Source organism: Phycisphaeraceae bacterium, assembly GCA_020639155.1.
In the GTDB taxonomy this organism is placed as follows: Bacteria; Planctomycetota; Phycisphaerae; order Phycisphaerales; family UBA1924; genus JACKHF01.
The window spans coordinates 115343-994000 of the sequence record JACKHF010000002.1 but is presented as its reverse complement, the minus strand read 5'-3'; the positions used below and the strand labels follow the sequence as shown (position 1 = coordinate 994000).

721 protein-coding genes, 11 tRNA genes, 1 other RNA gene, 3 pseudogenes and 1 riboswitch (1 of these 737 running past the window's edge) are annotated in these 878658 nt (G+C 55.4%); of the genes and pseudogenes, 392 read left to right on the top strand and 344 right to left on the bottom strand.

What is annotated here, in order from left to right:
* Positions 1–132 precede the first annotated feature (132 nt).
* The 3 genes from H6815_14800 to H6815_14790 all read left to right on the top strand — a co-directional run bounded on the left by H6815_14800 (position 133) and on the right by H6815_14790 (position 3138).
* Positions 133–699 carry a DUF2726 domain-containing protein gene (locus tag H6815_14800; GenBank protein ID MCB9861708.1) on the top strand — a complete coding sequence of 189 codons (567 nt, stop codon included), beginning with the start codon at positions 133–135 and terminating at the stop codon, positions 697–699.
* Positions 700–890: 191 nt separating this feature from the next.
* Positions 891–1886, top strand: a complete 996-nt coding sequence (locus H6815_14795) for an HNH endonuclease (protein ID MCB9861707.1) — start codon at positions 891–893, stop codon at positions 1884–1886.
* Positions 1876–3138: a DUF3883 domain-containing protein gene (locus H6815_14790; GenBank protein MCB9861706.1), complete on the top strand. Its 1263-nt coding sequence runs from the start codon at positions 1876–1878 to the stop codon at positions 3136–3138. Before H6815_14795 ends, H6815_14790 begins: the two co-directional genes overlap by 11 nt.
* Here H6815_14790 and H6815_14785 read toward each other — a convergent pair.
* Complete coding sequence (locus H6815_14785; protein MCB9861705.1) at positions 3135–4340, bottom strand: SAM-dependent methyltransferase; 1206 nt, start codon at positions 4338–4340, stop codon at positions 3135–3137. The genes H6815_14790 and H6815_14785 overlap by 4 nt on opposite strands.
* Before the next feature lie 1576 nt (positions 4341–5916).
* Entirely contained in the window at positions 5917–6567 is a 651-nt protein-coding gene (locus tag H6815_14780) for a hypothetical protein (GenBank protein MCB9861704.1), read from the bottom strand.
* Positions 6568–8162: 1595 nt separating this feature from the next.
* Between H6815_14780 and H6815_14775 the strand changes: the two genes are divergently transcribed.
* The 4 genes and pseudogenes from H6815_14775 to H6815_14760 all read left to right on the top strand — a co-directional run bounded on the left by H6815_14775 (position 8163) and on the right by H6815_14760 (position 10817).
* Complete coding sequence (locus H6815_14775) at positions 8163–8549, top strand: helix-turn-helix transcriptional regulator (protein ID MCB9861703.1); 387 nt, start codon at positions 8163–8165, stop codon at positions 8547–8549.
* A complete protein-coding gene (locus tag H6815_14770; protein MCB9861702.1) occupies positions 8549–9298 on the top strand; it encodes an ImmA/IrrE family metallo-endopeptidase in 750 nt (249 codons plus the stop codon). The genes H6815_14775 and H6815_14770 overlap by 1 nt, the downstream gene beginning before the upstream one ends.
* Positions 9299–9345: 47 nt before the next feature.
* The gene (locus tag H6815_14765) at positions 9346–9576 is read left to right on the top strand and encodes a helix-turn-helix domain-containing protein (protein MCB9861701.1); all 231 of its coding nucleotides are present in this window, start codon (positions 9346–9348) and stop codon (positions 9574–9576) included.
* 569 nt (positions 9577–10145) lie between these two features.
* Positions 10146–10817: pseudogene (locus tag H6815_14760) on the top strand (site-specific integrase).
* Positions 10818–10996: 179 nt separating this feature from the next.
* On the opposite strand, the gene H6815_14755 reads toward H6815_14760, so the two are convergent.
* A tRNA-Leu gene (locus H6815_14755) sits at positions 10997–11082 on the bottom strand.
* A gap of 88 nt (positions 11083–11170) precedes the next feature.
* On the opposite strand from H6815_14755, the gene H6815_14750 reads away from it, so the two are divergent.
* The 11 genes from H6815_14750 to H6815_14700 all read left to right on the top strand — a co-directional run bounded on the left by H6815_14750 (position 11171) and on the right by H6815_14700 (position 23726).
* Entirely contained in the window at positions 11171–11896 is a 726-nt protein-coding gene (locus H6815_14750; GenBank protein MCB9861700.1) for an ABC transporter ATP-binding protein, read from the top strand.
* The gene (locus tag H6815_14745) at positions 11893–13260 is read left to right on the top strand and encodes an FtsX-like permease family protein (GenBank protein MCB9861699.1); all 1368 of its coding nucleotides are present in this window, start codon (positions 11893–11895) and stop codon (positions 13258–13260) included. Before H6815_14750 ends, H6815_14745 begins: the two co-directional genes overlap by 4 nt.
* A 30-nt stretch (positions 13261–13290) precedes the next feature.
* Entirely contained in the window at positions 13291–14634 is a 1344-nt protein-coding gene (locus H6815_14740; GenBank protein ID MCB9861698.1) for a DUF3299 domain-containing protein, read from the top strand.
* A 119-nt stretch (positions 14635–14753) separates the two neighbouring features.
* A complete protein-coding gene (locus tag H6815_14735; protein ID MCB9861697.1) occupies positions 14754–15584 on the top strand; it encodes a C39 family peptidase in 831 nt (276 codons plus the stop codon).
* A complete protein-coding gene (locus tag H6815_14730) occupies positions 15581–17026 on the top strand; it encodes a RimK family protein (protein ID MCB9861696.1) in 1446 nt (481 codons plus the stop codon). Before H6815_14735 ends, H6815_14730 begins: the two co-directional genes overlap by 4 nt.
* Entirely contained in the window at positions 17023–18285 is a 1263-nt protein-coding gene (locus H6815_14725; protein ID MCB9861695.1) for a glutamate--cysteine ligase, read from the top strand. The genes H6815_14730 and H6815_14725 overlap by 4 nt, the downstream gene beginning before the upstream one ends.
* Positions 18275–18988 carry an N-formylglutamate amidohydrolase gene (locus tag H6815_14720; protein MCB9861694.1) on the top strand — a complete coding sequence of 238 codons (714 nt, stop codon included), beginning with the start codon at positions 18275–18277 and terminating at the stop codon, positions 18986–18988. Before H6815_14725 ends, H6815_14720 begins: the two co-directional genes overlap by 11 nt.
* A gap of 47 nt (positions 18989–19035) precedes the next feature.
* Positions 19036–19659 carry a methyltransferase domain-containing protein gene (locus H6815_14715; protein ID MCB9861693.1) on the top strand — a complete coding sequence of 208 codons (624 nt, stop codon included), beginning with the start codon at positions 19036–19038 and terminating at the stop codon, positions 19657–19659.
* 85 nt (positions 19660–19744) lie between these two features.
* Positions 19745–22048 (top strand): class I SAM-dependent methyltransferase, encoded by a 2304-nt coding sequence (locus H6815_14710; GenBank protein MCB9861692.1) that lies wholly within the window; start codon positions 19745–19747, stop codon positions 22046–22048.
* 45 nt (positions 22049–22093) lie between these two features.
* Entirely contained in the window at positions 22094–22810 is a 717-nt protein-coding gene (locus H6815_14705; GenBank protein ID MCB9861691.1) for an HAD family hydrolase, read from the top strand.
* Between the two features lie 13 nt (positions 22811–22823).
* Positions 22824–23726, top strand: a complete 903-nt coding sequence (locus H6815_14700) for an aminotransferase class IV (protein MCB9861690.1) — start codon at positions 22824–22826, stop codon at positions 23724–23726.
* A gap of 10 nt (positions 23727–23736) precedes the next feature.
* Here H6815_14700 and H6815_14695 read toward each other — a convergent pair whose 3' ends face one another.
* A complete protein-coding gene (locus H6815_14695) occupies positions 23737–24393 on the bottom strand; it encodes a flavin reductase family protein (protein ID MCB9861689.1) in 657 nt (218 codons plus the stop codon).
* Positions 24394–24632: 239 nt separating this feature from the next.
* On the opposite strand from H6815_14695, the gene mdh reads away from it, so the two are divergent.
* Positions 24633–25583, top strand: a complete 951-nt coding sequence (mdh, locus tag H6815_14690; GenBank protein ID MCB9861688.1) for a malate dehydrogenase — start codon at positions 24633–24635, stop codon at positions 25581–25583.
* 96 nt (positions 25584–25679) lie between these two features.
* Positions 25680–26717, top strand: coding sequence for a hypothetical protein (locus tag H6815_14685; protein MCB9861687.1), 1038 nt, complete (start codon positions 25680–25682; stop codon positions 26715–26717).
* A 20-nt stretch (positions 26718–26737) separates the two neighbouring features.
* On the opposite strand, the gene H6815_14680 is transcribed toward H6815_14685, so the two are convergent.
* Positions 26738–28498, bottom strand: a complete 1761-nt coding sequence (locus H6815_14680; GenBank protein MCB9861686.1) for a glycosyltransferase family 39 protein — start codon at positions 28496–28498, stop codon at positions 26738–26740.
* A complete protein-coding gene (locus H6815_14675) occupies positions 28495–30999 on the bottom strand; it encodes an ATP-binding protein (GenBank protein ID MCB9861685.1) in 2505 nt (834 codons plus the stop codon). Before H6815_14675 ends, H6815_14680 begins: the two co-directional genes overlap by 4 nt.
* A gap of 56 nt (positions 31000–31055) precedes the next feature.
* Between H6815_14675 and H6815_14670 the strand changes: the two genes are divergently transcribed.
* The 17 genes from H6815_14670 (at position 31056) to H6815_14590 (ending at position 47902) form a co-directional block, all read left to right on the top strand.
* On the top strand, positions 31056–31685 hold the full coding sequence (locus H6815_14670) for a DUF3465 domain-containing protein (protein MCB9861684.1): 630 nt from the start codon (positions 31056–31058) through the stop codon (positions 31683–31685).
* Between the two features lie 22 nt (positions 31686–31707).
* Positions 31708–32898, top strand: coding sequence for an aminotransferase class I/II-fold pyridoxal phosphate-dependent enzyme (locus tag H6815_14665; protein MCB9861683.1), 1191 nt, complete (start codon positions 31708–31710; stop codon positions 32896–32898).
* Between the two features lie 4 nt (positions 32899–32902).
* Entirely contained in the window at positions 32903–34204 is a 1302-nt protein-coding gene (locus H6815_14660; GenBank protein ID MCB9861682.1) for a DUF4147 domain-containing protein, read from the top strand.
* A 39-nt stretch (positions 34205–34243) separates the two neighbouring features.
* The gene (locus H6815_14655; GenBank protein ID MCB9861681.1) at positions 34244–35395 is read left to right on the top strand and encodes an FAD-binding oxidoreductase; all 1152 of its coding nucleotides are present in this window, start codon (positions 34244–34246) and stop codon (positions 35393–35395) included.
* Positions 35396–35547: 152 nt separating this feature from the next.
* Complete coding sequence (locus H6815_14650) at positions 35548–36321, top strand: MotA/TolQ/ExbB proton channel family protein (GenBank protein ID MCB9861680.1); 774 nt, start codon at positions 35548–35550, stop codon at positions 36319–36321.
* A gap of 1 nt (position 36322) precedes the next feature.
* Positions 36323–37063, top strand: coding sequence for an OmpA family protein (locus tag H6815_14645; protein ID MCB9861679.1), 741 nt, complete (start codon positions 36323–36325; stop codon positions 37061–37063).
* 60 nt (positions 37064–37123) lie between these two features.
* Positions 37124–37648, top strand: coding sequence for a hypothetical protein (locus H6815_14640; GenBank protein ID MCB9861678.1), 525 nt, complete (start codon positions 37124–37126; stop codon positions 37646–37648).
* A gap of 489 nt (positions 37649–38137) precedes the next feature.
* The gene (fliN, locus tag H6815_14635; protein MCB9861677.1) at positions 38138–38425 is read left to right on the top strand and encodes a flagellar motor switch protein FliN; all 288 of its coding nucleotides are present in this window, start codon (positions 38138–38140) and stop codon (positions 38423–38425) included.
* 210 nt (positions 38426–38635) lie between these two features.
* Positions 38636–39289, top strand: a complete 654-nt coding sequence (locus tag H6815_14630) for a flagellar biosynthetic protein FliO (protein ID MCB9861676.1) — start codon at positions 38636–38638, stop codon at positions 39287–39289.
* On the top strand, positions 39289–40356 hold the full coding sequence (gene fliP, locus H6815_14625; protein MCB9861675.1) for a flagellar type III secretion system pore protein FliP: 1068 nt from the start codon (positions 39289–39291) through the stop codon (positions 40354–40356). Before H6815_14630 ends, fliP begins: the two co-directional genes overlap by 1 nt.
* A 16-nt stretch (positions 40357–40372) precedes the next feature.
* Positions 40373–40627 (top strand): flagellar biosynthetic protein FliQ, encoded by a 255-nt coding sequence (locus tag H6815_14620; protein ID MCB9861674.1) that lies wholly within the window; start codon positions 40373–40375, stop codon positions 40625–40627.
* Positions 40628–40646: 19 nt separating this feature from the next.
* Complete coding sequence (locus tag H6815_14615) at positions 40647–41468, top strand: flagellar biosynthetic protein FliR (GenBank protein ID MCB9861673.1); 822 nt, start codon at positions 40647–40649, stop codon at positions 41466–41468.
* The gene (gene flhB / locus H6815_14610; GenBank protein MCB9861672.1) at positions 41461–42537 is read left to right on the top strand and encodes a flagellar biosynthesis protein FlhB; all 1077 of its coding nucleotides are present in this window, start codon (positions 41461–41463) and stop codon (positions 42535–42537) included. The genes H6815_14615 and flhB overlap by 8 nt, the downstream gene beginning before the upstream one ends.
* Positions 42538–42572: 35 nt before the next feature.
* Positions 42573–44765 carry a flagellar biosynthesis protein FlhA gene (gene flhA / locus H6815_14605; GenBank protein MCB9861671.1) on the top strand — a complete coding sequence of 731 codons (2193 nt, stop codon included), beginning with the start codon at positions 42573–42575 and terminating at the stop codon, positions 44763–44765.
* 130 nt (positions 44766–44895) lie between these two features.
* Entirely contained in the window at positions 44896–46248 is a 1353-nt protein-coding gene (gene flhF / locus H6815_14600; GenBank protein MCB9861670.1) for a flagellar biosynthesis protein FlhF, read from the top strand.
* A 238-nt stretch (positions 46249–46486) separates the two neighbouring features.
* Positions 46487–46834: a hypothetical protein gene (locus tag H6815_14595; protein MCB9861669.1), complete on the top strand. Its 348-nt coding sequence runs from the start codon at positions 46487–46489 to the stop codon at positions 46832–46834.
* A gap of 210 nt (positions 46835–47044) precedes the next feature.
* Positions 47045–47902, top strand: a complete 858-nt coding sequence (locus H6815_14590; GenBank protein ID MCB9861668.1) for a FliA/WhiG family RNA polymerase sigma factor — start codon at positions 47045–47047, stop codon at positions 47900–47902.
* A 73-nt stretch (positions 47903–47975) separates the two neighbouring features.
* Here the strand turns inward: H6815_14590 and guaA are convergent, their stop codons facing one another.
* Entirely contained in the window at positions 47976–49586 is a 1611-nt protein-coding gene (gene guaA, locus H6815_14585) for a glutamine-hydrolyzing GMP synthase (protein ID MCB9861667.1), read from the bottom strand.
* A 243-nt stretch (positions 49587–49829) separates the two neighbouring features.
* Here guaA and H6815_14580 point away from each other — a divergent pair, with 243 nt between their 5' ends.
* The 5 genes from H6815_14580 (at position 49830) to H6815_14560 (ending at position 53294) form a co-directional block, all read left to right on the top strand.
* A complete protein-coding gene (locus H6815_14580; protein ID MCB9861666.1) occupies positions 49830–50129 on the top strand; it encodes a HEAT repeat domain-containing protein in 300 nt (99 codons plus the stop codon).
* Positions 50126–50593, top strand: coding sequence for an ATP-binding protein (locus H6815_14575; protein MCB9861665.1), 468 nt, complete (start codon positions 50126–50128; stop codon positions 50591–50593). Before H6815_14580 ends, H6815_14575 begins: the two co-directional genes overlap by 4 nt.
* A 19-nt stretch (positions 50594–50612) precedes the next feature.
* Entirely contained in the window at positions 50613–50957 is a 345-nt protein-coding gene (locus H6815_14570) for an STAS domain-containing protein (protein ID MCB9861664.1), read from the top strand.
* 34 nt (positions 50958–50991) lie between these two features.
* Positions 50992–51843, top strand: a complete 852-nt coding sequence (locus tag H6815_14565; GenBank protein ID MCB9861663.1) for an ABC transporter permease — start codon at positions 50992–50994, stop codon at positions 51841–51843.
* A gap of 143 nt (positions 51844–51986) precedes the next feature.
* Positions 51987–53294 carry a hypothetical protein gene (locus tag H6815_14560; GenBank protein MCB9861662.1) on the top strand — a complete coding sequence of 436 codons (1308 nt, stop codon included), beginning with the start codon at positions 51987–51989 and terminating at the stop codon, positions 53292–53294.
* On the opposite strand, the gene H6815_14555 is transcribed toward H6815_14560, so the two are convergent.
* The 6 genes from H6815_14555 to H6815_14530 form a co-directional block, all read right to left on the bottom strand.
* On the bottom strand, positions 53273–53554 hold the full coding sequence (locus tag H6815_14555; protein ID MCB9861661.1) for a (2Fe-2S)-binding protein: 282 nt from the start codon (positions 53552–53554) through the stop codon (positions 53273–53275). The two genes, H6815_14560 and H6815_14555, sit on opposite strands and share 22 nt — an antisense overlap.
* The gene (locus H6815_14550; GenBank protein MCB9861660.1) at positions 53551–55947 is read right to left on the bottom strand and encodes a UvrD-helicase domain-containing protein; all 2397 of its coding nucleotides are present in this window, start codon (positions 55945–55947) and stop codon (positions 53551–53553) included. Before H6815_14550 ends, H6815_14555 begins: the two co-directional genes overlap by 4 nt.
* A 63-nt stretch (positions 55948–56010) precedes the next feature.
* Entirely contained in the window at positions 56011–59322 is a 3312-nt protein-coding gene (locus H6815_14545) for a UvrD-helicase domain-containing protein (protein ID MCB9861659.1), read from the bottom strand.
* The gene (locus H6815_14540) at positions 59315–62119 is read right to left on the bottom strand and encodes a PD-(D/E)XK nuclease family protein (GenBank protein ID MCB9861658.1); all 2805 of its coding nucleotides are present in this window, start codon (positions 62117–62119) and stop codon (positions 59315–59317) included. The genes H6815_14545 and H6815_14540 overlap by 8 nt, the downstream gene beginning before the upstream one ends.
* A 64-nt stretch (positions 62120–62183) precedes the next feature.
* The gene (smc, locus tag H6815_14535) at positions 62184–66194 is read right to left on the bottom strand and encodes a chromosome segregation protein SMC (protein ID MCB9861657.1); all 4011 of its coding nucleotides are present in this window, start codon (positions 66192–66194) and stop codon (positions 62184–62186) included.
* 196 nt (positions 66195–66390) lie between these two features.
* Positions 66391–68421, bottom strand: coding sequence for a flagellar basal body P-ring protein FlgI (locus H6815_14530; protein ID MCB9861656.1), 2031 nt, complete (start codon positions 68419–68421; stop codon positions 66391–66393).
* A gap of 616 nt (positions 68422–69037) precedes the next feature.
* Between H6815_14530 and H6815_14525 the strand changes: the two genes are divergently transcribed.
* From H6815_14525 to H6815_14510, 4 genes are all read left to right on the top strand, one after another.
* Entirely contained in the window at positions 69038–69610 is a 573-nt protein-coding gene (locus tag H6815_14525) for a dCTP deaminase (GenBank protein MCB9861655.1), read from the top strand.
* 61 nt (positions 69611–69671) lie between these two features.
* Positions 69672–70028 (top strand): DUF4282 domain-containing protein, encoded by a 357-nt coding sequence (locus H6815_14520; protein ID MCB9861654.1) that lies wholly within the window; start codon positions 69672–69674, stop codon positions 70026–70028.
* Between the two features lie 91 nt (positions 70029–70119).
* Positions 70120–73626, top strand: a complete 3507-nt coding sequence (locus H6815_14515) for an adenosylcobalamin-dependent ribonucleoside-diphosphate reductase (GenBank protein MCB9861653.1) — start codon at positions 70120–70122, stop codon at positions 73624–73626.
* Between the two features lie 172 nt (positions 73627–73798).
* On the top strand, positions 73799–75862 hold the full coding sequence (locus tag H6815_14510) for a SpoIIE family protein phosphatase (protein ID MCB9861652.1): 2064 nt from the start codon (positions 73799–73801) through the stop codon (positions 75860–75862).
* A 9-nt stretch (positions 75863–75871) separates the two neighbouring features.
* On the opposite strand, the gene ccoS is transcribed toward H6815_14510, so the two are convergent.
* From ccoS to ccoN, 8 genes are read right to left on the bottom strand one after another with little or no spacing between them, the layout of a single operon-like run.
* Positions 75872–76027 (bottom strand): cbb3-type cytochrome oxidase assembly protein CcoS, encoded by a 156-nt coding sequence (gene ccoS / locus H6815_14505; protein ID MCB9861651.1) that lies wholly within the window; start codon positions 76025–76027, stop codon positions 75872–75874.
* A gap of 1 nt (position 76028) precedes the next feature.
* Complete coding sequence (locus H6815_14500; GenBank protein ID MCB9861650.1) at positions 76029–78503, bottom strand: heavy metal translocating P-type ATPase; 2475 nt, start codon at positions 78501–78503, stop codon at positions 76029–76031.
* Positions 78500–79297 (bottom strand): sulfite exporter TauE/SafE family protein, encoded by a 798-nt coding sequence (locus tag H6815_14495; protein ID MCB9861649.1) that lies wholly within the window; start codon positions 79295–79297, stop codon positions 78500–78502. The genes H6815_14500 and H6815_14495 overlap by 4 nt, the downstream gene beginning before the upstream one ends.
* Positions 79294–79782 carry a FixH family protein gene (locus H6815_14490; protein MCB9861648.1) on the bottom strand — a complete coding sequence of 163 codons (489 nt, stop codon included), beginning with the start codon at positions 79780–79782 and terminating at the stop codon, positions 79294–79296. The genes H6815_14495 and H6815_14490 overlap by 4 nt, the downstream gene beginning before the upstream one ends.
* Positions 79779–81257, bottom strand: coding sequence for a cytochrome c oxidase accessory protein CcoG (ccoG, locus tag H6815_14485; protein MCB9861647.1), 1479 nt, complete (start codon positions 81255–81257; stop codon positions 79779–79781). Before ccoG ends, H6815_14490 begins: the two co-directional genes overlap by 4 nt.
* 27 nt (positions 81258–81284) lie before the next feature.
* Positions 81285–81866 carry a c-type cytochrome gene (locus H6815_14480; protein ID MCB9861646.1) on the bottom strand — a complete coding sequence of 194 codons (582 nt, stop codon included), beginning with the start codon at positions 81864–81866 and terminating at the stop codon, positions 81285–81287.
* Positions 81863–82051, bottom strand: coding sequence for a hypothetical protein (locus tag H6815_14475; protein MCB9861645.1), 189 nt, complete (start codon positions 82049–82051; stop codon positions 81863–81865). Before H6815_14475 ends, H6815_14480 begins: the two co-directional genes overlap by 4 nt.
* Positions 82048–84378 (bottom strand): cytochrome-c oxidase, cbb3-type subunit I, encoded by a 2331-nt coding sequence (gene ccoN, locus H6815_14470; protein MCB9861644.1) that lies wholly within the window; start codon positions 84376–84378, stop codon positions 82048–82050. Before ccoN ends, H6815_14475 begins: the two co-directional genes overlap by 4 nt.
* A gap of 182 nt (positions 84379–84560) precedes the next feature.
* On the opposite strand from ccoN, the gene H6815_14465 reads away from it, so the two are divergent.
* Positions 84561–84977: an Rrf2 family transcriptional regulator gene (locus tag H6815_14465; protein ID MCB9861643.1), complete on the top strand. Its 417-nt coding sequence runs from the start codon at positions 84561–84563 to the stop codon at positions 84975–84977.
* Between the two features lie 62 nt (positions 84978–85039).
* On the opposite strand, the gene H6815_14460 is transcribed toward H6815_14465, so the two are convergent.
* Both H6815_14460 and H6815_14455 read right to left on the bottom strand, forming a co-directional pair.
* The gene (locus tag H6815_14460) at positions 85040–91180 is read right to left on the bottom strand and encodes a hypothetical protein (protein MCB9861642.1); all 6141 of its coding nucleotides are present in this window, start codon (positions 91178–91180) and stop codon (positions 85040–85042) included.
* 561 nt (positions 91181–91741) lie between these two features.
* Positions 91742–92500: an aspartate/glutamate racemase family protein gene (locus H6815_14455; GenBank protein ID MCB9861641.1), complete on the bottom strand. Its 759-nt coding sequence runs from the start codon at positions 92498–92500 to the stop codon at positions 91742–91744.
* Positions 92501–92616: 116 nt separating this feature from the next.
* Here H6815_14455 and H6815_14450 point away from each other — a divergent pair, with 116 nt between their 5' ends.
* From H6815_14450 to H6815_14435, 4 genes are all read left to right on the top strand, one after another.
* On the top strand, positions 92617–93141 hold the full coding sequence (locus H6815_14450; GenBank protein ID MCB9861640.1) for a DnaJ domain-containing protein: 525 nt from the start codon (positions 92617–92619) through the stop codon (positions 93139–93141).
* Positions 93138–94421, top strand: a complete 1284-nt coding sequence (locus tag H6815_14445) for a DUF21 domain-containing protein (protein MCB9861639.1) — start codon at positions 93138–93140, stop codon at positions 94419–94421. Before H6815_14450 ends, H6815_14445 begins: the two co-directional genes overlap by 4 nt.
* Positions 94411–95418: a DUF21 domain-containing protein gene (locus H6815_14440; protein MCB9861638.1), complete on the top strand. Its 1008-nt coding sequence runs from the start codon at positions 94411–94413 to the stop codon at positions 95416–95418. The genes H6815_14445 and H6815_14440 overlap by 11 nt, the downstream gene beginning before the upstream one ends.
* Positions 95419–95508: 90 nt before the next feature.
* Complete coding sequence (locus H6815_14435) at positions 95509–95721, top strand: dodecin domain-containing protein (GenBank protein ID MCB9861637.1); 213 nt, start codon at positions 95509–95511, stop codon at positions 95719–95721.
* Between the two features lie 34 nt (positions 95722–95755).
* Here the strand turns inward: H6815_14435 and H6815_14430 are convergent, their stop codons facing one another.
* Positions 95756–95995: a CDGSH iron-sulfur domain-containing protein gene (locus H6815_14430; protein MCB9861636.1), complete on the bottom strand. Its 240-nt coding sequence runs from the start codon at positions 95993–95995 to the stop codon at positions 95756–95758.
* Positions 95996–96116: 121 nt separating this feature from the next.
* The gene (locus H6815_14425) at positions 96117–97436 is read right to left on the bottom strand and encodes a hypothetical protein (protein ID MCB9861635.1); all 1320 of its coding nucleotides are present in this window, start codon (positions 97434–97436) and stop codon (positions 96117–96119) included.
* Positions 97437–97659: 223 nt separating this feature from the next.
* Here H6815_14425 and H6815_14420 point away from each other — a divergent pair, with 223 nt between their 5' ends.
* From H6815_14420 to cls, 4 genes are all read left to right on the top strand, one after another.
* Positions 97660–98919 carry a hypothetical protein gene (locus tag H6815_14420; protein ID MCB9861634.1) on the top strand — a complete coding sequence of 420 codons (1260 nt, stop codon included), beginning with the start codon at positions 97660–97662 and terminating at the stop codon, positions 98917–98919.
* A 214-nt stretch (positions 98920–99133) separates the two neighbouring features.
* Positions 99134–100351 carry a hypothetical protein gene (locus tag H6815_14415; GenBank protein MCB9861633.1) on the top strand — a complete coding sequence of 406 codons (1218 nt, stop codon included), beginning with the start codon at positions 99134–99136 and terminating at the stop codon, positions 100349–100351.
* 40 nt (positions 100352–100391) lie between these two features.
* On the top strand, positions 100392–101573 hold the full coding sequence (locus H6815_14410) for a hypothetical protein (protein ID MCB9861632.1): 1182 nt from the start codon (positions 100392–100394) through the stop codon (positions 101571–101573).
* A 249-nt stretch (positions 101574–101822) separates the two neighbouring features.
* Positions 101823–103295: a cardiolipin synthase gene (gene cls / locus H6815_14405; protein MCB9861631.1), complete on the top strand. Its 1473-nt coding sequence runs from the start codon at positions 101823–101825 to the stop codon at positions 103293–103295.
* 4 nt (positions 103296–103299) lie between these two features.
* Here the strand turns inward: cls and H6815_14400 are convergent, their stop codons facing one another.
* The 10 genes from H6815_14400 to H6815_14355 all read right to left on the bottom strand — a co-directional run bounded on the left by H6815_14400 (position 103300) and on the right by H6815_14355 (position 113100).
* Positions 103300–104193 carry an MBL fold metallo-hydrolase gene (locus H6815_14400; GenBank protein MCB9861630.1) on the bottom strand — a complete coding sequence of 298 codons (894 nt, stop codon included), beginning with the start codon at positions 104191–104193 and terminating at the stop codon, positions 103300–103302.
* A 47-nt stretch (positions 104194–104240) separates the two neighbouring features.
* Complete coding sequence (locus tag H6815_14395; protein MCB9861629.1) at positions 104241–104708, bottom strand: transcription elongation factor GreA; 468 nt, start codon at positions 104706–104708, stop codon at positions 104241–104243.
* Between the two features lie 111 nt (positions 104709–104819).
* Entirely contained in the window at positions 104820–105707 is an 888-nt protein-coding gene (locus H6815_14390) for a hypothetical protein (GenBank protein ID MCB9861628.1), read from the bottom strand.
* Between the two features lie 78 nt (positions 105708–105785).
* Entirely contained in the window at positions 105786–106775 is a 990-nt protein-coding gene (locus tag H6815_14385; GenBank protein MCB9861627.1) for a hypothetical protein, read from the bottom strand.
* 65 nt (positions 106776–106840) lie between these two features.
* Entirely contained in the window at positions 106841–107809 is a 969-nt protein-coding gene (locus H6815_14380; GenBank protein ID MCB9861626.1) for a D-alanine--D-alanine ligase, read from the bottom strand.
* Positions 107806–108735 carry a UDP-N-acetylmuramate dehydrogenase gene (gene murB, locus H6815_14375; protein MCB9861625.1) on the bottom strand — a complete coding sequence of 310 codons (930 nt, stop codon included), beginning with the start codon at positions 108733–108735 and terminating at the stop codon, positions 107806–107808. Before murB ends, H6815_14380 begins: the two co-directional genes overlap by 4 nt.
* 1 nt (position 108736) lies before the next feature.
* On the bottom strand, positions 108737–110335 hold the full coding sequence (locus H6815_14370) for a hypothetical protein (protein ID MCB9861624.1): 1599 nt from the start codon (positions 110333–110335) through the stop codon (positions 108737–108739).
* 240 nt (positions 110336–110575) lie between these two features.
* On the bottom strand, positions 110576–111946 hold the full coding sequence (locus tag H6815_14365) for a serine/threonine protein kinase (GenBank protein ID MCB9861623.1): 1371 nt from the start codon (positions 111944–111946) through the stop codon (positions 110576–110578).
* Positions 111947–112180: 234 nt separating this feature from the next.
* Positions 112181–112270, bottom strand: a tRNA-Ser gene (locus H6815_14360).
* A 35-nt stretch (positions 112271–112305) separates the two neighbouring features.
* The gene (locus H6815_14355; GenBank protein ID MCB9861622.1) at positions 112306–113100 is read right to left on the bottom strand and encodes a phosphatase PAP2 family protein; all 795 of its coding nucleotides are present in this window, start codon (positions 113098–113100) and stop codon (positions 112306–112308) included.
* On the opposite strand from H6815_14355, the gene H6815_14350 reads away from it, so the two are divergent.
* Complete coding sequence (locus H6815_14350; GenBank protein MCB9861621.1) at positions 113066–114988, top strand: glycosyltransferase family 39 protein; 1923 nt, start codon at positions 113066–113068, stop codon at positions 114986–114988. The two genes, H6815_14355 and H6815_14350, sit on opposite strands and share 35 nt — an antisense overlap.
* Entirely contained in the window at positions 114985–115719 is a 735-nt protein-coding gene (gene truB / locus H6815_14345; GenBank protein ID MCB9861620.1) for a tRNA pseudouridine(55) synthase TruB, read from the top strand. The genes H6815_14350 and truB overlap by 4 nt, the downstream gene beginning before the upstream one ends.
* On the opposite strand, the gene H6815_14340 is transcribed toward truB, so the two are convergent.
* Positions 115716–116969 carry a hypothetical protein gene (locus H6815_14340; protein ID MCB9861619.1) on the bottom strand — a complete coding sequence of 418 codons (1254 nt, stop codon included), beginning with the start codon at positions 116967–116969 and terminating at the stop codon, positions 115716–115718. The two genes, truB and H6815_14340, sit on opposite strands and share 4 nt — an antisense overlap.
* A gap of 95 nt (positions 116970–117064) precedes the next feature.
* Between H6815_14340 and H6815_14335 the strand changes: the two genes are divergently transcribed.
* On the top strand, positions 117065–118498 hold the full coding sequence (locus H6815_14335; GenBank protein MCB9861618.1) for a short-chain fatty acid transporter: 1434 nt from the start codon (positions 117065–117067) through the stop codon (positions 118496–118498).
* Positions 118499–118607: 109 nt separating this feature from the next.
* A tRNA-Val gene (locus H6815_14330) sits at positions 118608–118681 on the top strand.
* 41 nt (positions 118682–118722) lie between these two features.
* Here the strand turns inward: H6815_14330 and H6815_14325 are convergent.
* A complete protein-coding gene (locus tag H6815_14325) occupies positions 118723–121449 on the bottom strand; it encodes a PAS domain S-box protein (protein MCB9861617.1) in 2727 nt (908 codons plus the stop codon).
* 306 nt (positions 121450–121755) lie between these two features.
* Here H6815_14325 and H6815_14320 point away from each other — a divergent pair, with 306 nt between their 5' ends.
* The 4 genes from H6815_14320 (at position 121756) to H6815_14305 (ending at position 126492) form a co-directional block, all read left to right on the top strand.
* A complete protein-coding gene (locus H6815_14320) occupies positions 121756–122640 on the top strand; it encodes a hypothetical protein (protein ID MCB9861616.1) in 885 nt (294 codons plus the stop codon).
* Positions 122641–122751: 111 nt separating this feature from the next.
* Positions 122752–123537, top strand: a complete 786-nt coding sequence (locus tag H6815_14315) for a GTP cyclohydrolase I FolE2 (GenBank protein MCB9861615.1) — start codon at positions 122752–122754, stop codon at positions 123535–123537.
* 25 nt (positions 123538–123562) lie between these two features.
* Complete coding sequence (locus H6815_14310) at positions 123563–125446, top strand: 2-oxoacid:acceptor oxidoreductase subunit alpha (protein MCB9861614.1); 1884 nt, start codon at positions 123563–123565, stop codon at positions 125444–125446.
* Between the two features lie 26 nt (positions 125447–125472).
* A complete protein-coding gene (locus H6815_14305; protein MCB9861613.1) occupies positions 125473–126492 on the top strand; it encodes a 2-oxoacid:ferredoxin oxidoreductase subunit beta in 1020 nt (339 codons plus the stop codon).
* Positions 126493–126508: 16 nt separating this feature from the next.
* On the opposite strand, the gene H6815_14300 is transcribed toward H6815_14305, so the two are convergent.
* On the bottom strand, positions 126509–127198 hold the full coding sequence (locus tag H6815_14300) for an MIP family channel protein (GenBank protein MCB9861612.1): 690 nt from the start codon (positions 127196–127198) through the stop codon (positions 126509–126511).
* A 240-nt stretch (positions 127199–127438) separates the two neighbouring features.
* On the opposite strand from H6815_14300, the gene H6815_14295 reads away from it, so the two are divergent.
* The gene (locus tag H6815_14295; protein ID MCB9861611.1) at positions 127439–127852 is read left to right on the top strand and encodes a hypothetical protein; all 414 of its coding nucleotides are present in this window, start codon (positions 127439–127441) and stop codon (positions 127850–127852) included.
* Positions 127853–127869: 17 nt separating this feature from the next.
* Here H6815_14295 and H6815_14290 read toward each other — a convergent pair whose 3' ends face one another.
* The 4 genes from H6815_14290 to H6815_14275 all read right to left on the bottom strand — a co-directional run bounded on the left by H6815_14290 (position 127870) and on the right by H6815_14275 (position 135053).
* Entirely contained in the window at positions 127870–129057 is a 1188-nt protein-coding gene (locus H6815_14290) for a SpoIIE family protein phosphatase (GenBank protein ID MCB9861610.1), read from the bottom strand.
* Positions 129054–131261 (bottom strand): response regulator, encoded by a 2208-nt coding sequence (locus H6815_14285; GenBank protein ID MCB9861609.1) that lies wholly within the window; start codon positions 131259–131261, stop codon positions 129054–129056. Before H6815_14285 ends, H6815_14290 begins: the two co-directional genes overlap by 4 nt.
* Before the next feature lie 175 nt (positions 131262–131436).
* Entirely contained in the window at positions 131437–132822 is a 1386-nt protein-coding gene (locus tag H6815_14280; protein MCB9861608.1) for a hypothetical protein, read from the bottom strand.
* 122 nt (positions 132823–132944) lie between these two features.
* Complete coding sequence (locus H6815_14275) at positions 132945–135053, bottom strand: 4Fe-4S binding protein (protein ID MCB9861607.1); 2109 nt, start codon at positions 135051–135053, stop codon at positions 132945–132947.
* 140 nt (positions 135054–135193) lie between these two features.
* Here H6815_14275 and H6815_14270 point away from each other — a divergent pair, with 140 nt between their 5' ends.
* Genes H6815_14270 through H6815_14255 form a run of 4 tightly spaced genes read left to right on the top strand, consistent with a single transcriptional unit; the run spans position 135194 to position 140547 of the window.
* Positions 135194–137077, top strand: a complete 1884-nt coding sequence (locus H6815_14270; protein MCB9861606.1) for a hypothetical protein — start codon at positions 135194–135196, stop codon at positions 137075–137077.
* Between the two features lie 42 nt (positions 137078–137119).
* On the top strand, positions 137120–137440 hold the full coding sequence (locus H6815_14265) for a DUF3817 domain-containing protein (GenBank protein MCB9861605.1): 321 nt from the start codon (positions 137120–137122) through the stop codon (positions 137438–137440).
* Positions 137437–140142, top strand: coding sequence for a hypothetical protein (locus H6815_14260; protein ID MCB9861604.1), 2706 nt, complete (start codon positions 137437–137439; stop codon positions 140140–140142). Before H6815_14265 ends, H6815_14260 begins: the two co-directional genes overlap by 4 nt.
* A 21-nt stretch (positions 140143–140163) precedes the next feature.
* On the top strand, positions 140164–140547 hold the full coding sequence (locus H6815_14255) for a VOC family protein (protein MCB9861603.1): 384 nt from the start codon (positions 140164–140166) through the stop codon (positions 140545–140547).
* Positions 140548–140554: 7 nt separating this feature from the next.
* Here the strand turns inward: H6815_14255 and H6815_14250 are convergent, their stop codons facing one another.
* From H6815_14250 to H6815_14240, 3 genes are all read right to left on the bottom strand, one after another.
* Positions 140555–141628, bottom strand: a complete 1074-nt coding sequence (locus H6815_14250; GenBank protein ID MCB9861602.1) for a ChaN family lipoprotein — start codon at positions 141626–141628, stop codon at positions 140555–140557.
* 91 nt (positions 141629–141719) lie between these two features.
* The gene (locus H6815_14245) at positions 141720–142388 is read right to left on the bottom strand and encodes an OmpA family protein (GenBank protein MCB9861601.1); all 669 of its coding nucleotides are present in this window, start codon (positions 142386–142388) and stop codon (positions 141720–141722) included.
* A 188-nt stretch (positions 142389–142576) separates the two neighbouring features.
* Entirely contained in the window at positions 142577–143953 is a 1377-nt protein-coding gene (locus H6815_14240) for a prepilin peptidase (GenBank protein ID MCB9861600.1), read from the bottom strand.
* 263 nt (positions 143954–144216) lie between these two features.
* Between H6815_14240 and H6815_14235 the strand changes: the two genes are divergently transcribed.
* Positions 144217–144654 carry a VOC family protein gene (locus H6815_14235; GenBank protein MCB9861599.1) on the top strand — a complete coding sequence of 146 codons (438 nt, stop codon included), beginning with the start codon at positions 144217–144219 and terminating at the stop codon, positions 144652–144654.
* Between the two features lie 125 nt (positions 144655–144779).
* Complete coding sequence (locus H6815_14230) at positions 144780–145478, top strand: hypothetical protein (GenBank protein ID MCB9861598.1); 699 nt, start codon at positions 144780–144782, stop codon at positions 145476–145478.
* Between the two features lie 13 nt (positions 145479–145491).
* Here H6815_14230 and H6815_14225 read toward each other — a convergent pair whose 3' ends face one another.
* On the bottom strand, positions 145492–146349 hold the full coding sequence (locus tag H6815_14225) for a tetratricopeptide repeat protein (GenBank protein MCB9861597.1): 858 nt from the start codon (positions 146347–146349) through the stop codon (positions 145492–145494).
* Between the two features lie 55 nt (positions 146350–146404).
* Complete coding sequence (locus tag H6815_14220) at positions 146405–147013, bottom strand: dual specificity protein phosphatase family protein (protein MCB9861596.1); 609 nt, start codon at positions 147011–147013, stop codon at positions 146405–146407.
* Between the two features lie 88 nt (positions 147014–147101).
* Between H6815_14220 and H6815_14215 the strand changes: the two genes are divergently transcribed.
* A complete protein-coding gene (locus H6815_14215; protein MCB9861595.1) occupies positions 147102–148166 on the top strand; it encodes a leucine-rich repeat domain-containing protein in 1065 nt (354 codons plus the stop codon).
* Positions 148167–148308: 142 nt separating this feature from the next.
* On the opposite strand, the gene H6815_14210 is transcribed toward H6815_14215, so the two are convergent.
* Complete coding sequence (locus tag H6815_14210) at positions 148309–149121, bottom strand: hypothetical protein (protein MCB9861594.1); 813 nt, start codon at positions 149119–149121, stop codon at positions 148309–148311.
* Between the two features lie 898 nt (positions 149122–150019).
* On the opposite strand from H6815_14210, the gene H6815_14205 reads away from it, so the two are divergent.
* Complete coding sequence (locus H6815_14205) at positions 150020–154018, top strand: leucine-rich repeat domain-containing protein (protein ID MCB9861593.1); 3999 nt, start codon at positions 150020–150022, stop codon at positions 154016–154018.
* Between the two features lie 134 nt (positions 154019–154152).
* Positions 154153–154824 carry a hypothetical protein gene (locus H6815_14200; protein MCB9861592.1) on the top strand — a complete coding sequence of 224 codons (672 nt, stop codon included), beginning with the start codon at positions 154153–154155 and terminating at the stop codon, positions 154822–154824.
* 96 nt (positions 154825–154920) lie between these two features.
* Here the strand turns inward: H6815_14200 and xseB are convergent, their stop codons facing one another.
* The 8 genes from xseB to H6815_14160 all read right to left on the bottom strand — a co-directional run bounded on the left by xseB (position 154921) and on the right by H6815_14160 (position 163854).
* Complete coding sequence (gene xseB, locus H6815_14195) at positions 154921–155172, bottom strand: exodeoxyribonuclease VII small subunit (GenBank protein ID MCB9861591.1); 252 nt, start codon at positions 155170–155172, stop codon at positions 154921–154923.
* Positions 155173–155204: 32 nt separating this feature from the next.
* The gene (locus tag H6815_14190; GenBank protein ID MCB9861590.1) at positions 155205–156170 is read right to left on the bottom strand and encodes a hypothetical protein; all 966 of its coding nucleotides are present in this window, start codon (positions 156168–156170) and stop codon (positions 155205–155207) included.
* A 99-nt stretch (positions 156171–156269) separates the two neighbouring features.
* A complete protein-coding gene (locus H6815_14185) occupies positions 156270–157373 on the bottom strand; it encodes an amidohydrolase (GenBank protein ID MCB9861589.1) in 1104 nt (367 codons plus the stop codon).
* 121 nt (positions 157374–157494) lie between these two features.
* Positions 157495–158103 (bottom strand): class I SAM-dependent methyltransferase, encoded by a 609-nt coding sequence (locus tag H6815_14180; protein ID MCB9861588.1) that lies wholly within the window; start codon positions 158101–158103, stop codon positions 157495–157497.
* A gap of 63 nt (positions 158104–158166) precedes the next feature.
* Positions 158167–158736: a 3-hydroxyanthranilate 3,4-dioxygenase gene (nbaC, locus tag H6815_14175; protein ID MCB9861587.1), complete on the bottom strand. Its 570-nt coding sequence runs from the start codon at positions 158734–158736 to the stop codon at positions 158167–158169.
* Between the two features lie 110 nt (positions 158737–158846).
* On the bottom strand, positions 158847–160580 hold the full coding sequence (locus H6815_14170; protein MCB9861586.1) for a 50S ribosome-binding GTPase: 1734 nt from the start codon (positions 160578–160580) through the stop codon (positions 158847–158849).
* Positions 160577–162304 carry a 50S ribosome-binding GTPase gene (locus tag H6815_14165; GenBank protein ID MCB9861585.1) on the bottom strand — a complete coding sequence of 576 codons (1728 nt, stop codon included), beginning with the start codon at positions 162302–162304 and terminating at the stop codon, positions 160577–160579. Before H6815_14165 ends, H6815_14170 begins: the two co-directional genes overlap by 4 nt.
* A gap of 389 nt (positions 162305–162693) precedes the next feature.
* Positions 162694–163854 carry a cobalamin B12-binding domain-containing protein gene (locus tag H6815_14160; GenBank protein ID MCB9861584.1) on the bottom strand — a complete coding sequence of 387 codons (1161 nt, stop codon included), beginning with the start codon at positions 163852–163854 and terminating at the stop codon, positions 162694–162696.
* 182 nt (positions 163855–164036) lie between these two features.
* On the opposite strand from H6815_14160, the gene H6815_14155 reads away from it, so the two are divergent.
* Positions 164037–164831, top strand: coding sequence for a hypothetical protein (locus H6815_14155; GenBank protein MCB9861583.1), 795 nt, complete (start codon positions 164037–164039; stop codon positions 164829–164831).
* A gap of 3 nt (positions 164832–164834) precedes the next feature.
* Here the strand turns inward: H6815_14155 and H6815_14150 are convergent, their stop codons facing one another.
* Positions 164835–166139, bottom strand: a complete 1305-nt coding sequence (locus tag H6815_14150; protein MCB9861582.1) for an MFS transporter — start codon at positions 166137–166139, stop codon at positions 164835–164837.
* Positions 166140–166174: 35 nt separating this feature from the next.
* On the bottom strand, positions 166175–167083 hold the full coding sequence (locus H6815_14145) for an enoyl-CoA hydratase/isomerase family protein (protein MCB9861581.1): 909 nt from the start codon (positions 167081–167083) through the stop codon (positions 166175–166177).
* A gap of 131 nt (positions 167084–167214) precedes the next feature.
* On the opposite strand from H6815_14145, the gene H6815_14140 reads away from it, so the two are divergent.
* Genes H6815_14140 through H6815_14125 form a run of 4 tightly spaced genes read left to right on the top strand, consistent with a single transcriptional unit; the run spans position 167215 to position 169988 of the window.
* Complete coding sequence (locus H6815_14140; protein ID MCB9861580.1) at positions 167215–167796, top strand: SIS domain-containing protein; 582 nt, start codon at positions 167215–167217, stop codon at positions 167794–167796.
* Positions 167793–168323, top strand: a complete 531-nt coding sequence (gene folK, locus H6815_14135; protein ID MCB9861579.1) for a 2-amino-4-hydroxy-6-hydroxymethyldihydropteridine diphosphokinase — start codon at positions 167793–167795, stop codon at positions 168321–168323. The genes H6815_14140 and folK overlap by 4 nt, the downstream gene beginning before the upstream one ends.
* Before the next feature lie 6 nt (positions 168324–168329).
* On the top strand, positions 168330–169247 hold the full coding sequence (locus H6815_14130) for a hypothetical protein (protein MCB9861578.1): 918 nt from the start codon (positions 168330–168332) through the stop codon (positions 169245–169247).
* Between the two features lie 51 nt (positions 169248–169298).
* Positions 169299–169988, top strand: coding sequence for an acyloxyacyl hydrolase (locus H6815_14125; protein ID MCB9861577.1), 690 nt, complete (start codon positions 169299–169301; stop codon positions 169986–169988).
* Positions 169989–170002: 14 nt separating this feature from the next.
* On the opposite strand, the gene H6815_14120 is transcribed toward H6815_14125, so the two are convergent.
* Complete coding sequence (locus H6815_14120; GenBank protein ID MCB9861576.1) at positions 170003–170959, bottom strand: diguanylate cyclase; 957 nt, start codon at positions 170957–170959, stop codon at positions 170003–170005.
* A 97-nt stretch (positions 170960–171056) separates the two neighbouring features.
* The gene (locus H6815_14115) at positions 171057–171398 is read right to left on the bottom strand and encodes an Hpt domain-containing protein (GenBank protein MCB9861575.1); all 342 of its coding nucleotides are present in this window, start codon (positions 171396–171398) and stop codon (positions 171057–171059) included.
* 242 nt (positions 171399–171640) lie between these two features.
* Between H6815_14115 and H6815_14110 the strand changes: the two genes are divergently transcribed.
* Genes H6815_14110 through H6815_14100 form a run of 3 tightly spaced genes read left to right on the top strand, consistent with a single transcriptional unit; the run spans position 171641 to position 176750 of the window.
* A complete protein-coding gene (locus H6815_14110; GenBank protein ID MCB9861574.1) occupies positions 171641–173266 on the top strand; it encodes an adenylyltransferase/cytidyltransferase family protein in 1626 nt (541 codons plus the stop codon).
* Between the two features lie 15 nt (positions 173267–173281).
* Positions 173282–174370, top strand: a complete 1089-nt coding sequence (locus H6815_14105; protein ID MCB9861573.1) for a glycosyltransferase — start codon at positions 173282–173284, stop codon at positions 174368–174370.
* 10 nt (positions 174371–174380) lie between these two features.
* Entirely contained in the window at positions 174381–176750 is a 2370-nt protein-coding gene (locus H6815_14100; protein MCB9861572.1) for a hypothetical protein, read from the top strand.
* A gap of 7 nt (positions 176751–176757) precedes the next feature.
* On the opposite strand, the gene H6815_14095 is transcribed toward H6815_14100, so the two are convergent.
* Positions 176758–178323, bottom strand: coding sequence for a glycosyltransferase (locus H6815_14095; GenBank protein ID MCB9861571.1), 1566 nt, complete (start codon positions 178321–178323; stop codon positions 176758–176760).
* Here H6815_14095 and H6815_14090 point away from each other — a divergent pair.
* Positions 178316–179506, top strand: coding sequence for a glycosyltransferase (locus H6815_14090; GenBank protein ID MCB9861570.1), 1191 nt, complete (start codon positions 178316–178318; stop codon positions 179504–179506). The genes H6815_14095 and H6815_14090 overlap by 8 nt on opposite strands.
* Here the strand turns inward: H6815_14090 and pgl are convergent.
* Together pgl and zwf are read right to left on the bottom strand one after the other, a co-directional pair.
* Positions 179419–180240: a 6-phosphogluconolactonase gene (gene pgl / locus H6815_14085; GenBank protein ID MCB9861569.1), complete on the bottom strand. Its 822-nt coding sequence runs from the start codon at positions 180238–180240 to the stop codon at positions 179419–179421. The genes H6815_14090 and pgl overlap by 88 nt on opposite strands.
* 28 nt (positions 180241–180268) lie before the next feature.
* Positions 180269–181819, bottom strand: a complete 1551-nt coding sequence (gene zwf / locus H6815_14080) for a glucose-6-phosphate dehydrogenase (protein ID MCB9861568.1) — start codon at positions 181817–181819, stop codon at positions 180269–180271.
* Between the two features lie 51 nt (positions 181820–181870).
* Here zwf and thiE point away from each other — a divergent pair, with 51 nt between their 5' ends.
* On the top strand, positions 181871–182944 hold the full coding sequence (gene thiE, locus H6815_14075) for a thiamine phosphate synthase (protein MCB9861567.1): 1074 nt from the start codon (positions 181871–181873) through the stop codon (positions 182942–182944).
* Positions 182945–182977: 33 nt separating this feature from the next.
* Entirely contained in the window at positions 182978–184216 is a 1239-nt protein-coding gene (locus H6815_14070; GenBank protein MCB9861566.1) for an insulinase family protein, read from the top strand.
* Here H6815_14070 and H6815_14065 read toward each other — a convergent pair.
* Positions 184213–184974 carry a DUF1559 domain-containing protein gene (locus tag H6815_14065; protein MCB9861565.1) on the bottom strand — a complete coding sequence of 254 codons (762 nt, stop codon included), beginning with the start codon at positions 184972–184974 and terminating at the stop codon, positions 184213–184215. The two genes, H6815_14070 and H6815_14065, sit on opposite strands and share 4 nt — an antisense overlap.
* Before the next feature lie 293 nt (positions 184975–185267).
* Here H6815_14065 and H6815_14060 point away from each other — a divergent pair, with 293 nt between their 5' ends.
* Entirely contained in the window at positions 185268–185897 is a 630-nt protein-coding gene (locus tag H6815_14060; GenBank protein ID MCB9861564.1) for an RNA polymerase sigma factor, read from the top strand.
* A 77-nt stretch (positions 185898–185974) separates the two neighbouring features.
* A complete protein-coding gene (locus H6815_14055) occupies positions 185975–186883 on the top strand; it encodes a hypothetical protein (protein ID MCB9861563.1) in 909 nt (302 codons plus the stop codon).
* 60 nt (positions 186884–186943) lie between these two features.
* Here H6815_14055 and H6815_14050 read toward each other — a convergent pair whose 3' ends face one another.
* Positions 186944–188839 (bottom strand): hypothetical protein, encoded by a 1896-nt coding sequence (locus tag H6815_14050; GenBank protein ID MCB9861562.1) that lies wholly within the window; start codon positions 188837–188839, stop codon positions 186944–186946.
* Positions 188840–189208: 369 nt separating this feature from the next.
* Here H6815_14050 and H6815_14045 point away from each other — a divergent pair, with 369 nt between their 5' ends.
* The 3 genes from H6815_14045 to H6815_14035 all read left to right on the top strand — a co-directional run bounded on the left by H6815_14045 (position 189209) and on the right by H6815_14035 (position 192396).
* Positions 189209–189652, top strand: coding sequence for a hypothetical protein (locus H6815_14045; protein MCB9861561.1), 444 nt, complete (start codon positions 189209–189211; stop codon positions 189650–189652).
* A gap of 273 nt (positions 189653–189925) precedes the next feature.
* Entirely contained in the window at positions 189926–191614 is a 1689-nt protein-coding gene (gene tadA, locus H6815_14040) for a Flp pilus assembly complex ATPase component TadA (GenBank protein MCB9861560.1), read from the top strand.
* Between the two features lie 56 nt (positions 191615–191670).
* Entirely contained in the window at positions 191671–192396 is a 726-nt protein-coding gene (locus H6815_14035; GenBank protein ID MCB9861559.1) for a gamma-glutamyl-gamma-aminobutyrate hydrolase family protein, read from the top strand.
* On the opposite strand, the gene H6815_14030 is transcribed toward H6815_14035, so the two are convergent.
* The 3 genes from H6815_14030 to H6815_14020 all read right to left on the bottom strand — a co-directional run bounded on the left by H6815_14030 (position 192373) and on the right by H6815_14020 (position 196366).
* Positions 192373–193500 carry a beta-lactamase family protein gene (locus tag H6815_14030; protein MCB9861558.1) on the bottom strand — a complete coding sequence of 376 codons (1128 nt, stop codon included), beginning with the start codon at positions 193498–193500 and terminating at the stop codon, positions 192373–192375. The two genes, H6815_14035 and H6815_14030, sit on opposite strands and share 24 nt — an antisense overlap.
* Before the next feature lie 71 nt (positions 193501–193571).
* Complete coding sequence (locus H6815_14025; GenBank protein ID MCB9861557.1) at positions 193572–195584, bottom strand: methyltransferase domain-containing protein; 2013 nt, start codon at positions 195582–195584, stop codon at positions 193572–193574.
* 65 nt (positions 195585–195649) lie between these two features.
* Positions 195650–196366 carry a phosphopantothenoylcysteine decarboxylase gene (locus tag H6815_14020; GenBank protein MCB9861556.1) on the bottom strand — a complete coding sequence of 239 codons (717 nt, stop codon included), beginning with the start codon at positions 196364–196366 and terminating at the stop codon, positions 195650–195652.
* A gap of 215 nt (positions 196367–196581) precedes the next feature.
* On the opposite strand from H6815_14020, the gene tadA (H6815_14015) reads away from it, so the two are divergent.
* The 10 genes from tadA (H6815_14015) (at position 196582) to sthA (ending at position 214525) form a co-directional block, all read left to right on the top strand.
* A complete protein-coding gene (gene tadA, locus H6815_14015) occupies positions 196582–198315 on the top strand; it encodes a Flp pilus assembly complex ATPase component TadA (protein MCB9861555.1) in 1734 nt (577 codons plus the stop codon).
* 81 nt (positions 198316–198396) lie between these two features.
* Positions 198397–199518, top strand: a complete 1122-nt coding sequence (locus tag H6815_14010; GenBank protein MCB9861554.1) for a type IV pilus twitching motility protein PilT — start codon at positions 198397–198399, stop codon at positions 199516–199518.
* Between the two features lie 249 nt (positions 199519–199767).
* On the top strand, positions 199768–201498 hold the full coding sequence (gene tadA, locus H6815_14005; GenBank protein MCB9861553.1) for a Flp pilus assembly complex ATPase component TadA: 1731 nt from the start codon (positions 199768–199770) through the stop codon (positions 201496–201498).
* Positions 201499–201623: 125 nt separating this feature from the next.
* The gene (locus tag H6815_14000; protein MCB9861552.1) at positions 201624–202907 is read left to right on the top strand and encodes a type II secretion system F family protein; all 1284 of its coding nucleotides are present in this window, start codon (positions 201624–201626) and stop codon (positions 202905–202907) included.
* Between the two features lie 122 nt (positions 202908–203029).
* A complete protein-coding gene (locus H6815_13995; protein MCB9861551.1) occupies positions 203030–203809 on the top strand; it encodes a hypothetical protein in 780 nt (259 codons plus the stop codon).
* On the top strand, positions 203806–204954 hold the full coding sequence (locus H6815_13990; GenBank protein ID MCB9861550.1) for a hypothetical protein: 1149 nt from the start codon (positions 203806–203808) through the stop codon (positions 204952–204954). The genes H6815_13995 and H6815_13990 overlap by 4 nt, the downstream gene beginning before the upstream one ends.
* A 56-nt stretch (positions 204955–205010) precedes the next feature.
* Positions 205011–206120, top strand: a complete 1110-nt coding sequence (locus H6815_13985) for a hypothetical protein (protein ID MCB9861549.1) — start codon at positions 205011–205013, stop codon at positions 206118–206120.
* A gap of 30 nt (positions 206121–206150) precedes the next feature.
* On the top strand, positions 206151–207872 hold the full coding sequence (locus tag H6815_13980) for a type II secretion system protein (GenBank protein ID MCB9861548.1): 1722 nt from the start codon (positions 206151–206153) through the stop codon (positions 207870–207872).
* Positions 207873–207959: 87 nt separating this feature from the next.
* Complete coding sequence (locus tag H6815_13975; GenBank protein MCB9861547.1) at positions 207960–212984, top strand: hypothetical protein; 5025 nt, start codon at positions 207960–207962, stop codon at positions 212982–212984.
* Positions 212985–213109: 125 nt separating this feature from the next.
* Positions 213110–214525, top strand: coding sequence for a Si-specific NAD(P)(+) transhydrogenase (sthA, locus tag H6815_13970; protein ID MCB9861546.1), 1416 nt, complete (start codon positions 213110–213112; stop codon positions 214523–214525).
* Here sthA and H6815_13965 read toward each other — a convergent pair whose 3' ends face one another.
* On the bottom strand, positions 214526–215968 hold the full coding sequence (locus H6815_13965; protein ID MCB9861545.1) for an MmgE/PrpD family protein: 1443 nt from the start codon (positions 215966–215968) through the stop codon (positions 214526–214528).
* 100 nt (positions 215969–216068) lie between these two features.
* Here H6815_13965 and H6815_13960 point away from each other — a divergent pair, with 100 nt between their 5' ends.
* Together H6815_13960 and H6815_13955 are read left to right on the top strand one after the other, a co-directional pair.
* Entirely contained in the window at positions 216069–216761 is a 693-nt protein-coding gene (locus H6815_13960; protein MCB9861544.1) for a hypothetical protein, read from the top strand.
* A gap of 36 nt (positions 216762–216797) precedes the next feature.
* Positions 216798–217169 carry a hypothetical protein gene (locus H6815_13955; GenBank protein ID MCB9861543.1) on the top strand — a complete coding sequence of 124 codons (372 nt, stop codon included), beginning with the start codon at positions 216798–216800 and terminating at the stop codon, positions 217167–217169.
* A gap of 35 nt (positions 217170–217204) precedes the next feature.
* Here H6815_13955 and H6815_13950 read toward each other — a convergent pair whose 3' ends face one another.
* Entirely contained in the window at positions 217205–217960 is a 756-nt protein-coding gene (locus tag H6815_13950) for a hypothetical protein (GenBank protein MCB9861542.1), read from the bottom strand.
* Positions 217961–217998: 38 nt separating this feature from the next.
* On the opposite strand from H6815_13950, the gene H6815_13945 reads away from it, so the two are divergent.
* Positions 217999–218523 carry a GNAT family N-acetyltransferase gene (locus tag H6815_13945; GenBank protein MCB9861541.1) on the top strand — a complete coding sequence of 175 codons (525 nt, stop codon included), beginning with the start codon at positions 217999–218001 and terminating at the stop codon, positions 218521–218523.
* A gap of 43 nt (positions 218524–218566) precedes the next feature.
* Here H6815_13945 and H6815_13940 read toward each other — a convergent pair whose 3' ends face one another.
* The 3 genes from H6815_13940 to H6815_13930 all read right to left on the bottom strand — a co-directional run bounded on the left by H6815_13940 (position 218567) and on the right by H6815_13930 (position 221939).
* On the bottom strand, positions 218567–219265 hold the full coding sequence (locus tag H6815_13940) for a DUF1275 domain-containing protein (protein MCB9861540.1): 699 nt from the start codon (positions 219263–219265) through the stop codon (positions 218567–218569).
* A gap of 181 nt (positions 219266–219446) precedes the next feature.
* Complete coding sequence (locus tag H6815_13935) at positions 219447–221036, bottom strand: sodium/proline symporter (protein ID MCB9861539.1); 1590 nt, start codon at positions 221034–221036, stop codon at positions 219447–219449.
* Positions 221037–221138: 102 nt separating this feature from the next.
* Positions 221139–221939 carry a sulfite exporter TauE/SafE family protein gene (locus H6815_13930; GenBank protein ID MCB9861538.1) on the bottom strand — a complete coding sequence of 267 codons (801 nt, stop codon included), beginning with the start codon at positions 221937–221939 and terminating at the stop codon, positions 221139–221141.
* Positions 221940–222007: 68 nt separating this feature from the next.
* On the opposite strand from H6815_13930, the gene H6815_13925 reads away from it, so the two are divergent.
* Positions 222008–222949: a TIGR01777 family protein gene (locus H6815_13925; GenBank protein ID MCB9861537.1), complete on the top strand. Its 942-nt coding sequence runs from the start codon at positions 222008–222010 to the stop codon at positions 222947–222949.
* Between the two features lie 11 nt (positions 222950–222960).
* Here the strand turns inward: H6815_13925 and H6815_13920 are convergent, their stop codons facing one another.
* From H6815_13920 to H6815_13890, 7 genes are all read right to left on the bottom strand, one after another.
* Positions 222961–223710 carry a hypothetical protein gene (locus H6815_13920; GenBank protein ID MCB9861536.1) on the bottom strand — a complete coding sequence of 250 codons (750 nt, stop codon included), beginning with the start codon at positions 223708–223710 and terminating at the stop codon, positions 222961–222963.
* Between the two features lie 26 nt (positions 223711–223736).
* Positions 223737–224132 carry a hypothetical protein gene (locus H6815_13915; protein ID MCB9861535.1) on the bottom strand — a complete coding sequence of 132 codons (396 nt, stop codon included), beginning with the start codon at positions 224130–224132 and terminating at the stop codon, positions 223737–223739.
* A gap of 117 nt (positions 224133–224249) precedes the next feature.
* Positions 224250–224321: transfer RNA gene (locus tag H6815_13910), tRNA-Asn, on the bottom strand.
* Positions 224322–224502: 181 nt separating this feature from the next.
* The gene (gene sdhB / locus H6815_13905; GenBank protein MCB9861534.1) at positions 224503–225378 is read right to left on the bottom strand and encodes a succinate dehydrogenase iron-sulfur subunit; all 876 of its coding nucleotides are present in this window, start codon (positions 225376–225378) and stop codon (positions 224503–224505) included.
* Between the two features lie 73 nt (positions 225379–225451).
* A complete protein-coding gene (gene sdhA / locus H6815_13900) occupies positions 225452–227395 on the bottom strand; it encodes a succinate dehydrogenase flavoprotein subunit (GenBank protein ID MCB9861533.1) in 1944 nt (647 codons plus the stop codon).
* The gene (locus tag H6815_13895) at positions 227392–228270 is read right to left on the bottom strand and encodes a hypothetical protein (GenBank protein ID MCB9861532.1); all 879 of its coding nucleotides are present in this window, start codon (positions 228268–228270) and stop codon (positions 227392–227394) included. Before H6815_13895 ends, sdhA begins: the two co-directional genes overlap by 4 nt.
* 67 nt (positions 228271–228337) lie before the next feature.
* The gene (locus H6815_13890) at positions 228338–228817 is read right to left on the bottom strand and encodes a DUF1844 domain-containing protein (GenBank protein ID MCB9861531.1); all 480 of its coding nucleotides are present in this window, start codon (positions 228815–228817) and stop codon (positions 228338–228340) included.
* Positions 228818–229075: 258 nt separating this feature from the next.
* Between H6815_13890 and H6815_13885 the strand changes: the two genes are divergently transcribed.
* Together H6815_13885 and H6815_13880 are read left to right on the top strand one after the other, a co-directional pair.
* Complete coding sequence (locus H6815_13885) at positions 229076–230413, top strand: hypothetical protein (protein ID MCB9861530.1); 1338 nt, start codon at positions 229076–229078, stop codon at positions 230411–230413.
* 142 nt (positions 230414–230555) lie between these two features.
* The gene (locus H6815_13880) at positions 230556–230957 is read left to right on the top strand and encodes a YraN family protein (GenBank protein ID MCB9861529.1); all 402 of its coding nucleotides are present in this window, start codon (positions 230556–230558) and stop codon (positions 230955–230957) included.
* Here the strand turns inward: H6815_13880 and H6815_13875 are convergent.
* A complete protein-coding gene (locus H6815_13875) occupies positions 230952–232673 on the bottom strand; it encodes a HAMP domain-containing protein (protein MCB9861528.1) in 1722 nt (573 codons plus the stop codon). The two genes, H6815_13880 and H6815_13875, sit on opposite strands and share 6 nt — an antisense overlap.
* A 214-nt stretch (positions 232674–232887) precedes the next feature.
* Here H6815_13875 and H6815_13870 point away from each other — a divergent pair, with 214 nt between their 5' ends.
* From H6815_13870 to H6815_13860, 3 genes are read left to right on the top strand one after another with little or no spacing between them, the layout of a single operon-like run.
* Positions 232888–234570, top strand: coding sequence for a hypothetical protein (locus H6815_13870; GenBank protein ID MCB9861527.1), 1683 nt, complete (start codon positions 232888–232890; stop codon positions 234568–234570).
* A gap of 54 nt (positions 234571–234624) precedes the next feature.
* A complete protein-coding gene (gene nadC / locus H6815_13865; GenBank protein ID MCB9861526.1) occupies positions 234625–235632 on the top strand; it encodes a carboxylating nicotinate-nucleotide diphosphorylase in 1008 nt (335 codons plus the stop codon).
* The gene (locus H6815_13860) at positions 235629–236489 is read left to right on the top strand and encodes a biotin--[acetyl-CoA-carboxylase] ligase (GenBank protein ID MCB9861525.1); all 861 of its coding nucleotides are present in this window, start codon (positions 235629–235631) and stop codon (positions 236487–236489) included. Before nadC ends, H6815_13860 begins: the two co-directional genes overlap by 4 nt.
* A gap of 10 nt (positions 236490–236499) precedes the next feature.
* On the opposite strand, the gene H6815_13855 is transcribed toward H6815_13860, so the two are convergent.
* From H6815_13855 to rpmF, 3 genes are all read right to left on the bottom strand, one after another.
* Positions 236500–237540 (bottom strand): ketoacyl-ACP synthase III, encoded by a 1041-nt coding sequence (locus H6815_13855; protein MCB9861524.1) that lies wholly within the window; start codon positions 237538–237540, stop codon positions 236500–236502.
* Entirely contained in the window at positions 237537–238571 is a 1035-nt protein-coding gene (gene plsX / locus H6815_13850; protein ID MCB9861523.1) for a phosphate acyltransferase PlsX, read from the bottom strand. The genes H6815_13855 and plsX overlap by 4 nt, the downstream gene beginning before the upstream one ends.
* A gap of 284 nt (positions 238572–238855) precedes the next feature.
* Positions 238856–239056: a 50S ribosomal protein L32 gene (gene rpmF, locus H6815_13845; GenBank protein MCB9861522.1), complete on the bottom strand. Its 201-nt coding sequence runs from the start codon at positions 239054–239056 to the stop codon at positions 238856–238858.
* 184 nt (positions 239057–239240) lie between these two features.
* On the opposite strand from rpmF, the gene H6815_13840 reads away from it, so the two are divergent.
* From H6815_13840 to H6815_13825, 4 genes are all read left to right on the top strand, one after another.
* Entirely contained in the window at positions 239241–239510 is a 270-nt protein-coding gene (locus H6815_13840; protein MCB9861521.1) for a hypothetical protein, read from the top strand.
* Between the two features lie 109 nt (positions 239511–239619).
* A complete protein-coding gene (locus H6815_13835) occupies positions 239620–240420 on the top strand; it encodes an SDR family oxidoreductase (protein ID MCB9861520.1) in 801 nt (266 codons plus the stop codon).
* A 131-nt stretch (positions 240421–240551) separates the two neighbouring features.
* Positions 240552–240624, top strand: a tRNA-Lys gene (locus tag H6815_13830).
* A 190-nt stretch (positions 240625–240814) separates the two neighbouring features.
* Positions 240815–241372, top strand: coding sequence for a hypothetical protein (locus H6815_13825; protein ID MCB9861519.1), 558 nt, complete (start codon positions 240815–240817; stop codon positions 241370–241372).
* 12 nt (positions 241373–241384) lie between these two features.
* On the opposite strand, the gene H6815_13820 is transcribed toward H6815_13825, so the two are convergent.
* The 10 genes from H6815_13820 to H6815_13775 form a co-directional block, all read right to left on the bottom strand.
* On the bottom strand, positions 241385–242299 hold the full coding sequence (locus H6815_13820) for a TIM barrel protein (GenBank protein MCB9861518.1): 915 nt from the start codon (positions 242297–242299) through the stop codon (positions 241385–241387).
* Positions 242300–242349: 50 nt separating this feature from the next.
* Entirely contained in the window at positions 242350–243642 is a 1293-nt protein-coding gene (locus H6815_13815; GenBank protein MCB9861517.1) for a Gfo/Idh/MocA family oxidoreductase, read from the bottom strand.
* A 187-nt stretch (positions 243643–243829) separates the two neighbouring features.
* The gene (locus tag H6815_13810) at positions 243830–244624 is read right to left on the bottom strand and encodes a spondin domain-containing protein (protein MCB9861516.1); all 795 of its coding nucleotides are present in this window, start codon (positions 244622–244624) and stop codon (positions 243830–243832) included.
* A 171-nt stretch (positions 244625–244795) separates the two neighbouring features.
* On the bottom strand, positions 244796–245125 hold the full coding sequence (locus H6815_13805; protein ID MCB9861515.1) for a hypothetical protein: 330 nt from the start codon (positions 245123–245125) through the stop codon (positions 244796–244798).
* Positions 245122–245739 carry a sigma-70 family RNA polymerase sigma factor gene (locus H6815_13800; GenBank protein MCB9861514.1) on the bottom strand — a complete coding sequence of 206 codons (618 nt, stop codon included), beginning with the start codon at positions 245737–245739 and terminating at the stop codon, positions 245122–245124. The genes H6815_13805 and H6815_13800 overlap by 4 nt, the downstream gene beginning before the upstream one ends.
* 59 nt (positions 245740–245798) lie before the next feature.
* A complete protein-coding gene (fahA, locus tag H6815_13795) occupies positions 245799–247253 on the bottom strand; it encodes a fumarylacetoacetase (GenBank protein MCB9861513.1) in 1455 nt (484 codons plus the stop codon).
* A gap of 94 nt (positions 247254–247347) precedes the next feature.
* The gene (locus tag H6815_13790) at positions 247348–248577 is read right to left on the bottom strand and encodes a M20/M25/M40 family metallo-hydrolase (protein ID MCB9861512.1); all 1230 of its coding nucleotides are present in this window, start codon (positions 248575–248577) and stop codon (positions 247348–247350) included.
* A 42-nt stretch (positions 248578–248619) separates the two neighbouring features.
* On the bottom strand, positions 248620–249819 hold the full coding sequence (locus H6815_13785; protein ID MCB9861511.1) for an AAA family ATPase: 1200 nt from the start codon (positions 249817–249819) through the stop codon (positions 248620–248622).
* Between the two features lie 46 nt (positions 249820–249865).
* Positions 249866–250282, bottom strand: a complete 417-nt coding sequence (locus tag H6815_13780; GenBank protein ID MCB9861510.1) for a hypothetical protein — start codon at positions 250280–250282, stop codon at positions 249866–249868.
* Positions 250264–250974, bottom strand: coding sequence for an NYN domain-containing protein (locus H6815_13775; GenBank protein MCB9861509.1), 711 nt, complete (start codon positions 250972–250974; stop codon positions 250264–250266). Before H6815_13775 ends, H6815_13780 begins: the two co-directional genes overlap by 19 nt.
* Positions 250975–251139: 165 nt before the next feature.
* On the opposite strand from H6815_13775, the gene rpsU reads away from it, so the two are divergent.
* Positions 251140–251346 carry a 30S ribosomal protein S21 gene (gene rpsU, locus H6815_13770; GenBank protein MCB9861508.1) on the top strand — a complete coding sequence of 69 codons (207 nt, stop codon included), beginning with the start codon at positions 251140–251142 and terminating at the stop codon, positions 251344–251346.
* A 75-nt stretch (positions 251347–251421) separates the two neighbouring features.
* Here the strand turns inward: rpsU and H6815_13765 are convergent, their stop codons facing one another.
* The 5 genes from H6815_13765 to H6815_13745 all read right to left on the bottom strand — a co-directional run bounded on the left by H6815_13765 (position 251422) and on the right by H6815_13745 (position 254514).
* A complete protein-coding gene (locus tag H6815_13765) occupies positions 251422–252462 on the bottom strand; it encodes a hypothetical protein (protein ID MCB9861507.1) in 1041 nt (346 codons plus the stop codon).
* Between the two features lie 44 nt (positions 252463–252506).
* The gene (locus tag H6815_13760; protein ID MCB9861506.1) at positions 252507–252875 is read right to left on the bottom strand and encodes a rhodanese-like domain-containing protein; all 369 of its coding nucleotides are present in this window, start codon (positions 252873–252875) and stop codon (positions 252507–252509) included.
* Between the two features lie 90 nt (positions 252876–252965).
* Positions 252966–253511, bottom strand: a complete 546-nt coding sequence (locus H6815_13755; GenBank protein MCB9861505.1) for a hypothetical protein — start codon at positions 253509–253511, stop codon at positions 252966–252968.
* 167 nt (positions 253512–253678) lie between these two features.
* Positions 253679–254200 carry a RecX family transcriptional regulator gene (locus H6815_13750; GenBank protein ID MCB9861504.1) on the bottom strand — a complete coding sequence of 174 codons (522 nt, stop codon included), beginning with the start codon at positions 254198–254200 and terminating at the stop codon, positions 253679–253681.
* Positions 254197–254514, bottom strand: a complete 318-nt coding sequence (locus H6815_13745; GenBank protein ID MCB9861503.1) for a tetratricopeptide repeat protein — start codon at positions 254512–254514, stop codon at positions 254197–254199. Before H6815_13745 ends, H6815_13750 begins: the two co-directional genes overlap by 4 nt.
* Before the next feature lie 129 nt (positions 254515–254643).
* Here H6815_13745 and H6815_13740 point away from each other — a divergent pair, with 129 nt between their 5' ends.
* Entirely contained in the window at positions 254644–255504 is an 861-nt protein-coding gene (locus H6815_13740) for a 3-hydroxybutyryl-CoA dehydrogenase (GenBank protein ID MCB9861502.1), read from the top strand.
* Between the two features lie 13 nt (positions 255505–255517).
* Positions 255518–256990 carry a hypothetical protein gene (locus tag H6815_13735; protein ID MCB9861501.1) on the top strand — a complete coding sequence of 491 codons (1473 nt, stop codon included), beginning with the start codon at positions 255518–255520 and terminating at the stop codon, positions 256988–256990.
* 60 nt (positions 256991–257050) lie between these two features.
* Here the strand turns inward: H6815_13735 and H6815_13730 are convergent, their stop codons facing one another.
* Positions 257051–257548 carry a hypothetical protein gene (locus tag H6815_13730; protein ID MCB9861500.1) on the bottom strand — a complete coding sequence of 166 codons (498 nt, stop codon included), beginning with the start codon at positions 257546–257548 and terminating at the stop codon, positions 257051–257053.
* A gap of 305 nt (positions 257549–257853) precedes the next feature.
* Here H6815_13730 and H6815_13725 point away from each other — a divergent pair, with 305 nt between their 5' ends.
* Positions 257854–258783, top strand: coding sequence for a hypothetical protein (locus H6815_13725; GenBank protein ID MCB9861499.1), 930 nt, complete (start codon positions 257854–257856; stop codon positions 258781–258783).
* A 64-nt stretch (positions 258784–258847) separates the two neighbouring features.
* On the opposite strand, the gene H6815_13720 is transcribed toward H6815_13725, so the two are convergent.
* A complete protein-coding gene (locus H6815_13720) occupies positions 258848–260248 on the bottom strand; it encodes a DUF1624 domain-containing protein (protein ID MCB9861498.1) in 1401 nt (466 codons plus the stop codon).
* Positions 260245–261180 carry a hypothetical protein gene (locus H6815_13715; GenBank protein MCB9861497.1) on the bottom strand — a complete coding sequence of 312 codons (936 nt, stop codon included), beginning with the start codon at positions 261178–261180 and terminating at the stop codon, positions 260245–260247. Before H6815_13715 ends, H6815_13720 begins: the two co-directional genes overlap by 4 nt.
* A gap of 130 nt (positions 261181–261310) precedes the next feature.
* On the opposite strand from H6815_13715, the gene thiS reads away from it, so the two are divergent.
* The 7 genes from thiS (at position 261311) to H6815_13680 (ending at position 270404) form a co-directional block, all read left to right on the top strand.
* Positions 261311–261511, top strand: a complete 201-nt coding sequence (gene thiS, locus H6815_13710; protein MCB9861496.1) for a sulfur carrier protein ThiS — start codon at positions 261311–261313, stop codon at positions 261509–261511.
* 77 nt (positions 261512–261588) lie between these two features.
* Positions 261589–262959 (top strand): ABC transporter permease, encoded by a 1371-nt coding sequence (locus H6815_13705; protein MCB9861495.1) that lies wholly within the window; start codon positions 261589–261591, stop codon positions 262957–262959.
* 90 nt (positions 262960–263049) lie between these two features.
* A complete protein-coding gene (locus H6815_13700; GenBank protein ID MCB9861494.1) occupies positions 263050–264930 on the top strand; it encodes a hypothetical protein in 1881 nt (626 codons plus the stop codon).
* Between the two features lie 57 nt (positions 264931–264987).
* Positions 264988–266505, top strand: coding sequence for an ABC transporter permease (locus tag H6815_13695; GenBank protein ID MCB9861493.1), 1518 nt, complete (start codon positions 264988–264990; stop codon positions 266503–266505).
* Between the two features lie 56 nt (positions 266506–266561).
* Complete coding sequence (locus H6815_13690; GenBank protein MCB9861492.1) at positions 266562–268082, top strand: ABC transporter permease; 1521 nt, start codon at positions 266562–266564, stop codon at positions 268080–268082.
* 114 nt (positions 268083–268196) lie between these two features.
* Positions 268197–269273: an ABC transporter ATP-binding protein gene (locus H6815_13685; GenBank protein MCB9861491.1), complete on the top strand. Its 1077-nt coding sequence runs from the start codon at positions 268197–268199 to the stop codon at positions 269271–269273.
* Between the two features lie 18 nt (positions 269274–269291).
* Entirely contained in the window at positions 269292–270404 is a 1113-nt protein-coding gene (locus H6815_13680; protein MCB9861490.1) for a glycosyltransferase, read from the top strand.
* A gap of 19 nt (positions 270405–270423) precedes the next feature.
* Here the strand turns inward: H6815_13680 and H6815_13675 are convergent, their stop codons facing one another.
* The gene (locus H6815_13675) at positions 270424–271284 is read right to left on the bottom strand and encodes a tryptophan 2,3-dioxygenase (GenBank protein ID MCB9861489.1); all 861 of its coding nucleotides are present in this window, start codon (positions 271282–271284) and stop codon (positions 270424–270426) included.
* A gap of 537 nt (positions 271285–271821) precedes the next feature.
* Here H6815_13675 and H6815_13670 point away from each other — a divergent pair.
* Together H6815_13670 and queG are read left to right on the top strand one after the other, a co-directional pair.
* On the top strand, positions 271822–272661 hold the full coding sequence (locus H6815_13670) for a sugar phosphate isomerase/epimerase (GenBank protein ID MCB9861488.1): 840 nt from the start codon (positions 271822–271824) through the stop codon (positions 272659–272661).
* Between the two features lie 3 nt (positions 272662–272664).
* On the top strand, positions 272665–273753 hold the full coding sequence (gene queG / locus H6815_13665) for a tRNA epoxyqueuosine(34) reductase QueG (GenBank protein MCB9861487.1): 1089 nt from the start codon (positions 272665–272667) through the stop codon (positions 273751–273753).
* On the opposite strand, the gene H6815_13660 is transcribed toward queG, so the two are convergent.
* Positions 273739–274986 (bottom strand): hypothetical protein, encoded by a 1248-nt coding sequence (locus H6815_13660; protein ID MCB9861486.1) that lies wholly within the window; start codon positions 274984–274986, stop codon positions 273739–273741. The two genes, queG and H6815_13660, sit on opposite strands and share 15 nt — an antisense overlap.
* Before the next feature lie 223 nt (positions 274987–275209).
* Here H6815_13660 and H6815_13655 point away from each other — a divergent pair, with 223 nt between their 5' ends.
* The 4 genes from H6815_13655 (at position 275210) to H6815_13640 (ending at position 278903) form a co-directional block, all read left to right on the top strand.
* Entirely contained in the window at positions 275210–275578 is a 369-nt protein-coding gene (locus tag H6815_13655; GenBank protein ID MCB9861485.1) for a PilZ domain-containing protein, read from the top strand.
* A 255-nt stretch (positions 275579–275833) separates the two neighbouring features.
* Positions 275834–277273 (top strand): F0F1 ATP synthase subunit beta, encoded by a 1440-nt coding sequence (gene atpD / locus H6815_13650; protein MCB9861484.1) that lies wholly within the window; start codon positions 275834–275836, stop codon positions 277271–277273.
* 186 nt (positions 277274–277459) lie between these two features.
* Complete coding sequence (locus H6815_13645) at positions 277460–277954, top strand: DUF1569 domain-containing protein (GenBank protein ID MCB9861483.1); 495 nt, start codon at positions 277460–277462, stop codon at positions 277952–277954.
* 409 nt (positions 277955–278363) lie between these two features.
* Complete coding sequence (locus H6815_13640; protein MCB9861482.1) at positions 278364–278903, top strand: PEP-CTERM sorting domain-containing protein; 540 nt, start codon at positions 278364–278366, stop codon at positions 278901–278903.
* A gap of 103 nt (positions 278904–279006) precedes the next feature.
* Here H6815_13640 and H6815_13635 read toward each other — a convergent pair whose 3' ends face one another.
* On the bottom strand, positions 279007–279324 hold the full coding sequence (locus H6815_13635) for a FliM/FliN family flagellar motor switch protein (protein MCB9861481.1): 318 nt from the start codon (positions 279322–279324) through the stop codon (positions 279007–279009).
* 368 nt (positions 279325–279692) lie between these two features.
* On the opposite strand from H6815_13635, the gene H6815_13630 reads away from it, so the two are divergent.
* A complete protein-coding gene (locus tag H6815_13630) occupies positions 279693–280772 on the top strand; it encodes a HEAT repeat domain-containing protein (protein MCB9861480.1) in 1080 nt (359 codons plus the stop codon).
* Here H6815_13630 and acpS read toward each other — a convergent pair.
* From acpS to groL (H6815_13585), 9 genes are all read right to left on the bottom strand, one after another.
* Positions 280752–281270, bottom strand: a complete 519-nt coding sequence (acpS, locus tag H6815_13625; protein ID MCB9861479.1) for a holo-ACP synthase — start codon at positions 281268–281270, stop codon at positions 280752–280754. The genes H6815_13630 and acpS overlap by 21 nt on opposite strands.
* Before the next feature lie 315 nt (positions 281271–281585).
* Complete coding sequence (locus H6815_13620; GenBank protein MCB9861478.1) at positions 281586–281924, bottom strand: zinc ribbon domain-containing protein; 339 nt, start codon at positions 281922–281924, stop codon at positions 281586–281588.
* Position 281925: 1 nt separating this feature from the next.
* Positions 281926–282552, bottom strand: a complete 627-nt coding sequence (locus H6815_13615) for a nucleotide exchange factor GrpE (GenBank protein MCB9861477.1) — start codon at positions 282550–282552, stop codon at positions 281926–281928.
* A 27-nt stretch (positions 282553–282579) separates the two neighbouring features.
* On the bottom strand, positions 282580–283737 hold the full coding sequence (gene dnaJ, locus H6815_13610) for a molecular chaperone DnaJ (protein ID MCB9861476.1): 1158 nt from the start codon (positions 283735–283737) through the stop codon (positions 282580–282582).
* Complete coding sequence (locus tag H6815_13605) at positions 283737–284399, bottom strand: hypothetical protein (protein ID MCB9861475.1); 663 nt, start codon at positions 284397–284399, stop codon at positions 283737–283739. The genes dnaJ and H6815_13605 overlap by 1 nt, the downstream gene beginning before the upstream one ends.
* 47 nt (positions 284400–284446) lie before the next feature.
* Positions 284447–286063, bottom strand: a complete 1617-nt coding sequence (gene groL, locus H6815_13600) for a chaperonin GroEL (protein MCB9861474.1) — start codon at positions 286061–286063, stop codon at positions 284447–284449.
* A 90-nt stretch (positions 286064–286153) separates the two neighbouring features.
* Entirely contained in the window at positions 286154–286444 is a 291-nt protein-coding gene (locus H6815_13595) for a co-chaperone GroES (protein MCB9861473.1), read from the bottom strand.
* Positions 286445–286517: 73 nt separating this feature from the next.
* A complete protein-coding gene (locus H6815_13590) occupies positions 286518–287414 on the bottom strand; it encodes a class I SAM-dependent methyltransferase (GenBank protein ID MCB9861472.1) in 897 nt (298 codons plus the stop codon).
* A 27-nt stretch (positions 287415–287441) separates the two neighbouring features.
* The gene (gene groL, locus H6815_13585) at positions 287442–289187 is read right to left on the bottom strand and encodes a chaperonin GroEL (protein ID MCB9861471.1); all 1746 of its coding nucleotides are present in this window, start codon (positions 289185–289187) and stop codon (positions 287442–287444) included.
* Positions 289188–289639: 452 nt separating this feature from the next.
* On the opposite strand from groL (H6815_13585), the gene H6815_13580 reads away from it, so the two are divergent.
* The 4 genes from H6815_13580 (at position 289640) to H6815_13565 (ending at position 293320) form a co-directional block, all read left to right on the top strand.
* Complete coding sequence (locus H6815_13580) at positions 289640–290503, top strand: HAMP domain-containing histidine kinase (protein MCB9861470.1); 864 nt, start codon at positions 289640–289642, stop codon at positions 290501–290503.
* Positions 290504–290520: 17 nt separating this feature from the next.
* Positions 290521–291960, top strand: a complete 1440-nt coding sequence (locus H6815_13575; protein ID MCB9861469.1) for a sigma-54-dependent Fis family transcriptional regulator — start codon at positions 290521–290523, stop codon at positions 291958–291960.
* 40 nt (positions 291961–292000) lie between these two features.
* Positions 292001–292942, top strand: coding sequence for an EamA family transporter RarD (gene rarD, locus H6815_13570; protein ID MCB9861468.1), 942 nt, complete (start codon positions 292001–292003; stop codon positions 292940–292942).
* Between the two features lie 96 nt (positions 292943–293038).
* Complete coding sequence (locus H6815_13565) at positions 293039–293320, top strand: peptidylprolyl isomerase (protein MCB9861467.1); 282 nt, start codon at positions 293039–293041, stop codon at positions 293318–293320.
* Here H6815_13565 and H6815_13560 read toward each other — a convergent pair.
* The gene (locus tag H6815_13560) at positions 293290–295359 is read right to left on the bottom strand and encodes a hypothetical protein (GenBank protein ID MCB9861466.1); all 2070 of its coding nucleotides are present in this window, start codon (positions 295357–295359) and stop codon (positions 293290–293292) included. The two genes, H6815_13565 and H6815_13560, sit on opposite strands and share 31 nt — an antisense overlap.
* Before the next feature lie 194 nt (positions 295360–295553).
* On the opposite strand from H6815_13560, the gene H6815_13555 reads away from it, so the two are divergent.
* Positions 295554–296105 carry a hypothetical protein gene (locus H6815_13555; GenBank protein MCB9861465.1) on the top strand — a complete coding sequence of 184 codons (552 nt, stop codon included), beginning with the start codon at positions 295554–295556 and terminating at the stop codon, positions 296103–296105.
* A gap of 116 nt (positions 296106–296221) precedes the next feature.
* A complete protein-coding gene (ileS, locus tag H6815_13550; protein MCB9861464.1) occupies positions 296222–299233 on the top strand; it encodes an isoleucine--tRNA ligase in 3012 nt (1003 codons plus the stop codon).
* On the opposite strand, the gene ubiE is transcribed toward ileS, so the two are convergent.
* Positions 299234–300025, bottom strand: coding sequence for a bifunctional demethylmenaquinone methyltransferase/2-methoxy-6-polyprenyl-1,4-benzoquinol methylase UbiE (ubiE, locus tag H6815_13545; GenBank protein MCB9861463.1), 792 nt, complete (start codon positions 300023–300025; stop codon positions 299234–299236).
* Positions 300026–300061: 36 nt separating this feature from the next.
* Between ubiE and H6815_13540 the strand changes: the two genes are divergently transcribed.
* Positions 300062–301090 carry a M48 family metalloprotease gene (locus tag H6815_13540; GenBank protein ID MCB9861462.1) on the top strand — a complete coding sequence of 343 codons (1029 nt, stop codon included), beginning with the start codon at positions 300062–300064 and terminating at the stop codon, positions 301088–301090.
* Positions 301091–301113: 23 nt separating this feature from the next.
* On the top strand, positions 301114–302064 hold the full coding sequence (locus H6815_13535; GenBank protein ID MCB9861461.1) for a hypothetical protein: 951 nt from the start codon (positions 301114–301116) through the stop codon (positions 302062–302064).
* Here the strand turns inward: H6815_13535 and trpS are convergent.
* The 10 genes from trpS to H6815_13485 all read right to left on the bottom strand — a co-directional run bounded on the left by trpS (position 302042) and on the right by H6815_13485 (position 313596).
* On the bottom strand, positions 302042–303139 hold the full coding sequence (trpS, locus tag H6815_13530) for a tryptophan--tRNA ligase (protein MCB9861460.1): 1098 nt from the start codon (positions 303137–303139) through the stop codon (positions 302042–302044). The two genes, H6815_13535 and trpS, sit on opposite strands and share 23 nt — an antisense overlap.
* 126 nt (positions 303140–303265) lie before the next feature.
* Positions 303266–304786 (bottom strand): flagellin, encoded by a 1521-nt coding sequence (locus H6815_13525; protein MCB9861459.1) that lies wholly within the window; start codon positions 304784–304786, stop codon positions 303266–303268.
* A gap of 305 nt (positions 304787–305091) precedes the next feature.
* Positions 305092–306651 (bottom strand): flagellin, encoded by a 1560-nt coding sequence (locus H6815_13520; GenBank protein ID MCB9861458.1) that lies wholly within the window; start codon positions 306649–306651, stop codon positions 305092–305094.
* Between the two features lie 44 nt (positions 306652–306695).
* On the bottom strand, positions 306696–307091 hold the full coding sequence (gene csrA / locus H6815_13515) for a carbon storage regulator CsrA (protein MCB9861457.1): 396 nt from the start codon (positions 307089–307091) through the stop codon (positions 306696–306698).
* Between the two features lie 122 nt (positions 307092–307213).
* The gene (locus tag H6815_13510) at positions 307214–307678 is read right to left on the bottom strand and encodes a flagellar assembly protein FliW (protein ID MCB9861456.1); all 465 of its coding nucleotides are present in this window, start codon (positions 307676–307678) and stop codon (positions 307214–307216) included.
* Positions 307679–307825: 147 nt separating this feature from the next.
* Positions 307826–309859, bottom strand: a complete 2034-nt coding sequence (locus tag H6815_13505) for a hypothetical protein (GenBank protein MCB9861455.1) — start codon at positions 309857–309859, stop codon at positions 307826–307828.
* Between the two features lie 23 nt (positions 309860–309882).
* Positions 309883–311619 carry a flagellar hook-associated protein FlgK gene (flgK, locus tag H6815_13500; protein ID MCB9861454.1) on the bottom strand — a complete coding sequence of 579 codons (1737 nt, stop codon included), beginning with the start codon at positions 311617–311619 and terminating at the stop codon, positions 309883–309885.
* 11 nt (positions 311620–311630) lie between these two features.
* Positions 311631–312152 carry a flagellar export chaperone FlgN gene (gene flgN, locus H6815_13495; protein ID MCB9861453.1) on the bottom strand — a complete coding sequence of 174 codons (522 nt, stop codon included), beginning with the start codon at positions 312150–312152 and terminating at the stop codon, positions 311631–311633.
* The gene (locus H6815_13490) at positions 312149–312466 is read right to left on the bottom strand and encodes a hypothetical protein (GenBank protein MCB9861452.1); all 318 of its coding nucleotides are present in this window, start codon (positions 312464–312466) and stop codon (positions 312149–312151) included. Before H6815_13490 ends, flgN begins: the two co-directional genes overlap by 4 nt.
* Positions 312463–313596, bottom strand: a complete 1134-nt coding sequence (locus tag H6815_13485) for a flagellar basal body P-ring protein FlgI (protein MCB9861451.1) — start codon at positions 313594–313596, stop codon at positions 312463–312465. The genes H6815_13490 and H6815_13485 overlap by 4 nt, the downstream gene beginning before the upstream one ends.
* 398 nt (positions 313597–313994) lie before the next feature.
* On the opposite strand from H6815_13485, the gene H6815_13480 reads away from it, so the two are divergent.
* From H6815_13480 to rpoC, 5 genes are all read left to right on the top strand, one after another.
* On the top strand, positions 313995–315617 hold the full coding sequence (locus tag H6815_13480) for an agmatine deiminase family protein (GenBank protein MCB9861450.1): 1623 nt from the start codon (positions 313995–313997) through the stop codon (positions 315615–315617).
* A 55-nt stretch (positions 315618–315672) separates the two neighbouring features.
* Positions 315673–317049, top strand: a complete 1377-nt coding sequence (locus tag H6815_13475) for a PQQ-dependent sugar dehydrogenase (protein MCB9861449.1) — start codon at positions 315673–315675, stop codon at positions 317047–317049.
* A 141-nt stretch (positions 317050–317190) separates the two neighbouring features.
* The gene (locus H6815_13470; GenBank protein ID MCB9861448.1) at positions 317191–317985 is read left to right on the top strand and encodes a glycosyltransferase family 2 protein; all 795 of its coding nucleotides are present in this window, start codon (positions 317191–317193) and stop codon (positions 317983–317985) included.
* A 262-nt stretch (positions 317986–318247) separates the two neighbouring features.
* Positions 318248–322060 (top strand): DNA-directed RNA polymerase subunit beta, encoded by a 3813-nt coding sequence (gene rpoB / locus H6815_13465; GenBank protein MCB9861447.1) that lies wholly within the window; start codon positions 318248–318250, stop codon positions 322058–322060.
* A gap of 117 nt (positions 322061–322177) precedes the next feature.
* The gene (gene rpoC, locus H6815_13460; protein ID MCB9861446.1) at positions 322178–326554 is read left to right on the top strand and encodes a DNA-directed RNA polymerase subunit beta'; all 4377 of its coding nucleotides are present in this window, start codon (positions 322178–322180) and stop codon (positions 326552–326554) included.
* 84 nt (positions 326555–326638) lie between these two features.
* Here the strand turns inward: rpoC and H6815_13455 are convergent, their stop codons facing one another.
* Entirely contained in the window at positions 326639–327406 is a 768-nt protein-coding gene (locus H6815_13455; GenBank protein ID MCB9861445.1) for an enoyl-CoA hydratase/isomerase family protein, read from the bottom strand.
* Between the two features lie 28 nt (positions 327407–327434).
* Positions 327435–329168, bottom strand: a complete 1734-nt coding sequence (locus H6815_13450) for a hydroxymethylglutaryl-CoA lyase (GenBank protein MCB9861444.1) — start codon at positions 329166–329168, stop codon at positions 327435–327437.
* A gap of 100 nt (positions 329169–329268) precedes the next feature.
* Between H6815_13450 and sucC the strand changes: the two genes are divergently transcribed.
* Positions 329269–330468 carry an ADP-forming succinate--CoA ligase subunit beta gene (sucC, locus tag H6815_13445; protein MCB9861443.1) on the top strand — a complete coding sequence of 400 codons (1200 nt, stop codon included), beginning with the start codon at positions 329269–329271 and terminating at the stop codon, positions 330466–330468.
* Positions 330469–330770: 302 nt separating this feature from the next.
* Positions 330771–331268 carry a hypothetical protein gene (locus H6815_13440; GenBank protein ID MCB9861442.1) on the top strand — a complete coding sequence of 166 codons (498 nt, stop codon included), beginning with the start codon at positions 330771–330773 and terminating at the stop codon, positions 331266–331268.
* Positions 331269–331361: 93 nt separating this feature from the next.
* On the opposite strand, the gene H6815_13435 is transcribed toward H6815_13440, so the two are convergent.
* Entirely contained in the window at positions 331362–332138 is a 777-nt protein-coding gene (locus H6815_13435; GenBank protein MCB9861441.1) for a DUF481 domain-containing protein, read from the bottom strand.
* Between the two features lie 164 nt (positions 332139–332302).
* On the opposite strand from H6815_13435, the gene H6815_13430 reads away from it, so the two are divergent.
* The 3 genes from H6815_13430 (at position 332303) to H6815_13420 (ending at position 335775) form a co-directional block, all read left to right on the top strand.
* Complete coding sequence (locus H6815_13430; protein MCB9861440.1) at positions 332303–334318, top strand: ABC-F family ATP-binding cassette domain-containing protein; 2016 nt, start codon at positions 332303–332305, stop codon at positions 334316–334318.
* 153 nt (positions 334319–334471) lie between these two features.
* Positions 334472–335290 carry an N-acetylmuramoyl-L-alanine amidase gene (locus H6815_13425; GenBank protein ID MCB9861439.1) on the top strand — a complete coding sequence of 273 codons (819 nt, stop codon included), beginning with the start codon at positions 334472–334474 and terminating at the stop codon, positions 335288–335290.
* Between the two features lie 167 nt (positions 335291–335457).
* Positions 335458–335775, top strand: coding sequence for a hypothetical protein (locus tag H6815_13420; protein MCB9861438.1), 318 nt, complete (start codon positions 335458–335460; stop codon positions 335773–335775).
* Between the two features lie 4 nt (positions 335776–335779).
* Here the strand turns inward: H6815_13420 and map are convergent, their stop codons facing one another.
* Positions 335780–336616 carry a type I methionyl aminopeptidase gene (gene map / locus H6815_13415; GenBank protein ID MCB9861437.1) on the bottom strand — a complete coding sequence of 279 codons (837 nt, stop codon included), beginning with the start codon at positions 336614–336616 and terminating at the stop codon, positions 335780–335782.
* Between the two features lie 112 nt (positions 336617–336728).
* Between map and H6815_13410 the strand changes: the two genes are divergently transcribed.
* The 4 genes from H6815_13410 to H6815_13395 are packed head-to-tail and all read left to right on the top strand — an operon-like array spanning position 336729 to position 339137.
* Positions 336729–337193, top strand: coding sequence for a nicotinamide-nucleotide amidohydrolase family protein (locus H6815_13410; GenBank protein MCB9861436.1), 465 nt, complete (start codon positions 336729–336731; stop codon positions 337191–337193).
* 37 nt (positions 337194–337230) lie between these two features.
* Positions 337231–338742 (top strand): hypothetical protein, encoded by a 1512-nt coding sequence (locus H6815_13405; protein MCB9861435.1) that lies wholly within the window; start codon positions 337231–337233, stop codon positions 338740–338742.
* Between the two features lie 18 nt (positions 338743–338760).
* Positions 338761–338916: a hypothetical protein gene (locus tag H6815_13400; protein ID MCB9861434.1), complete on the top strand. Its 156-nt coding sequence runs from the start codon at positions 338761–338763 to the stop codon at positions 338914–338916.
* Between the two features lie 35 nt (positions 338917–338951).
* Positions 338952–339137, top strand: a complete 186-nt coding sequence (locus tag H6815_13395) for a hypothetical protein (GenBank protein MCB9861433.1) — start codon at positions 338952–338954, stop codon at positions 339135–339137.
* Positions 339138–339154: 17 nt separating this feature from the next.
* Here H6815_13395 and H6815_13390 read toward each other — a convergent pair whose 3' ends face one another.
* From H6815_13390 to H6815_13380, 3 genes are all read right to left on the bottom strand, one after another.
* Positions 339155–340474, bottom strand: a complete 1320-nt coding sequence (locus H6815_13390) for an ABC transporter permease (protein ID MCB9861432.1) — start codon at positions 340472–340474, stop codon at positions 339155–339157.
* A gap of 152 nt (positions 340475–340626) precedes the next feature.
* Positions 340627–342738: a hypothetical protein gene (locus tag H6815_13385; protein MCB9861431.1), complete on the bottom strand. Its 2112-nt coding sequence runs from the start codon at positions 342736–342738 to the stop codon at positions 340627–340629.
* Positions 342739–342950: 212 nt separating this feature from the next.
* A complete protein-coding gene (locus H6815_13380) occupies positions 342951–344474 on the bottom strand; it encodes a S41 family peptidase (protein ID MCB9861430.1) in 1524 nt (507 codons plus the stop codon).
* Between the two features lie 47 nt (positions 344475–344521).
* On the opposite strand from H6815_13380, the gene hflX reads away from it, so the two are divergent.
* The 5 genes from hflX (at position 344522) to H6815_13355 (ending at position 349429) form a co-directional block, all read left to right on the top strand.
* Complete coding sequence (gene hflX, locus H6815_13375; protein ID MCB9861429.1) at positions 344522–345922, top strand: GTPase HflX; 1401 nt, start codon at positions 344522–344524, stop codon at positions 345920–345922.
* A gap of 93 nt (positions 345923–346015) precedes the next feature.
* Positions 346016–346088, top strand: a tRNA-Thr gene (locus H6815_13370).
* Between the two features lie 106 nt (positions 346089–346194).
* Positions 346195–347133, top strand: coding sequence for an aminotransferase class IV (locus tag H6815_13365; GenBank protein MCB9861428.1), 939 nt, complete (start codon positions 346195–346197; stop codon positions 347131–347133).
* Positions 347133–348542, top strand: coding sequence for a UDP-N-acetylmuramoyl-L-alanine--D-glutamate ligase (locus tag H6815_13360; protein MCB9861427.1), 1410 nt, complete (start codon positions 347133–347135; stop codon positions 348540–348542). Before H6815_13365 ends, H6815_13360 begins: the two co-directional genes overlap by 1 nt.
* Positions 348539–349429 carry a hypothetical protein gene (locus tag H6815_13355; protein MCB9861426.1) on the top strand — a complete coding sequence of 297 codons (891 nt, stop codon included), beginning with the start codon at positions 348539–348541 and terminating at the stop codon, positions 349427–349429. Before H6815_13360 ends, H6815_13355 begins: the two co-directional genes overlap by 4 nt.
* 2 nt (positions 349430–349431) lie before the next feature.
* Here H6815_13355 and H6815_13350 read toward each other — a convergent pair whose 3' ends face one another.
* The 4 genes from H6815_13350 to H6815_13335 form a co-directional block, all read right to left on the bottom strand.
* Entirely contained in the window at positions 349432–350877 is a 1446-nt protein-coding gene (locus H6815_13350) for a trypsin-like peptidase domain-containing protein (GenBank protein ID MCB9861425.1), read from the bottom strand.
* A 141-nt stretch (positions 350878–351018) separates the two neighbouring features.
* Positions 351019–351996, bottom strand: coding sequence for a 3-methyl-2-oxobutanoate hydroxymethyltransferase (gene panB, locus H6815_13345; protein MCB9861424.1), 978 nt, complete (start codon positions 351994–351996; stop codon positions 351019–351021).
* A gap of 48 nt (positions 351997–352044) precedes the next feature.
* Positions 352045–353148, bottom strand: a complete 1104-nt coding sequence (gene gap, locus H6815_13340; GenBank protein MCB9861423.1) for a type I glyceraldehyde-3-phosphate dehydrogenase — start codon at positions 353146–353148, stop codon at positions 352045–352047.
* A 26-nt stretch (positions 353149–353174) separates the two neighbouring features.
* Positions 353175–353996, bottom strand: a complete 822-nt coding sequence (locus H6815_13335) for a class I SAM-dependent methyltransferase (GenBank protein MCB9861422.1) — start codon at positions 353994–353996, stop codon at positions 353175–353177.
* A 57-nt stretch (positions 353997–354053) separates the two neighbouring features.
* Here H6815_13335 and H6815_13330 point away from each other — a divergent pair, with 57 nt between their 5' ends.
* Entirely contained in the window at positions 354054–354602 is a 549-nt protein-coding gene (locus tag H6815_13330; protein MCB9861421.1) for a DinB family protein, read from the top strand.
* Here H6815_13330 and H6815_13325 read toward each other — a convergent pair.
* Positions 354597–355097 (bottom strand): GNAT family N-acetyltransferase, encoded by a 501-nt coding sequence (locus H6815_13325; GenBank protein ID MCB9861420.1) that lies wholly within the window; start codon positions 355095–355097, stop codon positions 354597–354599. The genes H6815_13330 and H6815_13325 overlap by 6 nt on opposite strands.
* A 219-nt stretch (positions 355098–355316) precedes the next feature.
* Between H6815_13325 and H6815_13320 the strand changes: the two genes are divergently transcribed.
* The 15 genes from H6815_13320 (at position 355317) to H6815_13250 (ending at position 373215) form a co-directional block, all read left to right on the top strand.
* The gene (locus H6815_13320; protein MCB9861419.1) at positions 355317–356645 is read left to right on the top strand and encodes a hypothetical protein; all 1329 of its coding nucleotides are present in this window, start codon (positions 355317–355319) and stop codon (positions 356643–356645) included.
* Between the two features lie 216 nt (positions 356646–356861).
* The gene (locus H6815_13315) at positions 356862–358256 is read left to right on the top strand and encodes a hypothetical protein (protein MCB9861418.1); all 1395 of its coding nucleotides are present in this window, start codon (positions 356862–356864) and stop codon (positions 358254–358256) included.
* 76 nt (positions 358257–358332) lie between these two features.
* Positions 358333–359628, top strand: a complete 1296-nt coding sequence (locus H6815_13310; protein ID MCB9861417.1) for a hypothetical protein — start codon at positions 358333–358335, stop codon at positions 359626–359628.
* A gap of 197 nt (positions 359629–359825) precedes the next feature.
* A complete protein-coding gene (locus tag H6815_13305; GenBank protein MCB9861416.1) occupies positions 359826–361493 on the top strand; it encodes a type II/IV secretion system protein in 1668 nt (555 codons plus the stop codon).
* The gene (locus H6815_13300) at positions 361493–362737 is read left to right on the top strand and encodes a type II secretion system F family protein (protein ID MCB9861415.1); all 1245 of its coding nucleotides are present in this window, start codon (positions 361493–361495) and stop codon (positions 362735–362737) included. The genes H6815_13305 and H6815_13300 overlap by 1 nt, the downstream gene beginning before the upstream one ends.
* Before the next feature lie 35 nt (positions 362738–362772).
* Positions 362773–363210 (top strand): type II secretion system major pseudopilin GspG, encoded by a 438-nt coding sequence (gene gspG / locus H6815_13295; GenBank protein ID MCB9861414.1) that lies wholly within the window; start codon positions 362773–362775, stop codon positions 363208–363210.
* The gene (locus tag H6815_13290) at positions 363207–363767 is read left to right on the top strand and encodes a type II secretion system protein (GenBank protein MCB9861413.1); all 561 of its coding nucleotides are present in this window, start codon (positions 363207–363209) and stop codon (positions 363765–363767) included. The genes gspG and H6815_13290 overlap by 4 nt, the downstream gene beginning before the upstream one ends.
* On the top strand, positions 363764–364207 hold the full coding sequence (locus tag H6815_13285) for a hypothetical protein (protein MCB9861412.1): 444 nt from the start codon (positions 363764–363766) through the stop codon (positions 364205–364207). The genes H6815_13290 and H6815_13285 overlap by 4 nt, the downstream gene beginning before the upstream one ends.
* A gap of 53 nt (positions 364208–364260) precedes the next feature.
* On the top strand, positions 364261–364950 hold the full coding sequence (locus tag H6815_13280; GenBank protein ID MCB9861411.1) for a prepilin-type N-terminal cleavage/methylation domain-containing protein: 690 nt from the start codon (positions 364261–364263) through the stop codon (positions 364948–364950).
* Positions 364947–366284 (top strand): general secretion pathway protein GspK, encoded by a 1338-nt coding sequence (locus H6815_13275; protein MCB9861410.1) that lies wholly within the window; start codon positions 364947–364949, stop codon positions 366282–366284. The genes H6815_13280 and H6815_13275 overlap by 4 nt, the downstream gene beginning before the upstream one ends.
* Entirely contained in the window at positions 366281–368083 is a 1803-nt protein-coding gene (locus tag H6815_13270; GenBank protein MCB9861409.1) for a PilN domain-containing protein, read from the top strand. Before H6815_13275 ends, H6815_13270 begins: the two co-directional genes overlap by 4 nt.
* A complete protein-coding gene (locus tag H6815_13265) occupies positions 368080–368712 on the top strand; it encodes a hypothetical protein (GenBank protein ID MCB9861408.1) in 633 nt (210 codons plus the stop codon). Before H6815_13270 ends, H6815_13265 begins: the two co-directional genes overlap by 4 nt.
* Complete coding sequence (locus H6815_13260; protein MCB9861407.1) at positions 368709–369281, top strand: hypothetical protein; 573 nt, start codon at positions 368709–368711, stop codon at positions 369279–369281. Before H6815_13265 ends, H6815_13260 begins: the two co-directional genes overlap by 4 nt.
* On the top strand, positions 369281–371866 hold the full coding sequence (locus H6815_13255) for a hypothetical protein (GenBank protein MCB9861406.1): 2586 nt from the start codon (positions 369281–369283) through the stop codon (positions 371864–371866). The genes H6815_13260 and H6815_13255 overlap by 1 nt, the downstream gene beginning before the upstream one ends.
* Complete coding sequence (locus H6815_13250; GenBank protein MCB9861405.1) at positions 371866–373215, top strand: hypothetical protein; 1350 nt, start codon at positions 371866–371868, stop codon at positions 373213–373215. The genes H6815_13255 and H6815_13250 overlap by 1 nt, the downstream gene beginning before the upstream one ends.
* Here H6815_13250 and H6815_13245 read toward each other — a convergent pair.
* The 5 genes from H6815_13245 to H6815_13225 are packed head-to-tail and all read right to left on the bottom strand — an operon-like array spanning position 373151 to position 382025.
* Entirely contained in the window at positions 373151–374593 is a 1443-nt protein-coding gene (locus H6815_13245) for a hypothetical protein (protein ID MCB9861404.1), read from the bottom strand. The two genes, H6815_13250 and H6815_13245, sit on opposite strands and share 65 nt — an antisense overlap.
* A gap of 49 nt (positions 374594–374642) precedes the next feature.
* Positions 374643–376109: an aldehyde dehydrogenase gene (locus tag H6815_13240; protein ID MCB9861403.1), complete on the bottom strand. Its 1467-nt coding sequence runs from the start codon at positions 376107–376109 to the stop codon at positions 374643–374645.
* A 13-nt stretch (positions 376110–376122) separates the two neighbouring features.
* A complete protein-coding gene (locus tag H6815_13235) occupies positions 376123–376908 on the bottom strand; it encodes an SDR family oxidoreductase (protein MCB9861402.1) in 786 nt (261 codons plus the stop codon).
* 26 nt (positions 376909–376934) lie between these two features.
* The gene (gene hrpA / locus H6815_13230; protein ID MCB9861401.1) at positions 376935–381101 is read right to left on the bottom strand and encodes an ATP-dependent RNA helicase HrpA; all 4167 of its coding nucleotides are present in this window, start codon (positions 381099–381101) and stop codon (positions 376935–376937) included.
* A 33-nt stretch (positions 381102–381134) separates the two neighbouring features.
* Entirely contained in the window at positions 381135–382025 is an 891-nt protein-coding gene (locus tag H6815_13225; protein ID MCB9861400.1) for a CPBP family intramembrane metalloprotease, read from the bottom strand.
* A 145-nt stretch (positions 382026–382170) separates the two neighbouring features.
* Between H6815_13225 and H6815_13220 the strand changes: the two genes are divergently transcribed.
* Both H6815_13220 and H6815_13215 read left to right on the top strand, forming a co-directional pair.
* Positions 382171–382242 (top strand) — tRNA-Gly (locus tag H6815_13220).
* A 996-nt stretch (positions 382243–383238) separates the two neighbouring features.
* Complete coding sequence (locus tag H6815_13215) at positions 383239–383502, top strand: hypothetical protein (GenBank protein ID MCB9861399.1); 264 nt, start codon at positions 383239–383241, stop codon at positions 383500–383502.
* 850 nt (positions 383503–384352) lie between these two features.
* On the opposite strand, the gene H6815_13210 is transcribed toward H6815_13215, so the two are convergent.
* Positions 384353–384595, bottom strand: a complete 243-nt coding sequence (locus H6815_13210) for a hypothetical protein (GenBank protein ID MCB9861398.1) — start codon at positions 384593–384595, stop codon at positions 384353–384355.
* 118 nt (positions 384596–384713) lie between these two features.
* On the opposite strand from H6815_13210, the gene H6815_13205 reads away from it, so the two are divergent.
* The 8 genes and pseudogenes from H6815_13205 to mgtE all read left to right on the top strand — a co-directional run bounded on the left by H6815_13205 (position 384714) and on the right by mgtE (position 397618).
* A complete protein-coding gene (locus tag H6815_13205) occupies positions 384714–386924 on the top strand; it encodes a multicopper oxidase domain-containing protein (GenBank protein ID MCB9861397.1) in 2211 nt (736 codons plus the stop codon).
* A gap of 294 nt (positions 386925–387218) precedes the next feature.
* Complete coding sequence (locus tag H6815_13200; protein ID MCB9861396.1) at positions 387219–388841, top strand: peroxidase; 1623 nt, start codon at positions 387219–387221, stop codon at positions 388839–388841.
* Positions 388842–389045: 204 nt separating this feature from the next.
* Positions 389046–390836 carry an ABC-F family ATP-binding cassette domain-containing protein gene (locus H6815_13195; protein ID MCB9861395.1) on the top strand — a complete coding sequence of 597 codons (1791 nt, stop codon included), beginning with the start codon at positions 389046–389048 and terminating at the stop codon, positions 390834–390836.
* Positions 390837–391139: 303 nt separating this feature from the next.
* Positions 391140–391778, top strand: a pseudogene (locus tag H6815_13190) (collagen-like protein).
* A gap of 270 nt (positions 391779–392048) precedes the next feature.
* Positions 392049–392840: pseudogene (locus tag H6815_13185) on the top strand (collagen-like protein).
* Positions 392841–394661: 1821 nt separating this feature from the next.
* Positions 394662–395693, top strand: a complete 1032-nt coding sequence (locus H6815_13180; GenBank protein ID MCB9861394.1) for a collagen-like protein — start codon at positions 394662–394664, stop codon at positions 395691–395693.
* Positions 395694–395706: 13 nt separating this feature from the next.
* Complete coding sequence (locus tag H6815_13175) at positions 395707–396111, top strand: hypothetical protein (GenBank protein MCB9861393.1); 405 nt, start codon at positions 395707–395709, stop codon at positions 396109–396111.
* Positions 396112–396232: 121 nt separating this feature from the next.
* The gene (mgtE, locus tag H6815_13170) at positions 396233–397618 is read left to right on the top strand and encodes a magnesium transporter (protein MCB9861392.1); all 1386 of its coding nucleotides are present in this window, start codon (positions 396233–396235) and stop codon (positions 397616–397618) included.
* A 54-nt stretch (positions 397619–397672) separates the two neighbouring features.
* Here mgtE and H6815_13165 read toward each other — a convergent pair whose 3' ends face one another.
* The 6 genes from H6815_13165 to H6815_13140 all read right to left on the bottom strand — a co-directional run bounded on the left by H6815_13165 (position 397673) and on the right by H6815_13140 (position 403718).
* A complete protein-coding gene (locus H6815_13165; protein ID MCB9861391.1) occupies positions 397673–398251 on the bottom strand; it encodes a DUF937 domain-containing protein in 579 nt (192 codons plus the stop codon).
* Between the two features lie 129 nt (positions 398252–398380).
* Entirely contained in the window at positions 398381–399529 is a 1149-nt protein-coding gene (locus tag H6815_13160; GenBank protein ID MCB9861390.1) for an isocitrate/isopropylmalate dehydrogenase family protein, read from the bottom strand.
* Positions 399530–399625: 96 nt separating this feature from the next.
* Positions 399626–401602 (bottom strand): homoaconitase, encoded by a 1977-nt coding sequence (gene lysF, locus H6815_13155; GenBank protein MCB9861389.1) that lies wholly within the window; start codon positions 401600–401602, stop codon positions 399626–399628.
* A 36-nt stretch (positions 401603–401638) separates the two neighbouring features.
* On the bottom strand, positions 401639–402208 hold the full coding sequence (locus H6815_13150) for an HDIG domain-containing protein (GenBank protein MCB9861388.1): 570 nt from the start codon (positions 402206–402208) through the stop codon (positions 401639–401641).
* 35 nt (positions 402209–402243) lie between these two features.
* Positions 402244–402891, bottom strand: a complete 648-nt coding sequence (locus tag H6815_13145) for a GNAT family N-acetyltransferase (protein ID MCB9861387.1) — start codon at positions 402889–402891, stop codon at positions 402244–402246.
* A complete protein-coding gene (locus H6815_13140) occupies positions 402888–403718 on the bottom strand; it encodes a citryl-CoA lyase (protein MCB9861386.1) in 831 nt (276 codons plus the stop codon). The genes H6815_13145 and H6815_13140 overlap by 4 nt, the downstream gene beginning before the upstream one ends.
* A 322-nt stretch (positions 403719–404040) precedes the next feature.
* On the opposite strand from H6815_13140, the gene H6815_13135 reads away from it, so the two are divergent.
* Positions 404041–405012: a hypothetical protein gene (locus H6815_13135; protein ID MCB9861385.1), complete on the top strand. Its 972-nt coding sequence runs from the start codon at positions 404041–404043 to the stop codon at positions 405010–405012.
* A 75-nt stretch (positions 405013–405087) separates the two neighbouring features.
* On the opposite strand, the gene H6815_13130 is transcribed toward H6815_13135, so the two are convergent.
* Positions 405088–406005, bottom strand: a complete 918-nt coding sequence (locus H6815_13130; protein MCB9861384.1) for a CoA-binding protein — start codon at positions 406003–406005, stop codon at positions 405088–405090.
* Positions 406006–406032: 27 nt separating this feature from the next.
* Positions 406033–407544, bottom strand: coding sequence for an acetate--CoA ligase family protein (locus tag H6815_13125; GenBank protein MCB9861383.1), 1512 nt, complete (start codon positions 407542–407544; stop codon positions 406033–406035).
* Between the two features lie 547 nt (positions 407545–408091).
* Between H6815_13125 and H6815_13120 the strand changes: the two genes are divergently transcribed.
* The 8 genes from H6815_13120 to rplI all read left to right on the top strand — a co-directional run bounded on the left by H6815_13120 (position 408092) and on the right by rplI (position 413327).
* Positions 408092–408162 (top strand) — tRNA-Gln (locus H6815_13120).
* A gap of 43 nt (positions 408163–408205) precedes the next feature.
* Positions 408206–409024: an NTP transferase domain-containing protein gene (locus H6815_13115; GenBank protein MCB9861382.1), complete on the top strand. Its 819-nt coding sequence runs from the start codon at positions 408206–408208 to the stop codon at positions 409022–409024.
* Positions 409021–410004 carry a ribose-phosphate pyrophosphokinase gene (locus H6815_13110; protein ID MCB9861381.1) on the top strand — a complete coding sequence of 328 codons (984 nt, stop codon included), beginning with the start codon at positions 409021–409023 and terminating at the stop codon, positions 410002–410004. Before H6815_13115 ends, H6815_13110 begins: the two co-directional genes overlap by 4 nt.
* A 61-nt stretch (positions 410005–410065) precedes the next feature.
* Positions 410066–410698, top strand: coding sequence for a 50S ribosomal protein L25 (locus H6815_13105; protein MCB9861380.1), 633 nt, complete (start codon positions 410066–410068; stop codon positions 410696–410698).
* 114 nt (positions 410699–410812) lie between these two features.
* Positions 410813–411454 (top strand): aminoacyl-tRNA hydrolase, encoded by a 642-nt coding sequence (locus H6815_13100; GenBank protein MCB9861379.1) that lies wholly within the window; start codon positions 410813–410815, stop codon positions 411452–411454.
* Positions 411455–411532: 78 nt separating this feature from the next.
* Positions 411533–412009 (top strand): 30S ribosomal protein S6, encoded by a 477-nt coding sequence (gene rpsF / locus H6815_13095; protein MCB9861378.1) that lies wholly within the window; start codon positions 411533–411535, stop codon positions 412007–412009.
* 180 nt (positions 412010–412189) lie between these two features.
* Positions 412190–412615, top strand: coding sequence for a single-stranded DNA-binding protein (gene ssb, locus H6815_13090; protein ID MCB9861377.1), 426 nt, complete (start codon positions 412190–412192; stop codon positions 412613–412615).
* A 148-nt stretch (positions 412616–412763) separates the two neighbouring features.
* Positions 412764–413327: a 50S ribosomal protein L9 gene (gene rplI / locus H6815_13085; protein ID MCB9861376.1), complete on the top strand. Its 564-nt coding sequence runs from the start codon at positions 412764–412766 to the stop codon at positions 413325–413327.
* A gap of 75 nt (positions 413328–413402) precedes the next feature.
* Here rplI and H6815_13080 read toward each other — a convergent pair whose 3' ends face one another.
* Positions 413403–414191 carry an SDR family NAD(P)-dependent oxidoreductase gene (locus tag H6815_13080; GenBank protein MCB9861375.1) on the bottom strand — a complete coding sequence of 263 codons (789 nt, stop codon included), beginning with the start codon at positions 414189–414191 and terminating at the stop codon, positions 413403–413405.
* A 311-nt stretch (positions 414192–414502) separates the two neighbouring features.
* Between H6815_13080 and H6815_13075 the strand changes: the two genes are divergently transcribed.
* Both H6815_13075 and queF read left to right on the top strand, forming a co-directional pair.
* Positions 414503–415573, top strand: a complete 1071-nt coding sequence (locus H6815_13075; GenBank protein ID MCB9861374.1) for a tetratricopeptide repeat protein — start codon at positions 414503–414505, stop codon at positions 415571–415573.
* A gap of 31 nt (positions 415574–415604) precedes the next feature.
* Positions 415605–415985: an NADPH-dependent 7-cyano-7-deazaguanine reductase QueF gene (queF, locus tag H6815_13070; protein MCB9861373.1), complete on the top strand. Its 381-nt coding sequence runs from the start codon at positions 415605–415607 to the stop codon at positions 415983–415985.
* On the opposite strand, the gene H6815_13065 is transcribed toward queF, so the two are convergent.
* The 3 genes from H6815_13065 to H6815_13055 all read right to left on the bottom strand — a co-directional run bounded on the left by H6815_13065 (position 415982) and on the right by H6815_13055 (position 417969).
* On the bottom strand, positions 415982–416977 hold the full coding sequence (locus H6815_13065; GenBank protein ID MCB9861372.1) for a pyridoxal-phosphate dependent enzyme: 996 nt from the start codon (positions 416975–416977) through the stop codon (positions 415982–415984). The two genes, queF and H6815_13065, sit on opposite strands and share 4 nt — an antisense overlap.
* Positions 416974–417168, bottom strand: a complete 195-nt coding sequence (locus tag H6815_13060; GenBank protein MCB9861371.1) for a hypothetical protein — start codon at positions 417166–417168, stop codon at positions 416974–416976. Before H6815_13060 ends, H6815_13065 begins: the two co-directional genes overlap by 4 nt.
* An 81-nt stretch (positions 417169–417249) precedes the next feature.
* Positions 417250–417969 (bottom strand): hypothetical protein, encoded by a 720-nt coding sequence (locus H6815_13055; GenBank protein MCB9861370.1) that lies wholly within the window; start codon positions 417967–417969, stop codon positions 417250–417252.
* Positions 417970–418276: 307 nt separating this feature from the next.
* Between H6815_13055 and H6815_13050 the strand changes: the two genes are divergently transcribed.
* The 9 genes from H6815_13050 to H6815_13010 all read left to right on the top strand — a co-directional run bounded on the left by H6815_13050 (position 418277) and on the right by H6815_13010 (position 429781).
* A complete protein-coding gene (locus tag H6815_13050) occupies positions 418277–419284 on the top strand; it encodes a hypothetical protein (protein ID MCB9861369.1) in 1008 nt (335 codons plus the stop codon).
* Positions 419285–419350: 66 nt separating this feature from the next.
* Positions 419351–420376, top strand: a complete 1026-nt coding sequence (locus H6815_13045) for a rhomboid family intramembrane serine protease (protein ID MCB9861368.1) — start codon at positions 419351–419353, stop codon at positions 420374–420376.
* Positions 420377–420385: 9 nt separating this feature from the next.
* On the top strand, positions 420386–421621 hold the full coding sequence (tgt, locus tag H6815_13040; protein MCB9861367.1) for a tRNA guanosine(34) transglycosylase Tgt: 1236 nt from the start codon (positions 420386–420388) through the stop codon (positions 421619–421621).
* 171 nt (positions 421622–421792) lie between these two features.
* Positions 421793–422287 (top strand): preprotein translocase subunit YajC, encoded by a 495-nt coding sequence (gene yajC, locus H6815_13035; protein MCB9861366.1) that lies wholly within the window; start codon positions 421793–421795, stop codon positions 422285–422287.
* A 71-nt stretch (positions 422288–422358) separates the two neighbouring features.
* Positions 422359–425850 (top strand): protein translocase subunit SecD, encoded by a 3492-nt coding sequence (secD, locus tag H6815_13030; protein ID MCB9861365.1) that lies wholly within the window; start codon positions 422359–422361, stop codon positions 425848–425850.
* 78 nt (positions 425851–425928) lie between these two features.
* Entirely contained in the window at positions 425929–426726 is a 798-nt protein-coding gene (locus tag H6815_13025; protein ID MCB9861364.1) for a LysM peptidoglycan-binding domain-containing protein, read from the top strand.
* Positions 426723–427949 (top strand): FAD-dependent oxidoreductase, encoded by a 1227-nt coding sequence (locus tag H6815_13020; protein ID MCB9861363.1) that lies wholly within the window; start codon positions 426723–426725, stop codon positions 427947–427949. Before H6815_13025 ends, H6815_13020 begins: the two co-directional genes overlap by 4 nt.
* Positions 427940–428761, top strand: coding sequence for an aldo/keto reductase (locus tag H6815_13015; GenBank protein ID MCB9861362.1), 822 nt, complete (start codon positions 427940–427942; stop codon positions 428759–428761). Before H6815_13020 ends, H6815_13015 begins: the two co-directional genes overlap by 10 nt.
* 27 nt (positions 428762–428788) lie before the next feature.
* Positions 428789–429781: an SDR family oxidoreductase gene (locus H6815_13010; GenBank protein ID MCB9861361.1), complete on the top strand. Its 993-nt coding sequence runs from the start codon at positions 428789–428791 to the stop codon at positions 429779–429781.
* A gap of 8 nt (positions 429782–429789) precedes the next feature.
* Here H6815_13010 and H6815_13005 read toward each other — a convergent pair whose 3' ends face one another.
* Genes H6815_13005 through purE form a run of 4 tightly spaced genes read right to left on the bottom strand, consistent with a single transcriptional unit; the run spans position 429790 to position 432399 of the window.
* Positions 429790–430272 carry a globin gene (locus H6815_13005; protein ID MCB9861360.1) on the bottom strand — a complete coding sequence of 161 codons (483 nt, stop codon included), beginning with the start codon at positions 430270–430272 and terminating at the stop codon, positions 429790–429792.
* On the bottom strand, positions 430265–430765 hold the full coding sequence (locus H6815_13000) for an EamA family transporter (protein MCB9861359.1): 501 nt from the start codon (positions 430763–430765) through the stop codon (positions 430265–430267). The genes H6815_13005 and H6815_13000 overlap by 8 nt, the downstream gene beginning before the upstream one ends.
* Before the next feature lie 27 nt (positions 430766–430792).
* Entirely contained in the window at positions 430793–431914 is a 1122-nt protein-coding gene (locus H6815_12995; protein ID MCB9861358.1) for a 5-(carboxyamino)imidazole ribonucleotide synthase, read from the bottom strand.
* Positions 431911–432399, bottom strand: coding sequence for a 5-(carboxyamino)imidazole ribonucleotide mutase (gene purE / locus H6815_12990; GenBank protein ID MCB9861357.1), 489 nt, complete (start codon positions 432397–432399; stop codon positions 431911–431913). Before purE ends, H6815_12995 begins: the two co-directional genes overlap by 4 nt.
* A gap of 123 nt (positions 432400–432522) precedes the next feature.
* Here purE and H6815_12985 point away from each other — a divergent pair, with 123 nt between their 5' ends.
* On the top strand, positions 432523–433086 hold the full coding sequence (locus H6815_12985; GenBank protein MCB9861356.1) for an NUDIX domain-containing protein: 564 nt from the start codon (positions 432523–432525) through the stop codon (positions 433084–433086).
* Positions 433038–433673: a thioredoxin family protein gene (locus tag H6815_12980; protein ID MCB9861355.1), complete on the top strand. Its 636-nt coding sequence runs from the start codon at positions 433038–433040 to the stop codon at positions 433671–433673. The genes H6815_12985 and H6815_12980 overlap by 49 nt, the downstream gene beginning before the upstream one ends.
* Positions 433674–433688: 15 nt before the next feature.
* Here the strand turns inward: H6815_12980 and H6815_12975 are convergent, their stop codons facing one another.
* The gene (locus H6815_12975; protein ID MCB9861354.1) at positions 433689–434171 is read right to left on the bottom strand and encodes a peptide chain release factor-like protein; all 483 of its coding nucleotides are present in this window, start codon (positions 434169–434171) and stop codon (positions 433689–433691) included.
* A 73-nt stretch (positions 434172–434244) separates the two neighbouring features.
* Entirely contained in the window at positions 434245–435306 is a 1062-nt protein-coding gene (gene tsaD / locus H6815_12970; protein ID MCB9861353.1) for a tRNA (adenosine(37)-N6)-threonylcarbamoyltransferase complex transferase subunit TsaD, read from the bottom strand.
* 82 nt (positions 435307–435388) lie between these two features.
* Here tsaD and H6815_12965 point away from each other — a divergent pair, with 82 nt between their 5' ends.
* Together H6815_12965 and H6815_12960 are read left to right on the top strand one after the other, a co-directional pair.
* Positions 435389–437902: a hypothetical protein gene (locus H6815_12965; protein ID MCB9861352.1), complete on the top strand. Its 2514-nt coding sequence runs from the start codon at positions 435389–435391 to the stop codon at positions 437900–437902.
* Positions 437903–437917: 15 nt separating this feature from the next.
* A complete protein-coding gene (locus H6815_12960) occupies positions 437918–440920 on the top strand; it encodes a VWA domain-containing protein (protein ID MCB9861351.1) in 3003 nt (1000 codons plus the stop codon).
* Here the strand turns inward: H6815_12960 and H6815_12955 are convergent, their stop codons facing one another.
* From H6815_12955 to gcvH, 4 genes are read right to left on the bottom strand one after another with little or no spacing between them, the layout of a single operon-like run.
* Positions 440921–442612, bottom strand: coding sequence for a MiaB/RimO family radical SAM methylthiotransferase (locus tag H6815_12955; protein MCB9861350.1), 1692 nt, complete (start codon positions 442610–442612; stop codon positions 440921–440923).
* 30 nt (positions 442613–442642) lie between these two features.
* Positions 442643–445378 (bottom strand): ABC transporter permease, encoded by a 2736-nt coding sequence (locus tag H6815_12950; protein ID MCB9861349.1) that lies wholly within the window; start codon positions 445376–445378, stop codon positions 442643–442645.
* Positions 445329–446063: an ABC transporter ATP-binding protein gene (locus H6815_12945; protein ID MCB9861348.1), complete on the bottom strand. Its 735-nt coding sequence runs from the start codon at positions 446061–446063 to the stop codon at positions 445329–445331. The genes H6815_12950 and H6815_12945 overlap by 50 nt, the downstream gene beginning before the upstream one ends.
* Positions 446064–446123: 60 nt before the next feature.
* Positions 446124–446507 (bottom strand): glycine cleavage system protein GcvH, encoded by a 384-nt coding sequence (gene gcvH, locus H6815_12940; GenBank protein ID MCB9861347.1) that lies wholly within the window; start codon positions 446505–446507, stop codon positions 446124–446126.
* 94 nt (positions 446508–446601) lie between these two features.
* On the opposite strand from gcvH, the gene H6815_12935 reads away from it, so the two are divergent.
* From H6815_12935 to H6815_12925, 3 genes are read left to right on the top strand one after another with little or no spacing between them, the layout of a single operon-like run.
* Positions 446602–447654, top strand: a complete 1053-nt coding sequence (locus H6815_12935) for a hypothetical protein (protein ID MCB9861346.1) — start codon at positions 446602–446604, stop codon at positions 447652–447654.
* A 47-nt stretch (positions 447655–447701) separates the two neighbouring features.
* Complete coding sequence (gene cmk / locus H6815_12930) at positions 447702–448466, top strand: (d)CMP kinase (GenBank protein MCB9861345.1); 765 nt, start codon at positions 447702–447704, stop codon at positions 448464–448466.
* Position 448467: 1 nt separating this feature from the next.
* Positions 448468–449217 (top strand): 1-acyl-sn-glycerol-3-phosphate acyltransferase, encoded by a 750-nt coding sequence (locus H6815_12925; GenBank protein ID MCB9861344.1) that lies wholly within the window; start codon positions 448468–448470, stop codon positions 449215–449217.
* A gap of 16 nt (positions 449218–449233) precedes the next feature.
* Here H6815_12925 and H6815_12920 read toward each other — a convergent pair whose 3' ends face one another.
* On the bottom strand, positions 449234–450169 hold the full coding sequence (locus H6815_12920) for a UvrB/UvrC motif-containing protein (protein ID MCB9861343.1): 936 nt from the start codon (positions 450167–450169) through the stop codon (positions 449234–449236).
* A gap of 531 nt (positions 450170–450700) precedes the next feature.
* Here H6815_12920 and H6815_12915 point away from each other — a divergent pair.
* From H6815_12915 to H6815_12900, 4 genes are all read left to right on the top strand, one after another.
* Positions 450701–451543: a sigma-70 family RNA polymerase sigma factor gene (locus tag H6815_12915; GenBank protein MCB9861342.1), complete on the top strand. Its 843-nt coding sequence runs from the start codon at positions 450701–450703 to the stop codon at positions 451541–451543.
* A gap of 181 nt (positions 451544–451724) precedes the next feature.
* Entirely contained in the window at positions 451725–453842 is a 2118-nt protein-coding gene (locus tag H6815_12910) for a trypsin-like serine protease (protein ID MCB9861341.1), read from the top strand.
* Between the two features lie 175 nt (positions 453843–454017).
* Complete coding sequence (trkA, locus tag H6815_12905) at positions 454018–455364, top strand: Trk system potassium transporter TrkA (GenBank protein ID MCB9861340.1); 1347 nt, start codon at positions 454018–454020, stop codon at positions 455362–455364.
* Positions 455365–455408: 44 nt separating this feature from the next.
* Entirely contained in the window at positions 455409–456953 is a 1545-nt protein-coding gene (locus tag H6815_12900; GenBank protein MCB9861339.1) for a TrkH family potassium uptake protein, read from the top strand.
* Positions 456954–456959: 6 nt separating this feature from the next.
* Here H6815_12900 and H6815_12895 read toward each other — a convergent pair whose 3' ends face one another.
* Complete coding sequence (locus H6815_12895) at positions 456960–457586, bottom strand: Fe(2+)-trafficking protein (protein MCB9861338.1); 627 nt, start codon at positions 457584–457586, stop codon at positions 456960–456962.
* Positions 457587–457745: 159 nt separating this feature from the next.
* On the opposite strand from H6815_12895, the gene H6815_12890 reads away from it, so the two are divergent.
* Positions 457746–458765 (top strand): dihydroorotate dehydrogenase, encoded by a 1020-nt coding sequence (locus tag H6815_12890; protein MCB9861337.1) that lies wholly within the window; start codon positions 457746–457748, stop codon positions 458763–458765.
* A 62-nt stretch (positions 458766–458827) separates the two neighbouring features.
* On the opposite strand, the gene H6815_12885 is transcribed toward H6815_12890, so the two are convergent.
* Positions 458828–459544: a translation initiation factor IF-3 gene (locus tag H6815_12885; GenBank protein MCB9861336.1), complete on the bottom strand. Its 717-nt coding sequence runs from the start codon at positions 459542–459544 to the stop codon at positions 458828–458830.
* A 159-nt stretch (positions 459545–459703) separates the two neighbouring features.
* On the opposite strand from H6815_12885, the gene pheS reads away from it, so the two are divergent.
* Complete coding sequence (gene pheS, locus H6815_12880) at positions 459704–460735, top strand: phenylalanine--tRNA ligase subunit alpha (GenBank protein ID MCB9861335.1); 1032 nt, start codon at positions 459704–459706, stop codon at positions 460733–460735.
* Here pheS and H6815_12875 read toward each other — a convergent pair.
* The 5 genes from H6815_12875 to H6815_12855 form a co-directional block, all read right to left on the bottom strand.
* On the bottom strand, positions 460732–461916 hold the full coding sequence (locus tag H6815_12875; GenBank protein MCB9861334.1) for a radical SAM protein: 1185 nt from the start codon (positions 461914–461916) through the stop codon (positions 460732–460734). The two genes, pheS and H6815_12875, sit on opposite strands and share 4 nt — an antisense overlap.
* On the bottom strand, positions 461916–462830 hold the full coding sequence (locus H6815_12870; protein ID MCB9861333.1) for an NAD(+)/NADH kinase: 915 nt from the start codon (positions 462828–462830) through the stop codon (positions 461916–461918). The genes H6815_12875 and H6815_12870 overlap by 1 nt, the downstream gene beginning before the upstream one ends.
* Before the next feature lie 8 nt (positions 462831–462838).
* On the bottom strand, positions 462839–464857 hold the full coding sequence (locus H6815_12865) for a 1-deoxy-D-xylulose-5-phosphate synthase (protein ID MCB9861332.1): 2019 nt from the start codon (positions 464855–464857) through the stop codon (positions 462839–462841).
* Positions 464858–465009: 152 nt separating this feature from the next.
* Positions 465010–465936, bottom strand: coding sequence for a polyprenyl synthetase family protein (locus tag H6815_12860; protein ID MCB9861331.1), 927 nt, complete (start codon positions 465934–465936; stop codon positions 465010–465012).
* Position 465937: 1 nt separating this feature from the next.
* Complete coding sequence (locus H6815_12855) at positions 465938–466399, bottom strand: PTS sugar transporter subunit IIA (protein MCB9861330.1); 462 nt, start codon at positions 466397–466399, stop codon at positions 465938–465940.
* Between the two features lie 309 nt (positions 466400–466708).
* Here H6815_12855 and H6815_12850 point away from each other — a divergent pair, with 309 nt between their 5' ends.
* A complete protein-coding gene (locus H6815_12850) occupies positions 466709–468250 on the top strand; it encodes a histidine ammonia-lyase (protein MCB9861329.1) in 1542 nt (513 codons plus the stop codon).
* 39 nt (positions 468251–468289) lie between these two features.
* Positions 468290–470026 (top strand): urocanate hydratase, encoded by a 1737-nt coding sequence (gene hutU, locus H6815_12845; protein MCB9861328.1) that lies wholly within the window; start codon positions 468290–468292, stop codon positions 470024–470026.
* A 77-nt stretch (positions 470027–470103) separates the two neighbouring features.
* Here the strand turns inward: hutU and H6815_12840 are convergent, their stop codons facing one another.
* Positions 470104–470835 (bottom strand): hypothetical protein, encoded by a 732-nt coding sequence (locus tag H6815_12840; GenBank protein ID MCB9861327.1) that lies wholly within the window; start codon positions 470833–470835, stop codon positions 470104–470106.
* A 111-nt stretch (positions 470836–470946) separates the two neighbouring features.
* On the opposite strand from H6815_12840, the gene H6815_12835 reads away from it, so the two are divergent.
* Entirely contained in the window at positions 470947–471408 is a 462-nt protein-coding gene (locus H6815_12835; GenBank protein MCB9861326.1) for an SRPBCC family protein, read from the top strand.
* A gap of 82 nt (positions 471409–471490) precedes the next feature.
* Here the strand turns inward: H6815_12835 and H6815_12830 are convergent, their stop codons facing one another.
* The 7 genes from H6815_12830 to H6815_12800 all read right to left on the bottom strand — a co-directional run bounded on the left by H6815_12830 (position 471491) and on the right by H6815_12800 (position 477846).
* Entirely contained in the window at positions 471491–472621 is a 1131-nt protein-coding gene (locus H6815_12830) for a low temperature requirement protein A (GenBank protein MCB9861325.1), read from the bottom strand.
* Between the two features lie 67 nt (positions 472622–472688).
* Positions 472689–473198, bottom strand: coding sequence for a thiol peroxidase (gene tpx, locus H6815_12825; GenBank protein MCB9861324.1), 510 nt, complete (start codon positions 473196–473198; stop codon positions 472689–472691).
* Between the two features lie 146 nt (positions 473199–473344).
* Entirely contained in the window at positions 473345–474886 is a 1542-nt protein-coding gene (gene lpdA / locus H6815_12820; protein ID MCB9861323.1) for a dihydrolipoyl dehydrogenase, read from the bottom strand.
* Between the two features lie 50 nt (positions 474887–474936).
* Positions 474937–475010: transfer RNA gene (locus H6815_12815), tRNA-Ala, on the bottom strand.
* 159 nt (positions 475011–475169) lie between these two features.
* Positions 475170–475244, bottom strand: a tRNA-Ala gene (locus H6815_12810).
* 106 nt (positions 475245–475350) lie between these two features.
* Entirely contained in the window at positions 475351–476502 is a 1152-nt protein-coding gene (locus H6815_12805) for a glycosyltransferase family 9 protein (protein MCB9861322.1), read from the bottom strand.
* A 9-nt stretch (positions 476503–476511) separates the two neighbouring features.
* Positions 476512–477846, bottom strand: coding sequence for a dihydroorotase (locus H6815_12800; protein ID MCB9861321.1), 1335 nt, complete (start codon positions 477844–477846; stop codon positions 476512–476514).
* Positions 477847–477964: 118 nt separating this feature from the next.
* On the opposite strand from H6815_12800, the gene H6815_12795 reads away from it, so the two are divergent.
* Positions 477965–479347, top strand: coding sequence for a M20/M25/M40 family metallo-hydrolase (locus H6815_12795; GenBank protein ID MCB9861320.1), 1383 nt, complete (start codon positions 477965–477967; stop codon positions 479345–479347).
* A gap of 937 nt (positions 479348–480284) precedes the next feature.
* Here H6815_12795 and H6815_12790 read toward each other — a convergent pair.
* On the bottom strand, positions 480285–482648 hold the full coding sequence (locus tag H6815_12790; protein MCB9861319.1) for a hypothetical protein: 2364 nt from the start codon (positions 482646–482648) through the stop codon (positions 480285–480287).
* 439 nt (positions 482649–483087) lie between these two features.
* On the opposite strand from H6815_12790, the gene H6815_12785 reads away from it, so the two are divergent.
* From H6815_12785 to H6815_12735, 11 genes are all read left to right on the top strand, one after another.
* A complete protein-coding gene (locus tag H6815_12785) occupies positions 483088–485049 on the top strand; it encodes an acyl-CoA dehydrogenase family protein (protein MCB9861318.1) in 1962 nt (653 codons plus the stop codon).
* Between the two features lie 53 nt (positions 485050–485102).
* Entirely contained in the window at positions 485103–486242 is a 1140-nt protein-coding gene (gene pdhA, locus H6815_12780; GenBank protein ID MCB9861317.1) for a pyruvate dehydrogenase (acetyl-transferring) E1 component subunit alpha, read from the top strand.
* A gap of 90 nt (positions 486243–486332) precedes the next feature.
* Positions 486333–486638, top strand: a complete 306-nt coding sequence (locus H6815_12775) for a hypothetical protein (GenBank protein MCB9861316.1) — start codon at positions 486333–486335, stop codon at positions 486636–486638.
* 44 nt (positions 486639–486682) lie between these two features.
* A complete protein-coding gene (locus tag H6815_12770; protein ID MCB9861315.1) occupies positions 486683–488476 on the top strand; it encodes a hypothetical protein in 1794 nt (597 codons plus the stop codon).
* Positions 488477–488591: 115 nt separating this feature from the next.
* Complete coding sequence (locus H6815_12765) at positions 488592–490400, top strand: hypothetical protein (protein MCB9861314.1); 1809 nt, start codon at positions 488592–488594, stop codon at positions 490398–490400.
* Between the two features lie 40 nt (positions 490401–490440).
* Positions 490441–490728 (top strand): hypothetical protein, encoded by a 288-nt coding sequence (locus tag H6815_12760; GenBank protein MCB9861313.1) that lies wholly within the window; start codon positions 490441–490443, stop codon positions 490726–490728.
* A gap of 91 nt (positions 490729–490819) precedes the next feature.
* Positions 490820–491884, top strand: a complete 1065-nt coding sequence (locus H6815_12755) for an ACP S-malonyltransferase (GenBank protein ID MCB9861312.1) — start codon at positions 490820–490822, stop codon at positions 491882–491884.
* 162 nt (positions 491885–492046) lie between these two features.
* On the top strand, positions 492047–492850 hold the full coding sequence (locus tag H6815_12750) for a hypothetical protein (GenBank protein MCB9861311.1): 804 nt from the start codon (positions 492047–492049) through the stop codon (positions 492848–492850).
* A 130-nt stretch (positions 492851–492980) separates the two neighbouring features.
* The gene (fabG, locus tag H6815_12745) at positions 492981–493751 is read left to right on the top strand and encodes a 3-oxoacyl-ACP reductase FabG (GenBank protein ID MCB9861310.1); all 771 of its coding nucleotides are present in this window, start codon (positions 492981–492983) and stop codon (positions 493749–493751) included.
* Positions 493752–493895: 144 nt separating this feature from the next.
* Positions 493896–495101, top strand: coding sequence for a 4-hydroxyphenylpyruvate dioxygenase (hppD, locus tag H6815_12740; protein MCB9861309.1), 1206 nt, complete (start codon positions 493896–493898; stop codon positions 495099–495101).
* Positions 495102–495350: 249 nt separating this feature from the next.
* Entirely contained in the window at positions 495351–496889 is a 1539-nt protein-coding gene (locus H6815_12735; protein ID MCB9861308.1) for an SEL1-like repeat protein, read from the top strand.
* Positions 496890–497069: 180 nt separating this feature from the next.
* Here the strand turns inward: H6815_12735 and H6815_12730 are convergent, their stop codons facing one another.
* Both H6815_12730 and H6815_12725 read right to left on the bottom strand, forming a co-directional pair.
* Positions 497070–497309, bottom strand: coding sequence for a hypothetical protein (locus H6815_12730; GenBank protein MCB9861307.1), 240 nt, complete (start codon positions 497307–497309; stop codon positions 497070–497072).
* Between the two features lie 77 nt (positions 497310–497386).
* On the bottom strand, positions 497387–497602 hold the full coding sequence (locus tag H6815_12725; protein ID MCB9861306.1) for a hypothetical protein: 216 nt from the start codon (positions 497600–497602) through the stop codon (positions 497387–497389).
* Positions 497603–497633: 31 nt separating this feature from the next.
* Between H6815_12725 and H6815_12720 the strand changes: the two genes are divergently transcribed.
* The 3 genes from H6815_12720 to H6815_12710 all read left to right on the top strand — a co-directional run bounded on the left by H6815_12720 (position 497634) and on the right by H6815_12710 (position 500623).
* Positions 497634–498659 (top strand): ketoacyl-ACP synthase III, encoded by a 1026-nt coding sequence (locus H6815_12720; protein MCB9861305.1) that lies wholly within the window; start codon positions 497634–497636, stop codon positions 498657–498659.
* A 57-nt stretch (positions 498660–498716) separates the two neighbouring features.
* Positions 498717–499469, top strand: a complete 753-nt coding sequence (locus tag H6815_12715; protein ID MCB9861304.1) for a hemolysin III family protein — start codon at positions 498717–498719, stop codon at positions 499467–499469.
* Positions 499470–499573: 104 nt separating this feature from the next.
* Entirely contained in the window at positions 499574–500623 is a 1050-nt protein-coding gene (locus H6815_12710; protein MCB9861303.1) for a hypothetical protein, read from the top strand.
* A 49-nt stretch (positions 500624–500672) separates the two neighbouring features.
* Here H6815_12710 and H6815_12705 read toward each other — a convergent pair whose 3' ends face one another.
* The 3 genes from H6815_12705 to H6815_12695 form a co-directional block, all read right to left on the bottom strand.
* Positions 500673–501839 carry a M20/M25/M40 family metallo-hydrolase gene (locus H6815_12705; protein MCB9861302.1) on the bottom strand — a complete coding sequence of 389 codons (1167 nt, stop codon included), beginning with the start codon at positions 501837–501839 and terminating at the stop codon, positions 500673–500675.
* A gap of 142 nt (positions 501840–501981) precedes the next feature.
* On the bottom strand, positions 501982–503202 hold the full coding sequence (locus tag H6815_12700; protein MCB9861301.1) for a hypothetical protein: 1221 nt from the start codon (positions 503200–503202) through the stop codon (positions 501982–501984).
* 207 nt (positions 503203–503409) lie between these two features.
* Positions 503410–504492 carry a polyprenyl synthetase family protein gene (locus H6815_12695; protein ID MCB9861300.1) on the bottom strand — a complete coding sequence of 361 codons (1083 nt, stop codon included), beginning with the start codon at positions 504490–504492 and terminating at the stop codon, positions 503410–503412.
* 288 nt (positions 504493–504780) lie between these two features.
* Between H6815_12695 and H6815_12690 the strand changes: the two genes are divergently transcribed.
* The 7 genes from H6815_12690 to H6815_12660 all read left to right on the top strand — a co-directional run bounded on the left by H6815_12690 (position 504781) and on the right by H6815_12660 (position 509953).
* Positions 504781–505338 (top strand): hypothetical protein, encoded by a 558-nt coding sequence (locus H6815_12690; GenBank protein MCB9861299.1) that lies wholly within the window; start codon positions 504781–504783, stop codon positions 505336–505338.
* Positions 505339–505383: 45 nt separating this feature from the next.
* Complete coding sequence (gene atpB / locus H6815_12685) at positions 505384–506289, top strand: F0F1 ATP synthase subunit A (GenBank protein MCB9861298.1); 906 nt, start codon at positions 505384–505386, stop codon at positions 506287–506289.
* Between the two features lie 175 nt (positions 506290–506464).
* Positions 506465–506743, top strand: a complete 279-nt coding sequence (gene atpE / locus H6815_12680; GenBank protein ID MCB9861297.1) for an ATP synthase F0 subunit C — start codon at positions 506465–506467, stop codon at positions 506741–506743.
* A 159-nt stretch (positions 506744–506902) separates the two neighbouring features.
* On the top strand, positions 506903–507661 hold the full coding sequence (gene atpF, locus H6815_12675) for a F0F1 ATP synthase subunit B (GenBank protein MCB9861296.1): 759 nt from the start codon (positions 506903–506905) through the stop codon (positions 507659–507661).
* Between the two features lie 45 nt (positions 507662–507706).
* The gene (gene atpH, locus H6815_12670) at positions 507707–508327 is read left to right on the top strand and encodes an ATP synthase F1 subunit delta (GenBank protein MCB9861295.1); all 621 of its coding nucleotides are present in this window, start codon (positions 507707–507709) and stop codon (positions 508325–508327) included.
* A 25-nt stretch (positions 508328–508352) separates the two neighbouring features.
* Complete coding sequence (locus tag H6815_12665; protein MCB9861294.1) at positions 508353–509558, top strand: phosphoglycerate kinase; 1206 nt, start codon at positions 508353–508355, stop codon at positions 509556–509558.
* Between the two features lie 68 nt (positions 509559–509626).
* Positions 509627–509953 carry a barstar family protein gene (locus tag H6815_12660; protein MCB9861293.1) on the top strand — a complete coding sequence of 109 codons (327 nt, stop codon included), beginning with the start codon at positions 509627–509629 and terminating at the stop codon, positions 509951–509953.
* 386 nt (positions 509954–510339) lie between these two features.
* Here the strand turns inward: H6815_12660 and H6815_12655 are convergent, their stop codons facing one another.
* Positions 510340–510717, bottom strand: coding sequence for a VOC family protein (locus H6815_12655; GenBank protein MCB9861292.1), 378 nt, complete (start codon positions 510715–510717; stop codon positions 510340–510342).
* A 172-nt stretch (positions 510718–510889) separates the two neighbouring features.
* Entirely contained in the window at positions 510890–511786 is an 897-nt protein-coding gene (locus H6815_12650) for a DDE-type integrase/transposase/recombinase (protein MCB9861291.1), read from the bottom strand.
* 105 nt (positions 511787–511891) lie between these two features.
* On the opposite strand from H6815_12650, the gene H6815_12645 reads away from it, so the two are divergent.
* The gene (locus tag H6815_12645) at positions 511892–512566 is read left to right on the top strand and encodes a hypothetical protein (protein MCB9861290.1); all 675 of its coding nucleotides are present in this window, start codon (positions 511892–511894) and stop codon (positions 512564–512566) included.
* 17 nt (positions 512567–512583) lie between these two features.
* Positions 512584–513648 (top strand): ImmA/IrrE family metallo-endopeptidase, encoded by a 1065-nt coding sequence (locus tag H6815_12640; GenBank protein ID MCB9861289.1) that lies wholly within the window; start codon positions 512584–512586, stop codon positions 513646–513648.
* Here H6815_12640 and H6815_12635 read toward each other — a convergent pair.
* Entirely contained in the window at positions 513645–513902 is a 258-nt protein-coding gene (locus H6815_12635; GenBank protein ID MCB9861288.1) for an RNA-binding protein, read from the bottom strand. The genes H6815_12640 and H6815_12635 overlap by 4 nt on opposite strands.
* 100 nt (positions 513903–514002) lie before the next feature.
* Here H6815_12635 and H6815_12630 point away from each other — a divergent pair, with 100 nt between their 5' ends.
* The gene (locus tag H6815_12630; GenBank protein ID MCB9861287.1) at positions 514003–514476 is read left to right on the top strand and encodes a DinB family protein; all 474 of its coding nucleotides are present in this window, start codon (positions 514003–514005) and stop codon (positions 514474–514476) included.
* A 27-nt stretch (positions 514477–514503) separates the two neighbouring features.
* Here H6815_12630 and H6815_12625 read toward each other — a convergent pair whose 3' ends face one another.
* Complete coding sequence (locus H6815_12625; protein MCB9861286.1) at positions 514504–514968, bottom strand: hypothetical protein; 465 nt, start codon at positions 514966–514968, stop codon at positions 514504–514506.
* Between the two features lie 203 nt (positions 514969–515171).
* Here H6815_12625 and H6815_12620 point away from each other — a divergent pair, with 203 nt between their 5' ends.
* The gene (locus tag H6815_12620; GenBank protein MCB9861285.1) at positions 515172–516635 is read left to right on the top strand and encodes an aminotransferase class III-fold pyridoxal phosphate-dependent enzyme; all 1464 of its coding nucleotides are present in this window, start codon (positions 515172–515174) and stop codon (positions 516633–516635) included.
* Positions 516622–516825, top strand: a complete 204-nt coding sequence (locus tag H6815_12615; protein MCB9861284.1) for an FG-GAP repeat protein — start codon at positions 516622–516624, stop codon at positions 516823–516825. Before H6815_12620 ends, H6815_12615 begins: the two co-directional genes overlap by 14 nt.
* Positions 516826–516918: 93 nt before the next feature.
* On the opposite strand, the gene H6815_12610 is transcribed toward H6815_12615, so the two are convergent.
* Complete coding sequence (locus H6815_12610) at positions 516919–518106, bottom strand: citrate synthase (GenBank protein MCB9861283.1); 1188 nt, start codon at positions 518104–518106, stop codon at positions 516919–516921.
* A 37-nt stretch (positions 518107–518143) separates the two neighbouring features.
* On the opposite strand from H6815_12610, the gene H6815_12605 reads away from it, so the two are divergent.
* The 8 genes from H6815_12605 (at position 518144) to H6815_12570 (ending at position 525605) form a co-directional block, all read left to right on the top strand.
* Positions 518144–519220 (top strand): hypothetical protein, encoded by a 1077-nt coding sequence (locus H6815_12605; GenBank protein MCB9861282.1) that lies wholly within the window; start codon positions 518144–518146, stop codon positions 519218–519220.
* Between the two features lie 24 nt (positions 519221–519244).
* Positions 519245–519679 (top strand): DUF3052 family protein, encoded by a 435-nt coding sequence (locus H6815_12600; GenBank protein ID MCB9861281.1) that lies wholly within the window; start codon positions 519245–519247, stop codon positions 519677–519679.
* A gap of 51 nt (positions 519680–519730) precedes the next feature.
* Complete coding sequence (locus tag H6815_12595; GenBank protein MCB9861280.1) at positions 519731–520147, top strand: RidA family protein; 417 nt, start codon at positions 519731–519733, stop codon at positions 520145–520147.
* Positions 520148–520180: 33 nt separating this feature from the next.
* A complete protein-coding gene (locus H6815_12590) occupies positions 520181–521302 on the top strand; it encodes a hypothetical protein (protein ID MCB9861279.1) in 1122 nt (373 codons plus the stop codon).
* 574 nt (positions 521303–521876) lie between these two features.
* Complete coding sequence (locus H6815_12585) at positions 521877–522392, top strand: peptidylprolyl isomerase (protein ID MCB9861278.1); 516 nt, start codon at positions 521877–521879, stop codon at positions 522390–522392.
* 294 nt (positions 522393–522686) lie between these two features.
* Positions 522687–523766: a hypothetical protein gene (locus H6815_12580; GenBank protein MCB9861277.1), complete on the top strand. Its 1080-nt coding sequence runs from the start codon at positions 522687–522689 to the stop codon at positions 523764–523766.
* Positions 523767–523793: 27 nt separating this feature from the next.
* A complete protein-coding gene (locus H6815_12575) occupies positions 523794–525026 on the top strand; it encodes an MFS transporter (GenBank protein MCB9861276.1) in 1233 nt (410 codons plus the stop codon).
* Positions 525027–525062: 36 nt separating this feature from the next.
* Positions 525063–525605, top strand: a complete 543-nt coding sequence (locus H6815_12570) for a hypothetical protein (GenBank protein ID MCB9861275.1) — start codon at positions 525063–525065, stop codon at positions 525603–525605.
* An 11-nt stretch (positions 525606–525616) separates the two neighbouring features.
* Here the strand turns inward: H6815_12570 and H6815_12565 are convergent, their stop codons facing one another.
* Positions 525617–527191, bottom strand: a complete 1575-nt coding sequence (locus tag H6815_12565) for a 2-oxo acid dehydrogenase subunit E2 (protein MCB9861274.1) — start codon at positions 527189–527191, stop codon at positions 525617–525619.
* A 183-nt stretch (positions 527192–527374) separates the two neighbouring features.
* Between H6815_12565 and H6815_12560 the strand changes: the two genes are divergently transcribed.
* Both H6815_12560 and H6815_12555 read left to right on the top strand, forming a co-directional pair.
* Positions 527375–528010, top strand: a complete 636-nt coding sequence (locus tag H6815_12560) for a hypothetical protein (GenBank protein ID MCB9861273.1) — start codon at positions 527375–527377, stop codon at positions 528008–528010.
* Between the two features lie 36 nt (positions 528011–528046).
* Positions 528047–528526 (top strand): DinB family protein, encoded by a 480-nt coding sequence (locus H6815_12555; GenBank protein ID MCB9861272.1) that lies wholly within the window; start codon positions 528047–528049, stop codon positions 528524–528526.
* Between the two features lie 22 nt (positions 528527–528548).
* Here the strand turns inward: H6815_12555 and H6815_12550 are convergent, their stop codons facing one another.
* The 3 genes from H6815_12550 to H6815_12540 form a co-directional block, all read right to left on the bottom strand.
* Positions 528549–529190, bottom strand: a complete 642-nt coding sequence (locus H6815_12550; GenBank protein MCB9861271.1) for a pentapeptide repeat-containing protein — start codon at positions 529188–529190, stop codon at positions 528549–528551.
* A 25-nt stretch (positions 529191–529215) separates the two neighbouring features.
* Positions 529216–529791: a hypothetical protein gene (locus H6815_12545; protein MCB9861270.1), complete on the bottom strand. Its 576-nt coding sequence runs from the start codon at positions 529789–529791 to the stop codon at positions 529216–529218.
* A gap of 104 nt (positions 529792–529895) precedes the next feature.
* Entirely contained in the window at positions 529896–530540 is a 645-nt protein-coding gene (locus H6815_12540; protein MCB9861269.1) for a DUF1579 family protein, read from the bottom strand.
* A gap of 150 nt (positions 530541–530690) precedes the next feature.
* Between H6815_12540 and H6815_12535 the strand changes: the two genes are divergently transcribed.
* On the top strand, positions 530691–531665 hold the full coding sequence (locus H6815_12535) for an alpha-ketoacid dehydrogenase subunit beta (GenBank protein ID MCB9861268.1): 975 nt from the start codon (positions 530691–530693) through the stop codon (positions 531663–531665).
* A gap of 26 nt (positions 531666–531691) precedes the next feature.
* On the top strand, positions 531692–532417 hold the full coding sequence (locus tag H6815_12530) for a hypothetical protein (GenBank protein ID MCB9861267.1): 726 nt from the start codon (positions 531692–531694) through the stop codon (positions 532415–532417).
* Between the two features lie 69 nt (positions 532418–532486).
* Here the strand turns inward: H6815_12530 and H6815_12525 are convergent, their stop codons facing one another.
* From H6815_12525 to H6815_12515, 3 genes are all read right to left on the bottom strand, one after another.
* A complete protein-coding gene (locus tag H6815_12525; GenBank protein MCB9861266.1) occupies positions 532487–534022 on the bottom strand; it encodes an SEL1-like repeat protein in 1536 nt (511 codons plus the stop codon).
* Positions 534023–534155: 133 nt separating this feature from the next.
* Positions 534156–538232, bottom strand: a complete 4077-nt coding sequence (gene secA / locus H6815_12520; GenBank protein MCB9861265.1) for a preprotein translocase subunit SecA — start codon at positions 538230–538232, stop codon at positions 534156–534158.
* Positions 538233–538399: 167 nt separating this feature from the next.
* Positions 538400–538741 carry a hypothetical protein gene (locus tag H6815_12515; GenBank protein ID MCB9861264.1) on the bottom strand — a complete coding sequence of 114 codons (342 nt, stop codon included), beginning with the start codon at positions 538739–538741 and terminating at the stop codon, positions 538400–538402.
* A 215-nt stretch (positions 538742–538956) separates the two neighbouring features.
* On the opposite strand from H6815_12515, the gene H6815_12510 reads away from it, so the two are divergent.
* A complete protein-coding gene (locus H6815_12510; protein MCB9861263.1) occupies positions 538957–539418 on the top strand; it encodes a hypothetical protein in 462 nt (153 codons plus the stop codon).
* Between the two features lie 13 nt (positions 539419–539431).
* Here the strand turns inward: H6815_12510 and H6815_12505 are convergent, their stop codons facing one another.
* The 8 genes from H6815_12505 to H6815_12470 all read right to left on the bottom strand — a co-directional run bounded on the left by H6815_12505 (position 539432) and on the right by H6815_12470 (position 544252).
* Positions 539432–539827, bottom strand: a complete 396-nt coding sequence (locus H6815_12505; GenBank protein ID MCB9861262.1) for a hypothetical protein — start codon at positions 539825–539827, stop codon at positions 539432–539434.
* Positions 539824–540522: a hypothetical protein gene (locus H6815_12500; GenBank protein MCB9861261.1), complete on the bottom strand. Its 699-nt coding sequence runs from the start codon at positions 540520–540522 to the stop codon at positions 539824–539826. Before H6815_12500 ends, H6815_12505 begins: the two co-directional genes overlap by 4 nt.
* 49 nt (positions 540523–540571) lie before the next feature.
* Positions 540572–541285, bottom strand: a complete 714-nt coding sequence (locus H6815_12495) for a hypothetical protein (protein MCB9861260.1) — start codon at positions 541283–541285, stop codon at positions 540572–540574.
* A 31-nt stretch (positions 541286–541316) separates the two neighbouring features.
* A complete protein-coding gene (locus tag H6815_12490; protein MCB9861259.1) occupies positions 541317–542042 on the bottom strand; it encodes a hypothetical protein in 726 nt (241 codons plus the stop codon).
* 427 nt (positions 542043–542469) lie between these two features.
* Positions 542470–542913, bottom strand: a complete 444-nt coding sequence (locus H6815_12485; protein ID MCB9861258.1) for a hypothetical protein — start codon at positions 542911–542913, stop codon at positions 542470–542472.
* On the bottom strand, positions 542910–543353 hold the full coding sequence (locus H6815_12480; protein MCB9861257.1) for a hypothetical protein: 444 nt from the start codon (positions 543351–543353) through the stop codon (positions 542910–542912). The genes H6815_12485 and H6815_12480 overlap by 4 nt, the downstream gene beginning before the upstream one ends.
* A complete protein-coding gene (locus tag H6815_12475) occupies positions 543350–543709 on the bottom strand; it encodes a hypothetical protein (protein ID MCB9861256.1) in 360 nt (119 codons plus the stop codon). The genes H6815_12480 and H6815_12475 overlap by 4 nt, the downstream gene beginning before the upstream one ends.
* Positions 543710–543763: 54 nt before the next feature.
* Positions 543764–544252, bottom strand: a complete 489-nt coding sequence (locus tag H6815_12470) for a hypothetical protein (protein ID MCB9861255.1) — start codon at positions 544250–544252, stop codon at positions 543764–543766.
* 356 nt (positions 544253–544608) lie between these two features.
* On the opposite strand from H6815_12470, the gene H6815_12465 reads away from it, so the two are divergent.
* Positions 544609–546063, top strand: coding sequence for a DEAD/DEAH box helicase (locus tag H6815_12465; GenBank protein MCB9861254.1), 1455 nt, complete (start codon positions 544609–544611; stop codon positions 546061–546063).
* Here H6815_12465 and H6815_12460 read toward each other — a convergent pair.
* Positions 546060–546716: a DUF2238 domain-containing protein gene (locus tag H6815_12460; GenBank protein ID MCB9861253.1), complete on the bottom strand. Its 657-nt coding sequence runs from the start codon at positions 546714–546716 to the stop codon at positions 546060–546062. The two genes, H6815_12465 and H6815_12460, sit on opposite strands and share 4 nt — an antisense overlap.
* 94 nt (positions 546717–546810) lie before the next feature.
* On the opposite strand from H6815_12460, the gene H6815_12455 reads away from it, so the two are divergent.
* Positions 546811–548190 carry a class I SAM-dependent methyltransferase gene (locus H6815_12455; GenBank protein MCB9861252.1) on the top strand — a complete coding sequence of 460 codons (1380 nt, stop codon included), beginning with the start codon at positions 546811–546813 and terminating at the stop codon, positions 548188–548190.
* Between the two features lie 16 nt (positions 548191–548206).
* Here the strand turns inward: H6815_12455 and H6815_12450 are convergent, their stop codons facing one another.
* The 3 genes from H6815_12450 to H6815_12440 form a co-directional block, all read right to left on the bottom strand.
* Positions 548207–548443: a hypothetical protein gene (locus H6815_12450; protein ID MCB9861251.1), complete on the bottom strand. Its 237-nt coding sequence runs from the start codon at positions 548441–548443 to the stop codon at positions 548207–548209.
* Positions 548444–548717: 274 nt separating this feature from the next.
* Positions 548718–549911 (bottom strand): thiolase family protein, encoded by a 1194-nt coding sequence (locus tag H6815_12445; protein ID MCB9861250.1) that lies wholly within the window; start codon positions 549909–549911, stop codon positions 548718–548720.
* A 111-nt stretch (positions 549912–550022) separates the two neighbouring features.
* On the bottom strand, positions 550023–550778 hold the full coding sequence (locus H6815_12440; protein MCB9861249.1) for a PAS domain-containing protein: 756 nt from the start codon (positions 550776–550778) through the stop codon (positions 550023–550025).
* A 133-nt stretch (positions 550779–550911) separates the two neighbouring features.
* Between H6815_12440 and H6815_12435 the strand changes: the two genes are divergently transcribed.
* The 4 genes from H6815_12435 to H6815_12420 all read left to right on the top strand — a co-directional run bounded on the left by H6815_12435 (position 550912) and on the right by H6815_12420 (position 555112).
* A complete protein-coding gene (locus tag H6815_12435) occupies positions 550912–552852 on the top strand; it encodes an ATP-dependent Clp protease proteolytic subunit (protein ID MCB9861248.1) in 1941 nt (646 codons plus the stop codon).
* A gap of 50 nt (positions 552853–552902) precedes the next feature.
* A complete protein-coding gene (locus tag H6815_12430) occupies positions 552903–553433 on the top strand; it encodes a hypothetical protein (protein MCB9861247.1) in 531 nt (176 codons plus the stop codon).
* 54 nt (positions 553434–553487) lie between these two features.
* The gene (gene floA / locus H6815_12425; protein ID MCB9861246.1) at positions 553488–554546 is read left to right on the top strand and encodes a flotillin-like protein FloA; all 1059 of its coding nucleotides are present in this window, start codon (positions 553488–553490) and stop codon (positions 554544–554546) included.
* 260 nt (positions 554547–554806) lie between these two features.
* Positions 554807–555112 (top strand): RNA-binding protein, encoded by a 306-nt coding sequence (locus H6815_12420; protein ID MCB9861245.1) that lies wholly within the window; start codon positions 554807–554809, stop codon positions 555110–555112.
* 267 nt (positions 555113–555379) lie between these two features.
* Here the strand turns inward: H6815_12420 and H6815_12415 are convergent, their stop codons facing one another.
* The 3 genes from H6815_12415 to H6815_12405 form a co-directional block, all read right to left on the bottom strand.
* Positions 555380–556609 (bottom strand): PEP-CTERM sorting domain-containing protein, encoded by a 1230-nt coding sequence (locus tag H6815_12415; GenBank protein MCB9861244.1) that lies wholly within the window; start codon positions 556607–556609, stop codon positions 555380–555382.
* A 225-nt stretch (positions 556610–556834) separates the two neighbouring features.
* Positions 556835–557074 (bottom strand): hypothetical protein, encoded by a 240-nt coding sequence (locus H6815_12410; protein MCB9861243.1) that lies wholly within the window; start codon positions 557072–557074, stop codon positions 556835–556837.
* A gap of 174 nt (positions 557075–557248) precedes the next feature.
* A riboswitch (cobalamin riboswitch) is annotated at positions 557249–557486 on the top strand.
* A gap of 17 nt (positions 557487–557503) precedes the next feature.
* Complete coding sequence (locus tag H6815_12405) at positions 557504–557653, bottom strand: hypothetical protein (protein MCB9861242.1); 150 nt, start codon at positions 557651–557653, stop codon at positions 557504–557506.
* On the opposite strand from H6815_12405, the gene H6815_12400 reads away from it, so the two are divergent.
* The 3 genes from H6815_12400 (at position 557652) to H6815_12390 (ending at position 560928) form a co-directional block, all read left to right on the top strand.
* The gene (locus tag H6815_12400) at positions 557652–558464 is read left to right on the top strand and encodes a hypothetical protein (protein ID MCB9861241.1); all 813 of its coding nucleotides are present in this window, start codon (positions 557652–557654) and stop codon (positions 558462–558464) included. The two genes, H6815_12405 and H6815_12400, sit on opposite strands and share 2 nt — an antisense overlap.
* A 94-nt stretch (positions 558465–558558) precedes the next feature.
* Complete coding sequence (locus H6815_12395) at positions 558559–560085, top strand: PQQ-binding-like beta-propeller repeat protein (GenBank protein ID MCB9861240.1); 1527 nt, start codon at positions 558559–558561, stop codon at positions 560083–560085.
* Positions 560086–560928 (top strand): DUF1559 domain-containing protein, encoded by an 843-nt coding sequence (locus H6815_12390; GenBank protein MCB9861239.1) that lies wholly within the window; start codon positions 560086–560088, stop codon positions 560926–560928. It begins immediately after the preceding gene.
* Here the strand turns inward: H6815_12390 and H6815_12385 are convergent.
* Positions 560901–561506: an HAD-IIIA family hydrolase gene (locus H6815_12385; GenBank protein MCB9861238.1), complete on the bottom strand. Its 606-nt coding sequence runs from the start codon at positions 561504–561506 to the stop codon at positions 560901–560903. The genes H6815_12390 and H6815_12385 overlap by 28 nt on opposite strands.
* Before the next feature lie 57 nt (positions 561507–561563).
* Between H6815_12385 and H6815_12380 the strand changes: the two genes are divergently transcribed.
* The 3 genes from H6815_12380 to H6815_12370 are packed head-to-tail and all read left to right on the top strand — an operon-like array spanning position 561564 to position 565084.
* Entirely contained in the window at positions 561564–563198 is a 1635-nt protein-coding gene (locus tag H6815_12380; protein MCB9861237.1) for a type I 3-dehydroquinate dehydratase, read from the top strand.
* Positions 563195–563902, top strand: a complete 708-nt coding sequence (lipB, locus tag H6815_12375; protein MCB9861236.1) for a lipoyl(octanoyl) transferase LipB — start codon at positions 563195–563197, stop codon at positions 563900–563902. Before H6815_12380 ends, lipB begins: the two co-directional genes overlap by 4 nt.
* Before the next feature lie 36 nt (positions 563903–563938).
* Positions 563939–565084 (top strand): aminopeptidase, encoded by a 1146-nt coding sequence (locus H6815_12370; GenBank protein ID MCB9861235.1) that lies wholly within the window; start codon positions 563939–563941, stop codon positions 565082–565084.
* Positions 565085–565089: 5 nt separating this feature from the next.
* On the opposite strand, the gene H6815_12365 is transcribed toward H6815_12370, so the two are convergent.
* The 12 genes from H6815_12365 to rnhA all read right to left on the bottom strand — a co-directional run bounded on the left by H6815_12365 (position 565090) and on the right by rnhA (position 577743).
* Entirely contained in the window at positions 565090–565554 is a 465-nt protein-coding gene (locus H6815_12365) for a hypothetical protein (GenBank protein MCB9861234.1), read from the bottom strand.
* A 17-nt stretch (positions 565555–565571) separates the two neighbouring features.
* Positions 565572–566522, bottom strand: coding sequence for a hypothetical protein (locus H6815_12360; protein ID MCB9861233.1), 951 nt, complete (start codon positions 566520–566522; stop codon positions 565572–565574).
* Positions 566523–566531: 9 nt separating this feature from the next.
* Positions 566532–567572 (bottom strand): UDP-glucose 4-epimerase GalE, encoded by a 1041-nt coding sequence (gene galE, locus H6815_12355; GenBank protein MCB9861232.1) that lies wholly within the window; start codon positions 567570–567572, stop codon positions 566532–566534.
* 42 nt (positions 567573–567614) lie between these two features.
* Positions 567615–568196, bottom strand: a complete 582-nt coding sequence (locus H6815_12350) for a DedA family protein (protein MCB9861231.1) — start codon at positions 568194–568196, stop codon at positions 567615–567617.
* 80 nt (positions 568197–568276) lie between these two features.
* The gene (gene lgt / locus H6815_12345; GenBank protein MCB9861230.1) at positions 568277–569386 is read right to left on the bottom strand and encodes a prolipoprotein diacylglyceryl transferase; all 1110 of its coding nucleotides are present in this window, start codon (positions 569384–569386) and stop codon (positions 568277–568279) included.
* Positions 569383–570177 (bottom strand): TatD family hydrolase, encoded by a 795-nt coding sequence (locus H6815_12340; GenBank protein MCB9861229.1) that lies wholly within the window; start codon positions 570175–570177, stop codon positions 569383–569385. Before H6815_12340 ends, lgt begins: the two co-directional genes overlap by 4 nt.
* A 119-nt stretch (positions 570178–570296) precedes the next feature.
* A complete protein-coding gene (locus tag H6815_12335; GenBank protein ID MCB9861228.1) occupies positions 570297–570926 on the bottom strand; it encodes a prepilin-type N-terminal cleavage/methylation domain-containing protein in 630 nt (209 codons plus the stop codon).
* Positions 570923–573829 carry a hypothetical protein gene (locus H6815_12330; protein ID MCB9861227.1) on the bottom strand — a complete coding sequence of 969 codons (2907 nt, stop codon included), beginning with the start codon at positions 573827–573829 and terminating at the stop codon, positions 570923–570925. Before H6815_12330 ends, H6815_12335 begins: the two co-directional genes overlap by 4 nt.
* Positions 573830–573894: 65 nt before the next feature.
* Positions 573895–574617, bottom strand: coding sequence for a prepilin-type N-terminal cleavage/methylation domain-containing protein (locus H6815_12325; protein MCB9861226.1), 723 nt, complete (start codon positions 574615–574617; stop codon positions 573895–573897).
* Between the two features lie 62 nt (positions 574618–574679).
* A complete protein-coding gene (locus H6815_12320) occupies positions 574680–575909 on the bottom strand; it encodes a type II secretion system F family protein (GenBank protein ID MCB9861225.1) in 1230 nt (409 codons plus the stop codon).
* Positions 575910–575967: 58 nt separating this feature from the next.
* Positions 575968–577023 carry a type IV pilus twitching motility protein PilT gene (locus H6815_12315; GenBank protein ID MCB9861224.1) on the bottom strand — a complete coding sequence of 352 codons (1056 nt, stop codon included), beginning with the start codon at positions 577021–577023 and terminating at the stop codon, positions 575968–575970.
* Positions 577024–577230: 207 nt separating this feature from the next.
* Positions 577231–577743, bottom strand: a complete 513-nt coding sequence (gene rnhA, locus H6815_12310; protein ID MCB9861223.1) for a ribonuclease HI — start codon at positions 577741–577743, stop codon at positions 577231–577233.
* Positions 577744–577887: 144 nt separating this feature from the next.
* On the opposite strand from rnhA, the gene H6815_12305 reads away from it, so the two are divergent.
* Both H6815_12305 and H6815_12300 read left to right on the top strand, forming a co-directional pair.
* The gene (locus H6815_12305; protein ID MCB9861222.1) at positions 577888–579411 is read left to right on the top strand and encodes a DUF1800 domain-containing protein; all 1524 of its coding nucleotides are present in this window, start codon (positions 577888–577890) and stop codon (positions 579409–579411) included.
* A 43-nt stretch (positions 579412–579454) separates the two neighbouring features.
* Entirely contained in the window at positions 579455–580777 is a 1323-nt protein-coding gene (locus H6815_12300; protein ID MCB9861221.1) for a DUF1501 domain-containing protein, read from the top strand.
* A 10-nt stretch (positions 580778–580787) separates the two neighbouring features.
* Here H6815_12300 and H6815_12295 read toward each other — a convergent pair whose 3' ends face one another.
* The 3 genes from H6815_12295 to nuoH all read right to left on the bottom strand — a co-directional run bounded on the left by H6815_12295 (position 580788) and on the right by nuoH (position 583450).
* Complete coding sequence (locus tag H6815_12295) at positions 580788–581273, bottom strand: thioredoxin family protein (protein ID MCB9861220.1); 486 nt, start codon at positions 581271–581273, stop codon at positions 580788–580790.
* A gap of 80 nt (positions 581274–581353) precedes the next feature.
* Positions 581354–582151, bottom strand: coding sequence for an NAD-dependent deacylase (locus tag H6815_12290; GenBank protein MCB9861219.1), 798 nt, complete (start codon positions 582149–582151; stop codon positions 581354–581356).
* 3 nt (positions 582152–582154) lie between these two features.
* A complete protein-coding gene (gene nuoH, locus H6815_12285; protein MCB9861218.1) occupies positions 582155–583450 on the bottom strand; it encodes an NADH-quinone oxidoreductase subunit NuoH in 1296 nt (431 codons plus the stop codon).
* A gap of 198 nt (positions 583451–583648) precedes the next feature.
* On the opposite strand from nuoH, the gene H6815_12280 reads away from it, so the two are divergent.
* Positions 583649–586105 carry a hypothetical protein gene (locus H6815_12280; protein ID MCB9861217.1) on the top strand — a complete coding sequence of 819 codons (2457 nt, stop codon included), beginning with the start codon at positions 583649–583651 and terminating at the stop codon, positions 586103–586105.
* Between the two features lie 195 nt (positions 586106–586300).
* The gene (locus H6815_12275; protein ID MCB9861216.1) at positions 586301–588055 is read left to right on the top strand and encodes a hypothetical protein; all 1755 of its coding nucleotides are present in this window, start codon (positions 586301–586303) and stop codon (positions 588053–588055) included.
* Positions 588056–588140: 85 nt separating this feature from the next.
* Here the strand turns inward: H6815_12275 and acnA are convergent, their stop codons facing one another.
* Positions 588141–590909: an aconitate hydratase AcnA gene (gene acnA, locus H6815_12270; protein ID MCB9861215.1), complete on the bottom strand. Its 2769-nt coding sequence runs from the start codon at positions 590907–590909 to the stop codon at positions 588141–588143.
* Between the two features lie 200 nt (positions 590910–591109).
* On the opposite strand from acnA, the gene H6815_12265 reads away from it, so the two are divergent.
* The gene (locus H6815_12265; protein MCB9861214.1) at positions 591110–591643 is read left to right on the top strand and encodes a methylated-DNA--[protein]-cysteine S-methyltransferase; all 534 of its coding nucleotides are present in this window, start codon (positions 591110–591112) and stop codon (positions 591641–591643) included.
* On the opposite strand, the gene H6815_12260 is transcribed toward H6815_12265, so the two are convergent.
* On the bottom strand, positions 591644–592360 hold the full coding sequence (locus H6815_12260) for a pirin family protein (GenBank protein MCB9861213.1): 717 nt from the start codon (positions 592358–592360) through the stop codon (positions 591644–591646). It abuts the gene before it with no gap.
* A gap of 58 nt (positions 592361–592418) precedes the next feature.
* Positions 592419–592787 (bottom strand): cupin domain-containing protein, encoded by a 369-nt coding sequence (locus H6815_12255; protein MCB9861212.1) that lies wholly within the window; start codon positions 592785–592787, stop codon positions 592419–592421.
* Positions 592788–592842: 55 nt separating this feature from the next.
* On the opposite strand from H6815_12255, the gene H6815_12250 reads away from it, so the two are divergent.
* On the top strand, positions 592843–593532 hold the full coding sequence (locus H6815_12250; GenBank protein MCB9861211.1) for an MBL fold metallo-hydrolase: 690 nt from the start codon (positions 592843–592845) through the stop codon (positions 593530–593532).
* Between the two features lies 1 nt (position 593533).
* Here the strand turns inward: H6815_12250 and H6815_12245 are convergent, their stop codons facing one another.
* Positions 593534–594475 carry a CPBP family intramembrane metalloprotease gene (locus tag H6815_12245; GenBank protein MCB9861210.1) on the bottom strand — a complete coding sequence of 314 codons (942 nt, stop codon included), beginning with the start codon at positions 594473–594475 and terminating at the stop codon, positions 593534–593536.
* A gap of 264 nt (positions 594476–594739) precedes the next feature.
* On the opposite strand from H6815_12245, the gene H6815_12240 reads away from it, so the two are divergent.
* Positions 594740–596107 carry a redoxin family protein gene (locus H6815_12240; protein MCB9861209.1) on the top strand — a complete coding sequence of 456 codons (1368 nt, stop codon included), beginning with the start codon at positions 594740–594742 and terminating at the stop codon, positions 596105–596107.
* Between the two features lie 80 nt (positions 596108–596187).
* Here the strand turns inward: H6815_12240 and H6815_12235 are convergent, their stop codons facing one another.
* The gene (locus H6815_12235; GenBank protein MCB9861208.1) at positions 596188–597084 is read right to left on the bottom strand and encodes a hypothetical protein; all 897 of its coding nucleotides are present in this window, start codon (positions 597082–597084) and stop codon (positions 596188–596190) included.
* Positions 597085–597197: 113 nt separating this feature from the next.
* On the opposite strand from H6815_12235, the gene H6815_12230 reads away from it, so the two are divergent.
* Positions 597198–598460, top strand: coding sequence for a type VI secretion protein ImpB (locus H6815_12230; protein ID MCB9861207.1), 1263 nt, complete (start codon positions 597198–597200; stop codon positions 598458–598460).
* A gap of 2 nt (positions 598461–598462) precedes the next feature.
* Here H6815_12230 and H6815_12225 read toward each other — a convergent pair whose 3' ends face one another.
* Both H6815_12225 and H6815_12220 read right to left on the bottom strand, forming a co-directional pair.
* Positions 598463–601117 carry a serine/threonine protein kinase gene (locus tag H6815_12225; GenBank protein MCB9861206.1) on the bottom strand — a complete coding sequence of 885 codons (2655 nt, stop codon included), beginning with the start codon at positions 601115–601117 and terminating at the stop codon, positions 598463–598465.
* A complete protein-coding gene (locus H6815_12220) occupies positions 601117–601644 on the bottom strand; it encodes a sigma-70 family RNA polymerase sigma factor (GenBank protein ID MCB9861205.1) in 528 nt (175 codons plus the stop codon). Before H6815_12220 ends, H6815_12225 begins: the two co-directional genes overlap by 1 nt.
* 104 nt (positions 601645–601748) lie before the next feature.
* Between H6815_12220 and H6815_12215 the strand changes: the two genes are divergently transcribed.
* From H6815_12215 to H6815_12190, 6 genes are all read left to right on the top strand, one after another.
* The gene (locus H6815_12215; protein ID MCB9861204.1) at positions 601749–603089 is read left to right on the top strand and encodes a hypothetical protein; all 1341 of its coding nucleotides are present in this window, start codon (positions 601749–601751) and stop codon (positions 603087–603089) included.
* Positions 603090–603151: 62 nt separating this feature from the next.
* Entirely contained in the window at positions 603152–604582 is a 1431-nt protein-coding gene (locus tag H6815_12210) for a hypothetical protein (protein ID MCB9861203.1), read from the top strand.
* A gap of 56 nt (positions 604583–604638) precedes the next feature.
* On the top strand, positions 604639–605910 hold the full coding sequence (locus H6815_12205) for a hypothetical protein (GenBank protein MCB9861202.1): 1272 nt from the start codon (positions 604639–604641) through the stop codon (positions 605908–605910).
* Between the two features lie 63 nt (positions 605911–605973).
* Entirely contained in the window at positions 605974–606828 is an 855-nt protein-coding gene (locus tag H6815_12200; GenBank protein MCB9861201.1) for a hypothetical protein, read from the top strand.
* Positions 606750–607265, top strand: a complete 516-nt coding sequence (locus tag H6815_12195; GenBank protein MCB9861200.1) for a hypothetical protein — start codon at positions 606750–606752, stop codon at positions 607263–607265. The genes H6815_12200 and H6815_12195 overlap by 79 nt, the downstream gene beginning before the upstream one ends.
* A gap of 56 nt (positions 607266–607321) precedes the next feature.
* A complete protein-coding gene (locus tag H6815_12190; protein ID MCB9861199.1) occupies positions 607322–608710 on the top strand; it encodes a tail fiber domain-containing protein in 1389 nt (462 codons plus the stop codon).
* Positions 608711–609427: 717 nt separating this feature from the next.
* Here the strand turns inward: H6815_12190 and H6815_12185 are convergent.
* The 5 genes from H6815_12185 to H6815_12165 form a co-directional block, all read right to left on the bottom strand.
* Positions 609428–610177, bottom strand: coding sequence for an isoprenylcysteine carboxylmethyltransferase family protein (locus tag H6815_12185; GenBank protein ID MCB9861198.1), 750 nt, complete (start codon positions 610175–610177; stop codon positions 609428–609430).
* A 222-nt stretch (positions 610178–610399) separates the two neighbouring features.
* Positions 610400–613054, bottom strand: coding sequence for a serine/threonine protein kinase (locus H6815_12180; protein ID MCB9861197.1), 2655 nt, complete (start codon positions 613052–613054; stop codon positions 610400–610402).
* Positions 613051–613620, bottom strand: coding sequence for an RNA polymerase subunit sigma-70 (locus H6815_12175; protein MCB9861196.1), 570 nt, complete (start codon positions 613618–613620; stop codon positions 613051–613053). Before H6815_12175 ends, H6815_12180 begins: the two co-directional genes overlap by 4 nt.
* A gap of 802 nt (positions 613621–614422) precedes the next feature.
* A tRNA-Pro gene (locus H6815_12170) sits at positions 614423–614497 on the bottom strand.
* A 102-nt stretch (positions 614498–614599) separates the two neighbouring features.
* Entirely contained in the window at positions 614600–616273 is a 1674-nt protein-coding gene (locus H6815_12165; protein MCB9861195.1) for an MmgE/PrpD family protein, read from the bottom strand.
* Between the two features lie 147 nt (positions 616274–616420).
* Here H6815_12165 and H6815_12160 point away from each other — a divergent pair, with 147 nt between their 5' ends.
* A complete protein-coding gene (locus tag H6815_12160; protein MCB9861194.1) occupies positions 616421–617119 on the top strand; it encodes a hypothetical protein in 699 nt (232 codons plus the stop codon).
* Between the two features lie 94 nt (positions 617120–617213).
* On the top strand, positions 617214–617807 hold the full coding sequence (locus H6815_12155) for a hypothetical protein (GenBank protein ID MCB9861193.1): 594 nt from the start codon (positions 617214–617216) through the stop codon (positions 617805–617807).
* Between the two features lie 40 nt (positions 617808–617847).
* Here the strand turns inward: H6815_12155 and H6815_12150 are convergent, their stop codons facing one another.
* Positions 617848–618768: a D-glycerate dehydrogenase gene (locus H6815_12150; GenBank protein ID MCB9861192.1), complete on the bottom strand. Its 921-nt coding sequence runs from the start codon at positions 618766–618768 to the stop codon at positions 617848–617850.
* 392 nt (positions 618769–619160) lie between these two features.
* Here H6815_12150 and H6815_12145 point away from each other — a divergent pair, with 392 nt between their 5' ends.
* The gene (locus tag H6815_12145; GenBank protein ID MCB9861191.1) at positions 619161–619619 is read left to right on the top strand and encodes an HU family DNA-binding protein; all 459 of its coding nucleotides are present in this window, start codon (positions 619161–619163) and stop codon (positions 619617–619619) included.
* 62 nt (positions 619620–619681) lie between these two features.
* Here the strand turns inward: H6815_12145 and H6815_12140 are convergent, their stop codons facing one another.
* From H6815_12140 to pnp, 7 genes are all read right to left on the bottom strand, one after another.
* Complete coding sequence (locus H6815_12140) at positions 619682–620584, bottom strand: MCE family protein (GenBank protein MCB9861190.1); 903 nt, start codon at positions 620582–620584, stop codon at positions 619682–619684.
* A complete protein-coding gene (locus H6815_12135) occupies positions 620581–621201 on the bottom strand; it encodes a paraquat-inducible protein A (protein ID MCB9861189.1) in 621 nt (206 codons plus the stop codon). The genes H6815_12140 and H6815_12135 overlap by 4 nt, the downstream gene beginning before the upstream one ends.
* 73 nt (positions 621202–621274) lie before the next feature.
* Complete coding sequence (xseA, locus tag H6815_12130) at positions 621275–622639, bottom strand: exodeoxyribonuclease VII large subunit (GenBank protein MCB9861188.1); 1365 nt, start codon at positions 622637–622639, stop codon at positions 621275–621277.
* Positions 622640–622747: 108 nt separating this feature from the next.
* Positions 622748–623332, bottom strand: a complete 585-nt coding sequence (locus H6815_12125) for a hypothetical protein (protein MCB9861187.1) — start codon at positions 623330–623332, stop codon at positions 622748–622750.
* A gap of 115 nt (positions 623333–623447) precedes the next feature.
* Complete coding sequence (locus H6815_12120) at positions 623448–624383, bottom strand: HAMP domain-containing histidine kinase (protein MCB9861186.1); 936 nt, start codon at positions 624381–624383, stop codon at positions 623448–623450.
* A 65-nt stretch (positions 624384–624448) separates the two neighbouring features.
* The gene (locus tag H6815_12115; GenBank protein ID MCB9861185.1) at positions 624449–624748 is read right to left on the bottom strand and encodes a cold shock domain-containing protein; all 300 of its coding nucleotides are present in this window, start codon (positions 624746–624748) and stop codon (positions 624449–624451) included.
* A 273-nt stretch (positions 624749–625021) separates the two neighbouring features.
* Entirely contained in the window at positions 625022–627181 is a 2160-nt protein-coding gene (gene pnp / locus H6815_12110; protein ID MCB9861184.1) for a polyribonucleotide nucleotidyltransferase, read from the bottom strand.
* A 95-nt stretch (positions 627182–627276) separates the two neighbouring features.
* Between pnp and H6815_12105 the strand changes: the two genes are divergently transcribed.
* Entirely contained in the window at positions 627277–627471 is a 195-nt protein-coding gene (locus tag H6815_12105) for a hypothetical protein (protein ID MCB9861183.1), read from the top strand.
* 53 nt (positions 627472–627524) lie between these two features.
* Here the strand turns inward: H6815_12105 and rpsO are convergent, their stop codons facing one another.
* Entirely contained in the window at positions 627525–627794 is a 270-nt protein-coding gene (gene rpsO, locus H6815_12100; protein ID MCB9861182.1) for a 30S ribosomal protein S15, read from the bottom strand.
* Positions 627795–628017: 223 nt separating this feature from the next.
* Here rpsO and H6815_12095 point away from each other — a divergent pair, with 223 nt between their 5' ends.
* Both H6815_12095 and H6815_12090 read left to right on the top strand, forming a co-directional pair.
* The gene (locus H6815_12095) at positions 628018–629298 is read left to right on the top strand and encodes a pyridoxal phosphate-dependent aminotransferase (GenBank protein ID MCB9861181.1); all 1281 of its coding nucleotides are present in this window, start codon (positions 628018–628020) and stop codon (positions 629296–629298) included.
* 301 nt (positions 629299–629599) lie between these two features.
* Entirely contained in the window at positions 629600–630187 is a 588-nt protein-coding gene (locus tag H6815_12090) for a PEP-CTERM sorting domain-containing protein (protein ID MCB9861180.1), read from the top strand.
* Positions 630188–630284: 97 nt separating this feature from the next.
* Here the strand turns inward: H6815_12090 and H6815_12085 are convergent, their stop codons facing one another.
* The gene (locus H6815_12085; protein MCB9861179.1) at positions 630285–631121 is read right to left on the bottom strand and encodes a segregation/condensation protein A; all 837 of its coding nucleotides are present in this window, start codon (positions 631119–631121) and stop codon (positions 630285–630287) included.
* A gap of 77 nt (positions 631122–631198) precedes the next feature.
* Between H6815_12085 and H6815_12080 the strand changes: the two genes are divergently transcribed.
* The 4 genes from H6815_12080 to H6815_12065 all read left to right on the top strand — a co-directional run bounded on the left by H6815_12080 (position 631199) and on the right by H6815_12065 (position 636531).
* Positions 631199–632248, top strand: a complete 1050-nt coding sequence (locus H6815_12080) for a KpsF/GutQ family sugar-phosphate isomerase (protein ID MCB9861178.1) — start codon at positions 631199–631201, stop codon at positions 632246–632248.
* A 12-nt stretch (positions 632249–632260) separates the two neighbouring features.
* Positions 632261–632761: an HAD-IIIA family hydrolase gene (locus tag H6815_12075; protein MCB9861177.1), complete on the top strand. Its 501-nt coding sequence runs from the start codon at positions 632261–632263 to the stop codon at positions 632759–632761.
* Positions 632762–632832: 71 nt separating this feature from the next.
* Complete coding sequence (locus H6815_12070; GenBank protein MCB9861176.1) at positions 632833–636297, top strand: hypothetical protein; 3465 nt, start codon at positions 632833–632835, stop codon at positions 636295–636297.
* A 9-nt stretch (positions 636298–636306) separates the two neighbouring features.
* Positions 636307–636531 carry a hypothetical protein gene (locus H6815_12065; GenBank protein MCB9861175.1) on the top strand — a complete coding sequence of 75 codons (225 nt, stop codon included), beginning with the start codon at positions 636307–636309 and terminating at the stop codon, positions 636529–636531.
* 232 nt (positions 636532–636763) lie between these two features.
* Here H6815_12065 and H6815_12060 read toward each other — a convergent pair whose 3' ends face one another.
* Positions 636764–637015 (bottom strand): hypothetical protein, encoded by a 252-nt coding sequence (locus tag H6815_12060; protein ID MCB9861174.1) that lies wholly within the window; start codon positions 637013–637015, stop codon positions 636764–636766.
* A 306-nt stretch (positions 637016–637321) separates the two neighbouring features.
* On the opposite strand from H6815_12060, the gene efp reads away from it, so the two are divergent.
* On the top strand, positions 637322–637888 hold the full coding sequence (gene efp, locus H6815_12055; GenBank protein ID MCB9861173.1) for an elongation factor P: 567 nt from the start codon (positions 637322–637324) through the stop codon (positions 637886–637888).
* Between the two features lie 75 nt (positions 637889–637963).
* Here the strand turns inward: efp and H6815_12050 are convergent, their stop codons facing one another.
* From H6815_12050 to H6815_12025, 6 genes are all read right to left on the bottom strand, one after another.
* Positions 637964–638524, bottom strand: a complete 561-nt coding sequence (locus H6815_12050) for an NADH-quinone oxidoreductase subunit C (protein MCB9861172.1) — start codon at positions 638522–638524, stop codon at positions 637964–637966.
* Between the two features lie 141 nt (positions 638525–638665).
* Positions 638666–639164, bottom strand: an RNA gene (gene rnpB / locus H6815_12045) — RNase P RNA component class A.
* Positions 639165–639214: 50 nt separating this feature from the next.
* Positions 639215–639742 carry a PEP-CTERM sorting domain-containing protein gene (locus tag H6815_12040; GenBank protein MCB9861171.1) on the bottom strand — a complete coding sequence of 176 codons (528 nt, stop codon included), beginning with the start codon at positions 639740–639742 and terminating at the stop codon, positions 639215–639217.
* A 107-nt stretch (positions 639743–639849) separates the two neighbouring features.
* Positions 639850–640476 carry a PEP-CTERM sorting domain-containing protein gene (locus H6815_12035; GenBank protein MCB9861170.1) on the bottom strand — a complete coding sequence of 209 codons (627 nt, stop codon included), beginning with the start codon at positions 640474–640476 and terminating at the stop codon, positions 639850–639852.
* 8 nt (positions 640477–640484) lie between these two features.
* On the bottom strand, positions 640485–641111 hold the full coding sequence (locus H6815_12030; GenBank protein ID MCB9861169.1) for a PEP-CTERM sorting domain-containing protein: 627 nt from the start codon (positions 641109–641111) through the stop codon (positions 640485–640487).
* A gap of 8 nt (positions 641112–641119) precedes the next feature.
* On the bottom strand, positions 641120–641749 hold the full coding sequence (locus H6815_12025) for a PEP-CTERM sorting domain-containing protein (GenBank protein MCB9861168.1): 630 nt from the start codon (positions 641747–641749) through the stop codon (positions 641120–641122).
* A gap of 75 nt (positions 641750–641824) precedes the next feature.
* On the opposite strand from H6815_12025, the gene H6815_12020 reads away from it, so the two are divergent.
* Positions 641825–643594, top strand: coding sequence for a hypothetical protein (locus H6815_12020; GenBank protein ID MCB9861167.1), 1770 nt, complete (start codon positions 641825–641827; stop codon positions 643592–643594).
* Between the two features lie 98 nt (positions 643595–643692).
* Here the strand turns inward: H6815_12020 and H6815_12015 are convergent, their stop codons facing one another.
* Complete coding sequence (locus tag H6815_12015) at positions 643693–644151, bottom strand: SRPBCC family protein (GenBank protein MCB9861166.1); 459 nt, start codon at positions 644149–644151, stop codon at positions 643693–643695.
* A gap of 131 nt (positions 644152–644282) precedes the next feature.
* On the opposite strand from H6815_12015, the gene H6815_12010 reads away from it, so the two are divergent.
* The 5 genes from H6815_12010 (at position 644283) to H6815_11990 (ending at position 648277) form a co-directional block, all read left to right on the top strand.
* Complete coding sequence (locus tag H6815_12010) at positions 644283–644666, top strand: ACT domain-containing protein (protein ID MCB9861165.1); 384 nt, start codon at positions 644283–644285, stop codon at positions 644664–644666.
* A 107-nt stretch (positions 644667–644773) separates the two neighbouring features.
* On the top strand, positions 644774–645118 hold the full coding sequence (locus tag H6815_12005) for a PadR family transcriptional regulator (GenBank protein MCB9861164.1): 345 nt from the start codon (positions 644774–644776) through the stop codon (positions 645116–645118).
* A gap of 59 nt (positions 645119–645177) precedes the next feature.
* A complete protein-coding gene (locus tag H6815_12000; GenBank protein MCB9861163.1) occupies positions 645178–646125 on the top strand; it encodes a hypothetical protein in 948 nt (315 codons plus the stop codon).
* Positions 646126–646417: 292 nt separating this feature from the next.
* Complete coding sequence (locus tag H6815_11995; GenBank protein MCB9861162.1) at positions 646418–647740, top strand: DUF4872 domain-containing protein; 1323 nt, start codon at positions 646418–646420, stop codon at positions 647738–647740.
* A gap of 51 nt (positions 647741–647791) precedes the next feature.
* Complete coding sequence (locus H6815_11990) at positions 647792–648277, top strand: hypothetical protein (protein ID MCB9861161.1); 486 nt, start codon at positions 647792–647794, stop codon at positions 648275–648277.
* Between the two features lie 77 nt (positions 648278–648354).
* On the opposite strand, the gene H6815_11985 is transcribed toward H6815_11990, so the two are convergent.
* Together H6815_11985 and H6815_11980 are read right to left on the bottom strand one after the other, a co-directional pair.
* Complete coding sequence (locus H6815_11985; protein ID MCB9861160.1) at positions 648355–650517, bottom strand: TlpA family protein disulfide reductase; 2163 nt, start codon at positions 650515–650517, stop codon at positions 648355–648357.
* Positions 650518–650694: 177 nt separating this feature from the next.
* Positions 650695–651573 (bottom strand): pseudouridine-5'-phosphate glycosidase, encoded by an 879-nt coding sequence (locus H6815_11980; protein ID MCB9861159.1) that lies wholly within the window; start codon positions 651571–651573, stop codon positions 650695–650697.
* Between the two features lie 116 nt (positions 651574–651689).
* On the opposite strand from H6815_11980, the gene H6815_11975 reads away from it, so the two are divergent.
* Entirely contained in the window at positions 651690–653522 is a 1833-nt protein-coding gene (locus H6815_11975) for a carbon starvation protein A (protein MCB9861158.1), read from the top strand.
* A gap of 24 nt (positions 653523–653546) precedes the next feature.
* On the opposite strand, the gene H6815_11970 is transcribed toward H6815_11975, so the two are convergent.
* Entirely contained in the window at positions 653547–654437 is an 891-nt protein-coding gene (locus H6815_11970) for an AAA family ATPase (GenBank protein ID MCB9861157.1), read from the bottom strand.
* A gap of 176 nt (positions 654438–654613) precedes the next feature.
* Here H6815_11970 and H6815_11965 point away from each other — a divergent pair, with 176 nt between their 5' ends.
* The 5 genes from H6815_11965 (at position 654614) to H6815_11945 (ending at position 660566) form a co-directional block, all read left to right on the top strand.
* Positions 654614–655285, top strand: coding sequence for a cyclase family protein (locus H6815_11965; GenBank protein ID MCB9861156.1), 672 nt, complete (start codon positions 654614–654616; stop codon positions 655283–655285).
* Positions 655286–655323: 38 nt separating this feature from the next.
* Positions 655324–656607 (top strand): hypothetical protein, encoded by a 1284-nt coding sequence (locus H6815_11960; GenBank protein MCB9861155.1) that lies wholly within the window; start codon positions 655324–655326, stop codon positions 656605–656607.
* Positions 656604–659588, top strand: a complete 2985-nt coding sequence (polA, locus tag H6815_11955; protein ID MCB9861154.1) for a DNA polymerase I — start codon at positions 656604–656606, stop codon at positions 659586–659588. The genes H6815_11960 and polA overlap by 4 nt, the downstream gene beginning before the upstream one ends.
* 199 nt (positions 659589–659787) lie before the next feature.
* Complete coding sequence (locus H6815_11950) at positions 659788–660096, top strand: hypothetical protein (protein ID MCB9861153.1); 309 nt, start codon at positions 659788–659790, stop codon at positions 660094–660096.
* Between the two features lie 164 nt (positions 660097–660260).
* Positions 660261–660566 carry a hypothetical protein gene (locus tag H6815_11945; protein ID MCB9861152.1) on the top strand — a complete coding sequence of 102 codons (306 nt, stop codon included), beginning with the start codon at positions 660261–660263 and terminating at the stop codon, positions 660564–660566.
* A gap of 64 nt (positions 660567–660630) precedes the next feature.
* On the opposite strand, the gene H6815_11940 is transcribed toward H6815_11945, so the two are convergent.
* Together H6815_11940 and H6815_11935 are read right to left on the bottom strand one after the other, a co-directional pair.
* On the bottom strand, positions 660631–661344 hold the full coding sequence (locus H6815_11940) for a hypothetical protein (protein MCB9861151.1): 714 nt from the start codon (positions 661342–661344) through the stop codon (positions 660631–660633).
* Between the two features lie 148 nt (positions 661345–661492).
* Positions 661493–663088, bottom strand: coding sequence for a tyrosine--tRNA ligase (locus tag H6815_11935; protein ID MCB9861150.1), 1596 nt, complete (start codon positions 663086–663088; stop codon positions 661493–661495).
* Between the two features lie 94 nt (positions 663089–663182).
* Between H6815_11935 and H6815_11930 the strand changes: the two genes are divergently transcribed.
* Positions 663183–664958, top strand: coding sequence for a proline--tRNA ligase (locus H6815_11930; GenBank protein MCB9861149.1), 1776 nt, complete (start codon positions 663183–663185; stop codon positions 664956–664958).
* A gap of 6 nt (positions 664959–664964) precedes the next feature.
* Here the strand turns inward: H6815_11930 and H6815_11925 are convergent, their stop codons facing one another.
* Positions 664965–665531, bottom strand: coding sequence for a DUF899 family protein (locus H6815_11925; protein ID MCB9861148.1), 567 nt, complete (start codon positions 665529–665531; stop codon positions 664965–664967).
* Positions 665532–665873: 342 nt separating this feature from the next.
* On the opposite strand from H6815_11925, the gene H6815_11920 reads away from it, so the two are divergent.
* The gene (locus H6815_11920) at positions 665874–666698 is read left to right on the top strand and encodes a protein kinase (protein ID MCB9861147.1); all 825 of its coding nucleotides are present in this window, start codon (positions 665874–665876) and stop codon (positions 666696–666698) included.
* A gap of 39 nt (positions 666699–666737) precedes the next feature.
* Here H6815_11920 and H6815_11915 read toward each other — a convergent pair whose 3' ends face one another.
* A complete protein-coding gene (locus H6815_11915) occupies positions 666738–668375 on the bottom strand; it encodes a hypothetical protein (GenBank protein MCB9861146.1) in 1638 nt (545 codons plus the stop codon).
* 597 nt (positions 668376–668972) lie between these two features.
* Between H6815_11915 and H6815_11910 the strand changes: the two genes are divergently transcribed.
* A complete protein-coding gene (locus H6815_11910; protein ID MCB9861145.1) occupies positions 668973–670349 on the top strand; it encodes a tetratricopeptide repeat protein in 1377 nt (458 codons plus the stop codon).
* A 347-nt stretch (positions 670350–670696) separates the two neighbouring features.
* Here the strand turns inward: H6815_11910 and H6815_11905 are convergent, their stop codons facing one another.
* The 7 genes from H6815_11905 to H6815_11875 form a co-directional block, all read right to left on the bottom strand.
* Positions 670697–671740 carry an aminotransferase class I/II-fold pyridoxal phosphate-dependent enzyme gene (locus H6815_11905; GenBank protein ID MCB9861144.1) on the bottom strand — a complete coding sequence of 348 codons (1044 nt, stop codon included), beginning with the start codon at positions 671738–671740 and terminating at the stop codon, positions 670697–670699.
* A 24-nt stretch (positions 671741–671764) separates the two neighbouring features.
* Positions 671765–673102, bottom strand: a complete 1338-nt coding sequence (locus H6815_11900; protein MCB9861143.1) for an MFS transporter — start codon at positions 673100–673102, stop codon at positions 671765–671767.
* A 175-nt stretch (positions 673103–673277) separates the two neighbouring features.
* Positions 673278–675155 carry a CvpA family protein gene (locus H6815_11895; protein ID MCB9861142.1) on the bottom strand — a complete coding sequence of 626 codons (1878 nt, stop codon included), beginning with the start codon at positions 675153–675155 and terminating at the stop codon, positions 673278–673280.
* Between the two features lie 126 nt (positions 675156–675281).
* Entirely contained in the window at positions 675282–677006 is a 1725-nt protein-coding gene (gene tadA, locus H6815_11890; GenBank protein ID MCB9861141.1) for a Flp pilus assembly complex ATPase component TadA, read from the bottom strand.
* 244 nt (positions 677007–677250) lie between these two features.
* Positions 677251–678405, bottom strand: coding sequence for a PilT/PilU family type 4a pilus ATPase (locus H6815_11885; protein MCB9861140.1), 1155 nt, complete (start codon positions 678403–678405; stop codon positions 677251–677253).
* A 299-nt stretch (positions 678406–678704) separates the two neighbouring features.
* Positions 678705–679454, bottom strand: a complete 750-nt coding sequence (locus tag H6815_11880) for a DUF429 domain-containing protein (protein MCB9861139.1) — start codon at positions 679452–679454, stop codon at positions 678705–678707.
* Positions 679451–679876 (bottom strand): rhodanese-like domain-containing protein, encoded by a 426-nt coding sequence (locus H6815_11875; protein ID MCB9861138.1) that lies wholly within the window; start codon positions 679874–679876, stop codon positions 679451–679453. The genes H6815_11880 and H6815_11875 overlap by 4 nt, the downstream gene beginning before the upstream one ends.
* Positions 679877–679974: 98 nt before the next feature.
* Here H6815_11875 and H6815_11870 point away from each other — a divergent pair, with 98 nt between their 5' ends.
* The 5 genes from H6815_11870 (at position 679975) to deoC (ending at position 685777) form a co-directional block, all read left to right on the top strand.
* Positions 679975–680886, top strand: coding sequence for a hypothetical protein (locus H6815_11870; GenBank protein ID MCB9861137.1), 912 nt, complete (start codon positions 679975–679977; stop codon positions 680884–680886).
* Between the two features lie 65 nt (positions 680887–680951).
* Positions 680952–681635: a redoxin domain-containing protein gene (locus H6815_11865; protein MCB9861136.1), complete on the top strand. Its 684-nt coding sequence runs from the start codon at positions 680952–680954 to the stop codon at positions 681633–681635.
* A 188-nt stretch (positions 681636–681823) separates the two neighbouring features.
* Positions 681824–684001, top strand: coding sequence for a site-2 protease family protein (locus H6815_11860; protein ID MCB9861135.1), 2178 nt, complete (start codon positions 681824–681826; stop codon positions 683999–684001).
* Between the two features lie 41 nt (positions 684002–684042).
* Positions 684043–684993, top strand: a complete 951-nt coding sequence (locus H6815_11855; GenBank protein MCB9861134.1) for an alpha/beta hydrolase — start codon at positions 684043–684045, stop codon at positions 684991–684993.
* Entirely contained in the window at positions 684986–685777 is a 792-nt protein-coding gene (gene deoC, locus H6815_11850) for a deoxyribose-phosphate aldolase (protein ID MCB9861133.1), read from the top strand. The genes H6815_11855 and deoC overlap by 8 nt, the downstream gene beginning before the upstream one ends.
* Positions 685778–685784: 7 nt before the next feature.
* Here deoC and H6815_11845 read toward each other — a convergent pair whose 3' ends face one another.
* A complete protein-coding gene (locus H6815_11845) occupies positions 685785–686720 on the bottom strand; it encodes a class I SAM-dependent methyltransferase (GenBank protein ID MCB9861132.1) in 936 nt (311 codons plus the stop codon).
* 111 nt (positions 686721–686831) lie between these two features.
* Here H6815_11845 and H6815_11840 point away from each other — a divergent pair, with 111 nt between their 5' ends.
* From H6815_11840 to H6815_11825, 4 genes are read left to right on the top strand one after another with little or no spacing between them, the layout of a single operon-like run.
* Positions 686832–688196, top strand: a complete 1365-nt coding sequence (locus H6815_11840) for a UDP-glucose/GDP-mannose dehydrogenase family protein (protein MCB9861131.1) — start codon at positions 686832–686834, stop codon at positions 688194–688196.
* Between the two features lie 42 nt (positions 688197–688238).
* Positions 688239–688667, top strand: a complete 429-nt coding sequence (locus H6815_11835; protein ID MCB9861130.1) for a hypothetical protein — start codon at positions 688239–688241, stop codon at positions 688665–688667.
* Positions 688664–689446 (top strand): site-specific DNA-methyltransferase, encoded by a 783-nt coding sequence (locus H6815_11830; GenBank protein MCB9861129.1) that lies wholly within the window; start codon positions 688664–688666, stop codon positions 689444–689446. The genes H6815_11835 and H6815_11830 overlap by 4 nt, the downstream gene beginning before the upstream one ends.
* Before the next feature lie 10 nt (positions 689447–689456).
* Positions 689457–690035, top strand: a complete 579-nt coding sequence (locus H6815_11825; protein ID MCB9861128.1) for a hypothetical protein — start codon at positions 689457–689459, stop codon at positions 690033–690035.
* 48 nt (positions 690036–690083) lie between these two features.
* Here the strand turns inward: H6815_11825 and H6815_11820 are convergent, their stop codons facing one another.
* The 10 genes from H6815_11820 to H6815_11775 all read right to left on the bottom strand — a co-directional run bounded on the left by H6815_11820 (position 690084) and on the right by H6815_11775 (position 701365).
* Positions 690084–690983, bottom strand: a complete 900-nt coding sequence (locus tag H6815_11820; GenBank protein ID MCB9861127.1) for a type II secretion system protein — start codon at positions 690981–690983, stop codon at positions 690084–690086.
* A gap of 94 nt (positions 690984–691077) precedes the next feature.
* Positions 691078–691773, bottom strand: a complete 696-nt coding sequence (locus H6815_11815; GenBank protein MCB9861126.1) for a signal peptidase II — start codon at positions 691771–691773, stop codon at positions 691078–691080.
* Positions 691770–692846, bottom strand: coding sequence for a hypothetical protein (locus H6815_11810; protein ID MCB9861125.1), 1077 nt, complete (start codon positions 692844–692846; stop codon positions 691770–691772). Before H6815_11810 ends, H6815_11815 begins: the two co-directional genes overlap by 4 nt.
* A 130-nt stretch (positions 692847–692976) precedes the next feature.
* Positions 692977–694047: an acetyl-CoA carboxylase carboxyltransferase subunit alpha gene (locus tag H6815_11805; protein ID MCB9861124.1), complete on the bottom strand. Its 1071-nt coding sequence runs from the start codon at positions 694045–694047 to the stop codon at positions 692977–692979.
* Between the two features lie 81 nt (positions 694048–694128).
* Entirely contained in the window at positions 694129–694920 is a 792-nt protein-coding gene (locus H6815_11800) for an ABC transporter ATP-binding protein (GenBank protein ID MCB9861123.1), read from the bottom strand.
* A gap of 2 nt (positions 694921–694922) precedes the next feature.
* Entirely contained in the window at positions 694923–695732 is an 810-nt protein-coding gene (locus H6815_11795; protein MCB9861122.1) for a TrkA C-terminal domain-containing protein, read from the bottom strand.
* Positions 695729–696070 carry an STAS domain-containing protein gene (locus tag H6815_11790; GenBank protein ID MCB9861121.1) on the bottom strand — a complete coding sequence of 114 codons (342 nt, stop codon included), beginning with the start codon at positions 696068–696070 and terminating at the stop codon, positions 695729–695731. Before H6815_11790 ends, H6815_11795 begins: the two co-directional genes overlap by 4 nt.
* 71 nt (positions 696071–696141) lie before the next feature.
* Positions 696142–698883, bottom strand: a complete 2742-nt coding sequence (gene gyrA / locus H6815_11785) for a DNA gyrase subunit A (protein MCB9861120.1) — start codon at positions 698881–698883, stop codon at positions 696142–696144.
* A 257-nt stretch (positions 698884–699140) separates the two neighbouring features.
* Complete coding sequence (locus H6815_11780; GenBank protein MCB9861119.1) at positions 699141–700871, bottom strand: hypothetical protein; 1731 nt, start codon at positions 700869–700871, stop codon at positions 699141–699143.
* A gap of 326 nt (positions 700872–701197) precedes the next feature.
* Positions 701198–701365 (bottom strand): hypothetical protein, encoded by a 168-nt coding sequence (locus H6815_11775; GenBank protein ID MCB9861118.1) that lies wholly within the window; start codon positions 701363–701365, stop codon positions 701198–701200.
* A gap of 161 nt (positions 701366–701526) precedes the next feature.
* Between H6815_11775 and ffh the strand changes: the two genes are divergently transcribed.
* Positions 701527–703017, top strand: coding sequence for a signal recognition particle protein (gene ffh / locus H6815_11770; GenBank protein ID MCB9861117.1), 1491 nt, complete (start codon positions 701527–701529; stop codon positions 703015–703017).
* 78 nt (positions 703018–703095) lie between these two features.
* Here the strand turns inward: ffh and H6815_11765 are convergent, their stop codons facing one another.
* From H6815_11765 to H6815_11740, 6 genes are all read right to left on the bottom strand, one after another.
* Positions 703096–703683, bottom strand: a complete 588-nt coding sequence (locus H6815_11765; protein ID MCB9861116.1) for a hypothetical protein — start codon at positions 703681–703683, stop codon at positions 703096–703098.
* Between the two features lie 189 nt (positions 703684–703872).
* Positions 703873–706038, bottom strand: a complete 2166-nt coding sequence (locus tag H6815_11760; protein ID MCB9861115.1) for an efflux RND transporter periplasmic adaptor subunit — start codon at positions 706036–706038, stop codon at positions 703873–703875.
* Positions 706035–707939, bottom strand: coding sequence for an efflux RND transporter periplasmic adaptor subunit (locus H6815_11755; protein ID MCB9861114.1), 1905 nt, complete (start codon positions 707937–707939; stop codon positions 706035–706037). The genes H6815_11760 and H6815_11755 overlap by 4 nt, the downstream gene beginning before the upstream one ends.
* Positions 707940–708356: a PilZ domain-containing protein gene (locus H6815_11750; GenBank protein MCB9861113.1), complete on the bottom strand. Its 417-nt coding sequence runs from the start codon at positions 708354–708356 to the stop codon at positions 707940–707942.
* 137 nt (positions 708357–708493) lie between these two features.
* Positions 708494–714730 carry a cadherin domain-containing protein gene (locus H6815_11745; GenBank protein ID MCB9861112.1) on the bottom strand — a complete coding sequence of 2079 codons (6237 nt, stop codon included), beginning with the start codon at positions 714728–714730 and terminating at the stop codon, positions 708494–708496.
* Positions 714731–714889: 159 nt separating this feature from the next.
* Positions 714890–716533, bottom strand: coding sequence for a response regulator (locus tag H6815_11740; protein ID MCB9861111.1), 1644 nt, complete (start codon positions 716531–716533; stop codon positions 714890–714892).
* Between the two features lie 704 nt (positions 716534–717237).
* Between H6815_11740 and H6815_11735 the strand changes: the two genes are divergently transcribed.
* From H6815_11735 to ppk2, 3 genes are all read left to right on the top strand, one after another.
* Positions 717238–717957 (top strand): hypothetical protein, encoded by a 720-nt coding sequence (locus tag H6815_11735; protein MCB9861110.1) that lies wholly within the window; start codon positions 717238–717240, stop codon positions 717955–717957.
* Between the two features lie 81 nt (positions 717958–718038).
* Positions 718039–718914: a pyrroline-5-carboxylate reductase gene (gene proC / locus H6815_11730; GenBank protein ID MCB9861109.1), complete on the top strand. Its 876-nt coding sequence runs from the start codon at positions 718039–718041 to the stop codon at positions 718912–718914.
* The gene (gene ppk2, locus H6815_11725; GenBank protein MCB9861108.1) at positions 718832–719758 is read left to right on the top strand and encodes a polyphosphate kinase 2; all 927 of its coding nucleotides are present in this window, start codon (positions 718832–718834) and stop codon (positions 719756–719758) included. The genes proC and ppk2 overlap by 83 nt, the downstream gene beginning before the upstream one ends.
* Before the next feature lie 20 nt (positions 719759–719778).
* Here the strand turns inward: ppk2 and H6815_11720 are convergent, their stop codons facing one another.
* Positions 719779–721770, bottom strand: a complete 1992-nt coding sequence (locus tag H6815_11720) for a M28 family peptidase (GenBank protein MCB9861107.1) — start codon at positions 721768–721770, stop codon at positions 719779–719781.
* A 360-nt stretch (positions 721771–722130) separates the two neighbouring features.
* Here H6815_11720 and gcvP point away from each other — a divergent pair, with 360 nt between their 5' ends.
* The gene (gene gcvP, locus H6815_11715; GenBank protein MCB9861106.1) at positions 722131–725130 is read left to right on the top strand and encodes an aminomethyl-transferring glycine dehydrogenase; all 3000 of its coding nucleotides are present in this window, start codon (positions 722131–722133) and stop codon (positions 725128–725130) included.
* 8 nt (positions 725131–725138) lie between these two features.
* Here gcvP and H6815_11710 read toward each other — a convergent pair whose 3' ends face one another.
* The 5 genes from H6815_11710 to lipA all read right to left on the bottom strand — a co-directional run bounded on the left by H6815_11710 (position 725139) and on the right by lipA (position 732839).
* Positions 725139–727472, bottom strand: a complete 2334-nt coding sequence (locus H6815_11710) for a hypothetical protein (protein MCB9861105.1) — start codon at positions 727470–727472, stop codon at positions 725139–725141.
* A gap of 58 nt (positions 727473–727530) precedes the next feature.
* A complete protein-coding gene (locus H6815_11705; protein ID MCB9861104.1) occupies positions 727531–729891 on the bottom strand; it encodes a BatA domain-containing protein in 2361 nt (786 codons plus the stop codon).
* A complete protein-coding gene (locus H6815_11700) occupies positions 729819–730880 on the bottom strand; it encodes a DUF58 domain-containing protein (protein ID MCB9861103.1) in 1062 nt (353 codons plus the stop codon). The genes H6815_11705 and H6815_11700 overlap by 73 nt, the downstream gene beginning before the upstream one ends.
* A gap of 136 nt (positions 730881–731016) precedes the next feature.
* Complete coding sequence (locus H6815_11695) at positions 731017–731697, bottom strand: hypothetical protein (protein ID MCB9861102.1); 681 nt, start codon at positions 731695–731697, stop codon at positions 731017–731019.
* A gap of 32 nt (positions 731698–731729) precedes the next feature.
* A complete protein-coding gene (gene lipA, locus H6815_11690) occupies positions 731730–732839 on the bottom strand; it encodes a lipoyl synthase (GenBank protein ID MCB9861101.1) in 1110 nt (369 codons plus the stop codon).
* 386 nt (positions 732840–733225) lie between these two features.
* Here lipA and H6815_11685 point away from each other — a divergent pair, with 386 nt between their 5' ends.
* The 9 genes from H6815_11685 to murJ all read left to right on the top strand — a co-directional run bounded on the left by H6815_11685 (position 733226) and on the right by murJ (position 751000).
* Positions 733226–734698, top strand: a complete 1473-nt coding sequence (locus H6815_11685; protein MCB9861100.1) for a polysaccharide biosynthesis/export family protein — start codon at positions 733226–733228, stop codon at positions 734696–734698.
* Positions 734699–734759: 61 nt separating this feature from the next.
* Entirely contained in the window at positions 734760–736634 is a 1875-nt protein-coding gene (locus H6815_11680; GenBank protein ID MCB9861099.1) for an exosortase/archaeosortase family protein, read from the top strand.
* Between the two features lie 84 nt (positions 736635–736718).
* Entirely contained in the window at positions 736719–741341 is a 4623-nt protein-coding gene (locus H6815_11675) for a hypothetical protein (protein MCB9861098.1), read from the top strand.
* Positions 741342–741453: 112 nt separating this feature from the next.
* A complete protein-coding gene (locus tag H6815_11670) occupies positions 741454–743616 on the top strand; it encodes a polysaccharide biosynthesis tyrosine autokinase (protein MCB9861097.1) in 2163 nt (720 codons plus the stop codon).
* 42 nt (positions 743617–743658) lie between these two features.
* Positions 743659–744744: a GDP-mannose 4,6-dehydratase gene (locus tag H6815_11665; GenBank protein MCB9861096.1), complete on the top strand. Its 1086-nt coding sequence runs from the start codon at positions 743659–743661 to the stop codon at positions 744742–744744.
* Complete coding sequence (locus H6815_11660) at positions 744741–746231, top strand: undecaprenyl/decaprenyl-phosphate alpha-N-acetylglucosaminyl 1-phosphate transferase (protein MCB9861095.1); 1491 nt, start codon at positions 744741–744743, stop codon at positions 746229–746231. Before H6815_11665 ends, H6815_11660 begins: the two co-directional genes overlap by 4 nt.
* 111 nt (positions 746232–746342) lie before the next feature.
* Entirely contained in the window at positions 746343–747314 is a 972-nt protein-coding gene (locus tag H6815_11655; GenBank protein MCB9861094.1) for a ParA family protein, read from the top strand.
* Positions 747315–747572: 258 nt separating this feature from the next.
* Positions 747573–749318: a sodium:proton antiporter gene (locus H6815_11650; protein MCB9861093.1), complete on the top strand. Its 1746-nt coding sequence runs from the start codon at positions 747573–747575 to the stop codon at positions 749316–749318.
* Between the two features lie 53 nt (positions 749319–749371).
* Entirely contained in the window at positions 749372–751000 is a 1629-nt protein-coding gene (murJ, locus tag H6815_11645; protein ID MCB9861092.1) for a murein biosynthesis integral membrane protein MurJ, read from the top strand.
* On the opposite strand, the gene asnB is transcribed toward murJ, so the two are convergent.
* A complete protein-coding gene (asnB, locus tag H6815_11640) occupies positions 750981–752915 on the bottom strand; it encodes an asparagine synthase (glutamine-hydrolyzing) (GenBank protein MCB9861091.1) in 1935 nt (644 codons plus the stop codon). The two genes, murJ and asnB, sit on opposite strands and share 20 nt — an antisense overlap.
* 106 nt (positions 752916–753021) lie before the next feature.
* Positions 753022–753324 (bottom strand): hypothetical protein, encoded by a 303-nt coding sequence (locus tag H6815_11635; GenBank protein MCB9861090.1) that lies wholly within the window; start codon positions 753322–753324, stop codon positions 753022–753024.
* Between the two features lie 623 nt (positions 753325–753947).
* Between H6815_11635 and H6815_11630 the strand changes: the two genes are divergently transcribed.
* A complete protein-coding gene (locus H6815_11630; GenBank protein ID MCB9861089.1) occupies positions 753948–754721 on the top strand; it encodes a hypothetical protein in 774 nt (257 codons plus the stop codon).
* Between the two features lie 34 nt (positions 754722–754755).
* Here H6815_11630 and H6815_11625 read toward each other — a convergent pair whose 3' ends face one another.
* Positions 754756–757605, bottom strand: coding sequence for a hypothetical protein (locus H6815_11625; GenBank protein ID MCB9861088.1), 2850 nt, complete (start codon positions 757603–757605; stop codon positions 754756–754758).
* 276 nt (positions 757606–757881) lie between these two features.
* Here H6815_11625 and H6815_11620 point away from each other — a divergent pair, with 276 nt between their 5' ends.
* Complete coding sequence (locus H6815_11620) at positions 757882–758835, top strand: metalloregulator ArsR/SmtB family transcription factor (GenBank protein ID MCB9861087.1); 954 nt, start codon at positions 757882–757884, stop codon at positions 758833–758835.
* 64 nt (positions 758836–758899) lie between these two features.
* Positions 758900–760408 carry an adenosylhomocysteinase gene (locus H6815_11615; protein MCB9861086.1) on the top strand — a complete coding sequence of 503 codons (1509 nt, stop codon included), beginning with the start codon at positions 758900–758902 and terminating at the stop codon, positions 760406–760408.
* A gap of 60 nt (positions 760409–760468) precedes the next feature.
* Here the strand turns inward: H6815_11615 and H6815_11610 are convergent, their stop codons facing one another.
* Positions 760469–761578, bottom strand: coding sequence for a DMT family transporter (locus H6815_11610; protein ID MCB9861085.1), 1110 nt, complete (start codon positions 761576–761578; stop codon positions 760469–760471).
* A 281-nt stretch (positions 761579–761859) separates the two neighbouring features.
* On the opposite strand from H6815_11610, the gene H6815_11605 reads away from it, so the two are divergent.
* From H6815_11605 to H6815_11595, 3 genes are all read left to right on the top strand, one after another.
* Entirely contained in the window at positions 761860–764151 is a 2292-nt protein-coding gene (locus H6815_11605; GenBank protein ID MCB9861084.1) for a choice-of-anchor B family protein, read from the top strand.
* 157 nt (positions 764152–764308) lie between these two features.
* Positions 764309–767101: a hypothetical protein gene (locus H6815_11600; GenBank protein ID MCB9861083.1), complete on the top strand. Its 2793-nt coding sequence runs from the start codon at positions 764309–764311 to the stop codon at positions 767099–767101.
* 158 nt (positions 767102–767259) lie between these two features.
* Entirely contained in the window at positions 767260–769389 is a 2130-nt protein-coding gene (locus H6815_11595) for a S8 family serine peptidase (protein ID MCB9861082.1), read from the top strand.
* A gap of 88 nt (positions 769390–769477) precedes the next feature.
* On the opposite strand, the gene H6815_11590 is transcribed toward H6815_11595, so the two are convergent.
* Positions 769478–771067 carry a peptidase S10 gene (locus H6815_11590; GenBank protein ID MCB9861081.1) on the bottom strand — a complete coding sequence of 530 codons (1590 nt, stop codon included), beginning with the start codon at positions 771065–771067 and terminating at the stop codon, positions 769478–769480.
* 251 nt (positions 771068–771318) lie between these two features.
* Between H6815_11590 and H6815_11585 the strand changes: the two genes are divergently transcribed.
* Complete coding sequence (locus tag H6815_11585) at positions 771319–772650, top strand: homogentisate 1,2-dioxygenase (protein MCB9861080.1); 1332 nt, start codon at positions 771319–771321, stop codon at positions 772648–772650.
* Positions 772651–772668: 18 nt separating this feature from the next.
* Complete coding sequence (locus H6815_11580) at positions 772669–773562, top strand: FRG domain-containing protein (GenBank protein MCB9861079.1); 894 nt, start codon at positions 772669–772671, stop codon at positions 773560–773562.
* Between the two features lie 239 nt (positions 773563–773801).
* Here H6815_11580 and tnpA read toward each other — a convergent pair whose 3' ends face one another.
* Both tnpA and H6815_11570 read right to left on the bottom strand, forming a co-directional pair.
* Positions 773802–774254 carry an IS200/IS605 family transposase gene (tnpA, locus tag H6815_11575; GenBank protein ID MCB9861078.1) on the bottom strand — a complete coding sequence of 151 codons (453 nt, stop codon included), beginning with the start codon at positions 774252–774254 and terminating at the stop codon, positions 773802–773804.
* A gap of 178 nt (positions 774255–774432) precedes the next feature.
* A complete protein-coding gene (locus H6815_11570; GenBank protein ID MCB9861077.1) occupies positions 774433–775038 on the bottom strand; it encodes an SRPBCC domain-containing protein in 606 nt (201 codons plus the stop codon).
* Between the two features lie 82 nt (positions 775039–775120).
* Between H6815_11570 and H6815_11565 the strand changes: the two genes are divergently transcribed.
* Positions 775121–775597 (top strand): hypothetical protein, encoded by a 477-nt coding sequence (locus H6815_11565; protein MCB9861076.1) that lies wholly within the window; start codon positions 775121–775123, stop codon positions 775595–775597.
* Positions 775598–775701: 104 nt separating this feature from the next.
* Here the strand turns inward: H6815_11565 and H6815_11560 are convergent, their stop codons facing one another.
* The 7 genes from H6815_11560 to H6815_11530 all read right to left on the bottom strand — a co-directional run bounded on the left by H6815_11560 (position 775702) and on the right by H6815_11530 (position 781447).
* Positions 775702–776694, bottom strand: coding sequence for a hypothetical protein (locus tag H6815_11560; GenBank protein ID MCB9861075.1), 993 nt, complete (start codon positions 776692–776694; stop codon positions 775702–775704).
* Positions 776695–776773: 79 nt separating this feature from the next.
* On the bottom strand, positions 776774–777466 hold the full coding sequence (locus H6815_11555; GenBank protein ID MCB9861074.1) for a hypothetical protein: 693 nt from the start codon (positions 777464–777466) through the stop codon (positions 776774–776776).
* 90 nt (positions 777467–777556) lie between these two features.
* Positions 777557–777742, bottom strand: coding sequence for a hypothetical protein (locus H6815_11550; protein MCB9861073.1), 186 nt, complete (start codon positions 777740–777742; stop codon positions 777557–777559).
* Positions 777743–777760: 18 nt separating this feature from the next.
* On the bottom strand, positions 777761–778120 hold the full coding sequence (locus tag H6815_11545) for a cupin domain-containing protein (GenBank protein ID MCB9861072.1): 360 nt from the start codon (positions 778118–778120) through the stop codon (positions 777761–777763).
* A 25-nt stretch (positions 778121–778145) separates the two neighbouring features.
* Positions 778146–780089 carry a ferrous iron transporter B gene (locus tag H6815_11540; GenBank protein ID MCB9861071.1) on the bottom strand — a complete coding sequence of 648 codons (1944 nt, stop codon included), beginning with the start codon at positions 780087–780089 and terminating at the stop codon, positions 778146–778148.
* A 52-nt stretch (positions 780090–780141) separates the two neighbouring features.
* Positions 780142–780339 carry a ferrous iron transport protein A gene (locus H6815_11535; protein ID MCB9861070.1) on the bottom strand — a complete coding sequence of 66 codons (198 nt, stop codon included), beginning with the start codon at positions 780337–780339 and terminating at the stop codon, positions 780142–780144.
* Positions 780340–780667: 328 nt separating this feature from the next.
* Complete coding sequence (locus tag H6815_11530) at positions 780668–781447, bottom strand: hypothetical protein (GenBank protein MCB9861069.1); 780 nt, start codon at positions 781445–781447, stop codon at positions 780668–780670.
* Between the two features lie 160 nt (positions 781448–781607).
* Here H6815_11530 and H6815_11525 point away from each other — a divergent pair, with 160 nt between their 5' ends.
* Complete coding sequence (locus H6815_11525; protein MCB9861068.1) at positions 781608–782198, top strand: hypothetical protein; 591 nt, start codon at positions 781608–781610, stop codon at positions 782196–782198.
* 54 nt (positions 782199–782252) lie between these two features.
* On the opposite strand, the gene mscL is transcribed toward H6815_11525, so the two are convergent.
* Complete coding sequence (gene mscL, locus H6815_11520) at positions 782253–782708, bottom strand: large conductance mechanosensitive channel protein MscL (GenBank protein MCB9861067.1); 456 nt, start codon at positions 782706–782708, stop codon at positions 782253–782255.
* A 283-nt stretch (positions 782709–782991) separates the two neighbouring features.
* Here mscL and rpmE point away from each other — a divergent pair, with 283 nt between their 5' ends.
* Together rpmE and metH are read left to right on the top strand one after the other, a co-directional pair.
* Positions 782992–783216, top strand: coding sequence for a 50S ribosomal protein L31 (gene rpmE, locus H6815_11515; GenBank protein ID MCB9861066.1), 225 nt, complete (start codon positions 782992–782994; stop codon positions 783214–783216).
* A gap of 146 nt (positions 783217–783362) precedes the next feature.
* The gene (metH, locus tag H6815_11510; GenBank protein ID MCB9861065.1) at positions 783363–786992 is read left to right on the top strand and encodes a methionine synthase; all 3630 of its coding nucleotides are present in this window, start codon (positions 783363–783365) and stop codon (positions 786990–786992) included.
* On the opposite strand, the gene H6815_11505 is transcribed toward metH, so the two are convergent.
* Positions 786989–787429 (bottom strand): hypothetical protein, encoded by a 441-nt coding sequence (locus tag H6815_11505; GenBank protein ID MCB9861064.1) that lies wholly within the window; start codon positions 787427–787429, stop codon positions 786989–786991. The two genes, metH and H6815_11505, sit on opposite strands and share 4 nt — an antisense overlap.
* Before the next feature lie 102 nt (positions 787430–787531).
* On the opposite strand from H6815_11505, the gene H6815_11500 reads away from it, so the two are divergent.
* Entirely contained in the window at positions 787532–788356 is an 825-nt protein-coding gene (locus tag H6815_11500; GenBank protein MCB9861063.1) for a TerC family protein, read from the top strand.
* On the opposite strand, the gene H6815_11495 is transcribed toward H6815_11500, so the two are convergent.
* The 9 genes from H6815_11495 to H6815_11455 form a co-directional block, all read right to left on the bottom strand.
* Positions 788350–789471, bottom strand: a complete 1122-nt coding sequence (locus H6815_11495; protein ID MCB9861062.1) for a [LysW]-lysine hydrolase — start codon at positions 789469–789471, stop codon at positions 788350–788352. The genes H6815_11500 and H6815_11495 overlap by 7 nt on opposite strands.
* The gene (locus H6815_11490) at positions 789468–790325 is read right to left on the bottom strand and encodes a citryl-CoA lyase (GenBank protein ID MCB9861061.1); all 858 of its coding nucleotides are present in this window, start codon (positions 790323–790325) and stop codon (positions 789468–789470) included. The genes H6815_11495 and H6815_11490 overlap by 4 nt, the downstream gene beginning before the upstream one ends.
* On the bottom strand, positions 790322–791137 hold the full coding sequence (locus H6815_11485; GenBank protein ID MCB9861060.1) for a [LysW]-aminoadipate kinase: 816 nt from the start codon (positions 791135–791137) through the stop codon (positions 790322–790324). The genes H6815_11490 and H6815_11485 overlap by 4 nt, the downstream gene beginning before the upstream one ends.
* Positions 791138–791161: 24 nt before the next feature.
* Positions 791162–792202 (bottom strand): N-acetyl-gamma-glutamyl-phosphate reductase, encoded by a 1041-nt coding sequence (locus tag H6815_11480; protein ID MCB9861059.1) that lies wholly within the window; start codon positions 792200–792202, stop codon positions 791162–791164.
* A complete protein-coding gene (gene lysX, locus H6815_11475) occupies positions 792199–793080 on the bottom strand; it encodes a lysine biosynthesis protein LysX (GenBank protein ID MCB9861058.1) in 882 nt (293 codons plus the stop codon). Before lysX ends, H6815_11480 begins: the two co-directional genes overlap by 4 nt.
* A gap of 56 nt (positions 793081–793136) precedes the next feature.
* Positions 793137–793304 carry a lysine biosynthesis protein LysW gene (lysW, locus tag H6815_11470; GenBank protein MCB9861057.1) on the bottom strand — a complete coding sequence of 56 codons (168 nt, stop codon included), beginning with the start codon at positions 793302–793304 and terminating at the stop codon, positions 793137–793139.
* A 405-nt stretch (positions 793305–793709) separates the two neighbouring features.
* Positions 793710–794273 (bottom strand): NADH-quinone oxidoreductase subunit B, encoded by a 564-nt coding sequence (locus H6815_11465; protein MCB9861056.1) that lies wholly within the window; start codon positions 794271–794273, stop codon positions 793710–793712.
* Between the two features lie 1545 nt (positions 794274–795818).
* Entirely contained in the window at positions 795819–796823 is a 1005-nt protein-coding gene (obgE, locus tag H6815_11460) for a GTPase ObgE (protein MCB9861055.1), read from the bottom strand.
* Positions 796824–796913: 90 nt separating this feature from the next.
* Positions 796914–797318, bottom strand: a complete 405-nt coding sequence (locus H6815_11455) for a PilZ domain-containing protein (GenBank protein ID MCB9861054.1) — start codon at positions 797316–797318, stop codon at positions 796914–796916.
* 386 nt (positions 797319–797704) lie between these two features.
* Between H6815_11455 and uvrA the strand changes: the two genes are divergently transcribed.
* Positions 797705–800722, top strand: coding sequence for an excinuclease ABC subunit UvrA (gene uvrA / locus H6815_11450; GenBank protein ID MCB9861053.1), 3018 nt, complete (start codon positions 797705–797707; stop codon positions 800720–800722).
* A gap of 72 nt (positions 800723–800794) precedes the next feature.
* Entirely contained in the window at positions 800795–801832 is a 1038-nt protein-coding gene (locus H6815_11445; protein MCB9861052.1) for a hypothetical protein, read from the top strand.
* Between the two features lie 71 nt (positions 801833–801903).
* Here the strand turns inward: H6815_11445 and tsf are convergent, their stop codons facing one another.
* Both tsf and rpsB read right to left on the bottom strand, forming a co-directional pair.
* Positions 801904–802701 carry a translation elongation factor Ts gene (gene tsf, locus H6815_11440; GenBank protein ID MCB9861051.1) on the bottom strand — a complete coding sequence of 266 codons (798 nt, stop codon included), beginning with the start codon at positions 802699–802701 and terminating at the stop codon, positions 801904–801906.
* A gap of 171 nt (positions 802702–802872) precedes the next feature.
* Positions 802873–803712 carry a 30S ribosomal protein S2 gene (rpsB, locus tag H6815_11435; GenBank protein ID MCB9861050.1) on the bottom strand — a complete coding sequence of 280 codons (840 nt, stop codon included), beginning with the start codon at positions 803710–803712 and terminating at the stop codon, positions 802873–802875.
* A gap of 583 nt (positions 803713–804295) precedes the next feature.
* Here rpsB and H6815_11430 point away from each other — a divergent pair.
* Complete coding sequence (locus H6815_11430) at positions 804296–806023, top strand: S8 family serine peptidase (GenBank protein ID MCB9861049.1); 1728 nt, start codon at positions 804296–804298, stop codon at positions 806021–806023.
* Positions 806024–806031: 8 nt separating this feature from the next.
* Here the strand turns inward: H6815_11430 and H6815_11425 are convergent, their stop codons facing one another.
* The 5 genes from H6815_11425 to H6815_11405 form a co-directional block, all read right to left on the bottom strand.
* A complete protein-coding gene (locus H6815_11425; protein ID MCB9861048.1) occupies positions 806032–807495 on the bottom strand; it encodes a glucose-6-phosphate isomerase in 1464 nt (487 codons plus the stop codon).
* A 59-nt stretch (positions 807496–807554) separates the two neighbouring features.
* Positions 807555–807947 carry a VOC family protein gene (locus tag H6815_11420; GenBank protein MCB9861047.1) on the bottom strand — a complete coding sequence of 131 codons (393 nt, stop codon included), beginning with the start codon at positions 807945–807947 and terminating at the stop codon, positions 807555–807557.
* A gap of 33 nt (positions 807948–807980) precedes the next feature.
* On the bottom strand, positions 807981–808844 hold the full coding sequence (locus H6815_11415; protein ID MCB9861046.1) for a DUF4097 family beta strand repeat protein: 864 nt from the start codon (positions 808842–808844) through the stop codon (positions 807981–807983).
* 96 nt (positions 808845–808940) lie between these two features.
* Positions 808941–810428, bottom strand: coding sequence for a sigma-54-dependent Fis family transcriptional regulator (locus H6815_11410; protein MCB9861045.1), 1488 nt, complete (start codon positions 810426–810428; stop codon positions 808941–808943).
* Between the two features lie 314 nt (positions 810429–810742).
* Positions 810743–812491 carry a hypothetical protein gene (locus tag H6815_11405; GenBank protein ID MCB9861044.1) on the bottom strand — a complete coding sequence of 583 codons (1749 nt, stop codon included), beginning with the start codon at positions 812489–812491 and terminating at the stop codon, positions 810743–810745.
* An 89-nt stretch (positions 812492–812580) separates the two neighbouring features.
* On the opposite strand from H6815_11405, the gene H6815_11400 reads away from it, so the two are divergent.
* Genes H6815_11400 through H6815_11375 form a run of 6 tightly spaced genes read left to right on the top strand, consistent with a single transcriptional unit; the run spans position 812581 to position 816312 of the window.
* Complete coding sequence (locus tag H6815_11400) at positions 812581–813195, top strand: hypothetical protein (GenBank protein ID MCB9861043.1); 615 nt, start codon at positions 812581–812583, stop codon at positions 813193–813195.
* A 3-nt stretch (positions 813196–813198) separates the two neighbouring features.
* Positions 813199–813822, top strand: coding sequence for a hypothetical protein (locus tag H6815_11395; protein ID MCB9861042.1), 624 nt, complete (start codon positions 813199–813201; stop codon positions 813820–813822).
* 3 nt (positions 813823–813825) lie between these two features.
* The gene (locus tag H6815_11390) at positions 813826–814443 is read left to right on the top strand and encodes a hypothetical protein (protein ID MCB9861041.1); all 618 of its coding nucleotides are present in this window, start codon (positions 813826–813828) and stop codon (positions 814441–814443) included.
* A 3-nt stretch (positions 814444–814446) separates the two neighbouring features.
* The gene (locus tag H6815_11385) at positions 814447–815067 is read left to right on the top strand and encodes a hypothetical protein (GenBank protein MCB9861040.1); all 621 of its coding nucleotides are present in this window, start codon (positions 814447–814449) and stop codon (positions 815065–815067) included.
* Positions 815068–815070: 3 nt separating this feature from the next.
* Positions 815071–815691: a hypothetical protein gene (locus H6815_11380; protein ID MCB9861039.1), complete on the top strand. Its 621-nt coding sequence runs from the start codon at positions 815071–815073 to the stop codon at positions 815689–815691.
* A 3-nt stretch (positions 815692–815694) separates the two neighbouring features.
* Complete coding sequence (locus H6815_11375) at positions 815695–816312, top strand: hypothetical protein (GenBank protein ID MCB9861038.1); 618 nt, start codon at positions 815695–815697, stop codon at positions 816310–816312.
* 79 nt (positions 816313–816391) lie between these two features.
* Here the strand turns inward: H6815_11375 and H6815_11370 are convergent, their stop codons facing one another.
* Both H6815_11370 and H6815_11365 read right to left on the bottom strand, forming a co-directional pair.
* Positions 816392–816889, bottom strand: coding sequence for a crossover junction endodeoxyribonuclease RuvC (locus H6815_11370; protein ID MCB9861037.1), 498 nt, complete (start codon positions 816887–816889; stop codon positions 816392–816394).
* 25 nt (positions 816890–816914) lie between these two features.
* Positions 816915–817559 (bottom strand): riboflavin synthase, encoded by a 645-nt coding sequence (locus tag H6815_11365; protein ID MCB9861036.1) that lies wholly within the window; start codon positions 817557–817559, stop codon positions 816915–816917.
* A 121-nt stretch (positions 817560–817680) separates the two neighbouring features.
* Here H6815_11365 and H6815_11360 point away from each other — a divergent pair, with 121 nt between their 5' ends.
* Both H6815_11360 and purH read left to right on the top strand, forming a co-directional pair.
* Positions 817681–818850: a PQQ-binding-like beta-propeller repeat protein gene (locus H6815_11360; protein MCB9861035.1), complete on the top strand. Its 1170-nt coding sequence runs from the start codon at positions 817681–817683 to the stop codon at positions 818848–818850.
* 39 nt (positions 818851–818889) lie between these two features.
* A complete protein-coding gene (purH, locus tag H6815_11355; protein MCB9861034.1) occupies positions 818890–820554 on the top strand; it encodes a bifunctional phosphoribosylaminoimidazolecarboxamide formyltransferase/IMP cyclohydrolase in 1665 nt (554 codons plus the stop codon).
* 6 nt (positions 820555–820560) lie between these two features.
* Here the strand turns inward: purH and H6815_11350 are convergent, their stop codons facing one another.
* The 4 genes from H6815_11350 to H6815_11335 form a co-directional block, all read right to left on the bottom strand.
* A complete protein-coding gene (locus H6815_11350) occupies positions 820561–821547 on the bottom strand; it encodes a hypothetical protein (GenBank protein MCB9861033.1) in 987 nt (328 codons plus the stop codon).
* Positions 821544–822473, bottom strand: a complete 930-nt coding sequence (locus tag H6815_11345) for a polysaccharide deacetylase family protein (protein MCB9861032.1) — start codon at positions 822471–822473, stop codon at positions 821544–821546. The genes H6815_11350 and H6815_11345 overlap by 4 nt, the downstream gene beginning before the upstream one ends.
* 111 nt (positions 822474–822584) lie before the next feature.
* Positions 822585–823706 (bottom strand): pyruvate dehydrogenase (acetyl-transferring) E1 component subunit alpha, encoded by a 1122-nt coding sequence (gene pdhA / locus H6815_11340; GenBank protein MCB9861031.1) that lies wholly within the window; start codon positions 823704–823706, stop codon positions 822585–822587.
* Positions 823707–823927: 221 nt separating this feature from the next.
* Positions 823928–824641, bottom strand: a complete 714-nt coding sequence (locus H6815_11335) for a hypothetical protein (protein ID MCB9861030.1) — start codon at positions 824639–824641, stop codon at positions 823928–823930.
* A gap of 118 nt (positions 824642–824759) precedes the next feature.
* Between H6815_11335 and H6815_11330 the strand changes: the two genes are divergently transcribed.
* Complete coding sequence (locus tag H6815_11330) at positions 824760–825818, top strand: membrane dipeptidase (GenBank protein ID MCB9861029.1); 1059 nt, start codon at positions 824760–824762, stop codon at positions 825816–825818.
* A gap of 18 nt (positions 825819–825836) precedes the next feature.
* Here the strand turns inward: H6815_11330 and H6815_11325 are convergent, their stop codons facing one another.
* Genes H6815_11325 through H6815_11310 form a run of 4 tightly spaced genes read right to left on the bottom strand, consistent with a single transcriptional unit; the run spans position 825837 to position 829629 of the window.
* Positions 825837–826220, bottom strand: coding sequence for a hypothetical protein (locus H6815_11325; GenBank protein ID MCB9861028.1), 384 nt, complete (start codon positions 826218–826220; stop codon positions 825837–825839).
* A gap of 1 nt (position 826221) precedes the next feature.
* Positions 826222–827400: a beta-lactamase family protein gene (locus H6815_11320; protein MCB9861027.1), complete on the bottom strand. Its 1179-nt coding sequence runs from the start codon at positions 827398–827400 to the stop codon at positions 826222–826224.
* On the bottom strand, positions 827397–828131 hold the full coding sequence (gene rpiA / locus H6815_11315; GenBank protein MCB9861026.1) for a ribose 5-phosphate isomerase A: 735 nt from the start codon (positions 828129–828131) through the stop codon (positions 827397–827399). Before rpiA ends, H6815_11320 begins: the two co-directional genes overlap by 4 nt.
* Positions 828124–829629 carry an aldehyde dehydrogenase family protein gene (locus tag H6815_11310; protein ID MCB9861025.1) on the bottom strand — a complete coding sequence of 502 codons (1506 nt, stop codon included), beginning with the start codon at positions 829627–829629 and terminating at the stop codon, positions 828124–828126. The genes rpiA and H6815_11310 overlap by 8 nt, the downstream gene beginning before the upstream one ends.
* A 159-nt stretch (positions 829630–829788) precedes the next feature.
* Between H6815_11310 and H6815_11305 the strand changes: the two genes are divergently transcribed.
* Positions 829789–830466, top strand: a complete 678-nt coding sequence (locus tag H6815_11305) for a non-canonical purine NTP pyrophosphatase (protein MCB9861024.1) — start codon at positions 829789–829791, stop codon at positions 830464–830466.
* Between the two features lie 65 nt (positions 830467–830531).
* Here H6815_11305 and dnaK read toward each other — a convergent pair whose 3' ends face one another.
* Positions 830532–832448 carry a molecular chaperone DnaK gene (dnaK, locus tag H6815_11300; protein ID MCB9861023.1) on the bottom strand — a complete coding sequence of 639 codons (1917 nt, stop codon included), beginning with the start codon at positions 832446–832448 and terminating at the stop codon, positions 830532–830534.
* Positions 832449–832693: 245 nt separating this feature from the next.
* Between dnaK and H6815_11295 the strand changes: the two genes are divergently transcribed.
* Both H6815_11295 and H6815_11290 read left to right on the top strand, forming a co-directional pair.
* Positions 832694–833239: a hypothetical protein gene (locus H6815_11295; GenBank protein MCB9861022.1), complete on the top strand. Its 546-nt coding sequence runs from the start codon at positions 832694–832696 to the stop codon at positions 833237–833239.
* Between the two features lie 72 nt (positions 833240–833311).
* Positions 833312–834613: a CofH family radical SAM protein gene (locus H6815_11290; GenBank protein ID MCB9861021.1), complete on the top strand. Its 1302-nt coding sequence runs from the start codon at positions 833312–833314 to the stop codon at positions 834611–834613.
* Between the two features lies 1 nt (position 834614).
* On the opposite strand, the gene H6815_11285 is transcribed toward H6815_11290, so the two are convergent.
* The gene (locus tag H6815_11285) at positions 834615–835310 is read right to left on the bottom strand and encodes a nucleotidyltransferase domain-containing protein (protein MCB9861020.1); all 696 of its coding nucleotides are present in this window, start codon (positions 835308–835310) and stop codon (positions 834615–834617) included.
* A gap of 92 nt (positions 835311–835402) precedes the next feature.
* Positions 835403–837736, bottom strand: a complete 2334-nt coding sequence (locus tag H6815_11280; protein MCB9861019.1) for a VCBS repeat-containing protein — start codon at positions 837734–837736, stop codon at positions 835403–835405.
* Between the two features lie 220 nt (positions 837737–837956).
* Here H6815_11280 and H6815_11275 point away from each other — a divergent pair, with 220 nt between their 5' ends.
* The 30 genes from H6815_11275 (at position 837957) to H6815_11130 (ending at position 877754) form a co-directional block, all read left to right on the top strand.
* A complete protein-coding gene (locus H6815_11275) occupies positions 837957–838979 on the top strand; it encodes a trypsin-like peptidase domain-containing protein (protein ID MCB9861018.1) in 1023 nt (340 codons plus the stop codon).
* 79 nt (positions 838980–839058) lie between these two features.
* Positions 839059–840840, top strand: a complete 1782-nt coding sequence (locus tag H6815_11270; GenBank protein ID MCB9861017.1) for a hypothetical protein — start codon at positions 839059–839061, stop codon at positions 840838–840840.
* A gap of 203 nt (positions 840841–841043) precedes the next feature.
* Positions 841044–843878 (top strand): flagellar filament capping protein FliD, encoded by a 2835-nt coding sequence (gene fliD / locus H6815_11265; GenBank protein ID MCB9861016.1) that lies wholly within the window; start codon positions 841044–841046, stop codon positions 843876–843878.
* A 48-nt stretch (positions 843879–843926) separates the two neighbouring features.
* On the top strand, positions 843927–844475 hold the full coding sequence (gene fliS, locus H6815_11260) for a flagellar export chaperone FliS (protein ID MCB9861015.1): 549 nt from the start codon (positions 843927–843929) through the stop codon (positions 844473–844475).
* 197 nt (positions 844476–844672) lie between these two features.
* Positions 844673–845470, top strand: a complete 798-nt coding sequence (locus H6815_11255) for an NTP transferase domain-containing protein (GenBank protein ID MCB9861014.1) — start codon at positions 844673–844675, stop codon at positions 845468–845470.
* Positions 845470–846441 carry a hypothetical protein gene (locus H6815_11250; protein MCB9861013.1) on the top strand — a complete coding sequence of 324 codons (972 nt, stop codon included), beginning with the start codon at positions 845470–845472 and terminating at the stop codon, positions 846439–846441. Before H6815_11255 ends, H6815_11250 begins: the two co-directional genes overlap by 1 nt.
* 45 nt (positions 846442–846486) lie before the next feature.
* On the top strand, positions 846487–846978 hold the full coding sequence (locus H6815_11245; GenBank protein MCB9861012.1) for a dTDP-4-dehydrorhamnose 3,5-epimerase family protein: 492 nt from the start codon (positions 846487–846489) through the stop codon (positions 846976–846978).
* A complete protein-coding gene (gene rfbD / locus H6815_11240; GenBank protein ID MCB9861011.1) occupies positions 846975–847904 on the top strand; it encodes a dTDP-4-dehydrorhamnose reductase in 930 nt (309 codons plus the stop codon). The genes H6815_11245 and rfbD overlap by 4 nt, the downstream gene beginning before the upstream one ends.
* A complete protein-coding gene (rfbB, locus tag H6815_11235) occupies positions 847901–848923 on the top strand; it encodes a dTDP-glucose 4,6-dehydratase (protein ID MCB9861010.1) in 1023 nt (340 codons plus the stop codon). Before rfbD ends, rfbB begins: the two co-directional genes overlap by 4 nt.
* Positions 848924–848969: 46 nt before the next feature.
* The gene (locus H6815_11230) at positions 848970–849704 is read left to right on the top strand and encodes a hypothetical protein (protein ID MCB9861009.1); all 735 of its coding nucleotides are present in this window, start codon (positions 848970–848972) and stop codon (positions 849702–849704) included.
* A 271-nt stretch (positions 849705–849975) separates the two neighbouring features.
* Entirely contained in the window at positions 849976–853089 is a 3114-nt protein-coding gene (locus H6815_11225) for a hypothetical protein (GenBank protein ID MCB9861008.1), read from the top strand.
* A 22-nt stretch (positions 853090–853111) separates the two neighbouring features.
* Complete coding sequence (locus H6815_11220; protein MCB9861007.1) at positions 853112–854731, top strand: hypothetical protein; 1620 nt, start codon at positions 853112–853114, stop codon at positions 854729–854731.
* On the top strand, positions 854728–856041 hold the full coding sequence (locus H6815_11215) for a polysaccharide pyruvyl transferase family protein (GenBank protein ID MCB9861006.1): 1314 nt from the start codon (positions 854728–854730) through the stop codon (positions 856039–856041). Before H6815_11220 ends, H6815_11215 begins: the two co-directional genes overlap by 4 nt.
* An 18-nt stretch (positions 856042–856059) precedes the next feature.
* Positions 856060–857547, top strand: coding sequence for an oligosaccharide flippase family protein (locus tag H6815_11210; protein ID MCB9861005.1), 1488 nt, complete (start codon positions 856060–856062; stop codon positions 857545–857547).
* A 104-nt stretch (positions 857548–857651) separates the two neighbouring features.
* Positions 857652–858302 (top strand): CatB-related O-acetyltransferase, encoded by a 651-nt coding sequence (locus tag H6815_11205; protein MCB9861004.1) that lies wholly within the window; start codon positions 857652–857654, stop codon positions 858300–858302.
* Between the two features lie 92 nt (positions 858303–858394).
* A complete protein-coding gene (locus H6815_11200) occupies positions 858395–859591 on the top strand; it encodes a Coenzyme F420 hydrogenase/dehydrogenase, beta subunit C-terminal domain (GenBank protein ID MCB9861003.1) in 1197 nt (398 codons plus the stop codon).
* Positions 859592–859594: 3 nt separating this feature from the next.
* Complete coding sequence (locus H6815_11195; protein ID MCB9861002.1) at positions 859595–860947, top strand: hypothetical protein; 1353 nt, start codon at positions 859595–859597, stop codon at positions 860945–860947.
* Positions 860948–860968: 21 nt separating this feature from the next.
* Positions 860969–861949: a glycosyltransferase family 2 protein gene (locus H6815_11190; GenBank protein MCB9861001.1), complete on the top strand. Its 981-nt coding sequence runs from the start codon at positions 860969–860971 to the stop codon at positions 861947–861949.
* An 11-nt stretch (positions 861950–861960) separates the two neighbouring features.
* A complete protein-coding gene (locus tag H6815_11185) occupies positions 861961–862632 on the top strand; it encodes a class I SAM-dependent methyltransferase (protein ID MCB9861000.1) in 672 nt (223 codons plus the stop codon).
* Between the two features lie 21 nt (positions 862633–862653).
* Complete coding sequence (locus H6815_11180; protein MCB9860999.1) at positions 862654–863382, top strand: polysaccharide deacetylase family protein; 729 nt, start codon at positions 862654–862656, stop codon at positions 863380–863382.
* Positions 863379–863840 (top strand): UDP-N-acetylglucosamine--LPS N-acetylglucosamine transferase, encoded by a 462-nt coding sequence (locus H6815_11175; protein ID MCB9860998.1) that lies wholly within the window; start codon positions 863379–863381, stop codon positions 863838–863840. The genes H6815_11180 and H6815_11175 overlap by 4 nt, the downstream gene beginning before the upstream one ends.
* 21 nt (positions 863841–863861) lie before the next feature.
* Positions 863862–864347, top strand: coding sequence for a glucuronosyltransferase (locus tag H6815_11170; GenBank protein MCB9860997.1), 486 nt, complete (start codon positions 863862–863864; stop codon positions 864345–864347).
* Positions 864348–864495: 148 nt separating this feature from the next.
* Positions 864496–865818 carry a nucleotide sugar dehydrogenase gene (locus tag H6815_11165; GenBank protein MCB9860996.1) on the top strand — a complete coding sequence of 441 codons (1323 nt, stop codon included), beginning with the start codon at positions 864496–864498 and terminating at the stop codon, positions 865816–865818.
* 27 nt (positions 865819–865845) lie between these two features.
* Positions 865846–867186, top strand: a complete 1341-nt coding sequence (locus tag H6815_11160) for a glycosyltransferase (protein ID MCB9860995.1) — start codon at positions 865846–865848, stop codon at positions 867184–867186.
* A 10-nt stretch (positions 867187–867196) separates the two neighbouring features.
* Positions 867197–868195: a hypothetical protein gene (locus H6815_11155; protein ID MCB9860994.1), complete on the top strand. Its 999-nt coding sequence runs from the start codon at positions 867197–867199 to the stop codon at positions 868193–868195.
* Positions 868192–869064, top strand: coding sequence for an exosortase/archaeosortase family protein (locus H6815_11150; GenBank protein MCB9860993.1), 873 nt, complete (start codon positions 868192–868194; stop codon positions 869062–869064). Before H6815_11155 ends, H6815_11150 begins: the two co-directional genes overlap by 4 nt.
* Before the next feature lie 40 nt (positions 869065–869104).
* Positions 869105–869857 carry an exosortase-associated EpsI family protein gene (locus H6815_11145; GenBank protein MCB9860992.1) on the top strand — a complete coding sequence of 251 codons (753 nt, stop codon included), beginning with the start codon at positions 869105–869107 and terminating at the stop codon, positions 869855–869857.
* The gene (locus tag H6815_11140) at positions 869854–872043 is read left to right on the top strand and encodes an AAA family ATPase (GenBank protein ID MCB9860991.1); all 2190 of its coding nucleotides are present in this window, start codon (positions 869854–869856) and stop codon (positions 872041–872043) included. Before H6815_11145 ends, H6815_11140 begins: the two co-directional genes overlap by 4 nt.
* Positions 872044–872078: 35 nt before the next feature.
* Positions 872079–873482: a sugar transferase gene (locus H6815_11135; GenBank protein ID MCB9860990.1), complete on the top strand. Its 1404-nt coding sequence runs from the start codon at positions 872079–872081 to the stop codon at positions 873480–873482.
* Positions 873483–873542: 60 nt separating this feature from the next.
* Positions 873543–877754 carry a tetratricopeptide repeat protein gene (locus tag H6815_11130; protein ID MCB9860989.1) on the top strand — a complete coding sequence of 1404 codons (4212 nt, stop codon included), beginning with the start codon at positions 873543–873545 and terminating at the stop codon, positions 877752–877754.
* A 74-nt stretch (positions 877755–877828) separates the two neighbouring features.
* Here H6815_11130 and H6815_11125 read toward each other — a convergent pair whose 3' ends face one another.
* A protein-coding gene (locus H6815_11125) for a glycosyltransferase (protein ID MCB9860988.1) crosses the window boundary here: on the bottom strand, positions 877829–878658 show its 3' portion. It continues 694 nt past the right edge of the window; only the last 830 of its 1524 coding nucleotides appear in the window; its start codon lies beyond the right edge, outside the window; it ends in the stop codon at positions 877829–877831.

Genomic DNA, 878658 nt, shown 5'->3' with positions numbered 1-878658 from the left:
GGCGAATACTGGGCCGCCAAGTGCCGTGAGTTGCCCGATTGTACCCAGGGCTCAGCGAGCGCGCCACACCAGCTCCAGCAATACGGGGTACGTCTCATTCACTCCGTTCGCTGGTCGTGCTATCACAGCAGGATGGACATCCGGCTACTGCTCACCGGCGTTCTCGCCGTCACCGTTGTACTGCTACTGCTGCGAGGGCGTAGCGAAGGACGCCGCCGCAGCCGCCAACTGCCTCCCATCCACCGGTGGCGGCATCGCGTCGCCATCAAGGAAGGCCATTATCCGTATCACGCACGGACGCATCTGCTGACCAAGAGCGAGCGACTCTTCTTCCGGTCATTGCAGGACGCCGTCTCTGACCGCTTCACCGTTGCAATGAGCGTTCGCCTGGCAGACGTGATCAACTGCTCGCGGCATGCCTGGTCCGCTGGGCATGGTGCACTCATCAGCTCCAAGCAGCTCGACTTCGTCCTCTGCGAACCAGAGACTACGAGGATCGTCCTTGGCATTGAGCTCGACGACCCGACTCATGGTCTGGCCGATCGCCGAGAGCGGGACGCATTCCTCGACAACGCCATGCGTGTCGCTGGAGTTCCGCTTCTGCGAGTCCCAACGGCATCGAGCTACGACATCGTCGCACTTCGACACGCCATCGAGGAGGCGATCCGCAGCAGAACGCCACGAAAGCAAGTGGCCTAACCCGCCGGAATCATTCAGGATTTGACCGATAAGTCGTCTTATCGGTCAACTTCCGGTACGCAAACTGCCCCGCTGCCTTGCACTCAGTCAGGCACCCTCCAGAACCACGTATCGCTGCCCGCCTTGACTCGGGAGTATGATTGCGGATCTCTTCTTGGCGGAACTGGGGTCGCACATCGACAGGATTGCCAATGGCACGAAGGAAGGCCTACACGAAGCTGGAGAAAGACGGCCAAGTGCGCCCCGAGCATGTTCGGGGCATGGGCGACGTGGTGTTCAAGGGTTTCCAGTGCCTCTCTCCCGATTGCCGCGAGTTCATCTTTGTGCGGGCCGACGAGATCGGCCCGGACTTTTCGATCCAGTGCCCGGCCTGTGACTTTGAGCTCGTCACGGGCGGAGAGACGAAGTTCTTCGACTACCGTCTGGTTCGCACCGAGTCTGGTGAGGTCATCGAGCAGGGACCGTTCGTCATCCTTCATGACGACTACATCACCGAGGCACGCCGCTTTAAATACTGCCTGCTCTGTTATTCGCTGAAACCGGTCGAATCATTCGACCGGCACGCCTCCCGAGCGAGCGGATACCAAGGCGAGTGCCGTCTTTGCAAGACGATCTACAACGGCATCAAGAACCAGTCCCGCATCACGGACCAGCACCGCGAGGCGGCCCAGCGCAGGCGCCTCTACCGGCAGCTCGCAGAGGAAGGCGGCCGCATCGACAGCCGGGTTGTGTTCGAGAAGTTCGAGGGCCAGTGCTTCAACTGCGGCACCGAGCTCGAATACTCGGACACCAGCCAGAAGTCCTTCCACCTCGATCACACCCTACCCGCGCGATTCCTGTGGCCGATGACCACGGAGAACGCCACTCTGCTCTGCGGCACGTGCAACAACCAGAAGCACGACCAATGGCCTTCCAGCTTCTACGACATGCCAAAGCTCAAGCGGCTCGCGGTCCGCACCGGCTACGAGTACGCGCTCCTGGCCGGGCCGCCTCGCATCAACGAGGACGCCGTGGCCGCCATTGTCGAGGATACGGACGGGTTCATCGAAGCATGGATTCACTACCCGGAGGACATCAAGAAAGTCCGTCGCCTCATCCGCGAGCACGAGAAGATCGACATTTTCGAGCACGCTGAGCATGTGCCGGGTCATCTGCGCGATCCTCAGGAACGTGTTGATGAGTCTTGAAACCGTTCGCGCTCGCTTAGTGGATAGGCTCGGTCAAGCGGACCGTGGCGACCGAGGCTGGTTTGTCGCAACACGAGTTCATGTAGCGGTTTCGTGGCTGCACGGAATCGCCGAGTTCTTGATGGATCGTGCGGCCGGGCATCCTGTTCGCCTGACGGCCCAAGACTATCAACGCCTCGCGGAGATTGCCGAGATCAACAGTCCGGACCCCGGAGTTCAGCTGCGCCGCCATCACCTGCTAGTTATGGATAAGCCGCTACGCTTGATCCAACGGACCGACAATCGATCTTGGGCCGAAGTGTCTCTCACCCCCCAAGGCGTCGAGCTCGCTCATGCCGATGATCCCGCACGCGTGCTAGAACGGTCCCTTGGCGCAATCCGCTTCGCTTGCGAGCCATGGTTTCCCCCGAACCGCGTGGAACAATACTCCGACTTTGATTTGCAGGTATTTGTTGAAACAGGTCGGGTCCTGGAGCAGTGCGATGGCTTTATTGACAGGGATGAGTTCGACTTCTTCGTGTCGCGCATTCGGACGCAAGGGGAAAGCTCGTGGGCTGTCGAGTGCATACGAGAATATCGAGGTTTGACGACTGCCGAGCAGCGGGCACTGCGCCGCGAAGTCGCTAATCGAATACCGGGCGACAAGGAATATCAGAATTGGCGAGATGTCGCCCTTCACACATTCTCGCTTTTTGCACTTGGCACTAGCATGATGAGAGATGGGCAGCGGCTGTTGCTCACCGAGGCATGGGTTGAGCGGCATCTCACCGCAGATGGACAAGCCGAAGTCCAAATCCCTGAAGGCCCGCCACCGCTACGAATGCCTGAACTACCCGAGGTTGAAGCACTGTTGACGCCGCCAGCGGCACCGGCCAGCAACGCCGGTGCCGACGGAGAGAGCTTTGTGGCGAAGGTGCTTCGCTCGCAAGGCTGGAGTGTCGCCTTCTACACGAACCGTCGCGGCTACGGCTTCGACCTGTGGGCACGACGAGGAGATCGAGCAATGGTGATCGAGGTCAAGAGCAGCCTCGCTAACCTCGGAGAGATTACTCTGACTCCAACCGAATACGAGGCGGCGCGGCATCATCGCGAGAGCTTCGTGCTCGCACTCGTGGAGAATCTCGGCGGTAGCTCTCCGCAGCTACGCATGATCCAGAATCCCTTGGAAAGCGTACAAGTCGAGCGTCGAGACATCGTCAGTTACGCTGTGTCACGAGCCGAATGGATTAGAGCAGCTGGTTTAGGAATCTAGTGAAGCACCAAGTAGGTGTGTTCGACGACGGTTCCTTTGTCCCGGATGCCGTGTGATTCGCAGTGTTCGACGCTTTCGGCGAAGATCTCGGCAGACGAGAACCAGGGCCGGGCAATCCGCCCGATCTCCTCCGCCATGTCGCACTTGCGGCTCTTGCCGAGGTGGAAGACGCACACGCCGCCCGGCTTGAGACGCTCGCGGGCTTGTCGAATCACCGCCTCATAGACGCGGAAGTCCTGCTTCTGACGCTCATCGACGAACGCCAGTGGGCGCTTCTTGAAGTCGGCGGAGGTCCACCCCGAGAACCACAGCCGCATCCAGTTAGCGAGATAGAACCGCGTGCTGTCGAAGAACGGCGGGGAGGTGATGACGGCGTCCAGGTCATCGACGTCGACGGGCCACAGGCCCGTGGCATCCTGGAACACTGACGTACCGGGCACGAAACCGACCGGCCGCTCGACGCTCAGCGAACGATCAACCTTCTCGGTCACCTTCTCAATCAATGACTTATAGACGGTCTCCCCGGTGGGCGAGAAGGGGGTGATCGGGTGCGACCGACGGCTCAGGGCATACGGCCGATTCCCGTGCAGTACATGAAGCAGCGCGGCAAACACGAGCGACTCGTTCGCACCAGTCGGCGGACGCTCCTGGAAGTATCGCCGAGCCAGGATCACTTCGTCGAACGTCTTGGGATGGAAGTAGTCCTTCAGCGGCCCGTTGAACCGAATCTGCTCGGAGGCCTCCCGTTCCGCCTTAGTCACGCGCTTCGCTCGAATGAACGCTGTAAGCTCATCCAGTATCCGCCGACACTCTGGCGATTCCGCCGGTTGCAGCTTGGCCATGGCGATCGGCACGGCCGCGGGACTGATGTCGAAGCTCCACGTCTGGACACCGAGGCCCGCCGCCTCAAAGGGAATGGTACCCACGCCGCCGAACGGGTCGAGGAGTCGGTCCCCCTTCGACACGAAGGCCTCTACCAAGTGCCGCGCGAGCGAGGGCTTCATTTTCCCTTGATAGGAGCAAAGCGAGTGGAGGGGGCTCCCCCAATTGCGCTTAGCGAAGTCGCCGCTCTGGTGAGGCAGAGCCTCGGTGAAACGGGTCCATCGCTTCGACCAAGCGGGCGGCTTGGTTCTGGTGGTCTGGCGCTTGGGGGCCTCGGCTGCCACGAGAACCTGTCGGAGGCCGACCCCGCTGCGCGACATTCGCCGCCGTAAGGTGACCTCTGAGTTCACCTTCCAGCTGCGCTCAGCGAGGAGGTCGGCGAGGATCGCCGGAGTATCCACGTGCACACCCGCGTACGCGGAGTCTCCGATATCAATGAGCAAGGGGGCTCCGCCCTTCACGTGGCCCGCCAACCCATCGATCACACCGGCCATATCGCCGAAGTAGCTGAGCACCATCTGGGGGATGCGGCGGTCGTAGGAGTCTTTCTCGAGCTCGTCCACAACGTTCTTCACGGCTTCGGATACGGGTTCCGTGCGTTTGCCAGCGGTCACATCGTTGATGCCCGCCGTCACGGTCTGCCGGCGAAACTCGGAGAGGTCTCGCCCGGTGAGAAGAGCTCGCAAGAACCAGAGCTCGATCTTCGTGTTCCTGTAGTAGTTCGTCCCGTTCAGGTAGGGCGGCGAGGTAACAACGGCGTCCACCTCAAGGCCTGCGCATCGACCAAGCCGCTTCGCGTCTGCCGCGATCAAACGGGGACGGTCCTTGATCCCTTCGATCCGGTCTAGGTCCTCCGCCATGCTTCTGATCCGGTCCGCGACCTCCACCACCACGTCAGCCACCTGGAGCCGTTTCTCGGCTTCGCCCTTCCGAAACCGCAGGTCGCCACGCCGCACGAGGTTAGAGGCAGGTATCAGAGAAGCAGCGGCGGAGATGGAGGCAACCGCCGCTGCTTCGGGATCGGTGCAGTCGATCGCGTCGAGCCACGCCCGCAGCCGGAGCACGGAATCGAGCGTCTCGGCCGGGAAGAACTGGCTTTTGCCAAACGTCGCCTTGTATGACGCCGACAGCCGTCCATCGGGTCCGTGATTCCGAAGCTCTCCGGGGAGTTCCTCGGCGAGGTCTCGCAGCCGCTTCCCGAGCAGCCGTCGCTTCCTCTCTCCGAGGGCAAGCACCTCCGCCTTGGTCTCCACTAACACCTGAAGCAACGGATTGAGTTCACAGTAGCTCCCGTGCGCCCCTAGACGGGCCACGGTGAGCGGGGTGGTGCCGCATCCCGCGAAAGGATCGAGAACGTGTTTGGCGGCAGGCGCGTACGCGTCCAAGACGTTCGCCACGAACTCCGGCGAGTACCCTTCGAGATACGGATACCAGTCGTGAAGGGGCTCCTCCACGCCGCCTCGGAAAGTCGCCTGAATCGGGTCAATCCGCAGCTCCGGCTCGACCGTAATCTCCGGGAAGCTCATCTGGCCGTTGCCCTTTTCCTTGGCGTGCCGCAGCCGACCTAGACAGAACGCATTGACGGTCAGCCCGGAGCCCTCGGCTTGCGTCTTCAGATCACCGAACGTAGTTGATCCGACCGCTTGCCGAATCTCCTCGCTCGACAGCGGGCTCACGAGTTCGAAAAGCTCCGCGTCCCCAGGCCCGAAAGCGAGCGTGACCTTCTTCCTCTTGGCCGTTTCGGCTGGGTGATCCGCGAAGTAAATGGACTTGAACTGCTGCATGACGCCTCCTCGTAGTGACTACCATACCATGGTAGTCACTACCACCTGCCTCCGCATCCCACAAGCATCTTCATGGAAACCGGGTCGTGTGCCTCCCCTCCCCATTGGCGGGCTAGCTCGAACCATCCACACCGAACGGCTTCAGAACTCGCCGCTTGAACCGGATCGAATCGAACGGAATCCGGGAGAACCCTGCCGACTTCCGCTCCCGGTTGACGGCCCGGACGATGTTCAGGAGCTGACGACGCACCGGGGCGTACGGCTCGAACGGTAGATTCCAGAGCTCCCGCATCAGGTTCCCCTCTGACCGATGCGTCGCCAGGTCCAGGAAGTACGCTTTCAGGTCTCGGTATGTCGATCGCCGAAGCTCCACGTGCACATGGTGCTGGTTCCTCCCGTGAGTCGTCGGCTTGCCGCGAAGGCTGATCGAGTACCCGGCGACCTTGAGCGGCACTCGACGAGCGTCGCGGATCTGCTCGCGCTCGTCCTCGAACCAGCGATGCCTGCCTTCCGTGGCAAGCATCACGAAGAGGCGTCCATGCCTGAGATACCGCACGTTCGCATGCCCGTTTCTCTTGCGACGCGCACGCTGCCAACGCGAAAGCCCAAGGTCGTACTTCGCCTTTAGCTTCGCATCCACTGACCTCGGGTCTTTCCCTTCCGGAATGCGGCCCATCACGTAGTACCGATACCCGGCGGTGAGTAGATTCGTCGCAATGACCTGAACAAGCGCTTCTCGTGACGTGACGACGTTGATGTTCATGCTCCTTCTCTCCCGTTCTTCTCTCACCGCCTGGGGTGCGGGTTGATTGATGGCTCAACCCGCGAAAGCCGAAATCCTTACTGGCGCGATTGGCCGCAAACGCACTGCTCCGCAGTACTCAGGCTCAGGGAGCACCGAGAGCTCGACCGCCGTTCAAGTGTGGGCGCATAGCAGCATCGAGCTGCTGTCACCCACAGCGGGAGCTCTCAAGTGCTCAACCATCGCCTACACGAGCGAACGCAGCACGCTGCGAGCACGGTTGCCGCAACCATGGCGACAAACCTCCGTGGTCTCGCAAGCGCACAGACGTCGCACGCGACCTGATTCCACAGATCGCGTGCTCCAATTCCTACGTGTTGCGCTTGCGCAACCAGAGAAACTGGTGCAGTGCGTCATGCACTGCACACCGCTCGGCCAATCCACCGCTAATGACAACTCCATCGCCAGATGGAACTCTCACCAGCCGTCAAAGCGCTTCCCAGGCCCAGCCGCTACTCGCCATGCGAGCAGTTTTGGCCGGAACACTTGTCCTATGGGGTTGAATGCCCCTCGCCACTTTCGTCGTTGCTTCCACTCGCTTGGGTTACCAGCCCAAACGCGCAAACGGACTGCGACTGCCTTGCCGCACATCCGCCCGGCACGTGACCGCGCCAACTTCTACTTGCAGCACACTCCCACACTGCGGCATTTGAAACACCTGGCTGACCACGCCAGGCACCGGATACCACTCCGGCAACCACAGTGCTTCCCGCTTTAGGTGTCGTCGTCATTCGAGTAGTCACGTCGCTATCCGGTGTTACCCAGAGGGACCAAGGCCGTGTGTACCGGACTCCCGCCCAGTCACAGTTTGCACTCATCGGAGTGATTTCAGGGGGCAGAACCAAGAAGCTCCCCCTTACCCATCGGCTTTGGTCTTTCACAGTTCGGCACCGTCTCTACTCGAACTCACTGGCAAGCCCTATGTGTTCGGGCCTCTCATCGTTGAGCTATTCACCGCCTGAGGTTTCGCTCAGGTCGCCGAAGCAGTCAGCTCCGGTTCCGCTTGTCGCCAAGCAGAAGCTCCCGACGCCAGCTCACGTTGAACGATGGAGTCGCCTCCACCGAACCCCGTTGGGGGATTTGGAGAATCACTTCTCCTCACCACCTTCAACCACACCGGCCTCAGCGAAATGCCGAGGTCTGTCAGCGTCGCCCACGTTCCGTGCGCGCCCGCGCATCGAATAGAACATCAGGATTACTCTCTCTGCGTCCTGCAGAGGGGATTACTCTGATGAGCCTCCGTTGAACCGGACAAGCGACTCTCATCGCATCCGGCTCGAAGAGCCACAACCATGACGGGCGGTAAGCTCCGTCCCCTTAGCCCGGTTGGTAAGACCGGGTTTGCCGGGCGGTTGTGCCCATAGGAGCAGTGTCTTCCTCGACGTACTCGGTCGATTGATGGCACTGACCTCGACTTGCCACCCTAACGCGAGGCGTACAAGCACATTCTGGTCGGTCCCCCTGTCCCCGGTACCTTCCGGGCGTTTTCCACAGTCCGGGCTTGACCGTCATCGGAACGCTGTTAGCATCAGTGCGAACACTCCCAGAGACCCTCCTTGACCAAGAAAGACCTCCAGTTCGGGAACGACAAGCTCGGAGCGGTGCTCCGCGCCCATCGGGTGGACAGTGGCAAGGGCCTCCGGGAGACAGCGGCCAAGCTCGGCATCGCTCCGGCCCACCTCACCGACATCGAGAAGGGCCGACGGGCTCCGTCCGAGGAGCTGCTGGTGAAGATCGCCAGGGTCTACGGCATCGGGGAGGCACAGCTTCGCTCCGGCTGGAAGAAGCCGGAGACCGTGGTTGGTGAGATCGCCAGTCAGGACGCAACGACCGCGGCGAAGGTCCCCGAGTTCCTTCGCACTGCCAAAGACCTGAAGCCCGAGCAGTGGGATCGCCTCATCAAGCAGGCCAAGAAGATGAGCGGCGAAGGGGGTAAGCAGTGATGCTTGGTCGCGACGGGCCATTCCTGCAGCCGAGTGTTGCTGTTCGCCGCATCGAGCAGCGCGCTATGGAGCTGCTCCAGCAGTGCAAGAACGAGCTCGGCATTCGCGAGACTCCGCTGCCCGTGCCCGTTGACCTGTGGATCGAGCATCCCCTCGGCTATGAGTTCGGCGTCTCTGACCTTTCGCACCTTGGCCCGAATGTACTCGGCGCGTCCTACATCAAGGAGCGCGAAATCCTCATCGACGAGAAGGTCCTGCAGCACGAAGGCCGCTACCGCTTCACGTGTGCCCATGAGCTTGCGCACATGACCCTTCACTCGAAGGTCCGAAAGGTCTTCCAGGAGACCGGCTCGGCACCAGGTGCTAGCGGAGACCGCTACGAGAAACAAGCTGATCGCTTTGCCGCAGCCTTCTTGATGCCCGTACCGCTTCTCGTCCGTGAGCTCTTTCGCATCGCAGACGAGCTCAAGCTCGACCGAGCACCGTGCATCACTGAGCTCATGATGAACACCACCGAATCCGAGTGGCTCTGGAAGAAGCGGTTCCTGCCGGCAATGACCAAGCGCTTCGGTGTATCGCTTTCTGCCGCGGTGTTTCGCTTCTCCGACATCCGACTGCGAGACGGCAAGGCGTTCCTGCCGGAGAGGCTTCGTGCCTCGATGTTTGTGCGCCCCGATGCCGACTCTCCCATCCGCCAGATGCGACTCGTCGGTGGATTCCCCGTTCGGCCTGGAAGTGCCGCCACGTAGTTTTTTTCCTCTCACTGTTCGCACTGATGCGAACGACGGACAGCCCGATGCCAGCAGACAACGACAACGCGACGCGACTTGCACTCACCGCTGAAGAAGTGGCGGAGCTGCTTGGAATCAGCCGCGCCCATGTCTTTCGCATGCAAAGCAGTGGAAGACTCCCCAAGCCCATCCGCTTGGGCCGCGCAGTGCGCTGGCCGCGAACAGTCCTCGAAGCCTGGCTTGCCGCAGGTGCCCCACCCCGCGATCGTTGGGAAGAGATGTCCACCGGCGCGTAGCCCCAGTCCCAGAAAGGAGCGCAACCGTGCGCCTCTTCAAGTCCACTTACCGAACACGCCAAGGCGAAACCCGCGAGACATCGAAGTGGTACGTCGAGTTTCGTGACCAGAACGAGACGACACGCCGCCTTGCAGCGTTTACCAACAAGCGCGCCAGTGAAGAGCTCGGCAAGAACATCGAGCAGCTCGTTGCCTACCACCTTGCAACAGGCGGGCAGACCGACCCGGCACTTCAATGCTGGCTAACCGACTTGCCGAAGCGAACCCGCGACAAGCTCGTTGAGATTGGACTCGTAAAGGGTGAACGAGTCGCGGTCACCAAGCCACTCCGCACGCACCTGGACGACTACGAGCGCTCACTTCAAGCCAAGGGCAACTCCGCCAAGCACATCTCGCACACAGTCACTCGCGTTCGTCGTGTGCTTGAAGGATGTCGCTTCGTCTACTTCGGCGACATCTCAGCAAGCAAAGTGCAGAGCTTCCTTCGAGGCCTCAGAGAAGGCGAGGATGGAATCAGCATCCAGACCTCGAACTACTACCTCCAGGCGATCAAGGCATTCTCTCGCTGGATGGTTCGAGACGGCAGGGCTCCCGCAAGCCCCATCCGTCATCTCACGAAGCTGAACGCCGAGACCGACGACAAGCGCCAGAGGCGGGCACTCTCAGCCGATGAGCTTCGTTGGCTAATCGCCGCCACTGCGATGAATGGCGAGAGGAATGGTCTCACCGGAAAGCGCCGCTCCCTTCTCTACCTCGTTGCCGTCGAGACTGGACTTCGAGCAGGAGAGCTTCGAAGCCTAACGCGACGGAGCTTCGACCTCGACTCGAAGCCGCCGACTGTCACCGTTGAGGCAAGCTACAGCAAGAGGCGACGGACCGATCTCCTGCCCCTTCGAGCTGAGACTGCAAAGCACCTCGCAGAGTCACTGGGTGATACTGATGCAGCCGAGCACGTGTTTCTTTGGTCCAATGCGACTCGCGTAGCGGAGATGCTCCGGGTTGACCTGGCCAATGCTCGCGAGGTTTGGCTGGGCGATGCCCCCTCACCCGCCGAGCACGAGGCACGCGAGAAGACCGACTTCCTCAAGGACCGCGACACCCGCGGCCGCGTCGTTGATTTCCACGCGCTTCGCCACACCTTCATCACCAATCTCGCGTCCGGAGGTGTTCATCCGAAGACGGCCCAGATGCTCGCCCGGCACTCAACCATCTCGCTCACGATGGACCGCTACACGCATCCCGAACGAGCCGCAGAACTCGACGCACTCACCGCTCTTCCCGACCTCAGCGACTCGGCGGATTGCTTGGCGCGAAACGGCACTCAGGGAGAGATTTCGGGAGACTCCGAGAGACTCAGCGAAGGTGAGCACGAAGACGACGAAAACCCTACCGGTACAGCGAGAAACCGCGATTCTCGTAGTGGGCCCGGAGGGAGTCGAACCCTCAAGGGGCGTAAGCCCCAGCAGATTTTAAGTCCGTCGCGTCTGCCGATTCCGCCACAGGCCCGCAGACACAGAGCATATCACCCGTTCTTTGCAAAGACTGCACGCATGTGTGCAATCCATGCGGTTTGCTTCTACACTCTTTCCTCGATATGGACGCAGAGACGCAGCACACAACGCAAACCACTCCTGCCGACGCGGCCAGATGTGTGCTGCGCGTCGACAGTGTGCGGTTCAGATATGGCGCGATCGGGCCTTGGGTGCTCGATATCAACGAGCTTGTGCTGCATTCGCGCGAGCAGGTGCTGTTGACAGGACCGAGCGGATGCGGAAAGAGCACGCTCCTCCAACTGATCGCCGGATTGATGGAGCCGAGTGAGGGACGGATCGAGGTCGCTGGTCAGGATGTGCACGGACTGGGCAGCGGTGCTCGTGACGCGTTCCGTGGCAGAACGATCGGGATGGTGTTCCAGACATTGAATCTGCTTCCGGGGTTTACAGCGATCGAGAATGTGCTGCTGGCGATGATGTTCTCGGCAAAGCCAAAGCGCGAGCACGGCGAGCGTGCTGCCGATTTGCTCGGCTCGCTCGGGCTGGAGCGCGTGAACGCGCCGGTCGACAGCATGAGTCTTGGTCAGCAGCAACGCGTTGCGGTTGCTCGTGCGCTCGCGTGCGAGCCCGCGCTTGTGCTGGCGGACGAGCCGACCGCGAGTCTTGATCCTGACAACGCGCGCAATGCGATCGAGCTGCTCCAGCGAGCGTGCGAGGATCATAATGCGGCGCTGTTGTGCGTGAGCCACGATCCTGCCTTGTTGTCGTGCTTCGATCGTATCGAGTCGTATACGAGCCTGCACGCGAGCGGGGAGGCACACCCATGAGCGTGCACGCGCGTGCGATGTCTGACAGGCAGATCGTGGTGCGATCAATGGTGTCGCGATGGTTCTCAACACTTCTGACTGTGCTGACAGTTGCTGTTGCGGTTGCGCTGATGATTGTGCTGGTTTCTTTGCGGTCGTCAGCAAAGTCCGTCTTCGAGCGCGGGTCTGGCAATATGCATCTGCTTGTGTCAGCCGACACGAGTCCGCTTGCCAGCGTGTTGAACTCGGTGTTTTACGCAGGGACACCGTCGCGTTCACTCGGATATATCGAGCAGCAGCGGCTTGCGCGTGATCCCCGCGTTGCATGGGCGGTGCCGACGCTTGTGGGTGACAGTTACAAGGGGTTCCCGGTTGTCGCGACGACACCGGACTTTTTCTCGAAGTTCAGTATCGACGTACGGAGTTTGAGCACTTCTGCGAGCGAGATAAGTACGTGGAAGATGCAGACCGGGAAGGTGTTCAAGAGCAACTTTCAGGTTGTGCTCGGCAGTGATGTTGCTTCCAGCACTGGATTGCAGGTAGGCGATCACATGTCGCTCACGCATGGGATGAGCGGTGCTGGAGGGCATGTCCACGATGAGTTCGTGTTCGATGTTGTTGGTGTGCTTGCAAGGACCGGCACGCCGCACGATCGTGCGGTCTTTGTGAGTCTGGAGAGTTCGTGGATTCTGCACGCGCACGATCGCCGTGAGCGTGAAGGATTGATCGAACACGATGAGCATGATAATCACGATCATCACGACCACGAGGGGCATGATCATCCACCTCCAACAACACTCGATGATGTGACACTCGACGATCAGCGTATCACCGCGATCATGGTGCATGGGAGAACGCGCGAGGGGCGAAGCACATCGGCATCGATCGGAGCGATTGCGGGCGAGTTGCGGTCAAACCCGCTCCTGACGGTAGCTGACCCGACCGCCGAGGTGAACTCGCTCTTTGAACTTATCGGCGGGATCGACATCGTGCTGCGAGCGATGGCTGGCGTGGTGCTGGTGTCGAGCAGCATCGGGATTATGCTCGCGTTGTACAACTCGATGGATCAGCGGAAGCGGCAGATCGCGGTGCTTCGTGTGCTCGGGGCAAGTCGTTGGCGTGTGCTTCGGCTGGTGCTCGCTGAAGCGATGATGATCGGCATTCTTGGGGCGCTGCTGGGGCTGGTGATGGCGTTTGCAGGGTCCGCTTTGGTGACGAGTGTGCTCCGGGCGCTAACGGGTGTGGTGGTGCAGCCGAATATTTCGGGGTTGGCAACACTTGGTATTGGTGCGGGTGCAGTGGTGCTAGCGACACTGGCTGGGCTTGTGCCTGCTGTGATGGCGTATCGCACGAGCGTAGCGAAAAATCTCAAACCACTCGGGTAGGTAATCCCACGAACACAAAGCGAGGAACGTGTGCGCACAAAGAAAAACCAGTGCTTCATGATGCTTGGGTTTCTGCTGGTGTGGATCGTCTGCGTGCCATCAGTGCGCGCGCAGGTGAACCGTCAGCACTCGGCGGGCTCACTGCTGGCAAACATGGCGAGAATGTTCTCGCCGGGTGTTGTACGGATCGAGCCTGAGGATACAGCCAAACCATCCTTTGCCGGATTCTTTGTTGGGCCGGGCAGATTCGTGACGAGTCGATCACTTCTGATGGATGCGAAGTCTGCAACACTGACACTCGACACTGGCGATACATTCAAAATCGAGAAAGTACTCTCCGAGGATGTCGAAGCAGATCTCGTGCTAGGGTACGTGGATGTGCCTGCCAAACTGCATCGCGGTTTGCGTGTGTCTCCGCTTGAACCGTTAATCGGCGAGGAGATCATGCTCATCGGTCCCCCGGTCGATGTGAAGGATGCTGAGACGGGTGAGGCTGCCATCGAGCACGCGATTCTTGAATCTATTGTGAGTTCACGTCAGACCGTCGGACAGGTCGCCGCACTCGGTGTGAAGAATCCAGCCATCACAGAGTCGGGCGTGAACAATGTCGGTGCGCCCATTCTGTCTATCGGCGGGCAGGCAATCGGGGTACTTGTTCGAGACACCCAATCGACCCAGCAGGTGATCAATCGTGTCGTGGCTGGTGTAAGTATTAGCTCCCTTGTTGAAACGCCAGGGTTGTCTCTTGGGGACTGGGCAGAAGGCAAATCGCTCGAAGCGGTAGTCCAAGCCGCGCGCGAGGCCGCGAGAAATGCGATCAGGCCCAAAGGATTTCAGCCTCCACCAGAGAAGTTTGCTGGGTTCGAGGTTGTGCCAGCGTCGATCGAGTTGCGAGATGACAGCGCCAACAGCACGCAGGAACTTGTGCTCGACGGACGCTTTGTTGTGACAGGCAAGGGAACTGAGGCCGAGCCGTATGAGATCCCGTGGGAGCTTCTGACCTCGCTGCAGGAAACGTTCAAGCCACGCAGCGGCTTGTCTGAGTTTCCCGAGCGGGTTGCCTTGCTTGAGGGCAAGTGGATCAAGCTCAGCGGGTTCGTGTCGTTCCCATTCGTGGTCGACGAGTCGGACGAGATGCTGCTGATGCTGAACACATGGGATGGCTGCTGCATCGGTGTGCCTCCAACTCCCTATGACGCGATCGAGGTGACGCTGAAGGAGCCAGCCAGAAACGAGGATCTGTATACCACCTACGCTGCGGTGAAGGGCAGGTTGCGCTCGGATCCTTACATGGTTGGGAACTGGCTCGTTGGGATCTATGTGATGGACGATGCGAAGATGTACCCGGCAGAGTTTGGTGGGATCGACAACTGATCGGCTGAGCAAAATCTTATATTCGGGCACCTCGACTTCATGACAACCCGAACCGTGCCGATACAATCACCTGCAAGAGGCGGCCCATCCATGACCGCGCTCCCTTTCGAGGTGGTTTCATGGTTCAGGACGGTCGCCCGGCGCGCCGCGGAAAATCCAGGATAGAAACACGGCGCATCCGACTGCGACGCCCGAGTGTGCTGCCGCTCGATATTCTTCCACAACCGAACGATGAGACGTGCGGACCAACGTGTTTGCACGCTGTGTACCAGTACTGGGGCGATGACATCTCGCTGGACGAGGTCATTCGTTCCGCAAGCTCACTCAACTCGCACGAAGCTGGCAGAGGGACGCTCGCGGTGATGCTCGGCACTCACGCGCTCAAACGCGGATACAAGGCGTCGCTGTACACGTTCAACCTGCAGATGTTCGACCCGACGTGGTTCGACGAGCATGGTAAGTGTGACTCAGCCAAGCTGTCGCACAAACTCCAGATGCAGGGGCTTGCAAAGCAGACAGGCAATCCGAGATTCCGTATCGCGACCGAGTGCTATCTGGAGTTTCTCCGTCTTGGCGGCGATGTTCGTTTTCGTGATCTGACCAGTTCACTCATCACAGGGTTCATTCGCGCAGGTAAGCCCCTCCTGACCGGTGTCAGCTCGACATATCTATACAAGTGCATGCGTGAGTTTGGGCCGAAGGACGACGACGACGATATTCGCGGCGAACCAACCGGACACTTCGTGGTGATACACGGATATGAGTCCAAGGGGCGCGTGGTCTCCGTCGCAGATCCACTTGCGAATAACCCAGGCTTTCAGCGTCAGCGGTATACGGTGACGATGTCGCAGCTTGTTCCTGCGATCATGCTGGGCGTGCTGACCTACGACGCGAACCTGCTGGTGATTGAACCCAAGAAATCAGAAGCATCCGGAGAACGGACGCGATGAAACCCCTGCTTGTAGTTGATCATCCAAAGCGTTGGCCGATCACTATCCCTGGTGCGGACATCGTCTCGTCGTACCAGTATCTGTCTGATCCGCAGTTCGCGCAGGGGCGTGGACGGAAAGTATTCAACCTCTGTCGGTCGTTTAAATATCAGGCGCTTGGGTACTACGTCTCGCTGCTTGCCGAAGCACGCGGGCACAGGCCACTCCCGTCGATTGCTGCGATCCAGGATCTGAAGCTTGCGCCCGTGATCAAGCTCGTCTCGCATGAACTCGACGAACTCATCCAGTCGAATCTGAAGCGGATCAAGTCCGAAGCATTTGAACTCTCCGTATATTTCGGGCACAATCTTGCATCCGGCCACGATCGGTTGGCGCTTGCGATCTTCAATGCGTTCCCTGCGCCGCTGCTGCGCGCGAAGTTCGAGAACGACGGGCGCTGGCGGCTTGTTTCGGTGCGCATCATCGGTGTGTCAGAGATCCCGGAATCACACCGGCCGTTTCTGATTCAGCAGGCAGAGAACTATCTCAAGCGTGTGCCTCGCAAGGGGAAAGAAGCTCCCGCGTACAAGTACGATCTTGCAATCCTGTATGACCCGAATGATCCCATGCCATGTTCCGACATGGCTGCACTGAAGAAGTTCATTGCTGCCGGGGAATCCATCGGGATACGGAGCGAACTGATCGAGAAGGATTCGTACGGGCGCATCGCAGAGTTTGATGCGCTGTTTATCCGTGAAACAACAGGTGTCAATCACCACACCTACCGGATTGCACGAAGGGCGCAGTCCGAGGGGATGGTGGTGATTGATGATCCTCAGTCGATTCTCCGATGCACAAACAAAGTCTATCTTGCTGAAACCATGGCTCGGCACAGAGTGGCTACACCTCGCACGTTGATCCTCTCCAGAGACACAGCCCTTGAGGGGGTCCGTTCGCTTGGATTTCCATGTGTGCTCAAGCTGCCGGACAGCGCATTCTCAGCCGGCGTGAAACGCATTGATACAGAACACGGTATCGAAGCACAACTGGATGAGATGTTCGAGAACACTGATATGCTAATTGCTCAGGAGTACGTGCCCACAGACTTTGACTGGCGCATCGGCGTGCTCGGTGGAAAACCTCTCTTCGCGTGCAGGTACGGCATGGCACCAGATCACTGGCAAATTGTCAAGCGTGATGAGGGCACAGTGCAGACCGGCGGAGCTGAGACAATGTTCATCGAGGATGCTCCGGAAGAGGTTGTCAAACTTGCCGTTAGAGCTGCGAACCTGATGGGCGACGGGCTGTATGGTGTTGATCTGAAAGTCGTTCGTGGTAAGCCTGTTGTGATCGAAGTCAATGATAATCCAAACATCGATTCGGAAGTCGAGGATGCTGCACTCGGCGACGAACTGTACAACAGGATCATGCAGCACTTTTTCTGGAAGCTTGAAGCTCGATGAGTACGTCACACACAGACTGGCGATTCCCACTTGGATTGTTCGATGCGTTCGGTGTCGAACTTGAGTACATGATTGTTGATGCTGAGACCCTCGATGTTCGGCCGATGGCCGATGTGGTATTCAAGGCAGCGGTGGGGCAGGACGTGAGCGATGTCGAGCCGGATGGTCCTGACGGCATCGTGTCGTGGTCGAATGAACTGGCGCTCCATGTTGTCGAACTGAAAACGCAGAAACCTGCATCTTCATTACAGGGGCTTTCAGAGCAGTTTCAACGTCATGTGGTAAAGATCAACACATTGCTCGAACCGATGCGCTGCAAGCTTTTGCCAACGGGCATGCATCCGTGGATGAACCCGGACACGGAAACCAAGCTCTGGCCGCACGAGAACAACGAGATTTACGCGACCTATGACCGTATCTTTGGATGCCGTGGGCATGGGTGGGGCAACCTGCAGAGCACGCACATCAACCTGCCGTTCGCGAACGATGACGAGTTCGGGCGGTTGTACGCTGCAACTCGTCTTGTTCTGCCGTTGATACCGGCGATCGCGGCGAGCTCGCCGATTGCTGACGGGCATTGGTCACCGATCGCCGATTACCGGCTTGAGGTGTATCGCAACAACTCCAAGCAGGTTCCCCTTATGGCGGGCCTTGTGATACCTGAGCCTGTGTTCACGCGCGAAGGGTTCGAACGCGATGTGCTTGGCGTGCTGTACAAGCAACTTGAGCCGCTCGACCCCGAGGGTATTTTGCGTCACGAGTTCGCCAATGCGCGCGGCGGGATGGCGCGATTCGATCGCGGCGCAATCGAGATCCGGCTGATCGACATCCAGGAATGTCCGAAGGCTGATATGGCAGTAGTTGAGATAATCATTGCTGCTGTCAGGGCACTCGTTGAGGAGCGATGGATGTCGTATGACGATCAGAAGCAGATTGCGACCGAGCCACTGCACGCTGTTCTGCTCGACACAATCAAGTATGCAGAACGGACGAGGATTCGAGAGAAGCAGCTGCTTGGCGCGTTCGGGCTCGCGCAGTCGATGGTGTGGGCTGGAGATGTCTGGACGCATCTTGTCGAGCAACTGCTCCCCGATGGAAGCGAGACGAGAGTTCAACTGCAACGGATGATCCGTGCGGGCACGTTGTCGACACGCATCGGAAAGCCATTGCGTCGATTCCCAACGCGCAAGGAACTCCACACTGTCTACAGCGAACTAGCGGAGTGCCTCGCGCACGGAGAGCTTTTTCGTGTCCCGTGAGAAGCCCATTGCAGTGGTGTTGACGTGCGAGCACGGCGGAAACGAGGTGCCGGGTGCGTACTCACACTTATTTGCAAACGCACAGGAAGTTCTGCTAACGCATCGCGGGTACGACATCGGTGGGCTGGGTGTTGCGGAACGGATGAGCGAACGTCTGCGGGTGCCATTGATCGCATCGACGACCACCAGACTTCTGATCGATCTGAACAGATCGCTTGATAATCCCTCGTGCTTCAGCGAGTTCTCACGAGACTTGTCTGAGTCTGCGAAGCAGGAAGTTATCGAGTTGTTCTATCTGCCGTACCGATCTATGGTCACGCAGCGGATCGAGAGTGAGATACGCAAGAAGCATCGAATCTTGCATGTCAGCGTGCATTCGTTTACTGACGTGCTCGATGGGCATGTACGTTCGGTTGATTGTGCGCTGCTGTTCGATCCTTCGCGCAGATTCGAGACTGAGATATGTCAGCAATGGCTTGCTGCGATGCAACTGGAAGATGGCTGCAACCTGTTCCGTTATAATGAGCCGTACAAGGGCACGGATGACGGGCTAACGACGCATCTGCGTACCTTGTTCGACGATGACGAATACGCGGGTATCGAGATCGAAATCCGTCAGGGGTTGCTGCACACGCTTGAGAATCAGCAACGGTTTGGCGATCTGTTGTCCATGACATTTGCTCGTGTTGCTGGGATCGGCTGACACTGCTCGGGCTATGATCGCGTGGTACCTGAAACCACGGAGTGTGCATGGAGCAGATCGAGCAGGCAAAGCCGTACAACCCGCATTCGTACCGTGCGTTTTTGAAGGAGTTTCTTGCGCATCCGCGCTCGACCGCTGCGATCGCGCCGAGCTCACGCAAACTTGCGAGGCGAATGGTCGAGGGCATCGACTTTTCGAAGATCAGCTCAATGATTGAGTTTGGCCCTGGCACTGGTGTGTTCACGTCGCAGGTTGCAAGGTCTATTCGTGAAACAGATGGCTCACATTGCAGATTTATTGCGATCGAGCTGAATGACCGGATGGCTGCGAATCTGAACACAGTCATGCCTGATGTTGATGTGCGTCATAATGACGCGCGAAAGGTTGCATCCATATGCAACGATGAGGGTATTGAACAGGTGGACTACATCATCTCGGGGCTTGGCTGGCCCTCGATCCCTGCGCAGATCCGCGATGAGATTCTGGAGCAGACCCACGCGGTGCTGCGCGAGGGTGGGCAGTTCCGCACGTTCGGATACCACATCGGGCTCACACTCCCGGGAGCGTGGGGATTCCGGAAGACAGTGCGCAAATTATTCCGAACTGTTGAAATTAGCCCGGTGATCTGGGGCAATCTGCCGCCCGCGTTCGTGTACACCTGCACCAAGTAGACGGAGCCCGCTCATTTCTCGTGCTGTGCATGGAATCAGGTCGATTTGTAGTACAGATTCCTTGTCACAGTGAACGGGAGACACCATGGGCCTGCGTGATCTTGCAACTGACCGTTTAACCGGGGTTCTTCCTATTGATTCACGCGGGGAAGAAACAGCGCCGAGTCTGGTCCTTCCCATGTCAGCGGAGCGTTGCGCGCCGTCGATGCTTGCGCCGCGTGAGCTGAACTACATCCACTGGCTCGCATCACAGACATCTGGATATGGGAATGTTGTTGAACTTGGGTGCTTTCTGGGTGGATCAACAAGCGCGCTGTGTGAGGGGCTGAGCATATCAAGCCAGCCGGACGCATTCATCCATGTTTACGATAGCTTCGAATCACCGGACGAGTCAGTGTTTACATCATCGCCGGAACTTGCAACCTACGGCATTCGACCGAACGAGAGTTTCAGGAAGCAGTACGAGCATCTGCACCAGCACCGATTGCATCGGCTGCACATCCATGAGGGGCGATTGCCCGAATATGTGACGGGATGCGACACAAACTCGCTGTATCCATCAGATCAGCCAATCGAACTGCTTTTTGTGGACATTGCAAAGTCGTGGCGGGTTCACGTGACAGTGCTACATGCGTTTGCTCGCCACGTTGTGCCTGGTGGCATTGTTGTGCAGCAAGACTTTGGTGATTTTCGATTGCCATGGATTCCGATCCACATGTGGCAACTGCGTGAGTTCTTTGAACCATTGGACCTTGTGTATCGCGCGCCGACACTCTCGTTCCGGTGTGTGAAACCGGTGCCTGAAGATATGCTTGCGAGAGCGCTGTTGACGCCAGACAGCGTGTCTAGTGCTGCTCGCGAGCGCATGTGGGACGATGTTGTTTCGTACTGGTCGCAGTATCTTGGGGAGAAGGCCGGGCACTGGCTCGCAGGGCATCGCGCCGTGCATGCACAGCTTGCAAAGGACAACAAGGCGGCGCTGCAGCATGCAGAGTCACACGAGCTCTGGCGATGGACAAACGCTTCCAGGGATGTATTCATCTCGCCGGACTGGACACCGTGGCTTGATGCGCTGCCGAGTAGTGTGACGCAATCAGAATCGCGTGAGCGGGCAGAGAACCTTGTGCGTTATCATCGTGGGGTGAACTCATTGCCGACACCGGATCGCGCGTTTGCTACATGGAAAACTGATGCGATCAAGCAGCGATACTGGCAGCAGATCGAAGATCTGCTTTGTGAACGCCATTGCACGCACGTTGTGCTGTATGGCGCGGGTAGACACACGAGATGGCTGCTCCAGCAGGGATGGCCGACGCAGCGGTTGAAGCTTGTGTGCATTGTCGATGACAATCCGGCTGTTGACGCGATTGAAGACATCCCCGTATATACACCCGATGAGGTGCCGTCTATTGAGGCAGGCAACGTCGTTGTGCTCCCCTCATCTGATGGGTATGAAAGTGTGGTTATTGAGCGGGCAAAGCTGCTAGCATCGAAGCACGGCTGGGATGTGGTTCCTGTCTACACAAACGAATCAATATCGCGCGTTCATCATGACGACGCGGCGACTCATATTGAAATAAAAGCTCAGCTGCACACAACCAGCAATATTGTGACGCACGTACAAGCGGATGAGATTGATCCTGCTCCGGTGCATCGTGCACAGTTGGGTTTGAAACGCGAACGTCCGTGGATAGATCAGCTTTGCAAAAACGCGGGCTGGCCCGCGTGGGCGCGCGGACACATCAACAGTCGGGATGCAGCATTCATCTGGGACATGCTTGAACTGACAAAGCCAGATACAGTGATCGAGATTGGTGTTGCATCCGGCGTATCAACCGCTACATTCACATTGGGACTGCACTTGTTCTCCGCGCAGCACAAGCAACCGATGGTGCACGCGTACGATCTCACTCGCACATGCTACTTCGATCCGACTCATGCTGTTGGTGCTGCCGTCCAGGACATCTGCCCGGTTCTTGCTGATAGCGTGAATGTGCGAACGCAGACAACCGCTCGTGAAGCGGCGATGGATCATGTGCCTGGTTCGGTTCAGCTTGCGATGATCGATGCGGATCATCGGCACCCGGCAGCAACGGTCGATCTGATGGCGCTGCTACCGGTTCTTGCGCCGGGAGCATGGGTGCTGCTGCACGACATCGAACTGGATCACATCCACCAACAGGCTGGTGATGCGGACATCGTCGAGACAGGACCGAAGCAGTTGTTTGATGCCTGGCCGTTCGCGAAGGTGCGTGAGTTGATGGACAATCCTGCGGATTCGAACATCGGTGCGATCCAGCTTCCCGCTAGTGTGAGAGACGCGATCGATGTGCTGGTGGAGATTGCGGACCAGCCCGTCCTGCATCAGCCCTGCGAGATGGTGCGTTAGCACACACACGGACTACGATCTCGGATGGATGGGCAACGAATCGCGATGTGGTCAGGGCCGCGGAATATATCTACCGCAATGCTGCGCTCGTGGGGCGCGCGATCCGACACATTTGTGACGGATGAGCCGCTTTACTCGCACTATCTTGATGAAACAAAGCTCGATCATCCCGGAGCCGATGAAGTGATAACAGCACACGATCGTGACTGGCAAAGGGTCACAGCGTGGCTGACAGGTGAGATCCCACAGCAGAAAACGATCTGGTACCAGAAGCACATGGCCCATCATCTGCTCGATGATGTAGGACGCGACTGGATTATGCAGTTGACAAACGCGTTTCTCATTCGCGATCCAGCGCCGATGGTCGTGTCGCTCTCAAAGGTGCTACCGAATCCAACGCTTCCCGAGACAGGGTTGCCGCAGCAGGTTGAGTTGTTTGATCGTCTGACATCTGCAAACGGAAATATTCCACCTGTTGTGCTGGCAAAGGACGTGCTGAGAAATCCTGCAGGGATGCTGCATGCATTGTGCAACTCGCTCGGTGTTCCATATTCGGATGAGATGCTCTCGTGGCAGCCCGGGAGACGGGAAACCGATGGTGTGTGGGCGAAGCACTGGTATGCGAATGTGGAAGCATCAACGGGGTTTGAGCCGTACGCAGAGAAGCACGTGGATGTGCCCGAACGATTGGTACCACTCGTTCGAGAATGCGATCGTCTCTTTGAGCATTTGTACAACCACAAGATCGAACCATTGACCTGAGTCGAGGTGATGCATGCTCCAGAAGTACGACGCGCGAAATGCTGACATCATTGTGAATGTGGCGGGCAAGCTGACACACCGCAACGATGCAGCGGTCTCGCCGTTTGATTCGAGCGTCCAGAACGGCGACGCTGTCTGGGAAGGGTTGCGGCTGTACGATGGAAAGATCTTTCGGCTCTCAGCACATCTTGCCAGACTGCGGAAGTCTGCACAGATGCTTTCGTACACGGATATCCCGTCAGATGAAAAGATCATTACACAGATTAAGCGGACACTCGAAGCCAACAACATGCAAACCGACGTGCATATTCGTTTGACGCTGACGCGTGGCGTGAAGTACACGTCTGGACTCGATCCGCGCATCAACACGATGGGATCAACACTGATTGTTCTTGCGGAATACAAGCCACCGGTGTACGACAAATCGGGGCTGGCATTGATCATCGCGAAGCAGCGCAGGCCGTTTGCCGATGTGCTCGATCAGCACATCCATTCGAGCAATCAACTGACATCCATCCTTGCGAAGCTCGAAGCCAATGCTACGGACGCGGATGATGCGATGATGCTGGACACGAAGGGCTTTGTTGCGGAGACCAACGCAACACATCTGTTTCTTGTGAAGGATGGGCGCGTGGAAACGCCAACAACCAAGGCATGTCCCGAGGGAATCACGCGAGCGGCGGTGCTTGAACTGTGCCAGACGCATGGCATCCCGCATCTCGTTGATGACATTCTGCCCGAGCGGTTCTTTGATGCGGACGAGGTGTTCTGCACGGGCACGATGGGCGAGATTGTGCCGGTTGTGCGCATTGACGGAAACATCATCGGCAGCGGCACTCGCAGTCCAATCACCCAGCAGCTTTCTTCACTCTACTCGGCTCTTGTGAAGGAGGAGTCAGAGTCGCTGGGGGTGTAGTGTTTGGTTGCTATTGCGGTGCAAGTGCGCGCTTTCCCATTGGAAGATCGAAACGATCTCTCGTTGTGCAGTAGCCGAGTCCGCCCATACGTCCAATCGCATCAAGTCTAGCCGGATCAATGTGCGTGCTCTCATCGAGAATGTCTCTATGAACATGAATGGCAGCAACCTGTCCAATGACCATGTTGCCGCCGCCAGGCGTATCCGGCGCAAACCGATGTACTTCCCGTGTTTCGCACTCAAACCTGACTAGTGATTCGGCAACACCTGGAGGTTTGACCTTTGTCGAAGTCGCGTGTGTAAGCCCTGCTAGATCAAACTCACTCTCGTTTTCACCAAGCGGTTCTGCACACGCTGCCATTTGACGCACCATAGCGTGACTCACGATGTTGACAACAAACTGCCCCATACCGCCGTCAGATTCCGGCATGCAGTTGCGTAACGTATCCTTGATTCCACCATGGTCGTTGTTTGCTGGGCAAAACATCATGAGCATTGGCTGTGCACTAATCGCATTGGCAAATGAGAAGGGTGCGACATTCGTAACTCCTTCTCGGCTGATGGTTGAAACGAGGAAGATCGGGCGCGGGACAACGGACCCGATGAGCAGTTTGTATCTGTTTCGCTGAGACAGTTCATCCGGCAGGAGCGTGGTGTGCGAGTTCATGGATCACGATAGGAAGGAGTGTGCTGGCGTGGTTGCTGCTTTTCGTATGGAATGCCACTGATTTGTGGGTATAAAACAGTTGTTGCTACCCTGACCACAACCCGAAAATAGATTGTCTTTTCGCGAGCGTTTCCTATACTGGCACTCGCTCGGCGGCAGCCGATTGCGATGTCCCCTCGAACTCACATTTTCCACACTTTGGGCCTGTTCGGGCCACAACCTCAGATCGGAGATTCTGCATGCGTCGGGCAAAGATCAGCGTCATCGGAGCAGGCAATGTTGGTGCAACTTGTGCGCACTGGGCAGCTGCAAAGGAACTCGGTGACATTGTGCTGCTCGACATCCCGGACCGGGTTGGTGTGGCGCAAGGCAAGGCACTCGATCTCGCATGCTGCGGCCCAATCGAGAACTTTGATTCGCGGATCACAGGCACATCTGATTACGCCGACATCGCTGGGTCTGATGTCGTTGTGATCACTGCTGGTCTGCCTCGCAAGCCCGGCATGTCTCGTGACGATCTGATCCAGACAAACGTCAAGATTGTGCGCAGTGTCAGCGAGAACATCAAGAAGCACGCGCCCGATTCGATTGTCATTGTTGTTGCGAATCCGCTCGACGCAATGGTGTACACCGCATGGAAGACAACAGGGTTCCCGACAAACCGCATCATGGGACAGGCGGGAGCGCTCGATGTTGCTCGCTATCGCACGTTCATCGCGATGGAACTCGGCGTGAGTGTCGAAGACGTACACGCGCTCCTGCTTGGTGGTCATGGCGACGACATGGTCCCGTTCCCACGACTGACAACGGTGTGCAGCGTGCCAGTCTCAGAGTTGTTGCCTGCCGAGAAGATCACGGCGTGCGTTGAGCGCGCAAAGGTTGGTGGTGGCGAGATCGTCAAACTCATGGGAACGAGCGCGTACTACGCACCCGCGTCAGGCACGATCGATATGGTCGAAGCGATTGTCAAGGACAAGAAGCGAGTGATTCCGTCAGCGGCCTACTGCGAGAAGGAGTTCGGGATCGGCGGATACTTCGTTGGTGTGCCTGCACTGCTCGGATCAAACGGTGTTGAGAAGGTCATTGAGTTCAAACTGCAGGGCGACGAGCAAAAGCTCATGGAGGAGTCTATCAGCCATGTGAAGGATCTTGTTAGCACAGTTACGTCTTTGTTCCCTGATCTGGCCTGAAGTGGAATATTATTGCAAACGAGTGTGTGAGAGCAGCTGTGGAATGCAGCTGCTTTCCATTCAGTGACTGGTTGGTTTGAGAGGAGTTGGATTGCCATGCGTCGGTTTGTTAGCATTGCATGTTTGGGTGTTCTGTCATTGTCATGCACATGCGTCCTTGCACAGCATGCTGATGACGGCTCACGGACACCCGTTGATCCGGACGCAGGAACGAAGGGTGTCATACAGACACCAGATGACGTGATGGATCGCATGATTGGTGTCTGGCAGCGCGCAAGTCAGGCACAGACTGATGACGAGTCTACCCAAGTCAGCGAACAACTGGGGATATGCCAGATTCAGGTGCAGGATCTTCCGCACGCGATGTATGTTGAGCACGCGATCGGGATGCTTGGTCCTGATCCCAAGAGCCAGCGTGTACTGAGTGTGTATGAGTCGCACGATGGACTGCGCTTGCGCCTGTGGAACTTCAAGGTCGAACAGCGTGCAGATGTGCTCGCGGGCATGTGGGCATCTCCCGAGGATTTTCCGACGATCAAACGGGAGGAGTTATTCCCTGTTGCCGACTTTGCTGTGAACGACTTTGATGAACATACACTGACATCAAAGACAATTGCACACGCAAGCATTGATCGCGACGGAGCCGTGTACTATGACGCAGTGCTCAACGTGTATGGGATTGATGAGACCAACTCAGCGTTTGTCTTTCAGGAGCGAGGCTTTGATGCAGAAGGAAACACGGTCTTTGATACAACCCCGGAGCCGTGGACCCGCATTGAGTCGCCAGCGATTGTGAATCGATTATCCGAAGGTGTGATTACAATCGACTACTACAGGCCGGAAGGTATACCAGCATTCGACAGCAATATCATGTTCCTGAAGTACACCATGCACATCGGAAGTGGTTCGATGACCGACAATACAGAGCGACATGGAGGCATCTTCCGTGAGTCACTTCCGGTGAGACAGGACAAGTTTCTTGGCTGGCAGCTTGGTTTGCGTGGAATGACAGAAGGCAGCCGTCGACTCATCATCATGCCCCCAGGAACCGGCGCGTACGGTGATACCGAAACGCTCTATGCTCGGATCGAACTGGTGCAACTCGAGCAGGATGTCCCGCCCGATCAGCCATAAATGACGATTGCAGGCAGTGTTTACCTGGTCACTTTGAGGACGACTGTTGCGCTCCGCCCGTTGTCGATCGTGTACGCCGGAAGCTGTGCGATCTCCTGCACAACAAAGCCTAGCGCAGCCAGTCGACCTGCGGGATATGTAGTGTCGTACTCTGCTCGTGCTTCGCGGCGGGCGATGACAAAGATTGCTGTGTGTTCTGCTACGAAGTCATGCAGTGAGTTAAGAGATATTGGATGTACACCCGCAACATGGATATCCGGTCCGTTTTCCATAACTGGCACAACGGATTTGCCCCAGTAAAAATCGAGTGCAGGCGACCAGTGGTCCAGTGCGAACAGTGCGGTGTTGTCGTTTGCAGATGCTTTGAACGCGTGGATCAAGTCTCGTGGTGAACGGTTTGCAAAGCGTGCTTCGCGACCGTATCCATACCACCAGCCCTGTCCGATTGCAAGGATGGCGCATGCTAACAGGATGACAGAACTGGTGGCACGGTTTGGCAACTTCGTATGCATGGCTGCAACACCTGCTAGTAACGCAACACCCGGCCAGACCGGCGTGAGATAACGTGGCACACCCTTCCCGATGATGCTGAACACAAAGAGTGAGCCGAGCACCCACGCAACAATCCACAGCGTGCCTTGATCGAGCTGCTTCCAGAAACCCCAGCCTGATCTCAGCGTTTGTAACGTGCCGACGAACAACGCACCGATCATCACGATCGAGCCAAGCCCGACACCGAATGCCATTGCTTCGATATTGTGCATCGGCGCATCGAGCACGAAAAGACGCAGGTTGTCGCCTGTCTCATACTCCATCGCGCTGCGGACATTGTCCCATCCGATGGACCGGGCAACGATCGCAATCCATCCGACAGCTGTCAGCGCGCCGAGCAGGATTGCAATAAGCGGGAGTGGTTGCTTTGTGATTTGCGCAAGTGCCTTGAGATGTGTGCAGGCGTTCGCAACGAGAAACGTGATGATGCCGATCGAAGCGATGACGTAGACAAGCCCGATGATTGCGTTTGCATCCAGATTCTGCAGGCTGCCGCGAATCCAGAACGAGATCACTGCTGCGATGGAAGCAAGCACGCCGCCTGCAAGAAAAATCGGCGTTCTGAATCGGGCATGATGGACAGCGCAGTTGAGCACATGCCCGCCGATGAATGCGCACACGATTGCAACAACTGCTGGCGGCCCTTTCGTCATTGCAGCGCACGCGGTTGTTGCAAACAGAAGCAAGGAACAGATCCACAGTTGCTTTGGTGTGTGCTTGCGCGTCATCAGCACGAAGCAGAGCAGAATAGAGAGCGAGGTCGGCCACGTGAGCAGTATGTCGAGTTCGCCTATCCTGCTCGATCGCACGTACAGCAACCCTGTTGCGAGCATCGATGCACCAAGTAGTGATGCGGTCGCAGACTTGCGTGTATTGTCTTCTTCGGATCGAAGCAGGACCCTGCCGGCAGCGTATGTTGCGATGACGCCCAGCCATCCCGCGATAGCGACTGTCAATCGCAACGGCAGGATATCTGTGCGATTGCCCAGCAGCATGGAAAACGCCCTTTGCCACCAATAGATCATGGGCGGCTTTGCCAGATATGGATCGCCATGGACGGTCGGGACGAGCCACGCGCCCTGCTCGTGCATCTGCTGGAACACGAGCGCACGCTGGGCTTCCTGCCAGTTGGTCAACCCGTGATTGATCAGGCCCGGCAGATACGCGATCGCGCACAGGCACGTCAGGATCAGCACATGCCGAACGGTGGGAGATGTGGGCTCACTCATGTCCACGCTTCTTGCAGTGTGCCGTCGGGCAGTTTCCAGTGCGCGAGCCAGCACAGCGCAGCGATTCTCACATCGATATTTGTTTTCTTCGGTGCGATCTCAATGCGATCGACTTCCTGCACCAGCGTCTCGACCACTTGCTCGACGTTCTTCAGTTCCTCCTTGAACTCTGCTTCCAGTTCTTCGAGCTTCGCTTTGATCGCCTCGGCATCTTCCCTGGCTCTTTTCACATCGCCAGCCTCTTGTGCAGATCGACTTGCGCCACGAACAGCTGTTCCAGCCTTTGTGACGGTGGACGAACTGATCTTCTTTCTTCCGAGAAACGCACCAAGCACAGCAGCGCCAGCGGATATCACTGCGGACATTGTCGCGCCGCGTGCCTGCGACTTTTGCACCTCGATCTTCTGCTCTGCCTTGCGCAGTCGCTCTTCCAGTGCATCAAGCTTTGGTCCGTACTTGCCGCGAAGCTCGTCGGAGAGTTCGTCGCGTTTCTCGCGGGCTGCAAGCGAGAGCCGTGCCTGGAATGCTGCTTCCGATTCGTCAGGCTCAGAGATGAGTTTGAGTGATTTGCTCGTGAAGATTGTGAGCCGCTGATTCCTGTAGATGGTGTCGGTGAACTGCTTCTTCCAGTCACGCTCGCTGGACTTGTCGATGATTCCGGATGGGAACGACTGGAACGTGGTCTTCTCATCGGGTTCGTGTGTGAGATCATCTTCGGTCAGTTCGATGTGTGCTGCGTGGTCGAAATCAACTGGGACCGGTCCATCCTGCATCGGCACCAGCATCATGATGCGATCGGCGTAATCAACCTTGCGCCGCGCATCGGAGTAATGCACACCAATGCTCCCGATGACGGACGGGACATACGTCAGCTCAGCCTTTGCGGGCTTGCGCGATCTCGAACCAACAAAGAACTGGCTGACTTCGCTCGGCAGCACGGGCGGTAATGTGATGTCCTTGTCAGTGTTCTCTTTCTGATTTGAATCGCTGTGGCTTGATTCAACAGCGGGCTGCGATGGGGGCTGGATCACCGGCTTTGCCTGTTGCAACGCCTGCTTCTTTGACTCCATCAGCGTGCCGATCTGATCGCGTGTCAACGGGCCGCGAAGATAGGACATCGCCCAACGTGTCTCGAACAGCACCGGCCCGTCGTCGTGGACATTGTTCATGAGGAATACTCGGCTGCGCAAGCCGGAGATTGCCTTGTCGATCGCACTGCGATCGAGAGAGCCGCCAGCTGCGCTCTCAAGCCCGTCGAGCAGACGCTGCTTGTCGCGCTCTGCCTGTAATCGACCGATCAGCCACGTGCCCGCGTTCGAGAGTCCCTTGTAATCCAAATCGACGGGGTTCTGTGTCGCAAGCACGATGCCCACGCCGAATGCGCGCGCCTGCTTCATCAGGGTGAGCAGCGGCTGCTTCGATGGCGGGTTTGCAACCGGCGGGCAGTACCCTGCAATCTCGTCCATGTACACAAGTGCGCGAAGACTTGTCGTGCCAGGCTGCGATCGCGTCCATTCCAGCACGCGCTGGAGCAGTGTTGAGACGAAGAACATGCGTTCGTCGTCGTTCAGATGTGCAATAGAAAAGATCGCGATACGCGGTTTGCCCTCGGGTGTGTAGAGCGCGTTTGCAATGTCGAGCGCCGGTCCTTCGGACCATGCTGCGAACGCGGGCGAGGCAACAAGCGCGTTCAGTTTCATCGCAAGCGAGACACGGTCCTTCTCGGGAAAGAACATCTCAAGATCCATCACACCGACGCGGCTGATGGGCGGCTGCTGGATTGCTCTGATCAATCCCGCGAGCGTGATGGTTCGCCCGTGTTGCCATTCGTGATCGAGCAGTGCTGAAAGGAAGATGTGTTCAGGACCGGTGACAGGATCGGACTCGACTTTCAGCAGCCCGAGCAGACTCGACACTGCGCCCGAGACCTTTGCGCGATACAGGTCTGCATCTTCGATCACCGCTCTGGTTGGTGGATCGAACGAGCGCAGTACCGATACCGGCATGCCGGAGCTGGACCCTGGCGTGTACACCATGAAGTCTGCCGCATCGCGCAGGCGTTTGATGCGTTCGCCGTCCTGTCCCCACTTGCCGAGTCCGTTCTTCCAGAGATCGGCCTGCTTCTTTGCGTATTCGTCCTGCGAGACTCCCTTTCGTCGCGCGTCATCGGCGTTGATCCACGGCCTGAAGTCTTCGGGCTGCAGTTCAGGGAAGGTGAGAAGCAGGTTCGAGAGATCACCCTTCGGATCGATCACGATCGCGGGGATCCCGTCGATCGCTGCCTCTTCGAGCAGGCACATGCACAGTCCGGTCTTGCCGCTGCCGGTCATGCCGACGCAGAGTGCGTGTGTGACAAGATCGCGCGAGTCGTAGAGCAGTGTTCTGGTGGGTGACTGGTCATCGCTGTCCGCGTCGAGTGACGGCAGTTCGCGACCGAGATAGAACATGCCGAGTTTCTCAAACTCAGCAGCGGAGGGGACGGTATCGGGCGTGCTGGACATGGGGATAGGTTAGGGCAGATGGACGCGAAAGTGGCACCAACAACCTATACTCAACAATGGCAGATCAATCGCGTAAACCGGGCGGCAAACAGAAACTCACGATCGGCGGTATTGTCGTCGCGCTCATCGGGCTCGCGCTTGCGAATCCGACGATCAGAGCAAAGCTGGGGCTGCCAGCACAAACCCAGCAGCAGTCCACCCAGCAGACGCAGACGGCGAGCAATACCTCCAAACCGCAACCAGACCCTGCACCTTCAACATCATCCCAGCCGACAACGACCAAAGCGCAGAAGTCCGAACCAAAGCAGACACCAACCACCACAGCAACCCAGTCCGCGCAGAGCATCAGAGAGGCATCAGCAGCAAAGGTGAGAGAAGCATACGAGAATGGCACAAGCGATCTTCAGATGGAGATCACAGGACGCGTCCGCAAGACCCTCCCCGATGACAACGAGGGCAGCCGGCACCAGAGATTCATTCTCCAGCTTTCCGATGGCAACACCGTGCTCATCGCGCACAACATTGACCTCGCCGATCGTGTTCCTGTCAAGGAGGGCGACGAGGTTGTGATCTATGGCGAGTACGAGTGGTCCGAGCAGGGCGGCACGATGCACTGGACGCACCACGATCCGAAGGGCTGGCATGAGGACGGGTGGATCATGCACAACGGCAAGACCTACAAGTGATGCAACCTGACTGAGATTTCGCATGCACGCACAGATCGCATCCCGCTTTGCACCGTTCGGCACAACCATCTTCGCGGAGATGACGCGCCTTGCCAACGAGCACAACGCGGTGAATCTCTCGCAGGGTTTTCCAGACTTTGACGGTCCAGACGAACTCAAGCAGGCGATGATCGATGCGGTTGGTGTTGGCAGTGTCGGAAAGAACCAGTATGCACGATCCGCTGGCGAGCCTGTGCTTGTCAGCGCGATCGCAAACGACTGGAGAGAACGCACAGGCATTGAAGTCGATCCAATGTCGCAGGTCACAGTGACAACGGGATGCACGGAAGCACTCGCGGCAATATTCCTCGGGCTCTTTGAGCCCGGCGATGAAGTGATCCTGATGGAGCCGTACTACGACGCGTATCTTGCGGGCTGCGCGATGGCGGGGGTGACCCCGAAGTTTGTCCAGCTTGCTCCGAATCGATCAACGGGGCAGTTCGAGTTTGATCCAGAACAGATACGAAATGCTGTCTCACCTCGTACAAGGGCGATGGTGCTCAACACCCCGCACAATCCAACGGGTAAGGTGTTCTCGCGCGACGAACTCGAATCAATCGCGAGCATCTGCCGTGAGCACGACCTGATTCTCATCTCAGACGAGGTGTACGAGCATCTCGTGCTCGATGATTCTGCCGAGCACCTCTCGCCGATGACGCTTCAGGATATGGCAGATCGAACCGTTGTGTGTTCAAGCATCGGAAAGACCTGTTCGGTGACCGGCTGGAAGGTTGGATGGACGATTGCGTCAGCTGAACTGAGTGCTGGAGTCCGCTCAGCACATCAGTTTCTCACGTTTGCAACGCACACGCCAACACAGCATGCTGCAGCGAGCATCATCAGCGCCGGGTTGCCGCATGTGTCGCGACTGCGCGATCATCTCCGCATGATGCGCAACGAGCTGTCAGCAGCTCTCGTGAGCGCCGGATTCGGTGTCTTTCATGCACCCGCTGGGTACTTCGTCATGGCGGATTATTCCAGCATGCCGTCACTTGGTTCGTTGAACGATCGCGAAGTGTGCCAGAAGCTGATCACAGATGCTGGGATCGCAACGATCCCGCCCTCGTCGTTCTGTCAGGATCATGCAGTGACGAAGGGGCTCGTGCGCTTCGCGTTCTGTAAGCATCACGACACGATCCGCAAGGCTTGCCATCAGCTTGCGAACTGGGCGTGATGCGATGCCAGGCAGAAACGATGATCTTACAGTTTTGCTTGAGCGTGCTCGTCAGCACGTGATCGAATCGATGGACCCGTATCAGCGAACTGCGGATGCGATCAGATTGCACGTTTCAGACTCATCTGTGCGCGTTGTTTCATTTGGAAAAGCGTCAGCACGCATGATGCAGGCTGCATCTGAAGTGCTTGGGACTCGTTTGCAGAGTGCCGTCGTGCTCATGCCGCCCGAGCACGCATCTGGAGAACAGGTTGATCCTCGTGTCACGGTTTTTCCGGCCGATCATCCATTGCCAACACAAAGAAACGTCGAAGCTTCGAAGTACGTGAGAGCGTTCGTGTCAGATGTGAGTTGCGATGCGCACACGCTGCTCGTGCTGATCTCGGGTGGCGGCTCGGCACATCTTGCACTGCCGATCGATGGTGTCACACTCGATGATCTCCAGCAGATCACACGAGAACTTCTCGCTGCAGGGTGTTCTATTGAGGAAATCAACACGGTACGGAAGCACTGCGAACAACTCAAAGGTGGCAAGCTGGCTGCACTTGCGCATCAGAATCAATCGATCGAGCGCTTGGTTGTGCTGATTGTGTCCGATGTCATTGGAAACGACGTGCCGGCAATCGCATCAGGGCCGTTCGCGCCAGATACAACAGCGATCGACGACGCGATGATGATTCTGAGGAGGATCCAGACCGATGCCTCGGCTCGAGTGAGGAATCGCATCGAAACGATGAAAGAGATATCTGACCAAAGTCCCGTATGGTTTGAACGCGTCTCTTCACACATCATCGCGAGCAACAACGACGCGATCGAAGCTGCGATATCCTTCCTTGCTGATGCAGGATTCCTTGTGTGCGATGTTGAAGCGGGTGTAACTGGCAGTGCGTCAGCGTGGGGCGAATCGATCGGGCGCTGGCTTCTCGAAGGTTGCAAAAGTCACACAACAAAGTACGAGTGTGCAATCTGGGGAGGCGAAACGACGGTCGACACACAGGGAGCAACCGGGAGGGGCGGTCGATGCCAGGAAGCGGCATTGCACGTTGCATCGACGTGGACGGGAAGAACAGATGGTGCATGTATCGTATTTGCAACCGACGGTATTGATGGCCCGACCGATGCTGCAGGTGCTGTCATCGATCGAGATTGTGCGAGCAGCATCACATCAGATCAAGGACTGAACCAAACGATCGCATCTCACGATTCCTATTCGCTGCTGGACAAGCATGATTGCCTGATCCGTTGCGGTTCGACAGGCACGAATGTGAACGACATCGCGATCGCGATACGATCATGTCGCGAGTGATTCGTATTCACAATGGAAGCTTAAGCCGAGGATATGCGTATGACAGTTAGTATCTGGAATCGCAGAAAACCAAAGGAAACACTGCAATGCGATGTTGCGGTGATTGGCGCGGGCATCTGCGGTTTGTCTGTTGCAATCGAGCTTGAGTTGCGTGGATTGTCTGTCATCGTCATCGACCGAGGAAGTATCGGATGCGGCGCAAGCACTCGGAACGCGGGGTACCTCATGCGGGGCACTGCGGATTCGTATGTTGCTGCGGTGCGGGAGTATGGTCACGATCTGGCTCGCACAATGTGGCGCTGGACAGAGGAGAATCTCACGATCCTTCGTCAGAGGGTCACAGGCGATGCCATAGAAAATGTACCGTCAGCTCTGGTTGCGCAGACTGATAGAGAACTTCATGATCTAGTCCAATCCCGTCAAATGCTTCAGGATGACGGATTTGATGTTGGATGGGTTGAGTCCGGGAGTGATGCGCTCTGGCGATCAGGTCTCGTGCGTGGAATGCTTGTGAATCCCAACGATGCGCGCTGCAACTCTCGCATGGTGGTTGATACGGTTGCGTCACATCTCAAAGGCCGCATTCTTGAGAATGCCGAGGTGTATGACATTGTCCGAACAGACAGGCACATGGAAGTTCGTGCCGAGGGATTGCATGTGCAGTGCTCGCAGGTTGTGCACTGCACAAACGCGTGGGCTTCCGGTTCGATTCTCAACAGACATATCCCTATCGAGCCGAATCGTGCGCAGATGCTCGCAATCAAAGCACCAGAGATCTCGCTTGATTTCAGTTATTACCTGCGTGGCGGTGCCGATTACATCAGATGTGGGCCGGACGGTCTCGTGCTTGTTGGTGGATGTCGCAAGGAGCACGAGCGGGACGAGCAGACTTCACTTGACCAGACAACGGGGCCGTTGCAATCGGACCTGCATCGACTCCTCACACGAACACTTGGACTTACTGAACCAGATGTTGTTGCACGATGGTCTGGTATCATGGCATTTACGCCGGATGGCCTCCCAGTGATGGGGCCGGTCGATCACGAGAGACGCACCTGGGTGTGCGCGGGGTTCAACGGCCACGGTATGGGACTTGCTGCACGATGCGCGCAGGCTCTGATCGCAGAGATTGTCGATGGTGAACCAACGCCGCTGCCGCTCTCGCGATTCGACCATCGTGTGGTAGTGTAACAATGTATTGGGTTCTGATTGTGCTGCCTGTAACGGATGGAGCGCATGAACTGCGCCCAGTACAAAGCGGACAGGCTGAAGAGACGGTGTAGACGGACCGATGACCTCGCGTGGAATGCTGCACATGGTGTGTTTGCAGCAGGAGATACCGCGTGGATATAGGAACCATCATCGGGCTTGTGGTTGCGGTCGTCGCGGTGTGCGCGAGTGCCCTGCTGGCTGGCCAGTTGGGATCAATGATTGATCCAATGTCGATTATGGTCGTCATTGGTGGTACTGCTGGTGCTGTTCTTGCATGTTTTCCACTTGCGAGGATTCTGAAAGTGCATGCAGTTGCCATGAAGGCATTGTTCTGGTCGTCTCCCGATCCGAAGTCGATCATTGCAGACCTTGTGAAGTACGCCGAGATCGCGCGTCGGGAAGGTATTCTCAGTCTCGAAAATCATGTCGCCAACATGAACGATCCGTTCATTGTTCGCGGCATCAAAATGGCTGTTGACGGGACAGATCCAGATCTCATCAAGACCATCATGGAAACCGAGATCGAAGCAATGATGGACCGTCATTCGTCGGGCAAGTACATGCTCGACACGATGGGGCGTCTTGCGCCTGCATTCGGCATGATTGGTACCCTCATGGGTCTGATCATGATGCTCAACAACATGGACGATCCATCCGCGATCGGCCCGGGTATGGCCGTCGCTCTGATTACGACGTTGTACGGTGCAATGATCGCAAACATGATCACCGGGCCGCTTGCTGAAAAGCTGGCTGCTCGCGCATCTGAAGAGGTGTTGTTCAAGACAATTATCATGACCGGTGTGATGTCGATCCAGTCCGGTGACAACCCACGCGTTGTGCAGAGCAAACTCCTCACGTTCCTGCCGCCCTCGCTCCGCGAGTCAGCAGACAAAGAGGCAGCCTGATATGGCAAAGAAGAAAGAGGGACCGCAGGCACCGCCTATCCCCGAGTGGGTGTTAACCTACGGCGACATGATGTCGCTGCTGTTGTGCTTCTTCATTCTGCTTGCCGCGTTCAGTGAGCTCAAGAAACCCGAGGAATACGAGAAGGTTGTGGACGCGATCAAGGAAGCATTCGGGTATCAGAATGGTCTTGGGAACTCCCCGTCCGATGATCTGCCAGAGAACTCAATTCCGAGTGTGCTCGATACCTTGATGCAGTCAAGTCCACAGACTTCACAATCACAAAACTCGGTTGATAACAATACCGAGGGTATGAAGAGAAAGACGCAGGTGATCGACGAAGGGAAACGGTTTATCGTTGGGGGAGCGATGCTCTTTGCCCCGGGTTCGGTTGAGATTGATGCGACCGCGCAAAGAATGCTTCAAACACAGATTGCTCCGAAGATCAAGGGCAAGACGAATCGATTCGAAATACGAGGCCACGCCTACGGCACCGAGGATCTTGCCAGCGGCATGGATGCTATGACACTCTCATTCAAGCGGGCTCTCGCCGTTCGTGATTATCTGGTCAATGAATGCGGGGTTGACCCTCGCACGCTTGCTGTGCAGAGCTTTGGCGATACAGAGCCCCAGGCCCTTCGTGGACCTGAGACAGCAAACAACCGGCGTGTAGTTGTCATGGAGACCGAGGTTACTGCAGAAGAACGCAGTCCCGATTACCACTTCTCGGGCTCAAACCGATAGTCCTGTTCAGTTATATGCGCATCAAGCCGATGCAGTATCGACGAAGAGGAACAACTGCACATGGCTGAAGAAGAAGCAAATCAAAGTGAGTCAACTTCATCGGACGTGAAGAAGAAATCCCCGGTCATGCTGGTCGCGATTATTGCGATTCTCATGATCATGGAGGGGGCTGGAATCTTTGTATTCGTTGCTATGACCAGCAAGGGGCCCAAAGACGCCTTTGCGAATACAAGCGCGCTGCAGCCCGACGAAAATATGGCCGAGTTATTGTTGATCGAGGACAAGTTCAACAACAGCACGGAAGGCAGAACCTATCGCTTTGAGGTTGAAATCTACCTAAAGATACGGGAAGAAAACAAGGAGTTTATCGAGAAGCGACTCGAAGCTCGAAAGAACGAAATCCGGGACCGGGTTGGCCAGATCATTCGAACCACACAGGTGAGCCAGTTGCGAGAGCCCGATCTTCGCACATTGCGCCGCCAGCTTCTTGCCCTCAGCGACGAACTGTTTGAGATTGACGGCGATGATAATCGCCGTGTAGAACAGATCATCATCGCCCGTTGTATGGGAACCGTACTGAACTAAGCAAGGTGACATGCGCATCTTCTGCGCACAAAATGCGCAATATGACGCCACGCACACTGTTTCTTGCGCAGAATCAGTGAGAACGCCCCTGACAACCGAAAACTGACTCGGAAGTGCACAGCGATGCACACAAGTTGGTACCCGTTGTAGCAGGGGGTGTCTGTGGCTGATGAGCAGGAACACAACGAAACTCCAATGGACGACAACGTAGATGCCGGGTCGCCTGAGGAACCCGTCTCTTCGGCCGCCGATGAAACACCCAATGCAAGCGAAGAAATCGAGCCCGAGGCTGGAGAGTCTGAACAGGTTGATGAGCACGACGAGACGGAGAACGCAGCACTTGCTGCAGCGAAGGCCGCGATAGCCGGTCTCTCGCTTGGAGACTTTGGCGGTTTTTCAGATGACACTCCGTCATCAGAGCCGGATATTCCGTCGTCATCAGGTCCAGATGTGAGTGGTGCTTCACCCTTTGACCTGCCCGATTTCGGTATGTCATCAGGTGTTGCAGTACCTCAGGGAATGGACATTCTGTCTGATGTGAACCTGCACGTGACAATCGAACTCGGTCGAACCAGAATGCAACTGGATGAGGTGCTCAAGATGACGCCCGGCGCGGTGGTCGAACTCGACAAACTCGCTGGGGATCCTGTCGATGTTTTTGTGAATGAACGCCATGTTGCACGTGGCGAGGTGCTCGTGTTGAACGACAACTTCTGTGTGCGTATCAATGAGATCATCGAACTTGATGATGCCACAAACGAGTTTTTGGCGGCGTAACTTGCACATGTTGATACCGGTGGAGGATCCGCCGTTCGCGAGCCAGGAGGGCTCATGCAAACAGTTCGCTCAACATTTCATCTGCGATCAACTTTGCTTTGTATGTTGGTGATATGCTCCTTTGTTTGGGCGGTACGACCAACTTGGGGGCAGAGCAGCCGCGATCAGACAACTAGATCCCATATCGATTCTGGCTCGAAGACGCTCGGTGTGCCGATCGATCACTCGTCTTCCCAGCAGGCCCAGCCGCTTGGTACGTCGGGTAGCTCCACAGGTGTGGTAAAAACGGTCTTCTCTCTTGCGATTGTTATCGCAGCGATGGTGTGCCTTGCCACTGCCCTCAAAGCGATCTCCAGAAAATCCGGCGGAATAGCGTCGAAACTTGGGGCTGGAGGGAATGCGCCAAGCGGCTTGCTCGAAGTGCTTGGCAGATATCCGGTTGGGCGCAAACAGCAACTCGTGCTGATGCGTGTCCACTCCAGAGTGCTTCTGCTTTCACAGACAATCTCCGGCAAATCAGTGTCAGGGGGCTTTGCAACGCTCGCCGAGCTGACCGATCCCGATGAGGTTGCAGCGATCATAAAGGCTGCAAACAACGCGAACGCGCACTCATCCAGGGTAGCGTTCAATCAGACGCTTGATAATGCATTTGCAGGAGATCAGCAATCACAATACGTCACAGACAACATTGAGGTTGAGAACTCGTCTTTCGGTATACCTGTGATGCAGGCAATCGAGTCCCAGCCTCAACAGATGGGGGGACTGCACGATCAGGCTAATGCACTTCGTGCAAAGCTGGGATCAATGTCCGGTTCGGTGTCGCATTCCATCCGTTCGTGGCTTACCGCGCAGAAGCAGGCATGATGACTTCTCTCAGATCAAACCCAGGTGCGGCAGTTCGAGCAGCGTTTCGTGTTGCAGTTGCTTTTTGTACGTTGGCTTTGTGCGTGTGTGAAACGAATGCACAGAGCATAGTCGGCCCATTGCAGGATACCGGAACCTCACAGCCCGCATCAACTGCTCCGGATCTTGCGCCGTTCTCCTCAACAAACCCGTTGCAGATTCTTGCAAATGCCTCGAGTTTGGTTACCGGCCAGAATGGGAGCGATGGCTCAAGTACGCAGGTGGAAGGCACAGAAGCAAAGGCCTCTGGTTTCTCCTCTGCGGTGAGTGTTGTTCTGTTGCTCACAGTGATCACGCTCGCACCATCCATCTTGTTGATGACGACAAGCTTCGTGCGCATGCTGATCGTGCTCTCACTCCTGCGCCAAGCGATGGGAACGCAGTCGCTGCCACCGCCGCAAGTGCTGCTTGCGCTTGCGCTCTTCATGACTGCGCTGGTGATGGGGCCGACAATCGACCGTATCAACACCGAGGCAGTGGTACCCTACAGGGATGGAACTATCCAGTCGTATGATGAACTGTGGGTTCGTAGTTCCGCGCCTGTGCGAGACTTTATGTTCGATCAGATCGAAGCGACCGGCAACTGGTCCAGCTTGTACATGATGCTCAACTACCGTGGGATCGACACGTCCGATCCAACGTCGATGACGCGCGCTGATGTGCCAACAACAGCACTCATTCCTGCGTTCATGCTGAGCGAACTCAAGACGGCATTTCTGATGGGATTTCGCATCTATCTGCCGTTCCTTGTGATCGATATTGTGATTTCAGCGATTCTCATCTCGATGGGCATGATGATGCTCCCGCCGGTGTTGATCAGCCTTCCGTTCAAGCTGTTGTTGTTCGTCATGGTCGACGGGTGGCAACTGCTTGTTGGTTCGTTGCTGACAAGCTTTGCAACGGATGCAACTGCGACATACACAAGTGCTGTACAGCCGATGGTGCATGATATCGGCTCTCACGTTGCAGTGACGGCCCACGCTGTTGCAAGCCATATCAGAGATATTGCGATTGCACGATTTGTGTAGTTGATTGGAGGCAGACGTGATTGATGACACAGTGATACACATTGTTCGAGACACACTGATAGTGTCGGTTAAGATTGTCGCTCCGATCCTGATCGCCGGTGTCTTTGTTGGTTTGGTTATCAGTATTCTGCAATCTATTACATCTATCCAGGATCAGACACTCAGCTTTGTTCCCAAGATTATCGCGATGATCGCAGTAACAGCAATGCTCGTGCCATGGATTGCGAGCCAGTGGATGCGGTTTGCAGCAGAACTCTTCCAACTGATGTAAACAGGAGACACTCAAGCTCGTGCCGTCTATCGATCCCATTCTTGCAGCAGCGATGCCGTTTCTGTTCGTGCTGATCCGTCTGTCGGGTCTTGCGATCACAACGCCGGTGTTTGCCAGCATCACGATCCCGGTGCGTGCTCGCGCGATGCTGGTTGTGATGCTTGCAGCAGCGGTCTATCCGGGTGTCGTGCTGACTGTCGATATGGAACTCGCCCGTGACCTGCCAGGGCTGCTGGTCATTGCTGTATCAGAGCTACTGATTGGCGCGTCCATGGGACTAATCATGATGCTGGTGTTGTCAGCTCTCGAACTCGCTGGTTTAACAGCTGGGTACCAGATGGGTTTGTCTGTCGCACGTTCGTATAACCCTGAACTGGGATCCGAGAGTGATCCGTTCGGACAGATGCTGTTTTTGTCGGGTATTGCTATGTTTCTGTTGATAGGCGGGCTTGACATGCTGCTCATGGGGCTTGTGCGCACATTCGCGTACGTGCCGGTTGGTGGATTCAAGCTGACCGAGTTGCCACTCGCAACCGTCGTCACAGTGCTGGGGTCAGGATTTGAACTGGCGCTTCGTGTCGCAGCACCGGTGACAGCTGTTGCGCTCCTGGTGATGCTGGCGATTGGCATGCTCGGAAAAACGGTACCGCAGCTGAATGTCATGACGGTGGGCTTTGCGATCAAGGTGGTGCTCGGCGCAGGTATTCTCGCGATCTCGATTGTGGTTGTGGAGAAGATCGCGATGGATGAGATCACCCGTGGTCTTGACGCCGTGAGCGACTGGATAGCGGGACTAGGGGAGTCGGTTGCCATAGTGCAGACGGGAGGCGCACATGGCTGAGGATATGGGCGAACGTACAGAAGATCCAACAGCACACAAGCTCTCGGATGCGCGCAAGAAGGGACAGATTGCGCGTAGTCAGGATCTTGGTGGTGCGATTGCGCTCATTCTCGCGACGGTCGCGGTGATCGTATTTGGCAAGCACGCGATGGCTGAACTCAGCCTGGTGACGCGTCGACTCCTTGATATTCCAACCGCTGATCAAGGCAAACTCACAGAACTGGTGCGAACGGAATCATCATGGACAGGAGCGCGAGCCGCGATCATTGCACTTCCATTCATGGGGCTTATGGCGCTTGGGGCGTATCTCAGCCAAGTGTTGCAGGTGGGGCTGATCATTACAGGGAAACCACTCGAACCAAAGCTCGACAAGCTCAGCCCGATTAAGGGATTTCAGCGGATCTTCGGATTGCGGGGTGTTGTAAAGGGAGCGGCTGGTGTTGCAAAGCTCGTCGCGGTTGCAGGAGTAACAACGCTGTTCTTCTTTGCGCGGTACCGAAAAATCGCCGGTTTGCCCGCGCTCGAACTGCTTTCAGGTATGTATGCAACTGGTGTATTGATTCTGGAGCTGGTTGCATGGATTCTTGTACTGCTGTTCGTGCTTGGTATTGCTGATTATCTGTTCCAGCGATGGCAGCACAGTCGCGATCTTCGCATGACAAAGCAGGAGGTTCGAGACGAGCGGAGGTCAATGGAAGGTGATCCCGATGTGAAGGCCCGGCGGCAGCGCATGGCGCGAGAGATTGCGCTCCAGCGAATCCAGCAGGAAGTTCCGAACGCGGACGTTATCGTCACGAATCCAACGCACTTCTCCGTTGCGCTGAAGTACGACCGCGCGACAATGCATGCGCCCCGTGTTACAGCAAAGGGCGCAGATCTGCTCGCATGGCGTATCCGTCATGTCGCTATGGCAACCGGTGTTCCGATTGTTGAGCGTCCGCCGCTTGCGCGCGCGCTGTACCACTCAATTGAGGTTGGTGAGGAGATCCACGAGGAACATTACGAGGCTGTTGCGGAGATTCTTGCCTACGTGTACAGGCTTGACAGGAAGACCGCAACTGCGGCATGAGGCGATAAACACCGAAACAGGAGTCGTGAGGACGGATGGCAAAGAAACCTGCACAAACACAGCGACAGAGCGTAAAACTGCCCGGCTGGCTGAATAAACTCAGCGAGTATCGCGGGTTGTTTGTGCCGATCGGATTCATCCTGCTGCTTGCGGTGATTCTTGTGCCGCTTCCCACCTGGCTGATGGACATTTTGATTAGTGTCAATATCAGCCTTGCTGTTGTCATGCTGCTCACCACAATCCACATGGAACGTGCGCTCGAGTTCAGCGTGTTCCCGTCGCTGTTGCTTGCAACAACACTGCTCCGGCTTGTCCTGAATATTGCTTCGACCCGATTGATTCTCTCGACGGACGCATCAACACCGGACGGCGCAATGTTCGCTGCCGGTCATGTGATCCAGTCGTTCAGCACGTTTGTTGCTGGCCAGTCGCTGTTTGTTGGTATTGTCATCTTTCTCATTCTGCTTGTGGTGCAGTTTGTCGTGATTACGAAAGGTGCGACGCGCATCAGCGAGGTTGCAGCACGATTCACACTCGACGCAATGCCCGGCAAACAGATGGCGATCGATTCCGACTTGAACGCCGGTTTGATCGATGAAAACGAGGCACGCCGTCGTCGTGAGGAAATCCGTCAGGAAGCGGACTTCTTCGGCGCAATGGATGGTGCATCCAAGTTTGTTCGTGGCGATGCCATCGCAGGCATAATCATTACTGCTGTGAATGTGCTCGGCGGGTTTGCGGTTGGTGCGATCGAACGGGGTTGGCCCGCTGGACAGACCGCCGAAGTGTTCACGCGTCTGACGATCGGCGATGGCCTGACCAGTCAGATTCCATCGTTTATCATCTCAATCGCCGCCGCGCTGATCGTCACACGCTCAAGTTCCAGATCGCAACTCTCCGACGCGATGGCTGATCAGCTTATCAGCCAGCCGAAAGGGCTTGCGATCACCGGGGCATTTCTCGGTTTGCTCTCACTCTCGCCGCTGCCGACGGTTCCGCTGCTTGCAATGAGCGCAGCCATGTTCTTTGCAGCATGGTCAATCTCGAAGCGCAACCGGAAGATTGCACACGAGGTTGAGACCAAGGTTGAAGAAGCGCAGGATGCCGCTCCTCTACCCGCACCCATCGAATCACTGCTCAAGGTCGACACGCTCGAGCTTGAAGTTGGGTATGGTCTGATCGGGCTTGTTGATGTGAAGGCTGGTGGGACGCTGCTTTCGCGAATCGATGCGATCCGTCGCCAGCTCGCGCAGGAGTACGGGTTTGTCATGCCGCCAATCCGCATCCGTGACAACATGCAGCTTGGGACCGATGCGTATCGCATCAACATTCGCGGGAACACCGTAGCAGGAGCTGAGCTTCGCAACGACAAGTTCCTTGCGATGGACTCTGGTATGGCTTCCGGAAAGATCGAGGGAGAGAAAACCAAGGAACCCGCGTTCGGTCTCGACGCGTGGTGGATCGAGGATCGCGATCGTGCGCGTGCCGAGTCGCTCGACTACACCGTCGTCGATCCGACCAGTGTCCTTGCGACACATCTGACCGAGGTGGTGAAGAAGCACGCGTCTGAACTCATCACGCGTGAAGAGGTGGGCAATCTCATTGAGGGGCTCAAAGCAAAGGCACCGAAGCTTGTTGAGGATGCAATCCCTGAGAAAGTCAGCGCATCAGATCTGCATCGTGTCCTTCAGCGATTGCTTGATGAACACGTTTCGATCCGCGATCTTGAGATGATTGTCGAGACCATGGCCGACTGGTCATCCAGAACGAAGGATGTCGATGTGCTGACAGAATACGTCCGCAACTCGCTCCGTCGAACGATCTCGCGCCAATACGCGACAGAGAACCACGAGGACGGGACACTGCAGATTGCATGCGTTACCCTTGATCCCGCGCTTGAGGATGTCATTGCCAGTTACATTGAGCGGACCAGCGCTGGGACGAATATTTCGATGCCAGCACCGACAGCAACGAGGATCGCTGGTGCAATCGCCGATGGATTGAAGCCGTTGGTTGGTGCGGGGCATCATGCTATCGTTGTGACGTCCCCTGCCGTCCGTGCGGTAGTACGACAGTTGATGGCTTCACGAGTCCAGGGCATCGTGGTGCTCGGATACAACGAAATAGACACAAGTGTGCAGCTTGAAACGAAGAAACTGATCTCAGTTGACATGGGGTCCGGGGTGCCCGAGGTTGCAGTGGGGCAGAAGAAGCAGAAAGCGGCATAACTTGCGCGTTCGTGGGATCTGAGCATGTCGACGAGTCAGAGTTGCCCGAGATTTCGGCATTTTTTGCCGGAGGACCGATACATCGATTGGTTGAAAACTCACTCTGTGTTATCACGCAACGGACTGCACCATGGCTATCAAGACGTTCAGAGCACACACAACAAACGAAGCGCTCCAGATGATCAAGCAGGAACTGGGCGACGGAGCCATAATTCTGCACACACGTACTGTAAAAAAGCAAGGGTTGATGGGCATCGCTGCGAAGCCGACAGTCGAGATAACTGCAACAAACAACACAAAGGAAGAGCTTGTACGCATGGCCAAGGAGGCCAAACGCCAGCAAGCAACAAGTCAACCCAAGCCAATGAAGGCAGCGACATCTGTTACGCAGACAACAACCAAAGATGAGCGCAGGAATGTGTCTGAAGTAGAGGGTGACCTCGGGCTGTACTCGCCGAGATCGGTACGAACAAAGCAGATTCCAAACCCCGAACCTGAAAATCCACACAGACAACCAAGTACAAACACAGGAAGAGTACCGGGACCGAATCGACGTGAACACCCGCAATCCGACGTGAACGAGGAACTGAGATCCATCCGATCCGTCCTTGCATCTCTTGTTGCGGCAAATCGGGAGAGGTCGGCAAGACAAACTGCAGAAATCGCATTCTCTCGTAGCGATGATGTTGTGGCAAAGCACTATCTGAAGTTGATTGAGTCTGAGGTCGCGGAAGATATCGCGCATGAGGTGATCCAGCGGGCTGTTGCAACAGTTCCATCCACGCAACGGCATAATCTGGAGTTGATCCATCGTGCAGTTCGAGAGCAGCTTGTCTCACTGGTGCCGACAGCTTCCAATGTTGATAGTCACATCAGGCGTCAGCACAGAGCATCTCGCGTGCTCGCTTTCGTAGGACCAACCGGTGTCGGCAAAACAACCACAATCGCGAAACTCGCGGCAACGCTGACACTCCGCGAGAAACAGCGTGTTGGACTTGTCACGATCGATACGTATCGCATCGCGGCGGTTGATCAGCTTCGCACATACGCCGACATCATTGGCGTGCCGCTGATTGTCGCGCAGACCCCGAGCGATGTTCGTGATGCCTGCGAAAGACTTTCGTCGTGTGATGTGATCATTATCGATACAGCGGGGCGTGCCCCACAGGATACTGGCAAGATTGAGGAGCTCGGCGCGATGCTTGATGCAGCACAGCCTGACGAGATCCATCTTGTTCTCTCAGCAACCGCGAGCCAGTCTGCGCTGTCGTATGCTGCAGATTGTTTTGCGCCGCTGCTTCCGGATCGGATCGTCTTTACCAAACTCGATGAGGCGGTGAACTTTGGTGTGCTCATCAACACCGCAATGAAGGTGAACCTGCAACTGAGCTACTTGTCTGACGGACAGGATGTGCCCGATCGTCTGCTGCCCGGAGAGCCAGGCACACTTGCTGATCTCGTCTTGCCTGCCGATGCCGCCTGAGAGCATTCTGGCATCCCAGTTGAGGAGAACCAGCCGGTTTTCACGCTGTGTGTTTGGATCGTGAGGATCATTTTGCGCAGTTATTGCGCGATGCTGTGTTGTCGCAACATATTTATTGGACGTTGTGAGAATATGGGCATGAATTCCATCTCATGTGCTGAAATCTGTACAGCGAGGTTGAAGTACAGCGTGTACCCAGCCGATGAGGCCCCGTTCATCACGAGGTGAAGGAGAAGCAGTGGATCGGAGAGGCGTCCCAACACGAGTGGTGGCAGCGGCATTTGCTCTGTCAGCCTTCAGTGTGGCAGTGCTCTCCGGCATCTGGGCTTCCAATCCAACAGGCTACGTTCTGAAGGTTGCACTCGCGTCGAGTTTCCTGTGCTACTTTGCTGGTCTGATCATCGGCAGCATCGGAGAACGCGCAGCTCTCGGCCATATCCGCGACTTTGAAAAGAACAACCCCGTTCCCGATGTCGAGGCAGAAATCGCAGCGGCACTCCAAAGCGAGGGTGAAGATGGCTTTGAGATCGTTGGCTCGGTCGGCGATGTTGGGATTCCAGCACACGAGACGAAGGAGGCAGCATAGTTTCTGAGCGCATGTCCTGCGCATCACAGGAAGTGATGTGCCGAACCAGCATGCGGCATTTGTTTGAAATCACGTTCCGCGGGAACCACGCGTCTCAGGAGGAGATGTGCCCAGCGGAGAACTCCACGGAAGGAACTGCCCGAACACGCATGCAACGTGCATGCACCAACGGGCGCTTGGGTCAAGGAGAGGACCACACCCATGGCACAGATGCAGATCACACGTCGTTCCGTTCGCTCACGCAGCCGCTTTGCAGTTCGTCACGCACAGTCGGATGTCTCGCACTCCCCGCTCAATAACAAGCCGATCGAAGAAGTCTGGCGGGACTACGCAAAGAACAAGACAAGCGAGGTTCGCAACTTCCTGATGGAAAAGTTCTTACCGCTTGTGCGTTTCAACGCACAGCGCATCTACGCACGTCTGCCCGATGAGGTTGATCTTGAGGACCTGATGTCCGCTGGTATGTTCGGCCTGATGGATGCAGTGAACTCGTTCGATCTGTCACGCGGTGTGAAGTTTGAAACATTCTGCGCTCCGCGCATTCGTGGTGCGATCCTCGACGAACTCCGCTCAATGGACTGGGTGCCCCGCCTTGTTCGGTCGCGTTCGTCCAAGATGGAAGGCGCACGCCAGCGCATTGAGAAAGAACACGGCCGTCCAGCAACAGATGACGAAGTCGCATCGTTCCTCGGCGTTGACGATGACGAGTTCACCAAGCTCAAGCGTGACTCACGTGCGGTCTCAACTATCAGCATCACACGCAAGGCCAGCGCAAACTCTGATGATTCCCGCGAGTCACGCGAGATCGATGTCGCGAACAACGATGAAGAAGGAAACCCGGTTCTTCTCATGCAGCGACGCGATATCAAGGAACTCATTACAAAGGGGTTGAGCCGGTCCGAGCGCCTGATCGTGATTCTCTATTACTTCGAGGGAATGACGATGCGCGAGATCGGGGCCACACTTGATCTTTCAGAAAGCCGTGTTTCTCAGATGCACAGCTCGATCCTGGCGCGTCTGCGCGTGCAACTGCAGCACCGCGAGAAAGAACTCGAAGAAGCTGCGTAATCAAACAATATCTTTGCTGCAAACACGTACAACCCCGAATGACGCTCGGGGTTGTTTTTATATACGGCAGGGGCTATTCCCACTCAATCGTTGCAGGAGGCTTGGACGAGATGTCGTAGACGACTCGGTTCACACCTTTCACTTCGTTAATAATGCGTGAGGAGATCGTGGCAAGCACGTTGAATGGAATACGAGCCCAGTCCGCGGTCATGAAGTCCTGCGTCTCGACTGCACGGATCGCAACAACGTGCTCATAGGTTCTGCCATCACCCATCACGCCAACACTTTGGACGGGCAAGAGCACTGCAAATACTTGACTGGTACGGCGGTATAACTCTGCTGCGACAATCTCTTCGAGCAGTATCTCATCGCAGTCACGCAGCACTTCGAGTTTGTCGAAAGTGACCTCACCCAGGACGCGAACTGCAAGTCCCGGCCCAGGGAAGGGATGCCTCCAGATGATCTGCTCGGGAAGTCCCAGTACGCCACCAAGTTTGCGAACCTCGTCCTTGAACAGATCGCGCAGTGGTTCGACGAGTTCGAATCCCAGTTCCTCAGGCAACCCACCAACATTGTGATGGAGTTTGATATTGGCGCTCTGTCCAGCGTGCCCGTGTCCGGATTCAATGACATCGGGATAGAGTGTTCCTTGTGCAAGGAACCTTGCGCCTGAAATGTCTTCTGCTGCAGACTTGAACACGTCGATGAACCGGTGTCCGATGAGCTTGCGTTTCTGCTGTGGATCGGTTACGCCGCTCAGATCGCTGAGAAACTCCTTTGATGCGTCAACAACACGCAGATCGATCTGAAAGTGATCTCGGAACGTGGATTCAACGAGATCCCGTTCGCGTTTGCGAAGCAGTCCGTTATCGACAAAGACACAGGTGAGTTGATCGCCGATTGCTTCGTGCAGTAGTGCTGCAACGACAGACGAGTCTACGCCACCGGACAATCCGCAGATGACACGGTCATTGCCGACCTCCTCGCGGATCCGATCTGCCTGCTCGCGTGCAAAGTCGGCCATCTTCCATGTGCCGTGGCACTTGCAAATCTCAAAGAGGAAGTTGCGGAGGATGTCTGCGCCGTGCGGTGTGTGTGTGACCTCCGGGTGGAACTGCACGCCATAGAACTGCGGCATCTCACTCGGCGCTTCAGGATGCGTCATCACAGCTGCGTATGGACATGTCGGTGTGGTAGCGAGTGTGATGAACCGTGAGGGATCGAGCGTTTGGACCTGATCGCCGTGCGACATCCAGACGGTTGTTCGATCGGGTACAGCGTTGAGTAGATTTCCAGCGGCGGACTTTGATCGATGCTCAATGGAAAGAGCTGCTCGTCCAAACTCGCGATGCGAAGAACGTTGCACTTGGCTGCCCAGCAGGGAGCATGCGAGTTGCATGCCGTAACAGATCCCAAGGATGGGTACACCCAGTTGAAAGATCTCTGGGTCCATGGTGGGGGCACCGTCGTCATACACACTCGACGGTCCACCGGACAAAATGATTCCCTTGGGGTTCATTGCGCGCAGTTCGGCAGCGCTGATGCTCGGGGCCACAAGCACCGAGAAGACACCGCCGTCCCGGACGCGCCGAGCAATAAGCTGGGCCGTCTGCGACCCGAAATCGAGAATGGGAATAACCTCATCGCTTGGGAGCGACGACGCATAGTGGGGTGTGGAATCCATAAAAGGACGTTTGCTGCCCCTTCGGGCTGGCACCGTCTGAGACCTTCATGCATCGAAAATGCGGGTCAGATACGGAAATCCCAGCAGGGAAGCGGGAAGGATATTCCCTGAGAAGGGTTTGGACGACATCGGATGAGCGCAAAAACGACTCCTGACAGGTCGAATCGGGAAGACTCCCAGCCCCAACTGCCGACCAATTGGACGGTGAAAGTCTTGATTCTGTCAATTCTGTCAATTCTGTCAATGGTTGTTCTGGTTGGCTGTGCAAAGCCGAGCACTGTTGGGTTGGATTCGCCTGTCCCTTCCGCGCGGATAAAAGCGACTGCGGTTGCTGCGGAAGAAGGTGACGAAACGGCTATTCCTGATCTGATACGTATGCTCGACAGCGACGATCCGCTTGTTCGGATGATGTCTCAGCACGCACTGGACCGATTGACCGGTGAGACATTCGGATATTCGTATGCCGATCCGGAATCCAAGAGAAACGAGGCAATTCAGCGATGGGCATCCTGGTACGAAGCCCCAGACGCAATCTCGCCATGACCAAGCTCAAACCACACATCTCTATTGAGTTCCAGAGCAATCCCAAAATGCTCTGCGGTGTGCGTGAACTTATAGCGAACGTAGCTGAACGCATGGGATTTGCATCAGACGAATCAACCCGCATCAAGCTTGCAGTCGACGAGGCCCTTGCGAATGTGATTCGTCATGGGTACAGCAAGCGGGAGGATGGGCCAATTGCGGTCCAGGTCTGGTTTGAGCCTACTTCTGGGAAACGACAGGAGTACAAGGCCCTTCGGATTGTGATAGAGGATGAGGGCGTCCAGATTGAACCGGATCGGATCTGTGGCCGTGATCTCGATGACATCCGCCCGGGAGGGTTGGGGGTTCACATTATCAAAGAGATCATGGACGAGGTGGTATATGAAAAACGGAGTGGGGGAGGGATGCGCCTGACAATGGTCAAGCACATGCCGCAGAAACAGGACGCAGCACAGACTGCCTGACCTACAATAGAGAGTGCATATGAGCAGTGATCATCTTCCGATTGACGTTTCAAGCGATGGCGGCATCACCGTGGTGGCTCCACGTGGCGATATCGACCTTGCCCGCAGCCCTGTGCTTCGCCAGAGCCTCCAACAGGCCCAGGCAAGCAGGCCAAAGCGGCTGGTGATTGATCTGGCCCAGGTTGACTACATGGACAGTTCTGGTGTTGCGACGCTGGTCGAAGCGCTCCAGGCTGCACAGGCAAACGCAACAGCGATGATCCTGTGCAATCTTCAGAATCGGGTCCAGTCCATCTTCGAAATTGCTCGGCTGGACACGATTTTTACGATACAGCAGGATCTACGCGACGCGATTAGCGGCTGACCACTGAGGATCATCCGCTTCCGGAGGATGATCTGTGGCTGAGCAGCAGACAACAGAACCACGACTGTCAGTTTTCACCATGCTGGCAATACCGTTCGACTGGCTCGGCGGTCGCATGCTTGGGATTCTTGAGCATATTGGCTCGACGGTGAACCTGTTTATCGATGCGTTACGATGGATTCTCCGCTGCGGGACATCGAAGCAATACCGTCTCGGTCGTGCTGCCATTATCTCGCAGATACTCCGCATCGGTGTACGATCAATCGCAATCATTTCGCTCGTGTCAGGTTCGGTGGGTTTGATCCTTGCGCTGCAGATGGCACCGCCACTCGACCAGTTTGGCTCGCGAGAGATCGTCGCCCGGATTGTTGGTGTTGCGGTCTTCCGTGAACTCGGCCCACTCATCTCTGCGATTGTGCTCACAGGATTCGCTGGTGCTGCAATCGCTGCCGAGATCGGCACGATGGTGGTGAATGAAGAGATCGAGGCGCTCGAGGCGCACGCGCTCAATCCAACCCGATTTCTGGTTGTTCCACGCATCCTTGCAACAACAGCGAGCATGATTGTGCTTGCTGTGTATGCCGATCTTGTGGCAAACGGCGCCTCGCTGTTCATCTCAATGACAACACTGGGCATCCCGTTCACAACCTACTGGGACAACATGATGGCCCAGGTGAAGCCGGTGGATTTTTACACCGGGCTGATCAAGTCGGGCATCTTCGGGTGCCTGATCGGGCTGATTGCCTGCCACAACGGGTTAAAGGTGACAGGTGGTGCTGACGGTGTTGGCCGTGCAACGACTAACACTGTGGTGCAGTCAGTCGTGTCGATTATTGTTGCCGACTTGATGTTCACCGCGATCTTCTTCATTCTGGGTCTGGTCTGATCACTGGGACCACGATCTATCAGTGTGTTCGTAAAATGTCAGGACTCATTTTTATTGACCGATGCAATACGGGTGCGCTGGGAGTGTTTATCTGATACGCTGGATTCCGCGTAAACCCGGACACGTAACACAAGGACAATGTCATGTCACGCACGAGTCATATTTCCACATTTCGTTCCGCTCGATCACGTACAGCTGGACTCCTCGCAGGCGCTGTGTGCGCTGTCGCTTTGGTCGCTGTGCCTGCTGCATCCGCTCAGCAGCGGGGCGGCTTTGCCGGTGGCGGCTTTGGAGGCGGTGGCGGATTTGGCGGGTTCGGTGGACAGGATGCTGGCATTACGACGCGTCAGATTGATCAGATTGCAGAGAAGCTCTCGCTTGACAAGAGCCAGATCGAAGCGATTCGCACACTCCACAACGGGTACGACGCACAACTCCGCGAGATTCGTGAAGAGATGCAAAGCATGATGCGTGACGCACGCGAAGCGATGCGCGATGGTGATCGCGGTGCGATGGAGGATATGGGCGAGAAGATGACAGCCTTCCGCACATCGCAGGAGAAGTCGGAGCATGAGTTCATCGACAATGTGCAGTTGATGCTCACAGATTCGCAGCTTGAGCATTGGGACGGTGTTGATCGCATGCTGCGTCGCGAACGCACCATGCGCCGCGGCCTGATGAGTGGCGAACGGGTGAACGTGATCAGCCTTGTCAACGAGCTAGAACTTTCAAGCGACGTTCGCGGCGAGGTGAACGGTGTGCTGAACGATTATGAAGTTGCACTCGATCGTGAGCTTGTCCGTCGCAACGACTTCCAGGAAGAGATGGCAGGGAAGATGCGTGAGATGTTCCAGTCACGCGATATGGAAGCTGCCGACAAGATGATTGAGGAAGGCCGGAAGTACTCTATGGCGGTACGCGATGTGAATCGCAAGTACGCCCGCATGATCACAGACATGCTCCCTGACGGTATTCGTGGCGACTTCGAACGCCGTGTGCAGCGCGAGAGCTATCCCGATGTCTACCGTCCAACGCGCGTTGAGCGTTCGTTCGATGCGGTGATAGGTTTCTCTGATCTTGATGATTCCCAGCGCGAGTCAGTCGAGATTCTGCGTGAATCGTTTGGTCGGCAGGTCGAAGGTATCAATATACGGCTTGTGAAGCTGACGGAAGAGCGGGAGATGAACTTCTCAATGTCTGACATGATGCAGCGGTTTGGTAACCGCGATGGTGATAACGAAGACCCGATGGGCGAGCTTCGTCGTGAGAAGCGCCAGCTTGATACTTCCACCATGGAAAGTCTTGAGAAGCTGCTTTCCGCGAGCCAGGTATCACGGCTTCCTCAGGAGGAGGATCGCGGCGGGTTTGGTGGTCGTCAACAGGGTGATCGTCGTCAGCAGCAAACAGATCGTGGTCGCGGCGGTCAGCGTCAGCAGCGAGATCGGTTCTGATTCTCGGCTCGAAACCGAGCATCTGCAGCGGCACGAAGCCGCTGATCTTCCGCAGGCGATAGCACCGGTAGTACAGCCTTTCCGGTCTGCAGAGCAAGCTCAATGTAAGGAACACATGTGCCGCACCCGGTTCCAAACCGGGTTCGACTTTGTATCGTCTTTATGTCAATCCCCTGATTGTGCAAGTGCAGAACTTCTGCAAACAGCACATCCTGACACACACATCGAGTCACACAACCTGTCGGATTTACACCACTCACGCGATGACCTCAAGGCGTGCGTACTCCAGCGCAAACGTCTTTTCACCTATGTGTCGGAACGCGATGCGTGCTCGTGGTGTTGAACCCTTCTCGATCCACACAACACGGCCAATTCCGAACTGGGGATGGCGAACAACCGCGCCCTTTCTCAGGCCGCTCTCGTCCTCGTATTCGATCGTTTGTTCATTCGGACTGCGCGGAGATGTTGCACGTATTTGAGGCGATAACTCGGGAACTGTGACGCCCGAGTAGTCGAGTGCATGCACATGTGCAGGATCAAACTCGCTTAGGAACCTGCTTGGCATCATCACCTGTGTGCTGCCACGGATCATGCGCATTCGGGCGCTCGAGATAAGCAGCCGCTTCATCGCGCGCGTGATGCCGACAAAGCACAGTCTCCGCTCTTCCTCGAGTTCCGCGTTTGATTCAAGCGCACGATGCCCGGGCAGTGTGCCCTCCTCAAGCCCAATGATGCCGACAACCGGGAACTCCAGGCCCTTTGCGGCGTGCAGTGTCATCAGCGTGACAGATCCCGAGTCTTCATCGATCGCATCGGCATCAGAGATCAGTGCGATTGATTCAAGATACGCTCGAAGCAACGCAAGCAATGGGGGAGCGGCTGGTATTGTCGGCTCATCGTCCAGAAAAGAGGGCACATCGAGTGCGGCATCCGCGGAGGGATCATATTCAACCTCGAATGTGCGTGCACTTGAGACAACTTCTGTCAGGTTGCCGATCCGTTGTTCGTCGGTCTCATTGCGCGACTTTGCAGCGAGTGTTCGATACATGCTCAGCAGCCCCGAGTCTTCGATGACACGGTCAACAAGCTCATGCAGCGAGCCAGCGACACTTGCGCCCATGAAACTACCGCTGCCAGTCCAGTTGTCGATCATCGAAACAAAGTCTTTGATGGCATTCCTTGCTCGGGAGGAAAGATCAGGCACGTGTGCTGCATCGCGCAGCGCGTCAAAGAGCGACATGTGATAACTGTCGGCGTAGGTTTGTACCTTTGTTATGGAGGTTGCGCCGATTCCTCGGGCCGGGGTATTGATGCAGCGCATGAGCGATACTTCATCTGCATGGTTTGCGATAAGTCGGAGATATGCTATGAGATTGCGAACCTCCTCACGCTGGAAGAATGATGTGCCTCGGGCGATTGTGTATGGAATCCCGTTGCGACGCAACGCGTCTTCAATCACGCGTGAGAGCGCGTTGTTTCTGTAAAACACAGCCATCTCACGCCACGCGTATCCGTCGTCCTGGCTTCTGTCGCTCAGCCACTGCGCCATGAGTTGGGCTTCATGCTGCTCATCACGGCACAGGAACATCTCGACAGGTTCACCGCCCTCGGTGGTTGTAAAGAGATCCTTGTGCTTCCGTTGCTGATTTTTCCGGATGAGTGCATCAGCAACGGCGAGCACCGGCTGCGTCGAGCGGAAGTTCTGCCCGAGCAGAATCGTTGTTGTGCCCGGGAACTGGTTCTCAAAGTCCAGAATATTGCGAATATCAGCGCCACGCCAGCCATAGATCGACTGATCCGGATCGCCCACGACGCAGATGTTCGGAACGTGCTGCAAGTTCACCCCGAGGTCACTCGCATCAAGCGGAACGGAAGTCGCTCTCCCTTTGGCGATCTGTGTTGCGATGACAAGCTGCGCACGATTGGTGTCCTGGTACTCGTCGATCATCAGATACTGCCATCGACTTGCGCACCCGTGGCGGATGTCATTGTTCTCTCGAAGCATCTTTGCTGTGAGCACAAGCAGGTCATCAAAGTCTGCAGCGTTTGCTGTTCGCAGCGCATTCTGGTATGCGTGGAAGATCTTTGCGACTGTTCGCGAGTAGAAGTCGCTCGCCGAGGCTGCGAACAGATCTGCGTCCTGAAGCTCATTCTTTGCATTCGAGATCGCTGCGAGTACGGAACGTGGCGGCCAGTTGTTGACAGAAAGATCAAGATCTGCGATGACGCGCTTCATCAATGAGACCTGATCATCGGTCACGTAGATGGAAAAATCGGGCTGGAGCCCGTTCAGGTCGGCGTGTTCAGCATAGCGCCGGAGTAATCGGGCGCACAATGAGTGGAACGTTGTCACCGTCAAGCCCCGGGAGAGGGCACCCTCGCCAAGGACATGCATGACGCGCTCGCGCATCTCACCAGCTGCTTTGTTTGTAAATGTGAGTGCGAGGATCGACCATGGTGCTACGCCGGTACGGACCAGGTGGGCAATTCTGCGCGTAATGACCCGTGTTTTCCCCGAGCCAGCTGCAGCGAGAATGAGCAGCGGCCCGTCACGGTGCAACACAGCAGACCGCTGGGCATCCGTCAGATCATCCAGCAGTGGATCGGGCTGCGGGTTCTGTGCAGGATCAAATGATGGCATGGTGCTCGACACGACTGTAAGCGTAGTCAGTCAGCATGATCTGTCGACAACCGCACGGTTTTCGACAGTTGGAGTTCACAACTCCACAGCGACAAGCCTGTCGGTATCCACAAATGCGAGTGTCCCGCGCACGTGTTCCAGTGGACATCCCAGCATGTGTGAAGCTGCACGCATATAGACTTGCACCTGGGACTTGAGATGCAGCATGTGCTGACTGGTCGTAGTAATGTCCCTGTACCCTGTCTTATAATCAATGATATGAACAGTGTCGATCTGGTCCGTTTCAACAGAACGCTGCTCGTGGATTCTGTCTATTCGACCTGTCACAAGCGTTGGATCTGGTAGATCAAGCGTGCATGCAAAGCTGCGTTCACACCGGACGAGTGTTTCATGCCGAGCCTTATGTTCAGGTTGCGAGAGCAGCGCATGCAGATTTGCGGTGTACTGAAACTGATTGATCGCCGATTGCAGCAGTACCGATGCGGATGCTGTGTCGATCATGCATTGGGCTGCGATAGAGCGAACAACGTTCGTGTCTTTACACAGATCACGAAGTGACTGGATTGTTGCATCACCTTGCCACCACAGCACGTGTTCAAGCATAAAGTGCCATACAAGACCGTTGATTGAACCGTCAATATCTGTGTTGAGACGAGCGAAGTTGGGAACAGGTTCGTCCGCATTATGTGCTGCGGATTCTGGCTTGATCGGTTCCTCGAATACTGTTGCAAGCTGGCTTGGTGTTAGCCGTGGCCTGCGCCAATATGGTGGCGAGGATGATCGTGAGAGTCGTCGCAGTTGTTCACCTGGCGCGCTCTCAGCGTGTGCTTCGTCATGCGGTGCGGTGCTGCGATTACTTGCCCAGATGCTGGGCTGTCGATCAGGTACAGCAGACCAGACGATGTCGCCATGATGTGCCTGTTGCAACGTCTTCTGATACGGATTGCCAATCAATGCAGAGGAGATGATGTCTGCTCCGCATAGTCTGGGCTTGGCAAGTCCGCCAGACTTTGTAAGCTTTGGATACGGGACGATCATTTCCAACAGTCTGATAGCGCGTGTCATGCCGACATACAGGCAGCAGAGTTCTTCAGTAAGATACCGTTGGTGTGCCGACTGATACGCTTGCTCGTATCGTGGATCCAGCTTGCGTATCAGCTTATTCGGATACGCTCCGATTGCACGCGGCGGTGCAAGAGGTGTGGCTTGATCTACAAGAGCCTCGCCAGACTGCATCTGCCAGATCTGATCGAGGTCCGCAAGAATCACGACGTCATATTCAAGTCCCTTTGCCTTGTGCAGTGTTGTGACTGTGATGTGCCGTTTGTCCTTGTCATCGATACGCTCAGATTCGATTGTTGTGATGAATGAGTCGAGATCAAATGGGCCGGCAGTCGTGTCGAACGTGTCTGCGAGGTCGATGAGATGTTCGAACAGTTTGAGGGAATCTGCATCCATGGAGGCGTGGCACTGGGTTCTTAACATCGCTAGGAATCCGCCCACACCTCGCGCTGCAATGAGACGTTGAATCTGATATGCGAGTTGTTCATCCGAGCAGTCAGTTGAGTCAACGTGCTCTGCGAATGGTGAGCGTCGGAACTCATGGGCAGCAACCTGATCTGTTGGATGGGCTGCGAGTTGGAGCGCGTGCATTGCAGCCTGAACTGCTTGATTATCTATAAGCAGCTTTCCAGCTTCATCGGACGCGTCAATGCCACGATGTCGCAGCGCATTGATAACTGCAGGGATATTTTTGTTCTTTCGAAGAAGAACGCCGATTGTGCTGTGCGGCGATGTCTGGAGTGCAGTGGCGACACGATCTGCGACCAGTGTTGCGCGTGGCGAGAACAGTGATTCCAGATCATCCGGATCTTCATCTTCGGCTGATATCTCAATCGAACGTCGATCGACCACAATGTGAGCCTGACCCGGCCTATCAACGTGGTGTGCTCTATGCGGAACGAAGAGGTCTGTGAAGTTCGTGGCAACATCATGATTCAACGTGTCAACATGTGACAATGACATGAAAACACGGTTCACGGTGTCCAGAATCACCGGTGATGATCTGTAGTTTGTATCCCTATCTTCAAACTGAAGTTGTGGCCAGCGAGTTCCGAGATATGTGATGAGTGACGGTTCTGCACCACGCCAACTGTAGAGCGATTGCTTCGGATCTCCCACAAACAGCGCAGAACCCGAGCCGCTCAGCAGTTCATCAAGCAGGGGGTCCAGCATCTGGAACTGATCAACCGATGTGTCCTGGAACTCATCGATCAGCACATGGGAAACTCGGCATTGCAATCGAAAATACAGTTCCTGCACCTTTTCCGCTGACAGAATATCGCTGTCGATGATCAGGGGTGGAAGATCACTGAAGATAAATGCGTCCTGCTCGCGCATCAGACGGTGGAGCACATCATCGTACTTTGTCAGTAGATCGCGCAGAGCCAGTGCTTTGTGATGGTGCTCAGTGAGCAGCATCGTACTCGCGTGATGTGCAAGTGGCTCAAGCACCTCAAGCCACTCACGTTCAATTGGAACGCTGTAGTATGTTTGACCTTCGCCGAGAGCAGCAGTTGCCAGCCCATTTTCAAGCATGTTGGCCCAATCTGACTGGTTGAGTTGCTCAAGAAGTGTCTGCTTTGCCTTGACCCATCGCGAATCAGGCTTCTGTGACTTTGCTGTTAGTGGTATAGATGCTGCCTCGAGTCTACTGATAAGCGCCCCAAGTGCGTCGCCATCCAATGGTGCGGAGAGCGGCTTGAATCCATCCCATGCGCCCGGTGATTGTCGAGCGGAAACAAAGGCTTTGTGGTTTGCATGCACACAACGCAACGCGGTGTTGTCGACATCTCTTGAGAGTGCTTGTGATGTTAGTGCATCAAGCATGTACGCCATCTCACGTAGTGATGATGTGTCAATGACCGTCTCTATCGTCTGCTCGGAAAGAGCCGCGAGTTGTTGCTCATACAGGACATTGCCAGTGTCGGCAAATCCAAACTCTGGCCCCATCATGTTGACGAGACGCAGCGCGAAACTGTCCAGCGTCATGATCTGAAAGTGCTGCGGTTGCCTGAGCAACGTCAGTGCAACGGACATGCAAAGCTTCTGTGTCAATGCAAAGCCACATGCAGATTCGAGTTCCCTGAGTGACGAACGCGATGTGACAGCAGAGAGAAGTCTGGAGAGAACTCGATGCTGGATCTCACCCGCAGCTTTTCGTGTAAACGTAGCTGCGAGTATGGAGCTTGGTGGCGCGCCCGATGCCAGAAGTCTGATGTACTGGCTCGTCAGTTCATATGTTTTTCCTGTGCCAGCTGACGCAAGAACGACTCGACTTTGCGGCTGATCGAAGAGTATTGGTGTAGCATACGATGAGTTACTCATGTGTTGCACCCGCTGAGTTGGGAAGATCTTCAGTGAGAGCATTCAGCGAGGCTGCTTCGAGGGCATCGTTGTCGTCGAAGATGCCCCTGCGCATGCGATTAACGAGCGCGAGCGCAATCATGTCAGCTTCGAGCAGTTCGTTTTCATCCCATGTTGCTTCATACCCCCCAATATTGGCAGGCTTCTTTGGGAGCGCGACATACATGAACTTTATTTGGCGCTGTTTGTCTTCAGATCCAAGAAGATGTCTATATAACGGAAGCTGCAGATTCGTCCATCCTTCTGACGTCTTGTGGGCCTGATCTGGTTTGATCAGTGATTCACTTGTTTTGTAGTCGATGACTGCAAGCTCGCCGGTCTGGGCATTGATATCGATGCGATCGATCTGACCACGGAGTTGCACAGATGTCGTACCTCTCTCAAGTATTGCAGGGTCAGAGGACCATTCAGTTTCCTTAATGCGCCAGCCCTGCGAGGCATGTGCCGCCTGCCACTCGGCAAATCTGTGCAGTCTGCCATACGCTGCGCGTCTTTGAAGCAGAAGCGCCGTGTTGGGTGTATCGCCATAGAACTCCTGGGTGCATGCGTCCAGCGTGCTGGAAAGTACCGATGCAATAACATTGGGATCCTTTGAGTGTTTCGCGTCAGACAGACCAAAGAGATGGAGCACGCGATGGAGAAGAATACCAAAGTCAATCGGACCAAGCTGATGCGATGGACATTCGATCGGGAATGCGTGTGCAATATGCTGAAGGTAAAACTGATATGGCGATGCGATATATGTGCGAAATGAGGTAACCGGAAGGATGTCGATCCTGACTGGTTCGGCTGGTTTCTTCTCAGAAAAGAGGTCCCGTTCGCCCGGAATCAGAGCTGGAACGATTTTGCTGGCCTCATATGTTGTGTGCAGTGTGTGTTGCGCGAGCTCGATTGCTGCGACATCTTCCGTATGAAACAGCAACGGACTGGGGAGCACCTGATCACCGTTCTGATCAGTGGTGCCGGTAATGATCCTGCATGTTTTCTTTGATCGAAGAAGCGTTGTCAGAATGCAAGCGTCGCGTGCAGCGCGATCATCCCATGTTGGCAGATGCAGCTTTTTTCGCACTGTGTCTGTCAGCCACGGATGAGACTGGGGTGACATTGGTAATGTATTCTCGTTGGCTCCCAGAATCACAACGTGTTCGGCGGGGTCGGTGACAAGCTCCAGCAACCCGACAGCCTCGATCTCTTCGGATGTTGGAAGCGGAGCGGGCATCTCCTTGTCAAGTTGTTCAATCAATGCCTTCACTATGCTCTGTGGAGCAACTTGGTCACGCGTTCCAATGCGCAACGATGCGAACTGATGGAGTACGCCACGACACACTTCAAGAGCAGGTTCGCTTGAACCAAATCCGAGTAGCTCTTGGAGACAGTTGATTATGCCAGCAATCGTGTCTCGATCTGCAGACGTGAAATCTGTCAGAGCCCGGAGTTGTTTGAGGAACGTGTGAATGACGGTGCTGTCAGGTACTGGCAGCCGATCAAGCTGCGTTTTCAGTGCGTCAAACGATGACGGCATGCAACTGGATCGCATTGCGTCAAGGTGAGCCAGCACAGTGTCAGGAGTCGCATTGTCCGCGTAGCCGGTATCGCTCAGCAGTCTTTGTAAGATCCGGCGCGTGAGCCTTTGCCGTAAAAGTAGAGTGAGGGTGTCGGGTGTGCTCAATGCGAGAAATCGATCTAGCGTGACAAGAAATCTGCCAACGTCCGTTGTAAGCAGTGTTGCATGGGTGGGAGGACGGACCGACTCTTTCGCGAGTAATTCCGCTTCGCGGACGAGAGGCATGCCGAGTGCAAGATCCAGCAAGCCAAACGTTACATCATGTGACTCAGTCTTTGTATTGCCGAGCGCGAGTGTGAGCGCTGCTTGGCACTGTGAACGCACGTCGCCAGCACGCACCACATGCTCGGTTGTCAATGGAATCGGCCATTCATTCCACTTGCGTGTGATGCAACAGCCAAGATCATCATACATCGTGTGCATATCAGCGGGCGCATAGATCAGTGGCATCCTTGTATCCACGCATTGCTGGAGAAGTTCTTTCAGTCTATATGGAAGTTCTGTCGTACATGCAAGGTATACCTGCTGAAAACCGGATCTGTCGGTATCCGAGCTTTGGCCGGAAACACCAGGATCATGCAGCCCGTGTGATGCAAGCAAGTCGAAGTAGGTTCCTTCGGTCGTTGCGGCAGCGTGCCAGCGTTTCTGCATAGTTTCGGGGATGATGTCATGTACAACCTGAAGTGACGATTCGATGGTGTGCCCGGCAAGCGTGAGTTCTTCCAGCATTGTGCGCAATATGCGAGCAACACTCTGGATATCCTTGTCGGTTCGACGCCCATGCATGACGAGATGCTCGTATGTTTGAAGGGAGAGCTGTCTTACAGCCTGCTCCCATACGAGTCTCTGCTCGATAGATGATGCTGGCGATGTTGAAAGTGTCTTCGGAGGTACAAGGAGATCGATAGCCTGAGTTGGTGTTGCCAAGACGGGCGGCGAGAACCACATGCTTTGCTGCTGATGTGACTCTGAAAGCTCCACTAGTGTTGAAAGGAGGACTCGCTTTGCTCTGCTGGTCGGCAGAATCACGAGTGTGTCACTGAAGTCGATCTCACGAGTTAATGCGCTGTTCCGCTCTGTATGACAGCGGAGCATAAACGCAGCAACGGCACGGATTGCCGGACTTTCCCAGCCGAGAAATATGCGTGTATCTTTCTGATCTGTCGATATGGCGTTGGGATTTGGTGCCATCATGCGAATTGTATCGATATCGCAGGAAGATGTATTGGTTGTGGGTCAAAGATGCCAATCAGGATACTCATCCGGACTTTGAGCCAGCTGCCGGATGAGGTTGTTCTGAGTCCTGACGCATCTGGGCAAGTGCAGCACGCAGGCTTGGTTTGCGATTGGAACGTGTCCCAGACTGTGTTTGTGGAACTCCAAGGGCTTGTTTGCGTTCACTTTCTTTGACATCAGTAGGGTGTAGTGGTGTGTTGTCCGTTTCTTCGCTTGATTCATAATGATCAAATCGAACGGGCACTGTTGTTGATACGCCGCGTTCCTGCATTGTGATGCCAAAGAGCCGATCTGCTGCGCGCATCGTTTTCTTATTGTGAGTAATCACAATAAAGTGTGAGTGCGAAGTAAACTCGCGCACAACACCAACAAACCGCCCGACGTTCGCCTCATCGAGCGCTGCATCCACCTCGTCCAGCACGCAAAAGCATGACGGTTTGGACTGGAATATGGCGAGCAGAAGTGCCACAGCAGTCAGCGTTTTTTCGCCGCCAGACAGCTGCGAGAGTGCGCGCGGCTCCTTGCCAGGCGGCTTTGCGACAATCTCAATCCCGCTTTCAAGCAGATCAATCTCGTCCGTGACAATCCTGTGTCCGTCAACTTCTCGCACCAGAGGCATGAGGCGTATTTCCGCACGACCACCACCGAACAGCTTTCTGAACATGCCGTCTGGCGAAGCGAAGTGCTCACGAATCGCGTCGAGAGCTTCCGAAAACCGCGAGCGTGACGCATCGTTCAGTTGATCGATCAGTGTGATGAGCTTGGTGCGGGCGTCGTCAAGGTCAGCAATCTGTGCAATTAACTCCTCGTTGCGCGATTCGAGCTGTGTTTCTTCGGCAATCGCGCCGAGATTGACAGATCCGAGATGTCGGATCTCTTTTCGGAGTCGCTCGACATGCGGCATGTCCATGCCCGGATCGGCTGGCTCCATATCATTTGAATCAAGAAGTTCGCAGTACTCAACGTATTCTCGCAGCAGATCAAACTCATCATCTCCCGAGGCTGCGCGTTCTTCCATCGACTCTGCTTTGACAACAAGTTCCCGGCGGAGCAACTCAAACTCGCGCCATTGTTCGTCGAGTGCATCCTGTGTTGTTCGGTGTTCGGAGAGCCTGCTGCTCGTGTGTGAGACACGCTGGTCGGCGACCGAGAGTGTTTCGCGGCGAGCTTGCACAAGCGCGTCAAGCTCGTGGATCTTTTCCGAGGACTCAGCGGCTACTTGCTCAGACTCGGTGATCTGGGATTGTGTTTGCTCAACGTGCGCCCGCGTCTGATCCAGTCTTGCGATGCCGGAGGTCATCTCTCGAACAACCTGTTCAAGTGTGGACTCGACCGCGCGTCCTTCGCGTTTGCCCGATGCCAGCTGTTCCGTGAGCTTGCCAGTTTCGACGCGTGCAGCTGCGAGTTGCTCGGCTGCGTGATCCGCGCTCGTTTGCGCATGCTCAACATGTGACTCCGCGGCAGCGAGTTCGTCACGTTGTCCGTGGAGGGTTTGTTGCAACTGGTGAATCGTGTCTGTAGCCTGTTGTTGATCCCGCTGGAGTGCTTCGCGCCGCTGATCAAGTTCGTTGTGCTCTTCCTGAAGATCGTTTAGCTGAGCCTTGACACGTGTGCGATCAGACTCAAGCTTCTCAAGCTTTGACATCGCCGCAATTTCGGCCCTTCGTTTCTCCTCGACAAGTGCCTGGAGTTTGCTCCGTTGGGCGTTGTGTGCGGCTGCTTCAGAGTCAACCTGCTCCAGACGAACTTTGGCCTGCTCAAGTTGCTGTGTAAGCAAAGCCAACTCAGATTCGAGTTCGGCAAGTTCGGCGCGGCGCTGGAGCATACCAGAAACGGCACCATCCGATGCCGCATTCTTGCCCGCAATTACACGGCCATCGCGCTCCAGAAGCGTTCCATTGCGTGTGATAAATCGTGCATCCGCCGGGAATGATGCCTTGAGCATAAGAGCAGCATCAAGTGATTCAACGAGGTAGGTTTTGTCGAGGAGCATCGTGAGCAGGTGCTCGACTGCAGTACGGTTCAACTGAGAGTTGCCTTCGATATGTTCTACTTGCGCGCGCACAAGTGACCGGATCGGCACCGGGTGCGGTTGGAACGAGGTGACAACATCACTTGACTGGAACTCGTACGATCGTCGCAGTGTTGCAAGTGAGAGGAATGTGACCCGTTCGGAAAGTGTCGCAAGCTCACTCTCATCAGGTAGTTCGGGCACAGTCGGCACGAGCACTGCTCTGATTGCATCGCCGAGCGCAACTTCGACAATGTGGGCAACATCCGACGAAGCTTCGATGACATCCGCCAGCGGGCACAGCACAGAATGGAACCCAAGACCCGCCTGCTTGCGGTCGAGCATGTCTCTGACCGCGCTGCCAAGACCGACGCGATCACGCACCATCTCTTGCAATGTTGTAATGCGTGTTTCCAGACGCAGGCGTTCGTGTTCCAGACTGGAAGCGTTCTCGGCAAGCTGTCTGCGATCAACGGAGATTGCTGCTAGTTTGTCCGCATGCACTGTGTTCTCTCGTTGCACATGGTTGAGTTGCCGAGCGATCTCGCTGACAAGATTGGTTTGCTGCTCGTGAAGGCGATCAAGCCCGGCTGCTTCTGCAGCGAGCGCGTCAGCCCGTTCGTTCAGACGCTGGACTTCGCTGGTCATCTGTGTCATGCGTCGTTGGTCGGCTTCATTGGTCGCAACTGATGCGGCAAGCTGACGTTCAACATCGTTGACGGCAATACGAAGTCGATCGGCTGTGCTGCGATGCGCTGCAAGCGATTCCATTGCCTGCGATCGTGCAGTTTGGGCAGATTCGAGACGGTTGTGGGCATCCGTCAACTGCTGCTGCAGCGATGCAACATGCTCCTGATTGCGATGGAGTTCGCCCTCCATTGCATTTCGACGTGATGCAGACTGTTCCTGCACGCGTTCCAGATCATCAATCCGATGTGTTGCTTCTTCAAGCGATGTTTTCAACAGCGAGCTTCGCTGCATCGCACCGTCTTTTCGAGCATGCTCGTGCTGAAGATCCTTTTCGACTTGTTGCAGCGACTGATGCGCCTGATGGCGAGCAACTTCTGCTTCCTGACGCTCTACTTCCACCTGCTCGAACACACGCCGTGCTTCAGCGGCAACCGCCTCGGCCTTCGATGCGTTGACACATGCAACTTCGAGCTTCTGCAGCATCTCGTGATACTCGGCGAGCATCACGGATGAGCGCAGTGCAACATACTCAGTGTGCAGTTCCTGATACTTTCGCGCTTTGGCGGCCTGGCCCTTGACCATCCGTAGTCTTCGCTCGGTATTCTGCAACTGCTCACGCGTGAGCAGCAGATTGCGCTCCGCCTTGTCGAGTTTGCGAAGGCTCTCGATGCGGCGTTGCTTGAAACGTGCAATGCCAGCAGCCTCCTCGAAGATAGTGCGGCGCTCCTGTGGTGATGCCAGCAGCATCGCATCGACCTTGCCCTGCTCAATGATCGAGTACGCGTCAGCGCCAATACCCGTGTCAAGAAACAGTTCGCGGATGTCACGAAGTCGGGCTTTTTTTGAGTTAATGAGATACTGCGATGTACCGTCGCGATACAGGCGACGTTCAACGACGACCTCGTCGGTGTCGATAGGCAACCCACGGCGAAGCTTCGATCTGTCGCGTTTCAATGTTGGTACTGGGACTGGGATATCGTTGTCCGACTCGTCGTTCTCGTCGTGATGTTCAGTCTTTGCGATCGAGCCGCCGACGTCGATCTCGTCCATCTCCCCATCTTCATTGACGATCGGATTGTCAAACGTCAGGCTGACACTGGCAAGACCCGCAGGGGCTCTTCCGGCGGAGCCCGCAAAGATGACATCGATCATCTCCTTGCCGCGCAGACTCTTGCTGGACCGCTCGCCAAGCACCCACTTGATAGCGTCAACGACGTTGCTCTTGCCGCACCCATTGGGGCCGACAACACCCGTCATCGGATCATCGAACGTCAGCACTGTCGTGTCAGCGAACGATTTGAAGCCGGAAAGTGTCAATCTCGACAGACGCATGCAGCAGTCACCTCGATCATCTGCGCAATGCCACAACCAGCCGATGTACCGGAGTCAGCAGTGCATATCACCATACAGCGTACCCGAAGGATTGGGTTTCGTCTCGACCTGACTGCAAGATCATGTGGTTGGGATGAAAACTGACAGCCGAAACAAACCTGTCGATTCGTTGTCGGTTGGTTTTCGGATCATTCCCCTACTCGATCTCACCCTTGATCGGGACAACATATGTGCGGGACCGTTTCATTTCACCCGGCGTAGGAACTTTCGAAGCTCCTGACAATCCCTGCTCCAGCACTCGCTGCTCCTCGTTCATCTTGCGGAGTTCGTCGGAGGTCGCTGCACGAGTCAGAGATGCGTCCGATTGTGCCGCGCGCAGGAGTTCCGAAGCAAACCGGTCTTCCTCCGTTGCAAATGCTGCGGTGAGCATACCCGCACGCTCGGTTGCACTCAGAATTGCTACGACTTCAGAGTACGACATGTTCAGAGCATCAATGCTGTGAACAGAGCGGGCTGGACGGGCAAGCATGGAGATGAACCCGTCGATGTCCATAGGGGCATCAAAGTCAACCTTCTGGGCGAACTCCCCGGGCTTTGCAGGTGCCTCGTAAAACACACGCATCTGATCACCCGATGCGCTGGTCCGGAACATTACTCGGTCGTCCCACACCGTGGCAAAGGCCCCAGCCTCGATGAGGTTGCCATCGCCGAAGACGGTGACACGGGGTTCATTTGTCTGGCTTACGTAGACCAGAGGCTCGCCAAACGGCACTCGATCGAGCAGGAACTTGCCTGCGATGACCTTACGAGACACTCCCTGCGCGTTCCCCGGTGGGATGCTTCTTCGTGCTCGTGCTTTGATGGAGTTGAGATAGGCGCGGGGTTCTGACTGATATGCCAGATCCTGGGTCATCTCGATAAGCTGTCTCGTGCGATCGCGTTCCGCTCGATCGCAGAGAGCTTCGTACGCGCTGATCCGTGTGCCGAGTTCGCTGGACGATGCAAGCTCGCGGAGTTGCCAGTCGATGCGGGGATCGTCGCTGAGTTGTCCCAGCAGGTCTATTGCTTCAAGGCGCGAGGACACGATCGCGTTCTCGGAAACATCGATCAGATGCGGTACGGTCGAGAGATCGCCCAGACGCGCGCCAGCGCGCAATGCTGCCATCCTGGGTAGATGCTCGCCATAGTCATACATCGTGCGAATCTGCGGCAATGCAGCAGGTCCGACAGCTTCAAGGCACCATGACATGCTGACAGCGAGCCCGGGCTGCTCTTTCAGTGTACGGATATATCGCTGCGCATACTCGGTTGCGCCGGCGGTGTCCGGTTGCATGTGTTGCACGAGATACACAAACTCCGCCGCACGATCGCGGTACGCGAACGGCACATGCAGTTCGACCAAACTGTCGTTCTTTCCGCGTGCGGCGGGTTGTCTATCAAAGGTGGAGCGTGGGAATCGTGCGTTGATTGATTGCTCAAATGCACGTGCTCGCAGGTAATCAGGGTTGTCCAGCATCAGTTGGATTGCGAGGGGTTCGGTCGCTCTTCCACCGCCAAGCACGCGTCCGGTGCGCCCGCTTCCGTCAGAACGCAGGGTGCCGTCACTGACAAACGGGTTCACATACACAGCGCCGGCAGCAACGCCGAGTAGCTTTGGTTGGAGTGCCTGAAACACCGCTGCCCGCCCGAGTCGCAGATCCGTATCAAGGAGCTGACCGCCTTCCAGCGACAAGGTTGACGACCCCGGTAGGGTTGAAACGAACACATCGAACGTCTCGCCATCCGGAATGCCGGGTGGGATAGATGCGATGACGACAACGAGCGAGGTTGACTTGTCGTTGATGATCTGCTCAGGCGTCATGCCCTCGTAGCGTGTGCCCTTGAAGTGCTGGCTTGTTGCAGAGACACCAGCCTTATCGAGATTTCTGCGCACAGTTTCTGCAACATCCACCCGCTCTGGTGTCGAGCCAGTGTCTTTCAGACCTATCACGATTCCGTACCCTGCGACGATGGATGGCTCAGCGTTGCGCAGCGTGCTCATGGAGCCGATCGTGCCCTGGAGTGCTGGCGGGACGTCGCGCGTAATGACAGGTCGCTCGATCGGTCGCGGGGCTCTGCCTGAACTGCCGCATCCTGTCGCGGCGAGCATGGCTGAGCCCAGCACCATGCCTGAGAGACACAACCCGCTCAACCGCGTGAGGTTTCGCGTCGTGGGGGATGTCAACATGCATTGCCTCCTGTGTCGGGCGATACGTGACGCTCGCCCAACAGGTCTGAATATTGCTGGCACACACAGTTCCCCTCACAAGGCCAGCAATCTCTCAGTGTACGCAGATATTGAGAGCACCCGGGATCTAGTTGCTCGCTGTGAGCGCGTTCTGCCTGATGTGTGCGTTGTCATTGCTGTCGATTATCAGAACTCGTCATGACGGTTCCAGACGTTTGCGAGGCCTAAAAAGATACATCGGCAGTTCTTGCGCGACGTAAGTCCTTGCAATACAAGGATGTGACAGGTTTTCACATCTCATGCACAGGATGCCCACAGTATTTTGGGCATACACCCACTTGCACATACGAGATATTGTGGTACCATGGAAGCTCGCTCCTCACCATGTGCTGTTCATCAGCATCAAAGTGAGAGCGGATCTGGTCGTGTCTGACAAAGGAACATCTGAGTTCGTTCGCACTTTGATCGGATTTGGTGCGTATAGATATATCAGGATTTTGTCAGGGAGCCAGTTCAACGTGATCGGCCATGGGAGGGCTGATCTGGGAATCAGGAGTGGGAGGAGCGACCAGCCCCGGATCGGCTGATGTCGCACTGACAAGGTGGGAGGTTTCGCATGGCTGTCCTGTGCGACACGCAGATTCGCGAGTTGATCGAGATTCGTCCGTTCGAGCCGGCGACCAAGCGCCCCGGCAAGGTGTCCTATGGCGTGTCGAGCTACGGCTACGACGTGCGCGTGGGGAGCAAGTTCAAGATCTTCACGCCGACGCCACGAACGGGCGCCATCGCGGTTGTTGATCCCAAGAAGTTCACCGACGATCTGTTCGTCGAGGTCGACTGCGCAGAGCGCGGTGTTGATCACGTCGTGATCCCGCCAAACTCGTTTGCACTCTGCGAAACAGTCGAGTGGTTCGACATCCCGCGCGATGTGCTGGTGATCTGCCTCGGCAAGTCCACGTATGCACGCTGCGGCATCATCGTGAACGTGACACCGCTCGAGCCCGAGTGGCGCGGCAAGATCACGATCGAGATCTCAAACACGACGCCGCTGCCCGCAAAGGTGTACGCCAACGAGGGGATTGCGCAGCTGGTGTTCCTCAAGGGCGATCAGGTGTGTGAGCAGTCGTACGCGGACAAGGCAGGCAAGTACCAGGACCAGGACGGTCTGACACTGCCGATGGTGGATTGAGCTTGAAGCTTTTTTGCATTCTTGCAACAAGAGCATAGTGGTCTAATGCTGGAGAGAATTCATGGCAGACAACACAGACGACAAAAACGTTGGACTGGTCGAGGGCATGCTTGACTTCGGATTCAAGCGGTTCATCACACTCAAGTTCATCTCGTTCGTATACGTCCTTGGCTTGCTCGCGATGAGCCTGATCGGTATAGGAGTGTTCTTTGGCTCGCTCTTCTCCGGGCAGGGCAACATTCTCATGCGACTCGTTGTTGGCTGCGTCGCAATTGTTGTCGTGCTGATCTACATGGTGATGTGGCGAGTCACACTTGAACTGACCGTGGTGCTGTTCCGCATCGGTGAGAACACGAGCAAAATGGTGAACAAGCAATCGGGAACCAGCAGTGCAGGTGAGGCTGCTGACGTGTCGTGATCATTCCTTGCGTATCGGGATGTGATCGAATCGGGTATGGAAAGAGTGGTATGGGTTTCGTATCGCACAGATGTGCGGGGAAGATACGCGAATGAAGGTGACACGCAGATTTACGATGGCAGGAACAGACCCCTTTGCGACCACGGAATGGGTGCAGAGGTCGTCGAAGATCACCAACCCCGACGGGTCGGTGGTGTTCGAGATGAAGGATGCAGAGGTGCCCGCGGGATGGTCGCAACTTGCAACGGACATCATGGTGTCCAAGTACTTCCGCAAGGCGGGCGTGCCGCAGTTCACACATCCGTATGCGATCCCCGGCGCATCGGGCGCAGTGCAGAAGACAGATGCGTCGGGCAAGCCCGAGACCGGTCCCGAGCGCAGCGCGCGCCAGGTCATCCATCGTCTGGCGTTCTGCTGGACGCACTGGGGACAGTCGCACAACTACTTCGATACGACCGATGATGCGCACGCGTTCTACGACGAGCTTGTGTACATGATGGTGCATCAGATGTGTGCGCCGAACAGCCCGCAATGGTTCAATACCGGGTTGCAACTTGCGTACGGGATCACCGGCCCTGCGCAGGGGCACTATGTTGCCGACCCGCAGACGGGGAATGTGACGCTCGCTGCTGACGCGTACTCGAATCCGCAGCCGCACGCGTGCTTTATTCAGAGCGTTTCCGACGATCTTGTCAACGACGGCGGCATCATGGATCTGTGGGTGCGCGAGGCGCGCCTGTTCAAGTACGGTTCCGGCACGGGCACGAACTTCTCATCGCTTCGCGGCGAGGGTGAACCACTTTCTGGTGGTGGCAAGTCGTCTGGGCTGATGTCGTGGTTGCGCATTGGCGATCGCGCCGCGAGCGCGATCAAATCCGGCGGAACCACGCGCCGCGCTGCCAAGATGGTCTGTCTTGACATGGATCACCCCGACATCCGCGAGTTTGTGAACTGGAAGGTGCGCGAGGAGATCAAGGTTGCGTCGCTCGTCGAGGGGTTGAAACTTCTCAAGCAGAAGCGCGAAGACATTGCAAAGACCGCAGGTCGTGTCAAGCTCGATCTCGATTACGACTTCAACGGCGAGGCGTACCAGACGGTTTCCGGGCAGAACTCGAACAACTCCATTCGTATCCCTGACGCGTTCTTTGACGCAGTTGATGCAGATGGCGACTGGACCACGCGCTGGCGCACGAATGGCCAGGTTGCGCACACATTCAAGGCGAGCGAACTCTGGAACGATCTGAACTACGCAGCGTGGCGCTGTGCCGACCCCGGCGTGCAGTATGATACCACCATCAACGCGTGGCACACATGCCCGAATGGCGGGCGCATCAACGCGAGCAATCCGTGCTCAGAGTACATGTTCCTCGATAACACCGCGTGCAATCTCGCGTCGTTGAACATGCTGAAGTTCTACGACTCGACCACGCGCACGTTCGATGTTGCTGCGTACGAGCACGGTGTCGATCTGTGGACGACGGTGCTTGAGATCAGCGTATTGATGGCAGCGTTCCCGTCTGAGAAGATCGCGGAACTTTCGTGGAAGTACCGAACGCTCGGCCTTGGGTATGCGAACCTCGGCGCGATGTTGATGCAGGCGGGCATTCCGTATGATTCCGATGAAGCCCGTGCAGTGTGCGCGTGTCTGACATCGATCATGACGGGTCGTAGTTACGCGCAGAGCGCGTGTCTTGCCAGCGAGCACGGCGCATTCCCCGGATATGCCGACGATCGCGAGAACATGCTCCGCGTCATCCGCAACCATCGCCATGCCGCCCACGGCGCTGCACGCGACTCCAGCGCGTACGAAAACCTTCGCATCCGTCCGGTACCGATCGACCACGGGCTGATCGGGTCCGGCCGAGTGAACATGCGCAACATTGCGGAACTCGGTGAGCACGCAAAGAGCGCATGGGATGATGCGCTCGAGCTTGGTCTGCTCCACGGGTACCGCAACGCGCAGGTGACCGTGATTGCACCGACCGGCACGATTGGTCTCCTGATGGATTGTGACACGACTGGTGTTGAGCCGGACTTTGCGCTTGTGAAGTTCAAAAAGCTCGCTGGAGGCGGATACTTCAAGATCGCCAATGCATCGGTGAAGCCTGCACTCCGCGCGCTCGGGTATGCCGACAATGAGATCAAGGGCATTCTTGAGTATCTGCTTGGAGCACTGCACCTCAATGTGCCAATGCCGACTGATGCACCGAGTGCAAAGGAAGGCCAGACATTTGCGCAATGGCTGCTTGCCAGAGGCATGACCGAGGAAGATCTGCATCGGATCGGCGAGGCGCTCCCCAGCGTGTTTGAGCTGAAGTTTGCGTTTGGTTCGTGGGCTCTCGGCGATGCGTGCCTGCAACGTTTGAGTATCGATCCCGAGCACGCAAAGGCAAACTCGGCGTTCAACGCGCTCGCAGCGCTTGGGCTTTCGTCCAGTCAGATCGATGAACTGAACACGTTGATCTGCGGCACGCAGACAGTGGAGGGGTCGCCGCATCTGAAGGCAGACCATCTGCCCGTGTTCGATTGTGCAAACACATGCGGCAAGATCGGCAAACGATTCATTGCACCGACAGGGCACATCAGGATGATGGCGGCGTCTCAGCCGTTTATATCCGGTGCGATCAGCAAGACGATCAACCTCCCGAACAGCGCGACGGTTGAAGATATTGCTTCATGCTATCGGATGAGTTGGGAACTCGGGCTGAAGGCAAACGCGCTCTATCGAGATGGGTGCAAGCTGTCGCAGCCTTTGAACAACACCAGCGACAAGGACGAGGAACTGCTCGACGACGACGATACTGATGCAGAGATTGCCGAGGCTCGCGCTGAGGTCGCCGACGGCGTGATGAATGTTGCGAAGGCGGTTGCCGAGACCGCGCCGGTTGCAGCTGAGAAGGAGACGGTGCGCATTGTCGAGCGTCCGATGCGTCGCAGGCTTCCCGATACCCGCCAGTCGATCACGCACAAGTTCAACATCGCTGGCCATGAGGGCTATCTGAATGTTGGCTTGTATGAAAATGGCGAGCCGGGTGAGTTGTTTATTACCATGGCCAAGGAAGGATCGACCATCGGCGGTCTTATGGACACGCTGGGTACAGCTGTTTCCGTGGCGATGCAGTACGGCGTGCCGATCGAGAGCCTCGTGCGCAAGTTCAGCTATCAACGGTTCGAGCCTGCTGGCATGACCACTAACCCCGACATCCCATTTGCGAAGAGTCTGGTTGATTACATTTTCCGCTGGCTGGGCATGCAGTTTGTCGAGGGATATCGCGAGCAGCACGCGCCAAAGCGTTCGAATCCAATGAAGGAATCATTGAGTGATCGCGGTCCCGATCGGAATGGGTCATCCAGCGAAAAGCAGCATCGCTTGAAGCGTGACGTGCCATACGGCGGACTGGAGGCAGTTGCAGCGCCAGGGTCGAGAACGCAAACTCCTCCATCTGATGGCGGTGCGATGAAGATGGTCTCGTCCTTGTCGGCATCCAACCAGTCGATGGGCGATGCTCCAGCCTGTGATGTCTGTGGCGAGATCACTGTTCGAAATGGAACGTGTTACAAGTGTCTGAACTGCGGAGCAACAACCGGCTGCTCGTAAGAGATATACCCACCACCGCGGGATGTCGGCACACGGTTTCTCCCAACCGTCGAGCCATGGAAAGATGTCCCGCTTCCTTCCCGCACCCCGACCGTCCATCTGGCGGTTGGGGTGGTTTCGCTTTGGAGCGGACTGGATTCACGAATCAATCTCTGTACTTATAGTTCCATCGATGGCATCCACCCAATCCTCTCTCTTGTTCCGACCCGGCTCATGGCCGATTGCTGTCAAACTTGCCGTAGACCTGCTGGTCGCGTCGGTTGTTCCGTTATTGCTGGCAGGGTGGTTGATATCCACTGGTTCACGATCGAATCTTGCACAGCTTTCACAGGACAAGCTTCGCCTGCTCGCTGAATCCGCTGCAGCGAGACTTGATCAGTTGATCTTTGATACCTCACGCGTGGTTGAGCAGGTCGCTAGAGACGAGCGTGTCATCGAGCTTTGTCATGCTGCTGCAAATGGCAGGTACTCGACAGAAGAACGCGGTCCGTTGTTTGATCGTGTCATGGACCGAATGCTCACTGTGATTGAATCAAATAGTGATTATGCTTCAATGTTTGTGACAAACGAGCCTGGCATTGGTCTTGTGGGTACGAGCGAATCAAACATTGGAATGGATTTTACGTTCCGTGAGTACTTCCTTCAGGCGCAGGCAGGGAACTCCTATGTATCACAAGTGCTGATTGGAAAAACATCCGGCGAACCCGGTGTGTATTTCTCGATGCCTGTATACGAGTTGAACACGAGAGTTGAGCAGGAAGAGGGAAGCACTTCTGTAGCAACTGCAGTTCGCGGAAGCGAGGAGCTATCTGTCATCGGCACAGTCGTGCTGAAACTCAAAGGCCAGCGGTTGTGGCGATTGATTGACGAGATCAAGGTTGGTGATCGCGGGCATGGCATGCTTGTGGATGCAAACGGTGTCATACTTGCGCATCCTGACCGAGGTCTGCTCTACCACAGTCTTGCAAAGCTGAGTGAAGCACGTATAGCGGAGATAAATCCGCAACTTCGATACAGTGCTGACACAGTGCTCTCAGCAGATATGCCGGAACTGCAGGATCCGATGACGGGAAGTGAACCTCATGGCAACGCAGTATTTACGCGTGTTCGTCATGCAGATCTTGTGTCTGATGCCCATCCGTTGACTGAGGGGAAGACAGCAACCTCTCGGGAAAAGTGGATAGCTGGGTACGCAAGCCCTCGGCATCGTTCGTGGCGCGTCGTGACTGTTGAGCCACAAGCCCAGTTTTCTGCGGGTATCGATGCAATGATTCGTCAGCAGGTGTTTATTGTGCTTGGGGTCTCTTGCCTGGCTGTTGCTCTTGCGCTCTGGCGAGCACGAAGCATTGCAAAGCCTGTGCTTGAACTCACCGCCGCTGCAAATCAGCTTGCCGAGGGTGATTTCACTGTGACAGCGCCGGTGCGAAACCATGACGAGCTCGGTCGACTTGCGACGACATTCAACCTGATGGTACCGAAGTTACAAGAAAATGTTGCATTACACAACTCGATGCGTGTTGCAATGGAAGTGCAACAGAGCCTGCTTCCAAGCGAAGATCCTCGCGTGCCCGGTCTTGATATCGCGGGTCGAACAAAGTATTGCGACGAGACCGGCGGTGATTACTTTGACTTCATTGAAACAACAAAGATCAACGATTCCAAGCTGCTCATTGCCCTTGGTGATGTGACCGGTCACGGTGTTGCGGCAGCACTGCTGATGGCATCTGCGCGTGCGACACTGCGATCACATGCATCTGAAAAGGGGAAGCTGTCCGACTTGCTCTCATGTATCAACCGCATGCTTGAGGAGGACCGGCATCACAAGTTCATGACAATGATGCTCATCGTGGTAGACCCGGAACAGCATGCCGTGAGATGGTCGAGTGCTGGCCATGATCCGATTATGCTGTGCAGCGTAAAGACGGGGAAAGTGACCGAACTTGATGGCAGCGAACTTCTGCTGGGAGCGATGCCGGACACAACCTATCAGGAGCACGTGTTTGAAGGCATTGAGCAGGGCGATGTTCTTGTGATCGGTACCGACGGGATATGGGAAGCGATGAACGAGAATGAAGAGCTTTACGGGAAAGATCGTTTGCGTTTGGTGATCGAATCACATGTCACGATGGATGCTGCAGGCATTGCTGCTGCAATCGAGAAGGATCTTGCCTCATTCCTTGGATCTGTTTCAGCACAGGACGATATTACGTTTGTCGTTGTCAAGGTGGTCGTATGAAAACGGTGATTAGCTTGGCGATGTTTCATCGTCATCGAGCGCGGCACGGATTGCAGGTGTGTCAAGGTCGTCGAACTGTCCGGACTTGACGGACCAGATAAACGCACCGAGTGCGATTGCTGCCAGCAGTACCGCGAGTGGGATAACGATGTACAGCACGTCCATGCTACATAGTATCGGTGCGGCCAGCGCGAAGCGAGTTGAGCACAACAGTCAGCGAACTGATTGGCATGAGAACAGCCGCGACAAGCGGCGATACATATCCGAGTGTTGCAGCGGTAATAGCACCGGCATTATACAGAAACGAGATTGCAAGATTTGATTTGACGACACGCATTGTGCCTTTGCCGAGTTGGACCGTTGATACGATGTCGCGCAGACCCGGATGTTGCAGGTAGATATCCGCCGCATCGAGTGATGCCTCGGCACCCCCATGGACAGCAATGCCGACAGTTGCAGCAGCCAGAGCGGCAGCGTCATTAACGCCGTCTCCAACCATGATTGTTGTGCCTAACGCTTGTGTTACGACATCAAGTTTGTGCTCCGGTGTTGCTCCGCCAACGACTCGATGAATACCCACAACAGAACCGACATGTTCAGCGATTGCTGGCTCGTCCCCGGAAAGCAGCCCGACATCCCAGCCCAGACGCGTCAGTTGTTCAACAGAGTCTCTTGCATCTTCTCTGACAGCATCACCAGTTGCGACTGCGGCAACAATGGCATTGTCAACCGCGATGAATACCGGAGTGAGTGCGTCGCCAGCAGAGCGTTTTCGCCATGCATCCAAGTCGTCGGGCGTCAAATGAGAATTTTTTGGCGAAGGAGCATCGGTACCGAGTTCACTCTGAACGAATCCAAGAGAGCCTACCACAACTGAATGCCCATTGACGATGCCGGTCACACCTCGACCGGTGTGGTAAGTGACATGCTCTGGATCGGGATAGGTTGTTTGCACATGCGCAGCGATTGCATGTGCGATGGGGTGTGGGATATCCCGCTCGAGCGATGCGGCCAGTTGAACAGCGTTCGCATTGCCAAGCGTGCGAACAATTTGCATAGATCCGGTTGTGACGGTGCCGGTTTTGTCGAGCCAGAGTATGCCTGATCCTGCAAGGGCCTGAAGCGCAGCTCCGGACTTAATTAGCACTCCACGCTTTGCAGCACGACCCAGAGCGATACTGATAGCCATCGGAGTTGCAAGACCAAGCGCACATGGGCATGAGACAATCAGAAGCGAGACGGTGCGCTCTGTAGCTGCAGCACCACCGAGTGGCAGTGCGAATATCCAGGTCAATAAAGCAACCAAAGAGATAACCCCAATGAACCATGCGGTTGCTTTGTCTGCAAGGTCGATGATCGGAGCTTTCTTTGCTGCACCCTCTTCCATAAGTTGCATGAGTTTACTGATGCGCGTTGTTGCGCCGGTGTTTTCAACACGCACGCGGATTTCACGAGATTCGTTCTGTGTTCCAGCAAACACAGATGAGCCTGCAGACACATGCATTGGTCGAGACTCTCCGGTCAGAATCGATGTGTCGAGATGCGATTCCCCATCGATGACAATGCCATCGGCAGGCACAGATTCGCCTGGTTTGACGAGAACGATGGTGTTCTTCTGAAGAGCATCAATCGGAATAACCCGCTCAAGTCCATTCTCATCAACAATGCGTGCAGATGCTGGCACGAGTGAAATGATGTGCTCGATTGCAGATGTTGCCCATCGTTGCTGACGTTGCTGGATAAACCTTGCGAGCAACAACGCGAACACAAGCACGCTAAGCGAATCGTAATACACCTCGCCAGCGTCGCGGAGTGTGCTTACGATGCTCCACACGACCCCAACTGATAATGCAACTGCGATGGGGACATCAAGGCCGATTGTTCTTGCCCGGAGGTGATTGAACGCGCTGCGTAAGAAGATGCGCCCAGGCCAAGCGACGGAGACAATGCTGAAAGCCATGCTGACCCAGCGGATGATTCGTGTGTGCTCTGCCGACATATCGGCGAGTGCTCCGGCGTACAGTGCGACAGCAAAGAGCATGGTGTTCGCAGCACATGCACCTGCAATACCAAGTTGGATAAGTGCTCGGCGGTCCTCCTGCTGGCGTGTCTGCTGTACTGCCACCGATCGTGGGAGCGTGGGCCTGTACCCAAGTGACCCAATGATCTTTGCGATGTCGGATGGCTTTGTTGTACTCGAGTTATATCTCACATCGATTGTGTGCTTTGCAAGGTTCACACGGGAGTCGAGCACACCAGATGATATTCGTGGCAATCGATCAAGAAGCCAGACACATGCTGCGCAATGCATGCCATGCACGCCGATGGTTGCATTGCACGTGGTTGTCTCGGCATTGGATCGAACCCACTGTTCGACATAGGTTGGCGAATCAAACTCTTCATATGTATCGCGAGCGGCGGAAGGAGCGACTGCTTGCTTATTGCGAAGTGTATAGTACCGATCAAGTTCAAACTCATGAATCACAGAGTACGCTGTACGACATCCATTGCAGCAGAACTGCTTCTCGTGCTCGGGTTCTATCAAACCCGCAGGAACAGGAAGCCCGCAATGATCGCAGAGCAGGCAGTCACGTGATTTGGCACGATCAATAAGTGAGGAGTTCGTTGAGATCGTGGTCACGGTGAAGTAGTGTCCGCAGAACAGGGCAGATCATTCACAGAGACTGTCGGTACGAACGATGCCTTTGTTGTATCAGCCTGATGCGCTTCGATTCTCTGTTGAAACGCATCAAGATTGAGGGGTTTCAGTCTGCCGCTGAGAGTAAATAATCCAACAAGAAGTACGAGGAGTGATGTAACCACAGGCATGTGTTGGCGCAACGGGCCAAGACCTGTCTTGATACCAACGCCAACAGCAGCGAGAGCAGGGAGCGTGCCAATCCAGAATATAAACATGACGACGCATGCAGTGAGAGGATTGTGCGTTGTTGCAGCTGTTGCAATAAACAAGTAAAGCCAGCCACATGGCAGCAGCGTGGTTGTTGTGCCGATGACAAATGCGCGGGGCAGTGCAGGCCATGATGAGACACGGCGTGTGACAACACCCACATATCTGGCGAGCCGCTTTGGTACACGAAACCGAAAGGTCTTTTTTCCGGTTGCTGTAAGCAGCAGTTTGATACCGAAGACGATCATCATGCCACCAACAAGATATGTAGCAAGGTGCTGCACACCGAGTGCGAGTCCACCCATGTCAATGAGTGAGCCGGCAAGCCCAGCGATCGCGCCGAGTGTCAGATACGTCCACAGTCTGCCCAGATGGTACATTGACTGAAGCGAGACATGTGACGACTGTTTACCGCTGGTGGGTTCCAGCGCATAGGCAAGAAACGCGCCGCACATACCCGCACAGTGCATCGAACCGAGCAGGCTCGCGGTCAGCACAGCACCCAGCATAGCGAGCGTGACATTCACTTGACCTGATCCCCTATCCTTTGCAGCAGATGCAGTTGATGTGAGCCGAGGTATGTGTCACCATCTCGTTTGATAGTGAGCTTGATATTCCACTCACCAGCACGCAATGAAGGAAAAGCTGCGTCATACGTGCCGGGTGTTGCTGGAACAAACTCGAGTGTTGACTGTTCAGCGGCATATCTTGAATGGAATACCTGAGCAGTCACCGTCGCATTTTCAACATGCTGTGAGTTCTCGTCAAGCACGATCGCACGAATGAACATGTCAGATCCGATTGGTATTGCAGCTACATGCACCTTCCAACCAAGCGCATCACTTGCGGCCTGTCTTTCTTTGGTTGCATCCCACTCGACAGCCTTCGTGTAATAGTCGGGAACAACCGCAAACGACGGATCGGTTGTCGCAACATACACGGTGATACCAACGACGAAAAAATTGATTGCAAGCAGAAAAAAGATAAAATGTGGCCAGAGACGGAGTTTCACTTTGGCTCCTCGGTATGTGGTGTTGTTGTCGCCGGTCCTGTTGGACCCAGCAATATAAACTCGCCGTGCGCGACTTTCTTCATATCACTCTCCAGAACAAGCTTCGTTTGAAGCTTTCCCTGCGTGAAAGAATCGGCTGGTGCAAGGATAAATCCGGAAACTGTTTGTGTTTTGCGAGGAGGGATGACGAAGGAACTGTGCTCGGACCGGAACAGTATCGAAGGAGCGTTGTCGAACATAATGGTGTATGTTTGCGGTTTATCAGATCTGTTTATGACCCTGAGGTCAACCGGATTGCCAACCAGATTGTTTTCGAACTCTGTATATGGTAAGCCCTTGCCGCGAAGAATCATCAACTCAGTTCCGCCTTTCCCGGCGAGTAACAGTGCAAAGAGTGCAAACACAGCTGCAATAATGAGAGGATAGATGATGGTGCGAGGACGGATGAGTTTGCGGGGGCTGCCAGCGTCGTGCGCCTGCGAAGAGTATCTGATGAGGTTGAGCGGCCGATTGAGCTTCGCCATCACATCGTTACATGCATCGATGCATTGTGCGCAGTTGATGCACTCCATCTGCAACCCCTCGCGGATGTCGATCCCGGTGGGGCAGCATGTAACACACTTAAGACAGTCGACACAGTCACCAGTAGAACTGTCTGTTTCGCCGCGCTTCTTTTTCCCTCGCGGTTCGCCGCGTTTCTTGTCATATGCAATGATCAGCGAGTCTTTGTCGAGCAGCGCTGACTGCATCCGGCCATAAGGGCACATTACAATGCACACCTGCTCGCGGAAGAATCCGAAATCAAGCAGCATGGCGATGGTCACGCCAGCCATGATCATGAATGACACGGGATGCTCGAATGGCGATCGAGTGACCCATTGGCGAAGTGCATCCACGCCGACAAAGTACGCAAGGAAGATGTGTGCAAGATAGAGCGATACAAGAACGTATGTCACAGTTTTCAGAGCTGTTCCAGCGCCGGATGTGTGCAGCCAGTGCTTGAGTGTCCCCTTCTTTGCCATTCGTCCGGGCGTGCCCGTGAAGAACCGCTCGATCGGTCTGAACACAAACTCCATGTACACCGTCTGTGGGCAAGCCCAGCCACACCAAACTCGTCCAAAGAGTGCTGTAAAGAGAAAGATGGAAAGGAAAATGCCGACCATTAACAGAGCAAATAGCTCAGTGTCTGTTGGCAGGAACTCAAATCCAAAGATGTGGAACCTGCGATGGGCAATGTCGAGCAGCACCCATTGCTTTCCTCCGAACCTGATGTATGGCAGGATAGCAAAGACAGCGATGAGCACCCACGCGGTGATGAGACGCTTCCGATAGAGTGGGCCATTGATCGGCTTCGGCTTAATCCAGCGTCGTGAACCATCCTCATTCAGCGTCGAGAGCACCCGCTTGGGCTGAGACCCTGCTTTGTCCGCGGAAGTCGACTTTGCTGAAACCGTGATATTGACCTGTTCTGTCATGATGATCCCGCTCTACGCAGCATGCCGTTATGGCTGCAACTCAGGCCATGGCTCGATGGGGTCACCTTCCGGTGCTCGTCCGCCTGGAACATGTGTTCCTCGGAGATTTGCAACAAAGGCTGTGAGCAGAACACGCTCGTTCTGGTTCAGACGTTCGCCCCACGCGGGCATTGCACCAAACTTTGCTCCGTTCGTAATGACGCTGTACACATCCATGAGCGTCTTGACGTTCAAGTACACGTCATCGGTCAGGTTTGCACCATTGTTTCCTTGGCCTTCATTAAAGTGGCAGGATGAGCAGTTACCAACAAACATGCCCTTGGCAACCGCCATCATCTGTTCGTTCTGTCTCATCTCAAGCACAGTCTGCACATCTGCTTCAAGATCACCGATCTCGCCGAAGATGCGTTTGTATTCGGCAACCTGCGCGCTCTCCCACTGGTCATGGACTGACCACGACAAAGGTGAAACGTGAAAGAAGAAGAGGTACAAACACGAGAACAACACGCTTCCCATAAATAGGGTGTGCCACCATCCGGGGGTGGGATTGTCGTACTCACGGATCCCGTCATACTCATGGTTGAGCAGTTCGTCACGATGTGAGGTCATTGATGGGCTCCTGTGGTTGTGTCGTCAGTTGCTAGCGGCAGGTTCGCAAGCTCCTCGTACCCACATCGTGTACGCTTCGTAATCAACCGAATCGACACAGCAGCAAACACGCAGAGAAAGATGATGAGTGCGACTTGAGGAAAAAATGAGAGGTCGAGATTTCCCATAATGTCAGAGAGTCTCATTGGGTTTCCTCCGTTGCTTCGGATGTTGGGGCGGGTTTGTTGATATCCGTGCCAAGCCGCTGCAGATACGCCACCAGGGCAATCACTTTCTTGTCTTCCATGCCCTGATACTTGGTCGTGGTTGCAAGAAGTTCTTCATTGATCTTCTTTGCCTGCTCCTTTGCAGCTTCCACGGCGTTGTTGTCCTTGACAAGGTTGCCGTATGGAACTCCAAGCATCGCCATGACATTCACACGCGACTGGATGGAATCAAAGTCCAGCGTTTCCCTGAGAAGGTGTGAGTACGAGGGCATGATGGATTGTGGCGTCACAACTGCGGGAGCATCGAGATGGTCAATGTGCCACGAATGGCTTTGCTTTCCACCCTCACGAGCAAGATCCGGGCCGATGCGTCGACTGCCCCATTGGAACGGATGGTCGTACACAAACTCGCCTGGCTTTGAATACTCGCCATAGCGCTTCGTCTCGGCCCAGATTGGTCTGATCATCTGAGAATGGCAGTTGTAGCAGCCTTCTGCGAGGTAGATATCGCGTCCAGCGAGCTCGAGCGGTGTGTACGGCTGCACGCTCGCGATCGAAGGCACATTTGATCGAATAAGGAATGTCGGGATGATTTCAAATAGCGATGCTGCGGCAACGGCAAGCAGCACAAGGACGGTAAAGAACCTCGGCATACCTTCCCAGCGACGATGCCATGCCCCTTGGATCTTGCGATCGAGCCAGTGCCCGATCTCGATATTACTTGTAAGGCGGGAGTGAGGATCTTCGACCGGCTCAGGACGACGTGCGAGCGGAGCCGCACGCTGCACTGGTTCCTCGTAGGTTGCGGGTCGTGTGCGCCACGTCATAAACAGGTTGAACGCAGCCATGCAGGCGCCGAACACGTACAACGATCCACCGATCGCACGCGCGATGTAGAACGGATGCATCTCATTTACTGTTTCTGCAAAGTTTGGGAATGCGAGTGCACCTGTTTCATCGAATGCACGCCACATCAGGCCCTGTGTGATACCACCCCAGTAGATTGGAATGATGTAGAGCAGGATACCGATGGTGGCTGTCCAGAAGTGTGTGCCAGCAAGCTTTACTGAGTACAGCTTTGTTTGGAAGATGCGTGGCGCGAGCCAGTACAGCATGCCGAACGTCAGAAATCCGTTCCATCCAAGGGCGCCTGCATGCACGTGAGCGATTGTCCAGTCAGTGTAGTGTGAGAGCGCATTGACCGTCTTGACCGAGAGCATCGGTCCTTCGAATGTTGACATCATGTAGAACGTGACGCCGACAACAAAGAACTTGAGAATCGGATCGGCGGTCACCTTGTCCCATGATCCGCGAAGTGTGAGAAGACCGTTGATACCACCACCCCACGAAGGCATCCACAGCATCACACTGAACACCATGCCGAGCGATGAAGCCCAGGCGGGCAGACTGGTGTAGTGCAGATGGTGGGGGCCAGCCCAGATGTAGATAAACACCAGCGACCAGAAGTGGATAATGCTGAGACGATACGAATACACAGGTTTTTCTGCGGCCTTGGGAATGAAGTAGTACATCAGCCCGAGGAACGGTGTTGTCAGGAAGAATGCCACCGCATTGTGACCATACCACCACTGCATGAACGCGTCCTGCACACCCGCGTACACGGGGTAGGACTTCATCAGTTGATCGATCGAGTGGAACTCACCTGTAGTCAGGAAGTGATACGCTCCCACAGGAATCCAGAGGTTGTTGAAGACGTGCAGCATTGTCACGGTCACGATGGTTGCGATATAGAACCACAACGCGACATACATATGACGCTCACGACGATGGACGAGAGTCATCAGGAAGTTTGTACCGAAAAATCCAAGCCACACGACTGCAATTGCAAGATCAATGGGCCATTCCAGTTCTGCGTACTCCTTGCCCTGCGTGATGCCGAAAGGAAGTGTCAGTGCGGCTGACACGATAATGAGTTGCCAGCCCCAGAAGTGGGCCAGACTGAGCTTGTCAGACCACATACGTGTCTTGCAGAGACGCTGGGTTGAGTAGTAGACCGCGGCGAATATAGCGTTTCCTGCAAACGCAAAGATTGCAGCATTTGTGTGCAGTGGGCGCAGCCGACCAAAGGAGGTCCACTTCAGTCCAAGGTTGAACTCACGAAACGCCAGTTGAAGTGCGATGAGCAAGCCAGCAGAGAACGCAACCAAGCCCCAGATGATCGTCGCAGCGACAAACTTGCGGACGATTGCATCGTTGTAAACGAACTCATCCATTCCATGCACGGCAGCAGGATTTGAAGTGGAGCCATGGGCCCCAATCGAGTCGTGTGTCGCTTCGATTGCCATGAAAATGCCCTTTTTGCGATAATAATACGGTTTTCGAACCAATTGTGGACAAAAGGATCTTCAGATCTTATTATCCTCAATACGTGTTCGATGGTCAAGCAAACCACAACGAATACCCAGCAAATATCGGAATATGGGACGCGATCAGACGAGGAGTTAGTTGAGTGCTTTCACAAAGTGTCATGTACGCCACGCAAGCGCTGACAGTGCTTGCGAGAGACCCGGATCAGGCAATGCTGGTCAGGGATCTCGCAGAGGCTGCGCATGTGCCAGCACCATATCTCAGCAAGATTATTCAGAAGCTTGTACGCAAGGGTGTGGTGACAACGCAACGAGGTGTTGGTGGTGGGGTTGCACTCGCTCAAACACCAGAAACAATCACTCTGTACGATGTGTGCGACGCGCTTGATGATCCAGTCATTCAACCGCAGTGCATGATCAGCACCGCAGAATGCACCGACGATCGAGCGTGTCCCTGTCATTCATTCTGGTCGAAACAGCGACACGAACTGATCGCGTTTCTTAAGCAGCACTCAATCTTCAGCACGATCTCATCGGATGATTCACAGGAAAATCAATCGCGTGGCTCGTCAGTTTGATAGGACGAAAAAACAAGGGGCTGGAGAAAACCGGCCCCTTGCGATACCCAGATGTGTGCGGGTCAGATGTTTGAGAGTGCTGTCTGCAATCCGAGCGGAGCACCGGAGGTGCCGAAACCGCCGCCCAGGAACAGATCGTAATGGACGAAGTTCACGGCAAACGGTCTGGCTGCAGATGTCTCTATACTGAAGAAGTTCAACCCGCCACGTTGCTGGAAGATCTGCAGGTCGTGGAGTTTCAACTGTGCAAAGCTGTTGGCACCAACATTCACTGTTGTTGTGAACTCAGCGCCATCGGAGAAGTACAGCTTGACCGAAACCGGTAATGCAATCGAGTCCGGATTGTAGAAGCTCAGTGTTTCAAGGTACACTGTACCTGCACTGTCCGCGTTAATGAACCCATCACCGAAGAAGTAGTCGGTTGCGAGTTGTGTTGTTGCCAATGAGCCGTTGGAGTCGCTTGAGCGGCTTTCAATGACATCGACTGTGACCGGCAGCAAAGACGAATACGTCAGACCGATCGGCTGGTTCTGCACCACACCAAGATTCGATGCGCTGATCGTCAGCGAAGAACGAGGCTGGACGTTGAAGATACGAACAAAGTTTGGCAGACCTGACGAGATGTAATCACCATTGAACGTGACGCTGGCCGGACTTGAGCTCGGGTTGAAGATGTGGATCTCGGGAATGAGATCATCGGAGAAGGTAATCGCGGGGATTGCGCCTTCGGTTGCTCCACCCATCGAATCACCCAGTTGTGAGTATCCCGACTTCGCAGCGGTGTCATAGTGGCTCTGCGAGACAACCACGCCAATATGCGGGTTGGAACTGTTTGCAGCTTCAGATGTGACTGTCACACCATACGTACCCACGGGCAACACGCTGATGTCGTTGATGCTCCATCCGCCACGTGAGTTTGGTGCAGCTGTCTTTGCAAACTTCACCACGCCGCTAAGGGTATACACGTTCATTGTGACAACCGCTGCGGTTGTATTTGGATTGAAGAACACGATGAAGTCGTTCACCGACCCTGGATTCCGCTCGATCTGAGCGAAGCTCCAAGTCGATGAGGTTTCGCCTGTAAAGCTCTCACCTAATGACAAGCCAAAGTCGTAATGAGCGAATGTTGCACCAAGCATGCCCGTCGAACTGATAACGAGTGAGTATGGCGCGTTCTCCGGAAGCGAGGCTGACGTGGAGCCGCCTGCGAAGCGGTCGGAAAGCGTGGCACCGCTACGGTGACCGGCTGCGATCGAGCCGGACCCCACAGTGATGGGACTTAGAGATGAGTTCTCAAAGAATGCGGTAATTGTGTAGGACACCGAGAACGAGTTCGGATTAATGATCGAGACGAACTCGCTTATCTGATCTGCTGCAAATCCTTCAGGGAAATACAGATAGTGGGTGCCCGGCTCTGTGTCAACACGCACGGAGTATGACCCGGTGCCCGCACCGATGCCGTCTACAAGTACAAAGTACTGTGCACCAGCCGTCGCGGTATTGAATGTGACGTAGGCATCAGAACCTGGGAGGCCTTCGGTGTCGAACGCGACCTGCTGGAACGAACTGTTAAAGATCGTGATAGACGCGTCGAGCAGCGAACCCTTTGGCACCTGGATGTCAATGAACGCCTTGCCAGCAGCGAGACTGGTAAATGTAAACAGATCGGTATCACCACTGGTTTCGATCTGACCGGTCGCCAGCGCGTCACCATTTATGTTCGAGAGCAGGATTGCTGTTGCCATCGCCCACTGACCTGCGTTTGCGTGGTCATCGGAACTGCCACCACCGCCGCCACCGGTTGGAGCAGCACCTTCGACCTGCAGCAGATATGCTCCGGTTGTGACGATCTGAGTCTGATCTGAACTGACAAGGACGTAGACACGTTCATCAACGGTTGTTGGCGTTACAGAGACGACAACTTCACCATTTTGAATTCCATCAAGATCACCAGCGCCGCCGTCTGTGACATTGGTGGTCAGAGCCTGTGACTCGTTGTATACGCGAATAACAGGGTTGAAGTCACTTGCGGGTGTGAGGATTGTGAGTGTGTATGCAGAGTTGACGAGCGTATCAAAGTAGAACATGTCGGTATCTGTGCCGACTTCAAGAATGCCCGAACCCTGGCCATCACCTGTTGTCGCATTCAGAACGATCTCGGTTGCCAGTGTGAACTCTGAGATATTTGCATGGTCATCCACAGTTGGTGTGTTGACATCGACTGTGTATGCACCGGTCGAGTCAGTGAACGAACCACCAGACACACCCTCGATCTGGAAAAAGTATGTTGCGTTTCGCTGGACGTTGAATGTAAAGGTTGTTGATGAGATGGATGCGTCAGGCCCTTGTCTGACGAATGCACTCGTGTTCAGATCTGCAATTGGGTTGTGGTTTGCATCAAAGACTCGAATCGCAGGACGCAACACGCTGCTGGCCGGGCTTGTGACGCTCAGCACAGAGACACCGCCTGCTGGCGAGATGAACTTGAACAGATCGGTATCGCCGTCCTTCTCGATAATACCGTCAGCATCACCATCGCCAGTGGAAGGCACGACGGTAACTGATGATGCGAACTGCCATTCACCAGCATCCGGATGATCGTCTGTTGGTGTCAGTGACAGCAGCAGTTGGTACGCGCCACGATCCTGGTTCGGATCGGTACCGGATACAACAATGTAATACTGGTTGAAAGAGTTGTTCTGTGCGGCGGTTGTCGGAGTCCTGTCGGGCGCACTAATGGAGAAACTCGTTGACGCGATGCCATCATCGTCATCTTCATCAAATGCAATCTGCAGGGGAATGGGATTTGCTGTTGAGAAAGTTACTGTTGCGGCTGTTCTAACAGTATCCAGTCCAATCTCGTAGATTCGAACAGCCGGGTTGAAGCCCGAAGTGAGACTGGTAATCTGGATGTTTGCAATATCAAATGCTTCAGCAGTAAACACGAAGACGTCGGTATCTCCGAACTCCTCAATTGTTCCTGATTCAGAGCCAGAGCCGACAAAATCGAGCACCGGGATAACGGTTGCATTGCCAAAGAATAGATAGTCCGCGTGGTCGTCCTCTGCAGCGAGACCGGAAACGGTGAGGTCATATCCTCCCTCGCTGACACCCGTGCTGCCAACAACGATGAAGTAGTCTTCGCCTTGGCTCACAGGTATCGATACGGAGACAATGCCGGGATTCGTTGCGCTTGCTTGCGCGACAATCTGCGTTGTTGCCCTGTCATAGACGGTAACAGTCGGGACAAGTAGGCCACTTGTTGTTTCGACTGAAATAGCAGCGACTCCTGTTGCACTTGCCTTCAGCAGGAAGGAATCGGTATCAACGGGATTTGCAAACGTGTTGTCGATAAACCCTGACACGGTGCCGGTACCGGTTGCAAGATCTATCGGAACGACCGTGGATTGTGCAGAGTTTGCATTCTCGTGGTCATCGTCGAAGTTCAGGTTCGTCATTGTGTTGAGCAGCAACTCATATGAACCCGTTGCGTGATTCCAGTCGACAAGGCTGAAGTCCGCATTTGCCTGTATATTGCCAGCCGCTGCAAGTGCTGCCTGGAACTGAGCAAACTGGCCGCTTTCAACCTGGATGAAATAGGTTTCACCAGCCTCCACATTGAACGTAATGCTCGCATCGCGACCCCAGAAGGTACGCTCGTTGGTACCAACAGTTGTGGTCTCTGTTTCGCCATCGATAGTGGAGTTGTAGTTGTTGAACGCGATCTGCTCAAAGTCATTGTTGAAGATGCGAAGGCCGGAATGCAGCCAGCTGCTGTATGTGCCATCGCCTGGAATGCTCTTGCTCGCAGTAGACACAGTGGGGGCCATCGGTGGCGGACTCATTGGATCAAAAGTGAAGTCGGAAATGATTGTTTGGAAAGTGTCCGCAAGATCGGTCGTGTTGACTCTAACCTCTGCGGTACCGTTTGCAGTTGCGGTAAACCTGTAGAGATCTGCATCGTCAATACGTTCGATTGAGTTGTAGGTTCCCTCTTCAAGAATACCAACGGCACCGAGCGGTACAGCCATGGTTTGCCAACCATTGCTGCTGAAGCCCAATGCTCCGACATTGGTGCGCATAATCGCGCGCTCGGTACCGCCTGAGATGTTAAACAATCCGTCGATTGCACCGATGGTGTTTGCATCGCCTGTTGTTGGATTTTGGGAAATCTTGGTTGCGTTAATCCATGCGCCACGGTCGAGTGTTTCGACATAGTACTCATCGCGGAAAGCATCATTGAATGGATCGGGGTGCAAGCCGGTTGTGTCGTCGGCTGGCATTGCGTCAACCGCAAGCACCAACTCGTACCTTCCGGATTGGAGACCAGCGACCTCAATGAAGTATGGGTATCCACCCCAAACTTCAAGGCCTTCTGGCTCACTGCCAGCATACGTAAATGGATCAGGACCCATCGGAGCTGGGCTCAAAGGGTCTGGTTCATACCAAGACGGATTGAGCCATCCGATCGAGTTTGCATTGGTTGGTGCCGGCGTCGGAAAGCCCGGAACGGGGTTGACCAGTGTCGTGCCGTCAGCAATGAGGTTGAAGTCGGCATCATAAATTCGAACCTCGGGCGACGAGACAAACGAACCAGTGTCAGCATTCAGGATGAGTTGCAGACGTCCTGATGGAGACAGATCGTCCGCCCACTGATCAGGAGCTGGTGCCATCACCGTTGGATCCTCAAATCCAGCGTACGCGCCAAGCATGTCAACAGGCGGCACAAACATAAAGATGTCGGTGTCGCCGGGTTCCTGGAGGCGACCGGTGACCTGGCCGAACACTGAGCCCGCGAGGTTATGGTTGCCGCGCAGATATGACATATTTGTCAACGTGGTTGGCTGAATGGAACTACCGATCTGGTCACTCCATGTCACATGCGTTGCCTTTTCAAACCCGCGTCGTATCTCGTCGGCTGTTCCGGTGAGGTCGGGAAGATCCGCGTGATCGTCATTGTCACCGGATGGAGTGATTGCGTGGTTCGCTTCGAGCACAAGAATGAACTCGCCGGGAGTGGGATCATCAAAGTCTTCAGCGACCAAAAAGTACTGTGTTCCACCGACAAGCTGTATTTGTACTTCGGCGTTCGGACCGAAAGCATCGTCACTGAATCCGATCAGATTGCCATCGCGGTTGTATACGCGGAGAGCTGGATCAGCAATTTGATTTGGCCCAGGTAGTGGGACCATGGTCAGAATGCCTAAGCCAGTTCCCTGCGAAACAAAGTCGAATGACTCTGTGACCGTACCACCAGCACCTGTAGAACTGCCACCAAACGAACGGAAGGCAGTACCGTACCGCGTAACAGGATCAAGCGGGACGTTGATCGTTGTAAAATCGAGATTCATGCTAAAGCCACCGATGGATCCAGAAGATCCAAGGGCAAACTCGTCACCACGAATGCGGATGTAGTATGTCAGATCCGGATCACTTCGAACCACTGCAAACGCATCATTCAGACGACCAGTTTGTGAATCACCCTTAATGAAGTTGCCGTCACTGTCGTAGATGTCAAGGCGGGGGTCCAGCAAACCAGCATTGCCAATATAGAGAGTCGCAATGCCGTTATACTCATCGCCTGATCCGGTGGTGACTTTGTAAAGGCGATCATTGCCGTTTGTCACAATGTTGCCGGCGGTGGTATTTTGCCCATTCATGTCCAGCGAGATGGTGGCGACACTCGCATTGACTCGAACTGTGTACGCGCCTGTTGAGCCGGTTCCTGTTGTATTGTCAGACATAACACGCACGTAGTAGGTTGTGCCTGACTCTGCTTTAAAGACTGCACGTCCATCTGTGAAGACACCGCCAGTCAGTGTACCATCGTTAGAGCTTGCACTGACCAGTGTTGCGTCGGCTGTGTATACCTCGACGCGAGAGTTCAGTGAGCTTGCGCTGTTGATCGTGTCCGCCCAGATTGACACCAGATCGTCGCTCGGTGCAACAAACTGGAAGACATCGTCATCGAGCGCTGGATTGATAATGCCGGTTGAACTTCCAACGCCCGCGGTAAGTGTAATTGGCGTCGCACCAATGCCCGAGAGTGGAAGGCCGAAGCTCGGGTGATCGCCACCAAGCAGCAGTCGCTGCTCAAGCTGATCAAGACCTTCGAATCGTCCCGCAGCTTTCGCAAGCCGCGATGCAGTGCGAAGATTTGCACGCGGCTGGCCTGATTGTGCGTTGTTAGTCTGATTGATCATCGGGTAACTCTCCGTGATTCGTCTTGATGGTGTCTCGGATTAAACGGGCACAAAGCAAAGCGCGTACCACAACTGCATGGTACGGTCTTCGCAGAAGCGCTGCTGGCATCATGCGTCATTGACAGGCAGAAATCACTGCGTGTGTGCGCACACCCAATCAGCTCTGGTTGAGGATTGGAAGTGTACGGTGCCTCTGCCATACAGGTCTCACATCCGCACGTGACAATCATCATGCCAAAGTGCGATACTACGTGGTGCGTTCGCGACTCTCATCCTCGCCGCTGACTCAGATCAGGGGGGACGGCGCCTTCAGCCTGAAGCACGCAGCTTCATGACTGGGTGCTCCCGCAGGGGGTACGGGAGCAAAGGTCCTACAGCATACAGGACTTCGAGCGCTGTGTCGAGCGAAATTCGTGATTTTTATCACGCAAACTGGGACACGCAGCGCAGTCCGGATGCACCGACCACATCATTATAGATACTCGTGATAGTCTCAACGGTTCCAGAAGCTGCTGTGAATTCTGGTTGAAAGAGGCATGGCAGCAGAGAATCACAAGATGCTTAACTCGTGATATTCGCAGAAAGTGTCCAGTTGACCACGTGTTCGGCAAGTATGTCGACACTGTCGTAGATCGGCACCGGGCAGCGCTCTGCGGTTGTGGCCAGTTGACCCTCAGAGCAGCACAGCAGAATGGAATCTACTCCCCGGTCGAGCAGCCGATTGATGATTTCGTCGATCTTTGCCTGAGAAGCAGACGAAACCTCACCGAAGACAAGCTCCCCAAGGATGATTGCGTGCAGGATGTCAGAGTCTGATTCTGCCGGTGCAACAGCCTTGATGCCCTTCATCCCCAATGCTGTCTGATACACGGATCCGCCCGTAACCCACTTTGTCCCAAGAAGACCAACCGTGGAGCGATTGTCCCGCTCGATGACGGTTGTGGCTGTGTCAGTCATTGCAATCCAGGGGATTGGAGAGTCTGTTTCGGCAAGGTGAAGTGAGAACTGAACGGCATTATCGGGCGTAACACAAACTTCAGCACCGGCGTGATGAAGGATTCGAGCTGACTTTGCCAACAAGCCACCAACGGCTGGCCAGTTCAACTGTTCAGCAGCCCTGATGTACTCGGTAAGCGGTTCGTTGTGGAAAGTAATGCGTGGCTGTTGTGAAGCGGGAAGGGTGTGAGCTATGTGGGCAAAGAGGCGCTTGTAAAAAAGAGATGCACCAACCGGAGAGACAGCTGCCACGCCAATGTGGCGAGGGAGCGAAGCGGGATCACCACGCACGACAGTTGCCAGAGATGGTGACTGTGATTCCAAGCATGCATCATATACCTAAACTCATTCAAGGCGGGAGAGATTCAAGGTCTCGTGATTTATAGGACTACGCTTGCGTATTCATACCCTTATTGGTGTAATGCAAGTACACTCAGTCCATGTGCTCAGCGTTCCAGGTTCTTGGCTTGCCGGAGAAGTTCGATTTGACCGAACGGCAGATCGAGAGCGCGTATATGTCGCGTGCCTCGACAACGCATCCAGATCTTCTTGATGCAACAGAAGATGCCGAACTTCTGTCGGCAGTCTTGAACAAGGCTAGGCAGTGTCTTCTCAATCCGGAATCGCGCGCACAGGAGTTGCTGAGAATACTGGCGCCACCAGAGACGATGTCTGACACGTCGCTACCCGAAGGCTTTCTGATGGACATCATGGACGCACGGATGGGTATGGAGATGGCGTTGTCATCCGAAGATGTAGATGAGATTGAAAGGTGGCGAGTGTGGGCTCAAACCCAAAGGACCGGATACATGGAGCAGGTTGGCGGTATGTTTGAGTCACTACCCAGCATAGGTGATGCAGAGATCCACAAGAAAGCGCATGAGATCAAGCAAACGCTGAACGCGTGGCGATACATTGAGCGGATGCGAAACCAACTGGACGAGCACATGGACATAACACAATGATTGTTGTCCTGTTGTTGCTTCTGCCGGTGCTGTTGTTTGTGTCGGGCGTCTGTTCTGCTGCTGAGACCGCCTTCTTCTCGTTGACTCATCGTGATCGGATGGAGTTACAGCGAGCGCATCCCGCGGTCGATCTGCGCGTTGCAACAGTAATCTCTAACCACAGAGCGCTCTTGCTGACGATCCTGTCTGCAAACACGGTTGTCAATGTGTGCATCTTTGTTCTCGGTACGATGCTTGGATGGCAGGTCCATGACAAGGCCGCTGCGACCGCGGTCGGTATTGCGACTGTGCTGGCCGTTATTCTCTTTGGTGAGGTTCTGGCCAAGGTGCTTGCGACAAAGTTTCGAGTGCAGTACTGCCTGCTGTTCTCGCGTCTGTGGCTTGTGATTCATACTGCGTTTCAGCCTATACGTATTGTGCTGAATGCGGTGCTTGAACCATTGGTGCGCATTTGCATGCCTCGATCGCAGAAACGGGCAAAGCTCGCGCCGAAGGATGTGGGAACGCTTCTGTCAACCGGCGCGGACGAGGGTGTGATCGCATCGCACGAGCACTCTCTGCTCGAGCGTGTTGTTGCGATCGGAAACGTGCAGACAACACACGTTATGATCCCACGTTCGGTCGTGCGATGGTGTGACGTCAACGCAAAGCCGCATGACGTGAAAGATATTGTGCGAGGAACCCACATCGCGCTTCTTCCCGTTGGTGAAGGTGGAATCGATGCTGGTGTTGTGGGACTTCTAGATGTTAATACCTACCTTTATGAAGTCGAGTTGCACAGCGTCGCAGATATCCGATCGCATCTCGTTGATGCGAGGTACGTTCCAGAGACCACTCGTCTAGATGCACTTCTGACGATGCTGCATGAGTGGAATCTTGATCTTGCCATGGTTGTGGATGAGCACGGCGTCGTCGTGGGACTGGTGCGCACGAGCGACATCGTGCGCGTTCTGGTTCCGAGTGCAAATACCGATCAGATCGACGAAATGCGCCGTGTTATTACACACGAGGATGGCTCGTTCTCCGTCCCGGGTAATCTGACAGCACAATCGTGGAAGAAAGTGCTTGCAATTGAATCGAGTGATGATCCGTTCCCAGGGGACGTCTCGACGGTCGCTGGGCTTGTCATGCACGAACTTGGTCGCGTGCCTGATGTTGGCGATGAGATCGTGTATGGCGATATTCGTGTGACTGTAGAGCAGATGTTCAAAAACACTCTCGAGCGGGTGCGGTTACGTAAAGAATATCCGCAAACTCAGGAGGTGGCAGATGCCTTCTGAGTATCTCATGTGGACAGGGCTGACGCTCGTTGGCATTGGCGGCTCAGCTTTGTGCAGCGGCTCAGAGAGTGCGCTCTATCGGGTGGACAGGCTCCGTGTCGAAGCTGAATCTGCCGAGTTCAGACGCAAGGGCGTTCGTCATAGTAAAGCCTCGCGCCTAAGCGAGGAACTCCACCAGCCGGACCGACTGTTGTCAACGCTACTTATCGCGAATAACGCATTCAACTATGTTGGCGTGCTCGGGATTGCAGGAATCCTGCACTCGATGGCGATGAGCGAAACGATACAAGTGATCGTGAACGTGCTTATTGTCACGCCGTTGTTGCTTGTGTTCGCAGAATCCCTCCCGAAAGAACTGTTCAGACTCTCAGCCGATCGCGCGGCATATCTGGTACTCCCGGTTGTGCGTTCGATGCGTCTGCTGTTCACGATTCTGCTCGTTCTCCCGCTTGTATTGTGGTTCTCTCGAGGTGTTGCTAGACTCTTTGGCAGCAGTTCGTCGATGGGCGATGCTCGCGCCAGGCTTTCGGGACTTCTCATTGATGCTGCGGGTACCGGTTCGATCACGCCACGACAGGCCGAGATGATTGATAGCGCCATGCAGTTTGGGCAGGTGCGTGTGCGTGACGTGATGCACTCGTGGAACGAGGCCGTGTGTGTTGCAAAGTCGGCATCGCGCGCGGCGATTGTCGATGCAGTCTCGCGAAGCACGGGCTTTGGGGTGCCAGTGCTTGATGGCAACAATCGCGTTGTCGGTGCTGTCTGGAAGGCAGATGCGCTGTCGTCATCGCATGACGCACTTCGCGTGCGCACGCACGCAAAGCTGACACCGAACCAGTCGGTGCTAGGTGCTGCCGAGCGCGTTGCGAGATCGCCCGCACGAATCGGCATTGTCTTCGAGAATGACGCGCCGGTCGGTCTGGTGACGCTTGACGATCTTGTCGAGCCACTGCTCAAAGCGTCCACAGCAAGGAGGTCTGATCAATCGGGCAACTGATCTTGTGGGTGTACCTGTTTATAATGCTGTACGCAGCATCGAGTATGATGCCGTAGGATGTATTGAGAGAATGAACGAAAGGAAACCGTCATGGCAGATCGTTCCGTTGCAAAGGTGGTCGAACTGACCGCAAAGTCCAGCAAGTCATTTGAAGATGCGATTCAGGCTGGGATCAAGCGTGCAAACAAAACGCTCAAGAACGTCAAGGGCGCGTGGGTTAAGGAGATGAAGGTTGATTGCAAGGACGGCGAAGTTACGGCTTACTGCGTCAACATGAACGTGACGTTTGTGCTCGACGAGTAACTTGCTGTTACTGTATATGAATACTGTACACTGATTATCTTGCCTCCGATTGAGAGTCGGTGTCTTTTTCTTTGCGCACCACGCGTGTGCGTGAAGGGTCATAGACATGCACCTCACCGGGTACTTCATCTTTGCATCCCTTGTGTGAGCCGTCGCAGAACGGGAAGTTCTTTGACAGTCCGCACGCGCAGATGAAAATGGGTTTGTCCTTGGGCAGGTCCTCGAGCTCGATACGGATGGGCTTGTCTGCGTCGTGTCTGATGAGTCGTGCCATGATAACGCATGGTATGCTGTGGTGCCGATCAGGGTTCTGGCGGCTGCAACAACCTCACTTGGCTACATCAAACGATAACCCTCAAGGTCGGAACACATGCGATGCTGTTGTTCGTGTTTACTTATGGCCTGTATATAACGAACGAGATCGGGGCTCGCCCATCCCAGCTGTCCAGTGGATTCCAGGTGAGGATGTGCAGATCTGATCCGCTGCGCTGGCATCGTGCGATCACCGGCGCTCCGGTGGAGGTGGGCTCCGCGTCGCTCGCGACAGCGATATCCGTGTCTGTGATTCCGCCACTGATCTGGACAATAAAGCCTGTTGATGTTGTCGTGACAGCGGTGACATTTGACGAGGCGGAAACGATGGTGCCGTTCTCAAGTATCTTGCCGTAGGCGTACGTGGGATGAACGCCGTGCATGCCCATGCTGATCTGGCCGCCTTCCGGGTTTAGCTGCAGCGTTGCTGGCTGACCACCGGATCGCGCCATGATCTCGTTGGTATCGATCGCAAGATTGTTCCCGGTTTCCGATCCGACAACGATCGTGCCGCCGCCGCTCAGCTGCGCTTCGCTGGCTCCCCACGCCCAGATCGACGGCCCGAGCGAGTTCGACGCGAAGATGGTGGGATAGGTTGTGTGGGCGGAGTCTGCGCTGATCGCAAAGAGCGCATTCTGGCCCGAGTCGACAATTGTGAGCTGCCCCGGCAGCTGTGAGGGATTACCGATGCCCATCTGCTGATGGACGATGAAGTCTCCGAGGCTGTTGATTCGCATGCGGCTGATGTTGCCACCCGTGCGGAAGAGCATGCCATCGGGCGCAGCGGGGGTGTTGTACAGAATCCCTCCATTGGTCGGAGACTGCGGATCACCAAAGAACAGCCCGCGCTCGGTGCTGTCGGGCGAGAGGATGCTCACATAGTTGCTTGACGATCGCTCGAACACGGCAGAGGAGCTTGAGTGCGCTGTCACAGCGCCGGCCGAACCTTCCATGACGTGGAGCGGCGCTTCGGGCGCATTTGTACCGATGCCCACGTTCTTGTTCGCGTCAACATAGATGCCACGAGTCTGGACCGAGAATGGCGAAGCGCTCAGTCTTGTGCGTGGTGACAGTTCTGTTCCGTTCACGGTGATCTCGAGCCAGTGGTTCGTGTTGCCGAATGCCTGCACGCCAAAGTCAAGATCTGCGGTGAATACTCCGTCGGCGACAGAGAGGTTGTTGAACATCACGGCAGAGCCAACCTGGCTGCCGCCCGTCACCGCGTTCCAGAGGGAAAAGTCAATGTTGTATGTTCCGCTGGCTGGCTGGCCCATCTGCTGAAGCTCACCCTGATACGTGAATGTCGTGTCGGTCTGGGCAATGGCAGACATTGTGCCTGCGAGCAGCAAGGCTCCGGCACACAGTGTTCGGGTGAATCGAGCGGTGGCAGTTTGATAGGGCATGATGCTTCTCCTGAATGATGGGTCTCTACCTGAGAAGCGTTGTTCGGACTGCACACTCCTATGTGGCACTTCCATTTTTATTGCTGCGATGAACTTCTTTACAAACTCATCGTTTGTTGAAAGTACAAGAGTTCGTGAAGATATCGCTGTGTCGCATTGATAGCTGTGTTGCGTCGGGCATTCTGGTCACGCCACGCGCTGCCGACTGCCGATTCCAATGAGCATGCCAAAGCACAGCGCATTGTCTGCTTGCATCGTACTGACTGCAATCGTCACCTCCGCCACCATCTCCGCTGCCCAGACCGCCTGCCACGGGCAATGGTTCGGCTTCGGCTCGGGAACAGACGGTGACGTGTTCGCTCTGACTGCATGTCCCAATGGGGACATCGTTGTGGGTGGCTTCTTCACAAGTGCCAACAGCGTGCCCGCGAACAACATTGCCCGCTGGGATGGTTCTGCGTGGTCGCCCCTTGGCTCCGGAACTGATTCCGGTGTGTATGCCCTGACGACACTTTCCAATGGCGATGTGGTCGTAGGCGGCTCCTTCTTTTCCGCTGATGGTGTGCCCGCGAAGCGCATCGCCCGCTGGGATGGCTCAACATGGTCAACGCTCGGTTCTGGGATGAACAACGATGTGCTTGCTTTGTTGACACTCGCCAATGACGATGTGATCGCGGGCGGCGACTTTGTCAATGCCGGAGGCGTGGCAACACCCTTTATTGCCCGCTGGGATGGATCAGCATGGTCTTCGCTCGGTTCAGGAATGGACGGTTCGGTGCGATCCCTGACGATGCTCCCAAATGGCAATCTTGTTGCAGCTGGTCCTTTCAGCAGTGCTGGCGGCGTGTCTGCGAACAATATCGCGCGCTGGGATGGGGCTGTGTGGTCATCGATCGGTTCTGGAATAGACGGTATCGTGTTCGCGGTGACTGCGCTTCCGAACGGTGACGTAGTAGCAGGCGGGGATTACTTCTTCTCGAACACCCTCCCCACAGACCATATCGCTCGCTGGGATGGAACAACGTGGACTTCGATCGATCCGGGATTCAACGGTCGAGTTCTTTCGCTGACAACGCTGCCGAGTGGTGATGTAGTCGCGGGAGGAGAGTTCTATCGGCCCATTCATCAACTTGCACGTTGGAATGGTTCGATCTGGTCGCACCTTGAATCGGTGTCGGGTGGCGCTGGAGGAGCCAAGGTGTATTCGATGATGACGCTGCCCGATGGCGATCTGTTGGTGGGCGGACGTTTCTCCAATGCGCCTGGCATCTATTCGGTCAACGGGCTTGCTCGTTGGACCTGCCAGCCCCCGCTGTGCTATGCAGACTGCGACGAATCCGGCACACTGGATGTGTTCGATTACACCTGCTTCGGCGATCAGTACTCGGCTCTGTCGATCTACGCTGATTGTGATGGCAATAGATCCTACGACATCTTTGATTACATCTGCTTCGGCAACGCCTATGCAGCTGGATGTCCGTGATTGCAATTCGCGTTATCAGATCGAGACTACTGTAAAGTGTGGATTGCATGTTTGCAGGACGTTCGCACAGCAGTTGGCCAGTGGAGGCCTATCTGCGATTGTGAGTGGCCATTTCAACCTGATTGCACAATGTTGCGCACATGTTCAAGCCAGAATATCGTAACATAGTTGTCATGATAGAACCCGTTGCTGGGTCCCCGTCTTGGAGGTTCTCATGGCTTACAAGCAGAATACAGGTTGGCGTCGTGCGATGATGCGTTCGAAGTTTGGCTGGATGTTCACTGTATGTGGCACAGGGCTTTGCGGGAGTGTTGCGCTGGCCACGTTGCAATTTGAGGATCCTGACGGACCCGGGGCCTATGTCGTGTTTGCTGCAAATGACCTCGGAATGCACTGCATGCAGCAGGACAACTCCGAACTGCACATTCTTCCACCATTCAACACAGTCCACGCGCAGGTGATCAAGCGCGGGAACAATCCCGACATTATCAAGAACGAATCAGAGTTCACGATCGAATATGTTATCCCATCAAATACACGATCTGCTGACAAGACGAACTTCTGGACATACGCGCAGGCGCTCTATGGGGTTGTGCTGCCTCCCGATGTTGGACTGACTGGCAACGGCATGTCCGGCACGATGTCATACACGGGCAACGGTGATCATGCCGTGACGGGTATTCCCATTACACCAATCGATGATAATCTGCGCGAGAACCCATACCCGCTCGCAACAATCACTGTGAAAAAGCAGGGGCAGGTTGTTGCGCAGACACAGACAACAGTTCCTGTGTCGTGGGAGATTAACTGTAATCTGTGCCACAACGAACCGGGTAAAACACTTGGACAGATGGTGCTGCCGATCCACGATGCAAATCATGGCACTTCGCTTGTGGGGAACGAGCCGATCCTCTGTGCGAGTTGTCATGCCGACCCTGCGATTGGTGCAACTGGCCAGCTTGGTGTGTCGACATTTTCATCTGCGATGCATTCTTCTCACGCGCCTCATATGGGCGCCGTGTCATATCTGAACGAGAGTTGCTATGCGTGCCATCCAGGTATCCGCACGCAATGCCAGCGCGATATCCATCTTGCGAACAATGTCACTTGCACAGATTGCCATGGCAGCATGAAGGCTGTCGGCAATCCAGCCCGTACGCCGTGGGTTGACGAGCCCCGCTGTGGAAGTTGCCATCAACGCCCGGGATTTGATTTCGAGGAACCGGGGAAGCTCTTTCGTGAATCGCGCGGGCATGGCGATGTGACGTGTCTCTCGTGCCATGGAAGCCCGCATGCGATCACTCCGACACTGACTGAAACCGACAATCTGCAGGCCCTTGTGCATCAGGGCCATCCGGGCAAAATCGACTCCTGCACCGTGTGCCACACTGTGCAACCAGGAGAACCGTTCTTTCATCGTCGTGAAGACTGAGCCTGTGGTGATCTCACACACACAAATACATGGAGTTCCAATGAAACCCTCACACACCTCCATTGTGCAAGCCTGGTTTGTCTGCTTTGCACTTGTATCTGGCGCTCACGCGCAGGAGTATGTTGTCAAGGCTCTTGGAACGCCAACAGTGCAGACCGCTGCGATGGCGATCAACAAAAATGGCATTGTAGTTGGTTGGGATCTTGATCTTGCTGGACACTTTACCGCTGTGCGGTGGGACGATGTCACACCAACGCAGTTTGGAGCAGTTTCGGGGTTCTCGCACGCGCACGGTTCCGCGGTCAATAGCAGCAACAACGCAGTCGCGATCGTCTTTTCGCTTGGCACGCTTGGCTCGCAGGCAATGCTGGTTGATGCAGCCGGCGCGACATCGAATATTGGCTCGTTCCAACCAAGAGGTATGAACGACCTTGGGGTTGTTGTTGGCAAGCAGGATATCACGTTCGGCGCGGGCTGGCACTCGGATATTGCGGTGCAATATCAAAACGGCGTGTTGACAGCACTCGGCATGTTCACCGATGTGATAAGCGAGGCAACCGACATCAATAACTCGGGAGTTGTTGTCGGATCGTTTATCCCTGCGGGCCAGATGAAGCCGCGTTCATGCGCATGGATCAATGGTGTCAGGCACGATCTTGGTACCTTGGGAGGATCAAGCTCACAGACAATGGCGATTTCAGACTCCGGCTTTGTGGTTGGTGTCTCAGATACGTCGAGTGGACTCAAGCACGCATATCGACTAGAGCTCTCATCGACAGGACAGGTCTCAAACCGTGTTGATCTTGGAGAGCTTGGAAATGGTTTCTCATACGGCTGTGCTGTTAACGAAGCGGGGGTTGTTGTTGGCACGTCGAACACGCGCGCTTTCATCTGGGAAAACGGCATCATGACGGATCTGAACACACTGATTGATCCTGCGATGGGATGGACACTGCTCGGCGCAACCGGCCTCACTGATGATGGACGCATCGTCGGCTGGGGAGTGCAAAGTGGCGCACAATCGCGTGCGTTTTTACTGGAGCCGACTGATTTCTGCTACGCAGATTGCGATGGTAGCGGTGTGCTTAACATCTTTGATTACATCTGCTTCGGCAACGAGTATGCTGCAAATAATCCCTATGCGGACTGTGATGGCAGTGGCTCGCTGAACATCTTCGACTACATCTGTTTCGGGAATGCCTATGCGGCTGGGTGTCCGTAACTGATGACCATTTCGGGAGTTCCCCGGTGCGAAAGGTATCGGTCTTCTGTTGCTTTGAACCCTTCCCTTTCTTCTGCTTCTTGTCTCTGTGTTCCTCGGTACCTCTCTATTGTTCAAATCCTGCTTCTTTCTATCTCTGACTGGGTCCCCGTGTGCGCGAGGGATGACGGAGTGAAGAACCAATCGCGCTCGATCTGAGCGGGATGCTTTTCGGGCTGAGGTGGATGATCAGGCATAACAATACTGTGCATGAACGCCCATTTTTTTACCATCGGCCTGTTCGGGTTTGCGATCAACATGGCTGTTGTCTATCTGGTGATCGAGTGGGCGATCCGCGTGCTGATCGTGCCAGTCATCATTCGCAAGCATGATACTGCCGAAGCGATCACATGGCTTGCAATCACGCTGTTCCAGCCGATTCCCGGGCTCTTTATCTATCTTTTGCTGGGGAACCAACTGCTTGGGCGCAGGAGAGTCAAGGCGTATAGAAAAGCGATCGAGATGGTTGAGTCGTCGCCGCACGCAAAGGCGATCGAACCCTATACAGCGAAACGTGAGGATATTGAGCCGCAGCATCGGGACCTGTTCCACCTTGCTTCGAACGTCAGCGGGACACGGCCGCTGGCGGGCAACTCATTCCGCATTGTGCAGGATCACGGGCAGGTTGTGGATGTGCTCGTGCATGACATCGATCAGGCACAGTACCATGTGCATCTGCTCACCTACATCTTCCGAAGCGATGCGACCGGTGCGCGTGTTGCAGAAGCGCTCGCGCGCGCGGCTGGGCGCGGTGTGCGGTGCCGGGTGCTCGTAGACGGTGTTGGTAGCGCTCGCATGCTCAAGGGGCTTGCTCACACGATGCGATCGAATGGCATCGAAGTGCGTGAAGCGCTGCCCGTACGACCGTTGCGACGACCGCTGCAACGATTTGACGTACGCAATCATCGCAAGCTGATGGTGGTCGATGGGAGCATCGCGTACGCGGGCTCGCAGAACATGTGCGATGCGGACTACGGGCTGAAGCGATTCGGTCCATGGCATGATCTAACCGCACGGATCACAGGTCCGATGGTGCAGCAACTGCAGATGCTTTTCTGCGAGGACTGGGCAGCGGAAACAGGGAACATACCGCAGGATGAGGGCATCTTTCCGGAGATGCAGAAGCCGGATGGCTCGATCATTTCGCAGTCTGTGCCGTCCGGGCCAGCCACGCGAAACGAAGCGTTCCGGAACGTGATCTTCGGTGCGATTAACGAAGCAAACCATCACATTGTGATGGTGACTCCGTACTTCATTCCTGACCAGGCAACGCTGCTTGCATTGAAACTTCGCGCTGCTGCTGGCGTGAAGTTAGACATTATTGTGCCCGAACGAACAAACTCGTTGCTTGTGAATGCGGCGGCAAAGTCTGTCTTTGCGGATCTGCTGCGCGTCGGTGCAAAGATCCACCTGCACAGACCTGGGCTTCTGCACGTGAAGGCGATCACTATCGATGATTCCATTGCGCTCTTTGGATCCGGGAACTTCGATCGACGATCATTCCGACTGAACTTTGAGCTGAACCTGCTTCTGCACGGTCGTGCCGTGACGCATGAGCTTCGAACGATACTTGAGTCATACAAGGAGAGCACGCGCATGCTCGACATCGATGAACTCAATCGGCGTCCGTGGTACCAGAGGCTCGCAGACGACGCAGCATCGCTTGTTGCACCGTTGTTGTAGCACATTATTCGAGATGCACATCACCGATGCGTTCGCAGATAATTGGCTTGGGCTGCCAGGCGAGTTTCAATCGCTCGATCGGTTCGTTCATTGGCTCGCTGGGATCGCGGAATGTCGAGTGATGCACAGGCATGAAACGCCGGGCACCCATGCGTTCAGCCATGGCTGATGCCTGCTCGGGTGTCGCGTGCATGGTGTCCCATGGCACATAGTAGTTGCCGATACCCATGATCACGGTGTCAATACCACTCAGATGGTCGAAAGAGTCTGTCTCTGCGGTATCCGCAGCAAATACAAGCTTCCGGTTGTCGGCTTCGATTACGTATGCGTTGTATCCACGATGGACATCGAGGAGAAATCGTGCGCCCCAGTGCTTGCACGGGAGCGCGTGTATTCCAAGATCTGACACGGACTCGGTGTGCTCCCAGTCCAGTTCCATAATGTGCCCGAAGTGACGTCCGCGATGTGGAAGCAGTCTTCGAGTGTTCTTCGGGATAACCACACTGGAGTGACTATTCGCGAGACGCTCGAGCGATGCCTTGTGCCAGTGGTCCATGTGTGCGTGGCTAAGCAGCACAACATCGATCTGAGGAAGATCCTCGATCGATCCTGGAAGTGCTGTGGATCTCTTTCGACCTGTCTGCCTTCCGTACACCGTCGTGCCGGCGCGGTCCCCAAAGTGCGGGTCGGTCAGGATTGTTGTCCCATTCACTCTGAGAAGTGTTGTTGCCTGCCCGAACCAGAATGCACCGAACTGTGCAGCATCCCATGCTTCACGTTCGGGCAGCGACCCGGTCGGCACAAGCACCGGCTCCGGTTGGCGCATGCCGACATGCTCGGCGATCATCCATCCCCAGTGTCTGGAGAGCGCCCTGATTCGTTCGATCGATCTGCCCATGTGCAATGGTTGTAATGAATGAAATGCTGAGGCTCACATCTGGTGTATCACAGCAATGCAACAATCTCAAACTTCTTGACGCCGCGTGGAGCATTGAATCGAATTGTTTCGCCGACTCTTGCTTTCATGAGCGCTTCACCCATTGGGCTGGTCACTGTAACCTCGTCATAGTCATCAGGGTCATCATCTGAGAACTCGCCAACGAGTTTGAACACATCTACCTCGTCCGTGTCCATATCGCGCAGCTTGACCATCGACCCAAGGAACACGACGCCCGCTTCGTTTGCGGTGTTCGTATCAACAACGTTGGCGTTCTTGAGACGATCCTCAATCCGCCTGATCTCAGCCTCCTCAAGCCCCTGTTGTTCACGGGCTGAGTGATACTCGGCATTCTCCTTGAGATCGCCAAGTGCGCGGGCTTCCTCGATGCGCGCAGTAATGACGGAACGATTTGCAATGAGATCCTTCACGCGTGCTTCAAGACGAGATTTCTCTTCAGCTGTGAGTAGTTCCATGCTCAACTCCGAACCAAATCGTGGCGTTTGAGACAACGCCAGTCCAACAATACAGCCCCGGGGTGGTGTCTGTCGTCGTGACACGCGTGCCGGGGCTGACAAGTGGGTATGTTAGTCGCTCTCGGCCCTGCGTGCCACCGGCACCCCAGTGACCTGTCCGGAGGTCTGGACAGGCATGACATACGCCAATATCCAGCACAACATCGCGACAATGAGTATGAAGACAAGCTGTGTCCAGTCTGCCGGAGTGACAGCTTGTGCGTGCTGTGTCCATTCGTTCCGCAAGGGGTGTAATACTGCTGTGTATGGCGACATCATCGCGTACCGCGTGTTCCACCCGAGCAGTTGTACAAGCGGCACAACGGCGGTGAGCGCAATGATGGCTGGCATCCATACCCAATGGGGAGTACGGATGATGGGTTGTATGGATTGTTGGGTGCTCGCTCTGTATCGCCTGCCGAGTGCAACTGCAAGCAAGCCGCCAATGGCAAACGTCCACACAAGAAGAGCGCACGCGGTAATGCCGATCTGCCCAACTGTCCATCGTCCCAGCCAGATTTGTGGCCAGAGCATTGCCTGCATCGGAATCAGAATGATCGGCAGGTCGCGGCGAACCGTGGCAATGCCACCATCGACCGGGCACATCTGGCTGAGTCGAACCATCGGCCAGAGCATTGCGATGCCGACAGCAACCCCAACCATCATGATTCTTGCCGACGGACGATACTCGTTCACATCAAGCGGTGCCTGACCGAGACGTGCAAATCCCATGACTGTTGTCAGGAGAAGATAGCACGTCCAGACGAGTGCAAACACACGTGGTTCGCCTCGACGATGATTCCACTTGTCATTCCGCGGGAACGCAAGAATCTCGTCCTTCTCTTGATCATTGGATGCTATGGCGCACTGGGGCTCCGCGGTCTCAGGTGCAGCGACAGCACTTGGCGTTTCAGCAACGCTTTCAGAGATACTTGGAGTTGGTTGTTGTTCTTCTTCCATGAGATCGCATTGCGCACGGGATGCGCTGAATGATAGAAGCCCACGCCACAGATAGGCCCCATCCAATGCAGATGCGGATCAGGGAATGTTCCGTCGAGTTGGTTGGAACCGGGTGATGTTGATTTCCTTCAGGCCCTGATCGATCCGTCCGGATGCTTCGTAGAGGTATTGGAGGGTTTCCATTTTTTCCTTTGAGGGACGCTCGCCAAGCGGAGCGCCATTCAGGTCGAATGGGACACCCCAGACGACGCGATTTCCTTCATCTGTCAGCAGAACAAGCTGACCGCGATCGTTTCCAGATGTGAAGTTGCTTGCTTCAATGCCGATAATCTGATGGAAGTATGTCGCAGTCTGTAAAGCTTTGAGCAGTTCAAGACTCGCTTTCAACTCGGGGCTCTGCCATCGCTTGCCATAGGCCAACGAACCGTCGTCATGTGTCGGCATCGGTTGTGTGAGTCCATGAATGCAATGGAACTGTGATGTGCCAGCGTCATATGAGTAGGGGAGGAGTTCACCGGTCAATGACACCAGATGATCGCGTCCCTTGTATCTTACGACCGCACCGGGAGCTCGCCAGTGCCCCGAGATTCGAACTCTGCCTTCCTTCTCACGCTCCACTCTTGGTGCCGAAAGAAACCACCCTGTGTCAAAGAGCATGGTGCTGATGTCTCGCAGGAGTGACCCATCAATGGGGTCGTAGGTATTGCGTGCAGCATGATCCAGAATGGTTCTCCGTACCAGCCCCATCAGATGCTCCTTGTGCTCAGGAAGCATCCATGTTTGAGGCACGCCGGACGCATCTGTCATTTGGGGTGAGACAGGCCAGTCGATGGTTGGAAGCACACCGGCGGAGGCAAGGCGCTTTGACGTACGATGCTCAAGCGAAGGAAGACCAAACAGGATGGCAGCGCACAGGATAGCGATCACGATCGAGCTTGTGACCACGCTGAAACTCGGAACCCACCAACGTGTGTCGGTGTCCGCAAGTTTTTTCTTCGCGGGCTTTGCCGATCGTGATGCTGCGCCAGACCGGGATGACGACTTTGACTTCGATGCGCGTTTGGCCACGCAAGCCTCCTCTCAAACCAGCTATGTCGGCGTGTGCGATGAGAATGCTGAAGTTTGAGCCAAAGTCAGGCATTAACGGGCGACGAAACCGGATTTGTGCGATGGAGAGCCATGGACACCAGTTGTGTCACCAGCATTTCGAATGAGATGCCGACATGCTGCGCAGCCTTGGGCACAAGCGAGTGGCTGGTAAACCCGGGCATCGTGTTCAGTTCGAGCAGCCACGCCCCGCCCTGCCACGGGCCTGCTGTTCCTACCATGAAGTCCACGCGAGCAAGATCTCGCACCCCGATCTCTCTGCACAGTGAAACAGCTCTACTAGACAGCGTTTGTGTCAGATTATCTTCAAGCGGAGGCCCGATGTCATAGACGGTGTCGTTGCGGATGTACTTTGCTTCATAGTCATACACGCCTGACGCTGGCCGAATACAGATAAGCGGGAGCGCCTTCCCGTCAAGCACGCCAACAGTGATTTCATATCCCTGTACATGCGGCTCAACCATGTATGCCCGCTCGGGGTGGTTCAATCTGTCAGCAATAACTTCGGCGATCGCTTGTGTGTAGTCGGCTTCATCTCTGCAGATATGCAACCCGACGCTCGATCCATCATGGACAGGCTTGACAACACATGGATATCCGACAGTTGAGGTGAGATCCCGCGCATCGAGGATGCACGCTGGGAGGGTTGGAATCCCAATGCGAGATGCAGCAAGCAGTGTCGCCAGTTTGTCCATAGCTATACGTGCAGCCGCAGGGCCTGATCCGACATATGGCCTGCCGTCATGTTCCAGCGTTTCCTGCAGAATACCGCCCTCACCGTATCGCCCGTGCAGTGCTGGGAATATCACATCCCCCGGCATTGCAGCGAGTTCTTCCCCTGTCAAACGATCGATTGTGCGGGTTTCAACAGAGAACGTGCCGTTGGCTTGGAGTGCCGATGCAACAGCTGTACCGGAATCAATACTCACGGGACGCTCAGCATCAGGACCTCCCATCAGAACCAGCACGGTGGGTTTCTGCACATTGCTTGTCATGCCGAACGCTCCCAAACCACAACCTCGCGCTGAAGTAAAACACCAAAGGTCTCGTGGACTGCTCTCTGGCACAGATCCATCAGTTCGATGATGTCGCGAGCGCAGCCGTCCTTCGAACTGCAGATGAAGTTCGCGTGGTGCTCGCTGACGCGGGCGCTGCGTATTTCGGTGCCTTTGAGACATGCCCGATCAATGAGCATTCCAGCACTGACACGCAACCCCTTTGAACCGATGGAATCGATGTCGTGTGGCAGTGTGGGGTTCTTAAAACAACAACCCGCCGAGTCAGCAGACAAAGGCTGGGTCCGCTTCTTGTACTCCATCGCGTCGAGCTTGCGCTGCTTGATGTAGTTGGGATCATCAGGTGTCAGTTTCAGTTGAACTTCCATGACAACAGCATCGTCGAATATGGCATCATTGCCGAACCGTGTTTCCCTGTACGAGAATGCAATGTCGTCCTTGTGCAGTGTCCGAAGCGTGTTGTCTTTGCAGACAAGTGTGACGGAATGGACAGCATCGCCAATTTCACCGAATGCGCCGCCCGCGTTCATTCGTATTGCACCGCCGATGGAAGCAGGGAAACCAGCAAGCCCCTCGATCCCTGCAAGCCCCCGGCGTTCGCACAAGTTGATGAGTTTGGGCAACGTGACACCGGAGCCAACACTGACGATCCCGTTGTCGTGGAACGCACATTGTGTGAACGCGGGCGATGAAAGTCGTACAACAAGCCTGTCGATGCCCTCATCGCACACAAGCAGATTTGCTCCTTCGCCAAGAACGACAAGCTTGTCATCGATATCGCGACACGCGCGGAGTTCGTCAAGCGATGTCGGCGTTGCCATTGCATCTGCGCAGCCGCCCACACCAAACCACGTGCTGATCGGCACGTGCTCAAGGATCTCAATGCTCGTTCGGATCGTGCGCACGTTACGACCTCGCTGCAGAGTGTGCGTGCTGCGGTTCGATCATCTGCGATTGCGACGGCTTCGGATCCCGGGCATGGAGAAACGCGTATCCCACCTCTCCGATCGGTCCAGCTCCCATGACGACCAGCGAGTCTCCTGGTTCGCAGACGAGTTCGAGCATGTCTGTAATCGCTTCAAACGGATGCATGTGGATCGCGTGCACGCCGTTTGCACGAAGCCGGTCAACAAGAAGTGCACCAGTAACCTTGATTCGATCCTCGTCCTTGTCACGAACAAAGTAAATCTCAGGCACGATCACAATGTCAGCATCGGAAAACGCGAGCGCAAACTCATCGAGAAAGTGGAGCGTGCGCGAGTGCTGATGTGGCTGGAACACACACACGAGTTTCGCATCGGTGCGGTCCAGATTGTCCATCTGTCTGATCGCCTTGAGTGTTGATTCACATTCGGTTGGATGATGTCCGTAATCATCCCACACCTTTACATCGCCGGTGTGTGTGCCTCGACCGATGGATCTTGTGCCCAAGACCTGGGTACGGCGGTTTGCACCAGCAAAGCGTTCGAGCGATGCTGCAATCGTCGCGCAGTCAGCACCAAACCGAAGCGAGAGTACAGCAGCAACCGCTGCATTCATCGCATTGTGCGATCCGGGGATCTTCATTGTCCATGTCGCAACCGTGTGATCCTGATTGGAGAGCATCACGCGCTGGATTGAGGGTTCATACTCGACTCGCCAATCGGCATCGGGATTAAAGCCGATGGTCTCGATCTCGCAGGTTACTTTGGCGCACACCTTCTGCCGATGCGCGTTGTCATGATTGATAAGGAGGTACCCGCCATCAGCAGCGTCTGGCACAAGCGCAGCAAGGTCTGCGAACGTGTCGACAAGTGAATCGATCGACCCGTACACATCAAGATGATCAGGCTCGACATTGGCGATACTGCAAACGATCGGACGCATATTGAGAAAGGACCGGTTGAACTCACACGCTTCAGCAACGAGAATGCCCGGCTTTTCACGGAACGGCCCATAGGGCACTGTGCGCGATCCCATTCGGAATCCTGTTGATGTCGGCACACAGAACCCGTCGAGCACGTCTGTCTTTGTAGCCTGCGGCGCTAGACATCCAAGTTCCAGTTGTGGCACACCCGCACCAACGATCACGTTTGGATCGAGCTTTGCATCTGTTAGGATGCACCCAAGCATGGCTGCGGTTGTGCTTTTGCCGTGGGTACCTGCGAGCGCGACACCGGTGCATTGCGCCATCATCTGGCCGAGCGCCCGAGCGTATGTGAGCACGCGCATGTTTCGACGCTTGGCATCAAGCAACAGTGGATGTGTTTCCTTTACCGCTGCTGTCATGACGACAAGATCACACGAGTCGGGCAAGCGTTCATATCCAACGCGAGCTTGTGCCGGATCGGATGGGCCAATGAGCACCCTAATATCATGTGTTGCAAGGTCCCGCGTGGTCTTTGAGGCGCACGCGTCTACCCCTGTCACCACAGCGCCACGTGCGCGAAGCATGCGCGCAAGCCCGGACATGCCACAGCCACCAATGCCGATCATGAAAACGTGTGTGCCAGCCCAGTTCTGCACTGCGACGTACTCCCACCAAAGCGTTGCTGAGAGTATCGGCAGAATGTCGAAGATTTGAGCAGTTTCAGCAGATCAACGATCTTGTCTGCAACCTGTCAACTGTGTGTGAAGTGTGATACTTCTGTGGAAAATGCAACTCGCTGCGTTGCAAGTTCGTGCCCAACAATGGACATGATTTCAACACTAGTTGTGCCGTGTGCAGTATGAGTGGGAAAGTTGTGCGTTACCTGATGTCGTCGGTCACAGCATCTGGATCACATTGCCAATGATGCTGAGAGCAGCGATGACGCTCACCGCGATCAGTGCGAACAGGAGTGGCTGGCTGTTTCCTGTGCCTCGTGATGTATCCTGTTGGAGTTCGACTGGCGCACTCGCCTCAGCAGTTGCGAGGCCAGCAAGATCCATCTCTCGAAACTCGCGCCCAGCCAGCACAGGAGATTCTCCCTTGGCGATGGCTCGAAGATCCACAAGGAGATCGTGGCTGGTTTGGTACCGGTTTTTTCGGCTCTTCGCCATCATCATCTCGATGACCTGGCTGATGCCTGCGCCGAGCGCCGGGTTGACCTGATCTGGCGGCACGAGGTCATTCTTCAGGTGCTTGTGCATCACACTTGACGGGTTTTTGCCGTCGAACGGAACGTTGCCGGTTACCATGTGGTAGAGCGTTGCACCGAGGGAGTAAATGTCTGCCTGTGGGCCTATGGTCTTCTCGCCACGGATCTGCTCCGGACTAATGTAGTATGGCGTCCCAAACGCCTTGCCTGCTTCTGCTTCTGCCATCTCTGAATCGCTCATGGCGCGAGCCAGACCAAGGTCTGCCAGTTTCACAACGCCGTTTGTGGCGATCATGATGTTCTTTGGTTTGACATCGCGGTGGATCAGCCCCTTGTCGTGGGCGTGCTCGAGCGCTTCAGCAACCTGAATCGCAATCTGAATAGCTTCCTTCTCAGGAATTCGCTTGTGCTTCGCAATGTCGTCATAGACGGTGCGTCCGTCGACATATTCCATGACAAAGTAGTGATAGTCGCCAGCTTTAGCAACGTCGTACGCCTGCACAATGTTTGGATGGTTCAGTTGCGCAGCAGCTCGCCCTTCAGCATAAAATCGCTCAACAAACTGTGGGTTTGCTGTGCTCTTGCGTGGCAGCACCTTGATGGCAACATCGCGATTCAGGCTTATCTGCTTGGCTTTAAACACAGTCGCCATGGCACCTGCGCCGAGCTTGCCGAGAAGTTTGTACCCTGGGATCTTCTGGCCGGAACGCTCAGCCTCAATCTGTGATCTCAGTCGAGCAATCTGACCATGCGTAACAAAGTGTGCGTTGACAAGCGTTTCAATCAGTGAGGTTTCTTCACTGGTCTTCGCAGCCCGAGCCTGCTCAACCTCGTCTTCGGTTGCCAATCCCTGCTCAATCACCAGCCTGCCAACGAGGGTATCAAGATTCGTACCAGACTTTGCAGCTTCCTGCAGCGTCGCCATAGTGTCGGCAAGTGAGGAGGGTTGACGGGACGGGGTATCTGCTGCATCCAGCATTCCCGAGCCCTCGTTCGACTCGTTCGAATCTGCCGAACCGTTGGTGACATGAGGGGTTGGGTGCTGCTCGCTTGCCATGGAAACAGGTCCGGATCTCCAATTCGTTGTCGTTGGATGAATCCTGTCGTGAAGTTGCTCAGATCGTGGGTGTGGTGTCACACCTGTGGATACGTCGGCTGCGTTTCGATGGTTGCCTTGACGAACACAATGCAGTGGTATTCCTGCATCGTACCGATCGCCTTCTCACGCCCGAAAACACTCAAATCGGCCAAAAATGCCGATCTTTGTGTCTCTGTTCATAAGTCAGCGGAACGGAGAGGAAGGGATTCGAACCCTTGAGACAGGTATACCCCGTCTGACGCATTAGCAATGCGTTGCCTTCAACCACTCGGCCACCTCTCCAGAATGTCCCCGTCTGGTTTGGATGGGGGCGGAGACTATAGGCTGATCGCCTGATTTGTCTGCCGGAACTGGGTCTGCAATCTCATCGCGAGCATGCCCGCAAGGAGTCCCACGACTGCGCCACCAACGACATCTGTCGCAAAGTGGGCGCCGGTCGCTATTCGACCAAATCCCACAATCGCCACCAGTCCCCATGCGATCGGACGGAGCCTGGGATAGAAGGCTGCCAGCACAAGCGCGATCGCGGCTGCGCTTGCTGTGTGGCTTGACGGGAACGACCAGAGCTCACTGTGGCCCTTCTCCCAAAGTTCCCATGAATGGACCAGTTTGAGATCGCCCCCAGCTTCGACTGGTTGAGATCCAAACGGCCCCAGAATGAGCGATGCATCGCCGTGCTTTGGACGAGTGCGGCCGACTGTTATCTTCACAATCATGCACAGCAGCGATGCGAAGACAGGAGCAACAACGATCGGCCAGATCCTTTGTGATCCGAGCGGATCCATCTTCCACACGACGAGAGCGATGACCACGATTGACGTAATGCCGCCGAACTGCTGCCAGGCTTCGAGTTCTCGGCGAACATCGCCTCCGAGTCCTCTGATGCCGTGCCCACCATCAAGCATGCTGTCAAACAACGATGCGACAAGCAGCAGCACGATCACGATGGTGCAGCGGTAGAGCCAGACATTTGGTCCGATCCTTGCCCGCGTCATGCAGGCGAGGATTGGTGCGAGCAGCATGTGGACAAATCGAATCGGGAACGCCAGTGCGCGGTTATAGTCGAGCGCATCGCGCATGTTCACAAGGGGAAAGAACCTGCCAGGATTCACGACACAACGCTCCTCATCGACCCAGCGTTCGGGCAAGACCCTGTTTGATCGGCTCAAACTGCTGGCCCGGTGTACGCGCGGCTGGCGTGGCGGCGCGTTTGTGACGCTGATTTGTCTTGCAGTGTATGTCCCGGGATTGTTCTCTCTGCCTGTGGTCGATCGCGATGAGGCCCGATTTGCCCAGGCATCGCGTCAGATGTTCGAATCTGTTGCACTACCGGACGATGCAAAGCGTTCCCCGGATCATGATGGCGGGCTCGCGATCCCCATGCTTCAGGACAAGCCAAGACTCAACAAGCCGCCGATGATCTACTGGCTGCAGAGCGCCAGTGCGGCGATCCTGACAGTTGGGGATCCGAGCAGGGATGCTATCTGGATGTACCGCATTCCGAGCGTGCTTGCGGCGATTGGCGTGTCACTCCTCACGTGGCATCTTGGCCGGCGCATGTACACAGACCTTGTTGGTGTGCTTGCGGGATGGATCATTGCGGTAGCACCGGTGTTTGCGTGGGAAGCGACGCAGGCGCGCGCGGACATGGCGTTGGTGTTTGTTACACTTGCGTCGATGGTGTTGCTGTGGCGGGTTGTTGAGCGGACGACACGGAAACGCGATGAATCATCTCTGGTACACACGCAATCGATGTGGCGTTGCCCGCTTGATGTTGCTGCGATGTGGATTCTGATCTCGCTGGGCATCCTGACAAAGGGCCCTATCACGCCGATGGTGTTTGGATTGAGTGTTGTTTCACTCGCGTTGATGGACAGGCGCATGCGCATCATGCGCGCAGTCAAACCCGTGCATGGTGTCATCATTGTTGTGCTGATGCTCACGCCATGGGTGACGATGGTGTCTCAGCAGTATGGCCTCAAGAACTACATTGATCTGGTGATGCACGAGACGGTGGGTCGGAGCGCGTCGTCACGCGAGGGACACTGGGGACCGCCCGGATATCACACACTTCTTCAGACGGTGCTGATGTGGCCCGGTTCACTGGTGACATATCTGAGCGTCTGGTGGTTCTGGAAGCTTGGAAAGCCGACGAAAGCACACAGCGACAGTGTGGATCTGCGAGCGAGATTTCTACTAGCGTGGCTCCTGCCCTCGTGGATCGTGTTCGAACTTGTCGCAACGAAACTGCCGCACTACACGATGCCGATGTATCCAGCGCTGGCGATCATCAGCGCGCGTGGGATTCTCGGCGCAGCGGGTGGAAAACTCGGCAACATGCTGAGCCCTGTGCGCGTTGTTGCGGTGGTTGTGTGGTTCGGGATCGGGCTGGTCGTGCTCATTGGTCCTTCTGTTGCGATTGACAAGACCGGGGTGCTGGATTTCGCATCTGAGGAAGTGTTTGTCAGATCAGTGAGTATCCTGGGATTCGTCTGTATCGCAGCGATTTGTGCGATTCTTCTTGGCAGCTGGGCATGGTTTACGCGCCGGTTCGTACGAACACTGCTTGTGTCGCTGATCGTGGTGTCAATTGCAATGCCACTACTGACGAGCCTGGTTTTTCCGCTCGCGATGGGGCTGAGTACTGATCTTCGTGAGTTGATCGATGACCTCGATCCAACGGGATTGCGTCCTGTGGCTGGAGTCGGGTATCACGAGGACAGCATGGTGTTCCTGACGCGAGGCCGGTATGAGCGACTCTCGCAAGACGACATGTTCAACTGGATGGAAGCACATGAAGATGGTGTGTTGGTTGTATCTGTTGATACTGCTGATAAAGAAACACCACCTCGAATGCAGGAGTACATGTGGTTCGGTTCCGGGACCATCGGATTCAACTACACAAACGGGAAGGAGCTAACTCTCCTTGTTATGCATTACGATCCCGGTTTCATTGATCGCATGGATCGGTTGAAACAGGAACTTGGTTCTCAGCCATGACGCACACTGACTTACCAACCCCTACAGGTTTCCTTGTCGTTGACAAGCCGTACAGACTCTCGTCGACATCAATCGTGAGCGTGGTCAAGGCTCGTCTGCGTCATGGCGGCGCGCCGAAGCGGATTAAGGTCGGGCATGGCGGCACGCTTGATCCACTTGCGTCGGGCGTGCTGGTGGTACTGGTCGGCAAAGCAACGAAGCTTTGTGATCGGGTGATGCAAGGCACAAAGACCTATCGCGCGACGATTGATCTCTCGCGCACATCCGACACCGACGATCTTGAGGGTGAACTCACAGATGTTCATGTTGCAGCACCGCCGACGCGCGAGACAGTTGACCATGTGCTTCAATCAAAGTTCACGGGCACCGTTATGCAGACGCCACCGATACACAGCGCGATCTTTGTCAACGGGAAGCGGGCGTACGACCTTGCCCGTCGAGGGCACGATGTGCAACTTGAAGCGCGTCCGATCCAGATTGATGCGATTTCAATCGAGCGATACGAGTTTCCCGAACTTGAGATCTCGGTGACGTGCGGCAAGGGGACATATATCCGCAGTCTGGCGCGGGACGTTGGTGTTGCACTGAAATGCGGCGGTATGTTGACAGGACTCAGGCGGACTCAGGTCGGTCTGTTCTCACTTGAGCACGCATACACCCTCGACGACGTGCCCGATCCACTCATGCAGGAGCATCTGCTTTCTATAGACATGATCAATGCGACCAGTTAGTCTTCGTTTTTCGGTTGGACAACCAGCCTCTCGGGTGTTTCCGATGTGTGTGTTGCAGCGAGTTGTGCTCGTGCGCGAAGAGACTCAGCCATCGTGCCTTCAATGAGGCCCGGCATCCAGATTTCAGATTGATCCTGGCTGTCATGCGCTTGTCGCAGGAGGAGGTACAGGATGGTCGTAGAAGCAAACAGGAAGCTTGTTGCAAACGACCAGACGAGAGCCTGCGGAACATATGACCAGAAACGCACCATTTTCGCAGCGAAAGAGGGGGCTTGTTCCGCCTCAGTGTTCACAAGTGTCTGTACTGCCTCGTGATTGATTGCGCCAACACCCCAGAGTGCAACAGCAGCTGTCGCATCGGAGAGTGCATCGAGCACGAGCAGAATCGGCCATGCAACGAGCAGTGAGATGACAAGGTACATCACGAGCCGCAACGGCTGGCCAAGTGCGTATGCGAACGATCGCTGGATCGCTTCCATCCAGTCTGATCCTTCGCACGCGACACAGGGGATGAGCATTGGTGCGCCAGCTGCGTACAGGAATCCGAGTACACACGCAAGAAACGCGATGAGCAGGAAGATGCCGTAGACAACGGAACCGAGTGTTGTTGCACCGATGAGCGAGAATACAAACCATCCTCCGATCATGACACAGCCGACAAGCAACCCAATGACGGCAAGCGGGATGAGGATTGCGCCGAGCACTGCAGCCACCTTCTTGAACGCGAACCCGACAGCGCTCTGGATATCAAGGATGACTCCCTGCGCAAAGTCACACGCGATCATTCGTGCGAGTGCACATCCGCCAATCGCCCAGATGAAGAGAATGGGGAGCCCAAGCACAAACGTGAGCACGCCATACCGATCCCACACATTGGCAGGAGTTTCGAGTACAAGAGAGATCGCCTCATACCTGACCTTTGCAATATCCAGCGAGTACATGCCCTCGGCGATACCGCGGACTCCACCAGCAACCCATCGAGCAACAAACATGGAGAAGTTGCCACGGCTCTGCTGTCCTGCCGCTTCGTCATACGCGGACGTGAAAGTTCCGAGAGATCCAAACTGTCCGATACAGAGAGTGATAAATAACACAACAAATGCAAGCATGAGACGCTCTGGTCTGCAGGCAAGCGGGACAGCCCGCAGGAGCTTCGGCCAGAGCAGTTCGGCGACGAAGTCCGTGTATGAAGCTGGACGAGGTCGAGCTCCTTGGCTTGTTTCGGTCAGAGATGATGGTGACTCGTTCACTCGTACTCCGGATCGCGTGATGGGGGTGAGATCGTAGAACAATCGGCCGGGCGGGTGTGCTGGCGTGATTCGAAGACTTTTACTACCCTTCACACATGCTTGCAACGCTCGGAGACCGTATCAGCCGCATCTTTCGCGCCGTTGTTCCGGACCCATTCGTTATCGCGGTCCTGCTGACGCTGCTTGTGCTTGGCCTTGCGTGGTGGCGGGTTGACGCCAATGCTCCGGAAGGAGTGGGACCTTTCGACAGCTTTGTGCAGGTCATTGGGTTCTGGTCGGATCCATCAAACGGGATCTGGAAGTTTCTTGGGTTTGGTATGCAGATGTGCCTGATCCTGGTCACTGGATTCACACTTGCAGAATCACCACCTGTCAATCGTCTTCTGACACGTCTTGCCGACGTGCCCCGATCCGGCAGATCGGCAGTGGCTCTGGTTGCGGTGGTGTCCTGCTCACTTAGTCTGATCAACTGGGGGTTCGGGCTGATTGGTGGTGCGCTGTTTGCGACGTTTGTTGGCAGGGCGATGTCAAAGCGAGGTATTCATGCACCGATGCCAATCCTTGCTGCCGCAGCGTATATGTCTTTGATGGTCTGGCACGGCGGGCTGAGCGGTACAGCACCATTGAAAGTAACGACGCCAGCACAGATCGCAGACGTGCTTCCTGAGGGTGTGATTCTCGAACCCATTCCACTTTCCAGGACGATCCTCAGCCCATTGAATATGGTCATCACGTTCGGTCTTGTCGCCATTGCTGCAACTGTCTTGTTCCTGCTTGTCCATAAGGACACGATTGATCCAAAGCAAGTTGCAGAATCATCGCACGCACCTCGCGCTTCACACAGCAGAACACCCCCGAGTGATTCCGATCGTTCGATCCTTGTCAAACTACTGGAGGATTCGCCAATTATCAATATGTGCCTTGCTGCAATGATCGGGATCTGGGCATGGAAGTTTTACGTGCCAGATTCTGGTGGGATTGCCCAATCGGGAATCATGAGGCTTTCGCCAGACGAAGTGAACTTGACCATGCTGATGCTCGGCTTGATCCTGCACGGCACACCCCGGCGCTTTCTGAGTTCAGTCGAGCGTGCGGCTGGAAGTTGCGGGGGGATCATTCTCCAGTTTCCGCTCTATGCGGGGATCATGGGCATGATGCACGCGAGTGGATTGACCGCGTGGATAGCTGATGGCATTGCGAGCATCGGCACACGCTCAACATTGCCTGCGCTGACCTGTGTTTCGGCAGGCGTAGTAAATCTCTTCGTGCCATCGGGTGGAGGCCAATGGGCTGTGCAGGGCCCGATTGTCGTCAAGAGTGCAGTGGATGCGGGTGCTGATGTGCCGACAATGGTGATGGCGCTGTCGTATGGCGATCAACTGACCAACATGCTCCAGCCATTCTGGGCTTTGCCATTGCTTGCGATTACTGGTGTTCGAGCCCGCGACATGGTTGGATATTCGGCGATTGTCATGGTTATCGCGTTCGTGTGGGTGATTGGGTGCCTGCTGGTTGCTGGCATGCTCTGATTTGACCTGTGATCCGGGTATCAGAGTGGAGTCGTTGGTATGCTGTGCCGATTGCCCATTCGCTCCGATCAGGGCTATACTCGTGGCCCTGCCCGATGGGCAGGATTGCGGGCGATTGGCGCAGTTGGCTAGCGCGCCTCGTTGACATCGAGGAGGTCACAGGTTCAAGTCCTGTATCGCCCATTGAGTGACACTGACTCCCTACTTCTCAGACTTCGTCAGAATTACCTTTGATATGAGGATTGCAAGATCCAGCGGCTGCACAGTTCAATCAGCACGATCTTGTCAATAGGCTTTGTAAGATAATCCGAGCATCCAGCATCGGTACAGCGTTTTCTATCCCCGGACATCGCGTGCGCAGTCAGCGCGATGATCGGCAGCAGATACCCCCGCTGTCGAAGCATGCGTGTTGCGTCATACCCGTCCATGACAGGCATTTGCATGTCCATCAGCACAAGATCGAAGGGGTTGCTTGCGCGCTGGCTCTGCACTACAGCATCAACTGCAATCTGTCCATTCTCTGCAATCTCAACATCGGCGCCAGCATGAGCCAAGTGGTATCGCACGAGACGCTGGTTGTCGGCTCCATCCTCTGCGAGCAGAATACGGCAACCAAGCAGTGGTTCCGATTGATCAACATATGATGTTGTGTCCTCAACTGTTTCAAGCAACTGTGACTGTGCCGATCTGTGCTCGTGTGTCGAGTTTGCAAGCATTACGGGCAATGTGAGCTCAAAGGTACTGCCAACGCCATACTCGGATTGAACACGAAGGGATCCGCCGAGAAGCTGGGCAAGTGAGTTGCTGATGCGTAAACCCAGTCCAGTCCCACCAAACTTGCGCGTGGTTGAGCTGTCCGCTTGGGAGAACGCATGGAACCGAGAGATACTTTCGACTTGTTCAGGCGTCATGCCAATACCGGTGTCTTCCACTGAAAATGTGAGCAGGCCGTCTGACTGCGAGTGTGGTGCGTAGCTTATTTTCAGTGAAACTGATCCACGGTCGGTGAACTTCACAGCGTTGCCGAGAAGATTGGAGAGCATCTGGTACACGCGGGTTGGATCAGTCAGCACCTGTGCAGGGATTGGCGTGAGCGATTCAACAAGAAAATCGAGCTGCTTTCTTTCGGCATTCGGCCGCACAATTGCTGTAATATTTTCAACAATCTCTCCAATATCGACTGCAACTCGCTCGATGGTCATGCGACCGACTTCAATCTTTGAAACGTCGAGGATGTCGTTAATGATGTTCAGTAGATGATGAACATTTGATTTGATTGTGTGCAGTGCTTCCTGCGCGAGTTCGGGGTTGTTGGTGTAGGTCTCATCTGATGTGAGTAGATCTGTATATCCAAGAATTGATGTCATCGGAGTACGAATCTCGTGGCTCATGTTTGCCAGGAACTCGCTCTTGACTCTGCTGGCATGCTCGGCGGCTTCGCGTGCATTCTGCAACCCCTTCTCGAATGTGAGACGCTCGCTGATGTCTCGAACAATTGCAACAAAGCGTCCGTGTGACCCGAGGTTTTCGACGAGTTGCAGAGTGACTTCGACTGGGATCCGATGCCCGTCTTTATGGAGATGGTCGGTCCGGAATGTGATTGACGATTCGCGTTTGCTTACAAGTGGATACACATGACGAAGGAAACTCTCCTTGTCGAAGTCTGGTTTGATATCGAGCGGCGTCATGGAGAGCAGTTCGTCTTCTGTGTATCCGACCTGTTCCTGTGCACCTCGGTTTATATAGACAAACTTCAGAGACTGTGCGTCAAAGATGAAGATGCAGTCTGTTGCACTGTCAAGAGCCATAGCGGTCTCCTGCAGTGCCTCCTCGCGTTCACGGTTTCGTGTAATATCTGTTCGGACGGCGCAGTATCCAGTAATGCTGTTTTCGTTGTCGAACATCGGTGTAATCGATGTGTCAACCCAGTACAATGAGCCGTCCTTCCGTCTGTTGCACACTTCGGCTCGCCATGTGCTTCCATTGGCGAAGGTGCGCCATGCTTCAACCCAGAACGACTTTGGGTGCTTGCCTGAGTTAAGGATTCGATGGTTCCTACCAACCAACTCCTCTCGGCTATACCCGCTGATTTGGCAGAACAAATCGTTTACTTCTGTGATGGTGCCACGCACATCGGTCATTGCGACAATCGAATGGTGGTCGATGGCGGTTTGATATGCAGCCAGACGTTCCCTTGCCTCGTCTGCGCTCTGTTTTGCGATATGTAAATCATTTTCGGCCGATGTCATCGCACGCGCAAGTCGCCGTGCATATGACACAATGGCGATGATCATGATCAGCAGCCATCCAGCGGTGATGTATTCTACGGTCTGGATAATGTTGTTCCGCTCAAGCTGATCCTGCTGGTATTCCCCAATACGCTTCACGCACATGGCTTCGAGTGCATCGAGCGATCGCAGAAATCTTGCTGTGGTGCGATCGAACTCAGACATAGCGATGCCTGCTGCGGCTGGACCGTTGTCATGAAATATACTCAGAACACGCTGTCCGGATACTTCCAGTTCGTTGAGTGCATCAGCGACTCTATCCAACGCTAGTGCAAACGCTGCAGCGTGCTGCTGGCTTTCTTTGTTTCCGCGGTGGATTTTTGCGTGTAAGGCATTGTGAAGGGCGCCTGCCTTGTTGCGGAGCGTTGCTATTTCGTGTGAAAAGCTATCGGAGTTCGGAACTCTTGCGGAGTGCCCAAAGAGATCATTGATGATGACATTGACCGCTGATGTTGTGTTGCGTGCATCGGCAATGTCATTGATTCTTTGTGAAAGTGTTGATGTTGCCTGAACCGAGGATTTGTAGAGCGAACTGAGCCAGTAGTTCAATGTCAGACTGCCGAGGACGACACTTACATCAATGGCTGCGAGAACCAGATAGACCAGATGCCATCGTACATGCCTGTGGGCACGTTGTGTGTGGGTTCTTCTTTGGCTGCCCACTTGTATGTGTTTGGTTCTTGGGTTGGAAGATTGTGGCACGCAGGTGGTATCGGGCAGTCGAAAAAATGCGCCCTGCTTGCGCTATGGATTTGAAGAGAGTTCCGAACAAAGCGAGTAGGTGCGACGAAAAACGACATCTTCACAACCCAGGTCGGGTGTAGTTGTTTTCGGCGCTGACAAATCTCGAATAAGTGACGAGTTTGTCGGAAAGACAGACGGAGTTTGGTGGGGTTCAGCCATAGGATTACTGGCAGGAGTATTGAAAGACACTAAATGGTGCGTACAAAGCCCAAACGGAGCATGAGAATGGGAAGATGGATATGGATTCTGGTATGCCTTCTGGCACTTGGTCCGCTCGCTGGCAGAATCACCATGATGCATCATGCGGTTGACGGCTCCAGCAATGCGACACTGCTGGCTGGCGGCTCCATATTCATGGGGGTTGCTGTGCTGGTTGTTGTAGTCTTGATTGCAGTTGCTGCGGCAGGGATTGGTGCCAGATTTGTTGATGCGACAACTGGTTGCCTTGCGGGTGCATCTATCTTTGGATGGGCGGCATGGAGTTCAGGCCAGGTCGATGCTGTCCTGCGAATGAAGGGTGGGGGTGCGCTGTGGGTGCTGTGTATTGAATCTCTACTCCTCGGACTCGCTGTCATTGCTGTTGTGGTTGTGAGCGTGATAGTGCAGCCGTCTACTGAAGTGCAGCGAGCACGTCACAAGAACAGACCATTTATTCCTGCCGACTTTGGTGATCTTGCACGGATTCAGGCACTCCGTCTTGATGCACCCGCACAGATTGCGATTGCTGCTGGCGCTGCGATTGTGCTCGGTGCTGCAAACGCATTCTTCTTTGCGTCGGAGTTTCATCATGGGCAGGGTGTTGCTGCAGCAATGTTTGCGGCAGTATTTGGTGTAGGGGTCGCTCGTATTCTTGTGCCGAAGTGTCCAGTTGTTGTTCCTGTTGCCGGTTTGGTTGTGCTCGCTGTTGTTGTGTTTGTCGTTGCAGGCGTTATGCACGGTTCCAAGGTGATGGAAGCAATTGCTAGTGGTGGGTACGTCAGATTTGCGCGACCAGCACCCCTTGACTGGGCGGCGGGATTGTGCCTGGGGATTCCGATGGGGCGGGCGTTCGGTGACAGCTTTGGACCAAAGGAACACGTAGCGTCTTCGTCATCACCCGCAGGAGTGTGATCATTCTAGTCACAATCCCGGCCTTGCATGAATCGAAGCGCTGTACCTATGCGAATCCGCGGATACAGCGGAGGGAGATTAATGGATCAGATCCAGACAACTGAAAAGGCAATGCCCGATGTGCAGGCATCGCGGGATGCAAGAAATGTTGCAATCGATCGCGTTGGAGTGAAGGCTGTGACCTACCCGATGCGTTTGCGTCAACCGGATGGTGGCGAGCAGACAACGGTTGCATCGATTAACATGTACGTTGCGCTGCCGCACTACCAGAAGGGCACGCATATGAGCCGGTTTATGGAGGTGCTCAACGAGCACGCCAACGAACCGCTGCGTCCAGATCAGATCCCTGCCGTGACAGATGCGATTCGTCAGCGGCTCGATGCCAAGGAAGCTCACTTTGAAGCGGAGTTCACATACTTCATCAAGAAGCCCGCTCCCGTGACCGGCATGATGGCACTGATGGACTATCGCGTGAAGTTCCTGTGCACAGCCAACTGCGAAACAGATTTCCAGATGAGCGTGCGAGCACCCGCGACGAGCCTGTGCCCGTGCTCCAAGGAGATCAGTGAGTACGGCGCACATAACCAGCGATGTGAGATCGAGGCGCAGGTTCGATTCAATGAGTCGATGTGGATCGAGGATCTTGCCAAGCATCTGGAACAGGCGGCCTCATGCCCTGTGTTTGCAATCCTGAAGCGACCCGACGAGAAGTACGTCACCGAAGCTGCGTACGACAATCCCAAGTTCGTGGAGGACATCGTGCGCGATCTTGCGATTCTTCTCGACGACGACGAACGTGTTGTGACATATTCCATCAGTTCTGAGAACTTCGAGTCGATCCACAATCACAACGCGTTCGCTGAGCTTGCGCGTGATAAACGCGACGCATCGCACTGATTTTAGATTGGAACCTCGCACAGATATGAGTGACACGCACGCCGAGCCGACCAGACTTGCAGAAGCCGTTGTTCGTTTCTGCGGCGATTCCGGCGATGGGATGCAGCTCGCCGGCGGACAGTTCGCCGACACGTCCGCGATCTATGGGAACGACTTTGCGACGTTCCCCGATTTCCCTGCCGAGATCCGCGCACCGAGAGGCACGACATTTGGCGTGTCTGGTTTCCAGATTCACTTTTCGGATCACGATATCTTCACACCGGGCGATGCTGTGCAGACGCTCGTTGCGATGAACCCTGCGGGGTTCAAGACGAACATCGATGATGTCGAGTCCGGCGGGACAGTAATTGTGGACGAGGACGAGTTCACGTCGACAGGTCTGACAAAGTGCGGGTATCCCAAGGATTACAATCCGCTCGATGACGATGCGGTGATCCAGAAGTATCGCATCATCAAGGTGCCCATCAGCAGGCTCACGCGCGAGTCGCTTGCAACGTCAGATCTTGGCGCTAAGGCAATCGATCGTTGCCGGAACATGTACGCGCTCGGGATCGTGTACTGGCTGTACGATCGCCCGCTCGAGCCGACAATCCGGTTTCTTGAACGCACTTTCTCCGAACGAAAGAAGCAACCCGAGATAGCTGATCTGAATATCCGAGCGCTCAAGGCAGGGTACTACTTCGGAGAAACAGCAGAACTCTGGCAGCAGCGCCATCGCGTTGTTGCAGCACCGCAGCAGGCGGGCACGTACCGGCGCATCAGTGGAAATGAAGCGGTCGTGCTCGGGTTTGTCACCGCTGCGCACAAGGCTGGCAAGTCACTGACGTACGCGAGCTATCCCATCACACCCGCGTCGGACATTATCCACGGACTGTCGCGACTGAAACAGTTCGGTGTGCGCACATTCCAGGCGGAGGATGAGATAGCAGCGGTGTGCGCCGCGATCGGCGCAAGCTTCGCGGGTGACATTGGTGTCACCGGAACCTCTGGTCCTGGTCTTGCGCTGAAGGGGGAGGCGCTCGGGCTCGCGGTGATGATGGAACTGCCATTGGTTGTTGTTGATGTGCAGCGCGCAGGTCCATCAACGGGCATGCCGACAAAGACGGAGCAGGCCGATCTGTTTCAGGCGATGTACGGCAGGTCTGGCGAGAGCCCGTGCATCGTGCTTGCACCATGTACACCATCGGACTGCTTTACGATGGCAATCGAAGCGGTGCGTCTCGCGACAGCGCACATGTGCCCGGTGATTCTGCTCTCAGATGCGTACATCGCAAATGGTGCCGAGCCGTGGCGCGTGCCCGATCTCGGTGACATTCCATCGATCGATGTGCAGCATCCAGCAGCGGATGAGAACGCAAACGAGTTTCATCCGTACGACCGAATCAATGAAAACCTTGCACGTCCGTGGGCGATTCCCGGAACGCCCGGTCTTGAGCATCGGCTTGGCGGTCTCGAAAAGCAGGCTGTGACGGGAAGTGTTTCGTACGATCCCGACAATCACGACGCGATGCTGAAGCTTCGCGCCGACAAGGTGCAGCGTGCAGCAAAGTCGATCCCTCCGGTCGAGGTGTACGGCGATCAGTCAGGCGAGATGCTCGTGCTCGGATGGGGCGGGACATACGGGTCGCTGCGCACCGCGGTGGATCAGCTCCGTGCGTGCGGCGCGTCGGTCAGTCTCGCGCATCTTCGGTACCTGCACCCGTTCCCTTCGAACCTTGGCGATGTGCTCAAGCGATTCGAGCGTGTTGTTGTGCCGGAAATTAATCTGGGGCAGCTCAGCCGCGTGATCCGCGCCGAGTTCCTTTTTGATGCGGTTCCGATCAACAGCGCCCGCGGCAGACCGCTTGGCGTTGAGATGCTGGTTGAAGAGATTGCTGCGATCATGAACAGTGGGGAGGTGCTGGCGTGATCTCAGAGATGAAACAGAACGGCAGCATGCCACTGCCCACGTACACACCGAAGGACTTTGCAACCGATCAGGACGTTCGCTGGTGCCCCGGGTGTGGCGACTACGCTGTGCTTACCGCAGTGCGCAAGGCGTTACCGAAGCTCGGCCATCGCAGGGAAGACTATGTGTTCGTATCCGGTATCGGATGCGCAGCACGCTTCCCGTACTACATGAACACGTATGGACTGCACACCATCCACGGTAGATCACTTGCGGTCGCAACCGGGATCAAACTCGCCAACCCGGAACTACAGATCTGTGTCGTGTCGGGTGATGGCGACCTCTTCTCGATCGGCGGCAACCACACGATTCATGCGATGCGCCGCAATGTTGATCTCACGGTTCTGCTCCTGAACAACAGGATCTACGGCCTGACGAAGGGGCAATATTCACCGACGAGCGAGCAGGGCAAGGTGACAAAGTCATCGCCGATGGGCTCGCCCGATTTTCCAGTGAATCCAATCGCGCTCGCGGTTGCGTCCGGATGCACGTTGATCGCGCGGACAATCGATGTCGACATGAAGCATTTCGATGCGGTGTATGTTCGTGCGATGGAGCACAAGGGGACATCGTTTGTCGAGGTGTACCAGGACTGCAATATCTTCAACCACAAGGCGTGGTTCTACGCGTCACAGAAGGAATCAAAGTTTGATGCCACCGTTGTCGTTGAGCATGGCAAGCCGTTGATCTTCGGGAAGGATCGCGACAAGGGGATCCGTCTTCGCAATGGCTCGCCCGAGGTTGTGACAATCGGTCACGGTGTTTCGGAAGCCGATCTACTCGTTCACGATGAGACGGATCGGACGCTCGCATTTGTCTATTCGCAGATGGCACATCCCGAGTTTCCCGAGCCGATCGGTGTGCTCTATGCGGAAACGGGCAAGCCGACCTACGACGAGCTTGTGCACGAGCAGATCCACGCTGCACGCGAACAGCGCAAGGGAACAGAAGCGGAGGCGCTCCAGCAACTGCTGCATGGTGCCGAGACGTGGACAGTGGAACAGTAAGGAAGTATGAAAGCAGCTATTCTCTTGGTGGAGAGTACACGAGCTTCCAGAGCGGTACCGCGATAACTGCACCAAGGATCGGAGCAACAAGATAGATCCAGAGTGATTCCAGATGCCCCGCAACAAGCGCAGGGCCGAGTGATCGCGCAGGGTTCATGGATGCGCCGCAGGTTGGACCTGCGAACAGTGCTTCCAGACCAACCGTGCCGCCGATCGCAATACCAGCCATCAGTCCTTGTTCCTTTGATCCTGTTGCGACGCACAGAATCACGAACATGAGAATACAAGTGAGCACGATCTCAAAGAGAAACGACTGCATCACAGAACCCGATGGAAGTGTGAGCCCGTAGGTTGGGGAAACGCCCTCGGGGAATGTGCTGCTTGGATACAGGAAAACAAGCAGCAGTGAAGCGAGACACGCCCCCGCGCACTGCGCGATGATGTATGGGAGCGCGTCCCTGGCCTGGAATTTTCCTGCAACAATAAACGCGATCGTGACGGCGGGGTTGATGTGGGCGCCGGACTTCTCACCAATCGCGTAGATCATCGCCATCACTATGAGCCCGAACACGAGAGCGACACCGACGTGTGTCACAGCGCCCTGTGAAGTCGCATTTGCGATAATCGCCCCTGCACCTGCAAAGACCAGACAGAAGGTGCCGAAGGCTTCAGCGACGGATCGCTGGGCGATAGTGTGTTGGGACATGCAGTACCTCGTACGAGGGTGAATCTTGATATTTGGTCCGAAAAGCGAAAAAAATCATATTCGTATGGGATACTCAGCCCTGTTTTCCGCGTGTAAATATAAGAGCTGGTCCACGTATGTACTGAAATCTGCGACCATTGGCCGTTGATTTAGTGTCAAGGCGCTCGCAAGCTCAGCCGGGACCATGTATACTGAACCATCGGTTGAGTTCAGCCGTTCGAGTCCTGTTTGGAGATTACCATGAGAATTGCATCCTTCGTCACATGTCTCCTCGGTTCGGCTTCGCTGGCCTTGGCTCAATCGGGCGGCGGGTTTGATCTGACATGGTCCACGATCGACTGTGGTGGAGCAGGCTCAAACAACCCCAGCACGGGTGGGAACTTTTCACTCATGGGCACGATCGGTCAGCATGATGTCGGTGTGATGTCGGGCGGGAACTTTGAACTGTCCGGCGGGTTCTGGGCAGGTGTTGGTGGAGACCAGCCGTGCTACGCCGATTGTGACGGTAGCGGCACATTGAACATCTTCGATTATATTTGCTTTGGCAATGCGTACTCAACCAGCGATCCGTACGCGGACTGTGACGGGAGTGGCGTGCTGAACATCTTTGATTACATCTGCTTCGGCAACGAGTACGCCTCTGGCTGCCCGTAACTTCACGGAGTCATAACTTATTGGTTGATCTCAATCGCGATAACAGAGATGTCATCGCTTTTACCTTGATGATTCCACGCAATGATGTGCTCGCTGATTCGGTCGAGCGTACCGGTCAGGTGTATGCCTGCGCAGTTCTGGATAAGGGCTTTGAGATTGTCATCGCCGAAGAGTGTCCCGTCGGGGGCTCTCAACTCGGGTAAGCCATCTGAGAAAATGAACAAGCGTGTTCCGGGCGAGAGGGTTTTCGTCCATGCATTGTACATTGGCTCCTTCACGACACCGATCGGTAAGCCGGACCCCTCCCACACCTGCGCCTGACCAGCAGCGTCGACGTGCATTGGCGGTGGATGTGCCGCGAGCGTGTAGGTGATGCTTCGCTGTTGTGTGTTGATGACACCGTAGAACAATGTAAAGAACTGGTTTGATCCTGACAGCATTGGGAATCTTGTATTGAGTGTGGCTGCAACCTCAACGGGGTCGAGAAGGTTCATGCTACCGATGCTGGAGGTAGGTGAGAGTGCGTGCATGACAGCGACCGATAGCAGTGAGGCGCTTACGCCGTGACCAACAACGTCGAGCACATAGACTCCCACATTGTGCTCATCGATCTGAAAGATGTTCAGTGCATCGCCAGCAAGCCGATCGCACGGCTGGTACATCCACTGGATCTGCACCGGTCCGAATGCGAGAGTTTCAGCCGGAAGAAGTGCTCTCTGGATCTGTTCGGCTGCAATGAGGTCCTGCTGCATGCGATTGTTTGCATGGAGCAGTTGGGCGTTCTGATGATCCAGTTTTCGTTGCAACTGCACAATGGTCAAATGGGTGCGCACTCTTGCGATGACCTCATCGGCTTTGAATGGTTTGCTGACATAGTCAACCGCGCCGGTTGTCAGACCTCGCACCTTGTCGTCGGTGTCATCGAGTGCCGAGAGAAAGATAACAGCGATATCCCTGGTTGCAGGGTTTTCTTTCAACTGTCTGCATGTTTCGAACCCGTCTATACCAGGCGGCATCATGATGTCGAGCAGGATCAGACTGGGTTGTGATTCCTGTGCAACTCGAATCGCGGATACGCCATCTCTCGCAACGAGGAGATCATGGCCCAAACTGGAGAGTGTTTGAAAGAGCACCTGCAGATTTGTCGGGTTGTCATCGACAAGCAGGATGCGTTCTTTCTCTGGATGTGGTTTGCTTTGTGTCATGCGTCACTACCTGAAGCAACGAGCCGTTGTGCCAATGTCGCCAGCCCGTCGAAGTCAAAGTTTCTCGCGAGTATTGCTATCTGCTCCGCCAGTGGCTTTGTGTCAGGGTGTGATCGCAATGACTCGGTGATCTGTTGGATTGCGGTAAAGTTGCTGTGCTGGACTGCAGTTGCGAGCTTTTGCGCAACGTCCGGGTCAACAGTTGCAAATGCGTTGTCAGTCAATTGAGATGACGCTTGGGGCTCAGAAGTGGCAGATGAATGCGATGATTCTGTTTCCCAGATCACATCAAGGTGCTTGTCAATTATTGTAAAAAGCTCGGTTGCTCTGAACGGTTTGCCGAGAAAATCGTTGAATCCCTCCTCAAACGCTCGCTCGCGGAAATGCGGAAAAACGCTCGCAGTAACAGCCACAACAGGGATATGCTGCAATGCGGAGTCCTTCCTGATTGCTCGGACAGCGTCGATCCCGTCGAGCACCGGCATGCGCACATCCATGAGGACGAGCGACACATCATGTGATTGCATCTGCTCGAGTGCTTCCTGCCCGTTTTCAGCTTCGATGGTTTCAAACCCTGCTGCTTCAAGTAACTGGACGAGAATGTGCCGATTGTGATCTCGATCATCCGCAACCAGCACAAGAAAGGACTGCTTTGGATCTTCTGCCAGCCGATGGGTGTCACCAAGCAGTGGGACAGTTGCTGCTGTGTCAGGATCGACCTCTTCGTAGGGGATCTCAAGTGTAAATGTGCTGCCCTTACCCGGCTCACTTGTGACACTCACACTTCCGCCCATGCGATCTGCGATCTGTCTGCTTATAGCAAGCCCGAGACCAGTGCCCTCCTCGTGTTTGCCTGCCTCGTCCTGTTTGAATGGCTCAAAGATCAGATCCTGCGCTTTGGAATCAATACCAACACCCGTATCAATAATATCGAATCTCAGATGTGTATTTGACGGATATACCCGGAGAGTGACGATGCCCTGAGAAGTGAACTTGATGGCATTGCCGAGCAGGTTGAGCAGTATCTGTCTCAGCTTCGTTGCATCAGCAAGTATCGCAGGGGGAGAGTTTGGTGCGACATCCAACACGAACGCAAGATGCTTTGCGACAGCTCGCGGGCGCACAATATCTGAAACATCATGGATAAGCTGGTTGAGATCGCACGGGTGCGGGGCAAGTTCGAGCTTGCCTGCTTCGATCTTGGAGATATCGAGCACGTCATTGATGAGCGTCAGCAGATGCTCGCCACAACTGACAATCGACGAGATATTTTCACGCTGTGATTGGGAGATACCGGGGTCCCGCTGAAGTATCTGCGCGTATCCAAGCACGCCATTCAACGGTGTACGGAGTTCATGGCTCATGTTTGAGATGAACCGGCTCTTTGCACGATTTGCTTCTTCGGCAAGTTCCTTGTGTTCGAGCGCTTCGGTTGTTCGATCCTGCACGCGCTGCTCAAGTGAGGCGTTCAGTTCTTCCAGTGATGATGTTGTGTTCTTCAGTCGACGCACAAAGAGTGTGAGCAGCGAGATACCGATAGCGGCAAGCATGCCCGTGATAATCCATGCGCCTCGCAGGCTGTGTGCAGCTTCCTGCTCAATGCGTTCGAGCGGGAGTGATACCTCGAACACGCCTCGAATATCACCTGCCTCCCAACCTCGTTTGGGTGAATCGGGGTGCTCGTTGTGACACCCCACGCAACTTTCGGATAACTTGTCAGCAACGGCGTATCGAAAAACACGTGTTCCCGATTGCGTATCGATCTCAAAGAACGGTTTGTCAGGAGTCTTCTGAAAGGAGGCCCATGCTCGCCTTGCAAAGTTATCCTGCAAGCCGCCGGTCTCAGCTCGCCAAGGGAACGGGTACGGACTGTACAGCTTCGCGCTGCCGCTCTGCGTTAGCTTGCTCAACTCATCGCCGAGCATCATGCTGAATGTTGCGGGAAGCGGGACGCTGTTATTCACGTGAACGAAATCGTGCGTTGCACTCATGCCAGCCGCTTGAGCTCGTGAGACAATCTCACGTGAGTAAAGGGTTCGCATGGTGCGTATTGCATCGGATAAGAAAGCGGCGTCTTCTGATGCGTTTGAGGTGATGAGCGATCTCGAGAGTGAGTTCATCTGCCATGCCGTGATTCCAGCAACAAGCAGGCTGAGAATCACAATGAGAAGCACCGAATGTCGCAGGATGAGTCGCCAGAACACGTTGGATCTCCAAATTAGCAGAATGCAGACAGGATGCGTACGTCTGGGTATCGGCTCGGGACACGACGACTCACTATACCGCAAAGAACAAGGGCGTGGGAGCCGAAGCAGCCACGCCCTTGCCAGTTCTGTGATCCGGACTCATGCAATGATGGGCCGGACTCAGGGTTTGAAATTACGGGCAACCAGCAGCATAGGAGTTGCCGTAGCAGATGTAATCGAACACATCCAGGCTGCCACTGCCGTCGCAGTCAGCATATGGATCGTTGGCTGCGTAGGCATTGCCGAAGCAGATGTAATCGAAGATGTTCAATGCACCGCTTCCATCGCAATCAGCATAGCAGGGTTGTGACTCGGGCAACTGGACAGCGAATGTCACATCGCTGGGTGTGCCGGGCTTGAACAGTTCAAGAGTGGCTGTACCGCTTGTTGGAGCAGCATCTGCATCGAACGCGAAGGTGTACAGCGTGCCCCAGCGAAGTGCATTGGCCCATTCGTTCTGTGCAAAGGTTTGGGTGCAGGACCATGTGATGCCTGTGCCATCAATGGTTGTATCCCAATCTGTTCCGTCGATCGGTTCGCCAGAATGGTAGTTGATGTCATGGAAGTATGCGTTTTCCTTTGAGACGCTGCTGCCAACCGGGATGTGGAGTGCTGCACCGCAACGATCAGATGTCTGGTTCTCGATTGCGTAGATGTAACGGTACATGCCATTGCCGAGATCAACGACATTGGACCCGACGTAGAAACGACCTTCATTGGGCACATCGACAACTTCGATCTGCACGTTTGGATCGACTTCCTGCCATGCGTACAGCGCGACCTTCTCGCGATGTGTTGAATGGCCCAAAATGAAGTCAATATCGAAGCTCGTTGTCCCGCTGACAGCAACGCGACGGTACGACGTGTTGTTGTTCTGGTTTCCTGCTGCAGCATCGTCGGCTGTGACGTACTGACCTTCGACAAAGTAGACTGCACCGCTGTTCAATGCGGGATCAAGATCGCTGTCCTGTACCTGGATACGACGGCTGAGGTTGTCAGAGATTGGTCCCTGGAAAGGAGGATAGGTGTAAAAGCCTGTATAGGGGTTTACCTGATAACGTGGGCCCAAACGATTTGTTGTATGGGAGCCGTTGAGGCTTGCTGAGTATGGATCTGAGCAACCAACGCCGAGTGCTGTGCCGTTGGGGTTTGCGTTACATGACTGGCACAGGCTCTGCTGAAGCGCAGTGAAACCATGCTTGAGCCAACTCAGACCGATCTGTTCGATCATGCCGTCCTTGACTCGGTACATGTTCTGGCCGATGACAGGATGCTCATTATTGCTGGCGATCCACTTCAGAGGATCTGTACCAACATTGCACGAGACTGTTCCGACTGAAAACGCGGTGACACCGTTGATGCTTGTCCAGCGCCTCAGATCGTGAAGATCGCCGACGATCACGTCGGGGTTTGTTCCGTCGAGTGCAGCCGAGTAGTCACCCTCAAACATGGTTTGGGCGTTCACTGTGGATGCAGCGAGCAGACCAAGAGCGGATGCTGTGATCAGTTTTTTCAGCACGATGTGATTCTCCGTTCTGTGGATGAAAAAATGCCGGAAACAACGCCGGCTACCGGTTCCGATGCCTGACAGCATCCGAGACATGTACTTTACACGATCCTGACGATGGTGTAAACGCTTTTCTACCTGTTGTTGGAATCTTCGTGGGTGTTGTGCTGGATAGTCAGTTCTCGGACCTGTTTTCGAAGCATTTCGGCTCTGGATATGTTGCCGGTTGCTTCGAGAACATCGGCGAGCGTTGTGAGCATCAATGGGTTCTCTGGTGCCAGTTGAGCAGCATTCTCAAAGTGTGACAGCGCTGGCTCAATCTGTTGTTTGCTTGAGTACAGCATGCCCAGCATGAACTCGTATTCAGCCTGCTTCGGAGATGATTGCAACTTCGCTTCAAGCAGAGAAATCACCTCATCGACCTCGCCAAGTTGTGCAAGCACTTCAGCAGCAGGACCGACGGACGATATGTCTGACGCAGGATCCTGCAGGACATGGCGGAGGCGCTGCACTGCTGCATCCCGTTTGCCTGCGCGTGCATCAATCTGTGCAAGCAGCACCTGGAGTTGCAGCAGATTTGGATTGGCTTCTCCAACCCTCGCGAGCATCTGCTGGCGCTCTGTATCAGAGGCACCTCTCGCACGCATCACGTGCAGGATCGACTCAACAAGTTCCATATCTGCATTGTCATGAAGAGCAACCTGTGCCAAGAGTTGTTCTGCTCTGTCAAACTCCGCATTGACACAGTACATCCATGCAAGGCGCACGCGTTCTCCGCCACGATACGCCCAGCCAATTCCACCATCTGCAAATGGAGCCGACAGTGAAGCATGCCGGATCGCCCGAGTTGCATGAGTCTGTACATCATTCGATGGTGTGTAACCTGCTGCGAACACCGTTTCTGCTGGGACAGCAAGTGATGCATCTATCAGGTTGAACTGCCAGCGATGATACTTGATGAATCCTGACCACACAGCCGACATTGCTACAAGCAGCACAATGCCACAGAACACGACACCCGAGCTGGTGAAGCGTCCTCTCTTGCGCAGTTGCCATCGATGCAAGCGAACATTCTGGGTTCGTGCTGCCTGCCAGAGTTTCCATGTCAGAAAAGTAGCAATAGCAGATGTTCCACCAGCCATGAGCAATGGTACAAGGTTGAACATACCACGGAACGCAAACAGATATGCAAAGAACATCGCGCCGAAGACAAGTTCTTCGGTCATGGACAGATCGTAAAGATGTGATCGTCTTTGGCGGCGTTGCTTTCGTAATTCTGTGTTTTTCGCTTTGGTGAGGACAGCGGGCTTTGCAAAGCTGAATGAGAGCGCGTTCTTGGGACACACGCTCACACAGTCGAGGCATTTCATACACCCCGGGTTCACAACTGCGCCGTACTCGTGGACTTCCTCGTGCACACGCACGTTCGATGTGCACACTGCGGTGCAGTGTCCACACTGTTCACAGTTGTCATTGACAACGATGCGCCCGATGGAGACTCTGTCTATAGGTCCGAAGAATCCGCCATACGGACATGCGTACGTACAGAAACCCTTCGCACCGAGAAAGTACACGCAGCCCAAGCTGCACGCGATGAGGAATGGCACCGCAATATACCACGGCGGGAATGTCGCCCAGAAATCATTGACAACAAACGCGGTCGAGAACCCGTGCAGAGGCGCCGATCGTCCCATCCAGATCGGCATGTCCTTTGAGAGCCCAAACCAGCCTGCAACTGTGGGGTAGTAGGGTGTGAGCACGTCTCGATGAAACACCGGCCAGACAAACATGTACAACCCGAGAAACACCGGCATGAACACAAGCAAACGCGTCCGCCACGGCTTGGGCCTGAACCGGAACTTCTTCATGATGTGCGACGAGAGGTCCTGCAGCGCAACGACGTGGCACGCCCATCCGCAGAAGAATCGGCCGAAGATCAGCGTTGAAACGAGAGCAGCAACAAAGAACACGAACCCGGTGTTCACGGCACCCTCGCGCAGTGTCTCCATCGATTCGCTCGGCTCAACCGGCGAGAGTGTCATGCCGGTAATGAGCCACTGAATCACGTGAGCGACGATGAACAGATGCACGAGAATCAGCACAATCGCGCGTCGCGTCGCGTTCTTTGACGGCTTGACCTCGTGCGTTGTGCATGTTCGATCTGATGGAAGCACCGGCAACGACAGTGAGCCGGCAGGTGTGCCTGACGAGGGTCCTGATGCTTTCTTTGCTGAAGCAGGCATGTGTCTCCAGTGTATGGTCCCTGTGTGGTATTGCGAGCGTACTGATATCGGCTGATTGCAGAACAATCGTTCTGCCTGCGGTGTCGTTGGTTCGGTTACAATGAGTCTCGTTCTCGTCATGTACCAGTAAGGAGTGATCCATGCAGATTCGTGCGATGTGTGTGACAGGGTGTGCTCTTATGTTGAGCGGTACGTGCTTTGGTCAGGATGCGACGCTCTCGATCGATGCGACGGATCTACCCCGATTGCTCCTTCGATCGGAGATGACGATCGAGGTGCCCGCGTTCGAGGCAGCCGATGGCACCGTCTCACTGTGGTATCCCAAGTGGGTGCCGGGCTCGCACGCGCCGGGCGGCCCCATTGAGAATCTCGCCGGGTTGTGGTTCGAGGACGACAACGGGAACACGCTCGACTGGAAACGCGCGCCGGGCGAGGTGTGCCTGTTCATGGTGAGCGTACCCGAGAGTCTCCGCACGCTGCACGTTCGCATGCGATACATCACGAATCAGCCGAACACGAACTCGCGCGGGCTCGACTCGTGGGGCTCGGAATCCATCGGCATGATCAGTCCGAACACGGTCCTGCTGTACCCCGAGTGGGCGAGCGGCCTTGACTGGACGGTCGAATCGTCGGTGAGGCTTCCCGATGACTGGGTGCTCTCGTCAGCGCTCGAGGTTGAGAGCGAGGATGCCGGGCAAATGAAGTTTGAGACAGTCAGCGTGATGCGTCTCGTTGATACGCCGATGATGGCCGGTCGACATCGCAAGATCTACGACATTCACGATGGTGATGGGTTTGCGCCGCATCGTCTGCACGTGTTCAGCGAAGTTGAATCCGCTGTTGAGATCAATGAGGATGTGCTCAAAAACTTTGAGAATATGGCAGCCGAATCGGAAGCGCTATTTGGCACAGCACCGTTCCCGTCGATGGATATTCTGCTCGCGACGTCCGACGTGCTCCCACGCAACGGACTGGAGCACCTGCGCACCACGTTCAACATCATCCCGCTCAATCGACTGGATGATCCGGATGATCTGACCGGATGGGACAGGATGCTGGTTCCGCATGAGTACTGCCACGCATGGTGTGGTAAGTATCGCAGGCCTGCTGGCATGGCGACCAACGATTTTCACACACCGAAGGACACGGATCTGCTCTGGGTGTACGAGGGATTGACGCAATACCTCGGTGAGTTGCTTGAGGTTCGATCCGGCATGATGGATGAGGATGAGTTCCGCTGGATGATAAGCCAGCGTCTGCGATCAGAAAAACTTCAGCAGGGGCGCGACTGGCGTTCGCTCTACGACACGTGCGCCGCATCGCACATCTTGCGTGGTGGGAGCGCATCGTGGAGTGATCTGCGCAGAAGTCAGGACTACTACGCCGAGGGCGCACTCATATGGCTCGAAGCGGATGCCATCATTCGCAAGGGGACAAAGAACGAGAAGACACTCGATGACTTCATCAAGGATTTTCTTGGCTCAGATGCGCCCACAGACAATCCAAATCCGTATCTGCGAGGCGATGTCGTGACTGCGCTGAACAAGGTGTACAAGCACGACTGGGATGCGTTCATTGCTGAACGTGTCGATCGTTCGGGAACGCGTGGTCCGTTATCTGTTGCGAAGGAGATCGGATACACGATCGAGTACACCAATGAGCCGCCTCGCGGACCGAACAACGCACGCACCGATTCACTCGACGCGCGCGATGCGATCGGTGCTCGAATCTCAAGTGATGGCACGGTGCGCACAGTGCTGCTCGGCACACCTGCGGACGAAGCGGGGCTTGCACCAGGCATGAAGATCATCGGGATCGACGGGTTCACGTGGAGCCGTCAGCGGTTTGTCGATGCGATCGAAGCAAGTGCTGTCGATGGCGAGATCAATCTGCTCACTGTTAGTGGTGATCGTCTGGTTGATACGACCATTGCGTACGACGGTGGTCCTCGGTACATGACATTGGTGCGGGACAACGCAGCGACCGACGTGCTCGCGGACATCGCAAAGTCGCAGGCGAAGTAAGCTCCAATCGATTCGAACCGTTACTCACACAAGGAAATGTGGATGGCTGTCAATACGTCGTTCCTGCACAAACTCCGTATCTTCTCGATGATCGAGGGCATCTCGACCATCCTGCTGATGGGTGTAGCTGTGCCACTCAAGTACATGGCAGATATGCCGATCGGTGTCAAGATCATGGGGCCGATCCATGGTGCGCTGTTCGTTGCGCTGGTGATCTTCTTTATCCGTGGAAAGACGGTCATCCCGCTCACCCAGAACATGGCAATCGCAGGCATTGTTGGCGCGATCTTCCCGTTCGGGCCGTTCGTCGTGGACCGCTGGCTCAAGCGGGTTGGCGTATCGTCATCCGGAGAACCGACATGAAACTGCGCAGTGGGTGTGTTGCAGTTGTGTTGTGCGTGTCATCAGTCTGCGCGCAGCACGCGCCAGCACCGACATCAGACGCGATCTGGATCGAGGGCGAGGACGCGACAACAAAGAACGTCACGCAGCACTCGTGGTACAACTCCGTCACAACAGACGTGCTCTCTGGTACCCGCTGGCTGTCACACTTCGATGAAAACAAGGAAGGCACCGCCTCGTACACATTCGATGTGCAGGTCGAGGACGAGTACACGTTCTGGCTGCGCGCCAATCCGGTTGCGTCGAAGCTCTCGGTCAGGCTCGACGATAGGACAGAGTGGGTACCGATCGACTTTGGCGATGATCTTCGCGGAAGAACAAACATCGCGGCAGATGGGAAGCCGGACCTGCGATTCATCGCGTGGATCAACGCGGGTACGATGTATCTGTCGCAGGGCAGTCACACGCTGACATTCCGCATGCATTCTACTGCACAGCACCACGGCGCGATCGACTGCTTCGTGCTGACGCGCATCCCGTTCGTGCCCAGTGGTGTGACAAAGCCGCAAATTCGTGTTGCGCCACCGGAACCGGACGAGTGGTTCCCGGTAGTGATGGGGGATGACACCCTCTCTGATGAGTCCATCATCGACATGAGTGGGCTGATCGATGCGCCAGCAGGCAAGCACGGATTCCTGCATCGCATGGGTTCTGATCTACAGTTTGCATACGGGGATGGCCCTGTGAAGTTCTGGGGTGTGAATGCGCATCCAATGGGGCGCACGCACGAGGAGATGTCGCACGCTGCGCGCTGGCTCCGCAAGCATGGGATCAACATCGTGCGCCAGCACACGGTCATCGATGCGGTCGGTGTGTTTCGACCCGATGGCACGCTCAATCCGGCGCGGCTTGACCGGTACGACCGATGGTTTGCTGCACTGAAGGAGCAGGGGATCTACACGACGTGGTCCGTCGTGTACCCGCATCACGGTGCGTTCCTGCAGAAGGGTGACATCGACGATGCGCTCTTCGCCGAACTCGATAAGCTCGACCAACAACGAGACGGGAATCGTCAGCCGATCGTCTCCAACGACTTCATCAATCTGGATAGAAGCATTCAGGACGCAGCGTGGAATTACTTTGATGTGATGCTCAACCACGAGAACCCGTACACGGGTTTGAAGTACAAGGACGATCCCGCGCTTGCGATGGTCGAGATCCAGAACGAGAGCAACGTGTTCTTCTTTACACTCAACGTGCTCTCCGATCCGAACAACGCGCCAATCTTGTCGAAGATGATGCGGACGCGCTTCTTCGACTTTATCAAAGACAAATACGAGCTGAAGCGGAATGTTGACGCCGCGTGGAACCATCAGTGGCAGCCCAACGACGACTGGGATAACGGCGAACTCGCGCTGCAGGGCGCGCACCACTGGGGAGAGGACGGCCCAAAGTATGAGTACACGGGGCAACTCCAGCGCACAGCGGACTACATCGAGTTTCTTGCGTCGATCCAGCGCGAGTACTTCGATCGGCGTATCGCGCAACTGCGCGCGGCGGGGTTTCGTGGTGTGACTGTGACAACCGCGTGGAAGTCGGGCGGGCCAGCCGCGAGTCTTGCAAATCTATATTGCGACGTTGCTGCTGACTGTATCGATCGGCACAACTATTTCGGTGGTGGCGTCGGGCAGCACATCATCGACGAGGGACCGGTTTACCTGAATACGCATCTCGATAAGCCGGGGCGTGGGTTGCTTGCGGTTGGTATGTTCCAGGTGTACGACCGTGCGTTCGCATACTCCGAATGGACAAACATGCCACCGAACCCGTGGCGAGCGGAAACAGCACCGCTCGTCGCGTTCTATGGGTTCGGTTTGCAGGGTTGGGACGCGAGCTATCACTTCGTGCTCGACACCGCGCGCATGGGTGATGGCTGGCCGGGCGGGCGCAAGTACGCCACGCAGACACCGCACTACATCGGGCAGTTCCCCGCGATCGCATTCGCGCTCTACAACAAGCACATACAGGAAGGCGATGTTGTTGCGCTACGCGAGGCAACCTACTCCAAGATCTTCTCGGGCAAGGACTCGCTTGGACAATCGCTCTCGGGAGGCGGCTTTGATGCGAAGGAGCTAACGGGGTCACTGACGACAAAGCCCGAAGCGCTTGCGATGGGCAAAGTCGCAATCACATTCGGCATGGAGAGTGCAATCGAGCTTGATGCAGACCAGTTCCACGACGCAGCATCACAAACGATTACGTCGAACACGGGCGAACTCGTCTGGCATTATGGAGATCGCGTGGTGGAGGTACGCACGCCAAAGACGCAGGGCATCATTGGGTTTGCGGGCAGACAGGACTGGACACTCCCGTCAGTAGACGCGCACGTAGAGACACAATATGTATCGCTGCTGTTCACGCCACTGGACAATCTTGATCTTGTCGAGTCGAAGCACATCCTGATCACCGCGATGGCTCGCGACAAGCAGACCGGCACAGAGTATTCCAGTGATCTGAAAACACTCACAAAGATGGGGCAGCCACCACTCCTCATGCAGCCGGTACAAGCGACACTGAAGATCCATGGCAGCACGCCGACACATGTTCGACCCGTCGATTTCTTTGGCGTGCCACGCGACGAGCAGATTCCTATTGCGAGTGATGGCACATTCACAATCAATGGTCGATGGCAGACGTACTACTACGAGGTTCGCAGGAACTGACCATGTATCATGGAGTCAAAGATGTCAGCACAAAGTCCAACATTTGTCTCTGTCGCACCAGTGCTTCCGTCGAAGGATGTACCCGCATTGATTCGGTTCTATATCGACAAGCTCGGATTCACACTGCGATTTCAGGATAATACCGGGGATGTGCGGTATGCTGGCGTTTCAAGAGACAGCGTGATGCTGCACCTGCAATGGCACAATCCCGATGAATGGGATCGTGTGGAGCGTCCCATGCTTCGGTTCCACATCGATGGTGTCGAAGCGCTGTTCGATGAGTACAAGGACAAGGATGTGTTCCACGAGCACACCGCGCTGCGCGATACGCCGTGGGGAACTCGGGAGTTCGCCTTTTACGATGCGCACGGCAACGGGCTGACATTCTTCGTCAACACAGATTGACTGGCTTTTATTGCGCCGGCTGGGTGTAGATCACAAAGTCAGCGCGATCCTCGTCGTCCGGCTGGAGCGTGAATCTTCCCTCATCCTGTGTTGCGGGATCCCATCTGCGCAGACTCACGGTCATGATCTTCGCGCCCGGCTTTCGGTACTGGAGTTCCTGCACGGTGCCTCCACGGAAGTCGGAGTGGAACTGCCCGACGAGATGGATGACGCGCACCGATCCGGTATTTAGTGCATTCGCGATAGACCCAGCCATGGTTGCGTCCATCAGAAGCTGGCTCTTGAACATACCGAGGATACTTTCGTCGGTCATGCCGGGATGGACACCATGCGGTGTCTCGACATCTTCGACGGGGTCGCCCTCGGCGCGTCCAGCCATCACCTGCCAGAAGTTCTCGCGGTATGTGCCTGTCAGAATCTCGTGCGGCAGATCAAAGTTTACCCGCTGCGCATCGGTTAGCGCGTTCAGCGCGTCGTATCCCTCGCGATTTGCCAGTCGTGTGTAGAGTGCCCACGGCGTGTTTGCGCCGATGATGCGTGCGTTGTTTTCCTTTGCAGCGTTGATGATCGGCAGGTAGTTGTTCATCCAGTCGGGCCAGCCGAACGCGTTCATCTTCTCGACAAACTCGTCCTTTGGCATCTCACCCGAGAGGAACGCCTGTGTGTTGCGATGCCACGCGGTCGAGGCGGTGCGTTCGATGAACTGGTCCTGCGTGATCATGCCCGCGAGATAGTCGTCGATGGTTGCTTGCTCGTTGCGGTCGAGCATCTCCATCGAGAGCGCGGTGCCCTCGTGCCTCGTCATCATGTCCTCGACAATCGCGAGTTGCACGCGGTGTCCGAACGCGTCGTCGTGCAGTTCGCCAAGCACGATCACATCTGCATCGGCGAGCGCATTGAGCATGTGATCCCACGACATGCGTGCTCCGTTCTCGCCGTGGAAGATCGGAGCGCTGTGGCGGGGCTGGTATGTTGCAAGCTGCTCGACCGCGATATCTTCTGCGCTTGGTCCGTGGATGGCACAGCCTGTCAGAGAGAGCGCAACAGCAGCAAGAGCAACACTTGAGAGGATGGGCTTCACAACAACCTGCTTTCCGGAAAACGAACACACAACCAAAGAAAAACGGCCCGACACGCAATTCGCGTCGAGCCGTATTCTAGACGAAATCAGATCACTGCGCGATGACGATCTCGACGCGGCGTGAGTCCTTCTTGGTCGCCTTTGGCGCTGCCGGGCCGAACCCGGAGAAGTAGACGCGATCGCCCTTGAGGCCACGGGAAACAAGATATTTCTCGACTGCCAGTGCGCGCTCGCCCGAGAGTTGCTCGTTCGAGGTCCACTTACTCTTCTTGATCGGGTCTGAGTCTGTGTACCCCTCGATGCGAACCAGGCTGCCTGGGTATCGCGACTGGATGCTCGAAGCGATGCGATCGAGCGACTGCTTCGCTGCATTGCGCAGATCGACCTTGCCCGAGTCGAACAGGATGTCACCCTCGACGGTCAGCACGATGCCTTCGCTCGTGACGCGCGTGCTTACGCCTTCGATGCCCTCGAACCCGTAGTTGATCTGTGGTGGCTGTTGCACGATGGTCGATGCGCGATTGCGCTCGAACTCAAGGTTCTGGCGCAGTTGATCGTTCTCTGATGATGAAGCCGCGTAGCGAGCTTCTGCTTCAGCAAGCTGCCCACGCGTGGAGTCGAGCTCCTGACGCAACTCGAACGCTTCACTCACAGCAGCGTCATACTGATTCTTTGAGACAGAACTGCAACCAGTCAGACCGACTCCGATACCTGCAAGGCCAAGTGCAACGACAATGCGACGCGATGGAAAACTCGACATGGGTGTGGACTCCAGATAATCAATCGCTCGGATATGAGCGCAGGTCAGAAGTGCTGAGTTTAGCCTGTCTGTGCGGAAAGTACGAAGACTGTCAGCATATTTGACAATGCTTGGAAAACAGTGTGGAAAAACCTGCCTGTCAACACCGTGTGGATAAGTTGTCACGAGCGATATGGCAGCAGATTGGTTTACGGCAGATTGACGGGATTTCCCGCGAGTGCAGACAGCAGATACTCGATCGGGTGTCGAAACAGCATCGCAAGCACAACAGCGACCGCGAGATACGGTCCGAACGGCATTGCCTTGGGGAACTTGTTCCCGCCGATCAACGTGATGATCCGCCAGCCGAGCCCGACGAATGACGCAAGAAACGGTGCGAGCGAGGCGTCAACGAACCCAACAACCGCGCCGACACCCGCCATCAGATGGACATCGCCGAGCCCCATCGCCTCCTTGCCAAAGCCGAGCGTGCCGAAGATCCGGATCGCCCACACCACGCCGCCACCGATCAGAAAACCCATCAATGAACCCGCAAACACACGTAGCCAGAGTGGGGGCGCAGATGTGAGGTTCATAGCTTCGATCAGCCAGCCGCCAGCGACAAAGAGACCGAGACACGGTGCAAGGAACAGCAGTTCGCGGAGAACCTCCCGCCGCGCATATGGATACTGGATCCACATGTCCGCGGGCATCTCGTCGTTTTCGTTGTTTGTCTCTTTCTCTTGTTCCCCATCAATAGTTTCAGATGAAGCGGATGCGTTCTCGCCAGGTTCTGGCGTTGCTGCTGATTGCGTTTGCTCGGCTTTGTGCTTTGCGATGTGCTCTTCTTCCCACTGCTCATAGTCGTGGAAGCTGCATTTGAGCAACCCGAAGTGCAACAGCAGGTTTCCGATGATGAGTCCGATGCCTGCGCCGATGCTTGCACCAATCCACCACCAGCCCTCGGGGATCGGGATCGCCCAGCCACCCATCGGCTGAGTGTGTCCAAAGCCCGCGACGTACCCCTTGTGTGAAATCCACGCTGCGTGTAGCGGATGGATGATGAGTCCAAGGATCGCGGGGATCGCCGAGAGTTGCAACGGGATCATGAATGTCTTGGCATCGACAAGGAACATGCCTGTGAGCGCGCCGAGCATCAGCAGCATGAGCATGAATGTCGGCCAGGTGTGGAAACCGCTGCGCGCTTCGATCGTCCACTCGGGCTTGAGCAGACCGATGGGAACGCCGAGCCACACCGCGTCGCGCGGGATCATGTACCACACAACATAGTACACACCGAAGAGCAGCGCGACGCACGCTTCAACGATCGGATACTCCGGGCTGATCGGGTTCTTGCAATATCTGCACTTGCCGCGAAGAAACAGCCAGCCGAACACGGGGATGTTGTCGCGCCACGCGAGCTTCGTGTTGCATTTCGGGCAGCGCGACGGTGGCGTGACGATCGAGAGCCCGAGCGGCATCCGGTACGCGACAACATTGAGCAGCGACCCGACGCACCCGCCGAACGCGAGCACGAATAGCAGGTAGAGAAGCTCGGGCATCATCTGGTAGAACCACTGTGGCATCTTTGAAATTGGGCTCTGGGAGGTGGTGTTGGGTGGGATTGGTACACGGGAAACGCTCCCGGATGTTCTGGATCATCGGCGAATCGGGGAGTGTGGCATGATTGATGGGATGGGCTTCCAGCCAGCCTGCGGCCCATTGCGGTGTATTATCACAGTACCGGGTTGTCGCGTCATTCGCGAAACCCATCATGTGCAGATATCGTGCGAACTGCATCTTGCTGATGATGCTGGGTTATTGCCGTGTGACAGGCAGAGGATACACGTTGACTGTCAAACGTATGGACAATGTCGGTATTGTGGTGGAGGACATCGATGCCGCTGTTGCGTTCTTCACTGAACTCGGCCTTGAACTCGAAGGGCGCGCCCCGATCGAAGGGGCTTGGGCTGATGACGTGACCGGACTGCGGGACATGCGTGTCGAGATTGCCATGATGCGTACGCCGGATGGTCACAGCCGCCTCGAGTTGTCCCGATTCCTCGCGCCGCCTGTGGTCGCCGATCACCGTGTTGCTCCTGTCAATACCCTTGGCTACCTGCGCGTCATGTTCACCGTGGAGGATATCGACGACACACTCGCTCGGCTCAGCAAGCGTGGTGCGGTGCTCGTTGGTAACGTCGCACAGTATCAGGAAGTGTACCGACTTTGCTACATCCGAGGCCCCGAGGGAGTGCTCATCGGACTTGCGCAAGAGCTCAAATAGGCTGGCATCAAACAACAGCATGCAATAGACGACGCTTTGCCTGCTCTTTCCCTCCCCTGAAATCTGATAGAGACATCGGCCAATATGATCACATGGATCGTGTAGAGCAATCCCGGAGTGTGACGATGCCAACCGGATTCACATGGAAGCAGCGTTTCTTTGGCAAACGGACCCCTTTGGGCGAGTTCGACACTGCGCTTGGGTGGCGGTTTCGGTGCCCGCGCTGCGGACGCACAGCAGACGCGGGGAGGGCCGGCGCGGTGAGGCGCTGTGCCACATCCAATACCAAGCGCGTGCCGGGCTGGTGCACCAGTTGTCACCGGCTCGTGCTGTCGTATCTTGAGCGCGTCCCGGTTGATACGAAGACCAATCACCGCGCAAGCAGCGATACCGATCAGGAGCAGACATGGCGCGAGGCCCTCACGTATGTTGACGAGGGCGTGCTCACCGGCGCGGACATCGCGATGATCGTGCATTCGCACGCGCCAGAGGACCGCAAGCGCGAGATGCTCGCACAGATTGCAAGCGGCGCGATGACGATCGATGATGCATCGAAGGTGCTTACAGTCTCACCATCGTCCGGTGCCCATCCTGATGAGGTTGACAGAACGTGGGCCGAGGTGGTTGCGTATGTGAGCGAGCGGACGATGTCCGTCGAGGATGCGCTGCTTGTCATGATGTCGTCATCGCCGGAACCGCGCAAGCGCGAGATCGCTGCGATGCGCGCTGAAGCTCGGATCGGTTCAGATGATCCGCTCGCCTTACTTGGTGATGACTCACAAGAGTCACTAGATAACGAGAGGTACAAGCTGCCTTTGTCATGATTACACATACGTGTCAAGGTGTGTTTTCACATATGGTCTGATACCAGCCTTCGATTGTCCCTCGGTGGGGGTGATCTTCCGGATATACACGAGCAGCCATCGCGTGTGCTTCTTCGATGATCGGCCTCGCTTTGTGGGGCTGATCAATCACAAGGTATATTGATGCAAGACTCGAAAGGCAGTTTGCGATGTCGGGATGGTCTCCCGCGTACAATCGTCTCTGCATTGCGAGCGCTTCCTCAAAGATCTGTATACTTTCATCAGCGCGGTGAAGGTATGAGATTGCGTGTGCGCGGTTCGCCAGATTCTTTGCGACAGCTTCGTGATCACCATAGCCGAGTCGCTGCATCATCTCGTGCGCCGCAACATAGTCGGTCTCAGCCTGCTCAAGTTGTCCCAGTTGTGCCTTGAGAAAACCGCATCGCATCAGCGCCATAACCGATGCCTCGTCTTCTTTCGGCTGGACACGCTGACGCATGGAATACGCACGATCCTGCACGGAGAGGGCTGCCTCTATATCTCCCCGCGATTCCTTCACGCGGGACAGATCGTCGAGCACGGTTGCGATATCCGCGTGTTCTTGACTATGTATTGTTTCGTACATTGCAACTGCCCGCATGAAGAGGGATTCCGCTTCGCTGTGCTTGCCTGCGAGTTCCTTGCTGACGCCGCTGTCGTCGAGCATGTGTGCAGTGTCCTCAGTATCTCCAGGGACAAGCCGAAGCCGCATTGCCAGTGCCTGCTCCCAATACTCTTCGTTTGCTGTAAAGTCACCGCGATCAACAGCTTCCTCGCTCAGCGCGATGAGATGCTCGATCGCTTCGAGGGAGTCAGTTCGTTCGTTCTGTTCGTTGGGTTCGTTCTCAGACATATGTTGCAGCAAGGTTATGCTGCTGGCTTGGCTCTTACGCGCCGGCCCGCATTTCCTACTTATCGTCTTCGATCGGCTCGTACACACTCTCGCGCCCGAGGAGTCGATCGAGCGAACTCGGCGGCTGGCCGGCACGCTGCGCGCGGAAGATCGCATCGCGCTCCGAGAGCCTCTTGTACTTGATGAGGTACGCGGTCCAGATCGTGCGTGCGCGCCCGCCCGAGGCGCAGTGCAGCAGCACATTGCCTTGAGCGCGATCGAGTACCTCGGCCAAGCGATCAACATCCTCCGGGTCGTACCCAGGTTCCTCATCGACCCCGCCGCCCAGTGGAATGTGGATGTACTGCATGCCTGCGTTTGTCACGATGTCGGCTTCGTCGAAGGGAACACGCTCGTCCATCTCGCTTTGTGTTCGGAAGTTGATGACCGTTGTCACGCCCTCGCTCGGAAGCGTTTGGATCGTGGTCTCGTCGGGCTGTGCAGCGAAGAGCAGATTGCCATCGCGGTGCAGGTGGGGCGGATCGATGTCGGGGATGTTCTCTGCTGAGTTATCTTTCGTGATGTTTGCTTCGTGGCTTTGCGCGCAGCCGGTCAGCGTGAGCGGCGCGATGAAAAATGCACCCAGCCAGAGTGCGCACAACGAAGTCTGAATCCTGCGCGGCATTGGCATTCTCCTGATCGGAACGAAGCGGAACCGAAGCAGGGTAGACTTGCCACGGATGACGTGTTGGGACATAGAATCATCTCACACGATGACTGACACACGCAGCAAAGAGATACAGGAAGAGCATGTCCAGCGCATTGTGCGCGACACGGTCAGCCGCGCGAGAAAAGAACAGTGGACACATCTTGCATTTCTGAGTCCAAATAGTGTAAGTCCGAACGGTACAAGTTCGGCTGGAAGCAGTAACGACAATCAGGCGAAGTGGCGCGAAACACTGCTCGGGCAGGGCTGGCCCGACCATTGCATCGTGGACATGAATGTGGTCCCTGATATCAACATCATCACGATGGACCTGTGCGATCTCCCTCATCTGGTGGCGCTGCATCTCAGGGGCAACTCGGTCTGCGCCGATGGAGCAGCGCAGGTTGCGCGACTTACGAACCTCAGGTCGCTCGACCTCGGAGGCAACACGATCGGCGCGGATGGTGCAAAGCATCTTGGCGGGCTGACTCATCTGGAAACGCTCGACCTCGGAAGCAACTGGATCGGTGATGAGGGAGCAGCACACCTGTCGCGTCTGACGAATCTGACAACGCTCAACCTCAGAGACAACTCGATCAGTGAAGCAGGGGCGGAATACTTAGCGCGCCTGACCAAGCTGACGAAGCTCGATCTTCGGAACAACTCGATCGGCGACGCTGGTGCGCACCACCTGTCACAACTTGCGAACCTCACAGAACTCGATCTCGGCGGCAATGCCATCGGCAATGACGGCGCACAGTCTCTGTCGCAGCTTGCCAACCTGCTGACGCTCGATCTTGTGAGCAACTGTGTAGGCGACGATGGCGCGGAGCATCTGTCAGGCCTGAAGAATCTGCGGACGCTCAACCTCGCGAACAACTCGATCGGTAACGCGGGGGCGGAGCATCTGTCGCGCATGACCGGTGTGCGTGAGCTTCACCTCGGGGGGAACCTGGTCGGTGATACAGGTGCTGAGTACCTGTCACGCCTGACCAGCCTGCGAACGCTTGATCTCAGTTACAACAGGATCGGCGATGCAGGGACTGAGCGTCTTTCGCACCTTGCCAAACGTACAGCGATCAATCTCAGTGACAACAGCAGCATCACCTCGTTGCCACGCGCAGAACAATAACAGCCTCACTAAGCGTTGCTGGGATTGTGGGTGCCACTGGTATCTTGCGCAGCACGTACCAGTGTGTCGCCGATGTGTCGTTCGTTCAGTTTGTTGCGTTGTGACAAAGCAGCGGCATCTGGCCAGTTGCGCACCAACTCAACTAGCGCCGGCGACGCACAGAACCTATTGCGATCAGTCCGGCAAAGCCCATCGCAGATGTCAGCGGCATGGGGATGGCGTTTGCGCCCGAGTCAAAGATCAGATTGACATCCATGTTTGAGCCATCGTTCTGAACACGGAACAGCGTTGTCGGTATGTAACTGAACGGCGCGAAGGGACCCATGTTAAAGACGGACAGATCGACATCGTCGCCGAGAATGTTGTCGCCGTCACCATCAAAGATGCCACCTTTATAGAATCCCATCTCGCCAAAGCCGTCGACAGTCCACGCGCCACCGATTGCCTGCTGAATGGCAATATTGTTGACATGCGATGAGTCGTCGTAGCCAAAGCCGAACACATCAACACCGTTGGCTGCATTGGGAACTTCTATCACGAATCTTGCATACTCGACGATACCATTGACGATGTTCATTCGTGCGACACCTTCAAAGCCGGACAGCTGTGCAGTGCCAGCGTGCAGGAACGGCCCCTGCCCGCCGGTCAGGTTGTTTCCCATGACCGAGTTGCCCATGAGTGCCCCGTTTGAAAACGAGAACTCCCACGAGCCGGTGAAGTTGAGTCCGCCGCCCGCGCTGACACTTGCCAGTTGTGTGCCGGTGCCATTTGCGCCCGAGTAGAACGAGACCTCAAACCCGGTCATATCGAAGTTGAGCTGGCTGTATGGATCAGCCGAGGCGACCGCGGTCAGCGCGAGTGCGATTGCTCCAGCAGCGCAGCGCGTGCGAGCAGTTCCGGAGCGGGTCTTCTCTGAACAGTTCTGCCCTGAACAGGTCATAGATGCAACATACATTTGGGCCTCCTGACTGGCGATACGCGGGCGGCCAGCGTGGTGCCGCTGTGGTTGTTTGGAACTCCGCGCATCTTCCGTGATGGCAGGCGGACTGGCATGATACCGAAATGGCTGCGCCAGATGGGCTTGAATCGCCTCGCTACCCGAATTGATGGGAAATGGGTGACGGTGTGCATGCAATGTGGAAAACCTGTGGAGTATCGAGCGCTTTTCGGACCGATTCGGCTCCGTCGGTGCAGCAATCGTCCGCAGGGATGGGGCCGGGGTTCATCGATGGGCTGGTGCAACAGTCCGAGCGGATCGTGTGCATGGTGCTATTGGTATCTTGCGCAGCACGTACGAGTGCAGTGGGGTGCAGTATGTGATTGAAGCTACGCAACTGTCGGGTGCCGTGGTCGCGCGTGCGTGACCATGATGGTCTGGTCGAGAGAATCTGGTGCCACTGGTATCTTGCGCAGCACGTACGAGTGCAGTGGGGTGCTGTGTGTCATTGAAACCGCGCAAGCGCTGCGCGTGGATGTTTCATTGCGTCAGAACGCAAATTAGCACCGCGATAACGACCCAAACGGACGCACGGTGTGCGGGATAACTCGAATTGTTGCTCCAAACTGTCGACCGTTTGCTCCAGACTGTCGAGAGTTTGAAGCGGAGCGTCGACGGTTTGAAGCAACCTGTCGACGGTCTGGGGTTGCGGGTCGACGGTGTGCTCTGAAGTGTCGAGGGTATGGAGCGTAGTGTCGACCGTTTGCTCTGGCGTGTCGGCCCGTTGATCCGGATGATCGAGGTTTCAAAGCCAGCAGCATGCAATAGAAAAAAGCGTGTTCACCCTTCTCGGTCGTATCTCATATGAGAGAATCTCCCTATGACATCGATCGCCATGCTCGTGTAGAATTGCGCGATGGCTGCAAAGGATCGTAACGAAACACCGGTAGAGCGGACCCGTCGCATCGTGCGCGAGACGATCGAGCGCGCGAGGGCAGAAGAGTGGACACACCTTGCGTTCGTGCCCCCGGAGGTATGGAACCCTAACCACCAGCGCGACTATCGAGATGAGCTGCGAGAGCATGGTTGGCCACAGCAGTGCATTGTGGACGTGGATGTGCCACTCGATACCGATAGTATCAAAGGCCTGTGTGATCTTCGGTGCCTGACCACGCTTGATCTCGGGTTTAGCTCGATCGGCGTCGAGGGCGCTCGGCACCTCGCACAGCTCACTAATCTGACGCGACTGAACCTTGAGGGTAACTCGATCGGCGACGAGGGCGCTCGGCACCTCGCACAGCTCACTAATCTGACGCGACTGAACCTTGAGGGTAACTCGATCGGCGACGAGGGCGCTCGGCACCTCGCGCAGCTCACCAGTCTGGCGACACTACACCTCGGGCACAACTCGGTCGGCCCGGATGGCGCAGGGCACCTCGCACAGCTCACTAGTCTGGCGACGCTACATCTCGGGCACAACTCGATTGGCCCGGATGGCGCTCGGCACCTCGCACAGCTCACCAATCTCACAACTCTTGAACTTGGGGCCAACTCGGTCGGCGACGATGGCGCTCGGCACCTCGCGCGGCTCACCAGTCTGGCGAAGCTCGACCTTGGGGGCAACTCGATCGGCGACGATGGCGCTCGGTACCTCGCGCAGCTCACCAGTCTGGAAACGCTGTACCTCGAGGGCAACTCGATCGGCGACGATGGCGCTCGGCACCTCGCGCAGCTCACCAGTCTGGTGACGCTCGACCTCGGGGGCAACTCGATCAGCGACGATGGCGCTCGGCACATCGCGCAGCTCGCCAGTCTGGCGAGACTGTACCTCGAGCGCAACTCGGTTGGCAACAAGGGGGCTCGGCACCTCGCACAGCTCACCAAAATGGCTACGCTGTACCTCGGGGGTAACTCGGTTGGCGACGAGGGGGCTCGACACCTCGCACAGCTCACCAATCTGGCGACGCTCGACCTCCAGAGCAACTCGGTTGGCAACAAGGGGGCTCAGCACCTCGCGCAGCTCACCAACCTGGCGACGCTCAACCTCGGGGACAACTCGGTCGGCCCGGATGGCGCTGGTTACCTCGCACAGCTCACCAATCTGGCAACGCTCGACCTCGGGGGGAACTCGATCGGCGACGAGGGCGCTCGGCACCTCGCACATCTCTCCAATCTGACGAGCCTGAACCTCGTGGACAACTCGATCGGCGACGAGGGCGCTCGGCATATCGCACAGCTCTCCAATCTGACGAGCCTGAACCTCGTGCACAATTCGATCGGCGACGAGGGCGCTCGGCATATCGCACAACTCACGAATCTGGCGTCGCTCGACCTCGAGCGCAACTCGGTTGGTGACGAGGGTGCGGAGCACCTCGCGCAACTCACCAATCTGGCGACGTTGTACCTCGGGGACAACTCGGTTGGCGACGAGGGTACGGGGCACCTCGCCAAGCTCATTCATCTGACAACGCTGGACCTCTCGGGTAACAGCATCACTTCGTTGCCACACGAGTTTGGGCGACTGAAACGTCTTCGACAGTTCTCTCTGCACAATAATCCGCTTACGCCCGAACTTGCGCGTGTAGTGGAAACGCATCAATCCCTGCTTAGCTATATCCGCGGCCTTGGTGATGGTGACCCCTCACACAGCGTTCGTTTCGACGAGGCGAAGCTGCTGCTCGTTGGTTCTGGCGACGTTGGAAAGACATGGCTGCTGCAGGCACTGCAAGGGAAGGTTCCAAAGAATAAAGGATCGACAAAGGGCATTGAGATCGCGCGTGAACGTCTTAATCTGCCGCATCCGACTCCAACAGATGATGAGCCCGAACGCATGATCCATTTCAACTGCTGGGACTTTGGTGGGCAGGAGCATTACCAGATCACACATCAGATCTTCTTCTCGCGCAAAGCGGTCTACCTGCTTGTGTGGAAGCCACGGCCGCACCTTGATGCCGATCTGACAGAGCGGCTAGAGCGAATCCATCTCAGTGCTGGCCCAACTGCGCGAGTCCTTATCGTGTCGACGCACGCGGATGAGAATGTACCTGCAAATATTGGTTGGGATGCGCTGAAGCAGCGATTTGGTGATTTGCTGTACGGCGAAGGCAGCTATGCGGTCAGCAGCAAGGATGGACCAGACGGCAAGGGTATTGCCGAACTCAGCGATGCAATTGCGCAAGCCGCATCGGAGCTTGAAGATATGGACACTCCATATCCATCGCGATGGATCGAGGCCTCAAGGCGAGTACGCGAGCAGGACAAGCCGTATCTCTCACTCTCTGAGTTTGCAGATGTGTGCGAGAGCGCAGAAGTGGAAGCAGATGATGTCGGTCTTGTTGCCAGTGTCATGGATGATCTTGGGCAGGTTACGTATTTCGAGCAGGCGGCCGATGAGACGCCGGAAGACACGCACAACATTGTCATCCTTCGTCCCGAGTGGCTCGCCCAGGCTGTGACGTTCGTGCTTGAGGATGAACATACGAGCAAGAAGTCCGGCAGACTTGAGCACAAGCGTCTCAAGCATATCTGGAAGAAAAGCAAAGAGACCGGTTGCCCCGGCTATCCAACGCAACTCCATCCATTGTTCCTCTGGTTGATGTGGCGATTTGACATTGCCTATCCAATGGCAGGAGAAGGTGAACGAATCAGCCTCGTTCCAGAAATGATCCAGCGCAACCAACCCGACAACTTGTACTGGAAGCCATCCGACACACCTGCCCAACGGCAAGCAGTGATCATCTGCTCAATGCGTGAAGATGCACCAGCCGGTATGGTTCCGGCCATGACAGCTGCTATTCATCCACACCGGGCACCAGATGCTCCACAACAAGGCGCAGAGGCGCTGGACAGCAACTGGCGAAATGGCTTCTTTCTTTGCACAGCCAAGCGTGGTCAGGCGTTCGCTGAGTTGGTTGATCGGGAGTTTCGCTTTACAGTGCGTGATGAATATCCGGCGTGTCTTGCTCGCAGCCTTCGCGGTACACTTGCGCAACTCATCAAAGAGCGATGGCCCAATCTTAAGCACAACTTTACAGTCCCGTGCATGCACCGCGGCGATGCCGACAATCCTTGCGAGAATGCTTTCCGATATGAATATGTGGAAGAAAAGCGAAATCAGGTAATAGAGTGCCAGGCGTGTGAGAACACAATGTATGCAAATGCACTGCTCGAAGGCTTTGATCCGGGTAAGGCGGAGATTGAGCGGAAACTTCGAGAAATACAACTGAGCCAGCTATTGCTTCTGAAGGGACAAAGGGAACTTCGTGATGGCCAGATTGCTCTGATGAACCAGTCATTGCATCTGTTCCGAGATATGATGGATCCATACAACCAGATTGTGCGTAGAGCACCGTCGTTGCTCACCATCTTGCCACCGGAGGGAAGTGGAGGCTGGAACATCGCAAGGCGAGTTATGTACAAGTCCATGCACATTTGCTGTTGGTGTGAACATAAGGATGGACCACATCCGATCCATCCCATTGGTATGTGTGAACCACCAAACTTCGATATTGATGTGCCAAAGAACTGGCTTGTCCGAGCAGCACCATATATCTCGTGGGCAACAATGCTTGTCAAGGCGTTTATCCCAATAGGCACTGGCGCTGTCAGGGTTGGTCTTGAAGATTACGTCAGCGAACAGCTCGATAAGAGTCTCGATCTGATAGATGCGGTAGGGGACGCACTGCCTAATAGCAAAATAGATCTAGGTGAAGTTGAACATCTGCCGAGTAGTCACGCTGTACGGCCCGAAATCAACAGCCTCGAATATATCCAAGAGATACTCATGAAAAACGTCCCACCCTCGCCGAATCGCTGGGGTGGTTTGCGTTGTGTGCTAACCAAATCCGGCCAATATGCGTGGCTTTGTCCACAGCACGCAGCTATGGAGCATCCGCCAGCACTTCGACAACTGTAAAGGCTTATATACTTTACGCAAAACTTTGAATTGCGGAGAGTTGCACTTCATCTCCGTAACGAAACATCCGATCCTCTCCACAATCCCGCCATCGGTGCGGGTGTGTTACATATACACATAGTGGAGACGACACCATGTCAACCTTACCAGGAACCATCGTTGGCGACATCGAATGGTTCGAGCAGCGCGTCGGCGCATGGGCGGAAAACCCGATTGGCATCGGGCTCACCGCTGGGCAAGTCACCGAGATCACAACAGAAACAACACAAGCCCGCACCGCATACGACGCAGCGCAGGCAGCAAAGACCGCCGCGAAGAACGCGACTGTCACCCAGAACACGCAGGTCTCCGAGATGCGCAGTCTCGGCGGACAACTTATTACTGTCATCCGCGCCTTCGCACAGACCCAGCCCGACCCCAATGCTGTCTACACGCTGGCGTCCGTGCCACCGAAGCAGGAACCAACATCCGTTCCGCCGGTGACACCGACAGATATTGACTTTGATTTGACAAACAACGGCGAGATATCACTGAAATGGAAAGGTTCGACCACTGGCGGCACCGTGTTCTCGATCTCGCGCAGTGTGCAGACCGAGCCGGGCCAGCCGTTCGGTCCCTTTGAGCAGATCGGGCTCACCGGCACGCGCGCATTCATCGATGGCACGATTCCTTCATGCACCATCGCAGCGCAGTACACCGTCCGCGCATACAAGGGCGCGTTCCCGCCCGCAGCCTCAAAGATTACAACCGTCCGCTTTGTTCCCAGTGGCAATGGGGATACAACGCAGCTGCGCGTTGCTGCGTAATATGTTTCATTGAGAACAAACAAGCACACCCGTAGGGAAGTCCCTGCGGGTGTTGTTCTTTCGTGTGGATGTTATATTAGAAACGAGCTGGCGTAGTTAATCATCATCTTCATTTGCGCTTTCGTGCTGCTTCTTGATTTCTTCGAAGCGCTGTTCGGCAAACCCGAGCAGTTCCTTGCACCGGCTGACAAGCTGCACGCCACGGTTGTACTGATCGATCGAGTGGTTGATCGAGACAACCTCGGACTCCATCGACTGCACAACGTCTTCGAGCTCGGCCATTGCCTGCTCGAAGCTCATGTCCTTCGGATCGAGCGTGTCTGCTGGTTTGGTGGACTTCTTCGCCATGATGGATCATAGTCTCGATGACGAAACAGACATCACGGCTTTGCGTCCGGCTTGACTCGCTCGACCGTCATCGCGATGTCGGTATCTGTTGTTGTGTCGATCGGTGTACCACCCATGTCCATCGACATGTCGACAGCGTTCTTCATGTTTAGCTTCGATGCGATCGGCAGGAACGTCGCTGTGGCGAACTCTGATTCAGCCGATCCGGATCCCGTCATCTTGTTCAGTTTCATCGTCGTGCCGGGAGGGAGTTGCGGGAGCGTGACGTTCTGCGATGCAGCAGTCTGATCGTACGAGATGCGTAGTTTGAAGCTGTCCTTCGTGCGATTGAGCAGTTCGTACGTGGACGCGACCTCAACGGTCATACTGTTGATGGTCGCTCGGGTGATGACCTTCCACTTTGCGCCCACGCCGATCGGCTGGTCAGGGAGTGGCACCATCATCTGTGTGAGTGACTGCCTCATCGCTTCCATCTGCTGCTGCATGGTTGGATCGAACCCGGGCGGGTACGCAATCTCGACCTTCGTGACGATCCCGCGTGTATTCGATGTGGTCCGCAGTTTCATTCCCTTCATGGACCTGAACGGTCCTTCGAACATCGGCGTCATCTCGTGGTTTGGGTCTGATGTGATGTCGACGTAGACCGTTTCGATCTCGTAGGTCTCGTTGTCAATCTGCCGAATCGCGGTCGTGTCCATCAGCATTGTCATCTTCGGCATGTCCATTGGCATCGACATGCCGTTCGACATTGCAGTCTCGCCGGTCATCTCCATAATCATCTGGAGATGCTCGGTCTGATTGAGTGACGGGCTCATCCGGAGCTCTTCGCGCGGTGCTTTGCCGGGTGAGATAAGTTCGATCTCGGGCGCTGGGAGGTCCTGCTTCTCGGCTGGCGCATCCGTTTCGATCTGAGCGAGCACAGGCGCGGTGATACCAAAGCAAGCAAGAAGGAGTGCGAGAGTTGTTGTCATGCGGGTCATGGGGGTCATGCGGTTCATTGATCTGTTCTCCGGTGAAAGTTGATTGGTGTTATGCTCTTGTTCCTGCAGAAGTTCATGTGGTTCCACATTTGAACAAGGAATAGTGACGGGAAAACCTCATACGCGTGCAGGTGAAAGGGCAGCAGGCAGCGCGTACTTCGCTGCGTCAAGCTGCAGGAACTCGACCGCTGTGCCCGCGAGCAGGCGCTGCTTGGTCTGGTCGGTCAGGTCGTACATCGAGTCGATAATCGCGCCGGGTTTTTCCTCGCCGAGCGGGAACGGATAGTCGCTGCCCAGCGCGACGCGGCGTTCGTCCATCAGCGCGATGAGATACCGCAGCGCGTTGCGCGAGTGGACAAGCGAGTCCACAAAGAACTGCGCTGGCTTGCCCGGCTCTGCAAGATACGACCACGGATTGTGTGACGAGTCGATCGCGACGAGGTCAGGTCGGCAGTTCCACCCGTGCTCAATGCGCCCGATCGTGTACGGGAACGAGCCACCACCGTGCGCGAACATCACGCGGAGCTTGGGGAATCGCTCGAACACGCCGCCGAAGATCATGGAGCACACCGCGCGCGCAGTCTCTGCGGGCATGCCGACCAGCCACGGCAGCCAGTACTTGCCCATGTCCTCCTCGCCCATCATGTCCCACGGATGCACGAAGATGGCTGCGCCGAGTTTCTCAGCCGTCTCAAAGACGGGAAGCAATGCGGGCTCTGATAAGTTCCAGTCGGCGGAACGTGGCTGCTCGATATGGCTGCCGATCTCGATGCCGACAAGCCCGAGATCGTTGATGCAGCGTTCGAGTTCCTTGCACGCAAGCTGCGGATCCTGCATAGGAAGCGTACCGAGCCCGACAAAGCGCTTTGGATGCTCGCGGCAGATCTCCGCGATATGGTCGTTGAGGTACATGCTCAGTTCGAGCGTGTGCTGAGGCTGCGCCCAGTACGAGAACATGACCGGTACAGTCGAGAGCACCTGGATGTCAACGCCGAGGGCGTCGCATTCTGAGAGACGCACAGCGTGATCGAAGCAGTTTGGTTTGACGTATCTGAACTTGTCGCCGTCGATAACGAGTTGCGCGCCGTTGCAGCAGCCGTTCTCGTCGTACTGTTTCATCATGCGCAGGAAGCGACCGTATCCGTACTTCTCACCGAGGTCCGGCCAGTCCGGCGGGAGGATGTGCGTGTGGACATCGATCTTGAAAAAGTGTGGAGGCACGTCGATCTCACTGCATTCGGGACGATGGGGCAGGGAACACCGAAAGCGTATGCCGCGAGTGCGAGCGTCGATAGAAACAGCAGCCCATACGCTGAGTTGTGGTTTGAAGGCTGAACGTCGCTCAGTTCAGTGGCTTTCGTGCAACAAGCTGCACAACTGAGGCATCGCCCGAATGGTGCTTGCCCTCGATGACATTACGCACCAGCGACGCGCTGTGCTCAATGGTAAGCCCTTCAAGTTCATTGATGATGGACTCAACTGATGCGAGCATCGAGGGATCCTTGGGGCCGCCCGTGTCGCGCTCGATCTGGTCCGGCGCGTACGCCTCAAGCACGAACACACCGCCCGGTCGAAGCCATGACCTGATGCTTTGCAGGACCGAGGTGCGCAGCGCTTCGGGGAGATGGGCAAAGATCGATGTGATGGCATCGAACGAGCATTCCGCAGGATGGTACTCTGCAAGGTCAACTGTCTGTGTGTGCAGAGATAAGCCTCGTTGCTCTGCGAGTTGTCGTGCTACGCGCATACCGACCTCGCTCTGATCGACCGCGAGCACATCGAGTCCGAGTGATGCGAGAAAGACCGCGTTGCGTCCCTGACCAGCTGCGATATCGAGAGCTGTGCCCGATGAAGGAAACACAGACCGCATCGACGCAAGAAACGCGTTCGGTGCGTCTCCGTATGTCAACTCATCTTCAGCGTACCGCTCGTTCCAGAACTCTTTCGACATGCAACCAGCGTAGGCTGCTCAGGCAACAGTGAACGCGAGATGTGTATAGTGGATCGGTGCGTATCAGGAAAGTGTGAACTCGCCGGCGCGCTGGATAACGTGATTGCAGTTCTTGCACGTGCGACGGTCTTCAGGGCCGCCCCAGAAGTCCTCCATGATCACACCAAGATCCTCGTCGATCTTCTTCAGTTCCCATCGTGCTTCGTGGACGAGATGATCACACTCGGGGCAGTACCAGCGCAAGCCGTCCTTCTGCGGCTTGCCATCGGCATCGAATCCGCGCGGGAACTCGACAATCAGGCCGACAGTGTCAGCGGGGCGCTGCGGACGATGCGGCACCCAGCGCGGGAGCAGAAACATCTCGCCCTCTTTCACGACAACGTCGTAGGGATCGGATCCGTCAAGCGGGCGAACGCGCACAGCGATGTCACCTTTGACCTGATAGAAGAGTTCTTCGGTTGGGTTCACGTGATAGTCGTTGCGCGTGTTTGGGCCGCCCGAGACGAACACGATCACGTCTTCAGACTCTGTGAAGAGCTGCTTGTTCGAGACCGGCGGCTTGAGATCGTGCTTGTTGTCCTCGATCCACTTGGCAAAGTTCAGCTTCGGATATGTCGTTGTGGTGGGGGCCATGGGTTCCTCCAGCGTTCATGCGTTGCAGGTACACGGCTGCAACTGGAAAAAGGACATGCGTGTCCCATTATACAACAGGTTTCAAGACGCTGCTGTGTTGACTGCTGGAATCAATGTTGTTGAGAATGCGTCTCGATACCCGCAGATCGGACAGCAGATTGGAGGTCTGCAACATACTGCTGGAGATGTGCATTCTCGTTCTTTGCTGTCTGTTCGTATGTATGCCAGTGCGTTTCAATGCGTTGCCTGATAGATGCACTGAATCGCTGCTTCATCGAGTATGCGAGTCGCTTCCAGCTCGTTGGCATGAGAAGAGAGGTGAGAAGATGAACGACAACGTGCAGCGCGAACCAGAACAGCAGCATGTGCGCGAGCATGTTGATGCCGCCGAACGTGCCCTGCCAGACTTCCTTCCCAAGGTAGTACACCGCGAGCCCGAGCAGCCCGATTGTGCCAATCATCGAGATGAAGCTGAGCACCCAGCCGATCGAGCGTTTCCACACGCTTCCGTTTGATGATACGGAATGCGATGCTGTTTCTGCGATTATGGTGTTCGCAGCATCGCTATCTATATGCACTACTTTAGACAACGGCGTGAGTTGTGGTGTTGTCTGCGCCAGCATCTGATCGGTCTGCGATGTCATGTGCTCAAGCGTGTCAGCGATGTCGTCTCGTCGCAGCACCAGAGGAACGCTGGATGCAACCGGTGCAACATCGTTTGTGCTGGTCAACCTGCACTGTGTTGCGGTTGAGAGCGCAGGCCCGACGCGAGCAAGCATCCGTGGAAGGCCGATGGTCAAACCGTCCCACATGCCGAACCATGCGCGCATCGGTCCCCAGAAGTGTGCGTGATTCGCAGCGACAAGGTCCGGGCGCATGGCGCGAGCGGTTTCCTCGATTGCTGGCGAGCACCGATCAAGCAAGCTATCTGTTGTTATACTGGTCGCATCACCAATCGACTGATGCAGTTGTGATAACTGGTTCACATTCTCGGTGATCTGCTGGACTGCAAGTGTTACACTCTCGACCGCGCGGACGCGCGACTGGCGTGCAAGCACTGCAGCGTCTGACGCAGACAACGTGTTTGTCAGCATGTTGGAAACAGCACTTGTATCCTGTGCGATATCGCTCTCTGAAGCAGAGATCGCAGACAACATCGGGATATCGTGCAGATCGATCTGTGCGAGATGATGCGCGATGTCACGCTGAATCTGTGCAAGCTCGTCATCGGTGCAGAGATCTCGCTTGTTGATGACAAAGACAACCGCGTCCTGCACGATTTCTGTGTTTAGAACGGACCACAGGCGCTCTTCGAGGTATCGTTCAGGACTCACGACGCACAAGGTTAATCCAACTGCTTTGAGCACATCCTGCGTCAGCTCACGGTTTGATTTGACAAATGTATCAATATCAGGCGTGTCAATGAGCACCTTATTGCGGAGTTCCTCGCGGGTATGTTTCACAAAGTGTGCGCGATCGATCAGGTCCGCGGGCAGCGATCCCTGCACGACAGACTCGTGGTGATAGACGGTCAGCTCGCGCGTGGTGGGTCGAATGGGGCTTGCCTTTGCAATCGTGTCGCCCGCGAGGGCGTTGATGAGCGAGCTCTTGCCAGCGCCGCTCGGCCCGACAATCGCAACCAGTAGCACAGGCTCGGGTGAGCCAAGCAGCGTGCCGCGTGCGCGTTCGATCGCATCGTCAAGCAACTGCTGCTGGACGTGTGTCGGACGGACGATGGTGCTCTGATTTGCTGCGTCAGCAATCGCATGAATCGACGATGCTGCACGCTGCTGCCACGGGGCAAGCGAGCGGGTCTCAGTGTTTGGTGCTGCATTGTTGCTCATGCTGCACCGCCTTGTTCAGAATGGATACGAGCATGGAGCACGTCGATCGTTGCGTACGTATGGTCGATGTCCTGCTGATTCGCCGGTTCTCGGATAGCTGCGAGCAGTTCGTTCACGATGGATGTTTCTACCAGTGATGCAACCAGTTGTTGGTGCTCCAGTTTGAGCTTTGCACGCTGCTGATCAACAAACACGCCGAGCCCGTGGCGCAGCAGTTCCTGTTGGACGCCCACCGCAACCGGTGCAAGCACAGCATCGTGCCAGTTGAGCCCATGAGATATCACCACAGCTGCTGCTGAGCCGAGCCCCGCGAGGGCGTTTGATGCCCGCAATGCTGCGAGCACTTTCGGCTTTGCTTTGAGCGCTTCATACAGGGATTGTGCACGCGCTTCGATGCGATGTGTCACGTCAGCGTGGTGAGTATCCAAACAAGACTCGATACGTGTCCGGATCCATGCCTCGTCAAGTGTGGCAGCTGTTGTCGCAAATGATGAGTTGGCTGTATACTGCTCACGGAGTCGCGCGTTCATGTGATCGACCGATCGCAACGCACACCGGACAATGGCATCGCGCTCGTCGTCAGCGATCGATCGCTTGCTCGTCTGCGCGAATCCGAGCGCTTTGCCGACAGCCTTGATTGGAACCCGCACAATCCGGTTCGAAAGTCGGAGCGCAGGCCCAAGCACGGGCACTTCGAGCAATCGGAGCACACGCACGATCGCAAGATCAAACTCCGGATACCGGTCACGTGTGAGATATGTCTCAGCAAAGTGGGATGCCGATGCGTCAGCAAGCGATGACACTGCCTGCTTCGATCGGGACGCGGTGTCGATCTGCGCCTGGACCGGTGCGAGCGCCTCAGCAAGATGTGATCGCACCCAGTCGATGTGTAATCGCAGTTGCCTGAACCGGCTTTGAGATGTTGGAAGTGATGCATGTAGAGCGTTCACAAGATCTTCGCACGCCGATGATGCGAGCAGTGATTCCACCCGTTCCTGTCCGTCCCGTCCGTGTGCGATAGGTAACGCTACGAAATGGTGATGCTGCATACCGATTTCACGTTGCAACAGGGCGCGCATGTCGTCCGTTGCACCGGCCTGTTGAGGTACCTTGTTCCCAACGACAATCATGTGTTTGCCGGACTGCGCAAACGTGCGAAGCAGATCAAGTCCGAACGCGTCAGCATACGACTCGGGTGTTACGACACATACCAGCAGATCGGCGCACGCACTCGCGTGAAATACCTCCGCCAGATACGCGTCGGCAGCTTCTGTCGAAAAGTCTGGTGTGTCGAGAATCACTGTGTCAGCGAGCTTTGTATGTGCTGGTGCGACATCAACAACCCGCAAGGTTCGTTGGTACTCTCCCCGCGAAAGCGCCTCGTCTGAGAGTGACGTGGGGACTTCGGTGATGATGCTGTGACCCGACGAGAGATGAACCAACTCGTTTGAAGCGAGCGCATGCACGTTCGCAGCAAACAATGTCGGATGCTGTGTGTGCCGGGCTGTTGCACTCATCGGTGCGAGTGGCTGCCCGAGCAGGAGATTGACGATTGTCGACTTGCCCGCGTTGGTCGGACCGAAGAGTGCGATGACACGAGGCCGATCAATGCCTGTCTGTAGACAGATTTGTTTTTCAATGAGTAACTTTGTCCAGAGGCACGTTCGGGTGTCAGCACTATTCCTCAGGTTGTGTGCTCCAAGCGAAAGAGAGAGGTCAAGCACTTGGAGCGTGCGTTGAACATCTGGGGATACTGATTGTGCAACTGATTTGCTCAAGGATAGTTGTGTCCGTTTGGGTCGATTACATTTCTTAATATTTGGTATTATAGGACGATGTCCAGTTGAATGGCAGCGAGTACTTCGTGTCTCATGCTCGAATAGTCCTTCTGGAACCTCAGCGGTGGATTCCACCTAATTCCAAAAATAGGTTACGTGAAACCCGAACAAATCTGTACGCGAATATGTAGAACGGATAAAGATTGATCGAGCCTGTGCTCGAAACGAACATGAAATCATCCACGGTGACGTGGAAAAACAAATCTCTTTTCTCTCTCTTCTCCCACTCGCCCTCGCGTGAATAACGCGAGGGCTGGTGTTTTTGGACAGCGCGATTACGTGTTGATCAGTGCAGCAAGCAGTTCCGGCACGCCCTTGGCATGGGTTGCGACTGTCTCAAAGATCGGGCGGTTGCCCGAGATTTCCTTGAGATCTCTCGCGAGATCGTTCTGGCCCGGATGGTCTGCCTTGTTGCACACGAAGAGATCCGCAATCTCCAGAATACCCGCCTTGTCCATCTGCACCGCATCGCCCATGCCCGGTGTGAGCACGACCATTGTCGTATCGACGTAGTCGCGAATGCGTGTTTCGTTCTGGCCCGCGCCCACTGTCTCGACAAAGACAGTGTCGAACGCATCCTCTCCAGAATGTGCGCCGCCGATGAGTTCCACGATCTGATCGAGTGCGTGATAGTCTTCGCCGCGGATCGCGAGACTGCGGTAATACACCTTCTCGCCGAGCGAGTTGAAGTCGACGCGCAATCGATCACCGAGCAATGCGCCGCTGGTGATCGGGCTCTTTGGGTCGAATGCCACAACCGCGCATCTGCCGAGGTTGGTATTCTTTGATGCAAGACGGGAGAACTCTCCTGCGAGCTGCGCGACGAGCGTGCTCTTACCAGCGCCAGGTGAGCCTGTGACACCGATCACGCGCTTCGGCCTGCGTCGTGGCGCGTCAATCCTGACTTCGCGTTGATCGTGCGCGAGCGAGATGTCGCGCGCAAGCTGTGCTGTGACACCGCCCGAGGAAGCAACCTGCGACCACGGCTGCACCGCGTTGCACACCGCGTTGACAATCTCTTCGAGTCCAACACCGGTCGAGAAGCACTTTGCGATGCCGATGTCTTTTAATGCCTGCAGATCGTCCTGCGGGAGAATACCGCCCATGTACACGGGGATGTCGGGTCTGCCGAGCTTCTTCAGGTTGTCAATAAGGCGCGGACCGAGCACGAGATGCGAGTTGCTCATCATGCTCGCTGCGATGACATCACAGTCCTCGTCGCGGGCTGAGATGGCAAGGCTCTGCGGCGTCTGCCACAACCCGGAGTAGATCACGTGGATGCCGGAATCGCGCAGTGCACGAGCGATGACCTTCACCCCACGATCGTGTCCGTCGAGTCCCATCTTGCCGAGCAGCACGCGCGGGCGATGGTCGAGGTTCGCGCACCGGTCCTTCTTCTCAAACTCGGTGGTGGCGGCGTTGAGCGTGTGAGCCATGCGATCCAGTCTCCTGAGTTGTGTCCTGACAGGGCTTGTAGCATATGCGACGAGAGACTGAGGAGGTGTGTGCGTCCGGAAACTACCGTGGACGCGTTCGCACACCCCAGTCTTTGAAGTCGGATGTCTACATTAATGTGAGGCGAAGTAGCAAGAAACAGACATGGCAGGTAAGGTCCGTCATGTCAGATATTCTTCCCCTGCGGATTCGTACGCGATCGTCGTTCTGGTTCTGGTGCCTCGTCGTTGTCGGTGTAGTGCTGACATTTGTTGCTGTTTCGTCTCTGACTCCTTCACGCTCAGGACACGGGTTGTCAGGACATCAGCGCCATGATGCCACATGCTGTTCCTGCCAGTCGAGCGGTGTGCCAGCTAACGGTGCTGCTGCGTGCAACCATCGATTTGGTGCAAAGCCAAAGTCGTTTTATGACAACTTCGGCCCACCGCTTCTTGCGGCGGTTGTGGCGTTTGTGCTCGCGGGGATTGTGTACTGGATCGAGCGGAACCATCTTGAAACGCTGATGAAGCGGGAGGTTGCGATCGAAATGCATTCACTCTTCAGCAGCAACGAGCTGGAGCGTGCCCGTCGCGAGTCTTGGCTCTGGCTGATGCAGGACAAGAAACGGTATGAGAAACGGCTGAAGTCCTTTGCAAGATATGTTCTCAATCCAGTAAAGGCAGGTGAGGACCCCGAGTTTCTCAAGAACTGTCAGGCGCTCTCGACCGTCCTGCATTTCTGGGGCGGGATCGAGACACTTCTTGCTGACAAAGCCATCAGTGAGACCATGGTGAAGTCGCTCTTCGCGTCAAGGTACCGCAGTTGGTACATGCAAGTTGTGCTCCCCGCACAGGCAGCGATGCAGAGTCGTGTAGCTCCGGGTGGTTCAACACGTCATCTGCCAGTCTGGTGCAGCGGAACGCCGTTGCTTCGTGTGTTGTGTTTCGATACGTCTGAGAGCGGAACAACCGAGAGCTAAAAATCATCTAATGCGTTCGGCGCGATGTTTGGCAATCATGCCCTGTTTCTCGCTCACCGGAAGCATGAGAACGAGCCCGACTGCAAAGAACGTGGTTAGCAGGATCATCGCGTTGGTGTTGCCGAGCCAGGCTTTGACAAGCCCGAAGCTCAGCACGCCGATTGCGCCCGCCAGTTTGTACGACATGCCCCACAGGCCGAAGAACTCGGCCGCGCGATTCTTCGGCGTGAACACACCGACCATGGACCGGCTGGACGTGCCGATCCCGCCCAGCCCGATTCCGATTCCGTTGCCGACAATCCAGAACAGCCATTGCGGTCGGTTGGTCAGTGTGGTCATCCAGAGGAGCGCAAGCGCAACGCCGATCCACACACCGAGGAACGCAATGACAATCGCGCGAGCGCCGACGCGATCCTGAAACTTGCTGACGATGAACGTGGTCAGTCCAGCTGTAACCGAGATCTGCAGCGCAAAGAAGACGAGCGCCTTTTCCTGCACGCCGAAGTCGGTCGCGATGATCGCTGAAAACTTTATCATCGTCTGCACGCCGAACCCGTACACGAAGAACGCGATGAGGAATCGGACAAGGTGCTTGAACCTGCTGGCATCACGAACGGTGTGTGCCAGACGCCCGAACGCCTGCGCCAGAACGTTGTGCCCGCGCTCCACCTCGCGTGGCTGCTCACGCAGGATGAACATCGCCGGAAGCATCGCTGCGAAGAACCACAACCCTGCGAAGACAAAGAACGGTCGCCAGTCCATTGCATCGGTGAGACCGAACGCGAACGTGCCGACAGCCAGACACACCATCAGCAGGATCGCGCCGGAGTATCCCATCGTCCATCCGAGTGCGCTGATCTTCCCGATGTTGCGTGGGGTCGAGACATCGGGAAGGAACGATGCGAGAAAGTTCTCGCCGAGTTCGAAGCAGATATTTGCTGGAATATACAACAGCAACGCAAGGATGAGTGTGTCGGCTCCAGTCAGCGCAAGGCCTGTTGTCAGCAGCGAGCAGATCAGCCCCGTCGCAATGAGCATCTCCTTGCGCCATCGGCGGGCATCCGCGAGAGCGCCAAGCACCGGCGACAGCAGCACAACGATGAACAGGCTCGTCGCGGTCATGATCGCCCACCATCGATCGCCGGCCTTTTCGTCGTGGACAATGACCTTCTTCACATAAATTGAGAACAGCAGCGTGTTGATCAGCAGCGTGAACGATTGGTTCGCCAGATCGTACATGCCCCACGCGAAGACCTCGCGCTTGTTCGGGAGTCCTGCAAACGGGTTGAACGATCGCTTCTGCGACATAGATCACCTGCAGAACACTGGCGGTACTGGTTAGCTTATGCCTTTGACCGTGCGAAGAACGCTTCGATAGCAGCCTTGCCCTCGGGTGAGCTGCGCAGTCTGACGAGATGGTCCTGCTCGCACTTGAGTGCAGCTTCCCAGCCCTGCGCGATCCCGACATCGACAGCGTCCGCCACAGCCTTGGCACTTCCGGTGTCCGGGAGTGACGCACGAACAGCATCAAGAGCGGTCAATGTCTTTGCGCGGTACTGCGATCTGCCGATCCAGCGTGAAGGTGTGCCGTCACGCGCAGGTGCCTTCGGATTGTCGATGATCCACTGCTTAGCGGTCATCAGCAGCGTGGTTGCGTCGGACGCGACCGCGTCAAAGACTCCAGCCTCGCACGCAGTGGCAAAGTTCAACGGCTTGCCCGATGCAGTCAACTCGATGGCGGACGCTGGGTCCATTCGCGCAGGGAGCAGATTGGTTCCGCCCCAGCCGGGGCAGATTGATAGTCCTGATTCGGGCAGACCGACCGGGTAGGGCTTTCCTGGTGCGCTGTCGCGCTCCGGTGGTGGAGCAGCAACCAGCGCATCGCAGTGCATCGCGATTTCCATACCGCCACCAAGCACCGCGCCGTTGATTGCAGCGACCGTTGGGCATGGGAGTTGCGAGATCATTCCGAAGACGCGCGACGCGTACTGCAGGTACGCATGGAGTTGCTCGTCGTTCATCTGCTGGATCGCGTTCAGATCGGCACCTGCGATGAATGCTCGCGGAGCAGCGGATGCCAGCACGAACCCGCGAGCATCAGTTGGCACCTGTTTGATGGTCGCTTCGATCCGTCTGATCAGATCGTGGTCGAGCACGACGACCGGCTTTCCCGGCTGCTCGAGTGTTAGTGTCACGATGCCCGCAAACGGACATTCTTTGTCGGTGTGGAGTGCAAACGGTTCGACTGGCATCGCGTCTTCCGGGAGTGTGGTGTGTGAATCGGTTCAGACGAGTGTAGGAACCCGGGCTGATGGGATGGAGAGTGCGATCGGACACCGACCTACCCTTGGTGTCCATGCAGAACCCCGCCACCGATAAGATCATGCGTGTGTCAGAGCGAGCCGTCGCTTCGCTCCAGGATGCGACCGCGGTGCTCCAGCGACTCGTGCAGGACGACCGCCATGTTGCGGTGCTGGAGCAGGTCGTGGAATGTGTTGCCGACGCATTCAGGAGTGGACACAAGGTGCTGGCGTGTGGGAACGGCGGGTCCGCGTGCGATGCCATGCACTTCTGCGAGGAACTGACAGCGAGGTTTCGCGGCAATCGGCAGGCTCTCCCCGCGATGGCGTGCTCCGATGCTGGATTCATTACCTGTGCGGGCAACGACTTCGGATACGAGCGAGTCTTTGAGCGATGGGTCGAGGCGTTCGGGCAGAAGGGCGACGTGCTCGTCGTGCTGACGACCAGCGGTACATCCATCAACGTGCTCCGCGCGGTCAAGGCGGCGCAGAAACGCGGCATGCGCACTGTTGCGATGCTCGGACGCGATGGCGGCGATCTGGGTGGCGTGTGCGATCATGAGTGGATTGTGCCCGGCGAGACATCGGATCGCATCCAAGAACTCCACATGCTGCTCCTTCACATTGTCGTTGAATGCATTGAAGTGAAGATGGGTTTGGCATGACTGAATCTCCGCCAGTTGACGCCTATATCGCGCTCGGATCGAATGTGTCGTGGCATGATCGATCGTGCGAGCAGGTGGTGTGTGATGCGCTGCTGCGGCTTGACCAGCACGAATCGATTGATGTTGTTTCCAGAAGCAGGCTGTACCGCACACCTGCTGTGACGGAATCTGGCATCTCCAACGAACATCCGTATGTGAATGCGGCCGCCCATCTTCGTGTCTCGTGCGCAGCCCGTGGGCTGCTCGATACGCTGCTCGAAGTTGAGCGTGAGTTTGGCAGAGACCGTGAGCGCGAGCAGCGGTGGGGTGATCGGACGCTCGATCTGGACCTGCTGATCTATGGTGATTCCAGTATCGATGAGCCCGGGCTGACCGTCCCCCATCCGAGGCTCGCTGAGAGGGCCTTTGTGCTGGAGCCGCTCATTGAGATCGCATCGGAACAGCAGATGCTTCCTGATGGAAAGACTGTCAGCGAAGGTCTTGCAGCACGCGTACGTATGGAACTGCATCAGGATATGACGATCTAATACACGATGATTCGATCGCATGTTTCCAACTTCCCGGGATTCACCTGCCTTGTTGGGCTGATATTTGTATCCAGCGCACATGCGCAGTCTGGACGAATGCGTCGTGATGCACCAACCAATCCTCAGACCCGCGAGCTTGTAGAACTTGGTGATCCGGACGTTGTGCTTATGCTCGTTCGGGATATCTATCGTGAACGCGCCACCTCGGATCGTGTTGAGGTGAGATACTGGGCCGATCCGCAGTATCTGTCGCGGTATCTCAGGCCGGAGCCAGATCGAACAAGCGTTGTTGAGCTTCGGATAGTGCCAAAGGCAAAGGTTGCAAATGAACAGGGAGAAACGATGACAGTTCCTGTTCTTGGCATTGAACTTGAAGGCACGCAGGTGCAGATTGTTGATAACGTGTGTGAGGTGGTGACGCAGCACAACGAGGATGCTGTGTTTCGGACGCACTTTGATGGTGCCCCAACGCCGAGGCGAATCGCAGAAGCGATCAAGCCAGTGCCGTTGCCGCAGATCGCATTTGCCTTTGGTGAATCTCCAACACTCAGTGATCTTGGCGCTGGAGTGCAGCCGATCCATTGGACTTCTGTTGAGGAAGGCGATGAGCCAGACATTGTGCATCTGGAGGGAACGATTGGTTCTGGGTCGTCGCTTGTGACTATCGATATCTCAAGTACGTCCCGACGTATTGTTGGCGCAACGTTTCCCGCAAACGGTGATCCAGGCTTTGGCTGGATTGAACTCCGTATTGAGCCGCGCCCTTCTCAGCCAATTATCTCATGGATCAGGGATTACACCAGTCGGACTGAAGTGAGCACATTTGCGGCATTATTGCCGGGCAGACAAGTGCTTGATGATACAACCCCAGAAAACACTCATTCGCACGAGCCATCGGATCATGATGAGCACAAAGAAAGATAGCGAGATTGGTCACCTTTGCGGCCCTGAACTCTGCCAGCATACCCTCGCGGCATGAATCCACACCTGCCTCCTCGTGATCTGCTCCTCTGCACAAACGCAAGAAGCTTAGCTGGTGCTTTGCTTTGTGTGGTTGGATGTGCTTCTGGTATGGCGTTCGGTCAATCAGACACCCCATCGACGACGGCATCCCAATCACTGTCGCAGGAAATGCAGGAGAACACACTGGATGCGCGGCTTGCAGCAGCTCGCGCGGCGACTCCGCACGCGTGGGGTTCAGAAGGCAGCGAGTGGTGGACTTTTACTGCAGGTGGCGCTGCTGACTTTGCTGACTCCCACGACCTCAAACTTGGCGCAGGATACACCACCTTTGTTGTGGACGATGTTGAGTTCACTGTTGAGGCTGGGCTCTGGTACTTTGATCAACCGGGTGACGATGCGGTTGGTGCCTCCGGCTCCATGATCTTTCGCTGGCACTTTATCAACGAGCAGTCATGGTCACTCTTTGCTGATGCGGGCATCGGCATGATGGTGGCGTCGGACAATGTGCCCGATGGTGGAACTGGATTCGATGTGCTGCCAAGATTCGGTCTTGGCGCAACTATGCAGCTTGATGATGCTGGCACTCGTGCGCAAGTAGGTTTCCACTGGCACCATATTTCCAATGCGCGAATACATGGAGAAGATCGCAACCCGTCGCGCGATGGATTGATGCTGTATGCGGGCATCATAGTGCCATTTTGATATGACTGTGTGTATCAGCCGGCGTCTGCAAGCCGTGGCGCAGAAGCTTCATCAACTTGCGCAAACGTTGTCTTGTTTCGCCCGCCCTCTTTCGATCGGTACAGGCACTGGTCGGCAAGTGCGATCCATTCCAGTGCGTCGAGCTTCGGCGTGCTCTTGCATCCGGCAACACCGACAGACGCAGTGACGACGCGTTCTGGCATCTGTGGCCATGTCAGGCTTTCGAGTGTGTTCCGGATTCGATCGCAGAGCTTGACGGCTGCGTCTGGTGGTGTTTCCGGCATGATGATGACGAACTCTTCACCGCCATATCGGCACGCAATATCTGTTTCGCGCGAGCACGACTGCACAACTTTGGCAACTGTTTGGAGCGTGACATCGCCAACCGGGTGTCCGAAGATGTCATTGATCGACTTGAAGTGATCGATATCTATGATCGCAAGTGACAATGGTCGGCTGTGACGAAGCGATGCTGCGACTTCTTCTTCCCAACGGCTGTCGAAGTGGCTGCGATTCCACAGCCCTGTCAGACCGTCAACATGGGCACGCTCGGACAGCATGTTCAGCAGCATCTGAATTCGTAGAGCAGAACGAACTCGTGCCCGCAGTTCGGAGAGTTCAAACGGCTTTGTGATATAGTCAATCACACCAAGATCGAACGCGGTCACTTTGTCCTCAGTTGCGTGCAAGCCGGAGATTACAATCACTGGGATGTTGACCGTGCTGCCGTCGTCTTTCAACTTTCTGAGTACTTCGAACCCGTCGATGTCCGGCATGTCAAGGTCGAGCAGAATGATCGCGGGATTCAACTCCTTTGCCATCTCCATGGCCTCAGAGCCGTTGTGCGCGTTGATAAAGTTGACATTAAGATCACGCAGGCGTGCACGCAGCAGACGATGGACGTCCGGTGAGTCGTCAACAATGAGCACGTTCGGCAGGGAATCGTGCGGTTGTTGTGAAGAACTGCCCATCAGATGTGAGTCCCGGCCTTTACGTTCAGTGGTGAGTCCGATTCCAACCGCATTACTTTGGTATGAAAACAACGTATTGGTGTTCTACCGATCAGTTTCAGCGAATAACCCGACGGCAGATTGACAGCAACGTGTCCATGCGCTTCTGCAACTCAACCAACTGCGCATCGAACGCTTCATTGCCATTTTCGACTAAAAATCCCTCAACATTTGCCGCAGCTTCAGAGATTTCACCGAATCCATATCCAGCACCCGATCCCTTGAGTTGGTGTGCGAGATAACGAAGGCTTCGTTCATCGTGGGAATGAAGGAATCCCTCCAGCTTCGCAATACGTTCGGGAAGTTCCTGGATGAACAGATCCAGAATATCTGCCATTTCGGGATCATCCTGATAGATGCTGTAGATAGGTTGGGAATCCTGCGGCCCATCACTGTACATGTCACACCTCCGGGCCCAAACCATCGGCGTGATTGCGCTGTAAGTTCATCTGAAGCAGGGGGTTTTCTCCCAAGTCTGGAATTCTGAAGTTGCTGAGCATCTTTGTTTGATGCTTTGGCAGAGCGACAACTCGCGCAGATTCTGCCGACATATTGATGTGATTGATCGTGTGAATGGGTCCTGTGCAATGCCCGAGAAGAGATTTTCGGTTCCGGATCCATCTCGTCGATACGTCCGAAAGCATGGCAGATGCAACTGGACATCCAAACAAAGTCCTTTCGCTGGATGAGTTTCTCATTGTTCGCGACACTGTTCGTGCACATGGCGAGACACTTGTGCATTGTCACGGATGCTTTGATATTGTGCATCCTGGACACATACGCCATCTACGTCATGCTGCCAGCCTCGGTGATCGACTCCTCGTCACATTGACAGCGGATATGCACGTGAACAAGGGGGTGGGCAGGCCGCTCTTCACAGAAGATCTACGTGCAGAAAACCTCGCTGCGCTCGGCTTTGTTGATTGGGTGGTTATCAACAAACAGCCCACCGCAACAGAACTGCTTGAACGTGTCCAGCCAGAGCTATATGTCAAGGGGGCAGAGTACGAGACAAACGACGATCCGCGGTTTTGCGCGGAGCGAAGCGCAGTTGAGAACGCGGGAGGCCGCGTTGTCTTTTCATCTGGCGATGTGGTGTTTTCATCCACATCGTTGGTAGAAGAAGTTGGCAGGCTTGAACTGATCAATCCAAAGAGAGCGCAGATAGCCAGAATAGCGACGGAGAACAACATCTCGTTGCAATCAGTAACGAACCTGCTCGACTCGATGCGAGGAAAGCGCGTGCTTGTGTGTGGTGAGACCATACTCGACACGTACACTCGATGCGACTGGCCGGATGTTGCGATGGAAGCACCAATGCTCTCGCTTCGAAGTATTGAGAGCACGAGCTTTGACGGCGGTGCTGCCATCGTTGCACAGCATCTTGCGAGTTTGGGGTTGAAGACAACGCTGTTGACGGTGTTGCCAACGACGATTGACGCGGATCGGGTGATTCATCGTCTTGCAAAGAACGGCATTGAAGTCATACCTGTTCGATCAGGAATGGCACTTGCGCACAAGCATAGGTACATTGTGGGTCATCACAAAGTCGCGAAGATTGATGATGCAACTGAGATCACACTTGATACGTACGAACGGAAGTTGGTTGCAGACATGTTTGATTCACTGTCTGCAAACGCTGATGCAGCCATTATTACCGACTACGGGTTAGGCATGTTCACGCCACAAATGCTGCAGACAATGACATCGCGAGTGCAAGAGAAGAAAACGATTCTTTGTGGTGACATCTCGGGGAAGCGCGCCTCACTACTGACATCAGTCAGATCTCCAACGCTGCTCTGTCCAACCGAGCGTGAGTTGCGACAGGCAATGCGTGACTTTGATTCTTCGCTCCCCGCCGTTGTGTGGAAGCTGATGAGCATGATCGATGCATTTGCGATTGCAGTTACACTCGGAGAAGATGGTGTGATTGTGTTTACACGTAATCAGGCAGAGGAGACGGATTCGCAAGCGTGGGCACATCGTGTGTCGAGTGTCCACATTCCGTCCCTTGCTGGGCATGTCAAGGACACGCTTGGATGCGGTGATGCGCTGCTTGCAGCTGTTACAGCATCGCTTGTTGGAAAAACGTCGCTGATCGAATCCATGCTCGTCGGATCTGCTGCGGCAGCAGCAGAAGCATCAATGCTTGGAAATATCGCTGTCACGCGTGGGGACATTCTGCGTGTCATCCGCCAATGGATGCACGATGGACATGACTTGTCTGTAGAGCCGAAACCGATGGGCAACGCGTTGCTCGCAGGGTAAACACAAAGAACTGCAATGAAGATTGGCTTTGTCATTCCAACAAAAGATCGTCCGGACGAGTTGCTTCGCACTATCTCGTCCTTCGAATCGCTTGACAGAAGTGTGCTTGGGGACTGTCCTTGCATAGTTGTTGTGGATAACGCATCCCACGATCCTGTGGAACTTGCCTGCACGACCCGGAACGGCATTGCTATTCAGCAGATACGACTTGAGAGGAATGCAGGTGCATCAGCGAGAAACATTGGAGTCTCGGCGCTCGATGCGGACTGGGTTGTCATGCTCGATGACGATTCGCAACTGCAACAGTGTGATTTGGCCCATGTGCTTGACGCGATACCGAGTGACGTTGCTGCAGTGGGAGGTGAGATCTTCCTGCCGGATGGCAGCCGTGAGGCTGGTGGATTACCAGAAGTTGTCATTGGGTGTGGCTGTGTCGTGCGCAGAGATCTCTTTCTTGAGGTTGGTGGATACGACGCAGCGTTCGATTACTATGTCGAGGAATATGATCTTTGTGCTAGACTGATTCAGCAGGGATATAAGGTTATTCACACACATAGCCTGAGATTTCTTCATCGCAAGGTTCAGACAGGTCGGGCCTTTGACCGTATCCTGCACAGGTTGGTTCGAAACAACGCGTGGGTGATTCAGAGGTACGCGCCGCATTCGTGTCGCGATAGCGCAATGAAGCAGATGCTGCGTCGATATGAGTTGATTGCGACAAAGGAAAATGTCAGCAGTGCATTTCAACTTGCATGTGATGAGATTGAAGAAACACTCTCTCATCAACCGTCGCGTGAAATGACACCGATTCAATGGGACCGATTGATCGGCGTTGAAGCGGTTCGGCAGCACCTTCTTCCATTGCTGTCTGACAACAACATCATAGATGTTCGTGTTGTCACTCCGGGAAAAGGCTATGAAGAAGTCTGCGAACTGCTGCGTGCACATGGTTATCAGATAACTTCGAAGTCCTCAGCAACTTCGGTGATAGGCACGCTGTCACCTGGCCCGCTCCAGGATGCCTATGAAGCATCGCATGGGAGCAGCATAAAGCCATGGCCGTGCTTCGAATCCGCTGTTGCACTGGATGGATCTGTCGTGTGAGGAGTCTCGCGTGGATGAGCAGACAAGGCCAGATGCGTGGTCTCGATTGTACCAGACGATGCAGAATGCGCGAGCCAATCCGACAAGCGCACACGCCGCTATACACTATGTGCTTTCACTTGTCGGACTTGGATTACGCACACTCGCATCGCTGGAATGTAAAAGATTGATCTCGTCCGGTTTGTCAAAGGCGGATAGCGATTCGATTCAGAGAGAAATTGAGCAGTTGCAGTGCGATGTGATTTCTGCTGATGAGCGGCTGCAATGTATCAAACAGAATCTTGCAGCTGCTAGGACAGATCTTGATGTCAGCGAGTCTGATATTGAGTCGTGGCTTGAAGGCATGTCAGACATCGTGTGGTACCGGACAGTTGATGGCAACATTGTTCGCCGGAATACCACGAAACATCGATTGGCTCATTTTCAGGATCTGCAGACGGTATGTCGATCCAACGTGTCCGAGTTGAGACGCAGCATTGAAAAAAACGCATTCGGTCCAGTGATTATGCATGGCATCGACCCGCCTTGGGGCTTTGCGGCACTTCTTGAGTCGGAATCGCCTCCGGATGTTCCAGGCTTTGTTCAACGCATCATTGTTGTACAGCAGAACAAGCATGAGCTGATAAGCGGTCTTGCGTGTGGTGATCTGTCCGAAAAGTTGAAATCGAAATCTGTGTTGTGGTATGTTGGTGAACATGCTCAAGATGAGCTGCTGTCACATATCCGCGCCCGGCGTGATTATGCATTTCCGCAAGCTGTTGTTGTGAGCCCGGTACTTCAGGATAAGGCGATCGACTTTGTGTCGCTGTTGCGTGAAGCCGAGCGCGATGCTCGGGCGTACAAGGAAGATGTTATCGTTTCGTTCTCACAGCCTGCGTCGAAGATGATTTCAGAAGATGTCGGCAACCGGTTCCGTATTCTGCTTCCAACATCCAGATTTACAACGTATGTTCAGCATGCTGTAACGGATCTCGCATCCGAGCTTGAGTTGTGCGGATGTGAATGCAAAGTGTGCATCGAGGAAGACACATCGTCTGTGTTCCACGACTTTGCGTACACCAATGCTTGCGCAGACTTTCAGCCCGATGCGGTCATTGCGGTGAACTACACGCGCTCGTTTCTGGGGCGGCATTTCCCACAGCATCTGCCATACATCTGCTGGGTGCAGGATTCGATGGACCACCTGCACGATCCGGACTCGGCGCGCGCACTCTCGTCGAATGACTGCCTGGTTGGCATGGTCGATAAAAGTTATGCTGACAGATACGGCTACGATCCCGGTCAACTGCAGTACCATCCGATGGTATCGTCGAATCGAAAGTTCTTTCGAAGTGTGTCACAAAGTGAACGTGTCTGCGATGTTGCGTGGGTGACCAATCACAGCGAAACAGTCGAGTGCATGCGGACAAGACTGCTAGGTGCGATCGGATCGATCCCCTCGACGTCGCTAACGCAGATTGGAGAGGTGCTTGATTCGATTGAACGTGGACTCTGTGCGGCCCCCTCAAAGTCGGTGTATGCAGCTGTAAACGAAGCAGCACGAACACTCACATCGGTGCCTGACGATATTAAGCATCGATTGAACGCCTCGATATTCATGCCGTTCGCGGAGCGGGTGTTTCGCCATCAGGTTGTAGAATGGCTTGCCGACATATGCGATCGGCGCAACTGGTCTCTTGGGCTGTTTGGGAATGGCTGGGAAGATCATCCGCAGTTTGCGAAGTATGCTCGGGGTGCGGTGTTGCACGGCGAACAGCTTCGTCTGGCATACCAGCAGGCGGGTGTTCATATTCACGCGTCACTCTTTGAAACGGTGCATCAGCGCGTGATGGAGTGCATACTGTCCGGTGGCTTGCCGTTGTGCCGTGTTGCTCGTGATGCGTTCGGGCTTCTTGGCAACAGAGTCGCTGCTCAAGCTTTCGAACAAGGGTTGTGTCATCAGAAATCAACGTTTTCTGCCACGAATATCGAATATACGTTGCACATTGAGCATATGCCCGAAGCGCAGAAGTTCGTGTCAAAGCTGATGGATCTGGAGCTGTGTGATGCGTCAGAGTTCCGCGACGGTGTGCTGACGTGGACGCAGAAGCAACTGGATAACGGCATCTACTCGGAACATGACGAGATAGAGTCACAACGAACAGATTATCTTGAGCATCTGAGTGATCTTTGCTTCGCAACTCCGCAACGACTTGAGCAACTGCTCGAGTTGTATTTGTCGGATGAGACAGCACGTGACGAACGAACGTATGCTGCAGAAGCTGCAATGCCGGAGTGTTTTACCACAACAGGTCTGGCGAAGTGGATCATCGCGAAGATCCATCAGATGATCCAAGCTAGAAAAATCGCATCAAGGTCAGCGCTGCTGCGGGCAAGTTGAGCGAGCGCTACTGCATCGCAGTGATTCGTATATCCGGCTTTGGCTCTGCCAGCGTCGATGTGTCTGAGTAGAGCGTGTGTATGCTGATCGTATCGGGCAAGCATGCGATGCACCTCTCTCGAAGCGCCGATTCGTGCATTCTGCTGCTGATGATCACATCCGTGATGCCAAGGTGTGCAATCTGTTCGATGCCAAGGACACGCCATCCCCATAGAGATGAGCCGTGCTTTTTCGTGTCGTCATCGAACACACACACAACGCACTCCGCGTCCGATGAGGAAAGATGTTGGGCAAGATCGATGGTGTGTTGTCCCGCGCCGTAGATTGCAACTCGTGCTTTTATGCATTGCTTCAGGATCGCAGCAAGACGCAGCTTTGCTCCTTCGGTCGCAGATGCGGTGTTTCCTGTTGCTGACTTGAATGTCACGGGCCGATGTGATAGCCACTGCTTTGGTTGAGATTGTTGTGCTCGCTCAATAATGCTGCACAATCGCTGAACGTGAATGTCATGATTGTGGTGGTGCTTGGCGTATTCCCACGCGTTGCGTGCCATTCTGTTCATGTCACCAGTCACAAGATCCCTGATTTGCTGTGCAAGCGCGAAGCCCACGTCTTGGTGACCAGCGGATGTTGGAACATCTGCAATCAATCCTCTTTCTCCGTGTGCAACAGCGTCGGCGGCGCCGGATTCGACACGGGTGATGACGGGGATGCAACCCTGGCCCATTGCTTCGAGCATCGCAACGCTTTGCCCTTCATACCGTGACGGTAGCACCCACGCATCGGCCCATTGCAGATGCTCAACCACGTGGTGCGGGCTGACCGAGCCGAGCAACTGTACCTGAGGAATGTCTCTGCTTGCATCGATAAGTTTGTCGCGTGATTCGCCATCTCCAATGACACGGAGCTCAAAGTTGATGTTCTGCTCGACAAGGGTCCGGCACATGACGGGTAATGCACTGACACGTTTCTGCTCTTCATTCAACCTGCCCGAGTACACGAGACGCAACGGTCGATTGCGAAGAGCAGACCGAACAGGAAATGATGATGCAACATCAACGCTGTACGGAATGTGCGACAGGTGTGTCGAAGTGCAAGCAAACTGCTTGCGGGCCTGTGCGTGAAGTTCGCTGCTGACTACGACGACATCGTGGAGGACTGGTTCATAGTACGTTGCGACTGCGATGTCGTACCGATTATCACTGTGGAGCCAAGACACGACGCGAATGCGATCGGGCATGGATTGTGTCAGCGCAGCAATAATGCCGTAGCAGTCGCCGTGCAGATTCGGTGAGATAACGACCGGTAGTCCGGTGGTCGCATGCATGGTTTCGATCGCATCCCGATACGTCGGGATCATGTGCTCGAATGATCCGTTGCACTGATCGAGGGGTGTATCAGAGATCACCTCGGCGACGACCAGAGGCGCAAGAAATGCAGGGACAGTTTCGTCTGGTGTTCGGTGGATGATCAGCCCAGCCTGGTGCCCCCGGTCTCGCAGACCCTGTACGGCGCGCATTGCCCATGTTGTAACACCGCTGACGCGAAGATGTCCGGGAAGTGCAATGAGCATTGATGGTCCTCTGGAAATCCAGCCGATTCAACAGTATTCGATCGACCGAACCCGCCTTTTCACGACAGAATCTGAAGGACTGGATTCCGTGCGCACATGTGTGTCCATTCTTATTCCCTCGAGAGGTCGGTCTGCGAAGCTGGCAAATCTGCTTGATGCGCTCTCAGATCAGGTGCTTGATGACAATGTTGAGATCGAGGTCATAGTCGTTATTGATGGTGACGGAACGCCACCGGATGTGCCGGTCTCTCTCGATGTGCAGCTTCACAGGACGGTACACGTTGGAGCCGGTGCCGCACGCAATATTGCGATGTCATGCGCACGCGGTCAGTTGTTGTTGTTTCTGAACGATGACGTGGTTCCAGAACCGCGGTGTGTGATGGCACACGTTCGTGCGCACGATGGGCAGCATCCCATGGTGCTGGGATATTCGCCCTGGTTGCAGCCTGAGCAACCGACATGGTTCGACGCGTTCGTGCAACACACGCCGTGCATCTTCGGTCAGATACCGACACACGATGGTGCGTTACTCGATTGGCGTTCTGCGTGGACGCTGAATCTCTCGGTCAAAGCTTCATGCATTGCATCACAGAATGCCCGCTTTGATGAGTGTATCAGGCCTGTGTACTTTGAGGACATTGAGTTTGCGTATCGACTCTTTGGTCACGATCGGGCGATTTGGTACGCGCCGGAAGCAGTTGCATTGCACGATCATCGTGTGACCATGCGGGAGTACTTCGCGCGCGAGGTATTGCTCGGTATAATGTCGAATGTGTTGTACGAGGTGAATCAGTCATGCCATCACGAGATTATTCCGTGCGAGCCGGCGATCCATGCTGCACACGCTGAGCCAATGTTCAATCTTGATGCACGGGATCAATCCAGGCAGCTATCGCATTTCGTCAACGCGTGTAACGAAGCAGTGCGAGCAGCGATTGATGATGCCGACGTTGTGTCAAGAGCAATGGAGTTGTACACATTCCACCTGCCATTGAAGCGTCGTGCGTTTCGGCTTGGCTTGTGCGATGCGGTCATAAACCCGAGTCTGCCGTGGCAGGATCGCGTCGCTCGTTCGCGTCAACTGCTCGATGAAGATCAGGTATTTTCGCTGCTGCCAGAGGCATCCTCCGCAGGGCACGCGGCAGGATCAAGATACCAGCGAAACTCTCCAGCGACAGGCTGAATTCCAAGAACTGGAAGTATTTCGATCGGCTTCTGGTGTGCGCGTGTGTGCTGCTGGATCTGTTCGATCATCTCGCGTTTGCGCTCACCAACAACAAGCACACTCACAAACCGTGACGCGTTCAGCAGCCTGTATGTCATAGTAATGCGTGGGGGCGGCACGACAGTGGGACCATTGTTCGATACAACGAGTGCATCACCAGAGTGAAGTGCTGGCGAGTTTGGAAAAAGACTTGCTGTGTGGCCATCGTCACCCATGCCGAGCAGCACATAGTCGAGCCTGTCGTGTCCTCGCTCGCGCCATTCGAGCACGCTGCACAGTTCTTTCTCGTATTTCCTTGCAGCGTCGGATTCTGTTGCGTGGATGGGATGCACCTGATCCGCTGGGATCGTCGAGTGATTCACGATCAGCTCGCGGATCATGCCGAAGTTCGATTTTTCATCATCGAACGGCACACAGCGTTCGTCGACGATCCAGATATGTGTCTTCTTCCATGGGAAATGCCGGCACGCCGGATCGAACATCAGTTGCTTGTAGACGGGTTCGGGCGTTGATCCGCCGGAGAGCGCCAGATGGAACGAGCCAAACTCACGGATGCATGCGATCGCCTGCATGAGCATGTCCGCGATCACACAGTCGTAGAGCTCGTGCTTCTCGCGCACAACAACCGTGCCCGGAAGTGCGGGCTTCGGGAGCGTCGGCTCGATCGGGATGGGACCGGTCCCGCTGGACATGGAGACGATTCTACCAGCAAATGTGGTCTCAGGCGGTGCTGATGTTGTGCCAGACGCATCCCTCGCGTGTGAGCAGTTCGTCAGCAGCAGCAGGGCCCCAACTGCCCGCGTCGTATGTGTGGATCTGTTCGCGGAGATGGTCGTTGTCCAGAAGAGGCTGGCACACCCGCCACGCGCCCTCGACCTCGTCGCGATGCTTGTAGAGTGTGCGATCGCCCCGGATGGCATCGACAATCAACGGGCCGTACGCCTCGACGGGCTCGCCACCGAACCGATCGACATAGTCCATGTCCAGTTCGGCGGTTGCGAGTTGGAAACTCGTGCCTGGCACCTTGCCGTTGATGCTCAGATCGATCCCCTCGTGCGGCGCAATCCGGATGACCAGTCGGTTTGCGCTGACATTACCCAATCCCTTCGAGTAATCCGGGAACATGTCCAGTGGCGGCTTGCGGAACTGGATCACGATCTCGGTGCGCTTCTCAGCCATCTTCTTGCCGCTGCGAAGGAAGATCGGCATTCCTGCCCATCGCCAGTTGTCGATCTGGATGCGCATCGCAGCGTACGTCTCTGTGTTGCGCAATGGATCGACACCCTCGGCATCAACGTACGCGGGCTCGTCCTTGCTTGGGCCGTACCTTCCAAAGACTGCGTGCTCGTGCGCGGATGATGTCGGGATGGGTCGAACGGACTCGAACAGTTTGATCCGCTCGCGCATCAGCGAGGATGCCTTGAACGATGATGGCGCTTCGATCAGCACATGGGTGAGCACCTGGAGCAGATGGCTTTGGATCATGTCGCGCAATGCGCCAGCCTGATCATAAAACGTACCCGCTCGCCTGCCAACACCGAGTGATTCCGCCGCGGTGACCTGGATGTGATCGATGTGGCGCGCGCTCCACAATGGCTCGAAGATCGAGTTCGCAAAGCGCAGTGCGGTGATGTTCTGCACGAGTTCCTTGCCGAGGTAGTGATCGATCCGGAAGATCGCATCCTCGTCAAACACACGGCCGAGCGCGCGATTGAGAGAGACAGCGGACGCAAGGTCTGTTCCGAAGGGCTTCTCCACAATGATGCGTTGCCACGATGTCTGGTCGGGATGCAGGGAGCACCACCGGCGTCCTTCGGTGACGAGTCCCGAATCGCCCAGACACTGGATGATGCCCTCGTAGAGTTGCGGTGCAACAGAGAGGTAGAACAACAGGTTGGGTGCGCCATCGCATCGTTCAAGCGCGTGTTGCGTGTTGAGTTCGCTGATTCGTTGCACGAGCCCCGGGTAGTCGTCCTGCTTCGTTGCATCGGCGGGGTGGTAGTGGAGGCGCTGGGCAAACTTTGCCCATGTGCCGCCATGTGTATCGAGCTTTGATTTCTCGCCGAGTTTGTCCCGCCATTCGTCGTCCGACATCTTCGTCCGGGACACGCCGAGGACAGCGAAGCTCTCCGGGAGTTTGCCCTTTTGCTCGCGGTCAAAGAGTGCGGGGATGAGCTTCCGCCAGGTCAGATCGCCCGAAGCCCCGAAGAGGACGATCAGGCACGGCTCGATAGTGCCGTTTGCGTCGTGGCGATGTGCTGATGGCGGCATTTGTGTCTCCGTGGGCTGTACGCCAATGTATCGGCGGATATGCTGTTTGCAATGCATCGATCGATCTACAGAATGGTGGACGCAAATCTGAACCGGGCGAAGGAGGGGCTTCGCGTTGCGGAGGATGCTGCGCGGTTTGTGCTGGGTGACCATCATCTCGCCAGCAGGTGTCGAGCGATCCGCCATGATCTCCAGAAACACGTCCAGTCGTGGGGTGTGCCGATCCACGCGATCATTGCAGAGCGGGACATCGATGCCGATACCGAGACGGGTGCAACTGTCAGAAACGCGACCTCGCGCACAGGACTGGGTGATCTGGTCGGCTCGTCCATGTCGCGTGCTGCTGAAGCGCTTCGTTGTATTGAGGACGCGCTCCGGTTAATTGATCCCACCGGCACACATGCTTCGCACATCGAGAAGCTGCGCTTTGCGTCGTACGCCGTTGCGAAGCAACTGGTGCTTCGGTTCCCAGCTGGCAGCACGCGTCAGCACGTGCTCTATGTCATCATCACACACGCGTTATGCACGCAACATGCGTGGCAGGACGTGCTTCGCGCATCACTCGACGCGGGCGCGACAGCGATCCAACTCCGCGAGAAACAGATGATGGACCTTGATCGCATTGGTATGTCGCGCGAGGCGAAGGAGATTATTGAAAACACGTCACCGAACGCGGAGCTCTGGATCAACGATCGACCCGATATCGCGGCGGTGGTGGGCGCGACCGGTGTCCATCTCGGTCAGACAGATATGAGCACCGCAGATGCGAGACGTGTGCTCCAGCCCAGACAGGCTGTGGGAAGATCAGCTTCAACTGTTGAGCAGGCAGTCGAAGCGGTGAATCAGGGTGCCGACATGGTGGGCTTTGGCGCAATGTTTGATACGTCCACCAAAGCAAACCCGCACGTGCGCGGGCCTGAGCTTCTCCGTGAGATCAGCTTGGCGATTCCTCTGAATGAAGTGCCCCATGTTGCGATCGGCGGGATCACACCAGACAACGTGGGCAGCGTGATCGTAGCGGGTGCGAGGGGAGTTGCGGTGTCATCCATAGTGTGCACTGCGAACGACCCCGGCGCGGTGTGCATGCAGCTGCTTGAAAAAATGAATGCTGCGTGCTGCTCATGAAACATTCTCTGGCAAGCCGAGATACACTCGCGTATGCCCAGCACTATCGAACGAACGACGCTTGACAACGGTCTGACCATCGTGGCAGAGCCCAACCCCAACGCCCACTCCTCATCGGCGGGCTTCTTTGTGCGAACAGGCACGCGCGACGAGACACTCGATGTCATGGGGGTTAGCCACTACCTTGAGCACATGCTGTTCAAGGGGACGAGTGACATCTCGGCTGAGCAGTTGAACCGTGCGTTCGATGAGATCGGCGCCCGCAACAACGCGTACACAAGCCACGAACTGACGTGCTACTACGCGCACGTCATCCCGGAGCACATCACGCGTGCGGTCGATCTGCTTGGCAGGATGATGCGTCCAGCGCTGCGCACAGACGACTTCAATACCGAGAAGGGTGTGATCCTTGAAGAGATCGCGATGTACGACGACAACCCATTCTCTGTACTCTACGAAGAGACAGCAGAACGCCATTATCGCGATGATCCACTCGGATATCGCGTGCTGGGCACAAAGCAGAGCATTACAGATCTGTCGTGTGAGCAGATGCGATCGTTCTTTTCGTCACGCTATGTTCCCAACACGATGACACTGGCGCTTGCAGGAAAGATCGACTTCGAGAGCATCGTCTCACAGATCGAACAGTTAACGCGTGACTGGCCGAAGGGTGCAGTGACGAGAGAAAACACACCAAGTACTACTGGCGTTGGTGAGTTTGTCATGCGACGCGATGATGTCGCTCGCGGATATATGCTCGGGCTTTCCGATGCGCCAGCGATTGATGATCCGGCGCGTCACGCGTTCTCGATTGCTTCGCACATCCTTGGTGGTGGCGACAACAGCAGACTGCATTGGGCGTTAATTGAGACCGGGCTCGCGGAAGAAGCAGCAGCTGGTGTCGAGTTCCGCGATGGGTCTGGCGTGTTCATGATCTACGCGTCGGGGAATCCCGATCAGATCGACACCATCAAGCAGAAAACGCTCGAAACGATTGATCAGCTTGCAGCATCTATTACTGATGAAGAACTTGAACGCGTAAAGACGAAGATCGCGACACAGGTGATGATCGGGACCGAGCGTCCAGCCGACCTGATGCGCAGGCTTGGAAAACTCATGACATTAACAGGAGAGTGCGAAAGACTCGAAGAAGAGCTTGAAGCATTTCTTGCTGTGAGTCTGAATGATGTGGTGAAAGCAGTTGCAGCATCGCCATTGCAACCTGCAACGCTCGGCATGCTCATGCCAGCGGAACAGCAGCCAGTTGACTAATCTTTCCCATTGATGGCTCTATCAAGCAGCTGCCATGCGTTGTCAACCAGTGTACTGCTGACACCTGTCTCATCATCAGGCAGATTTTCAGTAAACTTGCTCTGGGGATCAGAGAACCAGAACATGCTCAGGTCTGCCCTGAGCACATTGGCTCCAGACTCATGATTGAAGTCGATCTTTGTGCGGAACCCATCTGTGACAAGCGCGAGGTTGGCATCTGCAAGCGTCGAAAGCTGCCTATCACCACGAGGTGAGATGGCACGATACTGATAGTTGCCGATGATATCCTTTGATTCATCATTCCATATTTCTGCGTAGTGTGGGTACTCATGAAAGCCCTTGTGCGATGGGCAGTAGTAGATCTCCGGGGTTCGAAGATATTCGCTCTGATACAGAACGCCGAGACCATCCCATCCGGAGCGGAGTGATCGCGAGCCAGCAGATTGTGTTCCAATGCGAAGTGTCATCGTATCTTCCGGTGTATACGTGCCGGAAATATGAGAACCTGTCGGAGATGGTGCCATGAAGACAGAGGGTGGAATATTTCCTCTGTTTGCATCAGCAAACATCTGAATGCCGAGGCCAACCTGGCGCTGGTTCGATGCGCACACAACTCTGCGAGTTGTCTCACGGACCGCACCAAGTGTTGGTAGCAGTACACTGATCAACACAACAACAACCGCAAGACTGACAAGCAGGTCAAGCAGTGTGAACGCACGGGTTCGCGTGAACTGAGATGTCTTCAGAGACATGCTCACGAGTTGCAACCTCCAACACACAGACAGCATAACAGTACACGGACGCAAACACAAGGGGGATTTACTATCCCCGAACAATGTGGGATAATTGCTTTGCCAAACAAAGTCCGCACTATCGTTATGGGACTAACTAATGCCCCTGAGGGTACAAACTGAGGAAATCGAATGTTTTCCACAGTGCACGATTGGATCAAACGATGTACCATACGAGACGTGGTGGGAATGCATACATGTCTCTGTTTCCAATGCACAATCTCAACTCGTCCGATGAACCTGCGAGAGTGCAGCCAGTGATGTCCAGGGCACAGAGTCGAGATCAGGGAGCAGCAGACTTCCTTTTGATGCAGCGTGTTGCAGAAAGCGACCGTGAAGCTGTCTCTGAACTCTATGAACGCTTTGGATCGCTCGTTTTTCGTATGTCCCTCCAGACGATGCCCACCAGACAAGAAGCTGAAGACGCTGTGCAAGAGATATTTGTGCGTCTCTGGCGCACTGCTGACAGGTACGATAACACCAAAGCGGCACTCGTTACATGGATCATGCTCATAAGCCGCCGGCATCTGGTTGACAAGCTTCGACGCCGCAGAGCTCGTATTCGCCCGTCATCGCTTGATGAATCTATGTCTGGGGCGCTTCAGGAGCAGCAGTTCAACGTTGGAACTCTTGAAAAGGACGAACGTTATCGGGCTATATGGGATCGAATTTCAACACTGCCTGAGTTGCAGCAAACAGTTGTGATTCGAGCGTATTTGGGAGGCCAGACACTCAGGCAAATCAGCTTTGAGCTTGGCGTTCCCATCGGCACGATAAAAAGTGCTTTAAGCCGAGCACTCGTGCGCCTGCGTCAGCTTGCCTCAGAAGAGGCAGATTCTGGTCAATCAAACGGAGAGGGAGTGGAACCAAAGGCAACGGGAAGCGAATAAAAAGTGAGCCACTATGGCCTTTTTCTATCGGTGTCTTTCCCGGTAGTACCAATGGAGCATGAGAACACTGTATGCGAATGGATGACAGCCAACTTTCTCAGAGCGAACTGACTGAGCTTCTCAGCCAAGATCTCATGGGCTGCTTAGACCCCTCAGACCGCATTCGTCTACATCAGGCGTGGTCGAGCTTATCACCGGAACAAACAGCGAATGTTCGAACTGAAGTTGATGCACTTGCAGCAAGCATCGAAAGCATGCTTCCCGAAGTGGAACCCCTTTCGCCTGACTTTGCAGATCGTATTGTGAAGGCTGTGCTAAGTGCTGGTGAGCTTGCTGGAACTTCAGGTGAACTGGTTCTTGATGATCAGCATGACATTGTTGGACAAATCGGTGTCCCCACTCTTGTGGAAAGCCCGCTTGTGCAACACGCTATCGCAGGGCAGGTTGATGCATCAGAAGAACACCTCAGACTAATTCCGTCACGTCGAGTCTCCAGATTCTGGCGTGCTATGGCTCTTGCGTCGATATCAGCTGCGGCTATCCTCGGTGTTGCGATTCTTGATGTCAGAAGTCAAGTGTCACAGATTGAGCAGTTGCTGGCGCGCGACTCCTTTATCAATGATCTCAGTTCAATGCTGGGGGGCTCGCTTCAAACGCTTCTGTTTGAAGAAGGAACGGAACATATCCGGCTGACTTCAGAGACGTATCGCAATAGCGACGCAGTACTCCTTGTCCATCCTGAAACAGGGAAGGGCCAGTTGATCGCCGAAATAGGTGATATCACGGATGGTCGCAAACTTGCTGTTGTGATTATCGATGGCAACAAGGGATTCACACAGCTTGAAACCTTCACAGCGCAGGTCGGCTTGGTTTCGGTGCAGTTGGAGAACCTCAAGTTTGAGCAGGGTCAGCGACTCGCCATTTATGACCTTGCTTCGGGCAAGGAGATTCTGACGACTCGCTCACTCGATTTCCTGCTTGCGTAACAACTCGACGAGTTCAGTTGCCAACATATTACTTCAGGATCACAACCGCATCGTACAGGCTTATGCTGCGTTAGGCAGGCTCTGCTCCCATTCAGGCAGCCCGCGCTCAATGACTCGCAACTCGCTATTGATATCCGAGTCGGCAGCGATTGCTGCCTTTGACAGCCTTCTCCACAGAACAACACCAATAAGTGTTGCAAGTATTGCTGTGCCACCAAAGATACCGGCAGCATAAACTGGACGCGAATCATGTATTGGCGCATCGGCAGCGATAGGCTGCTTCTTCACAATCGTTGCAGCACCGTCAGTGCGGAGTTCCCGTGCTTGATTGGCTCGAGTCTGGAAGGCTGAAACGAACGTGTTGAGGATGTCCGCGGTTCGCGCTGAGCCTTCACCGACGAGTTCAAACTCAATGGTTCCATCCAATGGTGACCTGATATCCAGTGACTTGTCCAGATACACACTCAACTCACCCGGCTTGCTCAGCGACTCGTATCCCTTGCGAGCCATACGTGTTGCGGCAAACTCAATGAACTCGGGCGACAGCGCAAGGCTGTTGTGGTATCGTTGCCAGTTTGCAAGATCGGTATCGGTGAGCGTGCGTCCTCGTGACTCTGCGGCGAGCAGTGAGGTTGCGACATATTGCTGTGGAATAAACTTGTTTGCAACAGTCCAGCTGATTCCCGCAAGTATGCCGAGCATCGCGACAAAGTAGAACACAAACGCAAACGACTTTGAGCGTGCTGCACGCTGTGCGAGCCGTTCCTGAAGAGCTGCAACTTCCTTCTTTGCCTTCTTGACGGCATCGCGCTGGTACAGTATCTTCTCAGCCTGCTCGTATCGATCTCGCAGGAGCTCGGTCGCCTGATTCAGCTTTTCGTGTTTGCTGTTGAGTGCTCGGCGAACACGGTTCAGTCGTTCGCGACGAAGAGATGTGGATTCGCTGCTGCGAGTTGTTGTTCGTTGCTCAAGTGCCTGCTGGAGCGAGTCGTAATCCTGCTCGAGTTGCTCGGCATGCTTGCGGAGCCGAGTGTTTTCATCGGATACGCGGTCGAGCTCAACAGCGGAGTTTCCCGCACGCTCTTCTGCCTGAGCGATCTGATCATGCAGTGACTTGAGATGATCCTCAACCGCTGGGCCATCTCTACGAACAGTTTCAAGTTCAAGCCTGACCTTTGATAGGTCCGCTTTGAGAGCGCTGATCCGTTCCTGCGCTGCTTTCAACTCGTTGCCGACATTGTTTGCCTGGGTCTGATCTTTTGCACGTGATTCTTCGAGTTGAGTCAGCGCATCATGTGCTTGCGCAAGTGACTCTCGCAACTCACTAATCTGGTTTGTCTGCATCTCGCAGCGATCACTCAACGCAGAATCTGACTCAGCCTGTGAGAGCAACTGCCCGGAGAGCGCTTCGCCACGGGTGCGAAGTTCGGCTACTTGACCTTCAAGATCAGCAATATGTGACTGCAGTGTGTTGATCTCTTCAGCAGCAGCTTCTCTTGCCTTGCGAAGTGAGCGGTTTTCCTCGCTGAGTCTTGCCGTGCGTGCGTCGAGTTCTGCACGACTGCGCTCGAGTTCCGTGCGCTGTGCGCCGACTTCGGATCGTTGTTTTTCGATCGACTTCAGGCGCTGCTGAAGGTCTGCCTCACGTTCTTTTAACTGCGACTCTGTTGTTGCCAGAGCTTCAAGATCTGCATCAACAGTCAAACGCCTCTTTTCGAACTCACTCTGGTCGTGTGAAAGTTTCTCTTCAAGCGATCGAAGTGCCTTTTCACGCTGCGAGAGAGCGGATTCGGTTTCGGCTGTCTGCTTTTTCCACACCTCATGCTGTTCATATGCCTGACGAATGACCTGCAACTGCTGCTCCACACCACTCAGCGCGCTGAACAGCGAGTCTGGCTGTGCTTTACTCTGGTTGGTTGTTGAGGATGGGTTGGTGTTCTGGGGTTCGCTCGTCATGCACAGACTCCGGCCGAAGTACCACACTCCCTGGAGAAACGTCCAGATCGCTATTGCGCTATCGGTCGAACTGGATATGGGCATGTGATACCGAAAAACAATAGTTTTCGGACCAAGCATGAGTGTATTTCGGCGTATTCAGGCAGTTTTCGTAGCACATAGCAAGCTCTTCCGGCACACTATCAGGGTGGATACGATGCCAACCGGTAACTTCTGCGTGAGTATTCTGCGGGAATATTCAGCGGAACAAGCCGATTGAAGATGTAGTGCCGAGGGGTGGTGCCCTGAAGCCGAACAGTCGAATGCAGTTCCTGAGGGTGTTTCAGACGCTGGTTGCGTTTCACCCCACATGAAAGAGGAGTCTCAAGAATGAATCGCATGAATCGTGGCGCAAGCATCGGTGCAGCTGTTGTTGCAGTGGCTGGTCTCGGCCTTGTCGGTCTCGCTGGGTATCGCGCTGTCAGCGGCAACTGCCTCCTCGGAGGTTGTGGTGACAAGTCTGCCGACACCGGTGCAGCAGTTGTAGCGACCGGAGCAGAGAAATCCTCGTGCTGCGAGCTTGGCGGCTCGTGCGAGGGCGAAACCAATGTCGTGACAGCCTCTCACACAGAAGCCAAGGACGACTGCTGTACAGAGAAGACAGAAGGTTGCTGTGAGAGCAAATCGGAATGCACAGAAGGCAAGGGTGAGTGCACAGAAAGCAAAGGCGAATGCACAGAAGCCAAGGATCACTCAATTGAGCTGATCAGCCATACAACCGGCGAAACATGCACTGGTAAAGCTGATTGCTCCTGCAGCCACTGCGTTGGCTGAGTTTCAGAGTTGAGGAAAACTGATGCTCACAGCGGAGGGACTTGAAGAGGGTCCCTCCCTGTCGTTATAGGAAGCCCTCACACATGAGGGGACAAGGGCACGCGGGTCGGTCGATAATGCATCGTCCGGCCCGCTGTGCTTTTCATCATGTAAGTAGACACGTTATGATAAGATGTGGTATTTGATCGGTGAGTCGTCGTATCTGCAACCCTTTTTTCTCTTGCTTGATATACCCGGTGTTGACTGGGGCTGGTATTGAGCATGGAGATAAACGTGGCAAATGCGATAATGGAAAGAAAACGGAGATTACGTTTGCAGAAGGTTGCTGCGCTTTATCTCAAACCCAAGGATTTTCAGGGGAAACTGGTACCGCTCGGCACCGAGCCAATCACAATTGGCAGACACCCTGAAAATGCGCTGCGAGTTCCGGATGATCGAGCAAGTCGGTACCACTGTGTGATTGAGCCCGATGGAAGTGGTGGCGTTGTTCTGCGAGACCTTTCCAGTCGCAACGGGACAAAGGTGAACAACATCAAGGTCGATCGTGTCCTGCTCTCGGCGGGAGACGTGGTCAAGGTTGGCGTCCATGAGTGGATCGTCTTTGGTGGCTATGAATCTTCCGGTCTGGAAGACTTCGATGATGTGCTTGATATTACCAAGATCAAGCCGACAAAGTTCGATGCTGCGCTGCAGTGGGAACTTGCGATGACAGATCTCGCAGCCACACTTGCGCCACGAGGGCAACTCGAAAAACCATTGCAACTTATTGATGCGTCGGGTAAGCAGAGCGATGGGCTCTTCGGCCGTGCCATCGGACCACGTGCGCTGACACTGCTGCTGCAAACCGCGTCGAAGTCGCACGCGACTGATATTCACATTGAGCCCAAGATGGATGACGTGCAGGTACGTATGCGCGTGGATGGCATGATGGTACCGATTGTGGATCTGCCGAAGCAGGTTGCGTCGCTCGTACTGGGAATGGTAAAAGCGGCCTGCCATGTCAATGAGACTGCCCGTGACGCGGTGATCGACGGTCACTTTTCTGTGACGTTTCCAGATCGACGGGTGGAGTATCGTGCAAGTTTTACGCCGAGTGTCCACGGACAAAAGCTCGTGCTCCGAGTACTTGATCGTCGCGATTCGCCATCAAGTCTTGATGAGATCGGTATCCCCCCGTTCATGCGTCAGCGCTTACGCGATGTCTGCGAGTCAGATCAGGGATTGCTTCTGTGTTGCGGTCCGACGGGGTCGGGTAAGACGACAACACTGTACAACGCGTTACGCGAGATTGATCGTTCACGGCGCAACGTTGTCACGATCGAGGATCCGGTCGAGTACCAGATCGAAGGCGTGACACAGATGCCGATTGATGAACATCGGGGGAACAGCTTCCATAGCTTGCTGCGAAGTGTGCTGAGACAGGATCCTGATGTGATTCTTGTTGGTGAGATCCGCGATGAGGAAACTGCGCGCACAGCGATGCGTGCCGCTATGACTGGCCACGTCGTGTTCTCAACTGTCCATGCCAAGGACACGATCACGAGCGTGTTCAGACTGCTCGACCTGAATGTCGAACCATTCCTCGTTGCAAATGCGCTGGATATTGTGCTGGCGCAACGTCTGGTGCGCGTGCTGTGTGACAACTGCAAGCGTGAAATCCCTTACACAGCAGGTGAATCGAGCAGGATGGGACGGTTTACCAAGGGCAAAGGCTCGCACTTCATTGCGACGGGATGCCCGAACTGTCTTCGCACGGGGTATCGGGGACGACGGGCACTATACGAGATGCTCGATGTGACAGATGATCTCCGCGATGTGATCCTGAACCAGCCATCCATTGCCGCATTGCGAAAGGTGATTGAGACGGGTGTGTTCCACTCACTCCAGCAGTCAGGCTGGTCGATGATGGCCGACGGAATCACGACGCTGGAAGAGGTGAATCGTGTCACGGGCCAGTCATAATCACAGCATCTCTTTGATGAGATCATGCCGATGACAGTCTGCATCAGGGGCTTAGCATGCATCGACCGAGAATCGGAATTACATGTGATATCGAAGCTGTGCCGGATTCGGATCAGGTGCGGTTTGCAGTTCGGTCGAACTATGCTGATGCCGTGCTGAGTGCAGGCGGTGACCCTGTGCTGCTCGTTCCGTACGCAGATCTTGTTCCCGCACACATATCGCAATGCGACGGCTTTGTGCTGACGGGTGGCGACGATCCGGCAATGGAACCGTTCGGTGTCGAAACAGATCCCCGCGTAACACGGGTGCATCCCGATCGTCAGCAGTACGAGACGGTGCTCCTGCAACACCTCAAAGATCATCATCCGGACGCGCCGGTGCTTGGGGTTTGTCTTGGCATGCAGATGATGGCGCTTGTTGATGGTGGAGGACTGGATCAATACATGCCGGATTCGATGCCGAAGGAACATCACTGGGATGCAGTACACGATGTTGTTCCAACGGAACCGCTACCGCATCAGATGCGTGATGTGTTCCACACGAACATGTTTCCATCGGGCAGTGTTCACAGCAGACACAAGCAGGCGGTATCCAGAGCGGGGTCACTATTGGTTGTTGCGTCAGCGCGAGACGGTGTTATTGAGGCAGTTGCAAGTCCAACGCGTCAGTTCTATCTTGGCGTGCAATGGCACCCCGAGCGCACTGACAATAATGAGCTGGGGCTCAACTTGTTCCAGACGTTCGTGAGCGCGTGCGAATCAGCGGTTCGTGTCCGCGTCTGATGTTGTGTGCTCCAGTCCGAACTTGGCAAGATCGGTTGTTGCTTTTCCAAGATTGGCCCACTCGCTGTTGGTCATGATCGCTGCGACAACGTTCTCTTCCGGCAACACGATGAGATAGGTTCGGGCCTTTTCCTGCGAGCCGGAATGACTAACGACAAGTGTCATGTCCCAGTGTGTCACGCTGAACCCAAGCCCGTACCCGGTCTCTTTACCATCCCTTGTCTGCTGCCGTGTCCACATCTGTGATTTTAGATCATCGGTAAGCAGTTCATTGGTGCAAAGCCCCATGCCGAACCCAGTCAGATCCTCCACGGTTGAAATGAATCCGCCTCCCGGAAGTTTCCAACTGACATCCGTGTCGGTTGATCGCACGATGTCGTCGCCACGTTTTTTGTACCCAACCGCGCTGTGGTCGATATCAATCCATTGATAGTCGGGCTGGAGTGTGGTGAGATGCAGTGGTTCCACAATGCGCTGGTGGACGAGTTGCCAGTACGGCTCATTTGCTGCTTTCTGGCACACCGCACCGAGCAGCATGTATCCGCGTGTTGTGTACGAGTACGTGGTGCCGGGCTCTGCAACGAGCGGTGATTCCTTGAAGTCGTCGAGTGCAACGACAACATCCTCAAATGGATGCGACACGTTGTAGTTTACACGGGAATGGATAACTGGCCCGTTGGAATAATGCACAATCCCGCCCTGATGGCAGAGGAGTTGGCGTGATGTGATCGTGTATGGTTTTTCCGGAAACTCAGGAACGACTGTGCGAATATCGGCATCAAGGTCAAGCCTGCCCTCGTTTGCCAGTTGCATTGCAACAACCGCTGTCAGCGGCTTTGAGATAGAAGCCCACCGATACATGGTGTCCAGCGTTGCTGGTATATCAGCTTCGCGGTCCTCCCAGCCGAACGCTTCGGACCACACGATCCTGCCGTCAATCGCGATTGCTGCGGATGTGCCAACAAGTTCCTGATTCTCAACAAGTGCAGCAACACGATCGTGCGCTTGTGCTGCGATGTCGTGCGCTGGTGTGGTCTGCGCGAATGTGTGTGCGCAGTTGACAATCAACGATGCGGTCAAAAAACTGATAAGATGGGTGCGCATGAGAACTCCTTATCCGTGTCCGAGCATCATCGTACACGAAAACAATGGATGGTGCGTTGATAATGCACAGATCAGATGGCCTTGCGTGCCCGGAGTGCAAGAAACATCGGTATTTCCCTGCGGGCGAAGTTTTCTGCTTCCGCTCTCGGCCCGGGTTCACTCTCGCGCTGACTCGTCCACTCTTCCATTCGATCTACAAGAAGTCCGTGTTTCGCAAGGCAGTTGATGTAGCTCTGCATCGGTCTATGGAAGGTTGTTGTTGTGACAGACTTATCCCCTGTCGAGTGTGCGCCGGGGTTCATGACAATATCCGACCGCGTCTTCGTCATATAGGCATCAACACGTCTGAACTGTGTCCACTCGTCGTGACCATCAAACTGTTTCTTGCGATCCCACATCCAGTGCGTCAGCTTTGGTGATCTGAATGCCGGATGCAGCATGATCAGCACAACGGAGCCTCCCTGCTTGACGCGGGATGCGAGGGAGCGAACCGCATCATCAAGCGGGTCGATATTCATGATCGCAAGCACGCATGTGACAAAGTCAAATGACGCATCAGCCAATAAACTCTCGCGAGAATCAAGCGAGCGAGCATCACCAACGTGGTACGTGATGTTGTCAATCTGGTGCGATGAGGCTGACTGTCGAGCATACTCGATCAATGTTGGAGAACTGTCTGTCCCGACAACGTGTGCGCCGGCATTTGCAATCGATTCGCACACGTACCCTTGTCCGCACGCAACATCAAGTACAGATTTACCCGAAACGTCGCCGAGCAGACGCAGCACACCCGGAAGCACAACCCTGTCAAAGTGATCCGATCTGTTTTCGGTGACAAGGCCCGCGTACCACCCAGCAACGTGTTCCCATGACGAGTCATCTGGAGCAGCCTCAACAGCCGCGCCGGATTCAGCGCCCACGGTTTGAACGTGATCACGCCTTCGTGCCTCAACGTGCTTTGGAGCCTCGGTGCCTGCGAGCATATAGAAACCCGCAGGTGCGCTGCTGTGATACGTCTTCAGTTCGTTCGAGGTTGGGTGCTTGAGTGAAAGCTCGCATGCATGGAGTGCAAGTCGGTTCAGCGGATTCGTCTGCGCACCATACTGCATATCTCCCGCAATTGGATGCCCTATCTGTGCCATATGGGCGCGGATCTGGTGCTTGCGCCCCGTGACAAGTTTGATTCTCAGCAGCGTGTACTGATCGCTCGAGGCAATCACTGTGTAGTGTGTCATCGCCTTGCGTGGAATCGGTGCGTACCTGTTCTCACGATCGTGTACACCGCGAGAGTTCTGAGATCGGCGAGGCTGCAACGATTGATCTGTCGGTCTGACAATGCCGTCAGGCCCCTCGATCAGCATGGACTGAACTGTGCCGCTGATCGGTTGGTTTGGCTGGAGTTTTTCATCCTCGCCTCGTGTTACCTGACCTTCGACGAGCGCAAGATAGGACCGCCGCATTGATCGATTTGCGAGTTGCTCCTTGAGAGATTCAAGCGAATGTTGATTCTTCGAGTACACCAGCACACCCGACGCATCCAGGTCGAGCCGATGCACAACACCAACACGAGCGCTCCGTGACGTGTTCGAGCCGCGGGAGTACCGCATCCGATCCTTCAGCATCTCGAACACGTTTGGACGCGAATCTGGAACTGGCGAAGCAGAGAGCACGCCGATGGGCTTGTCGACAACGATGATGTCGCGATCTTCGTGGAGGATGATCTGGTCAACATTGGGAGCGCTGCGTGTTGTCTTGCGTGGGAGTCGCTGCTTCCTGTCTGCACCGGATTCTGCTGGCTTTGGTCTGCGTTTCTCAAACGGACGATTCTCTCGGAAAGGTCGTGCGTTTGTCTGCTCAAGCGGATGTCCCGATCGGGGTGGCTTTGCGATACGCCTGGGCTTGTCGGAATTGCGTGGACCAGAGTTTCGTTCGGCATGATGAGGAGAAGGCGTGTTGTCGGTGTTCTGATGTGGGAATCGTCGTGCTGGCCTACCTGAAGAACGACTGCTACGCGGGCCGTTACCGTTCTCAGGGTTTCGTGGTCTCTGCTCAAACTTTGGTCGATCGGATGAGCGACCACGCATTGGAGGTTTGCCTCGACCGCTGGGTTTTCCTGGGCCTCGGTTATTCGATCTGTTCGGTCGGTTGTTCATTGTGTCTCGATTGCGTCACCAGTCGGATACGGCGAGGATGCAGTGCGATACGTGAGAATGCGTTCAATAAGCCATTCAGCGAACGCAGACTTTGTGATCTCAACTGGAGCATTTATGCTCTGCTCATTCACCGAACTGGCACGATCGAAGATGATTGCAGAAATGGTGTCGCTGTCCATTGTTTCGAGTGGATTTGCCACAATCATGTCGACTTTCTTGCGTTTGAGCTTGCTCAGAGCACGCTCGCGCAGGACCTCAGTCGATTCAAGTGCGAACGCAACGATGGTTTGATCTGGTCGCTTGCGAACTGCACACCCAGCAACAAGATCCGGAGTCGATTCAAGTTCCAGCCGCAGTGTGCCTGGTGAGCGTTCAATCTTGGCGGGCGCAGGTGTGTGTTTGACCGGTCGATAGTCTGCTACAGCAGCAGCCATGATCAGCACATCGCACGCTTCCAATGAGCTTTGCAGGAGGAGATCAAGGTCAGCGGTCGACTCGTACCGCTTCAGAAGAACGTTCTTCTCAAGCGGTGCGAGATGGGTGGGGCCAAGCAGGAGTGTGACGTCATACCCCAAACGACAGGCATGGTCAGCGATGGCTATCCCCATCTTGCCCGACGAGCGATTCCCGAGGAATCTCACCCGATCGATTGGTTCGTGGCATGGCCCCGCTGTAATCAGGAACCGCAAAGGCATTGGGCGCATATCAGTCATTTCAGGTGCGTGTTCACGTTCAGAACCCGTCAAGACACATCCCGCAGATCGTCGGGACCATGTCGAAAGCGACGTGGAGGAGCCTTGACGGCCCATCGTAGTCCCACAGCAGCGTTCTGAACGTCTACGATCTTGGCCCGTTGGCTCGCTGCGGAATCTATCGCAGTGGGGTGTGTTTTCGTTGTGATTGTTCGCTTGCTGGTTATCGGAGCACTATGGCACGATCGAAGAAAAAGCTCGGCGACATCCTGGTCGAGTCGGGTGTACTCACTGCTGATCAAGCGGAGAAGGCTGTCACTATGGCGCGCGGCTCGCGCAAGCGTCTTGGTGATGTGCTCGTTGAGGCAGGATTTGCAAATGAGGATCAGGTTGCAAAGGGACTGGCTCAGCAGTTTGGTCTTGAGTACATGGATCTCACGAAGTTTGACGCTGGATCAGTTGATAAGAAACTCGTTCCGGAAGATCTCATTAAGCGGCACACGATCCTGCCACTTGAAAAGAACGGTAACAAACTCAAGCTCGTGATTCATGACCCCATGGATCTTGAGTTGATGGACATGCTGCGATTCAGGTTGAATGCAGATGTTGTCCCGATGCTTGCCCCACGCTCGCGTATTCGTGACATTATCGAATCGATGTATGGCGGTGGGCTGGCATCTTCCGGGAACAAAGATGATGAGGCGAAGCCAGGTGACGAACTTGTGACCGCATCGATGGACCGAACGGTCGATCGATCGATGGACAAATCGATCGACGTGGCAAGCGATGACGCACCAATCGTGCGACTCTGTAACCGTTTAATCGCGGAAGCATGCCGGATGAGAACGTCCGACATCCACGTTGAGCCCATGGCCGATCGTGTTCGCCTGCGTTATCGCATCGACGGTGTGTGTATCCATCGCGATGATCTGCCGAAACGCATGCAGAATGCGTTACTCTCACGTCTGAAGTTGATGGCTGGCATGAACATCGCCGAGCGTCGTGTCCCGCAGGACGGTCGCATCAAGCTGCCCGTTGACGGCCAGACGATCGACTTCCGTGTGTCGGCATGCCCTATTTATCACGGCGAGAGTGTTGTGCTTCGTATTCTGCGACCGGATTCTGTGAAGATCGGTCTGGAGGGTCTCGGCTTTGAGTCTGAGAATCTCTCAATATTCAACAAAATTATCAGAAGGCCGAACGGTATCTTTCTTGTGACGGGGCCGACAGGTTCTGGTAAAACAACGACGCTGTATTCTGCGCTCGACGTGCTGAATCGTCCAGACAAGAAGATCATCACAGCTGAGGATCCCGTCGAATACAACTTTGACGGGATCAATCAGTGTCAGGTGCACGAGAGCATCGGATTTACGTTTACCGCCATCCTTCGTTCGATGCTTCGTCAGGCACCGAACATTATTCTGGTCGGTGAAATTCGAGACAAGGAAGTTGCAGACATTGCTATTCAGGCGGCATTGACAGGCCACCTTGTGTTTTCGACCTTGCATACGAATGACGCTCCCAGTGCAATCACCCGTCTGATCGATATGGGTGTGAAGCCCTTCCTTGTTGCTTCAGCAATTCAAGCCATTATGGCCCAGCGTCTTGTGCGTGTGCTTTGCAAGGAATGCAAGGAGATAGATCCCGATCCCGATCCAAAATACCTGCGCATTACCGGTATTACTCCGGAAGAGGCCGAAGGTCGGGTGTTACGAGGAGTTGGGTGCTCAAAGTGTGGTGGTGTTGGATTCAGGGGACGCCAAGCTATCTTTGAGATGATGATGATGAACCAGCAGATTCGTGAACTGGCCTTTACAAAGGCCACTGTGTCGGAGCTTCGCGAAGCCGCGCTTACAGGTGGAATGACAACGCTCGTTCAGGACGGAAAGAAGAAAGTCCTGAAAGGTGTGACGACGCCGAGCGAAGTTGCCCACCACGCACAGGTTGAGTTGGCTGATCTTGCAGATTAGCTGGAAGTATGAAGGAACGATTCGACGTCACTGGATGGAACCCACCCCGGCAGGCGCCGGACCAGCACGGAGCATGAAGTTATGTCCTCTATGCAGATTGACCGCCTTCTCGACACCGTTGTGAAGAACGGCGCAAGCGACTTGCACCTGAGTGTCGGGCGTCAGCCGACAATTCGCCATCACGGCAGACTTAAGAACCTCCAGACAAAGGTGCTCGAATCTGATGACATGGTCGGTCTGATGAAGGCAATTACCCCCGAGCGAAATCAGCAGGAACTTCAGGAAGAGGGTACGACTGACTTCGGCTTTGCCTATGGCACCGCTGCTCGTTTCCGTGTGTCGGTGTTTCGCCAGCGTGGTGACTTGTCCATTGTGCTGCGTCAGATTCCAAGCCGTCTGCTGACCTTTGAACAGATTGGTCTTCCTGAGATATGCAAGGATCTGATCCGCCGCCCTCGTGGTCTGTTCCTTGTGACAGGTCCGACCGGTTCGGGAAAGACCACATCGCTTGCGACGATGATCGACTACATCAACACCTATCTCGAACGCCACATTGTCACGATGGAAGACCCCATTGAGTATTACCACTACCACAAGAAGTCAGTGGTGAACCAGCGAGAGGTGGGGACCGACGTCCCAAGCTTTGCTGAAGCTCTCCGTCGTGTGCTTCGTCAGGACCCCGATTGTATTCTTGTTGGTGAAATGCGAGACCTTGAGACGATTGAAGCTGCTATCCGAGCTGCAGAAACGGGCCACTTGGTGTTTGGTACCCTGCATACGACCGGGGCTGCGAAGACCGTTGACCGAATCGTCGACGCTTTCCCGGTGACCCAGCAGAATCAGATCCGTGTTCAGTTGTCAACAGCTCTTATCTGTGTGCTGAGCCAGGCTCTCCTCACACGCGTTGACAAGCCCGGCATGGTTGCAGCATATGAATTTTTACTTGTGACCCCAGCTATCAGTAACCTTGTCCGCGAAAATAAGACCTTCCGTATCGATTCAATGATTCAGACCGGGAAGAAGTTTGGCATGCAGCTTCTCGATGACCATCTGTGGTCGCTCTATTCGAAGGGAATTATCGATGCTGCTGAGATGGTTGACAAGAGCAAAAATCCAGGTGACCTGATAGATAAAGTCCGGAAACTTGGCAAGACAATCGGCCGTCCAGAGCTTGATGACCCTGAAGCTTCTGAAGGTGCCTGAATCACAAGTTGAGTACGTCTGAATAAATTAGATTAATATTAACCAAGTTTAATGCGATAATCCAAAAGTCGCAACAAAAGTTTCGGTTCTAACGGATATGCCGGGAGAACCTTCTCTGTTAGAGTGGTCGAATAATGATGTGCTGGACAGATGCGCGTTGGTTACGATGACTTGTGAGTAATGTGCATGACGTTCAGCCTCCATTCGGCTCAGCGGATTCCCGTGTGAAGTCGAAAGTGAAGGAGCGTTATGGCAGTCGCAGTCGCAGAACTCAAAGGCCGCAAGTTAGGTCGAGTGCTCACAAAGCTGGGCTTGGTAACGCGTGAGGATGTTCACGAAGCACTTGCAGTCCAAAAGACTCGCAAGAAAAAACTTGGTGAAATTCTTGTCGAACTTGGTAAGTGTTCTGAAAAGGACATCCAGACCGCGCTTGCAGGGCAGGCGGGCATGGAGTACATCGATCTGAAGTCGGTTGATATTCAGGAAGCAGCGATCAAAGCTGTGCCTGCCGACAATGCAAGAGCCTATCAGATCGTTCCTATTTGCTTTGATCCAAAGACGAAGCGTCTGAAGATCGCAATGAAAACGCCCGATAACTATCGGGCCGTCGATGATTTGCGTTTGCTTCTTGGTGGTACTGTTGAAGCGGTTGTCGCCGATAACGAGCAGATTGATGGGTTGATCTCAGAGCATTACGCGCAGCAAGAGTCAATCACCGATGTGGTGTCCGACCTTGCGTCTGCTGAACGATTTAAGGGTCTCGAGGGGCGCGGGGCATCCATTGATCTCGATCAGATCAATGAGATGGCCGGCGACAATCAGGTTGTCAAGCTGCTCAATCTGGTGTTGATGCAGGCGATTCGCGATCGGGCATCAGATATTCACTTTGAACCGTTCGAGAATGAGTTCAAGATGCGGTATCGCATCGACGGCGTGCTGTACGAAATGGTGCCTCCACCAAAGCATCTTGGTCCCGCTATCACCAGCCGTGTGAAGGTCATGGCGAATCTGGATATCGCAGAGCACCGCTTGCCGCAGGACGGCCGTATTGAGTTGTCCATTGGTGGCAATCCGATTGATCTTCGTGTGGCTGTGCTTCCGACACTGTATGGTGAATCGTGTGTGCTTCGTGTGCTTGACAGATCGAACGTTCAGCTGGCACTCGATCGTGTTGGGCTGCGAGAAGATGACTATGAGCGATTCCTCGCGTTGATCGAGCGACCAAACGGTATTGTGATCGTGACTGGTCCAACTGGTTCGGGAAAAACGACAACGCTGTACGCAGCATTGGCGCAGCTGAACGATATTGGCACAAAGCTGCTCACCGCTGAAGACCCGGTCGAATACGACATCGACGGACTCTGTCAGGTGCAGGTCAATGAGGAAGTTGGGCTGACGTTCGCTCGCGCTCTACGAAGCTTCCTGCGTCAGGATCCTGATGTGATTCTCGTCGGTGAAATTCGCGACCTTGAGACTGCGCAGATTGCTGTGCAGGCGTCGCTGACTGGTCACCTTGTGCTATCAACCCTCCACACAAACGATGCGCCAAGTTCGATCGTTCGACTGATCGATCTTGGTATGGAGACCTTCCTCCTGACCGCGACCATTGAGGGCATTGTTGCGCAACGGCTTGTGCGCCGTATCTGCCAGAAGTGCAAGGAGCAGTACACACCCCGCGAAGAAGAGTTGATGGAACTTGGACTTCGTCCCGATGATGTCAAGGGGCAGGTGTTCTTCCGTGGGCGCGGCTGCTCAGAATGTCACAAGTCTGGGTACAAGGGACGTCACGCGATCTTTGAGATCCTTGTGATGGACGATGAAATTCGCGAGATGGTGATGAAAGAGGTGAGTCTCACCATCGTTCGCGAGCATGCCAAAGCCAAGGGAATGCGCACGCTTCGCGAGTCGGGTCTTATGGCAATATATGACGGGATCACGACAATTGATGAGGTTGTCCGCGAGACAATTATCGAGGAATAGTGTCGAGTTTGTTGTGCGAGATGATGGATGATCTGGCTGTAGGAAGCCGAGAGACACGTTGAGATTAGAGCAAGTGCCGTCGTGGCGGACGGTGTGGCGGAATATACATAGAGGAGTAGTTTCACATGCCAACCTTTGCGTATCAGGCAAGAGACGCTGCTGGGAAGCTTCAGAAGGGAACCGTTGAAGCTGCTTCCAGTGAGGAAGCAGCGGTGCGGGTGAAAGCCAAGGGGTTCTTTCCGACGGAACTCCGTGAGCAGAAGGTAAAGCAGTCCGCTATTGCAGACACTGGTGCAGTCAAGAAGAAAAAACGTAAGGGCGGCGGCATCTCACTTGGCGGTGTGAACAAGAAGCAGCTTACGATGTTCACTCGTCAGCTTTCTACGCTGCAGGACGCCGGATTGCCGTTGCTGCGGTCGCTGCAGATTCTTGAGGATCAGCAGAAACCAGGCAAGATGAAGAATGTGCTTGGGGATGTCTGCGACGACGTCGAAGGCGGCACCTCGCTGTCCGAGGCAATGGCGCGGCACTCTCGCGTGTTTGACAAACTCTACACAAAGATGGTTGCGGCTGGCGAGATCGGCGGTGTGCTTGATGTAATTCTGCAACGTTTGGCGCAGTTCATGGAAAAAGCACAGAAGCTGCGTCGTCGTATTCGTGGCGCCATGGTGTATCCAGTGGTTGTCGTTGTTGTTGCGATCGTCATCGTGACATTCATCATGCTTGTGATCATTCCGAAGTTCAAGGAAATCTTTGAGGACTTCGGCGTTCCACTGCCTGCGCTGACCATCTGGCTGGTGAACTTCAGTAGTTGGATGGCGGGTACATTGCCAGGGCAGAAGTTCCCTGGTGCGATTATTGTGATCGCAACCCCGATCGTTATTATGGTTATGTGGAAGCTGATCCGCAAGACGCGACCGGGCAAGGCAACAACGGACTTTGTATTGTTCTACACGCCGCTGTTTGGTCCATTGATCAAGATGACTTCGGTTGCGAGGTTTACGCGAACGCTCGGCACCTTGATCCACGCTGGTGTCCCCATTCTTGAAGCTGTCACGATTACAAAGGAAACCAGTGGCAACTGGATGTATGAGCGTGCGCTGCAGCGTGTGCATGATTCCATTCGTGAAGGTGAGCCGTTCGCTCCGCCGCTGCGTGATTCCAAGACGTGCGATGCTCTCGTCGTGAACATGATCGAGGTTGGCGAAGAAACCGGTGAGATGGACACGATGCTCATGAAGATTGCGGACAACTACGACGAAGAAGTCGACGTGAAGATCAAGGCAATGACGTCGCTCATTGAGCCCATGATGGTCGTGTGTATCGGCGGTATGGTCGGCACCATCGTTGTAGCGATGTTCCTGCCCATGGTCGCGATGATCAAGAGCCTGAACGAAGGTGGTGTGTAATCAGCATCGGTCACGTTCCACACAGGAAAGGTGATGACATGATACCACAGCATTGCAAACATCCGTGTTCCCTTTGTCAGCGTGAAGCATCGCGCCGTGGCATCACACTGATGGAACTTCTGATGTCACTGTGGATTCTCGCGGTCATTGTCGGACTGCTCGTTGCAGGAATTCGTGCTGCGAACAATCGCGTGAGTCAGTCAGCAGATCGGCACGCTGTTCGTTCGCTGAAGATTGCGATCGAACAGTTCAAGCAGGACCACGGCTTTCTTCCTCCGCTCGTGGATGACACAATGCCGCCACTGAACGGCACGGCGTTGAATGTGTACCAGTTGAGTGATCCCATGGATCTGCAGTTCCTTCGGACAAAGCAGGTACTTCCTACAGTTGATCCTCGATTCAGCATCTACTCCCTCGGGTTGTACCTCTTTGGTCCGCTTGATGCGACTATCGATGGGAAAGATGGGCCCGGGTTTCGTAAGCCGAACGCTGATGGCACATTCCAACTTTCCGGTGGACGTGTGTTCGATCCGGTTGTTGATGGCAGCCGAGGGATGCAGGGACTCGTTCCCGCTGAGCCGCAGGGCGAGGGGCGGTTCGAGATCCATGATCGACATGATGTGCCGTTCAGGTATTACCGTTGGGAGCGTGGGAAACCAAACAACGGCAGTGTTGTGCTTCTCCCCGATGATCTGAACGTGCCCGAAATCGTCGGTGATGCATCGACCCAGGTTGAGTTGCGCAGTGCGGATTATGCCGTTGTTGGTGCGGGGCCTAACGGTGTCTTTGGTGATGAAGACCCATTTACCTTGGTTGGAGCTGTTGGCGGTTCTGTGAGTGATGTGAACCGTCTGCGCGAGAGAGCCCGATCCGACAACATTGTGGAGATCGGTACAAAATGACACAGCGCGCCAACCAATCCAGAGCACCCGTTCGTGCGCACGGCTATTCGATTGCTGAGTTGCTGGTTGTGCTTGCGATCATTGTGCTGATGATCGCGTTGTCGATCCCTGCATATCGCGCGTTGCACCGATCAGTCACCGAAACAAGTTCGCAGGTGAATCTGCAGCAGGCTCTGACTGTTGCCAGCGCCTTTGCGGAGCGATCAGCGCCGGGCGATGATGTTGTTGCTGCGTTCACATATGGCTTTGACCATCGAGTGCAGGCAATCATCATGAAGCGGGTTGGGACCCTTGTTGATCAGGTTGGCACATCAAGTGTGCTGGTGGAGCGGGATGTGTTCGTCCCGGTCTCCGAACTCGATCCGGTTGAGTTTGACCAAGGCTGGTGGATCTTTGGGATGGCGTCCGAAGACACAATACAACAGCAAGAGGTTGGTACGTTTAATGCAAATGGCAGCCCCGTTGCGAATCCGCCCATGAGTGGGTGGTATGACGGCAATCGGTACAACAGCGCCATTCGTAACTGGCTATTCCCCGAGACACATTTCAGTGGCCAGGATGATGGCAATCTTGGTCGCGATCGTCAGACGTTTGTTGTTCGGTTTGAGGGAGCGACCGGTCGCAGGCGTGTCGACGCCCTTGGTACGATTCTGCTTGTGCTTCCAGTCGAGAGTGACGCATTTCGGAACACCCAGCCATGGGACGATGATGAGATCAGGCTGGATAATGCGGCGAACATAGAAGCAACCGTCCGACTGGCACTGCATGACAAACAACTCTTTCCTGACACGGTGTCCGGCCAAGCGGATCTTCGCCGGATTCTCGGCGACATTGCAACCGACACAGTGCTTGCCAGACCTGTGACCCAACTTGCGATTGTTGATGCAAGGAGGGCGGTAAGCGAACTCGGTGCATTACGACGGAATAGAGAGACCGACTGTTTTTACAAGCTCTCCACCGGCGACCCTCCAACACCAGAGATCGACACGGGTTTGTTCCCAAGCCTTGGTTCTGCGTTTGCAGTCACCGGTATTCTCAACGAGTGGATCGAGCACAACAACGCATCGCTGCCAAACTCGGAGTTCAGCGCCAGAATGTTTACTGTTGAAGTTGCAGATGGAACCGCTGCAGAGATCTTTCCGTGACGCAGTATGGCAGATCGGCATACGTGAGATGCGGCACCAGAACGGATAAAGGGACGATGACACGACACACATGCACACATCTGAGATTCGGTCGGGCAACTTCCGGCTTTACGCTCACCGAGGTGCTCTTCGGTGTCATTATCCTTGCGCTCGGACTGCTCGGTGTTGGTGCTGTTATTCCCGGTGTGATCGCACAGCAGCGGGTGGCGAATGAGTCTGCGCTTGCCGTGAATGCTCTGAATGAAGCTGAGCAGGCGTTGACAGAAAATCCGGCGCTGTGGTCGATTTATGAAACAGATAGTACAGGTGCTGGTACAACACAGGGGCTTGGGCAGCGACTGCTTGATCCGATCTGGTCAGCCGATCAAGAGTGGGATGTGTCCCGTCGTGATATCGATCTCATGACAGGTGATCTCAGAGTGCCACCGCCGGGCATGCTTGCAGCTGGTGCGGAGCAGGCTGTGTACTTCCAAGCCGATCGTCTTTGGCCCAAGCCGCCGCATGATGGTACACCGAAGTTCATCTGGGATGTTGTGTTCCGTCGCTCCACACCGTCCGATCCCACGCTTCGCGTTGGACCGCATCGTGTGCAGATGGCCATTTTCCTGCGACGCGTTGATCCTGGTATCAAGCTGTCGCCCGGTGCAATGTACACACTGTACGAAGCACTTGAGCATGCAGCGGGTGTGTCAGGCGGAGATTACAGACTCGCTGCCGCTGCGGATTCTGCTGGCATGCCAACGTTCCGTGGTGTTGCAACCGGCGGCCTGTTGCGGTACTCGGTTCCAATCACGCTTGATGTGACCTACGACGATATGTACCGGGACCGCATTCGCCTGCAAAGCTCGCAGTTCGATCCCACCATTACACCCGAGCAGGTGTTCGCGGTTGGTTCGAAGAACCAGATCATTGTTGATAATCTCGGCACTGTGTATCGCGTGAAGAACGTGACAAGTGTGAATGGCGGGTCTCCGACGATGGGGTCAGACATTCTTTTGTTTGTTGATCCGCCGGTGGGCAAAGGTGTCGAGAGTAGCAACTCGAACAATCCCGCAACACTGTTTCAAATTGCTGCAACAGTCCAGCCGCCAGTGGCTGTGCGTGTGATTGACATGGTGATTCAGGATGAAGTTGTGACGTATGGCACAGGGTCCGGCCTGCGGTAATAAGTCATCGCATTGGCCTGTGGGGATGATATGAAGCAGAGCATCCAGAACAGTATTGCAACCAAGGGAAAAACCGCAGCATTGCAGCGGGGCTTTACCCTGCTGGAAGTTCTTGTTGCAGTCTTTTCGCTTGCAATTATTTCTGTTGGGCTGATGGTGATTCTGAACTCTGTGCAAACCACCGTGCAGAACGGACGCAAAGTCAGCAAAGTAACGAACTACGCGTCGGCAATTCAGAAACAACTTGCCGATGACATTGCCCAGATCACGCGCGATGGTTTTCTTCTCATTGTCAACCAGTATGCCAGTGGATCACAGATCATCCCGCTCGATCCGAATCAGCCTCTGACAGATCAGAGCGCTCGCCGAGTTGATGAGCTTATGTTCTTTGCTCGTGGCGATGATTACACGGGGTTTCGTGAGCCTGTGCATGAGGAGTTGGTTGTCCGGGCAGATGAGGCCAGAATCTACTATGGTCATGGTCAGCGTCAGCGATCGACCGAAACAAACTACTCTGTTCCCAAGCTGTACGATGTGAACAACTATCCCCAATCCTTACTGGGTGCAAACTTCCAGGGAAATCCAAACAGGTATGCGGGTACCTGGACGCTGTTGCGTCACGAGACCATGCTGATCGAACCTGCGCAGATGCTGCAATCTCAGCCGGCACGTGCGATGAATGCTCTCTCGATTTCTGCAGCAGATGTGCTCGACAGCAAGATTCAGATTCGGGGGCGACCTTCTGCAGCGAGCGTTTTTAACAGATTGTGCGATGTCACCCCAGATAATCCACTGGCTCAGACAATCCATGGTTTAACACATCACAGCAATGGACGACCAGTGTTCTCGTCCGGTCTTGTTGATACAGCAGCAACATCGCTTGACACAGTTCGTGCGATCGTTGCGACATCACAAGCGTTGCCATTTCAGGTGACCGATACCGGCTCTTTGATTACTTCAATCACAGGCAGCACCTTTGGTGGTGCAGAGTTGCTGAATCAGCAGACGTGGATGTACGAAGCACTCCCGTCGAGGATTGTTGGTGCACAAACAACGTCCGGACGCACAACGCAGGTGCGCGTGCGGTATGAGGATGCAGCGCCAGATCTGATGAACGCGTTGTCGTATCCATCGTCCACGGTTGATCGGAGTGTTCGTCGTGCGGATCAGCTTGCGCTGGCAGCATCGCGATTCATACCGAACTGCTCGGAGTTTATTGTCGAGTGGAGCTTTGGCAACGTATATCCTGATTCAACACAGAACGGCGTGCCACCAAGTGACGCCAGACTTGAAGGTCGGCAGATCTGGCACGGTCTTACTCGGGCAGATACGAGCCAGACACCGCTATTGATCGCCTGTCCATACGCGGATTCAACCACGAGCGTTGGTACGAGTGGTGTGCTCGGGGTTTCCAATGAGATCGATAGTTATCACGTGCCATACGAGCTTCTTGATCCGACGGGCCCCTCGTTGCGTCAAAGGTACAGCGACTACGAGGTGCCATCAACGTTGATCCACGGTGTGAATGACACTGACCCCGGTGCGAATACGGCCAGAAATCAGCTCATCTCATACTTTGGATATATCAATCCATTGTTCAATCAACCGAATGCGCTGAGTGCGTCCCAGCCGTGGCCTTGGCCGAAGCAGCTTCGCATCACCATCCGTGTTGCCGATCCGGATCAGTCCGGAGTTGAGGACACGTTGCAGTTCGTCTTTGATCTTCCACAGAGCGATGCAGCGTTTCGATGAAGAGTTTTGGGCGTGTCTGTTTCACGCCTCTGCACTGCAATCCTGCACGTTCATGTGCTGCAAGATTGCGTGATCGATGAGGAAAGTATGAAGAACTTGGTCACAACTCGTGGTGTTCGTCGCATGCGCAGGCTTGCAGATGTGTGTGGTCTTCGTTTGGCTGCTGGCCAAGCGGTTGATCGCGCTCAAGCGCAGCATGCTTCAATGCGAAGAGGTTCAGCGGTCGTTCTCGTGCTGGGGATGCTCGCGGTCATCAGCCTCTTTGCAGCGGCGTATCTTGCCATGGGACGTGCTGATCGTTCCGAGTCGCGCTCGCTTGCTGCAAAGGAGCGTGTTCGTGATGAGAGCAGGGCAATCGGTGACTATATCGCGGGCACTATCGGAGATGATCGGCTTGCAGTGCTTCTGCCCGGTCAGCTTGATATGGCATTGAACGGCTCTGGTCCGCTTCCCCAGAGTCAATTGTACCGTGAAGCTTCAGATTATCCATGGACCGACTATCGCCGAGCTTCGGTGCCAGCTCCGGTTGGTGGCGCGCCAGAAGACCTCGACCGTTACTGGTTTTCACCCGAAGGCACACTCTCGCCACAATGGATCCCGGATGGTAACCGTGGTATTACTACATTCGAGCAGAGCGATCCGTGGCTTGCTTCCAGCACACCCACATGGCTGACACCCGACATTACCACACAGGGTGGATATGACGAAGGCACATACATTGTCAATGCGCGCGATTGGGCGCACATAAGCAATCTCGCGCCCGATGGTCGATTTGTCAATCTTTTTTATCTTCGAAACAACTTCGATACCCCATCAATCTATCTTACAAAGGAGCCAGGAGCGGATCGACCCAGATTGACACTGATCAACCCTGCGACCGGTCTCTCGTACCCTGCAGGATCTGCGCAGATCCTCGATTCATATGTCAGCTTACCGATTGGCAGTCTAACAAATCAGGCCAACTGGAATGTGCCAGCCCACTGGGATTCTCGCCAGAGGCTCGCTTTCAGACCGGCAGTTGATCCTGCGCACGCGTTTGATGAGCCCGAGTATGCTCACTATCAGTATGCGGATGCCGATGGCGACGGCATGTTCGATTCCCGCTGGTTTGAACTTGTTGATTCGAGCAAGTCGCGGGGCGGTGCTATCTCACTGAACACCATTGTCGAGCAGGATCAACTGCACGGCGACGGCTCAATGCGGTGGTTTGTTGCTGCACGTGTTGTCGATCTCTCGTCAAGGGTGAATGTCAACAGTGCATCTCATCTTACAACTGCACCAGCACTGACCGGTCGGCTGGGTGCGACACCAGCAGACATAGATCTGATTCGTCTGCTCCAGCAAGAGCACACGCTAAGTCTGGATCCTGAGGTGCAGGCATACCGTGGTCTCTCAAACTTTGGCGCATCGATGACCGGCGAGGACAACTACTTTGGTTATGGTCTCACAGGGTTCCCCGGTAATGGCACACTGACGATTGCTGAGGAGGTTGGACAGGCTGGGTTTGCTGCGATGCGTATCGCAGTGCAGCAGGGGCTTGTTCCAGACAAGTTCACGACATCGAACCTGCCGCCGCTTCCAAACAGTGTCTCCCGCCGAAACTCCTATTTGAACAACGGTGCGTTTCTACCCGGCGTTGCATTTGCAAGCAACCCCGGTGCATTCCAACTTCAAACAAAGTTTGGTCTTGAGAGTGAAGCAGAACTGCTGACGTACAACGGTATCAATGATCCCGCGACCATGTCGCGTCTTGAAGCGGCGATCGGTGGTCGCGATCTCGGTGGGCTGCCCGTATGGCAGTACAGCCCCTTGCGGAGTAATCGTCCGCTTGGTGTTGAAAAGAGCTTTCTGAAATCACCGCTCTACACAAGCGGATATGGGCAGGGCAACGGCGGGTACGACCCAAATACCGGTCAGGCAATGCCGTGGCCGATTCCAAACTCGAACTCAGATCCCCGGACAACCGCGGTCAATGATCTTCAGGAATCGCCGCTGCTGCAGTTGTTTGTTGATATTCGAAGCAAGCTGACAACGCACTCTGGCGCGGCACTCCTGCGCACTGCTCCGCTGTATGTGAATACAACAGGGAGCGGAACATATGCGCAGAATCTTGCTCGTGCGATGACCACGCTTGATGCGTTCGCTGACAAGGGAGTAATTCCCAACACGCTAGAGACACGCTTTGGCTCAGAGACCCGTCGCTCTGCTGCGTCGTATCTCACACAGGCGAACATCCATGGACTGTTTGATGCGTTTGCAGAAGCATTGATTCCGTACGCGTTTGATCCGGAAGTGTGGGATATCAACGCACATCCCGAGAAACGAACACTGACGTACGGGTTTGATCCATACTTTGCGCTGACAACCGCAGCCCACATGGCTGTGAACATGAAAGAGTTGTACGACCCGTCGCAACCTGGAAGTGTGCGCGGTGATCAGCCTGAGGTCTTTGTGCTCAACTACGGTCCAGCAGCATCAGCTGATCCTTATATCGATCACTGGGCAACAGATACGTACGATGCTGGAACTGTTCCAAGTGGTGCCGCACCGTTCTATCGTGATCTTGATCTGAATCGGATCAGGAACAACACCCCGTCACCCTCGGGAAGCTATCTGTCTGCACTCGGCAATTCTGCCCCGCATGCGAAGGTAATCTTCGGAGTTGAAGCACAGCCAGTGCTCACACAGGTGCATACATACCACGTGTATCGTGATACGCCAGCATCCGAGGGTGGGAACTCCGAGTGGTCAAGCATCAACAACAATGGTCAAGGCGAGTTCGAGGAAGTCCCGATCGACATCCGCGGCGATATCAGCGATGGCACGAACGATGACGTGCTTATGCAGATGGTTTCATTTAAGCTGTCAAATCCATACGACAAACCCATCACACTGGTCGGTTTAGCAACAGTGAATGATCCTCCTCAGACGGTGTATTACTACCAGCTTCGGTTTGGTGGGAAGACTTATGACCTGTACAACACTGAAGCGCCCGATGAGCAGCTCGTGCTCGGGCCCGGTGAAACGTTTGTGTTTTATGTTGTCGGTGAGACACCACAGGAAATCAACTCGCGATTCAATCCAAACTCAGCGCCGGGCTCACGGAATCCGGATGTGCTTGGCGATTGGGTGAATCTGCAGTTCTCCGGGAATGGGTCAACGGTCATTGCAAGCGATCGCGCCGATCGTGTAATCCGACTCACGACTCCAGTACAGACTGGACCAGTGAATACGTCCAGGATTGATCTGCTCGCGGGAGCCCCCGGCGATCACGTCCAGAGCAACATGGAGGCAACGCTCTGGCGCCGCATGTGGACATCCCAGCAGGAGCAGTCAAACACCATTGATCCAAACTCGGGCAATGATTATGGGTGGTATCTTGCGGATAGGCTGCGCGATCCTGAGATCACCGGTTCCGGCAGACCGAACGCAGATAGACGTCTACCAAGTGGTCAGAACGCTGTGGCGGACACGATGATTACAGGTTCGACCGATCCGGATGACAGCGGATTCACGATTACACTGTCAGGTGGATTCCGCCGTCCAGACGATCTCTCTCGCAACATCCCTCGCGGCAGCGTGCCAGCATGGGCGATGGAACGTATAACGTATGACCCCGCGATATCGCCACAACCTCAGTCATCACTGAACACGGAAGAAACTTCCGGTGATATGACACTGAGCAGAGACCGGTTCTTTGCGAGCGAGGGATCAAATACAATTGCTGGCTGGAAGCTGAAGCAGACGTTTGCTACAAACGCAGGGCCCTCTGCGCGATTGCTGGTTGTGCAGAGCTCGATGCCTTACACGCCAACCGCTCTCTCTGATACAAGCAACATATATCATGATCATTCCAGGATCGCTCAGAACGCCGTGACACCTTCTGTTCCCTTTGATGATCTGCGTGTTGAGTTGCATCTTGCGAACGGCGATCTGCAGGCCAGTCAGGTACGGGCGCTCGATATGATGCTGCCACTTGGTATCGGGCCGTCGGTCGTTCCTGGTGCAGGTACTCACGATCAGTGGGAATGGCGCACACTCTCAGAATCGTTGGCAATCGCGACGCAGTTTGATACCGTGTCGGCAGGGACTGTAGTGGGAGGTTCGTCGTATAAAAGTGAACAGTTTGGTCTGGATCGTGGCCAACTCAAACTTGGTGGGAATGACGATGCCCTAGTAATTGCGGAAAGCTTTGTTCCCTTTGTTGATCAGGACAATGACTTTGTCTTTGATCCAGCGGTGGATCAACGCGTTGGGCTTGGTGTGCCACTTGCAACAACCATTGCAGATATCTTCACCTCAGTGCCAGTTGAACGCACCAAGGTCAACACACCAGTTGTTGGCACGGTCAATGTGAACACGGCTCCGCTATCGGTACTCCGGCTGCTGCCCGGTCTCAGCCCAACACGACTTGCAGGCCAGTGGTGGTGGACCAGCAACGCGCATACCACAGATTCTGACATTGCTTCAACGCTCTACGCGTACATTCATAAGACATCAATTTCGGTGAGAGATCCGTACTCATCGCAGCCCGCCATCCGATTTGGTGCAACAACACCTTCCAATATGACGGTAACTGCCGCACATCCAAACGACACGGAAGGACGTGCGAATCTCACTCTAGGTGCCATGAATCTTGATCCAACGGGTGTCAGTGGTATTCGTGAGCAAGCTGGTATGGCGTCAAGGGCGGAACTTCTCTCTGTGCGTGATCGGGCAGCAAGCAGTGGTGGGGCTGTGCCGCTCCACGACATGGATCGTCTGGCATTTGATCCTGATGCATCCATGATTCCGCGTGGTGTCGAATCGCTCAGTATTTACGACACACCGAACGGTCAGACGGATCTGGACGACGGCATCCGGAACGACTGGGATGAGCAGTTGCTTCTTGCCAATGGCATGATCGACACCGTGACCGAACGCAGCGACTTCTTCGCAGTGTGGTTTGTGATGCATGGCTACGACCGCTCGGATGTTGAGGGGTTGCGTCCTCTTCAGCCAATGACGCCGAGCGTGGCACGCCGGTACGTCATGGTGGTGGATCGTTCAAACGTGACACGTCTCGGCGAGAAGCCACGGATTCTCATGCTGAAAGAAGTTCCAATGGACTGATATGCACGCAATGCCGGGTCTTGTGGGGTCTGTATGTCGGCATTGGCTATCGCTTGCAGAAATCAACCCCTGGTTCTACGCTGGTCGATGAGAGGGAGACGACCACGCAGACCAGGGGCCTTTGTATGCAGAAATACGATCTATGTGTGATTGGGACTGGCCCAGCCGGGCAGATGGCTGCGATCGAAGCGGCCAAACTCGGTAAGCGTGTGTGTGCGATTGAGCGCATGCAGACGATTGGTGGGGTTGCAATCAATACCGGCACGATTCCATCGAAAGCACTGCGTGAAGCGATATTGCGTGTGACCGGGAAGGAGTCGGTCGCTCCGCGATATGTTGACTTTCAGGCGGCCCGGAACGCGGTCCTGCAGGATATCCAGGGATCTGTCCACAGCGTCATCCGCAACGAGATCAACATTATCTCGCAGCACTTCCGCCGGTATGGTGTTGAGACAATCTTCGGTACGGGTGAGTTTGCTGATGACAACACACTGGTTGTTCGTGGTGTGAATGGTGACTCGCAGATCGCAGCAGACAGATTTGTCATCGCTGTCGGCACCGTGCCAGCCGAACCGGACACCATTGAGTTTGACAACAGTTCTATTGTGACATCGGACGGGATTCTGAATCTTCCGACACTCCCAAAGTCATTGATTGTTGTTGGCGGCGGTGTGATTGGCACAGAATACGCGTCGATGTTTGCTGCACTCGGTGTCGATGTCACATTGATCGAGGGACAGCATCGACTGCTCCCATTCGTTGACGGTGAGATTGTTGAAGCTCTGCAGTATCAGTTGCGTCGCACAGGACTCACGTTGCGCATGGGTGAGAAGGTTGTATCAATCAGAAAGGTTGCGCCAACACAAGCATATCACGCTACAGACGGATCAATGGTTGAGGCGATGCTTGAGAGTGGGAAAACACTTCGATCCGATTGCCTGCTCTATGCAATAGGCCGGCAGGGCGCAACTGAGGAGCTCAAGCTTGACAATGTTGGTCTAAAAACTGACAAACGTGGGAGGCTTGCGGTCAACGAGAACTTCCAGACAGATCGTGAGCATATCTACGCGTGCGGCGACGTGATCGGGTTCCCAGCACTGGCATCGACGAGCATGGAGCAAGGAAGATTCGCAGCGTGCCACATGTTTGGCAAATGTGTTGAAAAAGCAGATGATCTGCTGCCGTATGGGATTTACGCTGTGCCAGAGATATCGATGGTTGGCTGGACCGAAGAGAAGCTCACAGAGGAAGGTATTCCGTTCGAGTCAGGCAAGGCGATGTACTCTGACATCGCGCGAGGGCAGTTGATCGGCGACGACATCGGCATGCTGAAGATTCTCATCCACCAGGAATCGCGCACTGTGCTTGGTGTGCATGTCATTGGCACCGGCGCAACAGAACTCGTCCACATCGGACAGGTTGCGATTGCGTTCAAGGCCACGGTCGACTACTTCATCAACACCGTGTTCAACTATCCCACACTCGCGGAGTGTTACAAGGTCGCAGCACGGAACGCGCTCGACAAGCTCCGCATGAACTGATCACGCGGTTGTCAGGGCGAACAGGCCATCAAACGACGACGCGTTCTCCATGTCCATGATCCAGTCACCGATCTTTGCGCACTTGTCTGCGCCGATGATGTCCTTGCCAAGGGCGGTGAACTTCACGCCGATCTCTTCGGGTGTCATCGGATCGCGCGGATCGCCCTTGGGCACATCGACGCGATGGGTGAACGACGTGCCGTCGTTGGTGGTGATGGTCACCTGGCTGGGCTGGAACTTCGGGAAGAGTGACTCGAACTCTTCGTTTGCGACGACCTTGATCTTGTCCATGATGCCTTCGAGGGACTTGTCCGCGATGCGCTCCTCCTTGAACTGCTGCGGCGTGACCATGCCATCGACGAGCCCAACCGCGAGGCAGTAGGGGAGCGAGTGGTCAGCGGTTTCCTTGGACTTTGGTCGATACTTTGCGGGATCGCCAAGAATGTCGGCAGCTCGCGCGATGACCTCGACCTTGATCTCCTTCACCTGATCGGGCTTGATGTTGTTTGCCTGAACAACCTTCAGCATCGCAGTCAGCGGCGCGTGCGAGAGCGCTTCGATCGGGAACGATTTCATACCGCAATCAAGAATGCGGTAGTGGTCATTTTTCGACTTTGGCAGGTTGTCCATCAGCATACTTGTGTCAAACGCTGCTGGCTTGTTCTGGTACATGACGTGGCTGAAGACGTGGTAGAGACCTTCCTTGCCATCGAAGATGTGCTCTGGACCCGAATACCCGCGTGATGCGAGCATAGCGGATTCTGCGCCCATGCGTGCAGCCCACGGATCGACGGTGTTCTTCATGTTGGTAAGTTTGCCAGCGGTCACTGCGCCAGGGCTGAAGGTCCGTGCAGCGGAGATGCCGATCGCCTGGACCATCTGATCGCGCGTCAGATTCAGCACGCGCCCGCACGCGATGGGTGCAGCAAACGCGGTCAATGTGGCGTGGTGCCAGCCGTACTCGCGCACGCCGGGCAGGCCGAACTCGCACAGGCGCTGCTCGACCTCGTAGGCGATGATGGTCGCAAGAATGAGATCCTTGCCTGAGAGTTTCTTGTACTCGCACAACGCGAGTGGTGCAGCGATGATGTCCGACGGATGGCACGGGTCCGCTTTCCAGTAGATGTCGTTGTAGTCCATCGCGCGGATCATGTGCGCGTTGAGGAACGCAGCATCAACCGGGTTTGTCTTTAGTCCTGTGACAAAGCATGTGCACGGACCAGAGCCCGTGTCGTTTGCACTCAATCCAAGCATCTCGCGGTAGTGGGCGAGCAGGATGTGTGCATCCTCCTGCTGGCTGCCGCCAATAGCACATCCGACGGAGTCGTACCAGAACCGCTTCGCAGCAGCGATGGCATCATCCGACAGATCCTCATACTTGAGGTTGCAAGCCCATTCGGACAGGGGAAACGAGAGGAAGTCGCTGGTCTTGTATTGTGCCATAAGCCGCGATGGTAGTGGGTATGGGTTCAGGGGTCTACTTGTCTGGCATTGGCTGGCTGACAGAACTCAGACAGAGCATTCTCAATGTAGATGCTCAGCGGTGGAGTTGCTGAGAGATGCGCCTGTTGTGGATCTAGAGTTGTTCTCTATGGGTTATTCCGGCAAGAAGTTCTCGCGATGGAAGCTGTTCCTTTCGTTGGTAAGGCTTGCAGTCTTGCGGCATGGGCCAGACTACGAACGTCTCTTCCTCTGTCCGGCACCGTTTGAGGCAGTTCCTCTCTCGGCTACGAAGGAGCACATTGTATTTGTTGACAAGATGACAGAGAACGAACCCGGCTGCTTGGATGTCTTTGCGTTGGTTCTGTTGTGTCTTGGAATCTTATGCCTGTTTGTGCCAGGCCCAACCTGGTATTCAATCTGTGCAGTCATTGTCGTTGTGTGTGCTTTGGCTACACTCTTTGGCTCGTGGATTCTGTATCGCACACTTTGGTTGCTGACTTTCGATGCTGTTGAGGCAAAGGTCTTCCTGACAAAGCGGACGCTTCGCTCCAGGCAATGGTCGGAGCCTTTGGCAAACGCAGTTATTCACATATCCGAAGTATACTTTGCAGACAGTTTTTATGGACATGCTCTGTGGATTGAAGTGGACGGCGAAAGATTTGTGTTTGGTTGTCACCGAGAACATGTGAATCTGGTGAATATGTACGAAAAACACCTCAGAGGCACACAAAGGCCACTCGTCGAGCGGGAGCCGCTCGCTGGTGTCTTTAACATTCAGCTTACCAATGACTGATCTTGTACAAACAGAGTTTTTCCTCTATACTTAGGCATGCTCTGGGATCTCATGCAACAGGCGCAAATCTCGCAGATGTCCGGCGAAGCCGCTCGAGCGGGAGCACGCGCAGACAACGTCGAAATGAAACTCCAGCGGGCCGAGCAGCGGGTGGACCGACTTGCCCTGCTCTGCATGGCGATGTGGACACTGCTCTCTGAAAAGACAGGGATTACCGAGGAGGAGTTGCACAACCGCGTGCGCGAGATTGATCTTGCCGATGGCTCTCTCGATGGCAAGGTGCGTGTCCAGCCACAAGCCTGCCCCAAGTGTAACCGCACGCTCTCGAAGAAGCACCAGCGTTGCCTGTATTGTGGGCACGAACTCAAGCCTGGCGAGGGCATGGGTGTGTTCGGGCCGGTGCTCTGAGTTACGGTCTGATCATGGAATGAAAAGAGTGTCAGTTATTGTGTCTGAAGCGGTGGGTCACCCAGCTTCCAGATTGTGAGTGATTCCTGCTGAACATGATCGGGGAGTGTGCTTGTCACACTCTCCGGCAGTGTGACCTTGACTCTGTCGGAGCGAGCCATGAGTGCGAGCAACGGGCTGAGGACAAACAACCCCAGAAAACCAAGAGACTGCTTGGTCGGGTTGCTGAAGTTGGTATTTGTTCTCATCAACCTGCCATTGCGGAACCGCAACAGCGCTCCGCGGCCGTTCGGATACTCAACTTCCGCGCCGACATCAAAGTATTGAACTCGGCCCTGCTTCTTTTCAGGGATTGCAATCGGCACTCTGACCAGGCCGTACGCGGCTGGGTCGCAGACAAACATGGCGTGGATCGGCTCTGGAATCCATCGACCGCCAATCAATGAAGGAGTAAGCCGAAGCGCGATCTGGCCAAAGCATGGGTTCTCGTGCATGTTCTGGTAGTAGATGTCGATGCAGCCGATCCCGCTTGCGTTGTGTGATGCGACTGCAAAGCACAATCCTCTGCAGTTGTAGTATGCACGATCGATCCGTCTGAGATAGTCCGGTACCTTGTCCCGCCGCAGCATGAGGTATGACAGCAGCAATATCGAAACAGAACAAACGAGAATGCTGGCAATCCGAACAGACCATGTGAGCGCAGTGGGCTGGTTCGTTGCGAGACTGAGCGCCACAACGGGCAGACTGAGTATTGCAATGACGAGGCAAAGAGACTTTATTGACTGGCCCATGCGTTCCATTCTCCACGGATTGAGTACAATTAGGTCGTATGCCGGACTGTACGATTCATCGTCTTATTGCCCCTACCAAGAGCACCGATATTCATGCGCTTTCGGGATTGCTTGCCAATGTTGTAGCTGCAGGCGATGTCGTCAGCTTTGTGTCGCCGCTGAGTATCGAGCAGGCGAGTGCATGGTGGGAGAAGACACTTGCATCCTTGGACCCGCGTGCTGTTGTGCTTGTTGCGCGAGATGATGATGGAACGATTCTTGGAACGGTGCAGTTTCATCCGTCATGGGCACCGAACCAGCCGCACAAGGGAGACATCGCAAAGCTGATGGTCCATCCGAATGCGCGCGGGCGTGGGTTTGGCAGGAAACTGATGGAAGCTGTTGAGCAGCACGCACGCGATGCAGGGTTCCGCATGCTTACGCTCGACACAAAGGCAGGATGTCCTGCAGAGCAACTGTACAGGTCTATGGGGTACACCCACGTGGGTACAATTCCTGAGTTTGCGTACGACACTGATAACGCAACGATGCACGGTGCAGCAATCTTCTACAAGGTACTGTAGTTGTGTGAGATCGCCAGACATCGTGTACGCCACTGGTCTTGCTTCAATCAACCATGGTGTCGTCATGGTCCGGATGCTGGAGTCGCCAGAGAAGGTAGCTCAGCCCCATGAGGAACAGAATCCCTGCGGGCATGAACAGGGCCTTTCCGTCAAATACGCTGGCAGCACGCCAGCCGCCGATTCCCCCGACAAAGAATGATGCGAGCAGTGTGATGAGCATCACAAACTTCCACGCACGAAGTCTTCGCCCTCGCAATGCATGTCCAAGGAGTAGCCCTATATCTGTCGCGATGCCTGTGATGTGTGTCGTGCGCAGAATGAGCCTTCCATACGACGAAGCCATCGCGTTCTGCACTCCGGCTGCGCACGCTGCAACTGGGAGCGCAATACCAGGTGATGTATTCAGTGTGAGCGCTGCACTTGCGAGCATAGCTGCTTCGAGCAGCATGGCGATGCCATAGGGTCGCCCGGATTGCAGCGATGTATGCCCGATCAATGCGCCGGATACAGCGGCGCCGATGATAAAGCCAACCGAGATCGATAGCAGCGTTATGCCATGCGATGCGTTCCCGGATACGAGATCGCCGGAGAAGCGGGAGACTGTCCCTGTCAGATGCGTGACTGCAAAGTGCCCCGCTGAGAGAACGACCGCATTCACAAACCCAGCAACGCTTGCGAGTATCCCACCCCCGATAAACACCCACGCGGGCGGAGCAGTGTCATGCTCGTGCGAGTGGTGCAAGGAGCCTCTCTCGATCTGGTTTGCTCGAAAACCCTGCATCATCTCGATGGGGTCCTGCAACCGCTTCTATGAGGTAAGAGCGGTTGGTGCGATCTGTATTGCCTGCAATACAAGTGCGATATCGCTGCACCGCGTACGCAGAGCAATGATGATACTGGGATCGCCGACGTTGTCCAGTGTGCTAGCTCTCCTGCTCGTGCGGCAGGCTCCCGTGTCGAGATTTGTCAGCAAGACTCACAACAATTGCGACAATGAATCCAACGGCAAACGCTGGGAGCAGCACATCCAGATCGCTGGCATAGCTTCCGATCTTCGCAAGTGTTTCATTCTCATGGCTCTTGAGTGGCATGACAGCAAACTGCACGATGGGGACCATGAGGAAGCCCGCGATCATCGAGCACTTTGCCCCGAGTGCTGTGAGCTTCGACCAGTACAGACTGAGGATCATGGTGGGGCAGAACGTTGCTGCGATGCCAGACCAGCCGAAGATGACAACCCAGAAGAGCGGTTTGTCTGGATCTCTCAATAGCAAGCCGATGCCCAGAGCGAACGCGATCAGCGAGAGCGCAATTGTTACCTTTTGACTCAGCGAGAGCAGCCTCTCGTCGCTCATATCCGGGTGTTTGACTTTCTGCCAGTAGTCGCGCACACCAGCGCTCGATGCAACAACCAGGAGCGAGTCGATCGTTGACATGATGGCACTGAGCACCATCGCGATGAAGACACCCGTAAAGAACGCGGGGAGCAGTTCGCTCGCCATATATGGCAGGATGGTTTCCTGCACAGTGCTTATTGTCTCAAACTCAGCTGGAGCAGCCAGTGTTTCTGGTGCATAAATTGCACGGCCAACCATGCCAACAAGCACTGCTCCGCCATCGGCGAGCAGTGTCCACGTCACTGCTGTGAGTGTGCCCGGAAGAATCTGTTTGGTGTTCTTCAGCGAGATGAATCGAACAAAGACCTGCGGCGAGCCAAGGAACCCGATGCCGATCGCTGCAAGCCCAATGATTGAGACGACCGTTGCTGTTGTCCAACTGCCCGTGCCCGGCCCGGCATCACCAGGTCCGTGCAAGGAAAGCAAGTGTGGATCAATGGTGCGCAGACTGTTCGTGATATCCGCGACTCCACCAATGTGCATCGATCCAACGATTGGCAGTACAACAAGCCCGACAAGCATCAGAGAGCCTTGAAACACATCGGACCAGACAACCGCGGTAAACCCACCCTTGGTGATATACAGCATCACAATACCGAATCCGACCGCTGCACCGAGATAGTGATTCCATCCGAGAAAGCTGTTGAATGCGTCACCTGTTGCAAAGACCTGTGCGGCTGTATAAATCGGTACAAAGATGAGCAAAGTGCCGGCTGCGATCAATCGCAGTCCGTGGCCTTCGTCTTTGAGATGCGATTCGAGATAGTCGGGAACAGTAATCGAATCATACTGATCTGTCAGATTCTTGAAGCGACGAGCCATGAAGATCCACGCGCCGCCGACACCAATCAACTCGCCGAGCACCACCCAGAAGGCCTTGGCACCCATGGCATAGCCCATGCCTGTGAGCCCGAGGAGAAGCCAGGCAGATTCACCGGTGGCACGCGCTGAAAACGCGACGTTGAAGAAGTTCAGCTTCTTGTCCGATGCGAAATAATCGCGGATCGTGTGCATTGTCTTCGAAGCGAAATACCCGATCGCAAGCAGGATTCCAGCGTAGATCGCGACTGCAACAAGTTTCATGATGGTGTCTGTATCGATGACGCACCTCCTCATCCAGCGATGATGAAATGAACATGAAGAGAATGTATGGGTGTGCATTCTAGCCGCAAGAGACGCGGGACTCTAAAAGCATGATATTTGCTGTATTGTGATCGCTTAGATGATGCCGCTGGCGAGCGTAATCGAGAAGAGAAACAGCAATACAGAAACAACCGCACGAATACTTCCAAGTGTCATCTTCTTCAGATATCGCGAGCTGAGATATGAGCCAGCACAACCGGCGATGCATGCGCTTGCAACGAGGAGCAGTGTGCGTGTTTCCGTGAGGACTGTGTAGTCGCGAGTCTTTGCAAGCCAGGTGAAGCCTGCGACGTACGCGAGGAGCCGTGCGCAATCGACGATTGTTGAGATTACATTCGCGGTGCCGACGTACTGGTCTTTCGTCAGTCCGGCGCGAAGAAGGAACGGTGCACGCAATGCGCCCTGCATACCAGAGATGCCGCCGAAGAATCCAGAGAGTGCGCCACCGACTGGCAGCATCTTCGGTGGGAACGAAAGATCCTTGTACCTTGGCCAAAGCTCAAGTGCTGCAAATGATGCAAGCAGCAGAGCGATGAGCATTTTGAGCCACGTGACCTTCGCAGTGATCGAACCAATGGTGTATGTTGCAACTGGTGTGCGATCGGTCAGCAATGCCATGAGACCAGCGCCGATGATTGCCGCAATGATTGCTGGCACTCCGAAGCGGAGCACGATGTCGCGCTGTGCGTGCTTGCCAACCAGCGCGAGCTTGAAGAGGTTGTTGGACAAGTGAACCACCCCAGTCGCTGCGATCGCGACCTCGATCGGAAAGAACACTGCGAACGCGGGCATGAGCACCGTCCCAAGTCCGAATCCGGAGATGAGCGTGATCGCGCCAATGAACGCGCTAAGGAGTGAAATGACGAGAAAGTCCATGTATAAAACAGTAAGCAGTTGTGTGGCTTCTCGGTGTTTGGGGCTAGCGAAAGTTCTACACTGGACAGATGAACGAGACACATCAGGCCCAGCGTAGTGTTGTGATTGCTGGTGGGAGCGGGTTTCTCGGAACGAACCTTGCGCGACATCTTGCAGGCGAGAACTGCAACGTGGTGCTGCTCTCTAGAAACAAACCAACACAGGACGGTCCCTGGACATATGTGCACTGGGACGCACGAACACTCGGAGACTGGGCCTCGCACATTGATGGCGCTGATGCGGTTGTGAATCTCGCAGGACGCACGGTTGATTGTGTCAAGACGCCGGACCATTGCGACGAGATCCTCCGGTCGCGTGTCGAAGCAACAACCGTGCTCGGGCAGGCTGTGTGTCAAGCGAAATCAAAGCCTCCCGTATGGGTGCAGATGGGCACCGCGCACATCTATGGAGATGCGCCGAAGCTCGTGTGCGATGAGTCATCAGCGTTTGGATACGGGCTCGCACCAACAGTCGGGCGCGCGTGGGAGGACGCCTTCGAGGAGTCATGCCCTGATGGTGTTCGCAAGGTTGTTCTGCGAACGAGTTTCGTGCTCGGGCGTGACGGCGGCGCCATGACAAGGCTCGCTGGACTTGCACGTTGGGGACTCGGTGGTCCCATCGCCAGCGGCAGGCAGGGCATGAGCTGGATCCACATTGACGACATGAACCGCATCTTCGAACGTGCGATCACAAACGACACCATGCAGGGAGCGTACATCGCAACTGCGCCGAATCCTGCCTCAAACCGTGAGTTCATGGCTGCGTTGCGAAAAGCGCTTGGCAAGCGCATCGGACTTCCCGCGACCGCGTGGATGGTCCGTATCGGTGCGCCGTTGCTGCTCAGAACAGATCCGGAACTCGCGATCTATGGCAGATACTGCGTTCCGAAGCGACTGCTCGATGAGGGGTTCGAGTTCACATTTTCAGAAATCAGCACAGCACTACAGAATCTGTATCGTGCTGGCAGTTGAGCTTCCAGTCTCTAAAGGAACTCAGGAAACCACAGTTGCATGTGCGGCATGCACAACTCTTCCATGACGCTGCGCACATAGTTTGAATCAACGATGGTATCGATCGACTGATCGAACGTGCTCCTGTTTCTGTGGCCCTGTGTTGTGTCGAGTGAATCGGGGTTGATCTCCAGAAACGACGCGATCCTGTCGTGCGATGTGTTGAGTTCGTGCGATCGAACAACCAGCTTTCGATCGTCGGGTATCTCGTGCTCGCAGACAGTGATGTGACGAACCCACGCTGCGAGGAACGCGCGCACCGAGTACAGCCCCAGTTCGCCCAGCTTCGCGTCTTCGCTTCCCACTGGGTACTCGTCCGGCCGGAACCAGTAGTCCAGAAACGCGATCACATCTGCAGGCACATTGCGAGAGATGAGATGCCCGACGAACGATTGCAGCCACGATCTGCAATCTCTGATCAGCACGATGAACTTCGCGTCAGGAAAGAAACGAACCAGATGCCCGACCAGAAACTGGTTGGCCCACGCGATATCAAACGCGAGTCCGAGCTGTTGATCGCGTTCGAGCAGATACACGCGCATTGCTGATTCATCGAGCTCGCCCCGCGCTTCTCGGAGGATCAGGTCGAGTGTTTGTGCACGCTCGGGCTCGTGTGCTGCGCGATGGTGCTTCATGAGCAGGCCCGCGAGCGATGATGTGCCGGACTTTGCCTGCCCGACACAGAACGCGCGGACGTGTGGGTGAGATAGAGAGTCAGTCATCTGAAAGTGTATCTTTGCCCGAGCGTCTAGACGTTCGCAAAGTGCTCAAGAAACTCTTTGAGAACTGCTCCGTGTATGTTCTGTAACCCGCTCGGCAGTGTGCCAACATAGAGCACCAGGAAGTTGCATGCGGTCCACTCGCTGTGCGATGCATCTTTTACAAAGGACGCACTCATGCAGGTTTGGTTGTTAGCAGCAGCGTTATCCCACATTGTCATGACAAGATCAACCGGCAATCCATCAATCTCTCGCATAACGCAAACAATGTCGATCGAATCGTCCCAACTGCTGCAGTCGTGTCCGATGCAGTACGCGTACCGACACCCTTGCAACACAACTTGCTCGGACAGTGCCCATTGCTCGTCAGCCGAGATATCCGCATCGCCAATAACAAGAAGCAGTGTAAAATCCTGGCCATGCAAAGGTGAGACAAAGTCATAGGGTCTGGCTAACTGTTCAACCTAGAGTGTTCGTTGATTTTGTGATGCGAGCAGGCCCATGGGGCATGATAGAGATACGAAGCATCGGTGAACGAAGAACTCCCCGACAAGGACTCGAACCTTGAACCTAGCGGTTAACAGCCGCTCGCTCTACCATTGAGCTATCGGGGAACGGGTTGTCGCTGAGAGCCGTTTTCGAGCCATCAGCGGGGTCATGACAGTATCCGGACGATGCCGGTTTTCAAGTCAGACCGGGCACTGGGTCGGCTATCCGGGGGGCCAACTTGACCTGTACCAACGAGTTCGGCCAGCACACGCAGCCCGTACCCAACTAAGCCGAGCGACTACCTTGCTACTTGCCCTGGAACCACTTGGAGATGGCTCTGAACGTCGTCTGGCGGCCGATCACGCCAATGGACTCGGTCAATGGGATGTGCTTGGGGCAGACCTTGACGCAGTTCTGGGCGTTCCCGCAGTCTGTGATGCCGCCGGGCCCGAGAAGCGCATCCAGGCGATCGTTCTTGAGCACCTTGCCGGTCTCGTGGTCGTTGAACAGGCGTGCTTGGCTGATCGCGTGCGCACCAACGAACGATGTGTCCCACTTCGACTCGTCGTCCTCAAGATTGAACTGAGGGCATGCTTCCATGCAGCAGCCGCACGTCATGCACTCGGAGAGCGCGTACCGCGTCCCCTGCGATGCTGGTGATTCCTTCGGCCCTGCGCCAAGCGCGTACGTGCCATCGACTGGCACCCACGCCTTGACGCGTTTGAGTGCGTGGAACGCTCGCTGGCGATCGACCCACAGATCACGCACCACCGGGAACTTGCTCATCGGTTCGAGCGTGACAACATCGCCCTCGTTGGGTGCATACTCGTCCATCAGGCACGAGCACGACTGGCGAACCTTGCCGTTGATGATCATCGTGCACGCGCCGCAGATCTCTTCCAGACATCCTGCGTCCCACACGACGGGCGTGGTGTGCTTGCCGTCCTTTGTCACGGGGTTGGCAGCGATGTACTGCAAACACGAGATGACGTTTGCACCCTCCTCGACCGGGATAACAAACGATTCCCAGCGCGAGGGCTTGCCAGGGCCGTCGCAGCGTTTGATGGTGAACGTGATCTTGCGACCCGGCTTTGGCGAGCTTCTATTACTGCTTGCGCTGATTGCGGCGTTTGCGCCAGCTTGTATCGCAGTGGATGTTGCGCCTGTCTGCGAAGCGGCCATGGTTGCTGCGTTGGTTGTCATCGCGTGGTCCTTTCTGTGCGTCGTGTTGCTGTCGTTGCGTGCGATGATCCGTTTATGAGGCGCTCTTGCCGTACGTTCTTGGCCTTGGTTTGACCAGACGTGTATCGACCTCCCGGTAGAAGATCTTGTGCTGATCTGATTCACTTGGCTGGAACTCTGCGACGGTGGTCTTCATGAAGTTCGCGTCGTCGCGATCCGGGAAGTCGAGCCGATAGTGCGAGCCTCGGGACTCCTTGCGGAGCAGGCCGCCCTTGACGATGGTCTCTGCGAGGATGAGCATGTCGCCCAGCGCACGGGTGTAGGAGAGGCTCTGGTTTGTCCAGGTTGCGCTGTCTGCCAAGGACACGCGAGAGTACCGCTCGCGGAGTTCCCTGAGCTTGTCCACTGCTTTTTCAAGACGCGCACCGGTCTTCACAACAGTGGATGCTGCGGTCATCTCGACACCGAGTTCCTTGCCGATGACATACGCGTTCTCGCCGCCGTCGTTTCCAACGGTGGAGACGAGCGTGTCCATCTTTGTCTGCTCCGCCTTGGAAGCGTTGTCGTACACAGACTGCGAGACATCGCCGATCGAGCGTTCGATTGGATCGCCCTCGCGGACATAGTTCACAACGCCAAGCCCGCAGAATAAGCCGTCGAAGATGCACGAGAGCAGTGCGTTTGCGCCGAGTCGTGTTGCGCCGTGGTACGCGAAGTTGACCTCGCCGAACGCGTACAAACCCGGGATGTTCGTCTGCATGTTGCGCGGCGATCCGATCTTCATGCCGCGGCCGAGTTCGGCATCGATCGGCGTAACGTTGCCCGGGAAGTGCTCAGGCTTTGGCACATCGGGTATGTAGTTGCCCGGTTCATATTGCGTCCACATGCCGCCCATCGAGTAGTGCACGGACGGGAAGATGCGCATTGGCTCGAATCGCGGATCAACACCAACAAACTTCTGGTAGATGTCCATGATGCCGCCGAGCTTGCGTGTGAGATACTCGGGATCGCGATGGGTGAGATCGAGATAGACCTGATTCTCGCCGCCCACACCCATGCCATCGTTCACGCAGACATCGAAGATCTCGCGCGATGCGATGTCGCGCGGCACAAGATTGCCGTACTTGGGATATCGCTCTTCGAGGAAGTACCAGCGTTCTTCCTCAGGGATCTGCTTTGCTGGACGGGTGTCGCCCTTCTTGTGGGGCACCCACACACGCCCACCCTCGCCGCGAGCCGATTCGCTCATCAGTCTGCACTTGTCAGCACCGGGGATCGCGGTCGGATGGACCTGGATCATCTCCGGGTTCGCGTACCACGCGCCTGCCTGATAGCAGCGCGATGCTGCGCCGCCGGTGCAGATGACCGAGTTGGTACTCTTGCCAAAGACCAGTCCGCAGCCGCCGGTCGCCATGATGACAGCATCCGCGCGGAACGAACGTATCTGCATTGTTCGCATATCCTGCGCAACGATGCCGACGCATCTGCGTGTATCGCCATTGCCTTCGATGATCGGTGCGAGGAACTCCCAGAACTCGTACTTGTTGACCTTGCCCTCAGACTCGTACCGACGGGTTTGCTCGTCGAGCGCGTAGAGAAGCTGCTGCCCAGTGGTTGCGCCGGAAAAGTGCGTGCGCTTGAACAGGCTGCCGCCGAACAGACGAAGATCGCGCTGGCCCTCCGCTGTTCTGTTGAACGGCACACCCATGCGATCGAGCAGATTGATGATCTTGGGGGCAAAGTTGGTCATCTCAAGGACCGGGCCCTGATCGGCGAGATAGTCGCCGCCATAGATCGTCTCATCAAAGTGCTGGTACTCTGAGTACCCCTGCTGACGGGCGACCTCGTTGCACGCGTTGATCCCGCCCTGCGCGCACACGGAGTGCGAGCGTTTGACGGGAACCATCGAGAAGAGATCGACAGGAAGCCCGGACTCGGCGATTCGGACTGAGGCTGCAAGTCCTGCAAGCCCGCCGCCGACGACAATGACACGTTGTTGGTGTGTGTTGGTGCTCACGGATTTGTCTCCCGCTGCATGGAGCCGATTTCGTCAAAGTTGTCGTTCAGTTGCTTCGTTGACACAAGCTCGCCTGGTTCGCCGGACACATGACCCACGCTTTGTTCAACGTGGCGCGCACTGTTCACATCCAGCAGCAGGGCACCAGCGAGTGACATCCACGCCATACCCATGAGAACAACACCAAGCCCGAGGCATGCCATGCCCCAGCGGCGCTGTGCCGGTGCGCTGACCGTGATGCCCCATGTAATCGCAGCGGTCCAGAGCCCGTTTGCAAAGTGGTACACGCACGCGGTGATCCCAAGGAAGTAGAACAGGCTGATGCCCATGCCCGCGAGTGTCCAGTCTGATCCGCCACGAAGGGCCATCGCCAGCGTCGATGCTGCAAACTCGTGGCTCCACTTTGTGCCGCCGGGTACAAGGAAATCCCATCCCCATCGCAGTGTCGCAACGTGGTAGAAGATGTACAGGATCGCGAAATAGCCGGTAAACCGCTGGAGAGCGTATCGACGGTTATCCTGATACGCGTAGCGCTTTGTGTTCGATTTACCTGTGCGGGCGTAGTACACGCCGAGCACCGCGTGGAACAGGATCGATACCCAGAGCACCGTTTCAATGAGGAACAGGTGTGGTACCTGTTCGTTGATCCACGACACTTCCTTCTGGAAGTAGGCAACGCCGCCGTCGAGCACGCCAAGCTCAGAATGCTCACCCCGCGATGCGAACTTGCCCCACATCAATGAGGAGTTCGTTGTCAGGTGCGCGATCAGAAACACGCCGATCGGCAGGATCCCTGAGAGTGAGTGCAAACGCCTGAAGAGGAAGTAATGTCGATCGAAGAATGATCCCGATCGTTGCGTTTCGCTTGGTGCCATCCGAAGTGCTGTCCTTTCTTGAACGTGTCTCCAGCTCGTACAGAAACGAAACAACGTATGCGTTTGGTTATGGCGTAATGATGCCGCCAGTAGATTCGCCGCCGCTGCCCATGGTTGCTCCACCTTCGGGTGACACGGTCCTGGCCTTGCCTTCCTTGATCGCCTGTGCAACAAGCTGCGAGACTTCGACAAACTCGGCACGCAGTTCAGCGAGTGTGCCGGTCATCAGTTGGCTTTCTTCTTCTGTCACGTTGCCCTTGGTCTTTTCTGTCAGCACGCCGAGCAGATCGACGTAGTACTTTGCTGCTTCTAGAGAGACAATCGGCTTGCCGGTGCTCGGCTCGGGAATTCGACCCAGATAGAGCAGGGCCGGTTCGACGAGCATCTGGAGCAGTCCCATCACACTCGCTTCGGGGAGTTTGGGTTGGCCCGACTGCGCTTTGGCCTGCTCCGCTTCAGCATTCAGCTTTTCCTTCTCAGCCTGAGCCTGCGACTTCCAGTCTGAATCGATGAAGATCCCCGAATCGCCCGTGTTCTCATCTGCCATTGCGTCTACTCCTCGTCCTTTGCGTGTGTGCTATGGTCGTGCCAACGCGAAAGAGACGGGCAGAACAGCCCGATGGCGCGGCGAATCCGGCGATTCTAGGCCGTCAGACAGGATTTTCAGCCTGAAATCTCCCTGACAACAGCGTCTCTGCGTTCATGCTGGTCGTTGGATGGCGTGTACGATACAGGACAGTTGTGTTTGTTTCGTCCTGAGTGAGGCTTGGATTGCATGCGGTTCCACCTGTCCACTTTTGAATCGATGAAAGGTCGCTTTGGAACTGTCGCCATCGGGTTGGCTGCTGTGCTCTTTTCAGGTTGTGCGAGCCCATTCGATGAATCGCCTCGGGCGTTGGTCGCTGAGGACTTTGTCGGTCGAGCGCCGGGAGGAACACCCGTGCCTGATCGACCGACCGGTGCTACATCGGGGTTGCCGTCAAATCAGGCAGGCGACACAGTGAGTGCTGAAGCAATGACGCGTGTATGGGAGCCGATCGCTGGTCTCTCACGAGGTCAGGGATTCTCTCCGGATCTTGGTCCGCGTGGGGCGATGGCTCTCACTGTCAAGGCAGGCAAGCCCGATCTGCCCTCCCAGCAACCCCGCAACGAGCCGATCAAACGCGAGTATGGACGGTTGGTGGATGCGAAAGTGGGGGAGGTACATGGCGAACCAATCTTTGTCTCCACGTTCTTCGACGAGGCTTTCCTCGCGCGTGTTCGTGCTGACGCACCGCAGGACAGGGCGCAATGGAGAAACCATGTTCGTCTCGCGATCGCAAGCAAACTCAGAGATGTGATAACAAATATTCTACTGCGCGAGAGCGCTCGATCGCAGTTGTCGGAAAGTCAGCAGGTGGGTCTGTTTGCGGTTCTAAGGCGCTATCAGGATAATCTCCTCTCAAGTTCGGCTGGTAATCGTGTCGCTGCCGAAAACAGACTCCGTCGTTCATACGGGTTGACATGGGAAGAGGCAGTCAAGCTGCAGGAAGAGCGTGTGCTTGTTGAGCGTGAGCTTGCGTTGATTAACCGAACAGCTATCGTGCCATCGGCTGAAATCGAGCGTTCCTACGAGCGAATGAATCGCGAGGAGAACACGTTCACGCCGGATCCAGTGCTTGTACTTCGTCTGATTCGTGCTCGCAAGGAAAATACTGACGGTGTTGCTGAGATCGAACAGAAGCTGGCCAATGGCGAGCCTTTTGAAGAGATTGCTCAACTTAATGCGAACGTATATCGGCGAGCTGAGGGTGGACTTCAGCGTGCTGAGAATGCTGGTGCGTTAACTGAGGCAAAGCCATTCGCTGCTGTGCTCGAACCTGTCAACGAGGTTGTTCGCACGATGACGCTCGGGCAGTGGGAAGGCCCGATCGAAGTTGATGGGTATTTGCACTGGGTCCTGCTGGAACGGATTGAGGATAACTCAATGTCGCTGTACGAAGCCCAGTATTACCTGGCGAACAAGCTGAGACTGGAAAGAATGAGCGAAAATCAGAGACGTCATATTGAAAAACTGAAAATGGATGTTAACTTCGAGGAAGAACAGGCCATGATAGATCGGCTTGTGATCGCTGCGGAGGAGATCTTCTTCCCCTCGAACTGAAAGGGCATGTTGCTCGTAGAAGCCGAAGATGATTGACCGTGCGCCACACACACCGTCTTGTGAGATACCCACGCTACGGGTACGCAGCCGGTTTACCAGCCGCCTGTTTGCTTCGGCAGGATCTCTTGCCACGCTGACCAATGTGGCTCGATTGGACAAACGCACCAAGACCGGTGCAAAGGGTGAACGCCATGCGGCAAAGTACCTCAAACGCCATGGGTTCAAGGTGCTTGCGCGGAATGTCAGAACCTATCGCGGCGAGGCGGACTTGGTCTGCCGCGACGTTGACGGCAGCATCGTTATTGTTGAGGTGAAATCACGAGTACTTCCAGCTGAGAACCGAGTGCGGCGCGGCACGCCTGAGAACGCGCTCACTGTGTTCAAACAGCGCAAGCTGTTGCAGGTTGCTGATGACATTGTGCGTGCGAACAAACTCCACAATGTTCCGATTCGCATCGATCTGATTGCAATTGACTTCGAGCCGACACCCCGTCGTCCGCTTGCTGCGATCCGGCATTATCAGGGTGTTGTGCAACGATCATGAGACAGTTGAAGATGGATGCTCCAGCGATTCTTGGTTGGCATCATCAAGCTCGGACTGTCGAAGGGGTGTTTCTACGGTTGACCCGGGTGCTTCTGGGTCGTGTTCCCGACGGGCGAGCGAACCCTTGAAGGACGCTTCGAGCAGATGCTCGCGTGCAGCGATCTCATCGATATGGACCGGGATGATGACGCTGAACATCGAGCCCCTGCCTGGCTCGCTGATGAGTTGTATCTCGCCCTGGATAACGCGCGCGAGATCCTTCGCGATCGCGAGGCCCAGACCTGTGCCAGCGTGCTCGCGTGTGTGAGATCCGTCGATCTGCTGGAACTTCTCGAAGATCTTTGTCTGGTCTTCCTTTGCAATGCCCGGGCCATTATCGATAATGCTGACTCGCACGTGGTCGTGCTGGCTCTCGTGTTGTGCGCCGGCAATCGGTTCGACGCGCAATGTGACCATCGGATCGGTGGTGGTTGTACTCGCGCCTGTGAACTTCACCGCGTTTGAGAGCAGATTAAACACAATCTGTTGCAGTTTTTGCCTGTCTGTGCGCACGAGTGGGACGGACTGCTCGATCTCCATTCTTACTTCAACGCCGGAACGATGCGCCAGAGGATACACAAGCCCGACGAGCCCCTCGCACATCTCAGCGAGTGCTGTCCACTCAAGATCCAGCTTCACCTTGCCGGCTTCGATCTTGGCCATTTCCAGCAGCCCGTTGATCATTTCGAGCAGGTTTCGTGCAGACTCGACAATGTTCCCGATGTAGCGCTCCCGCTTTGCGATCTTGCGGGTGTCCTCTGCGCCTGTGAGGAGTTGCAGCCGTTCGTGCGTTGTGATCTCAAGAAGCAACTCGGCAAAGCCAATAATCGCATTCATCGGCGTACGAAGCTCGTGGCTGACATTTGCGAGAAACTCGGCTTTGATTCGGTTTGCTTCAAACAGCGTCGAGTTGTGCTCGGCAAGTTCGGATACCTTCAGATCGAGTGCCGAGTTTTGTGAGTGCAGTTTGTCCTGCACACTCTGCAGTGCTGCAAGCATTGCGTTGAATGTCTCGGAAAGCTCCTGGAACTCGTCGCCCGTGACAATCTGACTGCGTACATTGATGTCGCCGCTCCGAACTCGCTCGGCTGTGGTGCGAAGATCTCGTACGGGTGCGAGGATGATTTTGTGCGTGATCTGATAGAACACAAGGAGTGCCAACCCAAGCACAAATGCGCTCGCGCTGAGCAAATAGATGGTGTTGACGACCATCTGCCAGCCAGCATCGTTCGAAGCGCGAATCAGTACGAGGTATTTGTCGGAAACATCATTATCTCCAGCCGTGAGTTTTCGCAGATAGACAAATCGGCGTGACAGGCCATCCCATCCTGCAACCTGTACATCTGTCTGGTCTTTACGTCTTTCGAGCACTCGCACTGCACGTCTGATTGAGTGGTCCGCTTGAGCATGATTGGCGAGTTCGCTTCCAGTAAGGGTGATAACCTCGATTGTTCCAGTCTGCTCGGATGACTGTTCGTGAATGGTGTCGCCATCGTTTGTCGCAAGCCAGAGCCCGGCGAGTTCCCGTGAGCGAGCAATCTGCTCTTGCCTTGCGATAGCGTCCATACGCAACCATGGTGCGATCATGGCGAGAACAATGATCAGCACGATCGCTCCGCCAAAGAGCAGCAGGCACTTATTGGCCAATGAGATGCCGCGGAGGAGTGAGACGAGCATGGGGCTAGTTTAGATCGACGAACGGACCCTCATTGCATCATTGTGGCTCCGCGCGGAATCTGCCGAAAAGTTGTCGTCCAGATAATCAATGCAGGAGAACACTGGTTCCATATGTGAACTGAGTATCTGGAATCAGTCAAGATGCTGTCAGTTTGCGTGTTTTACAGCCGGTTCGACTGAGGATGTCCCCGCAACCGGTCGATTGACCGGATGTATGAGCGCACACACACCATCCGATCGTCCGCTTTGGTCCGGGAGTTCGAACAACTCGTCGTCTCAGTTCTGGCATGAACGGAACACGCTGTTCATGATTGGCTGCTGCATCCTTGTGGGCACGTGTGTGCTCTTGGGAATGACGTGGCTGCGAGAACTCTGGCTCGGTCTGCCAATCGGGCTCTGGCTGATCATCGGGACGTACACACTCAGCCTGCTTGGTCAGCCGAGAGAGAACCGGATTGTTTTCCGACTGAACAACCGCTTGCGTGATGAGAACAGTGCGGCCGCGAACTACGACGAGCACACCCATGATGTATCAATGTCGTTTCAGCGTGCGAGTGGGACAAGGTCCGAACGCGAATCTGTTGAAGGGAATACCTCTCGATCAGTCATGGATACTGACGACTCGATAGGATCATGGGCTGGCAGTCTCAGCAGTGTGCGTGGCCCAATTGTTGACCCTGACAAACCGCTCTCAACCATTGAACGTGTTCTGCTTCGTGCTGGCGATGCCGTCGGCAGCATCATCGGGCTTGTGAACACATCGCCTGTTGATGCTGGCTTTGTGATCAAGTCTCTTGAGCGTATCGGTTGGCCTGAGCGTCCTATTCGTGTTGGCCTGTGTGTGCGCAAGGAGTTGTCGTCGTGGATCCTGTCATCAGACGGAGTGTGTGATGTGCAATGGGTTCGGGTCAACTCCCAGATATCACCGAAGAAGGCGTGCGATGTGCATGTGCTTGATGCAGTGGTTATCGAGGATGAACTCGGCCACGTAACACTGATCTCGCCCGAGCTTGATCGCAGACCGGCGGGTTGGTCAGATTGGTCCAGCCCCTTGCCGTTGTCGTATGGCAACGCATTTGCGCTCCGGTTTGATACTGCGGACACCGTGCTCGGCAGATCCATAGAGCTTCGAGCGGCCGATGGACCGATGCTGCGTGCGATGATTGAGCTTTCGGCCGTACTTTCACGGAATGAACATCGCATGGACGCGAGTGCGCGCTGGCGCGGTCGTCGACCGTTCGATGTCCAGGGTGCACGATTCAATGCACGAGTTGTCGAGGCATGCTGGGCAAACCTTGGTCGTGCCGTTGGAACTTCCGCAAGTATTGGTCGTGAGACGGAAACGCTTTCTACAGCGATGCGCATTCTCTCAGCATACCTCGCTACAACCGATGGCTGCGTTGATATGAGCGCACGTCGGGAAGGCATCGAGCTTGCACATAGATTTCTACCGGAAGAGACAAACATTGCGCTCCGCACGATAGCTGCAAGAGTCGCTTCATTTGATGATGAAGAGGCATTCGAACTCGCAACGAGCGTGCTCGAAGATATCCGCAAGACGGGCGAGGATCCGTCAAATGATCCATGGGCGTATCTGTTGTCAGAACTACACTGCTCCGTGCCCAGTCATCTTGCTCTGGGCAGGCTGGCAGCGGGGATCGTGCTCGTGTTCGGCCGAGCTCGTCTTTCCAAGATGGCATACCTGCGAGAGGATCTGACCGAGGATCTCCAGCACACGACGTGGCTTGTCGATCGTGAGTCAGACGTTGCCATGCTGATACGACTGATGCGCGAGCTGGAAGCGGCACGTACGGCCAACGGTCAGGATGTTACCCACGCAGCAACAACGGACGAAGAACCTGAAACAAAGTCACGCAGATCTGTGGCTGCTGCCTGATCACAAAGCGTCAAAGCTCGCTGTTTCTGACAGTATTGTCTACCATGCTGGCGTATGGATGAACTGAACGCGCTGTCACTCTCTGAACTCTACGAAGCACTGAACGCCCGGGGGCTCGTCCGCAAGCTCATGGAACTTGCAGCCGAGGAGGATTTGGGCGAGCGGAACTCCGGCTCAGGTGACCCCACAACCGAGTTGACTGTGCCTGAGAAGGCCCGCTGTGAGGCGACGGTTGTTGCTCGCGAAGATGGTGTTGTTGCTGGGCTAGCAGCAGTGGGCGATGTGCTCGATGTCTTTGCGCCCGCAGTGCTGTTCCGACCCTTGAAACAGGACGGCCAGCACGTGACAGCGGGCACATCAATTGGCATGCTGCTTGGTTCGATGCGTCAGATTCTTGCGGCAGAACGCACCCTCCTGAATCTGCTGGGGAGATGCATGGGTGTTGCATCCACGACGTCAAGGTATGTTGCTGCAGCAGGAACGGACGTGCACATACTCGATACACGGAAAACCACACCCGGGATGCGCGTGCTCGAAAAGTACTCGGTACGTTGTGGTGGCGGTTTCTGCCATCGTGTCGGGTTGTTCGACGCTGTGATGATCAAGGACAACCATGTTGCTGGAAAATCACCATCAGAGTTCGCCGAAACTGTGATCGAATTTGCCGAGAAGGTTGCACCAAGACGCGCGAATGAGGGCGGGTCTGTCCGGTTTGTTGAGGTTGAAGTCGATACGCTTGAGCAGTTTGACGCTTTGCTGACGTTACCAACCGGTCTTGTTGATATTGTCCTGCTCGACAATATGACTCCGGATCAGATTTCACATGCAGTTGCACGGCGCAATGATGCGGAGTCGCCGATGAAGCTCGAAGCAAGTGGCGGCATCACAATGCGCAATATCCGTGAGTATGCGGAAACGGGTGTGGATCGCATGAGTCTGGGTGCCGTGACCCATCAGGCAACATGGCTCGATGTCGGACTCGACGTGCGTGTTGTGCATCTTGCGCCGCCAACCACAGTTCAGGTTGATGTAGAGAACGACTCAGCGAGCGCATCCGCGTGAGCAGATCGCACTGGGAGAGTGCACTCGCGTCAGCAGTTCCATCGCTTGAGTGCGTGTCGCATGTACGCGTGCTGGACGAGGTCGTGTCAACGCAGGACGTTGCTGCAGAAGCATCGCAACGCTGCGAGCCGGGCTGGCTTGTTGTTGCCGACAGGCAGACTGGTGGGCGTGGACGACGTGGGAGTATCTGGCACCAGACTTCAGACGGGCATGGCCTGGGTGTTGCGCTGAGTATCACGCTGCCAGTTGTCTGCGCACACTCAACAAAGATCCCAGATCCATCTCTCATTCTGGCGTGTGAAACACCTCCTGGCATTGTTGCGTGCGCTGGGCTTGCGGTTGTCAATGCTGCAGCAACTCGGTTCCCTGCACTAAAGGGGCGGATTGGCGTGAAGTGGCCGAACGATGTTGTTGAGCGTGCGACAGGCCGCAAGTGTGCTGGCTGTCTTGTTGAGCAGCACGGTGATGTACTGATCTTGGGTGTTGGACTGAATGTTCATCAGCAAACACAAGACTTTGCAGAGACGATACGGGACAGAGCGACATCGCTTGAGATGCTGACAGGAAGTCTCTCAGAAAACGAAGATATTCGACTGGGCATCCTTTGCGACTGGTTGCGGTCATTTGATATGCTGAGAAACTGCTCAGTTGCAAACATAAAAGAACAATGGCAGCGCAACGATGCAACTGCGCATCGTGTATGTACAGTAGTGTCGGGGAATACAACTGTGCGAGGCACAATCTGTGCAACAGACCCGTGGGATGGAATCTGCATCGATACAGAGGAACGGGTTGAATATGTGAATGCCGCTACAGCTCGTGTGACACAGGTTGATGGATGGTGCGAACTTGGCTGAGTGCTGTGGTCTACATCTGCCAGAGACTTGAACCCCACGTGAGTCCGCCGCCAAACCCAAGGAACATCACACGCTGTCCTTCGTGGATCTTCCCAGCGTCAACAAGCTCCTGATACACGATGGGGACGGATGCTGCGACGGTATTGCCGAAGCGATCAATGTTGACGTGCAGTTTCTCTTGCGGAAGACCAAAGCGTTCGCGGGAGGATTCAAGGATTCGGGCGTTTGACTGATGGCATACGTAATGATCTACATCCTCAGGATTCATGCCTGCTTTGTCGAGTGTTTCGGCAATGAGATTGGAGAATGTCGTCACTGCAAACTTGAACACAGCGCGCCCATTCATCACGAGCTTGTCAAACTGCGACGGATCCACTGGGGTACTTGCGTCGGGTGAATCGGTCACGTGCTCAGGGATATACAGATGCTCCCACTGGCCGCCATCAGAGTGCATCGACTGGGCAATCACACCCTTCGATGTGTCCGTGTCAGCAGTCAGCACAATCGCGCCAGCTCCATCGCCAAAGAGGATCGCCGACGCTCGTCCGTGGTCGTTGTACTCCATGTGCTTGGTCAATGTATCTGCACCGATCAGGGCAATGGTTTTATACATCCCTGCATGTATCATGGCAGCTGCTGAGTTCAGACCAAAGACAAACCCGCAGCACGCCGCAGTCAGATCCCAGCCACCGGCGGGTGTTGCTCCGATCAGGTCGACAACCCGGCTTGATGTCTGAGGGCATGGCATCTCCGGCGTCATGGTTGCAAGCACAACAAGCTCGACATCCTTTGCGCGAATGCTTGCAGACTTGAGAGCTGTTTGCACTGCGTTGACAGAGAGCGTGAGTGTGCACTCGCCCCTGTTCTCACGATCGATCATGCGACGTTCACGAATACCCGTTCGTTGGGTGATCCATTCGTCGGATGTATCCATCATTGCTTCGAGATCGGCATTCGTGAGTCTGCGTTCAGGAAGCGCGACACCTGACCCCGCGATACGTACGCCGTGCATCGATCCATGGCCGACGCCTCGATATCGCGACTGTGTCATGCAGGCTCCCGCTCGGGTTTTCTTGTTGCTTCAGCTTGCTCAAGCCGATGAATAATGTGCTCATTCACATTTGCACGAACAAAGTTCAGGCTGTTGCGGATCGCTGCTTTCATAGTCCGAGCTTCACTCGAACCGTGTGCGATCATGCACGCACCATTCACACCAAGCAGCGGCGCACCGCCATGCTCATGGTAGTCGTTCTTTGCATAGATCCTCTTGACGACAGGCTCAAACTGTACAGCAAGATCAGGATCAATCTCAAAGATCTCCTGCGCGATCGCAGCAAAGAGGCTCTTTGCGAGTCCTTCTGCCATCTTCAGCATCGCATTGCCCATAAACCCGTCGGTGACAATGACATCAGCAACGCCATCAAAGAAATCGCGTCCTTCCACATATCCGATGCAGTTCAGATCGGGTGTGTTGTCTAGCAGTTCGCGGGTTTCCTGGATGATATCTGTGCCCTTGCCTTCTTCAGAACCAATGTTCATGACACCGACGCGAGGATTCTCAATACCAAGCACCTTCTGGGCGTATATATCCGCCATGATGCCATACTGCCACAGGTGAGTTGCCTTTGGTTCTGGATTTGCACCAGCATCGCAGAGAACGACCGGCCCATGAAACGCGGGAATCGTGACAGCAATGCCGGGACGATGCGCAAATGGAAGACGCTTCATCTGCATGATCGCAGCAGATACACATGCACCTGTGTTGCCAGCGGACAGCACGACGTCAACAGGGTTCTCAACCTTCTTTGAGCCAAGAAGCGCCATCTGCACGATTGATGAGTCCGGCTTTGATCGCACTGCACGAGCTGGTGATTCGTCCATCGCAATCACGTCGGATGCATGGTGAATGGACAAACGCGTGTCTGCGATCCCCTTTTCCTCAAGAATCTCTTCAATCGTTTCCCGGGGGCCGACGAGCACAATCTCATCTTCTGGCGCAATGATCTCCAGTGCGTCAATACAGCCACGAAGAATCACATCCGGGCCGTGATCGCCACCCATGATGTCAACAGCAATGCGCATCAATCAGTCCATATACAGAAACAATCTGGGCTCATGTCCAAAGGCAGTTCGGGGTAACACAATCGGACATGACAACTGAAAAGAGAACCGGCAGATAGTAGGAGGGAGCAGGCTGGAAGGTGCAAAAAAACAACAGTGGAGACTCTCGACTCCCTGTCAGATGCACCGCTTGCGACACGTATTCCGATGCCCAGGTGATCAGCCTGACACTTGCTGTTCCACAACAAAAAAATGCGCAGTCCCACACCGCGCAGTTACAGATTCCGAAATGAATCACAAGGGTATCAGTCCTGATCGATACCGATCTTCAGCTTCTTGACGGTAATCTTGAGGCCCGGCCGGACATATCCCGACTTTTTGCATGCACGATGATGCATCTTGGGATCACCAGAGAGCGGGTCAATGCCAACAGCAAACGACTTCAATGCGTCGTGTGAACGGCGACGGCGTGAACGCCCGTAGGATTGACGAAATGGGGGAAGCATGAGATCCCTCTCAAACAGACAACGTGTAACCGGAAAGACTCGCGATGGATCAGCCAGCCCGAGTCGAGCACCAAGGATAGTCAGGTTTGAGCTTGTCGTCAAAGCAAAGTAATCTGTTGGACTTTATAGGACGATAACTGCTGAAATCTGGTTGCTTTTTTGACCAACCGACGATAATTCTGCCATGCCGATCTCACCGATCAGCCCCTCCGGACCCGAGCCGATTCGGCCGACGAGGGCTGTCACTCGGCGCAAACCGACAGCCAGCGAATCAGAAGAGCAGAGCGACGAGGTGCTGATCTCCAGCGTCGAAACCGCAGATGCTGTCGATCCGCCGCATAAACAGAATGAAACCGACGATCATACCGGCAAGGGAACCCATGCAGAGCAACTTCCATCGCAGCAGCACCCTCGCGCAGACGATGATCGCCCTCACATAGACATTCAGGGTTGACTGGTGTGCGCCTGTCCCTCAGATCCATCTGCGGTCTAAACTGACGCCTCACAGCGACAGCGGAACTCGTTGCTGCTGGATGGCTTCTTAAATACGAGGAGAAACGCGCATGGGATTGCTGGATGGCAAGGTCGGTTTGATCGTTGGAATCGCAAACAACCATTCATACGCGTTCCACATCGCAAAGGCGCTCACACAGCACGGCATGCGCTGCTGCTACACCCACCTTCCCGGTGAAAAGAATGAGCGTCGCACGCGCAGTGCAGTAAAGGAACTTCATGCCGAAGGCGATGAGCCGTGGCTCGCACCGCTCGATGCAGCGAGCGATACAGATCTCGACGGAGTGTTTGCGAAGTATGAAGCGGAAGTAGAGCGGATGGATTGCCTCGTGCATTCCATCGCGTTTGCAGATCGTTCGTTCCTTCAGCCAGGTTCCTTCTTCACAACAACACGCGAGGCGTATCTGTCCGCGATTGACATCTCCGCATACACACTGCTTGCAATGGCGCAGCGCGCAAAGCCCATCATGGAAAAAACCAGCCCCGAGCACGGCGGCTCCATCATGTGCATGTCGTACTACGGCGCTGAGAAAGTTGTCTCAGGCTACAACGTCATGGGTGTTGCCAAGGCTGCGCTCGAATGCACCACGCGATACCTTGCAGAAGATCTGGGACAGTTCGGAATCCGTGTCAACGCGATCTCCGGCGGCTATCTGCGCACGCTTGCGTCGTCCGCGGTCGGAGGTGCTGGCGCATTGGGTGAAGCGATGAAAACCAAAGCCCCATTGCGCCGTCCCACCGAGGGCAGCGATGTCGGAGGCACCGCGGTCTACCTTGCTAGCGATCTTGGTGCTGGTGTCACGGGCGAGACCATCTACGTGGATTCGGGCATCAACATCATCGGAGCCTGACAGCAGCTTCAGGGGCTGACTGTCGGTAGTGGAATCCCCCGCTCTGGACTGCCGCGGTTGAACCCGAACCGGTGTGCGGCATACACTCGGCTGTGCAGCAAGCCACGTTTTCGGGCGTGTCAGGTTGCCTTGCCTCCCTAGCTCAATCGGTAGAGCAGCTGACTCTTAATCAGCGGGTTATAGGTTCGAGTCCTATGGGGGGTACTTACTTCTTTGTCTACCCCATGCGTGCTTGTTTTGTTGAACCTTCTGAGCCTTGCCTGCTTTATGCAGACGAATGATGCTCGACACGACATCTTCGCATGAGACGGTTCAATGTGATACATGGCGTTCGGTCATATGTCGCTTGCTTGCTCTCTGCGCTACGCCATTGATTGCTGGCTGTGCATACACCGTGCGTCCGCCTGTACACGTTGCTGATCCAACAACCGTCTATCTTGTTGACTATGGTGACACCAGCAGACTCTGGCTGCCAAAGGACGACAACAACGCATTTGTTGAGTGGGGGTACGGCGACTGGCGGTGGTATGCCAAGGATCAGCAGTCGTATCTGTACGGCTCGATCGTGTTCTTCTGGCCAACACCCGGAACGCTTGCTCGTCGTGAACACGATTTCGGACCATTGGGTGCGGATGGCAATATGCTTTGGGAGCTCGATGGTTACGCAACCACAATCCACGAGATTGATGTGGAACGATCCGACGCAAGCGAGTTGCTGGTTGAACTGGAATCACGGTTTGATCGCCAGCGCGACTCAGAAATATACAACCTAAACAGACGGATGTATTTCGTGAAAGATGCATCGAGTTACTGGCTCGGGCATCAGTCGAGTTCTGTGATGGCGGGCTGGCTCAGGAAACTTGGGTGTCGTGTAAGTGGGTTCGCAGTTGTTGCAGACTTCCGGGTGCGTGCGCCGGGACGAACAGCACACCTTCAAACACGCAAAGAATAACCAGCGTGGATTTCAACTAACAGGATCACACTCCCTGTAAGCATCAATCACCGCCTGCTCACCATCAGCGCCGCCCTTACTGTTGCCGTGCTCCATGCCCATGATCCCGGTAAAACCCTTGTCCTTGATGTGTTTGAACACGTTTTGATAGTTGATCTCGCCCGTGGTCGGCTCGTTGCGCCCGGGGTTGTCGCCGATCTGGAAGTACCCGATCTCGTCCCACGCACGATCGATGTTTGGAATGAGATTGCCCTCGGTGATCTGCTGATGGTACAGATCGCACAGAATCTTGCACGCGGGCGAGTCGACCGCACGGCAGATCTGGTACGCGTGCGACATCTTCGCGAGCAGCATGTCAGGATGGTTCCAGGGATTCAGTGGTTCGAGCACCATGACAAGGTTGTGTGGTTCGAGCACAGCTGCGCCGCGCCGGAGTGTCTCGACCGCGTAGGCTGTCTGGTATTCCATGTCGATGCGTGGATGCACCTTGCCGAGCACGACGGTCATCCATGTTGCGTTGACGCGCTTCGTGACCTCGACAGCGCCCTTGCACGCATCAACGAAGGCATCCATGTCCTCCTTCTTTCCCTGGCTGAACGTCGGACCCCACGCCGAGTTGGGATTGAGCACAAACACACCCATCTTCATGTTCAGGCGTTCCATTGCCTTTGCGATGCGCGTCTGATCCTTGACAGAGCGTCCCTGCATGCCGTTGTCTTCCCACGCGGTGAATCCCTGATCGGCAGCAAACTCGAGCTGCGCGACCGGATCATCGCCAGCCTTGTTGCGGAACATGCCAAAGTGCGGCGCAAAGTGCATGGAGAACTTTTCGTCACGATGTGTTGTTGGCTTTATCGCTGATGCGCCGAGCGCAACCGTTGACCCGAGTGCGCCGCCAGCAGCAGCGAGAAATGTTCTGCGTTCCATAATGTGGATCCGGATGCTTAAGGATGTGTGGGAGTCAGATCGGTTCGTATTCAGATCAGGGGTGTCCTGCCGGGTGTTGGCACCGGATCGGTCTTCAGATCGCTGAACGAGTATGTGTCCGGCGCGAGATTCAACTCCGATTTCATCGCCTGCTCCCACGTCACTTGCTTACCGGTGTACGTGCTCATACGTCCCATGATCGCGGTGAGTGTGCTCTCAGCAACTCGCTTCGCCTCGTTCAGATACGAACCCTCACCTGTGATCGATGCGATGAGATCGTGGTGTTCGTCGTCGTAGGGATTCCCGTTCTTCTCAGAGAATCGCCACTCATTTGCACCATTGAGTACTGCAAATCCGGGGCGCGAGACAGATGTTCCCTTGGATCCTCGCAGCACCTCCTCGACGCGACCGGCGCAGCCATCGATCTGCCGGCACATGCTCATCAGGGAACTGCCGTCGGCGTACTCGTACTCGATTGCAAAATGGTCGAAGATGTTCCCGTATTTGTCCTCGGTGCGCACCTGACGTCCGCCCATGCCTGTTGCTTTGACTGGTGGGCCGCCCTTGGCCCAGTTGACCACATCCAGATTGTGGATGTGCTGCTCGCAGATGTGATCGCCGGAGAGCCAGCAGAAGTACAGCCAGTTCCTGCACTGCCATTCCATGTCGGAATACTCGGGCTTGCGCTCGTGGACCCAGAGTCCGCCCTGGTTCCAATAGCACTGCGCTGCCACAACATCACCAATCTCGCCGCTCTGGATACGTTCCATGAGTGCGAGATACGACCTTTCGTGGCGGCGCTGTGTGCCAGCAACGACGGAGAGTTTCTGCGCTCTTGCTCGTTCGCCCGCGTCGATCACCATGCGCACGCCGTGCGGATCAACCGCAACGGGTTTCTCCATGAAGACGTTCTTTCCCGCGTTGATTGCTGCATCGAAATGGATCGGTCTGAAGTGGGGCGGTGTGGCAAGGATGACGTAGTCAATTTCCTTGATAGCAAGCAGCTTCTTGTACGCGTCGAATCCTGCGAATGTATGCGCGGGATCAATCTTCACGCGTGACTCGGCATCCTCACGGCTGCGAAGATGCGAGAGACTGCCGTTGAGTCTGTCCTCGAAGAGATCCGCGAGCGCGACGATGCACGTTGCCGGATGTGCAGCGAGTGCGTTGATCGCAGCACCAGTCCCACGTCCGCCGCAGCCGATCACACCAACACGGATCTGCTCACTCGATGAACGAACCGTCCGTGCAGCAAAGCTCGGAGATACCAGTATCCCAGCACCAAGTGCAGCGCCGGTCTTGACAAGGTCGCGGCGGGTCAGTCCATTCTGTGATGTTGCCATGATGTCTCCGATCTGCCAGACGATAGTGCGAGCACGCGGGCACAAGCCCGATGCGCACATTTTAGCAGATTGGAGCGGATTGTGCTTGCTGGCATTTGAATGCTGCGGTTCAGTAAGAAACAGCCTGCGATCCGGTGTGAATCGCAGGCTGCGTGTCTTCAGCAGAGATGAGAAGAGATATATGTGCTTATCGACGGCGACGCATTGCGATCGGAGCAAACGCGCCCAACAGTGCAATCGAGCTTGGCGCTGGCACAATCGTGATCGTTCCCAGCAGTGTTGTGTCATCGAACCCGGTCGTCATAGTCATACCGGCTCCGTTAGTCAGCCCGATGATTGACGAGATGTAGTTGCCCGAGTTTGGATCGCTCAGGAACTGATGGATGTTGCCGTTCTCGTCATCACCCAGCATCGCGTTGACACCCATGATGAACGCGCCGCCGTTCTGGATGTTGTTCACTTCCGATCCGTTGTCATACACATTCGATCCGAAGATGTTGATCGTGACAGGGCCGTTGAAGTTGCCCATCGCATCATACAACTCGATCGCGTTGTCCGAGCCAACAAAGAGATCGTTGCTGGGAACGACCATGGACATGTAGCTGAGATATCGCTGCATTGATGTATCGCTGACCGACAGATTGATCGATGCGGACTCACCCGGCGTGAAGACCGGTGCTCCGTTTGGCTCGGCGAAGGTTAGTTGCGTGCCGTTTGGTTGTACGCTGCTGAAATGGGTTGTCAGCGCGCTGGTGTCTGCGAGTTCCGCGATGCTCGTCACACCCGGGAACATTGAAGCGCTGCTGCCGGAGTTGAATAGGTCGAAGGAACTGTCGTGCGAACCGAACCAGAACGGCGAGAAGGCAAACCCGCCAGCCGCCTGCGTGTTAGTGACAGTAATTGTGAGGTTTCCTGGGTCGGCACAGACAACGACCGATCCTGCTGCGAGTGCGATGAATGTGATTGGAATGTGAACTCTCATATCTTCTGCCCTTTCCTCAGTGTGGTGAGAGCATGCAACTACGCGGCGCCTCATGGGCCGGAATGCAACATGCACGTGTATGTGGATGGTCGCGCGACGTACGGTCTCTGCGCGACGCTTCTACCGCCTCTGAGAAGTGAGTCGGATGGAATGCGCAAACCTGACAGAAAACTAGAGCGATTTTTTCAGTTCGTCGAGAATTCGCTGCTTTGCATCAGCATCGAGCGATGGGGCAATCTCCTGTACTGGGTCGCAGCAGTGGTTGTGGGCTGGAACCTTCAGTTGCCCGAGTTCCTGATCACGGAATGATTTCGTGATTGCTTTCAGTTGGTAGAGTTGCCTCTTTGCTTTCCAGCACGACCCACAGAGCAGACGGTGGAGGGACTCGCCGATGCGTTCACGCCACTTCAGATCGGCGATGTTGCCCACGGACCGAATGCGATCTGCTTCCTCGCAGCGCATCGTGAGCACGTACCAAAGAATGCGGAAGAACCGGATCATCGCACGCCTCCCGGTGACTCGTCACCATATCGGCGTGAACTGATGTCCGCGCGAAGCCGGGCTTTGGCTCGATGCACAAGTGTCCAGAGATTCTCCTTTGTAATGCTCATCAATGTGCAGATCTCGGACGTTGGAACATTGTCAATCTCGCGCAGGCAGAACGCCTGTCGCATCGGGTCGGGCAGACGGTCGATCGCGCTGCGCAGCATATCACGAAGTTCGGCCTCGTGCCCCTCAACAGGATCATCCCATACTGCGAGCACGTGGTCGAAGTTTCCGTTCTGCTTAAAACCCGCCACTTGTGAGTCGAGGATATCGTGCACAGATTGCATCCAGCTAGCAGATTTTGTGCGTCTTCTGATCTCGTCGAGCACTTTGTGCCGCAGAATCCCGATCAGCCACGTCCGGACAGCCGACTTCCCGTCGAACTTCGCCTGCATGGCTGCCAGCAAGGCTTCCTGCACCGCGTCCTCCGCAGCGTGGGCCGACCCGAGACGCAGCAGGGCGTACCGGTACATCGCGTCGCCATGCTCATCGAGCCAGGATGCGAGCATCGCGACACGATCCGGTGACGTACTCGGGACAGATGCTGGATGTGCTGGTGGTTCGCTCACGGGAAATGCACGAGATGGTTCGTTCCAAATGCCATGAGCGGTTGCATGTGCTGGGATACTTACGCGCTGGCGGGCAGGATTTTTCCACGGCACTCGCCGAACCCGATGCGACGGAACCCGTCCCGCTCGCAGAACGCGCGCATGATGATCTGGTCGCCATCAGCAAGGAACTTGCGTTCTTCGCCTGTGGGCAATGTGATCGGCGTGCGCTGCGATCCCGGCACGAGTTTCGGCTCCTTTGCCCACGGATCGCCGTCCCATGTCAGTTCGAGCATGCAGCCTCTCGCGTCGCGCGTGGGGCCTGAGATCGTGCCACTCCCGAGCATGTCGCCCGGCTGGAGATTGCACCCGTTGGACGTGTGATGCGCGAGCATTTGCGCGACCGTCCAGTACATATCCTTGAAGTTACCGCGAGAGATCCGCATCGGCTTGATGTTCTTCTGGCGCATCTGCTCGGACTGGATGAACACTTCCAGCGTGATGTCGAACCCGCCGGCGCGTGTGTTGGCATCGCTGGTCAGATACGGGAGTGGCGTGGGATCACTTGCATCGCGTTCCTGCGCAGGGCATCGGAATGGCGCGAGAGCTTCCATTGTCACAATGTACGGGCTAACGGTCGATGCGAAGTTCTTTGCAAGGAACGGGCCGAGCGGCTGGTATTCCCACTTCTGCATGTCGCGGGCTGACCAGTCGTTGAGGATGCACAACCCGAGGATGTGGTCCTCAGCGTTCTCGATAGACACGGGCTCACCGAGGGCGTTGCCGCGACCGACGATCGCTCCCATTTCGAGTTCGTAGTCGAGCATCTTGCAAGGGCCGAACACAGGATCACCATCTTCTACCGTTGCGCCGGGAAGCAGTTGCCCGTTTGGCCTGCGCACATCGGTGCCGCTGATGACGATGCTCGATGCACGCCCATGGTATCCGATGGGGATGTGCTTGTAGTTGGGGAGCAGCGGATTGTCCGGCCTGAACATCGAGCCGACATTCGTGGCGTGGTAGAGCGAGGCGTAGAAGTCGGTGTAGTCGCGAGCATAGATCGGATACAGCGTTGTTTCAGAGATTGGCCTGAACAGGTGTGGTCGCAACTCGCTGTTCTGTCGAAGCCAGTTGTTACCATCAGTCCGGAGCCAATGTACGAGTTGTTGACGAACTTGCGCCCAGTATGTAACTATGTGCGAAAGAATTTGCTCGGGGCATGTCGCAACCCCGTCTGGAGTAACGCGAACGCCAAACCCGTGGAGTGTCAGGCCATTGATGACAGTCGCAAGTTTGTTTGAGATCTGATTGAGTTGCAGCACTCTGTCCCCAACAACAACACCAAATGTAGCTATGGTGATTGATGGGTCATTACGAGCGATGTCATGGAGCTTTGTTTCATCCGGAAGATCATCTGTTGCGTTGACGACACACAACGGCAGATTCTGGATAGGAAAATCCGTGTTCGGATCGTTCGCGCTCTCGACCCACGACTGCAGGTTCGGATCGTGTGTCTCGTTGATCTCGTAGCCCATGGGTGATGCGTCTCCGTGCGATGATGTGTGGACCAGAGTTTGACCGTATGCACAGGTGCGGTGGTGGGCAATCGGGCGAGGAGACCGAAAGAGGTTACGACACCGAAAGCCTGTGGATGAGCACCGCGAGCAACTGGCACCGCTCGACGAGGCTTGCGAGTTCGATCCATTCCTCGTTTGTGTGCAATCCGCCGCCACGAACACCCAGCGTGTCAATCGTCGGCAAGCCCGCAGCCTGCAGGTTGTTCCCGTCACACACGCCGCCGGTGGATGTGAACGGGAGCGATTGCCCAAGATGCTCAGCAACCTCGCGTGCTGTAAGCGCGAGCGATTCTGTTGCCGGGATCAGCGGCTTTGGCGGACGGACAAACGAGCGCTTGACCATCACACTCGGCATTGCGTCGGTCGATGTCGCAAGCGCATCGAGCTTTGCGCCGATCTCGTCAGCGATCTCCTGCGTTGCGTATCGCGCGTTGCCCCACGCGCGGGCGCGCTCCGGCACAGCGTTCGTCGCGGTACCCCCCTCAATGGGACCGACCGAAATAATGCGCCCGGTCTCAGCGTCCGCGATGTCGTCGATCTGCACGAGCGTTTTCGCGAGGGCTGTCACAGCGCTGACACCTGATGCAAAGTCGCGCCCGACGTGCGCGCTGCGACCATGTGTCTCAATGTAGAACTGCCCGCTGCCCATGCGCTCGACCGCGAGCTTGCCTCCTGGGAGTGCAGGTTCGAGCGCGAGACCAAAGTCATGCGACCGTGCTGCGGATTCGAGTACTCTCGCTGAGCAGTACGACCCGGTTTCCTCGTCGGAGTTCATCAGGAACGACCACGACGCGCTAATACCAGCCTCATCGAGTGCTTCGAGTGCGTTCATCGCGATGACGAGCCCACCCTTCATGTCAACACATCCGGGGCCGGTCGCGGTTGTTCCGTCGGCTGAAACTGTCAATGCCTTGAACGGACTCGTGTCGGCGTGGACTGTGTCGAGATGGCCCGCGATCAGCACGCGCTTCATGTCTGGTTTGAGACGCGCGCACACAGCGGTTGGCGGGAGTGCTGCGGCAACAGATTTCTTTGAGCTAAGCAGCCAGTCCGGACGATCGTCGCCCGGCGTGAGTGTCGTTGTCGCGCCGAGCTTTTCGAGTCGTGATACGAAGTGCGATCGCGTCCAGTCGAGACCATCCGTGTTCCCATCTGCAGTGGGGCCGGTGCATGTTTCAACGTGCTGCTTGAGTTCGTCGAAGAGCTTCGATGAACGGCTGGCAATGATGTCGCACAGTCGCTTCTCGTTAGCGGATAACTGGATTGGCGCAGATGATCCCATGCAGCATTGTTGCAGGCAGTCCGGCTGATACAAATGCGAGGTTCAGACAGCAGCCAGGGTTCCAGCGGCTGCTTTGGCTGCCCACGTGTCCATCGCGAGCGGAATCTGCACATTCGACGCGACCTGCCGCTGCGCTTCATCAAGCAGTTCGATCGCGCCAAGGCATCGTTCCCGCGCGTCGTGCTGATCGATCGAGCGGGTGAGCATCCGGGATAACTGCGATCCGATGATCTGGAGCAGATAGACAAACGCCTGCTTGTTTGCAGCGTCCTTGCTCGCGCCAGCGTGCGATTTCTCCCACGACTTTGCCCAGTCATCAATGAGCGACCACGCCTCGTTTCCAAACCCGATCGGTGTGATGCCTGACACGATCTGCTTTACAACGGGTTCGATGGTGTCCACCCAGTTGTGGAGTCCGGTCTCGATTGCCAGCTTCGCAAGACCCGGAGCGCCATGCGCAAAGTCGAGCAGCGTCTGTCGTTCGGTCATTGCGATCGGCGTACCTGTCTCGTTGAGGAATCTGTCCTTCCATTCGTTCATCTGCGAGTCGGTGAGTGATGAGAACGCGACACGCTGGCACCGGCTGCGGATCGTGGGGAGCAATCGATCCTCACGGCTGGTTACAAGAATGAGCACGACACCCGGCGCGGGTTCCTCCAGCAGTTTGAGCATAGCGTTTTGTGATGGTGCCTGGAGCAGCTCTGCCTCGTCGATAATGTACACACTCGATGCCATGGCGCTGCCAGCATGTGCTGATCGAATTTGTGCTGGTGCAAGCAGGAACTCCCGCACCACATCCACCGCAATATTCTGCTGCTTGGAACTGCGCACGGATGGTTCAGAACAGAACCGTGCGAGTTCCTTGCGCACGAGATGCACGTCGGGACACATCCCCGCGCGCAGCTTCTCCTGTGTGTCGCTCTCTTGTTCCGGTCTGATTCTGCCGTCGAGTCCCGCAGCTGTTGTTGGGTCAAGCACAACACCCGCCATCGCATGCGCGACAGTGCACTTGCCGATGCCTGACGGCCCCGAGAATATCCACGCGTGATGCAATCTGCCCGATGCGATCGCAGCATCGATCGTTTCGATCGCTCGCTCGTGGCCGATGATCCGGTCCATCGGAACATAGTCAATGGACAGTGCCTGAGCAGCTGCAGCATCGCCCGCGTTCGGCTTGGCATCCATCGAACGCTTCTTCGTGGGTTTCTTTGCAGTGGTTTTCTTTGTGGTCCGCTTGGCCATGCTCAGAGAGCGTATTCATCACGAGCACGCAGTGTGCGGATGTCGCTCAAAGCCCGAGCCGCTGTAGCATGGCATCGAGCACAGCAGCCGACAACGCATGATTCCCGAACGGATCAGCAGTAATCTCGACGAACGTGCCGCCGTGGGCGATGCTCGCATGGACAGTCACTTTCTCACCGAGGCTGCGTTCTGGTGGTACCGCAACTACAAACCCGTTGTCCATGGTGTCGCGGCGATGGCGGACGGTGTACCCGCGTGCTCGCATCGTTGCGTCGGCCGCAGCCAGCACAGCTGGGACGCGTACATCGTCAGGGAGTGTGGTCGTGAGAGTCCTGCCTGCGTACATCGCGGTGCCGCCACCGACGTGCGAGACACGTGCCTGGCATCCGCCAAGCAATGCCATACCAGCACACACGAGTGCGGTAGAGAGTGAGTGGATTGGTATCAGTCTGTTCCAAGCCATTGCAACAGGTCTGGATCGTCAAGATCGATCGCGAGCCCGCATTCGTTGAAGAGTTTCACGAGATCGGGGTCAATAACACGCTGCTGGGGCTTGGGCTTTGGTTTTCTTGGAGCAGGCTTTGCAGGACTCAGAACTGGTTCTGAAGGGACTTTGGCTGGGTTTGACTCGAGCGATCGCAGCATTGGCGTGATCGTGGGATGAGCCCCATCACGCGAGAATCCGAAGAACTCAAGCCATGTAGCGGTGCTCGCAGAATCAAGCGGCACCTCAGGTCTGCGTGGCTTGGGCCTGGATTGAGCTGATTCGATATCGGACGCAAGCCCATGGAGGAACTGTGCGCACGTATCAACCCTCGCACCGAGCCTGCGGACATCCTGACCCAGCCTTATGTCGTTGGTGATGACAGTGATCCGCCTGCGAAATGACGAGTGGTCAACCAGATCGACAATCAAGTCGTCCGCAGATCGATTGATGCCGGAGAACACAACACGGATATCCGGGTTCCTGCCGTGCTTCTCGTGGTGCCGGGCGAGGGCTCCCGAGATCCGGCCATCACAGACCAATGTGATCCCCCGGCCCAGATACCGGCTTGATTCGAGAGCCTCAGCCAGGTCAACGAGGTCCATACCCGTGACCGAGGCAGGGACCACATCTGATTGGAGCAGCAGGTTGTACGCGTCGATCAGGAGCATGATGGAGCCCGAGCGGTATGTGGGTCGAGATCATGCGTACCATCGGCACGATTCGGTGTTTGTGCAGCATAACACTTGACTTTGGGCACCGAACGTCCCACCATTGGCCCCTGCGGGCGATCTTGCACCCGGGTTGATCACAATACGAACGGAGCAGTCCATTCCATGGCGATTCGAATCAAAGCACGTCCCGGTGAAGGCCCAGAGCAGATCATGCGCCGCTTCAAGAAGCTGTGCGAGAAGGAAGGTCTGACCAAGGATGTCAAGCGCAAAGAGTTCTACGAGAAACCCTCAGAGCGCAAGCGCCGTGCAGTCCGCAAGGGTGGTCCGCGTCGTGTTATGACGACAGATCGGTCACCAGGCGGGTTCTAAACTGCTGTCACAGATACAAGTGCGAGATGCGGTCGGGCCAATGGTCAGGCCGTGTTTCTTTTTTGGGCGATTTGGTTATGCGCTTGACATGGCTGCAATACTGCGAGGCGACTCGGGCTGTCGTGTTCGCGAACTAAGCGATATTGCGTGCATCAGTGATAGCGCAGCACCGACATCGACTGGAGGATACTGCGGCAAGTTGGTGTTGAACTGTCGCGCAATCGCATTGCGAATATGTTCTGAGACGTAATAGACACCCAGTTTGTCGGCTGACGGCAGTTCAAAAAGTGATGTTGTCTCGTTTGGTTGTGCCCTCTCCAACTCAACATAATCTGCGTGTCGCAATACTTCTGTGTCGCCGCTGGACAGAATGCGGGCAACATATACGTCGTCAAGCAGAATGTGCCCTCGTGTGCCAGCAATCCGGCATCGCCATGTCCATTTCCCGAGTGCGTTGCTTACAGAGAGCGAGCCAATCTGCCCTTGGGCTGTCTGGCACGCCACACTTGCATGATGCTTGTTGCGCGCGCACATAACCCATTCCGGCACGCCGAGAAACTCGTTGATTGCGGCACATGCCGAAAACAGAAGTGCATTCTCGGTCAAGTCGCCCGCGCGACAACCTAAATCAACTGTGACCGACTGAATATCACCGATCTCCTCGAAGTGATCCTCTGTTGCGACTTGCTTGATCGCACGATGTACGAGTGGTCCGACAGCAAGTGATTGTCTGCCTGTGGTGCTGTTTTGCCACGGATGTGTGCCGTATTTTTCACCAGAGAACCTGAATACATCCGTTGGTATTGGTTCGCACGATAGAACTGCGACGCCTCGCTCGGAGGCCTGATGGATTGAGCGAAGTTCGATCTGCTCGGCGTTGGCAGCGATCCAGATTACGTCACCCTGTTTCGCGTAGTTGTCAGAACCGAGCAGCGAACGAATGTCATCAATAGGGTTGGTTTGCAGCTTCACTGCGCAGTCGCGTGCCCCCTGTGGCTCGTTCGATCCTACACCAGCGATCGTCAAGTTGCACGACTGGGCCACGGCATGTACGAGCGATGCCTGTGCAGGATGCATCCACACAAACAGCCGAGTTGGTTGGGAGAGGGTGCTCACGCAATACAAGGTTACGCAAGCGGAGTGCAGTTGGTTCTCCACCCTTAGTATCGCGGGATCTTGGGGTCGATGTCGATTGCCCAGAGATCAATGCCTCCAGCCACGGACATGGCTTGAGTAAACCCGAGACTTCGCAGGAGAAGGGTTGCCCGCATAGACCGTCCGCCCATGTGGCACATGATGGCGATAGTCTGATCGCGATGCTCTTCAAGCTCTTCAAGTCGCGACTCCAGTTCATTGAGAGGGACAAGGACAGCACCTTCGATATGCGCGGTCTGCCATTCCTTTTCAGTCCGGCAGTCGATAAGAAGACCGCCACCTTCGAGATGCACCATGGCGCTGCGTGGCGTCATCTCAAGTTCAGGCTTGAATGGATATGTCGGCGGGAGTCCCTGATCGTTCAATGTGCCCATCCGGAATGGTAGAGCCCTGCCGATACCAATCGCTCGACAAAGACGAGCGAGCAGGTGGCGGAAACCATGCACGGTACACCTGTGAGGAGGTCACTGAGACTCGGGGAGGGAGGACTGTTCAGTCCTGCGTGTCACAGGGACGGTGTCCGGTGAGCGGACGACATCCCACGGCTGGTCTTCGATGATCATGCGGGGGAGAATCGCTACCAGATCAAACGCAGCGAGAGCTGGAGCGACAAACGCGACTTGGGCTTGCTCCATGTTCGATTGTTCATCAGCAGACAGTGATGAGTTGATATTTGGAGCGTCTTTTCCTCGGTAGTCATCCATTGACAATACGTTGTATTCTGGCGAGTAGGTCGGTGCATGGGCGACACTGCCATCTGCGATTGTGTACTGGATAGGGAGCCAGCTTGACCGATTCAGCGACGACATTGCGGGTGCATCTGCGACCACCAACGTCCCTGTGAGCGTGTTGTCCTGTGCGTACCACACGCGGGCGGGCTTGATAGACGGATCGTGCGTGTTGTACTCATTGTCCACGGCAATGCAACCGGGAAGCATCGCTGCGAGAGTGACTGTGGAGAGAAGACAGAGGGCTGAACGACGTGATGCTGGTGCGGAAAGTGTCTGCATAAGTACGGATGATTCCTTTGGGGCGAGCCAAGAGTGTATACCTCTGGCACCAACGATGTACTACCAGAGCCTCATCAGGATTCCACGTATCGGCAACCGACCGAGAATAACGCCACGCATGGGTGTTTCGGCTGATGCGAAGTCGTGTTTCAGGGAAACGTCCTGATTCATTCGTTCTCGAACAAATCCGCTGTTTCCTGTTCGGGTTGTGGTCCCAGCACCTGGTCAACTACGAGTTCGATTGTGTCCTCATCAAACCCTAACCGGGCAAGCTTGCCCGCTGCACGCCTGGCGCGGGTCTGCCACTCCTTCAAGGTACGCACATCTGCCGACGGTGTTCCCTTGAGAGCTGCGACAGCATCATCAATCCGCGAGCGATGCTCAAGCACTTCGTCCAATACGGATGATGCGGTGTGCCTGTCGATTCCGAGCTTGTGTAACTTCGACTCGTAATGAGTTCGATCAGCTGGTTGGCGTTCCAGCCACGCTTCGACCGCGCTGCGGGCAGCTTTCATGTCATCGATGAATCCTCGCTGCTTCAGCGTTTCGATTGCGGTGTCGATCTGGTCCTCTGCGATGCGTTGCCGAACCAGCTTTTCGCGCAGACTGCGCTCGCTGAGTCTGGACTTTGTCAGCAGTTTCATCGCAAAATCGAGCGCTCTGGCAGATTGTTGATCGGAATTGCTCATTCGATCATCCCGAGGAAGTCCTGCATCTCGCCGAATGCGTGCGACTCGCCTGTCTCGCGGGCGATCTGCATGCCCTGCTGGAGCACAGCGATCGCCTCATCGGTCCTGCCAGCATCATCGAGTGTCTTTGCCTTGTGGTAGTAGGCGTAGCAGTAGTCCTTGTCGGCGTCGATGCACTTGTCATACCACGACAGAGCCTCCTCAACACTGCCCGCTTTGCCGTGCTCCTGCGCGATCGCGTACAGCGTGAACGCGTCGTTCTCGTCCAGTGCATACAGCTTCATTAACTTGTCGAGTCGTGACGGATCACCCATGCGGCATGATAGAACACAACCAGAACAGAAGCAGCGGTCGGCACCCGGGGGCATACCGTTGCGTTCGGGCGGTTTTTGATTGCGGCTGGGCCCGGGCTGCGCTATGCACTCGATCAGGAGAACTGGACAATGCACAATGTGAAGACAGTGGGTGTCGTTGGCGCGGGCCAGATGGGCGGCGGTATTGCGCAGGTCGCAGCTGTCAGCGGATTCGCCACGATCGTCTTCGATGCTTTTCCCGGATCGATCGATAAGTGCAAGGCCCTCCACGACAAGTTGCTCGCCCGCGCTGTCGACAAGGGGAGGATGTCACAAGAGGATGCCGAGGCAGCCAAGGGACGCATCACCTACGCGACAGACCTCAACGGGTTGACTGGCGCTGACATCGTGATCGAAGCGATTGTTGAGGATCTTGATGTCAAGCTTGATCTGTTCGGCAAGCTTGCTGCGATGTACACAGGCAACCAGATCATCGCCACGAACACGTCGAGTATCAGCATCACCAAACTCGCGACGGCTGTGGGAGATGCAGCCGACCGATTCATTGGCATGCACTTCTTTAACCCGGTGCCGGTGATGAAGCTCGTCGAGGTGATCCGCGGGCTTGCGACAAGTGACGAGACAACCAATCGCACGATCGCGCTTTCGAATGCGATGGGCAAGACCGCTGTTCCCGCAAACGATCGCGCCGGATTCGTTTCCAATCGCATCCTCATGCCGATGATCAACGAAGCGTTCTACACTTGGATGGAGGGCGTTGCAGAGCCCGAGCACATCGACGAGATTATGAAACTCGGGATGGCGCATCCGATGGGACCACTTCGTCTCGCGGACTTCATCGGGCTCGACACGTGCGTGCACATCATGGAGGTGCTCGCCGAAGGGCTCAACAATCCGCGCTATCGCGCGTGCCCGTTATTGAAGCAGCTTGTCACCGCAGGCAGACTGGGCGACAAGACCGGGCGCGGCGTGTTCGATTACTCCAAGTAATCGGTTGCAGTTCATGAAATCCGATGATTTCAAAGCACAACAACACTGCATGGTTTCCAGATCGGGGCGTGCGATTGTTGTTGTACTTGTGTTGGTGTTACTGAGTGCGATTGGGATTGGCATCGCATTTCACTCTGCTCGATACAAAGGGCCTGTGGTTCCTCGAATCAACGGCGATGCGGAGATTCGAAATCTCATAGAAGATCGGGTTCGGGTGCTGAATCAATCAGGGAGGTCAATCTCATTAGATCTTCCTGACGACTCGATCTTTGCTGAGATCTGGTCGATTTATGTCGAGATTCGAGAAAAGCATGTTGCCAATATCGAACCCTACGATGCGAATCAGGAATGGCAGTTGGATGACTTCCCGCGCGCTGCCGATTGGATACGCCAGAGCAAGCCTGTCCGATCATTCGACAGAGACATGTCGGATGATCTGGTGTCAGCTGGGTATCTTGATCTTATTGATGACGTTGTGAAACAGCCAGCGAGGATGCGATCGCCCGATCCGGACCTTGGAGTTGCGGGCTGGATCAATACGCTAACACCGATCGGAGACGCTACGCGCTGGACATACATGTACTTGACGTACCGATTGGCTGTCGCGTGGGTTGCTGCGTCGAAAGACGTGTCCGACTATCACCTTCAGACGCTCTACACGGAGGTGGATCGGATGCTTGCACTGGCTGAGGCCCATACCTTAGAGCCGGACTCCACTGATTTTATGCTTGGAGTTATAATTGAGTCGGATGTAAATAAACGGATCAGGGAATGGGTGATCGCTCGGCCGCTGGGCCGGGATGTGCATCGGCAGATTGCAGCCAAACTCCAGAGCTACGCTGTTCTTGATGTGGGGTTTGCCTTTGAGGGAAACAGTGTCATTGCAGCGGCATTGATTGACAGTCGCATGAATGACGGCTGGCGTGAGAGGTACTCGAGGAGCTCTGCTCGCACCCGAGTTGCAGACGTTTACTCCCGCGCGCAACAGGCGATCATGCTCGATCCGATAAACGCGAGCGACGAGCTGATACAACTCGATGCTGAGATGATACAGATCGTTGATTCGTACGCAGCGGAACTGGATGATCTTGTGTCAGTGTTCGAGGGGATGTGGGCGAGCAATCTGCTGGCCTGTGCGCGCCGTGCCGGAACGCTGACAGTGCTCGGTATTGAGGCATATCGGAATGACACCGGCAGACTGCCTTCGACACTCGCGGAACTTGTGCCCGAATACCTTGACGCTATCCCAACGACTCCAACCGATCCGGACGGGCTCATCTACCGGATCGCGACTGCCGAGGATGTTGCTGAAGACAATCAAAGACCAACCGATGGAGTTGCGCTCAGCGACACCGGATACGTGCTGTATTCGAGGGGGATCGACAGCGAGGACAATGGTGGGAAGTTTAACCCAACTCACTACATGTCTATGTACAGGAGGGGGATCGGGCTTGACTACATCATTGTGCCCATTGTGGATCCTTGATCTCGTCCAGTATCTGTCGCACTGAAGGCAATCGATCCTATGGTGTGCGAGTTCAGTCTGCTATGCGGCTTCCTGCACTTGGTGCACGATGTTCGACGCAATCTGCAGTTTGACCATGTGTGTGAGTTGTTCCGAAGGAACCTCGGGGTCGGGGCTCTTGAACAATCCGACAATGTTTGCGCCGACGTATACCGGGGTGATCAGGATGCCGAACGGTATTCCCCACCATCCGACGAGTGCCGATCCAAGTGCGCTTGTGAGCTTTGCCTTTCTTCCGCACGACGTGCAGCAGACAGCGGGTGTGCTGGTGTATCGTGTGATGTAGATCGCCGACCAGACAAAGTGGGACGTATGCACGTCAATGGGGCCCGGCTTTCCACACTTTGGGCATGGTCCGCTATGCACATCAAGCACCTTCTCAAGCACCTCATCGCCGAACTGTTGATCCACCGTGTCGATGGCGCATGCGATGTCGCGGCAGCCCTTGTTGCAGTATCGGGCACCGTTCTCCTTGATGCCGCCGAAGAGTACTGAGCCGCAGTTTCCACATCGTGCCATAGACCACTCCTCTACGCCCGCTCCGTTTTGATTTGGCGGAACCTTGGTAAGCCTGTCGGTCACAGGATGCTCCGAACTTATTGAATCCGATAGAAAAGAGCTGTTTTTATGAGATTCTGGATTGGTTCAGACCCTTCCATGGAACAAACACCCGTAGCGCGGGTCGATATGAGTGGAAGTCTTCCATGACTGGCGGACGGGCTTGTGGGGCCACACAGGCGCGACTGGGCCGGTCTTGTGGTAAAATAAACCCATGTACTCCGTGCGGATACTGTTTGGTGTCCGCCAGATCAGGAGATCAGCACATGAAAGCAATCATGACAAAGACACTTGCTCTTGCAGCATTCGCTGGTGCAGTGTGTGTACCAGCAGCACTGGCAAACGAAGTCGAGATCACAACGGGTGTTGTGGAATCACAGCAGATTCCGCAGCGCGACACACTTGTAAAGTTGACGAAGCCGATCTCCGTCGAGTTTACAGATACTCGCCTTGAGGAAGTCTTCGCATACATTGCCGAGCAGACCGGCGCAAAGATCGACGTCAAGTGGATTTCTGACCGGTACCAGACAGGGTTCGACAAGGATCAGCTTGTGTCTGTTGTTGCTGCGCCGGGTACAGCGCTTGATTTGATCGAGCGTGTGCTTGATGAGATCGAAGTAGATCTTGAAGAGCCAGCGTGGCAGATGAAACGTACCGGCGAGATCGAGGTTGGTCCCAAGAGCAGGTTGAACAAGACAAAACGCGTTGAGATCTACGACATCAACGATCTGCTGCTTGAACTTCCGGACTACACAAATGCTCCAACACTGGACTTGCAACAGGCGTTGCAGAGCAGCCAGGGCGGTGGCGGACAGTCGCCATTCCAGGATCGTGGACAGGATAATCGCGACGAACGCAAGACAAAGGAAGAACGTGCACAAGAAGTCATCGATCTGGTCACGGAACTTGTTGAGCCGTTGCAGTGGGTCGATGGTGGCGGTGACGCTGCGACAATCCGCTACTGGCGCGGGGCGATTATTGTCAACGCTCCTGATTACATCCATCGACAGATCAACGGATACCCATACTGGTCAAACGGCGTGAATCGCGCAGCTGCGACACCGTCAGGGCGCAGGTATGTTCAGCTGAATCCTGGAACAGGACTGAGCACGATCGATGGGTTCGCTAACGAGGAAGTGGTTGCTGTTGTTGGCGGCCGCATCGTTCGCAGCGGGCGACCCGGTGGCGGTGGATAAAACGTATTGGCATGATGTAAAAGAGAAAGCGGTCGAGTGTGCAACTCGTCCGCTTTTTGTTTTCTTACAGATAACTCAGCCACCACGCCTTGGAGTTCTGCTTGATGCGTCCGAACGCGTAGCACACAGGGAACAACGCAACAAGCAAACCACACCACGCGGCGTATGTCCACCAGAGTTGGGGTTCACCTGGCATGTTGTGGGCTGATAAAGCCCATTGTTCGGCATCATCACCAAAACGTTTTTGCACCATAATTGCTGCGCTGAGCCAGAGTAGCGGCAGATGGAGTACATAGAACAGAAATGGCACTCGCCCGTACACGGTAAGTATCCACACGATGGTGGTAGGGAGCAGATCGATGGTTGCAAGCAGAATCATGCCAATACCCAGCATAATGAGCAGGTAGAGTGCCGATGGGGGATACTTTTCGACATTCAGAAAAGACATTGCTGTGTCGAGCGTTGTGGCTTGCGGTGACCATAGTGACGGATTGCCGTACGCGTTGGTGTATCGAACAGCAGCAAATACAGCAATACACCCCAGTCCGATCAGCAGGAACGTCTTTCGGCGTTTTCTGCCAAGATGCTTTGTGAGCGGCCCCATCGAATACCCAAGTGCAAGTACAGCAAACCACGGCACGAGCGGATACACGTTCATCCATGTTCGGTTTGTTGTGAGCGAAGTGCCTGACGGGAGAGATATAGCGCCAAACCCGGTGTGGGCAACGCCATGCAGTTTCTCAAGGAACGTACGAGGCTGACCGAGTTGCTGGAATCCGAACTGCGCATCATGTGGATCGAGCAGGTTGTGCCCGAGTATGACAGCCACGGCACATGGCGCGAGCAGTGCAATGGGGACCCAGATGAGTCCTGCAAGCAGAATCATGCTTGCACCGATCGCCCATATCACCTGCGCCATGTATATTGGTGGCGGGAACTGAGTGACATTCACCTGTGACCACGGATACATGAGATTTGGGTCGAATCCCTTCCACAGCACACCGAATGGCAACTGCCACCAGATAGAGATCACGACAAACTCAATAAAGATCAGCCAGCATCCACGTGTCAGCAGAAAAACGGACAACTGTGCCTTGGAGCGTCCGCGGCTTTTCCACAGCCATGCTCCCATGCCAGCCAGCAGCACAAAGGTTGGTGCGCACAGATGTGTGATCCAGCGTGTAAAGAAGAACTGCCATCCACCGCCGTCAGCTGCAAAGTCGGTTGGTTGGAACTGGGTTGGTGTCCAGAAATCACGCGCATGATCGATCGCCATGAGCACGATCACCAATCCACGGACCGCATCAAGATATGTCAGACGAGGACGTGGAGGAGCTTCTGCCCTGATCTTGTCAGGGTCGCCGCCCATGATCTGCTCAAGCGACATCGACGGTGACTTGTCCTCATCGACCGGCTCGGACTTCTTCCGACGAAATCGCTGCTTCGGCTTGCGTGTTTCAGTCATAGCGGGCCATTGTCGTTTGGTGGTGTGTCATCTTTCGATGGCGCTTCGGACGCTCCAGGTTGCGTCCCTCCAGACGTGGTATCTGACGCTGTCGCTTCCCGTTCGGCACGCCGTGCCTCGCGTTCTGCTTTCTGGCGTTCTTCCACAGCCTTTCCAAATGCGAGTCCCGCAAAGGCGAGCGGAAGGAATGCCCTCTCGCCTGTTTCTTCGGCGAGATTGCGAAGATTCGGGTATTTCTTTGCTTTGACGTCCTTGATCATGTCGGTCAGCATGTTCTGGGCAACGCCGGAGAACTCAATGAGAATCTCCCATTCCTCGTCGGATTTGGGCCACGCGCCGATGTTGCGCATGTGCTCCCATGGTGGCGCAACATACCACTTCCCATCAAACTGCTGGATACTGATGCCAACAGGGGGGAAAAGTGGTTTGCCATCGAGTGTCAGTACAGATTGTTCGTCGGTGAGATACTGCACACCGAGGCGTTCCTCGTTTGCGGTTAGCCAGCCATACGGATCGCTCATCAGCCCCTTGAGTGTCGAGTCGATTGCTGCTCTGAAGTCCTGCTCGCGTTCGCTTCGATTGCCGGATCTGTCCCGCTGCTGTCCTGTTGCTATTCGTGCGATAAACGACGTTGCTTTCCCGCTGGATGCAGCCCGCTGAGCCTCTTCTCGAAGTTCCTGCACCTCTTCTGGGTAAGATGCCTGCACCGCGCGACCAAGATCATCGAGTGCACCGAGAGAAAGCCCGATGTTCTGCAACACACGTCGAAGTTCCGGCTGGCCTGCATATACCAGTTCGTGCAGTCGCCCGGCATTGCCGTCGAGCACCATTTGCTTCGCACTCTGGATAACAGCTTCTGGTGTTGACTGGTCGTACCCCTTGCGGAAAACGAACCGTCCAAGCCATATCGCCGCTACTGCCAGCGCCGTCACGATCAAAATCAGAACGACAGCGGTATGTACCCAGCCCCGATGATGGGGCCGACACAGAGGGAGGGTTGTTCGGGTCGTGTTCACAGCACCATAGTATAATGATCTCATGCCGAATACGGAAGCACACACTATCTCGATTCAGATCAACGGCTCATCTACAACGATCCCCATCGATCATTCGGTGGAACAACTGGTGGAAACGCTTGGTCTGAAGGGGAAAGCCTGTGCCGTCGAGGTGAACCGGGCTCTTGTGCCAAAGCGTGACCATGCCCGAACAAAGCTCAAAGACGGCGACATGGTTGAACTTGTGACGCTGGTGGGTGGTGGTTAGCCGCAACTCACGTGTGATCAAACGATTCCGACAGCAATCAGGATGGAACAAGGTTTGCGCGTTATCCTTGCATCCCCGTGACGAGTACCACCAACAATCCCCATGCAAGCGAAGTGCCGGATTCGGTGCCAGCTATTATGGCGCCGCCTCGCGAGCGCGATAACCCCTTTACGCGCAGCCCGATCGGGATCGCCGGGATGGTTTTTCTGGCGCTGATGTTTGCAGCGTGCGTGTTGTCGCTCCCGCTCACCCTTGGAAGTGCAGAAAATAGCACAACGGCCCGGTACATGAGTGGTGACGCTGTCTCGGCGAGGCTCTCGCCCGCATGGTGGCCGTGGAAGAATGCTGACGAAAAGGAACGCCTCGATCAGATCAAGGTGCAGCGAGCCGCAGTGCCTGATGGTCCGCAAGGCACACCCGCTCCGATTTTGGGGACCGACGTGCTCGGCCGGAGTCTCATGATCAGGGTGCTCGCAGGGGGCGGTATCTCACTCACTATTGGTATCGTTGCTGCATTGATCTCGGTGTGTATCGGCACGGTGTATGGGTCGATATCTGGATTCTTTGGTGGCAAGGTTGATGCGGTTATGATGCGCATCGTCGACATTCTGTTTGGTTTGCCGTACATCCTGCTCGTGGTGCTTCTTGCCGTCGCAGTCGACGCGATGGTTATGAATCTTGTCGCAGCGCGAGCAGAGCACGCAAATGTGCAACGGCAGGCGTATGTCGAGCAGGAACTCCAGTCCCGTGCAGTGCCTGTGCTTGTTGAAACCTATAGCGATCAGTTCAATGCTGTGGAACTGGGACTTGTCGCGGATCTCGGTGTGGATCCGGATATCACGTTGAATGAACTCCTCAGCGAGGGCGGCCCACTCTCACCTGAAGATCGATCGCAAGTCATCGAGAGACTTGCAAAGGAGCAGACAAGCGAACTCCGCGATGAAATTATCAAGGAGTCACAGACGCAGATCAAGGGCGGCGATCTGTCCGAAAGCCAGCGTGCCACATTGCAGGTGATCACATTGCTCGTCGCAATCGGCGGTGTGTCGTGGCTTACCATGGCGCGCGTGGTTCGTGGTCAGGTGCTGAGTCTGAAGAACCAGCCGTTCATGGAAGCTGCTCGAGCAATCGGCACACCCTTGAATCGCCAGTTCGTCCAGCACCTCCTGCCCAATCTGCTGGGGCCGATCATTGTGTACGCCACGCTGACAGTTCCGCAGGCTATTCTGCAGGAGAGTTTTCTCAGTTTTCTTGGTATCGGTGTCTCGCCACCGCTTCCAAGCTGGGGAAACCTTGCTGCGGAAGGGCTCGACCAGCTCAATCAGCACCGCTCGTATTGGTGGCTGCTGTTTTTCCCGTGTCTTCTTCTGGGGTTGACGCTGCTGGCGCTCAACTTCGTAGGAGAAGGACTGCGTGAAGCATTCGATCCGAAGCGTGCAAAGCGGTAATACCAGAGAAAGTGTCGGGGCTGCTTCAAATACGCAGCGCCGGCAAACCATACCATCGATTCAGTATCAGAGGAATATCGGAGAGTTCAGATGCAAAGCCGATTTGGTATCAAAGACTTCATACTGATGGTAATGGTTGCGTTTGTAGGCGTGCTTGTGCTGATGTCGATGTTCGTGAAGGACAGGAACTGGATTAGCCTTCAGCAACTTGATGACCGCATCAAATCCGTTGAAACATCCGCTGGTCGAATCTCTACAGAAGTAGACCGAATTGCTACATACATTGAAGAGGGTGGGGCGCTCTCAAGCGGGTCAACAACTCCAAAGGTTGACGAAACTCCAAGCTGGGCGGTGCCAGGCGTGAAGATCGATTGGCAGCCAGCATTTGTGCTCGACAACGATCCGACCAAACTGCCCGATTTTCAACCGGGTGGTGTATTCATTGAATGCTTTGAGGCGCAGTTATCCAAGCTCACGTCGTATGTTGCTGAAGACACATACGGCCGTCGTATCGAGGACTGGGTGGTTGAAAGACTCGCACGATACAACCCGGTCACTCTTGAGCTCCAGGGTGTTCTGGCAGAAGCATGGCAGTACGACCCCGAAGGCATGTGGCTTCGTGTGAAACTGCGAGACCGAGCCAGATTCAGCGATGGCGTGCCCGTGCTGGCGGAGGATGTTGCGTTTACATTCAACGACTACATCATGAATCCTGAACTGGAAACCGAGTCGGTCCGCTCGGTCATCGAGCCATACCTCGAACGTGTTGATGTTGTTTCAGAGAGAACGGTGGAGTTTCACTTCAAGAAGCCGGGTGCGTACAACCTCAATGCAGCTCTGGTGACAAATATTCTCCCGAAGCACTTCTTCGAGAAGTTCACGCCACAACAGATCAACGAGCAGCCAGCCTTGTTGATGGGGTCCGGACCATACAAGCTCGTAAACACGGACTGGGTGCCCGGGGATACAGTTGTCATCGAGCGCAATGAGCAGTACTGGGGACCAAAGCCGCTGCTTGATGAGATGCGGTTTCTTGTGATTGACAACGAAGAGGCACGACTTCAGGCCATGATCAACAAGGAAGTTGACATGATCCTCCCGTCCTCACCACAGTACAAGGACTACCAGGATAATCCGGCAAAAGCCGAACAGTACAACATCGGTTTGCACCGGTGGATGAACATGCGATCGGGGTACGGATTCATTGGATGGCAATGTGGCGAGCGAGATGGAAAACTTACGCCATTTCATGACAAGCGTGTTCGTCAGGCAATGACCATGCTCCTCGATCGCGAACTCATGATCCGTGATATCTGGGTTGGCAATGGATTTGTTGCAGTCGGTCCGAACAACGGCCCTGTTCCGACAGTGCCAAAGGATGCAAAGCCCTGGCCGTACAACCCTGGTCGTGCGAAGCAACTGCTCGCCGAAGCGGGATGGATAGATCGGGATGGTGACGGCATTCTAGAGAACGAGAAGGGCCAGCCGTTTCGATTTGAGTTTACCCGGGCAGTTGGAGGGCAGACTGCAGAACGCATGCAGGATTACATCGTGACTCAGTGTCGCGACGCTGGAATTGTGTGTACGCCCAATGTGGTTGAATGGGCGCAGTACGATCAGATTATGAAGACCCGCAACTTTGATGCAATTGTGCTCGGCTGGTCTGCATCAGATCCTGAAAGCGACCCTTCTCAGATATGGCACACCGATTCAATCAAGAATCAGGGGCATAACTTTGTGCAGTGGGATGGCGGCCAGGATCCTCTGATTGAATCTATTCGTACCGAGCGTGACTACAACAAACGCATGGAGGCTTGGCACAAGTTCCACAATCTCGTGCATGAGGAGCAGCCGTACACATTCATCCGCGCACTCCCATGGTCGCGTTTCATCGACAAGGAATACACAAACATTCAGGAGTACGCGAGCGGGTTGGAGCCGCGTGAGTTTATGTTCACGGGCCAGGATTGATAGCCCCGTTTCCTTGTGCATAGCACATTTGATGTCTTGTAAGCGACCATCATTCTCATGACGACATACCTGATCAGACGCCTGCTCCTGATTGTTCCGACACTGTTCGGCATCACTTTCCTTGTGTTTATGATCATTGCGATGAGTCCGGGCGGTATCGGTGCAGCCATGAAGGCAAGTGGCGGGCAGATGAACGCAACAAGCGCGGCGATGAAGGAAGCACGGCTTGAGGATCGGTACGGACTTGATGCGCCTCCGGTAGTGCAGTATGTGCGATGGCTTGCTCAGATCAGCCCGATCAAGTTTGGGCCACGTGCGCAGATTGATGAAGCTGGCGATACGGTCCTTCGTCCGCGCGAGCAGAAACCTCCGATTCTCTGGGAATGGTTTACAGATGATCTTGCTGTTGACGACATCGCTGTTGAGCCGTTCGCATGGCCCGACGGTGCGACCGATGAGCACAAACGCAAAGCGTGGCGTCAAGCGTCACAGGAATACGCGCGCGTGCGAGTTCGTGCGATCGGACTACGCAAGACTCAGCAGATTCTTCTGGTTGAATACGCCCAGTCGATCGAGTTGCGCGGTGCGTATGACGTAAATGAGAAGATCAGAGAATCTGTATTGCGGAGCCACAAGCCGGCTACTTCGCACCCTATGTGGGCGGCGATACAACAGACTGGACAAGAGGCAATCGACGCGTATCGGATTGCGTACAAGGAACGTCTGCAGTTGCTGGCGATGCTCGATGCAAAGCCATACAAGGAGTCCGGAGTTCCGATCGTTCCTGGCATACTCTGGCTTGGCTCACCGGATTTGGGAAAGTCGTTCAGCAGAACGCGTCCTGTATCGGAGTTGATACTGCAGGCGCTCCCGGTCACGCTCACACTGAACCTGATTGCATTTACGATTATTTACGCTGTTGCTATTCCCAGTGGCATGCTGGCTGCTGCCAAGCGAGGCTCAGCAGTTGATTCGATTATGGGCGCAGCGTATATCGCGTTGTGGTCGTTTCCCATTCCGCTCGCCGGTGTTCTTGCAATCGGTTTTCTTGCGAGCCGGCAGGGATTGGGCATGTTCCCAGTGTCCGGGTTGCACGACGTGATGGCAGACAACATGCCGTATCTGCCAACATTGGAATCGCGTGGGTATCTCTTTGACACGATTTGGCACATGGTGCTGCCGGTGTTGTGTATTGTGTACGGCGGATTTGCTGTCCTCAGCAAGCAGGTGCGCGCATCGATGCTCGACAACTATAACGCTGATTACGTCCGCACTGCGAAGGCGAAAGGTGTTCGTGGCATCGATATCTTGCTTCAGCACGTGTTCCGTAACAGTCTGCTTCCTGTGATTACCATCTTCGTGAGTATCTTCCCAGCAACATTCTCCGGATCCGTGGTTATCGAGAAGATATTTAATATCAACGGGATGGGTAAGCTGGTGCTTGACTCCATCTATCAGCGTGATCGTGAACTGCTGCTTGCGACGACGTTGATCGTCGCTGCTGTTAATCTGCTCGCACTTCTGCTGGCGGACATTCTGTACGCACTGGCCGATCCTCGAATTACATACGACTGATTGCGTTGAAACCGCTTCTGAATGAATCGAATACGTGAGGAGTTTTCGTACCAGACATGGCAGAGCAGACAAGCACATCTCCTGTACCCGCACCAGAATCCGTGACCGGTGTGCAGCTTGCGCAGGGCATTGGTCAGCAGGAGGCAAAGGGGTTCTGGGCAGATGCATGGTCCCAGGTGTTCAAGCGTCCAGGTGCGGTCATCGGTATGTGCTGGGTTGGTGTTGTGCTGTTCTTTGCAATCTACTCACCGATTCTTGCGAGCGGACATCCGCTCCTGATGAAGAAGGTTGATGAGACTGGCAAAATGGTGACATCATCGCCGTTGCTCGAACACCTGTCGTCGGTTGACATTGGGCTGATGATTGGTGGCATCCTTGTCCCAATCTTTCTGCTCCTGCCTTCGAGAATCATCCCGCTGGCCCGTTCAACGCGCGCGATCATTGTGCTTGCGGTTGGTATTCAGATAGGTGTCGCTATTGTGGCTGCTGGCATTGTTGATGCGCAGTTTTTCAAGACGCGCAATATCACGCCGGGTGCCCTGAAGTTCAAGAACAGTCCCTTCGCAGATTTCAAGCTCGCTCTCATGATCGGAGCCGGCGCTGCTGTTCTGTGCAGCCTGCTCCCGATGCTTCGTTCATGGTCGCTGCGGGGAGTAGTGGTGGGGATTGCGTTCCTGTGCTCGGTTGGACTGTTGACACTGCGATGGGACACGCCGCTTGAAACGTTCCAGTATCGTCAGCAGCAAGCTCAAGGTACGGTTCAGGCAACATACACCCTCATTCCGTTCTCACCAGGTCAGACGAGCACACGATGGTTCAATCAACCTCCAATGACGGACATCGCGACAGTAGAGGGTGAGACCTACAGACCGGAGATGGGCAACGCGACATTCCTGCTCGGCACCGATGTGCTTGGCGCGGATGTGCTGACGCAGTTGCTTCATGCGTCGAGACTGTCAATCTCTATCGGTCTGGTCTCGACTGGTCTGGCGCTCATGATTGGTATCACAATGGGTGCGTTGATGGGGTACTTTGGCGGCGGAGTGGACATGCTGCTCTTCCGTGTGCTTGAGGTGTTCATGTCCGTTCCGGTACTGTTTCTGCTGATTGTTGCAGCTGGTGTGCTACCGCAGGAACTGCGTTCTACTTACGTTATGATGGCGATCATCGGCTGCTTCACGTGGACCGGTGCAGCTCGATTTACGCGCGCCGAGTTCATGAAGCTGCGCAATCAGGACTTTGTCCAGTCGGCAAAGGCTGTGGGGCTTCCGTTGCGTGCGATCATGTTTAAACACATGCTGCCGAACGGCGTGACTCCCGTGCTGGTGGAAGCATCGTTCATGATCGCAAGCGCGATCCTGATTGAGGCGATTCTGAGCTTTCTCGGGCTTGGGCCGGTCGGCCAGCCGAGTTGGGGGAAACTACTGAACAACGCAACCGGCGAAGCAGGCGATTTCCTCTGGTGGCTCGCCATTTTTCCGGGTGGAGCGATCTTCTTTACTGTGCTGAGCTACAACCTGATCGGCGAGGCACTTCGTGACGCAATCGATCCAAAGTTGCGTAAGGCGCGTGTCTGAGTGTGAGTCTCTGGATGAAATAAAGACTGGTGATTGGAAAAATCAATGAGTTCAACAGTAACACAATCCTCAACTGCACGCGCGAACAGCAAGGTTGATCTGTCAACACCGATTATGCGAGTCGATAATCTTGCGGTCTCGTTTGATAATGGTGCCGGACCACGTATTCAGGCGGTTGATGGCGTCCGCATGAGCATCTTTCCGAGGCAGACACTCGCAGTGGTGGGAGAGTCTGGCTGCGGAAAGAGTGTGACCGCGATGAGTTCTCTCCAACTTGTGCCGCGTCCACCGGGCCGATTTGATCGTGGCAGGATTCTCTTCAAGCGCGAAGACAACCACGAGGTCGATCTGCTGACATTGAACGAACCCCAGATGCGGGAGATTCGTGGCAACGAGATCGCGATGATTTTTCAGGAGCCGATGACGAGCCTGAATCCGGTCTACACCGTTGGCGACCAGATCATGGAAGCGATCCTGCTTCATCAGCACGTTTCATACGATGAAGCAAAGGCGATTGCAATCGACGTGATGCGTGATGTGGGCATTCCGGAACCGGAAAAGCGTATCAAGGCGTATCCGCACCAGTTCTCCGGTGGAATGCGCCAGCGTGTCATGATCGCAATGGCGCTCTCGTGCAAGCCACGCCTGCTGCTCGCTGACGAGCCGACCACCGCGCTCGACGTCACAATTCAGGCGCAGATTCTCGAACTCATTGCCGAACTAAAACAATCGCGTGATCTCGCGGTGATGCTTATTACGCACGATCTTGGTGTTGTTGCGGAAAATGCGGATGTTGTGTGTGTGATGTACGCTGGGCGCGTTGTTGAGTACGCTCCCGTCTTTGAGTTGTTTGATAATCCGATGCACCCATACACGCACGGTCTCCTTGCGAGCATCCCGAAGCTTGGAGCTCGTCTGGATCGGCTTGAGACGATCGACGAGGTTGTGGGGGATGAGACGCAGTTCCATCGTTTGCCGGGCGCTGAGCAAGGCGTGCGCCCCTGGTGGCCGTGGCATCAGCCGCCCCAAGACCTCGCGCGGGCACCCGGGCCTGCAGGCGACTACGTGTTGCGCGAGGCGACGCCTGGTCACTGGGTTGGCGTGTGGCGCACGGAAGCAGTGAAAGACGATAAAAGCCCGGTACCAAACCTGTCCTTCCGCGCATCTGCCGATTCACGTGCCAGAATCTGATGCTCGCCGGAGTCAGTTGTGCAAACTATACTGCTCACCGATCGTGATATGGCGCTTCGAGAGCGTGCGCTCCTTCGTCGGCTGCAGATTGGACTTGCTGACGAAGGTGTTGACGTGATTCATGTTGCTCCTGCATCAGCGGTGGCCCGTGTGCCGCAGGGCATGTTCGCCCGATTGGTTCCATATGACGATCGCCCCTCGCTGTTCCGCTCGGTCAGCCAGGCGATGCTTGCAGAGCAGATCAGGCCGATGGTCCACGATGAAGCAAAGCTCATCGTGCATGTGTTTGGCCTTGAGTTGCTTCCTGTCGGTTTCTTTCTTGCTGAACACTTCAACTGCGCTATTGCGATAGAAGTCAACAGTGCTGCGTTCGTTCAGCGGGTTGCAGCATCGCACGCAACGGTGATGTCAACCGATTCAGTTGCACTATTGACACCAGATCCAGCGTTGCAGCGAAGACTCATTGCGCGGCTTGCATCATCTCGAAAGCCGGACATCGCATCGCGATGTGTGCCGTGGGGTGTCCTTTGCCCATCGGAGATCCATCCGATCTTTCAAGAGCAGCGGACGCCGACACTACTTGTTGGCGGTTCAGGTCAGCAGCGTCAAGCCTATGTTGCGTTGATTGAAGCGTGCGCTGCAGTCGCGGCAGACGGTGCTGATTTTCTGGTGCTGATCGACGCGGATGCAGCGGGGCACGCCTCGGTTGGTCCGGTGATCGCAAGGCTGGGGCTGACCGATCGAGTCAGCCAGGTCCCAAATATTGACGCAGACCGGCTTCCTGCATTGCAGGCTGATGCACTGATCGTGCCGGAAGCGGTCGGCGAGCATCGCTCGATCATGCTTGATGCGATGGCAAGCGGTGTGCTCGTACTTGCGCATGAAGATCCCCTTGTTGGCATGCTTCGTGACGGCCAAACATCGCTTTGTGTGCGCCATGATTCAACAAATGCGTGGCGCATCCTGCTTGCTGAGATCCTAGCGAATCCTGAGCGTGCGCGAGCAACTGCGCGAAGCGCTCGTGAGTATGTTGCACAGGAGCACAAAGCAAGCACACATACAGCAGGTGTTCTTGACACCTATGAGTGGCTGACATCGTCTGGCTCACTCAAGATGGATACAAGCGCGTAGTCAGTCAGGTCGGAGCAGTTCAGTCCTGTTGCGGGTGTGGCTGCTTGAGTTCGGTGCGTACCTGCCACAACTCTGGAAAATACTGGTGGTCGACGACGCCTCGAAGGAACTTCACGCCGCTGCTCCCGCCGGTGCCCTGCTTAAACCCGATGATCCGCTCGACAACCTTGACATGTCTGAACCGCCAGAGCGCTGCCTGCTCATCAACGTCGACCAGCTTTTCTGCCATCTCGTATGCATCCCAATGCGCGCGATAATGTTCGTAGATGTTTGTAAAGACCCGGACGATCTCGGGGGACGTGTTATGACGCAGGGTCACGTCGCGGTTGATGATATCATCGGGTACGTCGTGCCCACGACGACGAAGATATCTCAGAAACTCGTCGTAGATGCTTGGCTGGGTAAACGCGTGATTCACCTTTGGATAGACATGCGTGTCATGCTCGAACAGTTTCATCATGCGATGGTCCTTGTTGCCCAGCATGAAGTCGATCATTCGGTACTGATATGACTGGAAGCCACTGGCGTGTCCCAACACATGGCGGAACTCCAGATATTCGCTCGGTGTCATTGTCGTCAGCACCGTCCATTGATTAGTCAGTTGCAGCTGGATCTGTTTCACGCGAGCCAGAATCTTGAAGCAGGGCTCAAGCCGATCGTTGCGGATGTGCTCTATGGCTGCTGCTAACTCGTGGATAATCAGCTTCATCCAGAGTTCGCTTGTCTGGTGCTGGATAATGAAGAGCGTCTCATCATGATGCGTGGGGTTTGAGAGCGGGTTCTGTGCGCTGAGCACACGATCAAGCTGCAGATAGCCCCAGTAGGTCATCCTGTTCTCAAGATCTGTATGGATACTCGATTCGATCTCGCGTTGTGACATAGGCTGGTCTCCTGCAAATGCAGCACCAGCGTAGACAGTTCAACACGCACGCACAGTTGCCTTGTGAAGAATGAGATTTGTTCGCAGTCGTTTACTCGGGTGTCTGCTGGAGGTAAAAAGCCAGTTCAGGGGCTTGGGTTTCATTCTGCTCCGATACGTATTCAGTCGCAGTTGTGACCTTGATAGATGCATTGTGTGATCTCAGAAGATGCTCCCGTTGTGTAGCGCCGCATCCCGAGAGAATCGAGGCGAGTCCAATCCCGAGCAGGGCGGGCCAAAGGCATCGAATGCGGGATTGGCATGAGCGAACCGCAAAGGTCATACCTGTATTGGTGCATAGATCAGGCTCGAAAGCACGCCGAATGTGAGTGTGCTGGTGTGGGTTCCCGCTATATGAACCGGTTGTACCGATTACGCATGAACTTTGTTGACCTCTCAGGCAATGATTGACACGTGGGAGCGAACGCCTTTTTCGTGCGGTGTGGGCTAGGATTATCCTGCCAGACAGTGAACATCTCTCGACGAAGGATGCGATCCATGCCGAAACTCGCCTTTTCAACTCTTGCTTGCCCCGAATGGAAGATCGACCACGTGATACGTGCTGCTGTCGCATCCGGATATCAGGGTGTCGAACTTCGCACCGCTGGCTATGGCATGTCAGACATCATGTCCGATCCTGCCCAGTCTGCAACAGGCAAGGTGTTTGAAGCAGCGCAATCACGGGGCGTGACGATTGCTTCAATCGCAACCAATCTCACATTTGATCAGCCAATCAATCCGCCGGTGGTTGGGACTGTGATTGGCGATCAGGAGAAGACGGTTCGCCAGGCGAAGCGGATGATCGATCTTGCGTCATCGCTCGAGTGCCCACTTGTGCGTGTGTTTGGTTTCCATCGTTCCGGTGGTGAGTCGCTGGCGAAAACCACTAAGCGCATCTGCAATCGTCTTGCAAAGGTCGTAGATCACGCCGACAAAACGGGTGTGCGTGTCTCGATCGAGAACGGTGGCGACTACATCACCGCATCATCGCTGATGGACATCCTCGACACGATCCAGAGCCCGCTCCTCTGCGCCTCGTATTCCGCAGCGGTTGCGTTGCGGGGTGGCGAATCGCCGGATGCGGGTGTGACCATGCTCGGCAATAGGCTTGCAATGCTGAAAGTGCGCGAGGTTGATCACAACGCGCCTGTCATGCCGGATTTCTCGATGGGCCAGTGGAATGCCGCGATCACCGGACTGCCAGCAAATGCGTGGATTGTTGTTGAGCATGATTCCACGCACTTTGCAACGGATAAGGGCGCAGTTGAGCGTGTGCTGACAGATGCAGCAACGTCGATTCGTCGAGCGCTCCACGCGGGCAGCGCCATGTCGGCGTAACTTATGTCATCCAGCGAGCACACCACACAGCATGATCGCGAGCATCTGACGCAGCGTGTGCTCGAAATGTGTATTGACCACGGCTTTGCGCTCGCGGGTGTGAGTTCGCTTGAGCCGTCAGAGCACATCAATTTCTACAACAACTGGATCGATAGTGGCAAGCACGGCGCAATGTCATATCTTGCCCGAAACGTCGATCTGCGTCTGCATCCGGCATACATGATTGAGAACGCACGATGCGCTGTGGTTGTGGCGGATCTGTACGCAAACAGGCAGGAACCATCGCTGCCCTTGCATTCTGGTGCTGGCAGGGTTGCGCGGTACGCACAGGGACGGGACTACCACAAGGTTATCAGAAAGCGTTTGCATGCGATCTGCGATGTATTGCGAGAGGCGCATACAGGGCATGAGCATCGGGCGTTTGTGGACACCGCGCCGGTGCTGGAACGCGAACTGGCGCAGCGGGCGGGGCTCGGATGGATCGGCAAGCACACCCTGCTCATTCATCCGACACTGGGCAGCCGCTACTTTCTTGGTGGATTCTTCACCACACTCGACCTTGTACACACACCACAGCGAAAGCAGATTGTCGACCATTGCGGATCGTGCACACGATGTATCGACGCGTGCCCGACCGATGCCATCACGCCGTACGCGCTCGACGCGAGCAGATGCATCTCGTATCTGACAATCGAGCAGCGAAATGCAATCGATGGGAGTTTGCAGGCGCAGCTCAATGGCTGGTTGTTTGGATGCGATATCTGCATGGATGTGTGCCCGCACAACTCGCCGATGGGCTTGGGAAAATCGCAGATCGCGCCGAACGATGCGTACCAGTCAAGTCGCCAGTCATTTGATCCATTCGTTGTGCTCGCCTGGTCTGAGTCTGATCGAGTCAGTGCGCTTGCGGGAAGCTCGATGACGCGCGCAAGCCTTGGCATGCTCAAACGGAATGCGATGCTGATTCTCGCTACAGATCAGACGACAGATAGAGCGAAGTTTGTGAAGACATTACAACAACTCGCAGCGAGCGAGGATGAGCCCGAACTCACACGCCAGACAGCTCAACACTTGCTCTCACACGCTGGTTGATGCGGACTCATGCTGACCGATGATTCGGCTCATCACTGGCAGGAAGACGCGGCTTGCAATGACAATCGCAAGGCCCGGTGCGAGCAGCGATTCGTCACGCTGGACGAACCCGAAGAAATAAAACGGCGACGCACCTCCGACAGCAACAGCAAACATGATCATCCGTGCTCCGAGTGGGTGAGAGCCGGTTGCCTGCTTTCCAAACCCGCCCGCGGGGAGCGCGACAATCAGCATGTACGCCGGGAACACAAGCCCATAAAACCCGAGAAGAACGCGATACCCAACCTCGCCGAAGGAAAGATCTGCAAAGCCATGCGGATATCGGGATATCGCTGCGAGTGAGATCGCGACAACCACTGCAAATACCACCAGCCACGTCTGTGAGTGTGATGCTGTGAGCGCTCTGGGCGTTGCATCGGTTCGCGCAAGCTCGCGGGTGTGCGCACGAATCGTGAACCACGCCTGCAACCCGAAGTGTGTTGCGAAGAGTGTCGGTGCGATCAGCCCAAACCGCTTTGGATTACCCTCTGCTTGTGGCAGACTCACGACGCTCTCAAGCCAGCCTGAGTACATGAACGAGAACACCATCATCATCACAAAGAAGACGCAAAATCCAACGGTGAATGAGACCTTGGACGCGTGCGGGCCCTCGGACTGACGCACGCGATGGAATGTCAGATCGAGATACGGGCACAGTGCAAACCCAAAGACGCAAACGAGCGCAAGAATCCAGAAATCGGCTGGCATGGACGCGCCGTTAGGCCAAGTGGGTCTCGATGGTGCTGGATTGACGAGATAGATCAGCGCAAGGCAGATGGATGCAAGAAACACAATAAAGCCAGCACGACGCAGACAGGTCCCCTGACTCCACAGAAGAATGTGTACAGCGAGCACAACGAACGATGCAACCAGCAGAGATACCAGCGGGAGCATGGTCGACAGCCACGCGATCGCGAACACATGGAACAGGATGGTGATCCACGAGAACGCCCGACATGCAAGCTCATGGTTTGCAACGAATCGGAAGCTCTGGTCGTCCCGGCGCAGCACCCAGCCCATCGCAGCTGCCCCGATCGCATTGGGAATCAGAAAGATCAGATACCCGCCGATCCCACCATCGCGCAGCATCAATGTCGGGAGGATCATCCCGATGCACCATGTCCATGAGCATGCGAGGAACACTGCCCAGGCGATGCTGTCGGGGACGAGTTTGCGGGGTGTCGGCATTCCCATGACGCAGTGTAGTGATGGTCTGAATCACATCCGGATTTCATTCATCAGCAAGTCGGGCCAGCTCTGGCCAGTTGTTTCTCTGGATGCTTCAATACTGTGTATGGGACCTGATTGCTCACAGATGAGCCTGCGGTATCGTTGAAAAACGTCTTCTGGACAGCTCGATGGAGAAACTTCTGTCAGAGCAGTCAAGTCACACGTCCACATTTCCGATGGGCAGATCGTGGGTTACTTGTCACAAATTCGAGCCGGCCTGCACGAGGTAGGCCCCAAGGATGAAGCACCTGACGATCGTCGGATCACGGGTCGCCTGCACATTGGTGAGCTAGGCAGTTCGCTTGGCGAGGTGATCAACCTGTCCTGTGGTGGCATGTTGGTAGAGCGTCAGGGTAAATCGGGGATGAAACCCGGCAAGAAGCTCATGGTGACACTGGTCGGGCCCGTAGGGTTGGTACAGGTTCCAGCTGAGGTGGTACGCCTTGAGCGATCCGGATTTATGCGATGGCGGATCGCAGTGAAGTTTATAGATGTCGACGATGACCTTCGTCACAAGCTGGGCGAGGTGGCCCGTTCGTCACTCCGTCAGCACTGAGCCACAACGGGGAACGCGATGCACCGTCCACAGCAAGTGGGCGGTTTTTTCATGACGTATGCCGTCTCTCTCGGTGAAGACTTTGGGCTGATTGAGCCCGAGAAACTACCCCGTTTCACAGATCTATGACTTGGCTCTGATGCGGCCTCGGCATATCCTTGGGGCCCTTCTCCGGGCTGTGATCCGGAGGCCCGATGCCGCTCGGTATTGGCGCATTTCGATCATTCCACGCGAACTGCTGAGGAACATCACGATATGGCAGCGACCGGCACAATTACTCAGGTCATCGGGTCCACATTTGACGCGCAGTTTCCCGATGAGGCGCTGCCCGAGATCTACAACGCTATCACGGTCAAGGAAAACACAAGTGCAGGTGCTTTGAACCTGACAGGAGAGGTGCAGCAGCACCTTGGTGGTGGTGTGGTGCGTGCGGTTGCGCTCGGATCGACCGACGGCCTTGTTCGTGGCATGAAGGTGAGCGATTCCGGCTCACCCGTGTCCGTCCCTGTCGGTGAGAAGGTGCTTGGTCGCGTGTTCAATCTGCTCGGTGAGCCAATCGATAACATGCCACAGGTCACCGATGCACGTCGCATGCCCATCCACCGTGCTCCTCCCGAGTTCACAAACCTCAACCCGAACACCGAAATCCTTGAGACAGGTATCAAGGTCATCGACATGCTCTGCCCGTTCGTTCGAGGCGGCAAGATCGGTCTGTTCGGTGGTGCGGGTGTTGGCAAGACCGTTATCATCCAGGAGATGATCGCACGCGTGGCCCGTGAGTTCGGTGGTTACTCTGTGTTCTGTGGCGTTGGCGAACGCACCCGCGAAGGAAACGACCTCTGGCGTGAAATGAAAGAAGCCGAGTTCACAGATGAAAACGGCAATCAGGCACACGTTCTCGATAAGGTCGCCATGGTGTTCGGTCAGATGAATGAACCGCCCGGAGCCCGTCTCCGTGTCGCTCTGTCTGGCCTGACCATGGCCGAAGACTTCCGCGATACATCCGGCAAGGAAACCATGATGTTCGTGGACAACGTGTTCCGCTTCACGCAGGCGGGTTCCGAGGTGTCCGCGCTGCTCGGCCGTATGCCGTCAGCCGTGGGCTACCAGCCAACGCTCTCGACGGAAATGGGTCAGCTCCAGGAACGCATCACATCAACCGACAAGGGTGCTGTGACCTCCGTCCAGGCGATTTACGTCCCTGCTGACGACCTGACCGACCCGGCTCCCGCGACAGCATTTGCTCACTTGGACGCGTTCGTCACGCTCTCACGAAGCATTGCAGAAAAGGGCATCTACCCTGCGGTGGATCCGCTTGCGTCAACCTCGCGAATCCTCGATCCCGGCATTATCGGCGAACGCCACTACGCGATCGCGTCACGGGTGCAGAAGATCATCCAGCGTTACAAGGATCTACAGGACATCATTGCGATCCTCGGTGTTGACGAACTCTCTGAAAATGACAAGCAGATCGTGGGCCGTGCCCGTCGTATCGAACGCTTCCTGTCGCAGCCATTCTACGTGGCGGAAGTATTCACCGGATTCCCGGGTGTGAACTCAAGTCTTGACGAGACAATCGACTCGTTCGAGCGACTCTGCGATGGTGAAGGCGACGATCTTCCCGAGTCCGCGTTTATGTACGTCGGCACACTCGACGACGCACGCGCCAAGGCAGAGAAGATGGCCAAGGGCTGATTGAGCTGTAGTTTGATATTCTTTACAAAGCCCGCACACCTCTGTGCGGGTTTTTCATTTACTTTATCCAACACTAACAACTTCTGACAGTTGTCAGTGGTCAGACCCGTAAAAGTGATTTACAGTTCGGCACACTTCGGTTTCGTGATGTGAAGAGCGTTCCTCGTGCATGTTCTGGAGAGATCAATGACCACTGCTGCGCCCGTGAATACAAAGACCGCCCCGCATCGTGAACTCGAGTTTGGCTCGATTGCCGATATCGCGGAAGAACTCGGCCGTATCGAAGCTGCGCACGCAGCCGGAACCTTATCGCATACGGGCAATTGGACTGCGGGACAAATTATGGACCATTGTGCAAAGCTGTTCGTCGCAGCGCTAGATGGCGGTGAAAAGGCGTTCCCGGCACCCATGATCTGGCTCATCCGAGCAGCGTTTTTCAAGTCTGCGATGGGACCCAAGCCCATGCCAAGAGGATTCAAGGCACCCAAAAGTTTCCAGCCAGCACCTGAAGTTGATTTTTCAACAGGCCTACAGCACCTTCGCTCCCGGGTGAACCGGGTTCTACATGGTGAGAAGATGACTCATCCAAGTGCGATCTTTGGAAAGATGACCCATGACCAGTGGGAGATGATCCAGCGCAAGCATTGTGCAATGCATCTTGGGTTTCTAAAGTATGACTGAAAATGGATCCGGATCCCTATCTGCAACCAGAACAGAGTCTACTGCGATCTCGTTTATTATGGGACATTTACTTCGTAAGATTGACGAAACTTTCGTACTTCAAGCCAAATCCAGTTGACATTGATCTTTTGGTATGTTCTAATACCAGCGGTAGTTGAAAGACTCCCGAGGAGGAGATTGAGAGACTGCGCCGATGCGTTCGCACGGTTTGCAACACTCCCATCTCTCATCTTGTTCGTGACTGACGCAAGTGGTCAGTTGTGCTTTGCGCTCAATCGGTTATGCGATTGTGCTCAGTTGGTACTGCGGTGCGTAGCTGCAGTCTGCTCGTGGGCAGCATGTTTCGCTCACACAACTGGATCTCGTCGATTCAGCGTCGATTTGTGTACACAAGACGAGGAGAGAAGATATGAAGAAGGCAATGGCAGTTGTTGCGATCGCTGGTCTCGCGACCGTCGCATCCGCAGACGAAGTGTTCAACATCGGTTCAATCAGCCTGGTTGGCCCTCTGGCTTCCCAGACATTCAACTTCACCTCAACATCTGCAGGCCTCACAGGCTTTGCATTCCAGGGTGACTTCCTCGATCCCACCAACGGCGCAGCATACGCATCAGACCTCAGGATGCTGCTCACAGCTCCCTCAGGCGAGATCTACGATATCGGTGGTTTCAGCAACGTGACCAACGATTGGGACTTCCAGGGTTCCGGCTCCAATCCTCCAGGGTTCTATAGCCACGCTGCACAGGACTTCGCAGTTCTGACCGGCCCCGGCGCACCAGCGAACACCGTTGGCACATGGACCATCGAACTGATCCAGGATTGGAACTCCACCAGCGTCAACGCACGTCAGGACTGGGACAACATGGTTGTCACACTCGTTCCTGCACCGGGCAGCCTCGCGCTCCTCGGCATGGGCGGCCTCGTCGCTGCACGTCGTCGTCGTGGCTAATCACCACTGAGAGTATGCCCCATTGGCATACTTGAATCAGACAAGACAGCCGATCTCGATCGCTTGGTCGAGATCGTTTTTTTTGCATACTCATACTCGTGCCTTATTGACCAGCGAGAAATGCTTCTGCAAGTGCGGCTAGATCGTCTTCCGCTTCAGCAGCGGTCGCCTCAATGATTTCGCGTTTATCGCCAATGCCGGTTATTTTGACGCCGAAGTTTTCACCAATCTTTACAGCTGTCCCAGTCCCAACTTTCTTGTTGTTAATCAGGACACTGAGCTCTGTTTCTGCCTCGATTGGAAGTTCAATGATGGCGCCGGGCGCTAGATTCAGGATTTCATCCAGGCGCATGGCCCGCTCACCAACCCGCACAATCAGCGGGACCTCAAGCCTGAGAATATCCTGTGTCCGCACAGCCATACAGATGAGTTCGGCTTGTTTCGATTGGATGTTTTGTGTTGTTTGAAACTCATGGTCGGATTGATGTGTGTGGTACCAATGAGGGCAATAAAGTTATAGGGCCTAGTATGCGTGTTCGGAACAAATCACACTGAAGCACGTCGGATATGACACAGCCTGATGATCTCAGAACAATGCATCTGATACAGATGTTCTGAGGTAGGATGCACAATGTGCTTCTGATGAGATGTTCGTCAGGGGCTTCAATCTCGCGTCATGAACAGATCACAGAGGCTTTGTTTCCGGAGAACCTTCGAATGCGACAACACATCAATCGTTGCCTGATTCACAAGGTTTCATCTGCTCGATCTGCTGTCATGATAATGCTGTTGAGCGCCACAGTCGTGAACGCGCAAAGCTCGATGGGCTTTGATCCAAGCGACGCGTATGTGCCGGGCTTTGGGAGTCCCGCTCACTATACAGATGCCGAACTTCAGCAGAGGATGCAGGCCCATCGTGTGCGCGGAAAGGAACTCCAGCAGGAACTTCGAATCATTCGATCAAAGTACTTCAGAAATGTTCGAAATGTACAGATCAGACAGGCGGGTATTGATAAGCTGAAAACATACGTTGATCCGGCGAGCTTCGACGCGATGTTGGAAGTGTTTCAGAGTGATGGCGATGATGTGCGTACCGCGATCGTTGATCATCTTGCCGACCTAAAAACAGATGAAGCGCTTGCAACACTTGCCTGGACTGCTGTGTTTGATGAGAACGAGGACATTGCAAAGCTTGCGTTTGATAAGCTGAACGCTGTAACTACAAAGCTTGAGAGGATTCCATATTCTGTCCAGACAGTTATTGCGCAGGGTTTGGGCTCGGAGAAATCTGCTGCGCAGGGAGTTGCAGCGAAGATGGCTGCGGACATGTCGCTCTATGAGGCTATCCCAATGATGATCAACGCGCAGGTGAATCCTGGCAATACCGGAGGCGGTGGTGGAGGTGGAACCGGGACAGGTGCACTTGCACAGATCCTGATTGGAACGCAGGTTGCGTATGTTTCTGATCTTGAGCCGGTTGTTGGAGATAGCGCAGTTGGGTTTGATCCCGAGTTGAGTGTTGCAACCGAGGGTGTGTACCTGCGCGTGTCGGGAGTCGCAGTCTCATTTTACAATGTTGATGTCCACAACGCGCTGCGTCGAATCACAAGTGCAGGGTGGGGTGCTGATTCGACACGCCAGCTTGGCTGGAACATTCCGGCATGGCACGAGTGGAAGGAACGCGAGTACGATCCTCGAGTTACAGAACTGGTGCAGAGCGAGCACGAACGACGTGCAGCAATAACATCTCCAACGAACCCGACAGATGCGACAGGTCGAAACAGCGATGCAGTCATTGTGCCTAATGTCCTGCCGCACGACCTTGATGTTCCGGTTGCACCCGCTCAGTCAGGACCGGGCGGCGGGTGAGATGCTCTGGCTTTGAGTCGACACAGATTGTTTCAACGCGATGACTGAAGCCATCGCGTTTTCCTTTGTGTGTGTCAGCGAAACAAGCCATTCTTGGATTCCGAGATCATCCGCGGTCTGCTTCGCTTTGCCGTGCAGTTTGATAACTGGTGCGCCAGATGCCAGTGACACGACTTCGATGTCTGTCCATGCGATGCCGTTGCGCCAGCCGGTTCCCAGCGCTTTCATCACGGCCTCTTTCGCTGCGAATCGAGCAGCAAGATGCTCATTGCATCGTTTGCTCTTTCGTGAGTATTCCTGCTCGTGATCGGTGAATACGCGATGCAGAAAGTGATCATTGTGGCGATCGATCATTCCAGCAATGCGCGATACTTCAATCAGATCAATGCCGTGGGAAACTATGCGGTGATGCAATAGTGCACTTTGAGGTTGATTTCGCTCTCGTCCACATTCCGGGCAGTTTGTGCCACGAACCTCGGCAAGTGAATATCCGCACATGCAGAGGATTCCATTGTAGATATCCAGTTCGGTTTCGATTGCACGAGTGTATTGTCTCCGATAGAGTCTTCTGCCGTTGAGTATCGCACCGGCCAGAACAATGGCGGCGACGTAACAGCCGAGGATGAATCCTGTATTGCCGGGGAGTATCCAGACGCAGAGCATGAATACCGCCATGCTCGCGGGGAGGCAGAGGAGGTAATGCAGGAAGACAAGTCGTCCGAGTGGTGTCTTGAATACACGATCAACAGCGCGCGTACGTAACCGCTCTACTGTAATGCTGTCAGAGATGTTGTTGTCGTGAAGCGCCATGCTTCACTTCGACTTTGCAGGCTTGGTTGTCTCAGAAGTTGTTTTCTTTGACGTTGTCTCGGTCTTCTTCTCTGCAGGCTTTGTTTCTGACGACTTCGTCTCTGTCGAAGTAGAGCTGGAGTTCGGCTTGTCAGCCTTTGCAGCATCCCTGTATGACTTTGTCCGATAGTCTGTCTCGTAGAACCCTGATCCCTTGAAGAGCACCGCTGCGCCCGTGCCGATGAGTCGTTCGAGTGTGTTCTTGCCGCACTTCGGACACTTCCGCTTTGGGGCATCCTTCATCGACTGAAAGAGTTCGAACTCGTGCTCGCATGTGTTGCACCGATAGTCATAGGTTGGCATGTCAGGCATCCTCCGATGCGGCACTCGCATCATCAGGCATCGGCTGCTCGCCCGCCTTGGCAACAGCAACCTTCGCCGGGCGAATCACCCAGTCGTCCATGCGGTATCCTGACTGGAAGGTGCTCGCAACCGTGCCAGGTTTGACCTCGGCACTGATAATCTGCGTGACGGCTTCGTGCATACCGGGCTGGAACTCATCGCCAGCAGAAGGCGAGATCGTCTGCACGCCGTGCTGTTTGAGCACATTGATGAACGACTCGCGGATCATGCGTACGCCGTCGGCGAGTTGCTCTGCGCTGACCTTACTCGTGTCCTGCGCGAGCGCGAGGTCGAAGTGGTCGACAACACCGATGAACGACTGCACAACTCCCTTGATCGCCTGCTTTCGTGTCTCTGTTGCGCGCGTGGCTGATCGGCGTTCGATGTTTGCGCACTCAGCGAGCGCACGCTTCCACTTGTCCTCAAACTCGGTGCGCTCAGCAGCGAGTTGGACCATTGCTTGCGCGATGTCCTCTGGTGTAAACTCGTCGACGTAGACTTCGCCCTGCTCAGCTTGCGCTTTCAGATTGACGATCGCCTGATCCTCTGTCGATGTCTCGCTGGGTTGTTGCATCGGTTCTTCGTTCATATGTGTACAGCCTGCAATGAATGGCGATCAGCCACCCAGCATGTCCCTCATCTTCTTCCAGAAACTGGTGGATTCAGGATGAATCTTTTCGTCCTCGGTCGCAGCGAACTCGCGGAGAATCTTTTCCTGCTCGCTCGACAGTTTGGTTGGAATCTCGATCTTTGCAACAACCACAAGCTCGCCGCGTCTGCCCGAACGCAGGTTCGGAAGTCCCTTGCCTGGTACACGGAAGATCGCGCCATGTTGCGTCGAGCGTGGGATGGAAATCTTCGTCTCGCCATCGAGTGTGGGGCAGTCGATCTCTGCGCCGAGTGTCGCCTGCGTAAACGAGATCGGGAGTTCGAGAATGAGATGGTCACCCTCGCGCCCGAAGAGTTCGTGCTCCTGAATGCCGACAACAACGTGCAGATCGCCGCGCATGCCGTCGCCGTTTGCGGATGCCTCGCGTGGTGGCGGTTCGCCCTCACCCCGGACACGGATTGTCTGTCCATGCTGGATGCCAGCCGGGATTTTTACGCTGAGTTTGCGATCGGTTGGCGTGCGTCCTTTGCCTTTGCAATCCGTGCAGTGCTCCTTCACAATTGTGCCAGCGCCTTTGCACACGGGACACGCGACGACCATACGGAACATGCCGCCCATCCCGGTCTGTTGTACCTTGCCCTGCCCTCCACACTGTGCGCACGTTGTCGCACTCGTGCCAGGCTTTGCGCCGGATCCGGAGCACTTCTTGCACACATCCATGCGCGTGAACTCGACATCCTTCTCTGTGCCTGTGAGTACTTCTGCAAGTGTGACGTAGACCTGTGTTTCAAGGTCGTACCCGCGCGCGGGACCTCGCCGTCCGCGAGCGCTGCCACCACCGAATCCGCCGCCCATGCCGCCGAAAATATCGTTGAACATCGAGAAGATGTCCGTGACATCCATGCGGGAGAAGTCGTGCCCAGCAGAGCCGGAACCACGCACGCCAGCGTGCCCGTACTGGTCGTACATCTGGCGTTTCTGCGCATCTGACAGCACGTCATACGCCTCGGCAGCTTCCTTGAACTTCTCCTCGGCTTCCTTGTCATCGCCGTTGCGATCGGGATGATACTTCATCGCGAGCCTGCGATAAGCACGCTTGATATCGTCCGCGCTTGCGCTGCGCTCAATGCTGAGTATCTCGTAATAGTCGCGTGTGGTCGGCATTATGATCTTTGCTTCTTTCTTGCTGTTTCCTCTCGTTGAGCTTGAAGTCGATCCACATATTCCTTGCGATGTTCTACAACAACTCCTTTAGTAATCAAATCTTTAAACTCTGTTCGAAGTTGCGATAGTTCTTGAACAATCTTAGACAATGGACGATTATCACCAATATTTGTGTGTTCATATGATTTCACTTCTAGGAAGTTAGGGGTAGAGTGAAGTATCTGTTGAGAATCAGAAAATTCGCAATCAATTCGAATGAAACCATCACCAACTAGACTGTGAAGGCCACCATATTGTCCCCAAAGCAACTCACGATAATCTCCTGCCGCAAGTGCAGGAATACCAGTTGCTATTGGTCCAAGTAAAGGTTGCGCGCTTTCCGGATCAATTGGAGCAAAACCAAAGCCTTTTTTAAGTTCTGTTGATGATTTGAACTTAATGTCAAAAGCAGGTTCTTGTCCTATATTTTCAATTCGAACATAAATGCAAGTAGGAGCGTCCAAAGTTGTGTAAGTGCGAATAATCACTTTGGGAGCTGACTGCGATCTTTGCCATCTAAACGCCCTAGTTGATACTCTGAGCGACAAAAACGCTGCTATAGCACTCGCTATTGCTGCAAGTGACGAAGTTGCTGCAATTGTTATGGAAGCCCAAGTATCCATAAATAGACCCGTGTAGCGTTTCCGCCACGGGGTCAATGTGTTCAAACTTACGCAATCGCGCCCGCGACGATCTCTTCCTCTTCCTTGAGATCGGTGATGAGCACGTCGGTTGTCAGCATCAGACCAGCAACCGATGCGGCTTGTGTCAGCGCGGTCTTGGCGACGAGTGCAGGATCGATGATGCCCAGACGGATCATGTCGCCGTACTCACCGGTTGACGCGTTGAACCCGTAGTTCACGGAGTCGTTGTCGAGGATGTTCTCGACCACAACATCGCCGTCGTACCCAGCGTTGACTGCGATCTGATGCGCACACGATGAGAGCGCATCAGCCACAATGTCGTATCCGAACTTCTCATCGTTCTTTGCTTTGGACTGCGCGTTCTCGACCGCGTCGATAGCGCGGAGCAGCGCAACACCGCCGCCGGGGACGTATCCCTCGCGAGCTGCTGCGCGTGTCGCGTGGAGGGCATCGTCGACGAGGTCCTTGAGTGATTTCATCGCGGTCTCGGTTGCGCCGCCGACATTAATGATGGCAACGCCGCCGGTTAGCTTGGCAAGGCGTTCCTGCAACTTCTCTCGGTCGTAGTCGGATGTGGACTTGTCGTATGCAGCTTTGATCTGATCGGCGCGGGACTTGATCGCAGCCTTCTTGCCAGCACCCTCGACGATTGTTGTATCGTCCTTGGTGATGACGATCTTGCGTGCCTTGCCGAGTTCCGAGAGCTCGATCGACTCAATGGTTCGGCCGAGGTCTTCAGAGAAGAACGTGCCGTTGGTGAGCACGCCGATGTCGCCGAGCATGGCCTTGCGACGATCACCGAATCCGGGAGCCTTAACTGCAGCGATCTTCAATGCGCCGCGCAGACGGTTGATCACGAGTGCTGCGAGTGCTTCGGACTCGACATCCTCAGCGATGATGAGCAGTGGTTTGCCCGCGCCCGCGACCTTGTTCAGGAGTGGAATCAGATCGGTCAGGTTCGCGATCTTCTTTTCGTAGATCAGCACATACGCGTCTTCGAGCACGCACTCTGCGGTCTTCGGATCGGTCATGAAATATGGCGAGAGATATCCCTTGTCGAACTGCATGCCCTCGACATAGTCGAGCGTGGTCTCGTTGCCCTTGCCTTCCTCGACCTCGACAACACCATCAGCGCCGACCTTTGAGATCGCTTCTGCGATGAGCTCACCAACCTGCGCGTTGTGGTTTGCGGAGACGGTTGCGATCTTCTGCAGATCGGCCTTGCCCTTGCACGGATTGGCGATGCTGGTGATGTATTCGGCAGCAACACTTGCAGCGTTGTTGATTCCGCGCTGGAGTTGGACAGTGTTTGCGCCAGAGATCGCGTAACGCAGGCCTGAGTTGAAGATCGCCTGCGCGAGGACGGTGGCAGCAGTCGTGCCGTCGCCAGCCTTGTCGTTGGCTTTCTTTGCGACCTCGTTGACCATCTTCGCGCCCATCGCAGCGAAGCGCTCGGGAAGATCGACTTCCTTCGAGACGGACACGCCGTCCTTTGTCACAGACGGACCGCCGAATGACTTCTGGATGACGACATGACGACCCGACGGTCCCATGGTGACTTTCACAGCGTCGGCCAAACGGTCCACGCCCTTTTTCATTTCGATCAACGCGTTCTGATCGAACATGACCTGCTTTGTTGCCATTGTGTGTTCCTTCGAGCCTTTCGCCAGCGTTCGGCGGTATGTCTGTGTTTACTGAATACTCAATCGATACAAATGGACGCGATGCGCGACTTAGCCCTCGATCACGCCGAGCAACTCGGACTCGCGCATGATCAGATGCTTCACGCCCTTGATCTCAACAGTCGTGCCCGCGTACTGCGAGTAGACAACAGTGTCGCCCTTCTTCACGGACAGCGCCGCGCGTGTGCCGTTGTCGAGCAGCTTGCCCGGACCGGTCGAGATGATCTTGCCCTGGATGGGTTTTTCCTTGGCGCTCTCGGGGAGATACAGGCCCGAGCTTGTCTTGTTGTCCTGCTCGATGGGCTTGACGAGAACGCGATCTTCGAGTGGCTTGACTGCCATGTGTGTGTCTCCGTGAATCAATCGTGCGAACGTGTTTGTGTCTGACGATTTGTCAGATGTGTGTGATGTGAACTCAGACCGCAACGGATGGGCTGAGTGACGATTTCATTGTGTTTGCCGACGATGCTGCTGGAACAACGACATCGGGTGTGGTGTGTGATGATGTCTGACGCGAAGCGCTCGCGCCAGATTCTCGATGCGACTGGTCCGTATTGTGGACTTTCGTCGCTCTGATGCAGAGCTGCTCACTGAACAGGATGCCCTTGGACAGCATCCACATGGTCAGATCGCGCTTTGCTTTCTTGTCTTCGTCAGACGATGCTCTGCGCTGGCACGCCGACTTTGTGTATGGCACAAGAAGCCCGTACAGCGCCATCGCGACTCTGCTCGTCGTGTTGGTCTTCGTGACGCGCATCTCCTCGATGCGAAGGCCGGAACGCCAGAGCAGGTAGTGCAGTGTTGGGAAGTCCACGCACCGATGGTGGTACTCCTCCATGCGGTTGAGTGGGACATCCGCTGGCACGGGCTCGCGTTTCATGTCCGGGATCCCCGAGAGCAGGAAACGCAGACGCGACGAGAGGCGATGCACATTTGGCGTGGTCAGGACGAGCGTGCCATTGGGTTTGAGCACACGCGCAGCTTCTGAGATGAAGTTGCGATGCCCCTCCACGTGCTCGATCACCTCGACTGAGTACACGAGATCGAACCGGTTGTCCTCGTACGGGAGTGGCGAGTTCAGGTCGATGCCCGTGTCGATGCGCGACGCGATGTCCTGCGGATGCTCGCGATAGCGGATGTAGTCGTCGGTCTCGGAACGGAAGGTCGTGCCCCGCACATCAACACCATCGCGTGCGAGCGTTTCGAGCATGTGCCCGTCGCCGCACCCGAGTTCGAGACAGGCGCAGGATCGGTAGTCCGGAAGACTCCGGATGAGATCCATTGCTGCGGTGTTGACGTAATCCTGTGCCATGTTCTCTGTGTCTCAGCGGACGAGTTCTTAGAACCCCATGCCACCCATTCCAGGCATGCCACCCATACCGCCCATGCCTCCCATTCCAGGCATGCCGCCACCCATACCACCGCCGTGGCCGTGGTCGTGACCCTTCGCTTCGGGCTTGGATGTGATGAGGCAGTCTGCTGTCAGCAGGATGGATGCAACGCTCGCCGCGTTCTGGAGCGCGGAACGATCGACCTTCGCGGGTGTGATGACACCGTCACGCAGCAGATCGCCGTACTCGTCGGTCAGCGCGTTGTACCCGAAGTTCTGCTCCTTGCTCTCCTCGACCTTGTGGACGACGACGGTGCCCTTGACGCCCGCGTTGTCTGCGATGGTCTTGAGCGGAACAGCGAGCGCCTTAAAGATGACATTCTGTCCAGCAGCAACGTCGTAGTGCGCACGGCCGACGTCGTCTGCTGAGACCTCGTTCTTCTTGCCGTAAACCGATTTCCACTCGGGGAGCTTCTCGATCGCGTGACGCGAGCGAACGAACGACACACCGCCGCCGGGGACGATGCCCTCTGTGAGCGCTGCGCGGGTCGCGTGGAGTGCGTCCTCAATGCGTGCCTTCTTCTCTTTCATCTCGGCTTCGGATGCTGCGCCGACGTTGATCTGCGCAACACCACCTGTGAGCTTGGCGAGGCGCTCCTGCAGCTTCTCGCGGTCGTAATCGGAGGATGATGCCTCGATCTCGCGCCGGATCTGCTCGATGCGAGCCTGAATGTCCTTTGTTGCGCCAGCACCCTCGATGATGGTGGTGTTGTCGGCATCGACCTCGATCTTCTTTGCCATACCGAGATGCGACATCTCGACGCTCTCGATGTCGAGTCCGAGATCCTTCATGATCGGCTGCGCGCCGGTGAGCGCTGCGATGTCGCCGAGCATGGCCTTGCGACGATCGCCGTAACCGGGAGCTTTGACAGCTGCAACCTGCAGCGTGCCACGGAGTTTATTGATGACGAGCGTGGAGAGTGCTTCGCCCGTGATGTCTTCGGCGATGATGAGAAGTGGCTTCTTTGCCTTCATCACGGCTTCGAGCAATGGCACGAGCTTCTGTGCGCTCTCGATCTTGTCCTCGTGGATCAGCACGAGGCACTTGTCGAACTCGACGCGCATGTCGTCGGGGTTCGTGACAAAGTTCGGCGAGAGATACCCGCGATCGAACTGCATGCCCTCGACGACGGTGACATCGGTCTCAAGGCTCTTGCCCTCCTCGACCGTGATCACGCCGTCCTTGCCGACCTTCTGGAAGGCATCGGCCATGATCTTGCCGACCTCGCTGTCGTTGTTCGCGCTGATAGTGGCGACGTTCTGGATGTCCGCCTTGCCCTTGATGGGGGTGGACATGGCATCGATCTGCTTGGTGACGACGTTGGTTGCGCTGCGAATACCACGAACGAGCGCGTTTGCGTCAACACCAGCGGAGATCATGGTCAGGCCTTCGCGGAAGATGGCTTCTGCGAGGACAGTCGCGGTGGTGGTGCCATCGCCTGCGTCGTCGCTGGTCTGGCTGGCAGCTTCTTTCACGAGCATGACGCCCATGTTCTTTGCCTTGTCGCGGAGCTGGATCTCTTCCGCGACAGACACGCCGTCCTTTGTGACGGTCGGACCGCCCCAGGACTTGTCGAGCACCGCGTTGCGGCCGCGCGGGCCGAGAGTGCTTTTGACTGCTTTGGCGAGGATCTCCACGCCTTCGAGAAGCGACTGGCGTGCGTCAATGTCGAAGGTCAGTTCTTTCGTTGCCATGTGGGCTCAACTCCCTGAAAACGGATGACTCGTATGCGTTTGAGAGACCGGAACAGGCTGGCGAAGCGTCTCGTCCCAGCCGGAAATGCGAATGAACGGGCACAAACCCGTGCTGGTGGGTTTGCAAAGTCTGTGCCAGTTATCAGGGCATGGGGTCGATAGACATGAGCCGGCACACGAACTCAGGCTGCCTGTTGTCCGTCGAAATGATGGCAGAATGCGACTCTGAGCCTGTCGGTTGTAGGTGAGCGTGGCTGGCTCGGGCAGATGGCCCACGTCCGGTTCCATTGATCTGCCAAGCTGGCAGGCATCTGTGTGTAGTTTTTTCGCGTCCCATAGCACCGGATCAGGAGGGTCGGGTACCGGTCGGATGGGCAGAAGTCCCGCATTGCCCGGTGTTTCGGGCAGCCGACGTGGATTGAGGAGCGTTCCCGGTCGATACCCACAGCGAAATGAACGGTCACGAGCACGATAACTTCGACCATGCTGGTCAGCCCGGGAACATCGACGAGCTTCCCGAGCCAGCATTTGCACCCGCGACCGCGGACCGCGTGACCGAACTCGCCCACGAGATCAACAACATGCTCGACGGGTCGATGCGCTGCCTGATGCTCGCGCGACGGGCACTCGACGAGGCGAAGCAGGAAGTCACACAGCCGAGCCCGCTTGAGCAGGCCCATCAGCACATCAACACCGCGGTCAGTTCGCTTGAGCAGATGGGCAAACTCGTCCACGAACGGATGATGGCGCTTGCACCGATCAACGTGCAGCAGGCATCGTCGGACGAGAACGATCCGAGCGCTGTTCGGCCGTCCGTTGCGCACGTTGTTCGCCACGCGTGCGAACTCGTGATGCCCAAGGCGCTCGAGTGCGGCGCGGAGGTTGTGTACGAGATCGACGACGCGTGCAAGGATCTCGACAGCGGACCGCTCTATCCCGTTGTGCTCAACGGCGTACTCAATGCGATCGAAGCGATCGGTCTGTTCAAGCAGCCTGGGCGCGTGACTGTGCTTGCGCGATGTATCGAAGCAGGTGCGCAGGGTTCGGTTGTTCGCATCGAAGTTCTCGACAACGGTCCGGGTCTTCCCGTTGGTGTGCCGGTGAAAATGCTGTTCGATCATGGGTACTCGACAAAGCCTGCGCTGAAGGACGGAACGCCGATCGGCATTGGTCTCTCGCTATCGAAGCAGATCATCACGCAAGCCGGCGGCACAATCGAGCTGCGCAATCGTACGGATGTTGATCGCGGTGCAGCACTCGTGTTTGTGGTTCCAGTCCGCACGGGTGTTGTTGGTGGCGACGTGTCCGTTGGCTGATGCAGTGTGGAGGCAGCATGTCGCAGGCTCCATCCCAACTCTCCAGCACGCGCGTGTTGGTTGTCGATGACGATCCGATTGTTCTTGCATCGGTGTGTGAACTGCTCGAATCATTCGGCGGCGAGTGTCTTTCTGCGGACTCCATCGCATCGTGCGAAGAAGCAATCGCAGCACACGATGTAGATGTTGTCCTGCTCGACGCGTCACTCCCCGATGGTTCCGGCGTTGATCACGTTCGGCATATCCGCGAGATTGCACCGCACGCGTGCGTGATCATCATGACGGGACACGCGACATTGCACGCAGCGGTGAAAGCGATGCGGTCCGGTGCTTCAGATTTTTTGACAAAGCCCGTTGTTGATCGCGAACTGCTGCAATCGATCGATCGTGCGTTGACCCAACGCCGACTCGAAGGCAAGGCACCCGCACCGAGAGCGGACAACACTGCCGCGCTCGATCGCGTGCTCGGGTCAGACGCTCGCATGCTGCGCATTCGCGAGATGGTCGAGTCCGTTGCGCCCACGAAAGCAACAGTTCTGATGACGGGCGAGTCGGGCGTTGGCAAGTCCATGATCGCGCGGGCGATCCACGAGCACTCGCCGCGATCGGACGAGCCGTTCATCGAACTGGCCTGTGGGTCGATTCCCGAGACACTGCTCGAATCGGAACTCTTCGGGCACGTCAAGGGTGCCTTCACAGGCGCGCACACGGACAAAATGGGGCGGTTTCTCGCTGCCAACAACGGAACGATTTTTCTAGACGAAATCAACTCTGCATCGCCCGCAATGCAGCTCAAGCTCCTGCGCGTGCTTCAGGAGAAGAAGTTCGAGCCGGTGGGGTCGTCAGAGACGATCGAGGTCGATGTGCGCGTGGTGCTTGCGACGAATCAGCCGCTCGACACACTTGTTGAAGCTGGGCAGTTCAGACAGGATCTGTACTACCGCATCAATGTGGTGGGGATCGAGATTCCGCCGTTGCGGGATCGAAGGCAGGACATCGCCACAATGGCCCGCGCGTTTCTGGAGCGCCAGTGCGAGGAGCTGGGCAAGCAGATCATCGGGTTCGATGAGGACGCGCTCGATGCGATCTGCCGGTACAACTACCCCGGCAACGTGCGCGAGCTTGAGAATGTCGTTGCTCGTGCTGCTGTGTTGACCTCGCGTCAGCGGCTCTCGATGGAGGACCTTCCGGAAACACTTCAAGCAAGTGCGCCAGCAGCACCACAAGTATCGAGTGCAGCGCCCACACATGATCAACCGCTAGCTACCGCGTGGGCGCAGCAGTCTCTGGAGATGTCCCTTGCCCAGACGGAAGCTGCCATCCTGCGCGCTGCACTAGATGCCAACGGCTGGAATCGGACGCAGACAGCTGACGCGCTCCGCATCAATCGGGCGACGCTCTACAAGAAGATGAAGCAGCTCGGAATCAACGAGCCTGTCGAACGCAAAGCCGGCTAAACGAACAGACTTTTCTCGCGATCGATCTACGATTTATCGATTGACCACCGAATCAAGCCAACCACATCCCCGTGCGCCAGCAGCACGGCAGTCCGACTCGATGGCTGGCGTGCTGATGGGTATTGGCGCATACATGTGGTGGGGCGGCGTAACCGCAATCTATGTGAAATCGGTCAGCCACGTGAACTCGTTTGACGTGCTCGCGCATCGGATTGTCTGGGCCTCGATCAACCTGCTACCGATTCTCTTTCTCTGGCCAAATGCAAGAAAACAGCTCGCATTCCTGCGCTCTTGGCCTGTTGTCAGACTCCTGCTACTCACAACGCTCTTTATTGTGGCGAACTGGCTCGCGTTCATCTACGCGGTGTCGAATAACAGGCTGCTCGAAGCGAGCGTTGGGTACTTTGTGACGCCACTCGTCAGTGTCGTTCTGGCGCGCATTTTTCTTGCAGAACGGATGAATACTGCGCAACAGATATCCGTCTGTTGCGTTGTGCTTTCGGTCGTGATCCGAGTCTGGCATACTGGCACACTCTCGTGGATATCTGCTGTGCTCGCACTGTCCTTCGGGTTTTATGGGCTGCTTCGAAAGAAAGGGGAGCTTGCAGCACTTCCCAATCTTGCGCTCGAAGCGACAATCGCAATGCCGTTCGCTGCAGCGTTTCTGCTCTATAGACTGTCGCAGGGCGAGCCATCGTTCGGGACCGACACGAAGACAACAGTTCTACTGCTGCTCGGCGGGATTGTCACGATCGTGCCGTTGCTGTTCTTCGCTGGTGCTGCGAGGCGACTGCGCCTGACGACGCTCGGCATGATCCAGTATCTTGCCCCGATTGGCCAGTTGATCCTGAGTGTGTGGGTATTCAAGGAGCGAACACTCGAGGCTGTGGACTATGTCACGCTCGGGCTGATCTGGCTTGCGCTTGTAATTTACACGATTGATGGGTTTCGTCGCAGGCCAAGAAAACCGCGTTCCCTGTGAAGTTTGATGCGTTGCCGACATTCAGAGGTTGGGTGGGTATGATGCACGGAGTCATTTATTACTCAACAGCAACACTGATCCATCGGGAGAAACGCCATGACAGTCGCAAGCGCACGTCACATTCTCGTTGATACAGAAGCCAGAGCACTCGAACTCAAGAAGGAGATTGAGGGCGGTGCAGACTTTGCGGAACTTGCGAAAAAGCACTCGTCATGTCCCTCGGGACAGAGCGGTGGGGCACTCGGTGAGTTCACGCCTGGACGGATGGTTCGTGAGTTCGATGAAGTTGTGTTCAGCGATCTGCCGGTCGGTCAGGTGTCAGAGCCGGTCAAGACCCAGTTCGGGTATCACCTCGTTGAGGTAACCGCACGTCGCTGACATCGGTGCGATACACGAAGTGGCTGATCGGCATTGGTGTCGGCTGTGTGCAACCACGTTTGCCGATATGCGCGTTGCATTGCAGCATGCGTGGCATTGGCGGCAAGCAGAAGCTGGGCGTTGACCGCACCTTTGGCGATCCTGCTTACGCAGGACATCAACTTTGGCCAGTGATGTTCGAACGCACGCCAGTGTGCGCTCTGCGCAACTCGCCGCAGCACCCACAGCGCCGATATCTGATGCGCTGTTCGATTGTCATGCAACATGGTTTCGATTGCTGCGATGGGAACAGGATCGTATGAAGAAGCGTTACAAGTGCCGATGAGAAGTGGATCAAACAGCAGCAGGTTCTTGAGCGCGTTCGCACGAACACGCTGATGGTGGTCTTCCTTCAACTCGATCATGCTCGAATAGAAGTGTCCATGAAGACCGGAAGATCGTTGTGTACGTGCAAGTGCAAAGAGCGATTCAACAGCGTTCGCCCTGACACGATCGTCGCTGCTCTGTAGTGAGATCTGAAGGGCCTGTTGGGCAGCCCCGATATTCGAGGCGTGGCCAAGAGCGCTTGCGGCGATCGCCTGCGCTCGCACAATCGCCCGATATTCAAGTGTATCGAGTGTCGATGGTTCTGGTGTAGCGGAGGTTGCAATGTCCGACACTTCGTGGAGTAACTCGTCCAGCAAGTGAAGGTCCAATGCAATCCGGATAGCACGGGCCTTTTCAACAGCGTGTGCGTGAACAAGCGTGTTGCGGAGACTGTCCACTTGTTCTTTTGTACTTGCAGGCGTGTGTTCTGGTAGTGACTCCAGCAGAAGCCGTGCGCAGCAGCGGACTCGCTCGTCTATGTGTCTCGTCAGTTGCTCCACGGCGATGTGATTTTTATCGTTTTTTTCCCACCATGAAGCCAGCGTTGCACAAAGAGCGACATTGCCATTCGGATCAAACTGTACATCGCGCAGCGGAGATGCTGGAAGGTATGGTATTGATGCTAGCCTTGCGTGTGCATCGGTTGAGACAGCGAGTTGCTCAACAATATGTTCAATGGCATGTTGAGATGTATTGGATGCCACAGCCATCTTGAGCAGTGAGATTCCATTCCGAGCATTTGATGGTGTTGGTGTTCCCTCGCGAAACAGCAATCCATCCTGTAACACTCTGGATCGTGCGGGGTGCATCAGGAGATGTGACATCTTTGCCACAATCTCGCTCGCGTTTGACGGCGGACTTGAGAGACGATCCATGGCTGCAACTGCAACAGTTGGATGTTTCAACCATCGGAGAGCGAGCGCGTATGTTGCGGGATGACGCGAGCGGCGCAGGCGCGTGCGAAGCTCATGAGCATACGGTGCCGCGTCTTCCAGAAGTGCCGATTCGTTGATATCTGCCTTGCACTGTCCATCAATGGTCATCGCGCAGAGTACAAGTGACGCGTGCAGGATGGATGCCTGCTTGTGCCTCTCCCAATGAATCAGGAGTCTTGGAACAGCAGATGCCACAGCAGTTGGCATTTCACGCCGTGCAAGTGAACATACGCGATCATCGATAGCATGTGCAGCGAGGGATGCAGTTTCGGCACTCTGATGCGTGACGAGTGAAGCGGTGTACTCCCATGATGTGCTGGAGTCGATCAGCCCAGCAATATGAACAGCTTCGGGCGCATGCCCTTTTTCTACCGCAAGCGTGAGCGTCTGTTTGAGTACTGGTGATGAAGCTCTGCGCAGGATATTGGTACATAGTGATTGAGTGTCTGAGTTCAGCTTGTGCCAGCAGCTGACAGCCTTACTGAGTGAACTGCAGACAACATAGTCTGCGATCTGATGTGACGTTGGTGTTGCAACTCCGAGGCTTGTAAGGACATTCTGCACTGCGCTTGGCTTTGCGAGTCGGTGGATTGCATCATCGACCAGCGTCAGCAACTCCATTGCCGTGCGAGTGATGTCCTCACCTTTACAGGCATCAAGTCGGGTCGTCAGCAGCACCAGTTTCTGCTGGACCTGGGCTGGTAATCGAGAGGGGTTTGTTTGGTGTGTCACAGACATTGTGATCGATCTCTGGCTGTTTTTTCGGGCAGTTGCCGGTATAAGACGCAAAATCCACAAATCTCGTAGATTCCTTCTCGATGTTTGGTCTTGATCGGGTATATTGCGGTCGAGAGGAGAAAGTAGAGAGTCGCTTATTGGACGCTGCAGGATGCGGCGAGGTAGGATCAGACTCTTTACCAAGGCAGGGCTGTATGGGCTTACATACCGAACAAACAACTGCACAATCGTGCCAAGCCCACTTTGTGCTCTACGATCGTGCTCTACATCCGGAGCACTTTGAACTTCAAGGTCGCAGGTCTATTCGGCGCAAACACTACCAGATGGAAGCGTGGCTGCTCCAGGGCGGGCATGCAGTCAGATTTGAACACGGCACGTTGTGCGCGACGGAACTGGTGCTCGATTCCTCGACTCAACCGCCTTCGAAGGGCATTCTGACCAATGTGCCAGCATCTGGCGAGTTTGATCACGAGCATCACTTCAGTGGCCATGGGGTACTGCATCTCTGCAGCGTGCAGTCAGAGGTCATGACACCGGGCTTGTTTGTTACAGAACGCAAGCATATACGCGATTTCATCGAGCGCGAAGACCATCTCATGTGTGAGTGGGAGACACCAAAGGGGATCGATTTTTCTGGCTTGCACTTTGACAAGCGGGCAAACGAGATCCATATCGAGGCGTACCACTTCCGGGCAGATGGATGCCAGTTGATTCAAACCCACTCAATTTTCGAGCACGCAATATAAGCTCGCCAGATTCCGCCAAGGCACTATCATTGAAACTGCAATGAGAACACCGCTGTGGGATCCGCAGCGGGGAGTTTTCTCGTTCATCATGCCAGCGACGATCGACAGGACAATCCATGACACAGGCAAATGCATCAGAACCAGCGCCCAAGCAGTCGGACAACAAAAACCGGTGGAAGCAGACACTGAATCTGCCAAAGACCGACTTTCCTATGCGCGCCAATCTGATTCAGCGCGAGCCGGAGAGCCAGAAGCGATGGGAGTCTGCCGATCTTTACGGTCAGCTTCGTGCTATCGGTCCTGAAAAGAAGAACGGACGATTTGTGTTCCATGACGGCCCGCCGTACGCCAACGGGTCGATCCATCTCGGGCACCTTCTCAACAAGTGCCTGAAGGACTTTGTCGTGCGCTCGCGCACGATGATGGGATACGACGTGCCGTTCATCCCCGGATGGGATTGCCACGGACTTCCGATCGAGCACAAGGTCGTGACCGATCTTGAAGAGAAAGGCAAGATGGAGAAGCTGCTCGCGCTCCCGGATGATGCGCGCAAGATGGCGATCCGCAATGCTTGCAACGATCACGCGCACAAGTATGTGAAACTGCAAGCCGGGCAGATGAAACGCCTGCTCACTGTCGGCGATTATGACAATCCGTATCTGACACTCCAGCCGGAGTTTGAGCGCGGCGTGCTCGACGTGCTTGCAACACTTGTTGATGAGGGACTCGTTTTCCGCACCGGAAAGCCCGTGCACTGGTCGATCGCGAACCAGACTGCGCTCGCTGAGGCAGAACTTGAGTACGAGGACCGCGAAGACATCTCCGTCTTTGTTGACTTCGAGGCTGTCGATGCTGATGCGGTGTACGACGCGTTCGACCTGCCGAAGCACGATGATGAGGAGGAAACGGATTCGATCCCTGAGCCCGGGCAGCGTCCAAGCCAGTCGCCGAGTTTCATGATCTGGACAACAACGCCATGGACACTCCCTGCGAATCTCGCGATCGCTGTCAACACGCGCTACGAGTACGCGCTAGCGTGGGTTGACGGGAACGTGACTGTTGTGGCGAAGGATCTGCTCGAAACAGTGACAAAGAAAGCGAAGGCCGAGGATGTGCGCGTACTTGCAACGACGAGCGGCGAGCAACTGGTCGGTCTGAAGTACAAACACCCGTTCAATGATGCGCTCCCGAAGCTGCCGGATGATCCCGGTGCGAAGCCCGACAACTGCTGGTCGATTGTTGCAGCGGAGTACGTGACGCTTGAAGACGGCACGGGGCTGGTGCATACTGCGCCCGGGCACGGTGCCGAGGACTTTGCAACGGGCAAGCGCGAACACATCGCAGCGTACTGCCCGGTGCGCGAGGACGGCACATATGACGAAACTGTTGCGCCGTGGATTGCTGGGCTCGACATCTGGAAAGCGAACGAGTTGATCGTGAAGCACCTGCGCGAGAGCGGGCACCTATTCCACGACGAGAAGTTCATGCACTCGTATCCGCACGACTGGCGCAGCAAGACACCTGTCATCTTCCGCGCGACGGACCAGTGGTTCATCGGCGTTGATGTGCCGATGCGCGGTTCGAAAAAGACATTACGCGAGCTTGCACTGCGTGCAGCTGAAAAGGATGTCGAGTTCATCCCCGCGTGGGGACGCAATCGACTGCGCGGAATGCTCGAATCACGTCCCGACTGGTGCATCAGTCGCCAGCGCGCGTGGGGACTGCCCATCCCGGCGTTTGTCATGCCCAACGGCGACACATTTATGACCGGCCCCGTTGTGCGCGCGGTCGCGAAGGTTGTGCAGGAGAAGGGATCCGACGCGTGGTTCAAGTCCACTGCTTCGGATCTGCTCGCTGATTATGACCCGAAGCTCGATGCCGATGCGCCTGCGTCTTTGCGTGACGGTTCTGTGAAGCTCGATGAACTTCGTCGCGGTGAGGATATTCTCGATGTGTGGTTTGAGTCGGGCTCGACGTGGAACGCGTGCATGCGTCAGCGATCAGACGGCAAGGATTACCCAATGGAGGTCTATCTCGAAGGAGCCGACCAGCATCGCGGGTGGTTCCAGTCGTCATTGCTTGCTGCGCTGGGTGTGACGGGCAAGCCGCCATACAAGCGACTGCTCACGCACGGGTTCACCGTTGACAAGAACGGGCGGAAGATCTCAAAGTCTGATCCGCGCTCGAAGGATTATCAGGTCGATGCGATGCTCTCAAACTATGGCGCAGATGTCCTGCGCTGGTGGGTTGCGTCGACGAGTTACGATGGCGACATCAAGACCGATCTGCAGTTCTTCGATGACGCGGGAGAGGCTTATCGCAAGGTGCGAAACACGTTGCGTTTCATGCTCAGCAATCTTGGCGACTTCACGCCGACATGCGATGGCGCGCAGGGCAACTGTGTTGACTTGAAATCGATCGCTGCAACATCGCCCGAGGCGTGGGTGCTGGGTGAATACAACAAGTGCGCTGCGGAAGTTACTGCTGGATTCGAGGCGTACGAGTTCCAGCGCGTCGCCCGTGCGATCTACAACTTCTGCAACGACACACTCAGCGCGTCGTATCTTGCAGCGGTAAAGGATCGCCTCTACTGCGATGCGGTCGATGCGCCGCGCCGGCGACAGACCCAGACAACCCTGTGGGAACTGACGGATGGTCTGTGCCGACTGCTTGCGCCGATCTGCCCGCACACCGCTGACGAAGCGTTCCGTTCGTTGTGGAAGGTTGATGCAGCAAATACAGAGCGTTGCGTGCATCTACGCGAGTTTATCCCGTCGTTCGATGTCAGCACAGACGGCGCGTGGGATGCGTTCTGGGATGTGTACGAGGATGCTGCCCGCGTGCTCGAAACATACCGCCAGACAAACGATCTCGACAACCCGCTTGATGCAGGGCTCGTGCTTGCAGATACGAATGGCTCGCTGTCAACGCTTGATCCAAACGATCTGGCAGACTTCTTCGGCGTGTCGCGAGTGTCTGTAGACGCAAATGCAGCCGAGCACGTTGTGCATGATTTGCGCGCAGAATCCCGGTGCGAGCGTTCGTGGAAACGCGATGGCACAGTGCGCGAGCGTTCTGATGGCTCCGTCCTGAGTGATCGTGATGCGCAGGCTGTGGGTCTGGTATAGTTAGACTGGTTTGTCTGCACGATACATTGCGCAGATGCCAAAGGTAAGCGATGCTGCCTTTGCGCCTGCAAGCCCGGCGTTGGCGAGGTTGGCAAGCATCGTTTCGCGCTGCATGAACGTGCTCACAGAGCGTGGCAGGTACTTATATGCGCCGGATTTGTCGCGGCTGATGAGTGTTGCTGTCACCGGCATGATGTGGGCGCAGTAGATCGAGTTGAACCATCGCATCGGCGCGAACTTCGGTTGATCAAACTCAAGTATGACGAGCTTGCCACCCGGACGGAGCACGCGGAACATCTCAGCGATGCACTTTGTTGGATCAGTAACGTTGCGGATGCCAAACGCAATCGATACAACATCGAACGACGCGTCATCGAACGGGAGTTGCATCGCGTCTCCCTCAATGAAGGTTGTGTTTGATGCGTTGGCATTGTCACGTTTGATCTCGGCGTAGTCGAGCATCTCGCGTGTAAAGTCCAGACCAACGACCGATCGTGCGCCAGCCTTTGCAAACGCGAGCGAGAGATCGCCCGTGCCGCAGGCGCAGTCGAGCACATCGTCGGTTGGTTTCAGGTTCACCGATTTCACAGCGGCTCGTCGCCACGCCTGATCACGCCAGAGCGAGTGGACGCGGTTGTTCAGGTCGTAGCTGCGCGCAATCGCTGCGAACATGGATCTCACCTTCGCAGCTTTTTCAGGGTTCGCATGCGGATTTTCAGCACGATTGAGTTCGGCATCAGACCACCCGGCAGTTGTTGGGGAAGGTGTTTGTGCGGGTGCCGAACTTGTCATGGTCGATGGTACGCATGACGCGCGTTATGATCCGGTATGGCAACACACACACACGTTCGAACGGGTCTGTCTCGTCTCGCGATGCTCGCAGTTGCAGTCGTTGGTGCTGTCGCGTTCATCGGGTGCACGACCAACGAGGCGACTGGTAAACGCATTATCACATTCATGAGCATGGATCAGGAACTCGCGCTCGGTGCTGAGGCTGCTCCGCAGTTCACCGCTGAATATGGCGGCCAGGTCCCGGACGAGAAACTCCAGCAGTATGTGACCAACATTGGCAACTCGATGGCTGTGTATGCCGAGGGCGGGTACGACGAGATCCCGTGGACATTTACTTTGCTTAACAGTCCTGTCATCAATGCGTTCGCACTTCCGGGCGGCAAGGTGTTCTTTTCGCGCGGGCTCGCGGAGAAACTCGACAGTGAGGCGGAGATGGCTGGTGTCATCGGTCACGAGATCGGGCACGTGACTGCGCAGCATGGCAACCAGCGCATGAGTTCATCGACGCTGCTCCAGGCACTGGTGATGGGCGCTGTGGTGGTTGCTGGTACAGCTGACGAAGGATCGGATCTGCATCGTGCTGCGCAGGTCGGCGTTCCTGCGCTCTCGGTTGGTGGACAACTCGTGCTGCTGAAGTTCGGCCGCGACGAGGAACTCGAAGCGGATAGGCTCGGCGTGCGCTACATGACAAAGGCGGGGTACAACCCCCTCGGCCAGCTGCGCGTTATGCAAATTCTCAAGGCTGCTTCGAGTGGTGGTCGTCAGCCGGACATTCTCTCAACCCATCCCAATCCGGACGATCGCATCGCGCAGATCCAGTATCTGCTCGAAAACGACTACGCGTTTACACAGAATGATCCGCAGTTTCAGCTCTTTGAGCAGCGATATGACAACCAGTTCCTGAATCGTGTGAAGCAACTGCCGCCACCGCCCAAGCCGCAGGCAAACGGTCGTCGTGGCGTGATGACACCGTACTGGTGCCTGAACTGTCAGCAGACATTCAAGAGCAATGCGAAGCGGCGCAAGCCAGTAGCGAGAGGCCAAGTTCAGATCTTGTCGCCGTAATCAGCATTGCCGGAGTTACAATAATGGCTAAAACCAAGCCTAAACATAGGCCGTTGTTACATATGCGCAACAATGAAGATCAGGTATATCTGAACCTTTGTGGTCGATATTCAGACTGCATTGACAGCGCAGTGGATTTAGCGTGCAATGCTTATGGCTGGCTGATGCCCAGGAATGCACCGGATTATTACTCGTCACCTTTTTCTTTGTATAGGTCAATGATTGAGCGCGCTGATGCATGCTCAGTTTTAGTACGAGCAGGCTCAACTGAAACATGCTCCTATCAAATTCGCGGGATATTCGAAGCAGAGTTGATGCTGATGTATATGTTGTCTGCGAACTTGAAAGTTAGGGCTAGATTGTTCGCGTACTGTAGATTGCGCGATGGGTTGCGGGCAGTCAAAAGAATAAGTAGTTCTGAGTCTGAGTCTATCGTAGTGAAAAGAGACTTGGAGCATGATTCAGTTTTGTCGTCATTCGCATCACTGAAAGATCATTCAGTAGTCATTGCTGAGTATGAGTCAATGATGAACGGGCCGAAGTACTCAGCTATAAAAACCAAGTATATTGATCCTGTTTCCAAGAATAATCGCGCTCCATGGTATCAGTTTGATGGTGGTGCAACCTCCATTGAGCAGTTGGCTCGAATGTGTGGTTATGGGGGTCGATATGAGTTTCTGTATCGTGATTGGTCCAAAACGGTTCATGTGCAAAATGCTTCAGATGGGGTTGTGCATTCGCAAGATAGTTCAGGCATCCGGCCAATAAGGCTGCCATGCAACAACATTGGCGTTGTCGTACAGTATGCTACTGCATCCTTGACGCATGGTATGATATTGTTGATGGATCGAGTTGGTGTAGGTCAAGAGATTCGGCAAAGGTTGCTTCAACAGTATGAGCAAGACGTATCGCCAAAGATTAAACCTATCTATCAAGAAAAAGAAGATGTAATTACTGTTCGAGATCCCAAGTAAGTGATCGCTTTCCAAAGTTGATGTGCATAGCGTCCTTGGCGAGCGCGAGTGTTTCCTCAGCGGTCTCGTTTGCCTTCGCAGTGCCTGCGCGGATGATGTCGATGATGGTCGCTTCGCCCTCGGGTCCTTCGTACTGAGCTCTGCGCTGACGCATCGGTTCGAGCATCTCGTTGATCGCGTCAATGACGTGGGCTTTGACGTGCCCGTCGCCGAGATTGTCGCCCTTGCGGTATCGCTCGCGCAGGTCTTCGACGAATGCTTCGTCCTTGATGAACACATCGGCGTAGTCGAATACAGGATTAATGGACGGGTCGCCGGGTTGATCAGGGTCGCGACTCTGTCCCGGGTACATCGCGTTGATCTTCTTCTTGACCTGCTTGGGTGTATCCGAGAGGAAGATCGCGTTGTTGAGACTTTTCGACATCTTCTGCTTGCCATCGGTGCCGACGAGCCTGCCGATGCGCCCGACGAGCGCCTGCGGTATGGGGAAGAGCCCGCCCTCTCGCGGATAGTCCTCGTCTTCTGTCTTTGGATTGACACCACAGAACACCTGATTGAACCGGCGCGCTACCTCGCGGCACATCTCGATGTGCGCGACCTGGTCCTCACCAACGGGGACAAGTTCGGGCCGGAACGCGAGGATGTCTGCGCATTGGCCAACCGCGTACATGGGGAAGCCAAACGAGTACTGGTCGCCCAGACCCTTCGCGTCGATTTCGGTCTTGAGCGTTGGATTGCGCATGACGCGATTGAACGGGAGCAGCATCGCAAAGAACCATGTCAGCTCTGCGATCGCGGGGACTTCGGTCTGGAGGACAATGGTCGATCTGTTCGGATTGATACCCGCAGCAAGCCAGTCCTTCACGATCTCGATTGTGTCCTGGCGGATGTCGGCGGACTTGTCTGCGCGTGTGGTAAACGCGTGCATGTTTGCGAGCAGGAAAAAACAGTCGTACTTGTCCTGCAACTGGACGCGATTTTCGACCGAGCCCACCCAGTGCCCGAGGTGGAGCTTGCCGGTGGGGGTGTCGCCGGTGAGGATGCGGGGCTTTGTATCTGTGCCGGTGTGTGTCATGAGTTCGGAGGATAGGGCGTGTGTCTTGGTGAGCCCAAACTGTCATCCCGAAATGAAAGAACCCGCTCGCGGTTGGTCAGACCGGGAGCGGGCGGAAAGGAGAGGGATCACGGAGTGTGTTCTTGTTTAGCCGAGCAACTGGAGTGCTGACTGCGGCGACTGGTTGGCGAGCGAGAGAATGTTTGTCGCCGACGACACCAGGATCTGTGAGCGGGTCAACTCCGCTGTTTCCTTGGCAAAGTCAGTGTCGCGAATGGCGCTCTCTGCGGCCTGTGTATTCTCGCTGGTAATCTGCAGGCTGCGGATGGTTGAGCCAAGCGTGTTCTTCTGGAACGCACCCAGTCGTCCACGCAGGCGGGAGATTCGATCGATCGCAGCATCGACAACCTTCTGTGCGTCGGACAGGTTGTTTCCTGCGACGAGGTTGAACTGCTTGCCGCTGGCGAGATCGTCGAGGTAGCCAAGGTCCTCGCGACCGAGGTTGCGGATCGCAACATCCTGGATACCGATGGAGACCTTGCCAGCGATGTTCACGTCGGATGCAAGCTGGAAGTCTGCACCGCCACCGGTGATCGCGAATGCACGCGAGCCGAGCGCGCCGAGTGTCTGTGCGCTGGCTGCGGACAGTGTCATCTCGACATCAAGGAAGTCAGTATTGACGCGGAGTGTGCGACCATTTGCTGTTGCAAGAATACCGTTGACACTCGCGCCGATGTTCTGACCGTTATCACGGATGCCGTTCTTCGCGTCTGTTGCGTCGAAGTCTGTGTGAGAGCCTGTTGCTGCGAGAGCAGTGTTGTTCGCAGTGAGGCTGTAGATACCAATGTTCGAAGCGGTACCGATACCGCCATCGTCGACAATCTTCAGCGACACAAACTCGTCTGAGCCGTACTGTTCGCTGTCGAGACGGATGCCGGTGCCAGAAACCGTTGCCTTGACACCGGTGACATCGGTAAACGAGTTGATTGCCGATACAACATCTGAGAGTGTGACACTTGATGCGAACGTGAACTCGCGAGAGCCGAGCGCGCCACCAACTTCAAAGACAAAGGAACTCCCCGCACCAAGATCAAGAGATGTTGCTGCATTGGAGAGGAAGAGGCCCGCTTGCTGTGCGGACGCTGTGACGATCACATCGACTTCCAGTGCGCTGCCTTCAAACTTCGCACCGTTGATCTTGTACTCCTTCACACCAGCATGGATACTCGAAGCCGAGTAGTCAAAGTTGCCATTGAGGAGCTTTGTGCCCTGGAAGCTTGTTGCTCCAGCAATGCGGTCGATTGTCTGAAGGATCGAGTCAACCTGCAGCTGATTCGCTTCCTTCTCAGACTTGCTTAAGCCAGCCTTGTTACCGGCTGCTGTCAAGAGGCCTTGCAGTTCTGTCAGCAGTGAACTGATCTCCTGCAGGCCGCCTTCGGCGATATTCATCACCTGGTCGGCGCGTTCGGCGTTGGAGACTGCCTGATTGATGGAGCGGATGTCGCTGCGCAGGTTCTCTGAAGCAATCAGGCCTGCGGGATCGTCCTTGCCGCGGTTGATCCGGAAGCCGGTGCTCAATCGCTCAAGAGATTTGTTCAGCGTGAAGTTGTTGTGTCCCAGCACGCGCTGAGCGATCAAAGACTGGACATTCGTGTTGATGCGACTCATTGACCATCCTCCGTGAACTGCTGTCGGGCTTGGTCCTTCATGCCCGTGCCGAATCCGGCGTTGTTCCAGGTTCGTTTCCAACGAGCATGCCGATTGTTCCGGTCATGCCGAGTTGGTTGTTCGCGACGACTATCCCGAACTGGTGGACTGCATCGGTGGTAGGGGAGCCCCACTGAAGTGAATATCACATTTTTTCGCGCGAATCCTCACAAACGGAATAGGCCGACCCCTTTGAAGAGGGCCGGCCTACGCACGCGGTTGCTCGACTTGCGAGCGTTTGAGGTATTTATTGGACGATTCGGGGTTTATCCCAGCAACTGGAGCACCTGCTGCGACTGCTGGTTTGCAAGCGCCAGCGTTGAAGTCGCCGCACTTGAAAGGATCTGTGCTCGGGTGAGCTTGCTTGTTTCATATGCGAAATCTGCATCTCTGATTCGTGATTCACTCGCACTGAGATTCTCGACAGATGTCTGGAGTGAGCGAATGTTGGGTTCGAGCACGTTTCGCTCGAAGGCGCCAAGTCGACCTCGTACAACAGTTACTTCGTCGATCGAGTTTTCGAGAATCTTGCTCGCGCCGGTGAAGTCGCCGCGATCAGAGAGTTCCTTCAAACTGTTGCCAGCTCCACTCTTCAGTGAACTGAGGAACTGAAGCTCACCGTTGACCAGCGTCGCTCCCAACTGTGATGCGGACGTTGCGGGGACACCAATGCTTGACTGCTGTGAAGCGTTGACTTCCGGACCAAGCTGGAACAGGGAGCCACCACCTGTCACTGTGAACGTGGATGCTGTAGCAGACGGATCTGTTGCCAGATCTTCATGGAGCAGAAGATCCATGCTCAGGGTGGGGGTCCGTGTCTTGATCTTTAACCCGTCACCGGTGGCGAGATTGCCATTCACCAGTGCCTGGACATTCCGGCCTTTGTCACTGTTTGCAGTGATGGTGTAGCTTGCCCATGGGAATGGAGCACCACTTGCAACAGCCGCGCTGTCGTCAAGCTTGTACGTTGCCCACCAGTCAGCCGAGGGTGTCGATGGCCCGCCAACGCGCTCGACGCTCACCATCGCATCGGAGCCGTAGTTCTCAGTGTGGAATCTGATACCGCTGGCAGCATTCCCATTGAGCAGTTCTGCTTTTACACCGGTGAGCTGGGATGTATCGTTGATTGCCTGAGCAATCTTTGAGTATGCTGTTCCAGAAAGGAACTGGAACTCCTGCACACCTTCCGGCCCCTGAACACGGATTGTTGTTGTTGAGAGGACGGTGCCGTTCCCGCCTGCACCAGGCGTTGGCAGGTCGCCGCGCAAATACAGCGCACCTGTCTGGGCTGAGGCGAGCACGTCAACTTCAACGGGCACGCTACTTCCACCGATGAAGCTTGCACCCAGGATCTTCGCGTGTGATATTGCGGATGTTGCAAGCCCTGAAAGCTGGTAGTCCCGTTCGCCATTGAGCAGTTTGAGACCACCAAAGTTTGCTGTATTTGCGATACGTGTGATCGAGTCGATTGCCGAGTCGATCTGCAACTGGTTTGCCTCGCGTTCCTCTTTGGAGAATGCTCCAGTATTGGCAGCTTCTACAACGAGTGAGCGAATCGAGTTGAGCAGTTCGTTGATCTCCGAGATCGCGCCTTCCGTAGTCGCGATAACTGAACTGGCTCGCTCAGAGTTCTTTATTCCCTGTTCTGCACCGCGGATATCCGAACGCAGACGTTCAGATACGATCAAGCCTGCGGGATCATCCGCACCGCGATTGATGCGCAACCCTGTCGCAAGACGCTGCAACCGGACGTCAAGATCACGATTGTTCTGCGCAAGATTGACTTGGGCAGTCATCGACGGGATGTTGCTATTAATGCGTGACATATGGCTCCTCCGTGAACGGCTCAGTGCTCATCCTTGAGCGGCTATCAATGTCCTGTCAGAGTCTTGATGATGCGCTGATCGTGCGGCGTGCCCTGCCCATTGCAGGGGTCAGCAATATCAGTCGCAAGTGGCGTGCCAGAATCATCGCCGGGCGAGCAAGGCACAGCAATTGATTTGATACGCATGGGGTTGTGGTCCTGCAGTGATTTTTTCAGCAGCGATCCAAGACCGGAGAGATCTGTCTGCTCATTGATTCCTGACTCGCGAGCGTCGTGGTTCTCTACCTGGATCGCGAGATACACTTCTTTTCTATGGACGTCGACGGTGGATGGTGCAGATATCCCAAGACGGACTTTATCGCCCCGGATGTCTACAACGGTGATCTCCACCTCGTCGCCGATGATGATTGTCTCATCTCGATGCCGTGAAAGCACAAGCATTGACTCGGCTCCTTTCCCGTCGGTGCGCAATAACCGCGCTGCCGCTTCGGGTTTGGGTGGGTGAAGGTGAACTGCCTGCGGCAGTACGAAACACAAATGCGCTGGATCAAACCTGACTCATATCAGGCGGACATTGCCTTTGCTTCTGTTTCGCGTGTCACCCTCTCCCCGACTTTCACGAGGTTGTGGCGTGTTGTCCACCGGCGATCTGCAAGCACAAACTGCTCGCCGGTCCTGTTCATGGTGTTGATCACGAGCGGCCCCTGGAGGTTGCCCGTGAGTTGATCGCCAACCTTGTTCACGATGCAGAAGATTTGCGCATCTTCTGCTTTGGTGATCCCGAGTTCCTCCGCCTGATCAGGGCGCATCGGCACGGTGTAATCCGGCACAAAGAGTGACGGATCAGTCACAACGAACGCGAGCGTTGCGTCATCGACCGACTGAAGCCAGAAGAAACATGCATCATTCCCCGGTTCAAGCAGACAAAACTGCTTGCAGTCGGGAAATCCAAGCAATCCCTTCGGGAAGGTGATAATCCGATCGTCCTCGATGTTTACCACACCAAAGCGGCTGGTTCGCACTTCCATTGCGAATCTCCTACGTCCTCGGCCTCGACACTCCGTTCTGAATCCGGAGACCACCTCCGGTTGACATCCTGTCAATTGCTTGCCAGGGGCCGGACCTGGCTCGCATATCGAATCCTGCGCGTTCGCTCTCGCGAGTGCGCAGATGTGTTACAGATAGTTCAGGATTGACAACTGCTGCAGCGCAGTTGTTGCCTGAATGCCAGCCTGCAGTTGGGTCTGCAGTGTACTGAAGCGCACGGATGCTTCAGCATAATCAAGATCACGAATTTCGCTTCGTGATGTTTCATCAATCAGGACGCGCTGCTCCTCACGTTGCTTTGCGTCTGCGAGACGTTGCGAATATCCACCCACGAGCGCGCGCGTTTCGACGGCACGACCAACGTGGGACTCCAGTGCTTCCCCCGCAAGTGATATGCCAAACGTGTCATTTGCACGGAGTGAATCGCGAAGATCGATCAGAGCAGAGAAAAGATTGTCCACTCGGACAGTCGCCCGATCCTCGGCACGATGCTCACCTGTTGACGCGTTGTACGTTCCGTCAAGCAGACCGAGATCTCGTGCAGCAAACGATCCGTTCAGAGGCTCAATATCGAGTGTGGATCCAAGTGAAGGATCCTGGTGGAGGACGATACCGTTTGCATCATCGCTCAACTCTGCAATAAATCTGCTTGGCACGCCAATGCCCTGAGCGACTGCTTCCTCGTTGATTCTGTCAATCACGGTTCCGACCGTGACCATGTCTTCGGGTCTGAAGTTGACGGTGAACTCCGTGCCATCTCCGAGTGTGATCGCAAAGTCGGTATTGACATCGGGATCAGGCAATCCGGTGACAGGATTCATCTGGTTGGTGATGATCTGCACACCCTTGCCATGATTGAAATCAGTCAGGCGTGTCTGGTCGCTCATCGTGCGGATACCAAGACGCGTTGCAGTCATGTTGTTACCGGCAACCTCTTCAATGGACATCGCCTGGTCTCGACCGGTTGAGACCTCATTGAAAACATCGATACCTGTACAATCCGTATTAATTTCGACCCGCAGCCCAAGACCAGCGCCTTCGATCAGGTTGCGGACATCCTGTACTGTCTGCGCAGTGCTCAGATCGACAACCACGGATCTTCCAAGGTTCTTTAGTCTGATCTCGCCGAGTTGATCATCGAACTGCAAGGGAGAGTTCCATGTTAACTTTGGATTGATGTCCTCCCCGCGCGTGAATGAGGGAGTGAAGTCTTCGCCAGGATTCATGACGAGTCCGAGATCAGCACCCGTTGTGCTGCCGGTAACGTCAAAGAACGTGATGAAGTTATCAGCAGCATTTCGAATATCAAGGGTGATGTTCCCACCGGAAACACCCACGCCACCGGGACCGAGCGCGTCAGTACCATGTTCTTCGTCATACTGCGTGATCGCAAGATTCAGCGCATCAACCACATCGCCAATCGTGTCTGCGTTTGAAAGATCAACGCTTGCAACAGGACCATCAGCAACCGAAAACTCGAGCACTCCGAGCTGTACGCCGAGCCCGCGAGCGCCGTACACGTCCACGAGGCGTGTGTCGTTGATCAGTGGAGGATCAAGATCGACCGTGCCCTTCGAACGGGCCGAGATTGCGCCGATCGAGTTGCTCGCTCCGAGCGTGATCGGGACCGAAGACGCCAGATCAAGATCGGTCTTCAATGTCCCGTCTGTGCCTCGGAATCGAAACCCGCCATAGAACGACTCAACCGGCGCTTGCCCCGCGATGGTGCCACCGAAGACAAATCCGCCGACAGATTCTCGGTTTGCAGTGTTGAACAGCGAGTCGATCATGGAGTCGATCACGATTGCCTCGTTCTCACGCTCTCCGGGACTTGAACCGAAGTTCAACTGTTCAAGTGCGATGTCCTTTGAACTCAGGATAAGGTCATGAACTTCGCCTATTGCGCCGTCGATAATGTTGAGTGTGCTCTCAGCGTGGTCGAGATTGCGGAGATGTTGTTCGGATCGTGCGATGCGATCGTCAAGCAGCGAGATAGATGTTGCACGCACTGCGTCGTCGCTCGGCTTTTGCAGGGCGAGACCTGTAGCGAGCGATGACTGGAGTTTGTACAGATCAAGATTGGTCCGGCCGATGTGGTCGAGGTTTGTACGCGACGCCATCAGCGTGCTGCTGCGAGGGATGTAAGAAGGAATTTTGTTCATAACGGTACCTCCACTGACACATGTCAGATGAGGGAAATGAGTTCCTGTGTCAGTTGATCAACAACAGAGATGAATCGTGCGCCTGCCTGATACTGCCGCTGGTACGTGAGCAAGTCAATCGCTTCCTCGTCGAGGTTCACCCCTGAGATCGCATCCCGCTGGTTCTGCACACTCTCACGCACTATCGATGATGCTTCTGCACGCACGCGGGCACTATCCGCCGATACAGCAACACCGCTAACAGCGTTTAGCCAGTGCGATCGGATGGACTCTCCGCCGAGTGTTTCGAGAGTCTGCGATCCGAGTTGTGCGATGCCCAATGCTGTGCCGTTCTCGACAAACTCGCCGTTCTCCAGCTTGCCGGTCACGAGTTTGCTCGGTTCTTCAAGCAGATCGTTGCGAACACCGATCGAAGATGCGTTTGTTCCCTTGAAGAAGCTGTTCACACCAAGAACTGCGAGCACATTTGACGAATCATCTGCGAAGGCGAAAGAGAACCCGGTGTCGGCACTCACCTCGAACTGACCGGCAGCGTTATAGCCTGCACTCACGCCATCGATCGTGTTGATGGCAGCAATGATGTCATCGACCGATGTGTCATCGTCTGAGCCTTGACCACCAGCATCGGTGATATTGTCGAGATCGATATCGATACGGATTTGATTTGTGATTCCAGTCGACTGGTTGGTCACATGGATGTAAAACCCGCCGTTCTTCACATCGAATGGGAGGTCTGCGATGCTCGCGTTGGACGCATCCGCGAGTGATAGTTCTCTGTCTGTACCTGAAACTACCAACGTGGATGTTGCGTGCGTCAGACCATCAAGGTTTGTGCCTGTCGCATGGAGTTTGTTTGTCTCAAAGATCAACTGCTGCGTTACCTGATCAAGCTGTCCGATGACTGTGTTGAGTGTGTCCTCGCGTCCTTCGAGCAGGGCACCGATCAACGCTCCTGGTTGAGTCATTTCGGTGCCATCGTGTTTGAGGCGAACACGCAACTCGACCTGATCATTGACCGTTTCCTGCTCCAGACCGATGCCACGCGACGTTCCGCCCATGACAACAGGAATGGAATCGACCAGCACGTCAACCGTGCCGTCGGTCTGTTCGTACGTGCTGAGCTCAAAGTACTGCGACAGCTCTGCCAGTGTCTCGTCGCGACGATCGCGCAGTGTGTTTGCGCGTGACGAACCCGCTTCAGCGTGTGAGATCTCGCGGTTAAGCTGGGCGACCTGCGACATGAGATCGTCGGCTTGACTGACCGCTTGTGCGAGTTGCTCGTCAACCTGCCCGCGCATGGATCCGAGATCCTGATTCAACTGGCGGACGAACTGGGCGATCTTCTCGCCGCCCTGCACGACCGATGCGCTCGACTGGACGAGGTTGGCGCGTTCCGACCAGTTGTTGAAGAAGGTTGACAGCTCACTAGACAGATCAAACTCAGTCAGCTCGTTGAGCACTGTCTCAATGCGATCGAGCATGTCGACGCCCTGGCTGTTGTACGCCTCCTGCGAGATCGCACGTTGCAGTCGGCGCGTGACCGCATCGTCAACGTATCTGCGCACGTCGGCGACCTGCACACCACGCCCAGGATTTGCGGTGTTGCCTGAGCGTTGCCCAGCAATCGCGGACAGGTCTGTAATCTGTCGGCTGTAGCCCGGCGTGGCTGCATTTGCCATGTTGTTGCCGGCTGTCTGAATTGCAACCTGGCTGGCAAGCAGGGCAGAGTTTCCGATTCGCAGTGAACCTGTCAGACTCATCAGTGCACTCCTTAGCTCTGCAGATCAAGACAGTTGGGACGATTGACGTTAACCTTTGGCACGCTTGCTCTGCTGTATGTGCCACCCGCAGAGAAACGTGTTTGTACCTGTTGCGTCAGGCTTTCCATGTGGCGGACAAGCGAGCGTGTAGCCATACCGACACTCGCGTTCTCCCGCTGTACACGAGCCGCGTGCGACCGCAGTGCTGCTGCACGTTGCAGCACGCGATGTTTCATCTCATTGGGAAGCTTCATCGCGATGTCGGTGACGGTGGCGTGATGCTGCTGCTCGCGGGGCAGGATCTGGCGTGCGATCGAACGCTGCTTCATCTGAAGCGAGCGCACACGGTTTGTTACTGTTTGTTGTTGCTGTGCAAGCGTGCCAAGCTGTTCACGATCAAGCGATCGAAGCGCCTGTTTCTGCTGGCCAGTAATTGCGTCGATCTCGGCAAACGCTGCGTCAAGATCGTCCATGATCGCGAGCAGGCGATCGCCAACCGTTGCGGTTTCTGGTTGTGCTGCGATCACGGTCATGCGTACTCCTCAATTGACAGTGTCGATGGCAAGTTCATATCAGCACGTTGCGGAGAAGGTGCAGGAATGGCCTGCCCGGTTCGGAGCAGATCCGATTCGATACGCTTGATCAGATCCCAGTCCGATGCGCGGGTAATATCCTGCGCTATGCGCTCGTCGAGCATGGCTCCGAACATCTTCTCGCCCTGCGTCGGCGCGAAGGGTGCAGCTGCATCGTTTGACTCGCGAACTTCTTTCAGTAGTGGCTGGATGAACGTCATCGCAACGAACTGCTGTGCTGCATCACGCGCTGATCCGGGGGAGACCAAACTCATGCACCACCTCCGACGTAGATAATCTCGACAGGTAATAGAGCGCTCGCCTTGAGCTGTTCAAGAATTCGAATACGTGCTTCCGGCGGCACCTTCAGAGATTCGAATGTGCGCACCAGGTCCGACAATCTAATCCGATCACGATCGTCAAGTCCGGGAGCTTCGAGAGCACCGACACGCGATGTTTCAACGAGCGGGTTCTCCGGTGTTGCAACCGGCGGAGGGTTGATTGCGGTGATGGACAGGCTCGGATCTGTGAATGCTGCTGCGCTGAACCAGACATCGGATGACATCGTGATGGTGCCTGTCATGCGATTGATCGTGATCTTCGGCGGCAAACGCAATGCGGCTCGCTCGATTCGATATGTCAGCACTTCACCTACAAAGCGCGGGATGTTTCGGCGTTCAAGCTCCGGCACAAGCACGTGGATGACGCGCTGGTCTGTCGGACTTGGGATTGCGATCAGTGTTCGACCATCGTCCCAATCGGGCACGTTGAACCAGACGCTATTCATGTGCGATGCGATCGCTTCGGCGGAGTTTGGTCCTGCGAACTCAGGCTTGATGATGAGATCGAACTGTTCAGCTACAGGAGCCATTGAGATGCCATTGATGATCTGCACACCACCGACAATGCGTCCACGTGTTGGATGATCGGGATCGTCCAGCACTATTGGGCCGCGAGCAACCGCATACACACTGTCACCGCGCATCGGGCCGGTCATTAAGGAGATTTCGAGATACCCACCCGCGAGTGATGATGCGGTATGGATGGTTGTCACAATCGCGTCGAAACGATCACCCTTGCGAGCGCCGCCAGCAGGGATCTCGCAGTTCACCATGACAACGGCTGCTGCCTTGGAGTTCGCCAGATCATCCAGTTCAACAGGATTCCCGTTCTGCTCGAGATACTCTGCGAGCGGGCGAGCAACGATCAGATCCTTGCCAGAGTCACCTGTTTTGTTCAAACCGGTAATCAGCCCGTGGCCGCGCAGCGCTGAGGCGTTGTGTCCTGCGATCCGTACCATTGTATCGAGTTGCATTTGCTGCACCTGTGCGTGTGCAGTACGACCGAGCGCAACAATCGCGCAGAGAGCGGTGAGGATGAACACTCGACGAACTGAAATGCGCATAACGTGCGTGCTCCTGTGCTCAATGGGCATGGATACTGGAGCAGAACGCAAGCAGCGTGCCTGATATGGAGTGTGGCGAATCTGAAACATTGATGTCGCAGGGAAAATGAAGATGGCTCGTTCATGTTCGAACGAGAGTACGTCCTAAAACTCTCCCGATTCATTGATTTCAGTTCGGTCTTTCGCTCATCGTCGGCAGGAGCTTGGTGAACAGCGAAGGATCGTGTACGCTGTATGGTCGATAGATGACGTCAGGAAGCTGTTCGTATCCCGTAAGAGTTCAGTTTCCCGATACCTGGCGTAGCCATATCCTGAGAGACAAAGTTCATCGGAACATCACTGGATCCGTGGGCAGAAGGTTTGGGCACATGGACACAAAACAGATTTGGAGAAATCAGATGGCAATGTTTGCTCGTCGAGCGCTGATGGGATTTGGTTGTGGTGTGCTGCTCTCATCAGGCGTGGTATTCGCACAGTCCGATCCTGAAACCGCGCCGTGGGAAGGCCATCTGCCTCGCAACCTGACGAACGCGGAAAAACAACTGCTTCTGACACAACCGTTACAAGCGACGGACGTTCCAACTCCGCCGCCGACAGGCCCTGTGGTGTGTCCCGGCGAGTATGCCGACATGGATGGGGTGCTGCTGTCATGGAACGGCTCAAGCTCGTGGCTCACGATTGTTCGCGAGATGGCGAAGAACATTACAACGATCGGCAACGCCAAGGCGTATGTGGTTGTGCCCTCTTCTGCATCGCTGACCGCTGCAACAAACTCGATCACATCATCTGGCGCGAACATGGCGCTCGTCGAGTTTATTGTTGCGCCAACGAACACGATCTGGATCCGTGATTACGGTCCACGGTACGCCTATGAGGGTGATTGCCGAATCATCGTTGATCACACCTACAACCGTCCACGTCCGAGTGACAATCTTATTCCCAAAGCGTTCGGACAGTACAAGGGGCACGAAGTCTATGAGCTTGATCTGATTCACGGTGGCGGTAACTACCACCTGAACTCAGCTACAAACTCATTCGCAACGCAGCTCATTGTCAATGAAAACCCAGGGAAAACTCCATCTCAAATCCAGCAGATCTGGCACGACTACCAGAATGTCAACACTACGATCACTGGAGCATTCCCGACGAATATCGATGCGACACAGCACATCGACATGTGGATGCAGATCATCGGTGATCAGAAGGTCATCATCAACGATTATCCGCTTGCATCGGGCCAGGCACACGATGTCATTGCAGATCAGGTTGCTTCTGATCTGGCCAATGCGGGTTGGACCGTGACGCGTCTGCCCGCGTTCAACTCCGGCGGCACGCATTACACGTACGCCAACGTGTGCATTGTCAACGATCTTCTGCTTGTTCCGATGTACACGATCTCACAGGCAACCTCTCAATACAACGCTGAAGCGCTTGCAGGGTGGCAGGCAGCGATGCCGAACAAGACGATTGTTCAGGTCAACTGTCAGGCGATCGTGACAGCGGCTGGTGTGATGCACTGCATCTGCATGCATGTGCCGAAACATCTTGGTGGCGTGAACCCGACCGCGTATCTCAAGACGGTAAATGATGGCTCATTTGTGCCGGGCGAGAGTGTGCTTGTCGATTTCATCAGCGATGATGACGTTGGCGTGACAGAGATCGATATTCGTCTCTCCACCGATGGCGGGCAAACATTCCCATATCTGCTCGCGTCAGGAGTCGATCCGACAACAGACTACCAGTGGACGGTCGATCGACTGCCGACTGCGCAGGGCAAGCTCCGTATCGTCGCGCGTGATGCAGTTGGAAATGAAGGGTTTGATGATTCTGATAACACTTTCACAATCGACGGGTGTTACGTGGATTGTGATGGAAACGGCTCGCTGAATGTCTTCGATTACATCTGCTTCGGTAACGCGTATGCGAATGCACAACCATATGCAGATTGCGATGCGAGCGGCTCATTCAATGTGTTTGATTACATTTGCTTCGGCAACGCGTATGTTGCTGGTTGCCCGTAATCCAACCGATCTGATTGATTATTGATATATACCCAGAACTCAAGGAGTACCGATCATGCGTTTTCGATCATTCTGGAACATTGCAGGAATCGTGGCAGCTGGTATGCTGCCATGTGCCACTGCGAGTGGGCAGACACTGACCAAAGAACTTGTTGGAACATTTTCTCGTCCAGTTGTTGCAACGCACGCACCAGGCGATATGGATCGTTTGTTTGTGGTTGAACAGCACACAGGCCGAATCGAGATTCTCGATCTGAACTCTGGCACGGTACTCCCAACACCATTTCTGACGATCTCCGGTTTGAGCACCGGCAACGAGCAGGGTTTGCTTGGCCTTGCGTTCCATCCGGATTATGCGGCAAATGGGTATTTCTATGTGAACTACACGGCCAGCGGTCAGACGTTTATTCGTCGATACTCGGTCAGTGCCGGCGATCCAAATGTTGCCGATCCTTCAAGTGCCAATCCGGTGCTTCAGTTTTCGCAGCCATTCTCCAATCACAACGGCGGCTGGATCGGGTTCGAGCCTGGGTTCAACAGCAACCTGTACATTGCAGCTGGCGATGGCGGGTCCGCGAACGATCCACTGGGAAACGGGCAGAGCCTTGGAACGCTGCTCGGCAAGATCCTGCGTATCGATGTCGATGGCGATGATTTTCCAACAGATCCGAATGCTAACTATGCGATTCCTGCGTCCAACCCCTTTGGTGTTGGTGGACCGCGCCAAGAGATCTGGGCGTATGGATTGCGCAATCCGTGGCGATGCTCGTTTGATCGCATGACAGGTGATTTCTGGATTGGCGATGTCGGACAGGGACAGCGTGAAGAGGTTGATTTCCAGCCTGCGAGCAGCACGGGAGGTGAGAACTACGGCTGGCGTTGCATGGAAGGCACGCGCTGCACGGGATTGACAGGGTGTACATGTAACGCACCGGAACTCGTGCTCCCCGTGCATGAGTATGACCACAACTTTTCCGGTTTCTCGTGCTCCATCACCGGCGGGTACGTGTATCGCGGATGCGATATTGAAGCAATCCGTGGGCTGTATTTCTTTGCTGATTACTGTTCGGACCAGATTCTGAGTCTTGAAATGAACAATGGTGTTCCCGGCGCCGTTGTGAACTGGACTGCAGAACTCGGGCTTGGTGGGGCAATCACATCACCGGTTTCATTTGGTGAGGACGCGCGAGGGGAGATGTACATCTGCTCACTGGATGGTGGCGTGTATCGCCTGCGTCCGACAGGTGCGGTCTCCTCATGTGCTTGCTACGCGGACTGTGACAAGAGCGGCTCGCTGAACGTGTTTGACTATATCTGCTTCGGCAACGCATACGCACAGAATCTGTCGTACGCCGATTGTGATGGCAGTGGCGGACTGAACATCTTTGACTATATCTGCTATGGCAATGCGTACGCAGCCGGATGCCCGTAACGCTGCATCTATTCTCATAAAACAGACGGCGTGTTTCCAGACTGGATGCACGCCGTCCTTCTTTTTACCTGTCGTTCATGTTGGTCGAATTGAGGACTGGCACACTCCATCCCACCATTCGAAGGGATATGCTCTCATCTGATGGCGCTCAATCTCTCGGTATCTCTTGCATGCAAGAACAACGAGGCGACAATCGGTCGTACGCTTGATTCTGTGCGCGGATTTGCACAAGAGATTGTTGCTGCCGACTCAGGTTCGACCGATGGAACACTGGCACTGCTTGAGGATGCTGGCGCCAAAGTTGTTCACACCCCATGGCTTGGATACGTGAAAACCAAGCAACTCGCGCTTGATGCGTGTACAAGTGCGTGGGTGCTTGCGCTGGATTCCGATGAATCACTCAATCAGGAACTTCGCGATTCGATCAAGCGGGTTATTGAGTCAAATGAACCAGGAGTCAACGCCGGAACGCTCAACCGTGTGGTCTATTTCAGGGATAAGCCATTGCGTCATGTCTGGCAGCCTGAGTGGCGGAGGCGTCTGATTCTTCGTGGTACCCATCAGTTTGGCGGGCTGGATCCGCACGACAAACTCGATGGTCTCCCCGGCATATCTGTGAAGGGAGTCAAGCTCAGTGGCGAGCTTCGGCATGACTCGATCACCACCTTTGCTGACTTCTTTGCCAAACAGGCCAGCCATGCACGACGGATGGCCTTGTCAATGCAGGCGGAGGGCAGGCGTGGGTCCTACATCAGACTGGTGGGTTCACCTGTCGGTTCTATGTTCAAGCAGTTGGTGCTGAAGAGAGGATTTCTCGACGGCTACCCCGGTTGGCTCGCTGCTGCGAGCACCTCGATCGGCACCATGATGAAGCATGCAATTCTGATTGAGCTAGATAGGACGCGAGCTCCCGATGATGCTGGCGGGGATCTATAAATACTTATAGGACTGTCGATTGTGTGAAAATACTGAAAAGTTCTCGTTGGCCCGTGACTTGCAGAGGGGCTAGTATCCTGTTCGCAGAGCCGGCACCGAACATCAGGATTTTCTCAGTACCAGGATTGAATGAACACACTGGTCGCGTAAATGTGGCGAGCAGCATCGCTCCGTCTCCATACACGTGGGGGCGGTGATATCGATTTTGCGCGCTGCCAACACGTGAGAGATCGTAGTCAGCGGACAATGGGAGTAGGACAACATGCAGAAGCGTACTGTGCGTGATTTTTCGAAGCGGGGTGATGCACTTCCAGTGCCTGATCTGACACTCACGCAGACACGCGGGTATGAGAAGTTTCTTCAACTCTCACAGGGACCGGAAGATCGAAACAAGGAGTTTGGACTCGAGTCACTCCTCCACGAGATCTTCCCGATTGAGTCGTATGACGGCACAATGAAGCTCGAGTACATCTCGTACGAGCTTGATGAGCCTCGGTACACCTCAGACGAATGCCGAGAGTTGCGTTTGACCTACGGCATGCCGTTCAAGGTTCGTGTTCGTTTGTGGCGCGAGGGCAAGCCCGATCTCCCCGAAGAAGATATCTACCTCGGCGAGTTCCCGATTCTGCTTGGAGGTGGCGAGTTCATCGTCAACGGTGCGGAACGCGTCATTGTCTCACAGCTTCACAGGTCTCCGGGCATTGACTTCTCGATCCTCACGAGCGAGGGCGATAGGCCGCTCCACTCGTCGCGCATTGTTCCGGAACGCGGATCGTGGATTGAGCTTGAGGTGACAAAGAAAGACGTGCTGGCGATGCGCATTGACCAGTCGGCCAAGCTGACTGCGACAACATTCCTTCGATGCCTCGACGAAACCGTCGCTTCCACAGAGGCTCTGCTCAGTCTCTTCTATGAGATTACCGACCAGAAAGTTGAGAAGGTGACAGAGGACGATTGGGCTGCTGAGTCCATCTTCCATCCCGAGACAGGCGAAGAGATTATCCATGTCGGTCGTCAGATTGGTGACTCCGTTGGTCCGATCCAGCAGTCCGGCCTCAAGAAGGTGAAGGTCATTCAGAACCCGTCGGATGTGCTTCTTCTGAACACGATTGCAGAGGAGAAACTGGAGCAGTTTGCTGAGCACGCTGACAACGACTACGACCGGGCAATGCTCAAGCTGTACTCAAAGCTCCGTCCAGGCAACCCGCCACAGGTCGACAAGGCAAAGCAGTTGTTTGTTGAGAAGTTCTTCGACGACAACAGGTACCGTCTCGGACGCGTCGGTCGATTCCGTATCAACCGCAAGTTTGGTCTGGACATGCCCGAGGATCTGATGTTCATTCAGGCCGAGGACTACCTGCGTGTCATCCAGTACCTGCTTGATCTTCGTTCCAATCGCCAGGATCCGGACACAGGCAAATCAGTTGCTGTTGTGGATGACATTGACCATCTGGGAAATCGCCGTCTGCGCACGCTCGACGAGCTTGCAGTCGAGGAACTCCGTAAGGGCTTCCTGAAGCTGAAGCGCACCGTGCAGGAGCGCATGTCGGTCAAGGACCCCGACGAGCTTGCAAAGATTGCAGATCTGCTCAACTCACGTTCGATCAGTTCTGCGATTGATTTCTTCTTTGGCCGATCAGAACTCTCTCAGGTTGTTGACCAGACAAACCCGCTGTCCAGTCTGATCCACGAGCGTCGTTTCTCGGCACTTGGTCCGGGTGGTCTCAACCGGAAGCGTGCGGGCTTTGAGGTTCGCGACGTACATATCTCGCACTACGGTCGTATCTGCCCGATCGAAACACCAGAAGGTACGAACATCGGTCTGATTGTGTCGATGGGCATCTACTCGCAGGTGGACGAATACGGTTTCCTGCGCACGCCATATCGAGTTGCGAAGAATGGGGAGATGTCCAAGGAGGTCACGTATCTCCGCGCCGACGAAGAAATGCGTGCAACGCTTGCACCTACCGACTCGCTTGAGCACGATGGCACACTTCGCACGGGAACAATTCTTGCTCGTGTCGGTGGGGAACTGACGGAAGTCAACGCGAATCAGGTTGATTACGTCGATATCGCTCCCAAGCAGATTGTCGGCATCAGTGCGGCGCTTATTCCGTTCCTTGAGCATGACGATGCAAACCGTGCGCTCATGGGCTCGAACATGCAGCGACAGGCTGTGCCGTTGATCAAGGTTGACCCACCGATGGTTGCAACCGGTCTTGAGAAGGACATTGGTAGCAACTCCGGCATGGTGGTGAAGGCTCGCAATGGCGGCGAGGTCACCTTTGTTGACTCGCAGCGCATCATTATCGACAACTCAGATGAGTACACACTCCGCAAGTTTGTCGGTCTGAATGAGCGCACCTGCCAGAACCAGAAGCCCATCGTAAAGAAGGGGCAGAAGGTCAAGAAGGGCGACATCATTGCCGATGGCGCATCAACACAACAGGGTGAGCTTGCGATCGGCAAGAACGTGCTGATCGCATTCAATACATTTGATGGGTACAACTTTGAAGACGCGATCGTCATCAACGAGAAGCTTGTGCGGGATGATCGATTCACGTCGATCCATATCGACTCGTTCGACGTAGAGATCCGAGAGACGAAGCTTGGGCGTGAAGAGTTCACGCGTGACATTCCGAACGTCTCAGAGAAGGCGCTTCGCAATCTCGACGAGGACGGCACGATCCGTATTGGTGCTCGTGTTGGGCCCGGCGACATTCTCGTTGGCAAGGTCAGCCCGAAGTCAAAGACCGAACTGACACCTGAAGAGAAGCTGCTTCACGCAATCTTCGGTCGCGCTGGTGAGGATGTGAAGAACGATTCACTCGAAGTGCCTGCGGGTGTTGAGGGTGTTGTGATTGGTGCGAAGAAGTTCTCGCGTCGTCAGCATCTTTCCGAAGCACAGAAGAAGGCGTTGAAGAAGCAGATGGAGGACTACTCGACGGAGATGGACACCAAGGCCATCGAGTTGTTCCGCGAGATGGTCAACGCGGTCAACACTATTGTCGGGACAGACATGGTCGACCCGATGACGCGTCAGAAGGTTGGTGCGTCAGACATTCCCGAAGTTATCCTCGAACAGATCGAAACATTCGACAAGAAGTGGATCAAGGGATCAAAGGAGACCAAGGAACAGGCAGAGATTGCGTACTCGCAGTTCTGGCCTCGCATCCAGGCAGTTCGCAAGGAGAAGGAACGCAAGCTCGCGCACATGAAACGCGGCGACGAGCTTCCCTCCGGTGTGCTTGAAATGGTAAAGGTCTATATTGCCTCGAAGCGACATCTTTCGGTTGGCGACAAGATGGCGGGACGTCACGGCAATAAGGGTGTGATTGCGCGTATTGTGCCCGAGCAGGACATGCCGTTTATGGAAGACGGCACCTCTGTCGAGATTCTGCTCAATCCGCTTGGCGTGCCCTCACGCATGAATGTAGGGCAGATCCTTGAACTGCACCTTGGTTGGGCGATGGCAATCCTTGGCATGCAGGCTGTGACACCAGTCTTTGACGGTGCAACCGAAGCTGAAATCCATGCTGCAATTGATGAAGCAAACAGGAGTGTGAAGGAGCGCCTTGCGAGTTACGAGGAATCGGGCTCGGCACCACGTTGGGACGAGATTCTCGCGCACATGCCAAATACTGGCAAGATCCAGTTGTACGACGGACGTACCGGTGAAGCGTTCCACCAGCGGACCTCTGTAGGTTACATGTACGTACTGAAGCTGCACCATCTCGTGGATGACAAGATCCACGCGCGTGCGACCGGACCGTACTCGCTTATCACGCAGCAGCCGCTTGGTGGCAAGAGCCGTACGGGTGGTCAGCGTTTCGGCGAAATGGAAGTGTGGGCGCTGGAAGCACACGGCGCTTCGTACATCCTGCAGGAACTGCTCACCGTCAAGAGCGACGATGTCGAGGGCCGAACCAAGATCTACGAGTCCATGGTCAAGGGCGTCAACAAGCTCGAGGCAGGTATGCCCGTTGCATTCGACGTGCTCTGCAACGAGCTCAAGGGTCTCGGCATGAATGTGACGCTTGAGAAACGCCAGCTTGAAGGCGCGAGTTTGTTGTAGCAGACTCACGCATCGACAAAGACATGACACGCAGTGCAGATTGCTGAAAGACATCTGCATCACACGAAAGAGACACATCGCAACGTTCGGCGCACAGAACGTGGGAGCGAAAACGACATGGCAGAGAGCGTGTACGACCGGATTAATGACTTCTCCGCGGTCAAGATCACGTTGGCATCACCCAACGACATCCGCGCGTGGTCTTATGGCGAGGTGAAGAAGCCTGAGACCATCAACTACAGAACATATCGTCCCGAAAAGGACGGCTTGTTCTGCGAGCGCATCTTTGGCCCCGAGCGCGACTACGAGTGCTCGTGCGGCAAGTATCGCGGCACAAAGTATAAAGGCATCATCTGCGATCGCTGCGGCGTGAAGGTGACACACTCGCGCGTTCGCCGCAAGCGCATGGGACACATCAACCTCGCTGCCCCGGTTGTGCATATCTGGTTCTTCAAGAGCCTGCCGAGCCGTCTTGGTACGCTGCTTGGCATGAAAACCAGCGACCTTGAAAAGATTGTGTACTTCCAGGATTATGTCGTTGTCGATCCGGGTGACACAGAACTGACGTTCAAGCAGGTGCTGACAGAAGAAGAGTTCCGCGTCGCAGAAGAAAAGTATGGTAACGCGTTTGATGCCCGCATGGGGGCTGAAGCTGTTCGTGAGTTGATCGCTCGCATTGATCTGGCGCAGGTGGCAGCCGAACTTCGCAAGGGATTCACAGAAACACGCTCCAAACAGAAGATCAAGGACTTGTCCAAGCGACTGAAGCTTGTCGAACAGATCCGCGCATCGGACAACGATCCGTCGTGGCTCGTCATGGATGTGATCCCGGTGATCCCGCCCGACCTTCGCCCGCTTGTGCTGCTTGAGAGTGGAAACTTTGCGACCAGCGATCTGAACGATCTGTACAGGCGCATCATCAACCGCAATAACCGTCTGAAAAAGCTGATGGATCTGAACGCGCCGGAGGTCATCATCCGCAACGAGAAGCGCATGCTTCAGCAGGCAGTGGATGCACTCTTTGACAACAATCGCTGCCGCCGCCCCGTGCTCGGTTCATCGAACCGTGCGTTGCGTTCATTAACGGACATGATTAAGGGAAAACAGGGACGTTTCCGTGAGAACCTGCTCGGTAAGCGTGTTGATTACTCGGGGCGTTCTGTGATCGTTGTTGGTCCCGAACTGAAGATATGGCAGTGCGGTCTGCCAAAGAAGATTGCGCTGGAACTCTACCAGCCGTTCATCATCCGCAAGCTCAAGGAGCACGGGCTTGCAGACACCATCAAGAGCGCAAAGCGCATGCTTGAGCGTCGTGATGCCGAGGTCTGGGACATCCTTGAAGAAGTAATCGATCAGCATCCAGTGCTGCTCAATCGAGCACCGACACTCCACCGAATGGGTATCCAGGCGTTCGAGCCTGTGCTTGTCGAAGGCAATGCAATTCGCGTGCATCCGCTTGTGTGTACAGGGTTCAATGCGGACTTTGACGGCGACCAGATGGCGGTGCATCTGCCGCTCTCGGTTGAGGCGCACGCGGAAGCACACGTGCTGATGCTGTCGGTCCACAACATCTTCTCACCCGCGAACGGCAAGCCGATCATCTCGCCATCGCAGGATATTGTGATGGGTGTGTACTTTGTAACAACCGAGCGTCCGGATGATCGTCCTCGTGAAGAGTACAAGGTGTTCAAGGATCGTCAGGAGGCACTGCTCGCGTTCGATCATGGCATCGTCGATATCCATGAGAAGATTGTGGTCCGTCTTGACGGCTTTACCCATATTGTGAACAGCCAGAGCGGCGCACCCGAATCTCTGCCCGAGAATCGTCGCGTTGTGACGACACCGGGACGCATTCTGTTCTCAGAGATTCTTGAAGCGGGCATGCCGTTCTACAACTGCGCACTCGGCAAGAAGGGATGCGCACGTGTGATCGACGATTGCTTCATCGCTTGCGGCAAGTCAGGCACAATTGCGCTGCTTGATGCGATGAAGGAGATCGGGTTCAAGCGTTCAACGGTTGCAGGACTCTCGTTCGGCGTAACAGACCTTCGCATTCCCCATGCAAAGGCTGAACTCCTCGCAGAATCCCAGAAGAAGGTCGACCGCGTCGAAAAGAACTATGAGCGAGGCATCATTACGCCACGTGAGCGATACAACCAGCTACTGGATATCTGGTCGCACTGCCGCGAACAGGTGACGAAGGCGCTTATCGAAACACTCAAGCATGATTATCGCACGGATGAAGGGACGGAAGTCAGCAAGGGCGATACGGGTGCAAAGCCATATCTGAATCCCGTGTATCTGATGAGCGATTCCGGTGCTCGCGGTAACGTGTCGCAGATGATGCAACTTGCCGGCATGCGCGGTCTGATGGCAAAGCCGTCGGGCGAGATCATTGAGACCCCCATTCGTGCAAACTTCCGCGAGGGCCTGCGCATCCTTGAGTACTTCTCATCAACGCACGGTGCGCGTAAGGGACTTGCAGATACCGCGCTGAAAACTGCGGACTCCGGGTATCTGACGCGCAAACTGTGTGATATTGCACAGTCGGTCATTATCAGTGAGCACGACTGTGGTTCACGCCGCGGGCTTCTCAAGCGTGCGATCTACAAGGGCGAAGAGGTCGATGTGCCCCTTCGTGAACAGATCGTCGGCCGTGTCAGTGTGAATGAGATTGTTGATCCCGAAACACGCGAGATGGTTGCAAACTCAAACGAGATGATCAGTGCCGAGGCCGCGCAGCGGATCGAGGAAATGGGTGTGCAGGCTGTGCTTGTGCGTAGCCCGCTGACCAGCGACAGTCTGACAGGTTGTTCTGTCCTTGATTACGGCATGGACATGTCCACAGGCAAGCTTGTCGAGGAGGGCATGGCTGTCGGCATCATTGCTGCACAGTCCATTGGTGAGCCTGGAACGCAGCTCACCATGCGTACGTTCCACACGGGTGGTATCGGTACGAGTACCGTGACAGAGTCTGAATATCGAGCGGGCAACAAGGGCAAGCTCGAAATCAGAGACTGCAACGCGGTTCCCGTGAAGGATGAAGAAGGCAAGGATTGCTTCGTTGTGCTGAAGCGTAACGGCGAAATCGCAATCATGAGTGAAGAGGGTCGTGAGCTTGACAAGTTCAAGGTGCCGTACGGTGCAAACCTGTACGTTGCCGATGGCACAGAAGTGAAGAAGGGTGAGTTGCTGGTCAAGTGGGACCCGCACCGTATGCCCATCCTCGCTGAGAAGGGTGGTCTTGTCCAGTTCAAGGACATCGAACTTGACAAGACCTACCGCGAAGAAGATGCAGGTCGCGGCCAGAAGGCCCGCATCATCATCGAGCACAAGGGCGATCTGCACCCACAGATCAATGTCGTCGACAAGGACGGGAATATTCTCGACTTCCATTACCTGCCTGCAAAGGGACGTCTGGAAGTGGAAGACGGTCAGGAAGTGCATGCGGGCCAGATGCTCGCACGTCAGCCTCGCGCCGCAACAAAGTCACAGGACATCGTCGGTGGTCTGCCTCGCGTGACTGAGATCTTCGAGGCGCGTCTGCCCAAGGACCCTGCAGTCATGGCAGAGATCTCGGGTCGTGTCGAGATCCACGCCGACCTTCGCAAGGGCAAAAACACCATTCGCGTTATTTCTGAGTCTGGTGTTGAGAAGGACCATCACATCCCCAAGGACAAGATCACACTTGTTCACTCGGGTGACTATGTCGAAGCGGGTGAGCCGCTGACTGAAGGCCCGCTTGTGCTGCAGGATATTCTTCGTATCCGCGGTGAAGAAGCACTCTGGGAGTACATGATCGAGGAAGTGCAGAACGTGTACCGCGCACAGGGCGTGCCGATCAACGACAAGCACATCGAGTTGATCCTTTCACAGATGCTTCGCAAGGTTCGTGTGGAGAATCCGGGCGATACCGATCTACTTCCGGTTGAAGTGATCGACCGCAACGTGTTCCGTCAGAAGAACATGGAGATTGCTTCGCGTGCATTTGTGGTTGATGCGGGCGGTACCGATCTGCGAGTTGGCGAGCTTGTCAACAAGTCCGCTCTCCGTGAAGCAAATGCACGTGCAGAAGCTGCGGGCAAGGAGCCGGCGAAGGTTCGTCGTGGACGCCCCGCATCGGGTCGTACACTGCTGCTCGGTATTACCAAGGCATCACTCCAGAGCGAGTCATTCCTCTCCGGTGCTTCATTCCAGGAAACAACAAAGGTGCTCACTGAAGCGTCACTCCGCGGCGCGATTGATGATCTCATCGGTCTCAAGGAGAATGTGCTTCTTGGCCACCTGATCCCGGCTGGTACTGGGTTCCGTCGTTACCAGTCGATCCGTGTGAAGAAACTTGGCACGCCAATCGAGCCTGAAGATGAGTCGTATCTTCTCGAAGAAGCCGCGATGGAAGCCGAACGCCTCGGTGCAGATCGTGAGGGATTCGGGACACCGCATGTCGAGTTCAAGGATCTCACGGTGGGCAACGCCGAATCCCGTCTCGACTGAGGTAACGGTTGAGATACGTTTCTTCTGTTGTATAAACGCAGAGCGTGGCTCATCCGGGTCACGCTTTGTTTGTTTTTTGTCGAGCTATTTTTTCAGTGCTGCGGAAAGCCTCTGTTGCGCCTCGTCTGTTGAGAGTACGTCTGCAGAAAGTTGCGCTCCCTTGAGCACAATGTCTCGATCGAGCGAGTGATCGAGTTCGTTGAGTAAGCCCTTCGTTGCCGCGAGCGCCATCGCGCCGCCTGACGCGATCGCGTGCGTGATCTCGACCGTCCTTGCTGCAAGATCATTGCGCGATGCAACGCAGTGGTTGATGAGTCCGATCTCGTGTCCACGCTGCCCCGTCATGAGTCCGCCCGAGAGGAGCACCTGTCGCGCTCTGCTTGCGCCGAGCTTTCTCACAACCCACGGCGCTACCACAGCCGGGCACACGCCAAGATCAACCTCGGGGAATCCGAGCTTCGCGTCTACGTGCGAGATGGAGATATCGCACACGCACGAGAGACCGCATCCGCCACCGATCGCTGCACCGTTGACACTGGCAACGGTGACCATGGGTATCGCGCGAATGCGGAGCGTGAGTTCCGCGAGTCGCGTGAGCAGGGTGCGCGCGAGTTCGGCATTGCCTAATACCGCTTTCAGGTCCATTCCAGCGCAGAAGGACTTCCCCTCACCGGTCACAACGAGTACGACAGGTCTGTCAGGTTGTGCGCAGAGCGATTCAACAGCATCCATCTGGGTGTGCAGCGCTTCGAGCAAGTCGATACTCAACGCGTTCCGCGCATCGGGGCGGTTGAGCGAGAGTGTCGCGACGCGGTCATCAATAGTGAGATGAGCAAGATCGGATGGTGCCATGCAATGGTCCTGTTTCGTTTTGAGCTTTTTATTTCTTTCGTTCACTCCAGACGTGTGGGAGCAGCGATGTTACCTCGTCGTTCGTGGTGAGTGAGAGCGATACGTCGAGCCCTCGCTGCGCGTCTGTGAGTGAGCCATCGATTTCGCTGAGCCAGTGTTTCGTCTGCGCAAGAGCGTTTGGCGGTTTCGAGGCGAGTGATTGCGCTATATCCATCGCGCGCCTGGTGAGTTTATCGTGATCGTCCACAAGTTCTATCGCGATGCCGGTGCGGTGAGCGAAATCTTCAGCGGTGTGCAGTGTCGGGTCGAGGAACACATCACGCGCGCCGCTTGTTGCGTGCTGTTCGCCAGCTCGCGCGATGAACGGTGCATTGACAGCAGGGGAGATGCCGAGCTTGACGACCGGATAGCCCATCTTCGCATCGCGAGTCGCGACGATGACATCTGCTCCACCGATCAACGCGCATCCACCGGCAACCGCTGCACCATGAATCGCGACGACGACAGGCTGCGATGCCGTTCGAAGCGATTGCACAACCCTGCTGAGTCCTGTCAGCAGCGCATCGAGCGCGGTCTCGTCGTCCTTGCAAAGAGAAAGATCAAATCCCGCGCAGAACGTGGGGCCGTTACCCGAGAGCAAAATCACACGGTCCTGTTCTGTTGCGGCGTTGATCGCTGCGTCGAGCTGGGTGAGCATCTCGGGTGTCTGCGCGTTGCGCTTGGATGCGCGATCCAATCTGATGTGCAGAATGCCGTTCTCACGATGCGTTTCAATGAGTGCAGATGATGAGGAAGACGATGACCTAGCAGTCTGATTCTTCAGAGACAGTGCAAAGGCTGAGGCTGGCGCGAGCTTGGTTGTGTCGATGCTGCCTTTGTATCCTGCATCGGTACATGTACGCACAAGCAATGCGGTGTCGATATTGCCCGGCGCGCGCGTGCTGTCTGTCGATGCGAACGGACAGCCACCAAGTCCGCCAGCTGCGCTGTCGAACGAGGTGATGCCCATGTCGAGCGCCGTCCGTACACACTCGGCAGCGTTTCCGAATGTGTCGTGCAGATGGAGTGTGAGTCTGGCTTCGCGCGGGAGTTCCTGCTGCACTGCGGTGAGCATGGCTTGCGTCGTGCCAGCGGTTCCCTTGCCAATGGTGTCGCCAAGGTCGATCTCGTCGAGCCCGCGATGCTTCCCGAGTTCCCACAGTCTGCTCGAAACATCCGCGATCTGCGATGGCGAGATCGGTCCCTCGAACGGGCACTCAATGACGCACGAGACATACCCGCGCACGCCAAGCCCAGCTCTATGGGCTAGATCAAGTACAGGGTCAAACCGTGTAAGTGTTTCCTCAATCGACGCGTTGGTGTTCTTCTGTGAGAAGGTTTCGCTAGCAGCGGTGAAGAGAGCAATGCGATCCACGATGGGATTGCCGAACCGATCCTGTGCCTGCGTGTTGACTTCGATCAATCGCTGCATCCCCTTGTCGTTGGGGATGAGAACGGAAAAAACAGGGCGATCTATCCCAGCCTGTTTGCCAGCGAATCTCTCGGCAACCAGCATCAGCAGATCAGCGGCATCCGCAAGCTGTGGAACCCACTTTGGGTGGACGAAGCTCGTCAACTCGATCTCATCCACGCCGGATGCAGCGAGCATTTCGATGAGGCGCAGCTTGTCTGCGGTTGGGACGGGTGAACCATCGACAGCGAGCGGCTCGTTCTGCAATCCATCGCGCGGGGAGACATCCGTAATTCGCACTCGCTGAGCCATACTCGATGGTACGTCGGTATGCTGGAAAGGGGGCCAAACGCGGGTCTGGCGACTACGATGGCACACATTTTCAGCTAACCAGAGACAGGACACGTATCGCATGAAAATCCACGAATACCAGGGTCGAGACCTGCTCAGTTCCGCGAAGATCCCCGTGCCATCAGGGCGAGTGATCGAGAACGCGAACGATGCAGCATCCGCCTACGACGCGATCGCCAAGGAGTCGGGTACTGATCTAGCCGTTGTCAAAGCGCAGGTCCACGCGGGCGGTCGCGGCAAGGCTGGATTTGTGAAACTCGTCCGGTCAGCCAAGGAAGCAACCGAAGCAGCCGAGTTCATGCTATCCAATGTCATGGTGAGTGTGCAGACTGGCCCCGAGGGGATTGCGGTCAACAAGTTGCTTATTGCAGCAGGCGTTGATATTGCGAAGGAGTATTACCTGGCGATTACGACAGATCGCAAGACGCGTCGGAACATCCTCATCGCGTCGAGTGAGGGCGGTGTTGAGATCGAAGCGGTCGCAGCCAAGAACCCGGACGCGATCATCAAGGAGCCACTCCATCCCACGCTTGGTCTGCAGGGATTCCAGGCGACGAAGGTCGCGTTCAGACTCGGGTTCAAGGGCAAGCAGGTTCGTCAGGCTGCGAGCATTATGCAGAAGCTGGCGAAGCTGTATGTAGAAAAAGATTGCTCGATTGCTGAGATCAATCCACTGATTGTGACACCGCCATCAGAGCAGCACCCTGATGGCGAAGTGCTTGCGATCGATGCGAAGTTTAACTTCGATGACAACGGGCTGTTCCGCCACAAGGACATCCAGGAACTCGCCGATCCGAATGAGGAGAACCCGGCCGAGCTTCGCGCGCACGAGTACGGGCTTTCGTACATCGCGCTTGACGGCAACATCGGATGTCTGGTCAACGGCGCAGGTCTTGCGATGGCGACCATGGACATCATCAAGCTCCACGGCGGCGATCCTGCGAACTTCCTCGATGTTGGTGGTTCAGCGTCAGAGGAAGCGGTGACCGAAGCATTCCGCATCATTCTGTCTGATTCAGGCGTGAAGGGTGTGATGGTCAACATCTTCGGCGGGATCATGCAGTGCGATGTGATCGCGCAGGGCATTGTAAATGCGGCTGAGGAAGTCGGATTCAAGATCCCACTCGTTGTGCGTCTCGAAGGGACAAACGTCGAAGCGGGCCGCAAGATTCTCGAAGGCGCAAAGTCGAAGATCCCGACCATGCAGGCTGCAGCTGACCTGACCGATGCTGCAAGCAAGGTGTGCGCTGCGGTGGGATAATCGGTTCGGTTCTTTGCAATACGACATTTCAACTTGGCCCGCTGCATGTACAGCGGGTTTTATCTTTGAGCCAAATATGGGGATTTTGGCAGATTTGCATGTAGATACAGATGTCCAATCGAGTACACAAACCCCACCTCAGCAGCATTGACCTGATTTCTGTACAATGTACACGTATGGAGCATTGTTGAAAGCACTCCAATGCAGCGAAAGGAGAAATACCAATGGTGGCATTGATAGATTTGTGGTTACCGATTCTGCTCAGCGCCGTGATTGTTTTCGTTGCGAGCAGCATTATCTGGATGGCAACACCTCTTCACAAGCACGATTACAAGAACCCGGGTGAGCACGAAGCTGCGATTCTGGATATGGTGCGAAACACAAAGCTGCCAACCGGCATCTACTACGTCCCCTGGTGCTCGCACGAAAGCGCAAAGGATCCAGAGACACAGAAGCGCATGGCTGAGGGGCCGTGGGCCATGCTCTCAATTCCAGCGGGCAAGCCCAACATGGGCAGGATGCTTGGACTCTGGTTCGCTCACGCGGTGATCACATCATTCGTTGTGGCATACATCGCATCGCATGCCGGGCTCGCACCCGGTGCTGCATATTTGAGCGTGTTCCGCCTTGTCGGCGCAACAACATTGCTCGCCTATGCCGGGTACACATTGCCAATGTACATCTGGCATGGCATGCCAAAGTCGCAGATCCCAGGTCGTCTGATTGACGGACTTGTGTACTCGCTGCTGACTGCGGGTACGTTTGCGTGGCTGTGGCCAAATGCCCCTGTAACAGCATAGCTTATCTGCTTTTGGATTGAAGTTTTAGTAGCAGGAGGAATGAAAAACGGGAGCGAATGCCCCCGTGTGTAATTATGTATAAGCAATCGAAGATCAGAACGTCCAGCCGACAGTCGCAAAGTATGTAAAATCGTTCCTGTTCTGTCCATCGCCCGGTGATGAGTCATAGCGATCTTCGACGCCAGCCTTGAAAATCATGTTGCTCTCTTCGCTGAGCACATACTCGTACGCGGCCTTTGCGATCGCGCGCATCTCGCCAGCATCATCCAGTGAAGGATACAGATCCACACTCGCAGTGACCTTTGATCTGTCGTCGATCTTGTGTTCGAGGTCGGCACCAAGTAGCGCCTCGGGTGTCCAGTCATCATCCTCGCCACCAAACTCTTTGGAAAGACCGAGGCCAGCACGCAGGTTCACCGAGGTTTTCTCGTTCTTGATAAACTGATATGAAGGACCTGCAAATAGTGACAGTCGCTGATCCCAGTCGGCAAAGCTGTCAATTTCAAGAGACTCCTGCGCGAAGAAACCCCACGGAGAGTCATCAAACTTCCAGTCATTGCGGAGAAGCTGATACAGACGGTTCTCAGACTCATCACCATCATCCTGACCATAGTTGTATGTGAGCTCGAACGTTGTCTTGTAGTCAGTGGTATCGCGTGCTGCATTCAGACCCGCGCGGAAGTTAAAACGCTCGGTATTGCCCGATGCCCCGTTGAGACCGAGATCGATCGAGCCCTTCCAGCCTTCGAGCCAAGGGGTTGAAGGATCAAGTGGCGGCGGCGCTTCGTCCTGAGCAAGTGCGGTCAATGAGAATGCCGCCGAACCCGCTAGAGCGAGCGTGATTGATATATTCCGTGAGAACCTGAGCATGCGAACTCCCCTTCAGTTGGATCATGATGAAACCAGTACACGATAACATGCCGGTAGCCAACCAGTTGCTACTCACCACCAGCAGCGTCGGAGTGTATCCAAATCATGTGATTCTGTGCAGGGCGGGGGTGTCGGTTGGTACGTACAGAAGGCTACCATGACACGTGCCAGCACTCACACTTACCAACGTCAGTTATGCCATTGGAGACAGGAGACTCCTCAACAAAGTGAGTATCACAATCCAGCACGGCGAGTGCGCTGGGATTGTGGGCCGCAATGGTGCGGGCAAATCAACTTTGTTCAAACTGGTTACCGGCGAAAAAACACCTGATTCGGGTGAAGTTGTTCGTGCTCGTGGAAACACAATGGCTGTTGTGGGGCAGGATCCGGTATTCTCGGGTTCAATGACCCTGCTTGAAGAAGCAGCACAAGGGCTCGAAGCGATCCAGGATCTTCAGCAGCGTCTCGATGATCTTTACGAGCAGATCGCAAACATTGATGATGCTGCACCTGATGCTGAGATTGATCGCGATGGCTTGCTTCGTCAGGCGGAGCACGTGCAGCACGAGTTGGAACAACGCGATGGATATGCAACGCAGCATCGCGTCGAGATTGTGCTGCAAGGCGTTGGGTTCACACAGAAAGAGTTCTCATTGCCTGTTGAGGGACTCTCGGGTGGACAGCGGTCGAGGCTGGCGCTTTCCAAGGCGTTGCTTGCCGACCCGGATCTGCTTTTGCTTGACGAGCCAACGAACCACCTCGATATCGAGGGCAGGCAATGGCTTGAGAACTTTCTGAGCACGAAGTTCCAGGGATCGGTGTTATTGATCTCGCATGATCGGTATCTGCTCGATCATTGTGTGCGAAGAATTATCGAAGTTGATAACGGTGGATTGATCGAGTATCCCGGCAGCTACACAAAGATGGTGCAGTTGCGCGCGGAACGCAAGCAGTTGCAGATGCATGCGTATGAGAAACAGCAGGAAAAGTTCGCTCGCGAGAGTGAGTACATTCGCAGATTCAAGGCTGGCCAGCGGGCCCGCCAGGCGAAGGGACGCGAATCTCGCCTGACGCGCGAGATGGAAGAGCAGTCAATCGAACGCCCGCTCGAAGCGAGTGTGCTGCACTTTGTCGCACCACCAGCGCCGCGCTCCGGTGACATTGTTGCGACGTTGAACAATGGATCTGTGTGGTATGATGTGCCAGCAGATGATTCAAATGTTGCACATCGCAGAACGCTTTTTGAACAGTTCAATGTGAAGATCAGTCGTGGCGAGCGTTGGGGAGTGATCGGCGCGAACGGTGCGGGCAAGTCCACACTTGTGCGCTGCCTGCTCGGAGAACAACAACTCGACGAGGGCAACTCCCGCATAGGATCGAATGTCGAGATCGGGCACTACAAGCAGATCGACGCGACCATGGATCTACAGATGACGGTGCGAGAGTATTTGCAGCGCGAGTATCGGCTTGCGCACGACGGGAAGCTGCTGTCCGAGCAGGAAGCGAGCGATCTGGCTGGCGCGTTTCTGTTTTCAGGTCGCGATCAGCAGAAGCCGATGGGAGCGCTTTCGGGTGGCGAACGCAGCAGGGCTCGACTCGCGTCGCTGATGGTTTCTGGCAAGAACCTGCTGGTGCTTGATGAACCGACCAACCATCTGGACATCCCAAGCTGCGAACGACTGGAGCAGGCCCTTCGTCCGACATCGCAGGATGGAAAGTACGATCACACACTTATTCTCATCAGCCATGATCGTGCATTGCTTGATGCGCTCTGCGACCAGCTCATTGTGTTCGAGCACGATGGACGCGTGCGGGTGTTCCACGGGAACTATTCACAGTGGCTGGAATCGAGCGGGCAGCCTGCTGATGCTGGTGTCAACCAAACCAGTCATCAATCGACTCCTAAGCAGACAGCCCAGCCACAGCCTGCAGCAGAGAAACCTAAGGCAAAGCCCAACGGTGAGAGCAAGCGGAACCCACTCAGCTGGATGCGTGACGAGCAGCTCGATGAAAAGATCGAGGAGCTTTCTGCACTTGTCAAATCACTCGACGAGAAGATGTCTGATCCGAAGGTCTATACAGACGCGAGCTTGTGTAAGCAGGTGATTGCCGAGCGGGAAACGGCCAAGGAATCACTGGATCAGCACGAGGCGGAGTGGCTTCGTCGGGCTGACGGTTAATGTGGAATTGCGGTTTCTGGACCAGCAACGACGTTCGATGAAACCGGCAACCTGCTCTACGATCTCCACTTGTGGTTTGCTCCGCACCAAGGGGCACCGATCATATGAAACAGGTGGACTCGAACCGGCCAGAATGCCGATGGAACGGGACATATGCAAAGCCCAGATCAGTTTGTGAATCTCTCCGGCCAACCGGTTCGGATCGAGAATGAATCTGTCCCCACCGGTCGCAGACAGGCAATCCGGATGATGCTGTCGTCGGCAGTTGGTGTAGCTGGCATCGGTCTGCTTTCAGGCTGTTCAACACGCAGCGGGAGCATGACGTACATCCCGGGTGTCTGGAGTTCAAAATCGGCAAGAGAGAACGCGACCGCGGATCCTGTGACGAGTCGATACGTTGATCCCCGCCCACGTGCTGATGTGACACCCGAGATGGGGCTCGCATCTCCATTCCCGATGGCGATGCCGCGATCGTCGTGGACCAAAGAGGGAGTGATCGCACGTCTGGCTGACCCGATGGTTGCGATCGAACGCATCACAGTGCATCACGACGCGATCGATAATGCAGGCTTGCGAACGAAGAACGATGTTGCCCGCCGTCTGAACGCAACCCGCTCGGGGCATCTGGCTCGCGGCTGGGCTGACATTGGGTACCACTACATCATTGACCCAATGGGCAACGTGTGGGAAGGCAGACCTGTTCAGTGGCAGGGTGCGCACGTGAAGGAAGCCAATCCACGCAACCTCGGTGTGATGGTCATGGGCAACTTCATGCACGAGCGTCCATCAACCGAAGCAATGGCATCGCTGGAGCGATTTCTCACGGAATCGATGTCGCGGTATCGCGTGCAAGTCTCGAAGGTCTACACGCACAGAGAACTCGGGCGCACGCTCTGCCCGGGCACAAACCTGCAGAATGTCATGCTTGGTCTCCGCAGTCAGACGGGCGGGCTTTCCCGCGTTCGCGCCTGACCGATCCATATGAAGCTCGGAACACCTGCGCAATCCGATCAGATGGCGTTTGTTCTTGCGCGATCAACGCGCAAGTCCTGCATTTGCATATTCAACATCTGTGCTTTTACATGTGGCATGATGCTTGCGTAGTCGCTGAAACACGATTTTCCGTTTGGAGCGACACGATGACACATATCAATCCCATTGCTGGCGTTCAATCACAATCCCAGACAAATGCCAGTGCGATGGAACTACTCAAACTGCTTCGTGAAGCACGTGCAACACCGAAGGTGGACACGGTTGAGGACAACGCACCGAAGCAAACGGATGAAGCGCATATCTCCGCACGATCACAGCGGCATGCTGCTCCCGCAGCCGAAGCAGGGAAGCCTTCTGTAAACGAGATGGAGCGGTTGCGTTCAATGCTCCTTGGCACATCAACCAGTGAACCGGTTGCGGATCCTGATCGCATGCGGGTACTCGAACTGCTTGGTGGCGACTGAGGATTCAGCCGACGACATCGGGAAGATTTTCAAGGCCCTGTGTCAGAACGCGCGGGCCGTCTTCTGTAATGAGCACATCGTGTTCGTAATGCACGCTGAGTGAGCCGTCAGCAGTGTAGATAGGCCATTCCCCGCGCTTCTGCTTTGTGTGGCCGGTGCCGATCGCGAGCATAGGCTCAACCGCGACAAGCGTTCCCGGCTTGCACTGGCGTGAGCCATCGGGCCATTCACCCATCCAGCCTGGGACAGAGTTTGAGATGTACGGCGGTTGATGGAGGATGCGTCCGTAGCCGTGCCCACCTAGCCCGAGCGTTAAATGGAAGCCGTACTTCTCTTCGACGATGTGCTCAACCCGCTCGGCCCACGCTTTGTATGTGTTATTCGGGTGCAGCTCTTTCACGCCCTCGTGGAGTGATTCCTTGCCAGCATCCATTAACCGCTTTGCCTCGTCGGATGGATACTCACCGATGGCATAGGTCCATGCGGCATCGCCGATCCAGCCCTTGTAGCTCACGCCGATGTCGATGCTGAATAGATCGCCACGCTCCAGAGGCTTTGTGTATGAGCCGGCTGTGCCGTGGACAATGCAGTCGTTCACACTGAGACACGCGTGCGAGGTGAACGGCGGCGTGCGCGGCACGCGATACCCAAGGAAGCAGGATTTGCTTTGCAGATCGGCAAGAGCCTGGGCGACAAGCTTATCCACCTGCGCGAGCGTCATGCCAGCCTTCAGCACTGCTGATACACGTTGGTGTACAAGGACGACTCTCTCTGCAGCTTCTACAGCGAGCGAGACATCGGCTGGTGATGTGACGAGATTGGTCTTTGTCGGGGCACGCATGATTCGATGCCATCATAGGCTGGCAGGCTCTCTATGATGATCCGTGGACACGATCCCGGATAACTCCCCGCTTGCGCAGGACGTTGTGCGTGCGCTATCACAGCAGAGATTCATGCTCGCTGTTGCAGAATCATGCACCGGTGGATTGATCGGCGCGACAATCACAAGTGTGGCGGGCTCGTCTGCGTGCTTTGCAGGCGGATTCATTGTATATGCCAACGAGATGAAGCAACGGGCAATCGGCGTCAGTGCAATGACGCTGGAGCAGCACGGCGCAGTCAGCAGACAGTGCGCGATTGAGATGGCGAATGGTGCACTGGAAGGAGCTCGTGCTGATATCGCGGTAGCAGTGACGGGGATTGCCGGACCTGATGGTGGAACCGAAACGAAACCAGTCGGAACCGTGTGGATCGGACTCGCAAGACACGGCAAGTTGACGAGTGCGCGGCACTTTATTTTTCCGGGAGATCGACAGTCGGTTCGTGTTTTGACCGTGCAGACGGTCCTGCAATGGATACTGGCTCTGGTTTGTGAAAAATCTCCAGCGAATCTCGAATATGAACACCCGACTTCGTGATTGGTAGAGAGGCTGCGCGACGGAGGAACTTACAGCGATGGTGCGCACCGAAACAGGCATGCTCTCAACTCGTCACTCCTTGATTGTGTGCGTTTTGGTACTCCTTGCAAGCGCGATGGGCGCTGCAGGACAGCGTGATCTTCAGAACTTGGAGCAGGAGACGCCGCAGTCCGTTTTTCAGGTCAATGGGGTGCGACCGACGACGATCATCGTTGGATTTACCGAGACACTGCCGGATATTGACACAAGCTGGCCAAGCATGCTGCTGCAACTCCAAGGAGCAGTGGAGGTGCTTGATTCACGATCAGTTGGTCGTTTGCTTGCAACACCGATGCCACGCCAACCAGCAACAACATGGACCGAGGAAACGCAAAGGCTGTGGGTGCTGCATATGCAAAGTGCGCGCAGCGAAATGTGGAAGCGGGTAGAGATCGGGCGCGATCTGAAGGGTGTTCTCCTCGCACGGGATATCGACGGTCCGCGTGATCGACCGATGGCGATTGAACTCGACCGAGAGCGGTTCGCCGAGTTTGCGTGGAACTGGTCACTCTGCAATGTGAATCCTGCCGAATCGGAAGATGTGCAGGGAGGGTCCCCACGGGCACCGCGTCCGGGCGAGGTTGTCACACTTTCTCAACCGCTGTTTCCATCATGGATACACCTGAATGAGGACACGCTGAAGGAGCGTCTCGGCGGTGGAAGGGTGGTTGTGACGGAATCTGCTGCAGTCGATCTTTCAAATGAAGAACTGCTTCTTCGATTGCCGGTCGGGTACACGCCTGACAAGCCCGCTGGATTGATTGTGTGGATTGACGCGGTTGATTATGGCCCGCCTCGAAATGAGCTGTTCAATGCGGCCGATGCGCACAATCTGATCTGCGTGAGTGCTGCAAACTCAGGGAACAATCGACCGTACGCGGACAGATGCCAGCTCACACTCGACGCGGTACAGAACGTGTGCATGCGATTTGCTGTTGACAGGGAACGCATCTACACCGCAGGAATTTCCGGTGGCGCACGCATTGCAACCATTGTGACCCAGTGCTTTCCCGATATCTTTGATGGCAGCGTTGCAGATGTTGCGCTGTCAACATACATGGCATCTTCTGCAGGGAATGGATTGTACTGGCGTGCTGATATCGGCAGACCGTCTCGTCAACTGCTTGCAATGCTGAAGGGGCACCGTATCGCTGGAGTGACAGGCCCTCGTGACGGGAACTACGAATCGATGAAGGCTCGCGAGCGAGACATGAAAAAGGACGGGCTTGATGTTCGTGTCTTTGAGTACGACATGGGACATGAGATGTGTACAGCTGGCCAGTTTCTGACTGCGCTAGAGTGGGTTGAGGAGCCGTTGCGGGAAGAACGAGCGAAGGCAACCGAGGAAGCGACAAAGGCGATGGAGTCATACGAGCAGATGGTCCAGCGCCAGCGGTTTGATCAGGCTATCGCAAATCGGCAACTCATGAAAGTTGTTGAGATTGCGCCGTGGACCGAGGTCGCGTGGAAAGCCTGTGAGATCCTGCTCGAACAGCATCTGGCAAGGTAATCAGTTACAATCCTGCATATGAACGACCTGCTTATGGTCATGTATGCTGTCGCAACTGTGCTGGTCATTGCGCCGCTCGGTATTCTTGTAGGGATATGGATTCGACGGCAGCAGCGGTCAGATGAGGATGGTCATCGTCCATCCATTGTGGTTCGACGGGATGAGATCAGGTAAAGTGTCTCGGGTTCAATAAAGACGGAGTACGCGGTATGCTTGACTGGTGGGGAGATCTTGACTGGAAACTGAGATACGGTGTTGCGCTACTTGTGATGCTTGCTAATCTTATTGCGTTGCTTGGGTTTGGCATTCTCTCGTTTTGGGGATGGGGCATTGGCATAGCACTCCTGCTCTTCGCTGGTCGATCAGATGCAGAAAAGAATGGGTATCACTTCTAGATATTCAGGATGTGTGACTAATCGTGGCGCAGCGCGACAATGGGATCCTGTGCCGCAGCTCTCCGAGCTGGATAGATGCCGAAGATCAAGCCCGTCAGCACGGCAATCACGAACGCGACCATGATTGACCAACCCGTGACGTGTGTCGGAAGCGAGACATCGGGGTCGATGTACTGACGCAGAAACCCGATTCTGGGTAGCTTTGGTACGCCCCAGTCAAGCAAGAGACTGATACTCACGCCGAGGGCAACACCGATCAGTCCGCCAAGCGCTGACAGCACACTGGTCTCCACAATAAACTGCCAGACAATGTGCTTTTTGGTAGCTCCGAGCGCGCGACGGATGCCGATCTCGCGGGTGCGTTCCGTGACTGTCGCGAGCATGATGTTCATAATTCCGATACCACCGATCAGCAGGCTGATACCAGCAATTGTTGCAGAGACGGCCCGCCCTGTGAGCGATGCTTTTCTTGCCTGTTCGAGAAGCTCAAATGGCACAACGAGATCGACATCATCCATCTTTGGATGAGTGACTTCCAGCAAACGCCGAATGCGGCGAGAATCCGGCAGCACGTGATCGCTCGTCGCTGCCTCGACGTATATCTCGTTGACCTCGACCTCAGTGGCTTCGAAGCTGCCCGCGGTCCGACGGACGACGATGTCGTTGTCGATAGATGTGATCGGGATATGCACATCATGATTGAGGTCACGACCGATCAGCGTCGCTCCAGCTCCGCCTGCAAACCCGACAGGCTTTAAAACACCAACAACCGTGAAGGGCTGGTCGTCAATGTGAAGCACTTGCCCAACCGGATCCTCAAACTGAAACAGCTGAGTTGCCACCGCTGCTCCGATCACAGCAACCTGGCGTTCGTTGTCAAGATCATCCTGCACGAGGTAGCGACCTCGCCCCATCTGGAGGCGGGCAACATTGATCAGGTCTGGGGTTGTACCGAAAGCTTGGCTGACGATAATGTTTTCGTTTCGGAGGATCTCGCGCCCTGTCGATTTGACGGGCACGATGTGGGCAGCATCGGGGAAGGCATGGCGGATCGCGGCGAGGTCGTCGCGTGAAAGCCCGAACGAGATCACAAACGACTGATTGCCCATGTTTGGCTGATTTTCCTGTGGTGGCTTCACCGAGCGAATAATGATGTTCCGCGCGCCGAGTGACTCGATCCGCTTGAGCGCTTCGAGTGTCGAGCCCTCACCAATTGACACCATTGCGATGACGGCAGCCACGCCAAAGATGATGCCCAGCGCTGTCAGGATGCTCCTGAGCAGGTGGAGTCTGAGGCTGGTCAGGCCGAGTTTGATCGTCTCATAGATGAATGCCATGGGGACATGAGTTTACGCAGCAGAGTGCGGCGATATTCCGCACGACAGGCTGTCACAACAGGCTTGGCTCACAAGCAGAACCCATAGAAAAAACTCACCCACAGCAACTGCTGTGGGTGAGGGAGTGTGATTGGGATATCTTCGAGGTTGAATTATGGGCAACCGTTCGCGTAGGCGTTGCCGAAGCAGATGTAGTCAAACACATTGAGTGTGCCGTTGTTGTCGCAGTCGGCGTAGGTATGGCCGATTGAATAGGCGTTACCGAAGCAAATGTAATCGAACACATTGAGCGTGCCGTTCGCATCACAATCGGGATAGCAGAGCGCTGGCACGATGGAGAAGTTTGTGTTTGAGATGTCAAAGAAGATGTTGTTCGAAGCTTTCACCTTGATGCGTGCGGTGTTTGTGGAGATATTGGGCATCGTCACCTCCTGCAAGCCATCGTTCGGAGTGCTTGCGAGCAGGAGCGTTGGGAATGTCACACCACCGTCTGTCGAGAGATAGATATCGACATTGGTCGCGTTCACGGGCGAAACATTGGTGTTGGCGACTGACCATGTGACCAACGTGGTGCCCGACTGCGTGGCGCTGGAGTTCGGGTTTGTGACCACGAACGGTCCTGCCGATGATGTGACAATGTGATTGACGTCAGCCGAAGCTGTGCCACCACCAGCAGGGTTGTTGTCACGGACAACAACGCGCATCTTCATGGTGCGGTTGAGCTGGGGCAGTTTCTCACCGATCATGGTTGTGTTGTTCAGAAGCTGCTGAAGTTTGGGGATGATGCGTGTTGGATCGGTGGTTGGATCGAATGCGCGGAACAGTGGGCTTGATCCATTATCGGGTAATGTTGCGTTCTGTGTAGGACCTGTGTCCCGACCCTCCCACGAGTATGTGAGCGTGTCCCCATCAGGATCATTTGCGACAGCCGTCAGTTCGAAGGGCGTTCCAATTGGTATCGTGTAGGATGTGAGCGGGCTGACCACCGGTGTGTTGTTGCCGGTTGCGGTGGGGGTCGCACATGAGTTGCCCGTTGAACCGATGAATGACTTGACTTCATCAATATTAATGTAGCCGAACATATCATCTGAGTGGCTCTGCAGGTTATTCTGTGAGCCGCACAACCCAGCGTACCCCATGATGGTGCTGCCTGAGCCTGGCTCTGTGAGTTTGCTTGCGGGGCCTGCACCGCCACATGTTGAGCCGCCATTAAAGTTGTGGTTTGCGCTGAACTGATGGCCCATCTCATGCGCAACGTAGTCAACCCAATAGGGGTCGCCAGTCGGCGGGGTATAGCACGATGCACCCTGAGCCTTCGCGCTGGTGCAGACACATCCGAGGGATGCGATGCCACCACTGTTTGAGTTGCCGAGTGCGTGTCCGACATCGTAGTTTGCTGATCCGATCGGATTGAGTGCACCAGCGTTCGCATTGAGCATCTGTGACGGGTTGTTGTTATTGAATGGGTCGGTTGAGGCGTTCGTGTACACAACGAGATTGTTGTTTGCTGCGAGCATCAGTCGAACAGCAAAGTCGCGTTCATAGATACCTGTGATTCGGTTCACACCCGTGACGATACCGTTCAGTGCGTTCGTTGCATTTCCGTAGTAGCTGGTAAACTCACCCGTGCATGCCATTGCAACGACATACGTGCGGAGCACGACAAGCGGAGCATCATTTGGATCCTCGGATCCGCTCCAGTCCGGCTGTGCTGCTGGATCAGAGTTCACGAGGCACTGCATCGGATTTGCCGGGGTCAGATCATTTCGGTAGTACGACGCGTAGTGCGTTGTGTCATCGCGTGACACGGGATCGACATACCACGAGTTGCCTCCTGGCGCGAGCACTTGTGCGTGGAACCCGAGAGGCGTGATGTCCATACGGAGCTTTGCTGCGCCGTTGGTGACGCTTCTGCCCACAAATGTGTGTGTGTCGGGCAGTTGTGCAGCAAGCCCTGGTTGCATGACCGGTGATTCAACAATGCGGAACGCGTCGAGACGCCCCGTTGGATCTGGAATCACAATGAGCAGTTTCTCGTCTTCGGGCATGCCGACTGTCTCAAGCGGCGCTTTTGCGAGATGATCACGCATGACCTGCACGTCGAGCGATAACGCTGCATATGCATCGGGTCTGATCCACGCATCGGCTGCGAGCACATCGCCCGGCATGGTCGGGAGCACTGTCCACGCGCCAGATTGTGCAGATGCAAACGATGTGGTGAGAAGGCAGCACAGTGCAGACAGCGAAGCAGCGGTCCTCTTCATTGGGGTGGTTCCTTGTATGTGAATGCGCAACAGATCGACAAAGGGACAGGTATCCAGACTGCCCGACCCACTATACAACCATTCGGCTTGCGCTAGCCACTGTTCCGACTCGAATACGAAAAGTTGCGTGGCAACCATATCTCAGCAGACTGACAACGTATCACAGAGGCTGGTTATAGGTACTAGGTACTTCGACGCTCAGTGACTCAGGATCAGTTGTCAGGGGAGGTCGAGAGTTTTTCTATCTGCAAATCCATGCGCGATAGTTCCGTCACGAGGAACTCACGGTATTGCTGGGCAGCTTTCAGTCGAGTACCAACAGGCAGGCCAGCTTCGGGGTCGGACGCACCTGCCATATCAACAGAGGTGGCATAGTCCTTTACTTCAGGCCAGATGCCAGTCGTCACGTGTGCGAGCACTGCTTCGTATGCTCTTGACAACTGGGGATCGGCGCGCTGGGTGACAAGTTCGGCCGCGGTCGCATTCGCACGTATTGGCGAATCATCAGAGATCACGTCGAAGCGTTCGCGGGCATTTCTCATCAGAATCTGGTGCTCTTCAGTGAGTGGAACCGCAAACCCAGGCGAGGGATCAACGCCCCAGGTCGGATCGCCATCTCGTTTCTGTACAGTGCGCCCCGACGGCAGGTAGTACAACTGCTCGGTCAGTTTGATCTCGCCCTTCTCACTCGGCAGCAGGTACATGCCCTGCACACTGCCTTTGCCGAATGTACGTTCACCGACTGCGATTGCGCGCTTTGATTCAACCAGTGTCCCTGAAAGAATCTCCGAGGCAGACGCGCTTTGGCCGTCAATCAGCACTGCAATCGGTGCAGTGCTTGGAATGATGTGACCTTCGCGCGCCCGAAACGTTTCCTCTGCAAAGCCACGTCCCTTGGTTGAGAGTATCGTTCCACGATCCAGAAAGTCGTCCGCAACCGCAACAGCTTCGTCGAGAATACCGCCGGGATTGGAGCGAAGATCGATGATAAGCCCGCGAATCTCGCCGTATGTGTTCGTTGCCGCTTCAAGCGCATCGCGCAGTTCGACTGATGTTGTGGGGTTAAACTGGGTGATACGGATATACGCGATGTTGTTTACTGGATCGAGCATGTAGCGCCACGCAGAATCGCTGCCTTCGCGGATAATCCCTTTGACTGTTTGGGTTGTTATCTCTGCGCGTGTGATGGTAATAGGAAGCTGGTCACCCTTGCGGTTGACTATGATCGTGATGTTAGTTCCTGGCGCGCCTGTCAGATGTGCTGCTGCATCATCAAGCGTCATGCCCTTTGTGTCGGCATCGTCTATTCTGACGATCTCGTCGCCCGCCCGCACGCCCGCCTTGAGTGCTGGAGACTCATCAAGCGGGGTCACAACGGTCAGCACTCCATCGATCAGTTCGACCGATACTCCGATACCAACATATTCACCGAGCATCGCCTTGTGGAACTCGGACGTGTCGGTCTGCTCAACGAAGAACGAGTACGGATCGTCCAAAGCAGCGATCATGCCAGCGACCGCCCCCATCTGCAACCTTTGATCATCAACTTCCCTGACAAAGCGATCCTTGATAAGCATGCGTGCCTGCAGGATCGGATCGGCAAATGCTGTCTGGCGCGTTCGAATGTACAGTGATGCAACAGACGCGAGTACGGCTACACCTAGCAATATCAGCAGCAGGAGTCGCACGACGAGGGATGCGGTCGAATCTCGCATAACTTTTCTTTCTGAACTCATACCCAAGCGTATGGTGATCTTCGCGGGTTTGCATCTACACTTTGTGCGTGGGACAACCTCGCACAGAACGTACAGGAATCGATGTCCAGCGGGAGCGTGTGGTCTTGGCAGCTGTCAGATTGCCGGACTCACACCATGACCCCGAGGATCCCTTCGGTGAACTCTCCGCGCTTGCTCAGCAGGCCGGCGCGATCGTTGTGGCTGAGTTGGAGCAATCGCTCGACCGCCCCAACGCGGGCACATACATGGGATCGGGCAAGGTCAACGAACTGAAGCAACTGGCCGAACTCCAGAACGCCTCGACGATCATCTTCGATCACGACCTCTCACCCCGGCAGATCAGCAACATTGAGCAGATCACCGGGAAGAAGGTGCTCGACCGCAACGAGCTGATTCTCGACATCTTTGCCAGTCGCGCAACGACACACGAGGCGCGGATCCAGGTCGAACTTGCACAGCTTGAGTACACATATCCACGGCTGCGCGCCATGTGGACCCACCTTGAACGCATTGTCGGCGCTGGCGGGATGGCTGGCATTGGCACGCGCGGACCGGGTGAGCAGCAACTCGAAATCGACCGGCGTCTTGTGCAGCAGCGCAGACTTCGACTCGAGCGCGAGCTTGAAACGATCCACGATCGGAAGCGCAGGCAGGTCAAATCTCGGCGAGCGACAAACTTCACAGTTGGTCTGGTCGGGTACACAAACGCAGGCAAGAGCACACTTTTCAACAGTCTGACTGCTGGCGGCGCATACGCGGATGATCGACTGTTTGCGACGCTGATGACGCGCACGCGCACATGGGATCTCGGAGCGTCCGTATCCGGCGGTGGAAATGCTGAGGTGATGCTGAGCGATACCGTCGGATTTGTGCGTGATCTTCCGCACGATCTTGTTGCTTCGTTCCGATCGACACTTGAGGAAGCGACCCATGCGGATCTGCTGCTGGTTGTGCTTGACGTGTCGGACCATCGTGCCGAGCAGCAGTTGCGCACCGTCATGACAACCCTGGACGAACTCTTCGAGGATGTTGCCAGATCAGAGGAACGTCGTGGCGAGGAGTGGCACATGCCAAAGCGCGTGGTGCTGCTGAACAAAGCGGACAAGCTCAAATCAAACGAGGATGTGCTTGTGTGGCAGAGCAGGGTGCCCGATTCGATCGTGATCTCTGCGTTGACCGACGAGTCCGGGAGACTTCTGATCGGACACGATGATCTTGTGGAGCATGTGCGCCACGAATCGATCGGCCGGGTCGAAGATCTCATCATTACGCTCCCCATGCGCGACGCGAAAACCATTCACGCGATTGAGACCGCTGCCGAGGTGACCGATCGTGTCTATCAGGACGATTGCGTGCAGTTGTTCGCACGGATGAGCGCCAGCCAAGTGGAGAAGTTCCGTTCCGGCAGTCCCACGATGCGGGTTGAGCGAGCGAACGAGGCAGTGTGACGGACAAATGTGGAAAACCCCGCACGGTGGACAGTGGAGCCTATGGCGCAGATACTTTGGGCCCGGTTTGTCCTGTGTGGATGGGCTGGAAACGCCACCTTAGCTCAGTTGGTAGAGCGGAGCTTTCGTAAAGCTCAGGTCGCTGGTTCAAGTCCAGTAGGTGGCTTTGCTTCACATCTGTCGCTTGCGTCAGATTCCCCAAGCTATCGCGATTTTCGACAGTCGAATCTCGTGTTGACTTCCTCGATCTGCCGATACCATCGGCTGTGAACATGACTGTCTATCTCAACGGCTCGTTTCTTCCCGCTGCCGAAGCCAAAGTGGGGGTCTTTGATCGCGGTTTCCTGCTTGGGGACGGCGTCTACGAGGGTGTCCGTGCGTTCTCCGGCGTGCCTATGTGGACTGATCGGCACGTGGCGAGAATGAAGGACGGGCTGTATCAGGCTGGGATCAAGGCTGATCCGAGCGATCTCGTTGAGGTCAGCCGCAAACTGCTTCGGCTGAACGGTCTGCCTGACGCGTTCCTGTACTGGCAGATCACGCGAGGCGAACCAAGCTCAAGCCAACCGGTGCGTTCCCGCATTCCCGCTGGCGACATGAAGCCGACCGTCTTTGCCTACGCGTCGCGTACGCGGCCGGTTGCATACTACAGGCAGACCGTGCCAACGGTGAAAGCATCGGTCATGCAGGACATCCGATGGCTGCGTGGCAGATTGAAATCAACATCGCTGCTGGGCAATGTGCTCTCTGCACTCCATGCCAACGAGCATGATGCGAGTGAGGCCATCATGCTTCGCGATGGGTTTGTTGCTGAAGCGTGCGCGTGCAATGTGATTCTGGCACTCCCCACAGCAAGTGGCAGCACAGAACTTGTCACACCCTCGCTCGAGAGCGCACCAATCCTTGCTGGCATCACGCGCGAGCGGATCTGTGAACTCGATCCATCGATTGCGCAAAGGCCTGTGCGTGAGGAAGAACTCCAGCATGCGACCGAGGTTATTCTGACAGGGACAAACGCAACCGTTACAGCTGTGACACATCTCGATGACAAGCCAATCGGAACAGGACAGGCTGGGCCGCACGCGCGCAGGCTTCTGACACTCTACATGGACGCGATAGATCAGGCAGCATCACAGTCGGAGCCCGCACTTCCTTTGAATGGCATAGCCGAGCCGAAGCAGCCTCTTATGACTCGCGGCGTGGGCTGCTGATGACAACAGGCAACACAGCTTCATTTGCTGGAAAACGTGTCACTGTCATGGGGCTCGGTAGGTTTGGAGGCGGCGTTGCTGTCACACGGTGGCTTGCCAAGCAGGGCGCAGCTGTAACTGTCAGCGATGCTGCAAGCGAAGAACAACTCAAAGACAGCATTTCACAACTCGATGACTGCATCGCAAACGGCTCTGTGCGTCTGGCACTCGGGAGTCACAAGGAACAACATTTCGCAGAGGCTGATTTTGTCGTTGCGAATCCTGCGGTACCAAAGCCGTGGGAGAACCGGTTCCTGGGCCATGCCCGTCAGCACGGCGTTTCTGTAACAACCGAGATTCGGTTGCTTGCTGAGATCATTCCGGATGGTGTGACGACCATTGGCATCACCGGGAGCGCGGGCAAGAGCACAACCAGCGCCATGATTGCGCACGCTTTGCGATCGCAATACAAGGAAACCGCTAAGGCTGTCTGGTTCGGCGGGAATATCGGAGGCTCGCTGCTTGATGATGCGGCGCGCATGAAACCGGGTGATGTTGTTGTGCTGGAGCTTTCCAGCGCGATGCTCTACTGGCTCAGCGGCAGCAGCTTTGACGACGGAACAGCGGTTTCAACCGAAGCCGAGTGGCGTCCCGATATCGGCGTGCTGACATCCATCGCGCCGAACCACATCGACTGGCACGGCTCACTATCGCATTACGTGCGATCAAAGTCCCAGATTGGGCATGCAACACAGCGAGTTCATGCGATGGACACACCAACAACGCGAGAATGTTTGGCTGCTTGCGATCGTGCTCGATATGTCTCCCAACAGGATGTCGATGTTGTTCCTGTTGATCTGCTGCATGTGCCGGGCGAACACAATCGAGCCAATGCAATGCTCGCAGCAACTGTTGTAGCCGGTGTGACCGAGTGCGGTGTCAGTGAAGCTTTGCAATCACTTTCGTACTTTTCGGGGCTCGCCGATCGATTGCAACGGATTGATGCGCCCGGCGGTATCGTCGCGTACAACGACTCCAAATCGACAACGCCTGAAGCAACCGTGCTCGCTGTGCAGGCTGTAAAGCAGTCGCATCCTGATGCGATGGTTCATCTTATTGCGGGTGGATACGACAAAGGGGTATCACTCGATGCGATTGCTGCCCTTGCAATCGATGGTGAGATCGACGAGCTGTATCCGATCGGGACGACAGGCAGCGTGCTTGCAGACAACGTGTCGTGCAAAGACTTTGGCACGCTTGAGAATGCGGTCAGCGCAGCCTTTGAACAGATGCAGCCGTCTGATGTGTTGCTACTGAGCCCGGGCTGCGCATCTTGGGACCAGTTCGACGACTATCGCCAGCGCGGACAACGATTCATCGAACTGGTACAGCAGCGTGTGCCAGAATCTGCGAATACACTTCGCGCGTGAAGCAACACAAGAAACCAACAGTTGTAGTATTGCTTGTTCTTGTCAGCGCTGTGTCGTGCACCCGCACGCAGGAACAGCCATCGCAAGAAACACCCTTGCAAACCACCGAACAGGTTCAGCAAACAGCTGAGCAACCCAATAAACCAGATCAGAACACGATGGTTGCGCCAGAACAGATTATCAAGCCCGAGCCTGCTGTTTCGCAAGACAGCATTGAAGCGTTCCCGGGTGTCTATGTGAATCGTGAGCAGAGGTATGTTGAGTTTGACGGCGAGATCGCGATCGATGCGCATCATCTTCGGCCCGGTGTTCGTGTGCCGCCCAAGCCCACCCACGAACACGTTGCAGTTTCCGCAGACAAGCCAATCGTGTACCTTGAACTCATCGCGTGCTCGACAGGCACAAAGGATCATGAGTCGATCGTCTCGACAGATATCCAGCCGTCACACATCCACGCGGCTCTCCTCATGATTGGCGCTGAATCGGGCACTCCTGGCACATTCCGGTGGGAGGGTCGCGAGGTTTTTCCGGTTGATCCAACCGGCGGTGGTCTGTGTGTAGCGGTTGTCTTTGCTGATAGCACAGTCCTCGATGTACGTGACATGATCCTCGATGTGAGAACCGGCGAGACAATGCATAAGACCAAGCCTGACACAGCTTGGGTCTTTGCTGGCTCGAAGTTTGTTGAGCACAATGGTCGGGAGGTCTATGCGTCAGATGGTACAGGCATCATCGTCGGGCTTGCAACATTCGGAACTGAATTGGCTGGGTATGCTCAGACCTTCAGTCACGAAAGCGAAGCAGAAACACCTGTTTGGATCGCCGACGCTGCAAGCACGCCGGAAGTCGGTTCACACGTGCGTGTTCGATTGTCATTGATGCGGTAAGACTATTCAGGGCTGTGCACCGATTGTGGTGAGATCATTGTCTTGTAGAGAACATCGTCTTCACCATTTCCTGTACGAACTTCAACTTCGACAGGTCGGCCACGATGGAATCCAAGATCTTCGAGCGCCTGGTACAGATCGTCAAGTGACATAACGCGACGATCGCCAGCACGCTGGATCACCATGCCGTTCTGGAATCCATCATCGCTTGCTTGAGAGCCTCGGCCTGCGCTATAAACCCGTGGTGGTGAGTCCTGGAAATCCTCATAGAAGGACAAGCCATACGCATTGAGCGAGAGCACCGCTGCTGGGAACGTGCCCAGTACAAGCGGGAGGTTGAGAAACTCCAGACCATTGTCCGTTGTTCGTGCAACCTCGACCATGACCTCAACGCCTGGTCGTGTCGATGTAACGACAGATCGGAGCGCTTCCATTGAGGTGGTCGGTTGCCCATCGATCGAAAGCACGACATCGCCGCGCCAAATACCAGCGGCGTCGGCTGCCGAGTGATCATTGACCGATCCTACAACGACACCGAGCACGGCTTCTCCAGAGTCGGCATTGTGGATTGCGACCGGATTGCGTTCGAGTGTGACACCGAGGAATCCACGATCAACGCTTCCGTTCTCGATAAACTGCTCGACAACATTCTCGATTGTTCGCAGCGGGATAGCAAAGCTGATCCCCGCTGATTGCCCCGACTCTGTCGTGCCAGTAGTGTCACTCCCTGTTGCAATTGCAACGGTCATTCCGACCACGTTGCCACGCACGTCAATGAGTGGGCCGCCAGAGTTCCCGGGGTTGACTGCAGCATCGGTCTGGATGAAGTTTGAAAAACCCGAGCCAACGACACCAGGCGCATTCCTCCCAAGCCCGGAGATGATGCCTTCAGACATGGAGAATCTGAATCCGAACGGAGAACCAAAGACATAGACGCGATCACCTTGATGTATCACCTCGCCTGTGGCTCTGTTCGCAGGAAAGAGGGTTCTGCTCCGATCAAGTTTCAGTACCGCAACGTCGGTGAAATCATCAGCTCCAATGATGCTTGCAGTTGTACTTGTGCCATCTGAAAAATGCACACGAGCGCCGCGAGAATCCCGCACCACATGCGCGTTTGTCACGATATGGCCATCTGTGTCGTACACCCAGCCCGAACCACTCGAACTGCTCACTCGCCCGCGGCGAGCTTCAATATGGACGACAGATGGTCTGGCAACCTGTGCCACTGCCTGTGTCGCTTTGTTGATCTGTGTGAGGATGTCGTTCTGACGGAGTTCCTGTCTGGCAAGTTTGATATCGACTTCGGTCTGGGCGTTTCCAATCTCGCGAAGAATGGTTGGAGCGGCAAAGAGCGTGGCAGCGATCGCAAGCAGAACAACTATCGCTGGCACTGGAGATCCGATTCGTCGCACGGGTGCTGCTCCTTCCGCTGGCGAATCAGACATGTTCATAGTGTCTGATTCGGCTTATCACAACACCGGGGTCAGTGTGGTCCCGGTATCTTGACCGATTTTCGCGGTGCAATGCAAGCGTCACACCATTGATTGATTCGCGAAAGCCGGTCTGCCCTTCCATGTTGAACGCATTTATCGGGAAGTTGGTTCCATATTCGGGAGATGGGCGGTTTCAGATGTTCGAGTTTGGCCCTGCTCGAACAACTCACGTTCGCCATCTTTCATCCGATAAGCCTTTGCCCCAATATCCCTGCGCTCGACTCGTGACGCCCATTCTCTGGCGGTACGGATGACCTCGGCACCAAGGTCAGATCGCACGCCAACGAAACCGGGTACATTCGCAGTTAGACCGAGCATGTCATGCGCCACAAGAATCTGACCGTGACACGATGGACCTGCGCCAATGCCGATGACTGGAACAGTTGTTTCTCTCACGATGCGCGCTGCCACCTCATCAGGCACTGCCTCGACAAGCAGCAAAGCAGCGCCTGCTTGCTCAAGTGCGATGGCGTCTCGCACGATCTGGTGCGCTTCTGCTGCTGTTTTCCCAGCAGCCATATACCCACCCCGGAGTGCAGCACGCTGGGGATGCATGCCGATGTGCGCGCAGACAGGTATTCCCGCTCGAGTCATGGCTTGCACAACAGGTACAAAGCTCGCATCTGCTTCCAGTTTCACAATGTCAGCCATTCCTTCGGTCATGAACCGGCCAGCATTGTGCAGGGCCTGCGCTGTATCCATGTGATACGAGAGGAACGGAAGATCCGCCATAATCAAAGCATGAGGTGCGCCACGACGGACACCTGCAGTGAGCGCGATCAACACATCCATTGGCATGTCGATCGTGCGAGGAAGCCCGAGCACAACCTGGGCCGCCGAATCGCCAACAAGCATCACTGGCACACCACCTTGTTCGAAAAGCGCAGCCAGTGTTGCGTCATAGACGGAGACACACGCGAAGGGCGTACCTGCCTCCTTCATTGCACGCACAGATCGCAGTGTTACTCGCTCGCGACGTGCTGCGACACCAGCGTGTGGTGTACCGCTGCACGCATTTGCTTCGGGGTGCGATGGAAGAATCGATGAGCCGTTTGGAGACATCGTTGCCATTGTAGGACTTCAGATGTCCGGGTTCTGTTTGAGGTGACAGATGCTGGGTTACTTCAACAGGCCGTCATGGCGTGCCATCAGTCGGAGCATGTCGACACAGCGGGCCGCGTATCCAGCCTCGTTGTCATACCACGAAACCAGCTTAAAGAACCGGTCGGACAGTTGAATGCATGCACCGGCATCGTAGATGCTCGACCGATGATCGCCGACAAAGTCGCTGGAAACGACCTGATCCTCGGTATACCCAAGAACACCCGCCATCTGGTTCTCGCTCGCCTGCTTCATCGCAGCGTGAATCTGATCGAGCGATGTCGATTTGGTCGTTCGAATCGTCAGATCAACACATGAAACATCGGCTGTCGGGACACGGAAAGACATGCCTGTCAGCTTGCCTTTGAGTTCCGGCAGGCAGAGTGCAACTGCCTTAGCAGCACCGGTACTTGCTGGGATGATGTTCATATATGCGTTGCGGCCGCCGCGCCAGTCCTTCCTGCTCGGGCCATCCTGGGTCGGCTGGGTTGCGGTGACTGCATGGATGGTCGTCATCAGACCTTCTTCGATCCCGAAGTTGTCGTTGACAACCTTTGCGACCGGCGCGAGGCAGTTGGTTGTGCAACTCGCATTGGATATGACTGTGTGAGATTTCGGATCAAACTTGTCCTCATTTACCTTATAGACAAACGTGGGAACAGAATCGGGCGACTTTGTTGGCGCACTGATAATGACGCGCTTGATTCCGCCAGCAAGATGCTTGCCCGCATCGTCCTTCGTAGTAAACAGACCTGTTGACTCAAGGACGTAGTCGACAGCGTGGTTGTTCCATGGGATCTCTGCGGGGTTCTTGATGGCATAGGTGTGGGTGAGTTCACCATCAAGACTGAACGAGTCATCTGTCGTCGCGACCTTGGTTCCAAATGTGCCATGCATCGTGTCGTACTTGAGGAGGTACGCGAGGTTGTCAGCTGGGACGAGATCGTTGACTGCGACAACCTGCAATGATGGGTCTGCCTTGGCGATGCGATACACAAGCCGGCCGATTCTGCCGAAGCCATTGATACCGATGCGGATGGGGCTGTTGGGCACCTTGTTTCTCCTCGAAAAAGCATGACACGCCACAGAATGAATGACCTGAAGCGAGGATAGGTCGATCATGCTCAAAAGCGAAGAAAAGACAACGATCAGACCGGTGACAGCACCTCAATCGTGTATCCCCAGCGGGGTGGGTCCATCTCATCGCCCCATTCGGTGATTGCTGCCAATCGCCTAAACCCGACTTTGTGCATGAGCGTGTCCCATTGGGTTCTGTCATATGTGCGGAGTGTGTATCTGGATTCGATCTGCTGCGTCGTCTTTGGCGTAGTCACGGTCATGATGCTGCAGACGATTTCGGTGCGGGTATTCGGGTCTTCCGGCGGGAGATACTGCACCGCTTGATCGACATGGACGTGGCCTCGGCGGGCATGCCAGACATCCTCCGTCTCTCGTTCATGGACATAATCCGTGATGCTGACACCCACGACATAAATACCGCCTCTTTTCAGTACGCGCCGGGTGCATTCAAAGTGTGCGAGCATTGCATCGTCAGTTTCCAGATGACGGATGGTGTTGATCGTGTTGAAAGACATGTCGATGGAGTTCGCTTTGACAGGGGGTGTGAATGACACCATGTCACCCACAAACAGGCTGCTCGTCCCAGCTCCTTTTCCAGTAGGAATCCGACGCTGGGCGTACTCGATCATGTCACTGCTCGTGTCGAACCCGACAACATTGATTCCCCGACCGGCAGCGACACGCAAATACCTTCCTGTGCCGCAGGCAGGCTCCAGCCACGTAACATCGCCCGATGTCCGAGCAAACTTCTGGCAGATGCGTTCGAGCCCGTTTACCTCGTTTGCAGTTCCCGGCGTGTGCAGGATGTCGAAGACGTGCGGGTCTGCATAGAAGCTCTGCACGAGCACTTCGGGAGATTGTGGTGTATCAGGCGCGAACGGTTGATCCATCGGCAATGATATGTGGCCAATGGTGGCGCTATGCGATTGTCTCAGAGGAGGAAACAGATGTTGTCAACAGGTGAAGTGCGAGGTGTTCTTGTCGCGAACGGGGTTCGTGCGTCTGTGGATGGACTTCTCAGGTACCTGACAGGGTTCCACGACTCCAACCGCACCGCTCAGGCACAGAATCTGCCGAACCACGTTGCATGGCATCTTGGGCATTGCGCTCTCTATATGCACGTCGCCCGTCGAGCATTGGATGAAACACCCGTGCCGGAGCAGGACTTCAGCAAGGAGCTTCCACGACAACAAGACCTGTTCTGCACCGAAGATATCTGCTTCGGTTCAGTTCCTGTGGATGATCCCGATCGTTTCCCGGTGCTTGATCGATGTGTTGCAGTGTTCCGTGCTTCGGGGGACAGTCTTGCAATGGGGTTTGAGCAGGCAAGCCGGGATTTACTTGATCGCACAACATCATGGGGATCGGTGAAGTCTCTCACCTTCGCTGAACTTGGGCTGCGTATGGCGTTTCACAATGGTACGCACACTGGGCAGATCATCGATCTTCGACGTGCATTGGGGTTTGACAAGGTGATCGTACCAAAGTCATCATGACGTTTGTAACTGCTTGCTCAGCACAACACTCACATAGTTAGTCACAGGCCAGTCAACCGTATCAACTTGTTGATACTGTCGTCGTTTGTAGTACGCAATGAGATGGTGCGCATGCTCTGCTGTGTCACACGCGATGTGTGACATGTTTAGTGACTGGACTGTGTTCTCTATATAGTCCATGAGCGCTCGACCAACACCTGTGCGCTGGAGAGATGGCTCTACTGCAAACTGTCCAAACCGTGCTATACCTGGCTTGGTGTAGTATTTGCAATGACTCTGCTCGGTCAATGTGTACAGCGTGATCGTGCCAACGACTATGTGCTTGAGTTCGGCAACAAAGCAGTGTGCGTTCGGAGCAAAGCATCGTCTTCGAGTCACATCAACCGATTGATGGCTGGCCAGGTATTGCAAGCCGCTTGCTGCAAGCGGCGCATACGCACGATGGAGCAGTTCGGTTAGATCCTCAAGAGAGTCGTCCGGTGTCAACTTACGCACGTGAGTGACCGATCCGGGCAAGACATGATCGGGTTGTGTTTGGCTTTTATGGCTGTCCATTGTCATTCCGCCAATCGTTCTCTCATTTTTCTGACGGGACGCAGCGGTGTGCTCATCAGCATATTGATTGTTTGTGTGAGAAACCCGCTTGAGGTGCGCTGTTTAATCGCTCGCGCGAGTGATTTGATCCAAACCGACCTATGACAAGGAGATGCTGGCATGTTGGGGACCTCAAACCTTCGTTCACAAAGTAAACTCATGCAGTATGGAGTTGCGGTTTCATTGCTCGGCTCCATCGCACTTTCCCAATCAGCCACTGGTCAGGCTGTGTTTGTCACCGAGACAACCGGGCCTGTTGCAGTGTCAGGTGCAAGAAGCGGTGGAGGTGTTGGGGGCTCTGTTGGTGCGGCGGCTGTCAAGGACTATGGCAAACTTCTGAATCTGACTGATGATCAGAAAGAGATGCTTGAGGCACTCCATGAAGGGTACAGAGCTACATATCTTGAAACCTCTCGCGCACAGGCGAGCGAGATACGCGAAGTGCTCTCTGGTTTTAATGAGTCTCACGACATGTCGATTATCCAGGACGACATTCCAGCCATCCGCCAAAGGTATGGCAATGAGATCACTGCAAACGAAGAGGCATTCTTTGAAGACCTCAAGCTGCTACTGAGCGACGAGCAACTCGAGCTCTTTCCGCGTGTGGAGCGCCATCGTCGGCGTGATACACTGCTGCGCCGAGGGTTTCTGAGCGGCGAGTCAGTCGACTTGATTGACATCGTCAACGATATGGAGCTTTCCGATGGGTTGCGTGAGACGATCAATCCTGAACTCGACAGGTATGAAATGGATATCGATCGGGCACTGCTTGAGAAGAAGGCACTGACCGATGATGGCGAATCGCAATCAGGCGTTCTGATGTTCAACTTTGAGGATGAAGAAGTTCAAGAGCGTGTTGCAAAGACGCGTGAAGCATCGGTTCGTATTCGCAACTTGAATGAAAGCTTTGCACGCAAGGTAAAGCTCCTGCTTCCTGAAGCAGAAGCGGCGAAGTTTACTCATGCATTTGATGTCGCAGCGTTTCCGGATGTGTACAGCCCAACGCACGCATCAAAGTGTCTTGATACGGCACAGGGATTTGCCGATCTGACGACGGATCAGGCTGAACAGATCGCCGTGATCCGTGAGAGTTACGAACGCGAAGCGAGCGCAATCCATGAGCGCTGGGCGCGTGCAAAGCGATCGCAGGAAGAGGATGGCAACCGCGGTGGATTCCTCGCTGCAGGCGGTGGGCAGGTCATCATTGCGATGCGCACCGATAATGAAGAGGAGGTAACCGATCCTGTTGAGGTTGAGCGAAAAGCAAAGCGAGAACTCGACACGCGGACGAACCAGAAACTGGCCTCAGTCCTGACGACCGATCAGCAAGCCAAACTGCCTGAAGCGCCAAAGCAGCACGAGGGTGGCGAGACCTTTATCTCCTCAGATGGGGTTGGGTTCTCGTTTGAACGTACCGTCGAGATTCGTTCCGACGGTGATGGTCGGTGACCGATGACCCGGGAACGCACCGAACCAACGGCCTGCACTATTTATGAGTTCTGAAACCACCAGCCCTCGAATCGGAAAAACCGACGGGGGCTGGTTTGTGTTTAGTTCGGCTTGCTCGGTTGTGGTGCGAGGTTCTGCTACAGTGTGCCATCACACGCAAACGATCGAGCTGTACACTGGGTTGTGAGAGCACCTGTCGAGAAGAGGATACCTGGAATGACACGCATATTTGAACGCATTCTTCGCTCAGCATCTGTTGTTGCACAAGGGCAAAGAGGTATCACTTGGCTTGTGATGCTTCTGATTGCACTTGCATCGATGAGCATTGCGCCATGTGACGCGTCAGCACAAAGCATGGATGAAGAGATTGCCCGTGAGATGGTCGAAGGTGCAGAAAACATGTTTGAAGACATGGAATCTGCCGGCGTAGGTGTGTTTGAGAACCGCAGCGCTGTTATCAAGCGTCGCAGTCTGGACAGAATCAGCAGGATTCTAGATCTTGATAAATCACAGTTGGATTCTGTACAACTGATGTATCAAGGGTACAGGGCAGACATCCGCGTTTACACTTCGAAGCTTGCGGAGATCATGAAACAGGGAACCACTCTGATGAATGAAGTGCGCGAGGGAATGCAGACTGGCGAGATTGATCAGAAAACACTACAGGAAAAGCAGCGTGCATTTGCGAAGGGGATGGTGGAAACGAACAAAGAGTTTTGGGATAAATCTGAAGCACTCGAAAAACAGTTTCTATCTGATATCGAGCTGTTGTTGACAGAAGCGCAACTAAAAAAAATGGATCGCGTTCGCATGTTTCGCAGGCGTGACAAGGGATCCGATCAGATGCTTGTATCCGGCTCGACGGTAGATCTGTATGACGTCCTGAAGGGGATTGATGTTGATCCGGATGCACACCCTGACATTAGAGAAGCTCTGCTTGCATGGGAACTGGACATGGATCTGCCTGCGACAAAGTTCTATCTGGTGACTCGTGAAATGCAGGATCTTTCCATGGAGATGCAGGAAGAGATAGTGGACGATCCATCGTCTGGTTTTGCAATGATGCAGGAGATCAGCGAGTCAATGGATGAAATGAAACGGTTTGGTGTTGTTTTGAAAGAAATGAATCGCACGCATGTGCGGTTGATCGGTGGGTTACTTGATGATGCGCAACGCGAAGCATTTGAGAAGCTGTTCCAGGCTGAGAGCTTTCCCATGATTTACACAACAACGAATGCGGATCGTACCTATCAGGCCGCAATAGGCTTTACTGATCTTGATCCGGACCAGAAGGAACAAGTACAGGACGCGTATGAGCGGATGTGCCGGGATCGCGATGTTGAGCGGGAGAAATGGTCCCGGTCGCAGGAGACCCAGGAACTTGAGATGGACATGATGACCCTTTCCATGAGCATGATGGGCATGGGCAACATGTACAAAGAGCACCGCGAAGCTGTAAAAAAAGTGGAAGATGCGGGAATCGACCGGTTGGTGCGCGTGCTCAATGAGGACCAGCGAAACAGATTACCCACACTCGAAGACGAGAAGGGGCAATCGTTCCTGCGGACGTTTATCGATCGGGCAGCCGCTGACGATGTAGGGAAAAAGTGAACCGAACGGGCGATTACTGAGTACACATATCCGTGCAGGCATTTCGTCGCCTGATATATCACCGAGGAGAAACGAGATGAACAGAGGCATTGAACGTGGACGGATGTGGCTCGTGGTGTTATTCGCATTGCTGGGGTTTTGTGTGCCAACGGTGTGTTATGCCCAGCAGAGCATGACAGACGACGAACTCGATGCCGAGATGGGCGAACTCAGCTTTATGACATTTCGTGCAAAGCACGTCGATCAGGTCGCGTCATTGTTACACATGGACGAGGCACAGAAGGATGCAGTTCTTTCACTCTTCAAAGGATATCGATCGCAGGTCCGGGCGCTGTATCAGCCGGTGCTTGACCAGCAGAAAGCCTATAAGGAGGTTGCTGCAAAGTATCAGGAGAGAGTTGAGAAAGGAGACGAGACCGCATTTGCCGAGTATCAGGCTGATATCGAAAAGATACAACTTGATCAGGTTGATTTCCAACAGATCCAGCGCGACGCCTTTGCAGCGCAGGATACGTTCATTGAGGATGTGCAACTGCTTCTCGACGAAAAGCAGCTTGGAGCTTGGGATCGCGTCGAACGCTGGCATCGCCGCATCATCATGGACATAAACTTTGTGCCGCTCACATGGCTGACAGTCGACCTGATTGATGTGGGCCGAGCTGTTGAGCTGCAAGTTGAGCCAGAGAGTGAACTCGACGATGTGATGCTTCGCTACGAGAAGGAACTCGATACGTCGATGGTGAAAGTCTGGGAACTGATCCATGTTGGCATGGAGATGGATCCAGCTGAACCTGATATGGCTCAACAGATGGAGATCATGGGAACCGCAATTAGTCTTTCCAAAGCGCTGAAAGAAGTGAACAAGCGGTATTCCAGTTTGATCGAACGGACACTGCCTGAGTCACAACGTGAGATGTTTCTTACAGAGGTACACAAGCGCGCGGCTCCGTGGGTGTATCGATCCTCCTCAACAGAGCGTGCGATGGAAAAGGCCCTTTCTTTCACAGATCTGAATAGTGATCAGGCTGAGAACATCCGGTCATTGCAAGACAGATACCTCAAAGAGATCAAGATTGCCAACGACAAGTGGCTGCGGGTCGTTGAAGCAACGGAGAAGGAACTCTCGATTGAAACGATGATGTACATGTTTGGTGATGAAGACGAATCTGTCTCTGACGCAATTGATGTCAAGCGACAGATTGATGCTCAGTTTCGTCAGCAGTTGATGGACCAGTTGAATGACGACCAGATTGCCCGTCTGCCGCAGGCTTTCCCGGACATGGAATACAATCAGAGGTTCGATGAGTCTAACTATGAGTCTGCCGAGGAGGCCGCTGTTTTGGCTGAGCCGGTTCCCGCTGGCGGTGGGTAAACTCGGCGGCACACCATTGGCTTCGTAGCAGACTCATTCGCCAGAAAGCTTGACGAAGCGCATCCTCGTTTCAGACCCTCTCCCTGGATTATTCTTGGGAACACCTTGTTTGTGTTCGTTGTTCATTTGGGATGATTCCTGTCCCTGGAACGTAATAACAGCCCCCCAGCAGCGTTTGGCTTCCAACAATGACGATCATGCCCACAGAGCCCGAACAGTCGCTCCGCCTACCCGAATCCGGGCTCAACGGAGACAGTCTGGACATACCCCTGCCCGACGAGAGCGAATCGGATACGGGCCCTCTCGATCGGATGCCCTCGCTGAACTCGGATGCGTCGTCACTCATTGATGCCGAGCAGGCTGTTCGGCTTCGAGCAGTCCCCTTCGGGTTCGATGACGGCCGATTGCTGGTGGCAATGATGGATACGGCTGATGCAGACGCGATTGACGAAATTGCGCTGACAGCGGCGCTACCAGTTCAGCCGAGAGCAATCGAGCCTGATGCGTTTGACCAACTCATCCGGTCGGCATTCGGTACGACGGCTGCGAAGATGGCTGCCAGACTTGGCGGCGAATCGGACGAGGATGATCTTGTTGCCAACTTGCAGGCGATCGAAGCAGATGACCTGCATCGCATGGCCGAGCAGCCGTCGCTTATCAATCTCGTCAATCTCATTATCCTTGAGGGCATTCGCGCTCGTGCATCCGACATCCATATCGAGCCGTTCGAGAAACAACTGACGGTAAAGTATCGCGTCGACGGTGTGCTGGTGGAGCAGGACTCACCACCAAAGACACTCCAGCCTGCCATTACGTCACGTATCAAGATCATGGCTGGTATGAACATCGCCGAGCGGTATGCACCGCAGGACGGGCATATCACGTTGCGATTTGAGGGTCGCAAGATCGATATCCGTGTTTCGACAGTGCCGACGATTTACGGCGAGTCGATTGTGATGCGTATTCTCGATAAGGAATCGATTTCACTTGACCTCGAAACTCTTGGTATGGAAGCGCATGATCGAAACCGCATCCATCGGATGATCGATCTGCCGCACGGGATGGTGCTTGTCACTGGTCCTACTGGATCCGGTAAGACAACAACGCTGTACGCGTGTCTGACTCGTCTCTACGACCCCGGCAAAAAAATTATTACGATTGAAGATCCGGTTGAGTACGAACTCTCGGGCATCAATCAGATCCCGGTAAATCCGAAGCGTGGGCTTACCTTCGCGACAGGGTTGCGATCAATCCTTCGTCAGGACCCCGATGTTGTGATGGTCGGTGAGATTCGTGACGGCGAAACAGCGGAGATTGCCGTGCGTGCTGCGCTGACCGGCCACCTGATCTTCTCGACGCTGCACACAAACAACGCACCGAGTGCGATTGGACGTCTGCTTGACATGGGCATCGAGCCGTTCCTGCTCTCAAGCGTGCTTGAGGGTGTGCTTGCACAGCGACTCGGTCGGAAGATCTGCCAAGAGTGTCGAGATCGTGCCCGAATCTCTGAAGCAACATGGCATCGTCTGTCATCGCGCGAGCGCGCAATGTTTGATGATGGGATGGCGTGGAAGGGCAGCGGGTGCGATGAGTGCAATGGTTCGGGATACCGTGGGCGAATCGGTTTCTTTGAGTTGATGGCAGTGCATTCAGACCTTCGTGCTGCAATCGCGAACAAGGCTGGGCCGATGGAACTTCGCACCAAGGCTGGTCGCGATTTTGTCACTATGCGTGAGGACGGCCTTGCGAAGGCTCTGGCTGGCCGGACGAGTATCGAGCAGGTACTTCGCTCAACCCAGGACACGGAAGAACTCCCAACGGACCTTTCATCAGGTACACGCACCTCTGATGGGGCAGGCAACTGATGGCGGTGTTCAGATACAAGGTGCTCGGCGCGGATAGCGGCTTTGCGACGATCGAAGCGCTTGATCGCCCAAGTGCTGTGCGTGAACTTGTGCGCAAGGGAATCACGCCGGGCACTGTCGAGGAGGTTTCCTCCGATCTGCGAAGCGAGAATGATGCATCGCTAGAGCATGCGGGTGCGAATATCAGCGGCTGGCGCAAGTCGCGTGCGATGAACCGTAATGAGATGACCTCGTTTGTGCGCGAGCTTGCAACCGCGCTCGATGCGGGGTTGCCACTCGTGCAGGCGATCCAGACACTCGGCAAGCAGGGTGCAACCCCAACGCAGAAGGCGCTGCTCACATCCATTCTGGCTGATGTTGAGAGTGGAAAGTCTCTGGGTGATGCTGCTGCAAACTGGGGCAAGCCGTTCTCGGATCTGACGATCAGCATGTTCCGCGCGGGTGACGCATCTGGTGAGATGGCAAAGGTGCTAAGCCAGACAGCGGACCTGCTTGAAAAGGATCTGAAGCTGCGCAGGCAGGTTGTCAGTGCGTTGATCTATCCATTAATTCTGCTCGTGCTTATTGGCGGTTCAATAGCGGTCATTCTGACTGTGGTGGTGCCGAAGATCATCGGCCAGCTTGGCCAAGGCGCTGAACTCCCGCTGCCAACACGTATTCTGCTTGGTTCGACAGATTTCCTCGCGCAGTGGTGGTGGCTGATTCTTGCATCCATTGGCTTTGTTATTGTCGGCATCAAAAAATACCGTGACAGCGACGATGGCAGACTCGCAAGCGATCGCATGCTGCTGCAGACACCGCTTCTTGGTCGTGTGCTTCGTGATGTTGCAGTTGCGAGATTTACTCGGACGCTTGGCACACTGACAGGCGCTGGTATCCCGATTCTCAACGCGCTGCGGGTCACAAAGGCGACACTCGGCAATCGTGCGATGGAAGTGGTTGTTGAAGAGGTTGCAGATAAAGTCTCTGCGGGTCGATCAATCGCGGAGCCAATGGATCGAAGCGGATACTTCCCCGCGATGCTCGTGCAGATTGTGAACCTTGGCGAGCGTTCGGGACGTCTTGATGAGATGCTGCTTCGAGCTGCTGACGCGTTCGAGGACCGATCTGAAACCAGCATTCGCATTGCAATGGAAGCATTCAAGCCGATGCTTGTGGTGGTTCTTGCACTGCTTGTTGGCGGCGTCATCGTGGCGGTGCTGCTGCCAATCATCCAGATGCAGGAGAGCCTGTTTACGCAATAACACAGCGCAATGAGGGCGCTGCGAGGAGGTTGTTGATGCAGAAAAAAACGAACATAAAGCGCGCGGCACGGAGCGCATTCACGCTGGTCGAGGTTATCGTGATTGTGACGATTCTTGGTGTGATTGCAGCGGTTGTTGCAACACGTCTGACCGGTGCTATCGGCAAGAGCAAGGCAAAGATGGCAGCAGCGAATGCAGCATCGCTTTATAGCGCGCTCGAACAGTTTGAGATCGATCATGGCGAGCTTGAGTCCGGTGACACAATCGACATTCTGTGGGATCGTCCCGGCGATGTCGCCGAAGCTGACTGGGAGCCGTACGTCAAGAACGCTGAAGCGCTGCTTGATCCGTGGGGGAACAAATATGTGCTCCAGGTGCCCGGCAACAAGAACCCGTATGACTTTGACGTGATCAGCTATGGCGCGGATGGCCAGCCCGGCGGCGAGGGTGACAGCACGGATATTGTCAGGTGACACGTGCTCCGCGCCAGGCGTTCACACTCGTGGAAGTGATCGTGGTTGTCTCCATGCTCGCGATCATTGCGGGCTTTATTACGCCCCGACTTATGCGACGCTCCGATGCGCCAGCACAGGATACCGTGGAGATGGTGAGGGTGTTTCTTTCGTCGGTAGCCGCTCGTGATGCAGCGACGAGTGCGCCGATTGCCATTGAGTACAATGCCGATGCGCACACGCTGGGTCTGCTGATCGAGAACGATAACCCTGAGATTCGATCGTTCTGGAAGCGTGACACAATCACACCGAGGGTTGATCTTGGTGCGGTGAATCTGACCGCTGCAATCGCTGATGGTGGCTTGCTCGGACGTGATGGATGGCGGTTTGAGCTTGCGCAAGCTGAACGCCGGGCCCGTCTTGAGTTCGAGCTTGAAAGTCGCTCGTCTGGCAGAAGATGGGTTGTTTCTCTTGAGCCGATGGCAATGCGAGCCGCGTCCTCGACATCAAATGAAGTGCCAACATCAGTTGATGTGATCGATCTTGATGACACAGCACGGGGGAACTGGGTGTGGTGAGTCACGCAGCGCCAACGTCCCGTACTGGCATCATCCTTGCTGAGGCGATTGCTGGCACTGTTGTGCTCGCGATTGTGCTTGTGATATCGCTTGGAATCACTGGGCGTGCGCTCCGAGCGCAGGCGACCGGTGAGCGGACCCAGACTGCGGCGATGCTTCTCGATGGCAAGCTCAACGAAGTGCTGATGCTGGGGCCGGAGGGATACCTTGCTGAGAACAAACTTGAGGGCACGTTTGCTGCGCCGTTCGACAACTTCTGGTTTGACTTGTCCATCAAAGGTGGTCGATCGGGAGATCCGTACGACGTATCTGTGACGGTGTACTGGACCTCGCGCAACCGAACACGTTCCGAGACTGTCGGCACGATGATCGCGCCGCATCTTGGCGATGATCCCACTCCTGAACGCAAGCCTGAGGAAACACTGGACCGAGAGTTGTGATTTTATCTACGCACAATGTGAACGTTACTCGCCGCTTCGACGGTAGTTGCCACATGCGCCGTGGATTGACACTTGTTGAACTGATCGTCGGGATTGTGGTCTTGAGCCTTGTGGTTTCGATGGTTGCATCATCTATTTCATCCATCGGGCGTGCGAGAACAATCGCAGTCGCACGGGCCGACGCGTTTGCGCAGGCGCGCGTCGCAGTTGACCGGATCGCGGCGGCGGTCGTGCAGATTGCGCGAGATCAGGATCTTCAGCAGGCACGATTCCTGCTGACATCTGAGCAGAACGGCGCGAACTCGGCTGACGAGTTGATGATGCTGATCCGTTCGATGCAGCCGGTCCGAGGCGAGTACGGCGAGCCGGAGGGGGCGGATCGAGAGGTCCAGTTCAGGATCGGTGACGCAGGTGGGAGACCGACATACGGCAAGGGGGCGGAATCGATTCTGTGGGAGCGGACCGACCCCGCGCTCGATCAATATCTTGATGGAGGTGGAATCGCAGTGGCAGTGGCAAGCGGGATTGAATCTCTCTCTATTGAAGCCTTTGACGGTGAATCATGGATGCAGACATGGGACAGCGATCGTGATGGTCTGCCGTGGGGAGTTCGGATCAACGTGACAGCACACGACACTCGACATCGTGTGCGCGCATATGGGCACAGGTTGATTGCGATCGATCGTGTTGCAACACCATGGCCTCCAGCCGAGGAGGAAGACGAAGGCGAGGAGGGCGCATGAAACGTGTTTGCTCCTCTTCTTCGCTGCGCTCTCAACGCGGATTCGCGCTGCTGATGGCACTCTGGGTTGCTGTGCTCGCCGTAGCGATTCTTGTTGTTGTGCAGGCGTACGGGAATAGACAAGCGGGAGCGGGTCAGGAGGCGCTTGCAAAGGTGCGAGCTTACTGGGCTGCGCGGGCCGGTGTTGAAGCAACGCTTGCACGACTGGCATGGAACACGGAATCCCCCGATCTTGCGGATGCGTTCCGCGTAATGGATGATATGGTGGATGTTGCAGAGGGGGATCTTGGTGATGCGACCTATGTTGTGTCGCACGCGCATCTGCGGGAAGAAAAGGATGTACTTGGACCTATCGACGCACATGCGATGCTCAACATCGGTCGCACCAGCGGTGAACAACTCCTGAATATCCCATTGATGACGGAAGATGTCATCGCGGGCATCACTGACTGGATGGATGATGATGATGACGTCACGGTGGGAGGTGCGGAGATATCGCAGTACCTGTCCAATCCACGCCCGTATGGGCCAAGGAATGCGATGTTCCGTTCGCTCGCGGAAATGGAACTCGTCAACTATGCGGAGCAGGATCTAATACGTGGCGAAGACTGGAACATGAACTTCAGACTTGATCCTGAAGAGAATGATCGTGACTTTGCCTGGCCTGGGGACAACGGCGATGGGGTTCTTGACCTTGGGTGGGCGCAGTATCTGACGACCGCGAGTGTTGATTCCTGGCTCTCGGTTGAGGGCGAGGAAAGGCTCATTCTGACCGATGCGAGTGCATCCGAGATCTCATCGCGGATAGAGGTGAGCGCGGAGCAGGCGGACGTGATTGCGAAACATGTCGAAAGCGCGCAGACGCTCGGCGATTTTATCCGCACGCCACTGAACGAACTTCAGGATCCCGAAACCAATCAGCCCATTAATGCCGATGTTGAGCCGCTGACAACCGACCAACTTGTGAAGCTTCTCGATGAGACTACTCTGGCAGACATCCCCGCTGGTGCGGTGCCGGGCAAGCTGAACATCAACACAGCAGATGAAGAGGTGCTTGAGTTGATTATGGACTCGACGGCTGTCTCCCGGGTTGTGGCTGCTCGCGACTCAAGAGTGGGATCGGGAGGGTGGACATCGATTGTCGATGTGATGGAAGTGGACGGGTTCGGTCGCGATGTTGTGGCGAATCTGTATGAAATTGCGGATATTCGGTCAAACGTGTATATCGTGCCCGTTGTTGGCAGGGACAAAAAATCGGGGATCAAGGTTGAAATGATTGCGACGCTGGATCGTTCCACCCTGCCGGTTGTCATAAGGGAGCTCCGTGTCCGATGAGTGAGGCCCGTCAACCAGAGTCTGTCGCTGCGCGTTCCGGTCAATGGACTGGATCGGTTGCTGTTGTCTGTTCGGCTCCGGGCAACCGTGTGCGTGTGGACGTGTTCAAAGGAGACGGCGTGGGCATCCGTCTCGCAGACTCAGTCGATCTTCCAGTCGACTCTGGATCCGTTCAGAGCACAATCCGCAGACTGCGTGCCGATCAGGTTGTGGCAGTTGTGCCGTCCGGACAGAGTATCTGTCGCGTTGTACCACTTCCCGAAGGGGTTGGTGGTGCCGAGGCACTTTCTTCATTGTCATTGCTTGCTGAGGCTCAGCTTCCGTCTCGTGTTCCCGATCATCGCAGAGCAGTTGGGTTGTTCCCATCACAGACACAATCGGTGTCGGGTCTGTTAACGGGCTGGATCCCCGGCCGCGAGAGCACCATCGAGCGACTTTCTGATCACAAATGGCATTGGGTCAGTGAGCCGTCATGTGCAGCTGCGCTCGCAGGTATTGGTTCATCCGGTGTTGTGGTTGTCACGGACAAGCACGCGGGAACGATCACAGGTGCTGCGTGCGGCACTGGTCATGGGATGGTGCGGTCTCGCGTTGATACATCCGGCGATGCATCACGGATTGCTTCCTTGCTGCATGAGCTTGTGCATGGTACTGACACTGCACATACTGATATTGAATCCCTTGCGCAGCGAGCCGCAAGCGGAAAGTCCTGTGTTGCAAGTTCGCAGACGCGAAGTTCCATCGGACGTGTTTTCAGCGGTGCAACTATTGATGACGCGTGGTTTGAGAAGCATGGAGTTTCTGCGGGTGCAGCAATCATCGCGCTCGATGCAAGATGTGAAGTTTCATCATTGTGTGCAATCCGTGCGGAGCCTGTGGTAGAAAAGCTTGGCACGCTGGATCGTGTGAAAGCATCGCTGTCCAATCCTCGATCGGCGTGGGTTGCAGCGGTTGTGTGCGGGTTGATTGCGTTGATCGCGCCACTCGGGTTTGCCTATGCGAGAACACTCGTACTTGAGAAACAGCTTGAGGATGCATCGATCCCCGAGGACAGGTTTTCTTCATTGTCTGACGAGGCAGCGGTGTACGACCATCTCCGCACCGCTCGCTGGCCCATGACGCGGCTGATGTCGATCGTCTCGCGGGCCGCACCGGTTGGCATTACAGTTTCGTCGATTCGACTCTCGCCGGATGTTGGCTTGCGTGTTTCGGGTCAAGCCCAGAGCGCAGCGTTGATCAATGACTTCGTCCAGAACTTGAACACATCCAAAGTGTTCGAGCGTGCTCGTTCATCGTCGATCGACGCAACAGATGATCGCGGGATCGTCTTTGAACTCTCCGCACAAGTTGGATCTGACCCGCATCGGGAGGTTCCGAAGGACTTTCCGGATTACGCTGAAGAAACGCTCGCTGTGCGTTTGTATGGTGAGGGTGCATCAAACACGCGCTGGACTGGTGGTGGTTCATCTTCGAGCAGCGGACGGACAAGCAACAGAACGTCATCAAGACCGTCGCGTGAGACGCTTGCGAACGCAGGCAATGAGTCTCGCGCGACAACCGATCGTGCATCGGAACGTCCCGAGCGAGGAGGTGAGGCTGGTGTAGCACCTGCGCCTCCAGCACTCAGCGAAGCAGATATCTCGGCGATGGACAATAACACTGCCCGCGCAGCATTTGCAGCGAGACAGGGATACATAGGCCAGAATAGATCAACAATGGATGAGGAAACAAAGCAGCGATTGGAAAGCGAAGTGAATCAGCTTCGAGACCATCTTCGTGCATTGCGAGGTGGTGAATGAGCAGGATTATCTCACTCTATCGCGGTCTGTCTCGCCCACTGCAGTGGGCGGCGATTGGTCTGCTTGTACTTGGGGCGTACTTTGCTGTCGCTGAGCCAGCGATTATCAAGACATCGCAGTTCAATGAAAAGGCGGACGAACTTTCACAGCAACTGGACACGGCGCGTGCGCGCCGTGATCGATCTGTGCAGTTGTCGCGTGCGATCAAGGGTGGACAGGAGCGGTATGGCAAGGTACTCCCTCCCGGCGAGAATCCTGATGAACGGATGCAGATCTTTGCCACCATGGTCGGCGACGTGCTGAAGGAGCATGGCATTGACGAATATCGACTTGAAACGCGTCCTGCTGTGCAGATATCACAAGGCGTACTTCGCCAGGCGTTCTCCCGCAACGGGAAGTCTGTGATGCGTGCTGTCAGTGATTGTCGTTTCAGCGCATCTCCTGAGACCGTGAGTGCGGTGCTTTCCGCGCTTGAGCAGAGCCCCGCAGTTGGGAGCGTGTCGAACGTGCAGGTTCGCAGGTCTGACGCGTTACGCGGCGAGTCGCAGGCAAGAGAGTTAACCGTTGACCTTGCTATCGAGGCGTGGGTGCTTGATGTCGATGCTGGAAGACGCGGAGGTGGCGCGTGAGTACACCCGCGAAGACAAGAATCCAGTTGCCGGGGCTGATTGCAATCGGCATGATTGTGATCGCAAGTATTGCTGTTATCTCTGGGGCCATCCCGGTAGTGCGTGCTCTGCTTGATAGTGGAACTGGTGTTGATGCAGAGATTGCAACGTCGAACGATGCCTCGGTTGATCTAACGCCGCTGGTTGCACAGATTGACGGTCGAACCGCATTCTTCGTGCCGGATGCTCCACCACCACCTCCTGCGCCTGATCCGGCGCCGGTAGTGAAGCGTGACGATGGGCCACCGCCTCCACCCTCGCATTATGGGGGGCCGAAAATCGTTGCGATGATCGATGGCAAGGTGTGGCTCGACAATGGAGATCACTTAAAAGTTGGAGAAGAGGGAGGGGGTGTTGCCATCAAGCGCATCAATGCTCCCTGGAGCGCCACCGTTGAGTGGAAAGATGTCGAGTTTGATGTGCCGCTGTTCGATCGCGACAAGATTGTGATACCAAAGACAAATGAATCATCGCAGGGTGCGGTGACTTCTCAGCGGGAGGGTGAACCTTCCGTCGAGGGAGGAGCATGATGCCAGTATCTACCCCAGTTTCCTTCGCTCTGGCTCGCCGGGCAATCATGCCGACGCTCTTCACTGCATTGTGCTGTGGCACTGTGCAGCCAGTGTTTGCGCAGGAGACGCAGCAGAGTATGCAACCCGTGCGCCGTGTTGATGATGGCGAACCCACCGTGCTCGCATTCAAGGAAGTTCCGGTTTCCGATCTCCTGCCATTTATCGTTGAGGCAACCGGCAAGGTTGTTGTATTGCCAACAACCAATATGCTCAAGAGCACCAAGGTCACTGTTCTTAGTGATCAGGAAATCACACGATCACGTGCGCTCGATCTTGTGTTTCTGACGCTGAATCAAGCCGGTGTTGCTGTGGTTGAAACCGAGGACACGATTATCCTGCGCGACATAAACGAAATAGATCGCCAGGATGTTCCTGTTATTCCAGCAAGTGAATCGGTGCTCAATCGCACCGATCACGGTGTGACAGCACAGAAGGTGTACACGCTGTACAACTCGACAGCGAAGGAACTCGGCGATGTGCTGAAGGACAACATCCCGACGTACGCGAAGATGGCGGTTGACGAGGAATCGAACCAGATCGCTATCATGGGCAATATTGCACTGTTGCAGCGGATGGAGCGACTCATTACATCACTTGACCAGAGCAAGGCAGGTGCACTACGCACGCAGACCTTCCCTCTCAGGTATGCGGATGCGGAGCAGATCTCGCAGAATATCGAGGATCTCTATTCGGGCGAAGGAAGTGGCGGGAACAGCAACAACAATAACAACCGCCGTCCACCGTGGATGGGTGGAAACGACGAGGAATCATCGTCGCAAGCTTCAGAGAATCTTCGTGTTACCGCGAACACACAACAGAACTCGGTTACTGTTGTCGCTGAGCCGGGCATCCTTTCGCAGGTGCGCGAGCTTATTCAGGAGCATTGGGACCTGCCTCTCAAAGAGAACGCGGTGCTTCCCAAGGTGTACAACCTGAAGAACTCGGATGCTGTGAAAGTTCGCGATCTTCTTGAAAACCTCTTTGGTGAAAGTTCAGTTGCTTCGGGAGGAAGCACTGGCGGGAACAACAACAATCGTGGCAACGGCGGGTTCGGAAATCGTGGCGGGAACCAGAACAACACCGCACCACAAGCGGGTTTAGGCGCAGGCAGGCTTGCTGGGCAGTTCTCGTTTGAGGTGATTCCGGATTCAAACCAGCTTGTCGTTGTTGCCAAGACGCCAGATAATCTTGCGTACATCGACAAGATCATTGAGGATCTCGACAAGCCACAGACATCGGGCTTGCCGGTCATTATCGAGTTGAAGCATGCCTCGGCAGAAGAACTCGCAGAGCAACTCAATGCGCTGCTTGCGCTCGAAGGAACGCTCGCGCAGATTGTTCGGCAGGAAACCGGATTGAGTGAGGGAGAGGGCTCCGGTGTCAGCCCGTTTGCAACAACAACAATTAATCAGAACGGGCAGAACAACAACGATCCAGTGACAGGTGACATCATGCAGTTCTGGTGGCAGCGATCGCAGCCGCCGACGGATGAAAGCCCGTCATCCAATCTTGTCGGACGTATACGTATCGTTCCGGTCTGGCGACAGAATGCTGTGATGGTGCTGAGTCCGCCAGAGTATCGTGCATCGATGAGCGAACTGATCGCAAGTCTTGACAGGCCCGGACGTCAGGTGTTGATCAAAGCGATTATTTGTGAGGTCGCAACCGAAGACGCGACGGCGCTCGGGCTCCGGTGGTCAAGCAGTCCTCTCTCGCCATCGTTCCCCGACACGGCGATTGGACTCGGTCTCGGTGCAACGGGTTCCGCGACGAATATCGCCAGCAGCCTGTTCAACACCTCCACGCTTGATGCAAGTGTAGATGTGAACTTCCTCCTGCAGGCGCTTGCACAGAAGACCGCAGTCAACGTGCTATCAGAGCCGCGCATCTTCACAAGTGATAATCAGGAGGCCGAGTTCTTCGACGGGCAGGATATCCCGTTCGTTACCGACAGCCAGGTGACAAATCAGGGAAATCAGGTGCAGAGCTTTGATTACCGAGCGGTCGGCATCCAGCTTCGTGCGAGACCGCGCATCACTGTCAAGGGCGAGGTTGATCTTCGTGTCAATGTTGAACTCAGTTCTATTGTTCAGGGCGAAACGCTCTTTGGCGGATTCATCGTCGATCGCCGTGAGACAACAACTCAACTCGTGGTAAACAACGGACAGACAGTTGTTATCTCGGGTATCTTCAGATCCGAAGATGTTGATATTGTGCGCAAGCTGCCATTTATTGGTGACTTGCCATTGATTGGTTCGTTGTTCCGTTCAACCGAGAAAACAACCGCAAACACGGAACTGATGGTATTTATCACGCCCGTGGTCATTGGGAGCACTGAAGATCTCGACAGCGCAAACGCGAACGAGCATGCGTGGCTTGCTGAGCAGCAGAAGCATCATGCCGGATCTGAGTTCAGACGGATTGATCAGATTAACTCCATGAACTCATCGTGGGATCAGTCGCGCGAAACACCATCAGAGCCTGAATCCGACACCGGAGCAAACATCATCTATGAACCAGATCCCGAGCCGGAGCAGAACTGATGCGCGGGATGGGACATGTTCTCTGCTACGTAGCTTGTGCGTCTTTGCTCACCGGGTGCGTCGTCGAGCAGAAAGTTCCACGGGGCAATGCTGGTGTGCCGGTCAGACCTGGATCTGCACAGCCGACACGTACCAATATCAACAACGGCTCAAGAGCAGCAGCAAACGCGGAACTGCCGAATGGTCCTGTCGCGTCCCCCGCAGACTCGCGGAGTCTGAACACGAGTGTTCGTGTTGAAGTCCTGCCCGTTGGTTCGGTAACGTACGACGGTTCGGTGCTTCCATTGGTTTCACCCGATGGCAGATATCTTGCTTCACGACAGGGTGCATCTGCAGACTGGGATACGCTCGCGGCGACGCCCGACGCAACTGTGCCGTTCGGCTCGTACATCGAAACATACCAGATCATGCTGCCATCGGAGAATAGCGGTAATGCATCTGTTGTGCGGGTTGAGCACTCATCCGATCAACCAGATGGTTTACTACTCGGACGCGGCTGCAACATGCATGGATTTCTTGTTGAATCTCCACGAGTTGATGGTGCGCGGTGGATTGGATTGTGCAACTGGGCGACCGGACACATCGACTGGCTTGTTGCTGGCGATGCTGTCAATGCGCATGCAGTGTTTACCGTTGACTGCAAACTGCTGTTTACACGCAGACCGATCGATGGCTCAGTTGGTGCGAGTTTGGTGCTTCGCGCGCTGGATGGTTCAGGTACAGAAGAAATCGTCGAACCTCCCGCGGGCATGTCGTTTGCCATGCCGATGACAACACCCGACAATGCGATGTTGTACTCATTGCTTGTCGGCGACTCGCTGGAAGTTGTCGGTGTATCGCGTGCCCGTCGAGGTGGCGTTGAGAGCACCGATTACCGGCTTGGTCGTGTTGTATCCCGGAAGTCGATGTCAACACGATCATCGCTCGTCTATGCATATCTCGCGGGTTCGGTCGGGTCATCTGTTGTACCTGATACTGAAGAACATGCAAACGTCAATATGCAGTTTGCGAATCTCCCTCTTGTCATGCACACAGGCTCAGCTCGATTGTCTTTGTATGAGCCTCGTCGAGCGCAGTTCACGCTCATGCCTTCCGGCACACAGACAGGAACTCGGATTGATGATGGCAACGCTCATGGGTACCTGCTCAGCAGCACCGAAGGTCTGGTCTTCGTGTCTGACAGCAGCATCGAATCCGCGCATGGAGCACTATCCGAGTACGCAAGAGTACTGCAGGAACCGGTTGTGGTGCGGCCGACCTCTGACCCGGCAAGGCCGTATATCCTCATTGGTCCGAATCTTCGGGACCCTCTGACACTGACAGTATCGGTGATGGCTGTTCTGCCCTAAGCCATGGAGTTGGATCGTCAAGCAGTTCCGCCTGCTTGGATTTGACAAGCTTGCCAGTTGTGATTGCACACATAATCATCGCAAGGACAACACTCCCGCGGATGATGTGGTGCCTTGCATTCGGTCTGTTCAAGAGAGCATACGTGCATACAAACAGGAGAAACAGGAGCGAGAACGGCTCGACGTATCGCTGCCAGACCTGAAAGCTTGCGGTCATTGCTGCTGCGTATGCGATGAATGCACCCGCAAGAATCCATCGCTCCGTTGTGCCGACAATCGAGAGCCAGCATATGAGTGCGAATGACCCCGCAATAGCGAGCGGCACGATGAGCATGGAACGATTCGCAGGCGCCGGAAGTTTTTCTGCAATGTTCCAGATGCCGGAGAATCGACCTGCGTTCTCGCTGTAACTGGTTGGAGCGACAACAGCAACCACAACAGCGACACAGAACAGGAACGCCAGCGGTGTCCGATGGTTTGTAGCGATCGCCTTCAGTTGGGGCCACAGCACCGGTGCAAATGGGATACTGAACAGCGCGACAACAGCAAGCATGAATGCCAATGCGCTCGGATTGAGTCCGCTGTTGTGGTAGTTAACGAAGGTTGGCGGCGTGAGATGACCGTTCCATACATGTTTGAACCAAAGCAATGCACCAAAGGCCGGAGCCGATGCTGCGATGGCAAGTATCGCGTGTGTGATGCGTCTGCCCGCGTGATTAAGTGGTGGGGCCATGCTTTGCAGCGCATTTGTTGGTGTGCTAACCGGTGCTGCGTGCATCCACGCGCTTGCCCACACACAGGCAGCAACCCAGATGTGGATCTGTCGGACACACACAAGCAGCACAAGCACAGTCGATGCAAATACAAGTCTATGAACAAGTTTGAGATCGCTCAGGGCAAGCATGATCACACATGCAACACCCAGCCAGCCTGCATTGTCGGGGAGCAACCAAGCCGCGCTCGAGACGACATAGAGTGAAGATGCAAACGGAAGCGAGAGCCAGATCGCAGCGGACACATCGGTTCGCTTTGTAATCCAGCGGGCACACAGGAGCACCAGCACAACTGAGAAAACCAGCCCCGTGAGTCTCAGTGCTGTCTTCGAATCGGAGAGTGTGCGTGCGACGCCAGCAAGGGCGAGGTGATATCCGGGAGTGGTTGCAGAGAGATAATCAGAAACATCGGGTTCGGGGAGTTGCGAGGCAAAAGTTCGGATTGCCGGTTCGTGATAGTTGATCTGATCAAAGGCTCCACGCCCGTTCAAGTTGCCAGTCACAATCAGAGCCAGTGAAACCATTGCGAGCAGCATTGCTGGAAGCGCGATCATCAAGTATTGATGGAATGATCGTTGTTCGCATTGGCCCGTGGTTGCGTGCATTGTGCGTAGTATCGGCTTGTGGAGGGCGAGGTTCGGAGTGAGTGGGTGATTATGAAAAAGCAACAGTGGTGGATCGGGCTTCTGTAAAGAAACGGAGCGCTTCGATGCCTCCTTCGCGACCAATACCGGACGCTTTCATGCCACCGAACGGGGTTCGAAGATCACGCACCATCCAGCAGTTGATCCACGCGATACCGGCATGCAGCAGGTCGGCGACACGGTGAGCCCGATTGATGTTCTCGGTGAACACAACGCTTGCGAGCCCGTACTTTGTGCCGTTGGCGAGTGCTATAGCCTCATCCTCTGTTGCGAACGGTGTGATGGAAACAACGGGACCGAAGATCTCTTCCTGCTCGACATCACAGTCCGACACGAGCCCCGTGATCACGGTCGGTTGATAGAAAAAGCCATCGCGCACGCGTTCTGGCAGGTTGTTCGGTCGTGCACCTCCGCAGTGAATCTTCCCGCCAAGTGCGTGTGCGCTGTCCACGATGCGTTCAATCTTTGCACGATGGTCGGCCGAGATCAGCGCGCCCATCCGTGTTTTGTGATCGAGTGGATCACCGGGTGCATACGTATGTGCTCGCTCGGCGATTCCTCGTACAACTTTTTCAAAGATTGATTCATGCGCATAGATGCGTGATCCACAGAGACAGATCTCGCCCTGATTTGTGAACGCTGCGCGTGTCGCCGTATCAATGGCTTTATCTACATCCGCATCTTCGAAGATCAGAAACGGGTTTTTGCCGCCAAGTTCGAGACTCATTCGCTTGAACATCGGACCCGCAACAGAAGCAATCCGTGCGCCGGTCGCTGTGCCACCTGTGAACGAGATCGATGGGACACTTGGATGTGAGATAATGGGCTCGCCTGCATCCTTGCCATATCCGTGGATGATGTTGAGCACGCCAGCAGGAAACCCGACATCGATCGCAAGTTTGCCGAGTTCGCAGGCGGTTGCTGGCGAAAGTTCGCTCGGCTTTGCAACAACAGTGCATCCTGCAGCAAGTGCGGGAGCGATCTTCCATGTGAACAGGTAGAGCGGAAGGTTCCACGGGCTGATACATCCAGCAACGCCTCGCGGCACGTGTTTGACATACGTCATCGACGCACCGGAACCAACTGCAGGAGCATCTGTGTGATAGACGTGGTCTGTATCATGAAGGATAGCTGTCGCAAAGAATCTCAAATTTGCAGCAGCTCGCGGTATATCGACAGTTCGTGCAAAGGTGATCGTTTGGCCCTGATCAATTGCTTCGACGCTGGCTAGTCGCTCACAGTGATCGTCGATCTCGTGCGCGAGTTTTAGCAGGAGTTCGGAACGTCGCGCAGCCGGTGTATGCGACCACTGGTTAAAGGCGTTTGATGCGGCATCGACCGCGCAGTCAACATCAGCTTTGTTTGATGCGGCTATCTGAGCGTGGGCCTTGCTTGTGGCAGGCTCGATGGAGTCAATCCATTCTCCCGATTCACCAGGTACGAGCTTTCCATCAATGAGATTGAGTATGCGTTGCATGTCACCCCACAGGTTAGAGTGTGCCCAGCCTGCCGCCATCAACAGGTAGGTTGATGCCATTGATGTACCCGGCTGCTGGTGACGCGAGGAAAGCAACTGCATCTCCCAGTTCGGATGCAAGCCCGAGGCGTTTCGCCGGAATGGTTGCCAGCGCGTTTGCCTTGATCACATCCGGCGTTGTGCTTTGGCGCTTTGCGTTCGCTTCGAACAGCGAGCTGAGGCGTACCGTATCAGTGAATCCTGGAAGCACATTGTTGACTGTGATGCCAAACCCGCCGAGTTCAGTTGCGAGTGTCTTTGCCCACGATGCGACTGCACCACGGATCGTATTGGAAACGCCAAGGTTGGGGATCGGCTGCTTCACACTTGTCGAGATGATGTTGATGATGCGTCCGTAGTTTGCCGCCTTCATGCTGGGCACAAACGCTTGCATCAGATGATGGTTGCAGACCACATGCTGTGAGAACCCGTTGATGAGTGCCTGCACATCTGCATCAAGCAATGGTCCGCTTGGTGGGCCACCGGTGTTGTTAACAAGGATGTGTACGGGTGATGCCGACGCAATCTTCTGCGCAACATTGCGCACCGATTCAGGATCTGTGAAGTCTGCGGTTGCGACATGGTGACTCTGATCGCCTTCCTGATGCAGTTCAGATTTGACAAGATTGAGCGAATCGGTATTCCGTGAGAGCAGAGTGATATTGGCTCCACATTGCGCGAGGCTGATCGCTGCTGCTTTGCCAATGCCCTGCGATGAGCCGCAAACCACCGCGTGCTTGCCGTGAAGATCCAGATTCATGTGTTGCTCCATGTATGGTTATGAGTTTACCGTGCCGAGGTCCGTTGAGCCAGTGTATCGAGCATCGATCCGGGCAGGCGGGCCATGATAATCGATCGAAGTTCATCGATACGCTTGCGACCTCCCGCACCACGGGGCGTGAATGTTGGGGCGAACAACGACACACGAAGGTCTTCGATCAACCACTTGTACGTGTCCAGTTGATCGTCGAACATGGTCTGGTGCCCCTCTGTGTGCTCTGCAGCCATGATCGCATCAAGCACATCTGTGTATGGTTTGAGTTCGCTCGCGAGTACTGCATCCTTGGCAACACCGTTTCGTGCAAGTTTCTCCCAGCGTTGCAGATCGGCGGAGAGTGTACGAGAGAGATTGGCGTATCGCGATGATGGTGTCGTGCTCAGAAAGCGTTGGGGCGTGAGAAGTTCGACGTGAGAGCGGATGTCATCTGCAACACGGTTCCATGCATCCGGCTGAGGTGCATCGATTGCTGTAAGAACAGCCTGCCGCTTTGAAAGCAGATCCTTCGCGACAGTAATTGCTCTGCCAACTGTGGTGTGTATTTGCGGAAGTCCTTTTTGAAGCAGCGACTCAAAGTCGGCCTTTGTTCTAATTGTCCACGGATCCACTGTCTGCAGAAACGCAAGATCGGCTGTCATTGTGACAAGCTCATCGCGTAACTCTGCTGCAGGCCCAATCGTTGAGTACATGAGGCGCAGGGCATTCATCTCGGGTGCAGCATCAACAAGTGCTTTGAGCTCACGTCGCGCAGCAAGCATGAGCAGGCGGCGGAGCCCAAGACGCATGTGCGATCGTGCTGTCGACTCAGAATCAAAGAGCCTGATTGCAGCGCTGGAACCGGCATCAGCCAGCGCACACCACGCACGAACTGAAACGCCTGCTCTTTGAAGATCCGCGTGCTCGGGAAGATCCCCAAAGTCCCACGAGACTATCTGCTCGCGTGTCAGTTCTGAATCGATTGACGTTCGAAGTCGACGTGAGAGTGTCGGCGCGAGCGTTTGCTTGAGCGTCGTGAGATCTGACGAGGTTCCGAGTTCAGATCCATCGCGGTCAATGATGCGGTAGGTCATCCGGAGATGTGCGGGCAACTCAACACGACGCCAGACAGTGGGAGGGATCGTAATGCCGTTTGCACGTGCAACCAGACGAGACAGTGCTTTGGTGAGAGATCCATCACCGAACTTGAGTTCCGCAAGAGCAGCATCTGCAAAGGCAGGTGCAGGACCGAAGTGACGACGATACTGCTTCGGGAGTCTGCGCACAAGCTCAATGATTTTCTCTCGAATCAGGCCCGGGACGAGCCATTCACATTGATCTTCGTCAATCTGATTCATTGCTTCAATCGGCACAGTGAGCGTTAGGCCGTCGGCATCGCTCTGTGGTTCCATCGCATAATCGACTGGAAGTTCGCCTGCGGGCACACGGATCGTTGATGGGTAGAGTTCTTCAGCTGGAAGTTGTGCGTCGCCGCGGAGGAGATCCTCCATTGTCATGTGCAGAATAGTGGGACGCCGACGTTCGGTCTGGATCCGCCACGTCTCGAAGAGTTCTGTGTTGTGGACACCCTTGGGAATGCGGGCGTTGTAGAAGTCAAACCGTGTAATGGAATCCACGAGCAGATCGCGTTTGCGCTGCTTCGCTTCCATATGCTCAATTTCATCAATGAGTTTACGATTCTTTTTCAGGAAATCCCCGCCGACTTCTGCGCTCTCATCCACCAAGCCGTGATGGATGAAAAGCTCTCGAGAGGCGTCGGGATTAATAGGACCGTAGTGAACCGGGCGATCTGTAATAAGTTCAAGCCCAAACAAGGAAACTTTCTCGTTTGCGTGGACACGCTGGCGTTCGACAGACCAGATAGGATCTGTGTACGTTCGTTGCACGAGATGATGTGCAACACGCTCGATCCACTTCGGTTGCACACGAGCGACAACGCGTGCATAGTGCTTTGTTGTATGCACAACTTCTGCGGCAACGATCCACTGCGGCCTTATTTGTGACAGAGGTGAGGAAGGATGCACTTCAAAGCGGGTGCCGTGCGTCCCCTGATACTCCCTGCGATCCGCAAGTTTCCCTATCGAGACCAGCATTCCGGAGAGAATCGAGCGATGAATCGCAGCGTACATGTCCGGCTCGGCTGGACTCGGGCGTCTGGATGATTCTCGCAGTTGTGATGCAAGACGTGGCTCAGGGGATCGATCGGATCTTCCCGCGCGTCTGGTTGTGCGTGTGCTATCGGAGTATCCCAACTCCTTTAGCATTTCGCGCAGCTGCTTGTATACGTCGTTCCATTCCCGTAGACGCGCGTGTGATAGATACTGTTGCTTCACCCCGCGTTTGAGTGCGCTCGAGCCGAGCTGATCCTGCAGTTTCTTCCAGTGACTCCACAGATTCAGCACTGTAACAAAGTCCGACGCTTCGTCGTTGAACCTCGCGTGCAGCAAGTCTGCTTCTTCACGCTTGTCGAACGGACGTTCCCTTGGATCCTGCACCGAGAGAAACGAGGCGATGACGAGCATCTCGGGAAGTACATGCTCGGCTGCAGCCTCCAGTAGCATACGCCCAATGCGTGGATCGACTGGAAGGTGTGAGAGCTCTTTTCCGATTTGTGTCAGGTTGTTGTGGTCGTCGATCGCGTTAAGTTCGCGCAGTGTGTCTTCTGCATCGCGAATGAGCCGATCATCCGGTCGTTCGACAAACGGGAACTGTGCAATCTCACCCAATCGCAGCGACTTCATCTGCAGCACAGCACCAGCAAGATTTGTACGCAGAATTTCAGGCTGAGTAAACTCAGGTCGCTTGTTGAAATCGTCTTCATCGTACAGACGTATGCAGATACCGGGCGCAACACGACCACATCGTCCCTTGCGCTGGTTCGCACTTGCCTGAGAGACTGCCTCAACAGGCAACCGCTGCAAACGTCTTCGTGTACTGTACCGACTGATTCGAGCGGTCCCTGTATCAATGACACCGTGGATGTTGGGGACTGTCAGCGATGTCTCGGCTACATTGGTCGCGAGGACAATACGCCGGCGCTTGTGATCCGCAAAGACTTCATCCTGCTGCTGGGCAGTCAATCGTGAGTACAGAGGGAGCAAGTCAAACGGTTTTGGCCCTCGCTTACGGAGCGCTTCGGCAGCGTCGCGGATCTCGCGCTCACCGGGAAGAAAGACGAGCAGGTCGCCAGTCGTATCCCTTGCAAGCTCATGTGCGGCATCAACTACCACATCCTCAACGGGACGATCCGGTGCTCGAACAGGCGTGTCATCCGCATCAACCTGTGGGAGCTGTTCCACGGGACGATATCGCACCTCGACCGGATATGTTCGGCCCTGCACTGAGATAACTGGAGCGGGGGTATCGTTGGGTGCAAAGTGGTTCGCAAAGCGCTCCGTGTCAATGGTTGCGCTCGTAATGATGACGCGGAGATCTGGCCGACGCGGGAGGATACGTTTGATATACCCGAGCAGAAAATCGATGTTCAGACTTCGTTCATGTGCTTCATCGAGAATGATCGTGTCATACCGATCAAAGTACCTGTCCGATCGTGTTTCGTTGAGAAGCACTCCATCAGTCATGACCTTGATGCGTGTTGCATCTGACGCAGTATCCGTAAAACGAACCTTAAACCCGACATCCCTCCCAACAGACTGCTGGAGTTGTGAAGCAAGTCGCGACGCAATGGAGCGAGCGGCAATGCGACGCGGCTGGGTGTGTGCGATCATTCCGGCGGCGCCGCGACCCAGTTGCAAACAGATCAACGGCAGTTGCGTGCTCTTGCCCGATCCCGTATCCCCGGCAACAACGATGACCTGATGCTCCTTGATCGCGCGAGAGATCTCCGCAGCGTGTTCTGTTACTGGGAGGTCTGGCTGGAGTGTGACAGATGGAGCGGATGACACCCGTCGTATTCGCTTCGCAATGGACTGGCGCAATCTGGACTCAATCCGCTTGAGTTCTGCATTCACAGCATTGGCATCAACATCGCCAAAGCGAATTGCGCGGAGACGCTTGCGTGTCCAGGCTGCATCGAACAGCATTGCTTCTTCGGCCTGTTTCCAGTATGCGTCAAGCTGCTGCCATATCTCAGCAGAGTGTGACGGCACAATCACAGCAGGCTCAGACGCTGGCCGATCTGATACTCGCTTTGAATATGTTCTGCGACGCGATTTCATGAGAGATGGGACATTGTTGGCTTCAGCCAATCGTTATTGAGGGCCGATCAGGAAAATGGCAAGGTCGTACGCGACATGACATCCCACTGCAATACCAAAGCCCCGAAAGATGTATGCAATTCCGAACCAGACGCCCGCGAGCCCGAGGAAAAAGAACTGTTGAATATCGATCGTCTGGTTGTCGGACACGTCGTGGTACAACGCGAACACTACCGCACTGACAAGGACAGCGATAATTGTTCCGGATCGCTTCGGGACGCGGAACAGATCTGAGACAATGATGTGAATAATTGGCATGAGTGCCATACGAAACAGCATCTCCTCGTAGACACCTGCTCCAACAGCAATCACGGTCAGCTGCTGCCATGATCGATGGTCAGTCGCTGCCTGAACCAACTGTGCAGCTTGCGGAACTCGGTCTGGTGTTCCGAAGAGCGCTGATATGACCGTCGATACAATCAATAGCGGCATCGCCCACAATGCACTTTCTACAACCATGCCACCAAGCACAACCGGTCTCGGCTTGCGTGATTTCTCACTGATCATCAGCTGAGCAATCAGCACTGTGATAAGGGTGATCGCTGGGATACGTTGGCCAACTGCACCAAATGCTTCAAAGATCCTTTGCAACCACTTCCAGGCGCGGATCAAGAGCACATCACCCGTGCTCGGATCTGTCAGATACATGCCAACGCCAACTTCCCAGATCAGGATTAGCGGCAGGACAAACAGCAGGATATGTATTGGTGCGAGCGAACTTGTGAAGTAGTTTTCGGTCGGGACGCTGCTCTCGTATTCGTCATCTTCACTTTCATATTCGTCGTCATCCCAGTCCTCGTCTTCCCACTCTTCCTCGTCAGGCTCAATGCTTGGATCATCGAACTCCAACTGCTCGTTCTTGTTGTGACGTGGCGATCGGGACATGGAGTGTGATTCCGTGGATGAAACAACGAACTGTGAGGATAGGATGCGAACTGACCACCGACCAGAACCCGTCAATTGTCATCTGCAGTTGCAGACTTGGAACGGGGTGACGCATACCATCCCGGCCCGCCGAAAGGCGAGCACTGCGGGCGTAACTCAATGGTAGAGTGTCAGCCTTCCAAGCTGAATGTTGCGAGTTCGAGTCTCGTCGCCCGCTTTCGATGCATCCTTTCAGCGCATGGTGTGCACTGACGGTAAGGGCCATTTGCTGCCAAACGCTACGCAGTATGGCATTACCACGGATTTCCTTGCGACCTTAGCGTGAGATGCTGAGTGTCCTCTGCTATGACGTTCCAAAGACCACCACTGGTAGCCCAGTCGGGATACAAAGCGCTGCGTATACGCTGAAAAAGACCTCAAGCACGGTGCGTTGCGTCGTTCACGTTAATGTCGAGGCTCGAATCCCTTCAGGCCTCAGCGAATCTCAGGAGGACACGCAAGTTCTAGGGTGTCGATAGCGCTTCACCGATACGCGTTTGTATCGAACGTGCGCATCCGCCAGAAACACGCTTTGTTGGACCGCATGATCCGTAACCTCCGCGATTCACATGATCCCTCATGTATTATCCGGGACGAAATCCGTATCCTGCCGCCCGCGTCCGGCCAAATGAATGAGTTCCTTGTTCCGCAAAGTGGAGGATAAGCAATGACGTATTGTTGTACGGCATTTCAGAACCTATTGGCGTGCGCTGGCGAGCGAGGAACTGCAGTTCTTGTCGGGTTCGATTCAAGTGGTGAGTTGTGGTTTCATCTACAATCGCGGGGCATAGCATTTGAAGATGAACCAAAGCTGAAACCGACCGACATAGATATCACAATTAACATTCACGCAGAAATGGGTTTGAGATATTGCCCCAGTTGCGGTCGGTTACTGGAAAAGTTATTGAAACAGCATAAAGACTTCTATGCGAAACTTGCGAAAGAGCATGAGAAGTACTTAGTAGGGTGGGTAGCCAAGTTTTGAGTTAGCCGTGGTCGTCCTATCCAAAAACTGAACTCATGCCGCTTTTCGGAGGTAGGATCGCAGCAAACCTGTCTGGTCCAAAAACTCGTTCACGCTGTTTTTCGGTGGTAGCAACGCAGCATGCGGCCTCGGAGCACGGTTCGACGCTACTACCAACAAGTTCATTGGCTTCTTAGGAAGGAGTGTTAAATGAATAGGCCACCCCGCGATATCCCAAAGCTGATGTTTCAGATTCTGTCGACGCCTGAAGGCAATGGCGTCATCATGGAAGTTCTCGATGAGAATGAGGACGCGATCATGGAGATAAATATTGATGCTGACGGAAGTCGGCATGTCGTTCTTTATCACTCATCTGAGCATCTTTCGATTCCACTCACGGAATTGGAGAACGCTATCGCGACCGCGAAGGAACACGTTGTGCTGGTGGATCCAGAATCGCTGTTTGATTCCTGAACCACCGCCCCGGTTGAGTGTGTCACTTGGGCGCGGCACCACTTCGGCGGCGATATGAACTGGGATGGCAAAGTCGATACGACAGACATGAACTATCCCGTTCCCTCCAAATATGGAGTTCATGCCGCTTTTCGACGGTCCGAACGCAGCAAGCCGCCCAATCGTTCTCTGCCACCAACTTCGATCGATGGTTTATACTCGGCGGTAATGGATCGCCAATTTGTACGTTGCCCAACCTCTGATTTGTCCTCACTGTGTTGTACTGTTTCGGGTGAGTTGGCTCGCAGCGGTGGGAGTGCCCCGATGGTAACAACAGGTGCGAATAGTGCCATATGCTGCCATGGCTGTCAGAAGCGAAAAACAAACCGGTGCGTATGCGATGACACACATCTTCCCATTACATGAGACTCCATTTGATGGGATTTGCGTTCGATCGAGGTGCAATCGAACGCACTGGTACGGCTACGTGATGCAATGTGTGTTGCTGTTGAGATCAACATGAAGTAATGTCTCTGTGTCTTCAGCCGCGCGCATGCCAGCCAGAGTTGTGGTACTGCACACATGGTGGAGTGAAATCATCTGATAGATTCTTACTGAGAGCATGGCATCCAGATGGTGTAGCTCTGGAAAAAGGGTTATTGGTCGTAGCGCTGACATCGTCCGTGCATGAGCCTTTGGTGCTTCCAGCTCTCCCAAGCAGCGACGCTCTGAGTTCGTATCCTGAAGCCGAAGTGCCGCATGGGCGATAATGAAGCAAGTTCCTCGTGTTCGGTCTGATCAGCCAAATTGCAGTGCTCGATTTGCATCAGAGTTGCTTGTGATAGCGAACAGAGCTATGACATGATGTATGCTAGGCTGAGATGGGAACATCGTGACTGGGTCGTTGGCCGATTGGGTTGTTCTCACCAAACGATGGAAGAGGTTCCATGCAGAAAGCGAACAGTGTGGCATTGGGCTGTGCAGCAGCAATGATCTCAGTGAGCATGGCACGTGCAAGCTCGACGTGTCCAATAACATCGTCCGCAGCGATGCCGGTTCCCCATTCAGTTGATACGACGAACACAAACACCAGCCTTCCTGTGAACGTTGTCACGCACCGTGTTGATGTGCCAGCGTGGAACAAATGTGGTGACAGTGTCCTGTCTTCATTGTCCGCCCAAAATGCAGACATCATGCTGTTGCAGGGGGTTGATACAGATTCCACACCATGTATGGACTTGAACTCCGCGTTTGTCAGCAGCAACGAATACAGCTGCTCGTTCGGATTCTTTGATGGCAATCCATCAAATGATGTCCCATCGAATCTCACAACCAATCCGATCCTCTGGCGCAGTGACATGTTTACTGTCGATTGGGATCGGTCGGGAGAGGTTGCGTGGACAGGCTCAGGTCAGCCCATGAGCATCAACTGGGTTACGCTCATCCACGATGTTTCCGGTGCTGAACTGTTCGTGTGCAATACACAACTTCGCAAAGACAACGGCACTTCCGAGCAAGCACAAACTCAACAGAGTCAGGCGATGCTGCTTGCTCGCACAATCAAAGCACACTGGAATCCTGCGCAAACAGCTGTGATTGCAGGCAACATGAATGCGAGTCTGTCCTCGCCAACAATGAAGTTTCTGCTTGATGGTGAAGAACTGGCTGGAGAGACGTTCTCGGTTGCGCTGACCGATGTCGAAGGCAGCAGAAAGACAGGGTCCAGCGACTACATGCTTATTCCAGCAACGCAGAATCTGGATGTATCTAGTGTTGGTTCATTCGATACCGGATCGGCTCACGATCTGCTTGCTGCGACGCTTGACCTTGGCAGTGGGCACGATGCTTCGGTTGCTGCTGGGGAAGGGCGTGCGTTTGTGACACCTCCGCTGTACCAGGGAGAGCTTGTTGGCGGTTTCCGTGTCTTCGATCTTGAGATGATGCGCGGAGCAACACGGTTTTATCCATTTACCGTTGACACTCCGACTGCGGGATACAACGGAAGTTATCTCGGTCCGACGCTCGAAGTGCGCAAAGGAGAGCAGGTCAGGATTCGCGTGACAAACCATCTCGGCGATCATGACACAACAACGCATTGGCATGGACTTCACGTGCCTGGAGATATGGATGGCGGGCCCCACCAGACAATACATCTCAATGAAACATGGGAAGCGGTCTTTCCTATTCTGAATCGAGCTGCAACCTGCTGGTATCATCCGCACCCGCACGCCATGATGTCGTTGGGTGGGCGCGATCCCGGCGGAACCGCGCAACAGGTCTACGAGGGACTCGCTGGGATGTTTATTATCCGCGACGATGAGACTGATCAGCTTGCAATCCCCCAAACATATGGCGAGGATGAGTTTCCACTCGTCCTGCAGGACAAGTCATTCAATCCGGATGGCACACTCTTCCATCTCTTCCCAGCAGGTTCCGGGCAGATCGCGTTGCGGCGCGGCGGTTCATTTCTTGTGAATGGTGTTGTTTCGGCTGAGCAGGAAACACCAGCGCAGGTCATTCGCTTTCGTGTGGTCAACGGCTCGAATGCCCGGTTCTATAACCTGGGAATAGATGACGGCAGGAGTTTCTATCAGATCGGCTCTGATGGAGGCATGCTTACTGCTCCTGTAAAGCTCACGCGCCTGCTCATCGGACCTGGAGAGCGAATGGATGTCCTGATCGACTTCAGTTCTGATCTGGGGCAACGGGTGACGCTTCGTTCGTATAACAGTGAACTCGGAACGCGGATTCTTCCCGATATGTTTGCGGACACGTGGGATCGCAGCGATTTCGACATCATGGACTTTGACGTTACGAACCCGACAAAGAATGCACTCCACACCATTCCAGCGTCACTCATTCCGGTTGAGACCATTCCAGAAACAGAGGCGCACAACCTTGGAAATCCTCGGCCATTCCTCCTTTCATCGAACAAGACCATCAACTTTGTTCAGATGAGCCTTGGCGTGATCAACGAGACCATCAATCTGAACGACACCGAGATTTGGAAGATCACCAACCAGACGCCGATGGCCCATCCGTTCCATGTTCATGGCGACTCATTCCAGATCCTGACGCGGGATGGTGTGCCTCCGCCACAGAGTGAAGCTGGGTGGAAGGACACAGCAGTCGTTGAGCCTGGCCACGAACTGCGAATCATCAAGCGATTCCGTGACTATGCCGATCCAGAAAAACCATACATGTACCATTGCCATATTCTGGAGCACGAGGACGACGGCATGATGGGACAGTTCGTTGTTGTTGACAACAACATCTGCTATGCGGACTGCGATCAAAGTGGCACGTTGAATATCTTCGACTACATCTGCTTCGGAAACCTGTATGCAGCGCAGGACCCAAGTGCAGATTGCGACCAGAATGGATTGTTCGACGTATTTGACTTTATGTGTTTCCAGAGTTCATTTGCTCTTGGCTGTCCCTGATTCATGGCACGCCTGACGGTTTGGATTTTGTCCGGACAGCGGGCGGGACGCAAAGCCGAGACTACAGGCAGTTTGTACTTTGGTAGACAGGACTTCCGGGCAGGATTGTGCTTTTCATTTGTGTTGCAAGGCTTGTGCAACTTGCGCCACTGAGCCTGCAGAAATCCCTTGCAAACCCGAATTCTGCTGTGACTAAAAGCTTTTCGACGGGATTCGTGTGCCAATCAAGCATCCTGTGATACATTGTACAGACGTGACTTCGACCGGGTGGCTCAGGTTGTGTGGAGAGAGAGCATGAAGATCCAGACGTTTTCTATCGTTGCACTCGTGGCATGCTGTGGCACTGCCAGCGCGCAGTACCGCACCATCAATGGTTCGGGGAATAACGTGCAAAATCTGAACTGGGGTTCCGTTGGAATGCAGTTAAATCGTATGGGAACCGCAACATATGGCGATGGTATCGGATCGCTTGTTGATCGCGGCAATGTTCGATCAATCAGCAATATCCTGTCGACACAAACAGCTGCACCGAACACAAACACACGACAGCTCTCATCCATGTTCTGGCAGTGGGGGCAGTTTCTCGATCACGACATCACATTGATTTCTGAAGGCCCAGAGAGTGCAGCGATCAATATCCCCGCTGGTGATCCGTACTTCGACCCATTCAATACAGGCACACAGACAATGCCGTTCCATCGATCGGCATACATCAATGGTGTATCGTCACCCCGTGAGCACCAGAACGAGATCACGCACTGGATTGATGGATCGATGGTGTATGGGTCGGATACAACTCGCGCTAGCGCGTTGCGTGAGTTCAGCGGCGGTCGCATGTTGATGGACTCAAACGGCTACCTTCCAAAGAACACTGCGGGCCTGCCGAATGCAGGGAGTTCAAGTCCTGATTTTTACTTGGCAGGTGACGTCCGTGCAAATGAACAGACCGGACTGCTCGGAATGCACACGGTGTTCGTGCGGGAGCACAACTACTGGGCAGACAGAATCTCGCAGCAGAACCCATTCATGAATGACGAGGAGATCTACCAGACCGCACGTAAAGTTGTGGGTGCTGAGATCCAGTCCATCACATACAACGAATGGCTGCCATCACTCTTGGGTGGTCACGGACTTGGGTCATATTCCGGGTATGACTCAACAGTCAATCCGAATCTTTCGACAGAGTTTTCAGCAGCAGCATTCCGTTTCGGCCATTCAATGCTGAATGACCAACTGCTCCGCATCGATGCGAACGGTCAAACATACGCCGGTGGACATCTTGATCTGGCAGCAAGTTTCTTCAATCCATCACTGATCTCTGAACCCGGGTCTCTGGATGCGGTGATGCGCGGTCTTGCGTTCCAGGAGGCGAACGAGATTGACACACAAGCGGTTGATGCTGTGCGCAATATGCTCTTTGGTCCTCCCGGAGCCGGTGGGCTTGATCTCATCTCGCTCAATATTCAGCGAGGTCGCGATCATGGTGTGTCAGACTACAACACACTTCGTGAGACGATGGGGCTTACGCGTGTGGCAGACTTTGCTGAGATCACGAGTGATCCGATCCTTGCGCAGGATCTGTCCGTTGCGTACGGAACAGTCGACAATATCGATGCATGGATCGGCCTGATGGCAGAAGACCACCTTTCCGGTGCAAGCGTTGGGGAAACCATGGCAGCCATCTTTACCAGCCAGTTCTATTGCCTGCGCGAGGGAGATTCTTACTTCTACCTCAACGATCCACTGCTGCAGGGTTTGGTCGGCGAGATCGACGCAACTTCGCTCGCAGATGTCCTTATGCGCACAACTGCTGTGGGGATGCTGCAAGGGAATGTGTTTGTCGTGCCAGCACCGGGTGTCGCGAGCGTGCTTGTCTGCGGAGGTGTGCTTGCCGGACGTCGCCGCCGCAGAGCATAACGCATGAAGCAGTAACGATCGCGCCCTTCCAGCAATGCTGAACAGGGTCTTGGTGTGTACAGTCATGACTCTGTATCACACACCAGCAACCACTCTGCAGGATGCGAAGCCTGCGTGTGATTGCAACCGGGGACCCGCGTGCTGCTCCATGCACACAACATTGCAAAGTCGCACGGCGTCCGAACACTGTTCAACGATTTCAGTATGGCTGTTGATCGCTCCGATCGCATCGGACTCATTGGTCCCAACGGTAGCGGTAAGAGCACACTCCTGAAACTTCTTGCAGACATAGATCATCCAGATGATGGCAGTTTGACAGTCCAGCCATCGGCTCGCGTCGTTTACGTGCCGCAGAACGACCAGTTTGATGCCGGTGTTTCAGCACGCAATATCCTGATCAAGTCGGCTTATGCCAAATCCGATACGACTCACGATGACTTTGAGGCAGAACTGCTCGCAGACATGCTGTTGTCTCGATTTGGATTCGATTCGGCACGAGCAATGACACCTGCTGATGCTCTGTCGGGAGGCTGGCGGAAGCGACTGGCCTTTGCTCGCGCATTCAGTCAGGCTGGCGGCGAGCCCGATGCGTTACTGCTTGATGAGCCGACAAACCATCTCGACATCGACAGCATCCAGTGGCTCGAATCCTTTCTTGTGCAACAGACCGGGAGTGTCAGGTTTGCCATCGTCTTTGTGACGCACGATCGAATATTTCTGGAGCGTGTTGCAACGCGCGTTGTCGAGTTGAGCCCGGCATATCCACACTCCGCTTTCACAGCGGAAGGCAACTACACCGAGTTTCTCCGGCGCAAGTCAGAGTTTTTGGAAGGCCAGCAGCGTGCACAGCAGGCGCTTGCTGGCATTGTCAGGCGGGATCTTGCATGGCTCTCGCGTGGGCCGCAGGGACGGCAGACCAAAGCCAAAGGACGCATCAGCGCGAGCTATGCACGTATGGATGAACTCGAAGAACTAAAAACCAGAAACACTGCTGCATCTCAGGTGGGTCCCCGGGTTGATTTCGATGCAACAGGACGGCGTGCCAGAAAGCTGCTTACCGCGCGTGGCATATCAAAGTCATTGGGCAATCGATTACTGTTCGATGGGGTTGATCTGACGCTCGGTGCTGGCGATCGTCTCGGGCTGCTTGGAGCGAATGGCAGTGGAAAAACGACACTCATCAGAGTACTCACTGGCGAGTTGTTGCCTGATGCTGGCACGGTTGAGGTCTGCGACCCCGCGCCACGCATACTTGTATTCAGTCAACACCGTGAAGACTTCCCACCCGCAACACTCCTGCGCCACGCGTTGTGCCCGGTGAGCGACACGGTTCGCTTCCGTGGGCAATCGATGCACGTGATCTCCTGGGCTCGCCGGTTTCTCTTCAGGGATGAACAACTCGATCAGCCTGTGAAGTCGCTGAGTGGAGGGGAGCTTGCGCGCATCCACATAGCACGTATCATGCTGGAACCTGCTGACATTCTTGTGCTCGATGAACCCACAAATGATCTCGATATCCCCACACTCGAAACGATGGAGGACTCTCTTGAGGACTTCCCTGGCGCACTCGTGCTTGTAACGCACGATCGTGCAATGCTGCAGCGACTGGCAACGAGTGTGCTTGCACTGGATGGCATGGGAAGTGCGTCCATGTATGCTTCAGTTGATCAGGCTCTCGCAGCAGCGCAGCGTCCGCGTCAGGAAAGAGACGAAGAGAAGCGCAGCACAGCAACAAAGTCAGATCAGCAGTCCAAACCAGTCGGAACGAAGAAGAAGCTCAGCTACATGGAGCAACGAGAATACGACAGCATCGAGCAGCGAATAGAACAGGCCGAAATGCGCGTTGTCTCGGCAGAAGGGAAGCTAGCAGACCCGGGTGTGATGTCTGATCACGATGCGATGACAGCGGTCTGCGATGAACTTTCCAATGCCCAGAATGAAGTTGCGCTGCTCTATGCTCGATGGGATGAACTTGAAGCAAAGCAGCAGTCTTAAGTTGCCAGCCTGAAAATATTTCACGATCACTAAGGCAATCTACCTAGTTTTTTACTGCACTGATCCACGCATTGTGCTGGACGGAGGTGTTGAGGACTGTTCAAATCTGATTCTGGGACTATGTGGTAGGTATTGGTTCAGTGATTCTTTCTCGATTCAAACAGAGCCACTTTCTTTTTTTCGTGCTTCAACATTTTTGAACACAAACCAGCAACTTTCTGGTTACCATGACCGCTCCAATCATCCATGGTGCTGTCTGTTCAGCACACTGTTGTTCTGTGAGAGAAAAAGAGGCTATTCCAAATGAACGTTCGATTGAGCACGATTGCACCGTGTGCAGCTGTTTTTTCAGCATGCCTCCTGACCAATGTTGCATTTGCCCAGTCGACCCCAACGATCGACAGTGCTGACACTACATTTACATATCAGGGGCTTATGACCGATGCGGGCAACCCGATCAATGGTCAGGTTGATCTGAGATTCCGGTTGTTTGACGGCCCCGCAGGTGGCAGCCAGATCGGAACGACACTGGTGCTTAATAGCGCAACCGTCGTTGATGGCGTGATTACAACAGAGTTGGACTTTGGCTCCGGCGCATTTAATGGCGGAGCAAGATGGCTCCAGATCGAAGTCAGGAATCCAGCGGGTTCCGGTTCGTTTGTCACACTCTCACCTCGTACCGCAATTACCCCCGCTCCCTATGCAATGTTTGCCTACAACGGAAACGCTGGTCCGCAAGGTCCGCAGGGCGATCCGGGTGCGACAGGTCCTGCTGGTCCGCAAGGCCCGCAGGGTGATCCGGGTGCGACAGGTCCTGCCGGTGCTCAGGGACCGCAGGGCATTCAGGGTCTCACAGGTGCAACCGGTCCTGCTGGTGCTCAGGGACCGCAGGGCATTCAGGGTCTCACTGGTGCAACAGGTCCTGCTGGTCCACAGGGACTGCAGGGTGATCCGGGTGTGAACGCAGCGAAGTACATCGTTGACACCACACTCGCCAACGGCGCAACACACACCAGTGTGAATCAGGCGATCGCAGACGCGGTCGCTGCTGGTCACGGTCTTGCTGATCAGACGACGATTCTCGTTCGTCCCGGTACGTACACAGAAAACGTTGATCTGAAGGCCGGCATCCATCTCGTTGCTGCTGCAACAGGCAAGCATTTTACAACGGAGATCCGCGGTAACGCCACATACATCGACCAGGGCGGTTCGATGAGCATCTTCGGCATCGAGTTCTGGACTGACTCGGGCGATGCGCTGCTGATGAACAGCGTTGTTGCCAACTCGCAGATCTTCATGACGGGCGGCGGATTCACCGCTGCAACTGGCGCAGACGACGCTGTCGAGATCAACGTGCTGATGTCCGGCGCAACACCAGGCCTCGTGCTCGACGATGTCGTGTTCCGCACGCAGGGCACTGCGACCGGCTATCCGGTCAACATGGTCAGCGGCACGATCCAGGGACGCGCTGGCACGTTCAACCCGGCGAACAACAACGCGATCGCGATGAGCATGGTCAACAACTCGCGTGCGTGGCTGCGCGATGCCGACGTCTTCGGTCGTGTTGTCACATCGAACGGATCGTCGTTCCAAGCACGTTACAGCCAGTTGCGTCCCGGTGCAAACCCGGCTGTCATCGACAACTCCACCGGCACGCACATCCTGCAGGACTGTCTGCTCGGCAGCGTCTCAACATCGCCAACATTCGCGCACACCGGCGAGGCCTTCTCAAGCGATGGCGGTGCCTTCTGGTACGCGGGACTGCAGTACACACCGTACTTTACAGTGACATCGATCCCCGCCAGCGCAACGCTGCTCGACGGGACAGGACCAACCGGTCCTGCTGGTCCGCAAGGCCCGCAGGGTGATCCGGGTGCGACAGGTCCTGCCGGTGCTCAGGGACCGCAGGGCATTCAGGGTCTCACAGGTGCAACCGGTCCTGCTGGTGCTCAGGGACTGCAGGGCATTCAGGGTCTTACTGGTGCAACAGGTCCTGCTGGTCCACAGGGACTGCAGGGTGATCCGGGTGTGAACGCAGCGAAGTACATCGTTGACACCACACTCGCCAACGGCGCAACACACACCAGTGTGAATCAGGCGATCGCAGACGCGGTCGCTACGGGCCATGGCCTTGCCGATCAGGTTACGATTCTCGTTCGTCCCGGTACGTACACAGAAAACGTTGATCTGAAGGCCGGCATCCATCTCGTTGCTGCTGCCACAGGCAAGCACTTTACAACGGAGATCCGAGGCAACACGACATACATCGATCAGGGCGGTTCGATGAGCATCTTCGGGATCGAGTTCTGGACTGACTCGGGCGATGCGCTACTGATGAACAGCGTCGTTGCCAACTCGCAGATCTTCATGACGGGCGGCGGATTCACTGCTGCTGCTGGCGCAGATGACGCTGTCGAGATCAACGTGCTGATGTCCGGCGCAACACCAGGCCTCGTGCTCGACGATGTCGTGTTCCGCACGCAGGGCACTGCGACCGGCTATCCGGTCAACATGGTCAGCGGCACGATCCAGGGACGCGCTGGCACGTTCAACCCGGCGAACAACAACGCGATCGCGATGAGCATGGTCAACAACTCGCGTGCGTGGCTGCGCGATGCCGACGTCTTCGGTCGTGTTGTCACATCGAACGGATCGTCGTTCCAAGCACGTTACAGCCAGTTGCGTCCCGGTGCAAACCCGGCTGTCATCGACAACTCCACCGGCACGCACATCCTGCAGGACTGTCTGCTCGGCAGCGTCTCAACATCGCCAACATTCGCGCACACCGGCGAGGCCTTCTCAAGCGATGGCGGTGCCTTCTGGTACGCGGGACTGCAGTACACACCGTACTTTACAGTGACATCGATCCCCGCCAGCGCAACGCTGCTCGACGGGACAGGACCAACCGGTCCTGCTGGTCCGCAAGGCCCGCAGGGTGATCCGGGTGCGACAGGTCCTGCCGGTGCTCAGGGACCGCAGGGCATTCAGGGTCTCACAGGTGCAACCGGTCCTGCTGGTGCTCAGGGACTGCAGGGCATTCAGGGTCTTACTGGTGCAACAGGCCCTGCTGGTCCACAGGGACCGCAGGGTGATCCGGGAGCACCAGCTTCCGAGTTTATCGTTGCGACAACACTCGCCAACGGCGCAACACATACCAGCATCCAGTCAGCGATAAACGACGCTGTCACTGCTGGATACGGCTCGGGCAACCCGACCACGATTCTCGTTCGTCCCGGCAACTATGTTGGCAATGTGAACCTTGTTGGCGGAATCCACCTTACAGGCGTTGTCGGCGTGAAGTCGTTTGCCACTCAGATCACTGGTCAGGTCACACACACATCCGGTGTGGTCTCGCTCGTCGGCATCGACATTTCGAATCAGGGTGGCGCTGGCGACGCACTTATCATCACCGGCACAAACGCAGCCACGCAGGTCTATCTTACTGACTCGGTCGTCTACTCCGGTGGCGCAAACTCCAGCGTCTATATCGACGTTGAACAGGGCGGCTCGTCCGGCGTGACATTCAACAACGTCAACTTCCGCAATGTCGGCGGCACTGGCATCCCCGTGCGTGTCATCAGCGGCACCATCCAAGGTGCCCACGGCACGTTCTGGCCGCAATCGGCAACAACCGCTGCGATCGAACTGACCTATGGCGGTGTTGGTGGCGACTACGGTCGCGCATGGATCAGAGACTCGGACGTGTTCGGCAAGATCGTTGCTGACGGACCTGCAGTCCCACCGACCGGCGCTGTGCTTGACCTTGTGTCGAGCCAGATCCGTTGCGGCAACGGCGTTGCAATCGATGAAACCAGCAGTGGTGGTATGAAGATGCTCGATGTCTTCGTCCAGCCCGATCCATCGCTGACAGGCGATGTGGTAAACTCGAATGGTAACTTCTACTACGGGCTGCTGACATACACCAACCCGTTGCAGACCATGCCCGTTGCAGCAACACTACTCCCCGGCTCGGGTCCAACCGGCCCTGCTGGTCCGCAAGGTCCACAGGGTCCCGCCGGTCCGCAGGGACCAACCGGTGCGACGGGTGCAACAGGCCCGGTTGGTCCGCAGGGACCAACTGGCGCAACGGGCGCAACAGGTCCCGCAGGAACAACCGATTGGAACGGACTCACGAACGTACCTGCAGGTTTCGCAGACAACATTGATAATGACACGATGTACTCGGCTGGAACCGGACTTCAACTGGCCGGAACAACGTTCTCAATCCCCGCAGGCGGAGTAACAGCAACTGAGATTGCAAACATCACTCGTACAGTGATGTATTCAGGAAGCAACTTTACACCCAGCAGCACTTCAACATTCGATCTGGATAACTCGGTTAGCTTGTATCGCCGGGTGCGTGTCGTCTCATTCGCTGGTGCGAACAACGATGGATACATGACACTGACATTCAGGGTTCCGGACGATTACGTTGGTCCGACTGCTTCGGATCTGTCAGCAAATCCCGGTCTTCAGACACCACGCCTGCGATTCGTTCTTGCTTCTGATGAGCAGGCTGCAAACAACGGAGCCGCAGACCTCGATTTCAGTTTCGCAGAGTTGTCTCAACTCACCTTGTCTGCAGGTGCCAATCTCTTGCGATACAACATCTCAGGAGACGCTGCTGGCGCAAGCGCAGCACTATGCCCCGACTTGGAAGAGGCGGTTCCATCGGTCGTTGTTATTCCAGAATCCGGTGACGTATGGAGCACATCGGAGGGGTCACTGACATCGTGGACCGCTGGCCAGACAGTCGTGCTCACAGTCGCACGTCGGGGTGGCAATACAACGTCTGATCCCAACTCCCAGCGAGTCGGTATCATGTCATTCTCGTTTGACTACGAGTCAGCACAGTAAGGGGGAGGCACACATGAAAACAACTGCTTCCCATATTGTATTGCCCAGCCTATTGCTGCTTGTCTGTGCAGATACCGCTTCCGCTCAGGTTGCAATCTCGTGGCAGACAATCGACGGAGGTGGTGGCATCGCTCAGAACGGCTCGCTCCGCGCACACGGCACAATCGGCCAGCCCGATCCGGAAGTCATGACAGCCGGGTCGCTCGCAATCTCCGGGGGATTCTGGTTCCACATCCCCGAACCGGTGCCATGCTACGCGGATTGCGATTACAACGGCGTGCTGAACATCTTTGACTATATCTGCTTCGGGAACGTGTATAGCGCCCAGGATCCATACGCAGATTGCGATGGAAACAACACGCTGAACATCTTCGACTACATCTGTTTCGGCAACGCGTATGCGGCGGGCTGCCACTAACCGGAGAATGCCATTGGCCTGCATCGGCAGGTGAATACAATCCCTGAATGCACACTATGCAAGCGATGTGACGACAGACACGGCGTCTTCGTCACCGCTTGCTTTTCTTTGGTGGAAGTGAATGAACGAGCAGACACCATCGCACACATCAGCACAGAACAAGGCTGCCATCATTCGCGCGATTGAATCACAGTCGGCAGATGACTGCATTGCGTGGTTTGATGCATCGCCGATGGCTGACATCGTCCATGATGTCGCTGCACTATCGACTCACCAGCGGACAAAGCTGCTTGCGCTGTTGCCAACGGAGTCCGCTGCGGAAATCGTTGAGCAACTGCCATTCTCGCAAACAACAGACGTGCTTGAAGAGCTTGAGCCTTCCGCTGCTGCACAGATTCTGGAAGTGCTCCCAAGTGATGAATGCGCCGACATCATCAGCGAACTCGATGAAGCAGCCGCGAGTGCGATTCTCGATAAGCTTGATGCAGCCGTGGCGGATGATCTTCGCAGACTGGTTGCATACGACGAGGAATCAGCTGGCGGCTTGATGCTGACCGAGTATCTGGCATTCGTGGAAACTCAAACCGTTGCAGACGTTATTGCCGATTTAACAACCAACGCGGAAAAGTACGCAAAGTACAATATCCAGTACACATATGTTGTCGATAAAGAAGCAAAGCTCATGGGCGTTGTGCCGTTGCGTCGGCTGTTGCTTGCTGGGCGCAACACGCTGCTGCGCGAAGTGATGATCGCAAACCCTGTCTCTGTCGTTGATCAAATGGAGCTCCAGCCGCTCGCATCTGTGTTTCGTGAGCATCCGTACATGGGGTTGCCCGTTACAACGCTGGACGGTGTGCTGCGAGGTGTTGTCGAACGCAGCGCAGTCGAGCACGCGCTGACCGAAGAAGCAGACGATCTGTATCGCCAGTCGCAGGGCATTGTGGGCGGTGAAGAGCTCAGATCAATGCCATTGATGCTTCGCTCCCGCAGAAGACTCGCGTGGTTGTCGGCAAACATTGTCCTGAACATGATCGCAGCAAGCGTGATCGCGATGCACCAGGACACGCTTAGCGCGGTCATCGCGCTCGCGGTGTTCCTTCCGATGATCTCAGACATGAGTGGATGCTCTGGGAATCAGGCGGTTGCTGTCAGCATGCGTGAGCTGACGCTCGGTGTGACTCGGCCGCAGGATCTCCTGCGTGTGCTTATGAAGGAGAGTTCTGTCGGACTGATCAACGGCGTTGTCCTTGGCGTGCTGATCGGGTGCGTCGCATCAATCTGGCAGGGCAGTCCGATGCTTGGCGTTGTCGTTGGCGGTGCGCTCATGATTAACACTGTGGTTGCTGTATGTATTGGCGGGTCGATTCCACTGGTACTGAAACGCTTCAAGCTCGATCCCGCGCTCGCGTCGGGACCCATCCTGACAACGGTCACCGACATGTGCGGGTTCCTGCTCGCATTGACGTTCGCGTCAATGCTGCTGACACAAGTTCCTCCCTCAGCATAAAAATGCACCCCATTCCTGATGGAACGGGGTGCGAGAAAGTGAACAGAACTGAATTCAGAAGAACTTCTTAGCCATGCCCAGCACATCGTCCATGACACTGCCATCACCGTCCTGATCGAGCAGACTTGAGAGCATGGAGCGTGACTGCTTTGGTTCCGGTGCGGGTGTTCCACCGCCGCCAATAAGACCTGAAACAAAGTTGCCGAGCCCGCCCTGTTGCTGCTGCTTACCAAGCCCGCCCATGAAGAGTGTGGCGGCCATCGGAAGCATCTTCTTGATGGTGCCGATGTCAACACCGGTCTTTGCAGCAGCGTTTGCAGCAACCTCGCGCGACACTTCCTTGCTGCCGAAGATGTGTCCGAGAATTGCGTTGCCCTCGGCTTCCGTCTCTGCCTTGCCGAAAAGCTCGGCTGGATTTTCCAGATAGCGAGCGTGATTGCCGTTGGACAGAGCGCCCATGAGCGACTGCAAGCCATCATCTGACTGTGTGTTCTTCTTCACTCCAGCACCGAGCGCAGGAGTGAGATGCTTCATAACAGCTGCTGCCTGATCGCCGCCGATGCCGAACTTCTTTGCGAGCGCTTCAACGGCTGCGTTCTGCCCGTGACCCATGATTGTGTCGAGAATGCCCATGTGTTTCCTCCCCAGTCGCGAGTGAATGTGGCACCGCGCGATCCACCATCGCATCGCGTGCTGCCCGACTATAGCAGGACACATGATGGGACGTTTGCTCGTGGTCTGATTGCATTCCCGGAATGGGGATCAGACGTACTTGGCGATCTCCTCGCAGACCTCCAGCGTGGTGTTGGACCCGCCCATGTCATAGGTCTTAACCTTGCCTTCCTTGATAACGCGGGCTATCGCTGACTCAAGACGCGACGCCATGTCCATCTCACCCAGCCATTCCAGCATAAGCCGGCTCGTCAGGAGCATCGCGATCGGATTGACCTTGTACTGGCCAGCGTACTTCGGGGCCGATCCATGCGTCGGCTCAAACACAGCGTATTTGTCACCGATGTTTGCTGCGGGCGCGAACCCGAGACCGCCAACAAGTCCTGCGCACAGATCGGAAACAATGTCACCGAACATGTTCTCAGCCACGAGCACGTCGTAGTCTTCTGGATTCTTAAGCATCCACATGCAGATCGCGTCGATGTTCGCTTCCCACGCCTGGATGTTGGGATAGTTCTTCGCCACCTCGTGGAAGACGCGCGTCATCAGGCCGCCGGTCTCGCGAAGCACGTTCGGCTTCTCGACGAGCGTGACCGACTTGCGGTTGTGCTTCTTCGCGTACTCGAACGCCTGCGTGACGATGCTGCGGCATCCCTGCTCAGACATAATGCGAGTGGAGAGCGCAACATTCTCAAACCCTTTGTTCTTCCACGGCTTCATCTTCGGGTTGAGGCACAACGCGTCGTAGACCGACTCAGGGAGCGGGTAGAACTCAACGCCGCCATAGCTGCCCTCGGTGTTCTCGCGGAAGACAGTCAGGTCAATATCAACATCGCCACCACCCGGGTTGCTCTTGCGCGTGCCGCGATAGTTGAGCGGGTTGCCCTCGTAGCTCTTGCACGGGCGGAGGTTTGTGTGTAGGTTGAACATCTGGCGCAGCTTGACGATGGGGGAGAAGTACACCAGCCCCTTGTCCTTCAGTTCCGGGGCGAGTTCCTTGATTGCTTCGGCGTTTGGCTTTGATGTGATCGCGCCGAACAGTGCGCAGGTGGTGTCCTTGAGAATCTCGACGGTGCGATCTGGCAATGGATTGCCTTCCTTGCACCAGAACTCCCACCCGATGTCGGCGTGGATGTACTCTGCATCAAGTTTGAGCGCGTCGAGCACGAGACGTGCGCCTTCCATGACATCGTTACCGATCCCGTCACCGGGCATCCATGCAATCTTGTACTTGGCCATTGTGGCTCCGTGGAATGTGAAAACGTGGTTCTGATCCGAGATACGTGGAACGGAGGATAGGATGCCGAGATCGTGTTGTGGAGGGTGATTTAGGGCCTAAATCTTCCCCTGAGCAATCGCTTCAGCCCCGCCTGCGACGATCAGTTCCTGCGCAACCGGCGAGAGTGGCGTGAACGAGAACACCTGCCCGTCAGTGCGTATCTCGGACGCTGCAAAGTCAATCGTCAGTGAGGGCCCGGCAACGGTGGGGGACGAGGTACCTGCCGAAGCAAGCGACGACTTCAGATGGTCGACGAGTTCGGCACACTGGATGCACAGGAACCCGTTGTTGAACGCGTTGCGCAGGTACGTCTCGCTGAATGATGCAGCAATGACGCACGGAATGTCCCGGTACTTCAATGCTGTTGCGGCCTGCTCGCGACTCGACCCCGTGCCGAAGTTCCGTCCGCCGATGATGATGTCGCCAGACTGGTACAGCGAGTTGAAGTTCGGGTCGTAGTTCTCGAAGATCAGATCCTTCATCTGCTCAGGTGTCAGCGCGTCGTTGTATGTGTGCTTGCCAGCGTAGATGCCGTCGGTATTCATGTTGTCGGCGTGCATGTAGAGCGCGCGGCCTGTGACCGTCGCGGGGAACCCGTCGAGCAGTTCGGCATTCTGTGAGTCTTTCTTGCCAGCGGGATTGATGCGCACAGAACCAACGGGCTTTGCGCCATTGGATTTCGTCGGACTGCAGATGTATCCCGCGACTGCGCTCGCTGCGACAACAGTTGGCGACCCGAGATAGACCTCTGCGTCGCGGCTGCCCATGCGTCCCTTGAAGTTGCGGTTTGTTGCACTAATCGCAACCTCGCCGTCCTCGACAAGCCCAGTGCCGAGCCCAATGCACGGCCCGCATCCGCTGGGAAGTGGCTTTGCGCCAGCAGAAAGCAATGTCTGCCAGTGACCCGCGTCCTCTGCCTGCTTCTGTACGTCTGCCGATGCGGCTGCAACGTAGAACGACACGCCGGACGCGACTTTCTTGTCTTTCACGACCGACGCGGCTTCTGCGATGTCTGCAAAGCGCGCATTGGTGCATGAGAGCAGGTACGCTTTCTGGATCTTGAGTTGCTTTGCTTCCATCTCACCGACGGAGTGCATCACCTTCACATGGTTCGGCCCGGAGACATACGGTGTCACAGTCGAGAGATCAAGCGTGAGATCGACAGCGTACTGCGCTTCGTCATCGGCAGCGAGTTTCTCGCTGGACCAGCGTGCAACGTCCTCTCGCGTGTACGACCCCTTGCTCCCGGTCTTGCGATCGCCGGGACGCTTGTCTGCAGCAAAGTAATCCGCTCTTGCTTCGAGATAGGCTTTGAGTGTTTCATCAAACGGAAACACACCAGCGAGTGCTCCCCATTCGGTTGTCATGTTCGCAATGGTCAGGCGATGGTCCATGCTCAGGTGCTTCACACCCTCGCCGACAAACTCGACAGCGCAGTTGAGCACCTGGTCCTCATTGAAGAGCCCGCACAGGGTGATGATGACATCCTTGCCGCTCACGCCGGGCTGGAGTTTCCCGGTCAGTGTGCATCGCGCGACGCGCGGGACTTGCCACCACGTCTGCCCGGTCGCCCAGATGCACGCCGCATCTGTGCGGACAACGGGCGTGCCGAGCGCGCCGACACCGCCGTACATGTTCGAGTGTGAGTCCGAGCCGACAATGAGCGTGCCGGGCACAGCGTACCCCTGCTCGACCATCACCTGATGGCTGATGCCCGTCCCCGCCGGATAGTGATCGATCCCGTGCTTGGTCGCAAACCCTGTGATCTTCGCGTACTTGCCGAGATTGATCTCGGTTGTGTTCTGGATGTCGTGGTCAATCGCGAACACCGGCTGCGACGGATCGAAGATCTTCGGATCCTTGCCTGTGCCGCCAAAGATGCTCGCAAACTTCGGGATGACAGCGCCCGTGTTGTCGTGCGTCATCACGTGCTTGGGACGGATGCGGATGATCTGTCCCTGCCGGGCGCTTGCGCCACTTGGCAGTCCGACAGCGAACCTGGTAGCAATCTTTTCAACAAGTGTGAGTGACACGCGCGCTCCAATTCATGCGTAGAGATGCAGACTGATTTACTTCTTCCCGAGATACTTTGCGATATCAAAGTCGACAAAGTCGGCGTGGTGGAAGATGATGCTCTCGATCGACCGCTGCACCTTGTCGCCTTCGTGAGAGTGCGTCGCGACGATGTGCATCACCTCCGGCGGAATCCCGTGCTTGTAGCACATCGCTACACCCGAGAACGGATGACGCAGCATCTCGCCATAGTGCCCCTTGATGACATTGCCATTGGCGTCCTTGTCAAACTCCAGAGGCTTGCCCACGTCGGCGAGCAATGACCCCGCGATGAGATAGTCAAGATTGATCGGGATGCGATCGCCGAAGACCTCGTTGAGTACTTTCGCGATCGCGATGCACTGTTTGCAGCACGAGTTGAGATGCTCGATGTACCGAAGGTCGATATCACCCGCGAGCAGTGTGAAAGGCACCGCGCGAAGCTCGTCGGTCGTCCAGCCGCGACCGCCGCACCCCGTCGTAATCGCCTCGTTCCAGACCGCTGCCACCTTGGTTCGCAGATCTGTATTCTTGATGTCCATGATGTTGGGAAAGAGGCTCGCAACCTGCTCGACGCTCATGCTCATGAAACAACTCCGTGTGTGTCCGATGTAAGTTCAGTTCAACGTGGACCCGCGTATATGTGTTCGTTCGCCTTCGCACGCGCGATGGACTTTGCGAGGTCCGGCTCAAAGTCCTCGCGCACGATCGCGTGAAGGATATCGTCCGTCCGCTCGCCCCTGACAACAAAGTAGGATCTGCGTGTGCCCTCGTAAACAAGCCCGATCTTCCGCTGGACCTTGCCCGAGGCGTGGTTGCCCGCGAAGTGCCCAGCCTCGATGCGGTTGAGATCGAGCACACCAAACCCGAAGCCCAGCATCGCGTGGGCCGCTTCGGTCATGTACCCATTGCCCCAGTACGGCACGCCGATATAAAACCCGATCATCGCGGTCTTGTGCTTGAGCCACAGGTTCAGGCTGACATCGCCGATCAGTTCGCCGGTGTCCGCGAGTGTGATCCCGAGGCAGCAGCTTGCGCCCTCGGTCCAGCCCTTTGCCTGACGCTCATACCAGTCCGTCGCATGCTCGATCGTGTACGGGAACGGCAAGCTCAGCGTGGTCACGTTGATCCGCTCGTCGTTGCACAGCTCCTGAATTGTCGGGATGTCCGCCTCGACATACCTGCGCAGCACAAGACGCTCGGTGCGGATCGGGAGCGCCGCATCGATCTTTGCCGCAAGCTCTGGTGAGAATGGTTGGGCTCTGGTCATCGCCCAGATGGTAGCGAGTGGGGTAGCGACCGGGCCGCCGGGCCGTCGTACTCGTGCGCGCCCGCGACGACCCTGCGCATCGGCTTCATCCGCGTCTGCTCCTCGGTCACGTGCGCGACCAATCCCGGCACACGAGCGATCATGAAGAGCCCATTCATGACCTCGGGCGCAAAACCCATGTCGGCGAGGATCGCGCCGATCGCGCCGTCCACGTTGATGGGCAATGGCTTGCCAGCATCCGCGAACGCCCGCTCGACAGCTCGCGCCGCTGCGACGTGGTTGCCGGTCACGCCCGCCTGCTCTGCAAGCTCGAACAGTCTCGCGGTGCGAGGATCGTTGGTGTGGATGCGATGCCCGAACCCTGAGAACCGCTCGCCTCGGGTCTTCATGGCAGCGAGTTCGTCCTTCACTGCATCATCAAACTTGGCTGCATCAAGAGGAGAAGCGTCACCACCAGCGCGCTCGATGATCGCGCCCAGTTGTCTGGCGCAGTTCTCGATGGCGCCGCCGTGGTGTTTGTTGATCGACATGATCCCAGCAGCGACCGACTGGGAGAGCGACGCGCCGGTCGACGCGACGGTGCGAGCTGCGAGCACACTGGGCGGCGTCGCTCCGTGGTCGATCGACGAGACGATGATCGCGTCCATGAGCCTGCCGATCGCAGCTGAGGGCAGTTCGCCCCGCAGGATCAGATAGACCGCGCTGCCGAACGAGACATTGCCCATCAGGTCGGCGATGTCATGCCCGCGAACGCGGACAGCGTTGGGCTTGATGTCGGTGATGGCTGTGGGCCAGGTGTCTTGTTTGGGGGCAGTACCAGCGCTCATGCGGGCTCCAGTGGGTTTTTCGTGCTTCGTTCTTCGTTTTCTCTCTTTGCAGAGGTCAACAACCCTGCCCGATAGGGACAGACGGGATGGTATGTGGGCGACGGGTCATTGCCGACCGACAACACCAGCGTCATTCCTGTATCCCGTTTCCGTCATCCACGATGTCTCACTCGTCATTCCCGCGAAAGCGGGAACCCAGAGAAAGAAGCAGGAATGGAACCACAGAGGACGCAGAGGTGCACAGAGATAGGAAGCGACTGTGCAATAGAATTTGAATAATCCTGAGAAGTGCTTAATCAGAGATTTGCCATACAATCGCTTCATGGAAGAGTTTGCAAGCCCCACAAGCTGGTATTCAGTCTTTGGAGATTTTACATTTGAGCCAGAGCTAATTCGTTTTAACGGTGGAGAGATTCCAGTACCAGAGTCGAGCGAAGGCCCCGCAAGTACAACTGCTAAGACGGGTCTTGCTATATGTGACATTAAATATGGCGGTGGACTCATATCAATGGAGGTTGAGTCAGATCATGCCGAATACATACCTGCAGTGCAAGCGGTTCTCTTCAGAGATCCATCTGCAGACAATAGACTAACAGCGGGATTTAGCAGTAGCGAGTGGGATGACAACTTCACTGTAAATGAGTTTATTCTAAAACCTCTTCTAGGTGGAAAACAGGGTTGGAACAAGCTAAATGGCACCGGCTCAAAGATCAGAGAGCGAGGACGATCCTATAGACTTGAAGTCGAAAAGCATGCATCAATTATTGAAATCCAAGTGGATGGGATTATTGTATTGCGACATCGGATGCCAATTTCGCTGCCACCTACACAATGTGGCGTGTTTTGTCAAAGTAAAACCGAAGTGCGTATTCGTAACTTTCGTGTTGCAGCAATAAGACCCAAAGTCTTTGTTGTGATGGAGTTCAGTACTCCATTCAATGAGTTGTACGCTGAAGTAATCAAACCAATAGTTTCCGAGTGCGGTCTTGTAGCTGAGCGAGCAGACGAAGTCGCTGGGCCGGGCGTTATTATTGCCGACATTGAACGCAAGCTTCTAGAATCTGATATTGTAATTGCTGACATCACTCCACAAAATGAGAATGTGTTCTATGAGCTTGGATATGCCCATGCAATTGGAAAACCCACGATCCTTACAGCAGAGCATGGTAAGAAGCTGCCATTTGATGTTTCACCATTTCGAACACTCTTCTACGACAATACAATTGCGGGAAAACGTCAGTTTGAAGAAGGGCTACGAATGCACCTGAATGCGATTCTGAACCCAAATCGCTAGATGTTCTACTGGATCCCCGCCTGCGCGGGGATGACGCCAATAAGTTTCTACTCTGTGTCTCGGTGCCTCTGTGGTTCAGTTCTTTGTCGCCAGCACGCGCTGCGTTGCTTCGGGCAGATCGCCAAAGCTCTCAACAACTGTTGCTCCCGCATCGCGCAAGGCTTTCACCTTGCCCGCGTGCGTGCCACGGTTGCCCTCGATGATCGCGCCAGCGTGGCTGAAACGCGTGCCCTCGGTCGCAGCCTTGCCGCCGATGTACGCGACGACCGGCTTTGTTACTTTCTTCTCCTGCATGAGCTGCGCGAGATCCTCTTCCATGGACCCGCCGATCTCACCAAAGAGCACAATGGCATCGGTCTCGGGATCGTTCTGGAACATCAGCGCAACGTCGGGGAAACGCAATCCGAGCACAGAGTCGCCACCGACGTGGCAGATGGTGCTTGTGCCGATGCCTGCCTGCCCAAGGTAGTACGCAGTGGAACTGGACATGCCGCCGGACCTGCTGATGACGCCGACGTTGCCGGGTTTGAACCACGCCTTTGCGCTCTCGGCGCGCCCGCCGATCATGCCGACGACCGCTTTGCCGGGGCTGATGATGCCAAGCGTGTTGGGTCCGACAAACGACGCGCCGTGATGCTTTGCTGCTGCTGCGATCTCCATTGCGTCCCACACAGGCACACGATCGGGCACGAGCAGGAGCAGTTTCACACCAGCCTCGATCGCTTCGATCGCGGCACCCTTGACGAACCTTGCGGGCACAAGAACGACAGAGATATCAACGTCGCCCCCGCAGTGCTCGCGCGAGTGCTGCATCGCGTCTGCGACAGCATCAAACACGGGCACGCCGAGCACTTCCTGCCCGCCCTTGCCCGGCGTGCAACCACCAACGACGTTGGTGCCGTACCCGAGCATGAGCTTCGCCCGCGCCTGACCTTCCCGGCCGGTGATGCCCTGAATGATGACACGCTTGGTTTGGTCTATGAGTATTGCCATGATTTGCTTTCAGATAAGTTGATTTTCTCAGAGCCCAAGCACATCAAGCTGCACAAAGAACCCATCAACACCCGCGTTTCGACACTCCACCTCGCACATCACGCACTCGGAGTCTTTCGATTTGAAGTCTTCCGCTTCAATAGTCAGTGCAGGTGTGCCATTGTCGTCCTTGAATAAACCAGACGAGTGCTGCATGATCGCGTCCTTCGACGCTGGCCACGCATTCGTGTCGATCCACACCATGCCGCCGGTGATCGGGAACGACATGGCGTGATTCGATTCAACAAACTCGGGGACGCGCGGCTTGCGCGGTGTCCAGATCGTTGCGTCGTTCTCTGCGACAAGCGACGCGAACCGCTGGGCGATCTTTGCGGGCGGGTCTGTTTTTTTGTATCCTTCGACGGGCACGCGGAGCGACTTCGCAGCAGCGTGCAGGATATCGACCGCGCGATCTTCAGCATTGCCACCAAGCCGCACGACAACCGGGATCGTGATATCGAGTTCCAAGAACGCTTTAGCGAGCCCGTAGGCGGACCAGAACTGCTCCTGGCTTGCAACGCCGGAACCCGAGCCGAAGTATCCGCACAGATCGGGCTGGGACAGAATGATCCTCGCTGCGCGGTACACCTTGGCAGCCGACGGGTTGCCTGAGGTGTCGGTGAAGTTCGCGATCGTGAATCCTTCGTTCGTGATTGCGTCCATGGACATCATGGACCCGCCACCGCCCGCACCATGAAACCCAGCGAGTCCCTTGGACCCGGGCTTCGCAGTTGTCGCCATCTGCGCGAAGAAGAACGTGCCGCGATGATCGTCCTGCTCGACGGTATACGCGATGCGTTCCAGCTTCGTTGGTGGATGATCGAGTTCGCGCGCGATCTCAATACCAAGTTCCGGATGTCGGAACACCGCGTAGTCATCGATCGTGCATCGACAGTCGAGCGCAACAATCGACCCATCGTCCATTACCGCCAGTGGATTTATCTCAAGCGATGTCGCTTCGACCGTCTTTGCAACATCGAACACCTGCGCGAGTGTGTCGGTGATGCGGTTCTGCACGTCCTTCCCAAGATCGGTCCTTGCAAGAAACGTTGTGATCGTGTCACGGTCCGGCCCGGTGTGCACATCGCACGGAACTGTCGCAACCTGCCCGGCACGATCCTCGACGCCCGATCCACCTGCGGTCGAGATCAACAGCATGGGCTGCCGGTTCTTGCCATCGATGGTTAATGAGACAAACAACTCCCGCTTCGGAGGCATCTGCTCCTCGATAAGTACCTGCTCGACCGGGAACTGCCCGACCTTCATGTCGAGCATCTTCTGCGCGAGTGCAGCGGCTTCCTCGGGAGTATCAGCAAACCCGACACCACCGAGTGCTGCCCGGCCGGTGGTCCACGCTTGGATCTTGACGACGACGGGGCATCCAAGATCGCTCGCCACTTTCGCAGCAACTTCGGGCGAATCGGCCGGATTCCCACGGGGAACAGTGATGCCGCCACGCGAGAGCAGCGCCTTTGCCTGGTATTCGTGCAGTCGTGCCATGGAATCCTTTGACGGTCGGGAAAAAGAAAGAGTGGGTACAACCGGTGTGGCTGCGATTGTTGAGACAGGGGCACAGAGCATCAAGAAAAGCAGTCTGAATCAGATCGAAACGTCATCGCTCTTGGACCTAAGCGATTGGCACAATCGTTGACTTGTCAGCCCCCGGCTCTAACATTGCCCTCACGCGAGTCCGGCTCTGGTCGGGCTTCGCGTCGGAGCCGTCTGTGACGGATGCTGGCAGGTCTCCGACCTCTCAGCTGAGGCGCAGCATGGGTCTTCCCCGCAACGAGGATCGTCTGTCGGTCTTCATCGCGGCACCGGGAAGATTCCGCTTCAGCCAGCGGGCAGTGCGCGCGCTGGTCCCTTGTGCCGCGGTCATCGTTTTCGTGTCGGCTCGCTTCGTGCGATCCTGCCCGGGACCGATCGGACCGCGTCAGTTCGCGTGACGATTGGCTTTGAGCAGTTTGATTGTGAAAGAGGTTTGAGCGGAACATATTGAGAGCCGGAAATGCACGGTGAGCATTATTTGCCTGAGTGCATTCATGATTACCCGGTAGTGTAACGGTAGCACGACAGTTTTTGGTACTGTTTGTCCAAGTTCGAATCTTGGCCGGGTAACTTTTCTCTTTGCGTTCCGCCAGAGTCCGACACGGAGATACGTTTGGAATCACACCAGACAACAACACACGCGCCATCCGCGGTCATCCTTGCTGCTGGCAAAGGCACGCGCATGAAGAGCGATCTACCAAAGGTACTGCACGAAGTCGCAGACCGACCCATGGTCTGCCATGTTGTCGATGCGTGCATCAAAGTTGGATGCGAAACCATCGTCGTCGTGGTTGGATACAAACGCGAACTCGTCGAAGCAGCACTCAAGGACTATCCCCAGATTCGATTTGCTGTGCAGGATCAGCAGCTCGGCACGGGGCATGCGGTTGTGTGCGCACAATCGGAACTTGCCGACACGATCGCAGCAAAGTGCGACACATTTGTGCTGTGTGGCGACGGTCCACTCATTCGTGCAGAAACACTGAAAACGATGCTCGCGCGTCATCGCGAGACAGGCGCAGCTGCAACACTCGCGACATCCATCATTGATGATCCGACCGGGTACGGACGCATCGTGCGAAATCTCGATGGCACATTCAAAGCGATCGTCGAGCAGAAGCATCTGGATGACGATCAGCTTGCGATCCGCGAGGTGAACCCGAGCTATTACTGCTTCCAGCCCAGGGAACTCTTTTCTGCGCTCGATCGTGTTGAGCGGAATGATGTGTCGGGCGAATACTACCTGACCGACACGCTCGAGCTCCTGAAAAACGATGGCAAGCCGGTTGAGGTGATCGATGCGGTCCCGCCCGAGGACGTGCTCTCGATCAACACACCCGAGCAACTCGCGGTTGTTGACCATGCATTGCGAGCACGCAACGCATCGTGCGCGTGCGGTGATCAGACATCATGCTGTGGGGGGAACGCATGAGCAACGGATTTGTTGGCGAACTTCGTGTGTTTGCAGGCCGACACAGCCGCGATCTTGCGATCCGATGCTGCGACCACATCGGCATCGAGCTCGGCCGCGCTCGCACAACGCCGTTCCCCGATGGCGAACTGCTGGTCAAACTCGACGAGGATGTGCGTGGACGCGACTGCTTTGTTATTACATCGACCTGTGATCCTGTTAATGACAACCTGATGGAGCTGTTGATCTTCATCGACTGCCTGCGCCGTGCCAGCGCATCGCGTGTGACAGTCGTGATGCCATACTTCGGATACGGCAGGCAGGACCGCAAGGACGAGGGGCGCGTGCCGATCACAGCGAAGCTCGTCGCAAACCTGATTACTGCAGCTGGCGCGGATCGCGTGCTCACACTTGATCTCCATGCCGCGCAGATCCAGGGGTTCTTTGATATCCCAGTGGACCATCTCAGCGCGACGCCGGTGTTTCTTGATTACTTCCGCGAGCATCGCGAGGAACTGGGGGATCTATGCCTCGTCAGCCCGGACGTGGGGAATGTCAAGGTCGCTGAAAAGATGGCGAACCTTCTCAATGGTGACCTTGCGATCATCAACAAACGCAGGCTCACCGGCTCGGAAGTCGTGACGGGACATCTCATCGGCACAGTCGAGGGAAAGACCGTGCTGATGTTCGACGACATGATCTCGACCGCGGGCACAATCACCGAAGCTGCGAAGGTCGTGCTGCAGTCGGGCGCAAAGCGCGTCATCGCAGCTGCCACGCACGCGGTGCTTGTTGATCCTGCAACGGATCGCCTGGCTGGTGAATCGATCTCACAGGTCATCGTGACGAACTCGATCCCCTGCGATAACCGGTGCGAAAAAATCAAGAACAAACTGGTTGAGCTCTGCGTTGGCAAACTGCTCGGCCAGGCAATCGGACGAATCCACAACAATCTCTCGGTCAGCGCGCTCTTCCGCGGTGCTGGCGAGATGAAACGGTAAGCGATGCGACACTCAAGGGAAGGTTACAACACAGTCGTGTTGAGATGAAAGGATAGAAAGAATGGAAGCACATATTCCAACACTGAATGCAGATGTCCGGGAGCGACCGGGCTCGAAGTACGCACAGCGCCTTCGCCAGAACGGCAAACTGCCCGCTGTCATGTATGGTCACGGGCAAGATCCTGTTTCCATCACAATGGACGCGGCAGAGACACTGTCACACATCAGCAAGGGGGAAAAGCTCTTCACCCTGAAGATGACGGGCGGCGACCAGACAGTACTGCTTCGTGATCTGCAGTTCGACTACCTCGGTAACAACATCATTCATGCTGACTTCTCACGCGTGGATCTCGAAGAACGGATCCACACACGTGTGCACGTTCGTCTGAAGGGCGATGCAATCGGGCTGAAGTCCGCTGGTGCGATTCTCATCCATCCGGTCACAGAACTCGATATTGAGTGCAAGGTGGCAAATCTGCCCGACGAGGTGATTGTTGATATCAGCAGCCTTGAGGTCGGCGCATCAATCCACGTCCGAGACATTACGTTGCCTCTGCCCACGATGAAGATGCTCTCTGATGGCGATGGTGTTGTTGCGCACATCGTTGTTCAGGGCGAAGAAAAGACGGGAGAGGCAACGGAAGCAACGGGTGAAGCCGCTGCAGATGCAGCCAAGCCTGAAGCAAAGTCCTAAGAGTACTGTCACAGAGAATCAATGCTGCGTTGGCTGACCCAACTTCTTGCGTCATCGTCACGAAGTGCGAGTGTGGCCACCAGTAATATGGATCCATCAGATGGGGTTCCCATTGTGAAACTGATTGTTGGTCTTGGCAATCCCGGGCATGAATACGAAAAGACGCGTCACAACGCGGGTTTTCTCGTGCTCGATGCGCTCGCTGCAAAGCATGCGAGTGGGGGTATTGTCAAGTCAAAGTTTCATGGCGCAGTGCTCGATGCGATGATCGGGGGCGAGAAATGCCTGCTGCTCAAACCGCTGACATACATGAACCGGTCTGGCCAGTCAGTTGCTGAAGCGGCCCGGTTCTACAAGCTTGATCCTGCGAAGGACGTGCTTGTCGTCGTCGATGATCTTGCCCTTCCGTCAGGCAAAATCCGTCTGCGTGCGTCGGGCGGTTCCGGCGGGCACAACGGACTGTCGGACATAGATCGTGTACTTGGTACACAGAACTACCCGCGTCTTCGTGTCGGTATCGATGCAAAGCCGGATTTCATGGATCAAGCGGCGTACGTCACCGGGCGATTCACCGATGAGCAATGGGCGTTGCTTCAGGACTCAATCGAGTCGTCGATCAAAGCCATCCAGTGCTTTGTCTCCCAGGGCATCACAATGGCGATGAACAAGTTCAATGCACCTGCGCTAGAACCTCGCCCATCTCAAAAAAAAAGTCAGGTATCCGAAGATCAGACATCGGATACAGCAAACACATAGTGCAGCGACGTGCAGTCGTCTGCTGAGCAGAGATCACACACGTTCAGAGAATGAGAACGAACCCAAAGGAAGAGTGATATGGAACAACGATTTGGAATGTATGAGTGCATGTTTCTTGCAAGCCAGGCAACCGCAGCAGACTTCGCGGGTCTGATCGAGCACATCGACTACCTGCTCGGTCGTGCAAATGCGGAAGTCATCTCAATGCGCAAGTGGGACGAACGCCGTCTCGCCTTCCCTATTGAGAAGCAGAAGCGGGGCATTTACATCCTTGCGTACGTCAAGGCTCCTCGTGAGATGGTGACAAAGCTTGAGCGTGACGTTGCTATCTCGGACAAGATCATGCGCATGCTCATCGTTCGTGCGGATCATCTGTCACTCGAAGAGATGAAGGCGCAGGATGGGCGAACCGAACTGGCAACCGAGGCCAAACTCCGTGCAACGCAGGCCGAGGAGCAGACACGGCGAGGCGAGGCCGTTGTCGCAGGTGCCCCAGAACAGCAGGAGGAGCCAGAGGTCGTTGCAGCCGGTACGGAAGAATCTGACGAGGATTAACCGCTTGTCTGCTTCAGATCGGGTTTCGGCTGAAACCGTCAGTCCATGCCATGTTGCACCAGTCGATGAATCGGGTATCATTCGGTGTATAGGTCTTTGTTTGGGGTCATTCCACCGGAGCGATCCAGGATGATCTCGGGTATTGACCAGCCCGCACAACGTCTCGCGAGGAAGTAAAACATGGCAGGCAGCTTCAACAAAGTGATACTCATGGGTAACCTCACGCGCGATGCCGAGGTTCGCCAGCTTCAGGGCGGCAACGCCGTCGCGAAGTTTGCGATTGCTGTAAATCGCAAGTGGAAGGGGCAGGACGGCGAGTGGAAGGAAAGCGTCGACTACATCGATTGCGAGGCGTGGGGACGCTCAGCCGAGAACATCGCAAAGTACTTCTCAAAGGGCAGCCCAATCTTCATTGAGGGACGCCTCAAACTCGACCAGTGGCAGGATAAGGACGGATCAAAGCGTTCCAAACTTGGAGTTGTCGTTGAGAACTGGACCTTTGTTGATTCAAAGGGAGGTGGCGGGAGCAGTGGATCGCGCGAGCAGTCCTACGCGTCTGCATCTTCCGGCAGTGACTCGTTCTCGGATGATGACATCCCATTCTAACGCGTTGTGTTTGATCAAACACTCGAATACAGCGTGTGTGTGACATAACATCGTGGCCCCGCACATGCGGGAACCGTTGGGGCAGGGTGCTCTGCTCCTCAACTCCAGCAGCACTCCAACTGCTGGCAGGACAGCGAAAGGTAAGATCATGGCAACAAAGAACATCAAACTGCTCTTGACAGAGAACGTCGACAATCTCGGAATTGTTGGCGATGTCGTGAACGTCCGTCTCGGATATGCCCGTAACTATCTGCTGCCTCGCAGCATGGCGATGCAACCCTCGAAGGAAGCGATTGAAGCGCTCGCCGCCAAGCGTGCCGAAGCTGAGAAGATGATGGCGGAGCTCCGCAAGCAGCGCGAGCAGGTCATCGGGAAACTCGAAGGCTTCGAGATGACAATGAGCCGCTCGTGCAACGAGCAGGGCATCCTCTATGGTGCGGTCACACAGAACGATATCGCATCTGGACTGAAGACACTTGGATATCAGATCAAGCCTCGCGAAGTTCGCCTGCCTTACGCCATCAAACGGATCGATAACTACGACGTGCAGGTGAAGTTTGCGAATGATCTCTTGGCAACAATCAAGGTTCACGTCGTGCCGGATCGTGAAATTGATCTTGATGACAAGACAGAAGACATGGAGTTTGATAACGAGGGTAATCTCATCGAAAAAACCGCTTCAACTCCAGCTGAGGCAAAGTCGGAAGGCTGAGCCGCACGCCACTTCGATGTTTGAGCAAAGACGCACGCCATATGGCGTGCGTTGTTTTTATTTAGTCGTATCACATCAGGGGTATTGCTGGCGAGTCGGCCTGATCATCAACTCATTGATGTGAACGCCCGGCGGTTGCGAGAGCAGGAACATGATCGAGCGTGCAACATCATCTGCTGAGAGTGGCGGGCTGATTGTTTCCATGAACTGTCCAAATGACACCGGGTCGTAACCTGCCGCACCCTGAAACTCTGTTTTGACAATCCCCGGTTCGATGAGTGACACGCGGATGCCCTTCGGCGCAGCAACACGGCGCAATGATTCTGTCAGCATGTGCGTTGCTGCCTTTGCCGATCCATAGAAGGACGAAAACGGTGAGAGATTGCGTCCAACTGTTGAGCCGATGACAACCAGATCTCGTGGCAGCTTTGGTGGTTCACCCTCATTGCCGTGGGTTGGTGCGAGACTTTCCATCCGTTTCGTTCCGTCTCGCATGAGTCGTGCTGCACCAATCGTCAGCACATGAAAAAGATCCTCCCAGACTGACGCATCAGAATCCAGCACATCGCCACGAAGTCCTCGTCCAGCATTGGCCACAATAAGATCAGCCTGCCGACCATATCTGTTCGCAGCCGAATCAAGCATCTGATCAATGACATGCTGGTCACCGGCATTGCCCGCAAAAACCGCGATCCGATCCTCTCCCAGTCGACGCGCAATATCCTGAAGCCGGTCTCTCCGACGCGCATTGATAACAAGCCTCGCGCCTGCAGCGTGGAGTTGCTCTACTAGTGCCTGGCCAATTCCAGCGCTTGCTCCCGTGATAACGCCGATTCGATCGGAAAAGTCGGCTTCTGAAGGCATGTTGTATCTCCTGATTTCTGAGTTTGATCCTCGAACTGAACCGGCAGGATACACCGGCTGACAACTTCCAACCAGTTCTGCTATCCGGACCAGAACGCGTGTGATCCGAGGATGTTCGGTTGATGGTCAAGATTTATGTTTGGCTCAGCCGATGGTCCGGTACGAAACCATGCTTGCAGGCAAAGTCGAGCGACCGGCGCTAGGCTTGGCTCTCGCACTTGAGCTGGACATGCGCACAAACAGCGTGGTTGCTGAACATCGGACACGTCTTTCGCGTATCTTGGGTCTGTTCTTTTGGAGTACCACATCGCATGAGCAACACGATCGCACATCGTTCGGGCTTGCAGATGAAGCCAGCATTGCTCTGCGCAGTGAGTCTGACATTGCTTGGTACAACTGGGTGCGGAACCGGTCGCTGGCTTGGTTTGGGGGGCAGCGAATCCTCGAACAACGCAAAGCCGACCGGTAACAACACCCCAAGCCCACAACTGACAAACAAGGAGTTTGCTGAGTTCGCAATGGAAAACGCCAACTCGTTGCGTCAGCAGGGGTTCTATCAGGACGCGCTTCGCGAGCTCCAGCGAGCGATTGCGCTGAATCCGGAACTTCCGGCAGCCTACGCACAGGCTGGCGATATCTACCGCGATTTGGGAGAGTACCAGCAAGCAGAAAAATCATACCGCGAGGGTGTTCGCAAGAATCCTCGCGACTTTGACAATAACTTCGGTCTTGGTCTGACACTCCACCTTATGAACAGGCTCTCAGAGGCGGTCCGAACCTATCTTGTCGCGCTGACAATCCGACCGGACGACTTTGAGACCAATAAGAACCTCGGCATCACCTATCTGCAACTGAATGAGCCACGACAGGGACTTCCATACGCGGTTCGTGCAGTAGAGTTGAACCCGACATCGGGTCCTGCTCGTGTGAATCTCGGCGCGATCTATGCTGCGCTCGGCGATGACCGGAACGCAGTGGTGGAGTACCAGCAAGCAGCAGAACTGATGGAACTCTCACCCGAGTTGCTGCTGAATCTTGCCGAGAGCCTGCGCAAACTCGGTCGCGAGGAAGAGGTCTTTAATACGCTCAAGCAGCTTGTCGCAGTCAGTCCGTCGGCGGTTGCCCATGAACGTCTTGGAGCAGCGCTGTTCCGCAATGCGGAATATCAGGCCTCATATGACCAGTTCCAGCGGGCACTTGAGTTTGATCCAGATCATTACCCCGCGCTCAATGGGCTTGGCGTGTACAAACTCAACGTGTATTTGTGGAGTGACAAGCGCGACCGCAGTGCGATGAACGAGGCGATCACCGCATTCCGTCGTTCGCTCCAAATTAATCCATCCCAACCGAGAATCATTGAACTGATCACTCGGTACAACTAGGCATTGTCGGGGCAACGACTTACAGTCCCGTATGCCCGATCCCGCATTCCTTGAAGCATTTGAAACTCCCAGCGACACGCCGTTCGTCATCGAGCATGTCATGGAGGAGTTCACGTCTGTGTGCCCAATCACAGGCCATCCCGACTTTGCACAGATCACACTCCGGTTTGAACCTCGCACATCAAGTAACGGTGGTGTGTGCGTTGAGCTGAAATCTCTCAAGCTGTACCTGCAGTCATTCCGCAACGAGGGCACCTTCTACGAGGCTGCGACAAATCGCATGCGGGACGATCTTGTCAAACTTATGCAGCCTGCATGGCTCCAGATCCACTCCCGATGGAAGGGACGTGGCGGTATCTGGTCGATTGTGCGCGCTGAGTTCGGTGATATACCGGCACGATATCAGGTTTAAGTCTCGCGGTACTGATCAGCGAGTGCGAAGTACTCCGGCAGCTTTGCAAGATCTACATTTCCGCCGCTGACAACAATGCCGACACGCTTACCCTGCCAGTGTGCTCTCTGCGCGATGAGACCTGCAAGAGACACCGCGCCGGTCGGTTCAACAACGAGCTTGCACATCTCAATCAGCATACGCATCGCGTGCGCTATTTGTGGCTCAGTCACCGTGTAGAACCCGTCAACCAACTCCATGACGACTGGGAATGTGTGCTCGCCAAGTGAAGGCGTGCGTGCGCCGTCAGCGATCGTCTGGGGATGATGAACAGAACACAGCGTCCTTGTCGCGAAACTGCGCGCGGCATCATCTGCTTGCGATGGCTCTACTCCATACACCTTGCAGTGTGGCAGCAACGACTTTGTAGAAATCGCTGTCCCAGAGAGCAATCCGCCGCCACCGCATGGTGCCAGAATCGCATCAAACGAGCCTGCGTTCTCTATCAACTCCAGTGCAGCAGTTCCCTGACCAGCAATGACATGTGGATGGTTGTAGGGTGGAATGACTGTCTTCCCCGTATCGCGAGCGATCTGATTGCAGATTGATTCACGATCCTCTGTAGCTGGGTTGTACTGCACAATTGTTGCACCAGCACGCCGCACTCCGGCCACCTTGACAGCTGGCGCGTTGTCGGGCATCACAACTGTGGCAGCAGTATTTCTGATCTGAGCTGCCCTTGCTATCGCCTGCGCGTGATTGCCGGACGAGTATGTGATGACACCCCGCGATCGCTGATCCGGCAAAAGCAGTTCCATTGCATTACTTGCACCACGGAACTTGAACGAGCCTGTTTGTTGCAGGTTTTCGCACTGGAGAACAACGTCTATACCGAAGATATCACACAAGGCTGGAAGACGCAACTGTGGGGGATGGTTGATGTGGGGAGAGATGCGATCGCGTGCAGCCAGAACGTCATCAAACGTAACAGAGAGTGCATGCTTTGTGTTCACGCATGCTCCTCGTGATACTCGTCGAACTCACCAGCTTCTTCCTGTTCGTCGAGATATTCCTGCAGTTTGCCCATCTGATATGAGACAAAGCAGAAGATATGGTGCAGCGTTAACCACTCCACGTCAGCTTTATCTTCGGGCATATCCTTGCGAAGACGATTTAACTCAGCGAGCAGCACTTCGGCCTTCATGCGACACCTCCCAGCGGTCGCTGGCATGGTATCGATTCGCACACTCGGTTCTCAAGCCAGCAGGCGCACACTGATCGGAAGTTACTGCTTTTCGCTCAGCCGAATGAGCAGTTCCTCGATGAACGCAGCATCCTCGGTAAACACCCGGTCGTATGGTGCCCATTGGTCACGACCACCATCGGTTTCTGCAACAAGTTTGACTTTGTACATCGGGGGGTGAGCCTGCGACAACGCCGTCACGACACGTGTACGAACACGGTACGGACCAAACTGTGGGTGCTGGAATGTTTCGATCGCGCTGGAGGAACGGATATAGCCCGACTCCTTGTCCATGGTCTCGATTCCAGTGTATCTGCCTGAAACAGCATCCACAACGCGACGCCATGCGTCATCGGATGTATATCGCGGATCGACGGGCACGGTAATCCAGTGATTTGCTGCATCGCTTTCAACGGTGCGCGAATACGCGCTGTCTGCGTGAAGAATCAGTTTGATCTTGCCATGATTGATGTCTGGCGTGCTGGAAGTGACCTTCATCACGGTATCGAAGTACCCGGGCACGCTCGCAGTGATTGTCTGAGAACGACCGAGCGAGAAGTCAAACTCGTGCAGCACCGGCGACAGACCAATGATCGCATTGTTCACGCTGATCGCTGCTCCAGAAGGCTCGGAGACGATCGCTGTGCCCGCGACATTGTGAGTCTGGCAACCGACGAGGGCGCTTAGACAGGCGAACAGTGCCGCAGCGCGCAGGCACCGAAAGGAAGCCGAGTTGACGAGCGATTTGTGCGCACAGATCATGTGCCAAACCCTCCGGGGTGTGTCAGAAAGGACATCTCTGCTCAGAGACGGTATCCATCTCACATCGTCAGAAAAATGGTACCAGATCAGACCCCTATCAGATCACATGGAAGAAAGTGGAGTGAGTTCGTGTTGAGTTCAGGACCGAAAACTGTTTGCAACTATGATGACGCAGAATGGGTGCATCTGACTGATATGAGTCATTTGCTTCAACCGATCGGAACCGTGTCATGTTGAAGTATGCTGTGCGGGTCTTTGTGCAGGAGACATGCGGGTGAGTGGATATAAAGATCAACCATCAAACCCAATGGGCTGGTCACTGCCACTGTTCACATTGTGGGGGATTCGTGTCTCGGTCCACTGGCTGTTTATCGCGTGGATTGCGTTGTCGATGTACCGCGAATCTCAGCATGATCAGCCCGAGTACCTGCTCCAACTGGCAAGCTACGGGATCATCTTTGGAATAGTGCTTATCCATGAGTTCGGGCATTGCATCGCATGCCGGAAGGTGGGGGGACAAGCAGACGATATTCTGCTCTGGCCGCTCGGCGGGCTTGCCATGTGTAAGCCCCCACACAACTGGCGTGATGAGTTGATCACTGTGGTTGGTGGTCCGATTGTGCATGTATTCTTGTGGCCGATTCTTGCAGCGGCGGTGTATTTCACAAAGAGTGGTTCATTGCTGTTCCCGCTGTTCGATCCCTGGGCGGGGCTTGCAATCGCAGACATCCCGCACGGGTTGTTGTACTTTGCCTATTTCATCAACATTCTGCTGTTTTTGTTCAACATGCTGCTGGTGATGTACCCAATGGATGCTGGACGTGTGCTCCAGTGCGTCCTCTGGTGGAGACTTGGAGAGCGACGATCGCGCGATATTGCAGCAACGGTCGGACTGATCGCTGCGGGTGCAGTTGTGGTGTATGGACTGAGCAACGAAAAGAGTCTGCTCGTCACCATTGCAATCCTCGGTGGGTTTGTCTGCTGGCAAGAAAAGCAGAAGGTCAAAGCTGGCGTATACAACGACGACGTGTTTGCGCCAGCCGGTGGCTGGCAACCCTCGGGTCCCGGCGATGGGCGGGGTCTGTATAACTATGACACTGGATATGCAGAGGATGAACCGAAACAAACAAACGCAGAAAGACGACGTGCACATGCTGCCGAGAAAGCTCGTCAGAAGCTGCAGGAATCCGCAGAACAACAGCAGGCAGAACTTGATCGGATTCTGGCCAAAATAAAACGGGACGGAATGGACGCGCTTACCCGAAAAGAGAAAGCGTTCCTCGAGCGCGACACCAAACGACGACGCGGGGCATGAGAGATTTCAGTATGTGTTCGGGTGCGGTTGTGAAATACCGCCAGCAGCAGATCGGAATACCACGGTATGGGCATTGCTGATCGTGATTACTACGGGGCCGACGCAGGTCGAGGCGGGGGACGCGGATTCGGGGGCAGCCGGACTGGGATGGCCTCGTTCCGGTTTGTTAGCGCAAATACGTGGATCATCATTATCAATGTTGCTGTGTTCCTGCTCGACAGAGCGCTGCTCAGTATGCAACTGGGCGGCGAATACCCTGTTGATGGAGGAGGCAAACACAATGGTCCAATGCTGTACGCATGGGGACACTTTTCGACCTATCTTGGATTTTGGCCGAAGATAGAAGTGTGGAGACTCGTCACGTTTCAGTTCCTCCATGCGAACTTCATGCACGTGTTCTTCAACATGTTCGGATTGTTTATCTTCGGAGCAATTGTCGAACAGCATCTGGGGCGTCGCAAGTATGTTGCGTATTACCTTGTCTGCGGCATCTTCGGTGGTCTTGCCTACATGCTGTTGAACCTGCTTGAAGCTGTTTTTCATATCAACGTACCTGGAAACTTCGGAAACCCATCTACACCGCTTGTTGGCGCGAGTGCGGGTGTGTTTGGTGTAATCGTTGCGTGCGCGTATCTGATGCCAAACCAGCGCGTCACACTGATCTTTCCGCCGATCCCGATGAAGATGAGCTGGATGGCCTATGGGTATGTTGCGCTTGCAATGTATAACTTGATTCGTGGTGGAGCGAACGCAGGAGGAGAGGCGGCCCATCTGGGTGGAGCGATCGCAGGCTTTTTCTTCATCAGGAACTCGCATCTGCTTCGTGATTTCTTCGATGTGTTCGAGGACAGCCGAAAACCAAGGAACTCTGGCGCTCCAACGCGCCCTCCCAAGCAGAAAAAGCCTCGGGGAGGGTTCAAACAAACCGAGCCGGTCGGTAAGATCGGCGCCTCGCGGGCAACAACATCTGATGAGAAAGAACTGGATCGCCTGCTTGCGAAAGTATCTGAGTCCGGCGTTGGCTCGCTGACTGACTCGGAACGCGAGTTTCTTCAGAAGGAATCCGCCCGCAGGCAATCATCAAGCGGATAATGTCCGCTCATGCCAGCGCTGACATTTGACATACTTGCAAAGGACACGACCACGCACGCAAGAGTCGGACGTGTGCAGACACCGCACGGAGCGTTCGATACGCCTGCGTTCATGCCCGTTGGCACGCGCGGGACTGTCAAGGGCATTCTTCCCGAGTTGGTCGCACAGACCGGTGCTCAGATCCTGCTCAATAACACATACCACCTGCTGCTGCGTCCAGGGCACGAGCTTGTCCGGACGATGGGGGGCGTTCACAAGTTCATGAACTGGAACGCGCCGATCCTCACAGATTCAGGCGGGTATCAGGCGTACTCACTGGCAGACACAAATACCATTAACGACGACGGTGTCACATTCAAATCGGTTGTAGATGGGTCGATGATCCATCTTTCGCCGGAACGTGCGATCGAGGTGCAGAACGCGCTCGGTGCGGACATCATCATGGCATTTGATGATTGTCCACCATCGATTGATCCCGGCGTACAACCGCATCATCAGCCGCGCCTTGCGCAGGCTGTTCAGCGGGATACTCGCAGTGCCCGGAAGACATACGACCATCGTGAGCGGTTACGCATCGCCAATGAGCGAACCGTGCGCTGGCTCGAGCGATGCAAGTCAGCCCACGCTCGGCCAGAGGAACAGGCCCTCTTTGGGATTGTGCAGGGTGGCGTGGATCTTGACGAGCGATTGTGGTCGATCGAGCGCATCTGTGCGATTGATTTGCCGGGGTACGCGATTGGCGGAGTCGCAGTCGGTGAATCGCCTGAGCAGATTGCACGTGTCGTTCAGTTTGCTGCACCGCAGATGCCCGAGGACAAGCCTCGCTACCTGATGGGCGTTGGGTACGAGGCCGATCTACTGACAGCTGTGCGTGCTGGCGTGGATATGTTTGACTGTGTGCTTCCCACGCGAAATGGCCGAAATGCCAATGCGTTCACTTCGACTGGACAGATTCGGCTCAGGAACGCGAAGTACGCGGCGGACACATCCCCGATTGAGCCAGGGTGTGATTGCCCAGCATGCAGACTGAATGAGGCTGGTTGGTCGTTCTCACGCTCGTATCTGCGCCATCTTTTTATGGTGGGTGAGATGCTTGGCCCAGTTCTGGTAAGTTTGCACAATCTCAGGCATTTTCAGCGATTTATGGCTGATGTTCGGGGTGCTATTCCAACGTCAAACTGGTCGGGTATAGAAGCCAAGTGGCCAGTGGCTTTTCGAGAAACGGCATCTTCGCTGGATGAGTAAATCTCCTGCAATCTGATCTCGTATTTTCCCATGTAGTCAAATCCCAATCAGATACCGGTCAGCGCGGGTTTTTTGGCAGTGCCGACCTATCCTTGGGGTTCCGTGTTGTTGCTCATGGTGTGACGCTGTCGTGCTTCGCGTCCGTTGTTTTCCCTCAGGAGTAGACTGCTCGTGTCCACATCCTTCGATCTCCATCTCACACAGTTTTCCACATATGTGTTTGTGCCCCCGGTTGGCGTGATGCAAACATCCGGCATCGGTCCGAGCGACGGCGCAGGTGCTGAGGTCGCCCCTGTGACTTCACAACCAAGCAGCACTTCTCCGCAGAATGGTGGCCAACCAACAGGGAATCCATTCGGTCCCATGATCTGGATCATCCCGATCATGCTAATTCTTCTGATGGTCATGAGCGGGGGCGGACAGCGGAAGGAACGCAAGCAGCGTCAGACAATGCTGGGTAGTCTTGGCAAGCACGATGTCGTGCAGACCACGGGCGGGATCATCGGAACCATCAGCGAGATTCGTGACAACGAGGTTCTCCTGAAGATTGATGAAGCCAGCCCATCGCGGGTTCGCTTTGCAAAGTCATCGATTCAGCATGTGATCCGGTCTCATGCCAGCAAGTCCGATGCTCCCAAGGAAGTGGAGATTGCTGCTGCGTCGTAACGACATACGCCCTGTTGTTGATTCATTGCTTGTCTGTAGAACTGTTCTTGTGAAGAAAGAGAACGCTTCGAATGCTGAAACACTCTGGTCGACTTCTTGCGATTTCTGTTGTGTTGATCGCTGTGCTGTTCTGGCTGGCGGTATTCCCACCTGCAGAGAAGCTTCGCTTCGGTAAAGACCTGCGCGGTGGTGTGAGCGTCACCTATGGCGTTCGTATCGATCCGGGCGAGGATCCATCTGTCGTGATTCCTGCGATGATCGAGGTGCTCAAGTCACGTATCGATCCGAACGGCCAGCTCGATATCACGATGGTGCGACAGGGCAACGATCGCCTTGAGATCACGATGCCAGCTCCGAGCGAGAAGATTCTCTTACAGCGGCGTGATGTGAACGCGACTATCGACTCGATTGAGCAATCGGCACTGACTGATGCCATTATTGATCAGGTGCTTGCAGCTGATGCGGAGGGGCGCCTGACGGTGATTGAGTCGAGCGTTTCAAACACTCAACTCCAGGACCTGTTGAAGGCTGTTTCGACGGCATCGGATGCTGCTGTTGCGGCGATGAATGAGTACCAGCAAGGGGTCGAGGCTGGTGAGCCCGATGCAAAGCTCGATGAACTCGCAGCTGTTGCTTCAAAGACGGCGATCGCGTATGACGATGCTCGTGCAACAGCGCAGGCACAAACCATCACTGCTGACCAGATTCGGACTGCCTTACGCACAAACAATCAGGTCAGCAGGAAGTACGATCGCGATCAAAAGCAGGTGATCGAACTGAAGAGTGAACGGGATCGCGCGTTTGAGACATTGCAAGAGCAATATCCTGACAGGGTTGATGACATCAAGCGAATTCGCGCGGCCTATGAGGACTACGAAAAGAACCGCAAAACTCTGGATGATCCTGATGATCTGATCCGCATGCTGCGTGGCGCTGGCGTGCTCAGTTTTCGTATCACTGTTGACCCCGGCGAGTTGCCGAATGAGGCTGAGATACGCGAGCAGTTGCACGAAAGCGGGCCACAGTTTGCAAATACCCGCGATGCTGGTTGGTACAAGATCAACCGTATCGAGAACTGGTTTGATAGTTTAAGTGAGAGTGAGAATCTGCGAGCAGATCCCGCTTCGTTTTTTCGCAGCCGCCCACCCGGCTTTGTCGTCGAGGAATATCGCGGGGCGTATTACATGCTTTGCTGGGATGTTCGTGGCAAACGGTTGACCAAGAACGAGGGCACGTGGAAGGTTGCGAGCGCATTCCGTGGGATTGACGAGATCCAGCGTCCTGCGATTAACTTCACAATGAATCCGAGTGGCGCTTCGCTGCTCGGTAAGTTGACTGGCGCCAACATCGGAAAGCCGATGGCGGTGATTCTTGACGATGAGGTCATCACAGCACCAACACTCAACGGCAACATCACATCCAGCGGACAGATCTCCGGCGACTTCCCGGTCGACGAGTTGAACTACATCATCCGCACACTCAACGCGGGCTCATTGCAGGCAAAGCTCTCGCCACAGCCAATCAGTGTCAACGAGATTGGCCCGGATCTTGGGCAGGACAACCTGGATCGTGGCATCGAAGCCGGACTTATTTCGATCGCGATCGTTGCAGTGTTCATGCTTGTCTACTACTTCCCGACGTGCGGTGGCGTTGCAGTTGTGAGTCTTGTGTTTACTGCTGCCATGATTCTCATCTGGATGGCACTGAACCAGTGGACATTCACAATGCCAGGTATTGCCGGTATCGTGCTGACATTCGGTATGGCGGTCGATGCGAATGTGCTGATCTACGAACGCATGCGCGAAGAACTGAATGGAGGCGCTGATGTACGTGACGCCATCAGGCTCGGATACTCAAAGGCGCTGTCGAGTATTGTTGACGGCAACGTGACGAACCTGATTGTGTGTCTTGTGCTGCTGCTGCCGAATGTTGCAACTCCCGAGGTTCGTGGTTTTGCGCTGACACTTGGCACAGGTGTCGTGATGACCATGATCGCTGCCCTGTTCCTCGGCCGCATCATGTTCGGGACATTGTTCCAGGTCTTCGGGTGGAAGCGGATCTCGATGCTGCCGATGTCTGTGCCAGCGATCGACCGCCTGCTCACTCCACGTGTCAACTGGATCAAGATGAAGTGGGTGTTCCTCCCGATCTCGCTGACATACGTTGCGATCGGACTTGTCATGGTGTTCGGGCAGAACGTGAAGATGCTCGATATCGACTTCCGCTCTGGAACACAGGTGACCCTGCAAATGAAACAGGAACAGCCTGAGTCTGAGCAGCGTGTCATGCTGACCCGTCAGGAAGTTGAGGATCGTGTCCACGAGATCGGCAACACTGCTGAGAACGAGTCAGCTGTCAAGGCATTACGAACCGCTGAAATCATGCCGTTGAATCCGCAGAATGACGGAATCACATCGGATACATTCATTATCAAGACATTCGCCACGGATAAGGATGCGGTTGTGAACTCGCTCGTTGAGACGTTTGCTGACGTGCTTGATTCACGTCAACCCCTCTCAGCGGATGGACTGGACACCGACGAGAACACGCCAATCCCGGTGTATCCAGTCAATAAGCCCCGTCTGGGAGCAAACTTTGACAAGCCCGAGTTTCTTCAGGACGTGCGCGACTGGCTCGGTGGCGCGGTGATTGTGCTGAATAACCTTGATCCTGCTCCAACAAAGGTCGATCTTGAGACACGGCTCGGCGAGATGCGAGAACAGCAGGACTTCTCTGATATCTCGGGCAGAAAGTGGGAGGTTCGTGTTCTTTCGGGTTCGGATGATGCAGTCACAAGTGCAGTTATTCTCGTTCATGACAGCGCAATCAATAACCATGAGAATCCCGACGGATGGACAACGCAAGTTGCAGGTCGCGAGTGGGAACTTGTGACCGAGGCGCTGCAGCGTCCTGCACAGGTTGCCGGTGTGCAGAGTTTCTCGCCAGCAGTCGCACGAACATTTGCTGCTCAGGCGATCATCGCGATCATACTTAGCCTGCTGATGATCACTATCTATATCTGGGTACGCTTTGGTAACATGCGATACAGCATCGCTGCAGTTGCATGTCTGTTCCATGATGTGCTGACCGTGGTCGGGCTTGTTGCACTTGCGGAAATCCTCTGTGACACACCGGGTGTTCAAAGATTTGCACAGGCGATCGGTCTGCAACCGTTCAAGATCAACCTTGACATGGTTGCTGCGATTCTGACAATCATCGGGTACTCACTAAATGACACGATTATTGTGATGGACCGTATTCGCGAAAACAAAGGCAAGCGTCCGGTCGCAACGGTTCCAATTGTCAATCTCTCGGTAAACCAGACGATCAGCCGAACAATTATTACGTCTGGCACGACCCTGCTCGCTGTGATTATTCTGTACCTCTTCGGCGGTGCGGGCATTCGCGGGTTTGCGTTCGCACTGCTCGTGGGTGTCGCCGTGGGGACGTATTCGTCCATCGCGGTGGCTGCACAGTTGGTGGTTGGGAGCCGAGGCTCCAAGGACGAGCCTGAGGTCCCGGCAACTCCGACATCTCAAATGATCGAGGCCGAGCCGTCGTAGCAGCCCCTATAATCTCTGCATACTCCAGTCGGTGGTTCAATTGTGCTGATGTCTGGGGTATCGGAGTGTTCAGCGGGTATGGCCATGCCAACGACACGTCATGCCAGATTTCTCACAGCCCTGTGTGCTCTTGCAGCACTGTGGGTTGTTGTGTACTGGATATGGGATGCTGGACCCCGTGTTCCTGCCGGCGGCGCGATGATTGCAACCCGTGAAGAGCCCGAAGTACATTGGCGCGATGTGAAACGTATCGATCGTCCGCCACAGCCAGCAGGCTTTGCATCAACACTAGATGCTGTTGGAAACTCTCCAGTTGAATCGCACCCCACACAGGTGCATCTCTCCGATGATTCTGTGCCTTCAAAGCCGCCATTTGCTCCGCACGTTGTCGAGCATGGCGAAACGTGGGCATCCATCGCTCAACGGTTCTTTGGTGATCGCTCGCTTTCAACTTCGCTTGTTCGTGCGAACCCTTTTAAGGATCCTCGGATGTTGCGTGAGGGCGATGTAATTCTGATTCCTGCAGATCCTTACAACGTACAGGGCGCTCCGGCAGGAATGGGACCAGGCGATGGCGGCGCAATCATTAATGCACAATCGAGTCCAGCCGATGCACCACCCGTTGTTGACACCACACAGCAGCAGATTCCATCCGGGAAGCCCTATCGAATACGGAAAAATGACGTGCTCTCTCGAATCTCGTTGAGAGAATACAGAACGATCAAGTATGCGCAAGTTCTCTTTGAACGCAACAAGGCGCAGCTTGACATCGACAAACTGGAGTTGATCCGTCCAGGTCAGGTGATCTACATCCCCGATCGCGAGACTATTGAACACGAGTATCGCGAGTTCATGGCAAAGGATCCAACCGAGTGACCTGTAGTCCCGCTGATGTCATTCAAACCGATGTTCTTCTCATCGGTGGTGGTATTGTCGGGCTGTGGATGCGTGCATTGTTCACTCATAGCAGCATACGCACCTTTCTCATTGAGAGAGCCGAACTGGGCGCTGGGCAGACAGTTGCAAGCCAGGGGATTCTGCACGCAGGCGTGAAATATGCACTAAGCGGCGAACGAACCAGAGCCGCTGAGATGGCAGAATCAGTGCAGCCCATCTGGAGCGAATGCCTTGCAGGGACATCATGCCCTGATTTGTCCGGTGTCCGTGTGCTTGCGGAGCATATGTCGATCTGGACAACAACAGATCTGCGCTCGAAGATTGCTGCAGCAGGTGCTGCTCGTGCGATGCGATCGCATGTCTCGGGTTCAGACAAACCCAACGTTGTTAATGTTTCATCAGATGCCTTTGCCGGCGCACCGGGGAACATCTCGCGGTATACGGTCGGTGAGCGTGTTATTGATGCGCACTCGCTCGTGCGAGAGATGGCGAAAGCTTCAGCCGATCCGATACTGACACATGCGTCCGTGACATCGATACAACGCAATGCTGACTCCACGTGGTCAATCTCGGCTCTGGAACGCGATGGGATTGAACACGAGGTTGTTGCACAGTACTGCATCTTTGCTGCGGGTGAGGGGAACGAGGCTCTGCTGAAACTCGCTGGAGTACAACATCCACCGCAGATGCAAAGACGGCCGCTGCACATGGTGATGGCCCGTCATGCTCCTTGTGTGCTGCACGGGCATTGTCTGAAGCTCTCAACCGTGCCACGGCTGACTATTACGACATCAACAGATGCTGATGGTGTCCACACGTGGTGGATAGGCGGACAGATCGCCGAAACCGGGATTGAACGAACCGAGGAAACCCAGCGAGCGTTTGCCCGTAAGGAACTGAAAGCATGCCTGCCTTGGCTGAATCTTAAAGATATTGAACTGGCAACCTGCAGAATCAACCGGGCCGAAGGCGTGACACCGAATGGGTCTCGTCCCGACGGGCCGATCGTACATCTCCTTGACGGACTTGCGGTTGTGTGGCCAACCAAACTGGTGCTCGCCCCGGTCGCAGCACAGCAGGTTGTTGATACCGTGTGTGCGAACGTGGAGCGAAATACATCGAAACAGATAGCGGCAAGTAATGGACAAGATGTCGTTGTTGCGCCCTATCCATGGCATCGGGAGGACGTGCAATGGAAATAGGTTGTCTTCCGTTGCGTTCGCTCGGCAATACCGGGTTGCACATCAGTCCGCTCGGGCTTGGTACTGTGAAGTTTGGGAGGACTGCGCAGCTCAAGTATCCATCGCAGTTTGCACTGCCGACAGATGACGAGATATCGCATCTCCTTGAGATCGCTCGTGACTCGGGTATCAACCTGCTCGATACCGCACCAGCGTATGGCGTTGCTGAAGAACGAATTGGAAAAGCTATCAAGGAGAAGGATCAGCGAGATTCGTGGCTCATCTGCACGAAAGGTGGCGAGCAGTTTGATGGAAACCAGTCACACTTTGACTTTTCTGCTGATGGAATCACCCGAAGCGTCCATACAAGTCTGCAGCGGTTGCACACGGATCGGCTCGACATTGTGCTGCTTCATTCTGATGGGCAGGTAGAAACGACACCACAGTTCGATGATGCCATGGGGGCACTTGCAGATCTGAAGTCGGCTGGCATCATTAAAGCGATCGGTGCATCCACCAAAACGGTAGAAGGCGGCATGCGGGCGGTCGAACTGGGAGATGTCGTGATGGTCACGCTCAATGCCCTGCATACCGATGAACTCCCGGTGATTGATGCAGCCAAAGCTCGAGGCGTGGGTGTGCTTGTCAAGAAAGCGTTTGCAAGCGGGCATTTTTCGCGGGGTACAGCGCACGATCCGGTGCGGGATGCGCTGGAGTTTGCGCTCTCAACATCGGGCGTTGGGAGTATTGTGCTTGGTACGATAAACCCGGACCATCTCAGGCAGAATGTTCGAACCGCGTCGGCAGTTCTTGCCGACAATCAGCATGGCTGAACATCTGTCAGCAGAGATGCGTATGTCATCGGGCACGGAGGCTTTGTGGGAACGATTCAACGAGTTCTGGTGACCGGCGGGGCAGGGTTTCTCGGCTCGCACTTGTGCGAGCGTCTTGTCGCAATAGGGCACGATGTCATCTGTCTTGACAACTTCTTTACGAGCCAGAAGTCCAACGTCGAGCATCTGCTCGACCATCGCAACTTCGAACTGATTCGCCACGACATCACCCATCCGATGTGGCTTGAGGTTGACCAGATCTACAACCTCGCGTGCCCCGCAGCGCCAGGTCACTATCAGTACAACCCGATCAAAACGATGAAGACATCTGTCATCGGGATCATCAATGTGCTCGGCATGGCAAAGCGATGCCGTGCAAAGGTCATGCACGCCTCGACCAGTGAGATCTATGGCGATCCGAAGGTACATCCACAGACAGAAAGCTACTGGGGCAATGTGAACCCCATCGGACCGCGCGCGTGCTATGACGAGGGCAAGCGCGCGGCTGAGACGCTGTGCTTTGATTATCGTCGATCGAACAATGTCGATGTTCGCGTCGTGCGCATCTTTAATACCTATGGACCTCGCATGCACCCATTCGATGGACGGGTCGTGTCAAACTTTGTGCGTCAGGCAATACAGGGAGATGACATCACGCTCTTTGGCGATGGCTCACAGACGCGGGCCTTCTGTTATGTGGACGATATGATCGAGGGATTCGTGCGTTTGATGGAGAACAACTCCGGCTTCTTCGGTCCTGTCAATATCGGCAACCCTGGCGAGTTCACCATCAAACAACTTGCTGAGATGGTCGTAGAACTGACAGGCAGCACATCAAATATTGTGCATAAGCCACTCCCGCAGGATGATCCGACACAACGACGACCCGACATCACCCTCGCGAAAAAGCATCTTGACTGGGAGCCGACTGTTTCGCTTCGTGAGGGATTACAGAAGACGATCGAGTACTTCAAGCACATAAATATCGCATCGTTCCGTGCGCCAACACCAAACTATTGAGTGTCGTGTTATCTTGAGATCGGAAGGTCAACCACCGAGCCCTGCTCATCCGGCTCGTCGGCGTTGATCAGAAACGTTGCAATCTGTGCCAGATAGTGCGCAAGCGATGCTGACGCGTTCTCATCAAGTTGTGCTTCGTTGATCGATTCTGATATCAGCTCTACCCAGCGGTTGCGTGCGTTCACATCGATCCGAAACGGCATGTGGCGCATTCGAAGACGCGGGTGTCCTCGCATTTGCACGTACCGCTGGGGACCACCGAAGCGGCCAACGAGAAAATCTCGCAAGCGGACTTCGGCATCATGCATATGTGTTTCCATGTCTGGTGCGTGCGCAGCCTCAGGGCTGGCGCGATACATGGGGCCGAGGATGTCGTCCTGTTTCACTTTTTCATAGAACAGGTACACGATGCGCGCGAAGCCTTCCTCACCCAGCACTGCAAAGAGCTGGTGATCCGGAAGAAGCGGTTGTTGAGGCGAATGTTCAGACATGGTTTGTGACGGTGTCCGTACTCGTTGAGGTTGTGTGGGATCCGCCCGTCAGCAGCACAATGCCTGTCACAATGAACGCGACTGCGATACACTTTTTCAGTGTCAAACCCTCGCCGAGGAACAACCACCCGAGGATGACAGCGAGCGCAGGGGCAGTGCCGAACGCGATTGGCTTGATGCGTGACACCTCAGCAAGTGAGAGGGCCCAGTAGAAAAAGATCAATGCGAGTCCGCCAGCCACAACCCCCGATCCCAACAACAGCTTTGCCCATACATCGGCGGGAGCGTGCGTCCATCCGGCTGGCTCGGACTTTGACTTGAGTACATGGACCGCCACAACCCACGCAGCGATCATGACGGGCAATGCAATCGCTGTGCGGATCATCACCGCGGTCATCGGGCCGATCTTCCCTGAGTGCAGCACGGAACGGGTAAACACCTCGCCCACACCCCAGCACACGCCCGCCATGATTGCAAGAAGAACCGGTTTCATGTGTTGTTTTCCGTTGAAATACGAGTGTTACTGAACAGCAACCAGATCGGGACGAATGACAGAAAGCAGTTTATCGCGACGAGATGCAACATCTGAACTGGAATGACACAGCGATGTCACATGACCGATCTTTCGCCTGCCTCGCGGGGCTTTCCCATACTCGTGAATATGTGTGTCAGAGACAGCGCGGAGCGAAGCCAGATCGGGGATCGACCCGAGCAGATTGACCATGACGCTGGTATGCGCCAGTTCCGGGATAACGAGATGGCGACCGACCATCGCGCGCATGTGGTTCTCGAACTGGCTGGCAGATGTACCCTCGATCGACCAGTGTCCCGAGTTGTGCACGCGGGGCGCGATCTCGTTTACAACGAGTCCATCGGGCGTATCGAACATCTCCAGCGTCAGCACGCCGATATGGTCAAGCTGCTCCATGAGCGCAACCAGCCGTTGTGCTGCATCGGTTTCGAGTGCTTCGCTGACGTTCTGTGCAGGAGCAATCGTCCAGAGTAGGATGCCATCATCGTGATGGTTATGCACGATGGGCCAGGTGATATGCGTGCCATCGGGCGCGCGGCATCCGATGATGGAGAGTTCGCGCGAGAACTCGACCAGTTTCTCAACAATCGCCTGAGAGACGTTCATCTGTATCCACGCCTGGCGAAGCTTGTCGAGTGAATGCACGCGCTGCTGCCCGTATCCGTCGTATCCACCCTCTGCAGATTTGATGATGCACGGAAATCCCAATGTTTCAGCTGCCAGCGTGAGATCGTCATCGGTACGAATCTCGACAAAGTCTGCGGTGGCCCAGCCTGCATCACGCAGTGCGTGTTTTTCTCTGATTCGATTGCGCGCCACATAGAAGCTGTGTGGTCCGGGCCTGACAGGGCACACCTTTGCGCATGTTTCCAGCGCGATCATCGGCACATTCTCAAACTCGCACGTCACGACATCAACAGACTTCGCAAAAGCAGTCAGCGCATCGACATCATCGAAGGGCTGGTGCATGACGGGGCACGCTGTTTGCGCACACGCGTCCGGCGTTGGGTCGTACGCGGTCGATGCGATACCGATGCGATTGCCCGCATCAGCGAGCATCTGTGCCAGTTGGCCGCCACCGAGAATCCCAACGCGTGCGTGCGGAGTCACGCGCCATCATCCTTTCGCGATGGAATTGGCAGATCACGCGAGTTCAGCACTGTGCTTGTCTGATCGGCCTGATGTGTTCTGACTGTGTCGCGAATCGTGGAATCAGACACACCCAGTATTCGTGCTGCAAGTAGTGCTGCGTTGATTGCGCCAGCCTTCCCGATTGCAGTGGTCGCCACGGGCACGCCAGCGGGCATCTGCACGATCGAGAGCAGCGAATCGACACCGTTGAGGATGCTGGACTTTACTGGAACGCCTATCACCGGCAGTACTGTCTTGCTCGCGCACATTCCCGGCAGATGGGCTGCACCGCCCGCACCTGCGATGATGACCCTGAGTCCACGTGACTCCGCGGTGCTTGCGTACTCGAACAGCCAGTCTGGCGTGCGATGGGCCGAGACGACCTTAGCCTCAAAGGGGATAACAAGGTTCTGGAGCATCTCGGCAGCATGAGACATCGTGTCCCAGTCGGAGGTCGAGCCCATGATGATCCCGACACTCGGTGCTTTGCTTGCGTTGTGGTCGGTTGGCACAGATGGTCCTCGCTGTCCTGGAATCGTGTGTACAAACTTTATCCTGACAACCCCGGCTGACTACCCTGTGTGCCCATGTCGATACCTGTTCCACCCAGTGAGCCGAACTCCTTGCCGTACAAGATCGCCTGTTTGTGCGATCTTCGCGATGAGCAGGGACGCGTGCTAATGCTGAAGCGTCTCAAACACCCCAACTTCGGGCTCTGCTCGCCAATCGGAGGCAAGCTCGATACGCACACCGGGGAATCGCCCGCGCAGTGTGCGGTCCGCGAGATCGCGGAGGAAGCTGAGATCGACGTGCCAATTGACCGAATTCGACTTATCGGTATGGTCTCGGAACGGGCGTACGAGGGCAAAACACACTGGCTGATGTTTGTCTATCGCGTGCTGGGAAGCGTGTCGGTGAAAACAGGCATGACGCGCGAGGGCGAACTCTTCTGGGTCGAGCCGTCCCAGATCGAGTCACTTGATCTGCCCGAGAGTGATCGAAAGGTCATCTGGCCGCTGGTGCGGGAGGTCGCGCCGGACGCGCTCACGGACGAGCCGGGGTTCTTCGCGGTGCACATCGACTGCGATGGCGACGAGATGACATGGAATGTCGAGCAGCTGACCAAGCCTGCCAACACACACGCGAACTGAAACGAGGAACAACCGTGCTGACACCCGAACTTCTCAAAGCAACCTTCGAGGCGGGTCTTGCATACGACCAGTATGTCGCAACAGGCTCTGCCAGCGAGCAGGAAAACTGGAACACATCAGAGCAGAAGGTCTCGCTCGCTTTTGAACAGACACAGCTCATCGCAGGGTTCACTCGACGTGTGAATCTGATTGTCAGTTCGGGGACGTGGTGCGGCGACTGCGTGCAGCAGGTACCGATCCTTCGTGCGTTCGAGCAGTCCAATCCAGAGAGAGTGTGCCTGCGTCTTGTTGATCGGGATGAGCATCCCGAGTTTTCATCGCACGTCAAGATCTGTGGTGGTGGGCGCGTTCCAGCGGTTGTGTTTGCAACAGAACTCTTCGACTTTGTGTCGGTTTTTGGTGACAAGACATTGACGCGGTTCCGAGCGCTCGCAGCAGCACAACTCGGTCCGGCGTGCCCATTGCCCGGCGCGGGGTTGCCACCAGACCAGCTCGCGGGGATGACGCAAGACTGGCTCAACGAGCTCGAACGCGTGCATCTGATGTGCAGGCTCTCGGGAAAGCTCCGCCAGTTGCACAACGACTGAGGAATACAACTCTCGTCAGGCGTGGAGCTTGCGCATTCCGTGATGTGCACGCTGATCGTTTACATGCGCGAATGTTGCAGTGTGCTTTGCAACGAGCTTGGTCAGCTGCGATGGCGTGACATCGAGTCGCAGCGATGCCCGGTTGTGATCCCATCCGCACGCATCAAGCATGTCGAGTGCTTCTGCGATCAGCGATGGGAAGTCGGCATGCGATGCGCTGCAGCGGACCTGCCCTTTGGTGCATCGCTGCTTCCAGAGATCGGTTCGTTGATCGCCGACGGGCACACCAATGCGGTGGTTGATCGCAAGGACAAATCTCAGGCGTTTGAGCGCGACACGCTCGTTCTCAGCAGGGCTGCGCCGCTCTGATGCGCTCGCGGTAAGTCCCGTTGGTGTGTGTGTGAGCTGGACCGCGGTAGAGACCTTGTTTCTGTGCTGCCCGCCCGGACCGGTTGTTTTCCCGCGCGTCATCTCGCACTGTCTTCGCAACACATCCATCGGCAACGCAGCCGGGTGGACCGGGCGTGTGGGTTGTTCGCGTTGGACGGGTTGCTGGCGCATGCGTGGGAGATTAGTAGGCAGACTGTGGATGGGCTCGCAGTGACAGATCATCTGCAACACCCGCGCCGAACATCTCGCCACCGAGCCCTGCGATCATCGCTGCGTTGTCAACGCAATACCGCATCGGTGGGATCACCAGCCGGAGATCGTGCTCGTCTGCCCAGAGCTTGAGCTCAACGCGCAGCAGTGAGTTCGAACTGACACCGCCGCCAACAAAGAGCGTGCGGAGGTTGATACCTTGCTCGCGCAGTTGCTGGTGGGCGCGTGAGAGCTTGAGAATCACAGCCTGCACTGCTGCGCCCTGGAACGCCCATGCGAGTTCCGCGCGATCCCTGTCTATGAGATCACCGAAGTCGCGCGGGAATGTACCATCACGATTTGGCGTGCCACGGATCGCGTACAAGAGCGCAGTCTTCAACCCGGAGAACGAGAAGTCGAGCGAATCCGGACTGAGCCGGCTGATGGGAAAGTTTCTTCCCGATGGTCCCGCAAGTTCTGAATGGGCGAGCGTGTCGAGATTCGGACCGCCGGGATAACTCAACCCCAGCATGGTGGCTGCCTTGTCGTACGCCTCACCGAGCGCATCATCGATTGTGGTCCCGATCCGTCGCATCTGCGTCGAGGATGTGCAGACATACATCGCGGTGTGTCCGCCGCTGACAACGAGTCCGAGCGCCGGATACAACTGCTCGTGTGTATCCTGATCGAGCAAGCCACTGAGCACATGCGCGTGGACATGGTCCACACCAACGATCGGCACACCCAGCGACCACGCGATCGACTTGGCAGCTGACGTGCCAACCAGCAGGCATCCGATCAGGCCTGGACGATGTCCGATCGCAACAACGGAAACATCACCCTGCGAGATGCCAGCGTCACTGATTGCACGCTTAACAACCGGCAGGATCCGTTCTGCGTGATGACGGCTGGCGATCTCTGGCACAACACCGCCATACTCCGCGTGGATGTCCACCTGCGACGCAACGACGGACGAGAGTACCCGCCACGGGTGTTTCACGACCGATGCTGCGGTCTCATCGCACGAGGTTTCGATGCCGAGAATGTGCGTCATGCTGGATTTCGTGAAAATGCCGATGGTTGTGACAGAATCGTGATGAACTGAGCGGGTTGATTTTCGTATAATAGTTGGTGTGATGGCGAAAACCACTGAAACAACACCGGAAGCACCGCCACGACCCAGCAAGGTGCGTGATGTTGCGTCATGGGCAACACTTGCTGCAACGCGCGAGGGCTCTGTCCGCGGTGCATCAGTCGCTCGGCGGATTGTCCTGTGGTGCGGGGTTACTGCCCTTGCAGCAGCACTTGTCTGGGGCGGTCTCTGGTTCTTCGGCCTGATAGATCGTGGACCGATCGACTCGATCGTTTCAGTGTTCGACACGCAAGCAGACGTGCTGACACGGGCAATCACTGCTTCCAGCCTGGGCGGACTTGTACTGCTGATTGCTGGTGCTCTTTGGATGCACTACGTTGTTCGTGCACGCCAGCATCGCGATGCAGCTGCGCTTCGGCTTGATGATGCGCTGAAACTCAAGGGACGATTTGCTGCGGGGCTTGCGTTTGAGAATGCACCAGACGCACCATTCGAGTCCCTCGCGAGGGCCGACGCTGAGCAGTTGTGCAGGAGCGAGTCGTTTTTACAATCAGCACACGCAGCATTGCCAAAGCATCAATGGGGAGCATGGGTTGTGCCGTTGTGCGCACTCGGCCTGTCGCTGTCGTTACTCTCTTTTGTTCCGTCGCGAAACAGAGCTGACATCGAAGATGCCCAGCAGCGACATGCAGCACAGCAGCAGATAGACGAGCTGTCGCAACAGATCGCTGCGAACCATCAAGCCGAAACCAATCGTGATTCTGCCGCATCCTCGATCAGCGAGCAACACGCTGCTGATGCGGACACGCGGTTGCAATCGACACTCGATGAAATCCGCGGCCAGCTTGCAGCGAAGCAGCAATCACCCGACGAGGCGCGTGCACGGGCTGCATCTGCGGTGCAGGAGCACGCCGACGAGCTTCGCACACAGGCGGAGCAGCAACTCGATGCGCTCGACAAGGCAAAGCTCGATGCGGCAATGAGTGCGCAGGAACTGCGAGAGAAGCTTGGCAGTCTGGACGAGACCGGGAACTTTACGGAATCAATGCCGGAAGCGGACATCTCGGATGCTGTGAAGAAAATCGCCGAATCATTTTCGCAGGGTGACTTCGCGCAGGCTGCCCTCGAGATGGAACAACTCGATCCGTCAGAGCTCACGCCAGCCGACGAGGCGTTGCTTGAATCGCTCGCGTCTTCGCTTGACGAGGCGCTGAATCAGGCGCAGGAAAAACTTGAGCACCAGCAACTCGAAACGGAGCAAGCATCGAATCAGAACGAACATCCTAATTCACAGAATCAGGAGAATGCTGCGCCTGATACGAACGAACCGATTCCTCCGACCGATCCTGCAACACCTGAACAACCAAACATGTCTCAGGAGAATCAGAAGAATCAGGAGCAACCGAACCCATCGCCGGATACCAACCCCACTCCATCATCTACAAACGAGCAACGTAACACGCAGCAACCCAATCAACCCGCTTCTGCGCAGGAGAACCAGACACAACCAAACAAGCAGGATGAGACCAGTCCTGACAAGAATGAAGGTGGTGCTGAGAAGACCGGAGAAAAAGAGATCTCGCAACCGAGTCAAACCGAGGGTCAGCAGCAAAACTCGCCAGGCACGCAAAGCGAACAACAATCTCCTGAAAAGACATCAGACAACACACAGGGGCAGCCGTCCGGAGACAAACAGAACCAGCCGGGAAACTCATCTGAACAGCAGGCAAAGCCTACTCAGGGTGATGGAACTGAACAGCCTGCAACATCGCCTCAGACCAAGCCTGATCCAAACAGTCCCGGCAATGAGCAAACAAACCAGCCTGCTTCTCAGCAGGGGAAAGAACAGAACGAACAAGGAGCAAAACCATCGGCTTCTCAGTTCGGTCAGCAACCCGATTCGCAACAGGGTTCCGAACCAACGGAAGGGAAACCATCCGAACAGTCCGAACAGCGTGAGGGAACGCAGGGCGAGATAGAAACAACGCAGCAGCCTGCTCCGGGCGCATCAGATAAACTGCGGAACGCGATGAAGAAGTTGCAGCAGCGACAGCAGAACGCGCAGGAGCAGATCAGGCAGGCAGAACGGTACCAGCAGCAAGCGCGTGATGTGCTTGATACCGACCAAACCCCGCCATATGAGCCTTCGGAAAACGGGTTTGCATCCGGAGATGAGAACGATTCCGAGCAACACGGTGATGGCGGTCGATTTGCATCACAGGGTCCAGCTTCAACAGAACCACACAATGCACAGCAACAGCCATGGGACTACACAACAGAGAAGGTGGATTCATCGGAAACTGGCGGGCAGAAGGATACCAATGGAAGCCAGCAGCAGTTTCAACTTCCTTCAGACTGGAAGCCCGATCAGCATGCTCCCGCGGTTGAGCGAGCAAGTGCTGGACAATGGCGCGCTGCTTCGAACGCAGCTGATCGAGCAATCGAATCGGGGCGCGTGCCAATCCGCCACCGTGATCTCATCCAGCGAGTCTTTGGTCGTTTCTCCAATCGAACAAACGCAAACCCCGAGACTGTTCCCGCAAATGATGTTCCCTGAAACCGGAGCCGCAATGTGCAGTTGAGCATTGACAGCACATTCTGGCTGGTCTGTGCTGCCGTACTTGTTGTTGCAGCCCTGACGTCATGGCGATTGCTTGGAGCAATGGCGTGGCAGCGACGGTCCACTGCGATTGTTGCGCGAACTCTCCTGCTCGCAGCAATCGGGCTGGCGCTTGCGGGGCTGAGCTCTGTTCGAACTGTTGACCGCGTCGCTGTCGTTGCGGTTGTTGATATGTCGCGATCAGCACACGTGCTTGCAAACGCTGGAAACAACAACACGTTTGTGCGCAATCATATCGAAGCGTGGCTGGAGGCAGTCGATCAACAGAAACACACTGACGACCTGCTCGGTGTCGTTGCCTTTGATGGTCGGGCAATTGTAGTACAGACACCAACACGCTCTCGTGTAGGCGATGTGCAGTTAGAGATCCCTTCACGAGAGGGAACGAATATCGAACAGGCGATAGCTGTTGCAAGGGCAATGCTTCCTGCCCAGACGCAGGGAAGAATCCTGCTTGTCACCGATGGGAATGAGACGATCGGCGATGCTCTCGGCTCAGTGGCTTCTCGTGGGGACACTGGGAGCGTCCCGATCGACGTTGTACCGATTCGATACTCGCTTGACAACGAGGTTGCGGTCACACGGCTTGACGCTCCGGGGTTTGTACAACAGGGTGCAGATATCCCCGTTCGCGCATTTCTCCAGTCATCAACACCCCTGCAGGGTGAGATCCGGCTATTTGACGGTGACGATGAGATCGATCTAAACGGAGATGAGCCCGGTGCTGCGTTGCCTGTTTCGATCAATGCTGGACAGACAGTTGTCCCTCTGACTGTGCCGGGGTCTGATCGACGACTGCACGATCTCCGCATTGCGTTCGAGCCACCGACGCAATCAAGCGCGGGAGTCTCATCTGCTGATCTGTTTCTCGAGAACAACATCGCCCGTGCGATTACGCTCTCGCCGGGGCGTGGTCGTGTGCTGGTGGTGACTGACACGATGGGATCGCAACGAACACCATTGACAGACGCGGTGGAGAGTACTGGATACTCGACAGATGTTCGAGTGCCGAGCGCACTCCCAGTCGGTCTGGCGGGCTTTGCGGAGTACGACACGGTCGTGCTCGATGATGTTTCAGCTGACAGTTTGATTGATGAAACACGTGCGGCACTCGACCAGTATGTTCGATCGCTCGGTGGAGGTCTGATTGTCGTTGGAGGAATGAACTCGTTTGGTCCAGGTGGATACCGGGGCACCGAACTGGAACATCTGGTGCCGCTGCTTCTCGATATTCCAGACAGACTCATCAGACCGGACGTCGCGATCATGATTGTGCTTGACCGATCCGGCTCGATGGCTCAGAGTGTGCTCGGATCTGTTCGATCGCAGCAGGATATCGCGAATGAGGCTGCAGCGATTGCAGTGTCGCGTCTTGAACCAACCGATCTTGTCGGTGTCATCGCGTTTGACAACTCCTATTCGCGTGTTGTTCCTCTTGCGCCGAATAAGGAGCCGCGTGAAACCTCGAAAAAGATACGCAGCATACGGGCAGACGGGGGCACAAATCTTGGGCCTGCCCTCAAGGCTGCACTGAGCGATCTTGAGAAGGTTGACGCTGAGAAGAAGCACATTGTTGTCCTGTCCGACGGTCGATCCCAGGCAGAGGAAACACTGCCGGACATTGCGCGCGAAGTTGCTGCGAAGGGCGTCACCATCACATCGATTTCTGTTGGTGATGGAAGTGCTGCGCCCAAAATGCGCGAGATCGCTGAGATCACTGATGGCACTTTCTTTGAGGTTGTCCACCCCGACAGACTGCCGCGCGTGTTTATTGATGCGGTGCGTGTTGAACGTTCACCACGGGTGCTTGAGCAGCAGTTTGTGCCCCAGCTTGTCTTTGGATCATCGCCGATACTTGCGGGCTTTCCCTCGCTTCCACTACTCGATGGCCTTGTACTGACACGTGAGCGCCCCGATCCTCGAGCGATTTTAATTGCGCGTGGCCCAGACAATCTGCCGCTGCTTGCCGAATGGCAGGTCGAACTCGGCCGTGTTGTTGCATTCACATCGGATTCAGATCGCTGGTCATCGCGCTGGCTCACGTGGGATGGATATCGCAAGTTCTGGTCCCAGATTGTTCAGCGGGTAAGCAAGCCGGCGCAGTCTCCCGGCTTTATTGCGACGATTGCCCATGAAACAGACACACTCACGCTGACACTTGAAACGCTGGCTGATGATGCAGAGCCAATCGTTGACCTTCGTGTGGAAGCAAACGTCATCGGACCAGATGGAAAAGAACGTGTCGTGGAACTTTGGCAGGTTGCTCCTGGTGTGTACGAAACATCGACTCCGGTTGAAGAGCAGGGGGCGTACGTTGCAGCAATCCGTGCGTATCGTGGCCAAACGATGATTGGCACAGCACTGGCCGCCCAGATTGTTGAAAACGAACGCGAACTGGATGATTTGAAATCGAACAATCTGCTTGTTGCCGAGATTGCGAAGCAATCCAATGGCCGTGTGCTTGATCTAGATTCACCCGGTCAGATTGACATGTTCTCACGTGAAGGTATCGAACCTGCCAGAGCGAGGTCTTCCCTGTGGCAGTTGCTTGTGTGGATTGCGCTTGGCATATACATGTGCGATATTGCAACCCGTCGGATTGCGTGGGATCGACTGCTCGGACTCGGTGAGAGAACAATGGCATCGGTTACACTGTCTTCAACGGGATCGCTCACTTCTCTGGCTTCACGCGAGACACACAGATCTATGGAATCAACCTCAGCATTGTCAGACCTAGATGCTGCACGGGTCGTCGCGAAGCAGCAGCAGTCCAGACGGGAGAGTGTTATTGAGCAACTTCGTGCATCCCGCACGCAACGTCCCGACTCACAAGCTGCTCCTATAGAAACGATGGCCAGTGATATATCGTCCGACGAATCGAGTGCAGAGTCATCCGGGCTGCTCGCGGCGAAACGACGTGCAATGCAACGATTTGAGGAAAACGAATCTGACTAATCAAATCAGTGCTGGCTGATTCAGTGTGCCGTGGAGAGACAGTTTGTCGGCAGAACATATTGTGACGCTGACGATACTCCCGACTGTGCTTTCAACGTCGGCGGCAGGAGCATCAAAGAACACAATCTGGTCGCCATCCGTGCGCCCGGAGAGTTGCAAAATCCCGTCTGCAGGGAATGTCTGCTCTGGTGTGGATGCTCGCATTGATTCGCCGTTCACAGTCAGTGACACTGCATTCAGGTTTCTGATCTGTGTGTTTGTCATGCCAGCGGCCTTGCGTGCCTGCTTTGAAATGCCCTCGACAAGAATGTCGAAGTGAAGCCCGATCTGCTCTTTGCTGATCTCGTCAGAGATCATGCTCTGTAATGCGAGCAGATGATTGTTTCGCTTGCGTTTGATCTGATCGGGCACATCGTCAGGGATTCTGTCAAAGGCGACGGTACCTGGACGCGGCGAGTACTTGAAGATGAAGCAGTTCTTGTATCTCGCGCGTTGCACAAGTTGTACAGTCTTTTCGTAGTCCTCGTCGGTCTCGGTTGGAAATCCGACAATGATGTCGCCGGACACCATCAGCGGTCGTCCGATCTCGGGTTGATGCAGGAACGAACGTGCGCGATCAAGGAACTCGTCGTATTCTTCGATCGTGTATCCGCGATTCATCTTCTGGAGGATGCGGTTCGAACCCGATTGTGCAGGCACATGCAGGTATCGGCAGATACGCGGGCTGTCACGCATCACTTCAAGTACATCATCGCCGAAGTCGCGCGGATAGCTCGTGACAAATCGCAGGCGTTTGATCTCGGGCACACTCTCGTGGATCTGGTGCAGCAGATCTGCAAAGGTCGTTACACGATCGCCTGCAAGTGCATCACGATTGTGGCTGCCCTTGTATGTGCGCCCCTTCTGCGGCTGGGTCACGCCGTTCACTGCCACGGCAGCACCGTGCTCGAACCGATAGTGGTTTACCGTCTGGCCAAGCAGTGTGATCTCAACGACACCAGCATCGGCGAGCTTTCGGCACTCGTCGATAATGTGCTCCGGCGGCCGATGGATCTCGGCACCCCGTGTGAACGGAACAACGCAATAGGTACAGAACTTGTTGCAGCCTCGCGTGATGCGAACATATGCGCTGCGCGAAAACGATCGGGTTGTATCGACTGGTGATATCGACCGGGAAAGATCAAGCAGTTCGAGCGAGTCCTCAGCCGCAGCGAGCGTGCTGCTGCGACGGCTCGCGCTTCCCTGGAGCGCAACTTCGCTCGCGGATCTTTCGGATACGTGTGGATCCTGTACCGGATGCGAAGTCATGCTTAGTCGTGTGCGGCAAGCGTTATCGAGCAATGCCGGGAGCTTGTCGAGTTCTGCGGGGCCACACAGAATATCAACGACCGGCATTCGATTGATGAGATCAACACCGTCGCGTTCTGCCAGACATCCGAGCACGCCAACAACCAGATTTGGCTGCGTTGCCTTGCGCTTGGCAAGTTCGCCAAGACGGGACCAAACCTTCTGCTCTGCCTGCTCACGGACCGAGCATGTGTTGTAGAGCACAACATCCGCAGACTTCGGATTATCCGTGAATCGATATCCCAAACGCCCGAGTTCACCAGCAACGAGCTCCGAATCAAGCTCGTTCATCTGGCATCCGAACGTTTCAAGATAGACTGCTGTGTCGCGGATCTGTTGTTCCATGCAAGCGGATGGTAGGGACGTGGTTGTTCATTACCCACGGCCGGATGCGAGAAGCTCACGCGGGGGTGTCTTCCCGAGCCGGGAAATCGCTGGCATTGCAGCCACCAGTGTCAGTGTCAGCAGGATTGTACTTCCAATGAGAATTGCGAGCACAGGTATCCGGACCTGAAGTTCGAGTCCGTGCAGCAGCCGATGGACACGCGTCGCAGCCCACGAGGCTTGCAAACCCATCGCGGTGCCGAGGATAGAAGCAGCGATTGCGATCAATACTGCTTCGCAGAGCACCAATCGCAATAGCACAGCCTGCATCGCACCGACAGCACGCAGAATGCCGAACTCGAACTTGCGTGATTCGATGCTCGCCATAACAATGTTCGCAACACCAAAGCAGGCGACAAACATCGACACAACCGCAACAACAGAGAACGCAAGCACTGTTGTTGATGCAAACGTCGTGATTGTCTCCTTGATACGCCGACCACTGCCCGCGTCAATGATACCAGCATCAAACAACGACTCGCGGAGTGTTGCGACAGCAATGTCATCGTCAACATCGTCCGTAAATGTCACCTGGATGAGCTGGCTTGCTTCAACATTGAACTTTGTACGAGCGTCTGCCATTGAGCCGAACACCGCGTGCATCGCCTGCTCATGGAAATCTGCACCGATGTTAAAAAACCGGCTTGCGAGTTCCAGCCCCGGCGAAGCAACGACACCGACTATTTCAAACGTGTCATCGTGGTCTTCAAACGTGCATTTGAATGTGTCACCGACACCGAGCCCCTTTGCGAGCAGGAACTCTTTCGCGACGATCACCGCTCCACCCTCGTTGAGCCGACGAATCGCGGTCTCCTCATCACCCTGGATCCACTTGACATTCGTCATGCGAAAAAATGGCTCTGGCTCAAACGCGACAAACGTCGTCTTGAGGTCCTGCAGCGCCTTGATGCCAAAGACATCAGTTTCGACTCGGGTCAGCGAGAGCGCACACGTTTCGGTGACAAACGGGAGATCCTCGATCATGCGCTGATGTTCCGGCATCAGTGCGATACCGCTGACAAAGGCATCCGGGAACTGGAGCTTGCCAAGCCAGTCACGGAGTATGCTGTCGCCGCTCGTCCAGATCGAGACCATCAGCGCGAGCCCCGCCATCAGTGCTCCCGCGGTCAACCCATGGCGGAACGGTGTTGACTCGATTGATCGCACCAGCATGTGCTTTGGAAGTCTGAACACATGGGCGAGTAGCGGACCGATACACGTCGCAACGATGTACGTTACTGGAACACCGAGCAGGAAGTACCCAAGAAACAGTAGCGGGAGTCCTGTTGTTGAGTAAGTCCAGAACATCATCTGTCCATCGTGGATAGCTGTTACCATGATGGCTGGCACCAGCAGGAAGCAGAGGGCAATCAGCGAAGTGATACCAACAGCATTGCGTGAAACCGGTTGTGCGTTTGGAGTAAGTGAGCGCAATGGCTGAAGCTGAGCAGCACGCAACGCAGGCCAGAGTGCGCCGCCGATACCCGCAAAGAACGCGCACGCAAGACCAAGCACAGGCCCTGTCCATGGAATAACTACACCCGTTGTAAGAACATCGCTCGCAACGACACCAAGCAGCAACACGACTGCAATGCCGAGTGGAATGCCAACTGCCGCTCCGGCAATCGAGAGCACAACACCAAGCAGAAGCTGCGTCTGCGCGAGATGGAATCGCGTGCCTCCAATGCATCGTACAATTGCAAGCTCACGCTGCTGCTGGGCTACCGATGTATTCAGACCCGTCACGATGATAAAGGCAGCCGACATGCTTGCGAGCACAAGAATCAGGATCAATCCCAACTCTGATGATCTCATGTTGTCGGTCAATCCAGATGTTGCCTTGGCTGTGCTGCGAAGCATGATCTCGTCGCCAAGCATAGCTTTGTACGTGTTGACCACGTCCTCAGGAACAACATCGTCTCGAAGCACAAGATCAACCTGCGTGTAGTGATCGGCTTGTTCCTTTGTGTACCCGGCGAGCGTGCGCATGCTTTGAATGGTTGCGTATGCCTGAGCACGTCCACCAAGCGGGGGGGCAGCGGCAACTCCGACAACAGTCAGTTCTGCGATGTTCTGGCGCAGTTTCTGGATAACCACTGTCTCGCCAATTCCAACGCGCTGCTGTCGGTTTGCATTGAGGTGCTCATCGGACAGCTTCTCGTCCGGATTGGATCTGCGAATACCCGGAATGACTGAGAAGATGCCGCGACGCTTTGCATTGGCATCCCAGCTTAACGCTGCAACAAGCCCCTCATCGACAACGATCTCATCATCTGATGATGGAAGTCGACCTGCAACAAGTTCGATTGATCTGATAGGTTGAATAGCTCGAAAATCGAGCCCGTTTCCGTGTGCGGTTGCGCGCAGCTGCGTTGGCCTTTGTACATCCTGCTGCGTTGTTTCATCGTGCACCCAGATCGGACGCGTAATAACGAGTGCGATATCAGCTTCGACACTGCCAACACTCAGTGCAACTTCGGGCCACTGTTTCGTTGCATCGTATTGGGCTTGAGAGACCGAACCTCGTGGATGCTGATGCCGGATCTGCACGTCTCCAGAGCCAAACATGAAGCCGAGCTGGCTCTCGATCATGCGGTTGATCGACGACATGAGCGACGCGACCGCGACCACCAATGCAGTCGCAACAGCAATCGCACCCGACAATAGCGCCGTGCGCCTACGCCGCGACGATAAGCTGCTGGTAACGAGATGCCACGCCGGCCGCATCAAGAGTCTCCGAGTTAATGGTTCCACAGATCTGTCCGTCACGCATCACGTGCACGGTCTGGCAGTGTGCTGCAGCAACAGGTTCGTGTGTCACGAGCAGCACCGTCATGTCGTGCTCGCGAGCGATGTCCCCCAGCAACGCCCATAAGCGCTCGCTGGATGCCGAATCGAGATTGCCCGTTGGTTCATCGGCCAGCAGGACAGGCGGATGAAAGAACAGGGCGCGTGCAATTGCGACGCGCTGCTGCTCGCCACCGGAGAGGGCTTCGGGGCGATGGTTTCCACGATCGCCAATCCCCAGTCGTTCAAGCAGTTCAGCACTGCGTGTGCGCAGCTTCGAGACCGGCTCACCTGCCAGCAGACCCGGGAGCTCAACATTTTCCTGGGCAGTCAACGTCGAAATAAGGTTGAACTGCTGGAACACCAGGCTGACCGTGTGCTGACGATACTGCGTTGCTTCACGTTCTGACATCAGATCGACGCGTTTACCAGCAACCTCAATCTCGCCGGATGTTGGTCGATCCAGTGCAGAGAGCAGGTGCAAGAGCGTTGACTTGCCAGACCCCGACTGACCCATGATCGCGTGATACCCCTTGTCAGGGATATCTAGTGTCACGCCACGAAGCGCCTGCACCGATCGCCCTGCAAGTGCGTACTCCTTGTGAACGTCTCGGCAGTGGATCATTGCAATGACAGTTCCTGCGTTTCCTTCCGACTGTACATAATGGGAGAAAGCCTGTTCCGGTTACAGGCTGGCATCGTAATCCGCCGCACTTTTTAGTGCGTCCAGTTCGCCAGCATTGGTCGCTTTGACCTTTACAAGCCAGCCAGCCCCGTATGGGTCCGAGTTGATGCATCCCGGATCATCCGCAAGAGTGCTATTGATCTCGATGATCTCACCAGAGACAGCGGAATAGACATCGCTTGTTGTCTTGACAGATTCGACCTCGCCAATGACATCAGATGCGGCAACACTCGTGCCAGCAGGCCGCATCTCGGCATAGGTCACATCTGTGAGATTATCGACAGCAAACCTGGTTAGTCCGATCGTAACGACATCACCATCAAGCTTGTGCCATTCGTGGGTTTCGCTGTAGACACGGTCGGTGGGGGTGTCGGATGCTGCCATAAATGCAAACTCCTCGCTGTCCTGAGTGATATGTGCGAACGGTGTGCCGATGATAGAGCACCCATCGTGGATGTGGTAGTTGGGGAGGGGTTTCTTGCCGACAGAGCCCGCATCTGCCGATCAGGTGGCTTACTGTCATGCTGTTGCTGTGCTGGTCCCCGGGAGAAGCCGTTTGCTGCTTGCACTGAATGTCAACTCACTGAAATCACTGCTCAATCCCAAACGCGGGAAAGACCCCTCGCTCACCCTCCCTGAGGTGCCACAGTTCATCAAAGAGGAGTTTGGGTTGAACGGGCTTGCGTTAAGTGCTGATCTGCTAGCAGGAAGCAATCGCCGCGACCTTGAAGCATTTCGTGAACGTTCTGATCGAGCTGGGTGTGCCTGTCTACTGCTCCATGAAACGACCCCCCTTGAACTCGGCTCACTCAATGAGGCAGTTGCTGAGCAGGCGTGCGATAGATTGGACCGCATCCTGCATGCAGGACGGTTCCTCGGGACGAACTCTGTCGCATTCACGCCGGCAGCCGGGAAGGACGAGGACGAACTTGATTTCACAGCAGAAGCAATCAAACGAGCCATGGGACTGGCTGAGAAGCACGAGATGAATCTGCTGATCTACCCTGCACAGGGGCTGACATCAACACCCGATGATGTCACGAACCTCCTGAAACGTGTTGGTGGCTTCCGCGTTGGCACATTTCCTGACTTTGAGTATGCGAGCACCTTTGATGACCCTGCCGGATATCTCAAGAAGATGTGCCCGTACGCGTCGGCTATCAGCGCATCAATGCTCGACTTCGTCGTTCCAGAATCTGAACCAGAGCGAAAGAAGCCCACAAAGAAGACAAAGGCCCCAGCAAAGAGTGCTGCTCAAACTGATGAGTCTGAGGTTCCAACGGATTCGGTCAAAGAGACCGATGAAGCGCTGGATGAACTGGATGAGTTCCTCGATGAACTGGACGAAATGTGGGAGCCACCGGTCCATACCGCCTTTGACATTCAGCCGATGGTGGGGGCTGTGCTTGCTGTCGGATATGACGGCGCACTGATCATCGACTATCGTGGAAAGGGCAATCCTGCTGATGGCGTACAGAACTGCATCTATGCCCTGGAGGATGCTGTCCGAGCGGAGGTTGAGAAATCATGACCTCGAGCCAGTTGGCAGTGCAGCACGTCGAAGCTCCGGAGCGTTGCATGGGCAAGCACAAGAACATGCATGACTTCGACGGAGCCATCATTGTAACGATTGATGGTCCAGCTGGTACCGGCAAGAGCACTGTTGCTGAAAAGGTGGCGAAAGAACTTGGGCTTGATTTTCTCGATACTGGTGCAATGTATCGGGCTGCAACGGCAATCGTGCTCGATTATGGCATAGACCCGCACGACCCAAAGGCGATCGTCGAAAAGGTTGCTGAAGCAGACCTGCACTTTGACTGGCGAACCACGCCTCCTGCGCTGCTCGCGTGGCTTCAACCCATTGATCATCGACTCCGAGACAAGGATGTCACCGCAAACGTCTCGCAACTTGCGAGTGTCAGGGAACTCCGCCAGCATCTTGTGCTCAAGCAGCGCATTATCGCGTATCAGCATCCTCGACTGGTCTCGGAAGGTCGGGACCAAGGCTCGGTTGTATTTCCCGATGCCCTTGTCAAGTTTTACCTTGACGCAGATCCGGCGGTACGTGCAAAGCGACGAGCAATCCAGTCAAAGCGGCTCAGTCGTGACACGCTCCCCGAGGAAGCCGCAAAGATTATTGCAGCAACGCAGGAAGAGATTCTCACTCGGGATCATCTCGATCAGAGCAGATCCGACGGCCCTCTTGTGTGTCCTGAGGGCGCAGTTGTTGTTGACACATCGGACATGACAGAACGCGAAGTGATCGATCATCTCGTTCGAGTTGTCAGGGCAACGATCGCTCAGAAAAGGCACGATGACGATAAAGGTTGCCATGAGCAGTGAAATGAGAGCCAATACGTCTCAGAGAATCGAGCCCAACACCATTGATTCCGGAACAGCACGAGTCACGTTGACAACGCGAGTGTTGTATCGCATTGGTGTCCTCTTGAACACGTTCATTGCGACCATTTTTTATCGAATTCAGGTTGAGGGGCGAGAGCATTTCCCGGAGCATGGCGGGGTGCTGGTTATTGCAAATCATCAATCGTACTACGATCCTCCAATCATCGGATCGATGCTGAATACCCGTATCTTCGCATTTCTTGCAAGGGCAGGCTTGTTTAAGATTCCAGGATTTGGGTGGTTAATCAGCGCACTCAACGCCAAGCCGCTCAGCGGCGACGGCAACGAGACACGTGCGATGCGGGAGATGCTGCGACTGCTCGAAGATGGATGGCCGATTCTCGTGTTTCCCGAGGGAGCACGGACAAAGGACGGCGGGATGGTGGAGTTCCAGCGTGGCATTCTCCTGCTATTGAAAAGAGCAAACTGTCCTATTGTGCCCGTTGCTATTGAGGGGTTTTACGACACGTGGCCAAAGCATAAAAAACTCCCTCGTTTCTTTGGTTGCAGGATGGCGATGCGTGTCTCGGCACCGATGACGTACGAGCAACTCCTTGAACAAAGCGGTGGCGATGCGCTTGCATGGCTGCACGATCACATCAATCAGATGCGAACTGAACTCCGCAGCCAACTGCTCAGAACAACAAAGGGGCGTTTCCCGGCAACCGTACAACGATCAATCGTCGGTTGAGGTATCAGTCGAGTTTTCAATCGGTAATCGAGTCAAGAGAATCGGGCTCATTCTCGTTCTCAGAACTGCTGATTTGTTGCTGAAAGCTCTGCATCTGACTCATCGATTTCAGCTCATCGCGCAAAATAGCAGCAAGCTCGTAGTTTTCCGTTGCAAGCGCTTCATCAAGTCTGCGCTGCAGTTCCTCGTGCTGCGTGAGTGTGGGCTTCGGTGTGAGTGACTGCACCATCGCTTCCATCGCGCGTATTTCCGGCGAGTTTTCAATCGCATCCTCTCGGTCTTGTGCCATCAGATACGCCTTGATCTGATCGATTCCAGCCTGCATCGCAAGGACTGCGGCTGAGTTTTCATTTGTTCGAAGCATCATGCCTGCGACTGCACGCGCTCGCATCATGAGCGTAAATGGGCGATGGCGTTCCAGCATTGTTCTGTCACGTTGTTCGCGGGCGAACTGCGCGCAAAAATCAATCGCTCGAAGGTTTCGCTGTGTGTCACGATACACGGCATCAAAGTCACCAACTGCCTGGAGCGCAACGTATCGCTGATAAAAGAGCATGGCTTCTTCACGTAGCTGCTGGCAATGCTCCGGCGAGAGAGCAAACCTGTTGCCATCAAGTGACGGTTCTCCATCCTCTTCATCTCGGTCTGCAAGCGCACCACCATAGTCTGATGGATCTTCAACACCCTGGTCGTCCTCAACTCCAAAGTCTGACCGTGCGTCACGCTCGGCGAGATCCCGCTCTGCTTCGAGGGCTTCAAGCAGGGTCGTGAACTGGGGATACTCAGCAGGGTGCAGCCCGTCTGGTCGTCCCTCTACATGCATCTGTAGCAACCCAAGCGGGAGTCTCACTTGAAGTCGTGGCTCGCCATCCTGCGCTTCCAAAATCCGAACATTCATGCGATTCGGCTGAAAAGGCCAGTCTTTCAGCAAGTTTGACAGGTCAGGTCCCATGAAAACCTCTTGCGTTTGTGGACGAAGGACGATATGCTCATTGTCGGCAAAGCAGCGTATCTTGGGCAAACTCGTCCGGGAACAACAAACTGGTGCAGTTCCGTTGTTCCAAACCATACAAAGCTGAGCCAAGTTCGTGCAACAACCTTGACCATTGTGAAGGGGTGGAAGACCTGGATCGATGGAACCTGTTATGGTCTTTGCACGAATGAACTTGTGCGTGTGGGTGGTGCCCCACACCAGACGGCTCGAAAGAGACGTTTCCCGCAGTTTTTTTGGCGTTAGCGAAGGCGGGTGGAGACAATGAGTGTTAGAGAAAGAGATGACCGGCTGTGCCGGTCCGTCGGTGTGCAATCCGCGCAGACCGATGCAAAGATCGCTGGTGTACCAGCGGAAGATGCCGCACATGTTGGCACATCGACAATAGAACCAGAATCAGTTCATGGTTTCACTGCTGAATCCGCTGTCGGTACCAGTGTGCGTCGTCGTGCAACGACCTCAGCCCCTGTGCGCAACGAGTTGCAACTCTACATGCGCGAGATGAGCAGGTATCCGTTGCTCTCAGCAGAGCGCGAACGCGAACTCGGGTATCAGATCATGCGAGATGGTTGCCCGCATGCTCGCGATGAGATGATCCGATCGAATCTTCGGCTGGTCGTATCGATTGCAAAGCGGTATGCCAACCGTGGACTTCCATTGAGTGACCTCATTGAAGAAGGGAACATCGGTCTAGTACGTGCTGTCGATGGGTTCGATCCAGATCAAGGCGCCCGATTCAGCACATATGCATCGTGGTGGATCAAGCAGGCGATCAAGCGTGCGCTCATGAATGCTGCACAACCTGTTCATGTGCCGGCGTACATGGTCGAACTCATCGCTCGTTGGCGCGCAACATATCGCACGCTGGAAGCAGAACTTGGCTACAAACCCAGCACTCAGGACATGGCGACCGCTATGGACCTGCCTCCACGCAAGATTCGGGTTGTTCGACGAGCCATCAAGGCGATGCAGTCGGCGTCACAAGGACTTCGCAGTGTTGACGGCGAGTTGGTCGAGTTGACCGAAATTCTTGCAGACACGCGTCAGACTGAGCCGGCTGACGAGGTATTGCATCAGGATGAGCTAGGCACGCTTCGGAAACTGCTCGATTCGATCGACGATCGCGAGGCCGACATCCTCCGCCGAAGGTTCGGGCTGGACGGTCAAGCTCCATTGACACTCAAGCAGGTCGCTGAGCATGTTGGACTGAGCCGGGAGCGTGTCCGCCAAATTGTTGACGAAGCCTTAACGCGGCTGAACGCCCAACTCACTGAAATTCGTGAGAATGGTGTGATGCCGATCACATCAAGCGCCGATCCTGACGAGACTGAATAATCAAGCACAGGGCAGTTCGCAGGGTTCTCGGTCTTTGTGTTTGTGGCATACCCCCGCTGCATTGAGAATTGTGAAGCGGTGTATCGCATATTTTTCGTTTCGGTATTGGTCATGGAACGGTACAATATATTGCAAAATAACACGTTCGCTCATCGGCGGACTTTGCTCGGAGGCAGAAGACATGAGACAAGCAAAGGCACTTGGCATCGCGATCGCAGCCGGACTGTTGTGCGCTGGCGTTGCACACGCACAGTCTGCAATCACTGCACCATTGCCCATCATTGATCTTGCGTACCAGTTGGATTCAGGGAACGTTGTCAACACCGGCACCGAGCCGATGACTGTGTTTTCGCAAACAGTCAACGTACCAAACGCGCACATTCTCAGACTGCGATTTGATGATGTTGTGCTGGCGGGTGATGTGGACGCAGGGACAGGCGCATTCCTGCGCATTACCTCTACAAAGGACGGCAACGTGCAGTATCTGAATGCGACAAGCATTCGTCACTGGCGCAATACATCCGCCTTCTTCAACGGTGATGAGGTTGTCATCGATCTTGTTGCACATCCAAACACCGGGCACAGCAGAATCACCATGAGTTCAGTCATGGCGGTTGAGAACATGAACATCATTGACACTATTTGCGGTGCTACCGACGATCGGGTGCCCTCTGAGGATCCGCGTGCGGGCAGAATCATGCCAATTGGATGTACAGCATGGCTGTTTGACGACTACAACCACACCTTCCTCACGGCTGGTCACTGCGTTGATTCGGGTACTGCTGGCGCTATTGTCGAGTTTAACGTCCCGCTTTCAACGAGCAGCGGTGTTCCGGTCGCAGCTGCACCGCACGACCAGTATCCGATCGACCAATCGTCCATTCAGTCAAACGGCGGTATTGGGCCGGGCAATGACTTTGCATACTTCGGTTGCTTTGAAAACGCAAACACCGGCAAAACACCGTTTGAAGCACAAGGCGTATTCTTCGAGACTTCTTCAGCTCCATCTGCAACCGGTCAGGCAACCCGCATTACTGGCTATGGAGTGACCGACGGAAGCGTGCCTCCTGAATGGTTTCTGGCCCAGAAAACACACGTGGGTGCGTACCTCACACATGATGTATTTAGGCTTGGTTATGACACGGACACAACCGGCGGAAACTCCGGATCTCCTGTTTTCTTTGAGTCAACACAGGTTGCGTTTGGTATCCATACACACGGAGGATGCACTGCTGGGGGTGGCGAAAACTCTGGTACAGCGATGGAACATCCGGAACTGCAGCAATATCTAGCGAACCCACAAGGTGTCTGCATTCCTGATGCAATTGACTTCTTCTACCCAAATGGTCTGCCTGATTTGATCTCACCATCGGGTGAATCGTTCGTTGTTGAGATTGTCTCGCTGGCTGCAACTCCTGTACCCGGCACACAGATGCTGCACTTCTTTGATGGTTCGACATGGCACATGACGCCAATGTCGCCAATTGGTCAGGGGTTGTATTCCGCAAACTTCGGATCGATACCGTGTGGCTCCGTTGTGAAGTACTACGTCACTTCTGAAGCATCGGATGAGAATACATATTCAGATCCTCGCAACCCTCCAACACTGACATACGGCGCGCTGAGTGCACCGTCCGTTGTGCCAACAACAATATTGCAGGAATCCTTTGAATCCGGTCTGCCTGCTGGCTGGGTGGCGTCGGGTCTTTGGCACATTGCCGATGCATCCGGAGGTTGCGCACCTGAATCCTGCGACGGTGGCAACTTCATGTACTATGGGCAGGATGCAACATGCGACTACAACACCGGCGCACAGAACACTGGCTCCATTGTGCTGCCGCCCATCGATGTTGTCGGTGAAACCACAACGCTGAAGTTCTGCTACATGCTTGAGACAGAGGGGGTCAGCCAGTATGACCTTGCTCAGGTAAAAGTGAATGGGTTTGCTGTTGCTGATCTTGAGGACAGCTTCTTTAACTGGAGCGAAGCCAGCATCAATCTCTCAAACTACCACAATGAGACGATTGTCATTGAAATCACATTTGATACGATTGATGGCTTGTACAACGATACGCTTGGGTTCGTTGTTGATGGCATTGAGATCGTTGGCAACGAGCCAGTCTGCCCCTCGTGCTATGCAGATTGCGATGGCAACACAACGCTCAACGTGTTCGACTATATCTGCTTCGGCAATGCGTACGCTTCAGGCGGTACGTATGCTGACTGCGACAATAGTGGCTCACTGAACGTGTTCGACTACATCTGCTTCGGCAACGCATACGCGGCAGGCTGCCAGTAAGCCACAAGATCGCCATTGTGCTGAAATCTGCAACCCCGGGCACTATGCTCGGGGTTGCTTTCTTTCATTTGCTTCTTTCCGGTCGATACCCGACATACGGCTGAAGGACCGGAGCCACACACAAAGCCGACGCATACGCTTGGCGACACCGCTTCGCCTGTGGAGGATGTTCGCGATGTCGATGCATGTTATTGTCTGTGGGGCTGGTCAGGTTGGCGGTTTCGCCGCCGAGATTCTGGCGCATCAGGGACACTCGATCACTGTGATTGATGTTGACAAGGCGCGTCTTCGAACGCTTGGTGATACGCTTGATGTATCGATCTTTGAAGGAAACGGTGTGAACGCGAGCATCCTGCGAGAAGCCGGAGCGGCCAAGGCAGATCTCCTGCTCGCTGCAACGACATCTGATGAGGTCAATCTGCTGACCTCATCCATTGCGAAATCGATCGGAACCAAACGCACGATTGCCCGTGTCCATTCGAGCGTGTTCTATGAAAGTATCGGACTTGATTACGGTGCCCACTTCCATATCGATGGTTTGATCTGTCCTGAAAGCGCCGCTGCAGAAGCAATTGCCAACACACTCAGAAATCCTGGAGCACACGCGATCGAAACATTCGGGCGCGGGCAGATAGAAATGCACGAGATCCCTGTCAGCCCGGGTGTCGAGGCGATCGGCAAGCCGCTCTCGGAGCTGCGCCTTCCGGCTGGATCGAGACTGCTCGCGGTGATTCATGACGGACGAGCAAGTTCTCCGACTGCGCAGACAACATTCCACCAGGGCGACACCGTTGTGCTGGTTGCCAACTCCGACACGTTCAGTGCGGCTCGAAAGCTTTTTTACAAGGACAAGATACCACGCAAACGTATTGCGATACTCGGGGCCGATGCAACCACGATCTGGCTTGCGCGTGCACTGCGCGAACGTGCCTTTGCTGTCAAGCTCTTTGTGACAAGTCGTGATCGTGCCGAGGAACTGGCGCAACAGTTGTCATGGGTCACTGTTGTCAATGCGGACCCAACTGATCCCGCTATCTTTGAAGAAGAGAACCTCCGTGAATACCACGCCTTTGTCGCATTGACACATGATGACGAGGACAACATCCTCGCGTGCGCATTCGCAAAGAGCAGGGGACTGCCTTCAGCATACGCCATTGTGCAGAAGCGTAGATATCTGCATCTGCTTGAGCACGTTGCAATCGACGAGGCGTTTTCGCCCCGACTGGTGGCTGCCAAGCAGGTGATTGGCATGCTGGACGACAGCGGATTTAGACGAATAGCTGTGATCGAAGAGGGCGTGCTTGAAGCCTATGCGATGCGCATAGGTGCAAGCTGCTCGCTCTGTGGCACACCTCTCTTTGAGATCACTGATTTCCCAGGATGGATTGTCGCTGCGATCGAACACAACGATCATGTCTCGGTGCCCGATAGAACAGCAACATTCTCCGTGGGCGACCGGCTCATCGTCGTTGGGCCTCCTGCAATTGAATCGAAGCTGAGAAAAACACTCACGGGCCGATAGTGACATGCCGGCTGAAGTCGGTACACGTCAGGGGAATGTCACGCATGAACATGAAGTTCGTCGTCCATCGACTCGGTTTGTTGATACTCGCGCTCTCGGGTGTCATTGCATTGCATGCAGGAATCACGCTGATTCGCTGGCAGTTCATGGGACTCACCGAAGAACAGGATACAACTGCGGCTCTGGCTGTCAGTGCTGTATGCTGTGGAGCTCTAGGCACATTGATATGGCTTACCTCCAAAAGCAAGGCGACGCGCCTTGAGCGTCGCGAGGCGGTTGTGCTTGTCTCGTTGTCATGGATCATTGGTGCTGCAGTATGCGCCGTTCCGTACTTTGTATGGGCAATGATTTCTGATAACGATCACGCTGCACGTGTCGCAATGGAATCGCCTGTCAACGTGTATTTCGAATCACTCTCCGGCCTCACGACGACGGGCGCAACCGTGCTGACCGAACTCAGCACTATACCAAAGGGTCTGCTGCTGTGGCGCGCAACTACACACTGGCTTGGCGGGCTTGGTATCGTTGTGCTGTTTGTTGCTGTGCTTCCCGGCATTGGTATAGGTGGCAGGCGTCTGTTCAGCTTTGAGGCGCCGGGACCGGATAAGTCGGGCCTGCACCCACATATCAGGGAAACAGCGCGGACATTGTTTGTTATTTACTCAGTGCTCACAGCGGTACTGGCAGTTGGCCTGATGCTCTCAGGTCTTTCACCGATGGACGCGGTGTGTCATTCTTTTGCAACACTTGCGACAGGCGGGTTCTCCACTGATGATGCGAGCGTCGCACAATACAACTCCGGCGCAGCAATGATGCTCATCATCGTGTTCATGTTCTTTGCAGGGATGAACTTCAATCTCTTCTATCACATATCCAAGGGAAAGTGGAAAAAAGTTATCCAGGACACCGAGTTTCGAGCCTATCTTGGGATCGTTGTTGTTGCTGCGACAGTTGTCGCCTTTTCGCTGGTCGGCCAGACATTCAACCTGACGAATGGCAGAGAGATAACGAACGCGTCGCCGGGGGATGCAGCACTTCAGTCGATGTTTACGTGTATTTCCATCCAGACGACCACTGGTTTCTGTACCGCGGACTTTGACCAATGGCCAACGCTGGCAAAGTCGATTCTCATAGCGCTGACATTTATAGGTGGTTGTGCGGGATCGACTGGCGGTGGCATCAAGGTTATCCGCATTTGGATTGTGTTCCGCACTATGTTCTCAGAGGTGGATCGAGTCGTTCGACCCAACGTCATACGCCCGCTCCGCACAGGTGAGGGTGGTGTAGTCGATCAGGACATGCGACTCGCTGTGATCTCGTACGCAATGGGGGTTGTGCTGCTGTTTGCAGCTGGCACGATCACCATCATGCTTCTAGAGCCGTCAGTTGGTATTCAGACCGGCGCAACAGCTTCGCTCGCAACACTCTGCACCACAGGTCCAGGTCTTGCGCGCGTTGGAGCAACCCAGAACTATGCGTTCTTTGGTGATGCATCCAAGATTGTTATGTGTGTTCTGATGCTGCTTGGACGTCTTGAAGTCTTCGCAATCGCGTGCCTGTTCAGCCCGCACTTCTGGCGTAACAGCTAAACCTGCTTACGATGCCCCGATCTGTGCCAGCACATCATTGTCAATCCCGAGATACTCGCGCATGTGCAGGTCGTACGTGTCTGCATCCTCTTCACGTGAGAGATCGAGACGCAGTTCATTGATGACCTTCGTACCCTGACGGATCCATGCGTCGAATGTTTCCCGAGAAATGTTCTCATAGATCCATTGCCCGACAGGACCGCGGAACGGCGGACGATCCATCTTGTGTCCAGGTCTTCCTGTCCGCTGGCATGTAAAGGAGCCTGTAGGTGAATCCGGCGTAGCCGAGGGTGGTGGAGCCACATCGGGGATCGGCCTGCCCAGTTTGTGGAGCAGTTCCTCCATCGCCTTCTTCGGCATGAGATCACCCCGCAAGGCAGCAATGGTATATCCGCGCGTCAGGATATCAGCAGCCTTGTCATCCTCTCCCTGGGCAAGATACGCAGCCCCGCAAAGCTGATATGCTTTGGAAAGGTTTTCGTTGAGCCTGATGCACTCCTCAAAGCTGGCTGTCGCCTCTGCAAACCTGCCTGCCTGCGAGTATGCGTTTCCCAGTGAGAAGTGCGCCATCTCGTTGGTGCTGTCCTCTCGAGCCATATTCTCAAACTGAGCGATCCGTTCGTCGATGTTCATGCGGTACTCCAGAGGGCTGGATGCGATGGCACTCAAATAATGTTGTGTAGGCTAGGCGGTCTCTGACGAGGGGCAACACTGCGTCTCTGATTGAGAGCGAATACCTGTCAACCCAGTCGGTTCGGGTCGTCATTTCAGCCTGAAGTGATACAGTTTGTTGTGCCCGATCCAGACCCACAGATCCAGCCAGATGTATCCCAATCCGCGCCAGTTTCACCGATGGAGGTCGATCTGGCAGGACTGACGCTGAGAAATCCTGTGATGCTGGCAGCTGGAACCGCAGGGTATCTTGATGAGATGTCAGAGGTGCTGAGCCTCGACGCGATCGGCGCCGTTGTAACTAAATCGATCACTCGTCACCCTCGTGAAGGCAATCCAACATGGAGGGTGAGGCCGAACCGGGCTGGTATGCTCAACGCAGTAGGGCTTGCCAACATCGGGATGGAAGCATTCCACGAGCATATTGTGCCACGGATCCGATCGGTGCCGACGACGGTCATCGGCTCAATCGCGGGGTTCTCTATTGACGATTATGTCACTGTTGCAGCGATGATGGACGACACCGATGATATCAAGGCTGTTGAACTCAACGTATCATGCCCGAATGTGCATGGTGGCACAGAGTTTGGTGCCGACGAGAAGGCGCTCCGATCATTGATTGCAGCTGTTCGTCCAGTACTGACACGAACGCATCTGTCAGTCAAACTGAGCCCGATTGCAGTTGGAGCGGTTACAGTTGAAGATGTTGCGCGGGCGGCGATTGAGGGACTTGGCCCAACTGGTGGCCCAAACAATAGGCCTGGCGCAGATGTTCTTTGCGTGTCAAACACGATGCCCGCAATGCAGATCGATGTGAAAACACGCAAACCCCTCCTTGCGAACACAACAGGTGGCCTTTCCGGTCCTGCGCTCCATCCGGTTGTCGTGCGACTGATTCACGTGCTGCGTCAGGGTGTGTGCGGAGCAACACGCACACCGATTGTTGGTGCTGGCGGCGTGCTGAACTGGCAGGATGCGGCGCAGTTTATCGTTGCAGGCGCAAACGCTGTGCAGATCGGGACAGGGCTCTTTGTCAATCCAAAGATCCCGCAACGTGTTGTAAGAGGCCTGGATCAGTGGCGACGATCTCTGAATGCAGACTCGATTTCCGACCTTGTTGGCACACTGCAAACTGAATAGATTGCAATGAAAACACCGGGCTGAATGTGAGCCCGGTGCGTGAAGCCTTCTCGTTTATCGCATTAATCGGCCTGAGTTGCAGGCTCTTCAGCGGGTTCCGCCACTGCGGATTCATCTTGTGACTTTGCGTGCTCGTTTTCCTGCTTGCGCCTGATTGATTCGATCTTCGCTTTATCTGGTGCGAGAACCATGGACGCGGCACGCCCAGCCATCTTGGCCGGCGCTTCTACCTTTGAGATATCCTCGAGTTCCTTCGCAGCAATATCGAGATGCTCAAGCCCGAGTTCCTTGTGAACAATCTCGCGTCCCTTGAACCTTTGCACGAAGAGTACCTTGTGACCAGCCAGCAGGAACTTGCGGGCCTGCTCAATGCGAATCTGTACATCGTGCGGATCGATCTTGGCAGATCGTCCAAGACGCACTTCCTTCATTTCCTGTTGTTTGCTTGCAGCACGATTCTTCTGCTCTTTCTTTGAGAGCTCGTACTTGTACTTGCCATAGTCCATGATCTTGCAGACAGGTGGACGTGCATCCGGCACCATTTCAACGAGATCGAGTCCCTGATCCTGCGCCATGCGAATTGCATCGCGCGTATCAACAACACCGATCTGCTCGTTATCGGCACCGATGAGCCTGATCGGGCTCATGCGAATCATGTCATTCACGCGGGTGCGCTTGGGCGCCATCCCCGCTGGGGTCCGAAAGTTGCGCTGGCCTGCGATACTCAGTCTCCTTGTTCGAACTTCTGGGCTTGATGTCTGCCCACGTTGGGCGAGCATCAGTATAGACCAGAACCTGAAAATCCAATCATGTTTTCGGTCGAATGCACTCACCTTGTGTATTTCTTTGCAGTTCTGACGGCTGCTCTGACCAGATCCTGCGCTTCTCCGGCTTCAGGAGACGATGGGGACCTCCTACGATCGCCCATGCCGACGGAAATGCTCGACACCATGGAATCACACGCGCTCGAACAACTGGCGCAGGTACAGGATGCGACCGGGCTTGATATGTGGAAATCCTCATTTTTAGGACCGAAGGGCAGGGTCAAGCAGGCACTTGCTGGTGTGAAAGACGTGGCACCCGAGCATCGCAAAGCGTTCGGTCAGCGAGCCAACGAGATCAATAAGACGCTGATCGAAGCCTTTGAACACCGACGATCGTCTCTGGGGGCGAGCGGCGGGGGATCTGCGAAGGTGAGAGAGATGCTTGATCTCACTGAGCCGGGCATTGTTGAAATGTATCAGTTGGGCAGACGTCATGTCCTGAGTCGCGTGCGGGAAGAACTCGTCGATGTCTTTGCTCGCATGGGGTTTGATGTTGCACAGGGCCCGGAGCTTGAAGACGACGAGCACAACTTTGTCAAGCTGAACATCCCATCGGACCATCCGGCGCGCGACCCGATCGACAACTTCTACGTCGATGATCCTGCGAAGACTGCAACACCACGTATGCTCCGCTCGCAGACGAGTACAGTGCAGATCCGCACCATGGAGCGCGCAGTGCGTGAAGGGTGGGGGCCACCGATCAAGATCATCTCGCCGGGACGCGTATACCGGCCTGACACGGTCGACGCGACGCACTCGTTCATGTTCCATCAGCTCGAAGGATTGTACATCGACCACGACGTGTCTATGGCCGATCTGAAGAGCACATTGCTTCACTTTGCGAGAGCGTACTTTGGTGAGGGTGCCGACGTGCGCCTGCGCCCGAGCTACTTCCCGTTCACCGAGGTCAGCGCAGAGTTTGACATGAAGATTGCGTTGCGACCGGGCGATCCTCCAAAGTGGATCGAACTGGGCGGTTGCGGCATGGTTGATCCGCTCGTGCTCGACGCGTGCGGGATTGATCCCGAGCGATGGACAGGATTCGCGTTCGGGTTTGGAATTGAACGACTTGCGATGGGCAAGTACAACATCCCCGACATCCGCATGCTGTTCGAGAACGATCTCCGGTTCCTGAATCAGATTTAGGACTCAGCTTCGACAAGTGTCCGGTTGCGAATTTTTTCGTTGCCGAGCTGCCCGCACGCGCCCATGAGTGTGCGCCCCTTGGTTCTGCGCCTGCGCGTGGGGATCGACTCCTCAATCATCCAGTCGATGAACTGCTCGGTCTGTTCTTCTGTGGGGGCTGGCCAGGGCGAGTTGCGGCGCGGGTTGTAGGGTATGACGTTCAGCATCACGTGCGGCTTGGGTGACGAGAGCGGCCTGAGATAGTTTGCCAGTTCTCGCGCGTGCTCACGCTCGTTGTTTACACCTGGAATCAACACGTACTCGACACACAGCTTTGTGTTACCCTTCTGTGGCCAGTCGATCATCGCCTGACGGAGATCCTCCATCGGTGATGCACGGTTGATTGGCATGATCGAGGAACGAATCTCGTCGTTGGGCGCGTTGAGTGAGATCGCAAGCCCGAGCCTGTGCCAGCCCGGTTGCTTCGCGTGACGCGAGAGCCTCTCGATCCCCTCAACCCTGCCGACGGTCGAGACAGTGATGTTGCTCATCGCGACAGCCGGCCCACGATGATCAGTCAGCACTGCAATCGAATCAATCACGTTGTCGAGATTGTCCATGGGCTCGCCCATGCCCATGAACACGATATTCTTTGGACGGATGCCGACGTGGTACGTCGCAGCAAACCACTGGTGGACAATCTCCCGCACGGTGAGCGAGCGGATCAGCCCCATCTGTGCTGTCTCGCAGAACGTGCATCCCATCGCGCAGCCGACCTGGCTCGACACGCACAGGGTGTAAAACCGATGCTGCATGCGCGCAAGCATCGGAATGCAGACAGATTCCACCTCAAGTGAGTCGGCATCACTGTTGAGTACATTCAATGAAGACGTAGTTGAAGGTTTCAGTCTGCCGGTGCCCTTGACGCGCGTCAGAAACTTGACCACGTCGCCCTCGGATGTTGTTTCACGGAGTGTGCGTACAACATCCGGCATGTTGATCTGATACGGAATGCCATCGCGGAGCACAACATCCGTCGGCACAATACCCTCACGATGTAATCGGGAGAAGATCTCTGTTGCGCGCGGCTTTCCGCCGATGAGCTTCCCGTCCCACGCGTCAACAAACTGATTGTGCGTCAACGAAAATGGGTCGGGCGCGTGCCATGCTACAGGTTCTGTGTGTCCGTTGTCTGATGCCATCACTTGCCCGCCTCGCCGTTGCGGCGCTGGGCATCAACACGGGGCTCGTGTCCCCAGTGGAGCTTCGTTGTGAGCGTCTCCCAGTAGTTTGATTGCGGGTTCTCGACAATCGTCGCGGCATTGTCGGCTCGCTTGATGGTAATCCGATCACCCACATGTACCGACGAGACGATGTGCCCATCGAGCACGAGTGCGGTGCCCGCATCCGGGTTTGAATCGTTGCTGTCGTTCGCGCGCAGCACCTCGATCACGACACTACACGAACCCGGCACAACGATGGGTCTGTACGCGAGCGAGTGTGCTGCGATCGGTGTGATCGCAAAGACATCGGATCCCGGCCCGATGATCGGTCCGCCCGCGCTGACGTTGTATGCGGTCGAGCCGGTTGGCGTGGATACGAGTAAGCCATCACCTGAAAGCTGCGGTCCAGGCTGGCCGTCAAGTTCGATGTCCAGTTCGATCATCCGATAGGGCGGGCCTGCGGTGATCACCGCTTCGTTCAATGCTGTCCCCAGATACTTCTGCGGATGCATCTTTGAAGAGATCGATGCTTCGATCATGATGTGCGATGTTGTCTCGTATGTGTTATCATGCAGGATCGACTTTGCCTGCGAAACAAACGAATCAACATCGAACTGGGCAAGAAAGCCGAGCCTGCCAGCGTTTATGCCGAGGATCGGCAGCTTTGTGTGCGCGGTGCGTCGAGCGGTCGAAAGGATCGTGCCATCGCCACCAACTGCAATGATGATGGTCGCGCCATTCGGCTCAACCAGCGAGGTCTCATGCGGCCCATCACTGATCTGCGTGTGCTTCACACCGAGCGAATCGAGCGCATCACGCACGCGCGATGTGATAGCGCCGACCGCCGGTCGCTCGTGGTTCACAAGCAGCAGGGCATGTGTGTGGTTGGGCATTGTCACAGTCAGCGTAGTTTCTGATCCTGGGTGTGCTGGGCTGGTATCAGCTTTGGTTCGATCTTTGCCTGGCTTCCGGAAGCAGGCGCGTCGTGGTGCTCCGCAAGGAAGTGTGCTATCGACGACGCGATGCCGCCTGCATCGAGCCCGACCTCGGCCAGTTGTTCATTCCGCGAGTTCTGATGGACCCATCGATCGGGCAAACCGAGCCTGAGCACACGTGGCGCTGGCTTTTCTGACGTGTTCACGATCTCCTGCACAGCGTCGGTCACAGCTGCGCCAAATCCACCAACGACAGAGTGATCCTCGATCGTCACAATGGGGGTCTGTCGTTCGACGAGTGTTCTGATCAGTTCTACATCAACCGGCTTAGCAAATCGTGCGTCGTAGACTGCAACCTGATGGGTGGCAAGTGTGTGTGCTGCGTGCATTGCGTCGATTGCGCACGTGCCATACGCCAGCACCACAACATCCACATTGTGTGATGCGTCTGAAGGATCAACGTCGGAAGTCAGCAATCGTGCTCTGCCGATTTCAAACGCGGGGCATGACTCACTTGCAAACATGCCTGACACATTGTCGCGCGGATAGCGAACTGCCGAGAGTCCCTCGTCATACCCGGCCATGAATGCGAGCGAAGCCTTGAGCGAGGGCTCATCTATTGCTGCCATCAGACACGAAGCTGGGAGAGTGCGAAGGAGCGCGATATCGCAGAATCCATGGTGGACTGCGCCGTCACCACCAACCAAGCCTGCGCGGTCAAGACACAAACGAACAGGAAGCGACTGGAGCGAGGATTCCTGGAACGCCTGATCGAATGCCCGCTGGAGGAAGGTCGAGTACACTGCGAAGAACGGCTTGTACCCGGCAAATGCGAGCCCGGCCATCATGTCCATCGCGTGCGATTCGCAAATGCCTGTGTCCCACGTGCGGGTCGGGAATGTCTCGATTGCTTTGACAACACCGGTGCCATCGGGCATCGCAGCTGTGCACGCAACGACAGATTCGTCACGCTGCATCAGATCGACAAGCGCATCACCGAACGCTGCTGTGAAAGAGCGGCCGGACGATTTCATTGTCGCGGTGTTGCCCTCGAGTTTGAACGCAGCGGGGGAGTGGAACTTTGTCGCGTCATTCTCCGCAACGTCGAGACCTTTGCCCTTGGTTGTCTTGACCCACAAGACCATGGGACGCTCAAGATCGCGAGCCTCCGACAGGAATCCGATCAACTGCTGGATGTTGTGCCCGTCGATGGGTCCCGCAGTCACGAGACCAAACCGCTCGAACCATGCGTCCTCAGCGATGATAGCCTTCGTCATCTCGCCAACCTGGTGGTATGCCTCACGAAGCAATGATCCACCCGGCACATGCTTGAGCACCGATCGTGCGCCCTTTTTGAAATCGGCGTACGTGGGGGAGATGCGGAGTCGATCGAAGTACTGCGACACCGCACCCTGCGGCTTGGAGATCGACATCGAGTTGTCGTTGAGCACAACCAGAAACTGGCGTTTCAATGTGCCCGCGTTGTTGAGCCCTTCCATTGCAACGCCGTTCACAATCGATGCGTCACCAATCAATGACACCACCCGCCGTCCATCCGGATTGTCTTTCGCGTCGTAGGCCTGACCAGCAAGGCTGTCCCCACGGGCAATGCCTACCGCAGTCGAGATCGCTGTACCAGCATGCCCGACGCTGAACAGGTCGTAGGGGGATTCTGACGGTGCCGGAAACCCCGACATGCCCTTGCGTGTGCGAAGATCCTTAAGCAAGTGCTGACGACCGGTGAGCAGTTTGTGCGGATAGCACTGATGCCCGACATCAAACAGCAAACGATCGTGCCCAAAGTCAAAGACATAATGGAGCGCGATGGTCAACTCAACAACACCAAGATTCGGCGCAAGATGTCCGCCGGACTTTGATACCTGCGCGATAATCTTCTCGCGGATCTCCTGCGCGACCTGCGGCAGTTGCTCAACACTCAGCTTACGAAGATCAGCAGGGGAGTTGATGGTTTCAAGCAGGCCCAACGCGTCTTACCTCATGTCTTCAAAGTCGAGTGAAAATCTGTTTGCTCAAAGTACGTCAACCGAAACTGTTTCGCTCTCCGGACTGTCTGTGTTCGGCACAAAGCAGATTCGCCCATCATTCTATTCGGAGATTCCCGAGTTGGCTTGCCAACCTAACGCGTGCGTGTCGCAAGCATCTGAGCAAAGTCCGAGAGTTCTTCCTGCATGCAGGGCAACCGAGTTGTTTCTCGAATCGCGTCAGCGAGCAGCGCGTCGACCCGTTTCCTTGACGCGTCAATCCCAATCAGCCTCGGAAATGTCAGCTTGCCCATGGCTTCGTCCTTCCCAGCTGTCTTGCCGAGTTCATCGGTCGAACACTCAACGTCCAGAAGATCGTCAACAATCTGGAACATCAAGCCGATCGATCGCGCGTACGAGGTCGCAGCTTCGAGATAGTCTGGCGATGCCTGCGCTGAAATGGCACCCATCCGTGCAGCAGCAGTCAGCAGAGCACCTGTCTTCTTCGCGTGCATTCGCTCAAGCGAGGCGAGTGGCTCTGCATCAGGCTCAGCGTCACCTAATGTGTCGATCACCTGTCCGTCGATCATTTCACGGGTTGCGATGGCCAACTCACGCGAAAGTTGTGCTGAGTTTGTATCGGCAGCAATCGTCTCGTGCGCAAGGCTCAGCAAGAGATCGCCAACGAGGATCGCCAATGGTTCACCAAACTTCACATGGACTGTGGGTTTGCCACGACGCAGTATGTCATTATCAAGTGCAGGCAGATCATCATGAACCAGACTGAAACAATGCACCAGTTCGACACCTGCCGCGGCGTGCAGAGCCCTCTCTGCTGAACCGCCGCACGCACCGCAGATCAGCTGCGCCAGAACTGGACGCAACCGTTTTCCTCCAGAAAAAACAGCATACTCAGCAGCTTCACGGAGTAACGTGTGGTGTATCCCGGAATCGGCTACCAATCGTCGAAGATACGTATCAACACGATCACGACACAACACAACAAACGCGTGCAATTGCTGATCCGATCGCTCAAGATTCACATCATGATCTGGCACAGCACTGACTCGCAAGCCATTCATGTCACACGGCCGCACTTTGTCCGCGGATCAGATCAATGATCTGTTCGCTGGTTGCCGCCTCGTACATCTGCTCGCGGAACTCGGGAACAGTCATCATTCTGCTGATCGCAGCAAGCGTCGAGATATGCTCACTGTTCTTGTCAACCGGACTGGCAAGCAGCACAACCAACTTCACCATTTGACCATCGAGCGCTTCAAAGTCGACAGGCTCCTTTGGTTTGCCAATTGCAAGCACAACGCGCTCCTGCGAGGCGGTCTTGCCATGTGGGATAGCAAGCCCAAGCCCGATGCCGGTCGTGCGCGTGCATTCGCGACTCCAGACAGCATCTGCAAGTGCTTTGGAATCGTTGACAAGGCCCGCTTCACTCAGGACGCCAACGAGTTCATCGATAATCTCGCGCTTCTCTGTAGAGACCAGAGGCACCTTGACACACTCGGGTTGGATGAGATCCATCAAATTCACGCGTTCAATCCTCTCGCAACAACTGCACGCCTCTCATAAATTTTAGTGTGAAAGCGTATGCCGAACGTTGTGCGAAAAACGATTCTCTGGCATTTGCCATGAGAGCCAGGATTGCAGAAATCATCAATACGCTACATAATATACATTATAGGACCTTATGTGCGATACGCTGCAACTGGCAGAGGATTCGGCTGGCACATACTCCACAGGGAGCCCAAAGCGGTTGTATCGAATTGCGACGCATCTTCTCTATCATCGACGCTCACACTCTGACAGCAATATCTCTCTGGCTCAAACACCGGATTGCACATGACACATCAGCATCTCGTTCGACTCGATCATCCACTCCAGATTCACGACATCGTGGCGGTCGCGAATAGCACCGCACACCTGGACTTTGACTCAGCCACGCGCGACCGCATTCAAGCGTGCCGGAACACACTCGAACAGTCGATGAAGCGTCCCGAGCCGATCTATGGCGTCAACACGGGATTTGGCTCACTCTCAAAGCAGCGCATCTCGAACGATCAACTCGGCGATCTCCAGATCAACCTGCTCAGGTCACACGCAGCAGGTATTGGTGATCCGCTCCCGATTCCAGTCGTTCGCGCAATGATGGCCTTGCTTGCTGCATCGCTTGCTCGCGCAGTATCTGGTGTTCGTCCTGTTGTCATCGATCAGATTATCAAACTGCTCGACGCTCAGATCACCCCTGTTGTTCCCTCCGTCGGATCCGTCGGCGCATCGGGTGATCTTGCGCCGCTTGCGCATCTCGCGCTCGTGCTGTGTGGTGAGGGAAGAGCATACTTGAACAACTCCATTGTTGACGGTGCTGAAGCACTTAAGCAATCGGGCATTGAACGCATCTCATTGCAGGCCAAGGAAGGGCTCGCACTCATCAACGGCACGCATCTCATGGCTGCTCGCGCAGCTCTCTTGTGCAATCGCCTCCAAAGACTCACGGATGCAGCAGTGATTGCAAACGCCATGGCAATCGATTCGTGCAAGGCAACAGACTCATTCCTTGATTCGCGTGTCTATGTTGCTCGCAACCAGCCCGGCCCTGCGTTGGTTGCTGAACTTTTGACATCTGTGCTCGATGGGAGCGGGATCATCACATCGCATGAGACAAACGACTCGCGTGTGCAGGATCCCTATTCGTTCCGTTGCTCCCCTGCTGTGCTCGGCGCAGCGATCGACACACTCGGGTATGTGCGCGATGTTGTCAAACGCGAGATCAACGCGGTCACAGACAATCCATTGGTGTTCGACAATGGCGATATCGTCTCAGCTGGCAACTTCCACGGGATGCCGATCGCGATTCCGCTCGACATGATCTCCGTCGCTGTGTCGCACATCGCTGGCATCTCGGAGCGCCGCACCTTCTGGACACTTGCTGCACGTGAAGCAGAGATGGAACTGCCCGCGTATCTGAGTGCGTCGCCCGGCTTGCACTCGGGACTCATGATCGCACAGTACACGGCGGCTGCGTGCTGCAACGAGATCATCGGGCTCGCGAACCCTGCAAGCGTTGCGAACATTTCAACGAGCGCGGGGATCGAGGATTACAACTCGTTCGGGCCGCGCGCTGCAGCGAAGGCGGACCGCGCTGTCGAACTGGCAGAGCGTGTCATCGCGATCGAGATGCTGTGCTCGCTTGAGGGCATCCGCAGACATCGTCCACTGCGCAGCGGCACTGGCGTCGAACAGGCTGTCGAGTTGCTCAATAGCGTCATCCCCCCCTATGACGCTGACCGCTCGCCGAGCCCGGACATCGAAGCCATCGCATCGATGATCCGCGACGGCACGTTTGCAGAGGCTCTTCCCAAATCGGCATTCCCGATCGACTGAACTGCACCAGTGTTCGTGATGAAAACGCTATAGTTTCGCATGACGACACACACAACAGCACACACGGACGCTCTTCCCGGCGCGCGCACCGTTCGCGCTCCTCGCGGCACAACAAAGCAGTGCGCAACATGGCAGGCCGAAGCCGCGATGCGCATGCTTATGAACAACCTCGATCCGGAGGTCGCTGAGCACCCCGACAAGCTTGTTGTCTACGGCGGACGCGGGCAGGCGGCACGGTCATGGGCCGCGTTTGACGCGATTGTTGCGAGCCTGAAATCACTCGCTGCCGACGAAACACTGCTTGTGCAGTCGGGCAAACCGGTCGGCATTGTCAAAACGCACGTTGATGCGCCTCGCGTCATGATCGCGAACTCGAATCTGGTCCCCCACTGGGCAACGCAGAAGCACTTTGACGATCTCGCAGCACGCGGATTGATGATGTACGGGCAGATGACCGCGGGATCGTGGATCTACATTGGCACGCAGGGCATTCTGCAAGGGACGTACGAGACGTTCGCCGAGTGCGCACGCCAGCACTTCGGTGGCACGCTCAAAGGCAGACTCTGCGTTACGGCCGGGTGCGGCGGGATGGGCGGCGCGCAGCCGCTCTCTGTCACGCTCAATGGCGGCGTGTGCTTGATCGCGGACGTCGATCAGACGCGCCTCGACCGTCGCCTCCATGACAACTATCTCGACGAGATTGCCCCCACTATCGACGCGGCAATCGACGCGAGCTTGCAGTACACAAAGTCAGGAACCGCGCGCAGTGTCGGCGTGTGCTGCAACGCCGTCGAACTGTTGCAAGCGCTCATCGATCGAAACATCACGCCTGATGCTCTGACGGACCAGACAAGCGCACACGATCCACTCGAAGGCTACGTCCCCGAAGGGATGTCCATGGACGATGCTGCTGAGCTTCGCACACGCGATGCCAACGAGTACCAACGCAGAAGCATCGACACGATGACAAAGCACGTGCAGCAGATGGTGCAGCTCCAGCAGCGCGGCGCGAAGGCGTTCGACTATGGCAACAACATCCGCCAGCGCGCCAAGGAGAACGGGTACTCTGGCGCGTTCGCGTTCCCCGGGTTCGTGCCCGCGTACATCAGGCCGCAGTTCTGCGAGGGACGCGGGCCGTTCCGCTGGGTTGCGCTCTCGGGCGATCCAGTCGACATCTTCAAGACCGACAAGGCGCTGCTTGATCTCTTCCCGAACCACGAGGGCCTGCGTCGCTGGCTGCTTGGTTGCCATGCGAATCCGGACGCGCTGCTCGCGGGCGACTTTGCTAGTTGCGCGCCGCGCTTCGGCTGGCAGGGCCTCCCGTCGCGCATCTGCTGGCTCGGGCTCGGCGAACGAGACAAGGCCGGCGTCATGTTCAACGACATGGTTGCAGACGGCACCGTCAGCGCCCCCATCGTCATCGGTCGCGATCATCTCGACTGCGGCTCGGTCGCGTCACCAAACCGCGAGACCGAAGCAATGAAGGACGGCACCGATGCGGTGAGCGATTGGCCGCTCCTGAACTTCGGCGTGAACATCGCGTCGGGCGCGTCGTGGGTAAGTTTCCATCACGGCGGCGGCGTTGGCATCGGGTACTCGCAGCACGCGGGTCAGGTGATCGTTGCCGACGGCACACCCGAAGCTCGAAGCAGGCTCGAACGCGTGCTGACGAACGATCCGATGATGGGCATCTTCAGACACGTCGACGCTGGGTATGACGAAGCGAACGCGTGCGCAGCAAAGTGCAATGTGAAGATTCCGATGCAGGAGAAGTGAACTACAGAGGGCACGGAGCACACAGAGAAGCAAGATGCTGCAGGAGCCCCACTTTCATTCCTCGCGTGAGAAAGTAGCTATGATCCAGATGTTCCGTTTGAACCGCTGTGAACACGGTCGCAATCTAACTCTGTATTGCACTCTGGACAGCGATCAGACTCGAGACCGCTCATGTCGTATCCGCACTTCACACAACGACCCCGTTTTCGCCTCCATGTTCTTTTTCTTCTTGTAACGAACCACCTTGCGCCGATGACACATCCAAACATACAAAGCACGTTGACGGCCAGCGCAAGGGGATAGACACCAACGGGTACGTGAACAGAGCCATACATCGGGACATGGATTCGTCGCGCATACGTCTTGTCCCGCCCCTTCTTGGGGCCGCCAAGCATTGCATAGTCGATCCGATAGACACACGGCAATGGAAAGCCATACGACTTGATCTCAAACACAAAGTATCGCCGCTTTTCATGCAATGCAATGATGCGATCGGGATATGCGTCGGCACGACGTATGTTCAGAACATCCCACGCCGTGTTGCCATTCTCATCGGGCAGGAACCAACTGTCATCCTTGATTGTGTTTCCGTCGTATGCACCTCCAATCGTCCATGAGAGTTCACGTATATACCACTCCGGCCTGTCCTTGGAATGCAGCGCGTAGGCTTGTAGACGTGGCATCATCCATGTGCCAATCCTTGAATCTAGGATGAGCACCGAAGCAAACGCACATGCAAACGTGAGGACGAGAGCGAGCACTCCCGGCACTATGGTGAAGCGAAGAAGGGACACCATCGTGTTTTTCATTGCCACTATTGTATCTTCGCCCCGCCGTCATCCCGCCCATCAATGAAGCTCCGGAATACAGTGAGTAAACCGAAATAATCGCCGCAACACACACTTACACAGGACCCACCAATGGCAGATACCGCATCAGGCAATACCGTTCGGTTGCACCGCATCCTTCGTGCGCCCGCCGAGCACGTGTACAAGGCGTTCCTCGATCCCGCGGCTCTGTGCAAGTGGATGGCGCCGCACGGCTTTGTGGGAACCGTTCATCACATAGACGCGCGCGTCGGCGGCACATACAAGATGTCGTTCACGAACTTCCGTACCGGCACGTCGCACTCGTTCGGCGGAACGTACGTGGAGCTCACGCCGCATTCGACGATCCGATACGTTGACGCGTTCGACAATCCCGAACTGTCAAACGAGATGTCGGTGACGATACAACTCAGGCCCGTTGCGTGCGGCACGGAGCTGAACATCGTGCAGGAAAACGTGCCACCGCAGATACCGGTCGAGTTCTGCTACTCGGGTTGGCAGGAATCGCTCACGCTTCTGGCGTTGCTTATTGAAGCGGATATTCCGGACCAGTAAAAGCAGCGAGGTTTTCGAGAGCTTCAGGTATGGGTGCCACTCGTAAGCTCGTGCGGTGAGTACTGCTAATCCAGCCGCAGCGTCATTCGACTGCATTGTGATACACAACCACCACCGCCATTGTTAATGCAGCCAGCGTTCCCGCGACGATCGCGACGCTGATCGAAGTGAACGGCGCGAGCAGCACAAGAGCAATCGCTCCAAAGTACGCGACCGACACGACGTGCTTGAGCGGCATGCACCTCGACTGTGCAAACCACAGACTCAGCAGATAGACCGCCACAGGAATCGACACCGCGTAACCGGCCCACAGTCCGGACAGGTGCTCGGTGTGATGCGTTGCGTCGTCAACCGAGACCCCGATCCCCGCACCAACCGCTACCGCTGAAGCGAACACGAAGTAGTGCGAATATCCCCAGAGGAATGCGCGCCGGGACGTTGTCAGGATCGTGTGCTGGGGCCGTGCAAAGTACAACCACCACATCGAGAAGATGATGACCGGTGCCGACACGATCACAACCCACAATGATGCCGAGATGCCGTGGGCATCGAGCGCCTGCTCGATTGCCATTGTCGCAGCAAGGACGGATTCACCGATCACGATGATCGTCAGGAGCCCATAGCGTTCCACGATGTGATGCGGATGCCAGCTTGTCGGCTTTGCGCGCTCTGCCCACGCTGGTACGCACAGTTCGAGCGGCGCGCACACTAGCCAGCCATACATCCATTGATCATGAGGAAGAAGAAGCAACAGCACCCAGCCGACCTGGCACATCACAATACCGATCGCGTATCGAAGCGCGGTTGTGCGATACTCCGGCGACGCCTTTGCAGCACGCAGCCACTGCGCAACAAGCCCGAGGCGCATAATGACATACCCGGCTGTGATAAGCCTGTAGTCCGTGTGCTCGAACGCGCGAGGCACACCCGCCGCAAGCACCAGCACCCCCACCATCTGCACCAGCACCTTCAATCGATACACCACGTCGTCAGTATCAAACGCGGATGCGAACCAGGCAAACCCCATCCAAGCCCACCAGATCGCAAAGAACACGAGCCCAAACGAGAGCACCGGCCCGAACCCCTGACCGTGCGCGATCGCGTGATGCAATCCTGCTGCCGCCTGCGCAATCGCGACGACAAAGCAGAGGTCGTAGAGCAGTTCGAGCGGCGTCGCTGCGCGATGCTGCTCGTGCGGATCGCGCGACGTCATTGGCACAACCAGCCCGCCAGCCGCGCGCTCGTGATGGTTCGGTGTCTCAGTCACGATCGATTATTGTTTACTTTGCAGCAGCGAGCACCGCGTCGTAATCAGGCTCGCTGGCGATCTCCGACACGATCTGCTCATATCTAATCACGCCACTTGGATCGACGACGTACACTGCCCGTGCGAGCAGACCGTTCTCGCTCATGCGAAGCCCGAACGCGTGCGCGAAGTCGCGATCCTTGAAGTCGCTCGCGGTCACAATCCGCTCAACGCCGTGCGCACCGCACCAGCGTTTCTGTGCCATGGGCAGGTCCATGGAGATCGTCAGGACCACGACATTGTCGCCAAGCGCCGACGCCTTCTCGTTGAATGTGCGCGTCTCAAGATCGCACACAGGCGTATCAAGGGACGGAACGGAGCTGACAATGACGGTCTTACCGCGATAGTCGCTGAGCTTGACCGGCGACATGTCGTTACCGAGCACGGTGAAATCGGGCGCGGTCTGGCCGACCCTCACACCATCACCCTCGAGTGTCATCGCATTCCCGCGGAGTGTAACAAGGCCCGTGCGTGTGTGTGACATAGTGTGTGACTCGTCCTGAGCGCAGCCTGCAATACACAGAATCGCGCCGAGTGTGATGGTGGGAATGAACTTTGAACGCAGCGAAGCCACTCTTCTGGGAACCATAGTTCTGCTCCTGTGTATGCGTGCCAACTTATGGTTCAACTTTACGCGTGAATAACGCGACCTTCTGACGCGAGAGCCGCTTCGTGGATCGCCTCGTGCATCGTTGGGTGCGCGTGAACGGTTGCGATGAGTTCCTCGCTGGTTGCTTCAAGTCGACGCGCAAGGCTCATCTCAGCAATGAGCTCGGTCGCCTGATCGCCCATGATGTGCGCGCCGAGAATCTCACCACGGGGAAGGCCGCGGATGATCTTGACGAATCCGTCTGTGTGCGCTGCTGCAATCGCCTTGCCGTGCGCAGTGAACCCATACTTGCCGACCTGGTAATCCTCGCCGGCCTTGAGCCCCTGCGCCTTGAGCGCTTCCTCGGTGAACCCGACACTGGCAACCTGCGGCTGGCAGTATGTGCAGCCGGGGATGATCGTGTAGTCCATCGGGTATGGCTCGTGGTGCTTCTTCGGATCCTTGCGCCACGCGATGCGCTCGACGCACAGGATCGCTTCCTCACTCGCCACATGCGCGAGCCACGGCGGGCCAATCACATCCCCCACCGCGTAAATGCCCTCAAGATTTGTCTTGTAATCGATCGCTTCGTTGCGTGTCTTGCCGGGCACAAAGTCGGTCACGATGTGATCACGCTCGATCTTGAGTCCAAGCGACGGATCGCACAGGCCGTCTGTGCGTCCCTTCACACCGATCGCGAGCAGCACGCGGTCAGCACTGAGCACTTCCTTCTTCGATTCGTCAGCCTTGCCATCCTTCATGGGCGCGACGGTGACCTTGACACCCGTCTTCGTCGTCTCGATGTTCATCGTCATCGTGGACGTGCGGATGTCGTAGCCTTCCTTTTTGTAGACGCGATCCATCGCCTTGGAGACCTCGCCATCTTCGACTGGCAGGATGCGATCCTGCATCTCAATGATGGTGACCTTCGTCCCCATCTGGTGGTAGAAGTAGCCGAACTCCATCCCGATTGCGCCAGCGCCGACAACGATAAGGCTCTTGGGCTGTTCCTTGTTGTACATCGCCTCGCGAGCGCCCCAGATCATTTTGCCATCAAACTTTGCAAACGGCAGATCGCGCGCGACCGAACCTGTCGCGACAATGACATGATCCGCAGTGATCGTCTCGCGCGTCTTGCCGGGCTTTGCTGGCGCGCTGGTCAACTCTTCCTGGACAGCACAATCCTGGATCTCGATCTTGCAGGGCGAACTTCCCTTGCGAGCAGCAACGATCTTCGCGTTGCCCTCGATGTGGGTGATCTTGTTCTTCTTGAAGAGGAATCCGATGCCGTTGTTGAGTTTACCAGCGACATCGCGGCTGCGACCGATGATCTTGTCCCAGTCGAGATCAACCTTGCCGCCGATCTTGAGCCCCCAGAAATCGGGCTTGTGGAGTTTCTCCATCAACTCGGCATTTGAGAGCAGTGATTTGGACGGGATGCAGCCCCAGTTAAGACACACGCCGCCGAGCTTTGCACGCTCGACGCAGGCGACTTTGAATCCGAGCTGGGCAGCCCGGATCGCGCCGACGTAGCCGGCCGGCCCTCCACCAATAACGACCACGTCGTAATGTGCGCCAGCCATGCTGCGTCCTTTCGTCTCTGAGATGTCGCTGCTGTGAAGATGGTGAGAAATGGAGCGGAAGGGACTCGAACCCTCAACTTCCAGCTTGCAAAGCTGGCACTCTACCAAATTGAGTTACCGCCCCGCGGGGTTTCCTCACAGCAGCCGAAATGCATCGGCTGTTGTGGGCGGAGAGTGTAGACGCATGACCCACAGAGGCCAAATCCGGACACAGAATCAAGGAAGAACAGCACCGAAAATCAAAGACACGGGTCGGAGGCTGGTCCGACCCGTGCTCATCACGTGGAGGCGAAGAGACTCGAACTCTCGACCTCTTCCATGCCATGGAAGCGCTCTACCAAAGCTGAGCTACGCCCCCGCAAAGAATGTCTTACCCCGAGCACAGGCAGTCGGCTGACCCGGGCCCAAACTGTAGGAGTAAGCCCCGGACGGTCAAACCATGCCCCATGATCAGCGTCCGATTATCAGTTCGCCAGCCGTGTCGCGAGCATCTCGCCCACTTCATCCCGTACCGCTTCGACCGTAATCCTGTCGATAGCGCAGCGGTCCGGATGATCGTTGGAAGATTCCTTCGGATCGAGCGTGGGATCCGCAACGATGATCCGCTCGCCAGCGGGTGCAGGGATGGTTGTCCAGCGATGGTCCGTCGGCCCGAACAGGCTGATCAACGGCACATCGAACGCCGCAGCCATATGACGCGGCCCCGTGTCGTTCGTCAGCATTAATTCGCTCCGCCTGATGATCGATTTGAGTGAGCCCAGCGTCAGACCATGCGCAGGAAGTGACACTGCGCCGTCGCCGACCTGCTGTGCAATTGCATCGCACAACTCGCGTTCGTTCGGCGCGCCCGAGACCAGCACACGCAACCCGAACGTGTCGTGGATGTACGAACCGATCGCAGCGAATCGATCCGCAGGCCATCGCTTTGCTTCGTTGTTGCCGCCCGGATTAAGTATCACATACGTGTCGTCTGGCTCAACCCCAGCACTGCGAAGCACCTCGTTTGCTGCGCTCTCATCCTCGTCTGTTGTACCGAGTTCTATGCGCGCGTGCGCAGGAAGTGGCGTATCTGCTTGCAGCACAGTGTTCACATTTCGAAGTGTGTCGGTCTTTGACGAGTTGTTCGCAGCAACATCGCACAGATACTGCGCAGCGTGCCAGTAGTACATGCACGCGGGCACAATCGCCCACTTGCCAGAACCCGGCGCATCATCGTCGCGCTGCGGCGCAGTTAGTCGATCTGTTAGAAGCACGCCGCGCCCGTCGCGGGCGTATCCAATCCGTCGCGGTATCCCTGCGATGCGTGTCACGAGCGCTGTCCGCAAGGAGTTCGAAAATAACAGCGCTGCGTCGTACTTGCGCGGCCTGATCTTTGCGCCAGCCATCTTCGGGCCCATGACACCCGCAGCGCGATCAACGTGGATCTCGTCAAAGAACGTGGTCCCCGACAGCACCTGATCGATCCCGGGCCTGACCAGCGCGCCAAGAAACACACCCGGCATTGAATCGCGGATCAATCGCAACGCGGGTGTCGCCATGACGACATCGCCCACCCACGACGGGCAGACCACGAGCACGCGAAGGAATCGTCGGGATTGCGTCGGTTCGTCACTCATGAGACTTACTTAGGGAATCATGCGATGCCGAATCTCGCCCCCCACCATTGTCAGCACAGCACGACCCAGGCACGAGATGCCAAGGCTTGGCTCAATGAACGGCGTGTTCCAGCTCTTGCCTTTGCAGTCGTCGCGCGATGGCTTCCACTCGGCGCTTGGATCGATGATCGTGATGTCTGGGATCCCGCCTTCCTGCAACGTACCCAGTCCTGAACGGTCCAGATTGCAGAGCTTCGCAGGCTCAATCGTCATCATCGCGAGAAGCCTCGGCCAGTCGATCGCACCCGACGCGATGAGGGCCCTGCCGTAAAGCCCCAATGCGAACTCAAGACCGATCATGCCCATCGGCGCGTGTTCGTACGGCACGTCCTTCTCGTCCATGGTGTGCGGCGCGTGATCGGTCGCCAGCACAGTAATCACACCCGCCCCAACAGCACGCACAATCGCAGCACGATCGGTCGCTTCACGGATCGGTGGGTTTACCTTTGCGATCGGCCACGGCCCCGCGCCGAACGCGTTTCCGTCCGGTCCGCGGTCAATCACATGATGTGTCAAAAGCAGATGGTGCGGCGATGCTTCGGCACTCACATGGAGTTTTTCCTTGCGAGCATCACGGATCAGTTCGATCGAGCCCGCACTGGAGAGATGCTGAACGTGGTACCTTGCGTTGGTCTTGCGTGCGAGCGCGATGTCGCGATCAATGATCGTTTCTTCCGCTTCGCGGGGCCAGCCAGTCAAACCGAGTGCAGCAGAGACACTTCCCTGATGCATCTGCGCTCCGACAGTCATCGCTGGATCTTGACAGTGCTGCATGAACACGACATCGCTTGATGCACACTGCTCGAACACTGCCAGCATCATGCGTTCGCTCGCGATCGCATCGCCATCGTCAGAGATCGCGACTGCGCCAGCCTTCACGAGTGCAGCAACATCCGTCGATTGCATGCCCTTGCGTCCGACGGTGCCCGCTGCAACAGGAAAGACGCGACACTGTGCGGCTTTCGCACGCGCACTGACAAACTCGATCTGCTCAACCGAGTCGAGTGCGGGTGATGTGTTGGGCATGCAGCAGACAGTCGTGAATCCACCAGCAACAGCTGCGTGTGATCCGGTCTCGATCGTTTCCTTGTGCGTCTGCCCGGGCTCGCGCAGATGCACGTGCGGGTCGATCAACCCCGGCGCGACGATCAGACCATCCGCATTGATGACAGTGTCAGCAGCCGAAGCAGAAAGCCCCGTGCCGATCTCGACGATCTTTCCATCCGCAACAGCAACATCGCAGATCTCGTCGCGTCCGGACGCTGGATCAATCACCCGGCCATTCTGTATGAGCACTCGTTCCATTGCAGGATCATTGGCGTGGTAGACCAGTCTTGCATACAGCTGTCACTCGGAACAAACCCTGTCTTTGCTCCGTTGAGTACAGTTCAGGCTGTTCTTCCCACTTCCCGGAGAATCCACCATGCCACACGCACGCATCACTTCGCTCTTCGCCGTCGTGATTGGAGGCTTTGCTATGCCCACACTCGCACAAGAAGCACCAGTCGAGACCGTCGCACGGATCAACAGACAGATCAGTGCCGAACGCCTGATGTCAACCATCAACTCCCTCGTCGGGTTCGGCACGCGCCACACACTCTCGAACACAGAGTCCGACACGCGTGGGATCGGCGCAGCGAGGCGATGGGTCCATGATCAGTTTACCAGCTATGGCGGTCGCCTTGAGCCAGCATTCGATCCGCATCAGGCCCCACCCTCACGCCGGATTCCGGATGGCGCTGAAGTCGTCAACGTCATCGCGACACTCCCCGGCACCATGCCCGAAGCAAAGGACCGGTACTACTACATCCTCGGGCATCTCGATAGTCGAGCTTCCGACGCAATGGATGCAGAGAGTGATGCGCCCGGCGCAAACGACGACGCATCAGGTGTGGCTGCATTGATGGAACTGGCGCGCGTGCTCGCGAATGTGCCGCTCGACGCAACGATCGTTTTCATGGCAACCACCGGTGAGGAACAGGGATTGATCGGCGCGCGCATGCACGCAGAAGCAGCACGCAAGGCGAACCGCAACATCGCGGGCGTACTCAACAATGACATGATCGGCACGCCCGTCGGGCCGCGCGGCGAGACATCGCACAACACCATCCGGGTGTATTCCGAAGGTTTGCCGCTCGACGCGGTGAACTCTGACTCCGATCGCATGGGGCGTGCGATGCAAACAATCCGATCGATCTCATCGGAGAGCGATGCCCCGTCACGCCAGCTTGCGCGCTTCGTTGCAGAGGTCGCAAAGCAGCACAGTCTTGTGATCCAGCCGACACTGATCCATCGCCCCGACCGGTTCCTTCGAGGCGGCGATCACACCGGGTTCAACGAGCAGGGATTCACCGCGATCCGCATCGTCGATATGTGGGAGAACTACGACCATCAGCATCAGGACGTGCGCAAGGAGATGGTCGACGGGAAGGAAGTGCAGTTCGGTGATCTGCCCGAGTATGTCGACGCCGATTATCTCGCAAATACCACTCGCCTGAATGCTGCGATATTGATCCATCTTGCGAACGCGCCGAGTGTGCCGGGCAACCCGCGCATCGTGACAGCGGAACTCAGCTACGACACGCTCGTCCGCTGGGAGCCCTCGCCCGAGCCCGATGTTGCGGGGTACGAGGTTGTCTGGCGCGACACGACCAGCAACTCGTGGGACAACGTGCTTGACGTTGGCAAAGCAACCGAAGCCGAGATCAAAGCCAACAAGGACATGTGCTTCTTCGGCGTTCGAGCGTACGACATCCACGGCTATCGCTCACCCGTTGGATTCGCGACCGCTGCGAGGAATGAGTAGGATCTGATAAATACAGTTATCATTAATAGTGGCGCAACTGATGAATGTGGATATTATAGAGTGTATATCATTGCAACATTCTCTTCGACAGTGTTTGTGTGTAGCATAGTTGAGTTTGCATGGGAAACATAACGATGAGATCAAGCCTGTATGCCGTTGCATGTGCCGCCTTCTACTGCGCAAGTGTGAATGCAGATTTGGCATATCTTACAGACAGCAGCTATGTCCAAGCTTGCAGCATCGTCTATGCCGACCCCCCTTTCGTGAACGCGTTTCAAACTTCGTGTCAATACACTTTGGCAAACCAACAACGATACTTTGAACCAAGTGAGTTGAGAGTTACGACGTATGCTGACGCGCTTACACCGCAAGGGGGAAGTTCCAATCACGCAAAGTCAGTTATTTCAATAACGTTCTCTGTCACTACATCGACCGAAGTGGATCTCTCGATCGGCGTTTCATCCGCAACGCTGAACGGTGGCCAGTGCAGATCAAATGGTTCATTCTTTGGACCGGGATATAACTTCACATGGGAGGGCACAGTTCTTCCAACACGACTGACTCTTGAATCAGGGACGTATTCGGTGTTTGTGGATAATGACGTGGAGTCATGGGCCCTAGATCCATATTTCGCCTCGGAAGCATTTCAATACGTGACATGCACAATCACTGTGGTTCCTTCCCCGGGTTGCGGTATTCTTGTTCTCGCTGGTGGAATATCACTTTTTCGCAGATCCAGACGAGCAACGCTAGCTCATCGCGTCCATCCTGTCAGGACATGAGCTCGCGCTCTATCTCGTACTAAATAACAATAAAGATTTACAACGACGATGTGACCACTGAATACTGTGATCAGGCGTGTCTGACGACGAGGCAGCAGAGAAGAACACACCCTGAATCCTTGGGGTGTTGTTGCCGTACTCTGCACCATACATGATTAGGGGCAGCCAACTGCATACGCATTGCCGAAGCAGATGTAATCGAGAATGTTCAACGTGCTGTTGCTGTCGCAGTCGGCGTACGGATCGTTCGCTGCATAGGCGTTGCCAAAGCAAATGTAGTCGAGGATGTCCAGTGCGCCAGATTCGTCGCAATCGGCGTAGCACGCGGTTGGCACGCAGCCCCAGCGCGCAATGTACGGTGCGACGATACCACCGATGGTGGTGAACCTGCCCCCCGCGACTAGATCACCATTGGGCAGCATGGCCACTGAGTGCACTTCCGAAAACTCCGTCCCGACAATCCCCGACCCGAGGGCGGACCACTTGGCGCCGTCCCAGTGGACGATGTTGTTCGCGGGCACGCCGCCAGCGAAGCTGAACCGGCCTCCTACAACCAGACCGCCGCTCGGCAGCACAGCGAGCGAGTAAGCCTCCCCTGGCAAAGACCCAGTCCAGTCGGTCAACCCCGACCCGAGGGGAGACCAAGTTGAACCGTCCCACCGAGCGATGGACTTTGCTGGAACGCCCCCAGCATTGTTGAACTCGCCACCCACGACAAGGTCTCCATTGGGCAAGACGACCAACGAGTTCACATAACCCCAGGTGAAACCCGACCCCAGGGCGGACCAACTCGAACCGTCCCAACGAGCAATGCGATTCGCGCTGATGCCGCCAGCAGTATCGAAGACACCACCGACGACCAGGTCGCCATTGGGTAATAGGGCCAGCGCCCCCACACCCGCCGAACTCGTCCCACTTATCCCTGACCCCAGGGAGGACCAACTGCTGCCGTCCCAGCGGGCGATGTGGTGAACGATGACACCGCCGGCACGGGTGAACCTGCCTCCCGCAACCAGGTCGCCATTGGGGAGCACGGCCAATGAGCCCACAGCCGCATAGTTTTCCCCAGACATTCCTGACCCGAGGGGGAACCAACTGGTGCCGTCCCAACGTGCGATATGTTTCGCGCTGACACCGCCAGCAGTGGTGAAATGGCCTCCCGCGACGAGGTCGCCATTAGGCAGCATGGCAAGTGAGCCCACCTCCGGAATCTCCGTCCCGCCCATCCCCGATCCCAGGGCGGACCAGAGAGTGCCGTCCCAGCTGGCAATCGAGTTCGCAGGCACACCGCCGGCTGTAGTGAACCAGCCCCCCATAATCAGGCCGCCATTGGGCAGCGTGGCCAGCGATAGCACCCACGGGCCGTCTATCCCCATTGCGAGGGGAGACCAACTCGACCCGTTCCATCGTGCGATGCGAACAGCTGGCACACCGCCGGCTGTGCTGAAGCTGCCTCCCGCAACCAGGTCACCGTTTGGCAATACAGCCAGCGAGCTCACGTCGTTGTTCATTCCCGACCCCATGTTGGACCAACTGGTGCCATCCCAGCGTGCAATATAGTTCGTGCTGACGCCGCCAGAGGTAAAGAAGTGGCCTCCCGCGATCAGGTCGCCGTTTGGCCGCACGGCCAGTGAAAACACAATAGAGCCGCCATTCAACCCCGGCCCGAGGGGGGACCATCCGGCACCATCCCAACGTGCGATGTGCTTCGCGTAGATGCCACCTGCGTAATAGAACTGGCCTCCCGCGATCAGGTCACCATTGGATAGCACAATCAACGAGTTTACCGAGCTGTTCATGCCCGACCCGAGAGTGGACCAGGTGGCACCGTCCCAGCGCGCGATGTTGGCTGCTGGCACGCCGCCGGCGGTATCAAAGTAGCCTCCCGCGACCAGATCGCCACTCGGCAGCACGGCCAGCGTCACCACACTGTCGTCCATCCCAGAGCCGAGGGTGGACCAACTCGACCCATCCCAGCGTGCAATGTAGTGCGCATCAGCACCACCGGCTGTGGTAAACCCACCTCCCGCGATCAGGTCGCCATTGGGTAGCACGGCAAGCGCACGCACACTGTCGTCCATCCCAGTGCCGAGGGCAAACCAGTTCGAGCCGTCCCAGCGTGCGATGTTGTTCGCTGGCACGCCGCCAGCAGTTGTGAACTCTCCTCCCGCGACCAGATCGCCATTGGGTAGTACCGTCAGCGAGTACACATCGCCGTCAAGCCCCGCACCAAGGGCCGACCAGTCGCCGGTGTCCGGGTCATAGAGGGCAACTCTGCTTGCGATCGCGTTGCCTGCCAGCGAGAATCCCCCAGCCACGACGAGCTTGGGTGTTTGCGGCCCGGGTCCATCCGGATCCCACATTGTGGTTGCGCCCACGCTCCCATCATACGTGCCCGGGTACGACGCCGTGCTCGGATCGAACGGCTGCCACTGCGGGTCCGGGCAGTTGGGCTGGGCAGTAGCGCTGCAAGCGATCACACAGAGCGCGACTGCAACAGAGGCTGTGATGGATTTCATGGTGTCTCCGGTGACGAGTGCTTGGCAGCATACTGGACGTGTCGCTTCGTCACATATCGTCCATTGCTCACCCTGAACTGCCCCAAGACTCATGTCATACGTGACCACACAATGCACTATTAACTTCAACCCCATCTTGCGTCGATGCGCAGCTTCAGTTTTATGCGCAAGTTTTGAGCTACACACATGTGCATGGGAGCCGCGTAGAAATGCCTAAATGATCAGACTTTGTCAGGCATCTGCACGTGCGCCCTCAGCCTCTGCCCGCGCTATAAATACATGCTTGAGATGACGATGCGGCCAAAGCCCCTCCCGTGCTGGAATGGGGCGTTGTTTTGCTGACAGTCCGTTTGGATTCTGTCAGCAAGTGTCAATACGATCTCGCATCAACTGGAAGAGAAACATTTCCATACACCCAACACGGGCTGGAGACGACACGATGGCAGATCTGAAGAGCATGAAGGGCCTGAGCGAGAAGGAACGGGCGATGCTCGCTGACGCTGAGACCCTGCTCGGCCCCGAGCCCTCGACCATGGGCCTGACCAAGAACCTCTACTGGGGTCGCATCCGCGAGGAACTGCTGTTCCCGTATCCGGACATCATCTCGCCCGAAGAGAAGAAAGCCTGCGACGAACTGCTCGTTAAGCTTGAGGACTATCTGCGCACCGAGCATCCATCGATCGAGATCGATCAGGAGCAGTACATCCCCGACTGGTGCGTGAAGCGTCTCTTCGAGATGGGCGTGCTCGGCATCACCATCGGTAAGGAGTTCGGCGGTCTCGGCATGGGCATCACCAGCTACAACCGCGTGCTGCAGATGATCGGTAAGTACTGCGGCTCAACGGCTGTGATGGTCTCTGCACATCAATCGATCGGATGCAAGGCGGTCATGCTGTTCGGCACTGAAGAGCAGAAGCAGCGTTGGCTGCCGAGACTCGCTGCTGACTGGCTCAGCGCATTCTGTCTGTCAGAGCCGAACGTCGGCTGCGATGCAGGCGGGCAGGAGACACACTGCGAAGTAGTCGAAGACGGATCGCACTACATCCTCAATGGTGAAAAGAAGTGGGCAACATCCGGTGCGCTCGCTGGATTGTTTACGGTCATGTGCAAGCAGAAGATGGCTGACGGCAAGGAGAAGGTGACCGCGCTTGTCTGCACGCCAGACATGCCCGGCATTGATATCTTCCAGAAGAACCGATCCAAGTGCGGCATCCGCGGCACATGGCAGGCGCGCATCAAGTTCAACAATGTAAAAGTTCCCAAGGAAAACCTGCTCCACAAGGAAGGACGCGGACTCAATGTCGCGCTGACCTGCCTGAACTTTGGTCGGTGCACGCTCTCGGCGGGCATGCTTGGCGGCGCCCAGCGCGCGATGGATCAGGCGATCCGCTGGGGCAAAACACGCTACCAGTTTGGCTCACCACTATCAGACAACGAACTTGTGCAGGAGCGCATCGCACACATGGCTGCGCTCACGTTTGCGATGGACTCCGTGCTGTATGCGACAACCGGGTTCCTCGATCGCGGCGACGAAGACATCATGGTCGAGACCGCGATCTGCAAGGTGTTCTGCTCCGAGATGGGATGGCGCGTGGTCAACGACGCGGTCCAGATCATGGGCGGCGAATCGTACATGACCGAGAACGAGATCGAGCGCATCTTCCGCGACTCGCGCATCAACATCATCGTTGAAGGATCGAACGATCTGATGTGGTCATTCATCTTCGGGTACGGCGGCAAGCAGCTCGCAGAGTGGATGCTCTCGATTCGCGAGGCTGCAAAGTCGAATCCGATCGGTACACTCAAGCCATCATTCATGAAGCAGGCGGTCCCGCTCGGCATGGAAGTGTTCCTCGGCATCCGCAAGCGAACCCCGGTCATTGGCAAGCTGCATGCGTCGCTGACAAAGGAAGGCCTGCGCGCATCACGATGCGTTCGTGAGTTGACGTACCAGTTCAAGCAGACCTCCAAACGCTACGACGCTGCGATGATGAAGCGCCAGAGCGTGCAGTCGCGCCTTGCGCTCGCATCAATCTGGCTGCATGCATGGCTGTGCTCACTCTCGAAGCTTGATCAGCTCGTTCGCTCCGGCGCTTCGGGTCCAAAGTATGAGCGCGATCGCGCTGCTGCGATGCACTTCTTCGATCTTGCCGAGATCGCAATCAACGAGCACTTCCGCAATCTCTACGAGAACGCGGACGAGACAATGCTCAAAGCAGCCGACGCAGCGATGGCGTACGACAACGAGTTCCCGCCGGATCTCTTCATCATTCCTGAGCGCACACCGACCGATCAGCGAGGTCGCGGACGCGTGCCGAACCAAACCGCGATCAAGCAGTTCGCTGGCGACAAGGAGTTCCAGGACAACCGCTCGTACGCAGGAACTGCATCCCACGCGTAAGATTACTGTTCACACGAGTCTGCATACCAGTCGGCACACACAGAGGAATCGAGATGCCACGCAAAGTCGTCTATGAAACAAAGATCGAGCACGTCTCTATCCTTGATGAGCACGGCAACTTCGACAAGAAGCTCGCGAAGGACACGCTCACCGACGACGAGGTGAAGTTCCTCTACGAGCAGATGATCATCAACCGCCAGCTCGACGAGATCGCGTTCAAACTCCAGCGTTCGGGTCGCATGGGCACGTACCCGCAGAACAAGGGACAGGAGGCAGCAGCGCTCGGCTCCGGGTTTGCTGCAAAGAAGGGCTCCGACTACATCGTCCCGTGCTATCGCGAGAACGGTTCGATGTTCCTGCACGGGCTCCCCATGCACTACGTCCTTCTGCACTGGATGGGCGACGAACGCGGCAATCAGATTCCCGATGGCGTGAACGTCACACCCATCGCGATCCCCATCGGCACGCAGATGCTCCACGCCACCGGGATGGCGATGGCATTCAAGATCCGCAAGGAGCCGCGTGTTGCAGTGACATACTTCGGCGACGGCGCAACATCCGAAGGCGACTTCCACGAAGCAATGAACTTTGCTGGCTCGTTCCAGGCACCCGTTGTGTTCTTCTGCCAGAACAACCAGTGGGCGATCTCCGTCCCGCGCGAGACACAGACGAACTGCGAAACCATCGCACAGAAATCTGTCGCCTACGGCATGCCCGGTATCCAGTGTGACGGCAACGACATCTTTGCTGTGTACAAGGTCGCGAAGGAAGCCATTGAGCGTGCACGCAATGGCGGCGGCCCAACGCTTATTGAAGCATTCACGTACCGTCTCGGCGATCACACCACCGCCGATGATGCGCGCAGGTATCGCGACGCGAAGGAACTCGAAGCGTGGCAGGCAAAGGATCCGATCATCCGCACGCGCAACTGGCTTACCGAACGCGATCTCTGGAACGACGAGATGCAGCAGCAGATGGACGAGCGTGCGAAGAAGATCGTTGACGAGGTTGTCAAGGCTGCGACAGAGATCGAAAAGCCAGAGTCAGCCGACTTCTTCAACGACATGTTCGCGGAGATGCCCGATTCACTGCGACGTCAGCGTGACACCATGCAGACACACAGCCTCGGACAGAATCCTGAGCAGGCTGGCTTGCGCACGCAACACACGACACCGATGCATGCTGGAGCCTAAGCCAGCTTCATGACATTATCGTGTGGGGCAATGTACACCTTCAACATGAAGTTGTGAGAGTGAGCATCAATGAGTTAAGGGAGTGCCATGATGAATAATCGCATGTGCTCTGTTATGTGTATTGGAACATCTCTACTGAGCGCCACTGCTATCGTGCTTTCTGCAATAGCGATTCTCAGGGCAAATGATGCAAATCTTCGTGCTGATAGAGCCTACACAAAGGTAGTCAGCGAAATCTCTGAGAGTGTTGACACTCTTTTCGAGCAGATTGGAGCGCCTTCTCACGAGGGGCAGCCAAAGGACATCAAAGAGGCGCTTGCGCCGATATTGAACATGTTCGTATCGTTGGATATCCCCGGTGAGGAGCAGCAGCCGCAAGGGAGCGAATCGCCTTGAAAGTGTATCCAAAATTATGTTCGAGCTAACTTTCGGCAGGAAGTATGTTATCAGCAACCGTTTTCTACATCATCGGATTGTGCGTCCTCGGATTCGGCGCGATCCTGATGGTGTGGGCTGTACTCATTGGCGATCGCGCGAGGGGGCGTGTGCGATGTCCGGGTCCTGCTGTACATGGCGTGCGAAGATTTCTCCTTGTTGGGCCGTTGCGAAGGCGCTGCTGGTATAACATGAAAGGACTCGTGCCGAACCCCGAGCACGAACTTGTGTGTCCAGAGTGTGGCAGACATGTGCAAGTGCATGATTGGAAACCTGACTCAAAAACGAAACCGCCCAGACTCCTCCGCAGGCCACGCAGGCGCTGGAAGTGGGCATCAGCAGCACTTGCAATCATTCTGCTCGGCATAACGACGTTCGCATGGCCGATGGTCACAGCAAAGAGTTGGGTAACCGTCGCGCCGAATCTTGTGCTTATCGCGATGTTTCCGATGTCGATCACGGATCAGGACATGATCGATCAAACCGGACCAAGGTTTGCAATCTACGAGGAACTCAGATCCAGGCAGGAACAGTTCAAACTCAGCCCATTCGAAGAACGGGTACTGCTCTGGCGCATGAATCCACTGCTCAATCCTAATAGTGACAAGTTTCTGACACAGCGATACGTTGTCAAGATTGCTGAGTTAGCTGGAATCAAACACTCATCCACGCATAGACGCATCGCAACTCTTCTATCAGCACGAGTAGACGAATATCTGCCATATTCGGGCACACCAGACAGACCGACCCAGGGCGTTCTGGACCCGTTCTATCAGCGTGACTATCTCATCGCGTCTCTCATCGGTTATACCTTGAAAAAGAAAGATGTTGATCTTTTTGAGGCTGATATTCTTCGACTCAGCAACTCTCTTGTCAGTTACTTTGATACTGATTCTCAACCGATCCCAGCTAGGAGAAACGGGGCGTTCGAGCATCCACTGTCCGGCTGGCTTGTATCTGCGCTCATCAGGATGAATACCGAAGCAAGCGTGGACGCAATGCTCAGAGTCTCCGAGCTCGAACCAAAGATGCCAGCCTGGTTTATCTCTCCATTCAATCTCGCGTCATGGATCGCAACCGTAGATAATTCACGTCTCGTCACAGCAGCTTGCGATCTCGCCTATGACGAGCGCACCAACGACGTTGCACGATACATGATTGCCTTGGGATTATCTCGATATAGATCAAAGGAAGCAATCAATGCTATGTGCGATCTTCTGACAGATACTGCTGCCCGATATACAAGCAACCCGTCAGCAATGCAGTCAGGATATCACGCCGTTGTCGCCTGTTGCTGCACAAGCCTTGCTCTCAACGGCATCCCTCACGAGAGAAAACTACATGTGATGATTGCTCTTGAGACACTCAAGCTTGATGAGGCAACGCTTAATCGAGACGACCTTTCTCGAGCCAGAACCGAGCGAAGAATGGGCAACGATTTCTCCAGCCGGGCAGCACTGCTTCTTTATCGATCCATGGAGAAAGGTCCAGAAGTTGTGCTTGAAAAGGCAAGAGAAGAACTTCGTGACTTCCCAGACGAAGTTGATCTCTCGATTCTGCTCGTAGTGCTTGGTTCTGATGCAGAACCTCTGAAGCCAGAAATACTCAGATCAATACAAGACGGAAGAGATTCAAGCACGATGCTGAGAAGCGTGCTGACCGAAGCACTCTTTGGTCATGATAACAACACTGCTCGATCGTTGTCAAAGATGGCTGATAACCTTGAGGCACGTGGTCTGTTTTCTCGTGCAAACTCACTGCGCCAATGGGCAACAAGAGTTCGAGGCTTTGTTGATTGAACTGGCATAACGCCCTTTGAAAGCACACATGCACGCAGGTATCGCACGCCTTACTATAACACTTAAGTGACAGTTTGATAACGCAACCACGCAATACCTCACACAGAATCACATCATGACACCGGCATACATGTACATCATCGGATTGTGCGTCCTCGGACTGGGCGCGGTCCTGATGGTGTGGGCTGTTCTCATTGGCGATCGCGCGAAGGGGCGTGTGCGTTGTCCGGGTCCTGCTGTACATGGCGTGCGAAGATTTCTCCTTGTTGGGCCGTTGCGAAGGCGCTGCTGGTACAACATGGAAGGGCTCGTGCCGGACACTGCGCACGAACTGGTCTGCCCCGAGTGCGGCAGGCATGTGCAGGTGCATGGATGGAAACCTGACTCAAAAACGAAACCGCCCAGACTCCTCCGCAGGCCACGCAGGCGCTGGAAGTGGGCATCAGCAGCACTCGCTGTCGTCATGCTTGGCGCGGGGACCTTCGCGTGGCCGATGGTTACAGCAAAGAACTGGGTGACCGTCGCACCGAATCTTGTGCTGATTCTTGCAATGCCCATACAACCCTACACAAAGATAGAAAACCAAGGTATCAATGGATTTCTTGATGGGCCTGCATCATACCGACATGCTCCCGTAATCAACGAACTCCTGCGGCGCGTTGTGTCAAACAACCAACCACCAAGCATCATTGAGCAGAAACTCTTGCTCATGCGATTACACGTCTATTTCAACAGATCCGAGGGAGATCCGCTCTCAAACGCAATCGTGCCCGTCCGAATCGCGTCCCACTTGTCAGTACATTCGAGTGCCTTCTCAAAGGACATTGCTGCGTTATTGCAAGCAACCATTCCATCATATCTTCCAAATGCCAACATATTCAATCGCGGCCCGAGGAGGTACAACAACGACTACGACACACCCTTCGGCGACGACGAAATATTCTTCTTCGAAGCCCTCAAATACGTCTCTCGATGGCCCAGTACGAAACACTTCGAGCAGCCAGTATGTGATCTTGCCAATGGGCTGCTGCCAGAACTTAGCACGATGGCAACAACAACCGTGTTTGATCACGATGTTGATCTCGTGTTCGACCACACTCATATCCTTGCAGCACCACTCGATCATGCGCTTGGTGCGTTACAGACAGAACAATGCCGAAACACACTGCTTGAAGTGCTCAACGCAAAGCCGATTGGCGTAATCAACTCGGACTTCCGAGCGTCAACATATCGTGCGCTTAGCAGCTACGGAGACAACCAGTCGATTGACTCTATGATTGTTCGATCCGGTTTACATGGCGAGTACAACCGAAATGGAGATCGTACGCTCATCGTGCGGGAATTGTGTCGCATTCACACACAGGAAGCCGCACAGGCACTATGCGGCATTCTGGACCAGATACTTCGTGATCGAAATAAATATCGGCAAGTTGACGTGGAAATTCTTCTCCAGGCACTTCTTGGCATCATTGCCATCGGTATTCCTCCTGGCGAAGAGAATACTGTTCACACAGCATTCCAAACTTACAAACAAGTTTATCTCGATACATGGCACCGTGAGAATGCAACTATTATTGACAACACTATTCAGAACGGGCCATCAGTGCTGCTTGAAGCGGCCCGTGCAGAACTCACAAAGGAACGCCGCACCGAGTTTCGCGATATGTACCTTTTCGCACTTGGCCCCGACGCACGAAACCTTCGCGCAGAGATCATTGATCAAATCGTGCAAGGCAACATATCAATCGAATCGTGGGCCGCATATCAACCTTTCAATCCCCTTCTCCTTGCTCTGTTTCAGGGAGATATCCAATTTGCTCGGGAACTTAGAATGGTCGCTCATGGCATTGAACAAAGCAATCGCTTGCGTGCTCAATCAATGAGAGAACTCGCGCACACGCTCGAAGGCATACCATTGAAATAACAAACCACCACACCATTCACTAACACCGGATGTAACTCACATGCTCGTCCGATTCGAAGACACCAAGGGAAAAACGCACTGGATCAACCCGGTGCATGTGAAGGTTGTCGCCGAAGTAAAGCCGGGGCGCACGGACATCTTTCTCACCTACGGCGGCGGCTGGGGATCGAACGTCACGATCAAGGTGAATCTGCCCGCAGATCAGGTTGCGGACATGCTCAATGTTGCCATGCCCGAGGTGGTGCTCGGCTACGTCACCGATGATGGCAGAAGCCCATTGGGCGGCGCTTCGTCTGGTGGCGCAGCAGCGGCCGCTGCTGCCGGGTGAGCTTTCTTGACAGATCCAGCATTCCGACCCTAATTGCGATGATCAGCTACGATGCTGAAAAGATGCCTGACATCATCGCAGGGAGGCAGCCATGACAACCGAAACAACAACACATCCATCGAACACGTCGAGCACATCTGTAGCTACTGGATTGATTGTGCTCTGTCCTGGGCAGGGGGCGCAAGCTGTCGGCATGGGGAAGATGTGGTGCGAAAAATCACAGAATGCCAAGGCAGTGTTCGACCTCGCAGATGGCATTGTTGGAAATCGTCTCGGTGAAAAGCTCAGCACATTGTGCTTTGAAGGCCCTGCTGATGTGCTCAACCATACCGATGTGTCGCAACCCGCGCTCTACACCTGTGCAGTGGCGTGCTGGCGTGGACTGATGGAACGATCCGACTTTGAGCGCACACCGCTTGTCGCTGCGATGGGATTAAGCCTTGGCGAATACACCGCTCTGCACATTGCGGGAGCGATCGACTTCGAATCCGGGCTCGAACTCGTGCTCCTACGCGGCCGGGCGATGCAGGACGCTGCAGAGCAGCAACAAGGAGGCATGGTCGCGCTCATCGGCGCGGACGAAGCGCAGGCGCTCGAAGTGTGCGACAAAGCACGTGTCGACGACGTGCTTGTCTGCGCAAACTTCAATGCGCCCGGGCAGATCGTCATCAGTGGACACAAATCAGCCTGCGATCGCGCAGTTGATGTTGCAACAGAGATGAAACTCCGCGCGACTCCGCTCACAGTCGCTGGCGCGTTCCACTCTCCATTGATGCAACCTGCCGCAGACCGACTCTCAGATGCGCTCGCACAGACAACATTTCGCATCCCCAAATGCACCGTGCTTGCCAATGTTGATGTTGAGGCACATCCGGGTTCGACCAAAGGGCCGATCATGGGACGTGCCGCCACTGATCCTGCCCAACTTTCGCGTGATCTCCTTGCCCGACAACTGACCAGTTCCGTCAGATGGTCTGACTCGTGCATGCGGCTTGCCAGCGTTGTCAATCGACCACGAGAGCAGGACAATCCCTCGCCAGCGGAGCACATCGACTGGCACGAACTCGCGCCGGGCAAGACACTCATGGGGCTCATGAGACGGATCAACCGGGATGTGAAAGTCATGACACACGACGAGCCTGAAAGCCCAAACTGACCCCTCTTTCGTCACTGTTCTGTCACTGCGGGGGTTTTCTGCAACCTTTGACGCACTTGCCACGGAAAGCTCAGAGTACAGAATCTGGCACATTTCACCCCGATCTGCCGTATAATGTGCGTGCGGTCAACAGTCACGACCAGTCGAAACGGAGTGTTCTTCATGCGATTTGCCACATCACGGTATCTTGGCGTTGCGACAATCCTCGGACTGTCGAGTGTTCTCTGCGTTGGAATGACCGGCTGCAAGGAGAAGAAGAAACCGGCTCCTCCGCCCGTGACGAATCGAAATGATGCTCCGCCCCCACCGCCGCCAACCTTCAATGTCCAGACTGTCGCCCAGTCCATCGGCGCGGATAATCGTGTCAAGATCGCCGGCGAACAGGAAGTGCTTGATGAATCGTTCGCCAAAGCCTCGATTGAACTTGCTGATGCAATCGCAAGAGGGAACGACTCTGGACTTCGCAGTCTCTTGCAGCGTCCTGACGGAAGCACCCTTGACCAACTCATCGACACTGACGACTGGTACGCCGAAACTGGAAAAATCGAGCAGGTTCGTGTCATCATGGTCAATGAAGGCGGCGTGCCCGGCGCGCCAATCCCAACCAGCTTTGGTGGCAATATAAAGCTGCCATCTGGTGCACTGCTTCTGGCTGTGCAGGAACCCGGTTCGTCCTATCTTCTCGGCTGGGCTGCGTACAACGATACTGGCACGTGGAAGTTCAGCGGGTACGGCACCATCGACGAGCAGCGTGCGCGCGCATCGCAATGGGACAACATCGGGAAGGACGCGTTTGTTCATGCGACCGCGTCATCTATAGACAACTTACTTGAAAGCATTCCGCAGGAGTTGCGGGATCAGATCCCGGAAGATCTCCAGAAACAGATCGAAGAGAATGCTCCGCGCAAGTCCGTCCCATCGCCAGGCGGTCCGATCCAGGTCCCCACTGGCCCAGCCGACGGCTAAGCTTCCCAAGTACATCAAACTCACCACACAACGCCCGGGCTATATGCCGCGGGCGTTTGTCGTTCGCACACCCCAGCAGTTCTCCAGCCTATCCTGAAGTCCTCCCAACACGTCTCCCGAGGAAGATATCGTGTCAGAAACCACTGCTGATCAACGTGTCGCTGTTGTTACCGGCGCAAGCCGAGGCATCGGAAAGTCCATCGCGCTGCGTCTTGCAGATCCAAAGAATCCGTGCGGCGGTAATCGTCATGTGGTTTGTGTGGCGCGCAGCGAGGGTTCGCTCAACGACGTTGTGTCAGAGATCACCGCAAACGGCGGCAAGGCAACAGCACTCGCTGTCGATGTTGGCGATCGTGCCGCGTGGGCTGGCGCACTCGAGAAACTCGCTGTTGATCTGGGTCGCATCGATATCCTCGTCAACAACGCCGGCATCACGCGCGACAATCTCATCCTGCGCATGAGCGACGACGAATGGGACGATGTGATCCGCGTCAACCTGACCAGCGCATTCGTTGGCATGCGCGCGGTTGCTCGCACCATGATGCGTGGCAAGTTTGGTCGCATCGTCAATATCGCGTCGACCTCTGGCATCGTTGGCAACGCCGGACAGGCGAACTACGCCGCTGCGAAGAGCGGGCTTGTTGGGCTGACCAAAACGGTCGCACGAGAGATCGGCTCAAAGGGCATCACCTGCAATGTCATTGCACCGGGATTCATCGAGACCGACATGACCGCGAATCTCCCCGATGCGGTGAAGGACGGCGTCAAGAATCTCATGAGCATCCGCAGGCTCGGCACAGGCGCTGACATTGCGGAAGCCGTCGCCTACGCAACCAGCGATGAGGCAGGGTTCCTCACGGGCCAGACCATCTGCGTCGATGGCGGCCTGACAATGGTCTGAAACACTTTCAGTGCCCCTCTGTACCACCACTGACAGGTTTGAGGACTGACATATCCTCAAATCGCTCCTATCCTGTTGTTGTTTCGCACGCTCTGATGGATGCCCATCCGGGCACGTTTGCGTTCCGTCTTTGGAGGATTTGCTATGACAACCGCATCAACATCGCCAACAAACGCCGTCAAGTCAGCCTCCACCGATCCGCTCAGTCTCATCGATGTCGATCACGTGCGGTTCTACGTCGGCAACGCCAAGCAGGCCGCGTACTTCTACGCCAACACCTTCGGATTCCAGATCGAGCAGATCGCCGACCTCACCACAGGCTCGCGCGATGAGGCCGACTACCTGCTCACGCAGGGCAACATCCGTCTCATGCTCACCACACCGTTGCACGATCGTCATCCGGCCGCCGAAGAGGTCAAGCTCTATGGCGACGGCGTGAAGGACGTCGCGTTCACCGTCCACGATGCGGTCGCAGCCTACGAGCGCGCGATCAAGAACGGTGCCCAGTCCGCTGCTGAGCCGCGCGTCATCACAGACTCTCGCGGCACCGTCACTGTTGCATCCATCAAGACCTATGGGCGCTGCGTCCACACATTTGTGTCGCGCACGGGCGAGTATGCGCTTCCTAAGATCAAGCAGGGCGCAGAGTTCATGCCCACCTTCAAACGCTCCGAGGTCACCGCGCTCAACGAGTGGAACAAGAAGAACCCGTGCGGCCTGAAGTACGTCGACCACCTCGTCGGCAACGTCGAAGAGGGCAAGATGAACCACTGGGTGAAGTTCTACGAGGACGTGCTTGAGTTCAAAATGTTCAAGCACTTCGATGATGCCGACATCTCGACCGAGTACTCCGCGCTGATGTCAAAGGTCATGGCATCGGGCAACAACCTCATCAAGATGCCCATCAACGAGCCCGCGCCCGGCAAGAAGAAGTCGCAGATCCTCGAATACCTCGAGTGGCACAACATGACGCCCGGCGTGCAGCATCTCGCGCTCCGCACCGACGACGAGATTTCGTCCGTTGCAGAACTCCGGCGACGCGGCGTGGACTTCCTCTCACTCCCGGACACCTACTACGAGCGTGTCTGGGATCGCGTCAACACCATGCTCACACAGCACGGTCACAAGGCTGTGAAGGAAGACCACACGAAGATCAAGGACCTCGGCATCCTCGTGGACGCCGACGACGAGGGGTACCTGCTCCAGCTCTTCACCAAGCCGCTCCAGGACCGCCCGACCCTGTTCTTCGAGATCATCTGCCGCCGGGGCTCACAGTCGTTCGGCAAGGGCAACTTCAAGGCACTGTTCGAGGCACTGGAGATCGAGCAGGAGCGTCGCGGGAATCTGTAGGAAGTTTGAACCACAGAAGACACGGAGGAACACAGAGAATGCACAGAGATGTGCTGCTCTGTGTTTTTCTGTATAATGCGAACAGATCAAAGCGTCATCCCCGCGCAGGCGGGGACCCAGTCGAGACAGTAATTATGAACCGCAGAGGACGCGGAGAAAATACTGAGAAGTACTAACTGGTGTTTTATTGTACGATGTAAATGCCATTCTCTCGCCAGTGGAGAGTCAGCTTACGAAATGGGGTGTTAAATGCGTACTTATCTATTCGTTACTATATCAGCACTTCTATTTACACTTACCCAAGCATCGTTTGGAAAACAAGCATCTTTAGATATTACCGAAATCACTGAACGAGCAGAAAAACTGCTTATACGAACCAGCAGTATTGAAAATGAAGAGATCAAAGCAAAGAAAGCTCGCGATATTTTGCAATACCAGCTCACTCCATATCTCAATGATCCCGCCCTGAGCAGCAATGACGCAGGCAAGATTTGGCGGCTTGCGGCACTAGCTACACACTATTCGCAAGACAAAACAAACATTCCCCTAGTAGTCACGATGACAAAACAAACAAATCACAGCTTTGACAGCGATCCACTTCTTCAAAATGTGATTAAAGAACTTGAATCGTCTGGAATCACATACTGGGAAAGCGAAGTTCTTGCTGACCGAGATAGTTTCATTGCATTAATGCGGCATAGCGCAACTTCTGATTCGACCGTGTTATTCGACATAGCAAATTGCTTCGAGCACGGAAAAGGAGCAATCGTAGACAAGGCCGAATCAGCAGTTTGGTATCAACAAGCAGCCGACAATGGCAACATTGATGCAGCATTTCAACTCGCAACACTGCTTCATTATGGTGACGGGTTGCCCAAAGATCCAAAGCGAGCCAAGCAACTCTACACAATTGCAGCCGAAGCCAAGCATGTTGAATCCATGTACAGACTAGGTCTCTTGTTTATTGAGGCTACCATTCGGAATAACCAATCCACACAAATCGCAATTGATTGGTTTGAAAAAGCAGCGACTTTTAATCATGCCCCATCAATGTATCAGTTAGGCCGACTGTATGACAAAGGCGGCACTGCTGCCCAAAGTTACGAGATTGCCGCAGGCTGGTATCAACGAGCTGCAGATATCGGGGATCCAGATGCCATGTTCATGCTCGGCATCATGTACCAAGACGGACGAGGCGTTCCCAAACTACAGTCGGTTGCCGATGATTGGTTTAGTAGGGCGAGAGTTCGCGCGATCAGAGTAGGGCGCCCTTTAGCAAGTCAGATAACATTCTTTGATTGCAAGATTGATGCGCCAAAAGTAGTTTTCATCTGCGATGTATCTGATTCAATGACAACTCGAAACAAATCTGAAATGCTGAATGCCGAACTGATTAATACAATCCAGAATCTTCAGCCGGAAATCGGATACGCTGTGTACTGGTTTGATGATTGGGGATCAAGAATCATAAAACCCCTTGAATGGACCAGCACAGATCAGTTTAGCAGCCGTCGCATTGCGTCTAAAATACAACAAGGTGCCAAAGATCTATTCTCGTTTGAAACATCCTTCGATAGCGCATTTAACATGGACCCATTGCCAAACGCTATAATTCTTTCGACTGATGGCGGATTGGCACGAGATGCAATAGAAAGGATTGAGGCTGTGTCTATTTCTCACAATGTGCCAGTCTATTGCTTCTCGATTGGATCCTCAAATAGTGACCGTGACTTAGAACTACTCGCTCTGGAGTCGGGTGGAACCTTTACCAAAGTCCGAGTTCCATAATGTTCAGTAAATATCGAAATTGCCCTACGCTCTCTGTCCAGTATCCTCATTTGTAGTTCATGATTCAACTTGCTGGATCCCCGCCTGCGCGGGGATGACGAGAATGAAGTCTCTCGCCTAACGCCCTGCCCTTTTTCTCCGCTCTGCGAACCTCCGCGTCCTCTGTGGTTCCATTCCGAATCAGTCCAGTTGCAGACCAAACCGTGCCAACTTCGGAGCAAAGGTCGCCATCTTCAGACCAAACCGGTCCAACTTCAAAGCAAACACGTCCACGTTCAGAGCAATGATCATCCTGTTTGGAGCAAACACGTCCAGCTTTGAAGCAAACCGGGCCATCTTCGGAGTAAACAGGGTCACGTTTGGAGTAAACATCGCCTTGTTTAGAGCAAACCTCTCCCTGTTTGGAGCAAACGTCGCCACGTTTGCTCTCACTTTTGCCGTTATCCAACCCTTTTCTGAAGATTCAGGGGGGATTTTGGAGCCGTTCAAACCCTCAATCACCTGACACCCACCGAATCAAGTATCCACTTTGCGAGTTCTTCGCAATATCTCCACGCTCGCCAGCGACAGGTAAACAGCGACTCGTGATCCATACAATGCTCCGGACCGGAAGGAGCGTTCTCGCGCTCGCACAACCCAATCACGGGGACCGGGCCAGCATGGATCGGCCCTCGCAGGCCGGGATTGGATGTGTTGACCGTGCATGAGAGCACAACCCGCCCCCCTCAGCCAGCAGTGCGTGGCATGCCTTCCGCAATACAGACACGTGACACATCGCCAGTTCTCGCGTCGATCGCGGGGCTCGGGCACTATCTGCCGGAAACAACGATCACCAACAAGGACCTTGAAGCGCTTGTCGATACGAGCGATTCGTGGATCACGTCGCGCACAGGCATCAGCAGCCGGCGGCGTGCTGGTGCAGGACAGGCCACCAGCGATCTTGCGATCGAAGCCTCGCGCGCTGCATTGGACGATGCGAACATCGACGCGGCCGACATCGACATGATCCTGCTCGCGACCGCCACGCCCGATCTTCCCGTGCCATCGAGCGCGTGCATTATCCAGAACGCGCTGGGCGCGTCGAACGCCGGCGCGATGGACATCAACGCGGGCTGCTCAGGTTTTCTGTACGCACTCCACACCGCGTGCGCATTCGTGCGCAGCGGACAGGCGCGGCGTGTGCTCGCGATCGGGTCTGAGACACTGACGCGCATAACCGACTACACAGATCGACGCACGTGCGTACTCTTCGGCGACGGCGCTGGCGCGTGCGTCATCGCCGATCATGGCAGGATGGACCTGATCTACTCGCAGGTGCGCAGCGACGGCTCGCAGGCCGATCTCATTCAGATCCCCGCGGGGGGCAGCCGCACTCCCGCGTCAAGCCAGACCATTGCAGATCATCAGCACTTCCTGCAACTCGATGGTACACGCGTGTTCAAGCAGGCCGTGCGGAGAATGGTCGAAGCCGCGCACGAAGGGCTCGCCGCAACGGGGCTGTCGGCATCAGACGTCTCGTGGGTGATACCGCATCAGGCCAACGCGCGCATCCTCACCGCCGTTGCCGAGCAGGTTGGAATCGCCGTCCCCCGCGTCGTTAACGACATCGCAGAAACGGGCAACACGTCGGCAGCCAGTGTGCCAATCGCGCTCAACCGCGCGCGATCCGCTGGCGTGTTCGAGCCGGGTCAGCTCATCATGCTGCTGGCCTTTGGCGCCGGACTGACATGGGCATGCCAGATCCTCCGCTACACTGATTCCAACGAGTAGTCATACCAACGAGTCACTACTCGAACAGAACACAGAAAGGATGGCACGCTCCGCGTCATGTCTGCACCACCCACGGAACCCATCAACCCCATCGCCGGATTCTTCGAACCCTTCAGCGCGCTGAGCCATCTGCTTGGCGCGGTCGTGTTCGCCGTGCTCGGGTTTCTGCTTGTGCGCAAAGCGCATCGCGCTGGCGGGCACACCGGGTTCCTGCTCGTGTACGTCGTGTGCACCGTGTTCCTGCTGGCGATGAGCGGCGTGTACCACATGCTCACCGAGGGTAGCACCGCGCGGGACGTGCTCGGCAGGCTCGATCACGCGGCGATCTTCACGCTGATCGCGGGCACGCACACGCCGGTGCAAGGCATGTTCTTCAGGGGCAAAGCGCGCTGGGTGCCGCTCGCGTTGATGTGGACAGCTGCCATCACGGGCATCACCATGTTCACGATCTTCTATGGCCGGCTTCCACTCGGGCTCGGCACCGCGGTGTATCTGTTCCTTGGATGGATGGCGGGCGTCTCCGGCATTGTGCTGTGGCGAAGACTCGGCACGCACAGACTGCGGCTGCTGCTCGGCGGCGGTGTCGCATACACCATCGGCGCGATCATCATGGGCATTGGATGGCCCGTGCTCATCCCGGGTGTTGTCGGCTCGCACGAACTCTGGCACGTCGCGGTGCTTACCGCAATGGCGATGCACTGGCGGTTCCTCTACACCAACGCTGAAACCCGATGCCGCGCACCATCGCACGACTGCATCACGCAACAAACAATGGAGACTTCCGAGGTGCAGTACGCTGCGAGCGCATAACTACACAGTCTGGCTTGAGCTATGTCAAGTTTGTGTAAAGCGATTGAGTTCGCTCCAAGGCTTCAGCAGCCATATTGTGATGTTCCCCATGACGGAGTTCCACGATGCTGCATCGCACACGATCGTTCCGAGCTGTATTTGTTTTGGTTATTGCGCTCGCCCCACTTGCGATGACATTCGCATGGTCAGCGCCCGGGCATCGCACCATCACTCGACTGGCAATCGCGCTCCTGCCCGATGACGTGCCAGCATGGCTGCGAGAACCTGATGCTGTTGAGATCGCAGCGTACCAGTCCAACGAGCCGGACCGCTGGCGCGGCACACGCACACCAGCACTCGCACACGAGAACAACGGCGATCATTACATTGATCTCGAACTGCTCACTGATCACAAGCTGACGCTGCGCACACTCCCGAGACTGCGGTACCAGTATGTTGATGCACTCATTCGAACAACCGCTCACGGTAACGATGCCGGAACAGAACGCAGAGGTGTTATCAGTTTCGATCCAGAGAAGATCGGTTTCCTGCCCTACGCCATCATGGAACACTACGCGAAGCTGGTGTCGTCAATGAACACCGTGCGGATTCTGGAAACGCTTGCCGACCCTGCACGCGAGCGTCAACTCGCAGCTGCGCGTGCGAACGTGCTCCGCGAGATGGGACAACTCAGCCACTTCGTCGGTGATGCTGGCCAGCCATTGCACACAACAATCCACCACCACGGCTGGGTTGGCGACAATCCGAAGGGATACACGACTGATTCTGGGTTCCATCGGTATATCGATGACGATGTCGTCGCGTTGCACGCGCTGAATCTTGCAGGACTTGATACCTATCGAACCCCAATGGCAGCGATTCGCAGCGACAGCGTGTGGGAAGCAACACTCGCGCTCATCGAACGAAGCTTCGACTCGCTCGAGCCGTTATACGATCTTGAAAAGTCCGGGGAACTCCAACAGGACCCTGGCAAAGTGTTTATCGCAAAGAGAATGTGCGACTCAGCATCGGTTCTTGCTGGACTGTACTATCGCGCGTGGCTCGAAGCAGAGCCAACCGAGCAGCAGGTGGAGAGCTTCGTCAAGTACAACGCTCTGGCCGCTGAGGAATCCTGGACGGCAAAGAAAGAATCACGCACCGCAGATCGCCCATAAAAGGCAACCTGTGATAGTGCTCGCCAGTTGATGTCACAGGTTCGTCCGCTTACTTCACCTCAGCGAGATACGCAGTCACAACGTCACGTGCTGCGCCGAGATCGCGTGTATCGATCATCTCTGTGACTGTGTGGATATACCGCGTGCCACAGGTGATGCCAACCGCGCGCGCACCTGCCGCGGCCTGCTGCGCAGCTGCGCCATCCTGACCACCCGCTGCGAGGATCGTCCGCTGGTACGTGATCTTGTGCTTGATGGCGCACGCTTCGATCTCGTCGACAAGGTCAGCATTCGCGATGAACGATCCGTCCTTGATGTGCAGACCGAACCCCGAGCCCTGCTTCGTCACCGCTTCGCTCGCTGGAACGCCGGGCGTGTCGCATGACAGAGTCACGTCAAGACCAAGGCCAATATCTGGCTGAACTGCGAATGAACTCGTCTTTGCGCCGCGCAAGCCAACCTCTTCCTGTGTCGTGAACGCGACGACGATCTCGCACGCGTGCGATTTCTTCGAGTTCACCAGTTTGCGGATAGACTCGATCCCGATCCAGCACGCGAACCTGTTGTCGAGCGCCTTTGAAACAACCTTCTTGCCGACCTCGATGAACGGCTCGTCCATCACAACAAAGTCGCCCACCTGCACGAGCTTTGTCACCTCGGACACGTCGCGGCCGATGTCGACAAAGAACTCCTTGACCTGCGGCACCTTCGAGCGTTCTTCCGGTGCAGAGATGTGGATCGGTCGTCCACCGGGATTCATCACACCCTTGAAGTCGCCGTGCTTTGTGCACACAAGTACGCGGCGCGAGAACAGATTGCGCGGATCGAACCCGCCCGCGTTGTTGAGCCAGAGGAACCCATTCTCATCGATCGACGACACGTAGAACCCGATCTCGTCCATGTGGCACAGCAGCATCACACGCGTGGGGTTCTTCGATGACTTGCTGCGCGATTTGCGTGTGCAGATGAGGTTGCCCATTGCGTCGGTGCGAACCTCGTCAAACAGCCCGTCGATCTCGGACTCGATCAACTCGCGCACGCGTTCCTCGCGCCCGGGCACGCCGGGCATCTCACAGAGTCTGCGGAGCAGATCGATGTTGAGGTCCGACGAGCGTGCTGATCCTGCGCTCGCGGGCGACGCGCTGCCGCGTGCTTTGCGGGTTGTGGTCTTCTTTGTGGTTCTGCGTGTGGATGCTTTTCGTGGGGTGCGTGCCATGGGTGCTCCGATGGAAAGGGTGTGGTTTGGGGCGTGATCTTACGCATGTCGGACGTGCAGTGTGTTCACGTAACAGCATGCAGCATGTCCATGCCACACGAACACCCTAATACCCGGCGCTAAATCTTTGGGAACTACGTCGTCACGGACACCCGGCCGCATATGCATTGCCGAAGCAGATGTAGTCGAAGATATCAAAGTCGCCATCACCATCGCAATCTGCGTACGGCTCGTTCGCTACGTAAGCATTGCCAAAGCAGATGTAATCGAATGTGTCAAGCGTGCCGTTCTCATCGCAATCTGCGTAGCATGCGGATGGCAGTGGCATCGTCCAGAGCAGGGCTTCTTCGCGTTGAGTCACGGAGTTGAAACCGAAGCCAACGACAGAGAGTGTTACACCGTCATTGGAGATGCCTCTGGCCTGACTTGAGCTGAACTCAACCGGCAGAAAGGCGTGCAGATCGATCCACGAGGCTGCTGTGCCACTCCACAGACTGGCACGAAACACCCCAGCCACTTCAACGTACCCCGCTTGATGTTCGCCATTGGTGGCATAGGCCCGGGACAGCGTCGAACTTTCAGGATTGAGATCAACCCAAGATTCGGCCGACCCACTCCACAGACTGGCGCGGGTGACGTCGTCCACCACGACCCAGCCCGCCTGCTGCCCGTCGCTGATCGCTTCGGCCCTAGACCACGTCGAGTTGGTCGGGTTCAAGTCAACCCAAGATTCGGCCGTCCCGCTCCATAGACTGGCGCGGACCACACCACCCAACGCGACTAGCCCCGCCTGCTGCCCGCCACTGATGCCATAGGCAGCAGACGCATCCGCGCCAGCCGGGTGCAGATCAACCCACGACTCGGCCGACCCGCTCCACAGGCTGGCGTGCGGCACACCCGAAATGCCTGGAGCCCCCGCCTTCCGAATAGCGACAAAGCCCACTTGCTGCCCGCCGCTAGTTGCAATCGCCCCGGAGTATGCATTTATCGTGCCGGTCGTCGCGGTCGGGTGTAAGTCAACCCACGAGGCGGCTGTGCCGTTCCACAAGCCGGCGCGAGTATTCCCAATAGTGGCTGACCCTACCTGCTGTCCACCGCTCACAGCAACAGCCCGTGACCAACTCGAACCAGGCGGACTCAGGTCGATCCACGAGGCAGCCGAGCCGCTCCACAGAATGGCACGACCGACCCCAGATCCTCCAAACACTAATCCTACCTGCTGTCCGCCACTGATAGCCAAAGCCTCAGATTGCCACCCGCTTGACAAGCCCGGTGGGTGTAGGTTTGTGACCGTCCACTGCGCGTGGACACTGGTGGTGAAGCCCGCGAGTGCGGCGACGATAACTAGCTGCTTTGAGATCATATCTCTCTCAACTTTCGAGTCGCTCTCTTGTGTGGCTCCCTAGTGAACCATAGCAAAGTACTGGAAAACACGCCTGTTGTCAATCTGTATGTACTAGGAGCAACCGATTCCAAACGGACCGCATAGCCCACGTCTTCACGTTGAACATATTGGCCTGTGGTCAAACACCTTGCTACATACCAAACGAGGAATGCATCAAGGATGAAGCTACCTAGCCCGATCCAGCACCTGCTGTGCCATAGCAAGCAATGCTGTGCGTGCTTCTGACACCGGGAATCTGCTGATGTCTGCGGCTGCTTCGGTGACGAGCTTCTGCGCTTCATTGCGGGCGCTGGCCATCGCGCCAGACGATTCGAGCAAAGACACGAGTTGTGTTCGTGCCGCATGCGCAACCGAAGGTTCGTCTGCCATGCGCTCGATGAGTGAGTTGCACACGTTGCGATCGTGGTCTAATGCACTGTGCAGATAGAGGATCAATGGCAATGTGAATGTGCCACAGCCAAGGTCCTTGCCTGTTGGCTTTCCGAGTGTATCTTCGGTGCTGGTCAGATCGAGGATGTCATCCTGAATCTGGAACGCTGCACCAAGCAACCTGCCGATGCGTTCGACGCGATCGCATGTTTCGCTGTCGTGTGGCATTGCTGCCACCGCGCCGAATCTGCACGACAGCCCGATCAACCCTGCGGTCTTGGCGTTGACAATGTCAAAGTATGTTTCGCGCGCCACACGCTGATCGTTCCGATGATGGAGTTGGAGCAGTTCCCCCTCGCACATGGTCGCAGCAATATCACCCATCAGTTCCGCATAAGGGCGTTCACTGTCGGGTGATTGCACGCGGGCGCAGAGCGCGTATGCGCGTGAGAACAGCAGATCACCGAGCAGCACCGCAGTCTCGTTGCCGTGGCGAGCGTTGATTGATGGACCACCGCGGCGTGTCTGCGCGGCATCGAGCACATCGTCATGGACCAGCGTCGCCAGATGGACCATCTCGCACACCGCAGCCAGACGGATTGAGTCCTCTGATATCTGCGAGCGATCGTCCGCTAGTTCGGCGAAAGTCAGCACCAGCGTCGGGCGGAGCATCTTGCCTCGGTACCGGGCCAGATGACCAATCACCGTCCCAACAACAGGGCTGGTCGAGGCGAGTTCTGCTTCCATTAGATCTGAAACACGGGCCAGCCCTGCTGCGATTCGGTCCGAGAGTGCCACTCCCGGCGACGAGCAAGGGGCTTGCACCTCGAATCCGGCCCGCTGTCTGGGCGATGCTGGGATGGCGGAAGTTTCACTCATTCTTGAAAACAGTAGGTGTGGTTTCAGCCTTGAGTGAAATCTGCCCGACAGATTTCGTTCTTTATCTGGGCAGTCTGTCGGCTGAGACGGCTCCCTGGGATTGCACTCGGTTCGGCACGCTGAGTTGGTCAGACCCGCACCCTTTTCCTGACGAAAAACTCGCCGTCAGGGTGCTTGCACGCTATCCTTGTGGCCCTTCGGTGAGCCTCCGTTCTGGCTGGCCGGTTTGTCATTGATACGGGATTCAAAGCCCACAAAAACCGTGAACGCACCCTGAAAGTCGAGGTTATGCAGACAGCAGGATCGCACCAGCAACCCTCCACACCTCATGCTGGCCCGGGTCGGGTCAACATCAGGAAGCTTGCGCTTGTGCTGGTTGGACTGTCATTTGCAGTTCCCCTTGCAACTGCTGGTGTCATTCTTGGTGCCATGCCGAGTGCAGATCCTGTTTCCGCATTAGCAGCTATCGCACCATCAGTCGTTGGCACAATTATTGGCTTGACCCTGCTGACCGGTATCCGTGCCCAAGCCACCTCACATGGAACTTTCACGTTAATTTGTCTGGTTGGTGGCGCAAGCCGAATGCTCTCATCGGTGGCTCTGGCTCTTGCGGTTTATTTGCTTGCTGAGCCAGACAAGGTGCCGTTCTGGGCATCATTCCTTGTCACCGGTTTGTGCATGCTGATCGCAGAGACAGTGATGTTGATGTCCGCATCGTCAAGCCAGCCGACAACATCGACACACACATACACACACACTGATGCTGCACCATCCGAAGATGATGCTGTTCGTTCGTTTCGATCGGAATCTGGCAGCACACAGCGTGCAGATGAGCAGGCTGCCTGATTGAACCTGATTTGAGGCTGTTCGTTTCGGAAGGATCCATTTCGCATGTTCACGTTGGCAGCAAGCCCAATCGAACACATCATTAACCACAAGGCGCTTGAGATAGGCGGTTGGTGGGTGTGGACCGCGAATCAGACGAACATCGTCATCGCAGCTGTCCTTCTTATAGTGCTCGGGATGTATGTCGCGAACAAGATCGGCACCGGCCCCGAGTCCGAAGGCAACGACCGGTATCTCGCAAAAAACTCGTTTGCATCAATGATCGAGGTCATTGCAATCTATCTGCGTGACGAGATGGTCAAGCCGCTGCTCGGGGAACGCACAAAGACGTTCATGCCGTTCCTTTGGGCGTTGTTCTTCTTTATCCTGATGAACAACCTCCTCGGACTTGTACCGCTGCTTGACCTCAATATGCTTTTTAACCACTTCACAGGTGGCGACATGCATACCGCATGGATCGGTGGCACTGCCACGCAAAGCATCTACGTCACGGGTATTCTGGCTCTTGTCGCCGGTCTTGTGATCAACATCGCAGGTATCAAGGAACTTGGTATTGGTGGGTATCTCAAGCATCTGACTGCCGATGCGCCGGTTGCTCTATGGCCGCTTATGGTGACCATTGAGGTTGCCGGTATCTTCATTAAGCCTGTGGCGCTCGCCATTCGTTTGTTCGCCAACATGACAGCTGGCCACACACTTGTCGCAACGCTGCTGATGTTCGCTGGTGCGGGCATTGTCATGCTGCTTGAGAAGGGCAATGTGCTCGGTGCACCGATCTCACTCGTCTCAGCGATTGGTGTGATTGCAATCTATTTCCTTGAGTTGTTTGTTGCCTTCCTGCAGGCATTTGTTTTCATGTTCCTGACAGCCGTGTTCATCTCCATGTTGTCGCATCACGGCGATCATGATCACGAACATGACGATCATCACACGCACGCGCACGCGGCGTAAAACAGCAATCGCACCGATCGGCCCGTTCGCCGCGGGGAGGGGTTGGTGCTTTCGACAATCGGGAACGCTCGGCCACCGGGCCCTGGGTTCTCCTCGCGGCAGACAACAGTCCCACGTTCACGGTTCGTTCTGAGTTTAAGGAAGAAAGAAAGCCATGATCACAACCAAGTCTCTTATGCTCGCCTTCGGCACAATCGCAGCAGCACCCGTCGCAGCCATGGCGCAGGCAGGCGCGTTTGACGGCGTTGGCAAGGGTCTCGCCGCAATGGGTGCCGGCCTCGCTGTCATCGGCGGTGGTCTTGGCATCGGTCTGATCGGTAAGGGTGCGGTCGAATCCATCGCCCGCCAGCCGGAAGCCTCAGGCCCCATCGTCACCAACATGATTCTGACAGCGGCTCTCGTCGAAGGTGCGACGCTGTTCGCAGTTGTCGTCGGTCTGCTTGCGGCTCTCTGAAGCCGAGGGCTGAGATCGCATGATCTTTCAGCCACAATGTGCAACGTACCGATTCGTCCGGACACGGGCGAGTCGGCTTTGGCTCGAATCGCGAGACAGCTATGACATAGCTGGATCGCATACTCGAATGTCGGTCCCACCGTTCGGAGACACAAATCCATGTCCTCGATGACAACACAACGTCTTCCACTCATTCGTTTTCTCCTCACATGCGTATGCGTAATGACGCTCAGCGTGGTCCTCACGCCAGTCGCATCCGCACAGGGCGAGCACGGTGAAGAAACCACACACGCTCAACCGGAAAACCACGGCGAATCAACTCCTGCTCATGCCGAACCAGGGCATCAGGAAGAATCGGGTCACAATGACGAGCACGCTGCCAGCGGGCACGATGAGCATGGAGCCGCCAGCCCAATTGCAAAGCCCAAGGAAGCCATGTGGACCGCGATCACCGCGTTGATCGCGTTCGGCGTTGTCTTCTTCGTATTCGCTACAAAGATCTGGCCAAAGATCGAAAAGGGACTTTCCGATCGCGAGTCCAAGTTCCGTGATGAGATCAAGGCGGCTGAGAACGCGCGTATCCAGGCCAAGGAAGCACTCGTTGAGTACGAAAAATCGCTCGCTGAAGCTCGTGCTGAAGCAAAGCAGATGCTTGAGGAGACTCGTGCTCAGCAGGCAACCTACGCAGCTGAACTGAAGGCAAAGGCCGATCAGGAACTCGCTGCGATGAAGGACAAGGCACGTCGCGACATCGATTCCGCTCGCCGTGCCGCTGTCGCGGATATTTACAACGAGGCGTCAACACTCGCAACGAAGATTGCCGGAAAGATCCTGCAGCGGGAACTCTCAGCCGCTGACCATCAGCGTCTGGTTGATGAGTCGCTCGCAGAACTCCAGTCGATATCCCGCACCAACTGATCTTTCGGTTGTTCGGATCACGCCTCGAACCTCACGGAACTCACCATGCCACTGATCGAATCAGAACCGGACATTGTTGCAAACACCTACGCGAATGCGTTGTTCGAACTCGCACGCGATGCTGGTGGCGAGATCGAGGCAGAATCTGTCCTTGCCCAGTTGGAGGGTGTGCTGGAGATTGCTCGCAAGGATGCCCAGTTCAATGAGTTCCTTGCCAGCCTCGCCCTTCCAACGGAAAAACGTGCGGCATCCCTGAAAACCATGCTCACCGGCAATGTCTCATCGCTGGTGCTCAACTTCCTCCTTGTGCTCAACGACAAGGGCCGACTCTCCAATCTTCCCGCGATTGTCCGCGCACTCGACGTCATCGTGCAAGAGCACTTCGGCCGTGTAGAAGTGGATGTGTACACACCAGCAACCATCAGCGCCGAGGCGCTGGAAGCACTCAAGTCACAACTGCGAAATCGGCTCAACAAGGAAGTCATTGTGCATCCCTACACCGACTCATCCATGATCGGTGGCATCCGCCTGCGCATCGGTGATCAGCTCATTGACTCGTCTGTCGCAACACGCCTGCGCCGGATGGGCGATCAGCTTAAAGAACAAGGCCTGAGTTCGCTTCGTACAAATATCAACAAGGCCATCGAAGGCCACATCGACGACTGATCCATCCTCAACCCACGAGGCTGCCATGAATAAACAGACCATCGCTCGCACGGATGTCAAAGGCAAACGTGTTCTTGTTCGCGTGGATTTCAACGTCCCCATGGAGAATGGCTCCATTCAGGACGACCAGCGCATTCGCGCAGCGGTTCCGACCATCCGCTCGATCATTGATCGCGGCGGGAAGGCAATCCTTATGAGCCATCTCGGCAGGCCGAAGGGCAAGGGATACGAGCAGGACTCGTCTCTTGCGCCCGCTGCCAAACGCCTTGGCGAGATCCTTGGCACTGCTGTTGAGTTTCCATCGAACGACTGTATTGACGCGGGTGCAGCAAACGCGATCAGTGCAATGAGTGACGGCGATGTGATCCTCCTTGAGAACCTTCGACATCACGCTGGCGAAAAATCGGGTGACATGGACTTTGCTATGAAACTGGCCGCGTATGGTGACATCTACGTCAATGACGCGTTTGGCACATGCCATCGCACGGACGCATCCATGGTTGCGGTGCCACGCGCAATGGAGGGCAAGCCTCGCGTTGTTGGCATGCTCGTTGAGAAGGAGATCAAGTATCTCAGCGCAGCCATTGCTAATCCGACCAAGCCGTTTGTCGTGATCCTCGGCGGTGCGAAAGTGTCGGACAAAATGGGTGCGATCGAGAACCTGCTGCCTAAATGTGATTCGCTGCTCGTCGGCGGCGCCATGGCCTACACGTTCCTGAAAGCGCTCGGCAGACACGTCGGAGATTCGCGCGTCGAGACTGATCGCATCAATGACGCCAAACGCATGATCGATCTGGCGGCAAAGCTCGACACAGATCTCTTCCTGCCCGAGGACCATGTCTGTGGCGACTCGTTCGATCACGCGCCTGCGAATATCGAGGTCTACACCGACACGATCGCCGACGGGTTCATGGGGCTCGACATCGGGCCACAAACACAGGCAACATACGCAAACATCATTGAGAACGCGAAGACCGTCGTCTGGAACGGGCCGATGGGAGTGTTCGAGTGGACACCGTTCTCGATCGGCACCAAGACAGTCGCCAAAGCGATGGCACACGCAACAAAGAACGGCGCAACAACCATCGTCGGCGGCGGCGACTCGGCAGCTGCAATCGAACACTTTGGACTTTCCGATCAGGTCAGCCACGTCTCAACTGGCGGCGGCGCGTCGCTTGAAATGCTTGAGGGCAAGCCGTTCGATGCTGTCGAACTACTGGATAATGCATAACCCATTCAAAAACTCATGCCGAAACAAGCCCTCGCATCCACGAGGGTTTTTCGTATACACTCATCTCCATGCCAACTGTCCGCATCGATGGAGCAAAGATAACTTGCAGGCGTTCTTTCCATCGCGTCTTTGCTGATGCACTCGGTTTCCCAAAGTTCTATGGAGGAAACATGGACGCGTGGATTGATTGCATGCGATCGCTCCACCATCCAGGCGACGGCATGACAATGATCCATGCATCAAACACAGAGCCGGTAACGCTCTATGTCGACAACGCCGAAGCGATGCCGAAAGATCTTCGCGACGAACTCTTTACATGTACAAACATTGTCAACGCCGAGTATGCCGCCGAGGGAAAGGCAGCTGCACTGGTAGTTGTCTTCTCTGAGAAATGAACACTGGTATGGAACAACACTTCGATCTGGACATTGCCCACACACACTGCATACGCAATCGCAAGGAGATCCTCGCAAGCGAACTCTGTGGATGTTTTTACTGCTGCGGCATCTTCTCTTCACATGACGTCCACGATTTTCTTGATGAGCGAGAGGGGCCATCGCTTACGGCGCAATGTCCGCGCTGTGGCATTGACTCAGTCATCGGGTCAGCATCGGGATTCCCAGTGACACCAGCATTTCTACTCGCAATGCGTGTGCGCTGGTTTGGTGACTCTACACAAACTAACACACGCTAGGCCACATACACAAACAACCCGCGACTCCCGCCACGGGTTGATGTGTGTGCTGAAGTTCAGCAGTGCTGAATCGAAGGGAGTGTGTTCTTATCCCTGCTGCATGGCTTTCCACAGACCGATGCAGTTGCCCTCGGGATCTCTGAACCATGCGAACCAACCCATGCCCGGGACTTCCTGCTTGGGGATGAGCGTGCTCCCGCCGAGCGATTCGCACTTTGCGAGCGTTGCTTCGATGTCGTCCACGAGCGCGTAGAACGTGACGTACTGGTGCGGCTCATGTCCCAGCGACTGAATGTGTCCGCCGATGCCGTCGGTCTTCTTCTCGGCGTACGGACCGAGGTTGTTGACCATCGCCATGCTGGGCATGCCCTCGGCGTACTCCCACCCGAGCAGTTTCGAGTAAAAATCACGGGTCTTTTCGAGGTCCTTGCATCCGATCTCAAAGTGAACGACAGGTGCTGCCATGGTAATCTCCTTTGTCCTGCATGTGTGGTGAATGTCGCGAAGCCGGGCGAACACATGTTCGCAAAGAAAGGCAACGCTGTCTGTGCTGACGGGAAAGCCCCGTGGAAATCGACCGGGTCGGGTCGAATCAGGTTTGGGCAGAACGATACACCCCGTGGATTTGGGTAGTGGGTCAGTTTGAATCTGCCTTTTTCTTGTAAGGACCGCGTTTCATCGCGCCCGCTTCGATCTGTTCGGCCTCGACACGCTCCAACAGGCCCACAAGTTCCTCGATGTCCCACACATGGTCGGCGATCCCGGCCTCCATCGCCGGGGTCACTCGCAGCGACGAATGTACACGGCAGAAGTTGTAGTACATGAAGTGAATCGAGATCGCGCATTGCAGGTTGTAGAGCTTCTTGCTGAATGCGTTTGTCAAACGGGTGTACCGGCGCATGTGCATCCGAATCGTGAGGTTGTTGCGCTCGACGTGGCTGGTGCAAACGTCCACAGCGTTCGATTGTCCCATCACGGGTATCTTGCGTGTGCCGATGCATTGGCCGGGGCTGTAGCGGGCCTGTGTGCCGCGATCATCGCCGTAAATCTTCACGAGCTGCGCGTAGTCCACGTTGTTTCCGAACGCCTCAGCAACTGCGCCAAGGTACGCAGCGTGCCCGTCGGTCGAAAGCTGGATGCGGTTCACGATCCGGCCAGCAAGATCGAGCATGAACGTCTTGGCGTCCTCGGAGTCACGCTTGCCAGCGTGGTACGAGATAATCAGCTTGCTGTCAGCGTCAATCGCCGTCCATGTCCAGATGCTCCCCACGCCCGGCTCGTCGCGCATCCGGTCGGGAAGGTTCTTGTCCTTGGCGTAGCAGAACGCCCACAGTTCGTCGCACTGGACGCGCTCGGCTTGGAGGCCCACCACATGCTCATCGTGGTACGCAGCACATACCGGGCCGAGGTCGGTCAGAAGCTTCAGGACCGTTCCCTTGGCAACGCCGGTCATTCGGGAGGTCGCACGGATCGAACATCCCTCGACCAGTGCGGACACGATTCGGACCCGATCAGCGGTGGAAAGCTTATTCATACTGACCATTATATCCAACCGCTTCGACTTTTGGCCATTTTGATGAATAAAATCTTGAATATTTTGGGTTGTTTTTGCGCACATAGTGTGCTACCATATGCGATCATGATGCACAGGCCAATTGACGACAGAGAAATCGTTTGCGTGACGGAACCTTGGTATCCCGCATTCGCGCTCGCGCTGGAAATGAGCATGCGAGATGTTCGAGCATGTCTGCCGTTCTCCGGTTCTCTGAAGAAAACCGAGCGAGCAAACTTGATGCACGCAACGGGACGGCGGCACTTTACAAACCTTGTTGATGCAGCCGGCATGCCCGCACTGACTATTTGTGAAGAGCCCGACGGACGTGGACTAGACTACATGGTGTTGAGTACCGGCGAAGTGCCCGTTGCAATTCGGTGGGCTCGGTACAACGGTGATGGAGTGCGTCGTAACAGCACCAAACGATCATTCGATATTCAATCCAGTGGGCACATCTGTACGCAGCCGCGTTTGTTTGGTGGTGATGACGAAGTTGATGAAAATGGAACGGATTGTCCGATGGTCACGCTCGCCTACACGGTGGAAGATGACTACACAGAAGCTGGCGTCGCACAATGGTGGATTGGCCGCATCGTTCTGATACGAGAACGACTTGAGGGCAGTGAACTGATCCGTGTGGTTCGTGAATACGAACGACCACAGCGGTCAGGGTCCATCGACGATGAGATGCAGTTGAGAATCAGAGAACGAGTCAGCGATTTTGAAAGACTTCAGAGACTTGTTCCCAAAATAGCGTAAAACGAAGAGGTTACAACATGACAGCGGTCAATGGAGAGATGATCGCACTTGCCCGCGAGTCGCGTGGCTGGAGCCAGAACGATCTGGCTTCTGCGCTCGGTGTATCGCAGGCTTCAGTGTCGAAATATGAAATCGGCAGTGTTGCAGTGCCAGAACAAGTCGTACGCGACATCGGAAGGGTTTTGCGCTATGACACATCGTTGTTCTACCAGCACGAGTCTATATACGGAATTGGTGGCGACTTCCTTTATAGAAGTAGAAAACGAGTTCCTGCCGCTCTAAAGAGGCAGGCTCAGGCAAACGCAAACATCCGTCGCCTTCAGGTAAAGCGACTGCTTCGATCATCTGAGGTTCTAGCACCAGACATGTTCCCGCACATTCCTGTTGACGAAGTTGGTGGTCGTCCAGAAGTTGTCGCACAAGAAGTGCGAAAGATTCTGAGAATCCCGTCGGGGCCAATACGGAACCTGACGCGTATTGCTGAGCGCGCCGGTGCAATTGTTTTTCATTGTGACTTTGGTACAAACCAGATTGATGGCACAAACATACGACTGCCCGGCGAACCTCCATTGCTGTTTCTGAACTCGGAATCTTCCGGAGAACGCTTGATATTTAGTCTTGCGCATGAAATAGGACATCTTGTGATGCACTTCACGTCTGTGTCTGAGAACGCAGACCAAGAAGCAGATGTCTTTGCAAGCGAACTTCTTATGCCAAGATCGGAGATTCGTTCAGACCTTCGCAACTTCGATCTAAACACTGCGCTTCGGCTAAAGGCCACATGGCGAGTATCAGCAGCCGCACTCATACAACGCGCGCTTCAGCTTGGAATCATCAGCCAAGATCAGCAGCGTCGATTCTATACAAAGATGAACGCTACAAACATGAGAGCGGTGGAGCCTCTCCCCATTGAGAAGGAAGTACCAGAAGCATTCGACGCACTTGTACGTCTCCATAAGGACAAGATGGAAATGGACGACACAGAAATGTACAGGCTTTTGTATACTGACGAGATTGGAAGCATTCCAGTCCCGCCAATGCTTAGGCTCACCGAGTATTTGCCGTTTGCACAAGAAGGCTAGTCTTTGTTGCGGCGAGCGTTCGATGCATTTCGGGCACTTTCGCGGCGCTGTTCAGATGATTGCTTAGCCGCCCGGGCTTTTCCGCCTTTGCGACCAAGTTCAACAGCCGCAGGGTCTTTGCCGTCGTCCTCTGCCCCCTCGCCCGTAGCCTGTTTGAGTATTCTCGCCGCGATCTTGTTTACGTCGATACCGCCAGACTTCTCCCGCTTGGGGGAGGCTGGCTTCTTGTCGTCGTTGCTTGATCGCTCTGGCATCCCGTTACGATACGGTGGGCGTGATGGTCAGTCCAAACGAGGGTCGGAATTCCGGATTTCAAACTGACCCACTACCTGGATTTGTTCCATACAGTCCCACATGGGAACAGAAGAAAAGAATCTTCTTTCGAGTTCGGCACGCGATCTGGCTGCGTTCTGGTGGGAACAGGCGTGGGACGACGGGCTGTGGGCTGCTGGATGGAACGCCTCGATAGCCACATTAACGCCTGAGCAGGCCTCGTGGACACCAGCCTCGGGACGTAAGAGCATCTGGCAGCATGTGCTGCACATGTGCTTCTGGCGTGAGGAATGGCTCAGACGGATCGATGGCCAGCCGACCACACCCAAGCACGATCTTCCCGCGCACATCTGGCCCGCAATCACCGATGTCTCGCAGCACGCGTGGGACGAGGCTCGGAACAGACTTGCCGTCACTCAGGAACACATCCGCAATCGGTTCCGGAGCGGGAACGACGACAACGAACCACTGCTCTGGTTTCTTCCGCACGATGCATACCACTTCGGACAGATCAATCTGCTCAGGGCAATGCAGGGACTCGACGCAATCGAATAATTGCAGCGGTTGCTTCAGGACTCTCCGTTATAGCACAGTACGGTTGTGACGCACCAGCGCCCGCTTCATCATGAACGCGATCGGGATCAGCAGCACCCTTGTCAATCCCGATCGTGGATGCATCTCAAGTGTTCTTGTTGCGTTCCATCCGGCTGCTGGATCATTCAGCGGCGAGAAGGTCCATCGCTCGGTGAACGAAGTTGCCAGCCTGGACAGCGGCTTCGGAAACTCACCCATTGTCAGTTCGATGCATCGCTTTGGATCCCACACGGTGATCGTCTCAATGTGCGTGGAGCCGTCGGTATTGTGCGCACGGATGCGTGATCCGACGATCTCGTCCGTTCTAAGCTCGAACGATGCGTTGCTGATTCCCGGCAAAGGTCCCCAGCCTGTAAACGACTTCCACTGCTCCATGTCGATGATGTTGTTACACAACACACCGGGGTTCGTTTGTGTTGTGGCATGAACTGTGATTGTGAGCGGCTTTGTCATGGTGCTGCTTTCACGTAATCGCTGCGTCCGTCTGCGAAATCATTGGGCAACTGTACTACACACAAGAACCCACCCGACACTTCTAAGACCAGAAACCGCAGCACTTATCGCTCGCGGGATTCCAGCAAATCCCGTCATTTCGCCGACACAGTGCACATCGAGGCTACCCTTGCCCGTCGCAACCCGGTTTTCAGGAGTGTCCCATGCCAGCCGCCCACATCTGCTACTCCCCCGCCGCCACCGCTGCCAGCACCATCGGCGCTGCGTTTGCCAGCAATCCCGCAGTGAACGCGTCCATCGACGCGATCGTGGAAGAGGTAAAAAAGGCCAGCGCACAAATCACCGACATCCGTCCAGCCCACGACGATCTGAAGGTCGAGTACGAGGCGCTGCTCAAGCACGCTGGCGACCTGCGCGGGCGTGGCATGTACTACCCGTATCTCGGATCGGGCATCGGCAACGGCGCACTCGTGGAACTCGCTGACGGCAGAGTCATGTGGGACATGATCTGCGGGATCGGCGTTCATTTCTTCGGTCATTCAGAACCTGGGCTGATCCGCGCGGCGCTCGTCGGCTCGCTTGAGGACACACTCAAGCACGGCAACCTGCAGGGCGGCAATAGCGCGTACGAGTTCCTCGACGTCCTCATCGCAGAAGCGAAGAAGGGATCGAATCTCCAGCACGGATTCATCTCGACATCCGGCGCGATGTCCAACGAGAATGCACTGAAGATCTGCTACCAGAAGCACGCGCCCGCGTCGCGCGTCATCGCGTTTCGAAACTGCTTCATGGGACGCAGCGTCACCATGGCGCAGATCGGCGACGGCCCGGCGTATCGCCAGGGCATCCCGCTCTCAACACTCGTGGATTACATGCCGTTCTACGACGAGGCAGAAGCCAAGCGCATCGGCCAGGACAAGCACATCAACAACATCGCAGCACAGTTGCAGGAGTACATCGACCGGTACCCGGGGCAGCACGCATGCTTCATCTTCGAACTCGTGCAGGGCGAGGGTGGTTTTAATGTTGCTCCGCGCGAGTTCTTTGTGCGTCTGATGGAGATGTGCAAGGCCAACGGCATCGCCGTCTGGGACGACGAGATCCAGTCATGGGGTCGCACCGAGTCCATGTTCGCGTACGACGCGCTCGATCTGGGCAAGTACGTCGACGTGTTCTGTGTCGGCAAGATGACACAGGCCTGCGCAACGCTCTTCACACCGCAGTACAACCCCAAGCCCGGCTTGCTCTCGGGTACATTCACCGGTGAGGGTGCGTCATTTCGCGTTGGCCAGCAGATCATCGAGCGCCTTCGCGACGGAAACTACTACGGCTCAAACGGGACAAACGCGAAACACCACGCGCTGTTCCGCAAGCACGTCGATGCCCTTGCAGCAAAGCACCCCGACTGGTTCCCAAAGACCGACGATGTCGTCAGCTTCGCATCCGGGACTGGCGGCATGATGCGATTCACGCCGTTCGGAGGCGACAAGGAGAAGGTCATCAAGGCGTGCAAAGCGTGCTTTGACGAGGGTGTGATCGTGTTCTACTGCGGCCACGGTCCATACCACGTGCGCATGCTCCCGCCGCTGGGCGTGATGAACGAGGCCGACTGGCCGCGCGTCTTTGCGTGCGTCGAGAAGGGGCTGGCGAGGATTGCTGGGGTGTAAATTTGCGATAGCAATCTTTAATGGAGTTGTTGTTGTTGGAGTTCCACACGATGATGATAACGGAGTCGATTCCGGATCAGTATACGTGTTTGATATTAATCGCTGCTATGCAGACTGCGATACAAACGGCCAACTAAACTTGTTTGATTACATCTGCTTCGGAAATGCATATGCAAATGGTTGTCCATAACACTATTTGAGTGAACTACGACTACGACAAACTCAAAAAACCCGACGCATTCTGCATCGGGCTTGTGAATCTGCATGACTGCTTTGGATTCCACTACCACTTCCGCAGCGGCTCACCCGTGTAGTCCGCCCGCGGACGGATGAGCCGGTTGTTCTGGTGCTGCTCCATGATGTGCGCTGCCCATCCTGAGACGCGCGATGCAACAAAGATCGGCGTGTATTGCGGCACCGGGATTCCCATCGTGAAGTACGTCAGACCGCACGGGAAGTCGACGTTCGGATGGATGTTCTTCTGTTCGAGCATGATCTTCTGGACCATCTCGCCAAGCTCGAACCACTTTGTTGCGGAATACCCGTCGGGGTTCTTCGTGTCCTTCGCAGCGATATTGCGACCCAGCCCGTGGAGGATGGGGGCACGGTGATCGCCGTTCTTGTACACGCGATGCCCGAATCCCATGAGCTTGCGCTTCTCTGCAAAGGCTTTGTCCATCCACGCCTGGACGTTCGCTGGCGTGATGTCTCCCTTCATGTCGTGCATCATCTCCTTGAGCATGTCCATCGCTGCCTCATTCGCACCACCGTGGAGCGGGCCCTTGAGCGCGCCGATGGCACCAGTGACAGCGCTGTGCATGTCGCCGAGGGTGGACGCGATGATGCGCGAGGTGAAGGTGGATGCGTTGAAGTCGTGCTCAGCGTACAGGATGAGCGAGACATCGATCACGCGTGCAAACTCATCGCTCGGCTTCTCGCCAGTCATCAGATAGAGCAGATTGCCCGCGTGCGAGAGGTGCGCATCGCCGCCGATATCGGGTGAGACGAGTTCCTTCTTGTCAACAAGACGCTGCATGTGCCCGATCGCGGTTGGAATCTGTGCGAGCAGACGCTTTGCCTTGCGGAGTTCGGCTTCCGGTGAGTTGTCCTGCGCATCGGCGTCGTAGTTGCCCATGATGCTCACACAGGTTCGAAGCACATCCATTGGAACAGCCGGCCCATTGCGCAGCATCGGAGCAACCTCGCGCAGGTACGCGATGACCTGCGGGGAGACAGCACGGTTGGCAACGAGTTCATCCTTGAAAAACCGGAGTTCGTTCGCGTTCGGCTTGTGACCGACGAGAAGAAGGTACGCAACCTCCTCGAAGGTGGCGTGCGCCGCAAGATCCGCGATCTCGTAGCCACGGTAGATAAGCGATGTCTGATCAACAGCGCAGATCGAGGTTTCGCCCGCACTGACACCCTCAAGCCCCTTGCCGACGGTGGACGGATTGGCTGTGGCGCTGCTCATGGTGGTCAAATCTCCGTATTTCAGGTCGGAAATGGTTGTGAGAATGCTGAAACTGCCGAGTTTGTGCTCGGCTGAACGCACTGTAGGCTCAGGAGCACCAAACGCCAGCATTCTGCCGATAGAACTGCTTGCGAACACGTCTTCCAGCACGCACAATGCAGGACACATGACCGACCAGCACGAACCTACACAACCTCAGCCCGTCGCACTGGGTGCCTCACTTGGCGCGATGCTCGGGGAAGGGCTCAGGTGCGCGGGATGTCGGTACAATCTCTCCGGGTTGTCGATTCGGGGCATCTGCCCCGAGTGCGGTCTTCCGGTGCAAGTGAGTATCCTGGCAGTGGTTGATCCACACGCCGAACGACTCAGTCCGCTACTTCGGCCGCGCCTGATCGCAGTAAGCCTTTGGCTGTGGATACTCGGAGGCGTTGTTGCGACACTGCTCGTTGCATGGCTTAGACTGTTTGACGTCTGTCAGACAATCAACTGGCTGAATCTTTCGATACCGCCACAGCGAAGCGCCGAGATCGTGACGATCGCAATCGGCGTGTCCGGCATTGCTCTGTTTGGATTTGCACGCCCGATCAAAAACACCAGATCATTTCATATCATTTCTACCCTTGTTGGTGCGATGCTGATGCTCTGCGTCGCATTCGGTTCCTGGTATGTCCTTGGATATCTTGATCGCAGGAACCCTGAACCGTACATCTCGTTTGCTCAAGCCGTGCGCATGAGATCTGTTGCTCGCTTGATCATTGCAGCGTGTCTTGTTGGTGCTCTCGTCGGCGGGAGGAAAAACCTGCGATTGCTCGCAGCACGATCATTGCTGTTCCGGCAGGGACGTGCAGATCGGCAAACCATCTACGCACTGGTATTGGTTGTTGTACTTGCTGCGATCGGCGACATCATGCAGTTGATCTCGTTCTCGCTCCCCCAGCGAACCGCAGAGTTTGTTTGGAATCTTGGCAGATATGTGATCGCGTTCTCATCGGTTCTGTTTGTTGCGGGCGTGTGTGCAGTTCTGCTTGACGTTCTGCTCGTCACCCGTGCGATAGTGAAGCCGCCAAAGGGGCTGGAGGCATACTTCGAGCGCACTGAACGGATGGCTCACTGAACTTCCACCAGACAAGGAGAGCAAATGCCAGCAGGATACTCTGGAACGCCACTTCCCCAGAAACTCGGGATCAAAGCTGGCGCCCGGGTGCTGGTGGTCAGCGAGCCAAACGACTTCATTGACAATGATCTTGTGCCGATGCCAGAGGAAGTTGTGGTTGTATCGACACTACGTGCAACGACACCGTGCGACGTTATCCTGTGTTTCTGCAAGGACCAAGCCGCGATCAGAAAACACTTTGACAAGTGCAGAGATCGGCTCGTTGAAAACGGGGGGTTGTGGGTGTGCTGGCCAAAGAAAGCTTCTGGTGTCAAGACAGATATTGACGAGACGTTTGTTCGGGAGTTCGGGCTTCAATCAGGCCTTGTCGACAACAAGGTCTGTGCTGTGAACGAGGTGTGGTCGGGATTGCGGTTTGTGATACGAATCAAAGACCGTGCAAAGCCGAGCAGGAAGTAAAACAATAACGGCTACAACATCCGGTGTGCCACGCCAGGCATATGCTCTGGTATGAGCTCACGTATTGATTCAACGAAAGCACCAGAGCCTGTCGGCTTGTACCCACACGCGCGACGGATTGGAAACATGCTCTACCTGTCAGGCATCGGGCCTCGCGTCCGAGGATCCAAGCAGATTCCCGGCAATGTGCTCGACGGCCAGGGAAACGTGATTGAGTATGACATCGAAGCCCAATGCAGAAGCATGTTTGCAAACGTCAAAGCCGTGCTTGAGGATGCCGGATCCGACTGGTCGAAGATCGTCGATGTGCTTGTCTTTCTCACAGACATGAAACGCGATTTCCCGACGTTCAATCGGATGTGGGCGGAACACTTTCCCGAGAACCAGCCGTGCCGAACAACAATCGAGATTGGCGCTCTGCCGACACCTATTGCTGTTGAGGTCAAAGTCATTGCAACGATCGACTGATCCTGTCCATTCGCATCTGCCGAGGAAGTGTCCATGACGGGCACACAAAATCCCAAGAGTTCAACCAGCATCACGGGTCATGTCCTGGCGCTCTTTGCGTTTGACATTGGGTTTCAGATCAACCTTGATGCAGCAGAACCGTTTGTACAGCAGGCAACACGCACAAGGGTGGTTCGCGGCCGCAGACCATCGCCGACGTGGTTTGACTACTCGCCTCCACCGCTTCGGCTCGCGGTCGAAGGCAGCCCAGTAGCTGTTGGAGATCAAACGACCGAACCTGTGATTGAGGCTCTCATCTACGACTTTGGCGCAGTCCTTTTAACCTATCGTCTGCCGCTTCCCAATACGCTGCGTGAACTCCCAGCACTCAGTATCCATCTGTATGACAACGAAGCCCTCATTTCAGATGCACGCCAGCGCGCGCAGCGAATCGTTGATGTGATCAAGCCAGCAATTGAGCGCCCCCGGCTTGCAGATACATTCGAGGACTACGTCATCTTTTCTGTCACGTCGTGGGATGATTCAGTGCAACCATCCCACCTTGTGAATGAGTATCGATCGATCTTTGCGCGAGCAATTGAAGCCGAACGCGAGGAGTTGTCAGTTGAGCAGTCTGAGCGTTCAACAGCCGGCACTATTTCGTATGCTGTCAGCGATCTCGCCATGATCGACTGGAACGCTGCAATTCTCTTCGACAAGCAACCAAATGATGTGATCGCAGTTCTTCAGCACGCTAACGTCGAACTCCTTGAGCATCGCATCCTGGATCAGGAACTCGACTCGATCCTTGATAATGCCGACGAGACACTGTCTGCACTCATTCAGACGAAGCTCTGGCCGGGGTTCTCCTCTGGACGGATGCTCGGCAGGTTCGCATCAGTCCAGACAGATGCTGCGGTCATGTTCGAGGGTGTCAACAACGCAATCAAACTGCTGGGAAACCAGTATCTCGCACGGGTGTACAAGCTTGCCGCAAACAGGCTCGATCTGCCTGCATGGCACGAGAGCGTCCAGCGAAAGCTCGCCGCGACCGAGAGTTTGTACCAGAAGATGTCCGATGCGACCTCAACCCGCCGCCTTGAGACACTGGAATGGGTCATTATCGCACTTATCGCGATCTCAATTCTACTCCCATTCACACCGTGGTATCACTGATATAATCGCCGGCTCTGCCCGGGATCGCATGGAATCACGGTGTCGCTCCAGCGGTTATCACAGAAGAAAAGTTTCATCCGTCAGACACCGAGGGAGTATGTTCAGTATGAAAACACAGCATTTCTTCTCGCGAGTTATTGCAGCGATTGTTGTTGCTGCAATCGCGATGATCAGCACACGCGCACACGCGCAGCTCCAGCCACAGCACCTGTATTATGGTGTCGACCGCCCCGTACCCATCAATGTCAAACTCCCTGCAGGAGCAGCAGGCGATGCGCACATTGATCTGCTCGAACCCGAAACCGCAAAGGTGCTCATTTCCGCTGCAGTTGTCGACGGAACGGCGGATCTTGCAACTATGTTTGAGCTGTGGAAGGCGGATTCACACTCACTTATGTACGCACAGCTTGTTGTCGGCGATGAGAAGGTTGGCCCGGCTCTTGTCATCCAACCACTGCTATCAAGACCGATCGCGGTTATCCAGAATCCGAACGACCCACGTGCAGCACCCATCTTTCCGCCAATGCCACAGACATTCTCCGGCTTTCGAATCTATGTGGATAAGCACGTCATCATGCACACAAGCAAGGGTGACATCGAACTGCGCCTGCGTCCTGACCAGGCACCCAACACATGCTGGAACTTCCGCCATCTCGTCGAGGGCGGGTTCTATACCGACATCATCTTCCACCGCATCGTCGGTCCGAACTTTGTGATCCAGGCTGGCGATCCAACAGGCATGGGCTCAGGTGGTCCCGGCTATAACTTTGATCTTGAAGACTCGAAACTCCCCCACGACTTCGGTGTGCTCTCGACAGCTCGATCCGGCGATCCAAACTCCAACGGCTCACAGATCTTTATCTGCCTCTCGCGTGACGGCACAAACTTCCTTGATGGAAGATACACCTCGTACGGACAGACAGTTCGAGGCTTCGATGTGATCCGCGAGATTGCAGCAGTTCCCGTCAACAACCAGCGCCCGATTGATCCGCCAGTCTGGCATAGCGCAGAACTAATCGACGCGCCGCCTTATGGCACCGGATTTGGCGGAAATACTACAGAATCTGGCGATGATGCCGAAGGAAAGTAAACGGTTGTATTGTTCTCTATGAACAAGCCCAGGAAACATTCGACCGGTCAGCATTGGGTAGTATGCATGCTTTGCATATCCGCCTGCATGCTGACCGGTTGTTCATTTGCGCAGGCTCAAGAGATTGCCGCTACACTGCAACTCCCCAGAAGAGATTTTATAGCCGAATACAACAACCGCTTCAGTTCTGTGGCGATTGATGATCGTGCAATGCCAAGCTATCTGGTTTTTCGTGAGGCATGTTCCAAGATTCATTTGCAAGACATGCCTTGGTGGAAAACTCGTGATGTAGGCTTGTCTGATCCAAGATGGCAACAGGCCTCGCTGGAATATCAATCGGATGCGTACCACCTTCGGAAACTGGCTATTGCAGCAGCAGCATACAAGCTATGTGCTTCTATTCTGCCCAATCGCTCGAAGGATGATGCACACAAGACGTGGCTGGTCACCTCAGATTTTCGAGTACTTGGTGACGAGCGTATCGCATGCGCCATACTCACATTCGATGCTAAGGTAGCAGTTACCGAAAATGATCCAGAACGATTCCTCACAGACATTACTTCTGCGTGTCGCATTATCCGGCACATGAGCGAAATACCAACAACTATCGCCACGGTCAGCGCTTCAACAAGTGCTGAGAGTGTCTCAAATATCCTTCTCACTGCGATTGAGCAGGAACTCGTTTTGAATGCGAGACAACTGAATGAGCTTCGTGAGGCACTGCACATGATCTCGCTCCAACCAGCGATGCTGGAGGCTCTTGATGGCGAATATGCCATGTTCCTTGATATGCTGCAGGAATGCTACATAACCACTTCAAAGGGTGACGGTACCATGCCCCGAATCGGCATCGAACAGTTTGAACGCATAACAAGCGACAGCCCAACCGAAGAATCACAATTGGCTGGCAAAGAGCACATGGGGTCACGCCAATCAGAAATCGAGTTTGCATCACAATATATACACGAATCGAAACTTGCTGCAACAGTTCCACCATATGCGTGGCCAAAACTAGGGCTTGACAAGATTGACCATCGGCACGAACATAACGTCAAGGCAGTACCATTCCAGGCCCCACTCTCCGGCGTGCTATTTCCTTCATTGCAACGGATTGTGTTGAAGCACTGGCAGGCAACACAAATGCTCAACGCTGCAGACACGATGCTTGCTGTTGAACAGTTCAAGCTTGCCACAAACTCAACGCCTATAGAACTGAGTGTACTGGTCCCCGCGTTCATGGACGATGTTCCACGAGACATCTACTCTGACGGATATTTGCTGTGGCAGGAAACTGATGCTATTGGCTGGACTCTCTCCTCGGCAGGACCGACAGGCGAAGACACCCAGATTCTCTATCCTCCGAGTCGCCGATAATGCGACTGAGACAATACAGTTCTCAACATGAAAGACTACATCCGCTTCTTTCGCGTAGAGCCGCGTTTCCTTGCATTCGGCTTCGTGCTCACCCTCTTCTCATCCTTCGGACAAACGTTTTTCATCTCCTTGTTCGGCCAGCACCTTGAGGTTGAGTTCGATCTCACCAAGACGCAGTATGGATTGACGTACTCACTTGCAACGCTGTGCTCCGGACTCACAATTATCCAGATCGGACGGAGGATCGACACAACCGATCTGCGTAAGTTCACCATGATGCTCTGCCTGGGCGTGTGCTTTGCGTGCGTGCTGATGGCGAACGCACACCACGTAATGACGCTGGGTATCGCATTCTTCTGCCTGCGTCTCTTTGGGCAGGGATTGTTGAGTCACACCTCTATGACAAGCATGTCAAGGTACTTCACCGTGCGTCGCGGTAAGGCGATGAGTATCGCGAGTCTTGGGTTCCCCGCGGGCGAAGCGATCTTCCCAACGCTGGTCGTCTTGTCAATCTGGGAGTTCAGTTGGCGTGACACATGGATGTTCGCTGCAATCGCGGTTGCATGCGTGCTCATTCCATCGGTGCTCATGCTACTGCGCGGACACGACACACGCCATCAGGCATATCTTGACTCTGTCCAGTCAGGAATAGACACGATCTCCCACAAGACGACTGGAAAGCAGTGGACTCGCAACGAGGTCATGCGCGATCCGAGATTCTTCCTGCTGCTGCCAGCGGTGATCGCGCCTGGATTCATTGTCACTGGTGTATTCTTCCATCACGGCAGTTTGCTTGAGTTGAAGCACTGGACACAGGAGTGGTATGCCGGAAGCTTTGTGGTCTTTGCAGGTGCGCAGGTTATCACCAGTCTCATTGCTGGCCCGCTCGTTGATCGGTTTGGAGCGCGCAGCCTTGTCAAGCTCTTTCTTGTGCCGCTCGCCCTGAGTCTCGTTGCCATCGCAATGATCGACCTCCCCATCGGCACAAGGCTGTTCCTTGGGTTGTTTGGAGTCACGGCAGGATTAAACGGCCCTGTAGTTGGCGCGATGTGGGCAGAGTTGTACGGCACGAAGCATCTCGGCGCGATCCGGGCGCTCGCGACAGCGATCATGGTCTTTGGAACAGCAGGATCGCCGGTACTGTTTGGAGCACTACTCGATCAGCACATCACGATGGAAACGATCGCGTGGGGATGCTGCGTGTACACGTGTGCTGCGATGGCGCTCTCGACCGTGGCGCTTCAGCTGCGCCAGATGTGATATGAAACTGAAATCAGCGGTCTACGATGCGATGTCATGCCAACCTACAGCGTCATCTGCACAAACTTCGATTCCGGCAAGGATTATCGCGTTGATGCAGAAGCAGACACTCCCGAAGAAGCCGTAAAGCAGGTGATTGCGCAGGGGCATCTGACCGATGGTCGGGTTGCAGATGATGCAAAAGCATCCGACGTGACAACGCACTACGCAACGCAGAAAGTGAATAGTGTTGCTGATGCAAAGTCATCGCTTGAACAGACAGTTATGCGGCTCGAAGAGGAACTCGTTCGGCTGAGCACGAAGGTCGACAACCTCTCAGACAAAAAATGGCTGGAATGGCGCGTCGGTTGGGGTGTATTCAAGGGATTGATGCTGTTCAGCATCATCGGATTTGTGCTTGGGATTCTTGGTGCGATTGTGATCTTCTTTGTGATTGCCCAGCTTGCCAGTTCGCAGTTCTCTGGCACAACAAACGCCATGCCTCTGGGTGATGTGCAGAAGCAACTTGATTCGATCATGGAGCAACTGCAGACAGGGGATCTGCTGAACAGCCCGGATCTGATGCCGAACCCTGAATGACAGCACTCGAATCAGAACTGCGGCTGCTGCAGGAATCGGATGATCTGCGCAAGAGCAAGCGCGGCTGTCGCACCATCAACGACGCGATGATCGCACGCGAGACTCAGTGGCATCACCTTGCCGACCATCGCCTGTCCGTTCTGCACAACAACGCCATCGCTCACGCGGCCGACCGCAAGGATTCCGACCTCGGGCGCGTTGATGACTGGAGTTGCGAAGCGTCCAGCGTGGCTGCCCACATTCGAGATCGTAAATGTTGAGCCCATGAGTGCCTCGCGAGGTGCTGTACGATCGCGCGCACCAGCCGCAGCACTGGCGATTGCTTTGGCCAGTTGCACAATGTGCATCAAGTGCGCATCGCGAATAACAGGCACCATCAAGCCCGAGTCAGTGTCGGTTGCAATACCAAGATGCACGCCAGCGTGCTGGATGACCTGGTCATGCGCATCATCGACTGTCGCGTTCAGAGCGCCGAACCCGCTGGTCAGTGCCCGGCAAACCGCTGCGCACACAAACGGCAGGAAGCTGATCTTCTCGCCGGTTTGCTGGGAGATCTGCCTGCGGAGCGCATCGAGTGTGGTCACATCGGCTTCGTCCATCACGGTGAAGTGAACCGCTGAGTTGACAGATTCGCGCAACTTGTTTGCAATGGTTCTGCGCACGCCACGGAACGGGATGGACGCAGTTGCCTGCCCGGGCTGGATCTGTGATTTCTGCGCGGGCGCAGGAACAGGACGATCGCCCGATGACGGCACATATCCTGGTGCCTGCGGGAGACCGGCACCCATCCCGCCCATCATCTGCGGCATCATCATGCCCATCCACGGATTCATCATCATCGGGTGCATCATGCCCATCATCATGGGATTCGGCATTATGCCGCCCATGCCCATCATGGGGTTCATGCTGGGCATCATCTGCTGCTGTTGCGGCATCGCGCCATAGTTCTGCTGGAACTGTGGCTGCTGCATCTGCGGTGCAAACGACTGCTGCGGTACAGATTGTGTTTGCTGGTGAGGCGCGGCCGCTGTGTTGGTTGCTGCAGAAGGCTTTGCTGTTGCTCCACCACCAGCAGCGAACGCCTTGACATCAGCTGCCATCACACGACCACCCATGCCCGTGCCGGGTACTGCATTGATATCAACACCCATGTCACGCGCAAGCCTGCGAACTGCTGGTGTTGCGAGTGCCTTGCCAGCCTGTGCGGTCATGCCAGCAACATCCCCGCCAACTGAACCAACAACAGTGCCCGCATCTTCGCGATGCTCCTGAGCATGGCCGTTGGTTGAAGCGGACGGAGCAGGCGCAGCCTTCGTTGGTGCAGAGCCGTCACCCTTGTATGTCACGAGCGGATTGCCAACGTTGAGAATCTCGCCCTCATTGCCGTGAAGTATTTCAATGACACCCGCGCGCGGACTGGGCACCTCCACAAGTGCCTTGTCAGTCTCCATCTCAGCGAGGATCTGGTGCTCTTCGACGGTCTCGCCAACCTTCACCTTCCACGCGATGAGTTCAGCCTCGTGGACACCCTCTCCTAGGTCGGGCAGGATGAAAACGTTTGGATCTGTTGACTGAGCGTGGGCCATAGTGTCTCCGGAACGTCATCAGCGGACGCTGATCTCGATCGTGTTTTGTTTGGCATCTGTCTCGTGAGCATGATTCTAGGAGCGTACTCAGCAAGTGGTAGGCATCCAATGCACACTTGCACACAACCTGCCTTGGTGGTACTTTGTGTCGCCCGACGCTCTCGTGGGGCATGGAGGTACATCATGACGAAAGGAATCGTGCTCGCATCGATCGCAGGTGCAGTTGGGGCAATCCTCTGGGCGTTGATCGCGTACTACCTCGAACTTGAGATCGGCTGGGCAGCGTGGGGTATTGGAGGACTTGTTGGATTCGCGATGGCACTCGGCGCTCAAAAAGAAGCATCTGCCACCACGGGTGTCATCGCTGCCGTGATTGCTCTGCTCTCTGTTGTTGGCGGGAAGTACATCACCGCTGTGATGATTGCAGACAAAGTCGCCAGCGAGTATGGCAGCATTGTTGTCACAGAAGAAACGGTCATGATCAACATCGCCTACGAAGTTGCTGCAGAGCACGAGGCACAGGGCGAGACTTTGCAATGGCCGGCCGGCTCATCGTTTGAAACCGCCGAATCACAAGCCGATTTTCCACAAGCCGTCTGGAGCGAAGCCGAGCAATACTGGGACTCACTCAGTCAGGATGAAAAGAACGAGACGATCAGGGAACTTCAAGGATTTATGGATCAGGGGTTTGCACAAGGACAATCGATCACAACAAATGCTGTGTTCAAAGCCAGCTTCGGTCTCTTTGATCTGCTCTGGGGCTTCCTTGCGGTCGCTACCGCGTTTTCGATTGGGCAAGCAGACGAAGTTGGAACGTAACACATTCGCAAACAACTCCAAATCAGGAGAACTGTTGTGCTCCTCGACACAATGCTGGCCCACGATCGCTGGGCCACAAACAACATCATCAACGCGTGCGGGCGGCTTACCGACGACCAGTTCCATCGCACATTCGAAATGGGTCTGGGGACACTCCACGACACAATCACGCACATTCTCGGCGCAATGCGAGGATGGACAGACATGCTGCGAGAATCGGAGTTTCGCCCGCGTCTTGAGGGTGAACGCCGCTCACAGACTGACCTGCTCGCGCTCCACAACGATGTCGCTGATGAGTTCGCGCAGATCGCACGCGCGCATCCCGTTGACGCGATCGCGAAGGGCTCGCGCGGCGGACGCGAGTACGCTTTCCCGAGAGGGAACGTAATTGTTCATGTGACAACACACGGGATGCACCATCGGGCCCAGTGCGTCAACATGCTCCGTCACATTGGCATTAATCCACTCCCGCAGAGCAGCGTGCTCGAATGGATGATCGCGCAGCAGTACGGCTGAACCAGCGGTTATTTTATTACTATTATTTGAACTCAACACCAAGCAGCCGGGCAATATCCGGCGCCTGCTGAACATCAAAGACCGCGCCGCGCAAACCGTCGGGCGAGCAGGTGAATCCTTCAACTTTGCATGTGCGAAAGTCAGCGCCTTTCACGTTCGCAAACGCAAGATTGCTTCGGCGCAGATCGCACTCCCCAAAACATGCGCCTGACAAATCAGCACCGTCAAAGTCTGCCTCACGCAGCACGCATCGCTCGAACACCACGTCACGGAACGACGATCGCTGAAAGATTGCCATCTCCAGCACACAGTCGGTAAATCGTACCGAGTGGAACGAGCTGTCAGCAGCACTCAATCCGGTCAGTTTGCAGTTGGACAAACAGCACCGCCGGAACCTCGCTTGCCCCAGATCTGTGTTCGCAAGATCGCATCGATCGAGTGCAACATCAATCATGACGCATGTGGAGAATCGCAGGTGAGCAGCCTGCACCCGGCAGGCAATACAACGTTCCAATCGCCACTGTTGCGGTGAATCACCTGAAAATGAATGCTCCTCCAGCAGCGCGTTATGAAACTCCATGCGATGAGAAAACTCCTCGCTCAGTACAGCCCGAAGTGATTCTCTCTCTGGAAGATCGGGAAGTTCAGGAGTTGGTGTATCCATGTGCGAATATATCTCACCAGTGAAGTTAGCTCCCAAGCTCAAGGCCTGGAAACGTCTCCTTGAATCTTTCCTGCATCTCTTCAGAGTCAAGCAATCGCGTGCCTACACCAGGCCTAATCTGTTGAAGTTCGGTGCTCACAATCCACCATGCTTCAATAAACTTGGAATCGGTCCCGGACAAGAACCCAGAGTGCGAGATCGAAAGTCTTATAGGCAACTGCTCATGCGCAGAGACAAATCGCAATCTGAAGCAAGAGCTGTCAGGTGGCGCGTGATGGCGGCCACGAACACCTCGCAGATCCAGCTTGTTTGTTTGATCTTTGAGTCTTGCAAGCGCTTCCTTCGACACAGTTGAAAAGTAGTACGTTGGGCCCCCATGAGGGGTCGAGTTCCACACAACGACTCCATCATCCCACACAGCGACAATTACATGAGTTGGAGGCGGGGTAAAGGTATATCCACGCTCCCATCCCAATGACGCGATCAACGTTGGCTCTGTATGAACTTCCTGCTGCTGTTGTTCTTTTTCTGGCTGCAGAGCAACGACCCCTCCAGCGCAAACAGCAACCGCTGCAACGACAAAGCCAAGAATCCATTTCATTGCGACATCCTCTCTGACTACGTTGGCACAAACCCAATCCAGTATAAACAAACCGGGAGCATCATGCCCCCGGTTGTGGAGTTTTCCTTACTCAAAGCATCGCTTCATCGGGTTCCGCTTCGCGCACCACGGCGCTCAGAAACACCCTTGAAACTCTGCCAGTACTCACCGTTGTCCATGAGAATGTATGACTCAAGGATATGACGATTTGGGTCGGACTCAATGTAGACCTGCTTTGACTTGACCTTCTCCCCGGTCATCGGATTGAACATATCACCGATGAACGTCCACGTCATTGTGGCTTCGTCGTAAGAACCCGTCGCCGATGTAATTGGTGATGACGTGTTCTCCATCCAGCTCGACTCATACTCACCCGTGAACGTGTTGTATCCCATCGTTCCGATGCCCTTGAACTCGGGCATACCCGGTCCCATGGATGCGTTCACTTCCTCCTGCATGAACATGCCGTCGAGAATCCACTTGCGTGTAATCGTGCCTTTGGATTCCGTCCATTCTGCATCCGATGGTGACATCTTGAACTGCACAACAACATCCCATTCGCCGAGCATCCCTGCCATCTTCTTGTGATACTCCGTCGGGCCCATCATGGACATGTCGGGCTGATCGCCGTCCATCTCAGGCTGGGCTGCGACAGCAGTTCCAACCGAGTTCGATGCGATCGATTGTCCGAGCACAAATGCTCCACCAACACAGAATGCCATCAATGCTGTCTGCTTCAAACGTGCCATACTTGTTCTCCTTGTCTGCGGCTTGAAACCCCACGAGTCCTGTCGCTTGTATTGTATAGGCTGACCCAATCGCGCTCGTGCTCACCCTATCGAACCCAGAACTTCGCGGCCTATCGATGCCATTCGCATCATGCTTTCCTACCATCGTCCATGGCACAACTCACCCTCGTCCAGTCGATCAACCAGACCCTCGCCTACGAGATGGAACGCGACGAGCGCGTCGTCTGCCTCGGTGAGGACGTCGGGCTCAATGGCGGCGTTTTCCGCGTCACAGAGGGGCTCTACCAGAAGTTCGGCGCTGATCGTGTCATGGACACCCCGCTCGCAGAATCGGGGATCATGGGCACCGCCATCGGGCTTGCCATGGCTGGGATGCGTCCCATTCCCGAGATCCAGTTCGAGGGGTTCATGGGGCCAGCCTACGACCAACTTGTCCATCATGGTGCCCGGTTCCGCACACGAACCCGCGGCGCAATCACCGTACCGATGACAGTTCGCGTGCCCGTTGGCGGCGGCATCCACGCACCGGAACTCCACTCGGATTCGCCCGAAGCAGTCTACGCCCACACACCGGGGCTCAAAGTCGTCATGCCATCAACGCCGTACGACGCCAAGGGACTGTTGCTGTCAGCCATCCGCGACCCTGATCCTGTCGTGTTCTTTGAGCCGAAGCGCGTGTACCGCGCGTTCCGCGAGGAAGTGCCGGACGAAGACTACACCATCCCGATCGGCGAGGCCAAGGTCGTCTCTGAGGGCACCGACATCACCGTCGTCACTTGGGGCGCGAGCGTCTTCCAGTGTCTCGAAGCGCTCGACAACCTGCCCGAGGACATCTCGGTGGAACTCATTGATCTGCGCTCGATCTATCCGTTCGACGAGGACTGCATCGCTGAGAGTGTGGCGAAGACCGGGCGATGCGTCATCGCGCACGAGGCCTGCCTCACTGGCGGCATGGGTGCAGAAATATCGAGCATTATCCAGGAACGCTGCTTCCTGAACCTCGAAGCGCCCGTTCAGCGCGTGGCAGGGTTCGACACGGTCATGCCATACTACAAGCTGGAACTCGACTACCTGCCCGACTCCAAGCGGATCAGGTCAGGCATCGAGGCGTGCCTGGCGTATTGATTCAAGTTTTTTTCATATGGCAATGAATGCAAAGCCACATAACTGATTCACTTAAGAAAATGCAAATGGGCTGGGCCCACTGTTCTCGCAATATGTGGATTACAGCTGCAAGCAATGCCGTCAGATCAATAGAGCATAGAATCTCTTTTCCAAGCGCAGCCTCGGCCGATGGTGTTATTGAGAGTATAGTCCTTGCTGCAATGTCGATGGAATGCTTCATCAATGAGCTTGTTATCCATTTGGATCTCGACCAGCTCACTGGATGCAATCCACGGCCGACAGAGCTGGTAAACACCGCATCTCTGGTGTCAATGTTAGAAAAAAACAACGCTCGCGCACTCTCCAAGTACAGGGCTGCTTCAATTGTATTAGGTGGCAATGTCCTTTGCGACGGAAGCGAACCATTGCAAAGCGCACAGCAACTAAATGATCTTCGCAATGAGTTAGTACATTTAAAACCCAAGGCAACTAATAACCCCGGGAAAGCCCATGGTGCTGTTGTGGATCTTTTTAACAGGGGATACTGCATTAATAAACCTGGTGACAAAGATGTGCTTGCAGGGTGGTATTTTCAAATTCAAAGCCCGCAAGTTGCAAAATGGGCATGCCGATCTGCCTTTAATCTAATTTGGCATATTGCAGAACAGCTCGAAAAAGTAGCTAGGCCACATCATTGCGCATGGATATTCACAGACCATGTCCGATTCGGCTGGCAATCACATAAGCAACATTTTATTGATCTTTGGCGGTGAACACAGAGGCATATCCTGTCAACGAGAGCAAGTAATGCGAGCAGCGCTGGGAAGTGGCATCGTGTTCGGTTACCCGGCAGGCACATGCTTGTACGTACCACCCGATTCATTTGCGATCTTCTTCATGACCTTCTGCGCCTTGTTCGAGCCGAGCGTGAAGGTGTAGATCGGCACCCGCGTCTTTGTGTTTGCTTCCTTGATCGCGTTGGCAACCTTGTCGCTATGCGACACGTCGGTAATGAAAAAAATGGCTTCCGGCGCGGGCCTGAGTGAGAGCGCGTGCTCAATCGCGAAGGCCGGGTTCGATGTTCCCTGCGGCTTGACAGCCATGATCTGCGAGATTGCTCGACGCACGTTGCGCGGTGTCGCTTGCGTCCAGTCGGTGCTGCCACCAAGCGGAACTGGCTGGTCGTTGTAGAGGCAGATAGAGAACATCTTGTCTGCGTGCAGTCGATCCAACATTGTGATAAGTTCGCCACGCAGTTTCGGCATCTTCTTGTTGCCGCTCATCGAGTTCGACACGTTGCAGACAAATGCAACACGATCATGTGGCACCTCAACGCCGAAGAAACCCACCTCGCTCCACTCGGTATCCTTCACCTCACGCTGTTGGTTTATCGACTTTGTGCGCCAGTCGTTGGCAAGGGAATCCATCCTTGGGACACCGCGTCCCTCGCGATACAGAATCCCCAGCGCGCGCATGGCGCTCGGATTGCCACCCTCAGCAGCTGTACGATACAGATCGGCTGCAGCCTCGTCGTCCTTGGCAAACCCGGTTCCCTGCTCGTGCAGTTGTGCGAGCAGAAACATCGCCTGGTACTGGTTCTGATTGGCCGCTGCTTCGAGCCATTGCACTGCCTTTGTCGTGCCGCCCGCGATCTGTCGCTTCTCAAGAAAGAGCTTTCCGAGCAGATACATCGCTTCAGCATCGTTCTGGTTCGCAGCATATTCGAGCAACGTCTTTGCACGCGCCTCACTCCGGACAACACCTTGCCCAGCCAAACATAACCGGCCTAATCGCTTTGATGCGCCCACATGCCCAGCATCAGCGGCACGCTGGTACCACTTTGCAGCCTCTGCTACATCAACCATCATGCCGGTGCCATCCTCCATGCACACACCAACATCAAACATCGCATTGATATCGCCGGACTGCGCTTCTGCCCATCGCTGCTCGGCAAAGGCGCGAAGTGCAGCGGCCTCATCCGGTTTGTACAACTGATTGATCTTCCTGAGTTCAGTCAGCACACCGCGCAAGACCTCATCATCCGCATACTGGGGATGTGTTCGCATTGCTATTGTTGAAACGAGCGGCACAGATGCCACATCGTGCGAATAGAACACAGCTATCGCAGCATCTTTCCAGAGTTCGGCTGTTGCAGTATCCGAAAGTTCGAGATTATTGAGCTGCGGTGTGAGCACATCATTCAGCAGGGCGAAGGCGCGTGCGTCGCGCTCTGTTCGCTCGTCGAGCGTCGCAATCCGATCGAGTTCTCGATCGGCCTGAGCAATGGCGCGAGTCACCTCCGGTGGAACCTCGCTCGTCTGCGCCTGCACAGCCCACGCACATGTCAAAGCACAAAACATTCCAAGCAGTGCGCGCATACTTCCTCCCAGGCTTATTTCAACAAGAGAAAGTATACAGCATTCTCACGCGAGACGGAGCATCAAACAGAGCAAGGCCGGATTGCCCGATCCACCTTGTGAGTTTCTCTTGTGTAATGATGCCGCAGACCGGTTAGAAGCCAGCTCCGATGATCCCGCCGCCAGCGATGCCACCACCGGTATTGATCGGGCCGGCGCCCGCCCTCTGCTCCTGCTGAGGCGGATCTTGTGGCGGCATCATCTGTTGTGGAGGACGCTGCTGGGGCGCATTCGGACGAAGCTCGACTCGCAGCACATCGTCTGTCACGCGATCGATGACATCGCGCATCATCTGGCGGTAGATCCGTGCACCCTCGCGTTTGAACTCGTTGCGTGGATCGGTCTGCGCCATCGCGCGGAAACCGATGCCGTCGCGAAGCTGATCCATCGAGTGCAGGTGCTCACGCCATGCGGTGTCCAGTGTGTGGATAAGCAGATGCTGTTCAAGATGCTGCATCTCTGCTCGCAACATCATCTCGACGCGCCCCTGGATTGCCTGCTCGCGCTCTTCGCCCTTCAAACCAAGCAACCAGTCCGGCAGCATGGCGTCTGTGCCGAAGCGCTTCGTGAAGTGCGCTTTCAGTGCGTCGCTGTTGGGCTGAGAAATCGCATCTGCAATCTCTTTCTTGATGCGACCAGAGTTCACGAACTCGCGTGAGGCTTCAAGCAATCTCTCGCGGATCTGTTGCGGTGATTGTTTCATCGCATCTTCAGCAGTGAGCCCAAGTTCGTAACGCTGATTCGCCCACTCGATGAATCCCTGCATTGCGCCCTGCGGATTCTGGCCCATCTGGGATTGGGTCAGCATGAGCCGGAAATCGACGGGATAGCGAATCTCCTTTGCCTTATACACCTCTTCAACGCGCGACATGATCACTGCTTCGGGCGCATCCTTCTCTTCATTCGTTTCCGTATGACGATGCAGCGCCTGCAGAATCTCGTCTCGCGTTACTTCGACCTCAAACTTGCGCTTCACCCAGCCCGCAAGCTGATCGGGGCCGTAGTTCTTGTCGAGATACACGGGGACTTTGTCAAGATTTGCGTTCTCGATCCCAACAACTGCCGCTTCTTCCAGCGCATCCTGAATTGCTCTTCGAGCTTCAATACCGCCGGCTTCAATCTCCGCGATATCAAGATCGACGCCAAATCGTGACTTTGCCCAGTTCACAATCGCAAGCGCATCGAAATCAACCTTGACCTCAGAACCAACATCCGGCATGTACTCACCGAGGGTCATGTTGATGAGCTGGCGCGCGTCGTGTCCAGCTTCACGCCGAATCATTGTGTCGATCTCACGTGCATCCTTACGGCGCATGCGCTCGGGTGAAATCTGGCTCTTGACATGCTCTCGCGCGTATTCGGCAATGCACTTGTATCCATAATCCTCATCAAGATACTCGTCGGCCTTGTCTGCAATTGCAGTTTTCAGGTACTCGGTAATAAGACCATGCACGTCACGACCCTCGAGCACGCGCTGGCGTAACCCGTAAAACGCTTGGCGTTGATGCTCCATCACCTCGTCATACTCAAGAATCTGCTTTCGATACTGGAAGTTGCGTTCTTCCACTTTGCGCTGGATGCCAGCAATCGTCTTTGAGAGCAGCGGACTGTCAACAGCGTCACCTTCCTTCATCAACCCGAGCTTCGACACGACACCCATGCGTTTATCAACACCAAAGAGTCGCATCATGTCGTCTTCGGTTGATACAAAGAACCTGCTCGACCCCTTGTCGCCCTGACGACCCGAGCGTCCGCGAAGCTGGTTGTCGATGCGCCTGCTGTCGTGACGCTCTGTGCCAACCACGTGCAACCCACCCATATCCTCAATAGACCCGTACCAGCGGATATTGTGCAGAATCATTCTGCTCTCAGCATCAAGTGCATCGCGAAGTTGGTCCGCGTTCATGGACTGGATCTTGCGTTCGCTAAGGAGCGTGTTCTGATATGTCCAGTGGCGAAGGAGCTCAATCTCAAGCTGATCGAACTGCATATCTTCCGCCTGCTTCTTGTCGATCTCCAAAAACTTCGGGGCGATCTTCCGGTACACCTTCTCGCGAAGTGTCTGATCGTCATCATCGACCGAGAGTGTGCGAGGTGCGATGTCACGCTTGAGCCAGTGCTCTCGCAACGCTTCGCGTGTCAGCCTGCCAAGTTTGATGTCTGTACCGCGACCAGCCATGTTGGTCGCAATCATGACCGAGCCAAGCTGACCTGCGTCCTCAATGATGTTGGCTTCGCGCTCGTGCTGCTTCGCGTTGAGCACGTTGTGCTTGATGTTATATTTCTGCGACAGCATCGACGCAACAAGCTCGGACTTCTCAACACTGGTCGTGCCGACGAGGATCGGCCTGCCCACATCGTGGAACGTCTTGATCTCATCAACAATCGCGTTCCACTTGTCCTTCTCGCGCATGTACATGCGGTCATCCGAATCGATACGACGGATCTGCTCGTTTGTCGGGATCGAAACAACATCGAGGCTGTAGATGTCGTGGAACTCCTGGGCCTCGGTATCGGCGGTACCCGTCATGCCGGACAACCGCTTGTACATCTTGAAGAAGTTCTGGATCGTGACCGTTGCAACAGTCTGTGTTTCCTGCTTGATTGGCACATGTTCCTTGCACTCGATTGCCTGATGCAGCCCGTCGGACCACTGGCGTCCGATCATTGGACGGCCCGTGAATGTGTCAACAATGACAATGCTCGGGGTCGGTCGCTGTGTCATCTGGTCAGGCACATCCATGACGATGTAATCGCGATCGCGCTGGTAGACAACATGCGCGCGCAGCGACTGTTCAAGCAAATGGGGAATATCCATATTCTCATCAACATAGAACGAGCCAAGCCCGGCTTTTTTCTGCGCTTCTGCGACACCATCGTGGGTCAGTGTGACCTGCTTGCGTTCTTCTTTGATCTCGTAGTACTGCGTGTGCGCATCGCGCTCAAGCTCCATCTGTGGAATGGAGGACTTGAGTGACTCAACCTCCTGTTTCCACGCTGGCACTTGCGACTTGTCTCGAGTGTTCCGGATGTCGCCCTCAAGTCCCTTAATGCGTTCCTCAGCCCTCGATATTTTGTCATCAAGCTCCTGCCACGGCCTTTGTTTCTCGACAAGAAAACGAGCCAGACCATCGGCAAGCTCATACCGAGGCGTCGACTCGTGCGCGGGCCCCGAGATAATGAGCGGCGTACGGGCTTCATCAATCAGAATCGAGTCAACCTCGTCAACGATCGCAAGATCGCGACGACGCTGCACCTGCTGATCCACCGTCGGCTTCATGTTGTCGCGCAGGTAATCAAACCCGAACTCCGATGTCGTGCCGTAGACAACATCGCAGGTATACATGAGACGCTTGAGCCCTTCAGGCTGCATGTGCTGTGGGTGAATTGCACCAACTGTGAGCCCGAGCGCGTGGAAGAACGGCGCTGTCCAGTCACGGTCACGCTGGACAAGGTAGTCGTTCACCGTGACAACGTGAACCTTCATCCCGTCAGAAGCAACAAGAGCTGCAGCAAGTGGCGCGACAATCGTCTTGCCCTCGCCCGTCTTCATTTCTGCAATCTTGCCCTGATACAACACCATGCCGCCGATGAGCTGCACATCGAACGGGCGAGCACGGAACGGCGGGCGGCTTTCCGGATAGAGTTCGCGCACCGCGTAATAGAGCTCGTTCGGAATCCTTACACGTTTCCAGCCGGGGATCACCACGGTCGAACCAAGAAACTCGTCGTTCGCATCCACCTCACCCTGTGGTGGTGTTGGAGACTTTGCATCAGGTACAAATGTCCGTGGGATCAAGAGTGGAAGTTGCTTTGCCTCCTCAGCAATCTTCTTGTACAGATCCTGCATTGCGCGTGGCAGTTGGGACGGATCAAACTTTTGATCAGGGTTGAAGATTGAGCGGATACCGATCGAGCGATCCATCGCTTCGCGCCCAACAGCAAACACATCGACAAGCATATCTTCCGGGCTGGCGCCATCGCTGATCTTCTGTCGAAGACTCCGCGCCCGATCACGGATTTCACCGTCTGTCAGCTTGCGGATATCGTCTTCCTGCCCGCCGATCTGGCTGACCAGCGAGTTGTATCGTTTCACGAATCGTTCGTTCCGCGACCCGATGATCATGTTCAGGAGCGGGTCGATAAGCGGGATGCCTTGTTTGTTTGCCATGAGATTGTTCCAAGCATCACCCACGAAGTGAGTGTGTGATGAGTCATTCGGTTTGGAGTGATGTGCCGAGGCAGCGTTGCTATGCGAAACGCCACACTCTCAACACGTGCAAAGCCAGCGATACAGACGGCTTGCACACAATGTGGATATGAAAGACAAAGGGAGACTCAGCACATCGGCGGCGGCATATCCGCATATCCCATAGCAACCATCGCATCAAACTGCCGGTCATGAAGCGCACCAAGCATTGGCACGGAGGCACTCGCAACAAGCAACGCTGGTGTCATAGTGCAATCTGGCTGCTCAGGAACAACCAACTGATCGCCAGCAACAACCACAAGGCGCAATGTGCTTGACCGATATGCTTGCGACGCAATCGGCTGAGCGCCAAGTGTCAATGCACAAGCCAAAACCATCGTCAGCGTAAACAGCACAGAACCCGGCACTGGGCGCGAACCTGGCTCGCGCTGGGCAACTTCGGGCTGGAGTTGGCTGATGTGGTTAGTCACGTGAAAACTCAGATGCGCCAGAACGGATGTCCGGGACACAGAGTGTATCGGCTTCTTGGGAAGAATCGCCTAGAGATTCGGGATTTGATCAGTGGAATGCCCGGATCTTTGGGCCTTCCCTGCTGAATTTGACCATTTGATCATCTCAGACGTAGACCAAATCAGGGACACCCGCCGATATTGGACATTCCAAGCGACTCGTGTATCGTGCTTGCATGCCCGACAATCGTGACGGATGTGCCAGCAAACCTGACGAGCATGACGACGAAGCCGCTGCCCAGAAGCGCCCGCCGGAGACTGGCCACATGATTGCGACTCGCAACGCACTCCCAGCAACACGCAATAGTGTCACACACAAGTTCAGCGTGAATGGGCACGAGGGATACCTCACCATCGGCCTGTATGAAGACGGCTTGCCAGGCGAGATCTTTATCAAGATGGCAAAGGAAGGCTCAACCATGAAGGGCATGGTGCAGGCCTTCTGCCGAGCCTTCAGTCTTGCGATCCAGTACGGTCTTCCTATCGATGAGGCCTGCGCACGCTTCCGCGGCATGCGCTTCGAGCCGATGGGCATGACATCAAACCCCGACATCCCACAAGCAACCAGCATCGTTGACTATGTTGCCCACTATCTTGAGCACGAGTTTGGATCGACACAGGAGTCGAGCAGACTCTGATTCGAGGTCCATGTCACTCTCTTGACAGAATCCAGCGGCACTCCATATCTTCGCCCTCGTAGTATCCACACTTTTCAGGGATGCACGAGATCAATGTTCCATGCCCATGTCCAACAACTGCCCGAAGCGCATCATGCAGTCGCATCTCGTGCCCGTCTATATCGGGATTGCTTGAGATAATGTAGCAGTGCTCCGGCGCACCTCGCTGCACAAGCAGTTCGCATATTGATTTTGCAGACTGATCGCAAGGCGCAATAGGGACCATGTACCGCGTATCCAGATCCCCTAGGTGATCAAGCTCACGTATCAGCTTTGCTCGTCCACGCAAACTCTGAAGTAGCCCGCGATACCGCTCACGTTTGGTGGGTTTGAAAAAAGCCTTTACCATCGCCTGCTCATGCTCGTTCATGCTGCATGATTCCTGGCATGTACGCCCTTCCGAACAAAGCCACACTCGGGGCATGGCAACGCTGCATCAAGCCCCTCTCGTGAATACCCACATTGTGCGCACTTGCCACGCTTGCCTCTGCGGTGCGAACGCCATGAACTGAACCCAAGCAGAACGCCGAAGCAGAATGCTCCATAGAATACGGTATTGATGAGGAAGCCGGGAAAAATAGGAGCGAGTGGAAAAGTAAGAGAGGCGCTTGGGAAAAAGCGCGAGAGCCGGAATGCACCATACCTCTGTACAGGTGTACGGACTGCTGAGTAAGGTGACTCATATCGTTCGGAATACTTCAACGCAGTTGCTGGCCATCCTGTTCCATGAAAAACGGTGTATGTTGGCAGGCTGTTCCACTGGGGCGGGCGCAGGTACGGAGGCCAATGTCTTGCTGCCACCTTGTGCTCTTCAAGAAACTCCTTCGGCAGTTCATTCGGCTGTCCGTCCTCCTTGCTCTTTATATAGTGGACAACACGGTGCCATGCGTTTGCTTCACCCAGAATGTCCCAATATGCAAGTTTGTACTCTCCTTGCCACCACCCAAGGTGAACAGGATTGAGCGCAGGCCCAAACATTGCAGCCCACGACACCAACACCGTCACAACGGCGCCGACAATCAGCGAAACAATGCCATGACGGAGATGTGTTCGAGCGTATTTCACTTCGGCATTGTACGAGAAAGCACATTTGGTATCAGGGCCGAGGTGGTAATCATGATGCATTTGGCACACATCCACACTCTGGGCACGGCAACGCTGCATCGAGCCCCTCTCGCAAGTACCCGCATTGTGCGCACTTGCCACGCTTGATTCTGCGGTGCGAACGCCATGCACCGAACCTGAGTGTGGTGCCGAGCCAGATCATCGCATAGAGCAACGTGTTGATGAGAAAGCCTGGAAAAACGGGTATCAAGGGAACTGCTCGAGGAGTCGGTGCCTCCACCATCGGTTGCTTCGTTGGCACACTCGGCAGTTCGATACCGCCAGTTGTCTGGTACCGAATATATGGCTCTGTCTGAAAGATCGCAGAGTGCATTTCACATTTCATCGCAGGTGTCGGCCAGCCGGCTTGTACCACTCTTGGCTGGCCCATTGCATGATCGAACACTTCCGGTTGCATACTGGCAGGAATGTCATTGAGTTCGATCTGACGCAATAAAAAGGACGTATCGTAATATCTTGACAGAGTAAGGTTCACACTTGAGTACACATTGACTCGACACAGTGCATTTCTTCCCTGCGTTACAGTCCAGAACGATTCATTCGTGGGGAGAGAGATACCACCGCCTGGCACGATTGACTGTGTTTGCTCCCAATATACTTTCAGCGGAATAAACACCGCAACCCACGACACCAGCACCGTCACAACTGCGCCGAAAATCAACGACACGACGCTACGACGGAGATGTCTTCGAGTACTCGTCACTCATGCATTATACGAATAACTGATCTTGATGTCAGAACGTCTGTAAGTTCGCTTGCAATCGTGCTGGCTTTGGCACACATCCGCACTCTGGACACGGCAATGCTGCATCAAGCCCCTCTCGTGAATACCCGCATTGTGCGCATTTGCCACGTTTGATTCTGCGATGCGAACGCCATGCGCTGAACCCGAGAGTAAGGCCGAGCCAGATGATCGCGTAGAACAATGTGTTGATGAGAAAGCTGGGGAGAACAGGCATGATGGGGAGCACATTCGGCCATGCGCCAAACGACGGAGGGAGACGCACCCCTCCTCGCACGATCAATGGAGTACGCGATCCAGAGCTTCCATCTTCCATAACTATCGAGTACATCATCGCATGACAGGGCCAGCCTGAACCTCGATAGTTTGCTTTCAGATGCAAGTGATCAATCGACCGAGGTCGCAAATACGATGGAAGCATGTCAAGTTCAATCTTCGACGTAAGTTCGTTTGGCCATTTTCCCTGCGACACGATGAGAGAACCAGAAAGTTCAGCATAGTCAACACTCTGAGCCCATGCGTTTCCAGCCATCATGACAACCCAGCACTCATCTTTTATCGAACTCTGGGTGAGTTGGTACGCATCGCCGTTTGTCCAGCCTAACAACCCACCGCATGTCGGCCACAGCATAGCAACCCACGACACCAGCATCGTCACAACTGCACCAACTGCGATGGATACAGCGCCACAACGGAGATGTCGTCGGTTCGTCGCCATAGTCACATTGTACTGGGGAGTCTCCACGCACTCTGGCACTCGGGACAGATGGTCACGCCGTGCTCATCTGCGGGCAGGTTTTTCAGTGAGTAACCACACGCGGGACACACAAATCCGCACAAGCACAAATCCTTTGCTCTGTTTGCATTTGTTTCACTCGCAGCACGCAAACCGTACACGATAGAGACAACATGGGCGGCAAAGAACAGCCCAAAAGAGAGTAGGCTGAAAGCACCTGCCACGTTTGTCCTGTTGAAGTTCGTTAGCCAGCATGCGAGCAGACTGAGCATACACATGTACAGAAAGAGACGTGGCACCGAGCCTGCCATTGCTGAGCCATACATCGCGAGCCAACATGGGTTCGGTTCACGTCGAAAGAGCGCGACCTCACGAAAGTACGCATCCCTCACAGTGCTTCTGATCCACTTCATTCGGCTTGCTCCAGCCTCCACGTGCTCTGGCATTCAGGACAGATAGTCAGAGCATACTCATTTTTCGGCAAACCAGCAATGGAATAGCCGCAAGACGGGCAGATGCGATCTCGCAAGCACATATGTTTCATTGCGTTCGCGTGCTTGTGATTTCTGACAACCTGATAGAGAATCCCTGCAAGACAATACGCAATCGCACCGGAAGCACCACCTATGGCCCCATCCATTGCACTCCCTGACTTTGCATATACAACTGCCCAACCCGTAACTCCATAAATAAGCGGAACTCCAACAAAGAGAAAGTATGGATTGATATGCTGCTGTGGTTTTTTCTTCTTCTTTTTCTTTCCGCTGACTTTGAAATCTTCCGGGTACACCATGCGATAGAGCCGCAAGATTGAGCCCGCATCATCTCGCACTTTCCCATGGAATCGTCTCATTGTGCGAGTATCTCCTGCAATCTCCACGCAGCGCCACATTCCGGGCAGACAGTAAGGTTGGCTTCGTTTGCTGGAACCTCAGCAAGTGAGTAGCCGCAGCTTGGGCAGATGCTCTCGTGCAGGCACTTTGTTCTGATACGGCCCGTGTTCATCCTGTTGCTGACAATCGCAACAGGAGACATGACAACAAGCACGAAGCACACTGGCACGATGGCCATCAACAAGACAACCATGTATTCGCCGGTAACAACCGCAAGAACACACGCCGGTCCCGCCACACCAAGCGCGATGAGCACATCCACATACACCGGCCATCTGCGGCCCTTGCCAGACGAAGGCGACTTAATACCTGCATGGACCCAATCCGCAGAGCGCAAAGATCGATACAGCGTGACTGGTTTGCCAGTGTCGTCATAGACTTTCCCCCGAAACCACTTCACTCTGTTTTCTCCGACCGCAACGTCGCGCCACACTCCGGGCAGACAATGAGCGATCCGGTATGTAGGGCATGAAGTATGTGTGGTGGTGCAGGCTCGGGAGACGGTGGTTTCTCGGTCGGTTTCATCTTCCACTCTGAGCCACACTCGGGGTAGATCGCTGTATCATCGTCTTCGCTGATTGCGCTCAGCGACGCTTGCAGCGCGTGAAACTGCTGTCTCTCGAATCCTGTCCGTGTCTGGAACTCCCAATCTCTCAGTGCTTCATTGGTTTCATTCAATGCGCTGCGCACGAGATCAACCTCATCCACGGTGAGCTGGATCGTGACGCACGTCGGGGTTGAGCTGATACACCTCATTGTGTTTTCTCTTCAACGTATGTGTGACCAGTGACAGAACAGGATGCCCGCGTGTTATCCTTCATAGTCTTCAAACAGACACTTGCCGATTGTGACATTCGAGGTGCCGCTCAGTTCGAGCTCAACGCCTGATACTTCCTGCTCAAACCATTCATCCGGGAGTCCGGTCAGTCCAGCACGTTCGAGCGTTTTCCGCAACTTTTCTTCCAGCTGAGAACAGTCACTTGGAACACTGCTTACAACAGACCCCTTGGTCTGACTCTCGTATCTTGTCCAGTGCAACGAGAAAACCGGCGCAATAAAACTTAGTCTCACTGCCAGCATATAGAAAATGCCTGCATCTCCTTCGCTGAGATTCACTTCGTACCGATTGCAGAACGCATAGTCGAAGGACGTCGCGTTGACAACAGCGTGTGGGGCGCACGCTTCCTGCACCAACAAGAGGTATCGCTCTCTCTCCCAGCCAAGCAGCCAACCGTTTGGAGGACGTTCACGGTACTGTGTGCGGATATCATTGACCACTGCTTCGATCGTCAGGTCCATACCAGCACCCTCACAGCCTCATGGTTATTGCACACAACTAATAGACCACCCCACCGAGATGTAGCGCCTGAGAAACCACAACTCCATCACTTTGAGAACACTCCATCGCACTATTTCCGTATTCTGTTCGCCTTTTTCAACAACCAGCCTACTATACACCTCAACGCCAGTGGCCCCGTTCTCTGTTTCCGCCAACACAACGGCAGTGAAACACCGGGAATCATCTGGCAGCGCCGCGTCTGACACGCGGATCGCTCACCAGTCGGCCACACGTGTTCCAATCGTTTTGGGCACCAAAGCCCACACCAGTCAGGTCGCACGGAGATGCCGCTGCGCCCGAGGAGATCGTTCTGTTGTTGCATTTTTCTGATATCGAACTCGCAAAGCCCATCCTCCGCGCTGTCAAAGATGAGGGCTACGACACCCCCACACCCATCCAGGCGCAAGCAATTCCATCCATCATGCAGGAGCGTGATGTCCTTGGTTCAGCACAAACCGGCACCGGCAAGACCGCTGCGTTCGCACTGCCCGTGCTCCACCTGCTCCACACGCAGCCCATTGATAAGTCACGCCGCGGCCCCATGAAGCCGCGCGCTCTTGTGCTCTCACCAACGCGCGAGCTTGCGACGCAGATCGGTGACAGCTTTGCTACGTATGGCAGACACACCAACCTGCGTCATACCGCGATCTTCGGCGGTGTCAGCCAGCATCATCAGGTCAAGGCGTTGCAGCGCGGTGTTGATGTCATCGTCGCAACACCGGGCAGACTCATGGACCTCATGGAACAGCGCCTTGTTGATCTGACTGATGTTGGTATCTTTGTGCTCGATGAGGCCGACCGTATGCTCGATATGGGATTCATCCATCCGATCAGGCGCATCGCAGCCGCACTTCCAGAAAAACGCCAGACGCTGCTGTTCTCTGCAACCATGCCCGCCAGCATCAAACATCTGGCGGACTCGCTGCTCAACGATCCTGTTCGTGTCACAGTCAAACCAGAGAAAGCAAACACACCGAAGATTGAGCAGTCGCTCTATCTTGCTGACAAGGCAGTCAAACCGGTGCTGCTTGAGCACCTGCTACACACGAGCAAGGTTGAACTGGCCCTTGTGTTCACACGCACCAAGTTTGGCGCGGACAAACTGACGCGAAAGCTCGGCAGGTCGGGTTTCCGTGCTGTCGCAATCCACGGGAACAAGTCCCAGAACCAACGCCAGCGAGCACTCAACGCGTTTCGCTCGGGCAGGTCACCGATCCTTGTTGCAACCGATGTTGCTGCGCGAGGCATTGATGTTGATGGCGTATCGCACGTCTTCAACTTTGATCTGCCGAATGAGGCCGAGGCGTACGTCCATCGCATCGGGCGCACCGGGCGTGCAGGAATGGCGGGTGTTGCGATCTCGTTCTGCGCACGCGACGAACGCGGATATCTGCGTGACATTGAAAAGCTTATCGGCAAGCGGATCAACCAGACAAAGGTTCCTGATGAACTGCACGCAATCGCACAGAGCGAATCGCATGAGCATGATGAGGACAACTGGGAAGCAGAGACCCAGCAGCCTCAAAGATCACGCTCGGATAATCCGCAGAGACCATCCACTAATAAGAAGCGGATCCGCTCGCGATCGGCTCGTCGGAACCCGTCCGAACCAAATGAGACACAAGCAAAGCAGCGTCCCTCGCGCCGCAAACGTGCACCGCAATCCAGAGGCAATGACCATCCTCTCGGCGGCGGCAGTAACTCAGTAAACGCGCGCAGGCGCACAGCAAAGAAGCTGCATCGTGGCAATCGCGCAAGTTCCGCACGTTAATGCGATCGAAATGATGCTTTACTCATGTGAAGCAGAACCCCTCCGGCAAACGCGCCAACAGTGTTGCTTACAAGATCCCAGCCAGTGTTCTCATATCCACCGACTCCGTTATTCTCATCAATCAGGGTGATGATGAACTCCGCCACTTCGTTGAGTGCCCCGAGCCCCATCCCCGCGAGCATCGAGCACATAATGATCGCGGTGTACCCCTTTGGCATCGAGTCCGGTGCTGCACTGATCGGTCGCACACTTCGCAAGAGCACATGACCACACGTCAGCGTTGCGCTGAAGAATCCGAACATGTGCACGATCTGATCGTACCGCGGCAGCCACGAATGCAGGCGCAGCGCGTACAGCACATTTTTGTTACCTTCCTTGGTTAGCTCCGGATCGATGTGGACTGTGCCGCCCGCGAGATGGAGCAGCGCCCACACTGCGAGCAACCAGAGCACGTGCAACGGCAAGCCAACACGTCGATGGATCACCATGACGACAACAACCTCAACAATCGTCATGACCGTGTAGATGATGAACTCGGTGCTGCCCTGATAGAGTGCCAATGCTCCAAACACAACGATGCACGCAACAACAAACAGAACGATTGACTTTGGCATTGGGTGTTGTGCGGTGACATCTGACATTGTGTTGTCCATCGTGTCTGAATGATACTCGTTCCCTTCTACCACCAGACGCAAACCCGTCATTCCTGGACAGATAGCGGCAGATCACACTTCCTACAGTGGCTTGATGCCAATCGCAAGTTCACACGAGATCAGCAGCACTGAGAGTTCCACGCGAACCAACGTTGTGTACGATCGAAGCACATGGCCTGCATTTCCCACACTCTCTGGCGACAGCGAACAGTTCCTTGGGGCGCAGAGTTGTTGGCCGTTTCCCGAGTGGCTCGACAAACAATCTGCCGCAGTACAGATGCTTGCCAGACTCTATGAACAACCGAGATCGTGTCCAAAGTGCATATCGCCGGAAGCGGGCATGCTTCTGCATGCACTGACACAAGTGATAACACCAAAGCTTGCTCTTGAGGTCGGAAGCTATCTCGGTGTTTCCACAATTTGGATGGCAAGCGCCATGCGCAATACTCTATCACCACGCACAGCAAGGCTCTTTGGCACGGACATATACGGATCGTGGCCGAGCAACACAATCCACGACAGGATGGTGCGATGGGCGAAGCTGCAACGGGCAAAGAGGCACATTGCGCAATCGCAGTTGCAACGGGTAGCCCAACTTCACATCGGTGATGCCCAGACGCTTGTGTCACGTGTTCACGCAGCAGCACACATCGCGGGGCACGATCCGTTAGTTGGTATGGCTTTCATTGATGGGGATCACACGCTCGCAGGAGTCGCGTCAGATCTGAATGCGATAGAGCCGGTGCTTGGCAAGGGATCGTGCGTTGTATTGCACGATGTGTTCCCCGAGCAGTGTGGGTGCGATGGCCCACGCCTGCTGCTCGATCATCTCAGCACGCACGTATCCGGCACATATGAGATGTGCGATCTGTACACCGCACCGTTGAACTACGGCATCACAGTGCTGCGAAGGCTCGATGGAGTCGAGATCTCACCTGCAACATATGACAATCTCCAACACGATCATGACGCAAGAGTCATGATCGCCTTTGCACTGGCACGCAACCTGCATCCATCCGAAGTCGTCTGCTCTGGGAATCTTCACATGGATGTCATTAACGCACTCGCATCAGGCATGGAACTCGCCCGGATTGATCCACTCAGATCAAAGGGGGAAACACCGATTTGCCAACTCATCATGCTTGAGAACGACAACACGAACCAAACTCCTTCGCCAATATCAACTAACACCATCTTCGCTATGCATGCGATCAGAACAAACATGGGCACGAAGGTTGTACGCACACATACTGATGCTCCATGCACCAACATAGATATGTGCGTGATTGAAGCCGAGAACGACTCGGACACTCACGCGATACAGCAACTGATCACACAACTGCATGTTGGCGGACATGTGCTGAGCTTTGGCTCTCATCCGCGCGACATCGCAAGCCATCTCAATATACCAATGCAGTGGTGCAGGCTCCGCGAACACCCATGCCCAATAGATATTGGACAGCGTGTAACTTGAAGCAGTTTCAGCCGACTTAGCTCAGCTTCCACGCTGCCTCACACTCAGGGCAAACAATCAATCCGCGTTCATCGGGCGCAAGATCCGTCACAGAATACCCGCAGCCTGGGCACCAGCCTGAAATCAGGCAGGCACGCCCTGTATCGCGAGCGCGATCCTTATTGCGCAATACAAAGTAGAACACAATCATCCCAACGAAAACGACAACAGAAGACAAACCGAGCAGCCATGATCTGCTCTTCTGGCCAGACATCGCAAACCAGAAAAAGAGTCCACTATGAGAAAAAAGAAGTATCGCGAGTACACGCCGAACAGGCCTTGATGCACTTGTATCCCAACCTCGATCGCCTTCATCTGACAACACAGTATCTCTTCGCTGATACCAGCGAAAAAGTACTACTTTCTTTCCTGTATCATCCTGTACTATGCCGCGCATCCATCTCATCGCAATCATTGTAGAGCAAAGAAAAAACCACTGGCATGATTGCACCAATGGTTCCTTTTATTGCCGTGTTTTGTGACAAAGATCAGCAGGTCTCAACAACCATTGCGACAGCGTTGCCACCGCCGAGACACAGCGCTGCAACACCTCGCTTGCCGCCGGTGCGATGGAGCTGATGCACAAGTGTTGTCAGCACACGCGCACCGCTGGCACCGATCGGGTGGCCGAGCGCGATGCCACCGCCACCAATATTGAGCTTATCCTCGGAGATGCCGAGTTCCTTGATGTTGCACAGCACCTGCGCAGCGAACGCTTCGTTGATCTCGAACAGGTCGATGTCGTTGACACTCAGCCCGGCTTTTGCGAGTACACCCGACACGCCACCAATAGGCGCTGCGAAGATATCCTTCGGATCAACACCGTGCGTGTGGTACGCAAGGATCTTGGCGATTGGCTTGATGCCCAGTGAGTTTGCCTTGTCCTCAGAGCACACCGCAACCGCTGCAGCACCATCGGAGATCTGCGAGGCATTGCCCGCGGTCACGCTGCCATCCTTTGTAAAGACTGCTCGTAATCTTGCAAGCCCATCGGGCGTGGAATCGCCACGAATGCCCTCGTCAGCAGAGACACCGCCGTCAGGTCCCGGATTCTTGCGATTGCCAACCTGCTCACCGGTCAATGCAACCATCTCGTTGTTGAACCAGCCCTGCTGAGTCGCCTTTGCAGCACGCTGATGCGACTGGGCGCTGTAACGATCCTGCTCTTCGCGCGAGATGTTGTACTTATGCGCGATATGGTCGGCTGCATTGCCCATCGCCCAGCACTCGAACGCGCATGTCAGCCCGTCGTGCGCCATCACGTCCTGCATTGTGGCTGGGCCATACTTCACACCAGATCGCACATGCGCAAAGTGCGGCGCAGCTGTCATATTCTCGAAGCCGCCAGCAATGACGCACTCGTTATCGCCAGCCTTGATCGACTGGGCCGCCAGCATTACCGCCTGCAAGCCAGAGCCGCAGACCTTGTTGATGGTGACGGCATTCATCGAACTGGGCAGCCCCGCTTTGAGCGCAGCCTGACGAGCGGGATTCTGCCCAAGCCCAGCCTGGAGCACACATCCCATGATCGTCTCACCAATGTGTTCCTTGATGGAGGGAACCTCATTGAGCACTGCCTGTATCGCAAACGCACCGAGTTGCGGCGACGGAACACTGCTCAGTCCGCCAAAGAACTTGCCGACCGGGGTTCGCTTTGCTGACACAATCACAGGAACTGCCATACCACTAGACCTCTCACGCTGGGGGAAACGATGAACAAGACCCAAGATCCGCAGCACGCATCTCGGGGCCGATTCTAGACGAACTGTTTGATGTTTCCCGCCAGAGGAGGGTTACAGTTCGGTATCTTCGATGGACGGCTCATCCTTCAAACGCTTCAGTGATGCGTCGGCGAGTTCGAGGCCAGCACTCCGCGCAATCTGTCCAAGCCGAATCCTGCTGGATTCACCCAGCTTCTTCGCAATTGAATCGCGATGCCCCTCGATCGTCTTGGGCGACCGGAACAACACCTCCGCAATTTCCTGCGTGGTCAGTCCCTGTCCAATGAGCGCAAGCACCTCAAGCTCTCGCGTGGAAAGCACATCAAGCGGGCCAAGATCCATCACACCCGATTCAAACACAAAAAAATCCTCGTCTTCTCCCTCAATTGTGTGTTCACCCTCATGTGTGATGGAAAGAAACTGCATCGCTTCACCCGGAGGCGTTGGGATAGCATGAACCGTTGATTGCAGTTGTCGACCTCGTCTGATATGTCGCATGATGGCGGGCTGACCTGTCTCTGCAATCCGTCGATACACCTTGAGTCGCTCTTCTACCCACTCCTTTGATGCGACATCGTACATTGACTTGCCAATAACGACACCTGGATCGTCGACACCAACAAAGAGTTGTGCCGACTTCTTGTTTGCGTAGACAATTACCGCATCGAGATTCGTAATCACCACACCAACCGCTGGATCAGCAACAAACATGTTCCAGACAGGAGAAACACCGACTGAAGTCGGAGGGGTCTTCGAGTTTGAAGAGGAAGGATGAGTCGTGTCGCCTTCGGTCACCGGGGGAAACTCCCTGTTTTGACCCGTGGTCATGGGCGTAGTGTACCACAAACAGCGATTTACTTCCGAAAGAACCATCGATTCAGACAAAGAACCAATCAAATTAGACCGATAACTTTACAAAAAGTTGAAACCCCCTGGATCCACACCCGAGTTAAAATACAACGTGAAGTTAAATCAACCCCATCCTGCTGCAAGTGAAACCAATCCCCAGTCGTGGAACGAGAGCGTGTTGTCAGGCACGCTCATGATGTGGCTGGCTGTTGTACTGCTTCTTGCAGGCACCTTCTCACCAAAGTCAGCCTTCGTGCCAAGTCCCATCGCAGGCAGTTCATCTGCTTTGCAATCACCGCGTCAGCAAGACGCCACCAAAGCGCAACCCAAGCGAGTGTTCTCTGTTCCCGCTGGCCTGCAGTCAAAGCACGTCATTGTCATCCCACTCTCACGAGAAATCGACAACATCACAGCATCCAGCGTGATACGTCGAATCAAGGTTGCAGAGCAGGCTGGCGCCGACGCCATTGTTATTGAGATCGACTCCCCAGGCGGTGAAGTCGGAGCAGTGCTCGATATCACGAGCGCAATCAAGTCGTCCACCGTTCCTCTGACTGTTGCGTGGGTGCATGATAGTGCGTATTCGGGAGCTGCAATCACCGCGCTCGCCTGTGATCACATCATCACATCCGATCCATCAGCAATGGGTGACGCGTTTCCAATTATCCTCGGATTTGAAGGTGTACAGCAGGTGCCCGAAGAACTCCGTGTAAAAGTCTTCCCACCGCTGATTGCCGAGGTCGTCGACTCCGCTCGAAGGAACGGTTACGACGAATATCTGTCGCAAGCGATTGTCATGGATGGCGTGGAGCTGTGGCAGGTCGAAAACATTGAAACAGGCCAGCGCATCTGCGTTGATCGGAACGAGTACAAACTGCTCTTTGGGACAGAGCCTTCAACCGGCAAGCCTCGTATTCAATCAGGCAGCAGACGGCTGCACAGTTCAGCACGGAGTCATGTCTCTTCACCCACACCTTCTGATACCCCTTCAGCAGAAGACACACAAGCGCAACCAACCAACCAACCAACAGTAAAATCCAATGACGATATTGACTTTAAGCCCGCATTCGATGTTGGCTCAGAGCTGCGCGAAGCTATCTCGACCAGACTGGCAGAACGCTCTCACAGACCGGCCCTGACAGCAGATGATGCTGGGAAGTGGAAGCTTGTTGAGTACGTATGCGATGGCAATGCGCCAATCGTCATGGGTCCTGATGACATGATGGATTTGGGATACGCGATCGAGATTGTTTCAAACGATGAAGAAATGAAACAGTTCTTCGGTGCCGAGCGAGTTGACAGACTTGATCCGGAATGGACCGAATCACTCGCCGCTTACCTTGCCATCCTCGCCAACCCACTAATTCGTGCAATCCTGATCGCGATCTTTCTGATCGGTCTCATGCTCGAACTGAGTGCGCCCGGTGTTGGAGTGCCAGGTCTTATCGCAGCCGCCGCGGCAATCGCAATGCTCCTGCCTGCAATCCTGCTCGGAATTGCAAGCTGGTGGGAACTTGCGGCGATGGGGCTGGGGATCGTGCTGATCGCTCTCGAACTTTTCGTGATTCCCGGATTTGGCATTCCGGGGATCGCTGGAATTATCCTGCTCTTTGGAGGACTGGTTGCAACATTTGTCGGACCGGGCGGCGGTCTGATTCCCGCATCACCAGCATACCGCACCGAACTCCTCTACGGATTTGTGTATGTGGTGCTGGCAGTCGCGGCTGCGAGTGTCGCCTTCTACTTCCTGACGAAGAACTCGCAGCGATTCCCGATGTTCCAGAAGCTCGTGCTTGCGAGCACTGTCAAATCGCCAGTTGATCAGGAGAACTCGGTTGATCCACTGATCGACATCATGCGGCCGATGAAAACCACCCTGCCCAACGTCGGCGCAACAGGCGTGGTTGTTTCTCCACTCAGGCCCTATGGAAAAGCTGAGATCAACGGCGTTGTCATTGAGGTTGTTGCCGCGACGGAATCTGCAGATACGGGCGATGCCATCCGAGTCGTCGCTATTCGAGGCACCCGGATCGAGGTCGAGCGTTCTACCTGAGTGACAAAGCAATATGGGCACCGTGTTGGTATCGGAGACTATCATCAGGCATGCCAGTTGATCCTCTGTTCCTCGGCCTTGCACTTGTCGTCATCGGATTGGCACTCATCCTTGTGGAAGTGCTGATACCATCGCACGGCTTGATATCCATCCTTGCACTCATCTGCGTCATCGTCGGCATCGCGTTCCTCTGGAAGCACTCCATGGTCTGGGGTATTTCAGGAATGCTTGCTGTCATGGTGCTCGGTCCTGCGGTTGCCGCCTTTGCGCTGAAGATACTCCCCAACACGCCTATGGGCAGGCGCATGTTCGGGGAGATGCCCGAAGATCTTGTCGAAACCGAACGACGCGCCAAAGAGGAGCACACCCAGAAGATGGCCACGCTGGTGAGTCGCACCGGCAAAGCAATCACCCCACTTCGGCCGATCGGCACGATTGAGATCGATGGCGAACGCTTCGAAGCGCTCGCAGAGTTGGGAGCCATCGAACGCGGGGATACCGTCCGCGTGAGCGCCATTGTGGACAACCAGATCAAGGTCAGAATCCACAAGGAATCAACTGACACCTTGTCTCAGGCATAACGCCACTATGATGCAGCGTCGATCCGACACCAACTTGGACTGGAGAGATCATACATGAACGCCCTCCCACACCTTTCTGTGACACTCGGTGCATCCCCCACCGAGGTTGTCCTCATCATCGTGGCTGCAGTTGTTGCACTGTTCATTCTCGCGATCTTCGCGCTGATGGCAAAGTACTTCATGCTCTGGCTGCAGGCAATGCTGTCCAAAGCGCCCGTCGGGATCTTTGAGATCATCGGCATGCGTCTGCGACGTGTAAATGTCAACGAGGTCGTCCTCGGCCGCATCCAGGCTGCCAAGGCCGGTCTTGATCTGCCGACGCCAGCACTCGAAGCCCATTACCTCGCAGGCGGTCGTGTCCGCAACGTCGTCCGCGCGATGATTGCTGCAAACAACGCACGCATCACACTCCCGTGGCACGTCGCAACCGCGATCGATCTGGCGGGTCGTGACATTCTCGCCGCGGTGAACACGTCCGTGAACCCGAAGGTGATCGACTGCCCCAATCCAAGTGCTGGTCGTCCAACCATTGACGCGGTTGCAAAGGACGGCATTCAGCTCAAGGCACGCGCCCGCGTGACTGTTCGAACCAACATCGAGCGTCTCGTCGGTGGTGCAACAGAAGAAACAATCGTCGCGCGCGTCGGCGAAGGCATCGTCTCCACCATCGGCTCGGCTGCGTCGCACAAAGCTGTGCTTGAGAACCCCGACAACATCTCCAAGACCGTCATGCAGCGCGGGCTTGACTCGGGCACCGCATTCGAGATTCTCTCGATCGATATAGCAGACGTCGACGTTGGCGAGAACATCGGCGCAAAGCTCCAGGCTGATCAGGCAGAAGCCGACAAGCGCCGATTCCAGGCCGAAGCGGAAAAGCGTCGCTCGCTCGCGGTCGCGCTCGAGCAGGAGAACAAAGCCGAGATTCAGCGCAACCGCGCACTCGTCGTGCTCGCAGAAGCCGAAGTCCCCAAGGCGATGGCAGAAGCCTTCCGCTCCGGCAACCTTGGTGTCATGGACTATTACAAGATGAACAACATCCAGGCCGATTCGAAGATGCGCAAAGCGATCGCGGGTGACACCAGCGATGCGTCACCGAAGCAGCCGGGAACCTGATTTCGGATTGGCACGATCGGATCCTTCGGACAACGCGTGACTTTGCGGTTGTGGTCTATGCGGGCGGCCGATGCGCCCTCATGCATGGAATGTCCATCGCATGATCGCTTTTCGCGTTTTCTCCGCGTATACTCTGCACAGCTGATCTCCTGCCGACCGGGTACTGACCCGGCTCACATTACAGAGCGATCGGTTTCCCGACGCTTCCGCTGCCCAGGTTTAGCAACGGTTTGAACCTCTGGGCATTGAGGAAGCATCACATGAAGCTTTACGTTGGCAATATGTCATTTCAGACCACGGAACAGCAGTTGCGCGAACTGTTTGAGCCGTACGGTGTCACTTCCGCGTCGGTGGTCACAGACCGCGAATCGGGAAGACCGCGAGGATTCGGCTTTGTTGAAGTGTCCAGCAACGAGTTCGGGCAGGCTGCAATCACAGCGCTGCACGGCAAGAACATCGACGGACGAGATCTGACAGTGAACGAGGCAACACAGCGCGGGGGCGGCAGCTCCGGCGGTGGGAACCGTGGCGCCTACGGCCACAACAAGGGCAGAGGCGGGTGGTAACCGTGTCGTCCGCTTTGCCTTCCATCTGACGACACGTCATGTTTGGAATCACACCGGCTGGGCAGAGATACTCAGCCGGTTCTTTTATTTCCTTCGCTCATTGCATTGGAGCAACCGCTTCCGGGTTTTTCGTTGGGTGCAGGATGTGAACCACAGAGGTCACACCCCCACGAGGAACACAGAGACAGGAAACAGAGGGAAAGGAATAGGCTCCAAAGCAACAGGAGCCCGGGGTATCTTGCCCCGGGTGCTCAACATCAATCACGCTTAATGACAACCGTTTGCATACGCGTTTCCAAAGCAGATGTAGTCGAAGATGTTCCAAGTACCTGAGTTGTCGCAATCAGCATAAGACTCTGTTCCATTATAAGAGTTTCCGAAGCAGATGTAATCAAAGATATCGAGAGTCAAACTATCATTACAATCCGCGTAACATGGCGGCAAATACGCTATAAAGGCTTCCTCTCCGTTTGATCCCAGTCCCCAACCTACAACGGTGCGGCCATCTTCGGATAGCCCGTGCGCCTCGACTGGAGAAAAACCCTGAAGATCAAGTCCATAGAAATTCTCCATCACTTCGCCGAGCACTCGCGTCCCTGAAGCTTCAGTCCAAATTATCGCATACCAAGTGCCCGAGAGTGAATGGGAACCACCAGCAATAACTCGCCCATCATCACTCACGGCGAGTGCTTTTTTGAAGCGTACATTGCCGGCGGTTGGCAGTGCCTGCAATCCTGTTGCAGCCGTCCAGCGAAACGCAGTCTCACCATTGTTATCCATGCTTGCGCCAACAACTATGGTGCCATCAACGTTGGTCGCTCGTGCTTCACTTGCCGGATTGAGAACGCCGCCAAACTGCCCAATACCGTGAATCACTCCCTGCTCATCCCAATAGCATGCCTCGAATCCGGTTGGACCGTACGAATAACCAACGATGCGCGAACCATCACCGCTGATTGCAAACGCATTGCTCGATGGAAATGACGAAGCAAATCCACCGAGGGGTTGGTAGCCTGTGCTGGCAGTCCACCGATACGCCTCATCATTGCTCCATGAGGAACTGCCTTTGCCAACAATTATTTTGCCGTCATCACTGACACCAAGCGCGACAGAAGAAGTCCCGCCGGGCAATAGACCAATGCTCTGGATTGGTCCATTCGCGTTCCACATTGCAGCTTGGAAGTCCACTGGTCCATGCCCATGGCCAACAATCATCGAACCATCTGCTGAGATGGCTTCGCATCTGCTGTTCTCAAGACCGCCAGCAAAGTCGCCTAGTCCCACCATGCCTGTTGCCGCTGTCCATCGGAAGGCTTCGAGCCCGATCGCCGTATTGCTGTATCCAACAACAATAGTCCCATCAGCACTGACAGCCAACGCTGTGCTACTGAACTCTCCCCCGGGTAAATCACCGAGGAGGGAAAGTGACGCGGTTTGTCCGGCTGCGATGCCGCAAGTGAGCATGAGACAACTCGCAACTAATCTGATACGGGACATATGAAGCTCCTGAAAGCATCATTGTAAGGGATACTTCGCAAACATGCGAACGTATGAAGATACAGCTCGTGGAAGTGCTTTGGTTCGTCCCTGCGACCCTCCGCGGTTCATCCATTAATATTGGATCCCTGCCTGCGCGGGGATGACGTGAACGAAGCTTCTCGCCTAACAACCCGCACTTCTCTCCTCTGCGAACCTCTGCGTCCTCTGCGGTTCCATTCCGAATCAGTGCAGGTGCAGACTAAATCGTGCCAATTTCGGAGCAAAGGTCGCCATCTTCAGACCAAACCGGTCCATCTTTGAAGCAAACACGTCCAGGTTCAGAGCAAAGATCGCCCTGTTTGCAGCAAACACGTCCAGCTTTGAAGCAAACCGGGCCATCTTCGGAGTAAACAGGGTCACGTTTGGAGTAAACATCGCCTTGTTTAGAGCAAACCTCTCCCTGTTTGGAGCAAACGTCGCCACGTTTGCTCTCACTTTTGTCGTTATCCAACCCTTTTCTGAAGATTCAGGGGGGATTTTGGCACTGTCTGAAGCTGGTCATACCAGACAAAGGCCAACTCGCGCAGGATATACGCCTTTGGGCTGTTCATTCCCATCCAACCGACGCGACGCATTGACACGATCCCAGTTCTGCCGTATGTTCCCTGCGCTTGAGGTGCCCGATCTCTGTGCGGGGTCGGGTGAAAAGGGAAGTGTGGTGAGAAGCCACCGCGGACGCGCCGCCGTAAGGGTGCCGGGAAGCACAACACTCGTGCAACACCGGAACCGCTGGCAATGCAAAGCCACTGTGAGAGATCGCAATCGCGATCAACGCATGGGAAGGCGAGCCAGCAGCACCCGAGCCGGAAGACCTGCCACAAGTGAGTCCGATGCTGCCCTCGCGCCAACGGGTCAGCTCGCTGTGGTCTTCCACCTGCATGCCGACGTGGCGTGCTCCCAGCGTGACTGCACTCTTCCGCGAACCAGCGTCGTGCCCGATGGATGGTCCATCTGGCAGCGTCCCGGCACGCGATGTGTTCCGCTGGGAGAGAGTTGTGTCATGTCGATATTTGAGAGTGTGTCGTTTCGCTGGTCGCTGTGCACGTGTGCGATGATCGCGGGCAGTGCGTGTGCCGATCCGTTCGCGTCGCAGGTGATCTCGTACTCGCAAGGGTCGAACGCGTCCGCCGGGTACACCAACCCATTGACTGCGCTCGGCTCGCCCGAGCGATTCACCGGTGAGGGTGTGTTTCCCGGTGCTGTCACGCCGTTCAACAGCCCGTTCGGCACGGACGAGATCGTGTCGATCGGTGAGGGCGGCGAGCTTGTGCTTGGTTTCAGTCAGCCCATCACAAACGATCCCAACAACCCGTTCGGGATCGATCTCCTGGTCTTCGGCAACGCGTACTTCGTGGACCAGTCGTATCCGAATGGGATTGCTGGTCCCGTTGCTGCTGAGGGCGGCGTTGTATCTGTGAGCCCGGATGGCACCAACTGGTATGAAGTCACCGGCGTGCAGGCCGACGGCATGTTCCCAACGCTGGGGTATTCCGATCTGATCGATCCGTACGCGACAACTGCGGGCAACGTGTTGACGGACTTCACTCGCCCGGTCGATCCGACGTTTGATCCGACGGGGTTGTCGTTCAACCAGATCGTTGCGGGATACAACGGCTCTGGCGGGGGTGCGGGGATCGATATTGGTGCGCTGGGACTGTCTGAAATCTCGTTTGTTCGCATCTTCAACCCGCTTGGGTCGGGTGTCACGCCGGAGATCGACGCGATCGCGGATGTGACAGCTGTGCCTGCGCCATCGGTGCTTGCGCTGGTGTCGTGCTCGCTCGTGTGCGCATCGCGCCGGAGAAGGAACTGAGTGACAACATAAGCCCAGGGACTGCAGTTCCTGGGCTTGTTTCTGCTATGGGCAACTTGGAATGAAACACAGATACATTTTTCCATTGGCGATCATGTGCGGCACATCATGCGCGTTGTCGCAGTCAACATCATGGACGCATCTCTCGCAATCAGCTGCGCATATTTCGTCGGCGCAGATTGCTCCCGTGTCGCTCGACAACCATTCGTGGTCAAGCATGACCGATCACAATGGACACGCGGTCACATTTTCATGGTGGCAGACACCGATTGTGCACAACAACCGCGTCTATGCGATCGGCGAGAGCGACAGCACATGGGGCATCATCGCGTACGAAATCGACACGGGCAACGCGATCTGGAAAGCGCCGGTCCCATCGGCACCGTTGCTTGATTCATGGTCGTCGCTTGCAATCGACACGAACAACAACACGATCGTGGCGTGTGTGAATACCGCTGTCACGGCGGTGAATCTGACTGATGGCAGCCCAGCGTGGTCGGCAGCACTCTTCGAGCCCGTCGTCAACGCGTCCCCTGTTATCTCAGATGATCTTGGCGATGCAGACAGGTTGTTTATCACGGATTACTCCGGGTTCGGGCCGGGCTCGTCGCTCTACTGCATCAACATTGATCCGTTCAATGCGGCAGCGAATGCGTATCAGCCGGGCGACATCGTGTGGTCCGTGCCAATAGGTCAGGCGTCGGGATCAACACCCGCGTATATCGATGGTATTGTGTATGTCGCAACCGCTGATGGCTGGATTCGCGCGTTCGATGCAACATCGATCGCTCCACCTTCGCCATTGTGGGAGACACAATCCGTCGCTGGCCAGGGCTTCTTCGGCGGCGTTGCTGTGACAGGCAATGCAGGGAGTCGATCGGTCTTCGCTGCAACATACAACGCCAATGGCAGCATCGATTCATCAAGGCTGGTGAAACTCGATGCAGAAACAGGCGCAGTGGTCTGGACAGTGCCCAGCAATCGAACGGACACCATACCGGTGCCTCTGCCGAACGGACAGGTTGTCGTGTCGGGTGGATTACGGGGGTTCGGAACAGTGCCCAGTATTGCGCTCTATGACGATCTGGGGACATCTGCGGTTCGTGTCTGGGACTCTGCGCTTGATTCTTGGATCGATCTGAACAGCAACAACCTGCTCGATCCCGGCGAGTATCTCGATATCGGCGGCTGGTCATCGCAGCCGGTGGTTCTGATGAACTCGCAGGGAGAGCGAGCCTCCATGTATACGGGAACACTGTCTTCTGGTGCTGCCAGTTTCGGAATATATGAATCGCTGGTCGAAGTTGATATGACAAAAACTCCGTCATCTGCAGAGTTTGTTACATCGTCATCAATGCATGCTGGCGCAAGTGCTGCAATTATAAAAAATGCAAACGGAGATACGCACGTCATCTCAATCGGGAGTTCCGGACTCAGCACCTTTGCATCTTCATGCTACGCTGATTGTGATGGTTCGGGCTCACTCAATATCTTCGACTACATATGCTTTGGCAATCTCTATGCGATAAATGATCCAAGCGCCGATTGCGATGGATCAGGCACACTCAATATCTTCGATTACATCTGCTTTGGAAATCTTTATGCAATAGGGTGTGATTGAGTGAACCGAAGGATTTATACAACATTGCATGCGTTCACACTGGTCGAGTTGCTGGTTTCGATTGCGATCATTGCGCTGTTGATGGGGCTGCTCGTGCCAACGCTCGCACACGCGCGCGATGCTGCAAGGTCTGCAAAGTGCATGTCGAACCAGCGACAACTCATGCTCGGCTGGCATGCTTATGCGAACGATTACCACGATCGCGCCATGCCGCTCGCGTACACCGAGACAAAGCTCATTGGCACCGGTGATCGTATCTACTGGTGGGGAAGCGACGGGAACGTCTCAGGACACGTCGATCACACGCAAGGATTCATCTCGCAGTACATTGGCGGCCATCACGAGTTGCACGATGGTGACGTGTGCCAGTGTCCGTGTCAATCGAGTGATTCATACGTCCGACAGGGACCAACGGGCGAAATCACAAGCACATACGGGTACAACGGGTACTACCTGTCGCCGAGATACACGCCGGGATGGAGTTATTCCATCGGGCATCGTCCGTGGCAAACCATCGGCTCGGTGCGTCAGCCATCGAATGTACTCGTATTTGCAGACACACTGCTCCCGAGCGTAATCGCATCGCAACCGCCATCGAACAACGCGCTGCTCGATCCGCCGATGTTGTATTCCAATGGCACTTGGACGGAGAACCAATCCCCCACCACCGCGTTCCGCCATGCTGCAAAGTCATCGATGGGTGTCGCTGAGGGTGCGGTTGCCGATGGGAGTGTGCGTTCGTTTCGAGCACAACCAGACTGGCTGACGCATCCGAAGCAACGCATCGGTTCGGTTGGAACAGATCCCGGACCGCACTATGTGCCGGACTGGCAGGACTGGTGAGCAATCACCTCGCGGGCAGCATCAAGAATCGCTTTGTTTACATCGGCGCCAATCCGAATGTACTGCTCTCGTGGGATACCCGCATTCATGCCAGCCTCCATATCGCGATCAGCATCGCCAATCACCCAGGACCGGGCAAGATCAATACCGTGATCCTCCGCAGCTGCAAGCAACATCCCGGGTGATGGCTTGCGCCATGGGTGCTCGACGTTGTAAGGCTCGACAGTGCCATTCGGATGGAATGGACAGAAGTACACACCCGCGATCAGGAGTTGGTCGCCATCCCATCCTTCCTCAAGAAGTTCGATGACGCGTTCGTTGGTGCGCACAACGTCCTGCTCTGTACCGCCACCGCGCGCAACAACACCCTGATTCGAGAACATGATCAGCCTGAACCCGGCACGTGCAAGCTGATGGCATGCTTCGCGCGCACCGGGGAGAAGTTCAACACGCGATGGATCGCACAGATCGCCCGGGGCTTGTCCAGGCACCGGGGGCAGGGAGTTATTTGCGATGAGCGTGTCGTCCCGATCGAGAAAAACCGCACAAACACAGGATTGGCCAGCTCCATTATTCACACCTGATTGTTGGCACCATCCGATGCGAATATGCGGTCGTCGGCTCTACACTATTGTGTGACGACACAGATCTGCGTTGCCATCTTCGTGCACGATCTTTCGCAGGCCCACGCCGATGCTGTGCGTGCTGCCGAGTTCGGCGCAGACATTGTCGAATACCGCATCGACGGATGTATCGGCACGTTTCATTCCGATGCTGATCTTCAAGCATCGATCGAACTGATGGAGCGCCTCGTGCGGGAATCGCCTCTGCCGTGCATCATCACGTGCCGAATCGACGACGAGGGAGGTATGTACGAGGGCAACGAGATGGACCGCATCTCGCTGCTCGAACACCTTGGTACATCGGACACGTCGCCAGCATACATTGATGTTGAGCTCCGATCGTTTTCGCACTCTGCCAATATCAAACAGAAGATCGAACTCGCGGTCGATCATCCAAACCAGGCGAGATCCGTCTCCACACGTCTGATCCTCTCTACCCACGACTTCCGTGAGCGGCCGGCGAATCTCCAGCGACAACTGCTTGCGATGGTTGACGCGCAATCATGCGCAGTCGCGAAGTTTGCTTATACAGCGCGCTCGCTCCGGGATGCTATTGATGTGCTCGATCTTGTCCGGACAACTCCAAAGCCGACCATCGGGATCGCGATGGGCGGTTTCGGCGAGATCACGCGCATCCTCGCGCCGAAGTTCGGCGCGTTTCTCAGTTTTGCGAGCTTACCAAGTACCAACGAGACTGCGCCCGGACAGCTCAACGTCTCCGCAATGATTGATACCTACCGATTCCGATCGATCAAATCAACAACAAAGATCTACGGCATTATTGGCTGGCCAGTCGCACACTCAAAGTCGCCACACGTTCACAACGCCGGTTTTTCCGTGATCAACCACGACGGCGTGTATGTGCCGTTACCCATTGCGCCGGGCGAGAACGAGCAGGACAGCGATCTCTTGTTCAAAGCAACAATGCTCGATCTGATCAACGATCCTAATCTCGATCTGTGTGGATTGAGTGTCACCATCCCGCACAAGCAGCGACTCGTCCAGCTTGCAACAGAGCAAGGCTGGGATGTCGATGATGCTACAAAGGCAATCGGCGCAGCAAACACTGTGAATATCGAGCGATCTGGCACGACAGCGTCCCGGATCGCGCTCAGCAACACGGACGCGCCTGCTGCGAGACGTTGTCTGGAATCAGAACTGGGACCACTCACTGGGAAGCAGATTCTAATCATTGGAGCCGGAGGTGTAGCGCGTGGTATCGTGTGGGCATGCTGCAATGCAGGTGCTGATGTGCACATCAACGCTCGTCGATCATCACAGGCAACGTTGCTCGGAGAAGAACTCGATTGCACTGCGGTCGCAACAGAGAATATCCGCAATCACGCATGGGATGCAATCGTCAACTGCACGCCAGTGGGAATGCAAGGCGGCCCTGATCCAGCAGGAATACCGATCGATCCTGCACACATCGAATCAGCAGAGCCTGTCGTGTTTGATACGATCTATGCACCGATCGAAACGCCATTGATCCGTCACGCGCGTGAGCGCGGTTTGCGGACAATCACCGGAGATGCCATGTTCATTGAGCAGGCGAAACTCCAGTTCGCCATCTGGACCGGCACGCGCCCGCCGGATGACGTGTTCGAGACTGCATTTACTGCATCACTGCAGGGTGGTACCGCATGACGACACACGCCCAGCAGACAATGCCCGATGTCATCGATCTTGGACGAATGCCATACGCAGACGCCTACGAGATTCAACAGCAGCACCACGCGCGCATACTTGAGAACCGAGGCACACCTGATGCGTCGGTCGGCACAATCCTGCTGGTTGAGCACGATCCTGTCATCACCGTCTCGAAGCGTCCGAGCGCACAGAACAACCTCGTCGCATCATCGCAGCTCCTGCAGCAGATGGGTGTGGATGTCCAGTCGACTGATCGCGGCGGCGACATCACGTACCACGGCCCCGGCCAAATCGTCGCATATCCAATCATCGATCTGAACGCGATCGGCGTGAACCTACACGAGTACATGCGAAGACTCGAAGAGGCGGTCATCCGCACGTGCGCGCACTGGGGAATCTCAGGCGAGCGCGATCCAACCGCGACGGGCGTCTGGGTTCGTCAATTGCATGGATCAGACCAACGTGCCAAGATTGCTGCGATGGGTGTGCGTGTCAGGCGATGGATCACGATGCACGGCTTGTCGCTGAATGTCGAGACGAACCTACAGCACTTTGATCTGATCGTACCATGTGGACTCATCGGCAGACCCGTCACGAGCATGCAGCAACTCCTCGACACCCGCATGCCATCAATGGAAGATGTCAAAGCAGAACTTTCACACCACCTCGTCTCACTGCTGTCGACTGGCACCACACCCTGACTACAGTCGCATCGTACAGCAAGAAGGAGCACGGACATGCACGATCCTCGACTCGATAAACTCGCGGATGTTCTTGTTGGGTACGCAACAAAGGTCAAGCCGGGCCAGATTGTCAACATTGTTTCGGATCCGGTTGCGATGCCATTGATCCAGGCAACGTACAAACGCGTGCTTGAATCGGGCGCACATCCCGTATGGTCACCACGAGCGCAGGATCTCGACGAGTTGATGGTTGCACACGGAAACACGGACCAACTCGGATTTGTCTCGCCACTGGACATGCACCGCATTGAGACAGTGGATGTCGTGATCTCATTCTGGGCAGAGAACAACACGCGATATCTCACGCAGTACGACCACACAAAGCTCACCGCGATGCAGGCCAGCCGCAAGGCGTTCCTGAAGCGGTTCATGCAGCGCGAGGCCGAGGGATCACTGACCATCGTTGGCACACAATACCCAACACAGGCGAGCGCGCAGGATGCCGAGATGAGTCTGATACAGTACGAAGACTTTGTCTATCGCGCAGGATTGCTTCATCTTGACGATCCGGCTGCAGCATGGACAAAGATCGAGCAGCGTCAGCAGGCGGTGTGTGATTTTCTGAACTCAAAGTCCGAGGTTCGTTTTCGTGCGCCAGCAAGCCACGGACACGACGGAACTGATCTCACAGTTGGTGTCGTTGGCTCGACATGGATCAACTGCGAAGGCACCGGCAACTTTCCGGATGGCGAGGTGTTTGCTGGACCAAAAAACGCGAACGGGCACGTCAACTTCACGTACCCCGCTGTGTATCGGGGCACGGAAGTCGAGGGTGTTCGGCTGGTTTTCAAGGATGGACGTGTCATTGACGCGAGCGCAAAGAAGAACGAAGCGTTCCTCATTGCCCAGCTCGATCAGGATCAGGGCGCACGCAACATGGGCGAGATCGCTATCGGCACAAACTACTCGATCCAGCGGTTCACGCGCAACACATTGTTCGACGAAAAAATCGGCGGCACATTCCATATGGCGGTCGGCGCTGGATACCCAGAGTCCGGCAACACCAACGAGAGCGCGTTGCACTGGGACATGGTCTGCGATCTGCGCAAGGACGCGGGCGGCGGCACCATTGAGGCTGACGGCGAGGTGTTCTTCAGAGACGGCCGATTCCTGAATGCGGCGTGGCCGAACCCCGCGTAACGCAATCAGCCGCATCGAATATCGATATCAAGCTCGACCGTTTTCGGCGCAAAGAGTGGGTTGTGATAGAGTTCCCGTTCATCGGCATTTTCATACCCCTGCGCAACCGAGAGACCGAAGTGCTGATATGTGATGCCGAGCGTTGCAGGTTCGCTCGACTGCGCTGTCTGCTCGATCGCGACATCGAACTTCAGCGAGCCTGAGCACACCCTCACTTCCGGTGCATCCGATGGCACGTCGGGGTGCGGCTTGCCGTCGGGATAATCAGCAAACACCGAGATATGCGATCCGCGCAGCACGTGCACACGCAGCGGGATGATGCCGAGCATCTCGCCGCCCTCGCCGGGATCGGCAGCGTAGATCGGCGCACCCTCATCAATATGCATCTGCACACGAAACATTGCTGGTTCGTCAACACGAACGGAGACCGTTTCAACACTCGCGTACATGCTCACTTCGGGCTGTGTCATTTGCTTGCTTTCATCGTTCAGGTTGCAGAAGACGAACGCCCGATCAGTTTGACGATCATGGAGGTGAATCTGGTCCCGGGATTCCACTGGGGCATGGCAGGTTCCTTGCGAACATGGCAACCGAATCCCATCGACTTTGCTGCAGCAGCACCAGCAATCAAAGCAGTGTCCTGTGGGAACGAGACAAGGTTGATCGAAACCGCTCCAGTTAATAATCGCACGTCGTCGTCGGACTGCTCGTGCGTGAGTTCTCGCGCGACCTCATCAAACGCGTCGCCGTATCGCGATGCTGCCGCGCGAAGATGCTGCTGTGGGTATGCGCCGAGATCGGCGTTCTCGATTGCGTGGTCCATGACGGTGCGTAGCGCTTCGAGTTCCGGTTCGAGCATCACCCTCGACTGCGTGATCGTGTCTGCATCTGCTTGCAGAAACACCGGGATCACAGCGGATGCGATCTTCGTCGCAACGCGCGCCTCGGTCCGCTGAACAAGTGAGACAGGTTCTGATCGCACGCTGACCATGCCGTGCCTGCCCGCGAATCGATCAAGTCCACACGCGATCGGCACACACACACTCGGGTCCGGTCCGCCTCGCAGCAGATCGAGTGACAATGCAGCAATATATGAACGCTCGTCGTGATAGACAGCTCTGTCAACAAGCCCTGCAAGTCCGCGGAACTCGCGTCGGTCGTGGATCTCGTTCACGATCGAACGCACATCCTGCGCCGGATCGTTGCCGTTGAACATCGACGCGATGAGCCCGGATTCCCACATCGGCGCACACCAGCGCCACGCGTCGATCAACTCGTGGTAGCGTGGCACGTCGCGCACCATCTGTTCGACGATGTGCTGATCGGCTCCCTCGGTTGGGACCGGCATCATCGTCACGATCGAGTGCGCAAGCATCGCGGCAGCCATCGCGGGCGGCTCGCGTGTAGTCAGGTGGTATGGGCTGACGACCAGTTGCATCGGATGAGTTTAGACATGCGCGGGCGATTTGTAACCCTCGGGATGCTTCTCAAACCACTGCCACGCGGATGCAATAATGTCATCGAGGTTCGTGATCGATGCCGACCATCCAAGCTCGTGCTTGATCTTCGCCGGATTCGCATAAAGCTGCGGCGGATCACCCTCACGCCTCGCGCCCTCGGTGATATTCAGGGAAAGCCCGGTCACGCGCTGTGCCGACTCAATCACCTCACGGACAGACATGCCGTTCCCGATGCCAAGGTTGTACGTACGAGCATCGCCAGGCTGCAGCGCGTTCATCACATGGACGTGCGCATCAACCAGATCCTCGACGTGGACATAATCGCGGATGCATGTGCCGTCCGGCGTGTCGTAGTCTGTGCCGAAGATCGTGATCCCATCGCGCAGTCCCTGCATCGCGCGCAGGATGACCGGGATCAGATGTGTTTCGGGTTCGTGGTCCTCGCCGAGCACGCCCGACCGATCACATCCCGCAACATTGAAGTAACGCAGCGCAGCAAACCCGAACGATTCATTTCGCAGTTGCATCGCATGCGCGGCATCGAAGAGCATGTGCTCGACATGCAGCTTTGACATGCCGTATGGATTGATCGGTTTCTGCGGGCATGTCTCTGGAATAGGGATGTTGCTCTCGTCCGGCTCGCCGTACGTTGCGCACGTTGATGAAAAGACAAACTTCTGCACACCTGCTTCTTCGCATGCCTGCAGCAGCGACAACGCGCATGACGTGTTGTTGCGGTAGTACTCCAGCGGCTGTGTCACGCTCTCGCCGACATACGCGAGCGCAGCAAAGTGCATCACTGCTTCGATGTTGCGTTCTTTCAGCGTGCTCAGCATCCGCTGACGGTCTCCGGTGTCAGCATGAACGAAGCACAGTGAGTCTCCGTACTGATTCGCGAGCAGATCGATCGGCTCACGATGCCCTCGATACAGGTTGTCAACAACAGTGACCTCGTGCCCATCGCGCAGCAACCGCTGCGTCGCGTGAGACCCGATATACCCAGCACCACCTGTCACCATCACTCGCATCAGACTCTCCCTGCTCAATCTCTCAATCAACACATCAGAAGTTCAGTGGTGCGACAACGCACGATATGCAAAGTATGCACCAGCCAGCAGCACACCCGCAACGATGCACGCCAGGTTGAAATACTTCTCGATCAACGGCTTTGCTTTCGGCCCGACAAGCCAAACCAGACCCGCGCCAGCAAAGAAACGCATCCCGCGCCCGACAATGCACGCTCCAATGAAGATTGGGATGTTCATCGATGCGCTGCCCGCAACGATTGTCACCAGTTTGAATGGGATCGGCGTGAGTGCTGCGATAAACACATACAGATCGCCGTTCTCGGTGAACTTCGCAGCGAGTTCATCCACACCCTCCTGCGTCACCTTCGGGATCAGTCTGATCGCAAGCTCGATCCCGAACACACCGATCGCGTATCCCAGCAATGCGCCGAGCACGCTCCCCACTGTTGTCACCAGCGCGTACCAGAACGCCTTTGCGCGATTTCCAAGCGCCATCGGAAGCAGCAGCACGTCGGGCGGAATTGGGAAGAAACTCGACTCTGCAAAGCTCAGCCAAAAGAGCACAAGCGTCGCCTTTGGATGCTCCGCAAATGACACCATCCAGTCGTACAGACGACGATGCAGCGCCCACTTTGGCACGGGGCTGATCTGTGCCGACTCAGGAATCGGCTCATGCACTGGGGCTGGTGTGTCGATCGCATCGGTCATGGGGTAGTTATCGCCTCATTTGGAGTCGTGTCTGCACGGGAATACGCCCAGCCACCCATCTTTGGTTCGCCGCTATGACGCCAGCGAAGCAGAAACGCAATGCCTATGCCCACCATTAGAACACTCAGCCACTGTCCACGACTCAAGCCCGCGATGCGCTGCGTTACAAGATGAGAATCAGGAAGCCGCCAGAACTCTGTCACAACACGCAGCACGCCATACGTGATCATAAACCAGCAGCCGATGATGCCAGGGAGTCGTGGCTTTCTGGCAATGATCCATAACACAGTTGCCAGCACAACCCCTTCAGCCAAGGCTTGGTATAACTGTGAAGGATGTCTTGCGTTGAGAATCTGTGCGAACTTCTCGGCCATGCCTGGTACACCCTCGTGCAACATCGAGACTGCACGCTCATACCCGATGCCGGGTGACTCGTTCCCCTGCGCAAACTGCTGACCAAACTGGAGCATTGCGACCTGCTGGTCTTCGCTCAGTTCCTTGAACCGTTCAGAAAACTCCTGCGGAAACCGAACCGCCCACCACGGTGCGGACTCCCCTGGGCCAGCAACAACCCTACCCAGAAGTTCGCCATTCACAAAGTTCGCAAGTCTGCCGAAAAACAATCCAAACGGACACAGCAGCGCAAACGTGTCGAGCACATGCCTGAGAGGACACGCGCCAGCTCGTGAAATATTGCCTTCATTGTCCGAAACCTTCCACCCTCTCGATACCAGCCACGCACCCACAATCGCGCCGATGATGCCTCCGTGGCTCGCCATACCACCCTGCGTTGTGTCAAACACGCCCCAGAACGGAAAACTGGACGAGAAGTCATTGAGAAGCCCCGGCTGGTAAAAGAGCACGTATCCAAGGCGCCCACCCACAACTGTGATAATTGCTGTAAGCAGGATCGCATCCGCAGTCCTCGCAGCAGGCACTGCGCATGCGCCGCGCTTTGAAAGCCATCGCATGAAGAGCCACGCAACAAAGAACCCGAGCGCATACGACAGACCGTACCAGCGCACAGCAAGCCTGCCAGAGATCGGCAAGATCACAGGGTCCAGATTGTGGACCCAGTCCGCCAGCGTCACCGTGATTGTGTTCATGCGGCTGGTATTCCAAAGAAGTTGTGTGTGTTTCTATTGATCTGATCATGAAATGAATCAAAGTCCTGCCCACGAATCTCTGCAAGAAATCGCGCAGTCAACGAGGTCATCCACGGCTCACACGGGCGCACACCCCGCTTTGGCTCGGGAGAGAGAAATGGCGCATCTGTCTCGACCATGATTCGATCGCTCGGCACAAGCTTCGCAGCTTCAGCTACTTCGCGTGCATTCTTGTACGTCACAACGCCGGTAAATGACACTGATGCACCAAAGTCCAGAACTCTGCGCACATCCTCGGGTGATCCAGTAAAGCAATGGAACACAAACTTGTCCGCAGCAAGCAAACTGCTCCTGAGGATTGGGATCAGGTCGTTGAAGGCTTTTCGACAATGGATCACGATCGGCAAATCGAGTGGGCATGATGTATCGTTCTTCCATGACTCGATATGCGCCAACTGCTCATGCAGAACGGTGTGCTGTATGTCTCTCAGTGGCTCGTCATAATGATTGTCAAGCCCAAGTTCACCCCATCCGACACACTTCTCATGCATTCCGACAGTTCGCATTTGTTCCCAGTTGTGCGGTCCCTCGTCGCTATAAAGCGGATGCACACCCGCTGTACACCAGACTCGCTCGTGCTGTTTTGCGATCTCAAGTGCGTTGACGCAATCAACGGTGGTCGTTGAGATAGAGATCATGCCTGTCACAACGTGCTCATTCGCGACGGATAGAACCTCATCGACTCGTGACGAGAACTCGGGGAATGTGAGATGGCAGTGTGTATCGATCACAGCCAAGCGTAGGCCTGACGACTGATTTTTCGACACGCCGCCAAGTCACATAGAGGTCTACTGACAAAGAAAAACCCGCTCGGATGAGCGGGTGACGTGTGAGCAATCTCGCGTGCAGATCAGTTGCTCAGATCGATCTTCTTCGGATACGCCGAAGCCACAAACCGAATAACATTCGCAGTCAGGCCACTGGTGATAGAACCATCCTGATAATCATTCGGCTCGACGGTGATATCGACTGTGGCCTTCTTCAGGCGCGGCCCTACATCGTAATCGAGAATGAAAGTCGCATCCTGCACCCCGCGAAGGATCGGCTGAACGATTGGGGTCTGCGCGACTCCGGAAACAAACGGCATAATTGTCAGCTGAAGCATGTCCGTGCCGTTGGTGCTGGTGTCGTCCTCGACCTGCTCAATTCGAACCACCGTCATGTTGCCAGCGCCGTCATTTTCGGCGACGAACTCAATGGAATCACTAATGACAGGATTCTGCGTCGGGTCGAGCGGATTGGTTGGGTACGGCCCAAAGTCGGTCCCAGTGCGAATCAGTGAAGTGATTCGATGCATAACGATACGAGAAACAACATGCGATGATGCCGAGTCTGTTGTCACCTGATAACTCTTAAAACAGGTATCAAGCGCAACAGTCGATGCTGCCAGCAATGCGCCACTGATTGCAATTGCAACCAGCATCTCAACCACACTGAACGCACGACGCACAACCTGATGTTTGCGGCGATGTGTACTCATTGCAGCTTCCCTTCATGATATGAGCTTGCCTGCGAACTGATGGTGATCGGCAGCATGATGCCGTCGGGCAGTTCCATTGCAGGGTTAAACTTGATCTGCACACTGCCATACCCGTAGAACGGAATGGGTGTCGCACCGGCAGCAAGTTGAGCCGCTGTGGGTGTTTCATCGTGCGGCAGATCCGGAAGTCCGTCGCCATCAAGATCCCAGCCGGTAATCTTCACGCCGCCAACTTCCGTCAGGTCCTGCGGATCAAGCGACTCCAGATCGCCATCGTCAGGTCCAAAGTACCCGAGGGTCACATTAAATCCTGCTGTGTTACCAACCGGATTGCCCTGCGGATCGACCAGTGGCCCCTCGCCAAGCACCGGCTTGAATGTCATCAACAGTGCTCCATCGATGCTCGCATTCCCTCGAATATCCAGGATACCTGCGATGATCGCACCCTTCAGGCGCACATCCTGCTCAGGCGGACTGTTAAAGCTGCCAATATCAACTGAGTAGTTCGGCAGCATCATGGAACTCTTCGCGATGGCTGCAAGATCCGCCGTATCAGGAATGTAAACTGGGTTTGATGCCAGTGTTTCATCAGGATGCTCTGACACAAACTTCGTCGCACCTGTAAACTGCATCTTGTTGCGGGGATGCGTGTACTCGGCAGACGCATCGCTCACAATCGACCCGATGAACAGGCAGTCGTGGAAACGAATGTTGTTCGAATACTCCTTCGTGTTAATCACACGCTTGCCACTAATAATCAGTGGATCTGGCAGATCACTCCAGTTCAGCGGACGACCGTTTTTCGCAAAGTCGGCCTTATCCAGTGCGTTCGTAAACCCGTCGACGGGGACACTCACGTCCTGATACGGGGGCAGTGCGCTCGCAGGCAGAATGTCGTCAGGGTACTCGGTTGAACTTGTAATCAGCATTCTATCGGCAGGCTTTGGCTTGCCCGATGACGAATCAAGCGTCATACGACCATACAGGTTCCACACCGGGTGGGAGTTGTCTTCGTGCGATCGAACATAGCACACGCCAACAAATGTACAGTTCTTGAAGAGCCCGTTGACACCCATCGGGACTTCAACATCGCGGAACACCATGTTCTCGAATACCGGCCTGTAGTACCAGTCCGAATAGGCTGGCGCATTGAACGGCATTTTCTCGAAGTACGCTGTGCTCCAGTTGTCTGGAAGGTTATCACCATCGGTGTCGGGATCGACACGGTAGTACTTCACCGTACCAGCGCCGGATTCAACATATGTTGCAAGTGCAGCAACAGATGTCCCAAGATTCGCTGCGACCTGATCCCAGAACGGATCGCCGTTACTCACGGCTGTGACGAGTTCGCTCTGCGCGACATCAAAGTCATCCGCGGTCAGTTCAACAAGTTTCTGGTCGGGCAGCGCAAACTGCAGCGGCGTGCCGTCGCCCTTGGGCCTGATAGACCCCTGCATGATGTCGTGTAGATCTCCCTGCTCGGATGTCCAGTCGGACTCTGTCACGCGCAGCTGAACGCTGCCATTCACCTTAGCATAGAGATCCCTTACGTCGAGCACGCCATCGCGATATCCAAGCACGTGATCCGGATACGTATCCTTTATTGCGTCATAGTCGTACAGCGTTTCAGTTTCCGGGTCGAATCGTCCGTTGTTATTCTCATCGTCGTATCCATAGATCCCGTTCTTATTTCGATCAGGGTTTGCTGAGTCAATGAGCAGGGACAGATCCTCATCAAGTGGATCGCCGCTGCCATCAACAAACTCGGCTGTCAACGCTTCATATGGTCCACCCTCGCGAAGCTCGTCGGACAGCGCAACCATTCCATCGTCATTAGCATCAAATGCCGCAAGGAACAGATCAAAGTCGTCAACATATCCATCGCCGGTTTTGTCAGCGAAGACCTTGTCAACGATGCCGTCCGGCGGATCATCTGTGTCAACACCCAGACCCAAACCCTCTTCCGGATGGGTGACGCGCAGACGGTTGTCGCCGTCCACATCATGGGCCTTGAGGTTCTGTGTCAACCACTCCAGATCCTGGTCCAGCGCAGCTGTAAGGTACTGGAAGTCCGAGCGAATCCGCACGGGATCACCGTTCACAGCACCAACATCTTCGAATGTCGTCGCAATGTCACCATCGATCATGACGTTCTTGCCGACCATGACACGACTCGGACTCACGATAGCGCTGCTGATCGTCTTGACAAGTACAAAGTCCTTTGTGAGTGTTCTGGAAACCGGAAGACCGTTTCGCGTCACTCCAAAGTCATATCCGGTAGACACAATTCGGATTGTTTTGCCGTCCGCAAGCGGAGCATATGTAATTTGAAATGCAGCGCCGGTTGTCTGGCTTCCACCAACGTCGTCTTCAAGCGATATCGCCGGTGTCACGATCCAATCTGTCGCACCATACGTCGATGACGATAATCCGGATGGTATGTTGCCACGTGTCGGTGATGTCACACCGCCCACTGTGATTGTGTTGGCATCCAGACTGTGCATGTACATCAGCGCGTCGGATACATTTGTTGGCACTGTGCCATCGAACATGGCAGCAATGCTCGCGGTCGCAACCGATGACGGTGTTCCAGACCACAACGCAATACCGATGGTGTTATCGATGTTTCCCTTGTTTATGGAAACCCGGCTCGCTGCATACGCGAGACGCATTTCACCAACACCAAGCCCTGTTTCCGCTGCTCCCATAGCCCCCATGACATAGAGATGCGTGGAAGCGGTGCGCAGATTCCCCTGGCTCGCGATTGCCATCGCAACACTGAGGGAACTGAACAGGATGAGGAACATCATCGCGAGCACAGATACAATACCGCGACGCGAGCCAGCAGCTTGGCGAAGTCGTGTCACACGAGTATTGCGAATGAATCCAAGTCGTTGCAACATACCCACAACACTCCCAGCTGAACCGTTGCCCCACTCAACTCAACCTGCCAGATCCACAATCATGATTACTCGGGCGATGCACCAGTCGCAGGTATCTCAGAATACCTGCGATCAGCTGGCACTACCCATCGCACCTTTCCTACTTCCATTGGCGTTGTCGATCCCGGTGCCTGATAAAACACCCTGACGGTCACACGCAGTGGGAACCCATCAACGGATGTTCCCGGTGTAGTGCCGACAGCCGGTTCGTAGTATCCATTTGCCAGAACCTCATCAAACCGGAAATGTCGCACTTTCTCAACTGTGACTGACTGTGTCCATCCTTCAATTGGCACAACGGAACCGTTGTTCATGACAACCTGTCCGCCTGCACTGATTTCTGGAATCACATTTCCTGTTGCATCAACCGGCCCCGAGAATGTGCCGGTAGCACCAAACGAAACACCTGAGAAATCATCGATATCGTCAAGATCAGTGACGGATGTTTCATTCGCTTCCCGTCCCCATCCAACGAGCGTGCCGCTATTGATATACAACCCGGTAATCGGATCATGTCGCGGCATATTGATTGTGAGTTGGCGTATCTCGTTTGCAAGCATCGTTGCGGTAGCTGAATGGCTCGACCATTGATTCACCTGAGAAAACGCGACCTGCGCTTCAACAACGGCTACGACACCGACACCAATGATGATCGTTGCAAGCGCCGTCTCTATCAGCGTGAATCCCCGACGCCTCGCGCCGCGACGCGCACGCCGGGAGCACATTGGAAACCGGGATCGACCAAGCATACCTCGTACTCCTTGCTGACAGACGGGATATCGCACCCGCCTGTTTCAGCATTGATTACAAATCAGTGATTGACAATCTGGCTCATCTTGAAGATGGGGAGAATGATGGACATAGCGATAAAACCAACCACCGAGCCCATAATCACAATCATGATGGGCTCGATAAGACTGGTCACAGTCTTGATCTGCTCCTTCAGGGTCTTGATGTAATAGGACGAAACCTCATCAAGTACCTCACCGAGCTTACCGGACTCCTCGCCCGCAGTGATCATCTGCACGACAGATTTGGGCAAATGTTTCGCAGTTGTCAGCGGGACACTGATCTTTCGTCCCTGCTTGACACTGGCATACACGGTGCGCCACATCGCCTTAAACACACGATTACCGGAAATATCACCTGTAATCGCAAGCGTATCGAGCATCGGCACACCCGCGTTAATCAACTGACCCATAATCTGAAGTGATCGGCTGATGTACAGCGCTTTGAACATTCCCTTGAGTACTGGTGCTCTCAGCACAAATCGATCCTTCCATGCACCACCCGGTTCTGATTTGAAGATAAACACAAACCCAATGACAACACCAAGCAAGCCACCAACAACGTAGTACCAGTTGTGGATCATGAAGTCCGATGCTGAAAGCAGAAACTTGGTTGACCAGGGAAGCACATCCTCCTTACCTTCGAACACCGCTTCAAACTTCGGCAGCACGAATGTCAGCAGGAAGATGGTTACACCTACAGCCATGGTTGCAATCACACCGGGGTAGATCGACGCACCGATGACCATTTTCCGGGTTTCCTGCTCCTGAGCAATGTACCCGGCGATACGGTCGAGCATGTCCGCAAATGAACCCGCCATTTCAGACGCTCGCACCATATTGATGTACAATGGACCGAACAGCTTGGGATGACGCTGCAACGCCTCAGAGAATGGCTTACCTGACTCAACATCGTTCTTGAGTCCTATCACAACCTTTCGAAATGCGGGATGCTCGATCTGCTCTGCAATGCCATCGAGTGCCGATCGCAGATTAATACCTGCACGCATCATCACCGCGAGCTGGGTAGTAAAGTCCAACACGTGCTTGGTCTTGGGCTTTCCTGCGTTCACCTCGCGGAACTTCTCAAGAAAACCACCGCCGAGTTCCGCTGAGTTCGCCACGCTGACCTGCAGCACATGCCCACCCTGATTGCGCAGGATCTGTGCGACCGTCGCGGTCGAATCAGCGCTCATCACGCCGGTCTGGATCTGACCGTCAGAACTGCGAACCTGATAGCGATAGTTTGGCATGGCGTTCCGTCTCGATCGTGTGTGAAACTCGGCTCTGTCAACAATGCATCAAATATCTTCACGCTGCAAGCAGGCGTTCCAGCTTATCTGGGTATGCTGCCTGTGCGATCGCATCTTCCTTACTAATCATGCCGTTGAAGTACAACTCGGCGATCGACGCGTCAAGCGACGACATGCCGACGTTGCGGCTGGTCTCGATGATGTTCGGAATTTCAAACGTGCGGGCTTCGCGGATCAGGTTGCGAACAGCGGGTGTACAGAGCAGTGTCTCAACCGCTGGCACCATGCCTGGCTTGTCAACACGTGAGAACAGGGTCTGCGAAACAACCGCCTGAAGTGTGTTTGCCAGCATTGAGCGGATCTGATTCTGCTGGCCTGCAGGATACATATCGATGATACGTTCGACCGTCTGCGATGCGTTCACAGTGTGCAGCGTTGAAAGCACAAGGTGACCTGTTTCCGCTGCTGAGATCGCAAGTGCTGTTGTCTCAAGGTCACGCATTTCGCCCACCAGAATGATGTCGGGGTCCTGACGCAGCGAGTGTTTCAGTCCTGAACTGAATGTTGGCATGTCCTGACCAAGCTCGCGCTGCTCGATCACACACTTTGCGCTCTGGAACACGTATTCAACGGGATCTTCCAGAGTGATGATGTGCTTGCGATAACGCTGGTTCATCGCTTCAATCATCGCTGCAAGTGTCGTTGACTTGCCCGAACCTGTATCACCCGTCACGAGCACAAGTCCACGTGGCAGATATGTCAGACGTGCAATAACCTCGGGCAGTGAGAGCTTTGCCAACGGAGGCACTTTGGTTTTGATCATTCGCATGGCCATCGCACACACACCACGCTGCAAGTGGCAGTTCACACGATAGCGGGCAAGTTCTGAAACCTGGTACGAAAAATCGGCATCCTTCATCCGCTCGAACGTATCGATCGCTTCACGAGGAGCCATCTGCTCGAAAAATGCGCGCGCCTGCTCCGGTGAAATCACCGGATAGTCGAGTGGTTTCATGATCTGATGCACACGCATCATCGGCTGTGAGCCGGCGATAAGATGGATGTCAGATGCGTCGGCTTCGTATGCGGCCTTGAGGATTTCATGCAGGTCCACGTTGCATCTCCGGGTCCGGTGTGAGGCAGCATGTGATGATCGCTCCGTTGCGACTACCACACATCTGCGCGCTCAATATCGGTATCGACCCCAAGGACGGGAGGGTTAAGCCGGGTTTGCCGTTGAATACTGCAATAACACGACCTGTGCGCATCTGAAGCCCCGAGAACATACACACAGGATGTTCTGGGCCGAGAACAAGGAACGTTAGAGGTTGTGTTCTTCGACGAGGCGTTCTCGGGCCTGCACTGCCATTGCGTCACACCGTTCGTTTTCAGGATGCTCGTTGTGGCCCTTGATCCAATGGAATCGAATGAGATGCGTCGACTTGAGTGTGTCGAGTCGCTCCCACAAATCCTTGTTCTTGACAGGTTGCTTTGAAGAAGTCCGCCAGCCGCGTTTCTTCCAGTTCGCCATCCACTCCTCAAGACCCTTGAGCACATATTGAGAGTCCGAATACAGATCAACCTCTGACGGAATCTTCAGTTGCTGCAACCCCTCAATCACAGCCTGCAACTCCATGCGGTTGTTTGTCGTTTCAAGTTCTGCTCCAGCACCCTCGATCTCTTTGCCGGATGCCGGGTGCTGAAGCACAAACGCCCATCCCCCTGGACCAGGATTCCCAGAGCACGCCCCATCCGTGTAGAGCAGCACGTGTGGCAACGCCAGTGATCGGGTGTTTGTATCGTGTTCGCTGGGTGATGTTTCATCAGAAGCCATGAGGCCGATACTAGATCGGGGAGTTCGATCCGGCATGCAATACCGTGCGGATATGCAACAGACACCGCACGAATCGCAATAATCATTCCGGTACATCGTTGGATCCTGAAATGCGCCGCTGATCACCGAAACGACGAGGCAGCAATGGCAAAACCACCACAGGACGACACCTTCTTTGGGTCGATGAAGACGATCTCAAAGGAAGACTTTGGCTACATGCAGGCCCGTCATCTGCTGAACCGCGCAGGATTCGGCGGCTCACCACGCCAGATCAGCATGCTCGCCGCCATGGGTCCTGAAGCAGCAGTCGATACTCTCATTAACTTTGAAAAGACATCTGTCGAACCCATTGAGGAAGATCTGTTCGACAAAGACATCATGCGTCCGCCGAATCCTGAGGAGCAGGAGATCGTCACTCGGGCACGTCGGGCTGGTGACGAAACAACACTCGCTCGGATTCGAGCTGAGCAGCAATCACGCCAGCGACGGGATCGAGCGCAGATCCGCGCGATCCAGACGTGGTGGTTAACGCGCATGATTGAATCGCCACGACCACTCGAAGAGAAAATGACACTCTTCTGGCACGGGCACTTCGCGACAAGCTATCGCACGATCGAGAACTCCTATCACATGTTCCTGCAGAACCAGACGTTCCGATCGCATGCACTGGGAAACTTCGGCGATCTGCTCTTCGCTGTCATCCGAGATCCTGCAATGATCGCGTATCTCGATAACAACGACTCGCGTAAGGGCAGGCCAAACGAGAACCTCGCACGAGAGCTGATGGAACTGTTCAGTCTCGGCGTTGGTAACTACAACGAAAATGACATCAAGGAAGGTGCTCGCGCACTCACAGGATACACGTTTGAGGACGACAAGTTTGTCTTTCGACGTGAGAATCATGATGACGGTTCAAAGACCATCCTTGGAAAGAGAGGCACACTTGATGGTGACGATTTCGTCATTGCAATTCTGCAGAAGCGTGCCTGCGCAGACTTCATGACACGAAAACTCTACCGCTACTTTGTTGCCGACCTGCCTGAGGATGCCTCAGAAATACCCGCAAAGGGAAAGACCTATTTGAATCGGATCAGCAGTTCCATGCTCTCGGGCAAGTACGAGATCAAGGCAGTGCTTCAGCGGTTATTCCTCAGCGAGCATTTCTACAGCTCAGCTGTGATGAATGAGCAGATCAAGTCACCGGTGCAACTCATCGTTGGATCTGTTCGCTCCATGAATACACCAACCCGTGATCTTTCCATCCTCCTCGACGCGCTCGATCTCATGGGCCAGCACATCATGTATCCGCCAAGCGTCGCAGGTTGGGACGGCGGAAGATCGTGGATCAACACGTCCACCATGTTCGTGCGCCAGAACATTCTCAGCTTCCTGCTGACAGGTAGAACGACGCGCGGATACGACCCAACCGCACGCACAGAAAAGTTTGACCCGATGCCGCTGCTGGAAGAACTCGCAAGCGCCGGCGGCGACAAGGATGTCTCCCGTGTCATCGAGTATCTGCTGCGATTCACTATCGGCTCGGCACCATTACACGCGCAGGACGCGCTGCAATCCCTCGCAAAGCAATCTGGTGGAACTGTGACACCCGATATCGTCACAGCCCTTCTGCTGCTGATCAGTGCGATGCCGGAGTACCAGTTGTGTTAATCAAGTACAGTGTCTCGCGCCCGTGTGCTGTATGGAGCAAACCATGGAACTGAACGAACGACCGCAATTTACCCGCCGTCAGATGCTTGGGCAGAGTCTGACACTCGCATCTGCGTCACTCTTTGTGCCACAGTTCATTCAGGCTGCTGCTGCACGCATCCCGCAGACGTCGCTTGCGCTCAGTTCGCTGGCTGGAGTTGATCAGGATCACGTGTTAGTTGTGCTGCAACTCTCAGGCGGTAATGATGGTCTGAACACCGTGGTGCCGTTTGCAATGGACGATTATTACAAGGCTCGACCTGGTATCGGTATCTCGCGCGATGCAGCACTGAGGCTGGCAAAGAACGATGACCTTGGCCTGCACCCAGCAATGACCGGCATCAAGTCCCTCTACGACGAAGGACTCTGCTCCATCGTGCAGGGTGTTGGGTATCCAAACCCCAATCGGTCACACTTCAAATCGATGGACATTTGGCACACCGCGGACACATCGGGTACTGGAACAGGCTGGCTGGGCAGGTATTTCGATTCCGAATGTGTCGGCTCAGGCGCTGGCGAATCGGGTACCGCAGAATCACCCCACACAGCGCAGGGACAACCCGGCATCGCAATCGGTCGCGACGCCCCACTTGCCATGCAGGGGCGCAAGCTCAAACCCATTGCATTCGAATCTCCCGATCTGTTCCGCTGGACCGGCAAGGATGTGCATGAATCGCTCGAAATGCCATATGAAGCGCTCAACGCTGGGCACGGCACGCAAGATGTGGAGGACCACTCGAATGCTGCGTTCCTGATGCGTACCGCGGTCGATGCACAGATATCAAGCGACCTTATTCGTAAAGCAGTCGCGCGCCAGCCGGAAACACAATATCCTCGCACAGACATCGGGCGACAGCTTGCAATGGTCAGTTCCATGATCCGTGCAGGACTCCCGACGCGCGTGTACTACGTGACACACGGCGGGTTTGACACCCATGCAGGCCAAGGCGGAGCAAACGGGAACCATGCGAACCTGCTCAGGCAGTTCTCTGACGCTGTGAGCACGTTCTATGCCGACCTGATCAAGTCCGGGCTCTCGGAACGTGTGCTCACCATGTGCTTCAGTGAGTTCGGCAGACGTGTACGCCAGAATGCGTCCGGTGGCACCGATCACGGCACGGCTGCTCCGATGTTCATGTTCGGACCAATGGTCAAACCCGGCGCATACGGAACACATCCATCGCTCGTTGATCTTGACCAGGGCGATCTCAAGTTCCACACCGACTTCCGCAGCGTGTACGCAGACGTGCTCGAACACTGGCTCAGTGCAGATTCGAATGTGGTGCTCGAGGGCAGATTCAGATCAACAACGATCGTGAAGGGGTGATTGCACAACATCAATAACTGTTCAGCCAGTCGATCAGGTGCCGCGCGTCCATGCCACCCTCAATGCGCTTAACCTCATACCCACCGTTGAGTAGCACAAACGTCGGCATTGCGCGGATGCCCCACTCGCGGGCTTCGTCCGCCTGCTGATCAACATCGACATACAGCGCGTCACCAGTGGTCTCGAGCCAGTCCTGCACTTCCTGCGATCGAAGCGGGCCCGCTTTCATGCGCTTGCAAGGCGGACACCAGCTTGCTGAGAACATCACGAGCAGCGGCTCACCGCGCTCCATCGATTCCATCGCCGCATCTCGCACTGTCATGTTGTGCGCAAACCCAGGCGGAATCCCGTGCGCATTCTCGTTGTTCTCGAAGACACCAGAACGAAACAGGAGGACACCGATAAACACCGCAACGACGAGCAATGGAAACCACATGCCCGAATACCGATGCAGTTTCACCTGATCGTTCGCAAAGTCAGGGGAAGCGTTGGTCATTACTCTACAAACAGCATTTTTTGCACAGATATTTCGTAAAACCAATGAATCAAGCATCGTGCAGGATCAGACTGTATCGATTATGTGGTTTTCATGTACCGGCAAACCTGCTCGGCAATGATCGGAAGCGCCTGACCGGACTTTGCGCGAACCGTGATGTCAACTTCGCGGCTGATTGGCGTTTCATCAAGATTAATTTCAAACACCTTTGCACCGTTCATTCTCGCAACAGACGCAAGCCCTGCTGCAGGATACACCGTTGCACTTGTCCCGATCGATATGAACACATCGCATGTTGCGGAAGCATCGTCAGCACGTGATATTGCATCCTCCGGCAACTGCTCACCAAACCACACAATGCTGGGACGGTACAACCCGCCTGCAGGTGATCGAATCGGCTTTTCTGAAAAATCCAGACTTGTCAGCGGCACCGCATGCCCCGTCTTTGTGCAGTGCCACGTGTGGATTGTGCCGTGCAGTTCGACAACATCTGTACTCCCAGCACGCTGGTGCAATCCGTCGACATTCTGCGTCAGAAGCGTAAACCTCCGACCGTTGCTCTGAAGTTGCTGCTGCAGTTCCGCAAGTGCACCATGTCCGGCATTTGGCTGCGCATCACGAGCACGGCAGAATCGCCACTCATACCAGCTTGTCACGGTTTTCGGATCACGCTCAAACGCGCGCACCGTTGCAAGATCCATCGGCGAGAACCGGCTCCATAACGCCGCTTGTGGATCATCCGCATCTGTTGTATCATCGGAACGGAATGTTGCGAGCCCGCTTTCCGCGCTGATGCCGGCACCGGTCAGCACACAGACACATCGTGCATCTGCAACAGCCCTTGCAATGGTTTCAATAGATCGTTGAAAAGAATCCACGACTCATGCACTCGGTGCAAGACCGCGGACCGGATGATCCTCAATAGCTGTTGGATCCGTCGGTGCTGTCACGACCACTGTGCCCGGCACAGAGCTGTAACGCGAGCCATACAACTGCACCTTTCGGTTCGTTGTCTGCTTGGGCAGCCAGCCCTGCACAAATACAACGAGCGCCATCATGCCCACATTGAGCAGCAGCAACGGCAGCATAGATGTCATATTCAGGTACGCGAAAACGAATGTGAGCACAAAGTGCACCATCGCGATCGGAATCAGCCCCTGCCAGCCGAGCACCATCACCTGGTCATACCGGAAACGCGGGATCGTCCAGCGGATCACCATGACAAAGCAGATGAGCAGCAGCACCTTCGTGAAGTACACACCAAACTTCATCAGGACCGCCAGAAGACCTGTTGATGCTGGATCCAGTTGCGGAATAAACGGCAGGTGGTACCCGCCAAGGAACAATAGCGTAAAGAACGCGCACGACGTAACAATGTGCGAATACTCCGCAAGGAAGAACATCGCAAAGCGCATTGCGGAATACTCGGTATGGTATCCACCGACGAGTTCCTGCTCGGCTTCGGCGTTATCAAACGGTGCGCGATTCGCTTCGGCGAGGATCGCGATAAAGAACAAGATCGCTGTCAGGGGCTGCGCAATCACAAACCAACCCCCATCAACCTGCTGGCGGATGATCTCATTTGGCATGACACTACCAACAACCAGCACAACGCACAGCACACTCAGGCCAAGCGGAATCTCGTATGCAAGCATCTGCGCGGTTGCGCGCAATCCTCCGAGAAACGAGTACTTGTTGTTGCTCGCCCAACCACCAAGCGTAATCCCATACACGCCAAGTGAGGCGACCGAGAGCAGGTACACGATACCAACACCAACCGTCGCGCCAGTGACCTGGACCAGCCCGCCCTCAATGTGCCACTTCAGAATCGGCAGTGTGATGTCCGGCATCAGAAACGTGCCGCCCCAGGGAATCACAATAAACCCAATCATCGCAGGGATGATCGAGAGCATCGGAGCGAGCGTGAACATCACTTTGTCCACGTTTGTTGGTGCGTAGTCCTCCTTGAGGATGAACTTCAACCCGTCGGCAATCGGTTGGAGCAATCCCAGCGGCCCCACGCGGTTCGGCCCAATGCGATCCTGGATGTACGCAGAGATCTTCCGTTCGAGGTAAATCAGGTAGGCAACCGTCCCCAGAATGACATGGATCACCACGGCAATGGTGACGACATTCACGAGCAGTTGTGCGGTGACAAACTCGGGCTGTGGGAGCATGGCCCAGTGTAGGAGCCTGCAAGACGGTCCTGCAAGCGACTGACAGCCCTCAAAGTGCCCTACTGGCGGAAGTTTACCCCCACCTGCCGATATGGTGTTGACAGTCCACGGGTTGTTTGCGCAGGAGGTGCGCAAACTGAAAACTGATGTACCGCACCCACCATAGAGAGAGTAATCCAAACCATGAGGAACAGCACAATGCGATTGACAGCAGCCACGACGTTTGGTGTGTTGGCTCTCAGCGTGTTCAATGCCACCACGCTCTATGCCCAGACACAGAGTGAGGCTGTACCACAGTCACCATCAACTGTGCTCCTCTCGTATGACGGCGAGTTGATGTTCGAGGGAAAACCTCTGACAGGGACTGTGGATCTGCAGTTCGCACTGTTTGATGCTCCAACTGCTGGACAACGGCTTGGCGATGTGCTGCATGTCAACGCTGCATCAATCGTCAGCGGTCGAGTTGCTGTCGATCTGCCGATCGCAACCGAGCATCTTGCAGGTGGTGTGCGGTTCCTGCAGGTCAGCGTTCGCGAAACAGCAACAAGCGGTACTGCTCCAACCTCGTATACCGCGCTCCAGCCTCGCAAGCCGGTGCTCCTCTCACCAATTGGTCTTGTTGTTCAGCAGGCGAACCAGCAACAACAGGGCGCCGACAGACAGAGTGAGAGCGAAGAGCATGACTCATCTCGCCCCGATTCCTTCTCTGCAGATTCACAGAGCACAGTTTCAAATGCATCAACAAGCCTGCCTGAATCCGGCAGCATATTACTCGAAAACGTGACCGATGCTGGTGATTGGCAGATGAATGGTGACATCATCTACTACAACGATGGCCCGGTGGGAATTGGCTTGAGCAACCCCACTCAGGGAAGATTCCAGGTCGAAGCCCCGATCGGGACGGGTATCAGATCAAATGCCCGCGCCGACAACGGCGTCGCGGTGCTTGGAGCAGCAACAGCATCGACGGGGACCACAACTGGTCTTCTCGGATTTGCAAACAGCCCAACCGGAAGAGGTGTGTTTGGTGACGCACTCTCAACAACTGGCTTGAACTACGGCGTATATGGTCACACTCGGAGCAGCGAAGGTCGTGGTATCTTTGGATTCTCGTCAAGTACAACAGGCTCAGGGGCTGGTGTCTGGGGGACAGCCAAAGGTGATGAAGGTCGAGGAGTTTTCGGTGATGCTCTCAGCCAGACCGGCGAAACCTACGGCGGCCTGTTTGTTTCACGCAGTAACGCAGGGAAAGGTGTGTACGGCGAGACGTCCAGCACGACGGGAGTCACCACAGGTATCTTCGGCATCGCACGAAGCTCTGAAGGACGAGCAATCTTTGGAACTGCTTCTTCGCTCACCGGTGTCACTCGCGGTGTGTACGGGCACAGTGCAAGCGACGAGGGCCAGGGTGTGTTCGGTGATGCGACTTCCAACACAGGACAAACCTACGGCGTATTTGGCCATGCGAAGAGTAACGCTGGACGAGGTGTCTTCGGACGCGCTTCGAGCATGTCCGGCACAACATACGGCGTCCGAGGCGAGGCATTCTCAACAACAGGGACAGGTGTCTTTGGCGAAGTTACCGCCTCATCAGGCCAGAACTTTGGTGTATTTGGCAAGTCAGCAAGCGCGACAGGCTATGGTGTTTACGGCCAATCAACAGCGACATCCGGGCAGGCAGTCGGCGTGCTTGGTACGACACCCAGCGCATCGGGCCTTGGAATCCTTGGGCGCGCAACCAGCCTGAATGGACTGACATCAGGCGTGTATGGTGAAGCCTATTCGAGCACAGGAATCGGTGTGCAGGGGAAGTCAACCTCGACTGATGGAACAACATCAGGCATTCTTGGAACTGCTGACAGCGATCAGGGAGCTGGTGTCAGAGGTGTTGCAAACAACAACGCGGGATCAACGTACGGGGTATATGGACTCGCCTACAGCACAAGCGGCACCGGTTTGTACGGCGAAGCACAGAGTTCAACAGGCGTCACCAACGGGGTGTACGGCACTTCTGCCAGCACATCCGGTCGAGGCGTGGCTGGCATTGCAACAAGCACAACTGGTTTTAACATCGGCGTGTATGGTCGATCGGACAGCGCCAATGGCTTCGCAGGATACTTTGTCGGCAATGCCTATGTGAGCGGCGATCTCGGTGTTGGAGAGAACGCACCATCAGAGAAACTGCACGTTGACGGAAACGTGATCGCTGATTCATACCGCTTTGTCGAGCCACAACTCCGTGTATTGAACATTGGCGAAGGTGCATTTGTCCCAGCAGACAACAACGACAGAGTCATCTACAACAATGGTGCATACGCGGTCCCCGCAACAACAGACCTGTTAGCCAGCGTCCAGCTGCCCGATGGCGCAACAGTCACAGGATTCGTTGCTCGCATAAACGACTCTGGAGTAACAGATAATCTCGACGTCACACTGCGCAGGTTTAATGGATCCTCATATGACACGCTTGCCTCTGTCAGTTCCACAGGTGCAAGCGGTCTTGCAAACTATACAGACCTGACTATCGCAAATGCTCTCGTTGATAACGAAACCTACTCCTACAGCGTCATTGTGTCTCCCAATACCTCGTGGGATACAACCAACCTGAAGGTCATTCACGTTGTTGTTCGCTACACAATCACTGAGGCACAATAGCTTGCTGCAGTCAAAAGAGAAAAATTAACTCTGCGTCAGGCATCCTGAACGTCTGATATTATCAGAATATTTTCCCCTATGCATCCGTCTGGTGGTTCTGCTAGAATATTGGGTAATGGCTCCCTGCCAACTCGTTGAGGGGCGGGCATGGATGAGGCCAATCATCGCACATCATTTCGTTTGAGGGGAACTGCTATGAGTCGATTCGTCACCACAGCCATGACATGCTCGTTGCTTGCCGGAACATGTGCCTCAACTCTGGCCCAATCCCTGCCGCCATCTGTTGGTGCAGATGCAACCCAGGCAGGATCAACAGTCACACTCGCATACGACGGCGAACTCAGACTCCACGGCGAGCGACTCAACGGTGTTGTTGATCTTCAGTTTGCACTCTTTGATGCAGTATCAGGAGGAAACCAACTCGGCACAACACTCGTGGTGAATGAAGCTTCGATTGTTGACGGGCGTATTGCGATTGATCTCCCAATCGCTGCCCAGCACCTGGCAGGAGGTGTGAAATATCTCCAGATCAGTGTGCGGGAATCAAACAGTGATGCTGAGATGACTATTCTCACTCCCCGCAAGCCGGTGCTGGTTGCCCCTGTCTCAATCGCATCGCACGCATCCGCTGACACCGACGCCGCCAATGCCGATGCTGACCCTGCTGAATCAAACCATACGACCACATTTCAGTCTGGTACAGATTCTCAAGGCACCAACCACCTCTCCTCGCACACTATGACATCCCAGTCTGGTGGTTTTATTGATGGTGGTGTTGGATGGCAGGCCAATGGTGATGTGCTGTTCTACAACAACGGACCAGTTGGCATTGGCACAAATAATCCCACAAATGGACGCTTCGAAGTTATCTACTCCAGTGGATCAAGTATTCGAGGAACTTCCACTGCCGGCAACGGTGTCGGTGTGTTCGGTGCCGCGAACGCCGGTTCAGGGTTTGCTGTCGGCACATACGGCTGGAGTGCGAGCAACGGCGGTCGAGGTGTGTTCGGCGACACAACAGCTGGCACCGGAGCAACTGTTGGTGTCTATGGAAACTCGCGAAGCAATGCAGGCACTGGTGTCTACGGAAACGCGACTAGCGGCACTGGGGTGACATATGGCGGGCAGTTCAGAACCGCAAGCAATGCTGGTCGAGGCGTCTTCGGTGCTGCAACATCAGGCACCGGTGTGACCTACGGCGTGTACGGCTGGACACCAAGCAATGCGGGGCGCGGTGTCTTTGGTGATTCCACAGCAGGCGGGGGTGTGACTTATGGCGTGTTCGGGCACGCGAACAGCACCAGCGGACATGGTGTGTACGGATATGCCGACGGCGATACCGGGACAAACTATGGTGTCAGAGGAAAGACCGACAGCGCAAACGGGTACGGCGGGTACTTTGAGGGCCGTGGTTACTTCAGCGGCAATGTGGGCATCGGTGTTGCAGACCCGCAGGCAGAGCTCCATGTCGCAGGCACAGTCCGTGCAGGCATCTTCGACTTTGTCGAGCCAAAGCTCCAGGTGATCAGCATTGGTTCAAGCGCTTTCATCGGATCTGACTCATCTGCTACTGTTATCCATGACGGCTGGTCGGCATATGTCACAAGTGGAACAGCAACACTTGGCGCACCAGTCGTTCTGCCCGATGGTGCAACAGTCGTTGCCATCGTCGCAGTAATCGAGGATTCATCATCGGTTGCAGATGTTCGAGTCTCCCTTGTCCAGCATGAGGACAACGGCCAAAGCAATGTGATTGCAACGGTTGACTCGACCGGCAGTTCCGGCACAGTCGCATATCAGGACCTCAGCCCAAATACAAACTACAACCTGATTGATAACGAATCCTATCAGTATCAGTTGCATGTGACAGATACGTCAAACTCCAGCATCATCGGGACCAGCAGGCGCATTATTCGCGTGGTTGTGCGATACACAATCAATGAGCTCTGAGCACGGATACTTTAATCGTCGATTGAAGAAAACCCCAATCAAATGACCGGGGTTTTCTCTTTGTTACGTATGTTTGCCCTATTGATTACGCGTGCTGCACGCTTGAGTTCAGCTTCTTGCGGATCACGGTCTGCAGAATGCCGCCGTTGGATGCGTAATCGATCTCAATCGGCGTGTCGATGCGACATAAGCAGGTAAACTCGACCTTCGATCCATCCTCGAGTGTCGCGGTAACATGCACATCGCAGCGCGGTTCAACGGGGTTCGGCAGCGTGATATCGAAAGTCTCATACCCCGTCAGCCCAAGTGTTTCAGCGGTCTGCCCGTCCTTGAACTGCATCGGGAGCACACCCATGAACACGAGGTTGCTTCTGTGGATACGTTCGAAGCTCTCCGCGATCACTGCCTTTACACCGAGCAGCATCGTGCCCTTGGCTGCCCAATCACGACTCGAACCCATGCCGTAGTCCTTGCCAGCAAGCACGATGAGCGGTGTCCCCTCAGCCTTGTAGTTCAGCGACGCGTCATAGATGTACGCAACGCTGCCCTTGCCAACTCTGGTGAAATCACGCGTCCAGCCACCCTCGGGAATCGTGCCGTCTTCGCCGGCCGCAATCCGGTTGCGGATGCGCACGTTCGCGAACGTGCCACGCGTCATCACGCGATCGTTCCCTCGGCGGGAACCGAACGAGTTGAAATCGTGCTTTGGTACACCGTGCTCAATCAGATACTTGCCTGCAGGTGTGACAGGATCGATATTGCCCGCCGGCGAGATGTGGTCCGTCGTCACAGAGTCACCCAAGAGTGCAAGACAGCGCGCACCGCGGATCGGTGTGAGCCCCGGCGCATCAGTCGTCATGCCCGCGAAGAATGGCGGGTTCTGGATGTACGTTGACTTTTCGTCCCATGTATACAGTTCGCTCTTCGACACCGGAACCGCGTTCCACGTATCGTTCTCAGTGAACACACCAGCGTATTTCTCTTCAAACTGCTGGCGAGTCACGCACGAGTCCACAATCGTGCGCACTTCTGCCTGGGTCGGCCAGATGTCCTTCAGATACACATCCTTGCCATCGGGTGTCGTTGCGATCGGATCGTGGATCAGATCGATATCAACCGTACCCGCGATCGAATACGCCACAACCAGCGGCGGCGACGCAAGGAAGTTCGCACGCACCGCGGGATGCACACGGCCCTCGAAGTTGCGATTGCCCGAGAGCACACTCGCAACTGCAAGATCGCCCTCCTTGATTGCCTTCTCGATCTCACCCGGGAGTGGGCCGGAGTTGCCGATGCACGTTGTGCAGCCGTACCCGACCGTGTCGAATCCCATCGCGTCGAGATCCTCGGTCAGATTCGCCTTGTCGTAATACTCCGTCACAACCTTTGAACCGGGCGCAAGACTCGTCTTCACCCATGGCTTGCGCGTGAGTCCGAGCGCACGCGCCTTGCGAGCGACGAGCCCCGCTGCGACCATCACATCCGGGTTCGATGTGTTCGTGCAACTCGTGATCGCAGCGATGACAACCGAGCCGTGCTTCAGTTCCGACGTCAGACCGGGCTGCGCGGGATGGCTCTCCTCGGTATGCACAACCGTTGCGCTTGCGCCAACCTTGGCAGGATCAACACCGAGGCCTTGCGGTCCGACCTTGGCTGTCAATGCACGCTTGAACTCTGTCTGCATATCCGCCAGCAGCACGCGATCCTGCGGACGCTTTGGGCCAGCAAGCGATGGCTGCACCGTCGAAAGATCAAGCTCAAGCACGCTGGCAAACTCGGGCTCCGGCGCGTCAGGTGTCCACCACAAGTGATTCGCACGCGCATACTCCTCGACAAGCTCAACCTGAGCATCGGAGCGGTTCGTCAGCTTCATATAATCGATTGTCACCTTGTCGATCGGGAAGAACCCGATCGTTGCGCCGTACTCCGGTGCCATATTTGCAATGGTCGCACGATCGGGCAACGCAAGGTCAGCCATGCCGGGCCCGAAGAACTCGACAAACTTCTCAACAACACCGTGCTTGCGGAGCATCTGCGTGATGGTCAGCACAAGATCCGTCGCGGTTGTCCCCTCAGGCAGTTTGCCTGTGAGCTTGAACCCGACAACTTCTGGCGTGAGCATGTATACCGGCTGGCCCAGCATGACTGCTTCGGCCTCGATACCGCCCACACCCCAGCCGACAACACCGAGACCGTTGATCATGGTTGTGTGGCTGTCCGTGCCAACAAGCGAATCAGGATACGCAACCGTCTTGCCATCCGCTTCCTTGGTCAGCACACCCTTGGCAAGGTACTCAAGATTCACCTGATGCACGATGCCGGTTGCGGGCGGCACAACCGAGAAGTTACTCAATGACTGCTGTCCCCACTTCAGGAACTCATAGCGTTCGTTGTTGCGCTCGAACTCCTTCTGTGCGTTGATCGTCAGCGCGACGCGCGTCGCAAAGTCGTCCACCTGCACCGAGTGGTCGATCACAAGGTCGCACTGCACATCGGGATTGATCATTGAAGGATCGCCGCCAAGATGTTTCATTGCGTCACGCATCGCAGCAAGATCAACCACGCACGGCACGCCCGTGAAGTCCTGCAGCACGACTCGGCCAGGCATGAATGGGAGTTCCTCAGCCTTCACATTCTTTGGGTCATAGCTGCAGAGCCCGGACACGTCGTCTGATGTGACCGTGTACCCGTCAACATTCCGCAATAGCGATTCGAGCAGTACACGGATCGAATACGGCAGCCGTGCGATCTTCGTCATCCCCTGCTCTTCGAGCGCGCCGAGCCTGAACATGGTGTACTCGCCGTGCTTGGTCTTGAGGGTCGCACGCGAGTTGAACGGGTTTGATGTTGTCATGTCGGGCTCCGGATGCTGAGGCGGGCAGAAAGTGCGTCTGGCAGGTCAATCGACCGAATCCGATCTCACGCTAGACCGCACCCGGGCTGGTGGCAAGAAAACAGGGGTGCCATCCGGGGTTCCACACACGAAAGATACAGAGGACAACCCACAATCTTCATCCGCACAGATTGCGAACATAGACTTGCCCGGAGAATCTCATGCCAGCACCAGCAACAGACACCATCGCATCCGCCCAACTTAATTCACCTTTGGGCATCATCCGAGTCACCGCGCGGACTAACGCCGATGGGACTGCCGGCGTGTCAGAGGTTGCGTTCGACAAGCCCAATGATGATGCACCAGATGGGTCAGATGCTCCAGCACCATTGAAACACATCCTCAATGAAGCGATTGCGCAACTGCATGCATACTTCGCAAGCTCGCGCTCGACGTTTGATCTCCCGCTCGCTGCACACGGCACAGACTTCCAGCACACTGTCTGGCGCGAACTCTGTTCTATCCCTGCAGGCATCACCATCAGTTACGGCGAACTCGCAAAGCGCGTGGGCGGCCCCAACTACTCCCGCGCGGTCGGCGCTGCCAACGGCGCAAATCCGATCGCCATCATTGTGCCCTGCCATCGCGTCATCGACTCGCAGGGCAAGCTCCACGGATACGCGGGCGGACTGGAACGCAAACGATGGCTGATCGATCACGAGCGAGCCATGTGCGGCGCAACACTGTTCGTGTAGTTACGCGATCACAACAAGCGCCGCAGGGAACTCCCACAACACAACATTCGCACGCTCCACACCGGTGATCTCAATCTCCGACTCATCGGTGATCTCCGCGCCATCACCCGGATGGAGTGTCTGGCCGTTCACAGTGACCGAGCCTTCAGCAACATGCAGGTATGCTGCCTTTGCAGTCAGATCATGTGTTACTGTTTCACCGCTGTCGAAGAGCCCCGTGTACATGCGAGCGTCCTGCCCGATCGTGAGAGAATCGCCCTCTCCATCCGGTGAAACACAGAGTTTCAGGGTACTACGACGTTCGCCGTCAGCAAAAGTTCTCTGCTCGTATCGCGGTTCTGTGTTGCGCTGTGCGGGTACAACCCACATCTGCATGAGGCGGAGTTCTTCGTCCTTTAATGCGTTGTACTCGGAGTGCTGCACGCCCGAACCAGCTGACATGAACTGCACATCGCCCGGTTTCATCTGGGATCCGTTGCCCATGGAATCCTTGTGCTCAAGCACGCCGTGGAGCACATACGTGACAATCTCCATGTTGTCGTGCCCGTGACGCGGGAATCCGCGACCTGGCGCAACACGGTCCTGATTCATCACGCGCAACGGCCCGAAGTGGATGTGGTCAGGGTCGTAGTACTCGCCAAACGAGAACGTGTACCGCGCGTCGAGCCACCCGTAGTTTGCCTTGCCTCGCTCGTCCGCTTTTCGTCTCTGGATCATGGTGTCATCCTTTCCTTGTTACTGGTATTTGGATGCACCCTGTTTCGTGATGTGACACTCAACTGCCCGGTGTGTCACCACCGCAGTTGCGCTCAACCGGCACCAGACAGATGAACTCCAATGACGTACCTTGATCCGCACGGAACTGGTGCTCAGAGTCCGCTGGCACATAGAGCACATCACCAGCCTTCAGTGTTCGATCCTCACCGTGGAGCAGCACCGTCCCCGATCCACCAAGGATAATGACCTCGTGCTCGTAATCGTGCTGATGGCGAGGTGTGTTCCCACCCGGCTCAACCTCGAACTTGCGCATCGCAAAGTGTGGTGCGCCATCGTCCCGCCCCACCATGATCGCCATACGAACGCCATTTGCGCCGTCCATCTGGACCGGGTTCATCGTGACCTCGTCAAGATTACGGATATCCATGCTGTGCTCCTTTGCAATGGGACTGTATGTCTCTCGTCATGCCATAGGATTGTCAATGAGCACGCACGAAATCGATCAGGCCGACGTTGTCTTCCACTCAGATCAGGTGACCATCTTTCGGTTTACGCTCGGCCCCTTTGAAACAAACTGTTATGTCGTTGCGCAGAATGCTGGCGATACCCGCCACTGCTCGATCATCGACGCGAGCTTTGAACCCGGCACGATGATCGACTTTGTGAGGTTGCAGGGATTCACGCCGGACGAACTCATCCTGACACACGCGCACATCGACCACATTGCTGGCGTGCGAGACGTTCGTGCTGCATTTGCCAACACCCCGATCCTCATCCACACCGACGAACGGGACTGGCTGACTGATCCACAGTTGAACATGAGCGCAAGCTATGGATTACCCGTCACCACGCCATCGGCAGATCGATTGCTCAACCACAATGACACGCTCGATATCGCTGGCCTGACGTGGGATGTCCGCCATACGCCGGGGCACTCACCCGGAAGTGTCAGCCTGTACAACAAGGACACCGGTGTGTGCATCGCGGGCGATGCGCTCTTTGCAGGATCCATCGGACGCACCGACTTTCCGTCATCAAACCACAACGATCTCATCGACGCGATCACGCGAGAACTCTACACACTCCCGGACGATACGCTTGTGCTACCCGGGCATGGACCAGAAACAACCATCGGCACAGAAAAACACACCAACCCATTCGTCAGAGCATGACTTACCCGGCAGTCGAAGCAGCATCACTCGACATGATCGCAACTGTGATTGCAAGACTCATCACGTTGAACAACATGTGGACAAGTATTGTGTCAAGCACACATCTTCTTCGGGCAAAGGCCAGCCCGCAGGCAACACTCAAAGCAAAGATAGGACCAAGTGCGAAGTACTCTCCGTCAACAACACCAATATGCAGTGAAGTAAAAACAACCGATGTAAACAGGATTGCAAACCAGTTCTGCAACCTTCCGTCGCCGACAACTCTGACTACTCCATCCTGAATACACCCACGGAACAGCAACTCCTCAAAGACAGGAGCACCCAGTCCAGCGCTCACCATGATCAGAAATGAAGTCGCGTTGAGTCCCTCTGAGTTTATCGCACGCAATAACTCGTGCGCCAACTGGCTTGGTTCATGGCCTGTCAACATCTGCCACAATACAGGCAAAATCATCGAAACACCCAGCAGCATGGGAAGGAAAAATACATAGCACAAGACACCCCGGACGACGGACATCCGAAACGACGATCCCCAGAGAACATGCTGCCATGTGTCGTTGCGCGCATACGCGCACACCATGACAAGCCCAACACTCGCACACAGATACGAGCCAATCGATGCAATCTCGCCAGCGCTCTCCTTGCTCTCCATAAAACGCGATGCGACCACGTTGAAGATTGACTGAAGAACAAGAACACAGAAAAACATGGCAAATGCGCCAAACACAAGCACAAACCCCTCCTGCATTCTGAAGGAATCCGGCTTGGTATCAACCTTGTCTGCGTTGTCCCTGGCAAATCGCATCCAATGTTTCGCAACTGCCAGCAACGCAAGCGCAACGAAGACAGCAAGAAAGCACGCCCCCACCCCGAGAGCCTGAGCAACCTCACTCTTGATGCGATCCTCCTGAAGTGCCAGACTTGCGATTTGAATGCAGTTCAATTGAAACTTTCCTTCACCGGCACTGCGGCCCCACAAATCCGGTCCCATAATGTATGAACAAGAATGAGATGGATTTCGTATCGACCCGGACCTTGCTGACTGGTGGATTGCTGTCGGTTCGTCCTATTATCGACAGGGTTCGCATGAGGGCGAAGGAGATTGGGTCCCTGACCCGAAAGAAGATGACGGAATGAGGCAGTGTGCCCATCCTGTCGGTCTGGAGAGAATCGATTTATCCCTGAACTTTTCAACTGGAGTATGAGCATGTCGCTTGCCCGGCACACAGGTGCGCATCACATTTTCTTGACTTCTGTGGCAGCCATTGTCGCAGCCGCTCCCAGCACATCATTCGCTGATCCGGACGCACAAGCTGTCCTGTTGAAGGCTGTCGATGCAATCGGACTGGCACAGTCTCTGCAGTTCACCAGCACGATGGAGAGCGAGATTCCGTTCGGTGGCTCATCCCTGAAACAGTCAGGCAAGAGTGAAATCACCATGAAGCGTGACATCAATGCCGGTCTCCGCTGGCGTGCTCGCCACGAAGGCAGTTCCAAGGCTTCGATGGTTCCTGCGGTCTCCGGTGTGTCTGACGCAACAGTCGAGTTTGAGGTTGTTGATCGCAACGCGTCCGTGCTCTGGATCGATCACGAGCAGAAGAAGGTCATCGAAAAGTTCGCTCGTAGCGCGCGCAGCAGCCAGGTACAGATGGCCAACACCACATGGATGAGCAATCTCAAGCTTGCCGATCCGTTCGAACAGGAACTCGCTGCAACAGATTCGAAAGTCATTGGGCAGGAAACAGTTGGCGGTGTCAAGTGTGATGTTGTCTTTATTGATTATGGGGAGAACAAGGACAAGCGCCGCTGGTACTTTGGCGCCGAGGATCATCTTCCCCGAAAGAAGGAAACTCTCAGCGCCGCCGCAGGCGACGCCAAGGTTGTTGAAACCATCACCATTACAAATCTGAAGCTGAATCCAGAAATCCCCGAAACAGTCTTCAATATCCCCACACCCGAGGGGTACGCGGAAGACATTATCCCGCCGATTGTCGATCGTGCAAGCAACGATCAGAATGTTCTTGGCGGTGCCGGCGATGGCAACGAGCAGGAAGGCCCAGTCCAACCACGCGGTGTGAACACGTTCCCACCACCCGCTTTCGATCTGATGGATCTCAATGGCAAGCAGGTTGCACTTGACCAGATGCAGAACCAGACCATCGTGCTGTACTTCTTCGCATCGTGGAATCCCACTGCGAAGGAAGCAACTGCAGCAGTGCAGGATATTGCAAACAAATACAAGGATCAGCCTGTGAAGGTGATCGGCATGGCTGTGCGAGAGAGGAACGAGGAGAATCTCCGCAAGTTCCTTGCTGCGAACAACATCACATTCCCGGTGGTATATCTCGAAAACGACGGGCTGTTCAAGGCGTATCGCGGCAAGAGCTATCCGCACTTTGCGGTGGTCGGATCGAACAACCAAGTCATCCATACAGCGGAAGGTTTCCGTGCAGACGAGACCATTCCGACCATCCTTGAGAAAGTCGAAATGTCAGTGAAGGGTGAGATTCCCGATGACGTGCAGTTGCCAAGGCCGGCATTGTCGCCTGATGCATTCGATCTTCGTGGTCGCTAAATAAAAACGCGCCAACATGAACAACAAAGAAACAGGGCACGACATCGTGCCCTGTTTCTTTGTAAATCGGTACTGCCCGTTCAGGGGCATCCAGCAGCAAACACATTGCCGTAACAGATATAGTCAAAGATATTCAGAATGCCGTTCCCGTCGCAATCTGCGTATGGATCATTTCCCGCGTATGCGTTCCCAAAGCAGATATAGTCAAAGACATTGAGTGCGCCGCTCCCATCACAGTCTGTAAACCCGCATGTGCGAGTTGCAACAAGCTGAAAATCGTCGTAGTTCATGCTCGGAATACCATCGCTCCCAATAAACGCGATAGCAATATACTTTGATTGAAGATTCGTCGGAAGCACGTTCGGCGTTGTCACCTCCAGCTCGTATGGGAGCATCTGCCCCTCGCTGCTGATTGGCGGGAGCAGCCCCTGTGTCTGCGTAAGTATCTCTCCATTGGACGGAAACACGATCGTCGATAGATCGGGTGCTCCGAGGAGCCAGACATAGATCCCCTCCTGGGTCTCGCCGGTGCCGAACCCCGCAAGGAATGACAGCCTGTAGTGTGTATTTGGCTGAATGAATACAGGGAGCGTCTGCTGCATAGCAACATGATGCAGATTCGCGACATGCATTCCTGTATGCCCGGTCAGGTACGGCTGGCCTGCGCCCACGTCTGGCGAGTTCAAGACACCGGCATAGATCAACGCGGTTGGATTTTGTGGCGGGGGCAGATACGTGCGCCAGCCAGCCACCTCAACCGTGTTCACAAACTGCGGCTGAGCGAAGAAACTCGCACGAGTCCCAACAGACACACCGACTCCACCACAACCGTTGGTCAGCTCGCCCGACGCCAATGGACGGCTGACCTGTTCAAAGCTTGGATTGATAATCGGAAGTTGGGTTTGTGCGTATGCCACACCGCTACCGGCACATATGAATCCCAATCCTCCAGCCAACCTGATCCAGTACAACCTCATGAGCATCCTCCAATGCCTCAGCATATCGCAAGGACCCACATTTCACGACCAAAATCGTGTAACAAGCCCGACACGCTTGACACGTCGGTTTTATTGTCGTATTTTGTTTGGGTATGCAAAGCCCTCTTCCGCAACTTCGCTGGCTGTTCGTGGACATGGATTCATTCTTTGCCTCCATTGAGCAGCATCTCAGGCCGGAGTTCCGCGATCAGCCCGTGGGTGTTGTTCCGGTGAAGAGTGAAGGCACCTGCGTCATCGCAGCCAGCAGACAGGCAAAGGCCTTTGGCGTGAAGACCGGAACACGTGTGCTTGATGCACGCAAACTCTGCCCGGAGATCACTTTTCTCAAAGCACGCCCGGACGTGTACGTGCAGATACACCACGCGGTCGCCAGATCCATCGAGCGATGCGTGCCAATCCACAAGGCGTATTCCATTGACGAATGGGCAATCGAACTCCGAGGCAGCGAGTGCACACCAAGCACCGCACTCGAAGTTGGACGCAACATCAAGCAATCGATTCTCAAAGATTTCAGTCCAGCCATCACATGCTCGGTCGGGATCGCACCAACGCGCCTCCTCGCAAAGATAGCCAGCGATGTTGACAAGCCCAACGGGATCTGCGCACTCCAGTTGCACGATCTCCCCCACCGACTCTCACACCTGAAACCAAAGGACCTGTGCGGCATCGGTCGAGGCATGGCAGACAGGCTTGAACGCAGCGGTGTACACACCATTGAGGAACTGTGGAATCTCAGCAAGCGCGAATCCGTCCACATCTGGAACTCTGTCACGGGTGCGGACTGGTGGACTGGGTTTCACGGCATTGATGAACCCGAGATGCCTACACGCAAGAGTTCCATGACGCACGCGAATGTGCTCGACCCCAAGTTTCGCAACGAACATGGCGCACGGGCAATCCTGACTCGGCTCGTGTGCAGGCTGGGGAGCAGACTCAGACGCGACGGATACGTTGCAGCAACACTCGCTATCAAGGTCTCGTTTCTTGATGGTTCACGATGCAAGGATGCGATCTCACTCGGCTCGGTGCAGGACACACCCGGCTTGCTTGAAGCGCTCTACAGAATGTGGGAGAGAATCGATTTCAATCGGGCGCGCCCCATTCAGGTCTGTGCAACAGTCCATGATCTGACACGCACAACAGAGATCGCAAATATTCTTTTCGAGGATGCGCACAACGCTGTAAAACTCTCCAGCACGATCGACAGCATCAACAACCGATGGGGTTTGTCGTCGATCTACTACTGCTCCATGCACGGGTACTGCCATCAGATGGACGACAAAATCGCGTTCGGGCGCATCCCGGACTCGGCAAAGCCGACGCCGTGGGCCGGAAGCATGCAGCAATCAGGATAACTTCATGGAGAGGAAACCCTCCACTTCTCAATATCCTGCAGGTGATTGCCGATCGGATCTGCGTTGTTCCAACGTTCATACATGTCGACAATCCACTCGCGGTTACGCGCCATCGCACGCAAGACTCTCGCAGATGGGTTTTCAACTGCGTTCATCGCTGTGTCAACCATCAGAAGAAGTTCTTCGGCTTTGTCAAACTCCCCTGTCAAAGCCAGACTATACCCAAGCACGGAAGCTGCAACAACGGATTGCGATGATGATTCACCCTCCTCGCGACAGAATATCTCATGTGCTTCCAATGCGCACTCGTACGCGAGGGTAGATTCGTTTGCCAAAATATACGTTTGTGCCAGGTGCAGCAAGGACGGCGCAACCTGGATATGTTGCTCACCGTAACTCGCCCGCTTGATTGCAATCGCATGCTCTAGTGATCGCACCGCATCGGTGTACCTGCCCTGCACTCGCTGTGAAACTCCAAGATTCATGTATGGCGTACCAAGTGATGCGTGCTCCTCTCCATATGCAGCGACGTACATCGCAACTGCCTTCAGATACATCTCTTCCGCTTTTTCGGCGTTGCCACGAATCGAGTAGATACCGCCAAGGCTGTTGTACACACGTGCAATATCCGGATGATTCTCGGGAAGAAAAGCCTGTCGGATTGCGAGTACCTCTTCGAGCAGCGGTTGAGCAGCATCAACATCTTCTTCGTACATGTACAATATCGCAAGATTATTCATTGTCTGAGCGATATCGAGCCTCGGCTCGCGATGCAACGAACGCTGGATTGCAAGCGCTTCCTCATACGCGCCCTTTGCCTCCTCTGAACGACCTGATCGACGCATAACAGCAGCCAGCGACGTCAACGTGCGTGCAAGGAACTCAGGATGCAGCTGTGGCTCGTCTCGACGCAACTCAATAGCTTGATGAAGGAGCGATTCAGCCTCATCAAGTTCTCGCTGTTCCAGACGAATACTCGCAAGCGAGTGCATCGCACCAGCCGCTCCATACCGGTCTTCCCCATGCACCGTCTCAAAGAGTGAGATGGATTCAGCCAGTAGTTTCTCTGCTCGCTCAAGATTTCCTTTTCTTGCCCACATCCCGCCAAGACTGCAAAGCACAGTTGCACGCTGCGCTGGTGTGCCCTTTGCAACTGTTTCGTACAGTTCCAGTGATCGCTCAAGATGCGTCTGCGAGACATCCAACAGGCCTAGTTCACGGTAGGCTGTTCCAACTGTCTCTCGCACAACCGCCTCAACTCTTGGCTGGTCCTCAAGTTGCCCGGCATCAAGACGTTCGGTGACATCATCGAGAAAATCTGTCAAAGCCACTTCCGGTTTTCCACGCTGACGCGGATCAAGCGACATTAGCACATCGCTCAGGAATCTTGTCGCGCCATTCGCATCATTCATGGCTGCAACAGCCTCGTCGCGCTGGCGCGAAATCTCATAGGCTGCAATCGAAACCGCAACCAGAGTACCCACGAGCGCAAAGAGCGCAACACCAGCAGCAACAAACAGTGCTTTGTTCCGCTGCGCAAGCTTCTGGAGCTGATACATCGTGCTCGCGGGGCGCGCGGTAATCGGCTCGTTCTGCAGGAACCGGTGGATGTCGTCGCGCAGGTCGGACGCAGACTGGTACCGGCGCGATTTGTCCTTCTCGATCGCCTTTGCGCAGATTGTCTCGATGTCGCCGCGCAGCGCTGGATTCACTTTGCCGAGCATCGTCGGCACGTTCTCGCGCACCCGCTGCAACGCGCCCGTCATTGTTGTGTCGGACAGGTCGTACGGCATGCGCCCTGAGAGCAGCTCGTACATGATCACGCCAAGCGCGTGGATGTCGGTGCGCGTGTCCACGTCATCATGCTTCCCGTCGATCTGCTCGGGCGACATGTACCCGATCGTGCCGAGGAGCGCGCCGGCCTGGGTCGCGAGCGTGTGAGAATCCTCATCGACCGATCGAGCCACACCGAAGTCGAGCACCTTCGGTTGACCAGATCCATCAACAAGAATGTTCCCTGGCTTGAGATCGCGATGGATCACGCCGTGCTGATGCGCGTGCTGCACCGCATCGCACATTTTCGCGACCAGCTCAAGTCGTGCGCGCGTGTCGAGACCGTGCAGTTCCGTGTATTTCAGCAACGGCACGCCATCAACATATTCCATCGCGAAGTACGGCCGATCGCCGACGCCATCGTTGTATGTGCCCGCTTCATAGATCTGCGCGATGCCGGCGTGCTGCAAGCGCCCGAGCATCGATGCTTCCAGCTCAAACCTGCGCAGCGCATCGGACGATATGACGCCTGGACGGATAACCTTGAGCGCCACCATGCGCTTCGGATTGCGCTGCTCGGCGAGATACACCGCGCCCATCCCGCCTGCGCCGATGAGGCGATGCACATCATACTGACCGATTGTTTCGGGAATCGCGCCATCCTCGCGCGGCTTCGAGAGAAGCTCGACCGCTGCGGGGGTGATCGGCTCTTCGAGCAGCCCGTGCCTGGACTCGTGATGCCCGAGCAGCCTGTGTACTTCAGCAATGAGACCATCGTCGCCGTTGCACTTGTCCTCAAGGAACGACGTACGCTCATGTCCGCGCATCGATCGCGCAGTCTCAAAGAGTTCAGCCACACGCCTGAAACGCTCCGTCTCGTTCATCAGCGGTCCTCGCTCAGCCGATCCCGCAGCCACGCCCGCGCAAAGTACCAGTCGGCCTCGGCGGTTTTGGGCGAGATCCCTAACTGAGAAGCGGATTCTGCGTAGGAAAGTCCTCCAAAGAATCTCAACTCGACGATTTTCGCCTTTCGTTCATCAAGTTCAGCGAGTTCGTTGAGCGCTTCGTCAAGAGCAAGCAGGTCAACATCGAGTCCGGGGGTGGCAGCGGCGTCCGCAGACAGTGTGATCTTGACCCAGCCGCCGCCGCGTTTTTGTGCACCGCGTGCTCTCGCATGATCAACCAGAATCTGACGCATCGCGTTTGATGCAACCGCGCGAAAGTGCGTGTCACTCTTCCATTTGCCATCGGCGAGCTTGACATACGCCTCGTTCACAAGTGCGGTCGGTTGAAGCGTGTGGTTCATCCTCTCATTGTGCAGATACGACGCAGCGATCCCTCGAAGCGCGGCGTACGCAGACGCAGTGATGCCGCCGTTCGTTGATTCCGCGCTGTCATCCACTGCACTCATTCGCGCAACTCCAAATCGAATGAATAGGAGATCACACCACGATTCTCGCGGTCTTGTTGAGCAGGTGCAAGTGTGCCGCAGGATTTGCAGTAAAAGGAAAGAAAATGAACCGTATTATCACGATGTTTGTTGTGTGTACGTTAGGACTGATTTCGGTTTCGCATGCTCAGACCGACACAACCTTTACTTACCAGGGCGAGCTGAACAAACTCGGCGCGCCTGTCAATGGCGCGTGCGACTTCAGGTTCCAACTCTACGACGCGATGTCGGGTGGCTCGCAGGTCAGCGGGGTAGTGCAGGTATCGCCAGTGAATGTGACTGACGGTAGGTTCAGTGTCAATCTCGATTTCGGCGCCGAGGTATTCGACGGAGCCCAGCGCTGGCTGAGCATCGACGTGAGACAACCGGCTGGCTCAGGCACATACTCGACACTCACCCCACGCCAGCCGATCACACACTCACCATACTCAATCCAGACTCGCGGCATCTTTGTCGATCAGAATAAGAACGTCGGTATCAGGACGGAGAGTCCCGTCGCAAATCTGCACATCGACGGCACCAACTCCAGTGCCGTCGGTTTCGAGATGACTGCACCCGGCGATGCGACGGGGAAGATCCAGATGGGCTCGCCGCGCAGCCACACAGCAATTGCAGGCACTTCCAACAATGGGAAGCGACGCGATATCTGGTTCATGGATCAGGGGCTCGGGTTGTTCACAAGCGCTAACGGCTCATCGCCGTTTGGTGGGACCGGTCTTTTCATCAACGAACAGGGCGAGGTTGGCATCGGAACCATCGATCCTGGGACAAATCTCGATGTTGCTGGTGACGCGATCATTCGCGACAGGCTTGGCGTTGGCAATCCGTCGAGCACGTTTGGCCAGTTAACGATTGCCAACGCTGGCGCGCCGTTCGGTCTCGAGGTCTACTCGTCAAACAGTGCGCTTCCCACGATCTACGCATCCAACTCGAACAGCGGTCCCGCGCTTTGGGCGCTTGGGACAGACGACGCGTCGCTGAATGGTGGTGGCTTGATTATTGCTGGCGCTGAATCCGGCCAGAACATCTCAATCGACCAGAACGAGATCATGGCACGCAACAACGGCGCCGCATCAACGCTGCATCTCAACGCCGAGGGAGGCCAGATCAACATGGGTGCATACGACATCCATCCTGCACTCGCATATGGGAGGGTTGATTCTACCGGACAAATCATAAGTGCTACCCCAAACGTTGTGTCCTCGCAGCGATTGGCTGAGGGTTCCTATGCGATCAAACTTGCAGACGGCGGCAGCCATGCTGACGTGATGCTCGTCACGACGTGGTCAAGCGTCGGGAGTTATCGATGGGATCCGCTGATCGATGCATTCAGGGTGGTCACACGGGACTTTGAGTTCACCGAGACGATAGACGACGACTTCGCCTTTGTGGTGTATCGCCCCTGAAACAAGTGCCACACACATAGACACACATCAATACCAGCAAACTGAAATCGGAGATCCGTGCCATGAGAACGAACACCCTCGCATCACTTATCGCAGTCGCAGCAGCTGCGCATGTCGCGATCGCACAGACCGACACAACCTTTACATACCAGGGAGAACTCAATAAGCTCGGCGCACCGGTCAATGGTGCGTGCGACTTCAGGTTCCAGCTCTACGACGCGATGTCGGGTGGCTCGGCCGTCACATCCAGAGTTACAGTCAGCGACGTTAGTGTGACCGATGGCAGGTTCAATGTCGATCTCGATTTCGGCGCAGAGGTGTTCGATGGTGCAGAGCGCTGGCTGAGCGTTGATGTGAGACAACCAGCAGGCGCAGGCACATACTCGACACTGACGCCACGCCAGCCGATCACACGATCGCCCTACTCAATCCAGACACGCGGCATCTTTGTTGATGGGAACGAGCGCGTCGGCATCGGTACGACTGCACCCGCAGACGAGCTGCACATACAACGCGACGGCGCTGCGCTGCGCATTCAGGACGACGACGATCCGGACAGCTTCTCTATCATGCGTGACACGAAGATGGATCAGATGCAGTTCCAGAAGAATACATCGAGCGGCAACGTTTTCATCGACATTGATGCACGACCACTCGACCAGATCAGCCAGTCGTTTATCCGCTTCTTCCGCTACACCACAACTGCTGGGCTCAAAAGAGCCCAGTTCTATCGAGGCGATGGCACAACAGCAATTTCCGCTGCGATCGGCGTGGACGGCGCCGACAGCTTTGTGCAGAACCACGGCGGGAACTTCGGCATCGGGACAGCAGGGCCGCAAGCAACGCTCGATGTTGCTGGGAACGCAATTGTCCGCGAGCGGCTCGGCGTTGGCAATCCATCAAGCACGTTCGGACAGGTCACCATTGCGGACGACGGCGCACCATTCGCAATCGAGGCGTACTCATCGAACAACGTGCTCCCCTCGATCTACGCATCAAACACAAACAGCGGCCCGGCAGTCTGGGCACTGGGAACGGACGATACTGCACTGAGCGGTGGCGGTTTGATCGTCGCGGGCGCAGAATCGGGCCCAAACATCTCCATCGACCAGAATGAGATCATGGCGCGCAACAACGGCCAGACATCAACGCTCTACATCAACGCGCAAGGCGGCAACATCACAATGGGGCCGAGCCAGATTCACCCCGCGTACGCGTACGGGTACATCGCTCTCGATGGCTCGATCGTATCCGCATCTTCGAACATCGTCTCGGTGCAGAGAACAGCGGTGGGCGCGTATCTCATCACTGTTGACGGAGGGTTTGCTTCGGGCGATATCTGCGTCGCTACAGCCGGGGCAGGATTCAATCTGACAACAGTCGCTGCAGGAAGAGACTTTACCCAGACAGACAAGATGAGAGTCTACGGATACAACGTTTCGAGCGAGGAACCACAGAACACGCCGTTCAACTTCGTTATCTATCGCCCCTGAAAACAGCGTGGATCCCACACATCAACATCAGCAAACAGGTCTCGGAGATCCGTGCCATGAGAACGAACACCATCGCATCACTGATCGCAACAGCAGCGGCTGCGCACGTTGTGTTCGCGCAGACCGACACGACATTCACGTATCAGGGCGAGCTGAACCTGCTCGGCACACCGGTGGATGGCATGTGCGACTTTCGTTTCCAGCTGTTCGAGGCAAACATCGGCGGTGCTTCGCTTACAAAGTCGCTGAGTAAGAGCAATGTTACAGTCGCGAACGGCAGGTTCAGCGTTGATCTTGACTTCGGCCCAGGAGTATTCGATGGTGACCAGCGGTGGCTGAACATCGATGTGCGATATCCCGCAGGATCAGGCACATTCTCGACGCTTTCACCGCGCCAACAGATCACACGATCGCCATACTCAATCCAGACACGCGGGATCTATGTTGATGGCAATGAGCGCGTCGGCATCGGCACAACCGGACCACTCGCACAACTGGATGTAACTACAGAGGCCGCAAGTTCTGGCAACAACACCGCGCGATTCTCTGCCCCCAACCTCGGTCCGCGCTCCAGCTTTATTCATTGGGGCACAACGGGCGACTGGTACATCAGATCGGCGTCGACGAGCGGCACTGTCATCATGCAGAACGATGGTGGCAGCGTCGGGATCGGTACAGCCAGTCCGCGTGTGCCGTTTGACGTTGCATTGCCAGCCAACTTCCAGAAGCGCGTCGGCATCGGAGATCCAGACGTAAATCTTGGCCAGTTGACCATTGCCGATAGGGGAGCCCCGTTCGCGCTCGATGCGTACTCGTCCGGCTTAAACCCCACGATGTTTGTCCGCAACAGCTCGACCGGCCCAGTCCTGTGGGCGGTGGGTGATGGTGACACCGCGCTGAGTGGCGGCGGCCTGATCGTGACAGGCGATGAGGGAGGTTTCAACATATCGATTGATGCAAACGAGATCATGGCGCGCAGAGCGGGCTTTACCGCAACACTGCACCTCAATGCGGAGGGCGGCGACATCAACATGGGATTGCACGATATCCATCCAGCCCTCGCGTACGGAAGGGTGTACGAGGACGGGACATTGCTCAGCGGTTCATCGAACGTGACCTGCGAGCGCACTGATGAGGGCAAGTACACCATCTCTATACAGGGAGGTTTTCAACCCACAAACGACATCCCAATTGTCTCGATGGTTCATCCCTTACCGGGATTCGTGTGGGGCATCGTTGCAACAAACGGCACGATTGAGGTGGGTACATACGACGATGGTGGCAGTGCAGATGACCGCTACTTCTCGTTCGTTGTCTATCGCCCCTGAAACAAGTACCACACACAGAAACAGACACATCAATGTCAACAGACTGAAAAGGAATATCCAGTTATGAAGATCAACACAATCGCATCAGTTATCGCAGTCACAGCAGCTGCGCACGTCGCGATCGCGCAGACAGACACAACATTCACGTATCAGGGTGAGCTCAACAAGCTCGGTGCTCCTGTGAACGACACATGCGACTTCAGGTTCTGGCTCTATGACTCGATCATGGGTGGGAATCAGGTCGGCCCGATGCTTGAGGCAACAAGTGTCTCTGTGACAGACGGACGATTCAGTGTTGATCTGAACTTCGGCGCTGCTGCATTCGATAACAGCGGGCGCTGGCTTGGTGTTGAGGTGCGCCAGCCCTCGGGCACCGGGAGCTACGCTGTGCTCACACCGCGCCAGCCGATCACACGATCACCCTATTCAATCCAGACACGCGGGATCTTCGTTGATTCAAACAAGCACGTCGGCATCGGCACCACAACTCCCGAAGCGCCGCTCCATATTAGGGAAAACTCCGCAGGCGCTGTCACAGCGCAGGCAAACTCGACCGGTGTGTTCGAACGTAACGGCCAGAACTTCATTAGCGTTCTCGCGCCAACATCGTCAGAACGTGGCATTCTCTTTGGTGATCCCTCAAATCTTGCCAACGGCGGTGTTGTGTTCAACAGCCCGTCTGTCCCCAACGGCATGCAGTTCCGCACTGGGGGCAACGTTCCGCAGGTGTATCTCAACGCCGACGGACGACTCGGGATCGGAACATCCACGATGTTCGGCCAGCTCGCGATTGCAGACGAGGGGGCATCGTCCGTATTGAGGCGTACTCATCGAACAATGTGCTCCCCACGATCTATGCATCGAACTCGAACAGCGGCCCGGCAATTTGGGCGCTGGGAACGGACGACACCGCGCTGAGTGGTGGCGGTCTGATTGTCGCGGGGGCAGAATCTGGAGCAAACATCTCGATCGATCAGAACGAGATCATGGCGCGCAACAACGGCCAGACAGCAACACTGTACCTCAACGCCAACGGCGGCAATATCACGATGGGGCCGAACCAGATACATCCCGCGTACGCGTATGGCAAGATACTTGAGAACGGCACCATCGTCTCGGCTTCATCGAATGTCACCGGAGTCACGACAACATCAACGGGTTTTATTGTCCAGATCAGCGGCGGAATCACAGACACAGATATCGCAGTCGCGAGCGACGCGCAGCCCGGTTCCACAGGCGCTCCAGTGGTTGCGCGATGCCAGCGCAGCGGATCAAACCTGCGGATCTACACGTGGAACTCACTCGACAACTGGGAGGGTCGCGACCCGGTCTCTTTCGTTATATACAGGCCGTAAAGACGCGTTGAGGTCTGTCAGCATCCCTCAGCAGTTCATCTCAAGGAGACATCGGTATGAAAAGCCAACTCGCGTTTGTTCTTGCAGTCATCGCAACAGCATCGTGTGCTGTCGCCCAAACAGACACAACATTCACATACCAGGGGCAGTTGAACCAGGCGGGAGCTCCCGCAAGCGGCACGTACAACGTCGACGTGACACTGTGGAGTGCTGCAACAGGCGGCACGCAGATCGGATCGATCATCGGTTTCAACAATCTTGCTGTCATCGATGGTACGTTTGCCGTGCAGCTTGACTTTGGCGCAGAATCGGGCATTGGCGCTGCGCCTCGCTGGCTCGAGATCAGCATCAACGGCACAGAGCTCTCGCCACGACAACTGATCACTGGCGCACCGTTCGCAGCGCAGACCAGAGGCATGCACGTCGATGCGAGCAATCGCGTCGGCATCGGCACCATCACACCCGTCGACGAGGTGCATATACAACACGACGGGGCTGCGCTGCGCATTCAGGACGACGACGATCCGGACAGCTTCTCTATCATGCGTGACACGAAGATGGATCAGATGCAGTTCCAGAAGAATACATCGAGCGGCAACGTTTTCATCGACATTGATGCACGACCACTCGACCAGATCAGCCAGTCGCTCATCCGCTTCTTCCGCTACACTACAACAACAGGGAAAAAACGCGTGCAGTTCTACAGCGGTGATGGCACCACAACGCTCTCGGCTGCGATTGGTGTTGGCGGAGAAGACAGCTACTTCCAACTCGATGGTGGCCGTGTCGGTATTGGAACGCAAACTCCAAGCGCAAAGCTGGAAGTCATAACGCCATCCGATATTGCAGTTGTTGCGCAGGCAGAAGTGTATGGTGTCTCCGGAGAAACAACAGGAGAGAACGGCAGTGGTGTTGTAGGCTTTGCTGACGTGGCGTTTGGACATGGTGTCATTGGCATCACTGGCGGTCCCAGTGGTTCAACAACGTATGCTGTGCGGGGTCACGCAACCAGATCGACCGGATACGACTTCTACGCAACCGGCGCAGGCATCAACTATGGCTCGCCCTCATCCATCCGATGGAAGAACAACATCGAACCCATTGCAGATCCTCTCGGCATGCTCGCACAGATCCGGGGCGTGTACTACGACTGGGACGCTGAGCACGGCGGGCAGCACGACATCGGGTTCATCGGCGAGGAAGTTCGCAAAGTCGTGCCCGAGATCGTCGCACCCGAGCCGGACAGCGAGTATGTCACCGGCATGGACTACGGACGCATGACACCACTCCTCGTCGAAGCCGTCAACGCGCTGCGAGCAGAAAAGGACGCTGAAATTGCTCGACGAGATGAGATCATTTCAAGGCATGAAGCACGCATTGCAGCACTTGAGTCTGTTGTGACAGAACTTCTTGCAGTACAGCGCGGAACGGAAACAAGGAAATAACAAGGTTTCAACGAATTGCGATCGCCATGATGAGCTTTGCATTACCCACGCTCGAACAATCAAACTCAACATTCACATACGCCAAGGCTGGCAGAACCATGCCGATGTCCCTGTTCCTGTACCCTCCACGTTCTGAACCCAGCTTTATTTATCACTCTGCATCCAAAGTAGTTCGAAAGGGCCGTGCGCGCTTGGGCCAGCACTCACGACTGCAGGCTGAAGCTGCGCTATTGCTTCTACCCCACAAGAGTTTGCCCACCATATGCCAAGAAAGCATCACGTGAAAGAAATTCGCAGAATCGGGGTGACAGAACACCAGTTAAACTTTTTAACAACCAAATTTACGACTTTAGCTCGAAATCGCAGATTTCATAGCGCGTGAAAGTTTGAACTCAGTATTTAGCTGACGCTTGAACGACAGACTAAATACGTGTCTTCTCTAAGACCGCCACAACCGTGAAAGTTATGGCGGCAGGAACTGAGCGAGGTTCATGTATGTCGAAAGCAAATCGACCGAGGATCAAACTCATCTCGCTTGCTCACAACGTACCTGTATTTCGATCGGTTGCGAATCACTCACATACTGTCGTTCGCATCCATAGCTCTACAGTATTTGATTCGATGCTGCGAGTGCGATCGCAAGCCAGACACACCCCTTGATTGCAAAGAATACAACCCCTGCAACACCCAATCGCTTCGCTGCGTTTGTACCGTTCATCACGCCGCACCTTCCTTTCTGCCGAACTTCGGCAGGGGGAGAAGGCCGCGAACCTCTTTTCGATATTGCCTGTACGAATCGCCGAATGCTGCGACAAGATCGCGTTCCTCCATCATCACCCCGAAGAAGATGTACCCCGTCACCATCACTGCAAAGAATAAGTGCCCGACGGTCATTGTGGGTGTCGGCCAGATTGCGATGATGAATCCGAGCATCAGCGGATGCCGAACGACTTTGTACATCCAAACGAGACGGAATGGGATCGGGCGATAATCGTTTCCCATCGCGTTCGTCACAACCTGACGAACGCCGAAGAGGTCGAAGTGACTCAGCATGAATGTCGATGCAAATACAAGGACCCAGCCAAACATTGATAAGCCAAAGAGCATGTTCGCAAGGATTGGGTTGCTTACGCTCCAGACAACGCTGGGCACCGGCTGCCAGAGCCAGCACATTGCCAGCAATATCACACTCGCAAAGAGCACGAACGTACTGCGCTCCATTGCGCATGGCACGTACCTGATAAACCATCGCTTGAACCACGGCCGAGCCATGATGGTGTGCTGGACAACGAACAGCAGAAGCATCGCACTATTAATGAGGAGTGAGGGCAGCCACGGCCCAGCAGTACCGGAGTTGATCGTCTTTGGAACAACTGCATCCGAAACAAAGCCAATAGTGTACAGGATCGTTCCGAAGAAAACGAAATACGAGACAAGCCCGAAGATGAGAATGCTGATTCGTGACAGCATCGAGCCTGTTGCCCGCCATTGGATCAGTGCGTGGATCGGACAACTGCCAGCCTCCTTGGGAGTGTGGGCAACAGAAACATTGGTTGGTGCGTGCATTGCGGTCTCCTTTTTCACAGGTGGATGTGAGCCGTCAATCTCGGCTGCATACCTAGTTGCGAAAACCGCGATCACGAGGTGACACGCTCCAGAAAATATTTTGTGTTTCGAGGCTGATTTTTCTTACCCATCAGTTGAAAACCCCGTTTCCAGCTCAGAAAGAGCACTTCGGATACGGATGCACTCCTCGGACTCCTTTCCCTTGGATTCGGAGAAAATTCCTAGCGCCTCGTTGTAGTGCGCTCTCGCATCGTCGACCTGCCCCTGCCTTGCGAGCACCGTCCCGCAAAGCTCAAGACAGTTACCAAGTTTGGGGTCGGTCGCATCGATCGCACTCCGAGCAACGGCGATGTTGTCAAATGCCACGCTCTGGGCATCCTCCAGATGGTCCATTTTGAGAAGCAACTCAGCCAGATTCGAGTTACACTGGATCGTCATGGGGTGCGCCCTTCCGAACACAGTATCAAGTCCGTCACATGCTTGCTGCGCAAGCGCGAGCGCCTGCTCATACTGCTCCTGCCTCATGAGAAAGCTCGCAAAATTGTTCTTGATGATGAGCGAGTACTGGTGCTCATCTCCGAGTGTCCGTGTGGATATCTCAAGCGCTTCTTCAAGCAGTTGTTGTGTTTGCTCTTTCCTGCCTGCAGACTCGAGTGACGATGCGAGATTGACCATGGACACCAGCACACTTGAATGCTCAGGCCCGAGCACCCGCTGCTTCTGTTCGAGTATCTCCTGGTTCATCTCGACAGCTCTGTCAAACTGTTTCAGATCGTGATACACGAGCGCAAGGTTCGTGCGTGTCTTGAGTGTGTTCGGATGATCCGGACCAAGCACATCGATCTGATAATCGAGCACGGTTTCAAACAGTCCCCTTGCACGATCAACCTCGTTTATGCCTCTGAGTGCCATCGCAAGATTGTTCCGTGTCGTCATCGTCTCCTCATGCGCGTCACCAAGCACATTGATGCGCTGCTCCAGAAGCGCCTCGTGCATCTCTATCGCACGATCCGTCTCGCCGAGATAGTTGTACACAGCTGCAAGACTGTTCATGATCGAGAGCGTTTCGGGATGCGCAGGTCCCAACGAGTCGCGAGCATGACCAATCGCATTCTCCAGCACGACTCGCGCGGTATCGTACTGGCTGTCTTCCGCATACGCTGCGCCGAGGGAAGCCATTGCACGTATGGTTAACTCGCTCCGATTTCCCATCGCCTTGGTACCGATGTCGGAAGCAATCGCAAGATGCTCGATCGCCTCATCAAATAAACCAATCGCAGAATAGAGGTTCCCGACAAGCGATCGGACCCTGACTTCTACTTCAGGTGAATCTGTTACTCCCGAACTCAGCCGAGTGCTTGCGCCATCAAGCAACGATCTGAACAGTTCCGTGTCTTGTCCGCGCGCGGTTGAGGGATCAACCCCACCGAGCAGTTGCTCGGTGAACTGGAGCACCTGTTCCTGATTGTGAGACGTTGTCTGGATGCGCTTGTTTGCTCGCGAGAGCGTTCGTGCGTGTCCAATGCTCATCGCAGTAATCGCGATCAGGCTCGCTGCCGCAATCCCGGCAATCGCGGTCGCGGCTCGGTTCCGGGAGACGAACTTTCGTACCTTGTACGTGCGACTCGGTTCACGCGCTTGCACAACACCACCTTCAAGAAATCGGACAGTGTCTTCGTAGAGTGCGTTCGCTGTTGGATACCGGCGATTCCGGTCCTTTTCCATTGCCTTTGCAGTGATCCAGTCAATCTCTCCCTTCAATCCTCGAACAATGTTGGCTCTGCTCGTGCCCTGAGTACGAGCGAGTTCCTGCGCCTGTGCCTCGTCAAGCCCAGCAACGCGGGATGACGGGCGTTCGGGCACAATCTCTCGGATCATGCGCTCGAGCTGCGCGGCACTCGCCGAACGAAACCTCTCCCGATCGAACGGAAGCGTTCCCGTTGTCAACTCATAGAGCAGCACACCCAGCGCGTACACATCTGTGCGTGTGTCGATGTCAACAGATCCCGTTGATGCCTGTTCGGGCGACATGTACTGAGGCGTGCCAACAATCTGTCGCGTGAGTGTCACGCCATCACGTGCTTCAGCACCCTCGAGTGCCTTGGAAATACCAAAGTCAATCACCTTCACATAGGCTCTTCCGTCATACTCGGTGACGAGAATGTTTCCCGGTTTGATGTCACGATGAATCACACCCTTCTGATGCGCGTGCTGAATCGACTGACACACGAGCCCAAATAGTTCGATGCGAGGGTACAAACTAAGCTGCTTTCGATTGCAGTACGCGGTAATAGTCTCACCATCGACGTACTCCATCGCAATGTATGGCTGCCCCGAATCCGTTCTACCCGCGTCGAGCACACGCGCGATCCCGGGATGATCCATACGCGAGAGGAGCACGCGTTCATCCTCGAACCGCTTGAGCACAGATCCTGTGTCCATGCCTGGATTAAGCACTTTCACGGCAACCAGCCGTTCGATCGGCTCTGTCTGTTGGCAGAGATAGACCGTGCCAAACCCGCCTTCACCGATCGGTCGTATCTTCGTGTATGCACCAATGTACGACGAAGATAACCCAGCCGAAACCGATTCAACAGGTGCGGCACTACTCACATCTTTAAGAAAATCACCTGCTTGCGTATGCAGCCGCAGCAGATCCCGTACGCGATCTTTCAGTTCGAGATCGTCTTTGCACACTTCGTCGATGTAGCCGGCACGATCCTTCTCGGGCATCTCAACGAGATCAAGAAATATGGCCTTTGCAGTTTGGTTCGTCATAGCTGTGTGTTTTCGTCAGACAGAAGCTCAAAGAGCCTAGCCCGTGCAAATGTCCACTCACGAATCACCGTGCGTTCAGACACATCCAACGATTTCGCTGTATCTTCAACAGATAAGCCCGCAAACAAGCGAAGAGAAACAACTCTGGATGCCCGCGGATCCTCGCTCTCAAGAACGCGCATCGCATCTTCGAGCGCGAGTATCTCCGCCGGATCCCTATGTTCAGCGAGATCAATGAGACCCAAAGGCAACTTTCTCTGTCCACCCCCACGCTTCTGCGCGTTTTTCCCACGGGCATGATCGATCAGAATGCGGCGCATTGCAAGCGCAGCTGCGTAATAAAAATGTGCTCGGCTCTCCCATGAGAGTGCCTGATTCCCAATCAGATCCATGTAGGCCTCGTGTACCAGTGCTGTCGCTTGGAGTGTGTGATCAGCACGCTCCCGCTTCATGCGAGCCCGTGCAATGTGTTTGAGCTGTGCGTAGACTTCGTCGAGCAGCTCAGCCCCGGACCGAGCGTCGGCATTGTTCAGAAGTTCTGTCACATGGCAGTTCGGATCTTGCATGATGCAATCGTTTTCTGTCCTGTGGCAACAGTCTCTTCCCGGAGTCTCTTTGACACCGATTCTAGGCTCAGATAACTGTCCCTCTTGCTATCAGCATTCTTGCGCACCGATCAGTTCAATAATCCTCGGCATATGCTTTCAGCAGTCTTTGGAAACCGTTGTGACAAACTCGCGGCTGATTTGGTCGACCATCTCCTGAGTCGCTCGTCCTTGGAACAGCACCAGTTACAGACTGTGATCCGTGACAGGCCTAGCACAGATACACGACTTCACCCAACGCACTGCTTCGCTAGCGATGCACTGCTCTCGTCATCGCAAACACAATCAATCATCACACCAGAACTCTCCCACCGATCCACAAATGCGATCCACATGCAAAAAATGCGATCCACATGCAAAGACACTGTCTACTGTTCTGGCAGCACATCGCAATGTTCAAGCGGTCATTTGCTTTGTAAGCGTCGAATCAAACAGTGAAAAGACCAAACTGAGGATTCCGCCGACAGTTCAAAGGCAAAGCCTGTTTCAAACCTACTCTACCCCAAACAGAATATGGTGCAAGTTTTTTAAGCTCTCAAAGCTCAGCTCGATGGACTCGACTTCACGAATGAGGCGAAATCCCATGTGGTGTGTTTTCAAGCACTCGGAATTTGATAACATCACACAGAAATGTGAAGGTACACGTGTGGGCGATAACTGAACTCAATAATCCGTGTATCGCAATAACTTTCAGTTCAACTTGCAGCCTACTTGTTGCAAATATAGCGCCTTTGCGACTATCGACAGTGCCAGTAAGGATGAATCGGGGTGAGAGGATTCGAACCTCCGACCTTTTGACCCCCAGTCAAACGCGCTAACCAAGCTGCGCTACACCCCGGAAATGTGAACCTCTAGGGTATGCCCCAGGGCATCCCACGGCAAAGACTCACTTGGAACTCTGGCCTGCCTGAATCGGTGAGCCCGCAGTGTCCAAGCTTCTTCAGTCAAACCGCGTCGGGCTGATCGAAAGCTCATAATCGTTGATCGTCTGCACATCGTCTGCCGACTTGGTGTGTAGATCGCGGTACTTGTTGATGATCGGCGTGGGATTAGCAAACGCCAGCGACCCGAGCAGGGTGAACTTGTGATCAAGCACAACATTTAGATCGACGGGTGTCTTGCCCTTTGCGTTGCGGGCGTGACCGCCGGGATACATCACCAGCCCCGAGTCGTGGCTCGCTCCATCCGCGTCGGTAATGACCACGCTCGTGGGAATGCCATCGGGGTACCTGTCGTCGTACTCCTTGCCGCCGTGCGCAAACTCAATCTTGTCCATGAGCGTGCGCGTCAGCGAGTTGTTGATCGCCTCGGGTCCGTAGTCCTTCGGCTCAAGCATCAGATCTGTCCAACCAGCCTTGCCCTGTTCGAGCGCCTTGCGGAGCAGCGTCGAAACGATATAGACCATGGAGTGGTCGGCGCTTTGACGCGTGGTCGGATTGCGCTTCGCAGGATCACCAATGATGCCGAACGCGGGCTCGTACGCAACAATCTTGATGTTGCCAATGTTCCCACCGTCCTTCTTTTCCAGCAGCTTTGGTGCCTGATTGAGGAGCGTAATCATCGCTTGCAACGCGCCAGCGGACTGGTGCTCGTACAGACCGAGCTTGAAGTGCATGCCCATGACAGCAAAGTCTGAACCAGCGCGTCCGAGCACAAGATCGAACGGCGACGCGTCCTTCTGTGCAGAGTTCGCTGGTTTGATCGCGTTGCCATTCTTGTCGACCATTTGCGCCATTTGGCCTGGTCCCTCGAACATGCGGAAGATAGCTTCGGGATTACGGAAGATATCGCGTGGGCCGAGAAATCCTGCCATGGAACGCTTCACCGAGAGAATCGCCGCCTCGGTCGAGATAGCAGCGGATGCACCCTTGGAATCGGAGAGTTGCTTGCCCGCGCGAATCGCGCGGAATGGGATGTAGTGCGCAACGCTCATGCCGATTGCGGATTCGATCTGTTCGCGTGTTGCACCAACCATCGCACCAAAGACCGCAGCCGACGCGATGGCGCCATGCACGACGTGATCGATCTTGTACGACTTGAGACTGAACACCTCCGCGAGTCTGCCGCGGATCTCATCAATCGCGAGCATACCTCGAAGTGCAAGTTCGCCGTCCGCACCAAGCATCTGCGCCGCTGCGAGTGCTACTGCGTAGAAGTCGTTGTGTCCGAACTCACCAGCGATGTGCCCGAGTTCCGGGTTGAACCCGAAGTTGGTGCCGTTCGAATCCCACTCGCGTACCGCAGAGCAGTTGGCAACGATCGCCTTCTCGCTCTTGACGCGCATGACCTTGCCGTTGACGATCGAACCGAACGTCGTCGCACCGTGATGCTTTGACTTGCCAAGCCCCTTACCGAGATTCCCCTCCGGCACAGCGTACTGGAAGGCCTCATCACGGAGTACATTGGGAGCGTTGCATCCCAGCGCCAAGGCTGAGAGACCGCAGATCACCGCGTCTGTATGGAACTGATTGATCCGCTCCACGACGGAAGCATCGGGCTCCAACCGCTCGCCAGGACCACCCCAAATGGCCTTGATCGCATAGTCGGCAATACCGAGGGCCTGATTGGTGTCGGCGGGCAGATGAACGTGGGTGTCAGTCGCTGCAGCGGGCATGGGAGCTCCAAACGGGTTTCCAGAACAAAAACCGCCGAGATTCTCGGCTTCTACGGCGTCAGCAACTTTATGCGACGAAGCCGGAAAGTCAGTTCACCCCGGAGAACATCCTGATCGAGCGGCTGAAAACGGCCGATGATCTGCACGATGAGCCTGCCTGCAACCAGATACGATGCGCATCAATCTGAGCGTGAGTTTGCTGACCGCAATCTGCGGCTGTCAGACCACGCCATTGACGGTGAGTCAGGATCCGTGTCACAGCATCCAGCACAACCTACAAACCCAACCGATGCTGCCCAAGCGGTTGCAAAGGCTCGGAAGCAGCTCAAGCCGATCAGACGGGCGATTGGTTGGGCAGGGATCAGCGGTTGGTCAACGCTGGTCTTCGGGATTCTCTCGGCCCTGATCGGGGGTGCACAGTATTCGGCCGCAGGCACCGCCGTTGGCGTGGGATTGATCATTGCTGGTAGCTTGGAGTTGGTTGGCAGGTCCAAACTGAAAGCACTTTCGGTTGATGCCGTGAAGTTCCTGCTGCTAAGCCAGTTGGCGCTCGCAATCACACTTGTCAGTTATGGCGGGTGGAAGGTTTACGAGGTGGCAGTACACGGCTCACCGGTTGCTCGGGAGATCGAATCCCAGTTTGGCGACGCTGGCGCAGGTGCCGACATTGGCGAGATATATGTCAATATGATCGAGCAGTTCACGTATGTCGCGTACTTCGGTGTGATTGCAATCGGCGTTATCGCGCCCGCTTGGGCTGCTTTTATCTACTACCTGAAGAAGCCCCTCCTGAAGAGACTCAACGCGGAGCATCCACAGTGGGTCCTTGAAGCACTGAAATCATGATTTCAGCCCGGAATCTCAACCTCTGCAGCAGTTTGCTTCACAAAAACCGGGATCTATCGACACCCCAATCGTGACTACGATGTGCCACGACACAATGGCCACGACCACCACTCCCATGACTGAGACGCCACCCGCGACGGACAAGCCGCTGCGGAAGAAATCAAAGCGCAAACTCATCGAACGCCTCGACGCGTTTATCTCCAAGCTCTCGACCCGATCCAACTTCTGGCACCGTGTCTGCTCAATGATCTGGCTTCCCTACGCAGCACGTTCCGGCATCTATATGAAACGCCTTGATCCTCGCACGTTCACCGCCGTGCTCCCATTCAAGCGATTCAACCGGAACTGGTACAACGCGATGGCCGGTGCCGCACTGCTTGGGAACACCGAGATCGCTGGCGGCATGTACGTCTTCGGATTCTGCGGTGCTGACTACACCGTCGTCTGCAAGGAACTCCAGTACAAGTTCCTTCGGCCCTGCTTTGGACCAGCTGTGTACCGAATCGACCCGAAGGACGATATCGAGGCGCTCGTGAAAGCAGGCGGTGAGTTCAATATCGAACTCATCATGAATGTAACGCAAAAGGTCCGCAAGCCCGGCGACCCCGAGAAACGCGTTGGTCGTGCCAAGATCACATTCCACGTCACACCGAAAGCACATCAGCGCGAGCGCGGGCGACTCAAATAGATCTACATGATCAACGTATAGCGAGCCCAATCTCTCACTCTCAAGCAATCCGATTCGGCGGCTCTTTGCCAGCGAGTATTGCATTCACATTCTCGCTCACCATGTCGGTCATCATTTCGCGATACCGAACTTCCGCACTGCCGATATGCGGCGTGAGCGTGACATTATCCAGATCAAGCAGGCCCGGATACACCTCCGGTTCTCGCTCATAGACATCAAGTCCCGCGCCGTAAATACGATTCTCTTTCAGAGCCTGCGCAAGCGCCGCCTCATCGACGATCGGGCCACGAGCAGTATTAATCAATATCGCGTTCGGCTTCATCAGCGACAGTGCCTTGGCATCGATCAGATGCGTTGTGGCTGGTGACAAAGGCACATGCAGACTCACAACATCCGCGTTCCGCAGTCCTTCTTCAAGCGACACGCGCTGAGCGGCAAGTGGCGCGAGCTCAAAGTCCCAATGACGGGATCGTGCAACATACTGCACCCTCATGCCCCAGCCGAGCGAACGCATCGCCACGCCGAACCCGATGCGGCCTGCACCAACAATCAGCAGATTCCGACCAGTCAGATCCGCGCCGCTGAATGCACTCATGGAAAGCGGGCCGTTGTCGGGATATGCCCTGCTTCGCGCATACCGGTCTGCAGGCACAATCCCGCGAGCGACCGCCAGCAGCAGCGCCCAGGCAAGATCAGCAGTCCCCTCGGTCACCGCGTTGGGTGTATTGGTAACAACAACCCCCCGCTGCCTGCAAGCCTCGAGATCGATGTTGTTGAACCCGACCGCAAAGTTACAGACACCCTTGATTTGAGACCCAATCGCGTCAAGCAGATCAGCATCCACGCGATCGTGATACATGGTCACCAGCACACTCGCTCCCGCTGCGAACTGCTTCATGTCTGCCGGTTTGAGCACGCCATCGCCTGCACATCGAACTGTTGCATTCTCGATGGATAGCATTCCGGGCACACTGCGCGTCACAGCAACGAACAGGTCGGCGGAGGTGTTCTGCGTGCTTGTCATTGCGCAAGCCTATGCCGGAAATCGGTACCACGACTGCACACTGCCAACCCCATCAAATGTCGTCTGCCCCCTGTATAACCCGGCAAAAAAGGTGGTTTTTTGTCGGTTTTTCCCAAAAACATCGAAAAATACAGTGTTTTGACTGGACGAGTCGCAAAAAGTGTGTATCTTTGCGGACGTTCATGCCGATCGGTTGAACACAATTGCTGGTGCAATCTGAACGTCGAGGCACCAGAGATCGTGGTCAGCATTATCGGGACAATGATCACGTTCCACTTCCGATGGAGTCGGAACGAGCGACACCAGTGTCAAAGTCAGGGAGACACATCATGGCGAGAAAAACAACCACACGCAAAACAACCCGCAAAGCAGCGACCAAGAAAACCCCCGCGCGCCGTCCAGCCGCCAAGGGAACTTCCAAGCGCAAGCCGACCGCAGCTGCTGCACCCCGCGCAGCAAAGCCCGCAAAGATCACTGCGGCGAGGGACAAGGCGCGTACCAAGAGTGAAATCCTCAATGTGCTCGCTGAGCACGCTGGCGTGACACGCAAGGACGTTGCAACCATCTTCGACACAATGAACGAGATGATCGTTGCAGATCTGCGCAAGGGCGGCTGTGGCAAGTTCACCGTTCCAGGCATGATGAAGGTCATGGTGCAGCGCAAGCCGGCCACCAAGGCACGCAAGGGCATCAATCCATTCACAGGTGAAGAGACCGTCTTTAAGGCAAAGCCAGCCCGCAATGTCGTCAAGATCCGTCCGCTCAAGGGTCTGAAAGACGCTGTCTGAACACACATCACGCAATGTGCATGTCACAGTGTTGCAGCCCGGTCGGAAACGATCGGGCTGTTTTAGTTTGCTGGCATTGCCTCGCCGACATCAATGGATGGTTTCCATCGCAGCCATTCGGGTTTGGGTTCCGACTCAAGTTGAAACACGTAGTTGTGCCCGACTGTCTGTCCAGGCTTTGTCGGGGTTGCAAATGCAATCCCACCAGTCAGCAGCGATTCGAGTGAATCAGATCGCAGACGAACGCCGTTGAACAACCCGATGTCAAGATCAATCCCGGACGCATTCCAGAACTTCGTCGTGTCTGTGATCAAGGGAGCAAAGCGCTCGTCAACTTCGACAGCAATGCGCACGGCTGTCGTGTCGCGCACCAACTCGTATGACGTAATCTGACCAACCTGCACATCCCGGTAGAGCACAGGACCTCCGGGAAGGAGCGATCCCAAACGGTCCGCATCTACAAAGATATGCAGCGCGCTCTCATTGAGGGTAATTGATGGCGCTGCATTGAGACCAACAAACTCGCGAGCAAACTTTGGGTCTGTCCCCGGTTCAACACGGATCAACCGAGGGCCAAGCAACGTCTCTAGCCCGGTGACACCTCGCAGGCTCACCTCAGGTCTCACAATCCAAAATCGTGCATCGGACGTTGCGATGGAACGCGTATCGCGACGAAGCTCAACACGCACAATGATGCCGCTGTTGGCAGGCGCAAGCGTGACCTCCCGCACAATACCAACCCGCACCCCCCGATACATCACAGGATCATCAACCTCAATACCGTGGGCATGGTCGAATGTAATCTCGATGGTCTCACCCTGCTGCCTCCACGCCGAGTATCCCAGCCATACTACAACAAGCATCGCGGCAATCGGTAGCAGCCACGCAATCGACGGTCTCGTCCACTGTTTGGATTCCACAGCCTGAGGCAAAGCATCCGGAGTTTGTTGTTTTGGTTTCGTCATGCGCTGTGGTCCTCGCGCTGCCATATGGTGTGTGGATGGTACACTGCAGAAGCGAGGAGACTGCACACAACAACACTGGCATAGGTGATTGCACCAGCACCAGCCTTCACCTCAATCACGCTTCCAAGTTTCACAGCCGCAACAAGCACTGCAACCAGCAGCACGTCGACCATGCCCCATCGTCCAAGCCATTCCACGACGCGAAACGCGATCGCTCTCGGTCGTGGCCCAGCAAGTGGATGACCGAGTGTCACAAAGAGCATCGCAAGGAGTTTGCCAATCGGAGCGACAATCGAACTGAACAGTACGATGAGTGCGATGCCGGTTTCATTCTCAGCCATTAACTCAACAATGCCGGACCAAATTGTGGAGCTGTGTCGATGACCGAATCGTTCCACCTCCAAAATGGGCAACGACATGGCAGGAATATACAGGAGGAGAGCCGTCACGCAGAGTGCAGCAGCCCACTGGCTTGTCGCATCAGATCGAGGCCGATCGAGTCTGCGTGAGCAACGACAGCATCGCAAGCGGGATGCAAGAGCCGCTGGCGCAGTCTGCACCAGCCCGCACGCGTGGCACGCGCACACACGGGTATCAGCGGAATTGTCAGGCTGCATCTCCATCGATCACCTTACAACGGCTGTGCAACCGTTCAGCCTCCAGTTCCTTGGGGGTCGGATCGGAGGTATTTCACTCTGCTTTGTTAACAGTCGATGTGATCTGCCCATCAGCCAGCACACTCACGATCTGCTCGCCAACATGCACCTTGTCCGAGGACCGCACAATACGACCGGATGTGTCCGTCGTAAGAGAAAAACCACGTGCGAGCAGCCCAGCAACACTGGACTGATGCAGCCTCTGCTCAAGTGACTCCACCCGTCTCGCTTCACGCACAAGTATCGACCGCATACGGCTTTCGAGTCGATGAGCAAGCGTTCTACAATCGGATACAGCGTCACCAATATGATGCTCGACAACTAACTCCATGCGCATCTCTAGTCGCCCGATGCGTTCCCCGATCGCCTCAGGACTTGAACGCTTGTGCGCCTGATGCAATCGAGACTCCAGCTTTGCACATCGAAGAGACCGGGTATGCACAGTCGCATAAATGCATGAGTGCATTCGATCAACAAACGTATTAATACGCCGATGCTCCCAGTCAAGATGATGTGCCACCTGCGATTCGAGACGCTTGTTCAAAAATCCAATCTGGTCTGTCAGGGCATCGCGATCCGGTGACAGCAGCATCGCAGCTTGTGTTGGCGTCGCTGCTCGACGATCGGCAACAAGCTCTGCAATAGTGCCATCCGTCTCGTGCCCAATCGCTGCAACTACGGGGACACCCGCTTCAACGATCGCTCGTGCAACCTCACGATCATTGAAGCACCAAAGATCATCTGCCGATCCACCGCCGCGGGTCACAAGGATCGCATCAATGCCGAGTTCATCTGCACGTGAGGATGCATGTCGAATCTGTCCGATGATCTGCTCGCTCGCACGTTCTCCCTGCACCAGCGTGTCAAACAGATACACACCGATCGCTGGACAACGTTTGTTGAGTGTCACCCGCACGTCAGCAAGTGCAGCTGCGCTGTGGCTGGTTACAACTGCGATGTTTCGCGGGAATACCGGGAGTGTGCGCTTCTGTGATTCATCAAACCATCCAAGCGATCGAAGTTCATCGCACAAGGCTCGAAGCTGAGCTTCTCTCATGCCCCTGCCGACAGGCTGGATCGAATCGACAACAAAGGACACCCGCCCCTGCTTCGCGTAGTACGTTACCTGTCCGAGCACAACCACGTGCTGGCCATCCTCAATCACTCGCCTGCTCCGCTGCACCTTGGATCGGAACATCACGCACGAGAGCGCGGCTTTCTCGTCCTTCAGATCGAAGTACGTATGCGTGCGGACTCGAACGCCACTGATCTCACCCTGAACCGACACCTGGGCTGGAAGGCCTACCTCGATCGCACGCTCGATCCGGCCCGCCAGTTGAGACACAGTCAACGCATCGTTTTCAGGTTGTTCCTGAGCGGGCTTTTCGGGTCCGCGCATGCGGGATGGATCAAACAACGAGCCTTGCATCACTGAATGCTAGCAAAGCAACAATCGGCGTTGCACCAGCCACGCCGATTATGGGTTCATGTATTCTCTGGTTGACAGTTAGACGCGGAATGTTGGGGTTTCGCGCGATACTCCCTCGGGAACGCGGAAGATAGCGCGGGGCTGAATCTTCTCTTTCTCAGCGCCCTTCTTCTCAACCGTGTCCTGCACCGCTGGAGTCACGATCACACCACTTTGAAAAGCCGCATCGCTTGATGCCGTTGTTTCGGGTTCCTCGGTTACACCCGGGTTCGTCACGGTCTTGATGCCACCCACAAACCCGTGGCAACGAAGCCACTCAAGACGCTGGCGTTCAATGTGCTTGCCGAGCAGTGGATGTGCAGGCTCCCACGGACTGATCTCGAACCAATGCACACCGCGACCAACAACAATGGTCTGCTTTGGATCGGCCTTATTGCCATACTGCGCAGCTGCATCGCACACAGACTTTGATAACGGCGCAACATACTGGCAGCACGGGCTGTACCCGTCACAGTTGTGATGCACACGCGCTGTCATGTGGCAGCACGATGAGCGATCCGGACCAACTTTTCCGCCACGAAACGTCTGCACGCCCTGCGCATGCGCGAACATCGCAAGACCGACAACAGCACACACGCCAGCAATCATTTGATTCTTCTTCATACATACACCTCTCTCTACGGCACTGCGCACGTGCCAATACAACCGGCACACACGGAATAACCGTACAAACTGATAATACCAGAAGAACCGGAAATTGCAGCAAAAAACCAATGGATCAGGAGGAGGTTGACGCTTCGTCCTCAGTATTCGGACGACATGGTATTGTCAAAACGAAGTCTGATCCCATGCCTGGCTCTGCAATGACTGATAACTGCCCGCCGTGCGCTTCGACCAGTCGGCGCGATGTTGGAAGACCCAGCCCACTGCCGCCAGACTTGGTCGTAAAGTAAGGTTGAAAAATACGCTTTACCTGCTCTGGCTCAATTCCGGGACCCGTATCAATCACATGGATCTCAGCAACCTCTTCATCGTGATCGCCACGCGCAGGACGTACACGCAGAATCAACTCGTTGGCTCGCCGAGATGTCGCCTCTTGCGATGGCAATCTTGGATACTGCTCCATCGCCTGCGCCGCGTTTAACATCAAATTGAGCACCGCTTGTTTGATATGTCTTGAATCAACATGCGCAACCACAGGCGATGTGTATGGATCTGCACGCAACGTGATACCGAGTTTGGCAGCTTGCGGGTGGAAAAAGTCAACAAGTTCCTCGAGAAGATCATTCAGATTCACCGGCGACTGATCGAGCCTGATCTCTCCAGCATAATCGAGAAAATCCGACAGGATCCCACGCAATCGATCAACCTCACGACCAAGTGAGCCGATCCTTCGAATCAATCGCTGCTTGTCCTCATCAGAAACATTCAGGTCACTGATTGATTCGGTCAGCAACTCCGCGTTAAGACCAATAGTCGACAGCGGATTCTTGATCTCGTGTGCTAGCCCACCAGCCATTGCTCCGAGTTCGGCCATGCGTTCTGCACGCAAGGCACGCCGCTCTGCAAGCCGAACCATGCGGAACTGGCGCAAAACGATCCATCTGGCAGCAAGCGCAGTCACAACCACGCCAACAAGAGCTGAGAACGCAGCAACTGCCCATGTCGGCAATGTTGCAGAAATGATGCCAAGAGTTATGAACACATCACCCATCGCAGGCGAACATAGCAGCGTGGCTTGACAAAGGCGAACCACAGCAGCAGAAGTTATTTAGAAGGTCAACGCGATGGCGTTCGCTGGTGTTGCGGCCGAACCACGACCTCAGGCGAGGAGTCAGTCGCTCCACCGCTGAGCGATACAGCTGTAGCTCGCCATCCCTTTGGTGTGAACTCGGCTTCATACTTGACTTGCGTGCCATCATCAAGTGCCTTGAATCCGTCGCCCTGAATAACGGAGTAATGCACGAAGATATCTTCACCGTTGGGCCCAACAATAAAGCCGAATCCCTTCCGGGAATCGAACCACTTGACAGCGCCTTCTGTATTGAGCCGGTCTCCCGGTACTGGTTGATTGCTCATCGTCAACGTTCCTCCACGAAGGCCGAACGATGTCAGCCCTTTCAACGTTGGTTCCGGCACGAGAGCGGGAACAACGCGCACTAAAGACCCCTCGAACAGACGGGACATTGGTCTGGTATCGGCAGAGTTTATCGGAGCATAACAAAAAGACCGCGCCCAGTGCGACCTGAACGCGGTGAAAAGGACAGAATTGTGAAAAATCCTTAGTGCAGAATGCCAAAAACGGGGGAAAAACCGACAGGCTATGCACATTTATCGAATTTTGACAAACTCTCACTCACCAGAAGCAACGGGTTCAGCCTCCTCCGCCATCGCCTGCTTGATCGAAAGCTTGATGCGACCGGTCGGATCGACATTGATGACCTTCACACGAACCTCATCACCGATCTTCACGATGTCACCAACATTCTTCACATAACCATCGGCGAGTTCAGAGATGTGGCACATACCGTCAGTACCCGGTCCGATCTCTATGAAGGCACCAAAGTCCTTTGTGCTGACAACCTTGCCGCTATAGATCGAACCAACCTTGACCGTGGCGCACATCGCTTCGATCGCAGCAACTGCTGACTCGAGTGATTCACGATTCGACGATGAGACAAGCACAGTGCCATCTTCTTCCACGTCGATGCCGACACCAAAGTCATCCTGCAAACTGCGAATGGTCTTGCCACCTGGCCCAATGAGCTTTCCGATCTTGTCCGGATCAATGTTGACTGTGCGTACGCGCGGCGCGTGGTCTGCAATATCGTTGCGAGGTGCAGGGATAATGCCTTCCATGATGTCGATGATCTGCAGACGCGCAACGCGAGCCTGCTCAAAGATCTCTGTGATCTGGTTGATCACAAGACCGCGCGCCTTCAGGTCAAGCTGAATACCCGTGATGCCCTCGCGTGTGCCAGAGACCTTGAAGTCCATGTCGCCAAAGAAGTCCTCTTCGCCGAGGATATCAGTGACATACATCGTCTTGTTCTCGTCACTGAACATACCAACAGAGATACCCGCACACGTTGCCTTGATCGGCACGCCAGCATCCATCAGCGCAAGACATCCTCCACACACAGACGCCATCGACGATGAGCCATTGCTCATCGTGATATCGGAGACGACTCGAATCGTGTATGGGAACTCTTCCGGTCCGGGGAGAATCCCCAGAAGAGAGCGCTCTGCGAGTGCACCGTGACCAATCTCACGACGACCAGGCCCCATGATCCTGCCAGCTTCACCAGTACAAAAAGGCGGGAAGTTATAGTGCAGCATGAACTTCTTGGAGTACTCTGGCATTAGACCATCGATGATCTGCTCGTCGCGACCCGTGCCAAGTGTGCATGTGCACAACGACTGCGTCTCACCGCGCTCAAAGAGTGCTGAACCGTGTGTTCTTGCAAAGATACCCACTTGCCCGTCGATCGGGCGAAGTTCCTTGGGGCCACGACCATCGGCACGAGTACCTTGCTCAAGAATGAGCTTGCGTGTGAGCTTCTTCTCGAGGCGACGGAACGCCTCCTTCGCCATCGATGCATCCTTCTTGCTCTGCTCGTATTCCGTGATGGAGCCGTCCATCTTGAGCTTGAAATGTGCATCCATCATGCGCTCGCGGATGTTTCCGACGCGCTCGTCCCGGTCAGCCTTGCCTGGCACCTTTCGAGCTTCGGTCAAATCAGCCTCAACCAGCGAACGAACCTGATCAGCGATCTGCTGCGTCGGCAACGCAAGCGAATCGACACGCTTCTCCTTGCCGACCTTTCCAACCAGTTCACTGATGAGATCAAGTTGAAGTTTGATCTGATCATGCCCGAACTGGATTGCATCAACCATGTCCTTTTCTGCGATCTCTGCAGCACCCACCTCGATCATGTTCACACCATCACAATGACCGGCAAGCACAAGATCAAGATCCGAGTAGTCCATCTGTGAGATAGTTGGGTTAACAACAAACTGTGGACCATCGTCCGTATAGATGCGTCCAACGCGCACCATGCCTGTTGGCCCCTCAAATGGTGCATCGGAAATCGCGATCGCAGCCGATGCGGCAAATCCTGCGATCACATCCGAATCATTCTCGCCGTCGTGGCTCATTACCCAGCACTGGATCTGGAGTTCGTCGATGAACCCATCCGGGAAGAGCGGGCGAATCGGTCGATCGATCATGCGCATTGTGAGAATTTCTTTTTCCGATGGCGCGCCCTCGCGTTTACGGAAACCACCGGGAAACTTGCCTGCCGCTGATAGCTTTTCTCGGTAATCAACCTGCATTGGGAAGAAGTCGAGTCCCTCACGCGGCTTTGCGCGCACAACCGTTGCGAGCACGGATGTACCGCCATACGTCGCAATGACTGCAGACGTTGCAAGCTTTGCGACGTGCCCAGTCTCAAGCGAAAGTGTGCGACCGCCGATTTCCTTCTCAACCTTCGTAACCGGTGAAATTGCCATATTCTTCTGTTTCCTCTTCAAAGCCGCATCGACCGCGCATCGCGCTGCTCCACACGTGTGATCGCAACCGCAGCACGGTCATCCCAACATGATGTGTGGAACAGAGCGACGAACCTGCCCAGCAAACGGCAGACTGGCAAGATCCAGAGGCAGAGGGCATCGCGCAGTTCAATGCCAAACTGCGCGGTGTCTCCTGCCACCAGAATCACCCGATCCACTTTGTCCGTCGATTGCATCACCAACCGACACGAGCCTTTGCTGCTGTCAGCATCGGCGCACAACTGCCATAAACAACACAGGCCCACGGACTCTCGTCCACGGGCCTGAAACATCTCATCCTTGTTTAGCGACGGAGGCCCAAGCGGGCAATCGTGGCTTTGTATTCTTCCGGGCGCGTTCGTGCAAGATAGCGAAGTAGACTGTTGCGCTTGTTGACCATGCCAATAAGTCCGCGACGACTGTGGTTGTCCTTCTTATGGCTCTGCAGATGTTCGCTGAGCTCATTGATTCGCGCTGTCAGCAGCGAGATCTGCACCTCGGGTGAACCCGAATCTGTGTCGTGCCGGCGTGAATCAACAATGGTCTGCTTGCGGACTTCTACGGAAATTGACATGGACTGCAGTGCCTCGAATGGGATACCGTTTGACAAATGCGAGACCCACCCCCACGGAACACCTGTTCTGTTGAGTCGGGACCAATGTTCTGCCGAGAAAAGACCCGGAGATCGAACGTCTAAGGATAGACACTTCGCTGAGTCTGTCCAGCCGATCCACCTCCATGCCACGGTGTGTTTGTCCCGTTCGACAACCGCCTTCTCAATACCGGGAACCCATGAGATGAACTCGACAACAACACCAACCACATCCCTGACACTTTCACATCGCGTCAACTCAATCGGACCTTCGGCTACGCTGCGAATTACCGCAAAGGCAAACGCACTCCAGAAAGCCGGGAAGGACATCCTCATCTTCGCGGCTGGAGAACCTGATACACCAACCCCAGAGGTTGTTGTAGAAGCGGCTGTTCAGGCACTCCGGAACGGCGAAACGCGATACAAACCAGCTCTTGGTGATGTCGCTGTTCGAGAAGCAATAGCCCACAAACTCACAACGCAGAACCGAATCCAAGGGCTGACAAAGGACCATGTTGCAGTCACGTTCGGGGCCAAGCAGGCTCTCTATAACGCCTGCCAGTGCCTGTTTGATGTTGCTGCAACTGGAACAGCGCCAGCAGAGGCGATTATCCCGGTGCCATCGTGGGTTTCATATCGCCCAATTGTCGAACTTGCTGGCGGCAAGGTTGTCACACTGGAAACCCTTCCAGAGCACGGATTTAAGCCAAGGCCTGAAGATTTCAGAAAACTCGTCAACGAGCGTACACGAGCCGTCTTTCTGAATAGTCCGAACAATCCGACAGGGGCGGTCATTTCTCCCGACGAAATGCGTGCAATCGCGGAAGAACTGGCACATCTCGCAAGCTCAGTTGCTCCAAACCTTGTCATCCTCTCAGATGAAATCTATGAAAACATCATCTTTGATGGCATGCAGCACTGCTCACCCGGTTCCATTGAGTCAATTGCGGATAGAACAATCACGATAAATGGTCTTTCAAAGTCTGCTTCCATGACTGGGTGGCGTGCTGGGTATGCGGCGTGTCCCGGTTCATTCGGTGCAGAACTGATCCAGGGCATGGGCAAGGTTCAGGAGCAATCTGCGAGCAATGTGACATCGTTCGTCATGCCCGCTATGTGCGCCGCTCTCACACAGATTGATGACCACATCAAACGAATGCGTACCTCTTTCGAGGAGCGATCACGGATCATGTACGAAGGACTGAATACCATCGCTGGAGTCACATGTACCCCGATACGTGGTGCGTTTTATGCCTTTCCAGATGTCTCAGCATTACTTGGAAAGACGACACCAAAGGGGACAAAGCTTGCCAACAGCACAATCTTTGCTGAAGCGTTGCTTGACGAAGCTGGGATTGCAGTGATCCAGGGTGCCGCCTTTGAGGGGTGTGGAGACAAGCACATCCGCTTCTCGTTTGCAAAGCATGTAGACACGCTGCGCTCTGGGATCACCCGATTTGAGCGTTTTTGTACAACTCTTTCGTAATGAGACCAGTTTTCAACCATCTGATAGGTCCAATAAATATATCGATGAAGTTTAGAAAAAGAGAAATCTCCGCTTTTTTTCGTTTTTTTCTATTTTTGTCGAACCGCCAGGGTTGCGACCCTTCACGGATTGAGATAGGTTACCCATTGTCATGGTCGAGGAGAGAGACTGCGCCGGGAGACCGGTTGCCACCTCAGCCATGTGAATAGTTGGACTTAAGTCGTGTGAGCTCAGATTCTCGTACTGAGTGTCACGCGGGAGTGTTTTGTTTTCTTGCACATGTGCAGAAGGAGAGATTGAGATGAAGAAGCTCGTTGCGATGACCGTTCTGGCACTCGGCACCAGCGCCATGGCGCAGGTTGTCCTGCCCCCGCACGCTACAACCTACACAGGTTTCAGCCGCGGTTTCTCGTTCACAGCTGGTTCCAGCTTCCAGATCACCAACCTGACCCTGCCCACAGACGCGCAGGCTGGTCTGACAGAGGAAACCTATCTCGTTGATATCAACGGCACGACCGCGTATTACGCGAACGGCCCGTACGCTGGTGGCAACATCAACGTCACCGCTGGCGACATCGTGACCATCGTTGGCAACTGGACACCGGGCGCAGCAGGCGGCGCTGGCAACTTCACAGCCAGCAACTCCTACGCAAGCGGCGGTGGCACATACTCCACCATGATCGAAGGCGTCTCCACAACCCTGTTCCGTGCAGGCGTGCAGTGGGACATCGGTGACCCCGTGGGTGGCCCCGCTGCTCTCGGCACCATCTTCAACGGCCTTTCCGGCTCCATCGGTCGTATCAACATGTACACCCAGGTTCCCGCACCGGGCAGCCTCGCGCTCCTCGGCATGGGCGGCCTCGTCGCTTCACGTCGTCGTCGTGGCTAAATCTTGCACGACTGTTGATTGTTGATCAATCAACGACACGTAATATCACACGGACTCTGGCTTTGCCGGGGTCCGTGTTTTTATTCGATTGCTCGTCTTATGCGCTTGTTGGCTCTGCTGAATCGGATTCCACATCTGGGATCTCCTGCGGATGATCGTGCAAAGCAAGGCGAATCCCAAACTCATCGTGAAGCTCCACTCGAACAAGCTGCTGCTTCATGAGTTCGAGCATCGCAAGGAACAACCCAAGCATCTCCGAGCGTTTCCGTCCGGTGAGCAACATTTTCAGAGGAACTTCAGCCAAGCCTTCGGCTTTGTAACGCGTCAAACTGTCGCGCATGTCTGCAGCATGGAGTTCAATCGGCGAATCATCCTCACCGATCTCATGCTCGCCGAGTCGATCGAAGTTGACGGCAGCAGCGATCCGGGCAAATGCACGTGCGAGATCGAGCAGGTCGATGTCTTCCAGATCAAGTTCGGGCTCAGCTTCTTTCAGTTCTGATAATGCTTCAGCACTCGGAAGCACACGACCGCCGGGGTACTTGCGTTCCCAATCGTCTCGCTTTGATTCGAGGGCATCTGCTGCCTCGCGATACATGCGATACGCAAGAAGCTGCCTGACAAGTTCTGCACGCGGATCTTCACCCTCGTCATCATCGAACTGCCCTACATCCTCGTCACTCTGCTCCTTCGCCACCGACTGACGGGCGATCATGCGGGACTTGATCTCCATCAATGTCGCAGCCATGAGAAGGAAATCGCCCGCGGTTTCCATGTCTACTTTCTCGACATGCCGGATGTAGTCAATGTACTGGTCGGCAATGATTGCGACCGGAATATCAGAGATGTCGACCTCGTGTTGATGGATCAGATGCATCAAAAGGTCCATGGGGCCATCAAAGACATCGAGATGGACACGATACTCAGTGATCACCGAACCTCCAGCACGGGCTTTGACGATTGACTCGGGCTATCTGATCATTTCTGCTCCCAGCAGTGTACCCTTCCATCGTGACCATGACAGCAGATTCCAGACCGACAGGCTCCCAACCACAGTCATCACCCGAGGTTGAACTCGGGTTTGCTCGCGGGGTACTCACATCAGAACTGGCTGCGCTGGATGCCACCGCACACGCGCTGGGCCAGTCATTTCTTGATGCTGTTGCTCTGATCGAACGATGCTGCCACCAGAACGGCACTGTCCTTGTCACCGGTCTTGGGAAATCCGGGCTTGTCGGCGCGAAGATCTCTGCCACACTTGCATCACTTGGTATCCCCTCTCACTCGGTGCATCCATCTGAGGCTGCACATGGTGATCTTGGCAAGTTCCAGTCTCGCGATGTCGTTCTTGCGATCTCCTATTCAGGGCAAACCCTTGAAGTGGTCAATCTCTGTGCCATCCTGCATCAGGACAATCTTCCGATTATCGCGTTGGTGGGGTCAAACGCCGCCTCATCCAGTCTTGCACAACTCGCAAGCGCAACCGTGCTGCTCCATGCTGACACAGAAGCGGGTGCTCCGCAGTTCTCTGCGCCAACCAGTTCCACCACAGCAACGATGGCTGTGGGTGATGCACTTGCGCTGACAGTTGCACGCAGACGAGGATTCACTGATGCCGACTTTGCCAAGCGTCATCCTGGCGGCGCACTTGGTTCAACACTGAGACCGGTCGTTGATGTGCTCCGCTTCCGTGTGGGTCAGAATGTACATCCTGTCCGATCAGGCACGACAGTTGCTGATGCAATTACACAGGCGGATACCACAGGCAGGAGACCCGGCGCGATTCTTATTGTAGATAACGCGGGAACACTCATTGGCATTCTGACCGATGGGGACCTGCGTCGAAACATGGTTCTGCATCAGCAGTTCCTGTCTCAACCCGTCGATGTGTTCATGACAAAGTCACCACGAAAGATCTCAGCAAATGCACTTGTCAAGGATGCTGCAGTGCTGTTCAGAGAGTTCAGGCTCGACGACCTTCCTGTGGTTGACAATGCTGGCAAGCCAATTGGTGTGCTGGACATTCAGGATCTTGTCGCGCTCAGATTGGTCTCAGAATAAGCAGGATCAAGTATGGCTGTAACCCCAAGCGGCGCGCTCCCACGCCACATCAAACTGCTCGTGCTTGATGTTGATGGTGTGCTCACAGACGGCTCCATTCTCTACGGCATGCGTGGCGAGCAGTATCAGCGTTTTCATGTGCGCGACGGGTACGGTATCAAGCAGTGGATCAACAAAGGTCTGTATGTTGGCATCATCAGCGGTCGCTCGTGCAATGCAACAATCACACGCTTGCAGGAACTCGGTATCACACACATGCATCTTGGTGTCAGCGAACCGAAGGACCGTGTGCTTAGTCGGTTGATGAGCAGTCTCGGTGTAGCACCGGACAACGTTGCCGTCATGGGTGATGATGTGCCCGATCTGCCCATGTTCACGCTCGCAGGCTATTCGATCGCCCCTGCTGACGCAGAGCCGACCGTGCTCAAAGAGGCTGACATTGTAACGACACGCACTGGTGGTAACGGGGCAGTCCGCGAGGCAATAGACCATCTGCTTGCCAGTATTCAATAGAAGAATCGATGAGGTACGCTTCCCATCCGACATGTGCCAGCACTGCACAGTGTCCGGTATATGATTGGGGAATGGCACGCAGCACTCCAGCCCAAGCACGAACTTCACGTCAGACAGCACGCATCGGGCTCGCTGCAGCCATCGTCGTAGCAACCGGTGCTGTATGCACGATTGCGTACTTCTATGCCACTTCTGTGACACAACTCCCGCCAGACAATCAGGCCGATGTCATCGATACCGCACCTATACAGATTGGCGAAGCGGGTACCGCAAACTCTGGTGAGTTCCAGATCCTTCTTGTTGATGAACACGATGCAACCAAAGTCACAGGCAAACTCTCCGCACGTTCGATCCAGTCTGAAAATCGCACGCTGTATCGCGTGAAGGGACCGGACGCAGAGTATTACCTTGATGACGGATCAGTGCTGCATATTACGGCTGACGATGGGCTCGTCACCATGCCGTCGCCGGAGCAGCAACCCGAGCAGGGTGAGCTTTCCGGTCATGTGCGAGTGCGTTATTACGCACCTGATGAGTTCGGACATCGTGTCAGCACGAAGTCAAACACGCCGGATATCGAAGTCACCACAGACGCCCCTGTTCGATTTGATAAGCAGCGAGGCGAGGTCTCAACAACCGGCACATTCACGGTTGTGAGTGAGCGAGTCACCGGGTCCGGCATTGGTCTCTCAGTCGCACTCAATCAGATTGAAAAACGTGTCAGCCGCATCGTCATCGAACGTGAAGGAAACTTCCGCGTTCCACTTGCAAGGTCCGAGCCCAAAACGGAACCCGCAACAGTCGCATCTGCTCCACCGACAGCCCCTCAAACACATCAGGCTACACCACGTCCAAACCCGATTTCACCAGACACCCAACAGCAGCCCGAAACAGCAGGCCCGGCGGTTTCAGACGATGTCATCACCGCCTATCGCGTCACGTGCCTCGACGATGTCGTGATTGAGTTGTACTCGGGGGATCGTGCTGCTGCGGTCAAATCAGAGCGCCTTGATGCGTGGTTCAGACTCGTCAATAACGCACTCGCTGAGGACGCGATACGACCGATCGCATTTGATCTAGCGTCGAGGCGAGAGGTTGCTCCAATCATTCAACCCATCGGTCCAGAGCCCATTCAAACACCTCTCGGTTCAGTTGAATCAAGCAGCTATCTCACGAACTCGTACGCTCTCACAAATGTCGTTCCAGCACAGCCTGCTGATGTGCAGCCAGAGTCATCCATCAATCTTCAAGAAGAAACCACAGGTGCGCTACAGATAGTGACCGAGCCAAGTGTTGCTCCACTCTCTGATATTATTGTTGAGGCCGATGATGAGGATCGTGTCACACTCGCGTGGTCCGGACGCATGATCGTGGTTCCAACGTCACTCGATGAAACACAACTCTTCAACGACGATGCCGCACTCCTGCTGTCCAGCCCCCAGTCTGGAGTTGTGACAACAAACGATCTGCACTCAGACTCTGGTGGAATAAGCGGAAACATCGAGTACTTTGCAACACGCCGCAGACTGGTTCTCCATGAAGCAGCGACACCTGAAAATGAAAACGCTCCGGGCACAACCCCGTTTGCTGGTATCTCTCTCGACATGCCTGGATTCGGCACGATCAATGCCGTACAAGCAGTGGTCGATCTCTCAACACAAACAGCGCAGGTCACGGGGCCAGCTAATCTTCTCTTCACGCAGGATGGCGAACAGATCGGGAACGCGAGATTCGATGATGAGTGCCTTGCTGATCTCCTCGTTGATGGCGACACCGTCTATGGCATCCGCGCGTTCACAATGAAGGAACGGGCTGAGCTCAATCACACGCAGGGCGCTTTCCGTGGCGACACTATCGAGGGACAGTTCACACGATCAAATGACGGCGTGTGGACAATCGAGGATATCGCATCGCTTGGAAATGCGATCGCAGTCGATCACGAGGAGGGTTGGCTGGAAGCTGACACCATTGCGGTCCACTTTGATACAAGTGTTGCAACAAAGTCCAATGTCGTTGTGCGAACACTGAAAGCAGAGGGTAATGTGCTCGGCGAGCAGGTGCAGGACGATGTCGCCTTAGCTGCACGCTCGCTCGAAGCGCAGTTTGAACCGGGCCGGTCGCACCGCTCTCCATCACTCGATAACATCAGCGCAACAAAGCCCGAAGAGAAGCTTCGCAGTGTCCTCGTGCGTGCCGATCTGTTTGGGAACGAAGACTCTCCAGCAACATACGATCAAGTCAGCAGGGCTTCCGATCCTGTCCATGCAAGCGCACAACACATCCGATTCGATGCGATCGCACGACGAGCAACACTCGTTTCGGAAACCGGCGAGCCTGCACTTGCTCAAGCAGGTGCATCCAGTATTGTTGGACCACAGGTGCTGCTCGACAGTGTGCAGCGATCGGTATGGGTGTTTGGCCCGGGCTCGTTCTCAGGACAAGCTGAATCGACGAGTGAGAACGGTTCCAGCACTATTGATGCGTCGTGGGCAACCGAGATGCGCTATGACGACCGTGCGGGCAGGCTGCTCGCTGTCGGCAACGTGACAGCACAGTTGCTTGATGATACCGGATTGAGTCTTGACGAGCTTCAGGGACATCGCCTCGAAGCGCAGATCACACCGTTCACTGAGCCAAAGGACAACAACAACTCGTTCAATCCGTCTCAGGTCGCGTCGGTGCAGGAAACACTCGGCTCCCGCCAACTGCAATGGGCAGAAGTTGAAGGCGCGGTGCTGCACATCGATGACGATGCGCGTGCCACCGCAACATCGAAACGATACGAGCTCGTTATGGTTCCCTCTGGCGATGATCCACAGGCACCCATGACACAGGAGAAGCGGCTCGTCAGGCTCGGGTATCTCGAAGCCGACTCATTCCGAGTAGATACCGATCTGCCGAGTAATGCAATCAGTAACTCTACTGAGATTAATGCACAACCCGAAACATCGGACAAACCCACACAGCGTCTGACGGTCCCCGGCGCTGGCAAGATGCTGATGATGGCGCGCGCGTCACTCGCAACAGAATATGATGAGCGTGAGTCAGAAACACCAACGCCATCAGCCCCACTCCCGGATGTGCCCGAGTTCGGCCAGTCGCTCTTCACGTGGACAAAGTCAATGTCGCTGCATCAGGCGGACGCGCGAGCGGAACTTCGTGGCGATGTCACGATGACGCACATTCGAGAGATCGATGGGCAGCAAACCTATATCGAGGCGCAGTACATCAGCGCATCAATGAACAACGATGCCAGCTCAGAGTCTGAAGGTTCAATCCGAACGGCACTTGCGACAGAGGGTGTGTATGTTCGCTCACGCGGCAACGATGGTACACGTGAAGCTCGCGCCGACATCGCCGAGTACGATGCGACAAAGGGGCATGTCGTCCTCAAGGCATCACCGGGACGAACAGTGACCTTGTACGATCCATCCCGCAGCGGCGCGGTTGAGGCTGCGGAGATTTTCTGGGATCTCGTGAAGGACAGAATAGAGATACGCAACGCCTCACCATTTGTTGGCGCTGGCGGGCCTTGAGGATCCACCATGCCAAATCACAAATCAAATCCAGAAAAAGTCTTTGCATTACTCCGGAAAAACAAGTCCAAGCGCCTTTGTGACGATTGTGTTGCCGAACTTGCGGAGATCAAGAACCGTATTGCAGTCAACCCGATCACTTCGGCATTTGGACTTACCAGCGACTTTTTACGTGAAAAAGATGCTTGCTCTCGATGCGGAAAAGTGAAGCTTGTCACACAATCAGCTCACTGATAATCCGCGTTGTCCTTACTTCTTCTTCGCGGCAACTGCGGCCTTGATCTTTGTCTTACGGCGTTCGCGTGACTTGCGGTGCTTGCGTGAGACTGCCTTGGTCTTTGAGTTTGACATTGATGTGGCGCTCCATATGTAAAACGAACTCGACTTGAAAAGAAATGCCCCACACCAGTGCGGGGCATGTATCGTGGCAGAAGATGGTATGCAGGACGGATGTGGATTGTCAGGACTACGACATCACAGCAATGTGGCTTGGATGTGTGACGTTGGTCAATCGATCGCGGTAGGCACGCAACTCGGATGTGTTGAAGTTCGAAAGAAAACTCACGGTCGCACCCGGATTCAGTTCCATGATATCAGCCATCAGCGATTCTGCACCCGGCTGCGGACTCGACGAAAACCACGGTGCAGCCCATCGGCGAACCGCATGTGATGCAGGACGACGAAAACGCTTCATGACACCAAACTTGTTCTGACGCATGTATCCAGTCCCCAGCGCAGCATGTCAGGATGTTGAGTTTCTCACTGAACAACGCCATCCGTGTGCGCGCCCAGCAGTCAAAGATCGTCACCTGCTTCATCGATCAATCACCGCGCTCTCAGTTCCCGAATGAATACCGACCGAGAAGCGACACACGCGCGCGAACACCAGAACGAAACAACCAATTCTGCTCGGTTCATGGTCGGTATGCTGGACCTTTCAGCCTACCATGCCATCATTCCAACAGCAGCCACCCGCGCGTGGTTCCACCATCATCATGACTGAGATCGAAGGAAACAAGAGACAATGAAAGCGATTGATCTGCGCCCGGGAAAAGGCATTCGTGTTGATGGCAAACTGTGCGTTGTGACAGGTGTGGAGCATCGCACACCGGGCAACCTGCGCGCTTTCATCCAGCTCCAGTACAAGGAAGTCCTGACAGGGAAGAACTACGACCGGCGCTTCAATCCTGCTGACGATCTGGAAGTCGCAGAACTCGATCGCAGATCCATGGAGTTTCTCTTTGACAATGGCTCGGGCGGCACATTCATGGACCTCGAAACCTACGACCAGTTCGAGATCGGCACGGACGTGCTTGGCAACGCCATGGACTTCCTCACACCGAATCTGAGCGTCATCATGCTCTGCTCGGAAGGCCAACCGATCTCCATCGAGCTTCCCAGTTCGGTTGAGCTTGAAGTCACGGACACTCCACCAGGCATCAAAGGCGCAACCGCTACCAATCAGCTCAAGGATGCCACACTTGAAACCGGACTGAAGACAAAGGTGCCGCCGTTCATCGTCATTGGCGAGAAGGTGCGCGTCTCGACATCCGACGGCTCATACCAGAGCCGGGCCAAGGGCGATTCCTGATCCCACGATTCCACTGAATCACACAAACCGCACGCCAAACCGTGCGATTTGTTATTGCGTTGAGCTTCTAAGCAGTTATGTTGTCGTGCGATCAATGATCTTGTACATCTCACGTTCCGATCGACCCCGCAACGGATAGTCCTTGCGAAGTGGATGCGCCGGATAGTCCTTCCACAACAAGATGCGTCGCAGATCGGGGTGATTCGCAAAGCGAATCCCGAACATATCGTACACCTCGCGCTCCATCCACTCGGCCCCGGGCCAGAGATCGCACACGGAATCAACCACAAGCGATGGGTCCTCCGCGGTGCCATCGGTTGGCAATGACGGATCAAGGTAGACCTTCACATAGAACCGCTCGGTCATGTCTGTGTTGAGCAGGTTGTAGACAACAGCAAACCGTCCCGGCTGCTTCGCAGGATACTCAAGGTAATCAAGCCCCGCAACATCCGAGAGGAATGTGAACTTCGTCTGCGCATTGTCACGCAGGAATGCACACACCGCGTGCAGATCGCCCGGCTGGACAACCAGCGTGATGTCACCCCGGAACTCCGTCGCGCTCAATGTCGCGTCAGGAAACGCAGTCTTCACTGCCTTGAGTGTGGGTTGGTCTTTCAGGGTGGAAGCGGTTGTCATCGTGCATGCTCCGAGGCGATTCAGGGGCAATGCGGACTATAGCGCACCTTACCTGCAATCGGCATGCATCGACAAGCCACGCTCCTCGCGACGAAAGAAAGGCGGGCGGATGGAGGTCTCCCTACCACCCGCCCATACATGGAGCATGACGCAGCGATACGCCGGGTTCTGTCCGCTGGCTGGTTCACTCGCGCGCTCCGGCGCGATTGCGAGTGCCTGTCCAGCAGCGCGATCATTTCTCTGCGTTGTGACCCATCAAAGACGGATCACAACGCGGGATTGCTCCCTGCGGTCTACCCGCGTCCTTCCGACCGGGCCGGTCGTCACCTTGCGGTGCGGACACTGCATGACCTTGCACGCAACGGGGTTTACCGTGCCCCGACTGTCACCAGCCGGGCGGTGCGCTCTTACCGCACCTTTTCAACCTTACCTGATCCCGCATCGAACAGACTGCGAGCCATCGGCGGTGTGTTTTCTGTGGCACTTTCCCTCGACCAGTGCTCCACTCCGGAGCGTGCTCTAGCCGGGTGACCAAGCGACTCTTTCGAGATGCCGGATCACCGTTGCGCCCTGTCGTGCCCGGACGTTCCTCAACAGAGCCCACCGAGATGGCCCCTGCTGCGATCGCATGCTGCGCCGAGCATACCTGTATCGTATGCATCGGCAGGGTCACTTTGAAAAAAATGTGATCTATCGTCTCCTGCGCGCGAGGCACATCATCCCGGCCAGCATCAGCGCGCCAGACGACGGCGCTGGCACAACCGTGATCGAACCGAAGCCGTGATCGAACCACCCCGCTGCTACAAAGTCATACCCACCAGTTGCATTGTGATCAGTAAATACGCGAAACTCAGATGTGTTCTCCGTGTGGAGATCCACCGTGCGAGGTGTGAAGTCCGTCGCTGTCCATGTCCCCTCCCAGATAGGAAGGGGCATGCCTGGATATGCTCCACAACCGAGTGCATTCACCTGAAAAAACACCGCTTCGTACGCGCTGCCATTCATGATAGTGCCACCCGTGGTGTTAACACATCCCCACGTTCCGTGCGGATATGGGCCGATCGGCGCTGGTATAAACAGATTGCTGAACTCGCCTGTTTCGTCCGAACTGATCAGATCGAACTTCGCGTATTCGAGTGCATACCACGTCTCCGGGAACACACCGGACACACGCACCGTTACCGATGGGTTTGTCGGCGACACCACGCCACCAATCACATCAATTGCAAATGTTGCATGTGGTTGCGCGCAGACAAGAGAAGCCGATACGCATGTGGCGAACAAAGGAAGGAAAAGTTTGTGTGCCCTGCATCGCATCGTCTGATCTATCGTCTCCTGCGCGCGATGCACATCATCCCGGCCAGCATCAGTGCGCCAGACGACGGCGCGGGCACAACCGTGATAGAACCAAACCCGTGCTCGAATAAGCCCATGGCAACCATATCTAGACCTGCAGATGCGTTATGATCTCCATACACAAGGAACTCGGGTGTGTTGTCCGTGTGAAGATCGATCATGCGCGGCGTGAAATCTGTCGCCGTCCATGTTGCCTCCCAGATGGGAAGCGGAGTACCCGGATATGCAAAGCATCCGAGCGAGTTGATGTGTTTGTACCAGGCTCCGTATACAGACCCGCTTGAGAAAGAACCACCTTCGGTGATCAAGCACCCGTAGCTGCCATGCGGCAAGGGGCCGATTGGGGCAGGGATGATCGCATCTGAAAAGACACCCTGTACATCTGAACTGATCAGATCGAACTTTGCCAAATCAAGTGAAAAATATGTTTCTGGAAACACGGCGGACACACGCACCGTTACCGATGGGTTTGTCGGCGACACATCGCCACCAATTACATCAATTGCAAATGTTGCATGTGGCTGCGCGCAGACAAGAGAAGCCGATACGCATGTGGCGAACAAAGGAAGGAAAAGTTTGTTTGCTCTGCATCGCATCGGCTGATCTATCGTCTCCTGCGCGCGATGCACATCATCCCGGCCAGCATCAGCGCGCCAGACGACGGCGCGGGCACAACCGTGATCGAACCAAACCCGTGCTCAAACAGTCCCATTGTAACAAAGTTAAACCCAGCAGTAGCGCCACTATCTCCAAACACACGGAACTCTTGTGTGTTCTCCGTGTGGAGATCCACCGTTCGCGGTGTGAAGTCCGTCGCTGTCCATGTCCCCTCCCAGATAGGAAGGGGCGTGCCTGGATATGCTCCACAACCGAGTGCATTCACCTGAAAAAACACCGCTTCGTACGCGCTGCCATTCATGATAGTGCCACCCGTGGTGTTAACACATCCCCACGTTCCGTGCGGATATGGGCCGATCGGCGCTGGTATAAACAGATTGCTGAACTCGCCTGTTTCGTCCGAACTGATCAGATCGAACTTCGCGTATTCGAGCGCATACCACGTGTCCGGGAACACACCGGACACACGCACCGTCACCGATGGGTTTGATGGCGACACCACGCCACCAATCACATCAATTGCAAATGTTCCATGTGGCTGCGCGCAGACAGCACAGCACATCGCGTACGTTGCGAACAAAGGAAAGAACAGTTGGTGTGCTCTGCATCGCATCGGCTGATCTATCGTCTCCTGCGAGCGATGCACATCATCCCGGCCAGCATCAGCGCGCCAGACGACGGCGCAGGCACGACCGTGATCGAACCAAACCCGTGATCGAACCATCCCGCGGCTACAAAGTCATATCCGAATGTGGCTGTGCTATCAACAAGCACACGAAACTCTTGTGTGTTGTCCGTGTGCAGAGTGACCGTGCGCGGTGTGAAGTCCGTCGCCGTCCACGTTCCCTCCCAAATGGGAAGGGGCGTGCCAGTATGTGCCACGCAACCAACCGCATTCAACTGGAAAAAACCCGCTTCAATAATGCTGCCACTAACAATTGCGCCAGCCAAGGTATTGACACATCCCCACGTTCCGTGCGGATATGGGCCGATCGGCGCTGGTATAAACAGATTGCTGAACTCGCCTGTTTCGTCCGAACTGATCAGATCGAATTCTGCGTACCCGAGCGCATACCACGTCTCCGGGAACACACCGGACACACGCACCGTCACTGATGGGTTTGATGGCGACACAACGCCACCAATCACATCAATTGCAAATGTTGCATGTGGCTGCGCGCTGGCAAGAGAGGCAAACACGAACATCGCAGACACTGCGGAATACAACTTATCAACATTTTGCAGTTTCATGGCATCCTCCGCGTCCGATACCGGATATAACCAGTGTACCACATCATGGTCGTGGTGCCACCAAAGGAAGAAAAAATGAACAGGAACCTCAGAAATATATCGTCGCTCGTGTTCGCGATCGGGACGTTCCCAGCCTCCGCCCAGTTGTGCAGCCCAGCTTCCACGCTCGCCGTCCATCTTGAAGAGGTGGCGAACTACCCAAACTACCCGATTTCAGACACTGAAATTGCCGTTGGAGATTCTCGCGTGCTCACATGCACAAACTCGTGGCTGTACCTGCACGACAAAGCAGCAAATCAGATCGGCACCCAATGCCGTCTCGGCGATTACAACAGCCCGGGAACACCGTACTTCTTTCCTGAAACAACAGTTTCTCCAACGGTAACATTCCTTATAGGTGATCCGGTGGTGTACTACGATTACGAGGATGATCGGTTCTGGGTTGTTGCCATCGAATGGGGTTTGTTTCAGACCCAACTGGTCGTTTCTCGGGTGCAGATCGGAGTGTCGACGGACGCAACCCCGTCGAACTGGGATGCCATCAACGGACCGAACGGTGTCTCCACCGGTGACTGGTACAAGTACGATTTTACAGCGTGGGATCTCAATATTCAGCCATCGCCATTGCATGGGCTTGGACACAATCAGAACATTACTGTGGACGACGATACGCTGTACATCGCTTTTATGGACGACGAAGGCACAACGGATCGGAGCACGACATTGTGCATGATCGACAAGGACAAGCTGCAGACGGGCACGGTGTCCGTCGTCACCGGCACAACCAATATTGTGAGCTCCGAGCTCTCGTTCCTGCAACTGAAAGACAACGTGCAGTCGTGGGGCACGGAGTCAACGTACGGTCACGTTGTGGCGGTCGAGTACGACGCGTGGAACAACTCCCATCCCATCTACACAATCGCTACGGAAAAGAAGCCCAACTATGCGCCGGGGCCAATAGGTATTCAACATTATCAGGACACACTGATTCTCGGCGCGATCACAAAGTCCGGCACGCCGGGAAGCTACACATTCTCATATGTCAGCACACCGATCACCGGGGGCAACCTGCCTGACTGGTGGGACACGGATGCAATAGCAGCATCACCCGTACCGGGGCCAATGATTTTGATTGCGAGCAAGTTCAATCACGCAACCTACCGCCCCGATGCCAGTGTGGGCGGACGATTGTGGGCAACACACCACGTCAGACCTGTTGCTGGTCCGTCTGACCCATCGCCACTCGACAAGAACATCGTGCGCTGGTACGAGATCCACACCAACGGCTGGCCGATGACACCCAGTGCCACCCCCACGCTTGCGCAGGTCGGTGAGATCTGGCCGCAGGACGACGAGGCGTTCGATCCTTCCATCGCGGTCAGCTCGAACGGCACCGTCGGTCTTGTGTGGACGCAGAGCGGCGCGAGCACGTACCCGCAGTTCTGGATGGGCGCACATCTGCCCACCGATTCCGCCGGTGTGCTCTCGATCACGCAGATGAAGCAGCAGAACCCGTACGTCCGCCCAACTACTCAAAAGGCAGACTATTCCGGCATTGACCCCGACCCGACCAACGCGTGCGTGTTCTGGGGCCACAGCCCGCTGGCGACACTTGTTTCACCAGACATTTTCTGGCAGAGTTATCTTGCGCAGCTCTGCGTGAACGGAGCAGATTGCGACGGCTATGCCGACACGGACAGCGACTCGTATCTGACATCCATCGATCCCGCAATCTTTGCGTCCATGCACTCGTCGCACGATCCGCGGGCAGACTGCAATCGCGATGGTGTGTTCGATGCGCTGGATTATCTCTGCTACGACCAGGCGTACGCCAATCAACAGTGATACGCGAAAAGTCATCGATACAGAGATCGTCTCACCAAACCAAGAAACGAACACATTGCATCGGCGCCTCGCGCGACCGATGCTTTTCTTTGTACGTCTTAATCTTGCATCTTCCCCTCACACACATCGCGCAGCGCATCAAGATCTTCTTGCATGCACTTTTTCATCATGCCTTTCATCAGCACGCTGAAGATCGGGCCCATGATCTTCGCGCCGATCGACTGGTACGTGCAGTTGAACGTCCACTGGACTTTGGTGCCGTCGCCTTCGGGTGTGAACTCGAAGAGCGTCTCGTAGATCGAGCCATGGGACTCTGCCCTTACGGTGTAGCTGTTCGGCGGGTTGAACCCCGTGACCCACATCTCCTCGGTCGCTTCCTTCTTGAACATCAGTCGCGTCTCGCGCCAGCGCGTGCCCTCGCCGAAGGGACCTTTGGTGAGCATCTCCATCTTCGTGATCGCGGGGATTCGGTCTGCAGCCTTTTCAAGATCGGTAAACACAGCGAAGACCTGTTCGAGTGGTGCCTTGACGTGCGTGCTCATGACAAAGGTTGGCATAGAGATAACTCCTTATGTGAAAGAAGGAAATGATTGTTGGTATAACTTTCTTCTGTATTCTATAGGATCTGGAAACGAAAGAGCACGCTCTGTCCGAACCATGCCCAGCGAGCGGATACTGTGTGCCCAGCATGACTATCTCACTCCCAACTCATGTAACAGCTGGCCTCTTCGGCATGACAAAGCTCAATGCTGCTGACCCATTGCCCGAGGTGATTCAGAACGCTTCGCCGTGCTTTGTTGCGCGCACTGCTGACGAACTCTCGATCATCGCGTCGCTGGAGATCATTGAATCCATCGGCAAAAGTGTGGGCCGGTTCCGCCTGATCTCTGTTGCGATGACGTTCGGAACAACTGAGACCGGCATCCTGTCCAGCTTGGTCGTTCCGCTTGCTGACGCGGGCATCTGGATCCTGTCGCTGGGCACGCACGATACCGACTACATCCTGCTGCGAGACGACCAGTTCGATGCTGCCATTGCTGCACTCAAAGATGCTGGGCACCAGATCACCTGATGGTGCGTAATCGCGAGCGTTTCTTCGAAAAAGGCTTGACATACTGTGCGACACATAGTACTATGTGCCGCACAGTAGTGTCGTGCTCTCAGTGGTTATCCCAAGCAATGGCCAAACAATCCCAGCCATCAGAAACTGCAACGCTGGATCCAGAGCTGCGCCGCGGCCTGCTGGTGCTGGCGGTGCTTTCAATGCTGAGGACTGCCCAGTATGGCTATTCACTCCGGCAGGCACTCGGTCATGCTGGGCTTGCCATCGAAGAGGGCACGCTCTACCCGCTCCTGCGACGACTCGAGTCGCAGGGTCTTCTTGAGAGCGAGTGGCGCGATCAGGATGGTCCACGCCGAAGGTATTACACGCTCAGCCAGCAGGGCGTTCAGCATTACGCATCGATGATTGACAGCTGGAACGAACTATCTGCCACGGTCAACCACCTGATCGAGAAGCAGTAGCACGCAAACAAACTCATACAAAGAACATTCGCCATACAACGACTCAAAGAACACACACCATGCACACCAGCACCATCATCGAATCGTACATCGACGATACCGTCCGACTTGTGCCGCGGCGCATGCGTGCCGATGTAGCATGCGAGTTGCGGTCACTGCTGCACGAGGAGCTCAATGCACGTATGGAGCAGAGTGTACCAGAAAATGCTCCAGCGAGTGATAATGAGGCAGCACGCACAGAGGCCGCGCTTGCCCTCGTGCGCAGTTATGGCGAACCCGCCACAGTCGCAGCCCGATACCACACGCCAATGACGATCATCGACCCTGCCGACACGACGAGTTTTCTACGGGCAGCGATCGTCGGTGCTGTTTCGCTCGTGCTGCTCGCGGGCGCATGCTCGCAGTTTGCTTCGCCATCAGTCAAGCCAGATGACATCGTAAAGATCGGTACACTCTCGTGGCTCGGCACACTTGTCGTGTGGTATGGTGTCAAGGGCGCGATGCGCAGGCGATGGCCCGAACGCACAAAGTGGAAGCCGCGCGATCGAGATCGTGTACATCGACTTGGCAATATTGCAATCGTTCCGTTTGCAGTCGTGGGCATCGTTGCGTACATCGCGCCAGTGTGGACAGCAAATCTGTTCAACCGCATGACAGGCGCGAAGATCGATGCGCCTTCACTTGCCTACACGGATGAGTTTCAGCAGCAGCGACTTCCCATCTTCATCGGCCTGCTCATTGCGTTGCTTGCGATGCTCCTGTTTGTAACCTGGAGAGGCAGGCAAAGCAGAGTGACAAGGCGCATCGACCTTGGTCTGAACTTTGTGCTCGCGTGCGTTGTGCTCTCCTTTGCGGTTGCTGGCGGAGTTATGAGGGCACCACACGCTGACGCGATTGCGCAGCAGGTGCTCACACTCATCGGTGTGATCTATCTGCCATGTATCGGAGCGATAGCCTTATCCGAGATCGGACGATTGAAAGGCACACACCAGAGCACTCTATCCTGAACAGATGTGGACCTGAGGCAACAAGTTTGGGGCGGATCTTTCCGAAATGAGCCCAGTAGTGTGCTTGCACTCCTTCTTTGGTTGATGTATACTCCCGCTGGCGTTCATTCCGCGCCAAACTCCCTGACGATCCGCCGTCCCGGATCGCACCGCGGGAGCAAAGGGAGGCCCTCACACCCACCCGTGTGATCAACCTCTCGGGATCTGAGCAATCCATCCGACGATCACCATTCGGCGGAACACTGCAGGCGGACGGGCTGGCACTGTTCTGCGCACTGAATGGAACACGATCGTGACCAAGCACAAGGAATTCAAACTCCACGTCCGCCAGCGCATGGAGCGCACAGGCGAGCGATATACCACAGCACGGGCGCATCTGCTCGCAAAGCTCGCTGGTTCAAAGGAAACCGCACTCGTTACAACCGATTCCGGCTACGCGTTTGCGCCAGGTATCTGCCGCGACACGGGTGCTGCACGCAACATGCTCAGTTCACTCGGTGTTCGCACACCAGGATCTGATGAGCCTCTGTCTGAAGCGATGATCACCGGCATCGCGGGTGGCATCGGATTTCTCTATATTGTGTTCGAATACAAGGGCTTTCCGCCGTTGCTCTCGACACTTATGCGCTACGACACGTCGGCAGATCAGTTCGTGATGAACGGCATCGACAGAATGGGCATCGGCGCGATCACCCATGAAACAACCAGCGCAGCCAAAGCGGAGAAGACTCTGCTTGCTGCACTCGACGACAATCGACCCGTCCTGTGCGTTGTTGACGCGATGAGCCTGAACCAGATCGTCGGGCCGGCGATGCTCAAGGGCAACGCACCAAAGGTTGTCTGCGCAACGGGCTATGACGGCGACCAGATCGTCCTCGATACCGGTGGCAGTACACCACTGACCATCTCGCGCAAGGACTTTGCGCAGGCACGAGCAGCATTCAAAAAGGGAAAGAACAAACTGCTCGAAGTTCCCCGCGATGCGAGGCCTGAAAACATTGTCTCTGTGATCCACGATGCAATCGCAAAGACTGCCGATCGGTACGAGAACGCGCCGTACAAGGGATATGCATCAAACTTTGGGTTCGCGGGTATGCGCAGGTGGGCGAAGATGCTCACCGATGATCGCGATCTCAAGGGTTGGGCGACGCTCTTCCCCGAGGGCAGGCTGGCGTGTCTCGGATTGCGTCGCGTGTATGAGGGCCTGACCTGCGAGATGACACCCCCGGCTGGGGGCCGCGCGATGTACGCTGAGTTTCTGCGTGAAGCAGCAACACTCGCAAAGCACAGCGCCTATACCAACGCTGCGTATGCGTACGACACCGCTGCTACTCACTGGTCAAGTATCGCAACATTTATCGCCGACTGCGATATCCGCGAGGTCCGTAGTGGCTGCGACATGATCGACAGCTACTCTGAGATGCTCGATGCCAACGCGATTAAAAACGGCGAGGCAGAGTGGATCAAACTCCGCGATTCGACTGCCTCTTGCGACATTACACACGAGCAGGCGATGTCGATTTACGCCGACCTTGCCCGTCTTGTAGAAAATGCGATCGAAGCAGAGACACATGCAGCAAGTCTGCTTTGTGATGCTGTCGCATCAGTTGCATAGTCATCTGATATATATTCCATTATACATTTATCGAATAGAAAGGAACGCATCATGATGCGCTCAATCCTCGGATTCATTGCTGGATATATCACACTTGCCGTGATCGTTATGATCGGATTTCTCGCTGGGATGTTCATTCTGGGTGTTGATCGAGTACTTCAGCCGGAAAGTTACGACGCGTCGATGCTCTGGGTGCTCACCGCACTCGGCATCACGGTCATCGCCGCGATCGCGGGCGGAATCGTCTGCCAGTTAATCGCCCGCAGTCGCAACGCGAGCATTGTGCTGGCTGTCACACTCCTCGTGCTTGGCGCAGCAATGGGCTTTGCACAACCACAACCAACAAACGAACGACCAGCACGCCCGGCAGATCAGTCGACAATGGAAGTACTTAAAGCCATAAAAGAGGTCGGCCGCGAGCCGCTCTTTACGCGAATCACCAACCCAATCGGCGGTGCGATCGGTGTGCTCGCAGGGGCACTGCTCGTCAAGAAAATGAAACTGCGTGACCTTGATGAAGGACTTCACATACCCTGACATATCGTCTAGATTATTACAAATAAAATACAGACTGCGAGCAGTGCGCTTGCGGCCTGTTGCTTTGCACAATCAACTCACGGTCGCTTCCATGCCAGCCGCTCCACGCCCCGATCGGTCACAGCAAGGACCATCTGTGTCCCATGCTCATCGGGCTCAGTCAGGTTGATCCCCTGCACATGCACGTTCCCAATACTTGTCATTGCGAGCAGGTCACCAGCATCTGCATCAATGATCGCAACATAGCTGTGATTCGAGTACGACCGCATATCCATGACCATAATGCCCACAACCACCTCTCGCTTGCCATCGTTATCGATATCACCGAGCCTGAAGCTGAGTTGCGAAAAGGCATTTGCATCGACATCGGGTGAATACGACCATACCTCCTCACCATTCTGATCGAACATGTATAGCGTGTTCTCAGCATTGCGCATATTGGTGTGCATGGCGGAAACAAGGAACCGGAGATGCTCACCCTCGCCGTCCACACCAAGTCCCTGCACCATCGCCTGACGCGCCATCCCTTTGAGACTGATCGTTCGGCTGTCTGTGCCGTCCGGTGTCACGATCGCAATCTTCGACGCGGGCATCGTGCCACTCAATCCCACAAACTCCTTTACACCATCGCCATCGACATCGTGCTCGATAAGCTGCCCACCCACCATGCCGGGCATCGACGGGCTCGTCACGTTTCGCAGTTTTCCATCCAACGTGAACGAGTCCGGGTTGATATTCTCAATAGGGGTTGACGTCACTATCGCCGATTCATCAATGTGGCCGATCGGGACAACGTCCTCATTATTGAACAACTGCTCGCCTGCAAGCACTGCATCAATGTGATGTGCAAGTTCCTCGGCTTCTGCTTCACCACCGAATCCGACGGAAATGTGCTGCACGACGCCTTGCTTGTCGACCAGGGCGAGTGTCGGGATGCCTGAAACGTGATAGTCGGTGCCAATTGTGCCGTCGTCCATCACCTGCCGGATCGTGACCTTATTCTTCTCTAGGAACTTTTCAACGGCTTCAGAGTTTCCAAAATCCTGATTGATCCCGAGAAACACAACGCCTTCATTCTCATACTTCTCATGGAGTTTTTGCATGTGCGGCATTGCAGCAACACACGGACCGCACCACGTTGCCCAGAAGTCCATTACTACAACACTCCCGCGCAGGTCAGCAAGCGAGAGTTCGCCGCCTTCAAGCGTTTCGCACGTCCATGCCGGAGCTTCGTTGCCTACAAGCGTCAATGCGAGGTCCTGCTGGGAAGTTGCATCAAAATCAAAGTCCATGTCATCCCACGGCATGGAGATCTCGTCAACCTTCTCGTATCCGGAGGGTGCCTCAAATGCAAATATATTGGGTGCAAAGTCGGGCGTAATGGTTGGGTTGTCGATGACGAATGTATACGCCATCTTCTTGTACGTCGGCATCTCAAACCCACCAAAGTCGAACGCATCAGTATCTTCCTCGGGCGCATCGCCAGCGAACCTGTCGTTTGGATCCGTGTCTCCACCGCCCCCACCGTACTCAGCCATCATGTCGTTGTACGCATCGGTGTAGTCGATCGTAAACTCATGAATGAGACCATCGGACCCGATCCACATGGTGCCCGGAAGATCAACATCGCCCCATCCGGGCATACTGTCCTCCGTATACCGCATGTGCAGGTAAAGTCGCTGGCCCATTACTCCATTGCGTTCTTCCGGCTTCACGCCAACAGGCGTCGTTGGTGATTTCACTCGCATCTCATTGAGCAGTATCCCCGCAACTGGATGCGAGGTGAACTGCGCAGTTGGGTACTTCACACTCAACGCTTGAAGATCAATCTGTTCAGGCCGATCAACCTCAATGTACTGTTCAGCAGTATCGGACACAATCCACATCTGCGAGCCGTCCGACTGCAATGTAGTGCCAATCTGGCCGCCCAGCTTGAGCAGGAACTTCCCCGGCCGATCGAGACTGAATGACATCGGTTGATCAGGCCAGCTATTCATTCCGCCAAACATCGAGTCGTCACCATCGATCTGGATGTCATACTTCAATGCTCCGGTATCCTGATAGGCCTGAAACGCGGCATAGCGTTCGACGAGCTGCTCATAGACTCGCACCGCTTCATCTGTATTCTTTGGGATGTCTGTTTGCTGCGCGCACGCTCCGGAAGCAATGATCGTTGCAAATACTCCTAGCAGACCCATACGGCACAAAGAACTCGTACGCAAACCGGAACAACTGTTCATACCTTTCTCCAATCTGTTTCTCCGCTACGTTTCAAGCGCAGCAGGAGCACCAAGCGATTGCACATTGTAGTATCGCCCGGGACCGACAGCGGTTCGAGCATATAGCCTTCCGGTCGCAAATAGCTTCCAATTTCGCCGCAACTTCACATAATGCCACACCCGAAGGAGGCCAGGAACCTACTTCATCGCAGCAGCAATCTTCCCTGCAAGCCCAGCATTGCTGACCGCAAGCGCAATGTTCGCGGTCAACGTGCGCCCGCCGGACGTCTCGTGCAGCGCAGCAAGTAGCGCCGGTGTTGCGTTGCGTCCGTATGCACTGCTGTCTGTACGCTCGACATGCGCCCTCGCGCGTTCCATGTACTCGTCCCAATCCTGTTGTGTCAGTTCGTGGTCTATCGGTACAGGATTCGCAACAACAATCGCGCGGCCACTGCGCGCCAACTCGTGTGATGCAAACGCTGCGATCTCCTTCGCATCATCCATGCGCACATCGACAGACGATCCCGCATCGCGAAGATAGAACGCTGGAAAAGTATCTGTCCTATACCCGACCACCGTCACGCCAAGTGTTTCCAGAAGTTCCCGTGTAGATGCAACGTCAAGAATCGACTTCACCCCCGAGCACACGACAACCATGGGCGTGCGAGCGAGCGCCGCCAGGTCGCTGCTGATATCAAGATGTTCGCTGAATCCCTTGTGAACACCACCAAGCCCGCCCGTTGCAAAGACGCGCAAACCTGCACCAGATGCGATCTCCATGGTCGTGCTGACGGTTGTTGCTGCGTGAGACTTTCTGTGCATCAGCACGCCAAGGTTTGACGTGTTGGCCTTTGGCACTTTGGATGCTGCAAGGAGATCTTCTATCTCATGACGTGTCAGTCCAACAGTTGGCTTGCCTGCAATCACGCCGACCAGTGCCGGATTCGCTCCGGATGCTCTCACAGCATCACCCAGTTGATCAACCAGTGGTAATGCCGCATCTCTCGGCACGCCGTGGAGGATCAGCGTTGTCTCCAGTGCAACCGCAGGGCTTGCGACGCGACGTTCGATATCCATGCACGACTCCCAAGGGGACACCTTAGCTCAGTTTGCAGACTTTCGTAACGATTGCCGATCGTGTATCCTATTCGCATTCCCGTTTCTCCATGCTCTGATAGGGGATCAATACTCGTATGGAAACTGTTCTGATCGCGCTCGGCTCGTTCGTCCTCTACATCATCGCCTATCGCACCTACGGCACGTGGCTCGCGAGGAAGATCTTCTCGATCGATCCATCGCGGACGCCACCCAGCATCGAGTGCGAGGACGGCGTGGACTTTGTGCCCAGCAAACGAAGCCTTGTGTTCGGCCATCACTTCACGTCAATCGCCGGAACGGGCCCGATCGTCGGCCCGGCGGTCGCTGTCGTCTGGGGATGGGTTCCCGCGCTGATCTGGGTGCTTGTCGGCTCGGTCGTCATGGGCGCAGTGCACGACTTCGGCTCGGTCATCATCTCCATGCGTCACAAGGGACGCACCATTGCCGACCTTGCCAGCGACGTAGTCAATCCGCGTGTGCGCCTGCTGTTTCTCATCGTCGTACTGGTCGGGCTCTGGATCGTGCTAGCAATCTTCGGTCTCGTGATCGCGGTGATCTTCAAGGTGTACCCATCCAGTGTCGCGCCTGTCTGGCTCCAGATTCCGATCGCGATCGGGCTCGGCGTCTGGATGCGTCGCGGCGGCAATGTCGCGCTCGGCACGATCGTCGCAGTCGTGCTGATGTACACCACGATCATAGCGAGCGCAATGCTTCCATCGACACATGTCGTCATCCCATCGAGCATCACAGCACACATTAGCGACGTTGCTGTATGGACTATCCTTCTGCTGATCTACGTCTTTATCGCCAGTGTGCTCCCGGTGCAGACACTGCTCCAGCCAAGAGACTACATCAACGCGTGGCAACTTATCATCGCGATGGGTTTGTTGCTGCTCGGCGTCCTAGTTGCGCATCCGACAATCGCTGCGGATACTGTGCAGGTTGCACCTGCACCAGCGAGCAACGGCGCCCCCGTGCCTGCATTCTTCCCCTTCCTGTTCGTTACGATCGCGTGCGGCGCAGTCTCCGGGTTTCACTGTCTCGTGTCCAGCGGGTGCTCGAGCAGGCAGCTTCGCTCCGAGGCAGACGCGCAGTTCGTCGGATACGGCGCGATGCTCACCGAGGGGTTCCTTGCAACACTCGTCATCATCGCGTGTGTTGCTGGCATCGGCCTTGGCACGGGCTCCGGTCAGTTTGTGACAAACGAAGCAGGCCGGTCGGTAGAAACAATCATCATTGGTCGTCAGGCGTGGCTCCATCACTACGGTACATGGGGCGGTGATGGCGGGCTGCCAAACATCCTGAAACCCTTCGTCACTGGATCGGCAAACATGATGGAGTCGTTCGGGCTCTCCCACTCCATTGCCATTGCGATTATGGGCGTGTTCGTTGCGTCATTCGCTGCAACAACACTCGACAGCGCAACGCGTCTGCAGCGATACATCATTGCGGAACTCGCGGGGCAGAGTGCTGGCACACATACTGGGTTCCAGATCCGCGCACTGCACAATCGGTACGTTGCGACCGGGGTCGCGGTTGTCACCGCGTTCATGCTCGCGATCTCCGACGCTTTCACCGCACCGGGAGGACTGGCAGCAGCCGGCAAGGGCGGCCTACTTTTGTGGCCCGTCTTTGGCGCAACCAATCAACTCCTTGCAGGGCTTGCTCTGCTCGTCATCACCGTCTGGCTCGTCAAACAGAAGAAGCCCGCGTGGGTCACTGCCATCCCGATGACATTCATGCTGATCATGACCGGCTGGGCGATCGCACTCCAGACCGAGAGCTTCTCTCAAGCGAAGGGCAAGACGCACCTGCTGATCATCGCTGTGCTGATGCTGATCATGGAGGTGTGGATCGTGATCGAGGGGGTGCTGGTCATGCTGAAAGCCCGCACCAATGCCATCCCCGCTGTGCATGCGGGGGAATAGTCAGACGAACTGCACGCACAAAACTCAGGCTGGGCTGGGCACTCGATGAATAATCCGATCAAGCACCTGCTGTGCAATATCGTCGCGCGATGAGTACGAACGCGCCAGGATGCGATGCCCGACAACGATGTGCAGGTTCTCGGTGATGTCCTCGGGGATGCAGTAGTCGCGTCCGCGGAGCATAGCTGACGCGCGTGCTGCCTGACTCAGTGCGAGCGAGCCTCGCGTCGAGAGTCCAAGCGTAAGCTCGTCGTCGTTGCGAGTTGCTTCTGCAATAGCAACGATGTAGTCGATGAGCGAGCGGTCCAGGCGCACACTATCGGTCGCGTCCTGCCAATGCGACACCTGTGCGCGTGTTGCAACCGCGTGAATGTTATGAAGGTGGGCTTGCGACGGGCGCTGTTCAAGAATATCCGCTTCGACGTTCGCATCGGGATAGCCGAGGCTCATTCGCATGAGAAACCGGTCGAGTTGGTTTTCTGGAAGCGGGTATGTGCCCTCAAAGTCGTGCGGATTTTGCGTTGCAACGACCATGAATGGTGATTCGAGTTGGCGCGTAATCCCGTCGATCGAAACAGTCGCTTCACCCATCGCTTCAAGGAGCGCGGTTTGCGTGCGAGGCGTTGTGCGATTGATCTCGTCTGCGAGCACGATGTTGGCAAAGATGGGGCCGGGCTTGAACTCGAACGACCCGGATTTCATGTCGAGCACGTTCACGCCGAGCACGTCCGCGGGAAGCAGATCGGGTGTCATCTGGATGCGTGAGAACGCGCAGTCGAGGCTTCTGGCGAGCGACGTGGCAAGGACAGTCTTTCCGACACCGGGGACATCCTCTATGAGCATGTGTCCACGCGCAAGCAGACACCGTATAAGCCGATCAATCGCTTCGATATTGCCCATGTAGACGGAAGCCATCGACTCACGAAGACGGGCAATGCCCTCGAAACTGGTGTGGAGGGGGGCGGTGTGCGTCTGGCTCATAAGGTCTTTCTGTATGGGTACGTCTGTCTATCGGAGAACGTGAAGTATACGGATGTTGTTCCACAGCGGATCTGGCAACACTTTCCGACCGACATCTTCTACACTCAGCCATGACCGAATCAGGCACGATCATCGATATCTCGCCAGTTATCAATCCGGCGATGCAGGTGTTCCCGGGCGACACGCCGCCGGAACGTCGCGTGCTGCTGGATATGCACGATGGTGCGAATATCACGCTCTCGACGCTGACGACGACGGTACATGTGGCAAGCCACGCCGATGCCGAGAGCCATTACGTAATCGATGGGAAAACGATCGACGAGATGGATCTGTCGCGTTATCTGGGGCCGTGCGTGGTGGTTGGTATCGATGATGCGAAGATTGATCGTGACAATCTTCGCGTCGGACTCGATGCGATCATCGGCGATACCTTGCATCCACGCGTCCTGATCCAGACCGGGACACAGCCAGACAAGCAGGTGTTCAATCAGGATTTCTGCGGGCTTGCGCCGGAACTCATCGACGCGCTGGGAGAACGGGGTGTGCGAACCCTCGGCGTGGATGTGCCTAGCGTTGACCCCGCAACAAGCAAGGATCTCCCTGCGCATGCCGCGTGTGCGCGCAACAACATCGCGATACTGGAAGGGCTTGTGCTCGACGCGGTGACGCCCGGCGTGTATGAGTTGATCGCTCTGCCACTCAAACTGCGGGGATTTGACGGGAGCCCGGTCCGCGCGGTGCTGAGAACGCTGGATCAAGCTTCCGCAACCGACGCTGGATGACACTGCCCAATGCTGGCGCGTCCTGAGTACGATCAGCCATGACCAGTGATGAGGCTTCCGAATCCCGACGAGCATTCATCTTTGACGATGGGACGCACGATCTGTCGCCGGTGACAGATCTGCGCGCAGTATTTGACGTGCGCACGGGCGGCTTGACAATGCTGGAGCGGTTCGAACTCGCGTTCGGGATTGCCCCGGCAATGCTCAGCGTGCCTGTCGCACTCAAGGGGATTGTGCGTGAATCGCACAGCGGAGTGACAGTGACATCTGCTGGTGAGGAGATCGCGCCGCCAGCAGGAGAGATGTTTGTTCTCAACGGGCAGTGCCATCTGCCGCTTGCGGGGATTGACGATCTGGAATCTGGTCAGGCGCTCGTTGAACCCGATGAGCACGGCGGTGGATTTGTTGCAGCCGTGTGTGACGGTCCAACAGCGCAGCTGCTCGCCAATCCTGCAACGCGAAATGCAGCGCTGAGCAAGCTGGACGTTGTATATACCGATGAGCGGGTGCTTGTGCGCAGATTGTGGGATATGCGCGCGTTGCGCGATCTCTGCATTGATGTTGACCTGTCGCTGACGCTTGATGTACTGTTTGACAGTACAGACGAAGGCCCGGGCCTGCCCGAGGGAGTCACCATCATCGGCGATCATCGTGTGTGGATCGATCCAAACGCAGTTGTGTATCCGACTGTTGTGATCGACGCGCAGGATGGGCCGGTGTATATTGCAGGCAATGCGACTGCCCGGCCCGGATCTGTATTGGTCGGGCCGTGCTGGATCGGAAGTGGTTCGACGATCATCGATCGCAGCATCATCCGCGCGCACACAGCAATCGGCCCGGTGTGCAAAGTGGCTGGCGAGATCACGGGAACGGTGTTCCAGGGATACTCGAACAAGGCACACGACGGATTTCTCGGCGATTCATGGGTTGGCCAGTGGGTGAATCTCGGCGCAGGAACGACAAACTCCAATCTGCTCAACACATACGCAGAGATCCCAATTCAGCAGCATCCCGGCGGGTCAAGAGAGCGGTCCGGCCAGACATTCTTTGGTTGTGTTCTTGGCGATCACACCAAGACCGCGATCTGCACGCGCATCATGACCGGCGCGATTGTGCATACGGGCACGATGTGGGCGCGAACGGAGCCGATGGCTGGCGCGATCGCATCGTTTTCATGGGCAACCGACGCGGGCGTGCGCACGTTCCGGTTCGAGAAGTTCGTCGAGACCATGCGTGCAGCGATGCAGCGTCGAAACCACAAGCCAAGCGATGCGGAGCTTGCGCGACTGAACGCACTCTTTGACGCGGGTGTGTCCGCATGAAAACACTCTACATCATTGACGGCTACGCCCAGTTCTTCCGCGCGTACCACGCCATACGAACACCAATGACCAGCCCGGTGACGGGTGAGCCGACCAACATGACCTACGGGTTCGTCGGGATGCTGCTCAAGCTCCTGCGCGGCAACGAGAAGCAGATGCAAGCGGTGGGTGGAAAGCCCGACTACATCACGGTTGCGCTTGATGTATCGGGCGATCGCGGGACGTTCCGGTCGCAGATCTTCGAGGAGTACAAGGCCAATCGTCCGCCGCCGCCGGAAGATCTCAGGCCGCAAGTCGAGCGCTGCCTGAAGATGCTCGATGCGATCGGGCTTGTCACGCTCGGTGCAGAAGGGTACGAAGCGGACGATGTCATCGCGACGCTCGCTGAGCAGTTCAAGGATGAAGCGCTGTGCGTGCGCGCAATTACAAAGGACAAGGATCTGAAGCAGTTGCTGCGTCCGGTGAAGGGTGAGGATGCCTCGGGTTCGTTTGCTCTCTATGACATTCATCACGACAAGGTGAGTGATGCAGAAGCGCTGTTCGAGGAAACAGGGCTGAAACCGGATCAGGTTGGCGACATGCTCGCGCTCATGGGTGATAACGTCGATAACGTGCCGGGTGTTGAGGGCATCGGACCGAAGACAGCTGCGCAGCTGATCGCAGAGCATGGTTCGCTCTCGGCATTGCTTGATGCGGCAGACTCCATCAAGGGCAAACGTGGTGAGCGATTGCGCGCAGCACGCGATGGAAGCCAGCTTTCCATCTCCCGCAAGCTGGTCGAGCTTGATCGAAACACGCCGATCTCGTTCGATCTCGAATCTGCGCAGACGAGTGCAATCAGACTCGAAAACCTGATACCGATACTGAAAGAGCTCGGATTCAACCGGTATCAGGACGAAGTGCGCGAGATGTTTGGGATCACAGTGCCGGGCGATACCGATGCTGCGTCTGCAAAGCCCGCGCAGAAGCAAGCATCCAGCGATATCGCGTTTGGCGGTGGACTGTTCGATCACATCGCAGGAGAACCATCGCAGCAATCGGCAGCGGATCAGGCGCTTGCTGATGGAAACTACATCTGTGTGAAAACGAAGAAACAACTCGATGAGCTTGTGACAGCGCTTGCGAAGGCACCTGTCTTTGCGGTTGATACCGAAACGACTTCCGTCCAGCCGATGGACTGCGAGCTCTGCGGGCTTTCATTCGCTATTGAAGAAGGCAAGGGGTGGTATGTTCCTGTGAAGTCCGCGGAACAGGACACGCATCTCGACGCGAAAACTGTGCTTGATGCGGTTCGATCTGTGCTCGAAGACGCAACAAAGCCGAAGATCGGGCACAATCTGAAGTACGATCTGCTCGTGCTTCGCAACAGTGGCGTGGAGTTGCGAGGCGTTGCGATGCCGAGACGCGATTCCAGCGAGCTCGCAGCGCTCGACACGATGACTGCGGCATGGCTCGATGATGCGACACGATCTTCGTACTCGATGGACGCGCTCTCGCTGGCATATCTTGATTACGCGCCTGTGTCGATCTCGGAACTCATCGGCAAGGGCAAGAAGCAGAAGACGTTCGATCAGATCCCGCTCGATCGGGCCAGCGCGTACGCGGCCGAGGATGCCGACATCACGTTCCGGCTCGCGGAAGCGCTGCGTCCGAGACTCCGCGCGGGCGGGCTTGCCGAACTCGCGACGTCGGTAGAGATTCCAATGGTCGAGGTGCTGGCAGAGATTGAGTACAACGGCGTGTACATTGATGCTGACGAGCTCGAACGTCAGCGTGCGCGCCTGCAGACGCGTATCGATGAACTCAAGACAGAAATTCAGGACGCGGCGATGTCCTCGTGCGGGCGCACGTTCGAGCCTGACTCACCCAAGCAGCTCGGCACGATTCTGTTCAACAAGCCGACCGATGCCGACCCCGGGCTTGGGATCAAGCCGTACAAGAAGCTTAAAACAGGTCCATCGACAGATGCTGAAACGCTCGATCGGATCGTCGCAGATCGTGCGACGGACAGCCCGATCCCAAAGCTCATTCTTGAGTACCGCCAGCTCACCAAACTCGTCTCGACGTACCTCGTTGCGCTCAAGGACGCGATCAATCCTCGCACCGGACGTGTGCACACGAGCTTCCATCAGACCGGAGCTGCGACGGGCAGACTCTCGAGTTCCGATCCGAACCTGCAGAACATCCCGATTCGTTCTGACATCGGACGGGAGATACGCAAGGCATTTGCAGCAATGCCGGGACACGTGCTCGTGTGCGCGGACTATTCGCAGATCGAGCTGCGTCTGCTTGCGCATCTGTCGCGCGACAAGGGACTCATCGAAGCGTTCGAGCGCGGCGAGGACATCCATGCAGCGGTTGCTGCGCAAGTGAACAGCGTCTCGATCGATAATGTGACGCGCGAGATGCGTGCCCGCGCCAAAGCAGTCAACTTCGGGATCGTCTACGGGATCACATCGTTCGGGCTTGCGCGTCAGCTCGATATCTCACGCACCGAAGCGCAGACGATCATCGACGATTACAAGCATCGATTTGCTGGGATCACGACGTTCATGCAGGAGTGCATCGACGAGGCGCAGCGGTACGGGTATGTCACGACGATGCTAGGCCGCCGGCGTGCGATCCGCGGTCTCGATGCCAGAAATCCGAGCGAGCGATCACTCGCTGAGCGTGTCGCGATCAACTCGGTGGTGCAGGGATCAGCAGCTGATCTGATCAAGCTCGCGATGGTTGATCTGCATCGCATTTTCAGCCCCAACGCGGCACACTGGCGCGATGGAAAATCGCCCGAAATTGATGGGGTGCGCATGCTGATCCAGATCCACGACGAACTGGTCTTTGAAGCGCCCGAGCCGGTTGCCGAGAAGGTGCAGGATGTTGTTGTCCACGCGATGGAGCACGCGATGGACGCGAGGTTCGATCTGCGTGTGCCGATCAGCGTGGACTCGTCGATTGCGCCGACGTGGTTCGACGGCAAGTAGTTTGATAGCAAGTAATATCAGTTCGTCAAGAATGCGCTAATGCTGATCGAAGTGCTCGGACTTCGATGTCAACTGTGCGTGGTTCATAGTGCGTTCGGAATATTGTTGCATCATGCGGGTTCTTCCGCATCCCAGCGTCACAGATCATCTGTGTTCGCGTTCTGTACTTGTCACACATCATGCTTGAGGAGGTCAACACATGAATCGAAACACACATCATCGGCGCTGCCTTCTTGCATCGTGCGCAATCACTGGCATGCTTGCGCTGGTGGGCTGCCAGACCGGCGGCGCACATGTCGAGGGCGACCCTGGCGTTGAGTTCGCACAGGCTGGTCAGACGTCTGTCAATAAAACCTGCCCATTGGGTGGCCACCCTGTCAGCCAGGGCCACAGCCTGAACTACAAGGGCGACACCATCGGGTTCTGCTGCACTGACTGCCAGACCAAGTTCCTCGCGATGGACGAGTCAGAGCGCGATGCCGCATTGATCAAAGCCCGCAAAAACTGAGCTTTGACGCTTACAGAAACTCACACGGCATTCCGGCTGAACCAGCCCTGAACTGCCGTGTTTTTTTGGTCCAGGTGTGATGCCAGGGTGCGATGTCACCGGATGGAATGGATCGCATCCAATGCTCCAATCGAGTTTACAGGGAACACACGAAGGAGCAGCACATGAAACGCACGGGGATCTTCGCAGCAGGACTAACGGCATGTCTCGTCGGGCTGACAGCATGCGCGAGTTACAACAACGCCGAGCTTGTTGAGAAAGACCCGGCTGTCCAGGTTGCGCCCGCGAGCGCCGAATCGATCAACGAGAGATGCACATTTACTGGTGTGCCCGTGCGCGACAAGTACAACCTCAGCTACAAGGGCGAGACCATCGGGTTTTGCAGCGAAGACTCACAGCACAAGTTTCTTGTGATGGATGAGGAAGGGCGCGACAAGGTTGCAGCCAAGGCGCGTGCACAAAGAGAGTAAATGTTGTGTTTTGGAGCAGAGTCAACAATGCGGCAGCATCTAGCAATTAGTACACATGCCGAACTCATTTTTTGTACCCAAAGTCACCTGGAGGCAGCACTTCGACATAGATATTTTGTGGCTCGCTACTTGGTAGCGACCAATGCTTGCGATAAAGATAAATAACTTGTTCCACTGGCACTCTTTTGTCTAGGGCTACTACCCACCAATACCCTGCTTTGTAGTTAGTTTGCCCATGCCCTATCACGGGTGAACGTCTGTAGCCATTTACCATTGGTATGCTTCGTAATTTATCACCAAAATCATCCACTTTAGCATCATCTACTTGAGATTGCCACAATGGCAATGGTGTTGAATTATCCGATTTGTATGTTTTGGCAGTTTCAGGCGATGGTGTCCAGAATCCTATTTGATAAGTGTCATATCGCTTACGCTCTCCTTTTTCATTAATAACAAACCGATCTATGCTATGAGTGTCACTTCCTACCCACGCTCCAAATAGAGCGATATTCTCACCGCGTGCATAAACCAGCCCAACAAATATACTGCTCACAATGGTTAAGCAGATAGCTATCAGTGCCAGCAATCCTTTCCAGCTATTGGGGTATGAAAACACTTGTCCTAGAATAACAAAGTCACCACTTTCGGATTGGCGAGCGCCGGGACAAAAGAGCACGCTGTTTTGATTATTGCTAGTTCCTGTGGATATTGGAAGTTCTTTTTTGTTTGTCATCTGTTTTTCCGTGCCGATTTGCAATGCACAAATAGCCAAATTCAAGTTGGATAATGCGAGATCAGGATATGCTGTATGTTGGCCATACGCTTAGGGATGGCGTTATCGATCGACATAGTCCATGCGAATTAAGAAGATGTCCTTATTATCCTTGTAACAGATCATCAGATTAACTCGAGACGCAATCTTAACTCTATTCCCACCGAATGACGTGCCAGTTCTTCTTGCCGCGACGGATCGCGGTGACCGTGCCGTGGAGCACGTGGCCAGCTGTCAGCGCATCATCAATCCCGATCTTGTCACCGTTGACAGACACGGACCCGTTCTGGAGAAACTCACGAGCCTGACGCTTCGACGTTGCGAGTTCTGTCTGCACGAGCACGTCGATCATTGAAGTGCCATCGCCCGTGAGCACATCGCGCGACATCGCAGAACTCGGCGCTTCAGCGAGTGCTGCATCCAGTTCGGACGGTGACAGTGATTTGATATCACCCGAGAACAGCGCCTGCGCTGTGCGGACTGCGCCCTCGCGAGCTTCAGCACCATACAGCAGGTCTGTCATGTGATCCGCGAGAACTTTCTGTGCGCCGCGCTTGTGCGGCTCAGCGGTATGGGCAGCCACAACATCCGCGATCTCCTGCTGGGTGAGCAGTGTGAAGATGCGAAGGAAGTTCTGCGCATCGTCGTCGGATGTGTTGAGCCAGAACTGGTGGAACGCGTACGGGCTGGTACGCTCAGGGGTGAGCCAGACCGCGCCGGACTCTGTCTTGCCGAACTTTCCGCCGTCAGCCTTTGTGACGAGCGGCGTGGTGAGACCGAAGGTATTTCCCTGACGTGCCCAACGTAGCTGCTGAATGTGGTTCTGAAAATGATGCTTGACAAATGGTGGAACAGGATCTCCTTCGCGTTCCCAGAAACTCACAAGTGACATAAATGATTGGGTAAGCTTGTCGTAATCAAGTACGGAATCAATATCTGGCCCTACTGCAGCTATCCCGTTGCGTATTGAATCTGCTAAATCTAGTGGTACGCTAGCGAGAAGTTCATGTGGTGATATAGCTTGTTGGAGTCTAACTCCGTCTTCGTATGCATCAGACCACACAAGTGTACGAATACGCCGAATCAGATCAGTGCCCGCGACGATATTCCCCCACTGGTCCGATCCGCCCATCTGCACGGTCACACCCATGTCTTTGTACAGATGCAGGAAGTCGTACGCCTGCAGGATCATGTACGAGAACTCGGTGAACGAGATGCCCTGATCGCGATTGTTGAGACGATCGCGGACCGAGTCCTTCTGGATCATCATGTTGACAGAGAAGTGCTTGCCCACGTCGCGCAGCATGTCGAGGAATCCCATCTCGCACAGCCAGTCAGCGTTGTTCACGATCACCGGCCTGCGTTCCTTGGGCACGTCGAAGTCCATGATGGCTTCGAAGATCCGCCGCTGGGACGCGACGTAGTCATCAATTGTCTTGCGTGTGAGGAGTTGGCGCTCGGCGCTCTTGCCTGATGGATCGCCGACAAGCCCGGTGCCGCCGCCCATGACAATGACGGGGCGATGCCCGTGCAACTGGGCGCGCTTGAGCATCATGATCGCGACGAGGTTGCCGATGGTCAGCGAGTCTGCGGTTGGATCGAACCCGACGTAGATCGACCGGGAGCCTTCATTGAGGTGCTTTGCGAGTTCGGTCTCGTTCGTGCACTGGTTGATGAGACCGCGCCACCGGAGCTCATCGAGGTACGGGCACGCAACAGCAGTTTGAGATTGTGTACTTGTCTCGGTCATGGGCATGGACAATAGGTGCTTTCGGCCCTTTTCGCACTACACTTGCAGCCTTATGAACCAGACAAGCACAACAGCAGAGCACGCACGCACAGCTATGACGACCCGCCGGGGGGATATCCAGTACTGGTCCCGGACGATCATCCCGACAACGCGCGAGGCGCCATCGGACGCGGAAGTGCCCAGCCACGTCCTGCTGAGCCGGGCCGGGTTCATACGCAAACTCGCCGCGGGCATGTACGACCTCATGCCGATGTCGTGGCGGGTGCTTGAGAAGATCATGCGGATCGTCCGTGAGGAACTCAACGCTATCGGGTCGAGCGAACTGCTCCTGCCCGCGCTCCATCCGATGGAGATCTATGAAGCGACGGGGCGTGCTGAGGCTTATGGGAACGATCTGTTCCGGTTGACGGATCGGCACAACCGCGAATGCGCCCTCGGGCCAACGCACGAGGAGGTCATCACGGAGATGATGAAGGGCTCGGTGACGAGCTACAAGCAACTCCCGGTGACGCTGTACCAGATCCAGACGAAGTTCCGCGACGAGCCCAGGCCTCGTGCCGGGTTGCTGCGCGGTCGCGAGTTCATTATGAAGGACGCCTACTCGTTCCACCTCACCGTCGAGGGGAAGGGCGGACTGAACGAGACCTACGACGACATGTACCAAGCGTACTCGAACATCTTCCGTCGTTGCGGCTTGGACTTCACGCCCGTCGAGGCGGAGGCCGGACCCATCGGCGGGTCCGCTTCGCACGAGTTCATGGTCAACGCTGATACGGGCGAAGACAAAGTGCTCCGCTGCCCTGAGACCGGATACGCAGCGAACGTCGAAAAGTGCGAGATCGGCGAGCGTGCGTGGTCGTTTGACAGAGGCACGAGCGCTGGTCTTGAAAAAGTCCACACACCGAACATGCCGGGGATCGAGGGTGTTGCCGAGCATCTTGGCGCAACAGCGAAGACCATGCTCAAGACGATTGTCTTTGAAACGAAGGATGGCGACGGGTATGTGCTGGCGGTTGTGCGGGGCGATCACGAGGTGAACGAGGGCAAGGTGCGCGATGTTGTCGGGCATCCCATCGCGATGGCGGATGAAAAGAAAGCAAAGGCCGAGGGATTTGCGATCGGGTATGTCAGCCCGCGCGCAATCAACGGGAAGAACGCGACGCTCGTGATCGATCCTGATGCTGCGCAGGGTTTGATCGACTGGGCAACAGGTTCAGACGAGATGGACCATCACGTCAAGCATTTCAACTGGCAGCGTGAGATGGGCGATGTGCTCAATGACTCATCGCGCGTGAAAGTGGCGGATATCCGCAACGCTGAGGCTGGCGATCCCTCGCCACGCGCCAAGGGTGTCGCACTGGTCGAGCAGCGAGGAATCGAGGTTGGTCACATCTTCAAGCTCGGCGCGAAGTACTCCAGCGCGATGGATTTCTCTGTGCTCGATCGCGAACAGAAGCGCCAGACCGTCATCATGGGATGCTACGGGATCGGCGTGACGCGCACAATGGCAGCGTGCGTGGAGATGAGCCACGACGACGCGGGCATCATCTGGCCGGTTGCTGTCGCGCCGTACCACGTGCTGATTGTGCTGATGAAGCCGGACAACGACGAGCACGTGCGCATCGCGACCGAACTTGCATCATCACTGGCTGATGCAGGTGTGGATGTGTTGATTGATGATCGTATCGAACGCCCGGGCGTGAAGTTCAAGGATGCCGACCTGATCGGGATTCCTGCGCGCATCACCATTGGCGACAAGGCGCTCGAAGCTGGTGGTGTCGAGTTCAAGCTTCGATCGGACGAGGGCAAGGGCGATGTCGTTCCGCACGCGGATGTTGTGTCGCACGTGCTGGCGATGTTTGAGAACTGAGTGTGTTTACTTCGGTTCCCAGCCGTTGGCGCCGCTTTTGATGATGTCGAACGCGGACCAGATGCCGCAAAAGTCATCGCCCGGGCAGAACTGTCGTGCGCCTGTGCGGACGATGGAGCCGTCCGGCTTCTTGTGGAACGCGCTGATGCCGGGGTAGTAGCCGGTCGCTCCCTGGAAGCCCATGTCGCGTGCGAACGTGTTCTCTTTGACAGACACACACTTGAACGGCCAGCCACGATCGGCGATCCGCTTCGTCAGGATCTCGGGTGTGTCGGGGCTGGAGAGGTAGAACCCACATCGCTGCTCAATGTGGCGTGAGAGTCCGATGAACGCGTCCGCCCAGAGCGCGCAGTAGTTGCATCCGATGCCCATGTTATGGATGACCAGCAGTTCTGCTTTATCGCCGAACATGTCAGCCAGCGAGATCTCTGTGCCGTCGGATTGCATGAAGGTGTAGTCGTTGACTGGCTCTTCGGGGACCGCTGCCAGTTTCTCGTTGAACTCCTTACGATACCCCATGAGGGCCTCGTGGACCTCACGAGCGGTGTCGAATGCGTTCGAGGTGGTCGTCATCGGTTTTCTCCTGTGGACGGACCTGAGAGGGTCTGACAAGCGTCAGAGGTATGATATCGCGTGATCGGGTGGCGCAGAAAGGGCCTCCGGCTGGCGTATTGGACGTATAGGTGACATGTGAATCGACGCAGGTTGCCGTTGCAGTGCCGATTTTCACCGGTTGACGGGTGATTGGAAAATGTTCGGAATTGTATCGAACGGGGATGTTTCCTGCTTGCAAAGGCCGATTTCAGTGCCGTATTGTTCCCGCTCATCTCACTGGTTGAACGTTTCCCGTCTGCCAGCATAGATGCACAAGATGCTTTGTGGGCTGAAGTTCTGCCCCACGCGGAGTTCTCGACGTTGGAACCAGTCTCTTCCGGATCACCCATGGTCGGTCCGTACAAAATCACCGGTGTACTTCCCGCTTCCCGATGGGGGCAGCGCTGGCTTGCGTTCCACGAGGGCAGGCAGTGTCCGTTCATGCTGTATCAGTTTGAAGGATTCGCGAAGAAAACAGATCAGCGTCGATTCATTACTGCATTCGAAAAACTCTCTGCTCTTGAGCATCCGCATCTGCTCTCGCTGATGGAGTTTGCATTCGACGGCAACACAGATTCGGCGTTGCTGGTAACGCCATACCCAGCCACGCATGATGGGTTGCTGACAATGTCACGCCTGCTCGGACAGAAGCAGGGACGCATGCCGGTGCCCGAGGTTCGGCGCGCTATCGTGCAACTCCTTGAAACACTTCAGTTTGTGCATGATCGTGATCTGCTGCACGGCCCACTCTCACTTGACGAGATACTTGTTGATCCGCATGGATCACTGATCATCGACCTGTACGGATTCCGTCGCACGGTCGAAGGCATACATAACGACAGCCTGTTCGATAGAGCGGACGAGGTTCGTTCCATTGTTGAGATGGCATACACGCTTATTACAGGGCTCTCGGCAGAAGCTCCGCGGATTCGCATGGAGTCGGTTCGCGGTCGATCTGATCGCTCGCTTGATACGTGGATCGAGGCAGGGCTCGATCCTGCTGCAGGATTTGAATCTGCGACTGCAGCACTTCGTGCTCTGGAAAAACCAGACGCGATTCCGCATTTCCAGCCAGTGATCAAAGCCAATACGAAATCTTCATCGTTGCTCTGGCGCTTGCGTCCATCAGGCAAGCCAAAGGGCTGAGTGTTTATACCAGCGTTTGCAACATTACTTCACTGAAGTTCATGTACCGGGTGGTGATACCGGCACAGGCTCGTTGTTGGTTTCAGGTGTTGGTTGTGGTGGAAGTTGTGATTGCACCGACATGTAGCCGTAAAAAGCAACCTCGTTCCACTGCGCTGGTGTCAGTTCCGGCTTCTCAAAGCGATTGTTGATAACGTCCACAATGTGCAGGACATCACTTCGTCGAACCCAATAGGCTTCGCGCAATCCCATGAGCCATAGCTCGGGAGGCACTCCCATGCGTATCACCTCGTCGGTGTTGCCAAGAGCCAGTTGTGCTCGTGCACGCGCAGCAACAAGAGTGTCTCGATGTGCTGAATCGTCGGCTGGGCTCAGGTCCATTATCGTATCGAGTGCAGCCTGTGGATCACGCTGATGCAGAAGTGCTTCGGCAAGCTGCACATGTATTGAGATCGCAAACTCATTGGCTGCATCAAGTCCGCCGACCGAAGGGCGCGCAAGCAGCGTGCGTAACAGCGGGATCTTTGTCTCGGCATCAAGATCGGCGACAACCTCTGCGCACGCTGCATCAGGAAGCGGTTCCAGAACCGGAGCAAGGGCCACCTGCTTTGCCCGTGATGACTGGAAACTGAGAGATGCGATGATTCGCGCGGCTTCGTCCGATTCAAATGCAAGCGAGATCGCACGGGCTGCAGAAGGAGAGACTTCCGGCATAGTCTTCGCAGCGTTTCGGAGGATGTCCGCACACTCTGGACGAACGCAAACAATCGGAGCAAGCAGCGCAAAGTTTCGACGAGCATCAAGCTGAGAAGCACTTGCATCGGCAAGGGATGCCAGATGATTGACAAGGCTCTGGACATCTTCATCGGTCCCGAGGGACACAATCAGAGCCGCGGTGGTTGGAGTCGGGAGAGAACTTCGCACGTGAAAGAGCGCGAGTCGAATCGCGTCAATCTGTGAGTCGTCCGTCATGGCGCTCGCGTCAATCAGAGCACGTGCCGCATCAAACGCAGCCATCCGGGCCGGAGAAGGCTCGGCAATCCATCGAACCACGTACGGAGCCATCATCGACACTTTCCATCGCTGCGCTACCGCTTCCAACATCGCGGCTGCCACGTTTGGATCTGTTTCTCGCGCAAGCCCTTCCGCCAGCGCGGCGCCACCGTCATCGAATCCAAGCCTCGGAAGCAGGCGTGCAGCGAGCATACGCGTGGTTGCTGACGGATGGACAAGTTGAGCAGCAACACGCTTGTTAAACGCATCACCCAGTTGGCGTGCAGCCTGCAACTCGCGCTCAGCAAGGGTATAGCCGAACTCACGAACCTCGGAACGATCGTGCTCAATCAATCGGAGAAGAAGTTCTGGACGTTTTTCGGGAGAATCCTTCAGAAGATCATAACTCATTCGATAACTTGCAATGAGTTCGGTCAGCGCGTTATTCACATCGACCGCCCGCGCTCTTGCCGTTCTTGCGTGGTTTTCGGCAACCTCTGCATACCACTGCGGCTCGCTCAACAATCGTGACGTTTCCATCCACTTGGCTATTGTGTCAAGATCTTGCTCACTCCCCCGACGCATACCAACCATCGCGTAGAGAGATGTGAGTGCATCGCCGGCAAGTGGAGAATCACCCTGCGCATCGCGGAGGAGCAGATTTGCGAGTTGCCAGTCGACCACCGTTGATATGGTCGAATATAGCGTCTGCCGTTTCCCTGCGGGCACGCTATCCATAAGTGACGACAGTTCTGAAACGATCCAAGCTGGTCGATCGCGACGACTCGATATGGCACGGAGCATCGGGTCGCGACCGATGTCAGATCGAAGCACTTCGGAAATCGCTTGACGTGCTGAACCAGGTTCTACCTGCTCATTCTCAAGGAGACGGGTCGCAGCGGAGGCCCTTTCGGTGGCAGACGTGTCTATCGAAAGCAGGATATCCCTTGGGCTGGGATCGGTCGAGGTTTCGGCTGTAGAACTCGGTTGTGCCAGACTTTGTGTGGTTATTGGTCCAAAAGCACATACCGCAACGATGCAAAGTGCTCGGATTGTGGCATGGGTCAAACTCATTGGATCAGGAAATATCGCTGGCGTGGAAAACAAACATGTGGAACAGACTGGCATCCCAATCAGGGATGCGCAGGTGCTGGCAAGCTGATACGATGCGTACAGCTATCGTATCGTCTTGACCGATGGATCAGCGAGAATCCTTGCGGCAAATCGGTAACAATGACGTGATCGAAATATCATGGCGCACTGCGAGGTAGATCTGTGGCAATGGGCGAGTGGAATGATGCTGAACACCACGTTGAACGTGCACATGCGTTCTTCGAGGCTGGGCATTGGGACGAGGCGGAGTCCGAGCTTCGCTATGCGCTGTCCATTGATCCCCACCAACCCGAGTGGCACTTCAACCTGGGGCTGACGCTGGATGCTGCGGGCAGGCATGCAGACGCGCGCAGGGCATTCATCCGCTCGCACGAGCTCTCGCCAGACCACTCAGCTGCTCCACTTATGGTGGGGATGATGCACACCCGTGAGGGCAACGACGCTGCAAGTATCTCATGGTTTGAGAAAGCAGCATCAATTGTGCCTGATGATCCAACGCCACTCGTGCAGCACATCGCTGCACTGACGCGGCTGGGAGAGCACGACAAGGCTGAAGTGGTGTACTATCTAGCCCAGCAGACGTGCGATGATTCTGCAGATCTTCACGCCGCAATTGCTGAATCACTTATCGCCAGAGGGCTTCCTGAGCGTGCGATCTGGTGCTTGCGTGAGGCTGGAAAGATCGACCCAAGACTGCCGGGCGTCTGGTCGCGGCTAGCCGAGGTGTTTGCATCCACAGGCCGGCTTGAACGGGCTCGCCAGTTGTTCCTGAAGGAAGTGCGAACCCATCCAGGCAAGATTGAGGCAATGATTGGGCTGGGCAAGGTCTTGCGTGAGCTTGGCCGTGTGACCGAAGCCGACGAGAAGTTCCGCCAGGTGCTTGAACTGGTGCCGGATCATCTTGAGGCTCATGACCTGCTTGCGTCACTGGCGCTGCATGTTGGAAATAACGAACGGGCGATTGAGTTCTTTGATGTCCTTGTCAAACTCGACCCCGAGGTCTTTGGTGTGCGTCGACGGCTTGGTGAGATTCTGTTGAAACGGAATGCGCAGGGCGATCTTCAGCGGGCTCGTGAGCTGTTGCTTGCTGAACACACCCTCATGCGGAATCAGCCACAGCTGTTCAGCGACGAAGCTGTCGAGCACCTGTCCGGGCTTCTTATGGATGCTGGACTTGCAGCCGAAGCCGTCAGGGCTGCCAAAGTCAATCTGGAGCGCCGGCCGGGGGCGGCTCAGGCAATGCATCTGCTTAGCGCTGCGTGTTTCCAGGCCGGTGACGATGAGCGTGCCTCAGATGCTGCCAGACGGGCTCTCAGGCTCGCTCCGACGATGGTTGGCCCGATGTACAACCTTGCCCTCTCAAGCATTCGCCAAAAGCAATGGAATCGGGCACGGTACTGGGTCAGACAGGCAAGGCAGGTCGACCCCGATGATGCGACTGTGCGAAGGCTCAGGCTGATGCTGATAATGCATACAGGGCTTGAGGTCATGACGGGAATTGGCCACGTCTGCCGTCGGCTTGTTACACGGACCCGAGTGTCCTGAGACTGGGTATCAACAGTGGCTCACAATTCTTCGCATTCTGGACCAAAAGTGCCAAGACCTTGAAACTGATCAAGAATTTTCCAAAAAATCTGACACCAGTTGGAACTTTGGCGCATCTGTGTCGTTTATTCATGTGTTCTACAAGTTGTAGGAGACAAGAGGAGATCAATCGATACAAAGACAGTATCGAGGTTGAAGGGTTCAGATACATTCCATCGGCGCAACCTCCGCGGGCTCTCGGAGCTTAGCTCCCCGGCTGAAGAGCAGACTCAGCCGGCCGCGGGATCCAGGGGCTGTGAAACTCTCACGGGTTTCACAGCCTTTTTCCTTCGATTCATAACACCTAATCAACCAAGCGTGTTAACGATCACGTTCCCAGCCCGCTCAATATCATCATCGGTAATGTGCAAGTGGCATACCGCACGAATCGTGCTCATACCCTCGGGCAGCATCAACACTCCCGCCTCACCAAAGACCTTGCACATCTCCGCTGCAGATGGGAAATCTCCAACAAGATCAAAGTAGATCATGTTTGTCTGCGGGCACCCTTCATGAATCCTCGCATGAGCAGAAGATGACACCAACTCAGCAAGTCGTGAGGTTCGTCTGTGGTCGTCCTTCAACCGAGCCCGATTGTGCTCGACAGCGTGCATGGCTGCTGCGGCAATGATGCCCGCTTGGCGCATGGAACCACCGAGCATTTTGCGAAACCGTCGTGCTCTTGTGATGGTTACATTATCACCAATCAGTGCTGAACCAATCGGTGCACCGAGCCCTTTCGAAAAACAACACGAGATCGAGTCTGCATGCTTCCCCCACTCGCGTTCATTGATACCTGTTGCTGCGACAGCGTTCCAGATACGTGCGCCGTCAAGGTGAACACGAAGCCCGCGCCCTCTTGCATGTGTGCAGACACGGGCATATTGCTCGATCGGCCAGACTGATCCACCACCACGATTATGCGTGTTCTCGAGAACCAGAAGTGTTGTTGGCGCATTGTGAGCTTCATTATCGCGGAAGAGTCTGTTGATCTCGTCTACATCAAAGATGCCCTGTTTCCCACGAGCCGCAGCGCACATCACACCAGAGATCGCAGCGGGAGCGCCGGTCTCATAGAAGATGACATGACTCTCCTCATGGCAGATAACTGCTTCACTGGGATTTGTCTGTGATCGCAGCGCGAGCTGGTTTGCCATTGTGCCGGAAGGGACGAACAGCGCAGCTTCCTTACCGAACAATGCAGCAACGCGCTCTTCCAGCGCACGAACGGTTGGATCACCCTCAAGCACATCGTCACCGACCTGCGCGTTTGCCATAGCCTCGCGCATGACAGGGTCGGGCTTGGTCACTGTGTCGCTGCGAAGATCGACTGGGTTCTGCTTGGCACTCATACAAAAGCGTAGTGACCTGACATGTCAGATGCCGGTCCTGATGCGAGCTTCCCTCGCAGGCTGTTCTTCGCGATGCTTCTGACCATATTCCCCCTTGCGCCACATCCTTACAAACCCAATCGCACCAGAAAACACAAGCAGAAGGCACAGGAATGACACGCCACTGGAAGCAAGTGACACCGGGCTTGGCACATGCTCACTCTCAGGCAGGCTTTTCAGGCCGTTGTAGACGCCGAAGGCAATGAGTGGGGCAACAAGTCCGCGTAATCCCGTGAGCCAAACGTGGACGTTGAGGTAGTCAGCGGCCCTTTCCGGCGGTGCAAAGTCCATGTGACCGAGAGGCCACGCAAGCACTCCCCCACCGAATCCTGCGCCCTGAAATGCTGCAGCCGCGTAGATCAGTGATATTTCCTGGAACCAGTATCCGAGCACCATGCACGTCTGGCTCGTCACAAACACCCAGCTGTGCACCGCTCTGAACGCCACAACATGCCCCTTGTCCAGTAGTCGTGCCCAGATGGGTATGCTCACCGGCATCATGAGAAGCGGCAGCGTGTTCGTGATCGCAATACCGCCCGAGTAGGACTGATGAAAGACCTCTTTCACCATGACAGGGCTGATCGCGATCATGATGAGATTTCCAAGCCCCATCATCATCTGCGACATCATGTACGATCGATAGGCACTGTCTGTCTTGAGAATCTGGTAGATCGTGAGAGAACGCCTCGCATCCGCGTTGCTTGCTATCGCTCGCTCATCGCGCCGGAGCTTTGCGTTCTGACGTACGGGCATCCGCAGCCATGTCCATACAGTCACGAATCCGATCACACAGCCAACTGGAAGGAGCACACGGAACGCGTTCTGTTCGTAGTCAAGCGCCTTTCCCAGTGTCCATCCCAGTGCCGCAATCGTGAGCGTCTGTACGGTTGCGAGCTTCCCTGTAATGCGCCCACGGGACTCCCGAGGATAGTTGAGTTGCCACGTTGTTGCACGGGCAGAGATAAATCCCGTCCAGAGTATGCGACCAAAGATCACAGCAACCACAACCTGGACTGCGCCGAACGTACTGATCTGTGCGGTTGAGACCATGACCACCGAAAGCATAATGAAGATCAAGAGCATACCCGCAATGCGCGGACGATCTGTCCCGCGAAGCATCCGTCGCCATATGGGGCTGCTGAGGTTTGAAAGTGCTGGCGAGGAAGCGACGAGTGTGGTGAGCGCGTTGAGATAATCATCGCTCACGACATGCTCGAAGGCATTTCGAACAAAGACGCCAGCAATTGCCCCCTCAATGCCAGCGGTAATAAATGGAAGCGTTGCAGCGCTGAGAACCTCACGGCTGAAGTTCAGTCTTGCCATGAAAGGCATGTGCCTCGGGTGAAAGCTGGGGAGGACACTCGCCAAAGCAACACCGACCCGGAGACCGAGGTCCCGGGTCGGTTTGTTGTGTGGTTCTGTGGTCACTTCACAAGCATTGGCGATCGACCGCCGCTCGGCAAGTTTACCCGACTGGTCTCAACGCAAATGCACTCGATCAGACAGGCCACGGAGCCTGCGAGAAGTCCATAATAGTGAAATCACCGACCTGGAGGAACCGGATGTTCACGCCGCGTGAAACACGGAAGATAATCGTGAGCTTGCCATCCGGATTGGTAATGGATGGACGACTCGGGATGTCATTGATCGACTTGAGCGGAATAGACGGTGTGAACCTGATATGTGTCAATGCGGCCTGATCTCGGTAAATAAAACCGATGGCGTCGTATGCCGTTCCATTCTCATCGACAAGACGGATTGGTTGATTTCGATTGACCCCTTCAAAGTACGGACCAAGAAGATCAAGACGGGAACCAACACTGACATCCATTTGAACAACGCGAACACCATCGGACTCCTGGAAGGTGCCGATTCGGAGACTCTTCTCGATCACACCGACTGTTTTCAACTGTTCACTGCTGAACTTCTGCTCACCATTCACAATATCCATCTTGCCTGCGTCCGATGAGACCTGGAGTGATCCTTCAACACCTTTCTTGATGATGAAGCCGATGCTGTTACGGATAGTGATGCCAATGTCCTGAAGCAGTTCACCGCGGTTGGCGCGTGTTTCATTCTGCGGGCGGATCATGATTTCACGAACTGCGACCGCGTTTTCTCCAGCTATCGTGCTGTCGGTGTCGGATGGATCGTACATGGTGCTGATCCAGCGATCCCGCCCCTTGTCTGTGCTGACTGCGGCAAACACCCGATCGCTGGGTAGTTCCTGCATCGTATTTGAGATGTCAACGCGTACATTTTTCACAAAGATTGCGTGTGGCAGGAAGCCAGCATCAACTGCAAACTCAAAGGTAAACGGCGTATTCGAACTGCCGCCAACTGATGTGATGACCATTGGGTTATCAAGATCACCCTGGTCAAACCTCCAGCGGCCTACTCGGCCAGTTGATGATCCGCTTGATGCCGAGAAACACGCAACCGGGAAATAGGACCGGGATTCACCGTTCTCATCCTCAGCAACGAGCCGCACCTGCGCATTGGTCATCTGCACCTGAGAGCCACCACCGGTCTCCTTTGCACCCGGACCAAAGTCGATCGCAACACCGATCAGGTAGCCGCGAGTAATCTCTTCCCCGTTCAAACGAACAGCTTTGTGCTGGGAGGAAACCCATTTGTCTGTATTGAGCAACTGCCCCATGGGAGTGCCATTGGTCACATCACCAACAACATAACTGAAATCTTTCCGAAGCGTCAGATCACCCCGTTTGAGAGTGTTTCTCCCATTGCCACCTTCAAACGACACACGCAGCGAGGATGGAACAACATGCACCCCCTCTGGATAGGAGCGAGCGAGACTATCACCACCAATGACAGGCTTGAATGCACCGGCAGATGCAATGCCGTAGAACTTCGCAGTGAGTTCGTCTGTCCATGGCTTCATAATGCCGGAGTTGAACACAATACTCCCGCGTGCGTCAAGATCGTTATATGTGACCGTGGTAGGCCAGTCGCTTCCCAGACGAAGCGAACCAATGCTGAGCGTCATGATGCCTGACGCAATGATGCCAGATCCGATGCCACAGAGCGTGCCGCCGATCGTGTTCGCCTGATCGGAAACATTCGCGTTCCTTCTCACAATGCTGTCAACAGCGCCGCGAAGCACAACAAGACTGACCACAAAGACACTAGACAGCGAAACACCCCAGGCAACATCGCGTAAAACGCTTGCAAATCCGGTTTGCGGAGATTTGTCGAGAAGCATGAGTGAGAGTGGTTCCCAGAATGCAAACGCAATCGCACCAGCGACGATCGTACAGACCAAGTGAATTGCGGCCGAGAAAAACCCGCGATTCATCCACATCAGCAGTGAAAACAGCACCACCGCGAGTGGAAGGGCAACTCCTAAAAATCCCATGGCATACTCCTCTGTCGCTCTATGCCCTGCGACGTGCTTCAGATGTCCTCGCACGCCAACTCATACCTGTATTACTGACAACTCCGGCAAAGGTTCTGTTCCGATGCGATACAACGCATGCCGCCATTATGCGGACGCGCCAGCCTTCACCTGCGTGGCGGCCTGTGAAGGGGCACCAGACGACGAGGATGCCATCACTCGCATCACCTCTTCCACGCTCGTGACCCCCTCAACAGCACGCAAAATTGCTGCCTGCTGCATCGTGGGCAGCTGACGTTTCTTGGCTGAAGCACGCAATGCTGGCAGATTCCCAGTCTTAATAAGTTCCCGCTCTGCCTTTTCAATCGGGATCAGTTCGTACACGCCGATCATGCCGAAGTAACCGGAACCATTGCATGCAGGGCAGATGTCGGGCTTGTTCTTGATAAGGACCTGTCCACCCTTCTTGAACAACTGCTGGACACGGTCCGCTGGCAACCCAAGTTTCTGCAACATCGCTGCATCCGGCTTGTATGGCTGGCGGCAGTTCTGACAAAGACGGCGCATCAGCCTGACCGACACGACACCGGCAAGCGGTTTTACAGCGGTGTCAACATCCCCAACCGCCTGGACATACGTCTGGAGCGCCTTGAGCGTGTCACGGGTACGCAGTCCAAGGTACAAGCGGGTACGGGTGTCATCGAGTGCACTCGCCACCTTTGCTGTTGCCTGATCCGGCATCTCCATCACAGTCACGACCTGCGGGTCACGACGGAGCGATGAACGTGCGAAGGTTCCGAAGTCCGGACCGTCGGCTTTGGGAACCCACACGTTCTGCCGGACACCTTCGAGATCGTCTTCGACATCAATCTCGACGGTTTCGATATTGAGTGTGTACGGATCGTGGAGTTTGGTCAACGCGTAGAGCAGTGTTGTACGGCCTCCATCGACTGCGCCCGCAACGAGCACCAGTCCGCCCTTGCCAACCTCTGCCATTGACCGAAGTGTCTTGAGCTGGGTATCGGAAAACCCCATATTGTTGATACTGAGTTGCACAGCCTTTGACGGGTCATACACCATCGTCAGTTGCATGCCGCCGGGCACTCCGCTGGTGGTTACACTGATCTCGTGCTCGTCAGGCCCCTGAGCAACCTTTGCAGTTCCAACCTGCTTCTTTCGGCGATCAGCAACATCAAGACCAGATGCTGCTTTCCAGAAATCGATGATTCGTATGGCATCCTGCGCGGGCAGCTGTTCCACCGCTGTTGGAACACCGTCAACCAATACAGAGACACCATACTTGCCCTCTGCAACAAGAGCGACATCGACCTGTGTAGCACGCCGATTTCTTCCCTCGATATAGATTCGCTCTGCGGCTGTACGGACAACAAACGCTTCCGATTCTCCCTCCGGCACAGGCACGAGTACTTTGCCAGGACCAGTAATCGTGAGTTCCGCCTTGCCAGCGAGCTTTGCCTCTCGCTTTGCTTCCTTTGCTTCTTTCCAACTCTGGGTATCGAAACGGATACGCAGGTGCTCGGGGACGCGCGGGTCCTTGTTTGTCACAGAGATGAACGTCATCAGAGAGGCACCAAGCACAACAACAATGATGCCAAGCGAGATCAGAAATGTGAATGCACTTGCAATCGGAAGTAGGAGAGACCCAACAAAGCCAAGAAGACCAACTGAAATCAGCCATGCGTTCCACTTGTTCCGACCGAGGTGGAATCGATCCGCCTGCTTATCAATCACAGTGGAAAGAAACCACGCCCACGCAACAAACGGCACAAGCATGAGAATCGGTTTCCACGGCGACACCAGAACGGTGAACTCTGCGAGCGTCATGCTCTGAATCGAGAGGAGGTTGGTCATCGTGTACGGTCTCGTTCTTTCTGACAGGTTCCACGGATTCAGCGAACTCGACTGAAGTGTTTCAGATCCACTCCGGTCTGTTAGCTGCACAAGTGTGCAGGACTTTGGCATCGCCCTGACGGGAAACGACGAGCGGCCCCGCTGCGAGCGAAGGGAAGTGTATCAGCACCAGCATCCGCTTTCCGAGCAGGATGTCTTGACAGCGGCCAGAAGAGGCAGACTGTCGGAGCGGTCGGAAGCTGGCTCAGCCAAGCTTCTTCAGTTTCATGCGGAGTTCGTCGACATTCGGCGAAGCCTCTTCGGCCACGCGCAGGGAGATGTACTCACCCTCGACCAGTTCGACCAGCGACTGGTTGAAGTCCTTGTTGCCCGCCTGCTGCGCCTCGATGGCGTTGATGTACTCGCGGAGTTCGCCTTCACGACTCTCAAGCACATACTTCTGCACGATCGAGTTGTTGATGAGAATCTCGATCGCCGGGATACGGTGGATGTGCTCGTGAAGGGTTGGCAGCAGCTTCTGGTACACAAACGCACGCATCTGATACGCCAGAATCTTGCGAACCTGCGGCACATCGTCCGGCGGGAACAGGCCATAGATTCGTGAGAATGTCTGTGTCGTACTCGACGCGTGGATGGTCCCGTACACAAGGTGACCGGTTTCTGCTGCCATGAGAGCAGCCTCAAAGGTTTCCGAGTCACGCATTTCACCGACGAGCACGATGTCCGGGTTTTCACGAACAAGCGCGCGGAGCGCGATCTTGAAGTCCAGACAGTCGATGCCGATCTCACGCTGATTGATGGTGGCTTTCTTGTCCTCGAAGATGTATTCGATCGGGTCTTCAATCGTCACAATGTGCACCGGCTTGCGCGCGTTCACATAGTCGAGCATTGATGCAATCGTTGTCGACTTACCGGAACCTGTCACACCGCAGAGCAGCACGAGGCCTTGCGGCTGCATAGCGATCTGGGACATAATTGGAGGCAGGTGCAAACCCTCGAACGGGAGAATGTTTGAGGTGATGCGACGTGCAGCAACTGAGATCTTGCCACGTGCCTGGAACAGGTTCACACGGAAACGGTTGTGGTCGTCGTAGTCGTACGCAAAGTCAACCGACCCAAACTTGTGGAAGTCGTCCCACTGTTCCTTTGAGAGGATCGCATTACAGATCTGCATGAACTCTTCGAGTTCGACCGCCTCGGTATCGAGCGGCTTGAGCGCACCGCGAATGCGTAGCTTCGGCTTCTGCCCCGTCTTCATAATAAGGTCAGACGACTCAAGCTTGATCGTCGCAAGCAGGAACTTGCCCCAACGTGTCGCGTGAGGGTCGTTCTTCTTTTGGATGGATGCGACATGTCCGACATGGCTCGCATCTGCATGGGCTTCGTGGCCAACGCTCATCTGGGCCCCCGTTCCTGTGGAAGGCGATTGTGTGAGTTGTGACACGAGGATATGCCCTTTCTGATACAAAAACTGGGCATTCGATAACCTGACACACTATCAGATGACCAAACGCTACCCAAACACCCCGAAGCATCCCTTCGGCCCGGCGCAGCAAACAACCGATCGAGCCCGAACCGTAGAGGCAAGTATTCGCATGGGATCAAAAACGGTTGCGGGAGTCTTTCGCTAAGGCCAACAGCCAATCGTTTTAGCTACCACCCAAAGAGATACATCGCAGTTATGATCTGAAGCCTTCGTCAAAACCGCATCAGCATGGGGAGACTGCACGAATCCCGTTCATTAGCATCACCCGCATGTTCGCAGGTTCTTCGGTAGAAACGGTCTGCGGTCCAGAGTGACGCGCACGCATCGATAATGTCGTCAGGCACACATTGCGCGCGAGTCGAACCCGGTATATCCCCCACTGTCGGTATCGTTTCGAACCCGACAGCACGGAGCAAACTCTCACGCTCCAATCTGCCCTCACGGGTTTTCTTGGAACTAACCAACGATCCACCACCGGTCACAACACGATTCATCGCCAGAAAGATGAGTTCTGACTGAGTTTCAGACAATCGGACAAGCACCTCCGGGTGCGATCGAAGATACGAGTCTACCTCTTTTATCTTCGGCACAATGTTCCATGTCTGCTTTGTCAGGCTCTTGCCAATGTCGCCCGATGCAATAGAGACGTCTCGAGCCTCGTCATAGTCCTTGCACTCAAGCACAGCGCGAACGGGCGAGTTGAAGATGGAACTCGACTTGTGTGCAAGAAGTTTGCGTGCATGCTGCTCGCACGTTCTACCGCCAGTACGGTTGGTATCAAGGAGTCCAATCGGAATATCAATAACTGCTGCCGCCACTGTCTCAAAGTCGCCGATGACATGCGCAATCGTTGGTGCAATCCATGCAGTAGGCGCAAAGCGGACCGAAGACCGCCCGGTATAGTTCTGCTCCACCACCAGCCAGCCGCCCCGACACCCATCAACACCAACAAGGCGTTTCATCTGCTTTGCTCTTGTGTTTCGAGCTCGCTCACTTCCACCTCGCCTCCCTGCTGCTGCCATTCCTGCAGACCACCCGAGTACAACCACACGCCACCGTACTTGTTTGTCAGCAGGCGCTTTGTCATCGCACGAGCAGCCACATCGCCCGGGTTGAGTCCGTACACGATGATGTTGTCGTACCGTCCAATGGTTGGGTCAATCGGGGCCCCCTTGGGCACCTGTGGAAGTTTGATATTCTGAGCACCCGCGATGTGCCCCGATGCAAACTTCTTTCCAGAGCGTGGATCGACGAAGATTGCGGTACCATCCGTCTTCTGCTGGCGTGCCCACAGCACCTGCACCCGCTCGCCCGGCATAAACCGGATGTTGCGATCCGAAATGCTTGTGTCGCACCCAACCAGCACTCCTGAGCCAAAAATCATGATTCCGAACAGACAGATATGGGACATCCTGCAGTTTCTCATACGCGAAGAATATCTCGATCGACTCCCTCGTTCATACCCCCAAGGAGCATTTCCTCATGGTTCGCCTGTCTAGCGCCAAGATTCCAGGTTTTCGCATGGTCTGTGCTGTGTTGCTCGTTGCAACTGCTGCATGGATGATACCCGTACGTGCTCTGGCCCAGCCTGACTTTGAGATGCTCGATGGAAACTCGCTCGTGCACGCAACGCTGATAGCAGAACAGGATGCAGTCCGCGCAGGAAGCACCGTCGATGTTGGAATCCTCCTCGATATTGAGCCCGGCTGGCATACCTACTGGAACGGAAAGAACGACACCGGGTTTCCCGTCTCGGTATCATTCGAACTACCCAACGGCGTTCGCGCCGATGCACTTCAGTGGCCTGTGCCCAAGCGCCATCTCCAACCCGGCGACATCCTCGACTTTGTGTACGAAGACAAGGTGCTGCTCATCTCGACCATCCACGTTCCAGAGGGTATAGGCGAGGTTGCAAATCTGTATGTCAAAGCCAACGTGGAGTGGCTTGTCTGCAAGGAAGCGTGTCTGCCAGGCTCTGCCGAACTTGAGACATACATCCCGATCACACGTGGAGAGACAGAGCCTCCAAGGTCAAAGCACGCCTCACTCTTTGCACAGATGCGGGAAACTCTGCCTAGGAAACTCCCCAAGCCCGGTACTGAGCGTGCGTTGGAAATGGAGTTGCGTTGGAATGATTCATCGTTTCTCGCTGTCGTGCCAAACGCGAAGATTGTTCGTTTTTTCCCAGGCAACAAGTGTGCGAACCTTGTCAGCCCGATTCAGGACACTGAACGGCGTGGCGAAGATCTCGAGGTTCGCCTCGAAACCGACCAGCTCAAGAGTGATTTCAGGCTGCAGGGCGTCCTGTCATGGGAATATCCTGATGGCACCAAACGGATGTATATGGTTGATTTTCCCTGGGGTGACACAAAGGGCTATGCACACCCCGAATGATGCGCACACAGCGCACATCGCATGATTTGTTTATCACTGGATCTCAGATCCGAAGGAGAACTGGAATGAAACTTTTTTCACGTCGTAACGCCATGGCACTGCTCGGCTGCACCGTTGCTGGCGCTGCCATGATCGCAACAAGCGTTAGCGCAACAACCGACCCGGACACCAAGGCTCCCCCGAAGGTCGGTGAGCAGGCAATGAACTTCAAACTCGTTGACACCGAAGGCAAGGAGCATTCCCTGCAGTTCTATCTTGATCGCGGTGATACCGTCGTTCTGGAATGGTTCAATCCGGATTGCCCCATCGTCAAGAAGCACCATCAGCACAACAAGACAATGGCTGAAACATACGACATGTTCAAGGATAGAAAGGTCACGTGGCTGGCAATCAACTCGGGCGCCAAGGGGAACCAGGGCACTGGCGTTGAGCGCAACAAGAAGGCTATCGAAGACTATGGCATCAAGTATCCAGTGCTGCTCGACGAGACCGGCGAAGTTGGCAAGATGTACGGCGCAAAGACAACGCCTCATATGTTCATCATCACGCCGAACAAGTCAGCTGCATCAGAAGCAAGCGATACAAAGGCAACCGGCACACTCGCGTACATTGGCGCTATCGATAACGACCGCTCCGCAAGCAAAGTCGGTGATATCAACTACGTCAAGAACGCACTGCTCTCGATTGAGCGTGGCGAAACAATCGAAGTCACTTCCACCAAGTCCTACGGCTGCGGTGTGAAGTACTGAAACTGATTGAGAATCAGCCAGACAGTTGATCGGACCCGGGTTGCACTGCAGCCCGGGTCCATTTCTTTGCACAAATCCGGAGTTCCTTCAGGACAAGCTGGGGAAGTGCCGATCCTTTCATCTGCCGAACATCGAACATCGATACTGCTGGAAACGAACTATACTTGAGGCTGGGAGATTTGCGATTTATGCTCGAACGTGCATTTGACATCCTTGTGATTGTGCTGGCATTTGGCAGCATCATTTTCATCCATGAACTTGGACATTTCCTCGCTGCAAAGTGGGCAAAGATCCGCGTGCTCGCGTTCGCGATTGGGATGGGCAATGCCGTGTGCTCCTACCGCAAAGGGCTTGGATTCCGTAAAGGTACAACCGAGCCGTACGTGCGAAAGCTCGTGGAACAGGCAAAGAGCACCGACCCCGATATCGCACAACAGGCAGAAGCAAAGCTTGCTGAGATCAGTCCAACCGAGTATCGACTCAATACGCTCCCAATCGGCGGATATGTCAAGATGCTTGGGCAGGAGGATCTCAATCCGAATGCCATTTCCAATGAGCCCGACAGCTACCAGAACTGCCCGCCATGGAAGCGCCTCGTCGTGATCTCTGCTGGTGTCGTATTCAATCTCATCTCTGCAGCAGCATTGTTCATCATTGTGTTCATGGTCGGTCGTCCGGCCGACCCTGCAATTATCGGCACAGTTGTTCAAGGGCAGCCCGCGGCGCTGACTGTCGCGTCGAATGCGAAAGAACTAGGGCTCGATGGTGAGGCTGCACATCTGCAACCGGGTGATCGCGTTGTCAGCATCAACGGCAACAGGCCGCAATCATTCGATGATCTGCGTCTTGCTTCAGCTATTGCACGATCCGGCGGTTCTGTCGACATGCGCGTCGAGAGAAAAGGTGTTGCAGACACCGTCGTCTTTGAGATCAAGCCGCAACAGGACAAGGAAACCCGCCTGCTCTCGATTGGAGTCGGACCCGCTGTTACCACTACAGTCCGTGCAGTCGAGAACGATCAACAGCGTGAAATGTGGAACCTTGTGCGTGACAAGATTGGTTTGGGCGCAGTTGAGCCCGGGGCGCAACTTGTCAGTGCAAACGGCCTCACCGATCTTCCAGCTGGGCAGTCTATTGCATCAGTCTTTGCTGCGTCACATGGAAACCCGGTTGAGCTTGTGTTCCGGCAGCCTTCGAGTGAGACGACCATTGCACATGTGACACCAAGCCCCATCTACCAGACAGCACCGGTCAGCAGTCTTGAAGCGCAAAGTATCTTCGAGGTTGACCATCTGGCTGGACTGGTCCCCGTTCTCAGAGCAATCGTTGACAAGGACGAACCAAATGGAGCCCGCGGATACAAGGCTGGGCTTCGCGACGGAGATGTCTTTGCACGGATCGGCGACGTTGTGTTTCCGAGTTACCCGGAAGGTGTCATCGAGATCCGCAAACACGCGGGCGAGAACATCGAAGTCGTGGTGCTGCGTGGTGATGGTCCATTGCTGCAGCGCGAGCGCATCACGCTCCAGTGCCCTGTCTCCAGCAAGGGCTCGATCGGGTTTGGCGTTGGAGACACAAGCAATGAATCGACTGTTCTGGCGATGCCTCTGTGGTCAGACGCAAACCCGCTCAAGTTGACAGCTGGCAAGCTCGGTGTACGTGCCGACACAGATGTGCCCGCAGGCTCACAGATTCTTTCGATCAACAGCACATCTGTTCACACGCTTGATGACGTGCGCCGCGAGATTGTGGATGCGATTGAGACAAGTGACGATTCGCTCCCGGGATCCAGCGCGATCGAAGTGACAATGGAGATCCAGATACCTGATGATGAGGGTGACGCATCGACTCAACAAACTGTGATTCTCCATATCGACGAGGATGCGTCGCGTCAGATCGCTTCGCTCGGCTGGTCTGTGCCCTTCTATCCGGAAGCGGTGTTCGCACCGTACGACTACAAGGTCAAGGCATCATCGCCTGTTGATGCGATTGGAAAAGGTGTGCACGAGACACGACGCGTGATGGTTTATACCTACCTCACGCTTGCACGCCTGTTCGAGGGAACCGTCAAGGTTGAGCATCTAAAGGGCCCGGTTGGGATCGCGCACGTTGGTTCGCGCATCGTCAGCCTCGGTATCATTCCTCTGCTGTTCTTTATGGCCCTTATCAGCGTGAATCTCGCAGTTATCAACTTTCTCCCATTACCAATTGTCGATGGCGGCCAGGCAATTTTCATTCTGATTGAAATGATCACCAAACGACCGGTGCCGATCATCATCCAGAATGTCGCAACCATGGCAGGAATTGCTCTGATCGGTGCGATGTTCATCGTTGTCACCTTCAATGACATCAAGAATCTCTTCTGAGAAAAACCCGCATTCTGTTCTCACACCAGCAATGATTCGGTATGCTCGGACTTGGTGTGCTCCTGCTGCTGGGATTGCTGTTGCTTTGGATCGCAGCAGTGTGTATGGTTGCGCACGGTCTGCGTCATCCTCCCAGAAAAACCTACGCTTGGGCTGTTTCCAGACAATCTCCCGGCTCGCCAGCCGATATTGTGCCGCAACCAACCGCGTGGGAGGAATGGGAGTTCACACACACACTTCCAAACACCCGCAGATCGCATGTCTTCAAAGTCTGGGATATCGCTGGCAACAAGCCCGACGGCACAACAGTGATCATCACACCGGGATGGTCAGATTCCAAATGGGTTGCATTGTCACGTGTGCCAGCGCTTCTCCCCGAGTGCTCACGCATCCTGCTCTGGGACCCACCTGGACTCGGCGATACCTCCGGAGCGTGCGTCCTCGGCGCTCGCGAATATCAGCATCTCGTCGAACTTGTCTCACAAACAACGCGTCCTGAAGATCGCGTGATGCTCTTTGGCTGGTCGATGGGGGCTGGAATCAGTATCGCGACAGCTGCCGCACTCTGCACCGGAAACTCGTCGCGCGTCGCCGGTGTCATTGCTGAAGCGCCGTACATTCACCCACAAACACCAGCCATCAATGTTCTCAACCGCCGTGAGCTCCCCGGCAGCATATTGGTGCCTGGAGCAATCCCACTCGCCGGATTTCAGGGGGGCACAGGGGTCCGCTGGCCAGGATTCAGTCGTGTCGAACTCGCTCGACAAATCACCTGCCCTTTGCTGGTTCTTCACGGTACAAAGGACGAGATCTGCCCGCTCAGTGACGGCAAAGCAATCGCGGATGCTGCATCGCACGGGCAACTCATCACCATACCCGATGGGAGGCATATGGATCTATGGACTCATCCTGACCATCTGAATGCGTGCAGTGAAGCAGTCTCCGCGTTTCTACGATCACTTGATCACAACAAAGGGAAACCACATGCCTGACATCGACTCAATCCACCACCTCATCAGCGTGCTTGATCTGACAACCCTCAACGCAATCGACACAGAGACCGATGTGCGTGCATTATGCCAGCGCGCCGCAACACCATCACTAGAGCACAAAGCTCCACCGGTAGCTGCTGTATGCGTGTTTCCCAACTTCGTCCCCGCAGCAAAGGAAACACTCGCTGGTTCTATGGTTCGAGTCGCCTGCGTCGCATCCATGTTTCCTCACGGACAATCTCCCCTTTCGGTGCGACTCGCCGAGGTCGAGTGGGCAGTTGCGAACGGTGCTGACGAGATCGATATTGTTATCAATCGCGGACTGGCACGCTCGGGTGATCTCATTACTATCGCAAGGGAAGTTCGAGAGATGGCTTCGCGATGTGCGCACGCAGATTCCGAAGCAACAATCAAAGTCATTCTGGAGACGTGCGAACTCAACTCGCTCGATCTTGTATGCAGCGTGTCTGAACACGTCCTCAGCGCGCTGCACCTGGCAAACTGTCACGGCGCATTTCTGAAGACCAGTACGGGAAAAGGAGCCGCTGGCGCAGAACTCGACTCGGCTCGCGTGATGCTCGAAGCAATCAGGGATCACACAAAGGCGACCGGTCATGTCGTCGGCTTCAAAGCTGCTGGTGGTGTTCGCACCAAAAAGGACGCAGCGACATACCTTGATCTGGTTCGCGACGTGCTCGGCAACGAGGCAACCACGCCAGCACGATTCCGCTTAGGTGCATCATCACTGCTCAACGATCTTTGTACACACCTGTCACTACAATAATGGCTGCTTACTTTTCAGCAGTGAGATAGCAGATCCATGACTGGCACGTCTCGGCCTCTTCGACAGGCTCAAAGATGCCGTCACCCTCACATTCGCAATCGCAATCGTCCTTGCCGCAGGCGCACTCCTCGACACCTTCCCAGTAGACAGTGGACTTCTTAAAGCCAGCCTCTGCAAGCAACTCACGAATCTCAGGAATCGACCACATGCGCCAGTCATACGAAAAGGCTTTACGCATCTCCGATCCATCGAGAAACTTGAAGTGGATGTAGCATTTCATGTTGTTCCGCACCGGATCGATCTCATCCTGATCCCAGATGTATTCGAAGGTGTCACCACCAAAGAGCGCAACCATACTCTTGGGAACTTCCACATCCTTCGGTTCTTCCAGCACATCGTGAGATTCCCAACCGCCATAGCAGTCAAGAAAAAGAACTCCGTCGTCGGCAAGTGTTTCGCGCACCTTTGCAAAGTACGCACATAATGTCTTTCGATCCTTGAACAACCAGTAGCTGAAGTTATGCGCCACAACAGCATCCGCGCCGCACGCATCATCGGTCGGTTCCAGCACATCGCAGTTCACGAGTTTGACACGTTCCTGATGCTTCTCGCTCAACTTCGAGAGGTTGTTTGCAACTCCCCAGTCAAGTGTGGGTTGATCAATATCAAGCCCGATGGCGGTCCGCCCTCTCCCCTTGGCGACCCACGCGCAACTCGTATTTCCCGTTCCGCAAAAGTCCTCGCGCAGATGCTTCAGCTTCCTGCCCTTGAGTTCCTCGAACGTGTTCTCAATAAACTCCAGTTCGGGCTCGGGATCCTGCACCGAAAGCTCGTAGCACACGTGCTTGTCGACCCGATCCGCAACACTCTGCTTCTTGCTCGATTTCCTCTTCGGCTTCATCTCGATTGCTGATCCCGACTGTGTCTTTACCTGTGTGGTCATAGCGGCAAGTCTATCGGACTGGTCGGGGTTTTTCAGTGTTTCCACTCCATAAATGAACGAACGTCAGGAACCCGACGTACACTCTGCATCATCGCAGAACTGGAGAGTGCAATGAAACTGACAATGGTTGGCACCGGATATGTCGGACTTGTCACTGGCGTGTGTTTTTCCAACACGGGCAACGATGTTGTCTGCCTTGATGTCGATCCTCGCAAGATCGAGATGCTCAAGCGTGGTGAGTGCCCAATCTACGAACCGGGCCTAACTGAACTGATGCACCGCAACACAGAGTCAGGCCGCCTTCAGTTCACAACCGACAAGAATGAGGCATATCGCGATGCAGATGCGATCTTTATCTGTGTCGGCACACCATCCGACGATCGAGGTCATACCGATCTCAAGTACATTCACGCCGCTGCAGACGACATCGCAGACGTGCTCATCGATCTCGGCCCGAACCAGAAGCCCAAGATCGTTGTCATGAAATCCACCGTCCCAGTCGGCACGACGCAGGCAATGGGCAAGCGCATCCGTGAGAAGGTCGGCCCCAGCATCCCGTTTCGCATCGGAAACAACCCCGAGTTTCTCAAGGAGGGCGACGCCATCACAGACTTCAACAAGCCCGACCGCGTGGTCTGTGGCGTTGAAGAAGAGGCGACAGCGGATTTCTTCAACACAATCTACGAGCCGTTCGTCCGCAACGGCCATCCCATCTTCATTCTCGAGATCCCATCGAGTGAGATGGTGAAATACGCCTCTAACAACTTCCTCGCAACAAAGATCAGTTTTATTAACGAGATGGCAACACTCTGCGAGGCATACGGCGCAGACATCGAGCAGGTACGCAAGGGCATGTGCGCGGACAAGCGCATCGGCAATCAGTTCTTGTACCCCGGTCTTGGGTACGGTGGCTCGTGCTTCCCCAAGGATACGCTCGCGTGCATCATGATGGGTGATCAGGCTGGCAGGCAGGCCAAGCTCTCTCGCGCCGTCCACGAGGTCAACCAGCACCAGCGCGAGCTCTTCTTCCAGAAGATCTCAAACCACTACAAGGACCAGGATGGACTCTCCGGCAAGACCCTTGCCTTCTGGGGACTCTCATTCAAACCCCGCACCGACGACATCCGCGAAGCGCCCGCTCTCACCCTCATACGCAAGGCGCTCGGATTCGGTGCGAACGTGCGGGGGTATGATCCGGTTGCTGCCGAGAACGCTGCGAAGGAACTCGGATCCGGCCCGTTCATCGCCGACGATATCTACGAGTGCGCACAAGGTGCTGACGGACTTGTCATCTCGACAGACTGGGACGAGTTCAAGAGCCCGGACTGGAAACGTCTGCACGACGTGATGAATCAGCCTGTGATCTTCGACGGCCGCAACCTCTTCAGACCTGAGATGCTCACCAAGCACGGGTTCACGTACTATTCCGTCGGCCGAGCACCAGCACAGGCGGCATCAAGCGTGCAGCATGTGTGATATCTATATTCCGAATCAAAATTGCACGAATACGATGTGTTCATGCAAGATGCGACCCAAACTATCTCACATGCACCAACACGGGTACTCGCGGTTCTAGGCTGTGGTTTGCTATTGTTTTCATGCATGTCTGTGCTGGAGATTGCTCGATGGCACTCGCTGATCGCAATTAGATCTTCGGAAATACTTGATCAGACTACGCGGAAAGTTGAAGACCTGAACAATAACGGCGGCTTAAACACTGAGCAGATAATCCAAACTATCAACAAAGATGGCTTTGAGCTACGCAGTAACGATATCTGGGATATAGCAAGATACTTCAATGCCCCAGTATTGAACGACTATAACTTGTTTACAAATGTAGCAGCACGATCATCAACCCGTACTGCCATCATGAGTTTGGTTGCTGCTCTTATCTGTTTCTATAGCGCATACCGTTGCCACAGAGTTAACAGGGCACTCGCCGCATGATCTATCGCAACTCCATCCAGTGCACAGACTGGCTCGACCTTGCTGGCTCACTCGATCCCGCGAGCATCGATCTGCTCTACGCGGATCCGCCGTTCAACACGGGCATCACACAATCGAGCCACGCTGGGAGCTACACAGACACCTGGCCTGCCACCAAAGACTGGGTCGCGTGGCTGCGCCAGCGTCTTGCTGCAACGCTCCCTTCAATAAAAAACACCGGGCTCATCCTGCTCCATGTCGACTGGCGCACATCCCATCACGCGCGATTGCTCCTCGATGAACTCCTTGGCGAAAACCGGTTTGTGAACCATCTTATCTGGCAGTACGGTCTCGGCGGATCGTCACCACGCAGGTTCGCTCGCAAGCACGACGACATCCTGCTGTACTGCATCAACCCAAAGATCTACCACTTCACGCCCCCGATGGTGCCAGCGACCAGCAGGCGCATGCAGGGACAAATGAAAAAAGCAACCGATGTCATCGACATCCCAACAATCAACAACATGAGTACCGAGCGTGTGGGATATCCAACGCAGAAACCCATCGCGCTTCTTTCGATGCTGGTTTCAGCGTGTTGCCCGAACGATGGCATTGTGCTCGATCCCGTGTGCGGGTCCGGAACGACCGGTGTCGCTGCGCAAAAACTGGGACGCTCGTGGATTCTTGGTGACAGGAACCCTGAGGCTGTTGCTGTCGCACGTGCTCGGTTGTTCACATCTGACGTCGTAACGAAAATGTCAGTGAATACATCAGCCCGCACATCCGAATACAAGGCGTAGGATTGTCAGCATGCCACAACGTCTTGTTAAAGCTTACCGCAAGCACCGGATTATCAACATCAACTTCAATCTTGTTGCATCGGGTCTGCTTGCTATTGCAATCGCTAAGCTGCCCGTTGAATGGATCTCGCCGTGGGTCCAAAGTCTTTTCTCGGGTACATCTAAAAGCATCCAGGAAGCGGCGGTCACCGTGACAGCCGCGGTTATCGATGGGCTCGTCGATGTAGCGCTCTACTACACGCTCCACTGGCTTGCCAACCACGCAGGCAGAGCAAAGCCACCGCGTGCCATGCCAATGCCAGACCCCAACCGTCCAAGGGGTAAGCGGCACAGAGGCTCGTTCTTTCGCGACGCAACGGGTGTACAACTCCAGCGCCTTGCGCTCTCACCCGTGTACTACGGCGTCTCGATGCTCCTGATGTTCGTGCTCCGAAAGACGGAGGTGCTGAGTGTCGGATGGGCGTTCGTCGTCGGCTTCACAGCGGGGATTCTCGCAACCCGCGTCATTCACACAATCTGGGGCTTGCGCACTGGTCTCTTTGAGCCTGACCATCATCACGACGACGCGCACGAAACAAAACCGACATAACGACCCGTGCTCACTGTATCAACTGCTCAGAACACGACTCAGTTTGGATCAGTTCTGGAATCCGTTCGGCCGGACAAGGTATACGTTGTCATCAACTGTTGAAGGATCACCATCGGGACCGCACGAGTAGAAATATGGTCTGTTGTTTGTGCAAAGCCCACCATCAGCATCGCCCTGCGTTGGGCTTCTGCGAATGTCTGTAAATGCTTCTGGCACAGGCGTCGGCGGTCGTCCTGCACCGTCATGAATCGATGAAGGAATAATCAGAACACCCTCAACATTTGCTGTTGTTGGATCATCCCGCAGGGGAACAAAGGAAGCAACATTCCCACCCACATTGGGATAGTTCCCGTAGATCACGCCCTGAAATGCAGGATGTACATACCGAATCGGGTTTCCCCACGCATCAAGCACCGTCGGCAAGGGGTGTGGCTCAGACTGCTCCGGCATCGCTTCGTCATACTGGGGAAAGTTATCGCCTTCCATGTCATCGGTTGAGTGAAACTCGACGGATGTAAACACTTTCTCCGGGAGGGCACGAATCGGCTCCATCGCCGACTCGATCTGCTCAATCTGCTTTAAGTACCACCCGACAGAGTTGATCGTCTCATGCGGTGAATACGGCGCTTCATCTGTCACCGCGTCCGCAACAGGAATCCATCGGAAGTCGTTTGGTGAGTTCCACGGATTTGACCCGGAGTCCTTCGGCTTTGCATAGATGTACACGGGCTCTGGTATTCTCCCCTCAACGCTGATGTACTCAGTCAATGAACGATCAAGTGCGGCGAGTGTCTGTTGTGTCAGACGTTCCTTCGATGAAGCGAAGATCTGTGATCCAGCAGTGATGCCGATTGCCATCAGAATCGCCATGATCCCCAGCACCACCATCATCTCCATGATGGTGAACGCGCGCGTAACAGTACCTGATTTGTTGCTCGATCGGTTCATAGTGCATTCCCCACGTGTCGAGTCCACAACTGGAACGAAATCCAGCTCTGCACAAGGTTATACGTCCACAGGGCCAGACGGGATCCCCTCTGGTTCATGCTGCTTTGTGTGTGTGCCCTGCGGAAGGATGCCGCAGCAGGTGCCACATCAGCAGGCCAATCCCTATCAATAGCCACAGATCGGCGAGATTGGATACGTACGGCCAGATCTCGGTTGAACCTGCAAACGGGTTCTTCCATCCGAACGGCATCATTCTGCTAGGCAAGGGATGAATAAAATCCCGAACACACCCAAACAAAACTCTATCGTACAAATTCCCGAGTCCACCACCGAGAATCAACCCAATCGCGATATGGGCTAGCCTGTTCCGAGGCGTTGTCCAAGCTCGGAATGCCCACAAACCAAACGCAAGGGCAACAAAGGTGAACACGACAAAGAATGCGCGCTTCCCCGCACCGATACCGAAGACCGCGCCGGGGTTCAGCACAAGTTTGAGTTCAAGCAAGCCGGGCAGCACCACCACAGGGTCATGGGCCGGCAAGAGCATGCCGAGATGGTGCTCGCCTTGCGCATTCTGCTCGAGCACCTGCGCACGGCTGATCGTCACTGGTGTGTCTGCAATCTGGCTGAACGCAATCGACTTGCTCACAAGATCTGTGACAAGTGCAAACAACGTTGCGACCAGCAGCACAACACATGCTGCGCGCCAGGATGCGTTCGTGCGCACAGATGGCAATGGTGCCGATTGCTCCTTTGTCGTGTTCTTTAGCCTGCTCGCGTCGGTGCTCATCGCGATCCGTAACGCTGCGCATCAAGCATGCGCGCCGCCTCAATAGAGTACTTCGCCCACGGAAGTTCGTGAAGGCGTTCAAGCCTGATCGGCTTCCCAGTCATGACGCAGATGCCATACGTTCCCGCTTCGAGGCGCTCCAGAGCCTCATCAATCTCTTTGATAAGTCCGCGCTCATGTGCTGCAAGATCAAGCGAAAGGGATTGTTCGGACGCATCGGAACCCTGCTCTGCCATGTGCTGTGGCGTGTTTGATGTGCCGCCACCAAACGACTGCAACGCCTCGCGCTCCATGTTCGTCACATTTCCGAGCAACTCGCTCCGCTTCTGCAGTAAAAGTAGCTTGAAATCTGCGAGTTCCTTCTTCTTGAAGGGGGTCTTCTTGATAACAGGTCGATCATCGACTGACTCGTCGGCTGCGGCCTTCTTCGCCTTCGGACCGGAAGCAATCAGAGGTGCTCTACGAATCGATCCTGATAGAAGGCCGCCAGTTGGGAGCATCCGCTCGATGAGTGATCGCTGCGCATCTTTCTTGGTTGGCGGCTTCTTTGATGCTTCAACTTCACCGTTGGAGGTTGCCGTATCTGCCTTGGGAGATTGTGTCTTTGCATCCTTCGATGAAGTCTTCTTCGCGGGAGCTTTTTCGGGCTTCGGCTGAGCAGCCTTGGTCTTTGGCGCTGGTTTCGCCACTTCCTTCACCGTCTTCGCGCTTGCAGATGACTTGGCCGGCTTGCTCGACTTTGAGGTTGTCTTCTTTGGCGTTGTGTTCTCCACCTCGTCTGAAGAACCTTTCGCCGGAGACGGCTTCTTCTTTGAAACAACTTTCTTTGTTGATGTTTTCGTTGGAGCCGATTTCTTTGTCGTCTTTGATGTTGACGAGCCTGGCGTCTTGCTAGCTGATGACGCTGGTTTCTTCTCAGTGGACTTCTTTGTTGCGACCTTCGTCTTTGTAGCAGTCTTCTTTGCAGGTGTTTTCTTTGTCGGAGCTTTCTTTGGAGTTGCTTTCTTCGCGCGCGATGCCGAAGGCGATGCTGTCGCCTTCTTCTTTGCAGCGGTTGTGGTCTTCTTCGCCAAGCAACAATCCTTTGGCGTTAATATTATCGGAACTTACGATCACACAGAGTTGCCAAGGGTAGAGACAGACCTCACACCTGTCAAAGCAGAGTCCAATCTGTGCAATCAACTGTCAGCAGGGGACAGAGCGTCACTCCACAGTCTTTGCTTCAACCTGTGCATTGGTTTGGTTTGTGACGACCTCAACTGGCTCGCTCGGTACTGCGATCTCAGCCCGCTCGTGATAGGCTCCCATCGCTCTGAACCTGTCGTACCGCTGCTGGAGCAATGTTTCCTGATCGATATCTTCGAGTTCATCAAGTTGCAACGAGATCCAGTCACCGAGCATTCGCGCAGCACTCTCAGGATCACGATGGGCTCCGCCAACGGGCTCTTCCACGACAGCATCAACAATCCCAAGTCGCAGATTGTCGCTTGCTGTCAGTTGCAGCGCCTGTGCTGCAGCAGCATTTGTCTGTTCGTTGGCCTGCTTCCAAAGGATCGCAGCGCATCCCTCAGGCGAGATCACCGAGTACCACGAGTGCTTGAGCATTGCGACACGATTTGCGACCGCGATGCCAAGCGCACCGCCCGAACCGCCCTCACCGATCACCACACTCACAATCGGCACGCGCAATCTACTCATCTCGCGCAGATTCACAGCGATCGCTTCTGCCTGCCCACGTTCTTCGGCACCGAGTCCGGGATAGGCACCGGGTGTGTCAACCAACGTTACGATCGGCGTGCCGAACTTCTCTGCGAGTTGCATCTTCGCAAGCGCCTTGCGATACCCCTCCGGGTGAGCGCAGCCGAAGTGGCATGCCAGTTTTTCCTTCGTCGATCGGCCCTTGTGGTGTGCAACAACAAGGCACTTATGCGCACCAATACGACCAAATCCTGTCACGATAGCGGGGTCATCACCAAACCGACGATCGCCGTGCAACTCACAAAAGTCCCGGCACATGCGTTCGATGTAATCGCGTCCCTGCGGCCGTGCTGGATGGCGAGCCACACGCACAGTATCCCACGGGCTCAGTTGCTTGTAGAGATCAGCGAGCATCTTCTCGCGCTGTGCGCGCAACGATTCTATCGACGGCGCATCCTCCATCGCGAACGGAGCAACGCCCGGTGGGATTGGATCTCCGCCGGACTGCAGACGCTCTATCTGCGCATCAAGTTCTGTGATTGGACGCTCAAAGTCGAGTTGGTAAAACGTGCTCATGTCAGGCGAGTATAGGAAGTGTCTACAGGATGCCCGAACACACCATACCCCTCTATCCTGCCAAGCTACAAGGGAGAGGTCCTACAGGGTGGTTTTTCTGGACCTGTACCAGCGGTCTGACTCCACCTTGCCATCATGAAGACGGACCACACGCTCGCACCGATCCGCCACGGCGTCGTCGTGGGTCACCATCACGATCGTCATGCCCTCATTGTGCAACTGCTCAAACATGGACAGGATTGCCTCGCCAGTCTTGGAATCCAGGTTTCCAGTCGGTTCATCAGCAAGCAGCATCACGGGATCAGACACGAGTGCTCTCGCAATCGCAACGCGCTGCTGCTGCCCGCCGGACAGTTCCTTCGGTCTGTGACCGATTCGGTCACCAAGCCCCACGCGCTCGAGCGATCCAAGCGCACGCTGCCTGCGGAGATGCGGTTTTACCCCCTGATAGAAGAGCGGCACTTCAACATTTTCAACGATGGTCAACTCAGAGATCAGGTTGAACGCCTGGAACACGAATCCGACGCGCTGCCCGCGGAACGCTGAGAGTTCTTCGTCGTCCATGCCAGCAACATCACGTTGATCAAGCAGGTAGTTGCCTCCATCCTTCGCATCTGGTTTATCGAGACAGCCAAGGATGTTCATGAATGTCGACTTGCCCGATCCCGATGCGCCCATAATTGCAACGTATTCGCCCTTCCGGATTGTCACGTGGACTCCATTGAGCGCACGCACCATCACGGAACCATCGGGAAAGTAGTATGTTTTTTTTACGTCACGAAACTCGACCACCGGCTCGCCATATAACCCGTCTGGTGCAGGAATGATTGACTGCAAAGTCGAGGGTGATTCGGTTGTTTCCGTTGATGCCATTGTCATGATGCGTGTTCGCTTCCCTGCGCTGGACTCTCAATATGACCGGGGTTCGATTCATGATGCTCGAGTGCATCTTCGGGGGTAAGTTTCAGGTTCGAGCTTCCGACGACCGGCGGCAGATCTTCAAGCGACTTGGCGCCCCGTGTCTGCTGGAGATCTCTTTCAAGACCGTACACAAGCATGGTGTCACCGGACCTGAGCCTTGTATCACCCACAGGAACGCCAATATATTCCCCATTCTCTCGTGTCACGCCAAGAACCACCACTCCACGCCTGCCGAGTCCCAACTCAAAGAGTGAACGCTGCACGAGAGGTGATTCAGGCTCAACCGTCAACTCACCAATCTCAAACCCGGAGTGCGTTCGAATCAGCATCTCGTAGTCGGGTGTTTCTGTCACGTGAAACCGATCGAGTGTGATGTTGATAAACGCGTCAAGCCCGCGATTGACCAGTTTTGATCTGACCACAAGAAAGAACACAACGGATCCGCCAAGAATAATCGCGATCTTGGTCGCAGCAGACATCTCGGAACTTCTGCCGAGAAACGCGATAACCAGCGTCGTCAATGTGGTTGTAAGCCCAACGTTTCCAGCAATGATCAGATGCAGGATAATCCGCCTTCGAGCGGGATTCGCAAGAGCGAGTTCTGATTCCCTCGTCGTAAACCCAACACCGAAGAACGCGCTGGAGGCCTGAAAGTTTGCAACGGTTTCGCTCAGACCTGTCTTCATCAGAGCACGAGCGCCGACACGAACGATGACGAACGCAACCGTGGCAATGACGAGCAGTGCCGGGATCGCGCCTGTCACTCACTCGCCCCTTCAAGTTGCAATCCAGCCAATGCTGTCAATGGATCCGGCGCAAACACAAACACCTTGTCAAGGCCTGTCGCGAGCATGAGCGTCCACACGGCATCAGTTACGCCACACAGGCGCATCTGCTGCCCGGCATCCATCAGGATCTTTCGCAGCTTCAGAAGCTGTCCGATGTTCGAGCTGTTCAAGTACGTCACGCGCGAGCAGTCGAGCACGACATGCCTGTTCGGTTCTGCTTTGAGACGATCGGCAACAGATGAGAGCTCATCAGACAATGACGGCTCGTCCTCAAGCTCAACAACCACAATGTCGTCTGACCAGTTCGTCGGCATAGCTGTAGTCTACCTTCTCGTGGCGAGGGATGACAACTTCCCGCGTGCAGTGCGTTCACTGCCTGTACGGCTCATTCATCCGATGTGTTCGATTCGGCATTGGCATCTGATTCTTCATCCGCATCTTCACGCACCCGAGCTGCAGCAATCACCGAATCGTCGCCCTTCTTCATCGAGACGACACGGACCCCCTGCGTGCCGCGACCGATCTGGCTGATGGTTGATGCTGCCATACGCACGAGCTGCCCACCCCGGGTGATGACAACAACATCATCGGTATCATGCACGCCTAGCGCTGCTGCCGATCGTCCGTTCCGCGCCGACGACTTAATGTCCGCACGCCCCTTGCCGCCTCGGCTCTGACTGCGAGGCTTGCCGGACTCGGGCTGGACGCGATATTCATCCACCGGCGTGCGCTTACCGTACCCATTTTCGGTGATAGTGAGCAGGCTGAGGCCCGCATCGATCTCTGACTGCGATGTCATCATGTCGCAATCGTCATCAGGCACCATCGGGACCACAACAACACCAACGATCTCGTCGTCATTGCCAAGATCCATGCCCTTCACACCAGCCGCGGGGCGACCCATCAGACGGACATCCTGCTCGCTGAACCGGATCGCCATCCCCTTCGCAGAGATGAGCATCAGATCGTCAACACCTGTTGTGAGCACAACATCAAGGATCGCGTCGTCGTCCTTCACCCCCACCGCAATCAGGCCGGAACGATTAACGTTGCGATACTCCTTCAGCGCGGTGCGTTTGACAATGCCCGACCTCGACACAAACGTCAGGAAGTTCGAGCCGCTCTCAAAGTCACGGATCGCAAGGAACGCGCGCACCTTCTCGCCCGCGCGGAGCTCGATCAGGTTCACGATCGGCCTGCCCTTGCTCGTGCGCGACATCTCGGGCAGTTCGTAGACCTTCATCTTGAACACACGACCGGTGTCTGTAAAACACAACAGCGAATCGTGCGTGCTCGCGACAAAGACGTGCTCGATGAAGTCCTCGTCCTTGGAGTCCGACGCAATGATCCCCTTGCCGCCACGCCCCTGCGTGCGGTAGGTGTCCAAAGGCACGCGCTTGGCGTATCCCTGGTGCGAGATCGTCACAGTGACATCACCCTCCTGGATAAGAGCTTCAATGTCAATGTCACCAGCAGCATCCTCAATGCGTGTCACACGCGGCGAGTTGTAACGACCACGCATCTCGACGCAGTCATCCACAATCAACGCGAGCACGCGTTTGTGATCTGCGAGGATCGACTCATACTCCTCGATCTGCGCGACAATCTCGCGGTACTCGTTCACGAGACGCTCGACCTCAAGACCAACAAGCTGGATCAGACGCATGGACCCGATCTGTTCAGCCTGCACGCGCGTCAATGGCACGCCACCATCGTTCTCAAACTTTGCTACGTGATCGATCAGGCGCTGCGGGATAGTTGATGCCGCGGGATGGCTCGACTGGATTCGGAACCGGCGCGCCATTAGTTTGCCAATCGCCTCTTCGCGTGTGCGGGACGACCTGATCAGCTTGATGACCTCATCAATATCAACAACCGCGTAGATCAGACCTTCCAGAACGTGGGCTTTGCGCTTCGCTTCCTGAAGCAGATACGCGGTTCGCCTGCGGATCACATCCACGCGATGACCGATGTAGCAGTCGATCATCTCACGTAGGCTCAGCGTGCGAGGACGGCGGTTCACCAACGCGATGTTGTGGATGCTGAACGTCTGCTGCAACGGCGTGAACTGGTAGAGCTGGTTCTCGACGACCGTCGCGTCGGCACCCTTCTTCAGTTCGATCACGATGCGGGACTGCGCCTCACGACCAGACTCATTGCGCACATCGGAGATGTCCTTGATGCGTTCTTCCTTGACCGCTTCGACGATTTTCTCGACAAGGGTGCTCTGGTTGAGCATGTACGGGATCGCGTCGATCACGATCTGCTCGCGACCATTCGCCTGCTGTTCGACATGGCACTCGCCGCGCATCGTGACCTTGCCGCGACCGGACAGGTACGCATCGACTATCCCACGACGACCCGCGATCACGCCACCGGTCGGGAAGTCTGGCCCCTTGATCCCGTGGAACTTGATCACACCATCATCGTCAAGCACGTCCTGCATCAACTGATCTGGCGTGATATCGGGATCTTCAATCACACGAACGATCGAGTCGAACACCTCGGTCGGGTTGTGTGGCGCAAGACTCGTCGCCATACCCACAGCAATACCCACCGAGCCATTGACCAGCAGTTGTGGAAACTTGCCGGGGAGCACTGTCGGCTCCATCAGGCGATCGTCGTAGTTCGGCTGAAAATCGACCGTGCCGAGTTTCAGGTCGGACAGCATGTCGAGCGCCGCATGGGTCAGACGCGCCTCGGTGTAACGCATCGCAGCGGGCGGATCACCATCGATCGAGCCAAAGTTCCCCTGCGGATCGACGATCGGGACACGGGCACGCCACGTCTGGGCCATGTTCACCATGGTTGGGTAGATGACACTCTCGCCGTGCGGATGGTAGTTGCCGCTGGTATCGCCACAGATCTTCGCGCACTTGATGTGCTTGCGATTTGGGCGCAAATTCAGATCGTTCATCGCAACGAGAATGCGCCGTTGTGATGGCTTCAGGCCGTCGCGCACATCGGGCAGCGCGCGATCCATGATCGTGCTCATCGCGTAGGTGAGATAGGAGTCCTGAAGCTCTGTTTCGATCTCAATATCGACCACGCGACCGTCCACTGGCAGCGTCGATTCGTCTTGCTGATCATCGTTCGTTTCAGGAGTCAGATTGTCGTTGTCAGCCATGCATCGCCTCGAAGTGTGCACTCGCAATCACACCGAGTGTGGGGCTCCGAAACCGGGGCAACGTGCGAGCAGGAATGATAGGCAAATTGGGACGTTTCGGCGAGAAAAAAACAATCGAAAATCATGCCCGATCGGGCGTTGTTTTATACCAAATGAAGTACACGAAATATGGCTTTTCAAGCAGGTTCAGACAGACCGGTTTCAGGGTACAACCATCGCGACCAACCGACAGGCTCTGTTCTGCATCCTGTTTCGTCCTATCGCTCAACAGCTGGTTGTTCTGGTGCTGCCAGAAGAGCTGCAACACGATTCATGCTGCGCTGTGTTTCGCACGCTGTCAGAAGCACAAGTGCCTGCGCGGAGAGCGGCATCGTGTCATCCCACACCGCTGAACGAACACCTCCGAGCGCACGCGATGGCAGCATGTACCGATGCACCACGATCTCGTCGGCAGTGAGCTGGCGCAGAAACCTGATTGACTGCTGCAGACGAGACATCTCCGATGCAAACTCCGTTGTCATCTTCTGATCTGTATCCAGAATAGTGGTCAGACGCGAATCACCAAGCATTGTCGCGATCAATGCCATCGGACGCGCGGTGTTCCATGTTGGGATGGGGCTTGAAGAACGAATAAACACAATACCGCCCGCGAGATCGACATCGCGCTGTGCTAGATCTGCCAGACGCAACTGGTACTCCCAGATGCGATGGCGTGTCTCGACCAACGCAAGTTTTCCAATGATGTTGTCATCTTCACCCGCAAGTTCGATCGCAGCCCAGCCGATCCACGGCCAGTGTGCTACCTGCTGCTCAAACCCTGCATCGAGCATCACACCCTGCACTGCTTTCGTTGCTTGAGCCTTCGTCACAAGCCCTGACTCGTGCCTACTGAGTCGGACCATCGCCCATGCGATCATCGCATGATGCTCGTGTGGAACATCATCAACGATCGCACCATCCGTACTCATAGCGGCAACCACAACTGATGCCATTTTCATCAATAACGCATCAAGTGTTGTTGAAGCACCAGAACTGCGTTCAACCGGCTCGGTCAATGCAATCACAACTGCCGCAGCACTGATAGGTGAGGAAGCTGGATCAATCTCCCCTGGACCAACCTCTGCCAGTGACACAAGGATGTCCGTTGCGAACATCCGTGCGTCCGCAGCAACACCGCGATCAACACCGGGTGTTTCAGAAAATCGTCGCAGCGCGAGCGCAGCCATTGCAGCAGATACTGGATCTGCGATGGGATTCTCCTTTGAGAACGTGCCAAACTGTGGGAGAAAATCACCGCCGATACCGTATGGCTCCTGCCCCGGCCAGCGACGACGAATCATCTGCTGCGCCATCACGCTTGCCCAGCGGGGCACATCGCTCATCCCGAACTGCTTCGACTGCACAACGCTCCCAAGACGATGCAAAAAGACTGGCTGTCCTTCCGGCTCCAGTTGGGCAAGCTGAAGTGTCTGGAATCGGTAGAACGACACACCTTCGTTGTCAGCAAGATCCTTTGGTGATCGCAACTGGTGATCGGCCTTGAACATGCGTTGACCGATCGCGTCAGCAAGCCGTGTCCTCCACGCTCCCATCGGGTCGATCCCTGTCTGCACCATCTCGCCAGGGAACATCGCGAAGACGCGATCACCGACTCGCACCGCGACTCCATCGTGTCCTGGCGGTGTCATCGGAGCGACAAGATCGATCCAATCCTCCGTCGGCGCAAACGGGACAAGATTGTCTGTCAACTCCATCGATATTGTGAGTTCGCGAGCTTTGTTTGCCTCATCTCCCGTCGCAAGCAAGCTCTCTTCCAGCGGCATGTGAAGATTGGCGCGCTGCCACGCTTTCTGCACAGCAGAGTGCGTGGCCTTTGGACCAAGGGCGCCACTCTCGTTGGTCACGGTAAAACGTCCGACAATCTCGCCTCGCGAGCGGATCGTCACAAATGCTGCAGCCACGTCCGGCAACCCCTCCCCCGGGTCCATTGGAAATGGTCTGGTGTTGATCCACTCCAGACTTGTGTTGAATGCAGTTATTGCGGACGCCGGTGTAAGTTCGACCCCTTGAGCGTGTGCGCGGGGAGTGTGGACCAGACACATCGCAATCGCGATGCCCAAATGCATCAACGTTGCCGCGCAGCAACGGGTGGCGATGCATCTTTGCAACCAACCGTTACAAACGGAACCGCCTTGCATGATGCTGGCACGCCAGAGCGTGTTTTTTGCGCAGTTCGTGGCATATTCACTGGTGAGAGACCATCTCTGGCACGGGCGTTGCATCTTCCACATCAGCAGCACTCCTGCAGACAACATCACGAGAGATACGGAGAGAGAGTATGACCACGATGTTCGCCATGACCGCCAATCGCCACAAGATGCTCGTTCTGACCATGCTGAGCTTCCTTGCCCTTTGCTGAGTTGCCCACCAGCACGAAGCACCCCATTGCACCAATACATACAACAACCAAGACATGACGCACCGTGCCGATTCCTGTGAATCAGCCCGGCGATGTCATTTTCCGGGTTGGTGACTACTACCCGCGAGCTTCGGCCCATAAACTGACAACCGGCAGAATCGCTGCCGAGCCTGTCAGCCTGCTGCTGCCTCTCCATTGGGGCCAGCTCTCACGCCGGAGTCTGCATGTTCGATCGTCTCACCGAAGGATTCCAATCAGCCTACAAACGCCTCACCGGCAAGGGCACCATGACCGAGCGGAATCTCCGCGAGGCGGTTGAGGAAGTCCGCTCAGCCCTGATCGATGCCGACGTGAACCTCGACGTCGTCGAGTCGTTCACCCGCGTCGTCATGAACGATGCCGTTGGTCAGGATGTCACCAAAAAGGTCAATCCGGGCGACGAGTTCATCGCGCTTGTCCACAAACGTCTGGTCGAGTTTCTCGGCGACGAGGGTACCACCTCGGGCATTCTCAGGGTCAGCCCTGGCCCCACCATCGTCATGATGTGCGGACTGCAGGGATCGGGCAAGACGACCTCCTGCGGCAAGCTCGCTGCGTATTTGAAGAAACAAGGCCGGTCGGTCATGCTTTGCGCTGCTGATCTTCAGCGCCCTGCGGCTGTTGAGCAGTTGGAACTCGTTGCGCAATCTGCCAACGAGATGTCAGGCCCATCACAGGTGCATTTCTATGCTGAGCCAGACAAGTGCACCGAGTATGGCAAGGCAAAGGGCGTTGCTGTTGGCGTGTGCCAGCGAGCGCTCTCAGAAGCCCGCAGGAAGGGCATCGACACGCTCATCCTCGATACAGCTGGTCGTCTCCATATCGACGACGAACTGATGAGTGAACTGGGACAGGTCAACAAAGTCCTCCAGCCGCACCAGATCTTCCTCGTGATCGACGCGATGACCGGTCAGGACGCGGTCACCAGCGCAAAGGCGTTCCACGATCGGCTCGAAGTCGATGGCGTGATTGTCTCCAAGTTTGATTCTGATGCCCGCGGCGGTGCTGCGATGTCCGTCAAGAGCGTCACCGGTGCATCAATCAGATTCATTGGTACAGGTGAGAAACTCGACGCAATTGAAGAGTTCCATCCCGAGCGCATCGCTGGACGCATCCTCGGTATGGGCGATGTTGTCTCGCTTGTTGAGAAAGCCCAGCAGGAGGTCGACGAGGAGGAAGCCAAGAAGCTCGAAGAGAAGATGGCCAAGGGTCAGATGACCATGGACGATTTCCTCAAGCAGCTTCGCACGCTCCGTCGTATGGGTCCCGTGAAGCAGATCCTCGGCATGCTCCCGGGTGTCGGCTCAATGCTGAAAGACGTGCATATTGAGGATGATCAGCTCAACCAGATCGAAGCGATCATCCAGTCAATGACGAAGCAGGAGCGTGCAAAGCCGGAGATCATCAATAACTCCCGCCGCAGACGTATCGCGCACGGGTCTGGATCGAAACAGGATGATGTTGGCAAGCTCGTCAAACAGTTTCAGATGATGTCCAAACTCTCAAAAGAGATGGCATCCATGAGTGCACGTGACAAGGTTGACGCGGTCAAGGGACTTGGAGCGGATGGGCTCGCGGGGCTTGCTCCCGGGCTGAAGGGTGCGCCCGGATTTGCAGCACGCAAATCAACCAGAAGTAGCGCTCCCGGAAGGTTCAAGCAGCGCAAGCGCAGGTAACACCCAACACAATATTGAAAAAAACACACGAGCAGCCGCTCGTGTGTCTGTGTATGAATCGAGAGGTTTGAGAGAGACTTATCGACGACGACGGCCTGCAACCAGTCCACCCATGCCGATCAATGCGAGTGCACCCGGTGCTGGGATCGTTGCTGAGGACGTGAATGAAGCTGTTGCTGTGAAGCTGCCGTTGGTCGGATTGTTGATGACGTTCGCAAATGAGAACGCGAACGACTGATCTGTAAAGCCGATGGGGATCGCGGGGCCTGAGAACGAAACGTTCTGTGCTGCGAACTGGCTCGCACCAAAGCCGAAGCTTGTGAGCGAAGCTGCATCCCACGAAACACTCATGATGAGTGCGCTGGTGTTATCGAAGAAGTCGATTTGGCCTGCACCGATTGATGCAAGCGGGAGTGAGCCGCTGACCGCAGCCGCGGACATCGAGAATGTCACGTTTGTGTAGTCAGGAGCAGAAAGACCGGGTGTCTGCAGTGTCAGACCAGTGCCAGCCCACGAACCAGAGAGCATGCCTGCGCCGGCATCATACGAGAAGAGCGGCGTTGTGCCATTCAGTGCGGGATCTGCAAAGGTGGCGATAGTGTCAGCATGTGCACATGTTGCTGCAACACCTGCAACAAGAACAATCAGACTCTTTGAAATCTTCATCACGAGTTCCTCTCTGTCTCTCAAGCTTTGTGTACAGGCCTAGACACATCTGCAGGCAAGTACACGTAACTTCGGTATCAGCGTGAGTATACATCAAACTCGATCGGGTTCATACAAGAATTCCACAATGCAGTGAAGTTAATTTGATTATAGGACTATAGCGGGCTTTTTCACTACGTTATTGGTCATTTACTCGTTCGTTTCCAGCTTGTTCTTGAAGTGCAGAATGCGCCGCAGTACCCGCCATCCAAGCGTTGTTTCCCGAGCAGGGAAACGGACCACAACGTGAGATCCAATCCATTGATCTGTTGGAAGCATCTGAAGATCGGCTGGCTGGAGTGACACAACGACACAATACCACGCTCGATCCGAACGTCCCGACGAAGGATCAACAGGGATGGGTCCGCCAGCGTGCGTTGTCAAACCTTTCTGCTCAACCAGATTTGACCCAATGGACGCGACAGATTCGATGACGCCGTGAATCAACTGCTCTGGCATGAGTCTTGAGCGGCACTCAACACTGTCTCCAACCGCGATGCGGGCATCTGTAAGCTCTCGTTCGTCGATCAGCACTTCAACCCGCACTCTGCCGGAACCGACTCTCGCCAACTCCGTTCCCTGTTGTAGGTAGCTGCCAATATGTGTCGAATCCACAACCTTAACAATCCGTCCGGCATTTGCTGAACTCACACTCAGGTCGTGCTGACGCTGCGACGCAAGGTTGTACTTTGACTGCAACAACTCAAAGCGTGCATGGGATTGCGCATCGGACGCCTCACTCTTCGGCTCTCTTCGGAGCATGCGAATCTCGGTGTCAGCTGACACGAGTGCGCTTGCAGCACTCGTCAGACGAATCGCAACCATCGGGTTGCTCAACTGTGCAACAGGTTGACCTTGCTCCACAGTGTCGCCTGGCCAAACAACGACATCATCCAGGAACCCAGGCTCACGGACTGTCAGGACATGCTCGTGCTCGTATGCCACAATGCCGAGCGCGTTGATCGATCCCGGCACCGGCACAAACGCAACAACGGCTGGCACTGCAACCAATATGACGCAACTGAGCGCGATTGCCCGACCCCGCACCGGCGCGGTATCCGGAGAAAACCAGAGAAATCGTGTCACCTTGAATACAAAGCCACCCACAGCCTTGGAAAAGTAGACACCAGCAACTGCAACACCGACGAGGAAGAACTTCATCGCAATCATTGAGGCAATGCCGAGCACGAGAGATGTCTTGTAGATTGCGGAACTGATTCCGTATGTGAAGAGTGCGATTTTTCCTCCCCATTTTACGTCGGGGCATGGCGTGCGAATGCCCAGGAACATTCGGTTGCACACTGCCGACACAGTGCGGCTTGCCTGTGCACGCAGATTTGGCATGCCAATCAGATCACACAACAGGAAGTAACCGTCGAACCGCATCAACGGATTGATATTGAAAGCGATTGTCACCACACTTGACAGGAGAAGAATCTGGTACGCCATCGCATTCATCACTGATGGCTCGGTGGATGCCCATACGAACAGCGCGATCGCAGCAATGATCGACTCAATGTACATCCCGCCGAGAGTGACAACAATACGCTGCCATCGATGTTTGAAGCCCCACGACGCGGACGCATCCATGTAGGCGCATGGTGTCATCATAATGAAATAGGCGCCGATCTCCGGCACCCGCCCGCCGAACTTTTTGCATGCGTATGCGTGCCCCAGTTCGTGGAACACCTTCAAGACAATCAGCACAAACCACATGCCGACAAGCTGCTCGGCAGCAAAGATGTGGGTGATCGAGCTTGAGAGATCACTCCAGCGCGCCGCTGCAACACTTCCAGCAGCGCACATGAGAATGATCCACGCAAAGAGTGCCCACCTCGTGAACAGCCAACCCGTGTACCTTATTGTGCTGCCCAGAAATCGATCTGGATTCCACAACGGCATCTGCCATGACATAAACGCCCAACGCAACGATTTTCGCTGAGCTGCCTGCTTGCGTTCATACCGTTGGTACAACCCCTTGTCGTCCGAGATAGGCAACGACAAGAACCCGAGCCGATGCACCGAAAGAACAAATCCGTAAAACGCCTCCTCGCGATCCGCAGCCAGGTCTCCAGAAGCAACGAGCGCATCGAATATCTCACCAAGGGGCTTCTGCTGACGAAGACTCACAACAACTCGGTAGTCTTCAGCAGTAAAACTGTGCGTATCAAAGCTGATCGGGTCCCGAATCACATACCGGACACCATCCCGGAAAACATGCCGCGACACTTCCAGATCCTGGCGCAGACCGACATGCACAGACTTCAGCTTGTCCGCCAGTGTTTGCGCCGATTGTGTTGTGTCCGGTTGTGTCATAACCACAACCTCATGTTTGCAAAGTCGATCGCCTTGCGCAGTACGACCCACCACGCTTTGCGTTCGCCAGCATCAACTCTCGCAACACCCTTCATTCCCGGCCGCAACCAATCCACTGCACCATCTTCGATCTCGGCATATGACACGAACACAGTCCTGCCATTGCGCACCTCTGCCATGGGCAGTCGGTGATTGATTGCCATCGCGTAGTGCTCTTCGGGCATCGCACTGCTCGAGAACTGGGCTGTCTTTGCCGTGTGGATACGAGCTGCAACCGACTCAGCAACCTCCAGCTCGATACGCATCGAATCTGTTGGAGCGATCTGGAACATCGGCGCACCAACCGCAAGCATCTGCCCAATGTGATCCGAAACGGTATCGATCATCACCACACCATCGACCGGCGATCGCACCGACGCGGCTTCAAGCTGCGCATCAAACATCGCTCGTCGTGCTTCCTGCACGCCGATATCCGCACTGAGTTGTTCGGCGCGTGCCAGCTCACCTGCTGCTCTTGCGATGTCCGCCTGCATGGAAACAGATTTGAGATTTGCATCGGCTTCAGCACGCTGGATCTCTATCATCCTCGTATCAAGTTTGCAAAGCAGCTGGCCCTGCGTTACCTTATCTCCTGCACCAACAAAGATCTCAGCAACAGGTGCGTCAAATGGCGCGACCATGTGCTGCATCGTTGCCGGCGTCACCACTGCAGGCACAGTCACACGGAAAGGAATGCTCGCGGTTGCAAACCAGTATGCGCCGAGACAGCATGCGATACATCCAAGGCGTCGTGCAGCTGACGCCGGATTGACAAAGTCGCGTGCGGTGTGATGCGCTGAAGCAACGGCATGCCCAACTAGAGATCGAGTCGCCCGATCAACAAGCCCAATAGCAAGCGCGTATGGCTCGACAGCCTTCTCGATAGCGGCAAGTTCGTCCTTCGAGAACTGCTTGCCGGGCATCAGCCGAATCGAAATGACAGCTTCAATGCCAGTCGGTGTCGCAAGAGGAATAGAAGCAACAGTGGCTCCCTGCGCTTCTGCCTGCCATGCGCGATGGATCCGAAAATCAGAATCGAGTGGATCCTTTGCATCCCTGGTTGACTGGCACACAACCGTCGAACCATGATCGAGGCACTCTTCCATTGCGTCAGCAACTGCAGCAACCCCCGGACTTCTCCGAGACAGCTTATCAAACCCCGAAATCGAGAGCAAGCGTGCTCTCTTGCCATGCACTCGACCAAGCGCTACCTGCTCACATCCTAACTTGGATCGCAGTGTGTTCGTTATCGCGAACGCGAGTTCGTGCAGACCCTTACGCTGTGACACTGTTGCAAGCGTTCCGATGTTGCCACTGATATCGTTTGTCTGAGCGCTTGCGGGTTGCTGATGCTGACGCAGCGTAAGCAGACCAATGCCAGCCGACATTGCACTGGTACAAGCCCGAAACTCAGCAAGTTGCTCATGCGCATCCTCGCGGGTCTTGCATGGCACAACCATCGCGATTGCACCAATCGTTTTTCCTTCGCCATCTGCAATCGGACACGACAGCAACGCGATCCGAACCGAAACATCCTTTGCCTCAAACAGCTTGGCTTTCGGCTTTGACAGCACCTGAGCCTGAGTCAGGAACTGCGATGTCTTCGTTTTCCAGAGTGCTGGGTCTTGTGTACCGGTGTGGCAATCATCGCTGACCACTCGCCCCGCGACCTCGACGTGCATTACTGCATAAACAGCTTTGTAGTTAGATGCAACGGCGCGAAAGACCAAACGCACAAAGTCTGTCGTCGATGGAGCCGACTGCGCAACAGATACAATCTGTGCAAAGATATCCTTTGCGCGAGAAAAATCAGGCGTCTCAGCACGTGGATTGCCTGTCTGCTGGATCGCGGCGCCAGTCATTCAGCTCGCGCCTCCATTCCCCTTGATTGCTTCGTTCACGTCGATCCGTGTCAGGAATGAGAATCCAACCTCGAACGCGTCCTCCCGCAACAACCTCACTCGTACACAACGTGCAAAGATCAACGGGAAATCGCCATCGGCTGGATCAACACTCACACGGTACACATCTCCGACAGCCAGCGGACGCTGGAAGACAGCCATACAACCACCGTTCGAGATGTCAACAGTGTGTCCCGAAACATTTAACTGATTCGGACAACTCATCTGGCCCGGCTGTGCAACAAGCCCGAGTGTGATCTCGTAGCGTTCGTGCTTGCGCAGCGCACGGATATTGTCTGACGTGTTTTGTGCAAGTTCATTGACCAATTGCTGATCAATGCCATCGATACTCTCCGACTGTCCAAGATTTTCAAACATTTGTATGGCACCAAATAACACGTGCGAAAGCAGAAACCATCGCGGATTCTGGGGATGTATCGACGAAAACCAAGTGCTGCTGCACGCGAGGGTGCAGCGACAGGCGCATCTTTACCGAACCATCAAGGTGAAACGACTTATGACACCTTGCGCCGTCCTGGCTGTTTCTCATCGCGCTCACTCTGGGTTGACTTATCGGCTGCGAGTCCCCGCACCATCGACCACAAACCAGCAAAGAAGGGCACCGATGGCCGACGAGCCTCGGCTTCATCGCTTGTTTCAGTCGCGTGCTGTTCAACTGCCTCATTGGTTTGAACAGCGCGCTCTGTCAACTCAATATCGCGATGATCCTCGGTGAAGAGTGCATCGAAATCACTGCGTGCCAGTTCCAGACTGTCAAGCCCCACCTCACCATCATCCAGACCCTTGCTCAACTCTGAAGAAAGAAGATCAATACCGTCGGATGCAGCGAGTTCATGTGCGGCAAGTTCAACACGATCCATAAACAACTCAGCATCACCATTCAGGATGCCATCCCCATCTCTGGAGCCAGCATGTTCTGTATCTCGAGTCTCGGAGCTGCTGGAGATCGTTTCCGGATATACAACTGGTGTGTCGGCAGCGTCGGTTGCCTGCTGATCACTGTCAACGCGAGGCTCCTCCGGCGGTGTATCGCGGCTTAATACCGGCTCATCCTGTGCGTTGCTGTGGAGAACTGATTCCTGCGATTCTGTAGATGGCGTATCAAACGAACCCGTTTGTGGTGACTGGGTTTGCTGGCTCTGTGACGGTGGTTCAGATGCAAACGTCTCAGGAATATCATTCACTTCTATATTCAACTGTTGTGTGTGTGCATTACCTGCACTGTCGGTCACACGAACAGCAATCGTCTGCGATGCTGATTCCTCAAAGTCCAGCGATGCGCCTTCAGCAACACGAACCTCGCCAGTATTCGGATCAACCTCAAAGTTTCCGTTCGCATCATCAACCATCTCAAATCGATGCGTCTCACCTTGATCCGGATCAGACACACGAATCGTGCCGACAACCGTGCCTGGCAGCGGATTTTCATCAACTGTCAGCGTGTCGGTAAAGACCGTCTCAATAGCCTCGTTCACATCGGCAATCTCAAGCGTGAACGACTCGGCGTAGATCGCACCGCTCGCGTCCGTCGCGGTCAATGTCACCGATACGCTCGGCTCGGTCTCGTGATCGAACCACACGTCGTCACGCACCTTCAGGTGCAGACCATCGCTCGACTCGACCACCTCAAAGCGGTCGTCGGACACCGAGATCGTGTGCGCATCGCCAGCGTCCACATCCGTGATGCTCACAACACCGAGATCAGTGCCCGATGCGTTCTCTGAGATCGTTGTCGAGGTCAGTTCGATGCTGACCGGTGCCTCGTTCACGTCTGTGATCTCCAGCGTGAACGACTCGGCGTAGGTCGCGCCGCTCGCGTCCGTCGCGGTCAATGTCACCGATACGCTCGGCTCGGTCTCGTGATCGAACGACACGTCGTCACGCACCTTCAGGTGCAGACCATCGCTCGACTCGACCACCTCAAAGCGGTCATCAGACACCGAGATCGTGTGCGCATCGCCTGCGTCAACATCCGTGATGCTCACAACACCAAGATCGGCACCCGATGCGTTCTCAGTAACCGTGATGTTGGACAGACCAATATCGATCGGCGGTTCGTTGGCATCGGCCACCTGTATCGTCACTGTCTCGTCGTATTCCGCACCTGCCTGATCGATAGCGCGCACTGTCACATTGTACGCCAGCGCGTCATCGGTCTCAAAGTCGAACGACGCACCGTCCGCAACACGGATCGTGCCGCTTGCGTCTATCTCGAATCGGCCATCCGCATCATCCATGAGCTGGAACGTGTGCGAGTCGTTTGCATCAGCGTCGCTGACCGTTACCTGTCCAACAGCGTCGCCAGCCTGCGCGTTCTCGCTGATGGTTGCATTGTCGATCGTGATATCGTGTGGTGCAGCGTTGAAGAATGCATCCGATTCGAATGTCTGATCAGCAAACTGGAACTGCTCGACCGACCGCACAAGATCAGTGCCATCGGGTGAGCCATCGCGAAGGTCGGTGATCATCAGTGATCCGTCATCGTTTCTCGTCACCGAGTAATCCGCACGACTGCCGCTGTAGACAGCCGTGTCAGTTCCTTCGCCGCCGATCAACACATCGTTGCCAGCACCGCCTGTCAGTGTGTCGTCTCCGTCACGAGCTTCGAGCCGGCTGATTCCAACACCATCGGTCAGGGCATCGGCAACATCGGTGCCGGTGCTCACCACACTGGTGATATCGCTATCAATCGCTTCAATTTGTTCGTGTGTGAGTGCAGCCTGCTGCGCGCCATTGAATCGACCAAAGTAGTAGTTGTTTGGAATTGAGGCGATCTGATCCGTTGTCAACTCGGGGATCCGATCTGCGGGCACATACCGGAAGTCGCCGTAACTCAGACTCTGGATCTGGTCGGTTGTCAGCTCTGTCCGCTGCGATTCTGTGAGATACCCGATGCTGATCGCGTCCGTGTTGATCGCCTGCACCTGCTCTGTCGTGAACTCCGCGCGCACGCCGCTGGGAATGCGACCCATGTAGTAGTTATTCGGGATCGACGCGACCTGATCCGTCGTCAGATTCGGAATCTGATCCGCGTGCAGATGGTCGAAGTCGTCGTACGTCACATCGTGGATCTGGTCCACCGTCAGATCACCGATCTGGTCGCTGGTCAGATAGCCGATGCTCACCGCGTCTGTGTTGATCGCCTGCACCTGTTCCGTTGTAAACTCGGCGCGCACAGCGCTGGGGATACGGCCCATGTAGTAGTTGTTCGGGATCGACGCGACCTGATCGGTCGTCAGATTCGGAATCTGATCCGCGTGCAAGTGGTCGAAGTCGTCGTACGACACGTCGTGGATCTGATCGACCGTCAGATCGTCAATCTGGTCACTCGTCAGGTATCCGATGCTCACATGCTCGGTGTCGATCGCCTGCACCTGCTCAGCAGTAAACTCCGCGCGAACTGCGCTGGGAATGCGACCCATGTAGTAGTTGTTCGGGATCGACGCTACCTGATCGGTCGTCAGGCTGGAGATCTGGTCACCGTGCAAGTGGTCGAAGTCGTCGTACGTCACGTCGTGGATCTGGTCCACGGTCAGGTCACCGATCTGATCTGATGTGAGATACCCGATACTCACATCAGCAGTATCAACTGCCTGGATCTGTTCTGTTGTAAACTCCGCACGGATTGAACTCGGGATGCGACCCATGTAATAGTCATTCGGGATCGATTCCATCTGGTCAGTTGTCAGATAGCGAACCTCACCAGCTTCGAGCGAGTTGAACTGGGAGTACGTCATCGACTGCACTTCCTCAATGTCTGCAACACTGATGTCGCCATCATCAAAGTGCAGTGTCTCGATGCCGTCGTGCTGGATTGTGAACTCGCCGCCGTCTGCCATGTGAACAACAAGTTCACCGGCACGATACGTAATGTCGTCGGACGAGTACCCGGCCAGGTCAGCGGTGTCATTGCCCGAACCGCCGTGGATGATCTTCACATCGCCGTCTTCTGCGCCCGTGAATGTGAACGTGTCATCGCCACCGCCGCCCGACATGGTGTCGTTGCCTGCGCCGCCTTCGATGGTGTCGTTACCACCGACGGTGCCATTGCGGACAAAGTGCGTGCCGGTCATCGCGACCTCGCCGTCGTTGTATGAACCTCCATGCTGATCCTGGATAAACCCGAGATCGCCCGAGGCATATCCCAACTCAATCCCATCGACAGCGCCCGCGGTTCCTTCGAGCGAGGTCACAATGTCGTTGTCAAAGTCGAGTTCCGCGATCAGCACATCGCCCTCGCTAGGCGTGAACGCAACGAGCCCGGTCATTGGGTCTGCGCCGCTGTTGTGAGCCTCGTTGTTGTCGTAGTACCACTGTCCGTCGATGTTCTTGACGGTCACAAAGTGGTCAGCGTTTTCATTGTGCACCGTCGAAAACCGAGTGTGCACATTCTCAGCCGAGTACATGATGTACCCTGTGCCTGTCGCCTGATCCGATGCAGTCACACTCGCGCCAAGATCACCCACAGCAACGTACCCGCCGTCGGACTGGTCGTCACCATAGATCACGTCGTCGCCATCACCACCGTCGATGACATCGTCGCCGCTGTTTCCATAAATGGTGTCGCTGCCCTCGTCACCGGAGACGGTGTCGTTCCCTGCACCGGCAAACAACTGGTCGTTGCCTGTTCCGCCCGTGATGACATCGTCGCCATCATTGCCGTACACAGTGTCATTCCCTGCGCCAGCGTGGATGGTGTCGTTCCCGGCTTCGCCCGCACCATTGCGAACAAAGTGCGTACCTGTCATCGCAACTTCACCGTCGTTGTACCCGCCCCCGTGCTGGTCCTGGATGAACCCCAGATCGCTCGACGCAAATCCGGACTCAATCCCATCAACCGTACCAGCCGTACCTTCAAGCGATGTGACCGTGTCGTTGTCAAAGTCGAGTGATGCAACAAGAAGGTCGTCTTCACCCGGGGTGAACTCGTGCAGCGCGTTCATTGGATTCGAACCGGGATCGTGCGCTGAGTTGTCGTCGTAGTACCACTTGCCGTCGATATTCTTGACAGTCACAAAGTGATCCGCGTTGTCGTTGTGGACCGGATGATCATTGAAGCGGGTATGCACACTCTCAGCCGAGTACATGATGTACCCTGTGCCTGTCTGCTGATCAGAAGCAGTGACACTTGCCCCGAGATCGCCCACCTCGACAACAACAGACTCAGTTCCACCATCACCCTCAATGACGTCGTCTCCATCACCGCCATAAATCATGTCACTCCCGTCACCGCCATGGAGTGTGTCATTGTGATTGGTACCGACGATCACGTTGTCGTTCGAGTTGGCGTTGTGCTGCGACATCATCTCTAGCCGAACCGTGCTCGTCTGCTCCTCAGATGCTGTTGGACCATGAAACTCGATACTCTTCACAAGGTAGTCGCTGCTGTCGTTGGTCACGCCCTCCTGACCTTCGCTGTATTGCTCAGCAGTGAACACGAGTTCATCGAACCCGCCTGGCACATCGATGTTCACCGAAAGCGAACTTCCGCTGCCAGTCATGAACGACGCTTCCTGCACCAGCACGCCGTCCTTGTATGCTGCCCAATGGCCTGCCTCTTCTCCCGAGTTCGGTCCCTCGTTTGCAAACAGTCGCGTGATCTCCACCGTTGCGGTTGTGACATCGTTGTCAAACGAGAACACGAGCTCTTCGGACACACCTCTTTGTGCGTCGTAACCAAGCTGGCTATCAGGACCGCCCGTGTGGCCTGAAACACCAAGCCCATCTGATGATGAACTCACACGATCAATCGAAGCCTCAGACAACGATCCGTCAGCGTTGATATTCCGTGCTGAAACCTGAAAGCCACTGTCATTCGATGCATAGTTTGATGTACTGATTGTTCCGTCAAAGTTGTCCCCAGTACTGGAATGCACTGTAATGCTCAAATCGGCAGTGCCATCAGCATCCGGCGGGAGTACCAGATGCACATCGTCAAGATCATCCGGCTGGAGTGTCCACGAGCCGTCTGGGTTCGCTGTGCCATTTGACAAGGACGCGCCCTGCGGCAACCCAGCAACAGTGACTTCAGTGGTGCTGTCACTGATATGACTTTGCAACGTCGACGCAAGATGCATGTCGAACTGTGTGGCATCGTCGGAGTCTGTAAATGTGCGAAGCACCGCATCGGCAGTGTCGTCACCACCAAGCAGAACAGACTCAACACTATTATGCACGATCTGGAATGATTCTCCGTCGCCGAGATCAACAGTGAGCGTACCGCTGGATTCTGTCACTTGATCGGCGCTATATGAACGAAGATCAATGGTGTCATGACCATCGCTGCCGTCAATATGCACAACATCGCCGTGCTGCCCGGTGACCACGAAGATGTCATCACCTGCGCCACCATCAGCTATATCGTTCCCGGTACCTGTGACGATGACATCGTTTCCGTCTCCGCCGCCAAGCACATCGTCACCAAGGCCACCGAATAAATGGTCGTCACCAGCCCCGGCAAACGCGAAGTTGTCGCCATCATCGCCGGTGTAGATGTCATCACCGCCCGTCGCATCATCTAGATCATCAAGTGAGTCTGCATCCACCCATGTCGCGCTTAGGAGAATGCGGGACTCAAGCTGTTCGCTCGATAGTGATGGTCCTCGCTTCGAAGATTCATCCAACTTCCGAGGTGTCTTCGACTGGCTTTGACATGATTGTTGTTCTGACGTCTCACAATCGTGCTTCACGCCACCAACACTAGCGTTCTTCTTCCGCTTCCAGAATGCCATCGTCAGTCTCCAGATTTCACGTCATAGTCCATGCCACAAACACAATGTGAGGCAAGACCGCCAACGGCGTATCGGAAAGTCTGCAGCGCAGGTCAAATAAAGGTTGTGCAAGTTCGACAATCGAGATGTGTTTGAAGGAGTGAAGATCCAATAAAACAGTCAAGCAGCCTGTCTGGATTGAGCAGTGACTGTAGATCCAAATCGTGCACAGGTGTCTATCAGCAGAGTTCGATCGATTGGTTTCAAAAGGAACTCATCGCAACCCGCCTCAAGACTTTCGCGTCGTGCGTCCGCTGTCACTCGTGCGGTCAGCGCAAGAATCGGCAAATGACATCCCGATTCACGCAAACGCCTCGTTGCCTCAATGCCACTCATCTCGGGCATGAGCATGTCCATGACAACCAGGTCGTATCCTGTTGGTTTCGCATGCAATATCTCAACTGCAACACGACCATTCTCTGCAATATCAACAGTCGCGCCAGCTTTGCGTAGAAAAAATGAAATCAGACGCTGATTGTCTGGACCGTCCTCAGCAAGCAGGATGCGAATGCCATGCAGTTTTTCTGGGTATGCGGTTTGTGGTGCTGCATCCTCAATCGGATCGTCCCAGCCGTCATTCATGTCGATCATCATCACGCCTTCGAGAGACCCTGTCTCAACGGTAACACTGAACGTGCTGCCGACACCTTGCTTGGAATCGATGAGAATCTGCCCCCCCAGAATTTCAGCAAGATGGAGAGAAATCTTCAGTCCAAGCCCTGATCCGCCAAACTTTCTGGCAGTCGAAACATCCCCTTGAGCATACGCCCCAAACAAGCCTGCCTGCTGCTCCTGTGTCAGTCCGATGCCGGTGTCAATGACATCAAACCTGAGAAGATCCTTGCCCGAGGAGTTGTCGTATGAGACTCGCACTGTTACTGCGCCGTGATCTGTGAACTTAATCGCATTGCTGACAAGGTTCACAAGAATCTGCTTGAGTCTGTGCGGATCGGTCACAATCTGCGCAGGCAGTTCACCAACCCATTCCACGTCAAGCGCAATACCTCTCGCCTGCGCACGCACCTTCATCATCGCTACTACATCGCACACAATCCACGCGGGCGAAACAGACAGCTTCTCAATGGACATACGTCCTGCTTCAATACGCGTCAGATCAAGAATGTCGTTGATCAATGTCAGCAAGTGCTCGCCATTTCGACGTATCGTCCTGATTGCATCGTTAGAATCGCATGATGCAATCGCAGGATCTGCAAGCAGATCTGCGTAGCCGATAATCGCAGCCATCGGCGTGCGGATCTCGTGACTCATGTTTGCAAAGAACTCTGATTTTATCCGCACAGATTCAAGCGCGTTGTCAAGCTTTGCGTGAGCCAGTTGGCATACTTCTCGCAGTGAGCGAACTTCCTGCATGGTGCTCGCAATACGCGCTTCAGCATGCTTGGTTGCTTCACGCTGCGCGCTGGAACTCTGCCTGCAACGAAGAAACACCCACACCAACACTCCAAAGCACAATGCACAAAGCGCTATAGCTCCATACACGTACGATGAGATATGTGATTGCACAACCGACATCGACGTTGGAATCGAGAGAAAAACACAGGTAGCACACACCACGAGGAAGACCTGGATCCATGCAACAAAGCCGATTCCATAGAGGACAAAGCGGCTCCCATTGCTAAGAGCGTCGTTATTCAGTGTGTCAGGAAGTTGTCCAATGGACTCAACTGCAGACCATGTCTCGGTCAGATTTGAACTGACAGATATATCAGTTACCGGTGTTGTCTCTTGGACCTGCGGTACCACGAAACGTCAATCGACACATTCTTGTGCTGCCCGAACGAAACAATAAGGAAAACTCACTATCCGACGCTGTCCATCGTCCCAAGCACACCCCGCCTGTTCTCGGTAGTTGCCATGTGCATGGTCCATATACCAGCGTTGTGCTTGCACATCTTGTCTCAGATCCGAGATGGGTCTTTTCACATGGACAAAGCTGCTGTCTCAACTTGAGTTGCATGTGTGAAGATGCAAAGGCAGATGCCATCTCTGTGTGAGAGCAAAGCACGAGATGCGCCTGTGTAAAGATCTCTTGGACTTGTATTGCTTCAGCAATCTGCTATCGATTATCGATCTTCCTGACCAAAGTTCATCCAAGCCTCCTCAAGGCTCGCATCGCAACCACCAGACGACCTGGATCGGGGGCTAAGCCGTACCAAGCCAATGCTTATTTGGACCTTGTCACTCAATCGTTGAATTGATGAACCGTCTACGATATTGACGCATTAATAAATATTATAGGACGCAAACTCGAGGTGTATTTCTGCGGGTTTCTCACATGATGAGCCTATGAAAGTGTTCAGATTTCCTGAAACCCTCCTGTTCTGGCGAAAATCGCTTGACTGATACCCGTTTGTACGTATCCTATTGATAGTGGGGAGTTTGCGCCCCCATAGCGCGGTGGCTGGCCGACGCATTTAGTAGAAACGCACTGGTGGGTGTATTCAACCATGCTTCGAAGAACTGTCATCTTTGCAACACTCGGGTTCACTGCAGCAGCGGTTGCTGATCCTGTTGTGTTTTATGGCATGGATTCTGGCACACAGAATCAATGGGCTTCACGAGCTTCTTCACAGGCTGCACGCGATGCTTGGACTGCAACCATTACTGGTGAATCCAGCGCGAAATCGTTCAACTTTGAATCAATGGGAGCAAACAGCGCGTACAAAGCATCCCACACGCTCAGTGGGCTTGGCACAGTTACAGCTACCAACGGTTCGGCGTTCATGCGTATTGACAAGAGCTACAACGACGCCAGCAATGGCTTTAGCCTCGACTCAAACAAGTTGTACTTCAAGTCCAGCACCGGTGGTAACAACCGTGCTGTGCAGTTTGATTTCACTCAAGCACTTAAGACTTTCGGCACATTCGTGACAGGTCTTGGAACAGGCGCACAGAGCAAACTCTTTGCGACCGTGTTCTACTCTGACAACTCGACGTCGGACCACACCATTGAAGGCAGCTCACAGGGCGGTATTCTGTTCTGGGGTATTCAGGCAGAGTCTGGCAAATCTATTCTCGCGATCACGTTCCGTCAGGACAAAGCGGGCGACTCGTTTGGCTTTGACGATATCGGCTTTGCATATGATGTACCGTCGCCACTCGCTGTCACACTCGGTATGGTTTCACTCGGCACGGTAGTGACCCGTCGTCGCCGCACTACACTTTGAGACAGTGCTAATACCTGATTTTCAAACGCCCACCTGATTGTGGGCGTTTTTTTCTTGCATATCTGCTATGCTGCGTCCTTCATGGAAAGAGAACAGCAACTTCATCCGCACGTGCTGTGTATCGGCGCTGGCAATATGGCTGCCGCTCTGCTGGTACCCGCAGTCCGCAACGGCGCAATCAATGCTCAACACCTCGTTCTGGCAGAACCAGACACCAGCAAGCACGCGGTGTTCACTCATCTCGGCGCCAGTTGCACGACATCAGTCATGGAAGCGCTTGTTCATGTTCCAGATGACACGATATTGATGCTGGCGGTCAAGCCACAACATCTGTCCGATGTCTGTGCTGCCTTTGATTTGGCGGCGGGTCGGAAGTTCCTTGCTCATCCTCGTACCTGCATCTCCATTCTCGCTGGGAGTACACGAGACGGAATCAGCCACCAGTTCAGGCGTGCTGTATACAGTGCAGACATCCGTGTCATCAGAGTCATGCCGAACACGCCTGCAGGCGTGGGTAAAGGTATTGCTGCCATCTGTGCTGGTGCAACTGTTGATGAAGCACATCTTACTTTCGCACGCACGCTTCTATCTGCGACCAGCACACTGATTGATCTTGATGAATCGATGTTTGACGCGTTTACTGCGATTGCAGGATCTGGACCTGCGTACCTGTTCTATCTTGTCGAAGCAATGCAGCGAGGCGCGGAAGCAGTTGGATTCGACTCAGCAACCGCTCGCACACTTGCTGAGAGGACGGTCGTTGGAAGTGCACACCTGCTGGAATCATCCGATAGTTCCGCACAAGAGCTGCGCACTGCCGTCACAAGCAAGGGAGGCACGACGCAGGCTGCCACAACAGAGATGGACAATCACGATGTCATGCAGACAGTCGCAGATGCTATTGTCAAAGCGCGGGATCGCGGCCGAGAGTTGGGGCAGGCATCGGGCAAAGAGTAAACCAATGGGCGACAAACAGAAAAAAGCGGACGAGAAACACTTCGAGGATCTCGATTATCCATACGACAAGCGCATGCGGCGCAAAGTCTACGAGGACAAGGTCGAGCAGCAGCAGATCGAACTGCTCAAACTCCAGCGATGGGTGAAAGCGACCGGGCAACGCGTGCTCGTCATCTTCGAAGGACGTGATGCTGCTGGCAAGGGCGGCACGATCAAGCGGTTTATCGAGCATCTCAATCCGCGCGGCGCGCGAGTTGTTGCCCTTCCAAAGCCGAACGAAACCGAACGCACGCAATGGTACTACCAGCGGTATATTGCCCATCTGCCAAGTGCTGGCGAGATCGCGTTCTTTGATCGATCGTGGTACAACCGCGCCGGTGTCGAGCCGGTCATGGGGTTCTGCACGCCCGAACAGCACGCCCAGTTCCTGCGCGACACACCCGAGTTTGAGCGACTGCTTGTCAATGACGGGATCTACCTCTTCAAGCTGTGGTTTGCGGTCAGCAGAGCAGAACAGGCAATCCGGTTTGAATCGCGGCGTTCAGACGTGTTCAAACAATGGAAACTCAGTCCTGTCGATGAGGCAGCAGTGTCGAAGTGGGACGAATACACGATTGCACGTGATCACATGTTCTTCCACACGCATACCAGCGATGCGCCGTGGACTGTTGTCCGGTCGGACGACAAGCGTCGCGCAAGGCTCGGCGCGATCGGGCATGTGCTGACAACACTCAACTATGACGAGAAGGATACAAAGCAAATCGGCGAGGTTGATCCATTGATCGTCGGCAATGCATATGCGCTGCATCCGGGGTCAACACATCCAATTATCAGCATCCCTTGATGCTGTAATCAGCTTTGCGATTACTCGCCATCGGCAGCAAGCAACGTCGCTGTCGTTGTCTTGCGTTCGTTGTTGCGGATGTACACAATCTCGACCTTGTCGCCTGGCTTTGCATCCATGAGGAACGGCATCCAATCCTGCACGGAATCGAGCTTGCTCCCGTTCCACTCGACCATGCGATCGCCCGCTTTCAGACCCGCGTTGTCCGCGGTTGTGCCCGGGAACACCTCGTCGATGAGCACACCGGAGACGATGCCGTCGTAGTTGCCCGGCATGATCCCGAAGCGCACTCGGCTGCCCGTGCGATTGGTTGGCTTGTCCTCGTCATCGTTTGACGAATCCGCAAAGCGGTTTGAACGTTGTGGACGAGATGGTGCTGCTGCTACCGTAGCTTTGGGCGCAGGATCACTCAGCTTGCCGGGATGCGTCGCGAGTGTCATCACGATCTCCTGCACTGTGCGCACAATCTTCACTGCACCAACACGATTGATCGTCTCGGAAACATCGCCCGGCGTGTGGTACACGTCGTGATACCCCGTAAAAAGACTCACGATGGGCACGCCCGCATTGCGGAAGCTCGCGTGATCAGAGTTCCCTGTCGGACGTTCCTTGACAGGGGTCATGCCGGACGCTTCAAGGATTGGCCAGACAAGGTCTTCCAATCCCTCGGCAGATTCCATGCCCTGCACATCAACCCGACCTTCACGCAGCCGCCCCACCATGTCCATGTTGACCATGGTGTAGATGCTCTCTTTGGGCATGGGCAGGTTCTGCACCATGTAACGCGAGCCTTCAAGCCCGCTCTCTTCTGCGCTGAAGAGCGCAACAACAACGGAACGCCTCGGTTGATTCGCGGGCAGGTCGGCCCAGATTTTTCCGAGTGATTCTGCAAGCACGAGGCATGCGCTCGTGCCAGAGCCGTTGTCATCCGCGCCGGGGTGGAGCACATCGGGTGTTGAAGTGCCGAACTTTCCGTATCCGACGTGGTCGTAGTGCGCACCAATCACGATGTACTCGTCAGCGAGATCGCCATTGCCTCTGAACACACCAGCAACATTGTTCGTTGTAACTTTGCCAGAAGTGATATTCGCTGAAATAGATGCTGTCGCGTTCAGCGGCACAACCAGTCCCGCCTCATCTGCCTTTCTACGGAGATCATCGAGTGAAAGCCCGGTCGATTCCTGCGTGAGCTTGCGCGCTGCGTCAACTGACATCATCATGATTGGCACGCGCATCGAGCCGCCCATGCCCTGGCCCCCATTCGCGTCAAGCAGAGAACCAACGCGTGGATCATTCGCGCCGGGCGCATTCACAACAATGATCCCCTTCGCACCGCGCGATGTTGCTGCACGAAGCTTCTGAATGAACCCCGCCTGCGGCGACCACCCGCGTTCCGACCACTTGCTGTTGCCCTCGCTGTCCATCGGCTCAAACCGAAAGATCATCGCGATGGAGTCCGTCAGGTCTGCGCCTTCTGGAAAACTTGTGTAGTCATCGGGCCCGCTCTCGATCGAGTACCCAGCAAACACAATCGGGCCTTCGAAGCTCTCGCTCGCTGAGTACGGCGTCGCAACAAAGTCCTCGCCATAGATCAGCTTCCGTGGTTCCTGTTTTACTGGCCCGCTGTACACAGCAAGATTCCATGACATTGTTCCTGTGCCAGTCAACTGCTGCGAACGAGGCTGGAACTCCTGCCTGTACGAGGCAGCCCCACCATCGCTTGAGAACGCACCTTTCATACCTGCACGCTCAAGGTAAAACTGGATGTAGTTCGCTGCATCGCGGTTGCCGCGAAGCCCCGGCGCACGCCCCTCAAAGAACGGGTTGGCAAGCGTGGTGATGTGCTGGTTGTACAACTTCACGTCCCATGGCATGGACATCAGCATCTCGGAGACAGGATCGGGTGCGATCCAGTCCGGCTCGATCACCGACTCGGTCTGGGCAAGGGTCACGGATGCTGCGCCCATAAGGGCGAGGGCCGGAGCGATTGAGCGTGCCATCGAAAGCTTCATTCCAAGGATCTCCTCTGTACGTCTGATGTGGGATCGGCTGATTCGGGATGGTCTCGGTACCGGATGCGCACACAGCCGCCAACCGTTGCCAATGTCCGCAACTGATGCGCGTGTTTTCATCGTACCCGGACAAACCGACAAGTATTGCAACGCACCCATAGAGCGAGGACCGGATCCATCAGAAATCCGGGCATTCCGCGGGATGGTTTCTCCTGAAATCTCAGGGCTTGTGGGGCTCTGATGGATGACAGAATCGGCGTTCTGTCTACGATTCTGTTCGGGTGCCATCGACCGGTTTTCATGCCGATTGGCCATCCGTCTGTTGCCCCATTCGCGCCCCCAGATCGAGTTGCACCAGACATGACAACACACGCTGTGCCGTCCGCGTCCTCACCCATCCAAGTCGGTTCCTCCTGCTGCGGCAAATCCAGTTGCTGCGGGGGCCAGAAACCGGAGGTTCCTTCTGTGCTTCAGCCCAGCGACATGTTTGCGCCGCGCCACATCGGACCGACCGATCAGGACATCGCTGCAATGCTCAGCACACTCGGTCTTGGCTCGCTCGATGAACTGGTCGATCAGACGATCCCATCATCCATCAGGCTCACGTCGTCGCTGGAACTGAAGACAAACTGGGCGCAGGGTGAAGCCGGCGTGCTCCACTCCCTGCGAGCCAAGGCTGACAAGAACGTTGTCTATCGATCGATGATCGGCATGGGGTACTACGACACACTGACGCCCGCTGTTATTCTTCGCAACATCATCGAGAACCCGGGGTGGTACACGCAGTACACCCCGTACCAGGCGGAGATTTCGCAGGGACGTCTTGAGGCGTTGCTTAACTTCCAGACTATGGTCGCGGACCTGACCGGGTTCGAACTCGCGGGCGCATCCCTGCTCGATGAACCGACTGCAGCTGCGGAAGCGATGACGATGTGCGTTGCGATCACGGGACGCACACACTTTCTTGTTGCAGACCACTGCCATCCGCAAACCATTGCTGTTGTCAAGACGCGCGCCAAAGCTGTTGGCACGGTCGTCGAGGTCATGCCTGCTGATGCGCTCGCTTCTGCGCTGACCTCACGCAAGGACGACAAGTCCATCGCGGGCATTCTGTTGCAATATCCCACCACCGATGGCTCTCTCATCGATCCATCGAAACTCGCAGCACTCGCGCACGACGCGGGCGCGCAGGTTGTTGTTGCGACGGATCTGCTCGCGTGTACGCTCATCAAGCCTCCAGCAGAACTCGGTGCGGATATCGCGATCGGCACAAGCCAGCGGTTCGGCGTGCCCATGGGGTTCGGCGGCCCGCACGCGGCGTTCATTGCAACAAGCGCTAAGCACGCACGCAAGCTCCCCGGACGCATCATCGGCGTGTCAAAGGACTCGCACGGCAACACCGCCTACCGCATGGCGATCCAGACACGCGAGCAGCACATCAAGCGCGAGCGCGCCACATCCAACATCTGCACAGCACAGGCATTGCTTGCGATCGTCGCATCGATGTACGGCGTGTACCACGGACCCGATGGGTTGCGGACCATCGCACACCGTGTGCACAACCTCGCAGCAGCAGCGATCGTCGGCATCGAATCGCTCGGGCACGAGACCATCGGCGACACAGCGTTCTTTGACACGCTGCGCGTGAAGCTCAACGAGATTGATCTTGATTCCGTGCTCGAAGCAGCCGAGGCTCGCAACATCAACTTCCGCCTCTTTGCGGACGGCACGCTCGGCATCTCCCTCGATGAAACGACCACGACACGCGATCTGCGCGATGTCCTCACCGCGCTCAACGGCGGCACGAGTCCGTCGCTCAATGTTGACGAGCTTCATACGGAAGCTGTGTCGCGCGGCCTCGCAAAGTTCGGTGAGCTTGAACGCACCACCGCGTTCATGGCGCATCCCGTGTTCAACTCGTACCATTCCGAGACCGATCTGCTCCGGTACATGAAGAAGCTGGAGAATCGCGATCTCTCGCTCGCGCATTCCATGATCCCGCTCGGGTCGTGCACAATGAAACTCAACGCGACGAGCGAGATGATCCCCGTGACGTGGCCCGAGTTTGGGCGCATCCATCCGTTCGCGCCAGCCGATCAATGGCGCGGATACGCGGAGATGTTCAAGGATCTTGAACGCTGGCTCTCCAGTATCACCGGGTTCCACGCGACATCGCTCCAGCCGAACGCGGGCAGTCAGGGCGAGTTTGCCGGCTTGCTTGCGATCAAAGCGTACCACGAATCACGCGGTGAGGGGCATCGGAACATCTGTCTGATCCCCACGAGCGCACACGGCACCAATCCAGCCAGCGCTATCACCGCGGGGTACAAGGTCGTCGCAGTCGCGTGCGACGCGAAGGGCAACATCGATCTTGCGGATCTTCGCACCAAGGCCGAGCAGCATAAGGACACGCTCGCAGCCATCATGGTGACCTATCCGTCAACGCATGGTGTATTTGAGAAGACCATCCGCGATCTGTGTGCGATCGTGCACGAGTTCGGCGGGCAGGTCTATCTTGACGGCGCGAACATGAACGCGATGGTCGGATTGTGTCGGCCTGGCGATATCGGCGCAGATGTCTGCCATCTCAATCTGCACAAGACATTCTCCATCCCGCACGGCGGCGGCGGTCCAGGCATGGGACCGATCTGCACCGCGGAACATCTCACGCCGTTCCTTCCCGGTAATCCGCTTGAGGAAGTGAAAGACAACGGCGTCGGGCCGGTCTCGGCAGCGCATTACAGCTCAGCAAGCGTGCTGACCATCTCATGGATGTACATCGCGATGATGGGCGAGGTCGGATTGCGCAAGGCAAGCCAAGTCGCAATCCTCAACGCGAACTACATGGCAAACCGCCTGAAAGACCATTACACAATCGTCTACACGGGCGAGAACAACCGCGTCGCGCACGAGTTCATCCTCGACTGCCGATCATTCGAGAAGTCCGCTGGAATCCGTATCGACGACATCGCAAAGCGCCTGATGGACTACGGGTTCCACGCGCCGACGATGGCCTGGCCGGTCCCCGGCACGCTCATGATCGAGCCGACCGAGTCAGAACCAAAGGCAGAACTCGATCGCCTGTGCGACGCGCTCATTTCGATCCGCGAGGAGATCGCGCAGATCGAGCAGGGCACACTCCCGCGCGACGACAACCCGCTGGTGCACTCGCCGCACACCATTGCAGCAGTATCGAACAACACCTGGTCGCATCCATACTCACGCGAGACAGCTGCGTTCCCCGCAGCGTGGCTGAGAGACGCGAAGTTCTGGCCGCACGTTGGACGCGTTGACAACCCGTACGGCGATCGCAACCTGATGTGCTCGTGCCCCAGTGTGGATGAGGTTGTTGCGAACTGAAGTTCGTATTAGACAAGCGAGATCAGCTTGCGCCCTACCCACTCGATCACCAGCAGCCCGAGAAATGCGGTGAGTACCCACCACTTGTCCCACAACGGCTCGGTGTCCGGCGCGAGCGCAATCCGGCGCGAGCGATTCGGCAGCTGTGACAATGCCGACATGTCGTTCCCGTCGAGCACCTTCCCGCCTGTACGCTCTGCTAGATCGATCAACAACTGGTGATTCGTCTCGGGGTCTGCCAGTTCGTCGTCGATGTTGCGCACGTCAATATCAACCTGCAGGTTGTAGCTGGAGAGCGACGGCTCCTTCACTGTGATTGTGTACCGCCCAGGCTTGCGAGGCACCCATGTCTGCGCGAATCGCGCGTTTGCGCTGTTGCCCATGTCCTCGGGCACCAGATCAACCTGCTCGACTTCGTCGCTTTGCTGGCGCTGGATTTCGATCGCGATCTTCTCGTGCTTGAGATCAAGCAGACGCTGATCGGTAATACCGAGTTCGAGTCTGACGATCTGATCGACGTACGAGCGCGAGGGCGCAACGCGGAAGGTCACACCACGGCCAACGGATGAGAGTCGTTCGCGTGCTTGCGATCTGATGATTGGCAGCCAGAATCGCTCGGGGAGCGTCTCACCACGCCCGAATCGCCAGCGCCATATCTCGTCAGTACCAACGTACACGACCTGTCCTGCGCCAAAACGCATGATCAGCACGAGCGGACGTTCGTCTGCGGATGTGCCGCCAACAGGCTCAGCCATCGCGAGCACTTCCGCTGCTGGCTTCACGTCTTCAAACTGGATGAGCGTTGCCCATCGAAGTCTTGACCAGCCGGTCTCAGGTGCTGACAAGCGGGCCGGCCATCCCGGATCATCAATCGTGCCCGGGTGCACAGGATCCGCCATGTCGAGCAGCCCCAGACGCGCAGCTGTCTCTGTACGGCGCAGCACAACATCTGTCGGAAATCGTGGTGCGCGAGATGACCCGTGATCCACGATACGTATTGGTAGACAGTCGGCGAGTGGTGTCTGTGCCCATGCGTGCGGCGTTGTCGATGGACCAGCCATCCAGAGGAGTCCGGTGCCGCGTGAAGCAACCGCATCTCGAAGGTTGATGAGTTGCGGTTCGGTGAAGAGTTCTGGTCGAACATCTCCGATGATCACGACATCAAACTCGGCCCATTCCTCCGGACTCGACGGGAGCGACGTCACTTCGATGTCGCCCTCACGGATATATCGCTTGCCGGTAGAAAGCTGCAGCGAGGCGGATCGGATTGATTGTTCCCTGTTGAGCAGTTCTCTCACGTATCGCTGGTCCCATCGCGGTCCGCCGTCGAGGAATAGTACGCGAATCGGCTCATCCACAAACTCCATGGGCAAATCCATCGAGTTGTTCGCATCGGAAAGATCACCTGATGCGGTGCGCACCTCCACCCGCAGCGAACGCCGACCAACCTCTGAATCCTGAATAACAAGGTTCACATCTGCGATGCGCTCAGCATCTCCAGTAAACATGTCTGATGTAAGTTCTGTTTCAGCAAGTACTGATCCATCTGCGTCATCAATAATGCGCACAGTGTCCCCGGGAACAAACTCGCGTGTGTTCTTTCCAAGCTGCAGAAGACGCACGCGTACTGGAACATCATCGTTGATGTATGCAAGCGACGGTGCTGTCACATCATCAATGGCGAGATCAAACTTTGCTTCGGCACTTCCCAGCGGCACCACAAAGACCGGGACGTGGTCCGCTTCCAGTCGCTGGAGCAGTTCCGAAGAAAGTTCATCTGCGCTTTTGCCATCGCTGAAAAGAACAAGCCCAGCGAGCGGCTGTCCCGCTGCAATATCAAGAGCCTGAGACACCGACGCACCGATGCGCGTACGAAGCTGTGTCGGGCTGGGCAGAGCGACGGATTCTGATGAAGTTTCTGCATCTATTTCAAAGGCGCCGGAACCAAATCCAAGCCATCGGACGACACGGCTGGTGTCGTTCGACTGCATTTCCTTGAGTTGCTGCTGGGTGTGTGTCGCAGCCTGCTGCAACTGTTCATCGCGGGTAAAACTCACACCCGGCCCATCCTCGATCGTCATCGAGATCGAGCGATCAACAAGCATGATCAACTGGTCGGTTTCGACGCGCTCATTCGGCGACTCCATCCGTGGACCAGCAAGCAGAACAAGCAGGGCGAAAAGCAGGACCGCGCGAACGCATGACAGCATGCCTCGGTACAGTGTCCTGCCAGATAAACCACGATACGACCACCACGATACTCCACAGCAGATCATCAATGCAATCGGCCACACCCACAACGGCACCGGATGATCCCATCCGAAGTGGACGCTGTTCGGCATCGCCGGGATTGTCTCAATCTGTGCCAACATGGATTGGTAATGCTGCTCCTGCGTGTGCTTAGCTCGGGTTGATGGTCATCGCATACTGCGTACGTGATTTTCCGGCATGGCTTGTCAAACGTGCAAGCACAAGTTCGATGACTGCAAAGACAAGCCCAAGAATAATCAGCCAGCGCCAAACTGCGCGCCCCCGGGAACCTGCAGCAAACAATAGCGATGGTGCCACACTGCCAGTTTGCGACTCAAGTACAGTTTCGCCTGCGTGCTGAAGCCAGATAAACTCATCAGCCAGCGGCGCCACTGCCTCTATAATCTGCTCGCTCGAACCAGCATTGGTGTTACTCGCAGTCGTGTCTGATTGCACGACAACTGTGCCAACGGGTTCGCCAGCGGCATCCCGCTTTGTGTATACACCAGCGTATCGCAATATTGCTGCAGTCCCCGACTGAGCAAACTCGACAGCGTTTGATGGATCAACCGGCTCGATCTCTCGTATGACACGATCAACCGCAACCTGTTGACCAGCAATGAACGGCTGGTCTGTCGAGACTGTTGTTACGCTCTGCTGGAGCAACTCATGAAGTAGAGGAACAAACATTGGTCTGCCGGGCAGGTCTGTCCATGCCAATGAGATGGGAACTGCGAAGAGAACAACCATGCCCGACTGAGCAGACTGGTTGTCTATGTTGTTCGAAATAATCTTCGCTGTGATCAGCGGCAGATCATTATCCAGCGCCAGCACAATATCGCGATCGGGCACGCGCATTTCAAGATACTGACTCACATGTACGGGCGCAGAGAGTGTTTCAAACTCCGGTATCAGCACACTCAGAAGTCGCTGACCAATCGAATCCTGAACCAGCGCCTTCGCGAGTGTGTGTGCTGCTGCGACGGGTTCACGTCCAATCGTCCATCCGGTTGCAAACTCGCGATCGAACGCATCAGTCCAGAGCTGCGCACCGCCGGCACTTGATGGCATGACCACAACAACACCGCGATGCTCTGCAACAAAGCTTCGCAGCCCTTCCCAGTCATTCACACTGAGGAGACCTGGATCCGGGATTATCACAGCATCAAAGGTCTGCACGAAAGCGCTCTCAAGCGATCCAGGCTCAAGAATACGTACCCGCATCGTTTCAGGGGGAGAAGCACGTTGTTCCATCGGCTCAAGCGCGATGCGCAACCAGTCCGCGGGATTGTCTGGGTCGAACGTGGCGTTTGTTCCGGGGAGTGTTCTCGGTGTGACAAGACCAATCTGAAGCGAGTCCACCTTCGGCACGACCATCTGCGCTGCGTTGTCTGCAGCAATCGTGTCACCAGCTGATGCAATATCTACAAACACCAGGCCTGATTGCCCTGCATCTGATTGTTCCACCGGAACAAGTATGGTTGCACTTGTTTCACCCGGCTGCCAGTCAACATTGACGCCATCTCTTGAGCGATCGTCAGTGAGGGGTTCATTTGATGCACGAACCGTTGCACTGGCAGCTTCGCGCACGGTCGGGCCAAAACGCCGGGCAGTCACACGGACGTGCGCGCCAGATTCTGCATCAGATGAGATCGCTGGATTTGTTCGAACAAACTCGACAGACTCAATCGCACTATTTGCTCGGGCAGATTGGTCCGGCTCAAGCGCAACAATCGTCATATGCTGCTCAGTTCCAATGTCGTGCTTAAGCTGCGCAAGCTCCTGCTGTGGACGAAACGATCCTTCACGAAACTCGCTCAGCAACACGACCATGACATCAGTATCGGGTGTATCAAGCACCGACGAACGGACAATCTGGATTGCGCCATCAAGATCAACGCGGCTTTCAGTTGCTCGGGTATGCGCAATGCGAGATCGCAGTTCGGCAATGCTTGACGAGGGCGGGAGAAATGGCGCACTTGCAGGACCTCCAAGCAGCACGAGCGCTGCTCGATGTGATGCACCTGTGCGTGCTTCCATCGATTGCAGCAGTTCCTGCGCCGTCTCAATGTGCTGCGCGAGGGCAGTTGCGCCGGTGTCAGGATCCACTGTTTGCGATGTCAGCGAGTTGTCGAGTAGGATGTACACATCAACATTTGCGCTGCTTTCTGTGCCAAGCGACTTGATCATCGGTCGAGCAACTGCAAGGCCAACCAGCAGTACCAGAAGGCACCGGATCAGCAGCAGAAGCAACTGCTCCATCTGCAGACGCCTGCGCTGCTGGCGATACGCTTCGAGCAGGAATGCCATCGCACCCCATGCAATCGGTCTGTGCTTCCTGCGCATAAGCAGATGGATCGCGATTGGAATCGCAACTGCGCTGATACCAGCGATCGCAAGGATGGGATGGACAAAGTTCATTGCGTATTGCGCTGCGTTCAGCCCTGCTTGTTCCTTCGCATCTCTGCGTTTCGACGAGCCACAAACGCGGCGAGTGTCGGACCAAGCCACGTGTATGTGTCAATCAGATGGTAATCAAATCCGAACTGGAGCACTGTGTGCTTGATCATGTCGATATGGCCGTGTATGGCCTTCAAATATCCATCGCGTATTGCTCTTGGATCAACACGCAACGCTCCCTCGCCTTCCAATCCGAGAAAACGCTCCGGCCTGCCCGCCTTTGCGCCGAACATCTCGGTATCGAACGTCAACTCGGCGCGATCAATTGTCTGGAACAGGATGAGATCGTGACCTCGCCCCTTGATGCGTGCAAGAGCTGCCTTGAACCGCTCGGGCTGCATGAACAGATCGCTGATCAACACAACAAGCGATCGGTTCGTCACCGTCGCCATGGTCTGCTCCATCACACGAGCGATATTTGTTGCTCGTGCATCGAAACTGTCACGCGAGGGATCGATATTCATTGGTTCAGTTGACAACGCGCTGACGATCTGCCTCCACTGGGTCTGTGAGCTTGATCGTTTCAGCAGCGCATGCACTTTGTCGGAAAAAACAACGAGACCGGCGCGGTCACCCTGCGAGAGTGTGATATAGCTGATGGCTGCCGCAACAGCAGTGGCATGATCGAACTTCGACCAGAGCACACGACCGTCGGGGCTGTGCCCCATATTTGTACCGGACGCATCCGCAAAGCTGCGCGAGCCGTACGCCATTGAACCGGACGCATCGACCAAGCAGATGACATCAAGATTGGTTTCCTGCTGGTACTGCTTCAGATGCAATCTGTCGGTTCGCCCCCACACCTTCCAGTCGAGGTGACGAAGATCGTCACCCGGGACATACTGGCGATGCTGCGCAAACTCCACACTGAACCCGTGCATCGGTGATCGATGCATCCCGCTCATCACGCCTTCGACGATGTGCTTCGCCCGGAGTTCGAACGTGCCGAGCCGAGCCAGCGTCTGCGGATGGAGGTAGAGCGACGCATCCGAACTGTCGATCCCGTCCCGCTGCTGGTTGACCTGCGATTCTGCTGGCATGTATCTCTCTGGTGCTCTGCTGACAAGACATACCGTCTCGTGAGTGCCAACCCCAACGGCAAGTGTTTTCTTTCATCGACGGAACAACCGTATCGTCCGCAGGAATACACACCAACTCCAACATTGGAGTTCATAACTAGGGGTTCGTTTTCACGCGGTTGAAGGTGAGAATCTCGTCCTCATCATCGGGGATGTCATATTTGCCCTGCGATTTCAGCGTTTGAATCGTCGCCAGCGTGTCCGATTCAGTATCTCCGATCGCGACAGAGATATCCGTCCCAAGGTACGACACATCCCGCAAGGCTCGGGACGAGTCCCCATGGGCGCGCTTCTCTTCATCGGTATCCTCGATTGCTTGACGCAGTCTCATGCGATCGCCTTCGAGCCTCACTCGCATAATCCGATGGATCGGCTGGGCCCACGAGATCATTGTGAACACTTGTGCGGCATCCTTTTTCTCGTCAAGAATCAGCGACACATCCGCGAACGTCCATCCATCAACATCAAAGAGTGATATCTGCAAGTCCCACTCGATTGGGTCCTGCCCTTTCTCAGACCAGTCCTCCACCGTCGTGTGGCAGATATACCCACCCTCTTCCGACGAAACGATATCGAGACGCATCGACAACGGATCGGTCTCGCCATCCGTCTTGACAATGTCCCATTGACCGATCAGCCCATCATCACGAATGGAATCGGCAGGTTCAATCACCTCCACAAGTGAAACGACCGGCCTCGCACATCCCGGCACCAACACACCTGTGAATATGCAGCATACACACACGCACAAACGCGGGATCGTGTTCAGTACACGCATGGCTCGCCTCCCTCTCTAATATGCTCCAGCAGTTACGGATCGCTGCGCGATCTTGCATCGCTGAGCAGTTGGCTCATGCGTTGAGCGGACTGCTGTGCACGCTCGTCCTCGATCGAACTGAGCTCATTTGCCTGGATATCCGCGTGGTATGACGAGCGTACGAGTGGGCCTGACTCAACCACCTTCAATCCACGCTTCAACCCTTCTTCGCGGAACATTGCGAATGTGTCCGGATGCACCCAGCGATCAATCGGCAGGTGGTTCATTGTTGGTTGGAGATACTGCCCGATGGTCAGGATGTCGCACGGATCGTTCGGCACCGGACCGTTGTGTCTTGATGTCGTTTCGACGAGTTCGTCCATCAGATCAAGTACGTCCTGATCACGTTCGCCGATTCCCACCATGATCCCGGTTTTTGCAACACCGCCCTGTTCCTTCACACGACGCAGCAGTTCGAGTGAGCGATCAAACTTTGCACTCGGACGCACCGCAGGGTACATGCGGCGGACGGTTTCAAGGTTGTGGTTGATGATGTGAGGCTGCGCATCGATCACCATCTGAAGCGCACCGGCGTCACCCAGAAAATCAGGAATCAAGACCTCAATGGACATATCGGGGCAGGCTTCTTTCGAGAGCATAATTGTTTGCGCCCAGATGCCAGCACCACCATCAGGGAGTTCGTCCCGGTTCACGCTCGTGATGACAACATGCTTGAGTCCCATGAGCTGCAGAGATGCTGCAACGCGACGGGGCTCATCGCGATCGATCGTCATGGGACGACCTGTCTTTACATTGCAGAAACCGCACGCGCGGGTGCAGGTATCACCAAGGATCATGATGGTCGCAACGCCGCGCGCCCAGCACTCTCCCATGTTTGGGCAGCCCGCCTCTTCACACACGGTAAACAGCTTGTGGTCGTCGATGTTTTTCTTGAGCTTCTGATAGCCTGGTCCACCGGGCACCTTGGCTTTGAGCCACGAAGGCTTTCGTTTCGGTGCCACTGTCGATGTTTGGTTGTTGTTAATAACTTGCGATGAAAGGCTTACCAAAGGCTTGTCAAGCGTCTTCACCGGATCGCCACCAAGCCGCTTCGGATGACGCTGCAATGCCGGAGAGACAGATGTTGCGCCGTGTGTAGTCATAATCAAGGGTATTTCGGCTGACTGCCTGATTCGACGGGAACTGCTGGTATTCGCGAATTCATGTGCAAGATTTTTTTGTGACTTTCCGAACCACCACGCCGCTGAATCGAACCAGAAGAGCCTCTCCAGATGGCAGAAATTGATCACGATGTGCAGGTTCCTTCGGACTCCGGGTGGACCCGCACAGAATTTGCGCTCATCATCAGGGGGGAATGGTGGACATCGATGATCAGGGTTTCTGATGATCGAACAAGGGGCAGGGAGTCTGAGGCAGCGTAAAGCAAGGACAGCAGCCCACGAACGATCATGGAAGTTGGGCCCAAAAGCCGAAAAGGTCCGAAAAACTGGCTTCTTGGTTTCCATCGACCACCAGACGGAGAGAACGGATGCGTAAGACCACGACACAACGGACAACCAGCAGATATATGCGAGCAACCATGCTTGCCGGTCTCGCAGGTATGGCCGCTTCAATGGTCGGCTGCAATGTCGACAGCTATTTGGACCCATCCATCCAGGGTGTGTGGGAAAACACAGCCAAGGTTCAGCCAATCCTGAAACGACTTGCAGTCATCGAAGGACCTGATGACGGGTTTGCTGAGGTCAGCGAGATCACAGCCAACGATCTGCTTCCCGAAGTTGAAGAATACAGAGTCGGTCCGGGTGACGTGCTTGATGTCACAGCATACGACCTGAATGGTGAAGGTCCCACGGTGTATCCTGTGCGCGTCTCACCGAATGGTGACATCAACATTCCATCGCTGGGTCAGGTGTATGTCAACGGCAGAACACTGACTGAGGTGGAGCAGGCTGTCGAAGAAGCGATGACGGCACTGGTGCGTAACCCGCTGGCATCTGTGGCTGTCAGCGTTCCACGGCAGGCGTTGTATACAACGATTGGTGCAACAGGCGCAAGCGGACAGTGGCCTCTTGAAAGAGCAGATCTTCGCATCCTTGATGCGCTTGCGACTGCTGGCTGGTTCCCGGAAGACACAAAGGAAATCTACGTCATCCGGCAGGTTCCGCTGGTGGATGCAGATCTGACACCACGTGCCTCATCACCTTCCGATGCTGGCAACCCCTCTGGTGATGATCAAGGCTCCATTACAGATCTCATTGACGAGTTAACAGGTGGCGGAAGTTCACCAGGTATGCTTTCGAGCAACGGAGCAAAGCGCGAGCATCAGCCCGAGACAGCAACACAACCCGATCCTGTTGTCAATCTTGTTGAGCCGGAAACAAACACCAATACGCCGTCACAAGCAGGTGGCGGTCAGGGTTCGTGGGTATACCTGAACAACAAGTGGGTACGCATTCAGAGTGACACACCCTCCACGACACAGAAGGCACGTTCACGAGTGGGTGGCTCGCTCTTTACACAGCGTGTCATTCGCGTCCCTGTTGACCAACTTCTTGCTGGCAATGCCGATGTGAACATCATCGTGCGTTCCGGCGACATCATCCATGTCCCTCAGGCAGCAAAGGGATTCGTGTATGTGACTGGGCAGGTAAACCGTCCCGGTACGTTCACTCTCGCGTCTGATTTAACTCTGGTTCGTGCCATTGCATCAGGATCTGGACTCGGTTCTCTGGCGATTCCCGAACGTGTTGAGATCACACGCATGCTGCCGGGAGATCGTCAGGCAACGCTGCTACTGAACTACAGCGCAATAGTTGACCATTCACAGCCCGATATTTATCTGAAGCCGAACGACATTATTAATGTCGGCACGAATGCACTGGCACTTCCGCTTGCAGTTATCCGCAGTGGATTCCGGGCTACGTATGGCTTCGGGTTCCTTCTTGACCGAAACTTTGGTAATGACATCTTCGGAGCACCACCAATCCGAAGTGTGAACTGACACACGTTTGCTACGCTCGAATCGGGCGGTGCATCCCAGACGGCAGGAGCATTGACAGAGCGTGGATACACGTGATTTGCCAGCGAAAACTGCCGGTCCGAATCAAAGTGATACGTCGGCTTCCACACACCACCTGCGCTGGCAGATTGTGGCGAGTGTGCTTGTACTTGTCTGCTTCTGCGCCCTTTTCTGGGAATGGCTGTACCGCCAGCATCAGTTCAGTCTGAATCAGATCGAGGATTGGGGCCACGCATGGTTTGTGCCGGTCATTGCCGGATACATGATCTGGCTCAAGCGCGGCGAGTTAGCTGGGAAGCAGCGTTCTGTATTCTGGCCCGCAATCGCGATCATCCCTGCAAGTGTGGCCATCTACATCACATTTGTGATCTGGTTTTCAAACCACATGTTCCAAGGATATGCGATCGTCCTGGCAGCACTTGGTACTGCTTTGTTTCTTTATGGCCCACGTGTTTTTCCACTTCTTCTTCTACCGATTGGATATCTCGGGTTTGCAGCAAAGATCTCCCAGCGCCCTATGGAGATTCTCACATTCCGCCTTCAGCGGTTTGCGGCAGTTGGCGCGGAGATGCTGCTAGAGGTACTGGGCATTTTCTTCGGGTATTCAACATCGCGTTTGGGAAACACACTGGAACTCGTTGACGGCGACGGCATCTCTCATCCGCTCAATGTTGCGGAAGCGTGCTCAGGAATGCGGATGGTCATTGCGTTTCTTGCGCTGGGCACAGCAGTCGCACTCATCGTGTGCAAGAAATGGTGGCAGCGTGTCATACTCATCGCACTCTCGGTACCACTCGCGGTTGGTCTGAATGTCGTGCGCGTCACGGTACTCGGACTGCTATCACTCATCAACGACAAGCTCGCCCAGGGCGAAGCGCATTCGATTGTTGGCATTCTGCTTCTGATCCCGGGTCTGGGTTTGTTCTTTGGGCTTACATGGGTGCTCAATCGTATTGTGATCGATTCGAATGCCGATTCGACGAAGTCAACGAAGCCTGCAGGCAGCGTGCGTGCTTGGGCTCTGAGAGCACTTCCGCCAACCAGAGCTGCCATAACAGTTGTGTGCCTGCTTCTTGTCAGCAGAATCGTCTTCTACGGCACTGTGAAATCGCTGCGGATTCAGCTTCAGAAGGATCCGATTTATCCGGCTTCAGGCCAAGCCGTCAGTACGATACCGCGCGAAACCACAAGTTGGGTACAGATCGGTATTGACCAGGTTGAGTCTTCTGAGGTCGTAGAAGAACTGGGCACACAAAACTACGTCAGCCGAAACTACGAAGAGAAACATGCCCCCGAAGGCAGAGAGAAACGTGCAGTACAACTCCATGTGTCCTACTACACAGGACAGATCGACACTGTCCCCCACGTTCCGGATCGATGCTTTATTGGTGGCGGCATGGGTCTGAAAACCGCGATGCACAATGTCCCTTTGAATCTCAATATTTCTCGATGGATGCTGGACGACGATGTCCCTGAGGACTGGGCTGGCCGGATTTACACCGCGCCAACATCCTACTTTGGCTCTGGCAATGGCAACCGAGTTCGCTTGCCGCTTGATCCCGAGCACATTGAGCTTCGTCTGGGGTCTTTCACAGAGGCGCAGCGTGATGAAACTGTGATTGCAGGTTATTTCTTTATTGCGAACGGCCAGGTAGCGGCATCACCTGACCAAGTCCGCCTGATGGCGTTCAACCTGACAGATACCTATGCCTATTACGCGAAGATTCAGGTTACCGGTTCGTCAACGCGCGGTATTCAGACAGAAGATGATCTAGTCGAAGCAGCGGAAGGTCTGTTGAGTGAGATCCTGCCCGACATCATGTTGTGTCTTCCAGACTGGGTTGAAGTGAAGTTTGGTCGATACCCTCCCGAGAACACATTGAAGGAACAGAACACCGACCCGGCTTCTGCGGGATAAACTTATGGTTCTCGGTCGTTCAGTGAACTCCGATCTCGTACTGTTCGTATCCAGTGCTCTGTCTCGTCCACAAAAGGGAAACCGATGGCTGCTCGTCTGAATACCCGCTTTGTTATCTCGATCGCAGTGGTGCTGACATTCGTCGCAGTCGTTCTGCTCGGTGTGTACTACGTCGTGGTGTTGCGTTCCAGTTCTCGAATCGAGAAAATGGGCGACAAGATTGCGAACACACCTAACGCGACGCAGGAAGATCTTGCCAAAGCCATCAGGCTGTTCGGCAAAGCATATCGAAAGGATAGCTCAAATGCTTCGGCGCTTCGCAAGATGCGCGACACAATGAAGCGATGGACACCGGAATCGATCAACGAGTACAGCAGCAAAGCAGTGACCGAGTATCCAAGTATTCTGGTGGCACTCGCGAATCTGGAACCATTGAACCTAGACACACAAGGAGAACGCCTCAAAGTTCAATACGAGCGCATTCGAATCTTCAATCGCAGTGCGCCAGAAGCGTGGCAGTACCTTGAAGATGAAGCAATCGCTGTACTGGTTAACTTTGAAGAAAACCCCGCTGCACCAGAAGGATGGGAGTATTTTCGCAGGTATCGTGGTATATCGATAACCAAACAGCTTCTCCTCAACGCTGTTGTTACCCAGAAACAGATTGATACCGCTCTTGCAGATCTAAACGCAGTTCAGAAGGCATATCCACAGGACTGGGAGTCAATCCAAGCACTGATCAGCCTGATCATTCAGCAAGGACAATCTGACGCGAATCGTGGTCGTATTGAAAAAGCACAATCAGCATTCGAACAAGCGATTTCGCTCGCACAACAGTTGACTCGTAGTGCACCGTCAGATCCGAACGCACTCATCCAAGGTGCACTGTCATATGTGCATGGACAACAAGAACTCGCAACAAATGGCCTTGTGCTCGATGAGCAGGAAGCCGCAATGCGGCGCGTTCGCACAGAAACGCAGGAGTATGTGCAGAGTGTGTTAACAACAGTCGATGGACTCAGTCTTACCAAACTTGATCCATACACACTGGAATCGCTCATTCGGCTCGAAGGATCCATTCTCCAAACGTTCGATTTTACAAAGGAGATCTGCCGCAGGGCAGCGAACGACAATGCGACTGACGGCCTCATTCTGGCAAGTGCAGGTTCGCTGCTGCTTCGCCTCGGCGAACAGGATGAAGCAATTTCACTCTTTGAGAAGGCGATCTCGCTTCCTCTTCCACCAATCAGTCTGGAAGGGGTTACGCTCATGAGCGCAAAGACTGAAGCATACAAAGGTCGAGTAGAAGCGCAGGCAATAAAAGCACTAAAAACAGAAGAAGATTCCAGCCGCAGCGAAGCAATAACACGACTGGACCGATACCTTGCTGAAGCAAAGGAAAACATAACACAATCCGAGTTGCTCTTGATCTCCGAAGCCAGAGTTGCCTTTGTCAAACGCGATTATGCGCGCGCGTGGGATGCAATCCATGAGTATAACCAAAAGACCGGAGATTCATCCGTTGATGGCATAGCGCTTGAAGCAGACATCCTCCTTGCTGACAACAAACCGCAGCAAGCAGCAGATCGTCTTCGTCGCGCGATTACCCTTGACAGAGAGAACGTCCGTTATGTCATTGCTCTCGCCGACATCCTCTCACAGAACTTAAGGCAATTCGAGGATTCGTACAGCCTCTATCAGCAAGCTCGCCAGTCCGCCCCAGGCAGTGAGTATGTTCAGAATCGAATCATGGAAGTGGGTGCATTGCTTGGGATGGAGCGCACCGGCGATCCGATAGTTGACATTCTCAATGCCGCGTATCGCTTGTCGATCGGAATTGGCACGACCGAACCAGATGTCGACAAGGCGATCGAACTTTTACGTGTTAGCTTGAAGGAACAGAATAACAATCCGCGCCTTGCTGCAATGCTTGCAGATATTCTGGTTCAGTACAAGCAGGATCAGGATGGTGCAACCGCTGTGCTGCAAGCCGCTTTAGCTTCACACCCGGATGATCAGACACTGAAAGAAGCGATCGCAAGATCTCAAATCACTGATCCGGTAGAACGGCAAGTTGCACTTATTGACAGTTCCAGCGAATCGGACATGACGAAGATGGTACAGAGATACGCGGTGTATTCTGCAAACAAGCGTACCGACCTTGCCAATTCCGTTCTCAACGAACTGAAAGCAAACTATCCCAACGAACAGATCACAATCGAGTTGCTCTTTGACAAGGCAGTCCAAGAGAGCGACTTTGCCGAAGCAGATCGTCTTGCAGGAATCGCCGAACAACGCAATCTAGATCGAGTCGGCGGCAAGTTTTATCGTGCTCAGGTTGCTCGAGCGAAAAAGGATAACGCGCTCGCACTCAAGATTCTTGAGGACATTATTCGCAATGGCACAAACAACGCGAGCCATTATCTTAGCCTTGCTGAAGTGAAGTCTGAGCTTGGCGATGCCCGCGGCAGCTTGAACGCACTCAAGGATGCGTACAACCTTGCGCCGAATGACAGACGTATTGCAATTAAGTATATACGACAGTTGCGCCTTGATGATCGCGCGGCACAGTCGCTTGCGCTCGCGAGAAGTGCTCAATCGCTCTTTAGCGCAGATCCTGTCTTTACGGACTTGTGGCTTCGGCTTGAGTTTGAACTCGGCGACAAGGAACTTGCACTGCGTCGCAGAGAAGAAATTGCCAAGAGTCGACCAGACGATCTTCCAAATAATCTTGCTCTCGCAGCCATGTACATCACGAATAAGTCATATGTGCAGGCTGACACTGTTCTGAATCGTGTTAACTTGTCAGATGCTCTGTTCGAGGTTACCAGCCTTCGTGCGCAAATGGCTGCAGACCAAGGTAATACAGATGGTGCTGTTGCTCGCTACGAGGAAATGCTCTCGAAGATCCCTGCATCTGACATGGACAGGCTGATCCAGGGGCACATGGCATACGCTCAGTTCTTTACCAGCATTAGCCGAGTTCAGGACGGCATTGCTGTTCTGGATCGACTCACCAAACTCACCGCAGAACAGCAGGAACGAATTGCCGTTGCAAAGGCGTCAATGCATCAGAGCATCCGCCAGTATGATCAAGTGGCGGAACTACTCGCGCCAATCGTTGAGAATAAGACATCTCTTTATTCTCAAGCGGTGCCTATGTATCTTGCGGCATTGAGTTCCTTGAACAGATTCGATGACGCGGACAAGGTATTTGCATCTCTCAGTGGGCCACTCACCAACGACATCACAACTGCGCTGATGCGCGTCGAGATGCTGGTGAGAGCCGAACAACGTGTAGCCGCTCTGACAGAAATCGGCAACATTATCCAGAAGTTTCCTCGCGATAATCGAGCCTACATCGCTCGTGCCCGAATCAATATGCTCCAGCCGGAAACATATCCGGATGCTCTCGGTGATCTTGACCAGGCGCTTGTGTTGCAGGAGGATTCTGTTGACGCACTCACACTAAGGGCAGCTGTGAACAGCCAGCTTGGAAATCTGGATAATCTGATACGTGATGCAGAGCGCACGACATCGGTCGATCCAAATCGCCGTGGCGCTTACCCAGGAGTCGTAGAACGTCTCCTTGAAGTCAACCGCACCGGTGATGCAACAGAGTTTGTTAGCCGCGCATTAGAAAAGTGGCCCGATGATGCCATGCTGCGAGTTAAGATGGCAGAGGTGTTCGCTTCACATAATGCGTGGAGAGAGGCGAGAACATACGCGATCGATGGATACAAAGTCGCAAACAAAAACGCAAACACAACACTGAGTGCACAACTGCTTCCGTTTATTGTCGAGTGTTCACTTCAGATGGATCCACCGGATATCTCAGAAGCTGGCAGCGTCGTTGATCGCACAGACATTCAAATCGAGTCCAATCCTGAGATGCTCATGCAGCGGGCTCGAACCAAGCATCTTCGTGGCCGGGTTGAACAGGCGGAAGCCGACGCCACACAAGCGCTCCGTCTGGTACAGAGCAAACCCCTTCTGGTGCTCAGCTTGCTTGAGAAGTATCACAGTGCGTTCTCGAATGAAAGCGACTATGTATCGTCGGTTGCACGCATGCGAATTGATTCGTTCATGTCGAGTGACTGGGCGAGATTTATTACCGCACAAGCAACTTCATCGATCGATGCAGATACAACACTGCGGGAACTCGATCAACTAAGCCAATCTGCAAATCCTGAGATCCAGATCAACGCGCTCACTGAAATGAATCGCATACTCACGGAAAATGAGCGACATCTCGAGGCAGTTGAGATACAAAGAAAGCTCATTGAACTTCATGAACAGAACAAAAATGTACTTGCTACCGGCTCGCTCCACAACGATATCGCATACTTACTCGCGAAGTATGGCTCCGGATCACAGGCCGAACTTGATGAAGCGTTGCAACACGCAGAGCAAGCTGCCCAACTCATTCCACAGAATCCAAATGTTCTTGACACCCTTGGTGTCGTATTCATGAAACGAGGCGATCTTGAGAGTGCAGATGGTGTGCTTTGCACCGCATTTCTTTATTCAACAAAGGGCCGAGAAGTGGCTACAACACTCGCACATATCGGACAGTTGCGCCTTGCTCAGGGCCGAAACATCTCTCAAATCCGTACCTGGCTTGATCGTGAAGTCAGCCAGAATCCGAACCTGAAGGAACGTCTCAAGGTAGAGCTTGATGAACTTGCTGCGGCGGGAAGAGAGTAATGTTTATCAAGACGCTCGGGTCGAGGAGTTTCGCCGAGGTCACCAGCAGATTTTGCCGATGGGAAACCGCTGATATTGCCAGAATGCGCGAATTACAAGGGACACTCAAACGATGACACAACTACCTCCATCACGCCCTGCTCCAGCTGCTCCCAGTGCTGCTGCAATGAAGCAGATTGATCCGTTTAAACTTCTTCGCAAGCATTGGGTCACGCTGCTGGTCGCCCTCATGATTGGTCTGGCACTTGGTGTTGGTGTACATATTGGTTGGTTGCGCCTCTATCCGCTCTACCGCGCAGCAGCAATCTTTGAGTATGAAGAGCCTACGGAAAAGCTTGGCAAGCCAATACTGAACGCCAATGAGGATGAAATGGAACGTTTCATGAAGACGCATCAGGCAATGATGAAGTCTGAGGCGGTACTTCGCGCAGCAATGACAAATCCCCGCCTTGCTTCTATCGCTCCAAATTGGCATCGGTACTATCTTGAAAACGGCACGTTTGATGTTGCTGAGGCTGTCGACGACCTGCAGACTGATTTGAGCGCTCGAATCGAATCAGGCACATCGTGGATAACCATGTCATTGCTTTGGACCGAGCCATCAGAAGTTCACGGCATCATCGGTCTCATTCGTGCTGCCTACATGGAAGCAGTTGAAACACAGACAAACAAGGAAGTCAGCCAGGATACCAGTGGACTTGAGGCAGAGATCAAGGACTTTACTGACCAAAAAACACGACTCCAAAACTCTCGAAAGGAGCTTCTGAAGCGGGCAAACTCGACTGTTCTCGAGAATCGCGTGTCTGAAGAAGGCACCAAGCTTAGCGCAATCAAAGAATCGATCATTGAAACAAACAAAATACTCGAGGCCTCCAACATTGAGCTCGCTCAGTTTGAGGGACATGTTCGAACAGGTACATTCCCGGAACAAGTGTATATGCTTGTTGAGCAGGACCCGCAGATCATGCGTCTGACCGGCACAGTCAACGAGCTGGAATCGCTTCGTATCGGTTACAGGGAACGGTTCCTCCCCGGGCATCAGATTCTGCAACGACTGGAAGCACAGCTTGAAGGTGCTCGTCAGCAGCTCGAACGAGAAAAGGCTCGTCAGTTACGAGAAAAGCTCGACAGTTTGACAGAATACTCAAGAACCAACGTAAGCCAGCTGGTCGCGCAGCTGACTAAACTTGGCGAGGATGAAAGAGAGAGCGAAGCAAAGCTGAACGATCTCGAGATTCTTCGTGCTGCTGTGAGCGATATTGATGATGAGATCGAATACATCGACGAAAGCATCAAGGATCGTATCGACACGCTCTCCGATCTCACCTCTCGCACCAAATCAAACCTAGCGGGACGTGTCAGTGTTGCGCAGTATGAATCTGTTCCCGCATCGCCAACAATGCCTGAGGCGAAGATTGTTATTCCCGGTGTCGCTGTCCTGTTTGTGTTGCTCGTTGGGATTGTTATTTTCCTGCGCGAGACGCTGGACCAACGCATTCATGGTGCATCCGATGTCTTCGGTTCGACCCGCCTTCGAGTTCTCGGCATGATTCCTCACACCAATCGTGATCGATCAGCAGCAACAAATCCCAGTACAACATTCATTGATGAGCCGACAAGCGCGGTGGCCGAGAGCTTCAGACATGTTCGTGCCGGTGTGATATCGCAACTTGCCAAGGGCGAGAGCAAGTCGATGCTTGTGATCCCCTGCTCAGCCAAAGCCGGGGCAACAACTGTTGCTATCAATCTGGCAGCATCACTGGCATCAACAGGCATGAATGTGCTCCTGATTGATGGCAACGTTCGGAAGCCCTCGCTCCATGAGGCTCTCAATCAGCAAAGGTCTCCGGGACTGAGTGAGGTCTTGTCAGGGAAGGTGCCGCTTGCAGACGCTGTTTCAACAGTTGAAAAGGCGGACAATCTGAATCTTCTCACCGCAGGAAACGCCGACCGCAACGCGATGGAACTTCTCTCTACACCGCGCGCTGCTGAACTTATCGCGCAAGCCAAACGCAGTTATGAAGTTGTGATTGTTGATATGCCGCCGCCGATTGTTTCGGGTGATGCTGCATCGCTCGCGGACTCAACAGATCTGCTCATGTTTGTTGTGCAGGCTGGCCAGGATACCAAAGGACTATTGACCCGTCTGCGAAACGAGTTTACACAGAAGAAGGCAGCCATACTGGGTGTCGTTATCAACAAGGTGCAGCCGGAAGCAGGCGGTTATCTCATGCAGAACATCCTCGCGACACAGCGCTATCGAGAGAGCGCGTAAACGTCGATCTGTGCTGGTGTTTCACGTGTCAGGAGTGTGTCATTGGCAGCAGATGATGTGATGTCAACATTGCGCACGTCTGCGCAGCCACAACGCTCTCTGGTCACAGGGGGAGCAGGGTTTATCGGTTCGCATCTGGTTGATCTCCTCCTCCAGCGAGGAGACCATGTCACCGTCGTTGACAATCTCAGCACGGGCAGGCGAACAAACTTGCCAACCGAGCATCCGAGACTCCGGTTTATTGAAGCAGACCTTGCCGATGCACTCAGAGCGTTCGGCAGGGGCGAGTTCTTTGATGAGGTTTACCACCTTGCAGCAGCGGTCGGTGTGCGTCTGATCATCGAAAATCAGATCGATTCAATCGAGACCAATGTGCATCAAACATCAGCACTTCTGCACGCTGCCAACGCATTGCACAAGCGTGGTCACCCGGTGCGCGTGCTCATTGCATCGAGTTCCGAGGTCTACGGAAAAGGAACAAAGTCACCGTTTTCCGAAGAAGACGATGTGTTGTACGGTCCAACCAGCGTCGGGCGCTGGTCATACGCAGCCAGCAAAGCAATCGACGAGTACCTCGCGCTTGCGCACTGGCAGATGCACGGGCTTCGCTGCGTAGTAACACGATTCTTCAACACCGTTGGGCCGCGACAGGTCGGCTCGTATGGCATGGTGCTGCCGAACTTCGTGCAACGGGCGCTCATAAACGAGCCGCTCGAAGTGCATGGCGACGGCGAGCAGAGCAGATGTCTTTGTGATGTCCGTGATGTTGTAAAAGTTCTTCCGCAGCTCCTTCGCCGCAACGACGCGTGGGGAAGAGTCTTCAATGTCGGGAATGACACGCCCATCACCATCAACTCGCTGGCAGACACAGTTATCGCCACACTGGAGTCTGATTCACAGAAGCTTCACATCCCGTATGAAAAGGCATACACAACCGGATTTGAAGATCTGAGGCAAAGGCAGCCTGATCTGACACGGCTACGCTCTGTGGTCACGTTCAATCCATCCATCACGCTGGAGCAGACAGTTCTTGATCTCGCCCGCTCCATACGCAAGGGATCTGCGAACGCGCCGATTGTCCATACCAAATCCAGTACCCATCAATCAACGGACCAGACGTCTGCATGAGTTTCCAGCCAGACATCCCTCTCGATCTTCCCAATGGCACAGTCGCTGTGCCCGCGTTTGATAGTGAAACGTTCCAACAGGAGTTGCTCCACGACATCAGGGAACTCGGAACGTCTATCCAGTCGATGCAGTCACAATATGACTCGCTCGCATCCAGAGCAGGGCTCACCTCCTCACACGAGACCGCCACACACGTCCTCAACGGGTACCTGTGGGTGTTTGTCATCGCGTTCATTGTGACGCTTATTGCAACACCTGTCATGCGCCGTCTCGCGTTGCGACACGGCATCATCGACAAGCCCAGTGACCCCCGAAAGGTGCATCGAATTCCGGTTGCATATCTCGGCGGTGCAGCAGTTTTCCTTGGCTTGATGGGCGGCGTGCTCTTCAGCTATCTTGCCATTGAGTTTCCGGGACTGATCCGGTATCACAACTCAAAGTTCCTGGATGGCATTCCTGCAGAACCAATACCATGGGCAGTCGTGTTCGGGATGTTTGTCATTATGCTCGTCGGGCTCCTCGACGACGTCATGGACATCTCTCCACGCATCAAGATTGCAGGACAGTTGTTTGCGGCGGCTGCCCTTGCATATGACAATGTTGGTGTTGCGGTTGCGAGCGGACTGGTACGCCCGCTTGGCCAATGGCTCTTCAATGATTCGGAGTTGATTTTCAACTTCGGTATTCCAGGGCTGGAGTTCGACACCGTCTACTGGGTCGGCACCGCTCTGATTGCGCTGTTTGTTCTCGGCGGATGCAATGCTGCAAATCTCGTCGACGGTCTCGATGGACTGCTCGGCGGAATTACAATCGTTGCGATGCTCGGGCTGCTCGGCGTTGCCACAGTGCTCGCGTTACGCGACGACGGCGAGCGCGATGCACAGCGCATCATCCTCTGCATGTCGGTGCTTGGTGCGTGTCTCGGGTTCCTCCCCTACAACTTCAATCCTGCTTCCATCTTTTTAGGTGACTGCGGTTCAATGCTGCTCGGATATTGCACCGTGGTCATTATCCTGACGCTCGGCGATTCCGGCGATGTTATCTCGCGCGATTACAGCCGAACCCATCTCGTCTTTGCGGGGCTTCTCATCTGGGCGATCCCAATCGTTGACACTGTGCTCGCGATCATCAGACGAAAGATGGCTGGTCTGCCGCTGAGCGCTCCCGATGACCAACACCTGCATCACATGCTCAAGCGAGCGCTCGGCGTGAAAGGGGCGGTATTCTCTCTCTATGGCATTGGATTGATCTTTGCATCAATCGGTGTGCTGATCTCACTTGGGAACGCCAGACTCGTCTACGCTGTTGGATTGGTCTTTGCGGCGTTCCTTGTCGTGACGGCGATCAAAGTTGCACGACTGAAACAGATCGTTGATGAGGCGACAGCCGCAGCGAACGGACAGCACCCATTCCAACTGAGAAGCACAGCAACCATTGACACGTTGCCTGTAGAAACACAACAGCCCGATGGGCGCAACATACAGTAGCAATCGACAGTTATCGACAGCCGGCGCCCGGTATATCCGCGTCTCTCGTCCACCGCACTTTGGCGTCATTCTGCAGGAATCTCTGAAGTCTTCCTATACTCAGGCACCATGATGCCAAACCAGCCTGATCAAGTTGATGAGCCCGCGAGCACTGCATCAAAGCAACTGCCCATACCAGCTCGCGCAACCTCGGGTCCGCCCGAAAAAGTTGCATTCTTGAACCAGAAGGGCGGCGTTGGCAAAACAACCACCGCGGTCAATCTTGCGGCCGGTTTGGCGCGCACAGGGCGGCGCGTACTGCTGATTGATCTCGACTCGCAGGCCCATGCATCACTCCATCTTGGTGTCGAAGCAAGCGAGCACGGCTCGATCTATGACGTTCTACACGACCCAAGTGTCACACCAAACGTCATAGTCAACGCAGAAGAGCGACTTGATGTCATCCCTGCCGAGACAGATCTTGCTGCGGCTGAGATGGAACTCGGGCAAGCTTCTGACAGATATGAACGCTTACGTGCAGCGATTGATCAGGTGGCGGATCAGTATGACGACATTCTGCTCGATTGCCCCCCTTCACTCGGGTTGATCACACTATCTGCGCTCGCTGCGGTTGATCAGGTCATCATCCCGATGCAGGCACACTTCCTGAGCCTGCAGGGAATGAGCAAGCTTCTCGAAACTATCTCGCTGGTTCGTCAGAAACTCAACCCGACCCTTGAGGTTGCGGGCGTCGTCCTTTGCATGTACGACAAGCAGGCGACACACACGCAGGAAGTCGTCTCGGATATTCGCGGGTTCTTCTCCTCATCACGATCACAAGCGGTGCCATGGCAACACTCACAGGTGTTTACGCCCGCGATCCGCCGGAATATCAAGCTTGCGGAATGTCCGAGCTTCGGCCAATCTATCTTCGCATATGCGCCAGCGGCTGCTGGCAGCGACGATTACGCCCAACTCGCAAAGTCGGTACTAAAGTGGTTCACCAAACGCAACAAGCGGGTTGCAGAAGAACGTACCCACCCCCCAGAAACACCGATTGTGGAAGTCCCCGCCGCGCAAAGCACCCAGACATCGCACTCGTAAAACAGGTATCTGGACCGCGCAATGTCTGCCGATCGGGCTTTGTTCTCTACCTGATCTCTCATAGCGCAATCCGTGACTCATCGCAGTTCAACGCCCGTTTCAGGTGATTTGATACGTCTGTTACGCAGCCCGAACTTTCGCAATACGGCACATCCGCACACACATTTCGATCAGGACACCCGTTTCGCCGATAAACCAGTGCCGACCGTACGTTGAAACCATTCCAGACTCCCACGATTGGCATGATCAGGACACCATATGTCAGACTCGCACGACCATTCCCACGGATTCACCGGCCCAAAGTGCTGGATTCTCACGCTGATTGCTGGGCTGATCATCGGGGCCTTGGTGTCATTCGTTCTACCCGCATCCTGGAACCACGGAGCGCATTCAGACGCTGCAAGTCATGGCACAATCGTTGCCGACGGTGATGGCGAGTCAGTGCATCTTCCTCCAACACCTCAGCAGGAACATGCCGACCCATCGCAGAACAACCAGACAAATGATCATGCCAGCGGCACAGAGCCCGAACACAGCGAGGACACACACCCAGCGGGCTCAGAAACTGCTACAGATCATGATCCCACAGAGCATGCTGCGCACGCACACGGCCCGGCTCCTGCCATACCGATCTGGCTCGTGCTCCCGTTTGCATTGCTGCTTGGCTCAATCGCATTGATGCCGTTCATTAACGGAAAGTTCTGGCACTCACACTTTCCCGACTTTGCCTTCTTCTTGGGAGGCGTTGTTGCAGCGTACTACTTCTTTGCATTCAAGGGCGACGAGCCCTATTCGCACGGCATGTCGTATGGACTCTACCAGCTCAAACACGCGGCCCTTGAGTATTACCAGTTTATTGCTCTTGTTGGTGGCTTGTTTGTCGTCTCTGGCGGCGTACTTGTTGATCTGAAAGGGAAGGGCGGTCCCAAGCTGAATGTTGCGCTGCTTGGATTTGGTGCTGTCATCGCAAACATCGTCGGAACAACCGGCGCTTCGATGCTGCTGATCAGACCGTTCATGCGCGTCAATGCAGGGCGCCTGAAGCCTATCCACGTTGTATTTTTTATCTTTATTGTCTCCAACTGTGGCGGTGCCCTCACACCGATTGGTGATCCGCCGCTGTACCTCGGTTTCCTGAAAGGCGTGCCATTCTTCTGGACTGCAGAACACATGCTTGCGGAGTGGGCATTTGTTATCACACTCCTGCTCTCGGTGTTTGCCGTCATTGACTGGAAGATTGGCCCCGCAAATCCCACTAATGACGACAATGAGGTTGTTGTCGAACCTGCAAAGTTTGGCTTACGCCTGAAGGGTGCGGTTGGCATCATCTGTCTCGGTCTGATGATCCTGGGTGTGTTTATTGATCCCATTCTGAAAGCGATGGGCATGACCCAGTTCGAGGGATTACCGGTTGGAGCAACCTTCCAGATTCTTGTCGCCATTATGTCATACAAGCTCGCTCCACGTGAAATACTGCACGCTAACGAGTTCGATTTCTTCCCTGTCAAGGAAGTGGGCCTGTTGTTCCTCGGCATCTTTACAACCATGATGCCAGCGCTCGGATACCTTTCCACGCACGGACAGCAACTCGGTATTGATTCCGTCCACGCGTTTTACTATCTGACGGGCGCGCTCTCAGGTGTCCTCGATAACGCGCCAACGTATCTGAACTTCCTGCAGATCGCGTTTGGAAATGAGCACTTCAACATGCTGGCGCCTGAGAACACAAATATCGATCCGGCATCGGTCCATGCGTTCCTGTTCAATGAAGACGGCACAACAAGGCACACTGGCGCAATGATACTGTCTGCCATCTCTACCGGTGCAGTGTTCTTTGGGGCAATGACGTACATTGGCAATGGGCCGAACTTCATGGTGCGTGCGATTGCTGAATCGAGCGGCCTTCGCATGCCATCGTTCTTCGGATACATGGCTCGTGCGATAATTCTGCTGCTGCCCGTGCTGGTGCTGCACCATCTCGTGTTCTTTCTGTTGATTGGCTGAGCTCGTCACGCTGCATCCTGCAACCCTGAGACAACTGCCGATACTCTTTGCCTATGGAGCCAGAGCCACAGCCCGAGGCTGACACACACCAGCAGTCATCTGCGCCCCGGAAGCAGACAAGTGTGTCGCGCAGCCTCGGTGTTGTTTCTGGACTGACGCTTATCTCCCGTATCTGCGGGCTCGCGCGCGATGTCCTGCTCGCCCGTGTCTTTGGTGATACCGCGGTTGCATCAGCGTTTGCAGCCGCGCTCTCTGTGCCCAATATATTCAGGCGGTTGTTCGGCGAGGGTGCACTATCCGCTGCCATCGTGCCCGAGTACGCCGGTTTAGCGGAAAAGGACGCCCATCGAGCATCGGCGTTTGCCTGGTCAATTGTTGGTTTGCTTGTAATGGCAACGGGTGTGCTGTGGCTCATCTTTGAGACCGCGCTAGCGCTCGGACTGGTGCTGTTCGATCACAGTGCTGAACGCGCGATCGGCATTCGGCTGCTCCTGATGACGATGCCGTTCATGCCGCTAATCTGCGTTGCTGCAACGACAGCCGGCATGCTGCAGGTCCATGGCAGATTCGCACCTCAAGCCGCACAACCGATCATCATGAACTGCATGATGATTCTCGCGCTCGCGATCGGTCGGGCTGTGCTCGGGCTCAATGAGTCCGGCACAGCAATGTGGGTCGCTGGCGCTATTACGCTCTCCGGTGCAGTCCAGGTTGTGTGGCACTTCATTGAACTTCGCAAGTATGCTCCCCGACGATGGGCGCTGGCGGACGCAAACAAGAATGTCAGGGCTGCGCTCAAGCGGTTTGTTCCCGCGGTCATTGGGCTCGGCGTCACGCAGTTGAACTCGCTTGCCGATGTCATTATCGCAACATGGCCAATTTACGTTGGCGCAACGATCTTCGGATTTGCATACCCACTCGACGAGTCGTCAAACTCTGTGCTGTTCTATGCCCAACGTTTCTATATGCTCCCGCTCGGACTGTTTGGCACCGCACTTGGCACTGTACTGTTTCCCGTCCTGGCACGGTCGGCTGAGAACAGAGAGGTGTTCATTGCGGCACTCCGCAATGGCATGATGGGTTCACTCTTTCTGGCATTGCCTGCGTGTGCCGGTATTGTCCTAGTTGCGCGCGACATGACCACCGCGCTTGCGTATGGGAGTTCGCAGTTCTCCGCGGACGGCGCAACCCGATGCGCCGGCATTCTTGCAATGTACAGCACTGGAATCTGGGCGTTCGCCCTCCAGCAGGTTGTGATTCGATCGTTTTACTCGCTCAAGGATACAGTGACGCCGGTTCGCATTGCAGCATACGCGGTTCTACTCAACTTCGGTTTGAATGTGACGCTCATGTGGTTCATGCACGAGCAGGGGCTCGCATTTGCTACCGTGATTGCAAGCATCGTTCAACTGCTCATTCTGTGTGTTCTGCTGCATCGCAGAATGGACGGCAAACTGTTCGAGTCACACGATATTGGTCGCGTTCACACGATGCTTTTTCCGCTGCTTGGACTGATCGCTTGTGTCCTTCTCGTGCAGCAGCTTATCCCCGGGAGTGGTTCACTTTCTGTCATCCTGCTGCGCCTCTTTGCAGCCACGATAGCCGGAGGTGCTGCATATCTTGGGCTTTGTATTGCAACGCGGAACCCCGGAATGCTGTGGCTTATCGGGAAACGGTCGTAGTGTTTGTCGAGTGCATCCGCTCAAGCACCCCTGTATCGCCAAACATCCGCTCGCCCCAGATCGCAAGATTCATGATGGGCCACGCCAGTCGCCAGTGCTGTGCTGGCTGATCGGAAATTGCATCAACGATCTCGGGCTTGATCCATGTGCGAACGACCTCGCTCTCTCGCAGCACATCTGAAGCGGACGCGATCCACTCCCTGAATGGAAGCGGGAACGACCGTTTGCTGCGCTGTACGATAGACTCGGGCAACACACCCGCAAACCCGTGACGGAGCACACGCTTTGTTGTTACACCATCAGTATCAATATGAAAGCGATCTGACACGGAAAGCGATGATGCAAACTGTGAAATGCCAGCATCGGCAAACGGCGTCCTGCCTTCGATCGAGTGCTGCATTAACGACGTATCGAGTCGCTGAAGCAATCCGACAAGATTCGATTTTGTCGAAAACTCAAGATGTGCACGCAGCCGCAGATCGCACGCAGTATCGCCGGGGTACTTTCCCTTCGCAAAATCACGTGCAGAACGAACTGTGTCACGAATATAGAGAACAAGGTTCGCATCATGCTCAGCCGCTTCAAAGGCGGATTCTGTCATCAGCATCGGCTTGATCTGCGTCGGCATCCATGCGAGGATGTCGAGTTCCGCATCGTCTGCAACATCCACATCGCGTCGAAACGCATCGGTGATGATGGACAGCGGCTGGTCATACCCGCCGAACAACTCATCTGCTCCCTCACCGCTCATCGCAACAACGTACCCATTCGATCGCATGTCACGAGCGATCTCCGCAATCGCAATCTCGTTCGGCGTCGAAAGCGGCACGCACGATCGACGTATCATGCTCAGCCATTGATCAAGAAACATGTCGCGGGACACAATGACCTCGTGATGTTCCGTGCGAAGATGCGATGCCATCGTTCGCGCGAACACCAGATCATCGGTTTCAGCTTCATCAGATGCCGCACACCACGTTGCAAGAGAGGATGTCACGCTCCCAAGCGTTCCGCGCTGTCGCAAACGATCCGAAAGCACCGACGCGATGATCGAGCTGTCAAGGCCGCCGCTCAGAAGACAACAAATCGGCACATCACTCGGCAGATGTGCATGTATCGATCGGGTGACTGCTTCGCGCGTCAGGTCAACAGCTTCTTCAAAGGTGTGCTCCGTAGACACCGCATGGACACCGATCACAATATCATCGACTTCGATCCGCTCTCTTTGGGTTTGCAACGTGTTGCCATAATACCGAAACGAGATTGTCTGCCCTGGCAACAGCGTGCGAACACCATCCAGCAGCGTCCGTTCACCGAGTGTCGTACGGATTGTTGTGAGGTATGAACTTATTGTGACAGGGTCAGGTTTCCTTGTCACGTTTGGATGCGCAAGCAAACCTGCAATCTCACTGGCAAAGGCAACCACATCGTGCCCTTCCACACGGATGATCGTCCAGTAGAGCGGCTTGATCCCCATAGGATCACGTGCGAGCGTCAGTGAATGTGAGTGCAACTCGTAATGCGCAAGCGCGTACATTCCACGGAACGATCGCAACGCGCTCGCGCCATTGATATCCATTGCTCCAAGCACTGTCGCAGTATCACACGGATCCGGCAAGGAGTCTGCATCGAAAGTTGCATGTACGTCCGGCTGGTTGTATATCTCACCGTTGTAGACAATCACGCTGTTGCGTGATCGCATCGGCTGCACACCAGCATGTGACGTATCTCGCACTGCCAGCCTGCGATGGGCGAGTACAACACAGCCAAGTGAAGAATGGTCTGCCCACAGACCCGCATCATCAGGCCCACGATGTGTCAATGCGTCGCGCATCGATATCGCATCGCGCACCAGCGACGTGTGAACGTGCGATGGCACGTCTGGTCCTGCAAACAGCCCTGCGATCCCACACATCCTGTATCTATCGGATGTGCAGACGACCAAGCAACGGAATCGGTCCGCAAGCCGGTAGTCCGTGCCAGTTATACGATGTTTCTGCGCGATGGTTTGAGTATCTGACTCACACCCAGACCTGCACTACAAGATTCGGCTCCTTCGAAGATTTGTGCGACCATTCACCAACAGCGGTCGTGACAAACTTCACCTCGAAGCTGGGATTGTTCTCGAGCCATGTGTTGATCATGTCATCAACATACTCCAGCGCATCACCGGTTAACCTGCAATGGAACGATTTGACCATCACAGCGCCATGCCCCGGGCCGTGTGGCATGCGCATGATGTTGGGCACCTCGTGACCAACCGGCACGTTAGCAAGCCGCCCTTCTTCAGGCATGCTGGGATTTGGGCCTTGCTGTTCTGACATCGACGACCTCCTTTCGGTTTGACGACACAACATCAACAACACTCACACACACAATGTGACTCATCGGCAACTCGGCAGCATACTGGCCGTGAATCGCCACATCTGTGCGCGGGATTCCAAATCAAAACGAACACCGGCATACCGAACACGTACTCCCTCAAAGACGACCTCCATGGCGCAATCGGTGTCAGACATCTCTATCATGCATACAGATCCTTCTCGAACCCGAGTGACGTGCCCACGATCACCCGACACAGGGCCTTGGTAGGTGAGATACTCACTCCGATGATCTGTCAGGCGTTCTGCCTCAAACACACAACCACGGTTTCCCATATCTGCACAATCCGGCCGCTTCTTTGTCCGAAAGGCCACAAGAGGCGCTTCGGCCCCCACCTCGATGAGCCAGTCATAGTGCTCTCCGACTTCGAAATTGGCCGAACCGGGGAGATGGAGCAGCACCACCGTGCGGCATTTGTGCCCGTGCGTGCCATGCTGGTTCTCAGGCTGGATCATGACACATTCTTGACACACGACAAGCCAGTGGGTGAGATCGCCCGTACTATGCCGATATTCTCGCAGATTGCCAGTCCGCGGCCGACGCCCCAAAGCCAGGAGTTGCCCATATGCCCCGTCGATCTCTCCCGACACTGCGCCAGACAATCACGGTTTCAGTCCTTTCTGCTGCCTTTCTTGGGGCAACAGGCTGCGCGTTCTTTACCGACCGTGAACGCCCGGTTTCAGCTGTCAAAGCATCGGGACTCAAGGCAATGGAAGCCGGCGACCTTGACCTGGCTCGTCTGGAGTTTGAAGAGTATGTGGCGCGTAAACCGAGCGCTGAGGGCCGATTCCTCGCTGGACAGGTTGCTCTGAGGCAGGGCGACTATCGCAATGCGATCGACCACCTGTGGATCGCTCACGACTCAGACCCAAACCGATCGGACATCACCGACATGCTCGCCAATGCCTTGCTTGAATCGGGCAGGGAGGCTGAACTCTCAAAGTTCCTCCACGATCAGACACGTGAGCACGGCTCGCTGACTGATTATCTCCGGCTTGGGAAGTTTGCTGAGGTGATGGGCGATGCTGACACTGCTGAGCAGGCATACCTGACTGCGGCTGCAATCGACAAGGGCCAGTCCGTCGAGCCGCAGATCGCACTTGCGGACCTCTACCAGACACTTGGCGACAAGGAACGAACCCTCGACCGGCTTGCGATGGCGCTATATCTCGACCCCGAGAACACGATCATTGCAGATCGCATCCGCTCTCTTGGCGAGATCCCTGGCCAAACCTTCATGAAGATCCCGACCGAAGCCATCCGGATTGATCCGGCATTTGGCACCGAGTACACCGGTGTTGATGAAAACACCAAAGCAAATCCCCTCCCCGAGCGGTAACTTGAGAAGGGGGATATCTCTCAGCAGCAGTTACTCAAGGATCACAAGCAATAATTGCGTTGAATGCATTCAGGTAGGCCCCCAAGTCTCCTGAAGTAACATTGCCATCTGGAATCAGATTTGTCGACACACTATCCCAAATGTCGGCCTCTGGGTCAAGTTCGGCATATCGAGCCATAAAATAAGTGCGATCATCACAGTCTATTACGCCGTCTGGAACGCCAAACAACGCATCTGTAAATCTGTTTGTATGACCGCTGGTGGTAACATCGAGAAAACCGTTTGTCTCGGCTGCATCTTCGATAGCATTCATAATCAGCTCTAGTTCTGCAACCGAAGTATCGTCTTCAGCTTGCTCGTTGTAACCCCAGAAGATGAACTCGCGGGTGCCTCTCCGATAGGCAAAGACAGCAATCCGGGCTATTTCAGGCCACTCTGCAAGATAAGGTGCATCATAGGGCAGCAATCCGTTTACATCCCACGGTGTTCTTGGATAACAGATCCATGGTGCAATCGCTGTTCCCTCAAACCCGCCACCTGCGAGATAGCTTGCTTGAACATTGTGCTTAGAGCGTTCAACAAAGAGATCATCCAGATCTTCATCTTCAATTTGTGTTGCACTACTTCCGGTTTGCTTTGCATACGCGAGGTCAATCGTATCCCACCAATCATGAAACTCAGTCATAGTTTGAATGCTTGAGGTTCTGAGCGGATACAACTCAGGGGCGGAGAAATCGAGATAGTTGATAGGAGTGCTTTCCAGCCGAATCCACGGCTTGCCCTCGTACATAACTTCTGTTTCATCCGACGCATCAACCTGATTCGTTGCCATGAGGTTGTACTCACTCACGAGAATATTTTCATTGAGTTCCTGCATTGCTGGAACAAGCAGCGATTGATTCAGGGCGTACTCGTACTGCCTGCGTGCGAAGGAACGATACGCGTTTGTAAACGGATAGTTATCTCCGGATGCATCCCAAGGTGCTTTATACGCATCAAAGTTAGTACCAAGAAGGATATCGTCAAGCGTATCGGTTGTGGCTGCCCAGTATGACGCGTTGTCAAATCGACTGTCATTCGCAGCAGTGGTCCACCAATGCTGCGACCAACTTGCGCCATCGGGATACACCGCCCGATCTACACGACTCATTCCTTCTGTGTCAAAGTGGAGGCGGGTAGGAACCGGAAGACTCGCAGCTGAGAGCTGGGATTTCAACTCACGAAATATCTCGCGGGTTCGAAACGCGTTGTGCGACATCCCCTCACGATAAAACGCGATATCGAGCTCATGTCTGTCGTAGTCCAAGCCCGAGTGCCCAGAGGGAGTCGATGGATGTGATACGTTTGCAGCTAAACCCACACTTGTCGTATCCGCAGCATATCGCCATGCGGTCGGAACATCACGCCAGTTTCGTATAAGAGCAGAGACTGTCGCAGTTCCACCCGATGTAAGTGATGGCTGATCAACATACTCATCACCAGCACCCTGCGCTTCTCGACCCCAGTTCTGAAAAAACAAGCTGTACCCGTCCGAGAGTGATTTGGCACCATCACCGCTGCAATACGTAATCAACATGTCATCAATGTAATCTACCCAGCCTTTCGCCGAGGTAGCAATCGCAACAGGCGGAACAACCGAAGTACCCACGGCGCTTCCATATGGATATGGCGCAGTGTAGTTGGAGCCTGAGTTGTACGGGTCATTCGCAAAGAAGCGCACCATCGGGTAAACCCCGGCCCTGTCCCATATCGGATCGGTCCAGTTTTTCAGATTGCGATCTCCGCCAGTGAGTGTGGTCACTTCAGTTGGGACAGTCCACATGATGTACGTTGGATCATCATCCCAGTCCTGCACATAGACGCTGCGGGCAGGCGGCGCATCATCAATAGCAGCGTTGAGAGTTGCCTCATCACTATCCTGATCGAGAAACGAGTTCCAGATAGCAAGATGATGGATCGCACCGTTGAATGGATATCCCGGATCTCCATTCTCGTGATTCGCACCCAATCGAAACACACTTGGTGTGTTTGCTATTATCCACTGATTGCTGTTTGCGATTGATCGACCACTTGTCGTGTCTGAATACACAGCGAGTTCGAGTTGCTCTATTCCGATTGCCGGATCCTGAGGCTGACCGTATGCGTCAAGCTCTGTTCTGTATTTGAGAAATACCTGGAACCAATATCGATCTGTCTCGCTGGAATGCGTAAGGGTGACTTGAGGGCCATTCTGATAGGATTGCCCATTTCGAACAACGGTAAATGTTGTGTCATACGAGCTAACATCCACCTCAATAGTGATGTTTCTTACTTCTGAAGTATCGGCAGCATCGTTTCCTAAGTACAGGATGGTTCTTGATGGCGTGCCCTCAGCAGGATCTGGATCGGGTGACACAATCATGTGCAGTGTCCACTCATCCTTCTGCGACATACCAAGCGCATCGAGCGGCTCGTCACCAAAGTCTCCATATAGCAACTCAACATATCTTTCTGCACCAGCTAAGTCATTGGCTGATTCACCAAAGATCAATGCAGTGCTGCCTTCAACCCATGTTGAGTGGTCTGGCATCATCGGGAGGTAGTCAACCTCCATAAAACCAGTTTCAGGATTCGCCCACTTTTCATTCGCGCCATCGTCCTCATACGCGGTAAACACAATGGAACTTGATCCACTCGGCACTTCTGAACGGAACGAGTTCTCAAGAGGCCAATAGAAATCGGGAGAAAGTGATTCAATCGTTTCCTTGAGCCCATCGGGATATGTTCCAAGACCCGATGCATGTGATGCACATGCCACAACAGGCAGCCCACTGCAGACGATCAGCGCAGCCAATCTCCTGCTTCTGCTTCTGCTTCCTACTTCTCTCTTTGCTCTCATACTCATGTCTTTCTCCAAGACAAATGACCAGTGAGTGAGCATCATCGAGCAGTTGAACATTCAACTTCCGATAGCAATGCTCATGTCTAATAACTGATACCATGTCTCAATAAAGAACTGTTCCCTCGTTATAGGAACTCAAGGTCTGAATAGGTAAAACTCCTAGTTACGATAAAAAAGTGGACCATTGGGTCTAAAAATCAGTGTTATCAGACAATAACCGAGCTAAGTAGCCCGTTTGACATCAGAAACAGAGGTTATACTGTTTATCCGGATAAACGGATGAAACAGACTGAGGCCTCACATCTCCTGACCGAAAAACTTTCGCAGCTTGCGGATCCGACGCGGCTGCGCCTGATGTGCCTGCTCGCGAGCGCTGAGGTTTCGGTTGGAGAAATCGCAAAGGCACTCCAGCTCCCACAGTCCACAGTCAGCAGGCAGCTCAAGATCCTCGCAGAAGGCAGCTGGATTCACGGTCGTTCTGCGGGCACATCGACGTTCTATTCACTCTCTGTTGATGATCTCGACACCGACGCAGCCGCTCTCTGGCACACCGTTTCAGCGTCTGCGCAGTCGATGCCGCACGTTGCTAACGACCAGCACCGACTCGCATCGATCATTGCAGAACGCAAGGTCGATACAGCAACATACTTTGGTCGCGAAGGTGAGCACTGGGACCAGGTGCGCACCGAACTCTTTGGCGGCACATTTGCAGCAGAATCACTTCTTGCACTCATTGATCCGTTCTGGACAGTTGCAGATATCGGGTGTGGCACCGGCAATATCGCGGAACTGCTCGCACCGTGGGTTAAGCAGGTTGTGCTGATAGATCAAGCTGAACACATGCTTGAAGGTGCAAAGGTTCGGCTGTCTGCATATCCGAATGTTGTGTTCAAGCAAGGTAGTGCGGACGCAATTCCTGTTGATGATGCCTCGGTTGATGTTGCAGTGCTCTCGCTGGTGCTCCATCACACGGACTCACCATCAGACGCGCTGCATGAAGCTCGTCGCATTCTCAAACCCCAGGGCCTCCTGCTCGTTATCGATATGGTCGCACACAACCGCGAGCAGATGAGCAGGCAAATGGGACACAAACATCTTGGATTCGACGAGCCGACCTTCGCTCAATGGTGCAGAGATGCAAGCTTTGCACCTCCGATCTGGCGTGTGCTTCCGTGCAGGGATGCAACGTCCGGCCCGCCACTGTTTACAGCAATTGCTCGCGCAGCCGAGTGATTCTTGTCGATACACGTTTCCATCCACCCAAGCCGTTTTTCACCATCACACGGAGTGACCACACATGGCGACAGCAACCGCACCAGAAGCAACACCACAGGCAGCGCAGATCGGCTCAGTCGATTTCCGCGTTCGCGATCTCAACCTCGCCTCATGGGGCAGGAACGAAATCCGTCTCGCAGAACACGAGATGCCGGGACTGATGGCACTTCGCGCAAAGTACGGCAAGGACCAACCGCTCAAGGGTTTGAAGGTTGCAGGTTCACTGCACATGACCATCCAGACAGCGGTCCTGATCGAAACACTCACCGCACTCGGCGCAAACGTCCGCTGGTGCTCGTGCAACATCTTCTCGACGCAGGACCACGCTGCTGCAGCAGTCGTTGTTGGTCGTTCCGAGACCGGCGGCACGCCTGAGAATCCCAAGGGCACATCCGTCTTCGCGTGGAAGGGTGAGAATCTGGAAGAGTACTGGTGGTGCACTAACCAGATGCTGACATGGCCTGATGGCTCGGGTCCTGATCTGCTCGTTGACGACGGTGGTGACGCGACACTGCTCCTCCACAAGGGGTACCAGTTCGAAAAGGCTGGCTCCGTCCCGGCGTTTGATGCGAACAACGACTCCGAAGAATGGGGTGTCATCCTTGATCTCATCCGTGATCTCCAGAAAACCGAGCCGGGCAAGTGGACGAAGGTCTCGCCCAAGGTCAAGGGTGTCAGCGAAGAGACCACAACAGGCGTGCATCGCATGTACCAGATGGCGGAGAAGGGCGAGCTGCTCTTCCCGTGCATCAACGTGAACGATTCGGTCACGAAGTCAAAGTTCGACAATATCTACGGCTGCCGTCACTCGCTCATCGATGGTCTCAACCGTGCAACGGACACCATGCTCTCGGGCAAGGTCGCGGTCGTGTGCGGATACGGCGATGTCGGCAAGGGATGCGTGCAATCGCTCCGCGGACAGGGCTGCCGTGTGATCGTTACGGAGATTGACCCAATCTGCGCACTGCAGGCAGCGATGGAAGGCATCGAGGTCAAGACACTCGATGATGTTGTCGAGTGGGCTGACATCTTCGTCACCACCACCGGCAACAAGGACATCATCACTGCTGATCACATGCAGAAGATGAAGAACAAGGCGATCATCGGGAACATCGGCCACTTCGACAACGAGATCGACATGGCTGGCCTGAAGAAGATCCCCGGCTCAAAGAAGGTCAATATCAAGCCGCAGTTCGACGAGTGGGAACTGCCCAGCGGCAAGAGCATCCTCGTGCTCGCCGAGGGCCGACTGCTCAACCTCGGCTGCGCAACAGGCCATCCGAGCTTTGTGATGAGCGCATCCTTCACGAATCAGGTCATCGCGCAGATTGAACTGGCGAAGGAGTGCGTCCACTCAAACGGCAAGTACGAGAACAAGGTCTACGTGCTACCGAAGATCCTCGACGAAGAGGTCGCACGTCTGCATCTGCAGCATCTTGGTGTGAAGCTGACCAAGCTCACACAATCGCAGGCTGATTACCTCGGCATTCCTGTCGAGGGGCCGTACAAGCCGAACCACTACCGCTACTAAGCCATAGAAGTTACTGGCACTGCGCGAGCCCGATCGAAAGGTTGGGCTCGCGTTTTTCTATCATGATGCAGCTGTTTCAGCACACGCGTCTGTCACGGTTTCTGTGATCTCGATCATGACTGCTTCATCGCTCACAGTTGTAGCGCGTGCGGATGTCGATGATGCAATGCCATGCATCTTCCACGGATCACGCCGGCGCGTTAGCTGCTTGCACCAGAGCACAAGCACTGCACCAAAGACCGAGATCAACCCCGCTTGCCACTGCTCCATGCTCAGCACTTCGCCATAGAAGTAAAACGAAGCGATCGACACGAACACAGGTTGGAGTTGCACAACACCCGAAGAGATCGCAAGCCCAAGCCGATTGATCGAGTGGTAGTAGAACACGTGCCCAAGTGCAATCCCGATGACAGCTGACACGAGCAGCCAGACAAACTGCGACGCGCTCAACTTGTTGATTGCGGACATCCCCTGCTGCTCGCCGAACACCACCATAAGGGTGACCATGACGGCAGCGGTGTACAGGCTGATCACCGAGAACGAACGGATCGCGTTGATGCCCTGCATGAAATGGCGCACACTCAACGCGTACGCTGCAAAGCCCGCGCCCGCACCCACAGCGAGTAACACTCCACCAAGCGTTGCGCCGACAAGCGGCTCACTCCCGAGCACAACCGTCCCCGTTGTACCGAGGATCACGAGCAGGATACCGAGCAGATACTCAGGGATCCCGATGACCTTGCGCTCAGCGGCGAAAAAGATGGCTGCACCGATCGCAGCAAACACGATGTTTGATCGCAAACCAAAGGTCAAAAGTCCAGGGCTGATTTTGTAATGTGCCCATGTAAAGAGGATCTGCGAGCCAGCATTGATCATCGCTGGAATGAGAGCCAACTTCCACACCCGCTTGGGAAGTGTCCTGTTTGTCAGACCGATCACAATAACTGGCAACCAGAGCAGCGCTGAAAACCCATACCGCCATCCATTGCTCGTCCAGAAATCGATGTGCTTGTCTGCAAAGAACTTGAGGAACAACGGCACACTAGACCAGCCAATGAGCGTCACGAGAATCGTGACTGTTCCGTCAATCTTCTGCCATGCGTTTGGCTCAGCCGCCATCGCGGAATGGCTCTGACCGACACGAGGTGTCCTTGCCTGATCGGTCGGCATTGCTCTCACACTTTCCGGGTGGTGATCCGAGAAGTCCCATGACATTGGTTGAGACAGAGAATCATCATAACCCTGTCAGACTGCAAACACGAAGCTGAAATCTTGGATTTTTTCAGAAAAACCCGGGTTTGGCATCAATAAAGGAATCATTATCCTGTATCCTGCGAAGGTGCAAGGGGTGGTCGTTCTGGCCAGCCCTTCTGGATCACATGGTTGCGAAGACACCCGCAAGAAATCTGCGTTGTGTGGTGTGTTCTTCGCGTTCTGAAGAAAGGGTTCGTATGCGCACTCATTCTGGATTTTTGGCCTCTGCAGCCAAGCCTGGTATTCTGCTCGCGGCGGCGACAGCCTTTGCGGTCGGTGTATTCCCCATCATTCAAGACGCTTTCGCGCACGATGAGGACTGGCGCAAGCTGGTTGGTCGTGACCCGATGTACACTGGGCCTGCGTTTATCAACGGCGAGTACATCAATGCTGATGGCACCAAAGCTGCACCGCCAGCAAATGGTAACTTTACTGATAACGCGAACGTCACGCTGTTGGCACATCTGCCGCTGAATCAGTTCTCTGGCGGCTCGTCGTCGGGCAACGATTGCTGGGGTTATGTGTCGCCTTCAGGTCGCGAGTACGCGATCATGGGGTTGCAGCGCGGCTACGGGTTTGTTGAAATCACTGACCCGTCAAATCCCGTCATTGTGGGTGTCATCCCCGGCCCCTCAAGCAGCTGGCATGACATCAAGGTCATTGGCACACATGCGTATGGTGTCAGTGAAGCAGGCTCAGGCATCCAAGTCATCGACCTGTCAAACCTTGACAGTGGCTCTGTGACACTTGTTCAGAACAAGGTGCAGTCAGGCCATTCCAGCACGCACAACATCGTTGCTAACCCTGACTCCGGTTACCTTTATCTTGTCGGTGCGAACATCTCGAACGGTGGTCTCGTTGCTGTTGATACAAATGCCGATCCCACAAACCCGACAATCGTCGGAAGCTGGAATACACGCTACTGCCATGACGCGCAGGTCGTCAGCTTCACCTCAGGTCCCTACGCAGGTCGTGAAATCGCATACTGCTGCAACGAGGACCGTATTGACATCGTGGACGTGACAAACAAGAGCAACATGTTCACAGTTGGTTCGACAAGCTACTCCGGTGCATCCTACACGCATCAAGGCTGGCTGAGCGAGGATCGCACGTTGTTCTACTCGAACGACGAACTCGACGAACAGGGTGGCGTGGTCAATGTGACAACCACCCGCATCTTTGATGTCTCAGACATCACCAACCCAACGTATGTTGGCTCGTTCACCAGCGGCGAGACCTCGATCGACCACAACAACTACGTCCACAACGGCTATCTCTATCAGGCAAACTACACGTCCGGGCTTCAGGTCTTCGATCTGTGCAATCCGACATCGCCCGTTCGTGTCGCAAACTATGACACGCATTCCAGCAGCAGCTTCTCATTCAACGGCGCATGGAGCGTGTATCCGTTCTTCCCATCCGGCACTGTCATCATCAGTGACATCAACTCCGGTCTCTACATCTTCGATGTGAACGAGGCTTCCGCACCAGCAACAACGCTGGTCACAACACCAACGCAGCTTTCACCAAACACACCAGAGAGTGTGACGGCAGATGTCGAGTCATGCGGCTCGGCCGTTGATACTGTGACTCTGAACGTCAGCATTGATGGCGGCGCAACAATGCAATCGCCCATGACGTTGGTCTCAGGCAACACCTACGAAGGTTCGATACCCGGCGCACCGTGCTACAGCGAAGTGACATACTGGATTGAAGCCACCAATCTCGCTGGCGGTTCGAGCACAAGTGCATCAACCACGGCAAGCGTCTTCACTGGAATCAACGTTGCATTCAGCGATAACTTCCAGACCAACACCGGCTGGGCGGAAGCGAACCTTGGCGCAACAACAGGCGACTGGGAACGCGGCGTTCCTGTCAACGATCCGGGTTGGGCGTACGACCCGGAGTCTGATTCTGATGGCTCAGGTTCCTGCTACCTGACAGACAACCAGGCTGGCAACACCGACGTTGACGATGGCTCAGTGCAGCTCACCTCACCAACCATGGACATGTCCGGTGCCAACGTTGAGTTTGCGTATGATTACTTCCTGAACATGACAGACTCGTCCACCGATCGTCTGCGTGTTGAAGCAAACAACAATAACGGATCTGGTGCATGGACAGTTATCGTTGACCATGATTCCAGTGGTGGACTCAACTGGCGCACCCACGTCATCACAGCAGACGACCTGACTGCTGCCGGCGTGACCCCCACATCAACAATGCGTTTCCGCTTCACCGCGAACGACAGCAACCCGCAGTCGATCGTCGAAGCAGGCCTTGACGCAGTCAAGGTTCAGAGCGTTCTCTGCGAATCGGCGTGCTATGCCGACTGCGATGGCAGTGGTTCGCTGAATGTGTTTGATTACATCTGTTTCGGCAACGCATATGCAGCAAATGATCCATATGCAGACTGCGACAACAGTGGTGGTTTGAATGTCTTCGATTACATCTGCTTCGGCAACGAATATGCTGCAGGCTGCCCGTAATCCAGGCACGATGACCATGTGTACAGCCTCATCGAGTTGAGGCTGAGATACGATTTTTTATGGATGCCTGTACTGAAAAGTGCAGGCATCTGCTTCATTCGGATCGTGGGGTTACTTTCGCGTGATGTGTTTAATACCAAGAAAGTGAGTGTTGTCCATGCCATCAGGTTTCTTCCGTCCCCGATCTGTCCGCTGCCTCGCTCTGATTGCAGCAGCCGGACTTGCAGGGGTCTGCGCATCGTCAGTTGCAGACTCAGTTGACCCGACATCCGTCACCGCATTGCAAGCGGCGTACCCCGGTGTTCGCGTGTATGCGAATGATGCCGTTTCCAACGGATGGAACACCAAGTTCTATGGCAAGCCCATGACCACTGGCGCAACCCCGCAAGCGGCCGTCAATGCTTGGCTTGCCCAGCATGACACCGCATTCGGCGCGGGAAAGCTCGAACTCTCGCTCGATCACGTCGTCCAGATCATGGAGGACAAGTTCACGGCGTTCCAATACTCACAATCTCGCAACGGCGTGCCGGTTGAGCATGGGCAGTTGATCGTGCTGGTCCTGAACAAGGTCGCCAGCCCAAGGAATATTGATGAAGTTGTCTACGTCAGTGGCACGCTTGCTGATGAGGTCGTCAATGGTCCAGCACCTGTTCTTGGCGAGGCCCAGAGTATTAACGCTGCACGCCGGATCGGCGAGTTCACACACCTGACACTCTGGACTCAGCCACAACTTGTTGTGTACTTCGGTGAAACGATCCGTGAGGAAGCACGACTCGCATGGAAAACAACGGGTGCAGTTGACACCGCTGTGCATGGACTTGAGCACATGGACGGGTGGACAGTGTTCGTTGATGCACAAACTGGCAAGGTGCTCCATACACGCACGGAAGTGCTCAACTATGATCCTGAACAGGTTGATGTATCGGGCACAGTCAGGGGAAATGGTTCTCCCGGCACACTTCCCGATATTGCGACGAATCCGCCGCAACCGATGGCGCTTCCCATTCTGCGCGTTGATCAGTCGGGTGGTAATAGCGCGTATACAGATGCCGATGGGCACTACACCATTCCGTTTGGTGGCACGGGCAGTGTGAGCATCAACTCATCACTGGATAACGGGCAATGGGTGAACATCAACAACAACGGCACCGGTGGCGTGCTGACTGCATCCGGCACATTTACAGCTGGACCGAACGCAGATCTGCTCTTCAATCAGACGCCAACAGAACATCTGACTTCACAAATCAACGTGTTTGCTCATACAACCATTGCACATAACTACATCACAGATCGTGCGCCGTCCTACACCGCGCTCGATATCAACATCGATGCAAACTGCAATATCAACGACGTGTGCAACGCTGGGTATACAAATGTTGGAGGTCATTCAATCAACTTCTTCCGTTCCGGCGGTGGGTGTGTGAACTCGGGTTATGCAGGCGTGATCTCGCACGAGTATGGCCATTTCATGGTCAATCGTCGTAGTTTGTCGCAGGGCGCGTTCGGTGAGGGATTTGGCGACACATGTTCCATCCTGATCTTCGATGATCCGATCCTCGGCAGAGGGTTCTATGGTCCTGGCACAGTGGTGCGTGATCCGGTTGGTGAGAATCTGCAATATCCGTGCTCGGGCGCTATTCACTTCTGCGGCATGCTGCTTGGCGGCACATGGTGGGATATCCGCCAGAACATGGGCACGACATATGGTTCACAGCCTGGTCTTGAACTCACACGCGATCTGCACGTCGCGTGGTATCTGATCACATCAGGCGGTCAGGGTTCAAACTCTGCACACCCCGGCACCGCGATCGAAGTGCTTACCGTGGACGACAACGATGGGAATCTTGAAAACGGTACGCCGAACTACAACGAGATCTGCGCTGCATTCAGCAGCCACAGTATTGATTGCCCAGAACTTCTGCTGCTGTCGTTCTCATATCCTGCAGGTATGCCATCCGAACTGACACCACAACAGCCGACGTCATTCCTCGTCGATGTTGCGGGGCTGAACGGAACACCAGCGGCAAACTCCGGCGAGTTGGTGTACCGTGTTGATGGCGGGGTGTTCACCACAGTCGCGATGAACTCGGTAGGAACCAACCAGTATCAAGCAGTGCTGCCCGGCGTGCCATGCACATCTGTGGTCGAATACTACGTACGTGCTGGTGCAACCAACGGTGGCGTTCAGACCGACCCGTCGAATGCGCCAGCGTCACTGTTTACAGCAGTTGCTGGACAGGTGAGCGTCGCAATTGATGACAACTTCCAGACCAATATGGGCTGGACTGCTGCAAACCTCGGTGCAACGACGGGTGACTGGCAGCGCGGCGTGCCTGTGAATGATCCAAGTTGGGCGTACGACCCCGAATCTGACTCAGATGGCTCGGGTTCATGCTACCTCACACAGAACCAGACTGGCAACACCGATGTCGATGATGGCGCAGTCGAGTTGACATCACCCACGATCGATATGTCCGGTGAGGCTGTCATTGGCAGTTACGACTACTACCTCAATCTCACCGACAGTTCTACGGACCGGCTGCGCGTCGAAGTGAATAACAACGATGGCGTTGGCGCATGGACCGTGCTTGTCGATCACAACACAAACAACGGACTGGAGTGGACAACACACACGTTCACAGGTGATGATCTGCTGGCAGTTGGTGTCGCACCGACCAGCACCATGCGCCTCCGCTTCACCGCGAATGACTCAAATCCGCAATCGATCGTCGAATCCGGTCTTGATGCCGTGCGAGTACGAAATGTTTCGTGCGGAGTGGCCTGTTATGCAGACTGCGATGGCAGCGGCACCCTGAACGTGTTCGACTACATCTGCTTCGGGAACGCATATGCATCGAATGATCCATATGCTGACTGTGACAACAGCGGCGGTCTCAACGTCTTTGATTACATCTGCTTCGGAAACGAGTACGCGGCAGGCTGCCCGTAAGTTCTTTCAGAGTAATCTCTTGCAGCACCCGCAACTTCTTTGGTTGCGGGTGCTTTTTTATCAAATCAGACTGAATTCCGGGTATTTTTCTCTCAAGAATATTGTACGAAAAAACAGAACCGTGTAGGATGCATACGTCCACGCACCGGGAGAACACCATGAGAAGGTTCACATGCTTACTTTTGTTTGCGTCGATCACTGGTTCGTGCGCATTCGCGGATGATTCCTTTGTTCGCTTGCGTTATGCCACATTCGATCCGGTCAACGGCGTGCTTCCAGCAGTCGATCATGTGTTGCTGGCACCAGCGGACTGTTCACTCTATCTTGTCCAGTTGCATGGTGTTTCGACAGAGGCAAAGCGGCAGCAGATCGTTGCTGCAGGTGGTGAGATACTCAGATTCTTTACCGATCATGTGCATGTCGTCTCGGCATCACCCGAAGCGATTGCACGCATCAGGCAACTGACGGATGTACGCTGGGTCGGACAAAACCATCCTGCATACAGGCTTGATGATGCTGCGATGTACTTTGCAACCACAACAACAGAGACTGCGGCACAGCGATGGTCCATCGAAGTCTATCGAACCGACAGTAGTGATGCGCTCGTTGTCAGAGACTCTATCGAGTCCATTGGTGGTATTGCGCACGTACCGAATAATGTCACCCGGCGATTCGAAGCAACACTCACCCCAACTCAACTGCTTGCTGTTATCCGCTTGGACGAGGTCGCATTTATCGACGCGTGGGGACCAGGCGGACCCGACATGGACATCGCTCGCATCGTCATGGGAAGCAACGATGTGCAGTCCGGCGGGCTCGACTATTCGGGTCAGGGTGTCAATGGGCAGGTGTTTGATGTCGGACTCTGCACAACCAATCCAGAGTGGAAACTCCCGCCAGTTGTCCAGAGCACATCGCCGGGAACCAATATCACCCATGGCACACCTGTGTACGGGATTGTGTTTGCGCAGGGCTTGAGTCCGATGCACAAGGGACATCTGCCTGAGGCGCAGGGCATCTTCTACCAGTACACAGAGTCTTCGCAGTTCGGCGGCACAACAACGCCGCTCGACATCGCGCAGGAACTTGTTGATCCTGCTGGTCCATATCGCGCCGTGTTCTCGACGTCGAGTGTTGGAAGTTCGCGCACAACACAGTACACAACCATCTCCGCAGAAACCGATGACGTGCTTTTCCAGACCGATCTGCTCACGTGCCAGGCGCTTGGAAACTCTGGCCCCGTTGCGGAAGGTCGGCCACAGGCTTGGGCAAAGAACATTGTCACAGCTGGCGCCTTCCAGCATAACGAGAGCACAGATCCAAACACGTACACCGCAAGCGGATCATCTATCGGCCCAGCCACGGACGGCAGAATCAAGCCGGATCTCAACGGGTTTTATGACAGCGTCGACACGACGGCTGGCTGCACCGGGTACGGCGTGTTCGGTGGCTCGTCCGCAGCGACACCCATGATCTGTGGTCCGTTCGGTGTGTTCTTCCAGATGTGGCACGAGAACGTATGGAACACAGGCGGCGGCGCAAGCGTGTTTGATTCACGCCCGACATCATCAACAGCACGTGCAGCAATGATCAGCACCGCGACGCGACCGACCACCATCAGCCCATCGTTCAATCGATATGCGCAGTCATGGGGACTTCCAAGTCTGAAACGTCTCTACGACGAGCGACAGAAGACATTTATCATCGACGGCGAGTATCCGCTCAACGAGCAGGAAACACTCCAGTTTGGTGTGTGTGCAACATCAAGCACACCCGAGCTTCGAGTGACACTTGTCTATCTCGATCCACCCGGCACTGTCGGTGCTGCGCAGCATCGTGTGAACGATGTCTCGTTGCGCGTTTTCTCACCATCAGGCACCGTGTATACGGGCAATGCTGGCCTGATCGGTAGTAACTTCAGCACAGCAAGCACAATATTGAATGACACAGATACGGTCGAGAATGTGTTTATCGAAAACCCGGAAGTTGGCGAGTGGGTGATCGAGATCATCGGGTCAGAGATTGCTGTTGATACTGACCCCATGACACCGGGGACGAACACGAGATTCTCCCTCTGGGCAGTGGGCGCGTTTGGTGGAGGCATCGGGTGCGAGTGTGGATACGTCGATTGCGATGGCAGCGGCAGCGTCAATATCTTCGATTACATCTGCTTCGGGAATGAGTACGCTGCAGGAAACGCGTACGCAGACTGCGATGGCAACGGCACTCTGAATGTCTTTGACTATATCTGCTTCGGAAACGAGTACTCGCTTAGCAAGTGCAGGTAGTCACATGTATACATATCTACCGCGATCAAGATAAACAAGCCCAGGGATTGCGATCCCTGGGCTTGTTGGTTTGCAGGTATCGCAACTGTTATTTCAATGTATCCTGATAGAACGCAGCAACGTCGTCCTTCAGTTTGTGCAGATCCTCGATGCGCACGTACATCATATGGCCAGACTCGTAGTATGTCCGCGTCAGATTTTGACGGATCGACGGATCAAGCTGCATGTGATCTGCTGTATAGTCCATTGCGAAGTACGGCGTCGCGAGATCATAATATCCCGAGCACGCCAGCACCTTCAGATCTGAGTTCTTCGTCATCGCGCTGCGAAGTGTCTCGCCAACGTTCACGTACGAGTTCTCGTTGCTTCCGTAGCTCCACGGATGCACACGACCGGTCAGGATCTCATACACCAGATCGTTCTCGTACTCCAGTTCGGTTCGCACGTACTCGTACAGTGCGCCGGTGTATGGCCCCAGAATCGCGGTCATGCTGGGATCATGATCGGGTGAATCGCCGACGCTGTTGCGATCGGTGCCGACATATCTGCTGTCAAGACGCCCCACTGTTCTGTGCTCATCGCGGAGCAGTTCCTTCGTGAAGTTGTGGATCACCGGTCGCAGATCACACTGCTTGATGTAGTCAACACTGAGTCCGGTGAGTGAGCTGAGCTTGCGCGCGACGTTGTCATACTCACTCGGTGTCAGTGCGCTGCCCTTCGCCAGTGCGATCAGATACTCGCCAGACGCGAACTCCTCTGATTCCTTCAGCACAGCATCAAGCCCGCGGATGCGATCGGGATCGATCTTCTTGTGATACCACGCGGTTGCCGTGTATGTCGGCAGATACAGCCAGTACGGCGTGTCGTTGCCCACATCAAATCGCGCGGTCTGGAAGTTCAGGATCGGCGAGATCAGCACGATGCCGTTCAGATCCATCCCGTACGTGTCCTGCAGATATCCGGAGAGCGCTGCACACCGTGTTGTGCCGTAACTCTCGCCCGCGAGGAACTTGGGTGAAGGCCAGCGGTTGTGCTTTGTCACATACAATCGGATGAAATCGCCCACGTGGCGCGAGTCCTCGCGCAACCCGTGAAACTGCTTTGCATTCTCGCCCTCGACCGGCCTGCTGTATCCAGTGGTTACCGGATCAATAAACACAAGATCGGTGATGTCCAGCCAGGACGCTTCATTATCGACAAGCACGTACGGAGGCGGAAGACGTTCTCCCTCGTCACCCATCACCACACGGCGCGGCCCCAGCGCACCAAGGTGCAGCCACACACTCGACGACCCTGGGCCGCCGTTGAATGCAAACGTAATTGGTCGATTCGAACGCCACGAGACACTGTCACGAGTGCCATCATCCGGTTCAACAAAGTACGCGGTGTAGAACACGTTGGACTTGTGCTCGCCGTTGTAGTTCGGCATCTCCATGTACCCGCACTGGGCAACATAGTTGATTGTGCGCGCGCTTGCACCTGTCCCAATCGTTATTGAATGATGCGTTTCAACGACCTTCTCGCTTGCGAGCGGGCCGGACGCAGCATCCGGCTTCTTGTCTGACGCGCCCTGCTTTGAATCGGACTGTGCAACTGTATCCGGCTCATGCGCATGGTGTCTTGTTTCTGATGTGTTCTGGCTCGGCTCGGGTTGCGCTACCACACAGTGCGTACTCATGCACAGCGCGCAGACGCCAGCGACCAGAGTTTCCTTCCATTTCAATCGTGCCATGTACTGCTCTCCCCTTGTCTGCAATGTGGTCTGTGATGTGATTTTTCATGAGGAAGGTCGAACCGCAGAGGACGAGATGGTGTTCCCCGGTGGACACTCGTGCTGTCCATTTCACGACCACCGTATCCTCTTTTTCACCTGCTCCTCCCTATGATGGCCAAGACCACGCCTGACCAGCATATTGAGGAGTCCCAATCATGGCATACTACACGAAAATGGGCCATCTGCCGAAGAAACGCCACGTCCAGTTCCGCAGACCAGACGGTGCCCTGTACTCTGAAGAACTCTTCGGCACAGAGGGGTTTGTCGGTCCAACCTCCACCATGTACCACATCCATCCGCCGACCCAGGTCTCGGGCTGGGAGACGATGTACGGCACGAAGCCCGAGTACGTCGAGATGGACACCATGCGCATGCGCCATCTCAAGACCGCCCCGATGAAACCCCATGGCGATGCTGTCACCGGGCGCGTCGTCCTGTTTGGCAACGCAGACGTCGAGATGTCAGCCTGCGTCCCGGCCGACCAGATGACCTACCACTTCAAGAACGGTCAGGGCGACGAGTGCTTCTTCGTCCACTACGGCTCGGGCACGCTCCGCTCGTTCATGGGCACGCTGAAGTTCGGCCCAAAGGACTACATCGTCGTCCCCAAGGGCATCATCTACACAATGCAATGGGATGAACGCCCCGACGACGGCTCGGACAATGAGAAGTTCGGCGGCCACACAAAGACAGACATGCCATTCGGAAAGTTTGTGCTGTTCGAGACATGCAACACGTCGCACATCGGTCCGCCGCCGCGTTATGTGTCTAAAGCAAACGGGCAGTTCCTTGAGCACTCGCCCTACTGCGAGCGTGATCTGGTGCTCCCGTTTGCTGACAAGGACAACCCGCTCTACACCGATGAACTCGGCGAGTTCGAGGTGCGCATCAAGGCACGCGACTGCGTCCATAAGTACATCTATCCGTACCATCCGTGCGACATCGTCGGCTGGGACGGCTGCTACTACCCGTACACGTTCAACATCGACGACTTCGCGCCGATCGTGGGCAAGCTGCACATGCCGCCGCCGATCCACCAGACGTTCGAGGCGCACAACTTCGTCATCTGCTCCTTCTGCCCGCGCGTACTCGACTTCCATCCGCAGGCGATCCCCGTCCCGTACAACCATTCCAATCTCGACTCCGACGAGATCCTGTACTACGTCGAGGGCAACTACAAAGCCCGGCGCGGCATCGAGGTCGGGTCCATCTCCGTCCATCCACAGGGCATCCCGCACGGCCCGCATCCAGGCACCGTCGAGGCATCGCTCGGCGCAACGCATACCAACGAACTCGCGGTGATGTGCGACACGTTCCGCCCGATGTTCCCAACCAAGGCAGCACTCGCGCTCGACGACCCCCACTACCCAGCGTCGTGGAAGGATGTTCCTGCGCCCAACGCGCCAAGCCTCAACGGCACATCAACGAACGGCCAAAGCACGCGCTCGCATCCACTGCCGTTCAAGGTAGCGGACACGTGGGCGTGAGGAAGTATGAGGGATCGAATGAGCGAGTCGTGTAAACAGGAGTACCCAACGAACTGGGAAGAGTTAACCGAACTTCTTTGGAATTTTCATCGAAGTGGCTTCGGGGAAGACCCATCAATCTATGCATTTCGGGGCGAATCGGAGGAGTTTCCATCATGCTATCCAAATATCGATCGTCTGTTTCACCCCGATGATGATGATTTCAAGCCTAGATTGAATGATGAGACATTTCTTCAAAAGCGACTTGAGACGGAAAGACGACTTGTCAATCTTTTCTATCGAAAAGCAACGTTGCTACTTTCACTAGGTGAACAAAGGATGGTTTCGCAACTCGGCTTCGACTGCCAGGCAGTTATGCGGCACTTTGGCGCTCCCACACGACTCCTTGATTGGACGCATTCACCTTGGGTAGCTTTGTACTTTGCTTGCGAGTGTGCTGACCGCAAAGACACAAAATGTGCCAGAATACGCGTTTTCGATTACAAGCAGCTAGAAAAACAGATGGAGGATAATTATGGAGATGCAATTAGATCTCTCAGTACCATTGAACGTCGCGCTGATGGTCGGGCAATTGCAACTTTTTATAGCTCCTTAATCGAGTCCTGCGATCTGAAGAATATCGGTAACTGGGTCTGTGGTTCCGACATTCAAGGCCCTATGTTTCCGCGACTAGTAGCCCAGCAAGGTATTTTTACCTTTGCCTCAAAGCCGTTTATTGATCACTGGAAAACGATTTGCGATATGTTGAAAGACATTAAGGATGCAACCACTGAAATTCTGATCCCACCTGATCTCAAGCAAGAAGTGATTCGACGATTGGTGACGATGGGCATAGATGGATTCAGCATCTTTCCTGACATTGAAGGAGTTGCAAGAAGCCTCATTAACGATGTCCGATCGAGAGTAACCTAAGTAAATGTCTTCAGCCCCAAAGGGGCTAAACGAATGTAGCCACGGGTGAAGCGCAGCGCAACCCGTGGGACAAGATCATGCGACTGTACCCCTCTGCCCCGCAGGGGCAGGGGCAGAGCCTTCGCCACACCTGAAAACTATCCACGGGTGGCGCTTCGGCCGGTATGCACCGGGCTCATCTCTACCCGTGGCTACATCCCTGTGCTCCTTCGGAGCACTGCTCAAACTCATCCAAAGGCTCAATCAAACACATATTTCTCATCAAACTCGATCTGATGCGCACGGAGCAGTTTCAGCACTTCTGACTGAAAATCTTCCTTCGCATGATGCTCTCGCTGCGTTGCAATGTATCGCTTGACAGCTTCTTCCTGCGATTTGCTCACGGAGAACACGCTGTACCCCTCCTGCCACGCGAACATGGACAGATCGGGAAACGTCTCGTGGATCCACTTCGATGAGCGGGATTTGACGATGCGCATGAGGTCGGACACTGGGCTATCTGTTCGCCAGCGGAAGTACAGATGGACGTGGTCTTCAACGCCACCGATCGCGTAGAGCACGCCGTTTTCTGCTCGAATGATCCCGCCGATATACGCATAGAGACGATCAGCAATCTCTGGTGTCATCCACGGCGTGCGATGCTTCGTTGAGAAGACAACATGCAGAAGAATCTGTGAGAATGTGCCGGGCATGCCGAATCCTTCGCTCCTTCGGAGCGGGAAAGCAAGGAAGCGGAGAAACACAACTCTCTCCACGGGTTGCACCCGTGGCTACAAACCAATGCCCCTTCGGGGCAAGTACCTCATCTCACTTATAATCCAACATATGCTGGACCTATTACTTCCGATCCCCCACAACGCACCTTCTCCACTACCGCAACGACTCGATCAGTTTTTCATACAGCCCGCGGTTTGCCTGCTCGAAGAACGCCATCATCCGGCGCAGTTCGGGCGAGTCGGTGTATCCCAATCCGTACGACGCTACCCGCGTGGTTGTCGGATCGAGAGAATCAAACAGGATCACGTTGTAGAGGTTTGCTGCATCCCGCTTGAGCACCTCGGGCCAGTTGGCGGACACATCCGCCTGCAATGTCAGCAACCGCATCGGGACGTAGTTGACAATATGGAGCGTGTTGACGCCGTCACCGGTGAGATCGCCGTCCTCGCGATAGGTCGTGCGGATGGTGCCGCCGGGTCGAAGATCGACATCCGCAGCGACCGCAGCCCACGACGCGTACCCGTCGGACGTGGTGTAGGCAGCCCACACACGCTCGATCGGCGCGTGGACTGTCACGGTCTCCTGCACGACAAGGCCGCCATCGTCCGTTTCATGCACAGCATGGGTTATCTCGGGCACGCCCTGTGCCGTGTGATCTGCACCGGTGTTGGTCGAGCCGGAATGCGCACACCCAACCATGAGAACACTCAGACAGCATGCAGAAACACTCATGCGGAGAAAGATACATATGTTGTTCATTCAAGATCGTACCCCACTCTCCCCCGGACTCCCCCAAGCTGCAGAAGTTTGTTATACTCTGGCCCCTGAAAGGAGCTGAAACATGGCATACCGCGAGCCGGATTACGTCAAGGTAGCAAAGAGACAGCGATTTCTGCTCATGAGTATTCTGGCAATGCTGTTGCTCTATGCGATTCAGATCTCGCGGGTGACGGTCGGATTCCTCCAGCACCCAAACTTCACGCTCGCTTTCTCGATCCTGACGATAGGCGTCGCACTTTCCTGCGCTATCTTGCTAATCATGCTGATGGTTGCAATGCGCAAGAATATTCTGATCATCATTCTGATGACGATTGTCATGATCATCCCGTTGATCAACCTGATCCTGCTGCTGTTCGTGAACAACGAAGCAACCACGATGCTCCGGACAAAGGGTGCCAAGGTCGGATTCTTTGGTGTAAGCCCCGATGAGTACCCCAAGCTGCACAAGGGCAACTGCATGGGCTGCGGATATGACCGTTCGGGGCTGGAGTTGCTTGCGCCGTGTCCCGAGTGCGGACGCATACCGGAAGTTCGTTGATCTCACAACCCTGAACGTGCAGTGTGACGAATCGAGTACATCTCCCGAAGCTGGACTTGGGTTGTTCATCCGCACTACAAGTCACTGACCAGAGCACGTCTCGTTCACCGCTGATTGCGGTAGACAGCGTGGCAGTCCGTGCATGACGCCTTGATGATATCGAACTGGCGCGAGAGCAGTTCTGCGGATGAGCCGTCCACAATCATGTCTTCAAGCTGCTGGGAGTGTGTGTGCGCCTCGTCCATCCACGCGACAAACTCTATCGAATCGTTGTGCTTGTACTCGACATCGTTCAGCAGACGATACAGATCCGCGAGCTTTCCCGCCTCGGCTGCTGGCACAAGATCCGGATGGTCCGCAGGCACTTTCCAACCAGCTTTCTCGATCTCCTTCAGATGTTCTACCGCGATATCAATATCCACCATGCCCTGCACAAAGCTGCCGGGTGTTGATACTTCTGGAAAACTCGCAGGCACGAGGTTGATGCGATCGTCACTGATCGGTTCTGACTCGAGCGCACACGTGTAAAGCCCCTGATACGACGATGATGTGCCGGACACGTGCATGCGCTCCACCGCCTCGTCGGGTGTCAGCCAGCCGAGACTCGACGCAATCGCAGCAGCAGCGCCAGCGCTTCGATGCTTGCCATGGTGGCAGTGAACGTACACGGGTCCCTCTGCGAGCGCATCGCGCGATGCACGCACAAGTTCGAGCTTGCGCTGCTCATCAAACCCGTTGTATCCGATTGGCAGATGGATGTAACGGATCCCGTGGGCCTTTGCCTTATCGACCTCGGGTACCGCGCCATCGACACTGATGATCGTCCTGATTCCCATCGCAGCGAGCGTGTCAAACCCTTCATCGCTCTCTGGTGCAGACCCCGAATAGAAGTCATCGTGATAGGCGACCACGTTGTGAAGCCCCGGCATGTGTATCGGCATCGTGTCGTCGAGGGAGGGTGTCGCGACAGTGTGAATCTCGTGGTGCTCACCCACAGGGGCTGTCGTGTGAGATCCCTCGTCATGTACACATGAAGCGAGCAGAACCGAACCAGCAACCAACGCGAGCGAGGAAGCAGCCACCGTAAATCGTGCCATCAAGATCTCCCAAAAGTGATAAAGAACATGTGTCTATGCATTCTATAGTGAATATGTGCTCGAATGGTTCCTTGTTCGATCAATTTAGAGTTTTGCCGCACTCGGGGCACGGCGCTGCAGCATCAAGCCCTTCTCGCACGTATCCGCATCGCACACACCTGCCCTTTCTTCTGCGGTACTGTGCTCGCATCAAGAGACTGCCTCTCACTGGCACGTATGACACCAGACTCCACACGAGCACGTCGACAAGAAACCCGGGGAAGATCGGAGAAAGCGGAAGCGCACGCGAATTGAACTCCTTGTCCCGAGGAAACTGCACACCACCCTTGACACTGTAAAGAATGTCACTGTTTGAGATCTGTTGCTTCCAGTGTACCGAGCACGACAATGCGGGCATTGGCCAGCCCGTCGCGTGATACAGCGCGTACATGTTCAGCTCATCCACGGATCGGGGTCGCATGTGGCGCGGCACTGCTTTAAGCAATACGTTGCGCGCGTTGTAATCATCGAGCGACATCATCATCGACATGCCCGAGATCTGCATGTGCCAGTATGTGTACACCCGATGCCACGCATTGGCGCCGCGGCTGATCTGCCAGATACGAATATCGTCGGCTGCCTTTGTCAGGCCCACCTCATCAGTTGCGGGCGGCCCCTGCCATCTGTGCTTCAATGGCAGAAACATTGCCAGCCACGCAAGAACAACAGTAATAGCAATGCCCAGCATGATCGATACAAGCAGACCTCGGACTGAATGGCCTCGCGTCATCATGGGCCCATCATAGGAAGCACGCAAGATGTAACTCGCATGCACGCCCGGCATCGTGAATACACATAGGAAACGTGACACGTCTGTGACACATCAGTTCTGTGGATCGGTATCGGTGTCGCGTCGTGCGCTGATTGTTAATGCGGTCCTGACCTGCTTTGGCTTTGCGAATCGCTTTCCGAAGAGGATGCGCGCGATCGGACGCGCGACAGCAACCATTGCGACAAACACAATCAGTGTTGCCATCCAGAACTGCCAGTCGTCTACCGGAAACTTCATGCAAGCTCGCTCCGCAATTCACAACGACGCGAGATTGCGCACGGTGCGCTCGTTCTCGATATTGCCTGTATTGACAACGTCGGCTGGCTCGAACAGCACCACACAGCATTCCGCATCAGCAACGGGGCGATGCTCGACACCCCTCGGCACAACACATACGTCGCCCGGCCCGAGCGTGATACGCCGATCACGGAACTCCAGCACCATTGTGCCACGATGCACAAGGAACATCTCATCCGCATCGTCGTGGGCGTGCCAGACAAACTCACCTTTCAGCTTTGCCAGCCGGACGTGCTGGCCGTTCAGTTCTGCGGCGACGCGCGGCGACCAGTATTCAGAGAATGAGTCGAAGGCTTTGTCGAGGTTGAAGCTATTCATGCACTATTGTAGGGAAACACTCGCGCTACGACATGACATTGAATGCTATAAACGCTCCAACATATGCCAGCAATGTCATCCATCCGAGTTGGAGAAACGCCCACTTCCACCCGCCCGCCTCTTTCGCGGTCAGCACAACCGTCGGCAGGCACAGCATGGCAAAGACATAATACACAAGCAATGACCACGACGTTGCACGTGTAAATACAGGTGTGCCGTCGTCACGTGTTGCGTGGGCAATCCTGTCTCTCACCATTGGATCGTCGGCATCGTCCTCGCCAGCGATCTGCACTGCCATCGTGGACACAAACACCTCACGAGCTGCGAAGCTCGCCAGCACCCCTACCGTCAGTTGCCTGTCATACCCAAGCGGTGCAAACACCGGCTGGAACACCGAGCCGATCCGACCAAGGAAGCTGTGCCTAGATGCGTGCATTGCTTCGATCCGGTCGACCTGAGCAATGAGATCATCACGCCCTTCATCGGTTGATGCAACTTCAGCATCAGCGCGCAGTTGCGTCGCTTGCGATGGTGCATCAACGTGCGGGTACTCGTTGAGCCACCACAGCACGATCGAGATCATGAGAATCACCGTGCCTGCGTTACGCACGAACAACCATCCACGGTCCCACGCGCTGAGAAACGCATTTCGCAGGTTTGGAAGTCGATACGCGGGTAACTCGAGAGCCATCGGCGCTGATGGTCCCTTGAGAATGGTTCGACGCGCAACCAGCGAACTGAGTATGCCAGCAGCAATTCCGAGTACATAGCACATGCCGAACGCAAGCGCCTGACGAAGTTCGTTACCCGGAAAAAGAAGACCAACGAGCAGCACATAGACAGGTATACGCGCGGTACATGACATGAACGGCGCAACAAGAATCGTGGCTAGTTTGTCACGTTTGTCGGGCACACCACGAGCCGCCATGATGCCGGGCAGTGCGCACGCGTGCGACGAAAGCAGAGGCACAAACGCGTACCCAGTCAAACCGAATGGACGCAGCAACCGATCCATAAGGAATGCGGCGCGCGCAAGGTATCCTGTATCTTCCAGCATTGTGATAAGAAAGAACAAAATACAGATCTGCGGCAGGAACACCAGCGTTGCACCAACACCCGCGATGACCCCGTTGACAAGTAGATCCTGCAAAATCCCAGTAGGAAGCATGCCACTCACACCATCACCAATGACCGCAAACAACTGGTCGATCCAGTCCATGGGATACGACGCGAACTTGAACACCGCAAGGAACAACGCGCCCATGATGGCAAGAAACACCAGCAGGCCGACGATCGGGTTTGTCAGCATACGATCGGCACGATCTGTCCCGTTTCCCTCGGCTTCCCGTTCCTTGCGCAGCGCAATGTCGCGGCATACACGCTCGACCCACGCGTCGATTGCTGTATGTTCGATACGATCGGCATGTGGCACCTTTGCCCGGTGTAGCGCCGACTTCAGTGCGTCAACTCCAAGGCCTGTGCGACTGCTGCAAGCGATCACCTCGCACCCCAGCTCCTTCGCAAGTACTGTCTCCTCAGCATGGATTCCTCGCTTGACGGCCGAATCCACCATGGTAATCGCAACAACCATGGGTACATGTGTTCTCGCTACTTCCCCAACAAGCCGCAATCCGCGTGGAATGTTGTGCGCATCAATGATCACACACACCGCGTGAACTCTGGTTTCTTCTGCTTCAGCTTCGAGCACCTTCTTGCACAGCACTGATTCTGCTGATTCAAGGTCAAGCGAGTACGCACCAGGCAGATCCACAAGCTCGATTGCTTTCGCGGTCTCTATACGACCAATACGCGCATCCTGGGTTGTTCCTGGATAGTTGCTCGTCCGCTGGCGCAGACCACACAACTTATTGAAGAGTGTTGTCTTGCCAGAATTCGGGTTTCCAATCATCGCAACACGAATCCGCTTCAATGAAGCAATGGCTGACACACTCGTTTCAGCAGTGGGCATAGCGAAGTCCGAAGCAGAAAGACAAATCTCTGGGGTTGCTGATATTGATGCGCTATCTGGTCTCTGCGACTTGTTCAACAAGCACCTTGTCCGCAAGCACACGTGAAAGTCCAACACGACACGACTGGTTGCACACGTCAAGCACCTCGACGATACATGGCTGCCCTCGCTGGCAGACTTTCACGCGCGAGTTCTCTCGTAAGCCAAGTGCTCGCAAATAGGCCGCGTCCCGATCCGGCAAATGGGTCATATGCACCCGAGCTACCCGTCCGCGCGGCAGTGTAGAAAGTGCACATGTGCAGACATCGCACTCACTTGCGTTCAGATCGGGCTTAAGCGGGCAGGGCGCGCAGGCAGCCACAGAAGGCGACAATACCTCAAGTGATGGCAACGATCTGATGTCAGACCCGTGACGCTGCATCCCAAAGCTCCCATCGAACAGCACGCCGTTCGGAACGAGCGTATTGTAGACTCTCGTGTCTCTTTGTCTCGAAAATGAGACTCGATCTCAACAATAATTAAAAAGCCCGATTTTTGAATCAATACCGCTGTCAACTATCAACTGGTTTCTCCTCAGGCTACTGCGATATCCCTCGATGTCCCATCCCGCACTCCGGGCAGATCGACGCACCTGCAAGCCCGCGCAGGTCATAGCCACATCTGGCACACGCACCACGTCTCGTTCGGATCACACCTCGAACAAACCCAAGCGTGAGTGGCAAACAAAGCATCAATACACCCCAGGCTGCAGTCCAGATGGCAATATTGGCAAACATTCCACCCCACAGCACACGCAACGGCAAATGTGCGGACTCGGTTGTACCCGGCAGCCGAGTGGAAAAGAACGAACGTCTCACGCCAACAGTCCCAGGCGCAAAGTAGCCTCGGCTACCCGGAAGCACCACATATCCCCACATGCAGCGCATCGGATACCCGCACAGAAAGAACGCAGCGGAATCCGGATGCGATGACGCAGCGAGCGCCTCGAACGCAGGTTGCATCGGCGACAGCCGTAACTCGACGCTGTTCGCCGCGTTCGTGCGTCCCTGCAGCGCAAAGAACCCCGACGTGTCATCCCCCGAAACTGGAAGCACCGGTACAAACAACCCGTAGATGCTGATTTCGGTACACCCGAGTGTGCTGCGCGAGTGGTACGCACGCCACACATCATTCCCCGGGATCTGTGACGCGTGAAGCGTTCGTAGATAGTTCCACGCGTCAGACGAACCAACCCTTAATGTTGCAAATCGAACCGCTGCGCCCCATGCAAGCAGAACCGCAGTGCATACGCCTAGCAGCACGCACACCACGCACCGTTTCCACGGATACCGACGTTGATCTGTCCTGTCGCAAGCCATGCCATGTTCTCATTGTGCGTTCGACCCGGTCGGTTTCATGGAAGATCAGAACGATATTCGCACTCTGTCCGTGTGTTCACATCGGTATTCTGTCAGCCTATAACACGCGAAGCACCAGTGCCCAACGGACAACGAACAAGACCAAGCAGGACAGGCCAGAATGCAGTTCAAAGTGACAGGAAAGAATCCGAAGGGTGAACTAACTTCCATGACGCTGGAAGCTGTCGACGAACTCGAAGCACTGCTTGACGCACTCCACAAGCACGATATCTCAGAAGCAACCGCCGAGGTTGTCGAAACTTCGCTGATTGCATTATCGCCAGCAAACACACAGCAACCTCCTTCATCATCACCAGCAGCAGACCTTGCGTTCGGCATGGTCGACAAGTGGGCAAACGAGAAGAAACAGACAAACACACTAGCAGAACCAGCACTAGTCGACGTTCCAAAGTCGAGTGCCGTCATTGAAGACCTGCAACGGCAGATCGATTCCGCCTACACAACAATCAGACAACTCCGCGACCAGGTGCGCGCGCTAGAACTCCATCAGGAAAGCGCGCCCTCGTACATCCGTTCGATCGCAAAGGAAGAAGCTGCAAAGGGTAAATGGACACGCCGAATCATCCTGCTGGTTGCATTTCTTGGTGTGCTTGCGCTGAGCCCGTCCATGCCCGAGGTGATGCAGAACATACAGACATTCATCGAGAACGCAACTGGCCAGCGCGTTGATCTTGGTGAAAACACACCATAAGAAAACCGCTCCGGAAACGGAGCGGTTGTATAGATACCTCAGATACTTTCGAGATCAGGCTTTGTTGGCAAGCAGGTCGCGGATCTCTGCAAGGAGCACTTCTTGTGCTGGTGGCGCTGCAGGAGCTGCTGCTTCCTGCTCCTTCTCAAAGGTTGCCTTCGCCTTGTTCATCATCTTGATAATCATGAAGATGACGAACGCGAGAATAATGAAGTTTACAAACACTGTGACAAAGTTGCCATAGGCAAGAACGGAACCCGCAGCCCTCGCATCATCAAGACTCAGCGGCGCTCCAGTAGTCTTCGCTGCTTCCACCGCGTCCTTTGCAGACTTCGACAGCGGAATGAACATGTTTGAGAAATCGACGTTACCCGCTATGCCCACAACCGGCATGACAACGTCCTTGATGAGTGACTGGACAATACCACCGAATGCACCACCGATGATGATGCCGACGGCCATATCCATCATGTTGCCCTTCATGGCAAACTCTTTGAACTCTTTGATGATCCCCATCTGTCGTAACTCCTTTTCTCGTTACATACTGTGTGGGTGCCAGTACGGGCACAAACCAAAGCAACGCGAGCCTTTAGGCGTATCAGCCTGCGCGGCTACAAACATCACTTCTTTTCGGACCAGTGTATCGTCAGATGGACTCTAAATCGACCACAGACATGGACTTGTACCGCGTGTCCCAGCCGCACTCATCGAACCTGCACTTGAAATTTGGCATCGAACGCCTGCCTGTCTATCATCACGGCTCTGTTTCGCCGACGATTCATCGGAGATCGCTATGAAGAAGGACATCCATCCCCAGTTCTACAACTGCAAGGTCTACCACAGAGGTGAGGTCGTGATGACTGTTGGAGCGACCGTGCCCGAGATGCACGTCGAAATCTGGTCCGGCTCCCACCCGTTCTTTACCGGCAAGGCCACCTTCGTGGACACCACCGGCCGTGTCGAAAAGTTCCAGAAGAAGTTCGGCGGGAACTACTTCGCGGACAAGAAGAAGAAATAAAAGCCAATATTGGGCTGAAAATGACGATTTCAAGGCTCAGCGCGATGCTGAGCCTTTTTCATGTGCAAACAGGCCCGCTTTTATCCGTTCTCCCGAATGAATGGATATACTAACTCAGAAGCCCATACACGCTGGAGATATCACACATGTCAAGCCCTTACCTCGATGCTCTCAGTCAACGACTGCTCGTCATCGACGGCGCGATGGGCACCTCCATCCATCAGCACGATCTGGATCTGGAAAAGGACTACTGCAACTGCGAGAACTGCACAGATCTATTGGTCGCAACCAGACCCGATGTCATCCAGTCCATCCACGAAGAGTTTCTCACCGTCGGCTCAGATGCGGTCGAGACAGACACGTTCGGCTCCAACCCGATTGTGCTCGCTGAGTTTGATCTGACCGATCGCGCATTCGAACTGAACAAGCAGGGCGCTGAGATCGCCCGTGCCGCGTGCGAGAAGTACTCAACAAAGGACAAGCCCCGATTCGTGCTTGGCTCCATCGGTCCCGGCACAAAGCTGATCACGCTCGGCAACACAACATGGGACGCGCTGCACGAGTCGTACCGCGTGCAGGCAAGTGGATTGATCGCGGGCGGCACCGATGCGCTGCTGATCGAAACATGCCAGGACCTGCTGCAGGTGAAGTGCGCAATCAATGCGTGCCTGACTGCGCTGAAAGAGAAGAACCTTTCGCCTTCAGACATCCCGATCAGCGTCAGCGTCACCATCGAAACAACCGGTTCGATGCTGCTTGGCACATCGATCGAAGCAGCGATGGTTGCGCTCAAGGGATACCCAATTGCGTCGCTCGGACTCAACTGCGCAACTGGACCCGAAGAGATGGCAGAGCATGTTGCTGCGCTGTGCAAGCACTGGGATCGCGCAGTCTCTGTTGTTCCGAACGCGGGATTGCCCGTGCTTGTTGATGGCCGAACGGACTATCCGCTCAAGCCGCAACCAATGGCTGATGTGATGCAACGGTACATCGAGCCAACGCACGGGATGCACGGCGCGACGATCATCGGCGGCTGCTGCGGCACAACGCCGGAGCACATCAGGAAACTTGCGGAGATTGCTGAAGCGCACAACACAAAGCACGCCAAAGCGTCCCGTACAAGCATCGCTGTCGATGCGATGCCACCCGCGTGCACATCGCTTTATTCGTGCGTCGACCATCATCAGGACGCCTCGGTGCTGATCATCGGCGAGCGCATGAACGCGTCCGGCAGCCGAAAGTTCAAGCAGCTTCTCGAAGCGGAAGACTTCGACGGGATCATCTCGCTTGCTCGCGAGCAGATCCGCAAGGACGGCGCGCACCTGCTCGATCTGAACGTTGATTACGCGGGTCGCGACAATGTGAAGGACATGCAGGAGATCGTCTCGCGCGTGGTGCGGCAGATCGACGCACCACTGGTGCTCGACTCGACACAGATCCCAACAATCGAAGCCGGGCTCAAATGCGCACCAGGCAAGTGCGTCATCAACAGCGCAAACTTTGAAGATGGCGAAGAGAAGTTCGACCAGATCTGTTCTCTCGCAACAACATATGGCGCAGCACTTGTGATTGGATCAATCGACGAGGATCCTGACAACGCGATGGCGCGCACTGCTGACCGGAAGTTGTCTATCGCTGAGCGCGCATTACGTCGCGCTGTAGATGTGCACGGGCTTGACCCTGCCGATATCTTCTTCGATCCGCTCGTGCTCCCCATCTCGACAGGCCTCGACTCTGATCGCCGCAGCGCACTCGAACTGATCAACGGCGTGCGCATGATCTCTGAGAAGTTCCCGACATCACAGATCACGTGCGGACTAAGCAACTGCTCATTCGGGCTTGATCCCCGCGCCCGTCTCGTGCTCAACTCGGCGTTGCTCGTCGAACTGATGAACGCGGGACTTACCAGCGCGATCCTGCACGCTGGCAAGATCGTGCCGCAGAACAAGGTGCCGGAAGTCCAGTGGAACGCAGCGCTCGATCTGATCTATGACCGCCGGCACGAATCTGCTGGTGGCACTGGACTGCCCGAGGGAATCACCGATCAATCGTTCGATCCGCTCGAAGCATTCGTCGCGCTGTTTGCAGACAAAGACGCGATCGATACCGCGAAAGTTGCTGCAAAGGACCTCACGCTCGAAGAGCGGATGCGCATGCACATTATCGATGGCGAAAAAGAGGGCTTGATCGACACACTCGATGAGGCGCTACAGCAATACTCCGCGCTCGACATCATCAACGACCACCTGCTCGATGGCATGAAGACCGTTGGTGAACTCTTCGGTGCTGGAAAGATGCAGTTGCCGTTTGTGCTCCAGAGCGCAGAAGTCATGAAGACATCCGTCGCGCATCTCGAGCAGTTCATGGAAAAGTCGAGCGGTTCAAAGTCCAAGGGATCGATCGTGCTCGCGACTGTGAAGGGCGATGTGCACGACATCGGCAAGAACCTCGTCGACATCATACTGACAAACAATGGGTACACCGTCCACAACATCGGCATCAAGCAGCCGATTTCCGACATTGTCGCAAAGTGGAAGGAAACCAATGCCAACGCGATCGGTCTCTCCGGTTTGCTCGTCAAGAGCGTGATCGTGATGGAGGAGAACCTGCAGGAACTCAACCGTCTGAGCATCTCGGTTCCCATGCTGCTCGGCGGCGCAGCACTCACGCGCCACTACGCGGAAGGCCATCTCAAACAACTCTACGAGGGCGAGCTGTTCTATTGCAAGGACGCGTTCGATGGCTTGCACACGATGGATAGGATCGGCGCAAATGATACAGCGTCCCTCCATGAAGCAGCACGAGAACGTCTTGCCAAACGTTCCGATGCCGAGCGAACCATCGCAGAAAACAAGGCAGCAAAGGCGCGGGCAGAGCAGGAGTTCGAGTCGGGCCGCGCAGTTGCTTCGACTGCGACACTCGTTCGCAGCGAGGTCGCACGAAAGGTTGCTGTTCCGACACCGCCGTTCCTTGGCTCGCGCGTGGTGACGGACATCAGTCTCGATCATCTGTATCCCTATATCAACACAACAGCGCTCTTCCGCGGGCAATGGCAGTTCAAGAAAGGAGCCATGTCCAACGACGAATATCAGGAAAAGCTCGACTCGGATGTCATGCCGGTCTTTGAAAACCTGAAAACACGTTGCAAGCAGGAAGGCATCCTCTCACCGAAAGTGGTGTACGGATACTACCTGTGTGCCTCGGATGGTGATGATCTGATTCTCTTTGATCCCAATGATCCCGAGAAGCAGATCGAGCGATTTACCTTCCCACGTCAGGACGCAAGAAAGCGTTTGTGCATCTCCGATTTCTTCCGCAGCGTGGACGAGATCGATCCTGCATCGACAGATCCGATGCTCGCTGGTCGGGATGTCATCGCGATGCACTGCGTCACCGTCGGCACGCGTGTCAGCGAGGAAGCGCAGAAGCTCTTCGCAGCAGACAAGTACACCGATTATCTGTATCTGCACGGATTTGGTGTGGAATGCGCCGAAGCACTCGCGGAACTCTGGCACAAACGCATCCGCCAGGAACTCGGTATCGCGGGCGATGATTCGCCACGGATTCGCGATCTGTTCACGCAGGGATACCGCGGCTCGCGGTACTCATTCGGATATCCGGCGTGCCCCGCGCTGTCAGATCAGGAGATTCTGTTCAGACTGCTCAAGCCCGAACGCATCGACTGCACACTCACCGAGAACTGGCAGATCGACCCGGAGCAATCGACCAGTGCGATCGTTGTCCACCATCCGGAAGCACGATACTTTGCGATCTAGTTCTCTGGAACTTCAGTCGGCATTTGGTTTGCTGACGAGAGCGCTGTTTCCAGTTCTTTCAGGGATTGCTCTAGTTCACGCCGGGTATCCCAGTTCTCAATGAGCAGTTCATGTGTCCGGCGAAACGTAGTTTCAACAGTCCGATGAGCAATCAGATGGATTAGCAGATTGCTTGTAAACAGGCCAAAGATCACAGCAACAACAAATGTGAGGTAGACCATCCCTTGTGTGGTTCCTGACGGTGCCCCCATTTGAGCAACCAAGATCAGCATACGCACTACCATTGTCACACCGAGTGCTATCCCAATGGCGAAGACAAACCGCATCACCGATGCCACGCGCGATCGTTTGAGTGATCGACGGATCCGCTCCACATAATCCTCGTCTGACAGAGGTTCGGGGAACACCTTCATCCCAAGAAAGTACCGCGGCTTCATGTTCTATTATTGGTTCGCAGTCACTTGACATTTCGATGGCGGCACAGGGTAATACCACACTACCATTCCCATATGCTTGACCTCCTCACCACATGTGCCGACATGATCCCTTCGTTTGCTGCGACACTTGCCCAGCATGAGACGCATGAAGCTGTTGCTGACGCTGCAAAGGTCTCCTACGACTGGGGTGCATTGCTGACAACATCCGGTCTTATTGCGCTGCTGACGATCACTGCGCTCGAGGTGGTGCTCGGCGTTGACAACATCGTCTTTATCGCGCTCATTAGCAATCGTACAGAAGAGAAGTATCACGCCAAGGTACGGACGCTAGGACTGTTCACGGGTGCGACAATCCGTATCCTCATGCTGCTCGGACTAAGTTGGATGTTCGCACTCGACAAAAAACCTCTATTTCATCTCGCTGGCGAGCCAATCACAATCAAGGCACTCATCATGCTCGCGGGTGGCATCTTCCTGCTCGGCAAAACAACGATGGAGATTCACCACAAGATTCGTGGCGTACAACATCATGACGACCCAGCAAACCCAAAGCCAGCACTCTCTATCGCTGGCGCGATCGGGCAGATCCTCGTCATTAATGTGGTGTTCAGTCTGGATTCGGTCATCACAGCAGTCGGCATGACTCACGTTGTCCCAGTGATGATTCTCTCCGTTCTCTTTGCTGTGTTTGTTATGGTAGCGTTTGCTGGCATTATCAGCAGGTTCATCAACAAGCACCCGTCATTGCAGATACTCGCGCTGGGATTTCTATTAATGATCGGTGCACTGCTGATCGCGGAAGGATTCGGCAAGCATCTGCCTCGCGGATACGTCTACTTCGCGATGGCGTTCTCGCTGGTGATCGAACTCGTCAACATGCGGTACGACGCGATGCGCAGCAAAGCTGCGGCGAAGCAGATTCACTGACAGATCGAAGATGCGATCTCATGCGCAAGCGTTTCGATCGCGGTTGCCAGCACATCGATAGACTTTGCATATTCATCAAGACGGATGTGTTCGTTCGGTGTGTGATCGAGCGAGCTGTCACCTGGGCCGTACGCTGCAATCGGACATTGCCAGACAGGCCCAACAACGCACATATCTGCCGTCCCCGTCTTGTGTTTCGGCCTCGGTGTCGATCCGTGCTGGCGAATCGAGTTGCTGATTGCACGCGCCACAGCATCATTTCGATCAGCAACCCAGCACCCCTGATGACCGAACACATCAAGCGTCACATCCTGTGTTGTGTGCGCACGAATCGCGGACTCCAACTCCTCCGGCAATATCCAGCGAGGCAACCTGAATCCGCAGGTCATCTCCGCTTGATCCACAACACCATCATTCGATGATGTGCTGGTGCGAATCGTTGACTGCACCTGATCGAAGAGCCGCTCGTGCGATTGGTTGATCTCGTACAAATACGCAAGCACGGTGTTCCACCACGCAAAGAGCATATCAACTGCAGAAGCTTCCGGGCCCGCGGTGTGCGTATTCTCCCGCTGCACACTTGCGCGAATCTGCATCGTGCCCTTGTATCCCAGCGTTACCCCGTCCCAGCCGCTCGGTTCGCCGATGATGCACGCAGCAGGTTTGAGTTGTGTTGCAACAAAGTGCGCGCCGGGCGAAGCCGCGATCTCCTCCCCCACTGCTGCAACGACGCGAACCGAAATGCCTTCCGGAAGTACCGCGCGTGCTGCTGCGCACAACATCGCACACAATGGCCCCTTCGCGTCGACGCTCCCGCGCCCGTAGAGCACACCGTCCTCCACGCGCACCGGGATATCGCCCGGTACGGTATCGATATGTCCGAGCAGCACAATTTCTCTCGCACTTTCCTGCCGATTGCGAGTGAGCGCGTGCCCGTTTCCTGCCTCGTCGATCTCTGCATCGAGTCCAATCTGGTTTGCTGCGCGCACAAAGACACACACAGCATCAACTTCGTGATTGCTCACACTCGATGTTCGCACAAGATCACAGAGAATATCGATTGCTGTCCCGTTCGACACACTTGTGCGGGTTGTTTGTGCTGAAAGATCCGTCACGCTCGCTGCCCCGAGATTGTGCGATCAACGGTGAGTCTGAAATCACGATCGCGATTGGTTGCAAGCGCCACGAACCGGTTCGGGGTTTCCTCCTGCTCCTCAAGATATAGACGCGCCATGTTCGGGAGTCTTCCAATCATCACAAAGAGCATGGCTGCTCGCGCATCAAACCCCATATCGAGCAGCAACCCCGCAGCGATCCCATCAATATTGATCGGGATGCGTTTGCGGGCGTAGAGCGCGCGTCCGACATTGCGCGCTGTGCGCAGGTACTTCCCGTCCCATCCAAGCTGATCCGCGAGTTCGACGAGCTTACGCACACGCGGGTCGGTGTGCTCCTGCAGTTCTCTTGCTGCGTTCTCGTCAAGCCCGGTCGTGTTCGGGCTGCGATGGAATCTATGCCCGTATCCCCACACGCGATCGCCACGCTCAAACACCTGATCGATATAGATTTCCATGTCGTCGATGTCGTCCGCGATGTGCTGAATCTCCCGCATCGCGCATTCGAGCGCGCCGAAGTGGTACGGTCCCATCGCTGCGGAGATGAAGTTGATCGCACACGCAGCGAACGGCGCTCGAACGCTCGCTGCAACACGCGCCCCGTGCGTCGATGGTGATGTCACGCCATGCTCGCAGAGCGATACGAGATACGCGTCGATCACCTGACGCTCGACATCGGACGGATACCGTCGCTGCAACTGGAAGAACAGCATATCGACGTAGCTGACGTTGTCGATCAGTTCGCCGATCGGAACGCCCATCGCAAAGATCTCACCATCGTGAACGCAGCTCTCGCCACATGGCAACGGCTTCGTATCAACAGCATTGTCATGCTCAACCGCAAACGCAGTCATACCAGTACTCCTTCAAAGACGGTACCCGCACCATTGCGAGCCTGCTCGATCGCCTCCGGACCGTTGGCTGTACCGATGACAACACGGCGCACGCCGCCGTTGATCGCTTCCTCAGCAGCCAGCACCTTGTTCTTCATGCGTCCGTGTGCAGCCTCACGCACAACATCAATGCCCGTGTCTGCAACAGATGGAATCACACTTTCCGGATCATCCGCAAACCGGCGCACGCCGGTGACATTCGAGAGCAACAGCAGTTCATCAGCTCCGAGCGCAACCGCTGTCATCGCAGCCGCACGATCCGCATCGACGTTGATCGCGACACCGTCGTGGGAAATTGCGGGCGGTGTCAGCACCGGCGTGAAGCCTTGGTCGAGTAATGTTTCGAGCAACTGCGTGTTGACCGTCTCGACGCGCCCGGAAAGATCGTCACGGATGATCACGGTGCGACCATCTTCGACAGCACGTATCGCGTTCTTTCGTTCGCCGCGCCAGATGCCGCCGTCGATGCCACTCAAGCCTACAGCGTTCACACCGAGTCTCTGAAACTGTTCAACGATCGACTTGTTGATCTTGCCGCAGTACACCATCTCGAAGATCTCGAGCGTGCGTCGATCCGTGCGCCGACTCGTATGACCGGACGGGCTGGTAATCGTCTGCGCGGGATGACCAAGTTGCTCAGACACCACATTCGTCTCGTGCGAGCCGCCATGCACCAGCACTATCCGATGCCCGCGCCCGATGAGTGCAGCACATTGGTGGATCACCGGTTCGAGTTCGATCCCCTCTCCGCCACCGATCTTAATTACTGTCAACGACATGGTCTCTCCTCCATTCGGTCACGCGGGATGCAGTCCCGGGATCATCAGACCAGCTGTTTCTTCGATTCCGAATGCGATGTTCATCGCCTGCACAGCACTCCCGGCTGCGCCCTTCATGAGATTGTCGATCGCGCACAACGTCACGATCCGCCCCGTTCGCTCATCGACACCGAAACCAACGTGTGCGTCGTTACTCCCCAGCAACACCTTGGGGTCTGGCAGGCGGTGCAGTCCGGATCGCTCGTTGACAACACGCACGAACGGCTCTTTCGAGTACACCTCGCGGAACAGCTTCCAGACTGCTTTCGTCTCCATGCGTTCCTTCGGTATGATGTGCGCTGTACAGAGGACACCACGCACCATCTCGATCGCGGTCACAGACACATCGAGCGTGAAATCACCGAGCGCCTGATGCACCTCCGCTGCATGGCGATGGCCCGTCAGCGCGTACGAGCGCACTGCGCGCGAACGCTCGGGATGATGCGATCCCGCGCTCGGCTCTGCACCGGACTCTGACGAACCAACCTTGATGTCTGCAATAACTCGATCGATAACACCAGCGCGTGCCAGCGGGAGCAGCGCGAGATTCATTGCGGTCGCATTACAACCAACACCACTGATGAGTTTCGCGCTCTGAAGTTGATTGCGTGTCAGCTCGGGAAGCCCGTACACCGCGTCACCCAGTCGAGAGGGCGAAGAATGCTGCCATTCGTACCACTCGGTGTACTGCTCGGGCGTGCGGAGCCGAAAGTCCGCGGACAGATCGATCACTGTCCCCGCTCGCGACATCCAATGATCGATCTGTGATGCAGCGGTCCCGTGCGGCATGCACAGGAAAACGACATCGACGTCCTTCACATCGTCGGGACCACAGAACTCAAGATTCGTCCGTCCCCGCATGTGCGGATGCACAACAAACACAGGATTACCCGCGTGCGATCTTGAGCTTATGGCTGTGACGTCAACCTGCGGATGCATGGAGAGCACGCGAAGCAGTTCGCCGCCCGTGTACCCGGATCCACCAATAATTGCTGCACGTATCTGACTGGCTTCTGTCACGACGCGAGCACTCCTGTCAGTGACGGCGTGTTCACACTCGTGCTATTCATAATGTGTTCGACGATCCTGCCGGGAATATCGATGCCCGTTGTTGCGATGGAGTTGCGGAACTCCATCGAGTGGTTCACCTCGTTCACAAGCAACCCTCGATTCGGACATTCGAGCAGATCAATCGCGATCGCATCGCCACCAACCGCGTCATGCACGCGTCTGGCAAGAGACACGAGTTCGTCTGTCAACGGTTCGTTCTGCGCGCTTCCGCCACGCGCGGTGTTTGTCACCCAGTGTTCGGAGTACCGCGCGATAGCTGCGATGGGCTCGCCCCCAACAACGAACACGCGGAGATCGCGGTCGGGCTTGTCGATGTGTTCCTGGATGTAGTACACATGATGCTGCACCGAGCCAAGCACATCGCGATGCTCGATGATCGCCTCGGCTGCGTCCATGTCGTTGATTCGCGAGACCATTCTTCCCCAGGACCCAACTGTCGGCTTAAGCACGACAGGGAACCCCATCACACGGATGGCTTCGAGCGCCGCTTCGGGCGACAGCGCGATGCGCGTGCGCGGGTTCGGCACGCCAGCCCTTTCGAGCGCCAGCGTCGTGCGAAGCTTGTCAGAGCACACCTCGACGACGTCCGGATGGTTCACGCATCGGACACCAGCCATATCGAGCATGCGCAACGTCGTGATCGACGTTGTCAGGCTCAACGAGCGATCGAACACGACATCGAACTGGGTCCATCTCGACATGTCGTCGAGTCTGAATACCTCGGGTCGGATGTCGACCAGCTCGACATTGGCACCGCGAGCCTCGAACGCGTCGACGAGCAGGCGCTCCTCTGTTCGCATCCGGGTATGAAGCATGGCAACACGCATCTGCAATCCTCTGGTCTTTCTGTAATGGGTATGAAGGTGAGTATGTCTGGCCCTGCTTACTCGCCCCAGTCCTCTTCGACTTCCGGCGCGATCTCAAGACGCAACGGATTCGTGCAAGTCACTTCGAGCTCAACCCGGCACTCGGAGCACCGGCAAACCTCACCATTGAGGGGCGAGCGTTCGAACGTGATCTCAGCGTCGCATTCGGGGCAGGCGGTTGCGATCAGGGTGGCTGCATCGGACATGATCAAATCTCCTGTGGTTCTGTGCTGTGGCACTCGTGGCTGAACAATCGAAACAAACGGACGACAAACGAAAACGACCCCAGGCTGTGACGCTCGGGGTCGTTCTGGATTCTGATTTCTGCAGTGGTTTATGCCGCATCATCCAAATCCAAACGGAAAGCCCAAGCGTCATTCGCGCCTTTGCATTTCGCTGCTTTGGATTTGGGATTCATGGATACCATGGGTGTGTCAACTTCGTGATTCCGGCACCGATTCTGGAATCGGCTGCCATGATGCTACACAGATCCATCGACTCGTCAACTGATCGGACTTGAGAAAGAACATCGATCAGCACGAAAGTTGTTTCACCCGTCCTCAGGTTTGACGGGTTCTTTACTCCTGCCGTTACTTCCCGATCGTCAAACCGACAGGCTGGGGTCTCGGCGTATGGCTCGGCTCCACCACGAGGTTCAGAGCAGCCCGTTTCCCGCCGGACGGGGGCAATCCTTCCTTGTCGATGTGGCGTTGGATGGCCATCACGCCCTCGATCAACTGCTCGGGTCGAGGTGGGCACCCGGGCACGTACACGTCCACTGGGATGAACTGATCAACGCCCTGAACCACGGCGTAGGTGTCGAAAACGCCACCCGTCGAGGCGCAGGCTCCCATCGAGATGACCCACTTCGGCTCGGGCATCTGCTGGTAGATCCGCTGGAGCACCGGCATGGTCTTGATCCCGATGCGCCCGGCAACGATCAGCAGGTCAGACTGGCGGGGCGAGAACCGCATCACCTCAGCCCCGAACCGGGCAAGGTCGTACCGGCTGGACGCTGTCGCCATCAGCTCGATACCGCAGCACGCTGTCGCGAACGGCATCGGCCACAGACTCGACCGGCGGGCCCAGTTGATCACACGCTGCAACTGCGTGGTCAGGATCATGTCAGTGGGCAGTGCGGCTTCGATTCCCATGGGGACGGTCTCCGGAAAAGAGCGGGTTCGAACCATTATACGCCACGGAAATCGCGATGTTCAGGGGCTGTTCTGTCGGGTGGGAAGCAAGATGAACCACAGAGGACACTGAGGAACACAGAGACAGCACGGAGACAAAGCCAAGCGTCATCCCCGCGCAAGCGGGGATCCGGTTCTGTACATCATGATCAACGAGCTCTGTGCGCAAACACAGGGTCAGATGTTGTATGTCTGCGAGATAACAGCGACCCCGAACCTGGCGTGAGAACTTAAGCACGATCCATGATGAACTTGAGTAAAACAGCATGTCAGTGAATTAAACACGGGACAAATATGGAAACAACTAATGCATCTCAGATTGGGTGGCGGACAATACACTAAACACAGATTCTGCAATCAAGCTTGCGCTATGCACATCTGATTCAACTATAAGAAAGCAGCACTCATATTTGTCGTGCACGCAGATAACCCAGTCCCACACTGCCTTTCGCTCGTGATGCTTACTGATCACATCGGACAGCGCGGTAAGAGATGGAGCTTTGCCAGCCATATCTGTTTCAACTAGCAGACCTTTCGCAAACTTGATTGCTGGAATCGCCCTGACTCGGGCACCATCAAACAACCCCAACGGAATATCGCTTGTCCTTGGCCAGATATATAGATGATAAGACCACGTCTGGTGTGTAATGACTTCCTCTACCATCTCTCCACACTCGAAGTAGAGTTCATAACTACCAGCTGTGCGGATCGCGGATTTATGCCTTTTTATTGTTGAGGCAAATCGCTGCTTAACCAGACTACGCCTACATTGCTTTGCACAATGGTCACCATGCACACGCGACGACCATCCCTGGTCCACCATCTCATTCAGTAATGCATAGCTTTTTCGATGCGCATGAACCTGAATCGCAATGATTACTATGATTGATAGAGCTATTATCACCAAACTTGTGGTCATAGCATCCATTTTCCTATATTACAGTTCGCTACAAGCGATTTCACTGAAACTATACTAGACCAATGATTGCGCACAGATTTCGTTCGAGTATTTCTATAGCTGGATCCCCGCGTGCGCGGGAATGACGACATTCATCTCGTCTTCACTTCTCTGTGTCTCAGTGCCTCTACGGTTCACCACCCCACAAGCTCGCGAATCCTCGCAAGATGCTCATCACTGTGCATAGCCTGGCTCGCACACCCATGATGTCTTGGTGCCACTGGTATCTCGTGAAACGAGTACCAGTGCGATGGGCTTGAATGTCTGCACTGCTTGTTGCGATGCGACAAAGCAGTGGCACTCTGCGAACAACACAGGAGCCCGGGGCGTCCCGCCCCGGAAACGGAAGCAACTGTCCCGTGGGGCGAGACGCCCCACGCTCCTGAACTTTGCTGCGCGCCGCGCTCCTGAGCGTTGTATGCACTATCGCACTTGAGTGCGCTATGTGTCCAGCGCATCATCATGGTCACGCTCGCGTGACCATGGCACCCAGCAAAGCCCGTTCTCCGTGGACCTCTGTGTCCTCTGTGGTAAAAACTTGGAAAAACCTAGCTCTCGCGCACCATTGTCCACACGCGCTCGAGCAGGTCCTTCAGTCCCTTGCCCGATGCGCTCGAGATCGACATCACCTCGGTGCGTTCCACGCCGAGCCTGCCCGAGAGCACCGCGATCTCGTGATCAAGTTCCTCGTCGAGCATCAGATCGGTCTTTGAGATCACCACAAGCTCGGGCTTCTCTGCAAGTTCCTGCGAGTACGCGCTGAGTTCTGCGCGGATCTTCTGGTAGTTCTCGTCCGGGTTTGACTTGTCCGTAGGCTCGATATCCACAAGATGCACCAGCACGCGCGTGCGCTCGATGTGTTTCAGGAAATCATGCCCGAGTCCTGCGCCGTCTGCTGCGCCCTCGATTAATCCCGGGATGTCGGCGAATGTCAGTCTGCGCTCTGGGTCGAGTTCTGCGATGCCAAGCTGCGGCGAGAGTGTCGTGAACGGATAGTCGGCGATCTTGGGATGCGCGCGTGTGATCGCAGAGAGCAGCGTCGATTTGCCCGCGTTCGGCAATCCGATGATGCCGACATCTGCGATGAGCTTGAGTTCGAGTCGGAGTTCTTTCTGCTCGCCGGGCTCGCCGGGGTCTGCGCGTCGCGGCGCCTGGTTTATTGACGTCTTGAAATGCTCGTTGCCGAACCCACCACGACCGCCGCGCGCGACGGTGTGTTTGGAGTCAGGTCCAAGGTCTGCGATGAGTTCGCCGGTCTCATTATCAAAGACGAGCGTGCCCTCTGGGACGCGGATGACGTAATCTGCTGCGGTTGCACCGGTGCATTGCGATCCCATGCCTGCCTGACCGTGGTCAGCGCGCCAATCGACCTTGCCTCGGAAATCGGCGAGCGTGTTGATGCCTTTGTCTGTCTGGAGGACAACAGATCCGCCGTCGCCGCCGTCGCCGCCATCGGGTCCGCCCTTGGGGATGTACTTCTGGCGCCTGAACGAAACACACCCGTTCCCGCCGTTGCCCGCGTGCACCCTGATGACCGCTGTATCAACAAACATGCAGGGACGATATGCGAACCGTGTGAAATTGACAGCAAACCGGACACATTGTGCCCGGTCCGCATGCAGCAAAGGAGTCTGGTTGGGTTGTTATGCAGCCTTGCGCTGGTACTGCCCGGAACGGATGAGACCGCGGAGGCGTTCCTTGTCGCCAGCACGCGGGAAGTACGAGAACGCGACAGCCATACGTGATGGTCCGGGTGCGTCGTCGTCATCAATCCAGATGACGTTGCCAATGACAAAGACGCTGAGTTGCGGCCCCGTAAGCGGGAGCGGCGGCATGTCAATGCGGATCGCGACCTGCGTGCCGGGTGCGATGGGGCGGTCGATCTCAAAGCAGAGCCCGCCCTCGGATATGTCGTATGCGTGCCCATCCAGCGTGAAGATGTCCGAGTCCATCAGACGCACCGAGATGGGTGAGTATGCTGGCGGCAGATCGAATCGCGGATGAATGCGGCGATTGTCGGGTGTTGCGGTTGTCGTTGCGGTGGCCATGGTGTTTCCGTTCGTTGTTCCTGGTCAGGCCCAACCCGCGCGGGCTCAGGCTCGTTCTGATCCGTCGAATCCGCTCAGGTCGATCGGACGAACCTCCACACCATCGTGAACATTGGACAAAGCACTCGAGAGGGATGCAGAAACTGCGCGATCGCTGGATTCAAAGCGACAGATTCGGGAATGGTTTGGTGTCTGTGTGGTCGCTACCATCCGCCTCGCACCTGCAGACTGGTGAATGGGAGAGGGAGATGGCATCCGTGGCCAAACGCGCTGGGCAGAAGAAAACATCAACCAGGAAGACCTCGACAACAAAGGTCTCCACGAAGAAGGCGACGACACAGGCGTCATTTTCTCGCGCAGCTTCGCAGATCGAACCCCGACCTGCTATGAAGGGTGCTGTACATCAGGATGAGAAAGTCATCCGTGTTCGTGGCGCGCGCGAGCACAACCTCAAGAACATCGATGTGACAATCCCGCGCGACAAGCTCGTCGTCGTGACCGGGATGTCGGGATCAGGCAAGAGCAGCCTCGCGTTCGACACCATCTTTGCTGAGGGTCAGCGCAAGTACATGGAGAGCCTGTCCGCATATGCGCGCCAGTTTCTCGATCAGCTGAAGAAACCAGACATCGACGAGATCGAGGGCATCCCTCCCACCATCGCGATCGAGCAGCGCTCCGCAGCGCACAACCCACGATCCACCGTCGCAACAACGACAGAGATCTACGACTACCTCCGTCTGCTCTTTGCGCGATGCGGAAAAGCGTACTCATGGGCACCCACAAAGCAGAAGCGCGACGGCACCGTGACCGCGCGCTCGGGCACACCCATCAGCGCAACGAGCGCGTCGCAGATTGTCGACGGCGTGTCGCGACTGGCTGAAGGCAAGCGCATCCTCGTGCTGGCGCCAACGGTGCGCGGCAAGAAGGGATTCCATCGCGATGTCCTCGAAGCCTACGCGCAGCAGGGCTGGCAACGCGCTCGCGTCAACGGCACCATCCACGATCTGCGCGACGTGCTCACTGAACCAAACGAGAACCCGCTCGATCTTGGCAGATACGAAAAACACACCATCGAAGCGGTCATCGATCGCATCGCTGTGAATGCTGAGTCGCGCCAGCGCCTTGCCGAGAGTGTTGAAGCAGCGCTGCGTGTTGCCGACGGCTCGGTCATCATCGCGATCGAGGAACAGAATGGCGACACAGCAACATGGACTGATCACGCGTTCAGCTCGAAGTTTGCCGACCCCAAACGTCCCGAGTACGCGCTCGAGGAACTTGAGCCGCGCGTGTTCTCGTTCAACTCGCCGCACGGGATGTGCAAGTCGTGCACAGGTCTCGGGTCCATGCTTGAGTTTGACGAGGAACTTGTGATACCCGACCCTGAGCGCCCGATCGCAAAGGGCGGTGTCGCGCCATGGAAAGCCAACGGCCCCGGCGCCATGGTGTATCCGAGAGTCATCAAGCGGTTCTGCAGAACCGTCGGCATCAGCCCGACGACACCCATTGGCACGCTCGAACCCGCGCTCATGAAACTGCTCATGCACGGGACCGACGGCAAGAAGGACACGAAGTACGGCATCAACTGGCAGGGTGTCATGCCGATGCTCGCCGACTGGTTCAACAAGACCGAATCGCAATGGGTCAAGGACCATTTGCACCAGTTTCAGACGCAGAAGACGTGCCCCGTGTGCAACGGCGATCGATTACGCATCGAAGCGTTGCATGTCGTCGTGACAAGTGCGCACAAGGCTGACACGAACCGCGCGTGCAGCGAAACAGTCATTGGCAGGCCGAAGAACGACGGATCAATGCTCAATATCGCGGAGCTTGCGCGCCTGAACATCTCCGACGCGCTCGCATACATCGAGAATCTGAAGCTCGATTCCGAACAGCAGCACATCGCTGAGCCGATCGTCCGCGAGGTCGGAAATCGTTTGCGTTTTCTCGCGAGTGTCGGGCTCGAATATCTCTCGCTTGATCGCAGAACAGCGACACTCTCCGGCGGCGAAGCGCAGCGCATCAGGCTCGCAACACAGGTCGGGTCGGGACTGGTCGGCGCGTGTTACGTGCTCGATGAACCGACGATTGGTCTGCACCAGCGCGACAACGATCGACTCGTGCGTACGCTGCGTCATCTGACCGATATCGGAAACACCGTCATCGTTGTTGAGCACGACGAGGACATGATCCGTGCCGCCGACTACATACTCGACATCGGACCGGGCCCCGGCGTGCACGGCGGGCGCGTCTCCGCGTGCGGCACAGTCGATGACATTATTAATACTGCGGGTTCCATCACGGGCGAGTATCTCTCTGGTCGCAAGCGCATCGATGTGCCAACAGAAAGGCGCAAGGTGTCCGCATCAAAGGCGATCACCGTCAAGGGCGCAAAGGAGAACAACCTGAAGAACGTCGATGCAGCGTTCCCCATCGGCGGGCTCGTCTGCGTTACAGGCGTATCGGGTTCGGGCAAGAGCACACTTGTCAACGAGATCCTGCTCAAAGCGGTGCGCAGAGAGCTGCACGCGGGGCGCGATAAGCCCGGTCAGCATTCGCGCATCACAGGCATCAACAAGATCGATCGCGTGATCGAAGTCGATCAGTCGCCGATCGGGCGCACACCTCGGTCTAACCCTGCGACGTACACCGGCATCTTCGACGACATCCGCAAGGTCTACACACAGACGCGCGAGAGCAAAGTCCGCGGGTATCAGCCGGGCAGGTTCAGCTTCAACGTGCCCGCAGAGCGCGGTGGCGGTCGATGTGAGGCGTGCCAGGGCCAGGGGCTCAAGCGCATAGAGATGCACTTCCTGCCCGATGTCTTTGTCACATGCGAAGTATGCAACGGCAAACGCTACAACCGCGAGACACTGGAAGTGCTCTACCGCGGCAAGAGCATTGCTGACGTGCTCGACATGACGTGCGAGGACGCGATCGATTTCTTCGAGAACCATCCGAAGATCGTCCGGTTCACCGAGTGCATGCGCGACGTCGGGCTCGGGTATATCACACTTGGTCAGCCTTCGACGCAACTCTCAGGCGGTGAGGCGCAGCGCGTCAAGCTCGCGACAGAACTCGGTAAGGGCGGCGGCACAAAGAACGATCCACGCGCGTACACCCAGGGTTCGGGCAACTCTTTGTACATTCTCGATGAACCAACAACCGGTCTGCACTTTGAGGATATCCGCAAGCTCGTCTCCGTTATCCACATGCTCGTCGACGCGGGCAACACCGTCGTTGTCATCGAGCACAACCTCGATGTCATCAAGTGTGCAGATTGGATCATCGATCTCGGCCCCGAGGGCGGCGATGGCGGCGGCACTATCGTCGCGGAGGGCTCGCCCGAGACCATTGCGAAGAACACCAAGAGTTATACCGGGCAGTGGCTCAAACAAATGCTCTGAAGCTGCTCTGAAACAAAGTGAATACCAACAATCGGTTTTGCGTTTGCTCCACCTACAGACCAAGGAGAACCAATGCAGCGAATATTAACAATGATTGGGTTGATGTGCTGCACACTCACTGCCAACGCACAACCAGATATACAGCCAGATTCAGAACCACGAGCAGTCGAGGTTATCCTGCAGAATACCGAAGCAGTTCGCGATCTTGTTGACTCTCGGCTTGGCACAGCGTTTCTTGATGCGGCATCCGATCTCCCATTACTGGACACGCCACGCACAGTCTACTGGAATCGCCAGACACGGATCGCGATGACAGAAGCGGAATATGGGAATGCAGACGATCTGGCTCGGGAAGGGTTCGAGAAGCGTGAGTATGACGAGCAGTTCTACTACTTTACCGGATACGGCACACCGATCGCATATGCTCGCATGATCGATCTTGCTGGACAGCATGGCATCGAATCATTTGAAAATGCGCGCGTGCTTGATTTCGGATTTGGCGGCATCGGCCATCTTCGCATGATGGCAAGCTGCGGCGCCCATTGCGTCGGGCTGGAGGTGCTCGACTTGCTCCGCGCACTATACAGCGATCCCCTTGATACCGGGAGCATTGAAAACACGAACGGCTCACCGGGCTCAATCTCGCTGTTGTACGGCCGGTACCCTGCTGAGCAACACATCAACGATGCTGTGGGCACCGGCTATGACCTGATCATTTCCAAGAATACGTTGAAGCTCGGGTATATCCATCCGCAGCGTGAGGCAGATCCACACACGGTGATTAATCTTGGGGTCAATGACGAGATTTTCCTTCAGCATATGTTCGATGCACTCGAACCAAACGGGTTGCTTGTCGTGTACAACATATACCCACCCCAGAACCCTCCTGATGAACAGTACATGCCGTGGGCAACTGGCGAGTTTCCGTTCGATCGCACACTCGTCGAAGGTATCGGCTTTGAGGTCATTAAGTGGAACGTTGACGACACACCAACTGCACAAGCAATGGCACAGCGATTTGAATGGGCAGACGAATCGACACTCGACCAGTTTCTTGGGATGTACACCATTCTCAAACGCCCAGTACAAGACACATCGCTGGACAAATAACGTTCAGAGATAAAAAGCCCGCGACCATATGTCGCGGGCTTTTGAGTAACTCTCACTATGACGATTAGGTGTTAATCCGTCTCGCCGATCTGCCAGCGGACAAACTCGTGCACCTTCGCACCGTCGCCGAGCAGTTCCTTGATCTTCTTGCTCGGGTCCATGACGAACGGCTGCTCAAGCAGCGCGACCTCCTCATAGAACTTGCGCATGCCACCCTCGACGATCTTCTCGGCGATCTCCTTGGGCTTGCCCGAGTCCATCGCTTGCGCGAGACGGAAGCTGCGCTCCTTCTCGACCATGTTCTCGGGAATGTCATCCGGTGTCACACCGAGCGGGCGAACAGGGTTCGCTGTAATGTGCATACACACCTGCTTCAGTGCATCCTCATCCGCGCCTTCGGCGTGAATAACAACACCGGTCTTGCGGTCGTGATGAACATACACGCCAAACTTCGATGAGCCTGCTGTGCCCGTGATCTTCTTCGAACGTCCGAGCGAGATGTTCTCACCGGTCGAGATACGAAGATCCTCGATCAACGGGTTGGCATTGTCGCCGTTGCCTGCAAGCACTTCCTCAGCAATCTTCTGTGCTGCGGTGTAGAACTTTTCGTTCTTGGCTGTAAAGTCGGTCTCCGCACGAAGCTCGATGATTGCTGCTGCGCCACCGGGAGCATCAACCGCAACAGAGATGCAGCCTTCACCAGCGGCACGATCGGAGCGTTTTTCCATCTTGCCCTTGAGCTTGATGCGGAGAAGCTCTTCTGCCTTCTCAAGGTCACCGCCAGCCTCACCGAGCGCTGCCTTGCAGTCCATCATTGGAAGCCCGGTGGAGTTGCGGAGCTTCATTACGTCCTTTGCGGTAATCGTCATTATCGAGTCCTCTCTAACTCATTCTGCTGGAGCAGGTCACTCGCAGCATTCTGTTATTTATTCTTCGCTTTGATGGGCTGATTCATGGTTTGGTGATGATGAAAACCACGCCAGCCGAGTTTTCGTCTGGTTGTTGAAACGCGCGATTGCGCAGCTCTTGACGGCTGATGCTCAGCCTGCGGATGCGGGCTCGGGTTCATTGCCCGCATCGGGTGCTGGAGCAGGGTCGTCCGCACGGAACTGTGAGCGACGTGAGCGGCGGCGTTCGCTGGATCGTGCTCCATCCTCATCTCCGCCAGCTTTGGCAACCTCGGGAGATCGCTGCTGCTTGCCCTCGGAGATTGCCTTGCACAACTCGCGGACAATCACGTCGATCGAACGCATGGAGTCGTCGTTGCCTGGGATCGCGATATCCGCATACTGCGGATCGGCATCTGTGTCAATCAGGCAGATCGTTGGGATGCCAAGCTTGCGTGCCTCCTTGATGGCCGTCAGCTCTCGCATCACATCAACGATAACAAGTGCGCCGGGCAGTTTGTCCATCTTTCGGATGCCCTCAAGGTTGCGCTTGATCTTCATCATCTCGCGACGAAGCTGCGACTCCATCTTCTTGGAATAACTTGCGAAGTTGTCATGAGCTTCGATTGCTTCGAGTTCTTCCAAGCGCTTCAGACGTGAGCGGATCGTGCGGAAGTTCGTCAGCGTGCCACCCAGCCAGCGTTCGGTCACCCAGTGCATTCCGACTTCGCCGACACGTTCCTGGAGCACATCCTTGGACTGGCGCTTTGTGCCGACAAAGCACACATCCTTGCCGGACGCAACGGTTTGAGAAAGGTATCGCTTCGCGAGCAGCAACCCCTTGACCGTTTCCTTGATATCAATGATGTGGATGCCGTTGCGTTTGTCGTAGATAAACCGACCCATCTTTGGATTCCAGCCGGAAGCCCGCTGGCCGAAGTGGATACCGGATTCAACGAGATCTTTTACGAGTGTCTTTGCATCGTCTGACATGTGATTGACCTGCTTTCGTGCAGCAAACCGTCGGGAATGTCGATGCGCAGGCGTGCTCAGTCGCTACTGAACCGGACACGCCACCCTCCCAACCTGGTGGTTGCTTCAGATGGTGGAACGTGAGAAACGTCCCTGTTTCCATAAACAACAGTTCACCAACCGACAGCACCGTTGCCAGTCAGCGCATCGGCGCAAGAGTCAGCCGACAGATCATCATATACAAGGAGCCCGTTCTTTGCGACCAGAATAGCACTCGGTGAAACGAGATTACTCGCCGATTGATCGACAGCCGAAGATGGTCAATGTTCAATCAAGGTCCAATAACTGCATTGACGACATGCAGGTCAACTATTCTCGTCTGATTTCCAGAAACCGATCAAACCTCTCCTCGTTTTCGATTACACTCATCTGGTCCGGGCAGCTTTGCTGTTTGAGATCGAACCGGCACTTCCCCGCAATGGCGGCATTTGATCGGTCGACAGATGGAACAGCGAGCAGTATGTGCTCGGACACACATATATCCGCGATTCCCCGTCTGCTTCATCGGGTATCGCGTCATTTCTGGAACCCCGGAGGTTGTGCCATGAGAACTGGTTCTGCTGTCGTTTTTTCCATTCTTGCGTTTGCAGGCTCATCTGGCGCTGCTATCAACCTTTCTCACGGATCATCATCGCTCCCGCTACTAACCAGTTCCAACCCACACGATTCTGCACCCATTGCGTACTGGGTGTTCTTTCTGGACAAGGGCATCGAGCCCGGGCCAGCTATGGATGCGGCACTCGCTGAACTCGAACAGACATCAAATACTCGCATGATCGCACGCCGCCAGCTGCGCCGAACCGCACCTGGTCTGTTCGACGAACGCGATCTGGCAGTGCACCAGTCGTACATCGATGAAGTGCTGACCACGGGCGCAACACAGCGGATCACAAGCAAGTGGCTGAACGCGATCAGCGTCAATGCAACCGAGGATCAGATCGACGCGATCGCAGCTCTCGCACACGTCACCAAAGTGCAACCGGTCGGCGTTTCAGTCGGTGTGGAACCGATCGAAGTAAACGACCATCAACTGATCATACCGACAGTTGACGGCACGTTTTACGGGAACGCTGAAGCACAGCTCGATCAGATCAATCTCATCACGCTGCACGATGCTGGACACACGGCGCAGGGTGTTATCATCGGTATTCTCGACACCGGCTTCAAACGCACACACGATGCGTTTAACCAGCCAGGGCATGTTGTCAATGTGCTCGCCGAGTATGACTTTGTCAATGACGATCCCAACACCGCGCCAGAACCCGGAGATGATCCGGGCCAGCACAACCACGGCACATACATCCTCGGCACCATCGGATCGTATCTTCCCAACACCATGGTGGGCGGCGCGTTTGACGCTTCCTTCATCCTGTGCAAGACCGAAGATATCACAAATGAGTATCAGCAGGAAGAAGACTTCTATGTCGCGGGCCTTGAGTTCATTGAGAACAACGGTGGTGATATGGCGACCTCTTCACTCGGATACATCGACTGGTACTCGCAGAGCAATCTTAACGGCGTGACGGCTGTTACTACTATCGGCGTCAATATTGCAACTGCAAACGGCATGTTCTGCTGCACCGCTGCGGGCAATGAGGGGCACGACTCAAACCCGAGCACAAGTTCGCTTATTGCCCCCGCTGACGCATTCGAGGTGATTACTTGCGGTGCGGTTCGCAGCAACAACGCAGTGGTTGGGTTCAGCTCCGATGGCCCCACCGCTGATGGACGCGTCAAGCCCGAACTCATGGCTCGTGGCAGCAACACATGGACAGTCTCACCATCGAACGATTCTGATCTGACGCAGGTTAGTGGCACATCGCTCTCTACACCGCTTGTCGCCGCAGCGGTTGCATGTCTGATCGAAGCACAACCGGGCTGGACCGTCTCCGAAATGCGAAGCATGTTGTTTGCAACCGCCCAACCACTCGGCGCAGCCGTGCCGGATCCAGAGTTTGTGTGGGGCTACGGCATCATGAATGCGTTTGATGCCTTTGACAATGACTGCAACGCGAATGGTGTCCCCGATGCAACTGACATCACCAACGGCACCAGCCCCGATGTGAATGGCAATGGAATCCCCGATGAGTGCGAGGGACTCATCTGCTATCCAGACTGCGACAACAGCGGCACACTCAACGTGTTTGACTACATCTGCTTCGGCAACGCATACGCTGTGAACGATCTATATGCGGATTGTGACGGAAGCGGCACGCTCAACGTGTTTGATTACATCTGCTACGGCAACGCCTACGCAACAGGTTGTCCGTAAGCTAGCGATCAGACTGTCCACTGCAACTTCTGGAGTGTGCGCTCAACGCGCATGCTCCAGTTTTCGTATCCGGCTCGTCCCATGAGCCCGAATGTCGCTTGTTTGCCGGTCTCAACCGCCGGCTGGTCGTAGGCATCAATGCCCAGCAGTCTTCCCGCATACGCGGTCACCATCTCCCACAAATACAAAAACTGGCCAACTGTGCGTTCGTTCACCTCGGGGAACGTGAGTGTGAAGTTGGGTCGCTGCGATTCGACGAGCGCGTACTCGGTTGCGCGGCGCTCTCTGTTGAGGAGCGTGCCAAGGTCCGATCCCTCGAGATACTGTATTGCTTCAACACCGAGCCCTGTCGGGATTGGTACGTCACGCGCAAACTGTTCAACCTCGACGAGGCAGAACACCTTGTCGTTCGGTCCATCGCGGTAGAGTTGCACCTGCGAGTGCTGGTCCGTCGCGCCGAGCGCTTTGATCGGCGTGAACCCGACGTGGTCAAGCCCCTGCACGGAATCGGTTCGCTTGCCGAGACTCTCGGCCCACAACTGTCGGAACCAGTCGGCGAGCAGATACAACTGGTTCGCATACGGCATCATCACATGGTTCGTTTTGCCCTTGGACATGCCGAACTCAACAAGTATTACTGCGAGCAGCGCTGCCGGATTCTTCAATAGTTCCGGGTTGCACGTCGATTCGTCCATGTCGGCTGCACCGTCGAGCAATGCTTCGATGTCAATCCCACACATTGCTGCACTGAACAGTCCAACCGGCGAAAGCACACTGAAACGACCACCGACGCCTTCGGGCACGGGTAATGTGCGATACCCGTTGGCATCGCAGATCGTGCGCATAGTGCCCTTTGCAGGATCGGTCACTGCGACAATGTGCTTCTGATGCGCATCGCCAAATCTTGCCTTGAGCATATCGCGGATGATCATGAACTGCGCAGCGGTCTCGGCGGTTTCGCCCGACTTTGAAATGACGTTGAAAACAGTCTTCTCAAGACCACCCCCACCACCCATGCTCGTCGGCGCATCGCAGAATGTCATCACCTCGCCGAACGCAACAGGATCAACATTGTCGAGCACGAAGAGCCTTGGCCCCTTGCGCGATCCAGCGGGCAGGAGATTGTGGACGGGTGATCGCAGCGCGCCCTGCAGCGCGATGTTCCCGAGCGCCGACCCGCCAATCCCCAGCACCACGAGATTCTCGACACCATCCGGGAACGCGCTGTTGCACGCATCGACCGCATCGCGCACCTGCGACAGATGATCCGAACGCATCGGATCACGGTGCAGATCGCGCCAGCGCTCCCATCCGGAACCGCGTGAAGCATTCAGCTTTTCGGTGATCGAACGAACGGATCGCGAAATTGTGCTGTCGACATCGAACAGCACAGGATCAAGCCCGTGCTCACCGACACGCTCGGTCATGCAGTTGGCAAAGTCGATCCGGATGGCAGACGTGGCAGTTTTCATGCACACAGGATATCAGCACGAACGCGCTGATAGAACATCGATTGGACATGGAACTTTGTTTATGCGCCGTGTGCAGCCGGATTGCTCTTCCACAGGGCAAAGTGGTTGCCGCTGGGGTCTTTCACGATCGCAAACCAGCTGACCGGCCCAACGGGGGTCTCGGGCATCACGACATCACCGCCGCCCGCCTTGATCTTTTCGCAGGTTACGGGGATGTCCTCGACGTAGATGTAGTTAATCATCCCCTGCTGCGCCCCATCGGGCAGCTTGCAGATGCCGCCACCAAAGTTAGACCCTGCATGGTACAGCGTGTAATCCATCTCGGGCACATCGGTAAAAGTACACCCGAAGATGTCGCCATAGAACTTTTTGAGGACTGCAGGATCTTTCGCGGGAATCTCAATGTGGCACCACGAGCCCGGAGCAGGCGGCTGTCGTTGTGGTTCTGTCATTGTGTGGTTCCTTCGCCAAGCTGTGCTGAAAGGTCAGTCGTTCTCGACATTGATTGTAATCGAGCTGTTCGATGTTTTCACGATCGAAACGGGCTCAGGATTGCCAATGATCAGTGCGCCGGAGGTTTTGCTTAATGAGTTCCACGTTGTATCTGTACTCGACGAGATATTGGGATTCACCCTGCCGTTGGACGTGTTGCACTTGAGTGTGCCCACAAACGCGGGGCCGACCGTAATGCTCACACTCCCATTGCTTGAGTCAGCATGCAATGGCCCCGGATTGTCGGGTGTCAGCACAATCTCGATTGAGCCGTTGGAGGTGTCTGCATTTGCTCTTCCTGAAACTCGGATCAGTTTCACGCTTCCGTTGGATGTGTCGGCATTCACATCACCCGCATGGTCCTCGACGCGGATTGATCCGTTGGAAGAATCGAGCAAAATCATGCCCGATGTGCCAAACGCACGGAGCGAGCCATTACTGCTATGGATCTTTGCACCATCACACTGAGCCATGTTGATGACGTAGCTTGTCCCTTCGCTGTTCAGCGCTCTACCGTCGGGCCACACCGTGCGCACCTCAAGCACACCTTCTGCATTGGTCTTCGCAGAAATCTGGGTCGCATCGGCACGCTCCTGTGTCCGCGCCTTGATCACAGCATCGATGACAATCGTGTCAGTGGTATTGCCAGTGAATGTTGCGTGCGAGCCTGCGAAGACGTCGATCTTCCCGTTTCGGGACGAAACATCGAGTTGCGCCGGCGTGCCCGCCGACTCCACCACCAGTTGCACCTCGCGCTTGAACTTCGCTGCACCACCAAAGTTCACACATCCGGAAAGCGATACTGCACAAAGCAACGCAATGGAAGCTTTGGTCACTGTTCTGCGGGAGAGACTCATATTGCTCGGCTCCTGATATCTATCGACCTTCTTCTTCAGAACGCCAGATGGCTGAGAACCAGTTGATTGGGGCAACACGACCGAACATTTCAATACTCACCGCAAGCCATACTCCTTCAGTTTGCGGTACAGCGTGCGTTCGCCGATCCCCAGCAAGGTTGCTGCCTGCTCGCGGTTCCCGCCGGTGAGTTTGAGTGTCTCTCGGATGGCCCGCTTCTCGATCGCTTCCAATGACGTCCCCGCGAGTGATCCCACGGGATGCCCTGCCTCGCCTGCTTCTACCGGGTCGTCAGGCGGCCTGACGTTCTCAGGCAGATGCTGCACATCGACCTTCATGTTCGCATCACCCGATCCGATCGCCTGCACCACCGCGCCCTGCACAACATTCAACAGCTCTCGTACGTTCCCCGGCCAATCGAACGCGGTCAGGCGCAGCAGCGCGGCATCCGTGATATCTGGCGCTGGAGCACCCGGACGGAGCTGATCTGCAAACTTTGCCAGCGCATGACGCACGATGCGCGGGATGTCGTCGCGTCGATCGCGCAGTGGTGGCAGATGCACGTGCGCCCCCTTGATACGGAAGAACAGGTCCTGACGGAACGTGCCGTCGCGCACCATCTGCTCAAGATCGCGGTTCGTTGCGCTGACAAACCGCACATCCACATGGCGGGGATCATTCGAACCGAGCCGAATCACCTCACCGCTCTCAAGCACGCGCAGCAGCTTCGCCTGCATGTTCAGTGGCATGTCGCCGATCTCGTCGAGGAACAACGTTCCACCATTGGCGTACTCGAACACGCCCGCGCGTTCCTTGTCCGCGCCGGTGAACGCGCCTTTCACATGCCCAAAGAGCTGATCCTCAAGCAAACTCTCAGCCTGACCCGCTGCATTGAACGTCGCAAAGCGCTTCCCGCTCCGATCAGAGTTAGTGTGTACTGCTTGCGCAATCAGTTCCTTGCCTGTTCCGCTCTCGCCGGTCACCAACACCGGCAGCTTGGACGGCGCAACTGTTTTGATCGTCGTAAAGATGCGACGCATCGGCTCGGACGCTGCGATGATCCCCTCAAACCCATCGTGCTGAACGAGTTCGCTCAACCCCTCACCAATCGAGTCGCCCTCGTGGCGTAGCAGCACCGTCTCGGCTGCGCGATTGACGACCGAACGGAATACCTCAAGGTCGAGCGGCTTCTCGATAAAGTCGAACGCGCCCTCCTTGAACGCCGACCGCGCAGTCGGCACGTCGCCGTGGGCTGTGACCATGATCGTCTCAGCCTGCGACTGGAGCGCTCTCGCAGCCTGCAGCACGATCAGCCCAGCGTTGCCGCCGTCACTTGCAACCACCTGCCCGTCGAGCCCGCTCACGCCGCCCGAGTTGGGCATGCGCAGATCGGTCACAACGACATCGAACGTGCCGCCACGCAACTCGTCCATCGCGCCAGCAACATCGCTGACGATGGTGCAGATATGCCCGGGCTTGTGCAGAGCGTCCGCCATGACCTCAGCATGGTCAGCGTCGTCCTCCACGAGCAGGATCTGGGCGACGATGGCCCGGGATGGTTTGGATGATTCTCCGACTCCTGACATGGGGCTATGGTAGTGATGGAGAAGCCGGTTGTCGGTGATTTGATCACGTCATCTCGTTATGGCTCTTGGCTCATTCTGCATTTGACACCTGAGCAATACCACAACACCCTCACACAGACATCCACACCTGCTCCCGACTTTTCCTTGCACTGGTCGGCAGGTTTCACTTGAATACATTGGCACACGGATTGCGCAACGAAAGCATCCGTGTAAAACAACATAGCCCCGCGCACCAGCACCGGGGGCTCAGCGGCAGATGCAATCAACGCAGTATCTGCTCCAATGAGGCGGTGGTGCAGTAAGACTCAAACGAACTACGGACAGCCGGCCTGGAACAGCGCGTCAAAGCACAGCACATCGAACGTGTCCACCACGCCGTTGCCGTCGCAGTCGGCGCTCGGATCATTCGCGTTGTAATAGTTTGCAAATGTCACAGGGTCCATCACGTCGAGATCGCCGTCGTCGTCCTGGTCCGCGTAGCAGTCGAACGGGCAGAGCGGCATGCACACACGCGCGACGTAGGTCTCCCAGTCCTGGTTCGATGCGCCGAGTGTTGAGTGCCCCCAGAACTGGCACCAGTTCGCAGGATCGACATTCGTTCCGGAGTAGTCCGCCGGATTCAGATAGTTCGATGTCTGGCTCGCGCCGATGGTCCATGTGGTGCCTAGCACGCCCGCGGGGTCGCCCGCCTGATGCACGCCCATCCTGAACGTCTGGTTCATCGTCGGGCTGCCCTCGGTCCACGTCAGCACCACATCCTTGAACGCGTTGACCGCGATGCTCGGGTCGTACGCGTCGCCGCCGGGCAGCGCAATCTCGCCAACCTGCGCGACCAAGGGCGTGGCGTTCGGATCCATCGGCCAGCCGTTGGTGTGGATCTCGTACCAGCGCACGACGCGCTCTTCCAGTGGCACAGGCTCGGCGACCGAGTTCGGATCGACCGGCCACACACTATGGCACGTCCACAGTCTGCCGCCCACGATCGGGTCCGATCGGTATGTCGCGTGCAGGATCGAGCGACTGGTGACTCCCTGCGTGCCTGTGGGGAGTGTCACGCCGTTCGATGCAGCATTGGTTCTTGTATTGAACCACTCGGGCAGCAGACCGCCCGTGACCGGCGTGCTCTCGTACGCGTACGTGTGCGGGAGTGTCGAGCTCTTCGTGATCGCGCCGAGTGTCAGTGTGTCCTGGAATCCAAACGCGATCTGCGAGTTGATTTCCGGCACGATCGTGTACACGGGATCGGTGTTGTTCCACGCGTCGTACTCCACCGCCAGCGCGTGCCCCCACGTGTCGTCGATGTTCTTGAGCTGGATGAACTGCGCATCGGTCTGCGTTGCGGTGCCGTTCATCAGCGTGTCCTTGTCCACCATCATCAGCGTCGTGCTTTTAACATTTGTAGTACCTTCGTCGTCAAGAAACGCGATGTACAGTGTGTCGTCGTCCACATAGATTGTCTGGTTGTGACCAACGCCGTGCAGGTTCGAGCAGTTCCCGTTCTCCTCCCACAGACAGAAATCGTACTTGTACCAGTGCCCGCTGGGATTGCCGGTGGTGTTGTTCGTGTTGTTGATGTTCATCCAGTTCGCGGGCGTGTCTGTGGTTGAAACCGCAATCTGCACGTGAGCATAGTTAAATGGTAACGGAAAGCTAATTATATTCTTTTCCTTCCACTCAATCGCAACCACCCAGAATCTGTGGTGCTCCTGATCGTAATACACCACTGGATCAGCAATGTGCGCGTGCTCGCGTGTGTTGGATGGATGTTCCACCGCAAAGAACGCGGGGTCGGTCGACGTTGGATCGTCGTAGTCGGCCATCCTTGCCTGTCCGGGTGTGCTCAGCAGCTGCCCCGACTTATCGAGCAGGCGCAGGTACGCGTTGGAGCACGTCAGGATGCACGTGTGCCCGACGGCGATCTCCGCGTCAGAGTTTGTCACGTTGAACGCGAAGGGGTTCCGCTCGTGGTCGGGAGTCGTTGGCACGATGGTGCATGATTGCCCTGCGGCAGTCCCAGCGAACACAGCAACGCCCAGTCCGATCACAGCAGTACGCAGTTTCATGGCTCTTCCTTCCCGTTTTTTCTGGCACAAACGCCATACCAGTGTATAGTGATTATGGGTATTTACGTTGCACGCTGGAGGAGCAGAGAATGAAATTAGGCGTTCTACCTAGTGCGATTGCACTGCTCGCATCGCAGTCAGCGCTTGCAGATCTGCAATCCCCTGAGATGTGCGGATTCACAATCGAAGTGATCGGCGGGGACGTATCAGCACACAATCCTGAAATCACTGTGCGTATTATGGCGTACTTTCCAAGCAACTTCTTTGCTTTCGGTGGAGCCGACTTTGATCTTGTCAGCTCGGATCCCAATGGGGTGTTCTCGAATATCGAGCTTCCTGCACCTATGGGACCGCCTGGAATATGTAGCACATTCTACCCAGGTACCATGGTTAATGGAGGACTAATAGATGCAGGAGCTATTCAGTTTAACGCGGTCGGCTGCACTGCAAACCCAATGAATCCAATCCCAATTTGGCAGGCAACGTGGTCCACGACAGACTTTGCTCCGAGAGATATTGTCCTGACAACAGCGAACACAGAAACCTTTGGTGTGTATGAAGATATTGGTAATGCCGGTGGACCCAATCTTGTCCCACTTGGTCTGTTCCAGCACGGATCGGCTGTGATCCACGTTGTTCCAGCGCCAGGCGCGTGCGTGCTTGCGCTTGGCAGCGTTGTGTGTGCAACGCGCAGGAGACGATGACCAGTGCGCAGAACGAGGCTGACAACATGGTGCGCAGTCGTATTGCTTGCTTCACAGTCAGCGCTTGCTGATCTGCAGTCTCCAGAGATGGGCGGGTTCACAATCGAAGTGATCGGCGGGGACGTCTCAGCAACTAATCCGGGAATCACTGTACAGATTTCAGCATATTTTTCAGACCAGCATTATTTTGCATTTGGGTGGTCACAATATAGCCTGCAAAGTACAGATCCTGATGGTGTATTCTCTCACATCTATCTCCCCGCCCCGATGGGATCATCAGGAGTATGCAGCACATTTTCGCCAGGCACGCTTACCAATGGAGGGTTCACAGACGCATCTTCATTTCAATCGAATATACTCGGCTGTACTGCTAACCCATTGACTCCGATCCCAATCTGGAAGGCGACATGGTCGACAACTGATTTCACCTCGCGCGATGTTGTGCTTTCCACTACTGATACGCCATGGTTTATTGTGTATGAAACAGTGGGTTCGCTTGGTGGCTTTGATCTTGTCGAACTTGGTCTGTTCCAGCACGGATCGGCTGTGATCCATGTTGTTCCAGCGCCGGGCGCAAGTCTGTGTGCGATCGGCGGCTTTGTTCTTGTGTCGCGCAGGAGACGATGACTGGTGCGCAGAACGAGGCTGAAAACATGGTGCGCAGTCGTATTGCTTGCTTCACAGTCAGCGCTTGCTGATCTGCAGTCTCCAGAGATGGGCGGATTCACAGTCGAAGTGATCGGCGGGGACGTCTCAGCACACAATCCTGAAGTCACTGTGCGCATCTCAGCATACTTTCCATCGACCTACTTTGCTTTTTTATTAGCTGACTTTGATCTTCTCAGTTCTGATCCCGATGGTATGTTCTCGAACATCACATTGCCCGAACCAATTGGACCACCCGGGATATGTAACACGTTTTATCCAGGCTTGCCAATAAGCGGAGGCGTGATCGGTGCAGGTGCTTTTCAAGCTAACGTAGGTTGCACAGCGAATCCAATGAACCCTATTCCCATCTGGGAAGCGACGTGGTCGACGACGGACTTCACATCGCGCGATGTGTTATTGACTACCGCAAACACAGTGTCCTTTGGAGTGTATGAGGGAGTTGGTCATGCTGGCGGTCCCAACCTCGTCGAACTCGGTCTATTCCAGCACGGTTCGGCTGTGATTCATGTTGTTCCAGCGCCGGGCGCAAGTCTGTGTGCGATTGGTGGCTTTGTTCTCGTGTCGCGCAGGAGACGATGATCGGTGCAAAGCACGAGGCCGACAACATGGTGCGCAGTCGTATTGCTTGTTTCGCAGCCAGCGCTCGCTGATCTGCAGTCTCCGGAGATGGGCGGGTTCACAATCGAAGTGATCGGCGGGGACGTATCAGCACACAATCCACAAGTTACGGTAAGGGTATCAGCATACTTTCCAAGTAACTACTTTGCGTTTGGATGGGCAGATTTTGGACTAGAGAGCACCGATCCTGATGGGACATTCGCGAGTATCATATTACCTGAACCAATTGGACCACCCGGAATATGCAACACATTCCTTCCCGGGAGCCCATCCAATGGCGGGATCATTAATGCATTTACATTTCAGTTGAATGCTGTTGGCTGCACTGCATACTGGATGAACCCAATTCCTATTTGGGAAGCAACGTGGTCCACGACGGATTTTACCGCGCGCGATGTTCAACTGACAACCGCAAATACAACATACTTCGCTGTATATGAGACAGTTGGCTCAGCAGGTGGCCCGGACCTTATCCCACTTGGTCTGTTCCAGCACGGTTCGGCTGTCATCCATGTTGTTCCAGCGCCGGGTCTAAGTCTGTGTGCGATTGGTGGTATTGTGTGTGCATCGCGCAGGAGACGATGACCAGTGCGCAGAACGAGACTGACAACATATTGCGCAGTTGCACTGCTCGCATCGCAGTCAGCGCTCGCTGATCTGCAGTCTCCGGAGATGGGTGGTTGGCAGATCGAAGTGATTGGGGGAACCGTTTCGCCTCACAACCCACAAGTGACTGTGCGCATATCGGCATACTTTCCAAACAACTACTGGGCGTTCGGTTGGTCATGGTTTGACGTTGCAACAAATGACAATGAAAGTCATTTTCAATCCATCGTGTTTCCTGATCCGCTTGGTTCAAGGCCGAACTGTGCATACCTCACACCCGGTGTCCCAGAAAATGGCGCAGTAGTCGGCAATGTTGTCGGCCAAGTCAACATTGGCTGCTCAGCGCTCCCAATGAATCCGATCCCAGTTTGGGAAGCTACTTGGAGCACTACCAACTTCGATCAGAGAAGTGTTTCTGTCGAGACGCTCAACTCAGTTCAGTTCCGTGTATATGCAAACTCGAGCGCAACACTTGACACAATTGATCTTGTCGAACTTGGTCTGTTCCAGCACGGATCGGCTGTGATCCATGTTGTTCCAGCTCCAGGCGCAAGTCTGTGTGCGATCGGTGGCTTTGTTCTCGTGTCGCGCAGGAGACGATGACCAGTGCGCAGAACGAGGCTGGCAATATATTGTGCAGTTACACTGCTTTTATCGCAGTCTGCGCTCGCAGATCTGCAATCCCCTGAAATGTGCGGCTTTACTGTTGAGGTGATCGGGGGAAATGTTTCAGCACACAACCCTGAAGCCACTGTGCGCATCTCAGCGTACTTTCCATCCAACTACTTTGCTTTCGCGTACAGTGAGTTTGATCTTCTCAGTTCTGATCCCGATGGGATGTTCTCGAATATCACATTGCCTGAACCGATTGGGCCACCCAATCTGTGCAACATATTCGAGCCGGGTGTGCCTACGGCTGGCGGCGTGGTTGGCGCGAACTTTTTCCAAATAAACATTGGCTGTACCGCAAACTGGATGAACCCAATTCCTATTTGGGAAGCAACGTGGTCCACGACGGACTTCACAGCGCGTGATATTCTGTTGACAACTGCAAACACGAATATTTTCGCTGTATATGAGACAGTTGGCTCAGCAGGTGGCCCGGACCTTGTCTCACTCGGTCTGTTCCAGCACGGTTCGGCTGTGATCCATGTTGTTCCAGCGCCGGGCGCAAGTCTGTGTGCGATTGGTGGCTTTGTTCTCGTGTCGCGCAGGAGACGATAATAATCTAGAAATACTATATACAGTAACCATATCACTTCATAATACACTACCGAGTTTTCATTATTTGGTATTACGAACGCTACACTACACACCCCTGCCGATGGGCAGCGCACATGGCGATCGCGATCGCGTCTGCCATATCAGCGGGTGTCGGCAGTTCAGCTAGCGACAGCGCAGCCTGCACGCCAGCCTGCATCTGTGACTTTGACGCGTGACCGAACCCCAGGAGTGACTTCTTCACCTCCGTCGGCTTCAGTTCTACGAGCGGGATCTGTGCTTTTCGGATCGCTAGCAGGATCACACCCCGAGCGTGGCCCATCGTGATCGCGGTCGTCGGATGTTTGTAATGCGCAAAGAGTGATTCCACCGCGACAACATCGGGATTCACACGATCGAGCAGCGACGACAGATCCGCATCGAGCTCGAGCAGCCGATCGATGACAGGTCGTTTGTCTGAGCCGTGTATCAGTTTGAACACGCCAGCTTCAATCAGTGTGATCTGGTCCTGGCGCTCTCGCGTCTCGACGCACCCATAGCCGGTGATTCGAAGACCAGGATCAATGCCGAGCACACGCATAGACAAGTCTATCGGGAGATCGGGCTCAATCGGCAGAGTCTGACGCAAACGTGCGCGCGTAATGCCTGATCCAGTGGACGGCAGCCTTCACCATGCAGTCGGCCTCGAAGTGGATCCGATCACCCGGCTCACGATCCGCGAGCGTTGTGCGCACGAGCGTCTCAGGAATGAGTGCCACCTCAAACCATCGCTCTGCAACCGACAACGAGGCGACCGTCAGCGACACGCCATCGATCGTCACCGACCCCTTCGGCGCAACATACTGCATGAGCTCGTTATCAAGCGACAGTCGAACCCGATAGCCATCACTTGTCGAGACAGCATCAACCGTCGCGAGCCCATCGACATGGCCCTGCACAATGTGCCCGCCAAGGAGGGTGGTCGGGGTGCAGGACTGCTCCAGATTCACCTTCATGCCGGGCTTCAATGTGGCAAACCACGTTCTGCTGATGGATTCAGCGATGACATCGAACACCCAGCCGACAGCGTTTGCCTCGACCAGTGTGAGGCAGCAGCCCGAGACACAGATGGAATCGCCGGGCGACGGCACGGGGATCGTGCAGGAATCGGCGGTATTCGGCTGGACAATGAGACGTACAGCCCCTGACTGAGCAGGATGCTGCTCAGTGGAAACAACCGAACCGACAGTCTGGACGAGACCTGTAAACATACATGATCTTGGCACAAAGGGGAGCCGGAATCGACCTCCAGCCGTACAATACCACCCCTCCGCCGGTTTCTGCTGGCGATTTCCCCTTGCCTCGAACCAAATCACGCTGAGGAAGCCATCCATGTGTCATCCTGCCCGCCGCTCTTTCTCCCACTATCGACACGCGCTCCTCTGCACATGCCTTGCAGGTTTGAGTGTGAGCCTGCTCGGGTGCTCGGGTGGCACCACGCGGATCGAAGCTGATGCCCCACCGCCAATCGACACGACCAGCGCGTTTGATGAGTTGGGTGTAAATGCGGACTCAGCGACGCAGATGGGATACCAACTCGACTGGCGTGGCGCTCCGTTCCTCAGCGCAGGTGAGCGTATCAAGTTTGTTCGTGAGTATAACGACATTGTCGCTGTGCTCGACACAGCTGGAAACCTGTCTTTCCTTGATGCCCAGACAGGCGCGTACAAGGGGAACAGGCCCGTTGGACTGACCAGTTCGGACTTCCTTGGGGTGTTCCGCGTTGGACCAACCATCTTTGTGACAACCGAGAGCGAAATCTTCGGGGTGAATGTCAGTTCCCATGATCTTGTTATCCGCCAGAAACTTGCACACATTGTTTCGACAGGCCCAGCAATTGCTGGCGGGACACTTGTCTTTGGCACCTCCTCCGGTGCGATTCGCACTCATCTGCTGCAATCCGATGCTCCATACTGGTCGAACGGCACAGACAATCCAGTACTGCACGATCCGCTCGTTGTCAGCAGCAACACAGTAACTGCAGTCTCAGAGTCAGGTGAGATCCTGACTATGGACGCTTCCAGCGGTGCAACTGTTGGCCGTGCAAAGATCTATGCAGGTCCGGGCGCGGATCCGATCACAGGCGACGGACTGCTGTTCATTGCCAGCAAGGATCAGTCTCTGTACTGCTTTGCTCCAGGTCAGCGCGAGCCGATCTGGCGCGTGCGCACCCAGCATCCGCTTGAGTTTGCCCCGACGTACCACGAAGCAGCACTATACTGCACCGTCCCTGGACAGGGCATGACAAAGTACGACGCACTTGAAGGCAATGTCCTCTGGTCTCGCACTGAAGTTGAGGGCACTGTTGTGGCACAGCGCAGGAACACGATACTGGTCTGGAACTCCGGTGGTATCACAGTGATGGATGCGGAATACGGCGATGTGATTCGTGAGGTACCGCTACCCGGCGCACGCGAAGTTCTGGCAACGTCATTTGCTGATGGACCACTGATCGTCATTGGCAAGTCTGGCGCGATCGCACGGCTCATCCCACAGTTCTGAGCACACAAAACGATTCTCTTTAGGAGCGCATCTGCACGCATGGCAACGCACACATCGACCGTATCGTCATCGGGTTCTCACGTGCATACCAGCGCATCAACCAACCTCGTCAAAGTGAAGCGAGCCCTGCTGTCAGTCAGCGACAAAGCAGGGCTTGTCGACTTTGCGCGAGAGCTCATATCAATGGGAGTCGAGTTGATTTCCACCGGTGGTACCGCAAAGACCATTGCAGATGCCGGCTTGAAGGTTACCTCCGTCGATGATGTCACCGGATTTCCGGAGATGATGGATGGGCGTGTCAAGACACTCCATCCGAAGATCCACGGCGGATTGCTCGCGGTGCGGGACGATGCGTCCCACGCGCAGGCGATGAAAGATCACGATATTGAGGCGATCGATCTCGTCTGCATCAACCTCTATCCGTTCGAGCAGACGATTGCAAAGCCGAACGTCGCGTGGGATGATGCGATTGAGCAAATCGACATCGGTGGCCCATCCATGGTGCGATCCGCTGCAAAGAACCATCGGTACGTCGCGATCGTGACCGAACCTGCGCAGTACGAAACAGTCCTCGACTCACTCAAGCAGCATCATGGATCCACAACACACGAGTTGCGGCGCAAGCTTGCGCTCGCAGCATTCGAACGCACTGCGAGCTACGACGCTGCAATCAGCAGGTGGATGGGATCGCAGGTCAGGGGCACAGAAACGGACGCAGCTCATCTGCCCGAACGCATCACACTCACATACACAAAGTCCGGCACATTGCGCTACGGCGAGAACCCGCATCAGACCGCGTCGCTCTATCACGATCCGCAGGCAACAGGCCCCAGCGTTGTGGGCGCAACGCAGCTCTACGGCAAGGAACTGAGCTACAACAACCTCAACGACGCGTCGGCATCACTTGAGCTCGCGCTCGCGCTCCATGCACACTCACCAAAGCGTGCAGGCGCAGTCGTTGTCAAGCACACAAACCCGTGCGGATGTGCATTGCACGAACAAGTCAGTGTCGCGGTCGATCGCGCGATCGCGTGCGATCCGCTCGCAGCCTACGGCGGGATCCTTGCTGTCAACACCGAACTCGATGACCTGACCGCAACCAGACTGTGCGAGAACGACGTATTTCTTGAGGTCGTCATCGCGCCATCATTCGATGAGGATGCTGTCGAGAGACTCAAGGCACGCTGGAAGAACATCCGCCTGCTTGAAACAGGCACGATTGATCACACTCGCTCACACGTCGACTTCAGGTTCCTGCCCGGCGGCATGCTCGCGCAGGATTCCGATCGTGTCGTGCCCGACCCTGCATCGTGGGAGCACAAAGCAGGGCCGATCCCCGATGCCGAGCAACTCGCCGCAGCCGCGTTTCTGCAGACCGTTGGGCGTGCGCTTTCCAGCAACGCTGTGTGCATCGGCGGCTGGGACGAGAACAGCGTGCGCCTGTTTGGTGCGGGTGCCGGACAGATGGACCGCGTTGCATCGTGCCGGATCGCAGTCGAAAAGGCAGGCGAACTTGCACAAGGCGCAATTGCGTTCTCTGACGCGTTCTTCCCATTCAACGATGGACCGCAGGTGCTCATCGACGCGGGCGTGAAGATGATCGTTCATCCTGGTGGCTCAAAGCGCGATCAGGACACGTTCGATCTGTGCGCACAGCAAGGCGTGGTCTGCATGACCACCGGGATACGCCACTTCCGTCACTGATTTCACTTACGCAGCGCTATTGATCTCGCGCAGCTGTTGCACGAGGTTCGGTCTGTCCTGATCGCAGTCGCCCTTGTGGATCGTCGACGGGATAAACGGGAACCCGACCGCGTATGTTGTGTTGCCGCGCGCATCGACAGGATGGAACAGGCTCGGCAGTTCCTTCGGCGCAAGCGACCATCCCCTGCCCGGGCACGTGAACGACCACGCGTCGAGCAGATACGACTGTCCATTCGTTTGAGCTATCGCACTCTCGCGTTCATACACACGTTTCACATCGGATTCCCAGTTGGCGCCAAGCCAGCAGGCGTGCGTCACACGCCCCCACGAGTTCGTCTCCGTGCGAAATACAGCGTTCGGCGTTGTTTCGTAGTCGAACGATGGGTGGTTTATATAGCGATGCGCAAACCACTCAGGTGACGGCGCGTTTTCACTCGGCGCGGACTCGCACTGGATCGAAGGAATCGATGAGGCTTCGTTCGTACTCGGATCGAACACCCATCTGCGTCCCGCGCGCGCGCAGTACCCGCGAGTCAGATACACGGGAAGTGCTTCAGGCCCAGCACCGAACGTGCCAATCCAGCCGGTGTTTGCTGCCTGCGCATCAAAACCATCCCCTACCGCGAGCGTCTGCATCTCGCGCAGGAGTGCGCCGCCAGTGCCCGTGCCCTTCAGTTCCGGGAGCACGTGCCATAGCGCAAGCCAGAACGAACGCGGTCTCGGGTACGGCGCAATGATCGCACCAAGGAATCCCTGCATGTTACCCGCGTTGTCGTACGCACCGAGCACGCTGATACCATTCGGGAACTGGTTCCGATCAACGAACGGCGTCATGTATGTGAACCGAAACATCGCCTCGTCTTGTGCGAGCACATGCCCGGCACGCCAGTGCGTCTCGATGTAGTCGCGAAGCTGCTGCGCATCGCGGCAGGGCTCGATAACGGGAGCGCATGTGATTGGTTTTCTGGTTGGCTTTCCCTCGATACCGCTCATGCTGCTGCTCCTGTCAGTTTCTGTGTGTGTGCTGCTTCGATGGTGTCGAGCAGATCATCGAGTGCGCACGCGTCGATCCGCTCGGTTGTTGAGAAGCACCGCGTGTATCCGCACTGCGATGCGATGCGCCGAGTGTGCTCGTCGAATCTTCCAAATGGGTACGCCAGCGCACGCGGCATCGCACCGAGAATGTTTGCCATCAGACGCTGCGCCCGATGCATGTCCGATGCCTGCTGCATCGGTGTGAGTGTTGTGTATGGCACATGGTCGAATCCGTGCCCGCCGATGGCGTGGCCCATGTCTTGTAGCGCCACCAGTTCCTCTTCTGACATGAACCAGTCGCGCGCGCGCAGGCCAACACGTTCGTTGATCTCGCGCAGTGTCGATCCTGCAAGCTTCGCGTTGATACCGAACGCGATCAACCATTTCAGCATCCGTTTTTCGGGCACCTCGTAGTGGTACAGCGAGTTCATCTGGTTAATCTGGTCCTGCGACATCTCGATGTGCCCGATGATGCTCTCGACACGATGCTCAAGCTCGCGCCAGCCGAGTTCCTCCGCAAGCGCATGGAGCAGGTGCTGCGTTACCCAAAGATCGGGTTCGTGCGAGAATGGACGCATCGGTGCAAAGAACACCGCGGGAAGTTGCAACGACGCAAGCACCGGCTGGGCATACTTCCACTGGTCCTTGACTGCATCATCGAACGTGATCAGTCCGAACCCAGTCTCACCCTCTGCCTCACATGCCAGAAACTCTTCTAATGTGACAAACGTGTAGTGCTGCTGCACGCGCATGAGCTGATCGCGAAACTGCTCGGGCGTGAGCCCCGTCACACCGTCCGAGTTTTCAGGTCTGACATAGTGGTACGTCAAAACGAGGTTGGCAGGAGAACCGCTTGGCTGCTTCAGTTCGATTGGCGCGCTCATGCTCCATTGGTCGGCAGGATCAGCATGCTGTGATTCTTCTGCAACAGTTCGAGCTGCGCAACAGACAACCACGCACGTGATGCGCAGTCTTTGCGCGATCAAAGTTTAAACTCAGAGCAGCGTATTTGTATCGCCGTGGTTGTATTCCGCTGCCGGGCTCATGTTCGGGACGGGGTTTGCAAGCACATCAGAGAACAGCTCACGCTCGACATCCGGATCCGGCGCGTTCTCAGCAAAGTCGACCGCGTCGAGCACCTGCTCGCGGATGGTCCGCTGCAGCTTCTTCCACTCGTCCTCGCTCAAACACGCGCGTCCGCCGTCGGCTGTTGCACGCATGAGGTGCGATGCGAGCGCAGCAATGGAGTCCTTCTCCTTGAACTGCTCAACCTCATCCTTCGTGCGGTACTTCTGCGGATCGGACATCGAGTGGCCCTGATACCGGTAGGTCTTCAGGTCGACGAAGCCGGGACGCTGGTTCTCGCGGCAGTTCTCTGCGAACGGACGGAAGTGGTCATAGATATTGCGAATATCCATGCCATCAACCTTGAGGAAGTCGATGCCGTAGGCTGCTGCCTTCGCACCAAGGTTGTCCGCTTCTGTCGTTCCACGCTCGATGGATGTGCCCATGGAGTAGCCGTTGTTCTCAACAATATAAATTACTGGCAGACCGTACAGCCCCGCAAGATTCATTGCTTCGTGCAACGCGCCCTGATTCAGCGCACCATCACCGAGATAGCACAGGCACACCTTCTTCTTTGCGGGGGAGCCGTCGAGCGATTTGCCGAGCACTTCGAGTTCGTACTTTGCTGCAAACGCGAACCCGGCACCGAGTGGTGTCTGCGCCCCGACGATTCCGTGACCACCGTACAAGTGATTTGGACGATCAAACATGTGCATGGAGCCGCCCTTGCCTTTGGCGCATCCAGCAGCACGGCCATACATCTCAGCCATACACGCGCGGGGTGTCATGCCACGCGCCAGAGCATGGCCATGATCGCGATACGCAGTAATGACCGGATCGTCGTGACTCACCGAACCGATGGTGCCGACAGCACACGCTTCCTGCCCGGAATAGATGTGGCAGAACCCGCCGATCTTGGCCTGCTGATAGGCCTGCATCGTGCGCGTTTCGAACTCTCGGATGAGTTGCATCTGGCGCAGCCAGTCGAGAAGAACGTCGTTCTTGAGCGCGTCGCTTGGACGCGTGCCTGACGATGGTGTGGCTGTGGGCATAGCTTTGGATTCGACTCGGGCAGTGGCGCTTGGCATGCTGACACTCCAACTCGGGGGTGGCAACGGACTTGTATCGAAACAACGTCGTTGGGGGCTTCAAGGGTATGCAGGCACAACCATGTTGACACGCATGGTTATTCGCCAGAAAGCACACAGACCGGACTTTTCGGTCCGGTCTGCAGGTAGCTGAACTTCACAAAGTCTGCATAAATATGAGCGGGTCAACCCTCTCCGCCATCTGTCGATTCGCCAAGCACGCTGTCAATGATCTTCCTGACTTCACCGACAAGGTCAACCTCGAACGGCTCGTCAGGGACGTTCGCTTCGTCGGCTTTTTCCTTGGCCCGATTCCCAAGGTCGATCAGGTCATCATTTTTTACGACACCCGGTTCTCTGACCTGCCAGTTGTGATCACCTGTTCGTACAGCAATCGGCTGCAGAGTACGTTCTATTGAGTCCTGGCTGATGGTACCTTCATTGATTCCTCGTGCATAGCGCTCAAGTGATCGAAGAATCTCCGCCTTTTGTGCATCATCGAGCGTCGATCGCTGAAGGTACACTGCTTCAACAACCTTCACTGCAGCAAACGGCACTGCTGGGCTGTCTGCAAGTTGTTCACCAAGATCCGCGATTTCCTGAAATCCGATATCGCCCTTTTTAAACTTCTCACCAACACGGTCGTACTCACCGAGCAATGCGGTGACCTGCTCCTGCGGAAGGTTTGATTCGTTAAGTGCCTGCTGAACGCCGGTGCGAACGCCGGAGACAACCCAGCCCTTCCATTTCGCCCGGACGTAGAACCCACCCACGATTAGCAGGATGAGCAGGATGCCAGCAACCACCATACAGCCGATGCATCCCGCACCGATCTCGCCGCGCCTGCTGGTTCTTGAGTGTGTCAGTGCGTTTCGTGGACGTGTCTGAAGCGTTGTCATGCCTGATCCTTTTGGAGAACTGTCCCATCTCTTTCACGCCAGACTGCGTGAGTCTCTCATTGTACCACCCGGTTCGGGCAGCATTCGATGGTAGCGTGCCAGCCTGCTATGCTGACATATGAGTTCCCACAACGCAACGCCGCAATGGTTCGATGCCCATCTGGATCTGGCCTATCTTGCCGAGTGCGGCCGGAACATGACAGCTGAGTTGCGACCTGAAATGCAGCCGCATCCGCCTGCAGGAATCACGCTGCCTGCAATGCGGCAGGCACATGTAACAATGTGCCTTGGCACGATTTTCACTGAAGCTCATCCTGCAGGGCAAACCGCAAAGTATCCCACTGTTGGATATACCGCCAACGATCCGGATGCAGCACACAATGCTGGCAAAGCTCAACTTGCACGATATCACGCATGGCGATATGCCGGGTTTATCGAACTGATGCCACGTCGGGGGGAGCAGACAGCGAGCACAGCCGCTCCGCTTCGCATCGGCATTCTCATGGAATGTGCCGACCCTATCCGCGAACCAAGCGAACTGGCATGGTGGGCGGATCAGGGCGTCATCACCATCGGAATGGCGTGGGCGATGGGTTCGCGATACGCAGCCGGGAACGCACGACCCGCGATCGACGGGAGCGCCGGACTCACCGCGATCGGACGCGAGCTCGTGCAGGAAATGGACCGACTCAACATTGTCCACGATCTGTCTCATCTCTCGCAGCGAGCGACAGAAGATCTGCTCGAACTGACCGATGCGCCGGTCATCGCATCACACTCCAACTGCCGCGCATTAATCGACGGGAAGAACGAACGCCATCTCACCGACGACACCATCCGCGAGATCGGTCGCCGGGGAGGCATCATCGGGCTCAACCTCTGCTCACCATTCCTCATCCCAGCCGAGCTTGATGTCGCACGTGCGCATGTTGACATGGCGCGTGCACATATCGAGCACATCTGCACAATTCACGGCACAACAAATCATGTGGGACTCGGGAGCGACATCGACGGCGGATTCTCAACCGAGAAACTTCCTGATGGGATCAACTCGGTCTTTGATCTTCATGTGCTCGCCGACGAACTTCGAAAAGCCAAGTGGACCGAGGATGCGATCAACGGATTCCAGCATGCAAACTGGACGCGATTCTGGAGTGAGCAGAACCATTCGTCATAAAGCTCGGCTGTAATACATTCACCCCTCCCAGTGCAGATCGATCCGTTCCTCTCGCGCGTCATCGTTCTCACCGTAGCGTTTGAGCACAAATGCATTCTTCGGCAATGGGTACGGCTCAAGAACCGGAGCGATCGCATCCCAGATCGTGTCGGCATCCTTCCCCAGTATAAGAATCTCAATCGAATCGCCATCTACAGCATGACCATCAATCCATCCTGCGCCTGATTTCTCGAGCGCGGCTTCGAGCAAGTCATCAAGTTCCAGTAAGTCTCTCGGTGCGCCATCTGGCCAGCGCGAGACATCGTCCGGGAATGAGAGCATGACCGAATGCGCATGCTCGCTGGCATCGTCATCCCGCCATGGATTCCCGGGTTTTCCAAAGAGCTTCGAGAAAAATCCCATCTCACTTCCCGCTGAGTTGCAACTGGTCGATCGCAAGCCTGAGCGCATCACGGCACGCACGTCCCGCGGTCGGTGGGCCGCAGTTTGTGGCAACGAGCACACACGCGTCGAGTTCTGGCGCAAGCGTTGCAACCGCGTAGAACGTCACATTTGTGCCGTTGTGTGTTAAAGCCACATTCGCCCACGCCTGCCTTCTCTTGTACCAGCCCATCGCGTAGGTGCCGCCTGTTGGTGGCTCGTGCAGTTTTCTATATGAGTCCGGCGCAAGCAACGTGCCGGGCTCACCGCGATAACCACGCATCTGATCCTGTGCAAACAAAAACCAGTCGTGCAGCGTCGCGTGCACCTCGCCCGAGGGTGAGTATGCCGGTGAAGCCTTGTTCTGGTCCTCGGCTGCAACAGGTAGAAAGCCGTCATGTGTCTGATGATGCCCGCGTGGCTGCGATTGCCCTTGTGGCAATCCAAACCCAGCCGATGTCATACCGAGCGGCAGAAATACACGCTCGTGCATGAGCTGCTCGAATGGTTTCTCCATAACGGTTTCAAGCACGTACCCCACCGTCATGTAGCTGACGTTCGAGTATTCCATGCGTGTTGTGTCGCGCGAGCGCGGCGGCTTTGACAGCACATACTGCACAGCCTGCTTGCGTATCTCTGTTGGTGTGCCCTCGAACTGCTGGATCGCAGCAAATGTTTCGAACTCCCACATTCGGTCCGTGCGTTCGGCGACACCGGCGCGATGATGCAGCAACTGTTCGATGGTCACATCGCGATACCACGGGTCTAACTCATCAACCAGACCGGGAAGCGCCTTCGCGAGCGTTGTATCCCACGAGAGCAAACCATCCTCGATGATGGATGCTGCAAGTGTGGCTGTCATCGCCTTCGTGCACGAGCCAAGATGGAACAGGTCATCGGTCTTTAGCGGATCACCGGTTTCGGTATCACGCATCCCAGCAATATCAAGAATCTGAATCTCACCATTCTTCGCAGCGAGCACAGCAATACCCGGAATCCGGCCGGATGCAACGAGTTCATCCAGCCCATCGAGTTCGTCATACGTTTCAGTTGTATTGTGTGGATGATCAAGCGTGGTCTGTTGCATCGCAGCTGCGCACGAGACCATTACGCACGACAGAACCACCATGTGCGCGAGTGCGCACACAGAGAACCACTTCACGCATTCACCTCTGCAGACTCGCTCGCGGGCTCGTCCTCGCACCGAACAAGGTGCTCAACATCGCCGGTGTCCATCTCGACAAACACATCGTTTGCTTCCGTCATGAAGAGCCCGTGATCGACCACACCAGGGATCGAGTTAAGCAGCGTCGCAAGGCTGTCAAGATCCTGCTCCTCAAGCGTGACATCAAGGATGAGGTTCGCGTTGTCGGTGATAAAGACCTTGCCATCGAGCGTGCGTCGGATCACGCCATTGAGTCCAAAGTTTCGCAACTCTGCGCGAATGGACGCAAGTCCGAACGCCATCACCGCAACAGCAAGTATCGTCGATGACCCCAAGCGTTCGACCACACGCGACTGATCGAGCATGAACACATTTCGATCGCTGGCCCAGCAGAGCATGCGCTCGCGCGTGATCGCTCCACCAGCACCTTTCAGCAAACGCAGTTGCGTATCGACCTCGTACGCGCCACCAAAGAAGTAGTTGATCCGCTCAACCTTCGAGAAATCAACGAGGGGCAGACCAAGTTCTGTTGCGAGTTTTTCGGTGCGATCGCTCGACGGAACACACGCGACCTTGAGCTTGTCCTGTCGCACGCGGCGCGCGAGTTCGTGCATTCCGCGCTCGGCAGCAGACCCCGTGCCCATGCCGACAATCATGCCGGTTTCAATCTCCGCAATCACGCGCTGTGCGAGCAGATCCGATGATGCATTGGGTGTGTCGTTACTCAAACCTGATCCCCTGAGCAAGAGCGAATGTGCTTGAACGATTGACGACGCAGGTCTGCCTGCGCATGTATGCCTTCCACGCATCCGAGCCGGACTCACGCCCGCCGCCGGTATCCTTCTCGCCACCAAACGCGCCGCCGATCTCCGCACCACTTGTGCCGAGGTTGACATACGCGAGCCCGCAGTCGGATCCCGAACCCGACGGGCTCAGGAAACGTTCTGTTGCTCGCATTGACGACGAGAAGATCGCGCTGGACAATCCCTGATCGGCACTATTGTTTGCTTCGACCGCATCGTCGAGACTGTCATAGCTGAAGACATAGAGAATCGGCGCGAATGTCTCGTGCATCGCAATCGGGAGCGCGTTCGATGCGGGGGCGCGAATGACGGTGGGCTTGACAAAGCTGCCACCCTCAAGCGAACTGCCCGAAGCACGCTCGCCACCGGCCAGCACGGAGCCGCCCTGCTGCTTCGCCTGCTCTATCGCGTGCAGGTAGTTCTGCACCGCTGCATCGTTGATTAGCGGGCCCATCAGCACACTCTCAGCGAGCGGATCACCAATGCGGACCGTCTCGTACGCACGCACGATGCGCGAGGTCACATCATCAACAATAGAACTATGGACATAGAGCCTGCGTGTGGTTGTGCATCGCTGACCAGCAGTGCCCACAGCACCAAAGACAACATACTTCACCGCGAGATCAAGGTCCGCGTCCTTCTCGATAATGCACGCGTTGTTCCCGCCAAGTTCAAGCAGCGTTTTTCCAAGTCTTCCCGCAACAACCTCGCCAACGCGCCTGCCCATGTTGCATGAGCCGGTCGCGCTAATGAGGGGCAGTCGCTTGTCAGCGATCAGGCGTTCGCCGATCTCCTGATCGGAACCGATGACGAGCCTGAACACACCGGGGTGCCCCATGTTTGTTGCAACGCGATCCGCAACCGCGTTTGATGCGAGGGCTGTCAGTGGCGCAAGCAACGACGGCTTCCACACCACCACATCGCCGCACACCGCGCCGAGCATCGCGTTCCATCCCCACACCGCGTTGGGAAAGTTGAACGCGGTGATCACACCAACAAGCCCGAGCGGGAGCCACTGCTCGAACATACGGTGCTCTGCGCGTTCGCTCGGCATGGTGATGCCGTGCAACTGTCGTGAGAGGCCAACCGCAAAGTCTGCGATGTCGACCGTCTCCTGCACCTCGCCGATGCCCTCTGCTCTGATCTTGCCGACCTCAAGCGAGACAAGCTCGCCCAGCGGCTCACGAAGCCTGCGCAGCTCGTCGCCAATTGCTCGCACCACCTGCCCGCGCACTGGCGCCGGAACCTCGCGCCATTTTCTGAACGATTCATGCGCCGCTGTGATCGTTTTCTCGTAACTTGCAGCATCGTCGAGCCTGACACCCGCGATGGGCTCGCCCGATGCTGGGCTGAAACTGACAATGGTGCTGTCGGTCGATTCGGTTGCATCCAGCACGAGACGCGGATGCGCATCAACACCTATCGCACGGGCGAGAGACTGGAATCGCTGGGCAGCGGACGATTTCGTTTGCGTCTGGATACTCACGCACAAGTGTAGTGCGATCAATCCGGCACATCATCTGTCGTTCCCAATCAAGGGATATCTCCTCGCCAGAGCAGAGTCAGGGGGCAACGATCCGGCATGGACTTTGACACGATCGTGCTCGCAACAGCCAACCCGCACAAGGTCGACGAGCTTCGCGCGATCTTTGCTCAAATCGGGATCGATGTCGTCTCGCTGGCTGAGTGCAGCACGCCTGACTCGGGCTGGATCGAGCCGGACGAGACGGGCACCACGTTTCTTGAGAACGCGACGATCAAGGCCCTGTCGTATGCTGACCAGACGGGCATGGTCTGTCTCGCGGACGATTCGGGGATCGAGATCGATGCGCTCGGGGGGAAGCCCGGCGTCATTTCGAGTCACTACTGCACTGACGGGCGCGACGAGGGCATGTCACGCAACGAGCGCGATGCGAAGAACAACGAGCGCGTGCTGCGGGAGTTAGATGGTATTGCGTTCGAGCAGCGCTCAACACGGTTCGTGTGCGTGATGGTGCTGGCACAGCCAAATGGAAACATACTCGCAACATCTGGTGGCACATTCGAAGGACGCATCGGGTTTCCAGAAAACGACACAGATACCCCATCGCACATCGTGCCTCGCGGCGGCAACGGCTTCGGGTACGACCCGCTCTTTCTCGTTGCGCCTGACTACGCGCACACTGGAGCAGAGCTTTCACCAACAGAAAAGAACATGCGAAGCCATCGCGCACACGCTGCACATGAGATGGCAATCAAATTCAAATCTCTCATGTTTTGACAAAGAACAACGGGAGCCCGCATGGCCGCAGACTCCCGTGTCATGTTTCGTTTATATTGCGGTTCTTACCGCTCTTCCTTGACCTCGTACTCGGCATCGATCACATCGTCCGAGGACGATGCATCGCCGTTGGGCTTCGGCTCTGCTTCTGATGCAGCGCCTGCTGCGCCGCCAGACTTGGCAGCTTCTGCTTCGTACACAGCCTTGCCCAGTTCCATCGATACATTCTCAAGGTCTTTCATTGCAGCGTTGATAGCTGCGAGGTCATCGCCCTTGATCTTGTCCTCAAGGTTCGCGAGCGAGCTCTCGATCTTCGAGCGTGTGTCCGCCTCGACCTTGTCGCCATGATCGGACAGCGCCTTGCGCGTCTGATCGATGATGGAATCCGCCTTGTTCTTGGCATCGACGAGTTCACGACGCTTCTTGTCTTCCTCGGCGTGCGCCTCGGCATCGGCCTTCATCTTCTCGATCTCGTTCTTGTCGAGACCGCCAGAGTTTGTGATCTTGATGTCCGCGCTCTTGCCGGTGCCCTTGTCTGTCGCGGTGACCTCAAGAATGCCGTTGGCATCGAGCGAGAACTTCACCTCGATCTGCGGCATACCACGCGGCGCGGGAGCGATGCCCTCAAGATCGAACTGGCCGAGCAGACGGTTGTCCGCTGCCATCTGGCGCTCGCCTTGAAAGACCTTGATCGTCACGGACGGCTGGTTGTCAGCCGCCGTCGAGAAGATCTCTGTCTTGTCGGTCGGGATGCGCGAGTTTGCGCCGATGAGCGTTGTCATCACGCCGCCAAGTGTTTCAAGACCGAGCGAGAGCGGTGTCACGTCGAGCAGGAGCACGTCCTTGACATCGCCCGCGAGCACACCGCCCTGGATGGCTGCGCCGACCGCGACGACCTCGTCGGGATTCACGCTCTTGTTCGGCTCCTTCCCGAAGATCTCCTTGCAGATCTGCTGGACCTTCGGCATGCGTGACGAACCGCCAACCAGCAGCACCTCATCGATGTCGCTGGCGCTCAACTTCGCGTCGGAGATCGCCTTCAGGCACGGGCCCTTGATGCGCTCGAACAACGATGCACAGAGTGACTCGAACTTCGATCGGGTGATCGAGACCTGCAGGTGCTTCGGACCGGTTTCGTTCGCGGTAATAAACGGCAGATTCACCGTTGTTTCCTGCGATGTTGAGAGTTCCTTCTTGGCGTTCTCGCCGGCTTCCTTCAGACGCTGGAGCGCCATCGCATCATTACGGATGTCGATGCCTTCCTTCCTGCGGAACTCCTCCGCGAGGAAGTCGATGAGCATCTGGTCGAAGTCATCGCCGCCAAGATGCGTGTCGCCGTTGGTCGAGAGAACCTCGAACACGCCGTCGCCCACATCGAGCACGGAGACATCGAACGTACCACCACCAAGGTCAAAGACCGCGATCTTCTCGTTGGCCTTGCGATCGAGCCCGTACGCGAGCGCTGCTGCTGTCGGCTCGTTGATGATGCGTTCGACTTTCAGACCAGCAATCTCGCCAGCGTCCTTGGTTGCCTGACGCTGCGAGTCGTTGAAGTACGCGGGAACCGTGATGACCGCGCGCTCGACCTTCTCGCCGAGATAGTCTTCAGCGGTCTTCTTCAGATCCTGAAGCACGAACGCGGAGATCTGCTGTGGCGTGTATTCCTTGTCGCGGGCTTTCACCTTCACGAACTCTTCCGCGCCGCCGATGACCTCGTACGGCACGCGCATTTCTTCGCTGGAGACCTCGCTGTGACGACGCCCCATGAAGCGTTTGATCGAGAAGATCGTGTTCTGCGGATTGGTGACCTGCTGGTGCTTAGCGGGCTGGCCGACCAAGCGCTCGCCCTTGTCGGTGAATGCGACGACCGACGGCGTGATGCGATTGCCCGATGCGTTGATCAGCACCTTCGGCGTGTCGCCTTCCATCACTGCCACGACGGAGTTTGTTGTACCAAGGTCAATACCGATGATTTTCGACATGCGATTTCCTTCCTTCGATGAGCGGACTCGGCTGTCGATCCGGCCTGCTGATCGCGATAGTCCGCAAGGAGGGATGCAACTGCTGTGCCAGTCGCAGAAATCTGGCTGAGGTGATACAGAGCCAACCAGACCCGAATTCACACTGAAAAACCGCATTTCTGGCATCAGAAGCAGGTTTTTAACACGATACCTCGTCCACGTCCTGCCAGACTGACAGAGAGCGATTCAGGCTCGAATGATCCATCATGGCTCATCCACACGCACTTGTTCCTGGCGGCTCGGGCATGCTCGCGGGTGTCTGCATCGAACTCGCCAGCAGAGGCTGGGATGTCTCGGTCGTCGGTCGCGATCAAGCCAAACTTACCTCATTGAGTGAACGCGGAGTTGGCAGAATCCATCCGATCTCAACCGACTACCAGCATCCCAAAGCGTTCCTCGCCGACATCCAAAAAGCTATAGCTCGGTTTGGCCAGCCAGCGCTGACAATCGCGTGGATCCACTCGGGCAATGACGATGTGGTGCAAGGCCTGCTCGACCTGTGTCGCGAGGGAGGAAGTCGGCCTGTGTTCATCCACGTGCTTTCGAGTTCGCAGTGGACACAGCGTGAAACGATCGAGTTTGATACTTTTCTTGATGCTGGGGGAATCGACTACCGGAGGGTCTATCTTGGATGGGTGGAGGAGAACAACGCCAGACGCTGGCTGACGCACGAGGAGATCTGCAGGGGCGTATTGGACGCAATCCACGTTGAAGCATCCGTGCAGGTTGTGGGTACACTGGACGAACATTAAGCCACATTGCCAGTTTCAAAAATATCTGAAAACATGCTCCACACTGTTGATTCCGGTGCGAACAATCACGCGATGACCACCACGACCACGCTCCCGAGTGCCCCACCGCTTGCTTGTGCCAGTTCAGTTGTCGCTGATCCTCGGCTCGACGCTATTCGTTCCAAAGTCGAGCGGGGCGAGCGTCTGACGCTCGACGATGGCGAGGCGCTCTACGCAACGCCGGACATCTGGTCTGTCATCGAGATGGCTGACAGCATCCGCAGAAAACTCCACGGCAAGACCGCGTACTACAACATCAACCGGCATCTCAACTACTCCAACGTCTGCGCACTCTCGTGCACGTTCTGCGAGTTTGCGCGAAAGAAGGACGAGCCCGGCGCGTACACCCACGACATGGACCAAGTCCGCGAGGTCGTCAGACAAGCTGTTGAATCCGGCGCGACCGAGATGCACTCGGTCGGCGGCCTTCATCCGTATCTCCCTTGGGACTATTACCCCGAGCTTGTGCGCACAATCCGCGACACCGCGCGCGCAATGGGGAGTGATCTGCACGTCAAAGCGTTCACCGCTGTCGAGGTCGTACATCTTGCGAAGATCGCGAAGAAGTACAAGCAATCCGATCGGCAGGCGGGCATCCGCTGGGTGCTGGAACAACTGAAAGAAGCCGGGCTCGGATCACTCCCGGGCGGCGGCGCAGAAGTCTTCGACGATCGCGTCCATGACGAGGCGTTCAAGGGCAAGATTCGTTCCGATGTCTGGCTCGACGTCCATCGCGTCGCGCACGAGCTTGGGCTCAACACGAACGCCACCATTCTGTACGGGCACATCGAAGAAAAGAGAGAGCGGCTCGTCCACATGGACATGCTCCGCACCGCGCAGGACGAAGCGCTTGTGCGACTCGGATACATGCCTGACACACACGGTGCTGTCACACTGATGCGCGACGATGTGAGCCAGCCCACACCCGCACTCAACGCAAAGGGTGGATACTTCCAGACCATCATCCCGCTCCCATTCTTCCCCGACGGCTCAAAGCTCGAGCATCTGCCGGGTCCGACAGGACTCGAGAACCTGCGCACGCTCGCGATCGCACGGCTCATGCTCGACAACTTCCCGCACGTCAAATCGTTCTGGATCATGCAGACGCTCCCCATGAGTCAGCTCATGCTCCAGGCGGGTGCTGACGACATCGACGGCACGGTCGTCTGGTACGACATCACAAAGGTCGGCGCGAGCACAACGCACCAGGAAACCACCGTGTGGGATCTTGAAAAAGCCATCCGCGAAGCAGGGTTCGAGCCCGTCGAGCGAGACACGCTCTACCGACGCGTGATCCGGGATGGGAAGAAGTGGCATACCGGCACAAAGTCTTGATTTAACTTTGAAGTGTCGCAAGTCTCAATCGAAGCAGCAGATCATTCAGCGCGTCACGCCCCTGCGCGTGCTCCGGGAGTCCGGACGATTCGCTCGCTGATTCGAGCTCTCCGAGCAAACGCTCGAACTCCTGCTCGTGGAACTGCATGTCGAGACTGCCGAGCAGTTGCTTCTCCTCGCCTCCGATCTTCTGTGCGATCAGATCGTCGATGAACGGGAGCCCGAACGACTCATTGAGCACGCGCAGGTTCGACTCCACGCGGTGCTCACGCATCAGATGGATCCCCGCCAGTAGCGGCCTGTACGTGTAGAGCAGTCCCTTGACCGTCCCCGCGGACGAGCCCGCCACCGATTTCCACTGGTGCTTCGCGAAGCTGCGGAAGTGATGCCTGCAGTTTCGCGTGATACAGGTCGCAGCGATCTCCTTGAGTTCCGAAAACTCCGGCGCAGCATAGAGCACGATTGGCGAGAAGATCTGTTCGAGCACGTACCCGTTGTTGCGCAGCAGCATCGAGAAGAACTTGCGAACGTCGTGCGTGACGATGTCCATCTCGATCGGGAGATCGCGGTCGAGGATATCGAACGTCTCGCGAGGCTGATGCAACCCAAGCAGTTCTTTCGCGGGGAGCACGTGCGCTCCGCGCAGGTCATAGTCAGAGTCCGGCGAGGCAAACCCGTACAGATGTGCGCCGCTCATCGTCACAAACAACAGTCTGTTCGGATGCTTTGCAATCTGGCTCTCGATGAGCGCGGTGTCGAGTTGGATGCCATCGACTTCGATAGATGTGCTCACTTTGCTGCCTGCGGATAGATGAGCACGCGGTCGTGGCAGATCATCGCGATGTCGTTCTTCCCGTCGCCCGTGAGGTCCGTGATGATCGCCTGCGAGGGCTCGAACTGCCTGCTCGCGCCGCCCGTGAACAGGCGCGACTGGTAGATCTCAAACTCGGTCGCGAAGATGAGCTTGCGAGCTGCGCTGAACGAGTAGATTGAGCACATGCGTTCGGACGCATCGAGCACTACAGCATCGGTGTACCCGTCGCCGTTGATATCGCCCGCGATGATGTCGTGCTCGAACCGGTCATCGGACTCTGATCGTGCGGAGGCAAACTCCTCAAGCGACCACATCGTGCCACCCAGAGACACAACACCAACTGCACCATCCGACACGCAGAGCAGCGTGCCGGAAGCGCCCGGAAACGCCTGCATGCTTGCCACGTCGAATCCTGTCAGGTTCATCATCCTGCGCACGCCCCAGCGACCTTCTGCATCGCGTGCAAAGACAACGACGCGTTTGCCGTCCCTGTCCCACGCAACAATGCTTGGATCGTTCTTTTCGCCGAGGATCGTGAGCGCTGTCAGCTTGACCGTTGCATCATCAACAAACAACTGTTCGATGACGCGCCAGCCCTTTGTGTTGTCGTATCTGCAAACACGAACAAAGTTCGCATCTGCGACGAGCATCTCGGTCTGGCCGTCGCCGGTAAAGTCGTACGCAAGGGTGTTCGCGGGCGCTGCTGCTTCAACGAGACCGAACTGGAGCATCGTGTCCTTTGTCAGCGGACTGCCAAGCGTTGACTTCCCATCGGCAGTCTCGATCGGCACAACAACCATCGGCTCGCCTGGTGTCAGCAGCAGGAGCTCGATCGTGCCGTTCGCATCGATATCAATGGGCAGAATCGCAGCTGGATCCCGGCGCACATCCTTGAGTGTGACGGGCTTCAACTCGGCGGTGTTCGACGGGTCAACAAGTTCGATCTCGTAATCGCGACGGTCCTTCGTCACGACAGCGAGCAGATCGTTCTCTCCCACACTGAATCGCGACATGACAACCGGTGTGGTTGCGGAGTTTTTCAGCGTGATCGGCTCGGGGAATGTTAATCTGCCGTCATCAAACGTCGAAACACCAACCGTGCGTTCCGCTTCAGAGAGCACAAAGACCGCATCGTTCCCGTCTGACCAGGCTCCTGTGACGATCTGCTTTGGTTGCTTGAATGTTGGGCTGGAGGAAACATGCTGGAGTTCACCGTTCGGCTTTGCTGCAAAGATCTCGATTGTGTTTGCGCTCTGATCGAACACCACAATCTCGTTGTTTCCATCGCCGGACAGATCCGCGCTAGCGATCGATCGATCTTTTACGTCTGCGCCGGGGAGTGTGTAGACTGCTGCACTTGTTGAATCATCGACGAGGCTGGTCGAACTGTTTGCCTGCACCAGATCAAGATAGACCATACGTCTGGTTGCGCGTTCGATCACGCCGAGCGACGCCGCTTTGCGATCCTCGAACGGAATAACAGAGATCGAGTTGACCGGCGGGAGCGAGAAACGAAGTTCTGCACCGACACCTGTGCCGTCCGAACCAAATCGTGGCCAAATACGAACCGGAGCGCTGTCATCCGTGGCTCCGCCGATGATGTCATCAATCCCGTCGCCGGTGACATCTTCGCTCATGACAAACCCGATCGCATCGCCTCCAACAGACACCGGTTCCTGCAGCCTGCCATCGCTTCCAATCGCAACACGATGAACTTCACTATCAATAACAGCGAGCACCTCAAATCGACCGTTGGACAGTTCGGCACGTGTCACTGCGTATGTGCCGTTCGCGAGTCCCTTCGCACGCATGCGCTGCGCGAGTGCAAACGATCCGTCGCTGGCCTGTCTGTATACGAGCAGTTCGGCAGGATCGCTGCCCGCACAGATGATGTCGGTCCTGCCATCGCGATTCACGTCACCGCTCAGAACTGCTGTAATACGATTCGACACGCTAAGACGAACATTGTCGTACCAGGGGCTTGGCGGAATCTCGTTTGCGTTCGCTTGCGAGCGGCGTTCGGTCTCGCTGCGCATCTCCTGACGTGTGATCAGCAGTTCGATCCTGCTGCGTCGGTTATTCACGACAGCAAGATCCATCCGACCGTCATCATTGAAATCGCCCTCGACCGCTGGCCCGCATCCCTCGCCGATTGCCACAACGCGCATCGGATCAAACCCGAAGTACTCAGCAAGGGTGTCGCTTGTCTGTGCTGACACCACCTGTGGAACACAGGCCAGTGCCAGCATCGAAAAAAGCATGCGCGTTGCATGGGGTCTGAGAGCACGAGAGGCTGAAGCGTTTGGCATAAGACGGGCTCCTCGGTGGTTCTTGCGCACATGGGTACGACTTTGATCGTGATAGCACGCTGACACGATCGATGCATCTATTATTAGGACCGCGATCGAACAGATCGGGGTATCCAGCCGAAACATCGGATGGAGTTCAATCAATCCGCCACAGACAGGCAGTGTCTGCTCTGGCAGGAAAAATCCGCGCAATATGCTCGCCCCTTGCTCTGGAGTCCGCATGAAGCATCGCACCATCCGTATGTTTCTCTCTCAGTGCCTGCTGACATGCACAGTGCTCGTATGCCACGGGGTTCTTGGGCCACAGCACGCTGCTGCACAGGATGGCGGTCCGCCTCCGGGCGACCGCATTGTGCTCTCTGATGGCAACGAGGTCGTTGGCCAGATCCTCAAGGAGAACGAGGAAACCGTCTGGGTTGATCTTGGGATCACCGTGCTTGATGTGCCACGATCGCAGATCAGCAGGATCGAGCGAGGCCGAACCGATGGCTTGGAGCAGGTAAAAAAGGATGAACTGTTTTCGTCAGCTATCAATCTCCCTGAGCGAGCACCGTTGGAACTTGCCAAGGAGTTGGGCAGCGCAGTCATCATGGTGTCAACGCCTTCCGGACTTGGATCAGGTTTCATTATCCATCCCTCCGGGTACGCAATCACAAATGCTCACGTTGTGCAGGGCGAGACAAAGATCAAGTGCACGGTATATGAACAAACTGCTCTTGAGTTTCGACGCACTATTATCGAGAACGTCGAACTAATCGCGGTCAATCATCATGTGGACCTTGCGCTCATAAAAATGACACGCGACGACAATGAACCGTTTGATACTGTCTACATTCAGGCTGAGGAAAAGCTTGATGCTGGACAGAGCGTGTTCGTCATTGGATCGCCGCTTGGCCTTGAGCGCACACTCTCTCGTGGCGTGATTGCAACGACACAGCGCAACTTTGAAGGCTTAACCTACATCCAGACAACTGCGGAGATTAACCCCGGCAACTCCGGCGGCCCGCTCTTCAACGACAAGGGCGAGGTCATTGGCGTTGCAAACATGAAGATTCCGCTTGGCGAGGGACTTGGATTTGCCATTCCAGCCCGGTACCTGCGTGATTTCCTTCGAAACCGTGATGCGTTTGCATATGACAAGGAAAATCCAAACTCCGGATACACGTACAACGAACCCCCCTCGCGATCGAAGTTTGGAACGCCGCCGATGCTTGATGATGCCACCGGCGAGGGAGTCCGGTAGTTACAGTTTCGTTTTCACAAGACACACTGAGCACAGCTATACCTGATGATTTGATTCGGTAACTGTGCAGGAGACCGCCATGATCCGCGATTTCAACACAACATGCCTGGCAACCGCATGTGGTCTTGCTGCATTTGCAGGCATGACCGCAAGCGTTCTCGCTGATCCAACCATTCAGGACATCGCGCCTGCGGATGCTGCCTTTGTGGTCAGCATTCCCAACCTCAGCGCCTTGCACGAATCGTTTTCCGATGGTTCACTCGGCGACATGATGAAAGAACCAGCTGTTGAAAAGTTTGTCAGGGTGCTTACAGAAACAATCGTTGCTGAAATAGAGCAGTCCATGGCCGAGTCAGATCTTGGGTTCGGTGCCGATGATCTTGCGTTGCCGACAGGCGCGGTGGGTTTCTCGCTGACATTCCATCCCGAGTATTACAGCACACCTCTCTTCCTGATGATGGCTGACTTTGGTGAAAACCAGGACACAATCTCGGAAGTCATTGAAGCTGCAATTGACAAGCGTGTTGACAGTGGTGTTGAAATGTCAGAGGACGATTACCACGGCGTCACCATCATGCATCTGACAGAGCACCCACCGGAGCCAACCGCCGAAGAACTCCAATGGTGGGACCAGATGGGGCAGGAGTATGTGCCGCCGGATCCAACAGAAGAGTTCTATGCGTGGAATGGATCCACACTGCTGTTTGCTACCGACGAGCAGCAGATGCTCAATGCACTCGATGCGTTTGATAACAAGGATGTTGATTCCGTCGGCTCAACTGACAAGTTTGCAGATGCGATGGCGCATCATCCTGATAATCCGCCGTTGTGGATGTATGTGAACCTTGCTCCAATCTTTGAAGAGTTCATGCCAGCACCCGATGACGAGATGTTCATGCCGTCGCCCATAAGCATGCTTGGCGGGCTTGGATTGCAGAGTGTGTCAACACTGAGCGTGTCGATGCAGCTTGATGATGGCACATCGATGATGACAAACACCTTCTATCTCGCGTCAGATGATCCACAGGGCATCTTTGATCTTGCTGGAAAGTCCGAGCAGGCCTTTGAACCACCGGCATTCGTTGGTGCAGATGCGGTCTCTGTGATGACCATTGCATACGACCTGCCCGGGCTTGCAGACATCGTGGAGAAGATCGCAACAGACTTTGCGACATCATTCTCACAGGATCAGCAGCAGGCCAACATGATGGTGCAGCAGATTATGGGCATCGTGCGCCCAGCATTTGAGTCGATGGGCGGCCAGATCATTTCAACGTCGTATGCAAAGCAGGACGCCGACCTCGGTGTTGTTGCCGCAAATCTGTTTGCGCTTCCGTCAGACGATGTCACTGTGATCCAGAATCTGCTGAATCTTGGCGCAGGGCAGGGCATGATGAGTGGTCGCGACTTTGAGGGTGGCATGATCTTTGATCTTGCTCCTCAAGCAGCTCTGATGGCAGCAGATATTGCCTTTGGAGTTGGCCACGGTTACTTCTTCATCGGTGAGCAGGAACAGGTGGAGAACGCGCTGCGCCGACTTGCAAACCCCGGCGCAGCAACACTGGCAGACGAGCCTGAGTTTCAGCGTGCTACCGCGTCGCTTTCTCCTCGCGCGATGGGATACTCATATCTGAATGGAAGTGCCCAACTCAATATGCTGACCCAGCTTGCAGAGACATCGCTGAACAACATGAATAATCCCATGTGGGGCGAGCCTGATGAAAGTACACAGCGCTGGATGGATGTTCTTGAGGCGGTTCCTCAGAAGGAACTGCTCGAGAAGTACTTCAGTGCAAGTGTCAGCGAGATGCAGCGCACTCGGGACGGCTTCATCATGAAGAGCTATATGCTGAGCAACTGAGATCCTGCTTCGATTTTCGGACGATCATTCCCACCGCGATCCCCAGTCCGGTGGGTTTTTCATGCGCACCACGCAGGCTGTAAGGTCTGCATCTCAGGTCCACGTTGTTATGCGCGAGCGTCCGCACGAAGTTACCGCGGATTTAAGCCGATCCTATCGATGCGGTGTTTCAGTGATTCTTACACCGCAGGAGGCTTGCAGATATGAGTGGCATCTCCCTCGGGACAGGATTGTTCTCTGGAATTGACTCGGGCAGCATCATTCAGCAGTTGCTCGCGATCGAAGCCAGACCAAGGGCACTCGCCCAGCAGCGCATCGTCCAGTTGCAGTTCCAGCAGTCGGCTGTGCTTGAGATCAACACGCGCATGAAAGCGCTGCAGGATGCCGCTTCCGCTTTCCGAAAAGAGGACATCTTCGACCTCAACAGCGCTCTCAGCTCCAAGGAAGAGATTCTGACGGCAACCGCAGGGACAAGTGCTGTACCCGGTTCGTACAAAGTACTGGTTGATCGCCTCGTCTCAACACATCAAATGCTCTCTCAGAAGGGGTTTGTTGACCGTGATACAACGGGCATCAACGCGGGAACATTCTCATTCGAGGATGCCAGAGCACGTCTTGATCGCGATGTGAACCTCTCCGAGTTGAACAATGGCCAGGGAATTTCCCGTGGCAAGATCATCATCAGCGATGGTACAAACTCTGAGACAATCGATCTTTCCAAAGCGGTAACGGTCAACGATGTCATCGACAAGATCAATAGCGCAGGACTCGACATCACCGCATCCGCGGATGGAACGAGTTTCAAACTGGAGCACGGCTCGGGTGGATCGATCACTGTCTCAAATGCTGCCGGATACACTACGGCAAACAGCCTTGGCATTGCAGGCACAGCAACCGGCTCACTTTCAGGAACAGCTGTCTATGGTGTGCATACGGATCTTGCGCTCTCCGCGTTGAACGACGGAAATGGCGTGTACTCAAAAGATGTCAAGGATGGGCACGATTTCGCCATTGAGATCGCTGGCGAACCAGCCGTCAAGATCTCGCTCGGCACACTCTACGATTCTGAAGGTGAGATCACAAGCGGGCCTGTCAAGACCATTGGCGCATTGATTCAGCGTATCAACGACACAATGGCTGAGGCCGATCTTTCAGATGTTGAAGCGCAGATCAACGCAGCCGGAACAGGCATAGAGATTGTCGATTCTGGCGGACGCGATATCACAATCACCGAAAACGACCTTACATCAGGCAACACAGCAGCAGATCTGGGTATTCTGACAAACGGTGCAGTCACTGGCGGCACAGTCACTGGCACACGCCTGCTTGCTGGGCTGAACTCAACACTTACGAGCAATCTAATTGGTGGCGGCGATCTCGGTGACGGCAGCATCGACTTTACCTTACGCAATGGATCCACTTTTAACGTCGCGCTGGATCTTGATGGTTCGGTCACCGACATCATCAACGCGATTGAAACTGCCTCGGCTGGCGATGTTTCTGTTGCGCTGAATGATCTCGGTACCGGACTGATCATCACGGATCACACCGGTGGTGGCGGAAATCTGATCATTACCGGCACGGGTGGAAATGACACTGCGGCAGCGCTGGGCATCTCAACCGGCCCCACTGGTGTCGCGGCTGACACAGTCACCGCAAAGAACCTGAATCACACATGGATCACGGCTGGCACAAAGCTGGCTGACCTGAATCAGGGACGCGGTATTGGTACTGGATCATTTCGGATCATCGACTCAACCGGCGCGAGCGCGGAAGTGAAAGTCACCGACGATACAAAGACTATCGGCGACCTGATCAATGTGATCAACACGCGAGGGCTTGAGGTCAAGGCGCGCATGAATGCGCAGGGCGATGGCATCGAACTCTACGAGGATAACATCGCGAGTGGCGGCGGGACAATCACCGTTGAGGAGATCGACGGTGCGATCGCAAAGAAACTGAACCTCCTCGGTGAAGCAGATGTTGCCGGTGGGCTCGGCACAATCAACGGCTCGTTCCAGGTTGATGTCGAGTTTGACCCGACCGACACACTTGATGATGTGATCAGCAAAATCAACGACGCGAATGTCGGCATAACAGCAAGCGTTATCAATGATGGGTCCAGCACATCGCCGTTCAAACTCAGTTTTTCGAGTAAAGCAACCGGCCAGACTGGCCGTTTCATTCTCGACACGGGCAGCTTCAACCTGAATCTGCAGACCATGGACAAGGGTGACAACGCGGTTGCGTTCATTGGCTCTGATGATCCAGCAAAGGCGGTGCTCGTCACCAGCACAACGAATCAGCTGGAGAACTCAATCCCCGGCGTGACGATCGATCTGAAACAGACTTCGAGCGATCCTGTGACCGTCACGGTGTCACAGAATCGCGAGGAGATGATCACGAAGGTAAACGAGTTTATTACCGCATTCAACGATGTCCTGGAACGTATGGACGAGTTGATGGACTACGACGAGGAAACGGAGCGACGCGGCGCTTTGCTTGGTGATTCGACTATGCTCCAGCTTCGGGCTGAGATGACCAGTCTGTTCCAGCGCAGCATTGACTCGGTCTCGGGCACATTCGACTCGTTCCTTGACGTTGGCATGAAGATCGGCGAGGGCGGCAAGGCTGTTCTGGATGAAGCCCGATTGCAGGCTGCAATGGATGAGGACATGGAATCTGTGAGAGCGTTGTTCTCTGACTACACATTCTCGCTCGACAATACGGAAGAAATCCTGCCTGGTGTGTTCGTGAGCAATCCGGATGCGGGCAAGAACTTCTCGTCCATTGGGCTTGCAGGTTTGTTCGAGGAGATGACCGTCAAGTACATCGATTCGATCGACGGTATCCTCACAAACAAAAACAAGGGATACGACACACAGATCGAGACGCAGAACAGTCGCATTGATAGCATGAACGCACGTCTCGAGATCCGTCGTGGAATTCTTGAGGCGCAGTTTCAGGCAATGGAGTCTGCCATTGCTCGGCTGCAGGGACAGCAGGGCGCACTGGCGCAACTTGGTTCGCTTGGATAACTGCAAACGGGCGTTGATATCGGATGAAGTTGGCCCTCTGGAGCGTCGATGAACGACCATATGTCACAAGCTACAGATCAGGGTGCCAATGCGTATCTGCGGACGCGCGTCATGACGGCGAGCCGGGAAGAACTCCGGCTGATGCTGCTGGAAGGCGCGATTCGGTTTGCGCGGAACGGGCGTGACGGTCTCGCAGAGAAGAACTATGAAAAGAGCTTTGATGGTATCTCCAAGTGCCGAGAGATTATCACAGAGCTGATTGCTTCAATGCGTCCCGAGCATGATCCGCTGCTGTGCGAGCGGGTCCGCGCGGTGTACACGTTCATGTTTAACGAGCTGATTGAAGCAAACCTGCAGAAGTCACCCGAGCGGGTTGATGCGGTTATTGAACTGCTTGAGTACGAGCGCGAGACATGGGTCATGCTGATGGACAAGCTCCGTGAAGAGCGTGGCGAGGAACCCGTCCATGCATCAGGCGCAGAAACAAGGCCCTCCAGAGAAGACCCGGCAGCGAAGCTCGGTGCGTATGGCCGCCCCACGGCTGGCTATGGGCAATCAGGCAGCGCGACGCGAGCACCGATCAGCTTTGAAGCCTGAGCGTGTATGCACATTGGACGAAAAACACCACTCAGTTATAGGTCCATGTATCGCTTCTCACGATCACACTCCAATCTCCCCGACCTCAATGTTGAAAAGAACCTCAACGAACCCCTCGGGTGGGGCGTTCGTACAATCGGTCCGAAGTTCCGATAGCCCAAGGATTTGGCAATCGGATCAGGGAAGGGTGGACAGCAATGAAGGGCGTGATTCTCGCTGGCGGGCTCGGCACCAGACTCCGGCCATTAACTCTCGTCACAAACAAGCACCTGCTGCCGGTCTATGACCGGCCGATGATCCACTATCCCATCGAGTGCCTTGTCAATGCCGGTATTGATGACATTCTTGTGGTCACTGGCGGCGATCACGCGGGGGACTTTCTCAAACTCCTGAAGAACGGCAAGGATCTTGGTGTCCATCATCTTGAGTACGCCTATCAGGAGGGTGAGGGCGGGATTGCAGATGCGTTAAAACTTGCCGAGGAGTTTGCAGACGGCGGAAAGATCTGCGTCATCCTTGGCGACAACATCGTGCAGCATTCGATCAAGCGTGCTGCGGGCGAGTTCTTCACACAACGCTCCGGCGCAAAGGTCCTCTTGAAAGAAGTGCCCGATCCTCAGCGGTTCGGGGTTGTTCGTTTCGAGGACGGCACGTCGAACTCACCGATCGTTGAAATCATCGAAAAACCAAAGGATCCGCCGAGCAACTGCGCTGTCATTGGCATCTACTTCTATGACTCGGATGTCTTTGAAATCTGCAAGACACTGAAACCCTCGGGCCGCGGCGAACTTGAGATCACTGATGTGAACAACGCGTATCTTCAGCGTGGCGATCTGACACACGACATCCTCGACGGATGGTGGACGGATGCGGGCACTTTCCCGAGTTTGTATCGTGCCGCAACGCTCGTGCAGGAAACCGGCGCGAATGGCCAACCCCGGCCCGAGTCAGCAAAGGAAACCCAGCGTGAGTTGTTCACGCCATCCAACGCATAATGACACAGGGAACGGATGCAGTTGATCACCAGCGCCATCTCAGCGCTGCTCGGACATACCGACCACTGGTCGACGTGCTTCGACTCGTTTCAGCGTTTGGTATTCTCATGTTCCATGAACCAGCAACACCAACACTGATGAGTCACGCTGGACATACCGGGTTGTTCTGCTTTTTGCTGCTGCTCCCCATTCTTGGACTGCGATACAACCGTGCCCAATCTGTTCGCGAGCACGTAAACGAACGTGCACAACGCCTCATGCTCCCGTGGTTTGTCTGGAGCGCAGTGTATTTCGCTGCGATGGGACTTCGTTCGCTGCAAGCGCACGAAACACTTCTGCCAGATATTGGGTCTATCGAGTTCTGGTTTGCTGGACCATCGCTGCATCTGTGGTTTCTGCCGTTTGCATTTGTGAGTCTCTCACTGCTGATCATCAGCGGCGTGCCGAAGTTGATCAGTCGTCACACGATCTCGTTCGCAGCGTTCTCGTTTGCTACAGGCCTCGTTATGCTTGCTCTGCATGCGCAATATATAGGTAGTGTAAACTCTCTCCCAAAGCCACTCCCCCAGTGGCTGCTCGCACTGCCATCAATACCGCTCGGCGTCGGGCTTGCAATCCTGCTGAAATCACCGAATCCAAGAAGCACAAAGCCACTGTTGTGGCTCGGCGCGGTGAGCTGCGCCATGCTGGTGCTTGCACTTGCGTTTGATGGTCTGGCTTCGTGGTACTACCTCTGTGCTTTCGTCGTCACGACACTTGCTTATGTTGTGACTTCAGAGAAGATCCCATTCCTTCGCAAAGTGTGCACTCCGGCATTTGGTGTATATCTGGCTGGGCCATTGTTTGCAGCCGCAGTACACATCGCCTTACCGGATATCCACTGGCTGATCACAGTCACATTGACATTCATCGGCGCGTACGCGGCCAGCCTGCTCATCGCACAAACACGTTTCAGGTTTCTCGTCAGTTGATTTTGCATATACCCGTCTGCGTACCATGCACGTGTGGACCATTTCATGACAAAGACACCACAGACATTCACCGGCTCCATCGCGGAAGCGTTTGACAAGGCAAAGCAGTTGCTTGAGCCGATCTTTGTTCCTGCGCCCGTGTATACAGATGATCGCGGCTGGTCACTGATGAACCAGTTTCTCGGCGTGATGTCGCCGGAGGGCCAGGTGAACTACTCGGTGCAGTATCCCGGCGTCATCAAGGCATGGCATCGTCACGCCAAGCAGACCGACTTCTGGATGTGCCTGAGCGGGCACATCAAGGCTGGCGTGCATCGTGAGTCTGACAATGCAACGTGGTCGATCGTGATCGGAGAGAAACGTCCGGGCACGCTTGTCATCCCTCCGCCGCTGTGGCACGGCGCAGCAACAGTTGGGCATGTCCCCGCAGGATTGTTGTACTACGTCACACACGCGTTTGACCTGGCAAACCCGGATGAAGAACGCCGATCCTTCGACATTCCCATAGAGTTTTCGTGGACCGTGCAGCATCGATGAGCAGTTCAAACGCACAACATGGTGTTACACGGATCGCATCCGGTCCGGGCTCACGCCCGTGGCTCGTGCTCGGACACAGGGGCATGCTCGGTCGCGCGATGCTTGAGCGGTTGTCGACTGGGCAGATTGCGCACACCGGTGTCGATCGCGAAGACATTGATCTGACCGATGAGGACCACGTTCGCGATCTGATCGATGGCCGCTGGAGCGTTGTGGTCAACTGTGCGGCATGGACCGATGTCGATGGCGCAGAAGAGAACGAAGCAGCAGCAACACAGATCAACGGCTCAGGTGTCGGACATATCGCCCGCGCGTGCAATGCTACTGGCGCAGTGCTTGTGCATGTCAGCACAGATTACGTCTTTGATGGTGATGCTGCTGAGCCATATCCGGTCCATGCCCCGCGCCAACCGATCGGTGCGTACGGACGCTCAAAGCTTGCTGGCGAACTTGCGATCGAAAGCGAGCAGTGCTCGCACATCATCGCGCGTACGAGTTGGCTGTATGCTCCGTGGGGAAAGAACTTTGTTCGCACGATTGCTGATCTCGCGTCACAACGTCCCGAGTTGAAGGTCGTTGCTGATCAGACAGGCAGGCCAACGAGTGCGCAGCATCTTGCAGACTGCCTCACTCGTCTGGTCGAACTGGGCGCCACCGGCACGTACCACGTCACCGATGGCGGGCAATGCACATGGCATGAGTTCGCACGCGAGATTGTTCGGCTGACCGGCGCAGCATGTGATGTCCATCCCTGCACAACAGCGGAGTTTCCCCGACCAGCACAGCGTCCCGCCTGGAGTGTGCTGGATCTGACCGAAACCGAAAGACTACTCGGACCCATGGGCAGTTGGCAGCAGCATCTAGCCGATGTACTCAGAGAGATACATGCCAGCACAGACACGATCGCGCGAGGAACAACCGCATGAAACTGCTTCTCACCGGCGGGGCCGGATTCATTGGATCAAACTTCGTGCGATTCGCACTGGAGCACCACAACGATCTGCAGATCGTGAACCTCGACTGTCTCTCATACTCCGGGAATCTTGAGAACCTGACCGAGTTTGAGTCCCATCCACGCTATGAGTTTGTGCATGGCAACGTGTGTGATGGCGAACTGATGCGAACACTGTGCGCACGCTGCGATGCGGTTGTGCACATGGCAGCCGAGAGCCATGTCGACCGCTCGATCATGGATCCAAGGCCCTTTGTAGAGAGCAATACACTCGGTACGCAGACACTGCTGGAAGCCTGGCGCCAAACGCACGGCACCAACGGTCGATTTGTCTACGTCTCAACGGACGAGGTATACGGCTCACTCTCACTTGACGAGAAGAACGCGTTCACGGAACAGACGAACCTCAACCCGAGCGGTGCGTACTCAGCGAGCAAGGCCGCTGGTGATCTGTTTGTCGGCGCGTACGCACACACATTCGGGGTTGACGCGTGCATCACGAGATGCTCGAACAACTTCGGGCCGTACCAGTTTCCGGAGAAGGTCATCCCACTCTTTGTGACAAATCTCATTGAGGACAAGCAGGTACCGCTGTACGGCGATGGCAGGAATGTGCGAGACTGGATCCATGTCGACGACCATTGCGAGGCTGTTTTGGCGGTGTTGTTCAATGGGAAGAAGGGCGAGGCATACAACGTCGGCTCGAACAACGAACGATCCAATCTCGAACTGACACACTCCATACTCGAGATCATGGGCAAAGGGAAAGAAATGATCCGTCCCGTTGAGGATCGACTCGGCCACGATCGAAGATATGCGATTGATTCGTCCAAGATCAAGAACGAGTTAGGATGGAGCGCATCAAGATCCGCGTGGCCCCAGGCACTCGAGCAGACGGTGAAGTGGTACGTCGACAATCCCTTGTGGTGGCAGCGCGTCAAGTCAGGTGCTTATCGAGAGTATTACGCAAAGCAGTATGGAGCGCACGCGTGACTCTCTGCTCAAGTCTCATACGATGTACCGCTTCTGCACTCGATGCATGAAGGAACCCACCGTGGCCGCTCACCCGTCCAATCCAGACACACAAAGCACTGATGCAGCGTTGTGTCGCCAACTCGGCGAGTCGTGGTCAGCCAACCTGCCCGAACTCGCATGGGACAGCCGGTCATTCATCGAGACTGAAACTCGATCTGCTGATGCACAATCCTGGCATATTGTGCGTTCGCGCAGCAGGCAGGAGAAGCTGATCGCTGAGTTTTTGGAGAACAACTCGATCGGTTTCTACATGCCAATGATCCGTGTCGAGCGCAAGTACGCCCATCGGATGCGCGTCACCGATCAGCCATTGTTCAACGGATATGTGTTCCTGTTCGGCACACGCGATGACACGTTCAAACTGCTCGGCACAAAGCGCGCATCGCAAGTACTTCAAGTTCCGGACCAGGTCCGGTTCGCACGCGAGCTCTCACACATCCGGCAGGCGATTGATGCAGGACAGACGCTCGAGTTGTTCCCCGGTCTCAAACCGGGCACGCTCGTTCGCGTCACACGCGGGACACTCGAAGGGCTGACGGGAGTTGTCATCGATGAATCCAGACCGGGCTGGGTGCATCTGCAGGTGCATGTGCTCGGCCAGTCGGCATGTGTGGAGGTCTCTCCCGCATCACTCGAAGTGATCCCACCCGATCACCTGCCAGCGAGCGAGATGGAACTGAAGCAGGCACGTCCCGGCGGATTATCGAGCACATTGCCACGAAAAGCACAGACCGCATGATCCGACCCACGGATCATGCCGATCTGATGTCGGGCACAGCCCGGCGACAATCAGCCGAGCACGGGAGTGAGCAGCGATAACGCTGCGCGCCACACGGCCGAAGGCTGCGATGATGACTCATACATGAAAACGAAAATGCAATCTATATTGATTATTCGTGTTGTAACGACAAACGCACGGCAGCAAGGCTGAACTTGCGCATCCCTCTGGATCGGGCACCAGTTGGGAAGTTGCCTGTTCGATACACGCTCCGAGGTATTCGGAGTACGCCATGAACACATCACGTTCACGTTTATCAGATCGCACACATAGTTCTCCTGCACATATTGTGCAGCAAAGCCGTGCGTTTGTCCCTGCACTTCTGCTCGCGTGCGGATCTGTACTCGCACTGAACAGCACAGCTTCCGCCATTCCGGAAGAACCACTCTTCGAACCACCCGCTCTTACATCTCCTCCGCCTCCTGCATCTTTCTCATCTGCTGAAGAGCCCGCTGAATCTGATACTCTGGCACCCGAAAACACGCCTTCAGAAAGCACGCAGCCAAAGACCGGCGAGGAAGCCGTGCTCCGCATGCTGACTGATCGCGGCCCATTCACTCAGCGGGATGGAAGCGGGCGAATGTTGACAGATGATATCTCGCGTCGATTTGTTGATGGCAAACTCGTTGCACGCGGGTTTGGTGCGAGTTCCATGAGCGACTGGCAGTTTCAAATTGGAAACAGGGGTGAGCGCGGTCGCATGTCCGATCCTGGCTTGATCGAACATCCTCGAGGTTCCAGAACCGGTTCCATTGCTGATGCCCTGAAGAGACTTGATGATGCCGTCCTTGATCGTTCCATGCGCATCGCTGCTGTTGGTGACGATGAGGTCATGTCCGGCTCGCTGACCGGGCTTCCCTCGCGCGAGATACCGCTCTCCGCGCTCGATGCATATGACCCAACGTCTGTGGGCCAATCGCTTGATCGTGCCAGCAGAGGTATCGAGTTTGTTGCAACACAAGCATCGGGAGGCGGATCAGGTTCTGGGGGAAGTTCGTTCCACTTTGGTGGCGGCAGTTCGGCACCATCGAGCGGTGGCGGAAGCCGCGGTGCATCTGGTGGCGGGGGCGGTGGTTCAAGTGGTGGCGGAGGCGGCGGCGCTGCGCACAACAGTTCTGGTGGAAGTGCTGGCAGCACGACCGGCAATACTCAAACTCCAGATCCCACCAGCAACAATCCCGAGCAGGATCCCGGTACAGGAGTACCCCAGGAACCTCCGGCATCGCAGAACAATCAGGGCGCAACATCCTCTTCAGGAGGTAACACCAACTCATCACAATCTGGAGGTGTTGCATCAACATCCGGTTCACCAGTCGGACCGTTGCCAGCAAGTGGGTCTGGCAGCCAGAATCAAGGGACATCTGCGAGCAGCGGATCACAAGGAAGTTCAGGAAGCGCATCGGGGGTTGGCACTGTCTCGGGAGGTGGCTCAACAAATAGCGGCAGCGGCGGCGTTTCTACCACAAGTGGCGGAGCGCAAACAAACTCGCAGCCCGGTGCAGGCTCTTCCGGTGGAAACAGTTCGAGTAGCGGTGGTTCCGGTAGTTCGTCCGGTGGCGCCGGAGGTGGTGGCACACCATCAAGTAGTGGCGGTTCAGGTAGTTCATCTGGCTCTGGCACTGCATCCTCGGGAAGCGGAGGATCAGGCACAAGCGGTAGCACGGGTAACTTTGATCTCTTGAAAGCTGGCAGCGGCAGCTTCGGCTCGTTCCCAAAATCAACGATCATTGGCAACACATCCTCAAGCGGCTGGGATGCGAAAGCGATTGCTCGCTGGGATGTTGTACCATTTCAAACAATCAATGAGCCATTCCCGATCGGTATCGTCGCATTCCACATCAATGGGATCGACAAGGTCGAGTTTTATCTCGATGGCAGCACAGAACCTGTTGTCGCCAACGAGATGCAACTGAACCCGCGCACGAATGTGTGGGAGTACACCGTACTCATTGACCCGACGAATCCCGAAAGCAATCTCAGTGACGGACTGCACGAAATCAGGGCAATCGTGTATCCAAAGAACGCAGGAAAAACAAGAGTGCTCAGTGGGGAAGTTGAGCCGGGTGTTGATCTAAAAAATGGTAACCACTCTCTGTATTTTTCGACCAACGTTGGCAACCACCTTCAGACTCCCATCGCATACTGTTCGCCCAATGGTAGTGATACCAACGGCGATGGCACACAGGCAAAGCCATTCCGCCAGCCGATTCGTGCGCTGCAATACATGACACAGGAATCAGGAACATGTGATGGCGGAACAGTGTACTTGCAAGAGGGAACGTATACATGGGGGCCTGCACCATACCCTTATGCTGTCGCAGTAAACCGATGGCCTGTCATAACAGCAGCACCCGGGGCCGAGAAGAAAAACGTCATTATCAATAGCTCAGCATCTTCAATGCGTTTGCCCTTGATTGCCCTCCGTGGTATTAGTGTGTACGGCGAAAATATCTTCAGAGGTTCGGCAACAGACCTGCTGTGGGTTGACGACTGTACACTGACTGGGCCGGGCAAGTGCGAGCCCGGAACTGGCGGTGGAGGCACAGGTTTCTTCAGTGCAGCATGGTGGGCTGCAACACACTTTACCAACTGTGAGGTGCGAGCCAACAGGAACGGCATCAGGTCCGGCACACTCATCAGAAACTGTATCGTCAAGGACATTTCAGGCAGCCCCTTTGGCGATTCGACATTTGTCGTGAACTCAAAGACCGACGAGTATGATGGCAGCGGCTGTCCGCAGTTTCACGGCGATGTATTCCACTGGTTTTTCAACAGCGATGACTACGAAAACGTTATTGTGTACGGCGTGGAAGCGTACAACTTCGACAATCAGGGTCTCTTTGCCGAAGTCTTTGGAAATGGCTCACGCATGGACAATGTTGCCATTGTAAACTCTCATATTTCCAAGGATGCTGAATCTGCAGCCGGGTCCTGGTGGGAAGTGTCAACAAATCATCTGCTGTTCTGGCACTTATCTGTCCCCGATCAACCGTTCCGGTGGGCCCAAAGCAACAATAACACGACATTGCGCAACGTATCGATTGACGCAAGCGTTTTCATGGCAATGACAAATGAACCACTTGGCTCTAATGTCAATGTTGGGCATGTGCATTACACCAATCAGAACTACTACGGTGGCAAGTACCCAGGCAACGACGTTTCATTTGGCGATCCGCGATTCGAGAATCCAGCATCGGGTGATTATCGTTTGAAATCAAACTCGCCATTGCTCCACAGAATTACAAACAATCTTCGTGTAAATAGCAATCTTCAGAAAAAGAAGCGGCAGATCCCGGCAAGCATCGGTCCGTTTGAATCGTCATCGATTGCAGTGCTCGGCAACTGATCGGCACTCCGTACAAACATACATGCGGCACTTTCTCGCGGTATCAAACACAAACGCAAAGACAGATCTGCATGATTGTGCTGCGCGGATTGCGGCTTATGTTGGCCTCAATCCGGTAACGCTGTCTTCAAGTTGCAGATGGACCCTGTGGTCAGACTCTCCAGATTTTTTTCAGTCAGCGTGCTTCCCGACAAGATCATTTGAGCCATCAGTAGCACAAGGATCTGTCGCAGTTCGTATCAAACCCGGCGAGCGCGGGCTCGGGCGAGTGTTCTTCGCAGAAACGAACAATGCTCGGCTTGTCGCTAGTCAACCTGCATGGCTGGCTGCGCTGTGCCAGTCAGAAGTTGATGTGCGATCGATGTATGAGGATCTCGTGCTTGGGTACCGCACTGGGTCGAGAAGCATTTTCACCTCGGTCCAGCGCCCCTCCGAATCTGACCTGCTTCTTCTTTGCCATGATGGCTCGCTTCAAACCGTCCCCGACCACATCAATGACATGATGACAAATAATATAGCCGAGCAGCTCAAATCATCTATCGATATGATCGATCCGTCAGTGACTGCAATTGAGTTGACCGGTGGTGTCGACAGCAGATTGAATCTTGCAGTTTGTGCTGCAGCAAACAAGCTGCCAAAGCACGCACTCACTATCGGCGATGCAGATAATCACGACGTCCTGACTGCTGCAGATCTGTGCAAGCAGTTTGGAATAAATCACATCACGATTCATCCTGCTGATATACCAGATCCAACACCTGAAGATATTGAAAGATTTGTCACTGAAAGTGGTTATGCGTCAAATACAGTAAACTACGGGTGGCTGCCGCCTGTCTACCGCATGATCGAGCAACATCGAACGATGCAGATAACGGGAGCTGGCGGCGAGTATGCTGGCGGGTTTTACTCTACGCCATTCGACTTTCTCTGTGGACACCCTCGTATCCAACGCTCATGGGTTCGAACCCGAATGATGACGCAGATTGATACAACACAGATCATTCAGCCAGATATAAGAAACAGACTTGACAACGCAACCATGGATTCGTGTGTATCGCAGCTGCGGTCACTTGCAACATCATGGCGCGAAGCTGGGAATCGGTGGTACGGCGCGAATCGCCTTCGGCATTGGGGCGCGCCGGTGCTTTGGGCATCGGACTCGTGGTATTGCGTTCATGCTCCGCTGCTCTCACCAGCGTACCTTGCATGGTGCGATGCGGAGCGATCAGGAAGAAAAGGTCAGATTGAGTTGATTCGAACGCTGCACCCCGATGCACTGAATGTGCCGTTCGCAAACTCAAGTCCGGATGTGTCTCGGTTACGTAAAGCAGCTACATCGTACAGGAAGATTACTCGTCGGTTACGCAAGAAACATCACGGTAGACCAGCAGTGGAGAATCGTCTCGCGACTTTGCTCGCACAGGATTCATCCATCCACACCTTGCTTGACAATCTCAAGCACGCGCTTGGAGACGTATTCATCGCCGGCAGCGGAAAAGAGCTCGCAAGTACAACGAAACATACTCCAAGTGTCTTTGGCACGCTGCTTACGGCAGCCATAGCCCAGCGAGACTTGACGATGTTCGCTCAAATAGCCAACCGAGGCATCCCCAACCCATCCATTATCCCCGTAACTGCATGACAGCATCAGCACAACAACATCTTGCGCTATTCGGTGGCGGCTTTGACACCAGCAATCTCGGTGTTTCTGCGCTCACTGTTTCGGTTATCGAAGCGTTGCAGCAGCGATTGTACGGATACTGCACGACAGTATATGACCATACACATGGCATCAGGCATCTTGATGCGTTATCAATGGAGTCAAACCGCGTTGATGCATGCGGCGCACGCTGGTCAAAGGCATTCTACCGCAGCGATTCACTCTCCAACATCCGGTTCTGTGTCCGGCACGCACCGTGGCTGACAAGACCGGCGAAGCGAGTACGGCATGCTGTTGCAGTACTGGATATTTCAGGTGGAGACAGTTTCACTGACCTCTATGGAATCTGGCGATATGGTTATGTCATCGCACCCAAACTGATCGCGATTGAAAACAAACTCCCTCTGGTATTGCTCCCACAAACCTATGGCCCCTTTCAAGATCATGGTGCAAAGGCGCAGGCAGAACATATTGTCAAAAACGCAACCATCGCTATTGCTCGCGATGAGCGGTCGTACGATGTGCTCAAAGATCTGCTTGGCTCAGCCTTCGATCCTCACAGGCACTTGGTTGGTGTCGACGTTGCATTTCTATTGCAACCCAAGCCTCCAAAGACACCGCTGCCATCGCGCATTCACAACTGGCTGACATCTGATGCTGCCGAAAGAGCACAAAGTGTCGTTGGGTTTAATGTCAGCGGTCTGATTTATAATGATCCAGAGAGGGCAGCGTCGCGGTATAAGTTTGTTGCAAACTATGCGGACGCAGTGATGGCATTTCTCGCAAAGTTGATGTCACACTCGGAGTGCAACCTGCTCCTTGTGCCACACGTCATCACGCCACAGGGACACTTTGAATCCGACCCTCACGCCTGCGATCAGATAGAACAACAGCTTGTCGCCCAACTCGGCAGTGATGCTGCCAACCGAGTTGCTGTCGTCCCGCCCCACTATGACCAGAACGAGATGAAGTGGATCATCTCTCGGTGCGATTGGTTCTGTGGTACTCGAATGCACTCGACCATTGCGGGGCTCAGCACAGGTGTTTCAACGGCTGCTATTTCCTACAGCCCAAAGACACTTGGAGTGTTTGAAACGTGCGGTGTCGGTGCAGCAGTTGTAGATCCAACAACACTCGGCACGCCAGAACTGGTCGATGCACTGTGGAATGTCTGGCTTGAGCGTGAATCAAGTAAGCAATCGTTACATCAGCATCTCCCAAAGGTTATTGCAACAGCCAACGAACAAATGGATCTTGTTGCATCTGTATGCAGAGATGGTTCGGCACAATAGCCACACATTAACGCACACATGAGTTCGCGATCGAAGATTCTGAAGGGTGCTGCAGTGCTGTCCATCGGGCAGATCGGGGCACAGGCTGCATCCTTTGCACGCAATCTGATTGTCGCTCGCCTGCTGACAAAGGGTGACTACGGCATCGCTGCGACATTTGCACTCACCATGTCTGCAGCAGAGTTGATGAGTGACATGGCTGTTGATCGGTTGCTGGTCCAGGATCGGGACGGGAACGATCCGGATATGCAAGCCACAGCTCAGTTCATCCAGTTTGTACGCGGGTTGTGTAGCGGCATGGTGCTATTTGTCGTTGCAGGATTCATTGCACAACTCTTTCAACAGCCCCAGACAACGTGGGCGTATCGGTGGCTTGCACTTGTTCCGGTTATGCGTGGATTGATGCATCTCGATTTTCGACGAGTACAGCGGGAGATGCGATACTGGCCATCGGTTGTTACCGACACACTTCCACAGATACTCACAGCACTTGCTGCGTGGCCGATAGTGAAGATCACCGGAAGCTACGCGGCGATGATCTGGCTGATTCTTGGGCAGACCGCTTCCATGCTCGTGCTCAGCCATGTCCTTGCGAAGAGACGGTTCTCACTCGGATGGACAAGGCAATATGGCATGCGAGCAATCCGCTTTGGATGGCCGTTGATGCTCAATGGCATCCTGCTCTTTGCAGCATTGCAGGGGGACAAGGTTATCGTCGGAGCAAACTACAGCGAAGAAGAACTTGCGGATTACTACATTGCGTTCACTGTTGCATTGCTTCCATCACTTGTGTTAACGAAGGTACTCGGGTCAGCTCTACTCCCATGGCTGTCGCAGGCACAGTCTGATGTGACACTGCTTCGGTCGCGGAGCGCTCTTGCCATGCAGTCTGTGTCAGCAGTTTCCCTCGGCGTCACCTGCATTCTCGTGCTTGCCGGAAGTTCTCTTATCACCATCTGCTATGGCACAAAGTACGCGAACGCGGGGGTGTACACAGCAATCTTTGGAGCCATGACAGGCATCAGACTCATGCGGGGATCACCAACGCTTGTCGCACTGGCAACCGCAAAGACAATGATCCCTCTTTATACAAACATCGCACGATCGCTTGCCCTGATTCCAGTTGCATACTTTGCTCTCAAGCATGCGGACCTTCGCTGGCTTGCTTGGGCTGGGCTTGGTGGCGAAGCAGTTTCATTTTTATTGTGCAGTCTGCTTTGCTCGCATCAATGCAACGTTCCGCGAAGAACATTTCTCGCTCCTTTCGCACTTGTAACCGCCACTTGTCTGTGCGCATATGCAGCATCTCGAACTGTGCTTTCACAAAGCCTGTCTCACTCAGACCTGCTTACCATGCTTGTTCAGATCGCTGCTGTTACATTGGCGTCATTTGGATGTACACTGGCGTTCGCCGCACTGTTTCCGCAGATTCGCTCGCATCTCGGATCAGTTTATAGCTCTCTTCGTCATCGAATGCGAATAGGCCATACGGTATCTCGATCATGAGGTTTATTTCAAACGCCCAATCAACCCACCGCAGCACTCTTACTGATACGAAATCTGAGGAGTTGAAACTGTGCACATTCAGCCGCGTACTTACGACCATGGCGATGTGCAGTCGAACTCGCGCCAAAGCGATGCGGCTTGCGTACAGATTTGAGGCGGGGCAGTTCTTTTCGCAGACTGCTCGACAGATCATGATGCAATATACCGGTGTTAGTATCGAAGCATACAGCTACGGAGACTGCTTTGTGCCCGGTGCATTTCCAACCGGAAGCATGATTGGTCGGTACGTGTCCATCGCAGGAGGTGTGCGCGTTTTCAGCAGGAACCATCCAATGGATCGGCTGTCGATGCATCCCTTTTTCTACAACCGAAATCTGGGATTTGTTTCTCAGGACACAATCCAGTCAGGACATGTCAGAATTGATCACGATGCGTGGATCGGACACAACGTCATTCTCACACCCGGATGCACACGAATCGGCATTGGCTCAGTTGTTGGCGCAGGATCGGTTGTCACGCGTGATGTCCCTGACTTTGCCGTTGTAGCTGGAAATCCTGCGAAGTTACTTCGTTACCGATTTGATACGGGAGCACAGCGCGCCATTCTCCGCAGTGAATGGTGGACAAAGTCAATAGAAGAAGTGGCGTCTCACATGAAATGGATGACCGAATCGCTTCCCAGTCCGGTGTCACAACATCCACTGCTTTCGCACAATGATGTTACAGCAACAACTGCAGAGTATCGCCGAGCATGAAACTTCCGGTGCTGTCAGTTCATGATGTTGTACGAAATCAGCTATGCACTGGATGCGGTGCTTGTGCGTATATTGATCCAAGTCAGTTTCATATGGCTGACGTTCCTTCGCTTGGACGCAGACCGTTGCGCCAGCAAAGCTCAGAGGCTGAAAAAGCAGAAGCACTTGAAGTCTGTCCAGGCTACAAACTCAAACACACCTTCGAAAAAAGTAACCCCATTTACGATACTTCGCTCGTCGATGCGTGGGGCCCAGTCATCAAAGTGTGGGAAGGTTACGCCGCTGATAGCGAAGTACGCAATGCAGGCTCAAGTGGAGGCGTTGCCACGGCACTCGCTCTCTACTGTATTGAACAAGTTGGAATGCACGGCGTGTTACACACCAAGGCCGACGACCAGACACCGTATCTCAACACCACAACACTCAGCACAACGCGCGACATGCTGTTGAAAACAACCGGATCGCGTTATGCGCCAGCAAGCCCGTGTGATGGGCTTGCGCAGATTGAGCATGCAACCGGGCCGTGTGTTTTCATCGGAAAACCATGCGATGTAGCCGCAACAAACGAAACCAGAAAACTCCGTCCTGCTCTTGATGCTAATCTGGCACTGACCATTGCCTTCTTCTGCGCTGGCACACCTTCGACCCAAGGAACAACTGATCTACTCAGGAAAGCTGGCGTATCAAATCTGAAATCCATCACAGGGCTCAGATATCGTGGAAACGGCTGGCCGGGTCGCTGGGTAGTGGACTTTACCGATGAGAGTGGGCAGGCTCAGTCACGTTCTATGTCGTACACGGATTCGTGGGATTTTCTACAGCGATATCGGCAGTGGAGATGCTACATCTGCCCAGATCATACAGGAGAGTTCGCCGACATCGCAGTCGGAGATCCGTGGCATCGTGAACCAACACGAGATGAACCAGGTCGCTCACTCATTCTTGCGCGAACACAACGCGGATTGGATGTGCTACTCGCAGCTGCAAACGCGGGGTACATTGTACTTGAACGAGAAGACAATACGTTGCTCCCAAAGTCACAACCAAACATTCTCGTTACGCGAGCAAACAACTGGGGTCGCCTCCTCGCCCTGAGGGTATGGGGTGCTCCCGTTCCAAAGTACACGGGATTTCCCATGTTCAAGTTCTGGATAACAAAGCTGTCGTTCAAACAGCGGATCCAATCGATTGTTGGCACTGTTCGACGAATCAAATCAAAGGGACTAAAACATCCAGTTGAACTCTCGTCGCCCAGCATGACAACACAGAACAGTTCTCAAACACACTAAACCATGGTTGGTCCCACTATTGCCATTGCCGCGCTATTCTCACTTTGCGCTGTAATTGTGCGTCCAGGCGCAGCTGCTGGGCTTATCGTGGCGTCGCTCCTGATTTGGCCGGAATATCTGCGCATACCGATGGGACCGATCCAGATGTCCGCAACTCGTATTGTTGCGTGTGTTGTGCTTATGCGGCTGCTTTTTTCGGGTCGGCAAGAACTCGTCAAATGGTCGTGGCCAGATGCTCTCATCATTCTTCACTATCTCTGGAATATTGTCGCTGCGGTTACAACGAATGCCGAACCGGATTTTAGAAACGAGATGATTGGTCGAGCATTTGACACTGTCATTATTTACTTTGCTGCTCGACTTGCGTTTACAACACTGGCCGATCTTCGATCGCTTATTTTTCCATTGGCATTGTGTGCTGTTACCCTTGGTATTCTTGGCGCAATGGAAGCTCTTACCTCACGGTCTCCATACCAAACACTGATCCGATATCACACATGGATCTGGGTTGTGAAGGATCCTGATTACAGGCTCGGAATGCTTCGGGCATTCGGAAGCGCCAGTCACCCCATTTACTTTGGCATCATGATGTCAATGCTTACCGGGATACTTTGGGCTTTACGGCCTTATGCAAAGTCAAAGCAGCTGCATCTTTGCTTTATCTTATTCGCATTGATCGGATGTCTGAGCAGTTTGTCTAGCGGCCCAATGATGGGCCTGGTTTCCTTGATTATTCTCTGCTCATTTTACTACTTTCCAAGTCTTATTTATCCAGCCCTTGGCTGCCTCATTGCCGCATCAGTCTTTGTCGAGTTCGCGTCGACACGCCACTTCTATAACCTGATCGACTACCTTGCTCTGAACAAGGGAACCAGCTGGTATAGAACGCGACTCCTTGAGGTTGCATGGGCGAACCTCGGAGAGTATTGGGCTGTTGGTGTTGGCTCAAACTTCCCGCACCACTGGGGGCAGCAAATCGACACCCGCCAGCATGTCGATGTTGTGAACAACTTTATCATCGTTGCACTCAACGGCGGCCTGCTCGGTCTAGCACTCTACTGCGGATCGGCTATTGGGTCTATTCGCAACGCAATTCGTTGCTACAAACAATCGACATCAAAGTCCCACAGAGTCACCGCATTCTGCCTCGCTTGCACTGTCATCGCCATACTTGTCGCGAGCATGTCAGTTGGATTGTTTGGCGGGCAGATGATTATGTACTATTTTCTGATTGCAATGACAATGTCCTTGCGTCCAGTGAGGGCGGTTGTTCGAGGCACTCGCAAGAATCCGTCTCCTCAAGAGCACAAGTCAATCAGTACGGGGCCATCAATCGCAACGACACAGCCAGCATAAAACAGCATGCCTTCAACATTTATGGTAGACAAAATCTCAATAAATAAAGATAGACCGTGTCTTGAAAATACCTCTACGGTCTCGATCATCATTGTGAGCTACAACACAAGAGATCTCACATTAGAGTGCATCCAGTCTGTCATTGATGAAACCACACTACCATACGAACTCATTGTGCTCGACAATAACTCATCAGATGGTTCGGCAGATGCAATCGCTTCAAGATTTCCAGATGTGCAACTTATCCGCTCGACCGAGAACCATGGATTTGCGGGTGGCAACAATCGAGCGGCAGCGCACGCAACCGCAGACCTCATCCTGCTGCTCAACCCGGATACTATTGTTCTGGATAACGCTATCGATCGGCTTGTCGCGTTTTCGCGTGAACACCCTCACGAGCAGATATGGGGAGGACGCACCGTCTTTGCAGACAAGTCACTGAACCCGACGTCATGCTGGCGCAAGATGACTGTGTGGAGTTTGCTGACGCAGGCCTCCGGTTTCAGTTCGATCTTTAAGGGTTCCGGTTTCTTTAACTCAGAGGCATACGGCGGGTGGAAGAGAAACAGCACTCGGCGGGTCGATATCGTCACAGGATGTTTTTTACTGGTGACATCGTCTCTCTGGAAGCAGCTTGGTGGACTTGACGAAGCATTCTTCATGTACGGTGAGGAAGCAGACCTCTGCCTTCGAGCAAGCAAGTTTGATGCCCATCCGATTGTCTGTCCTGATGCAACAATCGTGCATTATGGCGGCGCATCAGAGCCTGTCCGAGCAGACAAGGTAGTCAGGCTTTTGAAAGCAAAGACGCACCTTCTGCACCGCCACATGCCTCCCACCACCCGATGGCTCAGTAAAAAGTTACTGATGCTGTGGCCATTCTCAAGACATCTTGTCGAAAAAGCACGCTCTCTGTCTGGCAGACCAAACGCCTCAAAGTCGTGGGCGGAGGTCTGGAAGCGGCGCAGCGAATGGGCACACGTCGATAGAGCATGGAAGTGAGGTAACGTGTTATGACTGTGCTGCAGCAACTCGCAGATGTTGAATCATCAGACTCGTTTTCAAACCGTATGCGTTCAGCACGATTCGAGAAGTTCCTCGGGCTTGCCTCAACGCTTCCGAAGCCTATTCGTATTCTCGATATTGGTGGCACTAATAGATTCTGGGAAATGCGAAAGATCGCAGGGAACGACGACTTCCAGATCACGCTGCTCAACCTTCAAGCAGAGCAACAGAAGCACAGCAACATCACGCCATCGGCAGGCGATGCCACACACATGCCCGAGTATGAGGACAACTCGTTCGATGTCGCATTTAGTAACTCTGTTATCGAGCATCTCTTCACGTATGAGAACCAACAGAAGATGGCAATGGAAGTGCAGCGTGTCGCCAAGTGCTACTGGGTGCAGACTCCAAACTTCTGGTTTCCAATAGAACCGCACTTTCATGTGCCGGGATGGCAATGGATGCCCAAGTCCATTCGTATTGCACTCTTGCGCCGATTCCGTTGCGGCTGGCGAGGCCCATGTAAGAATAGAGATGAAGCAAAGGCGCTCGTGGATGAAGTGAGACTCATGCAAAAAAACGAGATCGTGTCTTGTTTCTCAAACGGAACTGTGTGGGCAGAGAAATTTTACGGTCTGACAAAGTCATGGGTCGCGTACGGCGGTTTCCCTAGTAACTAGCACGGCATTATGATCTGGGCAGTGACAGGAATCATCATCGTATTGATACTCACCGTTGCACTGATGCACGAAGTAGTACTACCGCACAGATCGAAGCTCGCATCAGTGGATCGAATACGCAGATTTACCGCAGCACACAAACTGCTTGTGCTGACATATGACGACGGCCCGGACAGCATCATTACTCAGCAGTTACTTGACCTGATGCACGAGTACAAGGTCCACGCAACGTTTTTTTCGTTATGGTCTCGGGCATGCAAAAATCCCGAGTTGCTTGACCAGATACAGGCAGACGAGCATGAGATCGGTTCGCATTCAGAGCACCATCTGAACGCGTGGAAAACTATGCCATGGAAGAGTACACACGATCTGCAACAAGGTCATGCCCAGCTCAAGCAATGGCTCAGTCCCTCGAATTTGTTCAGACCACCGTACGGCAAACTGCTCGCGCCAGGAGCCCGTACGATGCAGAAGTACAAAGCTACACCGTGCTGGTGGACGATTGACTCGGGTGATACGGAGAAAACGCTTGGTGACCCTGCGCAGGTTGTCCAACGAGTGCGGTCTGAGCATGGCGGTGTTGTCCTGATGCACGACTTTGATCGAAGTCACAGAGATGACGCGGAACAACGACGAAACTATGTGCTCCACATGACTCGTGATCTGATTGAGCTTGCAAGAAAAGAAGACCTGACAATCTGCACATACGGCGAACTACTTGACCGCATGAAGCAGAACATCAAACGATGAGTACCGAAAAGCCCAAACGTATACTCGCGATTGCCTCCGGTGGCGGACACTGGGTCCAAATGCTCCGGCTCCGCCCAGCCTTTGATGGACATCGTGTGTGTTACGCAACAGTTCGGAAGGAGTACCAGCAGGATATTCCGAACGATACGCTCTTTGTGATCTCGGACGGCACGCGCTGGAGCAAGCTTAAACTCATCAAGATGGCACTGCAGATCCTCATCATCATTCTCAGGGTTCGTCCCCACGTGATTCTCTCAACAGGTGCCGCACCCGGTTACTTTGCCTTCCGCATCGGTAGACTGTTTGGAGCCAGAACACTTTGGATTGACAGTATCGCAAACGTTGAAGAAGTCTCTATGACATGCAGGCTCGTCGAAAAGCACGCCAATGCCAGATTGACGCAGTGGCCGCATCTTGCAGAGAAAGATGGTCCGGCATATCACGGCGCGGTTGTTTAGAACGACAAGAAGAGATACAGCATGATCTTCGTTACCGTTGGAGCACAGATGCCTTTCGATCGCATGACACGTGCGGTCGATGCGTGGGCACACAATCGAAGCCGTGATGACGTGTTCGCACAAATCGGTACGACAGAGTTTACACCGTCGCACATGCAGTGGTCACATCTGTTGTCGCCCGAAGAGTTCCGCACAAAGGTCGAACAGTGCAGCGTGCTTGTTGCGCATGCGGGGATGGGATCGATCCTCACTGCCCTTCAGGTTGGCAAGCCGATCCTCGTTATGCCACGCCGTGGTGATCTGAACGAAACCCGAAACGACCATCAGGTTGCAACAGCCAAACGATTCCGTGAACTTGGTCGAATTGAGGTCGCCGAAACGCCGGAAGAACTGGCTGAAGCGCTCGATAACCTCGGCTCGCTCTCTGCAACGGATCGCATCCAGCCGTTCGCATCGGATCAACTGATCCAAACCGTTCGCGCATTCATCAATACCGGACACCTGTAAAACTGCCAGCACGCACAAACCGATGTCATATCGCCACCGCGCAGTCGAGGAATCGTCCGAGAAACTGCCGATTACCGAGAAGGTCACGCACATGATCGATACACAACCAGCACCAGCAGCACTCGCCTCATCAACCGCAACGGACTTGATGGAGCGCATACACACAAATACGGCAAAGGTCGGCATCATCGGGTTGGGATACGTCGGTCTGCCGCTTGCTGACTCATTGCATCGTGGTGGATTGCCCGTGCTTGGATTTGATGTCGATCAATCAAAGATCGAAGCATTGGCCAAGGGGCAGAACTACCTGCGGCATCTTGGCGATGAGATGACAAAATCACTCTCACGCAGTGACAGGTTCGACGCAACAACAGACTTCTCGCGCCTCGGTGAGTGTGACGTGATTCTTGTGTGCGTGCCCACCCCTCTTGGCAAGCACAACGAGCCCGATCTCAGCTACGTTATAAACTCTGCTACTGAGATCGGCAAGACGCTCCGCAAGGGGCAACTGATCGCGCTCGAATCCACGACATATCCGCGCACGACGCGCGACGAGTTTCTGCCCGCCATGCTCAAAGCGGCTGGCGAACCCGGCAAGTCACTGCGCAGCGGCGAAGATTTCTTCGTTGCGTTCAGCCCCGAACGAGAGGATCCAGGACGCAAGGATCATTCCACGAGCACGATTCCGAAACTGGTTGGTGGACTTGATGATACGTCCACGCATCTTGCGACTGCGCTCTATTCGAAAGGGATTGCAAATGTTGTCCCTGTCTCGAGCGCCGAAGTCGCGGAATCGGCAAAGCTGCTCGAGAATATATTCCGTGCGGTAAATATCGCGATGGTCAACGAAATGAAGACCATCCTGACTGAGATGGATATTGACATCTGGGAAGTGATCCGTGCAGCGTCGACGAAGCCGTTCGGTTTCATGCCGTTCTACCCAGGCCCCGGGCTTGGCGGACACTGCATCCCGATCGATCCGTTCTATCTGACATGGAAGGCAAAGGAAGTTGGTCGCCCGACACGGTTCATTGAACTCGCCGGTGAAGTCAACACATCCATGCCCGCGTATGTGATCGAGCGTCTCACGCTCGCGCTCAACCGAAGACGCAAGTCTGTTGCTGGGTCGCGTGTGCTGGTGGTTGGTCTTGCGTACAAACCAGATGTCGACGACACACGCGAAAGCCCGTCATTTGAACTTATCGAGCATCTCCGCGAGCTTGATGCACAGGTTGACTATCACGATCCGCTTGTTCCGGTATCACTGCCGGTACGAAAGCACGATCTCGGCATGAATAGCATCGACCTGACAGAAAACAATGTCGCCTCTTACGACGCGGTGCTGATCTCAACAGCCCACGCGTGCATCGATTACAGCCTCATCGCACGATCAGGAACACTGGTTGTGGATACTCGCGACGCAATGCGTCAGTTTGCTGACGATATGGGAGACCGTCTGGTCCACGCGTGATCAGATTATTACGGGAATATTGACCACATGCACGCACACGCTCAATCCTACGAATCCCCCAGCGTTTCAACGCCGATCAGCACTGGCACAGGTCCATCGCTCGGGCGCTTTGATGGTGTCGTGTGTTTCGGCGGCGTCGACTGGTGGTACCACAATCGAGGCCATTACGATCTCCAGATGATGCGCGAGTTCAGCACGGTCATGCCGGTGCTCTACATTAACTCGATCGGGATGCGCATGCCAAAGGTTGGCAGCGGCAGCATGTTCTTCCATCGCATCAAGCGCAAACTCAAGAGTATTAGTCGTGGTGTTGTTCCGGTGCGTGACAACTTCTGGGTGTTCAGCCCTGTCAACCTTCCCGGAAAGCAGTTTACGACGTTCTCAAAGAAGATGCTTCCAATTCAGGTCCGATGGGCAATGAAGAAGGCCGGCATCAAAAACCCGCTTCTCTGGGTCGCCGTGCCAACAGCCCAGCCGATGACTGAGAAGATTGAGCACGTCGGCCTGATGTATCAGCGTACCGATCGATTCGAGGCATTCAAGGGCGCAGATCCCGCGTTGATTCGCGGGTATGACCGAAAACTGAAGGCTGAAGCAGATGTAACGCTCTACTGCTCGCACTCGCTCATGGAACAGGAGAAGCACGAGTGCAGCCACGCCGAGTTCATCGACCATGGCGTGGACTATCGCAACTTTGAAAAGGCTGGCATTGCCGCAGACGAGAATCGCAAGCAGGTCGAGTACGGCGCAACTGATCCGGAAGATGTGTGCGGCATCGCTCGACCACGCGTCGGATTCGTGGGAGGCATTGACAGCCACACCTTTGATCCTGATCTCTTTGTTGAGGTTGCGCAATCACTCAGTGACATGCAGTTTGTGCTCGTAGGCGGATGCACTCTGCCCGATGGATGGTGCGACCTGCCAAATGTCCACATGCTCGGGCAGAAACCGTATGAACAGGTTGCGCAATACATGGCTGCGTTCGACGTGCTCATTATGCCATGGAACCAGAGTGAATGGATTCAAGCGTGCAACCCGATCAAACTGAAGGAGTATCTGGCGGTCGGCAGACCCATTGTTTCGACTCCGTTTGCTGAGTTGGATCACTATCGCGGCCTCGTGACATCGGCTTCCGGAACAACGCAGTTTGTTCGAGCAATTCGCGAAGCAATTGAACAATCGCACGATCCTTCGGCTGGGAGAAAGCGTGTGCAGACCGAGACATGGACACACAAGGCAAGCAATGTGCTCCGCCTGCTCGACTTAAAGAAACTCGCACCGACACGCCAGAGTTCGCGCCTCGATGCGATGCTTGGTCGTACGCCAAAGAATCCCGAGACAGACACTTCGCCGGAACCGACGGCGTAACTATCTGTTCATGCCTGAATCAGAAACACAAGCAGCCACTTGCGACACAGAGCGTGATGTGAGCTTATCAAAGTCGCTACAGGGCAATGTAGTCTTCGTGCTGCTTTCCAGCAGCATGATTCGTCAACCCTTTGCGCTTGCGACACCTCTGCACCTGCTTGACTTTGAGATTGCGTCAAAGACCACGCTCTTCCAACACTGGGCGAGCATAATCCCGGATTCATACAATACATGTCCAACCGAAATACGAGTTATGCTGGCTCCTGAGGCACCAGCACCCACCTCCGTGCAGGAAACGAATCGCATCCGTATTCTGCGTGACCGTGACGGATACCGTGGACCTGCTGGGGCATTGATCGATGCGTGCGAAGATCTCCCGGAAAACACACTCATCGTTGTGCTGGAAAGCACAAGGGTGTTGTTTGCGAACCTGATGCCGATGATTGCATCGCACATCGACCGCGCACACGATGTCACCGTCGTGACCAGCGCAACAGATCAGCCGGTGGGAGTCACTATCACGCACAGAGCCATGCTGGATTCAATTCCGCGGCGCGGATACATCGATCTGAAAGAGCAGTGGCTCGCGCAGCATATCAAGAAGAATGCCAGAGTCTTTGCGCACCGTGTCCCGTTGGGCAGTTCACTCCAGATACGAAACCGCGCTTCACTGCTTGCAGCAATGGCGCAGCTCAGCAGGATGCAGCACAATACCCGTTCCATACCCAGTGTCAAAATCTCGTCGAGCCGATTTGTCATGCGGGCGCTCGACGGACACGGTGTGATGCACTCGGATGGCACCGCAATCAGCAATCATGCTTCAGCCCCTGGTTCTTACATCATGGCAGGAGCGAACGTACCATCATCCGCAGTTCTTGCACGATGTATTGTGTTTCCCGGTGCGCGAGTACATGAGGAAGAAATGCTCCAGGATCTTCTCATCGGCCCGAACGGGAGAGTAACGGACGATCAGTTCCTGCTTGCCCGACGGAGAGGCGGACGCGCATGAGCAACACTTCACAACGCCACTTTACGACACTCGGCATCATTGCACTCGCCTTCGCAGCGGTCGCCGCGTATGCCGGTCGTGCAGCGTTGCGAGATATCTGGGATCTCGGCTGGCATAACGAGGAACAGTCGCACGTGCTGCTCGCGCTCCCTGTTGCGCTCTGGCTTGCCTATCTGCGCAGAGGGAGGGTGCGCCATGAGCAATGGCGGCCCACATGGCTCGGCCCGCTCTGCATGCTCGCGGGCTACGGGATTTCACTGTTCGGCTTTTCTACTGGCACAGACATCCTCTGGCACTTCGGTGCAATCAGCATGATTCTCGCCGCAGGATTGACAACATTCGGCCCGGGATTGCTTCGTCAGTTCATGCCAGCCATTGTCGCACTGCTCTTTCTGCTCCCGGTACCTGGTACACTGCGCCAAGAGATATCAATACCGCTGCAACGGGCTTCCGCAGCAAGTGCTCACGTCCTGATTGATATCATGGGCTTGCCCGTGACTCGTGATGGGAACGTGCTCACAGTCAATGGGCACGAGGTCAAGGTGGTTGACGCATGCGATGGCATGCGAATGGTGTCAGCCCTTGCCATCGTCGCATACGCCTTTGTGTTCTCTGTACCCATGCGGAACAATGTGCGGGCCCTTATCCTTGCGATCAGCCCCGCGATTGCAATCGTTGTGAACGTGCTGCGACTCGTACCGACAGCGATTGTGTACGGGTATGCAGAGCACGAATCAACGGGCGATCTGGTCCACGACATCGGCGGCTGGGCAGTTCTCGGACTCGCACTCATCCTGCTCTGGGGTTTCTTACGATTCCTCCGCTGGCTTGAGGTACCGGTTGACCCTCACAATGTCGATGCAGGATGAACATAGCACCCTCATTAGACGTTAAGTTTCTGGATCGCACATGAACTCAAAGCAACAACATCGACAGGGGACTGCCTACTGGGCACCAATTGGTGCAGCTGTTCTCGTACTTTTGGGCTCCATTCTCCATGGCGGTGTTGGGACAGCCCACGTCAAGGGCACTGAAGAGTACATGCTCTCCGTCGAGCACGCTGTCAATGACATCCCTTACCACATTGGGCCGTGGGTTGGCGAAGACGTTCGTATGACAGAGCCCGCAAGACGGTTACTCCAGCCCAATGTTGTTCTGAGTCGTAAATATATCGATCATACGACCAACACCGGGTTTTCACTGCTGATCGTCCACTGCAAGGATGTGCGCGACATGATTGGGCACTGGCCTCCAGTTTGCTATCCAGGGCAGGGGTTCAGGGAAGTCGAATCAGACGACATCAATGCGCCACAACCAGCCAACCTGTATAGGGCAGATCTTCTGGCATCGCCCGATGTCGTTCGAAGATACAGGTTCGTACGCGAGAATGAGATCCCTGCGCAGAAGCTCATTGTGTACAACTTCTTCGCGCGCCCAACCGGCAAAGAGCGGTACGCGGTGGACATTCGTGCGATTGAAAAAATCTCAGGCGATCGCCGCATCGCCGGACTTGGCTCAGCTCAGATCCAGCTTGTACTGAGCGACAATATAAGTGAAGAGATTCGAGAGCAGATTATCCAGCAGGTCTTTGACACCATCCACCCAGCGATCAGCGCCATCATCAAGGGCCCGATTCAAGAGAAGACGGAGATACCATCGTGATTTCTGCAGCTAATCAGGACCAGATGCAATATGACGCGGCTGAAACGCCAGGCAGCAGTGTCTCGCCGGTTGAGATTGTCAACCGTGGGTTGCGCGGCAGATACCTGCCAGCAATGATCCTCGGCACGCTCTTTGCCATTCCCGCATCCATCATTGGCTACATGAGTGTGAAGCCAATGTACCAAAGTGTTGGCACAATCTACGTCAGACCGGTGCAGGAAACACTCATATTCGATACAGGAAATCAGGGTACTTATATCCGTGGAGTTCCTCCCTTTGTTGCAGCTCAGGCAGAAATGCTCGGCGGCAGGCGCGTGCAGGAAAAAGCCGCGAGCGACCCCAAACTCATCAGCAAGGGATGGCCCCGAGGTCTGGAAGGCGTTGCAAAGCTCGAGCGCGCAATCAGTGTCATTCCACCCAAGCGTGAATCAACCCTCATCAAGATTGCTGTGGAACATCAAGACCCGCAGCTTGCATTTGCTGCATGCAATGCAATGGTCAACGCGTATGAAACTATCTTCAATGACGAGTCCGGCGCCAGAGAGAACAACGAGTTCTCGAAAATCAGGGAACTTCGCGACCAGCTCTCCCAGTCAGTACGAGTCCTGAAAGAGCGCATTGAGACGGTGACACAACCACACAGCTTCGATGATCTGATCAAACTTCGTGAGGACAAGTCAAAGCAGCTCAGGCAGACAGAAATCGAAATTGGTCTGATGAAAAACGCGATGATCAGCGGCGCAGGCGACCCGGATCACAGTGTGAACTCCTCGGAGTACGAGCTCACACTTGCAGAGTCGGAGCCCGCATTCCAGAACCTGCTCGCACTCCGACTTGAAAAAGAGAAAAAACTGCTGGCACAACTCGCTGTGCTGACACCCGAAAACCAGACAGTCATCCGGACACAATCTGAGTTGGATCAGATCAACGAACGCATCCGCGAGCGCATTGTGCGCGCGATTGAAGACGGTCTCATCAAGGTACCCTTTGATAAACGCACTCTGCTCTGGTCGCCGCAGGAACTCGAAGCACAGATGATCGCGAAAGAGAAGGATCGTCAGCATCTCGCGCAGGAGTTGAGCGATTTCGATGAGAAGATCTCCCACGCCAAAGATCTGACCGCTGAGATGGAAAAGGCTCAGGATGAATATGACCTTGTCAACTCACGCTTCCAGCAGCGCAACTTCGAAAGTCAAGCAGGAACAGGCACGATTGACGTGCAGGATCGCGGCAACCTTCCACTGCATCCATCAAAGGATCGACGAATTCCTCTGGCAATCGCTGCAGCATGTGCAGGCATGGGCTTTGGCATGTTTATTGTGTGGACATACGGATTCATCAAGGGATCGATGCGCTACATCACCGAAGTTGACGGACAGGTGTCATCCGCGCAGTTGCTTGGGTCACTCCCACTTATTGAAGAGGATGATCCGGAATCCCGCGAACTGGCGGAGATGAGTATTCACTATTTGCGTAACTTGCTTGTCTCGCGCAGGCCGCGCAGCATCGGACAATGCACTGTTTACACACTGACAAGCCCGAGCCCTGGAGATGGAAAGACCAGTGTTGCACTCTCACTCGGTGTTTCCTTTGCGGTCTCGGACCATCGCGTGCTTATGCTTGATGCTGACCTCATTGGACGCGGTCTGACCACCGATCTGCGTGCTCGCGGCGAGCAGGGACTTTCTGAAGCTGTCCAGAGCTCGGATCCTGTCTCGTTCACGCGCAAAACACAGGTTGAAGGATTGGACATGCTCCCCGCAGGGGCAGACGAAGAGTTCCCACCGGAACGATTGAGCGCCGAAAGTTTCCGTGAGATGATCAACGATCTACGGCAGCATTATGACACGATTCTTATCGATACCGGGCCAATCCTCGGATCGCTCGAAGCGAACATCGCGTGCATATGCTCAGACGAGACCATTATGATTGTCGGTCGAGGTCAACGCTCGCGCATGTTCCATGCAGCGGTTGAACGCCTCAACAGAATCGGCGCACGCTGCGCGGGTGTCGTGTTCAACCGTGCCATCCCGGAAGACTTTGCCAAGAGCGTCACATCCGTCAGTATCGGTGCTCGGTCGATCGGCATTCCTGTCGGTGGACGCACAGATCCGGCACGATCGCACCTTCGATCGCTTTTTATCTCACGCCTGCCTGATTACGCAACCAAAGACACCACGGAGTGAAGCCGCTGGCATCCATCTCCTCACACATACCATTCGTGAATCATCAGCCTCGACAGGCAACCCCAACACCCTCGTGGACGTTGTGGGGTGTAAACTGTCTTGATCTGCACGATCGGTACTGGGCATCACGCGGCATCCAGGTTGTCAGACCTGGACGTGGTGATACAGTGCAGAAGGGCCCAAAGGTTTTTCTGCTCATTGGACGCACTGCAGTCGTTGACTTTAAGCTGCAGAGCGTGCTTTCAGCACTCCACTGGCAGCACCTCTCGGCAGTTCGTGTTCGTATTGTCGATGACAGCACCGACCTGTACCACGAATCGGTTCATACCGATGACGAAGGCCGTGTCCTAAAGATTGCTCGCAGCTATGCGGGCCAACTCGCCACCACTGCGCAGGTCTGGGTGACAACACATCAGCCTCTCGCTGAGCTTTGGGCGCAGTCAGAGCATCGTCCGCACGGCACACAGGTGCTGGGCACTGTGCTAAAGCCGAATGCACGGGGCGCTATTCGCGTTCATGGGCGCGTCTTTGATTTTCACGAGAACATTCACGTACTCGAATGGCTCAGCACAACCGGATCAAAGTGGCATCGTGTTTCGTCCGTCTTTGAGGGAATATACGAATACCAGCCCGGCGTGTGGGTGCACGAATCTGCAACAATCGCGAGCGATGCGCGTCTTGCCGGACCGCTGTGGATCGGTGCAAATACCGAGATCAAACCTGTCGCTCGGGTCATCGGTCCACTCCTGCTTGCAGATGAAACAAGAGAGCCGCCAACACAGCCACCTGTCCAGTGGGACCTTGTCTTTACACCTCATTGGAACAAACTCCCAACCCTCAGAGGCAGGTCGGCGTACCGCGTTTCAAAGAGACTCTTTGATATTGCATTCGCACTGATAATGCTTCTCTTCACTATCCCAATATACCCATTGATAATGCTCGCAATCTATATCGAAGATGGGAGACCATTCTTCTTTACCCACATACGTCAATCAAGACAGGGCAAACCGTTTCCATGCCTGAAGTTCAGAACAATGTACAACAACGCCGAGGAGATGAAAGCCCAGCTTCAGGCGCAGAATATCTGCGACGGACCACAGTTCTACGCTGAAAACGATCCTCGCATTCTCAAAACGGGAAGGTTCCTTCGCAAAACCCAGCTTGACGAGGTGCCGCAACTCTTCAATATCCTGCTCGGACAGATGAGCGTTGTTGGGCCGAGGCCAAGCCCCGACAAGGAGAATCAGTTCTGCCCCGCATGGCGCGATGCAAGGCTGTCGGTTCGCCCCGGATTAACCGGGTTATGGCAGGTCCGAAGAACACGAGAACCGGAAACCGATTTCCAGGAATGGATTCGATACGATCTTGAGTATGTCCAGCAACAATCGTGGCGTCTGGACATTTGGATCATTGTTCAGACATTTAAGACGATATTCTGATACATAGAGCAGATCGGCCCACCTGTGGGCAGCACACACAGACTCGCGAACGAGACATCCATGGCCTCACGACGGAACAGAAAATATCGCGCACTCGCAAAGCTTGCCATTGTGCTCGGGCTGATCGGCCTGATCGGTGGTGGACTCTGGTACTTCCAGAAGCATCGCGGCATGGACGATGCCCTGCGAGAAGGCAAGGACGCATTGAATGCCGGTGATTATCCTCGCGCCATGAGCCGGCTCAGCTATTACGTCAGCAAGGACAAAACAAATCCCGATGCACTGTTCTCATTGGCGCTCGCCCGCAAGCACGTCAAGACAGAGGGTGTAAACTACATTGATCGTGCAGCACAGTTTGCTCGTGCAGCACTCGATCTCGCGCCCGATCGCGTTGACATCATGGAAGAGTTGCTGACTCTCTATAGCGAGTTGGGTCGTGCCTCTGAAGTGATCAATATCTCAGAGCGTCTGCTCGCAATCGATTCTAAGAACAAGCGAGCATTGACTGTTCGAACAGAAGCGCTCAACGCGACGGGCAAGGCTCCCGAAGCACTCGATAACGAGCTAAAAACAGCCGAGTATTACCCTGATGACTTTGAAGTCCATCAGCGCATCATACTGCTGATGGATATCGTTGGTGAGGATCGCCAGAAGATTCTGCAGTATATCGAGCGACTGCAGCCAAAGTTTGGGGCACTTGCGTCCTACTGGTCAACACAAGCACAGTTTCTTACCAGCATTGGTGATAACGATCGTGCTGTCCTGATGGCCAAGAAAGCTGCAGCCATACCTCCTCGTGATCCGGCCGAGTTGACGCTCGTGCTCAACCAACTCTCCGTCGAGCGAACAATCGAGCCGGAACTCACAAACGATTCCCACGATGTTCTTGAGCGTGTCATCACCACAAGCAGTGATAGACCAGAGATGCTCTTCACAGCTATCGCACGTGCCTACAAGGAGGGTGAAACAGAACTCTTCGCACAAGGGCTTGGATTCGCACTGGCAAGGATCAAGGATGCAACACCAGTCGATTTGATCTACTTGATCATTGGTGCCAACAACACAACGAACTCGTCTAACGTGCGGGAAACCGCACTCAACGAGTTGAAAACCAGATCGGACCCCGAGGTTCCTGACTGGTTGATCTTTGTCCAGGCCTGGGACACATTTGCACGTGGCGAGATCGGCCCTGCCCGACAACTGGTTGATCAGATCAAGAGCGCCGACCTTGACCCGCAACTGCTGAACCTTCTTGAAGGCAGAATCTCTCAAGCGCTGAACGAGCCCGCACTGGCCAGGACGCATCTTGAGCAAGTTGCCATCGACCCAGCATGGCACATCGCACGGCGCGATCTCGCAGTTGTGCGCCTTCAGCAGGGCGACTCGCTCGGCGTTATCCAGCTTGCACGCATCGACCCGAAGCTCGGTGCAACAACTGGTGGCATCACCATCATTATGGCTGCGCATGTTGAACGTGCAGAACGCATTGACGCAACACAATCGACCAAGGTCGCTGCTGCCCGTTTGTTCTCCACAATCATGCCCGAGATCACAGATGCCCCCCCATCACTTGTCGCACTTCAGTCGCGTGCATTGCTCGCTGCTGGCGACATCCGAGGTGGACTTCGCATTGCGAGAGAACTGGCAACAACCAATCCGCCTCCAGAGGCATTTGTGCTTGTGTCACTTGCTGACAAAACTCGCCAGCATGACGAAGAGATAACAACCGCATTGCTTGATCGTGCTCGTGATCTCTATCCGGACAGCGCCGCCGTTGCGTTCGCACGCGCCGTCGATGTTGCAAACCGTGGCGATGTTGAAGCTGGCAGAGCTATACTGAAGGATGCGCTTGCCAAGGCAAAGCTCACAGAACAAGCCGAAGTCACATCGCTGAGCGCGATCTTTGAATCCAGATTCAATCCGGGAACATCCGGACAGATGGCGCTTGTAGAGGCATCTCGAAAGCTGCCCGACGACATCGGCGCACAACTCGCCCTGCTCAGCGATCAGAACTCATGGAACTCGCGCGAGTACATCGGCGAAGCAATCGAGCGGTTACGCAAGCTGACTGGTGAAAACGCAACCGGATGGCGCGTCTATAAGACACGTGAGTTGCTGCTGTTTGGAAAGTCAGAAGCTGATACTGCTCAAGCATCCCGCTATGCATCAGAAGTGCTCAGGGACGATCCCACCAATATTGATGCACGCGTTCTCGCGGGCGACGCGTGGCTGAGGATGGGTGACAGAACCCGTGCCATCGAGCAGTATCGTGCTGCTGCAGAGCTGGGTGGCCAGGGCATTGCAACCTATCCCGGACTCATTGAGCTCTTACTCTTTGATGGCCAGCGCACCGAAGCCGAACGCTACATGCGTTTGTTCATGCAGATCGAAATACTTCCGGATGATCTGACAGTCGCACGCGGCCTGCTCGCATCACAAATGGGAATGACAAACGAAGCCGAGCCTGATCTCCTGCGTGGAGTCGAGATCGGCGATGAAACCGCAGGTCTCGAACTCATTCGCAATGTCATGCGCCGCGACAATCGCGCTCGGGCACAACAGATTGTTGACACCTTCCTCGCACGTGAAGGCGATCCGCTGCCAAGCATGCTCGCGATCGCAGCTGATCTTGCTGCTCTTGACCGTGGCGTTGATGCAGGTCTGAGCGTTCTTGACAGACTCCCGAATGATGCGCCGAACTACCTCCGCACAATCGCATATGCAGAACTCCTCAACCGCTTCGGCCAGATCGATAGAGCAAGGCAAACGATGCAGCCTCTCCATGAACAAGGCCTCATCGCTGCATCAACACTGCTTGCGCGGCTGGAGATCGAGTCAAAGAACTATGAGCAGGCAAAGGAAATCGTTGTAAACTCACTGGCAAAGCATCCAAATAATCCTGAGCTCAAGCGGATACTATCAAGAATTGAACTTGCCAGTGGGAATGACGATGCGCTCGCTGCTGCGTTATATGACATGGCGCAAGCCGCGGCAAGCAACAGTATCGAGTTGCCCGGGACAACTCAGCTTCTCAGCACACTCGAACGCCTTTTCAAGAAGCAGATTTCAAAGGACACTGCACTGCTTGAGGTTCGACGAATCACCGCTGACGCGCCAACAAACTTTGACGGGTGGCGTGTGCTCGCAATCCTCCAGATGGATGCTGAAAAGTTTGAGGATGCCGCAAAGTCAGCACACGCCGCTGCTGCTGCTGCACCAACCGATCCTCGTGCGCAGGAGTTCGCTGCACGCACATTACAAGTGATTGGCAGGCTTGAAGAGGCTCGAACGATCGGGCTGAGCTGGGCAAAGATCCTCGGTGCACAGTCGATGGAAGCAGACTGCTTCCTTGCCTCGATCGAAAGCTCGCTGGGGAATCCAAAGCAAGCATATGAAAAGATGAAACCGTGGATCGAACGTATCCGCACACTTGGAAACTCAGATCAGGACAAGATCTATCTTCTTGGTGTTATTCTAGCACAGAACGGAGACACCGACGGCGCTGCCGCAGCACTCTGGCCACAAAACACGTCGGACGTCCAGGCGGTATTGCGATATCTGACCGCTGTAAATGTCTTCACCCAGAATACACAAGCAGCACGCACATGGATCAAACGCGCAGAGCCAGTTCTCTCACAGATTCCCGATGGCAGACTGGCGATCGCGGATAAGTGGTACAAGATCAGCATTGATGCAGCAGACGGATCAGGTGATCTGCGAAATGTCATTGCCATGCTCGATGGACACATTGAGTCCATGTCACAGCCGGACATGGCCTACCTCATGCTTGCTGCCGCACATCAGGCTCTCAACGAACTCGATCAAGCGGAGAATGCATATCGCAAGTCGCTTGAGATCCAGCCAAACAACACCAAGGCAATGAACAACCTCGCCTATCTGCTTATCACGAGAGGAACCAAACTCTCTGAAGCGATTACGGTTGCCCAACGCGCAGTTGACCTGGCGCGAACACTGAACCTGCCAAACCAGGAACTCGCCGCATACCACGATACACTCGGGCTTGCGATGCTCCGTAACAATCAACCGCGGAATGCGCTCGATCAGTTTGAGAAATCCATGACGCTCAACACATCCTCCGGTAGTGCTGCAATAGGACTTGCTGAGGCGTATCTTGCACTTGGTCAGCCATCAGATGCTCGGAACGCGATCAGCAGGTTTGACCGTCTGCCCGAGCTTGCTCGTAGTCTGGCACCCGAGGAACAGGAGCGACTGAACGCAGTTCAGAGCGAACTCCGTTCTCAAGGTCGATAAGAACTATCCGAAATCACAGGCCTCTTCGCCTCGGGAGCAGTGCCAGCTGCTCCCGTGCTGTTTTTGTACACCGCCTATCCAACATGCTGCCACACACCGACCTGCCACAGATCCTGCTGAGGCACATGTAACGCAGCAATCCACGGCAGTGGTAAGACAGGATGGAACCAGATAGACCCGTACCTGCGCGCAAGTCGTAATGCGGATGCTGGCGCAATCTCCTGCATCAACCGAAAGACATCGCATCCCCGCCATCCCGGGAAGAGCCGAAGCCATGCTGTTGCATCTTTGTCTGTATCAAAGGAAACGGGTGCTGGAGCACCAAAGATGTGAGCCAGTTGTTCGTCCGCGTCAACATCAAGAAACACATCCGTCGTCCAGAGCAAACGCTCCCGCATACGACCACGAAGCCGATGCATGTACAAATCCAGATCGTTCCATGGACCAAGTTCACCGAGTGCAACAAGGCACCCGTTCGACGCAACACTTCGCCATGCACGATCAAGGAAAATCTCCGGATTCTGCTGCAAACAAAGTGCGCCATCAAGCACAACGCAATCGAATGCGCTGCTGCCATCGAGAACTTCCACACATTCAACAGACGCGCCGCGATCAAACCAGTCTTCAACTGGATCTCGCGATGTCACAGCATCACATCCGACGATCGCAACTCGCGGTCCACGAATGCCGGCACTGCCAAGCGCAGATCGCACGTGCCGACCAGTATCAACCATGTGGGGCTTGAGCAGCTTTTGCCTGCCCTCAAGCAGCGCGTCAACACCAACGTGAGCACAAGAAACCGACCCACACTCCATATTCGAGTTACTTTCGATCAGACGCATTCTCGCTTCAACAATGTCCAGTGCTTGCGAGCGGATACTGATCGCTGTGTGCTCGCGAACCG

Coding starts and splice junctions, on each gene's coding strand:
- H6815_14800 (MCB9861708.1), top strand. CDS start 133: ATGGACATCCGGCTACTGCTCACCGGCGTTCTCGCCGTCACCGTTGTA.
- H6815_14795 (MCB9861707.1), top strand. CDS start 891: ATGGCACGAAGGAAGGCCTACACGAAGCTGGAGAAAGACGGCCAAGTG.
- H6815_14790 (MCB9861706.1), top strand. CDS start 1,876: ATGAGTCTTGAAACCGTTCGCGCTCGCTTAGTGGATAGGCTCGGTCAA.
- H6815_14785 (MCB9861705.1), bottom strand. CDS start 4,340: ATGTCGCGCAGCGGGGTCGGCCTCCGACAGGTTCTCGTGGCAGCCGAG.
- H6815_14780 (MCB9861704.1), bottom strand. CDS start 6,567: ATGAACATCAACGTCGTCACGTCACGAGAAGCGCTTGTTCAGGTCATT.
- H6815_14770 (MCB9861702.1), top strand. CDS start 8,549: ATGCTTGGTCGCGACGGGCCATTCCTGCAGCCGAGTGTTGCTGTTCGC.
- H6815_14765 (MCB9861701.1), top strand. CDS start 9,346: ATGCCAGCAGACAACGACAACGCGACGCGACTTGCACTCACCGCTGAA.
- H6815_14750 (MCB9861700.1), top strand. CDS start 11,171: ATGGACGCAGAGACGCAGCACACAACGCAAACCACTCCTGCCGACGCG.
- H6815_14745 (MCB9861699.1), top strand. CDS start 11,893: ATGAGCGTGCACGCGCGTGCGATGTCTGACAGGCAGATCGTGGTGCGA.
- H6815_14735 (MCB9861697.1), top strand. CDS start 14,754: ATGGTTCAGGACGGTCGCCCGGCGCGCCGCGGAAAATCCAGGATAGAA.
- H6815_14730 (MCB9861696.1), top strand. CDS start 15,581: ATGAAACCCCTGCTTGTAGTTGATCATCCAAAGCGTTGGCCGATCACT.
- H6815_14725 (MCB9861695.1), top strand. CDS start 17,023: ATGAGTACGTCACACACAGACTGGCGATTCCCACTTGGATTGTTCGAT.
- H6815_14715 (MCB9861693.1), top strand. CDS start 19,036: ATGGAGCAGATCGAGCAGGCAAAGCCGTACAACCCGCATTCGTACCGT.
- H6815_14710 (MCB9861692.1), top strand. CDS start 19,745: ATGGGCCTGCGTGATCTTGCAACTGACCGTTTAACCGGGGTTCTTCCT.
- H6815_14705 (MCB9861691.1), top strand. CDS start 22,094: ATGTGGTCAGGGCCGCGGAATATATCTACCGCAATGCTGCGCTCGTGG.
- H6815_14700 (MCB9861690.1), top strand. CDS start 22,824: ATGCTCCAGAAGTACGACGCGCGAAATGCTGACATCATTGTGAATGTG.
- H6815_14695 (MCB9861689.1), bottom strand. CDS start 24,393: ATGAACTCGCACACCACGCTCCTGCCGGATGAACTGTCTCAGCGAAAC.
- mdh (MCB9861688.1), top strand. CDS start 24,633: ATGCGTCGGGCAAAGATCAGCGTCATCGGAGCAGGCAATGTTGGTGCA.
- H6815_14685 (MCB9861687.1), top strand. CDS start 25,680: ATGCGTCGGTTTGTTAGCATTGCATGTTTGGGTGTTCTGTCATTGTCA.
- H6815_14680 (MCB9861686.1), bottom strand. CDS start 28,498: ATGAGTGAGCCCACATCTCCCACCGTTCGGCATGTGCTGATCCTGACG.
- H6815_14675 (MCB9861685.1), bottom strand. CDS start 30,999: ATGTCCAGCACGCCCGATACCGTCCCCTCCGCTGCTGAGTTTGAGAAA.
- H6815_14670 (MCB9861684.1), top strand. CDS start 31,056: ATGGCAGATCAATCGCGTAAACCGGGCGGCAAACAGAAACTCACGATC.
- H6815_14665 (MCB9861683.1), top strand. CDS start 31,708: ATGCACGCACAGATCGCATCCCGCTTTGCACCGTTCGGCACAACCATC.
- H6815_14660 (MCB9861682.1), top strand. CDS start 32,903: ATGCCAGGCAGAAACGATGATCTTACAGTTTTGCTTGAGCGTGCTCGT.
- H6815_14655 (MCB9861681.1), top strand. CDS start 34,244: ATGACAGTTAGTATCTGGAATCGCAGAAAACCAAAGGAAACACTGCAA.
- H6815_14645 (MCB9861679.1), top strand. CDS start 36,323: ATGGCAAAGAAGAAAGAGGGACCGCAGGCACCGCCTATCCCCGAGTGG.
- H6815_14640 (MCB9861678.1), top strand. CDS start 37,124: ATGGCTGAAGAAGAAGCAAATCAAAGTGAGTCAACTTCATCGGACGTG.
- fliN (MCB9861677.1), top strand. CDS start 38,138: ATGTCATCAGGTGTTGCAGTACCTCAGGGAATGGACATTCTGTCTGAT.
- fliP (MCB9861675.1), top strand. CDS start 39,289: ATGACTTCTCTCAGATCAAACCCAGGTGCGGCAGTTCGAGCAGCGTTT.
- flhB (MCB9861672.1), top strand. CDS start 41,461: ATGGCTGAGGATATGGGCGAACGTACAGAAGATCCAACAGCACACAAG.
- flhA (MCB9861671.1), top strand. CDS start 42,573: ATGGCAAAGAAACCTGCACAAACACAGCGACAGAGCGTAAAACTGCCC.
- flhF (MCB9861670.1), top strand. CDS start 44,896: ATGGCTATCAAGACGTTCAGAGCACACACAACAAACGAAGCGCTCCAG.
- H6815_14590 (MCB9861668.1), top strand. CDS start 47,045: ATGCAGATCACACGTCGTTCCGTTCGCTCACGCAGCCGCTTTGCAGTT.
- guaA (MCB9861667.1), bottom strand. CDS start 49,586: ATGGATTCCACACCCCACTATGCGTCGTCGCTCCCAAGCGATGAGGTT.
- H6815_14580 (MCB9861666.1), top strand. CDS start 49,830: ATGGTTGTTCTGGTTGGCTGTGCAAAGCCGAGCACTGTTGGGTTGGAT.
- H6815_14575 (MCB9861665.1), top strand. CDS start 50,126: ATGACCAAGCTCAAACCACACATCTCTATTGAGTTCCAGAGCAATCCC.
- H6815_14570 (MCB9861664.1), top strand. CDS start 50,613: ATGAGCAGTGATCATCTTCCGATTGACGTTTCAAGCGATGGCGGCATC.
- H6815_14560 (MCB9861662.1), top strand. CDS start 51,987: ATGTCACGCACGAGTCATATTTCCACATTTCGTTCCGCTCGATCACGT.
- H6815_14545 (MCB9861659.1), bottom strand. CDS start 59,322: ATGAGTAACTCATCGTATGCTACACCAATACTCTTCGATCAGCCGCAA.
- H6815_14540 (MCB9861658.1), bottom strand. CDS start 62,119: ATGATGGCACCAAATCCCAACGCCATATCGACAGATCAGAAAGATACA.
- smc (MCB9861657.1), bottom strand. CDS start 66,194: ATGCGTCTGTCGAGATTGACACTTTCCGGCTTCAAATCGTTCGCTGAC.
- H6815_14530 (MCB9861656.1), bottom strand. CDS start 68,421: ATGTTGACATCCCCCACGACGCGAAACCTCACGCGGTTGAGCGGGTTG.
- H6815_14525 (MCB9861655.1), top strand. CDS start 69,038: ATGGCTGTCCTGTGCGACACGCAGATTCGCGAGTTGATCGAGATTCGT.
- H6815_14520 (MCB9861654.1), top strand. CDS start 69,672: ATGGCAGACAACACAGACGACAAAAACGTTGGACTGGTCGAGGGCATG.
- H6815_14515 (MCB9861653.1), top strand. CDS start 70,120: ATGAAGGTGACACGCAGATTTACGATGGCAGGAACAGACCCCTTTGCG.
- H6815_14510 (MCB9861652.1), top strand. CDS start 73,799: ATGGCATCCACCCAATCCTCTCTCTTGTTCCGACCCGGCTCATGGCCG.
- ccoS (MCB9861651.1), bottom strand. CDS start 76,027: ATGGACGTGCTGTACATCGTTATCCCACTCGCGGTACTGCTGGCAGCA.
- ccoG (MCB9861647.1), bottom strand. CDS start 81,257: ATGACAGAACAGGTCAATATCACGGTTTCAGCAAAGTCGACTTCCGCG.
- H6815_14480 (MCB9861646.1), bottom strand. CDS start 81,866: ATGACCTCACATCGTGACGAACTGCTCAACCATGAGTATGACGGGATC.
- H6815_14475 (MCB9861645.1), bottom strand. CDS start 82,051: ATGAGACTCTCTGACATTATGGGAAATCTCGACCTCTCATTTTTTCCT.
- ccoN (MCB9861644.1), bottom strand. CDS start 84,378: ATGGCAATCGAAGCGACACACGACTCGATTGGGGCCCATGGCTCCACT.
- H6815_14465 (MCB9861643.1), top strand. CDS start 84,561: ATGTACGCCACGCAAGCGCTGACAGTGCTTGCGAGAGACCCGGATCAG.
- H6815_14460 (MCB9861642.1), bottom strand. CDS start 91,180: ATGATCAATCAGACTAACAACGCACAATCAGGCCAGCCGCGTGCAAAT.
- H6815_14450 (MCB9861640.1), top strand. CDS start 92,617: ATGTGCTCAGCGTTCCAGGTTCTTGGCTTGCCGGAGAAGTTCGATTTG.
- H6815_14445 (MCB9861639.1), top strand. CDS start 93,138: ATGATTGTTGTCCTGTTGTTGCTTCTGCCGGTGCTGTTGTTTGTGTCG.
- H6815_14440 (MCB9861638.1), top strand. CDS start 94,411: ATGCCTTCTGAGTATCTCATGTGGACAGGGCTGACGCTCGTTGGCATT.
- H6815_14435 (MCB9861637.1), top strand. CDS start 95,509: ATGGCAGATCGTTCCGTTGCAAAGGTGGTCGAACTGACCGCAAAGTCC.
- H6815_14430 (MCB9861636.1), bottom strand. CDS start 95,995: ATGGCACGACTCATCAGACACGACGCAGACAAGCCCATCCGTATCGAG.
- H6815_14425 (MCB9861635.1), bottom strand. CDS start 97,436: ATGCCCTATCAAACTGCCACCGCTCGATTCACCCGAACACTGTGTGCC.
- H6815_14420 (MCB9861634.1), top strand. CDS start 97,660: ATGCCAAAGCACAGCGCATTGTCTGCTTGCATCGTACTGACTGCAATC.
- H6815_14415 (MCB9861633.1), top strand. CDS start 99,134: ATGGCTTACAAGCAGAATACAGGTTGGCGTCGTGCGATGATGCGTTCG.
- H6815_14410 (MCB9861632.1), top strand. CDS start 100,392: ATGAAACCCTCACACACCTCCATTGTGCAAGCCTGGTTTGTCTGCTTT.
- cls (MCB9861631.1), top strand. CDS start 101,823: ATGAACGCCCATTTTTTTACCATCGGCCTGTTCGGGTTTGCGATCAAC.
- H6815_14400 (MCB9861630.1), bottom strand. CDS start 104,193: ATGGGCAGATCGATCGAACGAATCAGGGCGCTCTCCAGACACTGGGGA.
- H6815_14395 (MCB9861629.1), bottom strand. CDS start 104,708: ATGGAACTACTCACAGCTGAAGAGAAATCTCGTCTTGAAGCACGCGTG.
- H6815_14390 (MCB9861628.1), bottom strand. CDS start 105,707: ATGGAAGAAGAACAACAACCAACTCCAAGTATCTCTGAAAGCGTTGCT.
- H6815_14380 (MCB9861626.1), bottom strand. CDS start 107,809: ATGACAAGCAATGTGCAGAAACCCACCGTGCTGGTTCTGATGGGAGGT.
- H6815_14365 (MCB9861623.1), bottom strand. CDS start 111,946: ATGGCAAGCGAGCAGCACCCAACCCCTCATGTCACCAACGGTTCGGCA.
- H6815_14350 (MCB9861621.1), top strand. CDS start 113,066: ATGTTCACAAGGGGAAAGAACCTGCCAGGATTCACGACACAACGCTCC.
- truB (MCB9861620.1), top strand. CDS start 114,985: ATGACGCACACTGACTTACCAACCCCTACAGGTTTCCTTGTCGTTGAC.
- H6815_14335 (MCB9861618.1), top strand. CDS start 117,065: ATGCTTGCAACGCTCGGAGACCGTATCAGCCGCATCTTTCGCGCCGTT.
- H6815_14320 (MCB9861616.1), top strand. CDS start 121,756: ATGGGAAGATGGATATGGATTCTGGTATGCCTTCTGGCACTTGGTCCG.
- H6815_14315 (MCB9861615.1), top strand. CDS start 122,752: ATGCCCGATGTGCAGGCATCGCGGGATGCAAGAAATGTTGCAATCGAT.
- H6815_14310 (MCB9861614.1), top strand. CDS start 123,563: ATGAGTGACACGCACGCCGAGCCGACCAGACTTGCAGAAGCCGTTGTT.
- H6815_14305 (MCB9861613.1), top strand. CDS start 125,473: ATGCCACTGCCCACGTACACACCGAAGGACTTTGCAACCGATCAGGAC.
- H6815_14300 (MCB9861612.1), bottom strand. CDS start 127,198: ATGTCCCAACACACTATCGCCCAGCGATCCGTCGCTGAAGCCTTCGGC.
- H6815_14295 (MCB9861611.1), top strand. CDS start 127,439: ATGAGAATTGCATCCTTCGTCACATGTCTCCTCGGTTCGGCTTCGCTG.
- H6815_14290 (MCB9861610.1), bottom strand. CDS start 129,057: ATGACACAAAGCAAACCACATCCAGAGAAAGAACGCATCCTGCTTGTC.
- H6815_14275 (MCB9861607.1), bottom strand. CDS start 135,053: ATGCCTGCTTCAGCAAAGAAAGCATCAGGACCCTCGTCAGGCACACCT.
- H6815_14270 (MCB9861606.1), top strand. CDS start 135,194: ATGCAGATTCGTGCGATGTGTGTGACAGGGTGTGCTCTTATGTTGAGC.
- H6815_14265 (MCB9861605.1), top strand. CDS start 137,120: ATGGCTGTCAATACGTCGTTCCTGCACAAACTCCGTATCTTCTCGATG.
- H6815_14260 (MCB9861604.1), top strand. CDS start 137,437: ATGAAACTGCGCAGTGGGTGTGTTGCAGTTGTGTTGTGCGTGTCATCA.
- H6815_14255 (MCB9861603.1), top strand. CDS start 140,164: ATGTCAGCACAAAGTCCAACATTTGTCTCTGTCGCACCAGTGCTTCCG.
- H6815_14245 (MCB9861601.1), bottom strand. CDS start 142,388: ATGTCGAGTTTTCCATCGCGTCGCATTGTCGTTGCACTTGGCCTTGCA.
- H6815_14240 (MCB9861600.1), bottom strand. CDS start 143,953: ATGCCACAGTGGTTCTACCAGATGATGCCCGAGCTTCTCTACCTGCTA.
- H6815_14230 (MCB9861598.1), top strand. CDS start 144,780: ATGCCAACCGGATTCACATGGAAGCAGCGTTTCTTTGGCAAACGGACC.
- H6815_14225 (MCB9861597.1), bottom strand. CDS start 146,349: ATGTCTGAGAACGAACCCAACGAACAGAACGAACGAACTGACTCCCTC.
- H6815_14220 (MCB9861596.1), bottom strand. CDS start 147,013: ATGCCGCGCAGGATTCAGACTTCGTTGTGCGCACTCTGGCTGGGTGCA.
- H6815_14215 (MCB9861595.1), top strand. CDS start 147,102: ATGACTGACACACGCAGCAAAGAGATACAGGAAGAGCATGTCCAGCGC.
- H6815_14210 (MCB9861594.1), bottom strand. CDS start 149,121: ATGTATGTTGCATCTATGACCTGTTCAGGGCAGAACTGTTCAGAGAAG.
- H6815_14205 (MCB9861593.1), top strand. CDS start 150,020: ATGGCTGCAAAGGATCGTAACGAAACACCGGTAGAGCGGACCCGTCGC.
- H6815_14200 (MCB9861592.1), top strand. CDS start 154,153: ATGTCAACCTTACCAGGAACCATCGTTGGCGACATCGAATGGTTCGAG.
- xseB (MCB9861591.1), bottom strand. CDS start 155,172: ATGGCGAAGAAGTCCACCAAACCAGCAGACACGCTCGATCCGAAGGAC.
- H6815_14190 (MCB9861590.1), bottom strand. CDS start 156,170: ATGAACCGCATGACCCCCATGACCCGCATGACAACAACTCTCGCACTC.
- H6815_14180 (MCB9861588.1), bottom strand. CDS start 158,103: ATGTCGAAAGAGTTCTGGAACGAGCGGTACGCTGAAGATGAGTTGACA.
- nbaC (MCB9861587.1), bottom strand. CDS start 158,736: ATGGCCCCCACCACAACGACATATCCGAAGCTGAACTTTGCCAAGTGG.
- H6815_14170 (MCB9861586.1), bottom strand. CDS start 160,580: ATGAGCAACAATGCAGCACCAAACACTGAGACCCGCTCGCTTGCCCCG.
- H6815_14160 (MCB9861584.1), bottom strand. CDS start 163,854: ATGGCTCACACGCTCAACGCCGCCACCACCGAGTTTGAGAAGAAGGAC.
- H6815_14155 (MCB9861583.1), top strand. CDS start 164,037: ATGTCAGATATTCTTCCCCTGCGGATTCGTACGCGATCGTCGTTCTGG.
- H6815_14150 (MCB9861582.1), bottom strand. CDS start 166,139: ATGTCGCAGAAGCGATCGTTCAACCCGTTTGCAGGACTCCCGAACAAG.
- H6815_14145 (MCB9861581.1), bottom strand. CDS start 167,083: ATGCCAGTCGAACCGTTTGCACTCCACACCGACAAAGAATGTCCGTTT.
- H6815_14140 (MCB9861580.1), top strand. CDS start 167,215: ATGCGTGTGTCAGAGCGAGCCGTCGCTTCGCTCCAGGATGCGACCGCG.
- folK (MCB9861579.1), top strand. CDS start 167,793: ATGACTGAATCTCCGCCAGTTGACGCCTATATCGCGCTCGGATCGAAT.
- H6815_14130 (MCB9861578.1), top strand. CDS start 168,330: ATGATTCGATCGCATGTTTCCAACTTCCCGGGATTCACCTGCCTTGTT.
- H6815_14125 (MCB9861577.1), top strand. CDS start 169,299: ATGAATCCACACCTGCCTCCTCGTGATCTGCTCCTCTGCACAAACGCA.
- H6815_14120 (MCB9861576.1), bottom strand. CDS start 170,959: ATGGGCAGTTCTTCACAACAACCGCACGATTCCCTGCCGAACGTGCTC.
- H6815_14115 (MCB9861575.1), bottom strand. CDS start 171,398: ATGTACAGTGATGGGCCGCAGGATTCCCAACCTATCTACAGCATCTAT.
- H6815_14110 (MCB9861574.1), top strand. CDS start 171,641: ATGGCAGATGCAACTGGACATCCAAACAAAGTCCTTTCGCTGGATGAG.
- H6815_14105 (MCB9861573.1), top strand. CDS start 173,282: ATGAAGATTGGCTTTGTCATTCCAACAAAAGATCGTCCGGACGAGTTG.
- H6815_14090 (MCB9861570.1), top strand. CDS start 178,316: ATGAGCATTGATGGTCCTCTGGAAATCCAGCCGATTCAACAGTATTCG.
- H6815_14095 (MCB9861571.1), bottom strand. CDS start 178,323: ATGCTCATTGCACTTCCCGGACATCTTCGCGTCAGCGGTGTTACAACA.
- pgl (MCB9861569.1), bottom strand. CDS start 180,240: ATGTCCAGCGGGACCGGTCCCATCCCGATCGAGCCGACGCTCCCGAAG.
- zwf (MCB9861568.1), bottom strand. CDS start 181,819: ATGCCGCCATCAGCACATCGCCACGACGCAAACGGCACTATCGAGCCG.
- thiE (MCB9861567.1), top strand. CDS start 181,871: ATGCATCGATCGATCTACAGAATGGTGGACGCAAATCTGAACCGGGCG.
- H6815_14070 (MCB9861566.1), top strand. CDS start 182,978: ATGCCCAGCACTATCGAACGAACGACGCTTGACAACGGTCTGACCATC.
- H6815_14060 (MCB9861564.1), top strand. CDS start 185,268: ATGTCCAGGGCACAGAGTCGAGATCAGGGAGCAGCAGACTTCCTTTTG.
- H6815_14055 (MCB9861563.1), top strand. CDS start 185,975: ATGGATGACAGCCAACTTTCTCAGAGCGAACTGACTGAGCTTCTCAGC.
- H6815_14050 (MCB9861562.1), bottom strand. CDS start 188,839: ATGACGAGCGAACCCCAGAACACCAACCCATCCTCAACAACCAACCAG.
- H6815_14045 (MCB9861561.1), top strand. CDS start 189,209: ATGAATCGCATGAATCGTGGCGCAAGCATCGGTGCAGCTGTTGTTGCA.
- H6815_14035 (MCB9861559.1), top strand. CDS start 191,671: ATGCATCGACCGAGAATCGGAATTACATGTGATATCGAAGCTGTGCCG.
- H6815_14030 (MCB9861558.1), bottom strand. CDS start 193,500: ATGCGCACCCATCTTATCAGTTTTTTGACCGCATCGTTGATTGTCAAC.
- H6815_14025 (MCB9861557.1), bottom strand. CDS start 195,584: ATGCGTGGTCGCTCATCCGATCGACCAAAGTTTGAGCAGAGACCACGA.
- H6815_14020 (MCB9861556.1), bottom strand. CDS start 196,366: ATGACTGATATGCGCCCAATGCCTTTGCGGTTCCTGATTACAGCGGGG.
- tadA (MCB9861555.1), top strand. CDS start 196,582: ATGGCACGATCGAAGAAAAAGCTCGGCGACATCCTGGTCGAGTCGGGT.
- H6815_14010 (MCB9861554.1), top strand. CDS start 198,397: ATGTCCTCTATGCAGATTGACCGCCTTCTCGACACCGTTGTGAAGAAC.
- tadA (MCB9861553.1), top strand. CDS start 199,768: ATGGCAGTCGCAGTCGCAGAACTCAAAGGCCGCAAGTTAGGTCGAGTG.
- H6815_14000 (MCB9861552.1), top strand. CDS start 201,624: ATGCCAACCTTTGCGTATCAGGCAAGAGACGCTGCTGGGAAGCTTCAG.
- H6815_13995 (MCB9861551.1), top strand. CDS start 203,030: ATGTCACTGTGGATTCTCGCGGTCATTGTCGGACTGCTCGTTGCAGGA.
- H6815_13990 (MCB9861550.1), top strand. CDS start 203,806: ATGACACAGCGCGCCAACCAATCCAGAGCACCCGTTCGTGCGCACGGC.
- H6815_13985 (MCB9861549.1), top strand. CDS start 205,011: ATGACACGACACACATGCACACATCTGAGATTCGGTCGGGCAACTTCC.
- H6815_13980 (MCB9861548.1), top strand. CDS start 206,151: ATGAAGCAGAGCATCCAGAACAGTATTGCAACCAAGGGAAAAACCGCA.
- H6815_13975 (MCB9861547.1), top strand. CDS start 207,960: ATGAAGAACTTGGTCACAACTCGTGGTGTTCGTCGCATGCGCAGGCTT.
- sthA (MCB9861546.1), top strand. CDS start 213,110: ATGCAGAAATACGATCTATGTGTGATTGGGACTGGCCCAGCCGGGCAG.
- H6815_13965 (MCB9861545.1), bottom strand. CDS start 215,968: ATGGCACAATACAAGACCAGCGACTTCCTCTCGTTTCCCCTGTCCGAA.
- H6815_13955 (MCB9861543.1), top strand. CDS start 216,798: ATGCTCTGGGATCTCATGCAACAGGCGCAAATCTCGCAGATGTCCGGC.
- H6815_13950 (MCB9861542.1), bottom strand. CDS start 217,960: ATGGGCCAGTCAATAAAGTCTCTTTGCCTCGTCATTGCAATACTCAGT.
- H6815_13945 (MCB9861541.1), top strand. CDS start 217,999: ATGCCGGACTGTACGATTCATCGTCTTATTGCCCCTACCAAGAGCACC.
- H6815_13935 (MCB9861539.1), bottom strand. CDS start 221,036: ATGAGGAGGTGCGTCATCGATACAGACACCATCATGAAACTTGTTGCA.
- H6815_13930 (MCB9861538.1), bottom strand. CDS start 221,939: ATGGACTTTCTCGTCATTTCACTCCTTAGCGCGTTCATTGGCGCGATC.
- H6815_13925 (MCB9861537.1), top strand. CDS start 222,008: ATGAACGAGACACATCAGGCCCAGCGTAGTGTTGTGATTGCTGGTGGG.
- H6815_13920 (MCB9861536.1), bottom strand. CDS start 223,710: ATGACTGACTCTCTATCTCACCCACACGTCCGCGCGTTCTGTGTCGGG.
- sdhB (MCB9861534.1), bottom strand. CDS start 225,378: ATGGCCGCTTCGCAGACAGGCGCAACATCCACTGCGATACAAGCTGGC.
- H6815_13895 (MCB9861532.1), bottom strand. CDS start 228,270: ATGGCACCAAGCGAAACGCAACGATCGGGATCATTCTTCGATCGACAT.
- H6815_13890 (MCB9861531.1), bottom strand. CDS start 228,817: ATGGCAGATGAGAACACGGGCGATTCGGGGATCTTCATCGATTCAGAC.
- H6815_13885 (MCB9861530.1), top strand. CDS start 229,076: ATGAAAGGTCGCTTTGGAACTGTCGCCATCGGGTTGGCTGCTGTGCTC.
- H6815_13875 (MCB9861528.1), bottom strand. CDS start 232,673: ATGCTCGTCTCACTCCTCCGCGGCATCTCATTGGCCAATAAGTGCCTG.
- H6815_13870 (MCB9861527.1), top strand. CDS start 232,888: ATGAGCGCACACACACCATCCGATCGTCCGCTTTGGTCCGGGAGTTCG.
- nadC (MCB9861526.1), top strand. CDS start 234,625: ATGGATGAACTGAACGCGCTGTCACTCTCTGAACTCTACGAAGCACTG.
- H6815_13855 (MCB9861524.1), bottom strand. CDS start 237,540: ATGACACAGTCGCGATATCGAGGCGTCGGCCATGGATCGATGCACGGC.
- plsX (MCB9861523.1), bottom strand. CDS start 238,571: ATGCGCATTGCTGTTGACATCATGGGTGGCGATCACGGCCCGGATGTG.
- rpmF (MCB9861522.1), bottom strand. CDS start 239,056: ATGCTTCCCCCATTTCGTCAATCCTACGGGCGTTCACGCCGTCGCCGT.
- H6815_13840 (MCB9861521.1), top strand. CDS start 239,241: ATGCCGATCTCACCGATCAGCCCCTCCGGACCCGAGCCGATTCGGCCG.
- H6815_13835 (MCB9861520.1), top strand. CDS start 239,620: ATGGGATTGCTGGATGGCAAGGTCGGTTTGATCGTTGGAATCGCAAAC.
- H6815_13820 (MCB9861518.1), bottom strand. CDS start 242,299: ATGGAACGCAGAACATTTCTCGCTGCTGCTGGCGGCGCACTCGGGTCA.
- H6815_13815 (MCB9861517.1), bottom strand. CDS start 243,642: ATGGCAACATCACAGAATGGACTGACCCGCCGCGACCTTGTCAAGACC.
- H6815_13810 (MCB9861516.1), bottom strand. CDS start 244,624: ATGAGAGTTCACATTCCAATCACATTCATCGCACTCGCAGCAGGATCG.
- H6815_13805 (MCB9861515.1), bottom strand. CDS start 245,125: ATGATCCGGTTCTTCCGCATTCTTTGGTACGTGCTCACGATGCGCTGC.
- fahA (MCB9861513.1), bottom strand. CDS start 247,253: ATGGGCTACGAGATCAACGAGACACACGATCCGAACCTGCAGTCGTGG.
- H6815_13790 (MCB9861512.1), bottom strand. CDS start 248,577: ATGGGATCATCTGCGCCAATCCAGTTATCCGCTAACGAGAAGCGACTG.
- H6815_13785 (MCB9861511.1), bottom strand. CDS start 249,819: ATGGCCAAGCGGACCACAAAGAAAACCACTGCAAAGAAACCCACGAAG.
- H6815_13780 (MCB9861510.1), bottom strand. CDS start 250,282: ATGGCTTGGAACAGACTGATACCAATCCACTCACTCTCTACCGCACTC.
- H6815_13775 (MCB9861509.1), bottom strand. CDS start 250,974: ATGCTCCTGATCGACGCGTACAACCTGCTGCTCCAATCAGATGTGGTC.
- rpsU (MCB9861508.1), top strand. CDS start 251,140: ATGGCGATTCGAATCAAAGCACGTCCCGGTGAAGGCCCAGAGCAGATC.
- H6815_13760 (MCB9861506.1), bottom strand. CDS start 252,875: ATGGGCACATTGAACGATCAGGGACTCCCGCCGACATATCCATTCAAG.
- H6815_13755 (MCB9861505.1), bottom strand. CDS start 253,511: ATGCAGACACTTTCCGCACCAGCATCACGTCGTTCAGCCCTCTGTCTT.
- H6815_13750 (MCB9861504.1), bottom strand. CDS start 254,200: ATGAGCAATTCCGATCAACAATCTGCCAGAGCGCTCGATTTTGCGATG.
- H6815_13745 (MCB9861503.1), bottom strand. CDS start 254,514: ATGGGTGATCCGTCACGACTCGACAAGTTAATGAAGCTGTATGCACTG.
- H6815_13740 (MCB9861502.1), top strand. CDS start 254,644: ATGCACAATGTGAAGACAGTGGGTGTCGTTGGCGCGGGCCAGATGGGC.
- H6815_13735 (MCB9861501.1), top strand. CDS start 255,518: ATGAAATCCGATGATTTCAAAGCACAACAACACTGCATGGTTTCCAGA.
- H6815_13730 (MCB9861500.1), bottom strand. CDS start 257,548: ATGGCACGATGTGGAAACTGCGGCTCAGTACTCTTCGGCGGCATCAAG.
- H6815_13725 (MCB9861499.1), top strand. CDS start 257,854: ATGAAAGCAATCATGACAAAGACACTTGCTCTTGCAGCATTCGCTGGT.
- H6815_13720 (MCB9861498.1), bottom strand. CDS start 260,248: ATGACTGAAACACGCAAGCCGAAGCAGCGATTTCGTCGGAAGAAGTCC.
- H6815_13700 (MCB9861494.1), top strand. CDS start 263,050: ATGCAAAGCCGATTTGGTATCAAAGACTTCATACTGATGGTAATGGTT.
- H6815_13695 (MCB9861493.1), top strand. CDS start 264,988: ATGACGACATACCTGATCAGACGCCTGCTCCTGATTGTTCCGACACTG.
- H6815_13690 (MCB9861492.1), top strand. CDS start 266,562: ATGGCAGAGCAGACAAGCACATCTCCTGTACCCGCACCAGAATCCGTG.
- H6815_13685 (MCB9861491.1), top strand. CDS start 268,197: ATGCGAGTCGATAATCTTGCGGTCTCGTTTGATAATGGTGCCGGACCA.
- H6815_13675 (MCB9861489.1), bottom strand. CDS start 271,284: ATGTCACAACGCGAGATCGAATCGAGTATCCATACAGATCTTGAGAAC.
- H6815_13670 (MCB9861488.1), top strand. CDS start 271,822: ATGCCGAAACTCGCCTTTTCAACTCTTGCTTGCCCCGAATGGAAGATC.
- queG (MCB9861487.1), top strand. CDS start 272,665: ATGTCATCCAGCGAGCACACCACACAGCATGATCGCGAGCATCTGACG.
- H6815_13660 (MCB9861486.1), bottom strand. CDS start 274,986: ATGGGAATGCCGACACCCCGCAAACTCGTCCCCGACAGCATCGCCTGG.
- atpD (MCB9861484.1), top strand. CDS start 275,834: ATGGCAGCGACCGGCACAATTACTCAGGTCATCGGGTCCACATTTGAC.
- H6815_13645 (MCB9861483.1), top strand. CDS start 277,460: ATGACCACTGCTGCGCCCGTGAATACAAAGACCGCCCCGCATCGTGAA.
- H6815_13640 (MCB9861482.1), top strand. CDS start 278,364: ATGAAGAAGGCAATGGCAGTTGTTGCGATCGCTGGTCTCGCGACCGTC.
- H6815_13635 (MCB9861481.1), bottom strand. CDS start 279,324: ATGGCTGTGCGGACACAGGATATTCTCAGGCTTGAGGTCCCGCTGATT.
- acpS (MCB9861479.1), bottom strand. CDS start 281,270: ATGTGCGGATATTCACTTGCCGAGGTTCGTGGCACAAACTGCCCGGAA.
- H6815_13620 (MCB9861478.1), bottom strand. CDS start 281,924: ATGCCAACCTATGACTATCGGTGCAACACATGCGAGCACGAGTTCGAA.
- H6815_13615 (MCB9861477.1), bottom strand. CDS start 282,552: ATGAACGAAGAACCGATGCAACAACCCAGCGAGACATCGACAGAGGAT.
- dnaJ (MCB9861476.1), bottom strand. CDS start 283,737: ATGCCGACCACACGCGACTATTACGAGATACTCAGCATTGAGCGCAGC.
- H6815_13605 (MCB9861475.1), bottom strand. CDS start 284,399: ATGGATACTTGGGCTTCCATAACAATTGCAGCAACTTCGTCACTTGCA.
- groL (MCB9861474.1), bottom strand. CDS start 286,063: ATGGCAACAAAGCAGGTCATGTTCGATCAGAACGCGTTGATCGAAATG.
- H6815_13595 (MCB9861473.1), bottom strand. CDS start 286,444: ATGGCAGTCAAGCCACTCGAAGATCGCGTTCTCGTCAAGCCCATCGAG.
- H6815_13590 (MCB9861472.1), bottom strand. CDS start 287,414: ATGGCACAGGATTACGTCAACACCGCAGCAATGGATCTCATCCGGAGT.
- groL (MCB9861471.1), bottom strand. CDS start 289,187: ATGGCAACGAAAGAACTGACCTTCGACATTGACGCACGCCAGTCGCTT.
- H6815_13580 (MCB9861470.1), top strand. CDS start 289,640: ATGAACGGTCACGAGCACGATAACTTCGACCATGCTGGTCAGCCCGGG.
- H6815_13575 (MCB9861469.1), top strand. CDS start 290,521: ATGTCGCAGGCTCCATCCCAACTCTCCAGCACGCGCGTGTTGGTTGTC.
- H6815_13565 (MCB9861467.1), top strand. CDS start 293,039: ATGACAGTCGCAAGCGCACGTCACATTCTCGTTGATACAGAAGCCAGA.
- H6815_13560 (MCB9861466.1), bottom strand. CDS start 295,359: ATGTCTGTGACACACCAAACAAACCCCTCTCGATTACCAGCCCAGGTC.
- H6815_13555 (MCB9861465.1), top strand. CDS start 295,554: ATGGGCTTACATACCGAACAAACAACTGCACAATCGTGCCAAGCCCAC.
- ileS (MCB9861464.1), top strand. CDS start 296,222: ATGACACAGGCAAATGCATCAGAACCAGCGCCCAAGCAGTCGGACAAC.
- ubiE (MCB9861463.1), bottom strand. CDS start 300,025: ATGACAAGTTCGGCACCCGCACAAACACCTTCCCCAACAACTGCCGGG.
- H6815_13540 (MCB9861462.1), top strand. CDS start 300,062: ATGGCAACACACACACACGTTCGAACGGGTCTGTCTCGTCTCGCGATG.
- H6815_13535 (MCB9861461.1), top strand. CDS start 301,114: ATGGCTAAAACCAAGCCTAAACATAGGCCGTTGTTACATATGCGCAAC.
- trpS (MCB9861460.1), bottom strand. CDS start 303,139: ATGACACACACCGGCACAGATACAAAGCCCCGCATCCTCACCGGCGAC.
- H6815_13525 (MCB9861459.1), bottom strand. CDS start 304,786: ATGAGTCGCATCAACACGAATGTCCAGTCTTTGATCGCTCAGCGCGTG.
- H6815_13520 (MCB9861458.1), bottom strand. CDS start 306,651: ATGTCACGCATTAATAGCAACATCCCGTCGATGACTGCCCAAGTCAAT.
- csrA (MCB9861457.1), bottom strand. CDS start 307,091: ATGCTTGTGCTTTCACGGCATCGAGATGAGACAATCATCATCGGCGAC.
- H6815_13510 (MCB9861456.1), bottom strand. CDS start 307,678: ATGGAAGTGCGAACCAGCCGCTTTGGTGTGGTAAACATCGAGGACGAT.
- H6815_13505 (MCB9861455.1), bottom strand. CDS start 309,859: ATGAACAAAATTCCTTCTTACATCCCTCGCAGCAGCACGCTGATGGCG.
- flgK (MCB9861454.1), bottom strand. CDS start 311,619: ATGAGTCTGACAGGTTCACTGCGAATCGGAAACTCTGCCCTGCTTGCC.
- flgN (MCB9861453.1), bottom strand. CDS start 312,152: ATGACCGTGATCGCAGCACAACCAGAAACCGCAACGGTTGGCGATCGC.
- H6815_13490 (MCB9861452.1), bottom strand. CDS start 312,466: ATGAGTTTGGTCTCCCCCGGATCAGCGCGTGATGCAGCACAGCAGTTC.
- H6815_13485 (MCB9861451.1), bottom strand. CDS start 313,596: ATGCGCATTTCAGTTCGTCGAGTGTTCATCCTCACCGCTCTCTGCGCG.
- H6815_13480 (MCB9861450.1), top strand. CDS start 313,995: ATGGCAATGTTTGCTCGTCGAGCGCTGATGGGATTTGGTTGTGGTGTG.
- H6815_13475 (MCB9861449.1), top strand. CDS start 315,673: ATGCGTTTTCGATCATTCTGGAACATTGCAGGAATCGTGGCAGCTGGT.
- H6815_13470 (MCB9861448.1), top strand. CDS start 317,191: ATGGCGCTCAATCTCTCGGTATCTCTTGCATGCAAGAACAACGAGGCG.
- rpoB (MCB9861447.1), top strand. CDS start 318,248: ATGCAGAAGCGTACTGTGCGTGATTTTTCGAAGCGGGGTGATGCACTT.
- rpoC (MCB9861446.1), top strand. CDS start 322,178: ATGGCAGAGAGCGTGTACGACCGGATTAATGACTTCTCCGCGGTCAAG.
- H6815_13455 (MCB9861445.1), bottom strand. CDS start 327,406: ATGGCACCATCCGATCTTGCTCATCTCACTATTGATGACCGCGTCGCG.
- H6815_13450 (MCB9861444.1), bottom strand. CDS start 329,168: ATGGCTCAGCGAGTGCGAATTACGGATGTCTCCCCGCGCGATGGATTG.
- sucC (MCB9861443.1), top strand. CDS start 329,269: ATGAAAATCCACGAATACCAGGGTCGAGACCTGCTCAGTTCCGCGAAG.
- H6815_13440 (MCB9861442.1), top strand. CDS start 330,771: ATGGCAACACCTCTTCACAAGCACGATTACAAGAACCCGGGTGAGCAC.
- H6815_13435 (MCB9861441.1), bottom strand. CDS start 332,138: ATGCTCAGGTTCTCACGGAATATATCAATCACGCTCGCTCTAGCGGGT.
- H6815_13425 (MCB9861439.1), top strand. CDS start 334,472: ATGCAAAGCCCAGATCAGTTTGTGAATCTCTCCGGCCAACCGGTTCGG.
- H6815_13420 (MCB9861438.1), top strand. CDS start 335,458: ATGACACATATCAATCCCATTGCTGGCGTTCAATCACAATCCCAGACA.
- map (MCB9861437.1), bottom strand. CDS start 336,616: ATGCGTGCCCCGACAAAGACCAATCTCGTCACATCACCAGCCGATGTC.
- H6815_13410 (MCB9861436.1), top strand. CDS start 336,729: ATGCTCGCTGTTGCAGAATCATGCACCGGTGGATTGATCGGCGCGACA.
- H6815_13405 (MCB9861435.1), top strand. CDS start 337,231: ATGGTGCGCACCGAAACAGGCATGCTCTCAACTCGTCACTCCTTGATT.
- H6815_13400 (MCB9861434.1), top strand. CDS start 338,761: ATGAACGACCTGCTTATGGTCATGTATGCTGTCGCAACTGTGCTGGTC.
- H6815_13395 (MCB9861433.1), top strand. CDS start 338,952: ATGCTTGACTGGTGGGGAGATCTTGACTGGAAACTGAGATACGGTGTT.
- H6815_13390 (MCB9861432.1), bottom strand. CDS start 340,474: ATGGCATTCATCTATGAGACGATCAAACTCGGCCTGACCAGCCTCAGA.
- H6815_13385 (MCB9861431.1), bottom strand. CDS start 342,738: ATGAAGAGGACCGCTGCTTCGCTGTCTGCACTGTGCTGCCTTCTCACC.
- H6815_13380 (MCB9861430.1), bottom strand. CDS start 344,474: ATGAGTTCAGAAAGAAAAGTTATGCGAGATTCGACCGCATCCCTCGTC.
- H6815_13365 (MCB9861428.1), top strand. CDS start 346,195: ATGACTGTCTATCTCAACGGCTCGTTTCTTCCCGCTGCCGAAGCCAAA.
- H6815_13360 (MCB9861427.1), top strand. CDS start 347,133: ATGACAACAGGCAACACAGCTTCATTTGCTGGAAAACGTGTCACTGTC.
- H6815_13350 (MCB9861425.1), bottom strand. CDS start 350,877: ATGTCTGATTCGCCAGCGGAAGGAGCAGCACCCGTGCGACGAATCGGA.
- panB (MCB9861424.1), bottom strand. CDS start 351,996: ATGGCAACGATGTCTCCAAACGGCTCATCGATTCTTCCATCGCACCCC.
- gap (MCB9861423.1), bottom strand. CDS start 353,148: ATGATCGACCTATCCTCGCTTCAGGTCATTCATTCTGTGGCGTGTCAT.
- H6815_13335 (MCB9861422.1), bottom strand. CDS start 353,996: ATGGATCAACCGTTCGCGCCTGATACACCACAATCTCCCGAAGTGCTC.
- H6815_13330 (MCB9861421.1), top strand. CDS start 354,054: ATGTTGTCAACAGGTGAAGTGCGAGGTGTTCTTGTCGCGAACGGGGTT.
- H6815_13320 (MCB9861419.1), top strand. CDS start 355,317: ATGTTGGGGACCTCAAACCTTCGTTCACAAAGTAAACTCATGCAGTAT.
- H6815_13315 (MCB9861418.1), top strand. CDS start 356,862: ATGACACGCATATTTGAACGCATTCTTCGCTCAGCATCTGTTGTTGCA.
- H6815_13310 (MCB9861417.1), top strand. CDS start 358,333: ATGAACAGAGGCATTGAACGTGGACGGATGTGGCTCGTGGTGTTATTC.
- H6815_13305 (MCB9861416.1), top strand. CDS start 359,826: ATGCCCACAGAGCCCGAACAGTCGCTCCGCCTACCCGAATCCGGGCTC.
- H6815_13300 (MCB9861415.1), top strand. CDS start 361,493: ATGGCGGTGTTCAGATACAAGGTGCTCGGCGCGGATAGCGGCTTTGCG.
- gspG (MCB9861414.1), top strand. CDS start 362,773: ATGCAGAAAAAAACGAACATAAAGCGCGCGGCACGGAGCGCATTCACG.
- H6815_13280 (MCB9861411.1), top strand. CDS start 364,261: ATGCGCCGTGGATTGACACTTGTTGAACTGATCGTCGGGATTGTGGTC.
- H6815_13275 (MCB9861410.1), top strand. CDS start 364,947: ATGAAACGTGTTTGCTCCTCTTCTTCGCTGCGCTCTCAACGCGGATTC.
- H6815_13270 (MCB9861409.1), top strand. CDS start 366,281: ATGAGTGAGGCCCGTCAACCAGAGTCTGTCGCTGCGCGTTCCGGTCAA.
- H6815_13265 (MCB9861408.1), top strand. CDS start 368,080: ATGAGCAGGATTATCTCACTCTATCGCGGTCTGTCTCGCCCACTGCAG.
- H6815_13255 (MCB9861406.1), top strand. CDS start 369,281: ATGCCAGTATCTACCCCAGTTTCCTTCGCTCTGGCTCGCCGGGCAATC.
- H6815_13250 (MCB9861405.1), top strand. CDS start 371,866: ATGCGCGGGATGGGACATGTTCTCTGCTACGTAGCTTGTGCGTCTTTG.
- H6815_13245 (MCB9861404.1), bottom strand. CDS start 374,593: ATGCACGCAACCACGGGCCAATGCGAACAACGATCATTCCATCAATAC.
- H6815_13240 (MCB9861403.1), bottom strand. CDS start 376,109: ATGCAACGCATACTCAATCTCATTGATGGAAAGCTCGTACCTGGTGAA.
- H6815_13235 (MCB9861402.1), bottom strand. CDS start 376,908: ATGAATCTGGATCTTCACGGCAAGCACGCGGTGGTTTGCGGCTCATCG.
- hrpA (MCB9861401.1), bottom strand. CDS start 381,101: ATGAAATCGCGTCGCAGAACATATTCAAAGCGAGTATCAGATCGGCCA.
- H6815_13225 (MCB9861400.1), bottom strand. CDS start 382,025: ATGTCCCGATCGCCACGTCACAACAAGAACGAGCAGTTGGAGTTCGAT.
- H6815_13215 (MCB9861399.1), top strand. CDS start 383,239: ATGAATAGGCCACCCCGCGATATCCCAAAGCTGATGTTTCAGATTCTG.
- H6815_13205 (MCB9861397.1), top strand. CDS start 384,714: ATGGACTTGAACTCCGCGTTTGTCAGCAGCAACGAATACAGCTGCTCG.
- H6815_13200 (MCB9861396.1), top strand. CDS start 387,219: ATGAAGATCCAGACGTTTTCTATCGTTGCACTCGTGGCATGCTGTGGC.
- H6815_13195 (MCB9861395.1), top strand. CDS start 389,046: ATGGCTGTTGATCGCTCCGATCGCATCGGACTCATTGGTCCCAACGGT.
- H6815_13180 (MCB9861394.1), top strand. CDS start 394,662: ATGAAGATGCTCGATGTCTTCGTCCAGCCCGATCCATCGCTGACAGGC.
- H6815_13175 (MCB9861393.1), top strand. CDS start 395,707: ATGAAAACAACTGCTTCCCATATTGTATTGCCCAGCCTATTGCTGCTT.
- mgtE (MCB9861392.1), top strand. CDS start 396,233: ATGAACGAGCAGACACCATCGCACACATCAGCACAGAACAAGGCTGCC.
- H6815_13165 (MCB9861391.1), bottom strand. CDS start 398,251: ATGGGCATTCTCGACACAATCATGGGTCACGGGCAGAACGCAGCCGTT.
- H6815_13160 (MCB9861390.1), bottom strand. CDS start 399,529: ATGGCCAAGTACAAGATTGCATGGATGCCCGGTGACGGGATCGGTAAC.
- H6815_13150 (MCB9861388.1), bottom strand. CDS start 402,208: ATGAGCATGAGCGTCGAGCAGGTTGCGAGCCTCTTTCCCAACATCATG.
- H6815_13145 (MCB9861387.1), bottom strand. CDS start 402,891: ATGACCAGAGCCCAACCATTCTCACCAGAGCTTGCGGCAAAGATCGAT.
- H6815_13140 (MCB9861386.1), bottom strand. CDS start 403,718: ATGAGCGCTGGTACTGCCCCCAAACAAGACACCTGGCCCACAGCCATC.
- H6815_13135 (MCB9861385.1), top strand. CDS start 404,041: ATGGAAGAGTTTGCAAGCCCCACAAGCTGGTATTCAGTCTTTGGAGAT.
- H6815_13130 (MCB9861384.1), bottom strand. CDS start 406,005: ATGGCAATACTCATAGACCAAACCAAGCGTGTCATCATTCAGGGCATC.
- H6815_13125 (MCB9861383.1), bottom strand. CDS start 407,544: ATGGCACGACTGCACGAATACCAGGCAAAGGCGCTGCTCTCGCGTGGC.
- H6815_13110 (MCB9861381.1), top strand. CDS start 409,021: ATGAGCAACGGATTTGTTGGCGAACTTCGTGTGTTTGCAGGCCGACAC.
- H6815_13105 (MCB9861380.1), top strand. CDS start 410,066: ATGGAAGCACATATTCCAACACTGAATGCAGATGTCCGGGAGCGACCG.
- rpsF (MCB9861378.1), top strand. CDS start 411,533: ATGGAACAACGATTTGGAATGTATGAGTGCATGTTTCTTGCAAGCCAG.
- ssb (MCB9861377.1), top strand. CDS start 412,190: ATGGCAGGCAGCTTCAACAAAGTGATACTCATGGGTAACCTCACGCGC.
- rplI (MCB9861376.1), top strand. CDS start 412,764: ATGGCAACAAAGAACATCAAACTGCTCTTGACAGAGAACGTCGACAAT.
- H6815_13080 (MCB9861375.1), bottom strand. CDS start 414,191: ATGCCTTCAGAAGCCGACTTTTCCGATCGAATCGGCGTTATCACGGGA.
- H6815_13075 (MCB9861374.1), top strand. CDS start 414,503: ATGAGCAACACGATCGCACATCGTTCGGGCTTGCAGATGAAGCCAGCA.
- queF (MCB9861373.1), top strand. CDS start 415,605: ATGCCCGATCCCGCATTCCTTGAAGCATTTGAAACTCCCAGCGACACG.
- H6815_13060 (MCB9861371.1), bottom strand. CDS start 417,168: ATGAAGGCCGAAGTGCTGCTCGCTGAGTTAAATCGTCTTCGCAAGGAT.
- H6815_13055 (MCB9861370.1), bottom strand. CDS start 417,969: ATGATCTGTGCGCACAAATCGCTCGTCAACTCGGCTTCCTTTCGGTGC.
- H6815_13050 (MCB9861369.1), top strand. CDS start 418,277: ATGGGCTGGTCACTGCCACTGTTCACATTGTGGGGGATTCGTGTCTCG.
- H6815_13045 (MCB9861368.1), top strand. CDS start 419,351: ATGGGCATTGCTGATCGTGATTACTACGGGGCCGACGCAGGTCGAGGC.
- tgt (MCB9861367.1), top strand. CDS start 420,386: ATGCCAGCGCTGACATTTGACATACTTGCAAAGGACACGACCACGCAC.
- secD (MCB9861365.1), top strand. CDS start 422,359: ATGCTGAAACACTCTGGTCGACTTCTTGCGATTTCTGTTGTGTTGATC.
- H6815_13025 (MCB9861364.1), top strand. CDS start 425,929: ATGGCCATGCCAACGACACGTCATGCCAGATTTCTCACAGCCCTGTGT.
- H6815_13015 (MCB9861362.1), top strand. CDS start 427,940: ATGGAAATAGGTTGTCTTCCGTTGCGTTCGCTCGGCAATACCGGGTTG.
- H6815_13005 (MCB9861360.1), bottom strand. CDS start 430,272: ATGTCTGAACATTCGCCTCAACAACCGCTTCTTCCGGATCACCAGCTC.
- H6815_13000 (MCB9861359.1), bottom strand. CDS start 430,765: ATGAAACCGGTTCTTCTTGCAATCATGGCGGGCGTGTGCTGGGGTGTG.
- purE (MCB9861357.1), bottom strand. CDS start 432,399: ATGGGCTCGACCTCCGACTGGGACACGATGTCTCATGCTGCCGAGATG.
- H6815_12985 (MCB9861356.1), top strand. CDS start 432,523: ATGTCGATACCTGTTCCACCCAGTGAGCCGAACTCCTTGCCGTACAAG.
- H6815_12980 (MCB9861355.1), top strand. CDS start 433,038: ATGGAATGTCGAGCAGCTGACCAAGCCTGCCAACACACACGCGAACTG.
- H6815_12975 (MCB9861354.1), bottom strand. CDS start 434,171: ATGGATGTGTTGCGAAGACAGTGCGAGATGACGCGCGGGAAAACAACC.
- tsaD (MCB9861353.1), bottom strand. CDS start 435,306: ATGACGCACATTCTCGGCATCGAAACCTCGTGCGATGAGACCGCAGCA.
- H6815_12965 (MCB9861352.1), top strand. CDS start 435,389: ATGGCGAAAACCACTGAAACAACACCGGAAGCACCGCCACGACCCAGC.
- H6815_12955 (MCB9861350.1), bottom strand. CDS start 442,612: ATGGAACAACAGATCCGCGACACAGCAGTCTATCTTGAAACGTTCGGA.
- H6815_12950 (MCB9861349.1), bottom strand. CDS start 445,378: ATGCGGCCGGCGTGGCATCTCGTTACCAGCAGCTTATCGTCGCGGCGT.
- H6815_12945 (MCB9861348.1), bottom strand. CDS start 446,063: ATGATCCACTGCCGAGACGTTCACAAGGAGTACGCACTTGCAGGGCGA.
- gcvH (MCB9861347.1), bottom strand. CDS start 446,507: ATGGCAGCATCCGACACCCCCACCGACCGTGTCTACAGCGAAACCCAC.
- cmk (MCB9861345.1), top strand. CDS start 447,702: ATGGGCAAGCACAAGAACATGCATGACTTCGACGGAGCCATCATTGTA.
- H6815_12925 (MCB9861344.1), top strand. CDS start 448,468: ATGAGAGCCAATACGTCTCAGAGAATCGAGCCCAACACCATTGATTCC.
- H6815_12920 (MCB9861343.1), bottom strand. CDS start 450,169: ATGGGACCTGACCTGTCAAACTTGCTGAAAGACTGGCCTTTTCAGCCG.
- H6815_12915 (MCB9861342.1), top strand. CDS start 450,701: ATGCGCGAGATGAGCAGGTATCCGTTGCTCTCAGCAGAGCGCGAACGC.
- H6815_12910 (MCB9861341.1), top strand. CDS start 451,725: ATGAGACAAGCAAAGGCACTTGGCATCGCGATCGCAGCCGGACTGTTG.
- trkA (MCB9861340.1), top strand. CDS start 454,018: ATGTCGATGCATGTTATTGTCTGTGGGGCTGGTCAGGTTGGCGGTTTC.
- H6815_12900 (MCB9861339.1), top strand. CDS start 455,409: ATGAACATGAAGTTCGTCGTCCATCGACTCGGTTTGTTGATACTCGCG.
- H6815_12895 (MCB9861338.1), bottom strand. CDS start 457,586: ATGAACATCGACGAACGGATCGCTCAGTTTGAGAATATGGCTCGAGAG.
- H6815_12885 (MCB9861336.1), bottom strand. CDS start 459,544: ATGCTCGCCCAACGTGGGCAGACATCAAGCCCAGAAGTTCGAACAAGG.
- pheS (MCB9861335.1), top strand. CDS start 459,704: ATGCTCGACACCATGGAATCACACGCGCTCGAACAACTGGCGCAGGTA.
- H6815_12875 (MCB9861334.1), bottom strand. CDS start 461,916: ATGGCATCAGACAACGGACACACAGAACCTGTAGCATGGCACGCGCCC.
- H6815_12870 (MCB9861333.1), bottom strand. CDS start 462,830: ATGCCCAACCACACACATGCCCTGCTGCTTGTGAACCACGAGCGACCG.
- H6815_12860 (MCB9861331.1), bottom strand. CDS start 465,936: ATGAATGGCTTGCGAGTCAGTGCTGTGCCAGATCATGATGTGAATCTT.
- H6815_12850 (MCB9861329.1), top strand. CDS start 466,709: ATGACACATCAGCATCTCGTTCGACTCGATCATCCACTCCAGATTCAC.
- hutU (MCB9861328.1), top strand. CDS start 468,290: ATGACGACACACACAACAGCACACACGGACGCTCTTCCCGGCGCGCGC.
- H6815_12840 (MCB9861327.1), bottom strand. CDS start 470,835: ATGAAAAACACGATGGTGTCCCTTCTTCGCTTCACCATAGTGCCGGGA.
- H6815_12835 (MCB9861326.1), top strand. CDS start 470,947: ATGGCAGATACCGCATCAGGCAATACCGTTCGGTTGCACCGCATCCTT.
- H6815_12830 (MCB9861325.1), bottom strand. CDS start 472,621: ATGACGTCGCGCGATCCGCACGAGCAGCATCGCGCAGCGACGCCGCTC.
- tpx (MCB9861324.1), bottom strand. CDS start 473,198: ATGTCACACACACGCACGGGCCTTGTTACACTCCGCGGGAATGCGATG.
- lpdA (MCB9861323.1), bottom strand. CDS start 474,886: ATGGCTGGCGCACATTACGACGTGGTCGTTATTGGTGGAGGGCCGGCC.
- H6815_12805 (MCB9861322.1), bottom strand. CDS start 476,502: ATGAGTGACGAACCGACGCAATCCCGACGATTCCTTCGCGTGCTCGTG.
- H6815_12800 (MCB9861321.1), bottom strand. CDS start 477,846: ATGGAACGAGTGCTCATACAGAATGGCCGGGTGATTGATCCAGCGTCC.
- H6815_12795 (MCB9861320.1), top strand. CDS start 477,965: ATGCCACACGCACGCATCACTTCGCTCTTCGCCGTCGTGATTGGAGGC.
- H6815_12790 (MCB9861319.1), bottom strand. CDS start 482,648: ATGAAATCCATCACAGCCTCTGTTGCAGTCGCGCTCTGTGTGATCGCT.
- H6815_12785 (MCB9861318.1), top strand. CDS start 483,088: ATGGCAGATCTGAAGAGCATGAAGGGCCTGAGCGAGAAGGAACGGGCG.
- pdhA (MCB9861317.1), top strand. CDS start 485,103: ATGCCACGCAAAGTCGTCTATGAAACAAAGATCGAGCACGTCTCTATC.
- H6815_12775 (MCB9861316.1), top strand. CDS start 486,333: ATGAATAATCGCATGTGCTCTGTTATGTGTATTGGAACATCTCTACTG.
- H6815_12770 (MCB9861315.1), top strand. CDS start 486,683: ATGTTATCAGCAACCGTTTTCTACATCATCGGATTGTGCGTCCTCGGA.
- H6815_12765 (MCB9861314.1), top strand. CDS start 488,592: ATGACACCGGCATACATGTACATCATCGGATTGTGCGTCCTCGGACTG.
- H6815_12760 (MCB9861313.1), top strand. CDS start 490,441: ATGCTCGTCCGATTCGAAGACACCAAGGGAAAAACGCACTGGATCAAC.
- H6815_12755 (MCB9861312.1), top strand. CDS start 490,820: ATGACAACCGAAACAACAACACATCCATCGAACACGTCGAGCACATCT.
- H6815_12750 (MCB9861311.1), top strand. CDS start 492,047: ATGCGATTTGCCACATCACGGTATCTTGGCGTTGCGACAATCCTCGGA.
- hppD (MCB9861309.1), top strand. CDS start 493,896: ATGACAACCGCATCAACATCGCCAACAAACGCCGTCAAGTCAGCCTCC.
- H6815_12735 (MCB9861308.1), top strand. CDS start 495,351: ATGCGTACTTATCTATTCGTTACTATATCAGCACTTCTATTTACACTT.
- H6815_12720 (MCB9861305.1), top strand. CDS start 497,634: ATGCCTTCCGCAATACAGACACGTGACACATCGCCAGTTCTCGCGTCG.
- H6815_12715 (MCB9861304.1), top strand. CDS start 498,717: ATGTCTGCACCACCCACGGAACCCATCAACCCCATCGCCGGATTCTTC.
- H6815_12710 (MCB9861303.1), top strand. CDS start 499,574: ATGCTGCATCGCACACGATCGTTCCGAGCTGTATTTGTTTTGGTTATT.
- H6815_12705 (MCB9861302.1), bottom strand. CDS start 501,839: ATGGCACGCACCCCACGAAAAGCATCCACACGCAGAACCACAAAGAAG.
- H6815_12700 (MCB9861301.1), bottom strand. CDS start 503,202: ATGATCTCAAAGCAGCTAGTTATCGTCGCCGCACTCGCGGGCTTCACC.
- H6815_12695 (MCB9861300.1), bottom strand. CDS start 504,492: ATGAGTGAAACTTCCGCCATCCCAGCATCGCCCAGACAGCGGGCCGGA.
- H6815_12690 (MCB9861299.1), top strand. CDS start 504,781: ATGCAGACAGCAGGATCGCACCAGCAACCCTCCACACCTCATGCTGGC.
- atpB (MCB9861298.1), top strand. CDS start 505,384: ATGTTCACGTTGGCAGCAAGCCCAATCGAACACATCATTAACCACAAG.
- atpE (MCB9861297.1), top strand. CDS start 506,465: ATGCTCGCCTTCGGCACAATCGCAGCAGCACCCGTCGCAGCCATGGCG.
- atpF (MCB9861296.1), top strand. CDS start 506,903: ATGTCCTCGATGACAACACAACGTCTTCCACTCATTCGTTTTCTCCTC.
- atpH (MCB9861295.1), top strand. CDS start 507,707: ATGCCACTGATCGAATCAGAACCGGACATTGTTGCAAACACCTACGCG.
- H6815_12665 (MCB9861294.1), top strand. CDS start 508,353: ATGAATAAACAGACCATCGCTCGCACGGATGTCAAAGGCAAACGTGTT.
- H6815_12660 (MCB9861293.1), top strand. CDS start 509,627: ATGCCAACTGTCCGCATCGATGGAGCAAAGATAACTTGCAGGCGTTCT.
- H6815_12655 (MCB9861292.1), bottom strand. CDS start 510,717: ATGGCAGCACCTGTCGTTCACTTTGAGATCGGATGCAAGGACCTCGAA.
- H6815_12650 (MCB9861291.1), bottom strand. CDS start 511,786: ATGAATAAGCTTTCCACCGCTGATCGGGTCCGAATCGTGTCCGCACTG.
- H6815_12645 (MCB9861290.1), top strand. CDS start 511,892: ATGATGCACAGGCCAATTGACGACAGAGAAATCGTTTGCGTGACGGAA.
- H6815_12640 (MCB9861289.1), top strand. CDS start 512,584: ATGACAGCGGTCAATGGAGAGATGATCGCACTTGCCCGCGAGTCGCGT.
- H6815_12635 (MCB9861288.1), bottom strand. CDS start 513,902: ATGCCAGAGCGATCAAGCAACGACGACAAGAAGCCAGCCTCCCCCAAG.
- H6815_12630 (MCB9861287.1), top strand. CDS start 514,003: ATGGGAACAGAAGAAAAGAATCTTCTTTCGAGTTCGGCACGCGATCTG.
- H6815_12625 (MCB9861286.1), bottom strand. CDS start 514,968: ATGACAAAGCCGCTCACAATCACAGTTCATGCCACAACACAAACGAAC.
- H6815_12620 (MCB9861285.1), top strand. CDS start 515,172: ATGCCAGCCGCCCACATCTGCTACTCCCCCGCCGCCACCGCTGCCAGC.
- H6815_12610 (MCB9861283.1), bottom strand. CDS start 518,106: ATGAGCAGCGCCACAGCCAATCCGTCCACCGTCGGCAAGGGGCTTGAG.
- H6815_12600 (MCB9861281.1), top strand. CDS start 519,245: ATGCCAGCAGGATACTCTGGAACGCCACTTCCCCAGAAACTCGGGATC.
- H6815_12595 (MCB9861280.1), top strand. CDS start 519,731: ATGAGCTCACGTATTGATTCAACGAAAGCACCAGAGCCTGTCGGCTTG.
- H6815_12590 (MCB9861279.1), top strand. CDS start 520,181: ATGACGGGCACACAAAATCCCAAGAGTTCAACCAGCATCACGGGTCAT.
- H6815_12585 (MCB9861278.1), top strand. CDS start 521,877: ATGCACACAAGCAAGGGTGACATCGAACTGCGCCTGCGTCCTGACCAG.
- H6815_12575 (MCB9861276.1), top strand. CDS start 523,794: ATGAAAGACTACATCCGCTTCTTTCGCGTAGAGCCGCGTTTCCTTGCA.
- H6815_12570 (MCB9861275.1), top strand. CDS start 525,063: ATGCCAACCTACAGCGTCATCTGCACAAACTTCGATTCCGGCAAGGAT.
- H6815_12565 (MCB9861274.1), bottom strand. CDS start 527,191: ATGGCCCACGCTCAGTCAACAGATCCAAACGTTTTCATCCTGCCCGAC.
- H6815_12560 (MCB9861273.1), top strand. CDS start 527,375: ATGACGAAAGGAATCGTGCTCGCATCGATCGCAGGTGCAGTTGGGGCA.
- H6815_12550 (MCB9861271.1), bottom strand. CDS start 529,190: ATGGATACACCAACTCCTGAACTTCCCGATCTTCCAGAGAGAGAATCA.
- H6815_12545 (MCB9861270.1), bottom strand. CDS start 529,791: ATGAAATGGATTCTTGGCTTTGTCGTTGCAGCGGTTGCTGTTTGCGCT.
- H6815_12540 (MCB9861269.1), bottom strand. CDS start 530,540: ATGGCACGTTTGAAGCAGACAGCATTGATGGCATTCTGTGTTGGTGGA.
- H6815_12535 (MCB9861268.1), top strand. CDS start 530,691: ATGGCACAACTCACCCTCGTCCAGTCGATCAACCAGACCCTCGCCTAC.
- H6815_12530 (MCB9861267.1), top strand. CDS start 531,692: ATGCAAAGCCACATAACTGATTCACTTAAGAAAATGCAAATGGGCTGG.
- H6815_12525 (MCB9861266.1), bottom strand. CDS start 534,022: ATGCGCGCACTGCTTGGAATGTTTTGTGCTTTGACATGTGCGTGGGCT.
- secA (MCB9861265.1), bottom strand. CDS start 538,232: ATGGCAAACAAACAAGGCATCCCGCTTATCGACCCGCTCCTGAACATG.
- H6815_12510 (MCB9861263.1), top strand. CDS start 538,957: ATGCCCGACAATCGTGACGGATGTGCCAGCAAACCTGACGAGCATGAC.
- H6815_12505 (MCB9861262.1), bottom strand. CDS start 539,827: ATGAACGAGCATGAGCAGGCGATGGTAAAGGCTTTTTTCAAACCCACC.
- H6815_12490 (MCB9861259.1), bottom strand. CDS start 542,042: ATGGCGACGAACCGACGACATCTCCGTTGTGGCGCTGTATCCATCGCA.
- H6815_12485 (MCB9861258.1), bottom strand. CDS start 542,913: ATGAGACGATTCCATGGGAAAGTGCGAGATGATGCGGGCTCAATCTTG.
- H6815_12475 (MCB9861256.1), bottom strand. CDS start 543,709: ATGAGGTGTATCAGCTCAACCCCGACGTGCGTCACGATCCAGCTCACC.
- H6815_12470 (MCB9861255.1), bottom strand. CDS start 544,252: ATGGACCTGACGATCGAAGCAGTGGTCAATGATATCCGCACACAGTAC.
- H6815_12460 (MCB9861253.1), bottom strand. CDS start 546,716: ATGGACAACACAATGTCAGATGTCACCGCACAACACCCAATGCCAAAG.
- H6815_12455 (MCB9861252.1), top strand. CDS start 546,811: ATGCCAATCGCAAGTTCACACGAGATCAGCAGCACTGAGAGTTCCACG.
- H6815_12450 (MCB9861251.1), bottom strand. CDS start 548,443: ATGTCTGGCCAGAAGAGCAGATCATGGCTGCTCGGTTTGTCTTCTGTT.
- H6815_12445 (MCB9861250.1), bottom strand. CDS start 549,911: ATGGCAGTTCCTGTGATTGTGTCAGCAAAGCGAACCCCGGTCGGCAAG.
- H6815_12440 (MCB9861249.1), bottom strand. CDS start 550,778: ATGACCACGGGTCAAAACAGGGAGTTTCCCCCGGTGACCGAAGGCGAC.
- H6815_12430 (MCB9861247.1), top strand. CDS start 552,903: ATGCCAGTTGATCCTCTGTTCCTCGGCCTTGCACTTGTCGTCATCGGA.
- floA (MCB9861246.1), top strand. CDS start 553,488: ATGAACGCCCTCCCACACCTTTCTGTGACACTCGGTGCATCCCCCACC.
- H6815_12420 (MCB9861245.1), top strand. CDS start 554,807: ATGAAGCTTTACGTTGGCAATATGTCATTTCAGACCACGGAACAGCAG.
- H6815_12415 (MCB9861244.1), bottom strand. CDS start 556,609: ATGTCCCGTATCAGATTAGTTGCGAGTTGTCTCATGCTCACTTGCGGC.
- H6815_12400 (MCB9861241.1), top strand. CDS start 557,652: ATGTCGATATTTGAGAGTGTGTCGTTTCGCTGGTCGCTGTGCACGTGT.
- H6815_12405 (MCB9861242.1), bottom strand. CDS start 557,653: ATGACACAACTCTCTCCCAGCGGAACACATCGCGTGCCGGGACGCTGC.
- H6815_12395 (MCB9861240.1), top strand. CDS start 558,559: ATGTGCGGCACATCATGCGCGTTGTCGCAGTCAACATCATGGACGCAT.
- lipB (MCB9861236.1), top strand. CDS start 563,195: ATGACGACACACGCCCAGCAGACAATGCCCGATGTCATCGATCTTGGA.
- H6815_12370 (MCB9861235.1), top strand. CDS start 563,939: ATGCACGATCCTCGACTCGATAAACTCGCGGATGTTCTTGTTGGGTAC.
- H6815_12365 (MCB9861234.1), bottom strand. CDS start 565,554: ATGACACAGCCCGAAGTGAGCATGTACGCGAGTGTTGAAACGGTCTCC.
- H6815_12360 (MCB9861233.1), bottom strand. CDS start 566,522: ATGCAACTGGTCGTCAGCCCATACCACCTGACTACACGCGAGCCGCCC.
- galE (MCB9861232.1), bottom strand. CDS start 567,572: ATGCGAGTGATGGTGACAGGTGGTGCTGGGTATATCGGGTCTCACGCG.
- lgt (MCB9861230.1), bottom strand. CDS start 569,386: ATGAACACAATCACGGTGACGCTGGCGGACTGGGTCCACAATCTGGAC.
- H6815_12335 (MCB9861228.1), bottom strand. CDS start 570,926: ATGAGTACACATCGCCGCAAACATCAGGTTGTGCGTCGTGCGTTCAGT.
- H6815_12330 (MCB9861227.1), bottom strand. CDS start 573,829: ATGTTGCAACGACTTGGATTCATTCGCAATACTCGTGTGACACGACTT.
- H6815_12325 (MCB9861226.1), bottom strand. CDS start 574,617: ATGCTTGGTCGATCCCGGTTTCCAATGTGCTCCCGGCGTGCGCGTCGC.
- H6815_12320 (MCB9861225.1), bottom strand. CDS start 575,909: ATGCCAAACTATCGCTATCAGGTTCGCAGTTCTGACGGTCAGATCCAG.
- rnhA (MCB9861223.1), bottom strand. CDS start 577,743: ATGGCTTCTGATGAAACATCACCCAGCGAACACGATACAAACACCCGA.
- H6815_12305 (MCB9861222.1), top strand. CDS start 577,888: ATGGCAAAACCACCACAGGACGACACCTTCTTTGGGTCGATGAAGACG.
- H6815_12300 (MCB9861221.1), top strand. CDS start 579,455: ATGGAACTGAACGAACGACCGCAATTTACCCGCCGTCAGATGCTTGGG.
- H6815_12295 (MCB9861220.1), bottom strand. CDS start 581,273: ATGACCAACGCTTCCCCTGACTTTGCGAACGATCAGGTGAAACTGCAT.
- nuoH (MCB9861218.1), bottom strand. CDS start 583,450: ATGCTCCCACAGCCCGAGTTTGTCACCGCACAACTGCTCGTGAATGTC.
- H6815_12280 (MCB9861217.1), top strand. CDS start 583,649: ATGCGATTGACAGCAGCCACGACGTTTGGTGTGTTGGCTCTCAGCGTG.
- H6815_12275 (MCB9861216.1), top strand. CDS start 586,301: ATGAGTCGATTCGTCACCACAGCCATGACATGCTCGTTGCTTGCCGGA.
- acnA (MCB9861215.1), bottom strand. CDS start 590,909: ATGACAACATCAAACCCGTTCAACTCGCGTGCGACCCTCAAGACCAAG.
- H6815_12265 (MCB9861214.1), top strand. CDS start 591,110: ATGCCAGCACCAGCAACAGACACCATCGCATCCGCCCAACTTAATTCA.
- H6815_12260 (MCB9861213.1), bottom strand. CDS start 592,360: ATGATCCAGAGACGAAAAGCGGACGAGCGAGGCAAGGCAAACTACGGG.
- H6815_12255 (MCB9861212.1), bottom strand. CDS start 592,787: ATGGATATCCGTAATCTTGACGAGGTCACGATGAACCCGGTCCAGATG.
- H6815_12250 (MCB9861211.1), top strand. CDS start 592,843: ATGAGCACGCACGAAATCGATCAGGCCGACGTTGTCTTCCACTCAGAT.
- H6815_12240 (MCB9861209.1), top strand. CDS start 594,740: ATGTCGCTTGCCCGGCACACAGGTGCGCATCACATTTTCTTGACTTCT.
- H6815_12235 (MCB9861208.1), bottom strand. CDS start 597,084: ATGAGGTTGTACTGGATCAGGTTGGCTGGAGGATTGGGATTCATATGT.
- H6815_12230 (MCB9861207.1), top strand. CDS start 597,198: ATGCAAAGCCCTCTTCCGCAACTTCGCTGGCTGTTCGTGGACATGGAT.
- H6815_12225 (MCB9861206.1), bottom strand. CDS start 601,117: ATGAACGAGACGGAGCGTTTCAGGCGTGTGGCTGAACTCTTTGAGACT.
- H6815_12220 (MCB9861205.1), bottom strand. CDS start 601,644: ATGAGTGCAGTGGATGACAGCGCGGAATCAACGAACGGCGGCATCACT.
- H6815_12215 (MCB9861204.1), top strand. CDS start 601,749: ATGAACCGTATTATCACGATGTTTGTTGTGTGTACGTTAGGACTGATT.
- H6815_12210 (MCB9861203.1), top strand. CDS start 603,152: ATGAGAACGAACACCCTCGCATCACTTATCGCAGTCGCAGCAGCTGCG.
- H6815_12205 (MCB9861202.1), top strand. CDS start 604,639: ATGAGAACGAACACCATCGCATCACTGATCGCAACAGCAGCGGCTGCG.
- H6815_12200 (MCB9861201.1), top strand. CDS start 605,974: ATGAAGATCAACACAATCGCATCAGTTATCGCAGTCACAGCAGCTGCG.
- H6815_12190 (MCB9861199.1), top strand. CDS start 607,322: ATGAAAAGCCAACTCGCGTTTGTTCTTGCAGTCATCGCAACAGCATCG.
- H6815_12180 (MCB9861197.1), bottom strand. CDS start 613,054: ATGACGAACCAAACTGCAAAGGCCATATTTCTTGATCTCGTTGAGATG.
- H6815_12175 (MCB9861196.1), bottom strand. CDS start 613,620: ATGCAAGATCCGAACTGCCATGTGACAGAACTTCTGAACAATGCCGAC.
- H6815_12165 (MCB9861195.1), bottom strand. CDS start 616,273: ATGCCCGCTGCAGCGACTGACACCCACGTTCATCTGCCCGCCGACACC.
- H6815_12160 (MCB9861194.1), top strand. CDS start 616,421: ATGAGCCTGCCTGCAACCAGATACGATGCGCATCAATCTGAGCGTGAG.
- H6815_12155 (MCB9861193.1), top strand. CDS start 617,214: ATGGCCACGACCACCACTCCCATGACTGAGACGCCACCCGCGACGGAC.
- H6815_12150 (MCB9861192.1), bottom strand. CDS start 618,768: ATGCTATCCATCGAGAATGCAACAGTTCGATGTGCAGGCGATGGCGTG.
- H6815_12145 (MCB9861191.1), top strand. CDS start 619,161: ATGGCGAGAAAAACAACCACACGCAAAACAACCCGCAAAGCAGCGACC.
- H6815_12140 (MCB9861190.1), bottom strand. CDS start 620,584: ATGACGAAACCAAAACAACAAACTCCGGATGCTTTGCCTCAGGCTGTG.
- H6815_12135 (MCB9861189.1), bottom strand. CDS start 621,201: ATGCAGCCTGACAATTCCGCTGATACCCGTGTGTGCGCGTGCCACGCG.
- xseA (MCB9861188.1), bottom strand. CDS start 622,639: ATGCGCGGACCCGAAAAGCCCGCTCAGGAACAACCTGAAAACGATGCG.
- H6815_12125 (MCB9861187.1), bottom strand. CDS start 623,332: ATGAAGAAGAATCAAATGATTGCTGGCGTGTGTGCTGTTGTCGGTCTT.
- H6815_12120 (MCB9861186.1), bottom strand. CDS start 624,383: ATGGGTGATGTGTTCATAACTCTTGGCATCATTTCTGCAACATTGCCG.
- H6815_12115 (MCB9861185.1), bottom strand. CDS start 624,748: ATGAGCAATCAACCAGTACCGGGAGACCGGCTCAATACAGAAGGCGCT.
- pnp (MCB9861184.1), bottom strand. CDS start 627,181: ATGGCAATTTCACCGGTTACGAAGGTTGAGAAGGAAATCGGCGGTCGC.
- rpsO (MCB9861182.1), bottom strand. CDS start 627,794: ATGTCAATTTCCGTAGAAGTCCGCAAGCAGACCATTGTTGATTCACGC.
- H6815_12095 (MCB9861181.1), top strand. CDS start 628,018: ATGAACTCGACAACAACACCAACCACATCCCTGACACTTTCACATCGC.
- H6815_12090 (MCB9861180.1), top strand. CDS start 629,600: ATGAAGAAGCTCGTTGCGATGACCGTTCTGGCACTCGGCACCAGCGCC.
- H6815_12075 (MCB9861177.1), top strand. CDS start 632,261: ATGGCTGTAACCCCAAGCGGCGCGCTCCCACGCCACATCAAACTGCTC.
- H6815_12070 (MCB9861176.1), top strand. CDS start 632,833: ATGGCACGCAGCACTCCAGCCCAAGCACGAACTTCACGTCAGACAGCA.
- H6815_12065 (MCB9861175.1), top strand. CDS start 636,307: ATGCCAAATCACAAATCAAATCCAGAAAAAGTCTTTGCATTACTCCGG.
- H6815_12060 (MCB9861174.1), bottom strand. CDS start 637,015: ATGCGTCAGAACAAGTTTGGTGTCATGAAGCGTTTTCGTCGTCCTGCA.
- efp (MCB9861173.1), top strand. CDS start 637,322: ATGAAAGCGATTGATCTGCGCCCGGGAAAAGGCATTCGTGTTGATGGC.
- H6815_12050 (MCB9861172.1), bottom strand. CDS start 638,524: ATGACAACCGCTTCCACCCTGAAAGACCAACCCACACTCAAGGCAGTG.
- H6815_12035 (MCB9861170.1), bottom strand. CDS start 640,476: ATGCGATGCAGAGCAAACAAACTTTTCCTTCCTTTGTTCGCCACATGC.
- H6815_12030 (MCB9861169.1), bottom strand. CDS start 641,111: ATGCGATGCAGAGCACACCAACTGTTCTTTCCTTTGTTCGCAACGTAC.
- H6815_12025 (MCB9861168.1), bottom strand. CDS start 641,749: ATGAAACTGCAAAATGTTGATAAGTTGTATTCCGCAGTGTCTGCGATG.
- H6815_12020 (MCB9861167.1), top strand. CDS start 641,825: ATGAACAGGAACCTCAGAAATATATCGTCGCTCGTGTTCGCGATCGGG.
- H6815_12015 (MCB9861166.1), bottom strand. CDS start 644,151: ATGCCAACCTTTGTCATGAGCACGCACGTCAAGGCACCACTCGAACAG.
- H6815_12010 (MCB9861165.1), top strand. CDS start 644,283: ATGACTATCTCACTCCCAACTCATGTAACAGCTGGCCTCTTCGGCATG.
- H6815_12005 (MCB9861164.1), top strand. CDS start 644,774: ATGGCCAAACAATCCCAGCCATCAGAAACTGCAACGCTGGATCCAGAG.
- H6815_12000 (MCB9861163.1), top strand. CDS start 645,178: ATGCACACCAGCACCATCATCGAATCGTACATCGACGATACCGTCCGA.
- H6815_11990 (MCB9861161.1), top strand. CDS start 647,792: ATGATGCGCTCAATCCTCGGATTCATTGCTGGATATATCACACTTGCC.
- H6815_11985 (MCB9861160.1), bottom strand. CDS start 650,517: ATGAACAGTTGTTCCGGTTTGCGTACGAGTTCTTTGTGCCGTATGGGT.
- H6815_11980 (MCB9861159.1), bottom strand. CDS start 651,573: ATGGATATCGAACGTCGCGTCGCAAGCCCTGCGGTTGCACTGGAGACA.
- H6815_11975 (MCB9861158.1), top strand. CDS start 651,690: ATGGAAACTGTTCTGATCGCGCTCGGCTCGTTCGTCCTCTACATCATC.
- H6815_11970 (MCB9861157.1), bottom strand. CDS start 654,437: ATGGCTTCCGTCTACATGGGCAATATCGAAGCGATTGATCGGCTTATA.
- H6815_11965 (MCB9861156.1), top strand. CDS start 654,614: ATGACCGAATCAGGCACGATCATCGATATCTCGCCAGTTATCAATCCG.
- H6815_11960 (MCB9861155.1), top strand. CDS start 655,324: ATGACCAGTGATGAGGCTTCCGAATCCCGACGAGCATTCATCTTTGAC.
- polA (MCB9861154.1), top strand. CDS start 656,604: ATGAAAACACTCTACATCATTGACGGCTACGCCCAGTTCTTCCGCGCG.
- H6815_11950 (MCB9861153.1), top strand. CDS start 659,788: ATGAATCGAAACACACATCATCGGCGCTGCCTTCTTGCATCGTGCGCA.
- H6815_11945 (MCB9861152.1), top strand. CDS start 660,261: ATGAAACGCACGGGGATCTTCGCAGCAGGACTAACGGCATGTCTCGTC.
- H6815_11935 (MCB9861150.1), bottom strand. CDS start 663,088: ATGACCGAGACAAGTACACAATCTCAAACTGCTGTTGCGTGCCCGTAC.
- H6815_11930 (MCB9861149.1), top strand. CDS start 663,183: ATGACGACCCGCCGGGGGGATATCCAGTACTGGTCCCGGACGATCATC.
- H6815_11925 (MCB9861148.1), bottom strand. CDS start 665,531: ATGACGACCACCTCGAACGCATTCGACACCGCTCGTGAGGTCCACGAG.
- H6815_11910 (MCB9861145.1), top strand. CDS start 668,973: ATGGGCGAGTGGAATGATGCTGAACACCACGTTGAACGTGCACATGCG.
- H6815_11905 (MCB9861144.1), bottom strand. CDS start 671,740: ATGAGTGCCAAGCAGAACCCAGTCGATCTTCGCAGCGACACAGTGACC.
- H6815_11900 (MCB9861143.1), bottom strand. CDS start 673,102: ATGGCAAGACTGAACTTCAGCCGTGAGGTTCTCAGCGCTGCAACGCTT.
- H6815_11895 (MCB9861142.1), bottom strand. CDS start 675,155: ATGGGATTTTTAGGAGTTGCCCTTCCACTCGCGGTGGTGCTGTTTTCA.
- tadA (MCB9861141.1), bottom strand. CDS start 677,006: ATGACCAACCTCCTCTCGATTCAGAGCATGACGCTCGCAGAGTTCACC.
- H6815_11885 (MCB9861140.1), bottom strand. CDS start 678,405: ATGAGCGTTGGCCACGAAGCCCATGCAGATGCGAGCCATGTCGGACAT.
- H6815_11880 (MCB9861139.1), bottom strand. CDS start 679,454: ATGAAACGCCTTGTTGGTGTTGATGGGTGTCGGGGCGGCTGGCTGGTG.
- H6815_11875 (MCB9861138.1), bottom strand. CDS start 679,876: ATGATTTTTGGCTCAGGAGTGCTGGTTGGGTGCGACACAAGCATTTCG.
- H6815_11870 (MCB9861137.1), top strand. CDS start 679,975: ATGGTTCGCCTGTCTAGCGCCAAGATTCCAGGTTTTCGCATGGTCTGT.
- H6815_11865 (MCB9861136.1), top strand. CDS start 680,952: ATGAAACTTTTTTCACGTCGTAACGCCATGGCACTGCTCGGCTGCACC.
- H6815_11860 (MCB9861135.1), top strand. CDS start 681,824: ATGCTCGAACGTGCATTTGACATCCTTGTGATTGTGCTGGCATTTGGC.
- H6815_11855 (MCB9861134.1), top strand. CDS start 684,043: ATGCTCGGACTTGGTGTGCTCCTGCTGCTGGGATTGCTGTTGCTTTGG.
- deoC (MCB9861133.1), top strand. CDS start 684,986: ATGCCTGACATCGACTCAATCCACCACCTCATCAGCGTGCTTGATCTG.
- H6815_11845 (MCB9861132.1), bottom strand. CDS start 686,720: ATGACCACACAGGTAAAGACACAGTCGGGATCAGCAATCGAGATGAAG.
- H6815_11840 (MCB9861131.1), top strand. CDS start 686,832: ATGAAACTGACAATGGTTGGCACCGGATATGTCGGACTTGTCACTGGC.
- H6815_11835 (MCB9861130.1), top strand. CDS start 688,239: ATGCAAGATGCGACCCAAACTATCTCACATGCACCAACACGGGTACTC.
- H6815_11830 (MCB9861129.1), top strand. CDS start 688,664: ATGATCTATCGCAACTCCATCCAGTGCACAGACTGGCTCGACCTTGCT.
- H6815_11825 (MCB9861128.1), top strand. CDS start 689,457: ATGCCACAACGTCTTGTTAAAGCTTACCGCAAGCACCGGATTATCAAC.
- H6815_11820 (MCB9861127.1), bottom strand. CDS start 690,983: ATGAACCGATCGAGCAACAAATCAGGTACTGTTACGCGCGCGTTCACC.
- H6815_11815 (MCB9861126.1), bottom strand. CDS start 691,773: ATGAGCACCGACGCGAGCAGGCTAAAGAACACGACAAAGGAGCAATCG.
- H6815_11805 (MCB9861124.1), bottom strand. CDS start 694,047: ATGAGCACGTTTTACCAACTCGACTTTGAGCGTCCAATCACAGAACTT.
- H6815_11800 (MCB9861123.1), bottom strand. CDS start 694,920: ATGGCATCAACGGAAACAACCGAATCACCCTCGACTTTGCAGTCAATC.
- H6815_11790 (MCB9861121.1), bottom strand. CDS start 696,070: ATGCCGACGAACTGGTCAGACGACATTGTGGTTGTTGAGCTTGAGGAC.
- gyrA (MCB9861120.1), bottom strand. CDS start 698,883: ATGGCTGACAACGACAATCTGACTCCTGAAACGAACGATGATCAGCAA.
- H6815_11780 (MCB9861119.1), bottom strand. CDS start 700,871: ATGGACCCGGGGGAGGGGTTGCCGGACGTGGCTGCAGCATTTGTGACG.
- ffh (MCB9861117.1), top strand. CDS start 701,527: ATGTTCGATCGTCTCACCGAAGGATTCCAATCAGCCTACAAACGCCTC.
- H6815_11765 (MCB9861116.1), bottom strand. CDS start 703,683: ATGAAGATTTCAAAGAGTCTGATTGTTCTTGTTGCAGGTGTTGCAGCA.
- H6815_11760 (MCB9861115.1), bottom strand. CDS start 706,038: ATGACACAACCGGACACAACACAATCGGCGCAAACACTGGCGGACAAG.
- H6815_11755 (MCB9861114.1), bottom strand. CDS start 707,939: ATGACTGGCGCCGCGATCCAGCAGACAGGCAATCCACGTGCTGAGACG.
- H6815_11750 (MCB9861113.1), bottom strand. CDS start 708,356: ATGTTTGAAAATCTTGGACAGTCGGAGAGTATCGATGGCATTGATCAG.
- H6815_11745 (MCB9861112.1), bottom strand. CDS start 714,730: ATGGCATTCTGGAAGCGGAAGAAGAACGCTAGTGTTGGTGGCGTGAAG.
- H6815_11735 (MCB9861110.1), top strand. CDS start 717,238: ATGCTTCGAAGAACTGTCATCTTTGCAACACTCGGGTTCACTGCAGCA.
- proC (MCB9861109.1), top strand. CDS start 718,039: ATGGAAAGAGAACAGCAACTTCATCCGCACGTGCTGTGTATCGGCGCT.
- ppk2 (MCB9861108.1), top strand. CDS start 718,832: ATGTCATGCAGACAGTCGCAGATGCTATTGTCAAAGCGCGGGATCGCG.
- H6815_11720 (MCB9861107.1), bottom strand. CDS start 721,770: ATGAAGCTTTCGATGGCACGCTCAATCGCTCCGGCCCTCGCCCTTATG.
- gcvP (MCB9861106.1), top strand. CDS start 722,131: ATGACAACACACGCTGTGCCGTCCGCGTCCTCACCCATCCAAGTCGGT.
- H6815_11710 (MCB9861105.1), bottom strand. CDS start 727,472: ATGCCGAACAGCGTCCACTTCGGATGGGATCATCCGGTGCCGTTGTGG.
- H6815_11700 (MCB9861103.1), bottom strand. CDS start 730,880: ATGCCAGCAGAATCGCAGGTCAACCAGCAGCGGGACGGGATCGACAGT.
- H6815_11695 (MCB9861102.1), bottom strand. CDS start 731,697: ATGCGTGTACTGAACACGATCCCGCGTTTGTGCGTGTGTGTATGCTGC.
- lipA (MCB9861101.1), bottom strand. CDS start 732,839: ATGACTACACACGGCGCAACATCTGTCTCTCCGGCATTGCAGCGTCAT.
- H6815_11685 (MCB9861100.1), top strand. CDS start 733,226: ATGCGTAAGACCACGACACAACGGACAACCAGCAGATATATGCGAGCA.
- H6815_11675 (MCB9861098.1), top strand. CDS start 736,719: ATGGCTGCTCGTCTGAATACCCGCTTTGTTATCTCGATCGCAGTGGTG.
- H6815_11670 (MCB9861097.1), top strand. CDS start 741,454: ATGACACAACTACCTCCATCACGCCCTGCTCCAGCTGCTCCCAGTGCT.
- H6815_11660 (MCB9861095.1), top strand. CDS start 744,741: ATGAGTTTCCAGCCAGACATCCCTCTCGATCTTCCCAATGGCACAGTC.
- H6815_11655 (MCB9861094.1), top strand. CDS start 746,343: ATGCCAAACCAGCCTGATCAAGTTGATGAGCCCGCGAGCACTGCATCA.
- H6815_11650 (MCB9861093.1), top strand. CDS start 747,573: ATGTCAGACTCGCACGACCATTCCCACGGATTCACCGGCCCAAAGTGC.
- murJ (MCB9861092.1), top strand. CDS start 749,372: ATGGAGCCAGAGCCACAGCCCGAGGCTGACACACACCAGCAGTCATCT.
- asnB (MCB9861091.1), bottom strand. CDS start 752,915: ATGTGTGGGATCGCAGGGCTGTTTGCAGGACCAGACGTGCCATCGCAC.
- H6815_11635 (MCB9861090.1), bottom strand. CDS start 753,324: ATGTCAGAACAGCAAGGCCCAAATCCCAGCATGCCTGAAGAAGGGCGG.
- H6815_11630 (MCB9861089.1), top strand. CDS start 753,948: ATGCCCCGTCGATCTCTCCCGACACTGCGCCAGACAATCACGGTTTCA.
- H6815_11625 (MCB9861088.1), bottom strand. CDS start 757,605: ATGAGTATGAGAGCAAAGAGAGAAGTAGGAAGCAGAAGCAGAAGCAGG.
- H6815_11620 (MCB9861087.1), top strand. CDS start 757,882: ATGAAACAGACTGAGGCCTCACATCTCCTGACCGAAAAACTTTCGCAG.
- H6815_11615 (MCB9861086.1), top strand. CDS start 758,900: ATGGCGACAGCAACCGCACCAGAAGCAACACCACAGGCAGCGCAGATC.
- H6815_11610 (MCB9861085.1), bottom strand. CDS start 761,578: ATGCCGACCGATCAGGCAAGGACACCTCGTGTCGGTCAGAGCCATTCC.
- H6815_11605 (MCB9861084.1), top strand. CDS start 761,860: ATGCGCACTCATTCTGGATTTTTGGCCTCTGCAGCCAAGCCTGGTATT.
- H6815_11600 (MCB9861083.1), top strand. CDS start 764,309: ATGCCATCAGGTTTCTTCCGTCCCCGATCTGTCCGCTGCCTCGCTCTG.
- H6815_11595 (MCB9861082.1), top strand. CDS start 767,260: ATGAGAAGGTTCACATGCTTACTTTTGTTTGCGTCGATCACTGGTTCG.
- H6815_11590 (MCB9861081.1), bottom strand. CDS start 771,067: ATGAGTACGCACTGTGTGGTAGCGCAACCCGAGCCGAGCCAGAACACA.
- H6815_11585 (MCB9861080.1), top strand. CDS start 771,319: ATGGCATACTACACGAAAATGGGCCATCTGCCGAAGAAACGCCACGTC.
- H6815_11580 (MCB9861079.1), top strand. CDS start 772,669: ATGAGCGAGTCGTGTAAACAGGAGTACCCAACGAACTGGGAAGAGTTA.
- tnpA (MCB9861078.1), bottom strand. CDS start 774,254: ATGCCCGGCACATTCTCACAGATTCTTCTGCATGTTGTCTTCTCAACG.
- H6815_11570 (MCB9861077.1), bottom strand. CDS start 775,038: ATGAACAACATATGTATCTTTCTCCGCATGAGTGTTTCTGCATGCTGT.
- H6815_11565 (MCB9861076.1), top strand. CDS start 775,121: ATGGCATACCGCGAGCCGGATTACGTCAAGGTAGCAAAGAGACAGCGA.
- H6815_11560 (MCB9861075.1), bottom strand. CDS start 776,694: ATGGCACGATTTACGGTGGCTGCTTCCTCGCTCGCGTTGGTTGCTGGT.
- H6815_11555 (MCB9861074.1), bottom strand. CDS start 777,466: ATGATGACGCGAGGCCATTCAGTCCGAGGTCTGCTTGTATCGATCATG.
- H6815_11550 (MCB9861073.1), bottom strand. CDS start 777,742: ATGAAGTTTCCGGTAGACGACTGGCAGTTCTGGATGGCAACACTGATT.
- H6815_11545 (MCB9861072.1), bottom strand. CDS start 778,120: ATGAATAGCTTCAACCTCGACAAAGCCTTCGACTCATTCTCTGAATAC.
- H6815_11540 (MCB9861071.1), bottom strand. CDS start 780,089: ATGCCCACTGCTGAAACGAGTGTGTCAGCCATTGCTTCATTGAAGCGG.
- H6815_11535 (MCB9861070.1), bottom strand. CDS start 780,339: ATGACCCATTTGCCGGATCGGGACGCGGCCTATTTGCGAGCACTTGGC.
- H6815_11530 (MCB9861069.1), bottom strand. CDS start 781,447: ATGGCTTGCGACAGGACAGATCAACGTCGGTATCCGTGGAAACGGTGC.
- H6815_11525 (MCB9861068.1), top strand. CDS start 781,608: ATGCAGTTCAAAGTGACAGGAAAGAATCCGAAGGGTGAACTAACTTCC.
- rpmE (MCB9861066.1), top strand. CDS start 782,992: ATGAAGAAGGACATCCATCCCCAGTTCTACAACTGCAAGGTCTACCAC.
- metH (MCB9861065.1), top strand. CDS start 783,363: ATGTCAAGCCCTTACCTCGATGCTCTCAGTCAACGACTGCTCGTCATC.
- H6815_11505 (MCB9861064.1), bottom strand. CDS start 787,429: ATGAAGCCGCGGTACTTTCTTGGGATGAAGGTGTTCCCCGAACCTCTG.
- H6815_11500 (MCB9861063.1), top strand. CDS start 787,532: ATGATCCCTTCGTTTGCTGCGACACTTGCCCAGCATGAGACGCATGAA.
- H6815_11490 (MCB9861061.1), bottom strand. CDS start 790,325: ATGACTGCGTTTGCGGTTGAGCATGACAATGCTGTTGATACGAAGCCG.
- lysX (MCB9861058.1), bottom strand. CDS start 793,080: ATGCGTGTTGCCATGCTTCATACCCGGATGCGAACAGAGGAGCGCCTG.
- H6815_11465 (MCB9861056.1), bottom strand. CDS start 794,273: ATGGGAATCGAAGCCGCACTGCCCACTGACATGATCCTGACCACGCAG.
- obgE (MCB9861055.1), bottom strand. CDS start 796,823: ATGTTTGTTGATACAGCGGTCATCAGGGTGCACGCGGGCAACGGCGGG.
- H6815_11455 (MCB9861054.1), bottom strand. CDS start 797,318: ATGGCCACCGCAACGACAACCGCAACACCCGACAATCGCCGCATTCAT.
- uvrA (MCB9861053.1), top strand. CDS start 797,705: ATGAAGGGTGCTGTACATCAGGATGAGAAAGTCATCCGTGTTCGTGGC.
- H6815_11445 (MCB9861052.1), top strand. CDS start 800,795: ATGCAGCGAATATTAACAATGATTGGGTTGATGTGCTGCACACTCACT.
- tsf (MCB9861051.1), bottom strand. CDS start 802,701: ATGACGATTACCGCAAAGGACGTAATGAAGCTCCGCAACTCCACCGGG.
- rpsB (MCB9861050.1), bottom strand. CDS start 803,712: ATGTCAGACGATGCAAAGACACTCGTAAAAGATCTCGTTGAATCCGGT.
- H6815_11430 (MCB9861049.1), top strand. CDS start 804,296: ATGAGAACTGGTTCTGCTGTCGTTTTTTCCATTCTTGCGTTTGCAGGC.
- H6815_11425 (MCB9861048.1), bottom strand. CDS start 807,495: ATGAAAACTGCCACGTCTGCCATCCGGATCGACTTTGCCAACTGCATG.
- H6815_11420 (MCB9861047.1), bottom strand. CDS start 807,947: ATGACAGAACCACAACGACAGCCGCCTGCTCCGGGCTCGTGGTGCCAC.
- H6815_11415 (MCB9861046.1), bottom strand. CDS start 808,844: ATGAGTCTCTCCCGCAGAACAGTGACCAAAGCTTCCATTGCGTTGCTT.
- H6815_11410 (MCB9861045.1), bottom strand. CDS start 810,428: ATGTCAGGAGTCGGAGAATCATCCAAACCATCCCGGGCCATCGTCGCC.
- H6815_11405 (MCB9861044.1), bottom strand. CDS start 812,491: ATGAAACTGCGTACTGCTGTGATCGGACTGGGCGTTGCTGTGTTCGCT.
- H6815_11400 (MCB9861043.1), top strand. CDS start 812,581: ATGAAATTAGGCGTTCTACCTAGTGCGATTGCACTGCTCGCATCGCAG.
- H6815_11370 (MCB9861037.1), bottom strand. CDS start 816,889: ATGCGTGTGCTCGGCATTGATCCTGGTCTTCGAATCACCGGCTATGGG.
- H6815_11365 (MCB9861036.1), bottom strand. CDS start 817,559: ATGTTTACAGGTCTCGTCCAGACTGTCGGTTCGGTTGTTTCCACTGAG.
- H6815_11360 (MCB9861035.1), top strand. CDS start 817,681: ATGTGTCATCCTGCCCGCCGCTCTTTCTCCCACTATCGACACGCGCTC.
- purH (MCB9861034.1), top strand. CDS start 818,890: ATGGCAACGCACACATCGACCGTATCGTCATCGGGTTCTCACGTGCAT.
- H6815_11350 (MCB9861033.1), bottom strand. CDS start 821,547: ATGAGCGGTATCGAGGGAAAGCCAACCAGAAAACCAATCACATGCGCT.
- H6815_11345 (MCB9861032.1), bottom strand. CDS start 822,473: ATGAGCGCGCCAATCGAACTGAAGCAGCCAAGCGGTTCTCCTGCCAAC.
- pdhA (MCB9861031.1), bottom strand. CDS start 823,706: ATGCCCACAGCCACACCATCGTCAGGCACGCGTCCAAGCGACGCGCTC.
- H6815_11335 (MCB9861030.1), bottom strand. CDS start 824,641: ATGACAACGCTTCAGACACGTCCACGAAACGCACTGACACACTCAAGA.
- H6815_11330 (MCB9861029.1), top strand. CDS start 824,760: ATGAGTTCCCACAACGCAACGCCGCAATGGTTCGATGCCCATCTGGAT.
- H6815_11325 (MCB9861028.1), bottom strand. CDS start 826,220: ATGGGATTTTTCTCGAAGCTCTTTGGAAAACCCGGGAATCCATGGCGG.
- H6815_11305 (MCB9861024.1), top strand. CDS start 829,789: ATGGACTTTGACACGATCGTGCTCGCAACAGCCAACCCGCACAAGGTC.
- dnaK (MCB9861023.1), bottom strand. CDS start 832,448: ATGTCGAAAATCATCGGTATTGACCTTGGTACAACAAACTCCGTCGTG.
- H6815_11295 (MCB9861022.1), top strand. CDS start 832,694: ATGGCTCATCCACACGCACTTGTTCCTGGCGGCTCGGGCATGCTCGCG.
- H6815_11290 (MCB9861021.1), top strand. CDS start 833,312: ATGACCACCACGACCACGCTCCCGAGTGCCCCACCGCTTGCTTGTGCC.
- H6815_11285 (MCB9861020.1), bottom strand. CDS start 835,310: ATGAGCGGCGCACATCTGTACGGGTTTGCCTCGCCGGACTCTGACTAT.
- H6815_11280 (MCB9861019.1), bottom strand. CDS start 837,736: ATGCCAAACGCTTCAGCCTCTCGTGCTCTCAGACCCCATGCAACGCGC.
- H6815_11275 (MCB9861018.1), top strand. CDS start 837,957: ATGAAGCATCGCACCATCCGTATGTTTCTCTCTCAGTGCCTGCTGACA.
- H6815_11270 (MCB9861017.1), top strand. CDS start 839,059: ATGATCCGCGATTTCAACACAACATGCCTGGCAACCGCATGTGGTCTT.
- fliD (MCB9861016.1), top strand. CDS start 841,044: ATGAGTGGCATCTCCCTCGGGACAGGATTGTTCTCTGGAATTGACTCG.
- fliS (MCB9861015.1), top strand. CDS start 843,927: ATGAACGACCATATGTCACAAGCTACAGATCAGGGTGCCAATGCGTAT.
- H6815_11255 (MCB9861014.1), top strand. CDS start 844,673: ATGAAGGGCGTGATTCTCGCTGGCGGGCTCGGCACCAGACTCCGGCCA.
- H6815_11250 (MCB9861013.1), top strand. CDS start 845,470: ATGACACAGGGAACGGATGCAGTTGATCACCAGCGCCATCTCAGCGCT.
- H6815_11245 (MCB9861012.1), top strand. CDS start 846,487: ATGACAAAGACACCACAGACATTCACCGGCTCCATCGCGGAAGCGTTT.
- rfbD (MCB9861011.1), top strand. CDS start 846,975: ATGAGCAGTTCAAACGCACAACATGGTGTTACACGGATCGCATCCGGT.
- rfbB (MCB9861010.1), top strand. CDS start 847,901: ATGAAACTGCTTCTCACCGGCGGGGCCGGATTCATTGGATCAAACTTC.
- H6815_11230 (MCB9861009.1), top strand. CDS start 848,970: ATGAAGGAACCCACCGTGGCCGCTCACCCGTCCAATCCAGACACACAA.
- H6815_11225 (MCB9861008.1), top strand. CDS start 849,976: ATGAACACATCACGTTCACGTTTATCAGATCGCACACATAGTTCTCCT.
- H6815_11220 (MCB9861007.1), top strand. CDS start 853,112: ATGCGGCACTTTCTCGCGGTATCAAACACAAACGCAAAGACAGATCTG.
- H6815_11215 (MCB9861006.1), top strand. CDS start 854,728: ATGACAGCATCAGCACAACAACATCTTGCGCTATTCGGTGGCGGCTTT.
- H6815_11210 (MCB9861005.1), top strand. CDS start 856,060: ATGAGTTCGCGATCGAAGATTCTGAAGGGTGCTGCAGTGCTGTCCATC.
- H6815_11205 (MCB9861004.1), top strand. CDS start 857,652: ATGTGCAGTCGAACTCGCGCCAAAGCGATGCGGCTTGCGTACAGATTT.
- H6815_11200 (MCB9861003.1), top strand. CDS start 858,395: ATGGCTGACGTTCCTTCGCTTGGACGCAGACCGTTGCGCCAGCAAAGC.
- H6815_11195 (MCB9861002.1), top strand. CDS start 859,595: ATGGTTGGTCCCACTATTGCCATTGCCGCGCTATTCTCACTTTGCGCT.
- H6815_11190 (MCB9861001.1), top strand. CDS start 860,969: ATGGTAGACAAAATCTCAATAAATAAAGATAGACCGTGTCTTGAAAAT.
- H6815_11185 (MCB9861000.1), top strand. CDS start 861,961: ATGACTGTGCTGCAGCAACTCGCAGATGTTGAATCATCAGACTCGTTT.
- H6815_11175 (MCB9860998.1), top strand. CDS start 863,379: ATGAGTACCGAAAAGCCCAAACGTATACTCGCGATTGCCTCCGGTGGC.
- H6815_11170 (MCB9860997.1), top strand. CDS start 863,862: ATGATCTTCGTTACCGTTGGAGCACAGATGCCTTTCGATCGCATGACA.
- H6815_11165 (MCB9860996.1), top strand. CDS start 864,496: ATGGAGCGCATACACACAAATACGGCAAAGGTCGGCATCATCGGGTTG.
- H6815_11160 (MCB9860995.1), top strand. CDS start 865,846: ATGCACGCACACGCTCAATCCTACGAATCCCCCAGCGTTTCAACGCCG.
- H6815_11155 (MCB9860994.1), top strand. CDS start 867,197: ATGCCTGAATCAGAAACACAAGCAGCCACTTGCGACACAGAGCGTGAT.
- H6815_11150 (MCB9860993.1), top strand. CDS start 868,192: ATGAGCAACACTTCACAACGCCACTTTACGACACTCGGCATCATTGCA.
- H6815_11145 (MCB9860992.1), top strand. CDS start 869,105: ATGAACTCAAAGCAACAACATCGACAGGGGACTGCCTACTGGGCACCA.
- H6815_11130 (MCB9860989.1), top strand. CDS start 873,543: ATGGCCTCACGACGGAACAGAAAATATCGCGCACTCGCAAAGCTTGCC.